Annotated in this window: 825 protein-coding genes, 19 tRNA genes, 9 rRNA genes, 1 other RNA gene, 4 pseudogenes, 2 riboswitches and 1 other annotated feature (2 of these 861 running past the window's edge); of the genes and pseudogenes, 485 read left to right on the forward strand and 373 right to left on the reverse strand. The window is 55.2% G+C overall.

All coding sequences use genetic code 11. The annotated features are described in order from the left end of the window. A protein-coding gene (locus ABFI50_RS09975; RefSeq protein ID WP_014882035.1) for a xylose ABC transporter ATP-binding protein crosses the window boundary here: on the reverse strand, positions 1-621 show its 5' portion. The gene continues 921 nt to the left of window position 1, outside the view; 621 of the gene's 1542 nt are visible here — the first part of the coding sequence; it begins with the start codon at positions 619-621; the stop codon falls past the left edge of the window. Between the two features lie 72 nt (positions 622-693). Beyond that, entirely contained in the window at positions 694-1686 is a 993-nt protein-coding gene (gene xylF / locus ABFI50_RS09980; RefSeq protein WP_014882036.1) for a D-xylose ABC transporter substrate-binding protein, read from the reverse strand. A gap of 370 nt (positions 1687-2056) precedes the next feature. Here xylF and xylA point away from each other — a divergent pair, with 370 nt between their 5' ends. From xylA to ABFI50_RS10000, 4 genes are all read left to right on the forward strand, one after another. Further along, positions 2057-3379 (forward strand): xylose isomerase, encoded by a 1323-nt coding sequence (xylA, locus tag ABFI50_RS09985; RefSeq protein WP_086527836.1) that lies wholly within the window; start codon positions 2057-2059, stop codon positions 3377-3379. 61 nt (positions 3380-3440) lie between these two features. Further along, positions 3441-4895, forward strand: a complete 1455-nt coding sequence (xylB, locus tag ABFI50_RS09990; protein WP_045134447.1) for a xylulokinase — start codon at positions 3441-3443, stop codon at positions 4893-4895. Between the two features lie 103 nt (positions 4896-4998). Continuing rightward, positions 4999-5538, forward strand: coding sequence for a cysteine hydrolase family protein (locus tag ABFI50_RS09995; protein WP_347485969.1), 540 nt, complete (start codon positions 4999-5001; stop codon positions 5536-5538). After that, the gene (locus ABFI50_RS10000) at positions 5538-6458 is read left to right on the forward strand and encodes a helix-turn-helix domain-containing protein (RefSeq protein WP_048996519.1); all 921 of its coding nucleotides are present in this window, start codon (positions 5538-5540) and stop codon (positions 6456-6458) included. The genes ABFI50_RS09995 and ABFI50_RS10000 overlap by 1 nt, the downstream gene beginning before the upstream one ends. Here ABFI50_RS10000 and ABFI50_RS10005 read toward each other — a convergent pair. Beyond that, positions 6451-7446, reverse strand: a complete 996-nt coding sequence (locus ABFI50_RS10005; RefSeq protein ID WP_048996522.1) for an acyltransferase — start codon at positions 7444-7446, stop codon at positions 6451-6453. The two genes, ABFI50_RS10000 and ABFI50_RS10005, sit on opposite strands and share 8 nt — an antisense overlap. A 182-nt stretch (positions 7447-7628) precedes the next feature. Here ABFI50_RS10005 and ABFI50_RS10010 point away from each other — a divergent pair, with 182 nt between their 5' ends. The 4 genes from ABFI50_RS10010 (at position 7629) to ABFI50_RS10025 (ending at position 13145) form a co-directional block, all read left to right on the forward strand. Then, positions 7629-7934 (forward strand): YsaB family lipoprotein, encoded by a 306-nt coding sequence (locus ABFI50_RS10010; RefSeq protein ID WP_032635354.1) that lies wholly within the window; start codon positions 7629-7631, stop codon positions 7932-7934. 160 nt (positions 7935-8094) lie between these two features. Beyond that, positions 8095-9006, forward strand: a complete 912-nt coding sequence (gene glyQ / locus ABFI50_RS10015) for a glycine--tRNA ligase subunit alpha (protein WP_003860141.1) — start codon at positions 8095-8097, stop codon at positions 9004-9006. A 9-nt stretch (positions 9007-9015) separates the two neighbouring features. Next, positions 9016-11085, forward strand: a complete 2070-nt coding sequence (glyS, locus tag ABFI50_RS10020) for a glycine--tRNA ligase subunit beta (RefSeq protein ID WP_014882041.1) — start codon at positions 9016-9018, stop codon at positions 11083-11085. Positions 11086-11525: 440 nt separating this feature from the next. Continuing rightward, positions 11526-13145: an ABC-F family ATP-binding cassette domain-containing protein gene (locus tag ABFI50_RS10025; protein ID WP_248197420.1), complete on the forward strand. Its 1620-nt coding sequence runs from the start codon at positions 11526-11528 to the stop codon at positions 13143-13145. Positions 13146-13183: 38 nt separating this feature from the next. Here ABFI50_RS10025 and ABFI50_RS10030 read toward each other — a convergent pair whose 3' ends face one another. Beyond that, positions 13184-13471, reverse strand: coding sequence for an HTH-type transcriptional regulator (locus ABFI50_RS10030; protein ID WP_014882043.1), 288 nt, complete (start codon positions 13469-13471; stop codon positions 13184-13186). 332 nt (positions 13472-13803) lie between these two features. Here ABFI50_RS10030 and ABFI50_RS10035 point away from each other — a divergent pair, with 332 nt between their 5' ends. Then, positions 13804-14514: a DUF3053 domain-containing protein gene (locus tag ABFI50_RS10035; RefSeq protein ID WP_014882044.1), complete on the forward strand. Its 711-nt coding sequence runs from the start codon at positions 13804-13806 to the stop codon at positions 14512-14514. A 247-nt stretch (positions 14515-14761) separates the two neighbouring features. Beyond that, entirely contained in the window at positions 14762-14974 is a 213-nt protein-coding gene (cspA, locus tag ABFI50_RS10040; protein ID WP_003860775.1) for an RNA chaperone/antiterminator CspA, read from the forward strand. A gap of 58 nt (positions 14975-15032) precedes the next feature. Here cspA and ghrB read toward each other — a convergent pair whose 3' ends face one another. The 6 genes from ghrB to ABFI50_RS10070 all read right to left on the reverse strand — a co-directional run bounded on the left by ghrB (position 15033) and on the right by ABFI50_RS10070 (position 21050). Then, positions 15033-16007: a glyoxylate/hydroxypyruvate reductase GhrB gene (gene ghrB, locus ABFI50_RS10045; protein ID WP_248197416.1), complete on the reverse strand. Its 975-nt coding sequence runs from the start codon at positions 16005-16007 to the stop codon at positions 15033-15035. Positions 16008-16033: 26 nt separating this feature from the next. Then, complete coding sequence (locus tag ABFI50_RS10050; protein ID WP_023331751.1) at positions 16034-17314, reverse strand: MFS transporter; 1281 nt, start codon at positions 17312-17314, stop codon at positions 16034-16036. A 117-nt stretch (positions 17315-17431) separates the two neighbouring features. Next, positions 17432-18370: a sugar kinase gene (locus tag ABFI50_RS10055; RefSeq protein ID WP_248217226.1), complete on the reverse strand. Its 939-nt coding sequence runs from the start codon at positions 18368-18370 to the stop codon at positions 17432-17434. A gap of 3 nt (positions 18371-18373) precedes the next feature. After that, on the reverse strand, positions 18374-19123 hold the full coding sequence (locus tag ABFI50_RS10060; protein WP_179120424.1) for a sugar phosphate isomerase/epimerase: 750 nt from the start codon (positions 19121-19123) through the stop codon (positions 18374-18376). Positions 19124-19226: 103 nt separating this feature from the next. Next, positions 19227-20243: a LacI family DNA-binding transcriptional regulator gene (locus ABFI50_RS10065; RefSeq protein ID WP_014882049.1), complete on the reverse strand. Its 1017-nt coding sequence runs from the start codon at positions 20241-20243 to the stop codon at positions 19227-19229. A 144-nt stretch (positions 20244-20387) separates the two neighbouring features. Further along, positions 20388-21050: an OmpA family lipoprotein gene (locus ABFI50_RS10070; RefSeq protein WP_010426241.1), complete on the reverse strand. Its 663-nt coding sequence runs from the start codon at positions 21048-21050 to the stop codon at positions 20388-20390. Positions 21051-21262: 212 nt separating this feature from the next. Here ABFI50_RS10070 and ABFI50_RS10075 point away from each other — a divergent pair, with 212 nt between their 5' ends. Then, a complete protein-coding gene (locus ABFI50_RS10075) occupies positions 21263-23542 on the forward strand; it encodes a molybdopterin guanine dinucleotide-containing S/N-oxide reductase (protein ID WP_347486106.1) in 2280 nt (759 codons plus the stop codon). Here the strand turns inward: ABFI50_RS10075 and ABFI50_RS10080 are convergent. Together ABFI50_RS10080 and tag are read right to left on the reverse strand one after the other, a co-directional pair. Beyond that, entirely contained in the window at positions 23505-23951 is a 447-nt protein-coding gene (locus ABFI50_RS10080; RefSeq protein ID WP_032635359.1) for an N-acetyltransferase, read from the reverse strand. The genes ABFI50_RS10075 and ABFI50_RS10080 overlap by 38 nt on opposite strands. After that, positions 23929-24510, reverse strand: a complete 582-nt coding sequence (gene tag, locus ABFI50_RS10085) for a DNA-3-methyladenine glycosylase I (protein WP_347485978.1) — start codon at positions 24508-24510, stop codon at positions 23929-23931. The genes ABFI50_RS10080 and tag overlap by 23 nt, the downstream gene beginning before the upstream one ends. Before the next feature lie 162 nt (positions 24511-24672). On the opposite strand from tag, the gene ABFI50_RS10090 reads away from it, so the two are divergent. The 9 genes from ABFI50_RS10090 to dppF all read left to right on the forward strand — a co-directional run bounded on the left by ABFI50_RS10090 (position 24673) and on the right by dppF (position 35252). Continuing rightward, positions 24673-25371: an autotransporter domain-containing protein gene (locus ABFI50_RS10090; RefSeq protein WP_014882053.1), complete on the forward strand. Its 699-nt coding sequence runs from the start codon at positions 24673-24675 to the stop codon at positions 25369-25371. A 238-nt stretch (positions 25372-25609) separates the two neighbouring features. Further along, positions 25610-26812 (forward strand): MFS transporter, encoded by a 1203-nt coding sequence (locus tag ABFI50_RS10095; protein ID WP_014882054.1) that lies wholly within the window; start codon positions 25610-25612, stop codon positions 26810-26812. 236 nt (positions 26813-27048) lie between these two features. Then, positions 27049-28743, forward strand: a complete 1695-nt coding sequence (eptB, locus tag ABFI50_RS10100; protein WP_014882055.1) for a kdo(2)-lipid A phosphoethanolamine 7''-transferase — start codon at positions 27049-27051, stop codon at positions 28741-28743. Positions 28744-28834: 91 nt separating this feature from the next. After that, a tRNA-Pro gene (locus tag ABFI50_RS10105) sits at positions 28835-28911 on the forward strand. A 620-nt stretch (positions 28912-29531) separates the two neighbouring features. After that, positions 29532-31139, forward strand: coding sequence for a dipeptide ABC transporter periplasmic-binding protein DppA (dppA, locus tag ABFI50_RS10110; protein WP_014882056.1), 1608 nt, complete (start codon positions 29532-29534; stop codon positions 31137-31139). Between the two features lie 177 nt (positions 31140-31316). After that, positions 31317-32336: a dipeptide ABC transporter permease DppB gene (gene dppB / locus ABFI50_RS10115; RefSeq protein WP_014882057.1), complete on the forward strand. Its 1020-nt coding sequence runs from the start codon at positions 31317-31319 to the stop codon at positions 32334-32336. A 9-nt stretch (positions 32337-32345) separates the two neighbouring features. Beyond that, positions 32346-33248 carry a dipeptide ABC transporter permease DppC gene (dppC, locus tag ABFI50_RS10120; RefSeq protein ID WP_014882058.1) on the forward strand — a complete coding sequence of 301 codons (903 nt, stop codon included), beginning with the start codon at positions 32346-32348 and terminating at the stop codon, positions 33246-33248. A gap of 10 nt (positions 33249-33258) precedes the next feature. Continuing rightward, entirely contained in the window at positions 33259-34242 is a 984-nt protein-coding gene (gene dppD / locus ABFI50_RS10125) for a dipeptide ABC transporter ATP-binding protein (RefSeq protein ID WP_047026817.1), read from the forward strand. Further along, positions 34239-35252, forward strand: coding sequence for a dipeptide ABC transporter ATP-binding subunit DppF (gene dppF / locus ABFI50_RS10130; RefSeq protein ID WP_023331759.1), 1014 nt, complete (start codon positions 34239-34241; stop codon positions 35250-35252). The genes dppD and dppF overlap by 4 nt, the downstream gene beginning before the upstream one ends. A gap of 42 nt (positions 35253-35294) precedes the next feature. On the opposite strand, the gene coaA is transcribed toward dppF, so the two are convergent. After that, positions 35295-36245 carry a type I pantothenate kinase gene (gene coaA / locus ABFI50_RS10135; protein WP_014882061.1) on the reverse strand — a complete coding sequence of 317 codons (951 nt, stop codon included), beginning with the start codon at positions 36243-36245 and terminating at the stop codon, positions 35295-35297. A gap of 317 nt (positions 36246-36562) precedes the next feature. On the opposite strand from coaA, the gene ABFI50_RS10140 reads away from it, so the two are divergent. The 13 genes from ABFI50_RS10140 (at position 36563) to rpoC (ending at position 50633) form a co-directional block, all read left to right on the forward strand. After that, positions 36563-36638 (forward strand) — tRNA-Thr (locus ABFI50_RS10140). Positions 36639-36646: 8 nt separating this feature from the next. Continuing rightward, a tRNA-Tyr gene (locus ABFI50_RS10145) sits at positions 36647-36731 on the forward strand. A 117-nt stretch (positions 36732-36848) separates the two neighbouring features. Next, positions 36849-36923, forward strand: a tRNA-Gly gene (locus ABFI50_RS10150). A 6-nt stretch (positions 36924-36929) separates the two neighbouring features. Then, positions 36930-37005 (forward strand) — tRNA-Thr (locus tag ABFI50_RS10155). A 118-nt stretch (positions 37006-37123) separates the two neighbouring features. Beyond that, a complete protein-coding gene (gene tuf / locus ABFI50_RS10160; RefSeq protein WP_013094997.1) occupies positions 37124-38308 on the forward strand; it encodes an elongation factor Tu in 1185 nt (394 codons plus the stop codon). 229 nt (positions 38309-38537) lie between these two features. Further along, entirely contained in the window at positions 38538-38921 is a 384-nt protein-coding gene (secE, locus tag ABFI50_RS10165) for a preprotein translocase subunit SecE (protein ID WP_013094999.1), read from the forward strand. A 1-nt stretch (position 38922) separates the two neighbouring features. Beyond that, on the forward strand, positions 38923-39468 hold the full coding sequence (gene nusG, locus ABFI50_RS10170; RefSeq protein ID WP_003862341.1) for a transcription termination/antitermination protein NusG: 546 nt from the start codon (positions 38923-38925) through the stop codon (positions 39466-39468). 156 nt (positions 39469-39624) lie between these two features. Further along, the gene (rplK, locus tag ABFI50_RS10175) at positions 39625-40053 is read left to right on the forward strand and encodes a 50S ribosomal protein L11 (protein ID WP_008503452.1); all 429 of its coding nucleotides are present in this window, start codon (positions 39625-39627) and stop codon (positions 40051-40053) included. 3 nt (positions 40054-40056) lie between these two features. Next, positions 40057-40761, forward strand: a complete 705-nt coding sequence (gene rplA, locus ABFI50_RS10180) for a 50S ribosomal protein L1 (protein ID WP_013095000.1) — start codon at positions 40057-40059, stop codon at positions 40759-40761. A 291-nt stretch (positions 40762-41052) separates the two neighbouring features. Further along, the gene (gene rplJ, locus ABFI50_RS10185) at positions 41053-41550 is read left to right on the forward strand and encodes a 50S ribosomal protein L10 (RefSeq protein ID WP_004097644.1); all 498 of its coding nucleotides are present in this window, start codon (positions 41053-41055) and stop codon (positions 41548-41550) included. Between the two features lie 66 nt (positions 41551-41616). Further along, complete coding sequence (rplL, locus tag ABFI50_RS10190) at positions 41617-41985, forward strand: 50S ribosomal protein L7/L12 (protein ID WP_014882064.1); 369 nt, start codon at positions 41617-41619, stop codon at positions 41983-41985. 319 nt (positions 41986-42304) lie between these two features. Beyond that, positions 42305-46333: a DNA-directed RNA polymerase subunit beta gene (rpoB, locus tag ABFI50_RS10195; protein WP_014882065.1), complete on the forward strand. Its 4029-nt coding sequence runs from the start codon at positions 42305-42307 to the stop codon at positions 46331-46333. 76 nt (positions 46334-46409) lie between these two features. Then, positions 46410-50633, forward strand: a complete 4224-nt coding sequence (gene rpoC, locus ABFI50_RS10200) for a DNA-directed RNA polymerase subunit beta' (protein ID WP_014882066.1) — start codon at positions 46410-46412, stop codon at positions 50631-50633. A gap of 58 nt (positions 50634-50691) precedes the next feature. On the opposite strand, the gene ABFI50_RS10205 is transcribed toward rpoC, so the two are convergent. The 10 genes from ABFI50_RS10205 to ABFI50_RS10250 all read right to left on the reverse strand — a co-directional run bounded on the left by ABFI50_RS10205 (position 50692) and on the right by ABFI50_RS10250 (position 59447). Beyond that, positions 50692-51009, reverse strand: coding sequence for a PTS lactose/cellobiose transporter subunit IIA (locus ABFI50_RS10205; protein WP_008503455.1), 318 nt, complete (start codon positions 51007-51009; stop codon positions 50692-50694). Positions 51010-51013: 4 nt separating this feature from the next. Next, positions 51014-51319 carry a PTS sugar transporter subunit IIB gene (locus tag ABFI50_RS10210; protein ID WP_014882067.1) on the reverse strand — a complete coding sequence of 102 codons (306 nt, stop codon included), beginning with the start codon at positions 51317-51319 and terminating at the stop codon, positions 51014-51016. A 146-nt stretch (positions 51320-51465) separates the two neighbouring features. Then, the gene (locus tag ABFI50_RS10215) at positions 51466-53007 is read right to left on the reverse strand and encodes a sensor domain-containing diguanylate cyclase (protein WP_014882068.1); all 1542 of its coding nucleotides are present in this window, start codon (positions 53005-53007) and stop codon (positions 51466-51468) included. A 338-nt stretch (positions 53008-53345) separates the two neighbouring features. After that, positions 53346-54473 carry a 2-iminoacetate synthase ThiH gene (thiH, locus tag ABFI50_RS10220; RefSeq protein WP_014882069.1) on the reverse strand — a complete coding sequence of 376 codons (1128 nt, stop codon included), beginning with the start codon at positions 54471-54473 and terminating at the stop codon, positions 53346-53348. Then, on the reverse strand, positions 54470-55240 hold the full coding sequence (gene thiG / locus ABFI50_RS10225; RefSeq protein ID WP_180262524.1) for a thiazole synthase: 771 nt from the start codon (positions 55238-55240) through the stop codon (positions 54470-54472). Before thiG ends, thiH begins: the two co-directional genes overlap by 4 nt. Position 55241: 1 nt before the next feature. After that, a complete protein-coding gene (gene thiS, locus ABFI50_RS10230; RefSeq protein WP_014882071.1) occupies positions 55242-55442 on the reverse strand; it encodes a sulfur carrier protein ThiS in 201 nt (66 codons plus the stop codon). Further along, positions 55426-56181: a HesA/MoeB/ThiF family protein gene (locus tag ABFI50_RS10235; protein ID WP_180262523.1), complete on the reverse strand. Its 756-nt coding sequence runs from the start codon at positions 56179-56181 to the stop codon at positions 55426-55428. The genes thiS and ABFI50_RS10235 overlap by 17 nt, the downstream gene beginning before the upstream one ends. Continuing rightward, positions 56174-56809, reverse strand: a complete 636-nt coding sequence (gene thiE / locus ABFI50_RS10240; protein WP_088126286.1) for a thiamine phosphate synthase — start codon at positions 56807-56809, stop codon at positions 56174-56176. The genes ABFI50_RS10235 and thiE overlap by 8 nt, the downstream gene beginning before the upstream one ends. After that, positions 56809-58704 (reverse strand): phosphomethylpyrimidine synthase ThiC, encoded by a 1896-nt coding sequence (gene thiC / locus ABFI50_RS10245; protein WP_347485987.1) that lies wholly within the window; start codon positions 58702-58704, stop codon positions 56809-56811. Before thiC ends, thiE begins: the two co-directional genes overlap by 1 nt. 79 nt (positions 58705-58783) lie before the next feature. After that, positions 58784-58895: riboswitch (TPP riboswitch) on the reverse strand. A 54-nt stretch (positions 58896-58949) separates the two neighbouring features. Then, positions 58950-59447: an Rsd/AlgQ family anti-sigma factor gene (locus ABFI50_RS10250; protein WP_014882075.1), complete on the reverse strand. Its 498-nt coding sequence runs from the start codon at positions 59445-59447 to the stop codon at positions 58950-58952. A gap of 95 nt (positions 59448-59542) precedes the next feature. On the opposite strand from ABFI50_RS10250, the gene nudC reads away from it, so the two are divergent. The 6 genes from nudC to ABFI50_RS10280 all read left to right on the forward strand — a co-directional run bounded on the left by nudC (position 59543) and on the right by ABFI50_RS10280 (position 63895). Beyond that, complete coding sequence (gene nudC / locus ABFI50_RS10255; protein ID WP_347485988.1) at positions 59543-60316, forward strand: NAD(+) diphosphatase; 774 nt, start codon at positions 59543-59545, stop codon at positions 60314-60316. Positions 60317-60354: 38 nt separating this feature from the next. Next, positions 60355-61419: a uroporphyrinogen decarboxylase gene (hemE, locus tag ABFI50_RS10260; protein WP_023336588.1), complete on the forward strand. Its 1065-nt coding sequence runs from the start codon at positions 60355-60357 to the stop codon at positions 61417-61419. Between the two features lie 9 nt (positions 61420-61428). Next, positions 61429-62100, forward strand: a complete 672-nt coding sequence (gene nfi, locus ABFI50_RS10265; RefSeq protein ID WP_347485989.1) for a deoxyribonuclease V — start codon at positions 61429-61431, stop codon at positions 62098-62100. Between the two features lie 41 nt (positions 62101-62141). Continuing rightward, on the forward strand, positions 62142-62732 hold the full coding sequence (locus ABFI50_RS10270; RefSeq protein ID WP_014882079.1) for a YjaG family protein: 591 nt from the start codon (positions 62142-62144) through the stop codon (positions 62730-62732). Between the two features lie 186 nt (positions 62733-62918). Beyond that, entirely contained in the window at positions 62919-63191 is a 273-nt protein-coding gene (hupA, locus tag ABFI50_RS10275) for a nucleoid-associated protein HU-alpha (protein ID WP_002445246.1), read from the forward strand. An 11-nt stretch (positions 63192-63202) separates the two neighbouring features. Further along, entirely contained in the window at positions 63203-63895 is a 693-nt protein-coding gene (locus tag ABFI50_RS10280) for a DUF1481 domain-containing protein (protein ID WP_045282296.1), read from the forward strand. 48 nt (positions 63896-63943) lie between these two features. Here ABFI50_RS10280 and purD read toward each other — a convergent pair whose 3' ends face one another. Next, positions 63944-65236 (reverse strand): phosphoribosylamine--glycine ligase, encoded by a 1293-nt coding sequence (gene purD, locus ABFI50_RS10285; RefSeq protein WP_023331769.1) that lies wholly within the window; start codon positions 65234-65236, stop codon positions 63944-63946. Positions 65237-65252: 16 nt separating this feature from the next. Continuing rightward, positions 65253-66842 (reverse strand): bifunctional phosphoribosylaminoimidazolecarboxamide formyltransferase/IMP cyclohydrolase, encoded by a 1590-nt coding sequence (gene purH, locus ABFI50_RS10290; protein WP_023331770.1) that lies wholly within the window; start codon positions 66840-66842, stop codon positions 65253-65255. 560 nt (positions 66843-67402) lie between these two features. Here purH and ABFI50_RS10295 point away from each other — a divergent pair. The 7 genes from ABFI50_RS10295 (at position 67403) to aceK (ending at position 78352) form a co-directional block, all read left to right on the forward strand. Then, a 16S ribosomal RNA gene (locus tag ABFI50_RS10295) occupies positions 67403-68942 on the forward strand. 208 nt (positions 68943-69150) lie between these two features. Continuing rightward, positions 69151-72055, forward strand: a 23S ribosomal RNA gene (locus ABFI50_RS10300). Between the two features lie 64 nt (positions 72056-72119). Further along, positions 72120-72235 (forward strand): 5S ribosomal RNA (gene rrf, locus ABFI50_RS10305). Together the 16S, 23S and 5S rRNA genes form the textbook arrangement of a ribosomal RNA operon. A gap of 176 nt (positions 72236-72411) precedes the next feature. After that, positions 72412-73341 carry a homoserine O-succinyltransferase gene (gene metA, locus ABFI50_RS10310; protein ID WP_121527151.1) on the forward strand — a complete coding sequence of 310 codons (930 nt, stop codon included), beginning with the start codon at positions 72412-72414 and terminating at the stop codon, positions 73339-73341. Positions 73342-73611: 270 nt separating this feature from the next. Then, positions 73612-75213 (forward strand): malate synthase A, encoded by a 1602-nt coding sequence (gene aceB / locus ABFI50_RS10315; RefSeq protein WP_014882084.1) that lies wholly within the window; start codon positions 73612-73614, stop codon positions 75211-75213. A 31-nt stretch (positions 75214-75244) separates the two neighbouring features. Continuing rightward, entirely contained in the window at positions 75245-76549 is a 1305-nt protein-coding gene (gene aceA / locus ABFI50_RS10320; RefSeq protein WP_014882085.1) for an isocitrate lyase, read from the forward strand. 51 nt (positions 76550-76600) lie between these two features. Next, positions 76601-78352, forward strand: a complete 1752-nt coding sequence (gene aceK / locus ABFI50_RS10325) for a bifunctional isocitrate dehydrogenase kinase/phosphatase (RefSeq protein WP_176261110.1) — start codon at positions 76601-76603, stop codon at positions 78350-78352. Positions 78353-78374: 22 nt separating this feature from the next. On the opposite strand, the gene iclR is transcribed toward aceK, so the two are convergent. Beyond that, complete coding sequence (gene iclR, locus ABFI50_RS10330; protein ID WP_074165096.1) at positions 78375-79202, reverse strand: glyoxylate bypass operon transcriptional repressor IclR; 828 nt, start codon at positions 79200-79202, stop codon at positions 78375-78377. 194 nt (positions 79203-79396) lie between these two features. Here iclR and metH point away from each other — a divergent pair, with 194 nt between their 5' ends. From metH to rluF, 5 genes are all read left to right on the forward strand, one after another. Continuing rightward, positions 79397-83080 carry a methionine synthase gene (gene metH, locus ABFI50_RS10335; RefSeq protein WP_347485994.1) on the forward strand — a complete coding sequence of 1228 codons (3684 nt, stop codon included), beginning with the start codon at positions 79397-79399 and terminating at the stop codon, positions 83078-83080. 116 nt (positions 83081-83196) lie between these two features. Next, entirely contained in the window at positions 83197-84828 is a 1632-nt protein-coding gene (locus tag ABFI50_RS10340) for a Na/Pi cotransporter family protein (RefSeq protein ID WP_347485996.1), read from the forward strand. Positions 84829-84923: 95 nt separating this feature from the next. After that, complete coding sequence (locus ABFI50_RS10345; RefSeq protein WP_014830260.1) at positions 84924-85217, forward strand: type II toxin-antitoxin system CcdA family antitoxin; 294 nt, start codon at positions 84924-84926, stop codon at positions 85215-85217. After that, complete coding sequence (locus tag ABFI50_RS10350; RefSeq protein WP_014882091.1) at positions 85217-85534, forward strand: CcdB family protein; 318 nt, start codon at positions 85217-85219, stop codon at positions 85532-85534. Before ABFI50_RS10345 ends, ABFI50_RS10350 begins: the two co-directional genes overlap by 1 nt. Before the next feature lie 54 nt (positions 85535-85588). Further along, entirely contained in the window at positions 85589-86461 is an 873-nt protein-coding gene (gene rluF / locus ABFI50_RS10355) for a 23S rRNA pseudouridine(2604) synthase RluF (protein WP_347485999.1), read from the forward strand. Here rluF and ABFI50_RS10360 read toward each other — a convergent pair whose 3' ends face one another. The 3 genes from ABFI50_RS10360 to lysC form a co-directional block, all read right to left on the reverse strand. Continuing rightward, positions 86462-86734 (reverse strand): DUF3811 domain-containing protein, encoded by a 273-nt coding sequence (locus ABFI50_RS10360; RefSeq protein ID WP_014882093.1) that lies wholly within the window; start codon positions 86732-86734, stop codon positions 86462-86464. Positions 86735-86775: 41 nt separating this feature from the next. Beyond that, on the reverse strand, positions 86776-87720 hold the full coding sequence (gene panS / locus ABFI50_RS10365) for a ketopantoate/pantoate/pantothenate transporter PanS (RefSeq protein WP_347486001.1): 945 nt from the start codon (positions 87718-87720) through the stop codon (positions 86776-86778). A gap of 93 nt (positions 87721-87813) precedes the next feature. Beyond that, positions 87814-89163 carry a lysine-sensitive aspartokinase 3 gene (lysC, locus tag ABFI50_RS10370; RefSeq protein WP_023331779.1) on the reverse strand — a complete coding sequence of 450 codons (1350 nt, stop codon included), beginning with the start codon at positions 89161-89163 and terminating at the stop codon, positions 87814-87816. A gap of 373 nt (positions 89164-89536) precedes the next feature. Between lysC and pgi the strand changes: the two genes are divergently transcribed. From pgi to psiE, 6 genes are all read left to right on the forward strand, one after another. Beyond that, positions 89537-91186, forward strand: coding sequence for a glucose-6-phosphate isomerase (gene pgi / locus ABFI50_RS10375; protein ID WP_014882096.1), 1650 nt, complete (start codon positions 89537-89539; stop codon positions 91184-91186). Positions 91187-91553: 367 nt separating this feature from the next. Next, the gene (gene yjbE, locus ABFI50_RS10380) at positions 91554-91796 is read left to right on the forward strand and encodes an exopolysaccharide production protein YjbE (RefSeq protein ID WP_003860341.1); all 243 of its coding nucleotides are present in this window, start codon (positions 91554-91556) and stop codon (positions 91794-91796) included. 63 nt (positions 91797-91859) lie between these two features. Beyond that, positions 91860-92498, forward strand: coding sequence for a YjbF family lipoprotein (locus ABFI50_RS10385; RefSeq protein ID WP_014882097.1), 639 nt, complete (start codon positions 91860-91862; stop codon positions 92496-92498). Beyond that, positions 92495-93235 (forward strand): capsule biosynthesis GfcC D2 domain-containing protein, encoded by a 741-nt coding sequence (locus ABFI50_RS10390; protein ID WP_347486005.1) that lies wholly within the window; start codon positions 92495-92497, stop codon positions 93233-93235. The genes ABFI50_RS10385 and ABFI50_RS10390 overlap by 4 nt, the downstream gene beginning before the upstream one ends. Further along, the gene (locus ABFI50_RS10395; protein WP_014882099.1) at positions 93232-95328 is read left to right on the forward strand and encodes a YjbH domain-containing protein; all 2097 of its coding nucleotides are present in this window, start codon (positions 93232-93234) and stop codon (positions 95326-95328) included. The genes ABFI50_RS10390 and ABFI50_RS10395 overlap by 4 nt, the downstream gene beginning before the upstream one ends. Before the next feature lie 178 nt (positions 95329-95506). Continuing rightward, positions 95507-95917: a phosphate-starvation-inducible protein PsiE gene (gene psiE, locus ABFI50_RS10400; RefSeq protein ID WP_000202963.1), complete on the forward strand. Its 411-nt coding sequence runs from the start codon at positions 95507-95509 to the stop codon at positions 95915-95917. A gap of 96 nt (positions 95918-96013) precedes the next feature. Here the strand turns inward: psiE and malG are convergent, their stop codons facing one another. The 3 genes from malG to malE form a co-directional block, all read right to left on the reverse strand. Continuing rightward, the gene (malG, locus tag ABFI50_RS10405) at positions 96014-96904 is read right to left on the reverse strand and encodes a maltose ABC transporter permease MalG (protein WP_003860332.1); all 891 of its coding nucleotides are present in this window, start codon (positions 96902-96904) and stop codon (positions 96014-96016) included. 14 nt (positions 96905-96918) lie between these two features. Beyond that, positions 96919-98463, reverse strand: a complete 1545-nt coding sequence (gene malF / locus ABFI50_RS10410; protein WP_047624999.1) for a maltose ABC transporter permease MalF — start codon at positions 98461-98463, stop codon at positions 96919-96921. Positions 98464-98583: 120 nt separating this feature from the next. Further along, positions 98584-99774 carry a maltose/maltodextrin ABC transporter substrate-binding protein MalE gene (gene malE, locus ABFI50_RS10415; protein ID WP_023331781.1) on the reverse strand — a complete coding sequence of 397 codons (1191 nt, stop codon included), beginning with the start codon at positions 99772-99774 and terminating at the stop codon, positions 98584-98586. A gap of 369 nt (positions 99775-100143) precedes the next feature. Here malE and malK point away from each other — a divergent pair, with 369 nt between their 5' ends. The 5 genes from malK (at position 100144) to ubiA (ending at position 105294) form a co-directional block, all read left to right on the forward strand. After that, positions 100144-101253 carry a maltose/maltodextrin ABC transporter ATP-binding protein MalK gene (gene malK, locus ABFI50_RS10420; RefSeq protein WP_023331782.1) on the forward strand — a complete coding sequence of 370 codons (1110 nt, stop codon included), beginning with the start codon at positions 100144-100146 and terminating at the stop codon, positions 101251-101253. A 71-nt stretch (positions 101254-101324) separates the two neighbouring features. Then, positions 101325-102668, forward strand: a complete 1344-nt coding sequence (locus ABFI50_RS10425) for a maltoporin (RefSeq protein ID WP_032637773.1) — start codon at positions 101325-101327, stop codon at positions 102666-102668. A gap of 112 nt (positions 102669-102780) precedes the next feature. Beyond that, positions 102781-103734 (forward strand): maltose operon protein MalM, encoded by a 954-nt coding sequence (gene malM, locus ABFI50_RS10430; protein ID WP_047624993.1) that lies wholly within the window; start codon positions 102781-102783, stop codon positions 103732-103734. Between the two features lie 180 nt (positions 103735-103914). Next, a complete protein-coding gene (gene ubiC, locus ABFI50_RS10435) occupies positions 103915-104412 on the forward strand; it encodes a chorismate lyase (protein WP_232931966.1) in 498 nt (165 codons plus the stop codon). A gap of 12 nt (positions 104413-104424) precedes the next feature. Next, positions 104425-105294: a 4-hydroxybenzoate octaprenyltransferase gene (gene ubiA, locus ABFI50_RS10440; RefSeq protein WP_014882106.1), complete on the forward strand. Its 870-nt coding sequence runs from the start codon at positions 104425-104427 to the stop codon at positions 105292-105294. Positions 105295-105382: 88 nt separating this feature from the next. On the opposite strand, the gene zntA is transcribed toward ubiA, so the two are convergent. Continuing rightward, entirely contained in the window at positions 105383-107554 is a 2172-nt protein-coding gene (gene zntA, locus ABFI50_RS10445) for a Zn(II)/Cd(II)/Pb(II) translocating P-type ATPase ZntA (RefSeq protein ID WP_347486010.1), read from the reverse strand. 76 nt (positions 107555-107630) lie between these two features. Next, the gene (locus tag ABFI50_RS10450; RefSeq protein ID WP_014882108.1) at positions 107631-108257 is read right to left on the reverse strand and encodes a lysoplasmalogenase; all 627 of its coding nucleotides are present in this window, start codon (positions 108255-108257) and stop codon (positions 107631-107633) included. 129 nt (positions 108258-108386) lie between these two features. Between ABFI50_RS10450 and ABFI50_RS10455 the strand changes: the two genes are divergently transcribed. Beyond that, positions 108387-108743, forward strand: a complete 357-nt coding sequence (locus tag ABFI50_RS10455; protein ID WP_047027903.1) for a DUF2500 domain-containing protein — start codon at positions 108387-108389, stop codon at positions 108741-108743. A 60-nt stretch (positions 108744-108803) separates the two neighbouring features. Here the strand turns inward: ABFI50_RS10455 and ABFI50_RS10460 are convergent, their stop codons facing one another. Both ABFI50_RS10460 and rsmD read right to left on the reverse strand, forming a co-directional pair. After that, positions 108804-109085, reverse strand: coding sequence for a DUF1145 family protein (locus tag ABFI50_RS10460; RefSeq protein ID WP_014882110.1), 282 nt, complete (start codon positions 109083-109085; stop codon positions 108804-108806). After that, on the reverse strand, positions 109069-109671 hold the full coding sequence (gene rsmD, locus ABFI50_RS10465) for a 16S rRNA (guanine(966)-N(2))-methyltransferase (protein ID WP_045135381.1): 603 nt from the start codon (positions 109669-109671) through the stop codon (positions 109069-109071). Before rsmD ends, ABFI50_RS10460 begins: the two co-directional genes overlap by 17 nt. A 127-nt stretch (positions 109672-109798) precedes the next feature. Between rsmD and ftsY the strand changes: the two genes are divergently transcribed. From ftsY to livJ, 6 genes are all read left to right on the forward strand, one after another. Further along, positions 109799-111265, forward strand: coding sequence for a signal recognition particle-docking protein FtsY (gene ftsY, locus ABFI50_RS10470; protein ID WP_023331785.1), 1467 nt, complete (start codon positions 109799-109801; stop codon positions 111263-111265). A gap of 2 nt (positions 111266-111267) precedes the next feature. Next, on the forward strand, positions 111268-111939 hold the full coding sequence (ftsE, locus tag ABFI50_RS10475; RefSeq protein ID WP_014882113.1) for a cell division ATP-binding protein FtsE: 672 nt from the start codon (positions 111268-111270) through the stop codon (positions 111937-111939). Further along, complete coding sequence (ftsX, locus tag ABFI50_RS10480) at positions 111926-112981, forward strand: permease-like cell division protein FtsX (RefSeq protein WP_014882114.1); 1056 nt, start codon at positions 111926-111928, stop codon at positions 112979-112981. Before ftsE ends, ftsX begins: the two co-directional genes overlap by 14 nt. Positions 112982-113232: 251 nt before the next feature. Further along, positions 113233-114090: an RNA polymerase sigma factor RpoH gene (rpoH, locus tag ABFI50_RS10485; RefSeq protein WP_014882115.1), complete on the forward strand. Its 858-nt coding sequence runs from the start codon at positions 113233-113235 to the stop codon at positions 114088-114090. 136 nt (positions 114091-114226) lie between these two features. Then, positions 114227-115492, forward strand: coding sequence for a 4-aminobutyrate--2-oxoglutarate transaminase (locus tag ABFI50_RS10490; protein ID WP_117581831.1), 1266 nt, complete (start codon positions 114227-114229; stop codon positions 115490-115492). Positions 115493-115688: 196 nt separating this feature from the next. Continuing rightward, positions 115689-116789 carry a branched chain amino acid ABC transporter substrate-binding protein LivJ gene (gene livJ, locus ABFI50_RS10495; protein WP_014882117.1) on the forward strand — a complete coding sequence of 367 codons (1101 nt, stop codon included), beginning with the start codon at positions 115689-115691 and terminating at the stop codon, positions 116787-116789. Between the two features lie 177 nt (positions 116790-116966). Here livJ and panM read toward each other — a convergent pair whose 3' ends face one another. Further along, entirely contained in the window at positions 116967-117350 is a 384-nt protein-coding gene (gene panM / locus ABFI50_RS10500; RefSeq protein ID WP_014882118.1) for an aspartate 1-decarboxylase autocleavage activator PanM, read from the reverse strand. Between the two features lie 424 nt (positions 117351-117774). On the opposite strand from panM, the gene livK reads away from it, so the two are divergent. The 10 genes from livK to ugpQ all read left to right on the forward strand — a co-directional run bounded on the left by livK (position 117775) and on the right by ugpQ (position 127853). After that, positions 117775-118884 (forward strand): high-affinity branched-chain amino acid ABC transporter substrate-binding protein LivK, encoded by a 1110-nt coding sequence (gene livK, locus ABFI50_RS10505; RefSeq protein WP_014882120.1) that lies wholly within the window; start codon positions 117775-117777, stop codon positions 118882-118884. Between the two features lie 46 nt (positions 118885-118930). Next, complete coding sequence (gene livH, locus ABFI50_RS10510) at positions 118931-119857, forward strand: high-affinity branched-chain amino acid ABC transporter permease LivH (protein WP_014882121.1); 927 nt, start codon at positions 118931-118933, stop codon at positions 119855-119857. Then, positions 119854-121131, forward strand: coding sequence for a branched chain amino acid ABC transporter permease LivM (gene livM, locus ABFI50_RS10515; RefSeq protein WP_347486017.1), 1278 nt, complete (start codon positions 119854-119856; stop codon positions 121129-121131). Before livH ends, livM begins: the two co-directional genes overlap by 4 nt. Next, on the forward strand, positions 121128-121895 hold the full coding sequence (gene livG / locus ABFI50_RS10520) for a high-affinity branched-chain amino acid ABC transporter ATP-binding protein LivG (RefSeq protein ID WP_347486020.1): 768 nt from the start codon (positions 121128-121130) through the stop codon (positions 121893-121895). The genes livM and livG overlap by 4 nt, the downstream gene beginning before the upstream one ends. Before the next feature lies 1 nt (position 121896). Further along, positions 121897-122610, forward strand: a complete 714-nt coding sequence (livF, locus tag ABFI50_RS10525) for a high-affinity branched-chain amino acid ABC transporter ATP-binding protein LivF (protein WP_006812273.1) — start codon at positions 121897-121899, stop codon at positions 122608-122610. Between the two features lie 260 nt (positions 122611-122870). Beyond that, complete coding sequence (gene ugpB, locus ABFI50_RS10530; protein WP_347486022.1) at positions 122871-124187, forward strand: sn-glycerol-3-phosphate ABC transporter substrate-binding protein UgpB; 1317 nt, start codon at positions 122871-122873, stop codon at positions 124185-124187. A 127-nt stretch (positions 124188-124314) separates the two neighbouring features. Further along, positions 124315-125202 (forward strand): sn-glycerol-3-phosphate ABC transporter permease UgpA, encoded by an 888-nt coding sequence (gene ugpA, locus ABFI50_RS10535; protein WP_014833586.1) that lies wholly within the window; start codon positions 124315-124317, stop codon positions 125200-125202. Next, positions 125199-126044, forward strand: a complete 846-nt coding sequence (ugpE, locus tag ABFI50_RS10540) for a sn-glycerol-3-phosphate ABC transporter permease UgpE (RefSeq protein WP_063434509.1) — start codon at positions 125199-125201, stop codon at positions 126042-126044. The genes ugpA and ugpE overlap by 4 nt, the downstream gene beginning before the upstream one ends. Position 126045: 1 nt before the next feature. Beyond that, complete coding sequence (locus tag ABFI50_RS10545; RefSeq protein WP_058690155.1) at positions 126046-127116, forward strand: sn-glycerol-3-phosphate import ATP-binding protein UgpC; 1071 nt, start codon at positions 126046-126048, stop codon at positions 127114-127116. Further along, positions 127113-127853 (forward strand): glycerophosphodiester phosphodiesterase, encoded by a 741-nt coding sequence (gene ugpQ, locus ABFI50_RS10550; protein WP_180253999.1) that lies wholly within the window; start codon positions 127113-127115, stop codon positions 127851-127853. The genes ABFI50_RS10545 and ugpQ overlap by 4 nt, the downstream gene beginning before the upstream one ends. Here ugpQ and ABFI50_RS10555 read toward each other — a convergent pair. Next, positions 127843-128214 (reverse strand): DUF2756 family protein, encoded by a 372-nt coding sequence (locus ABFI50_RS10555; protein WP_058690153.1) that lies wholly within the window; start codon positions 128212-128214, stop codon positions 127843-127845. The genes ugpQ and ABFI50_RS10555 overlap by 11 nt on opposite strands. A 123-nt stretch (positions 128215-128337) precedes the next feature. On the opposite strand from ABFI50_RS10555, the gene ggt reads away from it, so the two are divergent. After that, positions 128338-130083, forward strand: a complete 1746-nt coding sequence (gene ggt / locus ABFI50_RS10560) for a gamma-glutamyltransferase (RefSeq protein WP_014882130.1) — start codon at positions 128338-128340, stop codon at positions 130081-130083. A gap of 87 nt (positions 130084-130170) precedes the next feature. Here ggt and yhhY read toward each other — a convergent pair whose 3' ends face one another. Beyond that, positions 130171-130659 (reverse strand): N-acetyltransferase, encoded by a 489-nt coding sequence (gene yhhY, locus ABFI50_RS10565; RefSeq protein ID WP_014882131.1) that lies wholly within the window; start codon positions 130657-130659, stop codon positions 130171-130173. Between the two features lie 256 nt (positions 130660-130915). On the opposite strand from yhhY, the gene ABFI50_RS10570 reads away from it, so the two are divergent. The 5 genes from ABFI50_RS10570 (at position 130916) to gntU (ending at position 135857) form a co-directional block, all read left to right on the forward strand. Continuing rightward, positions 130916-131953, forward strand: a complete 1038-nt coding sequence (locus ABFI50_RS10570; RefSeq protein WP_014882132.1) for an oxidoreductase — start codon at positions 130916-130918, stop codon at positions 131951-131953. A gap of 123 nt (positions 131954-132076) precedes the next feature. Beyond that, entirely contained in the window at positions 132077-132772 is a 696-nt protein-coding gene (locus ABFI50_RS10575) for a pirin family protein (RefSeq protein WP_000639796.1), read from the forward strand. Between the two features lie 91 nt (positions 132773-132863). Continuing rightward, on the forward strand, positions 132864-133859 hold the full coding sequence (gntR, locus tag ABFI50_RS10580) for a gluconate operon transcriptional repressor GntR (RefSeq protein ID WP_014882133.1): 996 nt from the start codon (positions 132864-132866) through the stop codon (positions 133857-133859). Positions 133860-133985: 126 nt separating this feature from the next. After that, the gene (gene gntK, locus ABFI50_RS10585; protein ID WP_014882134.1) at positions 133986-134513 is read left to right on the forward strand and encodes a gluconokinase; all 528 of its coding nucleotides are present in this window, start codon (positions 133986-133988) and stop codon (positions 134511-134513) included. Between the two features lie 3 nt (positions 134514-134516). Then, positions 134517-135857 carry a gluconate transporter gene (gene gntU / locus ABFI50_RS10590; protein ID WP_014833577.1) on the forward strand — a complete coding sequence of 447 codons (1341 nt, stop codon included), beginning with the start codon at positions 134517-134519 and terminating at the stop codon, positions 135855-135857. Between the two features lie 126 nt (positions 135858-135983). On the opposite strand, the gene plsB is transcribed toward gntU, so the two are convergent. After that, positions 135984-138404, reverse strand: coding sequence for a glycerol-3-phosphate 1-O-acyltransferase PlsB (gene plsB, locus ABFI50_RS10595; protein ID WP_014882135.1), 2421 nt, complete (start codon positions 138402-138404; stop codon positions 135984-135986). A 154-nt stretch (positions 138405-138558) separates the two neighbouring features. Between plsB and ABFI50_RS10600 the strand changes: the two genes are divergently transcribed. The 4 genes from ABFI50_RS10600 to ABFI50_RS10615 all read left to right on the forward strand — a co-directional run bounded on the left by ABFI50_RS10600 (position 138559) and on the right by ABFI50_RS10615 (position 141375). Next, positions 138559-138927: a diacylglycerol kinase gene (locus ABFI50_RS10600; RefSeq protein ID WP_014882136.1), complete on the forward strand. Its 369-nt coding sequence runs from the start codon at positions 138559-138561 to the stop codon at positions 138925-138927. Between the two features lie 108 nt (positions 138928-139035). After that, positions 139036-139644 (forward strand): transcriptional repressor LexA, encoded by a 609-nt coding sequence (gene lexA / locus ABFI50_RS10605; RefSeq protein ID WP_014882137.1) that lies wholly within the window; start codon positions 139036-139038, stop codon positions 139642-139644. A gap of 63 nt (positions 139645-139707) precedes the next feature. Further along, positions 139708-141045 (forward strand): MATE family efflux transporter DinF, encoded by a 1338-nt coding sequence (gene dinF / locus ABFI50_RS10610; RefSeq protein ID WP_045268816.1) that lies wholly within the window; start codon positions 139708-139710, stop codon positions 141043-141045. 120 nt (positions 141046-141165) lie between these two features. Then, positions 141166-141375 carry a CsbD family protein gene (locus ABFI50_RS10615; RefSeq protein ID WP_014882139.1) on the forward strand — a complete coding sequence of 70 codons (210 nt, stop codon included), beginning with the start codon at positions 141166-141168 and terminating at the stop codon, positions 141373-141375. 49 nt (positions 141376-141424) lie between these two features. On the opposite strand, the gene zur is transcribed toward ABFI50_RS10615, so the two are convergent. Further along, positions 141425-141937: a zinc uptake transcriptional repressor Zur gene (gene zur / locus ABFI50_RS10620; RefSeq protein WP_014882140.1), complete on the reverse strand. Its 513-nt coding sequence runs from the start codon at positions 141935-141937 to the stop codon at positions 141425-141427. A gap of 115 nt (positions 141938-142052) precedes the next feature. Between zur and ABFI50_RS10625 the strand changes: the two genes are divergently transcribed. The 4 genes from ABFI50_RS10625 to pspG all read left to right on the forward strand — a co-directional run bounded on the left by ABFI50_RS10625 (position 142053) and on the right by pspG (position 145481). Beyond that, the gene (locus tag ABFI50_RS10625; protein WP_014882141.1) at positions 142053-142541 is read left to right on the forward strand and encodes a cupin domain-containing protein; all 489 of its coding nucleotides are present in this window, start codon (positions 142053-142055) and stop codon (positions 142539-142541) included. Positions 142542-142713: 172 nt separating this feature from the next. Beyond that, positions 142714-144024, forward strand: coding sequence for a conjugal transfer protein TraF (gene traF, locus ABFI50_RS10630; protein WP_023331799.1), 1311 nt, complete (start codon positions 142714-142716; stop codon positions 144022-144024). 82 nt (positions 144025-144106) lie between these two features. Beyond that, on the forward strand, positions 144107-145102 hold the full coding sequence (dusA, locus tag ABFI50_RS10635; protein ID WP_063944083.1) for a tRNA dihydrouridine(20/20a) synthase DusA: 996 nt from the start codon (positions 144107-144109) through the stop codon (positions 145100-145102). 136 nt (positions 145103-145238) lie between these two features. Further along, the gene (gene pspG, locus ABFI50_RS10640; RefSeq protein WP_014882144.1) at positions 145239-145481 is read left to right on the forward strand and encodes an envelope stress response protein PspG; all 243 of its coding nucleotides are present in this window, start codon (positions 145239-145241) and stop codon (positions 145479-145481) included. 184 nt (positions 145482-145665) lie between these two features. Here pspG and ABFI50_RS10645 read toward each other — a convergent pair whose 3' ends face one another. After that, complete coding sequence (locus ABFI50_RS10645; RefSeq protein ID WP_047027911.1) at positions 145666-146649, reverse strand: quinone oxidoreductase; 984 nt, start codon at positions 146647-146649, stop codon at positions 145666-145668. A gap of 66 nt (positions 146650-146715) precedes the next feature. Here ABFI50_RS10645 and dnaB point away from each other — a divergent pair, with 66 nt between their 5' ends. The 6 genes from dnaB (at position 146716) to ABFI50_RS10675 (ending at position 152354) form a co-directional block, all read left to right on the forward strand. Then, positions 146716-148128 carry a replicative DNA helicase gene (gene dnaB, locus ABFI50_RS10650; protein WP_008503375.1) on the forward strand — a complete coding sequence of 471 codons (1413 nt, stop codon included), beginning with the start codon at positions 146716-146718 and terminating at the stop codon, positions 148126-148128. A 16-nt stretch (positions 148129-148144) separates the two neighbouring features. Continuing rightward, the gene (gene alr / locus ABFI50_RS10655; protein WP_014882146.1) at positions 148145-149224 is read left to right on the forward strand and encodes an alanine racemase; all 1080 of its coding nucleotides are present in this window, start codon (positions 148145-148147) and stop codon (positions 149222-149224) included. Positions 149225-149343: 119 nt separating this feature from the next. After that, the gene (gene tyrB, locus ABFI50_RS10660) at positions 149344-150537 is read left to right on the forward strand and encodes an aromatic amino acid transaminase (protein WP_014882147.1); all 1194 of its coding nucleotides are present in this window, start codon (positions 149344-149346) and stop codon (positions 150535-150537) included. 217 nt (positions 150538-150754) lie between these two features. Further along, positions 150755-151468, forward strand: coding sequence for an acid phosphatase AphA (gene aphA, locus ABFI50_RS10665; RefSeq protein WP_014882148.1), 714 nt, complete (start codon positions 150755-150757; stop codon positions 151466-151468). A 113-nt stretch (positions 151469-151581) separates the two neighbouring features. Continuing rightward, positions 151582-151998 carry a secondary thiamine-phosphate synthase enzyme YjbQ gene (locus tag ABFI50_RS10670; RefSeq protein WP_347486032.1) on the forward strand — a complete coding sequence of 139 codons (417 nt, stop codon included), beginning with the start codon at positions 151582-151584 and terminating at the stop codon, positions 151996-151998. A 2-nt stretch (positions 151999-152000) separates the two neighbouring features. Further along, positions 152001-152354, forward strand: a complete 354-nt coding sequence (locus ABFI50_RS10675) for an MmcQ/YjbR family DNA-binding protein (protein ID WP_014882150.1) — start codon at positions 152001-152003, stop codon at positions 152352-152354. A gap of 2 nt (positions 152355-152356) precedes the next feature. On the opposite strand, the gene uvrA is transcribed toward ABFI50_RS10675, so the two are convergent. Further along, the gene (gene uvrA, locus ABFI50_RS10680; RefSeq protein ID WP_347486034.1) at positions 152357-155179 is read right to left on the reverse strand and encodes an excinuclease ABC subunit UvrA; all 2823 of its coding nucleotides are present in this window, start codon (positions 155177-155179) and stop codon (positions 152357-152359) included. A 251-nt stretch (positions 155180-155430) separates the two neighbouring features. Between uvrA and ssb1 the strand changes: the two genes are divergently transcribed. Then, positions 155431-155958 carry a single-stranded DNA-binding protein SSB1 gene (gene ssb1 / locus ABFI50_RS10685; protein WP_014882152.1) on the forward strand — a complete coding sequence of 176 codons (528 nt, stop codon included), beginning with the start codon at positions 155431-155433 and terminating at the stop codon, positions 155956-155958. A 59-nt stretch (positions 155959-156017) separates the two neighbouring features. Here ssb1 and ABFI50_RS10690 read toward each other — a convergent pair whose 3' ends face one another. Next, positions 156018-156299, reverse strand: a complete 282-nt coding sequence (locus ABFI50_RS10690) for a YjcB family protein (protein ID WP_014882153.1) — start codon at positions 156297-156299, stop codon at positions 156018-156020. Positions 156300-156827: 528 nt separating this feature from the next. Between ABFI50_RS10690 and ABFI50_RS10695 the strand changes: the two genes are divergently transcribed. Beyond that, entirely contained in the window at positions 156828-158393 is a 1566-nt protein-coding gene (locus ABFI50_RS10695) for an EAL domain-containing protein (protein ID WP_023336605.1), read from the forward strand. 6 nt (positions 158394-158399) lie between these two features. Here ABFI50_RS10695 and soxS read toward each other — a convergent pair whose 3' ends face one another. After that, complete coding sequence (gene soxS / locus ABFI50_RS10700) at positions 158400-158726, reverse strand: superoxide response transcriptional regulator SoxS (protein ID WP_008503387.1); 327 nt, start codon at positions 158724-158726, stop codon at positions 158400-158402. Between the two features lie 98 nt (positions 158727-158824). Between soxS and soxR the strand changes: the two genes are divergently transcribed. The 4 genes from soxR (at position 158825) to ABFI50_RS10720 (ending at position 163779) form a co-directional block, all read left to right on the forward strand. Further along, positions 158825-159283: a redox-sensitive transcriptional activator SoxR gene (gene soxR / locus ABFI50_RS10705; protein WP_014882155.1), complete on the forward strand. Its 459-nt coding sequence runs from the start codon at positions 158825-158827 to the stop codon at positions 159281-159283. A gap of 381 nt (positions 159284-159664) precedes the next feature. Then, a complete protein-coding gene (locus ABFI50_RS10710; RefSeq protein WP_063667367.1) occupies positions 159665-160336 on the forward strand; it encodes a glutathione S-transferase in 672 nt (223 codons plus the stop codon). Between the two features lie 296 nt (positions 160337-160632). Continuing rightward, positions 160633-161982, forward strand: a complete 1350-nt coding sequence (gene ghxP / locus ABFI50_RS10715) for a guanine/hypoxanthine transporter GhxP (RefSeq protein WP_063667364.1) — start codon at positions 160633-160635, stop codon at positions 161980-161982. 150 nt (positions 161983-162132) lie between these two features. Then, positions 162133-163779 (forward strand): Na+/H+ antiporter, encoded by a 1647-nt coding sequence (locus ABFI50_RS10720; RefSeq protein ID WP_014882158.1) that lies wholly within the window; start codon positions 162133-162135, stop codon positions 163777-163779. An 81-nt stretch (positions 163780-163860) separates the two neighbouring features. Here the strand turns inward: ABFI50_RS10720 and ABFI50_RS10725 are convergent, their stop codons facing one another. Continuing rightward, the gene (locus ABFI50_RS10725) at positions 163861-164748 is read right to left on the reverse strand and encodes a LysR family transcriptional regulator (RefSeq protein ID WP_014882159.1); all 888 of its coding nucleotides are present in this window, start codon (positions 164746-164748) and stop codon (positions 163861-163863) included. 102 nt (positions 164749-164850) lie between these two features. On the opposite strand from ABFI50_RS10725, the gene ABFI50_RS10730 reads away from it, so the two are divergent. Next, on the forward strand, positions 164851-165261 hold the full coding sequence (locus ABFI50_RS10730) for a CidA/LrgA family protein (RefSeq protein WP_014882160.1): 411 nt from the start codon (positions 164851-164853) through the stop codon (positions 165259-165261). After that, positions 165254-165943, forward strand: a complete 690-nt coding sequence (locus ABFI50_RS10735) for an LrgB family protein (protein ID WP_014882161.1) — start codon at positions 165254-165256, stop codon at positions 165941-165943. Before ABFI50_RS10730 ends, ABFI50_RS10735 begins: the two co-directional genes overlap by 8 nt. Before the next feature lie 32 nt (positions 165944-165975). Here the strand turns inward: ABFI50_RS10735 and actP are convergent, their stop codons facing one another. The 3 genes from actP to acs all read right to left on the reverse strand — a co-directional run bounded on the left by actP (position 165976) and on the right by acs (position 170032). Continuing rightward, positions 165976-167625, reverse strand: coding sequence for a cation/acetate symporter ActP (gene actP / locus ABFI50_RS10740; protein ID WP_014882162.1), 1650 nt, complete (start codon positions 167623-167625; stop codon positions 165976-165978). Next, positions 167622-167936 (reverse strand): DUF485 domain-containing protein, encoded by a 315-nt coding sequence (locus ABFI50_RS10745; protein ID WP_014882163.1) that lies wholly within the window; start codon positions 167934-167936, stop codon positions 167622-167624. Before ABFI50_RS10745 ends, actP begins: the two co-directional genes overlap by 4 nt. Positions 167937-168073: 137 nt before the next feature. After that, a complete protein-coding gene (acs, locus tag ABFI50_RS10750) occupies positions 168074-170032 on the reverse strand; it encodes an acetate--CoA ligase (protein ID WP_023331810.1) in 1959 nt (652 codons plus the stop codon). A gap of 423 nt (positions 170033-170455) precedes the next feature. Between acs and gltP the strand changes: the two genes are divergently transcribed. Then, positions 170456-171769, forward strand: a complete 1314-nt coding sequence (gene gltP, locus ABFI50_RS10755) for a glutamate/aspartate:proton symporter GltP (protein ID WP_014882165.1) — start codon at positions 170456-170458, stop codon at positions 171767-171769. A gap of 80 nt (positions 171770-171849) precedes the next feature. Here the strand turns inward: gltP and ABFI50_RS10760 are convergent, their stop codons facing one another. Together ABFI50_RS10760 and fdhF are read right to left on the reverse strand one after the other, a co-directional pair. Further along, entirely contained in the window at positions 171850-172524 is a 675-nt protein-coding gene (locus ABFI50_RS10760; protein ID WP_347486041.1) for a tetratricopeptide repeat protein, read from the reverse strand. Positions 172525-172630: 106 nt separating this feature from the next. Beyond that, positions 172631-174778, reverse strand: a complete 2148-nt coding sequence (gene fdhF, locus ABFI50_RS10765; RefSeq protein WP_347486043.1) for a formate dehydrogenase subunit alpha — start codon at positions 174776-174778, stop codon at positions 172631-172633. 257 nt (positions 174779-175035) lie between these two features. Between fdhF and ABFI50_RS10770 the strand changes: the two genes are divergently transcribed. Next, positions 175036-175767: a response regulator transcription factor gene (locus ABFI50_RS10770; RefSeq protein ID WP_014882168.1), complete on the forward strand. Its 732-nt coding sequence runs from the start codon at positions 175036-175038 to the stop codon at positions 175765-175767. A gap of 3 nt (positions 175768-175770) precedes the next feature. Here the strand turns inward: ABFI50_RS10770 and lpxO are convergent, their stop codons facing one another. The 4 genes from lpxO to ABFI50_RS10790 form a co-directional block, all read right to left on the reverse strand. Then, positions 175771-176679: a lipid A hydroxylase LpxO gene (gene lpxO, locus ABFI50_RS10775; RefSeq protein WP_347486045.1), complete on the reverse strand. Its 909-nt coding sequence runs from the start codon at positions 176677-176679 to the stop codon at positions 175771-175773. 234 nt (positions 176680-176913) lie between these two features. Beyond that, positions 176914-177855 (reverse strand): ABC transporter substrate-binding protein, encoded by a 942-nt coding sequence (locus tag ABFI50_RS10780; protein ID WP_014882170.1) that lies wholly within the window; start codon positions 177853-177855, stop codon positions 176914-176916. A gap of 32 nt (positions 177856-177887) precedes the next feature. After that, on the reverse strand, positions 177888-178883 hold the full coding sequence (locus tag ABFI50_RS10785; protein WP_014882171.1) for a COG4158 family protein: 996 nt from the start codon (positions 178881-178883) through the stop codon (positions 177888-177890). Between the two features lie 2 nt (positions 178884-178885). Then, entirely contained in the window at positions 178886-180400 is a 1515-nt protein-coding gene (locus tag ABFI50_RS10790) for a sugar ABC transporter ATP-binding protein (RefSeq protein WP_347486048.1), read from the reverse strand. Between the two features lie 169 nt (positions 180401-180569). Here ABFI50_RS10790 and ABFI50_RS10795 point away from each other — a divergent pair, with 169 nt between their 5' ends. Together ABFI50_RS10795 and yjdP are read left to right on the forward strand one after the other, a co-directional pair. Next, the gene (locus tag ABFI50_RS10795) at positions 180570-182849 is read left to right on the forward strand and encodes an ATP-binding protein (RefSeq protein WP_347486050.1); all 2280 of its coding nucleotides are present in this window, start codon (positions 180570-180572) and stop codon (positions 182847-182849) included. A gap of 69 nt (positions 182850-182918) precedes the next feature. Continuing rightward, positions 182919-183239 (forward strand): DDRRRQL repeat protein YjdP, encoded by a 321-nt coding sequence (gene yjdP / locus ABFI50_RS10800; RefSeq protein WP_014882174.1) that lies wholly within the window; start codon positions 182919-182921, stop codon positions 183237-183239. 47 nt (positions 183240-183286) lie between these two features. Here the strand turns inward: yjdP and phnP are convergent, their stop codons facing one another. The 16 genes from phnP to ABFI50_RS10880 all read right to left on the reverse strand — a co-directional run bounded on the left by phnP (position 183287) and on the right by ABFI50_RS10880 (position 195142). Then, positions 183287-184045 (reverse strand): phosphonate metabolism protein PhnP, encoded by a 759-nt coding sequence (phnP, locus tag ABFI50_RS10805; protein ID WP_023331816.1) that lies wholly within the window; start codon positions 184043-184045, stop codon positions 183287-183289. Between the two features lie 9 nt (positions 184046-184054). Beyond that, entirely contained in the window at positions 184055-184489 is a 435-nt protein-coding gene (phnO, locus tag ABFI50_RS10810; protein ID WP_045135402.1) for an aminoalkylphosphonate N-acetyltransferase, read from the reverse strand. Continuing rightward, positions 184482-185033, reverse strand: coding sequence for a ribose 1,5-bisphosphokinase (gene phnN / locus ABFI50_RS10815; protein ID WP_086527806.1), 552 nt, complete (start codon positions 185031-185033; stop codon positions 184482-184484). Before phnN ends, phnO begins: the two co-directional genes overlap by 8 nt. Beyond that, on the reverse strand, positions 185030-186166 hold the full coding sequence (gene phnM, locus ABFI50_RS10820) for an alpha-D-ribose 1-methylphosphonate 5-triphosphate diphosphatase (protein ID WP_014882178.1): 1137 nt from the start codon (positions 186164-186166) through the stop codon (positions 185030-185032). The genes phnN and phnM overlap by 4 nt, the downstream gene beginning before the upstream one ends. Continuing rightward, positions 186163-186843 (reverse strand): phosphonate C-P lyase system protein PhnL, encoded by a 681-nt coding sequence (gene phnL, locus ABFI50_RS10825; RefSeq protein WP_014882179.1) that lies wholly within the window; start codon positions 186841-186843, stop codon positions 186163-186165. The genes phnM and phnL overlap by 4 nt, the downstream gene beginning before the upstream one ends. Before the next feature lie 106 nt (positions 186844-186949). Beyond that, entirely contained in the window at positions 186950-187705 is a 756-nt protein-coding gene (phnK, locus tag ABFI50_RS10830) for a phosphonate C-P lyase system protein PhnK (RefSeq protein WP_014882180.1), read from the reverse strand. Next, positions 187702-188547: an alpha-D-ribose 1-methylphosphonate 5-phosphate C-P-lyase PhnJ gene (phnJ, locus tag ABFI50_RS10835; protein WP_058690658.1), complete on the reverse strand. Its 846-nt coding sequence runs from the start codon at positions 188545-188547 to the stop codon at positions 187702-187704. Before phnJ ends, phnK begins: the two co-directional genes overlap by 4 nt. Further along, positions 188540-189604 (reverse strand): carbon-phosphorus lyase complex subunit PhnI, encoded by a 1065-nt coding sequence (locus tag ABFI50_RS10840; protein ID WP_347486055.1) that lies wholly within the window; start codon positions 189602-189604, stop codon positions 188540-188542. The genes phnJ and ABFI50_RS10840 overlap by 8 nt, the downstream gene beginning before the upstream one ends. After that, positions 189604-190188 carry a phosphonate C-P lyase system protein PhnH gene (gene phnH, locus ABFI50_RS10845; RefSeq protein ID WP_347486057.1) on the reverse strand — a complete coding sequence of 195 codons (585 nt, stop codon included), beginning with the start codon at positions 190186-190188 and terminating at the stop codon, positions 189604-189606. Before phnH ends, ABFI50_RS10840 begins: the two co-directional genes overlap by 1 nt. Then, positions 190185-190637: a phosphonate C-P lyase system protein PhnG gene (gene phnG, locus ABFI50_RS10850; RefSeq protein WP_014882184.1), complete on the reverse strand. Its 453-nt coding sequence runs from the start codon at positions 190635-190637 to the stop codon at positions 190185-190187. Before phnG ends, phnH begins: the two co-directional genes overlap by 4 nt. Then, complete coding sequence (phnF, locus tag ABFI50_RS10855; RefSeq protein WP_045282275.1) at positions 190638-191363, reverse strand: phosphonate metabolism transcriptional regulator PhnF; 726 nt, start codon at positions 191361-191363, stop codon at positions 190638-190640. A gap of 20 nt (positions 191364-191383) precedes the next feature. Then, positions 191384-192163 (reverse strand): phosphonate ABC transporter, permease protein PhnE, encoded by a 780-nt coding sequence (gene phnE, locus ABFI50_RS10860; RefSeq protein WP_023331823.1) that lies wholly within the window; start codon positions 192161-192163, stop codon positions 191384-191386. A 118-nt stretch (positions 192164-192281) separates the two neighbouring features. Continuing rightward, positions 192282-193298, reverse strand: a complete 1017-nt coding sequence (gene phnD, locus ABFI50_RS10865) for a phosphonate ABC transporter substrate-binding protein (protein WP_047344939.1) — start codon at positions 193296-193298, stop codon at positions 192282-192284. A gap of 22 nt (positions 193299-193320) precedes the next feature. Continuing rightward, on the reverse strand, positions 193321-194109 hold the full coding sequence (phnC, locus tag ABFI50_RS10870) for a phosphonate ABC transporter ATP-binding protein (RefSeq protein WP_014882188.1): 789 nt from the start codon (positions 194107-194109) through the stop codon (positions 193321-193323). Positions 194110-194245: 136 nt separating this feature from the next. Then, on the reverse strand, positions 194246-194683 hold the full coding sequence (gene yjdN / locus ABFI50_RS10875; RefSeq protein ID WP_014882189.1) for a VOC family metalloprotein YjdN: 438 nt from the start codon (positions 194681-194683) through the stop codon (positions 194246-194248). Positions 194684-194806: 123 nt separating this feature from the next. Then, a complete protein-coding gene (locus ABFI50_RS10880; RefSeq protein WP_008500067.1) occupies positions 194807-195142 on the reverse strand; it encodes a zinc ribbon domain-containing protein YjdM in 336 nt (111 codons plus the stop codon). Between the two features lie 596 nt (positions 195143-195738). Here ABFI50_RS10880 and crfC point away from each other — a divergent pair. Beyond that, entirely contained in the window at positions 195739-198093 is a 2355-nt protein-coding gene (crfC, locus tag ABFI50_RS10885; RefSeq protein WP_014882190.1) for a clamp-binding protein CrfC, read from the forward strand. Continuing rightward, positions 198090-198965, forward strand: a complete 876-nt coding sequence (locus tag ABFI50_RS10890; RefSeq protein WP_032637716.1) for a diguanylate cyclase regulator RdcB family protein — start codon at positions 198090-198092, stop codon at positions 198963-198965. The genes crfC and ABFI50_RS10890 overlap by 4 nt, the downstream gene beginning before the upstream one ends. A gap of 63 nt (positions 198966-199028) precedes the next feature. Here ABFI50_RS10890 and kdgT read toward each other — a convergent pair whose 3' ends face one another. Continuing rightward, positions 199029-200021, reverse strand: coding sequence for a 2-keto-3-deoxygluconate transporter (gene kdgT / locus ABFI50_RS10895; RefSeq protein ID WP_014882192.1), 993 nt, complete (start codon positions 200019-200021; stop codon positions 199029-199031). 650 nt (positions 200022-200671) lie between these two features. Here kdgT and proP point away from each other — a divergent pair. Then, positions 200672-202174, forward strand: a complete 1503-nt coding sequence (gene proP / locus ABFI50_RS10900; protein ID WP_014882193.1) for a glycine betaine/L-proline transporter ProP — start codon at positions 200672-200674, stop codon at positions 202172-202174. 33 nt (positions 202175-202207) lie between these two features. Here proP and ABFI50_RS10905 read toward each other — a convergent pair whose 3' ends face one another. After that, entirely contained in the window at positions 202208-203161 is a 954-nt protein-coding gene (locus ABFI50_RS10905) for a nickel/cobalt transporter (RefSeq protein WP_071922683.1), read from the reverse strand. Positions 203162-203657: 496 nt separating this feature from the next. Here ABFI50_RS10905 and ABFI50_RS10910 point away from each other — a divergent pair. The 4 genes from ABFI50_RS10910 (at position 203658) to rrf (ABFI50_RS10925) (ending at position 208636) form a co-directional block, all read left to right on the forward strand. Beyond that, positions 203658-205197 (forward strand): 16S ribosomal RNA (locus tag ABFI50_RS10910). A gap of 85 nt (positions 205198-205282) precedes the next feature. Beyond that, positions 205283-205358, forward strand: a tRNA-Glu gene (locus tag ABFI50_RS10915). Between the two features lie 192 nt (positions 205359-205550). Next, a 23S ribosomal RNA gene (locus ABFI50_RS10920) occupies positions 205551-208455 on the forward strand. 65 nt (positions 208456-208520) lie between these two features. Beyond that, a 5S ribosomal RNA gene (gene rrf, locus ABFI50_RS10925) occupies positions 208521-208636 on the forward strand. Positions 208637-208852: 216 nt separating this feature from the next. Here rrf (ABFI50_RS10925) and ABFI50_RS10930 read toward each other — a convergent pair. From ABFI50_RS10930 to aspA, 6 genes are all read right to left on the reverse strand, one after another. Then, positions 208853-208928, reverse strand: a tRNA-Phe gene (locus ABFI50_RS10930). Between the two features lie 127 nt (positions 208929-209055). Then, complete coding sequence (locus tag ABFI50_RS10935; RefSeq protein WP_014882195.1) at positions 209056-209631, reverse strand: transcriptional regulator; 576 nt, start codon at positions 209629-209631, stop codon at positions 209056-209058. A gap of 49 nt (positions 209632-209680) precedes the next feature. Continuing rightward, entirely contained in the window at positions 209681-211384 is a 1704-nt protein-coding gene (locus ABFI50_RS10940; protein ID WP_347483960.1) for a protein-disulfide reductase DsbD, read from the reverse strand. After that, positions 211360-211683 (reverse strand): divalent cation tolerance protein CutA, encoded by a 324-nt coding sequence (cutA, locus tag ABFI50_RS10945; protein ID WP_014882197.1) that lies wholly within the window; start codon positions 211681-211683, stop codon positions 211360-211362. The genes ABFI50_RS10940 and cutA overlap by 25 nt, the downstream gene beginning before the upstream one ends. Before the next feature lie 113 nt (positions 211684-211796). Beyond that, on the reverse strand, positions 211797-213098 hold the full coding sequence (locus ABFI50_RS10950) for an anaerobic C4-dicarboxylate transporter (RefSeq protein WP_023331834.1): 1302 nt from the start codon (positions 213096-213098) through the stop codon (positions 211797-211799). 115 nt (positions 213099-213213) lie between these two features. Next, complete coding sequence (gene aspA, locus ABFI50_RS10955; RefSeq protein ID WP_003855923.1) at positions 213214-214650, reverse strand: aspartate ammonia-lyase; 1437 nt, start codon at positions 214648-214650, stop codon at positions 213214-213216. A gap of 335 nt (positions 214651-214985) precedes the next feature. Between aspA and ABFI50_RS10960 the strand changes: the two genes are divergently transcribed. Then, positions 214986-215450 carry an FxsA family protein gene (locus ABFI50_RS10960; protein ID WP_014882199.1) on the forward strand — a complete coding sequence of 155 codons (465 nt, stop codon included), beginning with the start codon at positions 214986-214988 and terminating at the stop codon, positions 215448-215450. Between the two features lie 24 nt (positions 215451-215474). On the opposite strand, the gene yjeH is transcribed toward ABFI50_RS10960, so the two are convergent. Next, positions 215475-216722 (reverse strand): L-methionine/branched-chain amino acid transporter, encoded by a 1248-nt coding sequence (gene yjeH / locus ABFI50_RS10965; protein WP_014882200.1) that lies wholly within the window; start codon positions 216720-216722, stop codon positions 215475-215477. Positions 216723-216901: 179 nt separating this feature from the next. Between yjeH and ABFI50_RS10970 the strand changes: the two genes are divergently transcribed. Together ABFI50_RS10970 and groL are read left to right on the forward strand one after the other, a co-directional pair. Then, a complete protein-coding gene (locus ABFI50_RS10970) occupies positions 216902-217195 on the forward strand; it encodes a co-chaperone GroES (protein WP_003855929.1) in 294 nt (97 codons plus the stop codon). 31 nt (positions 217196-217226) lie between these two features. Then, complete coding sequence (gene groL, locus ABFI50_RS10975) at positions 217227-218870, forward strand: chaperonin GroEL (RefSeq protein ID WP_014882201.1); 1644 nt, start codon at positions 217227-217229, stop codon at positions 218868-218870. A 73-nt stretch (positions 218871-218943) separates the two neighbouring features. Here groL and iadA read toward each other — a convergent pair whose 3' ends face one another. The 3 genes from iadA to ABFI50_RS10990 are packed head-to-tail and all read right to left on the reverse strand — an operon-like array spanning position 218944 to position 221225. Beyond that, entirely contained in the window at positions 218944-220107 is a 1164-nt protein-coding gene (iadA, locus tag ABFI50_RS10980; RefSeq protein WP_063943819.1) for a beta-aspartyl-peptidase, read from the reverse strand. Positions 220108-220117: 10 nt separating this feature from the next. Beyond that, the gene (locus ABFI50_RS10985) at positions 220118-220579 is read right to left on the reverse strand and encodes a YjiG family protein (RefSeq protein ID WP_347483969.1); all 462 of its coding nucleotides are present in this window, start codon (positions 220577-220579) and stop codon (positions 220118-220120) included. Continuing rightward, complete coding sequence (locus tag ABFI50_RS10990) at positions 220560-221225, reverse strand: nucleoside recognition domain-containing protein (protein WP_347483971.1); 666 nt, start codon at positions 221223-221225, stop codon at positions 220560-220562. The genes ABFI50_RS10985 and ABFI50_RS10990 overlap by 20 nt, the downstream gene beginning before the upstream one ends. 232 nt (positions 221226-221457) lie before the next feature. Here ABFI50_RS10990 and ABFI50_RS10995 point away from each other — a divergent pair, with 232 nt between their 5' ends. Then, a complete protein-coding gene (locus tag ABFI50_RS10995; RefSeq protein WP_014882205.1) occupies positions 221458-221811 on the forward strand; it encodes a DUF4156 domain-containing protein in 354 nt (117 codons plus the stop codon). Between the two features lie 65 nt (positions 221812-221876). Here the strand turns inward: ABFI50_RS10995 and epmB are convergent, their stop codons facing one another. Then, positions 221877-222905, reverse strand: coding sequence for an EF-P beta-lysylation protein EpmB (gene epmB, locus ABFI50_RS11000; RefSeq protein WP_347483973.1), 1029 nt, complete (start codon positions 222903-222905; stop codon positions 221877-221879). 40 nt (positions 222906-222945) lie between these two features. Between epmB and efp the strand changes: the two genes are divergently transcribed. From efp to ecnB, 3 genes are all read left to right on the forward strand, one after another. Continuing rightward, positions 222946-223512: an elongation factor P gene (gene efp / locus ABFI50_RS11005; RefSeq protein WP_014882207.1), complete on the forward strand. Its 567-nt coding sequence runs from the start codon at positions 222946-222948 to the stop codon at positions 223510-223512. Between the two features lie 48 nt (positions 223513-223560). Continuing rightward, entirely contained in the window at positions 223561-223692 is a 132-nt protein-coding gene (locus ABFI50_RS11010; protein WP_013095266.1) for an entericidin A/B family lipoprotein, read from the forward strand. Positions 223693-223800: 108 nt separating this feature from the next. Further along, on the forward strand, positions 223801-223947 hold the full coding sequence (ecnB, locus tag ABFI50_RS11015; protein ID WP_003025482.1) for a lipoprotein toxin entericidin B: 147 nt from the start codon (positions 223801-223803) through the stop codon (positions 223945-223947). A gap of 37 nt (positions 223948-223984) precedes the next feature. On the opposite strand, the gene ABFI50_RS11020 is transcribed toward ecnB, so the two are convergent. Continuing rightward, positions 223985-224584: a LuxR C-terminal-related transcriptional regulator gene (locus ABFI50_RS11020; RefSeq protein ID WP_250127579.1), complete on the reverse strand. Its 600-nt coding sequence runs from the start codon at positions 224582-224584 to the stop codon at positions 223985-223987. 257 nt (positions 224585-224841) lie between these two features. Between ABFI50_RS11020 and sugE the strand changes: the two genes are divergently transcribed. Beyond that, positions 224842-225159 carry a quaternary ammonium compound efflux SMR transporter SugE gene (sugE, locus tag ABFI50_RS11025; RefSeq protein WP_014882209.1) on the forward strand — a complete coding sequence of 106 codons (318 nt, stop codon included), beginning with the start codon at positions 224842-224844 and terminating at the stop codon, positions 225157-225159. Here sugE and ABFI50_RS11030 read toward each other — a convergent pair. Then, positions 225156-225686 (reverse strand): lipocalin family protein, encoded by a 531-nt coding sequence (locus tag ABFI50_RS11030; RefSeq protein WP_250127580.1) that lies wholly within the window; start codon positions 225684-225686, stop codon positions 225156-225158. The genes sugE and ABFI50_RS11030 overlap by 4 nt on opposite strands. Positions 225687-225784: 98 nt before the next feature. Further along, a complete protein-coding gene (gene blaACT / locus ABFI50_RS11035; protein ID WP_347483980.1) occupies positions 225785-226930 on the reverse strand; it encodes an ACT family cephalosporin-hydrolyzing class C beta-lactamase in 1146 nt (381 codons plus the stop codon). 132 nt (positions 226931-227062) lie between these two features. Here blaACT and ampR point away from each other — a divergent pair, with 132 nt between their 5' ends. Further along, the gene (ampR, locus tag ABFI50_RS11040; RefSeq protein WP_014882212.1) at positions 227063-227938 is read left to right on the forward strand and encodes a LysR family transcriptional regulator AmpR; all 876 of its coding nucleotides are present in this window, start codon (positions 227063-227065) and stop codon (positions 227936-227938) included. A 29-nt stretch (positions 227939-227967) separates the two neighbouring features. Here the strand turns inward: ampR and frdD are convergent, their stop codons facing one another. From frdD to frdA, 4 genes are read right to left on the reverse strand one after another with little or no spacing between them, the layout of a single operon-like run. Then, complete coding sequence (frdD, locus tag ABFI50_RS11045; RefSeq protein WP_045134431.1) at positions 227968-228327, reverse strand: fumarate reductase subunit FrdD; 360 nt, start codon at positions 228325-228327, stop codon at positions 227968-227970. Between the two features lie 10 nt (positions 228328-228337). Then, complete coding sequence (gene frdC, locus ABFI50_RS11050; protein WP_014882213.1) at positions 228338-228733, reverse strand: fumarate reductase subunit FrdC; 396 nt, start codon at positions 228731-228733, stop codon at positions 228338-228340. Between the two features lie 10 nt (positions 228734-228743). Continuing rightward, on the reverse strand, positions 228744-229478 hold the full coding sequence (gene frdB / locus ABFI50_RS11055) for a fumarate reductase iron-sulfur protein (protein WP_014882214.1): 735 nt from the start codon (positions 229476-229478) through the stop codon (positions 228744-228746). After that, positions 229471-231261 carry a fumarate reductase (quinol) flavoprotein subunit gene (gene frdA, locus ABFI50_RS11060; protein ID WP_045134430.1) on the reverse strand — a complete coding sequence of 597 codons (1791 nt, stop codon included), beginning with the start codon at positions 231259-231261 and terminating at the stop codon, positions 229471-229473. The genes frdB and frdA overlap by 8 nt, the downstream gene beginning before the upstream one ends. 310 nt (positions 231262-231571) lie before the next feature. Between frdA and epmA the strand changes: the two genes are divergently transcribed. After that, positions 231572-232549 (forward strand): elongation factor P--(R)-beta-lysine ligase, encoded by a 978-nt coding sequence (gene epmA / locus ABFI50_RS11065; RefSeq protein WP_014882216.1) that lies wholly within the window; start codon positions 231572-231574, stop codon positions 232547-232549. Positions 232550-232747: 198 nt separating this feature from the next. Then, positions 232748-234247, forward strand: coding sequence for a glutamate/gamma-aminobutyrate family transporter YjeM (gene yjeM / locus ABFI50_RS11070; protein ID WP_045134429.1), 1500 nt, complete (start codon positions 232748-232750; stop codon positions 234245-234247). Between the two features lie 36 nt (positions 234248-234283). Here yjeM and mscM read toward each other — a convergent pair whose 3' ends face one another. From mscM to rsgA, 3 genes are all read right to left on the reverse strand, one after another. Beyond that, positions 234284-237607 carry a miniconductance mechanosensitive channel MscM gene (mscM, locus tag ABFI50_RS11075; protein WP_045134428.1) on the reverse strand — a complete coding sequence of 1108 codons (3324 nt, stop codon included), beginning with the start codon at positions 237605-237607 and terminating at the stop codon, positions 234284-234286. A 19-nt stretch (positions 237608-237626) separates the two neighbouring features. Beyond that, positions 237627-238595 carry an archaetidylserine decarboxylase gene (gene asd, locus ABFI50_RS11080; RefSeq protein ID WP_023331845.1) on the reverse strand — a complete coding sequence of 323 codons (969 nt, stop codon included), beginning with the start codon at positions 238593-238595 and terminating at the stop codon, positions 237627-237629. A 97-nt stretch (positions 238596-238692) separates the two neighbouring features. Continuing rightward, entirely contained in the window at positions 238693-239745 is a 1053-nt protein-coding gene (rsgA, locus tag ABFI50_RS11085) for a small ribosomal subunit biogenesis GTPase RsgA (protein ID WP_014882220.1), read from the reverse strand. A gap of 107 nt (positions 239746-239852) precedes the next feature. On the opposite strand from rsgA, the gene orn reads away from it, so the two are divergent. The 4 genes from orn (at position 239853) to ABFI50_RS11105 (ending at position 240895) form a co-directional block, all read left to right on the forward strand. Further along, positions 239853-240398, forward strand: coding sequence for an oligoribonuclease (orn, locus tag ABFI50_RS11090; protein WP_014882221.1), 546 nt, complete (start codon positions 239853-239855; stop codon positions 240396-240398). Positions 240399-240594: 196 nt separating this feature from the next. Next, positions 240595-240670 (forward strand) — tRNA-Gly (locus ABFI50_RS11095). Between the two features lie 37 nt (positions 240671-240707). Next, positions 240708-240783 (forward strand) — tRNA-Gly (locus tag ABFI50_RS11100). A gap of 36 nt (positions 240784-240819) precedes the next feature. Beyond that, positions 240820-240895: transfer RNA gene (locus ABFI50_RS11105), tRNA-Gly, on the forward strand. Positions 240896-241165: 270 nt separating this feature from the next. Here the strand turns inward: ABFI50_RS11105 and queG are convergent. Continuing rightward, entirely contained in the window at positions 241166-242305 is a 1140-nt protein-coding gene (queG, locus tag ABFI50_RS11110) for a tRNA epoxyqueuosine(34) reductase QueG (RefSeq protein ID WP_045134427.1), read from the reverse strand. Here queG and nnr point away from each other — a divergent pair. The 14 genes from nnr to rlmB all read left to right on the forward strand — a co-directional run bounded on the left by nnr (position 242304) and on the right by rlmB (position 258084). Beyond that, the gene (gene nnr / locus ABFI50_RS11115; protein WP_045134426.1) at positions 242304-243827 is read left to right on the forward strand and encodes a bifunctional ADP-dependent NAD(P)H-hydrate dehydratase/NAD(P)H-hydrate epimerase; all 1524 of its coding nucleotides are present in this window, start codon (positions 242304-242306) and stop codon (positions 243825-243827) included. The two genes, queG and nnr, sit on opposite strands and share 2 nt — an antisense overlap. Continuing rightward, the gene (gene tsaE / locus ABFI50_RS11120) at positions 243820-244281 is read left to right on the forward strand and encodes a tRNA (adenosine(37)-N6)-threonylcarbamoyltransferase complex ATPase subunit type 1 TsaE (RefSeq protein ID WP_014882224.1); all 462 of its coding nucleotides are present in this window, start codon (positions 243820-243822) and stop codon (positions 244279-244281) included. Before nnr ends, tsaE begins: the two co-directional genes overlap by 8 nt. Before the next feature lie 16 nt (positions 244282-244297). Beyond that, the gene (gene amiB / locus ABFI50_RS11125; protein WP_045134425.1) at positions 244298-245635 is read left to right on the forward strand and encodes an N-acetylmuramoyl-L-alanine amidase AmiB; all 1338 of its coding nucleotides are present in this window, start codon (positions 244298-244300) and stop codon (positions 245633-245635) included. 9 nt (positions 245636-245644) lie between these two features. Then, positions 245645-247489 (forward strand): DNA mismatch repair endonuclease MutL, encoded by a 1845-nt coding sequence (gene mutL / locus ABFI50_RS11130; protein ID WP_045134424.1) that lies wholly within the window; start codon positions 245645-245647, stop codon positions 247487-247489. Continuing rightward, positions 247482-248432: a tRNA (adenosine(37)-N6)-dimethylallyltransferase MiaA gene (gene miaA / locus ABFI50_RS11135; protein ID WP_032629682.1), complete on the forward strand. Its 951-nt coding sequence runs from the start codon at positions 247482-247484 to the stop codon at positions 248430-248432. Before mutL ends, miaA begins: the two co-directional genes overlap by 8 nt. A gap of 85 nt (positions 248433-248517) precedes the next feature. After that, positions 248518-248829: an RNA chaperone Hfq gene (hfq, locus tag ABFI50_RS11140; RefSeq protein WP_008502919.1), complete on the forward strand. Its 312-nt coding sequence runs from the start codon at positions 248518-248520 to the stop codon at positions 248827-248829. A gap of 73 nt (positions 248830-248902) precedes the next feature. After that, positions 248903-250183: a ribosome rescue GTPase HflX gene (gene hflX, locus ABFI50_RS11145; RefSeq protein ID WP_023331851.1), complete on the forward strand. Its 1281-nt coding sequence runs from the start codon at positions 248903-248905 to the stop codon at positions 250181-250183. Positions 250184-250239: 56 nt separating this feature from the next. Continuing rightward, positions 250240-251499 carry an FtsH protease activity modulator HflK gene (gene hflK / locus ABFI50_RS11150; RefSeq protein ID WP_014882229.1) on the forward strand — a complete coding sequence of 420 codons (1260 nt, stop codon included), beginning with the start codon at positions 250240-250242 and terminating at the stop codon, positions 251497-251499. Between the two features lie 2 nt (positions 251500-251501). After that, complete coding sequence (gene hflC, locus ABFI50_RS11155) at positions 251502-252506, forward strand: protease modulator HflC (protein ID WP_013095290.1); 1005 nt, start codon at positions 251502-251504, stop codon at positions 252504-252506. 71 nt (positions 252507-252577) lie between these two features. Continuing rightward, positions 252578-252775, forward strand: a complete 198-nt coding sequence (locus ABFI50_RS11160) for a DUF2065 domain-containing protein (RefSeq protein WP_003855996.1) — start codon at positions 252578-252580, stop codon at positions 252773-252775. Between the two features lie 104 nt (positions 252776-252879). Continuing rightward, positions 252880-254178 carry an adenylosuccinate synthase gene (locus tag ABFI50_RS11165; protein WP_006178975.1) on the forward strand — a complete coding sequence of 433 codons (1299 nt, stop codon included), beginning with the start codon at positions 252880-252882 and terminating at the stop codon, positions 254176-254178. A 192-nt stretch (positions 254179-254370) separates the two neighbouring features. Then, a complete protein-coding gene (nsrR, locus tag ABFI50_RS11170) occupies positions 254371-254796 on the forward strand; it encodes a nitric oxide-sensing transcriptional repressor NsrR (RefSeq protein ID WP_014882230.1) in 426 nt (141 codons plus the stop codon). Positions 254797-254834: 38 nt separating this feature from the next. Beyond that, positions 254835-257279, forward strand: coding sequence for a ribonuclease R (rnr, locus tag ABFI50_RS11175; protein ID WP_014882231.1), 2445 nt, complete (start codon positions 254835-254837; stop codon positions 257277-257279). A gap of 70 nt (positions 257280-257349) precedes the next feature. Continuing rightward, positions 257350-258084 carry a 23S rRNA (guanosine(2251)-2'-O)-methyltransferase RlmB gene (rlmB, locus tag ABFI50_RS11180; RefSeq protein ID WP_014882232.1) on the forward strand — a complete coding sequence of 245 codons (735 nt, stop codon included), beginning with the start codon at positions 257350-257352 and terminating at the stop codon, positions 258082-258084. 89 nt (positions 258085-258173) lie between these two features. Here the strand turns inward: rlmB and ABFI50_RS11185 are convergent, their stop codons facing one another. Further along, entirely contained in the window at positions 258174-259448 is a 1275-nt protein-coding gene (locus ABFI50_RS11185) for an MFS transporter (protein ID WP_347483997.1), read from the reverse strand. Positions 259449-259640: 192 nt separating this feature from the next. Here ABFI50_RS11185 and ABFI50_RS11190 point away from each other — a divergent pair, with 192 nt between their 5' ends. Next, a complete protein-coding gene (locus tag ABFI50_RS11190; protein ID WP_045134422.1) occupies positions 259641-261263 on the forward strand; it encodes an isovaleryl-CoA dehydrogenase in 1623 nt (540 codons plus the stop codon). On the opposite strand, the gene ABFI50_RS11195 is transcribed toward ABFI50_RS11190, so the two are convergent. The 3 genes from ABFI50_RS11195 to bsmA form a co-directional block, all read right to left on the reverse strand. After that, positions 261260-263191, reverse strand: a complete 1932-nt coding sequence (locus ABFI50_RS11195) for a methyl-accepting chemotaxis protein (RefSeq protein ID WP_045134421.1) — start codon at positions 263189-263191, stop codon at positions 261260-261262. The genes ABFI50_RS11190 and ABFI50_RS11195 overlap by 4 nt on opposite strands. A 172-nt stretch (positions 263192-263363) precedes the next feature. Further along, the gene (gene yjfN, locus ABFI50_RS11200) at positions 263364-263639 is read right to left on the reverse strand and encodes a DUF1471 family protease activator YjfN (protein ID WP_014882236.1); all 276 of its coding nucleotides are present in this window, start codon (positions 263637-263639) and stop codon (positions 263364-263366) included. Between the two features lie 148 nt (positions 263640-263787). Continuing rightward, positions 263788-264117, reverse strand: a complete 330-nt coding sequence (gene bsmA, locus ABFI50_RS11205; protein ID WP_014882237.1) for a biofilm peroxide resistance protein BsmA — start codon at positions 264115-264117, stop codon at positions 263788-263790. Positions 264118-264254: 137 nt separating this feature from the next. On the opposite strand from bsmA, the gene yjfP reads away from it, so the two are divergent. Further along, the gene (yjfP, locus tag ABFI50_RS11210; RefSeq protein ID WP_014882238.1) at positions 264255-264977 is read left to right on the forward strand and encodes an esterase; all 723 of its coding nucleotides are present in this window, start codon (positions 264255-264257) and stop codon (positions 264975-264977) included. Here yjfP and ulaR read toward each other — a convergent pair. Together ulaR and ulaG are read right to left on the reverse strand one after the other, a co-directional pair. Then, a complete protein-coding gene (ulaR, locus tag ABFI50_RS11215; protein WP_014882239.1) occupies positions 264974-265729 on the reverse strand; it encodes an HTH-type transcriptional regulator UlaR in 756 nt (251 codons plus the stop codon). The two genes, yjfP and ulaR, sit on opposite strands and share 4 nt — an antisense overlap. Positions 265730-265839: 110 nt before the next feature. Continuing rightward, positions 265840-266904, reverse strand: a complete 1065-nt coding sequence (gene ulaG / locus ABFI50_RS11220) for an L-ascorbate 6-phosphate lactonase (protein WP_045134418.1) — start codon at positions 266902-266904, stop codon at positions 265840-265842. A 359-nt stretch (positions 266905-267263) separates the two neighbouring features. On the opposite strand from ulaG, the gene ulaA reads away from it, so the two are divergent. From ulaA to ABFI50_RS11250, 6 genes are read left to right on the forward strand one after another with little or no spacing between them, the layout of a single operon-like run. Further along, positions 267264-268664 (forward strand): PTS ascorbate transporter subunit IIC, encoded by a 1401-nt coding sequence (ulaA, locus tag ABFI50_RS11225; protein WP_045134417.1) that lies wholly within the window; start codon positions 267264-267266, stop codon positions 268662-268664. Positions 268665-268676: 12 nt separating this feature from the next. After that, positions 268677-268982, forward strand: coding sequence for a PTS ascorbate transporter subunit IIB (gene ulaB / locus ABFI50_RS11230; protein ID WP_003856022.1), 306 nt, complete (start codon positions 268677-268679; stop codon positions 268980-268982). A gap of 9 nt (positions 268983-268991) precedes the next feature. Next, a complete protein-coding gene (gene ulaC, locus ABFI50_RS11235) occupies positions 268992-269459 on the forward strand; it encodes a PTS ascorbate transporter subunit IIA (protein WP_014882241.1) in 468 nt (155 codons plus the stop codon). A gap of 12 nt (positions 269460-269471) precedes the next feature. After that, on the forward strand, positions 269472-270122 hold the full coding sequence (gene ulaD, locus ABFI50_RS11240) for a 3-keto-L-gulonate-6-phosphate decarboxylase UlaD (protein WP_032637676.1): 651 nt from the start codon (positions 269472-269474) through the stop codon (positions 270120-270122). A gap of 9 nt (positions 270123-270131) precedes the next feature. Further along, positions 270132-270992 (forward strand): L-ribulose-5-phosphate 3-epimerase, encoded by an 861-nt coding sequence (locus ABFI50_RS11245; protein WP_045134416.1) that lies wholly within the window; start codon positions 270132-270134, stop codon positions 270990-270992. After that, positions 270985-271671, forward strand: a complete 687-nt coding sequence (locus tag ABFI50_RS11250; RefSeq protein ID WP_045134415.1) for an L-ribulose-5-phosphate 4-epimerase — start codon at positions 270985-270987, stop codon at positions 271669-271671. Before ABFI50_RS11245 ends, ABFI50_RS11250 begins: the two co-directional genes overlap by 8 nt. 140 nt (positions 271672-271811) lie before the next feature. On the opposite strand, the gene yjfY is transcribed toward ABFI50_RS11250, so the two are convergent. Beyond that, on the reverse strand, positions 271812-272087 hold the full coding sequence (gene yjfY, locus ABFI50_RS11255) for a DUF1471 family protein YjfY (protein WP_014882245.1): 276 nt from the start codon (positions 272085-272087) through the stop codon (positions 271812-271814). 341 nt (positions 272088-272428) lie between these two features. Here yjfY and rpsF point away from each other — a divergent pair, with 341 nt between their 5' ends. The 4 genes from rpsF to rplI are packed head-to-tail and all read left to right on the forward strand — an operon-like array spanning position 272429 to position 273868. Next, positions 272429-272824 (forward strand): 30S ribosomal protein S6, encoded by a 396-nt coding sequence (gene rpsF, locus ABFI50_RS11260; RefSeq protein WP_014068637.1) that lies wholly within the window; start codon positions 272429-272431, stop codon positions 272822-272824. A gap of 6 nt (positions 272825-272830) precedes the next feature. Beyond that, positions 272831-273145 carry a primosomal replication protein N gene (gene priB / locus ABFI50_RS11265; protein ID WP_008502895.1) on the forward strand — a complete coding sequence of 105 codons (315 nt, stop codon included), beginning with the start codon at positions 272831-272833 and terminating at the stop codon, positions 273143-273145. Between the two features lie 4 nt (positions 273146-273149). Further along, positions 273150-273377: a 30S ribosomal protein S18 gene (gene rpsR / locus ABFI50_RS11270; protein ID WP_000135199.1), complete on the forward strand. Its 228-nt coding sequence runs from the start codon at positions 273150-273152 to the stop codon at positions 273375-273377. Positions 273378-273418: 41 nt separating this feature from the next. After that, the gene (rplI, locus tag ABFI50_RS11275; protein WP_006810372.1) at positions 273419-273868 is read left to right on the forward strand and encodes a 50S ribosomal protein L9; all 450 of its coding nucleotides are present in this window, start codon (positions 273419-273421) and stop codon (positions 273866-273868) included. 67 nt (positions 273869-273935) lie between these two features. Here rplI and ABFI50_RS11280 read toward each other — a convergent pair whose 3' ends face one another. After that, positions 273936-274574 (reverse strand): OapA family protein, encoded by a 639-nt coding sequence (locus ABFI50_RS11280; protein ID WP_045134414.1) that lies wholly within the window; start codon positions 274572-274574, stop codon positions 273936-273938. 233 nt (positions 274575-274807) lie between these two features. Here ABFI50_RS11280 and fklB point away from each other — a divergent pair, with 233 nt between their 5' ends. Together fklB and cycA are read left to right on the forward strand one after the other, a co-directional pair. After that, the gene (fklB, locus tag ABFI50_RS11285; RefSeq protein WP_008502892.1) at positions 274808-275428 is read left to right on the forward strand and encodes an FKBP-type peptidyl-prolyl cis-trans isomerase; all 621 of its coding nucleotides are present in this window, start codon (positions 274808-274810) and stop codon (positions 275426-275428) included. A 311-nt stretch (positions 275429-275739) separates the two neighbouring features. Further along, the gene (gene cycA, locus ABFI50_RS11290) at positions 275740-277149 is read left to right on the forward strand and encodes a D-serine/D-alanine/glycine transporter (RefSeq protein ID WP_014882247.1); all 1410 of its coding nucleotides are present in this window, start codon (positions 275740-275742) and stop codon (positions 277147-277149) included. Positions 277150-277233: 84 nt separating this feature from the next. On the opposite strand, the gene ytfE is transcribed toward cycA, so the two are convergent. Beyond that, positions 277234-277896: an iron-sulfur cluster repair protein YtfE gene (gene ytfE / locus ABFI50_RS11295; protein ID WP_045134413.1), complete on the reverse strand. Its 663-nt coding sequence runs from the start codon at positions 277894-277896 to the stop codon at positions 277234-277236. Between the two features lie 245 nt (positions 277897-278141). On the opposite strand from ytfE, the gene ABFI50_RS11300 reads away from it, so the two are divergent. Beyond that, positions 278142-279791: a methyl-accepting chemotaxis protein gene (locus tag ABFI50_RS11300; protein WP_023331866.1), complete on the forward strand. Its 1650-nt coding sequence runs from the start codon at positions 278142-278144 to the stop codon at positions 279789-279791. An 87-nt stretch (positions 279792-279878) separates the two neighbouring features. Here ABFI50_RS11300 and ABFI50_RS11305 read toward each other — a convergent pair whose 3' ends face one another. The 3 genes from ABFI50_RS11305 to ABFI50_RS11315 all read right to left on the reverse strand — a co-directional run bounded on the left by ABFI50_RS11305 (position 279879) and on the right by ABFI50_RS11315 (position 282673). After that, entirely contained in the window at positions 279879-280844 is a 966-nt protein-coding gene (locus ABFI50_RS11305; RefSeq protein WP_014882250.1) for a DMT family transporter, read from the reverse strand. Between the two features lie 75 nt (positions 280845-280919). Continuing rightward, positions 280920-281744: an AraC family transcriptional regulator gene (locus ABFI50_RS11310; protein WP_023331867.1), complete on the reverse strand. Its 825-nt coding sequence runs from the start codon at positions 281742-281744 to the stop codon at positions 280920-280922. An 80-nt stretch (positions 281745-281824) separates the two neighbouring features. After that, entirely contained in the window at positions 281825-282673 is an 849-nt protein-coding gene (locus ABFI50_RS11315; protein ID WP_058690312.1) for an SDR family oxidoreductase, read from the reverse strand. Positions 282674-282757: 84 nt separating this feature from the next. On the opposite strand from ABFI50_RS11315, the gene ABFI50_RS11320 reads away from it, so the two are divergent. Next, positions 282758-283144, forward strand: a complete 387-nt coding sequence (locus ABFI50_RS11320) for a helix-turn-helix domain-containing protein (RefSeq protein WP_023331869.1) — start codon at positions 282758-282760, stop codon at positions 283142-283144. 77 nt (positions 283145-283221) lie between these two features. Here the strand turns inward: ABFI50_RS11320 and ABFI50_RS11325 are convergent, their stop codons facing one another. Next, the gene (locus tag ABFI50_RS11325) at positions 283222-285171 is read right to left on the reverse strand and encodes a bifunctional 2',3'-cyclic-nucleotide 2'-phosphodiesterase/3'-nucleotidase (protein ID WP_023338943.1); all 1950 of its coding nucleotides are present in this window, start codon (positions 285169-285171) and stop codon (positions 283222-283224) included. 190 nt (positions 285172-285361) lie between these two features. Here ABFI50_RS11325 and cysQ point away from each other — a divergent pair, with 190 nt between their 5' ends. After that, positions 285362-286102, forward strand: coding sequence for a 3'(2'),5'-bisphosphate nucleotidase CysQ (cysQ, locus tag ABFI50_RS11330; protein WP_014882255.1), 741 nt, complete (start codon positions 285362-285364; stop codon positions 286100-286102). Here cysQ and ABFI50_RS11335 read toward each other — a convergent pair. Then, positions 286096-286653 carry a YtfJ family protein gene (locus ABFI50_RS11335; protein ID WP_014882256.1) on the reverse strand — a complete coding sequence of 186 codons (558 nt, stop codon included), beginning with the start codon at positions 286651-286653 and terminating at the stop codon, positions 286096-286098. The genes cysQ and ABFI50_RS11335 overlap by 7 nt on opposite strands. A gap of 324 nt (positions 286654-286977) precedes the next feature. On the opposite strand from ABFI50_RS11335, the gene ABFI50_RS11340 reads away from it, so the two are divergent. After that, on the forward strand, positions 286978-287184 hold the full coding sequence (locus ABFI50_RS11340; RefSeq protein ID WP_003856054.1) for a DUF1107 domain-containing protein: 207 nt from the start codon (positions 286978-286980) through the stop codon (positions 287182-287184). A 63-nt stretch (positions 287185-287247) separates the two neighbouring features. Here ABFI50_RS11340 and ABFI50_RS11345 read toward each other — a convergent pair whose 3' ends face one another. From ABFI50_RS11345 to ABFI50_RS11370, 6 genes are all read right to left on the reverse strand, one after another. Beyond that, positions 287248-288585 carry a hemolysin family protein gene (locus tag ABFI50_RS11345; RefSeq protein WP_023338945.1) on the reverse strand — a complete coding sequence of 446 codons (1338 nt, stop codon included), beginning with the start codon at positions 288583-288585 and terminating at the stop codon, positions 287248-287250. 195 nt (positions 288586-288780) lie between these two features. Then, positions 288781-290328: an MFS transporter gene (locus ABFI50_RS11350; protein WP_014882258.1), complete on the reverse strand. Its 1548-nt coding sequence runs from the start codon at positions 290326-290328 to the stop codon at positions 288781-288783. A gap of 79 nt (positions 290329-290407) precedes the next feature. After that, positions 290408-291427, reverse strand: coding sequence for a Gfo/Idh/MocA family oxidoreductase (locus ABFI50_RS11355; RefSeq protein ID WP_069601634.1), 1020 nt, complete (start codon positions 291425-291427; stop codon positions 290408-290410). 12 nt (positions 291428-291439) lie between these two features. Further along, a complete protein-coding gene (locus ABFI50_RS11360) occupies positions 291440-292507 on the reverse strand; it encodes a Gfo/Idh/MocA family oxidoreductase (protein WP_014882260.1) in 1068 nt (355 codons plus the stop codon). After that, complete coding sequence (locus ABFI50_RS11365) at positions 292504-293688, reverse strand: Gfo/Idh/MocA family oxidoreductase (protein WP_347484019.1); 1185 nt, start codon at positions 293686-293688, stop codon at positions 292504-292506. The genes ABFI50_RS11360 and ABFI50_RS11365 overlap by 4 nt, the downstream gene beginning before the upstream one ends. Before the next feature lie 15 nt (positions 293689-293703). Continuing rightward, positions 293704-294855: a Gfo/Idh/MocA family oxidoreductase gene (locus tag ABFI50_RS11370; protein ID WP_347484022.1), complete on the reverse strand. Its 1152-nt coding sequence runs from the start codon at positions 294853-294855 to the stop codon at positions 293704-293706. 193 nt (positions 294856-295048) lie between these two features. On the opposite strand from ABFI50_RS11370, the gene ABFI50_RS11375 reads away from it, so the two are divergent. Next, positions 295049-296107, forward strand: a complete 1059-nt coding sequence (locus ABFI50_RS11375; protein WP_045268859.1) for a LacI family DNA-binding transcriptional regulator — start codon at positions 295049-295051, stop codon at positions 296105-296107. On the opposite strand, the gene msrA is transcribed toward ABFI50_RS11375, so the two are convergent. Beyond that, the gene (gene msrA, locus ABFI50_RS11380) at positions 296108-296749 is read right to left on the reverse strand and encodes a peptide-methionine (S)-S-oxide reductase MsrA (protein ID WP_023336688.1); all 642 of its coding nucleotides are present in this window, start codon (positions 296747-296749) and stop codon (positions 296108-296110) included. A 224-nt stretch (positions 296750-296973) separates the two neighbouring features. Here msrA and tamA point away from each other — a divergent pair, with 224 nt between their 5' ends. The 3 genes from tamA to ABFI50_RS11395 are packed head-to-tail and all read left to right on the forward strand — an operon-like array spanning position 296974 to position 302827. Continuing rightward, the gene (gene tamA / locus ABFI50_RS11385; protein ID WP_014882265.1) at positions 296974-298707 is read left to right on the forward strand and encodes an autotransporter assembly complex protein TamA; all 1734 of its coding nucleotides are present in this window, start codon (positions 296974-296976) and stop codon (positions 298705-298707) included. After that, positions 298704-302480 (forward strand): autotransporter assembly complex protein TamB, encoded by a 3777-nt coding sequence (gene tamB, locus ABFI50_RS11390; protein WP_023331875.1) that lies wholly within the window; start codon positions 298704-298706, stop codon positions 302478-302480. The genes tamA and tamB overlap by 4 nt, the downstream gene beginning before the upstream one ends. 2 nt (positions 302481-302482) lie before the next feature. Further along, a complete protein-coding gene (locus ABFI50_RS11395) occupies positions 302483-302827 on the forward strand; it encodes a gamma-glutamylcyclotransferase (RefSeq protein ID WP_014882267.1) in 345 nt (114 codons plus the stop codon). Between the two features lie 315 nt (positions 302828-303142). Here the strand turns inward: ABFI50_RS11395 and ABFI50_RS11400 are convergent, their stop codons facing one another. The 3 genes from ABFI50_RS11400 to ppa all read right to left on the reverse strand — a co-directional run bounded on the left by ABFI50_RS11400 (position 303143) and on the right by ppa (position 304941). Further along, a complete protein-coding gene (locus ABFI50_RS11400; protein WP_023336692.1) occupies positions 303143-303613 on the reverse strand; it encodes a hypothetical protein in 471 nt (156 codons plus the stop codon). Beyond that, positions 303610-304194: a hypothetical protein gene (locus ABFI50_RS11405; RefSeq protein WP_014882270.1), complete on the reverse strand. Its 585-nt coding sequence runs from the start codon at positions 304192-304194 to the stop codon at positions 303610-303612. The genes ABFI50_RS11400 and ABFI50_RS11405 overlap by 4 nt, the downstream gene beginning before the upstream one ends. 216 nt (positions 304195-304410) lie before the next feature. Continuing rightward, positions 304411-304941 carry an inorganic diphosphatase gene (ppa, locus tag ABFI50_RS11410; protein WP_008501423.1) on the reverse strand — a complete coding sequence of 177 codons (531 nt, stop codon included), beginning with the start codon at positions 304939-304941 and terminating at the stop codon, positions 304411-304413. Positions 304942-305250: 309 nt separating this feature from the next. On the opposite strand from ppa, the gene ytfQ reads away from it, so the two are divergent. The 5 genes from ytfQ (at position 305251) to ABFI50_RS11435 (ending at position 311530) form a co-directional block, all read left to right on the forward strand. After that, a complete protein-coding gene (ytfQ, locus tag ABFI50_RS11415; RefSeq protein ID WP_014882271.1) occupies positions 305251-306207 on the forward strand; it encodes a galactofuranose ABC transporter substrate-binding protein YtfQ in 957 nt (318 codons plus the stop codon). A gap of 131 nt (positions 306208-306338) precedes the next feature. Beyond that, positions 306339-307841: a galactofuranose ABC transporter, ATP-binding protein YtfR gene (ytfR, locus tag ABFI50_RS11420; protein ID WP_045134407.1), complete on the forward strand. Its 1503-nt coding sequence runs from the start codon at positions 306339-306341 to the stop codon at positions 307839-307841. Between the two features lie 10 nt (positions 307842-307851). Further along, on the forward strand, positions 307852-308877 hold the full coding sequence (gene ytfT, locus ABFI50_RS11425) for a galactofuranose ABC transporter, ATP-binding protein YtfT (RefSeq protein ID WP_014882273.1): 1026 nt from the start codon (positions 307852-307854) through the stop codon (positions 308875-308877). Further along, complete coding sequence (gene yjfF, locus ABFI50_RS11430) at positions 308864-309865, forward strand: galactofuranose ABC transporter, permease protein YjfF (RefSeq protein ID WP_023331880.1); 1002 nt, start codon at positions 308864-308866, stop codon at positions 309863-309865. Before ytfT ends, yjfF begins: the two co-directional genes overlap by 14 nt. A 93-nt stretch (positions 309866-309958) precedes the next feature. Continuing rightward, positions 309959-311530 (forward strand): methyl-accepting chemotaxis protein, encoded by a 1572-nt coding sequence (locus ABFI50_RS11435; protein WP_014882275.1) that lies wholly within the window; start codon positions 309959-309961, stop codon positions 311528-311530. Here the strand turns inward: ABFI50_RS11435 and ABFI50_RS11440 are convergent. Together ABFI50_RS11440 and fbp are read right to left on the reverse strand one after the other, a co-directional pair. Next, a complete protein-coding gene (locus tag ABFI50_RS11440; RefSeq protein WP_023331881.1) occupies positions 311502-311858 on the reverse strand; it encodes a LysR family transcriptional regulator in 357 nt (118 codons plus the stop codon). The two genes, ABFI50_RS11435 and ABFI50_RS11440, sit on opposite strands and share 29 nt — an antisense overlap. A 150-nt stretch (positions 311859-312008) precedes the next feature. Continuing rightward, positions 312009-313007, reverse strand: a complete 999-nt coding sequence (gene fbp, locus ABFI50_RS11445; RefSeq protein WP_014882277.1) for a class 1 fructose-bisphosphatase — start codon at positions 313005-313007, stop codon at positions 312009-312011. A 197-nt stretch (positions 313008-313204) separates the two neighbouring features. On the opposite strand from fbp, the gene mpl reads away from it, so the two are divergent. Next, complete coding sequence (gene mpl / locus ABFI50_RS11450) at positions 313205-314578, forward strand: UDP-N-acetylmuramate:L-alanyl-gamma-D-glutamyl-meso-diaminopimelate ligase (protein WP_014882278.1); 1374 nt, start codon at positions 313205-313207, stop codon at positions 314576-314578. Between the two features lie 102 nt (positions 314579-314680). Here the strand turns inward: mpl and yjgA are convergent, their stop codons facing one another. Further along, positions 314681-315232: a ribosome biogenesis factor YjgA gene (gene yjgA, locus ABFI50_RS11455; RefSeq protein WP_014882279.1), complete on the reverse strand. Its 552-nt coding sequence runs from the start codon at positions 315230-315232 to the stop codon at positions 314681-314683. A gap of 95 nt (positions 315233-315327) precedes the next feature. Here yjgA and pmbA point away from each other — a divergent pair, with 95 nt between their 5' ends. The 12 genes from pmbA (at position 315328) to ABFI50_RS11515 (ending at position 325992) form a co-directional block, all read left to right on the forward strand. Beyond that, positions 315328-316680 carry a metalloprotease PmbA gene (gene pmbA / locus ABFI50_RS11460; protein ID WP_023336694.1) on the forward strand — a complete coding sequence of 451 codons (1353 nt, stop codon included), beginning with the start codon at positions 315328-315330 and terminating at the stop codon, positions 316678-316680. Positions 316681-316718: 38 nt separating this feature from the next. Continuing rightward, entirely contained in the window at positions 316719-317105 is a 387-nt protein-coding gene (cybC, locus tag ABFI50_RS11465) for a cytochrome b562 (RefSeq protein WP_014882281.1), read from the forward strand. 317 nt (positions 317106-317422) lie between these two features. Next, positions 317423-317761, forward strand: coding sequence for a glycine dehydrogenase (locus ABFI50_RS11470; RefSeq protein ID WP_086527803.1), 339 nt, complete (start codon positions 317423-317425; stop codon positions 317759-317761). Positions 317762-317771: 10 nt separating this feature from the next. After that, complete coding sequence (locus ABFI50_RS11475; protein WP_006179053.1) at positions 317772-318134, forward strand: SFCGS family glycine-rich protein; 363 nt, start codon at positions 317772-317774, stop codon at positions 318132-318134. A gap of 2 nt (positions 318135-318136) precedes the next feature. Then, the gene (locus tag ABFI50_RS11480) at positions 318137-318436 is read left to right on the forward strand and encodes a DUF4312 family protein (protein WP_008501409.1); all 300 of its coding nucleotides are present in this window, start codon (positions 318137-318139) and stop codon (positions 318434-318436) included. 22 nt (positions 318437-318458) lie between these two features. Continuing rightward, entirely contained in the window at positions 318459-319235 is a 777-nt protein-coding gene (locus ABFI50_RS11485) for a DUF4311 domain-containing protein (RefSeq protein ID WP_008501408.1), read from the forward strand. 13 nt (positions 319236-319248) lie between these two features. Then, positions 319249-319890 (forward strand): DUF4310 family protein, encoded by a 642-nt coding sequence (locus tag ABFI50_RS11490; RefSeq protein ID WP_003856081.1) that lies wholly within the window; start codon positions 319249-319251, stop codon positions 319888-319890. Positions 319891-319932: 42 nt separating this feature from the next. Further along, a complete protein-coding gene (locus tag ABFI50_RS11495; protein ID WP_063434359.1) occupies positions 319933-321066 on the forward strand; it encodes an amidohydrolase/deacetylase family metallohydrolase in 1134 nt (377 codons plus the stop codon). After that, a complete protein-coding gene (locus ABFI50_RS11500; RefSeq protein ID WP_347484040.1) occupies positions 321050-322168 on the forward strand; it encodes a DgaE family pyridoxal phosphate-dependent ammonia lyase in 1119 nt (372 codons plus the stop codon). The genes ABFI50_RS11495 and ABFI50_RS11500 overlap by 17 nt, the downstream gene beginning before the upstream one ends. Continuing rightward, the gene (locus ABFI50_RS11505; protein WP_023331886.1) at positions 322165-322908 is read left to right on the forward strand and encodes a KDGP aldolase family protein; all 744 of its coding nucleotides are present in this window, start codon (positions 322165-322167) and stop codon (positions 322906-322908) included. The genes ABFI50_RS11500 and ABFI50_RS11505 overlap by 4 nt, the downstream gene beginning before the upstream one ends. 17 nt (positions 322909-322925) lie before the next feature. Next, on the forward strand, positions 322926-324062 hold the full coding sequence (locus tag ABFI50_RS11510; protein WP_047625269.1) for a lactonase family protein: 1137 nt from the start codon (positions 322926-322928) through the stop codon (positions 324060-324062). A gap of 19 nt (positions 324063-324081) precedes the next feature. Next, complete coding sequence (locus ABFI50_RS11515; protein ID WP_023338955.1) at positions 324082-325992, forward strand: PRD domain-containing protein; 1911 nt, start codon at positions 324082-324084, stop codon at positions 325990-325992. Between the two features lie 32 nt (positions 325993-326024). Here ABFI50_RS11515 and nrdG read toward each other — a convergent pair whose 3' ends face one another. The 5 genes from nrdG to ABFI50_RS11540 all read right to left on the reverse strand — a co-directional run bounded on the left by nrdG (position 326025) and on the right by ABFI50_RS11540 (position 333724). Continuing rightward, positions 326025-326489 carry an anaerobic ribonucleoside-triphosphate reductase-activating protein gene (nrdG, locus tag ABFI50_RS11520; RefSeq protein ID WP_047027145.1) on the reverse strand — a complete coding sequence of 155 codons (465 nt, stop codon included), beginning with the start codon at positions 326487-326489 and terminating at the stop codon, positions 326025-326027. Positions 326490-326630: 141 nt separating this feature from the next. Further along, the gene (gene nrdD, locus ABFI50_RS11525; protein ID WP_014882293.1) at positions 326631-328769 is read right to left on the reverse strand and encodes an anaerobic ribonucleoside-triphosphate reductase; all 2139 of its coding nucleotides are present in this window, start codon (positions 328767-328769) and stop codon (positions 326631-326633) included. A gap of 369 nt (positions 328770-329138) precedes the next feature. Beyond that, positions 329139-329711: a PTS sugar transporter subunit IIA gene (locus ABFI50_RS11530; protein WP_014882294.1), complete on the reverse strand. Its 573-nt coding sequence runs from the start codon at positions 329709-329711 to the stop codon at positions 329139-329141. 1 nt (position 329712) lies between these two features. After that, positions 329713-332310 carry a glycoside hydrolase family 38 C-terminal domain-containing protein gene (locus tag ABFI50_RS11535; protein ID WP_347484046.1) on the reverse strand — a complete coding sequence of 866 codons (2598 nt, stop codon included), beginning with the start codon at positions 332308-332310 and terminating at the stop codon, positions 329713-329715. A gap of 10 nt (positions 332311-332320) precedes the next feature. Next, positions 332321-333724 carry a fructose-specific PTS transporter subunit EIIC gene (locus ABFI50_RS11540; protein WP_071847093.1) on the reverse strand — a complete coding sequence of 468 codons (1404 nt, stop codon included), beginning with the start codon at positions 333722-333724 and terminating at the stop codon, positions 332321-332323. 179 nt (positions 333725-333903) lie between these two features. Between ABFI50_RS11540 and ABFI50_RS11545 the strand changes: the two genes are divergently transcribed. Continuing rightward, positions 333904-334563: a MurR/RpiR family transcriptional regulator gene (locus ABFI50_RS11545; protein ID WP_014882297.1), complete on the forward strand. Its 660-nt coding sequence runs from the start codon at positions 333904-333906 to the stop codon at positions 334561-334563. Between the two features lie 8 nt (positions 334564-334571). On the opposite strand, the gene ABFI50_RS11550 is transcribed toward ABFI50_RS11545, so the two are convergent. The 4 genes from ABFI50_RS11550 to treR all read right to left on the reverse strand — a co-directional run bounded on the left by ABFI50_RS11550 (position 334572) and on the right by treR (position 339655). After that, positions 334572-335318, reverse strand: coding sequence for an oligogalacturonate-specific porin KdgM family protein (locus tag ABFI50_RS11550; protein ID WP_023331894.1), 747 nt, complete (start codon positions 335316-335318; stop codon positions 334572-334574). A gap of 136 nt (positions 335319-335454) precedes the next feature. Next, entirely contained in the window at positions 335455-337110 is a 1656-nt protein-coding gene (gene treC, locus ABFI50_RS11555) for an alpha,alpha-phosphotrehalase (RefSeq protein WP_045268869.1), read from the reverse strand. A gap of 51 nt (positions 337111-337161) precedes the next feature. Then, complete coding sequence (gene treB, locus ABFI50_RS11560; protein ID WP_014882300.1) at positions 337162-338580, reverse strand: PTS trehalose transporter subunit IIBC; 1419 nt, start codon at positions 338578-338580, stop codon at positions 337162-337164. A gap of 127 nt (positions 338581-338707) precedes the next feature. Then, positions 338708-339655, reverse strand: coding sequence for a trehalose operon repressor TreR (gene treR / locus ABFI50_RS11565; RefSeq protein WP_045268870.1), 948 nt, complete (start codon positions 339653-339655; stop codon positions 338708-338710). Between the two features lie 389 nt (positions 339656-340044). Between treR and mgtA the strand changes: the two genes are divergently transcribed. After that, positions 340045-342753 carry a magnesium-translocating P-type ATPase gene (gene mgtA / locus ABFI50_RS11570; protein ID WP_333109505.1) on the forward strand — a complete coding sequence of 903 codons (2709 nt, stop codon included), beginning with the start codon at positions 340045-340047 and terminating at the stop codon, positions 342751-342753. 199 nt (positions 342754-342952) lie between these two features. Beyond that, positions 342953-345337: a family 20 glycosylhydrolase gene (locus ABFI50_RS11575; RefSeq protein WP_347484052.1), complete on the forward strand. Its 2385-nt coding sequence runs from the start codon at positions 342953-342955 to the stop codon at positions 345335-345337. A gap of 85 nt (positions 345338-345422) precedes the next feature. Here ABFI50_RS11575 and gbpA read toward each other — a convergent pair whose 3' ends face one another. The 5 genes from gbpA to ABFI50_RS11600 form a co-directional block, all read right to left on the reverse strand. Continuing rightward, positions 345423-346874 carry an N-acetylglucosamine-binding protein GbpA gene (gbpA, locus tag ABFI50_RS11580; RefSeq protein ID WP_347484055.1) on the reverse strand — a complete coding sequence of 484 codons (1452 nt, stop codon included), beginning with the start codon at positions 346872-346874 and terminating at the stop codon, positions 345423-345425. Positions 346875-347007: 133 nt separating this feature from the next. Beyond that, positions 347008-347394 (reverse strand): 2-iminobutanoate/2-iminopropanoate deaminase, encoded by a 387-nt coding sequence (gene ridA / locus ABFI50_RS11585; protein ID WP_014882305.1) that lies wholly within the window; start codon positions 347392-347394, stop codon positions 347008-347010. Between the two features lie 74 nt (positions 347395-347468). Next, complete coding sequence (gene pyrI, locus ABFI50_RS11590; protein WP_014882306.1) at positions 347469-347930, reverse strand: aspartate carbamoyltransferase regulatory subunit; 462 nt, start codon at positions 347928-347930, stop codon at positions 347469-347471. A 12-nt stretch (positions 347931-347942) separates the two neighbouring features. Then, entirely contained in the window at positions 347943-348875 is a 933-nt protein-coding gene (gene pyrB / locus ABFI50_RS11595; RefSeq protein ID WP_014882307.1) for an aspartate carbamoyltransferase, read from the reverse strand. Between the two features lie 34 nt (positions 348876-348909). After that, positions 348910-349014, reverse strand: a complete 105-nt coding sequence (locus ABFI50_RS11600; protein ID WP_022646880.1) for a pyrBI operon leader peptide — start codon at positions 349012-349014, stop codon at positions 348910-348912. On the opposite strand from ABFI50_RS11600, the pseudogene ABFI50_RS11605 reads away from it, so the two are divergent. After that, positions 348994-349111: pseudogene (locus ABFI50_RS11605) on the forward strand (hypothetical protein). The gene ABFI50_RS11600 and the pseudogene ABFI50_RS11605 sit on opposite strands and share 21 nt — an antisense overlap. A gap of 3 nt (positions 349112-349114) precedes the next feature. Here the strand turns inward: ABFI50_RS11605 and ABFI50_RS11610 are convergent. The 5 genes from ABFI50_RS11610 to arcA (ABFI50_RS11630) form a co-directional block, all read right to left on the reverse strand. Beyond that, on the reverse strand, positions 349115-349594 hold the full coding sequence (locus ABFI50_RS11610) for an ArgR family transcriptional regulator (protein WP_014882308.1): 480 nt from the start codon (positions 349592-349594) through the stop codon (positions 349115-349117). Between the two features lie 80 nt (positions 349595-349674). Further along, positions 349675-351078 carry a YfcC family protein gene (locus ABFI50_RS11615; RefSeq protein WP_045134401.1) on the reverse strand — a complete coding sequence of 468 codons (1404 nt, stop codon included), beginning with the start codon at positions 351076-351078 and terminating at the stop codon, positions 349675-349677. A gap of 47 nt (positions 351079-351125) precedes the next feature. Continuing rightward, positions 351126-352130: an ornithine carbamoyltransferase gene (gene argF, locus ABFI50_RS11620; protein ID WP_023310201.1), complete on the reverse strand. Its 1005-nt coding sequence runs from the start codon at positions 352128-352130 to the stop codon at positions 351126-351128. Positions 352131-352156: 26 nt separating this feature from the next. Then, complete coding sequence (gene arcC, locus ABFI50_RS11625; protein ID WP_032637623.1) at positions 352157-353068, reverse strand: carbamate kinase; 912 nt, start codon at positions 353066-353068, stop codon at positions 352157-352159. A gap of 10 nt (positions 353069-353078) precedes the next feature. Continuing rightward, positions 353079-354299, reverse strand: a complete 1221-nt coding sequence (gene arcA, locus ABFI50_RS11630) for an arginine deiminase (protein WP_014882312.1) — start codon at positions 354297-354299, stop codon at positions 353079-353081. Between the two features lie 675 nt (positions 354300-354974). Here arcA (ABFI50_RS11630) and ABFI50_RS11635 point away from each other — a divergent pair. From ABFI50_RS11635 to ABFI50_RS11655, 5 genes are all read left to right on the forward strand, one after another. Continuing rightward, positions 354975-355427 carry a YhcH/YjgK/YiaL family protein gene (locus tag ABFI50_RS11635; RefSeq protein ID WP_196361700.1) on the forward strand — a complete coding sequence of 151 codons (453 nt, stop codon included), beginning with the start codon at positions 354975-354977 and terminating at the stop codon, positions 355425-355427. Between the two features lie 245 nt (positions 355428-355672). Beyond that, entirely contained in the window at positions 355673-356581 is a 909-nt protein-coding gene (gene yagE, locus ABFI50_RS11640) for a 2-keto-3-deoxygluconate aldolase (protein WP_347484062.1), read from the forward strand. Between the two features lie 14 nt (positions 356582-356595). After that, the gene (gene yagF, locus ABFI50_RS11645) at positions 356596-358563 is read left to right on the forward strand and encodes a xylonate dehydratase YagF (protein ID WP_014882315.1); all 1968 of its coding nucleotides are present in this window, start codon (positions 356596-356598) and stop codon (positions 358561-358563) included. Between the two features lie 224 nt (positions 358564-358787). Next, positions 358788-360170: an MFS transporter gene (locus tag ABFI50_RS11650; protein ID WP_014882316.1), complete on the forward strand. Its 1383-nt coding sequence runs from the start codon at positions 358788-358790 to the stop codon at positions 360168-360170. A gap of 11 nt (positions 360171-360181) precedes the next feature. Beyond that, positions 360182-361792 (forward strand): glycoside hydrolase family 43 protein, encoded by a 1611-nt coding sequence (locus ABFI50_RS11655; RefSeq protein WP_273960858.1) that lies wholly within the window; start codon positions 360182-360184, stop codon positions 361790-361792. Between the two features lie 4 nt (positions 361793-361796). On the opposite strand, the gene xynR is transcribed toward ABFI50_RS11655, so the two are convergent. The 3 genes from xynR to ABFI50_RS11670 all read right to left on the reverse strand — a co-directional run bounded on the left by xynR (position 361797) and on the right by ABFI50_RS11670 (position 363810). Next, positions 361797-362555, reverse strand: a complete 759-nt coding sequence (gene xynR, locus ABFI50_RS11660) for a DNA-binding transcriptional repressor XynR (RefSeq protein ID WP_014882318.1) — start codon at positions 362553-362555, stop codon at positions 361797-361799. 185 nt (positions 362556-362740) lie between these two features. Then, the gene (gene argF / locus ABFI50_RS11665; protein WP_063861789.1) at positions 362741-363745 is read right to left on the reverse strand and encodes an ornithine carbamoyltransferase; all 1005 of its coding nucleotides are present in this window, start codon (positions 363743-363745) and stop codon (positions 362741-362743) included. Continuing rightward, the gene (locus ABFI50_RS11670) at positions 363715-363810 is read right to left on the reverse strand and encodes a hypothetical protein (protein WP_213014371.1); all 96 of its coding nucleotides are present in this window, start codon (positions 363808-363810) and stop codon (positions 363715-363717) included. Before ABFI50_RS11670 ends, argF (ABFI50_RS11665) begins: the two co-directional genes overlap by 31 nt. Before the next feature lie 99 nt (positions 363811-363909). Here ABFI50_RS11670 and rraB point away from each other — a divergent pair, with 99 nt between their 5' ends. The 6 genes from rraB (at position 363910) to ABFI50_RS11700 (ending at position 368331) form a co-directional block, all read left to right on the forward strand. Beyond that, on the forward strand, positions 363910-364335 hold the full coding sequence (rraB, locus tag ABFI50_RS11675; RefSeq protein ID WP_347484067.1) for a ribonuclease E inhibitor RraB: 426 nt from the start codon (positions 363910-363912) through the stop codon (positions 364333-364335). Positions 364336-364381: 46 nt separating this feature from the next. Continuing rightward, on the forward strand, positions 364382-365140 hold the full coding sequence (gene miaE, locus ABFI50_RS11680; RefSeq protein WP_347484068.1) for a tRNA isopentenyl-2-thiomethyl-A-37 hydroxylase MiaE: 759 nt from the start codon (positions 364382-364384) through the stop codon (positions 365138-365140). Between the two features lie 30 nt (positions 365141-365170). Further along, positions 365171-365893 (forward strand): hypothetical protein, encoded by a 723-nt coding sequence (locus ABFI50_RS11685; RefSeq protein ID WP_063861795.1) that lies wholly within the window; start codon positions 365171-365173, stop codon positions 365891-365893. 106 nt (positions 365894-365999) lie between these two features. Continuing rightward, a tRNA-Leu gene (locus ABFI50_RS11690) sits at positions 366000-366084 on the forward strand. Between the two features lie 199 nt (positions 366085-366283). Next, positions 366284-367546, forward strand: a complete 1263-nt coding sequence (locus ABFI50_RS11695; protein ID WP_023301371.1) for an integrase arm-type DNA-binding domain-containing protein — start codon at positions 366284-366286, stop codon at positions 367544-367546. Between the two features lie 167 nt (positions 367547-367713). Beyond that, the gene (locus ABFI50_RS11700; protein ID WP_023301372.1) at positions 367714-368331 is read left to right on the forward strand and encodes an MmcB family DNA repair protein; all 618 of its coding nucleotides are present in this window, start codon (positions 367714-367716) and stop codon (positions 368329-368331) included. Here ABFI50_RS11700 and ABFI50_RS11705 read toward each other — a convergent pair. From ABFI50_RS11705 to ABFI50_RS11740, 8 genes are all read right to left on the reverse strand, one after another. Beyond that, on the reverse strand, positions 368314-369342 hold the full coding sequence (locus ABFI50_RS11705; RefSeq protein WP_347484072.1) for a beta family protein: 1029 nt from the start codon (positions 369340-369342) through the stop codon (positions 368314-368316). The genes ABFI50_RS11700 and ABFI50_RS11705 overlap by 18 nt on opposite strands. Next, complete coding sequence (locus ABFI50_RS11710) at positions 369339-369887, reverse strand: ImmA/IrrE family metallo-endopeptidase (protein ID WP_080470336.1); 549 nt, start codon at positions 369885-369887, stop codon at positions 369339-369341. Before ABFI50_RS11710 ends, ABFI50_RS11705 begins: the two co-directional genes overlap by 4 nt. Beyond that, positions 369887-370510 carry a hypothetical protein gene (locus tag ABFI50_RS11715; protein ID WP_347484075.1) on the reverse strand — a complete coding sequence of 208 codons (624 nt, stop codon included), beginning with the start codon at positions 370508-370510 and terminating at the stop codon, positions 369887-369889. Before ABFI50_RS11715 ends, ABFI50_RS11710 begins: the two co-directional genes overlap by 1 nt. Before the next feature lie 501 nt (positions 370511-371011). Further along, positions 371012-374029 carry a reverse transcriptase domain-containing protein gene (locus ABFI50_RS11720; protein ID WP_063861800.1) on the reverse strand — a complete coding sequence of 1006 codons (3018 nt, stop codon included), beginning with the start codon at positions 374027-374029 and terminating at the stop codon, positions 371012-371014. Positions 374030-374208: 179 nt separating this feature from the next. Then, complete coding sequence (locus ABFI50_RS11725; protein ID WP_063861802.1) at positions 374209-375312, reverse strand: hypothetical protein; 1104 nt, start codon at positions 375310-375312, stop codon at positions 374209-374211. Between the two features lie 10 nt (positions 375313-375322). Further along, entirely contained in the window at positions 375323-377092 is a 1770-nt protein-coding gene (locus ABFI50_RS11730) for a restriction endonuclease subunit S (RefSeq protein WP_063861805.1), read from the reverse strand. Further along, entirely contained in the window at positions 377092-378564 is a 1473-nt protein-coding gene (locus ABFI50_RS11735) for an N-6 DNA methylase (RefSeq protein WP_063861806.1), read from the reverse strand. Before ABFI50_RS11735 ends, ABFI50_RS11730 begins: the two co-directional genes overlap by 1 nt. 71 nt (positions 378565-378635) lie before the next feature. Then, positions 378636-381077, reverse strand: coding sequence for a DEAD/DEAH box helicase family protein (locus ABFI50_RS11740; protein WP_063861807.1), 2442 nt, complete (start codon positions 381075-381077; stop codon positions 378636-378638). Positions 381078-381342: 265 nt separating this feature from the next. Between ABFI50_RS11740 and ABFI50_RS11745 the strand changes: the two genes are divergently transcribed. Further along, positions 381343-384858 (forward strand): AAA domain-containing protein, encoded by a 3516-nt coding sequence (locus ABFI50_RS11745; RefSeq protein WP_347484081.1) that lies wholly within the window; start codon positions 381343-381345, stop codon positions 384856-384858. A gap of 70 nt (positions 384859-384928) precedes the next feature. On the opposite strand, the gene ABFI50_RS11750 is transcribed toward ABFI50_RS11745, so the two are convergent. Next, positions 384929-385879: an HNH endonuclease gene (locus tag ABFI50_RS11750; RefSeq protein WP_347484084.1), complete on the reverse strand. Its 951-nt coding sequence runs from the start codon at positions 385877-385879 to the stop codon at positions 384929-384931. A gap of 302 nt (positions 385880-386181) precedes the next feature. On the opposite strand from ABFI50_RS11750, the gene ABFI50_RS11755 reads away from it, so the two are divergent. Further along, entirely contained in the window at positions 386182-386655 is a 474-nt protein-coding gene (locus tag ABFI50_RS11755) for a SymE family type I addiction module toxin (protein WP_074172299.1), read from the forward strand. Positions 386656-386729: 74 nt separating this feature from the next. Here the strand turns inward: ABFI50_RS11755 and ABFI50_RS11760 are convergent, their stop codons facing one another. From ABFI50_RS11760 to trpS, 5 genes are all read right to left on the reverse strand, one after another. After that, on the reverse strand, positions 386730-387101 hold the full coding sequence (locus ABFI50_RS11760; protein WP_045348371.1) for a hypothetical protein: 372 nt from the start codon (positions 387099-387101) through the stop codon (positions 386730-386732). A 115-nt stretch (positions 387102-387216) separates the two neighbouring features. Further along, positions 387217-387696 (reverse strand): type VI secretion system tube protein Hcp, encoded by a 480-nt coding sequence (locus ABFI50_RS11765; RefSeq protein ID WP_039271858.1) that lies wholly within the window; start codon positions 387694-387696, stop codon positions 387217-387219. A 2-nt stretch (positions 387697-387698) separates the two neighbouring features. Continuing rightward, positions 387699-388046, reverse strand: a complete 348-nt coding sequence (locus ABFI50_RS11770) for a hypothetical protein (RefSeq protein WP_063861810.1) — start codon at positions 388044-388046, stop codon at positions 387699-387701. Continuing rightward, positions 388039-388722 carry a hypothetical protein gene (locus tag ABFI50_RS11775; RefSeq protein ID WP_050863177.1) on the reverse strand — a complete coding sequence of 228 codons (684 nt, stop codon included), beginning with the start codon at positions 388720-388722 and terminating at the stop codon, positions 388039-388041. The genes ABFI50_RS11770 and ABFI50_RS11775 overlap by 8 nt, the downstream gene beginning before the upstream one ends. Before the next feature lie 172 nt (positions 388723-388894). Continuing rightward, positions 388895-389899, reverse strand: coding sequence for a tryptophan--tRNA ligase (gene trpS, locus ABFI50_RS11780; protein WP_063861811.1), 1005 nt, complete (start codon positions 389897-389899; stop codon positions 388895-388897). Positions 389900-390098: 199 nt separating this feature from the next. Between trpS and fosA the strand changes: the two genes are divergently transcribed. After that, on the forward strand, positions 390099-390524 hold the full coding sequence (gene fosA / locus ABFI50_RS11785; RefSeq protein ID WP_023338973.1) for a FosA/FosA2 family fosfomycin resistance glutathione transferase: 426 nt from the start codon (positions 390099-390101) through the stop codon (positions 390522-390524). On the opposite strand, the gene ABFI50_RS11790 is transcribed toward fosA, so the two are convergent. After that, positions 390510-391517, reverse strand: a complete 1008-nt coding sequence (locus ABFI50_RS11790) for a LacI family DNA-binding transcriptional regulator (protein WP_047343941.1) — start codon at positions 391515-391517, stop codon at positions 390510-390512. The genes fosA and ABFI50_RS11790 overlap by 15 nt on opposite strands. Positions 391518-391702: 185 nt before the next feature. Between ABFI50_RS11790 and ABFI50_RS11795 the strand changes: the two genes are divergently transcribed. Continuing rightward, positions 391703-392791 (forward strand): cellulase family glycosylhydrolase, encoded by a 1089-nt coding sequence (locus tag ABFI50_RS11795; RefSeq protein ID WP_063861813.1) that lies wholly within the window; start codon positions 391703-391705, stop codon positions 392789-392791. Between the two features lie 50 nt (positions 392792-392841). Further along, on the forward strand, positions 392842-394263 hold the full coding sequence (locus ABFI50_RS11800) for an MFS transporter (RefSeq protein ID WP_347484091.1): 1422 nt from the start codon (positions 392842-392844) through the stop codon (positions 394261-394263). On the opposite strand, the gene ABFI50_RS11805 is transcribed toward ABFI50_RS11800, so the two are convergent. The 4 genes from ABFI50_RS11805 to ABFI50_RS11820 are packed head-to-tail and all read right to left on the reverse strand — an operon-like array spanning position 394226 to position 398972. Continuing rightward, on the reverse strand, positions 394226-395047 hold the full coding sequence (locus ABFI50_RS11805) for an alpha/beta hydrolase (protein ID WP_014882377.1): 822 nt from the start codon (positions 395045-395047) through the stop codon (positions 394226-394228). The two genes, ABFI50_RS11800 and ABFI50_RS11805, sit on opposite strands and share 38 nt — an antisense overlap. Positions 395048-395077: 30 nt before the next feature. After that, entirely contained in the window at positions 395078-396697 is a 1620-nt protein-coding gene (locus tag ABFI50_RS11810) for an MFS transporter (protein WP_347484094.1), read from the reverse strand. Further along, entirely contained in the window at positions 396694-397101 is a 408-nt protein-coding gene (locus ABFI50_RS11815; protein ID WP_014882379.1) for a DoxX family protein, read from the reverse strand. Before ABFI50_RS11815 ends, ABFI50_RS11810 begins: the two co-directional genes overlap by 4 nt. Continuing rightward, entirely contained in the window at positions 397101-398972 is a 1872-nt protein-coding gene (locus ABFI50_RS11820; RefSeq protein WP_023331927.1) for an amidohydrolase, read from the reverse strand. Before ABFI50_RS11820 ends, ABFI50_RS11815 begins: the two co-directional genes overlap by 1 nt. Before the next feature lie 216 nt (positions 398973-399188). Between ABFI50_RS11820 and ABFI50_RS11825 the strand changes: the two genes are divergently transcribed. The 5 genes from ABFI50_RS11825 to ABFI50_RS11845 all read left to right on the forward strand — a co-directional run bounded on the left by ABFI50_RS11825 (position 399189) and on the right by ABFI50_RS11845 (position 406408). After that, positions 399189-399875 carry a hydrolase gene (locus ABFI50_RS11825; protein ID WP_023331928.1) on the forward strand — a complete coding sequence of 229 codons (687 nt, stop codon included), beginning with the start codon at positions 399189-399191 and terminating at the stop codon, positions 399873-399875. A 61-nt stretch (positions 399876-399936) separates the two neighbouring features. After that, the gene (locus ABFI50_RS11830; protein WP_063614412.1) at positions 399937-400152 is read left to right on the forward strand and encodes a DUF1427 family protein; all 216 of its coding nucleotides are present in this window, start codon (positions 399937-399939) and stop codon (positions 400150-400152) included. Beyond that, the gene (locus ABFI50_RS11835) at positions 400149-400409 is read left to right on the forward strand and encodes a XapX domain-containing protein (RefSeq protein ID WP_014882383.1); all 261 of its coding nucleotides are present in this window, start codon (positions 400149-400151) and stop codon (positions 400407-400409) included. The genes ABFI50_RS11830 and ABFI50_RS11835 overlap by 4 nt, the downstream gene beginning before the upstream one ends. 23 nt (positions 400410-400432) lie before the next feature. Further along, positions 400433-400813 carry a response regulator gene (locus ABFI50_RS11840; protein WP_014882384.1) on the forward strand — a complete coding sequence of 127 codons (381 nt, stop codon included), beginning with the start codon at positions 400433-400435 and terminating at the stop codon, positions 400811-400813. A gap of 9 nt (positions 400814-400822) precedes the next feature. Next, on the forward strand, positions 400823-406408 hold the full coding sequence (locus tag ABFI50_RS11845) for an ATP-binding protein (protein WP_347484100.1): 5586 nt from the start codon (positions 400823-400825) through the stop codon (positions 406406-406408). Here ABFI50_RS11845 and ABFI50_RS11850 read toward each other — a convergent pair whose 3' ends face one another. Continuing rightward, positions 406409-407026 carry a response regulator gene (locus tag ABFI50_RS11850; RefSeq protein ID WP_023338979.1) on the reverse strand — a complete coding sequence of 206 codons (618 nt, stop codon included), beginning with the start codon at positions 407024-407026 and terminating at the stop codon, positions 406409-406411. It abuts the gene before it with no gap. A gap of 275 nt (positions 407027-407301) precedes the next feature. Here ABFI50_RS11850 and ABFI50_RS11855 point away from each other — a divergent pair, with 275 nt between their 5' ends. Both ABFI50_RS11855 and ABFI50_RS11860 read left to right on the forward strand, forming a co-directional pair. Next, positions 407302-407904: an ATP-dependent Clp protease proteolytic subunit gene (locus ABFI50_RS11855; RefSeq protein WP_014882387.1), complete on the forward strand. Its 603-nt coding sequence runs from the start codon at positions 407302-407304 to the stop codon at positions 407902-407904. Between the two features lie 134 nt (positions 407905-408038). Beyond that, the gene (locus ABFI50_RS11860) at positions 408039-409160 is read left to right on the forward strand and encodes a cupin domain-containing protein (protein WP_014882388.1); all 1122 of its coding nucleotides are present in this window, start codon (positions 408039-408041) and stop codon (positions 409158-409160) included. Between the two features lie 61 nt (positions 409161-409221). Here the strand turns inward: ABFI50_RS11860 and ABFI50_RS11865 are convergent, their stop codons facing one another. Then, positions 409222-410640 carry a PLP-dependent aminotransferase family protein gene (locus ABFI50_RS11865; protein ID WP_014882389.1) on the reverse strand — a complete coding sequence of 473 codons (1419 nt, stop codon included), beginning with the start codon at positions 410638-410640 and terminating at the stop codon, positions 409222-409224. A 176-nt stretch (positions 410641-410816) separates the two neighbouring features. On the opposite strand from ABFI50_RS11865, the gene ABFI50_RS11870 reads away from it, so the two are divergent. Then, positions 410817-410978, forward strand: coding sequence for a DUF1127 domain-containing protein (locus ABFI50_RS11870; RefSeq protein WP_049010213.1), 162 nt, complete (start codon positions 410817-410819; stop codon positions 410976-410978). Between the two features lie 40 nt (positions 410979-411018). On the opposite strand, the gene ABFI50_RS11875 is transcribed toward ABFI50_RS11870, so the two are convergent. After that, positions 411019-412407, reverse strand: coding sequence for a PLP-dependent aminotransferase family protein (locus tag ABFI50_RS11875; RefSeq protein WP_088126412.1), 1389 nt, complete (start codon positions 412405-412407; stop codon positions 411019-411021). A gap of 103 nt (positions 412408-412510) precedes the next feature. Here ABFI50_RS11875 and ABFI50_RS11880 point away from each other — a divergent pair, with 103 nt between their 5' ends. After that, entirely contained in the window at positions 412511-412990 is a 480-nt protein-coding gene (locus tag ABFI50_RS11880) for a carboxymuconolactone decarboxylase family protein (RefSeq protein WP_014882392.1), read from the forward strand. On the opposite strand, the gene ABFI50_RS11885 is transcribed toward ABFI50_RS11880, so the two are convergent. Continuing rightward, entirely contained in the window at positions 412977-413879 is a 903-nt protein-coding gene (locus tag ABFI50_RS11885) for a LysR family transcriptional regulator (protein WP_023338980.1), read from the reverse strand. The genes ABFI50_RS11880 and ABFI50_RS11885 overlap by 14 nt on opposite strands. 100 nt (positions 413880-413979) lie before the next feature. On the opposite strand from ABFI50_RS11885, the gene ABFI50_RS11890 reads away from it, so the two are divergent. The 7 genes from ABFI50_RS11890 to ABFI50_RS11920 all read left to right on the forward strand — a co-directional run bounded on the left by ABFI50_RS11890 (position 413980) and on the right by ABFI50_RS11920 (position 419676). After that, the gene (locus tag ABFI50_RS11890; RefSeq protein WP_050863191.1) at positions 413980-415395 is read left to right on the forward strand and encodes an aldehyde dehydrogenase family protein; all 1416 of its coding nucleotides are present in this window, start codon (positions 413980-413982) and stop codon (positions 415393-415395) included. Positions 415396-415548: 153 nt separating this feature from the next. Continuing rightward, positions 415549-415872, forward strand: a complete 324-nt coding sequence (locus ABFI50_RS11895) for an antibiotic biosynthesis monooxygenase (protein WP_047343947.1) — start codon at positions 415549-415551, stop codon at positions 415870-415872. Next, entirely contained in the window at positions 415865-416260 is a 396-nt protein-coding gene (locus ABFI50_RS11900; protein ID WP_045134364.1) for an amino acid-binding protein, read from the forward strand. The genes ABFI50_RS11895 and ABFI50_RS11900 overlap by 8 nt, the downstream gene beginning before the upstream one ends. After that, positions 416235-416936 carry a winged helix-turn-helix domain-containing protein gene (locus ABFI50_RS11905; RefSeq protein ID WP_047626632.1) on the forward strand — a complete coding sequence of 234 codons (702 nt, stop codon included), beginning with the start codon at positions 416235-416237 and terminating at the stop codon, positions 416934-416936. The genes ABFI50_RS11900 and ABFI50_RS11905 overlap by 26 nt, the downstream gene beginning before the upstream one ends. A 151-nt stretch (positions 416937-417087) precedes the next feature. Continuing rightward, positions 417088-417558 carry a MarR family transcriptional regulator gene (locus ABFI50_RS11910; protein WP_014882398.1) on the forward strand — a complete coding sequence of 157 codons (471 nt, stop codon included), beginning with the start codon at positions 417088-417090 and terminating at the stop codon, positions 417556-417558. After that, the gene (locus ABFI50_RS11915) at positions 417555-418622 is read left to right on the forward strand and encodes an HlyD family secretion protein (protein ID WP_100246798.1); all 1068 of its coding nucleotides are present in this window, start codon (positions 417555-417557) and stop codon (positions 418620-418622) included. Before ABFI50_RS11910 ends, ABFI50_RS11915 begins: the two co-directional genes overlap by 4 nt. Further along, entirely contained in the window at positions 418612-419676 is a 1065-nt protein-coding gene (locus ABFI50_RS11920) for a DUF2955 domain-containing protein (protein ID WP_045281864.1), read from the forward strand. Before ABFI50_RS11915 ends, ABFI50_RS11920 begins: the two co-directional genes overlap by 11 nt. Here the strand turns inward: ABFI50_RS11920 and ABFI50_RS11925 are convergent. Both ABFI50_RS11925 and ABFI50_RS11930 read right to left on the reverse strand, forming a co-directional pair. Continuing rightward, positions 419667-420047: a tautomerase family protein gene (locus tag ABFI50_RS11925; RefSeq protein WP_045281863.1), complete on the reverse strand. Its 381-nt coding sequence runs from the start codon at positions 420045-420047 to the stop codon at positions 419667-419669. The two genes, ABFI50_RS11920 and ABFI50_RS11925, sit on opposite strands and share 10 nt — an antisense overlap. Then, on the reverse strand, positions 420047-420355 hold the full coding sequence (locus tag ABFI50_RS11930; RefSeq protein ID WP_121527402.1) for a carboxymuconolactone decarboxylase family protein: 309 nt from the start codon (positions 420353-420355) through the stop codon (positions 420047-420049). The genes ABFI50_RS11925 and ABFI50_RS11930 overlap by 1 nt, the downstream gene beginning before the upstream one ends. A gap of 95 nt (positions 420356-420450) precedes the next feature. Between ABFI50_RS11930 and ABFI50_RS11935 the strand changes: the two genes are divergently transcribed. Further along, on the forward strand, positions 420451-421314 hold the full coding sequence (locus tag ABFI50_RS11935; protein ID WP_045281861.1) for a LysR substrate-binding domain-containing protein: 864 nt from the start codon (positions 420451-420453) through the stop codon (positions 421312-421314). On the opposite strand, the gene ABFI50_RS11940 is transcribed toward ABFI50_RS11935, so the two are convergent. After that, positions 421304-422572 (reverse strand): DUF445 domain-containing protein, encoded by a 1269-nt coding sequence (locus tag ABFI50_RS11940; protein ID WP_347484114.1) that lies wholly within the window; start codon positions 422570-422572, stop codon positions 421304-421306. The two genes, ABFI50_RS11935 and ABFI50_RS11940, sit on opposite strands and share 11 nt — an antisense overlap. Positions 422573-422815: 243 nt before the next feature. On the opposite strand from ABFI50_RS11940, the gene ABFI50_RS11945 reads away from it, so the two are divergent. Genes ABFI50_RS11945 through tssD form a run of 3 tightly spaced genes read left to right on the forward strand, consistent with a single transcriptional unit; the run spans position 422816 to position 424179 of the window. Next, positions 422816-423178 (forward strand): tlde1 domain-containing protein, encoded by a 363-nt coding sequence (locus ABFI50_RS11945; RefSeq protein WP_232952335.1) that lies wholly within the window; start codon positions 422816-422818, stop codon positions 423176-423178. Continuing rightward, positions 423175-423687 carry a hypothetical protein gene (locus tag ABFI50_RS11950; RefSeq protein WP_347484117.1) on the forward strand — a complete coding sequence of 171 codons (513 nt, stop codon included), beginning with the start codon at positions 423175-423177 and terminating at the stop codon, positions 423685-423687. Before ABFI50_RS11945 ends, ABFI50_RS11950 begins: the two co-directional genes overlap by 4 nt. Next, a complete protein-coding gene (gene tssD / locus ABFI50_RS11955; protein WP_196361386.1) occupies positions 423688-424179 on the forward strand; it encodes a type VI secretion system tube protein TssD in 492 nt (163 codons plus the stop codon). Positions 424180-424200: 21 nt separating this feature from the next. On the opposite strand, the gene ABFI50_RS11960 is transcribed toward tssD, so the two are convergent. Both ABFI50_RS11960 and ABFI50_RS11965 read right to left on the reverse strand, forming a co-directional pair. Further along, entirely contained in the window at positions 424201-424827 is a 627-nt protein-coding gene (locus tag ABFI50_RS11960; protein WP_196361387.1) for a LysE family translocator, read from the reverse strand. Positions 424828-424865: 38 nt separating this feature from the next. Beyond that, complete coding sequence (locus tag ABFI50_RS11965; protein ID WP_088126419.1) at positions 424866-425618, reverse strand: AraC family transcriptional regulator; 753 nt, start codon at positions 425616-425618, stop codon at positions 424866-424868. Positions 425619-425769: 151 nt separating this feature from the next. Between ABFI50_RS11965 and ABFI50_RS11970 the strand changes: the two genes are divergently transcribed. Continuing rightward, positions 425770-427140 carry an NAD-dependent succinate-semialdehyde dehydrogenase gene (locus ABFI50_RS11970; protein WP_023331941.1) on the forward strand — a complete coding sequence of 457 codons (1371 nt, stop codon included), beginning with the start codon at positions 425770-425772 and terminating at the stop codon, positions 427138-427140. A gap of 102 nt (positions 427141-427242) precedes the next feature. On the opposite strand, the gene ABFI50_RS11975 is transcribed toward ABFI50_RS11970, so the two are convergent. Then, positions 427243-427788: a YfaZ family outer membrane protein gene (locus ABFI50_RS11975; RefSeq protein WP_023331942.1), complete on the reverse strand. Its 546-nt coding sequence runs from the start codon at positions 427786-427788 to the stop codon at positions 427243-427245. Between the two features lie 410 nt (positions 427789-428198). Between ABFI50_RS11975 and ABFI50_RS11980 the strand changes: the two genes are divergently transcribed. Continuing rightward, positions 428199-429557: an esterase-like activity of phytase family protein gene (locus ABFI50_RS11980; protein ID WP_014882406.1), complete on the forward strand. Its 1359-nt coding sequence runs from the start codon at positions 428199-428201 to the stop codon at positions 429555-429557. Between the two features lie 57 nt (positions 429558-429614). Here ABFI50_RS11980 and yjiA read toward each other — a convergent pair whose 3' ends face one another. From yjiA to hpaG, 14 genes are all read right to left on the reverse strand, one after another. Beyond that, on the reverse strand, positions 429615-430568 hold the full coding sequence (yjiA, locus tag ABFI50_RS11985) for a GTPase (protein WP_347484124.1): 954 nt from the start codon (positions 430566-430568) through the stop codon (positions 429615-429617). A 10-nt stretch (positions 430569-430578) separates the two neighbouring features. Next, a complete protein-coding gene (locus ABFI50_RS11990) occupies positions 430579-430782 on the reverse strand; it encodes a YbdD/YjiX family protein (protein ID WP_003856610.1) in 204 nt (67 codons plus the stop codon). Between the two features lie 97 nt (positions 430783-430879). Continuing rightward, a complete protein-coding gene (locus ABFI50_RS11995) occupies positions 430880-433033 on the reverse strand; it encodes a carbon starvation CstA family protein (protein WP_014882408.1) in 2154 nt (717 codons plus the stop codon). A gap of 191 nt (positions 433034-433224) precedes the next feature. Next, the gene (locus ABFI50_RS12000) at positions 433225-434142 is read right to left on the reverse strand and encodes a WYL domain-containing protein (RefSeq protein WP_100124577.1); all 918 of its coding nucleotides are present in this window, start codon (positions 434140-434142) and stop codon (positions 433225-433227) included. Positions 434143-434320: 178 nt separating this feature from the next. Further along, positions 434321-434830 (reverse strand): 4-hydroxyphenylacetate 3-monooxygenase reductase subunit, encoded by a 510-nt coding sequence (locus ABFI50_RS12005; protein ID WP_014882409.1) that lies wholly within the window; start codon positions 434828-434830, stop codon positions 434321-434323. A 17-nt stretch (positions 434831-434847) separates the two neighbouring features. After that, entirely contained in the window at positions 434848-436410 is a 1563-nt protein-coding gene (gene hpaB / locus ABFI50_RS12010; protein ID WP_023338987.1) for a 4-hydroxyphenylacetate 3-monooxygenase, oxygenase component, read from the reverse strand. Positions 436411-436605: 195 nt separating this feature from the next. After that, entirely contained in the window at positions 436606-437496 is an 891-nt protein-coding gene (gene hpaA, locus ABFI50_RS12015; protein WP_014882411.1) for a 4-hydroxyphenylacetate catabolism regulatory protein HpaA, read from the reverse strand. Then, positions 437468-438820 (reverse strand): 4-hydroxyphenylacetate permease, encoded by a 1353-nt coding sequence (hpaX, locus tag ABFI50_RS12020; protein WP_347484129.1) that lies wholly within the window; start codon positions 438818-438820, stop codon positions 437468-437470. The genes hpaA and hpaX overlap by 29 nt, the downstream gene beginning before the upstream one ends. A gap of 21 nt (positions 438821-438841) precedes the next feature. Next, entirely contained in the window at positions 438842-439639 is a 798-nt protein-coding gene (gene hpaI, locus ABFI50_RS12025) for a 4-hydroxy-2-oxoheptanedioate aldolase (protein WP_014882413.1), read from the reverse strand. A gap of 10 nt (positions 439640-439649) precedes the next feature. Further along, positions 439650-440453, reverse strand: a complete 804-nt coding sequence (gene hpaH, locus ABFI50_RS12030; RefSeq protein ID WP_087529109.1) for a 2-oxo-hept-4-ene-1,7-dioate hydratase — start codon at positions 440451-440453, stop codon at positions 439650-439652. 127 nt (positions 440454-440580) lie between these two features. Further along, positions 440581-440961, reverse strand: a complete 381-nt coding sequence (locus ABFI50_RS12035) for a 5-carboxymethyl-2-hydroxymuconate Delta-isomerase (protein ID WP_014882415.1) — start codon at positions 440959-440961, stop codon at positions 440581-440583. A gap of 9 nt (positions 440962-440970) precedes the next feature. Further along, on the reverse strand, positions 440971-441822 hold the full coding sequence (hpaD, locus tag ABFI50_RS12040) for a 3,4-dihydroxyphenylacetate 2,3-dioxygenase (protein WP_014882416.1): 852 nt from the start codon (positions 441820-441822) through the stop codon (positions 440971-440973). A 2-nt stretch (positions 441823-441824) separates the two neighbouring features. Then, a complete protein-coding gene (hpaE, locus tag ABFI50_RS12045; RefSeq protein ID WP_014882417.1) occupies positions 441825-443291 on the reverse strand; it encodes a 5-carboxymethyl-2-hydroxymuconate semialdehyde dehydrogenase in 1467 nt (488 codons plus the stop codon). After that, on the reverse strand, positions 443288-444565 hold the full coding sequence (hpaG, locus tag ABFI50_RS12050; RefSeq protein ID WP_023331949.1) for a 4-hydroxyphenylacetate degradation bifunctional isomerase/decarboxylase: 1278 nt from the start codon (positions 444563-444565) through the stop codon (positions 443288-443290). Before hpaG ends, hpaE begins: the two co-directional genes overlap by 4 nt. A 270-nt stretch (positions 444566-444835) precedes the next feature. Here hpaG and hpaR point away from each other — a divergent pair, with 270 nt between their 5' ends. Continuing rightward, the gene (hpaR, locus tag ABFI50_RS12055; protein WP_014882419.1) at positions 444836-445276 is read left to right on the forward strand and encodes a homoprotocatechuate degradation operon regulator HpaR; all 441 of its coding nucleotides are present in this window, start codon (positions 444836-444838) and stop codon (positions 445274-445276) included. Positions 445277-445359: 83 nt separating this feature from the next. Next, complete coding sequence (tsr, locus tag ABFI50_RS12060; RefSeq protein ID WP_014882420.1) at positions 445360-447024, forward strand: methyl-accepting chemotaxis protein; 1665 nt, start codon at positions 445360-445362, stop codon at positions 447022-447024. A 92-nt stretch (positions 447025-447116) separates the two neighbouring features. Here tsr and ABFI50_RS12065 read toward each other — a convergent pair whose 3' ends face one another. The 18 genes from ABFI50_RS12065 to ABFI50_RS12150 form a co-directional block, all read right to left on the reverse strand. Beyond that, a complete protein-coding gene (locus ABFI50_RS12065) occupies positions 447117-447623 on the reverse strand; it encodes a GNAT family N-acetyltransferase (RefSeq protein ID WP_045134357.1) in 507 nt (168 codons plus the stop codon). A gap of 29 nt (positions 447624-447652) precedes the next feature. Continuing rightward, the gene (locus ABFI50_RS12070) at positions 447653-448126 is read right to left on the reverse strand and encodes a hypothetical protein (protein ID WP_347484134.1); all 474 of its coding nucleotides are present in this window, start codon (positions 448124-448126) and stop codon (positions 447653-447655) included. 1 nt (position 448127) lies between these two features. Further along, positions 448128-448868 carry a winged helix-turn-helix domain-containing protein gene (locus tag ABFI50_RS12075; RefSeq protein WP_032637566.1) on the reverse strand — a complete coding sequence of 247 codons (741 nt, stop codon included), beginning with the start codon at positions 448866-448868 and terminating at the stop codon, positions 448128-448130. A 127-nt stretch (positions 448869-448995) separates the two neighbouring features. Continuing rightward, positions 448996-449952: a spore coat protein U domain-containing protein gene (locus ABFI50_RS12080; RefSeq protein WP_347484137.1), complete on the reverse strand. Its 957-nt coding sequence runs from the start codon at positions 449950-449952 to the stop codon at positions 448996-448998. Next, complete coding sequence (locus ABFI50_RS12085; RefSeq protein ID WP_347484139.1) at positions 449943-452222, reverse strand: fimbria/pilus outer membrane usher protein; 2280 nt, start codon at positions 452220-452222, stop codon at positions 449943-449945. Before ABFI50_RS12085 ends, ABFI50_RS12080 begins: the two co-directional genes overlap by 10 nt. After that, entirely contained in the window at positions 452143-452919 is a 777-nt protein-coding gene (locus ABFI50_RS12090) for a fimbria/pilus periplasmic chaperone (protein ID WP_347484140.1), read from the reverse strand. The genes ABFI50_RS12085 and ABFI50_RS12090 overlap by 80 nt, the downstream gene beginning before the upstream one ends. A 2-nt stretch (positions 452920-452921) precedes the next feature. Then, positions 452922-453419, reverse strand: coding sequence for a spore coat protein U domain-containing protein (locus ABFI50_RS12095; RefSeq protein WP_014882427.1), 498 nt, complete (start codon positions 453417-453419; stop codon positions 452922-452924). Positions 453420-453451: 32 nt separating this feature from the next. Continuing rightward, positions 453452-453994: a LuxR C-terminal-related transcriptional regulator gene (locus ABFI50_RS12100; protein WP_023338995.1), complete on the reverse strand. Its 543-nt coding sequence runs from the start codon at positions 453992-453994 to the stop codon at positions 453452-453454. Further along, positions 453991-454629 (reverse strand): EAL domain-containing protein, encoded by a 639-nt coding sequence (locus tag ABFI50_RS12105; protein ID WP_023338996.1) that lies wholly within the window; start codon positions 454627-454629, stop codon positions 453991-453993. Before ABFI50_RS12105 ends, ABFI50_RS12100 begins: the two co-directional genes overlap by 4 nt. Before the next feature lie 180 nt (positions 454630-454809). After that, on the reverse strand, positions 454810-457101 hold the full coding sequence (gene opgB, locus ABFI50_RS12110) for a phosphatidylglycerol--membrane-oligosaccharide glycerophosphotransferase (RefSeq protein WP_014882430.1): 2292 nt from the start codon (positions 457099-457101) through the stop codon (positions 454810-454812). Positions 457102-457371: 270 nt separating this feature from the next. Then, positions 457372-457854, reverse strand: coding sequence for a DUF2501 domain-containing protein (locus tag ABFI50_RS12115; RefSeq protein WP_014882431.1), 483 nt, complete (start codon positions 457852-457854; stop codon positions 457372-457374). 84 nt (positions 457855-457938) lie between these two features. Next, the gene (gene dnaC / locus ABFI50_RS12120; RefSeq protein ID WP_014882432.1) at positions 457939-458676 is read right to left on the reverse strand and encodes a DNA replication protein DnaC; all 738 of its coding nucleotides are present in this window, start codon (positions 458674-458676) and stop codon (positions 457939-457941) included. Continuing rightward, positions 458673-459218, reverse strand: coding sequence for a primosomal protein DnaT (dnaT, locus tag ABFI50_RS12125; protein WP_023338998.1), 546 nt, complete (start codon positions 459216-459218; stop codon positions 458673-458675). The genes dnaC and dnaT overlap by 4 nt, the downstream gene beginning before the upstream one ends. Positions 459219-459366: 148 nt before the next feature. Beyond that, positions 459367-459795, reverse strand: a complete 429-nt coding sequence (locus ABFI50_RS12130; protein WP_023331961.1) for an organic hydroperoxide resistance protein — start codon at positions 459793-459795, stop codon at positions 459367-459369. Between the two features lie 84 nt (positions 459796-459879). Further along, positions 459880-460332, reverse strand: coding sequence for a MarR family transcriptional regulator (locus tag ABFI50_RS12135; protein ID WP_014882434.1), 453 nt, complete (start codon positions 460330-460332; stop codon positions 459880-459882). Positions 460333-460373: 41 nt separating this feature from the next. Further along, positions 460374-461015 (reverse strand): TetR family transcriptional regulator, encoded by a 642-nt coding sequence (locus ABFI50_RS12140; RefSeq protein ID WP_023331963.1) that lies wholly within the window; start codon positions 461013-461015, stop codon positions 460374-460376. A 67-nt stretch (positions 461016-461082) separates the two neighbouring features. Beyond that, a complete protein-coding gene (locus tag ABFI50_RS12145) occupies positions 461083-461556 on the reverse strand; it encodes a threonine/serine exporter (protein ID WP_014882436.1) in 474 nt (157 codons plus the stop codon). Continuing rightward, positions 461547-462323, reverse strand: coding sequence for a threonine/serine exporter ThrE family protein (locus ABFI50_RS12150; protein WP_014882437.1), 777 nt, complete (start codon positions 462321-462323; stop codon positions 461547-461549). Before ABFI50_RS12150 ends, ABFI50_RS12145 begins: the two co-directional genes overlap by 10 nt. Before the next feature lie 410 nt (positions 462324-462733). On the opposite strand from ABFI50_RS12150, the gene ABFI50_RS12155 reads away from it, so the two are divergent. Both ABFI50_RS12155 and bglJ read left to right on the forward strand, forming a co-directional pair. Continuing rightward, entirely contained in the window at positions 462734-463471 is a 738-nt protein-coding gene (locus tag ABFI50_RS12155; protein ID WP_023331965.1) for a LuxR C-terminal-related transcriptional regulator, read from the forward strand. Next, positions 463468-464103: a DNA-binding transcriptional activator BglJ gene (gene bglJ, locus ABFI50_RS12160; RefSeq protein ID WP_014882439.1), complete on the forward strand. Its 636-nt coding sequence runs from the start codon at positions 463468-463470 to the stop codon at positions 464101-464103. The genes ABFI50_RS12155 and bglJ overlap by 4 nt, the downstream gene beginning before the upstream one ends. A gap of 36 nt (positions 464104-464139) precedes the next feature. Here the strand turns inward: bglJ and ABFI50_RS12165 are convergent, their stop codons facing one another. Further along, the gene (locus tag ABFI50_RS12165; RefSeq protein WP_014882440.1) at positions 464140-464598 is read right to left on the reverse strand and encodes a YbaK/EbsC family protein; all 459 of its coding nucleotides are present in this window, start codon (positions 464596-464598) and stop codon (positions 464140-464142) included. A 328-nt stretch (positions 464599-464926) separates the two neighbouring features. Here ABFI50_RS12165 and ABFI50_RS12170 point away from each other — a divergent pair, with 328 nt between their 5' ends. Beyond that, positions 464927-466273 (forward strand): PTS sugar transporter subunit IIC, encoded by a 1347-nt coding sequence (locus ABFI50_RS12170; protein WP_014882441.1) that lies wholly within the window; start codon positions 464927-464929, stop codon positions 466271-466273. A 97-nt stretch (positions 466274-466370) separates the two neighbouring features. Here the strand turns inward: ABFI50_RS12170 and fhuF are convergent, their stop codons facing one another. Beyond that, on the reverse strand, positions 466371-467159 hold the full coding sequence (fhuF, locus tag ABFI50_RS12175) for a siderophore-iron reductase FhuF (RefSeq protein ID WP_248180669.1): 789 nt from the start codon (positions 467157-467159) through the stop codon (positions 466371-466373). 94 nt (positions 467160-467253) lie between these two features. Continuing rightward, positions 467254-468318, reverse strand: a complete 1065-nt coding sequence (locus ABFI50_RS12180) for a GGDEF domain-containing protein (RefSeq protein ID WP_347484144.1) — start codon at positions 468316-468318, stop codon at positions 467254-467256. A 216-nt stretch (positions 468319-468534) separates the two neighbouring features. Between ABFI50_RS12180 and ABFI50_RS12185 the strand changes: the two genes are divergently transcribed. Next, positions 468535-468804 (forward strand): DUF1435 domain-containing protein, encoded by a 270-nt coding sequence (locus ABFI50_RS12185; protein ID WP_032664925.1) that lies wholly within the window; start codon positions 468535-468537, stop codon positions 468802-468804. Between the two features lie 42 nt (positions 468805-468846). Here ABFI50_RS12185 and ABFI50_RS12190 read toward each other — a convergent pair. The 4 genes from ABFI50_RS12190 to rsmC all read right to left on the reverse strand — a co-directional run bounded on the left by ABFI50_RS12190 (position 468847) and on the right by rsmC (position 470367). Further along, positions 468847-468933: transfer RNA gene (locus ABFI50_RS12190), tRNA-Leu, on the reverse strand. A gap of 32 nt (positions 468934-468965) precedes the next feature. Continuing rightward, positions 468966-469051: transfer RNA gene (locus ABFI50_RS12195), tRNA-Leu, on the reverse strand. Positions 469052-469079: 28 nt separating this feature from the next. Continuing rightward, positions 469080-469166 (reverse strand) — tRNA-Leu (locus ABFI50_RS12200). 172 nt (positions 469167-469338) lie between these two features. Then, a complete protein-coding gene (gene rsmC / locus ABFI50_RS12205) occupies positions 469339-470367 on the reverse strand; it encodes a 16S rRNA (guanine(1207)-N(2))-methyltransferase RsmC (RefSeq protein ID WP_014882445.1) in 1029 nt (342 codons plus the stop codon). A gap of 102 nt (positions 470368-470469) precedes the next feature. Between rsmC and ABFI50_RS12210 the strand changes: the two genes are divergently transcribed. The 8 genes from ABFI50_RS12210 to ABFI50_RS12245 all read left to right on the forward strand — a co-directional run bounded on the left by ABFI50_RS12210 (position 470470) and on the right by ABFI50_RS12245 (position 476831). After that, positions 470470-470883, forward strand: a complete 414-nt coding sequence (locus ABFI50_RS12210) for a DNA polymerase III subunit psi (protein WP_014882446.1) — start codon at positions 470470-470472, stop codon at positions 470881-470883. Continuing rightward, a complete protein-coding gene (rimI, locus tag ABFI50_RS12215) occupies positions 470852-471295 on the forward strand; it encodes a ribosomal protein S18-alanine N-acetyltransferase (RefSeq protein WP_014882447.1) in 444 nt (147 codons plus the stop codon). The genes ABFI50_RS12210 and rimI overlap by 32 nt, the downstream gene beginning before the upstream one ends. A 19-nt stretch (positions 471296-471314) precedes the next feature. Then, positions 471315-471992: a pyrimidine 5'-nucleotidase gene (yjjG, locus tag ABFI50_RS12220; RefSeq protein ID WP_014882448.1), complete on the forward strand. Its 678-nt coding sequence runs from the start codon at positions 471315-471317 to the stop codon at positions 471990-471992. A 91-nt stretch (positions 471993-472083) separates the two neighbouring features. Then, positions 472084-473673, forward strand: a complete 1590-nt coding sequence (prfC, locus tag ABFI50_RS12225) for a peptide chain release factor 3 (RefSeq protein ID WP_050862270.1) — start codon at positions 472084-472086, stop codon at positions 473671-473673. A gap of 299 nt (positions 473674-473972) precedes the next feature. Further along, positions 473973-474590, forward strand: a complete 618-nt coding sequence (gene osmY / locus ABFI50_RS12230; protein WP_023332031.1) for a molecular chaperone OsmY — start codon at positions 473973-473975, stop codon at positions 474588-474590. Positions 474591-474717: 127 nt separating this feature from the next. Next, positions 474718-474879, forward strand: a complete 162-nt coding sequence (locus tag ABFI50_RS12235) for a DUF1328 domain-containing protein (RefSeq protein WP_003856556.1) — start codon at positions 474718-474720, stop codon at positions 474877-474879. 120 nt (positions 474880-474999) lie between these two features. Beyond that, on the forward strand, positions 475000-476052 hold the full coding sequence (locus ABFI50_RS12240) for a patatin family protein (protein ID WP_045134351.1): 1053 nt from the start codon (positions 475000-475002) through the stop codon (positions 476050-476052). After that, positions 476049-476831, forward strand: a complete 783-nt coding sequence (locus tag ABFI50_RS12245) for a TatD family hydrolase (RefSeq protein ID WP_045269577.1) — start codon at positions 476049-476051, stop codon at positions 476829-476831. Before ABFI50_RS12240 ends, ABFI50_RS12245 begins: the two co-directional genes overlap by 4 nt. On the opposite strand, the gene ABFI50_RS12250 is transcribed toward ABFI50_RS12245, so the two are convergent. Both ABFI50_RS12250 and ABFI50_RS12255 read right to left on the reverse strand, forming a co-directional pair. Then, entirely contained in the window at positions 476826-477686 is an 861-nt protein-coding gene (locus ABFI50_RS12250) for a YjjW family glycine radical enzyme activase (protein WP_014882453.1), read from the reverse strand. The genes ABFI50_RS12245 and ABFI50_RS12250 overlap by 6 nt on opposite strands. After that, positions 477661-479196: a YjjI family glycine radical enzyme gene (locus ABFI50_RS12255; RefSeq protein ID WP_318586605.1), complete on the reverse strand. Its 1536-nt coding sequence runs from the start codon at positions 479194-479196 to the stop codon at positions 477661-477663. Before ABFI50_RS12255 ends, ABFI50_RS12250 begins: the two co-directional genes overlap by 26 nt. A gap of 262 nt (positions 479197-479458) precedes the next feature. Here ABFI50_RS12255 and deoC point away from each other — a divergent pair, with 262 nt between their 5' ends. From deoC to deoD, 4 genes are all read left to right on the forward strand, one after another. Continuing rightward, on the forward strand, positions 479459-480238 hold the full coding sequence (gene deoC, locus ABFI50_RS12260) for a deoxyribose-phosphate aldolase (RefSeq protein ID WP_023310320.1): 780 nt from the start codon (positions 479459-479461) through the stop codon (positions 480236-480238). A 109-nt stretch (positions 480239-480347) separates the two neighbouring features. Beyond that, positions 480348-481670, forward strand: coding sequence for a thymidine phosphorylase (deoA, locus tag ABFI50_RS12265; RefSeq protein WP_023332036.1), 1323 nt, complete (start codon positions 480348-480350; stop codon positions 481668-481670). Positions 481671-481723: 53 nt separating this feature from the next. Continuing rightward, a complete protein-coding gene (gene deoB, locus ABFI50_RS12270) occupies positions 481724-482947 on the forward strand; it encodes a phosphopentomutase (protein ID WP_014882457.1) in 1224 nt (407 codons plus the stop codon). Between the two features lie 103 nt (positions 482948-483050). Further along, positions 483051-483770 carry a purine-nucleoside phosphorylase gene (gene deoD / locus ABFI50_RS12275; RefSeq protein WP_014882458.1) on the forward strand — a complete coding sequence of 240 codons (720 nt, stop codon included), beginning with the start codon at positions 483051-483053 and terminating at the stop codon, positions 483768-483770. A gap of 42 nt (positions 483771-483812) precedes the next feature. On the opposite strand, the gene ABFI50_RS12280 is transcribed toward deoD, so the two are convergent. The 8 genes from ABFI50_RS12280 to ABFI50_RS12315 form a co-directional block, all read right to left on the reverse strand. Beyond that, positions 483813-484517, reverse strand: a complete 705-nt coding sequence (locus ABFI50_RS12280) for a DUF1120 domain-containing protein (protein ID WP_023332037.1) — start codon at positions 484515-484517, stop codon at positions 483813-483815. Positions 484518-484629: 112 nt separating this feature from the next. Then, a complete protein-coding gene (locus tag ABFI50_RS12285; protein WP_248217471.1) occupies positions 484630-485169 on the reverse strand; it encodes a hypothetical protein in 540 nt (179 codons plus the stop codon). A gap of 14 nt (positions 485170-485183) precedes the next feature. Continuing rightward, positions 485184-487574, reverse strand: coding sequence for a fimbrial biogenesis usher protein (locus ABFI50_RS12290; protein WP_058690251.1), 2391 nt, complete (start codon positions 487572-487574; stop codon positions 485184-485186). Between the two features lie 45 nt (positions 487575-487619). Continuing rightward, positions 487620-488321: a fimbria/pilus chaperone family protein gene (locus ABFI50_RS12295; protein ID WP_023332040.1), complete on the reverse strand. Its 702-nt coding sequence runs from the start codon at positions 488319-488321 to the stop codon at positions 487620-487622. A 69-nt stretch (positions 488322-488390) separates the two neighbouring features. After that, positions 488391-489107: a DUF1120 domain-containing protein gene (locus ABFI50_RS12300; RefSeq protein ID WP_045269572.1), complete on the reverse strand. Its 717-nt coding sequence runs from the start codon at positions 489105-489107 to the stop codon at positions 488391-488393. A 239-nt stretch (positions 489108-489346) separates the two neighbouring features. Continuing rightward, positions 489347-490057, reverse strand: coding sequence for a DUF1120 domain-containing protein (locus ABFI50_RS12305; protein ID WP_014882464.1), 711 nt, complete (start codon positions 490055-490057; stop codon positions 489347-489349). Positions 490058-490291: 234 nt separating this feature from the next. Further along, positions 490292-491308 carry a lipoate--protein ligase LplA gene (gene lplA, locus ABFI50_RS12310; protein WP_032637539.1) on the reverse strand — a complete coding sequence of 339 codons (1017 nt, stop codon included), beginning with the start codon at positions 491306-491308 and terminating at the stop codon, positions 490292-490294. Positions 491309-491347: 39 nt separating this feature from the next. After that, positions 491348-491992 (reverse strand): YtjB family periplasmic protein, encoded by a 645-nt coding sequence (locus ABFI50_RS12315; RefSeq protein ID WP_014882466.1) that lies wholly within the window; start codon positions 491990-491992, stop codon positions 491348-491350. A 117-nt stretch (positions 491993-492109) separates the two neighbouring features. Between ABFI50_RS12315 and serB the strand changes: the two genes are divergently transcribed. From serB to nadR, 3 genes are all read left to right on the forward strand, one after another. After that, the gene (serB, locus tag ABFI50_RS12320; protein ID WP_008502066.1) at positions 492110-493078 is read left to right on the forward strand and encodes a phosphoserine phosphatase; all 969 of its coding nucleotides are present in this window, start codon (positions 492110-492112) and stop codon (positions 493076-493078) included. 74 nt (positions 493079-493152) lie between these two features. Further along, positions 493153-494538 (forward strand): DNA repair protein RadA, encoded by a 1386-nt coding sequence (radA, locus tag ABFI50_RS12325; protein WP_014882467.1) that lies wholly within the window; start codon positions 493153-493155, stop codon positions 494536-494538. Positions 494539-494573: 35 nt separating this feature from the next. Continuing rightward, positions 494574-495806 (forward strand): multifunctional transcriptional regulator/nicotinamide-nucleotide adenylyltransferase/ribosylnicotinamide kinase NadR, encoded by a 1233-nt coding sequence (gene nadR, locus ABFI50_RS12330; protein ID WP_006810194.1) that lies wholly within the window; start codon positions 494574-494576, stop codon positions 495804-495806. Between the two features lie 53 nt (positions 495807-495859). Here the strand turns inward: nadR and ABFI50_RS12335 are convergent, their stop codons facing one another. Continuing rightward, a complete protein-coding gene (locus ABFI50_RS12335) occupies positions 495860-496861 on the reverse strand; it encodes a zinc-binding alcohol dehydrogenase family protein (RefSeq protein WP_063943956.1) in 1002 nt (333 codons plus the stop codon). Positions 496862-496970: 109 nt separating this feature from the next. On the opposite strand from ABFI50_RS12335, the gene ABFI50_RS12340 reads away from it, so the two are divergent. After that, the gene (locus ABFI50_RS12340) at positions 496971-497870 is read left to right on the forward strand and encodes a LysR family transcriptional regulator (protein WP_048996021.1); all 900 of its coding nucleotides are present in this window, start codon (positions 496971-496973) and stop codon (positions 497868-497870) included. Between the two features lie 126 nt (positions 497871-497996). On the opposite strand, the gene ettA is transcribed toward ABFI50_RS12340, so the two are convergent. Continuing rightward, entirely contained in the window at positions 497997-499664 is a 1668-nt protein-coding gene (gene ettA / locus ABFI50_RS12345) for an energy-dependent translational throttle protein EttA (RefSeq protein WP_023336738.1), read from the reverse strand. A 227-nt stretch (positions 499665-499891) separates the two neighbouring features. Here ettA and sltY point away from each other — a divergent pair, with 227 nt between their 5' ends. Both sltY and trpR read left to right on the forward strand, forming a co-directional pair. Then, entirely contained in the window at positions 499892-501829 is a 1938-nt protein-coding gene (sltY, locus tag ABFI50_RS12350; RefSeq protein ID WP_023332044.1) for a murein transglycosylase, read from the forward strand. 55 nt (positions 501830-501884) lie between these two features. Continuing rightward, the gene (gene trpR / locus ABFI50_RS12355; RefSeq protein WP_014882472.1) at positions 501885-502211 is read left to right on the forward strand and encodes a trp operon repressor; all 327 of its coding nucleotides are present in this window, start codon (positions 501885-501887) and stop codon (positions 502209-502211) included. On the opposite strand, the gene yjjX is transcribed toward trpR, so the two are convergent. Further along, the gene (gene yjjX, locus ABFI50_RS12360) at positions 502208-502723 is read right to left on the reverse strand and encodes an inosine/xanthosine triphosphatase (RefSeq protein WP_014882473.1); all 516 of its coding nucleotides are present in this window, start codon (positions 502721-502723) and stop codon (positions 502208-502210) included. The genes trpR and yjjX overlap by 4 nt on opposite strands. 50 nt (positions 502724-502773) lie before the next feature. Between yjjX and gpmB the strand changes: the two genes are divergently transcribed. Beyond that, positions 502774-503421 carry a 2,3-diphosphoglycerate-dependent phosphoglycerate mutase GpmB gene (gpmB, locus tag ABFI50_RS12365; RefSeq protein WP_014882474.1) on the forward strand — a complete coding sequence of 216 codons (648 nt, stop codon included), beginning with the start codon at positions 502774-502776 and terminating at the stop codon, positions 503419-503421. Here gpmB and robA read toward each other — a convergent pair. Continuing rightward, positions 503418-504287, reverse strand: coding sequence for an MDR efflux pump AcrAB transcriptional activator RobA (gene robA / locus ABFI50_RS12370; protein ID WP_014882475.1), 870 nt, complete (start codon positions 504285-504287; stop codon positions 503418-503420). The two genes, gpmB and robA, sit on opposite strands and share 4 nt — an antisense overlap. 211 nt (positions 504288-504498) lie before the next feature. Between robA and creA the strand changes: the two genes are divergently transcribed. The 4 genes from creA to creD are packed head-to-tail and all read left to right on the forward strand — an operon-like array spanning position 504499 to position 508506. Next, positions 504499-504969, forward strand: a complete 471-nt coding sequence (gene creA, locus ABFI50_RS12375) for a protein CreA (RefSeq protein WP_014882476.1) — start codon at positions 504499-504501, stop codon at positions 504967-504969. Between the two features lie 14 nt (positions 504970-504983). Then, positions 504984-505673: a two-component system response regulator CreB gene (gene creB, locus ABFI50_RS12380; RefSeq protein WP_014882477.1), complete on the forward strand. Its 690-nt coding sequence runs from the start codon at positions 504984-504986 to the stop codon at positions 505671-505673. Beyond that, entirely contained in the window at positions 505673-507097 is a 1425-nt protein-coding gene (gene creC, locus ABFI50_RS12385; protein ID WP_045269567.1) for a two-component system sensor histidine kinase CreC, read from the forward strand. The genes creB and creC overlap by 1 nt, the downstream gene beginning before the upstream one ends. Before the next feature lie 56 nt (positions 507098-507153). Further along, the gene (gene creD / locus ABFI50_RS12390) at positions 507154-508506 is read left to right on the forward strand and encodes a cell envelope integrity protein CreD (RefSeq protein ID WP_045269566.1); all 1353 of its coding nucleotides are present in this window, start codon (positions 507154-507156) and stop codon (positions 508504-508506) included. Positions 508507-508555: 49 nt separating this feature from the next. Here the strand turns inward: creD and arcA (ABFI50_RS12395) are convergent, their stop codons facing one another. Beyond that, positions 508556-509272, reverse strand: a complete 717-nt coding sequence (gene arcA, locus ABFI50_RS12395; RefSeq protein ID WP_003856501.1) for a two-component system response regulator ArcA — start codon at positions 509270-509272, stop codon at positions 508556-508558. 95 nt (positions 509273-509367) lie between these two features. On the opposite strand from arcA (ABFI50_RS12395), the gene yjjY reads away from it, so the two are divergent. From yjjY to ABFI50_RS12430, 7 genes are all read left to right on the forward strand, one after another. Next, complete coding sequence (gene yjjY / locus ABFI50_RS12400) at positions 509368-509508, forward strand: protein YjjY (protein ID WP_085928893.1); 141 nt, start codon at positions 509368-509370, stop codon at positions 509506-509508. A 399-nt stretch (positions 509509-509907) separates the two neighbouring features. Next, on the forward strand, positions 509908-510594 hold the full coding sequence (locus ABFI50_RS12405; RefSeq protein ID WP_023336742.1) for a tRNA/rRNA methyltransferase: 687 nt from the start codon (positions 509908-509910) through the stop codon (positions 510592-510594). A 211-nt stretch (positions 510595-510805) separates the two neighbouring features. Next, positions 510806-510874, forward strand: a complete 69-nt coding sequence (thrL, locus tag ABFI50_RS12410) for a thr operon leader peptide (protein ID WP_015572623.1) — start codon at positions 510806-510808, stop codon at positions 510872-510874. Beyond that, positions 510813-510930 (forward strand) — a sequence feature (Thr leader region). It overlaps the preceding gene by 62 nt. A 24-nt stretch (positions 510931-510954) precedes the next feature. Next, on the forward strand, positions 510955-513417 hold the full coding sequence (gene thrA / locus ABFI50_RS12415; protein WP_014882481.1) for a bifunctional aspartate kinase/homoserine dehydrogenase I: 2463 nt from the start codon (positions 510955-510957) through the stop codon (positions 513415-513417). A 1-nt stretch (position 513418) separates the two neighbouring features. Beyond that, positions 513419-514348, forward strand: a complete 930-nt coding sequence (gene thrB, locus ABFI50_RS12420; protein WP_014882482.1) for a homoserine kinase — start codon at positions 513419-513421, stop codon at positions 514346-514348. Between the two features lie 3 nt (positions 514349-514351). Next, on the forward strand, positions 514352-515638 hold the full coding sequence (gene thrC / locus ABFI50_RS12425; RefSeq protein ID WP_023332051.1) for a threonine synthase: 1287 nt from the start codon (positions 514352-514354) through the stop codon (positions 515636-515638). A gap of 290 nt (positions 515639-515928) precedes the next feature. Beyond that, entirely contained in the window at positions 515929-516222 is a 294-nt protein-coding gene (locus ABFI50_RS12430) for a DUF2502 domain-containing protein (RefSeq protein ID WP_047026738.1), read from the forward strand. A gap of 32 nt (positions 516223-516254) precedes the next feature. On the opposite strand, the gene yaaA is transcribed toward ABFI50_RS12430, so the two are convergent. Next, positions 516255-517028 carry a peroxide stress protein YaaA gene (yaaA, locus tag ABFI50_RS12435; RefSeq protein WP_014882485.1) on the reverse strand — a complete coding sequence of 258 codons (774 nt, stop codon included), beginning with the start codon at positions 517026-517028 and terminating at the stop codon, positions 516255-516257. Between the two features lie 66 nt (positions 517029-517094). Continuing rightward, positions 517095-518525, reverse strand: coding sequence for a sodium:alanine symporter family protein (locus ABFI50_RS12440; protein ID WP_023336743.1), 1431 nt, complete (start codon positions 518523-518525; stop codon positions 517095-517097). Positions 518526-518787: 262 nt separating this feature from the next. Here ABFI50_RS12440 and tal point away from each other — a divergent pair, with 262 nt between their 5' ends. From tal to ABFI50_RS12455, 3 genes are all read left to right on the forward strand, one after another. Beyond that, positions 518788-519741, forward strand: coding sequence for a transaldolase (gene tal / locus ABFI50_RS12445; RefSeq protein ID WP_014882487.1), 954 nt, complete (start codon positions 518788-518790; stop codon positions 519739-519741). A 110-nt stretch (positions 519742-519851) separates the two neighbouring features. After that, positions 519852-520439 (forward strand): molybdopterin adenylyltransferase, encoded by a 588-nt coding sequence (mog, locus tag ABFI50_RS12450; protein WP_032637529.1) that lies wholly within the window; start codon positions 519852-519854, stop codon positions 520437-520439. A gap of 122 nt (positions 520440-520561) precedes the next feature. Then, complete coding sequence (locus tag ABFI50_RS12455) at positions 520562-521884, forward strand: MFS transporter (protein WP_213782961.1); 1323 nt, start codon at positions 520562-520564, stop codon at positions 521882-521884. On the opposite strand, the gene satP is transcribed toward ABFI50_RS12455, so the two are convergent. Continuing rightward, positions 521861-522427: an acetate uptake transporter gene (satP, locus tag ABFI50_RS12460; RefSeq protein ID WP_023332055.1), complete on the reverse strand. Its 567-nt coding sequence runs from the start codon at positions 522425-522427 to the stop codon at positions 521861-521863. The two genes, ABFI50_RS12455 and satP, sit on opposite strands and share 24 nt — an antisense overlap. Positions 522428-522722: 295 nt before the next feature. Between satP and dnaK the strand changes: the two genes are divergently transcribed. The 4 genes from dnaK to nhaR all read left to right on the forward strand — a co-directional run bounded on the left by dnaK (position 522723) and on the right by nhaR (position 528174). Next, entirely contained in the window at positions 522723-524636 is a 1914-nt protein-coding gene (gene dnaK / locus ABFI50_RS12465) for a molecular chaperone DnaK (RefSeq protein WP_023332056.1), read from the forward strand. Between the two features lie 87 nt (positions 524637-524723). Next, positions 524724-525869 (forward strand): molecular chaperone DnaJ, encoded by a 1146-nt coding sequence (gene dnaJ / locus ABFI50_RS12470; RefSeq protein ID WP_014830600.1) that lies wholly within the window; start codon positions 524724-524726, stop codon positions 525867-525869. A gap of 172 nt (positions 525870-526041) precedes the next feature. Continuing rightward, on the forward strand, positions 526042-527217 hold the full coding sequence (nhaA, locus tag ABFI50_RS12475; protein ID WP_023332057.1) for a Na+/H+ antiporter NhaA: 1176 nt from the start codon (positions 526042-526044) through the stop codon (positions 527215-527217). Positions 527218-527274: 57 nt separating this feature from the next. Next, positions 527275-528174: a transcriptional activator NhaR gene (gene nhaR, locus ABFI50_RS12480; protein ID WP_014882493.1), complete on the forward strand. Its 900-nt coding sequence runs from the start codon at positions 527275-527277 to the stop codon at positions 528172-528174. Between the two features lie 57 nt (positions 528175-528231). Here nhaR and rpsT read toward each other — a convergent pair whose 3' ends face one another. Then, positions 528232-528495 (reverse strand): 30S ribosomal protein S20, encoded by a 264-nt coding sequence (gene rpsT / locus ABFI50_RS12485; protein WP_003856458.1) that lies wholly within the window; start codon positions 528493-528495, stop codon positions 528232-528234. Positions 528496-528647: 152 nt separating this feature from the next. Between rpsT and ABFI50_RS12490 the strand changes: the two are divergent. The 10 genes and pseudogenes from ABFI50_RS12490 to ABFI50_RS12535 all read left to right on the forward strand — a co-directional run bounded on the left by ABFI50_RS12490 (position 528648) and on the right by ABFI50_RS12535 (position 540876). Next, positions 528648-528815, forward strand: a pseudogene (locus ABFI50_RS12490) (DUF2575 domain-containing protein). Between the two features lie 7 nt (positions 528816-528822). Next, positions 528823-529749 (forward strand): bifunctional riboflavin kinase/FAD synthetase, encoded by a 927-nt coding sequence (ribF, locus tag ABFI50_RS12495; protein WP_014882494.1) that lies wholly within the window; start codon positions 528823-528825, stop codon positions 529747-529749. A 45-nt stretch (positions 529750-529794) separates the two neighbouring features. Continuing rightward, positions 529795-532611, forward strand: coding sequence for an isoleucine--tRNA ligase (ileS, locus tag ABFI50_RS12500; RefSeq protein ID WP_347484162.1), 2817 nt, complete (start codon positions 529795-529797; stop codon positions 532609-532611). Beyond that, a complete protein-coding gene (gene lspA, locus ABFI50_RS12505; protein WP_008502034.1) occupies positions 532611-533111 on the forward strand; it encodes a signal peptidase II in 501 nt (166 codons plus the stop codon). Before ileS ends, lspA begins: the two co-directional genes overlap by 1 nt. A gap of 117 nt (positions 533112-533228) precedes the next feature. Beyond that, on the forward strand, positions 533229-533678 hold the full coding sequence (gene fkpB / locus ABFI50_RS12510) for an FKBP-type peptidyl-prolyl cis-trans isomerase (RefSeq protein ID WP_003856450.1): 450 nt from the start codon (positions 533229-533231) through the stop codon (positions 533676-533678). A gap of 1 nt (position 533679) precedes the next feature. Beyond that, positions 533680-534630: a 4-hydroxy-3-methylbut-2-enyl diphosphate reductase gene (gene ispH, locus ABFI50_RS12515; RefSeq protein ID WP_014882496.1), complete on the forward strand. Its 951-nt coding sequence runs from the start codon at positions 533680-533682 to the stop codon at positions 534628-534630. Positions 534631-534835: 205 nt separating this feature from the next. Further along, positions 534836-535657 (forward strand): 4-hydroxy-tetrahydrodipicolinate reductase, encoded by an 822-nt coding sequence (gene dapB, locus ABFI50_RS12520; protein WP_023332060.1) that lies wholly within the window; start codon positions 534836-534838, stop codon positions 535655-535657. A gap of 454 nt (positions 535658-536111) precedes the next feature. Beyond that, positions 536112-537260: a glutamine-hydrolyzing carbamoyl-phosphate synthase small subunit gene (carA, locus tag ABFI50_RS12525; RefSeq protein ID WP_347484165.1), complete on the forward strand. Its 1149-nt coding sequence runs from the start codon at positions 536112-536114 to the stop codon at positions 537258-537260. Between the two features lie 18 nt (positions 537261-537278). Beyond that, a complete protein-coding gene (gene carB / locus ABFI50_RS12530; RefSeq protein ID WP_014882499.1) occupies positions 537279-540503 on the forward strand; it encodes a carbamoyl-phosphate synthase large subunit in 3225 nt (1074 codons plus the stop codon). 139 nt (positions 540504-540642) lie between these two features. Beyond that, the gene (locus ABFI50_RS12535; RefSeq protein WP_014882500.1) at positions 540643-540876 is read left to right on the forward strand and encodes a YgdI/YgdR family lipoprotein; all 234 of its coding nucleotides are present in this window, start codon (positions 540643-540645) and stop codon (positions 540874-540876) included. Between the two features lie 46 nt (positions 540877-540922). Here ABFI50_RS12535 and ABFI50_RS12540 read toward each other — a convergent pair whose 3' ends face one another. Continuing rightward, on the reverse strand, positions 540923-543823 hold the full coding sequence (locus tag ABFI50_RS12540; RefSeq protein ID WP_347484168.1) for an autotransporter outer membrane beta-barrel domain-containing protein: 2901 nt from the start codon (positions 543821-543823) through the stop codon (positions 540923-540925). A 376-nt stretch (positions 543824-544199) separates the two neighbouring features. On the opposite strand from ABFI50_RS12540, the gene kefF reads away from it, so the two are divergent. The 3 genes from kefF (at position 544200) to folA (ending at position 547182) form a co-directional block, all read left to right on the forward strand. After that, positions 544200-544730, forward strand: a complete 531-nt coding sequence (kefF, locus tag ABFI50_RS12545; RefSeq protein ID WP_347484170.1) for a glutathione-regulated potassium-efflux system oxidoreductase KefF — start codon at positions 544200-544202, stop codon at positions 544728-544730. Beyond that, positions 544723-546588 carry a glutathione-regulated potassium-efflux system protein KefC gene (gene kefC / locus ABFI50_RS12550; RefSeq protein WP_032637522.1) on the forward strand — a complete coding sequence of 622 codons (1866 nt, stop codon included), beginning with the start codon at positions 544723-544725 and terminating at the stop codon, positions 546586-546588. Before kefF ends, kefC begins: the two co-directional genes overlap by 8 nt. 114 nt (positions 546589-546702) lie before the next feature. Further along, positions 546703-547182, forward strand: coding sequence for a type 3 dihydrofolate reductase (gene folA, locus ABFI50_RS12555; RefSeq protein ID WP_006173915.1), 480 nt, complete (start codon positions 546703-546705; stop codon positions 547180-547182). 34 nt (positions 547183-547216) lie between these two features. On the opposite strand, the gene apaH is transcribed toward folA, so the two are convergent. The 6 genes from apaH to lptD are packed head-to-tail and all read right to left on the reverse strand — an operon-like array spanning position 547217 to position 553946. Next, positions 547217-548065: a bis(5'-nucleosyl)-tetraphosphatase (symmetrical) ApaH gene (gene apaH, locus ABFI50_RS12560; RefSeq protein WP_014882504.1), complete on the reverse strand. Its 849-nt coding sequence runs from the start codon at positions 548063-548065 to the stop codon at positions 547217-547219. 4 nt (positions 548066-548069) lie between these two features. Next, a complete protein-coding gene (apaG, locus tag ABFI50_RS12565) occupies positions 548070-548447 on the reverse strand; it encodes a Co2+/Mg2+ efflux protein ApaG (RefSeq protein ID WP_014882505.1) in 378 nt (125 codons plus the stop codon). 3 nt (positions 548448-548450) lie between these two features. Continuing rightward, positions 548451-549272 (reverse strand): 16S rRNA (adenine(1518)-N(6)/adenine(1519)-N(6))-dimethyltransferase RsmA, encoded by an 822-nt coding sequence (gene rsmA, locus ABFI50_RS12570; RefSeq protein ID WP_008502020.1) that lies wholly within the window; start codon positions 549270-549272, stop codon positions 548451-548453. Further along, the gene (gene pdxA, locus ABFI50_RS12575) at positions 549269-550255 is read right to left on the reverse strand and encodes a 4-hydroxythreonine-4-phosphate dehydrogenase PdxA (RefSeq protein WP_088126447.1); all 987 of its coding nucleotides are present in this window, start codon (positions 550253-550255) and stop codon (positions 549269-549271) included. The genes rsmA and pdxA overlap by 4 nt, the downstream gene beginning before the upstream one ends. After that, positions 550255-551541, reverse strand: a complete 1287-nt coding sequence (gene surA / locus ABFI50_RS12580; RefSeq protein WP_014882507.1) for a peptidylprolyl isomerase SurA — start codon at positions 551539-551541, stop codon at positions 550255-550257. The genes pdxA and surA overlap by 1 nt, the downstream gene beginning before the upstream one ends. Positions 551542-551594: 53 nt before the next feature. Next, positions 551595-553946, reverse strand: a complete 2352-nt coding sequence (gene lptD / locus ABFI50_RS12585) for an LPS assembly protein LptD (RefSeq protein WP_014882508.1) — start codon at positions 553944-553946, stop codon at positions 551595-551597. A 239-nt stretch (positions 553947-554185) separates the two neighbouring features. On the opposite strand from lptD, the gene djlA reads away from it, so the two are divergent. Then, on the forward strand, positions 554186-555001 hold the full coding sequence (djlA, locus tag ABFI50_RS12590) for a co-chaperone DjlA (protein WP_014882509.1): 816 nt from the start codon (positions 554186-554188) through the stop codon (positions 554999-555001). A 30-nt stretch (positions 555002-555031) separates the two neighbouring features. On the opposite strand, the gene rluA is transcribed toward djlA, so the two are convergent. The 6 genes from rluA to araB all read right to left on the reverse strand — a co-directional run bounded on the left by rluA (position 555032) and on the right by araB (position 565178). Beyond that, positions 555032-555691, reverse strand: a complete 660-nt coding sequence (gene rluA, locus ABFI50_RS12595) for a bifunctional tRNA pseudouridine(32) synthase/23S rRNA pseudouridine(746) synthase RluA (protein WP_023332069.1) — start codon at positions 555689-555691, stop codon at positions 555032-555034. Positions 555692-555704: 13 nt separating this feature from the next. Beyond that, complete coding sequence (gene rapA, locus ABFI50_RS12600) at positions 555705-558611, reverse strand: RNA polymerase-associated protein RapA (protein WP_014882511.1); 2907 nt, start codon at positions 558609-558611, stop codon at positions 555705-555707. A 128-nt stretch (positions 558612-558739) separates the two neighbouring features. Next, positions 558740-561097: a DNA polymerase II gene (gene polB / locus ABFI50_RS12605; protein WP_347484176.1), complete on the reverse strand. Its 2358-nt coding sequence runs from the start codon at positions 561095-561097 to the stop codon at positions 558740-558742. A gap of 115 nt (positions 561098-561212) precedes the next feature. After that, entirely contained in the window at positions 561213-561908 is a 696-nt protein-coding gene (gene araD, locus ABFI50_RS12610; protein WP_014882513.1) for an L-ribulose-5-phosphate 4-epimerase, read from the reverse strand. A gap of 47 nt (positions 561909-561955) precedes the next feature. Continuing rightward, complete coding sequence (gene araA, locus ABFI50_RS12615; RefSeq protein ID WP_014882514.1) at positions 561956-563458, reverse strand: L-arabinose isomerase; 1503 nt, start codon at positions 563456-563458, stop codon at positions 561956-561958. Between the two features lie 10 nt (positions 563459-563468). After that, positions 563469-565178, reverse strand: coding sequence for a ribulokinase (gene araB / locus ABFI50_RS12620; RefSeq protein WP_087529139.1), 1710 nt, complete (start codon positions 565176-565178; stop codon positions 563469-563471). Between the two features lie 337 nt (positions 565179-565515). On the opposite strand from araB, the gene araC reads away from it, so the two are divergent. Next, positions 565516-566361 carry an arabinose operon transcriptional regulator AraC gene (araC, locus tag ABFI50_RS12625; protein ID WP_014882516.1) on the forward strand — a complete coding sequence of 282 codons (846 nt, stop codon included), beginning with the start codon at positions 565516-565518 and terminating at the stop codon, positions 566359-566361. A 128-nt stretch (positions 566362-566489) separates the two neighbouring features. Then, positions 566490-567257 (forward strand): DedA family protein, encoded by a 768-nt coding sequence (locus ABFI50_RS12630; protein ID WP_014882517.1) that lies wholly within the window; start codon positions 566490-566492, stop codon positions 567255-567257. 42 nt (positions 567258-567299) lie between these two features. Here ABFI50_RS12630 and thiQ read toward each other — a convergent pair whose 3' ends face one another. The 4 genes from thiQ to sgrR form a co-directional block, all read right to left on the reverse strand. After that, positions 567300-568001 (reverse strand): thiamine ABC transporter ATP-binding protein ThiQ, encoded by a 702-nt coding sequence (gene thiQ, locus ABFI50_RS12635; RefSeq protein ID WP_087529140.1) that lies wholly within the window; start codon positions 567999-568001, stop codon positions 567300-567302. After that, positions 567985-569595 carry a thiamine/thiamine pyrophosphate ABC transporter permease ThiP gene (gene thiP, locus ABFI50_RS12640; RefSeq protein ID WP_059373552.1) on the reverse strand — a complete coding sequence of 537 codons (1611 nt, stop codon included), beginning with the start codon at positions 569593-569595 and terminating at the stop codon, positions 567985-567987. Before thiP ends, thiQ begins: the two co-directional genes overlap by 17 nt. Continuing rightward, positions 569571-570554, reverse strand: coding sequence for a thiamine ABC transporter substrate binding subunit (gene thiB, locus ABFI50_RS12645; RefSeq protein WP_047344030.1), 984 nt, complete (start codon positions 570552-570554; stop codon positions 569571-569573). Before thiB ends, thiP begins: the two co-directional genes overlap by 25 nt. 31 nt (positions 570555-570585) lie before the next feature. Then, a riboswitch (TPP riboswitch) is annotated at positions 570586-570686 on the reverse strand. Positions 570687-570722: 36 nt separating this feature from the next. Further along, positions 570723-572378, reverse strand: coding sequence for an HTH-type transcriptional regulator SgrR (gene sgrR / locus ABFI50_RS12650; RefSeq protein WP_347484180.1), 1656 nt, complete (start codon positions 572376-572378; stop codon positions 570723-570725). Between the two features lie 88 nt (positions 572379-572466). On the opposite strand from sgrR, the gene sgrT reads away from it, so the two are divergent. The 3 genes from sgrT (at position 572467) to ABFI50_RS12665 (ending at position 574288) form a co-directional block, all read left to right on the forward strand. Further along, a complete protein-coding gene (gene sgrT / locus ABFI50_RS12655; RefSeq protein ID WP_014882529.1) occupies positions 572467-572619 on the forward strand; it encodes a glucose uptake inhibitor SgrT in 153 nt (50 codons plus the stop codon). A 120-nt stretch (positions 572620-572739) separates the two neighbouring features. Next, positions 572740-573918 (forward strand): sugar efflux transporter, encoded by a 1179-nt coding sequence (locus ABFI50_RS12660; RefSeq protein WP_045134566.1) that lies wholly within the window; start codon positions 572740-572742, stop codon positions 573916-573918. 217 nt (positions 573919-574135) lie between these two features. Next, on the forward strand, positions 574136-574288 hold the full coding sequence (locus tag ABFI50_RS12665; protein ID WP_010427008.1) for a Hok/Gef family protein: 153 nt from the start codon (positions 574136-574138) through the stop codon (positions 574286-574288). Between the two features lie 92 nt (positions 574289-574380). Here ABFI50_RS12665 and leuD read toward each other — a convergent pair whose 3' ends face one another. The 4 genes from leuD to leuA are packed head-to-tail and all read right to left on the reverse strand — an operon-like array spanning position 574381 to position 579062. Further along, the gene (gene leuD, locus ABFI50_RS12670) at positions 574381-574986 is read right to left on the reverse strand and encodes a 3-isopropylmalate dehydratase small subunit (RefSeq protein WP_014882531.1); all 606 of its coding nucleotides are present in this window, start codon (positions 574984-574986) and stop codon (positions 574381-574383) included. A gap of 10 nt (positions 574987-574996) precedes the next feature. Beyond that, positions 574997-576397, reverse strand: coding sequence for a 3-isopropylmalate dehydratase large subunit (leuC, locus tag ABFI50_RS12675; RefSeq protein WP_347484183.1), 1401 nt, complete (start codon positions 576395-576397; stop codon positions 574997-574999). A gap of 2 nt (positions 576398-576399) precedes the next feature. Further along, positions 576400-577491 carry a 3-isopropylmalate dehydrogenase gene (gene leuB, locus ABFI50_RS12680; RefSeq protein WP_014882533.1) on the reverse strand — a complete coding sequence of 364 codons (1092 nt, stop codon included), beginning with the start codon at positions 577489-577491 and terminating at the stop codon, positions 576400-576402. Beyond that, the gene (gene leuA, locus ABFI50_RS12685) at positions 577491-579062 is read right to left on the reverse strand and encodes a 2-isopropylmalate synthase (RefSeq protein WP_014882534.1); all 1572 of its coding nucleotides are present in this window, start codon (positions 579060-579062) and stop codon (positions 577491-577493) included. The genes leuB and leuA overlap by 1 nt, the downstream gene beginning before the upstream one ends. Before the next feature lie 793 nt (positions 579063-579855). Between leuA and leuO the strand changes: the two genes are divergently transcribed. The 23 genes from leuO to mutT all read left to right on the forward strand — a co-directional run bounded on the left by leuO (position 579856) and on the right by mutT (position 607030). Continuing rightward, complete coding sequence (gene leuO / locus ABFI50_RS12690) at positions 579856-580800, forward strand: transcriptional regulator LeuO (protein WP_193438545.1); 945 nt, start codon at positions 579856-579858, stop codon at positions 580798-580800. A gap of 379 nt (positions 580801-581179) precedes the next feature. Further along, entirely contained in the window at positions 581180-582904 is a 1725-nt protein-coding gene (gene ilvI / locus ABFI50_RS12695; protein WP_045281052.1) for an acetolactate synthase 3 large subunit, read from the forward strand. Position 582905: 1 nt separating this feature from the next. After that, a complete protein-coding gene (gene ilvN / locus ABFI50_RS12700; protein ID WP_014882536.1) occupies positions 582906-583397 on the forward strand; it encodes an acetolactate synthase small subunit in 492 nt (163 codons plus the stop codon). A 178-nt stretch (positions 583398-583575) separates the two neighbouring features. Continuing rightward, a complete protein-coding gene (cra, locus tag ABFI50_RS12705; RefSeq protein ID WP_014168621.1) occupies positions 583576-584583 on the forward strand; it encodes a catabolite repressor/activator in 1008 nt (335 codons plus the stop codon). A gap of 598 nt (positions 584584-585181) precedes the next feature. Beyond that, complete coding sequence (gene mraZ, locus ABFI50_RS12710; RefSeq protein WP_014882537.1) at positions 585182-585640, forward strand: division/cell wall cluster transcriptional repressor MraZ; 459 nt, start codon at positions 585182-585184, stop codon at positions 585638-585640. A 2-nt stretch (positions 585641-585642) separates the two neighbouring features. Continuing rightward, the gene (rsmH, locus tag ABFI50_RS12715; protein ID WP_014882538.1) at positions 585643-586584 is read left to right on the forward strand and encodes a 16S rRNA (cytosine(1402)-N(4))-methyltransferase RsmH; all 942 of its coding nucleotides are present in this window, start codon (positions 585643-585645) and stop codon (positions 586582-586584) included. Continuing rightward, entirely contained in the window at positions 586581-586946 is a 366-nt protein-coding gene (ftsL, locus tag ABFI50_RS12720; RefSeq protein ID WP_014068894.1) for a cell division protein FtsL, read from the forward strand. The genes rsmH and ftsL overlap by 4 nt, the downstream gene beginning before the upstream one ends. Before the next feature lie 15 nt (positions 586947-586961). After that, positions 586962-588728, forward strand: coding sequence for a peptidoglycan glycosyltransferase FtsI (locus tag ABFI50_RS12725; protein WP_014882539.1), 1767 nt, complete (start codon positions 586962-586964; stop codon positions 588726-588728). After that, entirely contained in the window at positions 588715-590202 is a 1488-nt protein-coding gene (murE, locus tag ABFI50_RS12730; protein WP_052192611.1) for a UDP-N-acetylmuramoyl-L-alanyl-D-glutamate--2,6-diaminopimelate ligase, read from the forward strand. Before ABFI50_RS12725 ends, murE begins: the two co-directional genes overlap by 14 nt. Beyond that, on the forward strand, positions 590199-591557 hold the full coding sequence (murF, locus tag ABFI50_RS12735; RefSeq protein WP_045134570.1) for a UDP-N-acetylmuramoyl-tripeptide--D-alanyl-D-alanine ligase: 1359 nt from the start codon (positions 590199-590201) through the stop codon (positions 591555-591557). The genes murE and murF overlap by 4 nt, the downstream gene beginning before the upstream one ends. Next, a complete protein-coding gene (gene mraY, locus ABFI50_RS12740; protein WP_008501985.1) occupies positions 591551-592633 on the forward strand; it encodes a phospho-N-acetylmuramoyl-pentapeptide-transferase in 1083 nt (360 codons plus the stop codon). The genes murF and mraY overlap by 7 nt, the downstream gene beginning before the upstream one ends. Before the next feature lie 2 nt (positions 592634-592635). Then, positions 592636-593952 (forward strand): UDP-N-acetylmuramoyl-L-alanine--D-glutamate ligase, encoded by a 1317-nt coding sequence (gene murD, locus ABFI50_RS12745; protein ID WP_347484190.1) that lies wholly within the window; start codon positions 592636-592638, stop codon positions 593950-593952. After that, entirely contained in the window at positions 593952-595196 is a 1245-nt protein-coding gene (gene ftsW, locus ABFI50_RS12750) for a cell division protein FtsW (protein WP_014882543.1), read from the forward strand. Before murD ends, ftsW begins: the two co-directional genes overlap by 1 nt. Beyond that, positions 595193-596257, forward strand: a complete 1065-nt coding sequence (gene murG / locus ABFI50_RS12755; RefSeq protein WP_014882544.1) for an undecaprenyldiphospho-muramoylpentapeptide beta-N-acetylglucosaminyltransferase — start codon at positions 595193-595195, stop codon at positions 596255-596257. Before ftsW ends, murG begins: the two co-directional genes overlap by 4 nt. 56 nt (positions 596258-596313) lie before the next feature. Further along, complete coding sequence (murC, locus tag ABFI50_RS12760; protein WP_014882545.1) at positions 596314-597789, forward strand: UDP-N-acetylmuramate--L-alanine ligase; 1476 nt, start codon at positions 596314-596316, stop codon at positions 597787-597789. Beyond that, positions 597782-598702, forward strand: a complete 921-nt coding sequence (locus ABFI50_RS12765) for a D-alanine--D-alanine ligase (protein ID WP_247170699.1) — start codon at positions 597782-597784, stop codon at positions 598700-598702. The genes murC and ABFI50_RS12765 overlap by 8 nt, the downstream gene beginning before the upstream one ends. Position 598703: 1 nt before the next feature. After that, on the forward strand, positions 598704-599546 hold the full coding sequence (gene ftsQ / locus ABFI50_RS12770) for a cell division protein FtsQ (protein ID WP_014882547.1): 843 nt from the start codon (positions 598704-598706) through the stop codon (positions 599544-599546). After that, positions 599543-600799, forward strand: a complete 1257-nt coding sequence (gene ftsA / locus ABFI50_RS12775) for a cell division protein FtsA (protein WP_006173845.1) — start codon at positions 599543-599545, stop codon at positions 600797-600799. The genes ftsQ and ftsA overlap by 4 nt, the downstream gene beginning before the upstream one ends. A 63-nt stretch (positions 600800-600862) precedes the next feature. Beyond that, positions 600863-602014 (forward strand): cell division protein FtsZ, encoded by a 1152-nt coding sequence (ftsZ, locus tag ABFI50_RS12780; protein ID WP_008501978.1) that lies wholly within the window; start codon positions 600863-600865, stop codon positions 602012-602014. Positions 602015-602115: 101 nt separating this feature from the next. Further along, on the forward strand, positions 602116-603033 hold the full coding sequence (gene lpxC / locus ABFI50_RS12785; protein ID WP_014882548.1) for a UDP-3-O-acyl-N-acetylglucosamine deacetylase: 918 nt from the start codon (positions 602116-602118) through the stop codon (positions 603031-603033). 279 nt (positions 603034-603312) lie between these two features. Further along, entirely contained in the window at positions 603313-603816 is a 504-nt protein-coding gene (gene secM, locus ABFI50_RS12790) for a secA translation cis-regulator SecM (RefSeq protein ID WP_072169721.1), read from the forward strand. Between the two features lie 58 nt (positions 603817-603874). Next, on the forward strand, positions 603875-606580 hold the full coding sequence (gene secA, locus ABFI50_RS12795; RefSeq protein ID WP_014882550.1) for a preprotein translocase subunit SecA: 2706 nt from the start codon (positions 603875-603877) through the stop codon (positions 606578-606580). Between the two features lie 57 nt (positions 606581-606637). Then, positions 606638-607030, forward strand: a complete 393-nt coding sequence (gene mutT / locus ABFI50_RS12800; protein ID WP_014882551.1) for an 8-oxo-dGTP diphosphatase MutT — start codon at positions 606638-606640, stop codon at positions 607028-607030. A 33-nt stretch (positions 607031-607063) separates the two neighbouring features. Here the strand turns inward: mutT and yacG are convergent, their stop codons facing one another. The 3 genes from yacG to coaE are packed head-to-tail and all read right to left on the reverse strand — an operon-like array spanning position 607064 to position 608631. Continuing rightward, the gene (gene yacG, locus ABFI50_RS12805) at positions 607064-607258 is read right to left on the reverse strand and encodes a DNA gyrase inhibitor YacG (protein WP_014882552.1); all 195 of its coding nucleotides are present in this window, start codon (positions 607256-607258) and stop codon (positions 607064-607066) included. A gap of 9 nt (positions 607259-607267) precedes the next feature. Next, the gene (zapD, locus tag ABFI50_RS12810) at positions 607268-608011 is read right to left on the reverse strand and encodes a cell division protein ZapD (RefSeq protein ID WP_014882553.1); all 744 of its coding nucleotides are present in this window, start codon (positions 608009-608011) and stop codon (positions 607268-607270) included. Continuing rightward, entirely contained in the window at positions 608011-608631 is a 621-nt protein-coding gene (gene coaE, locus ABFI50_RS12815) for a dephospho-CoA kinase (protein ID WP_023332085.1), read from the reverse strand. The genes zapD and coaE overlap by 1 nt, the downstream gene beginning before the upstream one ends. A gap of 228 nt (positions 608632-608859) precedes the next feature. On the opposite strand from coaE, the gene ABFI50_RS12820 reads away from it, so the two are divergent. Continuing rightward, positions 608860-609903: a GMP reductase gene (locus tag ABFI50_RS12820; protein ID WP_117580911.1), complete on the forward strand. Its 1044-nt coding sequence runs from the start codon at positions 608860-608862 to the stop codon at positions 609901-609903. A 38-nt stretch (positions 609904-609941) separates the two neighbouring features. On the opposite strand, the gene hofC is transcribed toward ABFI50_RS12820, so the two are convergent. From hofC to nadC, 4 genes are all read right to left on the reverse strand, one after another. Beyond that, a complete protein-coding gene (gene hofC, locus ABFI50_RS12825) occupies positions 609942-611126 on the reverse strand; it encodes a protein transport protein HofC (protein ID WP_063614430.1) in 1185 nt (394 codons plus the stop codon). Beyond that, positions 611116-612498: a type II secretion system protein GspE gene (gspE, locus tag ABFI50_RS12830; protein ID WP_045281047.1), complete on the reverse strand. Its 1383-nt coding sequence runs from the start codon at positions 612496-612498 to the stop codon at positions 611116-611118. The genes hofC and gspE overlap by 11 nt, the downstream gene beginning before the upstream one ends. Before the next feature lie 10 nt (positions 612499-612508). After that, the gene (gene ppdD / locus ABFI50_RS12835) at positions 612509-612946 is read right to left on the reverse strand and encodes a prepilin peptidase-dependent pilin (protein ID WP_014882558.1); all 438 of its coding nucleotides are present in this window, start codon (positions 612944-612946) and stop codon (positions 612509-612511) included. Positions 612947-613119: 173 nt separating this feature from the next. Continuing rightward, positions 613120-614013 (reverse strand): carboxylating nicotinate-nucleotide diphosphorylase, encoded by an 894-nt coding sequence (gene nadC / locus ABFI50_RS12840; protein WP_014882559.1) that lies wholly within the window; start codon positions 614011-614013, stop codon positions 613120-613122. 87 nt (positions 614014-614100) lie between these two features. Here nadC and ampD point away from each other — a divergent pair, with 87 nt between their 5' ends. Then, complete coding sequence (gene ampD / locus ABFI50_RS12845) at positions 614101-614652, forward strand: 1,6-anhydro-N-acetylmuramyl-L-alanine amidase AmpD (RefSeq protein ID WP_023332089.1); 552 nt, start codon at positions 614101-614103, stop codon at positions 614650-614652. 9 nt (positions 614653-614661) lie between these two features. Further along, positions 614662-615516: a beta-lactamase regulator AmpE gene (ampE, locus tag ABFI50_RS12850; RefSeq protein ID WP_023332090.1), complete on the forward strand. Its 855-nt coding sequence runs from the start codon at positions 614662-614664 to the stop codon at positions 615514-615516. Between the two features lie 18 nt (positions 615517-615534). Here ampE and ABFI50_RS12855 read toward each other — a convergent pair whose 3' ends face one another. From ABFI50_RS12855 to ABFI50_RS12870, 4 genes are all read right to left on the reverse strand, one after another. Further along, positions 615535-616485, reverse strand: a complete 951-nt coding sequence (locus ABFI50_RS12855) for a family 43 glycosylhydrolase (protein ID WP_063434189.1) — start codon at positions 616483-616485, stop codon at positions 615535-615537. Positions 616486-616495: 10 nt separating this feature from the next. Beyond that, positions 616496-617893 carry an MFS transporter gene (locus ABFI50_RS12860; RefSeq protein ID WP_014882563.1) on the reverse strand — a complete coding sequence of 466 codons (1398 nt, stop codon included), beginning with the start codon at positions 617891-617893 and terminating at the stop codon, positions 616496-616498. A 163-nt stretch (positions 617894-618056) separates the two neighbouring features. Further along, entirely contained in the window at positions 618057-619427 is a 1371-nt protein-coding gene (aroP, locus tag ABFI50_RS12865) for an aromatic amino acid transporter AroP (RefSeq protein ID WP_047625524.1), read from the reverse strand. 45 nt (positions 619428-619472) lie between these two features. After that, positions 619473-619700, reverse strand: coding sequence for a hypothetical protein (locus ABFI50_RS12870; protein ID WP_078309342.1), 228 nt, complete (start codon positions 619698-619700; stop codon positions 619473-619475). 263 nt (positions 619701-619963) lie between these two features. Between ABFI50_RS12870 and pdhR the strand changes: the two genes are divergently transcribed. From pdhR to traT, 5 genes are all read left to right on the forward strand, one after another. Beyond that, positions 619964-620728: a pyruvate dehydrogenase complex transcriptional repressor PdhR gene (gene pdhR / locus ABFI50_RS12875; protein ID WP_014882565.1), complete on the forward strand. Its 765-nt coding sequence runs from the start codon at positions 619964-619966 to the stop codon at positions 620726-620728. Between the two features lie 123 nt (positions 620729-620851). Beyond that, on the forward strand, positions 620852-623515 hold the full coding sequence (gene aceE / locus ABFI50_RS12880) for a pyruvate dehydrogenase (acetyl-transferring), homodimeric type (protein ID WP_014882566.1): 2664 nt from the start codon (positions 620852-620854) through the stop codon (positions 623513-623515). 14 nt (positions 623516-623529) lie between these two features. After that, a complete protein-coding gene (gene aceF, locus ABFI50_RS12885; RefSeq protein ID WP_014882567.1) occupies positions 623530-625425 on the forward strand; it encodes a pyruvate dehydrogenase complex dihydrolipoyllysine-residue acetyltransferase in 1896 nt (631 codons plus the stop codon). A 175-nt stretch (positions 625426-625600) separates the two neighbouring features. Further along, on the forward strand, positions 625601-627025 hold the full coding sequence (gene lpdA, locus ABFI50_RS12890) for a dihydrolipoyl dehydrogenase (RefSeq protein WP_014882568.1): 1425 nt from the start codon (positions 625601-625603) through the stop codon (positions 627023-627025). 194 nt (positions 627026-627219) lie between these two features. Continuing rightward, positions 627220-627951 carry a conjugal transfer complement resistance protein TraT gene (traT, locus tag ABFI50_RS12895; RefSeq protein WP_014882569.1) on the forward strand — a complete coding sequence of 244 codons (732 nt, stop codon included), beginning with the start codon at positions 627220-627222 and terminating at the stop codon, positions 627949-627951. A gap of 63 nt (positions 627952-628014) precedes the next feature. Here traT and ABFI50_RS12900 read toward each other — a convergent pair whose 3' ends face one another. Both ABFI50_RS12900 and ABFI50_RS12905 read right to left on the reverse strand, forming a co-directional pair. After that, complete coding sequence (locus ABFI50_RS12900; protein ID WP_063434188.1) at positions 628015-628806, reverse strand: DUF2950 family protein; 792 nt, start codon at positions 628804-628806, stop codon at positions 628015-628017. 10 nt (positions 628807-628816) lie between these two features. After that, positions 628817-630370, reverse strand: a complete 1554-nt coding sequence (locus ABFI50_RS12905) for a DUF3300 domain-containing protein (protein ID WP_063434187.1) — start codon at positions 630368-630370, stop codon at positions 628817-628819. 891 nt (positions 630371-631261) lie between these two features. Here ABFI50_RS12905 and acnB point away from each other — a divergent pair. Continuing rightward, positions 631262-633859, forward strand: a complete 2598-nt coding sequence (gene acnB, locus ABFI50_RS12910; protein ID WP_023332097.1) for a bifunctional aconitate hydratase 2/2-methylisocitrate dehydratase — start codon at positions 631262-631264, stop codon at positions 633857-633859. 190 nt (positions 633860-634049) lie between these two features. Next, entirely contained in the window at positions 634050-634412 is a 363-nt protein-coding gene (gene yacL / locus ABFI50_RS12915; protein WP_164955003.1) for a protein YacL, read from the forward strand. A gap of 47 nt (positions 634413-634459) precedes the next feature. On the opposite strand, the gene ABFI50_RS12920 is transcribed toward yacL, so the two are convergent. The 4 genes from ABFI50_RS12920 to ABFI50_RS12935 all read right to left on the reverse strand — a co-directional run bounded on the left by ABFI50_RS12920 (position 634460) and on the right by ABFI50_RS12935 (position 637359). Further along, positions 634460-635431 (reverse strand): hypothetical protein, encoded by a 972-nt coding sequence (locus ABFI50_RS12920; RefSeq protein WP_164955002.1) that lies wholly within the window; start codon positions 635429-635431, stop codon positions 634460-634462. 18 nt (positions 635432-635449) lie between these two features. After that, complete coding sequence (locus tag ABFI50_RS12925; protein ID WP_045134584.1) at positions 635450-635899, reverse strand: lysozyme; 450 nt, start codon at positions 635897-635899, stop codon at positions 635450-635452. Then, positions 635892-636608, reverse strand: a complete 717-nt coding sequence (locus ABFI50_RS12930) for a DUF2589 domain-containing protein (RefSeq protein WP_248217391.1) — start codon at positions 636606-636608, stop codon at positions 635892-635894. The genes ABFI50_RS12925 and ABFI50_RS12930 overlap by 8 nt, the downstream gene beginning before the upstream one ends. A gap of 79 nt (positions 636609-636687) precedes the next feature. Further along, positions 636688-637359, reverse strand: coding sequence for a DUF2589 domain-containing protein (locus ABFI50_RS12935; protein ID WP_023332101.1), 672 nt, complete (start codon positions 637357-637359; stop codon positions 636688-636690). Positions 637360-637671: 312 nt separating this feature from the next. Between ABFI50_RS12935 and ABFI50_RS12940 the strand changes: the two genes are divergently transcribed. Further along, on the forward strand, positions 637672-638292 hold the full coding sequence (locus tag ABFI50_RS12940; protein ID WP_014882579.1) for a response regulator transcription factor: 621 nt from the start codon (positions 637672-637674) through the stop codon (positions 638290-638292). 66 nt (positions 638293-638358) lie between these two features. On the opposite strand, the gene speD is transcribed toward ABFI50_RS12940, so the two are convergent. From speD to ABFI50_RS12955, 3 genes are all read right to left on the reverse strand, one after another. Next, positions 638359-639153 (reverse strand): adenosylmethionine decarboxylase, encoded by a 795-nt coding sequence (speD, locus tag ABFI50_RS12945; protein ID WP_014882580.1) that lies wholly within the window; start codon positions 639151-639153, stop codon positions 638359-638361. Then, positions 639154-640023, reverse strand: a complete 870-nt coding sequence (gene speE, locus ABFI50_RS12950; RefSeq protein WP_014882581.1) for a polyamine aminopropyltransferase — start codon at positions 640021-640023, stop codon at positions 639154-639156. 115 nt (positions 640024-640138) lie between these two features. After that, complete coding sequence (locus tag ABFI50_RS12955; RefSeq protein WP_014882582.1) at positions 640139-640486, reverse strand: YacC family pilotin-like protein; 348 nt, start codon at positions 640484-640486, stop codon at positions 640139-640141. Between the two features lie 145 nt (positions 640487-640631). Here ABFI50_RS12955 and cueO point away from each other — a divergent pair, with 145 nt between their 5' ends. Beyond that, on the forward strand, positions 640632-642191 hold the full coding sequence (gene cueO / locus ABFI50_RS12960) for a multicopper oxidase CueO (protein ID WP_045281039.1): 1560 nt from the start codon (positions 640632-640634) through the stop codon (positions 642189-642191). Between the two features lie 133 nt (positions 642192-642324). Here cueO and ABFI50_RS12965 read toward each other — a convergent pair whose 3' ends face one another. After that, on the reverse strand, positions 642325-644715 hold the full coding sequence (locus tag ABFI50_RS12965; RefSeq protein ID WP_014882584.1) for a glucose/quinate/shikimate family membrane-bound PQQ-dependent dehydrogenase: 2391 nt from the start codon (positions 644713-644715) through the stop codon (positions 642325-642327). 208 nt (positions 644716-644923) lie between these two features. On the opposite strand from ABFI50_RS12965, the gene hpt reads away from it, so the two are divergent. After that, complete coding sequence (hpt, locus tag ABFI50_RS12970; protein WP_014882585.1) at positions 644924-645460, forward strand: hypoxanthine phosphoribosyltransferase; 537 nt, start codon at positions 644924-644926, stop codon at positions 645458-645460. A 129-nt stretch (positions 645461-645589) separates the two neighbouring features. Here the strand turns inward: hpt and can are convergent, their stop codons facing one another. Then, a complete protein-coding gene (gene can, locus ABFI50_RS12975) occupies positions 645590-646252 on the reverse strand; it encodes a carbonate dehydratase (RefSeq protein ID WP_014882586.1) in 663 nt (220 codons plus the stop codon). A 107-nt stretch (positions 646253-646359) separates the two neighbouring features. On the opposite strand from can, the gene ABFI50_RS12980 reads away from it, so the two are divergent. From ABFI50_RS12980 to ABFI50_RS12995, 4 genes are all read left to right on the forward strand, one after another. Beyond that, the gene (locus ABFI50_RS12980; protein WP_023332105.1) at positions 646360-647286 is read left to right on the forward strand and encodes an ABC transporter ATP-binding protein; all 927 of its coding nucleotides are present in this window, start codon (positions 646360-646362) and stop codon (positions 647284-647286) included. Next, complete coding sequence (locus ABFI50_RS12985; RefSeq protein ID WP_023332106.1) at positions 647283-648053, forward strand: ABC transporter permease; 771 nt, start codon at positions 647283-647285, stop codon at positions 648051-648053. The genes ABFI50_RS12980 and ABFI50_RS12985 overlap by 4 nt, the downstream gene beginning before the upstream one ends. Before the next feature lie 104 nt (positions 648054-648157). Then, positions 648158-648598, forward strand: a complete 441-nt coding sequence (locus tag ABFI50_RS12990) for a PTS sugar transporter subunit IIA (protein WP_014882589.1) — start codon at positions 648158-648160, stop codon at positions 648596-648598. A gap of 63 nt (positions 648599-648661) precedes the next feature. After that, complete coding sequence (locus ABFI50_RS12995) at positions 648662-649909, forward strand: polysaccharide deacetylase family protein (RefSeq protein ID WP_047344016.1); 1248 nt, start codon at positions 648662-648664, stop codon at positions 649907-649909. 2 nt (positions 649910-649911) lie between these two features. Here ABFI50_RS12995 and ABFI50_RS13000 read toward each other — a convergent pair whose 3' ends face one another. The 16 genes from ABFI50_RS13000 to thpR all read right to left on the reverse strand — a co-directional run bounded on the left by ABFI50_RS13000 (position 649912) and on the right by thpR (position 664202). After that, entirely contained in the window at positions 649912-650994 is a 1083-nt protein-coding gene (locus ABFI50_RS13000) for a fimbrial protein (protein ID WP_347484204.1), read from the reverse strand. A 25-nt stretch (positions 650995-651019) separates the two neighbouring features. Then, positions 651020-651622, reverse strand: coding sequence for a fimbrial-like protein (locus ABFI50_RS13005; protein WP_047344015.1), 603 nt, complete (start codon positions 651620-651622; stop codon positions 651020-651022). Positions 651623-651635: 13 nt separating this feature from the next. Next, on the reverse strand, positions 651636-652199 hold the full coding sequence (locus tag ABFI50_RS13010) for a fimbrial protein (protein ID WP_032637488.1): 564 nt from the start codon (positions 652197-652199) through the stop codon (positions 651636-651638). 25 nt (positions 652200-652224) lie between these two features. After that, positions 652225-652797: a fimbrial protein gene (locus ABFI50_RS13015; protein WP_023332110.1), complete on the reverse strand. Its 573-nt coding sequence runs from the start codon at positions 652795-652797 to the stop codon at positions 652225-652227. 23 nt (positions 652798-652820) lie between these two features. Beyond that, entirely contained in the window at positions 652821-655418 is a 2598-nt protein-coding gene (locus ABFI50_RS13020) for an outer membrane usher protein (protein ID WP_347484206.1), read from the reverse strand. Positions 655419-655495: 77 nt separating this feature from the next. Further along, complete coding sequence (locus ABFI50_RS13025) at positions 655496-656239, reverse strand: fimbrial chaperone (protein WP_045269066.1); 744 nt, start codon at positions 656237-656239, stop codon at positions 655496-655498. Positions 656240-656320: 81 nt separating this feature from the next. Beyond that, positions 656321-656932, reverse strand: coding sequence for a fimbrial protein (locus ABFI50_RS13030; protein ID WP_023336764.1), 612 nt, complete (start codon positions 656930-656932; stop codon positions 656321-656323). Between the two features lie 333 nt (positions 656933-657265). Next, entirely contained in the window at positions 657266-657646 is a 381-nt protein-coding gene (panD, locus tag ABFI50_RS13035) for an aspartate 1-decarboxylase (protein ID WP_014882598.1), read from the reverse strand. 32 nt (positions 657647-657678) lie between these two features. Continuing rightward, on the reverse strand, positions 657679-658530 hold the full coding sequence (gene panC / locus ABFI50_RS13040; protein WP_014882599.1) for a pantoate--beta-alanine ligase: 852 nt from the start codon (positions 658528-658530) through the stop codon (positions 657679-657681). Positions 658531-658541: 11 nt separating this feature from the next. Next, a complete protein-coding gene (panB, locus tag ABFI50_RS13045; RefSeq protein ID WP_014882600.1) occupies positions 658542-659333 on the reverse strand; it encodes a 3-methyl-2-oxobutanoate hydroxymethyltransferase in 792 nt (263 codons plus the stop codon). A 121-nt stretch (positions 659334-659454) separates the two neighbouring features. Further along, positions 659455-659934: a 2-amino-4-hydroxy-6-hydroxymethyldihydropteridine diphosphokinase gene (gene folK / locus ABFI50_RS13050; protein WP_347484210.1), complete on the reverse strand. Its 480-nt coding sequence runs from the start codon at positions 659932-659934 to the stop codon at positions 659455-659457. Next, on the reverse strand, positions 659931-661328 hold the full coding sequence (gene pcnB, locus ABFI50_RS13055) for a polynucleotide adenylyltransferase PcnB (protein WP_072093610.1): 1398 nt from the start codon (positions 661326-661328) through the stop codon (positions 659931-659933). Before pcnB ends, folK begins: the two co-directional genes overlap by 4 nt. A 42-nt stretch (positions 661329-661370) precedes the next feature. Next, positions 661371-662261, reverse strand: a complete 891-nt coding sequence (gluQRS, locus tag ABFI50_RS13060) for a tRNA glutamyl-Q(34) synthetase GluQRS (protein ID WP_014882603.1) — start codon at positions 662259-662261, stop codon at positions 661371-661373. Positions 662262-662320: 59 nt separating this feature from the next. Continuing rightward, the gene (gene dksA / locus ABFI50_RS13065) at positions 662321-662776 is read right to left on the reverse strand and encodes an RNA polymerase-binding protein DksA (protein ID WP_001155232.1); all 456 of its coding nucleotides are present in this window, start codon (positions 662774-662776) and stop codon (positions 662321-662323) included. A 176-nt stretch (positions 662777-662952) separates the two neighbouring features. Further along, entirely contained in the window at positions 662953-663657 is a 705-nt protein-coding gene (gene sfsA, locus ABFI50_RS13070) for a DNA/RNA nuclease SfsA (protein WP_023332114.1), read from the reverse strand. Further along, positions 663657-664202 carry an RNA 2',3'-cyclic phosphodiesterase gene (thpR, locus tag ABFI50_RS13075; RefSeq protein ID WP_023332115.1) on the reverse strand — a complete coding sequence of 182 codons (546 nt, stop codon included), beginning with the start codon at positions 664200-664202 and terminating at the stop codon, positions 663657-663659. Before thpR ends, sfsA begins: the two co-directional genes overlap by 1 nt. A 73-nt stretch (positions 664203-664275) precedes the next feature. On the opposite strand from thpR, the gene hrpB reads away from it, so the two are divergent. From hrpB to fhuB, 10 genes are all read left to right on the forward strand, one after another. Then, positions 664276-666705 (forward strand): ATP-dependent helicase HrpB, encoded by a 2430-nt coding sequence (hrpB, locus tag ABFI50_RS13080; protein WP_347484215.1) that lies wholly within the window; start codon positions 664276-664278, stop codon positions 666703-666705. 182 nt (positions 666706-666887) lie between these two features. Beyond that, entirely contained in the window at positions 666888-669413 is a 2526-nt protein-coding gene (gene mrcB, locus ABFI50_RS13085; RefSeq protein WP_014882607.1) for a bifunctional glycosyl transferase/transpeptidase, read from the forward strand. 344 nt (positions 669414-669757) lie between these two features. Then, entirely contained in the window at positions 669758-670330 is a 573-nt protein-coding gene (locus tag ABFI50_RS13090) for a fimbrial protein (RefSeq protein WP_137984526.1), read from the forward strand. Between the two features lie 42 nt (positions 670331-670372). Next, complete coding sequence (locus tag ABFI50_RS13095) at positions 670373-671086, forward strand: molecular chaperone (RefSeq protein ID WP_047344006.1); 714 nt, start codon at positions 670373-670375, stop codon at positions 671084-671086. Between the two features lie 20 nt (positions 671087-671106). Further along, positions 671107-673584: a fimbria/pilus outer membrane usher protein gene (locus tag ABFI50_RS13100; protein ID WP_347484219.1), complete on the forward strand. Its 2478-nt coding sequence runs from the start codon at positions 671107-671109 to the stop codon at positions 673582-673584. Positions 673585-673597: 13 nt separating this feature from the next. Beyond that, a complete protein-coding gene (locus ABFI50_RS13105) occupies positions 673598-674602 on the forward strand; it encodes a fimbrial protein (protein WP_347484221.1) in 1005 nt (334 codons plus the stop codon). 205 nt (positions 674603-674807) lie between these two features. Further along, complete coding sequence (gene fhuA / locus ABFI50_RS13110; protein WP_347484223.1) at positions 674808-677057, forward strand: ferrichrome porin FhuA; 2250 nt, start codon at positions 674808-674810, stop codon at positions 677055-677057. 50 nt (positions 677058-677107) lie between these two features. Next, complete coding sequence (fhuC, locus tag ABFI50_RS13115) at positions 677108-677905, forward strand: Fe3+-hydroxamate ABC transporter ATP-binding protein FhuC (RefSeq protein WP_032637477.1); 798 nt, start codon at positions 677108-677110, stop codon at positions 677903-677905. Then, a complete protein-coding gene (fhuD, locus tag ABFI50_RS13120) occupies positions 677905-678795 on the forward strand; it encodes a Fe(3+)-hydroxamate ABC transporter substrate-binding protein FhuD (RefSeq protein ID WP_347484225.1) in 891 nt (296 codons plus the stop codon). The genes fhuC and fhuD overlap by 1 nt, the downstream gene beginning before the upstream one ends. Further along, positions 678792-680774, forward strand: a complete 1983-nt coding sequence (gene fhuB, locus ABFI50_RS13125; RefSeq protein ID WP_193970151.1) for a Fe(3+)-hydroxamate ABC transporter permease FhuB — start codon at positions 678792-678794, stop codon at positions 680772-680774. Before fhuD ends, fhuB begins: the two co-directional genes overlap by 4 nt. Positions 680775-680870: 96 nt before the next feature. On the opposite strand, the gene hemL is transcribed toward fhuB, so the two are convergent. Beyond that, complete coding sequence (gene hemL / locus ABFI50_RS13130; RefSeq protein WP_014882616.1) at positions 680871-682151, reverse strand: glutamate-1-semialdehyde 2,1-aminomutase; 1281 nt, start codon at positions 682149-682151, stop codon at positions 680871-680873. Positions 682152-682328: 177 nt separating this feature from the next. Here hemL and clcA point away from each other — a divergent pair, with 177 nt between their 5' ends. Then, complete coding sequence (gene clcA / locus ABFI50_RS13135) at positions 682329-683729, forward strand: H(+)/Cl(-) exchange transporter ClcA (RefSeq protein WP_180253632.1); 1401 nt, start codon at positions 682329-682331, stop codon at positions 683727-683729. Positions 683730-683808: 79 nt separating this feature from the next. After that, entirely contained in the window at positions 683809-684153 is a 345-nt protein-coding gene (erpA, locus tag ABFI50_RS13140; protein WP_008501923.1) for an iron-sulfur cluster insertion protein ErpA, read from the forward strand. 59 nt (positions 684154-684212) lie between these two features. On the opposite strand, the gene ABFI50_RS13145 is transcribed toward erpA, so the two are convergent. The 3 genes from ABFI50_RS13145 to mtnN are packed head-to-tail and all read right to left on the reverse strand — an operon-like array spanning position 684213 to position 686354. Continuing rightward, on the reverse strand, positions 684213-684836 hold the full coding sequence (locus ABFI50_RS13145; protein ID WP_014882618.1) for a TRIC cation channel family protein: 624 nt from the start codon (positions 684834-684836) through the stop codon (positions 684213-684215). A gap of 26 nt (positions 684837-684862) precedes the next feature. Next, positions 684863-685663: a vitamin B12 ABC transporter substrate-binding protein BtuF gene (gene btuF, locus ABFI50_RS13150; protein ID WP_032637474.1), complete on the reverse strand. Its 801-nt coding sequence runs from the start codon at positions 685661-685663 to the stop codon at positions 684863-684865. Further along, on the reverse strand, positions 685656-686354 hold the full coding sequence (mtnN, locus tag ABFI50_RS13155) for a 5'-methylthioadenosine/S-adenosylhomocysteine nucleosidase (RefSeq protein ID WP_014882620.1): 699 nt from the start codon (positions 686352-686354) through the stop codon (positions 685656-685658). Before mtnN ends, btuF begins: the two co-directional genes overlap by 8 nt. An 82-nt stretch (positions 686355-686436) precedes the next feature. On the opposite strand from mtnN, the gene dgt reads away from it, so the two are divergent. From dgt to cdaR, 3 genes are all read left to right on the forward strand, one after another. Continuing rightward, positions 686437-687951 carry a dGTPase gene (gene dgt / locus ABFI50_RS13160; protein WP_050861693.1) on the forward strand — a complete coding sequence of 505 codons (1515 nt, stop codon included), beginning with the start codon at positions 686437-686439 and terminating at the stop codon, positions 687949-687951. A gap of 131 nt (positions 687952-688082) precedes the next feature. Then, the gene (gene degP / locus ABFI50_RS13165) at positions 688083-689519 is read left to right on the forward strand and encodes a serine endoprotease DegP (RefSeq protein WP_116342607.1); all 1437 of its coding nucleotides are present in this window, start codon (positions 688083-688085) and stop codon (positions 689517-689519) included. A 146-nt stretch (positions 689520-689665) separates the two neighbouring features. After that, positions 689666-690823 (forward strand): DNA-binding transcriptional regulator CdaR, encoded by a 1158-nt coding sequence (gene cdaR, locus ABFI50_RS13170; RefSeq protein ID WP_014882623.1) that lies wholly within the window; start codon positions 689666-689668, stop codon positions 690821-690823. 92 nt (positions 690824-690915) lie between these two features. On the opposite strand, the gene ABFI50_RS13175 is transcribed toward cdaR, so the two are convergent. Beyond that, positions 690916-691302 carry a DUF3461 family protein gene (locus ABFI50_RS13175; protein ID WP_014168696.1) on the reverse strand — a complete coding sequence of 129 codons (387 nt, stop codon included), beginning with the start codon at positions 691300-691302 and terminating at the stop codon, positions 690916-690918. Positions 691303-691622: 320 nt separating this feature from the next. Between ABFI50_RS13175 and ABFI50_RS13180 the strand changes: the two genes are divergently transcribed. Next, entirely contained in the window at positions 691623-692255 is a 633-nt protein-coding gene (locus ABFI50_RS13180; RefSeq protein ID WP_088126465.1) for a DNA-binding protein, read from the forward strand. On the opposite strand, the gene dapD is transcribed toward ABFI50_RS13180, so the two are convergent. From dapD to map, 3 genes are all read right to left on the reverse strand, one after another. Further along, positions 692252-693076: a 2,3,4,5-tetrahydropyridine-2,6-dicarboxylate N-succinyltransferase gene (dapD, locus tag ABFI50_RS13185; RefSeq protein ID WP_347484231.1), complete on the reverse strand. Its 825-nt coding sequence runs from the start codon at positions 693074-693076 to the stop codon at positions 692252-692254. The genes ABFI50_RS13180 and dapD overlap by 4 nt on opposite strands. Before the next feature lie 32 nt (positions 693077-693108). Beyond that, positions 693109-695784 (reverse strand): bifunctional uridylyltransferase/uridylyl-removing protein GlnD, encoded by a 2676-nt coding sequence (gene glnD / locus ABFI50_RS13190; protein WP_014882625.1) that lies wholly within the window; start codon positions 695782-695784, stop codon positions 693109-693111. A gap of 62 nt (positions 695785-695846) precedes the next feature. Then, entirely contained in the window at positions 695847-696641 is a 795-nt protein-coding gene (gene map / locus ABFI50_RS13195; protein ID WP_014882626.1) for a type I methionyl aminopeptidase, read from the reverse strand. A 321-nt stretch (positions 696642-696962) separates the two neighbouring features. On the opposite strand from map, the gene rpsB reads away from it, so the two are divergent. The 20 genes from rpsB (at position 696963) to tilS (ending at position 720447) form a co-directional block, all read left to right on the forward strand. Beyond that, complete coding sequence (gene rpsB, locus ABFI50_RS13200) at positions 696963-697688, forward strand: 30S ribosomal protein S2 (protein WP_003856207.1); 726 nt, start codon at positions 696963-696965, stop codon at positions 697686-697688. Positions 697689-697805: 117 nt separating this feature from the next. Continuing rightward, positions 697806-698657 (forward strand): translation elongation factor Ts, encoded by an 852-nt coding sequence (gene tsf / locus ABFI50_RS13205; RefSeq protein ID WP_014882627.1) that lies wholly within the window; start codon positions 697806-697808, stop codon positions 698655-698657. A 150-nt stretch (positions 698658-698807) separates the two neighbouring features. Continuing rightward, a complete protein-coding gene (pyrH, locus tag ABFI50_RS13210; protein ID WP_023332129.1) occupies positions 698808-699533 on the forward strand; it encodes a UMP kinase in 726 nt (241 codons plus the stop codon). A gap of 167 nt (positions 699534-699700) precedes the next feature. Further along, the gene (gene frr, locus ABFI50_RS13215) at positions 699701-700258 is read left to right on the forward strand and encodes a ribosome recycling factor (RefSeq protein WP_014882629.1); all 558 of its coding nucleotides are present in this window, start codon (positions 699701-699703) and stop codon (positions 700256-700258) included. 95 nt (positions 700259-700353) lie between these two features. Continuing rightward, on the forward strand, positions 700354-701553 hold the full coding sequence (ispC, locus tag ABFI50_RS13220; RefSeq protein WP_023332130.1) for a 1-deoxy-D-xylulose-5-phosphate reductoisomerase: 1200 nt from the start codon (positions 700354-700356) through the stop codon (positions 701551-701553). A 186-nt stretch (positions 701554-701739) separates the two neighbouring features. Next, positions 701740-702498 (forward strand): (2E,6E)-farnesyl-diphosphate-specific ditrans,polycis-undecaprenyl-diphosphate synthase, encoded by a 759-nt coding sequence (ispU, locus tag ABFI50_RS13225; RefSeq protein ID WP_014882631.1) that lies wholly within the window; start codon positions 701740-701742, stop codon positions 702496-702498. A gap of 12 nt (positions 702499-702510) precedes the next feature. Continuing rightward, positions 702511-703368, forward strand: coding sequence for a phosphatidate cytidylyltransferase (gene cdsA / locus ABFI50_RS13230; protein WP_014882632.1), 858 nt, complete (start codon positions 702511-702513; stop codon positions 703366-703368). An 11-nt stretch (positions 703369-703379) separates the two neighbouring features. Then, the gene (rseP, locus tag ABFI50_RS13235) at positions 703380-704732 is read left to right on the forward strand and encodes a sigma E protease regulator RseP (RefSeq protein ID WP_014882633.1); all 1353 of its coding nucleotides are present in this window, start codon (positions 703380-703382) and stop codon (positions 704730-704732) included. 31 nt (positions 704733-704763) lie between these two features. Beyond that, complete coding sequence (gene bamA / locus ABFI50_RS13240) at positions 704764-707181, forward strand: outer membrane protein assembly factor BamA (protein WP_318586621.1); 2418 nt, start codon at positions 704764-704766, stop codon at positions 707179-707181. Positions 707182-707303: 122 nt separating this feature from the next. Next, positions 707304-707798, forward strand: coding sequence for a molecular chaperone Skp (gene skp / locus ABFI50_RS13245; RefSeq protein ID WP_014882635.1), 495 nt, complete (start codon positions 707304-707306; stop codon positions 707796-707798). A gap of 3 nt (positions 707799-707801) precedes the next feature. Continuing rightward, a complete protein-coding gene (lpxD, locus tag ABFI50_RS13250; protein ID WP_045134605.1) occupies positions 707802-708827 on the forward strand; it encodes a UDP-3-O-(3-hydroxymyristoyl)glucosamine N-acyltransferase in 1026 nt (341 codons plus the stop codon). 102 nt (positions 708828-708929) lie between these two features. Next, entirely contained in the window at positions 708930-709385 is a 456-nt protein-coding gene (fabZ, locus tag ABFI50_RS13255; protein WP_010426706.1) for a 3-hydroxyacyl-ACP dehydratase FabZ, read from the forward strand. Between the two features lie 3 nt (positions 709386-709388). Beyond that, on the forward strand, positions 709389-710177 hold the full coding sequence (gene lpxA, locus ABFI50_RS13260; RefSeq protein WP_014882637.1) for an acyl-ACP--UDP-N-acetylglucosamine O-acyltransferase: 789 nt from the start codon (positions 709389-709391) through the stop codon (positions 710175-710177). After that, the gene (gene lpxB, locus ABFI50_RS13265; protein WP_014882638.1) at positions 710177-711325 is read left to right on the forward strand and encodes a lipid-A-disaccharide synthase; all 1149 of its coding nucleotides are present in this window, start codon (positions 710177-710179) and stop codon (positions 711323-711325) included. Before lpxA ends, lpxB begins: the two co-directional genes overlap by 1 nt. Next, the gene (gene rnhB, locus ABFI50_RS13270) at positions 711322-711918 is read left to right on the forward strand and encodes a ribonuclease HII (RefSeq protein ID WP_014882639.1); all 597 of its coding nucleotides are present in this window, start codon (positions 711322-711324) and stop codon (positions 711916-711918) included. The genes lpxB and rnhB overlap by 4 nt, the downstream gene beginning before the upstream one ends. 38 nt (positions 711919-711956) lie before the next feature. After that, the gene (gene dnaE, locus ABFI50_RS13275; protein ID WP_232932094.1) at positions 711957-715439 is read left to right on the forward strand and encodes a DNA polymerase III subunit alpha; all 3483 of its coding nucleotides are present in this window, start codon (positions 711957-711959) and stop codon (positions 715437-715439) included. Between the two features lie 12 nt (positions 715440-715451). Further along, positions 715452-716411: an acetyl-CoA carboxylase carboxyl transferase subunit alpha gene (gene accA / locus ABFI50_RS13280; RefSeq protein ID WP_013095666.1), complete on the forward strand. Its 960-nt coding sequence runs from the start codon at positions 715452-715454 to the stop codon at positions 716409-716411. Positions 716412-716511: 100 nt separating this feature from the next. Then, positions 716512-718644 carry a lysine decarboxylase LdcC gene (locus ABFI50_RS13285; protein WP_023336776.1) on the forward strand — a complete coding sequence of 711 codons (2133 nt, stop codon included), beginning with the start codon at positions 716512-716514 and terminating at the stop codon, positions 718642-718644. Positions 718645-718709: 65 nt separating this feature from the next. After that, positions 718710-719099 (forward strand): VOC family protein, encoded by a 390-nt coding sequence (locus tag ABFI50_RS13290; protein ID WP_014882642.1) that lies wholly within the window; start codon positions 718710-718712, stop codon positions 719097-719099. 58 nt (positions 719100-719157) lie between these two features. Further along, positions 719158-720447: a tRNA lysidine(34) synthetase TilS gene (gene tilS, locus ABFI50_RS13295; RefSeq protein WP_347484239.1), complete on the forward strand. Its 1290-nt coding sequence runs from the start codon at positions 719158-719160 to the stop codon at positions 720445-720447. A gap of 28 nt (positions 720448-720475) precedes the next feature. Here the strand turns inward: tilS and rof are convergent, their stop codons facing one another. Continuing rightward, a complete protein-coding gene (rof, locus tag ABFI50_RS13300; protein WP_014882644.1) occupies positions 720476-720736 on the reverse strand; it encodes a Rho-binding antiterminator in 261 nt (86 codons plus the stop codon). Continuing rightward, a complete protein-coding gene (locus ABFI50_RS13305) occupies positions 720723-720923 on the reverse strand; it encodes a YaeP family protein (RefSeq protein WP_008501889.1) in 201 nt (66 codons plus the stop codon). Before ABFI50_RS13305 ends, rof begins: the two co-directional genes overlap by 14 nt. A gap of 195 nt (positions 720924-721118) precedes the next feature. On the opposite strand from ABFI50_RS13305, the gene ABFI50_RS13310 reads away from it, so the two are divergent. From ABFI50_RS13310 to nlpE, 3 genes are read left to right on the forward strand one after another with little or no spacing between them, the layout of a single operon-like run. Further along, positions 721119-721664, forward strand: a complete 546-nt coding sequence (locus tag ABFI50_RS13310) for a YaeQ family protein (RefSeq protein WP_032637468.1) — start codon at positions 721119-721121, stop codon at positions 721662-721664. Next, a complete protein-coding gene (arfB, locus tag ABFI50_RS13315) occupies positions 721661-722083 on the forward strand; it encodes an alternative ribosome rescue aminoacyl-tRNA hydrolase ArfB (protein ID WP_014882646.1) in 423 nt (140 codons plus the stop codon). Before ABFI50_RS13310 ends, arfB begins: the two co-directional genes overlap by 4 nt. A gap of 34 nt (positions 722084-722117) precedes the next feature. Then, positions 722118-722816: an envelope stress response activation lipoprotein NlpE gene (nlpE, locus tag ABFI50_RS13320; RefSeq protein WP_063614440.1), complete on the forward strand. Its 699-nt coding sequence runs from the start codon at positions 722118-722120 to the stop codon at positions 722814-722816. Positions 722817-722863: 47 nt separating this feature from the next. Here nlpE and proS read toward each other — a convergent pair whose 3' ends face one another. From proS to metN, 6 genes are all read right to left on the reverse strand, one after another. Continuing rightward, a complete protein-coding gene (gene proS / locus ABFI50_RS13325) occupies positions 722864-724582 on the reverse strand; it encodes a proline--tRNA ligase (protein ID WP_063614441.1) in 1719 nt (572 codons plus the stop codon). 112 nt (positions 724583-724694) lie between these two features. Then, positions 724695-725402, reverse strand: a complete 708-nt coding sequence (gene tsaA, locus ABFI50_RS13330) for a tRNA (N6-threonylcarbamoyladenosine(37)-N6)-methyltransferase TrmO (RefSeq protein WP_063614442.1) — start codon at positions 725400-725402, stop codon at positions 724695-724697. After that, positions 725399-725803 (reverse strand): Rcs stress response system protein RcsF, encoded by a 405-nt coding sequence (rcsF, locus tag ABFI50_RS13335; RefSeq protein WP_008501883.1) that lies wholly within the window; start codon positions 725801-725803, stop codon positions 725399-725401. Before rcsF ends, tsaA begins: the two co-directional genes overlap by 4 nt. Before the next feature lie 106 nt (positions 725804-725909). Next, positions 725910-726725 (reverse strand): methionine ABC transporter substrate-binding lipoprotein MetQ, encoded by an 816-nt coding sequence (gene metQ / locus ABFI50_RS13340; RefSeq protein ID WP_014168729.1) that lies wholly within the window; start codon positions 726723-726725, stop codon positions 725910-725912. Between the two features lie 40 nt (positions 726726-726765). Beyond that, a complete protein-coding gene (locus ABFI50_RS13345; protein ID WP_003856130.1) occupies positions 726766-727419 on the reverse strand; it encodes a methionine ABC transporter permease MetI in 654 nt (217 codons plus the stop codon). Beyond that, positions 727412-728443 (reverse strand): methionine ABC transporter ATP-binding protein MetN, encoded by a 1032-nt coding sequence (metN, locus tag ABFI50_RS13350; RefSeq protein WP_023332146.1) that lies wholly within the window; start codon positions 728441-728443, stop codon positions 727412-727414. Before metN ends, ABFI50_RS13345 begins: the two co-directional genes overlap by 8 nt. A 188-nt stretch (positions 728444-728631) precedes the next feature. Between metN and gmhB the strand changes: the two genes are divergently transcribed. The 8 genes from gmhB to dkgB all read left to right on the forward strand — a co-directional run bounded on the left by gmhB (position 728632) and on the right by dkgB (position 735801). Further along, the gene (gene gmhB, locus ABFI50_RS13355; RefSeq protein ID WP_014882651.1) at positions 728632-729198 is read left to right on the forward strand and encodes a D-glycero-beta-D-manno-heptose 1,7-bisphosphate 7-phosphatase; all 567 of its coding nucleotides are present in this window, start codon (positions 728632-728634) and stop codon (positions 729196-729198) included. A 369-nt stretch (positions 729199-729567) separates the two neighbouring features. Beyond that, a 16S ribosomal RNA gene (locus ABFI50_RS13360) occupies positions 729568-731107 on the forward strand. A gap of 70 nt (positions 731108-731177) precedes the next feature. Further along, a tRNA-Ile gene (locus tag ABFI50_RS13365) sits at positions 731178-731254 on the forward strand. A gap of 108 nt (positions 731255-731362) precedes the next feature. Further along, positions 731363-731438: transfer RNA gene (locus ABFI50_RS13370), tRNA-Ala, on the forward strand. A 180-nt stretch (positions 731439-731618) separates the two neighbouring features. Continuing rightward, positions 731619-734523 (forward strand): 23S ribosomal RNA (locus ABFI50_RS13375). Between the two features lie 65 nt (positions 734524-734588). Beyond that, positions 734589-734704 (forward strand): 5S ribosomal RNA (gene rrf, locus ABFI50_RS13380). 56 nt (positions 734705-734760) lie between these two features. Beyond that, positions 734761-734837: transfer RNA gene (locus tag ABFI50_RS13385), tRNA-Asp, on the forward strand. Between the two features lie 160 nt (positions 734838-734997). Beyond that, entirely contained in the window at positions 734998-735801 is an 804-nt protein-coding gene (gene dkgB / locus ABFI50_RS13390; protein ID WP_014882652.1) for a 2,5-didehydrogluconate reductase DkgB, read from the forward strand. Between the two features lie 29 nt (positions 735802-735830). Here dkgB and yafC read toward each other — a convergent pair whose 3' ends face one another. Beyond that, on the reverse strand, positions 735831-736736 hold the full coding sequence (yafC, locus tag ABFI50_RS13395; protein ID WP_050863206.1) for a DNA-binding transcriptional regulator YafC: 906 nt from the start codon (positions 736734-736736) through the stop codon (positions 735831-735833). Positions 736737-736840: 104 nt separating this feature from the next. On the opposite strand from yafC, the gene ABFI50_RS13400 reads away from it, so the two are divergent. The 3 genes from ABFI50_RS13400 (at position 736841) to ABFI50_RS13410 (ending at position 739802) form a co-directional block, all read left to right on the forward strand. After that, complete coding sequence (locus ABFI50_RS13400) at positions 736841-738016, forward strand: MFS transporter (protein WP_347484249.1); 1176 nt, start codon at positions 736841-736843, stop codon at positions 738014-738016. 135 nt (positions 738017-738151) lie between these two features. Further along, positions 738152-738952: an endonuclease/exonuclease/phosphatase family protein gene (locus tag ABFI50_RS13405; RefSeq protein WP_014882655.1), complete on the forward strand. Its 801-nt coding sequence runs from the start codon at positions 738152-738154 to the stop codon at positions 738950-738952. A gap of 76 nt (positions 738953-739028) precedes the next feature. After that, the gene (locus ABFI50_RS13410) at positions 739029-739802 is read left to right on the forward strand and encodes a class I SAM-dependent methyltransferase (protein ID WP_047027763.1); all 774 of its coding nucleotides are present in this window, start codon (positions 739029-739031) and stop codon (positions 739800-739802) included. Between the two features lie 52 nt (positions 739803-739854). Here ABFI50_RS13410 and mltD read toward each other — a convergent pair whose 3' ends face one another. Both mltD and gloB read right to left on the reverse strand, forming a co-directional pair. Beyond that, positions 739855-741219, reverse strand: coding sequence for a murein transglycosylase D (gene mltD, locus ABFI50_RS13415; protein ID WP_023336785.1), 1365 nt, complete (start codon positions 741217-741219; stop codon positions 739855-739857). A gap of 68 nt (positions 741220-741287) precedes the next feature. Then, positions 741288-742046, reverse strand: a complete 759-nt coding sequence (gene gloB, locus ABFI50_RS13420) for a hydroxyacylglutathione hydrolase (protein WP_087529046.1) — start codon at positions 742044-742046, stop codon at positions 741288-741290. 32 nt (positions 742047-742078) lie between these two features. On the opposite strand from gloB, the gene ABFI50_RS13425 reads away from it, so the two are divergent. Further along, positions 742079-742795 carry a class I SAM-dependent methyltransferase gene (locus ABFI50_RS13425; RefSeq protein ID WP_014882659.1) on the forward strand — a complete coding sequence of 239 codons (717 nt, stop codon included), beginning with the start codon at positions 742079-742081 and terminating at the stop codon, positions 742793-742795. Here ABFI50_RS13425 and rnhA read toward each other — a convergent pair. Next, a pseudogene (gene rnhA / locus ABFI50_RS13430) lies at positions 742796-743295 on the reverse strand (ribonuclease HI). A gap of 31 nt (positions 743296-743326) precedes the next feature. On the opposite strand from rnhA, the gene dnaQ reads away from it, so the two are divergent. The 9 genes from dnaQ (at position 743327) to ABFI50_RS13475 (ending at position 752421) form a co-directional block, all read left to right on the forward strand. Next, complete coding sequence (gene dnaQ, locus ABFI50_RS13435) at positions 743327-744058, forward strand: DNA polymerase III subunit epsilon (protein ID WP_032637426.1); 732 nt, start codon at positions 743327-743329, stop codon at positions 744056-744058. Positions 744059-744190: 132 nt separating this feature from the next. Continuing rightward, positions 744191-744267 (forward strand) — tRNA-Asp (locus ABFI50_RS13440). A 379-nt stretch (positions 744268-744646) separates the two neighbouring features. Next, positions 744647-745366, forward strand: coding sequence for a FadR/GntR family transcriptional regulator (locus ABFI50_RS13445; protein ID WP_014882662.1), 720 nt, complete (start codon positions 744647-744649; stop codon positions 745364-745366). Continuing rightward, positions 745363-746376, forward strand: a complete 1014-nt coding sequence (locus ABFI50_RS13450) for an ABC transporter ATP-binding protein (protein WP_014882663.1) — start codon at positions 745363-745365, stop codon at positions 746374-746376. The genes ABFI50_RS13445 and ABFI50_RS13450 overlap by 4 nt, the downstream gene beginning before the upstream one ends. Beyond that, a complete protein-coding gene (locus tag ABFI50_RS13455; protein WP_023332156.1) occupies positions 746373-747455 on the forward strand; it encodes an oligopeptide/dipeptide ABC transporter ATP-binding protein in 1083 nt (360 codons plus the stop codon). The genes ABFI50_RS13450 and ABFI50_RS13455 overlap by 4 nt, the downstream gene beginning before the upstream one ends. Positions 747456-747457: 2 nt before the next feature. Further along, positions 747458-748972 carry an ABC transporter substrate-binding protein gene (locus ABFI50_RS13460; RefSeq protein ID WP_014882665.1) on the forward strand — a complete coding sequence of 505 codons (1515 nt, stop codon included), beginning with the start codon at positions 747458-747460 and terminating at the stop codon, positions 748970-748972. An 18-nt stretch (positions 748973-748990) separates the two neighbouring features. Further along, on the forward strand, positions 748991-749932 hold the full coding sequence (locus tag ABFI50_RS13465; protein WP_032637423.1) for an ABC transporter permease: 942 nt from the start codon (positions 748991-748993) through the stop codon (positions 749930-749932). A 2-nt stretch (positions 749933-749934) separates the two neighbouring features. Then, complete coding sequence (locus tag ABFI50_RS13470; RefSeq protein ID WP_032637422.1) at positions 749935-750810, forward strand: ABC transporter permease; 876 nt, start codon at positions 749935-749937, stop codon at positions 750808-750810. Positions 750811-750819: 9 nt separating this feature from the next. Next, positions 750820-752421 (forward strand): gamma-glutamyltransferase family protein, encoded by a 1602-nt coding sequence (locus tag ABFI50_RS13475; protein WP_032637421.1) that lies wholly within the window; start codon positions 750820-750822, stop codon positions 752419-752421. A gap of 54 nt (positions 752422-752475) precedes the next feature. Here ABFI50_RS13475 and ABFI50_RS13480 read toward each other — a convergent pair whose 3' ends face one another. Together ABFI50_RS13480 and fadE are read right to left on the reverse strand one after the other, a co-directional pair. Beyond that, positions 752476-753246, reverse strand: a complete 771-nt coding sequence (locus tag ABFI50_RS13480) for an amidohydrolase (RefSeq protein ID WP_014882669.1) — start codon at positions 753244-753246, stop codon at positions 752476-752478. A gap of 108 nt (positions 753247-753354) precedes the next feature. After that, positions 753355-755799: an acyl-CoA dehydrogenase FadE gene (gene fadE / locus ABFI50_RS13485; protein ID WP_014882670.1), complete on the reverse strand. Its 2445-nt coding sequence runs from the start codon at positions 755797-755799 to the stop codon at positions 753355-753357. Positions 755800-756038: 239 nt separating this feature from the next. On the opposite strand from fadE, the gene lpcA reads away from it, so the two are divergent. Further along, on the forward strand, positions 756039-756617 hold the full coding sequence (gene lpcA / locus ABFI50_RS13490; protein ID WP_032637420.1) for a D-sedoheptulose 7-phosphate isomerase: 579 nt from the start codon (positions 756039-756041) through the stop codon (positions 756615-756617). Between the two features lie 46 nt (positions 756618-756663). Further along, the gene (locus ABFI50_RS13495; protein ID WP_014882671.1) at positions 756664-757431 is read left to right on the forward strand and encodes a class II glutamine amidotransferase; all 768 of its coding nucleotides are present in this window, start codon (positions 756664-756666) and stop codon (positions 757429-757431) included. On the opposite strand, the gene dpaA is transcribed toward ABFI50_RS13495, so the two are convergent. Continuing rightward, positions 757402-758142: a peptidoglycan meso-diaminopimelic acid protein amidase gene (gene dpaA, locus ABFI50_RS13500; protein WP_014882672.1), complete on the reverse strand. Its 741-nt coding sequence runs from the start codon at positions 758140-758142 to the stop codon at positions 757402-757404. The two genes, ABFI50_RS13495 and dpaA, sit on opposite strands and share 30 nt — an antisense overlap. Before the next feature lie 298 nt (positions 758143-758440). Between dpaA and ABFI50_RS13505 the strand changes: the two genes are divergently transcribed. The 8 genes from ABFI50_RS13505 to dinB all read left to right on the forward strand — a co-directional run bounded on the left by ABFI50_RS13505 (position 758441) and on the right by dinB (position 765646). After that, on the forward strand, positions 758441-759784 hold the full coding sequence (locus ABFI50_RS13505; RefSeq protein WP_023332159.1) for a Na(+)-translocating NADH-quinone reductase subunit A: 1344 nt from the start codon (positions 758441-758443) through the stop codon (positions 759782-759784). A gap of 2 nt (positions 759785-759786) precedes the next feature. Next, a complete protein-coding gene (locus tag ABFI50_RS13510) occupies positions 759787-761022 on the forward strand; it encodes an NADH:ubiquinone reductase (Na(+)-transporting) subunit B (protein ID WP_014882674.1) in 1236 nt (411 codons plus the stop codon). Continuing rightward, complete coding sequence (locus tag ABFI50_RS13515) at positions 761015-761809, forward strand: Na(+)-translocating NADH-quinone reductase subunit C (protein ID WP_014882675.1); 795 nt, start codon at positions 761015-761017, stop codon at positions 761807-761809. The genes ABFI50_RS13510 and ABFI50_RS13515 overlap by 8 nt, the downstream gene beginning before the upstream one ends. Next, on the forward strand, positions 761802-762440 hold the full coding sequence (locus ABFI50_RS13520) for an NADH:ubiquinone reductase (Na(+)-transporting) subunit D (RefSeq protein WP_014882676.1): 639 nt from the start codon (positions 761802-761804) through the stop codon (positions 762438-762440). The genes ABFI50_RS13515 and ABFI50_RS13520 overlap by 8 nt, the downstream gene beginning before the upstream one ends. A gap of 6 nt (positions 762441-762446) precedes the next feature. Then, positions 762447-763043 carry an NADH:ubiquinone reductase (Na(+)-transporting) subunit E gene (gene nqrE, locus ABFI50_RS13525; RefSeq protein ID WP_006810004.1) on the forward strand — a complete coding sequence of 199 codons (597 nt, stop codon included), beginning with the start codon at positions 762447-762449 and terminating at the stop codon, positions 763041-763043. Positions 763044-763053: 10 nt separating this feature from the next. Further along, positions 763054-764277 carry an NADH:ubiquinone reductase (Na(+)-transporting) subunit F gene (nqrF, locus tag ABFI50_RS13530; RefSeq protein WP_014882677.1) on the forward strand — a complete coding sequence of 408 codons (1224 nt, stop codon included), beginning with the start codon at positions 763054-763056 and terminating at the stop codon, positions 764275-764277. A gap of 2 nt (positions 764278-764279) precedes the next feature. Next, positions 764280-764480, forward strand: coding sequence for a (Na+)-NQR maturation NqrM (nqrM, locus tag ABFI50_RS13535; RefSeq protein WP_014882678.1), 201 nt, complete (start codon positions 764280-764282; stop codon positions 764478-764480). A gap of 107 nt (positions 764481-764587) precedes the next feature. Continuing rightward, a complete protein-coding gene (gene dinB, locus ABFI50_RS13540; RefSeq protein WP_014882679.1) occupies positions 764588-765646 on the forward strand; it encodes a DNA polymerase IV in 1059 nt (352 codons plus the stop codon). 55 nt (positions 765647-765701) lie between these two features. Here dinB and pepD read toward each other — a convergent pair whose 3' ends face one another. Then, positions 765702-767159: a cytosol nonspecific dipeptidase gene (gene pepD / locus ABFI50_RS13545; RefSeq protein ID WP_014882680.1), complete on the reverse strand. Its 1458-nt coding sequence runs from the start codon at positions 767157-767159 to the stop codon at positions 765702-765704. A gap of 260 nt (positions 767160-767419) precedes the next feature. Between pepD and gpt the strand changes: the two genes are divergently transcribed. The 3 genes from gpt (at position 767420) to crl (ending at position 769686) form a co-directional block, all read left to right on the forward strand. Beyond that, entirely contained in the window at positions 767420-767878 is a 459-nt protein-coding gene (gpt, locus tag ABFI50_RS13550; RefSeq protein WP_003863205.1) for a xanthine phosphoribosyltransferase, read from the forward strand. Positions 767879-767982: 104 nt separating this feature from the next. Beyond that, positions 767983-769227 carry an esterase FrsA gene (frsA, locus tag ABFI50_RS13555; protein WP_248216728.1) on the forward strand — a complete coding sequence of 415 codons (1245 nt, stop codon included), beginning with the start codon at positions 767983-767985 and terminating at the stop codon, positions 769225-769227. 57 nt (positions 769228-769284) lie between these two features. Further along, entirely contained in the window at positions 769285-769686 is a 402-nt protein-coding gene (gene crl / locus ABFI50_RS13560) for a sigma factor-binding protein Crl (RefSeq protein WP_014882682.1), read from the forward strand. Positions 769687-769799: 113 nt separating this feature from the next. Here crl and phoE read toward each other — a convergent pair whose 3' ends face one another. Next, complete coding sequence (phoE, locus tag ABFI50_RS13565) at positions 769800-770852, reverse strand: phosphoporin PhoE (RefSeq protein WP_014882683.1); 1053 nt, start codon at positions 770850-770852, stop codon at positions 769800-769802. A gap of 305 nt (positions 770853-771157) precedes the next feature. On the opposite strand from phoE, the gene proB reads away from it, so the two are divergent. The 3 genes from proB (at position 771158) to ABFI50_RS13580 (ending at position 773713) form a co-directional block, all read left to right on the forward strand. Beyond that, a complete protein-coding gene (gene proB, locus ABFI50_RS13570) occupies positions 771158-772261 on the forward strand; it encodes a glutamate 5-kinase (RefSeq protein ID WP_014882684.1) in 1104 nt (367 codons plus the stop codon). 11 nt (positions 772262-772272) lie between these two features. Beyond that, positions 772273-773526, forward strand: a complete 1254-nt coding sequence (gene proA, locus ABFI50_RS13575; RefSeq protein WP_047343780.1) for a glutamate-5-semialdehyde dehydrogenase — start codon at positions 772273-772275, stop codon at positions 773524-773526. Between the two features lie 111 nt (positions 773527-773637). Next, positions 773638-773713 (forward strand) — tRNA-Thr (locus ABFI50_RS13580). Between the two features lie 492 nt (positions 773714-774205). On the opposite strand, the gene ABFI50_RS13585 is transcribed toward ABFI50_RS13580, so the two are convergent. From ABFI50_RS13585 to ABFI50_RS13600, 4 genes are read right to left on the reverse strand one after another with little or no spacing between them, the layout of a single operon-like run. Continuing rightward, positions 774206-774898, reverse strand: coding sequence for a response regulator transcription factor (locus ABFI50_RS13585; RefSeq protein ID WP_052684084.1), 693 nt, complete (start codon positions 774896-774898; stop codon positions 774206-774208). 49 nt (positions 774899-774947) lie between these two features. Continuing rightward, positions 774948-777410 (reverse strand): CS1-pili formation C-terminal domain-containing protein, encoded by a 2463-nt coding sequence (locus tag ABFI50_RS13590; protein WP_347484260.1) that lies wholly within the window; start codon positions 777408-777410, stop codon positions 774948-774950. Between the two features lie 56 nt (positions 777411-777466). Then, complete coding sequence (locus ABFI50_RS13595) at positions 777467-777949, reverse strand: CS1 type fimbrial major subunit (protein ID WP_100124812.1); 483 nt, start codon at positions 777947-777949, stop codon at positions 777467-777469. A gap of 27 nt (positions 777950-777976) precedes the next feature. Then, a complete protein-coding gene (locus ABFI50_RS13600; protein ID WP_069601762.1) occupies positions 777977-778708 on the reverse strand; it encodes a hypothetical protein in 732 nt (243 codons plus the stop codon). 255 nt (positions 778709-778963) lie between these two features. Between ABFI50_RS13600 and ABFI50_RS13605 the strand changes: the two genes are divergently transcribed. The 3 genes from ABFI50_RS13605 to ABFI50_RS13615 all read left to right on the forward strand — a co-directional run bounded on the left by ABFI50_RS13605 (position 778964) and on the right by ABFI50_RS13615 (position 785095). Beyond that, positions 778964-780184, forward strand: a complete 1221-nt coding sequence (locus ABFI50_RS13605; RefSeq protein ID WP_100124814.1) for a hypothetical protein — start codon at positions 778964-778966, stop codon at positions 780182-780184. Positions 780185-780370: 186 nt separating this feature from the next. Beyond that, complete coding sequence (locus ABFI50_RS13610; protein ID WP_347484263.1) at positions 780371-782707, forward strand: ATP-binding protein; 2337 nt, start codon at positions 780371-780373, stop codon at positions 782705-782707. Between the two features lie 75 nt (positions 782708-782782). Then, positions 782783-785095 (forward strand): ATP-binding protein, encoded by a 2313-nt coding sequence (locus ABFI50_RS13615; RefSeq protein WP_347484265.1) that lies wholly within the window; start codon positions 782783-782785, stop codon positions 785093-785095. Here the strand turns inward: ABFI50_RS13615 and ABFI50_RS13620 are convergent. From ABFI50_RS13620 to ABFI50_RS13630, 3 genes and pseudogenes are all read right to left on the reverse strand, one after another. After that, positions 785061-785765: a response regulator transcription factor gene (locus tag ABFI50_RS13620; RefSeq protein ID WP_045269286.1), complete on the reverse strand. Its 705-nt coding sequence runs from the start codon at positions 785763-785765 to the stop codon at positions 785061-785063. The two genes, ABFI50_RS13615 and ABFI50_RS13620, sit on opposite strands and share 35 nt — an antisense overlap. 329 nt (positions 785766-786094) lie before the next feature. Next, positions 786095-786357 (reverse strand): annotated as a pseudogene (locus ABFI50_RS13625) (hypothetical protein); the annotation flags it as partial. Positions 786358-786594: 237 nt separating this feature from the next. After that, positions 786595-787038 carry a hypothetical protein gene (locus tag ABFI50_RS13630; protein WP_127314866.1) on the reverse strand — a complete coding sequence of 148 codons (444 nt, stop codon included), beginning with the start codon at positions 787036-787038 and terminating at the stop codon, positions 786595-786597. A gap of 452 nt (positions 787039-787490) precedes the next feature. Between ABFI50_RS13630 and ABFI50_RS13635 the strand changes: the two genes are divergently transcribed. Both ABFI50_RS13635 and ABFI50_RS13640 read left to right on the forward strand, forming a co-directional pair. Then, positions 787491-790763: a transporter substrate-binding domain-containing protein gene (locus ABFI50_RS13635; protein ID WP_347484267.1), complete on the forward strand. Its 3273-nt coding sequence runs from the start codon at positions 787491-787493 to the stop codon at positions 790761-790763. Between the two features lie 15 nt (positions 790764-790778). Next, the gene (locus tag ABFI50_RS13640; protein ID WP_158236410.1) at positions 790779-791402 is read left to right on the forward strand and encodes a response regulator transcription factor; all 624 of its coding nucleotides are present in this window, start codon (positions 790779-790781) and stop codon (positions 791400-791402) included. 44 nt (positions 791403-791446) lie between these two features. Here ABFI50_RS13640 and ABFI50_RS13645 read toward each other — a convergent pair whose 3' ends face one another. The 5 genes from ABFI50_RS13645 to ABFI50_RS13665 form a co-directional block, all read right to left on the reverse strand. Continuing rightward, complete coding sequence (locus ABFI50_RS13645) at positions 791447-792451, reverse strand: fimbrial protein (RefSeq protein ID WP_347484269.1); 1005 nt, start codon at positions 792449-792451, stop codon at positions 791447-791449. Between the two features lie 23 nt (positions 792452-792474). Beyond that, entirely contained in the window at positions 792475-793500 is a 1026-nt protein-coding gene (locus ABFI50_RS13650; protein WP_087529055.1) for a fimbrial protein, read from the reverse strand. 24 nt (positions 793501-793524) lie between these two features. Continuing rightward, on the reverse strand, positions 793525-796065 hold the full coding sequence (locus ABFI50_RS13655) for a fimbria/pilus outer membrane usher protein (protein WP_347484271.1): 2541 nt from the start codon (positions 796063-796065) through the stop codon (positions 793525-793527). A 30-nt stretch (positions 796066-796095) separates the two neighbouring features. Next, entirely contained in the window at positions 796096-796779 is a 684-nt protein-coding gene (locus ABFI50_RS13660; protein ID WP_087529057.1) for a fimbria/pilus periplasmic chaperone, read from the reverse strand. Positions 796780-796851: 72 nt separating this feature from the next. Beyond that, positions 796852-797379 carry a fimbrial protein gene (locus ABFI50_RS13665; protein ID WP_045134696.1) on the reverse strand — a complete coding sequence of 176 codons (528 nt, stop codon included), beginning with the start codon at positions 797377-797379 and terminating at the stop codon, positions 796852-796854. A 655-nt stretch (positions 797380-798034) separates the two neighbouring features. Between ABFI50_RS13665 and ABFI50_RS13670 the strand changes: the two genes are divergently transcribed. Next, a complete protein-coding gene (locus tag ABFI50_RS13670) occupies positions 798035-798658 on the forward strand; it encodes a response regulator (RefSeq protein ID WP_045134698.1) in 624 nt (207 codons plus the stop codon). Positions 798659-798662: 4 nt separating this feature from the next. Then, positions 798663-801947 carry a transporter substrate-binding domain-containing protein gene (locus ABFI50_RS13675; protein WP_052951911.1) on the forward strand — a complete coding sequence of 1095 codons (3285 nt, stop codon included), beginning with the start codon at positions 798663-798665 and terminating at the stop codon, positions 801945-801947. 120 nt (positions 801948-802067) lie between these two features. Here ABFI50_RS13675 and ABFI50_RS13680 read toward each other — a convergent pair whose 3' ends face one another. The 6 genes from ABFI50_RS13680 to ABFI50_RS13705 all read right to left on the reverse strand — a co-directional run bounded on the left by ABFI50_RS13680 (position 802068) and on the right by ABFI50_RS13705 (position 808172). Continuing rightward, positions 802068-802838, reverse strand: coding sequence for a class I SAM-dependent methyltransferase (locus tag ABFI50_RS13680; RefSeq protein WP_347484275.1), 771 nt, complete (start codon positions 802836-802838; stop codon positions 802068-802070). Between the two features lie 10 nt (positions 802839-802848). Beyond that, complete coding sequence (locus ABFI50_RS13685; protein WP_014882706.1) at positions 802849-803106, reverse strand: YjhX family toxin; 258 nt, start codon at positions 803104-803106, stop codon at positions 802849-802851. A gap of 238 nt (positions 803107-803344) precedes the next feature. Next, the gene (locus tag ABFI50_RS13690; RefSeq protein ID WP_049011039.1) at positions 803345-805282 is read right to left on the reverse strand and encodes a GGDEF domain-containing phosphodiesterase; all 1938 of its coding nucleotides are present in this window, start codon (positions 805280-805282) and stop codon (positions 803345-803347) included. 17 nt (positions 805283-805299) lie between these two features. After that, positions 805300-805794: a molybdopterin-dependent oxidoreductase gene (locus ABFI50_RS13695; protein WP_032628721.1), complete on the reverse strand. Its 495-nt coding sequence runs from the start codon at positions 805792-805794 to the stop codon at positions 805300-805302. A 320-nt stretch (positions 805795-806114) separates the two neighbouring features. Further along, on the reverse strand, positions 806115-807332 hold the full coding sequence (locus ABFI50_RS13700; RefSeq protein ID WP_014882709.1) for an L-dopachrome tautomerase-related protein: 1218 nt from the start codon (positions 807330-807332) through the stop codon (positions 806115-806117). Positions 807333-807377: 45 nt separating this feature from the next. After that, positions 807378-808172 carry an SDR family oxidoreductase gene (locus ABFI50_RS13705; RefSeq protein ID WP_347484278.1) on the reverse strand — a complete coding sequence of 265 codons (795 nt, stop codon included), beginning with the start codon at positions 808170-808172 and terminating at the stop codon, positions 807378-807380. Positions 808173-808271: 99 nt separating this feature from the next. Between ABFI50_RS13705 and ABFI50_RS13710 the strand changes: the two genes are divergently transcribed. Then, on the forward strand, positions 808272-809192 hold the full coding sequence (locus ABFI50_RS13710; protein ID WP_347484280.1) for a LysR family transcriptional regulator: 921 nt from the start codon (positions 808272-808274) through the stop codon (positions 809190-809192). 14 nt (positions 809193-809206) lie between these two features. Here the strand turns inward: ABFI50_RS13710 and ABFI50_RS13715 are convergent, their stop codons facing one another. Both ABFI50_RS13715 and ABFI50_RS13720 read right to left on the reverse strand, forming a co-directional pair. Further along, a complete protein-coding gene (locus tag ABFI50_RS13715) occupies positions 809207-810991 on the reverse strand; it encodes a diguanylate cyclase (RefSeq protein WP_347484282.1) in 1785 nt (594 codons plus the stop codon). 118 nt (positions 810992-811109) lie between these two features. Continuing rightward, a complete protein-coding gene (locus ABFI50_RS13720) occupies positions 811110-812219 on the reverse strand; it encodes an AI-2E family transporter (protein WP_014882713.1) in 1110 nt (369 codons plus the stop codon). Between the two features lie 345 nt (positions 812220-812564). Here ABFI50_RS13720 and mmuP point away from each other — a divergent pair, with 345 nt between their 5' ends. The 6 genes from mmuP (at position 812565) to tauD (ending at position 818920) form a co-directional block, all read left to right on the forward strand. Beyond that, positions 812565-813965 carry an S-methylmethionine permease gene (gene mmuP / locus ABFI50_RS13725; RefSeq protein ID WP_071922553.1) on the forward strand — a complete coding sequence of 467 codons (1401 nt, stop codon included), beginning with the start codon at positions 812565-812567 and terminating at the stop codon, positions 813963-813965. Beyond that, a complete protein-coding gene (gene mmuM, locus ABFI50_RS13730) occupies positions 813952-814884 on the forward strand; it encodes a homocysteine S-methyltransferase (protein WP_032637374.1) in 933 nt (310 codons plus the stop codon). The genes mmuP and mmuM overlap by 14 nt, the downstream gene beginning before the upstream one ends. A gap of 626 nt (positions 814885-815510) precedes the next feature. Further along, positions 815511-816473: a taurine ABC transporter substrate-binding protein gene (gene tauA / locus ABFI50_RS13735; RefSeq protein WP_032637373.1), complete on the forward strand. Its 963-nt coding sequence runs from the start codon at positions 815511-815513 to the stop codon at positions 816471-816473. A gap of 10 nt (positions 816474-816483) precedes the next feature. Continuing rightward, a complete protein-coding gene (gene tauB / locus ABFI50_RS13740; RefSeq protein ID WP_014882717.1) occupies positions 816484-817251 on the forward strand; it encodes a taurine ABC transporter ATP-binding subunit in 768 nt (255 codons plus the stop codon). Then, complete coding sequence (tauC, locus tag ABFI50_RS13745) at positions 817248-818075, forward strand: taurine ABC transporter permease TauC (RefSeq protein ID WP_014882718.1); 828 nt, start codon at positions 817248-817250, stop codon at positions 818073-818075. The genes tauB and tauC overlap by 4 nt, the downstream gene beginning before the upstream one ends. Beyond that, positions 818072-818920, forward strand: coding sequence for a taurine dioxygenase (tauD, locus tag ABFI50_RS13750; protein WP_063667293.1), 849 nt, complete (start codon positions 818072-818074; stop codon positions 818918-818920). The genes tauC and tauD overlap by 4 nt, the downstream gene beginning before the upstream one ends. An 88-nt stretch (positions 818921-819008) precedes the next feature. On the opposite strand, the gene ABFI50_RS13755 is transcribed toward tauD, so the two are convergent. The 3 genes from ABFI50_RS13755 to ampH form a co-directional block, all read right to left on the reverse strand. Beyond that, positions 819009-820712, reverse strand: coding sequence for a GNAT family N-acyltransferase (locus ABFI50_RS13755; RefSeq protein WP_180253844.1), 1704 nt, complete (start codon positions 820710-820712; stop codon positions 819009-819011). 72 nt (positions 820713-820784) lie between these two features. Beyond that, the gene (gene hemB / locus ABFI50_RS13760; protein ID WP_008503294.1) at positions 820785-821759 is read right to left on the reverse strand and encodes a porphobilinogen synthase; all 975 of its coding nucleotides are present in this window, start codon (positions 821757-821759) and stop codon (positions 820785-820787) included. A gap of 165 nt (positions 821760-821924) precedes the next feature. Beyond that, positions 821925-823085: a D-alanyl-D-alanine-carboxypeptidase/endopeptidase AmpH gene (gene ampH, locus ABFI50_RS13765; RefSeq protein ID WP_213784166.1), complete on the reverse strand. Its 1161-nt coding sequence runs from the start codon at positions 823083-823085 to the stop codon at positions 821925-821927. A 204-nt stretch (positions 823086-823289) separates the two neighbouring features. Between ampH and ABFI50_RS13770 the strand changes: the two genes are divergently transcribed. From ABFI50_RS13770 to ABFI50_RS13780, 3 genes are all read left to right on the forward strand, one after another. Continuing rightward, entirely contained in the window at positions 823290-823823 is a 534-nt protein-coding gene (locus tag ABFI50_RS13770) for an isochorismatase family protein (protein WP_014882722.1), read from the forward strand. Between the two features lie 115 nt (positions 823824-823938). After that, positions 823939-825159: a peptide antibiotic transporter SbmA gene (gene sbmA / locus ABFI50_RS13775; protein WP_248196152.1), complete on the forward strand. Its 1221-nt coding sequence runs from the start codon at positions 823939-823941 to the stop codon at positions 825157-825159. Between the two features lie 14 nt (positions 825160-825173). Next, complete coding sequence (locus tag ABFI50_RS13780) at positions 825174-826271, forward strand: DUF1615 domain-containing protein (protein WP_023332214.1); 1098 nt, start codon at positions 825174-825176, stop codon at positions 826269-826271. Here ABFI50_RS13780 and ABFI50_RS13785 read toward each other — a convergent pair. Continuing rightward, entirely contained in the window at positions 826268-826567 is a 300-nt protein-coding gene (locus ABFI50_RS13785; RefSeq protein ID WP_014882725.1) for a DUF2755 family protein, read from the reverse strand. The two genes, ABFI50_RS13780 and ABFI50_RS13785, sit on opposite strands and share 4 nt — an antisense overlap. Before the next feature lie 249 nt (positions 826568-826816). Between ABFI50_RS13785 and ABFI50_RS13790 the strand changes: the two genes are divergently transcribed. Beyond that, positions 826817-827047: a DUF2754 family protein gene (locus ABFI50_RS13790; protein ID WP_014882726.1), complete on the forward strand. Its 231-nt coding sequence runs from the start codon at positions 826817-826819 to the stop codon at positions 827045-827047. Here ABFI50_RS13790 and ddlA read toward each other — a convergent pair. Continuing rightward, entirely contained in the window at positions 827044-828144 is a 1101-nt protein-coding gene (ddlA, locus tag ABFI50_RS13795; RefSeq protein ID WP_014882727.1) for a D-alanine--D-alanine ligase, read from the reverse strand. The genes ABFI50_RS13790 and ddlA overlap by 4 nt on opposite strands. A gap of 103 nt (positions 828145-828247) precedes the next feature. On the opposite strand from ddlA, the gene ABFI50_RS13800 reads away from it, so the two are divergent. The 5 genes from ABFI50_RS13800 (at position 828248) to adrA (ending at position 832587) form a co-directional block, all read left to right on the forward strand. Beyond that, the gene (locus ABFI50_RS13800) at positions 828248-828931 is read left to right on the forward strand and encodes an extensin family protein (RefSeq protein WP_014882728.1); all 684 of its coding nucleotides are present in this window, start codon (positions 828248-828250) and stop codon (positions 828929-828931) included. 168 nt (positions 828932-829099) lie between these two features. Continuing rightward, positions 829100-830314, forward strand: a complete 1215-nt coding sequence (locus tag ABFI50_RS13805; RefSeq protein WP_023332216.1) for a multidrug efflux MFS transporter — start codon at positions 829100-829102, stop codon at positions 830312-830314. A 210-nt stretch (positions 830315-830524) separates the two neighbouring features. Then, on the forward strand, positions 830525-830785 hold the full coding sequence (iraP, locus tag ABFI50_RS13810; RefSeq protein ID WP_045281697.1) for an anti-adapter protein IraP: 261 nt from the start codon (positions 830525-830527) through the stop codon (positions 830783-830785). 275 nt (positions 830786-831060) lie between these two features. Next, positions 831061-831381, forward strand: a complete 321-nt coding sequence (gene psiF, locus ABFI50_RS13815) for a phosphate starvation-inducible protein PsiF (protein ID WP_014882731.1) — start codon at positions 831061-831063, stop codon at positions 831379-831381. 102 nt (positions 831382-831483) lie between these two features. Beyond that, entirely contained in the window at positions 831484-832587 is a 1104-nt protein-coding gene (gene adrA / locus ABFI50_RS13820; RefSeq protein ID WP_088126509.1) for a diguanylate cyclase AdrA, read from the forward strand. A gap of 14 nt (positions 832588-832601) precedes the next feature. Here adrA and proC read toward each other — a convergent pair whose 3' ends face one another. Then, on the reverse strand, positions 832602-833411 hold the full coding sequence (gene proC / locus ABFI50_RS13825) for a pyrroline-5-carboxylate reductase (protein WP_014882733.1): 810 nt from the start codon (positions 833409-833411) through the stop codon (positions 832602-832604). 97 nt (positions 833412-833508) lie between these two features. On the opposite strand from proC, the gene ABFI50_RS13830 reads away from it, so the two are divergent. The 5 genes from ABFI50_RS13830 (at position 833509) to ppnP (ending at position 836147) form a co-directional block, all read left to right on the forward strand. Beyond that, positions 833509-833967 carry a YaiI/YqxD family protein gene (locus ABFI50_RS13830; protein WP_014882734.1) on the forward strand — a complete coding sequence of 153 codons (459 nt, stop codon included), beginning with the start codon at positions 833509-833511 and terminating at the stop codon, positions 833965-833967. A 144-nt stretch (positions 833968-834111) separates the two neighbouring features. After that, entirely contained in the window at positions 834112-834636 is a 525-nt protein-coding gene (gene aroL / locus ABFI50_RS13835; RefSeq protein ID WP_014882735.1) for a shikimate kinase AroL, read from the forward strand. A 44-nt stretch (positions 834637-834680) separates the two neighbouring features. Next, positions 834681-834872 (forward strand): protein YaiA, encoded by a 192-nt coding sequence (gene yaiA / locus ABFI50_RS13840; RefSeq protein ID WP_014882736.1) that lies wholly within the window; start codon positions 834681-834683, stop codon positions 834870-834872. 238 nt (positions 834873-835110) lie between these two features. Continuing rightward, positions 835111-835788: an AroM family protein gene (locus ABFI50_RS13845; RefSeq protein ID WP_032637368.1), complete on the forward strand. Its 678-nt coding sequence runs from the start codon at positions 835111-835113 to the stop codon at positions 835786-835788. A 71-nt stretch (positions 835789-835859) separates the two neighbouring features. Beyond that, positions 835860-836147, forward strand: a complete 288-nt coding sequence (gene ppnP / locus ABFI50_RS13850; protein WP_014882738.1) for a pyrimidine/purine nucleoside phosphorylase — start codon at positions 835860-835862, stop codon at positions 836145-836147. Positions 836148-836194: 47 nt separating this feature from the next. Here the strand turns inward: ppnP and rdgC are convergent, their stop codons facing one another. Beyond that, positions 836195-837109, reverse strand: coding sequence for a recombination-associated protein RdgC (gene rdgC, locus ABFI50_RS13855; RefSeq protein WP_014882739.1), 915 nt, complete (start codon positions 837107-837109; stop codon positions 836195-836197). A 123-nt stretch (positions 837110-837232) separates the two neighbouring features. Between rdgC and mak the strand changes: the two genes are divergently transcribed. Then, on the forward strand, positions 837233-838138 hold the full coding sequence (gene mak / locus ABFI50_RS13860; protein ID WP_088126510.1) for a fructokinase: 906 nt from the start codon (positions 837233-837235) through the stop codon (positions 838136-838138). A 98-nt stretch (positions 838139-838236) separates the two neighbouring features. On the opposite strand, the gene sbcC is transcribed toward mak, so the two are convergent. Both sbcC and sbcD read right to left on the reverse strand, forming a co-directional pair. After that, positions 838237-841368, reverse strand: a complete 3132-nt coding sequence (sbcC, locus tag ABFI50_RS13865; protein ID WP_088126511.1) for an exonuclease subunit SbcC — start codon at positions 841366-841368, stop codon at positions 838237-838239. Next, the gene (sbcD, locus tag ABFI50_RS13870; RefSeq protein ID WP_088126512.1) at positions 841365-842570 is read right to left on the reverse strand and encodes an exonuclease subunit SbcD; all 1206 of its coding nucleotides are present in this window, start codon (positions 842568-842570) and stop codon (positions 841365-841367) included. The genes sbcC and sbcD overlap by 4 nt, the downstream gene beginning before the upstream one ends. Before the next feature lie 186 nt (positions 842571-842756). Here sbcD and phoB point away from each other — a divergent pair, with 186 nt between their 5' ends. The 7 genes from phoB to ABFI50_RS13905 all read left to right on the forward strand — a co-directional run bounded on the left by phoB (position 842757) and on the right by ABFI50_RS13905 (position 854019). Continuing rightward, the gene (phoB, locus tag ABFI50_RS13875; RefSeq protein WP_008503265.1) at positions 842757-843446 is read left to right on the forward strand and encodes a phosphate response regulator transcription factor PhoB; all 690 of its coding nucleotides are present in this window, start codon (positions 842757-842759) and stop codon (positions 843444-843446) included. Between the two features lie 21 nt (positions 843447-843467). After that, positions 843468-844763, forward strand: a complete 1296-nt coding sequence (gene phoR, locus ABFI50_RS13880; RefSeq protein ID WP_045134710.1) for a phosphate regulon sensor histidine kinase PhoR — start codon at positions 843468-843470, stop codon at positions 844761-844763. A 409-nt stretch (positions 844764-845172) separates the two neighbouring features. Next, a complete protein-coding gene (brnQ, locus tag ABFI50_RS13885; RefSeq protein WP_014882744.1) occupies positions 845173-846492 on the forward strand; it encodes a branched-chain amino acid transporter carrier protein BrnQ in 1320 nt (439 codons plus the stop codon). Positions 846493-846572: 80 nt separating this feature from the next. Then, positions 846573-847946 (forward strand): proline-specific permease ProY, encoded by a 1374-nt coding sequence (gene proY, locus ABFI50_RS13890; protein WP_014882745.1) that lies wholly within the window; start codon positions 846573-846575, stop codon positions 847944-847946. A gap of 162 nt (positions 847947-848108) precedes the next feature. Further along, positions 848109-849926 carry a maltodextrin glucosidase gene (gene malZ / locus ABFI50_RS13895; RefSeq protein ID WP_347484295.1) on the forward strand — a complete coding sequence of 606 codons (1818 nt, stop codon included), beginning with the start codon at positions 848109-848111 and terminating at the stop codon, positions 849924-849926. A gap of 89 nt (positions 849927-850015) precedes the next feature. Then, entirely contained in the window at positions 850016-852637 is a 2622-nt protein-coding gene (locus tag ABFI50_RS13900; protein ID WP_347484297.1) for a DUF2339 domain-containing protein, read from the forward strand. Further along, positions 852634-854019: a DUF3999 family protein gene (locus ABFI50_RS13905; RefSeq protein WP_047343976.1), complete on the forward strand. Its 1386-nt coding sequence runs from the start codon at positions 852634-852636 to the stop codon at positions 854017-854019. The genes ABFI50_RS13900 and ABFI50_RS13905 overlap by 4 nt, the downstream gene beginning before the upstream one ends. Before the next feature lie 43 nt (positions 854020-854062). On the opposite strand, the gene ABFI50_RS13910 is transcribed toward ABFI50_RS13905, so the two are convergent. Both ABFI50_RS13910 and acpH read right to left on the reverse strand, forming a co-directional pair. Beyond that, on the reverse strand, positions 854063-854665 hold the full coding sequence (locus ABFI50_RS13910) for a peroxiredoxin (protein WP_008503347.1): 603 nt from the start codon (positions 854663-854665) through the stop codon (positions 854063-854065). 126 nt (positions 854666-854791) lie between these two features. After that, the gene (acpH, locus tag ABFI50_RS13915) at positions 854792-855373 is read right to left on the reverse strand and encodes an ACP phosphodiesterase (RefSeq protein WP_014882749.1); all 582 of its coding nucleotides are present in this window, start codon (positions 855371-855373) and stop codon (positions 854792-854794) included. 92 nt (positions 855374-855465) lie between these two features. Here acpH and queA point away from each other — a divergent pair, with 92 nt between their 5' ends. The 7 genes from queA to ABFI50_RS13950 all read left to right on the forward strand — a co-directional run bounded on the left by queA (position 855466) and on the right by ABFI50_RS13950 (position 862132). Next, positions 855466-856536: a tRNA preQ1(34) S-adenosylmethionine ribosyltransferase-isomerase QueA gene (gene queA / locus ABFI50_RS13920; RefSeq protein WP_014882750.1), complete on the forward strand. Its 1071-nt coding sequence runs from the start codon at positions 855466-855468 to the stop codon at positions 856534-856536. 53 nt (positions 856537-856589) lie between these two features. Beyond that, entirely contained in the window at positions 856590-857717 is a 1128-nt protein-coding gene (gene tgt, locus ABFI50_RS13925; RefSeq protein WP_003859110.1) for a tRNA guanosine(34) transglycosylase Tgt, read from the forward strand. A 22-nt stretch (positions 857718-857739) separates the two neighbouring features. Beyond that, on the forward strand, positions 857740-858072 hold the full coding sequence (gene yajC, locus ABFI50_RS13930) for a preprotein translocase subunit YajC (protein WP_000007630.1): 333 nt from the start codon (positions 857740-857742) through the stop codon (positions 858070-858072). Positions 858073-858099: 27 nt separating this feature from the next. Beyond that, positions 858100-859947, forward strand: coding sequence for a protein translocase subunit SecD (secD, locus tag ABFI50_RS13935; protein WP_347484303.1), 1848 nt, complete (start codon positions 858100-858102; stop codon positions 859945-859947). Positions 859948-859957: 10 nt separating this feature from the next. Further along, the gene (gene secF / locus ABFI50_RS13940; protein ID WP_014882752.1) at positions 859958-860929 is read left to right on the forward strand and encodes a protein translocase subunit SecF; all 972 of its coding nucleotides are present in this window, start codon (positions 859958-859960) and stop codon (positions 860927-860929) included. Positions 860930-861071: 142 nt separating this feature from the next. Then, positions 861072-861437 (forward strand): VOC family protein, encoded by a 366-nt coding sequence (locus ABFI50_RS13945; protein WP_047027716.1) that lies wholly within the window; start codon positions 861072-861074, stop codon positions 861435-861437. Between the two features lie 14 nt (positions 861438-861451). Beyond that, complete coding sequence (locus ABFI50_RS13950) at positions 861452-862132, forward strand: YafY family protein (RefSeq protein ID WP_347484306.1); 681 nt, start codon at positions 861452-861454, stop codon at positions 862130-862132. A 144-nt stretch (positions 862133-862276) separates the two neighbouring features. Here the strand turns inward: ABFI50_RS13950 and ABFI50_RS13955 are convergent, their stop codons facing one another. Beyond that, entirely contained in the window at positions 862277-863161 is an 885-nt protein-coding gene (locus ABFI50_RS13955; RefSeq protein WP_014882755.1) for a nucleoside-specific channel-forming protein Tsx, read from the reverse strand. A gap of 270 nt (positions 863162-863431) precedes the next feature. Next, the gene (locus tag ABFI50_RS13960) at positions 863432-863971 is read right to left on the reverse strand and encodes a DUF3251 domain-containing protein (protein ID WP_045269310.1); all 540 of its coding nucleotides are present in this window, start codon (positions 863969-863971) and stop codon (positions 863432-863434) included. Between the two features lie 152 nt (positions 863972-864123). Here ABFI50_RS13960 and nrdR point away from each other — a divergent pair, with 152 nt between their 5' ends. The 5 genes from nrdR (at position 864124) to thiL (ending at position 867729) form a co-directional block, all read left to right on the forward strand. Continuing rightward, positions 864124-864573 carry a transcriptional regulator NrdR gene (gene nrdR, locus ABFI50_RS13965; protein ID WP_008503337.1) on the forward strand — a complete coding sequence of 150 codons (450 nt, stop codon included), beginning with the start codon at positions 864124-864126 and terminating at the stop codon, positions 864571-864573. Positions 864574-864577: 4 nt separating this feature from the next. After that, positions 864578-865681, forward strand: coding sequence for a bifunctional diaminohydroxyphosphoribosylaminopyrimidine deaminase/5-amino-6-(5-phosphoribosylamino)uracil reductase RibD (ribD, locus tag ABFI50_RS13970; protein WP_032637351.1), 1104 nt, complete (start codon positions 864578-864580; stop codon positions 865679-865681). Positions 865682-865768: 87 nt separating this feature from the next. Continuing rightward, positions 865769-866239, forward strand: a complete 471-nt coding sequence (gene ribE / locus ABFI50_RS13975; RefSeq protein ID WP_014882758.1) for a 6,7-dimethyl-8-ribityllumazine synthase — start codon at positions 865769-865771, stop codon at positions 866237-866239. A 21-nt stretch (positions 866240-866260) separates the two neighbouring features. Continuing rightward, positions 866261-866680 carry a transcription antitermination factor NusB gene (nusB, locus tag ABFI50_RS13980; protein WP_014882759.1) on the forward strand — a complete coding sequence of 140 codons (420 nt, stop codon included), beginning with the start codon at positions 866261-866263 and terminating at the stop codon, positions 866678-866680. A 77-nt stretch (positions 866681-866757) separates the two neighbouring features. After that, complete coding sequence (thiL, locus tag ABFI50_RS13985) at positions 866758-867729, forward strand: thiamine-phosphate kinase (RefSeq protein ID WP_347484310.1); 972 nt, start codon at positions 866758-866760, stop codon at positions 867727-867729. Positions 867730-868170: 441 nt separating this feature from the next. Here thiL and ABFI50_RS13990 read toward each other — a convergent pair whose 3' ends face one another. From ABFI50_RS13990 to xseB, 4 genes are all read right to left on the reverse strand, one after another. Continuing rightward, positions 868171-869145, reverse strand: a complete 975-nt coding sequence (locus tag ABFI50_RS13990) for an aldo/keto reductase (RefSeq protein WP_014882761.1) — start codon at positions 869143-869145, stop codon at positions 868171-868173. Between the two features lie 62 nt (positions 869146-869207). After that, on the reverse strand, positions 869208-871070 hold the full coding sequence (gene dxs / locus ABFI50_RS13995) for a 1-deoxy-D-xylulose-5-phosphate synthase (protein ID WP_023338120.1): 1863 nt from the start codon (positions 871068-871070) through the stop codon (positions 869208-869210). 24 nt (positions 871071-871094) lie between these two features. After that, positions 871095-871994, reverse strand: a complete 900-nt coding sequence (ispA, locus tag ABFI50_RS14000) for a (2E,6E)-farnesyl diphosphate synthase (protein WP_014882763.1) — start codon at positions 871992-871994, stop codon at positions 871095-871097. Further along, on the reverse strand, positions 871995-872237 hold the full coding sequence (gene xseB / locus ABFI50_RS14005; protein WP_008503331.1) for an exodeoxyribonuclease VII small subunit: 243 nt from the start codon (positions 872235-872237) through the stop codon (positions 871995-871997). Positions 872238-872428: 191 nt separating this feature from the next. Here xseB and thiI point away from each other — a divergent pair, with 191 nt between their 5' ends. After that, positions 872429-873877, forward strand: a complete 1449-nt coding sequence (gene thiI / locus ABFI50_RS14010) for a tRNA uracil 4-sulfurtransferase ThiI (RefSeq protein WP_014882764.1) — start codon at positions 872429-872431, stop codon at positions 873875-873877. A gap of 138 nt (positions 873878-874015) precedes the next feature. Here thiI and yajL read toward each other — a convergent pair whose 3' ends face one another. After that, complete coding sequence (gene yajL, locus ABFI50_RS14015; RefSeq protein WP_023338121.1) at positions 874016-874609, reverse strand: protein deglycase YajL; 594 nt, start codon at positions 874607-874609, stop codon at positions 874016-874018. Continuing rightward, entirely contained in the window at positions 874572-875483 is a 912-nt protein-coding gene (panE, locus tag ABFI50_RS14020; protein WP_014882766.1) for a 2-dehydropantoate 2-reductase, read from the reverse strand. The genes yajL and panE overlap by 38 nt, the downstream gene beginning before the upstream one ends. A gap of 121 nt (positions 875484-875604) precedes the next feature. On the opposite strand from panE, the gene ABFI50_RS14025 reads away from it, so the two are divergent. Beyond that, on the forward strand, positions 875605-876096 hold the full coding sequence (locus tag ABFI50_RS14025) for a YajQ family cyclic di-GMP-binding protein (RefSeq protein WP_071922539.1): 492 nt from the start codon (positions 875605-875607) through the stop codon (positions 876094-876096). A 31-nt stretch (positions 876097-876127) separates the two neighbouring features. Here ABFI50_RS14025 and ABFI50_RS14030 read toward each other — a convergent pair whose 3' ends face one another. From ABFI50_RS14030 to ABFI50_RS14065, 8 genes are all read right to left on the reverse strand, one after another. Continuing rightward, positions 876128-877489: an MFS transporter gene (locus tag ABFI50_RS14030; RefSeq protein WP_023332232.1), complete on the reverse strand. Its 1362-nt coding sequence runs from the start codon at positions 877487-877489 to the stop codon at positions 876128-876130. 149 nt (positions 877490-877638) lie between these two features. Further along, positions 877639-878526: a heme o synthase gene (gene cyoE / locus ABFI50_RS14035; protein WP_014882769.1), complete on the reverse strand. Its 888-nt coding sequence runs from the start codon at positions 878524-878526 to the stop codon at positions 877639-877641. Between the two features lie 11 nt (positions 878527-878537). Next, positions 878538-878864 (reverse strand): cytochrome o ubiquinol oxidase subunit IV, encoded by a 327-nt coding sequence (locus ABFI50_RS14040; protein ID WP_006176899.1) that lies wholly within the window; start codon positions 878862-878864, stop codon positions 878538-878540. Then, positions 878864-879478 carry a cytochrome o ubiquinol oxidase subunit III gene (locus tag ABFI50_RS14045; protein ID WP_008503324.1) on the reverse strand — a complete coding sequence of 205 codons (615 nt, stop codon included), beginning with the start codon at positions 879476-879478 and terminating at the stop codon, positions 878864-878866. The genes ABFI50_RS14040 and ABFI50_RS14045 overlap by 1 nt, the downstream gene beginning before the upstream one ends. Next, positions 879468-881459, reverse strand: a complete 1992-nt coding sequence (cyoB, locus tag ABFI50_RS14050; RefSeq protein ID WP_071922538.1) for a cytochrome o ubiquinol oxidase subunit I — start codon at positions 881457-881459, stop codon at positions 879468-879470. Before cyoB ends, ABFI50_RS14045 begins: the two co-directional genes overlap by 11 nt. Before the next feature lie 16 nt (positions 881460-881475). Next, on the reverse strand, positions 881476-882423 hold the full coding sequence (gene cyoA / locus ABFI50_RS14055; protein WP_014882770.1) for a cytochrome o ubiquinol oxidase subunit II: 948 nt from the start codon (positions 882421-882423) through the stop codon (positions 881476-881478). Positions 882424-882901: 478 nt separating this feature from the next. After that, positions 882902-884377, reverse strand: a complete 1476-nt coding sequence (gene ampG, locus ABFI50_RS14060; protein ID WP_023332233.1) for a muropeptide MFS transporter AmpG — start codon at positions 884375-884377, stop codon at positions 882902-882904. A 45-nt stretch (positions 884378-884422) separates the two neighbouring features. Beyond that, positions 884423-885001, reverse strand: a complete 579-nt coding sequence (locus ABFI50_RS14065; protein ID WP_014882772.1) for a lipoprotein — start codon at positions 884999-885001, stop codon at positions 884423-884425. A gap of 305 nt (positions 885002-885306) precedes the next feature. Here ABFI50_RS14065 and bolA point away from each other — a divergent pair, with 305 nt between their 5' ends. From bolA to ABFI50_RS14120, 11 genes are all read left to right on the forward strand, one after another. After that, entirely contained in the window at positions 885307-885624 is a 318-nt protein-coding gene (gene bolA, locus ABFI50_RS14070) for a transcriptional regulator BolA (protein WP_013095855.1), read from the forward strand. Between the two features lie 330 nt (positions 885625-885954). Continuing rightward, on the forward strand, positions 885955-887253 hold the full coding sequence (gene tig, locus ABFI50_RS14075) for a trigger factor (RefSeq protein ID WP_014882773.1): 1299 nt from the start codon (positions 885955-885957) through the stop codon (positions 887251-887253). A 260-nt stretch (positions 887254-887513) separates the two neighbouring features. After that, positions 887514-888137, forward strand: coding sequence for an ATP-dependent Clp endopeptidase proteolytic subunit ClpP (gene clpP / locus ABFI50_RS14080; protein ID WP_014069126.1), 624 nt, complete (start codon positions 887514-887516; stop codon positions 888135-888137). A 126-nt stretch (positions 888138-888263) separates the two neighbouring features. Continuing rightward, positions 888264-889538 carry an ATP-dependent protease ATP-binding subunit ClpX gene (gene clpX / locus ABFI50_RS14085; protein ID WP_014882774.1) on the forward strand — a complete coding sequence of 425 codons (1275 nt, stop codon included), beginning with the start codon at positions 888264-888266 and terminating at the stop codon, positions 889536-889538. A gap of 183 nt (positions 889539-889721) precedes the next feature. Then, complete coding sequence (gene lon / locus ABFI50_RS14090) at positions 889722-892076, forward strand: endopeptidase La (protein WP_347484318.1); 2355 nt, start codon at positions 889722-889724, stop codon at positions 892074-892076. A 210-nt stretch (positions 892077-892286) separates the two neighbouring features. Next, a complete protein-coding gene (gene hupB, locus ABFI50_RS14095) occupies positions 892287-892559 on the forward strand; it encodes a nucleoid-associated protein HU-beta (protein ID WP_002444653.1) in 273 nt (90 codons plus the stop codon). Between the two features lie 212 nt (positions 892560-892771). Next, positions 892772-894643, forward strand: a complete 1872-nt coding sequence (ppiD, locus tag ABFI50_RS14100; RefSeq protein ID WP_347484322.1) for a peptidylprolyl isomerase — start codon at positions 892772-892774, stop codon at positions 894641-894643. Between the two features lie 148 nt (positions 894644-894791). Beyond that, entirely contained in the window at positions 894792-895172 is a 381-nt protein-coding gene (locus ABFI50_RS14105; RefSeq protein WP_347484324.1) for a helix-hairpin-helix domain-containing protein, read from the forward strand. 100 nt (positions 895173-895272) lie between these two features. After that, a complete protein-coding gene (locus ABFI50_RS14110) occupies positions 895273-895671 on the forward strand; it encodes a YbgC/FadM family acyl-CoA thioesterase (RefSeq protein WP_014882778.1) in 399 nt (132 codons plus the stop codon). Between the two features lie 48 nt (positions 895672-895719). After that, positions 895720-896085 (forward strand): type II toxin-antitoxin system RelE/ParE family toxin, encoded by a 366-nt coding sequence (locus ABFI50_RS14115; RefSeq protein ID WP_347484327.1) that lies wholly within the window; start codon positions 895720-895722, stop codon positions 896083-896085. Next, a complete protein-coding gene (locus ABFI50_RS14120) occupies positions 896057-896386 on the forward strand; it encodes an addiction module antidote protein (RefSeq protein WP_014882780.1) in 330 nt (109 codons plus the stop codon). The genes ABFI50_RS14115 and ABFI50_RS14120 overlap by 29 nt, the downstream gene beginning before the upstream one ends. Positions 896387-896388: 2 nt before the next feature. Here ABFI50_RS14120 and queC read toward each other — a convergent pair whose 3' ends face one another. Further along, positions 896389-897084 (reverse strand): 7-cyano-7-deazaguanine synthase QueC, encoded by a 696-nt coding sequence (gene queC, locus ABFI50_RS14125; RefSeq protein WP_023332238.1) that lies wholly within the window; start codon positions 897082-897084, stop codon positions 896389-896391. A gap of 66 nt (positions 897085-897150) precedes the next feature. Continuing rightward, positions 897151-898851 (reverse strand): SgrR family transcriptional regulator, encoded by a 1701-nt coding sequence (locus ABFI50_RS14130; protein WP_045269158.1) that lies wholly within the window; start codon positions 898849-898851, stop codon positions 897151-897153. A 100-nt stretch (positions 898852-898951) separates the two neighbouring features. On the opposite strand from ABFI50_RS14130, the gene cof reads away from it, so the two are divergent. Continuing rightward, positions 898952-899770, forward strand: a complete 819-nt coding sequence (gene cof, locus ABFI50_RS14135; RefSeq protein WP_014882783.1) for an HMP-PP phosphatase — start codon at positions 898952-898954, stop codon at positions 899768-899770. A 41-nt stretch (positions 899771-899811) separates the two neighbouring features. Here cof and ABFI50_RS14140 read toward each other — a convergent pair whose 3' ends face one another. Continuing rightward, positions 899812-900858 (reverse strand): PLP-dependent cysteine synthase family protein, encoded by a 1047-nt coding sequence (locus ABFI50_RS14140; RefSeq protein ID WP_045134719.1) that lies wholly within the window; start codon positions 900856-900858, stop codon positions 899812-899814. Between the two features lie 115 nt (positions 900859-900973). Here ABFI50_RS14140 and ABFI50_RS14145 point away from each other — a divergent pair, with 115 nt between their 5' ends. From ABFI50_RS14145 to amtB, 5 genes are all read left to right on the forward strand, one after another. Further along, positions 900974-901432 (forward strand): Lrp/AsnC family transcriptional regulator, encoded by a 459-nt coding sequence (locus ABFI50_RS14145; RefSeq protein WP_008503307.1) that lies wholly within the window; start codon positions 900974-900976, stop codon positions 901430-901432. Between the two features lie 30 nt (positions 901433-901462). Then, positions 901463-903235: a SmdA family multidrug ABC transporter permease/ATP-binding protein gene (locus ABFI50_RS14150; protein WP_045134720.1), complete on the forward strand. Its 1773-nt coding sequence runs from the start codon at positions 901463-901465 to the stop codon at positions 903233-903235. Continuing rightward, the gene (locus ABFI50_RS14155; protein ID WP_014882786.1) at positions 903228-905009 is read left to right on the forward strand and encodes a SmdB family multidrug efflux ABC transporter permease/ATP-binding protein; all 1782 of its coding nucleotides are present in this window, start codon (positions 903228-903230) and stop codon (positions 905007-905009) included. Before ABFI50_RS14150 ends, ABFI50_RS14155 begins: the two co-directional genes overlap by 8 nt. Positions 905010-905229: 220 nt before the next feature. Then, positions 905230-905568 (forward strand): P-II family nitrogen regulator, encoded by a 339-nt coding sequence (glnK, locus tag ABFI50_RS14160; protein WP_008503304.1) that lies wholly within the window; start codon positions 905230-905232, stop codon positions 905566-905568. 35 nt (positions 905569-905603) lie between these two features. After that, positions 905604-906890, forward strand: coding sequence for an ammonium transporter AmtB (amtB, locus tag ABFI50_RS14165; RefSeq protein WP_014882787.1), 1287 nt, complete (start codon positions 905604-905606; stop codon positions 906888-906890). Between the two features lie 96 nt (positions 906891-906986). Here amtB and tesB read toward each other — a convergent pair whose 3' ends face one another. Beyond that, positions 906987-907847, reverse strand: coding sequence for an acyl-CoA thioesterase II (gene tesB / locus ABFI50_RS14170; protein WP_014882788.1), 861 nt, complete (start codon positions 907845-907847; stop codon positions 906987-906989). Positions 907848-908050: 203 nt separating this feature from the next. Here tesB and ABFI50_RS14175 point away from each other — a divergent pair, with 203 nt between their 5' ends. Next, positions 908051-908578: a YbaY family lipoprotein gene (locus ABFI50_RS14175; protein WP_014882789.1), complete on the forward strand. Its 528-nt coding sequence runs from the start codon at positions 908051-908053 to the stop codon at positions 908576-908578. A gap of 33 nt (positions 908579-908611) precedes the next feature. Here ABFI50_RS14175 and ABFI50_RS14180 read toward each other — a convergent pair whose 3' ends face one another. Next, positions 908612-908923: an MGMT family protein gene (locus ABFI50_RS14180; RefSeq protein ID WP_014882790.1), complete on the reverse strand. Its 312-nt coding sequence runs from the start codon at positions 908921-908923 to the stop codon at positions 908612-908614. Positions 908924-909093: 170 nt separating this feature from the next. Between ABFI50_RS14180 and ffs the strand changes: the two genes are divergently transcribed. The 3 genes from ffs (at position 909094) to ABFI50_RS14195 (ending at position 909915) form a co-directional block, all read left to right on the forward strand. Then, an RNA gene (gene ffs / locus ABFI50_RS14185) (signal recognition particle sRNA small type) lies at positions 909094-909190 on the forward strand. Between the two features lie 261 nt (positions 909191-909451). Then, entirely contained in the window at positions 909452-909703 is a 252-nt protein-coding gene (locus tag ABFI50_RS14190; protein WP_023310587.1) for a hypothetical protein, read from the forward strand. Further along, positions 909700-909915: a hypothetical protein gene (locus ABFI50_RS14195; protein ID WP_023310588.1), complete on the forward strand. Its 216-nt coding sequence runs from the start codon at positions 909700-909702 to the stop codon at positions 909913-909915. The genes ABFI50_RS14190 and ABFI50_RS14195 overlap by 4 nt, the downstream gene beginning before the upstream one ends. A gap of 81 nt (positions 909916-909996) precedes the next feature. Here ABFI50_RS14195 and ABFI50_RS14200 read toward each other — a convergent pair whose 3' ends face one another. Beyond that, positions 909997-911418 carry a PLP-dependent aminotransferase family protein gene (locus ABFI50_RS14200; RefSeq protein WP_014882792.1) on the reverse strand — a complete coding sequence of 474 codons (1422 nt, stop codon included), beginning with the start codon at positions 911416-911418 and terminating at the stop codon, positions 909997-909999. A gap of 87 nt (positions 911419-911505) precedes the next feature. Between ABFI50_RS14200 and ABFI50_RS14205 the strand changes: the two genes are divergently transcribed. The 3 genes from ABFI50_RS14205 to ABFI50_RS14215 all read left to right on the forward strand — a co-directional run bounded on the left by ABFI50_RS14205 (position 911506) and on the right by ABFI50_RS14215 (position 916459). Then, complete coding sequence (locus ABFI50_RS14205) at positions 911506-912117, forward strand: membrane protein (RefSeq protein WP_014882793.1); 612 nt, start codon at positions 911506-911508, stop codon at positions 912115-912117. A gap of 76 nt (positions 912118-912193) precedes the next feature. Beyond that, entirely contained in the window at positions 912194-913264 is a 1071-nt protein-coding gene (locus ABFI50_RS14210; RefSeq protein WP_014882794.1) for a LacI family DNA-binding transcriptional regulator, read from the forward strand. Between the two features lie 102 nt (positions 913265-913366). Next, positions 913367-916459 carry a beta-galactosidase gene (locus ABFI50_RS14215; RefSeq protein ID WP_347484335.1) on the forward strand — a complete coding sequence of 1031 codons (3093 nt, stop codon included), beginning with the start codon at positions 913367-913369 and terminating at the stop codon, positions 916457-916459. Between the two features lie 35 nt (positions 916460-916494). On the opposite strand, the gene ABFI50_RS14220 is transcribed toward ABFI50_RS14215, so the two are convergent. After that, positions 916495-917304: a nickel/cobalt efflux protein RcnA gene (locus tag ABFI50_RS14220; RefSeq protein WP_347484337.1), complete on the reverse strand. Its 810-nt coding sequence runs from the start codon at positions 917302-917304 to the stop codon at positions 916495-916497. Between the two features lie 134 nt (positions 917305-917438). On the opposite strand from ABFI50_RS14220, the gene ABFI50_RS14225 reads away from it, so the two are divergent. After that, positions 917439-917711 carry a metal-sensing transcriptional repressor gene (locus ABFI50_RS14225; RefSeq protein ID WP_032637313.1) on the forward strand — a complete coding sequence of 91 codons (273 nt, stop codon included), beginning with the start codon at positions 917439-917441 and terminating at the stop codon, positions 917709-917711. On the opposite strand, the gene ABFI50_RS14230 is transcribed toward ABFI50_RS14225, so the two are convergent. Continuing rightward, a complete protein-coding gene (locus tag ABFI50_RS14230; protein ID WP_176260377.1) occupies positions 917704-919269 on the reverse strand; it encodes an EAL domain-containing protein in 1566 nt (521 codons plus the stop codon). The genes ABFI50_RS14225 and ABFI50_RS14230 overlap by 8 nt on opposite strands. Positions 919270-919490: 221 nt before the next feature. Here ABFI50_RS14230 and ABFI50_RS14235 point away from each other — a divergent pair, with 221 nt between their 5' ends. Beyond that, positions 919491-919751 carry a type B 50S ribosomal protein L31 gene (locus ABFI50_RS14235; RefSeq protein WP_010428154.1) on the forward strand — a complete coding sequence of 87 codons (261 nt, stop codon included), beginning with the start codon at positions 919491-919493 and terminating at the stop codon, positions 919749-919751. Between the two features lie 2 nt (positions 919752-919753). After that, on the forward strand, positions 919754-919894 hold the full coding sequence (gene ykgO, locus ABFI50_RS14240; protein ID WP_003859006.1) for a type B 50S ribosomal protein L36: 141 nt from the start codon (positions 919754-919756) through the stop codon (positions 919892-919894). Here ykgO and ABFI50_RS14245 read toward each other — a convergent pair. After that, positions 919891-920601 (reverse strand): GNAT family protein, encoded by a 711-nt coding sequence (locus tag ABFI50_RS14245; RefSeq protein ID WP_014882798.1) that lies wholly within the window; start codon positions 920599-920601, stop codon positions 919891-919893. The two genes, ykgO and ABFI50_RS14245, sit on opposite strands and share 4 nt — an antisense overlap. A gap of 101 nt (positions 920602-920702) precedes the next feature. On the opposite strand from ABFI50_RS14245, the gene ABFI50_RS14250 reads away from it, so the two are divergent. Further along, on the forward strand, positions 920703-922163 hold the full coding sequence (locus ABFI50_RS14250; RefSeq protein ID WP_248216661.1) for a PLP-dependent aminotransferase family protein: 1461 nt from the start codon (positions 920703-920705) through the stop codon (positions 922161-922163). On the opposite strand, the gene ABFI50_RS14255 is transcribed toward ABFI50_RS14250, so the two are convergent. Further along, entirely contained in the window at positions 922135-922602 is a 468-nt protein-coding gene (locus ABFI50_RS14255) for a YlaC family protein (protein WP_014882800.1), read from the reverse strand. The genes ABFI50_RS14250 and ABFI50_RS14255 overlap by 29 nt on opposite strands. 118 nt (positions 922603-922720) lie before the next feature. Continuing rightward, a protein-coding gene (gene maa, locus ABFI50_RS14260) for a maltose O-acetyltransferase (protein ID WP_014882801.1) crosses the window boundary here: on the reverse strand, positions 922721-922746 show its end. It continues 526 nt past the right edge of the window; 26 of the gene's 552 nt are visible here — the last part of the coding sequence; the start codon falls outside the window, past its right edge; the stop codon is at positions 922721-922723.

Consider the following 922746-nt stretch of genomic DNA (forward strand, 5'->3'; position numbering starts at 1 on the left):
GGCTTTAACCTCGTTTAGCTTGTGCGAAATGTAGATACAGGCGATGCCGTGGTTTTGCAAATCGCGGATGATATTGAGCAGAACTGCGGTTTCCTGTTCGGTGAGCGAAGCCGTGGGCTCATCGAGGATCAGCAGCCGTACCTGTTTGTTCAGCGCCTTAGCAATTTCTACCAGCTGCTGTTGCCCCAGACCCAGATCGCCCACGCGGGTATCCGGTGAAATATTGAGGCTCACCTGCGCCAGCAGCTTTTCACAGCGGAGCGTCATGGTGTCGTAATCCAGTACGCCGTGGCGGGAAATCTCGGCTCCAAGGAAGATGTTTTCCAGCACGGTGAGATGCTTCACCAACGCCAGCTCCTGGTGGATAATGGCGATCCCTTTACGTTCGGTATCGCGAATGTGTGTCGCCTGGATCACTTCACCGGCAAAGACAATTTCGCCTTCGTAACTGCCGTGTGGGTAGATCCCACACAGAACTTTCATCAACGTTGATTTGCCCGAACCGTTCTCGCCGCACAGCGAAACCACTTCGCCGGGGTTCAACCGGAGGCTGACGTTGTCGACGGCCTTCACTGCGCCGAAGCGCTTGGTGATGCTTTTCATTTCAAGTAAATAAGGCATACCTGCTCCACATAACCCGAGGGAAGAACAGTACAACGTGATGCGCCCCCGCAGAGCGGGGGCCGCGCTGGATTACAGTTCGCTCTTCTTGTGGAAACCGTCTTTAATCACGGTGGCGTCAATGTTCTCTTTATTGACTTCAATTGGCGTGAGCAGGCGAGCCGGAACATCTTTCAGCCCGTTATTCAGCGTCGCGTCTGCTTTAGGCTGCTTGCCATTGCCCAGCTCCACGGCGATTTCAGCCGCGGTATTGGCAAGCTCGGTAATCGGTTTGTAGACCGTCATGGTTTGTGTGCCAGCGATAATGCGTTTTACCCCTGCCAGGTCGGCATCCTGCCCGGAGATCGCGACTTTCCCGGCCAGCCCCTGGGCGCTCAGCGCCTGGATAGCACCGCCTGCGGTGGCATCGTTGGAGGCCACGACCGCATCAATTTTGTTGTTGTTGGCCGTCAGCGCGTTTTCCATAATTTTCAGCGCGTTTTCTGGCAGCCATCCGTCGGCCCACTGATCGCCAACCACCTTAATTTTCCCATTGTCGATGTAGGGTTTAAGGACTTTCATTTGTCCTTCACGGAACAGTTTGGCGTTGTTATCTACCGGAGAGCCACCCATCAGGAAATAATTGCCCTGAGGCACTTTGTCGATCAGGCTTTGCGCCTGTAATTCACCCACTTTTTCATTGTCGAACGAAATATAATAATCAATATCCGCATTATTAATCATGCGGTCATAAGCGAGAACTTTTATGCCCTCTTGCTTCGCTTCTTTCACTACGTTACTTAATACCTGGCCGTTATAAGGGATAATGACCAGAACATCGACACCACGGTTAATCATATTCTCGATCTGTGACATTTGCGTTTCTTCATTGCCATTCGCTGACTGAACAAAGACATTCGCACCGAGTGATTCCGCTTTTTTCACAAAGATATCGCGATCTTTTTGCCAGCGCTCCAGGCGCAGGTCGTCAATCGCCATGCCAATTTTGACCTCTTTGGCATGTCCTGCAAAGCTTACAAGGAGGAGAGTAGTGCAGATCGTTAGGGTCAGGTTCTTTATCTTCATAATTATTAGGCCTTTTGTAGGGGTATGTGTTGCTGAGATAAAAGAAACATTCACTGCTGGGACGCAGCAAATTTTTAACGCGGAAAGGCGGGCTGGCAATTACAGATTTTTATCTTCTCATTACGATATTTGGTTTATTTCTGAATTTATGACCGCGATCGGATTTTAAAATGCGTAACGTCTTAATTACATTTGATTCTGGAATTTACGCCGAAAAATAGTTTGCCTGCGCATTATTTTGCGAGCCAGCGCACAGTTGTGCATTCTCTCAATAGCAGTGTGAAATAACGTAATTGAGCAACCCAAAATGTCTATTCACTATTACTCCTGTATCAACGACTCGCCGCATACCCTGATTATGGAGCTCAATATGCAAGCTTATTTCGACCAACTCGATCGTGTTCGTTACGAAGGCCCAAAAACGACCAATCCTTTAGCATTTCGTCACTACAACCCGGATGAGCTGGTTCTGGGTAAGCGCATGGAAGACCATCTGCGCTTTGCCGCCTGTTACTGGCATACCTTCTGCTGGAACGGCGCCGATATGTTCGGTGTGGGTTCCTTTGACCGCCCATGGCAGCAGCCGGGTGAAGCCATCGAGCTGGCGAAACGCAAAGCCGATGTGGCATTTGAGTTTTTCCACAAGCTGAACGTGCCGTACTACTGCTTCCACGATGTGGACGTCTCGCCGGAAGGTGCGTCTCTGAAAGAGTACCTGAACAATTTCGCGCAGATGGTGGATGTGCTGGCGGCAAAACAGCAGCAAAGCGGCGTGAAGCTGCTGTGGGGTACCGCAAACTGCTTCACTAACCCACGCTACGGCGCGGGCGCGGCAACCAATCCGGATCCGGAAGTGTTTAGCTGGGCGGCCACGCAGGTGGTGACGGCCATGAACGCCACGCATCAGTTGGGCGGCGAAAACTATGTCCTGTGGGGCGGCCGTGAAGGCTACGAAACCCTGCTCAACACCGATCTGCGCCAGGAGCGCGAGCAGATTGGCCGCTTTATGCAGATGGTTGTCGATCATAAGCACAAAATCGGCTTCCGTGGCACGCTGCTGATCGAGCCGAAACCGCAGGAACCGACCAAGCACCAGTATGACTACGACGTGGCGACGGTGTATGGCTTCCTGAAACAGTTCGGTCTGGAAAAAGAGATTAAAGTTAACATTGAAGCCAACCACGCCACGCTGGCGGGCCACTCTTTCCATCACGAGATTGCGTCTGCGATTGCACTGGGCATATTTGGCTCTGTCGATGCTAACCGCGGCGATGCACAGCTGGGCTGGGATACAGACCAGTTCCCGAACAGCGTGGAAGAGAATGCGCTGGTGATGTACGAAATCATTAAAGCGGGTGGTTTCACTACCGGCGGCCTGAACTTTGACGCTAAAGTACGTCGTCAGAGCACCGACAAATACGATCTGTTCTACGGCCACATTGGCGCGATGGACACCATGGCGCTGGCGCTGAAAGTCGCCGCTCGCATGATTGAAGACGGTGAGCTGGATAAGCGTGTTGCGAAGCGCTACAGCGGCTGGAACAGTGAGCTGGGTCAGCAAATTTTGAAAGGCCAGTTATCACTTGCGGAGATCGCGAAGTACGCTGAACAGCAGCAGCTGGCGCCGCAGCACCAGAGCGGGCACCAGGAACTGCTGGAAAACCTGGTCAACCACTACCTGTTCGATAAATAACAGCACGTAGGCCCGGTAAGCGTTAGCGCCACCGGGCATTTCTGTTAAAGGAGTCACCGTAATGTATATCGGGATCGATCTTGGCACGTCGGGTGTGAAAGCCATCCTGTTAAGCGAGCAGGGCGATGTGTTAGCCACGCAGACGGAAACGCTGCAGGTTTCACGTCCGCATCCGCTGTGGTCGGAACAGGACCCGGAGCAGTGGTGGCAGGCAACGGACCGTGCCATCAAGGCGCTAGGCGAGAAACACCCTCTGCGGGACGTCAAAGCGCTGGGGATTGCCGGGCAAATGCACGGCGCAACGCTGCTGGATAGCCAGCATCGCGTGTTGCGTCCTGCGATCCTCTGGAACGATGGCCGCTGTGCAGAAGAGTGTGCGCTTCTTGAGGAACGTGTACCCACCTCCCGCCAGATCACCGGCAACCTGATGATGCCCGGTTTTACCGCACCGAAACTTCTGTGGGTACAGCGTCATGAACCTGAGATTTTCCGGCAGGTGGCGAAAGTCCTGCTGCCGAAAGATTATCTGCGTTTTCGCATGACGGGTGATTTCGCCAGCGACATGTCTGACGCGGCGGGCACGATGTGGCTCGACGTGGCGAAACGTGACTGGAGCGAGGCGATGCTGGATGCCTGCCATCTGACCCGCGCCCATATGCCCGCGCTGTTCGAAGGTAGCGAGGTGACAGGCACGCTGCAGCCAGCCGTTGCTGAACGCTGGAATATGCCAGCCGTACCGGTGGTGGCCGGAGGCGGTGACAATTCGGCGGGGGCCGTGGGTGTCGGCATGGTGGAGGCAGGGCAGGCGATGCTGTCGCTGGGAACGTCCGGTGTCTATTTTGCCGTTAGCGACGGGTATCGCAGCAACCCTGAAAGCGCAGTGCACAGTTTCTGCCATGCCCTTCCGGGGAAATGGCATTTGATGTCAGTGATGCTCAGTGCCGCATCTTGCCTGGACTGGGCGGCAAGACTCACCGGCATGGCCGATGTTCCGGCGCTCATCTCCGCCGCGCAGCAGGCGGATGACACCGCGGGTACGATCTGGTTTTTACCGTATCTTTCCGGTGAGCGAACGCCGCACAACAACCCGGAAGCGAAAGGGGTGTTCTTTGGTTTAACTCATCAGCATGGCCCGGCTGAGCTGGCGCGTGCGGTTCTGGAGGGTGTGGGCTATGCGCTGGCCGACGGCATGGACGTGGTGCATGATTGCGGCCTGAAACCGTCGAGCGTCACCCTGATTGGCGGCGGCGCGCGGAGCCCTTACTGGCGACAGATGCTGGCTGACATCAGCGGATTGCAGCTGGATTTCCGCACTGGTGGCGATGTCGGGCCCGCGCTCGGCGCCGCACGGCTGGCACAGATAGCCATGAACCCCGAAAAACCGCTTTCACAATTGTTACCGCAGCTTCCGCTTGAACAGGCGCACTTGCCTGACGCAGCACGCCATGCCCGCTATGCGCAGAGGCGCGACGTGTTCCGCAAAATCTATCAGCAGCTGCTGCCGCTGATGTCGTAAACACGCTTGTCCGACAGAGGCTCGAGGATGTCCTTTTTTGGTCTGTGCGTGCCTTCCTTTCCTTGCCAGTATGGTGTTACACCCACTGGCGAGGAGATTTATCATGTCACGTACTGCATTAATCAACATTGATACTCAGCAGTCATTTCACCATCGCAATTACTGGCACGAAGGCGATATTCCTGCCTTTCAGCAGGCGATGCTGGGTCTGATTGAAGGCTGCCAGGCGCGCGGTATTCCGGTCGTTGATATTTTTCATGTAGATGAAGACGGCCCGTTCACACTGCAAAGCGGCTATGTCATACCGATGGCCTTTTTGCGTCATCAGCCGGATGTGGTTTTCCAGAAACATGTCTATAATGCCTTCACGGATACCGGGCTTGACCGCTGGCTGCGCGAGCGTGATATCAACAGACTGATTATCTGTGGCATACGCACGGAACAATGCTGTGAAACCACCGCGCGGGTGGCATCCGATCTGGGCTATGCTGTGACCTTTGTGAGTGAGGCAACGCTGACATTTCCTATGACCTACAAGGGCATTACCCTGAGTGCAGCGGAAATTCGCCATCGTACCGAGACTGTACTGTCCGGGCGCTTTGCCGAGATTAAAACGGTAGTGGAGACGCTGGAGTCACTGTAATGCGCATCGACGTCTGGTTCGTAATGTTGCCAGGGGTGTTGTCATTGGATATGACGGGCCCGGCAGAGACTTTTGTGCTGGCGGGCGACGCGTTTCGTCTGCGTTACATTGGTCCGCAACCCGAGGTGCCGACGTCGATTGGCCTGACGATGGGTGGCATCCAGCCGTTGCCGGAAAGCCTGCCTCGGGGCAGCTTACTGGTATTGCCGGGAGTGAGCGATTCCCGTGTTCAGTTCTCCACGCCACAGGCGCAGCAGATTCAGCACTGGCTGATGCGCCTGCAACCGCAGATCCAACGCCAGGAAATCACCGTTATGTGCGTCTGTTCAGGGGCGTTGCTGGCGGCGAAATCGGGCCTGCTGAATCAGCGGCAGTGTACTACCCATCATGACGTCATTAACCGTCTGCGCACCGCGGCGCCTGGGGCGACGATTAAAGAAAACCGGATATTTGTGCAGGATGAGAACATCTGGACCAGCGCAGGGATCACGTCGGGCATCGATCTGGCGCTGCATATGATTAATCGCCTGTGCGGCCCCGAAAAGGCGCTGGCTGTGGCGCGTGAGATGGTGGTGTGGTTTCGCCGTTCCGGTGACGATCCTCAGCTTTCGCCGTGGCTACGCTACCGAAATCATCTGCATCCGGCGATCCATCGGGCGCAGGATGCGCTCACCGCAGAGCCGCAAAAAACGTGGAGCCTGCCAGATATCGCCGCACTGGCGCACGTCAGCCCACGTCATCTCACTCGGCTTTTCCAGTCACATTTAGGGATTAGCGTTCGCGATTATCTGGAGCAGCTGCGTCTGGCGGTGGCGGAACAGTGGCTGATGCAGGGGCGCGGCGTGGAGCAGGCCTCACTGGCGGCAGGGTTTTCCTCCCCGCGCCAGTATCACCGCGCCCGGCAGCGAAGCGTTAACTGACGAAGCGGCGAGTGTCTATTTTTTGCAGCAGCATCGACAGCAGCAGGCTGATGACCAGCGTGGCGGCAAAAATCCAGATGATATCCAGCACCGGCCAGCTCTTTAGCTCCACACCTCTTGTTCGCAGGGCGTGGATCACCAGCGCGTGAAAACCATAAATTCCGAGCGAGTGCCGCGAAATCACGCTCAGGACCGGGAGTGGCCGCGCGTTGAGCGTGTTTTTAACGAGCGTAAGCAGCGAGACGGCACAGAGAAACACCATCGGTCCGCAATACAGGTACCAGGTATCGGCAAAATTACCGCGCCACTGCAATTCGTGCAGCGTCCCGCGCGATATCACCGCCACGCCTGCGATAAACAGCAACGCACAAAGCCAGTTCAGACTACGTTTTTGCGTCTCCATCATCCCGATGGCGCGCCCCAGCATGCCGTAAAGCACGTAATAGAAGGTATCGCCGTTGATATAGAGATTGACCGGCAACCATTCAAATCCGTCGATTTTCTGCGAGACCGTATTCGGGTTGGCGATAAGGCCAATCACCACCATCAGGGCCAGCAGCATTTTCCCGCTGACGTTTTTCACCTGAATAAGAGGAGAGACGAGATAGATAACGATAATGGCGAAGAAAAACCACAGGTGATAGAACACTGGTTTTTGCAGCAAATATTTGAGTGATACCCCGGCGTTAATTGAGGTGAACAAGGTGATATAGAGCAAGGCAACGACGCTGTAAAACCCCAGACAGGCCGCGATGCGGGTGAAGTGCCTCGGCTGCGCGCTACGTTCGCCAAAAAAGAGAAAGCCGGAAATCATAAAAAACAGCGGAACGCTGACGCGAGACGCAGAGTTGAGAATGTTGGCAATGTCCCAGTTAACAGAGCTGATGCTGTGCGCATTCGTGACATACCAGGTCGTCGTGTGGATCATGACCACCATCAGACACGCTATTCCTCGCAGGTTATCAATCCAGTTAATTTTTGACGCCATCAGTTCCTCGTGTTCCCTGTAAATGGAGTGTGACTGCCATTGTCCAAAAGTCTTCGTTTGGAAAATTCTGAGTTTTATCAGCAGGCTTGCCGGAAGACCGCGAGATTCGCAGAATGGCGGACCTTAATCTATAAAAGCTTTGATACTAAAAATAACAGCCACTGACCAGGACGGTAATAAAAATGATGATGAAGCGAGTGGCGTCACTCTTTCTGCTGCTTATGCTGGCAGGTTGCAGTACGCCACAAGAAGCATCTGTGCAAAAAGCACAGCAGGGCAAAATGAGCCCGGAACGTTCACTGAACATGGAGGCAATCTGTAAAGATCAGGCTGCACGCCGCTATAACTCGGCCGTTCAGAAGATTGATGTCACCGGATTTGAGCGCTTTCAGGGAAGCTATGAGCTGCGGGGCCATACGTCGCGTAAAGAGGGCTTTGTCTGCTCGTTTGATGCAGACGGCCAGTTTTTACACCTCTCCATGCGCTAGCCTGCTCGCATAATCAACAGCCAGACGCTGCCCGCGTTCTGGCCTGAAGGCTTATTTCCCAATTTTCCCTAAACAACCCCGTTTCGTACTGTATATCTTGCAGCCAGCGGGTATACTGGTCCCTTCCATTTAAAACCACACGTATCCAGCACGAAATACTATGCAAAAGTTTGATACCAAGACCTTCCAGGGCCTGATCCTGACCTTACAGGATTACTGGGCTCGTCAGGGCTGCACCATTGTTCAACCTTTGGACATGGAAGTCGGCGCCGGCACTTCACACCCGATGACCAGCCTGCGCGCGTTGGGACCAGAGCCAATGGCGACCGCGTATGTGCAGCCTTCCCGTCGTCCGACCGATGGTCGTTACGGTGAGAACCCGAACCGTCTGCAGCATTACTATCAGTTCCAGGTGGTGATTAAGCCATCGCCCGACAATATTCAGGAACTGTACCTCGGGTCGCTGAAAGAGCTGGGTATGGATCCAACCATTCACGATATCCGTTTCGTGGAAGATAACTGGGAAAACCCAACGCTGGGTGCCTGGGGTCTGGGTTGGGAAGTGTGGCTGAACGGCATGGAAGTGACCCAGTTCACTTACTTCCAGCAGGTTGGCGGTCTGGAATGTAAGCCGATCACGGGTGAAATCACCTACGGTCTGGAACGTCTGGCGATGTACATTCAGGGCGTAGACAGCGTTTACGACCTGGTCTGGAGCGACGGCCCGCTGGGTAAAACCACCTACGGCGACGTGTTCCATCAGAACGAAGTGGAGCAATCCACCTATAACTTCGAATACGCGGACGTGGACTTCCTGTTCACCTGCTTCGAGCAGTACGAGAAAGAAGCGCAGCAGCTGCTGGCGCTGGAGACTCCGCTGCCGCTGCCTGCTTACGAGCGTATTCTGAAGGCCGCCCACAGCTTCAACCTGCTGGACGCCCGCAAAGCCATCTCCGTGACTGAACGTCAGCGCTACATTCTGCGTATTCGTACCCTGACCAAAGCCGTTGCTGAAGCTTACTACGCGTCCCGTGAAGCCCTTGGCTTCCCGATGTGCAACCGAAACAAATAAGAGGCGGCCATGTCTGAGAAAACTTTCCTGGTGGAAATCGGCACCGAAGAGCTGCCACCAAAAGCCCTGCGCAGCCTGGCTGAATCTTTTGCTGCGAACGTGACTGCTGAGCTGGATAACGCTGGCCTGGCGCACGGTAAAATTGAGTGGTTTGCTGCGCCGCGTCGTCTGGCGCTGAAAGTGGCAAATCTGGCGGCGTCTCAGCCGGATCGTGAAGTCGAAAAACGTGGCCCGGCTATTGCCCAGGCGTTCGACGCGGAAGGCAAGCCGAGCAAAGCGGCTGAAGGCTGGGCGCGCGGTTGCGGCATCACCGTTGACCAGGCCGAGCGTCTGACCACCGACAAAGGCGAGTGGCTGCTGTATCGTGCGCATGTGAAAGGCGAGAGCGCAGAAGCGCTGCTGCCGGACATGATTGCCACGTCGCTGGCGAAATTGCCGATTCCTAAGCTGATGCGCTGGGGCGCGTCTGACGTCCACTTCGTGCGTCCGGTCCATACCGTGACCCTGCTGCTGGGCGACACCGTTATTCCTGCCACCATTCTGGGCGTGGCGTCCGATCGCGTGATCCGTGGCCACCGCTTTATGGGTGAGCCGGAGTTCACCATCGACAATGCCGACCAGTATCCGCAAATCCTGTTGGAGCGCGGCAAGGTCATTGCTGACTACGAACAGCGTAAAGCCAAAATCAAAGCGGACGCGGAAGAGGCGGCGCGCAAGATTGGCGGTAATGCCGATCTGAGCGACAGCCTGCTGGAAGAAGTGACCTCTCTGGTTGAATGGCCGGTGGTGCTGACCGCGAAGTTCGAAGAGAAATTCCTGGCCGTTCCGGCAGAAGCGCTGGTGTACACCATGAAGGGTGACCAGAAGTACTTCCCGGTCTATGCCAACGACGGCAAGCTGCTGCCAAACTTCATCTTTGTCGCCAACATCGAATCGAAAGATCCGATCCAGATTATCTCCGGTAACGAGAAGGTCGTTCGTCCGCGTCTGGCGGATGCCGAGTTCTTCTTCAATACCGACCGTAAAAAGCGTCTGGAAGATAACCTGCCGCGTCTGCAGACCGTGCTGTTCCAGCAGCAGCTGGGTACGCTGCGCGACAAGACCGACCGCATTGCGGAGCTGTCCGGCTGGATCGCCCGCGAAATTGGTGCCGACGTCAACCATGCGACCCGTGCGGGCCTGCTCTCCAAGTGCGACCTGATGACCAACATGGTGTTCGAATTTACCGACACCCAGGGCGTGATGGGCATGCACTACGCGCGTCACGATGGCGAAGCGGAAGACGTGGCTGTGGCACTGAACGAGCAGTATCAGCCGCGCTTTGCGGGTGACGAACTGCCGTCCAACCCGGTCGCCTGCGCCGTGGCGATTGCCGACAAGATGGACACCCTGGCGGGTATCTTCGGTATCGGCCAGCATCCAAAAGGGGACAAAGACCCGTTTGCGCTGCGTCGTGCTGCGCTGGGCGTGCTGCGCATCATCGTTGAGAAGAACCTGAACCTGGATCTGCAGACACTGACCGAAGAAGCGGTGCGTCTGTACGGCGACAAGCTGACCAACGCGAACGTGGTGGACGACGTTATCGACTTTATGCTCGGTCGTTTCCGCGCCTGGTATCAGGACGAAGGTTACACCGTTGACACCATTCAGGCGGTGCTGGCGCGTCGTCCGACCCGTCCGGCTGATTTCGATGCGCGTATGAAGGCGGTTTCCCACTTCCGTACGCTGGAAGCGTCATCTGCGCTGGCTGCGGCTAACAAGCGTGTCTCCAACATTCTGGCGAAATCCGACGAAACGCTGAACGAACGCGTGAACGCCGCAACCCTGAAAGAGCCGGAAGAGATTGCTCTGGCGATGCAGGTTGTGGTGCTGCGCGACAAGCTCGAACCGTACTTCGCGGAAGGCCGCTACCAGGAAGCGCTGGTGGAGCTGGCGGAACTGCGTGACGTGATCGACGCCTTCTTCGAGAAAGTGATGGTGAACGTAGAAGATAAAGACCTGCGTATCAACCGTCTCTCTATGCTCGAAAAACTGCGCGAGCTGTTCCTGCGCGTGGCGGATATTTCGCTGCTGCAGTAATGTGCACGCTGTCATAAACATGTGAGCCGTCTTTCTTGCCGGGTGGCGCTACGCTTACCCGGCCTACATTGTGTAACGGGTTGCACGTTTCATTGTAGGCCCGTGCAAGCGTAGCGCCGCCGGGCGAAACTGACAAAATGCACTTTGCCAGCAGTTTGATAACCCGCTTCGGCGGGTTTTTTTATGGGGCTTTTGTAGGCCGGATAAGCGCGGCGCCTTCAGGGTATCGGCAAAGTAGTCCTTCCCAAAGGGCTGAGGGAGTATAAGTCGCCCAAAATTTAACCTTGAAACCTTCAACACATTACCGTTATCCTTACCCTCGTTAAATTTCTCGCGCTGGAGTGCCCCCCAAAAATGAACAAACACGACTGATGAATTTCGATCCTTGCTAAACGCCACCGCGTCGGCAGGGGATGTTTTGATTTCATTCAGGAGTGCTTATGGCTCATTTTGCGCAGTCCCCTTCTTTTATTTTGCATCAGGTCACCTGTCAATTTGCGACGGGGGATACCCTTTTTGGTCCGCTGAATCTTTCTCTGGAACCGTCTCTGTGCGCGCTGGTGGGCCGCAACGGCAGCGGGAAAACACGTCTGCTGCGCCTGCTGGCGGGACTTGATGAACCCGCAAACGGGCATATCGAACGAACCGGAACAAAGGTTTATGTGGCGCAGCAGCAGGATATTTTGCCACACACGACGCTGGCTGAACTGCTCGGGTACGAGGCAATCTTCGCGGCGCGAGCGCGTGTCGACAGCGGAGAGTATCAGCCTGACGATCTGGAAACGCTTGATGGCTTCTGGGATTTAGCAGAACGCCTGAGCGAGGCGTTTGCCCGGGCGACACTGTCGCCGTTTGATCCGGATAAGCCAGCCGCTGAACTCAGCGGTGGCGAGCGTGTCCGCGCGTTGCTGTGCGGGGCGTTTACGGCGCAAGCGGATTATCTGCTGCTGGACGAACCCACTAACCACCTGGACCGGCAAGGCCGGACATGGTTCTACGACCAGCTTGCCCGTTATCAGGGCGGTGTACTGGTGGCCTCCCATGACCGTGAGCTGCTGGCGCAGGTGCCGCGCATTCTTGAACTGAGTGGCGCTGGTCTTCGCAGCTATGGCGGGAATTATGCGGATTATCAAACCCAGCGCGATGCTGAGCAACAGGCTGCCCGCGCGGCGCTGGAGCACGCGGCGACGGCGCGCAAACGTACCCGCGCGCGCATGCAGAAAGAGCATGACGACAGCCAGCGGCGGTCGGCAAAAACATTGCGCACCGTCGATACCCTCAATATCGCATCGTTCGAACGCGTCAAATATAAAGGCGCGGCAAAGGAACGTATTGGCAGCTGGAAAAAGCAGCATAACGAGCAAAATGATGCCCTGAACGCTGCCGTAAACAAGGCGCGTGAGCGGGTTGAAGACGATAACCCGGTGATGTTTACCCTGCCGGGGAGTCAGATCCCGGAAGGAAAACAGGTGCTGGTGATGGAAAATCTGGTGCTGCCGCATGTGCTAGTTCCCCCACTCAACTGGCGGATGGATGGTCCGATGCGCGTGGCGTTAAAAGGACCAAACGGCTGCGGGAAGTCGACGCTGTTAAAAGCGATTCTCGGTGAAATCAGCCCGCGTTCAGGGACCTGCAACGTTTCCGTCAGCTGCGCTTATCTCGATCAACATCTGTCCCGGCTCGATCTCTCGCAGTCGGTCATGACCCACCTCAACCTGGGCAATACGCCCCTTGAAGAGGGGGTATTACGAACCCGTTTAGCGCAGCTCCAGTTGGGGGCCGATAAAGTCGCGCTCCCGCTGGCGGAACTGAGCGGCGGTGAGCGTCTTAAGGCGGCACTGGCCTGCGTATTATGGCGTGCTGAGGCCACGCAGCTCCTGTTGCTGGATGAACCGACCAACCATCTGGATCTGGCCTCGGTTCAGGCCATTGAAGCGGCATTGGCCGGTTTTCCGGGAGCACTGCTGGTGGTGTCACACGATGACGCTTTTTTAAAAGGGTTAACGTTGTCGCACGAGATGATCTGGGAAGAGGAGGGCTGGCGTTGCGAAAGTCTTTAAACACAAGCCCCCGCGAAGGCGGGGGCGTTCAAACGTCACTACGCTATCTGTTTGCTGAGTGCAGGGTTGGCCTGAATCAGGCGCATCAGCTTTAACTCGGTTGGCGTGGGTCTCTCACGTTTTGACTCCCACTCCAGCACCATCGCTACGCTGACACCCATCGCTCTGGCGAATTCTTCTGTCTTCAGACCTGTCCCTTTGCGCAATTGCTCATATTCTGTAAAGGGATTGGCTTTTTGTTGCAGGGTAATCGTCTGCGGTACATCTTTAAAAATGATCTGTTCCAGACTGCTCAGCAGCTCAAACTCAGGATCTTTATATTCCATTGAGAACTCCTCTTAAATCTCACATCGTGATCAAGAACATCAGAGAGCCAATTAAGAATAGTCCCTAATACAAACCCAGGATCGTCACGGGTGTGATTAATCGTGCGGTAACGATCGCTTTATCCGATTCAGCTATATGGATAGTTATGCTAATTACCTGATTAACCATAAGGAGGGCCCGTCAGGTATTTTTTTGTAAATGATAAGAAATAAATCGGCAATAGGCGTTTTACATGAAAAGAGTATCTTGCAAGGCTGACCTGGACTATCCTTGTAAGCCGTCGGGCACGCGTGTGCCGGTGTGCGCTTTTTTGGGTGAAAGGAGTAATAAAATGGCGACAGGAAAGTCCTGCTCTCGCTGGTTTGCGCCTATTGCGGCGTTGTTGATGGTTGTTAGCCTGAGTGGGTGTTTTGATAAAGAAGGCGATCAGCGCAAAGCGTTTATCGATTTTCTGCAGAATACAGTGATGCGCAGCGGCGAGCGGTTACCGACGCTGACTGCGGATCAGAAAAAACAGTTTGGTCCCTTTGTGTCCGATTACGCCATTCTTTATGGGTATTCACAGCAGGTGAGCCAGGCGATGGATTCCGGTATCCGCCCGGTCGTGGATAGCGTAAACGCCATCCGCGTTCCACAGGATTATGTGACTCAGCGTGAACCGCTGCGCCAGTCCAACGGTGCGCTCGGCGTGCTGAGCCAGCAGCTACAGAATGCGAAAATGCAGGCTGATGCGTCACGTTCTGCGCTGAAGCAGGGTGACGATCTCAAACCGGTCTTTGACAAAGTGTATGAGAAAGTGGTGACCAAACCGTCTGAAGCACTGCAACCGCTGATTCCGGCCGCGCAAATTTTCACGCAGCAGCTGGTTCAGGTGGGTGACTTTATCGCCCAGCAGGACACTCAGGTGAGCTTTGTTGCCAACGGCATCCAGTTCCCGACTTCGCAGCAGGCAAGTCAGTACAATACGCTGATTGGGCCACTGGCCTCCCAGCATCAGGCCTTTAGCCAGGCCTGGAGTGCCGCCGTCACGGCCACAGAATAAACCGAAAAAACCCCGCGTCAGGCGGGGTTTTTTTATGCATTGCGAAAATAACGCTTGTCATTCCTCTACCACATCGGTATAACTATTCCCGTCGGTTTGTTACACAGACCTAAAGCAGTTTAGTAAAGCAGTCCAGATTGTTATCCATAGATACCCTTCGTTGTGACCCTTCCTTCATCGCTTAAAAATCTGTAACGCAATCCATCAAGCCGGAAGGCACAATATATTTGTTAATTAAGGTAATTCTATGTCTGCTAAAATGACTGGTCTGGTAAAATGGTTCAACGCTGATAAAGGTTTCGGCTTCATCACTCCTGACGATGGCTCAAAAGACGTGTTCGTACACTTCTCTGCTATCCAGAACGATGGCTACAAATCTCTTGACGAAGGTCAGAAAGTGTCCTTCACCATCGAAAGCGGCGCTAAAGGCCCAGCAGCTGGTAACGTTGTAAGCCTGTAAGCTTCCAACCCAGTAGCACAAAATTCAAAAACCCGCCTTCTGGCGGGTTTTTTCGTTTCTACTGTTGGATCTGCGGGTTAACGCAGTTTTTATCCACTTTTCCACTCAGCGCGGCAATCAGGTTGTCCACTGCGGTAGCCGCCATGTTGTAGCGTGTCTCGTGCGTGGCAGAGCCGATGTGGGGCAGGGCGACGACGTTTGGCATTTTCAGCAGTGGAGAATCCACCGGCAGTGGCTCCTGCTCAAACACGTCCAGACCGGCGGCGTGGATCTCGCCATTTTGCAGGGCTTCAATGAGCGCCTGCTCATCCACCACCGGGCCACGACCCGCGTTGATAAAAATGGCGGATTTTTTCATTTTTTCAAATGCGGATTTGCCAATCAGGTGACATGTTTCATCCGTCAACGGCAGGATCAGGCAGACAAAATCGGCTTCCTGCAACAGCGTATCCAGCTCACAGTAACGCGCGTTAAAACGTTCTTCCGCTTCATCGTGGTGACGGCGCGCGTTGTACAGTATCGGCATGTTGAAACCAAAATGCGCGCGCTGTGCCAGCGCCAGCCCGATACGCCCCATACCCACGATGCCCAGCGTTTTTCCGTGAACATCCACGCCGAACCAGTCCGGGCCAATGCTTTTTGTCCATTCGCCTGCTTTAACGCGCTCGGCCACTTCAACCACGCGACGGGCGGTGCTGAGCACCAGCGCCATCAGCGTGTCGGCCACGGTTTCCGTCAGGGCATGCGGCGTGTGCATCAGCAGGATTTTGCGGGCGCTCAGGGCATCCACGTCGAAGTTGTCATAACCTACTGAAACAGTTGAAGTAGCACGAAGCTTCGGCATTTTCTCCAGCAGGGCGATGTCCACTTTCTCGCTTGAACCCAGCAGGCCTTCGGCGCTGGCGAACGCATCGGCATGCTGTGCCACGGTCTCCGGACTCAGGTTTTTCACCTGCGTGACGGTGAAGTGCTCTTCCAGGCGTTTCTGCAGATCTTCCGGCAGTGCTTTATACAAAATGACGGACGGCTTCATGCTAATCTCCGTTGATTTTTAAGGATTCAGGCGTGGCGTGCGCCGACGGGGTGCTGTTGATTATTAGCAGGCTTAACAATCAGAGTAAGCCACACGGAGGCAAAAAGCGCCACCCCCATAAAGATGTACGATGCGGATGGGCTGCCGGTGGCTCCGTTCAGGTAACCAACAAACCAGGAGCCGCAGAACGAACCCAGCGCGCCCATGCTGTTAATTAATGCCATGGCACCGCCCGCCACGTTACGCGGCAGCATCTCCGGGATGATGGCAAAGAATGGACCGTACGGGGCGTACATGGCGGCACCGGCAATGACCAACAGGGTATAAGAGGCCCAGAAGTGATTCGCGCCCACGGCCCAGGAGCCGATGAAGGCAAAAGCAGCAATCAGCAGCAGCGGCCAGACGAACACCTTACGGTTTTGTAGCTTATCCGACGCCCAGGAGGCGACGATCATGGCGATGGTCGCAGCCAGATACGGTACGGACGAGAGCCAGCCCACTTCAACCATGCCGAGATTCTCACCGCCGCTGCGGATGATCGACGGCAGCCACAGCACAAAACCGTACACGCCGATACTCCAGGTAAAATACTGCGCGCAGAGCAGGATCACGTTACGGGAGCGGAAGGCTTCACCGTAGTTACGTACCGCCTTCAGACCCTGCTGCTCTTTATCCAGCTGCGCCTGGAGCGCCGCTTTTTCATCTTCGGAAAGCCATTTCGCCTGGGCAGGTTTATCTTTCACCAGCACCCACCAGCAGAAGGCCCAAATCACTGCCGGAACCCCTTCGATGATGAACATCTCGCGCCAGCCGAAGGACTGGATCAGGTAGCCGGAGACCACCGACATCCACAGTACGGTGACCGGGTTACCGAGGATCAGGAAAGTATTCGCGCGTGAGCGTTCAGATTTGGTAAACCAGTTGCTGATGTAAATCAGCATCGCGGGCATGACCGCCGCCTCAACGACGCCAAGGATAAAGCGAATGGCGGCCAGGGCAGGAATATTGTTCACCACGCCGGTAAGTGACGCACAGGCGCCCCACAGGATCAGACAGATGAAGATCAGCTTACGCACGCTGCGGCGTTCGGCGTAAATAGCACCGGGGATCTGGAAGAAGAAATACCCCAGGAAGAAGAGGGCGCCCAACAGGGATGAGACGCCCTTAGTGATCCCGAGGTCTTCGGTGATCCCAGCCGCGGATGCGAAACTGAAGTTGGCACGATCAAGGTACGCCAGGCTGTACGTGATAAACACGATTGGCATGATGTACCACCAGCGTTTTACTGCATTGGTCGAACTGTTCATAGGCTTGCCTCTGTTGTTGAGGTTGTTACCGCCGTTGTCTGTAGGGTACACGGTGGTTTAATTATTGGGTGCGGCCTGTGGCCCTGACCCTGGCCGTCTCCCACGGGGAGAGGGAATTTACATGCCGAGCTGTGCTCGTGTCGGTAATCCTTCGCTGTCGCCCTGCACCTGAATGGCCAGTGAGCCAATCTTGTTGCCTCGTGCAACCGCCTGCTGCAGCGGTTTGCCTTCCAGCAGCGCGCTAATGACGCCCACGGCAAAGCCATCGCCCGCGCCGACGGTGTCGACGACATTCTCGACCTTCACCGCCGCGACCGCGCCTTGCTCGCCTTCGGCTGTTTTAAACCATGCGCCATCGGCGCCGGTTTTCAGCACCACCGCTTTTACCCCTTTATTCAGGTAGAAGTCAGCAATGCCTTCCAGTGTATTTTTGCCGGTCAGGATCATCCCTTCTTTCAGGCCCGGCAGAACCCAGTCCGCCCTGAATGCCAGCCGGTTAAGCTTCTCGATCATTTCCGCTTCGCTTTTCCACAGCACCGGGCGCAAATTTGGATCGAAAGAGATCGTTTTGCCCAGCGACTTCATGGTCGTTGCCGCATGATCCAGCAGCGAATACGAGCTGGCAGAGAGTGCCGCCGCCACGCCGCTCAGGTGCAAATGGCGCGCGGAGGCAAAATAATCGGCGTGGTAATCTTCTACGGAGAGATGGCTGGCGGCCGACCCTTTACGGAAATACTCCACAATGGGATCGGTTCCATTTTCAACTTTAGACTTAAGCTGAAAGCCGGTGGGGAAGCGTCCGTCGAGCGTGACGCCTGCGGCATCAATCCCCTCTTTTTTCAGCGAATCGATAACGAAGTGGCCAAAGCTGTCATCGCCCACGCGGCTGACCCAGCCGACGTTCAGGCCCAGACGCGCCAGGCCGGTTGCGACGTTCAGCTCTGCGCCCGCCACGCGTTTGATAAAGTGCTCTACCGCGCTCAGCTCGCCCGTTTCGGTGGCGACAAACATTGCCATGGCTTCGCCAATCGTGATGACATCCAGCGTCTTGTGCATGATTTACTCCTCGCGCAGCAGGTTGACGTAATGGCGGGTAACGGCGGTTAAATCCGCCCCTTCCAGCGGGAACTCGATACCGCGCGGGGCATCGGCAGGCAGCTGGCCAAGCAGATCCAGCCAGCGGGAATCGGCACTATCCGGCGCGACGGCGCGGAAGTTATCTTTATGCGGAACGGCGGCTTTAACGTGGATATAGCTCACGGCAGGCGCCAGATGACGCGCGGCCTCTTCCGGGGAGTCACCGACCCACAGCCAGTTGCCCATGTCAAAAGTCAGCGTGACGGGAAGCGCCCTTTCGCGACAGGCGGCCTGAAAGCGTTGCATCGGTGCAAGCTGGCCGCAGTCGGTCTGATCGTTTTCCACAACCAGCGCGATACCGCTGGTATTGAGCAGAGTACGTAAGGCATCGAGAGGCTGCGTGTCGCTAAAATGGCCCAGGGAAACCTTCAGCCACAGCGCGTTCAGGGTGCTGGCTTCTGAGAGATACCGCGGCAGGTCCGGGTTGAGGGTGCCATCGGGCATAAACAGGGCGGCAGGTGCTGAGTAACACGCCAGCAGGCCCAGAAGCTCAATGGACTCACCGAGCGCAGGCAGCGCCAGTAACTCTTCGCTATTGAACAGCTCGCGGCGGATCTCCACGCCGTCGGCGCCTGCACCCGCAATAACGGGAAGCATCGCCCGCTGACCGCCCGCCTGTCGCACCTGCTCCGCGCCATACGCGGCGGTGACCACCATGATTTTCCTGCCCATCTTCGGACTCCATCGCAACATATCAGTACTATTACGCTAGATGGAACCGGTTCCAAAGAAAAGCTCAGGATGTCGAATTTATGATCGCTATCACAAGGGGAAATTAACGTGCGGTGGAGCCGCGGACGATCAGCTCGCCGGAGAAGACCTGCTCGCGTACGGCCTCACTGGTGCCTTCAATACGACGAACCACTTGTTCTACAGCAGCATAGCCAATCTGCCAGGTGGGCTGTTTGAGGGTGGTAATGCCGACGCCAGCCAGCTCCGCCCACTCCAGTTCATCAAACCCCAGCAGACCGATATCGCTGCCCCAGTGCAGGCCAATACGCTTGAGTGAGCGGGCAACCTGCAGGGTTAGTGCCCCGTTGGCGGAGATAACGGCTTTGCGCATCCCGCGATGGCGCGTGTGGAACTGGCGTAGGGTATTGTCGAGCTGATCGGCTTCGTGAAGCGGCGTTTCGGCATTTTCGGCGATCACGCCAGGATAACGCGCCAGCGTGGCACGAAATGCAGCCAGCCGATCGCGTCGGGTATTTACCATGCCCAGCGGTTCGCTCAGAAAGAGAATCGCCTCGAAACCTTGTTCAATCAGATGCTCGGTCGCGGTCGTGGCAGCCTGGGTGTTATCCAGCCCGACCACATCGCAGGCGAATTCCGGGATTTTACGGTCGATGAGGACCATGGGCAGGGAGGATTGCTGCAGACGGTTCAGCCCCTCTTCACGCATGCCCACCGCGTTGACCACAATCCCTTCCACCTGGTAGCTGCGCAGCAGATCGAGATAGTGCAACTCCTGGTCGACCTCGTTGTTGGTATTACAGACCAGAGGCGTAAAACCTTTTTCGCGGCAGGCGGCTTCGATACCGCTCAGCACGTTTACAGAGTAGGGGTTAGTGATATCCGCGATGATAAGTCCGATAAGGCGGGTGCGGCCACGTTTGAGCCCGCGGGCCATCAGGCTGGGGCGGTAGTCGAGATCGGCAATAGCCTGTTCAATACGCGCCAGCAATGCATCGGACAATAGATGTTTCTCGCCGTTAAGGTAGCGCGAAATGCTAGTTTTACCGGTTCTGGCGGCTTTCGCCACGTCGCTGATGGTGGCCCGGGCTGGTTTGCTCATCACTGATTTCCCTGAATTTAGTGAGAATACCTTAACGGGAAAATCGGACGAATCAAGTAATTTGCCCGGTGGCGCTGCGCTTACCTGGGGTGCGGGCTGGTGCCCTCACCCCAACCCTCTCCCACGGGAGAGGGAGAAATGCGATTACTGAATTGGACTCAACGTAATCTCTACGCGACGGTTCTGCGCTTTACCTTCCGCCGTGCTGTTGCTGGCGATAGGGTTGGCAGGGCCCATGCCGCTGGTGCGGATGCGGTTCGCTTCCACACCCTGGGCGATCAGCGAGCTGGCAACGGAATCCGCGCGCTGCTGTGACAGACGCATGTTCAGATCCTGGCTGCCGGTGCTGTCGGTGTAGCCAATCACGTTCACGGCGGTCTTGTTGTACTCTTTCAGCACCATCGCCACGCCGGTCAGCGTGTTCGCACCCGCTGGTTTCAGCGTTGCGCTGCTGCTATCAAAGGTCACGTTGTTCGGCATGTTCAGAATGATGTTATCGCCGCTGCGCGTCACGCTTACGCCGGTTCCCTTCATTTTGTCACGCAGTTTTGCTTCCTGCACATCCATGTAATAACCGACGCCGCCGCCCAGTGCTGCCCCCGCCGCTGCGCCAATCAGCGCGCCTTTACCGCGGTCTTTTTTGGAGGAGGAGAGTGCTCCAACGCCTGCGCCGACCAGCGAGCCGATACCTGCGCCGATGCCGGATTTACCCGCTTCGCGCTCACCGGTATAAGGGTTGGTTGTGCAGCCAGAAACAGCCAGTGCACCGCTCACCAGAGCGGCAATAACGAGTACGCGTTTTTTCATCTTCTTTCCTTAATCCTTTTTATTCTTTGCCACGGCGTGCGTGGCAGTTGATTATGACGTCCAGATACGGAGAAAATTCCGGGTATAACTCTGAAATTTGTGACAAACCATAAACGGCCTCAGCAAGAAGGCCGTAAAACCTGCACGCAACCAGGAGCGCACGCTTGAGCACCTCAACGAAAACCATTCTGACCGCCGCCCACTGGGGGCCGATGCTGGTCGAAACCGATGGCGAAAATGTTTTGTCGTCCCGCGGGGCACTGCCAACACAACATCCCAACTCTTTACAGACCGTCGTTCGCGATCAGGTGCATAGCAAAACGCGCGCGCGCTGGCCGATGGTGCGTAAAGGTTTTCTGGCTTCGCCGGACAAGCCGCAGGGTATTCGCGGCCAGGATGAGTTTGTTCGCGTGAGCTGGGATGACGCGCTGGCGTTGATCCACGCCCAGCATAAGCGCATCCGCGAACGTTACGGCCCATCGTCCATTTTTGCCGGATCTTACGGCTGGCGTTCGAACGGCGTGCTGCATAAGGCGTCGACGCTGCTGCAGCGTTACATGAGCCTGGCGGGCGGTTATACCGGACATCTGGGAGATTATTCCACTGGCGCTGCGCAGGCGATCATGCCGTACGTGGTCGGCGGCAACGAAGTTTACCAGCAGCAGACCAGTTGGCCGCTGGTGCTGGCGCATACCGATGTGGTGGTGCTCTGGAGTGCCAACCCGCTTAACACGTTGAAAATTGCCTGGAATGCCAGTGACGAGCAGGGCATTGGATATTTCGACGCGCTGCGCAAAAGCGGCAAGCGCATCATCTGCATTGACCCGATGCGCTCTGAAACCATGGATTTCTTCGGCGACAGCGCCGAGTGGATTGCGCCGCATATGGGCACCGACGTGGCAATGATGCTGGGTATCGCCCATACGCTGGTGGAGAACGACTGGCACGACAGTGACTTCCTCACCCGCTGCACCTCCGGCTTTGACCAATTTGCCGACTATCTCACGGGGCAATCCGACGGGGTGGCTAAAACCGCAGAATGGGCGGCAGGAATTTGTGGTGTTTCTGCTGACAAAATTCGCGAACTGGCCGCGTTATTCCATGACAACACCACGATGTTAATGTCCGGCTGGGGGATGCAGCGCCAGCAGTTTGGCGAGCAGAAGCACTGGATGCTGGTCACGCTTGCCGCCATGCTCGGGCAGATCGGTACGCCGGGCGGCGGTTTTGGTCTCTCCTATCATTTTGCCAACGGCGGAAACCCAACGCGCAAAGCGGCGGTGCTGGCTTCTCTGCAAGGTTCGGTGGCAGGCGGCGTGGATGCCGTGGATAAAATCCCGGTGGCGCGAATCATTGAAGCCCTGGAAAACCCGGGCGGTTTTTATCAGCACAACGGTCTGGACCGCCATTTCCCGGATATTAAATTTATCTGGTGGGCGGGCGGGGCGAACTTCACGCACCATCAGGATACCAATCGCCTGATCCGCGCCTGGCAAAAGCCGGAGTTGGTGGTGATTTCCGAGTGCTTCTGGACCGCTTCGGCCAAACATGCGGATATTGTGCTGCCGGCGACCACGTCGTTTGAGCGTAACGATCTCACCATGACCGGCGATTACAGCAACCAGCATATGGTACCGATGAAGCGCGTTGTGGCGCCGCGCGATGAAGCACGTGATGATTTTGACGTGTTTGCTGAACTGAGCGAGCGGTGGGAAGCGGGCGGTCGCGAACGTTTTACCGAAGGGAAAACGGATCTGCAATGGCTGGAGACGTTTTACCAGATCGCCGGGCAGCGCGGTGCGGCGCAGGGCGTAACGCTGCCGCCATTTTCTGCGTTCTGGGAAGCGAACCAGTTGATCGAAATGCCGGAAAGCGAACAGAACGCGCAGTTCGTCCGTTTCGCTGATTTCCGCCGCGACCCGGAGAACCATCCGCTGAAAACCGAGAGCGGCAAGATTGTGATCTACAGCGAGCGCATCGCCAGCTTTGGCTATACCGATTGCCCGCCACACCCTTCCTGGCTGGAGCCAGACGAGTGGCACGGCAACGCCCAGCCGGAGCAGCTGCAGGTGTTATCTGCTCATCCCGCACATCGTCTGCACAGCCAGCTTAACTACTCCTCACTGCGCGAGCAGTATGCGGTCGCCGGGCGAGAGCCGATCACGCTGAATACCCATGACGCTAAAGCCCGCGGGATTGCGGACGGCGATGTGGTGCGCGTCTGGAATCATCGTGGTCAGGTGCTGGCAGGGGCGGTGGTCAGCGACGGGATTAAACCGGGCGTGATCTGTATTCACCAGGGCGCATGGCCCGATCTTGAGCCTGCCGAGGGGGGGATCTGTAAAAACGGGGCGGTTAACGTGCTGACCAAAGATCTCCCCAGCTCGAAGCTGGGGAACGGTTGTGCAGGGAATACGGCGCTGGCCTGGGTCGAGAAATACCAGGGGCCTGAGCTTACCTTAACGGCGTTTGATCCGCCTGCCAGCTCATAATCCAGGTCGGGTGCTGGGTATCGTCCTGCCAGGCGCTGTCTTCGATGCGAAAGCCCTGTGCATGATAGAAATTCACCGCCCGGACGTTTTTCTGATAGACCTCCAGGCTTAAATGCGGGAAGCGCTGTTGAACATGGTTCAGCAGCGCGCCTCCAATACCTTGCCCGATATACGTTGGCCTGACGAACAGCGCCCCCACAAACTGCGACTTTATAATGCTAATAAAACCACGCAGCGTACCGTCCTCTTCCCACACCCAGGTTTCCGCTGCAGGGAGGTAGACCTCCCGCACCATGGCTTCGTTCTCCTTCCAGTAGCTTGCGCTGATGAACGGGTGCGCTTCGGTGGTGCTTTCAAGCCACAGGCTCAGGAGCGGATCGGCATTGTCACTTTGCCACTTGCGGATCATGTTGCCTCCCCGGATGACAGAAGCAGCCGGTAACATGGTCATTGACCAGGCCACAGGCCTGCATAAAGGCGTAGCAGATGGTGGAGCCGACAAACTTAAAGCCGCGCTTTTTGAGGGCCTTAGAGAGCGCGTCCGACTCCAGCGTGGAGGCCGGGATCTCCGCCAGCGAGGTGGCCTGAGTGAGCTGCGGCGTGTTATTCACAAACGACCAGACAAACGCAGAGAAGGGCTCGCCGTTTTGCTCCATCGCCAGGTAAGCGCGGGCATTGCCGATGATGGCCTGGATCTTACCGCGATGGCGGATGATGCCAGCATCCTGCACCAGGCGTTCTACGTCTTCATCGGTCATGGCGGCGACGGCGACGGGGTCGAACTGGTGAAAGGCTTTGCGGTAGTTTTCACGTTTCTTCAGTACCGTAATCCATGACAATCCCGCCTGCTGTCCCTCAAGGCAGATCATCTCAAAAAGTTTTCTGCCCCCCGTCTCCGGCACGCCCCATTCCCGATCGTGATAGTCGATATAAAGCTGATCCTGGCTTACCCAACCGCAACGTTCCATCCGTTATCTCCCTTACTGATGCTGATTTCGCAAAATTTTCATTCCGTCTGTCTTGACGTGCCTCGTATAAAGACAATAGTTAATACAGGGCCATATGCCCGAGAAATGCTTCCTGAATAACGACAAATATCGCCGAATTCGGCTCTCTCTGGGGTCGCGTTGATGATGATAAAAAAAATCAGTGGTCGCCATGCTGTTTCTGGCCTGGTGGGGATTTCAGCCTGCCTGTTGTTTTGTCATACAGCGTCTGCCTGGCAACAGGAATATATCGTTTCAGACGCCCAAAATAATACGGCGGAACGCTATACATGGGACGCGGATCACCAACCGCGTTATGAAGATATTCTTGCTGAGCGTATTCAGTCTTCGCAAAATTTGCCTGGGCTTGCCCTGGCTGTTCCCTCAGGTGCCACCACGGACGCGGCGATGAGCCTGGGATGGAATTTTCCGGTTTCAGCGCGGATCACCACCGGTCCGGTGATGTCCTGGCGGTATGACGGTTCGACGCCGATGATGATCAATGAGTTTGGCGATAGCGCGACGACGCAGACGCTCGCCGATCCGCTCTGGCATGCCAGCGTGAGCACGCTAGGCTGGCGCGTAAATACTCAGTACGGCGATCTTCGTCCCTGGGCGCAGGTGAGCTATAACCAGCAGTTTGGTGAAAACCAGTGGAAATCGCAGTTTGGCATGCCGCAAACGCCGGCCCCTGCTCAAAACGGTAACTGGATGGATGTCACTGTTGGAACGGATATGCCTTTTAATACGCACATGGCGGCGTATGCGTCGCTGGCTCAGGGGGAACGCACCACGACCGGTGAAGAGTTTCTCTATACCCTGGGGGTGAGCGCGAATTTTTAATGTTGTTACTTTTTTAAACGTAGCGATAACATCTCGAAAACAATAATCACAGGCTTTACAGCGATAGCAGGTACTAACCTGCTGTCGCTTTGTTCCCCGGCAAGGTCATTCATTCCCGATTCCAGGCATTTCATTCCGTTTCTCCTGCATTTCATGCCGTTTTACCCCATCACTGATAGGGTTTTGTTTATCGTTGCCCTCAGCGAATTCTTCTAATTTCTGTTGCAGGACAACGGCCATGAACACATCAACTTATAACCGTACGCGTTGGCTCACGCTCTTTGGCACCATCGTCACCCAGTTCGCGCTGGGATCGGTCTATACCTGGAGTCTGTTTAACAGTGCGCTTTCCGACAAACTTGGCGCACCGGTCAGCCAGGTGGCGTTTTCTTTTGGTCTGCTGAGCCTGGGACTGGCGATCTCGTCTTCCGTCGCGGGCAAGCTGCAGGAGCGTTTTGGCGTGAAGCGCGTGACCATGGCGTCCGGCATTTTGCTCGGTCTGGGCTTCTTCCTGACGGCGCATTCCAGCAACCTGATGATGCTGTGGCTGAGTGCTGGCGTCCTGGTGGGCCTGGCAGACGGTGCGGGCTATCTGCTGACGCTGTCGAACTGCGTGAAGTGGTTCCCGGAGCGTAAGGGGTTAATCTCCGCCTTTGCCATTGGTTCTTATGGCCTGGGCAGCCTCGGCTTTAAGTTTATTGATGCCCATCTGCTGGCGTCCGTTGGCCTCGAAAAGACCTTCATGATCTGGGGTGCCATCGTGCTGGTGATGATTCTGTTCGGTGCCACGCTGATGAAAGATGCCCCGCAGCAGGAAGTGAAATCCGTTAACGGCGTGGTGGAGAACGACTTTACGCTGGCGCAGTCCATGCGCAAACCGCAGTACTGGATGCTGGCGGTGATGTTCCTGACGGCCTGCATGAGCGGTCTGTACGTCATTGGCGTGGCGAAAGATATCGCCCAGGGAATGGTGAAACTGGATGCGGCAACCGCGGCGAATGCGGTGACGGTTATTTCCATCGCCAACCTGTCTGGTCGCCTGGTGCTGGGGATCTTGTCCGACAAGATTGCCCGTATCCGCGTCATTACGATAGGGCAGGTGGTCTCTCTGGTGGGGATGGCGGCGTTACTGTTCGCCCCGCTGAATGAAGCGACATTCTTTGCAGCAATTGCCTGCGTGGCCTTTAACTTTGGCGGCACCATTACCGTCTTCCCGTCGCTGGTAAGCGAGTTCTTTGGCCTGAATAACCTGGCGAAAAACTACGGGGTTATCTATCTCGGCTTTGGGATCGGCAGTATCTGCGGCTCGCTGATTGCCTCGCTGTTCGGCGGGTTCTACGTGACCTTCTGCGTGATATTTGCTTTGCTGATTATTTCGCTGGCACTGTCCACGACGATTCGTCAGCCGCAGCGTGAAGTCTATAAAGAAGCGCATGCCTGATTTAATGAAGAGAGGCCGCAGGGCCTCTTTTTTATCTCTGCATTGCTTTCGGACTTGTTATTTTGTAAAAATCTTCATCGATCACATTCTCTGCTGCCACTTTTCTTTCCCGCTGTGGTCTACTTATCGCGCTTGTGGACCTTTCTGATAACGGTTTCTCTCGCACCAACTTACTCTGTCTGCTTTCTCGATGAGATTCGGCGGGTCTTTATACCCCTTCCCCCAGGGTTGTTTGCATGAAATATATTAGGTCTCTTACCCAGCAACGATTGTGTCTGATGCTGGCTGTCTATATCGGTTTGTTTCTGAATGGCGCGGTGCTGTTCAGAAGAGTGGAAGGTTATTTTGAACACCTCACCGTAAGAAATGGAATTTTTGCCGCGATTGAAGTGTTTGGTTCCGTTCTGGCAACCTTCTTCCTGTTACGCCTGCTCTCACTTTTTGGCCGACGTACCTGGCAAATTCTGGCCTCGCTGGTGGTGATTATCTCTGCCGCCGCAAGCTATTACATGACGTTCATGAACGTCGTCATCGGGTACGGTATCGTGGCGTCGGTGATGACCACGGATATCGATCTTTCAAAAGAGGTGGTCGGTAAAGGCTTTATCGTCTGGACGGTGTTAACCTGCCTGATCCCGCTCTTCTTTATCTGGAGTAATACCTGCCGCTATACCTTATTACGCCAGTTGCGTACGCGCGGGCAGCGGGTACGCAATATCGTTGTCGTTTTGCTGGCCGGACTGCTGGTATGGGCGCCTATTCGCTTAATGGAAAAACAGCAAAAACGAATTGAAAAAGCGACGGGCGTTGATATGCCAAGTTATGGCGGTGTAGTGGCTAACTCGTATCTGCCGTCTAACTGGCTCTCGGCATTAGGTCTTTATGCCTGGGCACAGGCGGACGAATCGAGTGATGTGAAATCGCTGATTAACCCGACAAAAAAATTCACCTATCAGGCACCTGCTGACGGACTGGATGATACTTACGTCGTGTTTGTTATCGGTGAAACAACACGCTGGGATCATATGGGTATTCTCGGTTACGACCGTGATACCACACCAAAACTGGCTCAGGAAAAGAACCTGGTGGCCTATCGCGGCTACTCTTGCGATACCGCGACGAAGCTCTCATTGCGCTGTATGTTTGTGCGTGAAGGCGGTGCGAGTGATAACCCACAACGCACGCTGAAAGAGCAAAACGTGTTTGCCGTGCTGAAGCAGCTTGGATTTAGCTCTGACCTGTTCGCGATGCAAAGTGAGATGTGGTTCTACACCAATACGCTGGCGGATAACATCGCGTACCGTGAGCAGATTGGCGCCGAGCCCCGCAACCGCGGTAAAAACGTCGACGATATGCTGCTCCTTGAGGAGATGTCTGAGTCTCTGAAGAATCATCCGCAGGGCAAACATCTCGTCATTCTGCATACAAAAGGGTCACATTACAGCTATTACCAACGTTACACGCGCGACTTTGCAAAGTGGCAACCTGAGTGCGTCGGTATTAATAAAGACTGCAGCAAGCAGGAACTGATCAATGCCTACGATAACTCGGTACTGTATGTTGATACCTTCCTGAGCCGCGTGATTGACCAGCTGCGAGACAAGAAAGCGATTGTTATCTATGCGGCAGATCACGGTGAATCCATCAATGAGAAAGAGCATTTGCACGGTACACCGCGCAAGCTGGCACCGCCGGAGCAGTTCCGCGTGCCGATGATTATGTGGATGTCGGATAAGTATCTGGAAAACCCTGACAAAGCCGCAATGTTTGCTCATCTGAAAAAAGAGGCGGAGATGAAGGTGCCACGTCGCCACGTTGAACTGTACGACACCATTATGGGTTGTCTCGGCTATACCTCACCAAATGGTGGAATTAACGAAAACAACAACTGGTGTAAACTCCCTGATAGCACCGCAAAAGCCGCGCAGTAACTGCTCTGGCGAGAATATCGCCAGTTGAATGGCTTTTTGAAAATAAGGGATTGACGGGGGCGCACCTCAGCAGTAAGATGCGCTCCGCATTCGGCGAGTAGCGCAGCTTGGTAGCGCAACTGGTTTGGGACCAGTGGGTCGGAGGTTCGAATCCTCTCTCGCCGACCACATTCTGAAAAGGGCTAACCGCAAGGTTAGCCCTTTTTGCATTATGACCTTAGCCCGCCAGAGTCACCAAAACGCCCCTTATCCTGGCTTCTCCCTGCCTGTTAACGATTTTGTGACATAATCCATTGTATTTTTTTATATATAGATTGATCTTTTTTCGCGTTGCTTATGGATAACCTCAGCATTTTTCGCTGTGCGTTTTAACGTTCGCGGTATTTAGTGCTCAGATAATCACCATTCTGCAAGAAAATTTACCCATTCTGAATAAAAGTTAATCACTGATTGTTGCGAAATATGAAGATATTTGTGCTGCAAGATGGCGAGTAGCATAAATTTCCCTGCTGAAAACTGGCATACATAGTTTTTTTAATCTTTGTTTGCGGTTTCTCACACTCCACGTAAATCCCCGTCACCTGTATTGACGTTTTCACATTCTGTTGACAGATTGTAGGGCATGAGGGGCATTTCAGGGACGATCTGCGCTGCAACTCAAACGCTCTTCTGAAAGGATTCTCCATCCCTTTACTGCCTTCGGGCACCACCGACCGGACCGGGTAAAAAATAAATAAAGGTCTGGCGGCGTAACACAACAAAGCAAAACATCACATTGGAGCAGAATAATGAGTATTTCCTTGAAGAAGTCAGGGATGCTGAAGCTTGGTCTGAGCCTGGTGGCTATGACCGTGGCAGCAAGCGTACAGGCAAAAACCCTGGTTTACTGTTCTGAAGGCTCGCCGGAAGGCTTTAACCCACAGCTCTTTACCTCTGGCACGACGTACGACGCAAGCTCTGTACCGATCTATAACCGTCTGGTTGAATTCAAAACCGGCACCACCGAAGTGATTCCGGGTCTGGCTGAGAAGTGGGACGTCAGCGAAGACGGTAAGACCTATACCTTCCACCTGCGTCAGGGCGTGAAGTGGCAGGACAGCAAAGAATTTAAACCAACGCGTGACTTTAACGCCGACGACGTTGTGTTCTCCTTCGACCGTCAGAAAAATGCCCAGAACCCGTACCACAAAGTGTCGGGTGGCAGCTATGAGTACTTCGAAGGGATGGGTCTGCCTGACCTGATCTCAGAAGTGAAAAAAGTGGACGATAAAACCGTGCAGTTCGTGCTGACGCGTCCGGAAGCGCCATTCCTGGCTGACCTGGCCATGGACTTCGCCTCTATTCTCTCTAAAGAGTATGCGGACAACATGCTGAAAGCCGGCACGCCTGAGAAAGTGGACCTGAACCCAATCGGTACCGGCCCGTTCCAACTGCTGCAGTACCAGAAAGACTCCCGTATTCTGTATAAAGCCTTCCCGGGCTACTGGGGCACCAAGCCGCAGATCGACCGTCTGGTCTTCTCCATCACGCCTGATGCGTCCGTGCGTTATGCAAAACTGCAGAAAAACGAATGTCAGGTGATGCCATACCCGAACCCGGCTGACATCGCGCGCATGAAGCAGGATAAGAACATTAACCTGCTGGAACAGGCGGGCCTGAACGTGGGCTACCTCTCCTTCAACACCGAGAAGAAACCGTTTGATGACGTGAAGGTGCGTCAGGCGCTGACCTACGCGGTGAACAAAGAAGCGATCATCAAAGCCGTTTACCAGGGCGCAGGCGTTGCAGCCAAGAACCTGATCCCACCAACTATGTGGGGCTATAACGATGACGTTAAAGACTACAGCTACGATCCTGAGAAAGCGAAAGCGCTGCTGAAAGAAGCGGGCCAGGATAAAGGCTTCACCGTTGAGCTGTGGGCGATGCCGGTACAGCGTCCGTACAACCCGAACGCACGCCGTATGGCGGAAATGGTTCAGGCTGACTGGGCGAAAGTTGGTGTACAGGCCAAGATCGTGACCTACGAGTGGGGCGAGTACCTGAAGCGCGCCAAAGCGGGTGAGCACCAGGCGGTGATGATGGGCTGGACCGGTGACAACGGGGATCCGGACAACTTCTTCGCTACCCTGTTCAGCTGCGCGGCGGCGAAAGACGGTTCTAACTACTCTCGCTGGTGCTACAAGCCGTTTGAAGACCTGATCCAGCCGGCGCGTGCGACCGACGATCACAACAAACGTATTGAGCTGTACAAGCAAGCGCAGGTTGTTATGCACGATCAGGCTCCGGCGCTGATTGTTGCTCACTCCACCGTGTATGAGCCAGTGCGTAAAGAAGTGAAGGGCTATGTGGTTGATCCACTGGGCAAACACCACTTCGAAAACGTATCGGTTGAATAATTAAAAGCAACGCCAGGCGGCGTTGCGCTTGCACTGGCCTACGGTATGTAGGCCGGGTAAGCGTAGCGCCACCCGGCAGCAGTGCTTTATTTCCTCTCTGAAAGGAGAGGGGATAAGATTTGTGAGCAATACAGACGTCACGCCACTGGTCGTGCGTCATCAGAGAGAATCCGGGTTATGTTGCAGTTCATCCTCCGACGTCTGGGACTTGTTATCCCGACGTTTATCGGTATCACCCTTCTCACTTTTGCCTTCGTCCATATGATCCCCGGCGACCCGGTAATGATTATGGCGGGCGAGCGTGGTATCTCCCCTGAACGTCATGCGCAGCTTCTGGCTGAACTCGGCCTCGATAAGCCGATGTGGCAGCAGTACCTCCATTATATCTGGGGCGTGTTGCACGGTGACTTAGGGATTTCGCTGAAAAGCCGTCTTCCGGTGTGGGACGAGTTCGTGCCGCGTTTTAAAGCGACACTGGAGCTTGGCGTCTGCGCCATGATTTTCGCCACTGCGGTGGGTATTCCAGTTGGGGTACTGGCTGCCGTTAAACGTGGCTCAATTTTCGACCACACCGCTGTTGGCCTGGCGCTGACCGGCTACTCCATGCCTATCTTCTGGTGGGGCATGATGCTGATTATGCTGGTTTCGGTGCAGCTTAACCTGACGCCCGTTTCCGGGCGCGTCAGCGATATGGTTTTCCTCGACGACACCAATCCGTTGACCGGCTTTATGCTGATTGATACGGCTATCTGGGGTGAAGAGGGGAACTTCATCGATGCCGTCGCGCATATGATCCTGCCAGCCATGGTGCTGGGCACCATCCCTCTGGCGGTGATTGTGCGTATGACCCGTTCCTCCATGCTGGAAGTGCTGGGCGAAGATTACATCCGTACCGCACGCGCCAAAGGGTTAACCCGTATGCGCGTCATCATCGTACATGCGCTGCGTAACGCCATGCTGCCGGTGGTGACCGTTATTGGTCTTCAGGTGGGTACGTTGCTGGCAGGGGCTATCCTGACCGAAACCATCTTCTCCTGGCCCGGCCTTGGACGCTGGTTGATTGATGCGCTGCAACGCCGTGACTATCCGGTCGTGCAGGGCGGGGTGCTGCTGGTCGCGACGATGATTATCCTCGTCAACCTGCTGGTCGATTTGCTGTACGGCGTGGTGAACCCGCGTATTCGTCATAAGAAGTAAGGGGCCATCATGTCACACGTTTCAGAAAACAAAGTGGTTGCTGCACCGGTTCCGATGACACCGCTGCAGGAGTTCTGGCACTACTTCAAGCGCAATAAAGGTGCGGTAGTAGGGCTGGTGTATGTCGCAATCATGATCCTGATTGCGGTGTTTGCGAACTTCCTCGCACCTTATAACCCTGCGGATCAGTTCCGCGATGCGCTGCTTGCGCCTCCTGCGTGGCAGGATGGCGGTAGCCTGGCACACCTGCTGGGTACCGATGATGTAGGCCGCGATGTGCTGTCGCGTCTGATGTACGGTGCGCGTCTGTCGCTGCTGGTTGGCTGCCTGGTGGTGGTGCTGTCCCTGATTATGGGGATTGTGCTTGGTCTGGTGGCGGGTTACTTCGGCGGCATCGTCGATAACATCATTATGCGTGTTGTCGACATCATGCTGGCGCTGCCAAGCCTGCTGCTGGCGCTGGTGCTGGTGGCGATCTTCGGTCCGTCTATCGGTAACGCCGCGCTGGCGTTGACCTTCGTGGCGCTTCCTCACTACGTGCGTTTAACCCGTGCGGCGGTGCTGGTGGAAGTGAACCGCGACTACGTCACCGCGTCTCGCGTGGCGGGGGCGGGGGCGATGCGCCAGATGTTCGTCAATATCTTCCCGAACTGCCTTGCGCCGCTGATTGTTCAGGCGTCGCTCGGTTTCTCAAACGCCATTCTTGATATGGCCGCTCTTGGCTTCCTGGGCATGGGTGCGCAGCCACCAACACCGGAGTGGGGCACGATGCTCTCCGACGTGTTGCAGTTCGCACAAAGCGCCTGGTGGGTTGTCACCTTCCCGGGTCTGGCAATCCTGCTGACGGTGCTGGCATTTAACCTGATGGGTGATGGCCTGCGTGATGCGCTTGATCCCAAACTGAAGCAGTAAGAGGCACGAGATGGCGTTATTAAATGTAGATAAATTATCGGTGCACTTCGGAGACGAAGGCACCCCATTTCGCGCCGTGGACCGCATCAGCTACAGCGTAAATCAGGGCGAAGTGGTGGGTATTGTCGGGGAATCCGGTTCCGGTAAGTCGGTGAGCTCACTGGCGATTATGGGGCTTATCGATTATCCCGGCCGCGTGATGGCGGAAAACCTGCAGTTCAATGGTCAGGATCTGAAGCGCATTTCCGAAAAACAGCGCCGCCAGCTGGTGGGCGCGGAAGTGGCGATGATTTTCCAGGACCCGATGACCAGCCTTAACCCGTGTTACACCGTCGGCTTCCAGATTATGGAAGCGATAAAGGTGCATCAGGGCGGTAATAAGAAAACCCGTCGCCAGCGCGCGATCGATCTGCTGAATCAGGTGGGTATTCCTGACCCGGCATCGCGTCTGGACGTCTACCCGCACCAGCTCTCTGGCGGGATGAGCCAGCGCGTGATGATCGCGATGGCGATTGCCTGTCGGCCAAAACTGCTGATTGCGGATGAACCGACGACGGCGCTGGACGTGACCATTCAGGCGCAAATCATCGAACTGCTGCTGGAGTTGCAGCAGCAGGAAAATATGGCGCTGGTCCTGATTACGCATGACCTGGCGCTGGTGGCCGAAGCGGCGCACAAAATCATCGTGATGTATGCAGGCCAGGTCGTCGAGACCGGAAGTTCGCACGATATCTTCCGCGCACCGCGTCACCCTTATACGCAGGCTCTGCTGCGTGCGCTGCCGGAGTTTGCCCAGGATAAAGCGCGCCTGGCGTCACTGCCGGGTGTGGTGCCGGGTAAATATGACCGTCCGCAGGGCTGTCTGCTTAACCCGCGCTGTCCGTATGCGACGGACAAATGCCGGGCGGAGGAGCCAGAGCTGAACCAGCTTGCTGACGGCCGTCAGTCGAAATGCCACTACCCACTCGATGATGCCGGGAGGCCAACACTATGAGTACGCAACAGGCCACCACGCAACAACCGCTGTTGCAGGCCATCGACCTGAAAAAACACTACCCGGTGAAGAAGGGGATTTTTGCCCCTGAGCGCCTGGTGAAAGCGCTGGACGGCGTCTCCTTTACCCTCGAGCGCGGCAAAACGCTGGCGGTGGTTGGGGAGTCGGGCTGTGGTAAATCTACGCTGGGCCGTCTGTTGACGATGATTGAAGTCCCGACCGGCGGTGAACTTTATTATCAGGGGCAGGATCTGCTCAAACACGATCCTCAGGCGCAGAAGTTGCGTCGTCAGAAAATCCAGATTGTGTTCCAGAACCCGTACGGTTCTCTGAACCCGCGTAAAAAAGTGGGACAGATTCTGGAAGAGCCGCTGCTCATTAACAGTAATCTGAGCAAAGAGCAGCGCCGCGAAAAAGCGCTGGCGATGATGGCGAAGGTCGGCCTGAAAACCGAGCATTATGACCGCTACCCGCATATGTTCTCCGGCGGCCAGCGTCAGCGTATTGCCATCGCCCGCGGCCTGATGCTCGACCCGGACGTGGTGATTGCCGATGAGCCCGTCTCCGCGCTCGACGTTTCCGTGCGTGCGCAGGTGCTGAACCTGATGATGGATCTCCAGCAGGAACTGGGACTCTCTTACGTGTTCATCTCCCACGATCTGTCGGTTGTCGAACACATTGCGGATGAAGTGATGGTGATGTACCTGGGGCGCTGCGTGGAGAAGGGGAGCAAAGACCAGATCTTTACTAACCCGCGTCACCCGTATACCCAGGCCCTGCTGTCTGCGACGCCGCGTCTCAACCCGGACGATCGCCGTGAGCGTATTAAGCTGACGGGTGAGTTGCCAAGCCCGCTGAATCCGCCTCCTGGGTGTGCATTTAACGCCCGCTGCAGTCGCCGCTTTGGTCCCTGCACGCAGCTGCAGCCGCAGCTGAAGGATTATGGTGGTCAACTGGTCGCCTGTTTCGCGGTCGATCAGGATGAAAATGGCGAGAAGCCACATGCATAAAGAAAAAAACCGGCGTTAAGCCGGTTTTTTATGTCTGCGCAATTATTTCCGCAAGCGAATCTGGTCGACTGCGTGCTTCTCGCTCTTGGTGAGGATCAGACTTGCGCGTTCGCGCGTCGGCAGGATGTTCTCTTTCAGGTTCACGTAGTTGATCTCATTCCACAGCCCCGTCGCCACCTTAATGGCCTCTTCTTTTGACAGCTGCGCATAGTTATGGAAGTAAGAGTCAGGATCGGTGAACGCGCCTTCCCGGAACTTCAGGAAGCGGTTGATGTACCAGCTCTGGAGAAGATCTTCCGGCGCATCAACATATATAGAGAAATCGACGAAGTCTGAAACGAACACATGATGTGGGTCATGAGGATAATCCATCCCGCTCTGCAGGACGTTTAACCCTTCCAGGATCAGGATATCCGGCTGGACCACCGTTTTATCCCCATCCGGAATACGATCGTAGATCAGGTGTGAATAGACCGGTGCCGTGACGTGAGGCACCCCGGATTTCAGGTCAGAGACAAATTTCACCAGACGGTGCATATCATAAGAGAGCGGGAAGCCTTTCTTCTTCATTAGCCCGCGTTCTTTTAATACTTCGTTCGGGTGCAGGAAGCCGTCGGTGGTAATTAACTCAACGCTGCGGTGTTCAGGCCAGCGGCTCAACAGCGCCTGCAATACGCGCGCGGTGGTGCTTTTACCCACGGCCACGCTGCCCGCAATGCTGATGATATAAGGAATGCGCTGACCGTTCGTTCCGAGGAACTGCTCCAGTACCGCCTGACGGCGCAGGTTGGAGCTGATATAGAAGTTAAGCAAGCGAGAAAGGGGAAGATAAATTTCTGCCACCTCTTCCAGGGACAGATCTTCGTTTATCCCTTTTAACCGTGCGATTTCACCTTCCGTCAGCGTCATAGGGACGGAATCACGCAGGGCAGCCCACTGGCTGCGGTTAAAGTGAAGATAAGGCGTCATTAACGTTTGCTCTTTTTTGCTCATAAGCATGCTTCAGTGAGCCAGCTCAATACTGCCGGATCGTGGCTCATCACACAGTTAATTTTGGACAATGGGCAGGAGGTTAACACCAGATGGCAGGAATAATAAGAAAAAAGATGGAAAGCGCTACGTTACGCGGAAGCCGTCACGCTACGGTGTATCCCGTGCAAACGACCCTTGCATGTTGATTATTTGACCGCGAATGACTACTTTTACAGCGCTTAGTATGCTGTTCGCATAAAATGTGAGCGAAAGAACGTTTTATGCAAATTTTTAGTTGCATGACCGCGCAGGTATCCATAGAATGCGCGCTACTTGATGCCGACTTAGCTCAGTAGGTAGAGCAACTGACTTGTAATCAGTAGGTCACCAGTTCGATTCCGGTAGTCGGCACCATCAAGTCCGGTGGGGTTCCCGAGCGGCCAAAGGGAGCAGACTGTAAATCTGCCGTCACAGACTTCGAAGGTTCGAATCCTTCCCCCACCACCACTTTCTGGCAGCGTAAATGCCGCCGGAGCTGGTTGGAAAAATTAGCCAGCTCAAACTGAAAAAGAGAGAAATCTCTTTTTTTGTTACAGAAAGAACTGGGTAGCCGAGTTTCAGGATGCGGGCATCGTATAATGGCTATTACCTCAGCCTTCCAAGCTGATGATGCGGGTTCGATTCCCGCTGCCCGCTCCAATACGTGCTGATATGGCTCAGTTGGTAGAGCGCACCCTTGGTAAGGGTGAGGTCCCCAGTTCGACTCTGGGTATCAGCACCACTTCACTTCTCCTTCCCGTTTCTCTCTGTTTCAATTTTACTGTATTCAACAATTCAGGCATTTCGCCTGGTTGATGTGGTGATATCACCGATTTATCCGTGTCTTAGAGGGACAATCGATGTCTAAAGAAAAGTTTGAACGTACAAAACCGCACGTTAACGTCGGTACTATCGGCCACGTTGACCATGGTAAAACAACGCTGACCGCTGCAATCACTACCGTTCTGGCTAAAACCTACGGTGGTTCTGCTCGTGCATTCGACCAGATCGATAACGCACCAGAAGAAAAAGCTCGTGGTATCACCATCAACACTTCTCACGTTGAATACGACACCCCGACTCGCCACTACGCACACGTAGACTGCCCAGGCCACGCCGACTATGTTAAAAACATGATCACCGGTGCTGCGCAGATGGACGGCGCGATCCTGGTTGTTGCTGCGACTGACGGCCCAATGCCTCAGACTCGTGAGCACATCCTGCTGGGTCGTCAGGTAGGCGTTCCTTACATCATCGTGTTCCTGAACAAGTGTGACATGGTTGATGACGAAGAGCTGCTGGAACTGGTAGAGATGGAAGTTCGTGAACTGCTGTCTCAGTACGATTTCCCAGGCGACGACACCCCAATCGTTCGTGGTTCCGCGCTGAAAGCGCTGGAAGGCGACGCTGAGTGGGAAGCGAAAATCATCGAACTGGCTGGCTACCTGGATTCTTATATCCCAGAACCAGAGCGTGCGATTGACAAGCCATTCCTGCTGCCAATCGAAGACGTATTCTCCATCTCCGGTCGTGGTACCGTTGTTACCGGTCGTGTAGAGCGCGGTATCATCAAAGTTGGTGAAGAAGTTGAAATCGTTGGTATCAAAGAGACTGCGAAGTCTACCTGTACTGGCGTTGAAATGTTCCGCAAACTGCTGGACGAAGGCCGTGCTGGTGAGAACGTTGGTGTTCTGCTGCGTGGTATCAAACGTGAAGAAATCGAACGTGGTCAGGTTCTGGCGAAGCCAGGCTCAATCAAGCCACACACCAAGTTCGAATCTGAAGTGTACATCCTGTCCAAAGACGAAGGCGGCCGTCATACTCCGTTCTTCAAAGGCTACCGTCCACAGTTCTACTTCCGTACAACTGACGTGACCGGTACCATCGAACTGCCAGAAGGCGTTGAGATGGTAATGCCAGGCGACAACATCAAGATGGTTGTGACTCTGATCCACCCAATCGCGATGGATGACGGTCTGCGTTTCGCAATCCGTGAAGGTGGCCGTACCGTTGGCGCGGGCGTGGTTGCTAAAGTTCTCGGCTAATTGCTGATAACATTTGACGCAATGCGCAATAAAAGGGCATCATTTGATGCCCTTTTTGCACGCTTTCAGATCAGAACCTGGCTCATCAGTGATTATTTTTGTCATAATCATTGCTGAGACAGGCTCTGCAGAGAGCGTATAATCCGAAAAGCGAATGAGCATTTCGATTTGGTTTGCCTCGCAATCGCGGGGTGAAAATGTTTGTAGAATACTTCTGACAGGTTGGTTTATGAGTGCGAATACCGAAGCTCAAGGGAGCGGGCGCGGCCTGGAAGCGATGAAATGGGTAGTGGTAGCCGTTCTGCTGATCGTAGCGATTGTCGGCAACTACCTTTATCGTGACATTATGCTGCCGCTACGCGCGCTTGCAGTGGTAATTCTGATTGCTGCAGCGGGTGGTGTCGCGCTGTTGACGACGAAAGGCAAAGCGACTGTCGCTTTTGCACGCGAAGCGCGTACCGAAGTCCGCAAGGTGATTTGGCCGACTCGCCAGGAAACATTGCACACCACGCTGATTGTAGCGGCGGTTACCGCTGTAATGTCACTGATCCTGTGGGGACTGGATGGTATTCTGGTTCGCCTGGTATCCTTTATCACTGGCCTGAGGTTCTGAGATGTCTGAAGCCCCTAAAAAGCGCTGGTACGTCGTTCAGGCGTTTTCCGGTTTTGAAGGCCGCGTAGCAACGTCGCTGCGTGAGCATATCAAATTACACAACATGGAAGAGTTATTTGGCGAAGTTATGGTTCCGACCGAAGAAGTGGTTGAGATCCGTGGCGGCCAGCGTCGCAAAAGCGAGCGCAAATTCTTCCCGGGTTACGTGCTGGTTCAGATGGTTATGAACGACGCGAGCTGGCACCTGGTGCGCAGCGTACCGCGCGTGATGGGCTTTATCGGCGGCACGTCTGACCGTCCGGCGCCAATCAGCGACAAAGAAGTTGATGCGATTATGAACCGCCTGCAGCAGGTGGGTGATAAGCCGCGTCCGAAAACGCTGTTTGAGCCGGGTGAAATGGTTCGTGTTAATGACGGTCCGTTTGCTGACTTTAATGGTGTGGTTGAAGAAGTGGACTACGAGAAGTCCCGCCTGAAAGTCTCCGTCTCTATCTTCGGTCGTGCGACCCCGGTAGAACTGGACTTTGCTCAGGTAGAGAAAGCCTAAGCAGCGATCAAAAAAGCGACGATTTAATCGTTGCACAAGGCGCGAGATTGGAATACAATTTCGCGCCTTTTGTTTTTATGGGTCTCGGCCCGTAAAACGAATTTTATTCACGGGGAGCCTCCCTGAGGCGCTATTACCCAATCAGAGGATTTTAGAATGGCTAAGAAAGTACAAGCCTACGTCAAGCTGCAGGTTGCAGCTGGTATGGCGAACCCAAGTCCACCAGTTGGTCCAGCTCTGGGTCAGCAGGGTGTGAACATCATGGAATTCTGTAAAGCGTTCAACGCCAAAACCGAATCCCTGGAAAAAGGTCTGCCAATCCCAGTTGTAATCACTGTTTACGCTGACCGTTCTTTCACTTTCGTTACCAAAACCCCTCCAGCAGCAGTTCTGCTGAAGAAAGCGGCGGGTATCAAGTCTGGTTCCGGTAAACCGAACAAAGACAAAGTGGGTAAAATTTCCCGCGCTCAGCTGCAGGAAATCGCGCAGACCAAAGCTGCCGACATGACTGGTGCCGACATTGAAGCGATGACTCGCTCCATCGAAGGTACTGCACGTTCCATGGGCCTGGTAGTGGAGGACTAAGAAATGGCTAAACTGACCAAGCGCATGTCCGTGATCCGTGACAAAGTTGATGCGACCAAACAGTACGACATCAACGAAGCTATCGCTCTGCTGAAAGAACTGGCTACTGCTAAGTTCGTTGAAAGCGTTGACGTTGCTGTTAACCTGGGCATCGATGCTCGTAAATCTGATCAGAACGTTCGTGGTGCAACTGTACTGCCACACGGTACTGGCCGTTCCGTTCGCGTAGCTGTATTTACTCAGGGTGCTAACGCAGAAGCTGCTAAAGCTGCTGGCGCTGAACTGGTAGGTATGGAAGATCTGGCTGACCAGATCAAGAAAGGCGAAATGAACTTCGACGTTGTTATCGCATCTCCAGATGCAATGCGCGTTGTTGGCCAGCTGGGCCAGGTTCTGGGTCCACGTGGCCTGATGCCAAACCCGAAAGTGGGTACTGTAACGCCTAACGTTGCTGAAGCGGTTAAGAACGCTAAAGCAGGTCAGGTTCGTTATCGTAACGACAAAAACGGCATCATCCACACCACCATCGGTAAAGTGGACTTTGACGCTGACAAACTGAAAGAAAACCTGGAAGCTCTGCTGGTTGCGCTGAAAAAAGCAAAACCAACTCAGGCGAAAGGCGTGTACATCAAGAAAGTTAGCATCTCCACCACCATGGGTGCAGGTGTTGCAGTTGACCAGGCTGGCCTGAGCGCTGCTGCAAACTAATGCCTTTACGTGGGCGGTGATTTTGTCTACAATCTTACCCCCACGTTTGCTAACAAAAGTTAGCGGCTAAAAGAATTGTTCGTTGGAGCCTGGCCTAATCCAGGCCTCCGTCGAAGACCGCAGGTGTTTCGCAAGAGACTTAATCCCCTGCGTAGACGGTGACAGAACGCTAAGATTATTTTTGGATATTCTGGCTTGTTTCTGCTCACCGTATTAAGACGCTCTTTCCGTTTGGGAGAGTGAAGTGAGTTCCGGAACATGAGTTCCGGCAAACATCCAGGAGCAAAGCTAATGGCTTTAAATCTTCAAGACAAACAAGCGATTGTTGCTGAAGTCAGCGAAGTAGCCAAAGGCGCGCTGTCTGCAGTAGTTGCGGATTCCCGTGGCGTTACTGTAGACAAAATGACTGAACTGCGTAAAGCAGGTCGTGAAGCTGGCGTATACATGCGTGTTGTTCGTAACACCCTGCTGCGTCGCGTAGTTGAAGGTACTCCTTTCGAGTGCCTGAAAGACACGTTTGTTGGTCCGACCCTGATTGCATACTCTATGGAACACCCGGGCGCTGCTGCTCGTCTGTTCAAAGAGTTCGCGAAAGCGAATGCAAAATTTGAGGTCAAAGCTGCAGCCTTTGAAGGTGAGTTGATCCCGGCATCGCAAATAGATCGCCTGGCAACCCTGCCGACCTACGAAGAAGCAATTGCACGCCTGATGGCAACCATGAAAGAAGCTTCGGCTGGCAAACTGGTTCGCACTCTGGCTGCTGTTCGCGATGCAAAAGAAGCTGCTTAATCGCAGTTATCTTTATAAAGCATTTGCTTACGTATAAACTTATTCTGATTTTCAGGAACAATTTAAATGTCTATCACTAAAGATCAAATCATTGAAGCAGTTGCCGCTATGTCCGTAATGGACGTTGTAGAACTGATTTCTGCAATGGAAGAAAAATTCGGTGTTTCTGCTGCTGCCGCTGTAGCTGTTGCTGCTGGCCCAGCTGCTGACGCTGCTGAAGAAAAAACTGAATTCGACGTAATTCTGAAAGCTGCAGGCGCTAACAAAGTTGCTGTTATCAAAGCAGTACGTGGCGCAACTGGCCTGGGTCTGAAAGAAGCTAAAGACCTGGTAGAATCTGCTCCAGCTGCGCTGAAAGAAGGCGTGAGCAAAGACGACGCAGAAGCACTGAAAAAATCTCTGGAAGAAGCTGGCGCTGAAGTTGAAGTTAAATAAGCCAACCCTTCTGGTTGCAGCCTAAGCAATTAGGCTGATGGCTGGTGACTTTTTAGTCACCAGCCTTTTTGCGCTGTAAGGCATCAGTAGCATTTCACACTGTTTGACTGCTGATTGTCCTGACAATGCATGTTTCTATCGACGACTTAATATATTGCGACAGGGTGCTCGCTCTGTGTAAATCGCGACGAAATGATTTAAGCGTGATAGCAACAGGTATTGCGGAAAGTATTCAATTTTCCGGTCCACAAAATGGTGTTGCACAAACTGTCCCTTCGTCGGACAGATGGGTCGACTTGTCAGCGAGCTGAGGAACCCTATGGTTTACTCCTATACCGAGAAAAAACGTATTCGTAAGGATTTTGGTAAACGTCCACAAGTTCTGGACATTCCATATCTCCTTTCTATCCAGCTTGACTCGTTCCAGAAGTTTATCGAGCAAGATCCTGAAGGGCAGTACGGTCTGGAAGCCGCCTTCCGTTCCGTGTTCCCGATTCAGAGCTACAGCGGTAACTCCGAGCTGCAGTACGTCAGCTACCGCCTTGGCGAACCGGTGTTTGACGTTCAGGAATGTCAGATCCGTGGCGTGACCTATTCCGCACCGCTGCGCGTAAAACTGCGTCTGGTGATCTACGAGCGCGAAGCGCCGGAAGGCACCGTAAAAGACATTAAAGAACAAGAAGTCTACATGGGTGAAATTCCGCTCATGACAGACAACGGTACTTTCGTTATCAACGGTACTGAGCGTGTTATCGTTTCCCAGCTGCATCGTAGCCCGGGCGTCTTCTTCGACAGCGATAAAGGTAAAACACACTCTTCCGGTAAAGTACTGTATAACGCACGTATCATTCCTTACCGTGGTTCATGGCTGGACTTCGAGTTCGATCCAAAAGACAACCTGTTTGTCCGTATCGACCGTCGTCGTAAGCTGCCTGCAACCATCATTCTGCGTGCGCTGCAATATACCACTGAGCAGATCCTGGACCTGTTCTTTGAGAAAGTGATCTTTGAAATCCGCGACAACAAGCTGCAGATGGAGCTGGTGCCGGAACGTCTGCGTGGTGAGACCGCGTCGTTCGACATCGAAGCCGACGGCAAAGTGTATGTGGAAAAAGGTCGCCGTATCACCGCGCGCCACATCCGCCAGCTGGAAAAAGATGATATCAAACACATCGAAGTTCCGGTTGAGTACATTGCAGGAAAAGTAGCCGCGAAAGATTACGTTGATGAATCAACTGGCGAGCTGATCTGCCCGGCTAACATGGAGCTGAGCCTGGATCTGCTGGCTAAGCTGAGCCAGTCTGGCCACAAACGTATCGAAACGCTGTTCACCAACGATCTGGACCACGGTCCTTATATCTCTGAGACTATCCGCGTCGACCCAACGACCGATCGTCTGAGCGCGCTGGTTGAAATCTACCGCATGATGCGTCCTGGTGAGCCACCAACTCGCGAAGCGGCTGAAAGCCTGTTCGAGAACCTGTTCTTCTCCGAAGACCGCTACGATTTGTCCGCGGTAGGTCGTATGAAGTTCAACCGTTCTCTGCTGCGTGATGAGATCGAAGGTTCCGGTATCCTGAGCAAAGACGACATCATCGAAGTGATGAAGAAGCTCATCGATATCCGTAACGGTAAAGGCGAAGTGGACGATATCGACCACCTCGGCAACCGTCGTATCCGTTCCGTAGGCGAAATGGCGGAAAACCAGTTCCGCGTTGGCCTGGTACGTGTTGAGCGTGCGGTTAAAGAGCGTCTGTCTCTGGGCGATCTGGATACCCTGATGCCTCAGGATATGATCAACGCCAAGCCGATTTCTGCGGCAGTGAAAGAGTTCTTCGGTTCCAGCCAGCTGTCTCAGTTCATGGACCAGAACAACCCGCTGTCTGAGATTACGCACAAACGTCGTATCTCTGCACTCGGCCCAGGCGGTCTGACCCGTGAACGTGCAGGCTTCGAAGTTCGAGACGTACACCCGACGCACTATGGTCGCGTATGTCCAATCGAAACGCCTGAAGGTCCAAACATCGGTCTGATCAACTCCCTGTCCGTGTACGCACAGACAAACGAATACGGTTTCCTCGAAACCCCGTATCGTAAAGTGACCGACGGTGTTGTAACCGACGAAATTCATTACCTGTCTGCTATCGAAGAAGGCAACTACGTTATCGCTCAGGCGAACTCCAACCTGGATGACGAAGGCCACTTTGTAGAAGATCTGGTTACCTGCCGTAGCAAAGGCGAATCCAGCTTGTTCAGCCGCGACCAGGTTGACTACATGGACGTATCCACCCAGCAGGTGGTATCCGTCGGTGCGTCCCTGATCCCGTTCCTGGAACACGATGACGCCAACCGTGCATTGATGGGTGCGAACATGCAACGTCAGGCCGTTCCAACTCTGCGTGCTGATAAGCCGCTGGTTGGTACCGGTATGGAACGTGCTGTTGCCGTTGACTCCGGTGTTACTGCAGTTGCTAAGCGTGGCGGTACCGTTCAGTACGTTGACGCATCCCGTATCGTTATCAAAGTTAACGAAGACGAGATGTATCCGGGCGAAGCGGGTATCGACATCTACAACCTGACCAAATACACCCGTTCTAACCAGAACACCTGTATCAACCAGATGCCTTGTGTATCTCTGGGTGAGCCAGTTGAGCGCGGCGACGTGCTGGCAGACGGTCCGTCCACCGACCTCGGTGAACTGGCGCTCGGTCAGAACATGCGCGTAGCGTTCATGCCGTGGAACGGTTACAACTTCGAAGACTCCATCCTCGTCTCCGAGCGTGTGGTTCAGGAAGATCGTTTCACCACCATCCACATTCAGGAACTGGCATGTGTGTCCCGTGACACCAAGCTGGGGCCAGAAGAGATCACGGCCGATATCCCTAACGTGGGTGAAGCAGCGCTCTCCAAACTGGATGAATCCGGTATTGTTTACATCGGTGCGGAAGTGACCGGCGGTGACATTCTGGTTGGTAAGGTAACGCCGAAAGGTGAAACCCAGCTGACGCCAGAAGAGAAACTGCTGCGTGCCATCTTCGGTGAGAAAGCGTCTGACGTTAAAGACTCTTCTCTGCGCGTACCAAACGGTGTTTCCGGTACGGTTATCGACGTTCAGGTCTTCACCCGTGATGGCGTTGAGAAAGATAAACGTGCGCTGGAAATCGAAGAGATGCAGCTCAAGCAGGCCAAGAAAGACCTGTCTGAAGAACTGCAGATCCTCGAAGCAGGTCTGTTCAGCCGTATTTATGCGGTGCTGGTTGCCGGTGGCGTTGAAGCTGAGAAGCTCGACAAACTGCCACGCGATCGCTGGCTGGAACTGGGCCTGACCGACGAAGAGAAACAGAATCAGCTGGAACAGCTGGCTGAGCAGTATGACGAACTGAAACACGAGTTCGAGAAAAAACTCGAAGCGAAACGCCGCAAAATCACTCAGGGCGACGATCTGGCACCAGGCGTGCTGAAGATTGTTAAGGTGTATCTGGCCGTTAAACGTCAGATCCAGCCTGGTGATAAGATGGCAGGTCGTCACGGTAACAAGGGTGTTATCTCTAAGATCAACCCGATCGAAGATATGCCGCACGATGCTAACGGTACGCCGGTAGATATCGTACTGAACCCACTGGGCGTACCGTCTCGTATGAACATCGGTCAGATTCTGGAAACCCACCTGGGTATGGCTGCGAAAGGTATCGGCGACAAGATCAACGCCATGCTGAAACAGCAGCAGGAAGTCGCGAAACTGCGCGAATTCATCCAGCGTGCCTACGATCTGGGTACCGACGTTCGTCAGAAAGTCGACCTGAACACCTTCAGCGATGAAGAAGTGCTGCGTCTGGCAGAGAACCTGCGCAAAGGTATGCCAATTGCAACGCCGGTCTTCGACGGTGCAAAAGAAGCTGAAATTAAAGAGCTGCTGCAACTGGGTGGTCTGCCAACGTCTGGTCAGATTACGCTGTTTGACGGCCGTACCGGTGAACAGTTTGAGCGTCCGGTAACCGTAGGTTACATGTACATGCTGAAACTGAACCACCTGGTCGACGACAAAATGCACGCTCGTTCTACCGGTTCTTACAGCCTGGTTACTCAGCAGCCGCTGGGTGGTAAGGCACAGTTCGGTGGTCAGCGCTTCGGGGAGATGGAAGTGTGGGCGCTGGAAGCATACGGCGCGGCATACACCCTGCAGGAAATGCTCACCGTTAAGTCTGATGACGTGAACGGTCGTACCAAGATGTATAAAAACATCGTGGACGGCAACCATCAGATGGAACCGGGCATGCCAGAGTCCTTCAACGTACTGTTGAAAGAGATTCGTTCGCTGGGTATCAACATCGAACTGGAAGACGAGTAATTCTCGCTCAAACAGGTCACTGGTGCCGGGTTAACCCCCGGCACCGGATTGTGCTAACTCCGACGGGAGCAAATCCGTGAAAGATTTATTAAAGTTTCTGAAAGCGCAGACTAAAACCGAAGAGTTTGATGCGATCAAAATTGCTCTGGCTTCGCCAGACATGATCCGTTCATGGTCTTTCGGTGAAGTTAAAAAGCCGGAAACCATCAACTACCGTACGTTCAAGCCTGAGCGTGACGGCCTTTTCTGTGCGCGTATTTTCGGGCCAGTAAAAGACTACGAGTGCCTGTGCGGTAAGTACAAGCGCCTGAAACACCGTGGTGTGATCTGTGAGAAGTGTGGCGTTGAAGTGACCCAGACCAAAGTGCGTCGTGAGCGCATGGGCCACATCGAGCTGGCGTCTCCGACTGCGCACATCTGGTTCCTGAAATCTCTGCCGTCCCGTATCGGTCTGCTGCTGGATATGCCGCTGCGTGATATCGAACGCGTACTGTACTTCGAATCTTATGTGGTTATCGAAGGCGGTATGACGAACCTGGAACGTCACCAGATCCTGACTGAAGAGCAGTATCTGGACGCGCTGGAAGAGTTCGGTGACGAATTCGACGCGAAAATGGGTGCGGAAGCTATCCAGGCCCTGCTGAAGAGCATGGATCTGGAGCAAGAGTGCGAGCAGCTGCGTGAAGAGCTGAACGAAACCAACTCCGAAACCAAGCGTAAAAAGCTGACCAAGCGTATCAAACTGCTGGAAGCGTTCGTTCAGTCTGGTAACAAACCAGAGTGGATGATCCTGACCGTTCTGCCGGTTCTGCCGCCAGATCTGCGTCCGCTGGTTCCACTGGATGGTGGTCGTTTCGCGACGTCTGACCTGAACGATCTGTATCGTCGCGTCATTAACCGTAACAACCGTCTGAAACGTCTGCTGGATCTGGCTGCGCCGGACATCATCGTACGCAACGAAAAACGTATGCTGCAGGAAGCGGTAGATGCCCTGCTGGATAACGGTCGTCGCGGTCGTGCGATCACCGGTTCTAACAAGCGTCCTCTGAAATCTTTGGCCGATATGATCAAAGGTAAACAGGGTCGTTTCCGTCAGAACCTGCTCGGTAAGCGTGTTGACTACTCCGGTCGTTCTGTTATCACCGTAGGTCCATACCTGCGTCTGCATCAGTGCGGTCTGCCGAAGAAAATGGCACTGGAGCTGTTCAAACCATTCATCTACGGCAAACTGGAACTGCGTGGCCTGGCCACCACCATCAAAGCCGCGAAGAAAATGGTTGAGCGTGAAGAAGCTGTCGTTTGGGATATCCTGGACGAAGTGATCCGCGAACACCCGGTACTGCTGAACCGTGCACCAACCCTGCACCGTCTGGGTATCCAGGCATTTGAGCCAGTACTGATCGAAGGTAAAGCTATCCAGCTGCACCCGCTGGTTTGTGCGGCGTATAACGCCGACTTCGATGGTGACCAGATGGCTGTTCACGTACCGCTGACGCTGGAAGCCCAGCTGGAAGCGCGTGCGCTGATGATGTCTACCAACAACATCCTGTCCCCAGCGAACGGTGAGCCAATCATTGTTCCTTCTCAGGACGTTGTACTGGGTCTGTACTACATGACCCGTGACTGTGTTAACGCCAAAGGCGAAGGCATGGTGCTGACTGGCCCTAAAGAAGCTGAGCGTATTTATCGCGCTGGCCTGGCCTCTCTGCATGCGCGCGTTAAAGTGCGTATCACTGAATACGAAAAAGATGCAAACGGCGAATTCGTTGCGCACACCAGCCTGAAAGACACGACCGTTGGCCGTGCCATTCTGTGGATGATCGTACCGAAAGGTCTGCCTTTCTCCATCGTCAACCAGGCGCTGGGTAAGAAAGCGATCTCCAAAATGCTGAACACCTGTTACCGCATTCTGGGTCTGAAGCCGACCGTTATCTTCGCTGACCAGACAATGTACACCGGCTTTGCTTATGCAGCGCGTTCAGGTGCATCTGTTGGTATCGATGACATGGTCATCCCAGAGAAGAAACACGAGATCATCTCTGAAGCGGAAGCTGAAGTTGCTGAGATCCAGGAGCAGTTCCAGTCTGGTCTGGTAACCGCGGGCGAACGCTATAACAAAGTTATCGATATCTGGGCTGCGGCGAACGATCGTGTATCCAAGGCGATGATGGATAACCTGCAGACCGAAACCGTGATTAACCGTGACGGCGTAGAAGAGCAGCAGGTTTCCTTCAACAGCATCTACATGATGGCCGACTCCGGTGCGCGTGGTTCTGCAGCACAGATTCGTCAGCTGGCAGGTATGCGTGGTCTGATGGCGAAGCCAGATGGCTCCATCATCGAAACGCCAATCACCGCGAACTTCCGTGAAGGTCTGAACGTACTCCAGTACTTCATCTCCACGCACGGTGCGCGTAAAGGTCTGGCGGATACCGCACTGAAAACAGCGAACTCCGGTTATCTGACGCGTCGTCTGGTTGACGTTGCACAGGATCTGGTCGTAACTGAAGACGATTGTGGCACCCTCGAAGGTATCACCATGACCCCGGTTATCGAGGGTGGTGATGTTAAAGAGCCACTGCGCGATCGCGTACTGGGTCGTGTAACCGCGGAAGACATTCTGAAGCCGGGTACCGCAGACATTCTGGTTCCACGCAACACGCTGCTGCACGAACAGTGGTGTGACCTGCTGGAAGCGAACTCTGTTGACTCCGTGAAAGTGCGTTCCGTTGTATCCTGTGACACCGACTTTGGTGTTTGTGCGCACTGCTATGGTCGTGACCTGGCGCGTGGCCACATCATCAACAAAGGTGAAGCTATCGGCGTTATCGCGGCACAGTCCATCGGTGAGCCAGGTACACAGCTGACGATGCGTACGTTCCACATCGGTGGTGCGGCATCTCGTGCGGCTGCTGAATCCAGCATTCAGGTGAAAAACAAAGGTAGCATCAAGCTCAGCAATGCGAAGTCGGTTGTTAACTCCGCAGGCAAGCTGGTTGTGACCTCTCGTAACACCGAGCTGAAGCTGATCGACGAATTCGGTCGTACCAAAGAGAGCTATAAAGTACCTTACGGTGCGGTTATGGCGAAAGGTGATGGCGAGCAGGTTGCCGGCGGTGAAACCGTTGCAAACTGGGATCCACACACTATGCCGGTTATCACCGAAGTAAGTGGTTTCATCCGCTTTACTGACATGATCGACGGCCAGACCATTACTCGTCAGACCGACGAGCTGACCGGTCTGTCTTCTCTGGTGGTTCTGGATTCTGCTGAACGTACTACCGGTGGTAAAGATCTGCGTCCTGCACTGAAAATCGTTGATGCTCAGGGTAATGACGTTCTGATCCCGGGTACCGATATGCCTGCGCAGTACTTCCTGCCGGGTAAAGCGATTGTACAGCTGGAAGATGGCGTACAGATCAGCTCTGGTGACACCCTGGCGCGTATTCCTCAGGAATCCGGCGGTACCAAGGACATCACCGGTGGTCTGCCACGCGTTGCGGACCTGTTCGAAGCACGTCGTCCGAAAGAGCCGGCAATCCTGGCTGAGATCAGCGGTATCATTTCCTTCGGTAAAGAGACCAAAGGTAAGCGCCGTCTGGTTATCACTCCAGTAGATGGCAGCGAGCCGTACGAAGAGATGATTCCTAAGTGGCGTCAGCTCAACGTGTTCGAAGGTGAACGTGTAGAACGTGGTGACGTTGTTTCCGACGGTCCAGAAGCGCCGCACGACATCCTGCGTCTGCGTGGTGTACATGCTGTTACCCGTTACATTGTTAACGAAGTACAGGACGTATACCGCCTGCAGGGCGTTAAGATTAACGATAAACACATCGAAGTTATCGTTCGTCAGATGCTGCGTAAAGCAACCATCGAAAACGCAGGCAGCTCTGAGTTCCTCGAAGGCGAGCAGGTTGAATACTCACGCGTCAAGATCGCTAACCGCGACCTGGAAGCGAATGGCAAAATCGGTGCGACTTACGCGCGCGATCTGCTGGGTATCACCAAAGCGTCTCTGGCAACCGAGTCCTTCATCTCTGCAGCATCGTTCCAGGAAACGACTCGTGTCCTGACCGAAGCGGCTGTTGCAGGTAAACGTGATGAACTGCGCGGTCTGAAAGAGAACGTTATCGTGGGTCGTCTGATCCCAGCGGGTACCGGTTATGCATACCATCAGGATCGTATGCGTCGTCGTGCTGCGGGCGAACTGCCAGCTGCACCGCAGGTGACTGCTGAAGATGCATCCGCGAGCCTGGCAGAACTGCTGAACGCAGGTCTGGGCGGTTCCGACAACGAGTAATCGTTGATGCCGTAAATAAAAAACCCGCCTCGGCGGGTTTTTTTACATCTGCATTTTTTCAATTTACTAATGGGATCCGTCGATAAAGCTCAATCATGTCGCCTGCCAGATCCTGAATCACCATGGCGTTCATCAGGTGGTCCTGAGAGTGAACGGTTATCAGGTTGACCGGGAGCTTGCCGGTTCCTTCGTCAAGACCGATAAGCTGTGTCTGGATCGTATGCGCATGCTTCACATATTCGCGAGACTCTTCCATTGCTTTTTCGGCTTCGTCGAACTCACCTTTGCGGGCCATTTGTAATGCCGTAAGCGCGGCACTTCGCGCCGCCCCGGCGTTAACCAGCAGTTCCATGATCGTTGTCTCTAAATCTTCCATGAGGTCACTCCAGCAGTTTGAGGGCTTTTTCCAGTACGGCATCGCCTTTCATCATGCCGTAGTCCATCATGTCGATCACCGCGACTTTTTTGCCCAGTGGGTCAGCCTGTGCCTGCAGTTTTGCCTGCTCGTATTTAACCTGTGGCCCCAGCAATACGATGTCGGCCGTCGCGATGTTGTCTTTAAACTCCGCAACCGGAACGGCTTTAATGGTGACTTCAACCCCTTTTTTCTGCGCGGCGTCTTTCATACGTTGAACCAGCATGCTGGTTGACATTCCCGCTGCACAGCATAAAACGATGTTCTTCATAATCAGCCTCGATCTACATGTGTTTATTGATAATTATCCCGTGCAGACCGCTTCAACAACCGCTTTACCGCGATTGTGTGTCAGGCATCACAAAGAAAACGGCATTTTCCTGAAACCGGTTACAATTCTGACGGGAGGAGAGAAAATTAGGCGACGGTTGTTCGAACAATGCGGTTTTTTCCCTGCTGTTTAGCGCTATAAAGCGCGTTATCGACACTTCCCACCAGGTGTTCCAGCGGTTCGAAGTGCCATTCCCCCAGACCCGCACTGAACGTAACGTGCAGGTTTTCTTCCCGCCAGACGCGCCTTTCAACGGCGGTGCGCCAGGCGTCAAGCAATGAGAATGCGGCAGCGATCTGCTCGGCCTGGAAGATCACCGCGAACTCTTCTCCACCGTAGCGATAGACCGAGATGTTGTGTGGCTGCATTATCTGGATCCCTTCGCGCGCCACATTACGCAGGACAATGTCACCACTCAGATGTCCCCATGTGTCGTTAATCGATTTGAAGTTATCGATATCAATCAGCGCCAGTGCGAAAGGCTGGTGGGCGATCAGCAGTTCATCCACATCATTGTCAAACGCGCGGCGGTTTTTGCAGCCGGTCAACGCATCGTGAGTCGCCTGGCGAACATACGCCATCTCCCGCTCTTTATTGGACTGAATCGTGTGGCTCAGCATTGCTTCCAGACGCGGTGCCTGGCTGACATCGCCCGTTTTGATCGCATTGATAATGGTCATCAATACGGTACGCGAGGCATGACGCAGATAAAGACCAAAGAGAATGATGATGATGGCTGCCAGCGCGAAGCCCCAGCCAACGATAGTGGTTTCGTGGCGGGTGATATCGGTAAGCGTCGCGCCAGATACCCGATAGATAACAAACCAGTCCGGGTTCGTGAAAGAGTAGTAGTAATACCAGGCATTGGTTTTCCGGTCGTAAAGATGGCCTTCGCCGCTGGTCATTTTGTCCATCAGCGCTTCGCTCACGTACTTTTTGAACAGTGCGCCTGTATCTGGGTGCAGCACGACGGTCCCGTCGCGTTCGACGACGAAGAATTCCCCTTGTACGGGGGCCACCATTTGTCGAAGGGTATACCCCATCGACGTCAAATCAAGATGAAAAGCGAGGGTTCCCTTGAGTCTGCCTTCTGTTGAAATCAATGGCTTATAAAGCGTAACTGTCGGATGCCCGGTAAAGTAGTCCGTATAATGATGGGTATAATGGCTGAAAATACTGGCTTCTGCGTGCGCGACAAACCACGGGCGCGTCCGCGGATCGACGTTTTTACTCTTTTCCGTGGGAGGCGCTTCTGGTGCGTGTAAATAATGCCCCTCTGTGTCGGCCAGCGAGATGGATGACACGGTCGGCATCAGGTTTTGCAAATGCATCAACATCTGCAGCCCTTGCGTCGGGTTGACGTTGAGCGTCTCATTCAGTATCTCGCTGCGGGCAAAGTACATCGCAGAGCGACCAAGGATATAGTCGTTTTCACGCAGGATTGATTCGGTATAGTTAACCGCCAGGTTATGCGTGAAGTTACTGTTAATCTTGTGATAATCCTCAAGGAAATCCTTTCTTTGCGAAAGAGAGACCACGACCGCGATCAGCGCAAAACTGCACAGGATCCCCGCGAAGCTGAGCATGATTGGCCGGGTAAAAGAGAGCTTTTTGCTGTGAAGTGCCATGAGTTGTACATCGATCCTGATGGTGAATACTTTTTGTCTGCCGATATCCTCTCAGCATAGTCGCTGTCCTGCGGTTCGCGGTGAATTATACGGAACACGATTTTCGGCAAGATGATTTATCTTAAGAATCACTAAGAAATTCCTTATCCATGTTTTTGCCGCCCCATTTATGCAAGAAATCGGAGGCAGGGCGAAACGAGGAAGAAGCTTTTCGCCCTGGCCAGCATCCCTTGCTGACCGGATGACAATAAAAAACCGGACAATCGCTGACAATCGTCCGGTTTTAGCTTTCCGTAGCGTCTCGACACTTTTTTACCGTATTGCAGCGTGTTTCAACGTTATTGCGAGGCTCTTCCCAGCCAGCTGTCCCAGTCTTTCCAGACCGGCTGTAGGCCCTGTGCCGTCAGGGCGGCGGCGACTGCCTCCGGACGTCGCCCGTCATGCGGTGCAAACTGTTCCAGCTCCGGGTGATCGTCGGCGTAACCGCCCGGCTGTGTTTTGGAAAACGCGCTAACGTTGTTAATTGCCAGCGGGATCACGCGATCGCGAAACGCCGGGGACTCACGCGTTGAAAGCGATAATTCAACCTCCGGGGCGAGCAGGCGAAACGCGCAGATAGTCTGCACCAGCTGACGCTCATCCATCAGCGATGCCGGTTCTATTCCGCCTGCGCAGGGTCGCAGGCGGGGGAAAGAGATAGAATAGCGGCTCTGCCAGTAGTGCTGCTGGAGCCACAACAAATGCTCTGCCACCATGTAGCAATCGACCCGCCAGCTGTCGGAGAGCCCAATCAGCGCCCCGAGACCGATTTTATCGATCCCGGCGCGGCCCAGCCTGTCCGGTGTCTCCAGCCGGAAGAAGAAATCCTGTTTCTTCCCCTTCAGGTGGTGCCGGGCGTACGTTGCCTCGTGGTAGGTTTCCTGGTAAACCATGACCCCATCCAGCCCGAGCGATTTTAACTCCGCGTACTCATCCTGCGACAGGGGCTGTACCTCCATCTGCAACGACGCAAACTCGCGACGTATCGCCGGAAGGTGCTGACGGAAATAGTCCATTCCCACTTTTCCCTGATGCTCGCCCGTGACCAGCAGAAGATGTTCGAACCCCATTTCACGAATGGCGGCGCACTCACGTGCGATCTCATCTTCATCAAGGGTTTTCCGCTTGATGCGGTTGCTCATGGAGAAACCGCAATAGGTGCAGTCATTGGCGCACAGGTTCGAGAGATAAAGTGGAACGTAGAAGCTTACCGTGTTGCCAAAACGCTGGCGGGTAAGGCGCTGAGCGCGCTGCGCCATCGGTTCAAGGTACGCGCTGGCCGCCGGAGAGAGCAGGGCCATCAGGTCCTCACGGGTCAGATGACGGGCATTCAGGGCACGCTCCACGTCAGCCGCCGTTTTGCTGTTGATACGCAGGGCGATATCGTCCCAGTTGAGCTGACGCCAGCGTTCGGTAAACGTGCTCATGAGAGAGCCTCCAGAAAACCGGTCAGCGGGCTGGTGGCCTGCGCCTGAAAACTGCGCGAGCCAGGGCCGGATCCTCTTGCCAGCAAGCCGGCCTCTACGGCCATGCGGAACGCGCGTGCCATCATGACCGGATCGTCAGCCACCGCAATCGCCGTATTGACCAGTACCGCGTCGGCCCCCATCTCCAGCGCCTGCGCGGCATGGCTTGGTACGCCAATCCCCGCATCTACCACCACCGGCACGGTGGCTTGTTCAATGATGATCTCCAGCATCGCGCGAGTTTCGAGACCCTGATTAGAGCCAATTGGCGCACCCAGCGGCATCACGGCGGCACAGCCGACCTCTTCCAGACGCTTACACAGCACAGGGTCCGCCCCGCAGTAAGGCAGGACGGTAAACCCTTGCTGCACAAGCTTTTCTGCTGCTTTCAGCGTTTCAATCGGGTCCGGCAGCAGCCAGCGGGCATCCGGATGAATTTCCAGCTTCAGCCAGCGGGTACCGAGCGCTTCACGTGCCAGCTGTGCGGCGAAAATTGCTTCTTCCGCCGTTTTTGCACCGGAGGTGTTGGGCAAGAGCGTAACGCCTGCCTCCAGCAAAGGCGCAAGAATGGCATCGTTGTGCTGGCGCAGATCCACGCGTTTCATCGCCAGCGTCACCAGCTGGCTGCCACTTTCACGGATGGCCTCTATCATCAGCTGTGGAGAGGCGAACTTTCCGGTTCCGGTAAACAGATGTGAATCAAAGATTTTATCGGCAATATGTAGCATCTCAGCCCCCTGCGATAACCTGAAACAGCAGGATCTGGTCGCCGTCATTGACCTGCTGATGTTCCCACTGCTCGCGCGGCAGGATCTGTTGATTGAGTGCCAGCGCCGTTCCCGGCTTGAGCTGACGTAACTTATCGAGCAGGGCGGCAATGGTCAGCCCGTCGTCGCAGCTTATCGGCTCATCGTTAAACAGAATGCGCATCGCGGCCTCCGCATACCGGGCAGTGGCTGGCGCGGTTTAAGGCCAGATGGCGCCAGCCGCCTGAACGAGCGTCGAACAGCCGCAGCGTATTACGTTCCGTCTCCATGCCGCTGAGCAGCTTGATGGCCTCAAGCGCCTGAAGGGTGCCCATCACTCCGACTACCGGGCCAAGAATGCCTGCCGTGCGGCAGTTGCGTGCGGGCTCGGCATCGTCCGGCCACAGGCAGCGATAGCAGCCCTGCGCCCAGGGGGGCGTCAGGACCATCATCTGTCCGCCGAACCCCACCGCGCTGGCGGTGATCAGCGGCGTGTTATTGATCACGCAGGCGGCGTTGATCGCCTGACGCGTCGCCATATTGTCAGTGCAGTCCAGCACCACGTCGGACAGGGCGACCTCACGGTGCAGATTTTCATCGCTCAGCCGCGTCTGGAGTGCAATCAGTTCGATGTCCGGGTTGAGCTGATTCAGCCTCTGGCGGGTAATCTGCGCTTTGGGTTGATTAATGTCCTTTGTCGTGAAGAGGATTTGTCGCTGCAGGTTGCTGAGGTGCACCTCGTCGTCATCGGCCAGCACCAGCGTACCGATACCTGCGCCTGCCAGATAAAGCGCGGCGGGGGCGCCTAATCCGCCCAGACCAATAATCAACACCCGGCTGGCGAGCAGCTTTTGCTGCCCGTCGATGGCGATATCCTCCAGCAGAATTTGACGGCTGTAGCGCATAAAATCGCGGTCATTCATCGCCCGCTCCTGCCAGCTGTAAAAGCCGTGCCGTGGCCGCCTGCCAGTCCGCCGCCTGGGTAATCGCGCTGACGACGGCGATACTGCCGACGCCGGTTTCCAGTACCGCAGGGGCGCGTTCAAGGCTTATCCCGCCAATGGCAACGGTGGGATAATCGGCCAGGCGCTTAACGTGTAACGCCAGCTGCGTTAAACCCTGTGGTGCGGAGGGCATCTGCTTGGTTTGTGTCGGAAAAACGTGGCCGAGAGCGATATAGGAGGGGTGCGCTGCCAGTGCCACGTCAATTTCCATATCGTCGTGTGTCGACACCCCCAGCCGCAGCCCGGCTTTGCGAATAGCGTTAAGATCGGTAGTTTCCAGATCTTCCTGACCCAGATGGACGCCGTACGCCTGGTGCTTAATAGCCAGCCGCCAGTAGTCGTTGATAAACAGACGAGCGTGGTAGCGTCGTCCCAGCGCGATGGCGGCGATAACGTCGGCCTCAACTTCTTCATCGCGCTTATCCTTGATGCGCAGCTGGAGGGTGCGAACGCCTGCCTCCAGCAGGCGTTGGATCCACTCCACGCTGTCCACCACCGGATAGAGCCCTAAACGGAAGGGCACGGAGGGGAAATCAGGCTGGTACATTAGGCCTCCTCTTTTTTGAGGTAGATCTCGCCGCCTTTCGCGCGGAAGGTTTCTGACATGTCTGCCATACCCACTTCGATGGTCTGTGCGGCGGCGTAGTCGCGTACCTCCTGGCTGATTTTCATCGAGCAGAATTTTGGACCGCACATGGAGCAGAAGTGTGCCACCTTGCCCGATTCCTGTGGCAGGGTTTCGTCGTGGTAGGCGCGGGCGGTGAAGGGGTCCAGCGCCAGGTTGAACTGATCTTCCCAGCGGAATTCAAAGCGCGCCTTCGACATGGCGTTATCGCGGATTTGCGCCCCCGGGTGGCCTTTCGCCAGATCCGCCGCATGAGCGGCAATCTTGTAGGTAATCAGTCCTTGCTTCACGTCCTCTTTATTTGGCAGGCCCAGGTGCTCTTTCGGCGTGACGTAGCAGAGCATGGCGCAGCCGAACCAGCCGATCATCGCTGCGCCAATCCCGGAGGTGAAGTGGTCGTAGCCCGGTGCAATATCGGTGGTCAGGGGCCCCAGAGTATAGAACGGCGCTTCGTGGCAGTGCTCCAGCTCCTCGGTCATATTGCGGCGGATCATCTGCATCGGCACATGTCCAGGGCCTTCAATCATTACCTGTACGTCATACTCCCAGGCAATTTTTGTCAGTTCGCCCAGCGTGTGCAGCTCGGCAAACTGCGCTTCGTCGTTGGCATCGCGAATGGAGCCCGGACGCAGGCCGTCGCCCAGCGACAGGGATACGTCATAGGCAGCGCAGATTTCGCAGATCTCGCGGAAGTGTTCGTAGAGGAAGTTTTCCTGATGATGTGACAGACACCATTTTGCCATGATGGATCCGCCGCGGGAGACGATGCCGGTCAGACGTTTTGCGGTCATCGGCACGTAGCGCAGCAGCACGCCAGCGTGAATCGTGAAGTAGTCCACGCCCTGTTCCGCCTGCTCCAGCAGCGTGTCGCGGAAGGTTTCCCAGGTGAGGTTTTCGGCGATGCCGTTCACTTTCTCCAGCGCCTGATAAATCGGGACGGTACCAATCGGGACCGGGCTGTTACGCAGGATCCACTCGCGGGTTTCGTGAATATAACGGCCAGTTGAGAGGTCCATTACCGTGTCCGCGCCCCAGCGCGTTGACCAGACCAGCTTTTCTACTTCCTCTTCGATGGAGGAAGTGACGGCAGAGTTACCGATATTGGCATTGACCTTCACCAGGAAATTGCGGCCGATAATCATCGGTTCGGATTCCGGGTGGTTGATGTTGGCAGGGATAATCGCGCGGCCAGCGGCCACTTCGTCACGCACAAACTCCGGCGTGATGTTTTCCGGCAGGCGAGCGCCAAACCCTTCACCTGGATGCTGGTGGCGCAGCACTTCGCTACGGATACGCTCGCGGCCCATGTTTTCACGAATGGCGATGAACTCCATCTCCGGCGTGACGATCCCCTGGCGCGCATAGTGCAGCTGGGTCACGCGTTTGCCCGCTCTGGCGCGTTTTGGCGTCAGCAGACCGGTGAAACGCAATTCGTCCAGACCATCGTCGGCCAGGCGCGCTTTGGTGTACGACGAGCTTTGTTCGTTGAGTTCTTCACAGTCGTTACGTGCGTCAATCCACGGCTGGCGCAGCTTTGGCAGACCCCGCTGAACATTGATGGCAACAGAGGGATCGCCATACGGGCCGGAGGTGTCATACACCGGGACGGCTTCGTTATCTTCATATTGCGGGTTATCTTTGCTGCCGCCGATAAGCGTCGGGCTAAGCTGGATTTCGCGCATCGGCACGCGAATGTCGGGCTGTGAACCGGTGATGTATATGCGCTTCGAGTTCGGGAAAGCGGTACCTTCCAGGGTATCGATGAAGTGTTGGGCGTGTTCGCGCTGTTCGCGACGGGTCAGTTTAGTGGTAGACATAGCTCATTCCAGAAGTGAAGGACATGGCTTGTCAGACGACGGATGAAGCAAGAGAAGATCGCCTCAGGGGCGATACAACAGCAGTGTGACTCTTGTTCCCTTCGCAGGTATTAACCTGATCAGGTTCCGCGGATCCCGAATTAACGGTCTCAGCCCGCGCGTTTAAGCGCTGGGCACTCCGACAAGAAAAATCCCCCTCCGCAGAGGGGCGAATGGTTGTAAATTACTCGTTAACGATTAAGAACTCAAGCAGGGCGCGCGATGTTATCTTCGTTACTCACATCCAGGCCGTTATCCAGGACGAGGGCGATCAGCCTGTCTTCCAGCGTGAATCGCTCTTCCAGCGCTTCGCCAAGATCGGAAAGCGCCTGCTGGAACTCAAGATAATTGTCGTGATCGATGGCATTTTCGAGCGTGGAATCGTAGTAATCCATGATCTGCTGGGTGTTGGCTTCCAGCAACGGATAGAGTTTACTGGCCGCTAAATACGGCGTTGTCCCTTCCATTTCGCGGATAATACGTTCATAAATATTGAAATGTCCGTCGGACAGGTAGTCGACCAGGCTCTGACAAAAATCATCCAGCGCTTTTTCATTCAGCCGCATAAACGATTCTTTGCCAGGCTTAATACCGACCAGATTGTAATAAGCCACGAGTAGATGCTTGCGTACATGTAGCCAGCGATCCACCAGTTTGTTACTTCCTCTAACGCGCTCAGTCAGGCTTTCTAGCTGGTTTAACATGGTTGACTCCGCAAGGTTGAGAATTGAATCTGCTTATCCAAAATGTAACCACAATGCTAACAACATGTCAGTGAAGCGAAGGTAGTGCAATAGATATGGATCGTATTATTGAAAAATCAGATCTGGGTTGGTGGATCGTCAGTCACGAACAAAAACTATGGCTTCCTGCCGGGGAGATCCCTTATGGCGCAGCAGAGGCGTTCGATCTTGTTGGCCAGCCAGCACTGAAGATTGGTGAATGGCAGGGGGATGCAGTGTGGTTGATCCAACAGCCTCGCCGTCAGGAGATGGGATCGGTTCGTCAGGTGCTGGATCAGGATGTTGGCCTGTTCCAGCTGGCGGGGCGCGGCGTCCAGCTGGCGGAGTTTTACCGCTCGCATAAATACTGCGGCTACTGCGGCTATACCATGCACCCGAGCAAAACCGAGTGGGCAATGCTCTGCGGCCACTGCCGTGAACGTTACTATCCGCAGATTGCACCCTGCATTATCGTCGCCATTCGCCGTGAGGATACTATCCTGCTGGCGCAGCATACCCGCCATCGCAACGGCATTTATACCGTTCTTGCCGGTTTCGTCGAAGTGGGTGAAACGCTGGAGCAGGCGGTAGCGCGTGAAGTGATGGAAGAGAGCGGGATCAAGGTGAAAAACCTGCGCTACGTAACGTCTCAGCCGTGGCCATTCCCGATGTCCCTGATGACGGCGTTTATGGCGGAATACGACAGCGGTGAGATCGTTATCGATCAGAAAGAGCTGCTGGACGCGAACTGGTATCGTTATGACGATTTGCCTCTGTTACCGCCACCCGGCACCGTGGCGCGTCGGCTGATAGAAGATACCGTGGCGATGTGTCGGGCCGAGTATGAGTAGTGTTACACTGAGGCCATGACGCTTAAGGAACTGCAAAAATGACCGAACTGAAAAACGATCGTTATCTGCGTGCGCTGCTGCGCCAGCCCGTTGATGTCACCCCGGTGTGGATGATGCGCCAGGCAGGACGCTATCTGCCAGAGTACAAAGCCACGCGTGCGCAGGCAGGTGATTTTATGTCGCTGTGCAAAAACGCTGAGCTGGCCTGTGAAGTGACGCTCCAGCCGCTGCGCCGCTTCCCGCTGGATGCCGCCATTCTCTTTTCGGACATTCTGACCATTCCGGATGCAATGGGCCTTGGCCTGTACTTTGAAACCGGCGAAGGCCCGCGTTTTACCTCCCCGATCAAAAGCAAAGCCGACGTGGATAAGCTGCCGATCCCCGATCCGGAAGGCGAACTGGGCTATGTGATGAACGCCGTGCGCACCATTCGCCGTGAGCTGAAAGGCGAAGTGCCGCTGATTGGCTTCTCCGGTAGCCCGTGGACGCTGGCAACTTACATGGTTGAAGGTGGCAGCAGCAAAGCTTTTACCGTGATCAAAAAAATGATGTACGCCGAGCCGATGGCTCTGCATGCGCTGCTGGACAAGCTGGCGAAGAGCGTCACGCTCTATCTCAACGCGCAGATTAAAGCGGGCGCGCAGTCAGTGATGATTTTCGATACTTGGGGTGGCGTACTGACCGGGCGCGATTATCAGCAGTTCTCCCTGTATTACATGCACAAAATCGTTGATGGCCTGCTGCGTGAAAACGAAGGCCGCCGCGTGCCGGTGACGCTGTTCACCAAAGGTGGCGGTCAGTGGCTGGAAGCGATGGCGGCGACCGGCTGCGATGCATTGGGTCTCGACTGGACGACCGATATCGCTGATGCTCGCCGTCGCGTGGGCGACAAAGTGGCGCTGCAGGGCAATATGGACCCGTCCATGCTCTATGCACCGCCAGCCCGCATTGAAGAAGAAGTGTCGACTATACTCTCTGGTTTCGGCCAGGGGGAAGGCCACGTCTTTAACCTCGGCCACGGCATTCATCAGGATGTTCCGCCAGAGCATGCAGGCGTATTTGTGGAGGCGGTGCATCGGCTTTCTGCCCAGTATCACCAGTAAGGAGTGGTTATGGATCTCGCGTCGCTACGCGCTAAGCAAATTGAACTGGCTTCATCGGTGATCCGCGAGGATCGCCTGGATAAGGATCCCCCGCAGTACATTGGCGGAGCGGACGTCGGATTCGAGCAGGGTGGTGAAGTGACGCGAGCGGCGATGGTGGTTCTGAAATACCCTTCGCTGGAGCTGGTTGAGTACAAGGTGGCGCGTATCGCCACCACTATGCCGTACATTCCGGGTTTCCTCTCCTTTCGCGAGTATCCCGCGCTGCTGGCAGCATGGGAGCAGCTCTCGCAAAAACCTGACCTGCTGTTTGTGGATGGACACGGTATCTCACATCCGCGCCGTTTAGGCGTGGCCAGCCATTTTGGGCTGCTGGTGGATGTGCCGACCATTGGCGTTGCCAAAAAACGCCTGTGTGGCGCGTTTGAACCACTTTCCCCCGAGCCGGGTGCGCTGGCGCCGCTTATCCATAAAGGCGAGCAGCTGGCGTGGGTCTGGCGCAGCAAAGCGCGCTGTAATCCGCTGTTTATCGCGACCGGTCACCGGGTGAGCATGGACAGCGCACTGGCGTGGGTTCAGCGCTGCATGAAGGGCTACCGTTTACCGGAGCCAACCCGCTGGGCGGACGCCGTCGCTTCCTCGCGTCCGGCTTTTGTTCGTTGGCAGGAAATTCAGCCGTGATTCAGGTAAACTGCGGCTAATTTTCGATTCGAGACATCATCATGTTACAAAACCCGATCCATCTGCGCCTTGAGAAGCTGGAAAGCTGGCAGCACGTCACCTTTATGGCTTGCCTGTGCGAGCGCATGTATCCCAACTATGCCGCGTTCTGTAAGCAGACGGGCTTTGGTGATGGTCATATCTACCGCCGCATTCTGGATTTGATCTGGGAAACGCTGACGGTCAAAGACGCAAAGGTGAATTTCGACTCCCAACTGGAAAAGCTGGAAGAGGCGATCCCGGCCGCGGATGATTTTGATCTGTACGGTGTCTATCCGGCCATTGATGCCTGCGTGGCATTAAGTGAGCTGATCCACTCCCGTCTGAGTGGCGAAACCCTGGAGCATGCTATCGAAGTCAGTAAGGCATCCATTACGACCGTTGCGATGCTCGAAATGACCCAGGAAGGCCGTGAAATGACCGACGAAGAGCTGCGAGCTAACCCGGCGGTTGAGCAGGAATGGGATATCCAGTGGGAAATTTTCCGCCTGCTGGCAGAGTGTGAAGAACGTGACATTGAGCTGATCAAAGGGCTGCGTGCGGACTTACGTGAGTCGGGCGAGAGCAATATTGGTATAATTTTTAACCAATGAGACAACAAAACGTGATTTAACGCCTGTTTTGTCGCACCTCGACTCTTCCCTTCTGCCCCCCGTCTGGTCTACATTTGGGGGGCGAAAAAAAGTGGCTATCGGTGCGTGTATGCAGGAGAGTGCTTTTTTGGCATTTTCGTCGCACTCGATGCTTAGCAAGCGATAAACACATTGAAAGGATAACTTATGAACAAGACTCAACTGATTGATGTAATTGCGGACAAGGCTGATCTGTCTAAAGTGCAGGCTAAAGCTGCTCTGGAATCTACCCTGGCTGCTATTACTGAGTCTCTGAAAGAAGGCGATGCTGTACAACTGGTTGGTTTCGGTACCTTCAAAGTGAACCACCGCGCTGAGCGTACTGGCCGCAACCCGCAGACCGGTAAAGAAATCAAAATCGCCGCAGCTAACGTGCCGGCATTTGTTTCTGGTAAAGCACTGAAAGACGCTGTTAAGTAAGACGCGTGGCAGTGAACAGTTTTAGCGAAGGGGCGGCAACGCCCCTTTTGTCATTCCGGCGTGGAACGCTCGCGCTGGCAGGCGTGCTTCTGCTGTCTGCCTGCAGCCACGACACCTCTCTGCCACCGTTTACCGCCAGCGGCTACGCTGACAATCAGGGTGCGGTGAGGATATGGCGCAAAGATTCCGGCGGCGAAGTGCATCTGCTCTCCGCTTTCAGTCCGTGGCATAACGGCAATACGTCGACCGCGGAGTATCGCTGGCAGGGTGATTACCTGTCGCTGATTGAACTGAACGTCTACAGTAAAACCCCCGAACATGTGAAAGTGCGTTTTGACGACCATGGTGAGCTGAGCTTTATGCAGCGTGAAGTGAGTGGTCAAAAACAGCAGCTTTCCAGCGATCAGATTGCCCTCTACCGCTATCGTGCTGAACAAATCCGCCAGACCAGCGATGCGCTTCGTCTTGGACGTGTGGTGCTGCGTCAGGGGCGCTGGCATAACGATGGCACGGTAACCACCTGCGAAGGGCAGACGGTGAAGCCTGAGCTTGAATCCTGGGCGACCGAACATATTCAACGCCGTCAGCGTCATTCATCAATGGAAGTGAGTGTCGCGTGGCTTGAGGCGCCGGAAGGCTCTCAGCTGTTGCTGGTGGCGAACGAAGATTTCTGCACGTGGCAGCCGACAGAGAAGAGTTTTTGACGTAAATCCCCTCTCCCTTGAGGGAGAGGGTTAGGGTGAGGGGGAAAATTACTCGCCCTGCTCGCGCGCAATCGCACGATAACCAATATCCTGACGGCTAAAGCTACCGTTCCAGTGAATATCCGCCATCAGCGCATAGGCACGCTTCTGCGCTTCTGCAACGGTATGACCTAGTGCGGTAGCACACAGGACGCGGCCGCCGTTGGTCAGGACGCGCTCGTCGTCAGACAGTTTCGTACCCGCGTGGAATACCTTCGCACCATCAATCTCTTCCAGCGGCAGGCCGTGGATTTCATCACCGGTGTTGTAGTTACCCGGATAACCGCCCGCGGCAATCACCACGCCCAGAGACGCACGTTCGTCCCACTCTGAGGTTTTCTCGTCCAGCTTGCCTTCGCAAGCCGCCAGACACAGATCGACCAGGTCCGATTTCATGCGCAGCATTATCGGTTGAGTTTCCGGATCGCCAAAGCGGCAGTTGAACTCGATAACCTTAGGGTTGCCCTGCTTGTCGATCATCAGACCTGCATAGAGGAAACCGGTGTAGGTATTCCCTTCCGCCGCCATGCCTTTCACGGTAGGCCAGATAATGCGGTCCATGGTGCGCTGATGTACTTCATCCGTCACCACCGGGGCAGGGGAGTAGGCGCCCATCCCGCCGGTATTAGGACCGGTATCGCCATTACCCACGCGTTTATGATCCTGGCTGGTGGCCATCGGCAGAACGTGCTCGCCGTCGACCATGACAATGAAGCTCGCTTCTTCGCCGTCGAGGAACTCTTCAATCACGATACGGTGGCCTGCATCGCCAAAGGCATTGCCAGCCAGCATATCCTGAACCGCGGCTTCCGCTTCTTCGAGGGTCATCGCAACGATAACGCCTTTACCGGCGGCCAGACCGTCGGCTTTAATAACGATCGGCGCGCCTTTTTCACGCAGGTAAGCCAGAGCTGGCTCCACTTCGGTGAAGTTCTGATATTCCGCCGTCGGGATGTTGTGACGTGCCAGGAAATCTTTGGTGAAGGCCTTAGACCCTTCCAGTTGGGCAGCACCTTCCGTTGGTCCGAAGATTTTCAGGCCAGCAGCGCGGAACGCGTCAACTACGCCAATCACCAGGGGCGCTTCCGGGCCGACAATGGTCAGATCGATTTTCTCATTCTGGGCAAAGTTCAGCAGGGCCGGGATATCGGTCACACCGATGGCGACGTTCTGCAAAGCGGGTTCCAGGGCAGTACCGGCGTTACCCGGTGCCACGAAGACCGTTTTCACCCGCGGAGACTGCGCCGCTTTCCACGCCAGGGCGTGCTCGCGTCCGCCGTTACCAATCACTAATACTTTCATTTTTCTGCTCCGGGAATTAATGGCGGAAGTGGCGCATGTCGGTGAAGATCATCGCGATACCGTGTTCGTCGGCGGCGGCAATCACTTCGTCGTCGCGGATAGAACCACCTGGCTGGATCACGCAGGTAATGCCTACAGCGGCTGCCGCATCGATACCGTCACGGAACGGGAAGAAGGCATCAGAGGCCATGGCGGAACCTTTCACTTCCAGCCCTTCATCACCTGCTTTGATCCCGGCAATTTTCGCAGAGTAGACACGGCTCATCTGGCCTGCGCCTATTCCGATGGTCATGTTCTCTTTGGCGTAGACGATGGCGTTGGACTTGACGAACTTCGCCACTTTCCAGCAGAACAGCGCGTCACGCAGCTCCTGCTCGCTCGGCTGGCGTTTGGTCACTACGCGCAGGTCAGCTTCTGTCACCATACCCAGATCGCGATCCTGAACCAGAAGGCCGCCGTTCACGCGTTTGAAGTCCAGACCCGGCACGCGATTTGCCCACTGACCGCAAATCAGTACGCGCACATTCTGTTTTGCTGCGGTGATTTTGAGCGCTTCTTCGGATGCCGATGGTGCAATGATCACTTCAACAAACTGTCGGGAGATGATGGCCTGCGCGGTTTGGGCATCCAGCTCGCGGTTGAAGGCGATAATGCCGCCAAACGCGGAGGTCGGGTCGGTTTTGTAAGCACGGTCGTAAGCGTCCAGAATAGAGGTGCTCACCGCCACGCCGCATGGGTTAGCGTGCTTGACGATAACGCAGGCTGGCTCGCTGAACTCTTTCACGCATTCCAGCGCAGCGTCGGTGTCAGCAATATTGTTGTAGGAGAGCGCCTTGCCCTGAACCTGCTGAGCGGTGGCAACCGAGGCTTCTTTGATCTCTTCTTCTATATAGAAGGCAGCCTGCTGGTGGCTGTTCTCGCCGTAACGCATATCCTGCTTCTTGATGAAGTTCAGGTTCAGCGTGCGCGGGAAGCGGCCAGAAGGATCGTTGCTTTCACCGTGGTAAGCCGGCACCAGGCTACCGAAGTAGTTGGCGATCATGCTGTCGTATGCAGCGGTGTGTTCGAAGGCTTTGATAGCGAGGTCGAAACGCGTGTCGAGCGTCAGTGACCCTTCGTTGGCATCCATCTCGCTAATAATGGTGTTGTAATCGCTGCTCTTCACCACGATGGCCACATCTTTATGGTTCTTGGCTGCAGAGCGCACCATGGTCGGGCCGCCGATATCAATATTTTCTACCGCATCTTCCAGAGAGCAGCCTTCGCGGGCAACGGTCTGGGCAAACGGGTAGAGGTTAACGACAACCATGTCGATTGGCGCAATATCATGCTTTTCCATAATGGCATCGTCCTGGCCGCGACGGCCAAGAATACCGCCGTGCACTTTCGGATGCAGAGTTTTGACGCGTCCATCCATCATCTCCGGGAAACCGGTGTAATCGGACACTTCGGTTACCGGCAGACCTTTATCTGCTAACAGGCGTGCGGTGCCGCCTGTAGAAAGCAGCTCCACACCGCGTGCAGAAAGTGCCTGAGCGAATTCGACGATACCGGCTTTATCAGAAACACTGAGCAGAGCGCGGCGGACTGGACGACGTTGTTGCATGGTAAATCCCCTGGATTTCACGATTACAGAGAGCGTTAGATGAATTTTCCTGCGAAAAACTCATCTAACACACCTGACGAGGCATCCTTGTGAAGCGCGAGCATTTTAACGAAAACGTTTGCGCAACGCTCGCACATTTTTACTTTTTCGTATCATTGTGGATAAGTCTGTGTGTAAAAGGGTATAAGGCGGGGTTTTGCTGTGGAATGCAGCAGTCAGTCATTTTTCTGTCATTTAGCGGTTGCGGCCTGCGGAGAACTCCCTATAATGCGCCTCCATCGACACGGCAGATGTGAATCACTTCACAGACAACCCGGTCGGTTGAAGAGAAAAAATCCTGAAATAACGGGTTGACTCTGAAAGAGGAAAGCGTAATATACGCCACCTCGCAACGGTGAGCGAAAGCCGCGTTGCACTGCTCTTTAACAATTTATCAGACAATCTGTGTGGGCACTCAAAGTGACATGGATTCTTAATGTCTTCGGACAATAAATGAATACCAAGTCTCTGAGTGAACATACGTAATTCATTACGAAGTTTAATTCACGAGCATCAAACTTAAATTGAAGAGTTTGATCATGGCTCAGATTGAACGCTGGCGGCAGGCCTAACACATGCAAGTCGAACGGTAGCACAGAGAGCTTGCTCTCGGGTGACGAGTGGCGGACGGGTGAGTAATGTCTGGGAAACTGCCTGATGGAGGGGGATAACTACTGGAAACGGTAGCTAATACCGCATAACGTCGCAAGACCAAAGAGGGGGACCTTCGGGCCTCTTGCCATCAGATGTGCCCAGATGGGATTAGCTAGTAGGTGGGGTAACGGCTCACCTAGGCGACGATCCCTAGCTGGTCTGAGAGGATGACCAGCCACACTGGAACTGAGACACGGTCCAGACTCCTACGGGAGGCAGCAGTGGGGAATATTGCACAATGGGCGCAAGCCTGATGCAGCCATGCCGCGTGTATGAAGAAGGCCTTCGGGTTGTAAAGTACTTTCAGCGGGGAGGAAGGTGTTGTGGTTAATAACCGCAGCAATTGACGTTACCCGCAGAAGAAGCACCGGCTAACTCCGTGCCAGCAGCCGCGGTAATACGGAGGGTGCAAGCGTTAATCGGAATTACTGGGCGTAAAGCGCACGCAGGCGGTCTGTCAAGTCGGATGTGAAATCCCCGGGCTCAACCTGGGAACTGCATTCGAAACTGGCAGGCTAGAGTCTTGTAGAGGGGGGTAGAATTCCAGGTGTAGCGGTGAAATGCGTAGAGATCTGGAGGAATACCGGTGGCGAAGGCGGCCCCCTGGACAAAGACTGACGCTCAGGTGCGAAAGCGTGGGGAGCAAACAGGATTAGATACCCTGGTAGTCCACGCCGTAAACGATGTCGACTTGGAGGTTGTGCCCTTGAGGCGTGGCTTCCGGAGCTAACGCGTTAAGTCGACCGCCTGGGGAGTACGGCCGCAAGGTTAAAACTCAAATGAATTGACGGGGGCCCGCACAAGCGGTGGAGCATGTGGTTTAATTCGATGCAACGCGAAGAACCTTACCTACTCTTGACATCCAGAGAACTTAGCAGAGATGCTTTGGTGCCTTCGGGAACTCTGAGACAGGTGCTGCATGGCTGTCGTCAGCTCGTGTTGTGAAATGTTGGGTTAAGTCCCGCAACGAGCGCAACCCTTATCCTTTGTTGCCAGCGGTTAGGCCGGGAACTCAAAGGAGACTGCCAGTGATAAACTGGAGGAAGGTGGGGATGACGTCAAGTCATCATGGCCCTTACGAGTAGGGCTACACACGTGCTACAATGGCGCATACAAAGAGAAGCGACCTCGCGAGAGCAAGCGGACCTCATAAAGTGCGTCGTAGTCCGGATTGGAGTCTGCAACTCGACTCCATGAAGTCGGAATCGCTAGTAATCGTAGATCAGAATGCTACGGTGAATACGTTCCCGGGCCTTGTACACACCGCCCGTCACACCATGGGAGTGGGTTGCAAAAGAAGTAGGTAGCTTAACCTTCGGGAGGGCGCTTACCACTTTGTGATTCATGACTGGGGTGAAGTCGTAACAAGGTAACCGTAGGGGAACCTGCGGTTGGATCACCTCCTTACCTTAAAGAACCTGCCTTTGTAGTGCTCACACAGATTGTCTGATGAATGATGAACTTCTGAATGTACTTTTGAGTGCATTAAGAAGTTTTGCTCTTTAAAAATCTGGATCAAGCTGAAAATTGAAACGACACACATGTTATGTGTGTTCGAGTCTCTCAAATTTTCGCAAACCGATGATGAATCGAAAGAAACATCTTCGGGTTGTGAGGTTAAGCGACTAAGCGTACACGGTGGATGCCCTGGCAGTCAGAGGCGATGAAGGACGTGCTAATCTGCGAAAAGCGCCGGCGAGGTGATATGAACCTTTGACCCGGCGATGTCCGAATGGGGAAACCCAGTGTGTTCCGACACACTATCGTTAACTGAATACATAGGTTAACGAGGCGAACCGGGGGAACTGAAACATCTAAGTACCCCGAGGAAAAGAAATCAACCGAGATTCCCCCAGTAGCGGCGAGCGAACGGGGAGCAGCCCGGAGTCTGAATCAGCTTGTGTGTTAGTGGAACGGTCTGGAAAGTCCGACGGTACAGGGTGATAGTCCCGTACACGAAAATGCACAGGTTGTGAACTCGAAGAGTAGGGCGGGACACGTGGTATCCTGTCTGAATATGGGGGGACCATCCTCCAAGGCTAAATACTCCTGACTGACCGATAGTGAACCAGTACCGTGAGGGAAAGGCGAAAAGAACCCCGGCGAGGGGAGTGAAAAAGAACCTGAAACCGTGTACGTACAAGCAGTGGGAGCCTACTTGTTAGGTGACTGCGTACCTTTTGTATAATGGGTCAGCGACTTATATTCTGTAGCAAGGTTAACCGTATAGGGGAGCCGAAGGGAAACCGAGTCTTAACTGGGCGTTAAGTTGCAGGGTATAGACCCGAAACCCGGTGATCTAGCCATGGGCAGGTTGAAGGTTGGGTAACACTAACTGGAGGACCGAACCGACTAATGTTGAAAAATTAGCGGATGACCTGTGGCTGGGGGTGAAAGGCCAATCAAACCGGGAGATAGCTGGTTCTCCCCGAAAGCTATTTAGGTAGCGCCTCGTGAACTCATCTTCGGGGGTAGAGCACTGTTTCGGCTAGGGGGCCATCCCGGCTTACCAACCCGATGCAAACTACGAATACCGAAGAATGTTATCACGGGAGACACACGGCGGGTGCTAACGTCCGTCGTGAAGAGGGAAACAACCCAGACCGCCAGCTAAGGTCCCAAAGTCATGGTTAAGTGGGAAACGATGTGGGAAGGCACAGACAGCCAGGATGTTGGCTTAGAAGCAGCCATCATTTAAAGAAAGCGTAATAGCTCACTGGTCGAGTCGGCCTGCGCGGAAGATGTAACGGGGCTAAACCATGCACCGAAGCTGCGGCAGCGACACTATGTGTTGTTGGGTAGGGGAGCGTTCTGTAAGCCGTTGAAGGTGGCCTGTGAGGGTTGCTGGAGGTATCAGAAGTGCGAATGCTGACATAAGTAACGATAAAGCGGGTGAAAAGCCCGCTCGCCGGAAGACCAAGGGTTCCTGTCCAACGTTAATCGGGGCAGGGTGAGTCGACCCCTAAGGCGAGGCCGAAAGGCGTAGTCGATGGGAAACAGGTTAATATTCCTGTACTTGGTGTTACTGCGAAGGGGGGACGGAGAAGGCTATGTTAGCCGGGCGACGGTTGTCCCGGTTTAAGCATGTAGGCGGAGGTTCCAGGTAAATCCGGTACCTTATTAACGCTGAGGTGTGATGACGAGGCACTACGGTGCTGAAGTAACAAATGCCCTGCTTCCAGGAAAAGCCTCTAAGCATCAGGTAACACGAAATCGTACCCCAAACCGACACAGGTGGTCAGGTAGAGAATACCAAGGCGCTTGAGAGAACTCGGGTGAAGGAACTAGGCAAAATGGTGCCGTAACTTCGGGAGAAGGCACGCTGATATGTAGGTGAAGCCCCTGCGGGTGGAGCTGAAATCAGTCGAAGATACCAGCTGGCTGCAACTGTTTATTAAAAACACAGCACTGTGCAAACACGAAAGTGGACGTATACGGTGTGACGCCTGCCCGGTGCCGGAAGGTTAATTGATGGGGTTAGCGGCAACGCGAAGCTCTTGATCGAAGCCCCGGTAAACGGCGGCCGTAACTATAACGGTCCTAAGGTAGCGAAATTCCTTGTCGGGTAAGTTCCGACCTGCACGAATGGCGTAATGATGGCCAGGCTGTCTCCACCCGAGACTCAGTGAAATTGAACTCGCTGTGAAGATGCAGTGTACCCGCGGCAAGACGGAAAGACCCCGTGAACCTTTACTATAGCTTGACACTGAACACTGGTCCTTGATGTGTAGGATAGGTGGGAGGCTTTGAAGCGTGGACGCCAGTCTGCGTGGAGCCGCCCTTGAAATACCACCCTTTAATGGCTGGTGTTCTAACGTAGACCCGTAATCCGGGTTGCGGACAGTGTCTGGTGGGTAGTTTGACTGGGGCGGTCTCCTCCCAAAGAGTAACGGAGGAGCACGAAGGTTAGCTAATCCTGGTCGGACATCAGGAGGTTAGTGCAATGGCATAAGCTAGCTTGACTGCGAGAGTGACGGCTCGAGCAGGTGCGAAAGCAGGTCATAGTGATCCGGTGGTTCTGAATGGAAGGGCCATCGCTCAACGGATAAAAGGTACTCCGGGGATAACAGGCTGATACCGCCCAAGAGTTCATATCGACGGCGGTGTTTGGCACCTCGATGTCGGCTCATCACATCCTGGGGCTGAAGTAGGTCCCAAGGGTATGGCTGTTCGCCATTTAAAGTGGTACGCGAGCTGGGTTTAGAACGTCGTGAGACAGTTCGGTCCCTATCTGCCGTGGGCGCTGGAGAATTGAGGGGGGCTGCTCCTAGTACGAGAGGACCGGAGTGGACGCATCACTGGTGTTCGGGTTGTCATGCCAATGGCACTGCCCGGTAGCTAAATGCGGAAGAGATAAGTGCTGAAAGCATCTAAGCACGAAACTTGCCCCGAGATGAGTTCTCCCTGAGACTATAAGTCTCCTGAAGGAACGTTGAAGACGACGACGTTGATAGGTCGGGTGTGTAAGCGCAGCGATGCGTTGAGCTAACCGATACTAATGAACCGTGAGGCTTAACCTTACAACGCCGAAGCTGTTTTGGCGGTGAGAGACGATTTTCAGCCTGATACAGATAACAGAATTTGCCTGGCGGCTTTAGCGCGGTGGTCCCACCTGACCCCATGCCGAACTCAGAAGTGAAACGCCGTAGCGCCGATGGTAGTGTGGGGTCTCCCCATGTGAGAGTAGGGAACTGCCAGGCATCAATCAAGAAGAACCCCGTACCGTAAGGTGCGGGGTTTTTTGCTTTGGGCTTTATTCCTCTCCTTGAAACTTTCTCACCTTCCTCTTGCAGACTCGACATTCAGGCCGGATCTCGGTATTGTTAGCTGTCTGGATGTCTAAACGTTTATACGTATGCTTTGAGGATTCAACGATATGCCGATTCGGGTGCAGGACGAGCTACCAGCCGTCAATTTCTTACGTGAAGAGAACGTCTTTGTGATGACGGCTTCACGCGCAACAGTTCAGGAAATTCGCCCGCTGAAGGTTCTTATTCTCAACCTGATGCCGAAAAAGATTGAAACAGAGAATCAGTTCCTGCGTCTGCTTTCAAACTCTCCGCTGCAGGTCGATATTCAGCTGCTGCGGATCGATGCGCGCGAGTCACGCAACACGCCTTCTGAGCACCTGAACAACTTTTACTGTAACTTCGATGACATTCAGAGGGAAAACTTCGACGGCCTGATTGTGACCGGCGCACCGCTCGGTCTGGTTGAATTTAACGATGTCGCCTACTGGCCGCAGATCAAACAGGTCCTGGAGTGGGCAAAAGATCACGTCACGTCCACCTTGTTTGTTTGTTGGGCGGTACAGGCTGCACTGAATATTCTTTATGGTATCCCTAAACAAACCCGCACTGAAAAGCTCTCCGGCGTATACGAACACCACATTCTTCATCCACATGCTCTGCTGACGCGCGGGTTCGATGATTCGTTTCTGGCGCCGCATTCGCGCTATGCCGATTTCCCGGCGCAGCTGATCCGTGATTACACCGATCTGGAGATCCTGGCCGAAACGGAAGAGGGGGATGCATACCTGTTTGCCAGCAAAGATAAGCGCATTGCCTTTGTAACCGGGCATCCTGAATACGATCCGCATACCCTCGCGTCAGAGTATTTCCGTGATGTCGAAGCGGGTCTTAATCCGGATGTGCCGTACAACTATTTCCCGAAAAACGATCCACAAAACAAACCGAGAGCAACCTGGCGCAGCCACGGGAATTTGCTTTTTACAAACTGGCTCAACTATTACGTCTACCAGATCACACCATACGATCTGCGACACATGAATCCGACGCTAGAGTAATCTTCTGCATTAAACGATCCTAAAGCGTTTCAGCTGTTCGCATCAGGCACCTTCGGGTGCCTTTTTTATTTCCGAAATTCTACTCAACATTGAGAAAAACTTTAATTTCATACTGATCAATGAGTTAACGTTATAAATTAAATAAAATGGAAATTGTTTTTGATTTTGGAAAAAATAGAGATAGTCTTAATTCTGCTGAGCGAAAACTACACAACGATCTTTCGTTCGCATCGGGGGCGTGATTTTAGATCTTTGATGAGGAGCAGAGTAATGACTCAACAGGCAACGACGGTCGACGAACTGGCCTTTACCCAGCCGCATGGTGAGCAAGAACAGCAAATATTGACGGCAGAGGCGGTCGAATTTCTGACTGAACTGGTGACCCGCTTTACGCCGCAGCGCAATAAGCTGCTGGCAGCACGCATTCACCAGCAGCAGGAAATTGACGATGGCAAGTTGCCTGGGTTTATTTCGGAAACCGCTTCCATTCGCCGTGGTGAGTGGAAAATTCGTGGTATTCCTGAAGATTTACAGGATCGCCGCGTTGAGATCACCGGTCCGGTAGAACGCAAAATGGTGATCAACGCCATGAACGCGAACGTTAAAGTCTTTATGGCTGATTTTGAAGACTCGTTGGCACCGGACTGGCGTAAGGTTATCGAGGGGCAAATCAACCTGCGCGACGCCGTGAACGGCACCATCAGCTATACCAACGAAGCCGGGAAAATCTATCAACTTAAACCGAATCCGGCGGTGCTGATCTGTCGCGTACGCGGTCTCCATCTGCCTGAAAAACATGTCACCTGGCGTGGGGAAGCCATTCCCGGCAGCCTGTTTGATTTCGCGCTCTATTTCTTCCACAACCACAAAAACCTGCTGGCAAAAGGCAGCGGCCCCTATTTCTATCTGCCAAAAACGCAGGCCTGGCAGGAAGCGGCCTGGTGGAGTGACGTGTTCAGTTATGCAGAAGATCGTTTCAACCTGCCACGTGGCACCATCAAAGCCACCCTGTTGATTGAAACGCTGCCTGCGGTTTTCCAGATGAACGAAATTCTGCATGCCCTGCGTGACCACATCGTCGGCCTGAACTGTGGGCGTTGGGACTATATCTTCAGCTATATCAAAACCCTGAAAAATTATCCCGATCGTGTACTGCCCGATCGTCAGGTCGTCACTATGGATAAGCCGTTCCTGAGCGCCTACTCGCGCCTGCTGATCAAAACCTGCCACAAGCGCGGTGCCTTTGCGATGGGCGGCATGGCGGCATTTATTCCGAGCAAAGACGCGGAGCGTAACAATCAGGTGCTCAACAAAGTGAAGGCCGATAAAGAGCTTGAAGCGCGTAACGGTCATGACGGAACGTGGATCGCCCATCCGGGCCTCGCAGACACGGCAATGGAAGTCTTTAACCGCGTACTCGGTGACAATAAAAATCAGCTCTTTGTTACGCGCGAAGAGGATGCGCCAACGGCTGAAGAACAGCTGCTGGCACCGTGTGCAGGTGAACGTACGGAAGAGGGCATGCGCGCCAACATTCGCGTTGCGGTGCAGTACATCGAAGCGTGGATCTCCGGCAACGGCTGCGTGCCGATCTACGGCCTGATGGAAGATGCCGCCACCGCGGAAATCTCCCGCACCTCTATCTGGCAATGGATCCATCATCAAAAAACGCTCAGCAACGGCAAGCCGGTGACCAAAGCCCTGTTCCGCCAGATGCTGGCCGAAGAAATGCGGGTGATCCAGGACGAGTTGGGCGAACACCGCTTCAGCAGCGGACGTTTTGACGATGCTGCACGCCTGATGGAACAAATCACCACCTCAGATGACTTAATCGACTTCCTGACCCTGCCGGGCTACCGGTTCCTGGCGTAACTCACCACATAACAATATGGAGCATCTGCACATGAAAACCCGTACCCAACAAATCGAAGAACTGAAGAAAGAATGGACACAACCGCGCTGGGAAGGCATTCGTCGTCCGTACAGCGCGGAAGAAGTGGTGAAATTACGCGGCTCGGTCAATCCGGAATGCACGCTGGCGCAAAATGGCGCGGCGAAAATGTGGAAGCTGCTGCACGGTGGTTCCAAAAAGGGTTATATCAATAGCCTCGGGGCGTTGACCGGCGGTCAGGCACTGCAGCAGGCGAAGGCCGGTATTGAGGCTGTCTATCTTTCCGGCTGGCAGGTTGCGGCGGATGCCAACCTGGCATCCAGTATGTATCCGGATCAGTCCCTCTACCCGGCGAACTCCGTGCCGTCGGTGGTTGATCGAATCAACAACACCTTCCGCCGTGCGGATCAGATCCAGTGGGCGGCAGGCATCGAACCCAACGATCCGCGCTTTATTGACTACTTCCTGCCGATCGTCGCGGATGCGGAAGCGGGTTTCGGCGGCGTGCTGAACGCGTTCGAGCTGATGAAATCAATGATTGAGGCCGGTGCAGCGGCCGTTCACTTCGAAGATCAGCTGGCATCGGTGAAGAAGTGCGGACACATGGGCGGTAAGGTGCTGGTTCCGACCCAGGAAGCGATTCAGAAGCTGGTTGCCGCGCGTCTGGCGGCAGACGTACTCGGCGTGCCGACGCTGGTCATTGCCCGTACCGATGCGGATGCGGCTGACCTGATCACCTCTGACTGCGATCCGTACGACAGCGAGTTCATCACCGGTGAGCGCACCAGTGAAGGGTTCTATCGTACCCATGCAGGCATCGAACAGGCGATCAGCCGTGGCCTGGCGTATGCCCCTTACGCCGACCTGGTCTGGTGTGAAACCTCCACGCCGGATCTGGCGCTGGCAAAACGTTTTGCCGATGCCATTCATGCGAAATATCCGGGCAAACTGCTGGCCTATAACTGCTCGCCGTCCTTCAACTGGCAGAAGAATCTGGATGATAAAACCATCGCCAGCTTCCAGCAGCAGCTTTCTGACATGGGCTACAAGTACCAGTTCATTACCCTGGCGGGTATCCACAGCATGTGGTTCAACATGTTCGACCTTGCACATGCTTATGCGCAGGGTGAAGGCATGAAGCACTACGTCGAGAAGGTTCAGCAGCCAGAATTTGCCGCCGGAAAAGAGGGTTATACCTTCGTTTCTCACCAGCAGGAAGTGGGTACGGGCTACTTCGACAACGTGACCACCATCATTCAGGGCGGTGCCTCCTCCGTCACCGCCTTAACGGGATCAACCGAAGAAGCACAGTTCTAATCGTTTCCCCCTCTCCCCCCTCGGGGAGAGGGTTGGGGTGAGGGGGAATATATGTCGCGTGGCCTGGAATTACTGATTGCTCAAACTATTTTGCAGGGCTTCGATGCCCAGTATGGTCGTTTTCTTGAAGTGACATCCGGTGCGCAACAGCGCTTCGAACATGCAGACTGGCATGCGGTTCAGCAGGCCATGAAGCAGCGTATTCACCTTTATGACCACCACGTGGGTCTGGTGGTGGAGCAGTTGCGCTGTATTACCGATGGTAAAAGCCCGGATGCGGACTTTTTACTGCGCGTGAAAGAGCACTACACCCATTTATTACCTGACTACCCGCGCTTCGAGATTGCGGAGAGCTTTTTCAACTCCGTCTATTGCCGGTTATTTGACCACCGCTCATTATCTCCTGAGCGGTTATTTATCTTCAGCTCTCAGCCTGAACGACGATTTCGTGCTATCCCACGTCCGCTGGCGAAAGATTTCTTCCCGGAACGCGGGTGGGAGAAGCTTTTGCACCGTGTGCTAACCGATTTGCCGCTGCGTTTGCCCTGGGAGAATAAAACCCGGGATATAGGATATATCCACACCCACCTGCGCGAAACCTTCGGCGAGGCGTTGCTCGGCCGCAGCCACTTGCAGGTTGCCAACGAGCTTTTCTATCGCAATAAAGCCGCCTGGCTGGTAGGAAAACTGGTCACGCCATCGGCCATCGTACCGTTTCTGCTCCCCATCCATCGCACAGATGACGGGGAACTGTTTGTCGATACCTGCCTGACCACCAGCGCCGAGGCCAGCATTGTATTTGGCTTCGCCCGCTCCTATTTCATGGTGTACGCACCGTTGCCTGCCGCGCTGGTGGAATGGCTGCGGGAGATCCTGCCGGGCAAAACCACCGCCGAGCTGTATATGGCGATTGGCTGTCAGAAGCACGCTAAAACGGAAAGCTATCGGGAATACCTGCGTTATGTCACCACCGCAGATGAACAGTTTATCGAAGCGCCTGGCATTCGCGGCATGGTGATGCTGGTGTTTACGCTTCCGGGGTTCGACCGCGTATTTAAGGTCATTAAAGACCGGTTCGCGCCGCAGAAAGAGATGACCGCCGCGCACGTCCGCGCCTGCTATCAGCTGGTCAAAGAGCATGACCGTGTCGGACGTATGGCGGATACTCAGGAATTCGAAAACTTTGTGCTGGATAAGCAACAGATCGACCCGGCGCTGATGGCGCTTTTGCTCAAGGAAGCATCGGGGAAAATCACCGATCTTGGCGACAAAATCGTGATTAGCCATCTTTACATCGAGCGCCGCATGGTGCCGCTGAACATCTGGCTGGAGCAGTCCGAGGGTCAGGCGCTGCGCGATGCTATAGAAGAATACGGTAACGCGATTCGCCAGCTTGCCGCGGCCAATATTTTTCCGGGCGATATGCTGTTTAAAAACTTCGGCGTCACGCGCCACGGGCGAGTGGTGTTTTATGATTACGACGAGATTTGCTACATGACCGAAGTGAATTTCCGCGATATCCCGCCGCCCCGTTACCCGGAAGATGAACTGTCTGGTGAACCGTGGTACAGCGTTTCGCCGGGCGATGTCTTTCCCGAAGAGTTTCGCCACTGGCTGTGCGCCGACCCGCGCATCGGGCCGCTATTTGAAGAGATGCACGCCGACCTTTTTCGTGCCAGCTACTGGCGTGGGCTGCAAACGCGGATCAAAAACGGGCATGTGGAAGATATGTACGCTTACCGCCGCAAGCAGCGGTTTTGCATCCGCTTTTCTCCCTCTCCCTGTGGGAGAGGGCCGGGGTGAGGGCATCAGGCCGCACTCAATTTTAACGAATCCCACCATACGCCAGCGTCACCTCTTTCGCCGCCTTAATCACCAGCGCACCTAACTCGGTAACGCGGTCGTCGGTCATGCGCGAAATCGGCCCGGAGATAGAGATGGCGGCAAACGGCTCGCGGTGCTCGTCAAAGATACAGGCCGCGATACAGCGCAGACCCAAAGCATGTTCTTCATCATCAAATGAATAGCCACGCTTGCGGGTTAACGCCAGATCCTCTTTCAGATGCACCGGCGAAACCAGCGTGGCATGGGTATAGGCGTGCAGCCCTTTACGATGCAGCAGCCCTGTCACCTGCTCTTCGCTGAGCTGAGACAGAAACGCTTTTCCTGCCCCGGATGCATGCATCGGCAGTTTACCGCCAATCGGCGCGGACATACGCATCAGCTGCGTGCACTGCACCTGATCGATAATGATTGCCTGATGATCGCTCTGGTCAAGCACCGCCAGGTTTACCGTCTCGCCGGAATCTTCCATCAGCTTGCGCAGAATCGGATGCACAATCGCCAGCAGATTGCGGCTTTGCAGGAAGCTGCTGCCAACGATAAAGGCATGTGCGCCCACCGCCCAGTGTCCAAGCTCGCCTACCTGGCGGACAAAGCCCAACTGCTGCATAGTGGTCAGCAGGCGGTGCGTGGTGGAGTTCGGCAGGCCAGCCTGCTGGGCCAGCTCCGTCAGGGCCACGCTGCTGTGCGACTCGGCTATCCACTCCAGCAGCTTCAGACCGCGCGTGAGCGATTGAACCTGTCCGCTCGGTTGTGCTGCGGGGGTGGCAGCAGGTTTTCTGCCGCGTTTGGCGGGAACGGTCGCGACCATGACGATCTCCTTTTTCTGTATCGTGGAAATCATTTTCGTTTTATTTGGTGATTTTGCAACCGTTATCCTGACTGATCGGAGGAGTGATGGTGAACATGTCTCATGTTACCGCTGTGTGACTTTTCCACCCTGCGAGATTGTGCCAGTATGGAACGCAGCCTTTTTGGCCTTGTTGAGCGTTGTCGGGAGCAAGTGTGAGCAGCAAAGTAGAGCAACTGCGTGCGCAGTTAAATGAACGAATTCTGGTGCTGGACGGCGGCATGGGCACGATGATCCAGGGCTATCGTCTGAGTGAAGACGATTTCCGCGGCGAACGCTTCGCTGACTGGCCTTGCGATCTGAAAGGTAACAACGACCTGCTGGTGCTCAGCAAGCCGTCCGTCATTAAGGATATCCACAATGCCTACTTCGAGGCAGGGGCGGATATCGTTGAAACCAACACCTTTAACTCGACAACCATCGCCATGGCGGATTACCAGATGGAATCCCTGTCGGCGGAGATCAACTTTGAGGCGGCTAAACTGGCTCGTGCCTGCGCAGACGAATGGACGGCCCGCACGCCGGACAAACCGCGCTACGTTGCCGGGGTGCTAGGTCCGACGAACCGCACCGCGTCGATTTCACCGGACGTCAACGACCCGGCGTTTCGTAATATCACCTTCGATCAGCTGGTGGCGGCCTACCGTGAATCGACCAAAGCGCTGGTGGAAGGCGGTTCCGACCTGATCCTGATTGAAACGGTTTTCGACACCCTCAACGCCAAAGCCGCGATTTACGCGGTGAAAGAGGAGTTCGAGGCACTGGGCGTTGACCTGCCGATCATGATTTCCGGCACCATTACCGACGCCTCCGGCCGTACCCTGTCCGGCCAGACCACCGAAGCGTTTTATAACTCCCTGCGCCACGCGGAAGCGCTCTCCTTTGGCCTGAACTGTGCTCTGGGGCCAGATGAACTGCGCCAGTACGTGCAGGAGTTATCGCGCATCGCAGAATGCTATGTCACCGCGCACCCGAACGCCGGTCTGCCTAATGCCTTTGGTGAATACGATCTGGATGCCGACACCATGGCGGCGCAAATCCGCGAGTGGGCTGAATCTGGCTTCCTGAACATTGTTGGCGGCTGCTGCGGCACCACGCCGGAACACATTGCCGCCATGAGCAACGCCGTGGCCGGGCTGCCGCCGCGTAAACTGCCTGAGCTTCCCGTTGCCTGCCGCCTTTCCGGACTTGAGCCGTTGACCATTGGCGACGACAGCCTGTTTGTGAACGTGGGGGAGCGGACTAACGTTACCGGTTCTGCAAAGTTCAAACGTCTGATCAAAGAAGAGAAATACAGCGAAGCGCTGGACGTCGCCCGCCAGCAGGTGGAAAGCGGCGCGCAGATTATTGATATCAACATGGACGAGGGGATGCTCGACGCCGAAGCGGCGATGGTGCGTTTCCTCAACCTGATTGCCGGCGAGCCGGACATTGCCCGCGTGCCGATCATGATCGACTCTTCCAAATGGGAAGTTATCGAAAATGGGCTGAAGTGCATTCAGGGTAAAGGCATCGTCAACTCTATCTCGATGAAAGAGGGGGTCGATATCTTTATCCACCACGCGAAGATGGTCCGCCGCTACGGTGCCGCCGTGGTGGTCATGGCCTTCGACGAAGTGGGCCAGGCGGATACCCGCGAGCGTAAAATTGAGATATGCCGCCGCGCGTACAAAATTTTGACCGAAGAGGTGGGTTTCCCGCCGGAAGACATCATCTTCGACCCGAACATTTTCGCCGTCGCGACCGGGATTGAAGAGCATAACAACTATGCCCAGGACTTTATCGGCGCATGTGAAGACATTAAACGTGAATTGCCGCATGCGTTAATCTCCGGCGGCGTGTCGAACGTGTCGTTCTCGTTCCGCGGCAACGACCCGGTGCGTGAAGCGATCCACGCCGTGTTCCTCTACTACGCCATCCGCAACGGGATGGACATGGGGATCGTAAACGCCGGCCAGCTGGCGATTTACGATGACCTCCCTGCCGAGCTTCGCGACGCGGTAGAAGATGTCATCCTTAACCGTCGCGACGACGCCACCGAGCGCATGCTGGACCTCGCGGAGAAATACCGCGGCAGCAAAACGGATGAATCGGCCAACGTTCAGCAGGCCGAGTGGCGTTCCTGGGACGTGAAAAAGCGTCTGGAATATTCGCTGGTGAAAGGCATCACCGAGTTTATTGAGCAGGACACCGAAGAAGCGCGCCAGCATTCAGCTCGCCCGATTGAGGTTATCGAAGGCCCGCTGATGGACGGCATGAACGTGGTCGGCGATCTGTTCGGCGAGGGAAAAATGTTCCTGCCGCAGGTGGTGAAATCTGCCCGCGTGATGAAGCAGGCCGTGGCCTATCTGGAGCCGTTTATCGAGGCCAGCAAAGAGAAAGGCTCCAGCAACGGCAAGATGGTCATCGCCACCGTGAAGGGCGACGTGCACGACATCGGCAAGAATATCGTCGGCGTGGTGCTGCAGTGCAATAACTACGAAATTATCGACCTCGGGGTAATGGTCCCGGCGGATAAAATCCTCAAAACCGCGCGTGAGGTGAATGCCGACCTGATTGGCCTTTCCGGGCTGATCACGCCGTCGCTGGACGAGATGGTCAACGTGGCGAAAGAGATGGAGCGTCAGGGCTTCACTATTCCGTTATTGATTGGCGGGGCAACCACGTCGAAAGCGCATACGGCGGTAAAAATCGAACAGAACTACAGCGGCCCGACGGTCTATGTGCAGAACGCCTCGCGCACCGTAGGCGTGGTGTCCGCGCTGCTCTCCGACACTCAGCGCGATGACTTCGTGGCGCGCACCCGCAAAGAGTACGAAACCGTCCGCATCCAGCACGGTCGTAAGAAACCGCGCACGCCGCCGGTTTCACTTCAGGCGGCGCGCGATAACGATCTGGCGTTTGACTGGTCGAGCTATACCCCGCCGGTTGCGCACCGTCTGGGCGTGCAGGATGTCACCGCCAGCATCGAAACGCTGCGTAACTACATCGACTGGACACCGTTCTTCATGACCTGGTCGCTGGCGGGCAAATATCCGCGCATCCTCGAGGATGAGGTGGTAGGTGAAGAGGCGAAGCGGTTGTTTAAAGATGCCAATGACATGCTCGACAAGCTGAGTGCAGAGAAATCCCTCAATCCGCGCGGCGTGGTGGGGCTGTTCCCGGCGAACCGCGTGGGTGACGATGTGGAAATCTACCGCGATGAAACCCGCACGCATGTGCTGACCGTGAGCCATCACCTGCGTCAGCAAACGGAGAAAGTGGGCTTCGCCAACTACTGTCTGGCGGATTTCGTCGCACCGAAACTGAGTGGCAAAGCCGACTATATCGGCGCCTTTGCGGTAACCGGCGGACTTGAAGAGGATGTGCTGGCGGAAGCATACGAAGCGCAGCATGATGATTACAACAAAATCATGGTCAAAGCGATTGCCGACCGCCTGGCGGAAGCCTTCGCTGAGTATCTGCATGAGCGCGTACGTAAGGTGTACTGGGGCTACGCGGCCAATGAAAACCTCAGCAACGAGGAGCTGATCCGCGAAAACTACCAGGGCATTCGCCCGGCGCCGGGCTATCCGGCCTGCCCGGAGCACACCGAAAAAGGCACCATCTGGAAACTTCTCGATGTTGAGGCCCATACGGGGATGAAACTCACCGAGTCGTTTGCCATGTGGCCAGGTGCCTCTGTTTCCGGCTGGTATTTCAGCCACCCGGACAGCAAGTACTTTGCCGTGGCGCAGCTACAGCGCGATCAGATCGAAGATTACGCCCTGCGCAAAGGCATGAGCGTGTCAGAAGTCGAGCGCTGGCTGGCGCCTAATCTCGGCTACGACGCCGACTAAAATCACTTTTCCTTACAACAAACAGGGCGCTCATGGGGCGCCCTGTCTCTTTCTTACGTTTAAACCCTTATACTGAACCTAAGGAAAATGAATAACGATAAGGAGGAAAACCTTCCGTGCTGACCCTGTTACATCTGCTCTCCGCAGTCGCACTGCTCGTTTGGGGGACCCATATCGTCCGTACCGGCGTGATGCGCGTCTTTGGTGCTCGTTTACGCACCGTTCTCAGCAGCAGCGTTGAGAAGAAGCCGCTCGCCTTTTGTGCGGGGATAGGCGTCACGGCGCTGGTTCAGAGCAGTAATGCCACCACCCTTCTTGTCACCTCCTTTGTGGCACAGGATCTGGTGGCGCTCGCGCCGGCACTGGTGATCGTGCTGGGGGCCGACGTGGGTACCGCGCTGATGGCGCGTATTCTGACGTTCGATCTCTCCTGGCTGTCGCCGCTGCTGATTTTCATTGGCGTCATCTTCTTCCTCGGGCGCAAACAGACGCGTGCCGGGCAGCTTGGGCGCGTGGGGATTGGCCTGGGGCTGATCCTGCTGGCGCTGGAGCTGATTGTGCAGGCGGTCACCCCCATCACCGAAGCCAACGGCGTTCAGGTCATCTTCGCCTCTCTGACCGGTGACATCATGCTGGACGCGCTGATTGGCGCGGTGTTTGCCATCGTCAGCTATTCAAGCCTGGCAGCAGTATTGCTGACGGCCACGCTCACCGCTGCCGGGGCGATCTCCTTCCCGGTGGCGCTATGTCTGGTGATTGGTGCGAACCTGGGGTCTGGCCTGCTGGCAATGCTCAACAACAGTGCCGCCAACGCTGCGGCTCGCCGCGTGGCGCTCGGCAGCCTGCTGTTTAAGCTGGTGGGTAGCCTGATTATCCTGCCGTTTGTGCACCCGCTGGCGAACCTGATGGATAACCTCTCGCTGCCGAAAGCGGAGCTGGTGATCTATTTCCACGTTTTCTATAACCTGTTGCGCTGCCTGGCGATGGTGCCTTTTGCGGGGCCGATGGCACGCTTTTGCGAACGACTCATTCAGGATGAACCGGAGCTGGATGCGCGCCTGAAACCGAAGCATCTGGATACCTCCGCGCTGGATACCCCGGCGCTGGCGCTGGCGAATGCCGCCCGCGAGACGCTACGCATGGGTGATGCGATGGAAACCATGCTCGAAGGGCTGCAGAAGGTGATGCACGGCGAACCGCGCGAAGAGAAAGAGTTGCGCAGGCTGGCGGACGATATCAACGTGCTTTATACCGCCATTAAGCTCTATCTGGCGCGTATTCCGCAGGATGAACTGGCGGAAGAGGAGTCTCGCCGCTGGGCAGAAATCATCGAGATGTCGCTCAACCTGGAGCAAGCCTCCGATATCGTGGAGCGTATGGGGAGTGAGATTGCAGATAAGTCACTGGCAGCACGTCGGGCATTCTCCATTGAGGGCCTGAAGGAACTGGAGGCGCTCCACGAACAGCTGTTGAGCAACCTGAAGCTGGCGATGCTGGTCTTCTTCTCCAGCGACGTGCCGAGCGCGCGCCGCCTGCGTCGTAACAAGCATCGCTTCCGCATCCTCAACCGTCGCTACTCGCACGCCCACGTTGAGCGTCTTCACCAGCAAAACGTGCAGAGTATCGAGACCAGCTCCCTGCACCTGGGGCTGCTGGGGGACATGAAGCGTCTTAACTCGTTGTTCTGCGCGGTGGCCTATAGCGTGATGGAACAGCCGGATGAAGATGACGAGCGGGACGAGTATTAATCTCTGAAAGCGCCTCGCAAAACCGTTTTGCGAGGCGTGACACCTTATAAAGCGCCATTTACGCTGCAGACCTTACATTTTTAAGGGAATAGAAAATGCTCGTTTATTACGCTACACTTCGCCAATTCATGCGCATACCGATGGGGGTTCTCATGCGCACTACTCATGGCATCAAAAAATCAGTCAATGTGTCGTTAGCACCAGAAATCCTTGAAGAGGCGCGACGGCTTAAACTTAATCTCTCTGCTGTACTCACGGCTGCATTGCAGGAGCAGTTTCGTGCGCATCAGCGTGCAGAGTGGTTAGCAGAAAATAAAGCGTCTATCGAGGCTATTAACCAGTGGGTTGATGAAAACGGCTCCTTTAGTGACTTTCAGAGGTCGTTCTGATGGAGCAATATTTTGCTTATGAGAATGAAGGTAAGGGGAAAACTGCCTATCCCTGGCTAATCAATATGCAGCATCCCGTGGCCAATGTGATGAAGCATGTTCTGGTCGCCCCCACAGTTGAGCTTAGCCACCTGGGAGGCATTCAGCCGCCTGCGAAAGTGTGCCCTGTCGTTGAGATAGCGGGTAAGCCCTGCGTGGTTATGATGCACATGATGGCAGGCATATCGCCAAAAGAGTTAGGCGAGCGTGTCGCCGATCTTACTCAAAACCGGGCCTCATTGCGGGATGCACTCGATTTTTTGATCAACGGTTACTAACACTTTTTTGTCAGCCGCAAGGTAAGGTATATTTCGCCCTTCACAGGAGAAACTATGCTGCCAACTCAATCAACCCGATTAAACAAATACATTAGCGAGAGCGGGATCTGCTCACGTCGCGAGGCTGACCGTTACATTGAACAAGGTAACGTGTTTCTTAACGGCAAACGCGCCACCATCGGCGATCAGGTGATGCCTGGCGACGTGGTCAAAGTGAATGGTCAGGTCATCGAACCGCGTGATGCAGAAGACCTGGTGTTTATCGCGTTGAATAAACCGGTTGGGATTGTCAGCACCACGGAAGACGGTGAGCGAGACAACATCGTTGATTTCGTGAACCACAGCAGCCGCATTTTCCCGATTGGCCGTCTGGATAAAGATTCGCAGGGGCTGATTTTCCTCACCAACCATGGCGATCTGGTGAACAAAATCCTGCGAGCTGGTAACGACCATGAGAAAGAGTACATCGTTACGGTAAACAAACTGGTAACGGACGAGTTTATCCGCGGAATGAGCGCAGGCGTGCCGATCCTGGGTACGGTGACGAAGAAGTGTAAGGTCAAGAAAGAAGCGCCTTTCGCGTTCCGTATTACCCTGATACAGGGCTTAAACCGCCAGATCCGCCGCATGTGCGAGTACTTCGGTTATGAAGTGACGAAGCTTGAACGTACGCGCATCATGAACGTCAGCCTGTCCGGGATCCCGCTGGGCGAGTGGCGTGACTTAACGGATGACGAGCTGATTGAGCTGTTCAGGCTTATCGAAAACTCGTCGTCAGAAGCGAAGCCGAAGGCTAAGGCGAAGCCGAAAACCCAGGCGATTAAACGCCCGGTGGTGAAGGCGCCGCAGGCGGAAGAGAAAGGGCGAGGCAAGCCGGGTAACGGTAAGCGCTTTACCCAGCCGGGTCGTAAAAAGAAAGGGCGCTGATTAGCGCCTTCCACGGGTTGACGTGCTGGCGGACCAGGAGAAGGTCGCCTCTGCATCCGGTTTATAAGCCTGCTCTTTTTTCAGTTTGCGGGCTTTCTTCGCCGCGGCGTCACGTTCCGCCATCAGCTTGTCGATGTACTCTTTTTTCACCTGATTGGTTTCGGCGTTCGTCAGCGTGCGGCCATGTGCAATGCGGGCGCGGTCGAGAAGCGTTTTCAGTTCGCGCTGCTCGGCTTCCGTCATGTCTTTCTGGGTCAAACGTGGTGTAGCCATTGCTGAAGCCTCCTGAGGGGGAGGCTTCAGTGTAAAGCAATTTAACCTTGTTTTACCGCTTCTTTTTTCGTTTGTGCATTAATCGGTTTGCCGGACCAGTAGCCCGCCAGCAGCGAACCTGAAAGATTGTGCCACACCGAGAACAGGGCACCCGGCAGGGCCGCCAGCGGCGAGAAGTAAATTTTGCCAAGCGCCGCCGCCAGACCGGAGTTCTGCATCCCGACTTCAATCGCCAGCGTGCGGCAGGTGGATTCGTCGAAACCAAACAGCTTCCCGCCCCAGTATCCTCCCAGCAGGCCGATGGTGTTATGCAGCACGACTGCGACGATCACCACAAAACCGACGGAAGCAATGTGCGAGGCAGAACCCGCCACCACGGCGCTGATGATGGCCAGAATGCAGACCATCGAAAACGCAGGCAGGTAGGACTCAACGGCTTTCACCACGCGCGGGAACAGATGGTGAATGACCAGCCCCAGGGCAATCGGGATCACCACAATCTGCAGAATGCTGAGCAGCATCCCCATCACGTCCACCTGAATATGCGCGTCCACGTACAGGCGGGTTAACAGCGGCGTGGCAATCACGCCCACCAGCGTGGAAACGGATGAAATGGTAACGGAGAGGGCTACATCCCCTTTCGCCAGATAGATCATGACGTTAGACGCTGTGCCGCTGGCGACGCTGCCCACCAGCACCATTCCGGCAGAGAGATCCGGCGGCATCTTAAAGGCCATCGCCAGCAGCCACGCCGCGAGCGGCATCACCAGGTAATGCAGGAAGATACCCGCAGCAACCGGCGCCGGGCGCGACAGCACGCGTTTGAAATCGTCGATTTTTAAATGCACGCCCATGCCGAACATAATCAGCATCAGCAGCGTGGCGACCCACGGACCAATACCGGTGAACGTGGCGGGTGTGTAATACGCGAGTACAGAGAGCAGCAGCGCCCATAACGGGAACAGCCGCGTGATGGCGGATAACATAGTGGATTCCTTGCAGTATTGTCGTGTTGTTTAGTTATAAAAAAGCCGGGTCTGTGCCCGGCTTATCGATATTGTTTAACGTGCTAACGAATTTTATTCAAACAAATTCTGATGAAGTTTCTGCACGACCTGCTCAGCCTGATCGGCAGGGACCAGGAAACAAAGGTTGTAGCTGGAGGCACCGTAGCAAATCATGCGGATGTTGAACGGGTCGAGCACACCAAACACCTCTTTGCCCACGCCGCAGGCGCGCGACAGCTTGTTGCCAATGATGGCCACCAGCGCCAGGTTTTCTTCCACTTCCACGCGGCACAGCTCGGACAACTCAATCAGCAGCGACTGCGTCAGCAGGGTATCGCCGGTGGAGGTCGAGCCGGTGGTGTCCAGCGTCAGCGCAATACTCACTTCGGAGGTGGTGATGAGGTCTACGGAGATATTGTGACGCGCCAGAATGCCAAACACCTCTGCCAGGAAACCGCGGGAGTGGAGCATATTGTGGCTATGCAGCGTCACCAGCGTCTGGCGACGGCGCAGGGCCAGCGCACGGAACAGCGGTGGATTTTCCGTTTTCTTGCAAACCAGCGTGCCGCCCGCTTTAGGATCTTTACTGGAGCCCACGAAGACCGGAATATCGCTGCGCACGGCTGGCAGCAGCGTTGCCGGGTGTAGCACCTTCGCGCCGAAGGTGGCCATTTCCGCCGCTTCTTCAAACGCGATCACATCAATACGTTTCGCCGCGGAAACCACGCGCGGGTCGGTGGTGTAGATACCCGGCACGTCAGTCCAGATATCCACACGGGTGGCATGCAGAGCTTCACCCAGCAGAGCCGCGGTATAGTCGCTGCCGCCACGGCCCAGCGTCGTCGTGCGACCTTTGGCTTCGCTGCCGATAAAGCCCTGGGTGACCACCATGCCTTCAGCCAGGCGCGGGGCCAGTTGCTGGTTGGTGAGCTCAGCCAGCATCTCAACGTCCGGTTCAGCGCGGCCGAAACGGTCACTGGTGCGCATCACTTTACGCACGTCAAACCACTGCGCCTGAACGTTACGTTCGCGCATGATTTCAACGAACAGCAGGGTAGACATCAATTCACCGTGGCTGACCAGTTCATCGGTCAGGGCGGTGGAGGTGGCCAGAGACGCTGCTTCTGCCAGGGTAGTGATATTTTCCAGCAGGCGTTCCACTTCTTCGCGGATCACGTTTGGATTTTGCAGACGCTCAAGGATGTCGAACTGAATTTTGCGCAGTGCATCCAGCTTCACGAAACGTTCTGTCGCTTCCAGTCCTTCAGACAGAGAAACCAGCAGGTTCGTCACGCCAGCGGATGCGGAGAGCACCACCAGGCGGGTATTCGGATCGGCCAGCACCACATCGGCGCTGCGGTTCATGGCATCGTAGTCGGCCACACTGGTGCCGCCAAACTTGGCGACCACAAAACTCGTCATAACAACCTCGTGTCAGGGAATGAATAAGCGACCTTGGCACAAGAGTGAAACGAAAACAGGTGCAGGCGCAAAATACGGCCCTATAAATAAAATGCGGGGGAGGTCCTGTCAATGCTGGGATTATGCGGATTTTTTATGGGGGGGTACCCCTGAGAAACAGGACTTATAACAGGGCCATATTTTATGCTCCGTTCTACCCCCTTTTGACCGACAATTCGCCGCCCGGGAGGGCACTTCAGCAGCTATACTTTTCGGGTCTTTTCACCTGTGTTTGATGCAGGCCAGGGCAATGGCATAAAAACCATCACAATTTTTATTTGCAGGCGCTACAATCGACCGCAGTCACAATTCTCAAATCAGAAGAGTATTGCTAATGAAAAACATCAACCCAACGCAGACCGCTGCCTGGCAGGCCCTCCAGAAACATTTTGATGAAATGAAAGACGTCACCATCGCGGATCTGTTCGCGAAAGATGCCGATCGTTTCGCTAAGTTCTCCGCGACCTTCGACGACCTGATGCTGGTGGATTTTTCCAAAAACCGCATTACCGAAGAGACGCTGGCAAAGCTGCAGGACCTGGCAAAAGAGACTCAGCTTGCCGACGCTATCAAGTCCATGTTCTCCGGCGAGAAAATCAACCGCACCGAAGACCGTGCTGTGCTGCACGTGGCCCTGCGTAACCGTAGCAATACGCCAATCATCGTTGACGGCAAAGATGTGATGCCGGAAGTGAACGCGGTGCTGGAAAAGATGAAAGCTTTCTCCGAAGCGATCATCTCCGGTAGCTGGAAAGGCTATACCGGTAAAGCGATCACCGACGTGGTAAACATCGGCATCGGCGGTTCTGATCTGGGTCCGTTCATGGTGACCGAAGCGCTGCGTCCGTACAAAAACCACCTCAACATGCATTTCGTGTCTAACGTCGATGGTACTCACATCGCTGAAGTGCTGAAGAACGTGAACCCGGAAACCACCCTGTTCCTGGTGGCGTCTAAAACCTTCACCACCCAGGAAACCATGACCAACGCCCACAGCGCGCGTGACTGGTTCCTGAAAACCGCGGGCGACAACAAGCACGTGGCGAAACACTTTGCGGCGCTGTCCACCAATGGTAAAGCGGTTGGCGAGTTCGGTATCGACACCGCGAACATGTTCGAGTTCTGGGACTGGGTTGGCGGCCGTTACTCTCTGTGGTCTGCCATCGGTTTGTCCATCATTCTGTCCGTAGGCTTCGATAACTTCGTTGAACTGCTCTCCGGCGCGCACGCGATGGATAAACACTTCTCCACCACCGCACCTGAGAAAAACCTGCCGGTGCTGCTGGCGCTGATTGGTATCTGGTACAACAACTTCTTTGGTGCTGAAACCGAAGCGATCCTGCCGTACGACCAGTACATGCATCGTTTTGCGGCCTACTTCCAGCAGGGCAATATGGAATCCAACGGTAAGTACGTTGACCGTAACGGCAACGCGGTGGATTACCAGACGGGTCCAATCATCTGGGGTGAGCCGGGCACTAACGGCCAGCACGCGTTCTACCAGCTGATCCACCAGGGAACCAAAATGGTACCGTGCGATTTCATCGCCCCGGCTATTACCCATAACCCGCTGTCTGACCACCATCCAAAACTGCTGTCTAACTTCTTCGCCCAGACTGAAGCGCTGGCGTTCGGTAAATCCCGCGAGGTGGTTGAGCAGGAGTATCGCGATCAGGGTAAAGATCCGGCCACGCTGGACCACGTTGTGCCGTTCAAAGTGTTTGAAGGCAACCGCCCAACCAACTCCATCCTGCTGCGTGAAATCACCCCGTTCAGCCTGGGTGCGCTGATTGCCCTGTACGAGCATAAGATCTTTACTCAGGGTGCCATCCTGAACATCTTCACCTTTGACCAGTGGGGCGTTGAACTGGGCAAACAGCTGGCAAACCGCATTCTGCCAGAGCTGGGTGACGATAAAGCGATCACCAGCCACGACAGCTCGACCAATGGTTTGATTAACCGCTATAAAGCCTGGCGCGCGTAATTAAAACATCATGAAAATGTGCCGGCGAAATGCCGGCATTTTTTTATCGGATAATTCCTGATGTCTGTTAGTTAACTCAAATTCTGGATGTGAGTTTAATCCGAAAAAGACGGTTAACCCGTTAATTGCTGCGGTTTATTTTAAGAAAATACGTAGAAGTAAGATAATGTGTTTATATTATAAATTATTGATTTTTAATATTTATATATTTTGTTTATTTGCTTTTCATTTCGATTTTATCCATTAGTCCGAAAACCCATTCCCTATTTCCCCTCACGGTAATCCCGCTGCTTTAGTTGTGTATACTCGATTCCGCCTGAATTTCTTTTCGGGCAAATCTCCATTCATTCATTGAAGGGAAATTGTTATGAAGAAAGTACTGTATGGCATTTTTGCCATATCTGCACTTGCGGCGACATCTGTCTATGCAGCTCCGGTCCAGGTCGGGGAAGCAGCAGGGTCGGCAGCGACGTCTGCGTCTGCGGGAAGCTCTACCGCAGCCAGCACCAGCGCCGTAAGTTCAGCCGTGGGTGTCGCGCTGGCGGCAACCGGTGGCGGTGATGGCTCCAATACCGGAACCACGACCACTACGACAACCAGCACCCAGTAAGACCGGGTGTTTTAATCATAACCACACTTCGGTGTGGTTATTTCGCCCCTTCGGAGAAGAGTCGTGAAGCGACCTGCAATCATTCTGATTTGCCTGCTGTTGCAGGCGTGCTCAGCCACCACCAAAGGGCTGGGTCATTCACTGTGGGACAGCCTGTTCGGTACGCCGGGCGTGCAATTGACCGATGACGAACTTCAGAACATGCCCTACGCCAGCCAGTACATGCAGCTTAATGATGGACCGCAACTGTTTGTGGTGCTCGCTTTCGATGAAAACGGGCAGCAGAAATGGGTGACGCAGGATCAGGCCACCATCGTGACGCAGCATGGCCGTATCGTGAAAACCCTGCTCGGGGGCGACAACCTGCTTGAGGTGAACAATATCGCGGCCGATCCGCTGATCAAGCCGAACCAGATTACCGACGGCGCTGGCTGGACGCGCACGATGGGCTGGACTGAACACAAGCAGGTGCGTTACGCCACGGCGCATTCCACCTTCCGCTGGGATGGCACCGACAGTGTGAAAGTGGGGAGCGATGAAACCCAGGTACGCGTGCTGGATGAAGAGGTAACAACCGACCAGGCCACCTGGCATAACCGCTTCTGGATCGACGAGGAAGGGCAAATCCGTCAGTCCCTGCAGTATCTCGGTGCCGGTTTCTTCCCAGTGAAAACCACGCTGATCAAGGCCGCAAAATCATGAAAACAATTATCCGCGTTGCGCTAATTGCGAGCCTTGCAACCCCTGCGGCATGGTCTGCAGGAACGGTGAAGGTCTACACGGCGGACAACGAGAAACCCAAAACGTTAACCAACGCTGAACATCTGCTCGATCTCGTCGGGCAGCCGAGGCTTGCCAACAGCTGGTGGCCGGGGGCGGTGATCGGCGAGCGTCAGGCAACGATTAAGGCAGAGCAAGAACATCTTGCACTGCTTGCCCGTCTGACAGGTCTGGCGGCGCAGGAAGACGGTGACGATGCCGCAGCAATCAATAGCATTCGCCAGCAGCTTCAGGCGCTGAAGGTGACTGGCCGCCAGAAGGTGAATCTTGATCCCGATGAAGTACGCGTCACGGAAAAGGGCAACCCAACCCTTGAAGGGGAGTACACCCTCTGGCTGCCCGTAAAACCGACGACGGTGACCGTGATGGGGCTTGTCAGCAGCCCGGGTAAAAAGCCCTTTACGCCAGGTCGCGACGTGGTGAGCTATCTCGACGAGCAAAGCCTGCTGAGCGGTGCCGATAACAGCTACGCCTGGGTCGTTTACCCTGACGGGCACACGCATAAAGCGCCGGTAGCTTACTGGAATAAACGTCATATCGAGCCCATGCCTGGCAGCATCATTTTTGTCGGTTTTGCCGACCATTTCTGGACGAAGGCATATGACGGGCTTAACGCCGATATCCTTCACTCCCTGACACAGCGGATACCGGAAGAATGAAAAAAACCTATCTCTACAGCATGCTGGCGCTCTGTGTAAGCGCCGCCTGTCATGCAGAAACGTATCCGGCACCCATTGGCCCGTCTCAGTCAGACTTCGGCGGCGTCGGTTTACTGCAAACGCCCACCGCGCGCATGGCGCGTGAAGGGGAAATCAGTCTGAACTACCGCGATAACGACCAGTACCGCTACTATTCCGCCTCGGTACAGCTTTTCCCGTGGCTTGAAACCACGCTGCGCTACACCGATGTGCGAACGAAACAGTACAGCAGCGTCGAGGCGTTCTCTGGCGACCAGACTTACAAAGATAAAGCCTTCGACCTCAAGCTGCGCCTGTGGGAAGAGAGCTACTGGATGCCGCAGGTGTCCGTGGGGGCCAAAGATATCGGCGGGACCGGCCTGTTTGATGCGGAATACATTGTGGCCAGCAAGGCCTGGGGGCCGTTCGACTTCTCGCTTGGCCTGGGATGGGGCTATCTCGGTACCAGCGGTAACGTCAAAAACCCGTTCTGCACCTACAGCGATAAATATTGCTACCGCGATAACAGTTACCAGAAAGCGGGTTCCATCAACGGCGACCAGATGTTCCATGGCCCGGCCTCGCTGTTCGGTGGCGTGGAATACCAGACCCCCTGGCAGCCATTGCGCCTGAAGCTGGAGTACGAAGGAAACGACTACTCGCAGGATTTCGCCGGGAAGATTGAGCAGAAGAGCAAGTTTAACGTCGGCGCCATTTATCGCGTCACCGACTGGGCCGACGTTAACCTCAGCTACGAGCGCGGTAATACCGTGATGTTTGGTTTCACGCTGCGCACCAACTTTAACGACATGCGGCCACATTACAATGATAACGCGCGGCCAGCCTACCAGCCGGAGCCGCAGGATGCGATTCTGCAGCACTCCGTGGTGGCAAATCAGCTGACGCTGCTGAAATACAATGCCGGTCTGGCGGATCCGAAGATTCAGACCAAGGGCGACACGCTTTACGTCACCGGCGAGCAGGTGAAATACCGCGACTCGCGGGAAGGGATCGAGCGCGCCAACCGGATCGTCATGAACGATCTCCCGGACGGGATCCGCACGATCCGCGTGACCGAGAACCGCCTGAACCTGCCGCAGGTGACGACGGAAACGGACGTTGCCAGCCTCAAGCGCCATCTCGAAGGCGAGCCGCTCGGGCATGAAACCGAGCTGGTGCAAAAACGCGTTGAGCCGGTCGTGCCAGACACCACCGAGCAAGGCTGGTATATCGACAAGTCGCGCTTTGATTTCCATATCGATCCGGTGCTGAACCAGTCCGTTGGCGGACCGGAAAACTTCTACATGTATCAGCTGGGCGCAATGGCGACGGCAGATCTGTGGGTCACCGACCATCTGCTGACTACCGGTAGCCTGTTCGGCAATATCGCCAACAACTACGACAAATTTAACTACACCAACCCGCCGAACGATTCAAAACTGCCGCGTGTAAGAACTCGCGTTCGTGAATACGTGCAGAACGATGTCTACGTGAATAACCTGCAGGCCAACTACTTCCAGTACTTCGGCAACGGTTTCTACGGCCAGGTGTACGGCGGATATCTGGAAACCATGTTCGGTGGCGCAGGGGCAGAGGTGCTTTACCGTCCTGTCGACAGCAACTGGGCATTTGGGATTGATGCTAACTACGTGAAACAGCGTGACTGGCGCAGCGCGCAGGACATGATGAAGTTCACCGACTACAGCGTCAAAACGGGCCATCTGACCGCCTACTGGACACCGTCATTCGCGCAGGACGTACTGGTGAAAGCCAGCGTCGGCCAGTATCTGGCGGGCGACAAGGGTGGCACGCTGGATATCTCCAAACACTTCGACAGCGGCGTCGTGGTGGGCGGTTATGCCACCATCACCAACGTCTCGCCGGACGAGTACGGAGAAGGGGACTTTACTAAAGGGGTCTATGTGTCGATTCCGCTGGATCTCTTCTCGTCAGGCCCAACCCGCAGCCGTGCGGCAGTGGGCTGGACACCGCTGACGCGCGACGGGGGCCAGCAGCTTGGGCGTAAGTTCCAGCTGTATGACATGACCAGCGATAAGAACGTTAACTTCCGTTGATGCTTGTTTGCCCGGTGGCGCTGCGCTTACCGGGCCTACAAGAGTGTTTTTGTAGGCCGGGCAAACGCAGTGCCGACCGGCAAGAATGCTAATGCGGACAAAACATAAACAAAAAATATAGATCCCCGTCACATTTTTGCGTTATACAGGAACCTCGCCCTGGAGAATGAGGTGCTGTATGACATCCCTGACTCGCCCGCGCGTTGAGTTTATCTCAACGATCCTCCAGACCGTGCTAAATCTCGGTCTGCTAAGCCTTGGTCTGATTCTGGTCGTCTTCCTTGGCAAAGAGACGGTGCATCTGGCGGATGTGCTGTTCGCCCCTGAACAAACCAGCAAATATGCGCTGGTGGAAGGCCTGGTGGTCTACTTTCTCTACTTCGAGTTTATTGCCCTGATTGTGAAGTACTTTCAGTCGGGCTTTCACTTCCCGCTGCGCTATTTTGTCTACATTGGGATCACCGCGATTGTGCGGCTGATCATCGTCGATCATAAATCCCCCCTCGACGTGCTGATCTACTCGGCGGCGATCCTGCTGCTGGTGATCACCCTCTGGCTGTGTAACTCGAAGCGGCTGAAACGGGAATAAAAAAATGGCGCTCCGAAGAGCGCCTAACAACAGTCACAAGTTGGGTCAATACAATACGTCTAAAGTTGAGGGTTGCAGTGGCATAACAAATGAAACTTAACCTTTCACACCGCCCGCCGTCAGGCCGTTAACCAGCCAGCGCTGGGCCAGCAGGAACACCACGGTAATCGGGATGGCAGAGAGTACAGCCGCCGCAGCAAAGTCGCCCCACAGGTAGTTTTGCGGGTTGAGGTATTGCTGCATACCCACGGCCAGGGTGTAACTGTTCACGTCGCGCAGTAACAGGGAGGCGACCGGTACTTCGGTGATCGCAGCGATAAACGACAGGATAAACACCACCGCCAGGATAGGTACCGACAGCGGCAGCAGCACCAGACGGAAGGCCTGCCACGGAGTAGCGCCATCCAGCGCGGCCGCCTCTTCCAGCGAACCGTCGATGGTTTCGAAATACCCTTTGATGGTCCACACATGCAGGGCGATACCGCCAAGATAGGCGAAGATCACGCCGCCGTGGGTGTTCAGGCCGATAAACGGCACGTACTGACCCAGACGGTCAAACAGGGCATACAACGCGACCAGTGACAGCACGGCCGGGAACATCTGGAAAATGAGCATGCCTTTCAGCAGCGTCGCTTTGCCCGGGAAACGCATACGGGCGAAGGCGTAAGCACAGGTGGTGGAGAGCGTGACAATACCGATTGCGGTAATGGTCGCCACTTTCACCGAGTTCCACAGCCACAGCAGCACCGGGAACGGCGGGGGAGTCACGCGTCCATCCGCATGCTCCACGCTGAAGCCCAGCGCCAGCTTCCAGTGCTCCCAGGAGATTTCGTCCGGGATGAGACTCCCGGTCGCGAAGTTACCCGAACGCAGGGAGATAGCGATAACCATCAGCAGCGGGAACATGATTGCCGCGATGAAAATCAGCAGGCCTAAGTGTGTCGCCAGGAGGCGCAATTTCTGAGATTTGGGTTGTACCATAGCCATGATCGATGCCCTCCTTAGTCAAATTTCATACGTGTGGCTTTCAGGTTCACAATCGCCAGGGCACCAACCAGCAGGAAGATCAGGGTGGCAATGGCTGCTGCCAGACCGAAGTCCTGTCCGCCGCCGCCTTCGAAGGCGATACGGTAGGTGTAGCTCACAAGCAGGTCGGTATAGCCTGCCGGCGTGGTGGTGCCGAGACGGTCCGGGCCACCGTTGGTCAACAGCTGAATCAGCACGAAGTTGTTAAAGTTAAAGGCAAAGCTGGCAATCATCAGCGGGGTCAGCGGCTTAATGAGCAGCGGCAGCGTAATTTTAAAGAAGTTCTGGAACGGACCCGCGCCGTCCATCGCTGAAGCTTCGTACAGATCGTCCGGGATAGCCTTCAGCAGGCCCATGCACAGGATCATCATGTACGGGTAGCCCAGCCAGGTGTTCACGATAATAATCATCGAGCGGGCGGTGGTTGGGTCGCTGAACCAGGCCGGTTTGATACCGAACAGCGCGCTCAGCATCATGTTGATTTCACCGAAGCTCTGGTTAAACAGCCCTTTGAAAATCAGAATCGAGATAAACGACGGCACGGCATACGGCAGAATCAGCAGCACGCGGTAAATCGCTTTGCCTTTCAGGGATTCCCACTGCACGAGACAGGCCAGCACCATGCCCACGGCAACGGTCAGGATCACGGTGAGCACCGAGAAAATCACCGTCCAGACGAAGATGGCGAAGAACGGTTTCTGGATGCCTTCGTCGGTGAACACGCGGGTAAAGTTATCCCAGCCGATGGTAACGGTATAACCCGGGCTGAGTTTGTCATCACCCCATTTGCCGTCGGCAGTAATGGACTGATAGAAACCAATGTCGTTGTTCGGGCGATACTTCACGCCGCTCTGATTGTTAGTCAGCGTGCCGTCTTTTGCCAGGGTATAGAGCGGCTGAGTGCCGGAGAACTGGCGCAGCGAGCTCATGGTCACTTTGCTTTCATCTGGCAGCACGGCGGTGAGCTGGGTCAACGCCTGGCGGTTCTGGGTAATGATCCGCAGGTTAGCACGTTCACCTTCCGGCAGGGCCGCAGCCTCTTTTAAGGTCAGCTTCTGCTCGCCGCCAAATTTAAACGCGTCGGAAATATAGTTTTTGCCGCTCTCACCATCAGTGAGCGCTAACTTCCATTCGTCACCCGCAGGATACAGGCCGAAATTAAAGGTTTTTCCCGCCTGATAGGAACGGTCCAGAAGCACCTGTTGGGCGCGTTCCTGCGCAAGCTGGTTGGTGCTGCTGTAGTTGGTGAATGCAATGGCGATGGTACAGATCAGTGGGAACAGGACAAACAGCCCCATCCCGGCCACGCCAGGGTAAACATAGCGCCAGGCATAGGCTTTACGGTTGGCGAAAATATACAGGCCAGCAGAGCTTAAGATCAGCGTCATGATGGCAAAGAGATATTCCCCTTGTACGTACATTAAAACAACAAGGTAACCCACCAGCAGACACAGCAGACCTATCACTGACCATTTCAGCGCGTCGCTTTGCCACCAGTGCTTCTTTTTAATGACATCCATGGGGTTCTTCCTCTACAACGGTGGAAACTTTTCGTCAGGTGGCGCGGCGCTTACCTGACCTACGGATCGTGCCGTAGTCGTAGGGCGGGTAAGCGCACGCGCCACCCGCCGTTTTTCTGCTTACTTAGTAATACGACCCTGCGCATCCTTCAGCGCGGCATCAACAGTCTGACGACCGCTTGCTGCGTTGATGACTGCAGTACGGGTGGCGTACCAGAACGCTGCCATCTGTGGGATGTTCGGCATGATTTCGCCTTTCTGGGCGTTATCCATAGTGGCCGCGATGCGTGGATCTTTCGCCAGCTGATCCTGGAAGGATTTCAGCGCCACGGCGCCCAGCGGTTTATCCTTGTTCACTTCATCCAGACCCTGATCGGTCAGCAGGTAGTTTTCCAGGAACTCTTTCGCCAGCTCTTTGTTCGGGCTGGCGGCGTTGATACCCGCACTCAGCACGCCAACGAACGGTTTAGACGGCTTGCCGTTGAAGGTTGGCAGCAGCGTTACGCCGTAGTTGATTTTGCTCTTATCGATGTTGGTCCAGGCCCACGGACCGTTGATGGTCATCGCGGTTTCGCCTTTGTTGAACGCCGCTTCCGCGATGGAGTAATCGGTATCCGCGTTCATGTGTTTGTTCTTGATCAGGTCAACCAGGAAGGTCAGGCCTTTTTTCGCGCCTGCGTTATCCACGCCCACGTCTTTCACGTCATATTTGCCGTTTTCAAACTTGAACGCGTAACCGCCGTCGGCAGCAATCAGCGGCCAGGTGAAGTACGGCTCTTGCAGGTTGAACATCAGAGCGGATTTACCTTTCGCCTTCAGCTCTTTATCCAGTTTCGGGATCTCTTCCCAGGTTTTCGGTGGGTTTGGTACCAGGTCTTTGTTGTAAATCAGAGACAGGGCTTCAACTGCGATAGGGTAAGCGATCAGCTTGCCGTTGTAGCGAACGGCATCCCAGGTGAACGGGAAGAGTTTGTCCTGGAACGCTTTGTCCGGGGTGACTTCAGCCAGCAGGCCAGACTGCGCGTAGCCGCCGAAACGGTCATGCGCCCAGAAGATGATGTCCGGGCCGTCGCCGGTTGCTGCAACCTGCGGGAATTTCTCTTCCAGTTTGTCCGGATGTTCTACGGTAACTTTGATACCGGTGTCTTTCTCGAATTTTTTGCCCACTTCGGCCAGGCCGTTATAGCCTTTGTCGCCGTTAATCCAGATAACCAGCTTGCCTTCTTCAATTTTGGCGAGCGCCGGTGCGGAAACCATCATTGCTGCAAGGGCGGACAATGCGAAAACGCGTGCGCCAGTCTTGATATTCATATCTGCCATCCTTTTGGTGATGTCTCGTAGTATGACTTCAGTGGTTCAACGTGAATCAGTCTCCTTATTTGACATCCTCTTTCCATCCTCCCAACCCCTACGCCCCACCCCCTGTTTGTGTGATCTCCGTTGCATAAATTTAAGTTATGAGTGCTGGCGCACATAAAAACCCACCGAATTTTGCAGGCGGCTTCACGAATTTCGCCTCAGCCCCCCGGCTGCGGTCGCAGAGCCTGCTCTCTCATCCTCCCGCCTCCTCCCCCATAAAAAAGCCGGGGGGTGGAGGATTCGTGAAAGTTATAGATACCCCATAGTGAACTTATGTTGAATGTTTCTGTCGGTGACAGGTTGTAACGAAGGGAGAAGGGCATGGCGAGCGTACAGCTGCGTAATGTAACGAAAGCCTGGGGCGACGTAGTGGTGTCAAAAGACATCAATCTGGACATCACTGAAGGTGAGTTTGTGGTGTTTGTCGGCCCATCAGGCTGTGGTAAATCTACTCTGCTGCGTATGATTGCCGGTCTTGAAACCATCACCAGCGGCGACCTGCTGATCGGTGATACCCGAATGAACGACATCCCGCCTGCCGAACGTGGCGTCGGTATGGTGTTCCAGTCTTATGCACTTTATCCCCATCTTTCCGTTGCCGAGAACATGTCCTTTGGCCTGAAGCTGGCCGGCGCGAAGAAAGACGTGATTAACCAGCGCGTCACCCAGGTGGCGGAAGTATTACAGCTGGCGCACCTGCTGGAGCGTAAACCGAAAGCGCTTTCCGGCGGTCAGCGTCAGCGTGTGGCGATTGGCCGTACGCTGGTGGCCGAACCGCGCGTGTTCCTGCTCGACGAACCCCTTTCTAACCTGGATGCCGCCCTGCGCGTTCAGATGCGTATCGAAATCTCCCGTCTGCACAAACGTCTTGGCCGCACGATGATTTACGTCACCCACGATCAGGTCGAAGCGATGACGCTGGCCGACAAAATCGTGGTGCTGGATGCCGGTCGCGTGGCGCAGGTGGGCAAACCGCTGGAGCTCTATCACTACCCGGCAGACCGCTTTGTTGCAGGCTTTATTGGCTCGCCAAAGATGAACTTCCTGCCCGTTAAAGTGACTGCAACGGCCATTGAACAGGTACAGGTGGAGCTACCAAACCGCCAGCAAGTCTGGCTGCCGGTGGACAGCGCCAACGTACAGGTCGGGGCAAACATGTCCCTCGGTATCCGCCCTGAGCATCTCCTGCCGAGTCACATTGCCGATGTGACGCTGGAAGGTGAGGTTCAGGTCGTTGAACAGCTTGGTCACGAAACACAGATTCATATCCAGATCCCCGCCATTCGTCAGAACCTGGTTTACCGCCAGAATGACGTGGTGTTGGTAGAAGAGGGTGCCACATTCGCTATCGGCTTGCCGCCAGAGCGTTGCCATCTGTTCCGTGAGGATGGCACTGCATGTCGTCGGTTGCATAAAGAGCCAGGCGTTTAAGCAATCCCAAAAGAAGACACGAAACCGACAGGTGAAGTGTTCAAAGAAAAGCAATGATCTCAGGAGATAGAATGATGATTACTCTGCGCAAACTTCCTCTGGCAGTTGCCGTCGCAGCGGGCGTAATGTCTGCTCAGGCAATGGCCGTGGATTTCCATGGTTATGCTCGTTCCGGTATCGGCTGGACGGGGAGTGGCGGCGAACAACAGTGCTTCCAGGCAACCGGTGCTCAAAGTAAATACCGTCTTGGTAACGAATGTGAAACCTATGCGGAATTGAAGCTGGGCCAGGAAGTGTGGAAAGAAGGCGACAAGAGCTTCTACTTCGACACCAACGTAGCGTATTCCGTAGCACAACAGAACGACTGGGAAGCCACTGACCCGGCGTTCCGTGAAGCCAACGTGCAGGGTAAAAACCTGATCGAATGGCTGCCAGGTTCCACCATCTGGGCTGGTAAGCGCTTCTATCAGCGTCATGACGTTCACATGATCGACTTCTACTACTGGGATATCTCTGGTCCTGGTGCGGGTCTGGAAAATATCGACGTCGGTTTCGGTAAACTTTCTCTGGCAGCAACCCGCTCTTCTGAATCAGGTGGTTCTTCCTCCTTCGCCAGCAACAGTATTTATGATTACACCACCCGCACCGCGAACGACGTCTTTGACGTGCGTTTAGCGCAGATGGAAGTTAACCCAGGCGGCACCCTTGAGCTGGGCGTTGACTATGGCCGTGCTAACCCACGTGATGACTATCGTCTGGTTGACGGTGCGTCTAAAGACGGCTGGATGTTCACCGCTGAACACACCCAGAGCATGCTGAAAGGCTACAACAAGTTTGTGGTTCAGTACGCCACTGACTCAATGACCTCTCAGGGTAAAGGCCTGTCTCAAGGTTCTGGCGTAGGCATTGATGGCAATACCGGTTTTGCCTATGACATCAACAACAACGGCAGCCTGCTGCGTATCCTTGACCACGGTGCAATCTCTCTGGGCGATCGTTGGGACCTGATGTACGTCGGTATGTATCAGGATATCGACTGGGATAACAACAACGGCACCAAGTGGTGGACTGTAGGTGTTCGTCCAATGTTCAAATGGACACCAATCATGAGCACCTTGCTGGAAGTGGGCTACGACAACGTCAAATCCCAGGAAACTGGCGAAACCAACAACCAGTACAAAATCACCCTGGCGCAACAGTGGCAGGCTGGCGACAGCATCTGGTCTCGTCCTGCTATCCGCGTCTTCGCAACCTATGCGAAGTGGGATGAGAAGTGGGGCTATGACTACAACGGTAACCCAGCGAATAACCCTAACTTCGGTAAAGCGGTTAAAGATGGCTTCAACGGTGGTTCCTTCGGTCGTGGCGACAACGACGAGTGGTCCTTCGGCGCCCAGATGGAAATCTGGTGGTAATCCCGTCTTAATCTGACGTAATGACCAAACTGAGGGGCGCAAGCCCCTCAATCCTTGGGACGGCGCGCTATTGCCTGGCTACCGCTGACCTGTGCATTTTGAGGTGATAACAATGAAAATGAACAAAACTCTTCTTGCCCTTTGTTTATCCGCAGGGCTGCTGGCAAGCGCGCCTGCTGTCACGCTCGCTAACGTGAACTTCGTTCCGCAGAATACAACATCTGCACCAGCCATTCCGGCGGCGACACTGCAACAGCTGGTCTGGACGCCTGTCGATCAGTCTAAAACCCAGACCACCCAGCTCTCAACGGGCGGACAAACGATTAATGTTCCGGGTATTAGCGGCCCGGTCGCTGCGTATAGCGTACCCGCCAATATCGGTGAACTCGCTATTACCTTGACCAGTGAAGTCAACAAGCAAACAAGCGTATTTGCGCCAAACGTGCTGATTCTTGATCAGAACATGACGCCATCCGCCTTTTTCCCAAGCGAATACTTTACTTATCAGGAGCCTGGCGTGATGAGCGCCGATCGTCTGGAAGGTGTCATGCGTCTTACGCCTGCGCTGGGACAGCAAAAACTCTACGTGCTGGTCTTTACCACTGAGCAAGATCTGCAGAAAACCACCACGCTGCTTGACCCGGCCAAAGCCTATGCGAAGGGCACCGGCAACGCCGTACCTGATATTCCAGACCCGATTGCACGCCACGTCACCGACGGAACGCTAAAGCTGAAGGTGAAAACGAACAGCGGTTCCAGCGTGCTGGTCGGCCCGCTGTTTGGCTCCTCCGGTAACGGCCCGGTAACCGTGGGTAATACCGCCGCACCTGCCTATACCGCACCAGTTGCCACCGCAGCCGCACCGGTAGCAGCCGCTGCACCAGCACCGGCGAAGAAAGCTGAGCCGGTACTGAACGACACCGAAGAATACTTCAACAACGCTATTAAGCAGGCGGTGAAGCGCGGCGATGTCGATAAAGCGCTGAAACTGCTTGATGAAGCCGAACGTTTAGGTTCAACCACTGCCCGTTCCACCTTTATCAGCAGTGTAAAAGGCAAGGGGTAACCGTTTCCCCACAGTGCTGATTTGTCAGTAGTTTAGTGCGCCTGAGTGGGCGCACTTTTTTTCGTGTCCGCCAGGCTGTTGCATCCATGTTGCGATCGTGATCGTTAAATAACGTTTGGCCCCCCTCAATCCGTGTTTCTGCGATACAATGCCATTACGTTATGTATCGGAGAGTCTGGCATGTCACACCCCGCGCTAACGCAACTGCGTGCGCTGCGCTATTTCGACCAAATACCTGCGCTTGATCTGCAGCAACTGGACTGGTTGCTGCTGGAAGATTCCATGACGAAACGTTTTGAACAGCAAGGTAAAACGGTCACGGTGACCCTGATACAGGAAGGGTTTGTCTCCGGCGATGAGATCGCCAGCGAGCTGCCGCTGCTGCCGCAAGAGGAACGCTACTGGCTGCGCGAAATTTTGCTCTGTGCCGATGGTGAGCCTTGGCTTGCCGGACGGACGGTAGTGCCCGAGTCCACCCTTTCCGGGCCTGAGCTGGCGCTGCAGCGGCTGGGGAAAACCCCGCTGGGACGTTATCTTTTTACCTCATCTGAGCTGACCCGGGATTTTATTGAGATTGGGCGTGATGCCGAACTGTGGGGACGCCGTTCCCGCCTTCGCCTGAGCGGTAAGCCGTTAATCCTGACGGAACTTTTTTTACCGGCATCACCGTTGTACTAAGAGGAAGAAAAAATGGAGTGGAGCCTAACGCAGAATAAGCTGTTGGCGTATCACCGCTTAATGCGTACTGATAAACCTATTGGCGCGTTACTGCTGCTGTGGCCGACCTTATGGGCGCTGTGGGTTGCAACGCCGGGCGTACCGCCGCTATGGATCCTGGGCGTATTTGTCGCCGGTGTCTGGTTGATGCGCGCGGCGGGCTGCGTGGTGAATGACTATGCCGATCGTAAATTCGACGGCCATGTAAAACGGACAGCCAACCGTCCGTTACCCAGCGGCCAGGTGACCGGAAAAGAAGCCCGCGTGCTGTTCCTCGTACTGGTGCTGCTCTCATTCCTGCTGGTGTTAACGCTGAACACCATGACAATTCTGCTTTCCGTCGCTGCGCTTGCACTGGCCTGGGTTTATCCGTTCATGAAGCGCTATACCCATCTGCCTCAGGTTGTGTTGGGCGCGGCATTTGGCTGGTCAATTCCGATGGCGTTTGCGGCGGTGAGTGAATCCCTACCGCTCAGCTGCTGGCTGATGTTCCTGGCGAATATTCTCTGGGCCGTGGCGTATGACACGCAATATGCGATGGTAGACCGCGACGATGACCTGAAAATTGGTATTAAATCGACCGCCATTCTCTTTGGACGTCAGGACAAACTGATCATCGGCATTTTACAGGTCGCGGTACTGGCACTGATGGTCGCGATTGGCCGTCTGAACGGGCTGAACTGGGAGTTTTACTGGTCGGTGCTGGTGGCGGGATTGCTGTTTGCTTACCAGCAAAAGCTGATTGCCAAACGCGAACGTGAAGCCTGCTTTAAAGCGTTTTTGAATAATAACTATGTCGGGCTGGTGCTGTTTTTAGGCCTGGCGATGAGCTATTTCTTATAAAAAAGTCGGGTGGCGGCTTCGCCTTACCCGACCTACGATCTGGCAGAACATGTAGGCCCGGTAAGCGTTAGCGCCACCGGGCGTTTTTTTATCGACGACGCAACAGCCTGAGGGCGTTCGCCGTCACCAGCACCGTTGCCCCCGTATCCGCCAGCACTGCCAGCCACAGCCCGGTCATGCCGAGCAGCGTCGTCACCAGGAAAATCCCCTTCAGTCCGAGCGCAATCCCGATGTTCTGGCGGATATTGGCTCGCGTCGCCCGCGCCAGGCCGATCATCTCTGCCAGCCCGGTCAGACGGTTATGCGTCAGCGCCGCGTCTGCCGTCTCCAGCGCCACGTCGGTGCCGCTTCCCATCGCAATGCCTATGGTGGATGCTTTCATCGCGGGTGCATCGTTAATGCCGTCCCCGACCATCGCGAGCGGGGCGTGGCTGTTCAGTTCGGTTACCGCACTGACCTTATCGGCGGGCAGCAATCCAGCCTTAAATTCCAGTCCCAGTTCACCCGCAATGGCTGACGCCGCACGTGGGTTATCCCCGGTCAGGATCACGCCCTGCACGCCCAGCTGATGCAGCGCCGCTATGGCTTCCTTCGCGTCATCACGCAGGGTATCGCGCAGCGCCAGCATCCCTTTCGTCACGCCGTCCTGCATAACAACCACGACAGTTTGCCCGGCTTGCTCTAACGCCTGAACCTGTGCGGAAGGGGAGTGACCCGCCGCGACAATCAGGACCTTTTTACCGTCGACGTTGGCCTCAATCCCAGACCCGACCAGCGCCCGCTGGGCGGTGGCCGCCGGAATCGGTAATCCGCGAGCCTGCGCTTCCCGCACAATGGCCTGCGCCAGCGGGTGGGTGGAACCCTGTTCGACGGCGGCGGCTAAGGTAAGCAGTTCATCTTCAGCGATATCCTGCGGATAAATGCCGGTCACCTGGGGTTTGCCGACGGTTAACGTGCCGGTTTTGTCGAAGGCGATATGCTGAACCTGGCTCAGCTGCTCCAGCGCCGCGCCGCCTTTAATCAGCGCTCCGCGACGTGCCGCTGCCGCCAGACCGGAGGTGATCGCCGCTGGCGTGGAGATCACCAGCGCGCACGGGCAGCCAATCAGCAGCAGGGTCAGACCTTTATAAATCCAGCCCTCCCAGGGCGCGCCAAAGAACAGCGGTGGAACGAGCGTAACCAGCAGAGCAACCAGCATAATTGCGGGCGTGTAAATCCGGCTAAAGCGATCGATAAAACGCTCGACGGGGGCACGACGCTCTTCAGCTTCTTCAATCAGCTTCAGGATACGGTCGATGGCGCTGTCGCCGGGCCCGGAAAGCACCTCAAGCTGCACCAGGCGGTCAACGCTGGTGGCGCCTGCAGGCACTTTTTCTCCCGCGGCACGCTCAACCGGAATGGATTCCCCGGTCAGGGCGCTTTCATCAAAGCTTGCGGTGGTGCTAAGCAGTGCGCCATCGGCAGGCAAGCGCCCCCCTGCGGCGACTTCAATGACGTCGCCCGGGCGCAGCGTGCTGATGGCGACCGTTTCACGTTTGCCTTCGTTAACCCGCGTCGCGGTTTCCGGCTTCAGTGCCATCAACGCGCTCACCCCTTTACGCGCGCGGCTGGCGGCCCAGCCCTCAAGCCGTTCGCCGATCAGGAACAGCAGCAGAACCATCGCCGCTTCCGCCGTCGCGCCGATAAAAAGCGCGCCGATCGCCGCCACGCTCATCAGCGTTTCGATGGCGAACCAGCTGCCGCTTCTCATCAGACGTAATGCCTGGCGGGCAATAGGAAATAGTCCGACCAGCGTGGTGGCGATAAACGCCAGGTTGCCAAACGGATGGTTAATCTGTTCCAGACCCCAGCTCAGGGCCATCATGATGATGAGGGTAATGAGCGGCAGATTTTCCTTCAGGGAGGCGGTCTTTTCGACAGGGGCTGTTTCGCTGCGCAGGGTGTATCCCGCCTTGCTGACGGCGGCTTCAACCTGCTTACTGACATCCTTGTCGGCGCTGACTAACAGCTTTTCGGTCGCAAAAAGCACCTGAACGTGGCTGACGCCCGGCACCTGTTTGACCGCATTTTCCACTTTACGTGCGCAGGCTGCGCAGTCCATACCGTTGACGGCCCAGCTGTAGCGATTACCGCTTTCGGGCAGCGCGTCGGCTTGCGTTTCGCAGCTCCCCTCGCAGCAGCAGTCCTCTTTTGGCGGAACCGGGCTGAGCTTAAGTGCCGAAAATTGTGGGATTTTTTTAGGTGTTTCTGGAGTCGACATGGCAGTCTCCGGTAATGATAATTTTCTCATTAACCGCAGCATACACTCTGGAGTCGACTCCAGAGTCAAGCGTTATTTAGATATACAGCGAACGCACGATCAGGAAGTGCCCGGCAAAGTAGCAGGCGGAAGCAATCGCGTTGTCGGCGCGGAAGCGACGGCGATAGTGGCTGCCCAGCCAGACGATATTACCGAGTAAGAGCAGTGCTGCGCCGAAGAACGCAGACATCGCCTGAGACGTCGGGCGGAAGAACCAGAGCTCGCCAGCGAGCCACACCATCACCAGCGTCATGGCGATAAATGTACAGACCGGCAAACGCATCTCTTCCAGACGCGACCAGATCACCGCTATCAGCAGTGCGCCAATCACCAGCAGCACCAGCGGCAGCGGCCAGAAGAAGGAGAGCGTCATCTGGCTGGCGAAGTAGATGGTATACAGCAGATGCGACAGGAAAAACGCCCCAACAGCATACAGCAGACGCTGACGCGGGAGCAGGGTTAAGGCATCGCCAATCAGGGACGCGCACAGCCCGGCGAGAACCAGGTAGCTGATGGCGTTAAACATCGGCGCTTGCCAGGCAAGCAGCAGAAGGAGCAACAGCGTGACGGGTTTAAACAACCAGCGCTGCCAGGCTGGGCCACGGTAGGACGCATCAACGTAAAGCCATGCGGAAAAACAGACAGCGATAAATGACCAAAGCATATTAACTCCCTGTAACTGTTAAGGCTGAATAATCAGTTTCTGATCCAGTGTAGTGACGCGGGCGGGCGTTTGGCAATGCCGGGGCAGGCGAGGTATCCTGAATTCCGCATAATCTGATGGGATGTTCCAATGAGCAAGATGCCGCTGTTTTTCATTATCGTGGTAGCGATTATCGTCATTGCCGCCTCGTTTCGCTTCGTGCAGCAGCGCCGGGAAAAGGCGGATAACGATGCCGCACCGCTGATGCAAAAGCGGGTGGTGGTGAGCAATAAGCGCGAGAAAGCCCTCAACGATCGACGCTCTCGCCAACAGCAGGTTACGCCTGCGGGCGCGACGATGCGCTATGAAGCCAGCTTTAAGCCGGAAACCGGCGGGCTGGAGATGACTTTCCGCCTGGGGGCGCAGCAGTACCACGAGTTGACGGTGGGTGAGAAAGGAATGCTGAGCTACAAAGGGTCGCGGTTTGAAGGTTTTAGGGCGGAATAATGCGCGATCGGTCCCCTCTCCCGGTGGGAGAGGGTTAGGGTGAGGGCATCAGGCCGCACCCTACTTCTTCACCTGCGCCTTAAACTTCTTCATCCACACCAGCAACTCAAACACGCCGAAAATAAATACCCGCAGTTGCTGCCAGCCGGTCATCGGCGGGCCATCTTTTGGCAGGCCGTTTTTCAGCATTACCATCTGCAGGGCGTGCATGAACGAGGTGAAAATCAGCGCCACGTTAACGAAGATGTTCAACGGGCGCGGGAACGGGTGCACCAGATTCAAAATCAAAAATGCCCAGACGCCCAGCATCAGCAAACGTCCCAGGTTAATCAGTACCGGCATCAGAGCCTCCTTGTACCTGACGGTGATAAAGACGATAAGCGACCTGACCGGCAACCTTTTCGCGGTGCAGATCCCAGTGCGCGGGCACCGGCGGAAGACCGTTTTCCACTTCGCTTTCAACGTAAATTAATGCGTCATCCGCCAGCCAGCCGTTTTGTTCCAGCAGGGATAACGTCTCTTCCAGCAGCCCCTTGCGGAACGGCGGATCGACAAACACCACCTGATGCGGCGTGCCTTTCTGCGCGAGGAAGCTCAGGGTATTGGTGTTTACGACTTTGGCGTTACTCGCTTTGAGCGTCGCCAGATTTTGCTGCAGCGTCTGTGCCACGCCGCGCTCCATCTCCAGCAGCGTGGCGCTGGCGGCGTAGCGCGACAACGCTTCGAGCCCTAATGCACCGCTGCCGGCGAAGCAGTCCAGGCAGTGGGCATCTACCATTGACGGGGCGAGCCAGTTAAACAGCGTCTCGCGAACGCGGTCGGTTGTCGGGCGTAAACCGGGGCTGTCCGGCACCGGTAATTTCCGGCCTCGCCACTGACCGCCGATAATTCGAATTTGACCGGCCGGGGCGCGGGTGGGTTTCTTCATCTCTGGAAAGCTCTGTTAACCATTGCCCTGCGATTGCGGGCGGTGATGTCAATTAAGTAAAGTGTTAGACTATTTCATCATTTTTTTAGCTTCCCTGTATATAGCGCCGCGAGGAGTGTAGTCGCAGATGGCAAAACAAAAAAAACGTGGCTTCTTTTCCTGGTTGGGTTTCGGTGAAAAAGAGCAAGAAACAGAACAGAAAACCGAAGAACAACAGGTTGTAGAAGAGCAGTCACAGCCTGAAACGCCTGTAGAAACCGCTGCGGTTATCGAAGCGGAAGAACCTGTCCACAGCAAAGAAGAGATTGAATCGTTTGCTGAAGAGGTGGTTGAAGTCACTGAACAGGTTCAGGAGAGCGAGAAGCCAGAACCGGTTGTGCCCGAAGCCGTTACCGACGCACCGCAGGCCGTTATCGAACATGAAGAGCTGCCGCTGCCGGAAGAGGTTAAAGCCGAAGAGGTATCTGCAGAAGAGTGGCAGGCCGAAGCGGAAACCGTTGAAATTGTTGAGGCGGTGGAAGAAGAGGCGGCGCTTGAGCCAGAGCTGACCGACGACGAGCTGGAAGCCCAGGCGCTGGCGGCGGAAGCGGCTGAAGACGCGGTTATCGTCGTGCCGGTGGAAGAGCATGAGCAGGCTGAAGAAGAGATCGTTCAGGAGCAGGAAAAACCGACCAAAGAAGGTTTCTTTGCCCGTCTGAAGCGCAGCCTGTTAAAAACCAAAGAAAATCTGGGTTCCGGATTTATCAGTCTGTTCCGCGGCAAGAAGATCGACGACGATCTCTTCGAAGAGCTGGAAGAGCAACTGCTGATCGCTGACGTGGGGGTGGAAACCACCCGTAAGATCATCGCCAGCCTGACCGAAGGGGCAAGCCGCAAACAGCTGCGCGATGCCGAGGCACTGTACGGCCTGCTGAAAGACGAGATGGGTGAAATTCTCGCAAAAGTTGATGAACCGCTTAATATTGAAGGCAAAACGCCATTTGTTATTCTGATGGTGGGTGTTAACGGCGTGGGTAAAACCACGACTATCGGCAAGCTGGCGCGTCAGTTCGAGCAGCAGGGCAAATCGGTGATGCTGGCGGCGGGCGATACCTTCCGTGCGGCGGCGGTTGAGCAGCTGCAGGTGTGGGGCCAGCGGAACAACATTCCGGTGATTGCCCAGCATACCGGCGCGGATTCCGCGTCCGTGATTTTTGATGCCATTCAGGCGGCGAAGTCCCGTAACGTGGACGTGCTGATTGCTGACACCGCAGGGCGTTTGCAGAACAAATCGCACCTGATGGAAGAGTTGAAGAAAATCGTCCGCGTCATGAAGAAGCTGGACGAAGATGCACCGCATGAAATTATGCTGACTATCGACGCCAGCACCGGACAGAACGCCGTTAGCCAGGCGAAGCTGTTCAATGAAGCGGTAGGATTGACCGGGATCGCGCTGACCAAGCTGGACGGCACCGCGAAAGGCGGGGTGATCTTCTCCGTAGCCGACCAGTTCGGCATTCCTATCCGCTACATCGGTGTGGGCGAGCGTATTGAGGATTTGCGTCCGTTTAAAGCGGACGACTTTATTGAGGCACTATTTGCCCGAGAGGACTAACAATGATTCGCTTTGAACACGTCAGCAAGGCCTATCTCGGTGGGAGACAAGCGCTGCAGGGAGTCACATTCCACCTGCAGCCAGGCGAGATGGCATTCCTGACCGGCCATTCCGGCGCGGGGAAAAGTACTCTGCTCAAGCTTATCTGTGGGATCGAACGGCCAAGCGCCGGGAAAATCTGGTTCAGCGGCCATGATATTAGCCGTCTTAAGAACCGTGAAGTGCCGTTCCTGCGTCGTCAGATCGGCATGATTTTCCAGGATCACCATCTGCTGATGGATCGCACCGTTTTCGATAACGTCGCTATCCCGCTGATTATTGCCGGTGCCAGCTATGATGATATCCGTCGTCGCGTCTCTGCGGCGCTGGATAAGGTTGGGCTGCTGGACAAAGCGAAGAACTTCCCGATCCAGCTCTCCGGCGGTGAACAGCAGCGTGTGGGCATCGCCCGTGCGGTGGTGAACAAGCCGGCCGTACTGCTGGCGGATGAACCCACAGGTAACCTGGACGATGCGCTCTCCGAAGGGATTTTGCGTCTGTTTGAGGAATTCAACCGCGTTGGGGTCACAGTATTGATGGCGACGCACGATATCGGGCTGATTTCCCGTCGTTCGTACCGCATGCTGACTCTGAGCGATGGACATTTGCACGGAGGCCATGGTGAACAAGCGTGATGCAATGAACCAGATTCGGCAGTTCGGGAACCGGTTTGACCGTTTCCGTAAGCCGCAGGGTGGCGGTGATGGCAATCGTAACGCACCTAAGCGCCAGAAAGCGGCGCCAAAGCCGGCTTCGCGCAAAACCAACGTGTTTAACGAGCAGGTGCGCTACGCTTTCCACGGCGCGTTGCAGGATCTGAAAAGCAAACCGCTGGCAACGTTCCTGACGGTGATGGTCATCGCCATCTCCCTGACGCTGCCAAGCGTCTGCTACATGGTTTATAAGAACGTGAACCAGGCGGCGTCCCAGTATTATCCGTCGCCGCAGATCACCGTTTATCTGGATAAAGCGCTCGACGATAACGCGGCGGCGCAGGTGGTTGGGCAAATCCAGGCCGAGCAGGGCGTGGAGAAGGTCAACTATCTTTCCCGTGAAGAAGCGCTGGGCGAGTTTCGCAACTGGTCCGGTTTTGGCGGTGCGCTGGATATGCTCGAAGAGAACCCGTTACCTGCGGTAGCGGTGGTGATCCCGAAGCTCGATTTCCAGGGGACCGATTCGCTAAATACGTTACGCGATCGCATCACCCGGATTAACGGAATTGATGAAGTGCGCATGGACGACAGCTGGTTTGCCCGTCTTGCCGCGCTGACCGGGCTGGTGGGACGTGTGTCGGCGATGATCGGCGTACTGATGGTGGCCGCGGTGTTCCTCGTCATTGGTAACAGCGTGCGCCTGAGCATTTTTGCTCGCCGCGATACCATTAACGTGCAGAAACTGATTGGCGCGACGGATGGCTTCATCCTTCGTCCCTTCCTCTATGGCGGCGCATTGCTCGGTTTTTCTGGGGCATTTCTTTCACTGATTTTGTCAGAAATTTTGGTGATGCGTTTGTCATCGGCCGTGACGGAAGTGGCGCAGGTTTTCGGAACTAAGTTTGATATCAGTGGCTTAGGCTTTGACGAGTGCCTGTTATTACTGCTGGTTTGCTCGATGATTGGTTGGGTGGCAGCCTGGCTGGCGACCGTTCAACATTTACGCCACTTTACTCCCGACTAATAAAAGCGTGATATAATCTTTCCCTGCACCGAGATGTTCGCTCTGCAGGGAAAGCGTCCCTGTTGTCTCTTCCCCTGTTATCATCTCCATGTCACATTTTGTGCGTAATTTATTCACTGTTGCACCTGGAACTTGTGGATAAAATCACTGTCTGATAAAAGAGTGAATGCTAATCTCGTTGCTCAAACGCTTTGGCATGGTTGTTGCCTGACGGGGACAACCTGGACCAGAAGAAACATTGAGAGGAATGAATGACCAAAGAAATGCAAACTTTAGCTTTAGCCCCTGTTGGTAACCTGGAATCTTACATCCGGGCTGCGAACACCTGGCCGATGTTAACGGCCGAGGAAGAAAAGGAGCTTGCTGAAAAGCTGCATTACCAGGGCGATCTGGAAGCAGCGAAAAAGCTGATCCTGTCTCACCTGCGCTTTGTTGTTCACATTGCTCGTAATTACGCGGGCTATGGCCTGCCGCAGGCGGACTTGATTCAGGAAGGTAACATCGGTCTGATGAAGGCTGTACGTCGCTTTAACCCGGAAGTGGGTGTGCGACTGGTCTCCTTCGCCGTACACTGGATCAAAGCAGAAATTCATGAATACGTGCTGCGCAACTGGCGTATCGTGAAAGTCGCCACGACAAAAGCGCAACGTAAACTGTTCTTCAACCTGCGTAAAACCAAGCAGCGTCTGGGCTGGTTCAATCAGGATGAAGTGGAAATGGTGGCGCGCGAGCTGGGTGTATCCAGCAAAGATGTGCGTGAGATGGAATCCCGTATGGCCGCGCAGGACATGACGTTTGATATGTCCTCCGACGACGACGGCTCTGACAGCCAGCCAATGGCCCCGGTTCTGTATCTGCAGGATAAAACCTCCAACTTTGCTGACGGCATTGAAGAGGATAACTGGGAAGATCAGGCCGCGAATAAGCTCACCCATGCGATGGAAGGCCTCGACGAACGTAGTCAGGATATTATCCGTGCCCGCTGGCTGGACGAAGACAACAAGTCCACGCTGCAGGAACTGGCCGACCGCTACGGCGTCTCCGCTGAACGTGTGCGTCAGCTTGAAAAGAACGCCATGAAAAAACTTCGCGCCGCTATCGAAGCGTAATTTCTGCGAAGTACACTGAGAACCCCTGGATGAGAGTCCGGGGGTTTTGTTTTTTTAGCGCCCGCTCTGGCGAATTCCTCCCCCCTGGCAAACACTTACTGATGCGCTAAGCAGGCGATTTTCTCAGGGGGACAGGGTGAAAAATAACGAACTGAACGACCGGCGTTTGCAGGCGACGCCGCGCGGTATCGGCGTCATGTGTAATTTCTATGCCGATAAAGCCGAAAATGCCACGGTGTGGGACGTAGAAGGCAACGAGTATATCGACTTCGCCGCCGGCATTGCGGTGCTGAATACCGGCCATCGCCATCCCAAAGTCATTTCCGCTATTGAAAAACAACTCCACGCCTTTACCCATACGGCGTACCAGATTGTGCCGTATGAAGGCTATGTGGCGCTGGCCGAGCGTATCAACCAGCGCGTGCCCATTGATGGCCCGGCCAAAACGGCCTTTTTCTCGACGGGCGCAGAAGCGGTTGAAAACGCGGTTAAAATAGCCCGCGCCTATACCCGACGTCCTGGCCTCATCACTTTCGGCGGCGCGTTCCACGGCCGTACTTTTATGACCATGGCGCTGACTGGCAAAGTTGCGCCGTACAAACTGGGCTTTGGTCCGTTCCCTGGCTCGGTGTATCACGCGCAGTATCCGAACGATCTGCACGGCGTCAGCACGGCGGAGGCGTTAAAAAGCCTGGAACGCATCTTTAAAGCGGATATCGCACCGGATCAGGTCGCGGCCATTATTCTCGAACCGGTTCAGGGGGAAGGCGGTTTCAATATTGCACCTGCCGATTTTATGCAGGCGCTGCGTGCCCTCTGTGATACCCACGGTATTTTGCTGATTGCCGACGAGGTACAAAGTGGTTTCGCCCGTACCGGCAAACTGTTCTCGATGGAACACCACTGCGTGAAGCCCGATTTGATCACTATGGCGAAAAGCCTCGCGGGTGGGATGCCGCTCTCTGCGGTATCGGGCCGTGCCGACGTGATGGACGCACCTGCGCCGGGCGGGCTGGGCGGTACTTACGCGGGGAACCCGCTGGCGATTGCCGCTGCGCATGCGGTGCTGGACGTGATTGATGAAGAGGATCTCTGTACACGTTCTGCGCACCTTGGTCATCATCTGGTAGAGGTGCTGAACAAAGCGAAGGAACACTGTCCGTATATCGCCGACATTCGCGCGCAAGGATCGATGGTGGCGGTAGAGTTTAATGACCCGCAAACGGGCCAGCCTTCGCCGGAATTCACCCGCCAGGTACAGGAACGCGCGCTGCAGGACGGTCTGCTTCTGCTGAGCTGCGGCGTTTACGGCAACGTTATTCGTTTCCTTTATCCGCTGACAATCCCCGAAGTGCAGTTCCGTCAAGCGCTGGACATTATCTCCGCCTCGCTGACACGTTAAAGCCACGCGCCCGGTGAAATCTTTGCCGGGCTTATCATATATTCATTTCAAATTAGCTATTCCAAAATCATAAAAATGGGGTATGTTTTAGCAGAGTATGCTGAAAAAGCGCGAACAGCACACCAATAACTGAAATAAAGCGCTGCACAACAACATCACAACAATCGTAATAACCATAATAATGGGGAATCTCAGGATGAACATGAAGGGTAAAGCGTTACTGGCAGGATGTATTGCGTTGGCATTCAGCACCATGGCACAGGCAGACATTAAGGTGGCTGTGGTTGGCGCAATGTCCGGTCCGGTAGCACAGTACGGCGACCAGGAATTTACGGGCGCTGAACAGGCGGTTGCAGACATTAATGCTAAGGGCGGTATTAAAGGCGAAAAACTGCAGATCGTAAAATATGATGATGCCTGTGACCCGAAACAAGCGGTAGCGGTTGCGAACAAAGTGGTGAACGACGGGATCAAATACGTTATCGGTCACCTGTGCTCTTCCTCAACTCAGCCTGCGTCTGACATCTACGAAGACGAAGGGATTCTGATGATCACCCCGGCGGCGACCGCACCGGAGCTGACCGCGCGCGGCTACAAACTGACCCTGCGCACCACGGGCCTGGACTCTGACCAGGGTCCAACGGCGGCGAAATACATTCTGGATAAAGTGAAGCCGAAGCGTATCGCGATTGTTCATGACAAACAGCAGTACGGTGAAGGTCTGGCGCGTGCGGTGCAGGATGGTCTGAAGAAAGGCAACGCCAATGTGGTCTTCTTCGATGGGATCACTGCCGGTGAGAAAGACTTCTCCACGCTGGTGGCGCGCCTGAAAAAAGAGAATATCGATTTCGTTTACTACGGCGGTTACCACCCGGAGATGGGCCAGATCCTGCGCCAGGCGCGTGCAGCCGGTCTGAAAACCCAGTTTATGGGGCCTGAAGGCGTAGCGAACGTTTCCCTGTCTAACATCGCAGGTGAATCCGCTGAAGGCCTGCTGGTGACCAAGCCGAAGAACTACGACCAGGTCCCTGCGAACAAACCTATCGTAGATGCCATCAAGGCGAAGAAACAGGATCCAAGCGGCGCGTTCGTCTGGACCACCTACGCGGCGCTTCAGTCTCTGCAGGCGGGTCTGAACCAGTCAGCCGATCCGGCTGAGATTGCGACCTGGCTGAAAGCGAACACCGTCGAAACCGTGATGGGACCACTGTCCTGGGATGAGAAGGGTGACCTGAAAGGCTTTGAGTTCGGCGTGTTTGACTGGCATGCGAACGGCACGGCGACCGACGCCAAATAATTTTCCCGTCGCCTTTCGCGCCGCAGGTGCGTTGGCTGCGTTATTCAACCCCGGTCACTTACTTATGTAAGCTCCCGGGGATTTCATAACTTGCCGCCTTCCTGCAACACGAAATGCTTGGGAAAATACGGTGGAGAATGTAGGCCGGGTAAGGCGCAGCCGCCACCCGGCTTTCTTTTAGCGCTTCTCCCACCCGCTCTCCTGCGCCGTAAACCCTAGCGCCTGCATAAACGCCGCCATCACGCCGCGGTCTTCTACGCCTACGTCAGCCATCCACCACGAGGTCACGTTCGGGTTTTCGCGGATCACTTCTTCAATTAAATACTGCCCCACGCCGCGACGCCGGGTGACGTCACGTACACGCAGTGAGTCCAGCGCCCCTTCTGTACCGCTCAGGGTCACGCGAACCGCAGCCAGCAGGCGTTCGTTGAAACGCGCGGCATAAATGCGGTGAGTCTCGTCGACGCGTAGCGACGAAGGGGAATATTCCGGCCAGATCTTGCCCAGGTCGATATGATCCTGGTCGCTAAAGGTCACCAGACGCACGATAGTCAGTTTCATTAGCTACATGTCCAAATCAAATTGAGTAGGGGCAGTGTACTCAATTTATTCACTCAGCGGCTTCCTCTTTTTATTCTCATTAACCAGGTGATTAGTTTTTTGGTAATGCGCTGGGCAGTTTGAAAACACATGGATCGAAAAATAAGCAGAATTTTAACCTGAATGGTAGTGATTTATTCGGCGCTTTGTACCGTTATTTTATGCTGCAAACTGCACTTTTATTTGTTTATCTCTGCATGATTTCAGAATATTATCTTTGCTTAATCGCCTGAAAAATAGAGATTTTAGTCTGGTTTTTGGCAAAAAACTGCGCTAAACCATTAAAGGCACTGGTAAAAATAGCGTTGTGCATTAAAAGTACAGAATGCTTTTTAACCATAATAAAACAAAATATAAACACGACATCACGAATGGGGATTCTGAGATGAAAAGGAACGCGAAAACATTTATCGCGGGAATGGTTGCACTGGCGATCTCGCATGCAGCCATGGCGGAAGAGATCAAAGTTGCGGTCGTGGGCGCAATGTCCGGCCCTGTTGCCCAGTGGGGTGATATGGAGTTCAACGGCGCGCGCCAGGCCATCAAAGACATCAACGCCAAAGGCGGCATCAAAGGCGACAAGCTGGTGGGCGTGGAATATGACGACGCCTGCGATCCGAAACAGGCCGTCGCGGTCGCCAACAAAATCGTCAACGATGGCATCCAGTATGTGATTGGCCACCTGTGCTCATCGTCCACCCAGCCTGCGTCTGATATCTACGAAGACGAAGGTATTCTGATGATCACCCCCGGCGCCACTAACCCAGAACTGACCCAGCGCGGCTATCAGCACATTATGCGTACCGCCGGTCTCGATTCTTCCCAGGGACCCACCGCCGCCAAATTTATCCTCGAAACCGTAAAGCCAAAGCGCATTGCCATCATTCATGACAAGCAGCAGTACGGCGAAGGCCTGGCGCGTTCCGTTCAGGACGGCCTGAAAAAAGGTGGCGCGAACATCGTCTTCTTTGACGGCATCACTGCCGGTGAGAAAGACTTCTCCGCGCTGATTGCTCGTCTGCAAAAAGAGAACATCGACTTCGTTTACTACGGCGGCTACTACCCTGAAATGGGGCAGATGCTGCGTCAGGCACGCGCCACCGGTCTGAAAACCCAGTTTATGGGACCAGAGGGCGTGGGTAATGCCTCCCTGTCGAACATCGCGGGCGATTCTGCCGAAGGCATGCTGGTTACGATGCCAAAACGCTATGACCAGGATCCGGCGAACAAGGCTATCGTTGATGCGCTTAAGGCGCAGAAAAAGGACCCGAGTGGTCCGTATGTCTGGATCACCTACGCGGCCGTACAGTCTCTGGCGACGGCTCTGGAGCGTACCGGCAGCAAAGAGCCGTTGGATCTGGTGAAAGATTTAAAAGCACACGGGGCGAACACCGTGATTGGGCCGCTGAACTGGGATGAGAAAGGCGATCTGAAGGGATTTGAGTTTGGTGTCTTTAAGTGGCACGCCGACGGGTCTTCCTCGGCCGCCAAATAATTATCCCGCCGCCCGGACCGCCGGGCGGGAATAAAAAGGTTTGCATATGTCCGAGCAGTTTCTCTATTTCCTGCAGCAGATGTTTAACGGCGTCACGCTGGGAAGCACCTACGCGCTGATTGCCATCGGCTATACGATGGTTTACGGCATTATCGGCATGATCAACTTCGCCCACGGCGAGGTGTACATGATCGGTAGCTACATCTCCTTTATGATCATCGCCGCCCTGATGATGATGGGCATCGACAGCAGCTGGCTGCTGGTTGCCGCCGGGTTTGTCGGCGCCATTGTGATCGCCAGCGCCTATGGCTGGAGCATCGAGCGCGTGGCCTATCGGCCGGTGCGCAGCTCCAAGCGTCTGATTGCGCTCATCTCCGCCATCGGTATGTCGATCTTCCTGCAAAACTACGTCAGCCTGACCGAAGGGTCGCGCGACGTGGCGCTGCCAAGCCTGTTTAACGGCCAGTGGATCGTGGGGGCCAGCGAAAACTTCTCTGCCTCTATCACCACCATGCAACTCGTCATCTGGGTCGTGACCTTTATTGCGATGCTCGCCCTGACGCTGTTCATCCGTTATTCCCGCATGGGGCGCGCCTGCCGTGCCTGCGCGGAAGACCTGAAGATGGCGAGCCTGCTTGGCATCAATACTGACCGCGTGATTGCCCTGACCTTCGTGATCGGCGCCGCGATGGCGGCAGTGGCGGGCGTGCTGCTCGGCCAGTTCTACGGCGTGATCAACCCGTACATCGGCTTTATGGCCGGCATGAAAGCCTTCACCGCGGCAGTACTTGGCGGTATCGGCAGTATTCCTGGCGCGATGATCGGCGGCCTGATCCTGGGCGTGGCGGAAGCGCTCTCCTCGGCGTACCTGAGCACCGAATATAAAGACGTGGTGTCGTTTGCCCTGCTGATTCTGGTTCTGCTGGTCATGCCTACCGGTATTCTGGGCCGTCCGGAGGTAGAGAAAGTATGAAACCGATGCATTTTGCAATGGCGCTGCTCTCTGCCGCCATGTTCTTCGTGCTGGCGGGCGTCTTTATGGGCGTCCAGCTGGAGCTGAGCGGCACCAAACTGGTGGTGGATACCGCACCTGACATCCGCTGGCAGTGGGTGTTTATTGGCACGGCGGTGGTGTTCCTGTTCCAGCTGCTGCGTCCGCTGTTCCAGAATACGCTGAAAAACGTCTCTGGCCCGAAATTCGTCCTGCCGGCAATCGACGGTTCCAGCGTGAAGCAAAAGCTGTTCCTCGTGGCGCTGCTGGTGGCGGCCGTGGCGTGGCCATTCGTGGTCTCGCGCGGCACGGTGGATATCGCTACCCTGACCATGATTTACGTGATTTTGGGTCTCGGTCTGAACGTGGTGGTGGGGCTCTCTGGCCTGCTGGTGCTGGGCTACGGTGGTTTTTACGCCATCGGTGCCTACACCTTCGCGCTGCTGAACCATTATTACGGCCTCGGCTTCTGGACCTGTCTGCCGCTGGCGGGCCTGGTTTCTGCCGCTGCGGGCTTCCTGCTGGGCTTCCCGGTGCTGCGCCTGCGCGGTGACTACCTGGCGATTGTGACCTTAGGCTTTGGCGAAATCGTCCGTATCCTGCTGCTGAATAACACCGAAATCACCGGTGGTCCGAACGGCATCAGCCAGATCCCGAAACCGACCTTCTTCGGGCTGGAGTTCAGCCGTACCGCCCGCGAAGGCGGCTGGGATACCTTCAGCAACTTCTTTGGCGTGAAGTATGACCCGTCTGACCGCGTGATTTGGCTCTACCTGGTTGCGCTGCTGCTGGTGGTGGTGACCCTTTTCGTGATTAACCGTCTGCTGCGCATGCCGCTGGGCCGCGCGTGGGAAGCGCTGCGTGAAGATGAGATCGCCTGCCGCTCCCTGGGCCTGAACCCGACCCGCATCAAGCTGACCGCGTTTACCATCAGCGCCGCGTTTGCCGGTTTCGCCGGGACGCTGTTTGCCGCGCGTCAGGGCTTCGTCAGCCCGGAATCGTTCACGTTTGCCGAATCGGCCTTTGTGCTGGCGATTGTGGTGCTCGGCGGGATGGGCTCGCAGTTTGCCGTCATTCTCGCGGCCATCCTGCTGGTGGTCTCGCGCGAGCTGATGCGTGACTTTAACGAATACAGCATGCTGATGCTGGGTGGTTTGATGGTGCTGATGATGATCTGGCGTCCGCAGGGCCTGCTGCCGATGACCCGTCCACAGCTGAAGCTGAAGAACGGGAAAGCGAAAGGAGAGCAGGCATGAGTCAGCCATTATTATCCGTTAACGGTCTGATGATGCGTTTTGGCGGCCTGCTGGCGGTCAACAACGTGAATCTGGATCTGCATAAGAAAGAGATCGTCTCCCTGATTGGCCCCAACGGCGCGGGAAAAACCACGGTGTTTAACTGTCTGACCGGTTTCTACAAGCCGACGGGCGGCACCATCATGCTGCGCGATAAGCACCTGGAAGGGCTGCCGGGCCAGCAAATTGCCCGCATGGGCGTGGTGCGTACCTTCCAGCACGTGCGCCTGTTCCGCGAGATGACGGTGATTGAGAACCTGCTGGTGGCACAGCATCAGCAGCTCAAAACCGGGCTGTTCTCCGGTCTGCTGAAGACTCCGGCCTTCCGCCGCGCCCAGGAGGAGGCCCTCGACCGCGCCGCCACCTGGCTCGACCGCATCGGCTTGCTGCAGCACGCCAACCGTCAGGCGAGCAACCTGGCCTACGGCGATCAGCGTCGTCTGGAGATTGTGCGCTGCATGGTGACGCAGCCGGAAATTCTGATGCTCGACGAACCGGCGGCGGGCCTCAACCCGAAAGAGACCAAAGAGCTGGACGAGATGATTGCCGAGCTACGCGATCACCACGACACCACCATCCTGCTGATTGAGCACGACATGAAGCTGGTGATGGGTATTTCGGACCGTATTTACGTGGTCAACCAGGGCACGCCGCTGGCAAACGGCACGCCGGAAGAGATCCGCAACAATCCGGACGTGATCCGCGCGTACCTTGGTGAGGCATAAGATGGAAAAAGCGATGTTAACGTTCGACAAGGTCAATGCGCACTACGGCAAGATCCAGGCGCTGCACGACGTCAGCCTGCACATCAATCAGGGCGAAATCGTCACCCTGATTGGCGCCAACGGCGCGGGCAAAACCACGCTGCTCGGTACCCTGTGCGGCGACCCGCGGGCTACCAGCGGGCGGATTGTGTTTGATGGCAAAGACATTACCGACTGGCAGACTGCAAAAATCATGCGTGAAGCGGTGGCGATTGTTCCGGAAGGGCGTCGCGTCTTCTCGCGCATGACGGTGGAAGAGAACCTGGCGATGGGCGGCTTCTTCGCTCACCGCGATGAATACCAGACCCGCATCAAGTGGGTATACGAACTCTTCCCGCGCCTGTGGGAGCGCCGTATTCAGCGTGCGGGCACCATGTCCGGCGGTGAGCAGCAGATGCTGGCGATTGGCCGCGCGCTGATGAGCCAGCCACGCCTGCTGCTGCTGGACGAACCGTCGCTCGGTCTGGCGCCGATCATTATCCAGCAGATCTTCGACACCATCGAGCAGCTGCGTAAAGAGGGGATGACCATCTTCCTCGTCGAGCAGAACGCCAACCAGGCGCTGAAGCTCGCCGACCGTGGCTACGTGCTGGAAAACGGCCGCGTGGTGCTTGAAGATACCGGCGATGCGCTGCTGGCGAACGAAGCGGTGCGGAGCGCGTACCTCGGAGGCTAAGCCGTCTGTGTTGCCCGGTGGCGCTTACGCTTACCGGGCCTACATGCCTTTCTCCCTCTCCCTGTGGGAGAGGGCCGGGGTGAGGGCATCAGACCGCACTCAATCACCCAACCCCTTTCACACAACCATCATCCCCCTGACGCTTTGCTGTCACTTATCTGTAAACAAACAGTTATTTTTCTGTCATTCGAGCATGTCATGTTACCTCGCGAGCATAAAACGCGTGATATCGCGCATCCGGCACAATAAGAGAGATGACAATGACATCGTTACGACACACAGCTTTGGGTCTGGCACTGGGTCTGGCTTTTGCGACGAACGCAATGGCTGTCACCACCATTCCATTCTGGCATTCCATGGAAGGGGAGTTGGGTAAAGAAGTTGACTCCCTGGCGCAGCGTTTCAACGACACCCACCCGGATTACAAAATTGTGCCGGTGTACAAAGGCAACTACGAGCAGAGCCTGAGCGCGGGCATCGCCGCCTTCCGTACCGGTAACGCTCCTGCACTGTTACAGGTTTATGAAGTGGGTACCGCGACCATGATGGCCTCGAAAGCCATCAAGCCGGTCTATGAAGTCTTCAAAGAGGCGGGCATCAACTTCGACGAGTCGCAGTTCGTGCCAACCGTGGCGGGCTACTACACCGATTCCAAAACCGGTCACCTGCTGTCTCAGCCGTTTAACAGCTCCACGCCGGTCCTGTACTACAACAAAGATGCCTTCAGGAAAGCCGGTTTAGATCCGGAGCAGCCGCCAAAAACCTGGCAGGATCTGGCCGACTATACCGCGAAGCTGAAAGCTGCGGGGATGAAGTGCGGCTACGCCAGCGGCTGGCAGGGCTGGATCCAGATTGAAAACTTCAGCGCCTGGCACGGCCTGCCGGTTGCCACCAAAAACAACGGCTTCGATGGCACTGACGCGGTACTGGAGTTCAACAAGCTGGAGCAGGTGAAGCACATTGCGCTGCTGGAAGCGCTCAACAAAAAGGGCGATTTCAGCTACTTCGGCCGTAAAGACGAATCCACTGAAAAGTTCTACAACGGTGACTGCGCTATTACCACCGCGTCTTCCGGTTCGCTGGCAGATATCCGTCACTACGCCAAATTCAACTACGGCGTGGGCATGATGCCGTACGACGCTGACGTGAAGGGCGCGCCGCAGAACGCCATCATCGGCGGGGCCAGCCTGTGGGTGATGCAGGGCAAAGACAAGGGCACCTACAAAGGCGTGGCCGAGTTCCTCGACTTCCTGGCGAAGCCAGAGATTGCCGCTGAGTGGCACCAGAAAACCGGCTACCTGCCGATCACCAAAGCCGCCTATGACCTGACCCGCGAGCAGGGTTTCTACAGCAAAAACCCGGGCGCGGATATCGCGACGCGTCAGATGCTGAACAAGCCGCCGTTGCCGTTCACCAAAGGTCTGCGTCTGGGCAACATGCCGCAGATCCGCACCATCGTGGATGAAGAGCTGGAAAGCGTGTGGACCGGGAAGAAAACGCCACAGCAGGCGCTGGATTCAGCGGTAGAACGCGGGAATCAGCTGCTGCGCCGTTTTGAGCAGTCGACCAAATCGTAATTAAAACCTGCCCCTCACCCTAACCCTCTCCCCGTAGGGGAGAGGGGACTGCACGGAGCCGTCTTTTCTCCCTCGCCCCTTTGGGGAGAGGGTCGGGGTGAGGGGTGAATACCTACAGAGCTAACCTATGTCATCATCCCGTCCGGTGTTCCGTTCCCGCTGGCTGCCCTATCTTCTGGTCGCGCCGCAGCTGGTCATCACCGTTATCTTCTTTATCTGGCCTGCGGGCGAAGCGCTGTGGTACTCGGTACAAAGCGTCGACCCGTTCGGGCTGTCCAGCCAGTTTGTTGGCCTGGACAACTTCACCGCGCTGTTCCACGACAGCTACTATCTGGACTCCTTCTGGACGACGATGAAATTCAGCGCCCTGGTCACCGTCAGCGGTCTGGTCGCTTCGCTGTTCTTTGCCGCGCTGGTGGACTACGTGGTGCGCGGCAGCCGCCTGTATCAGACCCTGATGCTGCTGCCTTACGCCGTCGCGCCCGCCGTTGCGGCCGTGCTGTGGATCTTCCTGTTTAACCCGGGGCGCGGGCTGATTACCCATTTCCTGGCCGAATTGGGTTACGACTGGAACCACGCCCAGAACAGCGGTCAGGCGATGTTCCTGGTGGTGTTCGCCTCGGTGTGGAAGCAGATCAGCTATAACTTCCTGTTCTTCTTTGCCGCACTGCAGTCCATCCCGCGCTCGCTGGTGGAAGCCGCGGCAATTGACGGAGCAGGGCCGATTCGTCGCTTCTTCAGGCTGTCGCTGCCGCTGATCGCCCCGGTGAGTTTCTTCCTGCTGGTGGTTAACCTCGTGTACGCCTTCTTCGACACTTTCCCGGTGATCGACGCGGCGACCGCGGGCGGCCCGGTGCAGGCGACCACGACGCTTATCTATAAGATCTACCGCGAAGGCTTTGCGGGGCTTGATCTCTCGGCCTCCGCCGCGCAGTCGGTGGTGCTGATGTTCCTCGTCATCATCCTCACGGTGGTGCAGTTCCGCTATGTTGAAAGTAAGGTGCGCTACCAATGATTGAGAACCGTCGCGGGCTGACGATTTTCAGCCATACCATGCTGATTTTAGGGATCATCGTCATCCTGTTTCCGCTGTACGTGGCGTTTGTCGCCGCCACGCTGGACACCAAAGCGGTGTTCGACACGCCGATGACGCTGATCCCAGGTTCGCATTTGTTCGAGAATATGAAGACCATCTGGACCCAGGGCGTGGGCGCGAACAGCGCGCCGTTCTGGCTGATGATGCTCAACAGCTTCATCATGGCGTTCGGCATCACCGTCGGCAAAATCACGGTGTCGATGCTCTCCGCCTTCGCCATCGTCTGGTTCCGTTTTCCGCTGCGCAACCTCTTCTTCTGGATGATCTTTATCACCCTGATGCTGCCGGTGGAAGTGCGTATCTTCCCGACGGTGGAAGTGATCGCCAACCTGAAGATGCTCGACAGCTACGCGGGCTTAACCCTGCCGCTGATGGCCTCGGCGACCGCCACCTTCCTGTTCCGCCAGTTCTTTATGACCCTGCCGGACGAGCTGATTGAAGCCGCGCGTATCGACGGCGCGTCACCTATGCGCTTCTTCCGCGATATCGTGCTGCCGCTGTCGAAAACCAATCTTGCGGCGCTGTTTGTGATCACCTTTATCTACGGCTGGAACCAGTACCTGTGGCCGCTGCTGATTATTCAGGACGTCAACCTCGGCACCGCCGTCGCGGGCATCAAAGGCATGATTGCCACCGGCGAAGGCACCACCCTCTGGAACCAGGTGATGGCGGCGATGCTGCTCACCCTTATCCCACCCGTAGTCATTGTTTTAGCCATGCAGCGCGCGTTTGTCCGCGGCCTGGTCGATAGCGAGAAATAAGATGGCAGGTTTAAAACTTCAGGCAGTAACCAAAAGCTGGGACGGCAAAACCCAGGTCATTCAGCCGTTAACGCTCGACGTAGCGGACGGGGAATTTATCGTGATGGTTGGCCCGTCCGGCTGCGGCAAATCCACCCTGCTGCGCATGGTGGCGGGGCTGGAGCGCGTGACCTCGGGCGATATCTGGATTGACCGCCAGCGCGTCACCGAGATGGAACCGAAGGATCGCGGTATTGCGATGGTGTTCCAGAACTACGCCCTCTATCCGCACATGAGCGTGGAAGAGAACATGGCGTGGGGGCTGAAAATCCGCGGCATGGGCAAAGGCCATATCGACGAGCGCGTCAAAGAAGCGGCACGCATTCTGGAACTGGACGGCCTGCTCAAGCGCCGCCCGCGCGAGCTCTCCGGTGGTCAGCGCCAGCGCGTGGCGATGGGGCGCGCCATCGTGCGCGACCCGGCGGTATTCCTGTTCGATGAACCGCTCTCCAACCTGGATGCCAAGCTGCGCGTGCAGATGCGTCTTGAGCTGCAACAGCTGCACCGTCGTCTGAAAACCACCTCCCTGTACGTGACCCACGATCAGGTCGAAGCTATGACCCTTGCCCAGCGCGTGATGGTGATGAACAAAGGCATCGCCGAGCAGATTGGCACTCCGGTGGAGGTGTACGAGAAACCGGCCACCCGCTTTGTGGCGAGCTTTATCGGCAGCCCGGCAATGAATTTGCTGGAAGGGCGTATCAGCAATGCAGGCACGCACTTTGAGCTGGAAAGCGGGATGGCATTACCGATCAACTGGTACTATCGTGGCTACGCCGGGCGTAAGATGACGCTCGGGATCCGCCCCGAGCATATCGGTTTAACCTCTCAGGCGGACGGCGGCGTGCCGCTGGTGATGGACACGCTGGAGATGTTGGGGGCAGATAACCTGGCGCACGGGCGCTGGGGCGAGCAAAAAATGGTGGTGCGTCTGGCACATCAGGAGCGCCCGAAAGCAGGCAGCACGCTGTGGCTGCACCTGCCGGAAAATCATCTGCACCTCTTTGATGGTGAAACAGGACAACGAGTATGAGCAACTGGCCTTATCCCCACATCGTCGCCCACCGTGGCGGCGGTAAACTGGCGCCGGAAAATACCCTGGCGGCGATTGATGTTGGCGCGCGCTACGGTCACACGATGATCGAGTTTGACGCCAAGCTGTCGAAGGACGGCGAGATTTTCCTGCTGCATGACGATAACCTCGAACGCACCAGCAACGGCTGGGGCGTGGCGGGTGAACTGCCGTGGCGCGATCTGCTGAAAGTGGATGCCGGAAGCTGGTACAGCGGCGAATTCAAAGGCGAACCGCTTCCGCTGCTGGCGGAGGTGGCGGACCGCTGTCGTCAGCACGGCATGATGGCCAATATTGAAATCAAACCGACCACCGGCACCGGGCCGCTGACGGGCAAAGTCATTGCGCTGGCCGCGCGTGAGCTATGGGAAGGGATGACGGCGCCGCTGCTCTCCTCGTTTGAAATTGACGCCCTGGAAGCGGCCCAGGCTGCCGTGCCTGAACTCCCGCGTGGGCTGCTGCTGGACGAGTGGCGTGAGGACTGGCGCGAGCTGACAACCCGCTTAGGCTGTGTCTCTATCCATCTCAATCACAGGCTGCTGGACGAGGCGCGGGTGAAGATGCTCAAAGACGCGGGTCTGCATATTCTGGTTTATACCGTGAATAAACCCCAGCGTGCAGCCGAACTGCTGCGCTGGGGCGTGGACAGCATCTGTACCGATGCGATTGACCAGATCGGGCCGAAATTTATTTATTAAGCATGCTGCCATTCTGCTGGGTCGGCAGCATATGCTGCTGACCGCTGCTTTGCGACATCCCGCCGCCTAACATTCCGCCGTTTGCGTTTGGCAGCGGCTGCTCACGCACCTGTCCCTGCTGTACGCGCTGGGTGTTGGCGTTCATCTGATTTTGCAGGCTCTGCTGCTGCATCTGGGTCTGCGTTTTCAACTGCTGGTTCAGCATCCCTTTTTGCTGTTGCTGCTGGCTCATCATCTCCGTCTGCATACGCTGCTGGCTCGGGATGACATAACCCTGCTGGTTCGGGTTGTTCATAGTGTTAAGTGGCTGTGCGAGCGCGGCAAACGGGATCAGCGCCGCAAGAATCAGTAAGCGTTTCATTGTCATTTCCTCCTGTTGAGGTCTCTCTTAAGTTTACCCTGATTTCACCATGACGATGATTTTTTAGGAGTTGTGAACCAGGCTTAAGCGGGGAATATGGATCCCTTCACCTGGAGAACAATAATGATGAAACCAACGTTTTTGCGCTGGGTCGCCATCGCCGCGCTGATGGCAGGCGGGACATTTAGCGTGGCGGCCAACCCGCCAGCGGCTCCGCCAGTATCGTATGGCGTGGAGGAAGATGTTTTTCATCCCGTGCGGGCAACCCACGGCATGGTGGCGTCCGTGGATGCGCTGGCAACCCATGTGGGCGTCGACATTCTCAAACAGGGCGGTAACGCGGTAGATGCGGCGGTCGCGGTGGGATATGCACTGGCAGTAACGCACCCGCAGGCGGGGAATCTGGGCGGCGGCGGCTTTATGATGCTGCGCACCAAAGACGGCAAAACGACCGCCATCGACTTCCGCGAAATGGCGCCAGCTCAGGCGTCCCGCGATATGTTCCTCGACGACCAGGGGAACCCGGACAGTAAAAAATCCCTGACTTCCCATCTCGCAAGCGGCACGCCGGGCACCGTGGCGGGCTTCTCGCTGGCGCTGGAGAAATACGGCACCATGCCGCTGAACAAAGTGGTGCAGCCAGCCATCAAGCTGGCGCGCGACGGCTTTGTGGTAAACGATGCGCTGGCGGACGATCTCAAGACCTACGGCAGCGAGGTCATTCCGAATCACGAAAACAGCAAGGCCATCTTCTGGAAAGACGGTGAGCCGCTGAAGAAGGGCGATAGGCTGGTGCAGAAGAACCTCGCCAAAAGCCTGGAGCTGATTGCGGAGCACGGTCCGGACGCCTTCTACAAAGGGGCAATTGCCGACCAGATTGCCGAAGAGATGAAGAAGAACGGCGGGCTCATCACCAAAGCGGATCTGGCGGAATACAAGGCGGTGGAGCGCGAGCCGATTAGCGGCACCTATCGCGGATACGAGGTCTTCTCCATGCCGCCGCCGTCCTCCGGTGGGATCCACATCGTGCAGATCCTCAATATTCTTGAAAACTTCGACATGCACAAGTTCGGCTTCGGCAGCGCGGACGCCATGCAGGTGATGGCGGAAGCGGAAAAACGCGCCTACGCCGACCGGTCGGAATATCTCGGCGATCCGGACTTCGTGAAGGTGCCGTGGCAGGCGTTGACCAACAAGGCATATGCCAAATCCATTGCTGATGAGATCGACATCAACAAGGCTAAACCGTCCAGCGAGATCCGCCCCGGCAAGCTGGCACCGTATGAAAGCAACCAGACCACCCACTTCTCGGTGGTGGATAAAGACGGTAACGCGGTGGCGGTGACCTATACGCTCAATACCACCTTTGGTACCGGGATTGTGGCGGGCAACAGCGGCATTCTACTTAACAACGAGATGGATGATTTCTCTGCCAAGCCGGGCGTGCCGAACGTCTACGGTCTGGTCGGCGGCGATGCGAATGCGGTTGGGCCGAAGAAGCGACCGCTGTCATCCATGTCACCCACTATCGTGGTGAAAGACGGTAAAACCTGGCTGGTCACCGGCAGTCCTGGCGGAAGCCGGATTATCACTACGGTATTGCAGATGGTGGTCAACAGTATCGATTTTGGGATGAACGTCGCCGAAGCGACCAACGCGCCGCGTTTTCATCACCAGTGGCTGCCGGATGAACTGCGCGTTGAGAAGGGCTTTAGCCCGGACACCATCAAACTGCTGGAGCAACGTGGACAGAAGGTGGCGGTAAAAGAGGCGATGGGCAGTACTCAGAGCATTATGGTCGGGCCGGACGGCGCGCTGTTTGGGGCGTCGGACCCGCGCTCGGTGGATGATTTAACAGCGGGGTACTGATTTTGTTGCCCGGTGGCGCTGCGCTTACCGGGCCTACAACGGCACGAATGTAGGCCGGGTAAGGCGAAGCCGCCACCCGGCAACAAATTACTTCATTCTCGCCATATAATACGCATCCACATACTCACCGTTGCGCAGGGCGTAGCGCTTGCCAGTACCTTCAATCTCGAATCCGTGTTTTTTGTACACGGCTATTGCCGGCTCGTTATCCACAAACACCGTTAATTCGATGCGGTCGACGCGCAGCCAGTTGTCGCACATGTCGATCATGGTGCGGATCAGCGCGCTGGCGACGCCGCGGTTGTGCCACTGTGCGCCTACGCAGATACCAAAATCGGCCACGTGGCTGCGGCGCGGGCGCTGGGCAACATCAATGGTGAGGTGCCCAACCACGATATCGTCAATACAGGCAACCAGTTGCTTAATACCGGGCTGGTCGCCTAGCCGCATCTGCCACATTTCCAGCGAAGGGTGAGGAACCTGTAGCGTGTTGTGGTACACCTCCGGCTGGGCGTGGATCTGACGAATGGCGTCATAATCTTTCGGTTCCGCGTGGCGTATCACAATCTCACTCATCCCTTGTTCCTCAGTCAGTTAAATGTCCCTCTCAACATCAATGACTTTAAAATTTGAGTCAACCGCTATTTTTTGCAAAAAGTATTGGACAAGTGCGAATGAGAATGATTATTATTGCTCTGCATTCAGGAAGACCCCTACGGGAACCTGAAAGCACGACATTGCTCACATTGCTTCCAGTATTACTTTAGCCAGCTTTTAGCTGGCTTTTTTTTTGTTATGGTTAGACTCAGTAACCTTCCAAAAGGACTGAGCCATGACACTACATTGCGCATTTATTGGATTTGGTAAAAGTACGACCCGCTATCACCTGCCGTATGTTCTCAACCGTAAAGACAGTTGGCACGTCGCGCACATCTTCCGCCGCCGCGCGAAGCCGGAAGAGCAACTCCCGCAGTACTCCCATATTCATTTCACCAGCGATCTCGATGAGGTGCTTAACGACCCGCAGGTCAAGCTGGTGGTTGTCTGCACCCACGCCGACAGCCATTTTGACTATGCGAAACGCGCGCTGGAAGCGGGCAAAAACGTGCTGGTGGAAAAACCGTTCACCCCAACCCTTGCCGAAGCGAAAGCGCTGTTCGCGCTGGCAAAAAGCAAAGGGCTAACCGTGACGCCGTACCAGAATCGTCGCTTTGACAGCTGTTTCCTGACGGCGAAAAAAGCGATTGAAAGCGGTAAGCTCGGTGACATTGTGGAAATCGAAAGTCACTTTGATTACTACCGTCCGGTAGCGGAAACCCAACCCGGGCTGCCTCAGGATGGCTCTTTCTACGGACTTGGCGTGCACACCATGGACCAGGTCATCTCCCTGTTTGGCCGGCCGGACCACGCTGCGTATGACATTCGCAGTCTGCGCAATAAAGCCAACCCGGACGATACCTTTGAAGCGCAGCTGTTCTACGGTGACCTGAAAGCCATCGTCAAAACCAGCCATTTGGTGAAAATCGACTATCCGAAATTTATCGTTCACGGCACCCGTGGCTCGTTCATCAAGTACGGTATCGACCAGCAGGAGACGAGTCTGAAGGCCAACATTATGCCGGGTGAACCAGGCTTTGCGGCGGATGATTCCGTGGGCGTACTGGAATATGTCAACGACGAAGGCGTAACGGTCAAAGAAGCGCTGAAGCCGGAAACCGGCGACTATGGTCGCGTCTACGATGCGCTGTTTGAAACGCTGACCCGCGGGGCACCCAATTACGTCAAGGAATCTGACGTTCTTACCAACCTCGAACTGCTCGAACGGGCGTTCGAACAGGCTTCTCCTGCCACGATCACCCTCGCGAAATAAGCAAAAACGGCTCCTCTGCGCTTGTTCACAATTTTTGAACAGAGGAGTCAATTTTCACCCTCTATGATCCCAGGCCGTTTGCGTCCACACTTACTCCATCGAAACGAACTGAGGGTGAAAACAATGATCTATTTACGCAAAGCAAACGAACGTGGTCACGCGAATCATGGCTGGCTGGACTCATGGCATTCATTCTCGTTTGCCGACTACTACGACCCGAACTTCATGGGCTTCTCTGCACTGCGCGTCATTAACGACGACGTGATTGATGCAGGTCAGGGCTTCGGTACCCACCCGCACAAAGACATGGAAATCCTGACCTATGTGCTGGAAGGGGCGGTTGAGCACCAGGACAGCATGGGCAACAAAGAGCAGGTTCCGGCGGGCGAGTTCCAGATCATGAGCGCGGGTACCGGGGTGCGTCATTCCGAGTACAACCCGAGTAAAACGGAAAAACTGCACCTGTATCAAATCTGGATCATTCCAGAAGAGACCGGCATCACGCCGCGCTATGAGCAGCGCCGCTTCGACGCCAAACAGGGCAAACAGCTGGTGCTGTCCCCGGATGCGCGTGAAGGTTCCCTGAAAGTGCATCAGGACATGGAGCTGTACCGCTGGGCGCTGGCGAAAGATGAACAGTCTGTGCATCAGATTGCCGCTAACCGCCGCGTCTGGATCCAGGTAGTGAAAGGTGAGGTGTCCATCAACGGCACCAAAGCCACCACTGCCGATGGTCTGGCGATCTGGGATGAACAGGCACTCTCCGTGCACGCCGACAGCGAAAGTGAAATCCTGCTGTTTGACCTGCCGCCGGTCTAAATAATTTCTCAACCTTCCCTTTAAACGGGGAAGGTTGAGCTTTGTCCGTGATAAACTGAGCAAATCTCTCACTTCAAGATTTCTCAGGACGATGAAAAAGAAACGCCCCGTACTTCAGGATGTCGCCGATCGCGTCGGTGTGACCAAAATGACGGTCAGCCGCTTTTTACGTAACCCGGAACAGGTTTCCGTGGCGTTGCGTGGCAAGATTGCCGCAGCCCTTGATGAACTGGGTTATATCCCCAACCGCGCACCCGATATTCTCTCCAATGCGACCAGCCGTGCGGTGGGTGTCCTCCTGCCTTCCTTAACCAACCAGGTTTTCGCCGAGGTGCTTCGCGGCATTGAAAGCGTCACCGATGCGTTTGGTTACCAGACCATGCTCGCCCACTACGGGTACAAGCCGGAGCTGGAAGAAGAACGTCTTGAATCCATGCTTTCCTGGAACATCGACGGCCTGATTTTAACCGAACGTACGCACACCGCCCGCACGCTCAAAATGATTGAAGTGGCGGGTATTCCGGTGGTGGAGCTGATGGACAGCCAGTCGCCGTGCCTCGACATCGCCGTGGGTTTTGATAACTTCGAAGCGGCACGTCAGATGACGGCGGCCATCATCGCCCGGGGACATCGTCATATCGCCTATCTGGGCGCGCGTCTTGATGAACGTACTATCATCAAACAGAAGGGATACGAGCAGGCGATGCTCGACGCGAACTTAACCCCGTACAGCGTAATGGTTGAGCAGTCCTCTTCCTATACGTCGGGTATTGAGCTGATGCGTCAGGCGCGACGCGAGTATCCGCAACTGGACGGTATTTTCTGTACCAACGATGACCTTGCGGTCGGTGCAGCGTTCGAATGCCAGCGTCTGGGGCTGAAGATCCCGGAAGATATGGCGATTGCGGGTTTCCACGGCCATGACATCGGCCAGGTTATGGAGCCGCGTCTGGCGAGCGTGCTGACACCGCGTGAACGTATGGGCCGCATTGGCGCAGAACGCCTGCTGGCGCGCATTCGTGGCGAGACGGTTACGCCTAAGATGTTAGATTTAGGTTTCACCTTGTCACCGGGTGGATCTATTTGAGCTGACAAATTTGAACTAGCTCACACTTATTCACTTCGCGCACGTTTGGATATTGCTTCTCTTTTGCCCCGGCAGGACAATGTTACCGATAACTGTTACCCGTAACAATTGACTGAGGGACACCCTTTGAGCACGACTAATCATGATCACCACGTTTACGTCCTGATGGGCGTGTCCGGTAGCGGTAAATCTGCCGTGGCGAGCGAAGTGGCGCATCAACTCCAGGCTGCGTTTCTTGATGGTGACTTCCTCCATCCGCGCAGCAACATCATGAAAATGGCCTCCGGCGAGCCGCTGAACGACGACGATCGCAAACCGTGGCTGCAGGCGCTGAACGACGCTGCATTCGCCATGCAGCGTACCAACAAAGTTTCGCTGATCGTCTGCTCCGCGCTGAAAAAAACCTACCGCGATCTGCTGCGCGACGGCAACCCGAACCTCTCTTTCATCTACCTGAAAGGCGATTTCGAGGTGATTGAAAGCCGACTGAAGGCGCGTAAAGGTCACTTCTTCAAAACCCAGATGCTGGTGACGCAGTTCGACGCGCTCCAGGAGCCGGGTGAAGATGAGAAAGACGTCTTAGTGGTTGATATCGATCAGTCACTGGAGGGTGTTGTAGCCAGCACCATCGAGGTCATTAATAAAAGGCAGTAAGTTTTGAGTACATTAACGCTAGTTTTGACAGCAGTGGGTTCGGTATTGCTGCTGCTGTTTTTAGTGATGAAGGCGCGTATGCACGCCTTCGTTGCTTTGATGGTGGTTTCTATTGGTGCAGGTCTCTTTTCCGGTATGCCGCTCGACAAGATCGCTGCGACGATGGAAAAAGGGATGGGAGGCACGCTCGGCTTCCTGGCGATTGTGGTCGCGCTGGGCGCGATGTTTGGCAAGATTTTACATGAGACGGGCGCGGTCGATCAGATTGCCGTCAAGATGCTGAAATCCTTCGGCCACAGCCGCGCGCACTATGCGATTGGTCTGGCGGGTCTGATTTGCGCGCTGCCGCTGTTCTTCGAGGTGGCGGTTGTGCTGCTGATTAGCGTGGCATTCTCTATGGCGCGTCATACCGGTACCAACCTCGTGAAGCTGGTCATTCCGCTGTTTGCGGGCGTGGCGGCAGCGGCAGCGTTTCTGTTGCCTGGGCCCGCGCCGATGCTGCTGGCCTCCCAGATGCACGCTGACTTTGGCTGGATGATCCTGATTGGCCTGTGCGCCGCGATCCCGGGAATGATCATTGCCGGCCCGCTGTGGGGCAACTTCATTAGCCGTTACGTTGAGCTGCACATTCCGGATGACATCACCGAGCCGCATCTGGGCGAAGGCAAAATGCCGTCCTTTGGCTTCAGTCTGTCACTGATCCTGCTCCCGCTGGTCCTGGTGGGTCTGAAAACCATCGCAGCGCGTTTTGTGCCGGTGGGCTCTACCGCCTACGAATGGTTTGAGTTCATTGGTCACCCGTTTACGGCGATCCTGGTGGCGTGTCTGGTGGCTATTTACGGCCTGGCGATGCGTCAGGGAATGCCGAAAGACCGCGTGATGGAGATCTGCGGTGCCGCGCTGCAGCCTGCGGGTATTATCCTGCTGGTGATTGGTGCCGGTGGCGTGTTCAAGCAGGTGCTGGTGGATTCTGGCGTGGGCCCGGCTCTGGGTGAAGCGCTGACCGGAATGGGCCTGCCGATTGCGGTAACCTGCTTCGTGCTGGCGGCGGCCGTGCGTATTATCCAGGGTTCCGCCACCGTGGCGTGTTTAACCGCCGTGGGTCTGGTAATGCCGGTGATTGAACAGCTGAACTACTCCGGTGCGCAGATGGCAGCGCTGTCTATCTGTATCGCGGGCGGTTCAATTGTGGTCTCTCACGTTAACGACGCTGGCTTCTGGCTGTTCGGTAAATTTACCGGCGCCACCGAAGCGCAAACCCTGAAAACCTGGACGCTGATGGAAACCATCCTCGGTACGACGGGTGCGATTGTCGGGATGATTGCCTTTACGTTGCTGAGCTGAATGCGGTGATTTAACCCGGCTCAAAAATAAGGCCCGGTAGCGTTAACGCTGACCGGGCCTTAATCTTTTCATCTTATGCAGAACATCAGGCCGGGAAAGGTGAAACCACCACCCGGCTTTTTTACATCACTCGCCCTGCGTCGCGCTCTCAATCGTCAAGCGCACATCTGACGTAATCAGCTCTGCCAGCATCTGGTAAACCTTCAGCGTCTCTTCTGGCTCGGCATCGCCCGTATCACTGATGAAGCCTTCATCACGCAGCGTCAGCACGAGGGAACTGAAGACCGCTTTGTCGAAGAATTCTGGTGCGTTAATGCCGTGCAGCACAGACAGGCGCTGTGCCAGCGTCCGGCTCTCTTTCTCCAGCGTACCGCGGTTGATCGACGGGTTCGCACTCAGCAGCCAGAACGTAATGGCGTAGCGCTGCAGCGTTTCGCGCGCGCCGGCCGCCAGCAGCTGCAGGGTTCGGGAGCGTGACGGATTGATATGCAGCTCATCGTTGGCAACGGTGATCAGCCCCTGACGACGAAGTTCTTCCGTCAGTTTATCCAGCTCAACGGCCAGCTCATCTTTGCTCCAGCGCAGGAACAGCTCCGCTTTCAGCATCGGGTAGAGCGTATCAACGTGACGCAATAGCTCCTGACGTGAAATGTGGCGATGCTGGGTAATGATGGCCGCCATCAGCGACGGCAGCATCAGCATATGCGCGATGTTGTTGCGATAGTACGTCATCAACACGGCCTGTTCGCGCGGCAGAATGATGATGTCGCCGATCGTGTCCTTCTCGACTTCAAACTTGTTCATCTGCAACGCGTGATCGATGAGCTCGCTGGCGGTAGCCGCAGGAACCGTTGAATCAACCGAGTAAGGCACGTTGCGCATCATGTCCAGGTAGCAGTCCAGCTGCTCCGTGAGCTGTTCACGGGTCAGGGAGCGCTGACGAGAAGCCAGTAGCGCGGTACAGCACAGGTTCATGGCGTTAGCCGCCCCCGCGTTGTTAATACGCACCATCAGCTCGGATGCAATGCCGTTAACCGTTGGTGTCAGCCAGGCAGGACGAACCGCTTCGATAGGATCGATGGATTCGCGCCACTCCGGAACGTGATGGTTCAGGTACGTCATCAGCGGCATTGGCTCGCCAAAGTTCACGTAGCCCTGACCCAGGTTGCGTAACTTGCTCAGGCCGCGCAACATCTGCGGCAGGCTCTCTTTCTCTTTGGTTGCGCCACGCAGTTCTTTGGCATACGTACCCACTTCCATGACGTGCTCATAACCAATGTAGATAGGCACCAGCGTGATCGGACGGGTTCCGCCGCGCAGCATCGCCTGAATGGTCATCGACAGCGTGCCGGTCTTCGGATCAAGCAGACGTCCGGTACGGGAGCGACCACCCTCCACGAAGTACTCCACGGAATAGCCGCGGCTGAACAGTTCGCCCAGATACTCGCGGAACACGGTGGAGTAGAGCTTATTGCCCTTGAAGGTACGACGGATAAAGAAGGCGCCCAGGCGGCGGAAGATCGGGCCCGCTGGCCAGAAATTCAGGTTAATACCGGCCGCAATGTGCGGTGGTACCAGCCCCTGGTGATAGAGCACGTAGGAGAGAAGCAGGTAGTCCATGTGGCTGCGGTGGCAGGGGACATAGACAATTTCATGGCCATCATGCGCCAGCTGGCGTACACGCTCGGCGTTATGAACGTTGATGCCCTGATACAGGCGGTTCCAGGTAAAGCCGAGAATACGATCGGAAAGGCGAATCATCTCGTAAGAGAAGTTCGCGGCAATCTCTTCCATCAGCGCAATGGCGTTCTGCTGGGCTTTCTCATGCGAAATCTTCTTGCTACGCGCTTCGTCTTCAACGGCGCGGGCGATCGCTTTGGAGGCCAACAGTTTGTTGAACAGGTCCTGACGCGCCGGGAGTCGTGGCCCGACGGCCGCGAGGCGCTGACGGGCGAAGTGCATACGTGCTACGCGCGCCAGCTTCTGCGCGATGATCTTGTCGGTACCGTGCTCATCTGCCATTCGGCGCAGTGAAACGGAAGGGGAGAAGCGCACAAAGCTGTCGCGTCCCAGCCAGGAGACCGCGAAGAACTTCTGGATGCCGTTAAGCATACGCAGCGGCGGATTCTCTTCGCCTTTTTCACGGCCCGGACGGCGGCCAAACATCACCGATACCGGCACCATCTGCACATCCAAATCGGGATTGCTGCGGTGCAGGTCGAGATAGTCGTGGAACAGCTTAATGGACTCTTCTTTTGGCGTGTAATAGGTAAATACACGCGGCCCGCCATGAATGAACACGTAGCGCGGCAGCAACGTGCCGTCGACTTCCAGCGGTTCAAGCGGGTCAGGTAAGTCATGCGCCAGACATTGGGCGCGAAGGGTCAGTAAGTCTGCCTTCGAGTTATAAGGCAAAACGTACATAATAGGACGCGACGTATCGAGCCCCAATTCCAGCGCGGGTTCTGCTGGGATAGACTTGCTTTTTACCAGGATGCTTAATGGTAAATTAAGTAATTTGTAGTAAATTCGTGGCCAGCCGGACATAAACGATGTAAAGCCTCTGGTTAATAATGCAATTGCGGCGCAAGGATAACAGAAAGCGCGCAAAATTTCTGTTGTTACCCGTCATACTTCAGGCTGTAGCGAAACGCGCTACAGTTCCTGTTACTGACGCTTTTTTTCATAAAAGGTTCTTTTAATGGCCAATAATACCACTGGGTTAACGCGTATCATCAAAGCCGCCGGCTATTCATGGAAAGGTTTCCGTGCCGCGTGGATCAACGAAGCCGCCTTTCGTCAGGAAGGTGTCGCCGCTATCATCGCGGTCATCATCGCCTGTTTCCTTGATGTCGATGCTATTACCCGCGTACTTCTCATCGGTTCCGTGCTTCTGGTGATGATAGTGGAAATTCTCAATAGCGCTATTGAGGCCGTTGTTGACCGTATTGGCTCAGAGTTCCACGAGCTCTCCGGTCGCGCGAAAGACATGGGTTCTGCCGCTGTGCTGCTGGCGATTATCACTGCAGTCATTACCTGGGTCACGCTGCTTTGGTCACATTTCCGATGAGCCTCGAGGAATAATTAAGTCCCTGGTTTTTTGTGCAGTTTTTGGTTCCAAAATCACCTTTGACTGTATATACTCACAGCATAACTGTATATACACCCAGGGGGCGGAATGAAAGCATTAACGACCAGGCAGCAAGAGGTGTTTGATCTCATTCGGGATCATATCGGCCAGACGGGTATGCCACCCACGCGTGCGGAAATCGCTCAGCGTCTGGGCTTCCGTTCTCCGAATGCTGCCGAAGAACACCTGAAAGCGCTGGCACGTAAGGGCGTGATTGAAATTGTTTCAGGCGCGTCACGCGGTATCCGCCTGCTGGTGGAAGAAGAGACGGGCATTCCGCTGATAGGCCGTGTTGCTGCGGGTGAGCCGCTGCTGGCACAGCAGCATATCGAAGGCCACTACCAGGTTGATCCTGGTATGTTCAAGCCGAGCGCAGATTTTCTGCTGCGCGTAAGCGGCATGTCGATGAAAGATATCGGCATTCTCGACGGCGATCTGCTGGCGGTACACAAAACGCAGGATGTGCGGAACGGCCAGGTGGTGGTCGCGCGCATTGATGACGAAGTGACCGTTAAGCGTCTGAAAAAGCAGGGTAACACCGTTCAGTTGCTGCCCGAAAACAGCGAGTTCTCTCCCATTGTGGTCGATCTCCGCGAACAGAGCTTCTCTATCGAAGGTCTGGCGGTCGGTGTGATTCGCAACGGTGAATGGCTGTAATCTCTTCCTGACAGGCTACGGTTCCGCTGTAGCCTGCTTTATTGACCACTCCCGGTGTTTCTCATGTCACTGCTGACGGCATCCGATAAGGCATTGTGGCGTCTTGCACTGCCGATGATTTTCTCCAATATCACCGTGCCCTTGCTGGGTCTGGTCGACACGGCCGTTATTGGGCATCTCGATTCCCCTGTCTATCTTGGCGGCGTGGCGATTGGCGCGACGGCAACCAGCTTCCTCTTTATGCTGCTGCTCTTTTTGCGCATGAGCACCACCGGACTCACGGCACAGGCGTATGGTGCAAAAGATCCGTTACGTCTGGCGCGGGCGCTGGTGCAGCCGCTGATTCTTGCGTTAGGTGCGGGCGCGTTAATCGTTTTACTCCGCGATCCCCTGATTGACCTTGCGCTCCATATCGTTGGCGGCAGTGAGGCGGTACTGGAGCAGGCGCGACGTTTTCTCGAAATCCGCTGGCTCAGTGCGCCCGCTTCGCTGGCAAATCTGGTTCTGCTGGGTTGGTTACTGGGCGTTCAGTATGCTCGTGCGCCAGTGATTCTGCTGGTCGTGGGAAACCTGCTCAACATCGTGCTGGATCTCTGGCTCGTGATGGGCCTCCATATGAACGTGCGGGGCGCGGCACTGGCGACGGCGATTGCTGAATACGGGACCTTTGTGATGGGGCTGTGGATGGTCTGGCGCGTGCTGGCGATGCGCGGGATCTCCCTCGCGCTGCTGAAAACCGCATGGCGCGGCAATATCCGTAAGCTGCTGGCGCTTAACCGTGACATCATGCTGCGCTCGCTGCTTCTGCAACTCTGCTTCGGCGCGCTGACGGTCTTCGGTGCACGGCTGGGGCCTGAAATCGTCGCGGTCAACGCGGTATTGATGACGCTGCTGACGTTTACCGCCTATGCGCTGGACGGCTTTGCCTACGCGGTTGAAGCACATTCAGGGCAGGCGTATGGCGCACGTGAAAGCGGGCAGCTTCATGATGTCTGGCGGGCAGCCTGCCGTCAGTCAGGACTGGTATCGCTGGTGTTTGCCGTGGTCTATGCCTGCTTCGGCGAACAGATTGTTGCTTTACTGACCTCTCTCCCTGCGCTGCGCGAACTGGCGAGCCACTATCTCATCTGGCAAGTCATCTTACCGGTGGTGGGTGTCTGGTGTTATCTGCTGGACGGCATGTTTATTGGTGCGACGCGCGGGGCGGAAATGCGTAACAGTATGGCCGTTGCGGCGGCGGGATTTGGCCTGACGCTGCTGACGCTTCCCTGGCTGGGTAATCACGGTTTGTGGTTGGCGCTTGCGGTCTTTCTCTCTCTGCGTGGCCTGTCGCTGGCTTTTATATGGCGCCGCCACTGGCAAAACAATACCTGGTTTCCTTCGCGTCACGATATATCGTGATGGTTAAAGATTCCGAATATGAAATCAACTGCCGAATCCTTAACTACAATAATTATCACGTCCAGCAGAAAAGAACGTAACGGACGTTACGACCCGACGCTTAACTAAGAGGACACGATGATGAATAAAGACGAAATCGGCGGCAACTGGAAGCAGTTCAAAGGTAAAGCGAAAGAACAGTGGGGTAAGCTGACAGATGACGATATGACCGTCATTGAAGGTAAGCGCGATCAGCTTGTCGGTAAAATTCAGGAACGTTACGGCTACGCGAAAGATCAGGCGGAAAACGAAGTCAAAGACTGGGAAACCCGCAATGATTACCGCTGGTAACGCTGAATAACCTACTGGGGCGGCTTCAGGCCGCCTTTTCTTTTGGCTGCTAACGCGGCTTTTTTTTCACCAGAATAGAGTGGTCATGCTGACACTCATCCTGATGTCGACACGCTTCCACCTCGACACACGCTGAACACAGCCCGTGTGCTTCAATCACATTATGACGCAGGGCAAACCCCATTCTTGCCGCCAGCGTATGCATAATGTCTTCCACGCCTTCCGCAGCTTCTTCTTTCACTACGCCACAACGGTCGCAGATAAACATGGCCGACGTGTGGGTGGGCTGATCGAAAAGATGGCACAGTACATAGCTGTTTGTGGATTCCACTTTATGAACAAATCCTTGTTCCAGCAGGAAATCCAGCGCGCGATACACTGTTGGCGGTTTAGCCTGCGGCTCGCTTTCGCGGAGCAGGTCGAGCAGGTCATAGGCGCTGATGGCACCCTGTTGCAGGCTCATCAGACGTAAGACTTCAAGGCGCTGCGGAGTCAGGCGCACATTGCGTTGCGCGCACAGCTTTTCGGCCTGCGCTAACAGCTCTTTTGTGGACTTATCCATTGAGCACCTCGGATGTTCTGGGACGTAAAACCCTCACTTTATCATGTTCTGGTAAAAACACCGATATCCGTCAGGCTGTGCTATACCTGACGCATCGCAAATCGGGAATATCATCATGAAAAAACCAGACTGTATTAAGCACTGGCGCGACATAGAAGGGCCGGATGACGCCACCTACCCCGACAGTAATGAGCTCTTTTCTATCGGTGCACCGCTGGCCCGCAGCCTTGGCCTCCGACGTATCGGCATTCATCATGAGCGTTTATTGCCCGGGCGTCGGACATCCTATCCCCATGCAGAGAGTGACGAAGAAGAGTTTATCTACGTGCTTGAGGGCTATCCTGAAGCCTGGATTAATGGCTATTTGTGGAAACTTGAACCCGGCGACAGCGTGGGATTTCCTGCCGGAACTGGCGTCTGCCATACCTTTATCAACAACACGGATGAAGAGGTTCGATTACTGGTGGTGGGCGAGGCCAACAAGAAGCACAACCGCATCTACTATCCGCTCAATCCGGTCTATGCCGCCACGCGGGAGGATCGCTGGGTTGACCATCCTCCGCAGTTTTTTGGCCCGCATGATGGAAAACCTGTGAAAAAATAATTTCCTCTTCTATAAATATTGAAGGCCGTCACAAATTACAACAGGCCGTAAAGGAATTTCACTTAGGGAAAGAAATAGCGGGTCTTTTGCTTCTTATTCACAGCAATAGTTCGTTCCTGTTTGGGTGATAACAGACAGGGGCTATCTAATAACAAACTATTACGGGCATACTGTGAAAAAACATTTTAAATTTTCGGTGGTTAGCATTGCTGTTTCCCTGTTTATGGCAAATCAGGCGGGAGCAGCCAATACCTGGACAGAATCACGTAGCGACGCCATGGGCGGGACGGGCGTAGCCGCTGGCAGTTATGGCAGCGGAGCGTTAATCAACCCCGCGCTGCTGGCAAAGGCAAAACCGGACGATGATGTAACGGTCATTTTGCCGTCCGTTGGGGTGCAGGTGACGGATGAAGACAATCTTCAGGATGAGATTGATACCATCAACGACAAAATCAATCACTATAAGGATGTGGTTGATAACCTTACACCTATTGAAGTCATCACCAATCCGTTAGGTTCGATCAACCAGTTCCAGGGCGCGGCCAAAGATCTTGCCGATGAACTGGACTATCTCAAGGGTAAAACTGCACGTGCAACGGCAGGGGCAGGACTTGCCGTGAGTATCCCTAACGATGTGCTTTCCGTGGCCTTTATGGCCAAAGGTTATGCTCATGGTCGGGTTAGCTCATCTATCGACCAGCAAGATATTGATTATCTGCGCAGTATTCAACGAAGCGATGTGGTTGCTGCCGGTGTTGCCCTGGATGCAGCGCTGAATGGCACGGATCAGATTACCAAAAACCTCAACTCAACGGCGTCTGGCCGGGCGGCGATTGTGTCCGACTACGGTATTGCGGTTGCCCGTCAGTTCGATCTCGGGGGCATCCCGGTTTCCGTTGGCGTCACGCCAAAACTGCAAAAAACCTGGATCTATAACTACACCACTTCCATCTACGATTACGACAGTAATAAGTGGAACGATAGCCGCTACCGTACAGACGATACGGGCTTTAACGTTGATGCTGGTATTGCCGCTGATTTTGGCGAAAACTGGACGGTCGGCCTGAGCGGGCAAAACCTGATGTCACGCGATATCGACAGCAAGGATATCCGCATCCGCAATGGGCGTACGGGAGAAGTGGTGAGCTATAAAGACACCTACCAGATCCGTCCGCTGGTCACCGCGGGCGCCGCCTGGCACAACGATCTTGTTACGCTGACCGCTGATGGCGATCTGACCGAAACCAAAGGTTTCAAGAGCGAAGATACGTCGCAGTATGTTGGGGTAGGTGCTGAAGTAACCCCGCTGAGCTGGCTGGCGGTACGCGCAGGTTATCGCGCTGACGTGAAGGGTAACGACAGCAACGTCTTTACCGGTGGTGTCGGCTTCGCGCCGTTCAACACCGTGCATGTTGACCTGATGGGCCTCTACGGTGAAGACGAAACCTGGGGCGCAGGGGCACAGCTAAGCATGACGTTCTAAAGTGCACCGGAGGCGCTGCGCCTCCGGCTTTTCTTTGTGCTATAGTAGCGCCCCTTTTCCACCAGATGCTTAAAACTTCGCCATGTTGTCAGAATACCAGACCGCTTTCCCAGCACACCGTTTCTCCATTGCGCCAATGCTCGACTGGACGGACAGACACTGCCGCTTCTTCCTGCGTCAGCTCTCCCACCATACGCTGCTGTACACCGAAATGGTGACCACTGGTGCAATCATTCACGGCAAGGGCGACTATCTGGCATACAGTGAAGAAGAGCATCCGGTTGCCTTGCAGCTGGGTGGCAGCGATCCGGCCGCGCTGGCGCAGTGTGCGAAGCTGGCGGAAGCGCGCGGCTATGACGAGATTAACCTCAACGTTGGCTGTCCTTCAGACCGTGTGCAAAACGGTATGTTCGGTGCGTGTCTGATGGGGAACGCGCAGCTGGTTGCCGACTGTATCAAGGCGATGCGTGATGTGGTCTCCATTCCCGTGACGGTCAAAACCCGTATCGGCATTGACGACCAGGACAGCTACGAATTCCTGTGCGATTTCATCAACACGGTGTCCGGCAAAGGCGAATGCGAGATGTTTATCATCCACGCCCGTAAAGCCTGGCTCTCCGGCCTGAGCCCGAAAGAGAACCGTGAGATCCCACCGCTGGACTATCCGCGCGTATATCAGCTTAAACGTGATTTCCCGCATCTGACGATGTCGATCAACGGCGGTATTAAGTCGCTTGAAGAAGCCAAAGCGCACCTCGAACATATGGACGGCGTGATGGTCGGACGCGAGGCCTATCAGAACCCGGGCATTCTGGCGACGGTCGACCGTGAAATCTTTGGCGTTGACGGCGCCGATACCGATCCGGTTGCCGTCGTGCGCGCCATGTATCCTTACATTGAGCGCGAGCTGAGCAACGGCACGTATCTCGGCCACATTACCCGCCATATGTTGGGCCTGTTCCAGGGCATACCGGGGGCGCGGCAGTGGCGTCGTTACCTCAGTGAGAACGCACATAAAGCCGGTGCGGATATCGAGGTGCTGGAACATGCGCTGCGACTGGTCGCAGATAAGCGATAATTTTCGCTAAAAGATCGTCAAATTCACCACGCCCTGCATATCATTGTGGGGTGTTTTTCTTTAAGAACAATGGTTTAGTTTTGGCATGATTCTTGTAATACAGACTGTATTACTCGGGAATTCGTGGGAGAGCACCATGCTGGAACTACTTTTTGTCATTGGCTTTTTTGTCATGCTGTTAGCCACAGGCGTTTCGCTGCTCGGCATTCTCGCTGCGCTCGTCGTGGCGACGGTGGTGATGTTTATCGGCGGACTGTTTGCCCTGACCATCAAACTGCTGCCGTGGTTATTACTGGCCATTGCGGTGGTGTGGGCGATACGGGCGATTAAATCACCAAAACTGCCGACTTATCAGCGCAATAACCGCTTCCGTTACTAAGGTATTGAGGGGTTCGTCACATACTTGTAACTTTCCCGGCAGCATTACTTAGAACAGAATAGGATTTACTTATCGAATCTGTCACTATGGCTGCCGCTACAGAATTCATCGAGCTGTACCCTACATACAGCCGAACTAAAAAAAGAAAGGGCTTCCCACGGGAAGCCCAATTTCTTTTTGGGGCTCAGGGAATGAGTAAACTTGAACCCTGTGTCGCCCGGCTTTCCAGCACCTCATGCGCACGCTGCGCATCGGTCAGCGGATATTTCTGCGCATCCGCCACGTCCACCTTAATCACGCCGCTGGCGATCAGCGAGAACAGCTCGTTGCTGGCTTCCTCCAGTTCTTCCCGGTTGGTGATATAGCCCTGCAGGGAAGGGCGGGTCACGTAGAGCGAGCCTTTCTGATTCAGGATGCCAAGATTGACGCCAGTGACAGCGCCTGACGCATTCCCGAAGCTCACCATCAGCCCACGACGTTGCAGGCAGTCCAGCGACGCCTCCCAGGTGTCTTTGCCCACCGAGTCATACACCACGCGCACTTTTTTACCGCCAGTAATCTCTTTCAGGCGCTCGACGATGCTCTCTTCGCGATAGTTGATCACCTGCCACGCCCCCGCGTCCAGCGCACGCTGCGCTTTTTGGGCATTGCCCACGGTACCGATGAGTTTCGCGCCTAAGGCTTTCGCCCACTGGCAGGCAATCAGCCCCACGCCACCCGCTGCGGCATGAAAAAGAAATTGCTCGTCGGGTTTAATTTCATAGGTTTTGCGCAGCAGATAGTAAACCGTTAATCCCTTCAGGAACGAAGCGGCGGCCTGCTCGAAGGAGATAGCGCCAGGCAGCAGAGCGGCTTTATCCGCCGGAACGTTGTGGACGGAGCTGTAAGCGCCCAGCGCAGATTGCGCATACACCACGCGGTCGCCCTCTTTAATATGCTTAACCGCGCTGCCCACTTTAATGACGACACCGGCCGCCTCGGTGCCCAGACCACTCGGCATTGACGGAGGCGGGTAGAGACCGCCGCGAATATAGGTATCGATGTAGTTAATGCCGATAGCTTTGTTTTCAACCTGGATTTCGTTCTCGCCAGGCGCTGCGGGGGTAAACTCCACCGCTTTCAGTACTTCCGGACCGCCGTGTTTCTGGAACTCAATGCGCGTTGCCATGCTCCCTCCGTAAGAAAAATATGGTAATCTTTCGACCCACTCTTTATCTCGGTAACTCCATTCACTATGGCAGGAAACAAACCCTTCAACAAACAGACTGAACCCCGCGAGCGTGATTTCCAGGTCGCAGGGTTAAAAGTCCCGCCGCACTCGATTGAAGCGGAACAGTCGGTGTTGGGCGGTTTAATGCTGGATAACGAACGCTGGGACGACGTCGCTGAGCGCGTGGTGTCTGAGGATTTCTACACCCGTCCGCACCGTCATATCTTTACCGAAATGGCGCGCTTGCAGGAGTCGGGCAGCCCGATTGACCTGATTACGCTCGCGGAATCGCTTGAGCGTCAGGGTCAGCTGGACAGCGTCGGCGGGTTTGCCTACCTGGCAGAACTGTCAAAAAACACGCCAAGCGCGGCGAACATCAGCGCTTATGCCGATATCGTGCGGGAGCGTGCCGTCGTCCGTGAAATGATATCGGTGGCGAACGAGATCGCCGAAGCCGGTTTTGATCCGCAGGGGCGCACCAGCGAAGACCTGCTCGACCTGGCGGAGTCCCGCGTCTTTAAAATTGCCGAAAGCCGTGCGAACAAAGACGAAGGGCCTAAAAACATTGCCGATGTGCTCGACGCGACCGTGGCGCGTATCGAGCAGTTGTTCCAGCAACCGCACGATGGTGTCACCGGGGTCAACACCGGTTATGACGACCTCAACAAAAAGACCGCCGGCCTGCAGCCGTCGGATCTGATTATCGTTGCGGCGCGTCCGTCGATGGGTAAAACGACATTTGCGATGAACCTCGTCGAAAACGCCGCAATGTTGCAGGATAAACCTGTACTCATCTTCAGTCTTGAGATGCCCTCCGAGCAGATTATGATGCGTTCTCTGGCATCGCTGTCGCGCGTGGACCAGACCCGTATCCGTACCGGCCAGCTCGATGATGAAGACTGGGCGCGTATCTCCGGCACGATGGGCATTCTGCTGGAAAAACGTAACATCTATATTGATGACTCCTCCGGCCTGACGCCAACGGAAGTGCGCTCCCGCGCGCGCCGCATCGCCCGCGAACACGGCGGCATCGGCCTCATCATGATCGACTACCTCCAGCTGATGCGCGTGCCGTCGCTCTCCGACAACCGTACGCTGGAAATTGCAGAGATTTCCCGCTCGCTCAAGGCGTTAGCCAAAGAGCTGCACGTGCCGGTGGTGGCGCTGTCGCAGCTGAACCGCTCCCTGGAACAACGTGCCGATAAACGCCCGGTCAACTCCGACCTGCGTGAATCCGGCTCCATCGAGCAGGATGCCGACTTAATCATGTTCATCTACCGTGATGAGGTTTATCACGAGAACAGCGACCTGAAAGGGATCGCCGAAATTATTATTGGTAAACAACGTAACGGCCCGATCGGGACGGTGCGTCTGACCTTTAACGGACAGTGGTCGCGTTTCGACAACTACGCCGGTCCTCAATATGATGATGAGTAATTTCTAAGGAATTCAAATGCAAGCGGCAACTGTAGTCATTAACCGCCGCGCTCTGCGACACAACCTGCAACGTTTGCGTGAACTGGCGCCCGCCAGCAAGCTCGTTGCAGTCGTGAAAGCGAACGCTTACGGACACGGTCTTCTTGAGACCGCGCGAACGCTCCCCGATGCCGACGCCTTTGGCGTCGCCCGTCTTGAAGAAGCTCTCCGCCTGCGTGCGGGGGGGATCACGCAACCCATTTTGCTGCTGGAAGGCTTTTTCGAAGCCACAGACTTGCCTACGATTGCTGACCAGCATCTGCACACGGCGGTACATAACGAAGAACAGCTGTCCGCGCTGGAAAACGCCGAGCTGAGTGAACCCGTTACCGTCTGGATGAAGCTCGACACGGGCATGCACCGTCTGGGCGTTCGCCCGGAAAATGCGGAGGCGTTTTATCAGCGTTTGTGCCGGTGCAAAAACGTGCGCCAGCCCGTGAACATCGTCAGCCATTTTGCGCGTGCCGATGAGCCTGAATGTGGGGCAACCGAGCAGCAGCTCGATATCTTTAACACCTTCTGCGAAGGCAAGCCGGGAATGCGCTCGATTGCGGCTTCCGGCGGGATCCTGCTGTGGCCGCAGTCGCACTTTGACTGGGCGCGCCCGGGCATTATTCTTTATGGCGTGTCGCCTCTGGAGAGCAAACCCTGGGGGCCGGACTTTGGCTTTAAGCCAGTGATGTCGCTGGTCTCGAATCTTATTGCCGTGCGTGAGCACAAAGCGGGCGAGCCGGTGGGCTATGGCGGCACCTGGATTAGCGAGCGCGACACGCGCCTTGGCGTGGTGGCGATGGGCTACGGAGATGGCTATCCGCGTGCTGCACCGACAGGTACACCGGTGCTGGTCAACGGTCGCGAGGTCAACATTGTCGGTCGCGTCGCGATGGACATGATTTGCGTGGACCTTGGACCCGACGCCCAGGATAAAGCAGGTGATGATGTGGTGATGTGGGGTGAGGGCCTGCCCGTTGAGCGCATTGCTGAAATCACGAAAGTGAGTGCTTACGAACTTATCACGCGCCTGACCTCCCGGGTGGCGATGAAATACCTTGACTGAACCGTCTGTGAAGTGAGGTTATTAACCTCACTTCAACTTTATTAACATCCTCTCGACCTTCTCCCACTTCCGGTTTATTGTTGAAACTCCTGCCTCATCGAATTCCGGAGAACCATCGCGTGTTTCAGAACGTTGACGCCTATGCCGGCGACCCTATTCTCTCCTTAATGGAGCGTTTCAAAGAAGATCCTCGCAGCGATAAAGTGAACCTCAGCATCGGTTTGTATTACAACGAAGAGGGTATTATTCCTCAGTTACAAGCCGTTGCCGAAGCCGAAGCGCGTCTGAATGCGGTCCCGCATGGAGCGTCGCTCTATCTGCCGATGGAAGGGCTCAATGCGTACCGCAATACCATCGCACCGCTGCTGTTTGGGGCCGATCATCCGGTACTTGCGCAAAAACGTGTGGCGACCATCCAGACGCTGGGTGGATCGGGCGCGCTGAAAGTCGGTGCTGATTTCCTGAAAAAATACTTCCCGGATTCCGGCGTGTGGGTCAGTGACCCGACGTGGGAAAACCACGTCGCAATTTTTGAGGGCGCAGGCTTTAATGTCGAGACTTATCCGTGGTTTGACAGCGAAACCAACGGCGTGCGCGTTGAAGCCCTGCTGGAAAAACTGAAAACGTTGCCGGCGCGCAGCATTGTGCTGCTGCATCCGTGCTGCCACAACCCAACGGGTGCGGACCTCACCAATGACCAGTGGGATGCCGTCATTGAGGTGCTCAAGGCTCGCAACCTGATTCCATTCCTCGACATCGCCTATCAGGGCTTTGGCGCCGGGATGGAAGACGATGCCTATGCTATCCGCGCCGTTGCGAGTGCCGGCCTGCCTGTGCTGGTGAGCAACTCTTTCTCGAAAATCTTCTCCCTGTATGGCGAACGCGTCGGCGGGCTGTCCGTGGTCTGCGAAGATGCCGAAGCTGCCAGCCGCGTGCTGGGTCAACTTAAAGCTACGGTGCGCCGTATCTACTCCAGCCCCCCGAACTTTGGTGCGCAGGTAGTGGCGACGGTACTCGGCGACGAACAGCTGAAAGCTAGCTGGCTTGCCGAAGTGGAATCCATGCGTAAGCGCATTCTGTCGATGCGTCAGGAGCTGGTCAACGTGCTGAAAGAGGCGGTACCGGGGCATAACTTTGATTATCTGATCAGGCAGCGCGGGATGTTCAGCTACACCGGTTTGAGCGCCGCGCAGGTCGACCGTCTGCGCGACGAGTTCGGCGTCTACCTGATTGCCAGCGGCCGCATGTGCGTCGCGGGTCTCAATGCCAGCAACGTTCATCGCGTGGCACAGGCATTTGCTGCGGTAATGTAAGTACTCACTACGGTTTCTCCCTCTCCCTGTGGGAGAGGGCCGGGGTGATGGCATCAGGCTACTCAGGTCGATGTCTCGCTTTGTGATCGTCTTCTTTTTCTTCAGATTGATAATCAAAAACTCCTTTTCTTAACCTGCCGCTGGGGTTATGGTCGGATAGTTTTTTGACCATTCACTCAAAATAAAACGATAACGAACTGAATATTCAGGGGAAAATATGCGCAAGATCACACTGGCGCTCAGCGCCGCCTGCTTATTGTTCTCACTTAATAGTGCCGTCGTCGCGCGCGCTTCTGCGCCAACGCCGCTTTACACCGGCACTACCGCTGCCATTCTTGCCGAACAGGCTCCTATTCACTGGGTATCCGTGGCCCAAATCGAAAACAGTCTGATGGGCCGCCCGCCCATGGCCGTTGGCTTTGATATTGACGACACCGTTCTGTTCTCCAGCCCGGGATTCTGGCGCGGCAAAAAAATGTATTCGCCGGACAGCGAAGCGTATCTGAAGAACCCGGCGTTCTGGGAAAAGATGAATAACGGCTGGGACGATTACAGTATCCCGAAAGAGGTCGCCCGGGCGGTCATTGCCATGCATGTGAAGCGCGGCGACAGCATTTACTTCGTCACCGGTCGTAGTCAGACCAAAACAGAAACCGTCTCCAGAACCCTGCAGGATGATTTCCAGATCCCGGCTGCCAACATGAACCCGGTCATTTTTGCGGGTGACAAAGAAGGGCAAAACACCAAAACCCAGTGGCTGGAGAAGAAAAACATCAAAGTGTTCTATGGTGATTCGGATAACGACATTACCGCGGCGCAGGATACAGGAGCCAGAGCGATCAGGGTGTTACGCGCCTCTAACTCGACCTATCGACCGCTGCCGATGGCCGGAAAATTTGGCGAAGAGGTGATTGTTAACTCGGAGTATTAAGCGTCGGGCTGCGAGTTTGATTCTTTTTTAATCAAATCTCGCTGCGGCGGGTTTTACCTTTCGACTTCTTGCTGCACACTTAGAAAGATTCATCTCTCTAAACGGAGCAGCACATGTGGTATCAACAGACCCTGACCTTAAGCGCTAAACCCCGCGGATTTCACCTGGTGACGGAGGAAGTCATCGGGCAAATCCGCGATTTGTCGCGCGTCAGAACGGGTTTACTGCATCTGCTGCTTCAACACACGTCAGCCTCCCTCACGCTTAATGAAAATTGCGATCCCACTGTCCGGTCTGATATGGAAAACTATTTTCTGAAGAGTGTCCCGGACAACGCCCCCTATGAGCACGATTATGAGGGCGCAGATGACATGCCTTCGCATATCAAATCTTCTCTGCTCGGGGTATCGCTGATGCTGCCGGTACACAACGGGCGGCTACTGCTGGGAACGTGGCAAGGGATCTGGCTGGGAGAACATCGCATTCACGGTGGTTCGCGTAAAATTATCGCAACGCTACAAGGGGAATAATGATGACAATTTCGGAGCTACTTCAGTACTGCATGAGTAAACCTGGCGCGGAGCAGAGCGTGCATAGCGACTGGAAAGCCACGCAGATAAAAGTGGGAGATGTGCTGTTTGCGATGGTGAAAGAGGTCGAAGGCCGCCCGGCCGCGTCGCTGAAAACCAGCCCGGAGTTGGCGGATTTGCTACGTCAGCAGCATGATGATGTGAGGCCGAGCAAACACCTGAATAAGGCGCACTGGAGCACGGTTTATCTGGATGGATCCCTGCCCGGCTCGCAAATTTACTATCTGGTGGATGCGTCTTATAAACAGGCCGTAGAGCTGCTGCCGGAAGCGACCCGACAACAACTCTCCGTCTGACATTACAGCAACGGTTTAAGGAAGCGCGCGGTGTGCGAGGCTTCGCACTCTGCAACGGTCTCTGGCGTACCGGAGACGAGGATTTCACCGCCGCCGCTGCCGCCTTCCGGGCCGAGATCGACAATCCAGTCCGCCGTTTTAATCACGTCCAGATTATGTTCGATGACCACAATCGTGTTGCCCTGATCGCGCAGCTGATGCAGCACGTCGAGCAACTGCTGGATATCCGCAAAGTGCAGACCGGTAGTCGGCTCATCCAGAATATACAGCGTCTGACCGGTGCCGCGTTTGGAGAGCTCACGCGCCAGCTTCACGCGCTGGGCTTCACCGCCCGACAGCGTAGTGGCGGACTGCCCCAGACGAATGTAGGTCAGACCGACGTCCATCAGGGTCTGCAGCTTACGCGCCAGCGCAGGGACGGCGTCAAAGAACTCGCGCGCCTCTTCGATGGTCATGTCCAGCACTTCGTGGATGGTCTTGCCTTTGTACTTAATTTCCAGCGTTTCGCGGTTATAGCGTTTACCTTTGCACTGGTCGCACGGGACGTAGATGTCCGGCAGGAAGTGCATCTCAACTTTGATGACGCCATCGCCCTGGCACGCTTCACAGCGGCCGCCGCGCACGTTAAAGCTGAACCGTCCCGGCGTGTACCCGCGTGAACGCGCTTCCGGCACGCCGGCGAACAGTTCACGTACGGGCGTGAAGACGCCGGTATAGGTCGCCGGGTTCGAGCGAGGGGTTCGGCCAATCGGGCTCTGGTCAATGTCGATAACCTTATCGAAATGTTCCAGCCCCTGAATGTCTCGGTACGGCGCGGGCTCGGCCAGCGTCGCACCGTTCAGCGCCGTCTGCGCAATCGGGAACAGGGTATCGTTAATCAGCGTCGATTTACCGGAACCGGACACGCCAGTGATGCAGGTAAACAGGCCAACCGGTAGCGTCAGCGTCACATCTTTCAGGTTGTTGCCGCGCGCGCCGGTCAGCTTCAGCACTTTTTCCGGATCTGCCGCTACGCGCTGTTTTGGCACCTCAATCTTACGCTTGCCGCTCATGTACTGGCCGGTCAGCGACTCGGGTACCGCCATAATGTCTTTCAGCGTCCCTTCCGCGACCACCTGACCGCCGTGTACGCCCGCGCCAGGACCAATGTCGATCACGTGATCCGCAGCGCGAATCGCGTCTTCGTCGTGCTCCACCACAATCACCGTGTTACCGAGGTTGCGCAGGTGGACCAACGTGCCGAGCAGACGTTCGTTGTCGCGCTGGTGCAGGCCGATTGACGGCTCATCCAGCACGTACATCACGCCCACCAGGCCTGCGCCAATCTGGCTGGCCAGGCGGATACGCTGGGCCTCACCGCCGGACAGCGTTTCTGCCGAGCGGGAAAGCGTCAGGTAGTTCAGACCCACGTTCACCAGGAACTTGAGACGATCGCCAATCTCCTTCAGCACTTTTTCAGCGATTTTAGCGCGCTGACCGGAGAGCTTCAGGTCGTTGAAGAAGTCCATCGCGTGGCCGATGCTCATGTCTGAGATGGTCGGCAGCGCCGTGTTTTCGACAAAGACATGACGCGCTTCGCGACGCAGACGCGTGCCTTCACAGGTGGCACAGGAGCGGTTGCTGATGAACTTCGCCAGCTCCTCGCGTACCGCGCTGGATTCGGTCTCTTTGTAGCGGCGCTCCATATTGTGCAGCACCCCTTCGAACGGGTGGCGACGCACGGAGGTATCACCGCGATCGTTCATGTATTTGAACTCGATGTTCTCTTTACCGGAACCGAACAGGATCACTTTGTGCACGTTCGGGCTCAGGCTGGCCCACGGGGCTTCCACGTCGAACTTATAGTGCTCCGCCAGCGATTTCAGCATCTGGAAGTAGTAAAAGTTACGCTTATCCCAGCCGCGAATGGCGCCGCCTGCCAGCGACAGCTCAGGGTTCTGGATCACGCGGTCCGGGTCGAAATACTGCTGTACGCCCAGGCCGTCGCAGGTTGGGCATGCGCCTGCCGGGTTGTTGAACGAGAACAGACGCGGTTCCAGCTCGCGCATGCTGTAGCCGCAAATCGGGCAGGCAAAGTTGGCGGAGAAGAGCAGCTCTTCCGCTTTCGGGTCGTCCATATCGGAAACAACGGCGGTACCACCGGAGAGTTCCAGCGCCGTTTCGAACGATTCCGCAAGACGCGTCGCGAGGTCTTCACGCACCTTAAAGCGATCGATCACCACTTCAATGGTGTGCTTTTTCTGCAGCTCCAGTTTTGGCGGATCCGACAGGTCGCACACTTCGCCGTCAATACGGGCGCGGATATAGCCCTGGCTTGCCAGGTTCTCCAGCGTTTTGGCGTGTTCGCCTTTACGCTCTTTAATAATTGGCGCCAACAGCATCAGGCGTTTGCCTTCCGGCTGCGACAGCACGTTATCCACCATCTGGCTCACGGTCTGCGCCGCCAGCGGGACGTCGTGGTCCGGGCAGCGCGGCTCACCCACGCGCGCATACAGCAGACGCAGGTAGTCGTGAATTTCAGTAATGGTACCGACCGTTGAACGCGGGTTATGCGAAGTCGACTTCTGCTCGATGGAGATCGCAGGCGATAACCCTTCAATATGATCGACATCCGGTTTTTCCATCAGCGACAGGAACTGACGCGCGTACGCAGAGAGAGATTCAACGTAACGACGCTGTCCTTCGGCATACAAGGTGTCGAAAGCCAGTGAGGATTTGCCAGACCCCGAAAGCCCGGTCACGACGATGAGTTTGTCGCGAGGGATTATGAGGTTGATATTTTTGAGATTGTGGGTGCGGGCGCCCCGAACTTCGATCTTATCCATTCACCTTTCCCGGTTGAAACACGGATTGCCTGGTTTGTTTGAAGGACAAACGGCTGTCAGAAACGGCTAATTATGACACAATTTAACCTGTTTGAATATACAGTATTGGAATGCATTTTCTGATTCGCTGTGTAACAATGTCGAGTTCGCGTGAGATTTCGGAACCGACTACGCAACTATGCAAATTGCCGCGTGGAAATGGTACACTCGCGCGTTTACACTATTAAGAAACGTATTCAGGAGACACGAACATGGCCAGCAGAGGCGTAAACAAGGTGATTCTCGTCGGTAATCTGGGCCAGGACCCGGAAGTACGCTACATGCCGAGTGGTGGCGCAGTTGCCAACATTACGCTGGCTACTTCCGAATCCTGGCGTGATAAAGCGACCGGTGAGATGAAAGAGCAGACCGAATGGCACCGCGTGGTGCTGTTTGGCAAACTGGCAGAAGTTGCCGGTGAGTATCTGCGTAAAGGTTCTCAGGTCTATATCGAAGGCCAGCTGCGCACCCGTAAATGGACCGATCAGTCGGGCGCTGAGAAGTACACCACCGAAGTTGTGGTAAACGTTGGCGGTACCATGCAGATGCTGGGCGGCCGTCAGGGCGGTGGCGCACCAGCAGGTGGCGGTCAGCAGCAGCAGGGCGGTTGGGGACAGCCTCAGCAACCACAGGGCGGCAACCAGTTCAGCGGCGGCGCGCAGTCTCGTCCGCAGCAGCAGTCTGCTCCGGCACCGTCTAACGAGCCACCAATGGACTTCGACGACGACATCCCGTTCTGATCAACGGATGCTCAAATAAAAAACCCAGACATCGTCTGGGTTTTTTATTTATACAGGAATCAGGTAATCACCATTGGCCAGTCTGGTGGCTGGTGGCTCATTGCCTCTACCATCACAACTTTAATATTTTCCCAGACAGCGGCAATATCCAGCAGGGTGATGCCCAACAGGCCCGTTGCGAACCAGCAAGCCGCGCCAAGCCCCAGCAGAGTGCTGATGACCGCAAGACCCGCGTAGTCAGATTTACGAAACTGAATGTTCAGCGTGCTGGCTAAAAACATCAGTACCGCGCTCAACAAAGGCCAGCGTAGGAGAACCATGCTGGTAGTAATGGTTGCCATAGAACCCATCCTCTACAAAACAGACGAACTGAATGAAACGGTGTTTCTCGTTACAGAATATGTGTGAACTATATCACATTTGTTGATTTATTCGCCAGCGTCTGAGCGTTCAAAATGGGGATTTTATTACGCAAAAAAGGCGATGGTGCCGTGTACCTGGGTCCCGATACCTGGCTGAGCGGACACACGATGGGCCAGCCACGTTGTTTTTATAAGTGGCACGTTATTTTTTTGCTCATCCTGAAAATAATGTGGTAATAGCCGGGCATTTATAAAACATCGATTCTCTGTTGTGTTATCTTCAAACCCCACATGTTCGCTGGATAATTATTTCCCTTAATTGAAACGGAACGAATACTTACAGTTTAGCTTACGGGAAAATATTATCGTCATAACGAAATTTAAGATTTTTAATACTAAAAGTCAGTTGCTAACTTCGCATGATTCATGCAACGTAATCACCTGTTTAACAAAGCATCCGGCCTTCATTACTACAGGCGTACAACATGCAGGGATATAGGGCGGGAAATGAATCGTAGCGCGCGGCGCAAAATGCTCAGGGTAGTAGGGATCATCATGGTAGTTATGCTGCCGGTGATGCTTGCCCTATGGTTTGCCCAGCTAAGAGCCGTGTCGGAAACAAGCGCTCAGCTCCGTACATTTGCTGAACTGGCTTTAGACAAAACAGAACTGGTTATTCAACAAGTTGATCTGGCCCGGGACGAGGCCGAAAAATATCAGGGTAAACTTTGTACACCGGAACATCGCCAATATATGTTGAACGTTGTGCGTGGCCGCCTGTTTGTCGCTGATTTAATTTATGCAGAAGGCCAGAATTTTCTTTGTTCAACCGTTTTTACGCCGGACCAACCTTACGCGATCCCGATTGCCAATTACACCCGTAAACCTGACATCGCTATCTATTATTTTCGCGACACGCCATTTTATACTGGCTATAAAATGACATATATGCAGCGTGGAAATTATGTCGTGGTGGTCAATCCGCTTTCTTACAGCGAAGTGATGTCTACCGATCATTCTCTCTCCTGGGGAGTGTACGACACGGTAACCAATGCATTCTTTTCCGTTAGCCAGAAAGCTAATCCTTCTTTATTAAATTCGATGATTCAGGATAAGGAATCGGTATTTCAAAAAGATAACCGTTTCTATACCGTCGTGAAATCACCGAAACGGCCTATTGCCGCTATCGTGTCGACGTCAAATAAGCGTTTTTACGAAACGCTCTACCATCAGGCGACGTTGACGCTGCCGCTGGGGATGATCTGCAGCATTATTATTTTGCTGGTATGGTCGCGGACGCACCGCGAGCTTAATTCGCCAGGGCGGTTGCTGCATCGGGCGTTGCACAAACGACAGCTTTGCCTGCACTACCAGCCGATTATTGATATCAAGAACAACCAGTGCGTGGGGGCAGAGGCGTTGTTGCGCTGGCCGGGTTTCAACGGACAGGTGATGAGTCCGGCTGAGTTTATTCCGCTGGCTGAAAAAGAGGGAATGAGCGAGCGGATTACGGATTATGTCGTTGAGGAGGTATTCAGCGATCTGGGTCATTTCCTGGCTGAGCATCCGCATCTCTATATTTCAATTAACCTGTCGGCCACGGATTTCCACTCCTCACGGCTGATCGCCATGATTTCTGACAAGGCGCGCCACTATGCCGTCCGTGCTCAGCAAATCAAAATCGAAGTGACGGAACGTGGGTTCATTGATGTGCCAAAAACCACTCCGGTGATTCAGGCTTTCCGGCAGGCGGGTTATGAAGTGGCGATCGATGATTTCGGGACCGGTTACTCGAACCTGCACAACCTCTATTCGCTGAACGTCGACATTCTGAAAATCGATAAATCGTTTATCGATACGCTAACGACCAACAGCACCAGCCATCTGATCGCCGAGCATATTATCGAGATGGCGCAAAGCCTGCGGCTTAAAACCATTGCGGAAGGGGTCGAAACGGCAGAGCAGGTGAGTTGGTTGCTGAAGCGCGGCGTCCAGTTCTGTCAGGGATGGCACTTCGCAAAAGCGATGCCGCCCCAGGAATTTATGACCTGGCAGCAGCAACCTTTGCACTAAGGGTGATTAATTCAACTGGTGGCGATAGTCGCTCGGCGTACGGTCAAACTCGCGGCGAAACACGCGGGAAAAGGTTTGTTGCGACACATAGCCAAGATCCATCGCGATATCAAAAATCGGTCGCTGCGTTGAGCGTAACGCCTGCGCCGCCAGCAGCAATCTGCGCTGACGAATGTACTCACCCAGGGTTTGATGCATAACCGTGCGGAACATTCTCTGTAAATACCATTTCGAATAGCCCGACTTTTTAGCGACCACATCAATGTTCAACGGTTGATCGATATGATCATCAATCCATTCAATAAGTGTCTGAATAATCTGCTGATGCGACATAAGGTTGCCCCTCTGTAGATACAACTTTCTTGGTTGATTCGTCGTTTTCTCTGCGGGGGAGTATAATTCCTCAAGTTAACTTGAGGTAAAGAGGTTTTATGGAAAAGAGATTGCCGCGTATTAAAGCGCTTTTAACCCCCGGCGAAGTGGCAAAGCGAAGCGGTGTTGCGGTATCGGCGCTCCACTTCTATGAAAGCAAAGGGTTAATTAAAAGCATCCGTAACGGCGGAAACCAGCGCCGCTATACCCGTGACGTTCTCCGTTACGTGGCGATTATCAAAATTGCGCAACGAATCGGCATTCCCCTGGCGACGATAGGTGAGGCGTTTGGGGTGTTGCCGGAGGGCCACACGCTGAGCCCGAAAGAGTGGAAAGAGCTCTCCTCCCAGTGGCGTGAAGAGCTGGACAGACGTATCCATACGCTGGTTGCGCTGCGCGATGAACTGGACGGTTGTATCGGCTGCGGCTGTCTGTCCCGTAGCGACTGCCCGTTGCGGAACCCCGGTGACAGGCTGGGCGAGCAGGGGACAGGGGCGCGGCTGCTGGAGGAGGAGTAAGTCTCTGCGGCCTGCGCGTCGGGTGGCGGCTGCGCCTTACCCGACCTACAAAAAACACGTTCTCGAACGTAGGCCGGGTAAGGCGCAGCCGCCACCCGGCATACACACGCACCCTATAAAGAACTAAAGCGCCACTAAGGGCGCTTTAGTTTTTCCCGGTCTTTGTCTTTCTCTCTATCCCGCTGGTTCACGGGAGGGTTTCCCCCGACATCAGCACCCCTCGTGTCGAGCTGGTTGGTGAGGTTCCGGATTGTGCTGACACTTTAATTCTATGCAAGACCGGTTTTTTCGCCAGCGTCGCTGACCGGTTTTTAGCCGAATTTTTTTCGCGGTGTTGTTCAATTTTCTATAGTTAAAAAGTATGAATCACAGGAGAAGACCATGCTTACGGTACATCACCTTAACCAGTCGCGCTCACATCGTGTGATCTGGGCGCTGGAAGAACTCGCCCTGCCTTATGAGATCGTTCACTACCAGCGCGAAAAGAACATGCTGGCGCCGGAGGCTCTCAAAAAGGTACATCCGTTGGGCAAATCACCGGTCATCGAAGATAATGGGCTAATCCTCGCGGAATCGGGTGCCATTCTGGAGTACCTCCAGGAAACCTATGATGCCGAATCGCGCCTTAAGCCGTTAGATCCGGCGCATAAGGTGCAATACCGCTTCTGGCTGCATTACGCGGAAGGATCGCTGATGCCACTGCTGTTAATGAAGCTGGTTTTCAACAGCCTCGGCAAGCCGCCCGTGCCGCCAGGCATCCGACTCCTGGGCAAGGCGCTGGGTAAGGGGGTGCAGAAAGCGTATCTCAATCCCCAGCTGGAAACGCATGCGCGCTTTATTGACTCGCATCTCGCTCAAAACAGCTGGTTTGCCGGGGACGCGCTCAGCATGGCCGACATTCAGATGAGTTTCCCGATCTTTGCCCTGCTGGCGCGTGGGGGCATCGACAATCTGCCGCATATTGAGGCCTGGAAGCAAAAGGTCGATAACAGTCCCGGCTGGAAGCGAACCCTGGAACAGGGTGGGCCATTATCCATCCCGGGTGAGGATTGAAATGTAAACAAATTGCGCATAGACGATAACGTTTGCGCATCCTCTGTTTATTTCTTCAGCGTCATAAGCGAATTTTAGTGAAAAACGATAAAGTTCAGTTGAAAAGGGCGGTGTTTAGGCTGGATAATCGTTTGCCTTAATTTGACCACCCGTTTTTAAGCGCGGAGCTAAACGTTTGCTTTTTTTGTGACGCCCTTTCGTCGCAAACGCAAAACAAGGATTTGACGTATTAGCTGGCAGTGGCGTCTCCACCACGCTTATGAACGTTCTATAAAAACTCTCAGGGGATGTTTTCTATGTCTACGCCATCTGCGCGTACCGGCGGTTCACTTGACGCCATGTTTAAAATTTCGGCTCGCGGCAGCACCGTGCGTCAGGAAGTTGTTGCCGGTCTGACAACGTTTCTGGCGATGGTTTACTCCGTCATCGTTGTGCCGGGCATGCTGGGTAAAGCGGGCTTCCCGCCAGCAGCTGTTTTTGTCGCGACCTGCCTGGTAGCCGGTGTGGGCTCCATTGTGATGGGGCTGTGGGCGAACCTGCCGCTGGCGATTGGTTGCGCCATCTCTTTGACCGCGTTCACCGCGTTCAGCCTGGTGCTGGGTCAGCAGATCAGCGTACCGGTCGCACTCGGCGCCGTGTTCCTGATGGGTGTGCTGTTCACCGTTATCTCTGCTACCGGCATTCGTAGCTGGATTTTGCGCAACCTGCCGCAGGGCGTGGCGCACGGCACCGGTATCGGCATCGGTCTGTTCCTGCTGCTGATCGCCGCTAACGGCGTGGGCCTGGTGATCAAGAACCCGCTGGACGGCCTGCCGGTGGCGCTGGGGCATTTCGCGAGCTTCCCGGTGATCATGTCGCTGATCGGTCTGGCGGTGATTATCGGTCTGGAAAAACTGAAAGTGCCGGGCGGCATTCTGCTGACCATTATCGGTGTATCCATTGTCGGCCTGATTTTCGATCCGAACGTCCACTTCTCCGGTATTTTCGCCATGCCGTCGCTGAGCGATGACAAGGGCAATTCTCTGATTGGCAGCCTGGATATCGCTGGTGCGCTTAACCCGGTAATCCTGCCAAGCGTGCTGGCGCTGGTGATGACCGCCGTGTTTGACGCAACCGGTACGATTCGCGCGGTGGCCGGTCAGGCTAACCTGCTGGATAAAGACGGTCAGATTATTGATGGCGGCAAAGCCCTGACGACTGACTCCCTGAGCAGCGTCTTCTCAGGACTGGTGGGCGCAGCGCCTGCGGCAGTGTATATCGAGTCCGCAGCGGGCACGGCAGCAGGCGGTAAAACCGGCCTGACGGCCATCACCGTCGGCGTGCTGTTCCTGCTGATCCTGTTCCTCTCTCCGCTCTCTTATCTGGTACCGGCTTACGCGACCGCGCCAGCGCTGATGTATGTCGGCCTGCTGATGCTGAGCAACGTGGCGAAGATCGACTTTGCGGATTTCGTGGATGCCATGTCTGGCCTGATTACCGCCGTGTTTATCGTGCTGACCTGTAACATCGTGACCGGCATCATGATCGGTTTCGCGTCGCTGGTCATTGGTCGTCTGGTCTCTGGTGAATGGCGCAAGCTGAACATCGGCACCGTGGTGATCGCCGTTGCGCTGGTGGCATTCTACGCGGGCGGCTGGGCCATCTAAGTTGTCCATTGATGCGAAAACGGGTGGCTCAGGCCGCCCGTTTTTATTTTCAGAGCTCATCCCGTTGCCTTTTGCGTTACTCTGAAGAAGATAGAATAAAAGGCACGACGCCTTCCGTAGTACATAAGTAACACAGCAAACAGGGAACGCATGGAAATCTTCTTCACAATACTCATCATGACCCTTGTGGTCTCATTATCCGGGGTGGTCACACGCGTACTGCCCTTTCAGGTCCCCCTGCCATTAATGCAAATAGCCATCGGCGCGCTGCTGGCGTGGCCGACGTTTGGCCTGCACGTGGAATTTGACCCCGAACTGTTCCTCGTGCTGTTTATTCCGCCACTGCTGTTTGCTGATGGCTGGAAAACGCCCACGCGCGAATTCCTTGAGCACGGGCGAGAGATCTTCGGCCTGGCGCTGGCGCTGGTCGTCGTCACCGTCGTCGGGATTGGCTTCCTGATTTACTGGGCCGTACCGGGTATCCCGTTAATCCCCGCCTTTGCGCTGGCCGCCGTGCTCTCGCCAACCGATGCCGTGGCGCTTTCCGGCATTGTGGGTGAAGGTCGTATTCCGAAGAAAATCATGGGGATTTTGCAGGGCGAGGCGCTGATGAATGACGCCTCTGGTCTGGTCGCCCTGAAGTTTGCCGTGGCGGTTGCCATGGGGACGATGGTCTTTACCATTGGCGGCGCGACGCTGGAATTCTTCAAAGTGGCGATTGGCGGTATCCTCGCGGGCTTTGTGGTGAGCTGGCTGTATGGTCGCTCCCTGCGCTTCCTCAGCCGCTGGGGCGGTGATGAACCCGCCACGCAAATCGTACTGCTGTTCCTGCTGCCGTTTGCCTCCTACCTGATTGCCGAACATATTGGCGTGTCGGGCATTCTGGCGGCGGTAGCGGCAGGGATGACCATCACCCGCTCCGGCGTGATGCGTCGCGCGCCGCTGGCAATGCGTCTGCGTGCCAACAGCACATGGGCGATGCTGGAATTCGTGTTTAACGGCATGGTTTTCCTGCTGTTGGGCCTGCAACTGCCGGGCATTATGGAGTCCTCGCTGATTGCGGCAGAGGCCGATCCGAACGTTGAAGTCTGGATGCTGTTTACCGACATCGTGCTGATCTACATGGCACTGATGCTGGTGCGTTTTGGCTGGCTCTGGACGATGAAGAAATTCAGCGTGCGCTTCCTGACGAAAAAGCCGATGGAGTTTGGCTCCTGGACCACACGCGAGCTGCTGATTGCCTCTTTCGCTGGCGTGCGTGGGGCGATCACCCTTGCCGGTGTGCTCTCTATTCCGCTGCTGCTGCCGACGGGCGATGTCTTCCCGGCGCGCTACGAGCTGGTGTTCCTGGCGGCAGGCGTGATCCTCTTCTCGCTGTTCGTGGGCGTGGTGATGCTGCCGATTTTACTGCAGCACATTGACGCCGGGGATTCGACCCAACAGCATAAAGAGGAGCGTATTGCGCGTGCGGCTACCGCCGAAGTGGCGATAGTTGCTATTCAGAAAATGGAAGAGCGTCTGGCGGCCGATACAGACGAGAACATCGATAACCAGCTGCTGACGGAAGTGAGTTCCCGCGTGATTGGTAACCTGCGCCGTCGGGCTGACGGTCGTAATGACGTGGAAAGCTCGCTGCAGGAGGAAAACCTGGAACGCCGGTTCCGCCTGGCGGCGCTGCGTTCAGAGCGTGCCGAGCTGTACCATCTGCGTGCCACGCGGCAGATCAGCAACGAGACGCTGCAAAAGCTGCTGCACGATCTGGATTTGCTGGAAGCGTTGTTGATAGAGAATCAGTAGCGCGCTTTTGCCCGGTGGCGCTGCGCTTACCGGGCCTATATTCGAATCGTAGGCCGGGTAAGGCGAAGCCGCCACCCGGCACTATTCAGACTGCACCCAAAACCCCTTACAGCACTCCAGCCACGCCTGCGCGCTATGCGACAGATACACCCCTTCACGCCAGATCATCCCTAACTGCCAGTGCAGCTCGCTCTCCAGCGGGATCCAGCGCAGGGTGTTTTTATCCAGCCGCTCGCAAATTGGCTGCGGCAGAATGGCAATCCCCACTCCAGCCTGAACCATCGCGGCCAGAAAATCCCACTGACCGCTGCGCACCGCAATGCGTGGCTTCACATTATGTTGGTTAAACAGCGTCATCAGCTGGCGGCTTAAGGCGAAGTCTTCGTTGTAGATCAGCAACGGATGTTCGCCGAGCAGTTCGGGTTTCACCGAGTCAATTTTCAGCCAGTCACCGGAGCGCGGTACGAGCACGCACAGCGGATGGCTGAACAGCGGCAGTGTCGCCAGACCGCTCTCTTCCTCTACGGGGAGGGCCGTCATCGCCACATCCAGCTCGCCGTTCATCACGGCCTGCTGGACGGTCAGGCCGCCAAATTCAGAAATTTTTAGCTCAACGCCGGGGTAGCGCTGACGAAACAGGCTAATCGGCCCGGCCATCATCATGCCGACCATCGGCGGAATGCCAAGACGTAATAGCCCTTTGGTAAGGTGGTTGATATCCGCAAGCTCAGCCTCAAGCTGGCGGAACTCAGCCAGAATCGCCAGCCCACGCTCGAAGACCACGCGCCCGGTATCCGTCAGCAGCAGCTTGCGTCCGTCACGAAGCAGCAGGGTACAGTTCAGCTCGTCCTCAAGGTTTTTCAGCATCTTGCTGATGGTCGGCTGGGTAACGAACAACTTCTCCGCTGCGCGGGTAAAACTTTGCTGGCGAACCACCTCGACAAAATAGCGCAGCGTTCTTATGTCCATGATTATTCCTCGAAACTATACCTTCGATGATTTTAATTCATTTCTGTCCCTGACGTGCGCTCACTATACTGGCGCCTCGTCTCAATTTTGAGGAAAACCCCCATGGCCGTGGCGTTAAGTCGTGTTACGCCTGCCGTTGTGCAACGACTCCAGGTACCGGTTCAGGTACTGCTCTATGCCGGACTGTTTGTTTTCGCGGAATATCTTGTCGACTGGCTGCACCTGCCTTTACCCGCCAATCTGGTCGGGATGGTGCTAATGCTAACGCTGATCCTCTGTCGCGCGTTGCCCCTTAGCTGGGTGCGAGCCGGCGCGCGCTGGCTGCTGGCGGAGATGCTGCTGTTCTTCGTGCCTGCGGTGGTCGCGGTGGTGAACTATGCCCAGCTGCTGATGGTCGACGGCTGGCGCATCTTCGCGGTTATCGCCCTGAGTACGCTGATGGTATTGGGCGCCACTGCCTGGGTGGTGGATAAAGTCTATCGCTTTGAAATCAGCAGGCAGAAGCATGACTAACGTTCAGATAAGCGTGCTGTGTCTGATTGCGACCATCGTAATCTACTTTGCCAACAAGCGTTTGTACCGCCGCTTTCGCGCGCTGCCGCTCATGCCGCTGGTGTTCACCCCCATCCTGCTGGTGCTCATGCTGGTCTTCGGCCATATTTCCTGGCAGAACTACATTGGGGAATCCCACTGGCTGCTGTGGCTGCTCGGCCCGGCCACTATCGCCTTTGCCGTTCCCGTGTACGACAACCTGAATATTATTAAACGCCACTGGATGTCGCTTAGCGCAGGCGTTCTGACTGCCACGGTGGTGGCGGTGTGTAGCTCGGTCTGGCTGGCGCGGCTGTTTACGCTGCCCGATGAAATTCAGCGCAGCCTGGCCGTGCGTTCGGTGACGACGCCGTTTGCGCTGGCAGCGGCTAAACCGCTTGGCGGGCAGCCGGATCTGGTGGCGCTGTTTGTGGTCGTGACGGGCGTCTTTGGCATGGCGGTGGGCGATATGCTCTTTTTGCGGCTTTCTATTCGGGAGGGGATGGCGAAAGGGGCAGGGTTTGGCGCGGCGTCTCATGGCGCAGGTACGGCGCGTTCGTATGAGCTGGGTCAGCAGGAAGGCGTGGTGGCAAGTCTGGTGATGATGCTCTCTGGCGTGACGATGGTGCTTATCGCACCGCTGGTGGCATGGGTGATGTTTTAAACTCCCCGGCCTGAGAGACCGGGGAGAAAGGCTTAGTGTGCGCGGCCCTGTTCAACGCCAAGGCCGGTTTGTGAGCGAATAAACTGGGCGCGGAATTTCTCACGCTCCAGGTTACCTTCCGGCGAGTTGTCGGTGGCAGAGAAGACCCAGATACCAATAAACGCCACGGCAATCGAGAACAGCGCCGGATACTCATACGGGAAAATGGCGCTTTCGTGACCGAGGATCTGTACCCAGATGGTCGGGCCCAGAATCATCAGGATCACCGCCGTCAGCAGCCCCAGCCAGCCGCCAATCATCGCCCCACGGGTGGTCAGTTTTGACCAGTACATGGAGAGCAGGATGATCGGGAAGTTACAGCTCGCCGCAATCGAGAAGGCCAGCCCCACCATAAAGGCGATGTTCTGCTTCTCAAACAGAATACCGAGCAAAATGGCGACCACACCCAGCACCAGCACGGTGATCTTAGAGACTTTCAGCTCGTCACGTTCGCTTGCCCCTTTACGGAACACGTTGGCGTAGAGGTCGTGCGAGACCGCAGAGGCACCGGCCAGCGTCAGTCCCGCTACTACGGCAAGGATGGTGGCGAAGGCCACGGCAGAGATAAAGCCGAGGAACAGGTTACCGCCCACCGCGTCGGCCAGATGCACCGCCGCCATGTTGTTGCCGCCAATCAGCGCACCCGCCGCGTCTTTAAACGCCGGGTTTGCCCCTACCAGCATGATCGCGCCAAAGCCGATGATAAAGGTCAGGATGTAGAAATAACCCATAAAGCCGGTGGCGTAGAAGACGCTCTTACGCGCTTCACGCGCATCGCTCACGGTGAAGAAACGCATCAGAATGTGTGGCAGGCCCGCGGTACCGAACATCAGGCCGAGACCGAGGGAGAGAGCGGATATCGGATCTTTCACCAGCCCGCCCGGGCTCATGATTGCCTCTCCTTTTGGATGAACCGCCATCGCTTCGGTAAACAGGTTATTGAAGCTGAACCCGACGTGCTTCATCACCATAAAGGCCATAAAACTGGCGCCGAACAGCAGCAGGACCGCTTTGATAATCTGTACCCAGGTGGTCGCCAGCATGCCGCCAAACAGGACGTACATCACCATCAGGACGCCAACCAGTACCACGGCGATGTGGTAGTTCAGACCGAACAGCAGTTCGATCAATTTACCTGCCCCGACCATCTGCGCAATCAGGTATAGCGCGACCACCACCAGCGAACCGCAGGCGGAGAGGGTGCGAATAGGCCCCTGTTTCAGGCGATAGGAGGCCACGTCAGCGAAGGTATAGCGCCCGAGGTTGCGCAAGCGCTCGGCAATGAGGAACAGGATGATCGGCCAGCCGACGAGGAAGCCCAGGGAGTAGATCAGGCCGTCGTAGCCGGAGGTATAAACCAGCGCGGAGATCCCGAGGAACGAGGCGGCAGACATAAAGTCGCCCGCTATCGCCAGCCCGTTCTGGAAACCGGTAATGTTGCCGCCCGCGGTGTAATAATCATTACGAGAGCGCACGCGCTTCGACGCCCAGTAAGTGATGTACAGGGTCAGCAGGACGAAAATCAGGAACATCACAATCGCCTGCCAGTTAGTCGGCTGACGCTGAACGTCGCCGGTGATGGCATCCGCCGCGTGGGCGGCAAAAGGAAGTGTGGCGGCAAGCGCCGTCAGGATCCGCTTCATGATGCTTTTACCTCTTGCAGTACCGCTCTGTTGAGACGATCGAATTCACCGTTCGCGCGCCAGACGTACACGCCGGTCAGTAAGAAGGAGATCACAATCACGCCAATGCCAATAGGAATGCCGCGCGTGACGCTGGTGCCCGCGTGCAGCGGGGTGCCCAGCCAGTGCGGAGCAAAGGCGATCAGCATAATAAAGCCGACGTAGATAATCAGCATGATGATAGAAAGGATGAAGGCAAACCGTTGCCGTTTTTCGACGAGCTCCCTGTAGTGCGCACTATTCTCTATCTGCTGACAAATATGGTCATTCATCACAGAGTCTCCAAAGGTAAGGTTGGTTTGTTTTTAGTCCCCTCTCCCCTTTGGGGAGAGGGTTAGGGTGAGGGGAGAGGAAGGTGCGGTCTGATGCCCTCACCCCGGCCCTCTCCCACGGGGAGAGGGAGAAAAAACTAGGAAGGCATTGCGATGGACTGCTTCTCTTCGAGCAGTTTTTCCACCACGCCAGGATCCGCGAGCGTTGAGGTATCACCGAGGTTGCTGGTATCCCCCGCCGCGATTTTGCGCAGGATACGGCGCATAATCTTGCCGGAGCGGGTTTTCGGCAGCGAGTCGGTCCAATGCAGCACGTCCGGCGTAGCAAGCGGGCCGATCTCCTTACGTACCCAGTTGCGCACCTCGGCGTACAGCTCGGGTGATGGCTCCTCGCCGTGGTTCAGCGTGACGTAAGCGTAAATCGCCTGGCCTTTGATGTTGTGCGGGATCCCGACAACGGCGGCTTCAGCAATTTTCGGATGCGACACCAGCGCCGATTCAATTTCAGCCGTCCCCAGACGGTGGCCAGAAACGTTGAGCACGTCATCCACGCGACCGGTGATCCAGTAATAACCGTCTTCATCACGGCGCGCGCCGTCGCCGCTGAAGTACATGTTTTTAAAGGTCGAGAAATAGGTCTGCTCAAAGCGTTCGTGGTCGCCGAACAGGGTACGCGCCTGGCCTGGCCACGAGTCGACGATCACCAGGTTGCCTTCGGTGGCCCCGTCCAGCGGGTTGCCCTCGTTATCCACCAGCGCAGGCTGTACGCCGAAGAATGGGCGCGTGGCAGAACCGGCCTTCAGCTGTGTGGCGCCAGGCATAGGGGTGATCATGAAGCCGCCGGTTTCGGTCTGCCACCAGGTGTCCATCACCGGGCATTTTTCATTGCCGATTTTCTTCCAGTACCACTCCCAGGCTTCGGGGTTAATGGGTTCACCCACGGAACCGAGGATGCGCAACGAAGAGCGGTCAGTGCCTTCGATGGCCTTATCGCCTTCCGCCATTAACGCGCGGATCGCCGTTGGCGCGGTGTAGAGAATGTTGACCTGGTGCTTGTCGACTACCTGACACATACGCGCCGGGGTCGGCCAGTTTGGCACGCCCTCAAACATCAACGTGGTGGCACCGCAGGCCAGCGGGCCGTAGAGCAGGTAGCTATGCCCGGTCACCCAGCCCACGTCGGCGGTACACCAGTAGATGTCGCCCGGGTGGTAGTCGAAAACATATTTAAAGGTCGTGGCCGCATAAACCAGATAACCGCCGGTGGTGTGCAGCACGCCTTTCGGTTTACCGGTTGAACCGGAGGTGTAAAGAATGAACAGCGGATCTTCAGCATTCATCTCTTCCGGCTGATGCTGGTCACTCGCTTTCTCGATCAGGTCACTCCACCACAGGTCACGTCCCTCGTTCCAGTCGATCTTGCCGCCGGTACGCTTCAGCACGATAACGTTACTGACCGTTTTGACATTCGGGTTTTTCAGCGCTTCATCGACGTTTTTCTTCAGCGGGATACCGCGTCCGGCGCGCACGCCTTCATCGGCGGTGATCACCAGTTTTGAACTGGAATCGACAATACGGCCTGCAACGGCTTCCGGCGAGAACCCGCCGAAGATAACCGAGTGAATTGCGCCGATACGCGCGCAGGCCAGCATAGCAACCGCGGCTTCCGGCACCATTGGCATATAGATAGCCACCACATCGCCCTTTTTAATGCCTTTTTCCAGCAGGACGTTGGCGAAACGGCAGACGTCGCGATGCAGTTCTTTATAGGTAATGTGTTTGCTCTGTGAGGCATCGTCGCCTTCCCAGATGATGGCGGTTTCATTCCCGCGTTCGGCAAGATGGCGATCCAGGCAGTTCGCCGCCAGGTTCAGCGTGCCATCTTCATACCATTTAATGGAGACGTTGCCGGGCGCAAAGGAGGTGTTTTTCACCTTCTGATAAGGTTTGATCCAGTCAAGGATGTGTCCCTGCTCGCCCCAGAAGGCGTCAGGGTGGGAAACTGATTGCTGATATTTCTCGTGGTACTGCTCCGGGGTGATCAGGCAACGGTCCGCAATGTTTGCGGGAATGTCGTGTTTATGTATTTGGCTCATGGCTTTTTTTCTCCTTGTAAGATGTTAATAATATGTCGCAAAAACGTTAATAGTAGGGGCTTTACAAGCTTTGTTTATTATTTGGGCTACAGATCACGCATTGTTTGAAGAGGTTGAAAAACGAGCGAATGAAACTTTGAAGGGAAATAATTCAGCCTGACGATTATTCGCATTTAGATTTAAAAAAGCGTTTTTATAACAAATGGTTATTTATCAGGATAATGACAAACTCGCGTTATACCGTCATTTCCCAGTGAAATGCGTCGTTCTTTAAGGCTTGCGCAACAGGTCGCGCAAATGATACTCATACGCCGCGTTAAAAAATTCCATAAACCAACGCAACACAATTCATACCCTTTCAGTATGTCTCCATATTCATGCAGTTTTGCTGGTGCGGAGATTTCATTGAGGAAGTCAGTTTCTATGAAAAACGTTAAAGTCAGCCTGGCCTGGCAGATCTTGCTAGCCCTTGTGCTGGGCATCTTGCTGGGCAGTTATCTCCACTATCATAGCGACAGCCGCGAATGGCTGATTGCCAACCTGCTCTCCCCGGCGGGCGATATCTTTATTCATTTGATCAAGATGATCGTGGTGCCGATTGTGATCTCGACGCTGGTGGTCGGCATTGCCGGGGTCGGTGACGCGAAACAGTTAGGCCGTATCGGTGCGAAAACCATTCTCTATTTCGAAGTGATCACTACGGTTGCGATTATTCTGGGGATTACCCTGGCAAACGTGTTCCAGCCAGGTTCCGGGATCGATATGTCGCAGCTGGCCACGGTGGATATTTCGAAATACCAAAGCACAACGGCGGAAGTGCAGAGCCATGCGCACGGCCTGATGGGCACGATCCTTTCACTGGTGCCGACCAATATCGTGGCATCGATGGCGAAAGGCGAGATGTTGCCGATCATCTTCTTCTCGGTGCTGTTTGGCCTGGGGCTCTCCTCGCTGCCTGCCACGCACCGTGAACCGCTGGTCACCGTCTTCCGCTCTATCTCCGAAACCATGTTCAAAGTGACCCACATGGTGATGCGCTACGCGCCGGTTGGGGTGTTCGCATTGATTGCGGTGACCGTGGCAAACTTCGGCTTTGCCTCCCTGTGGCCGCTGGCGAAGCTGGTGATCCTGGTGCACTTCGCCATCCTGTTCTTTGCGCTGGTGGTGCTGGGCATAGTGGCGCGCCTGTGCGGGCTGAGCATCTGGATCCTGATCCGTATCCTGAAAGATGAGTTGATTCTGGCGTACTCCACGGCAAGCTCTGAGAGCGTGCTGCCGCGCATTATTGAGAAGATGGAGGCTTACGGTGCGCCTGCCTCTATCACCAGCTTCGTGGTGCCGACCGGCTACTCTTTCAACCTGGACGGTTCAACGCTGTACCAGAGTATCGCCGCTATCTTTATTGCGCAGCTGTATGGCATTGACCTGTCGCTGTGGCAGGAGATCGTGCTGGTGCTGACCCTGATGGTGACGTCTAAAGGTATTGCAGGCGTACCGGGCGTTTCGTTCGTGGTGCTGCTGGCGACGCTGGGCAGCGTGGGTATTCCGCTGGAAGGTCTGGCGTTTATCGCCGGTGTCGACCGTATCCTCGATATGGCGCGTACGGCGCTGAACGTGGTGGGGAATGCCCTGGCGGTGCTGGTTATCGCCAAGTGGGAACACAAATTCGACCGTAAAAAAGCGCTGGCGTATGAACGCGAGGTGCTGGGGCGTTTTGATAAGACGGCCGATCGGTAACATCTTATGCCCGGTGGCGCTGCGCTTACCGGGCCTACGGGTTTTGTAGGCCGGGTAAGGCGAAGCCGCCACCCGGCGCTTTACTCCCCGCTCAACGCATCAAACTCTTCACATCCCGTATCAAACCCTTCCGTACAGCTCAGGTTCAACCAGTAAAGCGCTTTCTGCTTATTCGGCGTGATAAACCCTTTCTCGCCCTGTCTGAACAGCATCCCCGCCCAGTACTCCGCATAGCCCGTTCGCGACAGGGTAGAACTTCGCTTGAACCACGACGCGGCCCGCACGTCATCCTGAGCCACCTCAACGCCGTTGGCATAGATCAGCCCCAGCAGCAGCTGCGCGTCTACCGCCGAATCGTTGTCGATATCTTCAGTCGCCGTTTGCAGGAGCTTAATGGCCTGGGGATAGTCGGTTTGACCGGCCTCAGTGTTGACCAGCACGCGCGCCAGCATGATCGCGCCGCGTTTGCTGCCTGCAATGTTTGCCTGCTGCGCCAGAGCCTTGGCCTGCGCGTAATCCCCCTGCGTAAAGTGAATTTGCGACAACAGCGCCATGGCATCGACATCGCCACCTTTTGCGGCTTTTTCGGCCCACCGCGCGGCCTGTGTGCGGTCCCCCGAGCTGAAGTAGGTATCAGCAAGATAATACTGGGCGCGGACATCGCCCGCTTCCGCCTGCTTCAGATACTGGCTGCCTATCTCATCCGCGCAGGCGAACGAGGTTATAAAGAATAACAACAGAAAAATGGCTTTCATGGATTCTTATCTTCTGGGTACACGCCGCGCAGTATAATCGCGGTGGCGGAAATAAAAAAAGGGAGTGAATATATCACTCCCTTTGTTCATTAATTAATTACCCGCTTCAACCCATTGCGCTTTCACGCAGTCGGGCTTTCAGCTTGTTATATTCGTCAATCACATACTGTTCGGCAGCGTGTTGATCCGCAATGGGCTCCACGTTGACGGCACAATATTTATACTCCGGCGTTTTGGTTATCGGGCTTAAGTTCTCCGTCACCAGTTCGTTACAGGCACCAATCCACCACTGGTAGGTCATATAGACCGCCCCTTTGTTGGGACGATCGCTCACCTGCGCACGGGTGATGATTCGCCCTTTGCGCGAGTTCACCCATACCAGCGCTTCATCCTCAATACCCAGGCGTTCCGCGTCGGCAGTGTTGATTTGCGCGTAGCCGGGTTCATCTGCCAGCGCGGCCAGCGCGGCGCAGTTCCCGGTCATTGAGCGACAGGAGTAGTGGCCCACTTCGCGCACGGTGGAGAGCACCATCGGATACTTGTCGGTGAGTTTATCGACAGGTGCGACCCAGTCACAGGTGAAGAACTGCGCCAGCCCGTCCGGGGTGTCGAACGTCTCTTTGAAGAGGTATGACGTCCCCTGGTCGGCTTCCGACTCATCGCGGCATGGCCACTGGATATACCCCAGCTCACCCATTTTTTCATAGGTGGCACCGTAGAAGTCCGGACACAGATGCCGCAACTCGTCCCAGATCTCCTGAGTGTTGTTGTAGTGCATCGGGTAGCCCATACGGGTGGCGATTTCGCTGATGATCTGCCAGTCGGTTTTCAGATCCCACTTCGGTTCGACCGCTTTGAAGAAGCGCTGGAAACCGCGGTCAGCCGCCGTGTAGACGCCTTCATGCTCGCCCCATGATGTCGACGGTAAAATCACATCCGCCGCCGCCGCGGTTTTGGTCATAAAGATATCCTGGACAATCACCAGCTCCAGATCCGCAAACCCTTTACGTACCGCAGAGAGTTCGGCATCGGTCTGGAGCGGATCTTCACCCATGATGTAGGCCGCACGCACTTCACCGTGCGCCGCACGGTGCGGCAGCTCGCTGATGCGATAGCCGGTGTGTTCCGGCAGGCTTTCGACCCCCCAGGCTTTCGCGAATTTCTCGCGGTTTTCCGGGAATTTGACGTACTGATATCCTGGATAGGTATCCGGCAGCGCGCCCATATCGCAGGCCCCCTGGACGTTATTCTGGCCACGTACCGGGTTGACGCCGACGTGGGCCTTGCCCAGGTTACCCGTCAGCATGGCGAGGCTGGTCAACGAACGCACGGTTTCCACGCCCTGGTAGAACTGGGTCACGCCCATGCCCCACAGAATGGCGGCGGTTTTCGCCCCGGCGTACATGCGTGCGGCCTGGCGGATCTCCTGTGCGCTGACGCCGGTTATCGCTTCAACGGACTCTGGCGTATAGCCTTCGACAATTTTACGATACTCTTCAAAGCCTTCCGTGCGGCTGGCCACAAACGCCTGGTCGTACAGATTCTCCTCAATAATGACGTGCCCCATCGCATTCAACAGCGCGATGTTCGAGCCGTTTTTCAATGCGATGTGCATATCTGCAATGCGCGCGGTTTCAATTTTGCGCGGATCGCAGACGATGATTTTCGCCCCGTTCTGTTTGGCGCGAATAACATGGTTCGCGACGATAGGGTGAGAATCCGCCGGGTTATAGCCGAAAATAAACACCAGATCGGTGTTGTCTATCTCGTTGATGGCATTACTCATTGCGCCGTTACCGACCGACTGGTGCAGACCTGCAACCGATGGGCCGTGTCAGACGCGAGCGCAGCAGTCGACGTTATTGGTTCCAATAACGGCGCGTGCGAATTTTTGCATCACATAGTTGGTTTCATTCCCTGTCCCGCGTGAGGAACCGGTCGTCTGAATCGCATCCGGGCCGTACTTGGCCTTGATGGCGTTGAGGCGCGTGGCGACGTAATCGAGCGCCTCGTTCCAGCTGACGGCTTCCAGCTTGCCACCGCGCTCGCGGCGGATCATAGGGGTTTTCAGGCGCGGGGTGAGGATTTGGGTATCATTGATAAAATCCCAGCCGTAATACCCTTTCAGACACAGCGTGCCCTGGTTGGTTTTCCCCTGTGCGGCCTCCGCCCGGACGATTTTGCCGTTATCGACCACCAGGTGGATCTTGCAACCTGAGGCACAATAAGGGCAAACCGTGACGACTTTTTTCATCAGTCTGCTCCAGTTAATCGAATCTTTCGCACCAAATAATGCAGCTTCTATGCCATGTTTTTAGTAGGGGTAATGGCGCGTTTTACGGCGTATTCCTGCCGACAACCCTGACGAAAAGCAGACCATCGTCAAAATTGACGTGTCGAATGGGCAGGGTATGTGACATGGGTTGAATTTCCGTCATGGAAAACACCCTTTCACTGGAGCCGACGGCAGAATGGTTCAGACTTAACATAATCCCCTGACGGAAGCATATGATGAAACCGGCGATTCTGGTGGTTGATGACGATTTGGCAGTGTGCGAACTGCTGCAGGATGTGCTGAGTGAACACGTCTTTGACGTGCTTGTCTGCCATAACGGTCAGGATGTGCCAGGCCGGGTACAACAGACGCCGGAGATCGCCCTTGTCCTGCTGGATATGATGCTGCCAGATATCAATGGGTTACAGGTTTTGCTGCAGTTGCAAAAGCAGCGTCCGGCGCTACCGGTGATCATGTTAACCGGGTTGGGCAGTGAATCCGACGTGGTAGTGGGGCTGGAGATGGGAGCCGACGACTATATTGGCAAACCGTTTAATCCGCGCGTGGTGGTTGCCCGGGTTAAAGCGGTCCTGCGTCGGACCGGCGTGCTGGCCGCAGAAACGCCGATGCCACGCGTAGCGGGGATAACCTTCGACAACTGGACGCTGGATACCTCCCGATGTGAACTGATTGATCCGCAGCGTAACGTCGTGCCGTTGACCCAGGGGGAATATGGCCTGCTGCTGGCGCTTACGCAAAATGCCCGCCGGGTACTCAGCCGCGATCAACTGCTGGAACTCACCCACAGCGAAAGCACGGAGGTGTTTGACCGGACTATCGACGTGCTGATCATGCGTCTGCGCCGGAAAATCGAGGTCAACCCGCATCAGCCTGCACTCATTAAAACCATTCGTGGACTGGGGTATGTATTTGCCACCGATGTTAGCCGCCCCGAACAGGCGGCATAAGGTCTATGTTATCGCCGGAATAAGAAGGGCGGCAAAAAAGGCGCTGATGCACAGGTACTTGAGGGCATAATAGGCTTTACGATTTCGTTTTTTAAGACGCTGTCCGCGTTCGCGCCCCGCATGAACATATTTAAAAATGCGATTAATGCCGCCAGTGCGGTCATTCTCATCATTGGGTGAGCTGGCTGCAGACATCAGCGTCGTCCCTACCCAATGGTTAACTGCCTGTGCCCAGCCCCACTTCATCGGACGCTCGATATCACAGAAAAGAATAATGCGCGTTTGATCGGTTTTATTTTCTGCCCAGTGAACGTAAGTCTCATCAAAAATGACGGCCTCGCCATCGCGCCAGCTATGGCGCTGCTGGTCCACTTCAATAAAGCAGCGATCGTCATTCGGGGTAGATAAGCCCAGATGATAGCGAACCGAGCCCGCGTAGGGATCGCGATGCTTGCCCAGCTTTGCCCCCGCAGGCAGTTCGGCAAACATCGCCGCCTTTACGCAAGGAATTTGACTCACCAGTTGCGTGGTCACCGGGCAAAGCGCTTGCGCAGAAGGGTGAGCGTCGGCGTACCATTTCAGATAAAAACGTTTCCAGCCGCGTTTAAAAAAGGTGTTAAAGCCAGCGTCGTTATTATTTTGCGCCGCCTTTATATGATCCTGTAAACGCACAGCCTCTTCACGAATAACCTGCCAGTTTTCCGTCAGCGTTTTTAATTCAGGGAAACGCTCTGTCTCAAAGAAAGCCTCCCTGGCGGGCAGGGAAGAGAACGCCGTCATAAACATATTGATGGGGGCCATGAACGTCGAATGGTCGAACAACTGACGAGACAGCGTCTGTTTTTCTTTCCCGCGTGAATGCGCGTAAATAACGCTAATAATGAAAATACCGATGATGATGGCTGCGAACATTTTTCCCTTGTCCTCTTTCTATCTCATTTCGGAAAAGCGTGCGGACAGAGTGTCTGCCCACGCCGAATATGCCAGATGGAGAGAGTGTAGTTCGGGAATGTAAAATTCATAGAACTGTAATGAAAAATCGCAATTATTGTTAAATTAATTGCCCTCGCGAATAAAAGCCTGCAGCCCGGCCAGCGTTTTTTGCCACCCACTCTCCCCAAAGGGGAGAGGGTTTAGGCTGAGGGGTTACTTAACCGTCCATCCTTTATAGGTACCGACGTTCTTTTTATCGATCATCGTCACCGGGATCAGCACCGGTTCTTTCGGTGCCGGTTTACCCTGGAGAATGTCGTAGCCGATCTCGACCGCTTTTGCCGCCATCACCTGCGGATCTTGTGCCGGGGTTGCCACAAACAGGGAGTTTTCCCGCTTCAGCGCTTCTTCACCATCCGGGCTGCCATCCACACCCACAATGAAGAATTCATTGCGCTGCGCCTGTTTTGCCGCCAGATCGGCGCCGATCGCGGTAGGATCGTTAATCGCGAATACGCCGTCGATCTTCGGATTGGCCGCCAGAAGAGAGGTCATGACTTCCAGACCGCCTTCACGGCTGCCTTTGGCGTTCTGGTTATCCGAGAGCACCTTGATATCCGGATGTTTTTTGAATTCCATCTGGCAACCTTCCACACGGTTTTGCACCGCTGAGACCGGTGGTCCGTTGATGATCACCACATTGCCTTTGCCTTTCAGGCGATCGGTAATGTACTTACAGGCCATTTCGCCCGCCTGGGTGTTATTGGAGGTGATGGTCGCATCGGCACCTTCCGCCGCCACGTCAACCGCCACGACCACGATCCCGGCATCCTTCGCGCGTTTCACCGCCGGGCCGATCCCTTTGGAATCCGCGGCGTTGAGGATGATCATGTCCACTTTCGCGGCGATAAAGTTATCGATCTGCGCCACCTGCTGACCGAGATCGTAACCGCTGGAGACAAGCGTCACTTTGACGTTATCGCCCGCCAGCTTGCGCGCTTCCAGCTCGGCACCTTTGGTGATCTGCACAAAGAACGGGTTGGCCAGGTCACCCACCGTCACGCCGATGGACTTCAGATCTTTCGCCTGCGCAAACGGCGTTGCGGCAAGCAGCGCGCCAGCACAGAGCGCGGTCACTAACGGTTTTAAACGCATATTCTATTCCTCGAAGCTGTAGGGTTTTGTTGTTATGCACTTTGATGGTGTCGGGTACGGTATTTGTCGATCAGCACCGCAATGATGATCACCGCCCCTTTGATCACCAGTTGCCAGAAGTAGGAGACGCCCATCAGCGTCATGCCGTTGTTGAGGGTGGCGATAATCAATGCCCCCACCAGCGTGCCGGTGATCGTGCCGATCCCGCCGACGAAGCTGGTACCGCCGAGGATCACCGCCGCAATCGCATCCAGCTCATAGCCGGTACCGAGGTTGCCGTTGGCGCTGTAAAGGCGTGAGGCGCTCATCACGCCACCGAGGCCGGAGAGCAGCCCGCTCATGCCGTAGACAAACAGCAGTACCATCCAGACCTTGATACCCGTCAGGCGCGCCGCCTGCATGTTGCCGCCCACGGCGTAGATGTGAACGCCCAGCGTAGTGCGGCGCAGGATAAACCAGCAGATAGCAATGACCGCCAAAGCAATGACCACCAGCCATGGCACGGGACCGAGGTAGTTATTGCCGATCCACTCGAAGTTGATGTTCGAGTTGATCACCGTGGTGCCGTCTGCCAGCAGGTAGGCCGCGCCGCGCAGCGCCGTATAGGTACCGAGCGTGACGATAAACGGCGGTAGCCCGGCAAAGGCCACCAGCGCGCCGTTGAACAGCCCCAGCACCATGCCGAGCATCAGCGCCGCCGGAATAGAAAGTCCGGCGAATTCCGGGATCAGCGACACCACCATTGCCGCAACGGCGGTAGTACCGAGAATCGACCCCACGGAGAGGTCAATCCCACCGGTTAAGATGATGAAGGTCATCCCCGCTGCCAGCACGATGTTGATTGACGCCTGACGGGTGATGTTGAGCAGGTTGCTCTCGGTGAAGAAGTTAGGGGCGATAAAGCCAAATACCGCCACGATCAGAATTAAAATAGGTAAAATGCCGATCGTTTGCATCAGATCGCTCATCAGCATTTTTTTGGCGGAGGCGGATTTCGCCACCTGCTGCGGATGGGTTGGAGTTGTCATAATTACACCGCCTGATGATGTGTGTCGTCCACGCCGGTTGCCAGCGTCATGATGTTTTCCTGAGAGATATCGCGCCCGTGGAGTTCACCCGCAATGCTGCCTTCGCGCATCACGTACACCCGGTCACTCATGCCCACCACTTCCGGCAGTTCGCTGGAGATCATCAAAATTGCTACGCCCTTACGCGCCATCTGGTTCATGATGCGGTAGATCTCGCTTTTCGCGCCAACGTCCACGCCGCGGGTGGGTTCGTCCAGAATCAGTATGCGCGGGCCTATCGCCACCCAGCGCGAGATCAGCAGTTTTTGCTGATTACCGCCGGACAGTCCGCCCGCGCGTACCTGTGAATGGGGCACACGAATGTTGAGCAGGGCGATAGCGTCATCGGAAATGGACTGGGCTTTTTTGCGGTTCAGCATGCCGAAGGTGGCATCGCGTTCCAGCGTCGCCATGGTGATGTTCTCCTGCGCCGCCAGCTCCAGAAACAGCCCCTGCTCCTTACGGTTCTCGGTGAGAAAACCGATCCCGTTTTCAATGGCCGCGCGCGGGGAGTGGATCACCACCGGCTCGCCGTCCACCTCAATCATGCCGCCCGTGGCTTTGCGCACGCCGAAAATCAGCTGCGCCAGCTCGGAGCGTCCGGCACCGACCAGCCCGGCCAGCCCGACGATTTCGCCGGAACGGACCTGTAAACTGCACGGCCGCACTTTTTTACCGTCGGTAAGGTGGTGGACGTTCAGGCGCGGGCTGCCGAGAGGGATATCGCGCTCTTTGTTGAACAGATCGCTTAAGGGGCGGCCCACCATCATTTTCACCAGCTCGGAGGCGTTGAGCTTGTCGCGCGTCAGGCTGCCGACGTACTGCCCGTCACGCAGAACGCTGACGCGGTCAGAGAGTTCATACACTTCCGCCATACGGTGGCTGATATAGATAATCGCCATGCCTTCATCGCGCAGGCGCAGAATCAGTTCAAACAGGCGGTGGGTTTCGCGTGAAGAGAGGGCGGCGGTGGGTTCGTCCATCACCAGAATGCGGCTGTTGCGGTGCAGCGCGCGGGCAATTTCCACCTGCTGCTGTTCGGCGATGGTCAGCTTCATCACCCGATCGGTGGCGCTGAACTGGGCGCCGAGGCGATCGATCACCGCCTGCGCCTGGGCGGCCATCTCTTTACGCTGAACCAGCCCGCCGCGCGACAGTTCGCTGCCGAGGAAAATGTTTTCCGCCACGGTCAGATTGGGGGCGAGCTGCATCTCCTGGTAAATCAAGGTAATGCCTGCGGCCAGGGCATCTTTCGGCCCTTTGATGTGAAACGGCTGTCCGTCGATCAGGATCTCACCGTGGGTGGCGGTGTAGGCACCTGCGAGGATTTTCATCAGCGTGCTTTTGCCCGCGCCATTTTCGCCCATCAGCGCGTGGATCTCACCGGGGAAAACCGTCAAATCCACGCCCTTGAGCGCGTGGAAATTGCCAAAGGTTTTGGCTATGCCGCGCATCTCTAAAACCGGGGTTCTGCTCATGGCGGATCTCCTGTGAATGTCGATATCTGCACTTCATCACAGGTGCGTAAATGCAAAATGTCAGAAGCTGTTCATATTTGTCATAGTTATGAATAGCTAACCGCCGTCACATTTCTCTTTTCCCTCTCCCCGTGGGTGAGGGCATCAGACCGCTAAGGAGCCTAAAGAGATGTCATCACGCCCCCCGTTTTTTACCAGTGCCCGTGGCCGCCTGCTGATGTTCAATCTGCTGGTTGTTGCGGTCACGCTGATGGTCAGCGGCGTGGCGGTGCTTGGCTTCCGTCATGCCAGCCAGATCCAGGAGCAGGTGCAGCAGCAAACGCTGGATGACATGACCGGCAGCATGAACCTCGCTCGCGATACGGCTAACGTGGCGACGGCGGCGGTGCGGCTGTCGCAGGTAGTCGGATCGCTGGAGTACAAAGGCGAGGCGGAGCGGTTAAAGCAGATGCAAACGGCATTGCGCCGCTCGCTGGAGCAGCTGGCCGATGCGCCGCTGGCGCAGTTGGAGCCGGCGCTGGTGGCGCGGATTATTCAGAGAAGCAATGAATTACAGCAAGGCGTGACGGGGATGCTGGAGCGCGGGCAGCGACGCCATCTGGAGCGTAACGCGCTGCTCAGTTCGCTCTACCAGAGCCAGAGTTACCTGCGTCATCTGCAGGACATCAACCGCCGTACTGGCAGCGATGTTCCGGATGCGCAGCTGCTGATGGAAATGGACAAGCTGATCGCCGCCGCCATCGAAACCCCTTCACCACGCGCCACGATACAGCAGCTGGATACGGTGACGGCGATGTTGCCCCAGCGCGCGACGCAGCCTGCGGTCAACGTTGTGCTGCCCGACTTTAACGCCGAGCTGCGTAAGCTTGCCCCGCTGTCGACGCAGCTGGCAGAGAGCGATCTGGCAATAAGCTGGTATATGTTCCACATCAAGGCGCTGGTGGCGATACTGAATAGCGATATCAATCAGTACGTTGAACAGGTCGCGCAAGCCTCCCGGCTTCGCACGGCCCAGAGCCATCACGAGCTGCAATCCATTAGCGTTTTTATCAGCATTTTCGCCGTGCTGGCGCTGATCATCACCGGGTGCGCCTGCTGGTATATTTACCGTAACCTGGCCTCCAACCTGACGGCTATCTCCCGGGCCATGTCGCGCCTTGCCCGTGGCGAACAGGATGTCTCGGTGCCCGCATTGCAGCGGCGGGACGAGCTGGGCGAGCTGGCGCGCGCGTTTAACGTTTTTGCCCGCAACACTGCTTCACTTGAGCACACGACGCGTCTGCTGAAAGAGAAAACGACGCAGATGGAGATTGACCGCATCGAGCGTCAGGGACTGGAAGAAGCGTTGCTCCACAGCCAGAAGATGAAGGCTGTCGGACAGCTGACCGGCGGGCTGGCGCATGATTTTAATAATCTTCTGGCGGTGATCATCGGCAGTCTTGAGCTGACCGACCCCGAATCAAAAGACGCGCCGCGTATTACCCGGGCGCTGAAGGCGGCCGAACGCGGCGCCATGCTGACCCAGCGCCTGCTGGCATTTTCCCGCAAGCAATCCCTGACGCCGCATACCGTTGAGATGAAACCGCTGCTGGAGAACCTGCGGGAACTGATGCGCCACTCCTTGCCTGTCACCCTGACTCTGGAGATTGAAGCGCAAACCCCGGCATGGCCCGCATGGATAGACGTCGGCCAGCTGGAAAACGCGATTATCAACCTGGTGATGAACGCCCGCGATGCGATGGAAGGGCAAAGCGGCGTCATTAAAATTCGTACATGGAACCAGCGCGTGACCCGCAGCGACGGCCGCAGGCAGGATATGGTGGCGCTGGAGGTCATTGACCATGGTAGCGGTATGGCGCAGGAGGTGAAATCCCGGGTCTTTGAACCGTTCTTTACCACCAAACAGACCGGAAGTGGCAGCGGATTAGGGTTGTCGATGGTGTACGGTTTTGTGCGTCAGTCCGGGGGACGCGTGGAGATTGAAAGCGCGCCGGGGCAGGGCACCACCGTTCGGCTCCATCTGCCGCGCTCGACGTTTTCCACCGTGTCTGAAAGTGAGGCGCTCCCGGCTACCACCTCCCCGGATAGCGAGCGGCTGGTGCTGGTACTGGAAGATGAGGCGGATGTCCGCCAGACCCTGTGTGAGCAGCTGCATCAGCTAGGCTACCTGACACTCGAAGCGGAGAATGGCGAGCAGGCCCTGAGCATGCTGGAGGCATCGCCGGATATTGGCATGTTTATCAGCGACCTGATGCTGCCCGGAAGCCTCAGTGGAGCGGAGGTCATTAACCATGTGCGCAGTCATTATCCGCAGCTTCCGGTGCTGCTGATCAGCGGCCAGGATTTGCGGCCTACGCATAACCCTCAGCTGCCGGACGTTCAGTTACTGCGTAAGCCGTTTACCCGCGTACAGCTGGCACAGGCGCTGCGTAAGGTGATGGTAATTTGAGATTCCTCCGCTACTCCGGCACAGTCCCGTTGATTACCTTAACGCCAGTCCACCTGTGAGTCTGGCCTTATGAAACGTTACTTTTCCGCTCTGATATTGGGTCTGCTGTCACTCACCAGCCAGCTGGCCCACGCCGACGTGATTGATGATGCCATTGGCAACATTCAGCAGGCGATCAACGATGCTTATAACCCCGACAGCAGCCGTAATGACGACGACGATCGCTACGATCGCAGCCGTCAAAGCGACAGCCGTCAGTACGACGATCGCCGTCGGCAGCTCGAAGACAGACGCCGCCGTTTAGACGAGCGTCAACGTCAGTTAGATGACGACAGGCGTCGACTGGAAGAGGATGAACGGCGGTTAGAAGACGATTACGATCGCGGCTAAAGCCTGGTCCGTAGGCCGGGTAAGGCGCAGCCGCCACCCGGCAAAACTCAGTCGAGTACCAGCACCATGCCGTCATAGCCCGCTTCGATACCGTTCGGCAGCGGGTTGTTCATCATCCACACGTCAAACTGATGGCTGATGTGCGTCAGGATCACCTGCGGACAGCCAATCACCTCGTTTAACGCAACCACGGTGTTCAAATCACAATGGTTACGCGGCGGCTCGTCACGCGGTTCATGACTGCAGTCGATGATTATCGCCTGCGGCTGATTGTTGAGCAGAAACTTCACCGTTTTTTCCGGTAATCCCGCCGTGTCTGAAAGCCACGCCACGCGGCTGTGGGCGGATTCCAGCAGATAGCCAAACGTCAGCTTCGAATGGTTGAGGGGCAGCGGCGTCACCCGCAGTCCCTGTAGCTCAAACACCACAAACGGTTCGACCGTATGACTGAAATCCAGGATCCCCGGATGTTTGAACAGGTCGTCACACCCCGCGTCGTCCGGTGGGCCGTAGACCGGAATCGTTGCACCCACGCCCCAGCGCAGGGGAAACAGCCCCTGAACGTGATCCATATGATAGTGAGTGAGTAAAAACTGCTGAAAACTGCCCGCGGGCCAGTCCTCCATCAGGTGTGGAATACCGGCGTCCAGCAACGTGACCGCATCGTTGTATTTGACCACCGCACTGCAGGGACGACGGCGATAATTTTCCTGCAAACGCGCGCGTCTACACGCCGCGCAGTCGCAGCCAAAGACGGGCACCAGCTGGGCACCGCCGGTGCCGGTTAACGTTATGGTCAGACTCATCACTCACCTCTACAGCGGTTTGGTGAAGCGGAAATGGCTCTGCGTATACCCTTCACGAAGGTAGAAACGGTGGGCGTCCACGCGCTTCACGCTGGTGGAAAGTTCTGTCAACTCCGCGCCAGCCTGTCGTGCAATGTCCTCTGCCCAGGCGAGCAACTGGCTACCCACCTTTAACCCGCGCGCTTGCGGCATTACCACCAGCTCCTGGATCTCGCCGATCCAGCGGGCGTGATGGAGGTGAAACTGCATGTGCAGACCGATCATGCCGATGACTTCCCCGTCCAGCTCGGCAAGCTGGTAGCGCATATTGTGATCCTGCAGATTAGCCAGATAGCCGGCATGAAACGCCTGGTGATCGAACTCTGCTTGCTTAAGTTCGCAGATGAGGGCGTACACGCTCTGCGCATCATCAGCAGTGGCGGGGCGAAGCTGGCAGTCAGGCATGCTGTTTCTCCTTCTGACGGATAAGGGATAAAAAGCTCTCGACTGACTGTAGCAAACTTCCGTCGTTATTGAGGACATGGCAGCCTGAAGGGGTGTAGCGCGCCGCGCGCTCCAGACGCTGGTCAATCTCCCGCGCGTTTTCGCGCCCCCGGTTTTGCAGCCTGCTGCGCAGAACGTCCGGGGAAACCTGCAGGCAGATCGGCAGCAGGGCCGTTTCATATCGGGCTTTTGCCTGCGGCAGATGGGCGCGTGAGCCGTTGACCAGCACATCAAAACCCGCGTGCAGCCAGAGGTCGATCTCAATGCCGACGCCATAGTAGAAACCGTTAGCGTGCCAGCTCAGTGCCAGCAGGTTTTGCCCGGCGCGGGTGAAAAACTCCTGCTCGCTCAGGGCGATATGGTTTTCACTTCCGGCGTTCGCCGCGCGGGTAATATAGCGGTGCGCCACCAGCAGCTGTGAATGTTCCCGCTGCCGCAGGGCAGACAGCAGGCTGTCCTTACCGGAGCCGGACGGCCCCATCAACCAGATAAGTCTTCCCATCAGAACACCCTTTTTCCCTGACGCCAGACGTGGTCGATATGAATATGCTCGCCTTTGCGGTGGGCAAGCACCAGATCTGCCCGTTTTCCTTCGGCAATCTCACCGCGATCCTGAAGATTGAGTGCGGCGGCCGGGTTTTTGGTCACCAGGCGAATGGCCTGCGGCAGCGTAAAACGGTTCTCCTCATCGTCCGCGACCCGGAATGCCGCATCCAGCAGGCTGGCGGGGTAGTAGTCAGACGAGAGGATATCCAGCAGGCCGAGCGAGGCGAGCTTGCTTGCCGCCACGTTGCCGGAGTGCGAGCCGCCGCGCACGATGTTCGGCGCGCCCATCAGCACGTTCATCCCGTGCTGACGTGACGCCTCTGCGGCTTCGAACGTAGTGGGAAATTCGGCGATCACGCTACCAAGCTGGTGGGATTCACGCACATGATCGTGCGTGGCATCGTCATGGCTTGCCAGCGCAATATTGCGGTCACGGCACATTGCGGCAATCCTGAGACGGTTCGGCTGCGACCACTGTGCCGCAAGCGCCAGCTGTTCTTCTTCGTAGCGCGCCATCTCGGCATCGTTGAGCGAGTATTTGCCCTGATAGTATTCACGATACTTCTCAATGTTGGCGAACTGACGCTGCCCCGGCGAGTGGTCCATCAGGGAGACCAGCGAGACAGGCTCGCGGCCCACCAGTTTTTCAAACAGCGGCAGGGTGGTGTGGTGCGGCAGTTCACAACGCAGATGCAGGCGGTGCTCGGCGCGGTTAAGGCCACGCTTTTGCGTCTCTTCCACGGCGTTAATCATCTTCTCCAGGTTTTCAAGCCTGTCGCCGCCGTCGCGCACGTCGCCAATCGCCACCGCGTCGAGCACGGTGGTAATACCGCTGGCGACCATCAGCGCGTCGTGGCTGCTCATCGCCGAATGGGCGGGCCAGTCCACCTTCGGGCGCGGGGTGAAAAATTTGTCGAGGTTGTCGGTATGCAGCTCAATGAGCCCCGGCAGCAGCCAGCCACCTTCGCCGTCCATCGCGTCAGGCGCGCGGCTCCGGGTTTCGGCAAACGCGCGGATGACGCCGTCCTGGATTTCAACCGAGCCATCCACGACCTCGTTTTCCAGCACCAGCCTGACGTTATTGATAATCATACGTTTGTCCCCATCGGGTGCAGTCTGTCCGCTACGCGCTCGCGCACGGCTTCATCGTGGAAGATCCCGACGATCGCTGCGCCGCGCGCTTTGGCCTGTTCGATCAGTTCCATCACCGCTGCGCTGTTTTTGCTGTCGAGCGAAGCGGTGGGTTCATCCAGGAGTAAAATCGGGTAGTCGACAATAAAGCCGCGTGCGATGTTGACCCGCTGCTGCTCGCCACCGGAAAAGGTCGATGGGGCAAGGTGCCACAGACGCTCCGGCACGTTGAGGCGCGTCAGCAGGCTGGCGGCTTTGGCGGCACAGGTGTCACGCGGGACGCCGAGATCCAGCAGTGGCTGCATCACCACGTCCAGAGCGGAGATCCGCGGGATCACCCGCAGAAACTGGCTGACCCAGCCGATCGTCGAACGGCGCACTTCAAGTACCTTACGCGCGGGGGCCTGCACCAGATCCACCCACTCGTTGTTGTGGCGAATATGAATGTGGCCTTCGTCTGGCTGATAGTTGGCGTACAGGGAGCGCAGCAGGGTGGATTTTCCACTGCCGGAGTGGCCGTGCAGCACGACGCATTCGCCGTTGCCGACCTCTAACGACGCGTTTTGCAGGACGGGCAGCCGCACGCCGTTTTGCTGGTGGAGCACAAAGGTTTTACTGACGTTTTGTACGTGGATCATGTTGGCCTCGTGATTCGTTTTGCCGGGTGGCGGCTTCGCCTTACCCGGCCTACAGGTGCGGTGTTCGTAGGCCGGGTAAGCGCAGCGCCACCCGGCAACAGCAGCCTCAATTCTGCAATACGGACGACACCAGCAGCTGGGTGTACGGATGATGGGGATCGTCGAGCACGCGGTCGGTCAGCCCACTTTCCACCACCTGACCCTGCTTCATCACCAGCAGACGGTCCGCCAGCAGGCGTGCGACGCCCAAATCGTGGGTGACAATCACCACCGCCAGGTTCAACTCCACCACCAGGCCGCGCAGCAGATCGAGCAGGCGCGCCTGAACCGAGACGTCTAGCCCGCCGGTGGGCTCATCCATAAACACCAGCTTCGGATGGGTGACCAGGTTGCGGGCGATCTGTAAACGCTGCTGCATGCCGCCGGAGAAAGTGGTGGGCAGGTCGTCGATACGCGAGGCGGGGATTTCAACCTCCTCCAGCCAGTGCTGCGCGGTGGCGCGGATGTGACCGTAGTGGCGCGCGCCGGTGGCCATCAGTCGTTCGCCGATGTTGCCTCCCGCTGAAACCTGGCGGCGCAGCCCGTCCATTGGGTGCTGATGCACTACGCCCCACTCGGTACGCAGCAGGCGACGGCGCTCGGCCTCGCTCATGCCATACAGCGACGTGCCCTCATATAAAATCTCACCGTTCTGCGGCGTCAGGCGCGCGGAGAGGGACTTGAGAAGCGTGGTTTTGCCGGAGCCGGACTCGCCGACAATCCCCAGCACTTCGCCCGGCCACAGCTCGAACGACACGTCGCTGAAGCCTTTGCCCGGCGCGTATAGGTGAGTCAGGTTATTAACCGAAAGCAGCGGTTTCATTGGCTGTTCGCCTCGCTCTGTTGGCGGCAGTAATCAGTGTCGGAGCAGACAAACATCCGTTTGCCCGAGTCGTCCAGCACCACTTCATCCAGATAGCTATGTTTCGAGCCGCAGATGGCGCATGGCTCGTCCCACTCCTGCACCGTAAAGGGGTGGTCATCAAAATCGAGACTCTCCACACGGGTGTAAGGCGGTACGGCATAGATGCGTTTTTCACGCCCGGCGCCAAAGAGCTGCAGGGCTGGCATCATGTCCATCTTCGGGTTATCGAATTTCGGGATTGGCGACGGGTCCATCACATAGCGCCCGTTGACCTTCACCGGGTAGGCGTAGGTGGTGGCGATATGGCCGAAGCGGGCGATGTCCTCGTAAAGCTTCACCTGCATCACGCCGTACTCTTCCAGCGCGTGCATGGTGCGGGTTTCGGTTTCCCGTGGCTCGATAAAGCGCAGCGGCTCCGGGATCGGCACCTGGAAAATCAGAATCTGATCTTCAGTCAGCGGGGTTTCCGGAATGCGGTGGCGGGTCTGGATCAGCGTTGCGTCTTCGGTTTTTTCAGTGGTCGCTACGCCGGTCACGCGCTTGAAGAAGTTGCGGATCGAAACGGCGTTGGTGGTGTCGTCTGCCCCCTGGTCGATGACCTTAAGCACGTCGGCTTCCCCGATCACGCTGGCGGTCAATTGAATACCGCCGGTGCCCCAGCCGTAGGGCATTGGCATCTCGCGGCCGCCGAACGGTACCTGGTAGCCCGGAATGGCAACCGCTTTGAGGATGGCGCGGCGGATCATGCGTTTGGTTTGCTCATCCAGATAGGCAAAGTTGTAGCCGCTTAAGTTAGCCATTGGCGCGCTCCCGTTGCAGACGTTTCAGCAGTTCCAGTTCGGCCTGGAAATCGACGTAGTGCGGCAGCTTGAGGTGCGAGACGAAACCGGCGGCCTCAACGTTGTCTGCATGGGCCAGCACGAACTCCTCATCCTGCGCCGGGCCGGCGATGTGCTCGCCGTAGTCCGGTGCCTGCAGGGCGCGGTCGACCAGCGCCATCGCCATGGCTTTGCGTTCGCTCAGGCCAAACACCAGCCCGTAGCCGCGGGTAAAGTGCGGGTCTTCATTCTCTGGCGTGACAAAGCCGTTAACCATTTCGCATTCGGTCATCAGCAGTTCGCCGACGTTCACCGCAAAACCCAGCTCTTCCGGCACAATTTCGACGTCGATATAGCCGCTGCGAATTTCGGCCGCAAACGGGTGGTTACGCCCATAGCCGCGCTGGGTGGAGTAGGCCAGCGCCAGCAGATAGCCTTCGTCGCCGCGCATCAGCTGCTGCAGACGCGAGGAGCGCGAGCACGGGAAAACTGGCGGCGTGCGGGTGATGTCATCTGGCGCGGTACCCGAATCTTCTTCCGCTTTCGCCAGCCCCTGGTTTGCCAGCAGGCTGAAGACGTGCGGAGACGGCTCCTGTTCGGCATCCGTGGTGCTGAGCCGTGGCGCTTCGCCGTTCGCCAGCAGGGTAAAATCCAGCAGGCGATGGGTGTAATCGTAGGTGGGGCCAAGCCGCTGGCCGCCGGGGATGTCTTTATAAACGGCAGAAATACGGCGCTCCAGGCGCATCTGCGCCGTATTCACCGGCTCGCTCGCCGTGAAGCGGGGAACCGTGGTGCGCCAGGCGCGCAGCAGAAAGATGGCTTCGACGTTATCGCCGCTGGCCTGCTTCAGCGCCAGCGCCGCCAGCTCGCGATCGGCGACGCCGCCTTCGGTCATCACCCGGTCAACGGCCAGGTTCAGCTGCTGCTCAATCTGGGCGACGCTCAGTTCGGGCAGTTTTTCATCGCCCCGTCGTCTGTGTTCCTGCAAGGCATGGGCGGCGGCGATCGCCTTTTCGCCCCCTTTAACGGCAACATACATCAGCACACCTCCACGTGGGTGGTCCGCGGGATGGCGAGCAGACGCTCGCCGCAGGTCAGGATCAGGTCTATGCCCAGCGGGAACGGGTGCGGGCGTTCGGTCAGCTCATGAATGATGCATTCCGGCAGCTGCGGCGCAACCATGCGTTCATCGGCGATACCTGCACCGGTCAGGCGGAGCATGCGGCCGCCGCTCAGGCTGGAGACCTGCAGAATCAGCGTGGCGCTGGTTTCCGGTGCAACGGCGCTCCCTTCGCTCAGGGCGTTGAGCTGCTCGTGGCTGATGTGTTCGTCGGCCACGGCAAAGACCGCCTGTCGCGGTTGCTCAACCAGCGGGGCACTGGTGTGAAAACGCAGGTTCTGGCTGGCGATGTCATTAGCTAAGGCGCCTGACAGCCACACCGGCGTGTCGTTGTCGGCAAGGGTCAGCAACACGCTGGTGGTCGCCAGATTCAGCGGCAGCCAGCCCTGTGAAAGCTGGTGCAGCGAGACAATCACCCCCGGCTCGCTCATGGCTTTCAGCAGGCGACGAAAACTTTGTTGGGCATCCTGGACGGCCAGGGTAAAAGCAGGTTGAAGCGTCATGCGTTGTCTCCGCGAACGAGCGTAAAGAAGTCGACCCGGCTGGTATTCACTTCGGCCTGACGTGCGGCAAGTCGTGCGGCGCGGTCAGCTTCCAGCGGGGCAATAAGGGTTTCCATTAACGTCTGAAAATGCGTTTGTTCCTGCAAAAGGGCGTCTATCACTGCGCAGCGCTCGGCGTGTGCTTTATCGCGTCCCAGCACGTAGCTGTAGCCCAGCGTGCCGCTGTTCAGGCGGATCGCGGCGCGGGTGAGGGGAGCGTCTCCCGCAAAAAAGCGCTGCCCGGTGCCGCCCATCCGGGCCTGGATCTGCACCAGGCCAATTTCCGGTGCGCGGATAGTGTCGTAGTCTGGCGTCAGGCTCAGGGCGTTCATGCGATCGCGCAGGGCAGCAGGCTGGCTGTGGGCCAGCACACGCATCCAGCGCTGTCGGGTGGCGGTATCGACGTGCATTCAGTGCTCCATAGTGAATTCGATCATGTCGGCACGGGTCAGGCTGACGGAATATTCCGTCGCATTGACCTCGCCGTCACGGTGGTTGAGGGTGCGCACGCAGAGCAGCGGCGCCATATTGGGGATTTCGAGCACTTTGCTCTCTTTAGCCTGCGCGCGGCGGGCGCTGATACGCGTCTGGGTGCGCTTGAGGGCGATGCCCGTGGCATCCTGCAGAAAGTCGTGCAGGGAACCGCTGGAAAAGTTTTGCAGCACTGGCCAGAGGGCGAGGTCCGCGAAGTAGTGGTCAATCTGGCATACCGCTACGCCGTTGACGCGGCGCAACGTGCGCAGGTGGATGACGTTATCGCCTTCCTGAATGCCCAGCGCGTCCGCCACATGGCTGGAGGCCGGGCGCAGGACCGAGAGCAGCTTTTCGCTGGTGGGATGGCTGCCCTGATCCAGCAGGTTCTGACTAAAGCGCGCCTGGGCATTGAGCGGATAGTCGAACGGGCGCATCAGCACCAGCACGCCCACGCCCTGACGGCGTTGCACCCAGCCGCGCTCGACCAGCTGGTCAATGGCGCGGCGCAGGGTGTGGCGATTCACTTCATAGCGATCCGCAAGCTGCTGCTCGGCGGGCAGGTAGTCTCCGCAGCGGTAGTGCGTGCGCAGTTCCACTTCGAGCTTTGCCGCAATTTCTTGCCAGCGGGTTGGGTAACTGGTCGGATGTCTGGATAAGTGCATAGAAAACAAAGCCTCGCTTCTCAGATGAAGTGCTTACGCAAACGTTGAGAGAGGAAATCCAGCAGGCTGACGGTGACGATGATGAGCACCATCAGGGCGCAGGTTTGCTGGAACTGGAAACCGCGAATCGCTTCCCACAGGGTGACGCCGATTCCGCCTGCACCGACCATGCCGACGACCGTGGCGGAGCGAACGTTGGACTCAAAGCGGTACAGCGAGTAGGAGATCAGCAGCGGCATCACCTGCGGCAGGACGCCGTAGAGGATCTCTTCGATTTTGTTGGCGCCGGTGGCGCGGATGCCTTCCACCGGGCCGGGCTCAATGGCTTCGACCGCTTCCGAGAGCAGCTTGGAGAGCACCCCGGTGGTGTGGATGAACAGCGCCATGACGCCCGCGAACGGACCCAGACCCACGGCTACCACGAACAGCATCGCAAAGACCATTTCGTTAATCGCGCGGCAGGCATCCATCAGGCGACGCATCGGCTGGTATACCCACCACGGCACGATGTTTTCCGCGCTCATCAGGCCAAACGGAATGGAGAGAATGACGGCAAGGGCGGTGCCCCAGACGGCAATTTGCAGGGTAATGGCCATTTCGCTGAGATAGTCCTGCCACTGGCTGAAGTCCGGCGGGAAGAAGTCGGCAGCAAAGGTTGCCATGTTGCCGGAATCTTTGAAGAGCAGCAGGGGATCCATTTCTGCGCCCTTCCAGGAGATAACCAGCACCGCCAGCAGGATGGCCCAGCTTATGAGCGAGAACCAGCTGCGCTTTGGCGGCGGGAGGGTGATGGTTTGCATGTTGGCTCCTTGGGTTTTAATTCCCTCTCCCTTGAGGGAGAGGGTTAGGGTGAGGGGGAAATATGCGCGCTGATGCCCTCACCCCGGCCCTCTCCCACGGGGAGAGGGGGAAAAGAAACTACTGCACCGCTTTATTTACGCTGGTCATGGCGCCGAGTGCCGCGGTCAGGCGGTCGAGGTCTTCAAGCTGAGCCTGAATTTCAGCGACTTTGCTGGTCTTCTCTTCTTCCTTGAGCCCTTTGTTGTCCTTGACGCCTTGCATCTGTTTAAACAGCGCGAGCTGACGAATCGGGACCAGCTGCAGGTCGCTTGACGGGCGGAACGGTGCCCAGCCCAGTTTCTCAAGAACCGCTTTCTCTTCCGGCGTTTTGCCGTAGTTCATAAAGAAGTCGTACACCTTGTCCTTGGTGCTTTCGGAGAGGTTTTTACGCCAGACGATCGGGTCGCCCGGGATCAGCGGCGATTTCCAGATCACCTTCAGTTCTTTCAGCTTGTCCGGCGCGGAGGTTTTCAGCTTGTCGAGGTTTTCGGTGTTGTTGGTGGCAACATCCACCTGCTTGTTCGCCACGGCCAGGGCGTTGGTTTCATGGCTGGCGTTGACGGTGCGTTTGAAGTCGCTGGCGGAGGCGTTGTTTTTCGCGAAGACGTAGTAGCCAGGGACGAGGAAGCCGGAGGTGGAGTTCGGGTCGCCGTTACCAAAGGTCAGCTCTTTGCGTTTAGCGAGCATGTCGTTGAGGTTGTTGATCGGGCTGTCTTTGTTCACGATCAGCACGCTCCAGTACCCCGGGGAGCCATCTGCCGCAACGGTCTGGGCAAAGACCTGGCCGTTGGCGCGGTCCACCGCTTCCATTGCGGAGAGGTTGCCGTACCAGGCGATGTCGACTTTATTAAAGCGCATTCCCTGGATAATCCCCGCGTAGTCCGGGGCGAAGAAGGCATTCACTTTGATCCCCAGTTTGGTTTCCATATCTTTCAGGAACGGTTCCCACTGAGGCTTCAGGTTCTGCTGTGATTCCGTCGAAATAATGCCGAAGTTCAGCGCTTTTTCCTGCTCTTCCGCATACGCCGGGCTTAACAGGGTGCTGATGCTGAACATGCTGGTAAAGGCCAGCGCGGCAACGGCTTTGTAGTTCATTTCCATTCCTCGTTATGGGGAGTTATGCAGCCTGCGCGCGCTCTTCGACGCGGTTTACGCTGCGGTAGAGATGATCAAAACGTTCGTTATCAAACTGGTGGCTTGCGCCGTCAAAGAACACATGGCCCTGACGCAGGGCGACAATGCGCTCGCAGTAGCGCAGGGCGTAATCCACCTGATGCAGCGTTACCACCACGGTAATGCCGTCGTTCTGGTTAATGTCGCGCAGGGTTTCCATCACGATGCGGGCGGATTCCGGGTCCAGCGAGGCGATAGGTTCATCGGCCAGAATGATTTTTGCTTTCTGCATCAGGGCGCGGGCGATGGCGACGCGCTGCTGTTGTCCACCGGACAGGGTGGAGACACGCTGGTGGGCCAGGTGTGCCATACCGACGCGAGTCAACGCCTGAAGAGCTTCCTGCTTCTGGGAAGGTGAGAACCAGCGCAGGCAGGTGCGCCAGAACGGTGTGCTGCCGAGTGCGCCAATCAGCACGTTCTCCAGTACCGTCAGGCGATTGACCAGGTTGAACTGCTGGAAGATGTAGCCCGTCTGGGCACGGCTCTTGCGGATATCACTTGCCAGACGCCCGGCGCGCTGCACCGTGTTGCCCAGCAATTCGACGTGACTTTCCGGGGTTTTATCGCAGGTGATAAGACCGCTTAAATGGCGCAGAAGGGTGGATTTACCGGAGCCAGAAGGGCCGAGAAGCGCCACCATGTCGCCCTGCTGGACGGTCAGATCAACGGCATGCAGCGCCTTGTTGTGATTGAAGGTCTTGCTCAGTTTCTCGACGCGGATGACAGTTTGCATGTGCGGGGCCTCACGATAAATGTGGCCTCATGCTGGCGCATCAATGTGACATTTGGGTTAAGTCTGGGTTGCGGGAATTTGAAGAGTTGAGGGGAGTTTGATGACAGGCGGAGGCGGACCGCCCACCGCCAGAAAATTAGTGCTGCTGCTTAACGACGTTAATCATCCACGGTACGCCGTATTTATCGGTGACTTTACCGAAACCGTGCGCCCAGAAGGTCTCCTGCCACGCCATGTCGATATTGCCGCCAGCGGCGAGGTTGTCGAACCAGCGCTTGCCTTCTGACACATCCTGCGTGTCGAGCACCAGCGTGAACCCGGCATACTGCGCGTTGCTGCCCGGCGGCTGCCCGTCGCTCATCATGATGTCGCTGCCCGCAATGCGGACGTTAGAGTGGGCGATAGCGGAATCAGGAAACTGCATGCCGGACGGACAGCCTTCTTCACTGCTGTCGCTTTTGGGCATTTCACCGAAAGTGATTTTATAGAGGAGTTCAGCGCCGACGGCCTGCTGATAAAAGGCGGTTGCCTCTGCACAGTTGCCGGCGAAGGAGATGTAGGGACTTAACGGCATATTCTTTACCTCACGTAAGAAAAGCCCATTAAGTGTAGTTCTTTTTTTGTAGGCCGGATAAGCGTAGCGCATCCGGAAAAAGCGCCCGGCGGCGCTTCGGTTATCGGGCCTACAGGAGAAAAATCAGTTCTTTTTCACGAACTCAGATTTCAGTTTCATCGGACCGAAGCCGTCAATTTTGCAGTCGATATTATGATCGCCTTCAACCAGACGGATGTTCTTCACTTTGGTACCGATCTTCAGCATGGAAGAGCTGCCTTTGACTTTAAGATCTTTAACCACGGTGACGCTGTCGCCATCCGCCAGCAGGTTACCGTTCGCATCTTTTACGATCAGGGCATCTGCATCCTGTGCCGGTTCGGCATCATTCCATTCATGCGCACATTCCGGGCAGATGAACATGCCATTATCTTCATAGGTGTATTCAGAATTGCATTTCGGGCAGTGTGGGAGAGACATATCGGTATCCTCAAAAAAGTGTTAACACGCTGGAAAATGCCAGCTAAATGACGGCAGTGTGCCGAAAAAGGCGGCAAGTATAGCGCAAATCCACACGTTTGTCGGTGATATTCTGAATTTAAAAAAAAGCAAAAAATGTGTCGGGAGTGACACTTCCTGTCAGTCAGTTAAGCGATGCTAACGTCATTAACACGGTGGAAAGAGAAGTCGCTAAATATATCGAATATTTTATTGCGGCAAATTGCTACGCACCTTCATTTCGGATAAGGTGAAGCAACACATTGTTATTTATCTTTGTTCTTTGCTGCCATGCATTTCGTATGGTTGTGGCATAACCCGTTCTTTTTAGGTGGGTAAATAATGATGATATATCCTGAAGTTTCTTAAAAAGGGCTACGCTTTTTATCTTTTGGCTGTCAGGCCTTGAGGAGAGCTTTACACGCCATGCAAGGATAGCCATTTATTTCTGATTATCTTCAATCAGTTATATTCCGGTGAACATGTTTTCCACACGTGATCATATAAGCCTGAACATCATAATTAATACCAGTGGCTTAATAAAAGTAATAAATTTGCGTTAAGGAAAGGCTTTTATCATGCACACACAGACCATTTTTGAATTAAGCCAGGAAGCTGAGCGTTTGTTACAGCTTGCCCTGCAAAATCTTGATACCTTGAAGTCAATGCCGACAGCGATGCTGGAGAACACGACGGCCGCTATTACGGGTGAAAAGAACAACGTTCTGCCTTTGCATTTTAGTGCGCGGGGTGTCGAAGCGCAGCAGGCAATGCTGAATAATGAATTACGCAAAATAACACGTCTGGAAATGGTTCTGGCTATCGTTGGTACCATGAAAGCGGGGAAATCGACCACCATTAATGCCATTGTGGGGACCGAAGTGTTGCCTAATCGCAACCGCCCAATGACGGCGCTTCCTACCCTGATTCGTCATACGCCAGGCCAGAAAGAGCCGGTACTCCATTTCTCACATGTCTCGCCTATTGATGATTTGATCCAACTGCTGCAGAAACAACTCTGCGATTACGATCGCGGGAAGCTGGCTCAGCATCTGGAAATTGATAAAGACATGAATACGCTGCTGGAACGCATTGAAAAAGGTGAAGCCTTTGAAAAGCATCATCTTGGAGCGCAGCCAATATTTCATTGCCTGAAAAGCCTCAATGACCTGGTCAGACTCTCTCAGGCGCTGGGCGTGGCGTTTCCGTTTTCAGAATACGCGGCCATTGAACACATTCCGGTCATTGAAGTGGAGTTCGTGCATCTTGCGGGTCTGGATGCCCACCTCGGGCAACTGACGCTGCTCGATACTCCTGGGCCTAATGAGGCCGGACAGCCGCATCTGCAAAAAATGCTGAGTGAGCAGTTAGCCCGCGCATCGGCGGTGCTGGCGGTAATGGATTATACCCAGCTTAAATCTATATCTGATGAAGAGGTCCGTCAGGCTATTTCGGTGGCGGGGAAATCCGTGCCTCTGTATGCCCTGGTGAATAAATTCGACCAGAAAGATCGCAATAGCGATGATGAAGAGCAGGTCCGGGCGATGATCTCCGGCACCTTAATGAAAGGCAATATTTCGCCTGGCCAGATCTACCCTGTCTCCTCCATGTGGGCGTATCTAGCGAACCGTGCTCGCTACGAGATGAATACCCACGGACAACTGCCGGATCATCAGGAGCAACCCTGGGTGCAGGATTTTGCCGAAGCCGCCCTCGGTCGCCGCTGGCGTACGGCGGACCTGGATGATATTGGCCATATCCGTCACGCCGCCGATTTGCTCTGGGAAGATTCGCTGTTTGAACAACCGATACGCAAACTGATTTACGCCGCCTATGCTAATGCCTCGTTATTTGCGTTGCGCTCGGCGTCCCATAAGCTGCTCAACTACGCACAAAATGCCCGGGAATATCTCGACTTCCGCTATCAGGGGCTGACGGTCGCCTTTGACGCGCTGGAACTGAATATTACGCGTCTTGAAGAGGACATGGCGATGATGCAGACGCGCCAGCGGGTGGTGAGCGATGAGGTGAAACATGAAGTTGAGCAGGCGCTGAATGCCACTGCGGACTTTATGGGGGCCCAAAAAACAGCGCTTCACCAGGCGATTGGTCACGTGTTCAGCGCTCGCAATATCCTTGATTTAGCCGGTAACGATCGGTTGAATCCTCGTGGTGACGAGCCGCAAGAACTACAGCAGCTGGTTCTGGATGACGAGGGGCAGGCACAGATTGCCCTGAGTAAAATCCGCTCCTCCTGCGAGCTTATCATGCTGGATGCGCAGACAAAGATCTGCCGGGAGCTGGCGTTACGCTTCGATCAGCTGGAGTCTACGCTGGCGCGTTCCCTGAATGACGCCATGCGTCCCATCGAAACGCGTATTAAAGAGCATCTGAGCCATGCCGGCTTTCGGGCGCGGATTAGCTTCCCGGCTTTTCAGGCTAACCAGCTTAACGTCAATACGCAGGCGCTGTTTAACGATGCCATCGCGCAGGACAACCGCCCTGCAGGACAGCCATCGGGCGCGGGCAGCATGCGTGAGACCGTCTCTCGCTGGCTGAATAATCCGGGCTGGGGCTGGGATGAATATGTGGCGACCCGCACGCGCTATGTTATCGACATTGCGCAGCTACATGACAAATTTAAGCAACATATTGATCAGTTTTGTGAACATATACGTAAAGCTTTGTCCGCCCAGGTCGATGTCTCTGTTACGGCAGGAATGGCGACGTTCTTTGCAGAATTTTCGTTATACCTGACCGGGTTACAGGAAAGCTTGCGTGATAGCCTCGCAGTGCGTCAACAAAATGAGCATTCGACCCGAGCGCTCAGCCAGCTGTTGAAGCAAAGTATCACTACTGCGACGTGGATACAGGAAGATACCCGACTGTTACGCGATGATATTCAAACTCTATTCGCGGCAGAGCAACCATGACAACACAGCTACTGGACGGTCCCGGGCGGACGCTGGAGTGTATTCATCCTAAATTTATGGTCGATCTTGTGCAGGGCGTGGACGTTGCACGTCATCCTCATCTGGGGCCGCAGCAGCTGCAGTTTCGTGAGCGCTTGACTCAGGAGATCATGACGCACACCCGGTTACGACCCTGGGCGATGGCCGGAATGCTGAATGAGAATGCTGCCCTGCGCCTCGGTCTGGCTGAAAAACTCGCCGGGATGCTTGACCCTGGCCATCTTGCGCTTACGCTGATGGCGGATAAATTGAATACACTTCGTCAGCAGGCTCACTTAAGGGCTCAGCCCTCTCCGGGCCTGCTTGAACAGTACGCTGAGCTCTCATCGCATTTTACCCAACGTGCCGTTTATAAAGAAAAGGCGCTAACTCAGCGTGGACTGACCGTCCAGGCGGGTGAGCACAGTGAGCAAATTTTCACTCGCTGGCGAGCCGGTCATTATGATGGCTGGTCGCTGGCCGGGCGTTGTTTCATTGTCCTGGAAGAGTTGCGCTGGGGGGCCTTCGGCGATGCTTGCCGTCTGGCGAAGGACGATGTATCGGCCATGCTCAAGGATAATTTACGCAGTATGGCTGCCAATTATCTTGCTCAGGGTATCAATGCGTCTCCTGCAACGCGCCATTTCTATCATCAGTGGCTGACCACACCCGCTTCGGCGGGTTTAATCGATCATAAAGACATGCTGGGCTGGCTGGGTGACTGGTGTCAGGCGGATAAACACCCGGTGAGCTGGTCAGTAACGCAAAACTGGCAGACCGTTGCGCTGGGGATGCCGAGGCTGTGTTCAGCAAAACGTCTGGTGGAGGCGATGGTGGAGGAGATTTTTGGTTGAACCCCTCACCCCTCACTCTGGCTCTCTCCCCAGAGGGGAGAGGGGATGGTTTGGTGCGGTTTGTTAATGTTGAAGCTCTGCTGCCTTCCTTTCTACATCTTTCTCTTGCACGTTTCCGTAGCGTTTCGCGTACAGTGCCGTGATGATCGGCACCAGAATCGCGGTCACAATCACGCTGGCAGCCACCAGTGCCGTTGCAGAAGCGGCTACCGGTTCGAAGGCCGGGTTAATCTGAGCAATAATCACCGGGTTTGCGACCGCAGCACCTGCGGCTGAAGAGGCGGCGACACCCGCCGTGCCGTTTCCGCCGCCAATCACGCGGTCGGCAATAATCAACGGAATACCGGTGATGATGATGACCGCAACCCCCAGCACAATACCCAGCAGGCCCGTATCAAGGATCACGTTCAGGTTGATGGTGTTGCCCAGCGCAAAACCAAAGAACGGGATGAGAACGGGTGTGGCTTTGCTGAAGAAATCGCGCAGATCGTGATCCAGATTCCCGAGGGCGAAACCGATCAGGAAGGGCAGGATCGCGCCAACAAAGTGGTGAGGCTCAAAAGAGGCCAAGCCAGCAGAACCCAGGATCAGCATCGTCATGAGCGGGCCGGACTCCAGAGACATCAGGACAAATGCCCCGGATTCTTCTTTCGTTCCGTACTGGTTCATCAGGCTGGCATACAACCCGCCGTTAGTCATATCCATCGCCGAGACAATTGCCAGGACCGATAAACCCGCGAAGAAACCGGTCTGAATTCCATTCTCCGGAATGAACATCGCGCATATCATGGCGACAACCCAGGCCACCGCTATTTTGGTTATGACCAGCGTACCGGATTTGCGTAATACGGTGCCTGTTGCCCGTAAATTAATGGATGCACCGATACAAAAGAACCAGACTGCCAGGATGGGGACGGTGCCTGTAATCATCCCTTTTGTGAAACCGCCAAAATAAGCCCCGGTTTCAGGCGCTAAGGTATTCAGAATAGCACCGAGTACCAGGGGGACCAGCATCATACCACCAGGAATACGTTCTATCGTGGCTTTAATCTTCATATACAACCCTCACAATGTTACCCCTCGTAGCGAGCGGCGGGCGCGAATAAAAAATCAATAAATTCAAAATGATGAAGGGTTTTCTTGATGACTTGTATTCGATAACCCCGCAACAAAATTCAGTAAGTACTCTGGTTTTCTCTTGTCAGAAAACACTCATCGCTATGTTTCGGGAATTATCATGCGATCACTGGAATAATGATTCAATGAAAATAAAACAGTGTTTTAGTTATCTGTGTCACATATTGATTGTAAACTTTACGCCGCGTTCTGGCTGGATGGGGTTTATGTAAATCTCTTGTAAAAAAGCGGCTTTTTACGTCGCGATAAAAAGAAAAGGGGACAACATGAAAATGTTTCCCTGGGATGGGTTGAGAAAGTGCTTATTTGCGGAAATTGACAAAGACTGTCTTCACTTTACGCAGCATAAATATATCTGTGAAGTTGATCACAAATATAAACGCTGGTAGGGTAAAAAGGTCATTAACTGCCCTGGCAGGCGTCAACAGGTTCGGTTGTATCGACGATAAACGTCAATGTAAGTAAACCTGCTACGCTTGAATAAGGCGATTCGCATGGAGCGGATCCCAAGGTTCACAGCACCCACACTGGATTGTGAAACAGACAGGGCCGAGTCAACGAGGATAGCTATGCTGAGAAGGAAAAAGATTAAACCCATCACGCTTCGCGACGTCACTATTATTGACGACGCAAAATTGCGTAAGGCCATCACCGCAGCCTCGCTCGGTAATGCGATGGAATGGTTCGATTTTGGTGTCTATGGCTTTGTGGCCTACGCGTTAGGTAAAGTGTTTTTCCCAGGGGCTGATCCCAGCCTGCAGATGATTGCCGCACTGGGGACGTTCTCCGTTCCTTTCCTTATTCGCCCGCTGGGTGGTCTGTTCTTCGGTATGCTCGGTGATAAATACGGTCGCCAGAAGATCCTTGCCATCACCATTGTCATCATGTCGATAAGTACCTTCTGTATCGGCCTGATTCCGTCCTATGCCACGATCGGCATCTGGGCACCGATTCTGCTGCTGCTCTGTAAGATGGCGCAGGGTTTCTCCGTCGGTGGGGAATATACCGGTGCCTCGATCTTCGTCGCGGAGTATTCCCCGGACCGTAAGCGCGGTTTTATGGGGAGCTGGCTGGACTTCGGCTCGATTGCCGGGTTCGTGATGGGTGCGGGTGTCGTGGTGTTGATTTCAACCGTCGTCGGTGAAGAGAACTTCCTCGACTGGGGCTGGCGTATCCCATTCTTCCTCGCGCTGCCGCTGGGGATCATCGGTCTGTATCTGCGTCATGCGCTTGAAGAGACACCGGCGTTCCAGCAGCACGTTGAGAAACTGGAGCAGGGTGACCGTGAAGGGCTGCAGGATGGTCCGAAGGTGTCGTTCAAAGAGATTGCCACTAAGCACTGGCGCAGCCTGCTGACCTGTATTGGTCTGGTGATTTCGACCAACGTGACCTACTACATGCTGCTGACCTACATGCCGAGTTATCTGTCGCATAACCTGCATTACTCGGAAGATCACGGTGTGCTGATTATTATCGCCATCATGGTGGGTATGCTGTTCGTGCAGCCGATTATGGGTCTGCTGAGTGACCGCTTTGGCCGTCGACCATTCATTATTCTGGGAAGCGTGGCGCTGTTTGCCCTGGCAATCCCGGCCTTTATTCTGATCAACAGTAACGTGCTGGGGTTGATTTTTGCGGGTCTGCTGATGCTGGCGGTGATCCTGAACTGCTTCATCGGGGTGATGGCCTCAACGTTGCCTGCGATGTTCCCGACGCATATTCGTTACAGTGCGCTGGCGGCAGCCTTTAACATCTCGGTACTGATTGCCGGTCTGACCCCGACGCTTGCCGCCTCGCTGGTGGAAAGCACGCAGAATCTGATGATGCCTGCTTATTACCTGATGGTGATCGCGGTGATTGGCTTGATTACCGGTATTACGATGAAGGAGACGGCGAACCGTCCACTGAAAGGGGCGACGCCTGCGGCATCGGATATTCAGGAAGCGAAAGAGATCCTGCGTGAGCACTACGATAATGTAGAGCAGAAGATTGAAGACATTGACGCAGAGATTGAAGAACTGCAGAAAAAACGCTCCCGACTGGTGGATCAGCATCCACGCATCAACGAGTAATAAAGAAACCCGCCAACGGCGGGTTTTCTTTTATTAGCATCCGGCAGCGATGTAGTCGCCATTGGCGCTGATGGGGATGACCGTCAGGAAGAGAACGGTCGCGAACAGGATCAGAACTATCCCGCCGGCTATTTTGACGGCTGGCACCAGCCATCTTAACGTGCTATTTCCCCCGAAGCAGGCCACCGTGCGTTCACGGGCATAACGTACCGCCAGCGAGAGCCCCATAATCGAGAGTGCCGTTCCCAGTGACATTGTCATGACGGCAGCCATCCCCCAGGTGACAATGCCCAGCGCATTTGAAAACATCAGAATCATGATTGCCCCACTGCACGGGCGTGCGCCAATCGCCAGAATCACCCCCAGGCGAGTTTTCCAGTCTCCCTGCGTCAGGTCGGCACCCACGCCGTGATGGCCGCAGCCACAGTGTTCATTGTGCTGATGGAGGGGACTGATGGCCGAGATCGTCATTCTGCGCGGACGCAGGCTCTTTAATGCCTGATAAATGACGAACGCGCCGAATACACCAATCAGCACTGCGCTTATCTTCTCTACATACCAGCGGCTGGTACTAATATCCCCTGAGGCGAGGTTAAACCCCACCGCCAGAATAAAGACAAACAGAATGGCGCTCACGCCCTGCATCAGGCTGCCAAGGAAAGGAACGACCCGGGCAGCCCGCTCGCTTTCCTTATTAGTGGTCAGATAGGTCGTCACAATGAATTTCCCGTGCCCCGGCCCGATGGCGTGCAGCACGCCATAAAGGAAGGCGCCTGTTAAGAGCCATAGTCCGCCGCTGTACTGGTGGTTATTCAGCTGCAGCAGATACATCACCAGATAACGGTGCAGGGTAATTTGAGTGGCAAGACACCACTGGATAAAGGCGCTCCAGTGTGTATGCAGGGTAAAACTGGCAAACAGAATAGCCAGCAGCATCGCCCCTGCGGTAGGGAGACGCCAGTCGCGGGCGAGGCGTTGTGTGTTCATGAGGGAGTGCTCTGCCAGGAAGAATATTTGCCGCTAGTATAGTTGATCTTCCTTTTCAGTTCGCAGGATCGCATCGGGATCCTGATGATGTTGTGGATAAGTCTGTGTGTAAAAGGGTATAAGGCGGGGTTTTGCTGTGGAATGCAGCAGTCAGTCATTTTTCTGTCATTTAGCGGTTGCGGCCTGCGGAGAACTCCCTATAATGCGCCTCCATCGACACGGCAGATGTGAATCACTTCACAGACAACCCGGTCGGTTGAAGAGAAAAAATCCTGAAATAACGGGTTGACTCTGAAAGAGGAAAGCGTAATATACGCCACCTCGCAACGGTGAGCGAAAGCCGCGTTGCAACTGCTCTTTAACAATTTATCAGACAATCTGTGTGGGCACTCAAAGTGACATGGATTCTTAACGTCCTCGGACGAAAAATGAATACCAAGTCTCTGAGTGAACATACGTAATTCATTACGAAGTTTAATTCACGAGCATCAAACTTAAATTGAAGAGTTTGATCATGGCTCAGATTGAACGCTGGCGGCAGGCCTAACACATGCAAGTCGAACGGTAGCACAGAGAGCTTGCTCTCGGGTGACGAGTGGCGGACGGGTGAGTAATGTCTGGGAAACTGCCTGATGGAGGGGGATAACTACTGGAAACGGTAGCTAATACCGCATAACGTCGCAAGACCAAAGAGGGGGACCTTCGGGCCTCTTGCCATCAGATGTGCCCAGATGGGATTAGCTAGTAGGTGGGGTAACGGCTCACCTAGGCGACGATCCCTAGCTGGTCTGAGAGGATGACCAGCCACACTGGAACTGAGACACGGTCCAGACTCCTACGGGAGGCAGCAGTGGGGAATATTGCACAATGGGCGCAAGCCTGATGCAGCCATGCCGCGTGTATGAAGAAGGCCTTCGGGTTGTAAAGTACTTTCAGCGGGGAGGAAGGTGTTGTGGTTAATAACCGCAGCAATTGACGTTACCCGCAGAAGAAGCACCGGCTAACTCCGTGCCAGCAGCCGCGGTAATACGGAGGGTGCAAGCGTTAATCGGAATTACTGGGCGTAAAGCGCACGCAGGCGGTCTGTCAAGTCGGATGTGAAATCCCCGGGCTCAACCTGGGAACTGCATTCGAAACTGGCAGGCTAGAGTCTTGTAGAGGGGGGTAGAATTCCAGGTGTAGCGGTGAAATGCGTAGAGATCTGGAGGAATACCGGTGGCGAAGGCGGCCCCCTGGACAAAGACTGACGCTCAGGTGCGAAAGCGTGGGGAGCAAACAGGATTAGATACCCTGGTAGTCCACGCCGTAAACGATGTCGACTTGGAGGTTGTGCCCTTGAGGCGTGGCTTCCGGAGCTAACGCGTTAAGTCGACCGCCTGGGGAGTACGGCCGCAAGGTTAAAACTCAAATGAATTGACGGGGGCCCGCACAAGCGGTGGAGCATGTGGTTTAATTCGATGCAACGCGAAGAACCTTACCTACTCTTGACATCCAGAGAACTTTCCAGAGATGGATTGGTGCCTTCGGGAACTCTGAGACAGGTGCTGCATGGCTGTCGTCAGCTCGTGTTGTGAAATGTTGGGTTAAGTCCCGCAACGAGCGCAACCCTTATCCTTTGTTGCCAGCGGTCCGGCCGGGAACTCAAAGGAGACTGCCAGTGATAAACTGGAGGAAGGTGGGGATGACGTCAAGTCATCATGGCCCTTACGAGTAGGGCTACACACGTGCTACAATGGCGCATACAAAGAGAAGCGACCTCGCGAGAGCAAGCGGACCTCATAAAGTGCGTCGTAGTCCGGATTGGAGTCTGCAACTCGACTCCATGAAGTCGGAATCGCTAGTAATCGTAGATCAGAATGCTACGGTGAATACGTTCCCGGGCCTTGTACACACCGCCCGTCACACCATGGGAGTGGGTTGCAAAAGAAGTAGGTAGCTTAACCTTCGGGAGGGCGCTTACCACTTTGTGATTCATGACTGGGGTGAAGTCGTAACAAGGTAACCGTAGGGGAACCTGCGGTTGGATCACCTCCTTACCTTAAAGAACCTGCCTTTGTAGTGCTCACACAGATTGTCTGATGAAAAGTAAATAGCAAGGCGTCTTGCGATTGAGACTTCAGTGTCCCCTTCGTCTAGAGGCCCAGGACACCGCCCTTTCACGGCGGTAACAGGGGTTCGAATCCCCTAGGGGACGCCACTTGCTGGTTCGTGAGTGAAAGTCACCTGCCGTCATATCTCAAAACTGACTTGCGAGTCATGTTTGAGATATTTGCTCTTTAAAAATCTGGATCAAGCTGAAAATTGAAACGACACACATGTTATGTGTGTTCGAGTCTCTCAAATTTTCGCAAACCGATGATGAATCGAAAGAAACATCTTCGGGTTGTGAGGTTAAGCGACTAAGCGTACACGGTGGATGCCCTGGCAGTCAGAGGCGATGAAGGACGTGCTAATCTGCGAAAAGCGCCGGCGAGGTGATATGAACCTTTGACCCGGCGATGTCCGAATGGGGAAACCCAGTGTGATTCGTCACACTATCGTTAACTGAATACATAGGTTAACGAGGCGAACCGGGGGAACTGAAACATCTAAGTACCCCGAGGAAAAGAAATCAACCGAGATTCCCCCAGTAGCGGCGAGCGAACGGGGAGCAGCCCGGAGTCTGAATCAGCTTGTGTGTTAGTGGAACGGTCTGGAAAGTCCGACGGTACAGGGTGATAGTCCCGTACACGAAAATGCACAGGTTGTGAACTCGAAGAGTAGGGCGGGACACGTGGTATCCTGTCTGAATATGGGGGGACCATCCTCCAAGGCTAAATACTCCTGACTGACCGATAGTGAACCAGTACCGTGAGGGAAAGGCGAAAAGAACCCCGGCGAGGGGAGTGAAAAAGAACCTGAAACCGTGTACGTACAAGCAGTGGGAGCCTACTTGTTAGGTGACTGCGTACCTTTTGTATAATGGGTCAGCGACTTATATTCTGTAGCAAGGTTAACCGTATAGGGGAGCCGAAGGGAAACCGAGTCTTAACTGGGCGTTAAGTTGCAGGGTATAGACCCGAAACCCGGTGATCTAGCCATGGGCAGGTTGAAGGTTGGGTAACACTAACTGGAGGACCGAACCGACTAATGTTGAAAAATTAGCGGATGACCTGTGGCTGGGGGTGAAAGGCCAATCAAACCGGGAGATAGCTGGTTCTCCCCGAAAGCTATTTAGGTAGCGCCTCGTGAACTCATCTTCGGGGGTAGAGCACTGTTTCGGCTAGGGGGCCATCCCGGCTTACCAACCCGATGCAAACTACGAATACCGAAGAATGTTATCACGGGAGACACACGGCGGGTGCTAACGTCCGTCGTGAAGAGGGAAACAACCCAGACCGCCAGCTAAGGTCCCAAAGTCATGGTTAAGTGGGAAACGATGTGGGAAGGCACAGACAGCCAGGATGTTGGCTTAGAAGCAGCCATCATTTAAAGAAAGCGTAATAGCTCACTGGTCGAGTCGGCCTGCGCGGAAGATGTAACGGGGCTAAACCATGCACCGAAGCTGCGGCAGCGACACTATGTGTTGTTGGGTAGGGGAGCGTTCTGTAAGCCGTTGAAGGTGGCCTGTGAGGGTTGCTGGAGGTATCAGAAGTGCGAATGCTGACATAAGTAACGATAAAGCGGGTGAAAAGCCCGCTCGCCGGAAGACCAAGGGTTCCTGTCCAACGTTAATCGGGGCAGGGTGAGTCGACCCCTAAGGCGAGGCCGAAAGGCGTAGTCGATGGGAAACAGGTTAATATTCCTGTACTTGGTGTTACTGCGAAGGGGGGACGGAGAAGGCTATGTTAGCCGGGCGACGGTTGTCCCGGTTTAAGCATGTAGGCGGAGGTTCCAGGTAAATCCGGTACCTTATTAACGCTGAGGTGTGATGACGAGGCACTACGGTGCTGAAGTAACAAATGCCCTGCTTCCAGGAAAAGCCTCTAAGCATCAGGTAACACGAAATCGTACCCCAAACCGACACAGGTGGTCAGGTAGAGAATACCAAGGCGCTTGAGAGAACTCGGGTGAAGGAACTAGGCAAAATGGTGCCGTAACTTCGGGAGAAGGCACGCTGATATGTAGGTGAAGCCCCTGCGGGTGGAGCTGAAATCAGTCGAAGATACCAGCTGGCTGCAACTGTTTATTAAAAACACAGCACTGTGCAAACACGAAAGTGGACGTATACGGTGTGACGCCTGCCCGGTGCCGGAAGGTTAATTGATGGGGTTAGCGGCAACGCGAAGCTCTTGATCGAAGCCCCGGTAAACGGCGGCCGTAACTATAACGGTCCTAAGGTAGCGAAATTCCTTGTCGGGTAAGTTCCGACCTGCACGAATGGCGTAATGATGGCCAGGCTGTCTCCACCCGAGACTCAGTGAAATTGAACTCGCTGTGAAGATGCAGTGTACCCGCGGCAAGACGGAAAGACCCCGTGAACCTTTACTATAGCTTGACACTGAACACTGGTCCTTGATGTGTAGGATAGGTGGGAGGCTTTGAAGCGTGGACGCCAGTCTGCGTGGAGCCGACCTTGAAATACCACCCTTTAATGGCTGGTGTTCTAACGTAGACCCGTAATCCGGGTTGCGGACAGTGTCTGGTGGGTAGTTTGACTGGGGCGGTCTCCTCCCAAAGAGTAACGGAGGAGCACGAAGGTTAGCTAATCCTGGTCGGACATCAGGAGGTTAGTGCAATGGCATAAGCTAGCTTGACTGCGAGAGTGACGGCTCGAGCAGGTGCGAAAGCAGGTCATAGTGATCCGGTGGTTCTGAATGGAAGGGCCATCGCTCAACGGATAAAAGGTACTCCGGGGATAACAGGCTGATACCGCCCAAGAGTTCATATCGACGGCGGTGTTTGGCACCTCGATGTCGGCTCATCACATCCTGGGGCTGAAGTAGGTCCCAAGGGTATGGCTGTTCGCCATTTAAAGTGGTACGCGAGCTGGGTTTAGAACGTCGTGAGACAGTTCGGTCCCTATCTGCCGTGGGCGCTGGAGAATTGAGGGGGGCTGCTCCTAGTACGAGAGGACCGGAGTGGACGCATCACTGGTGTTCGGGTTGTCATGCCAATGGCACTGCCCGGTAGCTAAATGCGGAAGAGATAAGTGCTGAAAGCATCTAAGCACGAAACTTGCCCCGAGATGAGTTCTCCCTGAGACTATAAGTCTCCTGAAGGAACGTTGAAGACGACGACGTTGATAGGTCGGGTGTGTAAGCGCAGCGATGCGTTGAGCTAACCGATACTAATGAACCGTGAGGCTTAACCTTACAACGCCGAAGCTGTTTTGGCGTGAGAGAGACGATTTTCAGCCTGATACAGATAACAGAATTTGCCTGGCGGCTTTAGCGCGGTGGTCCCACCTGACCCCATGCCGAACTCAGAAGTGAAACGCCGTAGCGCCGATGGTAGTGTGGGGTCTCCCCATGTGAGAGTAGGGAACTGCCAGGCATCAAATAGAAGAACCCCGTACCGTAAGGTGCGGGGTTTTTTGCTTTGGGTTTTATTCCTCTCCTTGAAATTTTCCCGTAGGACGGATAAGGCAAAGCCGCCATCCGGCAAAGCAGATTGCACGATCTCACCGGAAAGAGAAGCAAGAATATAAAAGAAGGGATTTATAAACGCAGAAAAGCAAAAACCCAGCCATAGGCTGGGTTCTTTAAATAGTGGTGCCCGGACTCGGAATCGAACCAAGGACACGGGGATTTTCAATCCCCTGCTCTACCGACTGAGCTATCCGGGCAACGGAGCGCATTAAACCGCAATCGCGCCTTATCGTCAACATTATTTCGGGGAAAGCTGTTCAATTGCTTAACTTTACGGCAATCTGGCGGTTTACGCGCCGAAAAGACCAAATTTCGCTGATTCGCTTACGTCAACGCCCCGCCCATACGACACTGAGCAAAGCGAAGAATATCTTCCGCCAGGCGGTGCGCCGTATCCACATCGGCCTGGCTACGATTCACCAGCATGCGGCTCAGACAACCCTCCAGTACCAGCTCCATTTGCTTAGCGACCATTGCCGGGTCATCCACTTCAAGCGTTGTCAGTAGCTCGTGAGTGAAGTCATGCGCCGCACGCTTTTGCTGATCCGCCAGCTGATGTATTGGATGCCCGGGATCGGGATAAAATGTACAGGCGGCAATAAACAGGCAGCCCGGATAACGATTGTTACTGACACATTCAGTCAGGGCGGTGTAGCGAGCCAACAGCTTTTGCTCAGCCGTCAGTTCTTCATTAAGCATCAGCTGTCTGCGCCAGATATCCACCTGCTGGCTAAGGTAGCGCAGCGCATCATAAAGCAGGGCCTCTTTATCCGGCCAGAAGCGCGTTAACTCATCCAGAGGGTAATCGATACGGTCGGCTACCATCTCAAGCGTGGTGCTGGCGATCCCTTGAATCTCAAGTAATTGCAGGGCTTGTCCCAGTACGTCTTCACGTTGCACGGTTATCTCCTCCGCTATTCCCAACGGTATGTCCCGTCTAAAGTGTTGTTTACGGTTGGCGATTGCGCAAATGCGCGCTGAATGCCGTTGAATCCATAAACCCGGTTACACGCTGTTCTGGCTGCTCTTCCCCTTGTTCATTGAAGAATAAAATGGTTGGCAGCCCGAGTACGTTAAGGTGCTTAAGCAGAGTCTTATCCTGCTCATTGTTGGCCGTGACGTTTGCCTGAAGCAACACCGTCTCTTTCAGGGCGCTTTGTACCTGAGGATCGCTAAAGGTGTATTTTTCAAACTCTTTGCAGGCAACACACCAGTCAGCATAGAGATCGAGCATCACCGGTTTACCTTTTGCCTGAGCCAGGGCGCTATTGAGCTCATCGACATTGTTAATGCGGGTGAAGTCCAGATGCGCCTGCGTCTGACCCACCGGCGTGCCAAATGCCCAGTCCTGCAGCGGACGCACGCTGACCAGTGCAGCCGCCAGCAGCAGGATTTGCACAAGGCGCATCCATGGCTTTTTCGCCCCCAGGCTGACGATAAATGCCCAGGAGAAGAATGCGACGCCAAGCATCGCCCACAGACGCCTTCCCCACTCGTCTCCGATGATGCGCTCCAGCAGGAACACCGGTAGCGCCAGAATGACAAAACCAAACGCGGTTTTCACCGTCTCCATCCACGGTCCGCTTTTCGGCAGCAGACGATTACCAAAGACCGTCACAAGAATGAGCGGCAGACCCATCCCCAGCGCATAAAGATACAGCGTTCCGCCACCGAGCCACATATTGCCGCTCTGGGCGATGTACAGCAGGATGGCGCTGAGCGGCGCAGTGGTGCAGGGTGAACAGATTAGCCCGGCAATTGCACCCATTGCGAACACGCCGCCTGCAGATCCTCCCTGCTGACGATTACTCATCAGCGTTAAGCGGGTTTGCAGCGAAGAGGGCAGTTGCAGAGTGAACAGGCCAAACATCGACAGCGCCAAAAGAATAAAGACAACTGACAGACCAATAAGCACGTAAGGATGCTGAAGCGCTGCCTGGAATTGCAATCCAGCGGCGGCGACCACGAGGCCGAGCGCCGTGTAGGTTAATGCCATGCCCTGGACATAAATAAAAGCCAGCAGCAGCGCCCGGGCGGTGGAAAGCCGTTGCTTACCGCCTAGCACAATCCCGGAGATCAGCGGGTACATGGGCAGTACACACGGCGTAAAGGCAATGCCAATACCAATCAGTAGCGCCCAAAACGCTGAGAAGGGAAGATCTGAAGTGGCTTCGCCTTCTCCCTTCACCCTGGCCCTCTCCCACGAGGGGAGAGGGGAGGCAGCCGCTTTAACTTCAGTAAGCGGAACGACCTTCGTTTCAGGAGGATAGCAGAAGCCCGCGTCGGCACAGCCCTGATACGTCACCGTCAGCGTGGCGCCTTTATCCGCCTGATTCACCGTGACGGGTACGTTTAAGCGCTGACGATAGATTTCACTCTTACCGTAGAACTCGTCCTCGTGCCACTCGCCCGCGGGCATCTGCAATGCGCCGACGTTAGCCTTTGCGGACGTGATGCTGACCTGTTTGCGGTAAAGGTAGTAACCCTCTTTCACCTGCCAGGTCAGATTGAGATCGTGCTGGTTCTGCTGAAAATCGAAAACAAACGCCTGGTCGGCAGGAATAAAGTTTGAACGGCCGGGTGCGTCAAACAACCCGGCAAATACTGATGTGCTGCACAGCAGCAGGATCAGCGTAAGGAAGCGTTGAGCCATGTGAGATAGTCGTTATCGCCATGGAGCACTGGCAGCACCAGCAGCTCTGGAGTTTGGTAAGGATGATGAGACTTGAGGCAGTCGAGGAGCGCCTGCTGGTTCGCCCGGTTGGTTTTAAGCAACATCTGGACTTCGTACTCCTGCTCCAGCTTGCCTTCCCAGTAATAAAGGGAGGTTGCGCCGGGGAGAAGCGTTACGCAGGCTGCCCATTTTTCGGCCAGCACTTTGGCGGCGAGATCCTGGGCAGAGGCTTCATCAGGGGCGGTACACAGTACGACAACGGCATCAGGCGTGTTCACAAGTCGACCTCCTCATCACGAAAGTCTTCACTATATCACGCAAGACGATTGGTCATTAATGAATCGGGCCGCAGTGCGGCCCGATTTTAACTATTTTTACAACGGCTGAAGGTTTACAGCACAATGCCACCGATGATAAAGCCGAGGATGACGCAAAGCGTAATTGCTACCACGCCCGGGATCAGAAACGCGTGGTTAAACACGTATTTACCGATACGGGTAGAGCCAGTGTCATCCATTTCAACCGCTGCCAGCAGGGTTGGGTAGGTTGGCAGAACGAACAGTGCGGAAACGGCTGCGAAAGAGGCAATCGCCGTCAGCGGCGTTACGCCTAACATGAGTGCCGCAGGCATCAGCGCTTTGGTGGTTGCTGCCTGGGAGTAAAGCAGGGTCGCAGCAAAGAACAGCACGACCGCCAGCAGCCACGGGTAGTTGTGCAGCAGGTCGCCGGCTACGGTCTGGATATCGCTGATATGCGCCTTCACGAAAGTATCGCCGAGCCATGCCACACCCAGTACACACACGCAGGCACTCATACCGGATTTAAAGGTACTGGCGTTCAGCACTTCGCTGGTGTCGATTTTACAGGTGATGCTAATCAGCGTCGCGATAGTCAGCATGAACACCACAATCGCTTCGTTACGCGGCAGAACCGGGTTCTGAATCAGCCCCACGGTGTCACTGATGGCGGTTGCGTAGAACATCACTGCGACGATACCAATCAGGAACAGCAGTACGGAGCGCTTTGCGTGCGGCTTCAGTTCGAAGACCTGGCTACCGCGCAGTCTCACTTCACCTTTTGCCAGACGCTCCTGGTAAACCGGATCGTCTTTCAGTTCGGCACCGAGGAAGTTACACAGCACGGCAGTAATCATGACCGCAATCAGCGTCACCGGAATACAGATCGCCAGCAGCGTCAGGTAGCTCACGCCCATCGGCTCAAGGATACCGGCGAAGAAGACCACGGCGGCAGAGATCGGCGACGCGGTGATGGCAATCTGAGACGCAACGACGGCAATAGAGAGGGGACGAGACGGGCGAATCCCCTGTTCTTTTGCCACTTCGGTAATCACCGGCAGCGTGGAGAACGCCGTGTGGCCAGTTCCCGCGAGAATGGTCATAAACCAGGTGACCAGCGGGGCAAGGAAGGTAATGTATTTAGGATGGCGGCGCAGCATACGCTCCGCCAGACTCACCAGGTAGTCCATACCGCCTGCCACCTGCATAGCGGCGATAGCGGCAATAACTGCCATGATGATTTCGATAACGTCAAAGGGGATTGCGCCGGGTTTAATCTGAAAGATAAGGGTAAGAACGAGCACCCCGAGACCGCCGGCAAAACCGATGCCGATACCCCCGAGTCTTGCTCCCAAATAAATCGCCAACAAGACGATGACGAGTTCTGCTCCAAACATAAGGACCTGCCTTGCTTATTAACAAGTTGATATTGAATTGTTGTATTTTGGTAACGCCTAAAAAGAAAAAAGGCACGTCACAAGTGACGTGCCTTTAAAAGCCTAGCCTGAACGGTTACTGTTCGCTTTCATCGGTATATCGTTTCGCTTTATATGCCGGGTGCATCAGGTTCTGGGCGGAGAAGATATCGTCCAGCTCAGCCTCGGTCAACAGTCCGCGCTCCAGCACCACTTCACGCACGCTCTTACCGGTTTCGGCACAAATCTTACCGACGATGTCACCGTTATGGTGACCGATGAACGGGTTGAGGTAGGTGACGATCCCGATAGAGTTGTAAACGTAGCCTTCACACACTTCTTTATTTGCGGTAATGCCGTTAATGCATTTTTCCAGCAGGTTGTAGCAGGCGTTAGTCAGGATGTGGATAGATTCGAACATCGCCTGGCCAATCACGGGCTCCATTACGTTCAGCTGCAGCTGACCGGCCTCGGAGGCCATCGTCACGGTAGTGTCGTTACCGATGACTTTGAAGCAAACCTGGTTCACCACTTCTGGCACGACCGGGTTCACCTTAGCTGGCATGATGGACGAACCCGCCTGCAGCTCTGGCAGGTTGATTTCGTTCAGGCCAGCGCGCGGGCCGGAAGAGAGCAGGCGCAGGTCATTACAGATTTTGGACAGTTTCACCGCCAGACGTTTCAGTGCGCTGTGTACCATCACGTACGCGCCGCAGTCGGAGGTGGCTTCAATCAGGTCTTCCGCAGGCACGACCGGCAGGTTGGACACTTCAGCCAGCTTCTGAACCGCCAGCTGCTGATAGCCATCCGGGGTGTTCAGACGCGTACCGATGGCGGTTGCGCCCAGGTTCACTTCCAGCAGCAGCTCAGAGGTGCGCAGCAGGTTTTTGGTCTCTTCATTCAGCAGCACGTTAAATGCGTGGAATTCCTGGCCCAGCGTCATTGGCACTGCGTCCTGTAACTGGGTACGACCCATTTTCAGGATATCCTGGAACTCAACCGCTTTACGCTGGAAGCCATCGCCCAGTTGGTTGATGGCGTCCACCAGTTTCACCACGGAGGCATACACCGCGATACGGAAGCCGGTTGGGTAGGCGTCGTTGGTGGACTGGCATTTGTTAACGTGGTCGTTCGGGTTCAGGTACTGGTATTCACCTTTCTGATGACCCATCAGCTCCAGGCCGATGTTTGCCAGTACTTCGTTGGTATTCATGTTGACGGAGGTACCCGCGCCGCCCTGATAGACGTCAACCGGGAACTGGTCCATGCATTTGCCGTTGTTCAGCACTTCATCGCAGGCAGCGATAATCGCATTTGCCGCGCTTTTAGGAATGGTTTGCAGCTCTTTGTTAGCCAGCGCTGCGGCTTTCTTCACCATCACCATGCCACGGACAAACTCAGGGATGTCGCTGATTTTGCTGTTGCTGATGTAGAAGTTTTCAATCGCTCTCAGAGTGTGAACACCATAGTAGGCATCCGCTGGAACTTCCCTGGTACCCAACAAGTCTTCTTCGATACGAATGTTGTTTAACATGTGAACCTTCTTTTCAAGCTGCCGATGGATTGTACTAAACACACAGTATATATGTGGTTTTGAATATTTTCTGACCGACGATTATTCCCTCAATCAGCCAGATGCTCGAGATCATATGCTGATGATAGCGAATTGCCGTAAGCTGGATCACTTATTATCGAGCCGATTCCATGATAATTATTAATCTGTGAAATGTGTCACCGCTTTAATATTTCCAGAAAAAATATCCGTGCAAACCGATTGAATTTTCGCTAACTGCCACCATTTCATACAAACGCGCGTCGCGAACACATTCAGACAGGGGCCTGACGGCACCTGCCCTACAGGAGATGCCAGTGCGCTGGATACCATTTATTGCTTTCTTTCTCTATGTTTACATTGAGATTTCCATTTTTATCCAGGTTGCCCATGTACTGGGCGTCCTGCTGACGCTGGTTCTGGTGATTTTCACCTCCGTCATCGGCATGTCGCTGGTGCGTAACCAGGGTTTCAAAAATTTCCTGATAATGCAGCAGAAGATGGCTGCAGGCGAAAGCCCGGCAGAAGAGATGATCAAAAGCGTGTCGCTGATTATCGCGGGTCTGCTGCTTATTCTGCCTGGCTTCTTTACCGACTTCCTCGGCCTTTTGCTGCTTCTGCCGCCAGTGCAAAAACACCTGACCATGAAGCTGCTGCCGCATCTGCGTTTTAGCCGTATGCCGGGTGGTGGCTTCAGTACGGGCCCGGGCGATACGTTTGAAGGGGAGTATCAGCGTAAGGATGAACAGCACGACCGTTTAGACCACAAAGACGATCGGTGATTTTTATGCCCGGTGGCGCATCGCTCACCGGGCCTGCGGATTTTGCCGCTTCGGTAAAAACAGCCACAGCCCTGCCAGCATGACGATGGCATACACACTCTTCCATCCCACCATTGCCAGCAACAGCAGGCAAAGCACACCCCCGACGACCGCCAGTGCTTTATAACGGCCTTCCAGCAGACGACAGCCCGCCAGCATGCACAGCAGATAGATCATAATGAAAATGCCGTTGGCGTAGACGATCAGGGCATCCAGATTGATTTTCAGTACGTAAATACCCAGCGTACTCAACACGCAGCAGCCCAGCACGGTATTCAGTGCATTCACCGGAAGTTGACGTTTGGACAACTGCGCAAGACGGCTTTCAGGATTATAAAGCGCCTGCGACCACACCAGACGGGCAAAGCTCTGGATATAAATATTCAGGCTGGCAAAACAGGCGAGATAGCCAATCATACATGCGACCCACAGCGCTTTTACGCCAAACAGGTGTACCACTATGCCCGGCAGTGACGCGGCAGCCGCTTTATCCGCACCGAATGCGTTGAAGTGCAATACCAGCACGGTGCAGGCCCAGTAAACTGTTCCTGCCAGCAGCAGGCCAATCATCAGCGCGCGCGGAAAATCGCGCTCAGGCTGCTTAAATTCAGAGGCCAGATGGGCGAACGCTTCGAGACCCACAAAACACCAGAACATAACGGCAAGGGCGGCGAAAAGCTGTGAATGGTCAATGTTTGTCGCTGCCGGGAAGGGAATGTCCTTAATTGTGATATCGCCCGCCCACCAGACAGCCGCAACGAGCGCAACAATCAGTACCGCAACCAGCGTCTGCAGGTTTGCACTTGAGCTGGCGCCGCGTGAGCCCACCCACCAGACAATGGCCAGCGTACCCAGTTCAGCCAGCAGGAGCTGCTCGTTATGCCAGCCAAACAGCGCCTGTCCAAAGCCGGTTGCAATATGCAATGCCGCAGGAAGACCCACCGGGATCACCGAGAGAAACAGCCAGCCGGTAACACGCTTCAGTCGCGGGCCAAACGCCAGCCCGACAAAGTGCGCCACACCGCCTGCGTCAGGGAAGTGCCGCCCGAGGATGGCAAACACAATGGCTATCGGAAACACCAGCACAATCAGCACCGGCCACGCCCACAGGCTGTTATTGCCTGCTACCAGCGCCGCCAGTGCGGGTACGGCAAATACGCCCGTACCTAACAAGGAGGTTGAGAGCAGGCCAACGCCCTGCGCCAGCCCCAACTCCTGTTTAAGTCCACTCATTGACATCGTCCTGCCAATACCAAAAGAGAGGGGATGGTAACACTTTCGCAAAATTTTTTTTCAACTCCCCCTTGAAGGGGGAAAAAGCTATCCCCATCTCTCAGGGCACTAGTCGGAAAACCGCATGCGGGCCGGCGTCATCCATAACTGATAATGACTTTCTCAAAGGAGAGCTATCAATGAGTATTCGTCCGTTACATGATCGTGTGATCGTCAAACGTAAAGAAGTTGAAACCAAGTCTGCTGGCGGCATCGTTCTGACCGGTTCTGCTGCAGCCAAATCAACGCGTGGCGAAATCATCGCTGTCGGTAAGGGCCGCATCCTGGAAAACGGAACTGTGCAGCCGCTGGACGTTAAAGTTGGTGACATCGTAATTTTCAACGATGGCTACGGCGTGAAATCCGAGAAGATCGACAATGAAGAAGTGTTGATCATGTCCGAGAGCGACATTCTGGCAATTGTTGAAGCGTAATTTACGCACGAGAATTTGAGGAAATAAGAACATGGCAGCTAAAGACGTAAAATTCGGTAACGACGCTCGTGTAAAAATGCTCCGCGGCGTAAACGTACTGGCCGATGCAGTTAAAGTGACCCTGGGCCCGAAAGGCCGTAACGTAGTGCTGGATAAATCCTTCGGCGCGCCAACCATCACCAAAGATGGTGTTTCTGTAGCACGTGAAATCGAACTGGAAGACAAGTTCGAAAACATGGGTGCGCAGATGGTGAAAGAAGTTGCCTCTAAAGCGAACGATGCTGCAGGTGACGGTACCACCACCGCGACCGTACTGGCGCAGGCTATCATCACTGAAGGTCTGAAAGCCGTTGCTGCGGGCATGAACCCAATGGATCTGAAACGTGGTATCGACAAAGCTGTCGCTTCCGCTGTTGAAGAGCTGAAAGCGCTGTCCGTACCGTGCTCTGACTCCAAAGCCATTGCTCAGGTAGGTACCATCTCCGCTAACTCCGACGAAACCGTAGGTAAACTGATCGCTGAAGCGATGGACAAAGTCGGTAAAGAAGGCGTTATCACCGTTGAAGACGGTACCGGTCTGGAAGACGAACTGGACGTGGTTGAAGGTATGCAGTTCGACCGCGGCTACCTGTCCCCATACTTCATCAACAAGCCAGAGACTGGCGCTGTTGAGCTGGAAAGCCCGTTCATCCTGCTGGCTGACAAGAAAATCTCCAACATCCGCGAAATGCTGCCAGTGCTGGAAGCCGTTGCGAAAGCAGGCAAACCGCTGGTTATCATCGCTGAAGACGTTGAAGGCGAAGCGCTGGCGACCCTGGTGGTTAACACCATGCGTGGCATCGTGAAAGTGGCTGCGGTTAAAGCACCTGGCTTCGGCGATCGTCGTAAAGCGATGCTGCAGGATATCGCTACCCTGACTGGCGGTACCGTTATCTCTGAAGAGATCGGTATGGAGCTGGAAAAAGCGACCCTGGAAGACCTGGGCCAGGCAAAACGCGTTGTGATCAACAAAGACACCACCACCATCATCGACGGTGTGGGTGAAGAAGCCGCTATTCAGGGCCGTGTTGGTCAGATCCGTAAGCAGATCGAAGAAGCAACCTCTGATTACGACCGTGAAAAACTGCAGGAGCGCGTAGCGAAACTGGCAGGTGGTGTCGCTGTTATCAAAGTCGGTGCTGCGACCGAAGTTGAAATGAAAGAGAAAAAAGCGCGCGTTGACGATGCCCTGCACGCGACCCGTGCTGCGGTAGAAGAAGGCGTGGTTGCTGGTGGTGGCGTTGCGCTGGTGCGTGTTGCCGCTAAACTGGCTGGCCTGACTGCACAGAACGAAGACCAGAACGTGGGTATCAAAGTTGCGCTGCGCGCAATGGAAGCGCCTCTGCGTCAGATCGTTTCTAACGCCGGTGAAGAGCCATCTGTGGTTGCGAACAACGTGAAAGCGGGCGAAGGTAACTACGGTTACAACGCGGCAACTGAAGAATACGGCAACATGATCGACTTCGGTATTCTGGACCCAACTAAAGTTACCCGTTCTGCTCTGCAGTATGCGGCATCTGTAGCTGGCCTGATGATCACCACCGAGTGCATGGTTACTGATATGCCTAAAGGCGACGCGCCTGACTTAGGTGCTGCTGGTATGGGCGGCATGGGTGGTATGGGCGGCATGATGTAATCATGTTGTTCTGAACCTCTCAGAACGAACCCCGGGCAGCGATGCCCGGGGTTTTTTATTGCCTGTCCAGCTGCTACTCAAAGGTGCCTTTCACGCACACAACACCTTCGCGCACCATCTGGCGGCCTTTCGCCCAGACCTCGTGGATTTTTAGATCGTCCGTCAACACCAGGAAATCGGCATCGCATCCGGGCGCGATCCGTCCTTTATGCTCCAGCCCGAGAAACTCCGCCACATTACGCGTAAATGGCAGAAGCGCCTCCTCCAGCGGCAGGTGATAGCGGCTGACCAACTGCTGTAGGGTTTCCGGAAGGGATTCGAATCCTGCCACGCCAATACCTACCAGATTGCCATTTGCGTCAAAATTCGGTTGGCTACCGTTACCGTCCGAGCTGAGCGTGAGACGGTTAAACGGCACCTGCGCTTCGCGGGCTGTCGCAATGGCGGTGGCGGCATCAATGGGTTCGCTGATGCTGGTGGTGATATCGATATAACCCCCTTCGCGAGCATAGTTTAGCGCGGCGAGGAAGAGCGCCTCACCGCGGTTAACGTGGGTTGGCAGCAGCTTCGTGCGGGGAACGTCAGCGTTATTCAGAATGTTAAGGAGCGGCTCCAGCAGCTTCGGGCTGTTGCCGAGGTGAAAAACGGAGATACCCGCTTTGGCACCCAATAGCCCGCCGACGCGTGACTGGGCGGCCATACTGGCGAGCCGATCGTCCGCTGGCGCGGAAGAGCGATGATCGGAAATCGCGCATTTCACACCAATGATTTTGTCGATCAGCGCCACATCTTTTTCAATACTGCCGGTAATCGTCGGAGAAGGCAGTCCGTACGCGCCCGTCAGCATCCACGCGCTGATCCCTTCATGCTCAAGCGCTCGTGTTTTTGCCAGCAGTGATTCAGGGTGTCGGGTGACGCCGTCGGTGCCCAGCAGGCCAACCACGGAGGTGATACCTGCTGCTACCAGCGCAGACAGCCGCACCTCCGGCGTGCGGGTGTGGGGCCCCGCTTCACCGCCGCCACCGATGAGATGCACGTGCTGATCGATAAATCCCGGGCAAATCACCGCTCCGGCGAGATCGGTTTCAGGACACGCCATCCGCGTTGTTGCATGCCCCGCTTTTTCGATCGCAACAATTTTTCCCCCAGCGATCAGCAGATCGCAATGTCCCCGATCCTCCGGGGCGTAGAGATGTGCGTTGCGGAAAAGATGGGGTTCCAGCACTGAAAAATCCATTTTTATCTCCTCAGAAGAGTAGCTGCATCACCCACATTGAGAGCAGGGCGTTAATGACGCAAACCGTAATAATGTGCGAGTAATATTTCGGATTCACGCCTGCGGTACCCAGGCAGCGGCCGGTATTTTGCACCGGATTGCCCATCAAATAGATGGCGGGCAGCAGGATGGTGGCATCGTGACCGTTGAGTGAGCCGGCGGCGACCAGACTGGCGCAGACCCCCACGCCGCCGCCCATACTCATCACCGAGGCCAGAAGGACCGTTGCCGCCGCGCCCGGAAGCCCCCAGAGCGCCATGACGGGCTCGCAAACATTGCCCACGATATCCAGCAGGCCCGTCACCTTCAGCGCCTGAATAATGACAAATGCCATGACCACGTTTGGCAGCAGGCTGGTGGTCGCGATGGTAAAGCCGCGGCGGGCACCATCAATAAACATGTCCATGATATTTTTACGCGGCTGGGCGATCATTTTTTTCCTCCTGAATACGATGATCTTCCATACGGGCGATCCACAGTCGCAGGAAGTTAGCGCCAACAAATTTGAATACCAGAATGACGGCCAGCGGCGCGATCACCGGGACGGTAATAAACGTGAAAAGCGCGGCGCCGGAAGAAAAATAGTTGGTAATAATGGCGCTTCCGCTGGTCTGGAAGGTAGCGAAAATGGCGCGTTCATGGTCGGTAATTGCTCCGTCGTCGGTCAGCTCTTTGGTCATACCTGCCGCCGCATCGGTGTTTTGCAGGTTGGCGATAAGGGCCAGAGAGCAGATCCCCGGCACGCCAAGCAGCGGACGCAAAATAGGCGTCATCAGCTGTTGTGCGGCACGCAGTCCGCCCAGGCCTTCGGTGACGGCAATGATCCCGAGCGATAAAATGACCGAGGGCACCAGTTCAAGGGCAAATAAAAACCCGTCTTTCGCCCCCGTTCCGCCCGTGCCGCGAAACGTCAGGGCGCCGTTGACCGGTCCAAAGCTACCGTTTAAGACGGTAAAGTCCAGCACGCGCCACCATTCAGTACTTTTGGCGAAAAAACCGGAGAAAAATACGATGGTGAGTACAAACGCCAGATAGCCTACCCATGTCACTTTTTCCTCTCCTGAGGATGATGCACTCATGAAACCCCCTTTTTCATTGCGTACAAAAGTTGTACGTCGCACCACTACATACGATCGAGGGCTAAAACACGATATCCCAAAGGCTATTATCAGAATTCATTTAAGATGTCGGAGGAGTGCCTGGCGGAATCTGGCTCGCAGAAATGCTCGGCATTTTTCTTTTGGTCATCTTTTAGGTATAAGATTTAGACACGGACAACTACTGTCCAGCTTATTGAAAACGAGGAATAACATGCGCGTAAAAGTCTGTGCAGGGATTGTAGGGGCAGCATTGCTGCTGGCGGGTTGTAGCTCCAGCAATGAGCTGTCGGCGGCGGGCCAGGGTGTTCGCTTTGTGGAAGATAAGCCGGGTAGCGAATGCCAGCTGTTAGGCACGGCCACGGGCGAGCAAAGCAACTGGATGTCGGGACAGCATGGTGAAGAGGGCGGCTCTATGCGCGGTGCGGCGAATGCCCTGCGTAACCAGGCCGCGGCGATGGGCGGCAATGTGATTTACGGCGTGAGTAGCCCAACGCAGGGAATGCTCTCCAGCTTCGTGCCAACCGCCAGCCAGATGAGCGGCCAGGTCTACAAGTGCCCGAACTGAGTTAACGCGGTGATGGCGCTGCGCCCGGACCCTGTAGGGCAGGTAAGCGTAGCGCCACCTGCCTTTTAGTGCTGCCGCAGCTGCAAATCCAGCGGCGTCTTACTTGGCTCTCCGCCAATTTCGCGCGCCAGCTTGGGTACCATATAACCTGAAACCAGCGTTAACAGCTCGCGCATAATCTGTCGGGCTTCTTCATCGGTCACCATGAAGTGCGCCGCACCCTGCACGCGGTCCAGCACATGCAGGTAATAGGGCAAGACACCCGCATCAAACAGGGCGTTGCTGAGGTCGGCCAGCACGCGGGTGCTATCATTTACCCCACGCAGCAGCACGCTCTGGTTTAGTAGCGTGACCCCCACTTTACGCAGGCGCGCCATCGCCGCGCGAAATGCATCGTCAATTTCATTCGCGTGGTTAATATGGTTCACCAACAGCACCTGCAAGCGGGATTGCGCCAGGCGCGACACCAGTCCGTCAGTAATGCGTGCCGGAATGACAATCGGTAAACGGCTGTGAATACGCAGACGTTTGATGTGCGGGATGGCCTCAAGCTGGGTTAATAGCCAGTCCAGCTCATGATCTTTTGCCATCAGCGGGTCACCGCCGGAAAAAATAATCTCATCCAGCTCTGAATGGGCGGCGATATAGTCCAGCGCGACCTGCCAGTTGCGCTTATTTCCCTGGTTTTCGGAGTAAGGGAAGTGCCGACGGAAGCAATAACGGCAATTTACCGCGCAGCCGCCTTTGACCAGCAGCAGGGCGCGGTTGAGATACTTATGCAGTAAACCCGGTACCACACTGTTCTGCTCTTCCAGGGGATCGGTGCTGTACCCTGGTGCAGTAATAAACTCATCCTGCAAGGTAATGATTTGTTTTAAAAGCGGATCGTCAGGATTGCCTTTCTCCATGCGCGCAACAAACGCGCGTGGAACGCGCAGGGCGAAAAGGCGCTTTGCCTCGCGGCCCGCAAGCAACTCTGGGTGCTGATCGAGGTCTAAAAGACGCAGCAATTCATCAGGACTGGTGATTACATCGGCAAGTTGCGATAACCAATCTTCTCTGGACGGGGTGTTTAGGGTTACAATATGCGCCATTTTGTGGCTTAGCTACCAGTTAACAAATTTAGAGGGCCTTATGGCAACGTACTATAGCAACGATTTTCGTGCTGGTCTTAAAATCATGATGGACGGCGAACCGTACGCGGTTGAAGCCAGCGAATTCGTTAAACCAGGTAAAGGCCAGGCATTCGCACGCGTTAAGCTGCGCCGCCTGCTGACCGGTACCCGCGTTGAGAAAACTTTCAAGTCTACCGACTCCGCTGAAGGCGCAGATGTTGTGGATATGAACCTGACTTACCTGTACAACGACGGTGAGTTCTGGCACTTCATGAACAACGAAACCTTCGAGCAGCTGTCTGCTGACGCGAAAGCGATTGGCGATAGCGAAAAATGGCTGCTGGATCAGGCTGAGTGCATCGTGACCCTGTGGAACGGTCAGCCTATCGCTGTTACTCCACCAAACTTTGTTGAGCTGGAAATCGTTGAAACCGATCCAGGTCTGAAAGGTGACACTGCCGGTACTGGCGGTAAACCAGCGACGCTGTCTACCGGTGCTGTGGTTAAAGTGCCACTGTTCGTACAGACTGGCGAAGTGATCAAAGTGGATACCCGCTCCGGCGAATACGTATCACGCGTGAAGTAATAGTCAGGGCGCAGCGCCCGCTGCGCCTGATTTTTGCAGGCAGGGATGATGAAACGTACCGTTAAAATTCTGCTTCTGTTAGCGCTCTCCAGTGCATTGCTTTCTGGCTGTAACACCACGCGCGGCATGGGGGAAGATATCCAGGATCTTGGGCATATCATTTCTCACGCGGCCAGCTAAGCTCGTCTAATTTTCCGAAAAATGCTTCCTTGTCCGTCAATCGGCGGGATCTTGTCTATTCTTAAGTTGCAATACACAAAACAACTTTGGCTATAAAAGGAAGATATTATGGTTAAGAAGACAATTGCAGCGATCTTTTCAGTCCTGGTACTTTCTTCAGTATTAACTGCCTGTAATACCACGCGTGGCGTTGGTCAGGATATTTCTGAAGGTGGTAGTGCAATCTCGGGTGCGGCAACAAAAGCACAGCAGTAATTAATTAACGGTACGGAACCAGAAGGGTTTCGTACCGTCAGTTTTCTGTACCCTGCGGAGATAAAAACGGGGAAAAGCGCGTGTCCATATGCAGCTTCATGCGGATATTTCGCTTGTAGGTATATACCGTTTTCCCATTGATACTCAGGTGAGCGGCAATTTTTTGATTGCTTGCGCCGTCCATCCACATTGTCAGCACTTTCTCCTCCTGGCGGGTCAGCAACGGCGTGGCCACTGTTGGTCTGTGCGTGTCTGAGCCCGAAATTAACGCGTCATTAATAACCGTGGCGAGTTCCTCAAGACGGGCATTTTTCGTGAGTGAAGACCAGACCGGGAAGTTCTCCAGCCAGGCCGTCATGTCTCTGTCCTCTCCCGATTGCAACATAATAAAGGGGAGTTTTTCGCTGGCATTCAGTAAGGAAGAGAATTGCTGAAAATGGGGAGTATCCTGCCTGAAACCATGCAGGTCAGCGATAACCAGTGAGGGTTTCCATTGCAGAATATGCTCTCTGGCGAGGAAAAGATTGTTCAGCCCGGTCACAACGTAATGTCCCGGGAATAAACCGGAATGATTGAGCCATGCTTCAAACCCCGCGCGGGTAAAGTGACAACGGTCAATCAAAAGTATTTTGAACATATTTTATTCGCAGTCGGCTAGTGGTTTGGCTTCCTGCCATCAGAAAGCACATCATCATAGAGAAGTCCGATGAGTAATAAATGCCTGAACTGCGCGCCTTACTGCGGCTATTTCTGGCCTTAAGGGGGTCAGCAGAAAATGATTGAAAAAAATCGCACGTTAACCAAAATATGAGGCGTTATCTGCCTTGCGGGACGACCCGTAAGCGCTTTCTTCATCGGGGACGGCCCCAACTTATTTAAGTTAAGGAGCCTGAGATGTCCTGGATTATTCTTTTTATTGCCGGCCTGCTCGAAGTGGTATGGGCGATTGGTCTTAAGTACACCCACGGTTTTACCCGCCTGACGCCCAGCGTCATTACCGTTTCTGCGATGATTGTGAGTATTGTTCTGCTCTCATGGGCGATGCGTTCCCTGCCCGTGGGAACAGCCTATGCTGTCTGGACGGGGATTGGTGCCGTGGGGGCTGCAATTACCGGCATTCTGTTGCTGGGTGAGTCAGCGAGCCTGGCGCGTATCGCCAGCCTCGCCCTGATTGTGGCCGGTATCATTGGACTGAAGCTCAGCACCCATTAGTGGGGCTGTTTAACCCAGATGAGTTTCGACACATCAAACCCTTGCCGGGTCGCGACATCCAGCATCTGCTGTTTCATCTCCGACGAAATGGTTGGCGTGCGGGAAAGTATCCACAGATAGTTGCGATCCGGCCCGCAGACCAGTGCGTTACGGTACTCTCTGTCGAGCGCTATCACGTTATAGCCGCCATAGAAGGGGCCAATGAAAGAGACTTTGAGCGCGGCCCGTCGCGGGTCGCCGGTGAAGTATGCTTTCCCGACAGACTGCTGCCACATCTGCCGATCGGGGTTATAGCCCCGGTTGATAACCTGAATACCCCCATCCTCCATCGTGCTGTAATGTGCAGTCACCTTCTCTAAACCCTGTTCGAACCGATGGTCGAGGCGGGCGATTTCATACCATGTTCCGAGAAAGCGTTGTGCGTCAAAAGGCGTGACGACAGTGACACCAGGAGGTGGGGTAGGGGAACTGCAGGCAACCACTAAAAACGCGGCTGTCACCGCGGCGATAACAGGCAGAATGCGCATAGGAGTTTCCTTACTGTTTTTTGTTAAGTGTAGATGACAGCAAGGAAAAAGCGGGAATTTTGCAGGCCGGGTGGGCATCAGCACCACCCGGCAAGGTTTTACTGCAGAGCGCTCAGAATACGGAATGCCGCTTCCACGCGCGCCGGGTTCGGGTAGCTCTTGTTCGCCAGCATAACAATGCCGAGTTCCTTCTCAGGAATAAATGCGACATAGCTGCCAAATCCACCCGTCGAGCCTGTTTTATGTACCCATGATGCTTTTACTGGCGGAGCTGGAGGGTTCACTTCTGCCACCGGTAACGGTGCAAGAGCCACCTTGTTATCGCTGCCCTCCACGACGGTTTTGGCTTCTACCGGCCAGTTGAGCATCTCCCAGCCCAGACCCTGATACATGGCACCCACGCGCCAGTAGCGAGACTGTGCCAGGGCAATACCCTGTTTCAACGTTGAATCCGGAAGGGCGTCAGGGTTCATGTTGGCCTTCAGCCAGCTCGCCATATCCTGGATGTTGGTTTTGACACCATACGCTTCGGCATCCAGCATTCCCGGTGAAACGTGGGTTGCTTTACCGTCACGGTATCCCCAGGCGTAATGCGCCTCTTCTTCTTTCGGAACGTTAATCCATGTATGGTCCAGTTTGAGTGGCTTGAAGACCCGCTTCGTCATGGCCTGTTCAAAGCTCATACCGGAGGGTTTAACCGCGAGGGCGCCAAAAAGCCCGATGCTGGCGTTCGCATAAAGACGCGTTGTGCCTGGTTTCCACTGCGGTTGCCAGTGTTGATAGAAACGCAGCAGGGAGGCGTTATCCGTGACCTCATCCGGCACCTGTAGCGGCAGGCCACCCGCGGTGTAGGTCGCCAGATCCAACATGCGAATACCCTGCCACTGCTTGCCTGTTAGCTCGGGCCAGTACTTTGTCACGGGGTCGCCCAGCGATATTTCTCCGCGCGCAATCGCATCGCCACCTAATACGCCGGTGAAGGTTTTACTTATAGAGCCCAGCTCAAACAGGGTTTGCGGGGTGACAGGTTTGTTCGCAGCAACATCGGCCTTTCCGAAGGTAAAGTAGTGCGGCTGACCCTGATAAATCACCGCTACCGCCATGCCCGGAATGGCTTGCGCTTTCATCAGGGGGGTAACGGTACGTTCCACCACGTCAGACAGCTGTTTCTCTGACATCGGCGCGGCGAGAACAGAGCAGGAGGTGCTGAGCAGCAGGGCACAGCAAAGGGATTTTGTCTTCATCAGTTATCTTCCGTAATAGCGGTTCAAGGGAGTGTCCGGGCCCGTCAGACCTCAGTAGTCTGTTGGATTTGACTGTGGCTGACAAACGGTTAAATTTAGCATTAGCTGTTAATTTTTCTAACGGATGTAATGATGACCCGCAGCTATCTCCCGCTTAATTCGCTTCGCGCTTTCGAAGCTGCCGCCAGACACCTCAGTTTTACGCATGCCGCGATAGAGCTGAACGTGACCCACTCTGCTATCAGCCAGCACGTTAAAGCGCTTGAGCAGCATCTGAATTGTCAGCTGTTTGTCCGCGTTTCGCGCGGGCTGATGCTGACCACGGAAGGTGAAAACTTGCTGCCGGTGTTGAATGATTCATTCGATCGGATCGCCGGAATGCTGGATCGCTTTGCCAGTCATCGCGCCCAGGAGAAGCTAAAAGTGGGTGTGGTCGGCACCTTTGCTACCGGTGTTTTATTCTCGCAGCTCGCGGACTTTCGTCGCTGCTATCCGCATATCGATCTTCATCTTTCGACCCATAACAACCGCGTCGATCCCGCGGCGGAAGGGCTGGATTATACGATTCGCTACGGTGGCGGGGCGTGGCACGGCACTGAAGCGCAGTTCCTGTGTTCTGCACCGCTGTCCCCGCTTTGCTCACCCGATATTGCTCTCGGGCTCCAGTCTCCGGCCGACATTCTGAAGTTTACCCTGCTGCGCTCCTACCGACGCGACGAATGGTCGGCGTGGATGCAGGCGGCAGGTGAACATCCCCCGTCACCCACGCATCGGGTGATGGTCTTTGATTCGTCCGTGACCATGCTGGAAGCCGCGCAGGCAGGTGTGGGCATCGCCATAGCACCTGTGGATATGTTTACCCATCTGCTCAATAGCGAGCGTATCGTGCAGCCGTTTGCCACCCGGATTGACCTGGGGAGTTACTGGCTCACGCGATTACAGTCGAGGGCTGAAACCCCCGCAATGCATGAGTTTGCTCAATGGCTGGTGGGAAAAATGCAGAAATAAAAGGCCCGCCGGAGGGCGGGCCAGATGTATCAGATAGTGACCACGGCAATCAGCGTCACCACGGTCAGGATGGCCGCCAGACCGTAGAATACCCATTTACCGCTCGGTACATGGATTTTCAGGTCATGCATCGCATGGTGAATACGGTGCAGGCCACACCACAGCGGCAGGACGATCATCAGGAAGATGAATACCCGACCAATAAAGCTGCTCGCAAACGCCAGCACGCGTTCGTAGCTCAGCGCATCGCCCGGGAATAACCCCAGCGGCAGCATAATCCCGACCAGCAGAATGATCACCGGCGCGATGATGGCGCTCCACATGCCGCCTGCGCCAAACAGGCCCCAGAAGACCGGCTCGTCTGAACGTTTTGGATTTGGATTAATCACAGTCGTCTCCTTACCAGAACAGTGCGACAAACAGAATGACCACAGTGACCAGGATCGTCACTCCCCATAGCCCTTTAATCACCGGCTCTGGCCCCATTTTCTCGCCTTTTACGATGATGTTTGCCGCTTTTGGCGCCAGTTCAAACCAGGTTTTGGTATGAAGCAGCGCTGCCGCGAGCACGATCAGGTTCAGAATTACAATGATGGGGTTTTGCAGGAAACCGACAAAGTTCGCCCAGGTTTCCGGCCCGTGCTTGAGGGCAAAAACGCCATACATCAGCTCAAGGCTGAACCAGACCGCCGGTACCGCCGTGCCTTCACGCAGCATGTAGAAGCGATAAAACGGCAGGTTTTTCCACCAGGTGGACGGCACTGGCCGCACATAGGCTTTGCGTTTAGTCGTCATCATGCACTCCTTAGCGTGGTTTCAGGGTAGCGATAAGAAAGTCTTTCGAGCTTTCCACTTTACCCTGCTGAATTGCGGCGGCAGGGTCGACATGCTTCGGACAGACTTCGGAGCAATAACCCACAAAGGTACAGGTCCAGACGCCGTTCTGGCTGTTAAGCTGCGCCATGCGTTCTTTTTTACCGTGGTCGCGGCTGTCCTCGTTATAGCGGTGCGCCAGGGTAATGGCGGCCGGGCCGATGAACTCAGGGTTCAGGCCAAACTGGGGACAAGCGGCGTAGCACAGGCCGCAGTTGATGCAGCCGGAGAACTGATGGTATTTCGCCATCTGCGCTGGCGTCTGGGTATTGGGTCCCTGATCCGGGGTACGCGGGTTGCCAATGATGTACGGCTTAATCGCTTCCAGACTTTCGATAAAGTGCGTCATATCGACCACCAGATCGCGCTCGATTGGGAAATTACCCAATGCTTCAACCTTGATGCCTTTGGTGTAATCGCGCAGGAAGGTTTTGCATGCCAGCTTCGGCACTTTGTTGACCATCATGCCGCAGGAGCCGCAGATTGCCATGCGGCATGACCAGCGGTAGCTCAGGTCCGGTGCCAGGTTATCTTTGATATAGCCGAGCGCATCCAGCAGGGAGGTTTGCTCGTCATAAGGCACTTCATAGAAAGCGCTGTGGGGGGCGGTATCCACTTCCGGATTGTAGCGCACCACTTCAACTTTCAGTTTTTGCATCTCAGCCATTCGCCTTCTCCTTCTTCTCGGCGGCTTCTGCTTCTGCGCCGTACACGCGTTTAGCCGGCGGCAGCGTGGTGATTTTCACGTCGCTGTAGTCCAGGCGCGTTGTGCCATCCGCATCGCGCCAGGCGAGAGTGTGTTTCAGGAAATTGACGTCGTCACGTTCGGTGCAGCCTTCGTCCAGACGCTGGTGCGCCCCACGCGACTCTTTACGCGCCAGCGCAGAGTGCGCCATACATTCCGCGACGTTCAGGCCGTGGCCCAGCTCAATGGTATAGAGCAGGTCGGTATTGAAGACGCTGGAGGTGTCGGTGATGCGCACGCGCTTGAAGCGCTCCTGCAGCTCCGCCAGCTTGTCGACGGTTTTCTGCATCAGCTCAGGGGTACGGTAGATACCGCAGCCTTCTTCCATCGACAGACCCATTTCATCGCGGATCTTCGACCAGTTCTCGTTACCTTCCTGGTTCACCAGATCTTTCAGGCGTTTTTCAACGTCTGCGACCTGCGCATCCAGCGCGGCACCGTTAGCTTCGCCTGCGGTTGCAGCACGCTCCATTGCGCGTTCGCCCGCCATGCGGCCAAAGACCACCAGCTCTGCCAGCGAGTTAGATCCCAGACGGTTGGCGCCGTGCAGACCCACAGAGGAACATTCGCCCACCGCAAACAGACCCTGAATGCGGGTTTCACACTGCTGATCGGTTTCGATACCGCCCATGGTGTAGTGTGCAGTTGGGCGAACCGGAATCGGCTCTTTCACCGGGTCGACGCCCACATAGGCTTTCGCCAGCTCACAGATAAACGGCAGACGTTCCAGCAGTTTCTTCTCGCCCAGGTGACGCAGGTCAAGGTGAACCACGTCGCCGCGCGGCGTTGAGATGGTGTTGCCTTTGCGCCACTCGTGCCAGAAGGCCTGAGAAACTTTGTCGCGCGGGCCGAGTTCCATGTATTTGTTCTTCGGCTCACCAAGCGGCGTTTCCGGACCCATACCGTAATCCTGCAGATAGCGGTAGCCGTTTTTGTTGACCAGAATACCGCCTTCACCGCGGCAGCCTTCCGTCATCAAAATGCCGGACCCTGGCAGACCGGTTGGGTGATACTGCACAAACTCCATATCACGCAGCGGCACGCCGTGGCTGAGCGCCATGCCCATGCCGTCACCGGTAACGATGCCGCCGTTGGTGTTGTAGCGGTACACGCGTCCCGCGCCGCCCGTTGCCATCACCACCGCGTTAGCGCGGATCTGAACGAGCGTGCCTTCCATCATGTTCATTGCCACCAGGCCGCGCGCATGCCCGTCATCAACCAGGATATCGAGGACGAAATGTTCATCAAAGCGCTGAATTTGTGGGAACTGAAGGGAGGTCTGGAACAGGGTATGCAACATGTGGAAGCCGGTCTTATCGGCGGCGAACCAGGTGCGTTCAATCTTCATTCCGCCGAAGCGGCGGACGTTGACGCTGCCGTCCGGACGGCGGCTCCACGGACATCCCCACTGCTCAAGCTGGGTCATCTCCGTTGGACAATGGTGGACAAAGTAGTCAACGACATCCTGTTCGCAAAGCCAGTCGCCCCCTGCAACCGTGTCGTGGAAATGGTATTCAAAGCTGTCATGATCCTGCGCAACGGCGGCGGATCCTCCTTCTGCGGCAACCGTGTGGCTGCGCATCGGATAGACTTTTGAAATCAGTGCGATTTTAGCGTTTGGATTAGCCTGCGCTGCAGCAATCGCAGCACGTAATCCAGCCCCGCCAGCGCCAATTACGGCAAGATCGGCTTGAAAAGTTTGCACGACATTCCTCCAGATTTTTGTTATTTCGCAACGCGACAAACTAAAGGTAGTTCACCCGTCCAAAGGGACGATTGCGAAAGCGTTTCCACTGCTCCTTTATGGGTAAAAGAGTATAACCGTGTAGATGTCAGGGAAATTTGACGTGTTCGATTTTTTTGCTGTTCTGTGCGGTGATTTATCATGGTGATTGATGAATTACGTCACGAAATAATCAACCTAAATGAAATGCGCTTTTTTACTGCGCAAAATTTGTCTCTGTCCCTGCTAACGAGTAGACTTCGTGCCCTTGTCTGAAATCGGAGAAAAACTCATGAGCGAAACGGCCACCTGGCAGCCGAGCGCATCCATCCCAAATCTGTTAAAACGCGCTGCAATTATGACGGAGATCCGTCGTTTCTTTGCCGACCGCGGCGTCCTGGAGGTGGAAACCCCGTGCATGAGTCAGGCAACGGTGACGGATATTCATCTGGTCCCGTTTGAAACCCGTTTTGTTGGTCCTGGCCACTCTCAGGGCATGAATCTGTATCTGATGACCAGCCCGGAATACCACATGAAACGCCTGCTGGCGGCGGGGTGTGGTCCGGTGTATCAGCTGTGCCGCAGTTTCCGAAATGAAGAGATGGGTCGTCACCATAACCCGGAATTCACCATGCTGGAGTGGTACCGCCCGCATTATGATATGTACCGCCTGATGAATGAGGTGGACGATCTGCTGCAGCAGGTACTGGAGTGTTCAGAAGCAGAAACGCTCTCTTATCAGCAGGCTTTCCAGCGCCATCTGGAAATCGATCCGCTGTCGGCGGACAAGGCCCAGCTGCGCGAAGTGGCGGCAAAACTGGATCTGAGCAACGTGGCGGATACCGAAGAGGATCGCGACACGCTGCTGCAACTGCTGTTCACTTTTGGTGTTGAACCGCTGATTGGCAAAGATCGCCCGACCTTCGTTTACCATTTCCCGGCAAGCCAGGCGTCACTGGCGCAGATCAGCACCGAAGATCACCGCGTAGCGGAGCGTTTTGAGGTCTATTACAAAGGCATTGAGCTGGCGAACGGTTTCCACGAACTGACCGACGCGCGTGAACAGCAGCAGCGTTTTGAGCAGGATAACCGCAAGCGCGGCGCGCGTGGTCTGCCGCAGCAGCCAATTGATAACAACCTGCTGGAAGCGTTAAAAGCCGGTCTGCCGGACTGCTCAGGCGTAGCGCTGGGTGTTGACCGTCTGGTAATGCTGGCCCTTGGCGCAGAGCAACTGGGCGATGTGATTGCCTTTACGGTCGATCGCGCGTAAAGAATTGCCGGGTGGCGCTATCGCTTATCCGGCCTACGCTTCTGGTGGCAATTATCCTTTCCATTTCGTCATGGCAACATTAAAAACTGCCATATTCTGTGTACACGGGTCTTTTTCTTAAATTGACTCGTATAGCCACAATATTTGTCTGGTCATCTGCTACCATCCGCGCAGTTTAATTCCTCTTCGGATGGTTATATGTCCCACTCACTCAAAAAAATGACCCTTACCGGGCTCATACTGATGATTTTTACGTCAGTTTTTGGCTTTGCTAACAGCCCGTCGGCTTTCTATCTGATGGGCTATAGCGCGACGCCGTTTTATATCGTTTCTGCTCTGTTCTTCTTTATCCCGTTTGCGCTAATGATGGCGGAGATGGGCTCGGCTTACCGAAAAGAAGAGGGCGGTATCTATTCATGGATGAACAACAGTATCGGCCCGCGTTACGCGTTTATCGGGACGTTTATGTGGTTTTCATCCTACGTCGTGTGGATGGTCAGCACGGCGGCCAAAGTCTGGGTGCCGTTCTCCACGTTTCTTTTTGGTACGGATAAAACGCAGGTCTGGTCTCTGGCAGGGCTGAGCTCCACGCAGGTCGTCGGTATTCTGGCGGTCTTCTGGATGGTGATGGTCACGCTGGTGGCGTCGAAAGGTATCAACAAAATTGCCCGTATCACCGCGGTTGGTGGTATTTCAGTGATGTGTCTGAACCTGGTGCTGCTGCTGGTGAGTATCGCTATTCTGTGCCTGAACGGCGGGCATTTTGCGCAGGAGGTCAATTTTGTTTCATCCCCTAATCCGGGTTATCAGTCCGGGCTGGCTATGCTCTCCTTTGTGGTGTTTGCCATCTTCGCTTACGGTGGTATTGAAGCGGTAGGCGGGCTGGTCGACAAGACCGAGAACCCGGAAAAGAACTTCGCCAAAGGGATTATTTTTGCCGCTATCGTGATTTCCATCGGCTATTCACTAGCCATTTTCCTCTGGGGCGTCAGCACCAACTGGCAACAGGTGTTGAGCAATAACACCACTAACCTCGGCAACATTACCTATGTGCTAATGAAAAGCCTGGGGATGACCCTGGGGCAGGCCATGAATCTGAGCCCCGAGGCGGCATCGGTAATGGGAGTCTGGTTTGCGCGTATCACCGGCCTGTCGATGTTCCTCGCCTATACCGGCGCATTCTTCACGCTTATCTACTCGCCGCTGAAAGCGATCATTCAGGGTACGCCTAAAGCGCTGTGGCCAGCACGCATGACGCAGTTGAACACCGCAGGAATGCCGGCTAACGCTATGTGGATGCAGTGTCTGCTGGTCTGCATGTTCATCCTGCTGGTGTCTTTTGGTGGCGATACGGCGTCTGCGTTTTACAACAAGCTGACCCTGATGGCGAACGTGTCGATGACGCTGCCCTACCTGTTCCTGACCATGGCGTTCCCGTTCTTCAAAGCGAAGCAGGATCTTGAGCGTCCGTTTGTGATCTTCAAAACCCGCGCGGCAACGCTGCTGGCGACCACGGTGGTGGTGCTGGTCGTGGCGTTTGCCAACATCTTTACCGTTATACAGCCCGTGGTTGAGGCGAATGACTGGAACAGCGCGTTGTGGATGGTTGGTGGGCCGATCTTCTTCTCGCTGCTGGCGATGGGGATTTACGAGAATTACCGTCGACGCTCGCAGGCGTTCGTCACGGAAGTGGCATAGCGCTAAAATCCCCCTCCCGAAAGGGAGGGGAGACAGTTACAAACTTCCTGCCGGGCGGGTTCTTGCCGCCGAGGTTAGGGTTTTACCCATCTTTCGTCCGTCCATACTTTCCAGACGCATCTGGAACGGTGGGAACGGCATATCAATACCGTGCTCGCGGAAGCCCGCCAGAATCAGCTGGTGGATCTCGTGGCGAAGCGGCATTCGGTGCCCCATTTCGGCGGCGTAGATACGCAGCTCGAAAATCTGGATCCCCTGTTGTAAATCGACCAGGAACACTTCCGGTGCAGGGTTATCGAGCACCAGCGTGCAGCGTTCGGCAGCGGTATAGAGGATCTGCGTGACTTCTTCACTGTTAGCATCCGACGGTGCCGGCACTGTCAGCACCACACGCGTGACGGAGTCTGACAACGACCAGTTGATAAACTGCTCGGTGATAAACGCCTTGTTAGGCACGATGATCTCTTTACGGTCCCAGTCACTGATTGTGGTGGCGCGAGTGTTGATCTTCGTTACGCTACCGGTCAGATCGCGAATCGTCACCGTATCGCCTATACGAATCGGTTTTTCAAACAGGATGATCAGGCCGGACACAAAGTTGGCGAAAATCTCCTGCATGCCAAAACCCAGGCCAAACGTCAGCGCGGCGACCAGCCACTGCAGTTTAGACCACTCGATACCAATCATTGAGAAACCGACCATCCCACCAAAAAGCAATATCAGGTATTTGGTGATGGTGGTAATCGCATATCCCGTGCCGGGGGTTAAATCCAGATGCTGCAATAGCGCCAGCTCGAGCAGTGCCGGGAAGTTACGCACCAGTTGGGTGGTGATGATCAGCACCAGAATGGCAATCAGCACCGCGCCCAGGGTAATTGGCTCCAGGCTTTCCACGCCCTGCACCGTGGACGTCACATCCCACAGAGAGATGTTCTCCAGGAAGCCAAACGCGGAATGAATTTCCGACCACAGGAAGATTACCGACAGGAGGGCTACCAGCATCAGGATGGAACGCACCAGCCGCAGGGACTGGGTACTGATGGCATCCAGATCCAGTTCGACCTCGTCCGCGTCTATCGTGCCTTCCGTGCTATTAACATGGTTTGACTCTTCCTCACCTCGCGCACGTTGAGCGAGGATCTCCGCCCGGCGATGCTTGGCGCGGTCAAAGGCCAGACGACGGCGCTGGATCAGCATTCCGCGGCGGATAACGTGATACACCACCAGAAGCAGGAACCAGATCGCCACAGAGGTTTCCAGCCGCGCCAGTAGCGCCTTCGAGGTAGCCAGATATCCCACTGCTGCAGCCAGCATTGCAATCAGAGGGGCACTGAGCAGCAGGTTCCAGAGCAGTCGGTTAAACATGTTGTCGCCGCTACCGGATTTATCCAGATAGAGCGGTATCCCTGCACGTTTCAGGCTGAGCGTGACAATGGCCAGCGCACCGCATATCAGCATAAAGCAGAGGCGGCCCAGCGAGCCTGAGAACTCGCGGTCATCGAGATTATCAAACATGATCAGCGCCATAATCAGCGGCACAATCAGCCCGATGCTCATCAGGTAGTAGCGCATGGCGCGCGCAACGCGGTTACGTGGCCAGCCAAAGTGGGCAATGAAAAGGCCATTTGGCCGCGCGAGGGTGGCGCAGATCATCACGACCCACAGCAGCGGTACCGTGGCTGTCACGCCATCGCCAATGGCAACAGCGAGTGGATAGGGCCAGGCTTCCCGTAGCCCGTACCCGAGCGTCATCCACAGCACCGGCAGCGGAGAGGCGACAAGTATCGACCAAAACACGGTGCGCAGCGTCAGCCAGAAATGGTCCTGAGTGACTTTCCCCACCCGTGCGCTGGAACGCTCCAGGAAACGGGTGAAATGCCTGCGTGAGTAAATGCTGAATCCCACCAGAATCAACGCGCCCAGCAGCGGGAAGATGGTCTCTTTGCTGGTCAGCATCATCACGCTGGCCTGTCCCAGTTGGCTGACGGTGTCCAGCGAAATCAGACGGCGCAAATCCTGCACGATCTCGATCGGCCACGAGAAGGTCATTGGACGCACGTCGGATGTCCAGAAAAGATAACGGTGCGTTGCCTCGTTGACCTCTTTCAGCGCATCTTCCAGCTGGCTGTTGGAAACCTTGAGCTTAGTCAGCTCCAGAATCAGCGTATCGCCGCCCTGCAGCAGGGAGTTCAGCAGTTCACGCTGGGTACGCAGCTGAGCTTCCAGAATCCGGTTTTGCTCGCTGGTCAGGGGCTGGCCATCCGCCTGACGGATTTGGCGAATTTGCGGCTGCTTATTGAGGAGATCCTCAAAATGCAGTCGCTGAACGCGTAGCTGGGCCATCTCGGTATCCAGCTGCTGCGGCTTCGGCATTTCCGGCAGACGCGCAACCTGGGCACGCAGCGCCTCGCCCAGCAGGTTTGATGACCCAAGCCACTGGGACTGTTCGCGCAGGGTGTTGAGCGCCTGACGCACCTGCAGGGTTTGATTGGTCGCCTGACGTTGCTGTGAGGCAACCAGATCCATACGCTGCGCCTGCTGATTCAGTGCGGCAGAAAGCTCACGGTTGACCTTAAACTGATCGACGATGTCCGCTGGCAGGTTGGCACTGTTTTCCGCCAGCAGTTCGGTGCTTTCGAGAGCACGTTCGGCCTCGCGCTGGCGCTGGCTATTAAGCTGATTACGCAGGGCCTGAAGATACGCATCCAGCTGCTCGCTCTGCTTTTGTGCGAGTTCCGAGCGCATCCGCGACAGCTCCTGGCGGTTATTGGCGGACAGCTGCGCCAGTTCCAGTTCATCTACCAGGGCTTTCAGACGCGCCGATTCCGCCTGCAGACCAAGATTTTGTGCCTGCGCCTGCGGCGTGTTGCCAGTTTGCGTACCCACGCGGCGCTCAACTTCATTAAGCTGGCGACGGGCGTCGGTTTGCTGCTGCGGGAGCTGGCTGAGGGAGTCGGCAATTTCACGTGCACGCTCTTGCTCCTGCTGAGCCAGACGGCTCTTCTCCAGAAGCTGGCTGCTGACCTGCAGGATTTCCTGATTCAGGGCGTCCGTGGTCATGTTGGCTGGCACATCGCGCGGCTCATCACGCAGATTCGCCAGCTGCGCGCGCAATGTTTGCGATAGTTTGGGGAAGTTGTCGATAACTTGCTGATATTGCTGAGCGCGTTCAAGAGAGCCTTTCCGCTCTTCAAGCGCGTTCAGTGCGGACTGAAGCGACTCGACGGTCTCTGGCTGAGCGGGTTTGGCCGCTTTTGCCTGCTCCAGTTCCTGACTTATCTGTTTGGCGTCGGGGGCTGTCGCTGCGTACGCCCCCATGCTGAGGCACCAGGCCATCAGTAGAACGATAATCGGGCGCACGTCAGCGATCCTTCTGTTGTTAGCCTTCGTCTTTTTTGTCGTCAACCAGCGGGCTGGCGTCATGCTCGGCGTTGATCTCTTCTTGTGACAGCGGAGCAGGTTCTGCATCGGGTGTCACAAAAGTTTCGGTGGAGACTGCCAGCGGCTGGCCAAGTTTGGTCACCGACAGACTTTCAAGCTGTTCAGCCAGCTTCACTTTGCCCGGCGCAAACAGGTTGATAACGGTAGAGCCCAGCTTGAAGCGCCCCATCTCCTGACCTTTCAGCAGGGCGACAGAGCCTTCCGCTTCACCGGCAGGCCACGTCCAGCGTTTGATGATACCTTCACGCGGAGGCGTGATGGTGCCAGCCCAGACGGTTTCAATACTGCCGACAATGGTCGCGCCCACCAGAATTTGCGCCATCGGGCCAAATTCAGTATCGAACAGGCAGATGACGCGTTCGTTACGGGCAAACAGGTTCGGTACGTTCTGCGCGGTCAGGTGGTTCACGGAGAAGAGATCGCCCGGAACGTAGATCATCTCACGCAGGATACCGTTACACGGCATGTGTACGCGGTGATAGTCGCGCGGCGACAGGTAGGTGGTCGCAAACGTACCGTTACGGAACAGGTCCGCCATCAGGTAGTTACCCGCCAGCAGCGCTTCCAGGCTGTAGTTATGGCCTTTCGCCTGCAGGATTTTGTCGTCTTCGATATTACCCAGCTGGCTGATCACGCCGTCAGCGGGCATCACCAGTACGTTAGGGTCGGTGTTCAGCGGACGCACTTCATCGCGCAGCGGGCGTACAAAAAACTCGTTGAAGGTACGGTAGCTGGCGGTGTCTGGCTTCTGTGCCTCTTTCATGTCGACCTTGTAATACTTCACAAAAAGGTCGATGACCAGTTTGGTCAGCCAGCCCGCGCGTTTGCTTGCGCCCCAGCCCGCCAGGCGAGTGAGCCACAGTTTTGGCAGAATGTATTGAAGCGAAAGTTTAAATGCGTTTAACAAGGTAGCCTCCAGGCCATTGTTTTGTCGTTCCTGATCCGGCGGTAAGCCGCCGGAACCTGAAAAAAGGGGACGATTTTAGCGATGCTTAGCTTAGTTGTCAGTTGTCAGAATCAGAAAAGTTTTTACGCGTTTTTACCTGATCCATGCTCTCAAGAATGCGGTGGTAATTCTCGAAGCGGGTCTCCGCAATCTCACCTTTTTCGACCGCTTCACGGATAGCGCAACCTGGGTCGTTATCGTGTTTACAGTCGCGGTACTTGCAAGCGCCTAAATAATCATGGAATTCGACAAATCCGTTGAAGATTTGTTCCGGTTCAAGATGCCACAAACCGAACTCGCGCACGCCCGGGGAGTCGATGACATCGCCCCCGTGCGGGAAGTGATACAGGCGTGATGCGGTGGTGGTGTGCTGGCCAAGACCCGAGACATCAGACACATCATTGGTAAGGATCGCCTGCTGGAGGCCAAGCAAATTGTTCAGCAGACTCGATTTGCCCACGCCGGACTGGCCCGCAAAGATGCTGATGCGATCGGTGAGCGCCTCTTCCAGCGGTTTCAGACCATCTTTGGTATGGCTGGAGACCATCAGGACGCGATAGCCAATATTGCGATAGATATCCATCTGCTCATTGACGAAGGCCATCCCGTCGTCGTCCAGCAGATCGATTTTGTTTAATACAATGATCGGCTCAACCTGCAGCGTTTCGCAGGCGACAAGGTAACGGTCGATAATATTGAGCGAAAGCTCAGGTAAAATCGCCGAAACAATAACGATCTGGTTAATGTTGGCGGCAATCGGCTTCACGCCATCGTAGAAATCCGGGCGGGTGAGCACCGACGTGCGTTCATGCACAGCTTCAACGATACCTTTAACCGTGACCCCTTCAGCCGCCTCTTTACCCGGACGCCAGACCACGCGATCGCCGGTAACCAGTGAACGGATGGTGCGACGGATATTGCATCGGTGAATATCCCCGTCGGCGGATTCCACATCGGCATGCATACCGAAACGGCTGATGACGACGCCTTCTGTCGCTTCACCAAACAGGTTATCGTCATAATCCGGCTTCTCCGAAGTGGTTTTAAGACGGCGCTGGTGGTTGGCGTTTACGCGGCGCTGCTGCCCTTTGGAGAGTTTATTTTTACTCAATCGCGCTGGCTCCTGGTCGCCCGTAAGGGGCAAAACCTCTATGATACACTCTAATTAATACTAGTTAACCTGCTACTGCCGGTTATGCGAGAAGGGTGGAAAATAACATGAGCGCGGATGAAAACAACCTGATTTGGATCGATCTCGAAATGACCGGGCTGGATCCCGAGCGCGATCGCATTATTGAGATTGCAACTCTGGTGACGGACGCCAACCTGAATATTCTGGCCGAAGGGCCGACAATTGCCGTGCATCAGTCCGACGATCAGCTGGCTTTGATGGATGAATGGAACGTGCGCACCCACACCGGTAGCGGCCTGGTGGATCGCGTGAAGGCCAGCACGTTGGGCGATCGCGAGGCAGAACTGGCGACGCTTGAGTTCCTGAAACAATGGGTTCCGGCAGGTAAATCGCCTATCTGTGGGAATAGCATTGGCCAGGATCGCCGTTTCCTGTTTAAGTACATGCCGGAGCTGGAGTCTTACTTCCACTACCGCTATCTGGATGTCAGTACCCTGAAAGAGCTGGCGCGCCGCTGGAAACCTGAAATCCTTGATGGCTTTAAAAAGCAGGGGACGCACCAGGCGATGGACGATATTCGTGAGTCCGTGGCAGAGCTTGCGTACTACCGCGAAAACTTTATTAAGCTGTGATTTTGAGATCCGGCGCCTTGCGTGGCCGGGTTTTTGTCGTTAAATTGTTCAGCTTGCCGATTTAATAAGCATTTGAACTGAATTTCGAAAAAATCGCTTTAAGGGGGGTTGCAGCTAAAAGGATTTCTCGTATAATGCGCCTCCCGTAACGACAGAGAATTACACGTTACGACAGCAACAAAAGCAGTACAGATTTGCGGGAATAGCTCAGTTGGTAGAGCACGACCTTGCCAAGGTCGGGGTCGCGAGTTCGAGTCTCGTTTCCCGCTCCAAAATTTGAAAAGTGCTTTCACAGCACAGACTGCCCAAGCGGGAATAGCTCAGTTGGTAGAGCACGACCTTGCCAAGGTCGGGGTCGCGAGTTCGAGTCTCGTTTCCCGCTCCAAAATTTGAAAGTGCTTTCAGAGCACGGACCACCCAAGCGGGAATAGCTCAGTTGGTAGAGCACGACCTTGCCAAGGTCGGGGTCGCGAGTTCGAGTCTCGTTTCCCGCTCCAAATTCTTCTTCATATCTAAATTATCCACAGCGAAAAGAGTCGTTGGGGACGTTTTCTATTATTCCTGAAATACTCTTGTGAACAGAGTTATCCACAGATTTCGTCTTCAATCCTGACTGTGCAAAAAGTTAGCAGGGTGAATAATATCCTTGCAAGTAATTGTATAAATTAAAGAAAATTTGATTTCAAAATGTTATTGAGATCACTTGACCTCTTCTCAAGCCCAGATGGCGCTTGAGTTTTTATTTTTATACACAGGCTGTGAATAGTTCACGCATCCCGCGTAAGTCCTTTTTCGATGACCCTGACCAGCCGCTTTTTTTTCGGAAGCTGCACCTCAACCACACAGGCATTACGCTTCTCAATCTGCTGCGCAATCGCCCATTCTATGTGTTCATCAAGAAGTGGGTGCTCACCTCTACGGCTTTCAAGAGCCTGAATGTTCGCTTCATCCCACGGGGCATTACCCAGCGCGACGGCGACATTACGCAGCCAGCGCAGATGACCTATACGACGAATGGCCGAGCCTTCCGTCACTTTCAGGAACCAGGCTTCGCTCCAGGCGAACAGTTCGATGAGTTGTGGCGCATGCAGCGCCTTACGCGGGCTGAAATCCTCTTCATCCGTAAGCTGCGAATAACGGTTCCACGGGCAGATCAGCTGGCAGTCATCGCAGCCGTAGATGCGGTTGCCGATAAGCGGTCGAAACTCCTCCGGAATGGCCCCTTCCAGTTCGATAGTGAGATAGGAGATGCAGCGACGGGCATCAACGGTATAAGGCTCAACGATAGCCCCCGTCGGGCAGATGGTCATGCAGGCCACGCAGCGGCCACAGCCTTCCTCCACCGGGCCGTCTATCGGTAACGGTAAATCAATCAGCAATTCGCCAAGGAAGAAGAACGATCCGGCGTCACGGCTAAGGATAAGTGAGTGCTTACCTGTCCAGCCAAGCCCGGCTTTTTCAGCGATCGGGCGCTCAAGAATAGGCGCGGAATCAACAAAGGGTCTAAAATTCAGCGAAACACAGTGCTGCTGAATAGTTTCCCCGAGTTTTTTTAAACGGTTACGCAGAAGCTTATGGTAATCACGCCCCAGGGCGTACCGGCTAACGTAACCCAGAGAGGGATTTTTTAGCGTGCGCGCAAAAGCCGCGTTGGCAGGCAGATAGTTCATGCGCACGCTGATGACGCGCAAGGTACCCGGTAAAAGCTCGTGTGGGCGGGCACGCATCATGCCGTGACGCGCCATCCACTCCATTTCGCCGTGGTATTGTTTGTCCAGCCAGGCCTGCAGTTTTGGCTCGCTGGCGGAGAGGTCGGTGTCGGTAATACCCACCTTCTGGAAGCCAAGCTCAGCACCCCACTGTTTTATTTTTTGCGCTAACTCATTGAGATCGAGGGGCTGTGACATGACGGACCATACAGTGAAGAAAAACCCCGCAAGTATACCACATTCCATCTGGCATGCGGATGACCTCCGGCGCGCCGAAAAAGAGGCTGCAGACAGCCTCGGGATCACCCTTTATGAACTGATGCAGCGTGCGGGAGAGGCAGCATTTACCGTTGCCCGCAGCGCCTGGCCGCAATCCACCCACTGGCTGATTTTGTGCGGACACGGCAATAACGGCGGGGACGGCTACGTCGTTGCCCGTCTTGCGGTAGCTGCCGGTATTCGCGTTACGCTGCTGGCGCTGGAAAGTGATAAGCCCCTGCCGGAAGAGGCCAGCGCAGCGCGGGAGGCTTGGCTGAATGCCGGCGGTGTGATTCATGCGCCTGATATCGCCTGGCCGGAGGATGTCGATCTGATTATTGATGGTCTGCTGGGTACCGGGCTGCGCAGTGCTCCCCGCGAGAATATTGCCGCGCTGATTGAACACGCCAACAGACATTGCGCCCCGGTAGTGGCGCTGGATATCCCTTCAGGCCTGAACGCGCAAACCGGCGTGACGCCTGGCGCCGTCATCCAGGCTGCGCACACCGTGACCTTCATTGCTTTGAAGCCGGGTCTGTTAACCGGTAAAGCACGGGATGTGGTCGGCGTATTACACCATAACGCGCTCGGGCTGGAGGGCTGGCTGGCCGGGCAGGACATGCGCATCGCCCGTTTTGATGCATCGCTGCTGACTGAGTGGTTTCCGCCGCGCCGTCCGACATCCCATAAGGGCGACCACGGCAGGTTGGTGATTATTGGTGGCGATCGCGGTACGGCAGGGGCGATTCGCATGACCGGCGAGGCAGCATTACGCAGCGGTGCTGGTTTAGTGCGAATTCTCACTCGTATTGAGAACATTGCACCGATAATCACAGCCCGACCGGAGCTGATGGTGCATGAGCTTACGCCCCAGACGCTTGAGGAAAGCCTCGAATGGGCGGATGTCGTGGTCATTGGCCCAGGGCTTGGGCAACAGGGATGGGGTAAACAGGCCCTGCAAAAAGTCGAGAATTTTCGTAAACCGATGCTGTGGGATGCCGACGCGCTTAACCTTCTGGCAATAAACCCGGATAAGCGTCACAATCGCATCCTGACGCCACACCCCGGCGAAGCCGCGCGCCTGCTTAACTGCAGCGTCGCAGAAATTGAAAGCGATCGCTTACTTTCTGCTCAGCGTCTGGTAAAACGTTACGGAGGTGTTGCCGTTTTGAAAGGGGCAGGAACCGTCGTTGCCAGTGACGAGGCGCTGGGCATTATTGATGCCGGAAATGCGGGCATGGCGAGCGGCGGTATGGGCGACGTGCTTTCCGGTATCATCGGCGCATTGCTTGGACAGAAACTTCCCCTTTATGATGCAGCCTGTGCGGGCTGCGTGGCCCACGGTGTCGCGGCAGATAAACTGGCGGCGCGATATGGAACACGCGGTATGCTGGCCACCGATCTTTTTTGCACGCTACGGCGTGTTGTTAACCCGGATGTGATTGACGTAGAAAATGACTAATCGAGCGATTCCTTTACCTGATGAACAAGCCACTTTAGATCTCGGCAAGCGCGTGGCGCAGGCCTGTCAGGGGGCAACCGTCATTTATCTGTATGGTGATTTGGGGGCGGGTAAAACCACTTTCAGCCGGGGTTTTTTGCAGGCGTTAGGGCATAACGGGAATGTGAAAAGCCCAACCTACACGCTCGTCGAGCCGTACACCCTCGACAATCTCATGGTGTACCACTTTGATTTATATCGCCTTGCGGATCCTGAGGAGCTGGAATTTATGGGGATCCGTGATTATTTTGCCAATGATGCCATCTGCCTGGTGGAGTGGCCGCAACAAGGTGCGGGTGTGTTACCTGACCCGGATGTCGAAATTCACATAGATTACCAGGCACAAGGGCGTGAGGCTCGCATCAGTGCGGTTTCCTCATCAGGGTGTTCCTTACTGGCGCGTCTCGCCGGTTAAGCGTAGGGATGACGGGATGAAAAATCGCGTTAAAGGTTGGCTGTTAGCTGCTTCGGTGCTGCTGTGCGCGCAGGCCGGGGCGGCAAGCCTTTCGGATATTCAGGTGTCGAACGGCGAAAGCCAGGCCCGGATCACGTTTAGCTTTATGGGTGACCCTGAATACGCTTTTTCACAGCCAGACAGCCACAGCGTGGCGCTGGATATCAAACAGACCGGGGTGATTCAGGGGCTCCCGCTTCGGTTCAGCGGTAACAACCTGGTGAAAAGTATCCGCTCGGGTAACCCGCAGGACAGCCAGTCATTGCGCCTGGTGGTGGATCTCACCGAAAAGGGCAAAACGAAAGCGGTTAAGCAGCAAAACGGCGCGAACTATACGGTAGTTTTTACCATCAATGCCGACGTTCCGCCGCCGCCTCCGCCGCCACCGGTTGTCGCGAAACGCGTGGAGGAGCCTGTGTATACTCCGCGTCCATCGGAACCCGCGCGTAATCCGTTTAAATCGCAGAACGATCGCATTACCGCAGCAACCAGCAGCAATACGGTAACGCGTCCGGCGGCCAGTGCGCGCCGCGCGGTCAGCGGTGATAAAGTGATTATCGCCATTGATGCCGGACACGGTGGTCAGGATCCTGGTGCGATTGGCCCAGGCGGCACGCGGGAGAAAAACGTCACAATTGCCATTGCCCGCAAGCTGCGCGCGCTGCTGAATGACGATCCTATGTTTAAAGGCGTGTTGACCCGCGACGGCGACTATTTTATTTCCGTTATGGGCCGCTCAGACGTGGCGCGTAAGCAAAATGCCAATTTCCTGGTCTCTATTCATGCGGATGCTGCGCCAAACCGCAGTGCCACGGGCGCGTCTGTGTGGGTGCTGTCAAACCGCCGGGCAAACAGCGAGATGGCAAACTGGCTGGAAGAGCATGAGAAACAGTCAGAACTGCTGGGCGGTGCGGGTGATGTGCTGGCAAACAGTCAGTCAGACCCGTACCTCAGCCAGGCGGTACTGGATTTACAGTTCGGTCATTCCCAGCGCGTCGGGTATGATGTCGCCACTAACGTGTTGAATCAGCTGCAGGGCATCGGGGCATTGCACAAGCGTCGCCCGGAACATGCGAGCCTGGGCGTGCTGCGTTCGCCGGATATTCCGTCAATTCTGGTGGAGACCGGCTTTATCAGCAACAACGCCGAAGAGCGCCTGCTGGGAAGCGACAGCTATCAGCAGCAAATTGCCGAAGCGATTTATAACGGTCTGCGTAAATACTTTGACGCGCACCCGCTGCAGTCCGCGCCGTCGGGCGGAGCAGGCCAGGTGGCCAACGCTTCACTGCCGGGTGGGATGACCGCGACCAACTAAGGAGACATCATGCCGATTCAGGTTCTACCGCCGCAGCTTGCGAACCAAATCGCCGCCGGTGAGGTGGTGGAACGTCCTGCATCGGTGGTGAAGGAACTGGTGGAAAACAGCCTCGATGCGGGAGCTACCCGTATTGATATTGATATCGAACGCGGCGGGGCGAAACTTATCCGCATTCGCGATAACGGCTGTGGGATAAAAAAAGACGAGCTGGCGCTGGCGCTGGCGCGTCATGCCACCAGTAAAATTGCCTCTCTGGACGATCTTGAAGCGATAATCAGCCTCGGCTTTCGCGGCGAGGCGCTCGCCAGTATTAGCTCGGTTTCCCGCCTGACGTTGACCTCTCGTACCGCTGAACAGCAGGAAGCCTGGCAGGCATACGCCGAAGGACGCGACATGGATGTGACGGTTAAACCCGCGGCGCATCCTGTCGGTACCACGCTGGAAGTGCTGGATCTGTTCTACAACACCCCCGCCCGACGCAAGTTTATGCGTACCGAAAAAACCGAATTCGGCCATATCGACGAGATCATTCGTCGTATCGCGCTGGCGCGTTTTGACGTCACCATTAATCTCAGCCATAACGGCAAGGTGATGCGCCAGTATCGCGCGGTGGCGGAAGGCGGGCAGAAAGAGCGCCGTTTAGGGGCTATCTGCGGAACGCCATTTCTGGAACAGGCGCTGGCGATAGAGTGGCAGCATGGCGATCTCGCTTTACGTGGCTGGGTGGCCGACCCGAACGCCAGCAGTGCGGCTTTCTCTGAAATTCAGTATTGCTACGTGAATGGCCGCATGATGCGCGACCGCCTCATTAACCACGCCATTCGTCAGGCCTGTGAAGACAAGCTTGGGGCCGATCAGCAACCGGCTTTTGTGCTTTATCTGGAGATCGACCCGCATCAGGTCGATGTTAACGTTCACCCCGCCAAGCATGAGGTGCGCTTCCATCAGTCGCGTCTGGTGCATGATTTTATCTATCAGGGCGTGCTGAGCGTATTGCAACAGCAGGTTGAGCCTGCATTGCCGCTGGAAAAAGACGATTCCTCACCGCGTCCCATCCCGGAAAACCGTGTCGCTGCGGGCCGCAACCATTTTGCGCAGCCTGCTGTCGCGCGAGAGCCGGAAACGCCTCGATTCTCAACCGGTGCAAGCACGACGCGTCCGACGGGAGCAAACTATCCGAACGCTCAACCCGGCTATCAAAAGCAGCAGGGGGCGTTGTACCGTAAGTTGCTGGAAACGCCTGCTGTTGAGCGCAAAGATCACGTTGCAGTGGCGACACCGTCCCTTGAAGGGCACAGCCAGAGTTTCGGGCGAGTGCTGACGATTATCGCACCGGATATGGCATTGCTAGAACGCGACGGTAAATTGCAGCTTCTGGCGTTACCGGTTGCCGAACGCTGGCTCAAACAGGCGCAACTGACGCCAGGGGAAAATGCGGCCTGTGCGCAGCCGTTATTGATCCCGGTTCGTCTGAAAATATCCACTGAAGAAACGCGGGTATTGCAGCGTACAGAGGCCCTACTGGCGCAAATGGGCATTGAAATGGTGCTCGAACCACAACATGTGACAATTCGCGCAGTGCCTTTACCCTTACGCCAACAAAATTTACAAAACTTGATTCCTGAACTGATAGGCTACCTGGCGCAGCAAACATCGTTTGAGGCCGCCAACACCGCGCAGTGGATCGCTCGCCATCTGGCCAGTGAACATACACCGTGGAGTATGGCGCAGGCGATTACCGTGCTGGCGGAGGTCGAACGCCTCTGCCCACAGCTGGTGAAAGCGCCACCGGGTGGGTTATTACAACCTGTTGATTTGAAAACGGCGATGACCGCCCTGAAACATGACTGACGTAAGTAAGGCGAGCCTGCCAAAGGCAATTTTTTTAATGGGCCCAACGGCCTCCGGCAAAACGGCGTTAGCCATTGAGTTACGCAAAGTTTTGCCTGTAGAGTTGATTAGCGTTGATTCCGCCCTCATCTATCGGGGGATGGACATTGGTACGGCGAAGCCTGGCGCAGAAGAACTGCGTGCGGCACCGCACCGTTTGCTGGATATTCTCGACCCGGCAGAGGCTTACTCCGCAGCGGATTTCCGCCGGGATGCCTTAGCCGAGATGGCCGAGATTACGGCGGCGGGACGTATACCGCTGTTGGTTGGCGGCACCATGCTCTACTTTAAGGCGCTGCTGGAAGGATTATCACCTTTACCTTCCGCAGATCCTGACGTGAGAGCAAAGATTGAGCAACAGGCGGCAGAGCAGGGATGGGACGTGTTGCATAAGCAACTGGCAGAGATTGACCCGGTTGCGGCAGCGCGAATCCATCCAAATGATCCGCAAAGGCTTTCCCGGGCACTGGAAGTTTTTTTCATTTCGGGTAAAACTTTAACGGAACTGACGCAAACGTCAGGAGACGCTCTGCCGTATCAGGTGCATCAGTTCGCCATCGCCCCGGCGAGCCGTGAACTGCTCCATCAACGAATTGAGCAGCGTTTTCATCAGATGTTAGCTTCAGATTTTGAAGCAGAAGTGCGGGCGCTATTTGCCCGTGGAGATTTGCATACGGATATGCCTTCCGTTCGTTGTGTGGGATACCGCCAGATGTGGTCGTATCTTGAAGGTGAGATTTCATACGATGAAATGGTTTATCGAGGTGTTTGCGCCACGAGACAGTTAGCGAAGCGCCAGATCACCTGGTTGCGCGGTTGGGAGGGAGTTCACTGGTTAGACAGTGAAAAACCGCAACAGGCGTTAAACGAGGTGATTGAGGTTGTTGGTGATATCGCCCACTGAATGTGTACAATTGAGACGTATCGTGCGCAATTTTTCAGAATCGCAAGGTTCTAAGTACAAAACAAGCATATAAGGAAAAGATAGAATGGCTAAGGGGCAATCTTTACAAGATCCGTTCCTGAACGCATTGCGTCGGGAACGTGTTCCAGTTTCTATTTATTTGGTGAATGGTATTAAGCTGCAAGGTCAGATTGAGTCTTTCGATCAGTTTGTGATCCTGTTGAAAAACACGGTCAGTCAGATGGTCTACAAGCACGCTATCTCTACTGTTGTTCCGTCCCGTCCAGTCTCTCATCACAGCAATAACGCTGGCGGCGGCACTGGCAGTAACTACCATCATGGCAGCAACGCGCAGGGTTCTTCAACGCCAGCGCAGGACAGCGACGAAACCGAATAAGGTTTCAGCTGTTATCCACACGGGGAGCCAGGGATCCTGCGTTCCCCGCTGATCTTTTTAGAGAGGTTTACGCTTGTTTGACCGTTATGATGCCGGTGAGCAGGCGGTGCTGGTACACATCTATTTTTCGCAAGACAAAGATATGGAAGATCTCCAGGAGTTTGAATCTCTGGTCTCTTCCGCCGGTGTCGAAGCAATGCAGGTGATTACCGGTAGCCGTAAAGCGCCGCACCCAAAGTATTTTGTTGGTGAAGGTAAAGCAGTAGAAATTGCGGATGCCGTAAAAGCAACCGGCGCGTCAGTCGTGTTGTTTGATCATGCGCTGTCTCCAGCCCAGGAGCGCAACCTGGAAGCTCTCTGCGAATGCCGTGTGATCGACCGCACGGGATTGATTTTAGACATTTTTGCTCAGCGTGCACGTACCCATGAAGGGAAATTGCAGGTTGAGCTTGCACAGCTGCGCCATCTGGCGACGCGTCTGGTGCGTGGCTGGACCCACCTTGAAAGACAAAAAGGCGGGATCGGTTTGCGCGGTCCGGGTGAAACCCAGCTCGAAACCGACCGTCGTTTACTGCGTGGCCGTATTACCCAGATCCTCTCGCGTCTGGAACGTGTAGAGAAACAGCGTGAACAGGGGCGTCGGGCGCGAACCAAAGCTGACATCCCGACCGTGTCGCTGGTGGGTTATACCAACGCCGGTAAATCCACCCTGTTTAACCAGATAACCGAGGCCCAGGTTTATGCCGCAGACCAGCTGTTTGCGACCCTGGACCCTACGCTGCGTCGTATTGACGTAGCAGACGTGGGTGAAACGGTGCTGGCGGATACCGTAGGGTTTATCCGCCATTTGCCACACGATCTGGTGGCGGCGTTTAAAGCGACGTTGCAGGAGACGCGACAGGCGACCCTGCTGCTGCACGTGATTGATGCGGCTGACGTACGCGTGCAGGAGAACATCGACGCGGTGAACGTGGTGCTGGAAGAGATTGATGCCCACGAAATTCCCACGCTGTTGGTGATGAACAAGATCGATATGCTGGAGGATTTCGAACCGCGTATCGACCGAGATGAAGAGAACAAACCGATTCGGGTCTGGCTTTCTGCTCAGGCCGGTATTGGTGTGCCACTGCTTTTCCAGGCTTTGACAGAACGTCTTTCCGGTGAGGTAGCGCAGCACACGCTGCGCCTGCCGCCACAGGAAGGCAGGCTGCGCAGCCGGTTTTATCAGCTTCAGGCGATAGAAAAAGAGTGGATGGAGGATGACGGCAGCGTGGGGATGCAGGTGCGTATGCCGATCGTTGACTGGCGTCGCCTCTGTAAACAAGAACCTGCGCTGGCGGACTATATCGTCTGATCAGAAAGGGGAAGCCTGAAAAATTCGCCCTTGCATAACAAATATGGAGCATATACATGGCGTGGAATCAGCCCGGTAATAACGGACAAGACCGCGACCCGTGGGGAAGCAGCAATAATCAAGGCGGCAACTCTGGGGGAAATGGCAATAAAGGTGGTCGCGAGCAGGGGCCGCCGGATCTGGATGATATCTTCCGCAAGCTGAGCAAAAAGCTTGGTGGCCTGGGCGGAGGAAAAGGTTCTGGCTCAGGGGGTAATTCCACTCAGAGTCCGCGCCCGCCAATGGGTGGCCGCGTAGTGGGCATTGTGGCCGCTGCGGTGGTAATCATCTGGGCAGCCAGCGGGTTCTACACCATTAAAGAAGCAGAACGCGGCGTGGTCACCCGTTTCGGTAAGTTCAGCCATCTGGTTGAGCCGGGCCTGAACTGGAAGCCGACCTTCATTGACGACGTGACAGCGGTAAACGTGGAGTCCGTCCGTGAACTGGCCGCCTCTGGCGTGATGCTGACGTCTGATGAGAACGTGGTGCGCGTTGAGATGAACGTCCAGTACCGCGTGACCGATCCTGAACGTTATCTGTTTAGCGTAACCAGCGCCGATGACAGCCTGCGTCAGGCGACTGATAGCGCCCTGCGTGGTGTGATTGGTAAATACACCATGGACCGCATTCTCACCGAAGGTCGTACCGTTATTCGTAGCGATACCCAGCGCGAGCTGGAGGAGACCATTCGTCCGTACAACATGGGTATCACCCTGCTGGACGTTAACTTCCAGGCTGCTCGTCCGCCGGAAGAGGTGAAGGCCGCATTTGATGATGCAATTGCTGCCCGTGAAAACGAACAGCAGTACATCCGTGAAGCGGAAGCGTACACCAACGAAGTTCAGCCACGTGCTAACGGTCAGGCGCAGCGTATTCTGGAAGAAGCACGCGCGTATAAGACGCAGACCATCCTGGAAGCACAGGGTGAAGTGGCTCGCTTCGCGAAGATTCTGCCGGAATATAAAGCAGCGCCAGAAATTACCCGTGAGCGTCTCTATATCGAGACCATGGAAAAAGTGCTGAGCCATACCCGCAAAGTGTTGGTTAACGACAGCAAAGGTGGAAACCTGATGGTGCTGCCGCTGGATCAGATGCTGAAAGGCGGTTCTGCGCCGGCCGCGAAAGACACCAGCGGAGCAAACAACCTGCTGCGTCTGCCGCCAGCGTCATCGGGCAGCGCCAGCGCGAACACAACGCCTTCTTCGAACGATGGTGACATTATGGACCAACGCCGTGCTAACGCGCAGCGTAACGACTACCAGCGTCAGGGGGAATAAGGATGCGTAAGTCAGTTATTGCGATCATCGTCATCGTACTGGTCGTGCTGTATACCTCGATCTTTGTGGTGAAAGAGGGCGAGCGTGGGATCAAGTTCCAGTTCAGCAGCGTCGTGCGTGACAGTGACAAACGTCCGGTGATTTACGAACCGGGTCTGCACTTCAAGGTGCCGTTCATTCAGTCAGTGAAAACGCTGGATGCGCGTATCCAGACTATGGATAACCAGGCTGACCGTTTCGTGACCAAAGAGAAGAAAGACCTGATCGTTGATTCCTACATCAAATGGCGCATCAGCGATTTCAGCCGTTACTTCCTGGCAACCGGCGGTGGCGACGTTTCTCAGGCGGAAGTGCTGCTGAAACGTAAGTTCTCTGACCGTCTGCGTTCTGAAATTGGTCGTCTGGATGTGAAAGACATCGTGACCGACTCCCGCGGTCGTCTGACCCTGGAAGTGCGCGATGCGCTGAATTCCGGTACAGCGGGCACGGAAGACGAAGTGGAAACGCCAGCAGCGGATGACGCGATTGCGAAAGCAGCTGAACGCGTTCAGGCTGAAACCAACGGTAAAGTGCCGGTGATCAACCCGAACAGTATGGCTGCGCTGGGTATCGAAGTGGTTGACGTGCGTATCAAGCAGATCAACCTGCCAGCTGAAGTGTCCGAAGCGATCTACAACCGTATGCGCGCCGAGCGTGAAGCGGTAGCCCGTCGCCACCGTTCACAAGGCCAGGAAGAGGCTGAGAAGCTGCGTGCGGCAGCGGACTACGAAGTTACCAAGACGCTGGCGGAATCTGAGCGTCAGGGCCGTATTCTGCGCGGTGAAGGTGATGCGGAAGCGGCGAAGCTGTTCGCTGATGCCTTCAGCCAGGATCCCGACTTCTACGCCTTTATCCGTAGCCTGCGTGCTTACGAGAATAGCTTCCAGAGCAACCAGGATGTGATGGTGCTCAGCCCGGACAGCGATTTCTTCCGTTATATGAAGACGCCGACTAACGCAACACGATAAACTCTGGCACGTTTGAGTATTCAAACCACCGCTCCCTCCGGAGCGGTGGTTTTCTTTTATAAGGAATAAAAATGAATTCAACCATTTGGCTGGCGCTGGCCCTGGTGTTAGTGCTGGAAGGCCTGGGACCGATGCTTTATCCGCGTGCCTGGCGCCGCATGATCGCGACCATGAGCCAACTTCCGGATAATATTTTGCGCCGTTTCGGCGGTGGACTTGTGGTTGCTGGCATCGTTATCTACTACATGTTGAGGAAAACGATTGGCTGATCAAAAAGTGGTCGGATTTGGCGTATTTTGAGGTCAAAAAGTGCTGTATATCTGAAAAAGCGATGGTAGAATCCATTTTTAAGCAAACGGTGATTTTGAAAAAAATGGGTAACAACGTCGTCGTACTGGGCACCCAATGGGGTGACGAAGGTAAAGGGAAGATTGTTGATCTTCTGACTGAACGGGCTAAATATGTTGTACGCTACCAGGGCGGTCACAACGCAGGCCATACTCTCGTAATCAACGGTGAAAAAACCGTCCTCCATCTTATTCCATCAGGCATTCTTCGCGAAAACGTCACCAGCATCATCGGTAACGGCGTTGTGCTGTCTCCCGCTGCGCTGATGAAAGAGATGAAAGGTCTGGAAGACCGTGGTATCCCTGTTCGTGAGCGTCTGCTGCTCTCCGAAGCCTGCCCGCTGATCCTGGATTATCATGTGGCACTGGACGTCGCGCGTGAGAAAGCACGTGGTGCGAAAGCGATCGGTACGACCGGTCGTGGTATCGGCCCGGCTTATGAAGATAAAGTGGCACGTCGCGGTCTGCGCGTGGGCGATCTCTTCGACAAAGCCACCTTCGCTGAAAAACTGAAAGAAGTGATGGAATATCACAACTTCCAGCTGGTGAACTTCTACAAAGCTGACGCTGTTGACTACCAGAAAGTGCTGGATGACGTCATGGCGATTGCAGACATTCTGACCGGTATGGTTGTTGATGTGTCCGATCTGCTGGACCAGGCGCGCAAGCGTGGCGATTTCGTCATGTTCGAAGGTGCGCAGGGTACGCTGCTGGACATCGACCACGGTACCTATCCGTACGTAACCTCTTCTAACACCACCGCAGGTGGCGTGGCGACCGGCTCTGGCCTGGGTCCACGTTATGTCGATTACGTTCTGGGCATCATCAAAGCTTACTCCACGCGTGTGGGGGCAGGTCCATTCCCGACCGAGCTGTTCGATGAAACCGGCGAGTTCCTCTGCAAGCAGGGTAACGAGTTTGGCGCGACCACCGGTCGTCGTCGTCGTACCGGCTGGCTGGACGCGGTTGCTGTGCGTCGTGCCGTGCAGATCAACTCCCTGTCTGGCTTCTGCCTGACCAAGCTGGACGTGCTGGACGGCCTGAAAGAAGTGAAAATCTGCGTCGGCTACCGTATGCCTGACGGTCGTGAAGTGACCACGACTCCGCTGGCCGCTGATGACTGGGAAGGCATTGAGCCAATTTACGAAACCATGCCGGGCTGGTCTGAGACCACTTTCGGTGTGAAAGAGCGTAGTGGCCTGCCACAGGCGGCGCTGGATTACATCAAGCGTATTGAAGAACTGACCGAAGTGCCGATCGATATTATTTCTACCGGCCCGGATCGTACTGAAACGATGATCCTGCGCGACCCGTTCGACGCATAATCTTCGTGAATGCTGGCCTGCGGGGAAACTCGTAGGCCGGATAAGCGTAGCGCCATCCGGCGACCGCTCCTGGATCTCCGCTTTTTCGCCCCGTCTGTCAAATAAATTAGCCGCTATCTATCTGGCTGGTTTATCATCATTAATGAATATCTCTGCGGTTTGACCGCGTTTTCCCTTTTTCCTGAGGTTGATGTGCAGTTAACAAGTTTCACCGATTACGGCTTACGTGCGCTGATTTACATGGCGTCGTTACCCGATGGGAAGATGACCAGTATCTCTGAAGTGACGGAGGTATACGGCGTATCTCGTAATCATATGGTCAAAATAATCAATCAACTTAGTCGTGCCGGATACGTTGCTGCCGTCCGCGGGAAGAATGGAGGGATCCGTCTCGGTAAACCGGCGCAGAGTATTCGCATCGGGGATGTGGTACGCGAACTGGAGCCCTTGTCTCTGGTGAACTGCAGCAGTGAGTTTTGCCACATTACACCCGCTTGCCGCCTGAAACAGGCGCTTTCTAAGGCTGTGCAAAGTTTTCTCAAGGAACTGGATAACTACACGCTGGCCGATTTGGTTGAAGAGAATCAACCGCTTTATAAATTATTGCTGGTGGAATGAAGAAAATTTCCACCGGAGCTGACAACGGAGGAACCGACATGTCACAAGATCCTTTCCAGGAACGCGAAGCCGAAAAATACGCGAATCCTATCCCCAGCCGCGAGTTCATCATTGAACACTTAACAAAACGCGAAAAACCCGCCAATCGTGAAGAACTTGCCGTTGAATTAAATATTGAAGGTGAAGAGCAAATTGAAGCCCTTCGCCGTCGCCTGCGTGCCATGGAGCGCGACGGGCAACTGGTCTTTACCCGCCGCCAGTGCTACGCGCTGCCTGAACGCCTCGACTTGCTGAAAGGCACCGTGATTGGGCACCGTGATGGCTTTGGCTTCCTGCGCGTGGAAGGCCGCAAAGATGACCTGTATCTGTCATCTGAACAGATGAAAATGTGTATCCACGGCGACCAGATCCTGGCGCAGCCGCTGGGTGCTGACCGTAAAGGTCGCCGGGAAGCGCGCGTGGTGCGCGTACTGGTGCCAAAAACCAGCCAGATTGTTGGCCGTTACTTCACTGATGCGGGTGTGGGCTTTGTGGTGCCGGACGACAGCCGTCTGAGCTTTGACATCCTGATCCCGCCTGAAGAGGTGATGGGCGCACGCATGGGCTTTGTGGTTGTGGTAGAACTCACTCAGCGCCCAACGCGTCGCACCAAAGCGGTTGGTAAAATCGTGGAAGTCCTGGGCGATAACATGGGCACTGGCATGGCCGTTGATATGGCATTGCGCACCCATGAGATCCCCTACATTTGGCCGAAAGCGGTTGAAGATCAGATCGAAAGTCTGCGTGAAGAAGTGCCGGAAGAGTCCAAAGTGGGCCGCGTGGATCTGCGCTCCCTGCCGCTGGTCACCATTGATGGCGAAGATGCCCGCGACTTCGATGATGCCGTTTACTGTGAGAAAAAACGCGGTGGCGGATGGCGTCTGTGGGTGGCGATTGCGGACGTGAGCTACTATGTTCGCCCGCACACCCCGCTGGATAACGAAGCGCGCAGCCGTGGTACCTCGGTGTATTTCCCCTCTCAGGTAATACCAATGCTGCCGGAAGTGCTCTCTAACGGCCTGTGCTCCCTGAACCCGCAGGTTGATCGCCTCTGTATGGTGTGTGAGATGACCATCTCCACCAAAGGGCGCTTAACCGGCTACAAGTTCTATGAAGCGGTCATGAGTTCCCATGCGCGTCTGACCTATACCAAGGTCTGGCATATGCTGCAGGGCGACCAGGATCTGCGCGAACAATACGCGCCGCTGGTCAAGCATATTGAAGAACTGCATAACCTCTACAAAACGCTGGATCAGGCACGCGAAGAGCGCGGCGGGATCTCGTTCGAGAGCGAAGAAGCGAAGTTTATCTTCAACGCAGAGCGTCGCATTGAGCGTATCGAGCAGACCCAGCGTAATGATGCGCACAAGCTGATCGAAGAGTGTATGATCCTGGCGAACATCTCGGCAGCGCGTTTCGTTGAGAAAGCCAAAGAGCCGGCGCTGTTCCGTATTCACGATAAGCCGTCAACGGAAGCCATCACCGCGTTCCGTTCAGTACTGGCGGAACTGGGTCTGGAGCTGCCTGGCGGCAACAAGCCTGAACCGCGCGATTACGCCGAGCTGCTGGAGTCCATTGGCGACCGTCCTGACGCAGAAATGCTGCAGACGATGCTGTTGCGTTCGATGAAGCAGGCGATTTACGATCCGGAAAACCGGGGACACTTCGGCCTGGCGCTGCAGTCTTACGCGCATTTCACCTCGCCGATCCGTCGCTATCCTGACCTCTCTCTGCACCGCGCGATCAAGTATCTGCTGGCGCAGGAGCAGGGCCATAAAGGGAACACTACCGAAACCGGCGGTTACCACTATTCGATGGAAGAGATGCTGCAGCTCGGTCAGCACTGTTCCATGACCGAGCGTCGTGCTGATGAAGCCACGCGCGACGTAGCGGACTGGCTGAAGTGTGACTTTATGCTGGACCAGGTGGGCAACGTCTTTAAAGGCGTGATTGCCAGCGTGACCGGCTTTGGTTTCTTCGTGCGTCTGGACGAGCTATTTATCGACGGTCTGGTGCACGTCTCCAGCCTGGATAACGACTACTACCGCTTCGACCAGGTTGGTCAACGCCTGATTGGCGAATCGGGCGGCCAGACCTACCGTCTGGGCGACCGTGTGGAAGTGAAAGTTGAAGCCGTGAATATGGACGACCGTAAAATCGACTTCAGCCTCATCTCCAGCGAGCGTGCGCCGCGTAACGTCGGTAAAACCGAGCGTGAACGGGCGAAAAAAGGCGGAAACGGTAAACCGGGCGGCGGTAAACGTCGTCAGGCGGGTAAGAAGGTAAACTTCGAGCCAGACAGCGCGTTCCGCGGCGAGAAGAAGCAAAAGCCGAAGGCGGCGAAGAAAGACGCTCGCTCAGCGAAAAAACCTTCTGCGAAGACGCAGAAAATCGCTGCTGCCACCAAAGCAAAACGTGCAGCGAAGAAAAAACAGGCGGAGTAAGTTCCGCCCCTCACCCTGACCCTCTCCCCAGGGGGGAGAGGGGAAAGAACAGTCATAATGAGAACCATCAATGAGTGAAATGATTTACGGCATCCACGCGGTGCAGGCCCTTCTCGAGCGCGCACCGGAGCGTTTTCAGGAAGTGTTTATTCTGAAAGGGCGTGAAGACAAACGTCTGATGCCGCTGATCCACGCGCTGGAAGCGCAGGGCGTGGTGATCCAGCTGGCGAACCGTCAGTACCTGGATGAGAAAAGTGAAGGCGCGGTTCACCAGGGCATTATTGCCCGCGTGAAGCCGGGCCGTCAGTATCAGGAAAACGATCTGCCGGATCTTATTGCCGCACTGGATAACCCGTTCTTCCTGATCCTTGATGGCGTAACCGATCCGCACAATCTCGGCGCATGCCTGCGTAGCGCGGATGCGGCAGGTGTGCATGCTGTAATTGTACCGAAAGATCGCTCCGCGCAGCTGAACGCGACGGCGAAGAAAGTGGCCTGCGGCGCAGCGGAAAACGTTCCGCTGATCCGCGTAACCAACCTGGCGCGTACCATGCGTCTGCTGCAGGAAGAGAATATCTGGATCGTCGGTACCGCGGGTGAGGCAGATCATACCCTGTACCAGAGTAAAATGACCGGACGTCTGGCGCTGGTGATGGGGGCGGAAGGTGAAGGTATGCGCCGTCTGACGCGCGAGCACTGCGACGAGCTGATCAGCATCCCGATGGCGGGCAGCGTGTCATCCCTGAACGTATCTGTGGCGACGGGCATCTGCCTGTTTGAAGCGGTGCGTCAGCGCGGAGAATAAACAGCAAGGCCGTCCAAGGACGGCCTTTAGTGTTTTCTCCCTCTCCCCGTGGGAGAGGGCCGGGGTGAGGGCACCAGACGGTGACAAACTCACACCTCTAACGACCGCAAATGGTCATCCTTTCGCAGCGTCATCAGCGCGAAAATACTCACCACCGCCGTTGCCATCACGTAATATGCCGGAATATCCAGGTTGCCCGTCTCTTTAATTAATCCGGTAATAATCAGTCCCGCACAGCCCGAGAAGATCGCGTTTGACAGGGAATACGCCAGCCCCAGACCGGTATAACGCACGCGCGTCGGGAACATTTCAGACAGCATCGCCGGCCCCGGTCCTGCCAGCATCCCCACCAGTCCGCCCGCAATTAGCACCACCATCGCTTTAACGGCCAGCGTGGCGGACTCAGCCTGCAACATTTTCAGCAGCGGCAGGGCGAGGATCAGCAGCAGGGCGGTGGCAATCATCATCACCGTGCGGCGGCCAATCTTGTCGCTCAGGATACCCGAGGGAATGATGGTCAGCGCAAAGCCGATATTCGAAATCACCGCTATCAGCAGTGCCTGATTAAACCCGGTGTGTAGCGCCGACTGGAGATAGGTTGGCATAATCACCAGGTAGGTATACCCTGCCGCCGACCAGACCATGACCCGGCAAATGCCCATCAGAATCGTTTTGAGCGTGGCGGAGGTGCTGGCCTGAGCCACAACCGGTTTTTCCTTCTGCTGCACAAAGCTCGGCGTCTCTTCCATACTCACACGCAGCCATAGCGCGACAGCCCCCATCGGCAGCGCAAGGAAGAATGGAATACGCCAGCCCCAGTCATGTAATGCCTCAGGCGTGAGAAGGGCGGAGAGCAGTGCCACAATCCCCGCGCCCGCTAGCAGCCCGAGCGCCACGGTAAAGGACTGCCACGCGCCATACAGACCGCGCTTGCCGCGTGGAGCGAACTCTGTCATCAACGAAACTGCACCACCGTACTCTCCGCCTGCGAACAATCCCTGCAAAATGCGCAGCAGCGTAACGATCAGCGGTGCGGCAATGCCTATGCTGGCGTAGACGGGCACAAGACCAATGGCTGTGGTGGCGAGCGTCATCAGTACCAGCACAATGATCAGCGTCGGTTTCCGGCCAATCCTGTCGCCGATGCGGCCAAATACCACCGCACCCAGGGGACGGAAGAAGAACGCGATAGCAAACGAGGCCCAGGTGAGGATCAGGCTGGTCAGTCCCGCTTCTCCCTCGAGCTGGAAGAAGTTTCTGGCAATCACGGTCGCCATAAAACCGTAGACCGCAAACTCATACCACTCGATGAAGTTACCAATGGAGCCTGCAATTAATGCTCGCTTGTGCGCATCCGGTTGCATAACGATCCTCACTGAAAGGGGTAAGAATAAATTATTCAACAAAAGCGGAGTGATGAAATAGTTTATTCTTATGTTCTGTGAGCTATTTCACGAATGATATCAGCGGGATCGCCAGCTTGTGACCCCCTCCCATGCAGCGTGCACGCGGCCTGTCCATACTTATCCTCATTGCCACTGAAGGAGGGAGACAGCATGCACTGGCAGACCCATACCGTTTTCAATCAACCGGCACCGCTTTCAAACAGCAACCTTTTCCTCTCCGACTGCGCCCTGCGTGACGCGGTTTCCCGCGAGGGGGCCGAGTGGGATAGCGAGCTGCTCGCCAGTATCGGGCAGCAGTTAGGGACCGCAGAGTCGCTGGAGCTGGGCAGGCTGGCCAACGTCAACCCACCGGAGCTGTTACGCTACGACGCCACCGGAGAGCGGCTGGACGATATTCGCTTTCACCCCGCCTGGCACCTCCTGATGCAGGGGCTCTGTGCCAACCGGGTACATAACCTGGCGTGGGAAGAGGAGGCGCGAAGAGGTTCCTTTGTGGCCAGAGCGGCCCGGTTTGTTTTGCATGCGCAGGTTGAAGCCGGCACGCTTTGCCCCGTCACCATGACCTTCGCCGCCACGCCGCTGTTGCAACAGTCGCTACCTAAACCGTTTCATGCATGGTTAACGCCGCTGATGAGCGATCGCTACGATCCCCATCTCGTGCCGGGTGGGCAAAAACGCGGGCTGCTGATCGGCATGGGGATGACGGAAAAGCAGGGGGGATCCGATGTCCTGAGCAACACCACCAAAGCGGAAAAATGCAGCGACGGTAGCTACCGTCTGGTAGGCCATAAATGGTTTTTCTCCGTCCCGCAGAGTGATGCGCATCTGGTGCTGGCTCAGGCAAAAGGTGGCTTATCCTGCTTTTTTGTCCCGCGCTTTTTACCTGACGGACAACGTAACGCCGTACGGCTGGAGCGCCTGAAGGACAAGCTCGGGAACCGCTCCAACGCGAGCAGCGAGGCGGAGTTTCTTGATGCCTCCGGCTGGCTGCTGGGGGAAGAAGGGGAAGGGGTACGGCAGATCCTCAAAATGGGCGGTCTGACGCGCTTCGACTGCGCGCTGGGCAGCCATGGTTTAATGCGCCGGGCGCTGTCTGTGGCGTTGTACCACGCTCATCAGCGGCAAACCTTCGGTAAAAATCTCATCGATCAGCCGTTAATGCGTGAGGTCTTAAGCCGCATGGCGCTGATGCTGGAGGGGCAAACGGCACTGCTGTTCCGTCTCGCCCGCGCGTGGGATAAACGCGTGGATCCGCAAGAGGCGGCCTGGGCACGGCTGTTTACGCCGGCCGCGAAATTTAGCGTCTGCAAAGCGGGTATCCCGTTTGTGGCAGAGGCGATGGAGGTGCTGGGCGGCGTAGGGTACTGCGAGGAGAGTGAGCTTCCCCGCCTGTATCGCGAAATGCCGGTGAACAGTATCTGGGAAGGCTCAGGCAATATCATGTGCCTGGACGTGCTGCGCGTGCTGACGAAGCAGCCCGGGATCCACGACCTGCTGGCCGATGAGTTTGCGCAGGTCAAAGGGCAGGACAGACACTTTGACCGTAGCTGGCGCCAGCTTCAGCAAAAGCTGCGTAAACCACAGGAGGCGCAGGGGCGGGAGATCGCGCAGCAGCTTTTCTTGCTGGGAGCCGGGAGCCAGATGCTGCGGCACGCATCGCCGCCCGTGGCGCAGGCGTGGTGCCGCATGATGCTGGATACCCGTGGCGGTACGCTGATGAGCGAGCAGGTGCAAAGCGATTTGCTGCTGCGCGCCACGGGCAGGGTTGGCTAGCGTTTAAGCTGGAACAGACTGACCAGTTGGGTAAGGTGTAAACCTTTCTCGCGCAGCGTGTGTGCGGTTTGTTCGCTGCGCGAGACGCGATCGGCGTTGATGTGTGACGCTTCACCAATGTGGGTCATGGCGAGATTCACCTGGCCAATCCCCGCGGATTGCTCGCGCGATGCATGGTTAATTTCGGTGACCAGCTGGCTGATGTTATCGATATGAACGATGATGGAATCCATAGCCAGACGCGTCTGTTCAGACAGCGCGTGACCTTCGCTCACTTTTCTCAGCGTATCGCCAATCAGCTGTTCTATCTCTTTCACCGCGTTGGCGCTCCGGCCCGCCAGCGCGCGAACTTCCTGGGCAACCACCGCAAAACCTTTTCCGTGCTCGCCTGCACGTGCCGCTTCTACCGCCGCATTCAGCGCCAGAATATTGGTCTGAAACGCGATGGACTCAATCACGCGGGTAATATCTTCGATACGTTTTGACGCTTCGCGAATGTCATCCATCGTGGCAACCGCATGGGTTACCGTTTCACCCCCCTCGTGAACCGCGCGTGAGGTTTCTCCCACCAGTTGCTGCGTTTGCTCCATGTTGGCGGCATTTTGCTGTACGGTCGCGGCCAGTTGCTCCATGCTGGCTGAGGTCTCCTCCACGCTGCTGGCCTGCTTGTTGATCTGCTCTGAGATCTCGCCGGTATCGGAGGCCAGCGCGTTAGTCCCCGTCTGGATCTCACCTGCAGCCTCGCGAACCTGCAGAACAATTTTTTGCAGCCCGCCGCCAATGCCGTTAATGGCGTCAATCAGCTGTCCGACCTCGTCCCGGCGCGTCACGGGCAGGCTGGAGCGAAGATCGCCGTCGGCATACTGCCGTGCAAGCTGGATCACGTTGCGCAGCGGTTGCGTCAGCATACGGCGAATAAGGACCACGAACAGGCCTGCAAAGAGGACCGACAAGACCACACCGGCCAGCAGGAAGCGATCGCGCATGGCGGTGACGCTTGAAAGCAGCACTGACTTATCCACTTCGCCCACGATAGTCCAGTTCCAGCCGGGTAGCGGGGTATAGGCCATTTTCAGCGTCCGTCCGTCGTCACTTACGCGCTCCAGGGTGCCGGGTTTATCATCCAGAAGCTGCTGTTGTGTCGCGCTGTCCCACTTCGGCAGTTGTCCCTCTTCCGTGGTGTGGAACAGGTATTGCCCGCGTGTTTTGCCGTTGCTGCGATCCAGCACGAAGAAGTGACCGCTCTCGCCCAGGCGGCGGTTGAGGATTTTCTCGCGCATGACGTTCCAGGAGTGGCTAATGTCCACCCCGACAAAGACGATCGCAATGACATGACCTTCGGCGTTTTTCACCGGCTGGTACTGGGTGATATAGCGTTTGCCAAACAGCAGCGCCAGGCCACGGTAGACATCACCTTTATTGGCGGCGGCAAAGGCCGGGCTGGAGGTATCCAGAACGGTCCCCATTGCCCGCTCGCCATTCTCTTTACGCAGGGAGGTGGCGACGCGAATAAAGTCGTTACCGCTGCGAACAAATAGCGTGGAGATGGCCCCCGTTCGGTTCAGGAAGTCGTCAGAAAAAGTGGTATTTTCATGGAGTTCCGTGTCCCCGCCTTTCAGCAGAGGAACATTGAGCCCGTTAATTGTCCGGGTCTGAAGCGTATCGACGCTAAATGGCTGGGGCAAAAAAGTCGTAAACAGTCTGGTATAGCTTTCGACTTCTTCACTCAGGCTGGTGTTGAACATTTGCACCATATCGACCATACCGGTGGACTGGTTATGCAGGTCTTCTACCGCGAGGGCTTCAAGCTGCTGGCTGGCTTTTTGGCTGAGCAGGAAAGTGAAAAGCAGAAACAGCACGGCAACACTGACGCCCGTCAGCAGCGATAGCTTTGTCCCGAGGCCCGCACGGCGGAAAAAATTGATCATAAATTGCTCATCATTGAAAAGGTATGGTTCTTCAACGGCAGAGCGGGGATTACGTTTACTGAATTAGTGTAACAAAATGTTATTGAATTGTTTTTATATGGTTTTGTAAAAGATAAAAAATTTGCAAAGACGAAAAGCCACTAAAAATAAGTGGCTTTTATCAGGAAGGTGCTTAGACGTAGAGAATGGCCTGTACCCGCCAGTGGTCGACATGGTTATCTTCCTGCATCTGGATGATGCGATACCATGACGCACCCTGTTCATCGGCTTTTAATGCCACGATACGTTCAACATCTTGCGGGCTCCCCGAAATGTTATTGACGGAGATGTGGCCTATTTCATTCAGACCTGTTACGCAATCCGCGCTGGCAAATTCTGCTGACTGCGCGGTGGTGCTCACCAGGCCTGCTGAGAGCAACAGAGAGGTCAAAGCAAGAGTTCGTTTCATCGTCAGCTCCATTTCACATATCTCCGGTATCCGCCGGGCAATCCTTCGCGAATAAACTCCTTTCCATTGACGCGGGCATGGAGTTTATTGTGGACAGGAAAATGTCTATGGACGCAAAGCAGTGTAAATGTCGTTCAAAGGAAAACCATTACTGACGGTATAAAATGGCCTGTGAATACCACTGCCCCGTAATGATGGTTTCATCGACCATGATAATGACGTAATAATCTGCTTTGGCGGCGACGGCTTGTGCCTTTATTGCCTCTTCTGCGTCATCCGGAGAACCGCGAACCAGCGCGGAGACGGTGCCCATTCGTTGTAATCCTTCTGTCTGATTACGACGAATCTCCTGCGGGTGATCGGCAACCGGGGGAGCGGGTTGCGGCGTTCCCTGCAGTGCGCTACAGCCACTGAGAAGAAGCACCAGCAATAAAGCTGCAAACCTGTGCATAACCATATCTCTTTTCCTGATAGCCATAGTGTAGTTGTCTGCGAATTTCGTTTTGGGGGAATGTTCCCGAAGTGTTATCTGGGGCGTAATTTTCGAATGAAAATAGCCTGAAACCGTAACCCAGTTCTCAACATTATGAATCATTCATTCGTACAGGGTCGACAATGATTGAAATTGAAATACGCCGTCTCGGCGACCATGAAATTTTACACGCCATGCCGACGGGGAAACGTGATAAACCGCTGCCAGTTGTGGTTTTTTATCATGGATTTACCTCGTCAAAGCTGGTTTACAGTTATTTTGCGGTGGCGCTGGCGCAGGCCGGTTTTCGTGTCGTCATGCCGGATGCCCCCGATCACGGTGCGCGCTTTACGGGGGATGAACAGGCGCGGCTTGGTCAGTTCTGGCCCATTCTGCACGGCAGTCTGACCGAGTTTTCCGGGATGCGCGATGCGCTTTATGACGCAGGGCTGGTGGCCGATAACCGGCTGGCGGTTGCCGGGGCCTCGATGGGCGGCATGACGGCGCTGGGGATTATGACGCATCATCCTGAAGTGAGATCCGTCGCCTGTCTGATGGGCTCCGGCTACTTTACGTCACTGGCGAAGACGCTTTTTCCCCCGCAAGATTTGACGGAAATGACGGCGAGGCTGGCTGACTGGGAAGTGACTCGCGCACTGCCGCGCGTGGCCGATCGTCCGCTTCTGCTGTGGCACGGTGACGCAGATGACGTGGTACCGCCTGACGGCACCTTTCGCCTGCAGCAGGCGCTAAAGCGTGAAGGACTGGACGGCAATCTGACCTGTTTGTGGGAATCGGGCGTCCGCCACCGCATTACGCCAGCGGCGCTGGAGGCCACGGTGGCGTTTTTCCGCCAGCACCTTTAAACCCGCAGGATTTTAACGCCCTGATCTTCCAGTTTCTGGAGGATCTCGGGGTTAGCCCCTTTGCCGGTGATCACCATGTCGATCTGCTCTGCGCGGCTAAATAGCATGCCTGCGCGTTCACCGACTTTACTGCTGTCGACCAGCACGACGAGTTTGCCCACAACGTTCAGCATGTTTTGTTCGGCCATCGCAGTCAGCATATCGGTTTTATATAAACCGTCTGCAGTCAGGCCTTTGCCGCTGGTAAACATCCAGTGCCCGGCGTAAAGACTGTTTTCACTGTCCTGGGGGCTAAGGGTGATGGACTGGCTCTTATTGTACTGGCCGCCCATGATCACCACGCTGTCATGCTCCTGGTCGATAAGATAGTTGGCGAGCGGTAGGTAGTTGGTGATGATCTGCACCGGCTTGCCGCACATCTCGCGGCCCAGCAAAAATGCCGTAGACCCGCAGTTGATGACGACGCTCTCACCCGGGTTCACCAGCTGTGAGGCGGCTCTGGCGATCCGCACCTTTTCATCGTGATTCTGCGCCTGATGGATATTCATCGGCGACCAGCGTGGACGCTGCTGGCTGATGGCTTCTGCGCCGTTGCGGACTTTTTTCAGTTTGCCGCTCTCATCCAGCTTGTTAATGTCCCGCCGCGCGGTGGCGGGGGAGATGCCTAAACGTTCGATCACTTTCTCGACGGTGATAAACCCTGTTTGCGCCAGGAGTTCCAGTAAAATTTGATGCCGTTGCGCTTCCGTCATGAGCTATTCCGATAAGAATTGATTTGAAAAGATGATATTTGAAATAGCGTGAAATTACTAAAATAAATATGAAATCGCCAGACTCAGGGTCTGGCGATGTGGCCGGATAATCAGAGGAAGGACTTAAACGGCAGGTCTGGCTCAATAGTAAAGCAATCATCGAAACCGCGTGGGTAGTGGTACTCAAGATTGTCTTTATCCAGCGGCCAGGTGAACTTGCCGCCTACCTGCCAGATAAATGGCTTGAAGCCGTACTTCAGGCGGTCTTTTTTCATCTCCCACAGCACGCGAATTTCCTGCGGATCGGCCTGGAAGTTTGACCAGATGTCGTGGTGGAACGGAATCACGACCTTGGTGTTCAGCGCCTCCGCCATACGCAGCATATCGGCGCTGGTCATCTTGTCGGTAATGCCACGTGGATTCTCGCCGTAGGAGCCCAGCGCCACGTCAATCTGATGGTCATTACCGTGCTTCGCGTAGTAGTTGGAGTAGTGTGAGTCGCCGCTGTGGTACAGGGAACCGCCAGGGGTTTTGAACAGGTAGTTGACGGCGCGCTCGTCCATGCCGTCCGGCAGAACGCCTGCGGCTTTCTGGTCAGCCGGCAGCGTAATCAGTGCGGTACGGTCAAAGGCATCCAGGGCGTGAATTTCAATGTCTTTGATTTTCACCACGTCGCCTGGCTTCATCACGATGCAGCGCTCTTTTGGCACGCCCCAGCCAATCCAGAGATCCACGCAGGTCTGCGGCCCGATAAACGGCACGTCGTCCGCGCAGTTTTGCATTACTGCCGCCGCCACGTTCACGTCAATATGATCGTTGTGATCGTGGGTGGAGAGCACGGCATCGATTTGGCGAATGGCAAAAGGGTCGAGCACAAACGGCGTGGTACGCAGGTTCGGTTGCAGTTTTTCCACGCCGGCCATGCGCTGCATCTGGTGGCCTTTTTTCATCAACGGATTGCCGTGGCTCTGTTTGCCTGTGCCGCACCAGAAATCGACGCAAATATTGGCGCCACCCTCGGATTTCAGCCAGATACCGGTGCAGCCCAGCCACCACATGGCAAAAGTACCAGGAGCAACCTGTTCCTGTTCGATCTCTTCGTTCAGCCAGCTACCCCACTCCGGGAAGGTGCTCAGAATCCATGATTCACGGGTGATGGTGTTCACTTTACTCATCGTTTTGACTCCTGGTTTTAATCAAAAGTAATCATATGGCGATTTGTTGTGATTAACTCTGGCACCATTTGACGTGCTTTGCAATGACAAAAGTGCGTAATTTTAACTGTGCGATATCACAGATACTTCGCTTTATCCTTGTTAGACTATCCGCTGTTAATGATTAATTACATGAATTATAAAGAATAATTCATTTTGTTTGTGCGGTAGTGAAAACCATTACTAACACCATGGAAATAATTTGCGTGATACGTCACAAATAATCAAATTCAATCTTGTGATGATTATTTGTGATTACTAGAGTGATGACACCAACCACACAGGGATTGCCCCTCGTGTTCTCATTTCTGGAGAGAGTTATGGAGATCCTCTACAACGTCTTTACCGTTTTCTTCAATCAGGTAATGACCAACGCCCCGCTGCTGCTGGGTATCGTGACGTGCCTGGGTTACATCCTGCTGCGTAAAAGCGTCAGCGTGATCATCAAAGGCACGATTAAGACCATTATCGGTTTTATGCTGTTGCAGGCGGGGTCAGGCATCCTGACCAGCACGTTTAAGCCAGTCGTCGCCAAAATGGCGGAGGTCTACGGTATAAACGGTGCAATTTCCGATACTTATGCCTCTATGATGGCCACGATTGACCGCATGGGTGACGCCTACAGCTGGGTGGGTTACGCGGTTCTGCTCGCGCTGGCGCTGAACATTATCTACGTGTTGCTGCGTCGCATTACCGGTATTCGCACCATCATGCTTACCGGTCACATCATGTTCCAGCAGGCGGGTCTGATCGCGGTTTCTCTCTATATCTTCGGTTACCCAATGTGGACCACGATTATCTGCACCGCGGTGCTGGTCTCGCTCTATTGGGGCATCACCTCCAACATGATGTACAAGCCGACCCAGGAAGTAACCGACGGCTGTGGCTTCTCCATCGGCCATCAGCAGCAGTTTGCGGCCTGGGTTGCTTATAAAGTTGCGCCGTGGCTAGGGAAAAAAGAGGAGAGCGTTGAAGACCTCAAGATGCCCGGTTGGCTGAATATCTTCCACGACAACATCGTCTCGACGGCGATTGTGATGACCCTGTTCTTCGGCGCCATTCTGCTCTCCTTTGGCATTGACGTTGTGCAGGCGATGGCGGGCAAAACGCACTGGACGATTTATATCCTGCAGACCGGTTTCTCCTTCGCGGTGGCCATTTTCATTATCACCCAGGGCGTGCGTATGTTCGTCGCCGAGCTCTCTGAAGCCTTCAACGGCATCTCTCAGCGCCTGATCCCGGGAGCCGTTCTGGCAATTGACTGTGCGGCCATCTATAGCTTCGCGCCAAACGCCGTCGTCTGGGGCTTTATGTGGGGCACCATCGGCCAGCTGATTGCGGTGGGTATCCTGGTGGCCTGCGGCTCCTCAATCCTGATTATTCCTGGCTTTATCCCGATGTTCTTCTCCAACGCCACCATCGGCGTCTTTGCTAACCACTTCGGCGGCTGGCGTGCAGCGCTCAAGATCTGCCTGGTGATGGGGATGGTGGAAATCTTCGGTTGCGTGTGGGCGGTCAAGCTCACCGGTATGAGCGCCTGGATGGGCATGGCGGACTGGTCAATCCTGGCGCCGCCGATGATGCAGGGCTTTGCGTCCGTCGGGCTGGTCTTTATGGCCGTCATCATCCTGATTGCACTGGCTTATATGTTCTTCGCTGGCCGTTCGCTGCGAGCAGAAGAAGATGCAGAAAAACAAACAGCAGAAGTTTCTGCTCACTAAGGAGTTTCGATTATGACCGTACGTATCCTGGCTGTGTGTGGCAATGGGCAAGGCAGCTCCATGATCATGAAGATGAAAGTGGACCAGTTTTTAACCCAGTCAAACATCGACCACACGGTAAACAGCTGCGCAGTGGGTGAATACAAAAGTGAGCTGAACGGCGCAGACATCATCATCGCGTCAACTCACATTGCCGGCGAGATTAGCGTGTCGGGCAACAAATATGTGGTGGGCGTGCGCAACATGCTGTCGCCTGCGGATTTCGGACCAAAACTGCTGGAAGTGATCAAAGAACACTTCCCACAAGACGTGAAGTAAGGACCCGACATGAAACTACGAGATTCGCTGGCAGAGAATGACTCCATCCTTTTGCAGGCTGACGCCAGCACCTGGCAGGAAGCGGTGAAGCTGAGCGTGGATCTGCTGGTTAAGGCGGATGTTGTCGAGCCGCGTTATTACCAGGCCATTCTGGATGGCGTGGCGCAGCACGGCCCCTATTTTGTGATTGCCCCGGGGCTGGCTATGCCGCACGGCCGCCCGGAAGAGGGCGTGAAGAAAACCGGCTTTGCGCTGGTCACGCTGAAAACGCCGCTGGTCTTCAACCATGAAGATAACGACCCGGTCGATATCCTGATCACCATGGCGGCTGTCGATGCCAATACCCACCAGGAGGTGGGCATCATGCAGATCGTCAATCTGTTTGATGATGAAGCCAATTTTGACCGTTTACGCGCCTGCCGTACCGCGCAGGAAGTGCTGGATTTAATTGATAACGCCACTGCGGCGGCCGTTTAAGAGGAATTGAACATGTCATTACCAATGTTGCAGGTTGCGCTGGATAACCAGACGCTGTCCGATGCTTATGAAACCACCCGCCTGATTGCCGAAGAGGTAGACATCATTGAAGTGGGTACCATTCTGTGCGTGGGCGAAGGCGTTCGCGCCGTTCGTGACCTGAAGGCGCTCTACCCGCACAAAATCGTACTGGCTGATGCCAAAATCGCTGACGCGGGCAAAATCCTCTCCCGCATGTGTTTTGAAGCCAACGCCGACTGGGTCACCGTGATCTGCTGCGCGGATATCAACACTGCCAAAGGCGCGCTGGATGTGGCAAAAGAGTTTAACGGCGACGTGCAGATTGAACTGACCGGTTTCTGGACCTGGGAGCAGGCACAGGCGTGGCGCGATGCGGGGATCCAGCAGGTGGTGTACCACCGCAGCCGTGATGCGCAGGCCGCTGGCGTGGCGTGGGGCGACGCGGACATCAGCGCGATTAAACGTCTGGCCGAAATGGGCTTCAAAGTGACCGTGACCGGTGGCCTGGCGCTGGAAGATCTGCCGCTGTTCAAGGGTATCCCGATTCACGTCTTTATCGCGGGTCGTAGCATCCGTGACGCGGCGTCTCCGGTGGAAGCAGCGCGTCAGTTCAAACGCTCAATCGCTCAGCTTTGGGGCTAAGGAGCGGGTATGTTGTCAAAACAGGTTCCGCTTGGCATCTATGAAAAGGCACTCCCTACGGGGGAGTGCTGGCTGGCGCGGTTACAGCTGGCGAAGCAGCTGGGTTTCGATTTTGTCGAAATGTCAGTGGATGAGACGGATGAACGCCTCTCTCGCCTCGACTGGAGCCGCGAGCAGCGTCTGGCGCTGGTGAGCGCCATTGCCGAAACGGGCGTGCGCGTGCCGTCCATGTGCCTGAGCGCTCACCGTCGTTTTCCCCTCGGCAGCGAAGATGATGCCGTGCGGGCGCAGGGGCTGGAGATCATGCGCAAAGCCATTCGCTTTGCTCAGGATGTCGGTATCCGTGTGATCCAGCTGGCGGGTTATGACGTTTACTATCAGGAAGCCAACGATGAAACGCGCCGTCGTTTCCGTGACGGTCTGAAAGAGAGCGTTGAAATGGCAAGCCGCGCGCAGGTGACGCTGGCGATGGAGATCATGGACTACCCGTTAATGAACTCCATCAGCAAGGCACTGGGCTACGCGCACTATCTGAATAACCCGTGGTTCCAGCTCTATCCGGATATCGGCAACCTGTCGGCATGGGATAACGACGTGCAGATGGAGCTGCAGGCGGGCATCGGGCATATCGTGGCGGTGCACGTCAAAGATACCCGTCCAGGCGTGTTTAAAAACGTACCGTTCGGCACCGGGGTGGTGGAGTTCGAACGATGCTTCGAGACGCTCAAGCAGACAGGGTATTGCGGGCCTTACCTGATTGAGATGTGGAGCGAGACGTCTGACGACCCGGCAGCGGAAGTGGCAAACGCGCGGGACTGGGTGCGCGAGCGTATGGCGCGAGCAGGTTTGCTGGAGGTGGAACATGCTTAAGCTTAAACAGCAGGTCTATGAAGCCAATATGGATTTGCCGCGCTATGGCCTGGTAACGTTCACCTGGGGTAACGTCAGCGCGATTGACCGAGAGCGCGGCCTCATCGTCATTAAACCCAGCGGAGTGGCGTATGAGACCATGAAGGTCGACGATATGGTTGTCGTGGACCTTGAAGGAAACGTCGTAGAGGGACAGTGGCGTCCTTCTTCGGATACCGCTACCCATCTGGCGCTTTATCGACGTTATCCCTCCCTCGGCGGGGTAGTGCATACCCACTCAACCCATGCCACCGCCTGGGCACAGGCTGGGCTTGCCATCCCGGCGCTGGGCACGACGCACGCGGATTACTTCTTCGGGGATATTCCCTGCACGCGCGCGTTAACGCAGGCCGAGGTGGAAGGCGAGTACGAGCTCAACACCGGCAAGGTGATTATCGAAACGCTGGGTGAGTCAGAACCGCTGCATACGCCGGGAATTGTGGTGTACCAACACGGTCCGTTCTCCTGGGGTAAAGATGCTCACGACGCTGTGCATAATGCTGTGGTGATGGAAGAGGTGGCCAAAATGGCGTGGATTGCCCGCGACATAAATCCACAGCTTCAGGGGATTGATGATTACCTGATGAACAAGCATTTCATGCGCAAGCACGGCCCGAATGCCTATTACGGGCAGAAGTAAATAAGTGCTCTGGAATACCGAAAAACAGTTGTAACCGGTGGTATTTCAGAGCCATTTAAAAAAAAAGCCCCCGGGCAGGGGGCAACGTAAACTATGGCTATGTTCTCGTTGTTGGCTTTCCTGGTGCTAGCGTTAAAGCGTTATCGGTAAATGTCTGCACTGGCGTGCATATTGCCGTTGCTGCCGGGCTCACGGATTAACATCACGTGGTAATAGGTTGCGCCTTGGGCATCGGTCTCTTCATTTAGTGCCTGATCTGCTTCGCTTTCAGTGGCGAAATTATGATTGATATAGATTACGCCTAAGCTTTGCACATCATCCATGTTCCTGGCCTGCCGGCCGTCTATTTTGATGGCTGCCATCGCGTTTGCACTGAGCAAAAGCGCAGCCATAATGGCTAATGCGATTTTTTTCATGATATGCGCTCCACGACTGCGTGCTGTGAGAGAGGGAATACTCCTTCTTTAATTCAGGTGTTCTCTGATTAAAGTGTAATCATTCATACGGCGGGGATGCGTGACCATTTCTGATGCAGTTGTTCAAAAAAACAACGCTTCCTGGTGTGTTCAATTTTAAATCACCCACTTAGACCCGCTTTACGCTTTGTGCGAATTATTTGTGCAATCAGCTTGAGTTTCCAGGGGCGCGCAAGTATTATGACGCGTCAATTTTTCAGCCGACCTTTAACACGTTCCTTGCCTCCCCGGGCCTCGGCTGACCCAGACAGGAGGCTGAATAATCCGTAAGGAGCAATTCGATGCGTCATTACGAAATCGTTTTTATGGTCCATCCTGACCAGAGCGAACAGGTTCCGGGTATGATCGAGCGTTACTCTGCTGCCATCACTGGTGCAGAAGGTACGATCCACCGTCTGGAAGACTGGGGCCGCCGTCAGCTGGCTTACCCGATCAACAAACTGCACAAAGCACACTACGTTCTGATGAACGTTGAAGCGCCGCAGGAAGTGATCGATGAGCTGGAAACTACCTTCCGCTTCAACGATGCCGTTATCCGCAGCATGGTTATGCGTACCAAAAACGCAGTTACCGAAGCATCTCCGATGGTTAAAGCGAAAGACGAGCGCCGTGAGCGTCGCGATGATTTCGCAAACGAAACCGCAGATGATTCTGATGCTGGGGATTCTGAAGAGTAATTTCTGATGACCAACCGTCTGGCGTTGTCCGGCATCGTATGCAGGGCTCCCCTTCGAAAGGTCAGTCCATCAGGAATTCCGCATTGCCAGTTCGTGCTTGAGCATCGTTCTGTGCAAGAGGAAGCCGGGTTTCACCGGCAGGCGTGGTGCCAAATGCCCGTTATTATTAGCGGACACGAAAACCAGGCCATTACTCACAGTTTAACGGTCGGTAGCGCAGTAATCGTTCAGGGGTTCATCTCTTGCCACAAGGCAAAGAACGGCCTGAGCAAAATGGTTCTGCATGCCGAGCAGATTGATTTGATAGATTCTGGAGACTAGCCATATGGCACGTTATTTCCGTCGTCGCAAGTTCTGCCGTTTCACCGCGGAAGGCGTTCAAGAGATCGACTATAAAGATATCGCAACGCTGAAAAACTACATCACCGAAAGCGGTAAGATTGTCCCAAGCCGTATCACCGGTACTCGTGCAAAATATCAGCGTCAGCTGGCTCGCGCTATCAAACGCGCTCGCTACCTGTCCCTGCTGCCGTACACTGATCGTCATCAGTAATCGGGCACGGTCCATTAATACGACTTTAAGAGGATAAGGTAATGCAAGTTATTCTGCTTGATAAAGTAGCAAACCTGGGCAGCCTGGGTGATCAGGTAAACGTTAAAGCGGGTTACGCTCGTAACTTCCTGGTTCCACAGGGTAAAGCTGTTCCAGCTACTAAGAAAAACGTAGAGTTTTTCGAAGCACGTCGTGCTGAACTGGAAGCCAAACTGGCTGACGTTCTGGCGGCTGCTAACGCTCGCGCTGAAGCAATCAACGCACTGGGCACCGTTACCATCGCGTCTAAAGCTGGCGACGAAGGTAAACTGTTCGGTTCCATCGGTACCCGCGATATCGCTGATGCAGTGACTGCAGCAGGCGTTAAAGTGGCTAAGAGCGAAGTTCGCATGCCGAACGGCGTTCTGCGTACCACTGGTGAGCACGAAGTTGACTTCCAGGTTCACAGCGAAGTGTTCGCTAAACTGGTTGTTAACGTTGTAGCTGAGTAATTTTTTACTCTGCTCACGTTGAAACGCCGGCCTTGTGCCGGCGTTTTGCTTTTTAAAGAACCAGGTTTTAACGCGCCCGGACAAAACTGCCGTCCGGCTGGCGGGTAAACAGCACCTGCTGACCATTTCCTGTATCAATCGTTAAGCCTGTCACCACACCGCTGGCATTCTGGCGAATCTGTACCATCTGACCATTCTGCAGGTTACTGAGCGGCTTACCCGCACCTTCCACTTTTGCCATGGCATACACGTCAGTCGGCGGCAGGTTGTGATCGCGGAAAAGCTGCGCCAGGGTTTTACCCGGCTCGACGCGATAGGAGCGCCACTGCTGCTCAATGCCCGTAGGCTGCTGAGCCTGCTGCTCTACCGGGGCGGAGGTTTGAGCCTGATCTTCCTGGACGGGCTCCGGTTCAACCGGCGCGACCTGACCCGGATCGTTCGAAGGGGTCACCAGTTGCGTTTGCATCGGCTGTGCATCAGGCTGCGGCCGCGTTTGCGACTGAATATCCAGTTGTGCATTGCGGGTGACAGGGGCGGTATCGGCATCATCACCGCCGGAAGGAAGCAGGAAGCCCACGATCACCATCAGCGCACCAATGATAATCCCTCTGCGATGCAGGGGAGGCAGCGGGTCCATAATGCGAAAATTGTCCGGCGCCTGCCAGATTTTCGCCAGGGTAGGTTTCAGTTCAAATCGCCCGGGCATGGCTCTCCTCCTGCTCCGCGTCTTTTTTATCCTGTGCATCGAAGTATAGTTTGCTAACTGCCTGAACGGCGTAGCAAACCCGACATCCGTGACATCAGTTCGGGATTAATCCTGGTTGTCTCTATTGTTTCTGTTTCGTCGCGGTTTGTCACCTTAACTTCAGACAAAGTTTTACCCATAAGGGCATGGCTGCTATGCTGCCCGCTACTTTAAATGTGATGGAAGGAAAACCCATGACCACCCCGACTTTTGACACTATCGAAGCGCAGGCAAGTTACGGTATCGGCTTGCAGGTAGGACAGCAGCTGAGCGAATCCGGCCTGGAAGGTCTGTTACCAGAAGCGCTGGTGGCGGGTATCGCTGACGCGCTGGAAGGTAAACAGCCTGCTGTTCCGGTTGACGTTGTTCACCGCGCACTGCGTGAAATTCATGAACGAGCTGACGCTGTGCGTCGCGCGCGTTTCGAAGAGATGGCGGCCGAAGGCGTGAAATATCTGGAAGAGAACCGTGAGCGTGAAGGCGTGAACAGCACCGAGTCTGGCCTGCAGTTCCGCGTGATCAACCAGGGCGACGGCGCAATCCCGGCACGTACCGACCACGTTCGCGTACATTATACCGGTAAACTGATCGACGGCACCGTGTTTGACAGCTCCGTGGCGCGTGGCGAACCGGCAGAATTCCCGGTCAACGGCGTGATCGCAGGCTGGATTGAAGCGCTGACCCTGATGCCAGTTGGCTCCAAATGGGAACTGACTATCCCGCACAACCTGGCTTACGGCGAGCGTGGTGCTGGCGCATCCATCCCGCCATTCAGCACCCTGGTATTTGAAGTCGAGCTGCTGGAAATCCTGTAATCGACTTTTCTTATTTCCTCTCTCCGTTCGGGGAGAGGAAAATAGTGATAAAACCTATAGTTACGACGTTATCAATATTTTATCTTGCAAACGAAACTTTTGCGTGTATTTTTGTGAGCTGTTTCGCGCTGTATGAGTGATATGACACTCACTTTCAACATATTATTAACATAATATCTAAATCATAGTATTCATCCCGCCGATTCTTACCTAATATCGATAAGCCCTTACAAGGGGAACGTCATCTTTTGACGTATTTAAAGGCCAGAAGAGCCTTAACAACACAGACAGGCATAAACAGGAAAAATTACATGGTAGATCAGGTCAAAGTCGCCGCTGCAGAAGAGGCGACGTCTGAACAGTCGCTACGGCGCAATCTCACAAACCGTCATATTCAGCTTATCGCCATAGGTGGGGCCATCGGGACCGGGCTGTTTATGGGGTCAGGCAAAACCATCAGTCTTGCCGGGCCGTCGATCATCTTCGTTTATATGATCATTGGTTTCATGCTGTTCTTCGTGATGCGGGCAATGGGTGAATTGCTGCTCTCGAACCTCGAATACAAATCCTTCAGCGACTTCGCGTCTGACCTGCTCGGTCCATGGGCAGGCTATTTCACCGGCTGGACCTACTGGTTCTGCTGGGTTGTTACCGGTATGGCGGACGTCGTGGCGATTACCGCCTACGCACAGTTCTGGTTCCCGGGACTGTCAGACTGGGTGGCCTCGCTGGCGGTTATCGCTTTGCTGCTGAGCCTCAACCTCGCCACCGTAAAAATGTTCGGTGAGATGGAGTTCTGGTTCGCGATGATCAAGATTGTCGCTATCGTGGGGCTGATTGTTGTGGGCCTGGTGATGGTACTGACGCACTTCCAGTCGCCAACCGGCGTACAGGCGTCATTTACCCATCTGTGGAATGACGGCGGCTGGTTCCCGAAAGGCATCAGCGGCTTCTTTGCCGGCTTCCAGATTGCGGTGTTCGCGTTTGTGGGCATTGAGCTGGTGGGAACCACGGCGGCCGAAACTAAAGATCCCGAGAAGTCTCTCCCGCGCGCCATTAACTCGATTCCGGTTCGTATCATCATGTTCTACGTCTTCGCGCTGATCATCATTATGTCCGTGACGCCGTGGAGCTCCGTGGTGCCGAGCAAGAGCCCGTTCGTTGAACTGTTTGTGCTGGTAGGGCTGCCCGCTGCGGCAAGCCTGATTAACTTCGTCGTGCTGACCTCTGCGGCGTCGTCCGCGAACAGCGGTGTATTCTCAACCAGCCGTATGCTGTTTGGTCTGGCGCAGGAGGGCGTGGCGCCGAGCGCCTTTGCGAAACTGTCTAAGCGTGCGGTACCGGCGAAAGGGCTGACTTTCTCCTGCATGTGCCTGCTGGGCGGCGTGGTCATGCTCTACGTGAACCCAAGCGTGATTGGCGCGTTCACCATGATCACCACGGTCTCTGCAATCCTGTTTATGTTCGTCTGGACCATTATCCTCTGCTCGTACCTGGTGTACCGCAAACAGCGTCCACACCTGCATGAGAAGTCGATCTACAAGATGCCGCTGGGCAAGCTGATGTGCTGGGTGTGCATGGCGTTCTTCGTGTTCGTGCTGGTGCTGCTGACGCTGGAAGATGATACCCGTCAGGCGCTGATTGTTACGCCGCTGTGGTTTATCGCGCTGGGGCTGGGCTGGGTGTTTATCGGTAAGAAACGTATGGCAGGCGTAAGATAAAAGCAAAACGGCAACTTCAGTTGCCGTTTTTAGTTTTTGCACCCTCTCCCTGTGGGAGAGGGCATCAGGCCGCAGCGGCTTTTTTTATTCCCCAGCTAATGCCCGCGGGAACAACACGTTGTTCTCAAGACTGATGTGTTCCATCAGGTCATCGATCATCTCGTTAATGCCGTTGTACATCGCTTTCCAGGTGGTGCACGCCTCTGGCGGCGGTGTGACGTTGTGGGTGGTGTGTTTGATCACTTCCAGCAGTTCGCCCGCATCATCATGCTCGCTTTCCATCACGCTAATCGGACCCATTGCCTGGCTGCCCATTCCCTGTTTAATCATCGGGAAGAGGATCTGTTCTTCTTTCATCATGTGGCTGGAAAGCTCTTCGTGCAGCATGGTCAGATATTTCGCCAGACCGCGGGGTACGGAAGGTTTGTCAGCATGTACGCGCTCGACTTTGGTCGCCTGCAGGATCAGCTCCGGCAGTTGCTCCCGGTGGCGATCGTGGTAACGCACAATGATGTGGTCGATGATTTCTGCGAGCGGGGCGGTACGCCAGTCTTTATCAACAGGCTGTTCGGCCAGTTGCGCCAGCTCTGCTTCAATCACCTCCACATCCAGCTCCTTACGTGAGGCCGCTCGCGCGAGGGTTTGCTTACCGCCGCAGCAGTAATCCATATCGTATTTACGGAACAGCGCAGAAGCGCGAGGGATGGAGAGCGCCAGCTCGCCGAGGGGTTGGTCGCGAAAGGCCATAGCAGTTACCTCGTCATCAAGAATATAAGATGCATATTAAATGCATCTTTAAGGCGACGCTATAACCCTTTAGAGGGAAGGGGAAAAGTGAGATGTAAGTCACAAAAAAATTATCCGGGTTAACGCCCTGAATGGACTCAGGAAAGTGGTTTAGAAAGTTTTTAAAGGTGGAGAAACAGTAAACAACCCGCCTTGCCTGCCGATATATCCACGTCAGACAAACCTGCATATAACAAAGGCAACGTATGTTTAAACGTATAAAAGTTATTACTCTTCTTATTTCGGTGCTGCTTGTACTCGGCATCATGCAAGTGATTTCCGCGGGGATCTTTATCAACGCGCTGAACAACGATAAAGACAATTTCACCGTGTCGCAGCTCTCCAGCAAGAATGTGGCGGAGTTTACCGATGCGTGGATCAGCCTGAACCAGGCGCGCGTGACGCTGAACCGTGGGATGCTGCGTCTGCAAAGCAGCATGGCCTCTCAGATTAACGGCGGACAGCTGAACGAGCTGGTTAACACGGCGAAAAACCTGCTCGCAGATGCCCAGGTTCATTACGATAAATACTACGCGCTGCCAGAAACGCCGGGCCTGGATGAAAAACTGGCCGATCGGCTGGAAGAGCAGTACCGCACATACTCCGCCACGTTGACGCAAATGAACGTGCTGCTGAGCCAGGGCAATCTGGAAGACATGTTCAAGCAGAACGCTGAGCAAAAACAGACTGCGATGCAGGCGGTTTATCGCGAGTGGCGCGAAGCACAGGCAACGCTTACCGATAAAGGCATCCAGGACAATGAAAGCGACTACAAACGCATTCTGTGGATCCTCTCTGCGGTAATGCTGCTGGTCATTGTGGTGATTATTTCCAGCTGGATCGCCATGCGACGCGTGCTGCTGCTGCCTCTGGAAGAGGTGATCAACCATATTCGCGCCATTGCGGCAGGGGATTTAACCCAGCCGATTCAGGCTGACGGTAAGAACGAAATGGCGATCCTGGCGCGCAACGTGCAGGAGATGCAGACCTCGCTGGCGAACACCGTTGGCGTGGTGCGTGAAGGTGCCGACACCATCTACACCGGAGCCGGTGAAATTTCTGCCGGGAGTAACGACCTTTCTTCCCGTACTGAGCAGCAGGCGGCTTCCCTGGAAGAAACGGCAGCCAGCATGGAACAGCTGACGGCCACCGTGAAGCAGAACGCCGATAACGCCCGTCAGGCTTCCCGTCTGGCACTGGATGCCTCCTCAACGGCGAAGAAGGGCGGGAACGTGGTGGAAGGTGTCGTGCGCACGATGGACGAAATCGCCACCAGTTCCAGTAAAATTGCGCAAATTACCAACGTAATCGACGGTATTGCTTTCCAGACCAACATTCTGGCGTTGAACGCGGCGGTAGAGGCTGCGCGTGCAGGTGAACAGGGCCGTGGCTTTGCGGTGGTCGCAGGGGAAGTACGTACCCTCGCCCAGCGCAGTGCTCAGGCGGCGAAAGAGATCAAAGCGCTGATCGACGATTCCGGCGAGCGCGTGAACGCCGGCTCGCAGCTGGTTAACGAAGCCGGGGCGACGATGGCGGAGATCGTCAATGCGGTCACCCGCGTGACGGACATTATGGGCGAGATCGCCTCAGCCTCTGACGAGCAGAGCCGCGGTATCGACCAGGTGGGCCAGGCGGTGGCTGAAATGGATCGCGTGACCCAGCAGAACGCCTCGCTGGTCGAGGAATCTGCGGCCGCGGCGGCCGCGCTGGAAGATCAGGCTGCACGCCTGAATGACGCGGTGGCGGTGTTTAAAATTACCCGTAATCAGGCGGTCAAAGCCGCGCCGGTGAAAACCTACGTGCCGAAAGCGCAGCCCGCAGCGAGCGTGCCTGAAGCGAACTGGGAAACGTTTTAACCTGGTGCCGGGTGGCGCTGACGCTTACCCGGCCTACAAAATCGCTCCGTGTAGGCCGGGTAAGGCGTAGCCGCCACCCGGCAAAAATCACACTTCTGATGCTGACACAACCCTCGGTTTTTCCGGCTTCGCTCTCACCGCCATCACCACCCCAACGACCAGCAACACAATCCCACAGGCCGTTAATACAGGCGGTACGCTCTGGCGCATCAGGAAGGTATAAAGCAGCCCGGCCAGGGTTTCGAAAACAATCAGCGGCCCCAGGATCACCGTTGGCAGTTTCTGGCTGGCAATGTTCCAGCACAGCGCGCCCACCCAGGAACACAGCACTGCAATCGCCACCATCAGGGCAACAAATACCCACGGTCTGGGTCCGAAGGGTTGGGCGAAATCGGGCTGTTGATGGCCTAACCAGAGGCACGCTCCAACATATCCCAGCAGTGAAACGGGCAACGTAACCAGGGCCTGAGCCGTCGCCCACATCATCGGATGCTTGTCCGGGTTCTCACGCAGCCAGCGTGCATTGCGCAGGGCATACCATGCCCAACACGCCACGGAAACGAACGCCAGCAGAATGCCGGAGCCGTAACGCCACAGATCAAAGTCCTCCAGCCCATGACGCAGCTCGGCAATATTGACGCATATTAGCCCTACGGCGGTACACAACAGCGCAGGCACCATTTTTGGCCACGCCAGTTTGCCATCGCGGTGGCTATAGAGCAGGTTAGCAAAGATGGGGATGACAACCGGCAGTGTGCCGATAATCATGGTCGAGACCGGGGCCCCGGTGCGTTGAATGGCACTCGCCAGGCAAACGTAATAGATGAGGTTGCCCATCATGGTCAGCGCCAGCGCGGTGCGCCAGTCCTGACGGCTAAGCTGACGCAGGCGCGCGCGTCCCAGCCATGCCAGAGGTAAGGCTATCAGCCCCAGCGCCAGATAACGTCCGGTCGACTGCAGTATTGCCGGGTATTCGGGCACGATCAGCGGGCCAACAAAAATCAGCCCCCACATCATCCCTGCCAGCAGGGCATACAACACGCCACTAATCATTTTTCCATCCCTATTGCTTCACGTTGCGCTCAGTGTAGGAGGGGCAAATGCGCGCGTATTGTATGAGATTGCGCATTAGCGCCGGGTGACCTGCTTCTGGTAGCGCACGGGCGTAATGCCGTAGCGGCGGGTAAATGCCCGGGTCAAATGTGACTGGTCGGTCAGCCCGGTCGCCGCAGCGACCTCAGCTGCGGGCATGCCATGGGTGAGGAACGCTTTGGCGCGCCACAGGCGGATAGCCATCAGCATCTGGTGCGGCGTAACGTGGAAATGGGCTTTGAACTGGCGCTGAAAATGATACGGACTGAGCGAAACGACGTTGGCCAGCTCATCCAGCGTCAGGGAGTGCATATAGTTGTCATGCAGATACTCACGCACACGTTCGAAGCGGTGCGCACCTTCCTGAACCACCGGCGCGTGATGGGCCAGGGGCTGAAAGGTCTCAATCAGATCCAGCAATAATCCTTTTTGCGCCAGCGGATCGTCCGTATGCCACAGGCCATAGATGAGCCTGCCGATTTGCTGCGAGCGCTGGGGGTCAAAACGGGTCACCTCGCTGAACCACCAGTGCCGGAGGCCGGTTACCTCTTCCAGCAGGTCAGGTTCGATGTAAACCATCCGGTAGCGCCAGCCGCCTTCGGTGGCGGATTCCCCGGTGTGGATCTCGTCCGGGTTCATGGTAACGACGGATTTCTCCGGCGCGAGGTGCTGGGTACCGCGATAGCGAAAACGTTCGGCACCGGTTTCAATCGTGCCGATCCCGAAGGCTTCATGGGTGTGAGGCTCAAAGGCGTAGCGGGATATATGCGCGTGATAGAGTTCGATGCCCGGCACCTGCGCCAGATGGCGAAAGCGCGCGCTGTCTCTCTCATCAATGAACTGTTCCGGTACGCCTTGCACGTTGAGCCTCCTCGTGGTCATCGCTTCATTATCAGAGATGACCCGAGGGGATGCCACAAAAAATAACCAATCTGTAACAATTACAGAATGGCTTTAATGCTCTCCGCCAGCGGTGTGGTCGGGCGGCCGAGCAGTGTGCTCAGGGTATGGCTGTCGTCAAACAGGCCGCCTTTGGATGCACCCACGTCGGAGTCCGCGAGCATATCCGCCAGCCCCGCAGGCAGACCCACCCCCTTCAGCGCGGCGGCAAAATCGGCTTCGCTGAGATTCTGATAGGTCACCGGCTTCCCGCTCTGTTTGCTGAGTTCAGCCGCCAGCTCGCTCAGCGTCCAGCCGTGGTCGCCAGCCAGTTCATATACCTTGCCAGCATGACCCTCTTCAGCGATCACTTTGGCTGCGGCGGCGGCGTAGTCTGCACGGGTTGCAGAGGCAATTTTGCCTTCGCCTGCCGCACCTATAAACACGCCATGCTCAATCGCCGGTGGCGCGCTTGCCAGATAGTTTTCGGTATACCAGCCATTGCGCAGCAGGGCATAAGGAATGCCGGACGCCGCCAGCGCTTTCTCCGTCTCGACGTGTTCAACGTGCAGGCCCAGCGGGGAGCGATCCGCATGCAGCAGGCTGGTGTAGGCGATGAATTTCACGCCAGCGGCTTTGGCGGCGTTAATGACGTTCTGATGTTGGGTTGCACGCTGGCCGACTTCGCTGGAGGAGATCAGCAGCAGCTTATCCACGCCGCTCAGCGCGGCGGTGAAGGCGGCTTCGTTCGTGTAATCCGCCTGACGAACTACAATTCCCTGCTGGCTTAAGGCGTCGGCTTTCGCCGGGTTACGGACAATGGCGACAATCTCGTTTGCCGGAACCGTTTTCAGCAGTTCTTCAATAACGTATTGGCCAAGCTGGCCGGTAGCGCCGGTAATCGCAATCATGATGAATCTCCTTCGTGTTTGTCTGGTGTTATGGCACACTAGCACCATAGCTAACTTTTAGTAAGTACGTACAAAAAGGTAAGTATGAAAACAACGATACCGACACTCAGCGAACAAATGCGCGATGGCAACCTCTTTGCGGAACAGTGTCCTTCCCGGGAGGTGCTCAAACACGTTACCAGCCGCTGGGGCGTGCTGATTCTGCTGGCCCTGCGTCAGGGAACGCATCGCTTCAGCGATCTGCGCCGCAAAATGGGCGGGGTAAGCGAAAAGATGCTGTCCCAGTCTCTTCAGGCGCTGGAGCAGGACGGGTTTGTCGATCGCGTGTCATATCCGGTTGTGCCGCCGCACGTAGAGTATAGCCTGACGCCGATGGGGATTGAGGTCAGTGAGAAAGTGGCTGCGCTGGCGGACTGGATTGAGGTGAATACGCCGAAGGTGATGGCGAATCGGGACGATCGGGCGGCGTGACATGCCGGGTGGCGGCTTCGCCTTACCCGGCCTACCCGATCTCGTAGGTCGGGTAAGCGAAGCGCCACCCGACACAATCACCGCGACTTGCTTAGGTCAACCTGATAAATCGCGAAGCCAATATCATCGGTCGCCACCTTCTTCATCGGATACTGAGCCTTATCCTTAATGAACGCGGCGGCCTTATCGGACGGTGACGTTTCAAAGCGGATATCCAGTTTCGTATCGCTGTGGATCGGTGCCAGGCGCCAGTTGTTATCCACGGCCGGGTGAATTTCGCCCGCCTTCTTCGACTCAGCACTGATCCACGCCGCCAGTACCGAGCGGTTTTCGTCCGGTGAAGCAAAGGCGATGTGGTTATCTCCCGTACCGGCAAACTTACCGCCATAGGCGCGGTAGTTATTGGTTACCACCAGGAAGGTGGCATTCGGATCGATCGCCTTACCGTTGAAGGTCAGGTTTTTGATGCGCTCGGCCTGCGGGTTAATGGCCTGGCACTCGCCGTCATATTTCGCGGGTTGGGTAACGTCAATCTGATAATTAACGCCATCGATCACGTCAAAGTTATAGGTTCGGAAGCCATCCCAGTTAATCAGCGACTGCGGTTTACTGCTCTTCGGATCGATCTGGTTAAACTGTCCGGCAGAGCACTCCAGCCATTCCTTCACTTCTTTACCCGTCGCTTTCACCACCACCAGCGTGTTCGGATAGAGATAGAGATCGGCGGCGTTACGGAACGTCAGCTGGCCTTTCTCAACTTCGACATAGCTTGCCGGGTCGTTCTTACGCCCGCCAACTTTGAATGGCGCAGCGGCAGACAGCACCGGCAGTTTTGCCAGATCCGGATCGCCCTGAACAAAGTGTTCGGCATAGGCCTTCTGCGCCATGTTGACGACCTGAACGGTTGGGTCATCCTGCACCAGCGCCAGGAAGCTATACATATTATCGGCGGATTGGCCGATCGGCTTGCTGACGAATTCGCGGGTGGCGTCGTGATCGTGCTTCAGCACGTCGACCAGTTTTTTATCTTCAGCGGCCAGTGATTTTTTAGCCGCAGCGTCGTAAATCGGACGCGCCTCTGCTTTTGACTGAGTGACCTTCCAGCTGCCGCCGTCGTTATTGAGTACCAGATCCACCACCCCAAGGTGGTCGCCCCACATGCCCGGCATCACCGATGGCACGCCATTGAGCGTCCCTTTCTCGATGTCTGCGCCCTTAATGCTGGCAAAGTCCTTACCCGGGAAGACCGCGTGGGCGTGGCCGAACAGGATCGCATCGACGCCCGGGACTTCACTCAGATAATAAACGGAGTTTTCCGCCATGGCCTGATACGGGTCGGCGGAGAGTCCCGAGTGCGCAACCACCACCACCAGATCGGCCCCTTTTTCGCGCATTTCCGGCACGTATTTGCGCGCAGTTTCGGTAATATCGTTAACGGTCACTTTACCGTCGAGGTTGGCTTTATCCCAGGTCATGATTTGCGGCGGCACGAAGCCGATATAGCCGATTTTAAGCGTCTGTTTTTTACCGTCCTGATCGACAACCTCGGTCTCTTTAATCAGATAGGGGGTAAAGAGCGGCTTCTGCGTCTTAACGTCGATGATGTTGGCGTTAACGTAGGGGAATTTTGCGCCAGCCAGCGCATCGTGCAGGTACTTCAGGCCGTAGTTAAATTCGTGGTTGCCCAGGTTGCCGACGGCATAATCCAGCGTATTCATCGCCTTATAAACGGGATGGATCTCGCCTTTCTTTAGCCCCTTCGCGGCCATGTAATCCCCGAGTGGACTACCCTGAATAAGATCGCCGTTGTCCACCAGCACGCTATTTTTCACTTCACCGCGCGCGGCATCGATCAAACTTGCCGTGCGGACCAGGCCGAATTTTTCGGTAGGGGTATCTTTGTAGTAATCGAAATCCATTATGTTGCTGTGCAGATCGGTCGTTTCCAGAATACGCAGATCTACCGTCGCCGCCTGCACGCTCGCAGCAATCAGCGTCGCCAGAAGCGTTGCACTAAACTTAATCATCAGAGGAGTCCTTTTTTCGATCCATGCCACAAAAGAGTATGTATCTATAGCGTGTTGCTTACAGAAATGTGAATCCTGACAGAAAAAAGCGTACTGAAACCGGAATTGCTTCACAGATAGCGGAATTGTTCACATTACGATATAACTAAAACAATGAGTTAACCTCACTGCGTTAACAAAGAGGTGGAGAATGCTAGATAAAATTTGTCAACTCGCACGGGATGCGGGGGATGCCATCATGCAAGTGTATGACGGTGCAAAACCGATGGAGGTCGTCAGTAAAGCGGACGACTCCCCGGTCACGGCGGCGGATATCGCTGCGCATAAGGTCATTATGAACGGTTTACAGGCGCTGACGCCGGACATCCCCGTTCTGTCTGAAGAAGCGCCGCAGAGCTGGGATGAACGCCAGCACTGGCAGCGCTACTGGCTGGTCGATCCGCTGGACGGTACCAAAGAGTTCATCAAGCGCAACGGGGAGTTCACCGTTAATATCGCCCTGATTGAAAAGGGAAAGGCGGTGCTCGGCGTGGTTTACGCCCCGGTGATGAAGGTGATGTACAGCGCGGCGGAAGGTAAAGCCTGGAAGGAGGAGTGCGGCGTTCGTAAGCAGATCCAGGTGCGCGATGCGCGCCCACCGCTGGTGGTGATTAGCCGCTCGCACAGCGACAGTGAACTGCAGGAGTACCTGCAGCAGCTGGGGGAACACCAGACGACGTCGATTGGTTCATCGCTGAAATTCTGCCTGGTGGCGGAAGGACAGGCGCAGCTTTATCCGCGCTTTGGGCCGACTAACGTCTGGGATACGGCGGCAGGGCACGCGGTTGCAGCGGCCGCCGGGGCGCATGTTCATGACTGGCAGGGCAAGCCGCTGGACTATACCCCGCGTGAATCCTTCCTCAACCCCGGCTTCCGCGTCTCGATTTATTGAGCCAACAGCTTGTGCAGCAGGGCGACGACCTGCTGCACCTCTTCCTGGGTCAACGCGCCGTCTTTCACCCACTGGACGCGACCTTCCTTATCCAGCACGATAATCGCGGAACTCTCTTCCTCCAGCTGCCAGGCCTTACGGGTGACTCCGTTGCTGTCGACGATAAACTGCGACCACGGATAGAGCTTCTTATTACTCTCAAGGCTTGAACGCACAAACATCCCGGAGCCGGGAATCGCGTCATCGGTGTTCACAATCGTGGTGGTCTGGTAGCGATCGTGCGGGAATTTTGCGGCCTTGATCGCTTCCACCAGGTTGGCATTTTTCTCTTTTGCAGATGTACGACCGGCAATATGTTGTACAACTCTCACTTTGCCTGCGAGCTGCGCGCTATTCCAGGCTTTATAGCTAAACTTATCATTGTCGAGAATCAATTCTCCCCGGTCAGCAATGCCGACTGGCGGGACACGTTGTCCTTTTTCAATGTTGTGAGCGCAAGCCCACAGGGGCAGCAGCAGACAAGCTGCTGCAAGGATGTTACGTAGGGTCATGGCGTTTCCTTATTGTTTGCAGGTGATCCGACCACTTGGTCTTACGCTTTTAATCATAAGTGCGATCAATGTGGTTTTCCCGCAATCCCAATGCCAGTTTGCGGGTGAACGCACATATCCATGAAAAAACGACGGCTTATACTGCTCTCAGTCACGCTTTGCAAAGATTATTCTGAATAATTGTAATCAAACGGTAAATAAACTTATGCACACTGGGTAACACCGTAGTTCTGGTCTATAGTCATTGGGCATCAAAATTTGCGCTCAGGACAGTCGGGCCGATTGTGGCACCGCAAGAGCGTATGATTCGCAGGAGATACAAGAATGAAAATTTTCCAACGCTACAACCCGCTTCAAGTGGCGAAGTACGTGAAGATCCTGTTCCGTGGACGGTTGTACATCAAGGATGTTGGCGCTTTTGAATTTGATAAGGGCAAGATCCTTATCCCAAAAGTGAAGGACAAACAGCACCTGTCTGTGATGTCCGAAGTCAACCGTCAGGTTATGCGTCTGCAAACTGAGATGGCTTAACCAACGTGCTATGCAGTAGTTAAAAAGACGGCTCCCAATGGGAGCCGTTGATGTATATGGGTCTTACGCCGACACCTTCTCTTCTGCGTCAGGCATCCGCGGCACCAGCACGGTCGGTTTGTTGTCGATGCGCGTCACCAGCAGCTGGTCGATGCGGTAGTTATCAATGTCCACCACCTCAAACTTGTAGCCGGAGAACTTCACCGAATCGGTACGTTTCGGAATTTTGCGCAGCATAAACATCATAAAGCCGCCGATGGTTTCGTAATTACCGGACTGCGGGAACTCGTCGATGTCCAGCACGCGCATGACGTCTTCAATCGGTGTACCGCCATCAATCAGCCACGAGTTATCGTCACGCTGAACAATCTGCTCCTCCAGCCCCTGGCCCACCAGGTCGCCCATCAGCGTGGTCATCACGTCGTTCAGCGTAATGATCCCCACCACCAGCGCGTATTCGTTCATGATGACGGCGAAGTCTTCCCCGGCGGTTTTGAAACTTTCCAGCGCTTCCGAGAGCGTCAGGGTGTCTGGCACGATCAGGGTGTTGCGGATCTGCACGCCGCTGTTGAGCGCCAGGCTCTGGTTTGCCAGCACGCGGTTGAGCAGGTCTTTGGAGTCGACGTAACCGATGATGTGGTCGATATCTTCATTACAGACCAGGAACTTAGAGTGCGGATGCTGTGCCACTTTGTTCTTCAGGCTCTGCTCATCCTCATGCAAATCGAACCAGATAATGCTTTCACGGCCCGTCATGGAAGAGGGCACGGTACGGGATTCCAGTTCGAATACGTTCTCAATGAGTTCGTGTTCCTGCTTACGCAGCACCCCGGCCAGCGCGCCAGCTTCCACCACCGCATAGATGTCGTCAGAGGTGATGTCGTCTTTACGCACCATGGGCAGCTTGAAGATGCGGAAAATCACGTTTGCCAGGCCGTTGAAGAACCATACCAGCGGACGGAACACGAACAGGCAGAAGCGCATCGGGTTGATGATACGCAAAGCCACAGCTTCTGGCGCAATCATACCGATGCGTTTCGGGGTCAGGTCAGCGAAGAGGATGAACATGCCGGTAACCAGCGTGAAGGAGAGAATAAAGCTCAACTGCTCGGCCAGTTCGGCGGACATGTACTGCACAAACAGGCTGTAAAACGCCGGCGAAAACGCTGCATCGCCCACGATACCGCCGAGAATGGCGACCGCGTTCAGGCCAATCTGCACCACGGTGAAGAAGGTGCCGGGGTTCTCCTGCATTTTGAGAATGCGGGAGGCGTTGATGTTGCCTTCATCAGCAAGCAGCTTCAGTTTGATTTTACGGGAGGCGGCCAGCGAAATCTCCGATATCGAGAAAAATGCACTGACGGCAATCAGACAAAGTATTACTAAAATACTGTTTAACATAGTTTATCCGGCTTCTCGCCAGATCCTCAGAAGGGGAATTGATACCATTTGTGTGAAAACACGTAGAACGTCAGCCCGTAGCGTTGAGCTGATTATTTCAGCGGGTAGTATAGCGTAAAGAGATGTAAATCTGCCAGAGGTCACATTTTGGCATAAAAACAGACCGGACAGTGGAGTGCTGACCGGTCTGTGCGGTTATTTCACGGGAGATAAATGGGCGCTTCCCACCGTCTGTCGTGTGGCGTCGCCTCCCCACACCTGGTCATACTCGTATCCGGTTAACTGCTTGATGATCACCCGAGTCCTGGCGTCGCAGTCGCGGTAATCTCCGCCCAGTTTCCGTCGGGCAATCTCCTTGAGGAGCAACTTATGCGTCTCGCGGGTGAGCTTAAACTTGTAGGTAGTGAAGAAACTCACCGCCAGAAGCGCCGCGGTGGCAAAAATCATCAGGCCGATAATGGCCCCCAGCGCGCTTTCCGGTTGTGCGCCACTGCCTTTCACGAAACCGGACTCCTGCAGCACCAGACCAATAATCATGATGGCAATAGCCACGGTACTTTTGCGGGTCAGGACCATCACACCGGCAAAAATCCCTTCGCGTCGCTGCTGCGTCACCATCTCGTCGATATCCGGAATGAAGCTGTAGATATTCCACGGAATGTAGTAAAGGCCGGAGCGGGCGGCACCCAGCAAGATAAAGACCGCCGAGAACAGCAGCGTCGGCACCTGCGTTTCGGTAAGGTAGACCGTAAACAGGAATACCAGCACGCAGAAAATACAGCCGTAGGAGAGGCGGAGCGCGGCGGAAGGAGTCACATTCAGCCGGTTCAGCAACAGCATAAACCCGTATGTGCCCGGCACCGAGGCGAAGGCCGCAATGCTCAGCCAGCCAGATACCGCTGCCGCATCCTGGCTCAGGCAATACACGACATAATAGGTAAAGACCGAACCGAATACGTCCATCGCCGTAAACGAAAAGATATAAATAATGATATGCAGCCGGAACGCGCGAATGCGGAATGAAGAAAAGAGATCCAGAACCAGATATTTCAGGTGATTGAGTATCCCGCTGCTGCGCTGGTTATCCACTTTAAAATCGGACTCTTGCTGCACATCTTTGGCTTCCCAGGTGGTGTACCAGGTAATAAATACCGCAATGCAAAATACGCAGGAAAATATCAGCCCGGTAAGGGTATAGGTAAACGGATTATCTTTACCCGTGAACTGCATAATGACGCCGGGGACGGAAACCGCAAGAAACCCCCCGAGCTGAGAGCAGATCATGCGCACGCCGGAAAGGCGGCTACGCTCTTCATAGCGGTTTGTCATTTCCGCTGCCAGCGTTTCCCACGGGACCAGCACCATCGCCGACAGCAGTTCAATCGAGAGATAGGTGCCCAGATAGTACCAGTAGCCCATGTCCGTCATCCACAGCAGGGCATACAAAAACATGAGCGGTGAGCTGAGTAATAAAAAGAAGCGGCGGCGGCCAAATTTACGTCCGAGCCAGGTATCACCGAAATTATCGGTGACGTATCCCATAATGGGGCTGAGGAGTGCGTCAATAACGCGGGCAATGGCGAATATTGAACCCGCTTCAATCACTGAGAGTCCGCAATAGGTGGTGTAAAAAAAGAGCAGCCAGGTGCCGATAATGGCAAAAGCGCCCCCGCCAAACAGATCGGTTACGCCGTAGCCAAGCGCTACGCCGTAACCAACTCTACGTTCAGTTGGTTTGACCATAATAATATCCAGTGTAGGGTAATGATTAACCTGTGTTTCAGGTCGTTTTTTTATTTACTGCTGGACGACACATTACGTTCTAATTATTGATATCTATCCATTTTCTTAATTGAGATGAGCGATAAAGGGCCTCCACAAGGGTGAGTGATTTCCCGGCAGCATGGATATCGGTGTAGTCCGTTTCCGGGTGATGAATGGCATGATAAAAACGGCGGATCGCCTGCTGGTGTCCCAGCCCCCAGTAGCTTTTGACCGAGCCGTCAGGAGAATCATCGGTTGCCAGCTTGCGACGTTCGCCCGGGGTAATGCGCCAGAGCACATTGTCATTGAGCAGCAGCGAACCCCGTTCGCAATGGATCTCAAGCCAGAGGGGGGAATCCGTGGTATTGCAGTTGCTGGCATAAAACAGGCCACGCGCGCCGTTAGCAAAGTGCAGCGTCGCCATTGCGCTGTCCTCCCCTTCGGTTACGTCCGCCAGCTCACCGCTCTCCACCACGCCTTTCAGGCGCGTGACCCCGCCAGCGAACCACTGCATCAGGTCGAGGGTATGGATCGCCTGGTTGATCAGCAGACTGCCGCCTTCCGTTGCCAGCCGTCCACGCCACGGACTTTCGGTGTAATAGGCGCCCGACCGCGACCACGTCAGCACCGCTTTCATGCCGAGCATCTTCCCCAGCCCGCCCTCGCTTAACTCCTGTCGGATGCGCAGGCTGGTGGGATTGAGCCGGTTCTGATAGCAAACGCCGAGCAGGCCCGGCGCCTGCTCGACTGCCTGGACGATATCGCCGAATTCACTGCTGTTCATCCCCACCGGTTTTTCGCAGAACACATGCTTCCCGGCGGCGAGCGCCGCCAGAATCATACGTTTATGCTCGAAATGCGGCGTACAGATATGGACCACGTCGATGGCATCATCCAGCAGCATTTCCCGGTAATCCTGATAAAAACGGCACTGATAGGCCATCGCCAGCGTCAGTCCTTTAACGCTGTCGATATCCACCAGCGCGCGCAGCGCGACGTTGGGGATCTGGCGTAATGCATTCACATGGCAGCGGTGAATCGCGCCGGCACCGATAACCGCTGTGTTCAGGATCGTCATCGTTGCCTCCCGTTATGCCGTCGCGTTGGCCAGCATCTGAGCCTTTACGCAAAGCTCCGCCGCCTTGAAGGCGTGCGCCTGCGTCATGGCGTTTTCGGTCCGGTGCAGGCAGTCGAGGATCAGTTCACCAAAGAACGGGAACCCGACCTGCCCGGCGACGGGATAACGGAATTCTCCCTCCTTGTTCACCAGGTAAACCACATCCTGCTCGCCGCGGGTTAAATCAACATATTTGCGGATTTCGATATAGCCTTCGGTGCCGAGCAGGGTCAGACGACCGTCGCCCCACGTTGAAAGCCCGTCCGGCGTAAACCAGTCGCAGCGGAAATAGCCGCTGGCACCGTTTTCCCCTTTCAGCATCGCGTCGCCGAAATCTTCGAAGGCGGGATACTGCGGGTGTTTAACGTTGCGAACCTGGCTTGCCACCACCGAGGCGTCGCTGTTGCCGGTATAAAAAAGGAACTGCTCAATCTGATGGCTCCCGATATCGCAGAGAATGCCGCCGAAGTCGCGACGATCGTAGAACCACTCCGGACGACCGGTCCCTTCCCGATGTGGACCGGTTCCCAGGGTTTGCACGACGCGGCCAATCGCGCCCTGCTGCACCAGTTGTCCGGCAAAGACCGCGCTCTCTACGTGCAGACGCTCGCTGTAATACACCGCGTATTTCTTCCCGGTTTGCGCCACCATTGCTTTGGCATCGGCCAGCTGTTCAAGGGTGGTGAGCGGCGCTTTATCCGTGAAATAGTCCTTACCTGCGGCCATCGCTTTCAGCCCCAGCGCACAGCGCCCGGACGGGATGGCCGCACCCGCCACCAGGCGCACCTCGTCGTCGTTGAGTATCACGTCCAGCGACGCCGCCACGTGGGCCTGCGGATATTGCTGGATGAATTTATCCACTTTCGCCGGGTCGGGGTCGTACACCCATTTCAGCGTGGCGCCGGCTTCAATCAGGCCGTTGCACATGCCGTAAATATGACCGTGGTCGAGTGCGGCAGCGGCAAAAACAAATTCACCTTCCCGGACAACCGGCTGCGGTTTACCTACCGGGGCGTAGTTCATTCCGTCTTTCTTGTTCATGATGACATTCCTCGATCCAGATCTTTTCCCAGGGGGATGGCACCGACTTCGCTGAAGTTGGCCACGCTTGCGGACTTCTCATAAAAACGGGGGGCGAGGGCGTTCGTCCCGCCGGTACGGTAAAACGGGTCATCGCGCTGAATCGGCAGCGGGACGACGGTGCGGGTAATGGCTGATTTATAAATTGCGGTAATCAGTTCGAGGGAACGCTTGCCCTGCAGGCCATCCACTAACGGTGCCGTGCCGTGCTCAATGGCATAAAGCAGGTCGTTAATCTGCCCGTTGTGTAGCGTCCATTCGAGTTTGCGGGTGTCGTGAAAAACCGCGTTGAGTTGCGCTTCTCTCGGCAGATCGTGGCTTTCCTGTGGGAAGCCGTTATCGGCGCTGACGCTGGCAAAGGCCTGCCACGGCGCGGAGATACGCGCTTTATCGCCCTGAATGATGATTTTCTGATCTTCCCCGTGGTGCACCACCGAGGAGGTAAGCTGCGTGAGCGCGCCGTTCGGGTATTTGAAGATCGCGGCACTGAGGTCTTCCACCTCGGCATTGTCGTGCGCCACGTTGGTCATCATTGCCACGACCTCCGACGGGAAGCCGAGCATCCACTGGATGGCGTCGATATGATGTACCGCGTGGTTAAGCGTGCAGCCACCTCCCTCTTTTTCCCAGGTGCCACGCCACCATAGGTCGTAATAGCAGTGTCCGCGCCACCAGAACGAATCCACCTGCGCATGGCAGATTTTTCCCGCGAGGCCGGAATCCAGTGCGGCTTTTAAGCGCCAGAAAGCATCGGTAAAGCGGTTCTGAGCGATGATGGAGAGCGTTTTACCGCTGGCCTGCTGTGCGGCGATCATCGCGTCGCACTCTTCCAGCGAGGCGGCCATCGGTTTTTCGCACAGCACATGGCACCCCGCGCGCAGGGCATCAATGCTGATCTCCGCGTGAACATAGGGCGGCGTACAGACATCGACGATGTCCACATCGGGCTCTGACGCCAGCATCTGCTGGTGGCTTGCGTACACGCGGGCATCCGTCAGGCCGTAGCGTGCTTTTTTCTCGTGGGCTTTTTCCGGGTAGATATCGACCAGCGCGACGATCCGGCAACGCTGACCAAACTGCAAATAGCCCTGAATATGGTTATGCGAGATATTCCCTGTTCCCACGATAGCGACATTTAACATCGTGTTTCTCCGCTGTTACCAGGTGCCAGAGGCGTCCAGCGTGATGCTGGCGGTCTCTTTAGCCACTGAGGTGCTAATACGCTGCTGAAGCAGGCGCAGATACTGTTTCTCATTGAGCGGCAGGTCGACCCAGTCGTCTGTCCAGGTGGAGAGGTGCATGGCGTTGGAAAGCGTAAGCCCGCGGATCCCTTCCAGACCCGGCGCAATCAGCGGCTCGCCGCGCAAAATGGCGGCAGAGAAATTGGCGGTAATAACGTGATGTTCGCTGCATTCCGGGGCGACGGGGATGGAGACCTCCCAGCATTCGGGTTCACCAAAACCGTTTTGCCAGCGGGCGTTGAAGGCGGTTTCGGATTCACGTAACCGCCAGTAGCGCAGTTTCCCCTCTTCGACGACCACCTTGCCGCGGTCGCCAACGATTTCCAGGCGGTTGGTCCCCGGTGTTTCCGCGACGGTAGTGATAAACACGCCCGTCGCGCCATTGGCGTACTCCGCATAGGCGGTGACCTCGTCTTCCACATCGATATCGCGATGTTTGCCGAACTGGCAAAACGCGCGCAGACGGACCGGCATTCCGACCAGCCACTGCCAGAGATCGAGCTGATGCGGATCCTGGTTGAGCAAGACGCCGCCACCTTCCCCTTTCCAGGTGGCGCGCCAGCCGCCGGAGTTGTAGTAGCTCTGCGAGCGATACCAGTTGGTGATGATCCAGTTGGAGCGGCGAATCTCGCCCAGCTCGCCGCTGTCGATAAGGTCTTTTACCTTCTGATAAAGCGGGTTCGGGCGTTGGTTGTACATGATGCCAAACACCACGTCGCAGTCCCGGGCGCAGGTGTTCATCTCCTGCACCTGAGCCGTGTATACCCCCGCCGGTTTTTCACACAGGGTGTGAATGCCGTTGCGCATCGCCAGCATCGACAGGCGCGGATGCTCGTAGTGCGGCGTCGCGACAATCACCGCGTCGATAAGCCCGCTCTGGATCATCTCCTGGGCGTCATTGAACACGGGGAGATTGCCGACCAGCTGGCGAATGGCCGGATGCTTTTCCGGTGCATTATCGCAAACCGCCGTCAGGCACGCGTCGCTGACCGTACCCGCCAGTAAATAGCGCGCGTGGACCGTGCCGATATTACCTATTCCAATAATGCCAAAACGTACCTTATCCATGTCACACCTTAATTTCTGTTGAAAAGAAGTGATGACCGGAAAATAGGAAAGGCGAGCCGCAGCGACAATGTGTTTTTGTGAGAATACTCGCAAGGTGATTAAGTAATCTCCAGGCTTTCTGAAATTTGGTTTTAAAATCAAAAGGCTGTTTCTGCAAATATTTGCAAAAACTGAATGAGAGCGAGGTCACACTATGCCGGGCAGGTTAAAAATGGAGGAGATTGCGGCCCTGACGGGCTATTCCGTCAGTACGGTATCTCGGGTATTAAGCGGCAAATCGTATACCAGCGATAAAGCCCGGGAGGCGATCGTTCGTACTGCCAGAGAATTAGGCGTACTGGAGTCCATGGCGAGCGGCAGACTGTTAATTAACGGTATCGCTGTTTTTGCGCCAGAAAGAACCTTTCAGGGACGCGGCGATATTTTTTATCTGGAAGTCACAAAAGGGATTACTGAAGCCTGCGCGCGGCACAATGTGTGGGTGAGCTGCTGTGGATTAGAAGAACAGCACGCCGACGTGAAATTATTTATGGAAAAGGCCAGCCAGAAGAATATTAACGCGATAATTATTATTGGGACTGATGATTCCACCATATTTAAACTGGCGAGCACGTTAAATAAGCCCTGCGTGTTAATTAATTCCGTTGATCGGGATCGGGAGCTGGATGCCGTGTCACCCGATCACCGGGCGATTGGGTTTACCGCCATGCAGTATCTTTTTGAGCAGGGACATCGGCGTGTGCTCACGCTCACCTGCCTGCGGCGAGAAACGCTTTACGCGCGTCTGGACGGCATTAAAGAGGCGTACCGCCATTTTCACGTGGGCTTCGATCCCCAGCGTGATTTGCTCGTGACGGAGTGGTTTACCGCTGAAGAGGCTGAGCGGGCTCTGGATGCGTGGCTGATGAGCCATGATAGATCGCAGTGGCCGGAGGTGATTTTCCCGAACAGCACCAGCATGGTGGAAGGGGTGATCAGGGCGTTAACCCGACACGGGCTGCGCGTTCCGGAAGATATTTCACTGATAACGACCGATTTTGCATGGAACCTGGCGCACCGTCTGGAAAAACCGGTCACGGGCGTGACGGTGCCCTGTCGGGAGCTGGGGATTGAAGCCGTTCACCTGCTGCAAACGCGGCTCAACCGACCGCAGGCGCCGGTCTTTAACCTGCTGTTGCAGGGAAAAGTGATGGATTACGGCTCGGTCTGTAATGCAACGCGCCACGCGGCTCGCGTGGCGCTGGAACGGTGATCAGGCCAGCTGAGGCGGCAGGCAGACGCCGATGCCTCCGATACCGCAGTAGCCGTACGGGTTTTTGTGCAGGTACTGCTGATGATCGTCCTCGGCATAGTAGAACGGTTTCGCGGTGGTGATTTCGGTTGTCACGTCACGCGTATCGCCCGCTTCCCGCATGGCCTGCTGGAAACGCTCAAGGCTGGCGCGGGCGGCAGCATCCTGCTCAGGCGTGAGCGGATAAATGGCCGAGCGGTACTGTGTGCCGTGGTCGTTGCCCTGACGCATACCCTGCGCCGGATCGTGGTTTTCCCAGAAAACCTGCAGAAGCTGCTCGTAGCGAATCACCGCAGGGTCGTACACCACGCGAACCGCTTCCGCATGGCCGGTCTCGCCGGAGCAGACTTCGCGGTAGGTTGGGTTAGGCGTGTAGCCGCCGGTGTAGCCAGCAGCGGTGCTGTATACGCCGGGCAGCTGCCAGAAGAGGCGCTCAACGCCCCAGAAGCAGCCCATGGCGAACAGGGCGATCTCCATTCCATCCGGCACGTTAGTCATCGAATGGCCATTCACGGCGTGTAAGGTCGCCACAGGCATAGGGGTATTGCGTCCCGGTAATGCATCAGCTTGTGAAACCAGATGCTTTTTGTCGAATAAACTCACGATGGGGCCTCCCGGGGTGCGATGTTTCGGTTAAGGTTGTCACGACGCGTTTAATTGAACACAATAAATGCGCTGAATGAGTCTAGATTTAATCATAAGAAATATTTGGGTGTTACACCCATTTTCAACCCGTGATGTGGGTTTTTGGCTAACAGGCCGTATTTTGCCGCGGAGCGGCACTGCATTTGCTTCCAGGGTGGAAACAGGGATATTCAGGAGAAAACGTGACAAAAATCCGCCAGTTATGTTTGGTCAGTGTGTTGCTGACAAGCGGGGTTGCCAGCGCGGCGAATGTCCGTTTGCAGGTTGAGGGGCTTTCCGGGGCGCTGGAAAAAAACGTGCGTGCGCAGCTGTCGACCATCGAGAGTGATGAGGTGACGCCGGACCGGCGTTTTCGCGCGCGCGTGGATGACGCGATCCGTGAAGGGCTGAAAGCGCTGGGTTATTACGAACCCACCATTGATTTCGATCTCCGTCCACCGCCAAAGAAGGGGCGTCAGGTGCTTATTGCCCGCGTCTCGGCGGGGGAGCCGGTACGGATTGGTGGCACGAACGTCGTCCTGCGCGGCGGGGCGCGTACCGACCGGGATTACCTGGATCTGCTCAGCACGCGGCCGAAGATCGGCACCGTGCTTAACCATGGCGATTACGACCATTTCAAAAAAGAGCTGACGAGCGTTTCCCTGCGTAAGGGCTACTTTGACAGCCAGTTCAACAAAAGCCAGCTGGGCATCGCGCTGGCGCGACGCCAGGCCTTCTGGGACATCGACTACGACAGCGGGGAGCGCTACCGCTTTGGCGACGTGACGTTTGAAGGTTCGCAAATTCGTGAAGAGTACCTGCAAAACCTCGTGCCGTTTAAAAAAGGCGATTACTACCAGTCGAGCGACCTGGCGGAGCTAAACCGTCGTCTCTCCGCCACCGGCTGGTTTAACTCGGTGGTTGTCGCGCCGGAATTTGATAAGTCTCGCAAAACCAAGGTATTGCCGCTGCATGGCGTTGTCTCGCCGCGCACCGAGAACACCATTGAGACCGGTGTTGGCTATTCGACCGACGTCGGCCCGCGCGTGAAGGCCACCTGGAAAAAGCCGTGGATGAACTCATACGGCCACAGCCTGACGACCAGCGCCAGTATCTCTGCACCGGAGCAGCAGCTAGATTTCAGCTATAAAATGCCGCTGCTGAAAAATCCGCTTGAGCAGTACTATCTGGTCCAGGGGGGCTTTAAGCGCACCGACCTGAACGATACAGAGTCCGATTCCACCACGCTTGCGGTATCCCGCTACTGGGATCTCTCCAGCGGCTGGCAGCGCGCCATTAACCTGCGCTGGAGCCTGGACCACTTTACCCAGGCCAACGTCACCAACACCACCATGCTGCTCTATCCTGGGGTGATGATCAGCCGCACCCGCTCGCGCGGCGGCCTGATGCCAACCTGGGGGGATTCCCAGCGTTACTCCATCGATTACTCCAACACGATGTGGGGTTCTGACGTGGATTTCTCGGTGATTCAGGCGCAAAACGTCTGGATCCGCACGCTGTATGACAAACACCGCTTTGTCATGCGCGGCAACCTCGGCTGGATTGAAACCGGCGATTTCGACAAAGTCCCGCCGGACCTGCGTTTCTTCGCCGGGGGCGACCGCAGCATCCGCGGCTACAAATACAAATCTATCGCGCCTAAAGACGATGACGGCAAGCTGATCGGGGCCTCCAAGCTGGCCACTGGCTCGCTGGAGTACCAGTACAACGTCAGCGGAAAATGGTGGGGTGCCATGTTCGTTGATGGTGGCGAGGCGGTGAGCGATATCCGCCGCAGCGACTTTAAAACTGGCGCAGGTGTAGGCGTGCGCTGGCAGTCACCGGTCGGGCCCATCAAGCTTGATTTCGCCGTTCCGGTCGGCGACAAAGAAGAACATGGATTACAGTTTTACATCGGTCTGGGGCCTGAATTATGAGTTTATGGAAGAAAATAAGCCTCGGGGTGCTGATTTTTATCGTGCTGCTGCTCGGTACGGTGGCGTTTCTGGTGGGGACGACGACCGGGCTGCATCTGCTGTTTAACGCGGCGAACCGCTGGGTGCCGGGGCTGGAGATAGGTCAGGTGACCGGCGGCTGGCGCGACCTGCGTCTGAAGAATATCCGCTATGAGCAGCCGGGCGTGGCGGTAAATGCCGGGGAATTTCACCTCGCGGTGAAGCTGGGCTGTCTGCGTGACAGCAAGCTGTGCGTTAACGATCTGTCGCTAAAAGACGTTAACGTGGCGATAGATTCGAAGAAAATGCCGCCGTCTGCGCCGGTGGAAGAAGAGGATAGCGGCCCGCTGAATCTCTCCACGCCGTACCCGATTGCGCTCTATCGGGTGGCGCTCGATAACGTCAATATTAAAATCGACGACACCACCGTTTCCGTCATGGATTTCACCTCCGGCCTGCGCTGGCAGGAGAAAAACCTGACCCTGACGCCAACCTCACTGCAGGGCTTGCTGATCGCGCTGCCGAAAGTGGCCGAGGTGGCGCAGGAAGAGATCGTCGAGCCGAAGATCCAGAATCCGCAGCCGGAAGAAAAGCCGCTGGGTGAAACGCTGAAGGATCTCTTCTCGAAGCCTGTTCTGCCGGAAATGACTGACGTTCATCTGCCGCTGAACCTCAATATTGAGGAGTTCAAAGGTGAGCAGCTACGCCTGACCGGCGATACCGACCTGACCGTCTACAACATGCTGCTGAAAGTCAGCAGCATTGACGGCAACATGAAGCTCGACGCGCTGGATATCGACACCAACCAGGGGTCGGTGAATGCGTCTGGTAACGCCCTGCTGCGCGACAACTGGCCGGTGGATATCACGCTGAACAGCGCGCTCAACATCGACCCGTTGAAGGGCGAAAAAGTGAAGGTCAAAGTGGGTGGGGCGCTGCGCGATAAGCTGGACGTTGGGGTCAATCTCTCCGGCCCGGTGGACATGGTTCTGCGCGCGCAGACTCAGCTGGCGGAAGCCGGGCTGCCGCTCAATCTTGAGGTCGTCAGCAAGCAGCTTTACTGGCCGTTTACCGGCGAAAAACAGTTCCAGGCCGATGACCTGAAGCTGAAGCTGAGCGGCAAGATGACTGACTACACGCTCTCGTTCCACACGGCGGTGAAGGGGCAGGGCGTACCGCCCGCGAATATCACGCTGGATGCGAAGGGCAACGAACAACAGGTCAACCTCGACAAGCTGACCGTCGCGGCGCTGGAAGGGAAAACGGAGCTGACCGCGCTGCTCGACTGGCAGCAGGCGATCAGCTGGCGGGGCGAACTGAAGCTGACGGGTATCAACACCGCCAAAGAGGTGCCGGACTGGCCGTCGAAGCTGGACGGGCTGATCAAAACGCGCGGTAGCCTGTACGGCGGTACGTGGCAGATGGACGTGCCGGAGATCAAGCTCACCGGTAACGTCAAGCAGAACAAGGTGAATGTTGAAGGCTCGGTGAAAGGCAACAGCTACCTGCAGTGGGTGATCCCGGGCCTGCACGTCGCGCTGGGGCGCAACACGGCGGATATCAAAGGCGAGCTGGGGGTAAAAGATCTCAATCTTGACGCCACCATCGACGCGCCGAACCTGGATAACGCCCTGCCGGGCCTGGGCGGAACGGCGAAAGGGTTAGTGAAAGTGCGCGGTACGGTCGACGCGCCACAGCTCCTTGCGGATATCACCGCCAATAATCTGCGCTGGCAGGAACTGAGCGTTGCTCGCGTCCGCGTGGAAGGAGATGTGAAATCCACCGATCAGATCGGCGGTAACCTGAACCTGCGCGTGGAGCGCATTTCTCAGCCGGACGTGAACATTAACCTGGTCACCCTGGACGCCAAAGGGAACGAAAAACAGCATGACCTCCAGCTACGCGTGCAGGGTGAGCCGGTTTCCGGGCAGCTTCACCTGACCGGCAGCTTCGACCGCAAAGCGGAGCGCTGGAAAGGGACGCTGGACAATACCCGTTTCAACACGCCGGTGGGGCCGCTGGCGTTGTCACGCTCTCTCTCGCTGGACTACCGTAATGCGGAACAAAAGATCGCTATTGGGCCGCACTGCTGGATCAACCCGAATGCAGAACTGTGCGTGCCGCAGACCATCGATGCGGGCGCGGCAGGGCACGCGCAGGTAAACCTCAACCGCTTTGATCTGGCGATGCTGAAACCGTTTATGCCGGACACCACGCAGGCCAGCGGCGTCTTCAGCGGGAAAGCCGATGTCGCCTGGGATACGACCAAAGAGGGGCTGCCGCAGGGTAGCGTCACGCTTTCGGGCCGTAACGTGAAGGTGACGCAGGAGGTGAATGATGCGTCGCTCCCGGTGGCATTCGATACCCTCAACCTGAGCGCAGACCTGCATAACAACCGTGCTGAGCTGGGGTGGCTGATCCGTCTTACTAACAACGGTCAGCTTGACGGACAGGTACAAATTACCGATCCGCAAGGACGGCGTAATCTGGGCGGCAACGTCAATATCCGTAACTTCAACCTGGCGATGGTGAACCCGATATTCGCCCGCGGGGAGAAAGCCGAGGGCATGCTGAACGCCAACCTGCGTCTGGGCGGCAACGCGCAAAGCCCGCAGCTATTCGGTCAGATGCGCCTCAGCGGCGTGGACATCGACGGCAACTTTATGCCGTTTGATATGCAGCCCAGCCAGATTGCGATGAACTTCAACGGCATGAGCTCGACCCTGAGCGGTTCGGTGTTAACGCAGCAGGGGCAAATCAACCTGAGCGGTGACGCGGACTGGAGCCAGCTCGATAACTGGCGTGCCCGCATCGCGGCCAAAGGCAGCAAGGTGCGCATTACCGTACCGCCAATGGTGCGCCTGGATGTCTCGCCGGATGTGGTCTTTGAGGCGACGCCAAGCCTCTTCACCCTGGACGGGCGCGTCGACGTGCCATGGGCGCGTATTGTGGTTCACGAGGTTCCGGAAAGCGCCGTCGGTGTCTCAAGTGATGAAGTTATGCTCAATGAAAATCTGAAACCTGTCGAACAGAAGAGCGCTGGCATACCGATTAATAGTAACCTTATCGTACACGTGGGGAATAACGTGCGGTTGGATGCGTTTGGGCTGAAGGCGAGGCTCACGGGCGATCTGAAAGTGGCCCAGGATAAACAAGGGCTTGGCCTGAACGGGCAGATCAATATTCCTGAAGGGCGTTTCCATGCCTATGGTCAGGATCTGATTGTGCGTAAGGGCGAGCTGCTGTTCTCCGGTCCACCGGATCAGCCTCTGTTGAACATCGAAGCGATTCGTAACCCTGAAGCGACGGAAAACGACGTCATTGCAGGCGTACGCGTCACCGGCTCTGCCGACGAACCGAAGGCGGAGATCTTCTCTGACCCGGCGATGTCGCAGCAGGAAGCTCTCTCTTACCTGCTGCGTGGACAGGGTCTGGACAGCGGTCAGAGCGACAGTGCGGCGATGACCTCAATGTTAGTCGGCCTGGGGGTTGCACAAAGTGGGCAGGTTGTGGGTAAAATCGGCGAGACGTTCGGCGTAAGCAATCTGGCGCTGGACACCCAGGGCGTGGGTGACTCCTCGCAGGTGGTGGTCAGTGGCTATGTACTGCCGGGTCTGCAGGTAAAATACGGTGTGGGGATCTTTGACTCACTGGCAACACTCACGCTACGCTATCGCCTGATGCCTAAGCTATATCTGGAAGCAGTGTCCGGCGTAGACCAGGCACTTGATCTGCTCTATCAGTTTGAGTTTTAGCAATGCGAATATTTGTCTACGGCAGTTTACGAACCAAGCAAGGCAACAGTCACTGGATGACCAATGCCCTGCTGCTGGGGAATTACAATATCGAAAATTACCAGTTGTACAGCCTGGGCCACTATCCAGGCGCGGTTCCCGGCGAAGGAACAGTACAGGGTGAAGTTTATCGTATTGATAATGCTACACTTGCCGAACTTGATGCCTTGCGCACCAGGGGCGGTGAATACGCTCGCCAGTTGATCCAGACGCCGTACGGAAGTGCGTGGATGTATGTCTACCAGCGTCCGGTCGATGGGTTAACGCGGATTGTAAGCGGTAACTGGTTAGACAGAGACCAGTACTGAAAAACGACAACGCCACCGGAAGGTGGCGTTGTTTTTTTACTCTTTCAATTATCTTCTGTATTACGGCGTCTGGTTAAGAACAGAGGAACGAACAGCATGACGTACGGGGCAATAATCCATAAAAAACACAAGGCGCGTGAACGGCCATAGTAGTTTATGCACCGCGTATTGCTTGAAATGACGGGCAGGAAAAACAGTAAAAACAGCAGAATCGCATAATCGCTTCGATAAGGGATCCATAAGTAAAACAAAAACCAGGCAAGCTGGAATGTTATGATGCAGAGATACTGCCATTTGCTGTCTTTGCCGTAACAGTCAAACGCCTTTATGTAACCCATCTTTATGCTTTGAAGAAAGAAACTTAGCATGTATAACGCTCACGATCGCGACGGTCAGGAGTGTGCTCGTCAGCAACGCCCCTAAAAAATAGCTGTGGGTGATATCAGTAGCACCCGAGCCTAAAGTATGCAATTTACTATATCCTCTCTCTACTGCAACAAAAAGTGTATATAGCCCGATGTTGATACAGAACTGAAGTAGACAAGAAGCGACGATATTTTTGGGAATTCTTTTTAATAACATAAGTGATGCGTAGATAATACTTGCTGAAAGAGCAAAATAGAGTCCGTTAAATAAACTTGATAGTAAGGCGATATTAACTTCATTGAAGACTAAATTATCGCTTCCATAGTACCATGCCAGGTATTCAACATACGTGCTTCTGCCAAAGATAAAGGCAGCAATAATAAGGATGAATAGACTCAAGATATGGCTTTTCTTACTCATAATTTTGCTCCCTTAGAAAGCAGTTCCTTCATTGTTTTACCAGCTTCCAGCTGATCTTTGATTATGGCAAGGTCACGAGTATTGTGGTTATACTTTGCAATAGCGGTTGGCGTACCTTTACCACCATTGTCCATAAAGAAGACAATATCCTTACGACCATAAAGAAGTACCTGTGGGATGGGATCACGCCCATAACTCACTGCTTGCGGAAGGGAGTGAATAGACTCTGTCGTGAGGAAGCGAGGAATGCTTTCATGCTCAATATTGCCTAAAGGTGTAGTGGCAACAAGGGAGCCGATAAAATCGGTCGTATACACTAACGCATCGGTATCTTTAGTCGTGACTTTTGAACCCGTAAGATATTTTATCTGTTGCCAAAGGGTAATATCTTTTGGGATTACTTTTATACCATCCATAAACATATCTTGCTTACGTTTTAGCTGAATGACTGTACGATGCACCTGTGTCAAAGAGGGGCTTATTTCCCCAATAGAAGGCATAAGTCCATCGCGGGAATACAGTCGTTCAATGATAAAATAAATTCCAGTTGGGCGGGCAACATCAATGTTAATGGATGACATATGAATCCTGTTATGAATGGGGATTAATGATCATCATTACAGTATGTTATTAATTTCCATGCTATTCAACCACTCCCACCATAAATGATAGGGTGTCCTTTTTTTAAGAATATACAAGATAAAAGAAATGGGATTTATCTTAAAAACTCATGTGGTGCTTTTAACTAATCCATAAAAAAGCCCCGACTCGCGGGGCCTTCATTATCAGCGTAAGAATTACTTCTTAGCCGCGCGCTCGAAAGAGGCGATGATTTCTGCTTTCGCCGCTTCTGCGTTGTCCCAGCCGTCAACTTTAACCCACTTGCCTTTTTCGAGGTCTTTGTAGTGCTCGAAGAAGTGAGTGATCTGCGCTTTCAGCAGTTCTGGCAGGTCGTTCACATCTTTAATGTGATCGTACTCTTTGCTCAGCTTGGTGTGCGGTACTGCAACCAGCTTCGCATCTTCACCGGATTCGTCGGTCATTTTCAGCACGCCAACTGGACGGCAGCGAATGACTGCGCCTGGCTGCAGCGGGTATGGCGTTGGGACCAGTACGTCAACCGGGTCACCGTCCAGAGACAGGGTGTGGTTGATGTAACCGTAGTTGCATGGATAGAACATCGCGGTAGACATGAAACGGTCTACGAACAGGGCGCCGCTCTCTTTGTCCACTTCGTATTTGATCGGATCTGCGTTTGCCGGGATTTCGATAACTACGTAGATGTCTTCTGGCAGTTCTTTACCCGCTGGGACGTTGAGTAAGCTCATGTCGGTGTCCTTTAAAATGGATGGTAAACAAGTGGCAGGTATTATAGCCAACTCACGCTGAATGTCTCCGCCTGTTTTCGCATTCTCTCCCCGCCAGCACCACTTTTCAGACCGATTCCATGACAGAAAAATCCATAAACTCAGCCGCATTTTTAATGGTGAAATGAAAGCGATTACAAACTTGTGATTAACGTTTTATTCACTTTTCCGAAGTGTGATGTAACGCAATTCGTTACATATTTCATTGGCTATAGTCATTTCGCAGAACATCTTTTAACCAACAATAAACACCCCTACGAGGACGCTCATATGTGGAAGCGCTTACTTCTTGTCACAGCAGTTTCGGCAGCCATGTCGTCTATGGCGATGGCCGCCCCTTTAACCGTAGGTTTTTCGCAAGTTGGCTCTGAATCCGGCTGGCGTGCGGCAGAAACCAACGTTGCGAAAAGCGAGGCTCAGAAACGCGGCATCACGCTGAAAATCGCCGATGGTCAGCAAAAGCAGGAAAACCAGATCAAAGCCGTGCGCTCATTTATTGCTCAGGGCGTGGATGCCATCTTTATCGCGCCAGTGGTGGCGACCGGTTGGGAACCGGTTCTGAAAGAAGCCAAAGATGCTGAGATTCCGGTCTTCCTGCTCGATCGTTCCATCGACGTTAAAGACAAATCTCTCTATATGACCACCGTGACGGCCAACAACGTGCTTGAAGGGCAATTAATTGGCGACTGGCTGGTAAAACAGGTCGACGGCAAGCCGTGTAACGTCGTTGAACTGCAGGGCACCGTGGGGGCGAGCGTGGCTATCGACCGTAAGAAGGGTTTTGCTGAGGCCATCGCGAAAGCGCCAAACATCAAGATTATCCGCTCTCAGTCCGGCGACTTTACCCGCAGTAAAGGTAAAGAGGTCATGGAGAGCTTCATTAAAGCGGAAAACAACGGCAAGAACATCTGCATGGTTTACGCCCATAACGATGACATGGTGATCGGTGCGATTCAGGCGATTAAAGAAGCGGGCCTGAAGCCGGGCAAAGATATCCTCACCGGCTCTATCGACGGTGTGCCGGATATCTACAAAGCGATGATCGACGGCGAAGCCAATGCCAGCGTAGAACTGACGCCAAATATGGCGGGTCCGGCATTTGATGCGCTGGAGAAATTCAAGAAAGACGGCACGATGCCTGAGAAGGTGACCGTCACCAAGTCCACGCTCTACCTGCCGGATACGGCGAAAGAAGAGTTAGAGAAGAAGAAAAACATGGGCTACTAAGACCCGTGCCCCTCACCCCAGCCCTCTCCCCTGAGGGGAGAGGGAGAAAGGCAGGGCGGAGCTGGATATTAACAATTGGCACGATCAATCCCCTCTCCCCTCCGGGGAGAGGGTCAGGGTGAGGGGGAACCATGACCACTGAACAGCACCAGGAAATCCTCCGCACAGAGGGCTTAAGCAAATTTTTCCCGGGTGTAAAAGCGCTGGATAACGTTGATTTCAGCCTGCGGCGCGGTGAAATTATGGCGCTGCTGGGCGAGAACGGCGCGGGAAAATCGACGCTGATTAAATCTCTGACCGGCGTTTATCACGCCGATCGCGGCACCATCTGGCTGGAAGGCAACGCCATTTCGCCAAAAAATACCGCCCATGCTCAACAGCTTGGGATTGGGACGGTCTACCAGGAAGTGAACCTGCTGCCAAATATGTCGGTGGCGGATAACCTGTTTATTGGTCGTGAACCAAGACGTTTTGGCCTGCTACGGCGCAAAGAGATGGAAGCGCGGGCGACGAAACTGATGGAATCCTACGGCTTCTCCCTCGACGTTCGCGAGCCGCTGAACCGGTTTTCCGTCGCGATGCAGCAGATCGTCGCCATTTGCCGCGCGATCGATCTCTCCGCGAAGGTGCTGATCCTCGACGAACCTACTGCCAGCCTCGATACCCAGGAAGTCGAGATGCTCTTTACCCTGATGCGCCAGCTGCGCGATCAGGGCGTCAGCCTGATCTTCGTCACACACTTCCTCGATCAGGTGTATGAAGTGAGCGATCGCATTACCGTACTGCGTAACGGCAGCTTTGTCGGCTGCCGTGAAACCCGCGAGCTGCCGCAGATTGAGCTGGTCAAAATGATGCTGGGCCGTGAGCTGGAGACCAATGCGCTCCAGCGCGCAGGGCGCACGCTGCTGAGCGAAAAACCGGTGGCCGCGTTCAGCGATTACGGCAAAAAAGGGATCATCTCACCGTTTAACCTCGAAGTGCGCCCCGGCGAAATTGTCGGGCTGGCGGGGCTGCTAGGGTCAGGCCGGACCGAAACCGCCGAGGTGATCTTCGGCATCAAGCCTGCGGACAGCGGTACCGCGTTGATCAAAGGTAAACCGCAAACCCTGCGATCGCCGCATCAGGCCTCCTGTCTGGGAGTGGGGTTCTGCCCGGAAGACAGGAAAACAGACGGCATTATTGCCGCCGCCTCGGTGCGGGAAAATATCATTCTGGCGCTACAGGCGCAGCGCGGATGGCTGCGTCCAATTCCGCGTAAAGAGCAAAACGCCATTGCCGAGCGCTTTATTCGCCAGCTGGGTATTCGTACGCCGAGCGCGGAACAGCCGATCGAATTTCTCTCCGGCGGTAACCAGCAGAAAGTGCTGCTGTCACGCTGGCTGCTGACCAAACCGCAGTTCCTGATCCTGGATGAACCCACGCGCGGCATTGACGTTGGCGCGCACGCCGAAATTATCCGGCTTATCGAAACGCTGTGTGCCGACGGGCTGGCGCTGCTGGTCATTTCGTCCGAGCTGGAAGAGCTGGTGGGGTATGCCGATCGCGTGATCATCATGCGCGATCGCAAACAGGTGGCTGAGATCCCGCTGGATAAGCTGTCCGTTCCGGCGATCATGAATGCCATCGCGGCATAAGGAGTGAATTGTGATGTCCCGTTCGCTTTCGCAAACCGGTGAGTCAAAGCGCCGCTTTAACTGGCCAACCGGCACGCCGCAAATCGCAGCGCTGCTGGTGGTGTTACTGGTGGATAGCCTTGTCGCACCGCATTTCTTCCAGATTATTGTTCAGGATGGTCGCCTGTTTGGCAGCCCGATCGATATTTTGAACCGTGCCGCGCCCGTCGCGCTGCTGGCGATTGGTATGACGCTGGTGATTGCCACCGGCGGGATTGACCTCTCCGTCGGCGCGGTGATGGCTATTGCCGGGGCCACCGCAGCCTCCATGACCGTAGCGGGCCATAGCCTGCCGGTGGTACTGCTGGCGGCATTGGGAACCGGCGTGCTGGCCGGACTGTGGAACGGCATTCTGGTGGCGGTACTAAAAATTCAGCCTTTCGTCGCCACCCTTATTTTGATGGTGGCCGGGCGCGGGGTGGCGCAGCTGATCACCTCCGGACAGATAGTCACCTTTAACTCCCCGAGTCTGGCGTGGATCGGCAGCGGCAATTTCCTGTTCTTTCCAACACCGGTGATCGTGGCTCTGGTTACATTAGTGGTGTTCTGGCTTTTCACCCGCAAAACAGCGCTCGGCATGTTTATTGAAGCGGTGGGGATCAACATTCGTGCGGCACGAAATGCCGGGGTCAATACGCGGCTGATGGTGATGCTGACCTACGTACTGAGCGGTGTTTGCGCCGCCATTGCCGGGGTGATTGTCGCGGCCGATATCCGCGGGGCCGATGCCAACAATGCCGGGCTCTGGCTGGAGCTGGATGCCATCCTCGCGGTGGTGATTGGCGGCGGATCGTTGATGGGCGGGCGCTTTAACCTGCTGCTCTCGGTCATTGGCGCGCTGATCATTCAGGGCATGAACACCGGGATCCTGCTCTCCGGTTTTCAGCCGGAACTCAACCAGGTGGTAAAAGCGGTGGTCGTACTCTGCGTGCTGATCGTCCAGTCACCGCGCTTTGTCAGCATCATTAAGGGGATCCGTGGCCATGATAAAACGTAATTTACCGTTAATGATCACGCTGGGCGTGTTTGTGCTGGGGTATCTCTACTGTCTGACCCAGTTCCCCGGTTTTGCCTCAACGCGCGTGATTTGCAACATCCTGACCGATAACGCCTTTTTAGGCATCATCGCCGTCGGGATGACCTTTGTGATCCTCTCCGGTGGGATCGATCTCTCCGTTGGCTCGGTGATCGCGTTTACCGGCGTGTTCCTCGCCAAGGCGATCGGTTTCTGGGGGATCTCCCCTCTGGTGGCGTTTCCGCTGGTGCTGGCGATGGGCTGTGCGTTTGGCGCCTTTATGGGGCTACTGATCGACGCGCTAAAAATTCCCGCTTTTATTATTACCCTCGCCGGGATGTTCTTCCTGCGCGGCGTGAGTTACCTGGTATCGGAAGAGTCCATCCCGATTAACCACCCGGTGTACGACACGCTCTCCAGCCTGGCGTGGAAAATCCCCGGCGGTGGCCGTCTGAGCGCGATGGGGTTATTGATGCTGGGCGTGGTAGTGGTAGGTATCTTCCTTGCCCACCGTACCCGGTTCGGTAATCAGGTTTACGCCATTGGCGGGAACGCCACGTCGGCAAACCTGATGGGGATCTCGACCCGCAGCACGACCATCCGCATCTATATGCTCTCAACCGGCCTGGCAACGCTGGCGGGTATTGTCTTCTCGGTGTATACCCAGGCGGGCTATGCCCTTGCAGGCGTAGGCGTGGAGCTGGACGCGATTGCCTCTGTGGTCATTGGCGGCACGCTGCTCAGCGGCGGAGTGGGGACGGTGCTGGGAACGCTGTTCGGCGTAGCGATCCAGGGGCTGATCCAGACCTATATCAACTTTGACGGCACGCTCAGTTCCTGGTGGACCAAGATCGCCATCGGCATTCTGCTGTTTATATTTATTGCCCTGCAGCGCGGTCTGACGGTGCTCTGGGAGAACCGTCAAAGCTCGCCTGTTACTCGCGTAAACACCTCGGTAACAGAGCGATAACACGCTGAATTTGCTTAAAGTCTAAACATTTTCCGGTAGCGGCCGATAACCTTTTTTTCTGTCCAGAAATATCTCGCTACCGGAAATAATATCATGCTTAAAACGCTATCGATTCGTACCGGCTTGCTCTCTTTACTGGCCGTTATGACCCTTCTGCTGCTGATTGTCAGCGGCATTGGCATTTATGCCCTCACACAGAGTTCTTCTTCACTGCAGCGCATTAATCACCTTCAGGGTGAGCAGATGGTGCAGCTAAATACCGGCTATACGCTGATTCTGCGCGCGCGCAATGAGGCGGGCCAGGCCGTCCGGATGATGGAAATCGGCATGCTCGATGATGCGGCCAAATCGGTCAAAAACATCAATCAGGAAATCGCCGTGGCTCAGAAAACGCTGAAAGGCGTGATCGACGGCGGCGTGGCTGACGAGCAGGGGCAAAAGTTGCTGGATAACGTGGCAACCAGTCTGGCGACGTATAACCAGCAGGGCATCAATCCGATGCTAAAAACCCTGAATGACCAGAGCGCGGACAGTTATTACGACCTGCTGGAGAATACGCTGATCCCCGTGGCGAAGCAGTTTGATAACGATATGCAGGCGTTTCAGACATGGAGCGAAGCGCGAGGGAAGGCGGAAGTCACTGCCGTGCAGGCGAGTAAAACCCGCGTGCTGATCCTGATTATTGTCGCCGCGCTGCTGACGGCTGGCATCATCGTGCTTGCCTGGCTGGTGCTGCGCCATATGCTGCTTAAGCCGCTCTCTGCTTCCATTGCTCAGCTGGAGAATGTGGCGGCGGGCGATTTAACCCACACGCTGAATGCCCCGGCGAGCCAGGAATTTAACCGCCTTAACGCGGCGATAGAGGTGATGCGTCAGTCGCTGATGCACTCGGTGATGCGGGTACGCGATGCCAGCTCGCAAATCGACACCGGCAGCCGTGAGCTGACGGCGGGCAACCGGGATCTTGCCGAGCGTACAGAATCCACCGCCACCTCGCTGGAGCAGACCGCTGCCAGTATGGAACAGATTACCGCCACGGTGAAACTCAACGCCGATAATGCCGAGCAGGCGCACCAGCTGGCGAAATCGGTTTCTGATACCGCCGATCACGGCAGCGAAATGGTCTGCTACGTGATTGAAAAAATGCGTGATATCTCCGGCAGTTCAGCGCGTATTGCTGACATCCTGAGCGTGATCGATGGCATTGCCTTCCAGACCAATATTCTGGCGCTTAACGCCTCCGTGGAAGCGGCGCGCGCCGGCGAGCAGGGGCGCGGGTTCGCCGTCGTGGCGGGTGAAGTGCGTAACCTTGCCAGCCGCAGCGCCGACGCGGCGAAAGAGATCCGATCCCTTATCAGCGATTCGCAGACCCACGTTAACGAGGGCAGCGAGCTGGCCCAGCAGGCGGGTGAAACGATGGATGAGATTGCCACCGAAGTGCTGCGCATGACCAAACTGATGCGCGAGATTGCGACCGCGTCTCAGGAGCAGAGCCGCGGCATTGAGCAGGTGAATATTGCGGTGAATCAGATGGACGAAACGGCGCAGCAGAATGCGGCGCTGGTGCAGCAATCCTCCGCCGCGACCCGCTCTCTGGAAGAGCAGTCGCGTCAGCTGATGGAGGCCATGTCATCATTTAAATTGACGGCTCAGACTGCGGCATAATATTTCCCAACCCCGGTACGTTCTGTGCCGGGGATTTATTTCGCCCTGAATTAATGGCCGCAATATTATCGTGAATATCGCCCATTAATATTTCCAGTGAGTGGGTTAACGCTAACGCTTTTTCAGTTGGCTCAAGGTATAAACCTTTGCGGAAAAATAATGGCTCATCAAACAGTTGATTAAAACGCTTCAGGGCCAGGCTCACCGCAGGACGTGACATCTCCAGGCGCACAGAGGCCTTTGCCATGCTGCCGCAGCGGACGACTTCAATAAATACAGGTATAAGGTTTAAATCAATGCCGGTATTCGCCCGGGAATAATTTTTCATTGCGATACTGCTCCAAGAAATATTTGTCAAACTGTTATGGAAATAATGCAGGAGCAATGGTGAATATTAAAGCGTGTTTTTTATAAACACTTATACGGTAAAAGATATAAATGTGTTGGGGAGCCAGACGGGCTCCCCGGGAGTGAGAGATTACGCGTCCGGATACTCGCGGATAAAGCGCTCAACGTCTTCAACCATGTGGTTGTTGCCGACGAAGAAGGAACGACGCTGGTGGAGGCTTTCCGGCACGATGTCCAGAATACGCTCTTTACCGTCGCTCGCCTTGCCGCCCGCCTGTTCGGCCAGGAACGCCATTGGGTTGCACTCGTACAGCAGGCGCAGCTTTCCGTCAGGGTGGCTGGCGGTACTTGGGTAGAGGTAGATACCGCCTTTCAGCAGGTTACGGTGGAAATCCGCGACCAGCGAGCCAATATAGCGGGAGGTGTACGGGCGCTGAGTCGCTTTATCTTCTTCCTGACAGAATTTGATGTACTTCTTCACGCCGTTCGGGAATCGGATGTAGTTGCCTTCGTTGATGGAGTAGGTGTTGCCCTTCTCCGGGAAGCGCATACGCTCCTGGCTCAGACAGAAGACGCCCAGCGATGGATCGTAGGTAAAGGCGTGAACGCCACACCCGGTGGTGTACACCAGCATGGTGGAGGAGCCATAGACGACGTAACCGGCAGCCACCTGATTACTGCCAGGCTGCAGGAAATCTTCCTCGGTCACCGGCGTGCCAACAGGCGTGACGCGGCGGTAGATGGAGAAAATGGTACCGACAGAAACGTTAACGTCGATGTTGGAGGAACCGTCGAGCGGATCCATCAGTACAACGTATTTCGCGTGTTCACAGCCTTCGAAAACAACAATTTCATCTTCTTCTTCGGAGGCGATACCCGCAACGATGTCGCGCGCGCGCAGTGCAGCTTTCAGTTTTTCATTTGCGAACAGATCGAGTTTCTGTTGAACCTCGCCCTGAACGTTCTCGGCACCGCTGGCACCCAGGATATCGACCAGACCGGCCTTGTTGATATCACGATGGATGATCTTAGCGCCCAGCTTTATTGCCGACAGCAAAGCAGTGAGTTCACCCGTAGCATGAGAGAACTCGTGCTGCTTTTCGACAATAAATTCACCTAACGTTTTCATAACACTTTCCCTGCATCTTTGTGAGTAGAGCGATTGTATGTTCACTAAAACGACTAAAGCCCAACAATCTTAACAAATATTCAAATAGTAGCGCAGAGGTGAATCGCGCCAGCAACATACGGATTTACCTGAAATGCGTTTCACAGCCGCTAACATGTGAGTAAAATGTGCGCCACATTGAAGAAGGATAGTGACGTATGCGCATTCATATATTGGGGATTTGTGGCACTTTCATGGGCGGGCTGGCAATGCTGGCGCGCTCGCTGGGCCATGAAGTGACAGGTTCGGACGCCAATGTGTATCCGCCGATGAGCACGCTTCTGGAGAAGCAGGGTATCTCTCTGATTCAGGGCTACGATGCCAGCCAGCTGGATCCCGAGCCGGATCTGGTCATTATTGGCAATGCCATGACCCGCGGCAATCCGTGCGTTGAAGCGGTGCTGGAGCGCAATATTCCATTCATGTCCGGCCCGCAATGGCTGCATGATTTCGTCCTGCGTGACCGCTGGGTGGTTGCCGTTGCGGGTACCCACGGCAAAACCACCACCGCCGGCATGGCGACCTGGATCCTCGAAGCCTGTGGCTACAAGCCGGGCTTTGTGATCGGCGGCGTGCCGGGTAACTTCGACGTTTCTGCGCGTCTGGGCGATAGCCCATTCTTTGTCATTGAAGCGGATGAATACGACTGCGCGTTCTTCGACAAACGCTCCAAGTTTGTCCATTACTGCCCGCGCACGCTGATCCTCAACAACCTTGAGTTCGATCACGCGGATATTTTTGACGACCTGAAAGCGATTCAGAAGCAGTTCCACCACCTGGTGCGCATCGTGCCGGGGCAGGGCCGTATCATCCTGCCGGAGAATGACATTAACCTGAAGCAGACTCTGGCGATGGGCTGCTGGAGCGAGCAGGAGCTGGTGGGCGAGCAGGGTCACTGGCAGGCGAAGAAACTCAACGCGGATGCCTCCGAGTGGGAAGTGTTGCTCGACGGCGAAAAAGTGGGTGAGGTGAAGTGGGGCCTGGTGGGCGAACACAACATGCACAACGGCCTGATGGCGATTGCAGCAGCGCGTCATGTCGGCGTTCTGCCTGCGGATGCCGCCAATGCGCTGGGCACGTTTATCAATGCCCGCCGCCGTCTGGAACTGCGCGGTGAAGCGAATGGCGTGACGGTGTATGACGATTTTGCACACCACCCAACGGCTATTCTGGCGACGCTTGCCGCGTTGCGTGGCAAGGTCGGCGGCACCGCGCGCATTCTGGCCGTGCTGGAACCGCGCTCGAACACCATGAAAATGGGCATCTGCAAAGACGATCTGGCCCCGTCGTTAGGCCGTGCCGATGAAGTCTTCCTGCTGCAGCCGCAGCATATTCCGTGGCAGGTGGCGGAAGTGGCCGATGCGTGCATTCAGCCTGCCCACTGGAGTGCGGATGTGGATGCGCTCGCGGATATGGTGGTCAAAGCCGCACAGCCTGGCGACCATATTCTGGTGATGAGCAACGGCGGGTTTGGTGGGATCCATCAGAAGCTGCTGGACGGTCTGGCGAAAAAGGCCGAGGCCGCAGAGTAAAAAAAAGCCCGGTGGCGCTAGCGCTTACCGGGCCTGGATTTTGCACGGCCTTGTAGGCCGGATAAGGCGTTTACGCCGCCATCCGGCGCAAAACCGCACAGATTACCCTTCGTTCTCAGACAGCTCGCGCAGATACTGGAAAATCAGACGCGCAGACTTCGGTGGTTTATTCCCTTCTTTCTCTTTCTTCGCGTTGCGGATCAAAGAGCGCAGCTGCTGACGGTCGGCATTCGGCCACAGGTTCAGCACTTCCGGTACCGCATCATCGCCCTGTTCAATCAGACGATCGCGGATCTGCTCCAGCTTATGGAACAGCGCAACCTGCTGGTTGTGGCGGTTTTTCAATTTATCCAGCGCCTGGCGGATCGGATCTACGTCGCGCTGACGCAGCATTTTCCCGATAAGCTGAAGCTGGCGACGACGGCCTTCTTTTTTGATTTTCTGTGCCAGTTCAATGGCATCTCGCAGATCCTGGTCGAGCGGGATTTTGTCCAGCGCGTTTTTACCCAGTTCTACCATTTCTGCGCCAAGCTGTTTTAACTCTTCGGCGTCGCGTTTAATTTCACTTTTACTGACCCAGATGATCTCATCATCTTCGTCTTCGATGTCATCACCGGGAACGTCGTCGAGCCAGTCTTCGGGCTGCTTAGTCATGTCAGGCTCCTTAAAAAAAGAGGCTAATGTTACCAGTTAAGACGCGCACTGAAAAACGGTTCTCTGTTAGACTTCATTTAACTCTCTCTTACAGTATGGCATTTGCGATGAAAGTAACCTCACAAGTTGAAGCGCAGCGTAAGATTCTGGAAGAAGCCGTCTCCACCGCGCTGATGCTTGCTTCAGAAAAATCAGATGGCGCCGAAGTGGCGGTCAGCAAAACCACCGGTATCAGCGTGAGCACCCGCTATGGCGAAGTGGAGAACGTAGAATTCAATAGCGATGGCGCGCTTGGGATCACGGTGTATCACCAGAATCGCAAAGGCAGCGCGTCGTCTACCGATCTCAGCCCGGATGCCATTGCCCGCACGGTGCAGGCGGCGCTGGATATCGCCCGATACACCTCGCCGGATCCTTACGCCGGCGTGGCCGATAAAGAGCTGCTGGCCTTTGACGCGCCGGATCTTGATCTCTTCCACCCGGCAGAAGTCACCCCGGATGAAGCCATCGAGCTGGCCGCGCGTGCCGAGCAGGCTTCCCTGCAGGCCGACAAGCGCATCACCAATACCGAAGGCGGCAGCTTCAACAGCCACTACGGCATCAAAGTTTTCGGCAACAGCCACGGCATGCTGCAGGGCTACTGCTCCACCCGTCACTCGCTCTCCAGCTGCGTCATCGCCGAAGAGAACGGTGACATGGAGCGTGACTACGCCTACACCATTGGCCGCGCGCTGGGGGATTTGCAGTCGCCGGAGTGGGTGGGCAAAGAGTGTGCCGAACGCACGCTGTCTCGCCTGTCGCCGCGTAAACTCTCTACCATGAAAGCCCCGGTGATTTTTGCCAATGAAGTGGCAACCGGTCTGTTTGGTCATCTGGTGGGCGCTATCGCCGGTGGCTCCGTTTACCGTAAATCCACCTTCCTGCTCGACTCGCTGGGCAAGCAGATCCTGCCGGAATGGCTGACCATTGAAGAACACCCGCATCTGCTGAAAGGGCTGGCCTCTACGCCGTTCGACAGCGAAGGGGTGCGCACGGAACGCCGCGATATCGTTAAGGATGGCATTCTGACCCAGTGGCTGCTGACCAACTACTCCGCGCGCAAGCTGGGGCTGAAAAGTACTGGTCACGCGGGCGGTATCCATAACTGGCGTATTGCCGGGCAGGGCCTGAACTTTGAGCAGATGCTGAAAGAGATGGGCACCGGTCTGGTGGTAACCGAACTGATGGGCCAGGGCGTCAGCGGCATCACCGGAGACTATTCTCGCGGGGCGGCGGGCTTCTGGGTCGAAAACGGTGAAATTCAGTATCCGGTGAGCGAAATCACCATCGCCGGCAACCTGAAGGACATGTGGCGCAACATCGTTACGGTCGGTAACGATATTGAAACACGTAGCAATATACAGTGTGGTTCTGTACTGCTGCCCGAGATGAAAATTGCGGGTCAATAAAGATAGCGTTTTGTTAATAATAAAAAAGGAAGTGAGCAATGCGTAAACATCTGTTAGCGATCGTCGCGGCTTCAACGCTGGTTCTTGGCTCTTCTGCGTTTGCTGCCGATCTTGAAGAAGACATGGGCATCCTCGGGCAAAACCTGAAGGTGGTGCAAAAGACGGACAATGCGGCGGAAATGAAAGACGCCCTGACCAAAATGCGTGAAGCGGCGCTGGACGCCCAAAAAGCGACACCGCCGAAGCTGGAAAGCAAAGCGGCTGACAGCGCAGAGATGAAAGACTATCGCCACGGCTTTGACGTGCTGGTCGGCCAGATTGACGGCGCGCTGAAGCTGGCCAACGAAGGCAAAGTCAAAGAAGCCCAGGCGGCGGCCGAGCAGTTCGTGACGACCCGCAACACGTATCACAAGAAATACCGTTAACCGATCGCGCATCGGACCAACACCCAACGGGAGCCAGTGGCTCCCGTTTTTTTTTGCGTGGTGATAAGTAAACCCTATCGCCATCACATTTTTGCATTACCACGCCTGAACGTTTTCGTTGCCTCTGTCCGCCTTTGACCGCTGGAATCAGTGATATTCATCACGTAAATGCATTGATTTGACCGCATTCACCGTATTTATGTGGCACAGATCACTGCCGCGGCTTGCCTTTCCACTTCGAAGTGGAAAACAACTCGCTACAAACCCTTCCTCCCCACCGTTAGTTTTATTCCAGAGCCATTAACGGGGTAAGACGAGTGATTAACGGAGCGGTAATGAACGACGTTGGGGAACAGGCGGTGCAAACAGAACAGCTCGCGAACACCATGCTACAGCAGGTCTATGCCCTGCTGGCCCGGCACAACATCATCCCCAACGCAGTACAGGAGCAAATGCTCACCTCCCACGTTCGCGCCATGGCGCACCGGTCCGTGACCGGCGAGCCGCTGCCGGAGGTTGAAGCAGAGCTGTTTGACGAAATTTCACCGGATTCAATGCGGCTTGCCCGTGAAGTGGTGGCGCAGTTTGGCAACCTTCCTGATGAAGAGGCCTGGCTGCTCTCCGTTCACTTTGAAGTCGCGAAAGACAACCTTTAAGGAGCAACACATGGAACAGATTACAGTCGTGATTGGCGATCGCCTGGGTAAAGGTCAGAAAGTGGCGGCCGGGGTGGAAAAAGCAGGTGGACGCGCGGTGGTTGTGCCGGGCATGGCAGCGGATATGAAGCTCGGCGACGTTATGAAAGCGGAAAACGCCACCTTCGGCATCTCCTTCTGCGGCAGCGGCGGCGCGGGCGCGATTACCGCGCAAACCAAGTATGGCTACAAAGCCAAATACGGCATGCGTTCGGTGGATGAAGGCGTCACCGCCATCAACGAAGGCTGCAACGTGCTGGGCTTTGGCTTTATGGACAAAGAAGAGCTGGGCGAGCGTCTGGTGCAGGCGTGGCAGAAGAAACACGGCGCATAAGCATGAAAGAACAGTTCACAACCACGGTGAGAGTGAAGGGGAAGGGCGACGCCAAAGCGCGCGCCTTTGCCGACGCGCTCAACCACGTTCAGGCCGCGGTGATGAAAGCCTCACCGCATATCTTACTGCGTATTGAGCCACAGGATGTGCAGGTCGTTCAGGCGCAAGAAGCGGTGCGTAAAGAAGCGTTTCTGTTCTTCTTTTTGCGCCGGGAAAGACGCACCTACAGCGTGGAGCTGGATGTGACCGTCAACGTGACCGCCATCAATCTCGATCGGGTGGACTTCGTCACGCAACGCTGATTATTCATAAAAGGGCAGACTGATGTTCTTAATTATATTAATAAAATCGCTCATTATCGGCGGCCTGGTAGGCGTCGGTGTTGGGGCCGGGGCTGCACGCATGTTTCATGCGCCTACCACTCAGGGTATGGGCGCGTTTCGTACGTTGGGGGAACTGAACTCCTGCGAAGGGGATCCCGCTTCTCACTTCTCCTTTGGGTTAGGTTTCTTCTTTAACGCCTGGGCCTCTTCCGTGGCTGCGGGTGCTTTCACACAGGACGTTGACCACCGCATCATCCCGAACTGGGGCGCGGCGGCGCTGATGATCAAAAACCGTAACGTCGGCGAAACGCTGCACGATCCGCGCAAAATGGCGATTGCCTGTGGCGTGATCGGCATGATCGTCGTGACTTTCCTTAACCTGACGGCCTCCTCCGTACCGGCTGCGCTTCAGGTCACCGCCGTGAAGGTGCTGGTGCCCGCTGCGAACCTGCTGGTCAACACCGTGATGCCGGTGATCTTCTGGCTGGCGGCCATCGACGCCGGTAAAAAATCGGGCTTCTGGGCCACCATCTTTGGCGGCGCGGCACAGCTGATCATGGGTAACGCCGTACCGGGCCTGGTGCTGGGGATCCTGATCGGTAAAGGCGTTGAAGAGAGCGGCTGGAACCACGTCACCAAAGTGATGATGGCGGCGATCGTTCTGCTCTTCGTGCTGAGCGGCTTCTTCCGCGGCTTCGACATGAAGATGATCGAATCCTTCCATCTGACAGTGCCGAACTGGCTCGACATGATCCACAACTCGCTCAGCGGTAAATAACAGGAGCCTCGACATGGAACAGAATAAAGGTTTTTGGTATGCCGACTGGTCGTTCCCGATCTTCGTTGGCCTGCTCTCCTCCGGCGTGTTCGCCGGGACGCACATGTACTACCTCTACGGCATCGGCGCGTTTAACGAAGTGGCCTTCGTGGCGATGCTGAAAGCGGGGATTGATACCGGGGTCTACGGTGCGGTGGCGGCATTCGGCGCAAGCTTCCTGTTCGCCCGCATCATTGAAGGCTCACTGGTGGGTATTCTCGACATCGGCGGTGCGATTCAGACCGGCGTCGGGCTCGGCGTGCCGGCGCTGCTGTTGGGGGCGGGGATCATGTTCCCGGTGACGAACTTTATTGCCTCGCTGATTACCGGCCTGGTGATTGGCTTGGCGATTGGCTACGTCATCATCCTGGCGCGTAAGTTCACCATCAACCAGAGCAACTCCACATACGGGGCTGACGTGATGATGGGCGCGGGTAACGCCTCAGGCCGCTTCCTCGGGCCGTTGATTATCCTCAGCGCCATGACCGCCTCTATTCCTATCGGCGTCGGTTCGCTGGTGGGCGCGCTGCTGTTCTACATCTGGCAGAAGCCGATCACCGGTGGCGCCATCCTCGGTGCAATGATTTTGGGCTGGCTGTTCCCGGTCGCCCTTTAATACCCGCGGGCGCTCAGGCGCCCGCCTTATCAGGAGAACCCCATGTTTGATTTACTCCTGCGCCGCGCGCGCCTCGCCGACGATACCCTGACCGATATCGCCATTCAGGATGGGAAAATCGCCGCGCTGGGCGACATTGACGCTCCCGCCCGTAAAACGGTTGAGCTGAACGGTGATGTGTTCGTCAGCGCAGGCTGGATTGACTCTCACGTCCACTGCTACCCGAACTCGCCGATTTATCACGACGAGCCGGACAGCGTAGGGATTGCCACGGGCGTCACCACCGTGGTGGATGCCGGCAGTACCGGGGCAAATGACGTGGATGATTTCTATGAAATTACCCGCAAGGCCGCCACCGAGGTGTTTGCCCTGCTGAACATCTCCCGCGTCGGGCTGATTGCCCAGAACGAACTGGCCAATATGGCGAATATTGATGCCGATGCCGTGAAGCAGGCAGTAAAACGCCACCCTGATTTTATCGTCGGCCTGAAAGCGCGCATGAGCAGCAGCGTGGTCGGTGAAAACGGCATTACGCCACTGGAGCGCGCGAAAGCCATCCAGAGCGAGAACGGCGATCTGCCGCTGATGGTGCACATCGGCAACAACCCGCCGAACCTCGACGAAATCGCCGAACTGCTCAGTTCCGGCGACATCATCACCCACTGCTACAACGGCAAACCCAACCGTATTTTGACGCCCTCCGGCGAGCTGCGCGCCTCCATCACCTCCGCCCTGAAGCGCGGCGTGCGTCTGGACGTGGGGCACGGTACGGCGAGCTTCAGCTTTGAGGTGGCGAAACGCGCCATCGCGATGGGCATTCTGCCGCACACCATCAGCTCGGATATCTACTGCCGTAACCGGATTAACGGCCCGGTCGGGTCGCTTGCAAGCGTGATGTCGAAGTTTCTCGCCATCGGCATGTCTTTGCCGCAGGTCATTGACTGCGTCACCGCCAACGCCGCGGACGGTCTGCGCCTGACGCGTAAAGGCCGCATCCAGCCCGGCCTCGACGCCGACCTGACGCTGTTCACGATTAAACGCCAGCCAACGGTGCTGACGGATGCCGAAAACGACAGCCTGCAGGCTGAACATATTCTGGTGCCGCTTGCCGCGATCCGCGCGGGCAAGGGCTACATGACCGAACAAGGGAGCACGGAACATGCCTTCGATTTATGAGAAGTACCACTTAAAGCAAGTTATCAACACCTCGGGCCGCATGACGGCGCTGGGCGTTTCCACGCCGCGCCCGGAAGTGGTGCAGGCGGCAATGGACGGCATGAATCACTATTTTGAGATGAAGGACCTGGTCAACAAAACCGGGGAATACATCGCGAAGCTTCTTGATGTGGAGGGCGCGACGGTGGTCTCCTGCGCGTCGGCAGGCATTGCCCAGTCCGTAGCGGCAGTGCTGGTCAAAGACAGCGACTGGCTGCTGGAAAACCTGCACGTGACTCCGATTGCGAACAACGAGATTGTCCTGCCGAAAGGCCACAACGTTAACTTTGGCGCGCCGGTGGGCACCATGGTCGCGCTGGGCGGCGGAAAACTGGTCGAAGCGGGCTATGCCAACGAATGTTCCGCCGATCAGCTGGCGGCGGCGATCACCCCGCGCACGGCGGCGATCCTCTATATCAAATCTCACCACTGCGTGCAGAAAAGCATGCTCAGCGTCGAGCAGGCGGCAGTAATCGCACGTAAACACGATCTGCCGCTGATCGTCGATGCCGCAGCGGAAGAAGATCTGCATGTTTACTACCGTTCCGGCGCGGATCTGGTGATCTACAGCGGTGCGAAGGCGATCGAAGGGCCAACCAGCGGGCTGGTGATCGGCAAAACCCAGTACATTGAGTGGGTGAAACGCCAGACGGCAGGTATTGGCCGCGCGATGAAGGTGGGTAAAGAGGGCATTCTCGGCCTGACCTGCGCCATCGAACACTACCTCACGGCAACCAAAGAGAGCGGTGCCGAGATGGTGGCGAAGATGACGCCGTTTATCGACGCGCTTAACACCCTGAACGGCGTCACCGCGCGCGTAGTCTGGGACAGCGCCGGGCGCGATATTGCCCGCACCGAGATTAAATTTGACGAAGCGACCACCGGCGTGGGCACCGGTGACCTGGTGAATAAGCTCAAGCAGGGTGAATACGCCATCTATTTCCGTGGCTACAAGGCCAACGAAGGGATTATCGAAGCGGACGTGCGCAGCGTAAATGCTGACCAGCTGAACATCGTGTACCGCCGCATTAGCGAAGTGTTAGGACAGGAGAAAAAGGCATGAAACTGACCCCCAATTTTTACCGTGACCGCGTCTGCCTGAACGTGCTGGCAGGTTCGAAGGCCAATGCCAGCGCCATTTACGAGGCGGCGGAAGGCCATGTGCTGGTGGGCGTGCTCTCCAAAAATTACCCGGACGTGGCAAGCGCGGTGGCGGATATGCGCGAGTACGCGGCGCTGATTGATAACGCGCTTTCCGTGGGACTGGGCGCGGGCGACCCGAACCAGTCGGCGATGGTCAGTGAAATCTCCCGTCAGGTACAGCCGCAGCACGTCAACCAGGTCTTTACCGGCGTGGCGACCAGCCGCGCGCTGCTGGGGCAGAACGACTCTGTGGTGAACGGTCTGGTCTCACCGACCGGCACCGTCGGTATGGTGAAAATTTCCACCGGTCCGCTGAGCAGCACGGCACCGGACGGTATCGTCCCGGTGGAAACCGCGATTGCCCTGCTGAAAGATTTTGGCGGCAGCTCGATCAAATATTTCCCGATGGGCGGCCTTAAGTGTCGTGACGAATACCAGGCGGTAGCGGAAGCCTGCGCCCGTCACGACTTCTGGCTGGAACCGACCGGTGGGATCGATCTGGAAAACTTTGAGGCGATCCTGCAGATCGCCCTCGACGCGGGCGTGAGCAAGATCATCCCGCATATCTATAGCTCGATTATCGACAAGGCCAGCGGTGATACGCGTCCGGAAGATGTGCGTACGCTGCTTGAGATGACGAAGAAACTGGTTAAGTCATAACACCCAAAGGAGCCACCATGCACACCCGTAACCTGCTTGTTGCTTCACTCTCTTTGCTTGCTACCGCCGCCGTCGCGCAAACCCAGTATGCCTGGGTCGGCACCTACAACCCCAACGGCGAAGGGCTGTACCGTTTTACCGTTGACGCGCAAACCGGCGCGCTAGGCAACAAAACGCTGGTGAGCAAACTGCCGAACGCCGCGCAGTTTGCCGTCTCACACGACGGCAAAACGCTCTATCTGGCAAGCGAAGTGGAGCAGGGAGTGGTGCAGGCGCTGCGGGTGGAAGATAACGGCGAGCTGAGCGAGTTGAATCAGGTGGCCTCCGGCGGCGCGGGGCCGGTTTATCTTTCGCTGACGCCGAATGGCCAGCATCTGTTGGTGGCCAACTACGTCAGCGGATCGATTGCCGTTTTGCCGGTCAAAGCAGACGGCAGCCTGGGAGATGCCACGGATAAACATCAGGATCAGGGCGAACCGGGTGCAGCAAAACCAGAAGCCGCTGTAGAGGGCAGTTTTGCTATCAGCGATCACAACGGCCCTCATGCGCACATGATCGCCGCCGATCCGAGCGGGAAGTATGTGTTTTCGACCGATCTGGGGTTAGATCGCATCTATCAGTACCGTTTTGACGATCGAAGCGGAAAGCTGACCCCCAACGATCCGCCGTTTATCAGCGCCTCCTCGAAAGGGGCCGGACCTCGCCATTTCGTCTTTACGCCGAAAGGGGATGCCCTGTGGCTGATTAACGAAGAGGCCTCAACGCTCACCCATTATACCGTGAATGCCAACGGCACCCTGAAAGCGGGTAAAACACTCTCTGCCCTGCCAAAAGGGTACAAAGGCACCAGTTTTGCTGCCGGGCTGGCGTTAAGCGCCGACGGTAAACAGCTGTATGTGGCTAACCGTTTGCATAACAGCATCGGGCACTTTACCGTAACAGCAGAAGGCACGCTGAGGCATCAGGATGACGTGTGGACGCGTGGCGACTACCCGCGCACCCTGACGCTCGATAAACAAGGACGCTGGCTGTACGTTATGAACCAGCGCAGCGATAACATTACCCGTTTTCGCGTGGCGCAGGATGGGAAGTTGAGCTTCGAGCCAGACTATACGCCGGTCGGCAGCCCATCCCAGATGGTCATTTCACCCTAAGCCGTAAGAGGACAACGACGTGCGATTTCCGAACCAACGTTTAGCGCAACTTTTCGATCTGTTGCAAAACGAGACGCTGCCGCAGGACGAGCTGGCGCAGCGGCTGTCGGTCTCCACGCGAACCGTCCGTGCTGACATCACCGCCCTGAACGCGCTGCTGGCGAGCCACGGGGCGCAGTTTATTCTGAGCCGTGGAAATGGCTATCAGCTTAAAATTGACGACGCCGCGCGTTATCAGCAGCTCCAGGCCTCCCATCCGCGCGCGCTGCGTATTCCCCGTACGGGCGCGGAGCGCGTGCATTATCTGGTGGTGCGTTTTCTGACGTCGGCGTTTTCGCTTAAGCTGGAGGACCTTGCGGACGAGTGGTTTGTCAGCCGCGCCACGCTGCAAAGCGACATGGCGGAAGTGCGCGAGTGTTTTCATCGCTATAACCTGACGCTGGAAACCCGTCCACGCCATGGGATGAAGCTGTTTGGCAGCGAAATGTCGGTTCGCGCCTGCCTGACCGATCTGCTCTGGGAGCTGGCGCAGCAGGACAGCCTGAACCCGCTGGTGACGGACGTCGCGCTCAATGCGGGCGTGGCGGAAAAGATGGTACCAGTGCTGCACGACGCGCTGACGCGTCACCACATTCGCCTGACGGACGAAGGGGAGTTGTTCCTGCGCCTGTACTGCGCGGTATCAGTGCGACGCATCAGCGAAGGCTATCCGCTGCCGGAATTCCATGCGGAGGATGTGGAGGAGAACGTGCGGGAAGCGGCGAAAGATATTGCTGTGGCCATTCAGGAACTGGCGGGCAAAGCGCTTGCACCCTCGGAGGAGAACTGGCTCTGCGTGCACATCGCTGCGCGGCAGATCCAGGAGATCGCCCCAAGCGCCATTAACGCCGATGACGAAGAGGCGCTGGTGAACTACATCCTGCGCTACATCAACACCCACTACAACTACAACCTGCTCAGCGACGCGCAGCTGCACGCGGATCTGCTCACGCACATCAAGACGATGATCACCCGCGTGCGGTATCAAATCATGATCCCCAATCCGCTGCTGGATAACATCAAGCAGCACTACCCGATGGCCTGGGACATGACCCTGGCGGCGGTATCGAACTGGGGCAAATACACGCCGTATGCGATCAGCGAAAACGAAATTGGTTTCCTGGTGCTGCACATTGGCGTCGGGCTGGAGCGTCACTACAACATTGGCTACCAGCGCCAGCCGCGCGTGCTGCTGGTCTGTGACGCCGGTAATGCGATGGTGCGTATGATTGAGGCGGTACTCCAGCGTAAATACCCGCAGATTGAGGTCACGCGCACGCTCACGCTGCGCGAGTACGAGCAGGTGGAATCGCTCAGCGAGGACTTTGTTATCGCTACCGCGCGCGTCAGTGAAAAAGCAAAACCGGTAGTGATGATCGCACCGTTTCCGACTGATTATCAGCTGGAGCAGATTGGCAAGCTGGTGCTGGTAGACCGCACCCGCCCGTGGATGCTGGATAAATACTTCGACGCCGCCCATTTCCGCATCATCGACGCGCCGATTGACCAGCAAACGCTGTTCCGCGAGCTGTGCGAACAGCTTGAAGGGGAGGGGTTTGTGGGGACGGCGTTTCTGGAGTCGGTGGTTGAACGTGAAGCCATCGTCAGCACCATGCTCGGTGACGGCATTGCGCTTCCGCACTCCCTCGGTCTGCTTGCCCAGAAAACCGTGGTCTACACCGTACTCGCCCCGCAGGGGATTGCGTGGGGTGACGAAACCGCGCACGTGATTTTCCTGCTCGCCATCAGCAAAAGCGAGTATGAAGAGGCGATGGCGATCTACGATATCTTCGTCACCTTCCTGCGCGAGCGCGCCATGGCGCGGCTCTGTAGCTGCGGCGATTTTGCCGAGTTTAAAACGGTGGCGATGGAGAGTTTGAGTCGGTTTTGAGAAAAAGGCGGATAAATAATATCCGCTTTTAATTAACGCAAATGATGCACAACCTGGTTACTGCTGCCGCGCCAGATCAGCGCGGGGTCTTTTAAATCCTGAACGAACTTGCCGTCGACCAGCACGTTAATCAACTCCACCACTTCCATCTGAGCAGCATTCAGTTCATCCAGCCTGTAACCCGTCCAGACCCAGATATCCTTTCCTGCGCACTCGCGGCGAATGCGTTTTATCAGATTAAGGATCTCCGGCACGTTTTGCGGGTGAAGAGGATCGCCGCCGGAGAGCGAAATTCCCTGTCGTTTGATGCGCGTATCGTTGAGATCGTTAATGATCCGGTCTGCCATTTCCGCGGTAAACGGCATACCGGAATTTAAGCGCCAGGTGCTTTTGTTATAGCAACCCGGGCACTCGTGGACGCAGCCTGACACGAAAAGGGTGCAGCGGGTGCCGGGTCCGTTGACGATATCAACGGGGTAGTATTGATGGTAATTCATAGCGTTAACCTGATGCCCTCACCCCGGCCCTCTCCCACAGGGAGAGGGAGAAAACCGGAGCCGGGCTCAACAATATGCTCGATCGGTTCCCTCTCCCTTGAGGGAGAGGGGTAGGGTGAGGGGGAGAACCCAGCGCAGAACTTACCCGATCTGCCCATTCCCCAGATGCTTCACGCGGCGTTTCACCTCTTCCTGCTTACCGGCGTTAAACGGACGCGCATCCGGGCTACCGAGATAGCCGCACACGCGGCGGGTTACCGACACGCGTGCCGCGTCGTGGTTACCGCATTTCGGGCAGGTAAAGCCTTTGCTGGTACACTCGAACTCGCCGGTAAAGCCGCACTCGTAGCATTCGTCGATGGGCGTGTTGGTGCCGTAATATGGCACATGCTGATAGCTGTAATCCCACACGTCTTCCAGCGCCTTCAGGTTGTGCTGAATGTTCGGGTACTCGCCGTAGCAGATGAAGCCGCCGTTGGCGATCGGCGGATACGCCGCTTCAAAGTCGATCTTGTCGTACGGGTTTACCTTCTTCTCCACGTCGAGGTGGAAGCTGTTGGTGTAGTAACCTTTATCGGTCACGCCTTCCACGATGCCGAACTCGGCGGTGTCCAGACGGCAGAAGCGGTCGCACAGGTTCTCGCTTGGGGTACTGTACAGGCTGAAACCGTAGCCGGTTTCCTCTTTCCACTGGTCCACGGCATCGCGCAGGCGCTGAACAATCGCCACGCCTTTTTCACGCAGCGCGTCGCTGTCATACATATGCGTGCCGCCAGACAGGGCATTAATGGTTTCATGGATGCCGATATAGCCCAGCGAAATCGACGCGCGGCCGTTTTTGAAGATCTCAGAGACGTCATCGTCCGCTTTCAGGCGCACGCCGCAGGCCCCTTCCATATAGAGGATAGGCGCCACGCGGGCTTTTACCCCTTCAAGGCGGGCGATACGGGTCATCAGCGCCTTGCGCGCCAGCTGCAGGCGTTCATCCAGCAGCGTCCAGAATTCAGCTTCATTGCCTTTGGCCTCCAGCGCGATGCGCGGCAGGTTCAGGCTGATGACGCCGAGGTTGTTACGCCCGTCGTGGATCTGCTCGCCGTTTTCATCTTCGTATACGCCGAGGAAGCTGCGGCAACCCATTGGCGTTTTAAATGAACCGGTTACTTTTACGACCTGGTCATAGTTCAGAATATCCGGGTACATGCGCTTGCTCGCGCACTCCAGCGCCAGCTGTTTGATGTCGTAATTCGGATCGCCAACTTTGTGGTTCAGCCCGTCGCGGATGGCGAATACCAGTTTCGGGAACACCGCCGTTTTGCGGTTCTTACCGAGGCCGGAGATACGGTTGCGCAGGATGGACTGCTGGATCAAACGCGATTCCCAGCTGGTGCCCAGGCCAAAACCGAAGGTCACAAACGGCGTCTGGCCGTTGGCGGTATGCAGGGTATTCACCTCATACTCCAGCGACTGGAACGCGTCATAGCACTCTTTCTCAGTGCGCGAGTGCGCATAGCCGTCGGCGTCCGGGATCTGCCACTCTTCGGCCGTTTTGCGGTGCTTGTTGAAGCTTGCGGTCACAAACGGGGCCAGCACTTCGTCAATGCGGTTAATGGTGGTGCCGCCGTAAATGTGGCTGGCGACCTGGGCGATAATCTGTGCCGTGACCGCAGTGGCGGTGGAGATGGATTTTGGCGGTTCAATCTCGGCGTTACCCATTTTAAACCCGTGGGTCAGCATGCCTTTCAGGTCGATCAGCATACAGTTGAACATCGGGAAGAACGGTGAATAGTCGAGATCGTGATAGTGGATCTCACCGCGCTCGTGCGCTGAGACCACATCGCGCGGCAGCAGGTGCTGACGGGCATAGTGTTTGGCGACGATACCGGCCAGCAGATCGCGCTGGGTGGGGATCACTTTACTGTCTTTGTTGGCGTTTTCATTGAGCAGGGCAGAGTTGGTCTGCTCTACCAGGCCACGGATCTCCTGGTTCAGGCGACCGCGCTTTTCACGCTGCACGTCACGATCGTGGCGGTACTCAATGTAGGCACGGGCCAGCTGCTTGTAGGGGCCCGCCATCAGCTGATTTTCAACCGCGGTCTGGATCTCGTTGATATCCACCTGGCTGCGTTCATTCATCTGGCTGCTAACGACTTCTGCGACGGTGGCGCAGTAATCTGCGTCATCGACTCCCGCTGCTTTAGCTGCACGCAGAATGGCTTCCTGGATGCGCTCTGATTTAAACGGCACTTTACAGCCATCACGTTTCATCACATGCGGTGTCATGATCACTCCATTTTTAAAAACAGTTTATCCACAGAGGTGGAGAAGTATTCACCGGGCGCATTCCCCGCCAGGCCAAAGACTTCCCGCGTTCCCGGCTCGTGTTATCCACAATTCCGGCCAGCGTAAGCGCCGTCTTGTTGTTGGAATAGTAGACGATTAATACAACATGTTGGGTCTGCGTGCATTTTAAGTGCTACATATAGTGATTTGCATCAAACTTGTTTGCGATTTATTTGATGCAGAACAAAGTAAAAAGACGAGAGTACAAACGGCGGGCGCTTCAGCGATTGTAAAGACCAGAAGGAAAAATCTGATTAATTATTCAACAAAAACAAGCGCTCAGCACGGTCTGTACTGAGCGCTACGTGATTAATGGATGCCGCGCACCCAGCTTAAACCTGCCTGTAAAAAGGCGGCGATAGCGACAGTGCCCAGCACCAGTGGGATGAGAAGGGAACGCGCGGGCACCGCATCCTCAATGTGCGGTTCTTCCGTACTAAGGGCAGACAGCGCCTCTTCCCGGGTGCGTGCCGCCAGAAGCTGCTCACGCACACGGTCTTCCGTCAACAGGCTGGTTAGCGTCGTGAGCAGCTGCATATGCGTGCTGCCTGCTTCAGCAGGGGGAATGGCGAGCAGGAAGACCATTCTGACCTCTTCATCCCCCTCCAGCCCCGGCCAGCGTATCGGGTCGTCAAAGAGCGCCAGACAAAACGCCGCCTGATGCACCGTCTCGGTTTTACCGTGTGGAACGGCAAGTGCTTCGCCCAGAGCCGTGGGACCTTCACTTTCACGCTGTAAAACGCTCTGGATAAATGTCTCTTGATCGCCGATGACGTTTCGCCTGACGAGCGGTTCGGCGAGCCAGCGGATCAGCGCTTCAGGGGTACGGTGCGGCGGGTTGATAAAAACCAAATCGGGGTGCGTCAATGCAAGCAAGTTCATATTAAGCCTCTAACAAAAAATCGCAGGTCGCGGAAGGGGGGATCGCCGTGACCGGCTGCACGGGCTCTTCCAGATAGTTGATCTGAGGAAGCCCCACGAAATCTGCCGGAACGGGAACCGGCTGCATGCCAGCGTTAAACACGCGGATGACCGTGCCATGCGACTGTTGGGCATGGGGCAGGGCAGACAGAATAAGCGGCTCCGGTAGGGTCAACAGCGAGAAGTGTGCCGGAAGCTGGCGTTCGGGCAGGCGCAACGAAAAGCGCTCAAGGCGATGATCGAGCGTGTGCAGCGTTTGCCGTTGATAGGTAAACGGCTGCCCGGTCGCGAGATTTTCCAGCTGGCGTAGCGTCAGATGATCGGCACTGTCGGCCAGCGCGACGCTGAATGAAAAGTGCAACGGCTTCAGCAACTGGGCATCGGGGGTCTCAACCACCGTATTATTAATCCCGGATGCCCGACCCGGACGCCAGTCAAGGTCGTTTCGTCCGAGCACACCCGTTGACTTAAACAGCGTCAGGGCAATCACTGCCGGTTCGTCCCCGAGGATCTGAAACTCCTTCATGCCGCGGCTGTTCACCACCAGCGCTTTGCCTTCTTCTGCGACAGCGATAATGCCCTCGCTGGTTTCGATATCCACGGGCAGCTCGCGATAGCGTTCCTGCCAGTTTTCATCGTCATACCCCGTTTCGCGTTGGATGATCGCAAAGGGCTGTGAGGCGATAGCGTGATGCGTGTGAATATCGCTGTTGATCAGCAAGCGCAGCCGGTGATCGCAGTGGCTGTTTTCCAGCGCACCGTCGACATACAGGTTCGGATCGTCATGGCGCAATTCACACGCCAGACGCAGGCATAACGGTTTTCTGACTGCATCCTGATGTCCGGCGAGATCCGGCGGCAGAAGCAGCGTCGCCTCAATAACCAGCTTTTCGACAAGCGGCGTTTTCAGGCAATCAATGAGTGTGAAATGGGAACAGCGCGTTGGCGTATCGCCTGCAAGCGGGGAGAAATCGTAGCTGTCGCCCGCATCCGCGCAGTCTTCGAGGGTAAATAACGCGGGGATGCATCTGCCCGTGTGTTTGTCCTCAAGGGTAAGCGTTCCGGCGTCCAGCATCAGCCGATAATGCGCATTTTCTATTTCGCGGCCCTTTTCCTGTTCAGGTTGCCGTAACGGCGCAGGGTTATTCTCAACGTTCACGGTGAGATAGCCAACCGACGGCAGAACCGGCGTCTGCACAGCAATGTGCCAGCGGAAATAGGGAGGAAGGGGCGTTTCACACTCGCCTTCGGCAGTGAGGGAGATCGCCGTTCCGCCGGGTAAAATGTCTCTTTTCAGGACGTCGAAGCGCACGGGCTGCCCCTGATACGTCAGCGCGATATGTTCAGCCCTGCTATACAGCGTGGTTTTAACCACGCGCCGCATTGGGGTGGTCAGCGGATTGAAGATCAGCAGGTCCCCTTCCTGAGCACAGGCGGCGGCCAGCGTTTTTACCACCAGATTCCACAGGCTGTGACACAGCTGCTCGGTTTGTTCCAGCCGATGCAGAATGTCGCGATTGGTCGCATCGCTATTACAGCCGCCGATAGAGTCGTGGGCGTGGGTTCGCAAAAGCGTCTTCCAGAGGGTATCGACCACAGAGAGATTGACCGGTAGCCCCTGATGCCGCGCCATGGCAATCGTCGGCTCCAGCTGTCGCAGGATAAACTGCTCAATCTCATCATTTTTCTTTTTAATGTCGTAGCGTACGGAGCCGATCGTTTTATGGATGCGGGTGTAGCGTGGCGATTTCAGCTCGCCTTCCCAGCATTCAAACTGCTCACGCTGCGCGCGCAGGATGTCCACGTAACGCTCCAGCGAACTGATGGTGTACCAATCCTGGTTGGGAGAGTGTTTGCTGGCGACCTGCAGGATAGTCGGCAGCGCCGGGTCGATGCTGACCTGATCGCCGCCGCAGGGCAGGAGCAGGTCATCGATACCGGCCCGTGAACGCAGCAAATCGACCATCGGGTAGATTTTCCCCTGCAGATGGCAGGCTTGCGAAGCGATATTTTTAGCCGCGCCATACCCGAGCGCCATCGCGCAGGCGATGACGCTCGCCCCTGACGGCGCGCGCCAGATAAACTGGCTGCGTTTGGCCTGCCGGTCGTGATCGATACCGCGCCAGAAGACGATGTTATCGATATTGCAGCCCTGCAAAATCGTCGGCATCTGCGCATTGTGGCCGAAGGTATCCGGCAGATAACCGACCTGCATCGCATGTCCCAGCGTTCGTGCGGCGAAGATGCCGTACTTCAGGTTGCGGATAATGGATTCGCCATGCACGTTGTAGGTGTCCGTCTGGGTATACCACGGCCCGACGAAAATCCTTTTTTCTCTGACCAGCTTTTCCAGCCTGGCGCGATAATCGGGATTGATCGCAAGAAAGTCCTCCACGACCGCCATCTGCCCGTCAAGGTGATAGCAGGCATAAGCCGGGTCCTGCTCCAGCGTGTTGATAACATCCGCAAAGTTATATGACGCCAGCACCATGCTGTCCTGACGGGTGAAATACCACTCCTGATCCCAGTGCGTGTGGGCAATAACGTGGATCTGACTCATGATGTTTCCCTCACCTGACGTTCTTTGGGCTGACATAAAGCACGCCCAGGGCGCAAATCAGTGCGCCAATAAAGACGCTCGCCAGATAGCCCGCCACATTGGTCGCCAGCGGCCAGCCCCAGATGGCGGGCAGAGGCAGCGTCTGCTTCACGCCGAGTGCAATCGCCACCAGCGCACCGGCGACGGCACCGGTCATGAACACCGGGATCAGGCGTGGGTTTTTCAGGATGAACGGGATAGCGCCTTCTGAGATCCCGATTACGCCCAGCAATAACGAGGTGCTGCCAACGGTTTTCTCCTCCCGGCTGAAGACATCCGGCAGACCAAAGCGGCCGTTGAGGAATGCGGCAAAACCGACGCCAATGGAGGGGATCACGATAGAGAGTTCGCGGGCGGTTAAATCAAACGTCTCGCTCATGCCATTCAGGCCGAGCGCGACCGAGCCTGCCGCCTTATTGACCGGACCACCAAGGTCGAAAGCGGTGCCCGCGGCGATCATTGCGGAATAGAACCCGCGACCGGTGTCGCCTGCCGAGGTAAAAAAGACCACCATCAGCTGATTAAGCGAGCCAAAAATCGGGTTAATCAGATATTCCATGACCATCACCAGCGTAATGCCGGTGATCAGCGGGACGATTAGCATGGTTTTAATGGTGGTGAGCTGCTGGCGGACATGAATCGAATCGTTGAGCCAGCGCACCAGATAGCCCACAAAGAAGCCAATCCCAATCGCGCCAAAAAAGCCGGAGGGCATAAAGCCCTCGATATCAAAGAAGCGCTTGTAGACTTCGTCTGACATGATGCCGCCGATAAGCCCGGGGATCAGCGCCGGTTTTCCGGCAATGGCAAACGCCAGATACATGGCGAAGACCGGATACATGAACTTGATGGTCATAAAGCCCACTTTATCCAGCACGCTGAACGGCGAATGTTCAATGTTAATAAACTGGCCGGTAATTTTGGCCGTCGCCATCATCAGCCCACCCATGACCACGACCGGTAACATATAGCTGATGGCCGCCATGATATGGCCAATAAATATCTGGTAAGCCGAACGCCGGAGATCGTCTTCGTCTTCATCTGCCACCGCGGTCGCATTTTTTTCCATTGCCAGCGCCTGACGCAGATAGCGATCGGTGTGCTTGATCAGCTCTTGTGTTCGTGTCTGAAGGTGAGGAATGTCATCAAAACGTTCGGCATCCTGAATGGGGACATCGGTTGCCAGAATAATGGCGGTGGCAGAAGCAATATCCTGTTTTGTTAAGCGATTTTTAACACCGTCGCTACCCTGCGTTTCGACCTTTACCTCAATGTTATGCGCTTTAGCCCATGCGATAATTTTATTCGCGGCCATAAACGTGTGTGCAATGCCTGTCGGGCAGGCCGTTACCGCGACAACTTTTTGTTTCGTCATTGTCATAATTCCCTGGATGTGAAAACAGGGAAAGTATAAAGAGAAGCCAAAACAGTTTTTAATGTTTGCTAATACTTATTACGTATCGTCATACGCGGGCTTGCAATATGTGAAGCGCCTTCCAGAGGATATTTTTCGGCTGTGGTAAAATCATGCCAGGATTAAACAGGGTGTAATATATGAATTCATTTCAGGGAAGTGAGCGTTTGATATTTGAATACATTCAGCATCACGCTACTCATATTTCTACTATATCGGCAAAAGAGATTGCCCGTGATACTTTTACCACGACAACCTCCGTTAATCGCGTGTGTAAGAAAATGGGCTATAAGAGCTATACAGAGCTTCGGTATCGTTTTTTACGCGATCATTTTACCCCTGCGCCTGTAAACCCTGACGTGGGGCCGCAGGCGGAGGAGATTGTGGTGGAGATGTCCAGGTTGCTGACCCATTCCAGCCATATTTTTCTCTATGCACGGGGCGCATCACTCACCAGCCTCAACTACCTGTCGCGTTTTTTATCTCTGGCGAGCCTGCCGCACCTTATTCTCAACGATATGCACCAGCTGACGCGGGTATCGAAGGGAACGCTGGTGTTGATCAGTAAATCCGGAGAGACGCAGTCGTTAATTGAAATGGCGCGTAACGCGCTGCGCAAAGGATTAAAGATTATTGCGATCACGCGCGAGGGGTCTACGCTGGCCGCGCTCTCTTCTCTATGCTGGCCGTTGTTGATTGATATCAACGCGGTATCGTTATATCAGCGGGAAGGGCAGCTGGAACTGTTAAGTGCGGTAGACCGTATCGGCTGCAGGTTGCTGCAGCACGATACGGTGTAGTCTGGTCGTCAGAGCTGCTTCACTATCCCCAGACGGACGGCATAATCATTTTCATGGTTGCCGTCATCGTTGATATAGGTTTTATCCAGTGAAACCAGTTCGACGTAAGGCGTCCAGCCATCGTCGAGCTTGTAGTTGAAGGCGACGGTATGTTCCCAGTAGGTATCATCCCCGGTTCCCTGATCGACACCATCCTGCCAGCGGAAGCGCGGGTTGTAGGACATCCCGAATTTGCCAATGTTATACGCGAACCAGATGTCGAACTGGTGTGACTGGCGGCGGGTATACCCGCTGCCGTCGAGTTCTTTGTCGCTGTGCGCGTCATTGACGGTGTTATAGCGATAACGGGCGGCGAGATTCAGACCGTTATCGAACGCTTTCCAGCCCTGAATGAAGGGGCGGTAATGGGTATTGCTGGCGGTGAAAACCGTCACCATGCCCGGCGCTACGGCAAAGCCGTTTCCAAGATCGAAGCGCCAGCGCGTTTCAATCTCTTGTGCCGCCTCCGTTAAGCCTTTTTCGTCTGGGTTATATCGGTCGGTATCGCCAAAAAAGGTATCATTGTGGTTTTGTGCGGCTTCAACGGAGAAGTAAAAACCATTCTCCGCCTGATGCATGACCTTAATACGGGAATCATTGACGTCTGAGTTTGTGTTGTGACCAAAACGAAGGTCGACGGATGTATTTCCGCACCATCCCTGTGTGCTTAATAATAGTGCGCTAATACACGTTGCTTTAATAATTCTCTTTTTCATAATGTCCTGCCGAGGTTATTTGATTGGCAGGGCTATTTTTATTTTCGGCACGCCACGATGTAAAAGTTATCGTCGTACATTTAGCGTATCGCTAAACATAAAAAAAAGAGATACAGCATGCTGTATCTCCTGATAGTTATTCCTGCACCCACCAGATAGCTTCAAACGGGCGCAAGAGCAGCGTGTCGGGACGGGTCGGGACATCATCATAGTTGCTGAGTGCGACCCGCCATGCGCCCTGTACCGGCTCCGGTTGCCACTGCTGACGCTCGCGGCTCAGGTTCGCCACCACCCTCAGCGTCTGCCCCTGCCACTGACGGCGATAACACCACAGGGAAGGATGGTCCGGGAGCAGATCCTCGTAGTCGCCCCACGTGAGCAGCGGCAGCGTTTTGCGCAGGCGAATCAGCGACTGGTAGGTGTAAAACACCGAGTCCTGGTCGTCCAGCGCCGCGCGGGCGTTCACGGTTTCGTAGTTATCGCAGACGCCAATCCACGGCTCGCCCTCGCTAAAGCCCGCATTGTGCGAGGCGTCCCACTGCATTGGCGTGCGGCCGTTATCGCGAGATTTGCTTGCCAGAATCGCCAGCAGTTCGTCAGGATCGCGACCGTTTGCCCGCATTTCGGCGAACATATTCAGGCTTTCCACGTCGCGATAATCGGTGATGCGGCTGAAGTGCGGGTTGGTCATACCCAGCTCCTCGCCCTGATAAATGTACGGCGTGCCCTGCATACCGTGCAGCACCATGCCCAGCATTTTCGCTGCGGCCACGCGATGTTCCCCTTCGTCGCCAAAGCGTGAAACGATGCGCGGCTGATCGTGGTTACACCAGAACAGCGCGTTCCAGGCTTTGTTGTGCATCCCCTGCTGCCAGTGGCGGAAGAGGGTTTTCAGCGCGACAAAGTCCGGTTTCGCCTTCGTCCATTTTTCACCGCCCGGGTAATCCACCTTCAGGTGATGGAAGTTAAAGGTCATCGACAGCTCGCGCCCGTCGAGCGAGGCATACTGCTGGCAATTCTCCAGCGAGGTCGAGGACATTTCGCCCACCGTCATCAGGTTGCGCGGGGTAAAGACGTCGCGGCTCATCTCCTGAAGATATTCGTGGATGCGCGGCCCGTCCGTGTAGAAGCGGCGACCGTCGCCCGTTTCGTCATTCGGGAAATCCTGATCTTTTGAAATCAGGTTAATGACGTCCAGACGTAAGCCGTCCACGCCGCGATCGGCCCAGAACTCGCATACCTTTTTCAGCTCGGCGCGCACCGCCGGGTTTTCCCAGTTGAGATCCGCCTGCTCCGGCGCGAAGAGGTGCAGGTAATACTGTTCGCTCTCGGCGTGCCAGCGCCAGGCGTTGCCGCCAAACTTGGAGCGCCAGTTGTTAGGCAGTTGCTCCGGCGTACCGTCGCGCCAGATGTAGAACTGGCGGTACGGGCTTTCCTTATTCAGTGATTCCCGGAACCAGGCGTGCTGGGTTGACGTGTGGTTGAACACCATATCCAGCACGATGCGAATACCGCGTTGATGCGCCCCGGCGACCAGTTCGTCAAAATCATCCAGCGTACCGTACGCCGGGTCGATGGCGATGTAATTCGCCACGTCATAGCCGTTATCCACCTGCGGCGAGATATAAAACGGCGTCAGCCAGATGGCGTCAATGCCGAGGGTTTTCAGGTAGTCCAGCCGCGCGGTCACGCCGCGTAAATCGCCGGTGCCACTGCCGGTCGTGTCCTGAAAACTCTTTGGATAGATCTGATAGATGACGCCGTTCTGCCACCAGTGAGGAAGGGTATTCATAATGCGTTCCTGCAAATGCGAAGGGGCGCAACTGCGCCCCGAAAGATGAAGTTAAACAATCTGCAGCGCGCCCTGACGGAACTTACGCTGATAAACCACGGTGGTGAGCGCCATTGGGACGATAATCGCAATCGCCATTGCCAGGGCAAACACCTGCCAGTAAGCGGGCTGGATGGAGAGAATGCCCGGCAGACCGCCTACGCCAATCCCGTTCGCCATCACGCCGTTCAGACCGCACACCAGGCCTGCCAGACCGGAACCGATCATCGCGCAGAGCATCGGGAAGCGGTATTTCAGGTTGATACCGTACATCGCCGGTTCGGTGACGCCGAGGTAGGCGGAGATGGCGGCCGGAACGGAGATCTCGCGCTCGTTGTGCTTACGGCTGACGATGATGATGCCGGTCACCGCAGACGCCTGCGCAATGTTAGACAGGGCGATAATCGGCCAGACCGGCGTGCCGCCGAGGCTCTGGATCATCTGCATATCAATGGCCAGCGTGGTCTGGTGTACACCGGTAATCACCAGCGGGGCGTACAGGAAGCCAAACAGCGCGGCGCCAATCGGTGCGAAGCTGCCGGTCATCAGGTGGCGCACCGCGAAGGCCACGCCGTCGCCGATCATGCGGCCAAACGGACCGATAAACGCATGTGCCAGGAAGACGGCCAGAATCAGCGAGCAGACCGGAACGACCACCAGATAGAGATAATCCGGCACGATGCGCTTCAGGCGTGTCTCAATAAAGCCCAGCATCAGCCCCGCCAGCAGGGCCGGGATAACCTGCGCCTGATAGCCCACTTTGGCGATGGTGAACAGACCGAAGTTCCACACTTCAGGCACCTGCTGACCAAGTAAGTAAGCGTTCATTAACTGCGGAGAGACCAGCGTGACGCCCAGCACGATACCGAGAATCGGCGTACCGCCCATTTTGCGCACTGCGGACCAGCAAATCCCGACCGGCAGGTAGAAGAAGATCGCTTCACCAATCAGCCACAGGAAGTCGTAAACGGTTTTCAGCGCCGGATACATCTGCGCCAGCGTTTTGCCGTCGCTCATCGGCACATCACCGATGACGTTACGGAAACCAAGAATTAAGCCGCCGCTAATCAGCGCCGGCAGCAGCGGGAAGAAGATCTCCGCGAAGTGGGAAATCAGCTGCTCGTGCCACTTCATATTCTGGCGTGCAGCCTTCTTGGCCTGCTCTTTATCCGCCGAGCTGTGCCCGGTGGTTGCCAGCAGAGCCTGATAGTAATCGCCCACTTCGGTACCAATGACCACCTGGAACTGCCCGGCGTTGGTGAAGCAGCCTTTAACCATTTTGAGTTCTTCAATGGCCTTCGGGTTCGCTTTTGCCGGATCGTTCAGCACGAAGCGCAGGCGGGTAATGCAATGGCTAACGGTTGCGATGTTTTCGCGGCCGCCGACCAGGACGATCAGCTGATCAATATCTGCTTGTTTGACTTTACTCATCATGAAACCTCATGACAGATGGTGAGGGGTGTAATGACCTGAGCGCAAGCCTACTCTTTCAGCGTGACGGCGAAAATGGGAACGTTCCCGAAATCGGGCGAAGATCACAATAAACGCTTCAGAGGGGCTATGAAAGATGAGCGGGAATCACGATCTGCCGCGGCTCGCTCCGCCCGTTGATCTGCTCGATCAGCTGCGCGGCGGCCTGTCTGCCGGACTCGGCATAACCTGGATCGACGGTGATGATCTCCGGGTGCAGAAACTTCATCAGCGGCGTGCTGCCGACGCTCGCCACCTGCAGGCTGTCGATGCGCTGCTCCTGGAGGTATTTGCTGGCTCCCAGCGCCAGCGTATCCGTGGCGCACACCAGCGCGGTTGTCTGCGGGGTCAGGACACTGGCAACCTGCTCATAGCCTTGCTTCATGCCCAGACCCGGCAGGGAGGCGACGGCCGGGAGGTTGTGCTTTTTGCAAAACGCCAGATAGGCCTCATGGCGACGCTTGCCGGTGGTGACGTCGATGTGGGGTACGCCGAGGAAGCTGATATGGCGATGGCCTTTATCGTACAGACGCTGCATCAGGGTGATAATCGCCCCCTCGTCGTCATAACAGACAGAGGCAAAACCGTGGGCGTCGCGCGCCATCATGACCAGTGAGGGCTGCCAGGGTTTTAGCATCTCGTCTTTAATGCCGGTAAAGCCGAACAGCACCACGCCGTCAATGTTGCGTCGCTGGAGCATGCCCAGATGCTCTTCAACCAGCTGCGGCGAGAACTGGCTCTCCATCATGATGGGGTCATATCCCTGCTCGTAAAAGGCGGGCAGCATGGTCTGCACGGCAAGGTTCTCCGAGAGCGAATCCAGACGAGAGACAATAATCGCGACCACTTTGTCACTCTGCCCGCGCATAGCGCGCGCGGAGCGGGAAGGGGAAAAGCCGTGCTGATTCATCACCGCCTCGACGCGCTCGCGTGTGCGTTCGCTGACACCGCTTTCGTTATTCAGCACCCGTGAGACTGTCGATTTCCCCACGCCGCTTAAACGCGCGATGTCTTTAATGGTAAGGCGGTTCTGCATGCTGTTTTCCCTGTAACAACGACAAAATGATCAATTGAGCCTAATGCTATAGCGCGATTTCGCTATGGGCAAAGTCTGGTTTACGTTCGGTTTATTTGCAGGGGGGTATAATACCGCCCGAATCGTCACAAAGGGTACGCTTAAATCCTTATACTGCGCGGCGACACCCTGTTTTTACTTACCGGAGGCTCCATGGATCCCGATCCCACACCTCTCCTGAACGGGAGAACACGTTCTTTCCGGTAAGCCAGCTTTTGCTGTCTCACCGGTGATGTGAGGCAGCAACGTCCCAAACGTTCCTGCTTGAAAAATTGAGTGCCTGACAGGTACGGCTTTGCCACGCCTGAAGGGAATGCTGCGTCCGCCGTTGCGGATGCGGAGGAATGACTATGTTTAAAAATATCACCCGGCAGCTGCAGGCCCTGCTGAGCCGCCACCTGCCACATCGTCTTATTCAGCGCGACCCGCTGCCCAATGCTAAAAACATCGCGGGTGCAGCGATTCCCGCTTCCCTGACCGAACGCTGCCTGAACGTGGCGGCAATGGATGAGAACGAAGTCTGGCGCGCCTTTGGCGGCCACCCGGAAGGGCTGAACGCGACGGAAGTGGACAAAATCCGCGCCGTGCACGGCGATAACCACATTCCGGCGCAAAAACCGTCTCCGTGGTGGGTGCACCTGTGGCTCTGCTACCGCAACCCCTTCAACCTGCTGCTGACCGTGCTCGGCATCATCTCCTACGCGACGGAAGATCTCTTTGCCGCTGGGGTGATTGCTCTGATGGTGGGGATTTCCACGCTGCTGAACTTTATTCAGGAAGCCCGGTCCACCAAAGCGGCGGACGCCCTGAAAGCGATGGTCAGCAACACCGCGACCGTCTCGCGCGTGATTAACGACCTCGGCGAAAACGCCTGGGTGGAGCTGCCCATTGACCAGCTGGTGCCGGGTGACCTGGTGAAGCTGGCCGCGGGGGACATGATCCCGGCGGATTTACGCATCATTCAGGCGCGGGATCTGTTTGTCGCCCAGGCCTCCCTGACCGGGGAATCCCTGCCCGTTGAAAAGGTGGCGCGCAGCCGTGATCCGCAGCAGATGAACCCGCTTGAGTGCGACACCCTGTGCTTTATGGGAACCACGGTCGTCAGCGGTACGGCGCAGGCGATTGTCACCGCGACCGGGGGCAACACCTGGTTTGGTCAGCTTGCCGGACGCGTCAGCGAGCAGGAGAGCGAGCCGAATGCCTTCCAGAAAGGGATTGGCCGCGTCAGCATGCTGCTGATCCGCTTTATGATGGTGATGACGCCGATTGTGCTGTTGATCAACGGCTACACCAAGGGCGACTGGTGGGAGGCGGCGCTGTTTGCCCTCTCCGTGGCCGTTGGCTTAACGCCGGAAATGCTGCCGATGATTGTCACCTCCACGCTGGCGCGTGGGGCGGTGAAGCTCTCGAAACAGAAAGTGATCGTCAAGCACCTCGACGCTATCCAGAACTTTGGCGCGATGGACATTCTCTGCACCGACAAAACCGGCACCCTGACGCAGGATAAAATCGTGCTGGAGAACCACACCGATATCGCCGGTAAAACCAGCGAACGCGTGCTGCACAGCGCGTGGCTGAACAGCCATTACCAGACCGGGCTGAAGAACCTGCTCGACGTGGCGGTGCTGGAAGGGGTCGATGAGGAAGCCGCCCGCACGCTCTCCGGTCGCTGGCAGAAGGTGGATGAGATCCCGTTTGATTTCGAGCGCCGCCGCATGTCGGTGGTGGTGAGCGAGCAGCCGGACGTGCACCAGCTGATCTGCAAAGGCGCGCTGCAGGAGATCCTGAATGTGTCGACGCAGGTGCGCCATAACGGTGAGATCGTGCCGCTGGACGACACCATGCTGCGCCGCATCAAGCGCGTTACCGACAACCTGAACCGTCAGGGGCTGCGCGTGGTGGCGGTGGCGAGCAAGTTTCTGCCCGCGCGCGAGGGGGACTATCAGCGTATCGACGAATCCGATTTGATCCTCGAGGGTTACATCGCATTCCTCGATCCGCCGAAAGAGACCACCGCGCCTGCGCTGAAGGCGCTGAAGGCGAGCGGTATCACCGTTAAAATCCTCACCGGCGACAGCGAGCTGGTGGCCGCGAAAGTGTGTCACGAAGTCGGGCTGGATGCGGGCGAGGTGGTCGTGGGCAGCGACATTGAGCCCCTGTCCGACGACGAGCTGGCGAAACTGGCGCAGCACACCACGCTGTTTGCCCGCCTGACACCGATGCATAAAGAGCGCATTGTTACCCTGCTGCGTCGTGAAGGGCACGTTGTGGGCTTTATGGGCGACGGCATCAACGATGCGCCCGCCCTGCGTGCCGCGGATATTGGCATCTCCGTGGACGGCGCGGTGGATATCGCCCGCGAAGCGGCGGATATTATCCTGCTGGAAAAAAGCCTGATGGTGCTGGAGGAGGGCGTTATCGAAGGGCGTCGCACCTTCGCCAACATGCTCAAGTACATCAAAATGACCGCCAGCTCCAACTTCGGTAACGTGTTCAGCGTCCTGGTGGCCAGCGCGTTTCTGCCGTTCCTGCCGATGCTGCCGTTGCACCTGCTGATCCAGAACCTGATGTACGACGTGTCCCAGGTGGCGATCCCGTTTGATAACGTCGACGACGAGCAGATCCAGAAGCCGCAGCGCTGGAACCCGTCCGATCTGGGGCGCTTTATGCTGTTCTTTGGGCCGATCAGCTCCATCTTCGACATCCTGACCTTCTGCCTGATGTGGTTTGTGTTCCATGCCAACACGCCGGAACATCAGACCTTGTTCCAGTCCGGCTGGTTCGTGGTGGGTCTGCTGTCGCAAACGCTGATTGTGCATATGATCCGCACGCGCCGCATTCCGTTCATCCAGAGCCGTGCCGCATGGCCGCTGATTGTGATGACGGGCATTGTGATGGCGCTCGGCATCGCGCTGCCGTTCTCGCCGCTGGCAAGTTACCTGCAGCTTCAGGCGCTGCCGCTGAGCTACTTCCCTTGGCTGGTGGCGATCCTCGCGGGCTACATGGTGCTGACGCAGATGGTGAAAGGGTTTTATGCGCGTCGGTATGGATGGCAGTGATTTTTTGCCGGGTGGCGGCTTCGCCTTACCCGGCCTACTCCCGTCACGTAGGCCTGGTAAGCGCAGCGCCACCGGGCAATAGCTTTCTTCCCAAATTTAACAACCTGTGATCGCCGTCGGCGCATTCGCTTGACGACAATTTATACGCATGTTAACAGAATGTTTTGCCTTTATTTGGCCCGTCAGATAAGGAACATTCATGTTACGGTACAGTCTCTTAACCGCCGGGCTGCTGCTCGGCGCCTCTGCCTTTGCCGCCCCGGCAGGGGATCTCCCGTTAATGCCCTGGCCTGCGAAGGTGGAACGCCCGACCACGCAGGGCGCACTGATGCTCACCAGCCAACTTTCCGTGACCGTCAGCGGCGACGATCTTGGCGACGCGGTCAACCGCCTGCGTCAGCGTATCGCCCTGCAAACCGGCTGGACGCTACAGCCGCAGGCTGAGCAACCGGACAAACCGACCATTCGCATCGCCATCGCCAAAAAGGTGAAGCCACAGCCGCTGCCGGACAGCGATGAAAGCTATAAGCTCACGGTGGATGCCAACGGTGTGAACATCTCCGCCAACACCCGCTTCGGCGCGCTGCGGGCGATGGAAACGCTGCTTCAGCTGGTGCAAAACGGCGCGGAAAACACGTCGCTGCCGTGGGTGACCATTGAAGACGCGCCGCGCTTCCCGTGGCGAGGGCTGCTGCTCGACTCGGCGCGCCATTTCATTCCCATCGTGGATATCAAACGCCAGATTGACGGCATGGCGGCCGCAAAGCTTAACGTCCTGCACTGGCACTTAACCGACGATCAGGGCTGGCGCTTCAGCTCGAAGCGTTACCCGAAGCTGACGCAGCTTGCCAGCGACGGGCTGTTCTATACCCCTGAGCAGATGCGCGAGATTGTTCGCTATGCCACCGAGCGCGGCATCCGCGTGGTGCCGGAGATTGACATGCCGGGCCACGCCTCGGCGATTGCTGTGGCCTACCCGGAGCTGATGAGCGCGCCGGGGCCCTACAAAATGGAGCGCAACTGGGGCGTGCTGAAGCCGGTGCTTGATCCGACCAAAGAGGCCACATACGCCTTTGCTGACGCGATGGTCAGCGAACTGGCGGCGATCTTCCCGGATCCGTATCTGCACATCGGCGGGGATGAGGTGGACGACAGCCAGTGGAAAGCGAACGCCGCGATCCAGACGTTCATGCGCGACAACAGACTGGCGGACAGCCACGCGCTGCAGGCCTATTTCAACCGCAAGCTGGAGACGATCCTCGAGAAACATCATCGGCAGATGGTCGGCTGGGATGAGATCTATCATCCTGACTTACCGAAAAGCATTCTGATCCAGTCCTGGCAGGGGCAGGACGCGCTGGGTAAGGTGGCGCAAACCGGCTACAAGGGAATTCTTTCGACCGGTTTCTACCTCGATCAACCCCAGTCCACCGCCTATCACTACCGCAATGAAATCGTTCCCCAGGGGCTGAATGGCGTGGACGTGATAGCAGACACCGACAGCGCCCAGAGCTGGGCCTTCTCCATGCCGCGTCTGAAAGGCAAGCCGGTCGAGGGGAGTTTTACCCTGGTGAAAGGGGACGCCGGCTGGCGCGGTTTTATTGATTTTGCCGGGAAATCCCGCCGTGCGGTGCAGGATATTGCGTGGCGCGACGACAATCAGGTGACGTTTACCGTTGATACCTGGATGGGCGAAACGCGCCCGGTCGTCTGGGTCGATAACGACAAGCTCACCGGTTACTTCCTGGTGGGCAATACCCGCTATCCGATTAGCGGTACCCGTCTGGACGAGGTGCCGAAAGGGATCCCACCGGTAGTGCCGGACGTGGCGAATCAGGCTAATTTGCTCGGCGGAGAAGCCGCGCTGTGGGCGGAAAACGTGGTCGCACCGGTGCTGGATATCCGCCTGTGGCCGCGGACGTTTGCGGTGGCGGAGCGGTTATGGTCCGCGCAGGACGTCAATGATGTCGACAACATGTATACCCGCCTGCAGGCGATGGACAGCTGGACGACGGTGTCGGTTGGCCTGCAGCAGCATACCCAGCAGCAGGTGCAATTCACGCGGCTCGCGAATAATGCCGACACGTTGCCGCTGCAAATCCTCGCGCAGGCGCTTGAACCGGCCCAGTATTACACCCGTCAGCACCTCAAGTTCCAGGCGGGAAACTATCACCAGTTTGAGCCGCTTAACCGCCTCGCGGATGCGCTGAATGCGGAAAGCATCACCGTGCGTCAGATGAACAAATGGGCGGACCGTCTGGTCAGCGATGCGGAAGACACGGAAAGCGCCGACGCGCTGCGCCACGTCTTTAATCGCTGGCAGAGCAACACCAGCGACGCGCTGGCGCTGAGCGAAAACAGCTATCAGCTGAAGGCGATTAAACCGGTGATCCTGGAGGTGGATAAGCTTGCCGCAATTGGCCTGAGGCTGACGGATCTGGTGGCGCGACAGGGCACGCTGGATGACAAAGAAATCGCCTCGATTCAACGCGAGCTGGATAACGCGGCGAAGGTGCAGGACGAAGTGGTGATTGCTGCGGTGTATCCGCTGGAGACGCTGCTCAGGGCGACGCGAAACCAGTAACATAAGCGCCCGGTGGCGCTACGCTTACCGGGCCTACGTGACATGTAGGCCCGGCAAACGAAGTGCCGCCGGGCGTAAAGGCAACTCAGTTCTTCAACACCCACGCCTCTTTCCAGTCTGAACCCACGCCGGGCTCGAACTGGGTAGAGGTCGAACTGTACTGCTTGCAGTACCCACTGTACGGGAATGGCTTGCACTCGTAGGTCTTACCGTCTTTGGGCTGCAACACCACGGTGCCCGCCTTATAAGAGGCAAGGTTATCCGGGAAGATAAAATCAGATTTACCGGTATCGCCGGAGGTTGCTTCACCTTCGAGCATCATATCCAGCACGTCCTGCGCGAACAGGGTGCCGGCTTTATTGGTGGCGTAGTATTTCAGCATGTGGTGCCCTGGCGTGACGTTTGTCAGGTTCATGGTCACATCCTGGTTGCTGTTATTCATATCCTGCTTCAGATAGCCTTTTTCCGCTCCGGGATGGTTCAATACGTGTGCTTCAAGGTTCACGTCACCCTGCGTATTGACGTGGAATGTCACCGTCGCGGCACCGTGAGTCACTTTGCTGTAATGCAGGTCAGTCACGGCAATGGATTCATTAACCACCGCTTTTTGCTCTTCATAAGAGATAGCCACTGACTTTAGCGTACTGTCTTCTTTTACGAAGACGCTGTTTGCGCCGTGAACCGGGCTAACGTCTCCGCTTTCATCCTTCACGCCGACGCGCACGTCGTGATGAGCGCTGTTAATTTTTTGCGCCAGATCGTAGGCCCACTGGTTGGCATCTCCCTGTTGAGCCGAGGCGATAGTCAGCTCGGTCGCCATGGAGGCGATTTCGCCGTTGGCATCGAAGAAGCGAGCAATTACTTTATCGCCCACGTTGAGGTTGTTACCCGCAACCTGGCCGCTCAGCGTTTTGCTCCAGACGGAGGCGGCGACCGGGGTTTCATCCGGCGTGACGTTGCCGCCGTTACCGAAGTCCACGTCGATGGCCTGATAGAAACTGTTGGGCGTATCGGCAATTTCCCACACGCCGTAAATCACCTGATAACCGGTACGTTCCGGCACGTTACAGTTCATCGACTGGGTCATTGCGGGCGCCTGGCCGTTGCCGTTTACCGTACAAAACGGCGTTAAGTCGAACTGGTCGCGGGTCAGCGGCTTATTCGGGTTCCAGTTTTGTTTGGTGATGTAATAGCGCCAGTTGGTGGTTTTGTGCGGCGCGGTGTGATGCCAGACAAACTGATGTACCCCGGCGGTCATCGGCGTTTTGGTCCAGGCATTCTGGCTTTGCTTATCAAGCTGCGAGTAGTTGGCAATCCCGGCGCTGGCGAGTTCGCCATCCGGCGGCAGGCTCCCTGACGGGAAACCGGAGGCACGCTCTACGCTCTGGGGTTCATATTCCACCAGACCGCAGTCAATGTTTTGTCCCTGTTTACACATATAAGCGCGGCTGGCAGGGGATTCGATATAGCCGTGTGCCAGCGCAGAAGAGGCTACCGTAAGAGTGGCCATAGCCAACGCAATTCTGGAGATTTTCATTTTTGTCCGAAACGGGAATTTATAAAGGTGTGCGAGTGTATTTATTCCCGGACCGCGTCGTCATCGTATTACGAAGGTAAAAATAGCCAAATAAAAAAGGCAGCCGAAGCTGCCCTGGTTTGCCTGAAATTGATTAGCGGCGCACGGCGATCGCTTCGATTTCAATTTTCACGTCTTTTGGCAGACGCGCCACTTCAACGCAGGAGCGCGCCGGGAAGGTCGCGTTGTGTTCGGTAAAGAATGCTTCGTAAGTGGCGTTAACGGTCGCGAAATCGTTCAGATCTTTCACGAACACGGTCGTTTTCACGATGTCGCCCACTTTCAGACCGGCAGATTCAACGATAGCCTGCACGTTTTCCAGCGACTGACGCGCCTGTGCCGCTACGTCGGCTGGCACTTCACCGGTTTTTGGGTTCACCGGGATCTGGCCCGAGGTGATGATCATGCTGCCCAGATCAACGCCCTGAACGTACGGGCCGATAGCCGCGGGTGCATTTTCCGTCGCGAGTACTTTGGTCATGATTTCTCCAGAATAACAGCTGATTAAATGTTCCCGGCCATTATAGGGAGGCCGGGATCCTTTACCAACCTCAATTAGTTGGCCAGCACCACATAATGAGAAAACTCTTTTTCGCAGTATTTGCATTTGAGTGCGATGTCATCAGCGCGTTTTTTCACTGCAAAACTGGATGAAACCGGCTCAGCATGACTGATGCAGTTGCTGTTCGGACAGACCAGCACGCTCTCGATGCGATCCGGCAGGCCAGGATGGGATTTGCCGACCACTTCATACTCGTCGATGCGGTTGACGGTGGCATCCGGTGCGTACAGCGACAGCTGGTTGACCTGCTCGTCGGTCAGGAAGGTATTCTCGATTTTGATCAAGTCCTTGCGGCCCATCTCGCCCGACGGCAGGTTCAGGCCAATGGTGATGCGCTGATCGGTCTCGGTCAGTTTGAACAGCGTCAGCAGCTTAAAGCCCACCTGCGCAGGGATGTGGTCAATCACGGTGCCACGTTTGATGGCTTCAACCTGGAGTTTGTTATCGTGTGTCATGGTCGTCTCCCCTTACAGAGCTAAATCGCGATTCAGAACCAGTGCCAGTAACGCCTGGCGGGCGAAGATACCGTTCCCGGCCTGCTGGAAGTACCAGGCGTGCGGCGTTTTATCCACGTCTGTGGTGATCTCATCGATGCGCGGCAGCGGGTGCAGCACCTTCATGTTGTCGCGCGCGCCGTCGAGGTCGCTGGCGCGCAGGACAAACTGCGCCTTCACGTTGGCGTACTCGGAAGGATCCAGACGCTCTTTCTGCACGCGGGTCATGTAGAGAATATCCACGTGGCTCATCACCTCTTCGATGCTGGCGTGCAGGCTCCACGCAATGCCTTTTTCGTCCAGCATATCGAGAATGTACTGCGGCATCGCCAGCGCGTCTGGGGCGATGAAGAAGAAGCGGTTGCCGTTAAATTTCGCCAGCGCCTGGGTCAGGGAGTGGACGGTGCGGCCATATTTCAGGTCGCCGACCATGGCGATGTTCAGGTTCTCCAGCGTGCCCTGCGTCTCCTGAATGGTGAACAGATCCAGCAGGGTCTGCGTCGGATGCTGGTTAGCACCGTCCCCGGCGTTCAGTACCGGGATGCCACCGGAAAACTCGGTCGCCAGGCGCGCCGCGCCCTCCTGCGGGTGGCGCATCACAATCGCGTCTACGTAGGTGCTGATCACTGAAATGGTATCCGCCAGGGTCTCGCCTTTTTTACCCAGCGACGTGTTGCTGCTGTCTGAGAAACCCACCACGCTCGCGCCAAGGCGATGCATGGAGGTTTCAAAGGAGAGGCGGGTGCGGGTTGAGGCTTCAAAGAAGCAGCTCGCAATCACCTTGTGCTTCAGCAGCTCCGGTTGCGGATTGGCCTTCAGTTTTGCCGCGGTTTCCAGAACCAGTTCCAGCTCTTCGCGGCTGAGGTCGTTTATGGAAATGATGTGTTTTTGATAAAGCGGATTCATGTTTATCTCCTGACGCCGGGCAAAAAAAAGCCCCTCAAATGAGGGGCTCTGGGAATAGATTAAGCAACGGGAAGAAAAACGGCAGGCCAGCGTCTGATTTCAGACGCGGTAAGACGTTATGTCGTACACGCTTGACCATGCTTCCTCCCGGCAAATTGTCGGGCATTATACGCAGCTCGCTTTGCGGATCAAGCGATTTAATGCACGCTTTACTCAATGCAAACGGTTCTTTGTGAATATTAATGCGTTCTGAGTAAATAATTAATTTGCTTATGCACCAGCGCGGTGCGCTTCACCACCCGAGGGGCGACCCAGACGATACTGCTTCCGGCCACCACGCCTAAAATTTCCGGTAACTGGTGATAATCCAGGATACGCGCCACCGCGCGGCCATATCCGGCAACGGTATGGATAAGGATAAATTCGCTATTGTGCTCAACGCTCACCACCATTTCGGACACGGTGCGCGCGGCATCAGGAGCCGGGCGCAGCTGGGGATTCAGCGAATAAATCTTTAGCCCTTTGGCATTTCGAATTTTTATGACACCGAGCAACTTGAGCAGACGTGAAACGGTGGACTGGCTGATGGTCTCAAAACCCCGCTCCTGTAAGTCGCGGCGGATCTCCTCCTGAGAGAGATAGCCCTTTTCCGCGATCAGACGCTGGCAGACCGTTAGCTGTAGTTGCTCTTTGGGAGAGTACTCTTCGTAATCCATCATAGTTCCCATATCAGTTCCCGAAATAACCGGTGACACCGCACCGATCCACAGGCCGGATAAGCGCAGCGCCATCCGGCAAATTACAACAACGCCCCCAGACTTAACGCCACCATAATCACCACCGTTAAAATCCCCAGCAGCGGCGCGACCCATTTCAGATAGCGCACGTAAGGCACTCGGGCGATAGCCAGCCCGCCCATTACGACGGCAGAGGTGGGAGTGATCAGGTTAACGATACCGGACGCCGACTGGTAAGCCGTAACCACCAGGTCGCGGTTGACGTTAGCGAAATCGGCAAGAGGCGCCATGATCGGCATCGTCAGAACGGCCAGGCCGGACGAAGAAGGCACAAGAAACGACAGCACCACCTCCAGCCAGTACATCACGTTGATGAACGCCACCGTCGATAAGCCGGTAACCATTCCCTCGGCGCTGTGCAAAATGGTGTGGGTAATCATGCCCTTATCCATGATCACTACGATACCGCGCGCGATACCGATAATCAGCGCGACGCCCAGCAAATCTCGCGCGCCGTTGATAAAGGTTGAGGTCAGTTCCTCTTCGCTCATGCGGGCGATCAGGCCGACGATTATTGCACTGGCGAGAAACACCGCTGAGATCTCCGCCATCCACCAGCCGAGCACCGCCACGCCGTAGATCATGACCGCGAAGGCAAGGGCGAAAATCACCAGGATGATTTTGCGCACCGGTGTGAATTCCAGCGACTGTTCGCCCTTGTTGCCGAGGAAGTGGGCGAGGTTCTCCTCCTGTTTGTCCGCAACGATGGAGAGAGACGGATCCTTGCGCACTTTGCGGGCATAGCGCATCACCCACGCCACACAGATGATCCACCCGATGACCAGCAGCGCCACGCGCAGGGCGATACCGTTGGTGAAGGGGATCCCGGCGGCGTTGGCGGCGATCACCGTCGCGAACGGGTTAATGGTGGAGCCAAGCGTGCCGATCCCGGCGCCGAGCAGCACGGTGGAGGCGGCTACCACCGGGTCGAAACGGGCGGCCAGCATCACCGGTACCAGCAGGGTATAGAACGGCAGGGACTCTTCGGCCATGCCGTAAATGGTGCCGCCTGCGGCAAACAGCGCCATCAGGATCGGGATCATCCACTCTTCGCGACCGCGCAACCGGGTGGTGACGCGTTCGATCCCGGCGTCAATGGCCCCGGTTTTGGTGACGATCCCAAGGAATCCCCCGATGATCAGTATAAACAGCGCAACGTCGATCGCCCCGGCCTGGCCGGACTCGGGATCGTACAACCCGGCAATCGGGGCCATCAGCACGGAAACCAGTCCCTGCGGATGGGCCGCTACGTGCGCATAGGTTCCGGCAACCGGCACGTCCTTGCCGAGCGCCTCGTTCATGGCCATGTGATACTGCCCGGCCGGAACAATCCACGTCAGGACGGCAACGACGGCAATCAGAAAAAAGAGAATGGTGTATGCGGAGGGAAATTTGAACTTGCCCATGATGTTCTCCTGAAACCCGGCGCACCCCGCGGCGCGCCGGGCGGTGATTAGTCGCCGAGTGTCGCCACCATGACCGCTTTAATGGTATGCATGCGGTTTTCTGCTTCATCAAAGACGATAGAGTTCGGGGATTCGAAGACCTCTTCCGTCACCTCCAGCCCTTTCAGGCCATAGGCCATTTCGATTTCGCGGCCCACTTTGGTGTGCTCGTTGTGGAACGCCGGCAGGCAGTGCATGAACTTGACGTTCGGGTTGCCGGTGGCTTTCATGACGTCCGCGTTGATTTGATACGGCTTCATCAGGCTGACGCGTTCGGCCCACGCCTCTTTCGGCTCGCCCATGGAGACCCACACGTCGGTGTAGAGGAAATCCGTCCCGCGCACGCCTTCTTCCACGTCGTCGGTCAGGGTGATGCGCGCCCCCGTTTCTTTCGCGATGGCACGGCACTGCTCAACCAGACCCGCTTCCGGCCAGAAGGATTTCGGTGCCACCAGGCGGATGTCCATCCCCATTTTGGCCGCGCCGACCATCAGGGAGTTGCCCATGTTGTTGCGTGCGTCGCCGAGATAAGCAAAGCTTAGCTCCGGCAGGGTTTTGCCCGGCGCGTGCTCCAGCATGGTCATCAGATCGGCGAGGATCTGCGTCGGATGGAATTCGTCGGTCAGGCCGTTCCACACCGGTACGCCCGCGTATTCACCCAGCTCTTCAACAATCGCCTGGCCGTAGCCGCGGTATTCGATACCGTCATACATACGCCCCAACACGCGGGCGGTGTCTTTCATCGACTCTTTATGGCCGATCTGCGATCCGCTTGGGCCGAGGTAGGTCACCTGCGCACCCTGGTCAAACGCGCCCACTTCGAAGGCGCAGCGGGTGCGGGTGGAGGTTTTTTCAAAGATCAGGGCGATGTTTTTGCCGACCAGGGTTTGCTTTTCGCGTCCGGCTTTTTTGGCCGCTTTCAGCTCGATGGCGAGGTCGATCAGGTACTGGATCTCCGCCGGGGTGTAGTCCAGCAGTTTCAGGAAGTTGCGGTTTTTCAGGTTGATGGTCATATGGGAAATCCTTTTTAAATGTATGTTCAGTTACGAATCAACGTGCCTTTCTCGCCCGCCAGAATCTCTGCCCCATCGGCCAGCGCGCCGATTCCGGCAATGCCGTTGCAGGCTTCAACAAACTCGCGGCAGGCGGCCACTTTCGGCCCCATCGATCCGGCGTCAAACTGCATGCCTCTGAGCAGTTCTGGCGTCACCTGCGCCAGCGGGCGCTGGGTCGGTTTTCCCCAGTCGAGGTACACCGCGTCGGCATCGGTGAGGATCAGCAGGGCGTCGGCCTCAATCTGGCGCGCCAGCAGGGCGGCGGAGAGGTCTTTGTCGATCACCGCCTCAATGCCGTGATAGCCGTTGGCGTTTTCCACCACCGGCACGCCGCCGCCGCCGTTGCAGATCACCAGGTGGTCGCGCTGGATCAGCGCCGTGATGGCGTCGCTCTCGACGATGCGTTTCGGCTGCGGTGACGGCACCACGCGACGGAAGTAGCTGCCGTCGGCCTTAAACACCCAGCCTTTTTCCGCAGCCAGCGTTTTTGCCTGGGCTTCGCTGTACACCGGGCCGATGTATTTGGTCGGGTTGCTGAACGCCGGGTCGGCGGCGTCCACTTCCACTTGCGTAAGCAGGACGCTCACCTCACGCTGCGGCAGGCTGTTTTTCAGCGCCTGCTGGAGCATGTAGCCGATCATCCCCTGGCTTTCGGCACCAAGAACGTCCAGTGGGTAAGGGGTCACTTTGTCGTAGGCGCTGTTCTGCAGCGCCAGCAGCCCGACCTGTGGACCGTTGCCGTGAACCAGCACCACGCGCCACTGCGCCGTGAGCCCGGCGATGGTGCGGGCGGCCTGCTCAATGTTCTGGCGCTGGATCTCTGCTTCCAGCGGCTCGCCGCGCTTCAGCAGTGCGTTGCCGCCAAGGGCCACAACCAGAGTGGGTTTTCGTTCCATGATGGCTCCTTTAAATTCCGTCGCGTTCCAGTGGGCAGCTCATGCAGCGTGCGCCGCCGCGGCCGCGTCCCAGCTCATCGCCCGGGATAGGCAGCACGGTGATGCCGGCTTTGTCGTACTTCTCGTTAGTCCAGACGTTGCGCTCGTAGCCAATCACCACGCCGGGACGGATGGTCAGAACGTTGTTGGCGTCGTTCCACTGTTCGCGTTCGGCTTCAAAGGCGTCGCCGCCGGTGGTGATCAGGCGCACCTGGTTAATGCCGAGCGCTTTCTCGATGGCGTGCAGCAGGTCGGTTTCCTGGGTACGTTGCAGGCCGCCGCGCCCGTCCGGGGTGAGCGTCCAGCACTGGGCGTCTTTGCGCACCACTTCCGGGTAGACGGAGAAAGTGTCCACGTCGATGTGGGTCATCACGGTGTCGAGGTGCATGCAGGAGCGATGTTTTGGCAGCTCAACGGCGATCACGCGCTCGGCCTGGCGGTGTTTGAACAGGCTGTTGGCGAGGAACTCCACGCCCTGCGGCGTCGTGCGTTCGGACATGCCGATCAATACCGCCCCGCGACCAATCACTAATACGTCGCCACCTTCCAGGGTAGCGTGGTCGTAATTAATATTTTCGTCGCCGAAATACTTAATAAAATCGCCGTCGGCAAATGCCGGATGCCAGCGATATATTGCCCGAAGGTTATTGGTTTCACGCTGACGGGCGGGTTTAGCCATCGGGTTAATGGACACGCCGTTATAAATCCAGCAGGAAGTGTCGCGGGTAAATAAATGGTTCGGCAGCGGCTTCATAATAAAGTCATTGGCCGTGTGGGTATCTACCACCATATTTTTGATGGCCGCCGGAATTTCGCCGTAGGTTAATCCGCCGCTTAATCTGCGCGCCAGTTCACGGTGCGGCATGTCCGCCAGCCAGCCGCGCACGTCGCCCGCAAAGGTAGGTCCGAGGCGATAGTCCGAGATTTGCGTCTCCAGCAGCCAGGCTTTCGCTTCAGTAATATCAAGCGTTTGTGTCAGGAGGTCGGTTAACAGCAGGACTTCCACACCCTGCTCGCGCAGCGTGTTTGCGAAGATATCATGCTCTTCGCCCGCCCGTTCAACCGAGAGCACATCATCGAAAAGCAGTTCCTGACAATTCGATGGCGTTAAACGTTTCAGACTTAAATTTGGGCGGTGCAGCATAACGCTACGCAATTGACCAATTTCAGAACCGACGTAATGCTTTTCCATAATTATTCCTTTAACTGTTTTTCAGAATAAAAAGGGCATGCGCCATGTGATGTGTTTAATTTCATGGCGGCTAAGCTCAATTGATTTCGTGGTTCATACTAGGCGGTTAAATAATCATTATTGTGATGCAGTTCACGCGAAAATGGATATTAAGGTGTTTGTTTTCATTTGCATGATTCGCATCAGATAATGATTAATTTCATATTATTGGCACGTGAATAGCTAAGCAGCATTCGGTGGCAATATTTGTATTTGTTATTATTTTGTAGAATTTAATGTTTCGAAATAATTAGTTATATCATTGATTTTAAAAGTTAAAATTTGGTGGAGGGAATAGCTATGCAATAATGTCAGTTAACTATTTTTGACTTAAGGAAAATCCATAAATAATTATGGGTTTATAAAGGAAATTATTAAAGTGATAAAATGTGATACGGCAGCAGGTTTTGTGATTTACGCTTTCGATTCAGGAAGTTATGTTGGCGCTATCACGCGCGCGAAATGAGGTTATGCATAACCGCTGCATAATTGCCTGTGTGTGATTAACAGTGAATTAACACCTTTCCCGATAAACATGCGCTCGCGCAAAGGTCACAGAAAAAGGGCTGGTATGGCAGCGCGAACTCTCGTATAAAAGACGAAAATGAAACGTTGTTTTACATTGAGAGGTTTTTCATGATCATCGGCAACATCCACTATCTGCAGCCCTGGCTGCCTGACGCGCTGCGCCAGGCCATTGACTATATAAAGCGCCACGTCACCGACGCCACGCCGCCCGGCAAGCATGATATCGATGGCAACACTCTGTTTTATCTGGTCTCGGAAGACATGACTCAGCCGTTTGCTGAACGCCGCGCCGAGTTTCATGCGCGCTATCTGGACATCCAGATCGTGATGAAGGGTCAGGAAGGGATGACCTTCAGCACCCTGCCGCACGGTACGCCGGATACCGACTGGCTGGCGGACAAAGACATCGCGTTCCTGCCGGAAGGCGAGCAGGAGAAAACCGTGGTGCTAAGCGAAGGGGATTTTGTGGTGTTCTGGCCTGGCGAAGTCCATAAGCCGCTGTGCGCGGTGGGGGCGCCTGCTAAGGTGCGAAAAGTCGTGGTGAAAATGCTGATTGAATAACCCTTTACCCCTCACCCTAACCCTCTCCCCACAGGGGAGAGGGGACTGCACCGAGCCGTCTTTTCTCCCTCGCCCCTTTGGGGAGAGGGCCGGGGTGAGGGGGACAATCTGTGATCCAGCTTAAATTTCCCGCACTCCCTCCTCATCTCCCATTTACCTGCGCTTTTTCTGCGTCATAGTATGATCGTTAAATTAATGAACGCTGTTCTATAATGTAGAACAAAATGATTCAGCAAGGAGATCTCATGCCGCAGCCAGTGTTGTTTACGGGAATCATTCCCCCTGTCTCCACCATTTTTACCGCCGATGGCCAGCTCGATAAGCAGGGCACCGCCGCGCTGATCGACGATCTGATCGCCGCAGGCGTTGATGGCCTGTTCTTCCTCGGCAGCGGCGGCGAATTCTCCCAGCTCAACGCCGAAGAGCGTAAAACCATTGCCCGCTTTGCTATCGATCATGTCGATCGTCGCGTGCCGGTTCTGATCGGCACCGGCGGCACCAACGCCCGGGAAACCATTGAACTGAGCCAGCACGCGCAGCAGGCGGGCGCGGACGGCATCGTGGTCATCAACCCCTACTACTGGAAAGTGTCGGAAGCGAACCTGATTCGCTATTTCGAACAGGTGGCCGACAGCGTCACGCTGCCGGTGATGCTCTATAACTTCCCGGCGCTGACCGGGCAGGATCTCACGCCAGCGCTGGTGAAAAACCTCGCCGACTCGCGCAGCAACATCGTAGGCATTAAAGACACCATCGACTCCGTCGCCCATCTGCGCAGCATGATCCACACCGTCAAAGCGGCCCACCCACACTTCACCGTGCTGTGTGGCTACGACGATCATCTGTTCAATACCCTGCTGCTCGGCGGCGACGGGGCGATCTCGGCGAGCGGCAACTTTGCGCCGCAGGTGTCGGTAAATCTTCTGAAAGCCTGGCGCGATAAGGACGTGGCGAAAGCGGCTGAGTATCATCAGACCTTGCTGCAAATCCCGCAGCTGTATCAGCTGGATACGCCGTTCGTGAACGTCATTAAAGAGGCGATTGTACTTTGCGGTCGCCCGATCTCCACGCACGTGCTACCGCCCGCTTCACCGCTGGACGAGCCGCGCAAGGCGCAGCTGAAATCCCTGCTGCAACAGCTCAAGCTCTGCTGAGCCGGAAGATAACCATGACCATCGAGAAAATTTTCACTCCACAGGACGATGCGTTTTACGCGGTGATCACCCACGCGGCGGGGCCGCAGGGCGCGCTGCCGCTGACCCCGCAAATGCTGATGGAATCCCCCAGCGGCAACCTGTTCGGCATGACGCAAAACGCCGGGATGGGCTGGGACGCCAACAGGCTGACCGGCAAAGAGGTGCTGATCATCGGTACCCAGGGCGGCATCCGCGCCGGGGACGGACGCCCGGTTGCGCTGGGCTACCACACCGGGCACTGGGAAATTGGCATGCAGATGCAGGCGGCAGCGAAGGAGATCACCCGCAACGGTGGGATCCCGTTCGCGGCCTTCGTCAGCGACCCGTGCGACGGGCGCTCTCAGGGCACGCACGGCATGTTCGACTCCCTGCCGTACCGCAACGACGCGGCGATCGTGTTTCGTCGTCTGATCCGCTCTCTGCCGACGCGCCGGGCGGTGATCGGCGTGGCAACCTGCGATAAAGGGCTGCCTGCGACCATGATCGCGCTGGCCGCCATGCACGATCTGCCGACCATTCTGGTGCCGGGCGGCGCGACGCTGCCGCCGACCGTGGGTGAAGATGCGGGCAAGGTGCAGACCATCGGCGCGCGCTTTGCCAACCACGAGCTGTCGTTGCAGGAGGCCGCCGAGCTGGGCTGTCGCGCCTGCGCGTCGCCGGGCGGCGGGTGTCAGTTTCTCGGCACGGCGGGCACTTCTCAGGTGGTTGCGGAAGCGCTGGGACTGGCACTGCCGCACTCCGCGCTAGCACCGTCCGGGCAGGCGGTGTGGCTGGAGATCGCCCGCCAGTCGGCGCGGGCGGTGAGCGAGCTGGATAACCGCGGCATCACCACGCGCGATATCCTCACCGATAAGGCCATCGAAAACGCCATGGTGCTCCATGCGGCGTTCGGCGGTTCCACCAATTTACTGCTGCACATACCGGCCATCGCCCACGCGGCGGGCTGCACCCTTCCTGACGTCGCGCACTGGACGCGCATCAACCGTAAAGTTCCGCGCCTGGTGAGCGTGCTGCCCAACGGCCCGGACTACCATCCGACCGTGCGCGCGTTCCTGGCTGGCGGCGTGCCGGAAGTGATGCTTCACCTGCGCGATCTCGGCCTGCTGCATCTGGATGCCATGACCGTGACCGGCCAGACGGTGGGCGAGAACCTCGACTGGTGGCAGGCCTCGGAACGTCGGGCGCGCTTCCGTCAGTGCCTGCGCGAGCAGGACGGCGTCGATCCGGATGACGTGATCCTGCCGCCCGAGAAGGCCAAAGCGAAAGGGCTGACCTCAACGGTCTGCTTCCCGACGGGCAACATCGCGCCGGAAGGATCGGTGATCAAGGCCACGGCGATCGACCCGTCGGTGGTCGGTGACGATGGCGTTTACCGCCACACCGGTCGGGCGCGGGTGTTTGTCTCAGAAGCGCAGGCGATTAAGGCCATCAAGCGGGAAGAGATTCAGCAGGGCGATATCATGGTGGTGATCGGCGGCGGACCGTCCGGCACCGGCATGGAAGAGACCTACCAGCTCACCTCCGCGCTGAAGCATATCTCGTGGGGCAAAACGGTGTCGCTGATTACCGATGCGCGCTTCTCGGGCGTGTCGACGGGCGCCTGCTTCGGGCACGTGTCGCCGGAGGCGCTGGCGGGCGGGCCGATCGGCAAATTGCGCGATAACGACATCATTGAGATTGCCGTGGATCGTATGACCCTGACGGGCAGCGTGAACTTTATCGGCACGGCGGACACCCCGCTGACGCCGGAAGAGGGCGCGCGCGAGCTGGCACGGCGGCAGACGCATCCGGACCTGCACGCCCACGACTTTTTGCCGGACGATACCCGGCTATGGGCAGCATTGCAGTCGGTGAGCGGCGGCACCTGGAAAGGCTGTATTTATGACACCGATAAAATTATTGAGGTAATTAACGCCGGTAAAAAAGCGCTCGGCATTTAATTATTTCCAGGAAAAAACGTCTGCGGAAAATATTCCGCGGACGGCTTTCCCGTTTCTGTAATTTATTAATTTAAACAATCAGTTGCGATATATCGTTGGCGTCACAAAAGCAAAATAACATAATTCAGAAATAAGATATGACCATTGATGGTTAATTGAACAGCTCATTACACTCCATTAACACGATGTTGTTATTCAGCACACGACATAAGGGTGTAAATCTGATGACGCAATTAACCATGAAAGACAAAATTGGCTACGGGCTGGGTGACACCGCCTGCGGCTTCGTCTGGCAGGCCACGATGTTTCTGCTGGCCTATTTCTATACCGACGTCTTCGGCCTGTCGGCGGGCATTATGGGCACGCTTTTTTTGGTCTCCCGCGTGCTCGACGCCGTCACCGACCCGCTGATGGGGCTGCTGGTTGACCGCACCCGCACGCGGCACGGCCAGTTCCGCCCGTTCCTGCTGTGGGGCGCGATTCCGTTTGGCATCGTCTGCGTACTGACCTTCTACACGCCGGACTTCTCGGCGCAGGGCAAAATCATCTACGCCTGCGTGACCTACATTCTCCTGACCCTGGTCTACACCTTCGTTAACGTGCCGTACTGCGCCATGCCGGGCGTCATCACCGCTGACCCGAAAGAGCGTCACGCCCTGCAATCCTGGCGTTTCTTCCTGGCGGCGGCGGGGTCGCTCGCCATCAGCGGCATTGCCCTGCCGCTGGTGAGCATCATCGGCAAAGGGGACGAGCAGGTGGGCTATTTCGGCGCCATGTGCGTGCTGGGGCTGAGCGGCGTGGTGCTGCTCTACGTCTGCTTCTTTACCACCAAAGAGCGTTACACCTTTGAGGTGCAGCCGGGCTCGTCGGTGGCAAAAGATCTCAGGCTGCTGTTCGGCAACGGCCAGTGGCGCATTATGTGTGCCTTTAAGATGATGGCGACCTGTTCCAACGTGGTGCGCGGCGGGGCGACCCTCTACTTCGTCAAATACGTGATGGATCACCCGGAGCTGGCGACCCAGTTTTTACTCTATGGCAGCCTCGCCACCATGTTCGGCTCGCTCTGCTCCTCCCGCCTGCTGGGCCGCTTTGACCGCGTCACCGCCTTCAAGTGGATCATCGTTGCCTACTCGCTGATCAGCCTGCTGATTTTCGTCACCCCGGCGGAGCATATCGCCCTGATTTTCGCCCTCAACATTCTGTTCCTGTTCGTCTTTAACACCACCACGCCGCTCCAGTGGCTCATGGCCTCTGACGTGGTGGATTACGAGGAGAGCCGCAGCGGGCGCCGCCTCGACGGGCTGGTGTTCTCCACCTACCTGTTCAGCCTGAAGATTGGCCTGGCGATTGGCGGGGCGGTGGTGGGCTGGATCCTGGCGTACGTGAACTACTCCGCCAGCAGCAGCGTGCAGCCGGTTGAGGTGCTGACCACCATCAAAATTCTGTTCTGCGTGGTGCCGGTAGTGCTCTACGCGGGCATGTTCATCATGCTGTCGTTCTACAAACTCACCGACGCCCGCGTGGAGGCCATCAGCCAGCAGCTGATCAAGCACCGCGCGGCCCAGGGTGAAGCCGTTCCCGACGCCGCGACAGCCGCATCCCATTAACCGGAGGCACTATGGAAATCACTAACCCGATACTCACCGGCTTCAACCCGGACCCGTCCCTCTGCCGCCAGGGCGAGGACTACTACATCGCCACCTCGACCTTCGAGTGGTTCCCGGGCGTGCGCATCTACCACTCCCGCGACCTGAAAAACTGGTCGCTGGTCAGCACCCCGCTGGACCGCGTGTCGATGCTGGACATGAAGGGCAACCCGGACTCCGGCGGCATCTGGGCGCCGTGCCTGAGCTACGCCGACGGCAAATTCTGGCTGCTCTATACCGACGTGAAAATTGTCGACTCGCCGTGGAAAAACGGCCGCAATTTCCTCGTCACCGCGCCGTCCATTGAGGGACCGTGGAGCGAGCCGATCCCGATGGGCAACGGTGGGTTCGACCCGTCCCTGTTCCACGACGACGATGGCCGCAAATATTACCTTTACCGCCCGTGGGGGCCGCGCCACCACAGCAACCCGCACAACACCATCGTGATGCAGGCGTTCGATCCGCAGACCGGCACCCTCTCGCCGGAGCGTAAGACGCTGTTTACCGGCACGCCGCTCTGCTACACCGAAGGTGCGCACCTGTATCGCCACGCAGGATGGTACTACCTGATGGTTGCCGAAGGCGGCACCAGCTACGAACACGCCGTCGTGGTGCTGCGTTCAAAAACGATCGACGGGCCGTACGAGCTGCACCCGGACGTGACGATGATGACCAGCTGGCACCTGCCGGAGAACCCGCTGCAGAAGAGCGGCCACGGTTCGCTGCTGCAGACCCACACGGGGGAATGGTATATGGCCTACCTCACCAGCCGCCCGCTGCGCCTGCCCGGCGTGCCGCTGCTGGCCTCCGGCGGGCGCGGCTACTGCCCGCTGGGGCGCGAGACCGGCATCGCCCGCATTGAGTGGCGCGACGGCTGGCCGTATGTCGAAGGTGGTAAGCACGCGCAGCTGACCGTGCCCGGCCCGCACATGGCGGAGCAACCTGCGGCCGCTCAGAACAGCTGGCGGGACGATTTCGACGCCAGTTCGCTTGACCCGGAGCTGCAGACCCTGCGCATTCCGTTCGACGACACCCTCGGCTCGCTCACCGCGCGCCCCGGCTATTTACGGCTCTACGGCAACGACTCGCTTAACTCGACCTTCACCCAGTCGACCGTGGCGCGCCGCTGGCAGCACTTCACCTTCCGGGCGGAGACGCGGATGCAGTTCTCGCCGGTCCACTTCCAGCAGAGCGCCGGGCTGACCTGCTACTACAACAGCAAAAACTGGAGCTACTGCTTCGTGGACTACGAGGAGGGGCAGGGGAGAACCATAAAGGTGCTCCAGCTCGACCACAATGTGCCGTCATGGCCGCTGCACGAGCAGCCGATTCCGGTACCGGAGAGTGCGCAGAGCGTCTGGCTGCGCGTCGATGTGGATACGCTGGTCTATCGCTACAGCTACTCGTTCGACGGCGAGACGTGGCACACCGTGCCGGTAACCTATGAGGCGTGGAAGCTATCGGACGACTACATCGGCGGGCGCGGCTTCTTCACCGGCGCATTTGTGGGGCTGCACTGCGAGGACATCAGCGGTGACGGCTGCCACGCGGACTTCGACTACTTTACCTACGAGCCGCTGTAGCGGCTCAGGCCGGGTAGCCCAGCGCGCGTGAGAGCTGGAGCCCGGCCTGCTGAAGCTGCTCGCGGAAATTAGCCAGCTCGGCGTCGTCCACGCGCGAGGTCAGCGTCGACAGGCTCAGGGCGGCAATCACGCGTGACTCGTGGTTCCACACCGGTACCGCCACGCAGCGCACGCCCTGCTCGTTCTCTTCGCTGTCCAGGGCGTAGCCTTGTTCGCGGGTTTTTTTCAGCGCATCCACCAACGCTTCGCGGGTGGCAAGAGTGGAAGGGGTAAAGGTAGTGTACTGATAGCCCTCCAGCAGGGCGTTCAGCTCGGCCTCGCCCAGCCAGGCAATCAACACCTTGCCGATGGCGGTGGCATGAACCGGCAGGCGACGGCCAATGCGCGAATAGGCGATTGCGGCCAGCTTGCCTTCAATCTTCTCGATATAGACCCCTTCACGCCCGTCCAGGATCCCCAGATGGGTGGTCTGCCCGGTCCGCCGGGAAAGATCCGTCAGCCAGCCTTTTGCCTTCTGACGAATATCCATTGAGCCCACGACGAAATGGCCGCGCTCGACCAGCTTCATGCCGAGGCGATATTTACCGTTCTCCGGGTTCTGATCGATATAGCCGTGAAGCTGCAGGGTTTTCAGCAGCGAATGGAGGGTACTTTTGCTCAGCCCCATCAGTTTGCTGATGTCGGTGATCTTAAGCTCGGTGGCCTGCTCGTTGAACAGGTCGAGGATCTGCAACGCACGTTCAACAGACTGAATAATCGGCATAATGCTGGCATGTCCACGCTGGAATTAAGGCGAAAACGTACCTTTTTTGGGGTGAAAAATCAATTGAGCAGGCCTGATTTGCCCGGCGGCGCTTCGCTTGCACGGGCCTACAGGTTTTGTAGGCCGGGTAAGCGCAGCGTCACCCGGCAAGAAGAGCGCACCGAATAAAAATGTGGGAGAGAGGATCACTCCCCAAGCGTCGCCACCATCACCGCCTTAATCGTATGCATCCGGTTTTCCGCCTGGTCGAACACGATGCTCGCCGCCGACTCAAACACCTCGTCCGTCACCTCCATCCCGCCGTGCAGATCGAACTCCTTCGCCATCTGCTTGCCGAGCGTGGTCTGGTCGTCATGGAACGCCGGCAGACAGTGCAGGAACTTGACGTTCGGGTTGCCGGTCAGCGCCATCATCTGCGCGTTCACCTGATACCCACGCAGCAGCGCAATCCGCTCCGCCCACTTCTCTTTGGCTTCGCCCATCGACACCCAGACGTCGGTATAGATAAAGTCCGCGCCCTTCACGCCGGCCGCCACGTCTTCCGTCAGGGTGATTTTGCCGCCGTGCTTCTCCGCCAGCGCGCTGCACTCCGCTACCAGGCTCTCTTCCGGCCAGCAGGCTTTCGGGGCCACCAGACGCAGATCCAGCCCGGTCAGCGCCGCCGCTTCCAGCATCGAGTTGCCCATGTTGTTGCGCGCGTCGCCCGCGTAGACCAGCGTCATCTCATTAAACGCTTTGCCCGGCAGGTGCTCCTGCATGGTCAGCAGGTCCGCCAGCAGCTGCGTCGGGTGGAACTCGTTGGTCAGGCCGTTCCACACCGGCACGCCCGCATATTGTGCCAGCGTTTCGACCACGTCCTGGCCGTGGCCGCGATACTGAATGCCGTCGTACATCCGCCCGAGCACCCGTGCGGTGTCCTTAATTGACTCTTTATGCCCAATCTGGCTGCCGCTCGGCCCTAAATAAGTGACGCGTGCGCCCTGGTCAAATGCGGCAACTTCGAAAGAGCATCGTGTACGGGTCGAGTCTTTTTCGAAGATGAGCGCGATGTTTTTACCGGTAAGCTTTTGTACTTCCTTGCCCTTTTTTTTATCGGTTTTGAGCTGTGCGGCAAGAGTCAGCAGAGAAGTGAACTGTGCAGGGGTAAAGTCGAGCAATTTCAGAAAGTGTTTCTTGTACAAATCGGACATTTTATCCTCGCCTGGCGAACGCCACTTATTGAATTAAAATTCACTTTATATGTGTAATTATTCATTTGCAACCCCGTTTCACAATTCTTTCTTACAAAGGTGGAGGCAAACCCGTCCGTGTGTGAAAATAGAAGTATCTGCCGCACTTTAAAGAGGATTGAGCCATGGCAAACCCGGAACACCTGGAAGAGCAACGCGAAGAGACGCGTCTGATTATTGAAGAGCTGCTGGAAGACGGTAGCGATCCGGACGCGCTGTACACCATCGAGCACCATTTCTCTGCGGATGATTTCGACGCGCTGGAAAAAATGGCGGTGGAAGCCTTCAAGCTGGGTTACGAAGTGACCGAGCCGGAAGAGCTGGAAGTGGAAGAGGGCGACACCGTCATCTGCTGCGACATCCTGAGCGAGGGCGCGCTGAAGGCGGAGCTGATTGACGCGCAGGTAGAACAGCTGATGAACCTGGCCGAGAAGTTTGAGGTGGAGTACGACGGCTGGGGAACCTACTTCGAAGATCCGAACAGTGAAGACGGCGAAGAAGGCGACGACGAAGATTACGTCGACGAAGACGACGACGGCGTGCGTCACTAAGCGTTTCAGGCGGTGGCGCGCGCCACCGCTTTTTCAAGGCTGAACCATGGATTACCCGCAGATACTCGCCCCCGTACTCAACTTCCTCCCGTGCCCGACCCCGCAAGCATGGATTGATAAAGCCCGCGACCCGGCGAACCTGCCGCTGCTGCTCACCGACCACATGGTGTGCGAGCTCAAGGCCGCTCAGACCGCGCTATTACTCGTGCGTAAATACGTCGCCGACGAAAGCGGTGCCGACGCGCTGCTCGACTGGCTCAAACCCTACGAACAGTTCACCTTCCGCGACGGCCCGGAGCCGGACTTCATCGCCCTGCACAAGCAGATTGGCAAAAGCGTGATGCCCAAAACCGACGACCCGTGGGGCCAGGCGCTCATCGACAGCATGGTGCTGCTGATTAAAGAGGAGCTGCACCACTTCTGGCAGGTGCGCGAGGCGATGCTAGTCCGCGACATTCCGTACGTCAAAATCACCGCCAGCCGCTACGCCAAAGGGATGCTGAAGGAAGTGCGCACCCACGAACCGCTGACGCTGATCGACAAACTCATCTGCGGCGCCTACATCGAAGCCCGCTCCTGCGAACGCTTCGCCGCGCTGGCCCCGTTCCTCGAGGACGACCTGCAAAAGTTTTATCTCTCGCTGCTGCGCTCGGAAGCGCGCCACTATCAGGACTACCTGACGCTGGCCCAACAGGTGAGCGACGACGATATCTCACCGCGCATACAGCATTTTGGCGAAATTGAAGCCACACTTATCTCGACACCGGACAACGAGTTTCGCTTCCACAGCGGCGTGCCGGTGTAAACCGGCATAACGCAAGGATAAGGATGCGAGATGAATAAAACGTGGACCCGTATTGTGATTGTCGTCGTCGCGGCCGCCGCCGTGGCGTTCTGGGTGTTCTTCGACAGGCAGCGCGCGCCGGAACAGCAGATGGATGCTGCCCTTAACGCGATGCCCGCCTGGCAGGTGATTAAGGAGCAGGAGCCTGCGCTGCATCAGCGCATTCTCGACCAGATGGCTGCCCTGCAAAAAGCGGGCGAGCCGGAGCAGCAGATTATCGACACCATCCAGCCGCAGATCCTGCATCTGCAGATGTCGCGCCTGCAAAACGCCCCGGACGCCAACGTGGTGAACTACATGACCATCAACATGGAGCAGACCGCCGCCATTCAAAAGGTGAGCGACGACGCCTGCTTCCGCTTCCTCTATCCGATGGTGAAGGGCGGCGTGAACCCAATGCGCATGCTGGATAAAGACCTGATGGCGCGGCGCATGCAGGCCGACGCCGACATGATGCGCGCGGCCTACGGCAAAAACCACCACAACGTGACACCGGCCGAGCGCGAGGCGGCCGTCGAGGATGTGCGGCCGATTATGAAGGCACTTGCCGATAAGTACGGCGAGGACATCCAGCTGCTGCAGATGCCGGAGAAGGCGGCGGGCAAAGAGAAGCTCTCCTGCGATATGGTGCAGGACATGTGGGCGAAGGTGCTGGCGCTGCCGGAGCAGAAGGCGGCAGGGGTGATTCGGCTGGCGGTATCTGAGCTGGAGTGACGAAGGGCGCTGGTTTTTTGGGCACTTAGCGCGGGTTTCGCGCGTCGCCGCTTGCATGGCGGCGCGCGACAGGTATAATCCACAACGTTTCCGCATCCCCTTCAGTGCCGAAGTGGCGAAATCGGTAGACGCAGTTGATTCAAAATCAACCGTAGAAATACGTGCCGGTTCGAGTCCGGCCTTCGGCACCATCGGAACATCAATAGACGTCAACGGACGTCTTTTTTTGTGCCTGAAATCCGCGCCATACAAGGCTTTCCGCGATTTTCCTTTCAACAGAAGTCAATCTGAGTCAACCCACATCAAGTTGCTTGTGAGTATAGAACCGAGTATATATGCTGGTTCGATAATGGTTATATACTCACTGCGGCACATGGAAGGAGAACTTTTATGGCTCTGACAGATATCAAAGTGCGTTCTGCGAAACCGCAGGAAAAGGAGTACACCCTTGTCGATGGGGATGGCATGTTTTTGCTGATTCACCCTAACGGCTCAAAATACTGGCGGTTCCGTTTTCGCTTTGGTGGTAAGCAGCACCTGATGGCGTTTGGTGTTTATCCTGAAACGTCATTAGCTGATGCTCGTCAAAAGAGGGAAGAGGCCAGAAAGCTTGTTGCTGCTGGAATCGATCCTCGCGAACACAAACGTGCTGTGAAAGAAGAACAGGCGAAAGAAAATATTACCTTTGAGTCAGTTGCCCGAGAGTGGCATGCCGCAAATAAAAAATGGTCAGAAGAACATAGCCGACGGGTGCTGAAGAGTCTGGAGGATAATTTGTTCCCAGCAATTGGGAAGCGGAGTATTGATAGTTTTAGCACGCGCGATCTCCTCGTTCCTATCAAGGTCGTTGAGGCTACAGGGCGTTTTGAAGTGGCTTCGCGTCTTCAGCAGCGTACCAATGCGATTATGCGTTATGCAGTGCAAAGCGGTTTGATCGATTACAATCCTGCTCAGGAGATGGCTGGGGCAGTTGCTTCAAGTAATCGTGTCCATCGACCAGCACTTGAACTGAAACGCTTACCTGAACTACTCCACCGAATTGATAGCTACACCGGGCGGCCTTTGACTCGTCTGGCTGTTGAGCTCACGTTATTAATCTTTATTCGTTCTAGTGAATTGCGCTTCGCCCGTTGGTCCGAGATCGATTTTGAAAGGGCAATGTGGACAATCCCGGCAGAACGAGAAGCTATCGATGGAGTGAAGCATTCTCAACGTGGTTCTAAAATGCGCACACCCCACTTAGTACCGCTGTCTCGTCAGGCATTGGCAATCCTTGAACAGGTTCACAAGCTTAGTGGTGAGCGCGATTTTGTTTTCATTGGCGATCATAACCCTCGTAAGCCTATGAGTGAAAATACGGTGAATAAGGCGCTGCGTGTTATGGGGTATGACACTAAGGTGGAGGTTTGTGGGCATGGCTTCAGGACTATGGCATGTAGCTCGCTGATTGAGTCAGGGCTATGGTCAAGGGATGCTGTAGAGCGGCAAATGAGCCATATGGAACGTAACTTAGTACGTGCGGCTTATATTCATAAAGCAGAGCATCTAGATGAACGCAAACTGATGCTGCAATGGTGGGCTGACTTTCTGGATGCTAATCGGGAGATGGGGGTTAGTCCGTTTGATTATGCCAGAATTGCGATAGAAAAATAACATCAATGCATCATTTTAATGATAGTTGCTTGGAAGAAAATAGACGCAACTATCATTAAGTTACCTAAGGTTAGTACAAAAATAGTACAGACTGGTGAATATAAAATGACAAAATGTGATTTTTACTGTATTTTTAACCAGTATTTTGTGGGGGAAGGAAAAAAAGAATGAAAGAGTATGAAGTCAAAATAAAGCTAACTGAGTATCTTTTGGCAAATATTAAAAAAAATATTATAGGCTCAGAGTTTAGATTTGATTTCGGAGCCAGAAGAGCTGACATAATAACAATATGTGATGGAATAGCAACAGCATTTGAAATAAAAACATCAGGTGATAATGTAACTCGGTTACCACAGCAAATTTATGGATATAAAAAATATTTTGATTTTTGCTTTATCGTTTGTGAGCCAGGCAATATTGATAATGTTAGAAAGGTTATTTCAAAAGAGATTGGTTTAATTATGGTAGATGATATGCAAGTGACTTTAATAAGAAAATCTAAACAATTTAAGGCTCATGATAAGCTAATATTAGCAAGCACTTTGAATATTAAAGAAATTAGAAGTCTTGTTAAGATTGGGAAGTTATCAAAAATGGAACTATGTCAGAAAATTTCTGAAACCTTTAATCTAAAGAAAATCAGATCCATTTCAAGATATTCTTTAGAGAAAAGAATGAAGGCTCCATTTGAAACCTTCATAAATGAAAAAGGCGATAGTATAACCCGAGATGATTTAATGACTTTAAATAGAATGCCATCACATAGATTAACCTTTACTTCTTAATTTTACTCTTGTGTTCATGAAATGATTCATTCGTACAGATATCCAAAAGGAAGGGCTAATGCCAGAAGGCTCGTTGCCTTTTGCTTTTGCTATTTCTTTATCAGGCCAAATGTCCATTGCCGCATATCTTTTATCTTTTAAAATATATTCCGCACATTTTTGATAACTGCCTGCATTTCTTCTGTATCGTTTATAAAAAATAATATTTTCCAACGATACATCTATTCTTGGAACAAATGTTCCACCTTTTATTTCGATTTGTTCAATATTAATAGAAGCGTAATCCCCATATAGAACATAAGGTTCTTGGAATTTTTCATATATATATTCCTCAAAAATAGGAATATCGCCTTCTTTGTCGCCATAGTCGGCTACCGTTTTAGGAAATGAAGTTCCTGCAATAATGGCATTGATGTTTTTATTCAACATTGGTTTTATCTTCGCCATATTTAACTGGAGGTTTGCTATAACTTCATCAATATTAGATTCAGTTATCTGCTCCGAATCCAATATGATGAAGAGCTTTTGGTTGACAGTCATGGTTGAAGTTATTATTTTTATGTATTCATCTATATTATTAATATTTATTGGAAATCTTGCTGCTATAGAACGACCCTTCTTACTTTGTGATAGGATGAAACTTTCCATATTGTGGAGAGAATCATTATCATCAATATGAACCATAGGTATTATATTGAGTTCGTTATAGGTATTGATAAAGTATTGCCATTCAAAATAGCCATTGTCCGGGGATAGGAGTTGCTCAAGTTGAGCATTCATATAATTTTCATTTATGCAAATGTCGAGTATGAAAGGTCTGCCTTTTTGAATTTCTTTTAACTCTTTCATACGTCTATGTATGTCTCCATCTGGAGTAGTTTTTGTTTTTCTTGATTTGGTTAGTTCATAAATAGGTAATATTTTATCAAAAACATCATCTTTTAGATGAGTCATTGCTTTGAGCTCGGCGTCACGGGTTTTCATTATCGGGAAATAAGTAAAATTACTCATAAATTATGTCCTTGATATCCTAGTTGCTGAGCTCTTATTCTTACAGCCATAGCTGAAACACCGAAGTAATTGGCAATATCTGCTACAAGTGTAGATTTTTGTTTAATAAATACACTAAATGCTTCGGATGGCATTAATAATTCGGCAGCGAAACGATTCGCTTCTATTTCAATTATATTAGACTCTCCGTTCCTAAAGAAAACTTCATCTTTAAAGAAATCTAGTTGCTTGCTATGCATCAAATAATGTGCGATCTCGTGAGCGATTGTAAATCTTTGTCGGTTTGGGTGATGTAAAGAATTTACAAGCATAATCCACTCTTGGCTTTTATTATCCTTGTATAAGCAGCCTGAGTCTTCACCTTTTAAAGGTTCCAACCGCATTTTTATTCCTAGCAGAATAGTTAGTCGGGAAACATCTAAGGGATATAAGTCAATATTGTTTTTTTGTGCGAATTGTAAAAGCTGCTCTGGTGTATTCATTGATGTATCAGTGGAAGAAGGTGCTTTCTTCTCTTGTGTTTTTTTTCTGATAAAAGCCATCATTATTTTCCTTCACTAATGATCAAATCATTACCAAGTTCATCATCACTTATAGTTTTATTTTCGGAGTTATTTGAAGGTGATTTTTTGTTAGATATATCGACTTGAGCTTGTAATAACTGATTTTGCTTCTGAAGATCTTCAATTGAGTTGCTCAAATATTCAATTGATTGCATTATATCTCCGATATCAAAATCGGCATCTTTTATTTTATCTTTAACTATTTTTTTTAATCTTTTGTTAAACTCGGCGCTACTAAGATGTATGGAAACTTCCGTAATTGTTTCTTTTCTGGCTTCTTCGCGGGCTACTGAATTAGTTGAGTTTCTGATGAGCACAAAAGATAATGCACAAAGAATGGCATTAATCGCTATCAAGACAGTGATTATAGTTTGGTAAAGCCCTGTTTGCATACTCCAAAGGTTATCTAAGCTAAGAATTGTTCCGTTAGAAATTAACTCTAATAAGTGTTCACTTTGAGCGGAGTCTGGGTTTTTTAATGGGTTAGTGAGAAAGTATTTTGGAGCAAATCCAAAAAATTTAAGGTAACTTGGTCTAAATATAAGGAAAAAAATAAATATCCATACTGCGACAGTGAATAACGACGCACCAATAACAGAGAGCACTATAGAGGTCCTGCTGTGGCCACATCTGATATCTATATTCCGTATCGACATTTTAATTCCTGATTGTTTTTCTATAACCATTACCATAAATGTCAAGGAAATGCAAGTCAAATATTAGGGGGTATGATGAATGTAAAATTCTGCTGCTATATTTATCAATTATCTGAAATGTTATATGTATATTTAAGTCATCTATGTTTATCAAGATGTAGCTATGAACAATGAGCGCCTGATTATCTTCATCAAAAAAATAACTACATCACAGTCAGATTGCTATTCCTACCTCATGTTTTAAAATTGTTTTTTTTCGTTATATGTTTTTTTTGGGGTATCAGTAGTGTGGAATATGAAAGCTACTTCATTTTTATGCGAGGGTTGAATACACAAATAAATCAGTAACTCTCAACTTGCAGTTTCAAATTACATCTGCAGGTTATGGATTGACTATGGCATGTTGCCTCATCTTTAATAACCTGCATCGATATTTTTTCCCAATTTTACTTATGCTTCTGGCAACATTTTTCGAGAGTGCTCTATCTCAAATCCATCCGGAACCGGCTTAAAGGGTTTACCAGGAGAACGATAGCTACTTTGAAATTGTCGTAAAGAATGTACGTCAATCTCGCCTATTACACAATAATCTGTAATACCACCTTTGACTCGTAATACATCACGCTTCCAGCTATCTTTGAAGGGGCCTCGGATGCGGCTATCGCCATACTGGCGGTCATTGCATTGGATGATGTAAGCATGGATATCTAGCGCAGCAGACTCGACCAAGGCATTGAAAGTTTCAGTATCCTGATTCCACTCTGGCACAAACAGCGCGTCAACGTTGCCACGAAGCGCTGCGCGATAACTAATATTGGTCAGCTCACTACAAATCAACAAGGAAAAACGAAAATCACCGTGTTGAATGATAGGAGGCGTTGTCCATTTCTTTTCTGGTTTCATTTCTAGCCCTGCTAGTCGCTGTAATTCCTGCTCTTCATGCAGTGCTGGGCGTTGTTTGTCCTGACGGTAAATCATTAGTGAAGGAAAACCCAATCCATCATGAGACAAGGAAGCCCATACCTGATTGCGTACTCTTGCTTTACTGGCATGTAAATATTCAATGCCGGTGACAAGTGAAATCCCGCGACCTTGTAACTTACGGGCAATTCTAATAAACCAGTGCGCAGGGAGTGAGAGCTCCGGCAGAATTAAGTAACGACTGTTATGTGGTTGGGCTATCACACCATCAAGCAAGCGACATAAGCGAGTGTAACGGTTTGCATCCGGATCGGCTGAACGCATGACCGCCGCAGTCCAGCTTGACATGGACGTTTTCCAGCTAGAGACGGCAACCCCATATTTTCCAGCAGATTGGCCGTCAGGAATTTGCAATATGCCTTGTTTATTGACACAAGGTGTTTTATTACCTAGTACAAAACCGCGAACAGCGAGAACAATAGCTCGCATTTCTTGCTGAGCTGAGGCTGTATAAGCCTCATTGTTTAGGATAAAGAGTTCCGGTAGGCTGAAAGGCCGGGTGGCAAATAGCAGTCCATGTGGAATGATTTTAAATTTGCACCATTTTGCTACAACCTGATTACCCAAAACGACAATATCAGGCAGTAATTCTGCTGCTTCCGCACAGTGGGCTACTGTTTTCGGAGCGGGTATGCCCCGTTGAGCAATCATCTCTTTTGGTAGACCAATAAAGCGGAATGGCATGTGTGCTAAGTCGAAAGAGAATAATCTCGCCTGCTGTTCTTGGTAGCCCTTTAATGAAAAATCACGACCCGAATATTCAATGTCTAGCCCACACCGGGCGTGCCAGTTTTTTAAATGGTCATTCCAGGCTTGCTTACCCACCTTGGAAATACGCGGAGGAAATGCTGCAACGATAGCTTCAAGCACACTGCTAAAAAGCTGAGCCCTCCATTTGCCAATAATCTCTTCTTCAAAAGGGAGGTTATCATCAGGACACGCCTTGATGGTAAGGAGGCAATTTTCTCGAACTTCATCGCAAATATTCTCGAGCGCTAAGATAAGTTTGCGCAGTTCGACAAAGTCCTCACAGGCCGTGGCCAGTCGGATCACTCGGGGTAGGTAGACTGATAAATCAAAGAATTGTGGCAGAACCACAACATGATCAATAAATGCCCGAAAAAATGCCTGGCGATGGCCTTTCCAGGTACCCGGTTGTAGGTCACGCTCATAGGCTTCAAAGTCGCGTAGTTTGATAGCAAAACCAGCCCTACGCATAGTCAGTGCATCTGCTTTACGCAAATTGTCAGCGACTTCGCCATTACTTTGAGTTGCAGCAAGCAAATCAGTTCCAACATTGTTCGAGGAATGCGGTAACCGAGGCATGGCTCGCCACTCGCTGGCTCGTTCATAAATCTGATGAGCAATAGCTTCCACTAATGTTTTTCCAGGGTCACCCGCTAGGATAAACACTTTATTCTTCGCATTTGCAAAACGAATCTGGCTGTCATGCAGATAGTTTGGTTGAAAACTGATCTGTTTGTTTTCCTCGCCCTTTACCCAGTCCAGTTTGCCGGAAGAACGGGCGAACAACCATTGCCATAGCTCTGCCATGGAACGGAAATTCGCACCATTTTCCATGACCAGAATGATGTCATCTACATACCGTCCGTAATAGATAGGTGCGACTTGCTGCTCAATAACGCGATCCAGCTCGATCAGGGCTACGTTGGCAACAACAGCTGAAGCAGGGAGACCTACTGGTAACCCTTTCTTCAACGGAGTCTCAATTGCCCATGCTTTTAACGCATTAATGAATAATCGATTAAGCTTGCTTTGTTCTGCAGTGAGTTCCAACTCCAAAATATCTTTGACGAAGGTTGGATCAAGCATAAACCCGGGATTCAGTTCGTGATAGAAAGAACTAACATCAGCAGTGAGTGCCACGATTTTTTTGCTTTCACTTAGTGCGCTCCGCATGGCGTTAATGCCATTGTCACGCCAATCACGAAAAGGTCTGAGATAAGGTTGAAAAGAGCCAATTGAAAGTGCATTGATGTCTTTTCCATCTAGAGTACGGCGCAGGCGGTTACCGTAAGCACAGGTAGATAATTTGGCATCAAAAAGATGCCCGACTTTTAACATCCAAAGAGTTGAGAGAACATGAAAATCTAGGCTGCATTGAGCCATTACTCGAAACTCAGCTTTGATTTTTTTTTGTTCGTTTTTATCAGCCATTGAGTTGCAAGCATATGCCCACTTTTCAGCAGGTGAGGAAAATATGAGACCGTTAGCTTGCGGTTCTCGCTGCTGTTCCCAGCAAGACATGTCTACAGATTTGGTGGCCAGAAACCAGTTGCCAGTGAACTCATTCTCTTCCACCCATGATTCGTCGTTACCTTGTATTTTTCCCTGCAGAACCGTCAGATTCGTATGTAGGGAGTCTTCGTAAGACGCAATTGCTTCCAGCGAAACATGGGATGAATAGTACAGATCGACTTTTGCTTTGCGGTAGGCAAGGCCAAGCTCTTCAAGGCTAATAATCATGCCAATTCCTCTTTAAAAAATAACTACATTCTCAGCTTTTGAATGACCATTCGCCGGTCGGAAGCAGCCGCTTTAATTAACGAGAATGCAACTGTTCCAATAAAACGAATCATCCACTTTTAGATGCCTTCAGAAATAATGATTTCTTGTATATTTGGAAAGCGACACTCCTTTGAAAATTACAATTCGGCGTTCCAGTTTCCGAAGTATCGCTTAAGTTTTTCAATAGTGTGTCGCCATTTTGGAGTTGTAGGTTTGCAGACCGTATTTTGATTACCGAAGAATCCGACCTCGTTCACCGCCTCTTGTTCACTGCGGGTCTCCAGCCATTTCACGGGGACAAAATACTCGGACTTGTCGGGGTCATCCGCATTCTGGTGGTAGAGATCTCTGTACTTAAGCACATCCATCGCCCGCTTTTCGCCATCGTCAGTGTTGATGGTGAAGCTACTGACAGGCTCAACGGCGCTCTGTACAATCCCTACGCCGACGTAACCTGTTGCCGGAATTTTTACCCAAACGCGGTCGCCCGGCTGAAGCTGTTTTAACGTCTGACTATACCAGCTCCCACCACCCGCACTGATAAACCCATATCGACGTGCCTCTTCCCAGACGCGACTTTGCGGATCGCCAAATGAGACATAAAACTCACCGTTCCATGGCTCTTTAGCGTTGGCGCTTGTTCCGGCAGTGGCTTGCGCGGCATTAGTTTGCGTTTCGCTCGGGTCGATAAGCCAGGCACGGCTTAAGAATTGTTCGTCACCATGCTGGAATACTTTAAAGAACAGAACGTTAATCGAGATGCCGTTCTTGCTCAGATAGTCGACGATACGCTCGGTGGAGGGATCCAGCTCCGCTGCGACAATAATGATTTGATGTGACTTGTTGATGGCATCATCTTCCAGCTCGGCATTGAAGCGTTGTCTGAATGCGTCACCTAAGTTTCCACCACCGGAAAATCTATCGTAAATCTGCGACAGACGTTCGGCACTTAAATCATCCACCCAGGAGGCGTAATCCAGCGCCTGGGCAACCACTTCACGCGGCGTGCGGTCGCGCTTGAGTTCAATCAGGATCAGCGAGGCATCCGGCGCGATAGCCAATAGATCGATACGCCCTTTATCGAGCGTATTTTCCTGATGGCCGATGATCATCCACTGATCGGAGAGGATGGTAGGGTCGTTTAAAATCATCTTCTCCAGCAGTTGCTCGCTGGCCAGTCGGCTGATGGTCAGCGGTTGAGGGTTCTCTCCCACCCGCCAGATAGCATGATGAATTGGCATCGACTGTTCCTTAGTTTAATGCTGCGTCAGTAAGGGCATCCGCCAGGTGGAGCTGGGTTTGTTGGGCAGATTGCAGGCGGGATTTAAGGCGATCGCAAATTGACGAAAGGTGTTCTATTTTTGAAACTATTCGCTTCTGTTCTTTCTCTGGAGGCATAGGGAAAAGAAAATTCGATATTTCAGAAAGATACAAACAAGGTTGTGCTCCTCCCCGTTTAGTTTCATTGATGATTTTCTGCAATAAAAATGAGTCCATTGAAAACTTAAGATAGTTAGAGTTAAACAACAATGGTTTTATAATTGCTACACTTCTAACTAATGCAAAGTTAGCACTATCTTTTATTAAAGAACTACGACCAATTGTTCCGCCAACAGATACAATTAAAAGATCACCGATCTCAGGAAGGCACCGCTCTCTTGATTTAAGATAATCCTCTTCAGAAATATAGTCGCAGTTATCATAATCAATATACCCATCTCGAACATTTTTAGCCGACAGTAATTTATAACCGTTAGTAATTCTCGGTGGGGTTTTATGATCACCATCAGTTATTTTTGACGTGATGTTTTGTAACTTACACCACTCCCATCCCTCCGGTAATTCAAATGGTTTTTCCTCATCATTCACAGGCGGCAACGGTTTTTGTTTTTTAATTTTACCTTCTTTCACCAGTTGCGCTTTTTCCTGCTCAATACGTTTTAACAGCTCAGAAGCAGGTTCGTCGTTGGGATCTTGCGGCACCAGTTTACCCATTACAGCCAGTTGCAGTATGGTTTGCTTGAGCGCATCGATACTCGCTTCGGTGGTAAAAAGCGTGTCGAAATGCAGGCTTATTCGTGCCCAGTTTTCAGCAAGAACTTCGGCATTCTGACTATCGGTCAGCGTTGCCAGCAGTGTTTCCACCAGTTGTTGATGTGCCTCCAGACTGGTTAGAGATTGCTGTTCCAGTTGGTCACAGAGGGACATGAGTTCTTCTACTTTAGAAGCAATTCGATTCTGTTCGCCAATAGGCGGAACTGAAATAACAAGCGGGTTTAACTTTTCGAGAGAAATATTAGCAATATTAGTTGTCTGACTTGAACTATCAATAAGAATAGATTTTATATTAGGAGAACGTAATACTGACATCAGAAAAGCAGCATTAAAGCCATATGGCCTAATGACGCTTAAGAAACCACCAAATGTTGCGGAGCCAGTAGGAATATTATAGATATATGCAACTTTCCCAACTAGCTCTCGACTATTTGCCATTGACATAACAATATCGCCTTTTTCAGCGAATTGCTCAGAACGCTTCACAAATGATTCACTGACATAAAGTAAATCATCCCATTCAATGCTATCTTGAACATTCGCTGTCCGCAGGCAAGCAACTTTTCCTTCTGACGGTTCTTTATGCTTTTCACTCGCAGGGAATGTAATCCCACGAATAATTGCAACAGTGCTACCTAAACGAGCCCACTCCCACCCCTCCGGCAATTCAAACGGCTTTTCATCTTCGCTAATTTCCGGCAGCGGCTTCTGTTTTTTAATCTTCCCCTGCTTCACCAGCTCCACTTTCTCAGCGGCAATACGCTTCAGTAACTCAGACGCCGGTTCATCATTCGGATCCTGCGGCACCAGTTTGCCACGCACCGCCAGTTCCAGAATCAGTTCGCGCAGTTTCTTGATGCCATACAGATCGATTTTGCCATTACTGCCGCGCCCGGTAGTGGAGCGGGTTTGCAGCGCAGAGGACCAGATATCGATATGGTCGGTGATCAGCTTCTCGACGGTCATCAGTGCGCCCCCTTGTTACCCGCCAGAGCCGCACCAAGGATATCGCGCAGCTGGTTACGCAGCTCGCTGATTTCCGCCTGCTGAGTCTGGTACTGCGCCAGCAGCTCATCCGGATCGTGGCTGATGGTTTCACCCTGATACGGGTTCTTGATATCAAGGTTGAAGTTACGGGCGATGATGTCGCCGATGCTGACTTTCCACGCCTGATTATTCTCTTCGCGGCTGGCAAAACCATCAGCTTCAAAGCCCCACCAGTCGATTTCCGCCTGGAACTCTTCAAACTTCATCGGCTTGGTTTTGCTGTAGTTCTTCACACCTTCCGGGTACGGGTGCTCGTAGAACCACACCTCTTTAGTCGGCTGGCCTTTGGTAAAGAACAGAATATTGGTTTTGATACCGGTATACGGGTTAAACACGCCGTTCGGCAAGCGCACGATGGTGTGCAGGTTGCACTCTTCGGTGAGCAGTTTTTTGATTTTGGTTTTTACGCCTTCGCCAAACAGCGTACCGTCCGGCAGGACCACCGCTGCGCGGCCTTTGTCGGCCAGCACTTCGATAATCAGTTGCAGGAACAGATCGGCGGTTTCACGGGTCTGCATCTCTGCCGGGAAGTTTTTCTCGATGCCGTCTTCTTCGGTGCCGCCAAACGGCGGGTTGGTGACAATCACGTCCAGCTGTTCATCCCACGAGGAAAGCGGTTTATTGAGCGTGTTGTCGTGGCGAATTTGCACCGGCACTTCAATACCGTGCAGCAACATGTTGGTGGTACACAGCAGGTGCGGAAGCTGCTTTTTCTCCACGCCGTGGATCTGCTGTTGCAGCGTTTTATGGTCTTCGGTCGTTTTAACGTAATGCTCTTTCACATGGTCGAAAGCGCAGGCAAGGAAGCCGCCGGTGCCACACGCCGGGTCCATAATGGATTCGCCCAGTTTTGGATCAATACGATTGACCATAAAGCGCGTCACGGCACGTGGGGTATAGAATTCGCCCGCATTTCCGGCGCCTTGCAGATCGCGCAGGATCTGCTCGTAGATATCGCCAAAAAGATGGCGCTCCTGGCTGCTGCTGAAGTCAATTTCATTGAGCTTGTTGATTACCTGACGCAGCAGCGTACCATTTTTCATGTAGTTGTAGGCATCGCTGAACGCCTGTTTAACCACAAAGCCACGCGGGTTCTTATCGATCGGCGCGGTGAGGTTTTTCAGCGTCGGGAACAGGTCGTCGTTCACAAATTCCAGCAACGCATCACCGGTGATGCCTTCGCTGTTTGCCGCCCAGCTACGCCATAAATAACGCTGCGGGATAGGGAACTGGTAGTCATCCTGCTCCAGTTCCAGCTCTTCTTCTTGGGTATCAAAAATCTTCAAAAACAGCAGCCATGAAAGCTGCCCCAGACGCTGGGCATCGCCGTCCACACCGGCGTCTTTACGCATAATGTCCTGAAGAGATTTAATGACTGAACTAATCGACATGTTTTCTTTCCATACTTAAAAAGGATGCTACCGGTCGCAGTTGCGGCTAGTGGCAATAAATTTACGTGTTATCAGGCTGAGCGCGGCGGTAGCTGGTAAATTTCGTTTTCCAGTTCGTTAACGGCTTGCTCATACGCCTTTTTGTCGCCAAAGCGGGTTTTGATGATCTCTATTGGTCGACCCAGTGCATCGAACGGCTTCAGTTTTAGCACTTGAACATCCTCGATTTCCTGCACGCCTTCATCGGCGTATTTGTCCAGCAGGGTGTAGAGAACTTGCTGAGCCGGTTCGGCGTATTTCGTAAAATAGTTACGCTTACGTACGTTGGCCGCGCGCTCCTGACGGGTTAACGGCGGCTGACCGTACACCACATGACAGAGCAAATCAAACGGGTCGAGATCTTTGCCCACCTCTTCGGCCAGCACATCCCACAGAATCCCCAGCTGTGCCAGTTCTTCAATAATCGCCTGCTTGCGAGGCGCCTCCTGCCATTTGCGCACGAAGCTATCCAGCGAGGCGTACTCGCTGTCTTTCAGCATCGTTTTGCGGGTGTAATCCTGGAAGGATTCAGTGACCAGCTTGCCGTCAGAATCGTAATACTGAACGCGCTTCGCCAGTACTTTCACCGCTACGCCATTCACATAGAACTTGCGGACTTTTTCTTTATCATCGCTATGAAATTCACCGTTTCCGGAATGGTTGTCGCGGTTAACATGATACTCAGCGGCGTCTTCTCGCATTTCATTGGGAGGATTATTCCCATCATCGTTCGTGGTTTCTTCATCCAGCCGCTCATTGAAGTCGGAGCTTTCATCGGAGATATCGTCGGGTTTTACCACCAGCACTTTTTCCGGCAAACCGTCAAAGCGTGGGTCGGCAAACAGCTCGGTCGCCTTTTTGAAATCGAGAATGGTGAACCACAGCTTGCCGTGTTTTTCGTTGATACGTGTGCCGCGCCCGATGATCTGTTTAAATTTAGTCATCGACTGGATGTTCTGATCCAGTACGACCAGCTTGCAAGTCTGCGCATCAACGCCGGTTGTCATCAGCTCTGATGTTGTCGCGATAACGGGGTAGGCTTTCTTAGGATTAATAAAGTTATCGAGTTGCGCCTTGCCGATGTCATCGTCGCCGGTGATTTTCATCACGTACTTTTCGTTCTTCAACACCTGCTCAGGGTTGAGCACCACCAGCGCGTGGCGCATACGGTCGGCGTGATCGATGTCGTTGCAGAAAACAATGGTTTTATCCATCGGATTGGTGCGTTTCAGGTAATCAGTGATGGTCTGCGCTACCAGCATGGTGCGTTCATCAATGACCAGTTTGCGGTCAAAATCTTTCAGATTATAGATTCGGTCTTCAATCACTTCGCCGTATTTGTCCAGCTGGCCTTTGACGGGACGCCATCCCTGAACATCAACATCGATGTCAACGCGCACGACTTTATAGGGGGCGAGAAAACCGTCTTCAATGCCCTCTTTGAGAGAATAGGTGTAAACCGGCTCACCGAAGTAATCGATATTGGAGACGTCTTCCGTTTCTTTTGGCGTCGCCGTCAGGCCAACCTGTGTGGCGCTGCCGAAATACTCCAGAATCTCTCGCCAGGCTGAATCTTCAGACGCGCTGCCACGGTGGCATTCGTCAATCACTATCAGGTCAAAGAAATCCGGCGCTACCTGTTTATAGGCTTTCTGATGCTCTTCCGGTCCGGTAATAGCCTGGTACAGCGCCAGATGCACCTCATAGGCGGGATCGATAGTGCGTCCGGTAACTTTGGTCATTGCTGTACCGAAAGGCTGGAAATCATTGTTCTTGGTTTGATCGACAAGGATATTGCGGTCAGCGAGGAAAAGGATGCGTTTTTTGTTTTTGGCCTTCCAGAGCCGCCAGATGATCTGGAATGCGGTATAGGTTTTACCCGTACCGGTTGCCATGACCAGCAGAATGCGATTCTTTCCTGCCGACACGGCATCTACCGTTCGGTTGATCGCCTGCATCTGATAGTAACGAGGAGATTTGCCGCTACCGTCATCGTAATAATCCTGACTAATAACGGGCAATTGCTCCTGAGTGAACCCTTTCCAGACACAGTATTTTTGCCAGAGCTGCTCAGGTGTTGGGAAGTCGCTGAGGGCAATTTCGGATTCGAGCTGCTGCGGGTTGGTTTTATCGTGGAAGATAAACCCATCACCATTGGAGGCAAACACAAAAGGCACATCAAGCAAGTTGGCGTAGTCCAGCCCCTGCTGCATTCCTTTGCTGATGGCGTGCTTATTGGCCTTGGCTTCGATCACTGCCAACGGCAAGTTTGGCTTGTGGTATAGCACGATATCGGCAGATTTGACTTTGATACGTGAGGCCAGTTTGCCACGGACTACAACTTTGCCATCGCGCAGTTTTACTTCCTGGCGGACTTGTGACATGACATCCCAGCCTGCGGTCTTGACGGCAGGCAGGATATATTTGGTAATAATGTCTGTTTCCGTCAGATGAGTTTTGTTTTCGCCAACCATAGCAGAGCTCTCAACGAAATAGGATTAGCTCTGATTTTACACAGATTAATGTATCAGGTAATGAGCTGATCAGGTGTTTTGGGGAACAACGGGCAAAATCAAGGTGGATAATTCGAGTTATTAGCATTCTTCACCTTCAAGAATTTACTACATGTTTGTTACTAACAATTTATTGCGATCGCGCTCGCAACGTGGACAATACTTAATCATATGAATAATTTATATCAGCGAAATCAATAATTTCATTTAAGTCACGGGATGGGGAATGGACAGTAATACTCAGGGATTCACTTCATACTGGCGTAATACCTTAGCTGATGCCGAGTCTGGAAAAGGGGCATTTGAGCGCAAAGAAGAAGATTCATTCATACAATGGATGAACGTCCAGCAGGGAAGGTTGGATGAAGAGATAGTGCAGTCGTTCTTCGAAGGCGAAGACGAGCAGGTTAAAACCGTCGAGGTGTTGTTACGGCCGCAGGTGTGGATCCGCCTGTTAAAGCATGGCAAAGAACGGACGGCAGGTGCTCCCGGTATCGTTACACCATTGGTGACTTCCGCACTGTTGAACCGTGAAGGCTTCTTGTTTCCCGCATCTCCTGCAACCATTCCCCGTGACCTGCTTGAACCACTCCCAAAAGGTACTTTTTCTATTGGTGAGATGGTGGAATATGACAGGTACAAAACCACGCATGATTCAATCACTTTTGGTCCCGGTGATGAGGATGAACAGCGCGAGGAAACAGATGAACAACGGGCGGAACGATATGCTCGCTATAAGCAGTTGTGGCGAACGTACCTTAAAGAGACATATGAACTTTTAAAAAGTGTGGCCGGGAAATGGCTCGATTCACCAGAGCAATATGAGCCGGCTGGATATGGCTATGTGATTAAAGCCAACCAGTCTGGCGGCGCCAGCATTCATATTCTGCCCATGTACGATCATTTACTGTCGTGCAAAAAAAAGGTGCCATTGCTGGCGCGTTTTGCTTCACAAAATAAATCTTCTGTTGAGCCGCTCCTGGCCAGTAATGCCATGTTCAGTGAGCGTCTGGGCCATTCTGGCGACAAATTCCCTCTGGCTGTCGCACAGCGCGATGCCTTGAGCCATTATCTCACTCAGCAGCCGGGCGATATTCTTGCTGTGAACGGTCCTCCGGGAACCGGAAAAACCACCCTGGTGCTCTCTATCATTGCCACAGAGTGGGCGAGGGCGGCGCTTAACAAAACTGAACCACCAGTGGTGATTGCGACTTCAACCAACAACCAGGCGGTTACCAACATTATTGAGGCGTTCGGAAAAGACTTTGCTACCGGCAGTGGGCCTATGGCCGGACGTTGGTTACCTGATGTAAAAAGCTTTGGCGCTTACTTCCCGTCTTCAAGCCGAAAAGCCGAGGCAGCAAAAAAATACCAGACAGAAGATTTTTTTAACCGTGTTGAATCCCTTGAATATGTAGAAGATGCGCTGTGCTTCTTCCTGGAAAAGGCAAGGGCAGCTTTTCCGAATGAGGAATGTTCTTCTCCTGAACAGGTTGTGGATCTCCTTCATCAGCATTTGGTTGAACTTTCTGCAGAGCTTGAGCAAATCGAGCCTGCGTGGGACGCCCTGAACGCCATACGCGAGGAGCGGAGCGCCGTCAGTGACGATCTAGAACAGTATATTGAGGATAAGAGAACGTCACTGCTTAATAGCACAAATGAAATCTCGCTATTAACGCAGGGCAAAAAACAATGGGAACAATATCGCGCCGGTGAGTCGATCATGTTTGCACTTTTCTCCTGGCTTCCCGCCGTGCGTACTAAGCGTCACTATCAAATAAAGCTGTTTTTGGAGGCTACGTTTGGCGAAAGAATGACTGCATTCCAGGGAACTCTGCCTGACGGAATTGATACCTTTATCAATGGATTGATTGAACAAGCGCGTAAAGAACTGGCCGGGTATCAGCAGCAGATTGATCTTGCTGAGGACATTTCCCGACGTGAAAGCGAAGCAGCTATACGCTGGCACGATATTACACACTCACTGGGAAATCCGGGCGAAACAGAGTTGAGTCTGCATGAAGCCGATGAGCTTGCAGATACACAGCTCCGTTTCCCGGCGTTTCTGCTGGCGACGCATTACTGGGAAGGCCGGTGGCTGATGGATATGGCTGCTATCGATAACCTTCAAAAAGAAAAAGGTCTCAAAGGGGCGAAGACCATCAAAGCCCGCTGGCTGCGAAGAATGAAGCTCACTCCTTGCGTCGTGATGACCTGCTTTATGCTCCCTCACCATATGCTCATCAGGGAACATGTTGGCGGCAAGAAGTTTGATGATGGTTATTTATATAACTTCGCCGATTTGCTGATTGTCGATGAAGCGGGGCAGGTTCTTCCTGAGGTTGCCGCCGCGTCCTTCGCACTGGCGAAGAAAGCGCTGGTGATTGGCGACACCGAACAGATTGCGCCTATCTGGAATAGCCTGCCTGTTATTGATATCGGCAACATGGTTGAGGAAAACATTCTTCCGGGAGGAACGCAGGAAGAACTGACTGATGCATATGCCCTGGTGTGTGAGTCAGGAAAGAGCGCTGCATCCGGCAGCGTTATGAAGGTTGCACAGTTTAACTCGCGCTACCAGTACGATCCGGATCTGGCGAGGGGGATGTACCTTTATGAACACCGCCGCTGCTTCGATAACATTATCGGCTACTGTAACGCCCTCTGCTATCACGGTAAGTTGCAGCCTAAACGAGGGGAGGAAAACGGAACAATCTTCCCTGCAATGGGCTATCTGCATATAGATGGTAAAGGTATGCAGGCCAGTGGTGGTAGTCGCTATAACGACTTTGAAGCGAAGACGATAGCGGCATGGCTTGCAGCGCATAAAGACGAGATTGAGCGGCACTACAATAAACCGTTACATGAATTAGTTGGCGTTGTGACCCCGTTTTCGGCGCAGGTCAGTGCGATTAAGTCGTCATTGCGTAAGCTGGATATCCATTGCAATGGTGATGAAAGCTCGCTGACCGTCGGGACGGTCCACTCCTTACAGGGAGCGGAGCGGGCAATTGTGCTGTTCTCTCCCGTGTATTCGAAACATGAAGATGGCGGATTTATCGACAGCGACAGCAGCATGCTAAACGTTGCCGTTTCGCGTGCGAAGGATAGCTTCCTGGTCTTTGGTGATATGGACCTTTTTGAGATCCAACCCGGATCGTCACCACGGGGGCTGCTGGCGAAATACCTGTTTGCTTCCACTGACAATGCGTTGCAGTTTGAGTTTCAGGAACGCCAGGATTTAACTAACTCACAGACGCAGATTTCCACCCTGCACGGTGTGGAGCAACATGATGCGTTTCTGAACCAGACTTTTGACTCCATTAATCAGAGTATTACTATCGTTTCCCCGTGGCTCACCTGGCAAAAGCTGGAACAGACAGGTTTTCTGGCGTCGATGTCTCAGGCGCGCACCCGCGGAATTGATATCACTGTAGTAACGGATAAAACGTTTAATACAGAGCATGCAGATTTTGAAAAGCGGAAAGAGAAACAACAGCGCCTGAATGAAGCCCTAGAAAGGTTGAATGAAATGGGCATTAGGACGAAACTGGTCAACCGTGTTCACAGTAAGATTGTGGTTGGTGATGAGGGGCTGCTCTGCGTAGGTTCCTTTAACTGGTTTAGCGCCGCGCGAGAGGAAAGATACCAGCGATACGATACGTCGATGGTCTATCGCGGTGATAGCTTAAAAGCTGAGATCAAAACGATTTATTCCAGCCTTGAGCAGCGGCAGTTATAAAACGGTATGAAGTGCCTGAGCACCCTTATAAATCACAGGGTGCTCAGAATGTTTAATACAATCATGTCTATTAACCCTTAAAAACATTTTGTCGGTGCCATTGCATGTAATTGTATGAGGGTTTCGGCAACGCAATGATCCTCTCTGGTAAATTCAGTTTGTCGCATGTACCAAAATCAAGATGATTGCTTATCAGAACGTCGCCTTCGTTAGCGAATGAAATCCAGCCAGAGTCAAATAAAGTATCAATATGAGCCGCAAGCATGAGACCGTTATACGGATCTAATCTTTCTTTCGCAGTTTGGCATGCGGACCAGGGCTTAATATGGCTCGCTCTCAGTAATGGCTGAAATGTAATACCTGTTACAGGACAGGCGGGATACAGTCTCAGGCATTCTGCCCGGAAATTACCCTGTCCGATTCTGGCCTGAATCAATGCTGTTCGGGTTGTTTCGTCTATCGCGAGATCCTGAGTGATAATATCAATGTCTGGTTGAACGAGAGCGATTCGGTCGTTCGGGTTTTCATTTACCTCAAATGGCTCAGGTGTTTCAAACCCCAGTTCCTTGAACAGCGCAGAGTGAAATTCTATAGGTAAATATTGTACAACTACCTGTTTTGCGAGCGAATCGATCAAGAGTTTCTGATTTTGTAATAGAAAAAAGGAGGTAACATCAAAGCCACCGCGCACGTTGTTATCTAAGACCGTCTGCAGCCTCGGTTCCTCAGGGCTTTTAAGTAGTGCAGAGTCTGTTCCTTCCAGTGCCCAGAAGCCATCATGCTTTAACCGCCAGAATGGCATTAGAACTTCATAGTTGCTGCGTTTTGGCCCGTAGCGTTTTAGCAAATCTCGTAGTTGATCTTTTATTTCATCCTGAAACTGGAAAAGCCGCTCATGGCCTTTCTTGTACTGGGAAAGGATGTACAGAACAAGTAAGGGTTTATTCAACGCTGGTGCTTTGTTGTACCAGGCAGTTTTCATCCCGGCAATTTTTTGACTAAGAGATTTTGCGATGGTCATAGTTCGGTTACAGGAGCTAGTAGTTTTGCGATGATGCTCGAAAAACCCAGACCAATCAACCCGCAATCAACAAAAACATGACCTTACTGCACAGAACTCTATTTCCTGAATCCCCCTCGCAAATTCCAAATTTACTCAACGCCAAACCGCTGTATTTATATTCAGCCCTGTATAATGGTCACCAGAAATTACGCCAACCGGCGAAAGGAAGTATCAAAGAAATCTAAACGAGGAATTCGCGATATGAAGGTGCTGCAACACCCCCATACCGCTAACCACAAACAACTTTGAAGGAGTTGAAAATGGCTGCGACGAATTTTAAGCCAGAGTTTACTGTTTGCAAAACAGAATCAGACGCTTTCACCGGCATGATTGAAAACCGCGAACTGGCACGCAAAAACAGCGCCCGCCGTCTGCACGGCAACCAGCCCAACGCGGCGCCCGTCCATCCACGCGTGGAGACGCTGCAGGACAGTGCCGCCTGCTGCGAACTCTATTCCCGAATAGATATGAAATATCTTCTTCTGGGCGGCGAGTGGTTAACCCGTGCGGGCTTTATCGACGGCATGCCCGTAAAAATCCGCGCCATGAAAGACTGCATTGTGATTACGCCTCAGCATACAAGAGAATTATGGGGATGCCTGGAAGGTATGAGTGTGGTGAATATAAATAAGCAGAAAGTCGCGCAGTGGTTGAAGACGTTTCCGGGAGCGCTGAATGAAACAGGCGATATACCGGCTGTTAAGCGTGAAACAGGGCAGGCGATGTCGGAGTAACTGTGCTTCCCATCTAATGTAACGCTTGAAGCAATAAAACGGGCATGTCATCTCATGCCCGTTTTAAGTAAAAATCAATCACGCTTAACCTGCTCTTTCACAGCCTTAACCAGCGCAGCGTGAAGTTTGCCGACGGTTAAATCACATATAACAGGTTCGGGTATGCCACGTATCCAGCGGATAAACCGACAGATGCCAAAAAAGTCTATGCCTTCACCCGTAAACAAATACTCATTCTCTGCGAGAGAGAACGTTTTCCTGTAGCCATCTTCTTCAGTGGCAAGCTGAACGCCAAACGCTTCTTCGCAGTCTTCCAGTAGGTCTTCGCCGTCGATACCGCAAATATGCAAATCGGCCTCAATCAACGTATTGCTATCGATAGGTTTACGATGCTCACCTGAGGAGTTTCGAACAACCTCAATGACTTGAGAGAGTGTGGGTTCCATAATGATGCTCTCCTTTAAGGCGGTAGAAATAATCGCCAGCGCTTCCCGGCGGCGCTCCGCTTGGTCGGACCGACAAGCACAACGTTACCTCGGCCCGAGAAATGTTAAAGTCGGTTCAGGCTATCGCCATATGATTCCAGGCATCTCTGTAAACTATATTCCCGTCACAGTGTTTCCAGGTGATTGCTTCATATCTTAGCTCGATCGTCTCTGTATGCGTTCCTGTTCCAGAACCCGGGAACAGATTTGGCGTGATACCCGTGATTTTTACATTCTCCAGGATAATGTTGAAATATTCTCTCTCGATTCCTGCATCATCAATTTGATACATTTTGATCGTAGCCGATTTTAGTGTTTGGTTTTCACACAGCGCCCTGAAGAGTACGGGTGTCGTTTTATCAAACTCTTTCTGAACGGCAATCGGTGTATGTACACGGGTACCTGTTAGTCGGCCTGTATTTCCACTCACAGGAATGGTGAGGTGATGAGCGACCGCCTTTAATTCAATAGCGCCTAACCTGCCGGACACCATAGAACCTCCTACGACGGGTGAGCCATTAGCATCGGTTAACCAAAGATATGCTGGATTTGACATGATTATTCCTCATCTATTTTTACAAAAGAAGGTAGGTGCAACATCGCCACGACCCATATGAACAAGCCAATAATTTTCAGCGGCCATGGTTCAAGGACAGCTATACAAGCAAATGCACCGATGATCAGTAAGGGGCCCGATAACACATCCAGGATCCCGCCAAAAATATGTATCTTGCCTGGTAGTAATTTATTCATTACTAATGAAATAATGTAGGCGCTTAGGGTAATGATGCAAAAGGCGATTGTTTTATCATGCCAGGTTTCGAATTCAACCCAGCAAACGATATAGGCTAAAAATAAATACGAGCAAAGGAGCAGGTTTATAACTGGGATAATCAACTTATTCATACGTTCCTGCCGGAGTGTGTGCAGTTAGTTTTTCATTAACTTTCTTCATGATCTGAATAAATACAGGCATACCTTCTGAATAACCTGCATGGAGAGCATCTACGAAAGGCTGAACGGCATCAGCGAAAAGAAAATAAAGTAGGTCGTAGTCTCTGGGTCTCAGAAGTTGATATACCTCTGGGGCTTCTGCTTTGAGTCTGTCAGATATTCTGATTGAGCGTTCAGCCATTCCCCCAAACAAAAGAAGTGTACTCAGCGCCGTGATTGGATTACCTTTCCCTTTAAAAACAACAAACGTGAATGACGTTCTTTCAATAACGTGCTTCGCGATAGTTGATGCAATAATATTTGTTGATATTCTACCTGCAATAGAAGTCATTACAGATCTGTATATTTTATCCTGTTCCGCTTCCGTTAAATATCTGTTGAACGCTTTGAATATGACTTTGACTGCATTGACAATGTTCTCGTAATTCAAAATGTCGTTTTTTATGGCAGTGACTATTCGTATGCGTTGAGTTTCATGCGCATACCTGGTATCTGTGTCAAAGATACCATAAGCCAGATATCCATAATCTAGCGGTACAGATAGTCCTCCATTTATAAGCCCAGTAACTGTATCAGGAGAAACTATTATGTTGCATAATCTCCGGGCTATATCTTCTACATCAGCCATAAGAATCCTTTAAATGCGCAATAAAGGATTTATCAATGTAATATTAATGTGATTGAAGCAATTTATATTATCTAAATAAGAAATTAAGAATTGTTAGAAGTGTCAATTTTATCTTTAATGAGATAATCAGCGGCTTCGTGCCTATACCACGCACTCCACCGCTATATCGACTTTAATTAAACACCGGCACCCCCAGCCCAACCTTCACCTCCCTCAACGTCGCCTGCGTCACCCCCTGCGCCCGTTCGGTCCCGCGCTTCAGCATCGCCATCAGTTCCCCCTTATCCTGCATATACCTCGCCCTCCGCTCCCGCATCGGCGCAATCAGCTCCTGCAAACACCCCTCCAGCTCGTTCTTGCACGCCCGGTCACCCAGCCCGCCCGCCTGATAGTGCGCCTTCATCGCCGCCACTTTCGCCTTGTCCGGATGAAACGCGTCGAGGTACGTAAACACCACGTTCCCCTCAATCTGCCCCGGGTCGCTCACCTTCAGGTGGTTCGGGTCGGTGTACATGGCGCTGACCGCACGATGAATGGTCTCTTCGCTGGCCGAAAGGTGCAGCGTGTTGCCCAGCGATTTCGACATCTTGGCGCTGCCGTCGATGCCGGGCAGGCGGCTGGTGTCGCTCAGCATCGCCTTACAGTGGCGCAGCACCGGGGTGGGCAGCAGGCTGTTCATCTTATGCACAATCTCGTTGGTCTGCTCAATCATCGGTAGCTGGTCGTCGCCGACGGGCACGCACTCGGCCTTAAACGCCGTGATGTCCGCCGCCTGGCTGATGGGGTAGGCCATAAACCCGACCGGCAGCGAGCGGGAAAACCCCTTCTGCACAATCTCGTTTTTCACCGTCGGATTACGCTCCACGCGGGCGACGGTGACGATGTTCATATACAGCATCGTCAGCTCGGCGAGGGCGGGCAGGGCGGACTGCAGGCAGATCGTGGTCAGGTTCGGGTCGATGCCCGCGGCGAGGTAGTCGGCCAGCACTTCGGGGATGTTGTCGCGGATTTTTTGCGGGTTGCTGCCGTTGTCGGTCAGCCCCTGCAGGTCGGCAATCAAGACATACTGGTTATGCGTCTGCTGTAGCGCCACGCGCAGGCGCAGCGAACCGACGAAATGGCCCAGGTGCAGCGGGCCGGTTGGGCGGTCGCCGGTGAGGATGGTTTGAACGTTCATAAAGACTCCTTAATGTGCAAGTGCCGAAAGGGGTCTTAGAAATGTGAAAGCCGCCTTTCGGCGGCTATCTGAAAATGGGGAAAACTACTCCGTGCCGCCTTTAAGAAGGCAGCCACCAGCGGTTTACGGTGAGCACGGCGTGGTTTATGTTCATCTCTTTACCGTATCACGTCCGGCGCGAAAAACAAAAGGGCTCATTATGCTGCAATCACTCAACCATCTGACCCTCGCGGTCAGCGACCTGCAAAAAAGCGTCACCTTCTGGCACGAGCTGCTGGGGCTGACGCTCCACGCCCGCTGGAATACCGGGGCCTATCTAACCTGCGGCGATCTGTGGGTCTGCCTGTCGTACGACGAGGCGCGCCAGTATGTGCCGCCGCAGGAGAGCGACTACACCCACTACGCGTTTACCGTGGCGGAGGCGGAATTTGAACCGTTCTCGAATAAGCTGGAGCAGGCGGGCGTCATCGTCTGGAAGCAGAATAAAAGCGAGGGGGCGTCGTTCTATTTTCTCGACCCGGACGGACACAAGCTGGAGCTGCACGTGGGCAGCCTCGCCGCGCGGCTGGCGGCGTGTCGCGAGAAGCCCTATGCGGGCATGGTGTTTACCTCAGACGAGGCTTGAGGCGCGCACCTTCAGCCTGCCCGCCAGCGTCACGTGCGTGGCGGCATCTTCCTGATTGCACAGGTACTCCACCGCCAGCCGTCCCAGCTCGCTGTAGGGCAGCTGGATACTGGTCAGCGGCGGGGTGAGCTGCTCGGAGATCTTCTGGTCGTCGTAGCCCGCCAGCAGCATGTCCTGCGGGATGCGCACGCCGTTCACCGCCAGCGCCTGATAGCAGCCAATCGCCAGCCAGTCGCTGGCGCAGAAGATGGCGTCCGGGCGCTCGGCCAGTTCCAGCAGGGACGTGGTGGCGGTAAAGGACTCGCTGAACTGCCAGTTGGTCTGGCGCACCAGGCCCTCGTCGCACGCGAGTCCGGCCTGCTGTAATGCCGCCTGGTAGCCCGCCAGACGCTGGCGGGAGGCCTCCATCCAGCTCTCCCCGGTAATGTGTGCGATGCGCGTCGCACCGCAAGCAATCAGGTGTTTAGTGACCTGAAAAGCATTGGCGTAGTCGTCCGGAATAAACGACGGCAGCAGCGGCGAGCCGGGGTCGCGCTGGTTGAGCAGCACCAGCGGGATGCGGGTGCAGTCCTGGAAAGCCGTCATGTCCACCAGCGTGGTGACCGGAGATGCGAGAATAATCCCGATGCAGTTGCGCTTCTCCAGCTGGCGGATGATGTTCAGCGCCAGCTCGATGTCGTCGCCGTAGTCGTAGACGGTGAGCAGGGTCTCGTTGCGCCACGCCGCTTCCCGCGCCTGGCTGATGGCGTCGATAAACGGGTCGAAGCTCTGAACGGAGCTGACCAGCAGGGCGATCTCTTCCTGGTTGCGCGGGGCGTGAACGGCGGGGAGGCGGTCGTAGCCGAGCTCGGTGGCAACGCCAATCACCCGCTGGCGGGTGTCGTCGCTGAGCTTGATGTTGCGGGACTGGTTAAGCACCAGCGATACCGTCGCCTGCGACACCCCTGCCGCCCGCGCAATATCGTTCATCGTCACTTTCGGTTTTCGCTTCATCCGTCCTCTCCCTTTCGCGAATTCGCATCATACCTTAACCGCGCGCTTACGCGCCGTCGATCACGTTTCTCATTCATCGAAGCGCGAACTTTGTGAAGGCCGTCGCTTTTCGGCGTGCCGTGATTTGCGCATTTATCCCGCAACTAATATTTATTAGCTAAATATTATCAGTAAGAGGACGCGTAATGAAAGAGCAGTGGAGCAGGGAGCAGGCACAGGCGTGGTATGAGCAAAAAGGCTGGCTGTGCGGGTTTAACTATTTGCCGTCGACGGCGGTGAACTGGACCGATATCTGGCAGGAAGAGACCTTCGATGCCGAGACCATCGACCGCGAACTGGGCTGGGCGGCGGAGGCGGGCTACAACACCCTTCGCATCAACCTGCCGTTTATCGTCTGGGAGCATGACCGCGACGGGCTGATGGCGCGCATCGACCGGTTTTTGACCATAGCCGACGGCCGCGGGTTCAGCACCATGCTGACCCTGATGGACGACTGCGGCTTCTCCGGCGACGAGCCGTACCTCGGCCCGCAAAAGCCGCCCGTACCGGGCAAGCACAACAGCCAGGCGGCGGCGAGCCCGGGGCGGGATAAGGTGTGCGATCCCGACTGCTGGCCGCAGGTTGAGCGCTATATCCGCGACGTTGTCCGCCAGTTCCGCGCGGACAAGCGCGTGCTGCTGTGGGATCTCTATAACGAGCCGGGTAACCGCGGCATTTTCGCGACGGGCACGCAGGAGGTGCAGTACGACGCGAAGCTGGAGACCTGCGCCCATGAACTGATGAAGCTGGCGTTCCGGTGGGTGCGTGAGGAGAACCCGACCCAGCCGCTCACCGTCTGCGCCTGGCGTCTGCCGCCGGAAGAGGAGGGCGAAACGTTCTTCCAGCATCCGCTGGACCAGACCGCGCTGGCGCTCTCGGACGTGGTGAGCTTCCACGCCTACACCCACACCGGGCGCATGACGGCGATAATCCAGCAACTGCAAACGCTTGGTCGTCCGCTGTTCTGCACCGAATGGCTGGCGCGCCACGTGGGCAGCACCATCGAAGAGCAGCTCCCGCTGATGTATGCGGCGAAGGTCGCGCCCTACCAGTGGGGGCTGGTGCGCGGCAAAACCCAGACGTGGCTGCCGTGGCCGGTGGTGATGAAGGAGTCCACGGACTACTGCCGTCTCTGGTTCCACGACGTGTTTGAGGAGAACGGCATTCCGTTCTCACGCCGTGAAATCACCCTGATGCAGCAGCTGCGTAAGATCGCCCCGAAGGCGCAGGACTAATAATATCGACCCGGCGGTCCACCGCCGGGCAACCAGGCAGGCATATAACAATGGCAATGACAATGAAAATACCGTCTCGCGAGTTGTGGTCTTATTTTGGTTATGGATTAGGTCAGTGTTTTAGCTTTGGTTTAGTGGGTTCGTTTATTAACTATTTTTACACCGACGTGCTGGGCATTTCGGCGCTGGCGGCGAGCACCATTTTCCTGATTGCCCGCGCGTGGGACGCGGTTCACGATCCGCTGTTTGCCAGCATTATGGACACCATTAACAGCCGGTTCGGCAAGTTTCGCCACTTTTTGCTAATCGCCCCTTTGTTGATCACCGGCGTCACGCTGCTGTCGTTCTATAAAATTGAAGCGGACATGACCACCAAAATCCTCTACGCCGGGGTGACCTACATCCTGTGGGGGACGCTGTATGCCATCTCCGATATTCCGTTCTGGTCGATGTCGTCGGTGATGACCAACGACTCCGCCCAGCGCACCCGCGCGGTGACGGCGGCGATGCTCGGGGTGAACGCCGGGATTGCCTGCGCTAATATCTTCTTCCCGAAGCTGGCGGCGTTTTTCGCCCAGTACAGTAACGACAAAGGTTACTTTATGGCGGCGCTGGTGATGATGCTGGTGGGGCTGCCGCTGATGCTTAACGGCTTTATGCAGATCAAAGAGCGCGTGCCGCCGAGCCCGGAAAAGGTGACCATCCGCGACACCTTCCACAACCTGCGTCAGAACAAGCCGCTGTTTATCGTCCTGCTGTCGTTCTTCTTCTGCGTGTTCCATAACGTGGCGGGCGGGCTGTATATCTACTTCTTTATCAACAACCTGGGCGACGGCAGCCTGCAGATGGCGATTGGCGTGATGGGGATTGTCGCGGCAGTGCTGTGCCTGGTCGCCCCGATGCTGACGCGCCGGATTCAGAAGCGGAAGTTATTTATGATCCTCTGCGGGCTGGACGTGGCGGTGCGCGTGGTGATGTGGTTTGTCGGGTATCAGCAGGTGACGATGCTGTTTATCCTGCTCGGCCTGAGCACCCTGTTTGTGATGATGACCAACATCCTCACCTCGTCGATGATTGCCGACACCATCGAGTACGCGGAGTACCACACCCACAAGCGCTGCGCGGCGATCACCTTCTCCGGGCAGACCTTTACCGGCAAGATGTCGGTGGCGGTGGGCGGCGGGTTGATCGGCGTGTTTCTGACGATGATAGGCTACGTGCCGCAGGCTCAAATTCAGAGCGAAGGCGTGCTGTCGGGGCTGTTCTTCGGGATTTGCCTGCTGCCGGCGATGGGGTCAGCGATCCGAATGGGCTTTATGTCGCGCTTTACCTTTACCGAGGAGAAGCATGCGGAGATTTGTCGGCTGCTGGCAGAGCGGAACGCGTCTGCGAAAGCGCCGGGTGGCGGCTGCACCTTACCCGGCCTACAGAAAATTACAGCGACTTCACAAACGCCAGCAGATCTTCGTTGAGCTGGTCCTGGTGGGTCAGCGCAAAGCCGTGCGGCGCGTTGTCGTACACCTTCAGCGTGGCGTTTTTGATCATCTCCGCCGCCAGCTTGCCGGTGCTTTCAAACGGCACGATCTGGTCGTTACTGCCGTGAATCACCAGCGTCGGCACGTCGATTTTCGCCATATCCGGGCGGAAGTCGGTTTCGCCGAACGCGGTCACGCAGTCGATGGTGCCTTTCAGCGATGCCAGCAGGGCAATGTTCAGCGTCTGGGTCAGGGCACCGGCAGAAACGGTTTGTCCGGCGTTGGTACCGTAGAACGGGGTGGCGAAGTCGCTGATGAACTGGGCGCGATCTTTACGCAGTCCGTCGCGAATGCCGTCGAATACGCTTTGATCCACACCCTGCGGGAAGGAGTCGGATTTACCGAAGATCGGCGTGACCGCGCCCAGCAGCGCCAGACCGGCGACGCGTGAGCTGCCGTAGTTATTGATGTAACGGGTCACGTCGCCGCCGCCCATGGAGAAGCCCACCAGCGTCACGTCGCGTAGATCCAGGGTGGTGATCAGGTCATTGATGTCGGACGCAAAGGTGTCGTAGTCGTAACCGTTCCACGGCTGATCCGAGCGGCCAAACCCGCGACGGTCAAAGGCGATGGCACGGAAGCCGCGCTCGGCCAGGTAGTTCAGCTGGCTGTCCCACATGTCGCCGTCCAGCGGCCAGCCGTGGCTGAAGAGAACCGGTTTACCCGCGCCACAGTCTTTGTAGTAAATCTGCGTGCCGTCTTTTGCCTTAAACGTTGCCATAGTGTGTTCCTGTACAGGTGATGGTTATGGTTATACCGGCGCGACCAGGTAGCGAATAGCCGGTGAGGTTGTGCCCTGATGAAAAGCCAGAACGCGGCTCTGCAGCAGGAGGTCATTCATGGTGTGGCGCTCCTGCTGGCGCAGATGCTCAATCCACGAGCCCATCAGGAAGGTCTCGATAAACAGACCGGGGCGCTCGATATCTTCATATACCGCCCAGCTCATCGCCCCGGCGCGGCGGCGCACCCGGCGCAGCTCGTGGACCGCCTCCAGGAAGGCTTTGGCGTGTTGCGGGTCGATGAGGTACTCGTGCGAGACCAGCACAGGGCCGCGTTCGTTTGGCAGGTCAATCTCCACGCCGTCCAGCGGCTGACCGCTCAGGTCGAGGTTCAGGTCCGGATCTTTCTCCAGCTTCCAGCGGAACACCGTCGCGCTCGCCAGCACCATCCCCAGCGTGGCGACAACCAGCGAGGTTGGGGTACCGAACCGGGAGGCGATCTGCCCCCAGAGTGTGCTGCCTGCGGTCATCGAGCCGAAGAACACCGTCAGATACACCGCCAGCGCGCGGGCCTTCACCCAGCGGGCGGCGCTGCGCTGCGCGCCGAGATTGAGAGTGGAGAGCACCGCAATCCACGCGAAGCCGGTGAAAAACTCAAACAGGTTAAGCAGCCAGACGTGGCGCACAAACGCCAGCGCCAGCATGGTGAGGGCAAAGGTCAGGCTGGCAGCCACCATCAGGCGGTCGGCATTCAGCCGCTGGCGCAGGCGCGGCAGCAGAATCGCACCGGCAATCGCCCCCAGGCCAATGCACGCCAGCATTATGCCGTAGCCCGCCGGGCCTAAGCCCAGTTCGCGGCGCGCCACCAGCGGCAGTAACGCCCAGCCCGCGCTGCCGAAAACGAAGAAGGCCACGGTGCGCACCAGCACGTTGCGCAGCACCGGCGCGGCGTGCACGTAGCGAATGCCGGATCGCACCGCCGAGAAGAAATGCTCCGGCGGCAGACGCTGCACGGTCGGGGCCTGACGCCAGCGCCACAGTACCCACGCCACGCCGACCACGGACAGCGCGTTCAGGGCAAACACCATCCACGGCCCGGCGAGCGACAGCAGAAAACCACCCAGCGCGGGACCAATCGCCCGGCTGATGTTTACCCCGAGCGAGTTCAGCGCCACGGCGGCGCCCAGCTCGGGCTTGCTCACCAGGTCCGGCACCACGGCCTGAAACGGCGGCGAGCTCATCGCCGCGCCGACGCTCAGCAGAAATGTCGCCACCAGCAGAACGGCGGGAGTGACGTGTCCGGTGAAGGAGAGCACCGTCAGCCCGGCGGCGGCGATAAACACCCACAGCTGGGAGAAGAGCAGGTATTTACGTCGGTCGACGATATCCGCCATCACCCCGGACGGCAGGGCGAAGAGGAACATCGGCAGGCTGCTGGCCGCCTGCACCAGCGCGATGTCCAGCGGATCGGCGCTCAGGGTCAGCATGCTCCAGTTGATGCCGACATCGCTCATCCATGAGCCGACGTTAGAGACCACCGTGGCGATCCACAGCATCCTGAACACCGGCTGGCTTAGCGGCTGCCAGGGCGAAACCGTTGATGTGTGCGTCGTCTCGACGTGTGCGTCGCGAACGTCGTTAACCTGGGTCATGCGAACCTCTCCGCTGCCTTACGCTGCAATCGCCACTGGCCCGGGCCGGTGAGGGCAAGGGTGGTAAAGATAATCAGCAACAGCCAGCCAAACTGCCCTTCGGCAATCGACCAGTTCGGGTGCACCGCCAGCATCGCCACCAGCAGCACGGCGATAATCGGCAGGCACGCCAGGCGGGTATACACGCCCGCAATGATAAACAGCGGGCAAATTACCTCGGCGACGATGGCCGGGATCAGGCTGGCATAGGGCCCGAAGCCGAACGGATCTTCAATGCGCGTCAGCTCTTCACTGAAGTGCAGCACCTTTGGCAGGCCGTGCACGTACAGCAGCAGCAGGCTGCCGGTCAGGCGCAGGAAGAACAGCCCCAGGTCAACCCGGGGCGGAGCAAGCGTGTTTTTCATCAGAATGCAAAGCAGCTGCAGCCCAGCGCCCCCCAGAAAGCGTTATCGTCGGACACCGGCATTTCTGACGTGCGGGCAAAATCATGCTGGTGGCTGTGAACCCCGCACGGGCCGCTGCAGTGGTGAACGGCGCTCATACCCACGCGTGCGGCCTGCGGCGGCGCGCTGCGGTAGTGGCCCGGTACTTTCACGACCGGGGACCAGTCGGGCAGAACCGGAATGGCGGGCGGCGCGAGCGGGCCAAAGGTGCCTGCCGCGTAGACGATATCGCCGTTGACCACCGTCAGGACGGACTCGATGCCCTTGATCTCCTCTTCCGGCACGCGGAAGTAGTCTTTGCTGAGTACGGCCAGGTCGGCGAGCTGGCCGACCTTGATCTGCCCCTTCTGATTCTGCTCGCTGGAGAACCACGCGCTGCCCTGGGTCCAGAGCATCAGGGCGGTATCGCGATCCAGACGGGCGCTGTGGTCGTACATCTGCATCCCGCCGACGGTACGGCCGGAGACCAGCCAGTAGAGCGCGGTCCACGGGTTGTAGCTCGCCACGCGGGTGGCGTCCGTACCTAAGCCCACCGGTACGCCGGTCTCCAGCATTTTCGCCACCGGCGGTGTATGGCGGGTGGCTTCGATGCCGTAACGTTCGGCAAAGTACTCGCCCTGGAAGGCCATACGGTGCTGGACGGCAATGCCGCCCCCGAGCGCTTTGATGCGGTCGATGTTGGCCTGGGTGACGGTTTCCGCGTGGTCAAAGAACCAGTGCAGGCCGTTGAACGGAATGTCGCGGTTCACCTTCTCGAAGACGTCCAGCATGCGGCTGATGGATTCGTTATAGGTGGCGTGCAGGCGGAACGGCCAGCGGTGCTCCACCAGATGGCGCACCACGCGCTCCAGCTCGTCCTCCATGCCCGGCGCGAGATCCGGGCGGGGTTCGAGGAAATCTTCAAAATCGGCGGCGGAGAAGACCAGCATCTCGCCCGCGCCGTTATGGCGGAAGAAGTCGCTGCCCTGGCCCGGCGTGAGCATGTCGGTCCATTTCTCAAAGTCCTCCAGCTCGTGGCCCGGACGCTGGGTAAACAGGTTGTAGGCGATGCGGATGGTCATCTGCTTTTTCTCGTGCAGCTCGGCAATCACCTCGTAATCTTCCGGGTAGTTCTGGAAGCCGCCGCCCGCGTCGATGGCGCTGGTCAGCCCCAGACGGTTCAGCTCGCGCATGAACTGACGGGTGGAGTTAACCTGCTGCTCCAGCGGCAGCTTCGGTCCTTTGGCCAGCGTGGCGTAGAGGATCATGGCGTTCGGGCGCGCAATCAGCATCCCGGTTGGGTTGCCGTTGGCGTCGCGCTGGATCTCGCCGCCCGGCGGGTTCGGCGTGTCTTTGGTGTAGCCGACCACCTTCAGCGCGGCGCGGTTGAGCAGGGCGCGGTCGTAGAGGTGCAGGATGAAAACCGGGGTGTCCGGCGCGGCGGCGTTGATCTCGTCCAGCGTCGGCATGCGGCGTTCGGCAAACTGGAACTCGGTCCAGCCGCCCACCACGCGTACCCACTGCGGCGACGGCGTGCGCAGAGCCTGCTCTTTCAGCATCCGCAGGGCATCGGCCAGCGACGGCACGCCTTCCCAGCGCAGCTCGAGGTTGTAGTTCAGCCCGCCGCGAATGAGGTGCAGGTGCGAATCGTTCAGCCCGGGGATGGCGGTGTGGCCTTTCAAATCGACCACTTTCGTACCGTCGCAGTGATGTTGCATCACCTCGGCGACGGTACCCACTTCCAGAAATTTTCCATCGCGCACGGCAACGGCTTCCGCGATGGGGTTCTCGCGATCGACGGTATGAAACTGGCCATTAACCAGAATGAGATCGGCTTTACCGAGGGTAACCATAACTGCTCCTGACTGAGAGGGGAATGGTCAGGATTATGAGAAGCGGTTTCGGCAAAGATCCAGTTATACAATAGGATAGGTATACCAAAGTATAACTATACCTAAGGTTAACTATACGAAGAGATAATTACGCCCAGGGGCGATAAACCGCAGGATGAGCGTGACTTTATCGCCGTGCGCTCACGGCGATTTCACCCTTAACCACTGGAAAATGCTATGACCTCTTCAAAGCTCGAAGTGTTAACCCCTGCGAACTGTCAGATAATCTTTATCGATCACCAGCCACAGATGGCGTTTGGCGTGCAGTCGATTGACCGCCAGGTGCTGAAAAATAACACCGTGGCGCTGGCGAAAGCGGCGAAAGTCTTCAATATCCCGACCATCATCACCACCGTAGAGACCGAAAGCTTCTCCGGTAACACTTATCCGGAACTGCTGGACGTGTTCCCGGGCCAGGACATTCTGGAGCGTACCTCCATGAACTCCTGGGACGACCAGAAAGTGCGTGACGCGCTGAAGGCCAACGGCAAGAAGAAAGTCGTGGTAGCAGGTCTGTGGACCGAAGTGTGCAACAACAGCTTTGCCCTGTGCGCGATGCTTGAAGGCGATTACGAAATTTACATGGTGGCGGATGCCTCCGGCGGCACGTCAAAAGAAGCCCATGACTTCGCGATGCAGCGCATGATCCAGGCGGGCGTGATCCCGGTGACCTGGCAGCAGGTCATGCTGGAGTGGCAGCGCGACTGGGCGCGTAAAGAGACCTACACCGCGGTAATGGATATCGTGCGCGAGCACTCCGGCGCGTACGGCATGGGCGTCGATTACGCCTACACCATGGTGCACAAAGCGCCGTCTCGCCAGAAGAGCGAGCACCGCACCTTAGCGCCGGTCCCGGCTCGCTAAGCCCTGTCGGCGGGCTGGTCCCTCATCCGGCTCGCCGCTGCTTTTTTCTCTGGAGTTCACAATGAGTACTGGGCTGATATCCCTTGCGGCAGGCGTGATGATTGGCCTGATGTATGCCGTGCTGAAGGTGCGCTCCCCCGCGCCGCCCGCGCTGGCGCTGATTGGCCTGCTGGGGATGCTGGCGGGTGAACAGGCGACGCGGCATCTGTTATCCCGCGACAGTGCGCCTGCTCAGGTCACCGTTCCGGCAGCACCGCAGACAGGAGCATCGTCATGAAAGCATGGATTATTTCGCTGGTGTGCGGCGTGGTAGCTGGGGTAATTTACGCTCTGCTCGACGTCCATTCGCCGGCACCGCCGGTTGTCGCCCTGCTTGGCCTGTTTGGCATGCTGGTGGGGGAACAGCTCATCCCGGTGGGACGGCGCTTAATGAGTCGCGAACCGCTGACCCTCGCCTGGTTTCGTCACGAATGCGTACCGAAAATCAGCGGCACGGCGCCCCCGGCGCCCGCGAAGGACACGCGCGACGTTTAATGATTTGTGAGAGGAAAGACCGCATGACGCTGCCGTGGCGCATTGCCATCATTGATGACGAACGTTCCGTCCGCAGCGGGTTGAGTAATCTCCTGGAGTCGGAAGGGTATTCGACCGATACGTTTGATTCGGCTGAGGGGTTCCTGAGCCATCCTCTCGCGCTGTCCGGCGCGGCGCTGGTGATCACCGATATCAAGCTGCGAGGCATGAGCGGCCTTGAGCTGTTCGACAAGCTGCGGCTGCTGGCCGTACCGCCTCCTCCTGTACTCTTTATCTCCGGTCATGCTGATGAAAATATGCAGCGGTACGCCCTCAGTCTGGGCGCCGCTGCATTTTTGCGTAAGCCGATTAACATCGATATTCTGCTGGATCATATTCAGCGGGAGCTGGCCCGCCGACAATAAGGATCGCGGATGAACGAAAACGAGCAGCCTGCATTCTGGCCCGCCCAGGGAAATCTTCATCAGGGGCGGGTTTTTGTCCTTAAAGAGGATGTGATTTTTACCGTGCTGGCGCAGGAGGGCGGCATCGCCTGGATGAACGCACGTCATCCCCATTCCGGCGGCTCCTTCATCATTGCCACCGCGGTGAGTGACGAAGAGGAAGAGCGGGCCACCCGGCTGCTGAAAAACGAGTTTGCGCTGCGCGACGTGCTCCAGGACAGCTGGGCCATTCGCGCCGTCGCCTCTACCCAGTATCGGGGGCGTTTCGCGCTGGTTTACGCCCCGTTTTCGTTTGAGCTGCTGGCGCGACGCGCGGGCAGGGCGATCTCCGGGATTGCGCGCTTTATCGAGCTGGCGATCCAGATCTGCGCCCCCCTGCGCCAGATGCATCTGCAAAACCTGATCCACGGCGATATCAAACCCGGCAGTATTTTTGTTTATCACGATGCCACCTGCCGTCTGGGCAGCTTTGGTCTCTCCTGCCGTTTTTCCGATGCCTTCTCGCAGACCCGTCTTACCGTTTCAGGCGGTACTCCCGCCTGGATGTCGCCGGAACATACCACCCGCACCCGGCGCCCCGTCGACAGCCGCAGCGATCTCTACAGCCTCGGCATGGTGCTGTATGAACTTCTGACCGGACGCCTGCCGTTTGAACTGGGCGCGGACGATCAGACCAACTGGGCGCACTACCATATTGCCTCGGAGCCGCTGGCCCCGGACGTGATACGCCCGGACGTGCCGGGAATGCTCTCAACCATCCTCCTCAAGCTGCTGGAAAAGCATCCTGATAACCGCTATCAGACGGTGGACGGGCTGATTGCCGACCTGCGACGCTGCCAGGCGACGTTGACCGGTGAGGGCGAGATCGCCCCCTTTACTCCCGGTCAGCAGGATCGCACCCCGGCGATCCATCTGGCGGATTCCCTGTTCGCGACGCATCCGCAGGCGAATGACGTCATTGCCGCGTTTGAGCGAGTCGGGCAGAGCCGGGTGCCAGAGCTGGTGACGATCGGCGGACCGTCAGGGATCGGGAAATCCTCGATCATCGCGACGGCGCTTAAAACGCTGCAGCAGCGTACGGTGCTGCTGGCGGTAGGCAAGGTGGACCAGTTTTCGCCGTCACTGCCTTACGGCGTGCTAAGTTCCGCGTTTCGCACCCTGACGTTGCACCTGCTGGGGCTGCCCGCAGACGACGTGGCGAAGTGGAAAATCCGTCTCTCGCGCGCCCTGGAGGGCCACGAGGCGCTCGCTGTCAGTCTTGTGCCTGAACTGGGGCTGCTGCTTGAGAGCAAACCGCGCTTCTCGCCGGATACGTTTTCCATTGATGCCCGGGCGCGCTTCAGCCATATGGTGCTGGCGCTGGTCAAAACCTTTGCCTCTCAGGGCTGCCCGCTGGTGCTGGTGCTTGACGATCTTCAGTGGAGCGACGCCGCCAGCCTGCATACGCTCAAATACCTGCTGGTGAACAGCGGGGCAATCCCGCTGCTGGTGGTTGTTGCTCACCGGGATATCTGTTCGTTATCCGATGCCACTTTACAAGCGCTGCTGACGAGTCTTCCGGAAGCGGCGCTAAACGCGAGCGAAATTGTCCCTCAGGCGCTGTCCGTGAAAGCGGTAGCGCGCTGGCTGGCGACGCTGTTTCGAACCCGCAGCACGGCGACGTCTGACCTCGCCACGCTGATCCATGAAAAAACCGGGGGCAACCCGCTCTTTGTGCATGAGTTTTTCCGCCGCATTGTCGATGACGGGCTGGTGGTGCATAACAAATATCAGGATAAGTGGCACTACGATCTGCAGGCGATCCGCGCCCGGCATTACACCGAAAACGTCGTCACCCTGGTGCTGGAGCAGCTCGAAGAGTTGCCCGACGAGACGCGTCGCCTGCTGGGGAGTTTTGCCTGCCTCGGCGGCAAGGGCGAGATGGAGATGATATGCCGCGTTGTCGGCATGTCGATAGCGGAAATGCGCTATGCGCTCCATCCGGCGGTCATGGCGCAGCTCATCGTGCTGACGGAAAAAGAGTACGCCTTCACCCACGACAGGGTGCAGGAAGCCGCCTTCGCGCTGCTGGATCCGCATGAGAAAAGCCACCTTCATCTGACCACCGCCAGCCTGCTAGCCGATGCCGCGCGGCAGGCTGCGGGAAACGAACTGCTTTTCCGCGCCGTTCACCATGTTACGGCCGCACTGGACAGCATTCAGCCCGCTCCGCAGCGGCAGATGTTCCGCGAGCTGAGCCTGCTGGCCGCGCGCCGGGCGAAACGCACGGGCGATTATCTTTCGGCACTGAGCTACATCCAGACGGCGAGAGCGCTGGGCAATGCCGGTGTGGTGTCAGACTTTGTGCTGGATATTGAAGAGGCGGGCTGCGAGTTTGCGCTCGGCCATCTGGAGCGGACCCGCGAGCTGTGCGATGCGATCCTGGGCTGCCCCGGCGGGCTGACCGAAAAAGCGCTGGCGGCCAACCTGCTGGTGGAAGTCTATATTCGCCAGTCGGATAGCCGTCTGGCGCTGGAGGCGGCGCTCTGCTGGCTGGGTATTTTTGGTATTCAGATCGGCCGCCATCCGGAAGATGCCGACTGCGATGCTGCCTGGAAAGACTTCTGTAACCGCACGGGCGACGCGCCGCAAAGCCGCTATGCCCAGCTCTCGCGGATGGAAAATCCGGAAACGGAAGCGGTAATGAACCTGCTCTACAGCGCCAGCATTTGCGCCAGCTTCATCTGTCCGCGTCTGCACTTTTTGCTGCTCTGCCGCATGATGCACCTGACCCTCGACCACGGCATCACCGGCGCCTCCACCACGGCGATGGCCTGGTTTGGCGTGTTGATCGGCCACCGCTATGCCGAGTATCGCCTTGGGTTCCAGTACGGCACGCTGGCCCGCGAGCTGGTCAATCGCCACGGCTACGATGCGTATGAAGCGAAAACCCTGCTGCCGCTCGATCAGCTCAGCGTCTGGACTCAGCCGCTGTCGTTCACCATTGAGTGCGCAAAAGCCTGCTTCACCGCGGCGGTAACCCACGGTGATATGACGATGGCCTGCTTCGCGGCCTGCCACCAGGCCATTAACTTCCTCTCTCGGGGCGATCATCTCGACGGGGTGCTGACCAGCATCGATCGCGGCCTGGCCTTTGTGCGGAAAACCCACTTCCAGGACGTCGAGACCATTTTGATGGTTCAGCGTGGCTACGTTGAGTTTTTACGCACGCCGGTGATCGGCACCTGGACCGCCTCGCAGGTGCTGCCGGAGGCGCTGCTGCCTGCTTCGCCAGAGCAGGCTCCGGAACAGACGTCGACCATGCTGTTCTGGTACTGGCTCTATCGCGGTATGGCGCACTTTACCTGCGGCGAATTTGCCGATGCGCAGGCGGATCTTGAGATGGCGGGCTGGTACGCGTGGTCTGCGCCTGGCCACATCCATCTGCTGGATTACCATCTCTACAGCGCCCTGGCGCTTTCCCGCCAGCTAACGCCGGAGACGTTCTCGGCGAATCATCGACGCAGTATTCACGCGCACTACGACAAAATTGCCCTCTGGGCGCGCATTAATCCGGGGACGTTTGCGGATAAAGAAGCGCTGATTTACGCCGAAATCGTGCGTCTGGACGGCATGAACAGCATTGCGCTTGAGCAGTATGAGAAAGCGGTCCGGCTGTCACGCGAGGGCGGCTTTAATCCGATTAACGCCCTGGCGCACGAGCTGGCGGGTCGCTTTGCGCTGTCCTGCGGTTACCCGACCGCGTCAGATGCGCATTTTCGCGGCGCCATTGCCGCCTGGGGCCGTGCCGGGGCACAGGCTAAGGTGCGCCAGCTGGAGCAGGATTTCCCGCATCTGCTGGCCTCCGGACAGGCCAGCGCCTATGACACGGTGGCGTTTGCCCAGAATGAAGTGATCCGCGATCTGCAGAGCGTGATCAAGGCCTCACGTGCCCTGTCGGAAGAGATCAACCTTGAGCGGCTTATCGAAAACCTGATGACGCTGCTGCTCGAACGTGCCGGGGCGCAGCGCGGCCTGCTGCTTCGCGTGAGCGATAACCTGATTCCGGAGATCGAAGCCAGCGCGTGGACCAGCACCGAGGGCGTGCGGGTGCGGATCCTGAAGGACGTACCGGTAGCGACCGACATGCCGCTGTCGGTGCTGGCGGCGGTGATCCGCACCGGACAGGAGATCCGTACCGGTAAACCGGAGGAGTTCCATCCCTTCAGCCAGGATCCCTACCTGGTGACCTCGGGGGCGGCCGTGATGTGCGTTCCGATGTTCAAACAGGCGCGGCTGGTGGGGGTGCTCTATCTGGAAAACCGCCTGATGCCGGAGGTCTTCACCGCCGAGCACTCTCGCGTGGTGAGCCTGCTGGGGGCGCAGGCTGCGGTCTCTCTGGAGACGGCGCGGCTGTACGCCGAACTGCTGGCGGAGAACATCCAGCGCCGACGCGTGGAAAAAGAGCTGCGCGCCAGCCAGAACTCGCTGATGCTGGGTGAGCAGATCAGCCACACCGGGAGCTGGCGCTGGGAGCTGGAGCAGGATCTGATGTTTATGTCCGAAGAGTACGCCCGTATTCTCGGCCTGCCCGAGCAGCAAAAGATGATCTCCATGGCGGAGTTTTTGACCTTCGTCCATGAGGATGATTACGCCCGCATCAGCGCCATCGTCACCCAGAGCGTGCGCGAGGGGCTCTCTATGCGCGCGGAATTTCGTATTAAGCGTACCGACGGTTCCACGCGCTATATCCTCGGGATTGGCGATCCGGTGGGCGTGGGTAGTGAGGTGAACGAGTATTACGGCATCATTACCGATATCACCAGTCAGCGCGCCGCGGAGGATGCCATGCGGGTGGCGCAGGCGGAACTGGCGCGGGTGTCGCGTGCCACCACGGTCGGTCAGTTAACCTCTTCCATCGCCCACGAGATCAACCAGCCTCTGATGTCGATCGTCTCTAACGCCGGGGCAAGCCTGCGCTGGCTTAACCGTGAACCCGCCCGGCTGGATAAAGTGCGGGAAGGGCTGGAGGAGATCGCCGCGGAAGGCGCCCGGGCGGGGGAGATCATCCGCAGCATTCAGTCCCTGACGCGCAAGCAGGATCCGACCTTCGCGCGTATCGATCTCCACTATCTGATCCACCACATTATTACCCTTTCCCGCAGCGAGCTGGAGCAGAGACACATCAGCGTGGATTATCTGTTAAACGCCGGTGACAGCTTTATCACCGGGGACAGCGTGCAGATCCAGCAGGTGCTGCTGAATCTGGTGATGAACGCCGTTGAGGCCATGGCGGAGGTTAACGATCGCCCCTGCATCATCACCCTCAGCACCGTCAACGCCGACGGGAACGTTATCGTCGAGATCGCCGATACCGGCAGCGGCATTCAGCCCGAGCGGCTGGAGAAGATTTTTGACTCGTTCTATTCCACCAAGGCGCAGGGAATGGGGATGGGGCTGACCATCAGCGCCAGCATCATTGAGCGACACAGAGGAAAACTGAGCGCGCGCCGCCGGGAGCCACACGGCACGGTGTTTGCGTTTGTGTTACCGCTTGCCGGACAGACAGGGGAGTAGTTAATCCGAAGGCTGGCTGTGGGTCAGGCGCTCAACGGCCCTGACCAGCTCCGCCACGGAGCGCACCTGCATTTTTTCCATTACGCGACGGCGATGCACTTTCACCGTGATCTCGCTGACGCCAAGCTCGGCGGCAATTTGCTTGTTCAGCATCCCGCTTATCGCCAGTGTTAACACCTCATGTTCCCGTGGCGTAAGGGACATGTGGCGCTGCTTCAGGGCGTAGTGCTCTTTGTTGCGCACGGCGTTGTTTTCCGCCAGCTGAAGCGCAGACTGAATGGCGTCGATCAGCGCGGTGGATTCAACGGGCTTGGTGAGAAATTCGTACGCGCCGCCTTTAATGGCGCGCACCGACATCGGGATAGTGCCGTGGCCGGTGAGAAAAATAATCGGGATGTCGCGCCCGCTGTCCTTGAGGGCGTCCGCTACGTCAAAACCTGAAATGGCGGGCATTTGCATATCGAGGATCACACACGAGGGCAGATCCTCAAAACGGTGCTGAAGAAACGCCTCTGCTGATGAAAACCCCATGGCGTCTAAATCCGCTGATTCCAGCAGGCCGAGAACGGACTGCCTGACCGCGTCATCGTCGTCAACCACATACACAATGTGTTCCATTCACTGCCCCGGTGCTGAGTTAACTGTCGAGAAAATATACACGTCCCGTCACGTAAGAGACTGTTTCTGCTGGCTTTCATCTTAACACATTAAATATCATTATCATTTAACAATATGATAACCGTATGAAGAGGAAGTATAGCGAACGGTTGTCGACTGGCGTGCCGTTTGCCTGCGCACGTTTCATCATCGTTCTCGCGATCTGTCTCTGAGGACTTTACCCCGTAAAACAGGCTACACTCTGGTTTTGAGCGCGACAAGCTGAGGAAACAACAATGCTCTACACACTGAAAGAAAGCGACAAGGATAAGGCGGAAGGGTCAAACGGCGCGGGCGCTCTGCAGCAAAAACTGCTGGAATCCCGTTCGATTGTGATCTCCGGGGAGATCAACCAGGAGCTGGCGCAGAAGGTGATCACCCAGATGATCCTGCTGCAAAGCGTCAGCAACGATCCGATCAAGCTGTATATCAACAGCCAGGGCGGCCACGTGGAAGCGGGTGACACCATCCACGACTTTATCAAATTCATCCGTCCGGAAGTGCACGTCATCGGTACCGGTTGGGTGGCGAGCGCGGGGATTACCATCTTCCTGGCGGCGAAAAAAGAGCACCGTTATTCCCTGCCTAATACCCGCTTTATGATCCACCAGCCGCTGGGCGGCGTGCGCGGTCAGGCAACGGATATTGAGATCGAAGCGCGCGAGATCATCCGCATGCTGGATCGCGTGAACAAGCTGATCGCTGACGCCACCGGCCAGCCGCTGGAGAAAGTGAAAAAAGACACCGACCGCAACTTCTGGATGTCGCCGGCAGAAGCGCTGGACTACGGCATCGTGGGCAAGCTGATTACCCACTATGACGAACTGAAGCTGGACTAAGTTTTAGCGCCGTATTGCGTCGGGTGACGGCTATGCCTTACCCGACCTACGCGAGCTGGTTTGACCCATGACAAGTTCCCCCTCCACCGTCTCCCCTATAATCGCGCCTGTTTCCCCTCTCACTGGTGCTACCCATGGCGTATCAACTGAACCTGAACTGGCCGGAATTTCTCGAAAAATACTGGCAAAAACAACCCGTAGTGCTGAAAAATGCCTTCCCGAATTTTGTCGATCCGATTACCCCGGACGAGCTGGCAGGTCTGGCGATGGAGCCGGAAGTTGACAGTCGTCTGGTGAGCCACGCTAACGGCAAATGGCAGGCCAGTAATGGTCCGTTTGAACACTTTGACGATCTGGGCGAAACGGGCTGGTCGCTGCTGGCGCAGGCGGTGAACCACTGGCATATGCCCGCGGCGGAACTGGTGCGTCCGTTCCGCGTTCTGCCGGACTGGCGACTGGACGATCTGATGATCTCCTTCTCCGTGCCGGGCGGCGGCGTGGGTCCGCATATCGATCAGTACGATGTGTTTATCATTCAGGGGATGGGCAGCCGCCGCTGGCGCGTGGGGGACAAGCTGCCGATGCGTCAGTTCTGCCCGCATCCGGCACTGCTGCATGTCGATCCGTTTGAGCCGATCATCGACGAAGATCTTGCGCCGGGCGATATCCTCTACATTCCACCAGGATTCCCGCACGACGGCTTTACCCACGAAACGGCGCTTAACTATTCCGTCGGTTTCCGCGGGCCGAACGGTCGCGATCTTATCAGCAGCTTCGCCGATTACGCGCTGGAAAACGATCTGGGCGGCGAGCACTATAGCGATCCGGATCTGACCTGTCGTGAACACCCGGGCCGCGTGGAGCAGTACGAGCTCGATCGCATTCGTCAGATGATGATCGAGATGATCAGCAAGCCGGATGATTTCACAAAATGGTTCGGCAGCTTTGTCTCGACGCCGCGCCACGAGCTGGATATTGCCGCCGCCGAGCCACCGTATGTGCCGGAAGAGGTGCTGGATGCGCTTCAGGGCGGCGAAACGCTGTCTCGCCTGAGCGGCCTGCGCGTGCTGAATATTAACGGCAGCTTCTTCGTTAACAGCGAACAGCTTGAGACGGTGGATGCGAAGGCCGCGGATGCGCTGTGCCGCTACACCGAACTCGGCCAGGCCGAGCTGGGCGATGCGCTGAAAAACCCGGCGTTTGTTGAAGAGCTCACCGGGCTGATTAACCAGGGGTACTGGTACTTCGACGAGTAGTGCGGCACGGTTTTCTCCCTCTCCCCGTGGGAGAGGGTCGGGGTGAGGGCATCAGGCCGCACTAGCCCTCCTCCATCGCAATCACAATCGCTTCACCCATCTTCTTCAATGCCTCGCGATTTTTGTCCGTCGGCGGCAGCGCCACGTTGATGCGCAGGCAGTTGCGGTACTTACCTGAAGCGGAAAACAGCGACCCGGCTGCGGCCTGGATCTTCAGCCGACACAGCTGCTTGCTGACGCACACCATATCCACCTTCTCCGGCAGCTCAACCCACAGCAGGAAGCTGCCCTGCGGGCGGGTCACGCAAATCCCTGCCGGAAAATACTGCCGTACCCAGCAGGTATAGGTTTCCATATTCTGCTGATAAATCTGGCGCATACGGCGGACGTGGCGATGGTAATGGCCGTCGCGAATAAACGCCGCCACCGCCATCTGCGTGCCCGGTACGTTAAACCCGCCCGCGGCGTATTTCATGTGCATCACCCGGTCGTAATAGCGTCCCGGCACAATCCAGCCCACGCGCAGACCCGGTGCCACGGTTTTGGTAAACGAGCTGCAGAGGATCACCCGGCCGTCGATATCCATCGAATGAATGGTTCGCGGACGCGGGTACTCCGCCGCCAGCTCGCCGTAGATATCATCTTCAACAATCACAATGTCGTGCCGCTGGGCGAGGGCTAAGACCTGCTTTTTCCGCGCTTCCGGCATGATAAACCCGAGCGGGTTATTGCAGTTGGGCACCAGGATCACCGCTTTGATCGGCCACTGCTCCAGCGCCAGCTCAAGCGCCTCAATGCTGATCCCGGTTTCCGGGTCGGTGGGAATTTCAATCGCCTTGATGTTAAACCCGCGCAACATCTGCATGGTGCCGTGAAACGACGGCGACTCCACCGCCACGATATCCCCCGGTTGACACACCGAGAGCAGGGCAATCGACAGCGCGCCGTGGCAGCCGTTGGTGATGACAATCTCGTTCGCTGCCACGGTGGAGCCGCCGTCCAGCATCAGGCGGGCGATCTGCTCGCGCAGCTCCAGGCGCCCGTCGAGCACGTCATAGCTCAGCATCTCACCCGGATTATGCTGCGCGATGCGGCTCATCTCGCGCCACAGGGGCTTCAGGCTCGGCTGGTTAATGTCCGGCGAACCGCCGCCAAACGAGATCATCTCTTTGTCAGCGCGGGCGTCCAGCAGCATCATCACCTCATCCCACTGGGTGACGTCCACGGGGCGCTGCACCGGGCGCGTCATCGCCGGGACGGGCGGCTGGGCTTTACGCTGCGAAACAAAATAGCCGGAGCGCGGCTGGGGCGTAATCAGCTGGAGGTTTTCAAGGATTTGATAAGCCTGCTGTATGGTGCTGATGCTCACGCCGTGCTCCTGGCTCAGCGTGCGCACCGACGGCAGACGTTCGCCGCTGCGATACAGCCCTTGTTCAATGCGTTCTGCCAAAAGATTGGCCAGATGTTGATAGCGCGTCATGCTGTATCCTTTGTTTTCACCATACAGATTGTAAAACCAGTACAGATTGCCGTAAAAAATGCCATGCAGATACCGTTTTAGCGGATCTGTATGGTAAACAAAAGGTGTTTTTGCATCTGTATTGCACAGGCGGATTTCCAGGATGATAACCCCACTGGCACAGTGAGGAGAGCATCATGGAATTTTTCGAGAACCGTTCTAAAAGACCGTTTATCGCGTTTGTCTGGATCGTGAAAACGCTGCGTAACTGGTATCGCATCAACCGTACCCGCCGCATCCTGAGCCAGATGAGCGATGAGCAGCTCAAAGATGTGGGTTTATCCCGCAATGACATTTAAACCGTAGGCCGGGTCGGGCGCAGCCGCCACCCGGCGATGTTCAACTCAACAGCGCAAGCGTCTGCCGTTTCGGCCTTTCCAGCAACGCCACCGCCTCCTGGTATGTCCGCACGTTGTTGTAGCCCATCACCAGCCCGTAGCGTTTTCCCGACCCGCGGTACCACTCGGAGAGCGCGTTAACCTGCAGCTGCTGTTCCTGCCAGCAGCGCGCCACTTCCCGGTCACAACTTCCTTTGGTCAGAAACGCCACGATATGCATCCCGCCGTCGTTCTGCTCGGTGAAAAACAGATCGCCATACACCTCGCGCAGGGCGGCAATCATCCAGTCGCGGCGGGTCTGATACAGCGCGCGCATCTTTTTCAGGTGACGGAAAAAATGGCCTTCGTTGAGAAATGCGGTGAGGATCTTTTGCGTCAGCACCGGCTGGCCGCTGGTGGTGATATCCGCGCAGTCGGTAAACGCCCCGACGGTGCTGGCGGGCATCACCACGTATCCCATGCGCAGCGACGGCATGATGGTTTTGCTGAAGGTGCCCATAAAAATTACCCGGTCGTGCTGGTCGAGGCTTTTCAGCGACGGCAACACCTTGCGGGTGTAATGAAACTCGCCATCGTAATCGTCTTCGATGATCCACGCCTCGTTCTGGCTGGCCCAGTCGAGCAGCTGCTGTTTACGCGGCAGGGAGAGCGTCACCGCCAGCGGGCTCTGGTGCGACGGGGTGACGAGGGCAAAACGGGCGTCGCGATGGTGGCGGAGGAGGTATTCCGTGTCCATGCCGCAGCGATCGACCGGCACCGTGTGCAGACGCGGCACGATCCGCTTCAGGAGCTGCTGGCCCATAAAATAACCCGGATCTTCGAACACCACCTTGTCGCTGCGGCTGGCGAGCGTGTCGAGGATCAGGCGCAGGCTGCCGCTGTAGCCGCTGGTGATGAGCACCTGCCCGGCGGTGCAGGACAAGCCACGCGAGATATTGAGATAGCTGGCGATGGCCTGGCGCAGCAGGTACCAGCCCAGAACGGGCGGGTTAAGCATCTCCTCCTGACGCATGGCGCGCGTCGCCTGGCCTGCCAGCAGCAGCCATTTTTTGTACGGAAAGCTGTCGAGGGATGGGATGCCAGGGCGCAGAAACCCTGCCTGCTCGCGCTGGCTGATAAGCGATGCCGGAAGCGTACCGGTAGGCTGTTCCGTCGGGGCAGGACGCTCCGGCAACAGTAAGTCCGGGTTGACCCGCGTGCCGCGCGAGCCCTGGCTGACCAGATACCCTTCGCCCGTCAGAATGGCATACGCCGTTTCGACCGTTTTACGCGCCACCTTCAGCTCTTCGGCCAGCACGCGGATGGCGGGCACTTTGTCGCCCGGCTTGAGCACGCCGCGCGTAATGTTGTCGCGATAGCGGGAGTAGATCTCGTGATAGCCCGGCTTCATGTCCTACCTCATTTCACGCTTTTTGTGTCTTTTTACTATGTCATGAACGGCGTAGATTTGCCTCATCGCATCACCGATGCCGCACAAAAAAAGAGGAAAGACCATGAGCACTCGCGTCAACCACCATAAAGTTACACCTGCCCTCGCTAACGCACTGTCTGCCCTGAGCATGGAGGTGGCGAAAACCTCCATCGACCCGGCGCTGAAGCACCTGATCGACATTCGAGTGTCGCAGCTGAACGGCTGTACCTTCTGTCTGGATATGCATTCGAAAGAGGCCAAAATTGCCGGCGAACGCGAGCTGCGCCTGTACCATCTGGCAGCCTGGCGTGAATCCCCGCTGTTCAGCGCCCGCGAAAAAGCCGCGCTGGCCTTTACCGAAGCGCTGACGCAGATTGGCGTGCATGGCGTGAGCGATGCCCTGTACCGCAGCGTGGCGGAGCACTTCTCGGACGTTGAGATTTCAGAGCTGAACTTCGCCATCGTGGCGATTAACGCCTGGAACCGTCTGGGAATTACCTCCCGCATGGCGCCAGGCTCGCTGGATGCGGCTTACGGGTTGAATAAAGCTAACCTGGAATAATGCCGCGCTCGCGGATCATCGCTACCAGCGCCCGTAACCCTGGCGGGACGTGGCGATGACCAGGATAGTAAAGGCGCAGCCCGGCAAACGGCTGCGTCCAGTCGTTTAGCACGCTCACCAGTTCCCCGCTCTCAAGCTCTTCCTGGATATAGAGTTCCGGCAAAAATCCCACGCCTAACCCCGCTTTTACGGCGCGGATCGAGGCGAAAAGATCGGACGTCGCAAAGCGCGGCGGCACGGCAAGCGCGTACGTTTCCCCCCGACGGGCCAGCTCCCAGCGGTAGATCCCGCCGTGAGCCATACGCATGCCGATCCCCTGATGTTGCAGCAGATCGTCCGGCGTTTGCGGAATGCCGTGACGTGCGAAGTAATCTGGCGTGGCGGTGACGAGCTGGCGGATCTCCCCTGTCAGCGGTACGGCGATCATGTCCTGCGGGATGGACTCTTCGAGGCGGATCCCCGCGTCGTAACCCTCGGCGACGATGTCGATCATGCGTGCTTCACTGACGATCTCCACGCGCATTTTCGGGTAGCGGATCATAAAGTCGATCAGCAGTTGGTCGAGAAAAAGCGAGCCGATATGGTTCGGCACGTTCAGACGCAGCGTTCCGGCAGGTTCCCCGGTGTCGCTGTGGATCTCCTCACCCGCGAGGCGGATTTCCTGCAAGGCCGGCCCCACGCGCGCCACGTAGCGCTGCCCGGCGTCCGTAAGCGCCACGCTGCGGGTGGTGCGGTTAAAGAGGCGAGTCTCAAGGCGGCTCTCCAGGCCGGCAATGGCATTGCTCACCGCCGTCGCGGACATTCCGAGCTCCTGCGCCGCGCCGCGAAAACTGCCGCGCCGCACCACGGCCATCACCACTTCCAGCTCTGTCAGACCTGAACGATGCATAGATTATCCTGAAAATCGAAACAACCCTTGCAGCATAGCGTGGATTATCGCAACGGAGAAGCCGTGCCAGACTGTGCTCACACAGCCTGAGGAGGTTTATATGCACCAGATCGAACAGATTTTTATTAACGGCGAGTTTGTTACCCCGCACGGCACCGAATGGTTTGATTTGTATAACCCGGCGACGGCGCAGGTTATTGGTCAGGTTCGTCTGGCGGATGAGGTTGACGCCGGGCGCGCCATCGCGGCGGCGAAGGCAGCGTTTCCTGCGTGGTCAAAGACCACAAAGCCGGAACGCATCGCGGCGCTAAAACGCATGCACGCCGCCGTGGTCGCTCGCCACGACGATCTGCTGGAAGCGATCGTTGAAGAGTATGGTGCGCCCGCCTCGCGTTCCGCCTGGATGGCCCGCTATCCGGCGGAGGTGATTGCCCAGGCCATTGAGGCGCTGGAGGCGTTTGAGTTCGAGACAACCGCGGGGGCCGCGACGGTACAGATGACGCCCCTTGGCGTGGCCGGGCTGATCACGCCGTGGAACAGCGACGCGGGTTTTATCTGCGGCAAGCTGGCGGTCGCGCTGGCGGCAGGCTGTACGGCAGTGATTAAGCCGAGCGAAATGAGCGCCCTGCAAACCCGGATTGTCACCGAAGCGTTGCGCGATGCTGCTTTGCCGCCGGGCGTGTTTAACATTGTCACCGGGCGCGGTGACATCGTCGGGGACACCATCAGCCGCCATCCGGACGTGGCGAAAATCTCGTTTACCGGCTCGACGAATACCGGCAAGGCCATTCTGCGTAACGCGGCGGAAAGCTTTAAGCGCGTGACGCTGGAGCTGGGCGGTAAATCGCCGACGATCCTGCTGGATGATGTGGACTTAGCGCAGGCGATCCCGCTGGTGATTCAGGCCGGGTTTATGAACAGCGGGCAGGCGTGCGTGGCGGGAACGCGCATTCTGGTGCCGCAGTCGCGTAAAACGGAAATCGAAACCGCGCTGGCGCAGGCCGTGGCGGCGGTGAAATCCGGTGACCCGCGCGACAGTGCCACGGACGTCGGCCCGATGGTCAGCGAGAAGCAGTGGCTGCGGGTGCAGGGGTATATTCGTCAGGGGCTCGACGGGGGCGCACGGCTGCTGGCAGGAGGCGAAGGGCGGCCAGCGGGGAAGCAGGACGGCTGGTTTGTACGCCCGACGCTGTTTGCTGACGTGAATAATGACATGGTGATTGCCCGCGACGAGATTTTTGGCCCGGTGCTGTGCATCATTCCCTATCAGGACGAAGCGGAGGCTATCGCGATTGCCAATGATACCGAGTACGGCCTGAGCGCGATGGTGCTGGGTGAGGATGTGGACCGCGCCCGCCGCGTGGCGCAGCAGATTGTCTCCGGGCGCGTGCTGGTGAATACGCTTGCCCATGAGCCGAAAGCGCCGTTTGGCGGGTTTAAGCACTCCGGCGTGGGGCGCGAGATGGGTGAGTGGGGGATTCGGGCGTTTATGGAGCCGAGGTCGATCCTGGGCTAAAACCTGCCCGGTGGCGCTGCGCTTACCGGGCCTACAGGTGCTCGTAGGCCGGATAAGCGCAGCGCCATCCGGCAAAAACACTTCGTCAGTCGCCGAAGTATGAAGTTAATTTTCTCTGCATTCTCTCCTCACTATCACAACGGAGAGACACTTATGATCGCAGTCCTTTTCGAAGCCAAAGCGGAGCCTCATCATCAGGCCCGCTACCTGCAACTCGCCGCCGAACTCAAACCTTTGCTGGCCGACATTGATGGTTTTATTGATATCGAGCGCTTTCAGAGTTTGACCACCGACGGCAAAATCCTGTCCCTTTCCTGGTGGCGGGATGAAGAGGCCATCCGCAGCTGGAAGCAAAACGTCTTTCACCAGGCGGCGCAGGCCGAAGGGCGGGGATCCATTTTTGCGTACTATCGCATTCGCGTGGCACAGGTCGTGCGGGAATACAGTTCCGAAAACGGAGGGCATGCGAATGTATGACGTTCACGTGATTTTCAGCGACAGGCCCGGCGAGCTGGCGCGCTTTGGGCAACTGTTAGGCCGTCACGGCGTGGGGCTGGAGGGGGGCGGCGTATTTGGTACCGATGCCCATTTCCTGGTGGAGGACGGAGAAAAAGCCTGCCGCGTGCTGATGGAGGCCGGATTTACCGTTCAGGCGGTGCGCAAGCCGGTTATCAGAAAACTCAGGCAGGAGCGGCCAGGCGAGTTAGGTGACATCGCGGCGGTGCTGGCGGCACGCGGTGTGTCTATTCTTACCCAGTACAGCGACCATGCGAATCACCTTATTCTGCTGACGGATGATGATAAGCTGGCCGCAGAGATCACCGAACCCTGGGCGCCCCATGTTAAAAACGAACCAGCCTCCTGAGAACAGCGCGGCACTGGAACAGGCCATTGCGGCGGTGGCGGCGGCAATGGCCGATCCCTCGCGCGTGAAGATGCTCTGCGCGCTGATGGACGGGCGGGCGTGGACCGCTACCGAACTCAGCACTGCGGCAGATGTTGCGCCGTCGACCGCCAGCGGGCATCTCGCCCGGCTGGTGGAGGGAAAGTTGATTACGTGTTTATCGCAAGGGCGGCACCGCTATTATCGCCTTGCCGGGCACGACGTCGCGGCGCTGGTCGAGCAGATGATGGGGCTCTCCTGGAGCCGCATTACGCCGCCGGAAACGTCTGCGCCAAAAGCCCTGCGTGAAGCCCGCACCTGCTATAACCACCTTGCCGGAACGGTGGCGGTTCAGATCTATGATTTTATGCAGGCGGAAGGCTGGCTGGAGGATGACGGTTCCGCGCTCACCCTGTATGGCCGTGAGCAGTTTCTGAAACTCGGCATTCCATTAAATGCTCATCCCCGTCGCAAGGCCTGCTGCGCCTGCCTCGACTGGAGCGAGCGACGGTTTCATCTGGGGGGAGAAGCGGGTACGGCGCTGCTCACTTATCTGGAGAGTAAAGGCTGGATCCAGCGGGTGATGGGGTACAGGGAGGTGGTGGTGACGGCGTCGGGGAAAAGTGCCATTACCCGACATTTTAGCTTTAGCCGTTAAATTCCGCTGCGGGCTGATGCCCTCACCGCGGCCCTCTCCCACAGGGAGAGGGAGAACGTCGTTTTCGCAATTCCTGCGCTTTCGTCCCTCGTTTCTTGATACTTACCCTGATAACTATTATCTTGACTGCGTGTGACGAGAGGGACTCCCTATGAGTGAAGAAGAACTGTTTAGCCGCAGGCCGATGGGTATGCGGATGGCGATGATCGTGCGTCAGTGGCGTGCGGTGATCGACGATGCCATTCTCGATACCGGGTTAACCCAGTCGAGCTGGACGGTGATGATGCAGCTTTTTCAACTTGGGGATAACGTCTCAATGAGTGAGCTGGCGGAGGTGCAGGGCATTGAACTGCCGCCGCTGATGCGCACGCTCACACAGCTGGAAAAACAGGGTTACCTGCTGCGCACCACATCGCCTTATGACAAGCGCATCCGGCTTCTGACGCTGACGCCTGAGGGAAAAGCCATCTTAAAAAGGCTTACTCAGGTGATTGAGACCTATCAGGCGCGGGTATCGCAAAATATCGCGCCGGAACATATCGAGATCTTCAGCGCCACCCTGAATCAAATCGCCTGTAATTTGCGGACAATCCGCGAAGAAGACAACAAGACCGAAAAATAATGACCCCTGAACAAAAGTTTGCCCGCTGGGTAAGGGTGAGTATTGCCTCTTTCCTGCTGATGTTTATCTATTTTGTCGTCGCGGATATCTGGATCCCGCTGACGCCGGACTCCACCGTGATGCGCGTGGTGACGCCGGTTTCTCCGCGTGTCTCCGGCTATGTGGCGGCCGTGCATGTGCACAACAACAGCCAGGTGAAGCGGGGCGATCTGCTGTTTGAACTCGACGACACGCCGTTTCGCAATAAAGTGGAAGCGGCGCAAATCGCGCTGGAGCAGGCTCGTCTTTCCAACCAGCAGCTGGACGCGCAGATCGCCGCCGCGCAGGCCAGCCTGAAAACCGCCGTGCTGACCGCGCGTAACGATAAAGTGACCTTCGAACGTTATCAGAAGCTGAGCACGTTACAGAACGTCTCGCAGGCGGATCTGGATAAAGTCCGGACCACCTGGCAGAGCAGCGAGCAGTCCGTCAGCACGATTCAGGCTAATATCCGGAACCTGCGTATTCAGCGCGGCGAGCGGGATGAACACCGCAACGTCACGCTGCAAAAATACCGCAACGCGCTGGATGAGGCGGAGCTGAATCTCGGCTGGACGAAGGTGTATGCTCAGGCAGACGGCACGGTCAGTAACCTGCAGTTAAGCCCCGGTTTTTATGCCTCCTCAGGCGCAGCGGCGCTGGCGCTGGTGAACAACCAGACCGACATCGTGGCCGATTTCCGCGAGAAAAGCCTGCGCCATACCCATCAGGGCACCGATGCCGCGGTGGTGTTTGACGCCTTTCCGGGACGCGTCTTCCGCGCCCACGTGACCAGCAGCGACGCGGGGATCCTCGCGGGTCAGGAGGCGGTGAACGGCCAGCTCTCCGAGCCGGAAACCTCGAACCGCTGGGTGCGTGACGCCCAGCGCATGCGCATTCACGTCATGCTGGACGAGGCGCTGCCGAAGCCACTGCCGACCGGCGCGCGGGCGACTGTCCAGCTCTATAACAGTGAAGGGCCGTTTGCGCGCTTCTTCTCCGGGATGCAGATCCATCTGGTGAGCCTGCTGCATTATGTCTATTAATACGCTGGCGCGGGTGTTTACCCCGCACGGTAACATCGTCTACACGGCAAACGACTTTCGCCAGACTTTGCGCATCGTCTTTGCAGGGATGATTGCGCTGAGCATTTCCAGTTTCTACAACACCAGCTACGGCGTGTTTTTTGTGGTCTACCCGATCATGCTGCTCTCGCTGGTGCCGGTCTTCAACCGCCATGTGGCGAAGCAGTTTATCTTCAGTGCATCGCTGAACTGCGTTGAAATGGTGATTATCATCGGCTATCTGTCGCAATGGCCGGTCATCATGACGCTGGTGGTGTTTGCCCTGTACGTCATGCGTTTTCGCTTTATGAGCAAAGGGCCGCTGTTCCTGTTCGGGTCGATGGGCGTGGTGTGCCAGAGCGTGATGCTCAATTTTATGAGCTACCCCACCACCAACTGGCACACGCTGCTGTTTTCCAACATCGAAGCGAGCGTGATGGCGGTGTGCCTGAGCGCGCTGATGAACTATCTCCTGCCGGACGTGGAACCCCGCAAGCCGCCGCCATTGATTGAGAAAGACGATGCCCGCGTGCGCCATGAGTCGCTGCTCTCCGGCACCGTCGCGACGCTGATTTTCGTCGTTTTTCAAATCAGTGACTTAAGCGATTCCCTCTCGGCGCTGATGGCCGGGATTTTGATCCTGTTCCCGATGCACTATCGTGGCGCGGTGATGAGCTCCATCTGGCGCGTGGTCGGCGTGGTATTGGGCTGTCTTTATATCCTGGTTGTCCAGCTCATCCTCTACGACCACAGTAGCCATATGCTGCTCATGATGCCGCTGATTGGCCTTGGGCTGGCGTTTGGCGCACGTCTGCATGTGATGGAGAAAGTGGGCGCAGGCGTAGGATTTTCAAGTATTACCACCATCGGCATTATGTTCGGGCAGAACATGCACCCTGACAGCGACCTGGTGTTCAGCGATCTTTATCGCATCACCTCCGTCACGTTTTCGCTGGTGGCGACGCTGACGATGGTCTTTCTGGTGCATTTAATCCTGAATCGTTTTGCCGCCACACGCTACGTCATTCAGCGTTGATAGCCTTTGCCGCCGCTGAAGCTCCAGTCTTCAGCGGCCGTAAACTGAATAACGACCATCACGTCCCCGCCGTCAATCGCCATCTTCTGTTGCAATTCCGCAGCCAGCTGGCGGTACAGCGCCGCTTTCTGTTCTTCACTCCTCGGCTTACCGGCAACAATATTAAATAAAATCGCCCCCTCCGTTCTGCCCGTGCTGAGATAGTGCTGGTCTATGTACCGATCCCCGGCCGCGAAACATTCAAAAAAATGAAACCTGTCCTGCTCGGGAACGGCGAAGGTCTCCGTCAGCGTCTGGTGCAAAATGTCCGAGATCTGTGTTTTCTGCATCTCGCTATAGCGGACACCCGTCATGATACGAACAAACGGCATTATTGTGGCTCCTCTGCCAGGCAGGTCAGGGCGCTGACCGCGGCTGGCCACCCTGCGTAAAACGCCAGATGGGTGAACGACTCGGCGATCTCTTCGTCAGTGACGCCATTTTGCCGGGCGAAGTCGATATGCCAGGGGATCTGCGCGGTGCGCCCAAGTGCCGCCAGCGCCGCAAGGGTGATCAAGCTCCGCTCCCGCGGGGCCAGCTGAGGGCGTCGCCAGATATCGTCAAAAAGCACCTGCTGGCTAAGTTCCGCCAGTTTAGGGGAGACCTGCGTAAGGGTGTCGCGATTCAGTGTTGTGCTCATTTTGTTCTCCTGTTGTCTGGAAATCACTCTCTCAGGATGCCAACATAAAGAAAATCGCAATTTTTTTGATTTAATGTCCCGAAAATGAGGATGATATGGATAGACAACCTTCGGCATTAGACCTGGACGCGCTGCGCAGCTTTGTGGAGGGCTTTCAGTCATCCAGTTTTGCCGAGGCGGCGAACCGGCTGTGCCGATCTACCTCTGCGGTTAGCGCCCAGCTAAAAAAGCTGGAACAGCAGTGCGGTGTCGCGCTTACCGTGAAGAAAGGGCGTACGCTGGCATTGACCCTGGAGGGTGAGATTTTGCTGAGCTATGCCAGACGCATGCTGGCGATAAATGATGAAGCGCTCCGGGCGATTAAAGGAGAGCAGTTGCGGGGCGAAGTGCGGCTGGGCATGCAGGAGGATTTTGGCGAGTCCGTGATGCCGCAGGTACTCGGCAATTTTAACAGACAGCACCCTGAGCTCCGGCTGACCGCACGCATCGAACGTAACCAGGCGTTGCTGCGCGGCGTGGCGGCAAACGAACTCGATCTTGCGCTGGTCTGGCAGGAAGGGCGAGAGGGCGACTATTTGCGCAGCGAAACGCTTAAATGGATTTGTCGGTCCCGTGACGATATTGAGGGGTATTTGCACCGGGGTGAGCCGCTGCCGCTGGTGATGTTTGATGCGCCCTGCCAGTTGAGGAGCCGGGCCATCGCGGCGCTGGATTCGGCAGGTATTCCCTGGCGTATTGCCTTTACCAGCCATAGCCTGAGCGGACTCTGGGCGGGAGTCAGTGCGGGGCTCGGGGTGACGCTTCGCACGCGTATTGGCCTGCCCGAGACGTTACATGTCGTCAGCCACTTGCTGCCAGACGCAGGAGAGCTGGGGATTGTGCTGCATCAGAGAACCATCCCGGCTGATGCAGTCGTAAGCAGGATGCGTGAACTGATTTTCAGGACGCTCAATGGATAATCATCGGGATTTGCGAGAGTAAAAACAGGATCAGGCCAATCGTCCCGCCCACCAGCGTACCGTTGACGCGGATAAACTGCAGATCTTTGCCGATATTCAGCTCGATCTGGCGGGACATGTCTTTAGCATCCCAGCTTTTCACCGTGTCGCTGATGTGACGGGTCAGGAACGCGGCGAAATCCGGCGCGACGCGATGCGCGGCCTGCTCCAGATGCTCGTTCAGCGACGCCCGCAGGCTGGCATCGTTTGTCAGCGTTTCGCCAAACCACAGCCCGGCGTTGGCGATGCGCTGCTTCACGCGCGAGTCTTCACTTTGCATATCCGCCTTAAGCCACTGGCGCAGATCGGCCCACATTTCCCCCAGATAGCGGTTAAACGCCTCGTCATTTTTCAGGTAATGCTTGATGTTGTCGGCTTTCGCCGCCATTTCCGGATCGTTTTTCAGGTTGTCGATAAGCTTCAGCGTGGCCCGGTCGAACGCCTGACGGATCTGGTGCGTGCGGTCGTGGCTGATATCGTCCAGCAACGTGTTCACCGCATTCGATACCATCTCTGCACTCTGATCGCCCAGCCACTCGGTGGGCAATACCATCGCTTTGCGGGGATGCTCGGTCTTCAGCCAGTGGACGATCTGGTCAGAGATAAATTCCCGCGTGCTGTCGCGCTGAATCAAGGTAATCAGGCGGTTGATGATGGCATCGAGCAGCACCTGGTGGCGGTTGTTTTTGGTCATGCTCTCCAGCATCACGGCGCTGGTTTCGGTGAAATCGACCTTATCGATGGCCTTATGCACCGCGCGTTTGAGCATCCGCTGAATGCGCCCGTCGTCGGTCAACTCAAGGAACCCGCTCATCACCTGCATCAGATGCAGGCCGACGCGCTGGGCGTTGTCGGGCTTGCTGAACCAGGCACCGATCATGTGCGCGGGTTCATAGCGGCGGATTAACGCGACCAGGGACTGGGTATCCAGAAACTTCTCCTGCACAAACTGGCCAAGATTGTCGCCGATACGGTCTTTATTGCGCGGGATAATCGCCGTATGGCGCGCGATAAACGGAATGGGGACCCGGCGAAACAGCGCAACGACGGCGAACCAGTCCGCCAGTGCGCCGACCATCGCCGCCTCGGCAATCGCCTTTACCCCGCGCACCCAGAAAGTCTGCGGCAGGAACAGGGTGATGATAAACGCCGCGGCGGCAATCAGCAGCAGCGACAGCGCGAGAAGCTTAGCGCGTTTGAGTTCAGCTATTTTTTCCATGGGTTAAGGATAGAGGTAAGTTCACGCAAAATGCAAAGGTGGTGTAAGAGCAGGGCAAAACAGACCTGCGCACCGCACTATTTATTATCGAAAAAATATATGGGATAAATTTATTCATTATTATCTTTTCTAAATTTTTCGTGCTTATTCAGTCTTAGCGTTCAGTTTTGTGATGGCGGTTGTGACTTTAACTTTATCGGTGCTCATAAAATAAGTGATTATTTAGATAAAGGAGCACGTTTAATGACATGGGAATATAAAGTTACGACGGGAGTACTGAGTCATAATGGCGAGTTCGTCGCCAGTTGCTATAACGGTGCTGGTGAGTCGAAAGATAAGCCTGAATGTGAACAGCAACGAAATAAAGGTCCCATTCCACGAGGTGTTTACTTTATTGCCGGGTGGAACAATCACAAAAGCGCAGAGGCAATTATTCTTGAACCTATAGCGGGGACCAATACTTTTGGTCGAGATCATTTCCAAATTCATGGGGATAAAAAAGGTCAACCACCAGGTTCAGCATCGGCAGGTTGCATCATTATGAACGGGCAGGACAAACGGCATATGATTTATGATTCAGGTGACACAATACTGGTGGTACGATGATGAAATATATTATTGCGTTATTATTGTGCTTCCCGGGGGCCTTATTTGCCAAAAGTCACACTCCTGAGCAACTGTTGCAGATGATAAACGAAAAAGGGGCCAGGCATGTTGTAGCAGAATTGTATGCTAATGATAGCGGAGAGTCGGAATGGTGGAATCATGTCATTCCTGGGATTCGTAAAGGAAACCAGGAATGGTTAGCTGTCGCGAGTGCTCTTGAACCGGGCGTGGACGCCAGTTCGGCTGAAGATTTAAAAGCAGCGCTTTCTGAAGCCATCACGCTTAATCCCGCTGGCGTTTTGGCAATCTTAAAAGACAATAAACCGTTACTCACTGTTGAACAGGTCTGTGCTTTTGCCCATTATCCAGAAACAGAAGCAGAGAGTAATAAGCTATTTGTCGATTCAATCAGGGCGATGTTTAAGATTAAAAGTCCGCAGGGTAAAAGATGCCTCGCTGTTATGATCGCGACCGTTGAACACTCTGTTCCATTCGATAAGGATATTTAAATGGCCATCCCGGGGTATATGTCATTAACTGACGATGCGGGTAATAGCATAAAAGGCAGCGTGATAGTCAAAGACCGTGAAAGCCAGATTGAGGTTTTAGGACTCTATCATAATGTGAGCTATAACTCTGACCTGCATAATGGCAGAGTGTTGAGCAAACGCCAGCATCGCCCCTTTCTCATTGAAAAGGAAATTGATGGCTCCAGTGTGTTTCTTTATAAAGCACTTAGCACTGGCGGTACGCTCAGGAAAGCGACTATCGACCTGTACAGAATCAATGATGCCGGACAGGAAGAAATCTATTTCACGATAACGCTGGAAGCGGTGAAGGTCGTCACGGTGTTTTCATTGATGCATGATGTGAAAGATAGTTATCATGAAAAACAGGGGCACCTTGAACTCGTTTTGCTTCGTTATGAAAAGATTACCTGGCATTACCGTGACGGTAATGTTATTCATTCGGATGACTGGGATTATCGGTTAGGGGCATAGAAAACGGCTGGTAAAATTCTTTCATAGCCCCCGCCACAGCACCCACCCACCAAACCCCATTAGCACCACGCCCGCCGTGCGTTCAATCCACCAGAGCGTACGGCTGAGCTTCTGTTGCACCGCTCGCAACCCTATAAGCGATACCAGCGCCAGATCCCACACCAGCACCACCATCACCATCCAGACGCCGCAGGTTGCCTGCTGAAGCAGCGTGACGTCTGGCCCCAGTAACGCCGTCATCAGCGCCAGATAGAACAGCGCGTTCTTCGGATTAAGCAGTGCCGAGCCGAGCCCCAGCAGGATTTGCTTACGCAATGCGGGAAGCCGCTGATGAGTTTCATTCAGCGCCAGCGTCTGCGGTCGGCTGCGCACCAGGTGCGAGCCAATCCACAGCAGGTACAGCGCCCCGGACAGTTCGATTAGCGTAAACAGCCACGTAAACTGGCGCAGGGCGCTCCAGCCGACAATCACCAGAACAATATAGAGCGCATTACCCGCGGCGATGCCGAGGCACAGCCCGGCGCTGCCGCGCAGTCGGTAGCGCGCCGCGTAGCCCACAAGCAAGAAGAAATCCGGACCCGGGCTTAACAGCGCAACAAAATGCGCCAGCGCCAGGGCGAGAAAAGCGGAAGGGAAGAACAGTTCCATAGTGACCTCATAGCCGTAACTGAGATCACCTTACGGTGTTACGTATCCTGATTATTGTCTGATATTGATCGTCCTGTGGCGTACTGGCGCGGCGTAGCGGCGCTATAGCGAACGAAGGTCTTATGGAAATGGCTCTGATCGGCAAACCCACTCTGGTAGCTTACGTCGGCAATATCATCCCCGGCGCGCAGCCGTGCTTTGGCGTATTCCACGCGGGAGATATTAAGGAAGCTGGCTGGCGTCAGCCCGGTGTCCTGCCGGAAGGTACGAATCAGCGTCTCCTTGCGTAGCGAGAAGCGTTGAGCAAGTTCATCAAGCGAAGGCGGTGCAGCCAGATCGGCAAGAAGTGCCTGCTGAATATGCTGGCTGGTTGAACGCAGCGCATCAGGGTTATCCGCACGGTGGGGAAGGGCAGAAAGCAGCCTGTCCACGGATGCAGGCGACATTGTCTCAACAATATCAAGGAAGTGCTTGAAGAACGTAGCGTTACGGATCACCTGGAGCGCCAGAAGACGATCGGTGTCGATATAGAGCATATGGTAGCTGCGCGCTTGCCCGGCGATGGGGTTGCAGCTGTGCGGCGCATAAGCCGGGATCACAATCAGATCCCCGGGATGAAGGATGTACTCCCTGTCATGGCACACGCAGCAGGTCTGGCCTTCCACAATCGCGCCAAGAGAGAGTTGAGGATGACAATGACGTTTGTAGGCTTGCGTGCTCTGCCATGTGCTGCGGAGCTCAAGGCCTGAGGCGCGGTGAAAAGTCTGGAGGATGTGTCGGGTATCGGTCATGGGAACTCCTTCTGGACGTTTTTTATACCACGTCAGGGAACCGTCTGGCAGCGCTTCATTAGGAACCGTCCGGATATACCCAACTTTACGTCCAGAGCCAGTCATGTTGACTACCCTTAATACCCTAAGCGGTAAAACATGGAGATTCGATATGGCTTATCAGACAGTAAATCCTGCCACTAACCAGCTCATCAAAGAATACCCCTCACATACCGACGCGGATATTGAAGCGGCCCTGAAGGCGGCTGATGCGCTTTACCATTCTGACTGGGCGAAAGGCGACATCAACCAGCGTCTCCCGGTGTTGCATAAGCTTGCCGACCTGATCGACGAGCGCGTGGACGATCTGGCGAAAATTGCCAGTCAGGAGATGGGTAAGCTCATTGAGCAGAGCCGCGGCGAGGTGAAGCTGTGTGCACAAATCGCCCGCTACTACGCCGACAACGCGAAGCAGTTCCTGGCGCCGGTGAAGTATCCCTCTGAACTTGGGGAAGCGTGGGTGGAGCATCACCCCATCGGCGTACTGATGGCCGTTGAGCCGTGGAACTTCCCGTACTACCAGCTGATGCGCGTTCTGGCGCCGAACCTGGCGGCGGGGAACCCGGTCATCGCCAAACACGCCAGCATTGTACCGCACTGCGCTGAGACCTTTGCCCATCTGGTACGCGAGGCGGGTGCGCCGGAAGGGGCGTGGACCAACCTGTTTATCTCGTCCGATCAGGTGGCGAACATCATCGCTGACGATCGCGTCCAGGGTGCCGCGCTGACCGGTTCCGAAAAAGCCGGTAGCGTCGTGGCCGCACAGGCGGCGAAGCACATCAAGAAATCCACGCTGGAATTGGGCGGTAACGACGTCTTCGTGGTACTGGATGACGCCGACCTCGAAAAAGCGGTGAAGACGGGGGTCAGTGCGCGCCTCAACAACGCCGGGCAGGTCTGTACCGCGGCGAAGCGCTTTATCCTGCATGAAAAGATTGCGGATGCCTTCCTGACTAAATTCACCGAGGCGTTTAAGCAGGTGAAAATCGGCGATCCGCTGGACGAAAGCACCACGCTGGGACCGCTGTCGTCTAAAGATGCGCTGGAAACGCTGACCAAACAGGTTAACGAGGCGGTGAAAAACGGTGCGACGCTGCACTATGGCGGTAAACCTGTTCAGCGTGACGGCAGCTTCTTCGAGCCGACGATTCTGACGAATATCTCTCGCGACAACCCGGCGTATTTCGAGGAGTTCTTCGGTCCGGTGGCCCAGATGTATGTGGTGAAAAACGACGACGAGGCCGTCGCCCTGGCGAACGATTCACACTATGGCCTGGGTGGGGCGGTATTCAGTCAGGATATCGAGCGCGCGAAGAAAATGGCGTCGCGGATTGAGACCGGGATGGTGTACATCAACTGGCTCACCGATACCGCGCCAGAGCTGCCGTTCGGCGGCGTGAAGCGCTCCGGTTATGGACGCGAGCTGTCGGATCTGGGGATCAAAGAGTTTGTGAACCAGAAGCTGGTGGTGGTGCGTAAGTAACGTCATCGCCTTTCTTGCCGGGTGGCGCTGCGCTTACCCGGCCTACAAAACCCGTAGGCCCGTGCAAGCGTAGCGCCGCCGGGCGAAACGCGCAATACAGCCTTAGAAGGACACACCACCGCCCACGTATGCGCCGTCAATCAGCGTGTGGCCAGGGCGACCGTCTTTGCCATCAACGCTCACGTGGCGGTAACCCACTTTCAGGGTCAGCGGCGTGACAGGCGTCCAGCTTACGCCCCCGTTGGCTTCCACATAGTTTTTCACGCTGTTGTTCAGGCCTTCAGGCGCAACGTAACCTTCGCCATAGACATGGATGCTGTCAGTCAGCGCAACGTTTACGCCGCCACCAATCGGGAACGCCACGCCGTTATCGCCTTTTTTCGGGCCGATGTAGATCGCCTTCGCGCCTGCGTTCAGCATGACCGGGCCCACTTCCAGGTTGTAGCCTGCGCCCACGCCACCGGTCTGGGTACCGTCATCGGTGTTTTTGAGCCAGTTGCTTTCGGCGTACAGGCCGGATGAGGATTTGCCCATTTCCAGATTGAGGTTAGTAAAGTTTTTACCCTGCTCAACGCTACCGCCCATGGCCAGTGCGGAACCAGAGAGGGCTGTCAGTGCAGAAAGAAGAAGGATATTCAGTTTTTTCATGTTTCATGCCTCATCATCAAATTAATCTGGAGGCACCATAACAAGCGATGTTTATGACTGCAAATGTGATGCAAGTCGCTGTTTTATGCTGGTTTTGTTAAATTTTATTTATTTAATGTTGCGTTTTTGTTTGATTGAACGGGAGTCAACGCGTGATTTTCAGGCGTTTAGAAACCGTTTAGTTTTTTGACTAAACATAAACTGAACGAGGGCGGGATAGTGACTGGAGGTGTAATAATGGAGGCTCCAGAAATTTCCAAAAATATTTCAAAAATCACATAAAACAACAAAGATTTACACTTATGGTGGTGAAAACACGTCCTCTCGCGCAGGCGCCTTTCCCTGCGATGTCATTTTTCTGACACGTTTGTTCATTACGTTGTTGGCTTCTCTTACTGGATGCTAACAATATGAAAAGAAAAATCATTCCTGTGCTGGTTGGTTGTGCGCTCTCTTTCTCTGGCCTGGCGGCACAGCCCACGGCTGAACGCTATGTCGTCAGCTTTCCTGAAGGCTCACACGTCAACTACAGCGGCGCGTTCGCCAGCGCATTTCCGAACGGACTCCCGGTGGGCATTGGCTCTGGCCTGCTGTTTACGGGTAAGCAGGGCGATGCTCTGACCTTTGCAACCGTGACCGATCGCGGTCCAAACGCCGATGCGCCAAAAATGGGTAAAAATGAAGCCAAAATTTTTGTCACGCCGGATTTCGCGCCGCTGCTGATGACCATCCGCGTGCAGAACGGTAAAGCAGAAGCGACGGATGCCCGCCCGCTGCATGACGATAAAGGCGAGATTAACGGTCTGCCGCTGCAAAGCGGCGTGATTGGATCCACCAATGAGGTGGCGTTTAGCGACACCCTCAAGACGCTGAAGGGTGACAACCGCGGGCTGGATACGGAAGGCATCACGCCGGACGGCAAAGGCGGCTACTGGCTGTGCGACGAGTATGGCCCGTTTCTGATTAACGTCGACAGTAAAGGGAAAATCCTGGCGATCCACGGCCCGCAGGCGGCGGAAGGGGAAAAGTCGATCGCGGGCGGTCTGCCAAACGTTATCAAATGGCGTCAACCGAACCGGGGCTTTGAAGGCCTGACCCGTATGCCGGACGGGCGCATTATCGCCGCGGTACAAAGTACGCTGGATATCGACGGTAAAAGCAAAAAGCAGGCGCTGTTTACGCGTCTCGTGAGCTTCGACCCGGCGACCGGCAAAACAGCGATGTACGGCTACCCTATCGACAGCGCGGCCTACAGCAAAAACAGTGATGCCAAAATCGGCGACATCGTGGCGCTTGATGACCAGCATATCCTGCTGATTGAGCAGGGAAGCGATAAAAATGACGGGATGCGTAACCTTATCTACAAGGTGGACCTCAGCAAAGCGAGCGACCTGAGCGCCTTTGACAAGCCGGGCGAGTACCCGGAGTTTGATGATGAGAAAACCCTGAAGCAGCGCGGCATTACCCTTGCGGCAAAAACGCAGGTCGTTGATTTGCGCGCGCTGGGCTGGCAGCAGGAGAAAGCTGAAGGGCTGGCGCTGATCGACAGCAAACGGCTTGCCGTGGCGAACGATAATGACTTTGGCGTGAAGGTGGCGATGCAAAATCCGGTCGAGGGCAAGAAGCTCAAGGATTATCGGGTGAACGCGGAAGGCAAGCTGACGCTGGATGATAAACCGGTTGAAACCACGCTTAGCGTGAAGCCGCTGAAGAAGCCTGAGTCGGATAGTGAGCTGTGGATTGTGACGCTGCCGGAGGCGTTGAAATAAGTTTAGGCACCCCTCAACCTTCCCCTCTCCCCACGGGGGAGAGGGGAAGCAGGGCGGTTATTTTTTCAGATCTGCAAACGCCGCGCGAATCTCTTCCTCCGGCAGCTGTATGCCAATAAATACCATTACGCTACGCGGCGCTTCATCGCCCCACGGGCGATCCCAGTCGGCGCTGTATAAGCGCTGCACGCCCTGGAACAGCAGGCGGTTCGGTTCGCCGTCGATCCACAGCATCCCTTTGTAGCGCAGCAGTTTGTCGGCAAATGACAGCAGGAGGTTCTCCATCACGCGGGAGACCTCGCTGATATCCACCGGGTAATCCAGCTCCACCACAATCGACGTCACGTCGTTTTGCTTGTCTCCCATAAAGTGGAAACGCGGTTTCGTGGTGACGTTCTCTTCCAGCATAAAGCCGTTGGTGTTGAACAGCTGTGAGAGGTCGATATCGCCGTGCGTCACGGTGTAAATCGGCGCGCGGGAGTTAATGCGGGTCAGACGTTCACGCAGTTTCTCGCTGTCACCCGCCACGTCGGTTTTGGTCAGCAGGATGCGGTCGGCGTAGCCCACCTGAGACTGGGCGATGGTGAACTGGTTCATCTGATCGTTGGCGTGAACCGCATCGACCAGGGCGATGACGCCGTCCAGCAGGTAGCGCTGGCAAAGAATGTCATGGGAGAAAAAGGTCTGAATAATCGGGCCGGGGTCGGCCATGCCGGTGCATTCAATCACCAGGCGGTCGAAGTCGATTTCACCGCGATCGCGGCTGTCGAGCAGATCCAGCAGGGCGTCTTCCAGCTCGTTTGAGCGGGTACAGCAGATGCAGCCGTTGGTCAGGGTTTTGATCTGCGTGGCGCGATCGCCAATCAATTGATCGTCCACGGAGACTTCGCCGAATTCGTTTTCGATGACGGCGATCCTGAAGCCGTGCTGCTCTTTCAGGATGTGGCGCAGCAGGGTGGTTTTACCGGCGCCGAGGAAACCGGTCAGCAGGGTGACGGCAATCGGGGTCATGTTCTCTCCTTTAGCAGCAGCGGACGCCGCCTTCTCCACTTCCACCGTAGCGTGCTTCCTGACGCTCGCGGAAGAATTCAGTGTAGGTCATGTACGGTTTATCCGGATGGTTGGTCTTCATATGCTCAACGTAGTTGTCATAGTCCGGAATACCAATCAGCATTTTTGCCGCCTGACCGAGGTATTTTTTCGCTTCGCCTAAGTTACCAAACATAATGCATCCTGATAAGACAAAGCCCGGTGGCGCTACGCTTACCGGGCCTACAGTACCGTTGTAGGGCGGGTCAGCGTAGCGCCACCCGCCATTTTTTTTAATGGTGTGAAGAGGTCTTCACGCCGCCTTCCGGCACCGGCACGTACGGCGTTTCTTTATCCGTACGGCCTTCGGCGTTACGCACTTTCAGCCAGGTTTTGATACCGTAGAAAATGATGCTGTACACCACCACCAGGAACAGAATGCTCAGACCTGCGTTGGTGTAGTTGTTCACCACGATATGGTTCATGTTGGCAATCTGCTGCGCGGTCAGATCTGCGCCGCCTGCGGCAATCTTCTCTTTGTACTGGTTCGCCATGAAGAAGAAGCCTTCCAGCTGCGGGTTGGTGCTGAACAGCTTCAGGCCCAGCGCCCAGGTAGTGCAGAGCAGCAGCCACAGTGCAGGAATGACGGTCACCCAGATGTATTTGGTGCGTTTCATTTTCACCAGTACGACGGTGCCAAGTACCAGGGCCACAGCGGCCAGCATCTGGTTAGAGATACCGAACAGCGGCCAGAGGCTCTTCACGCCGCCGAGTGGATCAACCACGCCCTGATACAGCAGGTAACCCCACAGGCCTACGCAACCCGCAGTGCCGAGCACACCCGCCACCAGAGAGTCGGTTTTCTTCAGGAACGGCACGAAGTTACCCAGCAGGTCCTGCAGCATGAAGCGGCCCGCACGGGTACCGGCATCCAGCGCGGTGAGGATAAACAGCGCTTCAAACAGAATACCGAAGTGGTACCAGAAGCCCATGTCTGCCCACGGCAGCACTTTATGGAACACATGTGCGATACCGACAGCCAGCGTCGGTGCGCCACCTGCGCGGTTCAGCACGGACGGTTCGCCGATGTCTTTCGCGGTCTGCATGATCTGCTCAGGGGAGATCACGAAGCCCCAGGAGCTGACGGTCGCTGCCGCGTGGGCGCTGGCATCCTTCAGCTGGGCCATGATCAGCGCGGTATTTTCGCCGCCCATCTCATGCAGGTTTGGCATGGTGATGCCCAGACCCGCAGGCGGGGTGTTCATTGCGAAGTACAGGCCCGGTTCGATGATAGACGCCGCAACCAGCGCCATGATCGCCACGAAGGATTCCATCAGCATCGCGCCGTAACCGATAAAGCGCGCGTCGGTTTCGTTGGCCATCAGCTTCGGCGTGGTGCCGGAGGAGATCAGCGCGTGGAAGCCAGACACGGCACCACAGGCGATGGTGATAAACAGGAACGGGAACAGCGCGCCTTTCCACAGTGGGCCGGTGCCGTCAATGTACTGAGTCACCGCCGGCATTTTCAGCTCAGGGTTGATGATCACAATCCCGATAGCCAGCCCGACGATAACCCCGATTTTCAGGAAGGTCGCGAGGTAATCACGTGGTGCCAGAATCAGCCATACCGGGAGCAGGGCGGATACAAACGCGTAACCAATCAGCGCGAAGGTGATGGTGGTGTCCTTAAAGGTCAGCGCCGGGCCCCAGTACGGGTCATGCGCAATGACGCCGCCAAAGTAGATAGAGGCAACCAGCAGCACGATACCAATCACGGAGACTTCGCCCACGCGTCCTGGGCGCAGGAAGCGCATGTAAATGCCCATGAACAGCGCGATCGGTACGGTAGAGCAGACGGTAAACACGCCCCACGGACTTTCGGCCAGCGCTTTCACGACGATCAGCGCCAGCACCGCGAGGATAATGATCATAATCAGGAAACAACCGAACAGGGCAATGGTGCCCGGCACGCGACCCATCTCTTCTTTGATCATCTCACCCAGCGACGAACCGTTACGGCGTGAGGAGATAAACAGCACCATAAAGTCCTGCACCGCGCCCGCCAACACCACGCCCGCCAGCAGCCAGAGCGTACCCGGCAGGTAGCCCATCTGCGCGGCCAGTACCGGGCCGACCAGCGGGCCAGCGCCTGCAATGGCGGCAAAGTGGTGACCAAACAGCACGTAGCGGTTGGTTGGCACGTAGTTTAGGCCGTCATTGTTAATGACCGCCGGCGTGGCGCGCGTTGGGTCGAGCTTCATGACCTTCTGCGCGATGTATAAGCTGTAGTAGCGATAAGCCACAAGATAGACGGAAACGGACGCGACGACGATCCACAGGGCGCTGACGTGTTCGCCCCGGCGTAATGCGACAACCGCCAGACAGAAAGCACCGAGGATCCCGAGTAAGGCCCAGGGCACGTGCTTAAGTAGTTTTTTAGTATCCATAGTAAGACCTGGTTTTTTATGTAAAGAAAAAAGGGTCAAGGTTCGTTGTGAGGAGGTATTGAGTAATGCTGGAGCGATCGTGCCAGATCCTCGCGCGTGTAAAGGTGGGTAAATGAATGAGTGGTTGAAAGTGACGGGTGAGCGGTCAAAGGAAGCGGCGAGTGGTTAAGGCTCGCCGCCGCTGGAGGAAATTATGTGATTGAGATCACGTGGTTATCCGGGCTGCGCGCCATCGCCAGATAGTTTTCCAGCGTTTTAACCAGTTTCTCCTTCAGCCAGTTCGGCTCCAGGATTTGAATGTTCGGCAGCCAGTAGAACAGCAGCGGCAGGATCTGGTTCTCGTGTGCCGCCCGGCAGCGCAGCGTGATACCGCCGCGTTGTTCTTCCAGCAGCTCTTGTTCCGGCAGAAGATCCCGGCGCAGGAAGTAATGTGAAATATTATCTTTAATGAATATTTTCACGGTGAAAGTATCTTCAGACACCCACGGATCGAGGCTTTTTTCCAGGAGCGCGCGGACATTCTCTTCAGGGGTAAAATGGGTTTTCTGAATATCAAACCAGCGAATCTGACTCAATGAAAAGGATTTAAGCCGACTATTTTCGGTAGCTTGTAAATACCATATATTTTTTTTGTTAATGAGTTTATAGGGATTAATCAGGCGGGTTTTACCCTTATAAACGATCTGGCAAACATTATGGTTATTAATAGATTTCTCAATTTTCGCTAAATGACGGCTGATATCACGTTGTACCGTGTGCTCTGCGTCGTTACCAAGGATAAGAATATGATTTTCGTCAACGCGTGTTTCCAGCTTTTGCCAGAATTCCGTATTTCTTTCAGGGAAAAAGTTATCTGCATTCAGGAAGTTAGCCAGTGTGTGATGTAACCCTTGTCCGCCGGGAGATTGTGCGGAATGGATCAGCCGATATAGCCCGTTACCGGTATGTTCAACGATAGGAGAGAGCGCATTTAAATCCCGGTAGACGGTACGCTCGGTAATTTTAAATTTGGTCATTAGCGCACTGCGGTTTACCACACCGTTTAAATGTAGCTCAACCAGAATATCGACCAGACGTTCAGCCGAGCGGCTCCGCGTCGTTTTAGCCATAAGGTCATCCTGTATATTAGGTATGCGCTGAATGAAGCGGGAAGCACTGACCAGAGATGTCAGTATTCAGGCACAGAAAATTTATCTTATGGTTGTATAACGGCGTGATTTAGCGGAAACCTTAGGAGTTTTTGCAGAAAGTGGCGCTGGCCGAAAAAAAGGCCAGCGCGCGGGAGAATTACGCGGTGGCTTCCACCTCCATCATGACCGGGTGGAAACGGCGTTTGAAGTAGATCAGGCCGTGTCCTGCATCACTCAAAATGATATTTTTAATTTCAACAAGATACACCAGATGCGTGCCGATGGTTTGCACCTGGCTTATCTCGCCTTCAAGGCTGGCCAGCGCACCTTTCAGCATCGGCTGCGCCAGCGGGCCTTTCTGCCAGCAGGAGAGGGCAAAGCGCTCCTCCATTGTCATACCGGTCATCCCGGCGAAGTGGCGAGCCATGATCTCCTGCTCGTGGTTCAGCACGTTTATGCACAGTCTGCCGTTGCCCTGGAATACCGGGTTCATGGCGCTGTTGGCGTTGATGCACACCATGACCGACGGCGGGGTGTCCGTAACCGAACAGACTGCGGTGGCGGTAATGCCGCAGCGGCCCGCTTCCCCCTCGGTAGTGACGACATTGACTGCGGCCGACAGGCTGGCCATCGCGTCGCGAAAACGCAGGCGTTCTTCTGATTGCATTGAAACCTCCCGCTGCGCTATTTCAGCAGCTTATCCAGCATGTTGATATCGCTGTTGTTGTGCAGGTGCGGCACCGTCCAGCCGTGTTGGTCGTATTCGGACATACAGCGGTCGACCATCGCCATCATTTTGTCCATGTTGCCGGAGCTCTGCGCCTGGCGCAGACACTGCAGGCGAATTTCATCCTGGCTACCGGAGTAGTTGATCTCATACAGCTCGTGACGGCCGCCAAACTCGCTGCCAATGGCATCCCACATCAGCTTCAAAATCTTGATGCGTTCGACGTGATCCATGCCGTTGGAGCCGCGCACGTATTTCGCCAGATACTGGTCAATCTGTGGGTTATTCAGGTCCCGCGCGCTGGACGGCAGATAGATCAGCCCGCTGGTGACGTTACGTTCGATAATATTCTTAATCTTCGCGTAGGCCATCGGAGCCATCACGCGGTAGGTCTGCAGCGCCGCGTGGTCCGGCAGATACGCGCCATTGACCCACGGCGTGGCTTCAGAGCACATGGAGTCGCTCAGCGCCCAGAACATATTGCGCCAGGCCACCACCTCGCCGAGATCCGCCTGTACGCCGCGGAATTCAAGAGTGCCGGTACACTCCAGCGATTTTTTCAACAGGGCGGTGATGAAGTCGAGCTTCACTGCCAGGCGCACGCATGCCTGTAGCGGATACATCCGCGCAAAGCCACCTTCCATCGTCCAGCGACGACAGCGGTCGAAATCGCGGTAGATCAGCACGTTTTCCCACGGGATCAGCACATGATCCATCACCAGGATCGCGTCGTTCTCATCAAAGCGGCTGGAGAGCGGGTAGTCATACGGGGAGCCGGTTGCGCCAGCCACCATCTCGTAAGAGGCACGGGAGATGAGCTTGACGCCTTCGGCATCCATCGGTGCGACGAACATCAGCGCAAAGTCCGGGTTTTCGCCCATCACCTGCGCGGAGCCGAAGCCGATCATGTTGTAGTGGGTCAGCGCCGAGTTGGTTGCCACCACTTTCGCCCCGCTGACAACGATCCCGGCGTCGGTCTCTTTCTCCAGTTTGATGTAGACGTCTTTCACCTCATCCGCCGGTTTGTGGCGGTCGATAGGCGGGTTAACGATGGCGTGGTTGAAATACAGGCCGGTTTCCTGAATGCGGGTGTACCAGTTGCGGGCGTTCTGCTCGAACTGACCGTAGAAGGCCGGGTTGGCACCGAGCGCGCAGCCGAACGCGGCCTTATAGTCCGGCGTGCGCCCCATCCAGCCGTAGCTGAGGCGTGACCATTCGGCGATAGCGTCGCGCTGCTGGCGCAGGTCGTCGGCGCTTTTCGCCACGCGGAAGAACTTGTGGGTGTAACCGCCGCTGCCGGTGTCGGTGCCCCAGCACAGCGTGTCCTGCATGTCCGGCTTGTGCAGGGCGTCGTACATCTGCGCGATGGAGGCTGCCGCATTGCGAAACGCCGGATGGGTGGTGACGTCTTTGACGCGCTCGCCGTAGATATAAATCTCACGCCCGTCCTGCAGGCTTTTTAAATACTCTTCACCGGTTAACGGACGTTTGGCATCGGCGCGGAAATCTTCAGGCTTCATAGGGACCTCGTATCGGAATGGTGATGTTAAATTTATGTTTTGTTTTTGTTGTTTAATTGAAGCCTGAGAGGGGCGGAACGTGAAGGGACGATTGGGACAACGGCGGGTACTTTTCGGGGGGGATGTGGATTTGTGATCTGTGCGGCTTTTCGGCGGGTGGCGCTGCGCTTACCCGCCCTACGAACCGTGATGCGTTCAGGAAACCGGTACTTTCTGCGCCCGATATGCGCTTGGCGAGCACCCCACTAAGCGGTTAAAAAAGCGGGCGAAATAGGCCGGATCTTTAAACCCCAACTGCCAGGCAATCTCGCTGACCGCGCTGTCGGAAAAGAGCAGCAGCCGTCTGGCTTCCCGCAGCTGTCGGTCGAAGATCAACCGCTTCGGCGGGCGATTGGCGAAGCGGCGACAGATATCGGTTAGTCGGGATTCGGTCAGGTGCAGTTCGCTGGCGTATTCCGGCACCGTCCAGTGCTGGTGGTAGTGCGTGTCGATCAGCTGGGTAAAGCGCTGGAACAGCTTCAGCTCGCCGCGCATACCGCCTGAAGCGTGATCGTCGAGCTTCGCGTTGCGCAGCAGCAGAGTGAATACGGCCTGCGCCAGCAGAACCAGCGTATGCTCGCGGCCCGGCAGCTGTTCCATGGACTCCCGGGCTATCAGCTGCCAGTAGTGTTTCAGCGCCGCCAGTTCATCAGGCTTGTCGGCCAGCGACAGGCAGATCCCCGGCAGACCAAACGCTTCCCGGGTGCCGGGGTAGAGCACCTCCAGCAGCGGCCAGATCAGATCCTCGCGCACCGTCAGCACGTGCCCGTCGCTGTCGGATTCGGTAATAAACGCGTGCGGCACCGACGGCGGCGTGAGAACGAAAAGCGGGGCCTGCACCGAGTAACGGTGATCGTCGAGCTGGAGTTCAATCTGCCCGGTATCCAGAAAGTGCATCTGAAAATACTGGTCGTGACGATGCGCCTGCATGTCGCGGCCAAAAAAGGCCGCCATGCGTGCGAACGACTGGTAGTGCACATCGTCGGTGCCCAGACTTTCGTCGTACTCCTTGCTGATATCAATGTTGGCGATAGGGCTCTGGCACATGATCGTTCCTCTGTTGATCCCGCTGCGTCATCGGAATGCGCGTCAGCACCAGCGCGCCGACCACCAGTAGCCCGGCCACGAACCACAGCCCGGAGCTGAAGCTGCCGGTCGCGTCGCGCAGAATGCCGATCAGCAGCGGGCTAACGGCAGAACCCACGTTGCCGATGGCGTTGATCACCGCCAGTGCCACCGCACGGGACTGCAGGCTAATCACCCGATCTGGCGTGGTCCAGAATATCGCCATGGCGGTAAATGATCCGGTTGAGGCCATGATGATGCCAAGCAGCTGGATCAGGCTGTGATCGGTGGCGGAGGCCAGCATCCATCCCGCCGCCGCGAACAGGTACGGCAGGATGGTGTGCTTTTTTCGCTCTTTCAGCCTGTCGGATCGGCGGCTCCACCAGATCATCCCGAGGATGGTGCAAAACTGCGGGATCGCCGCCAGCAGGCCAATGACGATATTGCTGCTGCCGGTGTTAAAGCTCTGCAGGATCTGCGGCGTCCAGATGTTGATCGCGCTCAGCGTGTTGGTCAGGCAGAAGTAGGCCAGCGTATAGAGCAGCACGGCGGGCGTCAGCACTTCTCGCAGCGTCGAGCGCGGCGTGACGGCGCGGGTAATGGCGACCTCCTGCTCGCGGGCGATCATGGTTTTCAGCGCCTGCTTTTCGTCCTCATCCAGCCAGGTGGCCTGATCCGGCGTGTCGTTAAGGTAGAACCAGGTTACTACCCCGAGCACTACTGACGGCAGCCCTTCCAGCAGGAACAGCCACTGCCAGCCCTTCAGGTTCCACAGCCCGTCCATCGCCAGAATGTACCCGGAGAGGATTGAACCGAGCATCATGGTGACCGGCATGGCGATCATAAACAGCGCGTTGGCGCGGGCGCGGTGATAGGCCGGGAACCACCATGTGAGATAGACCAGGATCCCCGGCAGGAAACCGGCTTCGGCAATGCCAACCAGCATGCGCAGGACGTAAAGGGTTTCAGGGCTGGTGGCGAACATGGTGCAGGTGGAGGCGATGCCCCACACCACCATGATCCCGGCGATCCAGCGCCGCGCGCCGATCTTCGCCAGCATGATGTTGCTTGGGATCCCGCACAGCACATAGGTGACGTAAAACAGGGTTGCGGCCAGGCCAAACATGGTGGAGGTGAGGCCGAGATCTTTACCCATCGTCAGTCCGGCAAAGCCGATGTTGATGCGGTCGAGAAACGAGAAAACAAACAGGATAAAGAGAAACACGATTAAACGTCGGAACAGCTTGTTAATGGCGCGTTGTTCAACAGCTTTATTATCATGGGTTTGCAGGGTAGAGGTCGTCATGGTGCGCTCCAGATCTTACGTTTAGTAGACGGATTTATTGTTATTAACTGACGTAACCGGTTGTTCGATAAAGCGTGCAGCCAGCGCTTCCGCACCGCGGGCGAGCAGGGTGGTGTCGACGCCGACGGCGACAAACAGCGCGCCGAGGTCGAGATAGCGTTTTGCCAGCGCCTCGTTTGCCATCAGGATGCCGGGGGCTTTGCCCGCGCTCAGGATCTGCGCGATCGCCTGCTCGATAGCGGCCTGGACCTCCGGGTGCTGCGGATTACCGGCAAAGCCCATGTCGGCGCTGAGATCGGCCGGGCCGATAAACACGCCGTCGACGCCTTCCACGTCGAGGATCTGCGGCAGGTTTTTCAGCGCCTCACGGGTTTCGATTTGCACCAGTACGCACATGGCGTCGTTAGCCTGCTGCAGATAGTCCGGAATGCGGTTCCAGCGCGACGCTCTTGCCAGCGCGCTGCCGACGCCGCGAATGCCCGCCGGTGGGTAGCGGGTGGCACGTACCGCCAGCCGCGCTTCCTCGGCGTTTTGCACCATCGGCACCAGCAGAGTTTGTGCGCCGACGTCCAGCAGCTGTTTGATCTGCACCGGATCGTTCCACGACGGGCGCACCACCGGCTGGCTCGGATAAGGGGCGATGGCCTGCAATTGGGTTAAGACGGTTTGCACGCTGTTCGGGGCGTGCTCGCCGTCGATCAGCAGCCAGTCGAAGCCTGCCCCGGCCAGCAGTTCGGCGCTGTAGCTGCTGGTGAGCCCCAGCCATAAGCCGATTTGTGGACGGCCCGCTTTCAGCGCCGCTTTGAATGCATTCTGCATGATTGTCTCCTTACACAAAGCGGCAGCTGATGGAGCCCATGTTGCCGTAGTCAACGTGGAAAGTGTCGCCTCTGCTGGCGGGCACCGGGCGGGTAAACGAGCCGCCGAGGATGATCTGCCCCGGCTCAAGCTGCACGTCGTACGGCGCCAGCTTGTTCGCCAGCCACGCCACGCCGTTCGCCGGGTGGTTAAGCACGCCAGCGGCCACGCCGGTCTCTTCGATCACGCCGTTGCGGTAGAGCAGGGCGGAGATCCAGCGCAGATCCAGCTCGTCGGGCTTAATCGGGCGACCGCCGAGGATCACCCCCGCGTTGGCAGCGTTATCGGAGATGGTGTCGAACACCTTGCGCGGGCGCTGGGTTTCCGGGTCAACGTTGTGGCAGCGGGCGTCGATCAGCTCCAGCGCGGGAATGACGTAATCCGTGGCGTTGTAGACGTCGAAGATCGTGCAGTTCGGGCCGCGCAGCGGTTTTGCCAGCACGAACGCCAGCTCTACTTCGATGCGCGGGACGATAAAGCGATCGACGGGGATGTCGCTGCCGTCGTGGAAAAACATGTCGTCCAGCAGCGCGCCGTAGTCCGGCTCGCTGATCTGTGAGCTGGCCTGCATCGCTTTGGAGGTGAGGCCGATCTTGTGACCCTTCAGCACGCGGCCTTCGGCGATTTTCAGGTTTACCCATTCGCGCTGAACGGCGTAGGCGTCGTCAATGGTGATCTCCGGGTAGTCCAGCGAGATCGCGCGGATCTGCTCCCGGGTTTGTTCCGCCTGATGCAGGCGGTGGGCGATCAGGGTATGGGTGTGTTTATCGAGCATGGCGATATCCTGTTGTATTGTTTTCTCCCTCTCCCCGTGGGAGAGGGCCGGGGTGAGGGCATCAGGCCGCTGAGATTTCCCTCACCCTAACCCTCTCCCAAAGGGAGAGGGGACAGATCGAGCGGTATTACTTAAACAACGCGTGCACGTTGTTTTGTTTGTAATTGAGCGTCGGGTGCAGTTCGTCCAGCTCGAACGACAGCGCCAGATAGCGGGCAGCCATCAACGCCGCAAAGTGCGCTTTGATAAGCCCAAACAGCATTTCCCCCACGGCTTCCCGACTTTCCAGGCTGCGCCCGGAACCGATCTTCAGCGTCATATGCACAAAGGCGTAATCTTGCTTACCGTCGGCCATCTGCCAGGTATCCAGCCAGTGGGCGCGGCTGCGGATACCACCGATCGGGAAGATGCCCGTGGCGGCCAGCGCCTCGTTCACTTTGGCGAACAACCCCGGCAGGTCTGCCTGCTCGCGGATGTTGTCGGTACATTCAGCAATAAAGTGCGGCATGGTGGCTCCTCACGCGGGCAGGGGGAAAACGGCGTTAACCTGGCCGGTGCCGGAGCTGGCGAACAACTCGGTGAGAAACTCCACCTTGCCGTCGTATTTGTCCCAGCCGAGCATGCCCAGCAGCATCACCGTGTCATGCATATTGCCCTCGCCGTAGCAGTAGTCGGCGTACTCCGGCAGCATGCTGCAGAATTCTTTGAACTGCCCCTCGCGCCACAGCTTCACCACGCGCTCGTCCATCTGGCGGTCAAACTCGCGGGTATAGCTGTTCATCCCTTCTTCCGCGCGCTGGTCGTCGATAAAGCGGTGCGACAGTGAGCCGCTGGCGAGCACCGCTACGGTGCCGTCGTATTTTTTGATGGCGCTGACGATGGCCTCACCGAGTTTGCGGCTGTCGGCGAAGTCGTGAACGGTGCAGAACGCCGAGATAGAGACCACTTTGAAGTGTTTATCCGGGTTCATGTAACGCATCGGCACCAGCGTGCCGTACTCCAGTTTCAGGCTTGGGATGTTGTGCGCCTTGGCGCGCACGCCGAGCTTCACCGCCTCGTCGGCAATCAGCTGGCCGAGCGCCGGGTTGCCGTCGTAGTCGTAAGTCATGTCGCGGATAAAGTGCGGCAGTTCGTTGCTGGTGTAGACGCCTGAAAAATGGTCCGCACAGTTGATGTGGTATGCGCTGTTCACCAGCCAGTGGGTATCGAAGACGATGATGGTGTCCACGCCCAGCTCGCGGCAGCGCTTGCCGATCTCTTTATGCCCGTCGATGGCGCCCTGACGGCAGCCGTGGTTTTTCCCCGGCAGCTCGGAGAGATACATTGACGGGACGTGGGTGATTTTTGCCGCTAACGCTAATGTACCCATGATCAGATCCCCCATTTTGGAATCGGATGGTCGCCCATGGAGATGCAGACGTTCTTCATCTCCGCAAACACCTCGAAGCTGTACTCGCCGCCTTCGCGCCCGGTGCCGGAGGCCTTCACGCCGCCAAACGGCTGGCGCAGGTCGCGCACGTTCTGGGTATTGACGAACACCATGCCCGCTTCGATATTGCGCGCCAGGCGCAGCACTTTGCTGACGTCCTGGGTCCAGATGTACGACGCCAGACCGTACTCCACGTCGTTCGCCAGGCGCAGACCTTCCGCTTCATCCTTAAACGGCAGCAGGCAGGCCACCGGCCCGAAGATCTCCTCCTGCGCCACGCGCATGCGGTTGTCGACGTCCGCCAGTACGGTCGGGCGCAGGAAGTTGCCGCCTTTCAGATGCGCAGGCAGGTCGGTCGGTTTGTCCGGGCCGCCCGCCAGCAGGGTCGCGCCCTCTTCAATGCCGAGGCGAATATAGCCAGAGACTTTCTCCCAGTGTGACTTGCTGATGAGTGCCCCAATCTGGGTGGTCGGATCGGTCGGGTCGCCCACGCGCAGACGGTTGGCACGCTCCGCAAAGCGTTTGACGAACTCCGGGTAGATGCTCTGCTGGATGAAGATGCGCGAGCCCGCGGTGCAGCGCTCGCCGTTGATGGAGAAGATGGTGAACAGGGCGGCATCCAGCGCGCGCTCGATGTCCGCGTCTTCAAAAATCAGCACCGGGGATTTGCCGCCCAGCTCCATGGAATACTTCTTCAGCCCGGCGTTTTTCATAATATTGCGCCCGGTGGCCGTGCCGCCGGTAAAGGAGACGGCTCGCACGTCGTGATGACGCACCAGCGCATCGCCTGCCGTCGCGCCGTAGCCCTGCACCACGTTGAGTACACCCGCCGGAATGCCCGCCTCCAGCGCCAGCTCGCCCAGACGGTCGGCGGTCAGCGGGGAGAGTTCAGACATTTTCAGTACCGCGGTATTACCCAGCGCCAGGCACGGGGCGACCTTCCAGGTGGCGGTCATGAACGGCACGTTCCACGGTGACACCAGCGCGCAGACGCCCACCGGCTGCACCAGGGTGTAGTTGAGCATTTTGTCGTCAACCGGGTAGGTTTTGCCGTTCATCTGCTGGCACACCTCGGCGAAAAACTCGAAGTTGTGCGAGGCGCGCGGGATCAGCACGTTTTTAGTCTGGTGGATCGGCAGGCCGGTGTCGGCGGTCTCCATAGCGGCGATCTCGGGCACGTTCTGATCGATCAGATCGCCCAGACGACGCATCAGCCGCGCGCGTTCCTTCATCGGCAGGTTGGCCCATTTTGGAAACGCCTCTTTCGCGGCGGCTACGGCCTGATGGATTTCGGCTTCACCGCCGGAAGCCACTTCGGCCAGCACCTCGCCGGAGGCCGGATTGGTGGTATGGAAATAGTCGCTTCCCGCCACGTTTTTGCCGTTGATCCAATGGTTAATTTTTTTCATTTTGCCGTCTCCTCACTCACAATTCGGTTTACCAGGCGTCCTACGCCTTCCACTTCCACCACCACTTCATCCCCCGGCACCACGTCGGACAGCCCCTTCGGCGTGCCGGTGGCAATCATGTCGCCCGGTTGCAGGGTCATAAAATCGCTCAGGTAGGCAATCAGGAACGGGATGCTGAAAATCAGATCCGCCGTCGTGCCAAGCTGTCGCAGTTCGCCGTTAACGAAGGTGCGCAGGGCGAGGTTGTGTGGGTCGGGGATGGCTTCTTTTGGCACGATGTTTGGGGAAATGGGGGTCAGCCCGTCGCGGCTTTTCACCCGCAGGTTTGGGCGGTAGTAGTTCTCGAGATAGTCGCGGATGGCGTAGTCGTTGCAGACCGTATAGCCCGCAACAACGTCCATCGCCTCGGCTTCACTCACCTTACGGGCGGTTTTGCCGATGACCACCACCAGCTCCGCTTCGTAGTGCATGTAGTCGATGTTGTTCGGGCGCACCGAGGTCTGGTCGTCACCGTTGAAAGTGTTCGGCGCTTTGATAAACACCAGCGGCTCGGTGGGGGGCTTGAAGTCCAGCTCGCTGGCGTGGTCGGCGTAGTTCAGGCCAAGGGCGAACAGCGTGGCGTGCGGGGGCGTGCGGTGAGCGATAGCGACGTCGCGTTCGTCCACCACCGGGTTTTCCAGCGGCGGAAACCCTTTTGCCAGAATGCGTACCCGGTCTCCAGGGCGGATCTCGACGCGGCTGTGCGGGGTGCCGAGCAATATCGCATCGCCGGGATTAAGGGTCGCGAACTCACTCAGGGCGCTCAGCAGCTGCGCGGCGTTGCGATGCAAATCGGCCGTATTCCAGTGGTCCGCCTCGCGGCCGTTAATCTCGGTGATGAGGGTCAGGTTATCTACGTTATCAACGTTGACCAGCTCGCCCAGCGGGCAGAATCCGTCCCGGCATTTCGCCTTGATCGCCGGGCGGTAGAAGCTCTCTTCCGGCAGACTCACCTCGTTGGCCAGCGCATATCCGGCAATGTACGCCGCCGCGTCTTCCTCGCGCACCTTGCTGGCCGTTTTGCCCACCACCAGCGCGACCGTTGCACCGCTTAGCACTGTTTCACCCTGCGGGAAGGGAATGGGATCGCCTGCGCGGATCACGGTGTTATGCGGTTTGATAAACCACACTGCCGTTTTCGGCGGCGTGTTGTAGGGGGCTTTTTCAAACGCCTCAGCCCAGGCATCGCGCTGGCTTTGATGATTCAACGCGACGGCAAAAACGGTACCTTTCATTCACCTGCTCCTCACCCCGGCAGTCCGGGTTATGATTTCATTAATATGTTAATGATCTGGTTTTATGCTTTTGCTGTTTATTTCGCAATCAGAAGTGAAAAATTTGTGATATGAATAACAATAAATTTACATATTGATTTTTATTTTGATTAAAATCAGTCTGTTAACAAAATTGGCGGGTTTCTGTTAGACTTTTTGGCAGAAAACGTATTGTTTATAAAAACATCTTTTATAAATTGTTTACTTGTTAATGAAGGGCGGGGAGAGGCTATGCATGATTCATTAACCATCGCGCTGCTGCAGGCGCGGGAAGCGGCGATGTCGTACTTCCGACCCATTGTGAAGCGACATAACCTGACCGAGCAGCAGTGGCGGATTGTGCGCGTGCTGGCGGAACATCCGTCGATGGATTTTCACGATCTGGCGTTTCGCACCTGTATTTTGCGTCCCAGCCTGACCGGCATTCTGACGCGCATGGAGCGCGACGGCCTGGTGCTGCGCTTAAAGCCAGTGAACGACCAGCGCAAGCTGTACGTGTCGCTGACCAAAGAGGGCAATGCGCTGTATGAGCACGCCCAGGCACAGGTGGAAGAGGCATACCAGCAGATTGAGGCGGAATACACGCCGGAGAAGATGAAACAGCTGACGACGCTGCTGGAAGAGTTTATTGAACTCGGAAACCGGCATAACGCAGCGCGGGAAGAAGAGTAAAAACCACAAATTCCAGGATGATTTTCGTAAAGTTTTCCCTTTCCAGGCCGAAAATTCTGTATCTGTCTGAGGAAAGAGAAAACATGTTAAACCGTATCAAGATTGTCACCAGTTTAATGCTGGTTTTAGCTATATTTGGCCTGTTACAACTCACATCCGGTGGTCTTTTCTTCAATGCCCTTAAGCATGACAAAGAGAATTTCACCGTCCTGCAAACCATTCGCCAGCAACAATCCACGCTGAATGCCAGCTGGGTGGCGTTGCTGCAAACCCGTAATACCCTGAACCGCGCGGGTATTCGCTACATGATGGATCAGAGCAATATCGGCAGCGGTGCGACCGTTAACGATCTGATGCAAATCGCGTCCACGTCGCTGAAGCAGGCGGAAAAAAACTGGGCCGCCTATGAGGCCCTGCCGCGCGATCCGCGTCAAAGCGACGCGGATGCCATGGAGATCAAGCGTAACTACGATATCTACCACGGTGCGCTGGCGGAGCTGATTCAGCTGCTGGGTGCGGGCAAAATCAACGCCTTCTTCGATCAGCCGACCCAGAGCTACCAGGATGGTTTTGAGAAGCAGTATGTCAGCTACCTGCAGCAGAACGACAAGCTGTATCAAATGGCGGTTGAAGACAGCAAGAGCTCCTTCAGCCAGGCCATCTGGGTGTTGATTAGCGTGCTGCTTGCCGTGCTGGTGGTGATCGTGGCCGTCTGGCTGGGTATCAAGCAGGCGCTGATTTCGCCGCTGACGCGCCTCATCGACAACATTCGCCATATCGCCAGCGGCGATCTGGTGAAGCGCATTGAAGTGGAGGGTTCCAACGAGATGGGCGAACTGGCCGATTCTCTGCGTCATATGCAGAGTGAGCTGGTACGGACCGTTGGCGACGTGCGTAATGGCGCGAATGCTATCTACAGCGGCGCGAGCGAAATCGCGATGGGCAATAACGACCTCTCTTCCCGTACAGAACAGCAGGCTGCGTCCCTGGAAGAGACTGCTGCCAGCATGGAGCAGCTGACGGCGACCGTGAAGCAGAACGCCGAAAACGCCCGTCAGGCGAGCCATCTGGCGCTGAGCGCGTCCGAGACCGCGCAGAAAGGCGGTAAAGTGGTGGACAACGTGGTGCAGACCATGCGCGATATCGCCGGTAGTTCGCAGAAGATCGCCGACATTATTAGCGTGATCGACGGGATTGCTTTCCAGACCAACATCCTGGCACTGAACGCGGCGGTAGAAGCGGCGCGCGCAGGCGAGCAGGGCCGTGGTTTTGCGGTGGTGGCAGGTGAGGTGCGTAACCTGGCCCAGCGTAGCGCCCAGGCAGCACGTGAAATCAAGAGCCTGATTGAAGACTCTGTGGGTCGCGTGGAAGTGGGTTCAACGCTGGTAGAAAGCGCCGGTGAAACCATGGGCGAGATCGTGAATGCGGTAACCCGCGTTACGGATATCATGGGCGAAATCGCCTCGGCTTCTGACGAGCAGAGCCGCGGTATCGACCAGGTGGGTCTGGCGGTCGCCGAGATGGATCGCGTGACCCAGCAGAACGCCTCGCTGGTGGAAGAGTCTGCCGCAGCGGCGGCGGCGCTGGAAGAGCAGGCGAGCCGCCTGACCCAGGCTGTCGCGGTGTTCCGCATTCAGCAGGAGCAGATGAAAGCGCGCGAGTTCGCTTCGGCGAAAAGCGTTGCTACCCCGGTGATGTCGCGTAAAGCGGCAACCGCTGATGCGGGGGATAACTGGGAAACGTTCTGATCGTGCGTGTTGTGCCGGGTGTCGGCTATGCCTTACCCGGCCTACGGTTCAGGGTTTTGTAGGCCCGGTCAGCGCAGCGCCACCGGGCGATATCAAAGCGGCAGACGCATGGCGCAGCGGGAGTCAAACGCTAAGCCGTGCGCTGTCTCATCTTCCCTTTTCTGACGCAGTTCAGGCGTGAGTTCAGTGACGTAGTCAAACCCCAGCCGCGCATAGAACGGCGCATTCCACGGTACGTCGCGGAATGTCGTCAACGTCAGCGACGACAGCCCCCCTTCACGGGCATGGTCAGCCACAGCGTTAATGAGCTGCCGACCAATCCCCTTTCCCTGCCAGTCCAGATGCACCGAAAGTTCGACAATAAACAGCGATGTCGCGTGCGCCTCTGCGAGGATAAACCCAACGGGATGGTCGTTCGCCAGCGCCAGCCAGCTTAGCCCCCGTTCGGCATAGTTGAGATGCTCTTCAGTTGAAATCACCTCACCCCCGGCAAGCCAGGCGAGAGGGGGGATTTCACGAAAACGCTCGCCCGCCGCGCGTTCAATGGCGGGCAGGGTGGCAGCATCGCTGAAGGTGGTAGGGCGAATGCGAATGTTCATGGCGGGAAGTATAGCCTGACCCGTCGGTATTATTCTGTGCAGACCAGCACCGGCGAGTAAAAATTGCTGATAACCAGTGCATCATGCGGCGTGCGCTCTATCGCCAGGAGCCTTTTTTTCCCCTGGGTCAGGCCCGCGACGTATTTCTCAAATACGCCCGGCGGCATGGCGTCATGGCCAAAACGCTCCACTTTTTGAATAACGATCTCATACAGTTCCCCTTCCACGTGGCGCCATTTAAACATCTCCTGACGGGATACTTCCCAGTGGTTTGGGGCATTCTCCACGTTACCGTTTAGCGTGATGTACCCGGTTTTGTTGGGGTGAAACTGCATGATGACCTCCCCGTCAAACGTGAAATCGTGGCTGTCACGTTTGTCGGAGAAGGTCAGATATCCATTGCAGGCCACCGACAGCGGTGGCGTGTAGAAATACCACGCCAGTGCAGCGCCGGTAATCATCAGGTTAAGGGCCAGAATGAGCCAGATTTTTGTGTGTTTCATATCACCACTCGTAATAGTAAAGCGTACGACAGGCGCTCGCTTGCCCCTGCGTGAGCGAGCATTGGGAGAGCACCAGTCGTCCCTCGTGGCCGTAGAAAAGCGTTCGCTGAATGTGCATATAGAAAATTGAATTTTCCAGGCACGGAAGGTGACCGTCCTGCTGAAGGCTTTGCGCCAGCGCAGCCGCCCGCTCGTGAAACACATCCGCCAGCGGCGTAAAGGTATAGACCGGACAGTTCCCGATATGGGTCAACAGATGAATGTCCTTCTGCCGGGTTTCGGGTTTGATAGCCGTTATCCAAAGGCACAGCGCAACGACCGCCAGCGTAAGCGCGCCCCAGAGCAGCCGCTCCGGTCGGGCGGGTACTGCAGTTTTCGCCGTTTCGGCGGCCGGTGTTTCTTCCTCCAGGGCTGTTACCGTGACGTCTGCGCTGAGCATAAAGCCCGTCCTGGGGACGGTGACGATAAACAGCACGTCGGGAAGCAGGCTGGCCAGCATTTTGCGCAAGATGCTGATGTACTGGTTTAACGAATTGTTAGACCCCTGGAGCCCACGCCGATCCCAGACGTCATGCAGGAAGGTCTCCCGCTCGACCACGTTCCCATGATGCTGCACCAGCAGCTTCATAATGCTATTGGCTGTGCAGGTGAGGATCTGCGCATCCTCAGGCGGCACATTGATAAGAGAAACAGAACCGTCCTCGTCGTTGTAGACGATGGCGTCAGCAAGCAGGTATTTCATAAGTTGTTGTAAAAGAGACAGAGATAACGAATAAAAAAGAGAAGGTTTACGCCTTGTATGCAGAGCTGGTGGCTATTTTAACGCCATTGTTACCGATAACATTGATCCAGACAGGATTTTGGTCTGTTTAATAAGTCAGCGTGATTATCACGTCATCAATAAATTCCCCTGTACCGCTCAGGGGCTGAGCGGGGACTTCCCCGTAAACGGTGAAGTTTTGGGTGCCGCCAGCGGGATGGGTGACATGCAGCGCATCGCCGCTGTGCAGATCGCCCCAGCTTTGCGTGGCACCCGCATCCTGCCAGAGCCCGTAGCGCAGGCACTGACCCTCATCGTTACACAGCTGCCGCTGATTCCCGATGGCATGGTTGCCGTTGCCCATGTCAAGCGTAAACGCTGTACCGGCCGGACAGCGCGTGGTAAGGGTTGCGGTGGAACGCGTCGGGCGCAGCGTGGCGGTACTGTTCAGGGTGCCGAAGTTAAGCGGGGTGACGCGTTCTATGTAGCAGCCCTGGCTGATTTCGGCCTGCGCATTGGTACCGCCCTGCACCTGCTCCCCCTCCGCAGAGCCATCCGAGCAGTTTTGCAGTGCATCCTGACGGCTAGCGCTGTGCCAGGCGATGCGCAGATTCATGTTGTAGTTGTAATAGTGGTACGCCGGAAGTTGGTTTTGCCCTGCCGGGACGGTGGCGATAAGCGGAAAGCTCCCGCTGATGTTGGCATTGCTGTCGGCGGTCAGAGTCTGCTGAATGAGCTCCCCGCTGCTGACGGGACCGAGTTCCTGAGCGCGTGCGTCGCCGTTAAGCAGGCGGAAAAGCAGGGTGTACTGTTTACCCTCCGAATCTCCCGGTGAGACCATCTGAAAGGGCGGTGCGTCGATACTGCTCAGACAGACGTTGATATATTCCGTCGTGCCGTTGTTGTCAGCCTGACAGCTAAATTTAACTTCGGTGTTGGTCGACGCGGCATTGCCCGCCACGACATTGCCAAAGTTGATGACGGCAGGTGATGTTATCCAGCATGCGGCGGCCATCGCCTTCACGGACATCGCAAGCAGCAACAAGAACGGTGCTCTTAATGACACAGTTGTTCTCCAATATTCTGTATGGGTGACGCAGTACGGGGGGCCGGAAGCCTGACCCGGCACTCTCCCTCACCGGTTTTTACCACCAGTTCACCCGGCAGAGGCGGGTCTTCAAGCCAGATAAAACCGTCACGCCCCACAATGGTGGCACCGCGTGGCGTTGAGACAATGCTGCCGAGCGGGAGCGGATTATGGTGGCTGTCCACCAGTCGGGCCTGAACTGTGACGGCGTGATGGACGTTAAAATCGACTTTTACCGCGCCGCCGTTGCCCGGTCTGGCCTGCATGTCGGTGACGGGGGCAATCACGTCGGCAGGCAGATCCAGCGGATTGATGCTGACTTTGCTGGCGTGGTAACGCGGCAGGTCGGTCAGCAGCAGATACCCTTTCTCGTCGGTTTCGCCTGCCGGGCGGTTTTCCAGCATCACCGGCACATGTCCGACACCGTGCGTGGAGACCAGCGCCAGGCTTTGTTGGCTGTAGCGCAGCGTGTGCAGGCTGCCATCCAGCAGCGTCAGGCTACCCTCGGCTGAGGCATAGTTAGCGCCCTGCGCCATCCCGACGTGCCACTCACCTGCGTGGCCCAGATAGCCCACGTCCGCATAGGTTTCCCGGTGCTCGCCAAAGCCTCGCCCCAGCTGCCATGACCAGCCGCCGACCTGATCGTCCGGCTGATGGCGATAATCCATGCGCGGCATATCGCGGCTGGCCTGAACGGAGAGGGTATCCTCACGCCCTAACGGGATCGAAAGCATCAGCTGAACGTGGCTCGACGCATCCGTAAACGAGCGGGTGTAGCTCAGCGTGGTGGAAATATGTGCCGGCAGCGAGGCGGACCAGGAGGCGTTGAGATAGCGTTGTTTGGTGCCCTGAATGTTTTGCTGTACCCAGCCCGCACCGAAGGTACCTGAATGGGGTATCGACTGGCTGACCCAAACGCTATCGCTGCGTCTGACGGGGAGGGTACCGCTCATGCGGGCGTTATCGGCAAATGTGGCATCGGTACGAACGGTACTGGCAGAGATCCCCGTCCCGCGACCGTTCCATTGCCAGCCAAGGCCCCACTGTTTTCCCTGACCGTAGGGGCTGTCGCTGATGGCGACATGCTGGCTGATAATCCCTGTCCCGGGCGAGATCAGCCAGTCGACCCCTGTCCCGACATTGCGCAGTTTACTCTGCTGCTCCGTGTGCAGCGCCAGCGTCAGCTGGTTATTCACCCCGTAGCGCCACCCTGCGTCGAGCATGGGCGAGGCGGCATAGTCATTGGATCGCAGGGCGTAGTTTTGTCGCATCCAGCCGATATCCAGCGAGCCGCTGCTGAGTCCTTCCGCCAGCATCCCCGGCGCACCGTAGAGATCGAGCTGTACGGTACGACGCTGACCGTTGATGTCGGTAATGACCACCTGCGCCTGCCCGCTTCCGGTAAATGAGGGCAGGGTATCCAGCAGAAAATCGCCCGGCGTGACGCGCTGGCTGCTCTGCTTAAGCCCGTCGATGTAGAGATCGACCGTAGAAGGCAGAACCGCCGTGTCGCTGTAACGGCTACGCGGTTCGGTGTTGAGCTGCGGATTGAGCTCAAAATTACGCGCCCAGTGCAGCCCGCCAAAGCGTACCTGTCGGCTCCAGCGGGAGCCCGTGGTGATGTTGTCGCCCAGCGCCAGGCTGGTGAGCGAGTCTGTGTTGTCCCACTGCCAGCGGGTTTCAAGGCGTGTGTGGCGGGGCCGACCTGCGCTGTTTTCCTCACCGGCATGGCTCGAAAAGCTGCTGCTGAACGTTCCGGGAAGCGCCCCGGATGCGGTGAGCGACGTTTGCGCGTTAAGCTGGCGTTTCCCCTCTGCGCCGCTGCCATAAAGCGCATACCCCAGCGTCAACACGCTGATGGGCTGCGCCTCAGGATAGCGATACTGCGGCGTCGGCCTCCCGACAGACAGATGCTGTTGGCCCTCAAGCGCCTTTGCGTCGGCGGTAATGGAGACCTGCTGACCATGCAAATCGAGACTGACTTTCAGACCCGGCAGGGACGTCAGCGCGACCCACTCGTTGGCGTTATCCGGGGCGCGAAGCCCCAGTTTTTTGAGGTCGCGGTGGTCCATCCACAGCGCATCTCCCACTACCCGGCAGGCCCACAGATCCCCGCGCGGGTCGTGGTTCACGGTGATTGCCAGCCATTGCAGGGTATCGGCGGCGGGTTCAGTCCGGGCTGACAGCATCAGCGGTAGCCAAAACAGGAGCGCGAGAAGCAAGCGGGCGCAGGGGTATCTGGCTGGCATTGTGGTCGTCATTGAGATAGGCGCGCAACGCGCTGAACGTGTAGCGCGAAGTGTGCTTAAGCGTTATAAGCGCGGTCTGTCCCGGCAGAACATAACCCGCCAGCCCTTTCAACGACCCGACGACCTGACCGGCGGCCGTCAGGGCCTGCAGGTGGCTCAGGCGGATATGGCTGTTTCCGGCGTTATAGCAGCGGATCGTTCCCGGGGTGTCCGCCTGTTCGCAGCTCAGGGCATCGCGGCTGACGGGCATATTCTGGTTTCCGGCAATGAAGACAGGAATAGAGTAGCGAAGCAGAAAGTGTATCGCGTTGGGATTGGCCGCACGGGACGTTGCATCCGGTAGCTCATCAATGACCAGCCGGTAACTTTGCTCCTGTTCACGGATCCCTGGCTGCATCACGATTATGCGCACCAGCTGCTGCTGGCCCGGCGCCAGTGAGGTCATCGCCGGGCTGCTGACCACCTCGTCGGTGGCCGTTAATACATCTTTACCGTTTTGCTGGGTCCATTCGTAAACCCGTATCTGCGCATGGATGGCCGATTTACCGCTGTTAGTGAGGTAGACCGCCGAGGCGCTTTGCCCGCTCTGGAGGTCGAGCGTCACTGGGGCCACCTGAAGCGTGGCGGCCATCGCGTAGCGTGACAGCAGCGCCAGCATCATGAACCACAGAATGAAGCAGGGGAGAAAACGACGCATGATCAATACACCAGATTCAACGTGACATCATCGCTATAGGCGCCAGCCTGCGCGGTCGTCAGGGCACCTGCGTCAATCACGCCATACAGCGTCTCTTGCTGTTCCATGCCGTTGCCGGTGTCGGTGAGTCCATCGGTGCTGGTAATTTGCGTCTGTTTGCCCTCATCGGCAAAAAGTTTCCAGGCAATCTTCTGTGCGCCCGTTTCACCGTTTTCTGGCTTCAGCCAGAAGGTGCCGTTGTCACTGCTATCGTTGCTGGTAGCAGAGAGCGTGAACGGCGTCCCGTTGGTACAGACGATATCGACCTGCGTTTTGGCTTGAATTTCGCTTGATTCGTCCGAGCCGTGGCGCGAGAAATTGAGGTCGTTGGCTTTGAGCGTGCAGGACTTCACCACCTCAAGTGAAACGTGCATCGTCGCGCTTGTGGTGCTGTCTGCGGCGATTGCAGCAGCAGGAAGCAGGAGAACGGAACAACATACAACAACAGGGATAATTCTCATGATCGTATTTCCTGACGTGAATAACAGTGCAATTACAAAGAAGAGGGGAGCGCGTCCAGCAGGCAGAGTTTTTGATGGAATTCCGCCAGGTTCTGGCAGCAAAATTTGTTCATCGCGTTACGTTTGTGGGTGTAGATCGTTTTAGGTGACTTATTAAGGATTTGCGCAATACGTATCGGGCTGAATCCTTTATGGAACAGCATGCAAACCCGCATCTCCTGACAGGTGAGCGTGGCGGTATTCTCGAAAGAGAAGCTTGTGTCGCTAAAACAGTGGCTTAGCTGCGCGAGAGACACATTGTCCGCAACCACTCTGACCCGCGCGTTGTGTAGCCAGGCGTTAATGTCGTTGACCCGGGCCGCGTCCGTCAATAACAGCCAGTTTCCCCCGACGTGCGTATTGAGCAGCAGTGTCTGCAGACGCATAAGCCCTTGTGGATTAACGTTGTTAATCCAGTACACCTCAGGACGGGGTGATACGGCTGTCGACAGGATCGAATTCAGGCCAAGCCATAAAAAAGCGTTGCTGCTCAGAACGATAACCTGATAGCCGGCATTTGCGATGAAAGGCGTCATTTTAGACCCCACAGATAACCCTGGCCGTAATCGGCCGCGCTCGCCCGGGCCAGTGCGAAATCGCCCGCCGTTTCGATGCCTTCAATAAGGACTTTACTGGCGACACGCTTACATTGACGGGTGAGATGCAGAAACTTCGCCTGCTCTGTGCGCCCGCTCCAGAAAGTATGTTTGTCAATTTTGACGCCACAGAAGCGGATCTGGCTGGCAAGCAGTTCGGGAAGAATGGCTTCACAGACATCATCAGCCCACACTTCAATTCCCCAAAGATGAAGTGTCGCAATGCAGTTCCGCAGGGCCCGGCTTTGCGTATCATCGAGTTGTACCATCGTATGGAGATCGGTCACTTCGATAGCAAGCCTCTCCGGACAGGGTGTTGCTTCTTTTAGCCTGTCGAGGAAGTCCGTTTCCAGCAGCAAATCCGATGTCGCGTTGAGATAATATTTGTCGCCCTCTTCGCAAAACATGGCATGGCGAAGCTGCGCAAAGAAAAGTTGTTTACGCTGCGTCGAAGGCATGGCGTCAAAATAGTCTTCGAGATTGACGTGGGGTTTTGCCGTGGACAATACCTCCCAGGCAATCACATGTTCACTGCGCAGTGCCCGGATGGATTCGAACTTATAGCCGGTTAACATGATAAAAGTGTGTCACTCTCCGTCGTTACTTTAGGAGTTACACATTTTATAGAATGGTGTTTTTGCGGGATATTTATAAATAAAAATGACTTATATATGGTGTTTTTATCTGATTTATAATCAATTTATAGGTTTATTTATTTTTATAAGCACCCGGCAGGGACGCCGGGTGCTCAGGCATTAACCTTGTCTGCTGACAATTTTGATTTCGACCATGCCAATCCCGAGCTCGCGCGGTGAGTGGCCAAGAATATTTCCTTCATTGGTGGACTGCGGGTCTGGCGGCACAATCACCAGGGTATTGCTGCGCGATGGGTTGGCAAAATGCAGAGTGTGCGTGCTGACATCATTCCCAAGCGTCAGCGTCTGCTCCTCATCGCCCACGCGCACCGGCACTGGCTTATTCGCGTTAGGTCCATACGCTCTGGCTGTGATCACCAGGTCAAATTGCTCCGGCAGGGGATGGGTGTACTCAATTTTCACTTCGTTACCCAACTGCGCGTTTGACCAGCGTCCCCACGACTCCGGACGAGAGATGCCGCTAAACTGCTTCACTTCTTCAGGCGCGCCGGCCACGTTGAAGATGAAGCTGTCTGCTTTATAGCGAATGTCGTTGTCGACGATTTTCAGCATGTCGATGTTGTGCTGATAGCGTGTGGTATCAATCACCGTATCTTTAAAGGCGGTTTTGCCTTTCCACTGGGCTTTGTCCACATGCTGCACGGTTTGCTCCCCGCCAAGCTGCCCCTGAGAGACGCACCAGTCGGTCGACAGCGCCAGCGGCTGTGACCAGAGCTGACCCATTTTGTAACACCTGTCGATCCAGACAAAGTTATCGCGTGGGGCGAAATCGGCCAGCTGGAAACGCAGCGGTGCGGAATATTCACTTTCCGGTAGCGGTTCAACGCGACTGTCCGACACCCGTACCAGCAGCGGCAGACGGAAGTTACTGCCAGAGAAGGCAATCGTGTTTTTCTCCCGATCGATGGTGAAGTCTTTCATCTCTTTCGGGAAGTTCCACAGCCGGATGATGTCGGGCTTCCAGGCGAGGATTTTCTCCTTCATGTTGAGGAACACTTCCGACAGGGATTGCCCGGACAGCGTGCTGCGACCCAGGCCAATAAAGTTGTCGCCGCCCAGAATGTCCAGCACGGTTGCGCCGTTATCCATGGAGTTGCGTTTGGTGGCGATCACCTCTTGTTGCGGCTGGTCGCCGCGCAGAACGAAGAACAGGTTGCTGCGATCCTGCTTGTTGAGCTGATCCCAGGCGCTGTTTTTCATCGCCAGATGGTCAGACGAGACGACGATGACGGTGTTTTTAAAATACGGCGAGGCTTTGATTTTCTCGACCAGCGCGGCGATATGCTCCTGGCTACAGGTCACGGCGCTGAAGGAGGCGTTGCTTTTGCCGTCCACGTCATAGCGTTTGCGTTTACAGGTGCGCGAGACGAAACCATCCGGATGGTGCGTATCTACCGTCAGCGCGAAGAGGGAAAAACGCTTCCCGGCGCGGGAAAGCGCCTCGAATTTCTTCCAGGTTTCGTCCAGTACCGTATCGTCATAGAAACCCCAGTCGTTGCGGTAGGTCGGGTCGGCAACCGTCGTCTTTAACTCTTCTGAGCCGTACAGGTGATCAAAACCGTGGGATTTCAGGAACACATCTTTTCCGGCAAAGCGCAGGTTTGCACCCTGCACGAAGTAGTTTTCGTAACCGGAATTTTTCAGTATATCGCCCAGGCAAATATTCTGCGGGAAGAACGTCGACATCGAGGCTGAAGCGTTACCTTCAAAAGGTGCGAACAGCGGGATACCGCACTGGGAAGCCACCATCCCGGCGATAGTGTAATCCGTGCCGGGCAACTGCATGGTGTGGCTGAAATCGAGACCTTCATCTTTCAGCGCCCCCAGGTCCGGGGTCAGGTTTGGGAACGCAGTGTTGTCGAAGTAGGTGCGCTCCAGGCTTTCACCGTAGATATAGACCAGGTTGAGTTTCGGGTTGGCGATCGTTTTCGATGGCTCTTTGTAGTACGCCACGAAGTCTGGATCGCCGTCACGCGACTGAGATTTCACCAGTTCGGTGATCTGATGAAACGCCGGGCTGGCATCGACGGAGGCTAACGCCAGGAAAAGCGCCAGCAGGCTGTAACCATGATGGTGAGGAAGATGACGACGGCGACGCAGCACCCAGGCGAGTGCGCCAAAAATGGTTACCAGCGCCACAACCAGGCCCAGCCCCGGAAGAATGTACTTGCCCACTCCCGCGCCCGTCAGGCTGTTCGTCAGGGTATAAAGTACCGCATCGTTGATCCCGTCACCGGTGAAGTAATCGCTGGCGTATAAGGTAATGTTTAAAATAATAAAAAAGCCGAGTACGACCAGTGTGGCGATAAACCACCAGGTGTTACGGCCGGCTTTCCAGGCATAAACGCCCACAGAAGCCAGAAAAAGGACAAGAGACATGAATTCTGACAACAGCATATCCTCATGACGCCAGGTGCTTCGCTGGCTAACTGTTTATTTTTTGGGTTATACAATGTAATGGCGATGTCGTTTAGCTGCAATTTTAGTGTCACGAAAGTGTGCTGTTGTTAGGATTTGGTTTAGAAAATCGTTTTTATGAAGAAGGTCGCATCCTGACAAACGGACGCTGAGACGGTGGCAGGTTGGAAAAACGCTCGTTTCACGCCGCGATGCAAGACTATCGCATTAAACGCGGCGTGTTGTGGCAGAAAATGGGGGAAATCAGGAGATGAAATTAACGCCTTGTTTCAACACCAGATCGCAGGCTTTGGTTTTCACCTGTTTCGCCAGAGAAGAGTTGCCGAGGGTGCTCAGGTTAAGTTGCTGACCGTTTTGTGCGTTAAGCAGACCCTGAATGCCATCCATATAGCTGGTATCCGCTTTTTGCTCCTGAGTATCGAGACCCAGTTTACCCAGCACCTGGTTTTTCACGTTTTGCGCGTCGGTCACCGAGGCCAGTTTTTGCTTCGCGCAATATTCCAGAATCCCCGCCGCGTTGTTCATCGTGCCCGCGCTCAGGCTTTGGGAGCTGTTGCTTAGCAGGCTGGTGAGGGAAGAGGCGGAGAGCCCACCCTGAGTGCTGCTGCTCTCTTTGGTCAGCTCGTTTGCTGCGCTTGAGAGGGACTCCTGCCAGGACGCCGCTTGCGCTGCGCCGGTAACCAGCAGCGCGCCTAAAAAGGTGCTGATAAGGATCTGTTTTTTCATAATGGCTTTCTCAAAAAGGTCCGTTTTGGGCCGGAAGGGGTTCCATTATATACCTGTGTCCCGCTGGCGATTCCTGGAACTGTCTTAATACTCTTTGCCGGTAACGCGGCTGCGGTAACTGTCCCAGTCGAAGATGACATACAGACTGTTACCCAGCTTCATACGGTCCATGACGCGTTCACCCAGTAAGCGGGTCATCTCGTCGATGTTGTGGTTTGTGAGCATGCCGGTGGGGCGTTTGGAGGAAGAACGGCGATCGACAATCTGATTGATGATGACCTTTTCATAACGGGATTCCGTCTGAACGCCAATCTCGTCGATGACCAGTAAATCGACATTACTCAGATCGTTAAGCAGCTGTTCTTCGCTGGTTTCGCGGTTGCTAAAGGTGTCTTTCATGGCGGACATGATATCGGCCACGGTGATAATGAGCACCGATTTACCGCGCAGAAGCAGTTCGTTACAGATGGCCGCGGCAAGATGGTTCTTCCCGGTGCCCGGTTTACCGCTAAAAATGAAGCTGGCGATATTACCGTCAAATTCATCCACGTACTGACGTGCGGCGGCGAGCGCGTTCATCTGCCCGCTGGTTTCAACTTTATAGTTATCAAACGAGCAGTTCTGATGCAGAGGGCGAATACCGGAGCGGTTAAACGTGCGCTGCATTTTCATCGCCCGGTTTTCGCGGGCGAGCGCGGCGGCACGGATTTTTCCTTGCTCTTTTTGCCACGCCAGCAGTTCTTCCCCCGTCGTGAAAGCGGGCTTCACGTTAGCTGGCATCATTTTTTGCAGACGTTTCATCAGGTCACCGACGTTCTTCATTTCGCACCTCGGAATCCACTGGGGATCTGTTTATCCGGTTCTGAAAACGCGTTGATATCGCGTTTTGGCTGGCCATTATTGCTGGCGCGGGTAATCTGCAGATGACGCGCGAGCTTTTGCTGCCACTGAATATGGGTGAAAACTTTACCCTCTGCCTGCCACCAGGCCGTAAAGGCGGCGAGCTCTTCCGCGGTGGCCGGTTGGGTTAACGCAATGCCCCACAGCGCGGCCTGCCGTTGAAAATCGGCGTCGGGCTGCCAGCCCGCATACAGGGCAAATTTGCCCATCGGAACGGTCACCGGGGCGTTAACCGGTTCATCAAACAACTGGTTATCCAGCGTGACATCGCTCACCGGGCGGGACAATTGCGCTTCAGTCTCCAGAAGCTGTGCCAGACGTTCCGGCGTGATTGCGTAAAACGCCGGCGCGTTGTCGGCAAAAACCGCAACCGTGCCGCCTTCGGCGTGAGTCAACACACCGCGTGGGTCGCGCATAAAGGCATCAATGCCAGCAATGCTGGTGGTCAGAATTCTGGAGGACATAACGCTTACTCTACTGATAACGACGGGCGTGATAAGGGCTTATGGTAGCACAGAGAGGGGGAAGGGAAGGAGGGGATTTCCCCGGTGGCGCTGCGCGTACCGGGGCTACAGTCATAGGCCTGATAAGCACAGCGCCATCAGGCATTTATCACGCGATGATATTCAGGGTCACATCGATGTTGCCGCGGGTCGCGTTAGAGTAAGGGCAAACAATGTGCGCCGCATCGACCAGTTTTTTGGCTTCCGCCTGATCCATCCCTTCAACGTGGATGTTCAGTTTTGCTTCGATACCAAAACCGGTTGGCAACGGACCAATACCCACTTCACCTTCAATAAAGGCTTCTTTAGGCAGGGCAAATTTGTCGCGAGCCGCGACAAACTTCATTGCGCCCAGGAAGCAGGCGGAGTAGCCAGCAGCAAACAGCTGCTCAGGGTTAGTCACTTCACCCCCCATGCCGCCCATCTCTTTTGGCACGCCCAGTTTGACATCCAGAACGCCATCGGAAGAGGTCGCGCGGCCGTCACGGCCCCCGGTGGCTTTTGCTTTGGCGGTATAAACAACTTTTTCTAAAGACATGGCAGGTTCCTCATCTTACTTTTATGTGTGCTATTAAATAGCGTGCGATATACATGGGTAAATAAATACGCGTAAAGTATAGCGTCACGCGCGTTGAATCTGTTGTCGCAAAACTTCCAGCTGCTGCTTGAGCGACAGCATGGTCTCGGTATCACACTGTGCCGCGCATCCCACCGCATGAGGGATCCCTGCGGCCTGCTGCTGTAGGTGACGTCCTGCATCAGTCAGGGTGACAGCGACCTGACGTTCGTCTTTACGCGAGCGGTGACGGTTGATGAGACCGGCGCTTTCCAGACGCTTCAGCAGCGGCGTCAGCGTTGCGGAATCAAGGAACAGCCGTTCACCGATGTCTGATACCGTCACGTCATCCTGCTCCCACAGCACCAGCATCACCAGATATTGCGGGTAAGTCAGGTTTAGCGGTGCCAGCAACTGCCGGTACAGCTTGTTAAGCGCCAGATTTGCCGAATAGAGGGCAAAGCAGAGCTGGTTATCCAGCAGGAGCGCAGCGGTCGTGTCGTTCGTTTTCGCGTTCATGAGATGAATATAGATAGTGTGCGATTTAATTGCAAGCAATTTTATGGGCAGGTATATCGCAGCGCCACCTGAACGGCCATTTTACGGTAGTGCTGGCGCTGAGCCCGCTCGTCGGCACCCTCTTCAAACAGCAGAGTGAAGGTGTAGCTGTTGGCGACGTAGTGAAAGCTGAAGCTGCTTATCAGGCGGTGGAGATCGCGGGCGTCAACCGTCTGGCTGAACAGCAGTTTCTCTTTGCCGCGACGCAGGATCTCTTCCAGCAGGTCGAGCGCGCTGCGGTTAACCTGGCGCAGATAATTCGACTGCTGCATAAAGCGGCCACGCTGCATGTTTTCCATGCAGATGATACGGATGTAATCCGGATGGTCAGCATGATAGTCAAAGGTGGTTTCAACCAGGTGGACCAGCGCTTCGACGGGGGGCATATCCGCCAGGCTAAGCGCTTTTTCGCTGGCGCGAATTTCGGTGTAAACGTGTTCCAGCACCAGCAGATAAAGATTTTCTTTATTCTTAAAATGGTAAACCACCATGCGTTTGGTGGTGCCCGCTTTCTCCGCGATCTGCTCCATGCGGGCGCCGTTCAGTCCGTATTCGGCAAACAGCGCAATAGCGCTCTGAAAAATTTTCTCTTTCAGGCTGGACTCTTCGTTGTGCTCGGGGTGTTCGCTGCCAGGGTTAGCCACATCCTTTCCTTATTTTCACCAAACGGACCAGAAAGATTATCTCCACGGCAGCGAAATAACACAAATATCAAACGCGCGGGCGTTTGCGGTACAGCCACAATCCGGGGATCGACAGCCCGATAGAGAGCGCACCGACAATGGACGACGCTTTAAGAAAGTTGCTCAGAAGAAGGATCATCTGCGGCTCGGTGTAGCCAAAATGGCTGATTTTCACCGCCGAAATCATTGCCGTATACGCCGATATGCCAGGAAACATTGGGATCACGGCGGCGACGGTGAAGACTTTAGGATGCGCCAGATACCAGCGCGACCATTGAATGCCGATGCTACCGACCAGCATAGAGGCCATAAATGTCGACCATTCGATATTAAAACCCGCCGCCATCATGGCCATTCGCGAGCCGTGACCAATCGCCCCCAACAGCGCACACCACGGCAGAGCACGTTGCGGAACGTTAAAGACCATCGCAAAGCCGACGGCAGGAATGGCGGCCAGGATCATATCCTGTGCCAGTGCCAGCAGAAAATCTATCACGCCCATCCGCGTAACCCCCAGAGAGTCATAGCCATGACCACGCCGATACAGGTTGCCAGCGTCAGCAGGCTGGCGATGGCCCAGCGTGCCAGACCGGTATTAATGTGCCCTTTAAACATATCGGCGACGGCGTTGATTAACGGAAAGCCCGGCACCAGCAAAAGCACGCTGGCCGCCATGGCAATCGTCGGAGTGTTGGCGAGCTGCGGCAGGCGCAGCAGCAGGCCTGAAACGGTAGTGGCGACAAACGCGGTAATGCAGAAGTTAATTTGCGGGTGCAACTGCCGATGGGTCAGCAACTGGCGTACATACATGGCGATACTGCTGGCGAAAAAGGTGACCAGTGCGCCATCCCAGCCGCCTTTATTGAGCTTACAAAAACAGGCGCATGAGAGCCCGACCATCAGCACGACAAGCCAGCGCGGATAACGTAACGGTTTGATTTGGTTGAACCGTTTTTCAATCTCTTTGAGATCGAGAAGCTTATGCTCCGCAAGGATGACGATATGCTGCACTTCGGTCACAACGTGCATGTTAATGCCACGGTCCTGGTTTTTACGGGTGGAGGTCAGGCACTGACCGTCCTTGATCGTGGTCAGCACAATGGCGTTGGAAGAGATGGCGCTTTCCACGCTGTCCATCCCCAGCGCCAGCCCCAGCCGGGTTGAAAGTTCCTCAACCAGCGCGCTTTCCGCGCCGTGCTGGAGCAGAAAAAGACCGCACTGAATACAGAGCCGCGTGATAGCACGCTGCGTTGACCGTTCTGCCTGCATGTCGTGTCCTGAAGAGAAGGTGAAGAGTAGCCGCGTGGCCCGTAGTGCCTACTTTTAGCACAAAATGCAGTGGCAGTTGCTGTGGGTCAGATCAAGGTTTATGCAAACAGTTGCAGCCTGGCTGACGAAAGACGTTTGGATCAATTTATCAATTCGGTGAATTATTGGTTTGGAAATATAGAATATTTGTATTTAGTTATTCTAATTTTATATTGTCGATATTTTAATGATTGTCGAATTAAATTTATTGTCGCTTTGTGAGATATTAGTGCAGTTTTAGGCATTTCTTAAACTTAAAACATTTCTCATCTTCTGCTTGTATTAATCAGTTTTACACTCAGGGACGAAAATACGTATAACTTGATGCGTTTTAACGTTACTTATCAAATGAAAATGGACACGGAGGGTCTATGTTGTCATTGCACGGTAAGCATGGCGTTGTCATTAGCCGGATACCCGTAATGCAAAATGGGTTAGGGGATGTGGTGACACGTCATTTTCCCGATTTTGAATTGACCTATTGCCGCTCACTGCAGGAGTTGACCCTGCTTCAGTTACGCCGCGCAGATGTGATTATTGCCGATGTTTCAGGCGAATACAGGAACCCGCGGGGTGCGCTCGAAGAGTATTACCGCTTATTGAATCAGTACAGGGATATCCACTGGATCTTTTTGGTTTCCCGGCCATTTTATCCTATTGCCGTTGAGCTGCTTATGCGCCCGGAAACCACGTTGCTTTCTGATATGGAACCTATCGAAGGTGTCGTGAACGCTATCCGGGCAGGAAGTGAACGCGCAGAGCGGATTAGCCAGACGTTATTAACTCCCGAATCTCAGGAAGGCGAAGAGGAAGACGAACACGTCATTGCGCTTACAAATTCTGAGCGCAAGGTACTTCGTCTGTTAGGTAAAGGGTGGGGGATTAACCAAATCGCTACGTTGCTTAAGAAGAGCAATAAAACGATCAGTGCGCAGAAAAACAGTGCGATGCGAAGGCTGTCATTACGGAGTAATGCCGATATGTACGCCTGGATCAACAGTACACAGGGAATGAGAGAGCTGAATCTCATGTCAGCCTATGGAGAGTTCGAGGAATGGAAAAAACCGATTCAACACGACATATCGCCATCATCGAAAATTGCACGATGAGTGCCATTGGGCTGCAGCATCTTTTTGCGCAGTCCGAACTCAGTCAATATCAGCTGCACCTGTTCAATGATTTCGATGGCTTTAAGAAGGCGCTTTATCACGTTAATTTTTTCTCGCTGATCTATTCCCTTTCCGATGCGCGAGAAGCACGTCGCAACTGCTTGGCACATCTGAGGGATCTCGCGTTTACGCATAGCCATATTCAGCGCATTATACTGGTATCTGATGAGATGGAGGCGCGGCTGATTAGCCATCTTTCCCCTTCTCGTCTTCATGGTGTGGTCAGTAAATCAGTGACGCTTGAACACCTGCGGAAAGAATTCATGGTGCTATTGAGCGAAACGCTGCGCATAAACGACAATATGCTTAATCACTGGTACTGCAGCCAGAACCGGATGTTAAGCCCGACGGAGAGGGCAATATTGCGTTATATGTCGTGCGGCTATTCCATCCCAGAAATCGCGGCGCAGCTTAAGCGCAATATCAAGACTATCCGCGCACATAAGTTTAATGCGATGGTGAAGCTGGGGGTGAATTCTGACGTTGGGTTGCTCGATGCCGCGGATATTCTTACGCATTTGCCGGTAAGAGAAACGCGTAGTGTGGGGTTAAACAAACCGACATTTTTGTAACCTGCCTTTTGCGCCAGAGATCTTCTGGCGCATCAATCAGATGCACACATCGACCCACTTTGCGGATGTCAGCTCTGCCATTCTGTCCGGAGAAATACGCACAGCACTATGGATTGCACCAGCGGCAGGAAGCACTTCCGCGTACTGTTTTAGAGAGATATCACAGTAAACCGCGAGCGGGTTTTCCAGCCCGAACGGGCAGACGCCGCCAACGGGATGGCCCGTCACGGTGACCACTTCATCACTGCTGAGCATGCGCGCTTTTGCGCCAAAGGTGTCTTTCAGTTTTTTGTTATCCAGACGCGCATCACCCTTCGCAACGACCAGTATCACCTCATTTTTAATCTTCAAAGATAAGGTTTTGGCGATTTGTCCCGGTTCCACACGATGGGCGGCAGCAGCCAGCGCAACGGTAGCCGTACTCTGGCTAAGTTCTATAACCTCTATCTCCGGCGCGTTGTCGGCAAAAAACTGCTGTACGGACTGCAAACTCATTATTTCCTCCTGACAAATAACCTGCGTAATCTGTCATAAGAATTTATGCTCTGTAAATATCTCTTAAGTAACAAATATCCCGGATGGCTGATTTCTGGATCCCCTTCACAATCACAGAAACCGGTTACAGTAACCGGTTGCAGAGCGTGATGCGTAGATTAATACTGAGTATGTAACGTCCCCTGTATCCAATAATAAGAGCCAATTATGAAACCATTTCGTCTGAGCAGTACCGCGGGTACACAAGCCAGCAAGGTTGTGAAGCTGAGTTATGGAACAACGTGCGGCGCGAGCGCGTCCGTTATAAACGTCTGACAGGAGAGCTGCCATGTCTGCCAACCATGCTGCGTTTAATCTGATATTCCGTTTCGTTGAAAATTACGTTAGCCCGATTGCCGGGCGCATCTCTTCTCAACGTCATGTGATGGCTATCCGTGATGGCTTCATCTCCGCGATGCCGTTTATGATTGTGGGTTCATTTTTATTAGTGTTCGCTTACCCGCCGTTTTCGCCTGATACCACCTGGGGTTTCGCACGCGCCTGGCTGGATATGGCGAAACAATTTGAAGGCCAGATCCTCACGCCGTTTGATATGACGATGGGGATTATGTCCATTTATATCTGTGCGGCCATTGCCTATAACCTGGGCAAACACTATGTCAAAACGCACCAGCTCGATCCGTTTATGTGTGCCATGCTCTCGCTCATGGCATTTTTGCTGGTCGCGGCACCGAAAACCAAAGGCACACTTCCTGTCGATAGCCTCGGTGGAACCGGTATTTTCACCGCCATTCTGGTCGCGATTTACTGCGTTGAGATGATGCGTTTCCTCAAGGCGCATAACATCGGTATTCGCCTGCCAGACCAGGTACCGCCGATGATCAAAAACTCCTTTGACCTGCTGATCCCGGTGCTGGTGGTGGTGTTAACGCTCTATCCGCTGAGCCTGGTGATTCAGTCTCAGTTTGACATGCTGATCCCGCAGGCGATTATGTCGATCTTTAAACCCCTGGTTTCCGCGGCAGACTCACTGCCTGCGATTCTGCTGGCGGTACTGATTGGGCATTTGCTGTGGTTCGCCGGGATCCACGGCGCGGCCATTGTCTCCGGGATGCTGCAGATGTTCTGGCTGACAAACCTTGGGGCCAACCAGACCGCACTGGCCGCCGGTCAGCCTTTGCCACATATTTTTATGGAAGCCTTCTGGACGTTCTTCATCGTGATCGGTGGGTCGGGCGCGACGATGGGGCTGGTGATTTGCTATCTGCGTAGCCGCTCGGCGCATTTACGTTCTATCGGGCGTTTGAGCGTGGTGCCCAGCTTCTTTAACATCAACGAACCCGTTATCTTCGGCACGCCGATTGTGATGAATCCGGTGTTCTTTATACCGTTCCTGCTGGCCCCCATGGTTAACGCCGTCCTGGCCTGGGCCGCGATGACCTTTGATTTGATTGGCCGCGTCATTTCCGTCGTACCCTGGACAGCACCGGCGCCGATAGGCGCAGCATGGGCCCTGGGCTGGGATTTCCGTGCAGCTATTCTGGTTGTCGTTCTGGCCTGCGTATCGGCCATCATCTACTACCCGTTCTTTAAAGTTTACGAGAAACAACTGCTGGAGCAGGAAGCTGAAGAAGCGCAGCGTAATGCGGAAGAGGATAATCAGCAGGTGGCCTAGGTAAAAGCAAAACGGCAACTTTCAGGTTGCCGTTTTTAGTGTTTGTTCCCTCTCCCCGTGGGAGAGGGGCAGGGTGAGGGCATCAGGCCGCACCCAATTACTTCAGCGTACAATCCCCGCACTGCTTAACGTCCGGCAGGCGATAGCGCTGGCAGCAGGTGCGGCGCACCAGGAGTCCGTCACGGAGTACAACGGTACGAAAGAGCGGGTTATCGCGGCCGTCTGAAAGCTGTTTTGCAAAGAAACAGGACTGACGCAGTGCATCAACGTTCTCATCACCAAGCAGCGGTTTCATTTCCGTTAAATACCAGTGGATTAAATATCCGGTATTACTCCAGATAAGCTTTCCGTTGATCTCCCCCGTCGCTTCAAGCGCATCCACCACCGGAATCAAGGCCTGAATGACAAGTTGCTCCAGTCGTTCCTGGGCAGAGAGTGGCGCCGCGTTCAGGTCTTCGTGCAGATCGATCCAGAAACAGGCCGCTCGACCGGTTTCGTGGAACTCGACATGGAAATGTTCCGGGGAGAGCGCCAGCATGCTTTTCTGGGTTAACACCGCCAGCATGAGCGGAGGCACCATCAGCCCGATATACCATTGTGCCCACAGGGAAAGCAAAGGCTTATTTTCTCGCGTCAGGGTCGGCTGATTGCGATAGATATGGTCGGAATAGGTGGCAAGCAGCGACTGCAGCGTAGAGGGTTGTCGCCACTCCGCGAGGGTCATGGCGTGGTGCGGGGGCGCTTCATCAAGCCGGATAAAGTCCAGCAGGTGAGCGCGTGTTTCCGCAATCTTATCCCGTATGGCATCCGCAAGCGACGCATTCCCGTTGGTGAGGGGCGCTCGCCAGAGAAGGGGTTCAACAATGTGTGCGGTATGCGTAGCCATAGTTGAGATAGGAATCTAAATGATAATGATTGCCAATCCTAACTATTGCTTATACCAATGGCAAGACTTTTGTCCTGATTCAACGCCGACCCGTCTACGCGGTTTGCAGCTCTTCGCTCAGAAGAATGTTGTTACGTCCAAGATGCTTTGCTTCATAGAGCGCTCTGTCTGCTCTCTCCAGCGCGCCTTCGACATCTTCATTTTCAAAAATGGCAATACCGATGCTGATGGTGACATTGGTGGCGACGCTTTCGTTGAAGAGATGCGGGATTTTCAAATCGTAGACTTTCTGCCGGATCCGTTCTGCCGTATGACGGGCGTGTTCAATTGAAATATTCGTCAGCAGCACCATAAACTCTTCCCCGCCGAAACGCGCCACAATGTCACGCGAACGCACGGCGTCGCGGATTGCTGCAGAAACACGTTTCAGGGCCTGGTCACCCATCATATGGCCGTAGTGGTCGTTATAGGCTTTGAAGTGGTCGATATCCATCAGCAGAACAAAGTGTTCACCGTTTTCCACCGCTGGCAGGTTCTCCAGGCGGCTCTGCAGGCCGCGCCGATTATAGAGGCCGGTAAGCGGATCCATCATGCTGAGATCGGTAAGGGTCTCCCGTTCTTCCAGCAGCCGGGAAAGCAATTCCTGCGCAAAGCGATCGTTACGTCTTTGCAAAATGTTATGAATAGCGATAGCTACCACAGGAAGTGCGAAAGAATAGGTCATTCTCAGCCACATCTCTGGATCGCTTAACCACAGACAGACAATAAACGCGGGGAGTGAATGCAGAGTAAATGCTTTGATATTACTGGCGAATGCCAGCGTTCCGATAAAAAGCACCGTTAATAGGGCGATTAACAAATACGTCGCCTGGTTATGGGTAATTAGCGAAAATTTCGAATCAATTTGCCATGCCCACAAAATACCGAAGATCCCTGAAACAACAGGAATATTTATCTTTCGCGCACACTTTTTCCAGTGCCAGACGAACAGGCCGGTGCTGATGGAAAAAATAGCAATCAGCGGGGCGGAAAACACGCGCACGGAATAGAGCGGATTTGTTACCGAGAACACCGCTGAGGTTGCATTCAGAAATAAAAATAAACGTAACGATAATTGATATTTTCGTTGAACCAAAGACCGCCAGGATTGTGATGTCATAGTCGTGCGTTTTTATTAAAATTTAATTAAAACAGATAAATAGGCGTTGTTTCGCAATAAAATATGCAAAAAACTCAAAGAGTAATTATAAGAAAAACTTTATGTGTAGTTAACAGGTGAGCAATTTATCACCTTAGGCTATTCCTGTCATTCTACATAGCGGTAAAGGTCGAACTTTTTTGATTGTCTGTGCTGACAAATGATAATCTTTATCATATGATATTGTTTATCATTATCGTTATGAAAGGGCGATGCATGTTGAACAGGGTGCTGGGAAGTGCATGGGGGGTACTGCTGCCGGGCGTCGTGCTTGGCGGTTTGATGTTCGCCGATCTCTCCATTGATGTCTGGAAGACCATTCTTGTGTCGGGATTGCTGGTGACTTCATGCATGATCTGGCATAAGCAACTACGTCACTTTGTTTTACTGCCATCCGGTATGGCACTGATCGGTGGAATTCTGGTAATACTGATGAGTTTCAAATAACAGGGAAAAATAAGAGGAACAACAGAAGGGATGCAAGATAATTGGTGCGAGGGGGGGGACTCGAACCCCCACATCCGTAAGGACACTAACACCTGAAGCTAGCGCGTCTACCAATTCCGCCACCTTCGCACAGTTATCTTACTGGTTTGATATCGCCTCGTTGGTGCGAGGGGGGGGACTCGAACCCCCACATCCTAAGGACACTAACACCTGAAGCTAGCGCGTCTACCAATTCCGCCACCTTCGCCCAGTGCGAGCAATATCAACGTGATTTATGGTGCGAGGGGGGGGACTCGAACCCCCACATCCGTAAGGACACTAACACCTGAAGCTAGCGCGTCTACCAATTCCGCCACCTTCGCATACCATCGATACTGTAAAAGTATCGTAACCACGGAGGCGCATTCTAGATGTTTTCAGCTTTACGTCAACAGAAAAGTGCGCACGATTTATTGATCGCTGCAAAAATGGTCGGGAGCGAGGTGCCTGTTTGCCGGATAGCGCATGCGCTTATCTGGCAAACAGAACGGGAGATTACTTTTTGGCCTGACGCGTCATCACGGTGCGATACACCTTAAAGCGGCCGGTCTGGGCGATCACTTCGTGGAAGCCAAAGGTTTCATCCAGCACTTTCGGATACGCCAGGAAGGCGTTCGCGACAATACGCAGTTCACCGCCACTGTTGAGGTGACGGGTCGCACCACGAATCAGCGCTTGCGCCGCTTCGAGGCTGGTCTCCATACCGTCGTGGAACGGCGGGTTAGAGATGATCATGTCAAAGCGGCCGGTCACGTCAGAGAAGACGTTGCTGGCAATAACATCGCCTTCAATGCCGTTTGCCGCAAGCGTTGCACGGCTGGCTTCTACCGCCGGGGCGCTCACATCACACAGGGTTAAACGGACTTTAGGCGAATGGCTGGCAAGCACCGTTGAAAGCACGCCCGCGCCGCAGCCCACGTCCAGCACTTTGCCTTTGGTGTGTGGTGTCAGGGTAGAAAGCAGCAGCTTACTGCCGGTATCCAGCGCATCACGGCTGAACACGCCCGGCAGGGTTTTGATGGTCAGGCCGTCAAGCTGATACTCGTCCCAGTAGGTGTTAGCATCGAATTCTGTCTGTTTTTCCAGACGACCATGGTACAGACCGCAGCGACGCGCGCTGTCGACTTTATTCAGTGGCGCATAGCCTTCCAGCATCTGTTCAGCACTGCGCACGCCGCTGCGGTTCTCACCGACAACGAAAATGTCGCAACCCACCGGCAGCAGGGAAAGCAGGTTCATCAGCTGGAACTGGGCTTCCGGCTTGTTCTTCGGCCAGTAGTAGATCAGCGTATCGCAGTCAGCAATATCGCGTTGTTCCGCCACCAGGCTAAAGCGCGCGCGCTCGCCCATCTGACGGCTCAGCACCTGCCAGTGGTGGTAGTATTGGGTATGGGCACGGCTTTCAGCACAGTCGAAACGCGCAGGCAGGTCATCCTGCATATCTCCGGCAAACAGAATACGGCTTTCTTCGAAATCATCACTGTGACGCAGCAAGACTTCACTTGCCGGGGTAAATGCAGACATGAATTGTTCCTCAATAAACTCAGGCGGGGATTATAGTAGGTAGATGGCGCACTTTCGACACATTTGCTATATTTGCGCGCCTGAGAGACAGGAGTTTTCGCTATGACATCCCGACGAGACTGGCAGTTGCAGCAGCTGGGCATCACCCAGTGGGCCTTGCGTCGCCCGACGGCGTTGCAGGGCGAAATCGCTATCTCCATCCCGGCGCACGTCAGGCTGGTGATGGTGGCGGAAGAACTGCCTGCCCTGAATGAACCCCTGATTGGTGATGTCCTTCGCAGCCTGAAGCTGACTTCCGACCAGGTTTTACAGCTGACGCCGGAACGGGTGGCAATGCTTCCTCCTGAGAGTCGGTGTAACAGCTGGCGCATCGGAGAGACGACCGACATCTCTCTTCAGGGGAGCCAGATCTGCTCGCCAGCGCTGGACGAACTGAAAGCCAACCCAAAAGCGCGCAGCGCGCTATGGCAACAAATCTGCGAATATGAACACGATTTCTTCCCTCACGACGCCTGACCTGACCACCGCGTTCGCGATTGAAACACGCGCCCACGCGTTTCCGTGGAGCGAAAAAACGTTCGCCAGCAACCAGGGCGATCGGTACCTCAACTACCGGCTGGACGTTGACGGCACTATGGCGGCGTTTGCCATAACGCAGGTCGTCCTTGATGAGGCGACGCTGTTTAACATCGCGGTTGACCCTGCGTTTCAGCGCCGGGGACTGGGAAGAGAACTGCTTGAGCATCTCATTCGTGAGCTCGAAACCCGTGACGTTTTTACCCTCTGGCTGGAGGTGCGCGCGTCGAATGTCGCCGCCATCGCGCTCTATGAAAGCTTAGGCTTTAACGAGGCGACAATCCGCCGTAACTACTACCCCACCGCAGAGGGACGTGAAGACGCCATTATTATGGCTCTGCCAATTGGATAACAAAGATAAGGTTGTAACGATGAAATGGGACTGGATTTTCTTTGATGCCGACGAAACGCTGTTTACCTTTGACGCGTTCGGCGGCCTACAGCGGATGTTTCTCGACTATAGCGTGACCTTCACCGCTGAAGATTTTCAGGACTATCAGGCGGTGAACAAGCCGCTGTGGGTGGATTATCAGAACGGCGCCATCACCGCGTTACAACTCCAGCACCAGCGTTTTGACGCGTGGGCGGAACGCTTAAACGTCAGTCCGGGCTCGCTGAACGAAGCTTTTCTCAATGCGATGGCAGAGATTTGCTCCCCACTGCCGGGCGCGGTTTCCCTGCTGGATTCTCTCAAAGGTAAAGCGAAGCTTGGGATCATCACCAACGGCTTTACCGCGCTGCAGCAGATCCGCCTTGAACGCACCGGCCTGCGCGATCATTTTGACGCGCTGGTGATCTCCGAAGAGGTGGGGGTGCCGAAGCCGGATCCGCGAATTTTTGATTATGCCCTGGCGCAAGCCGGAAATCCCGACCGCGACCGCGTGCTGATGGTAGGGGATACCGCAGAGTCTGATATTCTGGGGGGTATGAACTCCGGTCTGTCGACTGTCTGGCTGAATGCGCATGGCCGCGTGAAGCCTGAAGGCATTGAGCCGACCTGGACCGTCACGTCGTTGAACGAACTGGAGCAACTCCTGTGTAAACAATGATTGCCTGCCCCCCATTGATGGGTAAAATAGCCGCAATTTTGTATTCCATGACGCGTGGCGTGCTGCCGCGCTTATAAAAGAAGATTTAATTATGACGTTGTCTCCTTATCTGCAAGAGGTGGCCAAGCGCCGTACTTTTGCCATTATCTCGCACCCGGATGCCGGTAAAACGACCATCACCGAGAAGGTGTTGCTGTTCGGACAGGCGATCCAGACTGCGGGTACCGTTAAAGGCCGTGGCTCCAGCCAGCATGCGAAATCAGACTGGATGGAGATGGAAAAGCAGCGTGGTATTTCGATTACCACCTCCGTGATGCAGTTCCCGTATCACGACTGCCTGGTAAACCTGCTGGACACCCCGGGCCACGAAGACTTCTCCGAAGATACCTACCGTACACTGACGGCAGTGGACTGCTGCCTGATGGTGATCGACGCCGCGAAAGGGGTAGAAGATCGTACCCGTAAGCTGATGGAAGTTACCCGTCTGCGCGATACGCCGATCCTCACCTTTATGAACAAACTCGACCGTGACATCCGTGACCCGATGGAGTTAATGGATGAAGTGGAAAACGAGCTGAAGATCGCCTGTGCGCCAATCACCTGGCCTATTGGCTGCGGTAAGCTGTTTAAAGGGGTGTATCACCTCTATAAAGACGAAACTTACCTGTATCAAACCGGTAAAGGGCACACCATTCAGGAAGTGCGCATGGTGAAAGGTCTGGACAACCCGGATCTGGACGCTGCGGTCGGTGAAGAGCTTGCCGCGCAGCTGCGCGATGAGCTGGAGCTGGTGAAAGGTGCCTCGCATGAGTTCGACAAAGAACTGTTCCTGAGCGGTGAAATTACCCCGGTGTTCTTTGGTACCGCGCTCGGTAACTTTGGCGTAGACCATATGCTCGACGGTCTGGTGGAGTGGGCGCCACAGCCGATGCCACGCAAAACCGACACCCGTGAAGTGGAAGCGAAAGAAGAGAAATTCACCGGCTTCGTATTCAAGATTCAGGCTAACATGGACCCGAAACACCGTGACCGCGTCGCCTTTATGCGCGTAGTGTCCGGTAAGTATGAAAAGGGCATGAAGCTGCGCCAGGTGCGTATTGGTAAAGATGTGGTGATCTCCGACGCGCTGACCTTTATGGCGGGTGACCGCTCGCACGTTGAAGAAGCGTATCCGGGTGACATCATCGGTCTGCACAACCACGGTACGATCCAGATCGGCGATACGTTCACTCAGGGTGAAATGATGAAGTTCACGGGTATCCCGAACTTCGCCCCTGAGCTGTTCCGTCGTATTCGCCTGCGCGATCCACTGAAGCAGAAACAGCTGCTGAAAGGTCTGGTTCAGCTCTCTGAAGAGGGGGCGGTGCAGGTCTTCCGTCCTATCGCCAACAACGATCTGATCGTCGGTGCGGTCGGCGTACTGCAGTTCGACGTTGTCGTTGCGCGTCTGAAAAGCGAATACAACGTGGAAGCGATTTACGAATCGGTGAACGTGGCGACGGCGCGCTGGGTTGAGTGTTCTGACGTGAAGAAATTCGAAGAATTTAAGCGTAAGAACGAAGTACAACTGGCGCTGGATGGCGGCGATAACCTGACCTATATTGCCCCAACCATGGTGAACCTGAACCTGACGCAGGAGCGTTATCCTGACGTTCAGTTCCGCAAAACGCGCGAACACTAATTCCCTCTCAGGGCACGGCACTCGCCGTGCTCTTCTTTATTTCCTGTCTTATTAGTCCCTTGCGGAATGTTCTTAATTCACTGCGTTTTCACGCCTTTTGCCTATTTTTTGCCCAAATCTGAAAGCGGCATTGTGAGAGTGATCTATATTTAACTCAGTGTTTAGCACCGGGCGTGGATAAATTAACTGTTCAATGCATGGCTTTAGGTTATCCATTTCGCCCGTGTGTTTATTCGCAATATATAAAACTACTAAGGAAGTATGTAGCCCGAATAACGGGTCAACACAGGAATACATCGATGAATATGACAAGACTGAAGATTTCTAAAACTCTGCTGGCTGTAACACTGGGTAGCGTTCTGGTTAGCGGTTCCGCTCTGGCGGAAAGCAGCACCATGGATAAAGCACAGTCCACAGCCGATAGCGCAGGGCAAAAAATCGATAGCTCTATGAATAAAGTCGGTAATTTCATGGACGACAGCTCTATCACAGCAAAAGTGAAAGCCGCACTGGTGGATGACGAAGCGATCAAGAGCACCGATATTTCCGTTAAAACCGACAAGAAAGTCGTGACCCTGAGTGGCTTTGTGGAAAGCCAGGCCCAGGCCGAACAGGCTGTCAAAGTGGCGAAGGGTGTTGAGGGTGTCACCTCCGTGAGCGATAAACTGCACGTTCGCGACAGCAAAGACGCTTCAGTGAAAGGTTATGCCGGGGATGCGGCAACCACCAGCGAAATCAAAGCTAAACTGTTAGCAGATGACATCGTACCGTCCCGTAAGGTGAAAGTGGAAACCACCGATGGCGTGGTTCAGCTTTCCGGTACGGTTGATTCCCAGGCGCAAAGTGAACGCGCCGAGTCAATTGCGAAAGCGATTGATGGTGTGAAAAGCGTTAAAAACGATCTGAAAACGAAGTAAATCTGGACCAGTCGCCCGCCAGGCTCAACCCTGCGGGCGAAATAAGAACGACTCTGGAAAAACGCCGGTGAGTGACCTGAGCGCTCACGTTTAGCGGCCGACATTAACTATGGTAAAGGAGAAGCTTATGTTTCGTTGGGGCATTATATTTCTGGTTATCGCGTTAATTGCCGCCGCATTGGGCTTTGGTGGACTGGCAGGTACAGCGGCATGGGCAGCTAAAATTGTCTTTGTTGTGGGTATTATTCTGTTCCTGGTCAGCCTGTTTACAGGGCGTCGACGTCCATAGCAAACGCAATATTCCATCAACAAAATAAAGCCAGTCACTGCGACTGGCTTTTTCTTATTTGCGTTACAGGTCGGGTGCGTTACTGTGGTGTTATAAAATAATCAAAACAGGAAAGCAGAGGTGGGGCAACGAATTCCCGTTACGCTCGGCAATATTGCGCCGCTGACGTTAAAACCGTTTCGCGCGGGTCAACTCGCACTGGTCTGTGAGGGCGGTGGGCAGCGCGGCATTTTCACCGCTGGCGTGCTGGATGAGTTTATGCGCGCGCAGTTCAACCCGTTTGATCTCTACTTTGGCACGTCTGCCGGGGCGCAGAATCTCTCAGCCTATGTCTGCAACCAGCCTGGCTACGCGCGAAAAGTGATTATGCGCTACACCACGGCGAAAGAATTTTTTAACCCGGTGCGCTTTGTGCGCGGCGGCAACCTGATCGATCTCGACTGGCTGCTGGAGTCGACCTCCAGCCAGATGCCGCTGGCAATGGACACGGCGGCCCGTCTGTTTGATAGCGGAAAAGAGTTTTGGATGTGCGCCAGTCGGGGGGATGACTATTCCCCGGGCTATTTCTCTCCGCAGAAGGAGAACTGGCTGGACATCATCCGCGCCTCCAGCGCCATTCCCGGTTTTTATCGTACCGGCGCCCTGCTGGACGGCATCAGCTATCTGGACGGCGGGATCAGTGACGCGGTACCGGTGCAGGAAGCCGCCCGTCGCGGTGCGAAAACGATCGTGGTGATCCGTACCGTGCCGTCGCAAATGTACTATACACCGCAGTGGTTTAAGCGGATGGAGCGCTGGTTGGGTGACAGCAGCCTGCAACCGCTGGTGAACATCGCGAAGCAGCATGAAACCACCTACGGCGCGATGCAGCGTTTCATTGAAAAACCGCCGGGTAAGCTGCGAATTTTCGAAATCTATCCTCCTAAGCCATTGATCAGCATGGCGCTGGGCAGCCGCGTCCCTGCGCTGCGCATGGATTACAAAACGGGGCGGCTGTGCGGACGCTACTTCCTGGCGACGGTCGGTAAGATGCTGGCGGAGCAACCGCCTCTGCATCGGCATAAACCCATCATTACGCCCCCTGCAATTGTCGCCAACGACGCCCTGACGATGCCGCTGGTGGACATTCCACAGGCGAATGACGCTTTATTAGATAACGAGGATCTGGCGTGACGCACCGCTTTGTTGATACCCACTGCCACTTTGATTTTCCGCCGTTTACGGGAAATGAGGCGCAAAGTATTGCGAAAGCCGCTGAGGCAGGCGTTCAGGCGATCGTTGTACCGTCGGTAGAAGCGGCTGATTTTTCGCGTGTGCTGACGCTCTCCACGCGTTACCCCGCTCTCTATGCTGCGCTCGGCCTGCATCCGATAGTGATTGAGCGCCACCTTGATGAGCATATTGAGGCACTTGATGAAGCCCTGCAGACCGCAGGAGACAAACTTGTCGCTATCGGCGAGATCGGGCTCGATCTCTATCGTGAGGATCCTCAGTTTGAACGCCAGCAGACGATCCTCGACGCGCAGCTTCGGCTGGCTAAGCGTCACGACCTGCCGGTGATCCTCCATTCAAGACGCACGCACGATAAGCTGGCGATGCACCTGAAACGCATCGATCTACCGCGTAGCGGCGTGGTGCACGGTTTTTCCGGCAGCCTGCAGCAGGCGCAGCGTTTTATCGAGCTGGGCTATAAAATTGGCGTGGGGGGCACCATTACCTATCCGCGTGCCAGTAAAACCCGCGATGTGATGGCACAGTTGCCACTCTCTGCGCTGCTACTGGAAACGGATGCCCCGGATATGCCGCTGAGTGGTTTTCAGGGCCAGCCGAATCGTCCGGAGCAGGCGGCGCGCGTGTTTACCACCCTATGTGAGCTGCGAACGGAGCCTGAAGAGGTGATTGCCGATGCGTTACTGGAAAATACGCGTGCGGTATTTGGCATCACGCTATAGGTAAAGTGCCGGACGAATCACCGTTATCTTCTGTTTTTCCAGTGCCTGCGCCAGCGGTTCAATGTCCTCCGGCGTGGCGCTGCGCCATGACGCCGCCTCACCGTAAACCCCATGCGCATGAAACGCGTTAATACGCACCGGAACATTCCCAAGCCCGCGGATAAACGTGGTCAGCGGCTTAAGATGTTCCAGATAATCGCACTGCTCCGGGATAACCAGCAAGCGCAGTTCCGTCAAACGGTGGCGATCGGCAAGCCAGCGAATGCTCTGTTTAATCAGCGGGTTTTCGCGCCCGGTCAGGAAACGGTGATGCGCGTTTCCCCATGCCTTGAGATCCAGCATCGCCCCATCCAGTACCGGCAGCAGTTTCTCCCAGCCGGTTTCGCTTAGCAGCCCGTTGCTGTCCACCAGGCAGGTTAAATGCTGCAGTTCAGGATCGGTTTTGATTGCGCTAAAAAGGGCGATTAAAAACGGCAGCTGTGTTGTGGCCTCGCCGCCGCTGACGGTAACGCCCTCAATAAAGGGGGCAGCTTTTCGGATCTGCGTGAGGATCTCCTCCACGCTCAGGCGGTGCGCCATGGGCGTGGACTGCTGCGGGCAAAGATGAAGGCAGGTATCACACTGCTGGCAATGACTCTCCTGCCACCATACGCGTCCGGCCTGAATGTTGAGTGCATCATGAGGGCAGTGGGGCACGCAGTCGCCGCAGTCGTTGCAGCGCCCGATGGTCCATGGGTTGTGGCAGGTTTTACAGCGCAGGTTGCAGCCCTGCAGGAACAGGGCCAGGCGACTGCCCGGCCCGTCCACGCAGGAAAAAGGAATGACCTGACTAACTAAAGCGCATCTGTTGTTCATAGCTTATCACGCGCGGCTGACGTTCCAGGATGCGGGTATTGCGTGCGGCTTCTTCGCCAAGCCAGGTCGTATTGGTGCGCGAACCGGCTTCGCGGAATTTTTCCAGGTCCGACAGGCGCACCATGTAGCCCGTCACGCGGACCAGATCGTTACCCGCAACGTTGGCAGTGAACTCCCGCATACCGGCCCTGAACGCGCCCAGACAAAGCTGCACTATCGCCTGTGGGTTGCGTTTTACCGTCTCATCGAGCGTTAAAATATCGCTGATACCGGAGTGATAGTGTCTGTGGTGTGGCGCAACGGCCAGCAGATGGCTGATGGGATCCGGTTCGTCACCATAAGGCAGACGCGCGCCTGGCGTGGTGCCTGAATCAGAGCTGATGCCCGACTGCGCATGGAGCATGGCGCGCTGTTTCCAGCCGTGCTTCACAGGCGTGTTTTCTACAAACGCCGCAAGCTGTTCGCTGATGCGATAGCCCAGCGCGTTAGCCTGCCCGTCTTTGCCATAGCGACCGTTGATTCCGTCCTTCTCACAGAGCGTGTTTACCGCTTCCGCCAGGCCGTACATGCCAAACATCGGCACAAAACGCCCGGCATCAATCAGCCCCTCTTTTACCAGGAAGCTATTCTCAAAGAAGCCTGATTGTTGATAGAGAAAATCACAGCGGGCATCAATGATGGCGATTTGCTGCTGACAGTAGTGCGGAAGCGTACGGTTGAAGAAGTCGTCAACGGAGGTGCTGTGCTCCGCAATGGCTTTGAGGTTAAGGCGCACCAGGGTGCTGCCACCGCCAGCCAGCGGCAGGGAGTTGTAACAGCTCACCACGCCAAAACGGCCTTTTGTGAAAATTTTATCATTCACGGGGCCGTTTGAAATATGCGGTTTACTGCATTCGCAAATGTTTCTTGCCACCTCAAGCAGCAAATCGTCCGGGGTGATTTCAGGATCGTAAATAAAGGTCAGATTCGGCGCGACCTGCTTAAGCTCTGCATCTGCACGTAGAATGGCGCGGATGATGGGGCCGTCAGCGGGCCCGATGTTTGCGTGCATAAACGCATCAGGGAGCGTTCTGTCGAGATAGCGCCAGAAACGTTTTATTCGGCTATCGATTTCTTCTTGTGTTAGAATTCTAACATATGGATTCAGTATCGCATCAAGCTGCCCCAGATAGACCGGCATAGATGTCACTGAAGGAACATGATGGTAGAGAATGGTTAATAGCGAGAGGGCATCATCCAGATCCTTTGCCCCTTCCAGCTCCAGCCATTCAGAACCGTTAGCCAGGAATTTTTCATAATCCGGCAGGACGTAGCGCGGTTTGTAAGGCGCATGGCCTTCGAACATGTCGCAGATAAATCCCTCGTCCAGCGCGGCGCGGGCGGCTTCAGGAAGCGTCGGATAAGGCAGGTTGTTTTCCGCTTCCAGCGCCAGAAAATGACGTTTTTGTTCCGGGGTTAACACCGGACTTGTCACAATGTGCTGGCAACGTTGTTGCAGGGTATCTGGCATGTTCGCTTCCTTGAGTGTTCTGCTGATGATGAACAAATTGTAGAAAGCCAGCCTGTTGGGGCTTTTGATCCCACAGGGGGTATCGCGGCTTTAGTCAGCAATAAGTGCGCTAAAGTTTGAAGAAGATCTCATTACAGTAATGCAAATTTGTACGCAGTTTTCATTAACTGTGATGAATGTCGAAGTGTGGATGCGGGTGGATGTTAAAATACTCACAGACCCGCAAGGTAAAATTGATACGGCACTGCCGTTGGAGAATGTTATGACCGATTTAACTGCAAGCAGCCTGCGCGCGTTGAAACTGATGGACCTGACTACCCTGAACGATGACGACACCAATGAGAAAGTCATCGCCCTGTGCCATCAGGCGAAAACGCCAGTGGGTAACACCGCAGCCATCTGTATCTACCCGCGCTTTATTCCGATTGCCCGCAAAACGCTGAAAGAGCAGGGCACGCCGGATGTGCGCATTGCAACCGTAACTAACTTCCCGCACGGCAACGACGATATCGAGATTGCGCTGGCAGAAACCCGCGCGGCCATTGCTTACGGTGCAGACGAAGTTGACGTGGTATTCCCGTACCGCGCGCTGATCGCCGGTAACGAGCAGGTTGGCTTCGACCTGGTGAAAGCCTGTAAAGACGCGTGCGCGGCGGCAAACGTGCTGCTGAAAGTGATCATCGAAACCGGCGAGCTGAAAGAAGAAGCGCTTATTCGTAAAGCGTCTGAAATCTCCATCAAAGCCGGTGCGGATTTCATTAAAACCTCCACCGGTAAAGTACCGGTGAATGCGACCCCGGAAAGCGCGCGCATCATGATGGAAGTCATTCGCGATATGGGCGTGTCCAAAACCGTTGGTTTCAAACCTGCGGGCGGCGTGCGTACTGCCGAAGACGCGCAGCAGTTCCTGGCGATTGCCGACGAGCTGTTCGGCGCCGACTGGGCCGATTCCCGTCACTACCGCTTCGGTGCGTCCAGCCTGCTGGCAAGCCTGCTGAAAGCGCTGGGTCATGGCGACGGTAAGAGCGCAAGCAGCTACTGATTGCCAGACAATGCCGGATGACGCTTTGCTTATCCGGCCTACAGGGTCGTAGGGCGGGTAAGCGTAGCGCCACCCGCCACAATTCCCCCGATTCCGCATGGAGGTTACCGTGTTTCTCGCACAAGAAATTATTCGTAAAAAACGTGATGGTCATGCATTAAGCGACGAAGAGATCCGCTTCTTTATCAATGGCATTCGTGATAACACCGTCTCTGAAGGGCAGATTGCGGCTCTGGCGATGACCATTTTCTTCCACGATATGTCGATGCCCGAGCGCGTGTCGCTGACCATGGCGATGCGAGATTCAGGAACCGTTCTGGACTGGAAAAGCCTTAACCTTAACGGCCCGATTGTGGACAAACACTCCACCGGCGGTGTGGGTGACGTGACCTCCCTGATGCTGGGCCCTATGGTGGCCGCCTGTGGCGGTTACATCCCGATGATTTCCGGGCGCGGTCTGGGCCACACCGGCGGTACGCTCGACAAACTGGAAGCCATTCCGGGCTTCGATATCTTCCCGGATGACAACCGCTTCCGCGACATTATTAAAGACGTGGGTGTGGCAATTATCGGCCAGACCAGCTCTCTTGCCCCGGCAGACAAGCGTTTCTACGCGACCCGCGACATCACCGCCACCGTTGACTCCATTCCGTTGATCACCGCCTCTATTCTGGCGAAAAAGCTGGCAGAAGGGCTGGACGCGCTGGTGATGGACGTGAAGGTGGGCAGCGGTGCCTTTATGCCGACCTATGAACTTTCTGCCCAGCTCGCCGAAGCGATCGTTGGCGTCTCCAACGGCGCAGGCGTGCGCACCACCGCGCTGCTCACTGACATGAACCAGGTACTGGCCTCCAGCGCCGGTAACGCGGTCGAAGTGCGTGAAGCCGTCCAGTTCCTGACGGGGGAATACCGCAACCCGCGCCTGTTCGACGTGACCATGGCGCTGTGTGTAGAGATGCTGATCTCCGGCAAGCTGGCGAAAGACGAGGCGGAAGCCCGCGCGAAACTGCAGGCCGTGCTGGACAACGGCAAAGCGGCAGAGATCTTTGGCCGTATGGTCGCCGCACAAAAAGGCCCGACCGACTTCGTTGAGAATTACGCCAAATACCTGCCAACCGCGACGCTCAGCAAAGCCGTATATGCCGACAGCGAGGGCTTTGTCTCAGCAATGGACACCCGTGCGCTGGGTATGGCGGTGGTCTCGATGGGCGGCGGTCGTCGTCAGGCGTCAGACACCATTGATTACAGCGTCGGCTTTACCGATATGGCCCGTCTGGGCGACAGCGTTGATGGCCAACGTCCGCTGGCGGTGATCCACGCCAAAGACGAAGCCAGCTGGCAGGACGCGGCGAAGGCGGTGAAAGCGGCCATTACGCTTGCTGATAAAGCGCCAGAAAGCTCACCTTCGGTCTATCGCCGTATCACCGAATAGCGGTATACTGATCTGATCGAATTTTTATGAAGCACTACGTACGGAGAACAATTATGAAACGTGCATTTATTATGGTGCTGGACTCATTCGGCATCGGCGCAACCGAAGATGCAGAACGTTTTGGTGACGTGGGTTCCGATACCATGGGTCACATCGCGGAAGCCTGTGCGAAAGGCGAAGCGGACAACGGTCGTAAAGGCCCTCTGACCCTGCCAAACCTGACCCGCCTCGGTCTGGTGAAAGCGCATGAAGGTTCTACCGGTAAAATCGCAGCCGGTATGGACGGCAACGCGGAAGTGGTGGGCGCCTACGCCTGGGCTCACGAGCTCTCTTCCGGTAAAGATACCCCGTCTGGCCACTGGGAAATCGCCGGTGTGCCGGTCCTCTTCGACTGGGGTTATTTCTCCGATCACGAGAACAGCTTCCCGCAGGAGCTGCTCGATAAGCTGGTGAAGCGTGCCAACCTGCCGGGCTACCTCGGTAACTGCCACTCTTCCGGCACCGTGATTCTGGACCAGCTTGGCGAAGAGCACATGAAAACCGGCAAGCCGATTTTCTACACCTCCGCTGACTCCGTTTTCCAGATTGCCTGCCACGAAGAGACGTTTGGCCTGGATAAACTCTACGAGCTGTGTGAAATCGCCCGTGAAGAGCTGACCGAAGGCGGCTACAACATTGGTCGCGTTATCGCCCGTCCGTTTATCGGCGATAAAGCAGGTAACTTCCAGCGTACCGGTAACCGTCACGACCTGGCCGTTGAGCCACCGGCTCCTACCGTGCTGCAGAAACTGGTCGACGAGAAAGACGGTCACGTGGTGTCCGTGGGTAAAATCGCAGACATCTACGCTAACTGCGGCATCACCAAAAAAGTGAAAGCCACCGGTCTGGATGCGCTGTTCGATGCCACCATCAAAGAGATGAAAGAAGCGGGCGATAAGACCATTGTCTTCACCAACTTCGTGGACTTCGACTCTTCCTGGGGGCACCGTCGTGACGTCGCGGGCTATGCTGCCGGTCTGGAACTGTTCGACCGCCGTCTGCCAGAGCTGATGGAGCTGGTGGGTGAAGATGACATTCTGATCCTGACCGCCGACCACGGCTGTGACCCAACCTGGACCGGTACCGACCACACCCGTGAGCACATTCCGGTGCTGGTGTACGGACCGAAAGTCAAACCAGGTTCACTGGGACACCGTGAAACCTTCGCAGACATCGGCCAGACCCTCGCGAAGTACTTTGGTACGTCCGACATGGAATATGGCAAGGCTATGTTCTGAGGTCATTGCCCGGTGGCGCTTCGCTTACCGGGCCTACGGTTTTGTAGGCCGGGTAAGGCGTAGCCGCCACCCGGCAAAAACAACAATGTAAAAGGAACTGAAGATGGCAACTCCTCACATTAACGCAGAAATGGGTGATTTCGCTGACGTCGTATTGATGCCGGGCGACCCGCTGCGCGCGAAGCACATTGCAGAAACTTTCCTCGAAGACGTGCGTGAAGTGAACAACGTGCGCGGCATGCTGGGTTTCACCGGTACCTATAAAGGCCGCAAAATCTCCGTGATGGGCCACGGTATGGGTATCCCATCCTGCTCTATCTACACCAAAGAGCTGATCACTGATTTCGGCGTGAAGAAAATCATCCGCGTGGGATCCTGCGGCGCGGTGCGCATGGATGTTAAGCTGCGTGATGTGGTTATCGGCATGGGCGCATGCACAGATTCTAAAGTGAACCGTATTCGCTTTAAGGATCATGACTTCGCGGCGATTGCTGACTTCGACATGGTGCGTAACGCGGTGGACGCGGCCAAAGCGCTGGGCGTTGACGCGCGCGTAGGCAACCTCTTCTCTGCCGACCTGTTCTACTCCCCGGACGGTGAAATGTTCGACGTGATGGAGAAGTACGGCATCCTCGGCGTGGAGATGGAAGCGGCGGGTATCTACGGCGTAGCGGCAGAATTCGGTGCGAAAGCGCTGACCATCTGCACCGTCTCTGACCATATCCGTACCCACGAGCAGACGACCGCTGCTGAACGTCAGACCACCTTCAACGACATGATCAAAATCGCGCTGGAATCCGTTCTGCTGGGCGATAAAGAGTAATGTTGTGCTGCCGGGCGGCGAAAGCCGCCCGGTTTCTGTGACTTACAGGTACACCACGCTGATGGTGGCCTGACCATCAAACTCGGTATCTTCTGTCAGAGACAGTTTCTTCAGGTTTTCCACTGCCAGCGAGATGTTCAGCGGGAAAGAGACGCTGGTCACCGCCATCGGAGCCGTTTTGCCCGCAGAGGCGACGCTCATTAAGCCCAGATCCTTATTGGCGATAGTGCCACCATTGGCTTTTTGCCAGCGACTCATGCCCACACCAGCAGTGACTGCCGTACGAATCGGTTCAACCGTCGCCCCGTTTGCCGTCACTTCACCCGTGCTGGTATAGATGGAATAGGCACCGATATTCTTGCCATCGTGCGTTTTGCCAAGGCCAAAGGTCGTCATGCTGCCGCGCAGTTCGCCGCCGTTTGACGTGGCGTTCTGCACCTTCAGGTTTGAGTCGGTTCCGGTGCTGGCGTTCGAATCCGTACGGTTGTCGGCAATACTCCAGCCCACTTTGGTAGGGGTAGGGCAGGTGATAGTCAGCGTCAGACCCTTTTCACCTAACTGCGTGGTCTGGGTTTGCGAGAGATCGCCAACCTGAACGGTACCGAAGTCAATCACGCCATCGTTGCTGAGTTCCGGCGTACAGGAGTTGCTGGTCAGTGAGGCTTTCACTTTCAGCACTGCCGTATCTCCCGCATGAGCACAGGTCGCTGTCAGCGCCAGCGCAGCGGCAAGGAGACTCTTTTTCATGGTTATTCCTTAACATAGATATATCGTTAAAATAAATGGACGAATCCACGTGTTTTGCCTTTATTTTTCTTCTTTTCTCTTCACCCGAATAATCTATTCGGCGGTGAATGCGTTACTCTGTCGTTAATAGCTCCCAGGCGAGTGCGCTTTCCAGCTCGGTATTATCGGAAATGCCGCGCAGCTGAACGTCATTAATGACAGGTATAATTTTTATCGTCACACTCATTTGTTTGCCACGCACCGGCAGGCCATTTTGATATGCAAGGATGCCGTCATTATTCCTCAGAAAGACTTTTTCCTTGGGGGTTTCCGCAGAGGTGAACAATACCCGGTCAGAGGTCCTGACCAGATTATAGTGATGACCATCGACCAGAATATTGCTGGCAACCAGCGCCAGTCGGCTCTTCTGACCAAACAGAACGCCCCCGTTGCTGCCGGACGTGGATTGCAGAAAAAGCGCCATCACCCTTGGCTGCGGGCAAAAAACCGTGGCGGTGACCTCTTTGCCCGGCATGCGGTTCCAGTTTTTACGCGAGGCGATAATGTCATCCTGTTTGAATCTGCCAAAGGAGACGTTCGGTTGCGACAGCGTAATTTGACACGCTTCGGCCACGACATAAGACGAAAAAAGTGATGCTGCACCGATGAGCACTGCGTTAACTATTTTCACTGGCAAACTCCTTCTGCTTTTTCGTAATAGGCGTCTTTATCTTTTTCGTCTTTCAGGGTGTAAGCGATCTGGCAGAGTTTGGTTAAATCGTCGTCCACCACATAAAGCGCAGGCGTATCCGACGCATCGGGAATAAATACGCTGCCGTTATCCATTACGCTGACAATATAGTTACCGTCCTGATCCACCACGCTCAGCCCTTTTTCCAGCCATGACCCGTTGACTCGCTTGACGTCCAGCATGACGCGACGCGTATTCAGCACGTTGAAATCGATCAGCGCAAAAGAGCCATACGCGGCGGAGACGGTCTGAATACCGTTTGATAAATCCATTCCCTGTGGTAACGAGCTGGCATTAATCACTATTTGCGATTTTTGCCATTCCCGAAGTCCGGGAACCACGGCCTGTCCCCAGCGATCTGTCCAGACGGTTCCATCGGGGGTGGTGATTTCAATACCGCTTTCCGGTTCGCTTAACCGGGCGATGCCGAATGTCTCTTTTACCGGATAGGGCGAAAACGTCATGCCATGACCATGCAGCGCTACGCCACCGTTTAAGGATGCGCTGTAGTTATGCTGATTGCCGTCATTCAGGCCAGCGGATAAACCGAGCTGCGTATAGTGAAGATTGGTGGTGATATTGCCGTTAAAGGCGTTACTCTTATCCTGATTATCGCGGTCTGCAGAGACGTTGTAGTTAAGGTTTTGACCGATAGAGCCGCTTTCCTGAACGCCATAATTTTGTTTTTCCCCCTGAGCGCGCATGTAGGTACTGACGCGATCCTCGCCAAAAGGAACGATCAGGCTGACATAAAACAGATCGTCATCGCGGCTGGTGCTGCTCTGGTTCTGGGTATCACTATTGCTCATGGCATGCTGCCAGTTTACGGACAGCGAGGTACGCCCGAGACTTTTACTCCAGGAAGCCATCAGATAGCGTGAATCACCGCTGTTTTCATCACCGGAATTCACGCTGTATTGCATTGAGATCGCGCCAATGTACTCATTGTTCCAGGTGAGGCTGGCGTTCCAGTTATTTTCGTAGGTCTGCGCCTCTTCATCCATGGCTTCCGTGAGTTCGCGGAAGCCGCCGCTGAACTGGGACGCACTTACCCCCATCGTCAGCTGGGCGGGCAGTAAGATATTGCTGCTAAGTTCAGCCTTGCTGCCTTTCAGTCGATCGTAAAAGTGGGACTGGCTCAGTAAAAAGCTCGGTGAGATCGCCCAGTTTTCGTTGATAGAAACGTCGAGTTTGGCACCGGTAGCCTGATATTTTTCTGCCAGTACGCCGGCGGCTACGGCGGACATGCGCGTGTTCAGCATCGTTCCGTCAGAGAGCGTAAATACCCAGGGCGTACTTGACTCATCCCCGCTGTCGCGAACCCGTCCGAGAGAGAGGTTTAACCCTTCGGCACGATTACTTCCCTGTATATTGAGGGCGGAAGAGGGAACGGTAAATTGCGTTGTCGAACCGTCCGTTTCCACCACGCTGACGTCAAGATCGACATTTCCGCGCACCAGGGGCACGTCCGTCAGGGAGAAAGGGCCTGCGTTGACCAGGGAAGAGTAGATCAGCTGTCCCGACTGGCGAACTTCAACGCGGGCCTGATTCGTCCGGGCAATTCCCGACACCTCAGTGGCCTGGATATTAGGCTGAAGGCCGGTTTCAGGCATTAGCTGAACGCCGGTGATTTGCGCGCCGCTAAACAGGGCCGAATTGACGTTGATCTGCCCAACCTGCGCCCGCATTTTCCGCTCTTCAAAAACGTGTTCAGCGTAGGTGTACAGGTTCTCTGTGCTGCGAGTCCCGTTGTCATCCGTCAAAATGAAATTGCTGCGCAGCGTCCAGTTCGCAAGATTAATGCCTGCCCCCAAATTTCCCTGGGCATAACGGCTGCTCCCGCCCGAGCCGTACTCGTTAATGTTACTGAAGGCGCTATAGTTGATTAAGCCCGCAATACCGCCGTGCGAGTAATATTTCGCGGCATAAAATCCAGTGTCCATTGCCTCTGCGGGAACGAAAATCTCCAGTGATTCGGTATTCGGTAGAAGCGTTACCGTCGCGGAAGGGTAATCTTTCAGCAGGTTATGACATTTCTCTTTTTCGCTGATATTCAATGGCAGTAGGCCAGCTGCACGGGTGAAGTCATCATCAATGCAAAGCTGCCCCTCTTCTCCAACCCGAATGGCCAGGCTCCCCTTCTCAACGCCGTTAATTTTGACCTGCACGGCATGCTGGCCGGGCAGGTAGCGTTGTGCATCAGAGAAGTAATGGGCGAGATTAGTACTGATTCCCCGCGAGGCCAGTATATCGGTATTGAAATCCAGATCGGATGCATGCAGCGCCGACGACGGCAGAAAAGCGACCGCCACTGCTGTTCGACGCATCGTGTTTTGCAAAGCGCGCGGTATCACTAAAAATTCCCTGTGATATCAGCGTGTAAGCGCGGCAGTGTACTTGTCCACTTCAATCCCGTAGCGACTGGCAGGGTTGAACTCGACGGCATTATCGCCGCTACCGATCGGGGTATTTGTCTGCACCTTCATGGTCTCACCCGGCAGGATAAAGGTTTTATTAACCACTCCCTCGGTGTGGGAAGGCAGTAGCGTCACTGATGTGGAAAAACGTACAACGTACGGCGAGGTATTACGGACCTGAACCTCTTTCTCTTGTACGGACCAGGTCAGTAATTTCCATGCATCCGTGACAACAGGAAGATTTTTAGGATGGATCAACACCGGTAAATCCTGACGAAGATTGATACCGACTTTAACGTTTTTATCTTTGGTTTTAGGCGGAATGCCTTCAAAGATCACGCGTTTATAATGTTCAACGGTCAGCGGTTCTTTGGTTTCAAGAATAAAGCGCACCTGCTGTTCCTGGCCTGGCTCAAGGCGTACAACCGGCTGAGTGACGTTGAGCTTGACCCCATTCTCCCCCTCGATGTCGTTAATGGAGGTATAAAGCAGGGTGGGGATGGAGTCCGTGTTTTTCACACTCATGACACCGCCGTGGTTGGCTTCATCAATCATCAGCAGTGTGGTTTCTGGCACCATGCCTGCAGCATAGACTGTCGCTGGAAGGGTGAGAAAAAGAGCGCAGACCAAAGGAGAAATTTTCACAATTCTTTCCATGAATATTGATATTGAACAATGGGTTAAAACTCCCCGCCTGAGCAGGGAGTTTGGCGTCGTGAATGCGGGTTACAGATAAACCAGCGTGATTGTGGACTGACCGTCCAGGTCGGTCCTGTCAGTCAGGGTCAGATTTTTGCTTGGCGCAATCGCCAGCGCGATCTTCAGAGGGAAGGCCGCCGTCGTGAAGGCCAGCGGAGCGCGTTCGCCGGTTTTGGCAACGGTCATGACGTCGGTACCATCGTTAGTGAGGATGCCGGTGGCCCACAGGTTGATCCAGCTTCTGCTGCTGATGGTACCGCCGGTATACATCGCTGCGGCGATAGGCTGAACGGTTGCACCGTCAGCAGTGACCGCGTTCATATAAGTTGAAACTGAATAGGCACCGATACTTTCGCCAGCGCTGGTTTTTCCGACACCGTTGAGCTGGTAATCGCCGTATGCCTGCGCGCCGCTCGCGGTAGCGTTATCCACATGGAACTCGCTTGATGTTTTATGTGCGCCCGCGTTTGAGTCTTTGCGGTCATCTTTGATTGTCCAGCCGACGCGGGTCGCAGACTGACATGTGATGGTCAGAGTGACATCTTTATGCCCAGCCTGATAAGCCACACCGGAGGAGAGTGAGTCCAGACCCACTTCGCCAAAATCGGCCACGCCGCCGTTGCTAATTTCAGGAACGCAGCCTGCGCTGGTCAGCGTACCGTGAACTTTTAACATAGCAGTAGGTTCGGCATAAACTGCTGTCGCCGCCATCATGATAACGGTGGCGAGAAGGCACTTTTTCATTGTTATTCCTTAACCATAGAAAGAGATAATTCGGATATTTTTAATTTAAATGAATCTTGCCAAAAGATAATTTCTGGCATAAGAGTCGCGGCCGATTCTATTAACGAATCAACGCATTAAATAGTTAGATTTTCTTACGACAGTATTGAGATTTTATAATGTCGATTAAACATTTCTGAACGTATGTTTTATGCAGAAACGGCGGAAATATCCGCCGTTGAGTCACGCGTTTTTATCTGTTAGAGATAAACCAGAGTGATGGTGGTTTCGCCGCTCAGCTGCGCTTCGTCTGTGGTGGTCAGACGGTCAGTGTTAACAATCGCCAGAGAGACTTTGAACGGGTAGACAACGCTGGTGATGGCCAGCGGTGCGGTATAACCTGGTCTGGTAGCGGTCATGATCTCGGCGTTACCGTTGGCAATCACACCGGTGGCCAGGTTACGCCACATATATTCGCCTTTGCTGTTGAGGAAGTTTGGCGCAAAGATCGCCTGAGCAGGCACACCGTTAGCGGTGATCTCATTGATACGGGTACTGATTGCATAGGCGCCAATTTTATCGCCAGCAGCGGTGGTACCTACGCCGTAGGTGGTACCTGAACCGTAAACGTCCCCACCATTGTCTGTGGCGTCACGAATGTAAAACTCGCTGGAGTTCAGGTAGGTCGCCGCATTGGAATCTTCTTTGTTATCAGCAATACTCCATGCCACTTTAGTCGCTGACGGGCAATTGATCGTCAGAGACATATCTTTATGACCCATCTGGTTGGTCTGGGTTGGAGAAAGCTGGTCCAGCGCGATTGTGCCAAAATCAATCGATCCGCCGTTACTGAGTTCCGGCGTACAGGATGCATGGTTCATCTTGCCCTGAACCTTCATGACGATGCTGCCTTCGGCGAATGCAGCCGAAGAGGTCATCGCAATCAGCGTTGCGAGAAGAAGCTTTTTCATTGTTATTCCTTAACCATTAATAAAATAAATGTATAAATTTCCGTGAAGTCATTAACTTGCTGAAATGCAAGCGCAGGGATTCTATTAATGGTTATTGTTATTTCTGTAATGAGTATTTCTAATCTCTGAATTGAGTTTTATTAAAATGTGTAAATACATTCACGGTTGTATTTACACATTCCGGCAGGATAACAACGGAGGAAGCTGTTTTCTCTTCTTAACCGGGGGCGAGAATTATTTTATCGCCTGAGCAATCCACGCCGATAATTCTCGGAGTTCCCGCTCTTGTTCCGGGTAATGTTCAAGCAACCCGTCGCACACATGTTGCAGCATATCGGGACGGTATACACAGCCCTGCAGGCGTGACGCCAACGCTTCCAGCGGTGCCGGGTTAAGACTATCCGTAAAAATTTGTGTGCGGGTAATATGACCTTTCTCCACGTCAAAGTGCAGCTCCACGCCGCCCCAGGTAAAACGTTCATCCAGCAGATGTGAAAACGCCGGTGCCTGGCCGAAGTTCCACTCCCAGCTGCTCTGGCGGGCAAAGGTTTCAGCGAAGTTGGGCAGGTCAGGCGTTTTATCAGGGGAAATCACTTCCGCCTCCACACGCTCGCCGTAGTGCGCAAAGAAGGCCTCACGGATCGCGTCGCAAATCTGCTCGTGAGTAATACCCGGCAGAAGCTCCACCAGATTCGCCACGCGGCCGCGTACGGAGGTAATGCCCTTAGCCTGTAACTTTTTCTTGTCAGGATTGAGGTAGTTAGCCAGCCGGCTGAGATCGGCATTCAGCAGCAGAGTGCCGTGGTGGAACCCGCGATCCATTGTTTCGCGATAGGCTGAGCCGGAGACCTTCCGGTCGCCCTCGGGGGTCTTGACGACCAGATCGTTCCGGCCTGACGCCTCCGCGGTTACGCCGAGCGCATTCAGCGCGTTCAGCACAATCGACGTAGAGATGCTTTTGTCGTATTCCGGCTTGCCTGCCATAAAGGTAAAGCAAGTGTTGCCCAGATCGTGAAACACGGCTCCACCGCCGCTGCTGCGGCGCGCCAGGCGGACGTGGTCCTCTTCCATGCGGCGGGTGTTGCACTCTTTCCACGGGTTTTGCGCGCGGCCAATCACCACCGTGTCGGCATTGCGCCAGAGAAACAGTACGCGCTGGGTGGCGGGCATCTGGCGGAAGATGCACTCTTCCACCGCGAGATTAAACCAGGGATCGTAAGAGTCAGAGATAAGCAGGCGTAACGTCGTCATGGCAGAGTTCCTTTTCCATATCCTCCGCCTACTTTATCACTATTCTTTCTTCTCGCTCTCTTCGTCTTCCGGAACCGACTTGCTGGCGGTCAGCAGGAACGGCGACTGTTGCCATCGGGTGCGCTTACCCTGCAGCAGCGTGCGCGCCAGCACCACGCCAATCGCCAGTGAGAGTAATAACATCAGGCGCAGAATATTGGTGGTGTTATCCACCTGCTTGGCTTCGGTCGGCAGGGTGTGAGTGTCGAGCGTCAGGCGCAGATAGCCCAGCGGGCCATTTTTTCCCTGAACAGGTTCGACGAGCTGCTGGTTGAAATAGCCTCCGGCTTTTTTGCCGTCCAGCGCCAGCCTGTCGCGCACGTCGACGTGCTCACCGGCGCGGGCAATCAGGTCGCCTTTTTCATCGTACACGCCCGCATCGAGAATGCGGCTGTTTTCCGTAAGCTGACGCAGGATCTGGCCGATGCGCTTATCGTCCGGCGTCTCGGTGCGCATATAGGGGGCGACGTTAAGGGTCACCTGACGCGCCAGCGTGCGGGCCAGCTCTTCAAACTGCGGGTTACGCTGCCGTTGATGATTCTGGCTAAACCACGATGCCCCTTGCATCAATGCCACTAACAGTGCGAGACAGGAAAGGACAATCACGGCGCGATGAAGCCGGAATTTCAGTTTTGCGCGAGCCATATTCCACCTGCTGAAAATTTAGGGCTTAATGTTGCCAGAAGTGATGGTTACAGGGTAGCCTCATGCGTTATTTTCCCTCTGGAACCTTCCGGCGCGAACGAAATTACAGGAGCTTTGATGCCGAACATTACCTGGTGTGACCTGCCAACGGATGTCTCTTTATGGCCAGGATTGCCGCTCTCGTTAAGTGGCGATGAGGTGATGCCTCTGGATTACCACGCTGGCCGTAGCGGCTGGCTACTGTATGGACGCGGCCTGGATAAGCAACGCCTGACCCAGTATCAAACCAAACTGGGTGCGGCAATGGTCATCGTCGCCGCCTGGTGCGTAGAAGATTACCAGGTTATCCGCCTGGCGGGTTCTCTGACGCAGCGTGCCACGCGTCTGGCGCATGACGCAGGGCTGGACGTTGCCCCGCTCGGTAAAATTCCGCACCTGAAAACGCCGGGTCTGCTGGTCATGGACATGGACTCCACCGCTATTCAGATCGAGTGTATTGACGAGATTGCTAAACTGGCAGGCAGCGGTGAGCTGGTGGCGGAAGTCACTGAACGTGCGATGCGCGGCGAGCTGGATTTCACCGCCAGCCTGAGACAGCGCGTGGCGACCCTGAAAGGGGCCGATGCTAACATCCTGCGCCAGGTGCGTGATGTGCTGCCGCTGATGCCAGGACTGACGCAACTGGTGCTGAAGCTGCAGTCCCTTGGCTGGAAGGTGGCGATTGCCTCCGGTGGCTTCACCTTCTTCGCGGATTATCTGCGCGAGAAACTGCATTTGACCACCGTGGTGGCCAACGAACTGGAAATTATGGACGGCAAGCTGACCGGACAGGTGATTGGCGACATCGTGGATGCGCAGTACAAAGCTAACACCCTGACCCGTCTGGCCGAAAAATATGAAATCCCGGTGGTCCAGACCGTCGCCATCGGGGACGGCGCGAACGACCTGCCGATGATCAAAGCTGCTGGTCTTGGCATTGCCTACCATGCCAAGCCAAAAGTGAACGAAAAGACGGAAGTGACTATCCGTCATGCTGACCTGATGGGGGTGTTCTGCATCCTTTCTGGCAGCCTTAATCAGAAATAACGGTCTGCTTTGTAGGCCGGGTAAGCGTAAGCGCTACCCGGCACGCAGTCCGCACAGAAATAACGAGGTACACCGTGGCGAAAGCTCCAAAACGCGCATTTGTCTGTAATGAATGTGGTGCGGATTATCCGCGCTGGCAGGGGCAATGCAGCGCCTGTCATGCCTGGAACACCATCACCGAAGTGCGTGGTGTGGCGGCTTCGCCGAGTGTGGCCCGCAATGAACGCCTGAGCGGCTATGCGGGCAATGCAGGCGTGTCGAAGGTGCAAAAGCTTTCAGACATCAGCCTGGAAGCGTTACCGCGCTTCTCCACCGGGTTCAAAGAGTTTGACCGCGTGCTCGGCGGCGGCGTGGTGCCGGGCAGTGCGATTCTGATCGGCGGTAACCCCGGGGCGGGTAAATCGACCCTGCTGCTGCAAACGCTTTGCAAGCTCGCCGAGCAGATGAAAACCCTTTACGTCACGGGGGAAGAATCACTCCAGCAGGTGGCGATGCGTGCGCACCGCCTGGGCCTGCCAACCGGCAACCTGAATATGCTGTCGGAAACCAGCATTGAGCAGATCTGCATGATCGCCGAAGAAGAGCAGCCGAAGCTGATGGTGATCGACTCCATTCAGGTGATGCACATGGCGGACATTCAGTCCTCGCCGGGCAGCGTGGCGCAGGTGCGCGAAACCGCGGCCTACCTGACACGCTTCGCCAAAACGCGCGGCGTGGCGATTGTGATGGTCGGCCATGTGACGAAAGACGGTTCCCTGGCCGGGCCAAAAGTGCTTGAACACTGTATCGACTGCTCGGTGATGCTCGACGGCGACGCGGATTCCCGCTTCCGCACCCTGCGCAGCCATAAAAACCGTTTTGGCGCGGTGAATGAATTAGGTGTTTTTGCCATGACGGAGCAGGGGCTGCGTGAAGTCAGCAACCCGTCGGCCATCTTCCTGAGCCGTGGCGACGAAGTCACCTCCGGCAGTTCGGTCATGGTGCTATGGGAAGGAACGCGCCCGCTGCTGGTTGAAATCCAGGCGCTGGTGGATCACTCGATGATGGGCAACCCGCGTCGCGTGGCGGTGGGTCTGGAACAGAACCGTCTGGCGATCCTGCTGGCGGTGCTGCACCGTCACGGTGGTCTGCAGATGGCGGATCAGGACGTCTTCGTGAACGTGGTGGGCGGGGTGAAGGTCTCGGAAACCAGCGCGGACCTGGCGTTGCTGCTGGCGATGGTCTCCAGCCTGCGCGACAGGCCGCTGCCGCAGGATCTGGTGGTGTTTGGCGAGGTTGGCCTGGCAGGAGAGATCCGTCCGGTGCCGAGCGGCCAGGAGCGTATCTCCGAAGCGGCAAAACACGGCTTCCGCCGCGCGATTGTGCCCGCCGCTAACGTGCCGAAAAAAATCCCCGAAGGGATGCAGGTTTTTGGCGTTAAGAAACTCGCAGATGCGTTAAATGTCTTTGACGACTTATAATTACGTATTCGATTTTGCAGGAGGCACCGTAATTTATGTCATCATTTGACTACATCAAAACCGCAATCCGCCAGAAAGGCTGCACGTTGCAGCAGGTGGCGGACGCCAGCGGTATGACCAAAGGCTATTTAAGCCAGCTGCTGAACGCCAAAATCAAAAGCCCCAGCGCGCAGAAGCTCGAAGCGCTGCACCGTTTCCTGGGACTTGAATTTCCCCGTATGCAAAAGAACATCGGCGTGGTGTTTGGCAAGTTTTACCCGCTGCATACTGGTCACATCTACCTGATTCAGCGCGCCTGTAGCCAGGTGGACGAGCTGCACATCATTATGGGGTACGATGAAACCCGTGACCGCCAGTTGTTCGAGGACAGCGCCATGTCGCAGCAGCCGACGGTGCCTGACCGCCTGCGCTGGCTGCTCCAGACCTTTAAGTACCAGAAAAACATTCGCATTCATGCTTTTAACGAAGAGGGCATGGAGCCCTATCCGCACGGCTGGGACGTGTGGAGCAACGGCATCAAAGCGTTTATGGAAGAGAAGGGCATTGCGCCTAACTGGATCTACACCTCTGAAGAGTCCGACGCGCCGCAGTTCCGCGAGCATCTGGGCATCGAGACGGTGCTGATCGATCCGAAACGGACCTTCATGAACATCAGCGGGGCGCAGATCCGCGAAAACCCGTTCCGCTACTGGGATTATATCCCGACCGAGGTAAAGCCCTTCTTTGTACGTACCGTTGCGATCCTGGGCGGTGAGTCGAGCGGAAAATCCACTCTCGTTAATAAGCTGGCGAATATCTTCAACACGACCAGTGCGTGGGAATATGGCCGCGATTACGTTTTCTCGCACCTCGGCGGTGACGAGATGGCGCTGCAGTATTCCGACTACGATAAAATCGCACTAGGACACGCCCAGTACATTGATTTTGCGGTCAAATATGCCAACAAAGTGGCGTTTATTGATACCGATTTCGTCACCACGCAGGCGTTCTGTAAAAAGTACGAAGGGCGCGAGCACCCGTTCGTGCAGGCGCTGATTGACGAATACCGCTTTGACCTGGTGATCCTGCTGGAAAACAACACGCCATGGGTCGCTGATGGCATGCGCAGCCTCGGCAGCTCAGTAGACAGGCGCGAGTTCCAGTCCATGCTGGTGGAGATGCTCAACGAAAACAACGTTGAGTTTGTGCATGTTGAAGAGTCGGACTACGACTCCCGTTTCCTGCGCTGCGTCGAGCTGGTGAAGGAGATGATGGGGGAGCAGGGTTAATCTTACCCCTCACCCTAACCCTCTCCCCAAAGGGGAGAGGGAACGATTACCCCTCAGAACGCAACCACCACTTTCCCCCGCATATGTCCCTCCAGCACTTTGCGGTGCGCCTCGGTAATGCTTTCCACGCTCAGTCCGTGCAGCGTTTCGCTGAGCGAGCTTTCCACCACGCCGTTGTCCACCAGCTTTGCAACCTCGTTTAAGATCTCGCCCTGACGCGCCATATCAGCGGTCTGGTACATGCTGCGGGTGTACATAAACTCCCAGTGCAGGGCGGCGGATTTCGATTTCAGCTTATCCTGGTTCAGCGGATGCGCGTTCTCAACGATGGAGCAGATGTGCCCCTGCGGTGCGATCAGTTCGCTGACGGCATCCCAGTGGCCGTCGGTGTCATTGAGGATGAAAATGTAATCCACATAAGTGATACCCTGTTTTGCCAGCTCACCTTTCAGGTCGCGGTAGTTCACGACCCGATCCGCACCGCGCTCGCGGCACCACCGGGCGGAATCTTCTCTTGATGCTGTCGCGATGATGTTCACCTTGCTGTTGTGCTTTGCAAACGGGATCGCCAGCGAGCCCACGCCGCCCGCGCCGCCAATAATCAACAGCGTTTTATCCGCGTCCGCATCCTGAATGTTCAGCCGTTCGAACAACCCTTCCCAGGCGGTCAGCGCGGTCAACGGCAATGCGGCTGCTGCCGCCCAGCCAAGGCTGGCAGGTTTGTGCCCGACAATACGCGCATCGATCAGCTGATGGGTGGTATTGCTGCCCGGACGAGTGATATCCCCCGCGTACCACACTTCGTCACCGGGTTTAAATCCCGTAACGGCCGCGCCCACGGCTGTTACGATACCGCTGGCATCCCACCCGAGAATGCGCGGCTCGTTCAGCCCGTTTTTGACAATGCCTGCATGCACCTTGGTGTCGACCGGGTTAACAGACACGGCTTTCACTTCGACAAGCAGATCGTGCTCGCCGGGCTGCGGCATCGGCGGGGCGATTTCAATGAATGTGCCGGGATTCGCAGGATTAACGGCAATGGCTTTAACTGACATGGATGGACTCCTCAATGGCATGCGTTTTGTTGAGGCTAGTCTATTAAGTGGTCAGCTGCATGATAAGATGGACAATCAAGAACGAAGTGTTCTCACAGGATGAACAATCATGTTTAAACAGCTTCAGGATATGGCGCTGTTTGCGCTGGTGGCCGAGATGGGTAGCTTTACTGCTGCGGCACAGAAGGCTGAACTGCCAAAATCCAGCGTCAGCCAGCGAATAAGCCAGCTGGAGCAGCAGGTAGGAATACGCCTGCTCAACCGCACGACGCGCAGAATCAGCCTGACTTTTGCAGGCGAGCATTATCTGGTGCACTGTCGCGAAATGCTGGCGGCCAGCGAGCGGGCGGAGTATGCCATTCAGCGGCTACGCGAAAACCCGAGCGGGCGGCTGCGCATCACCTGCCCGGCGGGAATTGGTGCGACGCTGCTGGCGCATATGAATGCCGAATTCCAGCTTCGCTATCCTGACGTGTCGCTGGACGTGTCGATCTCTGATGATGTGGTGGATCTGGTCGAGTCCGGCTTTGACGTGGCGCTGCGTACCGGTAAGCCGCAGGACTCCTCCCTGATTGGCCGGATGATCGGACATTGTCCGCGCTATATGCTGGCTTCACCCGACTATCTGGCGCGTCGGGAGCCGTTAATCCATCCCCGCCAGCTGGTGGAGCACCGCTGCATTACCCACAAAGCCTGGTCTGAGTGGCTGCTGCGAAGCGAGAGTGATGATTACCGCTACCTGCCGGATAACGCCCACATGACGGATAACCTGGTGTACGCCCGTGAATGTGCGATTGCTGGCGCCGGGATCACGCTATTACCCGCCTTTCTTCTGGAAGATAAGATTGAGACAGGATCGCTGGTAAAGGTGCTGCCGGAGTGGAACGTCGAGGGGAATGATTTGTGGCTGGCTTATCCGAGCCGCAAGCTGAACTCGCCTGCGCTGATGAGCTATATCGACTTTGCGATACAGTTTGACGAGGTGAAGCGGTATTACGTGGACAAATAAAAAAGCCGGGTGGCGCTGACGCTTACCCGGCCTACGAACTGTGCGGCCTGATGCCCTCACCTGGCCCTCTCCCACGGGGATAGGGAACAAATACTAAAAACGGCAACCGAAGTTGCCGTTTTGCTTTTATTTCGCAATACGCTTGTACTTAATACGCTTCGGCTCCAGCGCGTCAGCGCCCAGCGTGCGTTTCTTGTACTCTTCGTATTCGGTGAAGTTACCTTCGAAGAACTCCACTTTACCTTCATCCTGGTAGTCCAGAATGTGGGTCGCGATACGGTCAAGGAACCAACGGTCGTGCGAGATAACCATCGCGCAGCCCGGGAACTCCAGCAGGGCGTTTTCCAGCGCGCGCAGGGTTTCGATGTCCAGGTCGTTGGTCGGTTCATCGAGCAGCAGTACGTTACCGCCAACCTGCAGCAGCTTCGCCAGGTGCAGACGACCGCGCTCACCGCCGGACAGCTCGCCCACGCGTTTGCCCTGGTCGGTGCCTTTGAAGTTGAAGCGGCCAACGTAAGCGCGGCTTGGCATCTCGGTGTTGCCGATACGCATAATATCCAGACCGCCGGACACTTCTTCCCACACGGTTTTGCTGTTATCCATCGCGTCACGGAACTGGTCAACGGACGCCAGCTTCACGGTTTCACCCAGGGTGATAGAGCCGCTGTCAGGCTGCTCCTGACCGGACATCATGCGGAACAGCGTCGATTTACCCGCGCCGTTCGGACCGATGATCCCGACGATAGCCCCTTTTGGTACGGAGAAGGTCAGATCGTCAATCAGCAGGCGATCGCCGTATGACTTACGCAGATTGGCGACTTCAACCACTTTATCCCCCAGACGTGCTCCAGGCGGAATAAACAGTTCGTTGGTCTCGTTACGTTTCTGGTATTCGGTGTTGTTCAGCTCTTCAAAGCGTGCCAGACGGGCTTTGCCCTTAGACTGACGGCCTTTAGCGCCCTGACGAACCCACTCCAGCTCTTTCTCGATAGACTTACGACGCGCGGCTTCCTGAGAAGCTTCCTGCGCCAGACGCTGATCTTTCTGCTCCAGCCAGGAGGAGTAGTTACCTTCCCATGGAATACCTTCACCACGGTCCAGCTCCAGGATCCAGCCTGCGACGTTGTCGAGGAAGTAACGGTCGTGGGTAATTGCCACCACGGTGCCTTCGAAGTCGTGCAGGAAGCGTTCCAGCCACGCCACGGATTCCGCATCCAGGTGGTTGGTGGGTTCGTCGAGCAGCAGCATGTCTGGTTTTTCCAGCAGCAGGCGGCACAGCGCTACGCGGCGGCGTTCACCCCCGGAAAGATTGGCGATTTTCGCATCCCAGTCCGGCAGGCGCAGGGCATCGGCCGCGCGCTCCAGCTGCACGTTCAGGTTATGACCGTCGTGCGCCTGGATAATCTCTTCAAACTTGCCCTGCTGAGCGGCCAGCTTGTCGAAGTCTGCATCCGGCTCGGCGTATTTGGCATACACTTCATCCAGACCTTTCAGGGCGTTAACCACTTCGGAAACCGCTTCTTCAACGGATTCACGAACGGTGTGTTCCGGGTTCAGCTGAGGTTCCTGCGGCAGGTAGCCGATCTTGATGCCAGGCTGCGGACGGGCTTCACCTTCGATGTCTGTATCGATGCCGGCCATGATGCGCAGCAGGGTGGACTTACCGGCACCGTTGAGACCCAGGACACCAATTTTTGCGCCCGGGAAGAAGCTCAGCGAGATATTTTTAAGAATATGACGTTTCGGCGGGACAACTTTGCCGACACGATGCATGGTATAAACGAATTGAGCCACGTTGGACTTCGCCTCTTTTATCGTAATGAGAAGGAATTTCAGCCTCGAAGTGTAGCCTTTTTCACGCCCTAATCCCAGCTAGGAACGTCGGGAGTGTTAAAACGCGCAAGAAAGGTAAAAAAGTGTCCATAACGTGGCGCGTTGCAGGATGCCTGGTTAGCATAAGTTGGTGTGACTTTGACGTGGCAAGACGCTGCAATTGACGAAAAAACAATGAGGAAGAGCTTGTGGAAAAAGCCAAACAGGTGGTCTGGCGTCTGCTGGCTGCCAGCGTATGCGTAATGGCGGTAAGCCAGGCGGTGCATGCCGATTCACTGGATGAACAACGTAATCGCTACGCCCAGATTAAACAGGCGTGGGACAATAAGCAGATGGATACCGTGCAGGCGCTGATGCCGACGCTGAAGGATTATCCGCTGTATCCGTATCTGGAGTATCGCCAGATCACTGACGATCTCATGAACCAGCCGACCGTCACTGTGAATAATTTCATTCAGGCGAACCCGACCCTGCCGCCTGCGCGAACCCTGCAATCTCGTTTTGTGAATGAACTGGCGCGTCGCGAAGACTGGCGCGGGCTGCTGGCGTTTAGCCCCGATAAGCCGAATACCACCGAAGCGCAGTGTAACTACTACTATGCGAAATGGGCGACCGGACAGCAGGAAGAGGCCTGGGCCGGGGCGAAGGATCTTTGGCTGACCGGCAAAAGCCAGCCGAATGCCTGTGATTCGCTGTTTGGCGCGTGGCGAGCCTCCGGCAAACAGGATCCGCTGGCCTATCTTGAGCGTATTCGCCTGGCGATGAAAGCCGGCAACACGCGCCTGGTGACCGCGCTGGCGGGGCAGATGCCTTCCGATTATCAGACGATCTCTACGGCCGTTATCGCGCTGGCAAACGATCCGAACAGCGTCCTGACCTTTGCCCGCAGCACGGGCGCGACCGACTTTACCCGTCAGATGGCGGCGGTGGCTTTTGCCAGCGTGGCGCGCGACGATGTGGAAAACGCCCGGCTGATGATCCCGCAGCTGGTGCAGGCGCAGCAGCTGAATGACGATCAAACCCAGGAGCTGCGTGACATCGTGGCGTGGCGACTGATGGGCACGGATGTGACCGACGAACAGGCACGCTGGCGAGATGATGCCATTATGCGTTCGAACTCCACGTCGCTGGTGGAGCGCCGCGTGCGCATGGCGCTGGGCACCGGCGATCGCCGGGGGCTGAATACCTGGCTCGCACGTTTGCCGATGGACGCCAAAGAGAAAGATGAATGGCGCTACTGGCAGGCCGATCTGCTGATGGAGCGCGGTCGTGATGATGAAGCCAAAGAGATCCTCCACGGCCTGATGCAGCAGCGCGGCTTCTACCCGATGGTGGCCGCGCAGCGCCTGGGCGAGGAGTATACCTTCCGCATTGATAAAGCACCCGCGAATGCGAACCCGGCGCTGACGCAGGGGCCAGAGATGGCGCGCGTGCGCGAGCTGATGTACTGGAATATGGACAATACCGCGCGCAGCGAGTGGGCGAATCTGGTAACCAGTCGCACCACCGACGAGAAAGCCCAGCTTGCCCGCTATGCGTTTGATAACCACTGGTGGGATCTGAGCGTGCAGGCGACGATCGCCGGTAAGCTTTGGGATCATCTTGAAGAGCGTTTCCCGCTGGCGTACAACGATCTTTTCGAACGCTACACCAGCGGCAAAGATATCCCGCAAAGTTACGCGATGGCGATTGCCCGTCAGGAGAGTGCCTGGAATCCGAAAGTCCGCTCCCCGGTGGGGGCCAGCGGTCTGATGCAAATTATGCCGGGAACGGCGACCCATACGGTGAAGATGTTTAACATTCCCGGGTACAGTAGCCCCTCACAGCTTCTCGATCCGGATACCAACATCAACATCGGTACCAGCTATCTGCAGTATGTTTATCAGCAGTTTGGCAATAACCGCATTTTCTCGTCGGCGGCGTATAACGCGGGGCCGGGGCGCGTGCGTACCTGGCTCGGCAACAGCGCCGGACGCATCGATGCCGTGGCGTTTGTGGAGAGCATTCCGTTCTCAGAAACGCGCGGTTATGTGAAGAACGTGCTGGCGTACGATGCTTACTATCGCTACTTCATGGGGCAGAAAGATACCCTGATGAGCGATGCCGAGTGGCAGAGACGTTACTGATCGGCGTGGGTTGTGTTATGCTGTACTCGCTAATGAGTACAAGAGGCAGCATAACATGACCCAGCATTCCCCGTATTCCTCGGCAATGGCCGAACAGCGTCACCAGGAGTGGCTTCGTTTTGTGGAGCTGCTTCGCCAGTCTTACGATCAGGATTTGCACTTACCTCTTATGCAGCTGATGCTGACCCCAGACGAGCGTGAAGCGCTGGGCACGCGCGTGCGGATCATTGAAGAGCTACTGCGCGGTGAGATGAGCCAGCGTGAGCTGAAAAATGAGCTGGGCGCGGGCATCGCGACGATCACCCGCGGCTCGAACAGCCTGAAGTCTGCGCCGGTCGAGCTGCGCCAGTGGCTGGAAGCGGTGTTGTTGAAAAATACCTAACGATAAATCGCGTTATGGAACGGGCTTAACGCTAAAATCACCGCCTGGTGGTAAACGCCTGAACGCGTGAGCGTGCCCGCAGTAAAGACGCCAATCGCCCCTTCTTTACGTCCAATCTCATCAATGCCGGTGTACTGTGACATCACCGGCCCGAGCGCTTCGCCTTCGCGCACTTTGTTCAGAATGATCTCTGGCAGCGGCAGGGTGGCAGAACGCGCTTCACCGCGCTGCTCTCGGCTTTCTATCACTACCCAGCTAAAGGTGGCACCTTCGTCGATCCCGGCTTCAATGGCGACCCAGAAGTCCGCCTTTGGGGCCGCGGCTTTAGCATTTGCCACGCGATTTCGTGCACCAGCGCGCGTTTCCTCGCTGCCAAACGGCTGTTCAGGTACGCCACTCTCGACGCCGATGGCTTCGATATGGCAGGATCCTTCGCCGAAAATCTCTTCAAAAGCCTTTAGAATTGCCTGAATTTTGGCAGGATTGGTGGTAGCAGAGACAACATGGTGCATAATTAAGCTCGATTCAAAAAAAACTCATCGCAGTATAACGGAAAAAAAGCATGTTACAGGTATACCTTGTTCGCCACGGTGAGACGCAGTGGAACGCCGAGCGACGTATTCAAGGCCAGTCAGACAGTCCTCTCACTGAGAAGGGGATCCAGCAAGCGTGGCAGGTGGCAGAGCGTGCCAGGACGCTGGGCATTACCCACGTGATCACCAGCGATTTAGGTCGCACGCAGCAGACAGCGCGCATCATCGCAGATGCCTGCGGCTGTGACGTGATGCTTGAGCCGCGTCTGCGCGAGCTGGATATGGGCGTGCTGGAAAAACGCCATATCGATACGCTGACCGAAACGGAAGAGGGCTGGCGTCGTACGCTGGTCAACGGTACCGAAGATGGCCGCATCCCTGAGGGGGAATCCATGCAGGAACTGAGCGTGCGTATGCATGCCGCACTGGCGGAATGTCTGAAGCTTCCGGCAGGTAGCCGTCCGCTGCTGGTGAGTCACGGTATTGCGCTGGGCTGCCTGGTGAGCACCATTCTGGGATTACCGGCTTATGCTGAACGTCGTCTGCGTCTGCGCAACTGCTCTATTTCCCGAATTGATTATCAGGAAAGTGCGTGGCTGGCGTCGGGTTGGGTCGTGGAGATGGCAGGGGACATTTCGCATCTCGATGCCCCTGCGCTTGATGAACTGCAGCGTTAACGACGTATCGGAATTAAGAATTCCATCCGCAGATTGATTGGGCCTTCTTCCGGTTTCGCATCCTGCGCCGGGTAGTAGCGCTCAATGTCCTGACCTTTACGGCGATTCAGATTCAGCATCGGCATGCAGGTTCCGTAAACGGTCAGGATGAACTCCTGAACGCCCGTTCCCAGTCCTTCATACGAGAACATCACGTATTCGCCGCCTTCCAGCACGACCGGTTTAGACCCCTGAATATAACCATTTGCCATCTCTGGCGTCAGCGCGGTGGTGTAGAACACCTCCTGCTCGTCGTCTTTTTCCTGGCTTGGGTGCGTTTCGTTGAGACCATAGAGGATCGGTGGGATCGCTGGCGCATGACTCAGGAAGTCGCGCCAGAACTGGACACGCATCTGATGACGGAACTCAGAAATCTGCTCCAGAGAACAGGAGTAACTCTGGGTCGTACCGATCAGATGGGTTTCCGGCAGCGCGACAATTTCGTATTTCGGCATGGCGAACTCGCCCAGACGCAGCGGCGGGCGCATACCAAACGAGCTCCAGTCTGGCGAGCGGCGATAGAGCGCTGGCGTCAACGAGAACTGTTTTTTAAACGCACGGGTGAAGGTCTGCTGCGAATCAAAACGATACTGCAAGGCAATATCCAGAATGGGCCGCGCGGTCAGGCGCAATGCCACCGCAGACTTGGACAAACGACGTGCGCGAATATAGGCCCCGATAGCATGACCGGTGACATCCTTGAACATCCTTTGCAGATGCCACTTGGAATAGCCTGCTTTAGCCGCCACATTATCCAGTGACAAAGGCTGGTCGAGATGACCTTCCAGCCAGGTGAGCAGGTCGCGAATAATTCCAGCCTGATCCATATACTATCCTCATCCTTAAAACAGCAGGTGCCTGATAACAGGTTAGCGGATAATAGCATTTTTTGATGTTTTAGCATTCAGTGTTTTTTTTGCGCATTAATGCCTTTTCTCCCCCGTTTTGGGCGAATATATTCTAATCCTGTGATCTTGCTACATTTTTGTCTAAAGTGTTGAATAATCGCTCAATGCAATTTTAAAGAATGGTAACAATATGAAATACAAGACTTTGCTTCTTACCGCTCTGTTGCTGGTTGCTGGCCGTGCGGCGCAGGCGGAACAGATTGGATCTGTAGATACCGTGTTCAAAATGTTTGGCCCGGACCACAAAATTGTGGTGGAGGCGTTTGACGATCCAGATGTGAAAAACGTCACCTGCTACGTCAGCCGTGCGAAGACGGGCGGTATTAAAGGCGGTCTGGGGCTGGCGGAAGATACCTCTGATGCGGCGATCTCCTGCCAGCAGGTGGGGCCGGTTGAGCTGAGCGATAAAATCAAAAACGGTAAAGCGCAGGGTGACGTGGTGTTCCAGAAACGGACGTCGCTGGTGTTCAAAAAGCTGCAGGTAGTGCGTTTCTATGATGCGAAGCGCAATACGCTGGCTTATCTTGCCTATTCCGACAAAGTGGTGGAAGGCTCGCCGAAAAACGCCATCAGCGCCGTGCCGATTATGCCATGGCATTAATTCAGGGATGAACCATGCAACAACCTGTGGTCTGGCTGGTTGAAGACGAAACCAGTATCGCCGATACGCTTATCTACATGCTTCAGCAGGAAGGCTTTGCGGTAAAGGCGTTTGAGCGCGGTTTACCGGTGCTGGAGGAGGCGCGGCGGCAGATCCCGGCGCTCGCCATTCTGGATGTTGGGCTGCCGGACATCAGCGGCTTTGAACTCTGCCGCCAGCTGCTGGCGCAGCATCCGTCACTTCCGGTGCTGTTTCTCACGGCACGCAGTGATGAAGTGGATAAACTCCTCGGGCTGGAAATGGGTGCCGACGACTACGTCGCCAAGCCTTTTTCTCCGCGAGAGGTTTGCGCCCGGGTAAGGACAATTTTACGGCGGATGCAAAAATCCGCCGCGCCAGCAGAAACGATGCGTATCGGGCAATTTGAGCTAAATGAACCTGCCGCCCGAATAAGCTGGTGCGGTGAAGTTTTACCCCTGACCCGCTACGAGTTCTTGCTGCTCAAAACCTTTTTACAGGCCCCCGGGCGGGTATTTTCGCGCCAGCAGCTGATGGACAAGGTATGGGGTGAAGACGGCGACAGCTTCGATCGTACCGTGGATACCCATATCAAAACCCTGCGCGCCAAGCTGCGGGCGGTGAACGATGAACAGTCTCCCATCAGTACCCATCGGGGTATGGGCTACAGTCTGGGCCTTTACTGATGCGCATTGGGATGCGGTTGTTGCTGGGATATTTCCTGATCGTGGGCATCGCCGCGTGGTTTGTGCTGTCGATTTTTGTTCAGGAAGTGAAGCCCGGCGTGCGCAGGGCCACCGAGGGGACGTTGATCGATACCGCGACCTTGCTTGCCGAAATCGGGCGCGACGATCTTCTTTCGGGGAATGCGCAGCAGGGCAAACTGGCGCAGGCCTTTTCACAGCTCCATCAGCGGCCTTTCCGCGCCAACCTCGGCGGCATCCATAAGGTGCGTAACGAGTATCACGTCTATATGACCGATGCGCAGGGCAGAGTGGTGTTTGATTCCGCCGGTCTGGCCGTGGGGCAAGATTACTCGCGCTGGAACGATGTCTGGCTGACGCTTCGCGGTAAATACGGCGCGCGCAGCACTCAGAGCAATCCAGACGATCCTGAGAGCACGGTGATGTATGTTGCCGCGCCGGTTGTGGAGCAGGGTAAGATTATCGGCGTGCTGTCGGTCGGGAAACCGAACAGCGCGATGGCACCGGTTATCCACCGCAGCGAGCGGCGGATCCTCTGGGCGGGTGGCGCGTTGCTCGGCATTGCCTTGCTGATCGGTCTTCTTGTCGCCTGGTGGATCAATCGTTCTATCAGTACGTTATCGCGCTATGCCGATTCGGTGACCACCGACACGCCTCTCCCGCTACCTAATCCGGGCAGCAGCGAACTGCACAAGCTGGCCCAGGCGCTGGAGAATATGCGCATTCGTCTCGAAGGGAAAAATTACATTGAACGCTATGTCCATGCGCTCACCCACGAGCTGAAAAGCCCGATGGCGGCCATACGCGGCGCGGCGGAAATCCTTGCCGAGCAGCCGCCGCCGCAGGTGGCAGCACGCTTTATTGATAACATTCTGGTACAAAACGCACGCATGCAGTCGCTGGTTGAAAAACTGCTCGCGCAGGCGCGGCTTGAAAATCGGGTCGAGATTACGCCGGAGGTCATTCGGGTCAATTCACTGTTTACGCGGCTTGCTGACGCGCGCTCGGCCCTGCTATCGGCAAAAGCGATTGTGCTGACTATCCAGCCTGTTCCGTTTAATGTTGAAGGCGATCCCGATCTCCTCGAACAGGCGCTCGGCAATTTGCTGGATAACGCCATCGATTTTACGCCTCAGGGCGGAACCATTGAACTGGCGGCCCGGGAAGAGCAGGGGCAGATACAGCTTGTCGTCATCGACAGCGGAAGCGGGATCCCGGATTACGCGCTGGATCGTATTTTTGAACGCTTCTATTCCCTTCCGCGCGAGAACGGGCTTAAGAGCAGTGGGCTCGGGCTGGCCTTTGTGCAGGAGGTGGCGCGTCTGCATCAGGGAGAGATTACATTGCGCAATCGTGATGAGGGCGGCGTGATGGCCACGCTGACACTTCACCGTCCCTTCACATAACTTCAAACTGCCCCCACACAGCCTGGTTACGCTCTCTTCATCACAAAGGAGACGTAATGATGAAATCCCCCCTGTTCTGGAAAATAAGCACCCTGCTGGGGTGCATTCTGCTGCTGTTAGTCCCGTTGTTTATGGTAAGTAACCTCATTGAAGAGCGTGAAAGCTACCGTAATGATGTCGAAAATACGCTTCGCCAGAGCACCAGCGGACCGCAAAAACTGGTCGGCCCGCTGATTGCGATTCCGGTGACAGAGATCTTTTACAAGCTAGAGGATGAGAAGAAGGTCGAGTACAAGAAAAGCTATCTGCATTTTATCCTGCCGGAGTCGCTGCTTGTTGAGGGTAACCAGCGCGTTGAGTCCCGAAATATCGGCATCTATGACGGACAGATCTGGAACACCGATCTCAAAATAAAAGCGCAGTTCAGCACCGAAAAAATGACGCAGCTAAAAGGGGAGACGATGACCCTGGGGCAGCCGTTTATCGTTGTTGGAGTGGGCGATGCACGCGGTATTGGCACGGTGAAAGTCTCCAGTATCAACGGCGAGACGCTGAGCGTAGAGCCGGGTTCGGGCGTATCTGGCGCGCTTTCCGGTCTTCATATCCCGCTGACGGATAAAGCGCTGGAGTCAAAAACGTTTGCCATGGAGATGTCGCTGAATCTGGCGGGGACGGGGAGTTTTGCCGTGGTGCCCGTGGGACGTAACAGCGAAATGGCGCTGAACAGCAACTGGCCGCATCCGGGCTTCATGGGCAACTATCTGCCGGTGAAACGCAAAATCGGTGATTCAGGTTTTCAGGCGAACTGGCAGAGCAGCTGGTTTGCGAACAACCTTGAGAGCTGGTTCAACGGGAGTGAATCTCCTGCGTGGGAGTCGATCCCGGCTTTTAGCGTCACGGTAGCCACACCTGCCGATCAGTATCAGCTGACTGACCGGGCAATCAAGTATGCTATTTTGCTGATTGCGCTGACGTTTATGGCCTTCTTTGTCTTCGAAACCTTAACCGGGCTGCGCCTGCACCCAATGCAGTATCTGCTGGTGGGGCTGTCGCTGGTGCTGTTCTATCTGGTGCTGCTGGCGCTGTCAGAACACGTCGGCTTTACGCCTGCCTGGGTTGTTGCAAGCCTGGTGGGTGCTGCGATGAACGGGATGTACCTGCAGGCGGTGCTAAAAAGCTGGAAGCGCAGCGGGTTGTTTGTGCTGGCCTTGCTGGGGCTGGACGTGGTGATGTGGTTCCTGCTGCGCTCGGAGGATAGTGCGCTGCTGTTGGGGTCAGCGGTGCTCGCACTGGCACTGTTCGCCGTGATGTACCTGACCCGGCATTTCGACTGGTATTCGCTTTCACAGCCGAAGCGCCCTGAGCCACCCGCAGAGCCCGATAACGACACGATGCGGATCTGGAAATAAAAAAAACGGCGCGAATGCGCCGTTTTTCTTTATTGCATTGACTGCGGGATTACTCCTGCAGGTCTCCGCAGAAACGGTACCCTTCGCCGTGGATTGTGGCGATGATTTCCGGCGTATCAGGCGTAGATTCGAAATGTTTACGAATACGACGGATGGTCACGTCTACGGTACGGTCGTGTGGCTTCAGCTCACGGCCGGTCATTTTCTTCAGCAGTTCTGCACGGGACTGAATTTTGCCCGGGTTTTCGCAGAAGTGCAGCATCGCGCGGAATTCGCTGCGCGGCAGTTTATACTGCTCACCGTTCGGGCTAATCAGCGAACGGCTATTGATATCAAGTTCCCAGCCGTTGAATTTGTAGCTATCGACGCTACGACGCTCTTCACTGACCGTGCCCAGGTTCATGGTGCGGGACAGCAGGTTGCGTGCACGAATGGTTAACTCGCGTGGGTTGAACGGCTTGGTGATGTAGTCATCCGCACCGATTTCCAGGCCAAGAATTTTATCAACTTCGTTGTCACGGCCTGTCAGGAACATTAACGCGACGTTCGCCTGCTCACGCAGTTCGCGCGCCAGAAGAAGCCCGTTTTTGCCCGGCAGGTTGATATCCATGATTACCAGGTTGATATCATTTTCAGAAAGGATCTGATGCATCTCTGCGCCATCGGTCGCTTCAAAGACATCGTAGCCTTCTGCTTCGAAAATGCTCTTTAACGTGTTGCGTGTTACCAACTCGTCTTCAACGATAAGAATGTGCGGGGTCTGCATGTTTGCTACCTAAATTGCCAACTAAATCGAAACAGGAAGTACAAAAGTCCCTGACCTGCCTGATGCATGTCGCAAATTAACATGATCGGCTTAACGTGACTAAAGTACGTAATTGCGTTCTTGATGCACTTTCCATCAACGTCAACAACATCATTAGCTTGGTCTTGGGTACTTTCCCTTTGGACCCGACAGTGTCAAAAACGGCTGTCATCCTAACCATTTTAACAGCAACATAACAGGCTAAGTGACACCAGACACCCAATAAAACTACGCTTCGTTGACATATATCAAGTTCAATTGTAGCACGTTAACAGTTTGATGAAATCATCGTAGCCGAATGCTAGCCTTTGTCACAATTTTTCAATAAACCAACTAGTTGCGGACATTGATATATAAACGAAGCGAATCCAATCAGAATAGGGTATTCATGATGCCATTATCATTATAAAACATAAGGATAATGGTCTTCTGTTAACATTCTAACTGATTGTTCAGACACAAAATAGTTTAGCGTCTTTAATTTGTTATGAAACGCTATTTCGGTGATTTGTGTTGCAAATTTGTAAATTTGCGCTGCGTAATATGTTGAAGTACATCACATTTTTACCCGCTAACTGATTAAAAAGAGAGCATAAATGCATCTGTCGATTGTACTGGTCGCCCCAGCCAGAGCAGAAAATATAGGCGCTGCGGCGCGTGCCATGAAGACCATGGGTTTTACCGATTTACGTATTGTGGACAGCACTGCGCACCTGGAGCCTGCTGCCCGCTGGGTGGCGCATGGTTCGGGAGATATTCTCGATAATATAACGACTTACGCTACGCTTGCCGACGCACTGCATGACATTTCGTTTACCGTTGCGACCACCGCCCGCAGCCGCGCGAAGTTCCATTACTACGCCACGCCTGCTGAGCTGGTGCCCATGCTGGAAGAGAAAAGCCAGTGGCTTGAGAAAGCGGCGCTGGTGTTTGGCCGCGAAGATTCCGGACTCACTAACGAAGAGCTGGCACTGGCGGACGTTCTGACTGGCGCGCCGATGGTCGCGGATTATCCGTCTCTGAATTTAGGCCAGGCGGTCATGGTCTATTGCTATCAATTAGCATCCTTAATACAAATCCCCCAGCCGCCCGATACAGGAACCGATGAAAACCAGCTGGCTGCACTTCGCGCTCGCGTGGAGAACTTGCTCTTGCGGCTGGATGTGGCGGACGATCAAAAAATGGCTGACTGGCTACACCAGCGTCTCGGACGACTTGAGCAGCGGGACACGGCAATGTTGCACCGTTTGCTGCACGATATTGAAAAAAAATTAGCCGAGTAAAATGCTGTCATAAGTTTTTACTATGGCGAAATTGTCTGTCATGGAGGGTTGCATTTGGGGGAATCGGATGAAAATAAATCGGCAAACAGCGGGGCGTGAGTCTCTGCGGAATTGTGATCAAATTAAAAATTCATTGACTTAAGGTGCCCGATCCTTTAACCCTAAAAGAATACAGCACAGACAGATAATAATGACAGAGTACACAACATCCATGAAACGCATCAGCATCACCACCATTACTACAACCATCATCATTACCACAGGTAACGATGCGGGCTGACGCGTACAGGAAAAACAAAAAAAAGCCCGCACCTGAACAGTGCGGGCTTTTTTTTCGGCTAAAGGAAACGAGGTAGAACCATGAGAGTGTTGAAGTTCGGCGGTACATCAGTGGCAAATGCAGAACGTTTTCTGCGTGTTGCCGATATCCTGGAGAGCAACGCCAGGCAGGGGCAGGTTGCGACCGTGCTCTCTGCCCCGGCAAAAATCACGAACCATCTGGTGGCGATGATTGAAAAAACCATCGGTGGTCAGGATGCACTTCCGAACATCAGCGACGCCGAGCGTATCTTCGCTGAGCTGCTGCAGGGGCTGGCGGAGGCACAACCCGGCTTCCCGCTCGCACAGCTGAAGTCTTTCGTTGAGCAGGAGTTTGCTCAGATCAAACATGTGCTGCACGGTATCAGCCTGCTGGGCCAGTGTCCGGACAGCATCAACGCGGCGCTGATCTGCCGCGGTGAGAAACTGTCAATCGCCATCATGGCTGGCCTGCTGGAAGCGCGTGGCCACGGCGTGACCGTCATCAATCCGGTTGAAAAACTGCTTGCGGTGGGCCACTACCTCGAATCTACCGTTGATATTGCCGAATCAACCCGCCGTATCGCCGCGAGCAAAATCCCGTCTGACCACATGATCCTGATGGCGGGCTTTACCGCCGGAAATGAGAAGGGCGAGCTGGTGGTGCTGGGCCGTAACGGCTCCGACTACTCTGCCGCCGTGCTGGCTGCCTGTTTACGCGCAGACTGTTGTGAGATCTGGACTGACGTCGACGGCGTGTATACCTGCGACCCGCGCCAGGTACCGGACGCCAGGTTGCTGAAGTCGATGTCTTACCAGGAAGCGATGGAGCTTTCCTACTTCGGCGCCAAAGTGCTTCACCCACGTACCATCTCCCCGATTGCCCAGTTCCAGATCCCTTGCCTGATTAAAAACACCGGTAACCCGCAAGCGCCAGGCACGCTGATTGGTGCCAGCTCCGATGAAGATGGCCTGCCGGTGAAAGGCATCTCCAACCTGAATAACATGGCGATGTTCAGCGTCTCCGGTCCGGGAATGAAGGGCATGGTCGGCATGGCGGCGCGCGTATTTGCCGCAATGTCACGCAACGGTATCTCGGTGGTGCTGATCACGCAGTCCTCTTCCGAGTACAGCATCAGCTTCTGCGTGCCGCAGGCCGACTGCCTGCGCGCACGCCGTGCGCTGGAAGAAGAGTTTTATCTGGAGCTGAAAGAGGAGTTGCTGGAGCCGCTCTCCATTCAGGAGCGTCTGGCCGTCATCTCCGTCGTGGGCGACGGGATGCGCACCCTGCGCGGTATCTCCGCGAAGTTCTTTGCCGCGCTGGCCCGCGCCAACATCAATATCGTGGCGATTGCCCAGGGCTCGTCTGAGCGTTCTATTTCCGTCGTGGTGGATAACGACGATGCCACCACCGGCGTGCGCGTGGTGCATCAGATGCTGTTCAATACCGATCAGGTCATAGAACTGTTCCTGATTGGCGTGGGCGGTGTCGGCGGCGCGCTGCTCGAGCAGGTGAAGCGTCAGCAGGCGTGGCTCAAGAAGAAGCATATCGATCTGCGCGTCTGCGGTATTGCCAATTCCAGAGCGCTACTGACCAATGTGCATGGTCTGAATCTTGAAAACTGGCAGGCCGGGCTGGAAGAGGCGAAAGAGCCGTTTAATCTGGGTCGCCTTATCCGTCTGGTAAAAGAGTACCATCTGCTTAACCCGGTGATTGTCGACTGTACGTCAAACCAGGCCGTTGCCGACCAGTATGCGGATTTCCTGCGCGAAGGCTTCCACGTGGTGACGCCGAACAAAAAGGCCAACACCTCGTCGATGGATTACTATCACCAGCTGCGTCTGGCGGCGAGCAAGTCGCGTCGTAAGTTCCTGTACGACACCAACGTGGGCGCAGGCCTGCCGGTTATCGAAAATCTGCAAAATCTGCTGAATGCGGGCGACGAACTGCAGCGCTTCTCCGGCATTCTCTCCGGCTCCCTGTCGTTTATCTTTGGCAAGCTGGACGAGGGCATGAGCCTCTCGGAAGCCACCCGCGCCGCGCGCGAGCTGGGCTATACCGAGCCGGATCCACGTGACGATCTCTCCGGCATGGACGTGGCGCGTAAGCTGCTGATCCTCGTGCGCGAAACCGGTCGCGAGCTGGAGCTTTCGGATATTGTGATTGAGCCCGTGTTGCCAGCCGAGTTTGACAGCAGCGGTGATGTCAGCACCTTTATGGCGAATTTACCCCAGCTTGACGATGCTTTTGCCGCGCGCGTGGCGAAAGCCCGTGATGAAGGTAAGGTATTGCGCTATGTTGGCAACATTGAAGAAGATGGCGTGTGCCGGGTGAAGATTGCCGAAGTGGATGGCAACGACCCGCTGTACAAAGTCAAAAACGGCGAAAACGCCCTCGCGTTTTACAGCCACTATTATCAGCCATTGCCGCTGGTGCTTCGCGGCTATGGCGCAGGGAACGATGTGACAGCGGCGGGTGTGTTTGCCGATCTGTTGCGTACCCTGTCATGGAAGTTAGGAGTTTAACATGGTCAAAGTTTATGCCCCGGCTTCCAGCGCCAATATGAGCGTCGGATTCGATGTGCTGGGTGCGGCGGTCACGCCGGTGGACGGTTCGCTGTTGGGCGATACGGTTACGGTTGAGGCGGCGGCGAGTTTCAGCCTCAATAACGTGGGCCGATTCGCCAGCAAACTGCCGTCCGACCCGCGCGAGAATATCGTCTATCAGTGCTGGGAACGCTTCTGTCAGGAGATCGGCAAAAACGTGCCGGTCGCCATGACGCTGGAAAAAAGTATGCCGATTGGTTCGGGGCTGGGCTCCAGCGCCTGTTCCGTGGTTGCCGCGCTGGTGGCGATGAACGAGCACTGCGGCAAGCCGTTGAATAACAGCCGCCTGCTGGGGTTAATGGGCGAGCTGGAAGGGCGTATCTCCGGCAGTATCCACTATGACAATGTGGCACCGTGCTTCCTTGGCGGTATGCAGCTGATGATCGAAGAAAATGGCATCATCAGCCAGCAGGTGCCAGGGTTTGATGAGTGGCTGTGGGTGCTGGCGTATCCGGGGATTAAGGTCTCTACCGCGGAAGCGCGTGCGATCCTGCCTGCGCAATATCGTCGTCAGGACTGTATTGCTCACGGACGTCATCTGGCGGGCTTTATCCACGCCTGCTATACCCGTCAGCCGCAGCTGGCGGCGAAGCTGATGAAAGATGTCATTGCCGAGCCGTACCGCACGAAGCTGCTGCCTGGCTTTAACGAGGCGCGACAGGCCGCCATGGATATCGGCGCGCAGGCGTGCGGCATCTCCGGCTCCGGCCCGACGCTGTTCGCCCTGTGCGATAAGCCAGACACCGCGCAGCGCGTGGCGGACTGGCTCTCTAAACACTACCTGCAAAATCAGGAAGGCTTTGTTCATATTTGCCGTCTGGACACGGCTGGCGCACGAGTACTGGGATAACGAATGAAACTCTATAACCTTAAAGATCATAACGAGCAGGTCAGCTTCGCGCAGGCAGTGACTCAGGGGCTGGGCAAAAATCAGGGGCTGTTCTTCCCGCATGACCTGCCGGAATTTCAGCTGACCGAGATTGATGAACTGCTGAAGCAGGACTTTGTCACCCGCAGCACCAAAATTCTGTCTGCGTTTATCGGCGACGAAATCCCTCAGGAGCTGCTGGAAGAGCGCGTGCGTGCGGCGTTTGCCTTCCCGGCTCCGGTGCAGCAGGTGGAGCCTGACGTCGGTTGTCTGGAGCTGTTCCACGGCCCGACCCTGGCGTTTAAAGACTTCGGCGGCCGCTTTATGGCGCAGATGCTGACCCACATCAGCGGCGACAAGCCGGTGACCATTCTGACAGCCACCTCCGGCGATACCGGTGCCGCGGTCGCGCATGCGTTCTACGGCCTGAAAAACGTCCGCGTGGTGATCCTCTATCCAAAAGGCAAAATCAGCCCGCTGCAGGAAAAACTGTTCTGTACGCTCGGCGGCAACATTGAGACCGTGGCGATCGACGGTGACTTTGATGCCTGTCAGGCGCTGGTCAAGCAGGCGTTCGATGATGAAGAGCTGAAGGCCGCGCTGGGGCTGAATTCCGCCAACTCCATCAACATCAGCCGTCTGCTGGCGCAGATTTGCTACTACTTCGAAGCGGTAGCGCAGCTGCCGCAGGAAGCGCGCAATCAGCTGGTGGTGTCCGTACCAAGCGGTAACTTCGGTGACCTGACGGCGGGATTACTGGCGAAATCGCTCGGTCTGCCGGTGAAGCGCTTTATCGCCGCTACCAACGCCAACGACACCGTGCCGCGCTTCCTGAAAGACGGGAAATGGGCACCGAACGCGACGCAGGCAACGCTCTCCAATGCCATGGATGTGTCACAGCCAAACAACTGGCCGCGCGTGGAAGAGCTGTTCCGCCGCAAGGTATGGCGTCTGGTGGACCTGGGCTACGCGGCGGTGACGGATGAGACCACTAAAGCGACCATGCGCGAGCTGAAGGCGGTGGGATATACCTCTGAGCCGCACGCGGCAATTGCGTATCGCGCACTGCGCGACCAGCTCAACCCGGGGGAATATGGTCTGTTCCTCGGTACCGCCCATCCCGCCAAGTTCAAAGAGAGCGTGGAAGCGATCCTGGGCGAAACGCTGCCGCTGCCAAAAGAGCTGGCCGAGCGTGCCGACCTGCCGCTGTTGTCACACGAGCTGCCTGCGGATTTTGCCGCGCTGCGTAAGTTGATGATGACTCGCGCGTGATTGTGTTGCCCGGTGGCGGCTACGCCTTACCGGACCTACGGGGTTTGTAGGCCAGGTAAGCGCAGCGCCACCCGGCAAAAGCAGCACCGATTTTTAGGCCGGGAAAGGCGAAGCCGCCACCCGGCTTTTTTTGTGAAGAAAATAAGGAGGAATAAAGCAGGAAAAAAGCAGAAATTCCCAATAAATGCGGTCACTTAGCGTTTAGGATTGCAGAGAATAACATCCCCCGTTCCCCTCGCGTACTCTCCTTACATCGGCCCACGTTGGGCAAGAAGAATAAGGAGTCACAGATGTCTACACTGAAACCTGCACTCATCGCGCTTTCACTGGTGCTGGTCGCTCCCATGGCGGCACAGGCATCCGAAATCACCCTCGTACCGGCGGTTAAACTGCAGATTGGCGACCGGGACAACAGCGGGCATTACTGGGACGGCGGCCGCTGGCGCGACCACGACTGGTGGAAGGCGCATTATGACTGGCGTGATAACCACTGGCGCCCGCATGTCGAACATCGCGATCGCGACGATCGACACGACCATCATCATGACGATCGCCATCCAGGGCCGGACTGGAAGCACCATTAATGCAACACCCCGCCAGCAGGCGGGATGTTGTTTTACTGTTCGTGGCGTTTAAAGACCAGTTCGCCTTTCCCCGACGCGTCTTCGTCAAAGAAATAGCCTTCGCTGTTAAAACCGGTCAGCTGCTCCGGCTTGGTCAGGCGGTTCTGAATGATATAGCGGCTCATGAGGCCCCGCGCCTTTTTGGCATAGAAGCTGATGACCTTGAACTTGCCGTTTTTCTCATCCAGGAAGACCGGCTTGATGATCTCCGCATCCAGCTTTTTCGGTTTCACCGACTTGTAGTATTCATCGGATGCCAGGTTAATCACCACGTTATCGCCCTGAGCGCGTAGCGCCGCGTTCAGCTTGTCGGTGATGATTTCGCCCCAGAAATGGTACAAGTCTTTGCCTTTGGCGTTTTCCAGACGAATGCCCATCTCCAGACGGTACGGCTGCATTAGATCCAGCGGACGCAGTACGCCATACAGACCCGACAGCATACGCAGATGCTGCTGGGCAAAATCGAAGTCGGCTTCACTGAAGTCTTCCGCCTGCAGACCGGTATAGACATCACCTTTAAACGCCAGAATCGCCTGACGCGCGTTAGCAGGGGTGAAATCCGGATGCCATTCATGGAATCGGGTCGCGTTAAGGTCTGCCAGCTTGTCGCTGATGCCCATCAGCGAGGCGATTTGCGGCGCAGAGAGCTTGCGCGCTTCACGGATCAGCTGCTGTGAATAATCCAGCAGTTCTGGCTGGGTATAGCGCTCGGTGGCGAGCGGGCTCTGGTAGTCGAGCGTTTTTGCAGGTGAAATCAGAATCAGCATATCCAGTCCTTGCAGGAAATTTAGAGCGACTTTAACAAAAAATCGCCCTGAATTGATCGATAGCTGTTATCGCCGGGGCAAATCATCCCAGGTGCCAGGGGCAAGTTGTGACGCAATTTCGGGGTAACGTGACGCATCAAATACCGGGGCAACCCCCAGCTTGCGCTGGCGAAGATAATCTTTGGCAATAAGCGTCACAACGGGGGAGAGCAGCAGGATCGCCGTCAGGTTAGTGATTGCCATTAGCGCCATAATGACATCCGCCAGCTGCCAGATCATAGGCATCGTCAGAAGGGCGCCCGCGAACACCATCAGTATCACCCCCAGGCGAAGCAGGAGGATAGCAGGGCGAGCGTTGAATCTCAGGAAAATGAGGTTGTTTTCAGCGTACAGATAGTTGACCACAATTGAGCTGAAGGAGAACAACATCAGTATGAGCGAGACAAAGCCAGCCCCCCAGCCGCCGGTCAGGTTCACCAGCGCCTGCTGAAGAAATTGTATTCCGACGGCATCCGAGGTATGGGGTACCGGGCCGGCCAGCAGGAGGATCATGGCACTGGCGGAACAGATGATCACCGTATCCATAAAGACGCCGATCATCTGCACAATACCCTGCGCAGCCGGGTGTGGCGGCCACGAAGAGGCGGCCGCTGCGACGTTGGGAGTGGAACCCATTCCGGCTTCATTGGAGAACATGCCCCGTTGAAAACCTGCCATCAATGCCTGGCTGAGGGTATAGCCCAACGCGCCTGATGCGACTTCTCGCCAGCCAAAGGCGCTTTTAAAGATGGACGCAATGACCCCCGGAACCTGTTCGAAATGCAGTGCTGCAACGACCAGACTCGCGGCAACCCAGAGCAGGGCCATAATGGGCACCAGCCACTGCATCAGGCGGGCGACGCCCCTAAGGCCGGCAGAAATGGCGAGCAAAACAAAGAGGGCTAACACGCTGCCCGTGAGCCACTCCGGACAGGAGAAGGTATAGCGCAGAGCATGGGCAACCGAGTTTGACTGGACGGTATTAAAAATGAGGCCGTATGCGAACAGTAAAAAAAGCGAGAACAGCACGCCCATCCAGCGCATCCCTAAGCCACGCGCCATATACCATGACGGGCCGCCACGAAACTGTCCGCTTTTATCCTTCTCTTTGTAGAGTTGCGCCAGCGAACTTTCGGCGAAAGAGGTGGCCATTCCCAGAAGTGCCGTGACCCACATCCAGAACACTGCGCCAGGCCCTCCTGCGCTGATGGCCAGCGCAACGCCTGCCAGATTGCCGCTGCCAAGGCGTGCCGCAAGGCTGGTACACAGCGCCTGAAACGAGGTGAGTCCGCCCGGATGGGGCGTGACGCTGTTTTTCAGACTTCTGCCAAACTTGCGAATATAGCGAAACTGGATAAACCCACTGCGTAGCGTAAACCAGATACCTGCTCCCAGGAGCAGGTAAATCATTATCGAACCCCAGAGGACTTCGTTAATAAAGAAAAAGAAATCAGGCATTAACGTCCCTCTTGTTGATGCCAATGTGAATATGTAAGCGCTACCACTGATTGGGCATGCTGTTGCTTAGCAGCCTGTTAATATTCTCAGTTTATCATACTCTGCCTAAGCGCACTGTCTGCGGTTGCGCTACCCCTCCGTCGTGTTATCATCAGGGCAGACCGGTTACATCCCCCTAACAAGTAAACCTGTCATTTTTCCGCTGCAGGCATGCTGTCGGTAGCGTGAATTATCCAGGGCACGTTAAAAGAGAAACACTATCATGACGGATAAATTGACCTCCCTTCGTCAGTTCACCACTGTCGTAGCTGACACCGGAGATATCGCGGCAATGAAGCTGTACCAGCCGCAGGATGCCACAACTAACCCTTCTCTGATCCTTAACGCCGCACAGATCCCTGAGTATCGCAAACTGATTGACGAGGCCGTGACCTGGGCGAAAGCACAGAGCAATGACCGCGCGCAGCAGGTTGTGGATGCCACTGATAAACTGGCCGTGAACATCGGTCTGGAAATTCTGAAACTGGTCCCGGGCCGTATCTCCACCGAAGTGGATGCACGTCTGTCCTACGACACCGAAGCGTCAATTGCTAAAGCAAAACGTCTGATCAAACTGTACAACGATGCGGGCATCAGCAACGACCGTATCCTGATCAAACTGGCGTCTACCTGGCAGGGCATCCGCGCGGCGGAGCAGCTGGAAAAAGAAGGCATCAACTGTAACCTGACCCTGCTGTTCTCCTTCGCGCAGGCGCGTGCTTGTGCTGAAGCTGGCGTATACCTGATTTCTCCGTTCGTAGGCCGTATTCTGGACTGGTACAAAGCCAACACCGACAAGAAAGAGTACGCGGCGTCTGAAGATCCAGGCGTGGTTTCTGTGACTGAAATCTACGAATACTACAAACAGCATGGTTATGAGACCGTGGTGATGGGCGCAAGCTTCCGTAACGTCGGTGAAATCATCGAACTGGCTGGCTGTGACCGTCTGACCATCGCACCTGCGCTGCTGAAAGAGCTGGCTGAAAGCGAAGGTACCATCGAGCGCAAACTGTCTTACACCGGTGAAGTGAAGGCGCGTCCAGAACGCATCACCGAATCCGAGTTCCTGTGGCAGCACAACCAGGATCCAATGGCGGTAGACAAACTGGCGGACGGTATCCGTAAGTTTGCTATTGACCAGGAAAAACTGGAAAAAATGATCGGCGACCTGCTGTAATCATTCTGCGTGACCGGGTCCCCGGTCACGCTACTTCTTTCGTACTCTGTCTGAATTTCCCCTCTGCGTGTATCATTCCCTTTAATCAGTACTTTTTGAATGGAATGGATATGAATACCTTACGCATCGGCTTAGTGTCGATTTCCGACCGCGCCTCCAGCGGCGTTTACCAGGATAAAGGCATCCCTGCTCTGGAAGAGTGGCTGGCAAGCGCGTTGACCACCCCGTTTGAGATCCAGACCCGCCTGATCCCGGACGAACAGCCAATCATCGAGCAGACCCTGTGTGAGCTGGTGGATGAAATGAGCTGTCACCTTGTGCTGACGACGGGCGGAACCGGCCCTGCGCGCCGCGATGTTACCCCGGACGCGACGCTGGCGATTGCCGATCGTGAAATGCCAGGCTTCGGTGAACAGATGCGTCAGATCAGTCTACACTTTGTCCCGACGGCCATTTTGTCTCGCCAGGTGGGGGTGATCCGCAAACAGGCGCTGATTCTGAACCTGCCGGGCCAGCCGAAGTCCATCAAAGAGACGCTGGAAGGACTGAAAGCGGAGGATGGCAGCGTCATCGTCCACGGCATCTTTGCAAGTGTACCGTATTGTATACAGCTGCTGGAGGGGCCGTACGTCGAGACGGACGACAAAGTGGTAGCAGCATTTCGTCCTAAAAGCGCCCGCCGCGAGACAATCTCCTGAAATTAATTAAAATGTGACATTAGCGTCAGCCGCAGTGGCGTGTAAATGGATTTACGATATAGTAATTTTTTCTTTACGATTGCTGTAAAAAATAATCCACAACACATGCACAATGGTTCGCTATGTCACATAACACCCGACCTCTGAATCGACAGGATTACAAAACCCTCTCGCTCGCCGCTCTGGGCGGCGCGCTAGAGTTTTACGACTTCATCATCTTTGTTTTCTTCGCCGCTGTGGTAGGGGAGTTGTTCTTCCCGGCGGATATCCCGGAATGGCTGCGACAGGTGCAAACCTTCGGCATTTTTGCTGCCGGATATCTGGCACGTCCGCTGGGCGGCATTGTGATGGCGCACTTTGGCGATCTGGTCGGGCGCAAGAAAATGTTTACCCTGAGTATCCTGCTGATGGCCGTGCCGACGCTGGCGATTGGCCTGCTGCCAACCTATGCCTCAATGGGTATTGTTGCCCCGTTATTGCTGCTACTGATGCGTATTCTTCAGGGGGCGGCGATCGGTGGTGAGGTACCGGGGGCGTGGGTGTTTGTTGCGGAACATGTTCCGGCGCGCCGCATTGGTATCGCCTGCGGCACCTTAACCGCGGGGTTAACGGTGGGGATTTTGCTTGGTTCCGTCGTTGCGACCATTGTAAACACCAGCATGACGCAGCAGGCTGTGCACGACTGGGGCTGGCGCTTACCGTTCCTGCTGGGCGGAGCGTTTGGCCTGGTGGCGATGTACCTGCGTCGCTGGTTGCAGGAGACGCCGATTTTCCTTGAGATGCAGCAGCGCAAAGCGCTGGCTCAGGAGTTGCCGGTCAAAGCCGTGGTGGTGCGCCATAAAAAAGCGGTCGTGGTGTCGATGCTGCTCACCTGGCTTCTCTCGGCGGGCATCGTAGTGGTGATTTTGATGTCGCCGGTCTGGCTGCAAAAACAGTACGGGTTCGCCCCGGCAGTGACGTTACAGGCGAACAGTATCGCGACCATTATGCTTTGCTTTGGCTGTCTTGCCGCCGGGCTGGCTGCCGATCGTTTCGGTGCCAGCGTGACCTTTATCGTCGGCAGCCTGTTACTGGCCGTATCAAGCTGGGCGTTTTACCATTTGGCAGGCAGCCACCCTGAACAGCTGTTCCTGCTGTACGGTGTAGTAGGCCTGTGCGTAGGCGTTGTCGGGGCGGTACCGTATGTGATGGTACGCGCGTTTCCGCCTGAGGTGCGCTTCACCGGCATCTCATTTTCTTACAACGTCTCGTATGCCATCTTTGGCGGACTGACGCCGATTGCGGTGACGGTATTGATGGGTGTGTCTCCCCTGGCGCCGGCCTGGTACGTGCTGGCGTTGTCGTTAATGGGGCTGGTATTGGGGATTTGGCTTCGGCAGTCAGGGGAAAATCGTGCCCGCGAGGCGGGCACGACAGACGAATCAGTGTTTTTCACCAATCGGTAGAATAGTGCGGCCGAACTGCTCGTTCAGCACTTCACCCATGGCCAGGTAGATAGCGCTTGCGCCGCATACCAGGCCAATCCAGCCTGCAACGTGTACGATGCCTTCGTTATCCACCAGGTGGCCGATGGCCAGCAGGGCGAACAGTACGGTCAGGCTCAGGAAGACGAACTGCAGCGCGCGGTTCCCCTTCAGCGTGCCGAAGAACATGAACAGGGTGAAGACGCCCCACAGACCCAGATACACGCCCAGGAAGTGGGCATTCGCTGCGTCTGCCAGACCCATTTTAGGCATCAGCAGGATAGCGACCAGCGTCAGCCAGAACGAGCCGTAAGAGGTGAAGGCGGTTAAGCCGAAGGTGTTGCCTTTCTTATATTCCAGCAGACCCGCGAAGATTTGTGCGATGCCGCCGTAAAAAATGCCCATCGCCAGGATAATGCCATCCATCGGGAACATCCCGATGTTGTGCAGGTTCAGCAGGATAGTGGTCATGCCAAAACCCATCAGGCCCAGCGGAGCCGGATTAGCCAACTTAGTGTTGCCCATAAGTCCTCAAAAAAATCATCATTAATATGGTGAAATGGTTAAACCCGCGTCATTACTCCCTGACGGGGCGCGGCATCATAATGGGCGCAATCGATGCCGTCTATGATCTCATCAGGGTGAAATTAAAAATTTTTTTACGCTTGCCCCTTGATGGATGCCGTAGCGACCCCATCTTGTAGTCAACCGCAGTGTGTGGACCTGAAAAAATCAAATCTGGGCAGTTGAAAAAGCACGTTCTGCCCTTATTACAGGTACACAACCACATGTTGACTGAATTTTTAGTGGAGACGTTTAGATGGGTAAAATTATTGGTATCGACCTGGGTACGACCAACTCTTGTGTAGCGATTATGGACGGCACTACTGCACGCGTGCTGGAGAACGCCGAGGGCGATCGCACCACGCCTTCTATCATTGCTTATACCCAGGATGGTGAAACTCTGGTTGGTCAGCCGGCTAAACGTCAGGCAGTGACAAACCCGCAAAATACCCTGTTTGCGATTAAACGCCTGATCGGCCGCCGCTTCCAGGACGAAGAAGTTCAGCGTGACGTTTCTATCATGCCTTATAAAATCATCGCAGCAGATAACGGCGATGCATGGCTTGATGTGAAAGGCACCAAAACTGCACCACCGCAGATCTCTGCTGAAGTGCTGAAAAAAATGAAGAAAACTGCTGAAGATTACCTGGGTGAGCCAGTAACTGAAGCCGTTATCACCGTACCTGCCTACTTTAACGATGCTCAGCGTCAGGCTACCAAAGATGCTGGCCGTATCGCAGGTCTGGAAGTAAAACGTATCATCAACGAACCTACCGCAGCGGCTCTGGCTTACGGTCTGGATAAAGAAGTGGGCAACCGCACTATCGCGGTTTACGACCTGGGTGGTGGTACCTTCGATATCTCTATTATCGAAATCGACGAAGTTGACGGCGAAAAAACCTTCGAAGTTCTGGCAACCAACGGTGATACCCACCTGGGTGGTGAAGACTTCGATACCCGTCTGATCAACTACCTCGTAGACGAGTTCAAGAAAGATCAGGGCATCGACCTGCGTAACGACCCGCTGGCCATGCAGCGCCTGAAAGAAGCCGCTGAGAAAGCGAAGATCGAACTGTCTTCCGCTCAGCAGACCGACGTTAACCTGCCGTACATTACTGCAGATGCGACCGGTCCTAAACACATGAACATCAAAGTGACCCGTGCAAAACTGGAAAGCCTGGTCGAAGACCTGGTGAACCGTTCTATCGAGCCACTGAAAGTTGCTCTGCAGGATGCTGGCCTGTCCGTGTCTGATATCAATGACGTTATCCTCGTTGGTGGTCAGACCCGTATGCCAATGGTCCAGAAGAAAGTGGCTGAGTTCTTCGGTAAAGAGCCACGTAAAGATGTTAACCCGGACGAAGCCGTTGCTATCGGTGCTGCCGTTCAGGGTGGTGTATTGACCGGTGAAGTGAAAGACGTTCTGCTGCTGGACGTTACCCCGCTGTCTCTGGGTATCGAAACCATGGGCGGCGTGATGACTGCGCTGATCACTAAAAACACCACTATCCCGACCAAGCACAGCCAGGTGTTCTCTACCGCTGAAGACAACCAGTCTGCGGTAACCATCCATGTGCTGCAGGGTGAGCGTAAACGTGCGTCTGATAACAAATCTCTGGGTCAGTTCAACCTGGATGGTATCAACCCGGCACCACGCGGCATGCCGCAGATCGAAGTGACCTTCGATATCGATGCTGACGGTATCCTGCACGTTTCCGCGAAAGACAAAAACAGCGGTAAAGAGCAGAAGATCACCATTAAGGCTTCTTCCGGTCTGAACGAAGAAGAGATCCAGAAAATGGTTCGTGAAGCAGAAGCGAACGCGGAATCTGACCGTAAGTTCGAAGAGCTGGTTCAGACCCGTAACCAGGGTGACCATCTGCTGCACAGCACCCGTAAGCAGGTTGAAGAAGCGGGCGACAAACTGCCAGCGGAAGACAAAACGTCTATCGAAGCTGCACTGACCGCGCTGGAAACGTCTCTGAAAGGCGAAGACAAAGCGGATATCGAAGCGAAGATGCAGGAGCTGGCACAGGCTTCCCAGAAGCTGATGGAAATTGCTCAGCAGCAGCACGCGCAGCAGCAAGCGGGCGCTGACGCTTCCGCGAACAACGCGAAAGACGACGACGTTGTCGACGCTGAGTTCGAAGAAGTTAAAGACAAAAAATAATCGCCCTGATGCAGGGTAATTAATCGGCACGGGCGTAGGAGAACTCTCCACGCCCGTGCTCGCATGTTAAGGGGCTTAAAAAAACCAATGGCAAAGCAAGACTATTACGAGATTTTAGGCGTTCCGAAAACTGCGGAAGAGCGTGAAATCAAAAAGGCGTATAAGCGCCTGGCCATGAAATTCCACCCGGACCGCAACCAGGGGGATAAAGAGGCTGAAGCAAAATTTAAAGAGATCAAAGAAGCCTACGAAGTCCTGACCGATGCACAAAAACGTGCGGCCTATGACCAGTACGGCCACGCAGCCTTTGAACAGGGCGGTATGGGCGGCGGCGGATTCGGTGGCGGCGGCTTTGGCGGCGGTGCTGATTTCAGCGACATCTTCGGCGACGTGTTCGGCGATATCTTTGGCGGCGGTCGTGGTCGTCAGCGCGCAGCGCGCGGCGCAGACCTGCGCTACAACATGGAGCTGACGCTGGAAGAGGCCGTTCGCGGTGTCACCAAAGAGATCCGTATCCCGACGCTGGAAGAGTGTGACGTGTGCCACGGCAGCGGCGCGAAAGCGGGTACCCAGCCGCAGACCTGTCCAACCTGTCACGGTTCCGGCCAGGTGCAGATGCGTCAGGGCTTCTTCGCAGTACAGCAGGCCTGTCCTCACTGTCATGGCCGCGGTACGCTGATTAAAGATCCGTGCACTAAATGCCACGGTCATGGTCGCGTTGAGAAAACCAAGACCCTGTCCGTCAAAATCCCGGCAGGCGTGGATACGGGCGACCGCATCCGTCTGGCAGGTGAAGGTGAAGCCGGTGAGCACGGCGCACCGGCAGGCGATCTGTACGTTCAGGTTCAGGTGAAGCAGCATGCCATCTTCGAGCGTGAAGGTAACAACCTGTACTGTGAAGTGCCGATCAACTTCGCCATGGCGGCGCTCGGTGGTGAAATTGAAGTGCCTACCCTGGATGGTCGCGTCAATCTGAAGATCCCGGGCGAAACCCAGACCGGTAAGCTGTTCCGCATGCGCGGTAAAGGCGTGAAGTCCGTTCGCGGCGGTGCTCAGGGCGACCTGCTGTGCCGTGTGGTTGTAGAAACCCCAGTGGGGCTGAACGACAAGCAGAAACAGCTACTGAAAGAGCTGCAGGAGAGCTTTGGCGGCCCAACGGGCGAGAAAAACAGTCCGCGCTCCAAAAGCTTCTTTGATGGCGTCAAAAAATTCTTCGACGACTTGACCCGCTAATCTGTTAGCCGGTTTTCAACGATATAAAGCCCGGAAGCGATTCCGGGCTTTTTTATTTTGGGGGATAGATCGGTAAAACTGAGTCTACACTCAATATTAATCTGTTTTTGCCGAGCTATTTGGCTTGGTATTATGGTTTTATCGAGGTATTGTTGTAAAAGAGAGAACTTAAATGAAATTACTACACCGTTTCTTTAGCAGTGAGGCGTCCGGTGGTGTGATCCTGATTATTGCCGCGGCAGCCGCAATGGTGCTGGCGAACCTGGGCATGACGCGCGATCTCTATCACGCATTTTTGGAAACACCCGTTGAGCTGAAGGTCGGGGCGCTGGAAATTAACAAGAACATGCTGCTGTGGATCAACGATGCGCTAATGGCGGTGTTCTTCCTGCTGGTGGGACTTGAGGTCAAACGGGAGCTGGTGTTGGGCTCCCTCGCCAGCCGTCAGCGCGCCGCCTTTCCGGTGATCGCCGCTATCGGCGGGATGGTCGTTCCCGCACTGCTGTTCCTTGCGTTTACCTGGCAGGATCCTGTTGCGCGTGACGGGTGGGCTATCCCGGCGGCAACGGATATCGCGTTTGCGCTCGGTGTCTTAGCCTTGCTCGGCAGCCGCGTGCCGATGGCGTTGAAAATCTTCCTGATGGCGCTGGCGATCATTGATGATCTGGGCGCGATCGTGATTATCGCGCTGTTTTATACCAGCGATCTGTCGATTCTGTCGCTGAGCGTGGCGGCAGGCGCAATTGCGGTCCTGGCGCTGCTGAACATTTTCAATGTCCGCCGCATCGGCATTTACATCCTCGTGGGGATGGTGCTCTGGACAGCGGTATTGAAATCCGGCGTGCATGCCACGCTGGCCGGGGTGATTGTTGGCTTCTTTGTGCCGCTAAAACCGCAGGAGGGTAAATCCCCTGCTAAACAGCTTGAGCACGTCCTGCACCCGTGGGTCGCCTTTATGATCCTGCCACTGTTTGCCTTTGCTAACGCTGGTGTTTCCCTGCAGGGCGTGACGCTGGATGGGCTGACGTCTGTCCTGCCGCTGGGCATTATTGCCGGGCTGTTTATTGGTAAACCGCTGGGGATCAGCCTGTTCTGCTGGCTGGCGCTGAAGATGAAGCTGGCATCGCTGCCGAACGGCACCACCTTTGGTCAGATTATGGCTGTCGGCGTGCTGTGTGGTATTGGATTTACCATGTCGATCTTTATCTCGACGCTGGCGTTTGGCGCAAATGCCCCTGAACTCATCGTCTGGGCGAAGCTCGGCATTCTTATCGGGTCATTACTGGCCGCGGTAATCGGTTATACCTTGTTGAAGGTGAAATTGCCCGGACAGGCTGTCCAGGCATAACGGAAACCGGGAGAAGATGAGCCTTCTCCCGTTACATACTCAGGGAGTGAAGACGCTATGTCTCATTTGAATTACAACCATCTTTACTACTTCTGGCACGTCTACAAGCAGGGCTCGGTGGTGGGGGCGGCAGAGGCGCTCTATCTCACGCCGCAGACCATTACCGGCCAAATCAAGGCGCTGGAAGAGCGCCTGCAGGGCAAGCTGTTCAAGCGTAAAGGCCGCGGGATTGAGCCAAGCGAACTTGGGGAACTGGTCTTTCGCTATGCGGACAAGATGTTCACCCTGAGCCAGGAGATGCTGGATATCGTCAACTATCGCAAAGAGTCTAACCTGCTCTTTGACGTCGGCGTGGCGGATGCGCTGTCCAAACGGCTGGTGAGCGGCGTGCTGGATGCCGCGGTGGTGGAAGATGAACAAATCCATCTGCGCTGCTTTGAATCCACCCACGAGATGCTGCTGGAACAGCTGAGCCAGCATAAGCTGGATATGATTATCTCGGACTGCCCCATCGACTCCACGCAGCAGGAAGGGCTGTTCTCAGTGAAGATTGGCGAATGCGGTGTCAGCTTCTGGTGCATTAATCCACCGCCGGAAAAACCCTTCCCGGCCTGTCTGGAAGAGCGTCGCTTATTAGTGCCGGGAAGGCGGTCAATGCTCGGGCGTAAGCTGTTGAACTGGTTTAACTCGCAAGGGCTGAAGGTGGAGATCCTCGGTGAATTCGACGATGCGGCACTGATGAAAGCCTTTGGCGAAGCGCACAATGCCATCTTCGTTGCGCCAACGCTGTACGTGCTCGATCTCTATTCAGACAACAAGATTACGGAGATTGGCAGAGTGGATAACGTGATGGAGGAGTATCACGCCATATTTGCCGAAAGAATGATTCAGCACCCGGCGGTGCAGCGAATCTGCAACCGTGACTACTCGGCGCTGTTTACGCCACCGGCAATCTGAAGACATAAAAAAACCCGCGTTAAGCGGGTTCTTTAAACAAGCAACAACAAGTAGCGATTAAGCCAGTTTGTTGATCTGCGCGGTCAGGTTTGCTTTATGACGCGCTGCTTTGTTTTTGTGGATCAGACCTTTAGCAGCCTGACGATCCACGATTGGTTGCATTTCGTTAAATGCGTTCTGCGCTGCAGCTTTGTCGCCAGCTTCGATTGCTGCGTATACTTTCTTGATGAAAGTACGCATCATAGAGCGACGGCTTGCGTTGTGCTTACGAGCCTTTTCAGACTGAACGGCACGTTTCTTAGCTGATTTGATATTAGCCAAGTCCAACTCCCAAATATGATCTATGTGGACAATTCAAAGGCCGAGGAATATGCCCTCTTTGCCTTCTTTTGTCAATGGATTTGTGCAAATAAGCGCCGTTAAAAAGCGACGCTACGTTACGTAGTGATGGCGCAGGATTCTACCAGCTTGTCTTGCGTGAATACAGCCTTTCGGCATAAAAATCGCAGTTCACGCGCAGATTTTTTCGCTGTGAAAGGTCAGCCTGATGAAATCATTACGGCTTTCTGTTTTGCGCGAACAATCGCCGGTTAACCTTAACCGCGGTACAAGGTATACTTTGGCGATTTTCACTGTTTTGAGCCAGACATGAAGCTGATACGCGGCATACATAATCTCAGCAGCGCACCACACGGGTGCGTGCTGACTATTGGTAATTTCGACGGCGTGCATCGTGGTCATCAGGCGCTGTTGCAGGGATTGCGTAAAGAGGGGGAGGCCCGTGGCCTGCCCGTGGTGGTGATGATTTTCGAACCGCAACCGCTGGAGCTGTTTGCGGGGGATAAATCGCCCGCCCGTCTCACTCGCCTGCGTGAGAAGCTGCGCTACCTGGCCGAGTCCGGCGTGGACTACGTGTTGTGCGTGCGTTTCGATCGTCGCTTTGCTGCACTGACAGCACAAAATTTCGTCAGCGACCTGCTGGTTAAGCGTCTTGGCGTACAGTTTCTCGCCGTGGGGGATGATTTCCGCTTTGGCGCTGGTCGGCAGGGCGATTTCTTGCTATTACAGAAGGCGGGCCTGGAGTACGGTTTTGACGTGACCAGCGCGATGACCTTCTGTGAAGGCGGCGTGCGCGTCAGCAGCACGGCGGTGCGTCAGGCGCTGGCGAATGATGAACTGGATACGGCAGAAACGCTGCTGGGGCATCCGTTTACCATCTCAGGCCGCGTCGTGCATGGCGACGCCCTGGGGCGCACGATAGGTTTCCCGACGGCGAATATCCCGCTGCGTCGTCAGGTTTCCCCGGTTAAAGGGGTCTATGCGGTGGAAGTGGCAGGACTGGGCGATAAGCCGTTTTACGGCGTTGCCAACATTGGCACGCGTCCCACTGTCGCCGGTGTACGTCAACAGTTAGAAGTGCACCTGCTGGACGTTGTAATGGACCTTTATGGTCGCCATATAGATGTAATACTGCGTAAAAAAATACGCAATGAGCAGCGATTTGCTTCACTGGATGAACTAAAAGCGCAGATTGCGCGTGATGAATTGACGGCCCGCGAGTTTTTTGGGCTATGAACCCGGCTTAAATGCCTACGTGATAAATACGGAACCGAGAATCTGATGAGTGACTATAAATCAACCCTGAATTTGCCGGAAACAGGGTTCCCGATGCGCGGCGATCTCGCCAAGCGCGAACCGGGAATGCTGGCGCGTTGGACCGATGATGACCTGTACGGCATCATTCGTGCAGCCAAAAAAGGCAAAAAAACCTTCATTCTGCATGATGGCCCTCCCTATGCGAATGGCAGCATTCATATTGGTCACTCTGTAAACAAGATTCTGAAAGACATTATCGTGAAGTCCAAAGGCCTCACAGGATATGACTCGCCTTACGTTCCGGGCTGGGACTGCCACGGTCTGCCAATCGAGCTGAAAGTGGAGCAAGAGTTTGGCAAGCCAGGTGAGAAGTTCACCGCCGCTGAGTTCCGCGCAAAATGCCGCGAATATGCTGCCACGCAGGTTGACGGCCAGCGTGCGGACTTTATCCGTCTGGGCGTATTGGGCGACTGGTCGCACCCGTACCTGACTATGGACTTCAAAACTGAAGCCAACATCATCCGTGCGCTGGGCAAAATCATCGGTAACGGCCACCTGCACAAAGGCGCGAAGCCGGTGCACTGGTGCGTGGACTGCCGTTCTGCGCTGGCAGAAGCCGAAGTAGAGTATTACGATAAAACCTCGCCTTCTATCGACGTGGCGTTCGACGCTGTCGATCAGGATGCGGTGAAAGCCAAATTTGGCGTCTCCTCCGTTAACGGCCCGGTCTCGCTGGTGATCTGGACCACCACGCCGTGGACGCTGCCAGCCAACCGTGCAATCTCCCTGTCCGGTGAGTTTGACTACGCGCTGGTGCAAATTGAGGGTCGCGCGGTTATCCTGGCGAAAGATCTGGTGGAGAGCGTGCTGAAACGCGCGAACATCACCGACTACACCGTGCTGGGTACCGTGAAAGGCGACGCGCTGGAACTGATGCGCTTCAAACACCCGCTCCTGGGCTTCGACGTTCCGGCCATCCTGGGCGACCACGTTACGCTGGAAGCCGGTACCGGTGCGGTACACACCGCCGGTGGTCACGGCCCTGACGACTACAACATCAGCCTGAAGTACGGTCTGGAAATCGCTAACCCGGTGGGGCCGGACGGCTCGTACCTGCCTGGTACTTATCCGGCTCTGGACGGTATCAACGTCTTTAAAGCCAACGACATCATCGTGGATATGCTGCGCACCAGCGGCGCGCTGCTGCACGTTGAGAAAATGCAGCACAGCTATCCATGCTGCTGGCGTCACAAGACGCCGATCATCTTCCGTGCAACCCCGCAGTGGTTCGTCAGCATGGATCAGAAAGGCCTGCGTGAGCAGTCTCTGAAAGAGATCAAAGGCGTGCAGTGGATCCCGGACTGGGGCCAGGCGCGTATCGAATCCATGGTCGCTAACCGTCCTGACTGGTGTATCTCTCGTCAGCGTACCTGGGGCGTGCCGATGTCTCTGTTCGTACATAAAGAGACGCAGGAACTGCACCCGAATACCCTCGAACTGATGGAAGAAGTGGCGAAGCGCGTCGAAGTTGACGGCATTCAGGCGTGGTGGGATCTCGATGCCCGCGACATCCTGGGCGCGGACGCGGACAACTACGAGAAAGTGCCAGATACCCTGGACGTGTGGTTCGACTCTGGTTCGACCCACGCCTCGGTGGTTGACGTGCGTCCAGAGTTTGCCGGTCACGCTGCCGACATGTATCTGGAAGGGTCTGACCAACACCGCGGCTGGTTCATGTCATCCCTGATGATCTCCACCGCCATGAAAGGTAAAGCACCTTATCGCCAGGTACTGACTCACGGCTTCACCGTGGATGGTCAGGGTCGTAAGATGTCTAAATCCATCGGTAACACCGTTTCTCCGCAGGATGTGATGAACAAGCTGGGCGCAGACATTCTGCGTCTCTGGGTGGCTTCTACCGACTACACCGGCGAAATGGCGGTGTCTGACGAGATCCTGAAGCGTGCTGCCGACAGCTATCGTCGTATCCGTAACACCGCGCGCTTCCTGCTGGCGAACCTGAACGGTTTTGATCCAGTGAAGGACATGGTGAAACCGGAAGAGATGGTCGTGCTGGACCGCTGGGCGGTAGGCTGTGCGAAAGCGGCGCAGGACGATATCCTGAAAGCCTATGAGTCTTATGATTTCCACGAAGTGGTGCAGCGCCTGATGCGCTTCTGCTCCATCGAAATGGGCTCGTTCTATCTCGACATCATCAAAGACCGCCAGTACACCGCGAAAGCGGACAGCGTGGCGCGTCGTAGCTGCCAGACCGCCCTGTTCCACATCGCTGAAGCGCTGGTTCGCTGGATGGCGCCGATCATGTCCTTCACCGCAGATGAAATCTGGGGCTACCTGCCAGGCGACCGTGAGAAATATGTCTTCACGGGCGAGTGGTACGAAGGTCTGTTCGATCTCTCCAGCACCGAAGCGATGAACGATGCCTTCTGGGACGAGCTGCTGAAAGTGCGTGGCGAAGTGAACAAGGTTATCGAACAGGCGCGTGCGGACAAGAAAGTCGGCGGCTCTCTGGAAGCGGCAGTCACCCTGTACGCCGAACCTGAGCTGGCGGCAAAACTGACCGCGCTGGGTGATGAATTACGATTTGTCCTGTTGACCTCCGGTGCGAAAGTTGCGGATTATGCCGAGGCCTCTGCTGATGCTCAGCAGAGCGAGCTGCTCAAAGGACTGAAAGTCGCGCTGAGCAAAGCCGACGGTGAGAAATGCCCGCGTTGCTGGCATTACACCACGGATGTCGGCCAGGTGGCGGAACACGCAGACATCTGCGGACGCTGTGTAAGCAACGTCGCCGGTGACGGCGAAAAACGTAAGTTTGCCTGATGAGTAAAACTCTCTGTTCAACAGGACTGCGCTGGCTGTGGCTGGTTGTGGTAGTGCTGATTATCGATCTGGGCAGCAAGTTCCTGATCCTCCAGAACTTTGCTCTGGGGGAGACGGTCCCGCTGTTCCCGTCGCTTAACCTGCACTACGCACGTAACTACGGTGCGGCGTTTAGCTTCCTTGCTGACAGCGGTGGCTGGCAGCGCTGGTTCTTCGCGGGTATCGCTTTAGGTATTTGCGTCATACTGGCAGTGCTGATGTACCGTTCGAAGGCAACGCAAAAGCTGAATAACATCGCCTACGCGCTGATCATTGGCGGCGCGCTGGGTAATCTGTTCGATCGCCTGTGGCACGGCTTTGTGGTCGATATGATCGACTTCTACGTCGGCGACTGGCACTTCGCAACCTTTAACCTCGCCGATAGCGCAATTTGCATCGGTGCGGCGTTAATCGTGCTGGAAGGTTTCTTGCCGAAACCGGCCGCGAAAGAGCAGGCGTAAGCATCAATGCCGGGTGGCGCTACGCTTACCCGGCCTACAGAATTTGTGGCCTCCCGTAGGCCCGGTAAGCGTAGCGCCACCGGGCAACAGGTGACCCAAAACAAGCGAGCAATTTGCATGTCTAAATCTGTACAGAGCAACAGCGCGGTTCTCGTCCACTTCACGCTGAAGCTGGATGATGGCTCCACGGCTGAATCCACCCGCAATAACGGCAAACCGGCCCTGTTCCGTCTTGGCGATACCTCCCTGTCTGAAGGTCTTGAGCAGCAGCTTCTTGGCCTGAAAGAGGGCGAGAAAAAAGCCTTTTCGCTGGAGCCAGATGCTGCGTTTGGTGTGCCAAGCCCGGATCTGATCCAGTACTTCTCGCGTCGCGAATTTATGGACGCGGGTGAGCCGGAAATTGGGGCGATTATGCTCTTTACCGCTATGGACGGCAGCGAAATGCCTGGCGTGATCCGCGAAATCAACGGTGACTCCATTACCGTTGATTTCAACCATCCGCTTGCCGGGCGTACCGTTCATTTTGATGTTGAAGTGCTGGAGATTGATCCAGCACTGGAGGCCTGAAATGCAGATCCTGTTGGCTAACCCGCGCGGCTTCTGCGCCGGTGTAGACCGCGCTATCAGCATTGTTGAAAACGCGCTGGAAATTTACGGCGCGCCGATTTATGTGCGTCACGAAGTGGTGCACAACCGCTACGTGGTCGACAGCCTGCGCGAGCGTGGTGCCATTTTCATCGAGCAGATTAGCGAAGTGCCGGACGGCGCGATCCTGATCTTCTCCGCGCACGGCGTCTCTCAGGCCGTCCGTAACGAAGCGAAAAGCCGCGATCTGACGGTCTTTGATGCCACCTGTCCGCTGGTGACGAAAGTGCATATGGAAGTGGCGCGCGCCAGCCGTCGTGGTGAAGAGTCGATTCTGATTGGCCACGCGGGTCATCCGGAAGTCGAAGGCACGATGGGCCAGTACAGTAACCCGGAAGGGGGCATGTATCTGGTGGAGTCGCCTGAAGATGTCCTGACGCTGAACGTCAAAAACGAAGCCCGTCTGTCGTTTATGACCCAGACGACGCTCTCCGTTGACGATACCTCTGATGTGATTGACGCACTGCGCCAGCGCTTCCCGAAGATCGTCGGGCCGCGTAAAGACGATATCTGCTACGCCACCACCAACCGTCAGGAAGCGGTGCGCGCGCTGGCTGAACAGGCGGATGTGGTGCTGGTGGTCGGCTCGAAAAACTCCTCTAACTCTAACCGTCTGGCCGAACTGGCACAGCGTATGGGTAAAGCGGCATTTCTGATCGACGACGCGACGGATATTCAGGAAGCGTGGGTGAAAAATGCGGCCTGCGTCGGCGTGACCGCAGGCGCTTCCGCGCCGGATATTCTGGTGCAGAACGTCATTGTCCGCCTGCAGGAACTCGGCGGCGGCGAAGCGGTTCCGCTCGAAGGACGCGAAGAGAACATTGTTTTCGAGGTCCCGAAAGAACTGCGTATCGATGCTCGCGAAGTGGAATAACCCCTTATCTGATGAAAGGCCAGCATCTCATGTGCTGGCCTTTTTTTTGCCCCGTACTTTATCGTGACGACAAAATCATGTCTTTTACTGATATTTAAGTCTGTTTCACGTTAAATTCTAATTATCGGTGTTTTCAGTTGGCAGCCTTTGCGAAGGCTGGTTAATCTGAAAACGATTTACATCATTTTAACGTAAGAGAATAACTATGCATGATGCACAGATCCGTGTCGCCATTGCGGGCGCGGGTGGACGTATGGGCCGTCAGCTGATTCAGGCGGCACTTCAGATGGATGGCGTGGCACTGGGCGCGGCGCTGGAGCGTGAAGGGTCATCACTGTTGGGAGCCGATGCAGGTGAACTGGCGGGCGCAGGAAAGACCGGCGTCACCGTACATAGCAGCCTGGAGGCGGTTAAGGATGACTTCGATGTATTTATCGATTTTACCCGCCCGGAAGGGACGCTGACGCATCTGGCGTTTTGCCGTCAGCACGGTAAGGGGATGGTGATCGGCACCACCGGTTTTGACGACGCAGGTAAGCAGGCCATCCAGGATGCATCGAAAGAAATTGCGATTGTCTTCGCGGCAAACTTTAGCGTGGGCGTTAACGTCATGCTGAAGCTACTGGAGAAGGCGGCGAAGGTGATGGGCAACTACACCGACATTGAGATTGTTGAAGCGCACCACCGCTACAAAGTTGATGCGCCGTCAGGCACGGCGCTGGCGATGGGCGAAGCGATTGCTCATGCACTCGATAAAGATTTAAAAGACTGCGCGGTCTATACCCGCGAAGGTCATACCGGCGAACGCGTACCGGGCACGATTGGTTTTGCTACCGTCCGTGCGGGTGACATCGTCGGCGAACATACGGCGATGTTCGCCGATATTGGCGAACGCGTCGAAATTACGCATAAAGCTTCCAGCCGAATGACGTTTGCCAATGGTGCAGTGCGTTCCGCTTTGTGGCTGAAAGGCAAGAAGAGCGGCCTTTTTGATATGCGAGATGTGCTTGATCTCAATAATCTGTAAGCATTATTACCCATCGTGATGTGGTTATTGCAGTCGTAATATATTGATTGCATAGGGCAATATTTTATTGCCCTTTTATTTTACCTAATTTGATGTGATTCTTGCTCTAAAGCTTAAAAATAAGCAGTTTTATCTCTTATTTTCGTTACTGGAATGTAAATTTTGACCATTTGGTCCACTTTTTGCTGCCTCGCCGAATAATTTTTCATTAAACCCTGCACGCAAGCGTTTTCTACAGTGATTTACCTGATCTTTTTGTCGCTTAAGTGGCTTTACTCTCGCCAGGCTTGCAAAAGGATAAACAAAATATCCGTTTTAAGTTGACTTTTAGCCTCCCAATCTCCAGAATGCCGCCGTTTGCCAAAAATCCGCTGGCAACACATTTGCATTGATTCATGACATGGTTATGCATTAATATGCAAATAAAGTGAGTGAATATTCTCTGGAGGGTGTTTTGATTAAGTCAGCGCTATTGGTTCTGGAAGACGGAACCCAGTTTATCGGTCGGGCCATAGGGGCAACGGGTTCGGCGGTTGGGGAAGTCGTTTTCAATACTTCAATGACCGGTTATCAAGAAATCCTCACTGATCCTTCCTATTCTCGCCAAATCGTTACTCTTACTTATCCTCATATCGGCAATGTCGGCACCAATGCGGCTGACGAAGAATCTTCTCAGGTACATGCGCAAGGCCTGGTCATTCGCGACCTGCCGCTGATTGCCAGCAACTTCCGCAGCACTGAAGATCTCTCGTCTTACCTGAAGCGCCATAACATCGTGGCGATTGCTGATATCGATACCCGTAAGTTAACGCGTCTGCTGCGCGAGAAGGGTGCACAGAACGGCTGCATCATCGCGGGTGATAACCTCGATGCCACGCTGGCGCTGGAAAAAGCGAAAGCCTTCCCGGGTCTGAACGGCATGGACCTGGCGAAAGAAGTGACTACCGCTGAAGACTATAGCTGGACGCAGGGTAGCTGGACGCTGGAAGGCGACCTGCCGGAAGCGAAAAAAGAGAGCGAGCTGCCGTTCCACGTGGTGGCCTATGATTTCGGCGCCAAGCGCAACATCCTTCGCATGCTGGTTGACCGCGGCTGCCGTCTGACGGTGGTTCCGGCGAAAACCTCTGCCGAAGACGTACTGAAGATGAACCCGGATGGCATCTTCCTTTCTAACGGTCCTGGCGATCCGGCACCGTGCGACTACGCTATCGACGCCATCAAATCCTTCCTGGAAACCGACATCCCGGTATTCGGCATCTGCCTCGGCCATCAGCTGCTGGCGCTGGCGAGCGGTGCGAACACCATCAAAATGAAGTTCGGCCACCACGGTGGTAACCACCCGGTGAAAGATATTGATAACAACACGGTGATGATCACCGCGCAGAACCACGGTTTTGCCGTCGATGAAACGTCAATGCCGGCTAACCTGCGCGTGACGCATAAATCACTGTTCGATGGCACCCTGCAAGGGATTCATCGTACCGATAAGCCAGCGTTCAGCTTCCAGGGCCACCCGGAAGCCAGCCCGGGCCCGCACGACGCCGCGCCGCTGTTCGATCACTTCATCGAACTTATCGAGCAATACCGTAAGACCGCTAAATAATCAGGAGCCGAGAAGACCATGCCAAAACGTACAGACATAAAAAGCATCCTGATCCTTGGCGCTGGCCCGATTGTTATCGGCCAGGCCTGTGAATTTGACTACTCCGGTGCGCAGGCATGTAAAGCCCTGCGTGAAGAGGGTTACCGCGTTATCCTGGTCAACTCCAACCCGGCGACCATCATGACCGACCCGGAAATGGCGGATGCAACCTACATCGAGCCGATTCACTGGGAAGTGGTACGCAAAATCATTGAGAAAGAGCGTCCGGATGCTGTGCTGCCAACCATGGGTGGCCAGACGGCGCTAAACTGTGCGCTCGAGCTGGAGCGTCAGGGCGTGCTGGCCGAGTTCGGCGTGACCATGATTGGCGCGACCGCCGATGCGATTGATAAAGCAGAAGACCGTCGTCGCTTCGACGTGGCGATGAAGAAAATCGGCCTCGACACCGCGCGTTCCGGTATTGCTCACAATATGGAAGAGGCGCTGGCCGTTGCGGCTGAAGTGGGATATCCGTGCATCATCCGTCCATCCTTCACCATGGGGGGGACCGGCGGCGGTATCGCCTACAACCGCGAAGAGTTCGAAGAGATTTGCGAACGCGGTCTGGATCTCTCGCCAACCAAAGAGCTGCTGATTGATGAATCGCTGATTGGCTGGAAAGAGTACGAGATGGAAGTGGTGCGTGATAAAAACGACAACTGCATCATCGTCTGCTCCATCGAAAACTTCGATGCGATGGGTATCCACACCGGCGACTCCATCACCGTTGCGCCAGCCCAGACGCTGACCGACAAAGAGTACCAAATCATGCGTAACGCCTCGATGGCGGTGCTGCGTGAAATCGGCGTGGAAACCGGCGGCTCAAACGTGCAGTTCTCGGTGAACCCGAAAACGGGGCGTCTGATTGTTATCGAAATGAACCCGCGCGTGTCCCGTTCCTCCGCGCTGGCCTCCAAAGCGACCGGCTTCCCGATTGCGAAAGTGGCGGCGAAACTGGCGGTGGGTTACACCCTCGATGAGCTGATGAACGATATCACCGGTGGCCGCACGCCAGCCTCCTTCGAACCGTCCATCGACTACGTTGTGACCAAAATTCCACGCTTCAACTTCGAGAAATTCGCCGGTGCGAACGACCGCCTGACCACCCAGATGAAATCTGTCGGTGAAGTGATGGCGATTGGCCGCACGCAGCAGGAATCCCTGCAGAAAGCGTTGCGCGGTCTGGAAGTGGGTGCAACCGGCTTTGACCCTAAAGTCAGCCTGGACGACCCGGAAGCACTGACCAAAATTCGCCGCGAACTGAAAGATGCGGGTGCAGAGCGTATCTGGTACATCGCCGATGCCTTCCGTGCTGGCCTGTCCGTCGACGGCGTATTCAACCTGACCAACATTGACCGCTGGTTCCTGGTGCAGATTGAAGAGCTGGTGCGTCTGGAAGAGAAAGTGGCAGAGCTGGGCATCAACGGCCTGGACGCAGACTTCCTGCGTATGCTGAAGCGTAAAGGCTTCGCCGATGCGCGTCTGGCCAAGCTGGCGGGCGTACGTGAAGCGGAAATCCGCAAGCTGCGTGACCAGTATGACCTGCACCCGGTTTACAAGCGCGTGGACACCTGTGCGGCGGAGTTCTCCACCGACACCGCGTACATGTACTCCACCTATGAAGACGAGTGTGAAGCGAACCCGTCCGTCGACCGCGACAAGATTATGGTGCTGGGCGGCGGTCCAAACCGTATCGGCCAGGGCATTGAGTTTGACTACTGCTGCGTACACGCCTCGCTGGCGCTGCGCGAAGACGGTTACGAGACCATCATGGTCAACTGTAACCCGGAAACGGTCTCAACCGACTACGACACCTCCGACCGCCTCTACTTCGAGCCGGTTACTCTGGAAGACGTGCTGGAAATCGTGCGCATTGAGAAGCCAAAAGGCGTTATCGTGCAGTACGGTGGCCAGACTCCGCTGAAGCTGGCACGTGCGCTGGAAGCCGCAGGCGTACCGGTTATCGGTACCAGCCCGGATGCCATTGACCGTGCGGAAGACCGCGAGCGTTTCCAGCAGGCGGTTGACCGTCTTAAGCTGAAACAGCCAGCCAACGCCACCGTCACCGCCATTGAGATGGCCGTTGAGAAGGCGAAAGAGATTGGCTATCCGCTGGTGGTGCGTCCTTCTTACGTCCTGGGCGGCCGCGCGATGGAAATCGTGTATGACGAAGCTGACCTGCGTCGCTACTTCCAGACGGCGGTGAGCGTTTCTAACGATGCGCCAGTGCTGCTCGACCGCTTCCTCGACGACGCGGTGGAAGTGGACGTTGACGCCATCTGCGACGGCGAAATGGTGCTGATTGGCGGCATCATGGAGCATATCGAGCAGGCGGGCGTGCACTCAGGTGACTCAGCCTGTTCTCTGCCAGCCTACACCCTGAGCCAGGAAATTCAGGATGTGATGCGTCAGCAGGTGCAGAAGCTGGCCTTCGAGCTGCAGGTTCGCGGCCTGATGAACGTCCAGTTCGCGGTGAAAGACAACGAAGTCTACCTGATTGAAGTGAACCCGCGTGCGGCACGTACCGTCCCGTTCGTCTCCAAAGCCACCGGTATTCCGCTGGCGAAAGTGGCGGCGCGCGTGATGGCAGGCCAGACGCTGGCGCAGCAGGGCGTGACCAAAGAGATCATTCCGCCGTACTACTCGGTGAAAGAAGTGGTGCTGCCGTTCAACAAATTCCCGGGCGTTGACCCGCTGTTAGGGCCAGAAATGCGCTCTACCGGGGAAGTGATGGGCGTGGGCCGCACCTTCGCTGAAGCGTTCGCGAAAGCGCAGCTCGGCAGTAGCTCCACCATGAGAAAATCAGGTCGTGCGCTGCTCTCCGTTCGCGAAGGCGATAAAGAGCGTGTGGTTGACCTGGCGGCCAAGCTGCTGAAACAGGGCTTCGAGCTGGATGCAACTCACGGTACGGCGATTGTGCTGGGTGAAGCCGGTATCAACCCGCGCCTGGTGAACAAGGTGCATGAAGGTCGTCCGCACATTCAGGACCGTATCAAGAATGGCGAATACACCTACATCATCAACACCACCGCAGGTCGTCAGGCGATTGAAGACTCCAAGCTGATTCGCCGCAGCGCGCTGCAGTACAAAGTGCACTATGACACTACCCTGAACGGCGGTTTCGCAACAGCTATGGCGCTGAATGCGGATGCCACCGAGAAGGTGATTTCAGTGCAGGAAATGCACGCGCAGATTAACAAGTAAGACAAAATGCCCGGTGCCATTCGGTTGCCGGGCATTCTTCCCCTCTTCAGAACCTTCTGGTTTTCCATCCGCTTTCAGTCAGTTAGCCTAAAATGGTTAGGTCGATAACGAAATTCATCTGAGAGCAGGGGAAAACACCATGCAAAATAAATTACTGATCGCTTCCGTTCTGGCTGCCACTGCACTGTTTACCGTAGCAGGCTGTTCGTCTAACCAGGCAGTCAAAACCACCGATGGCAAAACCATCGTGACTGACGGGAAACCGCAGGTAGATGATGACACCGGACTGGTGTCGTACAAAAACGCCGAAACCGGTCAAACGGAGCAGATTAACCGTGACCAGGTGAAATCCATGGGCGAGCTGGATAACTAAAAAAAAGCCGTGGCAAATGCCACGGCTTTTCGCTTTTGCTGGACGATTACCAGCGGTGGTTCAGCAGGATATGGCCGCCATAGGCAGCATAGCTGTTCTCACCCCATTCGCCGCTGGCGCGCAGCGAAAGCGTCGTGGTTTCGTTCAGGTTGCCGGTGACGCCCAGTTCTAACTGACCACGATCTTCCGGCGTATCGTTGCTCACGGTTTCATCATTAAACGCCAGATCGTTTTGGCCTGCCCCTTTCAGCCAGTTCACCGCAACGTACGGCTGCCAGGCTTTCACGTCCTTCTGCTCGAAGTAGCTGGACTTAACGCCCAGACGACCAAAGATGCCGTCGTTGTCCAGGGTCGTTACGCGTACGCCGTCGCGATCGGTATGATTTTCCTGATCGAGATAGCTGTAGATCACCTGCGCCTGCGGCTCGATCTTCCAGGTACGCGCGTTTTCTGACGGGATAACCCACGCGTGGCCAACTTCGACAGACGCAGCGAAGCCTTCGCTTTCGTAGTCTTCATCATTGCGGTTGCTGGTCACTTTATTGTTGTACCAGCTATAAGCGGCCCAGGTATCAATGTAGCTGCCCAGACGTAATTTCTGATCTTCCTGCCAGGTGGCATACACCCCAACATTGAAACCGTCCACCTTGCCTTGAGCATCACGCACGTTGTGCTTCGCATCCGAATGCGTCTTCGCCTGGCCAGCACCGAACATGCCACCGGCACGCAGGATCCCGTTGTCCATTGGCTTGCTCATGAAATCGCTGCCGACTTGCAGAACGGTCGTGGTGGTGTCGTAGCTGACTTTATCGCCGCCCGCGTCGTTCTCGTGATAACGCCCCTTAACGTACATCCAGGTGTTCAGATCGTCTTCATTGCGGAAGGTGATTTGATCGCGGTCGTCACGCTTGTGCAGGAACATACCCTGGGCAGCAAGGTAGTTGCCTAAGTAAGCGCCAACTTCAGGTGCCATAACTTCAGGGGCTGAGTTGCCACCGTTATCGCTATTACCGCCGTTATCCGTGTTGCCACCGTTATCGCTATTACCGCCGTTATCCGTGTTGCCATCGGTATCGGTATTGCCACCGTTGTCGGTATTGTCGCCGTTATCGGTATTGTCACCGTCGGTGTTTCCGCCGTCATCATTATCGTCTGCCGGCTCATCTGATGGCGTCGCCTTCGATTCCAGATACCAGTTGCCGTCGCCGTGCTGATACAGATTGTATTCATATGCCCCGGCAACAACCGGTGCAGCCAGCGTCAGTTGGGCTTCAGAACTGCCACCGACGCTCACAATTTCCATACCATTTACCGTTTGAGCGCCCAGACCGCCTATATTCTTAACGCTGACATCAGACTGACCGAAGCTGCTGCCCGTAATGGTGAGGTGGTCGGTTGGTGCGTTATCTTCGCCGAGGCTGCTGTTCATTACGATCTGGCTACCAGAAGAACCCGTGTAGTCGCCGTTTATTATGAAATTGTTGCCAACACTGTTATTGGCCGCGCCGAGTAGCAGCGTGCCACCGTTGGTAACGTTGCCGTTGACCGTATCGATACCTGAAACGCTCAGGGTCGTGTTACCCTGAATCGCATTCCATGCCGCCAGCGTACCGCCGGTCAGGATATCAATGTTGTTATTCACTTCACCTGCCGTGGCAAACGCTGCACCATTTTCAACGGTGACGGTGGCGTTACTGCCTTTCACGCCGAGCGTTGCACCACTGGCGATCAGCGTCGTACCGTTATGCAGAACGGTATTTCCCGTGTAGCTATTATTGCCGGAGAGCGTCAGGGTGTTTGAATCTGCTTTTTCGACATTACCGCTACCGGTAATGCCGGTGGCGAATGTGGAAGAACTGCCCTGATTAAAAATAACGGTGCCGTTGTTGGTCAGGCCACCGCTCAGCGTGGCGGTGTTCTTGCCATCACCAAGCTGGAGAGAGGCATCTTTTGCAACGAGGGTATTACCGGCATTCGCGACGGCACCTGACAGGACTAAATCACCGCTGTTGACCTGTAAAGAGTCATCTGCGCCGATAATGTCTATATTGCCTGACAGCGTCCACTTTTCACCATCCATTTTTACTGACGCAAAGCCATCCCCTTCCTTCAGTCCGATGAAATTGCTGTCTTCTGTGCCCGTACCAACCAGTGAAAGCGTGTTGCCTTTTGACGCGGTGGAGATGACATCTCCTTTGAGTGACGATCCTGTGTTCAGTACCAGCGTATTATTTTTCGTGCTGGCAAACATAATAGCTGTCGTATCGCCACTAATCGCGCCACTGTTTGTGATGTCCGCTTTCGACGTGTCCGTGACGTTGATACCGTACTGCGTTCCCTCTAAGGTGCCGGTATTAATAATTTTGGTATTACCATCGCTCAGGCTGATACCATCGCCGTTTGTACCCGTTATTTTTCCGCTATTATTTATTCCCACACCAATCTGAGAACTCAGGCCTGTGTTTCCTCTGATTATGCCTGTGTCAGTGTTAGCGATATTGACGGCTGAAGAGCTTTCACTGACGAACACGCCATTCTCTGTGCCTGTGATGTTTCCGTCATTGTTTAGATCGCCAAGCATTGACTGAACATTTACGGCATTGGCTGTTGTAGAGGAAATGGTTGCACCGCTTTCATTATGAATAATGACTCGCTGAGCCCCGGTATTAATATCTAATCCATTCCCTTTTCCGGAAATATTACCTTTGTTGGTCGTGGATGTGACATTGATGCCTGTGACCGATACGGCACTCTCGCTTCCTGCGGAGGAAATGGTGACATCTTTATTTATCACGTATTCTGCATCAGCGGAAAAATCCTGGGGTACTGAGGTTGACTGGCTAATAGTTCCAGCGAAGGCCACTACCGGTGTGAATATAAGTAAAGCAGGAAATATATTTCCCAGAGTTTTTGTGGTCTTGTTTAATTTGAATATTTTGTTGCGCATTTACACGTCCATTTGAAAAGAAGTGGCGCTAATTAATGACTTAAAATAGCGCTTCTGGGCTACTTAAAAGAATGATTCAACGATAAAAAGCGTAAAATTATTAATTTTTCAATGTGTTATGTATAGATCATTTTGCTAAAGAATAATTTTATATTTTCTTAATTGATCACTTGCCAATATGCTTTAGCGCTTAATTATTCATTTCAAATATCATCTGATAACAGTTATTTTTGTTGGTTTGAGGTCTGCTATACCCGCCAGGAAGTAGGGTTGCCAATAGTTGCGTTTTACCTTTGCGAGGTCTGTTGACCCTTTCACCGGGCGGGTTAACTGTCTACACTCACTGCTACAAGAAGAGAAGAAGACAGGTCATTTGATGATACTCATAATTTACGCGCACCCTTATCCGCAGCACTCGCATGCGAATAAGCGGATGCTTGAGCAGGTAAGGACGCTTGATAACGTAGAGATACGTTCCCTCTATCAACTTTATCCCGATTTTAATATCGATATCGCTGCTGAACAGGATGCGCTCTCCCGTGCCGATCTGATTATCTGGCAGCATCCAATGCAGTGGTACAGCACGCCTCCGCTCCTGAAACTGTGGATTGATAAAGTCTTCTCCCACGGTTGGGCGTATGGCCACAATGGCAATGCGCTAAAAGGGAAAAGCCTGATGTGGGCGGTGACCACTGGCGGAGGAGAAAGCCACTTTGATATTGGTTCTTTCCCGGGGTTTGACGTGCTGGCCCAGCCGCTACAGGCCACTGCACTCTATTGTGGTTTGAACTGGATCCCACCTTTTGCGATGCACTGCACGTTTGTCTGCGACGATGAAACGCTGCAGGTGCAGGCTCGCCATTACAAACAACGCTTACTTGAGTGGCAGGAGACGCACCATGGATAGCCATACGCTGATACAGGCGCTGATTTATCTCGGCGCGGCGGCGCTGATTGTGCCCGTGGCGGTACGCCTGGGGCTGGGCTCGGTTCTCGGCTACCTGATTGCGGGCTGCGTCATTGGGCCGTGGGGTTTTCGTCTGGTTACGGATGCAGAGGCGATTCTCCATTTCGCTGAAATCGGTGTTGTGCTGATGCTGTTTGTGATTGGTCTGGAGCTCGATCCGCAGCGCCTGTGGAAACTTCGCGCCTCGGTATTTGGCGGCGGGGCATTACAGATGGTGGCCTGCGGCTTGCTGCTGGGCGGGTTCTGCATCCTGCTGGGAATGGACTGGAAAGTGGCTGAGCTCATCGGCATGACGCTGGCGCTCTCCTCGACGGCCATTGCCATGCAGGCGATGAACGAGCGAAACCTGACGGTCTCCCAGATGGGGCGCAGTGCATTCTCGGTGCTGCTGTTCCAGGATATAGCGGCGATTCCGCTGGTGGCGATGATCCCGTTGCTGGCGGCAAGCGGCTCCTCCACGACGCTGGGCGCGTTCGCGCTGTCGGCACTGAAGGTTGTAGGGGCGCTGGCACTGGTGGTCCTGCTGGGCCGCTACGTGACCCGTCCGCTGCTGCGTTTCGTCGCCCGCTCGGGTCTGCGCGAAGTGTTCAGCGCCGTGGCACTGTTCCTGGTCTTTGGTTTTGGTTTGCTGCTGGAAGAAGCCGGGCTGTCGATGGCGATGGGGGCATTCCTTGCGGGCGTTCTGCTGGCAAGCTCTGAATACCGGCACGCGCTGGAAAGCGATATTGAGCCGTTCAAAGGGTTGCTGCTGGGACTGTTTTTCATCGGCGTGGGGATGTCCGTCGACTTTGGCACGCTGGTCACACACCCGCTGCGGATTATCATCCTGCTGGTCGGTTTCCTGGTCATTAAAATGGCAATGCTGTGGCTGATTGCGCGGCCATTAAATGTGCCGGGTAAACAGCGCAGCTGGTTTGCCGTACTGCTGGGGCAGGGGAGTGAATTTGCGTTCGTGGTCTTTGGCGCCGCGCAGATGGCAAACGTGCTGGATCCTGAGTGGGCAAAAGCGCTGACGCTGGCGGTCGCACTCTCGATGGCGGCAACGCCTGTTCTGCTGGTGGTGCTGACTCGCCTCGAAAAATCGGGTAGCGATCAGGAGCGCGAAGCCGATGAAATCGACGAGGAGCAGCCACGCGTGATCATCGCTGGTTTTGGTCGCTACGGACAGATCGTAGGGCGTTTGCTGCTGTCGAGTGGGGTGAAAATGGTCATCCTCGACCACGATCCCGACCATGTCGATACGCTGCGTAAATTTGATATGAAAGTGTTTTACGGTGATGCCACCCGTGTCGATCTGCTGGAATCCGCGGGGGCCGCAAAAGCGGAGGTGTTGATTAACGCCATTGACGATCCGGAGACCAGCATACAGATGGTGGAGCTGGTAAAAGAACATTTCCCGGCGCTGACGATCATTTCCCGCGCGCGCGATGTGGATCATTACATCCGACTACGTCAGGCAGGCGTTGAGGCACCCGAGCGTGAAACATTCGAAGGTGCGCTGAAATCCGGGCGTATGGCGCTCGAGAATCTGGGGCTCGGGGCGTATGAAGCGCGCGAACGTGCGGATCTGTTCCGCCGCTTTAACACCGGGATGGTGGAAGAGATGGCGGCTATGGCAGGCAGCACGGCCACGGAGCGGGCGGCGGTGTTTAAACGCACCAGTGCGATGCTGACGGAAATCATCAATGAGGACCGTAATCATCTGTCGCTGATCCAGCGTCATGGCTGGCAGGGCACGGAAGAGGGCAAGCATACCGGCGATCCGGCTGACGAGCCCGAGAGTAAACCTTCAGTGTGAAGTGGCGTTGCCAGCAATATTAAAAAATTTCTGTATCTTTACTCTGCCGCCAGTCGACGAAAGATTAAGCTTTCCGTATAGTGGCGGCAATTTTTTGCATCCGGGAAATTTTCAATGATCAGTCTGATTGCAGCGCTGGCGGTAGACCGCGTTATCGGTATGGAAAATGCCATGCCGTGGAACCTGCCTGCCGATCTCGCATGGTTTAAACGTACGACGTTAAACAAGCCGGTAGTGATGGGCCGCCTGACCTGGGAGTCGATTGGTCGTCCATTGCCGGGCCGTAAGAATATCGTTATCAGTAGCCAGCCGGGTACTGACGATCGCGTCGAATGGGTTAAGTCCGTAGATGAAGCGATTGCTGCCTGCGGTGATGCCGAAGAGATCATGGTGATCGGCGGTGGTCGTGTGTATGAGCAGTTCCTGCCTAAAGCGCAGAAGCTGTATCTGACCCACATTGATGCGGAAGTGGAAGGGGATACCCATTTCCCGGATTACGATCCGGACGAGTGGGAATCCGTATTCAGTGAATTCCACGACGCCGATGCGCAGAACTCCCACAGCTACTGCTTCGAGATTCTGGAACGTCGTTAAGTTTTTCCCCCTCACCCTGAGTGAGGGGGATTCATCAGGAGGCGACGGCCTCACTCTCCCCTGAGTCCTGCTGTCGGTTGGATGGCTGCACAAAGTAAGCTTTATCTTCCCAGCGTAAGCAGGTTAACTCGCCTCCCCAGCAGCAGCCGGTATCCAGACCGTAGATACCCTCTGGCATGCCTTTGCCCTCCAGTGCCGCCCAGTGACCAAACGCTATGCTATATTCGGTTGTTACCGGCCCCGGAATGGCAAACCACGGTTTGAGGGGGGCAGGTGCGCTTTCCGGCGTTTCCTTGGAATACATGTCCAGCTGCCCGTTCGGGAAGCAGAATCGCATGCGGGTGAACGCATTGGTGATAAAGCGCAGGCGGGCCAGACCGCTGAGCTCTTCGCTCCAGTGGTTCGGCATATCGCCGTACATGGCATCCAGGAAGAAGGGATACGAGTCGCTCGCCAGTACCGCTTCTACGTCACGCGCACAGGTTTTTGCCGTCTCAAGATCCCATTGCGGGGTGATCCCGGCATGGGCCATGACCAGTTTTTTATCCTCGTCGACCTGCAACAAGGGCTGACGGCGCAGCCAGTTAATCAGATCGTCCGCGTCTGGCGCTTCCAGCAGCGGAGTGAGGCGATCTTTAGGCTTGTTGCGGCTGATCCCGGCAAACACGGCCAGCAGATGGAGATCGTGATTGCCCAGCACCATGCGCACGCTATCGCCCAGCGATTTGACGAAACGTAAAACCTCAAGCGAGCCCGGGCCGCGCGCAACTAAATCGCCCGTCAGCCAGAGGGTGTCCTGTCCTGGCGTAAAGTCGACCTGTTTTAACAATGCGATCAGTTCATCGTAGCAACCGTGAACGTCGCCAATCAGATATGTAGACATTAGATTAATGAATGAGTGTGGTTACGGCGAGACGGAACACAGGAATAGCAACGCGGAACACATTGCCATCGACGTCGACCATTTCGTAATGGCCTTGCATGGTACCCAGCGGCGTTTCAATCACCGCACCGCTGGTGTACTGGTACTCTTCGCCAGGGGCGATGTGGGGCTGTTCGCCCACGACACCTTCACCCTGAACTTCAATTTCGCGGCCATTGCCGTTGGTGATAAGCCAGTAGCGCCCGCGCAGCTGCACGGGCATCCGCCCCAGATTGCGAATGGTCACGGTGTAAGCAAAGACAAAACGCTCTTCATCGGGTGAGGATTGCGATTCAACATAGACGCTTTGTACATGGACACATACGCGGGGCGAATCAATCATGGCTTAACTCTCCTTCGGCGGCGCATTTTCGCTGATGTAATTAGCCAGCTTGCAGTACTGCTCTACGGAAATGTTCTCCGCACGCATTGCCGGGTCGATCCCCAGCTCGGCTAACACCTCAACGGTAAATGAATTGCTCAGGCTGTTACGGATCGTTTTACGGCGCTGGTTAAAGGCTTCTGTGGTAATGCGGCTGAGGACACGCAGATCTTTAACCGGATAGGGTTTCGTTTTATGTGGCACAAGGCGCACAACCGCTGAATCCACTTTCGGTGGTGGTGTGAACGCTGACGGCGGCACTTCGAGTACCGGGATCACGTTACAGTAATATTGTGCCATCACGCTTAAACGACCATACGCTTTACTGTTCGGCCCTGCAACCAGACGGTTAACCACCTCTTTTTGCAACATGAAGTGCATATCGGCAATGGCATCAGTATAGCTAAACAGGTGGAACATGAGCGGCGTGGAGATGTTGTACGGCAGGTTGCCGAAGACGCGCAGCGGCTGACCCATTTTCTCCGACAGTTCGCCAAAGTTCATGGTCATGGCGTCCTGCTGATAAATGGTCAGCTTCGGTCCGAGGAACGGGTGCGTTTGCAGGCGTGCGGCAAGATCGCGGTCCAGTTCGATAACGGTCAGCTCGTCGAGGCGTTCGCCTACCGGCTCGGTCAGTGCAGCAAGGCCCGGACCGATTTCGACCATAGCCTGACCTTTTTGCGGATTAATAGCCGAAACAATGCTTTCGATCACGAACTGATCGTTGAGGAAGTTTTGCCCGAAGCGTTTTCGGGCTAAGTGGCCCTGATGGACTCGATTAGTCATTGAGTATTAACAATCATTTTGATGGCGAGATTAAGCGCCGTAATAAAACTGCCGACATCCGCTTTCCCCTGTCCTGCCAGATCCAGCGCAGTACCGTGGTCAACGGACGTTCGAATAAAGGGTAAACCGAGGGTGATATTCACCCCGCGGCCAAAGCCCTGGTATTTTAGCACGGGCAGGCCCTGATCGTGGTACATCGCGAGGACGGCGTCGGCATTATCCAGGTATTTCGGCTGAAAAAGCGTGTCCGCAGGGAGCGGCCCGCTAAGATTCATCCCTTTAGCGCGCATTTCTTCAAGCACCGGAATAATGGTGTCGATCTCTTCGGTGCCCATGTGTCCACCTTCTCCCGCATGCGGATTCAGGCCGCAAACCAGAACGTGTGGCTGTTTGATGCCAAATTTGGTTTGCAGGTCATGATGCAGGATCCCGATGATCTCCCGCAGCAGTGCCGGGGTGATGGCATCAGGAATGGCCTTAACGGGCAGATGGGTGGTCACGAGCGCAACGCGCATTGCCTCCGTCGCCAGCATCATCACTACTTTCGGGCTGTGCGAGCGCTCTTCAAAGAATTCCGTGTGCCCGGTAAAGGAGATACCCGCTTCGTTGATGACGCCCTTGTGCACGGGGCCGGTGATCAGGGCAGCAAATTCACCCTTCAGGCAACCGTCGCAGGCGCGCGCGAGGGTTTCCACGACGTAGTGGCCGTTTTCCGTGCTGAGCTGGCCTGGAATGACCGGTGTACGAAGAGGGACAGAAAGAACCGTGAGCGTACCGGCTTGCTGTGGTGCTGGCTGTTGACCTTCAACGTAAGGAATAAGCGTTAAAGGCAGACCGAGCAGCTTCGCCCGGTCTTGTAACAGTGTTGCATCTGCGCAGACAACCAGTTCCACCGGCCAGCTTCGCTGGGCGAGCTGGACAACGAGGTCTGGCCCAATCCCGGCGGGTTCGCCGGGGGTGATCACAACACGATGCGGTTTCATTAGTTACTCAGAACTTTCACGTAAGCACTGGCGCGTTGTTCCTGCATCCAGGTTGCCGCTTCTTCAGAGAACTTACGGTTAAACAGCATACGGTAAGCGCGGTCTTTCTGCGCCGCATCCGTTTTATCCACGTTACGGGTGTCCATCAGCTCGATCAGATGCCAGCCAAATGAAGAGTGTACCGGAGCACTGATCTGGCCTTTGTTCAGCTTCATCAGCGCATCGCGGAAGGCAGGATCGTAAATATCTGCTGCCGCCCAGCCCAGATCGCCGCCCTGATTAGCAGAGCCTGGATCCTGAGAGAACTCCTTCGCGGCATTGGCAAACGAGGTTTTACCGCTCTTAATGTCTGCCGCAATCTGCTCCAGCTTCGCACGTGCCTGATCGTCAGTCATGATCGGTGACGGTTTGAGCAGAATATGGCGAGCGTGAACTTCAGTCACGGAAATGTTCTGGCTCTGACCACGCAGATCGTTCACTTTCAGAATGTGGAAGCCCACACCGGAACGGATTGGACCCACGATATCGCCTTTCTTCGCCGTACTCAGCGCCTGGGCAAAGATGGATGGCAGCTCCTGAATACGTCCCCAGCCCATCTGGCCGCCTTTCAGCGCCTGTTGGTCAGCGGAGTAGGTGATAGCCAGCTTGCCAAAGTCGCCGCCGTTACGCGCCTGTTCGACAATAGAACGTGCCTGACTTTCTGCTTCCGCAGCCTGATCGGAGGTTGGGTTCTCTGGCAGTGGGATCAGAATGTGGCTCAGGTTCAGCTCTGTGCTCGCATCGTTCTGGTTACCCACCTGTTTTGCCAGCGCGTCCACTTCCTGCGGCAGGATCGTGACGCGACGACGGACTTCATTGTTACGCACTTCCGAAATCAGCATCTCTTTACGGATCTGGTTGCGGTAGGTGGCGTAGCTGATGCCGTCATAGGCCAGACGACTGCGCATCTGATCCAGAGACATGTTGTTTTGCTTTGCGATGTTAGCGATGGCCTGATCGAGTTGCTCGTCAGTCACCTTCACGCCCATTTTCTGACCCATCTGCAGTACGATCTGATCCATGATCAGTCGTTCCAGGATCTGATGGCGCAGCGTGGCGTCATCCGGAAGTTGCTGACCTGCTTCGCCCGAATTGAGCTTCACAGATTTCATCAGACCGTCAACGTCACTTTCGAGCACGACGCCGTTGTTAACAACAGCGGCGACCTTATCAACAACCTGGGGGGCCGCGAAGCTGGTATTCGCAACCATAGCGACACCGAGCAGCAGCGTTTTCCAGTTCTTCATACTTTTTCCATTTCAATTAACCGCAAAGCGGATTACGTTGTAAATCAAATACATTACAAGGAACTACGGTATGGCAGGATGTTCGAACGCAGCATCTGCTGGGTGCCCAGGCCGTAGTTGGAACTCAGGCCGCGCAGTTCGACATTAAAGCCAATCACGTTATCGTATTTGCTCTGATTGTTTTGAGTATCCCAGCCGTTAAGCTTACGTTCGTAGCCGACACGCAGCGCATAACAGCAGGAGTTATATTGCAGACCCACCATCTGGTCAGCAGGTTTATTGGCGTTAGTGTCAAAGTAGTAAGCGCCTACGATTGACCAGCGATCGGCGATAGGCCAGCTTGCTGCGCCACCCACCTGCGAAATCCCATCTTTGTATTGGTCAGCATTGGCGTAGTTCGGCAATGTCGCCTGAATATATTCCGGACTGGCATAACGGTACGTCAACTGCATCATACGGTCTTCATCACGACGGTATTCAATGGCTGCACTGCTCGTCGCGATATTGTCCAGTCGCGTATCGTACTGCAACCCACCGCGCAGACCCCAGCGATCGGTCATGCGCCAGTAGGTATCACCCGCCCACACCAGTGACCCCGTTTTGTTGTCTTTCTCCCAGTTAATGTCGTCATCACCCGTACGAGACTCGGTGAAATAGTAAATTTGACCAACAGAAACGTTAAAACGTTCAACGGCAGATTCATCATAAACGCGCGTTGTGACACCGGTCGTTAACTGGTTAGCGGAAGCAATTCGGTCGAGACCACCGTAGGTACGGTCGCGGAACAGGCCGCTATAGTCCGATTGCAGGAAAGAGGAGTCGTAGTTCTGAATCTTGCTCTGATCGCGATAAGGCACGTAAAGATACTGCATACGCGGTTCAAGCGTCTGAGTATAGCCATCCGCCAGGAGTGCCATATCACGTTCGAAAATCAGTTTACCGTCCATCTTAAACTGGGGGAGCGTACGGTTTACTGATTCTTCAAGATCGGTACCATAGCGATTGTTGTACCAGTCCAGATTTTTCTGCTGATAGTGCGTCGCCATGAGCTTGGCTTCGGTATTCAGACTTGCCCAGTCATTTGACCAGGGCAGGTTGACCGTCGGCTCAATATGAACGCGTGTGGATTCTGGCATATCCGAGTTGGTATTAACGAAATGCACCGCCTGAGCGTAGACGTGGGTGTCGAAAGGACCGACATCGTTTTGGTACCAGTTCACGTCCAGTTGCGGTTCAGCACCGTAGGTACTTGCTGTTTGGGTATTAAAGACCTGGAACTGCTTGGTTGACACCGTGGCGTTAAAGTTTTGAATGGCATAGCCAACGCTGAATTTCTGCGTGGCATAACCATCGGTACTTGAACCGTACTTGGAGTCAAAGTCATTAAAGTAGTAAGGATCGCTGACCTTGGTATAGTCGACGTTAAAACGCCAGACCTGATCCAGTACCCCGGCATGCTGCCAGAAATACATCCAGCGGTGCTTGTCGCCTTCGGTCGGGTGCTCATCCTGGAAGACTTTATCTGACGGCAGATAATCCAGCTCCATCAGACCCGCACCGGCCTGAGTCAGGTAGCGGAACTCGTTCTCCCACATGACGTTACCGCGCTTATGGATATAGTGCGGCGTGATCGTGGCGTCCATGTTGGGCGCGATGTTCCAGTAATACGGCAGGTAGAACTCAAAGTAGTTCGAGGTGCTGTATTTGGCATTGGGGATCAGGAAACCCGAGCGACGCTTGTCACCCACGGGAAGCTGAAGATAAGGGCTGTAGAATACCGGTACCGGACCCAGCTTAAAGCGGGCGTTCCAGATCTCCGCGACCTGCTCTTCACGGTCGTGGATCACTTCGCTCCCGACCACGCTCCAGGTGTTTGACCCTGGCAGACAGGAGGTAAAGGAGCCATTTTCCAGGATCGTATAGCGGTTTTCACCGCGCTGTTTCATCAGGTCCGCTTTACCGCGTCCCTGGCGACCCACCATCTGGTAATCACCTTCCCAGACGTTAGTATCTTTCGTATTCAGGTTTGACCAGGCTTTCGGACCTTTCAGGATGACCTGATTGTCGTCATAGTGCACATTACCCAGCGCATCCACCGTTCGTACCGGCTCGGCCGCGCCTTCCGGCTGCTTCTGGTGCAACTGCACTTCATCTGCCTGCAGGCGGCTATTGCCCTGGTTAATATCCACATTGCCCGTAAACGTGGCGTTGTCAGGATAAGTACCCTTAGAACTGTCTGCAGTAATGGTTACCGGCAAGCTATTTGTATCACCCTGCACCAGTGGGCGATTATAACTTGGAACGCCAAGCATACACTGCGAGGCGAGATCGGCCGCCAGCCCCTGTTGACTGTACAGGGCGGTGCCAATCATTGTGGCCAGAAGGGTGGGGATACGTTTTTTCATACGTTGTATTTTATTGTTCCGTCATCAGTGGCTACGGCTTACAAACGCTCAGAGACTATCTTACTCATCAGCGCAGTACCAGCGTTAATCCTGCCCGTTTGCGTGCCAGAGTGTTAGGCTCGCTATCGAATGACGAGTATGATAAAGCAAATTATAGGCGATGTCCTTCAATTGACCGTGGCTTGAACACTGTGATGATGACGTTGCGTCGGCCAGGAATATGACTATCCGGGGAGTATATGCAGTATTGGGGTAAAATAATCGGCGTTGCGTTCGCCATCATCATGGGTGCCGGGTTCTGGGGAATCGTGCTTGGGCTCATTATCGGTCATATGTTTGATAAGGCGCGCAGCCGCAAAATGGCCTGGTTTGCGAATCAGCGCGAGCGCCAGTCACTCTTTTTCTCCACCACCTTTGAAGTCATGGGGCATTTAACCAAATCCAAAGGCCGCGTGACCGAAGCCGATATTCAAATCGCCAGCATCTTTATGGACCGCATGAATTTGCATGGTGAATCCCGTGTGGCCGCGCAGAATGCGTTTCGCATTGGGAAATCAGATAACTATCCGCTGCGTGAAAAAATGCGTCAGTTCCGCAGCATCTGCTTCGGACGTTTTGATTTAATTAGGATGTTTCTGGAAATTCAAATCCAGGCGGCGTTTGCTGACGGTTCACTGCACCCTAATGAACGTGATGTTCTGTACGTCATTGCAGAAGAGTTGGGCATCTCCCGAATGCAGTTCGACCAGTTCTTACGCATGATGCAGGGCGGCGCGCAGTTTGGCGGGGGGTATCACCAGCAGTCGTCCGGCGGTGCATGGCAGCAGGCGCAGCGTGGACCGACGCTGGACGATGCCTGCAACGTACTTGGCGTGAAACCCACTGACGATCAGACCACCATCAAACGCGCCTATCGCAAGCTGATGAGTGAGCATCACCCGGACAAACTGGTCGCGAAAGGCTTACCGCCGGAAATGATGGAGATGGCGAAGCAGAAAGCGCAGGAAATTCAGAAGGCTTACGAGCTGATTAAAGAGAAGAAAGGTTTCAAATAAAAAAGGGCCCGACAGTGTCGGGCCCTTTTTTCAGAAGTCCACCGGGGCGTTAAACGTCATCGTGTTACCGAAGGCCGGATGGGTAATGGTCAGCGTCTGGGCGTGAAGCTGCAGACGCGGTGCTAACGCCAGCGCTTCCGGCGGCGCGTAAAACCGGTCGCCTAAAATCGGATGACCCAGCGCAAGCATATGCACGCGCAGCTGGTGTGAACGTCCGGTAATCGGCTTAAGGAGTACGCGCGCGGTGTTATCCGGTGCGTACTCCAGCACTTCATACTCGGTCTGCGCGGCCTTGCCGGTTTCATAGCAGACCTTCTGCTTAGGCCGGTTCGGCCAGTCGCAGATCAGCGGCAGATCGACCAACCCTTCTGCCTGTGCAGGATGTCCCCAGACGCGCGCCACGTACTGCTTTTTCGGCTCGCGCTCGCGGAACTGGCGCTTCAGCTCGCGCTCCGCCGCTTTATTGAGCGCCACCACAATCACGCCGCTGGTTGCCATATCCAGACGATGCACAGATTCCGCCTGTGGATGATCGCGCTGAATGCGCGTCATCACGCTGTCTTTGTGCTCATCCAGACGCCCCGGTACGGACAACAGGCCGCTCGGCTTGTTAACTACCATAATGTGTTCATCCTGATACAGGATGACCAGCCAGGGATCCATCGGCGGATTGTAGGGCTCCATTACCATTTTTTTGCTCCGCTTACTGATGCGTGACAACAATCAGACGCAATGCGTCCAGTCGCCAGCCCGCCTGATTCAGGCTTTCCATAATTTGCTGACGGTTGCTTTCAATGGCAGCCAGTTCATCGTCACGGATGTTCGGGTTCACCGCCTTCAGCGCTTCCAGACGGGACAGCTCCGCTGAGAGTTTCTCATCGGCCTCGGTGCGTGCAGCATCGATCAGCGCACGGGCGGCTTTCTCGATCTGGCTTTCGCCCAGCTGCAGAATGGCATGCACGTCCTGCTGTACCGCATTCACCAGCTTGCTGCCTGTATGGCGATTCACCGCGCTCAGCTGACGGTTGAAACTCTCGAATTCAACTTGCCCTGCCAGGTTGGTACCGTTTTTATCCAGCAGCAGACGCACAGGCGTTGGCGGCAGGAAGCGGGTCAGCTGGAGCTGTTTTGGTGCCTGGGCTTCCACAACGTAGATCAGTTCTACCAGCAGCGTACCCACCGGCAGTGCCTTGTTCTTGAGGAGTGAAATCGTGCTGCTACCGGTATCGCCGGAAAGGATCAGATCCAGTCCGTTACGGATCAGCGGGTGTTCCCAGGTGATGAACTGAGCATCTTCGCGGGACAGCGCCACATCACGCTCGAAGGTGATAGTACAACCATCTTCCGGCAGGCCCGGGAAATCCGGCACCAGCATGTGATCGGACGGGGTCAGGACAATCAGGTTCTCGCCGCGATCGTCCTGGTTAATTCCGACGATGTCGAACAGGTTCATGGAGAAGCTGATCAGACTGGTGTCATCATCTTGTTCTTCAATGCTTTCAGCCAGCGCCTGCGCTTTCTCACCGCCGTTGGAGTGAATTTCCAGCAGGCGGTCGCGACCCTGCTCAAGCTGCGCTTTCAGCGCTTCATGCTTCTCGCGGCAGGATTTGATCAGATCGTCAAATCCGTCACTGTTTTCCGGTGCGGCCAGGTAGCCGATCAGATCGCTATGCACCTGATCGTAAATGGTGCGGCCCGTCGGGCAGGTATGCTCAAACGCATCCAGACCTTCGTGGAACCAGCGCACCAGCACGGACTGGGCAGTTTTTTCCAGATACGGCACGTGGATCTGAATATCATGCGCCTGGCCGATACGATCCAGACGACCGATACGCTGTTCCAGCAGATCCGGGTTGAACGGCAGATCGAACATCACCAGATTACTGGCAAACTGGAAGTTACGGCCTTCAGAACCGATTTCCGAGCACAGCAGAACCTGTGCGCCACTGTCCTCTTCACCGAACCACGCCGCCGCGCGGTCACGTTCAACGATGGACATCCCTTCGTGGAACACGGCGGCGCGAATACCTTCACGCTCGCGCAGCACCTGCTCAAGCTGCAGCGCGGTAGCCGCTTTGGCGCAGATCACCAGCACCTTCTGGGAGCGGTGGGCGGTCAGGTAGCCCATCAGCCACTCCACGCGCGGGTCGAAGTTCCACCAGGTACCGGTATCGCCTTCAAATTCCTGGTAGATTTGTTCTGGGTAGAGCATGTCGCGGGCGCGCTCTTCCTGAGTTTTGCGCGCGCCCATAATGCCGGAGACTTTGATCGCCGTCTGATACTGCGTCGGCAGCGGCAGCTTGATAGTGTGCAGCTCGCGTTTCGGGAAGCCTTTGACGCCGTTACGGGTGTTTCGGAACAGCACGCGGCTGGTGCCGTGGCGGTCCATCAGCATGTCGATGAGCTCTTTACGCGCAGGCTCCGCGTTATCGCTATCGCTGTTCGCGGCCTGCAGCAGCGGTTCAATATCCTGCTCGCCAATCAGCTCGCTCAGGGTGTTGAGTTCCTCATTAGAAAGACGATTGCCTGCCAGCAGCATGGCCACGGCATCCGCGACCGGACGGTAGTTATTCTGTTCTTCCACGAACTGCCCGAAATCGTGGAAACGGTTTGGGTCGAGCAGGCGCAGACGGGCGAAGTGGCTTTCCAGACCCAGCTGTTCCGGCGTTGCGGTCAGCAGCAGGACGCCAGGGACGCGCTCCGCAAGCTGTTCGATAGCCATATACTCGCGGCTTGGCGCGTCTTCGCTCCAGACTAAATGGTGCGCTTCGTCAACGACCATAATGTCCCACTCGGCATCGCACAGGTGCTCAAGACGCTGCTTGCTGCGGCGCACGAAGTCCAGGGAGCAAATGACCAGCTGTTCGGTTTCAAACGGGTTGTCGGCGTCGTGCTGCGCTTCGGCATAGCGTTCGTCGTCAAACAGGGAGAAGCGCAGGTTAAAGCGGCGAAGCATCTCGACCAGCCACTGGTGCTGCAGGGTTTCAGGCACCACGATCAGCACGCGCTCGGCGGCACCGGAAAGCAGCTGTTGATGCAGGATCATACCCGCTTCAATGGTTTTACCCAGGCCCACTTCATCGGCCAGCAGTACGCGAGGTGCATGGCGACGGCCCACGTCATGGGCGATATTCAGCTGGTGGGGGATCAGGCTGGTGCGCTGACCGCGCAGGCCGCTCCACGGCATACGGTACTGTTCACTCTGGAACTTGCGCGCGCGATAGCGCAGCGAGAAGCGATCCATACGGTCAATTTGCCCGGCAAACAGGCGGTCCTGCGGCTTACTGAAAACCAGTTTGCTGTCGAGCAGCACTTCACGCAGGATGACATTGGCTTCGTCTGTATCAAGACGCGTACCAATGTAAGCGAGCAGTCCATTCTCTTCTTTTACGTCTTCAATCTTGAGCTGCCAGCCGTCATGGCTGGTCACGGTGTCACCCGGATTGAACATCACGCGGGTTACAGGGGAGTCATTGCGAGCGTACAGGCGGTTTTCACCGGTGGCAGGGAAGAGGAGGGTAACCATACGCGCATCGACGGCAACGACGGTTCCTAATCCAAGTTCGCTTTCTGTATCGCTGATCCAGCGTTGACCAAGTGTAAAAGGCATAGTTGTTCGGCTCTAATCTTTAATTGCAGGCAATAGTTCGACCCCCGTCAAAAAAGACGGTCATCGAAAAATGGGTCCGGGAATGGAAAGGGCGCTATGGTACTGGATGGCAGCCATTTCGTCACGTGTCAAAATAGGCCAAGTTGCCCTGTCACTAGTGTAGCAAAATTGTCGTCGATGAAGGGCAAAATTCCGTCGGCGACCGGCTGAAGCTGACGCGTCAGGTAGTGATCGTAATCGAGCGGTGAGTATTGATAATCCACCGGTTCCGGGCCGTTAATGGTCCAGACATATTTGATCGTTCCCCGGTTCTGATACTGCGGGGCGCGGCCGCGCTTCACGTTCTCTTCATCCGCCAGGCGCGCGGCGCGTACGTGGGGAGGCACATTACGTTGATATTCTGCCAGCGGGCGGCGCAGGCGTTTGCGGTAAACCAGTTGGTTATCCAGCTCACCCGTCATCAGGCTGGCGATGGTTTCGCGCACGTAATCCTGATAGGGCTCATTGCGGAATACCCGCAGGTAAAGCGTTTGCTGGAACTGCTGCGCCAGCGGGGTCCAGTCGGTGCGCACCGTCTCCAGCCCTTTGAATACCATCCGCTGCGTGTCACCTTCCTGAATCAGCCCGGCGTAGCGCTTCTTGCTGCCCTGGTCGGTACCGCGAATGGTGGGCATTAAAAAGCGGGCGAAATGGGTTTCAAATTCCAGTTCTAACGTGCTGGTTAACCGCTCTTTTTGCAAACTTTCGCGCCACCAGGCGTTCACGAAGGCGACCAGTTCTTTGCCGATTCGCGCGGCGTCCTCTTCAGAATGGGCGGCTTTCAGCCAGACAAAGGTGGAGTCGGTATCGCCATAAATGACGTCATAGCCCCGGGATTCAATCAGCGCTTTGGTTTGACGCATGATTTCATGCCCGCGCATGGTGATGGATGACGCCAGTCTGGGGTCGAAAAAGCGGCAGGCGCTGGTGCCCAGCACGCCGTAAAAGGCATTCATAATGATTTTCAGCGCCTGCGAGAGGGGCTTATTGCCGTGACGCTTCGCCTCGTCGCGCCCGTGCCAGATGTTTCCCACAATTTCAGGCAGGCAGTGTTTTTCACGCGAGAAACGGGCGCCGAGAAAGCCTTCAGTGCTGTGCGCGTCGTCCGGCTGCGCCATCCCTTCCACCAGCCCCACCGGGTCAATCAGGTACGTGCGGATAATCGACGGATACAGGCTTTTGTAATCCAGAACCAGCACCGAATCGTAAAGCCCTGGCCGGGAGTCCATCACATACCCGCCGGGGCTGGCCTGTGGCGGTACGTCCCCGAGGTTGGGGGCAACGTACCCTGCCCGGTGCATGCGGGGGAAATAGAGGTGGCTAAAGGCCGCTACCGAGCCGCCGTGCCTGTCGGCCGCGAGGCCGTTTACCGTCGCGCGCTCCAGCAGGAACGGCATGATCTCGGTTTTATGGAAAATCTGCGTAACCAGCTCGCAATCTTTCAGGTTATAGGTGGCGAGCGCCGGTTTATCTTCATTAAAGCGTCGGTCAATCTCATCCATTCTGTCCCAGGGGTTGTCAATGGATTTGCCCTCGCCAAGCAGCGCCTGCGCTACGGCTTCAAGAGAGAATGACGAGAAGTTCCAGAAGGCGGATTTCAGTGCCTCGATGCCGTCGATAATCAGGCGGCCATTGGCCTGGGCGAAGAAGACGCCATTCTTAAAGCCGTGCTCGCGCCACTCCAGCTCGCTGTTGCCGCGCCCGAGTATCAGCGGAATGCGATACCGCTCGGCATGTTTTTGCAGCACGCGCAGGTCGAACTGCACCACGTTCCAGCCGATCAGGACATCGGGATCGTAGTCGGCAAACCACTGGTTAAGCTTCTCCAGCAGCTGGGGTCGGCTATTGACATATTCAAGCCGGAAATCCAGCGCGGACGCATCGCCATTTGGCGGCCCAAGCATGTACACAACCCGATCGCCGCAGCCTTCCAGACCAATGCAGTACAGCTCGCCGTGGCGGGTGGTTTCAATGTCCAGGGAGACCCATTTTAGCGGCGGGCGATAGCCCGGGTTAGGCTTCAGACGAGCGTTAACGAGGCGACCGTTTTGCGCTGTGCCATCCACCCAGACGGGCGCGGTAATAAACCGTTCCATCAGGAAACGCTCGGGGGGGCGGATATCCGCTTCGTAGAGCGTTACGCCCGCCTCGCGCAGCAGCTTTTCATAGCGCATCAGTTGACGATGGGCGCGACAGTAAAGGCCGTATACCGGCTGACGGTGGAAATCTTTCAGCTCAAGAGGGGTGATGCGCCAGCCGTTTTCGCCGCGCAGCAGTTGTTTGACTTTTTCGACGTGCGATTCAGGAATAAACGCCACGGACTCCTGCGGCGGCAGCGTTACGTGCAACGGGCCGCTGTCCGTCGCCAGCCAGAATTCAACCTCAGTGCCCTGAGGCGTATCCCGCCAGTGCCGGGTCAGTAAAAAGCCTTCTTGCGCCTGCGTCACACCGTTATCCCATAAACAAAACCAGGCTTGATTATAGCCTGGTTAAGAGGTGATTGCTGGGGTTTTATACAGTGTCTGTTTTGCCGGATGGCGCTGCGCTTATCCGGCCTACAAGCTACTGCCCGTAATACGCTTTCGCGCCGTGCTTGCGCAGGTAATGCTTATCCAGCAGGGTTTGCTGCATATCCGGTAGCTGTGGTGCGAGCTGGCGACAGAAGATCCCCATATAGGCGACCTCTTCCAACACAATGGCGTTATGTACCGCGTCTTCCGCGTTTTTACCCCAGGCGAAGGGACCATGGGAGTGCACCAGCACGCCAGGCATCTGCGCCGCGTCGATACCCTGTTTTTCGAAGGTTTCGACAATCACGTTGCCGGTTTCCCACTCGTACTCACCGTTGATTTCCGCCTCGGTCATTAAGCGCGTGCAGGGAATGGTGCCGTAAAAGTAATCCGCGTGGGTGGTACCCGTGGCCGGAATGGACTGGCCCGCCTGCGCCCAGATGGTGGCGTGACGCGAATGGGTATGCACGATGCCGCCGATGGTCGGGAATGACTGATACAGCAGACGGTGGGTAGGCGTATCGGAGGAGGGTTTTTTGTTGCCTTCCACCACTTCACCCGTTTCGATGCTGACCACCACCATATCGTCTGCCGTCATCACCGTGTAATCCACGCCAGAGGGCTTGATCACGAACACACCTTTTTCGCGGTCAACGGCACTGACGTTGCCCCAGGTCAGGGTCACCAGGTTATGTTTCGGCAGCGCCAGGTTGGCTTCGAGCACCTGTCGTTTGAGATCGTCTAACATTGTTGTCTCCCTGCCCGGTGAACACGGTGCCACCGGGCATTTCGTACTTAGCGTTTCGAACCGTAATAGACTTCGTTCCAGCGCAGCGCATCTTTGAACGCAGGCAGGCGGGTGTCGTTATCAATCACGGTCAGTTCGATATCGTGCAGCTCGGCGAACTGACGCATGTCGTTCAGATCCAGCGCGTGGCTGAACACCGTGTGGTGCGCGCCACCGGCCAGGATCCAGGCTTCTGACGCGGTTGGCAGGTCTGGCTGTGCTTTCCACAGGGCGTTGGCGACCGGCAGTTTTGGCAGTGAATGCGGCGTTTCAACTGCATCGACGCAGTTCACCAGCAGGCGGAAACGATCGCCCAGGTCGATCAGACTGGCGTTGATGGCCGGGCCCGTGCGGGTGTTGAAGATCAGACGAGCCGGATCGGCTTTACCGCCAATGCCGAGGTACTGCACGTCAAGAATCGGTTTCTCTTCCACCGCAATAGACGGGCACACTTCCAGCATGTGCGAGCCGAGTACCAGGTCGTTGCCGTTTTCGAAGTGGTAGGTGTAGTCCTCCATAAAGGAGGTGCCGCCCTGCAGACCGGTTGACATCACCTTCATGATGCGAAGCAGAGCGGCAGTTTTCCAGTCGCCTTCGCCTGCAAAGCCGTAGCCCTGCTGCATCAGACGTTGTACTGCCAGACCCGGGAGCTGTTTCAGGCCGTGGAGGTCTTCAAACGTTGTCGTAAAGGCGTGGAAGCCGCCCTGTTCCAGGAAGCGCTTCATGCCAAGCTCAATGCGCGCGGCATCCAACACGTTCTGGCGCTTGTCGCCGTTGATTTGTGCCGCAGGCGTCAGGCGGTAACGGCTTTCGTACTCGTCTACCAGCGCGCTCACGTCGCCATCGCTGATTTCATTCACTACCTGCACCAGGTCGCCCACCGCCCAGGTATTGACGGAGAAACCGAACTTGATTTGTGCTGCGACTTTATCGCCATCGGTGACCGCCACTTCACGCATGTTGTCACCGAAACGCACCACTTTCAGATGGCGGGTATCTTGTTTCGATACCGCCTGACGCATCCACGAGCCGATACGGTTTTGCGCCTGGCTGTCCTGCCAGTGACCGGTCACGACGGCATGCTGCTGACGCATACGCGCGCCGATGAAGCCGAACTCGCGGCCGCCGTGCGCGGTCTGGTTCAGGTTCATGAAGTCCATATCGATGCTGTCCCACGGCAGGGAGGCGTTGAACTGGGTATGGAACTGCAGCAGCGGTTTGTTGAGGATAGACAGGCCGTTGATCCACATTTTGGCCGGTGAGAAGGTGTGCAGCCACACGACCAGACCGGCGCACTTGTCGTCGTAGTTCGCGTCGCGACAGATATGGGTGATCTCATCCGGCGTTGTACCCAGGGGTTTCAGCACCAGTTTGCATGGCAGTTTGGCTTCCGCGTTGAGGGCATTAACGACGTGCTCCGCATGTTTCGTCACCTGCTGCAGCGCTTCCGGCCCGTACAGGTGCTGGCTGCCAATCACAAACCACACTTCATAATTATTAAAAATGGTCATCATCGTGTCCTTAATGGGTCAGGGTTGCCGTCGTGTCCGCGGTGTGTTTTGACGGGGCGGCGACAGGGAGATAGTGAAGTTCGGCGCTTTTTGCCCATTGCTGGTAGCGCTGATAAAGCTGTTCAAAGCGTTGTGCCTGCTGGGCACGTGGCTGGAGTGTGTTTTCGACGGCGCTCGCCATATGCTGCTGCGCGGTGGGGATATCCGCGTGGACACCGGCTGCCACGGCGGCGAAAATCGCCGCGCCCAGCGCGCAGCATTGATCGGACGCGACAATCTGCAGCGGACGGTTCAGCACGTCGCAGCAGGCCTGCATAATGACCGGATTTTTACGGGCGATGCCGCCCAGTGCCATCACGTTATTCACGTCGATACCCTGTTCGGTGAAGCACTCCATAATGGCGCGCGCGCCGAAGGCAGTGGCGGCAATCAGGCCACCGAACAGCGCAGGGGCGTCGGTCGCCAGGTTGAGATCGGTAATCACCCCTTTCAGTCGCTGGTTGGCAAACGGCGTGCGGCGGCCGTTAAACCAGTCCAGCACCACCGGCAGGTGATCGAGAGACGGATTTTTCGCCCAGGCTTCCGTGAGCTGTGGCAGAAGCTGTTTTTTGCTGTCGGCGATCTGGCTTTTCAGTTCAGGATGCGCAGCCGCGAGCTGATCCAGCGGCCAGCCCAGCACGCGGCCAAACCAGGCGTAGATATCGCCGAACGCGGATTGACCCGCTTCGAGACCGATGAAGTCCGGCACCACGCTGCCGTCAACCTGGCCGCAAATGCCTTTTACCGCGCGATCGCCAACGGTGGCTTTATCCGCCGTCAGAATGTCGCAGGTGGAGGTGCCGATAACTTTCACCAGCGTGTTAGGTTGTGCGCCTGCCCCCACGGCACCCATATGGCAGTCAAACGCGCCCCCGGAAATCGCCACGTTCTGCGGCAGGCCGAGGCGTTTTGCCCACTCTTCGCAGAGCGTGCCCACCGGAATATCGGCGGTGAAGGTGTCGGTAAACAGCGGGTAGGTCAGGTTTTTATTGATAATTGGATCGAGTTCATCGAAGAAGGCTGCCGGAGGCAGACCGCCCCAGCTTTCATGCCACAGGGATTTATGCCCGGCGCTGCAGCGTCCGCGGCGAATATCCTGCGGACGGGTGGTGCCGGAGAGCAGGGCGGGAACCCAGTCACACAGCTCAATCCACGATGCCGCAGCCTGCGCAACGGTCGCATCGGCACGGGTGACATGCAGGATTTTGGCCCAGAACCATTCGCTGGAGTAAATTCCGCCGATATAGCGTGAGTAGTCTGTTTTGCCCGGCTGATGGCAAAGACGGGTGATGGCTTCGGCCTCTTCCACGGCGGTATGGTCTTTCCACAGCACGAACATGGCGTTCGGGTTGTCGGCGAATTCCGGGCGCAGCGCCAGTACGCGGCCTTCGGCATCCACCGGGGCAGGCGTTGAGCCGGTGCTGTCGACGCCAATCCCAACGACATCGGCCCGCTGGGCATCCGTTAGCTCCGCGAGAACGGTTTTGACGGCCGATTCCATCGACTCGATATAGTCACGCGGGTGGTGACGGAACTGGTTATTTGGCGCATCACAGTAGCGCCCCTCTTGCCAGCGCGGGTACCACTCAACGCTGGTTGCTATCTCCTGGCCAGTCGTACAGTCCACTGCCAGCGCGCGAACCGAGTCGCTGCCAAAATCGAGGCCAATTGCAATTGCCATGGTGTTGCTCCATCCGAAAAACAGGTATGGAAGAACATTAGAGACTGGGGACAAAAATCGTCAGGCAGGATCCGCTAATCTTATGGATTAAATTGCTGTTACAGCGGAAAGTGTGACGCCGTGCAAATATTCAATGTGGACATTTCTGCCGCACTTATAGACACTTTTGTTACTGCTTATCTGCCTCCTCTGGCGGAGAAATCAGGGGGAAAGGCTGAGACATGGCGGACGTAAAAGAGGCGTGATGCTTTCTGGATCTTTTCGCAGACCATTTTTGACCTGCTTTTAGTGATATGGACAATTGGTTTCCTTCAGGACCGTTGGGAGAACTGAATCTATGGCCGAAACGCAAAACGATCCCTTGTTGCCGGGATACTCGTTTAACGCGCACCTTGTGGCAGGGCTGACCCCTATCGAGGCTGAGGGATATCTCGATTTTTACGTCGACCGACCGCTCGGGATGAAAGGGTATATCCTCAATCTGACCGTACGCGGAGAGGGGATCATCAAGAATGGCGACCAGCAGTTCGTCTGCCGCCCCGGCGATATCCTGCTGTTCCCGCCGGGGGAGATCCACCACTACGGCCGTCATCCGGATGCCAAAGAGTGGTATCACCAGTGGGTCTATTTCCGTCCGCGCGCCTACTGGCAGGAGTGGCTTACCTGGCCTGCTATTTTTGCGCACACCGGTTTTTATCGCCCGGATGAAGTGCATCTGGCGCAGTTCCGTGAGCTGTTCGCGCAGATTATTGACGCGGGGCAGGCTGGTGGTCGCTACGCTGAACTGCTGGCGATAAACCTGCTTGAACAACTGCTGCTGCGACGGATGGAGGCCATTAACGAGTCGCTTAATCCTCCGCTGGATAACCGCGTGCGCGACGCCTGCCAGTACATCAGCGACCATCTCGCCGACAGCCAGTTCGATATTGCCAGCGTCGCCCAGCATGTGTGTCTGTCGCCGTCACGGCTGTCACATCTGTTTCGCCAGCAGCTTGGCGTCAGCGTCCTGAGCTGGCGTGAGGATCAGCGTATCAGCCAGGCGAAACTGTTGCTCAGCACCACCCGGATGCCGATTGCCACCGTGGGGCGTAACGTTGGCTTTGAAGATCAGCTCTATTTTTCTCGCGTCTTTAAAAAATGCACCGGTGCCAGCCCGAGTGAATTCCGCGCGGGATGTGAATAAACGGTAAAAAAAGATAAACAAACAGGTGAACGCAGAAAGCTACCTGTAAACTATTCAGACAATTGTTGCCTTGACGCAGTGCGGGGCGCTAAGCAGAATCGCTGATTCGTTTTCTGACCGGAATAGTTATGCAGGCATTGCTGGAACACTTTATTACCCAGTCCGTTATGTATTCGCTCATCGCCGTGGCGCTGGTGGCCTTTCTGGAGTCGCTGGCGCTCGTGGGGTTAATCCTGCCCGGCACCGTGATGATGGCGGGTCTTGGCGCGCTGATTGGCAGCGGTGAGGTCAATTTCTGGCAGGCGTGGCTGGCCGGGATAATCGGCTGCCTGCTGGGCGACTGGATATCCTTCTGGCTGGGCTGGCGCTTTAAGAAGCCGCTGCACCGCTGGTCGTTCATGAAAAAGAACAAAGCGCTGCTGGATAAAACCGAGCATGCGCTGCATCAGCACAGCATGTTTACTATTCTCGTCGGCCGCTTTGTTGGACCCACGCGTCCTCTGGTGCCGATGGTTGCCGGAATGCTGGATCTGCCCGTTGCAAAGTTTGTGGTGCCGAACATCATCGGCTGCGTCTTCTGGCCGCCGTTCTACTTCCTGCCGGGGATCCTGGCCGGTGCGGCCATCGATATTCCTGACGGCATGCAAAGCGGTGAGTTTAAGTGGCTGTTGCTGGCAACGGCGGTGCTGCTGTGGCTGGCTGCGTGGCTGTGCTGGCGGTTATGGCGCAGCGCGAAAGCCAGTGTCGATCGCCTGACACGCTATCTTCCGCGCACTCGTCTTTTGTGGCTGGCCCCCCTGATGCTGGGCGTTGCGGTGGTGGCGCTCGTCGCACTGATTCGCCATCCTCTGATGCCGGTGTACGGTGAAATCCTGTTGAAGGTGGTGAGCCGTTAATGTGTTTCCCTCTCCCTGTGGGGGAGGGCCAGAGTGAGGGCATCAGACTGCGCTGATGCCCAGCAGCGACGACGCGGTAGCGTTACCCTTCAGAAGTTCTTCTGTCATCCCATCCCACACAATTCGTCCTTCGGCAATGACCACCGATCTGGGGGCAATCCGTGCGGCATCTTCGATGCTGTGCGAAACCATCAGCATCGTCAGCTGCTGGCGCTGACAGACGTCCTGCACAAGCGTCAGCATCTCCTGGCGCAGCGCCGGGTCGAGCGCAGAGAACGGTTCGTCCAGCAGCAGTATCGGCTGTTCACGGACCAGACAACGGGCAAGCGCCACGCGCTGACGCTGGCCGCCGGAAAGCTCGCCGGGTAGCCTGTCGAGAAATTCCGCGATCCCCATCTGGGCGGCAATGACCTCTAGCTTCTGGCGCTGGGGGGCGTTCAGCTTGAGTCCCGGATGCATCCCCAGCGCGATGTTTTGCCGCACCGTCAGGTGGGTAAACAGGTTGTTTTCCTGAAACAGCATGGAGACAGGACGTTTTGCAGGCGGCGTATGGGTATGGTCCCGATTTTCAATGACTATCGATCCGCTTGCCGGCTGCAGAAACCCCGCAACCAAATTGAGCAGCGTGCTTTTTCCCGCACCGCTTGGGCCAAGCACCGCAATAATCTCTCCCTGACGCACGGAGAGCGTGAAGCGCATCGGCAGATGCTGGTAAAGCCAGGTTACATCAGTCAGTTTTAACATCACGCCCCGGAAGTTTTTCGATAACGGTGAAGAGTCCAAAGCACAGCAGAAGCAGCAGCAGCGCCGTGACGGCCCCGTCCTGGCTGCGGTAGGAGCCAATCTGCTGATAAAGCCAGAACGGCAGCGTGCGGAAATCGTCATTGCCGAAAAGGGCCACCACGCCAAAATCCCCGATGGAGAGTACGCAGGCGAAGGCCAGTGCCTGGGCGAGCGGTCGTTTCAGGGCGCGAAGTTCCACCACCTTTAACCGCCGCCAGCCGGTTATCCCAAGGGACTGACACAGGACGCTGTAGCGGCTGTTGACATCCCGCATAGGATTTTCCAGTACTTTCAGCGCGTAGGGGATGGCCATTAAGGCATTGGTAAAAATGACGATGCCGTCAGCACTTTCCGGCAGGCCGACGGTGGTGTTAAACAGCAGGAAGAAACCGGTCGCCAGCACAATGCCCGGCATCGCCAGGATCAGCATGCCCGTTAGCTCCAGCGCTTGTCCGGCTTTACGGGCATGACGCGCGTAGAGCTCGCGGCTGCTCCAGAGCAACATCATGGTCAGGATCACGCATAGCGCTCCGGCTGCCAGCGCAATGCGTACCGAGGTCCACGTCGCTTGCCACAGCACGGGCTGTTGCAGTACTGACACCACATTCCTGTTCAGGCCATCAACGATAACGGCCAGCAGCGGTGGCAACAGAAGCAGGAGTGCCAGCACGATCAGGATAAAATCGGAGACGCGGCTGTGCAGGCTATCCTGCGGATCGCGCCAGCCCGAGAGGCTATTGCTGCCCGGGGGAATCGCTTTGCTCAGGCGCTGGCTCAGCAGCACCAGCACCAGACAGCACGCCATCTGCACGATCGCCAGAAGCGCGGCGCGGCCCGGATCGTAGTCGTAACTTAAGGCCTGATAAATCGCCAGCTCAATGGTGGTCGCCTGTGGCCCGCCGCCGAGAGAAAGCACGGTGGCGAAGCTGGCGAAGCAGAGCATAAAGATCAGCGCGGCAACCGGGGCAATCTGACGTCTTAACCAAGGCCATTCGACAAAGCGGAAAAACGACCATCCACGCATGCCAAGCTGAGCGGCAATCTGGCGTTGTTCGCCGGGAATATTCTCCAGTGCCTGCAAAAAGAGGCGCGTTGCCATCGGCATATTGAAAAACACGTGCGCCAGCAGAATGCCCTGCAGGCCGTATGGCGAGAAGGTCCATTCCAGACCAAACCGGGCAAACAGCAACGCCAGCCAGCCCTGTCGACCGTAAACACTCAGGATACCAAATACCGCGACCAGCACGGGCAGGATCAGCGTCATTGCGCACAGGCGCAGCAGGACTACTCTTCCGGGGAAATGCCGACGATACAGAGCCCGCGCAAGAAAAATAGCCGGGAGCGCTGACAGCAGGGCAGAAAGAAACGCCTGCCAGAAGGAGAAACGAATGACGTGCCAGAGATAGCTATCGCGCCAGAGCGCGAGCAGATCGCTCTCCGGCGCGTTAAACCACAACGCAAGGAATGCTCCCAGACTGACTACCACCATCAGCATGGCGGCGAGCAGTCCGGGAAGTAACCAGCCAGGAATTAACGGCTGACGGCGCGTTGCCATTCACTTACCCATGCTGCTCGCTGCGCGGCCACCTGCTGCGGCGTAAACTCCAGCGACGTTTGTGGTTTGGTTAACTGGTCGAAACCGGCCGGCAGTGCAACGTGGGTGACGGGATACATCCAGTTGCCCGCAGGAATGGCATTCTGGAACGCCGGAGAAACCATAAATTTCAGGAACTTCTCGGCGAGTTCCGGCTGTTTGCTGGCAGCGGTACGCGCGGCAACCTCCACCTGCAGATAATGCCCTTCGGCAAAATTCGCGGCGGCGTAGTTGTCTTTCTTCTCGGCGATAATGTGGTAAGCCGGCGAGGTGGTGTAGCTGAGCACCAGATCGCTTTCGCCTTTCAGGAACAAACCATACGCTTCACTCCAGCCTTTGGTCACAGTGACGGTTTTGGCGGCCAGCTTCTGCCACGCTTGCGGCGCGTTCTCCCCGTAGACCTTCTGCATCCACAGCAGCAGTCCCAGGCCTGGCGTGCTGGTACGCGGATCTTCATAAATCACGCGCCATTTCTGGTCGCTCTCCACCAGCTCCTTCAGGCTCTTCGGCGGATTTTTCAGCTTGTTTTTGTCATAGACGAAAGCAAAGTAGCCGTAGTCGAACGGCACAAAGGTGTCGTTGTTCCAGCCGCCCGGCACGTTGACGGCCTCTGCCGCTACGCCGCTTTTGGCAAACAGTTTGGTTTGCGTGGCGGCTTCCAGCAGGTTGTTATCCAGCCCGAGCACCACGTCGGCTTTGCTGTTTTTCCCTTCCATACGCAGACGGTTAAGCAGCGACACGCCATCTTCCAGCGCCACGAATTTCAGCTCGCAATTACAGTCAGCTTCAAAGGCTTTTTTGACTACCGGGCCAGGGCCCCAGTCGGCAGAGAACGAGTCGTAGGTATAGACCGTCAGGACGGGCTTCGCGAACGCAGGCAGCGCAAACAGCGCCAGCAGAGGAAGAACTTTTTTTAACACTTTGCACCTCAGGGTTGAGTGGCAAAGGATTTTGAGAGACAGCCTCAAATCCCTTCGCCGGCGTTATCCGGATCAGGTTCGACGGGTATTATCTCAGCGCACATCTGTGATGCAGCACCCCGTTGAGAACGGCGCTATTGTAATGATTTGGTGAATATTACGAAAGCGTTATGGCTCCGGCGGCGCAAACCAGGCTGATTTGAAATCAAACCAGCCCAGGGTGTTCATCCGCAGACCGCGCATACTGCGTTGACCCTGGATCATCAGCCAGTGGTGTATCAGAGGTACAATCGCCTGTTCAGCCAGCAATTGCTGGCACCACACGGCAAGATTCATGTCGCCAGCGCGCCACTGGGCAGCGTCCTGCTGCCAGTCACGGTTGATACAGTGCTGGATCAGCGGGATCTCATACAGATGAGAAAAGAGCGAGAAATCGAGCGGCAGGGTGAAGTTGGCGCTGTTTAGCCAGATATCACTGACGATCTCCCCCCGGTGCCATTCGTCATAGTCCACTTCTCTGATCTCCAGCGTCACGCCTTCGGCTGCCAGCAGCCTGGCCATGATCCCGGCGATAAAACGATGCTCCACGTGCTCGCGGTAGTAGGTCAGGGTGATGGACTCCAGCCCGGCAGGTCTGTCGCAGTGCGCCGGGCGGGCGTGGTGCCAGCGCGGAAGCAGGCCGTACGCCGGGAACCAGTATGTCTGGTACTGCTCTTCCGCATGGTAGATCAGATTGGAGGGGGACAGCACGTGGCTGACCCACTGACGAACGGCTTGGTTTGCCCCGCGGTGGGTGCGGCTATCAAACAGCAGGTAGTAGCATCCCTCCTCCAGACGACTCTCCACCGCTTTTTCTCCCGTGGTGGGGCCTTCCAGCGTCAGCCCGCAGCTGAGATCTTCATTAAGATCCGGTAATACCCAGACGTTCACTTCGTCGATCAGTGCCCGATAGCCAAAGTAGTCATCAAACGCGCGAATTTTCAGCTGGTTGTTGTTATTGCGGGACACGGAGTAGGGGCCGGTGCCAATCGGCAGGCTGGCGAAATTGTTCAGCGACTCCCACTCGGCGGGCAAAATCATCGACGGCACATAGCCCAGCAGCCAGGGAAGCCATTTGTCCTGCTGCGACAGCTCAATATCCAGCGTCCATGCCGTCGGGGAATGAACGCGGGAAATGTGTGAATAAAGCGGTAGCTTGCGGGCACGTTCCAGAGAGGCGATGACGTCGCGCATGTCCAGTTCGCGACCGTGGTGAAAGTGGATGCCGGGGCGTAAGAAGAAGCGCCAGTGGCACGGGGAAAGTTGCTGCCAGTGATGCGCGATATCCGCTTCCAGTTCCCCATTTTCCTCATTTATCCGCGTCAGGCCGCTGAAAATCTGCCGGGCCATGTGGGTTTCAGAACGCCGTAACACCGTGCCGGGTAACAGATTTTTCATCGGACGGTAGTAGAGCACCCGCAGAATGTGGCGGCCCTGACGAAAGCTACGTCCAAGATGTGAGACCAGCATCTGGCGCACGGCGGCTTTGTCGCCCACCAGCTGCACCAGCTGGTCGATGCGATCCTGCTCCAGCAGATCCTCCGCGCGCTGCTGCTGCAACGCCAGACCGGTATAGAGAAAGGTCAAACGTGAGCGCTTCCCGCGTCCTGCCTCCGCTTCCCAGCTTAACCAGCCCTGCTGCTGCATGGTGTTAAGCAGCGTGCGCATATGACGGCGCGAACAATTGAGCAGGTCAGCCAGCTCGTTGAGAGTGGTCTCCTGCGATTGCCCCTCGCAGCACTGCCAGAGGCGGATAAATTGTTGTTGCAGACGACCAGAAGGCATAAAAGGGGAACTCCTGACAAAAAACCAGCAATTTATTTATCCCTATATTAGGCCAATAATTCTCCCCGATGAAGTGAGGAGGTAAATTATGAAGAGGTCTACCGCACGTCAGTTTTATCAGCAGTACTTTTCAGCGACAAAAGGAGCGTCCTGGCTGGCCCGCCGGTGTGCAGAGCAGCGGCTGAAAATGTTAGAAGAACTGATGCAGTGGGACGTTACGAAACCGACCTCTTCCCGCTAACTCGCCTCGATCATGTGTGACTGAGTATTGGTGTTTATCACCCGCCAGCAAAATGTTTTTGCTGGCTTTTTTCGTTTATTCTTTCACCCAATTTCGATTCGCTTTCACAAGGACTTGCGTATGCTGTGGTTGATGACGATGGGGCGCCGCCTGAATGGCGTATATGCCGCTTTTATGCTGGTAGCCTTTATGATGGGCGTGGCGGGGGCGTTGCAGGCGCCGACGTTGAGCCTGTTCCTCAGCCGCGAGGTGGGGGCGCAGCCGTTTTGGGTCGGCCTGTTTTACACCGTTAACGCCATTGCCGGGATCCTGGTCAGCCTCGCGCTGGCGAAACGATCGGACAGCCAGGGCGATCGCCGCAAGCTGATCCTCTTTTGCTGCGCCATGGCCGTGGGCAACGCGCTACTCTTTGCGTTCAATCGCCATTACCTGACGCTCATTACCTGCGGCGTCCTGCTGGCGTCGCTGGCGAATACCGCCATGCCGCAGCTTTTCGCCCTGGCCCGAGAATACGCGGATAACTCCGCGCGGGAAGTGGTGATGTTCAGCTCGGTGATGCGTGCTCAGCTTTCACTGGCATGGGTCATCGGCCCGCCGCTGGCCTTCATGCTGGCATTGAACTACGGTTTTACCGCCATGTTCTCTATCGCCGCGGCGATTTTTGCCATCAGCCTGGCGCTGATTGCCTTCGTATTACCGTCTGTGGCGCGCGTCGAACAGACGACGGATAAGCCGATTACGCAAGTGAGCGGCTGGCAGGACAAAAACGTCCGTATGTTGTTTATCGCCTCCACGCTGATGTGGACCTGCAATACCATGTACATCATTGATATGCCACTGTGGATCAGCAGCGATCTCGGTCTGCCGGACAAGCTCGCCGGGATCTTAATGGGAACGGCTGCCGGGCTGGAGATTCCGGCGATGATTCTTGCAGGATATTACGTAAAGCGCTTCGGTAAACGCAAAATGATGGTGGTTGCGGTTGCCGCCGGGGTGTTGTTCTATCTTGGGCTGATCTTCTTCCATTCGCGCGAAGCACTGCTGGCGCTGCAGCTGTTCAATGCCATATTCATCGGGATCGTGGCCGGGATCGGCATGCTCTGGTTCCAGGACTTAATGCCGGGACGCGCTGGCTCGGCGACCACGCTTTTCACCAACAGCATTTCGACAGGCGTCATTCTGGCGGGGGTGATTCAGGGAGCGCTGGCGCAGAGCTACGGACATGCCTCGGTTTACTGGATGATTGCCGCGATTTCGGTCATCACGCTTGGGCTGACATGCCGGGTTAAGGATGTTTGATTTTGGAAGGCGGCTTCACGAAATGAAACGACTTTCTGACAGATGAAGAGAAGGCGCATAGATTGCGTGGCGGGTGCTTGAGGCTGTTTGCCTCAGGCTTTCGCAAAAGGCAAACAGTGGAGAGTCCCACATCAATAAAACTGATGGGGAGACCAACTTCACAACACACATTGCGAGGTTAGTCTCTTCATTGCCGAAAAGCAATAAGGAGGCTGGAATGCCAAAACGTACTCTGCTGTTAGGTTTGTTTCTGATCTGTACGACGCTGTTGATCTTCACCTGGATGGTGCGTGATTCGCTATGTGAATTGCATTTCAGACAGGAGAAAACAGAGCTGGCAGCAGTGTTGGCTTACGAAGCAAAACGTTAGCGGTATTGGCGGGGAAGGTTTCCCCGCCTCTCCAGAGTGGTTGAGCCTCAACGCACCCTTATCAATGGCCCGCTTTTCGCGGGCCATTGCCTTTAGCCCATAAACGCAGGCTGTTTTTTCTCGTACGCTGAGATGGCGTCTTCATGCTGGAGCGTCAGACCAATGCTGTCCAGACCGTTCAGCATGCAGTGACGGCGGAATGCATCAATGCTGAAGCTGTAGGTCTTCTCACCCGCTTTAACCACTTCCGCTTCCAAATCCACTTCAAACGCCATGCCCGGATTCGCCTTAACCAGCGCAAACAGCTCATCAACCTGTTCGTCACTCAGCGTCACCGGCAGCAGCTGATTGTTGAAGCTGTTACCGTAGAAGATATCCGCGAAGCTCGGGGCGATAACCACCTTAAAGCCGTAATCGGTGAGCGCCCAGGGAGCATGTTCACGCGAAGAACCGCAGCCAAAGTTTTCCCGCGCCAGCAGAATGGACGCGCCAGTGTATTCCGGGAAGTTCAGAACGAATTCTGGATTAGGCACTTCGCCTTTGTCATCCAGGAAACGCCAGTCGTTGAACAGGTGTGCACCAAAACCGGTGCGGGTCACTTTCTGCAAAAACTGCTTAGGAATGATGGCGTCAGTATCGACGTTAGCGGCATCCAGGGGGACAACCCGGCCTGTGTGTTGGGTAAATTTCTCTGCCATGATTGTCTCCTTATTTCAGGCTGCGAATGTCGGCGAAATGGCCGGTAACGGCTGCAGCGGCGGCCATTGCCGGGCTGACCAGATGGGTACGCCCACCGCGGCCCTGACGGCCTTCAAAGTTACGGTTGCTGGTGGAAGCACAACGTTCGCCTGGATTCAGACGGTCGTTGTTCATAGCCAGACACATGGAGCATCCCGGCAAACGCCACTCAAAACCTGCTTCGATAAAGATCTTATCCAGCCCTTCCGCTTCTGCCTGAACCTTCACCGGACCGGAACCGGGAACCACCAGCGCCTGCACGCCCGGCGCAACTTTGCGGCCTTTAGCAATCTCTGCAGCAGCACGTAAATCTTCGATACGGGAGTTGGTACAGGATCCAATGAAGACTTTATCAATGGTCACGTCGGTCAACGGCACACCGGGCTTCAGTCCCATATAGGCCAGCGCTTTCTCCGCACTGGCACGCTCGACCGGATCGGCAAAGGAGGCCGGGTCAGGAATGCTGTCGTTAACGGAAATCACCTGACCCGGGTTGGTGCCCCAGGTCACCTGAGGCGCAATCTCTTCTGCCTGCAGCGTGACAACGGTGTCAAAGGTTGCCCCGTCGTCGGTTTTCAGGGTTTTCCAGTACGCGACCGCATCGTCAAAATCCTGGCCTTTTGGCGCGTGCAGACGACCTTTCACATAGTTGAAGGTCGTTTCGTCTGGTGCCACCAGGCCTGCTTTGGCGCCCATCTCAATGGCCATGTTGCACAGGGTCATACGACCTTCCATGCTCAGCGCCTGAATAGCGTCGCCGCAAAATTCCACTACGTGACCGGTACCGCCTGCGCTGCCGGTTTTGCCGATGATAGCCAGCACGATGTCTTTCGCCGTGATCCCCGGTGCGGCTTTACCTTTCACTTCAATCTTCATGGTTTTGGCGCGGCCCTGTTTCAGGGTCTGCGTCGCCAGAACGTGTTCCACTTCAGACGTACCGATACCAAACGCCAGCGCGCCAAACGCGCCGTGCGTTGCGGTATGAGAGTCACCGCAGACGATGGTCATGCCCGGCAGGGTAATCCCTTGCTCCGGCCCCATCACGTGGACGATGCCCTGATAAGGGTGGTTCAGATCGTACAACTCCACGCCAAATTCGTTGCAGTTCTTAATCAGTTCCTGCATCTGGATACGAGCCATCTCACCCGACGCATTGATGTCTTTGGTCTGAGTGGAAACGTTATGATCCATCGTCGCGAAGGTTTTTCCCGGCTGACGCACGGGACGCTTGTGCGCACGCAGGCCGTCAAATGCCTGCGGGGAGGTCACTTCGTGTACCAGATGACGGTCGATATACAGCAGTGGGGTTTCGTTTGGTGCTTCGTAGACAACGTGTGCATCAAACAACTTTTCATATAAGGTTTTGGCCATGATTACACCCCTTCAGCGACATAGCGGGCAATGATGTCGCCCATTTCATCAGTACTGACTGCTGCCGTGCCGCGTGCTAAATCACCGGTACGGACGCCTTCTTCTAACGCCCGGTTAATGGCGTTTTCAATTGCGGTTGCTGCATCACCTGCATCAAGGCTGTAGCGCAGCAGCAGAGCCAGGGAGAGGATCTGTGCAATCGGGTTGGCGATGTTTTTGCCTGCGATATCCGGTGCGGAGCCCCCGGCAGGTTCGTACAGCCCGAAGCCTTCTTCATTCAGGCTGGCGGATGGCAACATCCCCATGGAGCCGGTGATCATCGCGCACTCGTCAGACAGGATATCGCCGAACAGGTTAGAGCAGAGCAGCACGTCAAACTGGGAGGGATCCTTAATCAGCTGCATGGTCGCGTTATCAATGTACATATGCGACAGCTCAACGTCCGGATACTGCTTCGCGACTTCGCTGACGATCTCACGCCACAAAATGGACGACTGCAGCACGTTCGCTTTATCAATGGAGGTCACTTTATGACGGCGTTTACGCGCCGACTCAAAGGCGATATGGGCAATACGTTCAATTTCGAAACGGTGATATACCTCGGTATCGAATGCTTTTTCATGCTGGCCGCTGCCTTCGCGGCCCTTTGGCTGACCGAAGTAAATTCCGCCGGTCAGCTCGCGTACGCAGAGAATGTCGAAACCGTTGGCCGCGATATCCGCGCGCAGCGGGCAGAATTCTTCCAGCCCCTGGTAGAGCTTCGCCGGACGCAGATTGCTGAACAACTTAAAGTGTTTACGCAGCGGCAGCAGCGCGCCGCGCTCTGGCTGCTCAGCCGGCGGCAGGTGTTCCCATTTTGGGCCACCGACGGAGCCAAACAGCACGGCGTCGGCATTTTCGCAGCCTTCAACGGTGGCTTTTGGCAGCGGCGTACCGTGGTTATCAATGGCAATACCGCCCACGTCGTAATGGCTGGTGGTGATTTTCATCGCAAAACGCGAGCGAACGGCTTCCAGTACTTTCAGCGCCTGTGCCATCACTTCCGGGCCAATACCGTCACCCGGCAACACAGCAATATGGTAATTCTTCGACATTACACGGTTTCCTTGTTGTTCTCTTTATTCTGAGCTTTGCGTTGCAACTCTTTTTCGACTTCAGCGGCGCGCCAGATGTTGTTCAGGACATGCACCATTGCTTTCGCGGAGGATTCGACAATATCCGTCGCCAGACCCACTCCGTGGAAACGGCGACCGTTGTAATTGACGACGATATCCACCTGGCCTAAAGCGTCTTTACCATGCCCTTTCGCCGTCAGGTCATATTTCACCAGCTCAACGTCGTATTCGGTGACGCGGTTGATTGCCTGATAGATGGCGTCGACAGGGCCGTTACCGTTTGCCGCTTCGGCTTTAATCTCGTCACCACAGGCCAGTTTGACCGAGGCGGTGGCGATGTCGCTGGAGCCGGACTGCACGTTGAAGTAATCCAGACGGAAGTGCTCTGGCTCTTCCTGCTGTTTGTTAATAAAAGCCAGCGCTTCCAGGTCATAGTCGAACACCTGACCTTTTTTGTCGGCCAGCTTCAGGAATGCGTCGTACAGCTGATCCATGTTGTAATCGCTGTCCTGATAACCCATCTCTTCCATACGGTGTTTCACCGCAGCGCGGCCGGAACGGGAGGTCAGGTTCAACTGCACCTGGTTCAGACCGATAGATTCCGGGGTCATGATTTCGTAGTTTTCGCGGTTTTTCAGTACGCCGTCCTGGTGGATACCAGAGGAATGCGCGAACGCACCCGTGCCGACAATCGCTTTGTTGGCCGGAATCGGCATGTTGCAAATCTGGCTGACGGTCTGGCTGGTGCGCCAGATTTCGTTGTGATTGATGCGGGTGTGCACGTTCATGATGTCTTTGCGCACTTTGATCGCCATGATCACTTCTTCCAGCGAACAGTTGCCCGCGCGTTCACCGATACCGTTCATCGCGCCTTCTACCTGGCGCGCACCGGCGTGGACAGCGGCGATGGCATTGCCCACCGCCAGCCCTAAATCATCGTGGGTGTGGACGGAGATAATTGCTTTATCAATATTCGGTACGCGGTCATACAGGCCGGTGATGATGTTAGAGAACTCAAACGGCATGGTGTAGCCGACGGTGTCCGGGATGTTGATGGTTTTCGCGCCCGCGTTGATGGCGGCTTCCACAACGCGCGCCAGGTCTTCGATTGGCGTACGGCCCGCGTCTTCGCAAGAGAATTCAACGTCATCGGTATAGTTACGTGCGCGCTTAACCATATACACCGCGCGTTCAATCACCTCATCCAGCGTGCTGCGCAATTTGGTTGCGATATGCATTGGCGAGGTAGCAATGAAGGTGTGAATACGGAAGGCTTCGGCCACTTTCAGCGACTCGGCCGCAACGTCGATGTCTTTCTCTACACAGCGTGCCAGGCCACAGACGCGGCTATTTTTAATGGTGCGCGCAATGGTCTGTACAGATTCGAAATCACCCGGAGAAGAGACCGGGAACCCCACCTCCATGACGTCGACGCCCATTCGCTCGAGAGCCAGCGCAATCTGCAGCTTCTCTTTTACACTCAGGCTTGCCTGTAATGCCTGTTCACCGTCACGTAAAGTAGTATCGAAAATAATGACTTGCTGGCTCATGGGTTAGGTCCTTGTCAGTCTTAGGGCGCCTTGCTACGAGCATAAAAAAACCCGCGCAGTGGCGCGGGTTTTTAGTCTTACTGGTGACGATTCAACGCTGAATTTCGCCCGCCAGTCTACCGCGCACAGAAGATGCGTTTAGTAGTAGTAGACCGGTGAAACGATGGGTGCGTGTCATGAATCGTGCTCCGTTAAATTCAATATACTTTTAGTGGTACTGGATACGGCTGTTCATGTCAACCCCTGACGGTAAAAACGGTTCCGACAGGCTGAACAGACAGGTTATAGGCTTTAGCTTATTGTGCTGGATTTTGCTTTTCAGGCTATATGAATTGTCTAAAATTGGACTAAAAAAGCATTTGCAGAAATAAGTACATTTAGCAGGTGTTTTGAAATATGTATTTTCCGTCGTGGATGTTTTCTTTTTAAAGTATTTAATATCATTGATTTACCATTCACATAGGCATTCTTTCTCTCTGGTCGTGAATGAATGGGAATAACAGATTATTAACGTAAGTATACGCAAAGTCGATAACAGTTTAATTATACTTAAGTCATCCTTAACCAGATGACCATTGTGTATTGACTTGGTTTATGGTTTCATTCTAACTATAAAGTCAAATATATCTGTTATGCCGGTTTTTATTTGTGTGTTATCGCGTGATCTTTATATATTCCGATTTTTAAACAATTCTCTTTTGTTGGACGTATTGGCATGGTAAATCATATTTTTCGGGATTATTACAATGCGTCGGCGAAGGACGTGCTGTGTAGCGTGACAGTGGAGTCAGAAGTGTCAGAAAATAATATTAAACAACCTCAAGTTACAGATGGGATTAAACCCCAGCTACGCACGGTGGATCTTAATCTACTGACGGTGTTTGATGCTGTCATGCAGGAGCAGAATATCACCCGGGCGGCGCAAGCGTTGGGGATGTCACAACCTGCCGTGAGTAATGCCGTTGCCAGGCTTAAGGTGATGTTCAACGACGAATTATTCGTTCGCTACGGACGAGGGATTCAGCCTACTGCGCGGGCATTCCAGCTCTTCGGCTCTATTCGCCAGGCTCTGCAACTGGTGCAAAATGAGCTGCCGGGCTCGGGTTTTGAACCGCTAAGCAGTGAACGCGTATTCCATCTCTGCGTCTGCAGTCCGTTAGATAATTATCTGACATCTATTATTTATAATAAGGTTGAAGAGATTGCGCCAAATATTAATCTGGTGTTCAAATCATCCTTAAATCAAAACACAGAACACCAGTTACGTTACCAGGAAACCGAATTTGTTCTGGGATACGAAGAGTTCCGTCGCCCTGAATTTTCGTGCGTGCCGTTGTTTAAAGATGAAATGGTATTGGTTGCCAGTAAAAAACATCCACGATTGAATGCTCCGCTACGTGAAAGTGATGTTTATAGCGAACAACATGCCGTGGTTGCGCTCGACAGATATGCCTCATTTAGTCTGCCGTGGTACGACACAGCAGATAAACAGGCGAGCGTGGCATATCAAGGAATGGCTATGGTCAGCGTATTAAACGTCGTTTCCCAGACGCAGCTGGTGGCTATTGCCCCGCGCTGGCTGGCGGAAGAGTTCTCTGAGGCGTTAAATCTGCAAATTTTGCCTCTGCCGCTTAAGCTTAATAGCCGTACCTGTTATCTCTCCTGGCATGAAGCTGCAGGGCGGGACAAAGGGCATCAGTGGATGGAAGAATTACTTATCAGCATCTGCCGCCGTTAATCAGGTCAGGATAAATTGCATCTTTGCATGTGGTTTATCCTGGTTTTGTTTTGTTAACTACTATTTTATTCTGTTCTGGATCTTTTCTGACGGTTGCCAGACCTGTAAAAATAGATGATTTCCTGAATCATTGCGCTTTTCAGCGATGATTTATCATCTCCTCCTCTAATTACAGATGAATTAACCATATCCTCTGGCAATGTCTGTTTTTTCTGCTTTAACCGCCTCTTCGCTCTCCGGGTTTGCTAATTGCCTGCCTCATAACGAGCGGTTAAGGTAAGTATCACTCAGCTAATAGAAGACGGGTTCATCCCGATCGCAAGACGGTGCAGAAATGAATTCGGCGGTCCGTCTATAACAAAATGCCTGGAGGCAAAGCATGGAGATGTTGTCTGGCGCGGAAATGGTCGTCCGATCGCTTATCGATCAGGGCGTGAAACAAGTGTTCGGCTATCCTGGCGGCGCGGTCCTTGATATTTATGATGCACTGCATACGGTAGGCGGCATTGACCATATCCTTGTACGGCATGAACAGGCGGCGGTGCATATGGCTGATGGCCTGGCGCGTGCGACGGGGGAAGTGGGCGTGGTGTTAGTCACGTCGGGCCCCGGCGCGACAAACGCTATTACCGGCATTGCGACCGCGTACATGGACTCTATTCCGCTGGTGATCCTCTCCGGGCAGGTAGCAACCTCACTGATTGGCTACGACGCATTTCAGGAGTGCGACATGGTCGGGATATCGCGTCCCGTTGTGAAGCACAGCTTCCTGGTCAAGCAAACCGAAGACATTCCTGGCGTGCTGAAAAAAGCATTCTGGCTGGCGGCAAGCGGACGTCCAGGACCGGTGGTGGTCGATCTGCCTAAAGATATCCTGAATCCGGCAAACAAGCTGCCTTATGTCTGGCCGGAATCGGTAAGCATGCGTTCTTACAACCCCACCACGCAGGGCCACAAAGGCCAGATCAAACGTGCGCTGCAGACGCTACTGACCGCTAAAAAACCGGTGGTCTATGTCGGCGGTGGGGCAATCAATTCTGCGTGTGAGCCACAGCTTCGTGAACTGATCGAAAAGCTCAATCTTCCTGTTGCGTCGTCGCTGATGGGACTCGGGGCGTTTCCCGCCACCCACCGTCAGGCGCTGGGCATGCTGGGTATGCACGGTACCTATGAAGCCAACATGACGATGCATCATTCCGATGTGATCTTTGCCGTCGGCGTGCGCTTTGACGATCGTACGACCAACAATCTGGCGAAGTATTGCCCGAATGCCACGGTGCTGCACATTGATATCGACCCCACGTCGATTTCAAAAACGGTGTCGGCTGATGTGCCTATCGTCGGCGATGCCCGGCAGGTACTGGAGCAAATGCTGGATCTGCTGACCCAGGAGAGCACGACTCAACCGCTGGATGAGATCCGCGACTGGTGGCTGCAAATTGAGCAGTGGCGCGCGCGCCAGTGTCTGAAATATGACACTCAAAGTGAGCATATTAAGCCTCAGGCCGTGATTGAAGCGGTCTGGCGACTGACGAAAGGCGACGCCTATGTCACCTCAGACGTGGGTCAGCATCAAATGTTCGCCGCCCTCTATTATCCCTTTGATAAACCGCGTCACTGGATCAATTCGGGGGGGTTAGGAACGATGGGCTTTGGTTTGCCTGCCGCGCTGGGCGTGAAGCTGGCACTGCCAAATGAAACCGTCGTCTGCGTGACCGGGGACGGCAGTATCCAGATGAACATTCAGGAACTTTCCACCGCGCTGCAATATGAGTTGCCGGTACTGGTGCTTAACCTCAACAACGGCTATCTCGGTATGGTGAAGCAGTGGCAGGATATGATCTACTCTGGCCGTCACTCTCAGTCATACATGCAGTCGCTGCCGGATTTTGTTCGTCTTGCTGAAGCTTATGGCCACGTGGGGATGCGGGTGACCGATCCCGCTTTGCTGGAATCGTCGCTCGCACAAGCGCTTGAGCAGGTTAAAAACAACCGCCTCGTCTTTATGGATGTCATCGTTGATGGGACCGAGCACGTTTATCCGATGCATATTCGCGGCGGTGGTATGGATGAAATGTGGTTAAGCAAAACGGAGAGAACCTGATATGCGCCGGATATTATCTGTATTGCTGGAAAACGAGTCTGGCGCACTGTCGCGCGTCATTGGGCTTTTCGCGCAGCGCGGCTATAACATAGAAAGCCTGACCGTTGCCCCCACGGACGACCCGACGCTGTCGCGTATGACGATTCAGACCGTTGGTGATGCCAAAGTGCTTGAGCAGATTGAGAAACAGCTGCATAAACTGGTTGATGTCCTGCGCGTGAGCGAGCTGGGGCAGGGGGCTTACGTTGAGCGTGAGGTCATGCTGGTAAAAATTCAGGCCAGCGGCTACGGGCGTGAAGAGGTCAAACGCAATGCGGATATTTTCCGCGGGCAGATCATTGACGTCACGCCTTCTCTTTATACGGTTCAACTGGTCGGGACCAGTGACAAGCTGGACGCTTTTCTGGCGTCCGTGCGGGATGTAGCAAAAATTGTTGAAGTGGCCAGATCGGGCGTTGTGGGTCTGTCACGCGGCGAGAAAATCATGCGTTAGTTGTCAAAAAGGTTCGCCTCTTTCTGCCCGGTCACCAAAGCCGGGCTTTTTTTGCGTAATCAGCCAATAACGCAGATAAAAGCGGTTGCCGCGAAGGCTTTTCTGCGTTTAGATGTTAAAAGATTTAACCATAACCTTGACAGGGCCATGGACTCTTTTCTTTTTTTAAGGGGCAATTGTGAAACTGGATGAAATCGCCCGGCTAGCCGGCGTGTCACGAACAACGGCCAGCTATGTGATTAACGGTAAAGCAAAGCAGTACCGTGTCAGCGATAAAACCGTTGAAAAAGTTATGGCGGTGGTTCGTGAGCATAACTACCATCCGAATGCTGTCGCTGCCGGCCTGCGCGCCGGGCGCACCCGATCGATTGGTCTGGTGATCCCCGATCTGGAAAATACCAGCTATACCCGTATCGCCAACTATCTTGAGCGTCAGGCTCGCCAGCGCGGCTACCAGTTGCTGATTGCCTGTTCTGAAGATCAGCCGGACAACGAGATGCGCTGCATTGAACATCTGCTCCAGCGCCAGGTGGATGCCATCATTGTATCGACCTCCTTACCGCCAGAGCATCCATTCTACCAGCGCTGGGCGAACGATCCTTTCCCTATCGTTGCGCTGGATCGTGCGCTCGATCGCGAGCATTTCACCAGCGTAGTGGGTGCCGACCAGGATGATGCGGAAATGCTTGCCGCGGAGCTGAGAACCTTCCCTGCTGAAACGGTACTCTATCTTGGCGCATTGCCTGAACTTTCAGTGAGCTTCCTGCGTGAACAGGGGTTCCGAACCGCCTGGAAAGACGATCCGCGTGAAGTTCACTATCTCTACGCCAATAGCTATGAACGTGAAGCCGCTGCGCAGCTCTTTGAGAAATGGCTGGAAACGCACCCGATGCCCCAGGCGCTGTTCACGACATCCTTTGCACTCTTGCAGGGGGTGATGGATGTGACCCTGCGCCGTGAAGGTAAGCTTCCCTCCGACCTGGCTATTGCCACTTTCGGGGATAACGAGCTGCTCGACTTCCTGCAGTGTCCGGTGCTGGCCGTGGCACAGCGTCACCGTGATGTGGCTGAACGCGTACTGGAGATTGTTCTGGCGAGCCTGGATGAGCCGAGAAAACCGAAGCCGGGTCTGACACGTATCAAACGTAATCTCTATCATCGCGGAATTCTTAGCCGCCATAAATGAAATGACGGGGCGGTGAAAACGGCCCCTTATTGCGGGAATAATTCGCTGAGTTAATTCCCGCAATGAAATTAGGATAATTCCTGCAGGATCATAATCTCCTCATTTTCTTAATTCATTTTGGCTTTTAAACTGCCCTTTAAGGAGCTTGAAAGCGATTTTAAACCGCTATCTTTGTATTATTTTGTTACAAACCGGCTTCGGTCGATGAATATTCAGACGTTTTTCCTGGACCCTGACCAGCCAGCGTGGCAACGGCCGCCTTAACCACGCGTCTGAATGAATCTGGCGCTGTTATCCCCTGAGAATCTGTCATAAAATGCTGCCCGCGTCGCAAACTGACACTTTATATTTATCTGCGATGATATTGAGTGAGCTTTAACGCTAGTGTGCATATTCGGTTTTTTTCTTACAAATATTCATAACGTTAATTTTGCCTCGCCAGTTGTTCAGTTATTAGTCAGGTCTGTTTATCTCTGTAAATAGAGGGCTTTCGGGTCCTTATAGGGAGAGTCCTGGCTTGACAAGCTTTTCCCTCGCTCCGTAAACTCCTTTAGGTGGGAATTTGTGGGTTAAAGTGGTGAGGAGGGGTGAGACTGGCATGTTCCGTGGAGCTACGTTAGTCAATCTCGACAGCAAAGGGCGTTTATCGGTGCCAACCCGATACCGCGACCAGCTGATTGAGAACGCTTCGGGTCAAATGGTTTGCACCATTGACATCAACTCCCCCTGCCTGCTGCTTTACCCCTTACCCGAATGGGAAATTATTGAGCAAAAGCTGTCGCGACTGTCGAGCATGAACCCGCAAGAGCGCCGCGTACAGCGGCTGTTATTGGGACATGCCAGTGAGTGTCAGATGGATAGCGCCGGGCGATTACTGATTGCGCCTGTGCTGCGGCAACATGCCGGTCTGACTAAAGAAGTGATGCTGGTCGGGCAGTTCAACAAGTTTGAACTGTGGGATGAAACGACCTGGTATCAACAGGTCAAGGAAGATATCGACGCTGAGCAGTCCGATTCCGCAACTTTATCGGAACGGCTGCAGGACTTGTCTCTATAAATATGATGGAAAATTATAAACACAAAACGGTGTTACTGGATGAGGCCGTGAACGGCCTGAATATTCGTCCGGATGGCATCTACATTGATGGTACGTTTGGTCGCGGTGGTCACTCGCGTTTGATTCTCTCCCAGCTTGGAGAGGAAGGACGTCTGCTGGCAATTGATCGCGATCCGCAGGCGATTGCCGTTGCACAGACCATCAATGACCCTCGCTTTTCCATCGTGCATGGACCTTTCTCTGCGCTCGCCGATTACGTTGCCGAGCGCGGCCTGACGGGCAAGATCGACGGGATTCTTCTCGATCTTGGCGTCTCTTCACCACAGCTTGATGATGCTGAACGCGGTTTCTCCTTTATGCGTGATGGTCCGCTGGATATGCGTATGGACCCGACGCGCGGCCAGTCTGCTGCCGAATGGCTGCAGACCGCTGACGAAGCGGATATTGCATGGGTGATCAAAACCTTTGGCGAAGAACGTTTTGGCAAGCGCATTGCGCGCGCCATCGTTGAGCGCAACCGCGTTGAGCCCATGACCCGTACCAAAGAGCTGGCCGAAGTGATCGCGGCGGCGACGCCGGTGAAGGATAAGCACAAACATCCCGCGACCCGTACCTTCCAGGCGGTGCGCATCTGGGTAAACAGTGAACTGGAGGAAATAGAGCTGGCGCTAAAAAGCTCGCTCGACGTACTGGCCCCGGGTGGGCGGTTATCCATCATCAGCTTCCATTCGCTGGAAGACCGCATTGTGAAGCGCTTTATGCGTGAGCAAAGCCGCGGTCCTCAGGTTCCTGCGGGGTTGCCGATGACGGAAGAACAACTCAGGAAGCTGGGTGGTCGTCAGTTGCGAGCATTAGGCAAGTTGATGCCGGGCGAAGAAGAGGTGGCAGAGAATCCACGCGCCCGTAGTTCAGTGCTGCGAGTTGCAGAGAGGACGAACGCATGATCAGCAGAGTGACAGAAACCCTAAGCAAAGTTAAGGGATCGTTAGGAAGCAACGAGCGCCATGCCTTGCCTGGCGTGATCGGCGACGATCTTTTGCGGTTCGGGAAACTGCCACTCTGCCTGTTCATTTGCATCATTGTTACGGCAGTCACGGTGGTCACCACAGCCCACCATACACGTTTATTGACTGCGCAACGCGAGCAGATGGTACTGGAACGCGATGCGCTGGATATTGAATGGCGAAATCTGATCCTTGAAGAAAACGCGCTCGGCGATCACAGCCGGGTTGAACGGATCGCAACGGAAAAGCTGCAACTGCAGCATGTTGATCCTTCCCAGGAAAATATCGTAGTACAAAAATAAGGGAAAACGCGACGCATGAAAGCAGCGGCAAAAACGCTAAAACCAAAACGTCAGGAAGAACAGGCCAACTTTGTCAGTTGGCGTTTTGCGTTGCTTTGCGGCTGCATTTTACTGGCGCTGGGTTTCCTGCTGGGACGTGTGGCGTGGTTGCAAATCATTGCCCCTGACATGCTGGTACGTCAGGGGGATATGCGCTCTCTGCGTGTGCAGGAAGTGTCAACATCACGTGGGATGATCACTGACCGTTCTGGTCGCCCGCTGGCCGTGAGTGTGCCGGTAAAAGCGATTTGGGCCGACCCGAAAGAGCTGCACGACGCCGGTGGCATTACGCTGGACAACCGCTGGAAAGCGCTGTCAGATGCCCTGAAAATGCCGCTGGATCAGCTGGCTTCCCGCGTTAACGCCAACCCGAAAGGGCGTTTTATCTATCTGGCGCGTCAGGTTAACCCTGACATGGCGGACTACATTCGTAAACTGAAGCTGCCGGGCATTCATCTGCGTGAGGAATCCCGTCGTTATTATCCGTCCGGCGAAGTAACCGCTCACCTCATCGGCTTCACTAACGTCGATAGCCAGGGGATTGAGGGCGTTGAAAAAAGCTTCGATAAGTGGCTCACCGGCCAGCCGGGCGAGCGCATTGTGCGTAAAGACCGCTATGGGCGCGTCATCGAAGATATTTCCTCTACGGACAGCCAGGCGGCACACAACCTGGCACTGAGTATCGACGAGCGCTTGCAGGCGCTGGTTTATCGCGAGCTGAACAACGCCGTAGCGTTCAACAAAGCGGAGTCTGGCAGTGCCGTGCTGGTTGATGTCAGCACCGGCGAAGTGCTGGCGATGGCTAACAGTCCGTCCTACAACCCGAATAACTTTACCGGTACCGCAAAAGATGCGATGCGTAACCGGGCAATTACCGACGTGTTCGAACCTGGCTCCACGGTGAAACCGATGGTGGTGATGACGGCGCTTCAGCGCGGCATCGTCAATGAAAACACGGTTCTGAACACGATCCCTTACCGTATCAACGGCCACGAGATTAAAGACGTGGCGCGCTACAGCGAATTGACCCTGACCGGGGTGTTACAGAAGTCGAGTAACGTCGGTGTTTCAAAGCTGGCGTTAGCGATGCCGTCCTCAGCGTTAGTAGAGACTTACTCTCGTTTTGGACTGGGAAAGGCGACCAATTTGGGGTTGGTCGGAGAACGCAGTGGCTTATATCCTCAAAAACAACGGTGGTCTGACATAGAGAGGGCCACCTTCTCTTTCGGCTATGGGCTAATGGTAACGCCGTTACAGTTAGCGCGAGTCTACGCAACGATTGGCAGCTATGGCGTCTATCGCCCGCTGTCGATTACCAAAGTTGATCCACCGGTTCCGGGCGAGCGTATCTTCCCGGAATCCATCGTTCGTACCGTTGTGCACATGATGGAAAGCGTGGCGCTGCCCGGCGGCGGCGGCGTGAAGGCGGCGATTAAAGGCTATCGCATTGCCATTAAAACCGGTACAGCGAAAAAGGTGGGGCCAGACGGCCGCTACATCAACAAATACATTGCCTATACCGCAGGCGTAGCGCCTGCAAGCAATCCGCGTTTTGCGCTGGTGGTCGTCATAAACGATCCACAGGCGGGTAAATACTACGGCGGCGCCGTCTCCGCGCCTGTGTTCGGAGCTATCATGGGCGGCGTGTTACGTACCATGAACATTGAACCGGATGCGCTGGCGACGGGCGAAAAAAGTGAATTTGTAATTAATCAAGGCGAGGGTACAGGTGGCAGATCGTAATTTGCGCGACCTTCTCGCTCCGTGGGTGCCAAATGCACCGGAGCGAGCACTGCGAGAGATGGTACTGGACAGCCGCGTTGCGGCTTCTGGCGATCTTTTTGTGGCGGTGGTCGGTCATCAGGCGGACGGGCGTCGTTATATCCCGCAGGCGATTGCGCAAGGTGTTGCTGCCATTATTGCTGAGGCCAAAGATGAGGCAACCGACGGTGAGATCCGTGAAATGCACGGTGTGCCGGTTATCTATCTCAGCCAGTTGAATGAACGTCTTTCTGCTCTGGCAGGACGTTTTTATCACGAACCTTCCGACCAGCTGCGTCTGGTTGGCGTGACGGGCACGAACGGAAAAACCACCACCACGCAGCTGATGGCGCAATGGGCCCAGTTGCTGGGTGAAACCGGCGCGGTAATGGGCACCGTGGGTAACGGCCTGCTGGGCAAAGTCAGCCCAACGGAAAACACCACCGGCTCGGCAGTTGACGTACAGCATGTTCTTGCCGGTCTGGCAGGGCAGGGGGCAACCTTTGCTGCGATGGAAGTTTCTTCGCACGGTCTGGTACAGCATCGCGTTGCGGCGCTGAAGTTTGCCGCCTCTGTGTTTACCAACCTGAGTCGCGATCATCTTGATTATCATGGTGATATGGAGCATTACGAGGCCGCGAAATGGCTGCTGTTCTCTACTCACCATTACGGACAAGCCATCATCAACGCCGACGACGAAGTGGGCCGCCGCTGGCTGGCGAAGCTGCCGGATGCGGTTGCGGTGTCGATGGAAGACCATATCAATCCGAACTGCCACGGCCGCTGGCTGAAGGCGGTTGAGGTGAATTATCACGACAGCGGGGCGACAATCCGCTTTGCCTCTTCCTGGGGTGAAGGTGAAATTGAAAGCCGCCTGATGGGCGCCTTTAACGTCAGCAATCTGCTGCTGGCCCTGGCAACGCTGCTGGCGCTGGGTTATCCGATGGCTGAACTGCTGAAAACCTCAGCGCGTCTGCAGCCTGTATGCGGCCGTATGGAAGTGTTCAGCGCGCCGGGCAAGCCGACCGTGGTTGTCGATTATGCCCACACGCCGGATGCGCTGGAAAAAGCGCTGGAAGCGGCGCGCCTGCACTGCACAGGGAAGCTCTGGTGCGTGTTTGGCTGCGGCGGCGATCGCGATAAAGGCAAACGCCCGCTGATGGGCGCGATTGCGGAACAGTTCGCGGATATTCCGGTAGTAACCGATGACAACCCGCGCACGGAAGAGCCGCGCGCCATCATCAACGACATTCTGGCGGGCATGCTGGACGCCGGTCGCGCCCGCGTAGTGGAGGGCCGTGCGGAAGCCGTGACCAACACCATCATGCAGGCCAAAGAAAATGATGTGGTTCTGCTGGCAGGTAAAGGCCACGAAGATTATCAGATTGTTGGCAATCGTCGTCTGGACTACTCCGACCGCGTAACGGCAGCGCGTCTGCTGGGAGTCGTCGCATGATTAGCATCACCTTAAGCCGGGCGGCTGCGGTACTGCACGGCGAACTGTTGGGTCCAGATCTGACCATTGACGCGGTAACCACCGACACCCGCAAAGTGACCGCGGGTTGTCTGTTTGTGGCGCTGAAAGGCGAGCGTTTTGACGCGCATGATTTTGCCGGGCAGGCTAAAGAAAACGGCGCAGGCGCGCTGCTGGTCAGCCGTAAACTCGATATCGAACTGCCGCAAATTGTAGTGAAAGATACGCGTCTCGCCTTCGGTGAACTGGCCGCCTGGGTTCGTCAGCAGGTGCCAGCTCGCGTTGTCGCGCTAACCGGATCATCAGGCAAAACGTCAGTGAAAGAGATGACGGCGGCGATCCTCAGCCAGTGCGGCAATACACTTTATACCGCGGGCAACCTCAATAATGACATCGGCGTGCCGATGACATTACTTCGCCTGACCAACGAGCACGAATTTGCGGTGATCGAGTTAGGGGCAAACCACCAGGGGGAAATCGCCTGGACCGTGAGCCTGACGCGCCCGGAAGCGGCGCTGGTGAATAACCTGGCGGCGGCACATCTGGAAGGCTTTGGCTCGCTGGAAGGCGTGGCGAAAGCTAAAGGCGAGATCTACACCGGTCTGCCCGCTGACGGTATTGCCATTCTCAATGCCGACAACAACGACTGGCTGAACTGGCAGAACATCATCGGCTCGCGTAAAACCTGGCGCTTCTCGCCGAATGCGGCCAACAGTGATTTTACCGCGACTAATATTCATGTGACGTCGCACGGTACAGAGTTCACGCTCACGACCCCAACGGGTGACGTAGACGTGCTGTTACCGCTGCCGGGTCGCCATAACATCGCCAATGCGCTTGCGGCTGCGGCGTTGTCGACGGCCGTGGGCGCGTCGCATGAGGCGATTAAAACCGGGCTGGCAACGTTAAAAGCCGTGCCGGGACGCCTGTTCCCGATCCCGCTTGCGGAAAACAAGCTGCTGCTGGATGACTCTTATAACGCGAACGTTGGCTCAATGACGGCGGCGGTGCAGGTGTTATCTGAAATGCCGGGCTACCGCGTCATGGTGGTCGGCGATATGGCCGAGCTGGGCGACGAAAGCGAAGCCTGTCATATCCAGGTCGGGGAAGCGGCGAAAGCGTCAGGGCTGGACTGTGTGCTGAGCGCAGGAAAACTGAGCGAGGCGATTAGCCGTGCCAGCGGCGTTGGCGAACATTTTGCCGATAAAGCTGCGTTGATTGAGCGCCTGAAGGCGTTGATTACAGAAAAACAAATTGTGACTGTGTTAGTGAAAGGTTCACGTAGTGCCGCCATGGAAGAGGTTGTGCACGCATTACAGGAGAACGGGACATGTTAGTTTGGCTGGCCGAACACTTGGTCAAATATTATTCAGGCTTTAACGTCTTTTCCTATCTGACGTTTCGTGCCATCGTCAGCCTGCTGACTGCGCTGTTCATCTCATTGTGGATGGGCCCGCGCATGATTGCCCGTCTGCAAAAACTCTCTTTCGGCCAGGTGGTGCGTAACGACGGTCCTGAGTCGCACTTCAGTAAACGCGGTACGCCGACCATGGGCGGGATTATGATCCTGACTGCAATCGTTGTCTCCGTGCTGCTGTGGGCGTATCCGTCTAACCCATACGTCTGGTGCGTGCTTACCGTGCTGGTGGGCTATGGGATCATTGGTTTTGTGGATGATTACCGCAAAGTCGTTCGCAAAGATACTAAAGGCCTGATTGCCCGCTGGAAGTACTTCTGGATGTCGGTGATCGCGCTTGGTGTGGCCTTCGCGCTCTATCTGGCAGGAAAAGACACGCCCGCGACCGAGCTGGTGGTGCCGTTCTTTAAAGACGTCATGCCGCAGTTGGGGCTGTTCTATATCCTGCTGGCCTACTTTGTGATCGTCGGAACCGGCAACGCCGTCAACCTGACCGATGGCCTGGATGGTCTGGCCATTATGCCAACCGTCTTTGTGGCGGCCGGTTTTGCACTGGTGGCGTGGGCGACCGGTAACATGAACTTTGCTAACTACCTGCACATCCCTTATCTGCGACACGCGGGTGAGCTGGTGATCGTCTGTACGGCGATTGTCGGCGCGGGGCTGGGCTTCCTGTGGTTCAACACCTATCCGGCGCAGGTCTTTATGGGCGACGTCGGTTCTCTGGCGCTGGGCGGCGCACTGGGCATCATCGCCGTGCTGCTGCGTCAGGAGTTCCTGCTGGTGATCATGGGCGGTGTGTTTGTGGTCGAGACCCTGTCGGTGATTTTGCAGGTCGGCTCCTTCAAGCTGCGCGGTCAGCGCATCTTCCGTATGGCGCCGATTCACCACCACTATGAACTGAAAGGCTGGCCGGAGCCGCGCGTGATTGTGCGCTTCTGGATTATTTCGCTGATGCTGGTGCTGATTGGCCTGGCAACGCTGAAGGTACGTTAATCATGGCAGATTACCAGGGTAAAAAAGTCGTTATCATCGGGTTGGGCCTTACCGGCCTTTCCTGCGTGGACTTTTTCCTTGCGCGTGGCGTGACGCCGCGCGTGATGGATACGCGTGTCTCTCCGCCGGGTCTGGACAAGCTGCCGGAACAGGTTGAACGCCACCTTGGTGGTCTGAATGATGACTGGCTGCTGGCCGCCGATCTGATTGTCGCCAGCCCGGGGATGGCGCTGGCGCACCCTTCACTCAGCGCTGCGGCTGATGCGGGGGTGGAGATTGTCGGTGATATCGAGCTGTTCTGCCGTGAAGTGCAGGCGCCCGTTATTGCGATTACCGGTTCTAATGGTAAAAGCACCGTCACCACTCTGGTGGGCGAAATGGCGAAAGCCGCAGGCATGAACGTCGGCGTGGGCGGTAATATCGGTCTGCCCGCACTGATGCTGCTGGACAAAGGCTGCGAGCTGTATGTCCTTGAGCTTTCCAGCTTCCAGCTGGAAACCACCTCCAGCCTGCGCGCAGCTGCCGCGACGATCCTTAACGTGACCGAAGATCATATGGACAGGTATCCATTTGGTCTTCAGCAGTACCGCGCCGCCAAGCTGCGCGTGTATGAAAATGCCAAAGTCTGCGTGGTTAACGCCGATGATGCGCTGACCATGCCGGTGCGCGGCGCGGACGATCGCTGCATTAGCTTCGGTATCACCATGGGGGATTATCATCTGAACCGTCAGTTGGGTGAAACCTGGCTGCGCGTGAAAGGTGAGAAAGTGCTGAACGTGAAAGAGATGAAGCTCTCCGGCCAGCATAACTACACAAATGCTCTGGCAGCACTGGCGCTGGCGGATGCTGTTGGCCTGCCGCGCTCTTCCAGCCTGAAAGCGTTAACCACGTTTTCCGGTCTGGCGCACCGTTTCCAGCTGGCGCTGGAGCACAACGGCGTGCGCTGGATTAACGACTCCAAAGCCACCAACGTGGGAAGTACGGAGGCCGCGCTGAACGGTCTGCATGTTGCCGGTACCCTGCATCTGCTGTTGGGCGGTGACGGCAAATCCGCTGATTTCTCCTCCCTGAAGCCGTACCTTTCAGGCGATAACATCCGCCTGTACTGTTTCGGTCGTGACGGCAGCGAGCTGGCTGAATTACGCCCGGAGATTGCCGAGCAAACTGAAACGATGGAACAGGCGATGCGGCTGATCGCCCCGCGCGTGAAGCCGGGGGATATGGTGCTGCTCTCTCCAGCGTGCGCGAGTCTCGATCAGTTTAAGAATTTCGAACAGCGTGGCGATATCTTTACTCGCCTGGCGAAGGAGTTAGGCTGATGCGTTTATCTCTCCCTCGCCTGAAAATGCCGCGCCTGCCAGGATTTGGAATTCTGGTGTGGCTGTTTGCGGCACTGAAAGGCTGGGTGATGGCTTCGCGGGAAAAAGACTCCGATAGCCTGATTATGTACGACCGCACCCTGTTCTGGCTTACGCTGGGGCTGGCGGCGATCGGCTTTATCATGGTGACCTCGGCCTCGATGCCCGTCGGACAGCGTCTGGCTAACGATCCTTTCCTGTTCGCCAAGCGTGACGGGCTGTACATCATTCTGGCATTCTGCCTGGCGCTGGTGACGCTTCGTCTGCCGATGGCATTCTGGCAGCGGCACAGTACGGCGATGCTGATTGCGTCAATTATCATGCTGCTGATCGTACTGGTTGTCGGGAGCTCCGTTAACGGGGCATCGCGCTGGATTGCGTTTGGCCCGCTGCGTATTCAGCCGGCGGAATTCACCAAGCTTTCGCTGTTTTGCTACCTGGCGAACTACCTGGTGCGTAAGGTCGACGAAGTGCGTAATAACCTTCGCGGCTTCTTAAAACCGATGGGCGTGATTCTGGTGCTCGCGATCCTGCTGCTGGCGCAGCCTGACCTCGGTACCGTGGTGGTGCTGTTTGTCACGACGCTGGCGATGCTGTTCCTGGCAGGGGCCAAGCTGTGGCAGTTCATCGCCATCATCGGAATGGGGATTTCAGCGGTAGTGCTGCTGATCCTCGCCGAGCCTTACCGTATCCGCCGTGTGACCTCGTTCTGGAACCCATGGGAAGATCCGTTCGGCAGTGGTTATCAGCTGACGCAGTCGCTGATGGCGTTTGGTCGCGGTGAGGTTTGGGGGCAAGGGCTGGGTAACTCGGTACAGAAACTGGAGTATTTACCGGAAGCGCACACTGACTTCATCTTCTCCATTATTGGGGAAGAACTGGGTTATATCGGTGTGGTATTGGCGCTATTAATGGTATTCTTCGTCGCTTTCCGCGCCATGTCGATTGGCCGAAAAGCGCTGGAGATCGATCACCGCTTCTCAGGTTTCTTAGCCTGTTCAATTGGGATCTGGTTTAGCTTCCAGGCACTGGTTAACGTCGGCGCCGCAGCGGGTATGCTGCCGACCAAAGGTCTGACGTTGCCGTTGATCAGTTATGGTGGTTCGAGCCTGTTGATCATGTCGACGGCCATTATGTTTTTGTTACGCATAGATTATGAGACGCGTCTGGAGAAAGCCCAGGCGTTTACACGAGGTTCACGATGAATCAACCGAAGCGGTTAATGGTGATGGCAGGCGGTACCGGCGGACATGTGTTCCCGGGGCTGGCGGTTGCGCACCATTTAATGGAGCAGGGCTGGCAGGTACGCTGGCTGGGAACCGCAGACCGCATGGAAGCCGACCTGGTACCGAAGCACGGTATTGAGATCGACTTTATTCGTATTTCCGGCCTTCGTGGCAAAGGTCTTAAGGCGCTGCTGCTGTCTCCGGTGCGTATTTTTAACGCCTGGCGTCAGGCACGCACCATCATGAAGCGTTTTAAGCCTGATGTGGTACTGGGCATGGGTGGCTACGTCTCTGGCCCAGGCGGGTTGGCTGCGTGGTCACTAGGTATTCCCGTCGTACTGCATGAGCAGAACGGTATTGCCGGTCTGACCAACAAGTGGCTGGCGAAAATCGCCACCAAAGTTATGCAGGCGTTTCCCGGTGCGTTCCCGAAAGCGGACGTGGTGGGTAACCCGGTGCGTGTGGATGTGCTGGCGCTGCCGCTGCCGGACACCCGCCTGACGGGGCGTGAAGGACCGGTACGCGTTCTGGTTGTGGGCGGCTCTCAAGGGGCACGCATTTTAAACCAGACGATGCCGCAGGTGGCTGCAAAGCTGGGTGATGCCGTGACAATCTGGCACCAAAGCGGGAAAGGCGCGCAACAGACCGTTGAGCAGGCTTACGCCGCTGAAGGCCAGCCGCAGCACAAAGTGACCGAATTTATTGACGATATGGCTGCAGCCTATGCCTGGGCCGATGTCGTGGTTTGCCGCTCTGGCGCACTGACGGTAAGCGAAATTGCTGCCGCCGGTTTGCCCGCGGTGTTTGTCCCGTTCCAGCATAAAGACCGACAGCAGTACTGGAATGCGCTGCCGCTTGAGAAAGCCGGTGCGGCGAAGATATTTGAACAGCCACAATTTACCGCCGACGCGGTCGCCACTACCCTGGCGGGCTGGAACAGAGATGCATTGCTGGAGATGGCACAACGCGCGCGCGCGGTGGCAATCCCGGATGCGACTGAACGGGTGGCAAAAGAAGTGAGCCTGGCAGCCCAGGCTTAACCCTCGCAGCGCGTGTTGCGCTGCACGAATTTTAAGTAGTCGATGGCGTTTAGAGAATGAATACACAACAACTGGCAAAACTGCGTTCAATCGTGCCCGAGATGCGTCGCGTCCGGCACATTCACTTTGTTGGCATCGGTGGTGCTGGCATGGGCGGTATTGCCGAAGTGTTAGCTAACGAAGGTTATCAGATCAGCGGGTCTGACCTGGCGCCAAACCCTGTTACGCAGCAACTGGCGTCGCTTGGGGCGACTATCTATTTCAACCATCGCCCTGAAAACGTGCGCGATGCAAGCGTGGTGGTGGTATCGAGCGCTATCTCCTCTGACAACCCGGAAATCGTTGCCGCGCATGAAGCGCGCATTCCGGTGATCCGCCGTGCTGAAATGTTGGCGGAACTGATGCGTTTTCGTCACGGCATCGCGATTGCCGGGACCCACGGTAAAACCACGACGACTGCGATGGTTTCCAGTATTTATGCCGAAGCGGGTCTCGACCCGACGTTCGTCAATGGCGGTCTGGTCAAAGCCGCAGGCGTGCACGCGCGTCTGGGTCACAGCCGTTACCTGATTGCGGAAGCAGATGAGAGCGATGCGTCGTTCCTGCATCTGCAGCCGATGGTGGCGATTGTCACCAATATCGAAGCCGACCATATGGATACCTACCAGGGCGACTTTGAGAATTTAAAGCAGACCTTTATCAACTTCCTGCACAACCTGCCGTTTTATGGCCGCGCGGTGATGTGTGTGGATGACCCGGTCATCCGCGAACTGCTGCCGCGAGTGGGGCGTCAAATCACCACTTACGGCTTCAGTGAGGATGCTGACGTTCGCGTGGAAGAGTACAAACAGGTTGGTGCGCAGGGGCACTTCACGCTGGCGCGTCAGGACAAAGAGCTGCTGCACGTTACGCTGAATGCGCCAGGGCGTCATAACGCCCTCAACGCCGCAGCGGCGGTGGCGGTGGCGACAGAAGAAGGCATCGATGATGAAGCGATCCTGCGCGCGCTGGAAAGCTTCCAGGGCACTGGACGTCGTTTCGATTTCCTCGGTGAATTCCCGCTGGAGGCAGTAAACGGTAAAGCCGGCACCGCTATGCTGGTGGATGACTACGGCCACCATCCAACCGAAGTGGACGCGACCATCAAAGCTGCACGCGCTGGCTGGCCTGAAAAAAATCTGGTCATGATCTTCCAGCCGCACCGCTATACGCGCACCCGCGATCTGTATGACGATTTCGCCAGCGTACTGTCGCAGGTGGATACGCTGCTGATGCTGGATGTTTATGCAGCGGGCGAAACTCCGATTCCGGGGGCTGACAGTCGTTCTTTGTGTCGCACGATTCGCGGACGCGGTAAAGTTGACCCTATTTTGGTTTCTGACCCGGTACAGGTGGCGGAAATTCTGGCACCGGTGCTGACCGGTAACGATCTGATTCTGATCCAGGGTGCGGGAAATATCGGCAAAATCGCCCGTACCTTAGCTGAAATCAAACTGAAGCCGCAAACTCAGGAGGATGAGCATCATGGCTGATAAGATTGCTGTCCTGTCTGGCGGCACGTCCGCCGAGCGCGAGGTTTCTCTGAATTCCGGCGCTGCCGTACTGGCGGGTCTGCGTGAAGGGGGCGTCAATGCGCACCTGGTCGATCCAAAAGAGGTCGACGTGACGCAGTTAAAAGCAATGGGCTTCGATAAAGTCTTTATCGCATTACATGGCCGTGGCGGAGAAGACGGAACCCTGCAGGGGCTTCTGGAGTTGATCGGCATGCCGTACACCGGCAGCGGCGTGATGGCGTCTGCCATCTCTATGGATAAACTGCGCAGTAAGTTACTGTGGCAGGGCGCGGGGCTACCGGTTGCACCGTGGGTGGCGCTGACGCGTCGCGAATTTGAATTGGGCCTGTCTGACAGCGTTAATACACGCATTGCGGCACTGGGCTTACCGGTTATTGTAAAGCCGAGCCGGGAAGGGTCGAGCGTAGGAATGTCAAAAGTCGATAAAGCTGAAGATTTAGCGTCGGCTTTAGCATTGGCATTTCAACACGATGAAGAAGTTCTGATTGAAAAATGGCTCAGCGGGCCGGAATTTACCGTCGCGATGCTTGGCGAAGAAATTTTACCGTCAATTCGCATCCAACCCGCCGGAGTCTTCTATGATTATGAGGCGAAGTATCTCTCTGATGAGACGCAATATTTCTGCCCTTGTGGTCTGGAAGCTGAGCGTGAAGCGGATTTACAGTCCCTGGTGCTTAAAGCCTGGAATGTTCTCGGGTGTCGCGGCTGGGGACGCATTGATGTGATGCAGGACAGTGACGGGCAATTTTACCTGCTGGAAGCCAATACCTCTCCGGGAATGACCAGCCATAGCCTTGTGCCGATGGCTGCGCGTCAGGCAGGAATGAGCTTCTCTCAGTTAGTCGTACGTATTCTGGACCAGGCGGGCTGATATGTCTCAGGCTGCATTGAACACGCGCAACCGCGATGACGAAGAAGAATATGCTTCTTCACGCCGGAGTAATGGAACGCGTCTTGCAGGGATTATTTTCCTGCTCGGGGTGCTGTGCACCGTGTTTATCAGCGGCTGGATGGTGCTGGGCTGGATGGAAGATGCGCAGCGGTTGCCGCTGTCAAAGCTGGTGGTGACCGGCGAGCGTCACTACACGCGTAACGATGATATTCGCCAGTCAATTCTGGCGCTGGGATCGCCCGGCACCTTTATGACTCAGGACGTCAATATTATTCAGAGTCAGATTGAACGTCTGCCCTGGATAAAACAGGCGAGTGTCAGAAAGCAATGGCCTGATGAATTGAAGATTCATCTGGTTGAATATGTGCCCATTGCGCGTTGGAATGATCAGCACATGGTTGACGTAGACGGAAATTCCTTCAGCGTCCCATCCGATCGTGTCAACAAGCAAAATTTACCGATGTTGTATGGCCCTGAAGGTAGCGAAAACGAAGTCTTGCAGGGTTTTCGTGAAATGGGTCAGGTGCTGGCGAAGGACAGGTTTACGTTAAAAGATGCTGCAATGACGGCGCGCCGCTCCTGGCAGCTTACGTTGACGAACGGCATTAAGCTCAACCTGGGGCGCGGCGACACAATGAAACGTCTGGCGCGTTTTGTAGAACTTTACCCGGTTTTACAGCAGCAGGCGCAGACGGACGGCAAACGGATAAGCTACGTTGATTTGCGCTATGACTCAGGCGCAGCAGTCGGTTGGGAGCCGGCTCCGGTCGAGGAACCTAATCAGCAACAGAATCAGGCACAGGTACAGGCAGAACAACAATGATCAAGGCGACGGACAGAAAACTGGTAGTTGGACTGGAGATTGGCACCGCTAAGGTTGCCGCTTTAGTAGGGGAAGTTCTGCCCGACGGTATGGTCAATATCATTGGCGTGGGCAGTTGCCCGTCCCGTGGTATGGATAAAGGTGGGGTAAATGACCTTGAGTCGGTGGTGAAATGCGTGCAGCGCGCCATCGATCAGGCTGAATTAATGGCGGATTGCCAGATTTCTTCTGTCTATCTGGCCCTTTCTGGCAAGCACATCAGCTGCCAGAACGAAATCGGTATGGTGCCGATTTCCGAAGAAGAAGTGACGCAGGAAGACGTTGAAAACGTGGTGCATACGGCGAAGTCCGTGCGCGTGCGCGATGAACATCGTGTACTGCACGTGATCCCGCAGGAATATGCGATCGACTATCAGGAAGGGATCAAAAACCCGGTCGGTCTGTCTGGCGTGCGTATGCAGGCAAAAGTGCACCTGATCACATGTCACAACGATATGGCGAAGAACATTGTAAAAGCCGTTGAACGTTGTGGCCTGAAAGTTGACCAACTTATTTTCGCCGGTCTGGCGGCAAGTTATTCCGTGCTGACCGAAGACGAACGTGAACTCGGTGTCTGTGTGGTCGATATTGGTGGTGGTACAATGGACATGGCTGTCTATACAGGCGGTGCGCTGCGCCACACCAAAGTGATCCCTTATGCCGGGAACGTTGTGACCAGCGATATCGCATACGCTTTTGGTACGCCACCGAGCGATGCAGAAGCGATTAAAGTGCGCCACGGCTGTGCGCTGGGTTCAATTGTTGGCAAAGATGAGAGCGTTGAAGTGCCGAGCGTGGGCGGTCGTCCGCCGCGCAGCCTGCAACGTCAGACGCTGGCAGAGGTGATTGAGCCGCGTTATACCGAGCTGCTCAACCTGGTCAACGAAGAGATTTTACAGTTACAGGAACAGCTTCGTCAGCAAGGTGTGAAACATCATCTCGCGGCGGGGATTGTATTAACCGGCGGGGCAGCGCAAATTGAAGGTCTTGCGGCCTGCGCTCAGCGCGTGTTCCATACGCAGGTGCGTATTGGTGCGCCTCTGAATATTACCGGTTTAACGGATTATGCTCAGGAGCCGTACTATTCGACGGCTGTGGGCCTGCTCCACTACGGGAAGGAATCTCATCTCAGTGGTGAAGCAGAAGTGGAAAAACGCGTTTCAGTGGGGTCGTGGGTCAAACGACTGAACAACTGGCTGCGAAAAGAGTTTTAATTTTTTTAAGAGACCGGAGAGAATTAGCGGTCTCGGGCGACAGGCACAACGGAGAGAGAAATTATGTTTGAACCTATGGAACTGACCAACGACGCGGTGATTAAAGTCATCGGCGTCGGTGGCGGCGGCGGTAACGCCGTAGAGCATATGGTGCGTGAACGCATTGAAGGTGTTGAATTCTTTGCAGTTAACACCGATGCGCAGGCACTGCGTAAAACAGCAGTTGGCCAGACTATCCAGATCGGCGGTGGCATCACCAAAGGGCTGGGCGCTGGGGCAAACCCGGAAGTCGGTCGCAACGCGGCTGAAGAAGATCGTGAAGCCCTGCGTGCTGCACTGGAAGGTGCGGACATGGTCTTCATCGCAGCAGGTATGGGCGGCGGTACGGGTACCGGTGCAGCACCTGTTGTCGCAGAAGTCGCTAAAGATTTAGGTATCCTGACCGTTGCTGTCGTGACCAAGCCTTTCAACTTTGAAGGCAAGAAGCGTATGGCTTTCGCGGAGCAGGGTATTACCGAACTGTCCAAGCATGTGGACTCACTGATCACCATCCCGAACGACAAACTGTTGAAAGTTCTGGGTCGCGGTATCTCCCTGCTGGACGCCTTCGGCGCGGCAAACGACGTGCTGAAAGGCGCGGTTCAGGGTATCGCCGAACTGATTACCCGTCCTGGCCTGATGAACGTTGACTTTGCAGACGTTCGTACCGTGATGTCCGAAATGGGCTATGCGATGATGGGCTCTGGCGTGGCAAGCGGTGAAGACCGTGCAGAAGAAGCGGCTGAAATGGCTATCTCTTCTCCACTGCTGGAAGATATCGACCTGTCTGGTGCGCGCGGCGTGCTGGTCAACATTACCGCTGGCTTTGACCTGCGTCTGGATGAGTTCGAAACCGTGGGTAACACTATCCGTGCGTTCGCCTCTGACAATGCCACCGTGGTAATTGGTACGTCTCTCGACCCGGAAATGAACGACGAGCTGCGTGTAACTGTTGTTGCCACCGGTATCGGTATGGACAAGCGTCCTGAGATCACCCTGGTGACCAACAAACAGACTCAGCAACCGGTAATGGATCGTTACCAGCAGCACGGTATGTCTCCTCTGACTCAAGAGCAGAAACCGGCCGCGAAAGTGGTGAACGACCCTACGCCGCAAACGGCGAAAGAGCCAGATTATCTGGATATCCCGGCGTTCCTGCGTAAGCAAGCTGACTAAGAATTGGCTGGAATTTGGGGATTTGCGCTCTTTGTGCTAAACTGGCCCACCGTTAGTGATATACACTTTCGGTTGGATAGTTAATTTGGCGAGATTATACGATGATCAAACAAAGGACACTTAAACGTATCGTTCAGGCGACGGGTGTCGGTTTACATACCGGCAAGAAAGTCACACTGACGTTACGCCCTGCGCCGGCCAATACCGGGGTCATCTATCGTCGCACCGACTTGAATCCACCGGTAGATTTTCCGGCCGATGCCAAATCTGTGCGTGATACTATGCTCTGTACTTGTCTGGTGAACGAGCATGACGTGCGGATTTCTACCGTAGAGCACTTGAACGCCGCCCTGGCGGGTCTGGGTATCGACAACATTATGGTTGAAGTCGATGCGCCAGAAATCCCGATTATGGATGGCAGTGCTGCTCCGTTCGTTTATCTGTTGCTGGATGCCGGCATCGAAGAACTGAACTGCGCGAAGAAATTTGTTCGCATCAAAGAGACCGTTCGTGTCGAAGATGGCGACAAGTGGGCTGAATTCAAACCGTACAATGGTTTCTCGTTGGACTTTACCATCGACTTTAACCATCCGGCGATTGATGCCAGCACCCAACGCTATGCGATGAACTTCTCTGCTGATGCGTTTATGCGCCAGATTAGCCGCGCACGTACGTTTGGCTTCATGCGTGATATCGAATATCTGCAGTCCCGCGGCTTGTGCCTGGGCGGCAGCTTCGATTGTGCCATCGTTGTTGACGATTATCGCGTACTGAACGAAGACGGCCTGCGTTTTGAAGACGAATTCGTGCGTCACAAAATGCTGGATGCGATCGGCGACCTGTTTATGTGTGGTCATAACATCATTGGTGCATTCACCGCGTTTAAATCCGGTCATGCACTGAACAACAAACTGTTGCAGGCAGTCCTGGCAAAACAGGAAGCCTGGGAATATGTGACCTTTGAAGACGAAGCGGAACTGCCGCTGGCCTTCAAAGCACCAAGCACGGTTCTGGCTTAACGGTTCACACCGTTTCGTAAAAAATCGACTGGTTAACCTGGTACTCTCTCCGACCAGGAAGACCAGTCGTTTTTATTTTTACCCGTCTTCGTTTGCCTCAGCATTCTCTCTTGTTTGTCTTGCGCAGAAAATGTGTGCGTTAGCTGCATTCTTGACCGTTTTTCCCTGCAACGATGCCTCATTCCTGCTGTTGTGTAGCGGCATTAGTGGTAATATCTGGGCGCTTAAAAAAAATAACTGAATTTAGCCTGTAACTGGCGGGCTTATGTGGTGGAGCAAGTGAGCGGAATACTGACGCGCTGGCGACAATTTGGCAGACGATACTTCTGGCCGCATCTCTTATTGGGGATGGTCGCGGCGAGTCTCGGCTTGCCTGCGCTCAGCAACAGTGCCGAAGCGGCGACGCCAGCGAAAACCTCCACAACCAAACACGATCTCAACACGCGGGTTAACTTTACTAACCTCGCGTGGCTTGAAGCCAGTCGTCGCCCGAATTTCTCCGTTGATTACTGGCACCAGCACGCTATCCGCACGGTCATTCGTCATCTGTCATTTGCGATGGCGCCGCAGACAATGCCTGTTGCCGAAGAGACGTTGCCGGTACAGGCACAGCACCTTGCCCTGCTGGATACGCTCAACGCGTTGCTCACGCAGGACGGCCAGCCGCCGGTTATGGTTCGCCAGACGGCGCAAACTGTGCTCGCTCCGCCAGTCTCATTCTCTGTATCAACCTGGATTAGCCAGGCCCACGGCATCCGCGCCGGGCCGCAACGCCTCAGCTAAATTAACTTTTTCAATACCTTAATTTATCTGCCCACGATGGGGCGTTTGAGAATTTATTATGCTAATCAAATTATTAACTAAAGTTTTTGGTAGTCGTAACGATCGTACACTGCGCCGTATGCGCAAAGCTGTCGCTGTCATCAACGGTATGGAACCGGCGATGGAGAAGCTCTCCGATGACGAGCTGAAAGCAAAAACCGTGGAATTCCGCGCGCGTCTGGAAAAAGGGGAAACCTTAGAAAGCCTGATCCCGGAAGCCTTCGCCGTAGTGCGTGAAGCGAGTAAACGTGTGTTTGGCATGCGTCACTTCGACGTTCAGCTGCTGGGTGGTATGGTGCTTAACGAGCGCTGCATCGCGGAAATGCGTACTGGTGAAGGTAAAACCCTGACCGCAACGCTGCCGGCTTACCTGAACGCGCTGACCGGTAAAGGCGTTCACGTGGTTACCGTCAACGACTATCTGGCCCAGCGTGACGCCGAAAACAACCGTCCACTGTTCGAATTCCTCGGCATGACGGTCGGCATCAACATGTCCGGCCTGCCTGCGCCAGCCAAGCGTGAAGCGTATAACGCGGACATCACCTACGGCACCAACAACGAATACGGCTTCGACTACCTGCGTGACAACATGGCCTTCAGCCCTGAAGAGCGCGTCCAGCGTAAACTGCACTACGCGCTGGTGGATGAGGTGGACTCCATCCTGATCGATGAAGCGCGTACCCCGCTGATCATCTCCGGCCCTGCCGAAGACAGCTCTGAGATGTACCGCAAAGTCGACAAAATCATTCCGCACCTGCTGCGTCAGGAGAAAGAAGACTCCGACACCTTCCAGGGTGAAGGTCACTTCTCCGTTGATGAAAAAGCGCGCCAGGTGAACCTGACCGAGCGCGGTCTGGTGAAAATTGAAGAGCTGCTGGTCGCTGAAGGCATTATGGAAGAGGGGGAGTCCCTGTACTCTCCGAGCAACATCATGCTGATGCACCACGTAACGGCTGCACTGCGCGCCCACGCGCTGTTCACCCGTGACGTCGACTACATTGTGAAAGACGGCGAAGTCATCATCGTCGATGAACACACCGGCCGTACCATGCAGGGACGTCGCTGGTCTGACGGCCTGCACCAGGCTGTGGAAGCCAAAGAAGGTGTGGATATTCAGAATGAAAACCAGACCCTGGCGTCCATCACCTTCCAGAACTACTTCCGTCTGTACGAGAAGCTGGCGGGCATGACCGGTACTGCTGATACCGAAGCGTTTGAATTCAGCTCCATCTACAAGCTGGATACCGTTGTCGTTCCAACCAACCGTCCAATGATCCGTAAGGATATGCCGGACCTGGTGTACATGACCGAAGCGGAAAAAATTCAGGCAATCATCGAAGATATTCGCGACCGTACTGCCAATGGGCAGCCGGTTCTGGTGGGGACCATCTCCATCGAGAAATCTGAAGTGGTTTCCAATGAGCTGACGAAAGCAGGCATTAAACACAACGTTCTGAACGCCAAGTTCCATGCTAAAGAAGCGGATATCGTTGCTCAGGCGGGTTATCCGGCTGCCGTGACCATCGCTACCAACATGGCGGGTCGTGGTACCGATATTATGCTGGGCGGTAGCTGGCAGGCTGAGGTTGCTGAGCTGGAAAACCCAACGCCAGAACAGATTGCACAAATCAAAGCCGACTGGCAGGTACGTCACGACGCGGTTCTGGCTTCCGGTGGTTTGCACATTATTGGTACCGAGCGTCACGAATCTCGTCGTATCGACAACCAGCTGCGTGGCCGTGCGGGCCGTCAGGGGGATGCCGGTTCTTCTCGCTTCTACCTGTCTATGGAAGATGCGCTGATGCGTATTTTCGCCTCCGACCGCGTGTCCGGCATGATGCGTAAACTTGGCATGAAACCAGGCGAAGCCATCGAGCACCCGTGGGTCACCAAAGCGATTGCCAACGCGCAGCGTAAAGTGGAAAGCCGCAACTTTGATATTCGTAAGCAGCTGCTGGAGTATGATGACGTCGCGAACGATCAGCGTCGTGCGATCTACACCCAGCGTAACGAACTGCTGGACGTGTCCGACGTGAGCGAAACCATCAACAGCATTCGCGAAGATGTGTTCAAAGCGACCATTGACGGGCATATTCCACCGCAGTCTCTGGAAGAGATGTGGGATATCGAAGGCCTGCAGGAACGTCTAAAGAACGACTTTGACCTCGATCTGCCTATCAAAGAGTGGCTGGACAAAGAGCCTGAGCTGCACGAAGAGACGCTGCGCGAACGTATCTTTGAAACCGCGCTGGACGTTTATAAGCGTAAGGAAGAAGTGGTTGGCGCTGAGATGATGCGTCACTTCGAAAAAGGTGTGATGCTGCAGACGCTGGACTCCCTGTGGAAAGAGCACCTGGCGGCAATGGACTACCTGCGTCAGGGTATTCACCTGCGTGGCTATGCGCAGAAAGATCCGAAGCAGGAGTACAAGCGTGAATCCTTCTCCATGTTTGCGTCTATGCTGGAGTCGCTGAAGTATGAAGTGATCAGCACCCTGAGCAAAGTTCAGGTACGTATGCCGGAAGAAGTGGAAGCGATGGAACAACAGCGTCGTGAAGAAGCTGAGCGTCTGGCGCAGATGCAACAGCTGAGCCACCAGACTGACGAGAGCGAAGCTGCAGCGGCGATCGCCGCGCAGACTGGCGATCGTAAAGTGGGTCGTAACGATCCGTGCCCGTGTGGTTCCGGTAAAAAATATAAGGCCTGCCACGGCCGTCTGAGCTAAGTCCATAAGACAATGAAAAGGCGCAGATATCTGCGCCTTTTTTATGGAAGTGACAATATGAAAATACTGCAAATTGCCGTCGGGATTATTCGCAACCCGCAAAACCAGATCTTCATTACCCAGCGCGCTGCCGATGCCCATATGGCGAACAAATGGGAGTTTCCCGGTGGAAAAATTGAATCAGGGGAGACGCCGGAAGAGGCGCTGGTGCGTGAGCTTCAGGAAGAGGTAGGGATTACGCCAGTTGGCGCAACGCTGTTCGATAAGCTCGAATACCAGTTTCCGGACAGGCACATCACGCTTTGGTTCTGGCTGGTCGAAAACTGGGAAGGCGACCCCTGGGGAAAAGAGGGGCAACCCGGTAACTGGGTGGAGCTTCAGGCCAGTGATGCCGATAAATTCCCACCGGCAAATGCGCCCGTCATATCCCGACTGACGGACGACCTGTAGGCCTGCTAAGCGAAGCGCCAGCAGGCTTTAAAGCTATTGCTGCTCTTCACTCCAGTCATCGCTGTCCGAGAGATCGCCTTTGCTCGGAATGCGTTTCTCTTCCGCCGCCCATTCTCCAAGGTCAATTAACTGACAGCGCTTGCAGCAGAATGGACGGAACGGACTCATTTCGCCCCATACAACGGTTTTACCGCAGGTGGGGCAGTTTACGGTGGTCACTTCAGACATCGGCACTCCTTAACAACAGGCCAGTTCAAAATCGAGGCGTTCCGGCACGGTGCCATTCTCGCTGTCCAGAGGCATAAAGCGGATCGCAAAACGACTCTTATGCCCGGAAATCTGTGGGTAAAGCTGCTCGCCGAGCGATAAATTCAGACGCAGAAGATCGGCATCATCGCCGTTATCCTGATAGAAACCGTTCAGGCTGGTTTGCTTGCGGAACGGCGCCGAGTTACGGATGAGGTCGAGAATTAGCGACAGCGTCTGGTGCATGGGGGCGAGACTTTCCAGCCAGCTGTTCACCTGCGCATCACGCTGTGCTTGCGGCATATGCAGCCACATATGCAGCGTTGGCAGGTCGAAACTACAGCAGCCACCAGGAATACTCAGGCGCTGGCGCACCAGGCCGATCAGGCGATCTTCTCGCAAAAATTGCCCGACACGAGGTGCGGCCATCAGCGTACTGCTGCTGTTTTTAAGCTGCTGACGAAGTGAATCAATGCGGCTCTGATCCACGCCCGGCACTTCGGCCCAGGCCTGTAATTTACGCTGCTGGCGCTCCAGTTCTTTCAGAAGCTCTGTGCGGACGTCGCCCCGCTCAATGACATCCAGCAGATCCCCCACATTGCGGAAGAAGTGCAACGCAGTGGCATGATCGCTGACGGGCAAATGTTGTGAAAGTTGTTGAATCAGAAATTCGATACGCAGCCAGGTACGCATTTTTTCGTTGAGCGGATGCTCAAAAAGGATGTGGGTCGACATTATGGTTTTTCCTGTGCAACGGCCTGCGCGGCGAACGCCAAATACTGCGCATGCAGGCGGGCAACATCCGATGCAATGGCATCTGGTGCGCCGTTATTATCAATAACATCATCCGCAACGGCAAGGCGCTGAGCGCGCGTGGCCTGAGCGGCAAGAATTTGTTCAGCCTGTTCGCGCGAGACACGATCGCGCGTCACGGTGCGCTGGATTTGCGTTTCAGGCGAGACATCAATGACCAGCACCCGATCGGCTTTATTGTGCAGCTGATTCTCTACCAGCAGCGGAACCACCCACAGAACATACGGCGAGCGGGCTGCGGCAATTTGACGCTGAGTTTCCTGGTGGATAATGGGGTGGAGCAGGGCATTAAGCCAGAGTTTTTCCGCAGAATCGGAAAAAATGCATTCGCGTAGCTTGCGGCGATTTAGCGTGCCATCTGCACTGATAATTGCCGGACCAAAATGGTTTTCGATGGCTTTTAGCGCGGGTGTATTGGGCTCTACCACCTGACGGGCAATGATATCGGCATCAATAATCGTGATACCCAGACGAGAAAATGCGTCCGCAACGGTACTTTTGCCACTACCGATGCCGCCGGTTAATGCGACGATATACCCCATTAAATCAAATCCTGGGAATTATTCATTATTAAAATCAGTTGGTTAAATTTCAAACGTGCTTCAGCCACTGTTTAGCCCTGTTTACCGGCTTTTTACCAGGTAAATTTATAGGATTGTAGCGTAAAAAAAGAGAATTTCGCAGTCTTGCGGAGCAGGTATTAGTGCGTATGATAGCGTCACTGGAGTTGTGCTTTTAACATATTTGCCTCTAACCCCAGGAATCCGCACATGCGTATCGAAGAAGATCTGAAGTTAGGTTTCAAAGACGTTCTTATCCGCCCTAAACGCTCTACACTGAAAAGTCGCTCAGACGTTGAACTCGAACGTCACTTCACCTTTAAACATTCCGGTCAGACCTGGTCTGGCGTGCCGATTATTGCCGCCAATATGGATACGGTGGGCACCTTCGGGATGGCAACCGCCCTGGCGCAGTTCGATATTCTCACCGCAGTGCACAAACACTACAGCCTGGAAGAGTGGAATGCGTTTGTTGCATCCGCCTCTGCGGATGTGGTGAAGCATGTGATGGTCTCCACCGGCACCTCTGATGCCGATTTCGAGAAGACCAAACAGATCCTGAATGCGAACCCGGCGCTCAATTTTGTGTGTATTGATGTGGCGAACGGTTACTCCGAGCATTTCGTGCAGTTCGTCAGCAAGGCGCGTGAGGCCTGGCCAACGAAAACCATCATCGCGGGCAACGTGGTGACCGGTGAAATGTGTGAAGAGCTGATCCTCTCCGGTGCCGACATCGTGAAAGTGGGCATTGGCCCGGGCTCCGTATGCACCACGCGCGTCAAAACCGGCGTTGGGTATCCGCAGCTGTCCGCCGTTATCGAATGTGCCGATGCGGCGCATGGCCTAGGCGGCCAGATCATCAGTGACGGCGGTTGCACCATGCCGGGCGATGTGGCGAAGGCGTTTGGCGGCGGCGCAGACTTCGTGATGCTCGGCGGTATGCTGGCCGGTCATGAAGAGAGCGGCGGCACCGTGGTGGAAGAAAACGGTGAGAAATTCATGCTGTTCTACGGTATGAGCTCTGAGTCTGCAATGACCCGTCACGTTGGTGGTGTGGCAAAATACCGTGCGGCAGAAGGCAAAACCGTGAAGCTGCCTCTGCGTGGCCCGGTTGAAAACACCGCGCGCGACATCCTGGGCGGCCTGCGCTCAGCCTGTACCTACGTGGGTGCCTCCCGTCTGAAAGAGCTGACGAAACGTACGACGTTTATTCGCGTTCAGGAGCAGGAAAACCGCGTTTTCAATAGCCTGTAATGGCTTTCGCTGGCGCATGTCCGTGCGCCAGCTATTGGCTATCCCGCGCTCATCGCATCCCCCAAATGGAAAATGGGCAAATACATTGCCACCACTAGCGTGCCGATGATGACCCCCGTGACAACCAGTAGTAACGGCTCCAGGAGTGCTGCCAGATTGTCGGCCAACTGAAAAGTTTGCTCCGTATGATGACGAGCAAGGTTTGCCAGCATGATGTCCAGTGAACCTGACATTTCGCCCGTTCGTAAAAGCTGAATACAGAGCGGGGTAAACATTGCCGCTTTCTGAAAGGATGACCAGACGGGAAGCCCTTTTTCAATATCTTCGCGTATTCTGCGAAGGATCCCTTGCCAGTAGCGGCTTTCGACGGTCTCTTCTGCGCTCTCAAGCCCCTGTAAAAAGGCAATGCCTGCCTGCTGCGTGAGCGACAGTACGGTGAAGATCTGCCCCAGCTTTTGCCCTTTCGCCAGCGCCCCCATTACAGGTAGATGCAGAAGAAATCGCTGCCAGCGAGGCGTGTGACGCAGAGTCCAGGCTGCGGTTAACGGAACAAGCAGCACCGCGAACAGTGCGAGAGCGTAGGACTGCATAAACGCGGATATACCCATCACCATCCGCGTCAGCGCCGGAAGGGGAGTGTTAAACGTTTTGTAGATTGCGGCGAACTCGGGCAACACCAGGGTGACCATGGCGAGTACGACGAGTACCGCCAGCGTCAGGATGATCGCCGGGTAGCGCAGCGCTTTTTTCACTTTCTGACCGAGCTGCTGCTGCGCTTTTTGTTGCTGGGCGAGCTGGCGACAGCACTCTTCCAGCTTCCCTGTCAGCTCACCCGTTTTTACCATTGAGATATGCAATGGGGTAAAGACCGTGGGCCACCGCCTGAGCGCCTCAGAAAAAGGGCACCCTTCACTGAGTTCATCGGCAACGCTTTGCAGCAGTGCCCGCCACGGTTCTGATGGATGCTGGTCAGCCAGCATTTGCAGGCTATGCGCAAGCGTTAGTCCGGCCTGCAGCAGCGTGGCGAGCTGGCGAAACATCTCGTAGCAGTGATGAGGACGCCAGCGGTGTCTCTGAGGGCATCGGGAGAGGGCCAGAGGATGCAGGTCGTTCCGCATTAGTCTGGTGAAGGCCGCGTTGCGGTCTGTGGCCCAGAGTGTCCCGCTTCGGGGTTCTCCTTCTGTGGAGAGGGCTCGCCAGCGCCAGAGGTGATTAGTGGCCATCGGGCATACCCAAAACACGCAATAATTCTTCGAGCGTGGTTAGCCCTTGCTCAATGGCCATACAGCCGTGTTCAAACAGCGAGATTAACCCTGCCTGCCGGGCACTGGCTTCTATCACCTCGGTGCCTGCCCCGCTGGCAATTGCCTGACGCAGAGGGTTGTCGATTGCCAGTACTTCAAAAATCGCCACCCGGCCGTAAAAACCGTGATAGCAACGATCGCAGCCTGTGGGTTGCCAGCGGGGAAGTGGTCGCGGCCAAACCGGGCGGGGTAAGCCCGAATGCTCCCCGTTTTGCTGTCGGCAATGTGGACAAAGACGCCGAACCAGCCGTTGGGCGATCACCATAGAGAGTGCGGAAGAGATCATCCAGCGCGCGACGCCCATCTGCTCCAGGCGAATCAGGGTTTCCGTTGTCGAGTTGGTATGCAGCGTCGACAATACCAGGTGCCCGGTCTGCGCGGCATTAATAGCGATCTCTGCCGTTTCGCCATCACGAATTTCGCCAACCATAATGATATCCGGATCCTGACGCAGCAGCGCCCTTAGCACGCTCTGAAATGTCAGGCCCGCTCGCGGGTTAATCTGCGTCTGATTCAATCCCGCAAGCGGGATTTCAATGGGATCCTCTACGCTGCAGATGTTGACGTCAGGGGTGTTAAGCGCCTGTAACGCACTATAGAGGGTGACGGTTTTGCCGCTGCCTGTGGGGCCGGTAACCAGAATCAGCCCCTGAGGCTGGTGCAGTGAAGCAGTAAAACAGGCCAGCTGCTCAGCGCTCATGCCGAGTGCTTTCGGTTCAAGAGCCTGCTGAACCTGATGCAGCAGGCGCAGCACAATTTTCTCACCGCCGTTGCAGGGAAGCGTGGCGATACGAAACGAGACCGGCTCGTTTGTCAGCTCAATGGTAAACTGACCATCCTGCGGTAAGCGGCGTTCAGCAATATCCAGATTACCCAGCACTTTTAACCGGGCGCTGAGCATCGTTGCCAGCGCGGCGGAAAGCGGAGGTTGCGGGCAAAGTACGCCATCGATACGTAAGCGAATCTGGCACGCGTGCTCCATCGGTTCAATATGGATGTCGGAGGCGCGCTGGTTTATCGCCTGTTGCAGCGTGTGGTTGAGGATATCCACCGCGGAATGTGCCTGCGAAACGTTAGGCAGATGCGATTGCGCGCTTAACTGCCGATGCTTTTCCATGCGTTCAGCGCTCCAGCACTCGATATCAATCCGTTTCTGCGTTGCGAAGCGCAGGGCTTCCATCAGTTCAGGTGCGGGGCTTCCCACGACGGCAATGCTGACCATGTCACTGTCGCTGGTGAGCAGCAGAGCATGATGGCGAAGGCAAAGTGCCACGAGTTGATCGGTGTTCATTGTCCGCCCCTCAGTTATTGTCGAAGCGGAAGACGTCTTCACAGGCCTGCTTAAGCTCGCTGTCAGCACTGATGTTGCAGTCACGCGTCCAGCCTGTCATACCGTTGCCGTTATTCCACTGTGGCGTCATGGTCACCGTCAGTCCGTTGAGACTCTCCTGACCCGTCAAGGTCACGATCCCTTTTGCCACGTTCATTGCTGAGACGTAACGCGTCGTCGTCGGGGAAGGGATGCCGTTACTGCCTGCGTCACAGCTCTCCACGCCACCGTGATCGAGCGCGCAAAGCTCAATGGCAGTGCGATAGGGAATGAAGGTTTGCAGCATATCGGTGAGGGCGGCTTTACGCAGGTAGTTCTGATAGGCGGGAACCCCGATGGCGCTCAGAATCGCAATAATGCCAATGACCACCATCAGCTCAATGAGTGTGAATCCTTGTTGTCTGTCCATATCTGCTCCTTATGCAAAGTGGCGCTACTCTGGCAGCGCGAAAGGAGAGAAACGAGGGACAAAAAAGGGAACGGGAAAGGGGCTTCAGAGAATTCATGCAGTGTTGCAGGGAAGAACAACGGATTTGCGAGCAGGACTGAAATTCCCCTCTCCGGGCGGAGAGGGGAAGCCTGTTATTTGAAGCGCATGGAGAGGTCAAGGGCGCGAACGTGTTTGGTCAGCGCGCCGACGGAGATGTAGTCCACACCGGTTTCGGCGAATTCACGGATCGTGTCGAACGTGACGTTCCCGGAAACTTCAAGCTGGGCGCGGCCGTTAGTCAGTTTTACTGCCTCGCGCATCTGCTCAGTTTCGAAATTGTCGAGCATGATGATATCGGCTCCGGCCTTAACGGCCTGCTCCAGCTCTTCCAGGCTTTCGACTTCCACTTCAACAGGGACGTCCGGGTGCAGCCAGAAGGCTTTCTCAACGGCCTGGCGCACGGAACCCGACGCAATAATGTGGTTCTCTTTGATCAGGAAGGCATCGGATAAGCCCAGTCGATGGTTGGCGCCGCCGCCACAGAGCACCGCGTATTTCAGCGCAGTGCGCAGGCCTGGCAGCGTTTTGCGGGTATCCAGCAGCTGAGTGTGGGTGCCGGCCAGGAGGTCAACATAGCGACGCACTTCGCTGGCGACGCCAGAGAGCGTTTGTACAAAATTGAGCGCGGTGCGTTCGCCGGTCAGCAAGACGCGCGAGGGACCGTCCAGCTCGAACAGCGGCTGATTGGCTGTAATCGCATCACCATCTTCAACGTGCCAGGTCACCTGCACATCATCGCCCGCTAGTTGAGTAAATACCTCTTCAACCCAACGCTTGCCGCAAAAAACGCCCTCTTCACGGGTAATAATGACCGCGTGGGAACGTGTCTCTTTTGGCAATAATTGTGCGGTAATGTCTTTATCGGCATTCACGTCACCCCCAAGGTCTTCTTTTAACGCATGGGCAACGCTTGCCGGAATATCCATATTAATACGTTCCAGAAGTGCTTCACGTCGGTGGTCGGGGTTATAGCGGCGAGGCGGCATGATAAAACTCCAAATTGGTAACGAATCATAATATTGAAACATGCTACTCTGAACCGAGTCATTGCACCATACAGAAGGAGTTCCAGCATGTTGTTAGAAAACGGATGGCTGGTGGATGCGCGGCGTGTACCCTCGCCGCACCACGATTGCCGCCCGGAGGATGAAAAGCCCACACTGCTGGTGGTTCATAATATTAGTCTCCCGCCGGGTGAATTTGGCGGCCCGTGGATCGATGCGTTATTCACGGGAACGATAGATCCCAATGCCCATCCTTTCTTCGCTGAGATTGCGCATTTGCGCGTGTCGGCTCACTGTCTGATTCGTCGTGATGGTGAGGTGGTTCAGTATGTTCCTTTTGATAAGCGCGCCTGGCATGCCGGGGTGTCGATGTATCACGGGCGCGAACGGTGCAACGATTTCTCCATTGGGATCGAGCTGGAAGGCACGGATACTACGCCCTACACCGACTCACAGTATCAACAGTTAGCGGCTGTGACCCGTACGCTTATCGGACTCTATCCGGCAATCGCCGACAACATTACCGGACACAGTGATATCGCTCCGGCGAGAAAAACCGATCCTGGCCCGGCATTTGACTGGCCCCGCTTTCGCGCCATGCTCACCGCGTCGTCAGAATAAGGAGATACCATGACGTTGTTTACCATGCTGCTGGTTATCATCGCTGAACGTCTGTTCAAGCTCGGTGAGCACTGGCATCTGGATCACCGGCTGGAGGTGTTATTCCGCCGCATCAGGCACTTTTCCATGCTGCGCACGCTGCTGATGATGGCGGGTGTGATGGTGATTACCTTCCTGCTGCTGCGCGCGCTGTACGGACTCTTTTTCAATGTGCCGCTGCTGGTGGTGTGGATCCTGCTTGGCGTGCTGTGCATTGGTGCGGGCAAGGTGCGTTTGCACTACCACGCATATCTTAAAGCGGCCTCCCGCGATGATGCCCACGCGCGCGGTGCCATGGCGAGCGAACTGACGATGATCCACGGCGTGCCGCCGGATTGCGACGAGCGCGAGTTCCTGCGCGAGCTGCAAAATGCGCTGCTGTGGATTAACTTCCGTTACTACCTCGCGCCGCTGTTCTGGTTTGTGGTGGGCGGCCCGGTGGGACCCGTCTTGCTGATGGGGTACGCGTTCCTGCGTGCCTGGCAGACCTGGCTTGCCCGTTATCTGACACCGCATGAACGTTTGCTCTCCGGCATTGATGCCATCCTGCATGTGCTCGACTGGCTGCCGGTGCGTCTGGTGGGTGTGGTGTACGCGCTCATTGGCCACGGTGAAAAAGCATTGCCAGCGTGGTTTGCGTCTCTGGGCGACCGGCACACCTCGCAGTATCAGGTGTTAACCCGTCTGGCGCAGTTTTCCCTGGCGCGAGAGCCGCATACCGACAAGATTGAAACGCCAAAAGCGGCGGTTTCAATGGCAAAGAAAACGTCGTTTGTGGTGGTGGTGGTGGTGGCGCTGCTGACCATTTACGGCACGCTGGTGTAAGCCAGCGCGCCGCAAACCCTATAGCGTATCCGCAGGCGGGATGCCGAAATCAGGCATCCCGCTTTCGTCCCAACGAACACGCTTCAGTCGGGTATGGCGATTCGGATCGTACAGCGGGTCGCCCTCAATTTCGGTGTAATTCCGCGCGTGATACACCAGCACATCTTCCCCTTCCGGCGTTTGCGTAAAGCTGTTGTGGCCCGGGCCGTACTGACGATTTTCGTAGCTAGTAACGAACACCGGACGCGCAGATTTGTGCCAGTTCGCCGGCTGTTGCGGATCGGCATTCAGGTCTATCCACAATAACCCCATGCAGTAGTTCTCATCGGTGGCGCTAGCGGAGTAGCTGATAAACAGCTTGTCACCGTGAACCAGCACCGCCGGACCTTCGTTAACCAGAAATCCGCGGCATTCCCAGTCATATTCAGGTTTACTGAGCATCACCGGCTCGCCTTTCAGCGTCCACGGATTTTCCATTTCACACAGATAAAGGTTGGAGTTTCCGGCGATATCCGGCGCTTTTTGCGCCCACAGATACCAGCGTTTCCCCTGATGGACAAAGGTGGTGGCATCGAGGGCGAAAGTGTCGAATGGCGTTTTTATTTGCCCCTTCTCGACCCACGTACCGGCGAGCGGATCGCTGTCGGTACACTCCAGCGCAAACATTCGGTGCTGGAACATGCCGAGGCTATCAAGCGCCTGGGTGTGCGTCGCGGCAAAATAGATGTACCACTTCCCGTCGATGTGATGCAGTTCTGGGGCCCAAATCAACTGGCTCATTGGACCGGTGTCGGGTTTGCGCCAGACCACTATCTCTTCGGCGCTGCGCAAGCCCTCCAGCGAGTCAGCACGGCGGATAGCCAGCCTGTCGTACTCCGGCACGGAGGCAATAAAATAGTATTCCCCCTCATGATGTAAAATGTACGGGTCGGCGCGTTGTTCAATAAACGGGTTTGGCCAGGTTTGCATGCAACTTTCCTTATTTTGTCTCTGCGGCTTTGAGTTCCTGATAAGCGTTCAGCTCGCGGTAGTTGGCGCGGCGCTTTTCCAGATCGGACTGGATCATCTTCATGGTTTCGCGGTCCACTTTCAGCAGGCGTACAACGCCCGCGGTAATTAAGTATCCAACGCCAGGAATAACGGTAAACAGCAGTACGATACCGTTAATGGCCTCCGCGCTTTGCGCTTTTGCGCCTGCGTCGTAACCGTACCAGGAGAGCAGAAAACCGACCATTGCCCCGGCAATCGCCAGACCCAGTTTCAGGAAGAAAATGTTGCCGGAGAAGCTGATCCCGGTGATGCGTTTCCCGGTTTTCCACTCGCCGTAGTCGTCCACGTCAGCCATCAGCGACCAGTGCAGCGGAGACGGGATCTGGTGCAGGATGTTCAGCAGAACGTAGAGCACCACGATGGTGACGGTAGCTTTCGGGTCGAAGAAATAGAAGGCGCAGGAAAATATCGCCAGCACGATATTGGTCCAGAAGAAGACCTTCAGTTTACACCAGCGGTCGGTCAGCACTTTTGCCAGCACGCTGCCAAGCATCATGCCGATAACCCCCAGGCTGATAAACACGGTGGCGAAGTGGGTGCTCTGGCCCATCACCCAGGTGACGTAATACATGGTGGCCGCCATGCGGATAAAGCCCGGGCAGACGTTGCAGAGCGTCAGGAGCAGAATGCGCACCCACTGGTCGTTTTTCCACACGTCTTTCAGGTCGTTTTTCAGCTCGTCGTGGGTCTGCACCGCCGGGCGCACGCGCTCGCGCACGGTGGCGAAGCAGAACAGGAACATGCAGGTGCCAATCAGCGCCAGTACGGTCATTGCCATCTGGTAGCCTTTGGCTTTGTTATCCCCGCCAAACCAGTCGGCCATCGGCAGCAGCGTCAATGACAGCAGCAACGTGGCGATGCCGACCAGCACGAAGCGGTAGGACTGGCAGGCTACACGCTCTTTCGGATCGTTGGTGATCACCCCTCCTAACGAGCAGTAAGGGATGTTGATGGCCGTATAGGTTAATGAGAGCAGGAAGTAGGTGACAAACGCATAGATAACTTTGCTGTTATAGCTCCACTCCGGTGTGGTGAACATCAGAATACTGAACAGCGCGTAGGGGAAGGCAATCCACAGCAGCCATGGACGAAAACGGCCATATTTACTGCGGGTGCGGTCAGCAATTGCCCCCATGATAGGGTCGGTGACGGCGTCAATCACACGGACCGACAGCAGTAAGACCCCCACCAGCGCAGGCGCGAGGCCAAATATGTCGGTATAAAAATAGTTAACAAACAGCATGATGGCGCCAAAGATGATGTTGCAACCTGCATCGCCCATCCCATAGCCGATCTTTTCTTTTACTGACAGTTTAGCGTTATCCATAGACTGCTCTCCGGGTTTCGGTATGGAGAGAATTATTTGCTGGCAAACGAATATATGCGTTGCAGTATCAGGGCGGTGATATGGATAAAAACGCTGTAGGGATGAAAGTGTGAGGGAGGTAACAACGCGCGGTACCCGCAAAAGCAGGTACCGCGGAGGAGGCTTAGTGGGCCTTCATGGCCTTGCGGCTTTTCTGGCTGAAGAGATAGCCAACGCCCAGCACGGCAATCCAGACCGGGATCAGGTAGACGGAGATTGCCATACCCGGCGTGATCAGCATGATCACCAGCACGGCCGCCATAAACAGCAGGCAGATCCAGTTACCCAGCGGATAGAGCAGGGCAGGGAAGCGCGTCGTCACGCCCTGCTGCTGTTTCGCGCGGCGGAACTTGATGTGCGCCAGGCTGATCATCGCCCAGTTGATGACCAGTGCAGAGACCACCAGTGCCATTAGCAGGCCAAATGCGGATTCCGGCGCCATGTAGTTAATCAGCACGCACAGCGCCGTCACGATGGCTGAAACAATGATGGTGTTGACCGGCACGCCGCGTTTATCAACGTTGAGCAGCATCTTCGGCGCATTGCCCTGCTGGGCCAGACCGAACAGCATACGGCTGTTGCAGTATACGCAGCTGTTGTACACGGAAAGCGCCGCGGTCAGCACCACGACATTGAGCGCGTTCGCCACGACGGTATCACCCAGTTCGTGGAAAATCAGCACAAACGGACTGGTGTCGGCAGTGACGCGCGTCCACGGCAGCAGGGAGAGCAGGACCGCCAGCGAGCCCACATAGAAGATCAGAATTCGGTAGATAACCTGATTCGTCGCTTTCGGGATGCTCTGCTCAGGATTGTCGGCTTCTGCGGCGGTGATACCCACCAGTTCCAGACCGCCGAAAGAGAACATAATGATGGCCATCATCATCACCAGACCGGTCATGCCGTGAGGCAGGAAGCCGCCCTGTTCCCAGAGGTTACGCACGGTTGCCTGTGGGCCACCGTTGCCGCTGAACAGCAGCCAGCCGCCAAAGATAATCATCGCCACGACGGCGATCACTTTGATGATGGCAAACCAGAACTCCATCTCGCCGAACACTTTTACGTTGGTAAGGTTAATGGCGTTGATAATGACGAAGAAGGCTGCAGCGGAAGCCCAGGTTGGGATGTCAGGATACCAGAACTGAATATACTTCCCGACGGCAGTCAGCTCGGCCATGGCAACCAGAACGTACAGTACCCAGTAGTTCCAGCCGGAGGCGAAACCGGCAAAGCTGCCCCAGTACTTATAGGCAAAGTGGCTGAAGGAGCCAGCGACCGGCTCCTCGACAACCATTTCACCTAACTGGCGCATGATCAGAAAAGCAATGAAACCCGCAATCGCGTAACCCAAAATAATGCCCGGACCGGCAGACTGGATTACGGATGCGCTGCCCAGAAACAGGCCGGTACCAATAGCACCGCCCAGTGCGATGAGCTGAATATGGCGGTTTTTTAGCCCGCGCTTTAGCTGATCGCCGTGCTGTTGAGCTTCCATTTGAAACCTCGTGTGTGGTTGTTATGTCACGCTGTGCGTGTGTAATTATGAAAATCCATATTCTGTATTTATTTCTTTACGGTTAAACGAACCGAAAAAAGCGGAGATGACTTCCGTAAGCGCCAGAATAGTGGTAAGTGCCTGTGAATGCACCTGCTTTATGAAGGGCTGATGACGAGTTGAATAAAAAGAAAGCATTTGTAAATCACTCCGCTCTCGCTTCTTACCCCAACCTATAGAATAGAAATGCGCCTTAAGTGGGCGAATTTTCATAATTTGCCTTGTTGAATCGCTTCAGATTGCAAAAACCCTCGTTTCATTATGGTTAAAACTCCCACTTTGGGAGTAATCAACTCATTTGTGCAAAGTTACATTTCTGAAACGTTATTTCTGTAAGGTTGTTAAAATGTGCAGGGTTTACTGATTTCAATCAAAACCAATATGGACAGAAGGTGAATACTTTGTTACTTTAGCGATACGAAATATAAATTGGTAAGACCAATTGACTCCGGGCAAAAAGGCGTAAGACAGGGAATATGGCCTACAGCAAAATTCGCCAACCAAAACTATCTGATGTGATTGAGCAGCAGCTGGAGTTTTTAATCCTCGAAGGGACTCTGCGCCCGGGTGAGAAACTTCCGCCAGAACGCGAACTGGCAAAACAGTTCGACGTTTCACGTCCCTCTCTGCGTGAGGCGATTCAACGCCTCGAAGCAAAGGGCTTGCTGCTTCGTCGCCAGGGCGGCGGAACCTTTGTGCAAAACAGCCTGTGGCAGAGCTTCAGCGATCCGCTGGTAGAACTTCTCTCTGACCACCCAGAATCCCAGTTTGACCTGCTTGAGACCCGTCACGCGCTGGAAGGTATTGCGGCCTATTACGCCGCCCTTCGCAGCACTGATGAAGATCGCGTGCGTATCCGCGAGCTGCATCAGGCCATTGAACGGGCACAGCAGTCCGGCGATTTAGACGCCGAGTCCAGCGCCGTCGTCCAGTATCAAATCGCCGTCACCGAAGCGGCACACAATGTGGTGCTCCTCCATCTGCTACGCTGCATGGAGCCGATGCTGGCCCAGAACGTTCGTCAGAATTTTGAATTGTTGTATGCCCGTCGGGAGATGCTCCCACTGGTAAGCAACCATCGCACCCGAATATTCGAGGCGATAATGGCCGGGGAACCGGAGCAGGCGCGCGAAGCGTCGCACCGTCACCTGGCTTTCATTGAGGAAATCTTGCTGGACCGCAGCCGTGAACAATCGCGTCGCGAACGTTCATTACGCCGCATACAGCAACGAAAGGATTAAGCGCCAGGTACTTTTAGAGCGCGGCAACTAAACGCAGAACCTGTCTTATTGTGTTCTTGCTGAAGAGCACAATGGGACAGGTTCCAGACAAATCAACGTATTAGATAGATAAGGAATACCCCCATGTCAGAACGTCTCCAAAATGACGTGGATCCGATCGAAACTCGCGACTGGCTACAGGCGATCGAATCGGTCATCCGTGAAGAAGGTGTTGAGCGCGCTCAGTATCTGATTGATCAGTTGCTTTCTGAAGCCCGCAAAGGCGGCGTGAAGGTTGCTTCAGGTGCAGGGGCTAGCAACTACGTAAACACGATTGCCGTTGAAGACGAACCGGAATACCCGGGCAATCTGGATCTGGAACGTCGTATCCGTTCAGCTATCCGCTGGAACGCCATCATGACTGTTCTGCGCGCGTCCAAGAAAGATCTGGAGCTGGGTGGCCACATGGCGTCCTTCCAGTCTTCTGCGACCGTTTACGAAGTGTGCTTTAACCACTTCTTCCGTGCAGCGAACGAGAAAGACGGCGGCGATCTGGTGTACTTCCAGGGCCACATCTCTCCGGGCATCTATGCACGTGCATTCCTGGAAGGTCGTCTGACTGAAGAGCAGATGAACAACTTCCGTCAGGAAGTTCACGGTAAAGGCCTGTCTTCTTACCCGCACCCTAAACTGATGCCTGAATTCTGGCAGTTCCCGACCGTATCCATGGGTCTGGGTCCAATCGGTGCGATCTATCAGGCTAAATTCCTGAAATATCTGGAACACCGTGGTCTGAAAGACACCTCTGAGCAGACCGTTTACGCCTTCCTGGGCGACGGCGAAATGGATGAGCCAGAATCTAAAGGTGCGATCACCATCGCAACCCGTGAGAAGCTGGACAACCTGTGCTTTATCATCAACTGTAACCTGCAGCGTCTGGATGGTCCGGTAACCGGTAACGGCAAGATCATCAACGAACTGGAAGGCATCTTCGCGGGTGCTGGCTGGAACGTAATCAAAGTCATGTGGGGTTCCCGTTGGGACGAACTGCTGCGTAAAGACACCAGCGGTAAACTGATCCAGCTGATGAACGAAACCGTTGACGGTGACTACCAGACCTTCAAATCCAAAGACGGTGCCTACGTGCGTGAGCACTTCTTCGGTAAATATCCTGAAACCGCCGCACTGGTTGCAGACTGGACTGATGAGCAGATCTGGGCGCTGAACCGTGGTGGTCACGATCCGAAGAAAATCTACGCGGCACTGAAAAAAGCGCGTGAGACCAAAGGTAAAGCGACTGTTATCCTGGCCCATACCATCAAAGGTTACGGCATGGGTGATACCGCAGAAGGTAAAAACATCGCTCACCAGGTTAAGAAAATGAACATGGACGGCGTGCGTTATATCCGCGACCGTTTCAACGTTCCAGTGACCGATGAGCAGGTAGAAAACCTGTCTTACATCACCTTCCCGGAAGGTTCTGAAGAGCACAAGTACCTGCACGAACGTCGTCAGGCGCTGAAAGGCTACCTGCCAGCTCGTCAGCCTAACTTCACCGAGAAACTGGAACTGCCAGCGCTGGAAGACTTCTCTCAGTTGCTCGAAGAGCAGAACAAAGAGATCTCTACCACTATCGCTTTCGTTCGTGCCCTGAACGTGATGCTGAAGAACAAGTCGATCAAAGATCGTCTGGTGCCAATCATCGCCGACGAAGCGCGTACTTTCGGTATGGAAGGTCTGTTCCGTCAGATCGGTATCTATAGCCCGAACGGCCAGCAGTACACCCCGCAGGACCGTGAGCAGGTTGCTTACTATAAAGAAGACGAGAAAGGTCAGATCCTGCAGGAAGGTATCAACGAGCTGGGTGCAGGCGCATCCTGGCTGGCTGCTGCGACCTCTTACAGCACCAACAACCTGCCGATGATCCCGTTCTACATTTACTACTCCATGTTCGGGTTCCAGCGTATCGGTGACCTGTGCTGGCAGGCAGGCGACCAGCAGGCTCGCGGCTTCCTGATCGGTGGTACTTCTGGTCGTACGACCCTGAACGGTGAAGGTCTGCAGCACGAAGATGGTCACAGCCACATTCAGTCTCTGACTATCCCTAACTGTATCTCTTACGACCCGTCTTACGCGTACGAAGTGGCAGTCATCATGCATGACGGTCTGCAGCGCATGTACGGTGAAGCGCAAGAGAACATTTACTACTACATCACCACCCTGAACGAAAACTACCACATGCCGGCAATGCCAGCAGGTGCCGAGGAAGGTATCCGTAAAGGTATCTACAAACTCGAAACTGTTGAAGGTAGCAAAGGTAAAGTTCAGCTGCTGGGCTCCGGCTCTATCCTGCGTCACGTGCGTGAAGCCGCACAGATCCTGGCGAAGGACTACGGTGTCGGTTCCGACGTGTACAGCGTGACCTCCTTCACTGAACTGGCTCGTGATGGCCAGGATTGTGAGCGCTGGAACATGCTGCACCCAATGGAAACTCCACGCGTTCCGTACATCGCTCAGGTGATGAATGACGCGCCAGCGGTGGCGTCTACTGACTATATGAAACTGTTCGCTGAGCAGGTTCGTACTTACGTTCCAGCTGATGATTATCGCGTACTGGGTACTGACGGCTTCGGTCGTTCAGACAGCCGCGAAAACCTGCGTCACCACTTCGAAGTTGATGCTTCTTACGTGGTTGTAGCAGCACTGGGCGAACTGGCTAAACGTGGCGAAATCGATAAGAAAGTGGTTGCGGACGCAATTACCAAATTCAACATCGATGCAGATAAAGTTAACCCGCGTCTGGCGTAAGAGGTAAAAGAATAATGGCTATCGAAATCAATGTACCGGACATCGGGGCTGATGAAGTTGAAATCACCGAGATCCTGGTCAAAGTGGGCGACAAAGTTGAAGCTGAACAGTCGCTGATCACCGTAGAAGGCGACAAAGCCTCTATGGAAGTCCCGTCTCCTCAGGCTGGCATCGTTAAAGAGATTAAAGTCTCTGTTGGCGATAAAACCGAGACCGGCAAACTGATCATGATTTTCGATTCCGCCGACGGTGCAGCAGCAGCTGCACCTGCGCAGGAAGAGAAGAAAGAAGCCGCTCCGGCTGCTGCTCCAGCAGCTGCCGCCGCAGCAAAAGAAGTGAACGTGCCTGACATCGGCGGTGACGAAGTTGAAGTCACCGAAATCCTGGTGAAAGTGGGCGACACCGTTGCGGCTGAGCAATCACTGATCACCGTAGAAGGTGACAAAGCCTCTATGGAAGTCCCTGCGCCGTTCGCGGGTACCGTTAAAGAGATCAAGATCAACACCGGTGACAAAGTGTCTACTGGCTCCCTGATCATGGTCTTCGAAGTGGCGGGTGCTGCACCAGCTTCCGCGCCTGCTCAGGCTGCTGCACCGGCTCCGGCCGCTGCACCGGCTGCTGCTGGCGGCGCGAAAGACGTTAACGTACCGGACATCGGCGGTGACGAAGTTGAAGTGACGGAAGTGATGGTGAAAGTGGGCGACAAAGTTGCCGCTGAACAGTCACTGATCACCGTTGAAGGCGACAAAGCTTCCATGGAAGTTCCTGCGCCGTTCGCGGGTACCGTTAAAGAGATCAAAATCAGCACTGGCGACAAAGTGTCTACCGGCTCTCTGATCATGGTCTTCGAAGTGGAAGGCGCTGCGCCTGCCGCCGCTCCGGCAGCCGCTGCTGCTCCAGCACCGGCTGCTGCACCGGCTCAGGCTGCTAAACCTGCTGCTGCACCTGCTGCGAAAGCAGAAAAATCTGAGTTCGCTGAAAACGACGCGTATGTCCACGCCACCCCGCTCATTCGTCGCCTGGCGCGCGAGTTCGGTGTGAACCTGGCGAAAGTGAAAGGGACTGGCCGTAAGGGTCGTATCCTGCGCGAAGACGTTCAGACCTACGTGAAAGACGCGGTGAAACGTGCCGAAGCTGCACCTGCTGCAGCCGCTGGCGGCGGTATCCCGGGCATGCTGCCATGGCCGAAAGTGGACTTCAGCAAGTTCGGCGAAATCGAAGAAGTGGAACTGGGCCGTATCCAGAAAATCTCTGGTGCTAACCTGAGCCGTAACTGGGTGATGATCCCGCACGTTACGCACTTCGACAAAACCGATATCACCGATCTGGAAGCGTTCCGTAAACAGCAGAACGCCGAAGCTGAGAAGCGTAAACTGGACGTGAAATTCACCCCAGTGGTCTTCATCATGAAAGCCGTTGCCGCTGCACTTGAGCAGATGCCACGCTTCAACAGCTCCCTGTCTGAAGACGGCCAGAAGCTGACGCTGAAGAAATACATCAACATCGGTGTTGCGGTTGATACGCCAAATGGTCTGGTTGTTCCGGTCTTCAAGGACGTGAACAAGAAGAGCATCACTGAGCTGTCCCGTGAACTGACCACCATCTCCAAAAAAGCGCGTGATGGTAAGCTGACTGCCGGCGAAATGCAGGGCGGCTGCTTCACTATCTCCAGCATCGGCGGCCTGGGCACTACCCACTTCGCGCCGATTGTGAACGCGCCGGAAGTGGCTATCCTCGGTGTGTCCAAGTCCGCGATGGAGCCGGTGTGGAATGGTAAAGAGTTTGTGCCGCGTCTGATGATGCCAATCTCTCTGTCCTTCGACCACCGCGTGATCGACGGTGCTGATGGTGCGCGTTTCATCACCATCATCAACAACATGCTGAGCGACATTCGCCGCCTGGTGATGTAATCGAAAAGCCGGCCAGTCGGCCGGCTTTTTTCTGGTAATCTCATGCTGTTTTTGAGGTTACTGGCGTAAGCAAAAATTCATGAGCCGTTTGTTGTTTCAAAATTGTTAACAATTTTGTAAAATGCGGGCGGATAGAACGACCCGGTGGACGACGGGTATAAATTAAGAGGTCATGATGAGCACAGAAATCAAAACTCAGGTCGTAGTACTTGGGGCAGGCCCGGCAGGTTATTCCGCAGCATTCCGCGCCGCGGATTTAGGTCTGGAAACCGTCATCGTAGAACGTTACAACACCCTCGGTGGTGTTTGTCTGAACGTCGGCTGTATCCCTTCTAAAGCGCTGCTGCACGTCGCGAAAGTGATCGAAGAAGCCAAAGCGCTGGCTGAACACGGTATCGTCTTCGGCGAGCCGAAAACCGATATCGACAAAATTCGTACCTGGAAAGAGAAAGTTATCACTCAGCTGACCGGCGGTCTGGCGGGTATGGCCAAAGGCCGTAAAGTGAAAGTGGTAAACGGTCTGGGTAAATTCACCGGTGCGAACACCCTGGAAGTGGAAGGCGAAAACGGCAAAACCGTGATCAACTTCGACAACGCGATCATCGCGGCAGGTTCTCGCCCAATCGAACTGCCATTCATTCCACATGAAGATCCGCGCGTGTGGGATTCCACCGATGCACTGGAGCTGAAAACTGTTCCTAAGCGCCTTCTGGTTATGGGCGGCGGTATCATCGGTCTGGAAATGGGTACCGTGTACCATGCGCTGGGTTCAGACATTGACGTGGTTGAAATGTTCGACCAGGTTATCCCGGCTGCAGACAAAGACATCGTTAAAGTCTTCACCAAACGTATCAGCAAGAAATTCAACCTGATGCTGGAAACCAAAGTAACTGCCGTTGAAGCCAAAGAAGACGGTATTTACGTTTCCATGGAAGGCAAAAAAGCCCCATCCGAACCACAGCGTTACGACGCCGTGCTGGTGGCTATCGGCCGTGTGCCGAACGGTAAAAACCTCGACGCGGGCAAAGCTGGCGTGGAAGTGGACGACCGTGGCTTTATCCGCGTTGACAAACAGCTGCGCACTAACGTGCCGCACATCTTTGCTATCGGCGATATCGTCGGTCAGCCAATGCTGGCGCACAAAGGTGTTCACGAAGGTCACGTTGCCGCTGAAGTTATCGCCGGCATGAAACACTACTTCGATCCGAAAGTGATCCCATCTATCGCGTACACCGAGCCAGAAGTGGCATGGGTGGGTCTGACTGAGAAAGAAGCGAAAGAGAAAGGCATCAGCTACGAAACCGCCACCTTCCCGTGGGCTGCTTCTGGCCGTGCTATCGCTTCCGACTGCGCAGACGGTATGACCAAACTGATCTTCGACAAAGAGACTCACCGCGTGATCGGTGGTGCGATTGTCGGGACCAACGGCGGCGAGCTGCTGGGTGAAATCGGTCTGGCGATCGAAATGGGTTGCGACGCGGAAGACATCGCGCTGACCATCCACGCTCACCCGACTCTGCACGAGTCCGTGGGCCTGGCGGCAGAAGTGTTTGAAGGTAGCATCACCGACCTGCCAAACGCGAAAGCGAAGAAGAAATAAGTTTCTTTTGATTGCTAAACGCCTCTCCGGAGGCGTTTTTTTTGCCCTGAAACTACCCAAATTGGTAGTCATCTCGTTGATATTTCCGCTAAAAATTCCTCTTCATCTGCCGATACTTTTTTCACCGTTGTGTGGCTACTGGCTGCGCTGTTCAGGGGTTCTGGACTTTTAATTACACGAAAAAAGGAAAACGCATGTCTTTAAAGAAAGTTGTGGGAATTGGCTTACTGGCGTCAGTCATGACGCTGACCGGATGTGGCGCGATGACGACTGCCGTGAAAAAACGCAACCTGGAAGTGAAAACCCAGATGAGTGAGACCATCTGGCTTGAGCCTTCCAGTGAAAAAACGGTCTACATCCAGGTTAAAAACACCTCCGATAAAGACATGAGCAACCTCCAGACGCTGCTGGCAAACGATCTGAGCGCTAAAGGGTATAAGGTAACGTCCTCACCTGACAGCGCATACTACTGGGTGCAGGCTAACGTCCTTAAAGCAGACAAAATGGACCTGCGTGAGTCTCAGGGCTACCTGAAAACCGGCTATGAAGGCGCCGCCGTGGGGGCCGCTCTGGGTGCCGGTATTACCGCCTACAACAGCAACTCCTCTGGCGCCGCGCTGGGCGTGGGTCTGGCGGCTGGGCTAATTGGCATGGCGGCAGATGCGATGGTAGAAGATGTGAACTACACCATGGTTACCGACCTGCAGATCTCTGAGCGTAGCAAAGCGAAAGTCACCACCGATAACATTGCGGCGCTGCGTCAGGGTACGTCCGGCGTGAAGCTGCAAACCAGCAGCGAGCAGGGCGATCGCGCGAAGTATCAGACCCGCGTGGTATCGAATGCTAACAAGGTCAATTTGAAATTCGAAGAAGCGAAACCAGTTCTGGAAGCGCAGTTGGCGAAATCGGTGGCAAATATTCTATAAGTAAAACAGCCGGGTGGCGGCTTCGCCTTACCCGGCCTACAAAACGTGGTCCGTTGACGTTACTCAGGGTTCGACGGGCTGCCAGGTTTTATCCGGGCTATACGCGGTCATCGCCCGGACTTTCTGCTCAGAATCGCGGCCGAGATCGGACTGGTAAACCTTGTCGCTCTGGTTTATCACGAAGCTCATCACGCCGGTTTGACCATAGCTGACCGGCCAGGCCACCATCGCGAAACCGTTATTATCCGGCAGGATGCGGAAGCGATAGCCGTGGTATCCCGCCCCAGGCTCTTTCGGACTGAACGCCGGACCAAGCGGGCTTGGCGTTTCGCCTGGCGAGACGGGCCAGTACAAACCATCCTTTTTCCCGTCCGCGCTGACAATTTTCTGCGCGTATTTCTGGTTCAGCGCAAAATAGTTCTGCTGGGCATCCACATAGGCATGTAAGGCTTCAATGGCGGCAAGCTCGTTACGCCCAATCTCGCGGGTCAGGATCTCCTCGGCCCCTTCTTTCATGTCAAATTGCCAGCCGGAAGCGGTTTTAACCACCGGGATGGGAAGCTGCCAGCCGCTGTCTCCGACAGCAAGATGTGCCGTGTTACCCTCGACGACCGTGTTGTGCCGGACTTTCCAGTCGCGCAGGAAGCGGGCAACGGCATCAGGATCTACCCCTTCAGGCGGCAGAAAGTCGCGCCAGTTTTCACCGAGCAGATTGCTCATCGCACTTTCGTTTTGCTCGCTGATGGCGCTGGCCAGCGCATCTGTTGCCTGTTCTGGCGTGCTGAAAGATTGCTGCGCCATCGCGGACGCCGACATCATGAACACCACCATTCCACAGAGAAGTTTATTTTTCATGTTTGCTCCCTTAACGATGACGGAATTCACGGTGTTCAACACGTCCGGCGGATGCCTGACGCGGCGGCTGATGACGGGCAGCCAGTTGTCTGCTTTGCGAACCACGCTGCTGCTGGGCTTGCCAGTTGGCGGAGCGACTGTCGTTACCGCTCAGCGCATTCGCCCGGGGCTGACTGGTTCGCTGCTGTAGCGCGTGTTGCTGCGCAGGTTGTGAGATTCGTTTCTCCTGTCGCTGCGTTGCGGTCTGGCGGTTTTCGCGCTGCTGTGTGGTTGTCCGCTTCGCCGTCTGAGGTTTGGTGTCATAGCCACGGTAGTTACTGCGCTGAGAAATCTGCTTGAGCTGTTCGCTTGAGGCCTGCCGCTGTGCATCTTTAATCCCCGGGTGCGCTGTCTGTGGGAAGGTTTTGCCTGTCGATTTCTCCATCTGGCTGAGGGCGGCCTGACGCTGGCTATCGCGGCTAACCGGTTTTTGCTGTGTTGCGCTGAGCCCCGTAGCCGTGTTGGTGGAGTGGAAGCGCGTGTTGAGCTGGTTTGTCGGGTAGGGCACACCTTCCCGATAGGCCGGGTTGTGCTGCCAGGTGCGGCTGGCGTCCGTCAGACGCTGACCACTGATTTTATTAAAGTTCTGAACGTTAATATTGATGTTGTTATCACCGTTGCGATTATAGCCGCCGTGATCCCAGTCATCGTCATGATGGTGATGATCCCAGTCATCATCGTCATCCCAGTCGATATTGCTGAAGATGGCGTAGGTTGTCGCCACGCCCAGGCTAAAGCCTAAGCCTTTCACCAGGCTGTCGGTAAATTGCTCGCCAGGCGAGGGCGGGAGATAGGTTGGCGGATACGCGGTGTTTGGCCAGGTACCGTAAACCGTATTGGGGTTATAGGTAGGGACATAAACAACCTGCGGATCGGCAGATTCAATTTTGATTACCGTTGGGGCGGGCGCGGAAGTCGTGGCTGTCGTTGTTTCAGTGGTGCTGGTTTTCGCTGGCGCCGGTTTTGTCACGGTGGTGACCGTCTGCTGAGGCGTGGTTTGTAAAGCGCCGGTCTTCTGCGCCAGCGCGCGCAGGCGCTGAACGGAATCCATCACATCCTTCGGCTGCGCGAGAAACGCATCGCCGAGGTTTTGTACCCACGGCGGATTTCCGCCCATCAGCGACATTAACTGAGGAAACGCCACCAGCGATTTCACGCTGGGATCCCACGGCTGGCTCGCCACCGCCTGAATTGCGGCATCGCCCTGCATGTTGGGGTTATCTTTTGACCACTGCGCGGCCTGGATAACGTTGGCCGGATAGGTCGATGCCATTAAAATTTGAGACAGCAGCGCGTCCGGATAGAGCGCAATCGGGGCGACCCACTGATCGATTTGCGCGGCCGTGTAAGCTGGTGCGACAACGGGAGCGGGTTGGGCCGCAGGTGTTGCCACCTGTTGTTGGGTGACAGGCGCGGGAGCGACAGGCTCTGATGCACGGCTTTTGACAAACATCACGCCAGAGGCGGCAAACAGCCCGGTACTGCACAGAAGGACGAGCAGATGTGGCTTAAAGGGCAACTTCATATAGTGACTCCAACGAGACAAGCGCTGTGCCGTGAGGCGTTACGGTTGGCGTGAGTATTATTCACCCGTCTTTTACGGTTTTGACTTTTCTTGGGAAGCGTCGATTTTGTCCGGACAAAGAGTGTGAATATTTATTACACAATTATATCGGATGGTTGAAAAACCGCCGGGGTTTCAGAAGGCCGCTCTTGCGAGCGGCCAGCAGCTAGTTGCCGAGGTTGACGACGAACAGCACCGTGATGTCGGATATGTTCCAGCCACCGTGTAGTGCGGTAAGCAGTAAACCGATCGCAACGATCAGCGCAGTGATTCGCATCTCCATTGCATGCGTTCCTGTACAGGCTACGCGGGTTCATTCTTCACCGGGAAAGGCAGAACCAGGCAAGTTGATGTTGCCGCGTAGGTTACGGAACTGCTCCCGGGCCCGGTGACTGGTTGCTACACCAGCGGAGCAGGCCGCGGAGAAGAATAGTCAGTTCAAGGGATCTGAAGAAGGCAAAAAATGCAATTACATGGGCTTTCATACGAAATGGGAAGGCGCTACGCAAAATCGCGATAGCGGCTTGCAAGCCAACAGGCGGTGATGCACAATCTCTCACGTTGATGTTGCCGCAAATCTGCCAACCCGGTGTGCTACCACCGCAAGGCAACAAATTAACCGCTGTGAGGCGGTTTTTTTGTACCCCGAATTCGTCTCGTTTCCCCGCTACACCATGCTTAACGATTCAGCAAATATTTTAATGTTGCTTTTTTGTAAACAGATTAACACTGTGCAGAAATCCTGCTATGCTGCCCGACGCGGTATCGGGCATTTACCCTACAAACTGCTGTCTCACAGGAGCGTGAAGAGAACGCCCGCCGCATATGACAATGAGAGCGAGGAGAACCGTCGTGCTAGAAGAATACCGTAAGCACGTAGCAGAACGTGCCGCCGAGGGAATTGTACCCAAACCGTTAGATGCAACCCAAATGGCCGCGCTCGTCGAGCTGCTGAAGAACCCGCCTAAGGGCGAAGAAGAATTCCTGTTAGATCTGCTGATCAACCGCGTACCGCCTGGCGTAGATGAAGCTGCCTACGTAAAAGCCGGATTCCTTGCTGCTATCGCCAAAGGCGAAGCCACCTCCCCACTGGTTACTCCTGAAAAAGCCATTGAACTGCTCGGCACTATGCAGGGTGGTTACAACATTCATCCGCTGATTGACGCGCTGGATAACGACACGCTGGCACCGATTGCCGCGAAAGCGCTCTCTTCAACGCTGCTGATGTTCGATAACTTCTACGATGTCGAAGAAAAAGCCAAAGCGGGCAATGTCTATGCGAAGCAGGTGATGCAGTCCTGGGCGGACGCCGAATGGTTCCTCAACCGTCCGGCCCTGGCAGAAAAAATTACCGTGACCGTCTTCAAAGTGACCGGTGAAACCAACACCGATGACCTCTCTCCGGCGCCGGATGCGTGGTCTCGTCCTGATATCCCTCTTCACGCCCTGGCGATGCTGAAGAACGCCCGTGAAGGCATTGAGCCGGATCAGCCGGGTAGCGTCGGCCCGATCAAACAGATCGAAGCGCTTCAGGAGAAAGGTTTCCCGCTGGCCTATGTGGGTGATGTTGTGGGTACCGGTTCTTCCCGTAAGTCCGCAACCAACTCCGTACTGTGGTTCATGGGTGACGACATTCCGCACGTGCCTAACAAGCGCGGCGGCGGCCTGTGCCTCGGCGGCAAAATTGCCCCTATCTTCTTTAACACCATGGAAGATGCAGGTGCGCTGCCAATTGAAGTGGATGTCAGTAACCTGAACATGGGCGACGTGATTGACGTCTACCCGTATAAAGGCGAAGTGCGTAACCACGACACTAACGAACTGCTGGCAAGCTTCGAGCTGAAAACCGACGTGCTGATCGACGAAGTGCGTGCCGGTGGCCGTATCCCGCTGATCATCGGCCGTGGCCTGACCACCAAAGCGCGTGAAGCGCTGGGCCTGCCGCACTCAGACGTGTTCCGTCACGCGAAAGATGTTGCGGAAAGCAACCGTGGTTATTCGCTGGCGCAGAAAATGGTGGGTCGCGCGTGCGGCGTCGCGGGTATTCGCCCTGGCGCATACTGCGAGCCGAAAATGACTTCCGTGGGGTCTCAGGACACCACCGGCCCAATGACCCGTGACGAACTGAAAGACCTGGCGTGCCTGGGCTTCTCTTCTGATCTGGTGATGCAGTCCTTCTGTCACACAGCGGCGTATCCGAAGCCGGTTGACGTGACCACACACCACACGCTGCCAGACTTCATCATGAACCGTGGCGGTGTCTCCCTGCGTCCAGGTGACGGTGTTATCCACTCCTGGCTGAACCGCATGCTGCTGCCGGATACCGTGGGTACCGGTGGTGACTCCCACACCCGTTTCCCTATCGGTATCTCCTTCCCGGCGGGCTCCGGTCTGGTGGCATTTGCGGCTGCGACCGGTGTGATGCCGCTGGATATGCCGGAATCAGTGCTGGTGCGCTTCAAAGGTAAAATGCAGCCGGGTATCACCCTGCGCGACCTGGTTCACGCGATCCCGCTGTATGCGATTAAACAGGGCCTGCTGACCGTTGAGAAGAAAGGGAAGAAAAACATCTTCTCTGGCCGCATCCTGGAAATCGAAGGTCTGCCGGATCTGAAAGTGGAGCAGGCGTTCGAGCTGACCGATGCCTCCGCTGAGCGTTCTGCGGCGGGCTGTACCATCAAGCTGAACAAAGAGCCGATTATTGAGTATCTGACCTCCAACATCGTGCTGCTGAAGTGGATGATTGCAGAAGGCTACGGCGACCGTCGTACGCTGGAGCGTCGTATCCAGGGCATGGAGAAATGGCTGGCGGATCCGCAGCTGCTGGAAGCGGACGCTGACGCAGAGTATGCGGCAGTGATCGACATCGATCTGGCGGATATCAAAGAGCCAATCCTGTGTGCGCCGAACGATCCTGACGATGCGCGTCTGCTCTCTGATGTGCAGGGCGATAAGATCGACGAAGTGTTCATCGGCTCCTGCATGACCAACATCGGTCACTTCCGTGCTGCCGGTAAGCTGCTGGATACCCATAAAGGCCAGCTGCCGACCCGCCTGTGGGTGGCACCGCCAACCCGTATGGATGCGGCACAGCTGACGGAAGAAGGTTACTACAGCGTGTTTGGTAAGAGTGGTGCGCGTATCGAAATCCCAGGTTGTTCCCTGTGTATGGGTAACCAGGCGCGCGTGGCGGACGGTGCGACGGTGGTCTCCACCTCTACCCGTAACTTCCCGAACCGTTTAGGTACCGGTGCGAACGTTTACCTGGCTTCTGCGGAGCTGGCTGCGGTTGCGGCGCTGATTGGCAAGCTGCCAACGCCGGAAGAGTACCAGACCTTTGTGGCTCAGGTAGATAAGACGGCGGTGGACACCTATCGCTATCTGAACTTCGACCAGCTCTCTCAGTACACCGAGAAGGCTGACGGGGTTATCTTCCAGACCGCGGTATAAACGGCAAAACCGTCTCTGTTGAGACGGTTTTTAGTGTTTGCACCCTCTCCCGTGGGAGAGGGACGGGGTGAGGGCATCAGGCCGCTGGGTCTTGCTCTCACTTTTTATTTTCATTCCTCCCGCCTCTCCCGCTTTTTTTCTTCCTCTCTGCTGCGATAATTACCCTAATGGCTTTGCAGAGGAAAATACTATGGATTACGAATTTCTGCGCGACATCACCGGAGTGGTGAAAGTGCGTATGTCGATGGGGCACGAAGCCGTTGGCCACTGGTTTAACGAAGAGGTGAAAGAGGATCTCGCGCTGCTGGATGAAGTTGAACAGGCGGCGAAGACGGTAAAAGGCAGTGAACGCTCCTGGCAACGTGCCGGACATGAATACACGCTGTGGATGGATGGCGAAGAGGTGATGGTGCGCGCCAACCAGCTGGAGTTTTCGGGTGATGAAATGGAAGAGGGGATGAGCTACTACAATGAAGAGAGCCTGTCGCTGTGCGGCGTCGAGGACTTTTTGCAGGTGGTAGCTGCGTACCGGGCGTTTATGAAACAGAAGTAACGGAAATTCCCTCCGGAGAGTACCGGAGGGAATCTGCGGGTTTTACGCTACAGTAAAAATCTCACAAAATTAGCGGTAGGGTTGGTCGCTGCAACGGGCGTTGCCCTCCCGGCGCTGAACGACCACGCCTGGCATTGAGACGCGACTGGCATACCGTCGTTACGTACAAGGAATTTCACCCCACCCGGGTTTTGCGGCGGATCGCTGACCGGCATTCCGCAGGCGATCAGAAAATCAATGTCGCTGTTTTTGCTCTGCAGCTCCGCTATCCGTTGCTCCCAGCCCGCCGGGCGAACATTCCCCTGCGTGAAGTAATCCAGACAGATATCAATGCTGAACGGCTTATCGCCCGCATAAGTATTGGTGAAGTAATCGGTGACAACGATCCCATGCAATGATTCTGCCGACACTTCGCTGCTGTCGCCGATATGAATGATCTGACCATCCGGCAATTGGGCAGAAATATGCCCCGGGATCGCGTGGCCGTCCGTCTGAGGAAAGAAATCAATCGTGGAAACGTAGCGTTTCGGCCACATCGTCAGGGATTTATCGCTACGGGTATTTTGCCCGCACAGCAGCCAGTTCACGGCGTGAAAAACGGCGTCGTGGCAGGGCGTCTCCTCACTCTCGTCATCGTCTCGATACAGGATGGCACAGGTTCCCGCCAGAAAGGTGATGGCAGAGGAGGGATCCCCGGAACGGGCAGGGAAGGCATCAATCAGTCTGTTAACGTAGTCGCTGACATTGCTCATGTAGAAATCACCGAGCTTCATGATGTCATCTTCACTGTTCACATTACTCCAGCGGGTATTCCAGAAGAATTCTGGAAGCGTGACAAAGGTATGGTCCCAGCTGCCGGAGTCGGTTTCCAGTACCGTTTTGAGCTGAGCACTGACCTGACTCAGGCGGAATTCCATCCGCTCTTTGGCGTGTGCCAGCAGATCTTCATCCGCACCTCGCAGGTCGTCTGCCTCATGCGTAAAGGAGTCAGCACACCAGGAAAGAATTCGAATTGTCATGTTACACCTCGTGATTGATCAGGATAAAAACAGGTTTTTTTCAGCGTTCCGACGTGCAGTCAGGCCCGCCAGAACCTGGCCACCGGCATGGTTCCATTTCGGAAATTCTTCAGCTGCGCCGTTGAAGTCTCCGCTGTTCACTTTGCGTAACAGGGTTGAACTCTTCAGATTGGCTGGCCCCAGATTAAAGGCGAAGCTCACCAGGGCATCGAACTGGTTCTGGGTGACTTCCACCGTCAGCATGCTGTTGACGTCATGCTCAAAACGCTGCAAGTCCTCACGAAGGATCTGCTCCGCGGCTTCAGCGGTGATGGTTCGCGTGCCGCCTGGTGGGATCGGGTTTTCGACATGGCCATAACCGATGGTTGGAATGCCGACGGCATCTTTGTAGGTGGTTAAACGCAGGCCTTCATACTGTTTGATAAGGGCAATGCCGCCATTGCCCGTTGTTTTCAAAGCATCACTCATGGTTTTTCTCCTTTACTGGGACGGGAGTCATACGGTGGATGAATTCATCAAGCAGGCGCAGTACCGCTTCTGGCGGCTCCTGAGCGACAAAATCAATTTCAATATCAATGTTTTGGGTGTCCGTTTTACCTTCATGGGGCTGGGGCGCCATGGTGACGAGGAAGTGGCCACGCTCTCCCTGTCCCGTTAGCGTGCTTATGGATTCGGTTGCATCACCGCGAACGGTCAGGCGCATCTTCATTCTCTCCATCGAGAGATTGCGCGGTGGTGCAAGCGTTACCAGCGGCACGTTCAAACGATGCTCATCATCCAGCTGAAGCTCGGCGTAGTCGGGTTTGTAGCTACCGTCCGGAGCCTGCTCAAACAACTGGGAGAGCACGGCGATGTACTGATGGGTCATATACTGGTTGGCACTGAAAGCCGCGTGCTGGAGCCCTTGTACCAGGGTATCTAAGCCCATAGCGTGGTTGCCCTTGTTGCCGGCAGGAGGCGGCGTACCGTTATCGCCTCCACCGGCACCGCCGTTATTTCCCCCGTCATTGCCTCCGGTGTTGCCACTTTCCCCTGTGGGAGCATGGGACGGCGTTATGTCCGGTGGATCTTCTGATGACAGCGTTGTCGGTTTATCCGTCGGGGTTTCGGGACTGGTTTCAGGCGTTACAGCGTCGGGCGATTTACGGCTGAACCAGAATCGACGTGAATCAGGCATGCTTTTTCTCCTTCAGGCAGGTGTCCGTAAGCCGGGCACCTGCCAGGGGTATTAAATGCGTTTGAATGTGTGGTGTGGGTTAACCATTACCCCCTTGAGGCGGCGCGACCGGGGCAGGGGCCGGTGCTGGGGTAATCAGACCTGAACTGTTGGTGGCAGGCAGTGTGGCTGGCTGATCTTCTGCGCGTTGTGCCGGTTTGGTGGCAGCATTTGTCAGATAATCGACCACGCGGCTGAGCGCCTCCGGCATCGGCTGACGTTTTACAGAGGTGTGGATGGAGTATTTGGCTCGGGTATCGGTCGAGCGGGTCTGTTCTGACTTATGGCTAACACTCCCCTTCACGCTAACGGAGAATGGACCCCAGCCGATTTTGCCCTCCAGGGAGCCTTCCTGGCTGCTGCTTTCGTTGCTGGCTGCGCTCTGATGGATCTCAAGCTCGAAGTCGATAGTCCCTTCTTCGATACAGATGATGGGATGCACGACTGCCGCGAGCAGAGGAATACGCATGACTTTGGTCTGCGTACCGGTCGTCACGCCTTTCTCATCGACGAGCGTTTCCTCATAATCAAACTGTACCGAAACGGCCTTGCCGTCCTTAATACAGACACTTAATAAGAAATCGGTATAACTTTTTGCTGCCTGGGTTTGGGCTTTAATCATTGCCTGTAGTGGCGCAGAAATCATACTGTCTAGCGGCAATGAACTAATAACTGAACCTATAAATCCGGCATCAACATTTGCATCTGGCATAATTCATTCCTCGATATTTTGGTGGTTGCAGAATATGTCTGCCCCTTAATCATGGATATCGATGAATAAAGCATCTATGAGCGTAAAGTTATGTTTTCAGAAATCATTCCGTCTGTATGGAATGGCCTGTATCGAAAGTTACATGGCGAAATGTGACGGGCTGTGCTTAATAAATTAAACCGGCATTACTCCTGCAATTGAAAATTTCATCTGGTGTTATTGCTTTTCATCGCACAGCAGCTCTCGCGTTGAGGTCTGTATGAGGTTTTTAAGTGCCGCTAACAAGATAACGATTATTTAAGTGGGACGACAATGAATATACTTATTTATGATGAATTGCCGCTGTTCATTCATGGCATCCGATGCCGTTGGGCTGAACTTGCGCCCGCACTACATATCACAGCAGCACATAGCGAAGATGAGGTCTGGAAAGGTTTAATAAAAAACCGGGCTGATATTATTATTCTGGATGCTGATTACGAGATTGAGAAAAAAATAGCATTATTAACGCAGTTAACATCACAGGCGGATCATGTTTTCGTGTTGATGAACTTTTCACGGCTGGATAATGTAAACCCGATTTATTTTTTGGAGAATGGCGCTGCCGGGATTTTGACAAAGAAAATGGAGTCGGAAGAGTTATTGCAGGCGATCGAATGGGTGCGGCAAGGGAGAATATATTTACCGGATAGTTGCCTGCGTGAGCATAAATTAATACGAATGCATAATTCCCCGCCCCCTTTGCGCACACTCTCACCCCGGCAGCGCGAGATCCTGCATCTTGTTGTGCAGGGACACAGTAATAAACAAATTTGTCGTGTGCTGGGGATTGCGGAAGGAACGGTTAAGAATCATCTCCATGCCTTGTTTCGTCAACTGGGTGTCAGAAATCGTACGGAAGCGGCGATGATACTGGCACAAACGCCGGTTTAAGAAACAAACAAAATAATAAAGAAGGAAAAATCATCGCTTTTCCTTCTTTATCCGTTTGCATGCGTGTTACACGGCAGGAATATTGCGGCCGTAGTAGATTTCGCGCATCTCTTTCCAGAGCAGGTCGGTAATGGCCTTGCGCTCGTCTTCGCTCAAATCTTCTGGTCGGGTGTGGAACATGTAGTGCTTAAGGTCAAACTCCTTAAGTAACATCTTGGTATGGAAGATGTTTTCCTGATACACGTTCACATCCATCATGTCATACAGCGACTTCATGTCGTCAGACATAAAGTTCTGGATGGAGTTGATCTCATGGTCGATGAAGTGCTTCATCCCGTTGATATCGCGGGTAAAGCCGCGCACGCGATAATCAATGGTCACGATGTCCGATTCCAGCTGGTGGATTAAATAGTTCAGCGCGTTCAGCGGGGAAATCACGCCACAGGTCGACACTTCTATGTCAGCCCGGAAAGTACACAGCCCACCTTCCGGGTGGCTCTCCGGATAGGTGTGCACGCAGATATGGCTTTTATCGAGGTGCGCGACGACCACTTCCGGCAGCGGGCCCGGATGCTCCGTTTTGTCGATAAGCTTCGGGTCGACCGGCTCTTCGCTGACCAGAATGGTCACGCTGGCACCCTGGGGTTCGTAATCCTGACGCGCAATGTTCAGGATGTTGGCGCCAATGATTGAACAGGTTTCTGTCAGGATCTCGGTCAGACGGTTGGCGTTGTAGAGTTCGTCGATATAGGCGATGTAACCATCGCGTTCTTCCGCTGTTTTGGCATAGCAGATATCGTAAATACAAAAACTCAGGCTTTTGGTCAGGTTGTTAAAGCCATGCAGTTTAAGCTTTTTCAATTAGCTCACCCCCTTAGTGGATAATGCGTCTTGCAGGTACTGCGGCAGCGCAAACGCGGCGGTATGAATTGCCGGGTTGTAGTAGCGGCATGTGAGCCCAGCCTGATGGAAGCGGGCCTGAATAATTTCAGTCGAGAGGTGGCGCAGCACGTCGTTATCCGTCGCCCAGGCAAAGGTCATGATCCCGCCGTAATAGGTAGGAATGGCCGCCTGATAGAAGCTGACGTCAGAAAAATAGGTGCTGAGCTTGCGATGGCTGTCGAGCGCTTCATCCTGCTGCAGGAAGCAGACGCCGTTTTGTGCGACAAAGATCCCGCCAGGGTTCAGGCAGCGCTTACAGCCTTCGTAGAACGAGGAGGTAAACAGCGATGCACCCGGGCCGATAGGGTCGGTGCAGTCGGAGATAATGACGTCAAAGGTCTGCGAGGTCTGGTTAACGAAGTTAACGCCGTCGTCAATCACCAGGTTAAACCGCGGATCGTCATAGCTACCGGCATTGTGGTTGGGCAGGTACTGACGGCAGAAAGAGACCACACCCGCGTCGATCTCGACCATCGTAATGGTTTCAATCGATTGATGACGGGACACTTCACGCAGCATTGCGCCGTCGCCACCGCCGATAATCAGAACGTGTTTCGCGTGCCCGTGCGCCAGCAGCGGAACGTGGGTCATCATCTCGTGATAGATAAACTCGTCACGCTCGGTCGTTTGTACTACGCCATCCAGTGCCATGACGCGGCCAAAAGCGGCATTCTCAAAGATGATGAGATCCTGGTGATCGGTTTTCTCATGATAGAGCACGTTATCAACGGCAAAATACTGACCAAACTGGTCATGCAGTGTTTCATGCCACAACGTGTGGTCGGCCATACGCGGACTCCTCCTTTGTTAACATCCGTAACACTCATAAAAAATGAGCGAAACATGATAGCTAACTATAACCATGGTTGCACGGTTATAGGGTGAACAGGGGGCGTCGGGAAGATTATTTCACGTAGGCGAGCAGGCTGAGTGAATCGCGAGCCAGCGCTTTGCATTTTTTAGCCGTGGGAATGCCAATACCGCTCAAGTCACGGTAACTGTCTTCACCGAGCGCCTTCATGTCAAAGCTGTCGTAGTTGCTGAGATCCCATTGGTTCTGCTGGGCGAAAAAGACCAGCGCACGGCGAATTTGCCCGTTGGGTAAATTCTGGTAGCCACAATCATTTTTCAGGAATACAAAAACCGCCGTCAGGTCGGCCATATCTTCCGCTTCATTTTCACTGAGCGCATAGCTGTTCGCACACATTGCCATCAGGCTACCGAACAAAATTGTCCTGAAAAACGTCTTCATTGCTTCTACCACTTCTTCACGGAAAATTAACGTTAGCATACTTGATGCCAGTGCGACGATCTTTATTATTGCCGCCCGACTTGACCTTCCGGTAAGGGGAGGGTTTATGCTCAAAAGATCGCCTGCTGGAAATAAGGAAATGAACATGCAACGTCGTGATTTTTTAAAATATTCCGTTGCGCTGGGGGCTGCCAGCGCACTACCACTCTGGAGCCGCGCCGTTTTCGCGGCTGAAAGACCTGCCTTACCCATCCCTGATTTACTGACCGCTGACGCCCGTAGCCGTATCCAGCTCGTTGTTCAGTCCGGTCAAACATCCTTTGGCGGGCACAACGCCACGACGTGGGGCTATAACGGCAATTTGCTCGGTCCGGCGCTTCAGCTACGTAAAGGGAAAGCGGTGACGGTGGATATCCACAACACGCTCGCAGAAGAGACGACGCTCCACTGGCACGGGCTGGAAGTGCCGGGTGAAGTCGACGGTGGACCACAGGGCATTATCAAGGCCGGTGGTAAACGTCGCGTGACTTTTACGCCCGAGCAGCGTGCGGCGACCTGCTGGTTCCATCCGCATCAGCATGGCAAAACCGGCCATCAGGTGGCGATGGGGCTGGCCGGGCTGGTGCTGATTGAAGACGATGAAAGCCGCCTGCTGCGTCTGCCGAAACAGTGGGGCATCGATGATGTGCCGGTGATTGTGCAGGACAAAAAATTCACCGCAGACGGGCAGATTGACTACCAGCTGGACGTCATGAGCGCGGCGGTCGGCTGGTTCGGGGATACGCTGCTGACCAACGGTGCGATTTACCCTCAGCACGCCGCGCCAAAAGGCTGGCTGCGTTTACGTCTGCTTAACGGCTGTAATGCGCGTTCCCTTAATTTTGCGACCAGTGATAAACGCCCTTTGTACGTGGTCGCCAGCGACGGGGGGCTTCTGCCCGAGCCAGTTAAAGTGGATGCGCTGCCGATGCTCATGGGGGAGCGCTTTGAGGTGCTGGTGGATATCAGCGACGGCAAGGCGTTTGACCTGGTGACCCTCCCGGTCAGCCAGATGGGGATGGCGGTTGCGCCATTTGATAAGCCGCATCCAGTGTTACGCATTCAGCCGTTACTGGTTACCGCGTCGGGCACGCTGCCGGATACTTTAACCACGCTGCCTGCACTCCCGTCGCTTGACGGGCTCACGCAACGCAAGCTTCAGCTCTCCATGGACCCGATGCTCGACATGATGGGCATGCAGGCGCTGATGAAGAAGTATGGCAATCAGGCAATGGCGGGAATGCATCACGGTCAGATGATGGGCCATATGAATATGGACCACGGCAAAATGGGCGGCATGGATCATGGCGGCCATGGCTTTGATTTCCACAACGCCAATAAGATCAACGGTAAATCGTTTGATATGAACACGCCGATGTTTGCCGCTACAAAAGGGCAGTTTGAGCGCTGGGTGATTTCAGGCGAAGGCGACATGATGCTGCACCCGTTCCACATCCACGGCACGCAGTTCCGCATTCTTTCTGAGAACGGCAACGCGCCGGATGCGCATCGCGCAGGCTGGAAGGACACCGTGAGAGTGGAGGGCGGCGTGAGCGAGGTGCTGGTGAAGTTTGACCACGACGCGCCGAAGGAGTTTGCCTACATGGCGCATTGCCATCTGCTGGAGCATGAAGATACGGGGATGATGCTCGGTTTTACCGTATAAAAAAAGCCGGGTGGCGGCTTCGCCTTACCCGGCCTACTTTTCGCTGGTGCGGCCTGATGCCCTCACCCTGACCCTCTCCCACGGGGAGAGGGAACAGACACTAAAAACGGCAACTTTCGTTGCCGTTTTGCTTTTACCTTGCGTCGTCAGGCAGCGCATACGCGACGATATAGTCGCCCATCTTCGTGCCAAACGAACCGTGACCACCCGCAGAGATGACAACGTACTGCTTGCCATTCACTTCATAGGTCATCGGCGTTGCCTGTCCACCCGCAGGCAGACGGCCTTGCCACAGTTTCTCACCGTTGGTCATGTTGTACGCGCGCAGGTAGTTATCTGCGGTTGCCGCGATGAACAGCACGTTACCGGCGGTAGAGATTGGGCCACCCAGCATTGGCATACCCATATTGAACGGCACCGGAACCGGCATCGGGAACGGCATGCTGTCCTGTGGCGTACCAATACGTTTTTTCCACACAATCTGGTTGGTTTTCAGATCCAGACCGGAGATGTAACCCCAGGCAGGCTGTTTACACGGCAGACCAAACGGTGACAGGAACGGGTTCAGGGTCACGCCATACGGTACGCCGTACTGCGGCTGGATACCGGCTTCGGTACCGCTGCCTTTCGCATCTTTCGGCTGCTCCATTGGGTTGCCCGGACCGCGTGGGATCAGGCGGGAAACGAACGGCAGCGCCATTGGGTTGGCGATAGCAACCTGACGGTTCGGGTCGACGGAAATACCGCCCCATTCGAACATCCCCAGGTTACCCGGGAAGACCAGCGTGCCCTGCTCAGAAGGTGGTGTGAAGATGCCTTCATAGCGCAGCTGATGGAACATCACGCGGCATACCAGCTGGTCAAACATGGTGGCACCCCACATGTCTGCCCCGCTCAGGTCTTTCTTCGGACGGAAGCTCAGGTCAGAGAACGGCTGCGTTTTAGAGACGTAGTCGCCTTTCGCCGCGCCCTGCGGAACCGGTTTTTCCGGCGCAGGCACAACCAGCTTGCCGTTGCTGCGATCCAGCACGAAGATGTTGCCCGTCTTGGCCGGAGCGTAAATCACCGGAACGGTTTTGCCGTTAACGGTAATGTCGGCCAGCGTCGGCTGGGACGGCATATCCATATCCCACAGATCGTGGTGAACGGTCTGGTAGCTCCATGCCAGCTTACCGGTCGTCGCGTTCAGCGCCACGATGGCGCTCGCATAGCGCTCCTGCTCCGGCGTACGGTTACCGCCCCAGATATCTGGCGTGGTCACACCCATCGGCAGGTACACCAGGTCCAGCTTCGCGTCATACGCGGCAGGCGCCCAGGAGTTTGGCGAGTTGAAGGTAAACGTGTGTTCGTCTGACGGAATCGCGTTAGGATCTTTCGCGCCCGGGTCGAAGGCCCACAGCAGTTTACCGGTATTCACGTCGAAGCCGCGGATCACGCCCGAGGTTTCACGCGTGGAGAAGTTATCCGTCACCGAACCGGCAATCACGATGGTTTTATCGGTGATGATTGGCGGAGAAGTCGGTTCATACAGACCCGGCGTGGTGTCCGGCATGTTGGTCTGCAGATTCAGGATACCTTTGTTGGCGAAGGTTTCGCACAGCTTGCCGGTTTCTGCGTTGATAGCGAACAGACGACCATCGTTGACCGGCAGCATAATGCGGCGCGGACAGTCGGCAATGACTTCCGGGCTGGCATTATCGGCACGCGCTTCATGGTAAGAGACACCGCGGCAGGTAACGTGCTGGAACGACGGGTTGGAGTTCAGCTGTGGATCGAAGTGCCATTTCTCTTTACCGGTGGCCGCGTCGAGCGCGAACAGGCGCTGGTGCGCCGTACACAGGTAGAGCATGTTGCCCACTTTAATTGGCGTCACTTCGTTGGTCAGTTCGCCCGGATCGTTTGGCATCTTCAGGTCGCCGGTGCGGAATACCCAGGCTTCCTTCAGATTTTTAACGTTGTCGGCGTTGATCTGCTTGAGTGGAGAGTAGCGTTGGCCTTCCTGGTTACGCCCGTAGGCTGGCCAGTCGCCATCCGCAACCTGAGAAATGGCCGCAGCAGGGGTGGCTTCCGTGTTCAGCGTACCGTTGATCTCCTGCGGGTCGTTAAAGCCGGCCCAGGTCAGGATACCGCCGCTGATCAGCAGCGCCACGACCAGTGCCGCAACGGCTCCGCTGGATGGCACAATCAGGCGACGCCAGACGAACGGCAGGATCAGCCAGATACCGAAGAAGACCAGGATGTCGCTGCGCGGCGTCAGTGCCCAGAAGTCGAAGCCGACTTCCCAGACGCCCCAGATCATGGTTGCGAGGAGTAAAACTGCATACAGCCACAGTGCAGATTGTTTTCTACGCCAGAGCAGGACGGTTACGCCAAGCATAACCAGGCCCGCGATTGGGTAGTACCAGGAGCCGCCGATCGCGACCAGCCAGACGCCACCGATTAACAGGTACAGGCCGCAGAAGGCGGCGAATAACGCTGTTAGTGTCACCAGTAGACGCGGCTGTTTAGAGTGTGTTTCAGCCATAGAAAGTGTACTCGTCAGTTTTTGTTAATAATTTGCTAGCAACTAATTATAGGTATTAACAAGTGTGATCGGAATCACAATATTTGCTTTTTATAACTCATACGCCAGGCTTATCCATTTGCTGATATAATGGCTGGCTTGCGTATCAATGCCTGAAGTGAGTTCATCTGCATTGAGAGATTTTCATTAAAATCATATGGTTAGTAATATGAAACATACTGTTGAAGTGATGATCCCGGAAGCCGAGATCAAAGCGCGTATCGCCGAACTGGGTCGTCAAATCACCGAACATTACAAGGACAGCGGCAGCGAAATGGTGCTGGTTGGTCTGTTGCGTGGCTCTTTCATGTTCATGGCGGACCTGTGCCGTGAAGTGCAGGTGCCTCACGAGGTCGATTTTATGACCGCCTCCAGCTACGGCAGCGGCATGTCCACAACCCGTGATGTGAAAATCCTGAAAGATCTGGATGAAGATATTCGTGGCAAAGACGTGTTGATCGTGGAGGATATTATCGACTCCGGTAACACGCTCTCTAAAGTGCGCGAGATCCTGAGCCTGCGCGAGCCGAAATCACTGGCAATTTGTACGCTGCTGGATAAACCTGACCGTCGCGAAGTGCAGGTCCCGGTAGAGTTTGTCGGTTTCTCCATTCCGGACGAATTCGTGGTGGGTTACGGCATCGACTACGCACAGCGTTATCGTCATCTGCCGTATGTGGGAAAAGTGGTATTACTGGACGAGTAAACGAGTTGGGTGCGGCCTGATGCCCTCACCCCGGCCCTCTCCCACAGGGAGAGGGAGCAAACCCAAAAAACGGCAACCTGGTTGCCGTTTTGCTTTTACCTCGGCGCCACCCGGCTTTTTAACGTGCACTTATTTGTGGTTCACATGCTTAAGCTTGAGGTTGGCAATTCCTGAGCGGTAACGCTGTTCCAGCGTTTCGCGGTTGGTGGCGGTGACTTCCAGATTGCGCAGCAGACCATCGTGAATACCGTACGCCCAGCCGTGGATAGAGACCTTCTGCCCGCGTTTCCACGCTGACTGCATGATGGTCGAATGCCCAAGGTTATACACCTGCTCCATCACGTTGAGTTCGCACAGGGTGTCCATGCGACGCTCCTGCGGCATTTCGCCCAGCAGTGAGCTATGTTTGAACCAGATATCGCGGATGTGCAGCAGCCAGTTATCAATCAATCCCAGTTCCGGGTTTTCAACCGCCGCCTGCACGCCGCCGCAGCCGTAGTGGCCACAAATAATGATGTGCTCGACTTCCAGAACGTCAACGGCATACTGAACCACAGACAGGCAGTTGAGATCGGTGTGAATCACCAGGTTGGCGACATTACGGTGAACAAACAGTTCTCCTGGCTCAAGGCCAGTCAGACGTTCCGCCGGCACGCGGCTGTCGGAACAGCCAATCCAGAGAAAGCGCGGGTTCTGGGCTTGTGCGAGTTTTCCAAAAAATCCGGGGTCTTCCTCCACCAGCATTTTTGACCATAGTGCATTGTTGCTAATGAGTGTATCTATGTCGTTCATGGAGGTTAGCGACCTGTAACCAAGTAATTGCGTTGCGCTACTATAGGGTAACCCGACTTTTAATGAAACCACACAACGTGTGTAAGAACTGAAGGTAAGTTAAATTCATGGCAATTGCACTGGAGCTTGAGCAGCTTAAAAAAACCTATTCGGGTGGCGTTCAGGCGCTACGCGGGATAGATCTTAAAGTAGAGGCCGGGGATTTTTACGCGCTTCTGGGGCCGAATGGGGCAGGGAAATCTACCACCATCGGGATCATCAGCTCGCTGGTGAACAAAACCTCCGGCCGCGTTAGCGTGTTCGGATACGATCTGCAAAAAGATGTGGTTAACGCCAAACGCCAGCTGGGGCTGGTACCGCAGGAGTTCAACTTCAACCCGTTCGAGACGGTGCAGCAGATCGTCGTTAACCAGGCGGGTTATTACGGCGTTGAGCGCAAAGAGGCGCTGGAGCGCAGCGAAAAGTACCTGAAGCAGCTCGACCTGTGGGAAAAACGTAACGAACGTGCGCGGATGTTGTCCGGCGGGATGAAACGCCGCCTGATGATTGCCCGTGCGCTGATGCATGAGCCAAAACTGCTGATCCTCGATGAACCGACCGCGGGTGTGGATATCGAACTGCGCCGCTCGATGTGGGGCTTCCTGAAGGATCTGAACGATAAAGGCACCACCATTATTCTGACTACCCACTATCTGGAAGAGGCTGAAATGCTGTGCCGCAACATCGGCATCATTCAGCACGGCGAGCTGGTGGAAAACACCTCGATGAAAAACCTGCTTTCCAAGCTGAAATCAGAAACCTTTATCCTCGACCTGGCGGCAAAAAGCCCGCTGCCGAAGCTGGAAGGGTACCAGTATCGTCTGGTGGATACCTCGACGCTGGAAGTGGAAGTGCTGCGCGAGCAGGGGATCAACAGCGTGTTCTCTCAGCTGAGCGCGCAGGGGATTCAGGTTTTAAGTATGCGTAACAAAGCGAACCGACTGGAAGAGCTGTTTGTCTCTCTGGTGCAGGATAAACAAGGAGACAAGGCATGACGCATCTTTATTGGGTCGCGCTGAAAAGCATCTGGGCGAAAGAGATTAACCGCTTTATGCGTATCTGGGTGCAAACCCTGGTGCCACCGGTGATCACCATGACGCTCTATTTCATCATCTTCGGTAATCTGATTGGTTCCCGGATTGGTGAGATGCACGGTTTTACCTATATGCAATTTATCGTGCCGGGTCTGATCATGATGGCGGTGATCACCAACGCCTACGCGAATGTGGCGTCGTCGTTCTTTAGCGCCAAATTTCAGCGCAATATTGAAGAGCTGCTGGTGGCACCCGTGCCGACGCATGTGATTATCGCCGGGTACGTGGGCGGCGGCGTAGCGCGCGGTTTGTGCGTGGGGATCCTGGTGACGGCGATTTCGCTGTTCTTCGTCCCGTTCCAGGTCCACTCCTGGCTATTTGTCGCGCTGACGCTGCTTCTGACGGCAATCCTGTTCTCGCTGGCCGGTCTGCTGAACGCGGTATTCGCCAAAACGTTTGACGACATCAGCCTGATCCCGACCTTCGTGCTGACGCCGCTCACCTACCTCGGCGGGGTTTTCTACTCCCTGACGCTGCTGCCGCCCTTCTGGCAGGCGCTGTCGCACCTGAACCCGATCGTCTACATGATCAGCGGCTTCCGCTTTGGCTTCCTCGGTATTACCGATGTACCGCTGTTTACGACGGTGGCGGTGCTGGGGGTATTCATTGTCGCGTTCTACCTGCTGTGCTGGTATCTGATTCAGCGCGGTCGCGGTCTTCGCAGCTAACCTTTTGCCCGGCGACGCTCTGTTTGCCGGGCGCTTTCTTTGACAGTTATCACCGTAAGCTAACCTTCACTCCGCTAAACTACTTGCCTGCTAAGGAGAGAGTTATGCTGGGATGGGTTATCACCTGCCACGATGAACAGGCGCAGGAAATGCTGGACAAGCTTGAGGCCAGATTGGGTCCGCTGGTGCAATGCCGGGCGGTTAATTACTGGCGTGGGTTAAGCACCAACATGCTCAGCCGGATGATGTGCGATGCGCTGCATGAAACAGACACCGGCGACGGGGTAATTTTTCTGACGGATAAATCAGGCGCTGCACCTTATCGGGCCGCCGCGTTGCTGAGCCACAAGCACGATAATTGTGAAGTGATCTCCGGTATCAGTCTGCCTTTACTCGAAGCCATGTATCCCCTTCGCGCCTCATTAAGCAGCGCGGAGTTTCGTCACGCCATTGTGGGGGAGGGCATGCCTGGGGTGAGCAGCTTGTGGCACCAGCAGCAGAAGAACCCGCCTTTCGTTCTGCTTCACGATCTGTATAAACATTAAACATTGGTATTGATGTCGCTTTTGCTACAATGGCGACTGATTTTCCGTGTCGATTTATATCCTATGTTCATGCGCGTTATCTTTATCCTTTTGCTGCTGGTGTCCGGTGGGGCGTCTGCCAGCCTGGTGAGTCAGCAAGGTCTCCCTGCTCACTATATGCAAACCACTGAGGATGCAGCCATCTGGGCCCAGGTGGGTAACGACGTGGTTAACGTGGGCAATGTGCGCGCCGGGCAGATCCTCGCGGTCTTTCCCGCCGCGGCGGATTATTATGAATTTCGCTTCGGGTTCGGCACGGGGTTTATTGATAAAGCGCACCTTGAAAACGTGCAGGGAAAGCAGCGTGTAGAGGACAGTCTGGGGGATCTGAATAAGCCGCTCAGTAACCAAAACCTCATCACCTGGAAAGATACGCCCGTCTATAACGCGCCCAGTAGCGGAAGTGCGCCCTTTGGCACCCTTAGTGCCAACCTGCGTTACCCCATTCTGAATAAGCTCAAAGACCGTCTGAATCAGACGTGGTATCAAATCCGCATTGGCAATCGCCTGGCGTGGATCAGCAGCCTGGATGCGCAGGAAGATAACGGCATCCCGGTTCTCACCTACCACCATATTCTGCGCGACGAAGAAAACACCCGTTTTCGCCATACCTCCACGACCACCAGCGTACGTGCGTTCAGCAACCAGATGACCTGGCTTCGCGATCAGGGATACGCGACGCTGACGATGTACCAGCTGGAAGGCTACGTGCGTAACAAGATGAACCTGCCTGCGAAGGCGGTGGTGATTACGTTTGACGATGGGCTGAAGTCGGTGAGCCGTTACGCTTACCCGATTTTGAAAGAATATGGCTTCAACGCGACGGCGTTTATTATTTCGTCACGCATCAAAGGTCATCCGCAGAAGTGGGACCCAAAATCGCTGCAGTTTATGAGCGTTCAGGAAATTAAGGGCATACAGGACGTGTTCGACATTCAGTCTCACACTCACTTCCTGCATCGCGTGGATGGGTATAAACACCCGATTTTATTGAGCCGCAGCTATCACGTGATCCTGTTCGATTTTGAACGTTCCCGCCGTGCGCTGTCGCAGTTCAACCCGCGCGTGCTGTACCTTTCTTACCCGTTTGGCGGCTATGACAATAAAGCGATCAAGGCAGCGAACGACGCCGGTTTTCATCTGGCGGTAACGACGGTGAAAGGGAAGGTCAAGCCGGGGGATAATCCGTTCTTACTGAAACGCCTCTATATCTTAAGAACGGATTCGCTGGAGACGATGTCGCGGCTGATCAGCAATCAGCCGCAGGGGTAGGATTAATTGTAGGAGATGGTGAACACGCCGGAAGCGCTAAACGCGCCGGGGGTGATCATGCTGCCATCTGCGATCAGTTGGGCCACAAAGTTTATCTGCGTCGACGTGGGGACGCCTGTTTCCGTCATGTCATACGACGAGTTCGCATCATTGGGAATAAGCTGCGAGTTCCCGTTGTTATACAAGATCTTCACGCCCGCACCTTGTGCCCCTGTTGAAAGCGTATTGCCGAGAAGGTCATGGTCTATACCCGTCAGTTTGGTTGTCGTGAGCTTAGTGGTATATCGTGCCACGCTGGTGCAGTTGTTGAAATTTATGCTAAAAGGCACGTCTTTGACGCGCTTGTATCTGATGTCGGAAACAAAATAATCTCCCAGATCCACCGTGTGCGTGCCGTTACCCAGCATAACGATATCACAGGTAGGCAATACGACGGGGATCTGGAATGAGTTCTCATCTACTGTAAATGTCCAGGGCTGGTTATTGCTGTCCGCGGGATCGCCTATCGACATTTTCCCCAGGGTACCCGCTCTTGGTTTTATAACGGTTTCCCTGTTTGGGTTACCCTGGTAGTCATAACCGACGTAGAGAAATATGTACGTATTAAGCCACTTACCGTCCAGCGGTGTATTTGGCCCCCATGCTGCTGTCGTATACCAGCCGGTAGTATTCGTTCCAAAAAGGCCGCCGATTCCGGTGTCGGACGTTTTAACCTTCACGCTGTAATAGATGCCGGGGATATTGGTCGCAAACATGCCCTCATTGTACTTGCTGCCTGCCAGTAGTTCAGGGCTGGTTTGCGCCATCAGATTGTAGCCGTCATTCCCCTTAACCGGACTACAATTTATCTGGATGCCCGGCGTCAGGTTAACGGTAAAGATTTCATTGATATACGCCCCCTGATCGGGTAAGCGAATTGTTGCCCCCGAGTATTCAGAGTTGACCAGTTTTGTTGTACCGCCATAGCCATCACCCATTCGGCATTCTCCCGCCCAACCTGACTGGCAAAAAGAGAAAAGCAGGCCGGTTAAAGCAACCTTCGCAGCACCGTTAATAAGGGGGCTGTGTGTGAATTCTTTGAACATTCTCATCCATTTCCTGTTCTGGTTATTATTCATAAGTGACGTCAACGCGTATTTTGCTGGTCACCGTCCCGCCAGTAACAACGCCTGTGTTTTGATATCTGACGTAGAATTCATAATCCGTTATATATGCGGAACCCTCACCACTCACGTCGTAAACGACTTTTGACGTTCCGTCGTTATTTAATACGTTGGCTTTATTTTTTCCGGAAAAAATCACCACGCCGACGTTTCTCGCCGTTCCTGCAGCAGTATCATCGCTTTTAAATACCTGGTTTTGTCCCGGCCAGAACCCTGATTGAGGAGAGAAGCTGAAATTCAGCTTTGCAGGGTTGCCGCTTTCACCATAGCAGTCATCGACATGAATCTTAAAAGTTGTACCGCCTGCATCATCTCCAGGAACATAGCGATCGCTACCATCAGCGTTATAAAACCAACTACGTATAACCGTGGGGAGATAGATTTCTCCTCCATTATCAACGGTTACCTTACAACTGCTATTAACAATGTTGGCGGTAATGTTCGTATCCAGGCCTGAATTTGCCCGGCCTACGTCAGGTAAAAGCCCACCAGCCAGGCCGACAAGCAACACAAGACCGGGCTGGCGAAAGAGAATCGGTAATTGTTGCATGACAATTCCTGTATTACTGATAGGTTACGGTGAAGGTCACAGGCGCAGTTACCGAGCCTGTACCCACATCAGCGATGGTCTTATCCTTCGCGATCACGATACGGGAGTTCATCGGGAACTCACCCACGCCGCTGGTGATGGTAACCGCCTGCGCTGCGGGGGGCGTCTTACAGTTCAGTTGAAGGCCGGAATCCACCGCGCCAGACCAGAGCTCAAAGGCGGTGTTCTGGCCCGCGGCATAAGCGTCCCCGTCCAGGTTATTACCTGAGCATGAGCCGCCTGTACCGGACGCCGCAGACACCATGGCTTTTTTCACGCCTGCACAGCCAGTAAATGAGATTTTCAGCGGTTCTACGCGACTTTTGTTTTCCAGGTCAGCTTTATACACATCACCAAAGTTCACCTCAGTGGCATCCGCGCCCGCGCTATTGGTCACTTTCGCCGTACAGGTGCCAGCGGTGATGGTTGACTGGACGGTTAGTCTGGCGCTGGGGGTGCCTGTAATCGCTGCATTTGCCGTGCCGGTAGCGAAAAGGGCAGCAACGGACAGGGCGAGTAAAGTTGAGTTAAATTTCATTTGAGTGCTCCGTTATCTGCACAAATCATTCGTAGCTGAATTCAAACGTCACTATGGCTTCGAAATCGCCTGTGGTCATTTTGCCGGTTTGGGTTTCTTTCAGGGTCGCCACCAGGGGGATTTCCTTGCTGGTGATTTCCGCCGCGGACCAGACCAGACGCTGAGCATCGTTGGTTGAGTTAATGGTGAACGGTGCGTCCGGGGCGGATGCACGTGCAATGGTGACGGCTGCATAATCTGCACCGCCGCTGGCGGTCGTTTTCGAGTTACTTACGCCCGTTAACAGATCGGTGTTCTGCGTACCCTTCACCGTGGTTTTCAGGTCGCTCAGCGAGGACGGACATTCAACGATGGCCAGCTTGAATTCAGCTGTCGCTGTACCGGCCTGCACCTGGTCGAGACGGATTTTGCCCTGTGAGTCTCCGATTTTAAGCGTCTGCTCGGTATTGGAACCTGAGCCGCCAACCAGCTTCATATCACAGGTCGTTTCACGAAGGTTGGCGGTAAAGTTAACCGTAAGATCGGTACTGTGTGCCGTCCCTGAAAGCGTCAGCGCTGTCATGACAATGACAGACAGGCTGAGAAGCATCTTTTTCATATGATTTCTCTTAATTTCCCGGATTACATTTCACATGTTTGGTTATTGAGGAGGGTAATGAGCCCGGCTTTCTCTAAATCGGGTTTCAGCTGATAGCGCACGGTGCAGGAGCCGTCCTTGTCACCGCTCCAGACCACGCGGAGCACGCCGCTGTTCTCGATGCCGCGAACATAGGCCTGACCGGCCTGGCCCACGGAACCCACCGATTCATTTTTTTCATTCAGCACGTCAGCGCCCAGTGGAATAAAGCCGTTATCGTTACGCTTAAGCTCAAGAACGACCGAACGTCCTTCGTCGGTTTCAAAATTCACCAGCACGACAGAACCGCTGCGCGGTACGGTGGTGGTGGTGGTATTTTTCACTTCAACGTCGTTTTCGAGGGTCCTGATATCCAGCGAAACCCGGTTTTCCCGATACGCGGACATATACGGCAGAATGCCGTAGCCCGAGTCGTCAATTGTGCCTGCGCCGTAGCCCACACCCGCGCCCTTCGCACCGCTGGCCTTGACTACCGCGATGGCATCGTTATCGCCAATGCTGCCCGGTGCGAAGGCGATGCCGCCCGCGTGTGCGACCATCCCGCCGCTGTAAGAGGCGGAGAACTGCTTGCTATTGTCGTCACCAAACGAGGCGGAAACGCCGAGCGGACCATAGCTGCTATTTAGCGAGCTATAACCACTGATTTGGTTCAGGTTGCCGTAGTTACCGCTGCTGGACGACGTACTGACTGAGTAGCTGACCTTGTTATCCTGAGTGTTGCCACTCGCGGAGCTGTTGAAGTTAGTACCGCCTTTAAGATCGGAACGCAGGCCCATGTTGACGTTCGAGAACCCAGCTAAACGCGAGTTGTCCTGCGAGAAGACGCTCAGCGGCACGCTCAGGCTGAGGTAAACGCTGTCATCCTGTTGACCGCGCTGGTCGTAAGTCCGCTGTAACGACAGGCTATAGCTACCGTAGGCGAAGCTGTTGTTGTAGCCCACGTTGTAGTTAGAGTTAGAGCCTTCCCCGTTCCAGTAGTCTTGCCAGGTTCCGCTGACGTACAGCGAACCGTAATCCTTTTCAGCCGCCCTCAGAGGCTGGTTGAGGCTGATTTGGATCTGGTTTTTAGTACGCTGGTAGTCATCGTAAAGAGCCGTATTTGACTCATAGCTACGGTTGGCATAGTTCTGCTGTTTGATGCTGTTACGCAGTTGCGCGGCATCGTTCAGGCTCAGATAGTCTTCGGTAGAGAAGCGATAGGCCGCCACGTTGAACGAGGTGTTCGTGGCTTCAATGCGCTTACTGTATGTCAGACGATAACTCTGCCCACTGCGCGTGCCCAGGTCTTCGATATCCGCGTGCGACTGGGTGATGTCCAGCGCGAAAGCACCGATGGGGGTGTTCATTGCCAGGCCGAGGATGCCTGCATAGAAGTCCATGTCGGTGTACTGGGCGCCAGCATAGCCCGTGAAGGTATTGTTGAGGCCGTAGTAGAGCGTACCGTAGCCTACCTGGGGCTTGTCGATCAGCGAGTCGTCGTTCAGTTCACCCATGCCAACGTCCCAGCGTGAGGATCCAGGGCGTAGCATCTGGGTCACGGACGAGAACGGCACCGTGAACGTGCGCTTGCTGCCGTCCGCCTCTTCAATGGTGACCAGCAGATCGTTACCGTAGCCCGTGGTGCTCAAATCGATGATCTCAAACGCGCCCGGCGGCACTGAGGTCTCATAAATTTTATTGCCGCTCTGCGTGACGCTGACTTTGGCATTGCTGTTTGCCACGCCGCGAATCACCGGTGCATACCCCGTTGAACCGTTTGGCAGCATACGTTCGTCGCTATACAGACGTGTTCCGCGCAGGCTCAAGGAGTCGAAGGCTTCTCCGTTGGTAAAGGAGTCACCGAGTACCCATTGCGCGTCAAGAGAGGTGATGTCACGCTGAAGATAAATATCCTGGCTGCTGTAGTGCGTGCCGTTGTCTTTATCCCAGTTCAGACTGCCGCGCGATCGCAGGCGCCATGGTCCCATGTTGAGACCATAGCGCAGGCCCGCATAGGCGCTTTCAGAGGTTGAACCGCTGTTTTCGCTGTGCCAGCCGTTGAGATCGTAAGACAGAAGCGCCGCCGGAATGCCGTTATCCCAAAGGGACGGGTCGACATAGCCTAACGGGCGCTTAACCACGTAAATTTGCGGGAAGTTGAGGTTCAACACCTGCTTAGCACTGTCGTAGTTGACCGACGCTTCAGGATAGAATTTTTTTACATCGATGCAGGTCTCGTTGTCGTCGTCGTCCAGCTCGTCTCCGAGTGCGCGGGTATCCACACCGGACTGCGAGAGCAAAAGCCTCGTAATACAGGGTGTCGCGCGCGGCGTCCCGTTATCTTTAAAGATAATGTCAACCGTCGATTTTAACGTGCCGTTTAAATTGACCCTGGTACGGTACGTACCCGGCGCCACCGGGTTACCATGCGCAAAGCGGCTTACGTCAATATTTGTGCTTCTTGAGAGAAGAAACTGTTCGTTAAATTCGACCGCATCTTCGTTTTCCTGCGCGGTGTCATTAGCTGCGTGACTGTCTGCACAAACATGTAAGGGGAATGCCGTGCCGATCGCAAGGCATAAAAGAGAACGTCGGAACACCATGGCACATCCATTTATCAGTGCGGATAAACATATCCGCAGAGCTCATGCTATCTATTGTTATGTTGTCGGGTGGCAAATTACTTCAACGTGGTTTCGTGGTTGTCGACCCCACCGTTATCGTTAATTGTTTCGTATGCCACTTTGCCGGTTGTGGTGGTGGTTAATCCTTTGACCAGCATGGCTTTCTCGCTGAAAGGCAGAACAGACTGGTGGGCTACCTCATAGGTCTTTTGGCCCGACTTAAGTTTGACCATTGAAATCGCTACGTTGTACGGGGACTCGTTATGGGCGACGAGGCTGACGCCGTTGCCGTCTTTCTTCATGGTCCAGGTGACATGGTCGGCGGCTTCCAGCGCTGAGCCTTTCAGTCCGTCTGGACGGAAAAAGAATTTAATGCGGGTACGGAACGCCAGCTGAAGCTGGTTTGTATTTTCGGCGTTGGCATTTTTAGGTTTTGGCGGAATTTCTAATACGTTAAACCAGAACAACGATTCGCGGTCTTTTGGCAGCGAATGACCCATGTAGGTAATACGCAGAGACTGACCTTGCTTAGGGTCGATACGTGAAACTGGCGGGGTGATCACGAACGGGAGCTTAAGTTCTTCGGGGCTTTTTTCGTCGCGACCGTCGTCCAGCCAGGACTGAACCAGCAGAGGTTTTGCACCACGGTTATCCAGGTTAACGATGACGTCTTTTGATGACTCAGGGTAAACAATGCGGGTGCCGGAAATAACAATATCGGCACTGGCGTGTGATGCTGAAAATAAAACAGCAGTAAACAGCGCGGTCTTTAATCCTTTAATTACGGATGCGTTAAACATAATTTTTCCACTTCCTGTTGGAATGATAAGAATAATCCCCCAGAAGCGGGGGATTATTTAAAACCTGCAAAACAAAGAGGTTTATTCGTAGTTCATGGTGAAGGCAACTTGTGCCTGCACGGTACCGGCGGATACTGGGTTAGTGGTTTGATCCCAACCCTGGCCCTGGGTATAAGCTACTTTGTAGTACAGCTTAGCCGCGCCGCTTGTATCAACAGTGGCCTGCTGAGTGTTGTTAGTCTGGTCGATTTTCACCAGATCGGTTTTGGTGTTGCCATCGTTGCTCAGTACGAGGTTAACGTTCTTCGCAGAACCCTGAGCGTTTGCTGGTGGAACCAGCAGGCCGCCTTCGGTAGAAGTAGAACCCGCCCAGGAATTGAACTGTGCAGATGCTTTAGCCACGGTAGCAGTATCACAACCGGTCAGCGCCAGGTTGAATTTTTTCTGGCCCAGGGTGCTGGTAGTACCCAGTGCAGTGGTGCCAAAATCAGCAACAGATACGGTGTCCAGGGTGACATCGAAATCGTTACCACTCTGGTCAATTTTCTGATCCAGGGAAACTTTACAAGTGGTGTTAGACACCATGCCGTGGAAAGTAATCGTACCTGTGTCACCTGGAACAGCTGCAACTGCGGAACCTGCGCTCAGAGCCAGTGCAATTGCCATACCCATGCTAACTTTTTTAAAAGACATACCAATATCCATATTTTGAAGTTAAAACATTTAAATCAATAATTTTTTTTGGAGCTATTGATTTAAAATCTGAAATGTTATTTCGTGGCGGATTCTAGAGATTTATTTGGGATAAGACTAGTCAACGGGGGTGATTAAAACTGCAGGTTGGTTTAAGTTTTTCTTAATGGGTGGGAATTATGATTTGGGAATTATATAATATAATTCTCTGAGATTTCTTTGGTTATTTATTTAAATCCTATTAAATGCGCTATAATTGATCGTGGCTTGCACAAAAAAGACTGGACTCATTTTGATAGTGAATGGGATAAAAATGAGTCCAGGGAAAAGAAATCAGGCGACCTGAACAGGAATAGCTTTTGCCGTGCGCTTCATTTCGTTATCGCCTTCAAAATAGGCCACTTTGGGCTGCCAGCGACGCGCTTCTTCGTCAGACATCATCACGAAGCTGGCGATGATCACGATATCGCCCACCTCTGCGCAGTGTGCTGCCGCGCCGTTGACGGAGATGATTTTGGACCCGCGTTCGGCGGCAATTGCATAGGTAGAGAAGCGTTTGCCGTTATTGACGTTCCAGATATCGATCGCTTCGTTCTCAAGAATACCCGCCGCGTCGAGGAAATCCTGGTCAATGGCGCAGGAGCCTTCATAGTGCAGGTCTGCCTGAGTCACTTTCACACGGTGAAGCTTACCTTGCAGCATTTTGCGAATCATTACGTTTACCTTTCATCTTCCGGGTAGAAAAACTACGCCAGCTCAACCACTTTGTTGTCAATCAGGCGAGCCTGGCCAAGCCATGCCGCCACCAGAATTACCGCACGTTTGCTTGTCTCTGCAAGTTCGAGCAGCGTATCAGCATCGCGGATTTGTACATCGTCAGCCCGGAGACCTTTGTCGTTCAGCGCCTGTTCCGCAAGAGCAATAATCTCTTCTGCGGTTAATGCTTTCGCCAGAAGCTGTTCTGCCATGCTGTTCATGACCTTGCTTAACGCCGGGGCGATTTTACGCTGCTCGGCGGTCAAATAGCCATTGCGGGAGCTGAGCGCCAGCCCGTCTTTAGCGCGCACGATCGGCACGCCCACAATCTCAATATCATATCCCATGTCCGCCACCATTTTGCGGATCAGCGCCAGCTGCTGGAAATCTTTCTCGCCGAAGCAGGCGATATCCGGCTGTACCAGGTTAAACAATTTGCTGACAATGGTGGAGACGCCGCGGAAATGGCCCGGACGGCTGGCGCCTTCCAGCATGGTCGAAATTCCCGGAACGTCCACGTAGGTTGCTTCGCCAGTTCCCTGAGGATAAACGTCTGCAGGAGACGGCGCGAAAACAATGTCCGCCTGACGCTTTTTGAGCTTCTCGCAGTCTTCCTGCAGGGTACGCGGGTAGCGCGCCAGGTCGTCTGCGCGGTCAAACTGCATGGGATTTACGAAGATACTGACCACAACGATATCTGCACGGGCTCTTGCTTCGTCGACAAGCTTCATATGGCCGTCATGCAGGTTGCCCATGGTCGGGACCAGTGCGATACGTTTACCTTCCTGACGCGCGCGACGGATGTGCTGGCGAAGCAGCGGCAGGGTTTCAATGATTAGCACAACGAGACTCCTTAATGGAAACTGTGTTCTTCACCCGGGTAAACACCGGATTCAACGTCGGCAATATACTGCCTGACCGCGGCGCGCATGTCGCCCGCTTCGGTAAGGAAATTTTTCGCAAATTTCGGGATATGCCCACCGGTAATACCAAAGGCGTCGTGCATCACTAAAATTTGCCCGTCGGTCACGTTGCCAGCACCAATACCAATCACCGGAATCGACAGCGCTTCAGTGATACGTTTCGCCAGTTCAACAGGCACGCACTCCAGTACCAGCAATTGCGCGCCTGCAGCTTCCAGCGCCAGGGCATCATCAAACAGCGTCTGTGCCGCATCGCCACGGCCCTGCACCTTGTAGCCGCCAAAGATGTTGACGGACTGTGGCGTCAGGCCCAGATGGCCGCACACCGGCACGGCGCGTTCGGTGAGCATCTTCACCGTATCCACCAGCCAGGCTCCGCCTTCAATTTTGACCATATTGGCCCCGGCCCGCATGACCGCCGCCGCGTTTTCGAATGCCTGCTCCGGTGTGGCATAGGCCATAAACGGCAGATCGGAAAGCAGGAGGCAGGCTGGCGCACCGCGGCGCACGGCGCGGGTATGGTAAGCAATATCCTCAACCGTGACCGGCAGGGTGGAATCATGTCCTTGTACCGTCATCCCTAACGAATCTCCGACCAGCATGACGTTGATACCCTCTTCGGCAAACAGTTTGGCGAAGCTGTAGTCATACGCGGTGATGGTGGCGAAGCGTTTTTTTTCCTGTTTGCATTTCTGCAGTAAGGAGATGGTGGTTGGTTTCATACTGTTTCCTGATAGCCCAAAGCGAATCTTTGCGCATTCTAACAGTAACATTCCGGGGAACAATGATTTTAGGCAACCGATTAACCACAATTATTTAGCGGCCAACCGGTGGGGGAGAGGTTTACCAGCGAGCGGGTTTTTCCGCGTTCAGGTTGTCCAGAACGGTCTTTAACGAGGTACCGTCCGGGAAGGTGATATCGGGGGCGACTTCAAAGAGCGGCCAGAGCATAAATCCGCGATTTTTCATATCATAATGCGGTACGGTGAGGCGATCGGTATGAATCACCTCCTGGCCAAACAGCATGATGTCGAGATCGAGGGTGCGCGGTCCCCAGCGTTCGGCTTTGCGCACGCGGCCCTGCTGGAGCTCAATGCGCTGGGTATTATCCAGCAGCGCTCCTGCCTCAAGGGCTGTTTCCAGCAACACGGCAGCGTTCAGATAATCAGGCTGATCCTGTGGGCCGAGCGGCGGGGTACGATAAAACGACGAGACGGCGACGATCCGGCTTTGCGGAATCTCGCCCAGCGCCTTTACGGCAGCGTTAACCTGCTCCAGCGGAGAGGCTAAGTTACTGCCGATGGCGATACAGGCGAGTGTCATGCTGAACCTTCACGACGCGGCGCACGTTTGCGCGGACGACGATGACGGCGACGCGGTGCGGGCTCTTCATCCAGCCCGGTCAGCATATCCTTCTGTTCCGGCGGAGCGGAAACCTGGAATTCAGCCCACCACTGCGCCAGACGCTGCAGCTCCTGATTGCGTTCAATTTCCGCACGCAGGGACAGCAGATCGAACGCGGCGCGGAACTTTGGATGTTCCATCAGTTTCCAGGCGCGTTTGCCCTGGCGACGGGACATGCGCAGCTGAAGCTGCCAGATGTCGCGCACCAGCGTGGTAATACGTTTCGGGATCGCCAGCGTACGGCACCCTTCGTCCAGCACGTCGTTTGCGGCCAGCGCGAAGGCATCGTAATAGGCCAGGCCGCTCTCCTGAGTAATTCTTTGCGCGGTTTCCAGCAGGGGATACCAGAACATCGCCGCAAACAGGAATGCCGGGTTCACGCGCATGTCATTCTGGATGCGGGTGTCGGTATTTTTCAGCACCTGCGCAATCATGCGCTCCATCGGGCTGTCACCGTTTTCGGTGAAGTAGCGCGTAATGGTCGGGAACAGCGGCTGGAACAGGTTGTATTCGCGCAGCAGCTTGTAGGTTTCAAACCCGTAGCCAGCCTGCAATAGCTTCAGCGCTTCTTCAAACAGACGGGCAGGCGGCACGTCGTTGATCAGCGTCGCCAGACGCGGGATCGGCTCTGCCGTCTCCGGGCTGATGCGCATGTTGAGCTTGGCGGCGAAACGCACGGCACGCAGCATACGCACAGGATCTTCGCGATAACGCGTTTCTGGCGTGCCGATCAGGCGGATCAGGCCCTCTTTCAGGTCCTGCATACCGCCCACGTAATCACGCACGGTGAAATCCGCCACGCTGTAATAGAGACTGTTGATGGTGAAGTCGCGGCGCTGGGCATCTTCTTCGATAGAACCGAAAATATTGTCACGCAGCAACATACCGTTCTGGCCGCGCTGGGAGGTCGTGCGATCGGATGCGCCCGCTTCGTGGTGGCCGCGGAAGGTCGCCACTTCGATAATTTCTGGCCCAAACATGACGTGAGCAAGACGGAAACGGCGGCCAACAAGACGACAGTTACGGAATAACTTGCGCACCTGCTCAGGCGTGGCGCTGGTCGTCACGTCGAAATCTTTTGGTTTTTTGCCCAGCAGTAAATCACGCACCCCACCGCCAACGAGATAGGCCTCGTAGCCCGCTTTATTCAGACGATAGAGCACCTTGAGGGCATTTTCACTGATATCTTTGCGGGAAATAGTGTGCTGCTCACGCGGAATAACCGACATGTGTGGCTGTGCAATAGCATCGTTCGCCATGCTCTCTTCGCGGCTTAGCACTTTACGGCAAAAATTAGCGACTCGGGTAAAAATGGTACACCTCGTAGTGTGTTTTGTTATGAAAAAAGCGGCTAATCATAGCTCAGCGCAACGCATTTGAGAATGCTGGATTTTTGGCACCGCCGTGAGCGTCCATTGCGCGATGGCCATTTTCAGCAGTTCGTCAATACGCAGATCCTGCCATTCGTGGGTTACATTTTGGTTGAGAAATCGCAGCGCGTCGATCAAAACAGGACGCGGATCGCCGTCTGGCAGGGCTGGGGCGTGGTTTTGCTTGGACAGTTTAATGCCCTGCGCATTGACCGCCAGCGGCAGATGAAGATAACCCGGTACCGTCCAGCCAAACTGCTGATACAGCGATATTTGCCGCACGGTAGGTTCGACCAGGTCTGCCCCGCGCACAATTTCCGTGACGCCCTGGAAATGGTCGTCGACGACCACGGCCAGGTTATAAGCAAACAGACCATCACGACGGTGAATAATAAAATCTTCGCGCGCCAGACGTTCATCGGCACGGATCTCTCCGGAGAGCAGATCGTGGAAACGGGTGACGGGCGCACGTTGCAGCAGGCGCACGGCGGCGTTCTCCGGGGGATGATTGAGCGTACGGCAGTGCCCGTCATAGACGCCGCCAACGCTCTGGATACGCGCGCGGGTGCAGGTGCAGTTGTAGGAAAGCCCTTGCTCAGCGAGCCAGGCCAGACGCTCCCGATACGCCTCGTGGCGTTTTGATTGCCAGAGAACCTCGCCGTCCCAGTGCAGGCCGTAATGTTCCAGCTGACGCAGTATGGTCTCTGCAGCACCGGGAACTTCACGCGGCGGGTCAATATCTTCTATGCGGACGAGCCATTTGCCCTGGCTGGCGCGAGCCTGCAGGTAGCTGCCGAGCGCGGCAATTAATGAGCCGAAGTGTAATTCACCTGAGGGAGATGGCGCGAAGCGCCCGATATAGTGTGATTCAGACATATCAACGTTAACAAGGCGGGAGAGACTCCCGCCTTTGGAGTGGGTAAACAGCGCTGGTATTAACCGGCCATCTGTTTTTCGCGGATTTCGGCCAGCGTTTTACAGTCGATGCACAGATCGGCGGTTGGACGCGCTTCCAGGCGACGAATACCGATTTCAACACCGCACGATTCGCAGTAGCCAAAATCTTCGTCTTCGACTTTTTTCAGCGTTTTCTCGATCTTTTTGATCAGTTTGCGTTCGCGGTCACGGTTACGCAGTTCGAGGCTGAACTCTTCTTCCTGAGCGGCACGGTCTACCGGATCCGGGAAGTTTGCAGCTTCATCCTGCATATGCGTAACGGTGCGATCGACTTCATCCCTGAGTTGATTACGCCATGCTTCAAGAATACGCTTGAAGTGCGACAGCTGGGCTTCGTTCATATACTCTTCGCCCGGTTTCTCTTGATACGGCTCCACCCCAGCGATGGCGAGAATACTCAGGGACGATGTTTTACGGTTTTGCCCTTCTTGCATGTTGCTTCTCCTTAACACGCACTATCGATCCCCGTGTTGGGGGAAAAATCAGGTCGCTATAAATAGCAGATGCTTTTCCGTATGGCAATTATCTAAACGTAACACTTGACAAGCCTGTGAGGAAAAGCGTATTTGCGCACGCGGCCAGAACACATAATCATCAATCGTCTAATCCCTTATAAGACAATGGGAAGAGAGGATCTCAGAGTCATATTATCGGCAGAAAGTTCCGCCTTATAAGCGAAAACCTCTACCCCCTGCTTTTGTGCCTCATTCAACAATTGCGCGTATTTAGGGTCAATATGGCGGGCAGGTGAGAACCGTTCAATGGCTGAATGCAGTACCGCAAACAGCAGTACGGCGCGTTTGCCCGCCGCCGCAACACTCATTAGCTCCCGCAGGTGCTTCTGTCCACGTAGCGTAACCGCATCCGGGAAGTAGCCATTTTCCTGTTCCGCTAACGTCACTGATTTTACTTCAATATAGCACTCCGGCCTGTCTTCCGCCTGTAACATGAAGTCAATTCTGCTGCTTTCATCGCCATATTTCACTTCACTTTTATGCGTACCATAACCCACCAGTTCGGGAATAGTGCCATGGGTCAGCGCTTCCTTAACCAGCTGATTGGCGCGCAGGGTATTAACGCAAATAAATGCCCCACTTTGTGTCTCAGTTATTTCCCAGGTATGGGGATATTTGCGTTTAGTATTTTCTGAAGTGGAATACCAGACCGTGTCACCCGGCGTGGCGCAACCGGTCATGGCTCCGGTGTTGGGGCAGTGCAGAGTGAGCGTTTTCCCCTCAGGTGTCACCACGTCGGCGAGGAAGCGTTTGTAGCGTTGGATCAGCGTGGCGGGCTGGAGTGCAGGGCTAAACTTCATCAGGATTCCTTCATCGTGTCGCCCAGCGTCCAGCGCTGTAGCGGCGTATAGCGTGTGCGTCCTTGAGCAAAGACAGATTCATAAAGCGCGAATGCATTGACCGGGAAAGCCCAGTGAAAACCCGGGGCCGGGAGGGCAACGGCCTGACCGGCATCGCGCAGCAGCGTGATATGCGGATGAAATGGCTGCGGGCTCTGATAACAGCCGCTGCGCGCCGCCTGCGCGCGCAGCATATTCGCCAGCTGCAATAATCCGCGCGGTGGCTGGCGCGTGCCCAGCCAGACCACGCGCGAACGTAGCCATTGTCCTGCATCGTCGAGGTGCAGCGTAAACGGCGGCTGAGAAATCCGCCCGGCCATGGCGGCTAACGCCCGCTGTTTCCCGGCACTCACGTCGCCCAGGAATGCCAGCGTCAGATGCAGGTTCGCGGCCGCAACGGGCCGACCTGCTTCCGGTGGAAAATGTTCAGCGCGCCAGCGAACGATTTGCCGCTGAACAGGGGCGGGCAGCTCAATGGCAAAAAACAGTCGTTTTGACTCAGACATACGGGGGACTCGGTAATGATATGCGCCGATGCTACAATGTACGCCGACTAATGTTAACCCTCTGGAGCTGTTAGTGTCCTCATTGCCGGTCGCCGTCGTCCTTCCCGAGCTTCTTGCTGCCTTACACCACGCCCCGCAGGTTTTGCTTAACGCGCCTACGGGGGCGGGCAAATCCACCTGGCTGCCGCTACAGATCCTCAAAGAAGGGAAGATTGCCGGAAAAATCATCCTGCTGGAGCCGCGCAGGCTCGCCGCACGCAACGTGGCGCAGCGACTGGCGGAACTGCTGAACGAAAAACCGGGCGAAACGGTAGGTTATCGGATGCGTGCCGAAACCTGCGTTGGCCCGTCCACGCGCCTCGAAGTGGTTACCGAGGGCATTCTCACCCGCATGCTGCAAAACGATCCGGAACTGACCGGCGTGGGGTTGGTGATTCTGGATGAATTCCATGAACGCAGCCTGCAGGCGGATCTGGCCCTGGCGCTGTTGCTGGACGTCCAGCAGGGGCTGCGCGACGACCTACGGCTGCTCATTATGTCGGCGACGCTGGATAACGTGCGGCTGCAGCAGACGCTGCCTGATGCCCCAGTGATTGCCTCCGAAGGTCGTGCATTCCCGGTGGAGCGGCGCTATCAGCCGCTACCTGCCCATCAGCGTTTTGAGGAAGCGGTGGCTGTCGCCACGGCTGAACTGCTTCGTCAGGAGCCGGGGTCGCTGCTGCTATTTTTACCCGGTGTGGGAGAAATCCAGCGCGTACAGGAGCAACTGGCATCACGGGTGAGTAGCGACATTATTCTGTGTCCGCTCTATGGCGCGCTGTCGCTGGCCGATCAGCGTAAAGCGATCCTTCCCGCCCCGGCGGGGCAGCGCAAAGTGGTGCTGGCGACCAATATCGCGGAAACCAGTTTGACCATCGAAGGCATTCGCCTGGTGGTGGATAGCGCCCAGGAGAGGGTGGCCAGTTTTGACCCGCGCACCGGGCTGACTAAGCTGCTCACGCAGCGCATCAGCCAGTCGTCGATGATCCAGCGTGCGGGCCGTGCCGGGCGTCTTGCGCCGGGCATTTGTCTGCATTTGACCAGCGCGGAGCAAGCTGAGCGTGCCGCACAGCAAAGCACGCCAGAAATTTTACAAAGTGATTTGTCTGGCCTGGTGATGGATCTCCTGCAATGGGGCTGTCCTGACCCTGCCCAGCTCACATGGCTCAACCTTCCGCCAGCGGTTAACCTCACGGCGGCGCGCAGCCTGCTGACTCAGCTTGGCGCGCTGGAAGGCGAGCGTCTGACGGCGCGCGGGCAGAAAATGGCGGCGCTGGGTAACGATCCGCGTCTGGCTGCTATGCTGGTGGCCGCGCAGGGGAACGATGAAATTGCCACGGCGGCCAGGCTGGCGGCTATCCTTGAGGAGCCGCCGCGCGGTGGCAGTAGCGATCTGGGACAGGCATTTTCGCGTAATCAGGGGAACTGGCAGCAGCGGGCGCAGCAGCTGGCCAAACGCCTGAATAGCCGGGGCGGTTCACCTGACAGCGATAAAATTGCCTCCCTGCTGTCAGAGGCCTTCCCGGACAGAATTGCCCGCCGCCGCGGGCTGGACGGGCGCTATCAGCTGGCAAACGGCATGGGGGCGATGCTGGACAGCGATGATGCGTTAACGCGTCACGAATGGCTGATTGCCCCGCTTTTGCTTCAGGGGAGCCACTCTCCTGACGCACGTATTTTACAGGCGTTTGCCGTAGACATTGATGCGCTGACCCGCGCTTGTCCGCAGCTGCTGCAGCAGTCCGATATCGTGGAATGGGATGAGACTCAGGGCACGCTAAAGGCGTTTCGCCGCAGTCAGATTGGCAAACTGACGCTCGGGACGAAACCGCTGGCGAAGCCTTCAGAAGAAGAGTTACACCAGGCGATGCTGAACGGCATCCGGGAAAAAGGGCTGAGCGTACTGAACTGGGCGCCGGAAGCTGAACAGTATCGTATACGCCTGCACTGCGCCGCGAAGTGGCTTCCGGAACACGGCTGGCCATCGGTGGATGATGAGACGCTGCTGGCTACGCTTGAGCACTGGCTACTGCCGCAAATGAGCGGCGTACACTCCTTGCGTGCGCTCAAGGCGCTTGATGTTAAGACCGCGTTACAGAATTTACTGGACTGGTCATTACGTCAACGTCTGGATAGTGAGCTGCCTGGGCATTACACTGTGCCCACCGGGAGCCGGATTGCCATTCGTTATCATGAGGATAATCCTCCGGCGCTGGCGGTACGGATGCAGGAGATGTTTGGTGAAGCCACCACACCGTCTATCGCAGAAGGGCGTGTGCCGTTGGTGCTTGAGCTGCTGTCGCCTGCGCAGCGTCCGCTGCAGATCACCCGCGATCTGGGCGCGTTCTGGGCGGGAAGTTACCGGGACGTGCAGAAAGAGATGAAAGGGCGCTATCCCAAACACGTCTGGCCGGACGATCCGGCGAACACGGCACCGACACGGCGGACGAAGAAGTATTCGTGAATCAGGGGAAGAGGGGAGTGCGGCCTGGATTGTGCGGGCTGGATTGTGCGGCCTGATGCCCTCACCCCGGCCCTCTCCCATGGGGAGAGGGAGAAAACTAATTTTGAGAGATTTCTTCTTTCACAGGTCAGTGGAAGAAATGAGAATCGGGCCTTTGCGCCTGAACGTTGCGGAGAAAAAGCATGGCGGGGAATGACCGCGAGCCAATAGGACGTAAGGGAAAACCCACGCGTCCGGCGAAAGAAAAGGTAAGCCGTCGTCGCCTCAGAGATGAGGACTATGACGATGACTATGAAGACGATTATGAGGATGAAGAACCGATGCCGCGTAAAGGAAAAGGCAAAGGGCGCAAGCCTCGGGGCAAACGCGGCTGGTTCTGGCTGCTGCTGAAGCTGTTCATTGTTTTTGTTGTGCTGATGGCGATTTACGGCGTTTATCTGGATCAGAAGATCCGCAGCCGTATCGACGGTAAAGTCTGGCAGTTACCTGCGGCAGTGTATGGCCGTATGGTGAACCTTGAGCCAGATATGTCCATCAGTAAGAACGAGATGGTGAAACTGCTGGAAGCGACCCAGTATCGTCAGGTGTCGAAGATGACGCGCCCTGGCGAATTTACCGTTCAGGCGAAAAGCATTGAGATGATCCGCCGTCCGTTCGACTTCCCGGACAGCAAAGAGGGGCAGGTGCGCGCGCGTCTGACCTTTGACGGCGATCGTCTGGATACCATCGAGAACATGGATAACAACCGTCAGTTCGGTTTCTTCCGTCTCGATCCGCGTCTGATCACCATGCTCTCGTCGGCAAACGGCGAGCAGCGCCTGTTTGTGGCGCGTAACGGCTTCCCGGATCTGCTGGTGGATACGCTGCTGGCAACCGAGGACCGTCACTTCTACGAGCACGACGGCATCAGCCTTTATTCTATCGGCCGTGCGGTACTGGCGAACCTGACCGCAGGTCGTACCGTGCAGGGGGCGAGTACGCTGACTCAGCAGCTGGTGAAGAACCTGTTCCTCTCCAGCGAACGCTCTTACTGGCGTAAAGCCAACGAAGCGTACATGGCCGTGCTGATGGATGCGCGTTACAGCAAGGATCGTATTCTTGAACTGTACATGAACGAGGTTTACCTCGGTCAGAGCGGCGATAACGAAATCCGCGGCTTCCCGCTGGCAAGCCTGTACTACTTTGGCCGCCCGGTGGAAGAGCTGAGCCTGGACCAGCAGGCATTGCTGGTGGGCATGGTGAAAGGGGCGTCCATCTACAACCCGTGGCGTAACCCGAAACTGGCGCTGGAGCGTCGTAACCTGGTCCTGCGTCTGCTGCAACAACAGCAGGTGATCGATCAGGAACTGTACGACATGCTGAGCGCGCGTCCGCTTGGCGTGCAGCCGCGCGGTGGGGTGATCTCTCCTCAGCCTGCGTTTATGCAAATGGTGCGTCAGGAGCTGCAAAGCAAGCTCGGTGATAAGGTCAAAGATCTCTCCGGCGTGAAGATCTTCACCACCTTTGACTCCGTGGCCCAGGATGCAGCAGAAAAAGCCGCGGTGGAAGGTATTCCTGCACTGAAGAAACAGCGCAAGCTGAGCGATCTGGAAACCGCCATGGTGGTGGTTGACCGCAACACTGGCGAAGTACGCGCGATGGTGGGCGGTGCCGAGCCGCAGTATGCGGGCTATAACCGTGCCATGCAGGCGCGTCGTTCGATTGGTTCTCTGGCAAAACCGGCGACCTATCTCACCGCCCTGAGTCAGCCGAATCTGTATCGTTTGAACACCTGGATTGCCGATGCGCCAATCTCACTGCGTCAGCCTAACGGTCAGGTCTGGTCCCCGCAGAACGATGATAAACAGTTCAGCGGCCAGGTTATGCTGGTGGATGCGTTGACCCGTTCCATGAACGTCCCCACGGTTAACCTCGGTATGGCGCTGGGCCTGCCTGCGATTGTCGACACCTGGCAGAAACTGGGCGTGTCGAAAGATCAGCTGCATCCGGTTCCGGCGATGATTTTGGGGGCACTTAACCTGACGCCGATCGAAGTGGCACAGGCGTTCCAGACCATTGCCAGCGGCGGTAACCGTGCGCCGCTTTCGGCCCTGCGCTCGGTGATTGCCGAGGATGGATCCGTGCTGTATCAGAGCTTCCCACAGGCAGAACGTGCGGTGCCTGCGCAGGCGGCCTATATGACGCTGTGGACCATGCAGCAGGTTGTGCAGCGCGGTACTGGCCGTCAGCTGGGGGCGAAATATCCGGGTCTGCATCTGGCGGGTAAAACCGGGACCACCAACAACAACGTCGATACCTGGTTTGCCGGTATTGATGGCCGTGAAGTGGTGATCACCTGGGTAGGCCGTGATAACAACCAGCCAACCAAGCTGTACGGTGCAAGCGGGGCGATGTCGATTTACCAGCGCTATCTGGCGAATCAGTCTCCGGTGCCGCTGAACCTGGTTGCGCCGGAAGATATCGTCGATATGGGCGTGGACGGTTCCGGTAACTTTGTTTGCGGCGGTGGGATGCGTACCCTGCCGGTCTGGACCACCAACCCGGACTCCCTCTGCCAGCAGAGCCAGCCTGAACAGCCAACGGGCAACCCGTTCGATCAATCTTCTCAGCCTCAGCAGCCGCAGCAACAACAGCCGCAGCAGCAGAATGAGAAGAAAGACAGCGATGGCGTAGCCGGCTGGATTAAGGACATGTTTGGCGGGAATTAATTAATTCCCTGAATAAAAGGCCGCTTTATTTTAAAGCGGCCTTTTTTATTGTTTACAGTCCGCAATCCTTTAAAAAAAGTTAATTCAAAATTAAGAATTCCTAAGATTCATTATTTTTTATTTAAAACATAGTCTTGTGCGCCATTATGTGCAGGAGGTTTTTAGGCTATCTGGACACTGGTAAGAATGATCTGATTTAATCGCCTCAAGGAATCACAGGCTTTCCTGAAACATGGCTGGGTTAATTACCCCTGTATGAGTGATATGAGCGCTTAAATAACATTCTGACGCACAGTATTGGGGCGGGAATGGATGACTGCATCGATATATATAAGGATATGATTATGAGTAAGTATGTTCTTTCTTCATTTTTGGCTGCAAGCATAATGGCATCGCTGTCTCTGCCAGCATTTGCCGGAAACGATTCTGGCACGGTGAACTTTGCCGGGAAAGTGGTGGCCGACACCTGTGAAATTAATGTTGATGGCTCCGGTACGACCTCGTCAACCGTCACGTTCCCCGATACCTATGCGTCGGACTTTGGCACTGATGGCGCAGTGGGCACCAGCAAAACGTTTAATATTGAAGTGAAAAAATGTGACCCGCTGGTTGCCAAACTCAACCTCAAATTCAGCGGAACGACAACGGATGCCGCGCATAAACGTCTGAAGAACGACCTCAGCGGCGCCGGTAATGCCACCAACGTTGGCATCATCGTCAGCAATGAAAACGGCACGAAAGACGATGTGGTATTTGATGGCTCCCTGCCTTCGACGGGAACGGATGTGGCTAACGATGCGACGGGAACAAATGCCTCAGTCTTTAACTACATCGCGAAGGTGATTCAGATTGGTGATACTGCACCCACCGCAGGCCGCTATTCTTCTTCGGCAACTTTCGAGGTTGTCTATCGCTAAGTCATTACTGGCAGCCTTTATGGCTGCCTTTTGGAACGTTGTATGAAGACTTTATTTAAATTGTTATGTGGTTGTTTAATTATTTCTTGTCTGTCAGCGCAGGCCAGCGTGGTTTTGGGTGGTACTCGTATTATTTATCCATCAAATAAAGCTGAAGTACAAATAGCCCTTAAAAATAAAGATCCCCATACGCGTTATCTGGTACAAAGCTGGGTCAGCTATGTCAATAATGCAAAAGCGCCCTTCGTTATTACCCCTCCTGTTTATAAGCTGCAGGAAAATCGTCAAACCCTTTTACACGTTATTTTTACTGGCGATAAAAAAAGCCTGCCATCAGACCGTGAATCGCTGTTCCTGGCGAATGTGAAATCGGTCTCCGCGCTGTCGCCTGAGCTGAAAGAGAAAAATACCCTGCAGTTCGCGATGAAAACGCGGCTGAAGCTTTTCTGGCGCCCGTCTCAGTTAAAAGAGGCCGATGCGCTGGTGGCGGATGAAAAAATCACGTTCCGTCGTCAGGGCGACACGCTTATTGCTAAAAACCCCACGCCGTTTTACGTCTCCTTTGGCGAGCTGGCCGTGGGCGGGAAAAGCGTACCGGTGAAAGAGACCGAAACCACGCCGGGGGCTATTTCGATGATGGTTGCACCGTTTAGCGAGCAGCATTTTGCGTTGCCAAAAGGGGCGACGGGTGCGGTGACCTGGACGGCAATCAATGATTTTGGGGCGCAAACCCCTCAGCGCAAGCAGGCCCTTTAACGGGATCGTGTTGGAATGCTATGTCCTCTCCCTCTCGCCAAAAACAGGTATGGTCCGGGATCGTGCTCGCACTGTTCGTCGCGATCCCACCTGCGTGGGCTGATGACGAATTCAACCTGCGGATCCTTGAGCTGGATACGCCGCTGGAAAATACCGCTACGCTCAAAAACTTCATTAATGATAACGGCTTGCTGGCAGGGCGCTATCTGACCACCATCATGTGGGATCGGGACGTCGTGGATAAACGCGAGGTCACCTATGTGCTTTCTGACGATAAGCAGCAGCTTCTGCCGGAGCTGACCAAAGCGGATCTGCGTGAATTTGGCGTGAACGTCGACGCGGTGCCGGATCTCAAAGATATGGACGATGCGGCCTGCATTCGGGATATCTCCCATTTTATCGAACATGCTCGCTACGATTACAATCAGGATAACCAGACCCTGACGCTGGTCATTCCCCAGGCCTACCGCAACCGCGCGGCTGCGGGCGCCATTAACCCGAAATTCTGGGATGACGGTGCTCCGGCGGCCTGGACAAGCTATCAGCTCAGCGGTTCTCAGCAGCATTACAGCACGGGCCAAACCTCATCAACCTGGCTTGGCCTGACATCGGGTCTTAATCTGGGCGCGTGGCGGCTGCGCAACAACAGTACCTGGAGTGACTCTTCGGGCTGGGAAGCCATCGCCACCACCCTGCAGCGCGATATCAAAGCGCTGAAAAGCCAGCTTGAACTGGGCCAGACGTACACCAACAGCGAGCTGTTCGACAGCGTGCAGATGACCGGCCTGACGCTGGAAACGGATACGGCGATGCTACCGGTCAGCCAGCAGGGGTTTGCGCCAGTCGTGCGGGGGATTGCCAACAGCGATGCAAAAGTCACCATTAAGCAAAACGGCTACACCCTTTATCAAACCAACGTCTCGCCGGGGCCATTTGAGATCCGTGATTTAAGCCAGGTCGCCTCCGGCGCGGATCTGGAAGTCACCGTTGAAGAGGCGGATGGCTCGGAGCATAGCTTCATACAGGCCAGCGCGTCGGTGCCGGTCCTCCAGCGTGAGGGCGGGTTTAAGTATTCGCTGGCGGCCGGGCGTTATCGCGGCAATGAAGGGGAAGATGAGCCCACTTTTGTGCAAGGTACGGCTATTTATGGCCTGCCGTATGGCGTGACGGCCTACACCGGCGCTCAGGGTGCGTCGATGTATCATGCACTATTGCTGGGGGTTGGCGCGGATTTGGGTCATCTGGGCTCAGCCTCGGTGGATATCACCACCGCGAGAACCGCCTTTGATGACGGACGTGATGACGCAAATGGACTTTCATGGCGAGCGCAGTATTCAAAAGATATTCCCGACACAGATACCACCGTCACGCTTGCCAGCTACCGCTATTCCACCTCCGGGTTTTATACCTTTCAGGAGGCTATCGATCAGCGCGACAGCGAGATTGATGACGGCATTTATACCTATCGCAGAACCAACAACCGCCGAAGCCGCATGCAGGTAAACCTTTCCCAGCGGCTTTCTGACTGGGGCTCGGCGTATCTTAACGGCTATCAGCAGGATTACTGGGATATGGACGGCCACGAGCGCAGCGTCAGCGCCGGGCTGAGCTCCAGCTGGCGGGATATTACCTGGTCGATAAGCTACAACCTGACCCGCACGCCAGATGCCGATTCCGATCGGCAACTGGCGCTGAACGTCAATATCCCGTTATCGCACTGGCTCTCTAACGCGTGGGCAAACTACAGCGTAAATACCGCAAGCGGCGGGTATGTCTCGCACCAGGTGGGGATCGGGGGGACCGCGCTTGAGGATAACAAGCTGAGCTATAACCTCCAGCAGACCTACGCCAACAAAGATACGGGCTATGGCGGCAGCGTATCCGGGCGCTATCGCGGCTCGTCCGGCGAAGTTGGCATGGGGTACAGCTACGGCGGGGATAACCGCCAGTGGAACTATAACGCTCAGGGATCCATCGTGGCTCACGGTCAGGGCGTTACGCTGGGGCAGCCCGTGCGGGACGCTTTCGCGATTGTACACATCAACGACGGAGAGGATGTCAACGTTCAGAGCGGCCGCGGCATTTATACCGATGCGTTTGGTAATGCCATCGTGCCGTCGCTTACCGCTTACCGACACAACACCCTCACGGTAAACACGCAGGAACGCAGCGATATTGATATTGACGCGGCAACGTTAGATCTCGTGCCGACAAAAGGCGCGGTGATACTGGCGAACTTCGAGGCCCGCGTTGGGCGCCGCGCGCTGGTCACGCTGCGTCATCAGGGTAAACCAGTGCCGTTTGGTGCCATCGTGGCGCTTGATAACACCACCGCGATTGTCGGGGATGATGGCGAGGTCTACCTCTCAGGGCTTAATGGACGCACATCGTTCAGCGCGCAGTGGGGAGAGGCGGGCGACGAACAGTGTCATGGCGTCATCGATTTACCCGATGACAATGGCGAGGGAATCATTAATACCGCGGTTAATTGCCAATGAGGCTGGAGAGAAAATGCGCGTGACTATTCTGGTGAGAACCGTTATCTCTGCCGTACTGCTGGTCGCCGCCGCGCGGGTACATCCGGCATTTGCTCAATGTACTTTCAGCGGCGGGGATGGATCTGGCGGCATTGTTACCTTTCAGCTTCCAGCGGTCTTTATGCTCGATCCCGATACCCCTGTGGGGACCGTAATTTATGACAATGCCGTCGAATTCAATGAAATTACGGTGCACTGTGGCGGAGCTGACGCGCAAATCCGGCGCGGCTATTTGACCCTGACGGATGCCGACGCGCGTGAGGACGTTCTGCCGGGAGTCTATAAAACCAACGTGCCGGGGATTGGCATCCGTGCGGCGGCGTCAAGCGAACGGTTGCCCGACTATATAGAGGAGGACCTCATTCGTCCCTGGCAGTATTATGGCTACAAACATGGCGGGTCTGATGGCACCCACGTCTTTCGGGCCGCCGCTCAACTGGTGGTCATCGGCCAGGTCCAGGACGGGATGCTGGATACCTCGCGCCTGACCTCGCAGGATACGCTCGGCGGTGTCGTGGTCGGTGAAATGCGTTTTTCGCCCACCAGCGTCCATATTACGACCAATACCTGTAATCTGGTTGACCGTAACATTTTTGTTCCTCTCAAAACGGTCAATTCTCAGGATTTTGACGGGCAATACTCAGAGATACTGACTGACGGTGGTTTTAAGATTGCAATAAACGACTGCGCGACGGGAACAAAGATTGACTATCAGTTCACCCGCACGGGGTCGACGGGGGTGACCAACGGCTCGGTTTTGGGCATTGCATCCGGTGATGCTGCCGCACAAGGGTTGGGGATTCAAATTCTCGACAGCAACGATACCGTCCTTCAGTTTGACCAGACCTATACTGCGATATCCGCTACGCAGGACAAGGTGCCCGCAGAGATCCCCCTGAAGGCCCGCTACGTAAAAACGGGGGAGGTCAAACCCGGAAAAGTCGAGGCGGTCGCCACGTTCGAGCTGTTTTACCGCTAATGCTTCCCGCCCGCTCCGGCGGGTTTTGGCGATCCTTTCGCTAACATCATTAACCCCCTGTTTTCATCTGGTTAATTCTTAATCCCTCAATTCTCGTAGGGCCGCTTATTGCTTGCTATGCAACCGGCGTTTCGCCTATTATTCTTGCGCTCATAATAATAATTCTCGTTTACGTTATCATTAACCTTTCCATCAGAGATACAACATGGCGCTTTCCAATACTGCTCAGCCAATCAACACGTCGCTGCGAAAAGTCGCGGTCGTCGTAGCCACAGCGGTTGCCGGCATGTCGGCTTATGCACATGCTGCCGAAACCCCGAAAAAAGAAGAAACCATTACGGTAACCGCAGCGCCTGCGGCACAGGAAAGTGCCTGGGGACCGGCGGCAACTATCGCGGCAAGGCAATCCGCGACCGGCACGAAAACCGATACGCCAATTCAGAAGGTGCCGCAGTCTATTTCAGTCGTCACCGCCGAAGAGATGGCGCTGCACCAGCCGCGTTCGGTAAAAGAAGCCCTTAGCTATACGCCGGGCGTGGCGGTTGGCACCCGTGGTGCGTCGAATACCTATGACTATCTGGTGATTCGCGGCTTTGCGGCCGACGGCCAGAGCCAGAATAACTACCTCGACGGCATGAAGATGCAGGGCAACTTCTATAACGACGCGGTAATCGACCCTTACATGCTGGAACGCGCCGAGATCATGCGCGGTCCGGTTTCCGTTCTGTACGGCAAAAGCAGCCCTGGCGGTTTGCTGAACATGGTAAGCAAGCGCCCAACCACCGAGCCGCTGAAAGAAATCCAGTTCAAAGTCGGTACGGACAGCCTGTTCCAGACCGGGTTTGACTTCAGCGATGCCATCGACGACGACGGCGTATACTCTTACCGCTTAACGGGTGTTGCGCGTTCTAATAACGCTCAGCAGGAGCGTGCGGAAGAGCAGCGTTACGCCATCGCGCCATCGTTCTCCTGGCGTCCGGATGATAAGACTACCTTCACGTTCCTCTCTTACTTCCAGAACGAGCCTGAAACCGGCTACTACGGCTGGCTGCCAAAAGAGGGGACGGTTGATCCGCTGCCGAACGGCGATCGTCTGCCGACGAACTTCAATGAAGGCGCGAAGAACAATACCTATTCCCGCAACCAGAAAATGGTGGGATACAGCTTCGATCACGAATTCAACGATACCTTTACCGTACGCCAGAACCTGCGCTTTGCTGAGAATAAAACCTCACAAAACAGTGTTTACGGCTATGGCGTCTGTACCGACCCGGCGAATGCGGGCAACAAACAGTGCGCCGCGTTAGCCCCTGCTAACAAAGGCCATTATCTGGCGCGTAAATACGTTGTCGATAATGAAAAGCTGCAGAACTTCACCGTTGATACCCAGTTGCAAAGCAAATTCACTACCGGTGAGGTGGACCACATCCTGCTGACCGGCGTTGACTTTATGCGCATGCGTAACGACATCAACTCCTGGTTCGGCTATGACGACTCGGTGCCGCTGCTGGATCTCTACAACCCGGTGAACAGCGATTTTGATTTCGGTTCGAAAGATCCGGCTACCTCCGGCCCTTATCAGATCCTCAACCGCCAGAAACAGACGGGTCTGTACGTTCAGGATCAGGCGCAGTGGGATAAAGTGCTGGTTACGCTGGGCGGCCGTTATGACTGGGCGGATCAGGAATCGTATAACCGCGTGTTGAATACCACCTCCAAACGTGATGATACCCAGTTCACCTGGCGTGGTGGTGTTAACTACCTGTTTGATAATGGCGTAACCCCGTACTTCAGCTACAGCGAATCGTTTGAACCCGCTTCGCAGACCGATGCTCAGGGCAAACTGTTCTCCCCGTCTAAAGGTAAGCAGTACGAAGCGGGCGTGAAATACGTGCCGAATGACCGTCCGATCGTTGTTACCGGTGCGTTGTACCAACTGACCAAAACCAACAACCTGATGGCGGACCCGGCTGGCTCGTTCTTCTCGGTTGAAGGGGGAGAAATCCGCGCGCGTGGCGTAGAGCTGGAAGCGAAAGCTGCGCTGTCTGCGAGCGTGAACGTTGTCGGTTCCTACACCTATACCGATGCGGAATACACCACCGATACAAATTACAAAGGCAACACGCCTGCTCAGGTGCCTAAACACATGGCATCCGTATGGGGCGATTACACGCTGTTTGATGGCCCGCTGTCCGGCCTGACGCTGGGTACCGGCGTGCGTTACACTGGCTCCAGCAAAGGCGATCCGGCGAACACCTTCACGGTAGGGAGCTACACCGTTGTCGATGCGCTGGTCAGATACGACCTGGCGCGCGTGGGCATGGCAGGCTCGAACGTCGCACTTCACGTGAACAACCTGTTTGATCGCGAGTATGTTGCCAGCTGCTTTAACACCTACGGTTGCTTCTGGGGTGCTGAACGTCAGGTTGTCGCCACCGCGACCTTCCGCTTCTAATCTCTCTTTGGGCACGGTTCGCCGTGCCCTTTTTATTTAAGTTGGCTGATATGCAGGATAATCAAACGCAAACCGACACCACCTTCACGCTCAATCATCTCTCCTTTCGCGTACCCGGACGCACGTTGCTGCATCCGCTCTCTCTGACGTTCCCGGCCGGTAAAGTGACGGGCCTGATTGGTCACAACGGTTCCGGTAAATCCACGCTCCTTAAGATGCTGGGACGCCATCAGCCGCCGTCTGAAGGGGATATCCTGCTGGACGGACAGCAACTGGAGAGCTGGAGCAGCAAAGCCTTTGCGCGCAAAGTGGCCTATCTGCCGCAGCAGTTGCCGCAGGCGGAAGGGATGACGGTGCGTGAGCTGGTGGCGATTGGGCGTTATCCGTGGCACGGGGCGCTTGGGCGATTCGGCGTGGCTGACCGGGAGAAAGTGGAAGAGGCGATTGCGCTGGTTGGGCTAAAACCGCTGGCGCACCGTCTGGTGGATAGCCTGTCTGGCGGTGAGCGTCAGCGGGCGTGGATTGCAATGCTGGTGGCTCAGGACAGCCGTTGCCTGCTACTGGATGAGCCTACCTCTGCGCTGGATATTGCCCATCAGGTCGACGTGCTGGCGCTGGTACACCGGTTAAGCCAGCAGCGTGGCCTGACGGTGATTGCGGTCCTGCACGATATCAACATGGCGGCGCGCTACTGCGATTATCTTGTCGCGCTACGCGGCGGCGAAATGATTGCGCAGGGAACACCGTCAGAGTTGATGCGCAGCGAAACGCTGGAACACATTTACGGTATTCCAATGGGTATCTTGCCTCACCCCGCTGGGGCTGCACCGGTGAGCTTCGTGTACTGATGCTGGACAACACATTTATCAGCCGTCGTCGCCTGTTGACGGCAATGGCGCTCTCACCCCTGCTGTTTAACATGACGACGGCGCGTGCTGCCGCAGTCGATCCTCACCGCATTGTGGCGCTGGAGTGGCTGCCGGTAGAGCTGATGATGGCGCTGGGTGTCACGCCCTATGGCGTGGCGGACATCCCTAACTATAACCTCTGGGTGAACGAGCCGAAGCTGCCGGACTCGGTGATTGACATCGGCCTGCGTACGGAGCCAAACCTCGAACTGCTTACCCAAATGAAACCGTCATTCCTGTTCTGGTCTGCGGGCTATGGCCCGTCAGAAGAGACCATGGCACGTATTGCGCCAGGGCGCGGTTTTTCCTTTAGCGACGGTAAAAAACCGCTGACCGTGGCGAAAAACTCGATCAACGAGATGGCGCATTTCCTCAACCGTGAAACGGAAGCCAAAAAGCATCTCGATGAATTCGATGCCCTGATTGTCGCCCTGAAGCCGCGCTTTGCCGGGCGGGGCGATCGCCCGCTGCTGATGGTGACGCTGCTGGATGCCCGCCATATGCTGGTATTCGGTAAAAACTGTCTGTTCCAGGAGGTGCTGGACAGCTTTGGCATTCGCAATGCGTGGGAAGGGGAGATGACCTTCTGGGGCAGTACCGCCGTCGGTATCGATCGTCTGGCGGCGTTTCGTGATGTGGATGTGCTGTGTTTCGACCACGGCAACGAGCGCGAAATGCAAACGCTGATGGCGACGCCGCTCTGGCAGGCGATGCCGTTTGTGCGCGAGAAGCGCTTCCAGCGTGCGCCCGCTGTGTGGTTCTACGGCGCGACGCTATCGGCCATGCATTTTGCCCGCGTACTGGATAACGCGCTGGGAGGTAAAGCATGAGTACCCGTATCGCGCGTTTCCCGGTTCTACTGCTGTCCGTGCTTTTTCTGGCTGCACTGTCATTCACCGGGTTCAATCTCTCGACGGCGTTACCGCGTGCGCAGTGGGGAGCCGCGCTGGTCTCGCCGGATATCGACAATATTCAGCAGATGCTGTTCCACTACAGCCTGCTGCCGCGTCTGGCGATCTCCCTTTTGGTCGGGGCCGGTTTAGGCCTGGTAGGCGTCTTATTCCAGCAGATATTACGTAACCCGCTGGCGGAGCCAACCACGTTGGGCGTCGCTACCGGGGCGCAGCTTGGGATCACGATCACCACGCTGTGGGCATTGCCCGGCGCGTTAACCTCGCAGTCTGCGGCCCTCGCGGGGGCGTGTGTCGTAGGGGCGCTGGTCTTTGGTGTGGCCTGGGGAAAACGCCTTTCTCCGGTAACGCTGATTCTGGCCGGGCTAGTTGTCAGCCTCTATTGCGGTGCGATTAACCAGCTGCTGGTGCTGTTCCATCACGATCAGCTGCAAAGTATGTTCCTGTGGAGCACCGGCACGCTCACCCAGACCGACTGGAGCATTGTGCAGCGTCTGTGGCCGCAGCTGGCGGGCGGGGTCGTGCTGACGCTGCTGCTCCTGCGTCCGCTGACGCTCATGGGGCTGGATGATGGCGTGGCGCGCAACCTGGGGCTGGCACTGTCGCTGGCACGCCTGGCGGCGCTCACGCTGGCGATTGTGCTGAGCGCTCTGCTGGTTAACGCGGTGGGCATTATCGGCTTTATCGGTCTCTTTGCGCCGCTGCTGGCAAAAATGCTCGGGGCGCGTCGGCTGCTGGCGCGTCTGCTGCTCGCACCGTTGATCGGGGCGCTGATCCTCTGGCTTTCCGATCAGATCATTCTCTGGCTGGCCCGCGTCTGGATGGAAGTGTCTACCGGGTCAGCAACGGCGCTTATCGGTGCGCCGCTGCTGCTGTGGTTGCTCCCGCGTTTGCGCAGCATCAGCGCGCCTGCGATGGACGCGGGCGATAAGGTCTACGCGGAACGTCAGTCGGTACTGTGGTTTAGCCTTGCCGGTCTGGGAGTCTTGCTTCTCGCCTCGTTTGCCGCACTCGCGTTTGGGCGCGATGCCGCAGGCTGGCACTGGGCAACGGGTGATCTACTCAACGAATTACTGCAATGGCGCTGGCCGCGGATCCTCTCCGCGCTTATTGCCGGTGTGATGCTGGCGGTTGCGGGCTGTATTATTCAGCGTCTGACCGGTAACCCGATGGCGAGCCCGGAAGTGCTGGGGATCAGCTCCGGTGCCGCCTTTGGCGTGGTGCTGATGCTGTTCCTGGTGCCAGGGAACGCGTTTGGCTGGTTGATGCCTGCCGGGAGTATCGGTGCGGCGGTGACGCTGATGATTATTCTGATTGCCTCAGGTCGCGGCGGATTTTCCCCGCACCGGATGTTGCTGGCCGGGATGGCGCTCAGCACGGCCTTTACGATGCTGTTGATGATGCTGCAGGCGAGTGGCGATCCGCGAATGGCGAAGATCCTGACCTGGATTTCTGGCTCAACCTACAACGCGACCGCCAGCCAGGTTGTGCATTCCGGGATCGTAATGATTGTGCTGCTGGCGATTGTGCCGCTGTGTCGTCGCTGGATGACCATTCTGCCGCTCGGCGGCGAAACGGCGCGGGCTGTGGGCATGGCGCTGACGCCTACGCGTGTCGCACTTCTCCTGCTGGCAGCGTGCCTCACGGCAACGGCAACCATGACTATTGGCCCGCTGAGCTTCGTCGGGTTGATGGCACCGCATATCGCCAGAATGATGGGGTTCCGCCGGACAATGCCGCACATTGTGATGTCAGCCCTGACGGGCGGAGTCATTCTGTTATTTGCGGACTGGTGTGGAAGGATGGTGCTGTTCCCTTACCAGATCCCGGCGGGACTGCTGTCGACCTTTATAGGCGCGCCGTATTTTATTTATCTGTTGAGAAAGCAGAGTCGGTAGTCAGGTGCGGCCTGATGCCCTCACCCCGGCCCTCTCCCACGGGGAGAGGGAGAATATCGTAGGCCGGGTAAGCGTTAGCGCCACCCGGCAATTCCCTTAAAGCTTCGCAAACACCTTACGCGCCGCGTCGATGGTGTTATTGATATCTTCTTCGCTGTGCGCCACGGACATAAAGCCCGCTTCAAACGCCGACGGCGCCAGGTACACACCTTCTTCCAGCATCAGGTGGAAGAAGCGCTTGAAGCGTTCAACATCGCACTTCACGACGTCCTGATAGCAGGTCACGGTTGGCGCATCGGTGAAGAAAATCCCGAACATGCCGCCGACGTGATTGACCACCAGTGGGATACCCGCCTCTTCTGCGGCTTCCAGCAGACCGTTAGCCAGTTGAGTCGTCAGGTCGGTCAGGGTTTCGTGAATACCTGGTTGCGCCACTTCGGTCAGGCAGGCGAAGCCTGCTGCCATCGCAATCGGGTTGCCGGAAAGGGTACCAGCCTGGTAGACCGGGCCCGTTGGCGCCAGCGCTTCCATCACATCCTTACGGCCGCCGAATGCGCCAACAGGCATGCCGCCGCCGATGATTTTGCCGAGGCAGGTCAGGTCCGGCTCAACGCCATAATAAGACTGGGCACCCGCCAGCGCTACGCGGAAGCCGGTCATCACTTCGTCGATGATCAGCAGGGCACCAAACTCATCGCACAGGGCGCGCAGGCCCGGCAGGAAGTCCGGCTGCGGTGGAATGCAGTTCATGTTGCCCGCTACCGGTTCAACGATGATGCAGGCGATCTCCTGCGGATACTGCTCGAACGCCGCGCGAACGGTGTTCAGATCGTTATAGGTACAGGTCAGGGTATGCTTAGCGAAATCCGCCGGCACGCCAGGCGAGTTTGGCTGGCCGAGGGTCAGCGCGCCGGAGCCTGCTTTCACCAGCAAACAATCTGCGTGGCCGTGGTAGCAGCCTTCGAATTTAATGATTTTATCGCGACCGGTAAAACCGCGCGCCAGGCGGATCGCGCTCATGGTCGCTTCGGTACCGGAGTTCACCATACGTACCATGTCCATGGTCGGCACCAGTTCAGTCACCAGCTCCGCCATCTTCACTTCCATTTCGGTTGGCGCACCGAAGCTCAGGCCACGCTGAGCGGCTTCAATGACCGCGTTACGAATGGCTGGGTGGTTGTGCCCGAGCACCATCGGTCCCCAGGAACCGACATAATCGATATAGGCTTTGCCATCGACATCATACAGATACGCGCCGTCAGCACGTTCAATAAACAGCGGCGTACCACCCACGCCGGTAAAGGCGCGAACAGGCGAGTTCACACCACCTGGAATAAGCTCCCGGGCTGCACTGTAGAGGTTTTCAGACTTGCTCATGGCGTCGTTCCTGGTTCGTATAAAATGATTAAGCACACTATTCTAAGTGATTCGCAGTAGGTTATGAAATTTTTAGCCAGATAATGCTTTAAGATTTGTTAAGTATTTTTAAGGGGACGGAGGGAAGGTCTCTGGTAAAATCTCCTCGGCTTTTTGTATGACGAATAAGAACAGGACATGAAATCAGATTCTCCGTCTTTTGAAGAACAACAGTTTACGCGCGCTCAGCACCGGATCAGTATTCGGCGGCTGCTCAATCGCGATAAAACGCCGCTGGCGATCCTGCTGGCTGCAGCCGTGGTGGGGACTCTCGCCGGTCTGGTTGGCGTGGCGTTTGAAAAAGCGGTCAATGCCGTACTCAACTGGCGAGTGGGCACCGTCGCGGGTTTTGCCGATAGCCGGTGGCTGGTCTGGGTCGGGGCATTTGGACTGTCGGCGCTGTTTGCCATGGTGGGGTATTTTCTGGTGCGTAAATTCGCCCCGGAGGCCGGCGGGTCTGGCATCCCGGAAATTGAAGGTGCACTGGAAGAGTTGCGCCCGGTGCGCTGGTGGCGCGTGATCCCGGTTAAATTCATCGGCGGTATGGGGACGTTGGGCGCGGGGATGGTGCTGGGCCGGGAAGGGCCAACGGTACAACTGGGGGGCAACGTCGGACGCATGGTGGGCGATCTGTTCCGGATGCGAAGCGCCGAAGCGCGCCATACGCTGCTCGCCACCGGTGCGGCTGCGGGTCTTTCAGCGGCGTTTAACGCACCGCTGGCGGGCATATTGTTCATCATCGAAGAGATGCGCGCGCAGTTCCGCTACAACCTGATCTCCATTAAAGCCGTGTTTACCGGCGTTATTATGTCGAGCATTGTTTTCCGCCTCTTCAATGGCGAAGGGGCGGTAATTGAGGTGGGTAAACTGACCAACGCGCCGGTCAACACCCTGTGGCTTTACCTAATCCTCGGCATGATTTTTGGCGTGGTGGGGCCGCTGTTTAACACCTGCATCTTACGTGCTCAGGATATGTTCCAGCGTATTCATGGCGGCAATACGACGAAATGGGTGCTGATGGGCGGCCTGCTGGGCGGGATGTGCGGCGTGCTCGGCTTTATTGAGCCGAATGCCGCAGGCGGCGGCTTCGGGCTCATCCCCATCGCCGCAGCGGGAAATTTCAGCGTCGGTCTGCTGCTGTTTATGTTTATCTCCCGGGTTATCACAACGGTTCTGTGCTTCTCCTCCGGTGCACCCGGCGGGATTTTCGCCCCGATGCTGGCGCTTGGTACGCTGCTGGGCACCGCGTTTGGTATGGCAGCTAAAGTGGGCTTCCCGGCGTATCATCTTGATGCTGGCACCTTCGCGGTGGCCGGTATGGGGGCACTGCTGGCAGCGTCTCTGCGTGCACCGTTGACCGGTATCGTGCTGGTGCTGGAGATGACAGATAATTACCAGCTCATTTTGCCAATGATCATTACCTGTCTCGGGGCGACACTATTAGCCCAATTCCTGGGCGGGAAACCGCTATACTCCACCATCCTCGCGCGTACCCTGGCAAAGCAAGAGGCGGAGCGGGCCGCCGCGCAGAATACTTGAATGAATTACCAGGGTATTAGATAATGACGAAAAGAATTGGGTGAATTTTACCCAATAGCAGTATTCATGGGAGCATAAGATGAGTGATGACGTAGCTGTGCCGCTGGAATTTACCGAAGCAGCAGCCAACAAAGTGAAAACCCTGATTGCCGACGAAGACAATCCGGATCTGAAACTGCGTGTCTATATTACCGGTGGCGGCTGCAGCGGCTTCCAGTACGGTTTTACCTTTGACGATCAGGTGAACGATGGTGATATGACCATCGAGAAGCAGGGCGTTGCGCTGGTGGTTGACCCGATGAGCCTGCAGTATCTGGTCGGCGGTTCAGTGGATTACACCGAAGGTCTGGAAGGGTCACGCTTTGTGGTGACTAACCCGAACGCAACCAGCACCTGCGGGTGTGGTTCTTCGTTCAGTATTTAAGCCTGAATGCGGATTTGTAGGCCCGGTAAGCGAAGCGCCACCGGGCCTATAAACGACGCCTATCTTGAATTTTCATCCAGCGCAAACGTCGGCAGCTTCAGGTGCCAGCGTATTGCCGCCAGACGAATCACCAGCGTCACGACCATCCCCAGCATCGCAGCATTTTCCAGCGGCACCGCAAAGGTGTAATACGCCGTGGCGTGCACAATCCCGCCAATAATACAGGCAGTAGCATAGATCTCGGTACGCAGGATCATCGGTACTTCACGCGCCAGAATGTCGCGAATAATGCCGCCGCCCACGCCGGTTAATACGCCCATGCAGATCGCGACCATCGGGCCGGTTCCGGCATTGAAGGCTTTATTGACGCCAATACCGACAAACACGGCCAGACCCACGGCATCCAGCACCGGGAGTATCCATTTCGGTAATCTGCGGGGCTGGCGAACCAGCACAATGGTTAACAGACAGGTCACCATGGCTACCACCAGATCGGTCGGATCTTTCACCCAAAACACCGGGCCATTCGCCAGCGCCATATCACGGATAGTCCCGCCGCCAACGGCAGTGACTACGCCAAGCACCAGCACGCCAAACGGATCCATGCGTAGTTTTCCGGCGAGCAGAACGCCGGAGATAGCAAAAACGGCTGTGCCAAGAATATCCAGCCAATAAACGAGCATCGTTAAATCCTCGAAAAGGTCTTCTGTTAGTGACTCTCTGCCAGTGCGGCACAGAGCTGTTTTGCGGCGAGGATAATACGCGGGCTGGCGCGTTCAAACCAGTCACTGTTGAGTGGGATCACCGGAATTTTTAGCTGGCTTTGCCAGAATTGTTTAATTTTAGGAATCTCGCTCGCATTTCCGACCACGACGATGGCCTGCGGCTGGCGCGCCAGAACCTGCTCACGGCTAACCTGCGGCCACGGTACCCGGCTGGCAGCAAAAATATTTTCACCGCCACACACTTCCAGGACCTGGTTCTGAATTGACCCTTTACCTGTGGTAAACAGCGGCTGACTGCCAAACTGCAGGAAGATGCGCTTTTTAACGGACGTATCGTATTGAGCTTTCAGCGCAGCATAGTCATTGAGCATCTGGCTCGCCGCGTGCCTGGCTTTTTCAGGCGCAGGGCTATAAGGGGCAAGGGCGCGCAGTGCCTGAGCGACTTGCTCAATACTTACGGCGTCAACCCACATGACCTTGATGCCAAGCGAGGTAAGCTGATTGACCTGCCGTTCGGCGTTACCGCCACGCCAGGCCAGCACGAGATCGGGTTTCAGCGCCACGATGCGCTCAAGGTTCATCCCTTGCCAGGTCGCAACGTGTTCAATGTTGGCCGCCTGGGGGGGGTAATCCGAAAAGCTACTCACGCCAACGGGGGTGATGCCAGCGGCAAAGGCCAGCTCGGTGTTAGCGGGAGAGAGCGTAATTACGCGAGGCGCGGCACAGAGCCACGCTGAAGCAAGCAGAAGCAGGGCGGCGAGCGCCCTGAGGGATGGTTTAGCCACGTGCCAGGTTCTGCACCAGGCGTTCCACCATCACGGTGGACTGTTTTGCCGCAACGGTCAGGAACTCGTCGAAGCTGATGTGAGACTGCTGGTCTGCGACGTCAGAGATGGCGCGAACCACCACGAACGGTACGCTGAAGTTGTGGCAAACGTGCGCAATCGCGGTCGCTTCCATCTCAACGGCAACCGCCTGCGGGAAGTTATGACGTATTTTTGCCAGACCGACGGAGCCATTGATGAACGCATCACCGCTGACAATCAGGCCGCGTACCGCGTTAAGATTGAGCTCAGCAATGCAGGTTTCAGCCGCCGCAATCAGTTTGTCGTCAGCTTTAAACCCTGCCGGGCAGCCCGGGAGTTGACCGTATTCGTAGCCAAACGCGGTGACGTCGGCATCGTGATAACGCGCTTCGTCGGAGACAACGATATCGCCCACTTTCAGCGTCGGCGCCAGGCCGCCAGCCGAACCGGTGTTCACGATCACGTCCGGCTTGCAGCGCTCAAGCAGCAGGGTCGCACCCAGCGCAGCAGCCACTTTACCGATGCCTGATTTCAGCAGAGCCACGTCAACACCGTTAAGCTGACCGGTGTAGATCTCACACCCCCCCAGAGAGAGGGTCTGACGGTTCTCAATTTTGTCACGCAGGAGCGTAACTTCTTCTTCCATTGCACCAATAATGCCGATTTTCATAGATTTACTCGCGATGTGCCTTGTTAAGATGCATAGTCTATCATGCGGTTAAGGGGAAACGCATTCTCACGCGGGGGAGCACATGTCACCAATCGATTTTCGTACCAAAATTAACTGGCACCGACGTTTCCGCTCGCCACAGGGCGAGAAGAGCGAACATGAGATCCTGCGTATCTTCGAAAGTGATCGAGGAAGGATTATTAACTCGCCCGCCATCCGGCGTTTGCAGCAAAAAACGCAGGTGTTTCCGCTGGAGCGTAATGCCGCTGTACGCACGCGCTTAACCCACTCAATGGAAGTGCAGCAGGTCGGGCGGTATATTGCCAAAGAGATTTTAAGCCGTCTCAAAGAGCTACGTTTACTGGAAACCTATGGTCTGGACGAGCTGACGGGGCCCTTCGAGAGCATCGTTGAGATGGCCTGCCTGATGCATGACATCGGCAATCCGCCTTTTGGTCACTTTGGCGAGGCGGCAATTAATGACTGGTTTAAACAACGCCTTCATCCGTCGGATGCGGCAAGCCAGCCGCTCAGCGATGACCGCTGCATCGTGCGGGATTTACGTCTGCGTGAAGGTGAAGAAGGGCTTAACGATCTGCGTCGCAAAGTGCGTCAGGATCTCTGTCACTTCGAGGGCAATGCCCAGGGTATCCGACTGGTACATTCTCTGATGCGCATGAACCTGACCTGGGCGCAGGTCGGCTGTATCCTGAAATATACGCGTCCTGCGTGGTGGACGGGAGAGACGCCCGCATCCCATAGCTATTTAATGAAGAAACCGGGCTACTACCTTTCCGAAGAGGCCTATATTGAACGGCTGCGTAAAGAACTTTCATTGACGCCAAACGGTCGCTTTCCATTAACCTGGATTATGGAAGCCGCGGATGATATTTCCTATTGCGTCGCTGACCTGGAAGACGCCGTTGAGAAAAGAATATTCAGCGTCGAGGAGCTTTACCAGCACCTTTATGCCGCCTGGGGAACCCACGAAAAAGGTTCACTGTTTGCTCAGGTTGTCGAAAATGCCTGGGAAAAGTCGCGCTCAAATACATTAAGCCGCAGCACGGAAGACCAGTTCTTTATGTATTTGCGCGTCAATACATTAAATAAACTGGTGCCCTACGCGGCCTCGCGCTTTATCGATAATCTGCCGCAGATTTTCAGCGGGGAATTCAATCACGCGCTGCTGGAAGATGACAGCAGTTTTAGTCAACTGCTTGAGCTCTATAAACATGTGGCGATGCGGCATGTGTTCAGCCATCCGGATGTCGAGCAGCTCGAACTGCAGGGCTACCGGGTAATCAGTGGGTTACTGGAAATTTATTCTCCGTTGCTTCAGCTGTCGGTCGACGAATTCAGTGAGCTGGTGGAAAAAGAACGCGTGCGACGAATTCCTATCGAATCCCGGCTTTATCAAAAACTTTCAACCCGTCATCGGCTGGCCTATGTCGAAGCGATAAGTAAGCTGGATCGTCACGCTACGCAGTGGCCGGTAATGGAATATTATTATCGCTGCCGTCTTATTCAGGACTATATCAGCGGCATGACGGATTTGTATGCCTGGGATGAATACCGCAAGCTAATGGCCGTGGAATAAACGCTGAGTTTTGTAAAGACGGCCAATAAATTTTTACCTTTTCCATAAACTTATGGCCGGAACTAAGCGGTATAAAATGAATCTGAGTTACACAGCAATTTTGCGTTACCTGTAAATCGAGATTGAGAAACATGAAAAAAACCACATTAGCAATGAGTGCACTGGCTCTGAGTTTAGGTTTAGCGCTGTCTCCTCTGACTGCTACCGCAGCCGAGACCGCGTCATCGGCAGCAACCGCGCAGCAGATGCCAAGCCTGGCACCGATGCTCGAAAAAGTGATGCCATCGGTGGTGAGTATTAACGTTGAGGGGAGTACGACCGTCAATACGCCGCGTATGCCGCGTAACTTCCAGCAGTTCTTTGGTGACAACTCACCGTTCTGCCAGGACGGTTCGCCATTCCAGAGTTCCCCGTTCTGTCAGGGCGGTGGTGCAGGGGATGACAGCCAGGGCGGCGGCCAGCAACAGAAATTCATGGCGCTTGGCTCGGGGGTCATTATCGATGCAGCGAAAGGCTACGTCGTGACCAACAACCACGTGGTTGATAATGCGAACAGCATTAAGGTTCAGCTGAGCGATGGCCGTAAGTTCGACGCAAAAGTGGTCGGCAAAGACCCGCGTTCCGATATTGCGCTGATCCAGATTCAGGATCCGAAAAACCTGACGGCGATTAAAATTGCCGACTCTGATGCGCTGCGCGTGGGCGACTACACCGTGGCTATCGGTAACCCGTTCGGTCTGGGCGAAACCGTGACCTCAGGTATCGTCTCTGCGCTGGGCCGTAGCGGCCTGAACGCAGAGAACTATGAAAACTTTATTCAGACGGATGCGGCCATCAACCGCGGTAACTCCGGCGGTGCGCTGGTGAACCTGAACGGCGAGCTGATCGGTATTAACACCGCGATCCTGGCGCCGGACGGCGGCAACATCGGGATCGGTTTTGCTATCCCGAGCAACATGGTGAAAAACCTGACCGCGCAGATGGTGCAGTACGGCCAGGTGAAACGCGGCGAGCTGGGCATTATGGGCACCGAGCTGAACTCTGAGCTGGCGAAAGCGATGAAAGTGGATGCCCAGCGCGGCGCGTTCGTCAGCCAGGTGATGCCGAACTCCTCTGCGGCGAAAGCAGGGATTAAAGCGGGTGACGTGATCACCTCCCTGAACGGTAAGCCGATCAGCAGCTTTGCAGCCCTGCGTGCGGAAGTCGGCTCTATGCCGATTGGCAGCAAAGTGACCCTCGGTCTGCTGCGTGACGGTAAGCCGGTTAACGTGAGCCTGGAGCTGCAGCAGAGCAGCCAGAATCAGGTTGATTCCAGCACCATCTTCAGCGGTATTGAAGGCGCTGAGATGAGCAATAAGGGCGCAGACAAAGGTGTGGTAGTGAATAACGTGAAGGCGAATTCACCTGCTGCCCGTATCGGCCTGAAAAAAGGGGATGTGATCATGGGCGCTAACCAGCAGCCGGTGAAAAACATCGCTGAACTGCGCAAAATTCTCGACAGCAAACCGTCCGTGCTGGCGTTGAATATTCAGCGTGGTGATACCTCTATCTACCTGCTGATGCAGTAATCCTCTTAAGCCCCTGTACGCAGGGGCTTTCTTGTTTCTGTGACTTTTCCCACAACTCCATACTTCTTCCGCTCTCTTTGTGCATTCGCACAATGCAGCCGTCACTGAACTTCCCTATGCTTGAGCTCTGCTCAGAGGAGGGTGACATGGCTGGCTGGCATCTTGATACCAAAATGGCGCAGGATATTGTGGCGCGCACGATGCGCATCATTGATACCAACATCAATGTAATGGATGCACGTGGGCGCATTATTGGTAGTGGCGATCGTGAGCGTATTGGTGAATTGCACGAAGGCGCGCTTTTGGTGCTCTCTCAGGGGCGTGTGGTTGATATCGACGATGCGGTTGCGAAACACCTGCACGGCGTGCGTCAGGGCATCAATTTACCGCTGCGCCTTGAAGGCGAGATTGTGGGGGTTATCGGCCTGACCGGCGAGCCGGAGTCCCTGCGTAAATATGGCGAGCTGGTCTGTATGACGGCGGAAATGATGCTGGAGCAGTCGCGCCTGATGCATCTGCTCGCCCAGGACAGCCGCCTGCGCGAAGAGCTGGTGATGAACCTTATCCAGGCGGAAGAGCTTACGCCTGCACTCAGCGAATGGGCGCAGCGCCTGGGGATCGACCTCAATCAGCCGCGCGTGGTGGCGGTGATCGAGGTCGATAGCGGTCAGCTTGGCGTAGACAGCGCGATGGCCGAACTGCAGCAGCTGCAAAATGCGCTGACGACACCGGAACGCGATAACCTGGTGGCGATAGTCTCGCTGACGGAAATGGTGGTGCTCAAACCCGCGCTCAATCCGTTTGGCCGCTGGGATGCCGAAGATCATCGTCGTCGCGTGGAACTGCTGATTTCCCGGATGCAGGAGAACGGTCAACTGCGTTTTCGCGTTGCGCTCGGCAATTACTTTTCCGGGCCGGGCAGTATTGCCCGCTCCTGGCGCACCGCGCGCACCACCATGATGGTGGGTAAGCAGCGGATGCCGGAGAGCCGCAGTTATTTCTATCAGGACCTGATGCTGCCGGTGCTGCTCGACAGCCTGCGTGGCGGCTGGCAGGCCAACGAGCTGGCGCGGCCATTAGCGCGCCTGAAAGCGATGGACAACAACGGCCTGCTGCGCCGGACGCTGCAGGCGTGGTTCCGCCATAACGTGCAGCCGCTGGCGACGTCGAAGGCGTTGTTTATTCATCGCAATACGCTGGAGTACCGGCTTAACCGGATTTCGGAGCTAACGGGGCTGGATCTGGGGAATTTTGACGACAGGCTGCTGCTGTATGTGGCGTTGCAGCTGGATGAGCAGAGATGACTGAGTGCGGGCTGGTGCCCTCACCCCATCCCTCTCCCACGGGGAGAGGGCGCAAACATTAAAAACGGCAATCAGGGACTGCCGTTTTGCTTTTATTTCCGAGTTAACTTCTCAAGATCCGCTTCAATCTCGCTGATCTTATTGGTAACAACGCTTTCAAGGTGACGCAGATCGTCAAGGATCTTACGCTTGAGATCGACTTCAGTGCGGTCGCGCTGACAAATCTGATCGAGTTCATCGATCACATAGCGCAGGTTAGGGCTGATTTCCTGAACTTCTTTGTACCCCTGGCCTACGCCGTCCGCGACGACGGTCTTACGCTGGCGTGGATATTTAAACTTCACGCTTTTGGCGAAAAACTCGCCTTTATCCTTGTGAAAATAAATTTTTAAGATGTCGTTGTTGGCTTCCTGGCGGAGGCTGTAACGATCAATTTCATCAGGATTGGTAATGCCCAGACTTTTCAGATTATCGTACATAGCGGTACCCTTATCTCAACATAACCTTTGAATAATTAATGAAAAAATTCCTTTTTGCCACCCTCGGGTTCAAAAAAAGCGGGGTCGATCCTGATTACCTTTCACTGACATTACCGAGCAGGGAAAATAAATGCTCCCACTCGTTTATTGTTGTTTTTAACGACCACGTCAAGCGGAAATCAACGTAATAAGGTAATCATTTCTCTCAACGTTAATGCAGCATCGTGAGAGTCGTGAGAAAAGGCGAGCGAGACGGTATTCAAAGCCGGGGAATTCAGGCAAAGTTATCGCACGAAAGCGTAGGCTGCGGGGATAATGACATGTCAGGACGCATTGATTATCAAATTGAAAAATATAGCTTTGGTGCCGTAGAGGAGAACCAAAGACTCACGCATCAGTGGGCAGAAGTCGCCGCCGAATGCCGCCAGCTTCAGGCGGGGGCGGAGGAGCGTTTACGCATTGCCTTGCTCAACGTGGATTATGTCACCAGCTTCGAATTGCCATTTCGGCTGATACTGACCCGCGCCCCGCAGCTCATCGCCGTGCTGCGCGATGAGTTTCAGCTAAACCAGAAGAACGTCATCTTCAACGGCAAGCGCTTTGGCTGCGTTTACAGCCTGAAGGGCGATCTGGATGCGATCCCCGACGCTTTTCAATACCGCATGACCACCCGCATTCGACGGGTCGATCCCACCGGGCTTACGGCGGAGCCATTCCGGCAGATAGCCAGAGAGGTCAAAGCGCCGCGTGAGCGACTGAAGCTGGCGCTGGAATCGGGTCTGGCTGTGACTGCGCTTGACGGGCTTTTCTGGTTGGGGAGCCAGCGTATGGCGGCGGATATTGCAGGGTTGAGAAGAAAGGGAATGGCAATCGTGACTGCGGAAACGGACGTCTTTGATGATTACACCGGGACGCACAGGCGGGTCCCGGTGTATCAACGGGTCAGCGATTAGTCGATGGTGCGCAGCAGTTCGTTGATACCGACTTTACCGCGGGTTTTCGCATCCACTTTCTTCACGATAACGGCACAGTACAGGCTGTATTTGCCATCTTTCGACGGCAGGTTACCGGAAACGACCACTGAGCCCGCCGGAACGTGGCCGTAGTGAACTTCGCCGGTTTCGCGATCGTAAATACGGGTGCTCTGGCCGATGTAAACGCCCATGGAGATCACGGAACCCTCTTCCACGATCACACCTTCAACCACTTCTGAACGCGCGCCGATGAAGCAGTTGTCTTCGATGATGGTTGGGTTAGCCTGCAGTGGCTCCAGAACACCACCGATGCCCACGCCGCCGGACAGGTGAACGTTTTTACCGATTTGGGCACAGGAACCGACGGTAGCCCAGGTATCCACCATCGTACCTTCGTCAACGTAGGCACCGATGTTCACGTAGGATGGCATCAGCACGGTGTTGCGTGCGATGAACGCGCCCTGACGCACTGCCGCAGGCGGCACCACGCGGAAGCCTTCTTTCTGAAAACGCGCTTCGTCGTAATCCGCGAATTTCATTGGGACTTTATCGAAGTAGCGGCTTTCTGCTCCGTCGATAACCTGGTTATCGTTGATACGGAAAGAGAGCAGCACCGCTTTCTTCAGCCATTGATGAGTAACCCACTGACCGTCGATTTTTTCTGCCACGCGCAGCGCGCCGGAATCCAGCAGGGAAATCACCTGGTTTACCGCTTCACGGGTCACGGTATCCACATTTGCCGGGGTAATCTCGGCGCGACGCTCAAAAGCGGACTCAATAACGTTCTGTAACTGCTGCATTGTTTACTCTTTCCATTTCACTAAAAAACACGTCACCCTTTATCGTTTGGATTGAGGGCTGCTGTCAACCGTTGTTGCACTTCAAGTTGCAGGTCATTATTAAGGGCACGCCGGTCGGCGGTGGCGATTATAAATAAATCTTCTACTCGCTCGCCAATGGTTGTAATTCGGGCGCCATGAAGCGAAATTCCCAGATCGGCAAAAACCTGGCCGACGCGGGCGAGCAGCCCTGGCTGGTCGAGCGCGATCAGCTCCAGGAACGATTTACGGTCGGTGTGGGTCGGCAGGAAATTGACCTCGGTATCGACGGTAAAGTGGCGCAATTTCGCCGGCTGGCGACGCGGCTGCGGTGGCTGCCAGCTGCGCTGAGTGATCGCCTGTTCCAGACCGAAGCGTATCCCTTCATGTCTGTCCGACGAGAGCGGACTGCCGTCCGGCTCCAGCACGATAAAGGTATCCATCGCCATGCCGTCGCGGGTGGTAAAAATCTGCGCGTCGTGAACGCTCAGGTTACGCCTGTCCAGCTCGGCGCAGACCGCAGCAAACAGATAAGGCCGATCCGGGCTCCAGATGAAGATCTCCGTCCCGCCGCGCGTCGCCTGTGGGCTAAGCAGGATCATCGGCTGCGACAGATCGTGCTTCAGCAGATGTCGCGCGTGCCAGGCAAGCTGGTTTGGGCTGTGGCGGACAAAATAGTTGGCACGGCAGCGGGCCCAAATCTGATGCAGTGCTTCTTCATCAATGTTATCCATCCGCAGCAGCGCCAGGGCCTGCAGCTGATGATGTCGCACGCGCTCGCGCATGTCCGGGGTGTTTTGCATTCCGCGACGCAGCTGTTTTTCGGTGGCGAAATAGAGCTCGCGCAGCAGGCTTTGCTTCCAGCTGTTCCACAGGGTTTCATTGGTGGCACAAATATCCGCGACCGTCAGGCACACCAGATAGCGCAGACGGTTCTCCGTCTGGACCTCTTCGGCGAATTGCTTAATTACCTCTGGATCCTGAATATCACGACGCTGGGCAGTGACTGACATCAGCAGGTGATGGCGTACCAGCCAGGCGACCAGCTGCGTTTCGCGCGAGTTGAGCCCATGCAGCTCGGCAAATTTCAGCACGTCCTGCGCACCCAGCACCGAGTGGTCTCCACCGCGGCCTTTGGCGATGTCGTGGAACAGGGCGGCAATCAGGATCAGTTCCGGATGGGTGAGGCGCGGCCACAGCTCCACGCAAAGCGGGTGGCGGGATCGCGTCTCTTCTTTCGCAAAGCTTTCCAGCTTGAGCATGACGCGGATCGTGTGCTCATCCACCGTGTAGGCGTGGAAGAGATCGAACTGCATCTGTCCGACGATGTGCGACCACTGCGGCATATAGGCCCACAGCACGCTATGACGGTGCATTGGCAGCAGACCACGGCTGACGGCGCCAGGATGACGGAGCATACTCAAAAACAGCGAGCGCGCTTCCGGGATATAGCACAGCGGCTGCGTCAGATGACGGCGCGCATGGCGCAGATGGCGCAGGGTAGTGGAGTAGATCCCGGTAATCGTGCTGTTGCGCACCATGGTGTAGAACATTCGCAGGATCGCTTCCGGCTCGCGGATAAACAGCGTTTCGTCCCGCAGGTCGATAAGCGTGCCGCGCAGCTGGAATTCGTCATCAATTGGGCGCGGCTTTTCGTCCGCCGTCAGGGCCAGAATGGCCTCGTCGAACAACTGCAACAGCATCTGGTTCAGCTCGGTCACCCGGCGGGTGACGCGGAAGAAATCCTTCATCATCTGCTCAACCGGTTCGTTACCTTCGCCCTGATAATTCAATCGCTGCGCCACGCTGAGCTGGCGGTCAAACAGCAGGCGGTTATCGTAGCGGGTCACTTCCAGATGCAGGGCAAAACGGATGCGCCACAGCAGATGCAGGCACTCGTTCAGTTCGTTACGTTCGGCCTCGGTTAAAAAGCCAAAGCCGACCATCTCGTCCATTGAGGTGGCGCCAAAATGGCGGCGGGCCACCCACTGTAGCGTGTGGATGTCGCGCAGGCCGCCGGGGCTGCTTTTAATATCGGGTTCAAGATTGTAACTGGTGCCGTGGTAGCGCTGATGGCGCTGATTTTGCTCCTCGACCTTCGCGGCGAAGAATTTTTCTGACGGCCAAAAGCCGTCGCTGAAGATGTGCTTTTGCAGCTCCAGGAACAGCGCCACGTCACCGATCAGCAGACGGGTTTCAATCAGGTTGGTGGCGACGGTCAGGTCAGATAAGCCCTCCAGCAAGCACTCTTCCAGGGTTCTCACGCTGTGTCCCACTTCCAGCTTAACGTCCCAGAGTAGGGTCAGCAGCTCGCCAATCTTCTGCGCCTGTTCGTCCGGTAGCTTTTTACGGCTTAAGATCAGGAGATCGATATCGGAAAGTGGATGAAGTTCACCGCGGCCATAGCCCCCGACGGCAACCAGCGCGATGTCACTCACCTGCCCGAAACCGTAGTCGATCCACAGACGTTGCAGGAGCTGGTCGATAAATTCGGTGCGCGCTTCAATAAGTTGCTCGGCTGAGACCCCTGCGTCGAACGCGCTGCCCAGCCAGCGATGGAAAACATCCATATGGGCTTTGATATGCGCGCAGGTCAGCTCGTGCGACGGCCAGACGCCCGGGTTATCGGGCTGGTCGGGAAGGGTGGGAAGTGCTGTGTTAGCATACTGTTCGGGTAAGAGATTACTCATCGTGCGCCACCCATAAGAAAAAGCTATCGCCATTAAAAAAGCCGGCATTTGCCGGCTTCTTATCACTCAATGTTCGTCAGTATCGCCGGGATGGTGTCATCCTTGCGCAACGTCATAATTTCGCAGCCGTTGTCTGTTACCACAATAGTATGCTCGTACTGAGCAGACAAGCTTCTGTCTTTGGTTTTCACCGTCCAGCCATCTTTCATGGTGCGGATGCGGTAGTCACCGGCGTTGACCATCGGCTCGATGGTGAAGGTCATGCCCTTTTGCAGCACCACGCCGCCGTCATCGGCATCATAGTGCAGAACCTGGGGTTCTTCATGGAAAACGCGGCCAATACCGTGACCGCAGTATTCGCGCACGACGGAGAACCCTTCCGCTTCTACAAACTTCTGGATGGCAGCACCAATGGTACGCAGGCGAATACCCGGCTTAACCATTTTCAGCGCCAGGTACAGGCTCTCTTGTGTCACTTTGCACAGACGCTCGCCCAGAATCGTTGGCTTGCCGACAATGAACATCTTAGAGGTGTCACCGTGGTACTCGTCTTTAATGACGGTCACGTCGATGTTGACGATGTCGCCATCTTTCAGCAGTTTTTCGTCGTCCGGGATACCGTGACAAACCACTTCATTAATAGAAATGCAGACGGATTTCGGGAAACCGTGGTAGCCGAGGCAGGCGGAAACCGCGTGCTGTTCGTTCACGATATAGTCGTTACAGATGCGGTCCAGTTCACCGGTGCTGACGCCCGGCTTCACGAACGGTTCGATCATTTCCAGCACTTCCGCGGCCAGACGACCGGCGACGCGCATCTTTTCAATTTCTTCAGGTGTCTTAATAGAGATAGCCATGTAATCTGTCCATCGGTGTCGATTTTTTCGACAATACTAGTCTAAGTGTCGTCAATGGTATCAGTCAGGCACGCTCCGTGCCAAATTGAGAATCATTAACAGCACACTCCGCCAACAACTGTTGGTTTCTGGTCGTGTTTTGTGGTATAAAGCGCGCCGGACTTCCGATCCATCTCAGATACACAGGCTGGACGGGAGCGACAAATCTCACTTTGTGTAACAACACACACGTATCGGCACATATTCCGGGGTGCCCTTCGGGGTCGGTAATATGGGATACGTGGAGGCATAACCCCAACTTTCAATATAGAGGTTTTAAACATGGCAACTGTTTCCATGCGCGACATGCTCAAGGCTGGTGTTCACTTTGGTCACCAGACCCGTTACTGGAACCCGAAAATGAAGCCTTTCATCTTCGGCGCGCGTAACAAAGTTCACATCATCAACCTTGAGAAAACTGTACCAATGTTCAACGAAGCCCTGGCTGAGCTGAACAAGATCTCTTCCCGTAAAGGTAAGATTCTGTTCGTTGGTACTAAGCGCGCTGCAAGCGAAGCTGTGAAAGATGCTGCTAACAGCTGCGACCAGTTCTTCGTGAACCATCGCTGGTTGGGCGGCATGCTGACCAACTGGAAAACTGTTCGTCAGTCCATCAAGCGCCTGAAAGATCTGGAAACCCAGTCTCAGGACGGTACTTTCGACAAGCTGACTAAGAAAGAAGCGCTGATGCGCACTCGTGAACTGGACAAGCTGGAAAACAGCCTGGGCGGTATCAAAGATATGGGCGGCCTGCCAGACGCGCTGTTCGTAATCGATGCAGACCACGAGCACATCGCTATCAAAGAAGCTAACAACCTGGGTATCCCGGTATTCGCTATCGTTGATACCAACTCCGATCCGGACGGTGTTGACTTCGTTATCCCGGGTAACGACGACGCAATCCGTGCTGTTAGCCTGTACCTGAGCGCTGTAGCTGCTACCGTTCGTGAAGGCCGTTCCCAGGATTTGGCTTCTCAGGCGGAAGAAAGCTTCGTAGAAGCTGAATAATAAGGTTTTACCCCTTATTAGTACCGTGTATGAATAGGGGCCCATTACCGGCCCCTTTTTTCAATTTACACTGTTTGGCCCCCGGCCGGGCAGTTCACATCTCCCGAGGATTTAAGAATGGCTGAAATTACCGCATCCCTGGTAAAAGAGCTGCGCGAGCGTACTGGCGCAGGCATGATGGATTGCAAAAAAGCGCTGACTGAAGCGAACGGCGACATCGAGCTGGCAATCGAAAACATGCGTAAATCCGGTGCGATCAAAGCAGCTAAAAAAGCAGGCAACGTTGCTGCTGACGGCGTGATCATCACCAAAATCGACGGCAACTACGGCATCATTCTGGAAGTTAACTGCCAGACTGACTTCGTTGCTAAAGATGGCGGTTTCCAGGCATTTGCGAACAAAGTTCTGGACGCAGCGGTTGCTGGCAAAATCACTGACGTTGAAGTTCTGAAAGCACAGTTCGAAGAAGAACGTGTTGCGCTGGTTGCTAAAATCGGTGAGAACATCAACATCCGTCGCGTTTCTTCTCTGGAAGGCGACGTTCTGGGCTCTTACCAGCACGGTGCACGTATCGGTGTTCTGGTTGCGGCTAAAGGCGCTGACGAAGAGCTGGTTAAACAGCTGGCTATGCACATCGCTGCAAGCAAACCAGAATTCGTTAAGCCAGAAGACGTGTCTGCTGAAGTGGTAGAAAAAGAGTACCAGGTTCAGCTGGACATCGCGATGCAGTCTGGTAAGCCAAAAGAAATCGCAGAGAAAATGGTTGAAGGCCGTATGAAGAAATTCACCGGCGAAGTTTCTCTGACTGGCCAGCCTTTCGTTATGGATCCAAGCAAGTCTGTTGCTCAGCTGCTGAAAGAGCACAACGCTGACGTAACTGGCTTCATCCGCTTCGAAGTGGGCGAAGGCATCGAGAAAGTTGAGACTGACTTCGCAGCAGAAGTTGCTGCAATGTCCAAGCAGTCTTAATGATTGAAAAGGAGCCGCCTGAGGGCGGCTTCTTTTTGTCACCCGTCATATGAAATCAGACAGGCTCCAGTATCGCTGTGCTGATTTGCGGCATATCATGTCGCCAGAATTAACTCCCATCTTAATCGTTGACAGTCTCAGGAAAGAAACATGGCTACCAATGCAAAACCCGTGTACAAACGCATTCTGCTTAAGCTGAGTGGCGAAGCGCTGCAGGGATCGGAAGGCTTCGGTATTGACGCAAGCATCCTTGATCGCATGGCACAGGAAATCAAAGAACTGGTCGAACTGGGTATCCAGGTTGGCGTGGTCATTGGCGGTGGCAACCTTTTCCGTGGTGCTGGTCTGGCGAAAGCGGGGATGAACCGCGTTGTGGGCGACCACATGGGTATGCTGGCAACCGTCATGAATGGCCTGGCGATGCGTGATGCGCTCCACCGCGCCTATGTGAATGCCCGCCTGATGTCCGCGATTCCACTGAATGGCGTATGCGATAATTACAGCTGGGCAGAGGCGATCAGCCTGCTGCGCAACAACCGCGTGGTGATTCTCTCCGCCGGTACGGGTAACCCGTTCTTTACGACCGATTCCGCTGCCTGCCTGCGCGGTATTGAGATCGAAGCCGATGTGGTACTGAAAGCGACCAAAGTAGACGGCGTGTTTACTGCCGACCCGGCAAAAGATCCTTCCGCCACCATGTACGATCAGCTGAGCTACGGCGAAGTGCTGGAAAAAGAGCTGAAAGTGATGGATCTTGCCGCCTTCACGCTGGCTCGCGACCACAAACTGCCGATCCGTGTCTTCAACATGAATAAGCCTGGCGCACTGCGTCGCGTGGTCATGGGCGAAAAAGAAGGCACTTTGATCACGGAATAATTTCCGTCGGCGATAAATACAGGTAAGATTCCGCTTTATTTTGTAGTGGTATCTTACCCGGGCGCGCCATTGGCGTTGTCATGAATTAAACGCGACTATACTTAGCACACCTGTAGCGCTGTGCTGGCGGATAGTCTGCCTGAGACAAGTTTTCAAGGATTCGTAACGTGATTAACGACATCAGAAAAGATGCTGAAGTACGCATGGAAAAATGCGTAGAAGCGTTCAAAACCCAAATCAGCAAAATCCGTACTGGCCGTGCTTCCCCAAGCCTGCTGGATGGCATCATCGTAGAATACTACGGTACGCCAACCCCTCTGCGTCAGCTGGCGAGCGTGACGGTAGAAGATACCCGTACGCTGAAAATCAACGTGTTCGATCGCTCTATGAGCCCGGCGGTTGAGAAAGCGATCATGGCCTCTGACCTCGGTCTGAACCCAAGCTCTGCCGGTTCTGATATCCGCGTTCCACTGCCTCCACTGACGGAAGAGCGTCGTAAAGATCTGATCAAAGTGGTGCGTGGCGAAGCTGAGCAGGGTCGCGTATCCGTGCGTAACGTTCGCCGCGACGCGAACGATAAAGTGAAAGCGCTGCTGAAAGAAAAAGAGATCAGTGAAGATGACGATCGTCGTTCTCAGGACGACATTCAGAAAATGACCGACGCAGCGATCAAGAAAATTGATGCGGCGCTGGCAGATAAAGAAGCGGAACTGATGCAGTTCTGATTTCTGTCGTACACTGATAAACGCCGTTCAGAGGGACTTCGGGTCTTGCTGGCGGCGTTTTGCTTTTATCTGGTCTAACTTTTTTCGGGCATCCCATGAAGCATTTAACTCTCCTTGGCTCAACCGGCTCTATCGGTTGCAGTACTCTCGACGTCGTCCGCCACAATCCTGAACATTATACCGTGACCGCGCTGGTCGCCGGTAAGAACGTGCAGCGCATGGTCGAGCAGTGCCTGGAGTTTATGCCACGTTATGCGGTTATGGATGACGATGAGAGCGCGCGTCAGCTGAAAACTCTGCTGCTTGAGAAGGGCAGTCGAACCGAGGTGCTGAGTGGGTCTCAGGCGGCCTGCGACATGGCGGCGCTGGATGAGGTTGACCAGGTCATGGCGGCCATTGTCGGTGCGGCCGGGTTGCTGCCGACGCTTGCGGCAATAGATGCGGGTAAAGATGTTCTGCTGGCCAACAAAGAGTCGCTGGTGACCTGCGGACGCCTGTTTATGGACGCGGTGAAGCAGCGCGGGGCGCGTCTTTTGCCGGTCGACAGCGAGCACAACGCCATTTTTCAGAGTTTACCGCAACCTTTTCAACAGAACCTGGGGTACGCTGACCTGGAGCAGAATGGCGTCGTGTCGATTCTGCTTACCGGGTCTGGTGGCCCGTTCCGTGAAACGCCACTGTCTGAACTGAGCGCAATGACGCCGGATCAGGCGTGTCGTCATCCGAACTGGTCAATGGGACGTAAAATCTCCGTTGACTCCGCCACCATGATGAATAAAGGTCTGGAATACATTGAAGCTCGCTGGCTGTTTAATGCGTCAGCGAAACAGATGGAAGTTCTGATTCACCCGCAATCGGTCATTCACTCGATGGTGCGCTATCAGGATGGCAGCGTGCTGGCACAGCTGGGCGAGCCGGATATGCGTACGCCCATCGCCCATACAATGGCGTGGCCAAACCGGGTGAAATCGGGCGTGAAGCCGCTTGATTTTTGTAAGCTAAGTTCCCTGACGTTCAGTGAGCCCGATTACGATCGCTATCCTTGTCTGAAGCTTGCGATGAACGCCTTCGACCAGGGACAGGCGGCGACGACGGCACTGAATGCAGCCAACGAAATTACCGTTGACGCATTTCTGCATCAGCAAATCCGCTTTACCGATATCGCAACGTTGAATTTATCGGTACTGGAAATAATGGATTTGCGTGAGCCTCAAAGTGTGGAAGAGGTGCTGGCGGTCGATGCTGCTGCACGTGATATTGCGCGTAAACAGGTGAGCCGCCTCGCAAGCTGGTGATAAAGCAAGCACTAGTCGTCGTGCTATTTGTTAGCTTTGGGCTTCAGTGATATAGTCTGCGCCACCTGATCGCAGGAATTTGACTTTATGTGGTCAGGTAAGCCGTGGTTTGACACGGCTTTTTTATGTACAGGCTTAAGTATTCCTGAGTACCGTTAAATCCTTTTCAGGGACAAAAAACGCGTTATGTTGTCTGCGAATCAACCAATAAGCGAAAACTTGCCAGCTCATGGCTGCCGTCATGTAGCAATCATTATGGATGGCAATGGCCGCTGGGCGAAAAGACAAGGGAAGATACGAGCCTTTGGGCATAAAGCAGGGGCGAAATCCGTTCGCCGCGCCGTTTCTTTTGCCGCGAATAACGGCATTGATGCGTTAACGCTCTATGCTTTTAGCAGTGAAAACTGGAATCGACCGCCGCAGGAAGTGACTGCGTTGATGGAACTGTTTGTGTGGGCGCTCGACAGCGAAGTAAAAAGCCTGCACCGCCACAACGTCCGCCTGCGTATCATTGGCGATACCAGTCGTTTTAACTCACGTTTGCAGGAACGGATTCGTAAAGCAGAAGCGCTGACTGAAAATAATACCGGTCTGACGCTCAATATCGCGGCGAATTACGGCGGACGCTGGGATATTATCCAGGGCGTTCGGCATCTGGCCGAACAGGTTCAGGAAGGGCTGTTGAGACCCGACCAGATTGATGAAGAGGCGCTGAGCAAGCAAATCTGCATGAATGAGCTGGCACCTGTGGATTTGGTAATTAGGACAGGGGGGGAACATCGCATAAGTAACTTTTTGATATGGCAAATTGCCTATGCCGAACTTTACTTTACAGATGTTCTTTGGCCCGATTTTGATGAACAAGACTTTGAAGGTGCGCTGCATGCCTTTGCCAATCGAGAGCGTCGTTTCGGCGGCACCGAGCCAGGTGGCGACAACGCCTGATGGGGGTAGCTTTTGCTGAAGTATCGCCTGATTTCCGCTTTTGTATTAATACCCATTGTTATTGCGGCGCTGTTTTTACTGCCCCCGGTGGGATTCGCTATTGTCACGCTGGTGGTCTGCATGCTCGCGGCGTGGGAATGGGGACAGTTTAGCGGCTTTACCTCGCGCAATCAGCGAGTATGGCTTGCGGTACTCTGTGGCTTTATTCTGGCCATAATGCTGTTTACGTTGCCTGAATATCACCACGATATTCATCAGCCGCTGGTTGCCGGTTCCTTGTGGATATCGCTGGCCTGGTGGGTGGCTGCATTGCTGCTGGTTCTTTTTTATCCAGGCTCTGCGGCGTTATGGCGTAATTCAAAAGTGTTGCGACTCATTTTTGGTCTGCTCACCATTGTGCCTTTTTTCTGGGGGATGGTCGCGCTACGCGCCTGGCACTATGACGAAAACCACTACAGCGGTGCGATCTGGCTGCTTTATGTGATGATTCTCGTCTGGGGGGCTGACTCCGGGGCCTATATGTTTGGTAAACTGTTCGGCAAACATAAACTGGCGCCGAAGGTGTCTCCAGGGAAAACCTGGCAAGGATTCATCGGCGGCTTGTTTACGGCTGCAGTTATCTCCTGGGGCTATGGCGTCTGGGCGGATCTGGCAGTGGCTCCGTCAATACTGCTGGTATGCTCTATTTTTGCAGCGCTTGCCTCAGTGCTCGGTGATTTAACCGAAAGTATGTTTAAGCGTGAAGCAGGGATTAAGGACAGCGGACATCTGATTCCAGGGCATGGCGGTATACTGGATCGCATTGACAGCCTGACAGCGGCTGTTCCAGTGTTTGCTTGCCTGCTTTTACTGGTATTCGGGACGATTTAACGGAAGGTTTTATGCTGAGCATTCTCTGGAATCTGGCGGCGTTCATTGTTGCACTGGGTGTGCTGATTACCGTGCATGAATTTGGCCATTTCTGGGTTGCTCGCCGTTGTGGTGTGCGGGTAGAGCGATTCTCCATTGGTTTTGGCAAATCACTCTGGACGCGCACCGACCGTCACGGCACGGAATTTGTCATTGCACTTATCCCGCTTGGCGGCTACGTCAAAATGCTCGACGAACGCGTCGAGCCTGTCGCACCCGAGCTGCGACACAGTGCGTTTAACAACAAAACCGTTGGACAACGCGCTGCCATCATTGCTGCCGGACCGGTAGCCAACTTCATCTTTGCAATTTTCGCTTACTGGCTGGTGTTTATTATCGGCGTCCCTGGTGTGCGTCCGGTGGTGGGGGAAATTGCGCCCAACTCTATCGCGGCGAATGCGCAAATTACATCCGGGATGGAACTTAAAGCGATTGATGGCATCGAAACCCCTGATTGGGATGCCGTGCGACTGCAACTGGTAGCCAAAATTGGCGATGCGCAGACAACCCTCAGCGTATCGCCGTTTGGGTCAGACGCGCGTCAGGACAAAGTACTGGATTTACGCCACTGGCGTTTCGAGCCCGATAAAGAAGATCCCGTCGCAGCGCTGGGTATTCGTCCCCGCGGTGCGCAGATTGAGCCGGTATTAGCTGAAGTCCAGCCAAATTCGGCGGCGAGCAAAGCGGGTTTGCAAGCGGGCGACAGGATCGTTAAAGTCGATGGTCAACCATTAACAGAGTGGATGACCTTTGTTACTCTGGTGCGCGATAATCCGGGGACGTCCCTCGCGCTGGAAGTTGAAAGGCAAGGCAGTCCGCTCTCGCTGACGCTGATCCCGGATACGAAGTCGGTCGGCAAAAAGGCAGAAGGGTTCGCAGGCGTTGTGCCAAAAGTGATCCCGCTGCCAGATGAGTACAAGACAATACGCCAGTATGGGCCGTTCAGCGCCATCCTTGAAGCCACGGATAAAACATGGCAACTGATGAAGCTGACGGTCAACATGTTGGGGAAATTGATAACCGGTGATGTGAAACTGAACAACCTCAGTGGGCCAATCTCGATTGCTCAGGGGGCTGGGATGTCAGCGGAATTCGGGGTGATTTACTATCTCATGTTCCTCGCGCTCATTAGCGTGAACCTTGGGATAATCAACCTGTTCCCGCTTCCCGTGTTAGACGGGGGTCATCTGCTGTTTTTAGCGATTGAAAAGCTAAAAGGCGGACCGGTATCCGAGCGAGTTCAAGACTTTAGTTACCGCATCGGCTCGATTTTGCTGGTGCTGTTAATGGGGCTTGCACTTTTCAATGATTTCTCTCGGTTGTAAGAGAGTTAGTTAGGAAGAACGCATAATAACGATGGCGATGAAAAAGTTGCTCATAGCGTCGCTGCTGTTTAGCAGCGCCACCGTATACGGTGCTGACGGGTTCGTAGTGAAAGACATTCATTTCGAAGGCCTTCAGCGTGTCGCCGTTGGTGCGGCCCTCCTCAGTATGCCTGTGCGCCCCGGCGATACGGTTAATGATGATGATATCAGTAACACCATCCGTGCTCTGTTTGCCACCGGCAACTTCGAGGATGTCCGCGTCCTGCGCGATGGTGATACGCTGCTGGTACAGGTAAAAGAACGTCCAACGATCGCCAGTATCACTTTCTCCGGTAACAAGTCGGTGAAAGATGACATGCTCAAGCAAAACCTTGAAGCATCCGGTGTTCGTGTGGGGGAATCTCTGGACCGCACAACCCTTTCAGACATTGAAAAAGGTCTGGAAGACTTCTACTACAGCGTCGGTAAATACAGTGCCAGCGTGAAAGCGGTGGTTACGCCGCTCCCACGTAACCGTGTTGACCTGAAGCTGGTCTTCCAGGAAGGTGTTTCCGCGAAGATCCAGCAGATCAACATCGTGGGTAACCACGCGTTTAGCACCGACGAACTGATCTCCACTTTCCAGCTGCGCGATGAAGTGCCGTGGTGGAACGTGGTTGGCGATCGTAAATACCAGAAACAGAAACTGGCGGGGGATCTCGAAACCCTGCGCAGCTATTATCTGGATCGCGGTTACGCCCGTTTCAACATTGATTCGACTCAGGTCAGTCTGACGCCGGACAAGAAAGGTATCTACATCACGATTAACATCACTGAAGGCGATCAGTACAAGCTTTCCGGTGTTGAAGTCAGTGGTAACCTGGCCGGGCATTCAGCTGAAATTGAAGCGCTGACTAAAATTCAGCCGGGCGATCTGTACAGCGGTTCTAAAGTCACCAAAATGGAAGACGGCATTAAGAAGCTGCTCGGCCGCTATGGTTATGCTTACCCGCGTGTACAAACACAGCCGGAAATCAACGACGCGGATAAAACCGTTAAGCTGCATGTTAACGTTGATGCGGGTAACCGTTTCTACGTACGTAAGATCCGCTTCGTCGGTAACGATACCTCCAAAGACTCCGTTCTGCGTCGCGAAATGCGTCAGATGGAAGGGGCATGGTTGGGTAGCGACCTCGTTGACCAGGGTAAAGAGCGTCTGAACCGTCTGGGCTATTTCGAAACCGTGGACACGGAAACGCAGCGTATACCCGGCAGCCCGGATCAGGTTGATGTCGTGTATAAGGTGAAAGAGCGTAACACCGGTAGCTTCAACTTCGGTGTGGGCTACGGTACTGAAAGTGGCGTGAGCTTCCAGGTTGGCGTCCAGCAGGATAACTGGCTGGGTACAGGTTACTCTGTCGGTATTAACGGCACCAAAAACGACTACCAGACCTACTCTGAGTTCTCTGTTACCAACCCATACTTCACCGTTGACGGTGTAAGCCTGGGCGGTCGTATCTTCTATAACGACTTTAAAGCAGACGACGCGGATCTCTCCTCCTATACCAACAAGAGCTATGGTGTAGACGGAACGCTCGGCTTCCCGGTTAACGAATACAACACCCTGCGTGCGGGCTTAGGTTACGTGCATAACGACCTGTCCAACATGCAACCTCAGGTGGCGATGTGGCGTTATCTGGACTCTATTGGCCAGTCTGCGAGTAAAACCGGCGATAACAATGGCTTCGCCGCGGATGACTTCACCTTCAACTATGGCTGGACCTATAACCGCCTCGACCGTGGTTACTTCCCAACGGAAGGTTCTCGCGTCAACCTGAACGGTAAAGTGACCGTTCCGGGCTCTGACAATGAGTTCTACAAGGTAACCCTGGATACCGCGTCCTACTTCCCAATTGATGATGACCACAAGTGGGTCGTTCTGGGTCGTACCCGTTGGGGCTATGGTGATGGTATCGGCAGTAAAGAGTTGCCGTTCTACGAGAACTTCTACGCGGGTGGTTCCAGCACCGTGCGTGGCTTCCAGTCCAACAACATTGGTCCGAAAGCGGTTTACTACGGCGGTAACGATAAAGATAACTGCTATAAATCTTCATCTTCCGAAGTGTGTAGCTCTGATGATGCAGTGGGCGGTAACGCCATGGCCGTGGCGAGCCTCGAGTTCATCACACCAACGCCGTTTATCAGTGATAAATACGCGAACTCCGTCCGTACGTCCTTCTTCTGGGATGCCGGTACGGTGTGGGACACCAACTGGCAGAATACTGCACAGATGCGTGATGCTGGCGTTCCGGACTACAGCGATCCGAGCAATATTCGCATGTCTGCTGGTATCGCATTACAATGGATGTCACCGCTGGGACCGTTGGTCTTCTCTTACGCCCAGCCGTTTAAGAAATACGATGGAGACAAAGCGGAGCAATTCCAGTTTAACATTGGTAAAACCTGGTAATAATCCGCTGCAAAGGAATGCGTTGGCAGTGTAGCGCTGACAACCGGCGATCGGTAAAACGGTCGCCTTGCCACGCAAAGAACGGTACCTTCTGGTGCCAATGGGATGGTAAGGAGTTAATTGTGAAAAAGTGGTTATTAGCTGCAGGTCTCGGTTTAGCGATGGCAACTTCTGCTCAGGCAGCAGACAAAATCGCAATCGTCAACATGGGTAATTTGTTCCAGCAGGTTGCACAGAAAACGGGTGTTTCTGCAACACTGGAAAACGAATTCAAAGGCCGTGCGAGCGAACTGCAGCGTATGGAAGGCGATCTTCAGTCCAAAATGCAGCGTCTGCAGCGTGATGGTTCTACCATGAAAGCAAGCGATCGCAGCAAACTGGAAAAAGACGTTATGGCTCAGCGCCAGACCTTCTCTCAGAAAGCGCAGGCTTTCGAGCAGGATCGTCAGCGTCGTTCTAACGAAGAGCGTGGCAAGCTGGTCACTCGCATTCAGACTGCTGTTAAAGCAGTGGCTGCCGATCAGAGCATAGATCTGGTTGTTGATGCGAATGCCGTTGCTTTCAACAGCAGCGATGTTAAAGACATCACCGCTGATGTTCTGAAACAGGTTAAATAAGTAATGCCTTCAATTCGACTGGCTGATTTAGCTCAGCAGTTGGATGCAGAATTACACGGTGATGGCGATATCGTCATCACCGCTGTTGCGTCCATGCAATCTGCTAAAGCTGGCACGATTACCTTCATGGTAAGCCCTAAGTACCGTGAACAACTGGCTCAATGCCAGGCGTCAGCTGTTGTTCTGACGCAGGACGATCTTCCCTTTGCCACTGGAAGTGCACTGGTAGTGAAAAACCCCTACCTGACGTATGCACGTATGGCTCAAATTCTTGATACCACGCCGCAGCCGGCTCAGAACATTGCTGCCAGTGCAGCAATCGATCCGACGGCTAAGCTTGGTAACAACGTTGCCGTTGGTGCGAATGCGGTTATCGAGTCTGGCGTTGTGCTGGGTGATAACGTCGTGATTGGCCCGGGGTGCTTCGTTGGGAAAAATACGAAAATCGGCGCAGGAACCCGTTTATGGGCCAATGTGTCCATTTATCATGAAGTTGAAATCGGCGAAAATTGCCTCGTCCAGTCCAGCACCGTGATTGGTTCTGATGGCTTTGGTTACGCGAACGATCGCGGTAACTGGGTTAAGATCCCGCAGCTTGGTCGCGTTATTATTGGCGATCGCGTGGAGATTGGGGCCTGTACCACGATCGACCGTGGTGCACTCGACGACACGATCATTGGCAATGGTGTTATCATCGATAACCAGTGCCAGATTGCGCATAACGTTGTGATTGGCGACAATACCGCAGTTGCGGGGGGCGTCATCATGGCGGGCAGCCTGAAAATTGGTCGTTATTGCATGATTGGCGGTGCGAGCGTGATTAATGGCCACATGGAAATATGCGACAAGGTGACGGTGACGGGCATGGGCATGGTAATGCGTCCGATCACCGAACCTGGCGTCTATTCCTCGGGCATTCCGCTGCAACCCAACAAGGTATGGCGTAAAACAGCAGCACTGGTGATGAACATTGATGATATGAGCAAGCGACTCAAGTCTCTTGAGCGTAAGATCGATCAACAAGACTAAACGTCACCCGTTTAACGCTATCTTTCCCGGCCTGTCGGCTTTCTAATAAACCGGCAGGCCGTGTTATTATTGTTATCAGTACATTTTGACAGGAAGAGTATTTTGACTACTGACACTCATACTCTGCATATTGAAGAGATTTTAGAACTTCTGCCGCACCGCTACCCGTTTTTGCTGGTAGACCGTGTGCTGGATTTTGAAGAAGGTCGTTTTCTGCGCGCAGTGAAAAATGTTTCCGTGAACGAACCGTTCTTCCAGGGACACTTCCCGGGTAAGCCTATCTTCCCGGGTGTGTTGATTCTGGAAGCGATGGCTCAGGCTACCGGTATTCTGGCGTTTAAAAGCGTCGGTAAACTGGAGCCAGGTGAACTCTATTACTTCGCAGGTATTGATGAAGCGCGCTTTAAGCGTCCTGTCGTGCCTGGTGATCAGATGATCATGGAAGTCACTTTTGAAAAAACGCGTCGTGGCCTGACTCGCTTCAAAGGCGTAGCGCTGGTTGACGGCAAAGTTGTTTGCGAAGCGACGATGATGTGTGCTCGTAGCCGGGAGTCCTGATACGTGATTGATAAATCCGCCTTTATTCATCCTACTGCTATTGTGGAAACCGGCGCCATCATTGGTGCCAACGTTCACATTGGCCCGTTCTGTATTGTTGGACCCAATGTCGAAATTGGTGAGGGTACAGTACTGAAATCTCACGTTGTCGTGAATGGTCATACGACCATTGGCAGCAATAACGAGATCTATCAGTTCGCTTCCATCGGCGAAGTTAACCAGGATCTGAAATATGCTGGTGAGTCGACCCGTCTGGAAATTGGCGATCGTAACCGTATTCGCGAAAGCGTCACCATTCATCGTGGAACAGTACAGGGTGGTGGGTTGACGAAGGTGGGTAGCGATAACCTGTTTATGGTGAATGCGCATATTGCGCATGACTGTACCGTGGGCGATCGCTGTATTCTTGCCAACAACGCAACGCTGGCAGGACACGTATCTGTTGATGACTTCGCAATTATTGGCGGCATGACCGCAGTCCATCAGTTCTGCATCATTGGTGCACACGTGATGGTCGGTGGCTGCTCCGGTGTGGCGCAGGACGTCCCACCGTATGTGATTGCGCAGGGCAACCATGCCACGCCGTTTGGCGTGAACATCGAAGGCCTCAAGCGTCGTGGTTTTAGTCGCGAAGCGATTACGGCCATCCGTAACGCGTACAAACTGCTGTACCGTAGCGGTAAAACGCTGGAAGAGGCGAAGCCGGACATTGCCGAACTGGCGGATAAGTTCCCGGAAGTGAACGCGTTCATGGAGTTCTTTGACCGTTCAACAAGGGGTCTGATTCGTTAATGGTCGACAGTCGTCCGCTTACGATAGCCCTGGTCGCCGGAGAAACCTCCGGCGATATTCTTGGTGCCGGTCTCATCCGCGCGCTCAAAGCTCGCGTACCTAACGCCCGCTTTGTTGGCGTGGCTGGCCCGCTGATGCAGGCCGAAGGCTGTGAAGCCTGGTATGAAATGGAAGAGCTGGCCGTGATGGGCATTGTTGAGGTGCTGGGGCGTTTGCGACGCTTGCTGCATATTCGTGCCGATCTTACCCGCCGCTTTACCGAGCTCAAACCCGATGTGTTTGTCGGTATCGATGCACCCGACTTCAACATTACCCTCGAAGGTAATCTGAAAAAGCAGGGCATCAAAACCATTCATTACGTCAGTCCGTCCGTTTGGGCGTGGCGACAGAAACGCGTTTTCAAAATTGGACGGTCCACCAACCTGGTGCTGGCTTTTCTGCCTTTCGAAAAAGCGTTTTACGACAAATTTAATGTTCCGTGCCGTTTTATCGGTCATACCATGGCGGATGCGATGCCGCTGGATCCGGATAAAAACGCGGCGCGCGATGTGCTCGATATCCCTCATGATGTGCACTGTCTGGCATTGCTGCCAGGAAGCCGTGGCGCAGAAGTGGAGATGCTGAGCGCTGATTTCCTGAAAACCGCGCAGATTCTTCGCAAGACGTATCCCGATCTTGAAGTGGTCGTGCCGCTGGTGAATGCCAAACGCCGCGAGCAGTTCGAACGCATTAAAGCGGAAGTCGCCCCGGATCTTCACGTCCGCCTGCTGGACGGGAAAGGTCGGGAAGCGATGTTTGCGAGCGATGCCGCACTGCTGGCCTCTGGCACGGCTGCGCTGGAATGTATGCTGGCGAAATGCCCGATGGTGGTCGGTTATCGTATGAAGCCGTTTACCTTCTGGCTGGCAAAACGTCTGGTGAAAACGGATTATGTCTCCCTGCCAAACCTGCTTGCCGGGCGCGAGCTGGTAAAAGAGCTCTTACAGGATGAGTGCCAGCCTCAGGCGCTGGCGGAGGCTCTGCTGCCGCTGCTCGCCAACGGTAAGACCAGCCACCAGATGCATGATACCTTCCGTGAACTGCATCAACTGATCCGCTGCAATGCAGATGAGCAAGCGGCCGATGCAGTGCTGGAGTTAGCAAAATGATGGAATTTGTATACCCTCACACGCATCTTGTGGCAGGGGTGGACGAAGTCGGTCGTGGCCCGTTAGTGGGGGCTGTTGTGACCGCCGCGGTGATCCTCGATCCCGCCCGCCCGATCGTCGGGCTAAACGACTCAAAAAAATTATCCGAAAAACGTCGACTGGCCCTGTTCAGTGAGATTCAGGAGAAGGCTCTGGCCTGGAGCCTGGGGCGCGCTGAGCCGCATGAAATCGACGAGTTGAATATTTTGCATGCTACAATGCTGGCCATGCAGCGCGCGGTAGCGGGCCTGAAAATTGCTCCGGAATATGTCCTGATTGACGGCAACCGCTGTCCGGCACTGCCGATGCCTTCTATGGCGGTCGTCAAAGGCGATAGCCGTGTCGCCGAGATCAGCGCAGCATCTATTATTGCCAAGGTGACACGCGACGCTGAAATGGCCGCGCTGGATCTCACTTACCCTCAGTATGGCTTCGCCCAGCACAAGGGGTATCCTACGGCTTTCCATCTGGAAAAGCTGGCTGAACATGGCGCAACTGAACATCACCGGCGCAGCTTTGGCCCGGTGAAACGCGCGCTGGGACGGGTGTCCTGAATCAATACGCAAGCAATTAAGTAACGCGGAATCTGAAGATGGCTGAACCACGTTTCGTACACCTGCGGGTGCATAGCGACTACTCCATGATCGATGGGCTGGCGAAGACCGGGCCGCTTGTAAAAAAGGCGGCCGCGCTTGGCATGCCTGCGCTGGCGATCACCGATTTTACCAACCTGTGTGGCCTGGTGAAGTTCTACGGAACGGCACATGGCGCGGGGATGAAGCCTGTCGTCGGTGCGGATTTTCATGTTCAGAGCGATCTCATCGGCGATGAACTGACGCAAATTTCCGTGCTGGCTATGAACAACACGGGCTACCAGAACCTCACTCTGCTTATTTCGAAAGCCTATCAGCGCGGCTATGGCGCGCTGGGCCCGTGGATCGACCGGGACTGGCTGGCGGAACTGAACGAAGGGCTGCTGCTGATCTCCGGTGGCCGCATGGGCGACGTCGGCAAATGCCTGCTGCGTGGCAACAGCGCGCTGGTGGATCAGTGCGTCTCGTTTTATGAAGAATATTTCCCGGATCGTTACTATCTGGAATTGATCCGCACCGGCCGCCAGGACGAAGAGAGCTATCTGCACGCCGCTGTTGCGCTGGCTGAAGAGCGCGGTTTGCCCGTGGTGGCGACGAATGATGTGCGTTTCCTGGAATCCGGCGATTTTGACGCCCACGAAATTCGTGTGGCGATCCATGATGGCTTCACCCTTGACGATCCAAAGCGCCCGCGTAATTACTCATCGCAGCAGTATATGCGCAGCGAAGAGGAGATGTGCGAGCTCTTTTCCGATATCCCTGAAGCGCTGGAAAACAGCGTAGAGATTGCCAAGCGCTGTAACGTCACCGTGCGCCTCGGCGAATACTTCCTGCCGCAATTCCCGACGGGTAACATGACGACGGAAGATTTCCTGGTCATGAAATCGAAGGAGGGTCTGGAAGAGCGTCTCGAATTCCTCTTCCCGGATGAAGAAGAACGTAAAAAACGTCGTCCGGAGTATGACGAGCGTCTGGATATAGAGCTTCAGGTTATCAACCAGATGGGCTTCCCCGGCTACTTCCTGATCGTTATGGAGTTCATTCAGTGGTCGAAGGATAACGGCGTACCGGTAGGTCCGGGCCGTGGCTCCGGTGCGGGCTCGCTGGTGGCGTATGCATTAAAAATTACCGACCTCGATCCGCTGGAATTCGACCTGCTGTTCGAACGTTTCCTCAACCCGGAACGTGTTTCCATGCCCGACTTCGACGTCGACTTCTGCATGGAGAAACGCGATCAGGTGATCGAGCACGTAGCGGACATGTATGGCCGTGACGCGGTATCGCAGATTATTACCTTCGGTACCATGGCGGCGAAAGCGGTTATCCGCGACGTGGGGCGTGTACTCGGCCACCCGTACGGTTTCGTCGATCGTATTTCTAAGCTGGTGCCGCCCGATCCGGGCATGACGCTGGCAAAAGCGTTTGAAGCCGAACCTCAGCTGCCGGAAATCTACGAAGCTGACGAAGAAGTCAAAGCCCTGATCGACATGGCGCGCAAGCTGGAAGGCGTCACGCGTAACGCCGGTAAGCATGCGGGTGGCGTGGTTATTGCTCCGACCAAAATTACCGACTTCGCGCCGCTCTACTGCGATGAAGCGGGTGAGCATCCAGTCACTCAGTTTGATAAGAACGACGTGGAATACGCCGGGCTGGTGAAGTTTGACTTCCTCGGCCTGCGTACGCTGACGATCATCGACTGGGCACTGAAGATGATCAACCCGCGCCGGGAAAAGCAGGGCCTTGAACCGATAGACATTGCTGCCATCCCGCTGGATGACAAGAAAAGTTTCGACATGCTGCAGCGCTCGGAGACCACCGCGGTCTTCCAGCTTGAATCCCGCGGCATGAAAGACCTGATCAAGCGCCTGCAGCCTGACTGCTTCGAAGATATGATCGCACTGGTGGCGCTGTTCCGCCCGGGGCCGCTGCAGTCGGGGATGGTAGATAACTTTATCGACCGTAAGCACGGTCGCGAAGAGATTTCCTACCCGGACGTGCAGTGGCAGCATGAAAGCCTGAAACCGGTACTGGAGCCGACCTACGGCATCATCCTGTACCAGGAACAGGTCATGCAGATTGCTCAGGTGCTTTCTGGTTATACCCTCGGCGGCGCGGACATGCTGCGTCGTGCGATGGGGAAGAAAAAACCTGAAGAGATGGCCAAGCAGCGCTCCATCTTTGAAGACGGCGCGAAGAAAAACGGCGTTGACGGCGAGCTGGCGATGAAAATCTTCGACCTTGTGGAGAAATTCGCCGGGTACGGATTTAACAAATCCCACTCTGCCGCCTATGCCCTAGTCTCATACCAGACGCTGTGGCTGAAAGCGCACTATCCTGCTGAATTTATGGCGGCGGTAATGACTGCCGATATGGATAACACCGAGAAGGTCGTTGGCTTGGTGGATGAGTGCTGGCGCATGGGGCTCAAGATCCTGCCGCCGGATATTAACTCGGGGCTTTACCATTTCCACGTCAACGACGACGGGGAGATCGTTTACGGGATCGGTGCGATCAAGGGCGTGGGTGAAGGGCCGATCGAGGCGATCATCGAAGCGCGTAACAACGGCGGCTATTTCCGCGAGCTGTTCGATCTGTGCGCCCGTACCGATACCAAAAAACTGAACCGCCGCGTACTGGAAAAGCTGATCATGTCCGGCGCGTTCGACAGGCTGGGGCCGCACCGCGCTGCGTTGATGAACTCCCTCGGCGATGCCCTGAAAGCGGCGGACCAGCACGCGAAAGCGGAAGCCATTGGGCAGGCAGATATGTTCGGTGTGCTGGCGGAGGAGCCGGAGCAGATTGAGCAGTCGTATTCTAACTGCCAGCCATGGCCAGAACAGGTCGTGCTGGATGGCGAGCGTGAAACGTTAGGCTTGTACCTGACGGGTCACCCGATCAACCAGTACATCAAAGAAATTGAGCGCTATGTCGGCGGCCACAGGCTAAAAGACATGCATCCGACAGAACGTGGTAAAATTACCACGGCTGCGGGGCTCGTGATTGCTGCAAGGGTTATGGTCACCAAGCGCGGCAATCGTATCGGCATCTGTACGTTGGATGACCGTTCCGGGCGTCTGGAGGTGATGTTGTTCACCGACGCGCTGGATAAATACCAGCAATTGCTGGAAAAAGACCGCATACTTATCGTCAGCGGACAGGTCAGCTTTGATGACTTCAGTGGGGGGCTTAAAATGACCGCCCGCGAAGTGATGGACATTGACGAAGCCCGGGAAAAATATGCTCGCGGGCTTGCTATCTCGCTGACGGACAGGCAAATTGATGACCAGCTTTTAAACCGACTCCGTCAGTCTCTGGAACCCCACCGCTCGGGGACAATTCCAGTACATCTCTACTATCAGAGGGCGGATGCACGTGCGCGGTTGCGCTTTGGTGCAACGTGGCGTGTCTCTCCGAGCGATCGTTTACTGAACGATCTCCGTGGCCTCATTGGTTCGGAGCAGGTGGAACTGGAGTTTGACTAATACAGGAATACTATGAGTCTGAATTTCCTTGATTTCGAACAGCCGATTGCTGAGCTGGAAGCGAAAATCGATTCTCTGACAGCGGTAAGCCGTCAGGATGAAAAACTGGATATTAACATCGACGAAGAAGTGCATCGTCTGCGTGAAAAAAGCGTAGAGCTGACGCGCAAAATCTTTGCCGATCTCGGCGCATGGCAGATCGCCCAGCTGGCGCGTCATCCACAGCGTCCGTACACCCTGGATTATGTCCGCCTGGCGTTTGACGAATTTGACGAACTGGCAGGCGATCGCGCATACGCTGACGACAAAGCTATCGTCGGCGGTATCGCGCGTCTGGACGGACGCCCGGTGATGATCATTGGTCATCAGAAAGGGCGTGAAACCAAAGAGAAAATCCGTCGTAACTTCGGTATGCCTGCACCTGAAGGCTACCGCAAGGCCCTGCGTCTGATGGAGATGGCTGAGCGTTTCAACATGCCAATCATCACCTTCATCGACACCCCGGGTGCATACCCTGGCGTGGGCGCGGAAGAGCGCGGTCAGTCTGAAGCCATCGCCCGTAACCTGCGCGAGATGTCCCGCCTGAAGGTGCCGGTCATCTGTACCGTCATCGGTGAAGGTGGTTCAGGTGGTGCGCTGGCCATTGGCGTGGGCGATAAAGTGAATATGCTGCAGTACAGCACCTATTCCGTTATCTCTCCGGAAGGCTGTGCGTCCATTCTGTGGAAAAGCGCTGATAAAGCGCCGCTGGCCGCAGAAGCGATGGGCATCATTGCCCCACGTCTGAAAGAGCTGAAGCTGATCGATACCGTGATCCCTGAACCGCTGGGTGGCGCGCATCGTAAGCCGGAAGTGATGGCTGCTTCCCTGAAAGCCCAGCTGCTGGCTGACCTGGCCGATCTGGACGTCCTGAGCAAAGAAGACCTGCTCAACCGTCGTTATCAGCGTCTGATGACTTACGGCTACGCGTAAGCTTCACAATTATCTGAAAAGCCGCACAATGTTGCGGCTTTTTTTATACCCGCCATTTACCTTAACTATGCTTAGCTAATGTTTTTCAAGGAGGTAGACCGTGAACATCATTGCCATTATGGGGCCGCACGGCGTCTTTTATAAAGACGAGCCCATCAAGGAGCTGGAGCAAGCCCTTCAGTCGCGCGGGTATCAGCTCATCTGGCCGCACAACAGCGCCGACCTGCTGAAGTTTATTGAGCATAACCCGCGAATCTGTGGCGTGATCTTCGACTGGGACGAATACGATCTGGAGCTGTGCAGCGAGATCAACAAGCTGAACGAATATCTCCCGCTGTATGCCTTTATCAATACCCACTCGACCATGGACGTCAGCGCGCATGATATGCGGATGGCGCTGTGGTTCTTTGAATATTCTCTCGGCGTGGCGGAAGATATCGCGACCCGCATTCAGCAGTACACGGGTGAATACCTCGATAACATTACGCCGCCCTTTACCCGCGCGCTTTTTACCTATGTGAAAGAGGGGAAATACACCTTCTGCACGCCAGGGCATATGGCCGGAACAGCCTATCAAAAAAGCCCTGTAGGATGTCTGTTCTATGATTTTTTCGGGGGCAACACGCTGAAAGCGGACGTGTCAATTTCGGTCACGGAACTGGGCTCTCTACTGGATCATACCGGCCCGCATCTGGAGGCCGAGGAGTATATTGCCCGCACCTTTGGCGCTGAGCAGAGCTATATGGTTACCAACGGCACCTCGACCTCGAACAAAATCGTCGGGATGTACGCTGCGCCTGCGGGCAGCACGCTGCTGATTGACCGCAACTGCCATAAATCGCTGGCGCACCTGCTGATGATGAGCGACGTGGTGCCGCTCTGGTTATCGCCTACGCGTAACGCGCTGGGGATTCTCGGCGGCATCCCACGCCGGGAGTTCACGCATCAAACCATTGAAAAGAAAGTTGCGGCGATCCCTGGCGCAAGCTGGCCTGTTCATGCGGTGATCACCAATTCCACCTATGACGGCCTGTTATACAACACCAACTGGATCAAGCAGACGCTGGACGTGCCGTCGATCCACTTCGATTCTGCGTGGGTGCCTTATACCAATTTTCACCCGATTTATTCGGGTAAGAGCGGGATGAGCGGCGAGCGCGTGCCGGGCAAAGTGTTCTTCGAAACGCAGTCGACCCACAAAATGCTGGCCGCCTTTTCCCAGGCGTCTCTTATTCACATCAAAGGCGAGTACGACGAGGAGACCTTCAACGAAGCCTTTATGATGCATACCACCACTTCACCGAGCTATCCGCTGGTGGCATCTATCGAAACCGCGGCGGCGATGCTGCGCGGCAACCCGGGTAAACGCCTGATAAACCGCTCGGTGGAGCGGGCGCTGCATTTCCGTAAAGAGGTCCAGCGGTTGAAAGATGAGGCAGACGGCTGGTTCTTTGATATCTGGCAGCCGGAAGAGATCGACGAGGCCGAGTGCTGGCCCGTTGCGCCTGGGGAGAGCTGGCACGGCTTCCGCGATGCCGATGCGGACCACATGTTCCTCGATCCGGTTAAGGTGACGATCCTGACGCCTGGCATGGACGAGCAGGGGGTAATGGGTGATGAAGGTATTCCCGCCGCGCTGGTGGCGAAGTTCCTTGATGAGCGCGGCGTGGTAGTGGAGAAGACCGGCCCCTATAATTTGTTGTTCCTGTTCAGTATCGGGATCGATAAAACCCGGGCAATGGGTCTGCTGCGCGGGCTGATGGAGTTTAAGCGTGCCTACGATCTCAACCTGCGGGTGAAGAACATGCTGCCGGATCTCTACGCGGAAGATCCTGACTTCTACCGCAATATGCGCATTCAGGATCTGGCCCTGGGGATCCACAGATTGATCCGCCAGCACGATCTGCCGCGCCTCATGCTTCAGGCGTTTGACGTCCTGCCTGACATGAAGCTGACGCCTCACAAGGCCTGGCAGCGGCAGGTAAAAGGTGAGGTAGAAACCGTTGAGCTGGAAAATCTGGTCGGGCGCGTGTCGGCCAATATGATCCTGCCTTACCCACCGGGTGTACCGCTGCTGATGCCGGGGGAAATGATCACCGAGGAGAGCCGGGCAGTGCTCGATTTTCTGCTGATGCTCTGTTCGGTGGGGCGTCACTATCCGGGTTTCGAGACGGATATTCACGGTGCGAAGCGCGATGAGCACGGCGTTTACTGGGTGCGAGTCCTAAAATAAGGGTGACCGCTTGCCAGGTGCGGGTTCTCGGTTGTAACGTTCAGACATCATAAAAAGGAGAAGCTATGCTGGGTTTAAAAGCGGTTCACCATATTGCGATCATTGCTACCGATTACGCGAAAAGTAAGGCCTTCTATTGTGACATTCTTGGCTTTACGCTGTTGAGCGAGGCCTACCGCGAGGAGCGTGACTCCTGGAAGGGGGATCTCGCTTTAAACGGGCAATATGTGATTGAGCTGTTCTCTTTTCCCTTCCCGCCTGCGCGCCCGTCGCGCCCGGAAGCCTGTGGACTGCGCCATCTTGCCTTCAGCGTTGATGACCTGGATAACGCAGTAAAACATCTGGAAGCGCACGGCGTGACGTGTGAACCGATCCGTGTCGATCCCTTCACCGACAAGCGTTTTACCTTTTTTAACGACCCGGACGGTTTGCCGCTGGAGCTTTACCAGCAGTAATGTTTGTCCTGTGTGATAATGCCCGCTCAGTTCGGGCATTTTTTATGTGTAATTTCCTATGACCTTACCCGCTATCGCACAAGCTGTTTCACCGTACCGCCAGCTGCTGGTGGGGTTTAGCGGTGGCCTGGATTCCACCGTTCTGCTCCATCGCCTGAAACGCTGGCGCGACCGGGAGCCTGACGTCCAGCTTCGGGCTATGCACATCCATCATGGATTAAGTCCTCACGCTGAGGAGTGGGTGGCGCACTGTGAAGCCTTGTGTGCGGCCTGGGCGATCCCGTTCATCGTTGAGCGCGTCACGCTCATTGATGAGGGGAAGGGCATCGAGGCACAGGCGCGGAAAGCCCGCTATGCCGCTTTTTCCGCGGCATTACTTCCTGGTGAAGCGCTGGTCACGGCTCAGCATCTGGACGATCAGTGCGAAACTTTTTTGCTGGCGCTTAAGCGGGGAAGCGGACCGGCGGGGCTGTCCGCCATGCCTGCACGATCTGAGTTTGCCGGGACGCAATTGCTGCGCCCGCTGCTGGGCGAGACGCGGGCGTCGCTGGAAGCCTGGGCGCGGGAATATCAGCTGAACTGGATAGAAGACGAGAGTAATCAGGACGACAGTTACGATCGTAATTTCCTGCGTCTGCGCATCCTGCCGCTGTTGAGCGAGCGCTGGCCGCATTTCGCCGACGCGACAGCGAGAAGCGCCATGCTTTGTGCTGAACAGGAATTGTTGCTGGATGAACTGTTGAGTGCGGATCTGGCTGACCTGATTTCTGAAGACGGAGCACTGGCGATAGCGCCCCTGGAGGCGATGAGCCCGGTGCGCCGCGCCGCACTGTTACGCCGCTGGCTGGCTACTCATCATGCAGCGATGCCGTCGCGGGCGATGCTGAGCCGGATCTGGGACGAAGTCGCGCAGGCGCGGGAAGATGCTTCCCCCTGCGTGTTTCTGAATGGTTTTGAGGTCAGGCGCTATAAAGGCAAACTCTGGTGGGTCAAATCCACGCCTTCTCTGACCGAGGTGGTACTCGACTGGGCGTCGCCAGAGGTACCGCTGATATTGCCCTGTGGTGCAGGGAGCGTCTCTTTGAGCCCGTCCGGTCATGTGCGTCTGCCGAAGCCTGGTGAGCCGGTAACCGTACGCTTCAAGGCTGGTGGTTTGCTGCATATTGTCGGGCGCAACGGGGGACGGAAGCTTAAGAAGATATGGCAGGAGTGCAGCGTGCCGCCGTGGCGACGTGATACCACGCCACTGCTGTTTTACGGTGAAACGTTGATGGCTGCTACCGGGGTTTTCATCACGGAAGAGGGATGGTCAGAAGAAGGGGTCAGTTTTGATTGGCAGAAAATGTAACGGGCAGCCAGGCTGCCCGTAAGTGTCATCAGGATTCGCTCACCACGACTGTGCCGATTTGCGGGTGGCTGAAGCTGGCTATTTTATCCAGACGTAGCTCACGCGTTGCACTGCCGTCTTCAACAACCAGATATTCCACGTTTTTACGTGAAACCAGATCGCTGGCTTTTGCCTTCAATACTTCGCCATCTTTTAGCTCCAGCGTCAGTATTAAATGATGCTGGCAGGCGAGTTCGAGGTTGTCATAGTCATCACAATTGATGGGTTGATAAGTATCATTCATCGACATAATCGCTCACCAGTAAATTCGCCGCAGCGTACGCTGCTTTTTCCCTGACCGACTCTGAAAGGCTCTCATCAGAGGCCACTTCATTAAGCACTTTCAATACACAGCCCAACGCGTCCGGAACATACCCCAGATCTCCGCTGGCGATTTCCGCATACCGTTTGCGAATTAACTCACAATAATTATTCACATCCCCTCCCGCCAGCGCACTGACTTACTGTGAGATATCATTAAGCCTACGAAGATAAACTCGGTTTAGCAAGGTGACTATACCATACTCATTTAAGCAATATCAGCGCCTTGACAGGTGTGATTTATCACCGCGTGACAGCCTTTTGCCTCTGTTTTCGCTACAATGTGCCCCTGATTCGAATGGAGTTCTCTCATGGCGCTTAAAGCGACAATTTATAAAGCAGTGGTCAATGTGGCCGATCTTGATCGCAACCAGTTTCTGGATGCGTCGCTGACGCTGGCGCGCCACCCCTCCGAAACCCAGGAGCGTATGATGCTGCGCCTGCTGGCGTGGATTAAATACGCCAACGAGCGGCTGCAGTTTACCCGCGGCTTAAGCGCAGAGGACGAGCCAGAAGCCTGGCTGCGAAACGATCATCTGGGCATCGACCTGTGGATCGAGCTCGGTCTGCCGGACGAGCGTCGGATTAAAAAGGCCTGTACCCAGTCCGCTGAAGTGGCATTATTCGCCTATAACCAGCGCGCGGCGGAGATCTGGTGGCAACAAAACAAGAATAAATGTGCGCAGTATAAAAATCTCACCGTCTGGTATCTGAATGATGAACAGCTGGCGCAGCTCAGTGAGTTTGCCGGCCGGACGATGGCGCTGCAGGCAACCATTCAAGACGGCGCCATCTGGCTCTCTGATTCTCAGAATAATCTGGAAATTCATCTGACGGCCTGGCAGCCTGCGTCATGATTGTTTTGTCCCGAAACGTCAGCATCCCTGATAATGAGCTGGAGATCACCGCCATCCGTGCTCAGGGGGCGGGTGGACAGCACGTCAATAAGGCGTCAACGGCGATCCATTTGCGTTTTGACATTCGGGCATCAAGCCTGCCAGAGTATTATAAAGAGAGTCTGCTTGCTGCCAGCCATCATCTGATCACCAGCGAAGGTGTGATTGTGATTAAAGCCCAGGAGTACCGCAGCCAGGAGTTAAACCGGGAAGCGGCGATAGCCAGGCTGGTGGCCGTTATTAAAGAATTAACAGCAGTACAAAAAAGCCGCCGGGCAACGCGGCCAACCCGCGCATCGAAAGAGCGTCGGTTGTCCTCGAAAGCCCAAAAATCCACAGTGAAAGCACTACGCGGTAAAGTTCGTCGCCCGATGGAGTGACGAAAGGGAACACACTTTTCATAAGGAATTCATTGTGAAAAAAGCATTATTTTCAGCGCTGGCAGTGAGTACGCTGTTTGCGCTTTTCGGGTGTAACAACCGTTCTGAAACGCAGGTTTTGCAGCCCTCGCAGAATGAAGCGTTAAAGCCTATGCAGCAGAGCTGGCGCGGCGTATTGCCTTGTGCAGACTGTGAAGGCATCGAAACGTCCCTGTTCCTGCAAAAAGACGGCACCTGGGTTATGAACCAGCGTTATCAGGGCGCTAAAGAACCCTCTTCGTTTGCGACCTACGGAACCTGGGCGCGTACGGCGGAAAAGCTGATTCTGACGGATACCACGGGTGAGAAAACGTATTTCCGCGCCAAAGGTGAGGGGATGGAGATGCTCGACCGCGAGGGCAACCCGATTGAATCCCAGTTCAACTATACGCTTGCGCCGGTGAAAGCGGCCCTGCCTGCTACGCCGATGCCAATGCGGGGTATGTATTTCTATATGGCGGATGCGGCGATCTTTACCGACTGTGCAACGGGTAAGAAAGTCAGCGTGGCGAACAACGCGCAGCTTGAACGTGATTACGCCGTGGCGCGTGGCAATGACAGCAAGCCGGTATTGCTGACCGTAGATGGTCACTTTACGCTGGAGCCAAACCCGGATAGCGGGGAGAGCGTGAAAACGCTGGTGGTGGATAAAGAGGCGAAATTTATCGCAGGCAAAGACTGTAACAGTCAATAAGCTGACGATTATCCATTAAAAAACCCCGCCTGAGCGGGGTTTTTTGTTTAGGCTTTGATGGCTTTCACCAGGTAATCAAGAATATCGCCTGTCTTGATCATCTGTTTCTCGCCGCTACGACGGTATTTGTATTCGATCTCATCGCTGTCGAGGTTACGGTCACCGATGACCACCGTGTGTGGAATACCAATCAGTTCCATATCGGCGAACATCACGCCCGGACGCTCTTTACGGTCATCCATCAGCACTTCGATACCCTGAGCACGCAGCTCGGCGTACAGCTTCTCAGCCAGCTCCTGCACACGGTAGGATTTGTGCATGTTCATTGGCAGAATCGCAACCTGGAACGGAGCGATATTGTCCGGCCAGACGATGCCACGCTCGTCGTAGTTCTGTTCAATGGCCGCCGCGACCACACGAGTGACCCCGATACCGTAGCAGCCCATGGTCAGGATCTGGTTACGGCCATCTTCACCCTGAACGGCGGCGTTCAATGCGCGAGAGTATTTGTCACCCAGCTGGAAGATGTGACCGACTTCGATACCGCGCTTAATCATCAGGGTGCCCTGACCGTCCGGACTTGGATCGCCTGCGACCACGTTACGGATGTCTGCCACTTCAGGCGTCGCCACGTCGCGATCCCAGTTAATACCGAAGTAGTGTTTACCGTCGATGTTAGCGCCGGCGGAGAAGTCGCTCATCGCAGCAACAGTGCGGTCAATAACAACCGGAACCGGCATATTAACCGGGCCGAGAGAGCCAGGACCTGCATTGACCACGGCACGGATTTCCGCTTCTGTTGCAAACGTCAGCGGGCTCGCGACCTGCGGCAGCTTCTCTGCTTTCACTTCGTTCAGCTCGTGATCGCCACGCACCAGCAGGGCAACCAGCGGGTAAGCGCTGCCTTCGGTAGATTTCACCAGCAGCGTTTTGACGGTTTTTTCAATCGGCAGACCGAACTGCTCAACCAGCTCAGCAATGGTTTTCGCGTTTGGCGTATCAACCAGCGTCATCTCCTGCGTTGCAGCGCCGCGTGGTTCTTTTGGTGCCAGCGCTTCTGCAAATTCGATGTTCGCGGCGTAATCTGAAGAGTCCGAGAAGATCACATCGTCTTCACCGCTCTGCGCCAGTACCTGGAATTCATGGGATGCGCTACCACCGATGGAGCCGGTATCAGCCTGCACAGCGCGGAAATCCAGACCCATGCGGGAGAAGATTTTGCTGTATGCCTCGTACATTTTGTCGTAGGTCTCTTGCAGCGATTCCTGAGAGGTATGGAAAGAGTAAGCATCTTTCATCAGGAATTCGCGGGAGCGCATCACCCCGAAACGAGGACGAACTTCATCACGGAACTTGGTCTGAATCTGGAAGAAGTTCAGCGGCAGCTGTTTGTAAGAGCTCAGCTCGTTACGGATCAGGTCGGTAATGACCTCTTCATGCGTTGGGCCGAGAACGAATGGACGCTCGCCGCGATCGACGAAACGCAGCAGCTCTGGGCCATATTGTTCCCAACGGCCGCTCTCCTGCCACAGGTCAGCGGGCTGAACCACAGGCATGGACACCTCGATAGCACCGGCGTTGTTCATCTCTTCACGCACGATGTTTTCGACTTTTTTCAGGACGCGCACGCCGGTCGGCAGCCAGGTATATAACCCGGAGGCCAGCTTGCGGATCATCCCGGCGCGCAGCATCAGCTGATGGCTGATCACTTCGGCGTCGGCAGGCGTCTCCTTCAGAGTGGAGAGCAGATATTGGCTAGTACGCATGTTGTTACGGTTCCATTTCGACGATTGGAACAGGCTGAAACACCAGCCTGACACAAAAAAAGTGGTTTAGTTTACCAGTGTGGCAAAGATGCCAAAAGAGAGGAGAACAAAATTACCTGGGTTCAAGGGCAAACACTTCAAAACCTGCCCCGGTGACGCGCCAGCGCACGTTAAAATCCAGCAGCCAGACGGCGTATGTTTTTCCTGCTTCCTCTTCTTTACGGTAGGCTGGACGGGGGTCCTGTGCCAGCACTTCGGTGATGAAATTCCGCAAACGAGGATAGCGCTTCTCCATCTGGCTAAGCTGCGAGGCGATCTCAGGGGTAAAAGAGACAGGCATATCCGCCTGCGGTGCATCCTGAGCATAACTTGCGCGCGCGTCCGGGAGTGCTTCCGCGAAGGGCAAATAGGGTTTGATGTCGATAACCGGCGTGCCGTCCACCAGGTCCAGACTGCCTAATTTCAGTATCACCCGATCTTTCTGACAACGTATGCCTTTCAGTTCAACCAACGACATCCCGATCGGGTTTGGACGGAAGGTCGAGCGAGTCGCAAATACGCCCATTCGCGCATTTCCACCCAGACGAGGAGGGCGCACGGTTGGTCGCCAGCCGCCTTCCATCGTCTGATGAAAGACAAATACCACCCATAAATGGCTAAATGCCTCAAGCCCGCGTACCGCATCGACCTGGTTGTAAGGCGCCAGAAGATGAAGCTCGCCCCCGCCGCTGGTCACCAGACCCGGCTGGCGAGGCACGGCGAACTTCTCTTTATAGGGAGAGTGGATAACGCCTATCTGCTCAAACTGAAATGCACTCATTTCGCCGTAATGTTCAGCGCAGAACCGATGCAAACTGCCTGACGATAGCAGCCCGGCGTGCCGCTGGTGACTTCACAGCTGTGCAGCAGAACCGCGTTGGCTTTCATTTTGGCAGCGTTAATCTGCATGCGTTTACGCGCTGTCGGGATATTCGGCGGAGAGTCCTGATTGGTTGCCTGACAGGATTCACCGCTTACTTCACCCAGTTCACGGAACGGTTTACCGACGAGTTCGTCAGCTTTCGTGATAATGCGAACCGGCGCAGGGCGAACCACTTTCGGTTTCGCAGGCTCTGTTTTTGGCGGGGTTGCCGTGCTTTGAACAGGTTCAACAGGAGATCTGCTTAGCATAGAACAGCCGCTCAGCATGAGTGCTAAAAGACAGATCGGTAAAGCACGCATAATAATTCCTCAATGGATAATCAAAACGTCAGATATTGAATCAGTTGACTGCACAAATGACAAGACGGGCATAAGCCCGTCCTGATGATATTACACTGAGGTGAGATTACCAGCCTTTAACCGCGCCGCCGTTAAACACTTTGTTGGCTTCCTGGTAAACTTCGTCAGACTGATAAGCCTGTACGAACTTCTTCACGTTTTCCGCGTCTTTGTTGTCTTCGCGAGTCACGATCAGGTTAACGTACGGGGAGTCTTTATCTTCAACGAAGATACCGTCTTTCGCTGGCGTCAGGCCAATCTGGCTGGCGTAAGTGGTGTTGATAACGGCCAGAGCAATCTGCGCATCGTCCAGAGAACGTGGCAGCTGTGGGGCTTCCAGTTCAACAATTTTCAGATTTTTCGGGTTCTCGGTGACATCCAGAACGGTTGGCAGCAGGCCAACACCATCTTTCAGTTTGATCAGGCCCACTTTCTGCAGCAGCAGCAGGGAACGACCAAGGTTGGTTGGGTCGTTAGGCACCGCAACCTGAGAGCCCGGCTGCAGTTCATCCAGTGATTTAATCTTCTTGGAGTAACCGGCAATCGGATAAACGAAGGTGTTACCGACACCCACCAGTTTATAGCCACGATCTTTGATCTGCTGATCCAGGTAAGGCTTATGCTGGAAGGCGTTAGCGTCGATATCGCCTTTGCTCAGCGCTTCGTTTGGCAGAACGTAATCGTTGAAGGTCACCAGCTCAACGTCCAGGCCGTATTTCTCTTTCGCCACTTTCTGGGCAACTTCAGCAACCTGCTGTTCTGCACCTACGATAACGCCCACTTTGATGTGGTTTGGATCTTTTTCGTCCTGACCGCAACCCACCAGTGCCAGAGAGCCAATAAGCGCGCCTACTGCTGCAAAGGTCTTTAATTTAAACGCCATGTTTTATCCTTAACTCGTCGAGTTTGTGTTGTGTGTAACGTTATTTGTGAGTAACAGCCCGGACGATGCGATCGCCAGAGAACTGGATTAAGTAAACCAGCACAACCAGCAATACCAGAACGGTATTCATTACGGTAGCGTTATAACCAATATAGCCGTACTGGTAGCCAATCTGGCCTAAACCGCCGGCACCTACGGCACCGCCCATAGCGGAATACCCCACCAGAGTAATAAGCGTAATCGTCGCCGCGTTCACCAGGCCTGGCAGTGCTTCAGGCAGTAGTACCTTGCGGACGATCTGCATAGGTGTTGCGCCCATCGCACGAGAGGCCTCGATCAATCCCGTTGGGATCTCCAGCAGGGCGTTTTCCACCATACGGGCGATAAACGGCGCAGCGCCTACCGTCAACGGAACAATGGCCGCCTGCAGACCGATTGACGTACCAACGATCACGCGGGTAAATGGAATCATCCACACCAGCAGAATAATGAACGGGATGGAACGGAAGATGTTAACCAGTGCAGAGAGCGTACGGTAGAGCTTCGCGTTCTCAATGATTTGACCCGGACGCGTGACATACAGCAGTACGCCGACCGGCAGGCCAATCACAAAACCAAAGAAACCCGATACGAAGGTCATTGCCAGCGTTTCCCAAACGCCGCGAACCAGCAGCCACATCATCGGCTCAGACATAACCCAGTACCTCTACTTTTACGTGGTGTTCTTGCAGCCAGGCGATTGCCGCCTGGGTTTCTTCTTGTGTGCCGTGCATTTCCGTCAGCATGATGCCGAACTTCACGCCACCGGCGTAATCCATCTGGGCGCTGATAATGTTGTTGTTCACGTTAAAGCGACGCGCGGTTTCGGAAAGCAGAGGGGCATCAACGGACTGACCGGTGAACTCCATGCGCAGCATTGGGACACTGTCTGCCGCGGGTTCAGTTTTCAAACGCTCCAGATAATCTTCCGGAATATCCAGGTGCAGCGTCGACTGAATGAACTGCTGCGCCAGCGGGGTCTTCGGATGGGAGAACACTTCGCTGACGGTATCCTGCTCAATCAGTTCACCGTTGCTGATGACCGCCACGCAGTCGCAGATGCGTTTCACCACATCCATCTCGTGCGTAATAAGGAGGATCGTCAGGCCGAGGCGACGGTTAATGTCTTTCAGCAGTTCCAGAATAGAACGCGTGGTAGCCGGATCCAGTGCGCTGGTCGCTTCATCACACAGCAATACCTTAGGATTGCTAGCCAGTGCGCGGGCAATCGCCACACGCTGCTTTTGACCACCAGACAGATTTGCCGGGTAGCTGTCATGTTTGTCACCCAGACCCACGAGGTCGAGCAGTTCGGTAACGCGACGCTTCACTTCTTCTTTCGGTGTGTTGTCCAGCTCCAGCGGCAAGGCGACGTTGCCGAAAACGGTGCGGGAAGCCAGCAGGTTGAAGTGCTGGAAGATCATGCCAATCTGACGACGCGCTTTGGTGAGTTCTTTCTCTGAAAGAGCGGTAAGTTCCTGGCCGCCAACTTCTACGTTACCCTGGGTTGGACGCTCAAGCAGGTTAACACAACGGATCAGCGTGCTTTTACCTGCACCCGATGCGCCAATGACGCCATAAATTTGACCAGCAGGAACATGCAGGCTGACATTGTTCAGCGCCTGAATGGTTCGGTTCCCCTGCTGGAACACTTTGGTGATATTGGAAAGTTTAATCATTAGATTATTTTTATCGTATGTAAGTTAGCCGTGGCATTTTGTTCTGCCAGATACGGGTGATGACCGTAAACAAAACGGATGTTAAGGCATCCAGACGTCTAAATCAATCCAACTCTGTACGATGAGCACTTTATTGCGCTGCGTTTCATGAGATACTAGCTCAACAGGCCTTTTTCAGGAGCAAACCGGTGGCAAAATCAGTACCCGCAATTTTTCTCGATCGTGATGGCACTATTAATGTGGATCACGGTTATGTCCATGAGATTGATGAGTTCGAATTTATCGAAGGCGTTATAGAGGCAATGCGCCAGCTGAAAGAGATGGGCTACGCGCTGGTGGTCGTAACGAACCAGTCTGGTATTGCGCGCGGTAAATTCACCGAAGCGCAATTCGAGACGCTGACAGAATGGATGGACTGGTCGCTGGCGGATCGCGGGGTCGATCTTGATGGCATTTATTATTGCCCACACCACCCTCAGGGAACCGTAGAAGCGTATCGCCAGACCTGTGATTGCCGTAAACCGCATCCGGGAATGTTTATCTCCGCGCAAGAGTTTCTGCACATCGATATGGCCGCTTCTTATATGGTGGGCGATAAACTGGAAGATATGCAGGCAGCAGCAGCTGCAGGTGTGGGGACCAAAATATTAGTGCGCACGGGTAAGCCTGTTACGCCAGAAGCTGAAAATGCCGCGGATTGGGTGATTAATAGCCTGGCCGATCTGCCAAAAGAGATTAAAAAGCACCAAAAATAGCCGTTCTGGTGAAAAGGTGAGCGGTCGAAATAAAAATGCATATTTCCACTTGTCATTCCTCGGCAGCTCCCTATAATGCGCCTCCATCGACACGGCAGATGTGAATCACTTCACAGACAACCCGGTCGGTTGAAGAGAAAAAATCCTGAAATAACGGGTTGACTCTGAAAGAGGAAAGCGTAATATACGCCACCTCGCAACGGTGAGCGAAAGCCGCGTTGCAACTGCTCTTTAACAATTTATCAGACAATCTGTGTGGGCACTCAAAGTGACATGGATTCTTAATGTCTTCGGACAATAAATGAATACCAAGTCTCTGAGTGAACATACGTAATTCATTACGAAGTTTAATTCACGAGCATCAAACTTAAATTGAAGAGTTTGATCATGGCTCAGATTGAACGCTGGCGGCAGGCCTAACACATGCAAGTCGAACGGTAGCACAGAGAGCTTGCTCTCGGGTGACGAGTGGCGGACGGGTGAGTAATGTCTGGGAAACTGCCTGATGGAGGGGGATAACTACTGGAAACGGTAGCTAATACCGCATAACGTCGCAAGACCAAAGAGGGGGACCTTCGGGCCTCTTGCCATCAGATGTGCCCAGATGGGATTAGCTAGTAGGTGGGGTAACGGCTCACCTAGGCGACGATCCCTAGCTGGTCTGAGAGGATGACCAGCCACACTGGAACTGAGACACGGTCCAGACTCCTACGGGAGGCAGCAGTGGGGAATATTGCACAATGGGCGCAAGCCTGATGCAGCCATGCCGCGTGTATGAAGAAGGCCTTCGGGTTGTAAAGTACTTTCAGCGGGGAGGAAGGTGTTGTGGTTAATAACCGCAGCAATTGACGTTACCCGCAGAAGAAGCACCGGCTAACTCCGTGCCAGCAGCCGCGGTAATACGGAGGGTGCAAGCGTTAATCGGAATTACTGGGCGTAAAGCGCACGCAGGCGGTCTGTCAAGTCGGATGTGAAATCCCCGGGCTCAACCTGGGAACTGCATTCGAAACTGGCAGGCTAGAGTCTTGTAGAGGGGGGTAGAATTCCAGGTGTAGCGGTGAAATGCGTAGAGATCTGGAGGAATACCGGTGGCGAAGGCGGCCCCCTGGACAAAGACTGACGCTCAGGTGCGAAAGCGTGGGGAGCAAACAGGATTAGATACCCTGGTAGTCCACGCCGTAAACGATGTCGACTTGGAGGTTGTGCCCTTGAGGCGTGGCTTCCGGAGCTAACGCGTTAAGTCGACCGCCTGGGGAGTACGGCCGCAAGGTTAAAACTCAAATGAATTGACGGGGGCCCGCACAAGCGGTGGAGCATGTGGTTTAATTCGATGCAACGCGAAGAACCTTACCTACTCTTGACATCCAGAGAACTTTCCAGAGATGGATTGGTGCCTTCGGGAACTCTGAGACAGGTGCTGCATGGCTGTCGTCAGCTCGTGTTGTGAAATGTTGGGTTAAGTCCCGCAACGAGCGCAACCCTTATCCTTTGTTGCCAGCGGTTAGGCCGGGAACTCAAAGGAGACTGCCAGTGATAAACTGGAGGAAGGTGGGGATGACGTCAAGTCATCATGGCCCTTACGAGTAGGGCTACACACGTGCTACAATGGCGCATACAAAGAGAAGCGACCTCGCGAGAGCAAGCGGACCTCATAAAGTGCGTCGTAGTCCGGATTGGAGTCTGCAACTCGACTCCATGAAGTCGGAATCGCTAGTAATCGTAGATCAGAATGCTACGGTGAATACGTTCCCGGGCCTTGTACACACCGCCCGTCACACCATGGGAGTGGGTTGCAAAAGAAGTAGGTAGCTTAACCTTCGGGAGGGCGCTTACCACTTTGTGATTCATGACTGGGGTGAAGTCGTAACAAGGTAACCGTAGGGGAACCTGCGGTTGGATCACCTCCTTACCTTAAAGAACCTGCCTTTGTAGTGCTCACACAGATTGTCTGATGAAAAAACAGCAGTAAAAATCTCTGCAGGCTTGTAGCTCAGGTGGTTAGAGCGCACCCCTGATAAGGGTGAGGTCGGTGGTTCAAGTCCACTCAGGCCTACCAAATTTTTGCTGATGCTGCGTTGCGGCGACACTCACATACTTAAGTATGCTTCGTGTCACCACGCCTTGCCTCAACAAAAATTACCGGTACAGAGGTTGGCAAAACGATGGGGCTATAGCTCAGCTGGGAGAGCGCCTGCTTTGCACGCAGGAGGTCTGCGGTTCGATCCCGCATAGCTCCACCATCTTTTACTGCGAACACAAGAAAACTTCAGAGTGAACCTGAAAAGGTGCACTGCGAAGTTTTGCTCTTTAAAAATCTGGATCAAGCTGAAAATTGAAACGACACACATGTTATGTGTGTTCGAGTCTCTCAAATTTTCGCAAACCGATGATGAATCGAAAGAAACATCTTCGGGTTGTGAGGTTAAGCGACTAAGCGTACACGGTGGATGCCCTGGCAGTCAGAGGCGATGAAGGACGTGCTAATCTGCGAAAAGCGCCGGCGAGGTGATATGAACCTTTGACCCGGCGATGTCCGAATGGGGAAACCCAGTGCAATTCGTTGCACTATCGTTAACTGAATACATAGGTTAACGAGGCGAACCGGGGGAACTGAAACATCTAAGTACCCCGAGGAAAAGAAATCAACCGAGATTCCCCCAGTAGCGGCGAGCGAACGGGGAGCAGCCCGGAGTCTGAATCAGCTTGTGTGTTAGTGGAACGGTCTGGAAAGTCCGACGGTACAGGGTGATAGTCCCGTACACGAAAATGCACAGGTTGTGAACTCGAAGAGTAGGGCGGGACACGTGGTATCCTGTCTGAATATGGGGGGACCATCCTCCAAGGCTAAATACTCCTGACTGACCGATAGTGAACCAGTACCGTGAGGGAAAGGCGAAAAGAACCCCGGCGAGGGGAGTGAAAAAGAACCTGAAACCGTGTACGTACAAGCAGTGGGAGCCTACTTGTTAGGTGACTGCGTACCTTTTGTATAATGGGTCAGCGACTTATATTCTGTAGCAAGGTTAACCGTATAGGGGAGCCGAAGGGAAACCGAGTCTTAACTGGGCGTTAAGTTGCAGGGTATAGACCCGAAACCCGGTGATCTAGCCATGGGCAGGTTGAAGGTTGGGTAACACTAACTGGAGGACCGAACCGACTAATGTTGAAAAATTAGCGGATGACCTGTGGCTGGGGGTGAAAGGCCAATCAAACCGGGAGATAGCTGGTTCTCCCCGAAAGCTATTTAGGTAGCGCCTCGTGAACTCATCTTCGGGGGTAGAGCACTGTTTCGGCTAGGGGGCCATCCCGGCTTACCAACCCGATGCAAACTACGAATACCGAAGAATGTTATCACGGGAGACACACGGCGGGTGCTAACGTCCGTCGTGAAGAGGGAAACAACCCAGACCGCCAGCTAAGGTCCCAAAGTCATGGTTAAGTGGGAAACGATGTGGGAAGGCACAGACAGCCAGGATGTTGGCTTAGAAGCAGCCATCATTTAAAGAAAGCGTAATAGCTCACTGGTCGAGTCGGCCTGCGCGGAAGATGTAACGGGGCTAAACCATGCACCGAAGCTGCGGCAGCGACACTATGTGTTGTTGGGTAGGGGAGCGTTCTGTAAGCCGTTGAAGGTGGCCTGTGAGGGTTGCTGGAGGTATCAGAAGTGCGAATGCTGACATAAGTAACGATAAAGCGGGTGAAAAGCCCGCTCGCCGGAAGACCAAGGGTTCCTGTCCAACGTTAATCGGGGCAGGGTGAGTCGACCCCTAAGGCGAGGCCGAAAGGCGTAGTCGATGGGAAACAGGTTAATATTCCTGTACTTGGTGTTACTGCGAAGGGGGGACGGAGAAGGCTATGTTAGCCGGGCGACGGTTGTCCCGGTTTAAGCATGTAGGCGGAGGTTCCAGGTAAATCCGGTACCTTATTAACGCTGAGGTGTGATGACGAGGCACTACGGTGCTGAAGTAACAAATGCCCTGCTTCCAGGAAAAGCCTCTAAGCATCAGGTAACACGAAATCGTACCCCAAACCGACACAGGTGGTCAGGTAGAGAATACCAAGGCGCTTGAGAGAACTCGGGTGAAGGAACTAGGCAAAATGGTGCCGTAACTTCGGGAGAAGGCACGCTGATATGTAGGTGAAGCCCCTGCGGGTGGAGCTGAAATCAGTCGAAGATACCAGCTGGCTGCAACTGTTTATTAAAAACACAGCACTGTGCAAACACGAAAGTGGACGTATACGGTGTGACGCCTGCCCGGTGCCGGAAGGTTAATTGATGGGGTCAGCGGCAACGCGAAGCTCTTGATCGAAGCCCCGGTAAACGGCGGCCGTAACTATAACGGTCCTAAGGTAGCGAAATTCCTTGTCGGGTAAGTTCCGACCTGCACGAATGGCGTAATGATGGCCAGGCTGTCTCCACCCGAGACTCAGTGAAATTGAACTCGCTGTGAAGATGCAGTGTACCCGCGGCAAGACGGAAAGACCCCGTGAACCTTTACTATAGCTTGACACTGAACACTGGTCCTTGATGTGTAGGATAGGTGGGAGGCTTTGAAGCGTGGACGCCAGTCTGCGTGGAGCCGCCCTTGAAATACCACCCTTTAATGGCTGGTGTTCTAACGTAGACCCGTGATCCGGGTTGCGGACAGTGTCTGGTGGGTAGTTTGACTGGGGCGGTCTCCTCCCAAAGAGTAACGGAGGAGCACGAAGGTTAGCTAATCCTGGTCGGACATCAGGAGGTTAGTGCAATGGCATAAGCTAGCTTGACTGCGAGAGTGACGGCTCGAGCAGGTGCGAAAGCAGGTCATAGTGATCCGGTGGTTCTGAATGGAAGGGCCATCGCTCAACGGATAAAAGGTACTCCGGGGATAACAGGCTGATACCGCCCAAGAGTTCATATCGACGGCGGTGTTTGGCACCTCGATGTCGGCTCATCACATCCTGGGGCTGAAGTAGGTCCCAAGGGTATGGCTGTTCGCCATTTAAAGTGGTACGCGAGCTGGGTTTAGAACGTCGTGAGACAGTTCGGTCCCTATCTGCCGTGGGCGCTGGAGAATTGAGGGGGGCTGCTCCTAGTACGAGAGGACCGGAGTGGACGCATCACTGGTGTTCGGGTTGTCATGCCAATGGCACTGCCCGGTAGCTAAATGCGGAAGAGATAAGTGCTGAAAGCATCTAAGCACGAAACTTGCCCCGAGATGAGTTCTCCCTGAGACTATAAGTCTCCTGAAGGAACGTTGAAGACGACGACGTTGATAGGTCGGGTGTGTAAGCGCAGCGATGCGTTGAGCTAACCGATACTAATGAACCGTGAGGCTTAACCTTACAACGCCGAAGCTGTTTTGGCGTGAGAGAGACGATTTTCAGCCTGATACAGATAACAGAATTTGCCTGGCGGCTTTAGCGCGGTGGTCCCACCTGACCCCATGCCGAACTCAGAAGTGAAACGCCGTAGCGCCGATGGTAGTGTGGGGTCTCCCCATGTGAGAGTAGGGAACTGCCAGGCATCAAATTAAGTAGTAAGCCGGTGCATAAATCCGGTGGTTACAAGCAGTCTTCGGTGGAGCGGTAGTTCAGTCGGTTAGAATACCTGCCTGTCACGCAGGGGGTCGCGGGTTCGAGTCCCGTCCGTTCCGCCACTTATTGAAAGCCCTGAGTTATCGCTCAGGGCTTTTTTCTTATCTGCTGTTTAATTATTGCGAAATGAGCAAAAATCCTCTGCGTTTTACGATCTTTTTCAATATAACGACGCCAGCGATAATCCTCCTCAGTTTACGAACATAATGATTGAGGAATACTATGACTCTCCCTGCATTTGGTCTGGGCACTTTCCGCCTGAAAGACGACGTTGTTATCGCATCTGTTAAAACGGCACTCGAGTTAGGCTATCGCGCAATTGATACGGCACAGATCTATGAAAATGAAGCTGCCGTTGGACAGGCCATTGAAGAGAGTGGCGTACCGCGTAACGAGATATTTATCACCACCAAAATCTGGATTGAAAACCTCAGCAAAGACAAACTGCTCCCGAGCCTGAAAGAGAGTCTGAAAAAGCTGCGTACTGACTACGTGGATCTGACGCTGATCCACTGGCCATCACCAAACGATGCCGTTTCTGTAGAAGAGTTCATGCAGGCGCTGATGGAAGCGAAAAAGCAGGGATTAACGCGTGAAATCGGTATTTCAAACTTCACCATTCCGCTGATGGAAAAAGCCATTGCCGCAGTAGGTGCAGAAAATATCGCGACCAACCAGATTGAACTTTCACCTTACCTGCAAAACCATAAAGTCGTGGACTGGGCAAAGCAGCACGGTATCCACATCACGTCATACATGACGCTGGCTTATGGTAAGGCACTGAAAGATGAGGCGATTATACGTATTGCTGAAAAACATAACGCGACCCCGGCACAGGTCATTCTGGCATGGGCAATGGGCGAAGGTTATGCCGTGATCCCATCGTCAACCAAACGTGTAAACCTGGCCAGCAACCTGTCAGCGGTCGACCTTCATCTGGATGATGACGATAAAAAAGCGATCGCAGCACTGGAGTGCAACGATCGCCTGGTCAGCCCGGAAGGTTTAGCGCCTGACTGGGATTAAGTTTCACTAACCCTCTGTCGCCTTAACCCTCATACAGCTCCTCTGGGAGCTGTCTTTATATGTTCACTCAGGAAGTCAATAAAAGCACGAATCCGCGTACTCACCGCTCTGTCACTGTAATACACTGCGCTAAAAGGCATCTCGACCGGCAAACGTTTATCCGCCATCAGTTCCACCAGTTCACCTCGTGCAATCTCCTTATCTATCATATAGTCAGACAGGCACGCGATGCCGTTCCCTTCAAGACACAGTTGCTTTAGCGTTTCTCCACTGTTTGACGATAACCCACTGGTAATTTCATGAAGCTGACCATCACGACAGGCGACAGGCCAGGTGTTCAGTGATACCGGTTCCGTAAAGCCCAGACAAAGGTGCTGCTTCAACTCTTCAACGGTCTCCGGTTTACCGTGCTCAGCAATGTACTGCGGCGACGCGATAATTTTTCGGTAGCTGGCAAAAAGCGGGCGGGCGCGCAAGCTTGAATCGGTCAGTGTACCGGCCCGGATAGCCACATCCACTTTACGCTCGATGAGGTTGATAAACGTCTCTGATGAGACCAAAGAAAGCGTCATCTCCGGATAGCGTTCACGAAAAGGTTTGATCAGCGGCATCAGAAAGTGCAGTACTACCGGCGTGGCCGCATCAATGCGCAGCAATCCCCGCGGCGTGCTGCGGCTTTCCATAATTTCTGTCTCTGCTGCAGCCATCTCCTGCAGCACCGACTGCACGCGGCGGAAATAACGCTCTCCTTCTTCCGTCAGGCTCAGTTGCCGCGTCGTCCGGTTGAGCAGGCTCACCCCAAGCTTCATCTCCAGCTTTTTCACTGAGCGGCTGATGGCCGAGTTAGCCTGTCCCAGCTGTTCGGCTGCACGGCTAAAGCTACCGCTTTCAACAACGGCGACAAAGATTGTCAGCTCTTCTGACGTTGCTTTCATTGTTGCACCACCTGCAAAATTCTATTGATATTTTGACCATTTTTGTTATTTAAGCACTGGCGCATACTGCCTGTCATCTTAATCCTGATGATACGGAGTATTTTATGCCACTGGCGCTACTTGCCCTGACGATCAGTGCCTTTGCAATTGGCACGACCGAATTTGTTATCGTGGGACTGGTTCCCACCATTGCTAACCAGCTTGCGATCTCGCTGTCTTCCGCCGGATTGCTGGTGTCAATCTACGCCCTGGGCGTCGCTGTCGGTGCGCCTGTGCTGACGGCTCTGACCGGACGTTTTCCGCGTAAGCAGCTGTTAGTTGCGTTGATGGTGTTGTTCACCGCCGGTAACATTCTGGCCTGGCAGGCACCGGACTACACCACCCTGGTAATTGCCCGTCTGTTGACCGGCCTTGCACACGGCGTGTTCTTCTCAATTGGTTCCACCATTGCAACCAGCCTGGTCCCCAAAGAGAAAGCAGCCTCAGCTATTGCGATCATGTTTGGTGGACTGACCGTCGCACTCGTTACGGGTGTGCCGCTAGGCACGTTTATCGGACAGCACTTCGGCTGGCGTGAGACGTTTCTGGCCGTCTCCTTATTGGGGGTTATTGCCCTTGTTGCTAGCCTGCTGCTGGTACCGTCGACTATTCCAGGCCGGGCCAGCGCCAGCCTGAGCGATCAGCTAAAGGTGCTTACCCATCCGCGTTTGCTAATCATCTACGCGGTCACGGCTCTGGGCTATGGAGGCGTATTTACCGCCTTCACCTTCCTGGCACCGATGATGCAGGACCTGGCAGGCTTCTCCCCGAGTGCCGTGAGCTGGATTTTGCTGGGATACGGTATTTCCGTGGCGATTGGCAATATCTGGGGCGGCAAGCTTGCAGATAAACATGGTGCGGTTCCGGCGCTGAAATTTATCTTCGCCGCCCTGGTGGTTCTGCTGTTGATATTCCAGTTCACGGCGTCCATGCAATACGCCGCACTGATCACGGTACTGGTAATGGGTGTCTTCGCTTTTGGCAACGTGCCCGGGCTTCAGGTTTATGTTGTTCAGAAAGCGGAGCTCTATACGCCAAACGCCGTGGATGTGGCATCCGGACTGAACATTGCCGCGTTCAATATTGGGATCGCGCTGGGCTCCATTATTGGCGGACAAACCGTCGAACACTTTGGATTAACCCAGACTCCCTGGATTGGTGCGGTGATCGTCCTTGTCGCTTTCCTGCTGATAGGGCTGAGTGGCCGCCTCGATAAACCTACTCGCGTAGCACTGGGATAACATCAGTAAGTGCTTGCTTACAAAACTGGAAAGCGGTTTCTCAGAAATTGCGTTGAAAGTGTGACCTAAAGTCCCTATAACATTAGAACCAGTCCGTTTTCGGGCTGGTTCATGTTACAGAGGCCGTTTCCAAAAGTGCGAAAAAATACCTATGCCATGCGTTATGTTGCCGGAATGCCCGCGGAGAGGATCTTGCCTCCGGGGTCGTTTGCGAGCATAAGCCAGGCATTACCCGCAGGGACACCGTTAAGCAGCGATGACAAAATTCGGGTACTGGTCTGGAATATCTTTAAGCAGCAGCGTGCGGAGTGGTTATCGGTACTCAAGAATTTTGGTAAAGATGCTCATCTGGTTCTGCTTCAGGAGGCGCAAACCACACCTGAACTGGTTCGGTTTGCCACAACGAACTATCTTGCTGCCGACCAGGTGCCGGCGTTTGTCCTGCCGCAACATCCTTCAGGCGTGATGACCCTCTCTTCAGCACACCCGGTTTACTGCTGCCCGCTGCGTGAGCGCGAGCCTATACTGCGTCTGGCGAAATCGGCGCTGGTGACCGTCTATCCGCTGCCGGATACCCGGATGCTGATGGTGGTGAACATCCACGCGGTAAATTTCAGCCTGGGCGTGGATGTGTACAGTAAGCAGTTACTTCCCATTGGCGATCAAATTGCCCACCACAGCGGGCCTATCATTATGGCCGGTGATTTCAATGCCTGGAGTCGTCCGCGCATGAATGCGCTGTATCGCTTTGCGCGTGAAATGTCTCTGCGTGAAGTCCGTTTTAGTGACGATCAGCGTAAAAAAGCCTTTGGTCGACCTCTCGATTTTGTCTTCTATCGTGGTCTGAGCGTGCATGATGCCTCTGTTCTGGTCACGCGCGCCTCCGATCACAACCCTCTACTAGTCGAATTCAGTCCCGGCAAACCTGATAAATAATGGTGTGTCAGGTCTGCCGTGGGGCAGGCCTGCGCGGGTGCTGCCCTTTTATTTTTAACCAACAAAGGACAGTACGATGACAACAACACACTCCCATCATGACAACGTAGAAAAACAGTTTGGCTCCCAGGCAAATGCCTATCTGACCAGCGCCGTGCATGCTTCAGGCCGTGACCTGCTGCGTCTCGGCGAACGTCTGGCAGCATTCCCGCAGGCGCACGTGCTGGATTTAGGCTGTGGGGCAGGGCATGCCAGCTTTACGGCTGCGCAGCAGGTGGCGAAGGTCACCGCGTATGACTTATCCAGTCAGATGCTGGATGTTGTTGCTGAGGCGGCGAGAGAGAAAGGGCTGAGCAACGTGGATACGCGCCAGGGGTACGCCGAGTCCTTACCGTTTGATGATGCCTCGTTTGAGGTGGTGATTAGCCGTTATTCCGCGCACCACTGGCATGATGTCGGCCAGGCATTACGTGAAGTCAAACGAGTCCTGAAGCCGGGCGGGATCTTCATTATTATGGATGTGATGTCTCCCGGGCATCCGGTGCGCGATATCTGGCTGCAGACAGTAGAAGCGCTGCGTGATACTTCCCACGTACAAAACTACTCCAGCGGAGAGTGGTTATCGCTTATCACTGAAGCGGGGTTGATTACCCGAACGTTAACAACAGACCGTTTGCCGCTGGAATACCCTTCGTGGATTGCCCGTATGCGTACCCCGGAAGCATTAAGTCAGGCGATTCGCCTCTATCAGGAGAGTGCCTCTGCTGAGGTAAAAGCGTACTTTGAATTGCAGGAGGATGGATCGTTTACCAGCGATACCATCATGGCTGAAGCGCAAAAAGCGGGATAAACAAAAAAGGCACCGAGGGGAATCGGTGCCTTTTTATCTTTCGATCGTGTAATCAGGAGTCTGGCGTAGCGCTGTTCTTCACAAACAACGTCAACTGGTCGCCTGGTTTCAGATTGTCAGTATCATTGTTCCAACGCATTACATCTTTGATGTTCACGCCATGTCGTTTTGCGATACTGGACAGTGAATCGCCTTTACGTACGCGATAAGTGATGCTATCGCTGTTGCTGGCGAGACGCTGTGCGCTGCTACCTGCGCCTACCGTCAGAGTTTGACCCACTTTCAGACCTGAGCTGCGCAGATTATTCCACTGCTGCAGATCTTTCGCCGTCACGCCAAGACGTGATGCAATGCCAGAAAGCGTATCACCTGAACGCACCTTATAGCTGCGGCTGTTAACGGATGAAGCATCGGCGATCAGCGTTGACTGAACGGCGGCAATCTCACCCGATGCTAAAGACTCACGCAATTGCTCAGCATGTTTCTGCGGAACCATCACATACTGCGGGCCGCTAGCCCCCAGCGTTGAGCCTTTAACGCCTGCATTAAAGGTTTTAAGTTTACTTACCGACATACCCGTCATATCAGCAACCTGTTGAATATCCACAGGGTTACTGAGGCGAACGCGCGCCAGTGCACGACTTTCGTCTGGTGTTGGCAGTTGTACACCGTAACGCTTGCTGTTCTTGAGAATATCGCTCAAGGCCAGCATCTTCGGTACGTAAATCTTCGTTTCCTGTGGCAGTGAGAGCGACCAAAAATCGGTGGATTTACCCCGTGCTTTATTCGCTTTCATTGCCTTCAGTACACGACCCTCGCCACTATTATACGCTGCGACCGTTAACAGCCAGTCGCCGTCAAACATCTTATTCAGACGTTGCATCATGTCGAGAGCGGCTGTCGTTGAAGCGACAACATCCCGACGCGCATCATAGTTGCGGGTCTGTTTCAGACCATAGTTTCGCCCGGTGCTCGGAATGATCTGCCAAATGCCTGCGGCATTGGCGCCAGACGTCGCGTGTGGGTCAAAAGCGCTCTCCACTATGGGTAGGAGTACCAGCTCCATAGGCATGTTACGTTTCTTAACTTGCCCGGCTATCCAGTACATATACGGCTCTGCCCGTAACGTTACATCGTGGAGATAGCTCTTATTTCTTAAATACTTCTGCTTCTGTTCGCGAATCCGGCTGTTTTCCGGAATTCCCATCTTTAGCTCGTCGCCAATAGAGGTCCACAAGTCTTGCTCCTGCGCGAAAGATGTCCCATCGTCCATCCAGCGCGCCGAACTTGTAAACTTCCCTGCTTCCCCTTGACCAGCTGCAGAAAGGCTCTGTGCATGCTGTTGTACGTTGCTGCCGTTCTGCGACTGGCAACCTACAAGCAGGACAGAGGCGAGTAATATCGCTTTTGCCTTCATGTGTGTGTCAATAGTTGCTTAAAAGACGAGCGATGATAACGGCGAAATTTTGAAAAGGCAACCCGCATTTATCTGAAGTTATCTTTCTTTGACCTTAACCATGCAAATCGCTGTTCTGGTTGTTGCAAATTTGTTTCTTGGTTAATTTTATTAATTAAATCAATATCATCTGTTCGCAGAAATAAATTAATTCGGCGCTCATTTTTCAGAATTGCGGGTAGTGTATTTTGGTTTTTTGCACGTAACTCCTTCACTTTGTGATAATAATCCTGAATCGCCCGATCCTCGGGTAAGAGGCTCACCGCAAACTTCATATTCCCTAATGTATACTCATGGGCACAACAAATAAGTGTGTCATCGGGTAAAGCACTAATCTTTTGTAAAGACTGATACATCTGTTCTGGTGTGCCTTCAAAAAGTCTTCCGCAACCGCCTGAGAAGAGGGTGTCGCCACAAAAAAGATAAGGTTTACTGTAGAAACACAGATGTCCCAAAGTGTGACCTGGCGTAGCAAATACGGAAAACTCCCACTCACGGATGTGGATATTTTCGCCCTCCTGGACTACTTGCGTCGTTCCCTTATCTTGTGTCTCAGCCGGTCCGTAAACCACAAGATGCGGAAAATGAGCGCGCAGTTCCGGCACGCCGCCAGTGTGATCGTTATGATGGTGCGTCAACAGAATGGCTTCTGGCTGCCAGGCGTTCTCCTTTATTGCATCAAGCACAGGGGCGGATTCGCCGGGATCGACAATGACGCATCGACGATCGTTATCGACCAAAACCCAGATGTAATTGTCCTGAAAAGCAGGAATACTGATAAGATTCATACATTACCTCTTATAGCGTGGCGGGTGTTTTGATGAAACCGGCAAGGATACCTCAGACTGTCGCAGCACCGGAACGTTGGGCGGAATTGCCCTGGGGTGAATACTATCGCGAGGCGCTTGAGCAACAGCTGAAGCCCTGGCTCGCGAAAATGTATGGCTTTCACCTGCTTAAGATTGGCAATCTCAGCGCAGAAATCAATACCGAAAGCTGCGCCATCTCACATCAGGTCAATGTCTCTCTCGGCGGATCGCCGGTTCAGGTGAAGGCTGACCCATTGCATCTGCCGTTTGCGGAAAAATCCGTAGATGCGTGTCTTCTTGCCCACGCGCTGCCCTGGTGCAGCGATCCTCATCGTATGCTGCGTGAAGCCGATCGCGTGCTGATTGATGACGGCTGGCTGATACTCAGCGGTTTTAATCCGCTGAGTCTGATGGGGTTACGTAAGCTGGTGCCTGTATTGCGCCGAACGCCACCCTATAACAGCCGGATGTTCACCATGATGCGCCAGCTCGACTGGCTGTCACTGCTCAACTTTGAAGTGCTCAACTATGGCGGTTTTCAGGTACTGCCGTGGGCACGTCAGGGGGGAGTTTTATTGAGTACGCATTTGCCCGCATTAGGCTGCATGCAGTTTATCGTCGCGCGTAAGCGAACCATCCCTCTGACGCTTAACCCCATGAAGCAGAGCAAATCGAAAACGCCCATCCGCCAGACCGTTGGCGCAACGCGGCAGTACAGAAAACCCTGATCAGGATTCAGGCTGGTAGCCAGTATCCTCATGGGCCGGATTTGAGGCCGCCGCGCGCGCCAGTTCATCGCAGCGCTCGTTTTCCGGGTGGCCGGCGTGGCCTTTAACCCACTCCCACTTAATCTCGTGCTGGCCCAGTGCCGCATCAAGGCGCTTCCAGAGATCGACGTTCTTCACGGGCTTCTTATCTGCAGTTTTCCAGCCGCGTTTTTTCCAGTTGTGGATCCACTGGGTGATACCCTGTCGCACGTACTGGCTATCCGTACTCAACACCACGTCGCAGTGTTCTTTTAAGGCTTCCAGCGCCACAATGGCCGCCATCAACTCCATACGGTTGTTGGTGGTCAGGAAATACCCTTCGCTAAAAGTTTTCTCATGCTGACGATAGCGCATAATCGCGCCGTAGCCGCCGGGGCCTGGGTTCCCGAGACAAGATCCATCGGTGAAAATTTCTACCTGTTTACGCATCTCTGGTAGACTTCCTGTATTGAAACGTTCAGTTAAACGATAAGTCTGACATAAATGACCGCTATGAGCACTGCAATTACTCGCCAGATTGTCCTCGATACCGAAACCACCGGTATGAACCAGATCGGCGCGCACTACGAAGGGCACAAGATCATTGAGATCGGTGCCGTTGAAGTGGTGAACCGTCGTCTTACGGGGAACAACTTCCACGTCTACCTCAAACCCGATCGGCTGGTGGATCCAGAAGCGTTTGGCGTTCACGGTATTGCCGATGAGTTCTTGCTGGATAAACCGACCTTCGCTGAGGTGGCAGACGAGTTTCTCGACTACATCAAAGGCGCTGAGTTAATCATCCATAACGCGTCGTTCGATATCGGCTTTATGGACTATGAGTTTAGTAAGCTCCATCGCGATATTCCGAAAACCAATACCTTCTGCAAAGTGACCGATAGCCTGGCGCTGGCGAGGAAGATGTTTCCCGGCAAGCGTAACAGCCTCGATGCACTCTGTTCACGTTATGAAATAGACAACACCAAGCGAACGCTGCACGGGGCACTTCTCGATGCCCAGATTCTGGCTGATGTCTATCTGGCGATGACCGGCGGTCAGACGTCGATGAAATTCAGCATGGAAAATGAGTCGCAGCAGACGCAGGGCGAAGCGGGCATCCAGCGCGTGGTCCGTCAGGCAAGTCGTTTACGGGTTGTTTTAGCCAGTGATGAAGAGTTACTTAACCATGAATCCCGTCTCGATCTGGTACAGAAGAAGGGCGGCAGCTGTATGTGGCGCGCCTGAAAAAACGCCATAATGTCTGTAAAATCATCGGTTGGGCGATTTTTGCAGCAAACGATTCAAAACGTGAGAAAAAGCGTTGACGAGATCGGAGGCACACCGTAATATGCGCCTCGTTCCCCAAACGGGAACAGTGGAGCGGTAGTTCAGTCGGTTAGAATACCTGCCTGTCACGCAGGGGGTCGCGGGTTCGAGTCCCGTCCGTTCCGCCACTATTCAGAAGGCCTGAATCAGAAATGATTCAGGCCTTCGTCGTTTCAACAGCCTGTGTCTTTTATCCGCCTTTCTTTTCATTAACAAAATGTTAATTTATGTGGTGCAATTAATTAACATTTGCACAGCATTAGTGCGTTATTTGCACTGTGTTTGTGCATTCTTTCGCCCAGACACTTTTTGGCCTTCATCAGACTGTGTCGCTTTGTAAAAATAATTTTCATGAAATCATTCGCTTACAGTGGATATCGTGAAAGTTTTTGAACCAATAAATAATTGGTTCGGTTATTGCTTAATCATTAGCACGATAAGGTTCATTCCATATCAATAACTTATCGTTAATAAAAAGAAAATAATGATGATAGCGAGCGAACCAATATGGAAAAACCGTCACGGTTTCTGGCCAATTCCAGTACCGCGCTTGAGCAATTGCGCGGGCTTATCAACCAGCATGAGTCAACACCAGGCACTCCGCTGCCCACGGAACGTGAGCTGTCGGAAACTCTCGGCGTAGGACGACGCGAAGTGCGTCGCGCGCTGGATGTGCTGGAAGAGGAAGGACGGATCTGGCGTAAACAGGGTAAAGGCACCTTTATTGGTCCCGCAGCCCCTGTTGAACCGCTGGCGCTTCAGGGATTGGTTCAGCAAACCAACCTGCTGGAAGTCATGGAAGCTCGTCTACAGCTCGAACCCGGCTTAGCCCGGCTTGCGGCACTGCGTGCCACCAGGGAAAACCTCGCGCTCATGCAGCGCATGCTGGAACGCATCGACAAGGTCAGCCCGGATGACCGCGATCTCAACGAACTGTGGGATAGCGCCTTTCACCGCGCTATTGCCGAGGCTGCGGGCAACCGCCTGATGCTCGGCCTGTTTGACGCGATTGATGCCGTGCGGCGCGAACCGGGCTGGCAGCATCTGCGTGAATTAGCCCGCACGCCCGAACGTGTCGACAGCTATAACGACCACCATCACAAGATCATGTCTGCGATTATCCATCGCCAGCCTAATGAAGCAGCTGCCGCCATGCGCGAACACCTGCTTAGCCTGCAAACCGCCCTGATTCAGGCGATCCACCTTGAGGACGACTTCACGCTATGACGACGATCCCGTTTAAGGACACCACGCCTGTACTTCGGCTGAATAATCTCAACGTTAAATTTTCCGGCTCGCCGGTTAGCGTACTGGACGGCATTTCCCTGACGGTCAAAGCAGGCGAGACGCTGGCGCTGGTGGGAGAGTCCGGCTGCGGGAAAAGTATCACCTCACTGGCGCTGATGGGATTACTGCCCGCCAGCGCGCAGATTGTCAGCGGAGAAATGCAGTTTCGCCGTCACGATCTGCGAAAGCTCTCGCCGCGGGACTATGCCGATTTGCGCGGCAGCGAGCTGGCGATGATTTTCCAGGAGCCAATGACCTCGCTCAATCCCGCTTTCACATTAGGCGATCAGCTCAGTGAAGCGGTCATGCGTCACCAGAGCGTTTCCCGCACAGAGGCGATGAAGGTCGCGCTGCAGATCCTGGAGAAGGTGCAGATCCCCGCGGCGGAGATGCGCCTCAAGGCTTACCCGCATCAGCTTTCCGGCGGTATGCGCCAGCGTGTGATGATTGCCATGGCGCTGATCAACCATCCTAAATTACTGATTGCCGATGAACCGACTACCGCGCTCGACGTCACCATCCAGGCGCAAATCCTCACCTTGCTCAACACCCTCAAAGAAGAAACCGGCACGGCGGTCCTGATGATCACCCACGATTTAGGCGTGGTGGCCGAAGTCGCCCAGCAGGTGGCGGTAATGTATGCCGGGCAGGTGGTGGAGCAGGGGAGCGTCGAGGCCATCTTTGCCGACCCGCAGCACCCGTACACCATCGGCCTGATGGGCTCAATCCCTTCGCTGGGCGCACGTAAAGGCCAGCTCTCCACCATTCCCGGGTCGGTCCCGCTCCCGGAATCCATGCCGAAAGGCTGTCGTTTTGCGACGCGCTGCCCGTTTGCGCAGTCTCGCTGCCATGATGAAAAACCGCCGCTCAACACGCTCGGCGCGGGTCATCAGGTCGCCTGCTTCCGCGTGCCGCTCGAACACCACATTGCCCTGGGAGAGACCGCATGACTACGCCAATTCTTGAAGCCCGCGACCTCAGCAAGCGCTTCCCTGGTCCGAAAAAACTCTTTTCACCGGCCCGGTTTGTTACGGCGGTTGATCGCGTTTCGCTTGCCGTGATGCCGGGTGAAACGCTGGCAATTGTCGGCGAGTCTGGCTCCGGCAAATCTACCCTTGGGCGTCTGCTGCTGCGCCTGCTCGCCGCCAGTGAAGGGCGAGTGTTTTACCAGGGGGAGGAGATTACCGACGCCTCGGGCGCCCGTCTGAACCAGCTCCGGCGTGAGCTGCAAATTATTTTCCAGGATCCGTTTGCCTCGCTGAACCCGCGCATGACGGTGGAGCAGATCGTCGGTGAGCCGCTGTGGCTGCACCAGAATATGAAGAAAGCCGACCGACAGTATCGCGTCGCCGAACTCCTCAAAACCGTTGGCCTGCCTGCCGCCTGGTCCGGGCGCTATCCGCACGAGTTTTCCGGCGGCCAGCGCCAGCGTATCGGCATTGCGCGCGCGCTGGCCTCGGGACCAAAACTGTTGCTTGGCGATGAACCCGTCTCTGCGCTGGATGTTTCCGTCCAGGCGCAGGTCGTCAATTTGCTGGAAAGCCTGAAGCACCAGCTGGGGCTGACGATGGTGATCGTCGCCCACGGCCTGGCGGTGATTCGCCATATGAGCGACCGCGTGGCGGTCATGTATCTCGGGCAAATCGTTGAACTTGCGACCGTCGACGAGATCTTTGACGCCCCGCTGCACCCTTATACCCAGGCACTGATCGCCTCGGCACCACAGATGCAGCCGGGCATTGAACGCGACGCACCGCTGCTGCAGGGGGATCTGCCGAACCCGGCGAGCCCTCCATCCGGCTGCCGTTTCCATACCCGCTGCCCGTATGTTACCGATGAATGCCGTCAGGTTGAGCCGATTAATCAGGTGCTGGACGGTGGACGTCAGGTTGCCTGTCACCGCTGGCAGGACATCAATCGCGATCGCAGTGTTATTCAGATAGCACCGCCATCCGCAGCTTTTCTGCGCCGCCGCGCGCTGTTTGAACACGCGGCCACTCACTCCTCCCTTCCTTCAAGGAACTCATGATAATGACAATGCGTAATTCTCTTTTGACCGTACTGGGAAGTGTTATGTTGCTTGGCGCGGCGCTGCCCGCCCATTCTGAAAGCGTGCTGCGAATTGGTCTGGGAGCTGACCCGGACATGCTCGACCCGCATCTGGCGCGCACCTACTATGGCCGCTTTGTCTTTGCTTCCCTGTGCGACAGGCTGGTGGATGTCGACGAGCATCTGAAAGTGGTGCCAGGTCTGGCGAAGTCGTGGGCCTGGAGCGATGACGGCAAAACGCTGACCATGGATCTCCGTGAGGGGGTGACCTTCCATGACGGCGAGAAATTCGACGCCGCTGCTGCGAAATACAACCTCGACCGTGCGTTGACCCTAAAAGGTTCCCTGCGCAAAAGCGAGATCTCCTCGGTGGAATCGGTAGAGGTCACCGGTCCGATGCAGATTGCGCTGCACCTGAAAACCCCTGACGCCGCGCTGCTGATGCAGCTGACTGACCGCGCGGGCGCGATGATGGCACCCGATGCGGCGAAAAAGCCTGACTTTGCCGCCCATCCGGTCTGTTCCGGTCCTTATAAGTTTGACAGCCGCGTGTCCCAGGACCGCATTGTTCTGACTCGCTTCGACAATTACTGGAATAAAGACGCCTACCACTTCGACAAAATTATTTATCTGCCGATCCCGGACGCCTCCGTGCGCCTCGCGAACCTGCGGGCAGGCGATCTCGACCTGACCGAAGGCATTGCGGCCAGCGACGTTAAAACCGTTGAAGCTGACAGCAAGCTGGCGCTGGCGAAGGTAACGGGTCTGGGTTACCAGGGCATTACCTTCAACATCAATAACGGCAAGGTCCCGGCGAACGATCCGTTCAGAGATGCCCGCGTACGCGAGGCATTTTCGCAGGCCATCGACCGTGATGCGCTAAATCAGGTGGTCTTTGAAGGGCTATACACGCCGGCAAACCAGGCGTTTTCCACGGTGAGCCCGTATCACGTCAATCTGCCGGTTCCGCCCCGTGACGTCGATAAAGCCAAAGCGCTGCTCAAAGCGGCAGGCGTCACCACGCCGCTGACCGTCAACCTGCTGGTGCCGAACAACCCGACCTCGCAGCAGGTGGGTCAGGTTCTGCAGGCAATGGTTGCCGAGGCCGGCTTCACGCTCAACCTGCAGATGACCGAATTCGCGACGCTGCTGGATCGTCAGCAGAGTGGTGATTATCAGCTCAGTTTCTCCGGCTGGTCGGGCCGCCCGGACCCGGACGGCAGCATCTACGGCTTTGTCCATAGCAAAGGCACTCTGAATGACGGACGCTACAGCAACGCGCAGGTCGACGAATGGCTGACTCAGGCGCGCCAGAGCACCGATCAGGCCGCACGCCAGCCGCTGTATGACAAGGTGGTGAAACAGCTGCAAACCGACATGCCGATTGCCTACCTCTACTTCGAGCCGCGCATTTTTGGTCTGAACAAGCGCGTGCAGGGCTTTAAGCCTTACCCGGACGGCATCGTGCGTCTGGCGGGTTTGACGCTGGCGAAATAAACGTCCTGAGGAGAACCCATGCTGGAACTGATTTGCAAACGTCTGCTGCTGGCCATCCCGACCTTGCTGCTGGTGAGCATGATGGTGTTTGGCCTGCAAAAACTGCTGCCCGGCGACCCGCTGATCGCCATGGCCGGGGAGGAGCGCGATCCGGCGGTTATCGCCCAGCTGCGTGCTGAGCTCAATCTGGATGCGCCCATTCCTGTGCAGTATTTCAACTGGTTAACGCGCGCATTGCAGGGCGACCTGGGGATCTCCTTACGCACGCACGAACCGGTGACGCAGCTGATTGCCAGTAAGCTGCCTGTGACGCTGGAGCTGTCGCTGCTGGCGATGATTATCGCGCTGGTATTTGGCATTAGCATGGGGATCCTCGCGGCAGTGAACAAAAACAGCTGGGTCGATCACGGGGCGAACTTCGTGGCGATCTCGGGGATCTCGATCCCCCATTTCTGGCTGGGGATCCTGCTGATTCTGGTCTTCTCGGTGAACCTGCAGTGGCTTCCCGCGTCCGGCTATGTACCGTTCAGTGAGGATCCGGTGCAAAACCTGCGCACGCTGCTGCTGCCCGCAGCCGTTCTCGGAACAGGGCTGGCGGCGACGCTGATGCGCCATACCCGAGCATCGATGATTGCGGTCCTGAAAGCGGATTACATCCGCACCGCGCGCGCGAAAGGATTACTGCCGAAAGCGGTGATCTTAAAGCACGCGTTTCGCAATGCGCTGGTGCCGGTGATCACCCTTACGACGCTGCTGTTTGGTGAGCTGCTGGGCGGTGCGGTGCTGACCGAGCAGGTCTTCACCATTCCCGGCTTCGGCAAGATGATCGTCGATTCGGTATTTAACCGAGACTACGCGGTGGTGCAGGGCGTGGTGCTGATCGTGGCGATCGGCTTCCTGCTGCTCAACCTGCTGGCTGACGTGCTCTACGTTCTTATCAACCCGAAAATGCGAGGTTAACCATGGCGGAACTGACGACGCAAACCGCTGTGCCCGCGCTGCCGCGCGCGCAAAACCGGGTGCTAAAGAAATTCCTCGCCAATAAAAGCGCGGTGATTGGCGCGGTGGTGGTGGGCTTCTTTGTGCTGGTGGCGCTGCTGGCGCCGTGGATTGCCCCGTTCGACCCGGTCAAAGCCAACTTCCTGGCGGTGCGTAAAGCGCCGTCGGCAATGTACTGGTTCGGAACCGACGAGCTGGGGCGCGACATTTTATCCCGCATTATCTGGGGGGCGCGAACCTCGCTGATGGCGGGCTGTATGTCGGTCGTTATCGCGGTAGCGATCGGCGTGCCGCTGGGGCTGGTAGCGGGGTATTTCCAGAAGATGTGGGATGGGGTGATCTCGCGCTTCATTGAAGCGCTGCTGGCCTGCCCGTTTCTGATCATGGCGATCGCGCTGGGGGCATTTTTAGGCCCAAGCCTGACCAACGCGATGATCGCCATTGGCCTTTCCGCGATGCCGATATTCGCCCGTCTGACGCGTGGGCAGGTGATCGCCATCCGCAACGAAGAGTACATCGACGGCGCGCGGGCGATTGGCCTGCCGGATCGCTGGATCATCATCAAATACGTGCTGCCCAACGTGATGTCACCGATCCTGGTACAGGCCACGCTGGCGATTGCCTCGGCGATTATCGCCGAAGCCAGCCTGTCGTTTTTAGGGTTGGGGCAGCAGCCGCCCAATCCGTCCTGGGGGTCAATGCTCAACACCGCGAAAGGTTTTCTTGAGCAGGCGCCGTGGATGTCCGTTTTCCCCGGCGTGGCAATTTTCCTTGCCGTGCAGGGCTTCAATTTACTTGGCGACGGGCTGCGCGATGCGCTCGATCCGCGCCACGACTAAGGAGTCATGATGACTAAAGCGCTTGATTTTACGTCCGGTTACGAATCACGACGCCCGCCGATGATGGGCCATAACGCCGTTGCCACTTCGCAACCGCTGGCGGCGCAGGCAGGAATGAAAATGCTGCAGCTGGGCGGTAATGCCGTTGATGCGGCGATCGCCACCGCGATGGCGCTGACAGTAGTCGAGCCGACCGGTAACGGGATCGGCAGTGATGCCTTTGCCATCGTCTGGGACGGTGAAAAACTTCACGGTCTGAACGCGTCGGGGCGCTCACCGGCCAGCTGGCATGCGGATCTCTTTGCCGGAAAAACGGCGGTACCCGAAATCGGCTGGGACGCCGTGACCGTGCCCGGTGCGGTATCCGGCTGGGTCGCACTGGCAGAGCGTTTCGGCACGCTGCCGCTGACCACGCTGGCGCAGCCAGCCATTGACTATGCGCGAAACGGTTTCCCGGTTTCGCCGCTGATTGGCCATCTCTGGCAGCGCGGCTACAACAAGCTGAAAGATCAGCCTGGCTTCAGCGCCTGCTTCGCGCCGGAAGGCCGCGCGCCGCGAGTGGGGGAGATCTTCCGTAATCCGGCGCAGGCGAATTCGCTGGAACTGATAGCGAAAACCAACGGCGACGCGTTTTACCGCGGCGAGCTGGCGCAGAAAATTGCCGCCTTCGCCAAAGAACACGGCGCGCATTTGACGGCTGAAGATCTCGCCAGCCACCGCGTGGACTGGGTAGACCTGCTGTCACGCGACTTCGCGGGTGGTTCGGTGCAGGAGCTGCCGCCAAACGGCCAGGGGATCGCCACGCTGATTGCGCTGGGTATTCTGGAGCAGTGCGGCATCGAGCAGCATCATCCGGACTCCGTGCAGTCTCTGCATTTGTCCATTGAAGCGATGAAGCTGGCGCTGGCGGATCTCGACCGCTACGTGGCGGATGAAGATCATATGGCGTTCGCGGCCAAAGAGCTGCTGAGCGATCATTACCTGAAATCGCGTGCGGCGCTGATCAACCACGAAAGCGCCTCTGATTTTGTCTACGGTTCACCCACCCAGAGCGGTACGGTCTACATCAGCACTGCGGATGCCAGCGGGATGATGGTCTCCTTTATTCAGTCCAACTATATGGGGTTTGGTTCAGGGATTGTGGTGCCAGACACCGGGATTAGCCTGCAAAACCGGGGCTGTGGTTTTTCGCTGGATCCTAATCATCCGAACGCGCTGGCGGGCAGCAAGCGTCCGTTCCACACCATCATTCCGGGCTTTGCGATGGACGGCAGCGGCAAGCCGTTGATGTCCTTCGGCGTGATGGGCGGCCCGATGCAGGCGCAAGGACACATGCAGATGGCGCTGCGCATTATGCTGCACGGGCAAAACCCGCAGGCGGCGATTGACGCTCCGCGCTGGCGCGTGGTGCAGGGCAGGGAAGTGATCGTCGAATCAACGTTCGATCGCAATACTATCGCCGCGCTGCGCGAACGCGGACACCAGATCGTGGTGGAAGATCCGCTGCAGGATTATAACTTCGGCGGTGCGCAGGTGATTTATCGCCTTCCGGAAGGGCATTACGTGGCGGCAACGGAGAGCCGTAAAGACGGACAGGCGTTGGTGAGTTAAACGCTCGAGCAACATTTGTAGGCCGGGTAAAGCGTAGCCGCCACCCGGCTTTTTTTACCCGATGCTAAACGGATCCGCATCCTGCCAGGCCGGAAACTTCTCCCGATACTCCTTCAGCGCGGTCAACGATAGCTCCGCATCAATTCGCGTTGCCTGATGCGGCTCGGCAGTCGCAATAATCTCGCCCTGCGGATTTACCACCCGGCTGTCGCCGCGGTAGTGATGCCCGTTGCCATCCGTCCCCACACGGTTACAGCCCACCACATACGCCTGGTTCTCAATGGCGCGCGCCACCAGCAGCGACTGCCAGTGCAGCGAGCGCGGTGCTGGCCAGTTGGCGACATACAGCGCCAGGTCATAATCGTTGCGGTTGCGCGACCACACCGGGAAGCGCAGGTCGTAGCAGACCAGCGGCAGAATGCGCCAGCCGCGCCACTCGAATACCACGCGCTCATTACCCGCTTCATAGTGATGATGCTCATCCGCCATGCGGAACAGGTGGCGTTTATCGTAAAAATGCACTTTCCCTTCCGGCTCAACCAGCAGAAAACGGTTCACTGGCCCGCGCTCGGTTTGCAGGGCGGCACTACCCGCGATCAGCGCATTTGTTTGCTGCGCTTTGGTATGCATCCAGGCGACCACGTCATCCTGAGGCATTGATTGCTTAGCTGCTTCCATGGCGAAGCCGGTGGTGAACATCTCCGGCAGGACAATCACATCTCGTCCGGTAATCTCTTCCAGTTGACGATCAAAGTGGCGCAGGTTGGCAGGGCCATCCATCCACACTAAAGGTTGCTGCAAAATCGAAATCTTCAAACCCGGCACGATACAGACTCCTCAAACGACCCCTTTTTGACACTGTAGCACGTCATTACGAGAAAATGTGGCAATAAAAAACCCCGCGCGCGGCGGGGTTTGTCAGAACGAAACGGGTTATGCCGCTTCAGGTTTACGGTGCTTCTCTGGCAGCTTTACCGGCTGTGTTGCCAGCTCGTCCGGTTCGAAATCATCGACGTTAATACTGCGCAGACGGCTCTCTTCGGCTTTTACCAGAATTGCTGCTTCAGCATTATCGATAATGCCACCTGACAGCGCCTGTTTCGCCAGTTCATCCAGACGGGTGAACGGCAGGTTTTTGCCCAGTTGTTTGCAGATCTTCTGATGAATTGGGTCGGCGGCCATTACATCAAGCAGCGCCTCTTCCAGCAGACCCACCGGGTTATGTGGCGTAGGGGCCAGGTACTGACCACGGCCGATACGGGAGCGTGTCGCGCTCGGTACCTGCAGGATTTTCGCCACTTTGTGGTCCAGCTTGTCGGACGGTGCCAGGTGGTGACGACCGGTCGGGAAGATCACCACGCGCAGGGCGCCCGCAACAAAGCGGTTCGGGAAGTTCGCCAGCAGATCGTCAATCGCCTGTTCTGCCTGATACATCGCATCCTGAACGCCCCAGTGTACCAGCGGCAGATCCGCTTCCTGACGCCCTTCGTCGTCGTAACGCTTCAGGACCGCAGACGCCAGGAAGATCTGGCTCAGCACATCCCCCAGACGGGCAGATATACGCTCGCGACGCTTCAGGCTACCGCCGAGAACGGCCATGGAAACATCCGACAGCAGAGCCAGGTTGGCGCTCAGACGGTTCAGATGCTGGTAATAGCGTTTGGTCGCATCACCGGTTGGCGTCGCGCTGGTAAGACCGCGCGTCAGGCCGAGCCAGAAACTACGCACCTTGTTGCTACCCACATGACCGATATGTTTGAACAGCAGCTTATCGAAGGCATCCACGTCATTATTCTGCGCAGCGGCCATCTCTTCCAGCACGTACGGATGGCAGCGAATCGCCCCCTGACCGAAGATCATCATGCTGCGGGTCAGGATGTTGGCACCTTCAACGGTGATGGCAATCGGTGCGCCCTGATAGCCGCGCGCCAGGAAGTTGCCTTCGCCGAGCATAATGCCTTTACCGCCTGCGATATCCATCGCGTCAATGATCGACTGCTGCGCGCGGTGGGTACAGTGGTATTTCACAATCGCGGACAGCACGGCCGGTTTTTCGCCCAGCATAATGCCGTAGGTAATCAAAGATGCGGCGGCATCCATCACGTAGGCATTACCTGCGATACGCGCCAGCGGCTCTTCGATACCTTCCATCTTGCCGATGGAGATTTTGAACTGACGGCGGATGTGGGCGTATGCACCAATCCCCATCGCCACAGATTTCAGGCCACCAGTAGAGTTCGACGGCAGGGTAATGCCGCGGCCAACCGACAGACATTCCACCAGCATACGCCAGCCCTGACCGGCCATTTTCGGACCACCGATAATGTAATCAATCGGCACAAAGATGTCCTGACCGCGGGTCGGACCGTTCTGGAACGGCACGTTCAGCGGGAAGTGACGGCGACCAATTTCAACGCCCGGGGTAGAGGTTGGGATCAGCGCACAGGTAATGCCCAGATCTTCTTCGCCGCCCAGCAGTTTTTCCGGGTCAGAGAGCTTAAAGGCCAGACCCAGCACGGTGGCGATTGGCGCCAGGGTGATATAACGCTTGTTCCAGGTCAGGCGCATGCCCAGCACCTGCTCGCCCTGCCACTCGCCCATGCAGACCACGCCGGTATCCGGGATCGCGCCTGCATCGGAACCCGCTTCCGGGCTGGTCAGCGCGAAGCAAGGGATTTCCTGACCACGCGCAAGACGCGGCAGGTAGTGATCTTTCTGCTCTTCCGTACCGTAATGCTGCAGCAGTTCACCCGGGCCTAAGGAGTTAGGCACGCCAACGGTAATCGCCAGGATCCCGGAGACGCCCGCCAGCTTTTGCAGGACGCGAGCCTGAGCGTAAGCGGAGAATTCCAGACCGCCATACTCTTTCTTGATGATCATCGCGAAGAAGCGATGTTCTTTCAGATACGCCCACAGCTCTGGCGGCAGATCGGCCATTTCATGGGTGATGGCAAAGTCGTTTGCCATGCGGCACGCTTCTTCCACCGGGCCGTCAATAAAAGCCTGTTCTTCAGCGGTCAGACGCGGCTGCGGATAGTTATGCAGCTTTTTCCAGTCCGGGTTGCCCTGGAACAGGTCGCCTTCCCACCAGGTGGTACCGGCATCAATCGCTTCTTTCTCAGTCCGCGACATTGGCGGCATCACTTTGCGGAAGCCTTTGAACACCGGCGCGGAGATCATCGACTTACGCATCGGGGTAAAGTTAAACGGCAGAAGAATGATGGCCAGCGGAACTAAAAGCCAGATATTCCACAGACCAGCGACGCCAAGTGCAGCCGTCCAGGCCAGCAGAATCACACTACTCAGGAATAAACTGACGCGGTGATAGAACAACACACCGAGCAGGACAACAGTTGCGAGAATGCTCAAAATCATCATAAAGAAAAGCTCCCTTGCTTGTAGGAGGTCTGACCACTTGTGATGATATGGTTGTAGTTGATGTTATTTCCTTTAGCAATGTGTTTACAAAATAATTACAACCGGGCTCACATTGTTCGTGTTTTCGCCGGCACGAAAAAGCAAAACGCCGGAGGATTCGCATGGCTTTAGCTTCTCGCTTTTCCCGCTATCCGGTACACTCCACTGTGTTATTTCATCAATACTGAAGGATTATCCTCATGTACCAGGATCTTATTCGTAACGAACTGAACGAAGCGGCGGAAACGCTGGCTAACTTTCTGAAAGATGATGCCAACATTCACGCTATTCAGCGCGCGGCGGTCCTGCTGGCCGACAGCTTTAAAGCGGGCGGCAAAGTGCTCTCCTGCGGTAACGGTGGTTCCCACTGTGATGCCATGCACTTTGCAGAAGAGCTGACCGGACGCTATCGCGAAAACCGTCCGGGCTACCCGGCGATTGCGATTTCCGACGTCAGCCACATCTCCTGCGTAGGCAATGACTTCGGTTACGACCACATCTTTTCCCGCTACGTTGAAGCGGTAGGTCGTGAAGGCGACGTGCTGCTGGGCATTTCGACCTCCGGTAACTCCGCTAACGTGATCAAAGCGATCGCTGCCGCGCGTGAAAAAGGGATGAAAGTCATCACCCTGACCGGTAAAGATGGCGGTAAGATGGACGGTACCGCGGATATCGAAATTCGCGTTCCGCACTTTGGTTATGCTGACCGCGTTCAGGAAATTCACATCAAAGTGATCCATATCCTGATCCAGCTGATCGAAAAAGAGATGGCTAAGTAAGACTTCGCTGGGGGCACTCTTGCCCCCGCTGTTGTGGAGGTGATGTATGTGCGAACTGCTCGGGATGAGCGCCAATGTGCCAACCGATATCTGCTTTAGTTTCACCGGGCTGGTGCAGCGCGGTGGAGGAACCGGGCCGCATAAAGACGGCTGGGGCATTACCTTCTACGAAGGCAAAGGGTGTCGCACGTTCAAAGATCCACAGCCCAGCTATAACTCACCGATTGCCAAACTGGTGCAGGACTATCCCATCAAGTCCCGCTCGGTGATTGCGCACATCCGTCAGGCTAACCGCGGCGAAGTGGCGCTGGAAAATACCCATCCGTTTACCCGTGAACTGTGGGGGCGAAACTGGACCTACGCGCACAACGGGCAACTGACGGGCTATAAGTCGCTGGAGACGGGGAATTTCCGCCCGGTCGGCGAAACGGATAGCGAAAAAGCCTTCTGCTGGCTACTGCACAAGCTGACGGAACGTTATCCTCGTACGCCCGGCAACATGACCGCCGTGTTTAAATACATCGCGACGCTGGCATCCGAGCTACGTGAAAAAGGCGTGTTTAACATGCTGCTGTCAGACGGACGCTATGTCATGGCGTTCTGTTCGACGAACCTGTTCTGGATCACGCGCCGTGCGCCGTTTGGCGTTGCAAAGCTGCTCGATCAGGATGTGGAGATAGACTTTCAGAAAGAGACCACACCGAACGATGTGGTCACAGTCATTGCGACGCAGCCGCTGACGGGCAACGAAGCCTGGCAAAAGATCATGCCAGGCGAGTGGGTGCTATTTTGTCTCGGGGACCGTGTAATTTGACGCCAGCTGTGGATGGACGACTTCGTGGCTCAGCGGTTTGCTGACCACGTAACGGCCATCTACGATAGAAACCACAGGCGGCTTGTGGGTCTGCTCAAAGTAGTCGTAACCCGGCTTCAGCTGTTTCCAGAAATCGGCGTAATAGGAGTACTTATGGCGGGCCATGTTGGCATCCGTCATACGGAACGGATAAATGCTGACCTGAACGTTAGGCTGCCCGAACACCAGCGCGCCTGTTACGAACTGGAAAATTTCATCAATGCCGGCATCGGTCATCGCATAACAGCCGATAGACACGCAGGCACCGTGGATCATCAGGTATTTCCCTTCATAACCGTGAGCACGGTCATAGGCATTGGGGAAACCGATGTTAATGGCTTTATAGAAGCGGCTGTCCGGTTTGAGCTGGCTACGCTGAACGTTATAAAACCCTTCCGGACTTTTAAAATCACCCTGGCGCTGTTTTGGCCCCAGCCCGCCGGAGTAATTACAAATTTTGTAGCTATCAAGCAGCTGATATGTCTCGCCCATTTTCACAAATAGATCGAGCGTGCGTTCTTCCTTGAAGATTTGAATATAAACCGGCGATCCCATTAACTGCTGTTTATATTCTTTGCTGATCGGCGTCGTGGAGCTGTTGCTGCTGAGCAGCCCGGCAAACGACATGCACGGAATCAGAAGCATCGCAATGAACAATGCGATTTTACGCATACTACAAGTTCCTTGATAAAACGTAGACCAACTTGCCAGGGCGGCAAAAGAGACCCGAAATCAGATTATTCTGTTAGGAGCGCTCACATTAGCACCGCTATAGATTTTCGCAAGAGTCGGGCGATGAGTTTACAAATTAGTTTTACTTTATAAACCATCAAAATCACGCTGGCTCCAGGAACTTTGCGTATTAGCTCGCAATTTGGCGCACCCGCAGGCGGATCCCCTGCCCGTGAGAAGGGGAAAATGGTACACTTCGCGCCCACTGGATTGTTGTTTATGGAAACCTGCTAACCACATGTTTAAAATAAAAAAAGGACTTAATCTGCCGATTGCAGGCGTGCCCGAGCAGCACGTTTCGCCCGGTGCAAGTGTCCGTCATGTCGCCATCGTAGGCGACGATTATCTGGGAATGCGTCCCTCGATGCTGGTTCAGGAAGGCGATCGCGTTATCAAAGGGCAGGCGCTCTTTGAGGATAAAAAAAATCCCGGCGTGCTGTTCACAGCTCCCGCCAGCGGCACCGTTGTGGCGATCAATCGTGGCGAGCGCCGTGTCCTTCAGTCGGTGGTGATCCGCATTGAAGGCGATGAACAGCGTGAGTTTGCCCATTACGACGCCGCAGAACTCGCGTCGCTTAGTCGGGAAACTGTGCAGGCTCAACTGCTGGCATCCGGTTTGTGGACGGCACTTCGCACGCGTCCTTTCAGCAAATCCCCCGCTCCTGATACGGCCCCGGCTGCCATATTCGTGACGGCCATCGACACCAACCCGCTCAGCGCAGACCCGCAGCCCGTTATTCTGGCGCAGCGTAAAGCCTTCGATGCCGGGCTGACGGTTTTAACGCGCCTGACGCCCGGAAAAGTTCACGTCTGCCAGGCCGGCGGTGGCAAGCTTGGCGGCCATCCGCAGGGGCAGGTCACGTTTAATGAATTTTCGGGTCCACATCCGGCTGGGCTGGTCGGCACCCATATTCACTTCCTTGAGCCGGTGAGTCTGAAAAAACAGGTCTGGCATCTTAATTATCAGGACGTCATTGCCATTGGTAAGCTCTTTACCACTGGCGTTCTCTGCGCTGAACGGGTCATCGCTATCGGCGGTCCGCAGGCTGCAAACCCGCGCCTGGTAAAAACGCTTCTGGGAGCCGATCTTAATGACCTGCTTTCCGGGGAAACGAAAGAGGGTGAAAACCGCCTGATTTCCGGTTCAGTACTCAGTGGGCGCCGTGCAGTTGATGCGCATGCGTATCTGGGCCGTTTCCATCTTCAGGTGAGCGTTGTGCAGGAAGGGCGTGAGAAAGAGCTGTTCGGCTGGGTGCTGCCGGGTGCAGAGAAATACTCCGTGACCCGCACTACGCTGGGTCACTTCCTGCGTCATAAGCTCTTTAATTTCTCCACCAGCACGAACGGCGGGGAGCGCGCAATGGTCCCGATTGGCAACTACGAACGCGTGATGCCGCTGGACATTCTGCCCACCGTGCTGCTGCGCGATCTCCTTGCCGGTGATACCGACGGCGCGCAGGCGCTGGGCTGTCTCGAGCTGGATGAAGAAGATTTGGCGCTGTGTACCTATGTGTGTCCAGGTAAATACGAATATGGACCCGTATTGCGCGAGGTGTTAACCCGCATTGAGCAGGAAGGATAACGATGGGCTTAAAACACCTCTTTGAAAAAATAGAGCCGCATTTTACCGAGGGTAAACTGAAGAAGTACTACCCGCTGTACGAAGCGACGACGACCATTTTCTACACGCCGGGTCTGGTGACGAAAGGGGCGGCGCACGTTCGCGATGCCATCGACCTGAAACGCATGATGATCCTGGTGTGGTTTGCGGTCTTCCCGGCTATGTTCTGGGGCATGTACAACGTGGGGCTGCAAACCATTCCGGCGCTGCATCATCTCTATGATGCGCAGCAGCTGGCGCAGGTCATTCAGTCTGACTGGCACTACCGCCTGGCACAGTCGTTAGGCGTGAGCTTCGCGGCGGACGCGGGCTGGCTCAGCATGATGACGCTGGGGGCGGTATTCTTCCTGCCGATTTATATGACTGTCTTTATCGTGGGCGGTTTCTGGGAAGTGCTGTTCGCCATCATCCGCAAACACGAGATTAACGAGGGCTTCTTTGTTACCTCTATCCTGTTTGCGCTGATTGTGCCACCTACGCTGCCACTCTGGCAGGCGGCGCTGGGGATAAGCTTTGGCGTCGTGATTGCCAAAGAGATCTTCGGCGGGACCGGGCGTAACTTCCTGAACCCGGCGCTGGCGGGGCGTGCGTTCCTGTTCTTTGCCTACCCGGCGCAGATCTCAGGTGACCTGGTGTGGACGGCTGCGGACGGTTTCTCCGGTGCGACACCCCTTTCCCAGTGGGCGGCAGGCGGCGGTGAAACGCTGGTCAATAATGCGACCGGCCAGCCGGTGACCTGGTTTGATGCGTTTATTGGCAACATCCCGGGCTCCATCGGGGAAGTGTCTACCCTGATGATTTTGCTCGGTGGGGCGATCATTCTCTTTGGTCGCGTGGCCTCCTGGCGCATCGTCGCAGGCGTGATGCTCGGGATGGTGCTTACTGCCACCCTGTTCAATCTCATTGGTTCAAACACGAACCCGATGTTTTCTATGCCGTGGTACTGGCACCTTGTGCTGGGCGGTTTTGCGTTTGGCATGATGTTCATGGCCACCGATCCCGTCTCGGCCTCGTTTACCGACAGAGGTAAATGGTGTTACGGCGCACTCATTGGGGTGATGTGTGTATTGATTCGCGTGGTCAACCCGGCCTATCCGGAAGGGATGATGTTGGCCATTCTGTTTGCCAATCTGTTTGCGCCGCTGTTCGACTATCTGGTCGTGCGCGCCAACATTAAGCGGAGGAAGGCGCGTGGCTGAAGTCAAAAATAACGACAGCATCAGCAAAACATTGCTGGTGGTTCTGGTGCTTTGCCTGGTCTGTTCCATTGTCGTCGCCGGTTCTGCCGTCGGGTTAAAACCGCTGCAGCAGGAGCAACGGGCGCTGGATAAACAGCGTAACATCCTGGCCGTGGCCGGGCTGATGCAGGAAGGCATGACGAAGGACGACGTCTCAGCCGTGTTTGCTGAACGCATTACCGCACGGCTGGTGAATTTAAAAACCGGTGAACTGATGGATAAAGACCCGGCGAAATATAACCAGGCGCTGGCGCTGAAAGATCCGCAGATGAGCACTTCGCTTGATGCCTCTCAGGATCCGGCAGGGATTAAGCGCCGCAGCAATATTGCGGAGATTTATCTCGTTCGTGACGAGCAAAAACGCGTGCAGGAAGTGGTTTTACCCATCTATGGTAACGGCTTGTGGTCAATGATGTACGCCTTTGTGGCGCTGGACACCGATGGCCGCACGGTCAAAGGCATTACTTATTATGATCAGGGCGAAACGCCGGGGCTGGGTGGCGAAGTTGAGAACCCTAACTGGCGTGCGCAGTTTGTCGGTAAAAAAGTACTCGACGATAACGGTCAGCCTGCGCTTAAGGTGGTGAAAGGGGGCGCGCGTCCCGGTGATGACTTCGCCGTTGACGGCCTTTCCGGGGCCACGCTCACCTCTAACGGGGTGCAGCACAGTTTTGATTTCTGGATGGGTGAACTGGGCTTTGGTCCCTTCCTGAAAAATGTACGTGAGGGAGCGCTAAACAATGGCTGATACGGGTGAACTGAAAGAAGTTAAAAAGGTGCTGATTGGCCCACTTTTAGCCAATAACCCGATAACGCTGCAGGTGCTGGGCGTCTGCTCTGCCCTGGCGGTAACGACCAAACTGGAAACGGCGGTAGTGATGACGCTGGCAGTTACGCTGGTGACAGCGTTCTCCAGCATGTTTATCTCAATGATCCGCCACCACATACCCAACAGCGTAAGGATCATCGTCCAGATGGCGATCATCGCTTCGCTGGTGATCGTCGTTGATCAGCTGCTGCGCGCGTTTGCTTATGAAACCTCGAAGCAGCTTTCGGTGTTTGTCGGCCTGATTATCACCAACTGTATCGTGATGGGGCGCGCTGAAGCCTACGCCATGAAAATGCCGCCGCTGGCGAGCTTTATGGATGGGATCGGCAACGGTCTGGGCTACGGCGTGATCCTGCTGACGGTCGGTTTCCTGCGCGAGCTTATTGGCAGCGGCAAGCTGTTTGGCATCACGGTGCTGGACACGGTACAGAACGGCGGCTGGTATCTGCCAAACGGACTGTTCCTGCTGGCCCCAAGCGCATTTTTCATTATCGGTTTGCTGATCTGGCTGATTCGTACGTTGAAGCCCGAACAGCAGGAAAAGGAGTAACCGACAATGGCTCATTACCTGAGTTTATTTGTGCGCGCGGTGTTTGTTGAAAACATGGCGCTCGCCTTCTTCCTGGGCATGTGTACGTTCCTTGCCGTTTCCAAAAAGGTCTCGACGGCATTTGGTCTGGGCGTGGCGGTCACCGTGGTGTTGGGGCTTTCCGTTCCGATTAACAACCTGGTGTTCAACTTTGTGCTGCGGGACAGTGCGCTGGTGGAGGGGATTGATCTCAGCTTCCTGAACTTCATCACCTTTATCGGGGTAATTGCGGCGCTGGTGCAAATCCTGGAGATGATCCTCGATAAGTATTTCCCGTCGCTGTACAACGCGCTGGGGATCTTCCTGCCGCTCATCGCCGTAAACTGTGCCATCTTTGGTGGCGTCTCATTCATGGTTCAGCGTGATTACAACTTCAGTGAATCCGTGGTGTATGGCTTTGGATCCGGTATCGGCTGGATGCTGGCGATTGTTACCATGGCGGGGATCCGCGAAAAAATGAAATATGCCAACGTCCCTGCCGGGCTGCGTGGCTTAGGGATCACCTTTATCACCACCGGCCTGATGGCGTTGGGCTTTATGTCCTTCTCCGGTGTGCAGCTATAAGGGCTAAAAGATGGAAATTATTCTTGGCGTGGTGATGTTCACGCTGATAGTACTGGTGCTCTCAGGGCTGATTCTGGCGGCGCGCGCGAAGCTGGTCAATTCCGGTGATGTGGTCATTGATATCAATGACGATCCCCAGAATCAGATCCGTACCCCGGCAGGGGATAAACTGCTTAATACGCTCTCCGGCAACGGGATCTTTGTCTCGTCAGCCTGCGGTGGCGGCGGCTCATGCGGGCAGTGCCGTGTGACGGTGAAAGAGGGGGGCGGTGATATTCTGCCCACAGAACTGTCGCATATTACGAAACGTGAAGCGAAAGAGGGTTGTCGTCTGGCATGCCAGGTCGCGGTGCGTCAGAACATGAAGATTGAGCTGCCGGAAGAGATCTTCGGCGTGAAAAAATGGGAGTGCGAGGTTATCTCTAACGATAACAAAGCCACCTTCATTAAAGAGCTTAAGCTGCGTGTGCCTGAAGGGGAGAGCGTCCCGTTCCGTGCGGGTGGCTATATCCAGATTGATTGTCCGGCACACACCGTGGCGTATGCCGACTTCGACGTGCCTGAAGAGTACCGTGCCGACTGGGATAAATTTAATCTCTTCCGCTTTGTTTCCGAGGTCAAAGAGCCCGCGCTTCGCGCCTATTCCATGGCTAACTACCCGGAAGAGAAGGGCATCATTATGCTCAACGTGCGTATCGCCACCCCGCCGCCAAACGTGCCACATGCCCCGCCGGGCGTGATGTCGTCGTACATCTGGTCCCTCAAGCCTGGCGACAAAGTCACCATCTCCGGTCCGTTCGGGGAGTTCTTTGCCAAAGATACCGACGCAGAAATGGTCTTTATCGGCGGGGGCGCGGGTATGGCGCCAATGCGCTCACACATCTTTGACCAGCTCAAGCGTCTTGGGAGCACGCGTAAGATCAGCTTCTGGTATGGGGCACGTTCCCTGCGCGAAATGTTCTATGACGATGAGTTCGAACAGCTGGCGCGTGAGAACCCTAACTTTACCTTCCACGTGGCGCTTTCCGACCCGCAGCCGGAAGATAACTGGACAGGCTATACGGGCTTCATCCACAACGTGCTCTATGAAAATTACCTCAAACAGCACCCGGCACCAGAAGACTGCGAGTTCTACATGTGTGGTCCGCCAATGATGAACGCCGCTGTGATCAAGATGCTGAAAGATCTCGGCGTGGAAGATGAGAACATCCTCCTTGATGATTTCGGAGGCTGATCATGTTGACCTTTCTGGCGACCTTTGCGGTGTTTGTGCTGGTGGTATTCGGCATGTCATTAGGCTGGATCATCAAGCGTAAAAGCATTCAGGGCAGCTGCGGCGGGATCTCTTCTCTCGGAATGGAAAAGGTCTGCGACTGCCCGGAACCGTGCGATGCGCGGAAAAAAAGAATGGCCCGCGAACAGCAGCGCATTATTTAGTCTTGTTAGTCGGGTAAGGCGAAGCTGCCACCCGACAATTCCCACGTACACTTCTCAACCCTCATTTGTTTACTGTATACTTATCCAGTGATGAGTGAGGGCTTACTATGCGCAAAATAATCCATGTCGATATGGACTGCTTTTTTGCCGCAGTGGAGATGCGTGACAACCCGGCGCTGCGGGATATCCCCATCGCCATTGGCGGCAGCCGCGTACAGCGTGGGGTGATCAGCACCGCCAACTACCCTGCGCGCAAATTTGGCGTGCGCAGCGCCATGCCGACGGCGATGGCGTTAAAACTCTGCCCGCACCTCACCCTTTTGCCTGGGCGATTTGAAGCCTATAAAGAAGCGTCGAACCATATACGGGAAATCTTCTCCCGCTATACCTCACTGATTGAGCCGCTATCCCTGGACGAAGCCTATCTTGACGTCACCGACAGCCTTCACTGTCACGGCTCCGCCACCCTGATGGCGCAGGAGATCCGCCAGACCATTTTCAACGAGCTGAATCTCACCGCATCGGCAGGCGTCGCGCCGGTAAAATTTCTCGCTAAAATCGCCTCCGATTTAAATAAACCCAACGGTCAGTACGTCATCACCCCCGAAGAGGTGCCTGCGTTTTTGAAAACGCTTCCGCTTGGCAAAATCCCCGGCGTAGGCAAAGTCTCCGCCGCGAAGCTGGAAAGTATGGGATTACGCACCTGCGAAGATGTGCAGCGAAGCGATCTGGCTATGCTACTCAAGCGTTTCGGAAAGTTTGGTCGCGTGCTGTGGGAACGCAGTCAGGGCATTGATGAACGCAGCGTAAGCAGCGAGCGGTTGCGTAAATCGGTTGGTGTTGAACGCACGCTGATGGAAGATATTCACGACTGGTCCGAATGTGAATTCATCATCACTGAACAGCTTTATCCTGAGCTGGAAAGGCGCTTAGCGAAGGTTAAGCCCGATCTGCTCATCGCCCGGCAGGGCGTGAAGCTCAAGTTTAACGACTTCCAGCAGACTACGCAGGAGCACGTCTGGCCGCGTCTGAACAGAGACGATCTTATCGCGACGGCAAAAAAAGCATGGGAAGAACGGCGGGCAGGGCGCGGAGTACGGCTGGTGGGGCTGCACGTCACACTGCTGGATCCGCAGTTAGAGCGTCAGTTGGTTTTGGGATTGTAGATTACGCCAATCGTCGGCCCGGTAAGCGTAGCGCCACCGGGCAACAGACGACGAATTACTTAGCAGGAATCGCCTTCAGCAACTCGGTCAGCAGGGTCCAGTAATGGCCCACGCTTTCGATATGAACTTGCTCATCCGGCGAGTGCGGCCCGGTAATGGTTGGCCCGATAGAGACCATGTCCATGTTCGGATACGGTTTCTTGAACAGACCACACTCCAGACCCGCGTGGATCACCTGAATGTTCGGCGTGCTGTTGAACAGACGCTGATAGGTTTCGCGCACCAGCGCCATCACCGGAGAACTGGCATCCGGCTGCCAGCCCGGGTAGCTGCCTTTAGCGGAGGTTTTGGCACCCGCCAGCGTCCCCAGAGATTCCAGCATGCTCACCACGTACTCTTTACCGCTGTCGATCAGGGAACGGATCAGGCAGATAATTTCTGCACTGTCGTCGCTCATGGTGACCACGCCCACGTTCAGTGAGGTTTCTACCACGCCTTTCGCCACGTCAGAGTTGCGGATCACGCCGTTTGGCGTCGCGTTCAGCAACTGAACAAAGGTGTCACGAGACTGCACGGTCAGCGCGGCTTTGTCGGTAGTAACAGACTCCAGCACCACGGTCAGGTTTTTCTCTTTCGCTGACAGTTCGTTTTTCAGGATATCCAGGTAGACACTGGAGAGTTTTTTCAGCTCGTCCGCTTTTGCTGCAGGTACTGCAACGGTGGCGAAGGCTTCGCGTGGGATCGCGTTGCGCAGGGTACCGCCGTTGAAGTCTACCAGGCGCAGATCCAGCTCAGCCGCGTGGCCCGCCAGGAAGCGTGCCAGCAGTTTGTTGGCGTTGCCCAGGCCCAGGTGAATATCGCCGCCGGAGTGGCCGCCTTTCAGCCCTTTCAGCGTCAGCTTGAAGGTTTGGTAACCTGCAGGCACCGCTTCGCGTGACAGTGGCAGGGTAGAGATGAAATCAATCCCGCCCGCGCAGCCCATGTAGATCTCACCTTCTTCTTCGGAGTCGGTGTTGATCAGGATATCAGCCTGCAGCCAGTTCGCCTGCAGACCGAATGCGCCGTCCATGCCCGCTTCTTCGGTCATGGTCAGCAGCACTTCCAGCGGACCGTGCTCAACGCTGTCATCCGCCAGCACGGCCAGCGCAGAGGCCATGCCGATGCCGTTATCTGCACCCAGGGTGGTGCCGCGCGCTTTCACCCAGTCGCCGTCGATGTAGGGCTGGATCGGGTCTTTAGTGAAATCGTGAACGGTGTCGTTGTTTTTCTGTGGCACCATGTCCAGGTGCGCCTGCAGGACAACCGGTTTGCGGTTTTCCATGCCTGCGGTGGCCGGTTTACGGATAAGAATGTTACCAACCTGGTCGCGCTCAGCGTGCAGACCTTTTTCCTTCGCCCAACCCATAATATGTTCGGCAAGCTGTTCTTCATGGTAGGAAGGGTGTGGAATGGAACAGATTTTGGCAAAAATATCCCACAGCGGCTGCGGAGATAATTGAGACAGTTCAGACACGATAAGTCTCCTTGTCGATGCTCTGCAAACAAGGTTGCAGGTCACAGGGTTAGCAGGTTAATAGTTACCACAAGACAGGCTTGCGAGATGCAACTGAGAATACCACTTTCTCTGCGGGCTGGTAGCATAAAGCATGTAAAAACTCAGGCAGAGGGCGCTAAACACTGGTTTTTAGTGCGTCAGATCTCTATAATCTCGCGCAACCTATTTCCCCCTCGAACACTTTTTAAGCCGTATAAAAACAGGCTGGGACACTTCACATGAGCGAAAAATACGTCGTCACCTGGGACATGTTGCAGATTCACGCCCGCAAACTGGCTGCGCGTCTGATGCCTTCCGAACAGTGGAAAGGCATTATTGCCGTTAGCCGTGGCGGTCTGGTACCGGGGGCGCTGCTGGCACGTGAGCTGGGTATTCGTCATGTCGATACCGTTTGCATCTCCAGCTATGACCACGACAACCAGCGTGAGCTGAAAGTGCTGAAACGCGCTGAAGGCGACGGTGAAGGCTTTATCGTCATCGACGATCTGGTGGACACCGGTGGTACCGCGGTGGCTATCCGCGAAATGTATCCAAAAGCGCATTTCGTCACTATCTTCGCGAAACCGGCGGGTCGCCCACTGGTTGACGATTACGTGATTGATATCCCTCAGGATACCTGGATTGAACAGCCATGGGATATGGGCGTGGTCTTTGTACCGCCTATTTCAGGCCGTTAATTTCCGCACGTAACTTTACACGCCTGGCTATGTCGGGCGTTGTTCTTTTTATCCTGCCACGCGTTACAATGGACGTTATATGACGTATCCATGGAGGCAACGCAATGACGCAGGCGAATCTCACCGAGACACTCTTCAAACCCCGTTTCAAACACCCTGAAACGTCGACGCTGGTCCGTCGGTTCAATCCGGGTATCCAGCCTGCCGTCCAGTCTGCCTTAGACGGCAAAAACGTCCCCCACTGGTATCGCATGATTAACCGCCTGATGTGGATCTGGCGCGGTATTGATCCGCGTGAAATCCTGGATGTGCAGGCGCGTATCGTCATGAGCGAGTCGGAGCGCACCGACAGCGAACTCTACGACACGGTGGTCGGCTATCGCGGCGGCAACTGGATCTATGAATGGTCTAAACAGGCGATGCTCTGGCAGCAAAAAGCCAGCCAGGAGGAAGATGCTACGCGGAGCGGCAAGCACTGGCTCCATGCAGCCAATCTCTACGCCATTGCCGCCTACCCGCATTTAAAAGGTGATGAGCTGGCTGAGCAGGCTCAGGCGCTGGCAAACCGAGCCTATGAAGAAGCGGCTCAGCGCCTTCCGGGCCAGATGCGCGAACTGGAGTTCACCATTCCCGGCGGTGCGCCCGTCACCGGCTTCCTTCATATGCCTGAAGGAGACGGCCCGTTCCCGACCGTCCTGATGTGCGGCGGGCTGGATTCGCTGCAAATCGACTATTACAGCCTGTATGAGCGTTACTTCGCACCAAAAGGGATCGCGATGTTGACGCTTGATATGCCTTCAATTGGTTTCTCATCCAAATGGAAGCTGACTCAGGATTCCAGTCTGCTGCACCAGCATGCGCTAAAAGCGCTGGAAAACATTCCTTGGGTTGACCACACCCGCGTGGCGGCATTCGGCTTCCGCTTTGGGGCGAACGTCGCAGTGCGTCTGGCTTACCTTGAATCATCGCGCCTGAAGGCCGTCGCGTGCCTGGGCCCGGTAGTCCACGCCCTGCTTAGCGATCCTGCCCGTCATGGCAGCGTGCCGGAAATGTACCTTGACGTGCTGGCCAGCCGCCTTGGCATGCATGATGCATCAGATGAAGCGCTGCGCGTTGAGCTCAATCGTTACTCGTTAAAAACGCAAGGTTTGCTGGGACGCCGTTGCCCGACGCCGATGTTGTCCGGTTTCTGGAAAAACGATCCGTTCAGCCCGGAGGAAGAGTCACGCTTAATCACTTCGTCATCTGCGGATGGCAAATTGCTTGAGGTGCCGTTCAGCCCGGTATATCAGAATTTCGACAAAGCACTGAAAGAGATTACGCGCTGGATCGCTCAGAGATTGTGTTAATAGATTGCTAAATTTTGCTGGTTTGGTAAAACAGTGGCTTCACAAAAGGAGATCGCAATGACGTTACCGAGTGGACACCCGAAAAGTAGGCTGATTAAGAAATTTATGGCTCTCGGCCCGTATATTCGAGAAGAGCAGTGTGAAGAGAATCGCTTTTTTTTCGACTGCCTGGCTGTTTGCGTCAACGTGAAGCCTGCACCCGAAAAACGTGAATTCTGGGGCTGGTGGATGGAAATGGAAGCTGAGGAGAAACGTTTTACCTATAGCTACCAGTTTGGCCTGTTTAATAAAGACGGCAACTGGCAGGCCACCACCATCAACGATCAGGAAGTGATTGATCGCCTGGAATATACCCTCAAAGAGTTCCATGACAAAGCGAGCGCACTGCTGGCCTCTCTGGAGCTGAAGTTCGAACCCGCGGATAACTTTTCCAGCGAAGCGGTGAAGCTGACCGCGTAATGCTTTTCTCCCTCTCCCTGTGGGAGAGGGCCGGGGTGAGGGCATCAGACCGCATTCATTTCGGGCAAAAAAAATCCCGGCACATCTGCCGGGATTTTCTTATTCGGATAATCTTAGAACTGGTACGTCATACCCAGCGCAACAATATCATCGCTGCTTACGCCCAGTTTATTATCGTCGTCAATCTGGTTGATTTTATAATCAACAAATGCGGACATATTTTTGTTGAAGTAATAGGTCGCGCCGACATCGATATATTTCACCAGGTCTTCGTCACCAATCCCTTCGATATCCTTGCCTTTAGACTGGACATAGCCCAGAGACGGGCGCAGGCCGAAATCGAACTGATATTGTGCAACAACTTCAAAGTTCTGCGCTTTATTAGCAAAGCCGCCGGAAATTGGCGTCATATTGCGGGTTTCGGAATACATGGCCGCCAGATAAATATCGTTCGCGTCGTATTTCAGACCGGTAGCCCAGGCTTCCGCTTTCTGGCCCTGACCACGCGCCAGCAGGTTCTGCGCGTTGGTGCGGTCAGAGTTGGTGTACGCGCCGCTGACGGCGAAATCGCTGCCGCCGAAGTCATAGGTCAGAGAGGTACCGAAACCGTCACCGTTCTGTTTTTTGGCGTCACGGTTTTCGTTTTTGCCCTGGTACTGCAGCGTCATGTCCAGGCCATCAATCGCACCGAAGAAATCGGTGTTACGGTAGGTTGCAAGACCGCTGGCACGCTTGGTCATAAAGTTGTCGGTCTGTGCGGAAGAGTCGCCGCCGAACTCAGGGAACATATCGGTCCACGCTTCGACGTCGTACAGGGCACCCAGGTTACGACCATAATCCAGGGAACCAAAGTCTTTCAGTTTCAGACCCGCAAACGCCAGGCGTGTTTTCTGGGAAGAGTCGCTTTCGGCTTTGTTACCGGCAAATTCAGCTTCCCAACGGCCATAGCCCGTCAGCTGATCGTTAATCTGGGTTTCACCTTTAAAACCGAAGCGAACGTACGTCTGGTCACCATCTTTGGTGTCATCATCGCTGATATAGTGCATCGCTTTAACTTTGCCGTACACGTCCAGTTTATTACCGTTTTTATTATAAACTTCAGCTGCGTGAACGGATGCAGAAGCCACCACGCCCATAACCACTAATGCCAGAGTGCTCTTTTTCATTTTCGATCCTGTCTTATAAACGCGCTAAAAAAATTCGCTGGACGATAAGCTCATGCTTAAGTCCCGTGAAAAAACAGGAAGGGTTTTATCGTTCTGGAATGAAACTTTTATGACAAACTAAGAATAATTTTAAAAAACTGTGATTTATTATTTCGGTAATAAATCCGTCAAATTTTGCCGCTACGCTTCCTGATCCCGCGCAACAAAGTGCTTTGTGATGTACTAAGGCAGTTGGCAACCGGGCTGACTCCTGTTAAAACGTTCGTTCGACATTACTTTCCCTTATCGTTGAACGGCAGAGAATCATGAGTGACAGCCAGACGCTGGTGGTAAAACTCGGTACCAGTGTGTTAACAGGCGGATCGCGCCGCCTAAATCGCGCCCACATTGTTGAGCTTGTACGTCAGTGCGCTCAACTGCATGCCGCAGGGCATCGTATTGTGATTGTGACTTCCGGGGCGATTGCCGCCGGGCGTGAACATCTGGGTTACCCCGAACTCCCCGCGACGATCGCCTCTAAACAGCTGCTGGCCGCCGTGGGACAAAGCCGACTCATTCAACTCTGGGAACAGCTGTTCTCCATCTATGGTATTCACGTCGGGCAGATGCTGCTGACGCGCGCGGATATGGAAGACAGAGAGCGCTTCCTGAACGCGCGCGACACCCTGCGCGCGCTGCTGGACAACAACATTGTTCCCGTCATCAACGAAAACGATGCCGTTGCCACCGCTGAAATCAAAGTGGGGGATAACGATAATCTCTCTGCGCTGGCCGCCATTCTGGCCGGAGCTGATAAACTCCTGCTTCTGACCGATCAGCAAGGGCTGTTTACCGCCGATCCGCGCTCCAACCCGGAAGCCGAACTGATCACCGACGTTCATGGCATCGACGATGCGCTGCGTGCCATCGCCGGTGACAGCGTTTCAGGGCTGGGAACCGGTGGCATGGGAACCAAGCTGCAGGCTGCTGACGTGGCGTGCCGTGCCGGTATCGACACCATTATTGCGGCGGGCAGCCGCCCGGGCGTGATTGGTGACGTGATGGAAGGCATCTCTGTCGGCACCCGCTTCCACGCGCAGGAATCCCCGCTGGAAAACCGCAAGCGCTGGATATTTGGCGCGCCTCCTGCTGGTGAGCTCACCGTTGATGAAGGCGCGACGGCGGCGATTCTGGAACGAGGGAGTTCATTGCTTCCTAAAGGAATTAAAAGCGTGACAGGCAACTTCTCCCGTGGTGAAGTGATCCGCATCCGTAACCTTGAAGGTCGCGATATCGCCCATGGCGTAAGCCGCTATAACAGCGACGCGCTGCGCCGCATTGCGGGCCACCATTCGCAGCAGATCGACGCCATTCTGGGCTATGAATATGGCCCGGTTGCCGTTCACCGCGATGACATGATTATTCGTTAAGGAGCCAGAACATGCTGGAACAAATGGGCGCAGCCGCGAAGGCCGCCTCTTATAAACTGGCGCTCCTTTCCAGCCGTGAGAAAAACCGCGTGCTGGAAAAAATCGCTGATTATCTGGAATCGCAATCCGCTGAGATCCTGCGAGCCAACGAACAAGATTTAGCTGAGGCGCGTGAAAACGGCCTGAGCGAAGCGATGCTCGACCGCCTGGCGCTGACGCCGGCGCGCCTGAAAGGTATCGCTGATGATGTCCGTCAGGTTTGTAATCTGGCTGACCCGGTAGGGCAGGTGATTGACGGTGGGCTGCTTGACAGCGGTTTGCGTCTGGAGCGTCGCCGCGTGCCGCTCGGCGTCATTGGTGTGATTTATGAAGCCCGTCCAAACGTGACGGTTGACGTCGCCTCTCTGTGCCTGAAAACCGGTAACGCTGCCATTCTGCGCGGCGGAAAAGAGACCTGGCGCACCAACGCCGCGACGGTAAACGTCATTCAGCAGGCGCTGGAAGAGTGTGGCTTACCGGCGGGAGCCGTGCAGGCGATCGAGAGCCCAGACCGTGCGCTGGTCAACGAAATGCTGCGCATGGATAAATACATCGACATGCTGATCCCACGCGGTGGCGCAGGTCTGCACAAGCTGTGCCGTGAACAGTCCACTATTCCGGTCATTACAGGCGGTATCGGCGTATGCCATATCGTTGTCGATGACAGCGCAGAGATTGCCCCGGCGCTGAAGATTATCGTTAACGCCAAAACTCAGCGTCCAAGTACCTGTAACACTGTGGAAACGCTGCTGGTGCATCAGGGTATTGCAAATACCTTCCTCCCGGCGCTGAGCAAACAGATGGCGGAGAGCGGCGTAACGCTGCACGCGGATGCCAATGCGCTCGCACTGCTCCAGGATGGCCCGGCTAAGGTAGTGCCAGTCAAAGCGGAGCAGTACGATGACGAGTTCCTGTCGCTGGATCTGAACGTGAAGATTGTTAGCGATCTCGATGACGCGATTGCCCACATCCGTGAGCATGGTACCCAGCATTCTGACGCGATCCTGACGCGTACGCTGCGCAATGCCGATCGCTTCGTGAACGAAGTGGACTCCTCTGCGGTGTATGTCAACGCCTCAACGCGCTTCACCGACGGTGGCCAGTTTGGACTTGGCGCAGAAGTGGCGGTCAGCACGCAGAAACTGCACGCGCGCGGTCCGATGGGCCTCGAAGCTCTGACCACGTACAAGTGGATCGGCTTCGGTGACGATACAATTCGTGCGTAAATAATCACGGGTGATGCAAAAATAGCCGTTTGATTCAAAAGGGCATTGACGCATCACCCGGTTAGATCTAACCTTTTGCCCCGTGGTTACACTCGTAACCGGCCTCTCAGGGCCGATATAGCTCAGTTGGTAGAGCAGCGCATTCGTAATGCGAAGGTCGTAGGTTCGACTCCTATTATCGGCACCACTCAAAACTCTTCTCATGTCTACCGAAAACAACTCAAAGCTGTTTCCGTCCTGTAATCTTATTTCCTGTTATCAACGGGTTTATATTCGTTCCAGGGTTATAGCTTCACTGAAACTTAATACGCGACAGGCTGGCGCTGCTAAACCCAGAGAGAAAGCCTATAAGCTGACAGATGGTATCGACCCATCCTTTACCAGGAAAGAAGAAAAGCAGATTCGGGATGTACCACTCAATAATATGTTTCATTCTGTGGCGCTTGAGTGGCATGGCTTTCGGGAATATATAAAGATGTAACTTGAAAACTAACTCATTTTCAATTTATTATATAGTTTACTCTAATTCCTTCTTCTGCTTTAACCTCCAATATTATGAAGTCTGTAAAATAAAAAAACTCGACAAATAAATAATGTTGATATCATTTCATTAGCCAATTCAACTCAATTGTTTTTGCTCGCAATATTGCTGAGTCCGCCGGTCAATGACTTGTGTTTGTTATGCGCTGTAGTCCAGATTATGGCGCAGTAAATAAAGTTCTCTATTCGATTTAAGCCCCAGTTTGCGCATACCGGTCTGTTTCTGTCCGCTGATAGTCTTAATACTGCGTCCATATTTTTGTGCAATCTCTTTCACAGTCATTCCCTCCAGCAAGCCGTGTATGACTTCCTGCACTTTGGGCGACAAACTGCTGAGCGAAACCCGCGAAGCTTCTTGCGTTGGCGGCGCATGTCTGGAAGAAGCCTGCATTTCAGCGTAATGTAATTGCGCCAGCAGTACCGCCATTTCCAGCTCCAGATACACATTGCCGCTACCGACCACCTTTACCGCATTAATCATTTCAGCTTCTGACGCCTGCTTGTGAATGAACCCTCGTGCGCCATTGCGCAATGCCATGGAGACGCTGCTGGCAGAATAAAACGAAGACATCACTAAAATATATAAATTTGGATGGTGCTTATGCAAATAATTAATTAAGTTGATTCCGTTTTTTTTCTGCGGCAAAAGCGCAAAATCCATAAGCAAAATATCAGCATCATTAATGAATATATCCAGATCTGTGCAATCACTTACACTACCCAACAATTTAATATCAAACTCATGCTGGAAGAGATTATGAACGCCCCGTAAAAAAATTGGTTGATCGTCAAGGATAATGATGCGCAACGGTTGAGAACGGCTGAAATTCATGGGATCCGCTTCCTGTATAAATATTTTTGAAAAGTCTCCACGTGCAGGCTTAACTCTTTTGCTTTTTACAACTCAGATCGCCGACCATCAGCGTATTATTTTCACGCTTGAATGCATTGACATCCAGATGTACTTTGCATTGCTGATCGTTACGTGAATGAATGATCAGTTCCGGCGTATGTTCATGCATATCAGTGACAAAAAAACCATCCCCTTCAGAGATACCATGTCCGGCATGATTCACTAATTTGGCACCGGACAAAGGATTTCCGTTAATATCTACCACGCGACCAATCACCGTGACGGTTTTCATTACGCGTACTTTAGCGGTTGCTACCCCCCCTTTATTCAAGTGATAAGGCAGTTCCGTTGGCCAGACTTTGAGTGCTGGCGCATCTTTACCAATGAAATCAATTTGCATCTGACCTGATTTCCACGCATTCACGGGAATGAAATTACGACCGGCACGTAAAGTGCTGGTGGTTCCCATGCTATCCCAGGCTTTGAGGATGACATCTGCATCGTCACTCTCAACATCAATGATCATGCCGGTGTGACTGGCCCATGATTCAGGGGTATGGCTGGCTGAGACCTTACCGCCACCAACGGCAAGCGTATTACTCATGTTGATACCGCCACTCAATTTGCTGTTATTGCTGGTACTTTGCGCATATATCGAACCGCTGGCGTAGCGATGCGCGAAGTCGCTATAAATATTGCCGCTCAGACCATATCGATCGCCGGTGACCCCAGCCGAAAAGCTTTTAATGCTCCCTTGTTCAAAGGACTGGCTTATACCCGCGGAAGCGAACATTTCTCGTTCACCCCGGTTATCATTACGACTGCCCAATGTCGCGTTTATGCTGCGTCCACTCCCGCCCAGGGCGAAGCTGAGATTAAGGTTCGCTCCACGATTTCTTGTGCTCCCACTTTGGCGATAAGGACGATCAAAGCCGTTTAGCGTTAATGAGATTGGCGTGTCTTTAACGGTGAAACGAGTACGCCAGTTAGCATCTATCCCAACGCTCTTTTCACGTTCGTAATGCGTGCCGCGTAGCGAAAGCGAGTCGCCATTATCGAGTCGATGGTTGAGTGTCGCCCCGCTGGATTGATGCTTAGTGGTTTGGCACTTTTTGTTACCGCAAAAGGAGTTTTCCTCGCCGTACCAGCTCTGGCTATGATTCAGCATTAAGCTGGTTTGTGGTCGCATTTGCCAGTTGAACTGCGTGTCGAATCGCGACCCCAGACTGTCGCTCACGCCGACGCTGCCATAAAGGCGGACATTCTGCCCAGCCTGAATATCGGTTGAAGCGCCCACCTGGTTCCCGTTGGCATTACGTTGTCCTGCAGCACCTACAATTACACGCGGATGCAACAAATAGTTAGCGCTAGCACCCAATGCCTCTTTGCCACTGTTATCGTTAAGACGATTGTTGCCCAGCTGTTGTTCGACACCTCCATATATATTGTATTGCCAGCGACTTTCGGGATTGCGCCAGCTATTGGGCTTGTAAATTGTTTCTTCGCTGCGGCTAATTTCTTTACCCAATTCAAGTATACGCACCTCAACACTGTAAATGCCGGAGGGCAATACCGTAGTATCGAGTTGTTGCATACCCGGTTTAACCGGCTGGCTATTGATCAACACACCATCGCGATAAATTTCAGCGATTGCGTCTCGATTGGCAGTGACGTAAAGCGGATAGACGCTGGCCTGCCCCGACGTTTCTAATAACGTGTCTGAACTTCCAACCATCACGCCAACCAATGTTTGGCTACTTTGGCTGCCGGGCATTTGCGGCTGGCGCAAAATTCCCTGGCTATCTGGCATAAAGAGACCTGCTCTAACTGATTTCCCCGGTAGTTCACGTTGTAAAAAAAGCGAACTTACACGTGCCTCAGTATGACTATTCTCAACATCACTACGGCTGAGCTGGCTACTGGCCTGTGCCGTCCAGTTCCCAATACTGCCTTGCGCCTGTAAGCTTTGATAACCAGACCAGGGCTGCATTTCACCCCCAACTAAATTCATCTGGTTACGCAGTATCAATCCACTACTGCCGGTTTCAGGCAGAGCAATGTGACGCACGCCGCCCCGGGCATTTTTATCTGCATCGGTGGTGATATATAGCGCCGCGTTGATCAAGCTGTAATCAAGGCTAATTAAGCCGTCTGCACAATTTTTATCGCATTTCCCTAGCTTGTTCGACTGTTTAAGTGTATTTGCCCAACGATTACGGACTTGTGATGATAATTTGCTTTCCGAGAATTGGGAGAAATTAATAAGTTGTACGGTGTTATCCCTTGATAATAAAACCATGGCGTCACCTAAATACTCTCCATCCAGCTCAACTTTGGTCAGCAATGGCGCATCGAAGAAATGACTACTAAAATCTGCAGGCAAATTTTCTGCCTGTGTGTTCAAATCTTCCATGGCGAATGCAGTGACCGGCAGCGACATCAACGACATCATTACCGCAATGGTCAGAGTTTTTTTTGAGAATAACGTCATGGTTTTATCCGTTAAAAAAAGGACGCTGACGCGCCCTTGTATTCAAACAGGCACAATTAAAAACTGTGATCAAAATTCATGGTGACGGTGCCGTTATATTTCCCATCATCATAGGTTGGTGCTCCTGTTGGGCTAACCACCAGCGGCAACGTCTGTACTGTGGTAGTCGCATCATCCACAATCTCAACGGCTGAAGCAGCCCCAACAGGTAACGTTTTTCCGTCAATGGTTACTGTCAGCGGGATCTTCTTACTGATATCAGTTTCGTGAACTAACTCTGCAGCGGAAGCAATATAAGCCTCAATTTTTCCACTATTATTTAGCGCTTTCAGTTGAGTAGAAACATTATCCAGTTTCTGAGCACTTTGGTTCCACACCATCTCCTGTGTATTCGTGGCAAAAGTAGGGTCGTTAAATTCAACGAAATAACGCGTTGTTGGAACCGTAGCTTCTAAATCAAACTGTAGTGTAGTGGTATCATCTGCAATTGCCGTAGCAGAGGTGCTAATCAGTGCGGTAAGGAGAATTTTCTTGAACATGGTAGACTCTCAATAAGGGATTAAACATTAACCGAATGATTTCGGTGTACTTTTACTTCCTTCCTGCAAAATAAATTGCAGAGAATGATTGGTTTTCTGGTGTATCTGGTGTGTTTTACCAGGTAACAAGAAAACCGAATTTTCTGGCGCGCACTTTTTATTTATGCATTCTTTAATTCCGTCAATTAAAACTGTGCTATTGCCATTGTTCTTAAATGAAATGATTTGTCCGACACGTTCGATTTGCGTGCTGTATCTGACATTTTCGGGGCGTACAATAATCATTGCGCCAAATCCTGTCAGGATATTAATACCTGCACTAAGTTTTTGGCGATAAGCCTCATACTCCTGCTTAGATTGATTAAATTCATACTGATCTTTAGGTAATACTGGTGAAAAGCGTACTCGGAAATAGCGCTCCTGTTCACGCTTACCAGAAAACACTAATCGTCCGGACTGCATAGCCTTAGCAGGAATAATCATGCGCAATGGGGTAAACACCAGGCCATTAATGTTTCCGCGTGCTACCTCGCTTGCATCCATTTTTCGTTCAATTTTTTTTCCATCGTGTTGATAAATTATCTCACTGACTTCCGTGCGGATATAAGCTGTTTGATCACCGTTGTTACGAATACGTTTCAATAAGGTGCTTTTATCCGCATCTATAAATTCATACATAGAGCCGATAGAGATTTGTGGCGTTGCGGCTGCAATACCTGAAGCGGTGAATAGTGCAATACCTAATAAAGTTTTTAACATTGTGACCTCTCAGTGATTAACACCACCTCGTGCCCATGCAATATGAGGTTGTGCGTATTCAATGAGCAAGACTATGCCTCAAACTAAGCTTACTCTTACACAAGACCACTCTCAAAACATGAATGTCGTCCTGCAAGGAAGAATCCTTTTTCTCGCAAAAGTTATCTTATAACTGCGCCCAGTTTGAGAGTACTCCTGTTGGAGCGACTGCAAAAATAAAACAAGCTTATATCAACATCGAACTAAGAGATTATTATGATGAACCCTGTTATAAAAATTTTTATCCTATTACTGCTTACGCTTGCCACTAATCGCTTTGTCTATGCAGACGAAGTTATTATTACTACAGAGTTTACTCCTTCAGCCGTAAATCCTGGTAATAATGAATTTGTGAACACTACGCCTATTTCAGGGTTTTGTCAGACCAATGCAAACACGGCATATTGCAGAGCGGGGAATGTCACGATTGCAACTAATTTGAGTGCAAGAAATCGCGTATTAAATTTCAATAGTACCAGTTTAAGAGACCAGCTTTATCAGCGCATCGACAACGGGTGGCGAATTGTGACGTTATATGATCGAGGCAGCCGCAAACAAATCACCGCAACATTTAGAATAACGGCTGTGTTCACCAGGTTTGTGACCCGAACAGGATGGGATAAGGACAAGTTTTCCGTGGGTGGGCTATCGCCTGTTGGCGGTTGTGAGCGGGCCACTTCTCTAAGCAGTTCAACAGTTTATGATTTTGGGTGGATACATCCTGGACCTGGTCTGGAATGCTATAAAAAAGTCCCGGATGTAAATGTAAATGATATTACCATAAGTCCGATTTCCATCGGTTATGAGTTGAGATCGTTAAGTCCCATGTCATTACCCAATGGTAATTATGAGGGTTCAATTAGCTATTTTGTAGGTAATAACAATGCGATAGATTTGGGTAACGCCACTTACAGTGATGATGAGTTAAAAATTACGATTCGGACCACAATCAAACATGATTTCAAGGTTGAACACACCAGCTCTCAAAAAGTGATGCTGGAACCTCAAGGGGGCTGGGACACCGTAATCGGTTCAGGTTCATATGAGGTTCCATTAAGAGCACAATCAACCTTCGCTTTAACCGCTTCGGCACCATTTAGCTTATATCTTGAATGCGAACATAACCAGCTTGGCAACTGTGCATTACAAAAGGAGGGGTCAGATGAAACGGTTCCCGTTATTATCTCCGTAACGATGCCCCAAATGCGAAATATAATAACGGGTGAATCCGTGACAGATATGGTGCTACCGATGCGACAAAATCATATGCCAAGCTTTAATCTTGAACCTACACAATTTAATAATGCCGCTTCATCAACAGTTCAGTTTAAGATTAATGGGCCTGATAGTCGTAAAATGATCACCCAACCCGGTACCACCTGGAAAGGGGCAGTAACGCTCGTATTTGATGCCGATTTGCCTTTCGCCAGCCAATAACCTGCCCCTTACTACCTCTTCGAATGGGGCGATCCATTCCGCCTGACGCCAGTGCATGCTGGCTCAGGCTAGATCCCCGCAACGCATCTCCACTGCTTACAGCCTCATTACAACATGATTAACTTGCAAAGTGCGCCATTATTCGCAATCAATATCTCTTATTGAGATTATATTGATGGTTAATTCATGAAAAAGTGGATAACACTTCTGCTCTGTCTTATCACTTTATCTGCCGCTCAGGCGAAGCCGACAGCGCTTAGCCCGGAACAACTGGAGTGGATTAAGCACCATCCGGACGTCACCTACACCGTCAGCGACCGCTGGCCGCAGGACTTTCGCGTCAACGGTCATCCGGTCGGGCTCAGTCAGAGTGTTCTGCAGGAAATCAGCGCACGGACGGGGCTGCATTTCAGGTATATCGCTCCTGAAGACGCAGTAGCATCACCGCCTATGCTTGTTGCGGCGCTCAGCGTGCAATTACTTAGCGATAACGATAAATCCCGCTGGCTGATGACTCATGCATGGGCTAACACCATGCCCATGCTGATCGGTAAAAATACCGCGACAGGCATCCGGACTCTGGGTCAAATGTCCGGTAAAACGCTGGCGATCGAGAAAAACAGTGAATATGCCAGTTGGATCCGCCAGCATAATCCTGCAATACGGTTGGTTGAAGTTAGCGATGTAAAGGCTGCACTGCAGAAGGTTGAAGACGGTGACAGCGATGCTGCTATTGGCTCAGGGCTGGTGATTCTACCGCTTCTCCAGCGTTATTATGCACGTGATATGGCCATATCCGGACAGGTCCCTGAAATGGCCAGCAGCATCAATATGGCCGTTGATCCTCACTATCCGATACTGCGCGATATTATCAACGTCACCCTTGAAAGCATCAGCGCCCTTGAGGCACAGCAGGTTTTTGAACACTGGGTAGGTATTGTAGATTTTGGTTCGCCCTCGATAAGCGTGGTTATATACCATTATCGCTATGAACTTTTTGTTTTTGGCATTCTGTTAATGCTCCTAATGCTGACTCTGTTTTACGCCCTTAAGGCTCGCCGACGGGCGCAGAGAAGCGAAAAACAAAAAGAAGAGTTTCTCGCCATCATGAGTCATGAAATTCGCACGCCGATGAACGCCATTGTTGCCGCTCTGGAGCTCCAACAGCAGCCAGCGGGCCAGCATAAATCGGAGGAATATCAGTCGCTCGCGCTCTCTGCAGCCAATGATTTACTGGAATTACTCAATAATGTGCTCGACCACAGCAAACTCACCCATCAGCCTGTGCCGCTTCAGATGGCTCCCTGCGATATTCGTCAGTTACTCATGGTGGTATGTGACAGCCAGCGGCCGTCAGCAGAACGCAAAGGATTAAAGCTATATTCTGCGCTGGACGCTTTACCCTCCGATTTATGGATTGACGCAGATGCACACCGTGTAAGGCAGATTGTTAATAATCTTCTTTCAAACGCGGTCAAATTCACTGACGTCGGTAGCATTGCATTAGAGTGCACCTGGACGTCAGAGGAAAGTGCATGCGGAGTACTCTCCATCAGGGTAACGGACAGTGGTATCGGTATCAGTGAAGTCGATCAGCAGCGCCTTTTTCAGGCGTGGCACCAGGCTGAAAGCAGTGGTACAGGCCTTCGCAGCGGCAGTGGTTTAGGGCTCTACCTGTCCCGCCAGCTTGCAAAACAAATGGGAGGTGATATTTCGCTTAAAAGTGAACAAGGTAAGGGCAGCATCTTTACCTGCACACTGTCGGCGCAACGCGTACATCCCCCCGAAACGGATACGCCCACCGCGGATAACCTGCCCGTGCTTTCTCTGGGCTTAAGTGTGCTGATTGTTGAGGATCATCCCGCTAATCAACGCGTGATATCTGCGCAGCTTGATCTGTTAGGTTGCGAATGGGAAGTCGCTCAAAGTGCGGAGGATGCGTTTCAGTTGCTTGAAGATGAAAATTATTACGACCTTATGCTGCTGGATTGTAATCTGCCGGGTAAAGATGGCTACTGGCTGGCCGGTGAAATCAGGCAATATGAACGCCTGCACCAACATGAACGCATGCCTATAATAGCTATTTCTGCTGTCAGTAGTCAGGAACACCATAAACGGTGCCAGCTAAGCGGTATGGACGATGTACTGGTCAAACCTATCCGTTTAAACCCACTCGCAGAAATGCTTAGGCGGTATTGTCTCCCCTCTCATCAGGGGCTTAATTTTGGACAGCTCAACGACGATACCTCATTCGCAGGCAGATCCTCGCCGGTGATTAATGACGAAGTGCAGCAGCTGCTCAGACAGGACATAAATCAATTTCACCAGGCATGCGAGAGCCGTGACAATATTCAGATGATTTATTACAGCCACCGGATACGCGGCGTGGCGCAGATGTATAATCTTTCCGAGCTCGCGTTACTTTCGGAAGAAATTGAACAATCCTTGCGACGGCAAGGAGTGCCCGATCTGCTCAGAATTGATGCGTGGAGAAATAGACTGGATCACATCAAAATCAAATGAGAGTGCTCTTGTAGAGCTTGTGGTGTTTTTTTCATCAAATACCTGAATTGATTTTAGGAATTCAGGTTATTCATTATGCATTTCATCATCAGCCTGTTGATGACACTCACAGGTCTGTTTTATCACCTGCCATCTGCGGCATCAGAGCCGCTTTTTTCCCCGGAAGAACGACGATGGATCGCAGAACATCGGCAGGTCATTTATAACGTCATCCCCAGCTGGCCTCTGGACTATGAAGAAAAAGGACAACATTTTGGTCTGAGTCGTGATTACCTCGACGTGATAAGCAAAATAAGCGGGCTGAATTTTATTCTGACTGACGGAGCCAAAGCCCCGCAGCTTATTTCCGCAATATCCCCTGAATTTTTACCCGAAAGCGAGCTTAAAGAATGGCGCTTCAGCCAGCGATGGATGACCACACACGCCCTGGTTATCAGTGATAATGACGCGGCCACAATACAGTCACTGCAACAACTCAGTGGGAAACGCGTTGCGGTTCGCCGTGGCACTTATTATGAAAGCTGGCTTCGCGAACACCACCCGGAGATTAGCCTAGTCCCCCAGGATCATACTCGTGGATTATTCGAAGCGATCTATAGTGGGGATGCGGATGTCGGACTTGGCGCTGATTTGGTCATCAGGCCTCTTTATTACAGGTATTACTCGCATAAGCTCGCCATTGCAGGGCAGATCCCTGAATTACGCGCGGGTATTAATATCGCTATTCGGCAGGATCAGCCTCTGCTATTGAGCATAATAAATAAGTCGCTAGGATCGATTCCAGCACAAATGAGTAATACTATTTTTAACCGCTGGGTGAGTGATATGAAACTCGGCTATCCCAGCACTGGGGTTATTTTTTCTTTGTACAGTCTGGAAATTTCGGCTTTTTTATTGCTGCTGATATTGCTGGGATGGATGCTGCAACGCACCGTAAAACTGTGGCGAAAAGCCATGGCCAGTGAAAAACATAAGACGCAGTTTTTGGCAATGATGAGCCATGAAATTCGCACGCCTATGAATGCGATGATTGCCTCCCTTGAACTGCTGAATCGCCCGGTGACGGATGAGCAACGGGAACAGTATCTCGCACTTGCCAGTTCTTCCGCCCGCAGTCTGCTGGACCTGCTAAACGATATACTTGATCACAGCAAAATAAGCCAGAAAGGTATCCGCCTTGAGTCGCGCCCGTTTGTACTTGCAGAGCTCATCCGTGCGGTATGTGACAGCTATCGTCCACTTGCCGCGCAAAAAGGACTGATGCTGTCCGTATGTATCAATCCCGACCTCGATAACCAGATGATGGAAGGTGATCCGCACCGGATCAGACAAGTCGTCAACAATCTGCTGTCCAATGCAATAAAGTTCACCGCGAGTGGTTCTGTTTCAGTAACGCTAAAGGGTGAGTTTTTGGCCAATAAAACGTGCATGATTTCGCTAGACGTCGCCGATACGGGTATAGGCATTTCACCTGAAATCCAACATAACCTGTTTAAAGCCTGGATGCAGGCGGACGACGCACCCGATCGCCATTATGGAGGTAGCGGGCTGGGTTTATGGATTTGCTGGCAGTTGATGCGTCTGATGAAGGGTGAGCTGATATGTCAGAGCGAACCGGACAAGGGAAGCCTATTTAGCATAAAGCTACCCCTTCGTTTAACTGAACCTGAGAGAATGCCTGCCGAGCCAGATCTTCCGCTTTTTAAGTCCGATACAATACTTCTTGTCGTGGAAGATCACCCTGCTGCACAACGAATATTGAAGGATCAGCTGGCGGTGCTGGGTTGCCAGGCCGACATAGTCGAGACTGGAGCACAAGCCTTAAGTAAAATCGCCGATGAAAACTATTATGACGTGATACTGCTTGACATTAATCTTCCCGACTTGAGCGGTTACGATGTTGCGCGTAGGCTTCGGGAAATTGAGCAGCAACGTGGCAGTGAAGCTATGCCCTTGATTGCAATTTCTGCTATGAGTGACGAAACGCATCTTTCAAGTTGCCAGCAAAGCGGAATTAACGTGGTGCTCAGCAAACCTATCGTACTGAGCTCGCTGGCGCATAATCTGCGTCGCTGGTGCCATCTTTCCCCATCAACAGCACGCTTAAAACGTCAGCAAAATCCCCAGCAGGAGGAGGAACTGGCGCGGTGGTTGCGGGAAGACCTGCAGGGATTTTCCGCTGCAAGCTCGGATGGCAATGTCAGGCTGATGCAGTATCACGTCCATCGTCTTCGCGGCGCGGCCCAGACGTATAACCTCAATAACCTGGCATACGTCGCCACCCGGATTGAAGCGGCACTGCGGGAAGGTGCTGAACTCAGCAGCAGCCAGAAGGAATACTGGCTGCAAACGCTTAAAAATGAAGTATCTTCATTAACTCATCTTTGATAATAAAAAGCTCGTGGTCAGCTTTCAAACCCAGCTTGCGCAAAGCACTCTGTTTCTGGCCGCTAACGGTCTTCAGGCTGCGGTTAAATTTCTCGGCAATCTCTGTGACTGTCATACCGGTAATAAAACATCGGATAACCTCCTGCTCTTTAGGTGAAAGAACCGCCAGACTTAATGCCCGTTCAACATTTACCTTGCTGAAGTTTCCTGTCAGCAGCACTTCCCCCTGCTGCTGATATTGGGCCAACTCCTGTGCCATTCGGCTTTCAATGAACGTTCTACCACGGCTGACCTCAAGTACTGCATTTTGAATTTCTTCAAAAGGTCGATTTTTACCAATAAATCCGTTGGCCCCACCGCGCAGTGCCTGCGCTACAGTGGCTGTGTTGTAATGCGCTGAAAGTACCAGAATGGCAACATCCTCATACTGCCGGCGAACCATCTGAATAAGGCTGAGGCCGTCGATATCAGACGGCGCAAGTTCATAATCCACAATTATCACATCAGCTTTAAATGCCTTCAGCGCTTTCAGTAATTCTTTGCTGTCAGTAAAAGTACCTGTGACATTAAAATCAGGGTTTTCGCGCAATACATCAGCAAGCCCTCGTAGCACCAGAAGATGATCGTCTAACAAGGCAATGGAAACCTGATTTCGCGCTGTACTTTTCATCACAATCACTCATAGCAATAGATTCGGTTAACTTTAGTGTGGAGCATTGTAAAAACTCCCGCTTTGTCGACTTTCCTGTCCGCAACCTTCCATAAATCTGACGATAATCACTTTATGATTCAAAACTCGCCAAATCAATCCTACAGGATCCACAACTTAAGGTTAGTTTAGCGGGGGTTAGCACTTATATATGAAATTAACGTTCGCACGCGCGAAGATTTGAAAGCGCCCATATAGAACACGCTTGCAGAATATATTCGTTATCACTGCACCATTTCCACCTCGTCTTAGCCAGTTTCACTGAGCATGGCTGACTAGCCACGGTAGCGTCAGGAAATCAGCCCGCGCGCCGTCTGGTCTGTTTGCTGAACAACTGACTCAAAGCGATACCGGTCATGGCGCGAGCCCGGATCTGAGCACACTGGATCTGGCTGAGTTGTGAATGATTGCACCATCCAGCAGGCTTTGTGTGCCTCTAAAAGGGGGGAAGGTGCAGGATGGTCCTGATCTGCGGCACAGGGTTCGAATCCATTTCTCTTTTGAAGGTTGCCCGGTTAAATACACTATGCCCGACGGCTTTGCCTTCATGACGGATCTGCAGAGGTAATGTGGTGGCCATTTTTTGGCCGCTACAAGAGTTTTAGAATTTAAATGGCTATGTAAATCAAATGATTATGTTTTATTGGTTTCTGTTAACGCATCATCTCAAACTCATTCCAGGCCAAGCGGAATCAACCCAAAGCCTGATAGTGCGGTTTCTGGCCCGGATTTTCTGGTATCAACGGGAATTTGTTCTGGCAAACTAAAATGCTCACGCTGCAATGGAGAACTACAGGTTTTGATAAAGATGTCTGTTTTTTCTTACTAACAGTGCATTCAGGCTTTTCAACCCGGCACGTTTTAGGGCCAGCATTTTGTATCGACTTACCGCGTTGTAGCTGATGCCCATCCTCCGGGCAACATCGCCGGGTTTTTCCCCCTTCATTAAGGCGTATAACACTTCGCGTTCAACCATTCTGGCGCGCTGATGCCCTTCCGGACGAGAAGATCTACGGACGGGGATAGCAGACAGCAGAAGATGAAACAGACTGCGCTTTAACCTGTTTACGGGAGCCGATTTCTCAATAAAAATGATTTTCTTATTGTGCTCAAGGCTGTAAGTATCGCGAAAAATACGGTCTGTCATGACCACTATCGTCGTGTCCGTCGTAATACATGCCGACAAAATATTCAGTTTGTCCTCCCTTAAGGCGACCTCGTCGAGAATCACCATATCTGCGTTGCAGTGGGTGTGCGGGAGCGTAGTTGACGAGATTTTTGTTACGAGCAACCTACCGCATGCCTGTGCGTCTGCCGATAAAACCGTATAAAGCCCCTGCGACGTAAAATGGCATGCCGTTCCGATAAGAACGCGCCGGAGAGGGGCTCTTTTTGTGTCAGGCATAAGGGGGTTATCGAAGATAGGGTTGTCATTCATCATGTTTTTTACACTGCGCCTGGGAAAGATTTCTGTCGTATATTTACGGTAACGGAAAAGAACAGGGAGAAATATGAGACCGCGCCACCTTATCCTGTAGGCAGGGGACTACAGGTTCAGCCGGTTCATCACGCCTGAGCGAGCAGTAAGGTTTTGAGACCTAATGACCATCACATTCAGGGTCAGACTTCCGGCGTGTTTCGACTGAATTCACGACTAAACTTCGACGCACACGCTAATGGAGGCGTATGTCAACGTTATGGAATAAGTCAGGTTGTCTTATTGCGTTGATTTGTCTGCTGGGACCTGCTTTTGCTATTTCGGCCAAACCCGTTTCGCTAAATCTTCTGGCCCATACGCATTTTTCTGAGCCCCTTCCCGAACTTAATCCTGACGATAAAGGCTGGCTTCAACAGCATCCAGCAATCCGCGTTGGGGTGAGCGCATCCGCACATCCACCCTATCAGGTGAGCATTGCCGATCGGGATTTTGAGGGGATTACGGCGGACTACCTCGAACGTTTGTCCCGCACGCTGGGAGTGGATTTCCAGGTATTACGTTACTCTGACAGTTCTGCAGCATTGGAAGCCTTAACCGCGTCACAGGTGGACATGATCGTCGACGATCGTTCCCTTACCGATACAGAACGTCATCCCGACCTGCTTCTGACCGACCGTTATCTGTCCGATCGTGCTGTTCTGGTGAGCCAAAAACCGGTTCGGGAAGCGGACGGATTACGTGGAAAAGTGCTGTTTTATATTGGTGGAGATGCGTTACGCGAACAGCTAAGAAACGCGTTTCCGAAGGCTTCATTGACTGCCGCTACAGATGATTACCGCGCAATGGCGTCTGTGGCCAATGATGACAATGCCGTATTCTGGACCAACTTTGTGACGGCTGCCGAGATTAATCGTCAGAATTTCAATAGCCAGTTAACGCTGTCCCCCAGTACGTTTTTGCCAGAACAGGGACCCAGATTTATCATCCGTCCGGACATGATGCCCCTTAAGGATGCCATCAACACGGCACTCAGAGATCGTCGCCGCCACATTTACAATGAAGTAGCCCAGACGTGGGGTTTGACGCGCCTGTCGGAAGAGGGAAAAAAGACCCTTAAAAACGCGCTTACTTCTGAGGAAAGAAACTGGATTGCGCATCATCCTAAGATTGCGGTGTATGTGGTAAACACGCATGTTCCGGTAACTTACATTAATGATGGCGGTCAGCAGAGTGGGTATGCCGTATCATTACTCCAGAACATCGCCAAAGAGACGGGATTAACGTTCAGTTGGGTTCCGTTTTCAAATGTGCCGGAGATGCGTGATGCGCTGAAACGCGCGCCTGACTCGTTAATAGCGGCTGCAGATGCATCGGCAACTCCCGAACCAGACATTATCTACTCCCGGCCCTATCAAATATCTAACTGGGTGCTGGTGACCCGTAGCGCATTCCCCGCCATTCGCTCTCTGTCTGATATGAAGGGAAAACGCGTGGCGGTATTTACCGGCATTTATTATTTACCTGAGCTGCGCGAACGCTTCCCTCAGGTGGAATTTGTTGAAGATGATTTTTCGCTGGAAACGGCGCTTTCACTTTTTACCCACCGACTCGATGGGGTCATTGTGCCGCAGACCGCGGCCAGTTTTGTACTGAAAAGCTATTTGAACGATCGTTTCCGGATCGCCTTAACCCTGCCAATCGCCCCCCTTCGGCTTGCCATGGCGACCAGCGCAGAAAATAAAGATCTGATTTCTATCATTAACAAAACGCTCAGTGAACAGACATCCAGTGAAATGGGCGCAGAACTCACGGGCTGGCAAATGCGCTATGCCCTTGAGCGCTTTGAAGTCTGGGGGCGCTACCGAACCGCTATATTAATTGCCAGCGCCGTGATGTTTGTCATCGCGGTGATGCTGGCTTTTTACTTCTGGCGCAACCGCTGGCTCAAAAAGAACCTTGCCATACAGCAAGCACTGCAAAATGAACTCACCTTGGCAAAGCAACAGGTTGAAAAGGCGAGTGAATCCAAGAGCGTGTTTCTGTCGCAAATGAGCCATGAAATACGCACGCCGCTAAATGCCATTATCGGCCTGCTTGAACTTGAGCATCTCGGCCACTCCTCCCCGGCGCAACGGCGTAATAATATTGCTGTTGCCTATGAATCATCGAAATTCCTGCTCATGCTCGTGGGCGATATTCTGGATATGGCGAAAATCGAGTCCGGTACCTATGCCGTACGCTCTGTACCGGTTTCTCTCAACGCTATTGTTAATCAGGTCAGTACGTTATTTCACCATACGGCAGAAAAAAAAGGTTTGACGCTGCTGACGCAGGTGGACGTCGAGGTTGATCGGGTCATGAGCGATCCCCTGATGCTGAGCCAGATCGCCTCCAATTTACTGAGTAACGCCATCAAATTTACCGCTCACGGTGAAGTGGAGATTGTAATCTATCAGACCCCTTCAACCCCTGAACGCGGTAATAGCTATGTGCTGGAAGTGAGTGATTCAGGCCCCGGATTAACGGAAGCCCAGCAAGCCGCTATTTTCGAACCTTTTGTGCAGGTTCACACTGCCCAGTCTGCGCGGCAGGGGACCGGGTTGGGATTGACGATTTGTCGGCAGCTCGCCGAATTACTGGACGGGCAGCTGGCGGTAGAGAGCGTACCGGGTGAAGGTACCACCTTTATTTTTCGTTTTTCTGCACCAGCGGTCATTGATGAAGCCGATATGCCACCGGCTACGAGCGTGGGGGCGGTTTCCTCGCCCTGCAAAATTCTGGTGGTGGACGATCATGCTCCCAGCAGAATGCTACTGTCGCAGCAGCTGACGGTCGCCGGGCATACGTGCGTTGTGGCAGAAGATGGCGTTCAGGCTCTGCAGTTATGGGGTGAGGAAACGCCGCCGTTTGATATGGTGATTACAGATTGCAATATGCCCGGTATGAGCGGCTTTGAACTCATCCGGCAACTACGTGAAAAGGAAAAACAGCTGAATCGGGCTCCCGGGCCGATGCTGGGATTGACTGCCATGGCCGAGCAGAAAGTCGTCGCGCTGGCTGAGGAGGCCGGGATGACGGCCTGCTTGTTTAAGCCCGTCGAACTTGCGCGGCTCCTTGAGCATATCCCCGAAACGACGCGACTGGCATCCCCCTCCGGGGAGCGTCATACTCGTCTCGGTTTGAGGGAGATGGCGCAATCGCAGCCCGAAATATTCGACAGGCTGATCGACGCGGCGATATCGCAAAATACGCAGGACTGGGCGGCATTTAAACGGGGGATTGCGGACGCTGATTTTACGGGCATTCGACGCGCGGCGCACAGCCTGACCGGAGGGGCGAGATTACTTGAAGCGCACGAACTTGCCGGAATATGCGAGAGGCTGGAAAACGCAGCGGAAGAAGAAGACTTGCCTCACATTCTGTCTCTGGTCACCGCACTGGAGGCCCATCTGCTGCAACTGAATAATCGCCTTAAAGACCAACAGTTTTCTCACCAGGGGAAGAAGGCGGATGACGAATAAACGCAGGGTATGCTTATGAGCACAATCTTTATTGTTGATGACCATCCTGTTTCTCAACTTGCCGTGCAGGTCGTGGCGAACGGGAAGGGATATGACGTTGTGGGCACCTGCGACAACGGGCACGATGCATTAGTCTATTTGCGTAACCATCGTCCCGATCTGGTGGTGATTGATATTGATATCCCTCCGCCTGACGGACTTGAGGTCATAAAACGGCTGCGCGAAGAGAATTATCCAGGCGGAATTATTGTTCTGACGACGCACAGCGATCAGCATTTTGTAGACAGGGTCAGGGCCGCAGGCGCCAATGGTTTTATCAGTAAGAACAACCAGCTTGACGCCCTGGCAGATGCGTTCAGGGCCGTGTTAAACGGATACGAGTTTTTTCCCCAGCGCCAGTCATCGTCAGGCCGACCGGATGGGATACAGCCGGAGAAGGACCTGCTGAGCCGCCTGTCTAATCGGGAGCTGCAGGTTCTTGGCTATATCGCGCGGGGCGAACTGCTGGTGGAGATTGCGGAGAAACTGCATGTTAGCAACAAATCCGTCAGTACCTATAAGCGACGTATTATGGAAAAGCTGGGCCTGAGTAAAACGCTGGAGCTGGTCGAATTCGCTAAACGTAATCATCTGGCGTGACGAAGGAAATTAGCGGTACCCGTTTCGGGGGACCGCTCAGCGATTTACTGGTACGTTGTCGTAAACGTTGCCGTGGCGTTAGCCGTACCCGGCGTCAGGATGGTGCCAGTCTGATAGTAGCGTGCCGCAAGCGGGAGGGCATACAGACCGCCTGACGCGGTGGTGGTAATTTTAAGCCGTTCTCCCGGTATAACTGGCGTGTGGTTAAACAGCACCTGTATCCCCACTCCGCTGGCTGTTTCACCCGAGCCTGTTGTGTCAATATTCAAAATACCCTTACTGGTATCCGCTACGCCCGCACGTCCCGCCTCCAGCGTCAGGTAAATATTGGCAGACGCGTCGCAGTTCAAATTGACGTTAAAGCTCACGTCGCGCGAGGTGCTTCCAGCCCCCGAAAACTCGGTATTTTTTATGCTTCCCATGTTCACAAAGATGTTTGGAGTGGTTACGGAACAAGCCACCGTATGTACTTCTCCACTCGCGATATTCACGTTCATGACATCCATTTCACCCACAACGCCTGCCCGCGTGATAGATCCGGTCTGCAGACGGCCTGACCCCGTTACGGGAGCAATTTTGATCAGCTGGAGCTGATAGTTCCCCCAGGAGCCGCCACAGAGCCTCCACCAGGTGGGGGAGAGGCGACACCAGATATTACTGACGCGTCTGGGCAGAGGCCCCGTTCCATAGCGCCCGGCCGTTGACCCTGCTCCCGGGGTCACAACCCTGAAGGCAAGACCCGCCACGCCTGACTGATAGAGAGTTTCAGCATTATGCTGTACTGGCTGAAAATTACCGCTTCCTGGCGCCCACTGGGTGACGAACCTGGAGGTGGTGCATTCGATAAAATCGTTCCGGTTAGCGAGTGTGGCAGAACTGGCGGTTGCAACCACGCTACCGATGGGGGTGTCGCGCTGAACGATTATCTGACCAAAATTGAGGTTAATATTGTCGCTGGCCGTAAACCGGTTATCCATAAAGCTGCAGGCACCCACCGCCATTTTAGAGGTCAGGAGCAGTACGCCGCAGAATAAAATTCGTATGTTCACTGGAGAGCGTTTTCCTAAAATAATCACTGATAAGTCATGGTAAACGTGGCATTAGCATCCGCTTTTCCCGGTGTTACCGTCGACTGTGTCTGGTAATAGCGCGCTTGCAACGGTATGGAATAGGTGCCATTCGCCGTGGTTCTGGCTACGTTTATGCGCGTGCCCAGTGAAACCGGTCTGCTGTTATAGAGCACCTGAACACCCACTCCGGTTGCGTTGTCTGCCGCCCCGGCATTGTCGAGGTTCAGCACGCCCTGTGTTGAGTCGGCCGCACCTGCACTTCCCGCTGTCAGCGTCATATTGATATTGGTGGAGGCATCGCAGTTAAGGGCGATCGCAAAATCGGTATTGCCGCTGGTGCTTCCCGTCCCCCGGAAATCGGTGTTTTTGGCCGTTCCCATGTTGACCGTAATATTAGGATTGGTTACCGAGCAGGCCACCGTCTGAACCGTGCCGCTGGCGATGGCATAGTCAAAAATAGTGGTCTCTCCGACGATTAGCGCCCGGGTAATCGTGCCGGTCGTGATGGGGCCCGATCCGGTAGTGGGGGCAATTTTGACGAGCTGAAGCTGGTAGCTTCCCCAGGTTCCCCCGCATAACCGCCACCAGGTCGACGAGCTGGTGCAGGGGACGTTGGAAATTTGACGGGGAAGAGGGCCGGTTCCATACCGGCCGCTGGTCGTTCCTGCCCCTGGAGTGACGATCCTGAAAGCCAGACCCGGGACACCGGACTGGTACAGCGTCTGGCCGCTATAGGCTACCGGCGCATACCCGGAACCTGCAGCCCACTGTGTACGGTATCCCGTGGCGTTGCATTCGATGAAATTATTTCGCCCGCCCAGAGTATTGTTTGTGGCGCTCCAGACGACGGTCCCGACAGGCGTGTCGCGTTGAACGATCACTGACCCCAGATTCAGCTGAACGGCATCATTCGGTGTAAAGCGACTGTCCATAAAGCTACAGGTGGCGAGTGCGCCGTTTGAAACCCCCATCAGCAAGATGGCCGAGAGCAGGCGGTTTCGGAATATGTGTTTGATTAACGTTTTCATTACTAACCTTCTATTGATGTTCGCTCAGCGACACTGTCCCTGGATGACCGGAATGCTTTCGCCCGTTTTCGGTTTACTCAGGCGATAGGTCACCCGACATTGACGCTGCGCGTCATTTCCCCACTGCACCTTCAGCGTGCCTTCAGAAGACAGGCCAGCGAGGTACACCTGTCCACCATCGCCGACAATACTGCTGCCGGCATCCGGGTCGGCGTCGTTCACAACGGTTGCGCCAAAGGGCACCGGTTTGCCGTCAGCGCGGATAAGCGTCATCATCACGCGCTGCCCTACCTGCGCGCGGTATTCTGCCCGCACCAGCGCTCCCCGGGTCGGAACGACGCTACGGCTGGTTTGTTTCAGATCGACATCCTCATCCAGCGTTGACGTGTTCAGCGTGACGTCATTGCGGCGGTACGGCATCAGGTTTGGTACGAGTGCATAACCGCGATAATCCGTTCTGATACCGGTTTGATTCTGGATAGCTACGTTCGATGCGCCCGGCACTTTGACCAGCCCAAACGTTTCGCCCATGGGTTGACCGGCGGTTATGCCCCCGGCGTGGGCGACAATACTGCCCTGGAGGCCGTAGCTGAGATTGCGCTGACCGGCGCTCTGGCTGTAGGCACCAGTCACCTCGCCATAAGTCCCCCGATAGTTAACGCTTCCGTAGCCGCTGTTAGACTGCTCCTGCGATGCATGGCTTTGCGTCAGGTTCCAGTTAAGGCTGTTATCCTCCAGTGCCGTACCGTTAAGGCCGACGGTATTGACGGTCCCTCGTGCGGGACTGCTGCTGACGTTGTAGCTGGCAAAGGATTTACCCAGCCACTTATCCAGAGGAATGCTCAGGTTGAGGGACAGGACATCATCGCGTTCGCTGTTTTTTCCGCCTGTGTATTGACCCCCGCCCGCAGTGTTACGATTCATGGCGTAGTTAAGGCTGTAGCTGATGCCGTTCCAGCTGTTGTTGTAACTCATATTCCACGAGGTCGTTTTACGACGGTTATCCCAGTAGTCTTCACTGATTGCCCCAACGGACAGATAACCGCGTTCGCCGCCTAAATCCTGGCTCAGGGTCAGTTCCGCGCGATTACGCTTGCGTTCGGTGCGCATGGAAGAGGGTTTATCGCGATAGCTTTCCAGGACATCAGCCAGATCGTAAAACCCCTCGGTGGAATAGCGATACCCTGCAACCGCAAGGTGGGTTCCCGTTTCCGCCAGACTTTTGCTGTAACGCAGACGCCAGGATTGTCCCTGTTGTTCTTTATCGTTTTGTGGCGTACTCCACGCCTGCGTAACGTCTACCGATAACGCCCCCAGCCCCCCCAGGTTCTGACCCACGCCCGCCGCGAAAGCGCGATAAGGTTGTGCCAGCTGTGCGCCGCCATATAACGTCATCCCTTTACCCACGCCGTACAGAAGGGTTCCCTGTGAAAAGGGCGTTTTTTCAATACTGCTGTCATAGGCACGATACTGACCGGCCGTCAGGCTGAACTGCAGTCTGCCCTCACGCTGGAGGACAGGAAGAGAGGCGTAAGGCACGACCATCGACTGCTCACTGCCGTCGGCCTCTTTAATGGTGACGTACAAATCGCCGCTGCCGCCGGTAGGGTACATATCCGTGATTTCGAATGCCCCGGCCGGTACGGTTGTCTGGTAAATGACGTAACCGTTCTGGCGAATGGTGACCTGCGCACTGTTACCGCGTGCGATGCCGCGCACGACCGGCGCGTAGCCGCGCTGACTGTCGGGGATCATTTCGTCATCGGATGCCAGCTGCGCACCTCTGAAAGGCACGCTGTCAAACACGTCAGACGGGGACAGGCTGTCCCCCAGCGTTAACTGGCTTTTCAGCGGAACGATGCTGCGCTGAGCATAGGTATAGACGGTGTTCCACTTGTCGCCGCCACTATCATTGCTGGCGGGGCGGTTCCAGGTGGTGTAGTTACGAAAACGCCAGGCACCCAGATTCAGACCCGGACGCAGATTGAGATACTGACTGCTGCCCTCGCCGGTCAGAGGGCTCACGCCGCTGAAGCTGTAATGCAGAAGTGCGGCGTTAATACCGTCATCCCACTGCGTGGGTGAAACATAGCCACGAATGCGCGGGTTAACCGCTGCCTGCGGGATCGAAATGTTCAGACGATGTGCGCCGAATACGAAGACAGCTGCGCTGTCCGGAATCGCTGAAAAATCCACGCACTGCTCGCCTTCAGGCTGTAATCCCGGAAATAACTCTGTACGAACGCCATATCCCGCCAGGGTTTCCGCATCCAGGCACGGCTGAAGGCCGTTCTCGGAGGTCTGGAAAAAGGTGACCTCTCTGCTGTCTACCTGTTCGTCATTAAGATAGATATCAACAGGGTAACGACCCGGTAACTGCCCGCCATTCTCAAAAGCCGACAGATCAGGTACGGTGCCGCCTGTACCTGTCTGCTGTAAAAGCGCAGGATTAAAGTAGTCCCTGGCTTCAGCGTGAACGGAAGGCAGAAGGAGGGCGACTAGCACGGCCATAAGGGATGGCCGAAACTCCGGACGTTTTTGTGCAGCGTGTGATAATGGGGACATGGTTCTTTCCAGCGGTTCGTTACAGGTGCGTTAAAGGGAGGCTTTGTGAGCAGCGCCAGTTGCGCCGTAATCACTGATCACCTTCCATTCGACCTGATTGCCCTGAGCACCAGACGGAAGGTCAAAGAAGGCCGTTGCGCGAGGGGCAACGTAGGTCACATTCTCAAGCTGACGTCCGTTCAGGCTGATTGACTGAAAGTTGATGTAGTAGGGGGTCGGGTTATTTACCGACAGGCGCTGTCCCTGACGCGTCCATTTCAGGCTGTTGCTGGCCTGATCCGGTGAGGAAGCCTTCAGGGCTGACGGGCGATAAATCAACTTCAGGCGCGTATTGACGGCCAGTTGAAGGGTATTGTCCGAACGGCTGGGATCGGCTGCGGGGATGGATTTAATATTCATCCAGAACATCGTCTCCCGATCTGCAGCGAAATTTGGGGCCATTTTCAGAATACGCAGGGTATTTTTCTGGCTTCCATCCAGGCGAAAAAGCGGAGGCGTCACGATAAAGCTCTGTTTATCGCTCTGACCGCGTTCATTTTCTATCCAGGACTGAATGAGATAAGGGGTGGCGTCGGGATTGTCTACGCTGATTGACGCCTCTTTTTTGTCACCATCATAGATAATGCGCGTGCCGCCCACGACTACGCCGGCGTGAGCCATTTCGCACCCGATGAGCATGCCCGCAACCAGTAAGGATGAGAGTTTGAATGTCACTGTGGTTTCTCCTCTGGGAAAAGCCAGCCGGGGGCTGGCTTTCGGATAACGGCAGAAAGCGCTGCCGTTGGATCAGTTGTAAACAACGCTGAAGGTGGCGGTTGCGTTCGCTGGACCTGCGGTCACTGTGGCGGCTTTTGCTACGTAAGCAGCGTTAAATTTCAGCGTATTGGTCCCCGCCTGGGAAAGCGTGACGCGCTGAGATTCGGTGAACAGAGGCAGCACGGTGTTGTCCGCATTACGGATCTGGATGCCGACACCGGTTGCGACGCCATTCACCGGCGTCAGTGCGAGCGCGCTGTTGTCTCCCTGATAAGGCGTTCCGTCGAATTTCACCGCTGCGGAGGTCACGCTTGCCGGGCAGCTCGTCAGATCAATCTGGAAAGCGGTCGCACCGGCGGTATCACCCGCGGCTGAGAAGGCGTTTTCGCTGATCTGGCCTAAGGTGACCGTCTGGTTGGCGCTGGATGCCGATACCGTACAGGCGGCATCGATGATTTCGCCGTTAAACTGAATGGTGCCGTCAGCAGCGTGGGCGGCAGTCAGTGATGCACCGCTGATGATTGACGCGATGGCGATAAAGTGAAGTTGCTTTTTCATCAGGTTTTATTCCTGTAAGTGAGTAACAATTAACACTGTGTTTACGTATTGCGCCTGGATGATGCTGATAAAACGGCAAGCAGCTTCCTGTTTGCAGGTGATAAAAACAGCGCATTTTTGGGTTTGCGAATAAAAGTATTTTCAAAGCGATGTATTTCACAATGACAATGAAATTTGATTTGCCCATTTTTATTAGGCTATAAATATCTATTGCGCATGAGGAATACTGTTTATGCGTGACAGTCGAGTTTTGAAACTTATTCCAAAAAGCATTTCTGTTTGGTCTCGCTTTGTGTAATCCACTATACCCTCGCAGTAAATTAAAACACTCAGACTGGGAGTTGATTTATGTCATCAAAGACGACATTACCTGTAGTCCTTTGCCTACAAGCGGTGAAAGCCTCCTGGTCGTGAAAATGTTCCTTTGATTTGTAAGTTAATTAAAATCAATTAGTTATATTTGTTTTCTCATGATAATTGAGTCGAGAATTTAAGCGGATCTGTCAGGAAAAAGATGTCATCCCCGTAGGGTAACCGGAAAAAAAGCAGTAAATAAAAACATATCCGCGACAATGAAATAAAAAATAGATTTTTGGATTGATTTTACCTGGGCTTTTATGACAGCCTTTAATAAAAGGAAATTAAAGAGGCTGATATGGCTAATATCCTCATTGTCGACGACCATCCTATGGTTCGTCTGGCTATACGTATGCTGCTCGAAAAAGATAACCATATCATCATTGCTGAAAGTGGTGATGGGACGGACGCATTTAAGGTGATACAGAAAATAAAGCCCGAAATCGTGGTGGTCGATCTTGATATTCCCGGTTTGAGCGGCGTGGAGTTAATAGAAAAACTGCGTAAAACAGAATTTCCTGGCAGGTTACTGGTACTGACGAGTCGGGATGATGAACATTACCTTAACCGATGTATTCAGTTTGGTGCGGATGGATTTGTCGGGAAAGGGAATAATCTGGATGAACTTCGAAATGCCGTCAACGCGGTAGAACGCGGCTACGCCTATTTTCCTCTGCGTCGTCAGGCCAACCGGTTACCCGCCAGCTTTGTCCGCGAGAGTGATGTGATCAAAACCCTGTCAAACCGCGAACTTCAGGTTCTGCGCTACGTCGCGCGCGGTATGAAAATCAATGATATCGCCAACAAAATGTTCATCAGCAACAAAACCGTCAGCACCTATAAAACCCGGTTGATGCACAAGCTTGAGATAACGCACACCATTGGATTGGTTGATTTTGCGCGTCGCCATCATCTGGACTAACGCATTGAAAAAATTTCTTTTTACCCTTGGCTTATTGTATCTGGTGCTTGCCCCTCTGCGCAGCCTTGCGCTGGAACCAGCGGATGTGCAGATTATTAGCCGGGAGAGCTACGCGCCAAAAGAATTTACGCTTACCAACGATGACTGGCGCTGGTTAGGGAAAAAACGAGTGCTGACGATGGCGGTCTGGCAGCCTGAGATCCCTCCGCTGTCACTGTTTCCGGAAGACGGTCGGCTGGAAGGCATGATTGCAGACTATATTGCGCTTCTTGGCGAGTATCTGGCCGTGCGGATCCACGTCGTTGCATTTGAGGATCGCGATTCGGCTTATGCTGCACTGGCCCAGAAAAAGGTGGATATCGTGGTGGATCCCTCGGCAAAGGTCCGTGGGGTTCATGCTGCACTGGTGGCGTCAGCGAATTTCATTCGGGATCATCCTGTCCTTGTCCACCGAAAACAATCCCCTGAAAAACCGTTTCACTATCAACCCGGGATGCGGTTGGCCATCGCGCGCTGGTATGTCGACGACAGCTGGATAGAGGCCCATTTCCCCGGCGCCAGGCTGATCCATTTTGACACCGACGATCGGGCCATGGCCTCCGTGGCGTTCGGTGAAAACGACTTTTATATTGGTAACCTGGTGACAGGATCATATTTACTTGAACGCCACTACCCGCATTTTCTGGTGCTTCAGCAGGTCTATCCGGAACGTGATACCGGAAGCCATTTCGTCATGCGCAAGGAAGACCATGCGTTGATACGGTCCGTGGGACGGGTGCTTGATTCGATACCCCGTACCCAGAAGGAGGTCATTCTGCAGCAGTGGAGTGAAGGCTCGTCACGCTGGCGCGTCAGGGAACAAGTGGCGTTTACCGCAGCAGAGAAAAAGTGGTTAGCAGACAATCCCACGGTGCCGGTTTCCGTTAATGCCCTCTATGCCCCCTTCACCATGATTGATGCAAAGGGGAATTTTTACGGGGTTACCGCCGATATTTTACGTCTGGTCCGGCTGCGTACCGGCCTGCATTTTGATCCGGTTCCGGCGGATTCAATCCGTCGGATGGAGGACCAGATCGCCGGTAAAAAGGCGCTCTTCATGGGCGCGGTCAGCCAGAGCGAGGAACGAACGAAGCAGCTGCGGTTTTCCCGACCCTATTTTACGTCGCCATTTGTGTGGGTAGAGGCCTCGGACAAACATTACACCGCAGCCCTGCCGCCGGGAACGCGCGTGGCAATCGTGACGAAAAATGCCCTCATCCCTGAACTCAGGCGCACCCGCCCGGGGATCGTGCTGATCGAAACCGAAAACGCCGCGATTGCGATGCAAAATGTCGCCGATGGTAAGGCAGACGTGGCGATACATACGCTGTTTGGGGCCAGCTATATGATCGATCGTTATTTTCGCGATCGGCTCAAAATTGGCGGTCATATAGGCGATCTGACAGCAAAAGTTGCGTTTGCAGTTTCGCGGGATCAGCCCGAACTTCTTAGCATCCTTAACAAGTCACTGGAGAATATCTCCCCGGCGGATATCACTCATGTGATCGATAAATGGCAGACGCGACCCGATGTCAGACTCAATACGTGGGAGCTATACAGAACCCGCTTCTGGCTGGTTTCCGGGGTGGCCGGGATTGTCATTCTGACCTCACTTATCTGGATCTATTACCTGCGGCGCGAAATTGGCGCCCGTCAGCTGGCTCAGCAGGATCTTCAGTCTCAGCTGGCCTATAACGAAACGCTGACCCGTGCGCTTTCAGAAGAAACGGAACGCGCCGAACAGGCTAACCGCGCAAAAAGTACGTTTCTGGCAACCATGAGTCATGAAATACGGACGCCAGTAAGCGCCATCATTGGGCTGCTTGAACTGACGGTCAACGCCGCAGATAAAACATGGGAAGATGACGATCCCGTCAGGGTTGCCTGTGAATCTGCCCGCTCCTTAATGGGGCTTATCGGGGATATTCTGGATATGGCCCGGATTGAATCAGGTCGACTTGAATTAACTCCGCAGTGGGTCCGAACGGCGGATCTTCTGCCGCCGGTGGTGCGGGTCTTCGAGGGCCTGGCGAGGCAGAAAGCGTTACGTCTGCAATATGTGGTGCCTCCAGAGTTGCCAGAGGAGATTTTTCTCGATCCGCTGCGGTTCAGACAGGTGCTCTCAAACCTGGTGAGTAACGCCATTAAATTCACCGAGAAAGGTTGCATCACCGTTGAAATGACCCTTTTTAACGGTGAAACGGCCCCGGCTAACTATCTTCTGCACATTAGCGTTTCGGATACGGGGCGAGGGATTTCCGCGGAAGAGCAAAAGAATATCTTCGATCCCTGGGTCCAGGCGAGGGATGGTGCCGTCCAGAGTGGTTCCGGGCTGGGACTGGCGATTTGCGCGCAGCTGGTCACGATGATGGGCGGCAGTATTACCATCGCGAGTGAGAAAGGTAAGGGAACGCAGGTCAGTTTTACGGTGTCAGTCCAGCAGCGGGACAACCCCGTCAGTCCAACGGAGGCAGATGTCGAACCAATAGCGGTTCCTCATCGTCCTCTGAGCATTCTGGCGGTGGACGATCATCCAGCGAACCGGATGCTGTTACGCCGTCAGCTCATGCATCTTGGTCACCATGTCAAGGAGGCGCAGAATGGCCTGGAGGCCTGGGAATTGTTTCAGGATACGCGATTTGATGTGGTTATTACCGACTGCAGTATGCCGGGGATGGATGGTCTGGCATTGACGCGTCTGCTGCGGGAACGTGCCGGTGACGCCTTGATCATCCTCGGTCTAACGGCCAATGCCTGGCCTGAAGAGCGGGCCAGATGCCTCGCAGCCGGAATGGACGACTGCCTGTTCAAACCTCTTCCGATGTCCCAGCTCAAAACGTTGTTGAATGACGTGATGAAAAACATTGCTGCGCCCAGGGGGGAGGCCGTTTCTCTCTCCCGAGTGGTGGATTACCCGAAGCTGGAGGCGCTCAGCAGCTTTGATGAGCAGATGCTGGGAGAGTTGCTGCGGGTAACCGTTCAAACGAATAATGACGATCTGCGCTATGCGGCAGACCTGGTTGAGCTGCAGGACTGGCCGGAGCTGGCCGCTTGCATGCATCGTCTGTCGGGAGCCGCGAAAATTTGTGGCGCGAGACGGATTGAACGGGCGAGTCGTGAACTTGAGATGGCCTGTCTTTGTCCGGAACAGGCTCTGGAACACCTGCATGCCCTGTGGTCAGCGCTTTGTGACGCGGTGGAGGAGTTTAACCTTGCTGTGGGAGGCTGGTTGGCTGAGGTGGAATCCTGAATATCTCCATCCTTTCCGCCCGGTAAGCGAAGCGCTACCGGGCGATCGTAGGGTAAATGCGCGGTTCGGGTCAATTTATCGCAGATACCGGGTAAGTTAATCAGATATCCGGTTTCCTCTTTAGGCGGTACCGCAAACGTCCTCCTGTCGTGCCATTAACGCAAACACGCCCCAGCCGAGGTATTCCCGCGTGTAGGTCACATGGCGTTCAGGCGCACTTTTCAGCTCCGCTCGCACCTCCTGCGCAAAGTCATCGTCAGGGTGTTGCTCCAGCCAGCGACGCAGCGTCATCCATTTCGCGGCTTCGTATCGGTCCCAGCCTTCCTGGTCGGCCAGCACCATTTCCACCAGGTCATAGCCTTGCTGATCGAAAGAGGCGACGAGGTCGGGCAGGGTGAGAAAGTCTGCGATGGACGAGGCGCCACAGGCCCGAGCCACCTCATCCGTTGCGGGAAGCCGCCGCCAGTAAGGTTCGCCGATGAGCATGATTCCCCCGCGCTTAAGGCTTTGTGCCAGCAGGCTCATCGTTCCGGCGACGCCACCTGCAATCCATGTGGCGCCAATACACGCCGCCACGTCACATTTTTCATCCGCAACGTAACCTGCCGCGTCGTTATGAAAAAATTGAACGTGTTCGGCAACGCCCAGTTCCTCTGCGCGCAGTTTGGCCTGCGTAGTAAAGAGCGGGCTCATGTCGATGCCGGTGCCGGTAATCCCGTGGTCACGTGCCCAGGTGCAAAGCATCTCTCCCGAGCCGCTGCCGAGATCGAGAATGCGCGTGTCTGGCTTCATGCGTAACACGCGGCCCAGCGTGGCGTACTTTTCTGGCGTAAAGGGGTTATGAATGCGGTGTTCGCTTTCGCTGACGGTAAAAATACGTGGGATATCCATATTCCTCTCCTTAACGATTGTCAGGCTGAGCACGAACGTTGTTCAGCCCGGTGGTATTGATGCGGTAGGGCTGACCCTTAACGGATTTGATCAGCTTTTTAGTTTTGAGTTTTTTAAAGACGGCGAGCGTGCAATCAGACAGCAGGAGCCCTTCGCGGCTGTAGCATTCCACGGCGGTGACGCGGCCGGACGTATCGCGGACGTGCACAATACGGCCACCTTTGGCGAGAACATGTAAGGTACGTTGTTCCTGACGGGATAAATTCATACTGGAAAACCTGTTTAATCATCATGTGCAAAACGTGCAAACACACAGCGGTGCCCGCATTCGATTTCGGCGCATTGATAATCAGTCCGGCCTGAAAGGTCGGGGAGCTGATTATCGGATGATGACATTCTCCAGCATCAAAGCCTCGGGTTGAGTTGAAAGGTATTTACGGGGTGAATGGTAACAGCTGGTGAGGGGATGTGAATACCCACGGCTGAAAAGTGTGATCCCGGTGGGATCACGCTGCACCGCTTTTTATTTTTTTGTCGACTTCAGCCTGCGGTTTTCCGAACAGATAGCCCTGCACGAGGTCGCAGCCAAGCGCCTGAAGACGTTCAAGCTGAGCTTCGGTTTCGACACCTTCTGCAATGACCCTCATATTAAGACTCTTCGCCATACCGGCGATCAGCTTAACGATATTCAGCGCATCATCTTGCGTGGAGATGGGATTCACAAAGGATTTATCTATTTTGATTTTATCAAAGTTGAGTTCACTGAGCCGTGAGAGCGATGAATACCCGGTACCGAAATCATCGATCGAAATTCTTACCCCCAGCGATCTGAGCTTTTTGAGAATAGTGACTGGCGTGTTGCTGTCACTGAAGAGTGAAGACTCGGTGACTTCTAACTCAAGGCGATTGGCCGGTAGCCCAGTCTCTTTCAGAATAGACTGCACCATCGCCGTAAAGGATTTTGTGCCTAACTGAACAGGCGAGACGTTCACCGAGATCCGTGCCGGAACCGCCCAGGAAACGGCCTCCCGGCAGGCAAGCTCAAGCACATTTTTACCGATCTCATTGATCATCCCTGTTTTTTCAGCGACAGAGATAAAGTAATCCGGCGACAGTATTCCCTTCTGCGGGTGTATCCAGCGAATAAGCGCTTCATAGCCGTAAATATCATTGCTGAATGCATCGACAATAGGCTGGTAATACACAACAAATTCATGGTGATCGAGCGCCAGCGCCATATCATGTTCAAGTGTTCTGCTTTCCTGCAGTTTTTGCAGCATCCACTGACGGAAGACTTTTATCTGCTGCGAGCCCTCTTTTTTGGCTTCGTAGAGGGCGAGATCGGCAAACTTGTAAAGATAATCAGAGCGTCGTTCGTTATCCGATAAAACAATACCCACGCAGGTGGCAATTTTTATCAGCTGGTTATTAATCGTATAGGGCTGGCTGATATGATCGCTGATCTCTTTGGCGCGTGAAACCGCAGCGCTTTCCGTCAGGCCGCTGGAGAGAAGGGCAAACTCGTCGCCACCCAAACGGTAAAACGTATCCGTCGCGCTGCTCATTGAGGTAAGGCGGCGGGAGACCTGGTTCAGCAGTAAATCTCCGGCATCATGACCATAGGTATCGTTGACCTCTTTAAACCTGTCTAAATCAAACAACATCACCGTGACGGGGATATGGTTTTTATCCGCCTGAAGATTAATTTTGTTGAGATCGTCCCAGAAGAAAAGGCGGTTTTTCATACCGGTCAGGGAATCATGATAAACATCATACTCCAGCTTCGCGTTCTGAATCTGCAGCGTTTCTTTTGATATCTGTAGTTCGTCAGCCAGGCTTTTAACCTGCATGTGGGCTTTGAGAATGTTTTTATTCTGGTAGATCATTAAAAAGCCCAGAATAAAGCTTAATATCACCAGAAGTAATGAAAGTGCGGAGTAGATATAATACAGGATTTGGATTTTTCTGTTTGATTCATTAACTGTATTAATATCTTTTGTTAATGCCGTGGCCGAAAGTTGGCTGAGCGGCGCATCAAGCATATGCATATTTTTCAGGTATGCCTGTAACTCCGGATGGCTCATTTTTTCGAGATTGCCATCCAGATACGCCAGTATTTTCTCTAAACGCGAAGCGAGTTCCTGGTGCATTTTATCGCTGTCAATATAGCGACCTAAATCCCCGCCGTTCATTAAATCGCTCTGGCTTAGCATAATTTCAAGACGCATGCGGACCTGGTCTATCGTAACGTCATCGGTATCGGTTGCGTATAGACCAAGCCATGATTCAAATCGGTAATACTCTGATACCAGTTGAGCCACGGACCAGGACTCGGTGTATTGAGTCAGTTTTTGCAACTCCTGCTGTCGATCGTAAACAAGGAATGCAATATATCCTGTCGTGATAAAAAGAGAAAAAATGATACCAACCAGTATCCTGTTCATTATGTTCTCCTGAACTGCTACTCAATCTTCATTTTGCTAACCTGCCATGCTGAACGCGAATAATAAATTTGATTATTCAACTCAGGAAGACTGTCATAAGGGTAAACAATGAACGACGGGCCTTTGTCGCGGATGCGCATATATTCGCCATTGACCTTTAAGGCAAGTATGGCGTTGTATTTTTTGAAGTCGCTAAGAGGGATGACGGTAGAGTAATCATTGAGCGCAATGACGTTAACGTTAGTACCCTTTGCCCCCACATAATCCATGAGTTTTCTCATAGGGACACCCTCAAACTTTGTACGTCCGTTATACCAGGGCGATGTCGTCTCGAAACTCACCATCCCTAGTTTTTCAAGGCTGGCGAGATCAAACACTGCTTTTCCCTCTTCGTTGGTATTTTCTATATTACCGTAAATCGTCAAAATAGGTTTTCCAACAGGTTTTGGCAGTTCACCTGCCCAGGCTAAAGTTGGCACCAGACAGCACAACAGCATTAAGGTTAATCTCATTTTGACCCCCACTTTTTTAACGAAGTATATGAATTATAATTTAGTTATCACAGTAGTTTACATATTTTGTTGAGTAGCGGTTGTTACTGCACGTTTAGTTTAGTAAAAACAATTAAAAACAATGGGTTGGGTGGTTTTGGGGTAGGGTGTTTGATTTGTGGATGGTGCTACTGAAATTTTGAGACAAACTAACGTTACTTGAATAAGCTCTTTTGCGTTTAAAAAATAATCGTTTTAAATAAGCGTTATTTTCTCACGACACAGATTTTACCTGCCCATCACAGCTAAAAAAGCGCCACCCATGGGGTGGCGCAGCCATATTAGCGAGTGTTCATCGGCGGGTTCGTGTCCTGTCGCAAGCGCCACAGATCGTACCGTTCATGGCCTGGTTTGACCATTCCAGCGAAGTGGTCATTAAGGCTACTTGATGTGAAGATCAGGTCACCGTCCGGGCGAATAGCCGGTGTGTCTGGCCACTTTATGGCTTCATTTGCAGCAATAAGTAACATTTTACGGGTCTTCGGATCATATCTGACAATGCCGTTATGGGTGACATCTGTAATATAGAGGTAGCCTTTTGCATCGGTCACCAAACCGTCAGTATTACCTCCCACCGTGCCCAGATTCTGAATTTGAGCGGCAATCTGCGCATCAGTTGAATCATGTTGCTTCAGCACGGCAGTGGGCACCGCGTATGCATGTGTTCCCGTCGTCACCGTCCAGTACAATGTTTCTGCATCGGGAGACAGCGCAATGCCGTTGATACCAATCAATAGCGGTTTACCTGGCCATACCTCCGCGCCATGGGAAATGACGTTTACCCCCGGTTCAATCTGCAGGGCAGGGTGACTATTCAGCACGCGTCGGGCTGTGCCGGTGGCGAAATCCACGACGATCAGGCCGACACGGTTTTCAGGCGCACTGCGCGACCCGCTGTCGGAAATGTATGCGATACGATGATTCTCATCGACAACGACATCATTAAGGAAACTTGCCTTACGGTCGGCCACGCCGTCCAGGGGGATACGTTTAACCGTTCGGCCCGAGTCGAGATCCAGTACGACCAATTTCTGCGAGCCTGAAGGGGATTCCGTTTCTCCCGCGATGAACCCCATATCCAGCGCCCATAACCAGCCGTTTTTACGATCAACATAAAAGCCGAGCACGTTGCGCAGGTTCTGATCGGGAGCGGAATCAACCGCATTACGCTCGCGGGACGGAAATGCTGTCAGGCGCGCGGGTCCGGACTGAGGATCGGTGTCGAGAATATTCAACGTGGCGGGGGCGCTGGCTGAAATCAGTCGGGGCGTACTGACAAAGGCCCGGCCCTTTGCATCAAAGTGAATGCCTGCTAAGGGGGCATTCACCGACCCGGAAAACACGGCTGGCATTTGCACGTTTTCAGGTTTATCCCAGCTTACGCCTGAGTAGCTGCGCCAGTGCTCAAGAGGCATCTGATCCGCCGCGCTGGCGCAGCTTGCGAAAGAGAACAATGCCGCCATTGCAATGGCGGGGAAAGTACCGATACGGTAGGACATACATGCTCCGGTGATGTGAGTAAGACGCGGTTTCTTAATGCGGTATCAAAGAATGGAGCGGAACGTTCCGCCTTCGACGCGTACCGCAGCCCCGTTTGATGCCGCGCCGAGTGGGCTTGCCAGTAGCGCGACCATAGCGGCTATCTCGTCAGCCTCGATCATTCGCGCGATCAGGGAACTGGGGCGGTAGGTCTGGAAGAAATGCGCTTCAATCTGCTGGTCTGTCATGCCAGGTTCAGGCGCTGTCTGGCGCAGGTAATCAATGATTCCGTCAGAGCGGGTTGCCGATGGCAGTACGCTGTTGACCGTTACGCCGGTACCCTTCGTCAGCTCTGCCATTCCTCGCGATACGGCGAGTTGAGCTGATTTACTGACGCCGTAATGCACCATGTCTGGCGGAGTGAAAGCGCCAACTTCGCTGGACATAAAAATCACCCGGCCCCAGTTGCGTGCTAGCATGCGTGGGAAGTAATGCCGTGAAAGACGAACGCCTGACATCACGTTAATGTTGAACATGCGTAGCCATTCCTCGTCGGTGATATCAGCGAAAGGGGTGGCTTCATAAAAACCCAGGTTATTGATAAGAATATCGGTATCCGTACAGGCCTTAATCAGCGCTTCTGCACCTTCAGCGTTAGCCAGATCGGCGACAATGGCTGATATCCGGGCCTGGGGAGCTGCCTGAGCAATTTTCGCTACCGCATTGTGCAGTTTTTCCCGATCGCGTCCGGTAATCGTGACGGCAACACCTTCGCGCGCAAGGGTACTGGCGATAGCCAGCCCAATGCCTGCGGTGGCCCCTGTAACAAGTGCTGTCTTACCGTTGAGTTGAAGATCCATCGTTTTTGCCTTTTTGGTAACAAGTGCGGCTACTTTACTCATCGCTCAAACGGAGATAAATTAGCGAAAATGAAAAACATTTGTTCCTGAAAGAGCAAGATGAGCAGAAAATTCGATTATCTCGGCGATGTTGAGGTCTTCATTACTGTTGTTGAACATGGCTCCTTTACCGCTGCAGCGGTCGCCCTTTCAACCACGCCCTCAGTGTTGAGTCGTGCGGTCTCCCGCCTTGAAGTGCGTCTTGGACGACAGCTATTGCAACGCACCACACGTCGTGTGGGGCTAACGGAAGCCGGACGGATTTATCTTGAGCAGGCGCGTTCTGCTTTTTCCCTGCTTGATGACGCCGAACGCGATGGCCGGGGGCAGGAGGGGGATCTGACTGGCCGGGTACGGATCAGCGTCCCGACCACCTATGGGCATTATTGTCTGCCGCCCTTGCTGGCCCGCTTTTCCCAACAGTTTCCGCGCGTTCAGGTGGAGCTGAACATTACCAATCGCAATGTCGACCTGATCGCTGAGGGATTCGACCTGGCTATTCGCCTGGGTCAAATGCCTGACAGTGGATTCGTCGCGCGTAAATTGCAGGATGCGGCACTGCTGTTGGTTGCTTCACCCGCTTACCTTCATCGCATGGGAATGCCGCAGACGCTCGATGAACTGCGGCAGCATATGTGCCTGCCTTTTATTATGCCGCGTACCGGCCGTATTGCGCCCTGGGTATTTCGCGTGGATGAGCGGGATGTTGACTGGCAGCCAGATTCAACCATCGAGATTTCAGATGATGTCCTTGGCGTGGTTTCGCTGGCTGAACATGGAATAGGGGTCTGTCAGAGCTACGAATTCATTGTCCGCGAGAAGATACAGCGCGGCCAGTTAGTTGAGATACTTCCGCAACTTCGTGGACGATCGCGACCTTTCTCGCTCATCTATGCGCCCCATCGACGCCAGTCAGCAGCCACACGGGCCATGATTGATCTTCTGGCGTCAGAACAATGTCATGAACATCATGAGTTATGAATAAGAGTCTATCCTTAACCCGCTTCCAGCATCCCAAAACTCACAATCCGCGCCCGGCCCAGCTCTTTCGCCCGGTATAAGGCGACATCCGCGGCGCGCAGCAGGTTGTCGCTCTGGGCATGCTCTGGATAGCTGGCAATACCAATCGAGACATCCACCGGCCCAATCTCTGAGAGGCCGTAACGCAGCGACAGCGCACGCACACCGTCATAAATCTTCTGCGCACAGGCATGCGCTTCTGCTTCTCCGGCGCCGGGAAGCAGTACCAGAAACTCCTCCCCCCCGAAGCGAAAGGCCAGCCCGCTGTCATGCCCGGCTCGCTGAACAATCAGCGCCACGCTTTTAATGACCAGGTCTCCGGCCTCATGGCCGAAACGGTCATTAATGCTCTTGAAGTGATCGATGTCGATCATCAGGCAGCTAACCGGTTCATCGTTACGCATGGCTTGTGCCATCTGGGTGTGCAGGGTGTCTTCCAGATGATGGCGATTACGCAGGCCGGTGAGCGGGTCAAACAGGGCTTTTTCCAGTAACGCGTCGCGCAGACGTTGGTTCGCCAGCGCCAGTCCGAGCGCCTCAGCCATCAGTTCAAGATACGGGCGGGAAGGGACATTGTCCGCGTTGATGTTCTGGAAAGAGAGCAAGCCAATGGCTTCCCCCTGGGCGATAAGCGGCACGCACAGCGCGCTGTTCGCCGTCTCTTCCTGCAGGTGATAGCAGGCGATATCCGGCTCACCGTTGACCGGCGGATGGCTCTGACCACGACGCACGGCCCAGCACTCGTCAGGGTGGAACGTTGTCTCGTCACCCACCGGCGCAAGCCATTGCGCGACGCAGCGCATCTGCCACGGATCCCGGTCGAGAACGTAGAGTCGGCCAGGGATCCCCGGTGCAATATTGGGCGCGAACAGCTCCGCCACGTTAATCACATCGTTTACGTTCTCACATCCCTGCAGCCTCTGGGTCATGCGCGCCAGCAGCTCGCGGATGGCCCAGTCGGCATCGCGCTCTTTTTCCAGACGCTGGCGCGCAAGGCCGTTTTCACGGAAGATGCGGATGGCCTGCGCCATATCGCCGATCTCATCAATCTGGTTGAAGTTGGGCGTTTCCACCGCGTAGTCCTGTGATGCCAGGCGGTGCACCACGTCGCTCAGGCGCACGACCGGACGCAGCACGCGGCGTTTTAATATAAAGCCAAGCACAAACAGGAACAGCAGGGCGGTGAGGCCAACCATCAACTCAGAGGTCGTTCGCAGCGCTTTCGATTTTTTTGTCGCCTCCCGTACGGACGTGATCACACGTTTGTCGAGTATCTGGCGAAAGTGATCGATCTGGTTCTGGGCGCGCTCAAGCTCTTGCTCATAAGAGGCACCATAGAGCAGGGCGATGGCCTGAGCGTCTTCACCCCGCGCCGTGTTCGCCAGGGCCATTTGCTGTTCGTCCTGCAGCTCATCAACAATCTTTAAGCCTTCATGCAGCAGGGCAAGCTCGTCATCCGATGCGCCAGCGTCCTGCAGTTTTTCCAGCTTCAGCTCGATGTGCTTCAGGCTATTCTCTGACTGGTTATACTCTTTGAGAATTTGAGGATCTTTTTTGACGACGTACAGGCGCGCTAAATCGGACTGTACCCAGGCATCAGTTTCAATATTTTCCGTCAGCTCATCAAAACGTTGACGCTGTTCAATGGCCTGACGTTCCGCGGTGTCGGCGCCGGAAGCCAGCAGCATGATAATGCCGGACGCAATGGTCAGGCAGACCGTGGCACCATAGGCCCAGTTAGTAATTGTCGCGATTCGCACCTGGTGATCCTTTTACAACATGAAGAGGATGGCGTTCTTCAGATTATAGAAAACGGCTGATTTATGGCGAAAAAAAGGCGGCACAGTGCCGCCTGGTGGGGTCTATATCGTCACATCCTTACAAATCTGGAGGGTTTTTTCCCTCTTCAATGAAATCGGCATCCAGCTCTTCAGCATTTCCTTCGTGGTCGCGGCCGGAGAAGAGGTTCCAGCAGGCGATAAACAGCGCGGCAATCAGCGGCCCAATGACAAAGCCATTAATGCCGTACAGCTCCATGCCGCCGAGGGTGGAGATCAGTATCAGATAGTCCGGCATTTTGGTGTCTTTACCCACCAGCAGCGGTCGCAGGATGTTGTCCACCAGTCCGACGACAATCACAAAGAAGCCGACAATGAACAGCCCCTGCCAGATCTGGTGCGTGGCGAACAGGAAGATGGCGGCAGGGACCCAGACAATCGCCGAACCGATGGCAGGTACCAGCGAGAGGAAAGCCATCAGCGCGCCCCAGAGGACGCTGCCGTCGAGGCCCACAATGGCAAACGCAATCCCGCCGAGTATGCCCTGGACCACCGCCACCGCCGCCGTGCCTTTTACCGTGGCACGCGATACGCCGACAAATTTGGCGAACAGGTGTTGTTTGGCGAAATCAGACAGGGGCAGGGAGTCGAGGATCTGGCGCACCAGATACGGTCCGTCTTTCAGCAGGAAGAACAGCAGATAAAGCATGATGCCGAAGCTAATCGCAAAGCCAAACGTACCTTTGCCGATCAGAAACGCGCTACCCGCAAGATACTGCCCGCCCTGCAGCGCAACATCAGAGAGTTTTTTCTGGATCTGCGCCGCGTTGTTCAGGTTGTGATCCGCGAGGAAGCCGCTGGCCCAGTCCGGCAGGTGGTTAAAGATGCTCGCCACCACTTCCGGGAACTGCGTGTTGTTCTCCTGAAGCTTCGTGTACACCACGTTCAGCTCAATGGCGAGTGAGGAGAGGATCACCATCAGCGGAATAAAGACGATCAGGCAGATAATGCCGATGGTCAGCAGCGAGGCCAGCCCGTTGCGATCCCCCAGCGCGGTGCGCAGCTTGTTTTTTACCGGGTTAAAAATCACGGTCAGAATAGCGGCCCACAGTATTGCGGAGAAGTAGGGCGACAGCACGTCGAAGAAGGCCCAGGTCACAAGGGCGAGGATGAAAATAAAGAAACCTTTGGTCAGTCCGTTAAAGCGCATCAGTCATTCCTGGTTACTAAGAAACTGTTCGACTATAGAACTGATTGTGAGAATTACCAACCTTTGCACCTTACCTGTTCTGTGGACAGTGTTGCGGTATGAATCCACTCTTCACGGATCCCACTTTCGACTGACCGAAGATAGTCTCTTCCCACGCCATGATGTACATATCAGCTTGCGGAGGTGCTTATGGCCTGGCGTCCTTTTCTCTATGTCATCCTGACATCCCACCCCAGACTCAGTGCGCGGCGCGCTCGTTTGCGTCTGGTCATCTAGCTTTTTATTAACAATCGCGGTATAACACCTTCTTTGGATGTTTAGATGTCCATACGTATAGAAGGTAATATGCAAACACAACAAGAAAATGGGCAGCTGAAGCGCACCATGAAAACACGCCACCTGATTATGCTCTCGCTGGGCGGCGTGATTGGGACTGGGTTATTTTTTAATACGGGCTATATCATTTCCACGACCGGGGCGGCGGGCACGCTGCTGGCATACCTGATTGGCGCGCTGGTGGTCTGGCTGGTGATGCAGTGTCTTGGTGAACTTTCCGTGGCGATGCCGGAAACCGGCGCGTTCCACGTTTATGCCGCCCGTTATCTTGGCCCGGCGACGGGCTACACCGTGGCGTGGCTCTACTGGCTCACCTGGACGGTGGCGCTCGGGTCGAGCTTTACCGCCGCCGGGTTCTGCATGCAGTACTGGTTCCCGCAGGTGCCCGTCTGGACGTGGTGCGTGGTCTTCTGCGTGGTGATTTTTGGCCTTAACGTCATCTCCACGCGCTTCTTTGCTGAAGGCGAATTCTGGTTCTCGCTGGTGAAGGTTATCACCATCATCGCCTTTATTATCCTCGGCGGGGCGGCGGTCTTTGGCTTTATCCCGATGCAGGACGGTTCACCTGCGCCGGGGTTAAGCAACATTACCGCTGAGGGCTGGTTCCCGCACGGCGGCCTGCCGATCCTGATGACCATGGTGGCGGTGAACTTTGCCTTCTCCGGCACTGAACTCATTGGTATCGCGGCGGGTGAAACCCAAAACCCGCACAAGGTCATTCCGGTCGCAATCCGCACCACCATCGCGCGGCTGATTATCTTCTTTATCGGCACCGTGTTTGTACTGGCGGCGCTGATCCCGATGCAGCAGGCGGGCGTGGAAAAGAGCCCGTTCGTGCTGGTGTTTGAGAAGGTCGGTATTCCTTACGCGGCAGATATCTTTAACTTCGTGATCCTGACGGCAATCCTCTCGGCGGCCAACTCCGGGTTGTATGCCTCCGGGCGCATGCTGTGGTCGCTCTCTAACGAAAAAACGTTGCCGCGCTGCTTTGCCCGGGTGAACAAAAATGGCGTGCCGTTGACGGCGCTTTCGGTTTCCATGCTCGGTGGCGTGCTGGCGCTGTTCTCAAGCGTTATCGCCCCGGACACGGTGTTTGTCGCGCTCTCGGCCATTTCCGGCTTTGCGGTGGTGGCGGTCTGGATCAGCATCTGCGCGTCGCACTTCGTTTTCCGTCGCCGACATCTGCAGTCCGGCCAGCCGCTCTCTGCGTTGCAGTATCGCGCGCCGTGGTATCCGCTGGTGCCGGCACTCGGTTTTATTCTCTGCGTGGTTGCCTGTGTCGGCCTGTGGTTTGACCCGAGCCAGCGTATTGCCCTTTATTGCGGGCTTCCGTTTGTCGCCCTGTGTTATGGTGCGTACTACCTGACCCGAAATATGACATCGCAGGAGCCTGAACATGTCGCAGAATAATCCGCTTACCGCCCTTCTCGAAAAACAGCCGTTTGTGGTGCTGGATGGGGCGATGGCAACGGAGCTGGAAGCGCGCGGGTGTAACCTTGCAGACAGCCTCTGGTCTGCCAAAGTGCTGGTAGAAAACCCGGAACTTATCCGCGAAGTGCATCTTGATTATTACCGAGCAGGGGCGCAGGTGGCGATCACTGCCAGCTACCAGGCCACGCCCGCGGGCTTCGCGGCACGCGGGCTGGACGAGGCACAGTCCCGGGCGTTGATTGGCAAAAGCGTAGAACTGGCGCGTAAGGCGCGCGAAGCGTATCTGGCTGAAAACCCGCACGCAGGTACGCTGCTGGTGGCAGGCTCCGTGGGCCCGTACGGCGCGTATCTGGCGGATGGTTCGGAATATCGCGGCGACTACGTGCGCAGCGCCGAGGCGTTTACCGCCTTCCACCGCCCGCGCGTGGAAGCGCTGCTGGATGCGGGGGCGGACCTGCTGGCCTGCGAAACGCTGCCTTCGTTTGGAGAAATTAAGGCGCTGGCGGCGCTTCTGGCGGAGTATCCTCGCGCCCGGGCGTGGTTCTCGTTTACCCTGCGTGATAGCGAGCACCTGAGCGACGGCACGCCGCTGCGTGAGGTGGTCGACGTGCTGGCAAACTCCCCGCACATTGTCGCGCTGGGCATCAACTGCATCGCCCTGGAAAACACTACCGCGGCGTTGAAACATCTGCAAAGCCTGACGGCGCTGCCGCTGGTGGTCTACCCGAACTCGGGCGAGCACTATGATGCGGTGACTAAAACCTGGCACCACCACGGCGAAGCGTGCGAGACGCTGGCGGGCTATTTGCCACAGTGGCTGGCGGCTGGAGCGAAATTAATCGGTGGATGCTGTCGCACCACACCGAAGGATATTGCTGAGCTAAACGCAAAGCGCTGACTTCTCTGCCGGGTGGCGGCTACGCCTTACCCGGCCTACATCTGAGGGTTTCCGTGTAAATTTTTAAACCAGAAGCCATTCAATTTTATAAAGTGAAATGACTAACTTACAGCGATGCAATGGTCCGGCTGTAAATCGCCGAAGCGTTTCCGTAAGGCCGGGGCGAGGCGCAGGGATGCGCCGAGAGGGCGTGGCCTGCAGGGATGCAGGCTCATGCCCGACCCGATAGCCTGAAGGAATAAGCTGAGGGCACCGCGAAGCGGCGATTTACCGCCGGGAGCCCGGGTCGCCAGGGTGGTGGCGATTGAGCCACCCTGGCACGTTCACCGGTCATGCCGTCACAGAGTGGCAAGGAACATAAAGTGAACGGAATGACCACTGCCGCCGTATGTTCCCCTCACCCTAACCCTCTCCCCGAAGGGGCGAGGGAATTGTTCACTGCTCGCATTTAGTTGCGCGGATACATCAGCCCACAGGGAGAGGGTAAAAACGAATCGCACAATACTGACTATCCTTTCCCACTTTTTATCTAAAAACGAATCGTTATGAGCGATGCGTTTTAATTCCTTTATCAAAATTCCCGCGCCGGAAATACTGCCCTCATAACAACAAGGGGAGCAGATACTATGGCAATTTCATCGCGAATCACACTTCTCGGCGCGCTGGCGCTGTGGGCCTTTCAGGCGCAGGCGGTAGACGTCACCGTCGCGTATCAAACCTCTGCGGAACCGGCGAAAGTTGCGCAGGCGGATAACACCTTTGCCAAAGCGAGCGGCGCGAACGTCGACTGGCGCAAGTTCGACAGCGGGGCGTCCGTCGTGCGTGCGTTAGCCTCCGGCGACGTGCAGATCGGCAATATCGGATCCAGCCCGCTGGCGGTCGCGGCCAGCCAGCAGGTGCCGATTGAGGTGTTCCTGCTCGCCTCGCAGCTCGGTAACTCTGAAGCGCTGGTGGTGAAGAAAAACATCACCAAACCGGAAGACCTGATCGGCAAGCGCATCGCCGTGCCGTTTATCTCTACCACCCACTACAGCCTGCTGGCGGCGCTCAAACACTGGGGCATCAAGCCGGGGCAGGTTCAGATTCTTAATCTCCAGCCACCCGCGATAATCGCGGCCTGGCAGCGTGGGGATATTGACGGAGCCTATGTCTGGGCCCCAGCCGTGAACGAACTGGAAAAAGACGGCACCGTGCTGACCGACTCCGAAAAGGTGGGCCAGTGGGGCGCGCCGACGCTCGACGTGTGGGTCGTGCGCAAAGACTTTGCTGAGAAACATCCCGAGGTGGTGAAAGCCTTTGCCAAAAGCGCCCTCGACGCCCAACAGCCCTATATCAGTAACCCCGATGAATGGCTGAAGCAGCCCGCCAATCTGGAAAAACTCGCCCGACTGAGCGGCGTGCCGGAAGCGGACGTGCCGGGGCTGGTGAAAGGCAATACCTACCTGACCCCTGCGCAGCAGGTGCAGCAGCTGACCGGGCCGGTGAACAAAGCGATTGTCGATACCGCCACCTTCCTGAAAGCGCAGGGCAAAGTGCCCGCGGTAGCGGCGGATTACAGCCAGTACGTCACCGACCGCTTTGTGAAATAAGGAGTCCGCCATGCTGAGCATAACGAACCTGTATGCCGATTACGGCGGCAAACCCGCGCTGGAGGAGATCAACCTGACGCTGGCCAGCGGTGAACTGCTGGTGGTGCTGGGCCCCTCCGGGTGTGGGAAAACCACGCTACTGAATCTGATTGCCGGTTTTGTCCCTTATCAGCGTGGCACCATCCAACTGGAAGGCAAAAAGGTGGAAGGCCCCGGCGCCGAGCGCGGCGTGGTTTTCCAGAATGAAGGTTTGCTCCCCTGGCGCAACGTGCAGGAAAACGTGGCGTTTGGGCTACAGCTTGCGGGGGTGAACCGCGAACAGCGGCTGGAAACGGCACGGCAGATGCTGAAAAAAGTGGGTCTCGAAGGGGCGGAAAAACGCTTTATCTGGCAGCTTTCCGGCGGTCAGCGCCAGCGTGTCGGCATTGCCCGTGCGCTGGCGGCAAACCCGCAGCTGTTGCTGCTGGACGAGCCGTTCGGCGCGCTGGACGCTTTTACCCGCGAGCAGATGCAAACCCTGCTGTTGCGTCTCTGGCATGAGACGGGCAAGCAGGTCCTGTTGATCACCCACGACATCGAAGAAGCGGTGTTTATGGCGACCGAGCTGGTGCTGTTATCGCCGGGGCCGGGGCGCGTGGTGGAACGCTTGCCGCTCGAGTTCGCGCGCCGTTATGTCGCCGGAGAACCCGTGCGCAGCATCAAATCCGATCCGCAGTTTATCGACCAGCGTGAGTACATCCTAAGCCGCGTGTTTGACCAACGGGAGGCTTTCTCATGAGCATCGTATTCAGTGAAAAAACGCGCCGCACGCGTCAGGCGCTGCGCTGGCCGTTCTCCCGCCAGCTCACGTTGAGCGTCGGGACGCTGCTGGTGTTACTGGCGGTGTGGTGGCTGGTGGCGGCACTGCAGTGGATCAGCCCGCTGTTTCTGCCGCCGCCGGGACAGGTGCTGGCCAAACTTATTGCCATCGCCGGGCCGCAGGGGTTTATGGATGCCACGCTCTGGCAGCATCTGGGCGCAAGCCTGACGCGCATTCTGGTGGCGCTGCTGGCGGCGGTGATGATCGGCATTCCGGTTGGCATCGCGATGGGCTTAAGCCCGACGGTGCGCGGCATCCTCGATCCGCTGATTGAGCTTTACCGCCCGGTGCCGCCGCTGGCCTATCTGCCGCTGATGGTAATTTGGTTTGGCATCGGTGAAACGTCAAAAATCCTGCTGATCTATCTGGCGATTTTCGCCCCGGTTGCGATGTCGGCGCTGGCGGGCGTCAAAAGTGCCCAGCAGGTGCGGATCCGCGCGGCGCAGTCGCTGGGCGCCAGCCGGACACAGGTGCTACTGTTCGTGATTTTACCGGGCGCGCTGCCGGAGATCTTAACCGGGCTGCGCATCGGCCTCGGCGTGGGGTGGTCCACGCTGGTGGCGGCAGAGCTGATCGCCGCCACGCGGGGATTAGGGTTTATGGTGCAGTCGGCGGGAGAGTTCCTGGCGACTGACGTGGTGCTGGCAGGGATCGCGGTCATTGCCGCGATCGCCTTCGGATTAGAGCTGGGGCTGCGCGCTCTACAGCGTCGTCTGACGCCCTGGCATGGAGAAATACAATGAGTGAACGTCTGACCATTACCCCGCTGGGGCCGTATATTGGCGCGCAGGTGTCGGGCCTGGATGTAACCCGTCCGCTGAGCGATAACCAGTTCGAGCAGCTGTATCACGCGGTGCTGCGCCATCAGGTGGTGTTCCTGCGCGAGCAGGCGATCACCCCGCAGCAGCAGCGCGCGCTGGCGCTACGCTTTGGCGATCTGCATATCCATCCGGTCTATCCGCATGCGGAAGGGGTGGAGGAGATTATCGTCCTGGATACCCATAACGATAATCCGCCGGATAATGACAACTGGCACACCGATGTGACCTTTATCGAGACGCCGCCCGCAGGGGCGATCCTCGCGGCAAAAATGCTGCCGGAGACCGGAGGCGATACGCTGTGGGCGAGCGGCATTGCGGCTTTCGAGGCGCTGTCCGCACCGTTCCGGACGCTGCTGAGTGGTCTGCGGGCGGAGCACGATTTCAAAAAATCGTTCCAGGAATACAAGTACCGTAAAAGCGAAGAGGAGCATCAGCGCTGGCTGGATGCGGTTGCAAAACATCCTCCGCTGCTGCACCCGGTGGTGCGTACCCATCCGGTCACGGGCAAGCAGGCGTTATTCGTGAACGAAGGGTTTACCACGCGCATTGTGGACGTGACGGAAAAAGAGAGCGAGGCGCTGCTACGCTTCCTGTTTGCGCATATCACCAAACCGGAGTTTCAGGTGCGCTGGCGCTGGCAGGAGAACGATCTCGCGATCTGGGATAACCGCGTGACGCAGCACTATGCCAATGCGGATTATCTGCCGCAGCGTCGGATTATGCAGCGGGCGACGATTTTGGGGGATAAGCCGTTTTATCGCCCTTGATCCTCTAGTACCTGTAGGTCGGGTAAGGCGTAGCCGCCACCCGGCAATTGTGCACCGTTTTTGCCGGGTGGCGCTGCGCTTACCCGGCCTACAAAGAGTGTACCCCTATATACCGCTGATAGCGGTTCGTCTTCAGGTAGCACAAATCCACCAGCACCAGCCCGTCTACGCAGTTGTTGAACGCCGGGTCGCTGCCAAAATCAATAAACTGCACGCCACCCGGTTCGCACAGCTCGGAATACTGCTTGTAGAGTGGCGGAATGCCGCAGCCCAGATTGCCGAGCAGGGATTTCAGCTTCGTCAGATCGTCCACGTAATCCACGCCGCCAAACTGTGCCAATACGTCCGGTAACGATGCAGGATAAGGCTGGCGCGACGCGGCCAGCGGATGGCTTGCCGGGAACCACAGACGGTAAAATGCCACCAGCAGATCCCGCGCCGCTGGCGGTAAGCCTCCGGAGATCGAGACCGGGCCAAACAGATAACGGTAGTGCGGATAACGTGCCAGATAAGCCCCAATCCCGGACCAGAGATAATCCAGGCCGCGGCGTCCCCAGTAGCGCGGCTGAATAAAGCTGCGACCCAGTTCAATGCCGTGCTCCAGCACGTCCTGCATTTTATCGTCGTAGTGGAACAGGCTGTAGCTGTACAACCCTTCCGGACCCCGATGCGCAATCTGCTTTGCGGTGGGCATAAAGCGATACGCCCCCACGATCTCCAGATCCTCATCATCCCACAGGATCAGGTGCAGATAATCGTCATCGTAACGGTCGGTGTCCCGGCGCTTGCCGCTCCCTTCCTCCACCGCACGAAACGCAATTTCGCGCAGGCGGCCCAGCTCGCGCAGCAGCGGAGCCTCTTCCTGGCCGTTGCGCTGCCACAGATAGATGAGCTTATCGTCGCCGGTTTTGCCCAGACACTCGGCCTGCGCCAGCGCGCGTTTCAGAGTCGCCCGGTCCTCCGGACGAGCAATGGCGCACTGGGTTTTAAAGACGCCAGGCATTCCCTTGCCAAGACGCATCACGTGCTGACGGCACTGCTCGGCCATCTCACGCGACGAAAGGGTGGCGCTGTGCCAGTGATGCCAGGCGATCTGCTGGCCGATTTTAATCGGCAGCTGGCTATGGCGGCGGCGGAACATCTGCTGCATTAACAGCAGCATCGACAATGTCGGCGACACCAGTGTGCTGGCATAAAAGAGGAGACTATTGTGCGCCTGAATATGCACCGGCAGCAGCGGCGCGCGCAGCTTGCTGGCGAGCTTGATAAAGCCCGGGTGCCATTTTTTATCGTGAATGCCTTTGCGCGTCGGACGTGAAACTTCTCCCGCCGGGAAGAAGATCAGTACGCCCGCATTTTGCAGATGTTGTTCCATCTGCACCAGGGAGGATTTCGCCGTCCTGCCCCCCATATTGTCCACCGGGATAAAGAGTGAACTGAGAGGCTCAAGGTGGGTCAGCATCCGGTTGGTCACGACTTTTACGTCACGGCGTACGCGGGAGACGGCGTACAACAGCGCCAGCCCGTCCAGTGTACCCGTCGGGTGGTTGGCAATAATGACCAGCGGGCCATGTTCGGGGATTTGTTCGAGATCGCGGGCGGAAACGGTGCAGAGAATATCAAGGTGCTCCAGAACTTGCTCCACCATGTCCAGTCCTTTGAGGTGGCGGTGCGCGGCGGCAAACTGCTGGAATTCATCTTCGTAAAACAGTCTTTTTAACAGACTTTTTTGCCAGGGTGCAGGCCTCGCCTGAGGCCAAAGATCGTCGAGAACGCTATCGAGGCTAAACATGGTTACTCCTCCTGCCGTCTTGCGAAGACAGTAGAAGGAGCAGATGTCGGTTGTATTGCAGTTTGGTGAAGATTAGCGGAGGATTTTTTTCTCAGCCAGATCCAGCGCGAAGTAGCTGAAGATCAGGTCCGCGCCCGCACGTTTGATCGCACCCAGGCTTTCGAGGATCACTTTCTCTTCGTCAATCGCTCCCGCCTGCGCGGCGAATTTGATCATCGCGTACTCGCCGCTCACCTGGTAAGCGCCCAGCGGCAGTTCAGTGCGTTCGCGGATGTCGCGCAGAATATCAAGATACGCGCCAGCCGGTTTGACCATCAGGCAGTCTGCGCCCTGAGCTTCATCCAGCAGGGATTCGCGAATCGCTTCCCGGCGGTTCAGCGGGTTCATCTGATAGGTTTTACGGTCGCCCTTCAGCGCCGTGCCAGCCGCTTCACGGAACGGGCCGTAGAAGGAGGAGGCAAATTTGGTGGAGTAGGACATGATGGCGGTGTCGGTGAAGCCTGCCGCATCCAGCGCCTGACGAATCGCCTGAACCTGTCCATCCATCGCGGCAGAGGGGGCGATGAAATCTGCACCCGCAGCGGCCGCGACCACGGCCTGCTTGCCGAGATTCAGCAGGGTGGCATCGTTATCCACGCCATGATCGCACAGCACGCCGCAGTGGCCGTGAGAGGTGTATTCGCAGAAGCAGGTGTCTGACATGACGACCATTTCCGGCACGGTCTCTTTGCAGATGCGGGACATACGGGCGACAAGACCATCTTCTTTCCACGCATCGCTGCCGGTGGCGTCGGTATGATGGGAGATGCCAAAGGTCATCACCGAGCGGATCCCCGCGTTGGCGATGCGCTCGATCTCGCGCGCCAGATATTTTTCCGGAATGCGCATTACGCCCGGCATGGCTTCGATGGCTTTGTAGTCATCGATCTCTTCTTCAACAAAAATCGGCAACACCAGATCGTTTAAGGTCAGGGTTGTCTCTTCAAACATAGCGCGCAGTGCAGGTGACTTGCGCAGACGGCGGGGACGTGCAATTAAATCGGTCATGGGATGCCTGATGTTTGTGGAACAAAGAAGGTTAGTGTAACCGAAAGCGACATGAGGTGTTTATTAAAGTGGGCGGTTTAGGGGAGATTGCTGCAGGGCAGCGACGATGCTCAGAACCGGGGGCAATCGGTTTAACATCAACCGCTTGCCCACGGAATATTAAGATCAGTTAGACGCGGTCAGCACCTGGGCTTTATTGGCGCTCAGTTCAGCCACCAGGTTATTAATGCCATCACTCATATTAACGAAGCGCGTATGCGGGGAGCGGGTGACCACCACAAATGCGCCCACGTTGGACTGCGGGATCATCGCCATATAGGTAATGAACCCGCCGCCGCCGCCGGTTTTCTGAATAATACCCGGACGGCCATTTTTTGGTGCCATATAGACCCAGCCCAGGCCGAGCGCATCGGCTTTACCCGGTACGTCCATTCCGACCACACGGTGCAGCTGAGTTCGCTGATAAATCAGGGTCTGCATACGGTCGGCCTGGCTGCTGCGCGAGTAGAAATCCGATGAGAGGAACTGCTGCATCCAGCGCATCATGTCGCCTGGGGTGGAATAGACCCCGCCGCTCCCCACTGCCGCCAGCGTGTTGTTACACGGGCTTACACCTTTCTCCGCCACCATCAGGCGACGGCACTGGTCCGGAGAAGGGGTAAAGGTGGTGTCTTTCATCCCCAGCGGACGGGTTATCTGCTCTTCAAACAGCTGCGTGTAGGGTTTGCCCGCAGCCGCTGAGAGGGCATCCGCCAGCAGGTCGAACGCCAGATTGGAGTAAGAGGCCTGCGAACCCGGGGCCGCCTTCAGCGTGGCGGTGCTCAGGTAGTTCCAGCGCTGCTCACGGGTGGGCCAGACAAACACGTCGCGGTGCGCCGCCCCGCCAGGCTGCTCACGCGGTAGCGCGCTGGTGTGCGTCGCGAGGTTCACAAGGCGAATGGGCGTTCCCTGATACGTCGGCACTCGTGCACCCGGTGGGGCGTATTTGCTGAGCGGATCGTCGAGCTTCACCACGCCCTGGTCGAGCAGTTTCACCAGCATTTCGCTGGTCATTAGCTTGGTTAAGGACGCGATGCGAACGACGGAATCCAGCTGCGGGTGAATGTTATTGCCTGGGCGCGTTTCACCGAAGCTGCGGAATACGCGCTGGTTGCCATCAATAACCACCATTGCCATCCCGGTTGCGCCGCTGCCGTAATAGATCAGGTTCGCGTAGCGATCGGCAATGTCTGAAGCCAAAACGGGCGCCGTCAGCGGTTGGGCCGCCTGGGCGGTGGAGAAGCTCACCGCACACAGCGCGGCAAAAGAGAGCAGACAACGTTTCAACGAAAAGCATCCATGAAGTGAATGAAGAAAGTAATGGGTATTTATACTACTAATCTCTACCGTGCAATGCCCGGAATAGCATAACGATAGCCAGAAAAACGTAACCATGGGTAAATATGAATAATTTACTTGCGAGCGCTCTCTCATTTTCTGGCATCGGGCTTATGATAGGCACCAGTATTACTCAATCTTACGGAGAACGGTATGTCTGAAAAGCGTGTGGTCATGGTGGTTGATATGCAAAACGGGGTATTTGAAACCCCTCGTCATCAGCGCGAAAAGTGTGTCTCTCTGATCAACCAGCTTACGCAGGCGGCCGACACCGTCATTTTTATTCAGCATACCGAGGCCGGGGGGCTGGAAGAAGGAAGTGAAGGGTTTGCGCTGCTGCCTGAACTCCATCAACCGGCTGATGCGCTTTACGTTACCAAGACCGCCTGTGATTCTTTTTACAACACATCGCTTGAAGCGCTGTTACGTGAACACGGAATTCGTGAGTTTGTCATCTGCGGCTGCGCCACCGATTACTGCGTGGACGCGACAATTAAAAACGGCGTCAGTCGGGGCTACCACATTACCGTGGCTGAGGATGCCCATACCACCGCGAATCGCCCGGCGGCTGAAGCACAGATTCTGATTAACCACCATAATGACGTCTGGCGTAACTTCATTGCACCGATGAACCCTCCCGCGGTGAAACGCACCGAAACAATTCTCGAAAACTGGAAAGCGAACTAATAATCAACCCTCGGGTCTGACCTTTTTGCCCGAGCCGGTCTTCCGGCCCGGGCAGGGTATTCGTTTGGTCATGTGTTGAGCACAGCAACAACCATAACAACAAGAAGGAAGCATCATGTTTAAGTCTTTTTTCCCAAAGCCGGGGCCATTTTTCCTGTCGGCATTTATTTGGGCTCTGATCTCGGTCGTTTTCTGGCAGGCGGGCGGCGGTGCATGGCTGGCACGCATAGTTGGGGCGACAGGCGACGTGCCGATTAGCGCAGCGCGCTTCTGGTCACTGAGCTATCTGCTGTTTTACGCCTACTACATGCTGTGCGTAGGGCTGTTTGCGCTGTTCTGGTTTGTCTATTCTCCGCACCGCTGGCAGTACTGGTCGATTCTCGGTACCTCGCTGATCATCTTTGTGACGTGGTTCCTGGTGGAAGTGGGGGTGGCGGTAAACGCCTGGTATGCACCGTTCTACGATCTGATTCAGACCGCGCTGAGTTCGCCGCACAAGGTCACTATTAACCAGTTCTACCATGAAGTCGGCGTCTTCCTCGGTATCGCGCTTATTGCGGTGATCATTGGTGTTATGAACAATTTCTTCGTCAGCCACTATGTTTTCCGCTGGCGTACCGCGATGAACGAACATTACATGGCGCACTGGCAGCATCTGCGTCATATCGAAGGTGCCGCGCAGCGTGTGCAGGAAGACACCATGCGTTTTGCCTCCACCCTTGAAGATATGGGCGTCAGTTTCATCAACGCCATCATGACGCTGATTGCTTTCCTGCCGGTACTGGTGACGCTCTCTGCGCATGTGCCGGATCTGCCGATTGTCGGCCATCTGCCGTATGGTCTGGTGATTGCCGCGATTGTCTGGTCGCTGATGGGCACGGGCCTGCTGGCGGTGGTGGGGATCAAGCTGCCGGGTCTGGAGTTTAAAAATCAGCGCGTCGAAGCGGCGTATCGTAAAGAGCTGGTTTACGGGGAAGATGACGCCAGCCGCGCGTCGCCGCCGACCGTCCGTGAGCTGTTTGGTGCCGTGCGTCGTAACTACTTCCGCCTTTACTTCCACTATATGTATTTCAACATTGCGCGCATTTTGTATCTGCAGGTGGATAACGTTTTCGGCTTGTTCCTGCTGTTTCCGTCGATCGTTGCGGGTACGATTACGCTCGGTCTGATGACGCAGATCACCAATGTTTTCGGTCAGGTGCGCGGGTCGTTCCAGTATCTGATCAGCTCCTGGACCACGCTGGTGGAGTTGATGTCCATCTACAAACGTCTGCGCAGCTTTGAGCGTGAGCTGGACGATCGTGACCTGCAGGAAGTGACCAATACCTTTAGCTAATACAGGGAGTTGCTATGTCTTTTGCCGTACCGCGCGCGTTATCGCTGTCCTTACTGGCCGCTCTGGTGCTGGCGGGCTGTGCCGAAAAAGGGGCAGCCCCGCTCAAAAAGGGTGAAAAGCCCGTGGATGTGGCAAGCGTTGTGCGGCAAAAAATGCCCGCCAGCGTGAAGGATCGCAATGCGTGGGCAGATGCGCTGGCTAAAACCTTTGAAAGCCAGAAGATTGCCCCGACCGAGGAAAATATCTGCTCGGTGCTGGCGGTGGCGCAGCAGGAGTCCATGTACCAGTCAGACCCGGTGGTGCCGGGTCTGAATAAAATTGCCTGGAAAGAGATCGACCGCCGCGCGGAATCGATGCATATCCCGGTGTTCCTCGTGCATACCGCACTGAAAATCACCTCGCCGAACGGTAAAAGCTACAGCGACCGGCTGGACACGGTGAAAACCGAAAAACAGCTCAGCGCCATTTTTGATGATTTCATCAACATGGTGCCAATGGGGCAGAAACTGTTTGGCTCGCTCAACCCGGTTCACACCGGCGGACCAATGCAGGTGAGCATCGCGTTTGCCGAGAAGCATACCGACGGCTATCCATGGAAAATTGACGGTACGGTGCGCCAGGAGGTCTTCTCACTGCGCGGCGGACTGTGGTTCGGCACGTATCATCTGCTGAACTATCCGGCGAATTACAACGCGCCGCTGTACCGCTTCGCAGACTTTAATGCGGGCTGGTATGCCAGCCGTAACGCGGCGTTTCAAAGTGCGCTTAGCCGCGCAAGCGGCGTCAAGCTGGCGCTGGACGGCGATCTCATCGCCTACGGCAGCAGCGAGGCGGGAGGCACCGAAAGCGCGGTACGGACATTATCGACAGCGCTTGATATGAGCAACAGCGATATCCGCCGTCAGCTTGAAAAAGGCGATAGCCTGGCATTCGAGAAAACGGATCTCTACAAGAAGGTGTTTGCCCTTGCGGAGCAGAAGAGTGGGAAAACGTTACCGAGGGCTATCCTGCCGGGTATTCAGCTGGAAAGCCCGAAGATCACACGTAACCTGACCACCGCCTGGTTTGCGAAGCGCGTGGACGATCGCCGGGCTCGCTGTATGGGGCTTTAATGGCGACGACGAAAGCGCAGGACTAACGCGACAACGCCTAAAATCATACACCCCGCGAGGAAAGGAACGAGACCGAACAGCGTGCTCACGCCAAAGCCAATCTCCACTCGCGGACGCCCGTTATCCTGCACCTGCATCAGGTGTTCATAAACACCTGGCGCATGGACCAGCATATTGAGTAGCTGGGAGCCAGCCCAGAAGCAGAAAAGGACAAACAAGGCATACGCGATATTACCCGCCGTAGAGGTTTTTGGTTTGCCGCCAAAAATCGGTTTCGACAATGTAAAGTCAGCCATGTTGACCTCCCGAGGTATAACTCTGTTTTAATTCGCGTCTTACGGGGTGAGTTTGACAGGTGATTGCATTTGTCAATATCAGAATCGTGGTAATTTACGCTCAGGATTTCTCCTGGATTATTGATTTCTGCAGCGCGTCACAATTTTTAAACTTAAGTGAAATTGCGTCGCGTTTCAGAATTTCCGCATCTGCCACAGACCTCGTGCTTAAACTGTGAGAGGATGTCTTTTTTTCCTGCCGGAGTTGTTATGAAGCTCACGTCCAAACTTCGCCGTGACTGGCACTACTATGCCTTTGCTATTGGGCTGATTTTTATTCTTAACGGCGTCGTGGGGCTGTTAGGATTTGAAGCAAAAGGGTGGCAAACCTATGCCGTCGGGCTGGTGACCTGGGTGATCAGTTTCTGGCTGGCGGGGTTGATTATCCGCCGTCGCCCGGAAGAGACGACGACGGAAGAGACGGCGAAGGGTGCCGATTAACCGTTAACGGAACTTTTCAGCGCGCTGTCGGCGGCGTGACGCTCCAGCGCCAGTTCGATCAGGCGGGTGATCAGCTCAGAGTAGCCAAGCCCGCTGGCCTGCCACAGTTTTGGATACATGCTGATGTTGGTGAAACCCGGCAGCGTGTTGATCTCATTGATTACCACGTCGTTCTCCGGCGTCAGGAAGACATCCACGCGCGCCATGCCGCTGCAGCCGAGAGTCTGGTAGGCGCTGATGGCGATCGCCCGGATCTTGTCGTTGATCGCCGGATCGATATCCGCAGGGACAACGACCTGTGCGCCTTTATCATCAATGTATTTGGTGTCGTAGGAGTAGAAGTCGCTGTTTAAGACCACTTCACCGCAGGTGCTCGCCTGTGGAAAATCATTGCCCAGCACGGCGCACTCAATTTCGCGACCTTTGATCCCTTGCTCAATAACCACTTTATGGTCAAATTCAAACGCCAGACGGACGGCTTGCGTGAACTCTGCTTCGCTGGCGACTTTGCTAACGCCCACGGATGACCCCTGGTTGGCAGGCTTCACAAACAGCGGCAGCCCCAGTTGACCGCTAACCTGCGCGAAGCTGTACTTGTCTCGGTTGGCGCGGGTGAGCGTGACGAATGGCGCGATATTCAGTCCGGCATCGCGCAGCAGGCGTTTGGTGACGTCTTTGTCCATGCACGCGGCGGATCCCAGTACGTCTGATCCGACGAACGGCAGGTTGGCCATGCGCAACATCCCCTGCAGGGAACCATCTTCCCCGAGCGTGCCGTGTACGATAGGGAAGACCACGTCGATCTGAGTGAGAGCCTGCGCATTGCCGGCGTCGATGAGCTGTCCCTTCATGACGCCAGGAACGGTCGCGACGCTGATGTCCGAAGGATTGAGGGCGATGTGCGCCGGATCGTGGGCATTCAGCAAATACTGGCTGGCGTCGTTAACATGCCACTGGCCCTGTTTATCAATGCCCAGCAGGACCACGTCAAACCGGCTTTTATCGATCGCATCAACGATATTTTTGGCCGATTGCAATGACACCTCGTGTTCCGCTGATTTTCCCCCAAAGACAATACCTACGCGCTGCTTTGCCATCTCACTCTCTTCCAGTCTGACGAAAAGCCAATAACATACCACGATGCCCTGCGGGTTTCGCGGCCTTCTGCCATAATGTTTTGGGGAAGAGTGAGGGGGGAACGTGAAAGGAAAAACTCTGCTGACCGTTTTCATCCTGGGGGCAGTTGCAACGGCGGGCTATCGCTGGTTGCCGTCTTACTACAATCCATTTAAACCGCTGGCCCTGGACGATCCCCCTGGCCGTATTACCCAGTATAAACTGCGACGTTTAACCCCCGAAGCCTGCGCGAGCCTGTTAACGCAGGCCAATCAACGAAACCTTATCCGCACCCAACCGGTCGCTGACGGCGGCGGGACATGTCCGCTGCGCAACGTCGTGCGCGTGCGTGACTTCGGCCCGGTGAGTCTGAACGGCAGTTTTCTTGCCAGCTGTCCGCTGGCGCTCAGCTCTGCACTGTTTGTCAGCCAGCAGGCCCGGCCATTGACGCAGCGCTTCACGGGACATGAGCTGACGCGCATTGAGCACCTTGGCAGCTTTGCCTGTCGCAATATCTACCACCGGCCCGATGCGCGGCGCAGTGAGCATGCCACCGCAGACGCGCTGGATATCGCCGCTTTTCGGCTGGCGAACGGGGAGCGCGTCACGGTGCTGAACGGCTGGAAATCGGCAAAAACGCAGCCATGGCTGAAAGCCCTGCTGGCGGCCAGCTGCGGCTACTACGGTAACGGTTTGGGGCCGGAGTATAACGCGGCGCATGCCAACCATTTTCATCTGGGGATGCGCGGTTTCGGACTCTGTCGCTGAAGCATAATCTTCCGCCAGAAAGTGGATGATTTGTGACTTATTTCACAAATATGATGACTGGGAAGATAAAACACCAAAGTCAGCAAGGCCGCATCTCTGGTGCGACGCCGGCGTGCGTAACTTGCTAATCTGACGGCGAATTCGCCTAAAAATGAAGACTATTTCTTTATGGAATCCTGGAAAGTTAATCTCATCTCGGTCTGGTTCGGCTGCTTTTTTACCGGGCTGGCCATTAGCCAGATCCTGCCGTTCCTGCCGCTGTACGTGTCGCAGTTGGGGGTTACCTCCCACGAAGCGCTCTCCATGTGGTCCGGTCTGACGTTCAGCGTCACGTTTCTGGTCTCCGCCATTGTGTCTCCGATGTGGGGCAGCCTGGCGGATCGGAAAGGCCGTAAGCTGATGCTGCTGCGCGCCTCGCTCGGGATGGCGATTGCGATTCTGCTCCAGGCCTTCGCCACGAACGTCTGGCAGCTGTTTTTCCTGCGGGCGGTGATGGGGCTGACGTCCGGGTACATTCCGAATGCCATGGCGCTGGTGGCCTCTCAGGTGCCGCGCGAACGAAGCGGCTGGGCGCTGAGCACCCTCTCAACGGCGCAGATAAGCGGCGTCATCGGTGGCCCGCTGCTGGGCGGCTTTCTGGCAGACCACGTTGGGCTGCGCGCGGTATTTATCATCACTGCGATCCTGCTGGTGGTTAGCTTTCTGGTCACGCTCTTTCTGATCAAAGAGGGAGGGCGCCCCGTTGTCAGCAAGTCTGAACGCCTGAGCGGTAAGGCCGTCTTCGCCTCGCTGCCTTACCCAGGGTTGATGATCAGCCTGTTTGTCACCACCATGGTGATCCAGCTCTGTAACGGCTCGGTGGGGCCCATTCTGGCGCTGTTTATTAAATCAATGGAGCCAGACAGCAATAATATTGCTTTTCTCAGCGGGATGATTGCCGCCGTGCCGGGCGTTTCCGCGCTGATCTCTGCGCCACGTCTGGGGAAGCTGGGGGACAGGATCGGCACGGCGCGTATCCTGATGGCGACGCTGATTTTTGCGGTGGTGCTCTTTTTCGCGATGTCGTTTGTTACCTCTCCGCTTCAGCTGGGCGTGCTGCGATTTTTACTCGGTTTCGCCGATGGGGCTATGTTGCCTGCCGTACAGACCTTGCTGGTCAAATATTCCAGCGACCAGGTCACCGGACGTATTTTTGGTTATAACCAGTCGTTTATGTATTTAGGCAACGTTGCCGGTCCGCTTATTGGCGCATCCGTTTCTGCGATGGCAGGTTTTCGTTGGGTATTTGCTGCTACGGCAATTGTCGTTTTAATCAATATTATCCAGCTGGCGATTGCCCTGCGCCGTCGAACACGAATGGCGGAAGCGAAATCAGCGAAATAGTCCTTTCGCGGGTGTATTATATATTCTTATGGTAGCCGTATTTTTATATAACTAAATGCGGCGTTTTTATATAGAAAAACGTTTCGCTCATAAGGGTGGCACCCTAATTTGGCGGTAATGTCACTTTTACATAAGATAATACTTTTCTCCGCTTTGCATATTTCATTCCTGGTGTTAATTTCAGAGGAAACCCCATAAGGAAATAGCACGATGAAGAATCTCATTGCTGAGTTGCTGGTTAAGCTTGCACAAAAGGAAGAAGAGTCTAAAGAACTGGTTGCCCAGGTCGAAGCGCTGGAAATTGTCGTCACCGCGCTATTGCGGCAGATGGATACATCCGATCAGCAGGCGTTAATCAATAGCATCGAAGGGGCGCTGGATAAGGCGCGACCCGACACTCAGGTTCCCCCAGAGGATGCCGAATTGCTGCAGCAATACGTAAAGAAGCTGTTGAGGCATCCGCGCAGTTAAGCCGTCACGAACGGTTCTGACGTTTCACAAAATTGTCATGCAGGATGCCTGGCGCTGCTCTGTATTTATTTTTTATCTGTTTGTACCGCGAGAAAATAAAAGTGAAACAGAGCACACGTGTTATCGCGTTACTTCCCCTATCCTTTATGTCGATACCGCCAATACCGGTACGTTGGGTCTGAAATGAGAAATTCCCGGCAAAATCACCGCTGCCGGGTGGTTTTTTTCCTGTTACGAACCAGACTTACAGGGAATATTCACAAAAGGATGGTGCAATGAAAACAACATTACTGGTTACTCTGCTCTCCGGCCTGTTCCTGATCTCCTCGGCGAATGCGGAAGAGAAAACGCTAACGCCTCAGCAGCAACGGATGACGACCTGTAATCAACAGGCGACGTCCCAGAGTCTGAAAGGCGATGCCCGTAAGACCTATATGAGCGACTGCCTTAAAAACGGTGCCGCGAAGCCTGGCGAAAAAAGTCTGACGCCGCAGCAGCAAAAAATGCGCGAGTGTAATGCGAAAGCGACCGAACAGTCCCTGAAGGGAGACGATCGCAGCAAGTTCATGAGTGCCTGTCTGAAGAAACAAGTGTAGTTCTAACGGGTGAGTGGCGTCGGCTGCTCACCCGAAATTTCATACTTTCCCCGCAGTCCCCCTCTCTATAATTTGGGAAAATGTTTCAGAATATTCCCAAAAATGATGAATGATGAAACGTATTACAACAAAAAGCGCATTCGGGAGGAGTGGAGTTTAACCCTTTCTCAGGATGACCCTTACCGCGCCGGCATCCAGTTTGCCCGGCGGGTTCGGCTGGCGCGCGCTGTTGGTCTGGCAGCCATGTTTTTCCCCGTGGCGGGAATGCTGGTCATCCATTTTTTACCCGGCGGCTGGTGGTTGATCCTGGTAGGGTGGGCGTTCGTCTGGCCCCATTTTGCCTGGCAGTTATCCTGCCGCGCCGCATCACCTCACCAGCAGGAGATTTTCAACCTTAAGATGGATGCCATTATCGCCGGGCTCTGGATTGGCGTGATGGGGCTGTATGCATTACCCACGGCAGCGCTGGTAATGATGGTGGGAATGAACATGATGGGATCCGGTGGCTGCCGCCTGTTTCTTGTGGGGATAACGTTAACCCTCCTGACCGCACTGGTGACGATGCCCCTCGTCGGGAAAGTAACTGTCTTCCACCCCGATCCCGTGGAGTGGGGCTTAACGCTTCCGGTGCTCATGCTTTATCCCATGCTGTTTGCCTGGCTCAGCCACCGGACGGCCATCAGGCTTGCGGAACATAAGCGGCGGCTGGAAATGATGAGTACCCGCGACGGCATGACCGGGGTCTTTAACCGACGACACTGGGAAATGCTGCTGCGTAATGAGTTTGAGCACTGCCGCCGGAGCCACTGCAACGCCACCATTTTGCTGATTGATATCGACCACTTTAAAAACATCAATGATACCTGGGGGCATGACGTGGGCGATAAGGCGATTGTTGCTCTTACCCGTCAGCTTCAGATGTCAGTCAGGTCAGGCGATGCGATAGGCCGTTTTGGCGGAGATGAGTTTGCCGTGATTATGTCGCAGACAGCGGCTGAAAGCGCCATCGCCGTCATGTCTCGGGTACACGAGCGTCTGGAAACGTTGTCCTTACCGTGCGCACCGAAAGAGCCTCTGCGCATCAGCGTAGGTGTTGCCCCCTGGGGGCCGCAGTTTCGACATTACCGGGAATGGCTGAAGGCGGCAGATGTGGCGCTGTATAAGGCGAAAAATGCCGGGCGCGGCCGCACCGAAGTGGCCGCCTGACGCCCGGTCAGAAATCAGGATTTACTCAGCTTCTCTGATTTTTCCATGCATTTTGCCATCGCCTCGATGACAGCAGAGCGGAATCCACGTTCTTCCAGCACCCGTACCGCTTCGATGGTCGTGCCGCCAGGCGAGCAGACCATGTCCTTCAGTTCGCCCGGATGTTTACCGGTCTCCAGCACCATTTTGGCGGAACCCATCACCGCCTGCGCGGCGAATTTATACGCCTGCGCACGTGGCATGCCGCCAAGCACTGCGGCGTCAGCCATGGCTTCTAAAAACATGAACACGTATGCAGGTGCAGAGCCGCTGACGCCGACAACAGGATGGATCATGGATTCCGCAATGACTTCCGCCTCACCGAAGCAGCGGAAAATGTTCAGCACATCAGCCACCTCTTCTGAGGTCACCAGCGCGTTAGGCGTGACGGAGGTCATACCTGCATTAACCAGTGAGGGAGTATTAGGCATCGCGCGGACTATTTTACGGTCATGACCGAGCGCGCGTGCCAGTTGATCGAGCGTCACGCCCGCGGCAATCGACACGACCAGCGTCTCTTTATTCAGACTGGAGGTGATGTCGCTTAACACTTTGATCATGATGTTCGGCTTAACGGCGCCAAAGACGATATCGGCGACCTGGGCGACTTCCTGCGCGCTTTCGGCGGCGTTGATCCCGTATTGATCGCGCAATGCGGCGACGTTGTCCGGTGACGGGGTATAGACCCAAATCTGACCGGGCAGAACCTGCCCGCTGGCGATCAGGCCGCCCAGGATGGCTTTGCCCATGTTACCGCAGCCGATAAACCCGATTTTCTTATCCATCACGATTCTCCGTCATTATGCGTTGTTTTCTCTGATTGATAGCTTAACAACGAAATGCAGGCGACAATAGTCGGCAGAGACATTATGGGGAGACAATATGGCGATTTGGGTTGATGCGGACGCGTGTCCGAATGTGATTAAAGAGATTTTATTCCGCGCCGCCGAGCGCGTTCAGATGCCACTGACGCTGGTGGCGAACCAGAATATCCGCGTTCCGCCTTCGCGCTTTATCCGTTCCTTGCGCGTCCCGGCCGGGTTCGACGTGGCGGATAATGAAATTGTTCGTCTGTGCAGCCCGGAGGATCTGGTCATTACCGCTGATATTCCACTGGCGGCGGAAGTGCTGGAGAAAGGCGCAGCGGCGCTCAACCCGCGCGGTGAACGTTATTCGCCTTCTACCATCCGGGAAAAACTCACTATGCGTGATTTTATGGATACCATGCGGGCCAGCGGCGTGCAGACCGGAGGGCCGGACAGCCTGTCCCAGCGCGATCGCCAGCAGTTTGCTGCCGAACTGGATAAATGGCTGCTAGAAGTGAAGCGTCGCACAGCGTAATGATAATTATTGTCACTTTGTGGTACAGTGTGGCTTCCGCAGGGTTGTCATCCCGTACCGCTTTGCAGTAAAGTATTCTACACATCTTCTGCAATGATTTCTTTACACTCTTCAGCCATCCGGCATCAAGGGGAACACCTGGCTATGACCCAACCCATCTTTTTAGTTGGCCCCCGCGGCTGTGGGAAAACCACCGTTGGCCTGGAACTGGCACGCGCATGTCATCGTCAGTTTGTTGATACCGACCACTGGCTGCAAACCGAGGCCGGCAGAACCATCGCGGACATTGTTGAGCAAGAGGGATGGGAGAGCTTTCGCGCACGCGAAACGGCCGCGCTGAAAGCGGTCACCACGCCGTCAGCCGTGATTGCGACAGGAGGGGGGATTGTTCTCGCCGAGTGTAACCGGCATTTTATGCGTGAAAAGGGCATTGTGATCTATCTCTGCGCGCCGGTTTCGGCTCTCGTGGGGCGCCTTGAGGCCTTTCCGGAGGAGGGACAACGTCCGGCGCTGACCTCCAGACCGCTCAGCGAAGAGGTGAGCGAAGTCCTGGCCGAGCGTGATGCCCTGTACCGTGAAGCGGCTCACCACGTTGTGGATGCTTCTGCGGCACCGGAAGAGGTGGTGATTCAGATTATTACCGCCCTGCGTTTGGCTTGTGCCAGCTAACCGCCGTCTATACTGATAGCTCAGACATAAAAAAAGGATGAGCTATGCCAACCAGACCTCCCTATCCGCGCGAAGCACGTATCGTTACCGTTGAAAAAGGCACAGGCGATCAAACCGTGACCTGGTATCAGCTGCGTGCCGATCACCCCAAACCGGACTCGCTGATCAGTGAACATGAGACTGAACAGGAAGCGCTGGACGCCAAACGGCGCTACGAAGATCCCGAAAAGTCATAGATGTTTTCCTAAACGCTCCAATACCGTGCCTGAATCACACTTTTTACTCATCGCCAATGTTAAGCAGGAGTTAATATTTAGTTATTACAGGTGACTCCGTTACCCGCAGGTGATCTTTACATTTCGCGATGCAGATCACCTGCTACGCTTGGTGCTGTTTTGTTGAAAAAACGAACTGTGCAGCGTAGTGAGCCTGTACCTGTGTAATAAGATTTTGTAGTAATGGAAGGCGAAAACGATGAAGGCAACGTTGGCGATCCTCACTATTGGTGTGGTCCCTGTAAGCGAAGTGTTACCGCTTTTAACTGAGCATGTCTCTGAACAGCAGATCACGCATCTCAGCCTGCTGGGTAAGATGAGCCGGGAAGAGGTCATGGAGGACTACGCTGTTGAGGCGGGGGAGGAGCCCCTGGCGACGTTATTAAGCGACGGTAAACTGGCGCATGTTTCACGACAGAAAATTGAGCGTTCGCTGCAGTCAGTGATAGAAGTGCTCGATAATCAAGATTATGACGTTATTTTGCTGATGAGTACCGCCCCCATTAAGGGACTGGTGGCGCGCAATGCGATTTTGCTTGAGCCAATGCGCATCATTCCGCCGCTGGTGGCCTCTATTGTTGACGGGCATCAGGTGGGGGTGATTGTGCCGATGGAAGAGCTCATGAACAACCAGGAAGCAAAATGGCACGTGCTTGAAAAAACGCCTCTGTATGCCCTGGCAAATCCCTTCTGGGACAGCGAGGCCAAACTGATCGCTGCCGGGAAGGCGCTACTGGAGAAAGGGGCGGATGTGTTGATACTGGACTGCCTCGGTTTCCATCAGCATCACCGTGATTTATTGCAAAAGGCGCTGGACGTGCCGGTGCTGTTATCAAATGTTCTGATGGCGCGCCTGGCTTCCGAACTCCTGATGTAATGATTTTGCGTGACAGGCAATGAGCATGGCCCCTATAGTGAATTTTTATCTCTGAATATAAGGGCCAGTTCATGCTTCAAAGTAACGAATACTTTTCCGGTAAAGTGAAATCCATTGGTTTTACCAGCAGCAGCACGGGCCGCGCCAGTGTGGGCGTCATGGCTGAAGGGGAATACACCTTTGGCACGGCCGAAGCGGAAGAGATGACGGTAGTCAGCGGCGCGCTGAACGTCTTACTGCCGGGTGAAACGGAATGGAAAGTTTACGCTGCCGGGGAAGCCTTCAACGTTCCTGGCCACAGCGAATTTCATTTGCAGGTTGCTGAACCGACCTCTTATCTGTGCCGCTATTTGAAATAAAAAAAAGCCGGGTGACGCTAACGCTTACCCGGCCTGTGTTTTGCCTGTTATCTCTGCGCTTCGCCGCCGAGACCTTCCACCAGATTCTGAATTAACGCCGCCAGCTCACCGGTCATCAGGATAAAGTCCGCATCAAAACGCTGGGCGTAATCTTCCCGGTCAATATCTTCATTTTGATCGCGCAGCTCATCGCAGAACTTCAGACGCTTCACGGAGCCGTCATCACACATCACGAACTGAATGCGCTGCTGCCAGTCGAGCGCCAGTTTGGTAACGACTTTCCCGGCTTCGATGTGTACCGCAATTTCGTCACTCACCAGATCCTGCTTTTTGGCGCGGATCACGCCGCCATCTTCCAGCAGGGCTTTCAGCTCGGCTTCATCCAGAATCTGGAAACCTTGCGCCGCAGTACCACTGCGAACCCATTCTGTCAGGGTCAGCTCAATCGGCGTTTCCAGTGCCAGCGGAACGACCGGTAAAGAACCGATACTTTTACGCAGCAGGGCCAGGGTATCTTCTGCTTTTTTGGCGCTGGCGCAGTCGACCATGATCAGCCCGTTAACGGTATCGATCCACATCATCGTCTGGCTAAAGCGGCTAAAAGCGCGCGGCAGCAGAGAGTGCAGGACTTCATCTTTCAGCGAATCTTTTTCGGTTTTTTTCAGCTTGCGGCCCTGCTCGGCTTCCAGCTTGAAGATTTTTGCTTCAAGCGCCTGCTTCACCACCGGCGTGGGCAGAATTTTCTCTTCTTTGCGAGCGCAAACGATGATTTGTCCCGTGCTGCTGGCGTGGGTCAGGGCATCGCTTTGTGAACCCATTGGCGGAACCCAACCGGTTTTTGCCATATCCTGGCTACCGCAAGGGGAAAAGCTATAAGCGGCTAACTGTTTTTCCATCTCTTCTGCACGCAGCGAAACGTCGCGGCTGAGACGGTAAACCATCAAATTTTTGAACCACAGCATGATAATTTCCACGGCCTTGTCGTTAAATCAGCGGGCATGATAACGAATTGTCGCATCGCTTGCATTGCTAATCGGGAAGCGTGCTTCTACTCTGTTGATAATCAAAAGAATGAGGAGAGTCTTGTGCGTATTGGGATTGATTTGGGCGGCACCAAAACAGAAGTCATTGCACTGAGCGAGCAGGGGGAACAGCTGTTCCGCCACCGTCTGCCTACGCCGCGCGATGATTACCACCAGACCATCGAGACGATTGCCCGGCTGGTCGATATGGCCGAGCAGGCGACAGGGCAAAGCGGTACCGTCGGGATGGGTATCCCAGGGTCAATCTCCCCTTATACCGGCGTGGTTAAAAATGCTAACTCCACCTGGCTAAACGGTCAGCCGTTTGATAAAGATTTAAGCGCGCGTCTGAACCGGGAAGTGCGTCTGGCCAATGACGCCAACTGCCTGGCGGTCTCCGAAGCCGTTGATGGCGCCGCCGCAGGGGCGCAGACCGTTTTTGCGGTGATTATCGGGACCGGCTGCGGTGCGGGCGTGGCGTTTGGGGGGCGTTCGCACATCGGTGGCAATGGCACGGCGGGCGAGTGGGGGCACAATCCGCTGCCGTGGATGGATGAAGATGAACTCAAATACCGCGCCGACGTGCCGTGTTACTGCGGCAAGCAGGGCTGTATTGAGACGTTTATCTCCGGCACCGGTTTTGCGACCGATTACCACCGCCTGAGCGGTCGACCGCTCAAGGGTAATGAAATCATGCTTCTGGTTGAAGAACAGGATCCGGTGGCTGAACTGGCCCTGAGCCGTTACGAAATGCGTCTGGCAAAATCGCTGGCGCACGTCGTGAATATTCTCGATCCGGACGTGATTGTGCTGGGGGGCGGGATGAGCAACGTTGACCGCTTGTACGCCACGGTGCCAAATCTTGTGAAGCAGTGGGTTTTCGGCGGCGAGTGTGAAACCCCGATCCGTAAAGCTGTCCACGGCGACTCCAGCGGCGTGCGCGGCGCGGCGTGGCTGTGGCCGGAATAAAAGCAAAACAGCAACGCAAGTTGCTGTTTTTGATGTTTGTACCCTCTCCCTGTGGGAGAGGGCCAGGGTGAGGGCACCAGACCGCAGCGACCCTTTATTCACCCCACCGCAAACTCCCTGTCCAGCCTGCTATACCCCAGCCCATTGATCTTCTTCACCTTAATCTGCACCGGTATGCGCTCTTTCATCGCCTCGACGTGGCTAATGACGCCGATGGTTTTCCCGGTAGCGTTCAGCGCGTCGAGCGCATCCAGTGCGGTATCCAGCGTTTCACTGTCGAGGGTGCCGAATCCTTCATCCAGGAACAGCGAATCGATTCGCGTTTTGTGGCTCACCAGATCGGAAAGCGCCAGCGCCAGCGCCAGGCTGACCAGGAAGCTCTCGCCGCCAGAGAGCGTGCGTGTATCGCGTACGGCATCCGCCTGCCAGGTGTCGACCACTTCCAGCTCCAGCGCATCGCTGGCTTTGCGCTGCAGCAGATAACGCCCGTGCAGGCGATTTAGCTGCTGGTTAGCAAGCCAGACGAGATTATCCAGCGTCAGCCCCTGAGCGAACTTACGGAACTTATCGCCGGTACTGGAGCCGATCAGCGCGTTCAGATAGCCCCAGTCGTCGGCCTGACGCGCGGCCTCTTCAATTTGTTGCATCAACGCCAGCTGATGCTGACGGTTGTCGCTGTCCTGCTTGAGCTGCTGGCGGATCTCGCCCTGATGCGTGGTGTTCTCGCGAAGCTGTTGCGCCAGCTGCTGCAGCTGGATTTGCAAAGTGGATGCATCGGCCTCGAGACCTTCCGGGCGCAGCGCAACATGCGCCTGCAGCTGCTGGTTCGCCTGGCCGGATAGCGCCGTGGCCTGCTGTATCTGGTTTTCCAGCGACTGCTTCAGCTGTTCGAGGCCACGGAGGGTGTCATCATCCAGCAGAGCGGCAATGAACGCCTCCCTGTCGGCAAAACAGCTGGCAGAGAGCGCCGCGGAGAATTGGGTCTGCGACTGTTGCAGGCGCTCTTGCTCCAGCGCCTCCTGTTGCTGCTGGGCGGTAAGCTGGCTTTGCAGCGATACGCATTCATCGTGAATGGCGCGCCAGCCATCAGGAATGGCCGATTCGGTCTCTTCGGTGTGGGTTGCCGGAAGTGTGTCGAGCAACGGCTTCAGAGCGTTGCTGCGTTCCACAAGCACGCCGTGCTGCGTTTGTTTTTCCTGCCACTGCGCGAATTCTCCTTCGCGGGCGTGCAGCCAGGCGGCTTCGTTCCCCTCTTCGGGAACGCTAAGCGACAGCGTGAGCAGGGTGTGTTCCAGCGTCTGGCGTGTCGCCGTCAGCTGCTGCTGATACTGGCGTGCCTGCGCTTCCTGTTCGTTCAGCTGGTTTTGCAGGGTAAGACGCTGGCTGAGCTGATAAAGCTGGCGCTCATAGTGTTCCTGCTCGTTTATCCATGGCGCGATATCTTCCTGAATATTCAATGTGATATTCAGGGACGCGCAGATCTCAAGCCACTCTTTAGTGAGTGCTTGCTCTTCCTCAGACAGGGTCTGCACGTCGCCCGTCTCGCGCTGAATCTGCTGAGCCAGGGCATTAACCTGCCCCAGCACCAGCAGGCCTTCTTCTTTTAGCGCGGCCACCTCTTTTTCCAGCGCATCACGGCGGCGCTGGTTATCCGTCAGCTCAAGCGATTGATATTGCTCAATGGCGGGATGCTCGCAGGAACCGCACAGGGGACAAGGTTTGCCTGCCTCAAGCTGTGAACGATAGCTTTCCAGATCTTTAATTGTCGCTTCACGCTCGCACAGGGCCTTCAGATCCAGATAGTGCTGGTGTTTCTCTTTGTACTGCTGGCGGCGCAGCGTCAACGTTTCATTAAGTTTGCTCTGCTCCGCCTGGGCTTTCTGTACGTTTTCATTGCTCTGGCGCAGGCGCTTTTGCAGCGGCTGATAGCGAGCGTGTAGCGACGTCAGCCGCTGGCGCTGCGTGCGTGACCGGGACTGCTGCTCCATTGCCACGTTGACCTCATCCGCCGTCAGCGTGAGCGTATTTTCCGGCATGTCAGTCAGCTTGTTACGTAACTCAGTCATCCGCGCAGCGTGCGTGGCCAACTGGTTTTTATCGCGGTTAAGCTGTGAGAAGAGCGCGCGCCATCCGGCAATCTCCTGACCCAGCAGGCGATAACGCTCGTGCTCCGCCAGCCACTGCGCCAGCGCCGTCAGTTCAGTATGAAGCTCGGCGTGGGTACGCAGGGCAGTATTACGGATCCGCGCGCGCAGCGCGGTTTTGGCTTGTAAGCGAGTATTTACTTCAATAATTCGCTGCTGGGTTTGCGTCAGACGCGCGGTTTGCTCCTGCTGGTGCGCCCAGAGCGGACGAAGCTGGGCGGCGGGCTGCGCAAGCTGGAGCTTTGCCAGCTCAGGCGCAGCGTCCGTCAGAGCCTGTTGTGCCTGCTGCTGCAATGCGGTGATGCGTTGTTGCTCGCGCACAAGCTCATCATGACGGGTAAGCCACTGAAAATGTTTCTGCTGGTTTTGCTGCTGTGCCAGCAACGTTTTCTCTTCGTCAGTAAGTGCCTGCAAACTTTGCTGTAATTGCTGCTGCTGTTCTTCACTCAGCAGCACGACGCCCGCTGCCTGCGCCTCGCACTTTTCCAGCAGGCTGCGGGCGGCTTTGTGTTTTTCAAACACCATGGCGGAAATCTGGCCGTAGATTTCGGTGCCGGTCAGCTCTTCCAGCAGCTCTGCGCGATCGCTCGGTTTGGCATTCAGGAAGGCGGCAAATTGCCCCTGTGAGAGCAACATTGAACGGGTAAAGCGGCCATAGTCCAGACCGGTGAGCGCGGCGGTTTGCTCCAGCTTGTCCGTGACTTTATCGGCGAGGATTTTGCCATCTTCGCAGCGGGCCAGCTCCACGCGCGGCGCCTGCAGGTTGCCGTCCGGCTGGTTGCGTGCCCGGTTCTGGCTCCAGAAGGCGCGGTAGGCGATGCCTTTTACCTCAAACTCCACTTCCGCCAGACACTCGGCGGTATCTCGCGTCATCAGGTCGTTTTGTGCCTGGGAAACCTTACTCAGGCGCGGCGTTTCGTGATAAAGCGCCAGACAGATGGCGTCGAGCAGGGTGGTTTTACCTGCGCCTGTGGCGCCGGTAATGGCAAACAGCCCGTTGCTGGCAAAGGGTTCAGCGGTAAAGTCAATTTTCCACTCGCCCTTGAGGGAGTTGAGATTTTTCAGACGCAGGCTCAAAATTTTCATGCGTTTTCTTCCTCGTCATTGAGGGCATGCAGGGTATGGGTGAACAGTTCGCTGAGTCTTTCGCGCTTCGCGTCGTCAATATCCTCCTGCAAGAGCCTGCGCTCAAACACCTCTTCTACCCGCAACTCGCTGAGCGTTTCCCGCTGGGCGCTTAACAGAATTTTCTCGCGCTGCTCGCGGCTGCGGCGCACCAGTAAGACCTCTACCGGCAAGTCTTCCGTCAGCGCCTGGATTTTTCGCTGCATATCATGCAGGTAGTCATCCGTAGTGATTTCGATATCCAGCCAGACGGGGGGATTAAGCGCGGTGCCGCGCCACTGTTCAAGCTGAGCGGTGATGGCCTCCAGATCGCCTTTCAGCACCGCCAGCGGCTGGGTGACCGGCACCTCCAGCGTCTCGACGGCACTGAGTTTGCCCTCGCTGAAGCTCACCAGATGCACGGATTTGGCTTTGCCGGTTTCATCGAAACTGAGCGAAATAGGGGATCCGCAGTAGCGAATATGCTCGCAGCCGCCGATAACCTGGGCGCGGTGAATATGCCCGAGCGCAATGTAGTCCGCAGGCGGGAAGTTCTGCGCCGGAAAGGCGTCCAGCGTGCCGATATAGATGTCACGCACGGCGTCACTTTTACTGGCCCCAACGGTGGTGAGATGCCCGGTCGCAATCACCGGTATCGGCTGTTCGCCACGCAGGTTGCAGGCATCCGCGTGCTGCTGGTGATAATAGTCGGTGATGGCCCGTAATAAATGTTGCTGCTTTTCCGTGCCCGACAGTCCCGCCTGACTTTGTACGATATCGCGCGGGCGTAAAAAGGGGATCGGGCACAGCACTGCCCCCGGCGTACCGTCGCGTTTTTTCAGGATCTGCGGGGCATGCCCGGCGCTGGCGACGACGGTAGTATTGAGAAACGCCAGAATGTCGCGGGATTCATTGAGCGTTGCCACGGAGTCATGGTTACCGGCGACTATCACCAGATGACAGCCGGTCTGCTGCAAGTTCACCACGAAGCGGTTATACAGCTCGCGCGCATAGCTGGGGGGCGACCCCGTATCAAAGATGTCACCCGCGACAATAATCGCATCGACCTCGAGGGCCTGCGCCGTCTCCAGCAGCCAGTTCAGGAACGCTTCATGTTCAGCCGCACGGCTTTTGCTGTAAAAATTTTGACCGAGATGCCAGTCCGAGGTGTGAAGTATGCGCATAGCGGTTCCGTGGCAAAAATGAGAAAGCAGGATTATAAACGTTCAGAGAAGGGAAAATAACCGCTGTAATAAAACAACGGTTTGCCCGCTACCGTGGTAATGTTTTTCATAAATCTGTCATAAATCTGACGCATAATGGCGCCGAATTACAAACGTGTAACTTAATAAGATAAGACAGGGCAAAGTATGGCGAGACGTATTCTGGTCGTAGAAGATGAAGCTCCAATTCGTGAAATGGTGTGCTTCGTGCTCGAGCAAAATGGCTTCCAGCCGGTTGAAGCGGAAGATTATGACAGCGCAGTGAACCAGCTGAATGAACCCTGGCCCGATCTGATTCTGCTGGACTGGATGTTGCCTGGCGGCTCCGGACTGCAGTTTATCAAACACCTGAAGCGTGAGGCATTGACCCGCGACATCCCGGTTGTCATGCTCACGGCGCGCGGAGAGGAAGAGGATCGCGTGCGCGGACTAGAAACCGGCGCGGACGATTACATCACTAAACCGTTCTCCCCAAAAGAGCTGGTCGCCCGCATTAAAGCCGTGATGCGCCGTATTTCACCGATGGCGGTGGAAGAGGTGATAGAGATGCAGGGACTCAGCCTTGACCCTACCTCGCACCGCGTGATGACCGGCGAAAACCCCCTCGATATGGGCCCTACCGAATTTAAACTCCTGCACTTCTTTATGACTCACCCGGAACGCGTATACAGCCGCGAGCAGTTGCTGAATAACGTCTGGGGAACTAACGTGTATGTCGAAGACCGGACGGTTGACGTACATATTCGCCGCCTGCGAAAAGCGCTGGAACTGAGCGGCCACGATCGCATGGTACAGACGGTCCGCGGCACGGGTTATCGTTTTTCGACCCGTTTCTGAACAATGACAGGAGTGTGACGCGTGCTGGAACGTCTGTCATGGAAAAGGCTCGTCTTTGAACTGATCTTATGCTGTATTCCTGCCTTCATTCTTGGGGCCTTTCTCGGACATCTGCCGTGGTTTCTGCTGGCGTCGGTCACCGGGCTGCTGATCTGGCATTTCTGGAACCTGCTGCGCCTCTCCTGGTGGCTGTGGGTTGACCGCAGTATGACCCCACCGCCGGGCAGCGGCAGCTGGGAGCCCCTGCTGTACGGCCTGCACCAGATGCAGATGCGTAATAAAAAGCGCCGTCGCGAGCTGGGAAGCCTGATTAAGCGTTTTCGCAGCGGGGCGGAGTCGTTGCCGGATGCGGTCATCCTGACCACTGAAGAAGGCACCATCTTCTGGTGTAACGGCCTGGCGCAACAGCTGCTGGGCCTTCGCTGGCCGGACGATAACGGTCAGAACATCCTTAACCTTTTACGCTATCCCGAATTCACGCTGTATCTGAAAAAGCGTGATTTTACCCGCCCGCACAATCTGAAGCTCAACAATGGTCGCCATCTGGAAATCCGCGTGATGCCTTACAGCGATAAGCAGTGGCTGATGGTGGCGCGCGATGTTACCCAAATGCACCAGCTTGAGGGCGCGCGCCGTAATTTCTTTGCGAACGTCAGCCACGAACTGCGTACTCCGTTGACCGTGCTTCAGGGCTATCTGGAGATGATGCAGGAGCAAACGCTGGAAGGTGCGCCGCGTGAAAAAGCGCTGCATACCATGCGCGAGCAAACGCATCGCATGGAAGGGCTGGTGAAGCAACTGCTGACGCTCTCGAAGATTGAGGCGGCGCCTACCCTTGCGCTGAATGACACGATAGATGTGCCGATGATGCTGCGGGTCGTGGAGCGTGAAGCGCAGACGTTAAGCCACAAAAAGCATCACCTGACCTTCGAGGTCGACAGCACGCTAAAGGTGCTGGGCAGTGAGGATGAGCTTCGTAGCGCCATATCTAACCTGGTGTACAACGCAGTGAACCATACGCCGGAAGGAACGGATATTATGGTGCGCTGGAACCGTACCCCTACGGGCGCCGAGTTTAGCGTGGAAGATAACGGGCCGGGGATCGCACCGGAGCATATCCCGCGTCTGACCGAACGCTTCTACCGCGTGGATAAAGCGCGGTCGCGGCAAACAGGGGGGAGCGGCCTGGGGCTGGCGATTGTGAAGCACGCGGTAAATCACCACGAAAGCCGACTTGATATTCAGAGTACGCTGGGGAAAGGAACCCGCTTCAGTTTCGTTATTCCGGAACGATTAATTGCCAAAAAGACCGCCTGAGGGCAGGTGTGTCATTTTCCCTTTCCACGGGTCAGCGTCTGCTGGCCCGTTTGCTTTGCAGTCAAGCGAAACGCGGATGAATAATATACGGCTGGGTGTTTTTTGTTCGCATGATTAGCCATGAGTTTTTCCTGTAAATAGCGTATTGTGCTGGCGTGTATTTTCATGCTGGCATATTGTTCTGGTTTTGAGATCCCACCTTGCCTTTAAACGTTATAAGCGTTTAAATTGCCCCCCAGATACTGTCAGACCGACTGTATTTGCGTGGTAAATCGAAAAACTATTCTTCTCCACGCCAGGACGGGAGCATTTCCCGCTGAAATTGAGCAATTTTTCGGCTGTATCGTCCCGTCAGGGAAAACGAAAATCTCAATATTTTCAACACCACATCCACAGGCAGTAAGGTTTTATGACCCATCACTTAAAATCGCGTGACATCATCGCGCTGGGCTTTATGACATTTGCGCTGTTCGTTGGCGCAGGCAACATTATTTTCCCTCCAATGGTTGGCTTACAGGCGGGTGAACACGTCTGGACCGCTGCGTTTGGTTTCCTGATTACTGCCGTGGGTCTACCGGTACTGACCGTCGTCGCGCTGGCGAAAGTCGGTGGCGGCGTGGACAGCCTCAGCACGCCGATTGGCAAAGTCGCAGGTGTTCTGCTGGCCACCGTCTGCTATCTGGCCGTGGGCCCGCTGTTTGCCACCCCGCGCACGGCGACCGTTTCCTTTGAAGTGGGGATTGCTCCGCTGACCGGCGACGGCCCGATGCCGCTGTTTATCTACAGCCTGGTCTACTTCGCGATTGTCATTCTGGTCTCCCTCTATCCGGGCAAACTGCTGGATACCGTGGGTAACTTCCTGGCGCCGCTGAAAATTATCGCCCTGATCGTTCTCGCCGTGGCCGCTATCATCTGGCCAGCAGGCCCGATCAGCGACGCAATGGACGCCTATAAAAACGCCGCGTTCTCTAACGGTTTTGTGAACGGCTACCTGACGATGGATACGCTGGGCGCAATGGTGTTTGGTATTGTTATCGTTAACGCCGCGCGTTCCCGCGGTGTGACCGAAGCGCGTCTGCTGACCCGCTATACCATCTGGGCTGGCCTGATGGCTGGTGTGGGTCTGACGCTGCTGTATCTGGCGCTGTTCCGCCTGGGCTCTGATAGCGCCATGCTGGTTGATCAGAACGCGAACGGTGCGGCTATTCTGCACGCTTACGTCCAGCACACCTTCGGTGGTGCGGGCAGTATGCTGCTGGCGGCGCTGATTTTCCTGGCGTGTCTGGTGACCGCTGTGGGCCTGACCTGCGCCTGTGCTGAGTTCTTTGCGCAGTATCTGCCGCTCTCTTACCGCACCCTGGTGTTTATCCTCGGTATCTTCTCCATGGCGGTGTCCAACCTCGGTCTGAGCCACCTGATTCAGGTCTCTATTCCGGTGCTGACGGCCATCTATCCGCCGTGCATCGTGCTGGTGGTGCTGAGCTTCACCCGTCCGTGGTGGAATAACTCCTCACGAATTATTGCGCCAGCCATGTTTATCAGCCTGATTTTTGGTATCCTTGACGGGATTAAAGCATCAGCGTTCGCCGCGATTCTGCCCGCCTGGACACAGCGTCTGCCGCTGTCCGAGCAGGGCCTGGCCTGGCTGATGCCTACCGTTGTTGCACTGGTTCTGGCGATTATCTGGGACCGTGCTGCAGGGCGCCAGGTTGCATCTAACGCCCATTAATCAACGGCAACAAACTGTTTAACCACGGGGCTTAAGGCCCCGTGGTTTTTTGTTTTTTCGTGTTGAATGGCAAGATTTTAATGGAAAGCACTAACAAACTTAAACGTGGTCTCAGCACACGCCACATCCGCTTTATGGCGCTGGGCTCTGCGATTGGTACCGGTCTTTTTTATGGCTCGGCAGATGCCATCAAAATGGCCGGTCCAAGCGTTCTGCTGGCCTACATCATCGGCGGCGTGGCGGCGTATATCATCATGCGCGCCCTCGGAGAGATGTCGGTTCACAATCCTTCTGCCAGTTCGTTTTCGCGCTATGCGCAGGAAAACCTCGGACCGCTGGCCGGGTTTATCACTGGCTGGACCTACTGCTTTGAAATTTTGATTGTGGCCATTGCCGATGTGACGGCGTTTGGTATCTATATGGGCGTCTGGTTCCCGACGGTGCCGCACTGGATCTGGGTGCTGAGCGTGGTGCTGCTCATCTGCGCCGTCAACCTGATGAGCGTGAAGGTGTTCGGCGAACTTGAGTTCTGGTTCTCCTTCTTCAAGGTCGCCACCATTATCATCATGATTGTGGCCGGTTTTGGCATCATCCTCTGGGGGATTGGCAACGGCGGTCAGCCGACCGGGATCCATAACCTCTGGAGCAACGGGGGCTTCTTCAGCAACGGCTGGCTCGGGATGGTGATGTCGCTGCAGATGGTGATGTTCGCCTACGGCGGTATTGAAATTATTGGTATCACCGCCGGGGAAGCGAAAGACCCTGAGAAATCCATTCCACGTGCCATCAACTCCGTGCCGATGCGTATTCTGGTGTTCTATGTGGGCACGCTGTTCGTGATTATGTCCATCTACCCGTGGAACCAGGTCGGTACCAACGGTAGCCCGTTTGTGCTGACCTTCCAGCATATGGGCATTGCGTTTGCTGCCAGCATTCTGAACTTCGTGGTGCTGACCGCGTCGCTTTCCGCGATCAACAGTGACGTCTTTGGCGTGGGCCGTATGCTACACGGCATGGCGGAGCAGGGCAGTGCGCCGAAGGTGTTCGCTAAAACCTCCCGCCGCGGCACGCCGTGGGTGACGGTGGTGGTCATGACCGTTGCGCTGCTGTTCTCGGTTTACCTGAACTACATCATGCCGGAGAACGTCTTCCTGGTGATTGCGTCGCTGGCGACCTTCGCGACCGTGTGGGTGTGGATCATGATCCTGCTGTCGCAGATTGCGTTCCGCCGTCGCCTGTCGCCGGAAGAGGCGAAAGCGCTGAAGTTTAAAGTCCCGGGTGGCGTTGCTACAACCGTCGTCGGGCTGATCTTCCTGGTGTTTATCATTGGCCTGATTGGCTACCATCCGGATACCCGAATTTCCCTCTACGTGGGCTGTGCGTGGATCGTCCTGCTGCTGGTTGGCTGGGTGTTTAAATGCCGCCGCGATCGCCAACTGGCAGAAGCGCAGTAATTTTTTTATTCCCTCTCCCTGTGGGAGAGGGTTAGGGTGAGGGCATCAGGCAGCACTGATCCCTCCTCCCCCGTCCTCCTCCCCCAATAAATCACGTCATGGTGAGCTATCCTTAACCACCCTGTGGCAAGGTGACGTCAATTTCATCAAAGGGGATTCGTGATGTTAAATGCCTGGCACCTTCCGGTTGCCCCATTTGTTAAGCAAAACAAAGACAACCTTGTGATTACGCTCTGGCTGGCGGGGGAAAATCAGCCTGAACGCGTGACGCTCCGCGCCGAAATTGATAATGAAGAGACCGGGCTGAAAATGCACAAGCTGCGCAGCCAGCCGCAGCCGGGGATCACCGCCTGGCGGGCGAATATCGATTTGCGTAGCGGGCAGCCGCGCCGCCGTTATAGCTTCAAGCTGCTGTGGAGCCATCGTCAGCTGTGGTTTACCCCGCAGGGGTTTAGCCGGTTCCCGCCCGCACGGCTGGAACAGTTTGCCGTTGATTATCCGGATAGTGGACCGCAGTGGGTAAACGATCAGGTCTTTTACCAGATTTTCCCGGACCGCTTTGCGCGTAGCGAAAAACGCACTGCCGACCAGGATAAGGTCTATCACCACCACGCGGCGGGCCACGACATTATCCTGAAAAAATGGGATGAGCCGGTGACGGCGCAGGCGGGCGGCTCGACGTTTTACGGCGGCGATCTCGACGGCATCAGCGAAAAGCTGCCGTACCTGAAAAAACTGGGCGTGACGGCGCTGTACCTCAACCCGGTGTTTAAAGCCCCGAGCGTACATAAATACGATACACAGGATTATCGCCACGTTGACGCGCAGTTTGGCGGGGACGAGGCACTGCTGCGCCTGCGAGAGAACACCCTTAAGGAAGGCATGCGCCTGATTCTGGACGGCGTGTTTAACCACAGCGGAGATTCGCACGCCTGGTTTGACCGTCATAACCAGTCGATGGGCGGAGCATGTCATAACCCGGACTCGCCGCAGCGTGACTGGTACAGCTTTAATGAGGAGGGGCGTGCCCTGGACTGGCTGGGCTACCCCAGTCTGCCGAAGCTGGATTTCCAGTCATCAACGCTGGTTAATGAGATTTACGGCGGCGAAGACAGCATCGTCCGCCACTGGCTGAACGCCCCGTGGAATATGGACGGCTGGCGTCTGGACGTCGTACATATGCTGGGTGAAGCGGGTGGGGCGCGAAATAACCTGCATCACGTCGGCGGGATCACGCGCTCGGCAAAAGCGGCCCGGCCTGAAGCGTTCGTGTTTGGCGAACACTTTGGCGACGCGCGCCAGTGGCTGCAAAACGATGCCGAAGATGCGGCGATGAACTATCGCGGTTTTACCTTCCCGCTATGGGGTTTCCTGGCGAATACCGATATCTCCTACGATCCGAACCACATTGACGCCGAAACCTGCACAGCGTGGATGGATAACTACCGCGCCGGGCTGTCTCATCAGCAGCAGCTGAGGATGTTTAACCAGCTTGATAGTCACGATACCGCACGCTTTAAATCCCTGCTCGGCAAGGATGTGGCGCGTCTGCCGCTGGCGGTCACCTGGCTTTTCACCTGGCCGGGCGTACCGTGTATCTACTACGGAGATGAAGTGGGACTGGACGGCAACAACGATCCGTTCTGTCGCAAAACCTTCCCATGGGCGCCAGAAAAACAGGACAAGGTACTGTTCAGCCTCTATCAGCGGCTGGCGAAGCTGCGTAAACAGAGTCTAGCCCTGCGCTACGGCGGCTGCCAGGTGGTGTACGCCCACGATAACGTGGTGGTCTTTGTCCGCGTCTATAACCAGCAGCGAGTGCTGGTGGCTATCAACCGGGGCGAGGCTTGTGAAGTGGTGCTGGATGATTCCCCGCTGTTGAAGGTGGCTACGTGGAAGAATAAAGAGGGCAAGGCGACGATTCAGGACGGCGTGCTGGCGCTGCCGGCGATATCCGCGACGATCTGGGTCGGTAGCTAACGCGACGGTAAATGTTTCCACCTTTAAGATGGCGCAAATGCAACGATTTGTGTCAATCTTAACGAATAGTTTACGGTGAAGGTGGAAACATGGACGAGCTCTACATCCTTGGCTGTTTGTTACTGGTTTTTGCGCTGGTGGTTGCGCCCGTGCTTGCCGTTATTGGCTTTAATCGGAGCACGGCGGCGCGGCAGGAGATCGCCAGGCTTCGCCAGCGCATTGAAGCGCTTGAGCAGCGTGGTGCCGCTGAGATAGCGCCGGAGACGGCGCAGACCGCCGCGCCGGTGGTTGTGACCGCGCCAGTGGTGGAGCACACTCCCGCACCTGTCGACCCCTGGCGTCCGGACGCCCGCGTGCCCAAGGCTGAACCCGCTCCCGTTTCCGCTCCTGCCCCTGCGGCAAAACAGCCATCCGCCTTTGGCGGCATACTGACGTCGCTGGTGCGCTGGTTTATGCAGGGAAATCCGCTGGCGAAGCTGGGGATCCTGCTGCTTTTCCTCGGTCTCTCTTTCCTGTTGCGCTACACCGTCGAACATTCCCTGTTCCCGCTTGAGCTGCGCCTGGTGGCGACGGCGCTGTTTGCCATCGTTCTGCTGGCGATTGGCTGGCGACTGCGGCATAAGCAGCCGGTTTATGCGCTTATCCTACAGGGTGGGGCGACGGGCATTCTTTACCTGACGGTCTTTGGTGCCTTCCGGCTCTGGCAAATGTTGCCGATGACGCTGGCTTTTGCGCTGCTGGTAGCGATTTGCGCCGCGAGCGTCGGGCTGGCCGTGCTGCAGAAGGCCTTGAGCCTGGCCATGCTGGCGAGCCTCGGCGGGTATCTGGCACCGCTGCTCCTGTCTACCGGAGGCGGCAACTTTGTGGCGCTGTTCTCTTTCTATCTCCTGCTTTCCATCGGTATTCTCGCCATCAGCATCTGGCAGCACTGGCGCGAGCTCAATCTGCTCGGTCTGCTTTTTACGTTTGGCGTGGGTGGCCTCTGGGGGCTGAGCGACTATCAGCCTGAACACTATTGGGTGTGCCAGCTGTTCCTGATTGCCAATACGCTGATATTCGGCGTGCTGTGCGTGGCGCTGTCGCTGCGGGCGCAGGAAAAAGGGAAACAGATTATTGACGGCGTACTGCTGTTTGCTCCGCCGCTGATTGGCTTCGGGATGCAGTACGGCATGACCCGGCACTGGGAATATGGCCCGGCGCTGAGCGCGCTCGGATATGGGGCATTTTATCTTTCCCTTGCGTTCCTCGCGCTGCGGCGCTATCCGTCCATCGGACGACCACTGGTCATGGCGGCGCTGGCCATCGGCGGCGGGTTCGCTACGCTCGCCATTCCGCTGGCACTCTCGGCGCGCTGGACGGCGATGGCCTGGGCGCTGGAGGGGCTGGGTATCCTCTGGCTGGGCATGCAGCAGAACCAGCGTCGTATGAGCTATAGCGGGACGGCGCTGCTGGTGCTGGCACTCGGCAGCGCGCTGTGGGCGCAAATGGACGGCGTGACGTCGCTGAGCCTTCTCCTTATCTTCGCCATCCTCAGCCTTTGCTGGCTGGCTGCGGCGTGGCTATGGCGCAAAAGTGTTCTGCCGGTCAGTTGGGCGTTGTTGGCAGGCGGCCTGTTGTTCTGGATCGTGGCGCTATTGGGTGCCTCGCAACGGGTGCTGAAACAAGAATTACCTGTTCTGGCAGGCGTGCTGGCGCTCTCGGCCGTCTCGGTCTGGGGCTGGCGCCAGGCTGCCGCTCGTCTGGCGTGGCGGGAGCTGGATGCCAGCAAATGGCTGCTGTGGCCACTGATGCTGGTGATGGTGGTTTACCAGCTTTTGCATCAGCAGATCGTTGCCGCTGGCTGGTCAAATCTGGCCTGGTGCATTGCACTTCCTGCCGCATTGATGCTGCTGCGACGTGACGGTGAAAGACTGCTGCCGCGCATCGCGATGGGGCTGCACCTGACGCTTTGCTGGATGATTTTACTGGCGCTGGCGGCTGAGCTTTACTGGTTTGCTCGCGCGCTACCGTGGGGCATGGCGGCGTGGGGCAGTGGACTGGCGATGGCGGCTGGGGGCGGCGTGATAATGGCGCTTTCCGCGGCGGTGCGTCGCCGCGCGTGGCCGTTCGGGGAGTGGCCTGCGCTCTATACCTGCCTGGCGCCGATCCCTGTCGTCGTGGCGCTGCTGGTGCTGCTGGTCGTGACCAATTTCCAGGACGGCGTCGTTTACCGGCAAATCTGGCTGCCGCTGGTGAACCCGCTTGAGGAAGGCGCGGCATTCGCGCTGCTGGGGCTGGTGGTCTTTTATCGGGCAGTGGATCGCTACTATCCCGCGTTGCTTGCTCAGGCTCGCCCGTGGCCTGCCGTTGCTATCATGGCGTTTGGCTTCTGGTGGCTTAACGGGGCGCTGATGCGCGCTCTGGCCTGGTATGGGGATGTGGCCTGGAATATGGCGTCGCTGTGGGATTCGCGGCTTATTCAGACCACGTTTGCCCTGTTCTGGATGCTGATCGCGCTGGTGGCCATGGTCCATGCTACCCGCCGGGCCTCCCGCCAGGAGTGGCTCTGCGGGGCCGCCTTGCTGGGGGTCGTGATGGTTAAACTGATGCTGGTGGACAGCGCAGGCGGAGGCGGCCTGTCCCGTGCCGTGGCGTTTATCGGCGTGGCGATACTGGTCCTGATCGTGGGGTATTTCTCGCCACTACCGCCTAAAACTGGAGATGAAAAATGAAATGGATGAAAGCGGTAGTCTGTACCACGCTGCTGGCGCTATCGGGCATGGCGTTCTGCGACGAGATACAAACGGAATCGCCGCGGGATTATGCCTTTGGTCGTTCACTGGAAACGTCGGTTCCTTCCCAGTGGTATCGGGTATTGCTGCCGCTCGCCGTCTATGAACAGAGCACCTCCCCGAATCTGGACGATGTCCGCGTCTTTAATCAGTCGGGTGAGCCGGTTCCCTTCAGCCTGGTCACCGCGACGCGCCCGCAGGTGGTGGCGCAATCCACGGTGCTGCGTCTTTTTCCTCTGGACGCCTCACCGCTTGCCGCGGCGCCAGATGCCGGTGATAGCAATAAGATCCTGCTCCGTTCCGGAAATGGCGTTGAGATTGTGCTCGAAGGGCAGAAAGCTGCCGTGGCCGGGCAACATTATCTGCTGACCTTGCCAGAGCAGGCGACGGGTGAGATGGCTATATCCCAGCTGCAGCTGCTCTGGAATCCCCCTCAGACGTCGTGGCAGGGAACGGCGTCGGTCTATTACAGCGAGGATTTGAAGCGCTGGTATACCCTACGCGAGGATATGCCCTTGCTGGACGTCGTCAGTGGCCAGGATCGCATTAAGCTCGATCGGATCGATACCGATACGGTTTTATCTCCTGATGCGAATCGCTATCTCATGGTGGTGCTGAATACGCAGAGCCAGGGCATGACCTTGACCGGCGTAAACGCGATTAGCGCCCCTGCGCAGATGGCTCCGGAAGCGATCGACCTGGAGGGGGAAGGGGAACAGCTATCGACAAGCGAAGCGCAGTGGCACTGGGCGCACCCGCAGCCATTGAGCGCGGTCAGCTTCTTGCTGAATGGCGACGGCGTTCTGCCCGTGGAGATCGCGTGGCGAAGTACGGAAAAAGACACATGGCACCCCCTGAAAAAAGAGGTTCTTTACCGCCTGGAGGGCAAAACGTCTGCGCCGGTTTCGCTTAACGGAGAGCGGGTCCAGGCGGTAAAAATCACGACGCTGAATGCGCGTCTGCCTGAATACCTTCCGAACGTCATAGGGCATCGCGACCGCGTTGATCTGGTGTTTAACGCGCAGGGGAAAGCACCGTACGTGCTCGCCTGGGGAAACGGGGCGGCAAAACCAGCAAACCTGGAGCCAGACATGCTGATCCCCGCCGACCTGCGCAAAACCTATGATATGGCGAATCTGCCGCAGGCCGATATTGTGGATGATGTCGCGTTGGGCGGTGAGGCGCGTTTAACCGCCACTTCTGCGGGCGAGCAGGAGAGCCGGATGAACGCGCTGCTGGTGTGGAGCGTGCTGATTGTGGGCGTGATCCTGCTGGCGCTCATGGCCTGGCGTATCTGGCGAGAGACGCAGCGTAAAGCATAAAAAAAGGCCCGCATGTGCGGGCCTTCTTCGTAAACCGTGCCGATTACAGGCTGGATACGTTCTCAGACAGGTATTTTGCTACGCCGTCTGGGGAAGCAGCCATACCTTCTTTACCTTTTTCCCACTGAGCCGGGCACACTTCGCCGTGCTCTTCGTGGAACTGCAGCGCGTCAACCATGCGCAGCATTTCGTCGATGTTACGACCCAGCGGCAGATCGTTAACAACCTGGTGACGAACGATGCCGTTTGCGTCGATCAGGAAAGAACCGCGCAGTGCAACGCCAGCGTCCGGATGTTCGATACCGTAAGCCTGCTGGATTTCGCGTTTGATGTCCGCAACCATTGCGTATTTCACCGCACCGATGCCGCCTTTGTCGACAGGGGTGTTACGCCATGCGTTGTGTACAAATTCAGAGTCGAAGGAGACGCCAACCACTTCCACGCCACGCTTCTGGAATTCTTCATAACGTTTGTCGAAGGCGATCAGCTCAGACGGGCAAACGAAGGTGAAGTCCATTGGCCAGAAGAACAGAACGGTCGCTTTACCGTTGGTGTGCTGTTTGAAGTTGAAGTTTTCAACGATTTCACCGTTGCCCAGAACTGCTGCAGCTGTAAAATCCGGAGCCGGACGAGTTACCAGAACCATATGATTCTCCTGTAGATACTAAGGTTATTTGGAACGCAACGCGAGCCAGTATAGAGAGTGTTCATGGATAAGACAAAGAGGTGGTGACAATCGTTCCGCCAGCTTTTACCTATCAATGTAAATCTGTCACAGCTGTTTGTTTTTCGCTTGCGCCATCATGCGCGGATAGAACTGCCAGAATTGCGTCTCCAGCGCGTCATAGTGTGCATCCAGGTCATACCAGGAGTCACGCAGCGCATCCAGACGCGGCCGGCGGCTGGCCATGCCATTCAGGACGTTCTGGATAAAAGCCATCTCACCATAGCGCTCCAGCCAGCGTTCTGACCACAAATAGTTGTTCAGATTGACAAAGCGCGGCGGTGAGTCGGGCAAAATGACCGACACCTGTGCATGGGCGTAGCGCACAAACTCTGGCAACGGTAGCGACGGGGAGAGCTGTTCCCAGTGGCGAGACAGGAAATGGTCCCACATCACATCCAGCGTGATCGGCGCAACGCGGCGAGTCTCAGGGCGGAACCACGCTTTGGCTTCCGTGACCTCGGGCAGGTTATCGGTGATGACATCAATGCGGCGGTGCATAAAGATGCCGTCGACAACCTCAGGGGAATAGTCTTCTGCAGGGTTGCCGCGCACGAAATCGGCCAGCAAATTGCCGGAAAGGGAGCTGTCAGCGAGGTGAGCGAGATGCAGGTGAGCGAGAAAATTCATGCGTTTTATTTGTCCGGGGGCGGCTAATTGTTGCAGCAAAAGGGTGTGAGCACTAGACTATGCCGCCTGTTTTTAAGTCACGAGTATACGTCATGCGCGTCGCCGATTTCTCCTTTGAACTACCTGAATCCCTGATTGCTCACTATCCCATGCCTGAGCGCAGCAGCTGTCGCTTACTGTCGCTGGATGGGCCAACGGGCGAGCTGACGCACGGTACTTTCACCGATTTGCTCGACAAGCTCAACCCTGGCGATCTGCTGGTCTTTAATAACACCCGCGTGATCCCGGCGCGTCTGTTTGGCCGTAAGGCCAGCGGCGGCAAGATTGAAGTGCTGGTCGAACGTATGCTCGATGATAAACGTATTCTGGCACATATTCGCGCCTCTAAAGCGCCGAAGCCGGGCGCAGAACTGCTGCTGGGCGATGACGAGAGCATTAAAGCGACCATGACTGCGCGTCACGACGCGCTGTTTGAGGTGGAATTCCAGGACGAGCGCACGGTCCTCGATATCCTTAACGCCATCGGCCATATGCCGCTGCCACCGTATATTGAACGCCCGGACGAAGAGGCCGATCGCGAGCTGTACCAGACCGTCTACAGCCAGAAACCTGGCGCGGTCGCGGCGCCGACGGCGGGCCTGCACTTTGATGAACCGCTGCTGGAAAAACTGCGCGCGAAGGGCGTTGAGATGGCGTTCGTGACGCTGCACGTCGGCGCGGGTACGTTCCAGCCGGTACGCGTAGACAGCATTGAAGACCACATCATGCACTCTGAGTATGCCGAAGTGCCTCAGGAGGTGGTGGACGCGGTGCTGGCGGCGAAAGCGCGCGGAAACCGCGTGGTTGCGGTAGGCACGACTTCAGTCCGTTCGCTGGAGAGCGCTGCACAGGCCGCGAAAACGGGTCTCATCGAGCCGTTCTTTGGCGATACGCAGATCTTTATCTACCCGGGCTACCAGTACAAAGTCATTGATGCGCTGGTGACCAACTTCCATCTGCCTGAATCGACGCTGATTATGCTGGTTTCCGCGTTTGCGGGTTATCAGCATACGATGAATGCTTACAAGTCTGCGGTAGAACAAAAATATCGCTTTTTTAGCTACGGGGACGCGATGTTTATCACGTACAATCCGCAGGCTTTGAATGAGCGTGTCGGGGAATAAGTCCGCGGCACCGTATGACAACGTTGGACTGTTTTTCTGACGTCGGAGAAAAAATGAAATTTGAACTCGATACCACCGATGGCCGCGCGCGTCGCGGTCGTCTGGTGTTTGATCGCGGCGTGGTGGAAACCCCCGCATTTATGCCTGTGGGTACGTACGGCACCGTAAAAGGGATGACGCCGGAAGAAGTTGAAGCCACTGGCGCACAGATTATCCTCGGTAACACCTTCCACCTGTGGCTGCGCCCGGGTCAGGAGATCATGAAGCTGCACGGTGACCTGCACGACTTCATGCAGTGGAAAGGCCCAATCCTGACCGATTCCGGCGGTTTCCAGGTCTTCAGCCTGGGGGATATCCGCAAGATCACCGAGCAGGGCGTTCACTTCCGTAACCCGATCAACGGCGATCCGATTTTCCTCGATCCAGAAAAGTCGATGGAGATTCAGTACGATCTCGGTTCTGACATCGTGATGATCTTCGACGAATGTACGCCATACCCGGCTGACTGGGACTACGCGAAACGCTCTATGGAGATGTCTCTGCGTTGGGCGAAGCGTAGCCGCGACCGTTTTGACTCCCTGCAGAACAAAAATGCGCTGTTCGGCATTATCCAGGGCAGCGTTTACGAAGATTTACGCGATATCTCCGTTAAAGGTCTGGTAGAGATAGGTTTTGATGGCTACGCTGTCGGCGGTTTGGCTGTGGGTGAGCCGAAGGAAGATATGCACCGCATTCTGGAGCATGTCTGCCCGCAAATCCCGGCGGATAAACCACGATACCTGATGGGTGTGGGTAAACCAGAAGATCTGGTGGAAGGCGTACGTCGCGGCATCGATATGTTCGACTGCGTCATGCCAACCCGTAACGCACGTAACGGTCATCTGTTCGTGACTGACGGCGTGGTGAAAATCCGTAACGCGAAGCATAAGAGTGACACCAGCCCGCTCGATTCCGAGTGCGATTGCTATACCTGTCGCAATTATTCCCGCGCGTATCTGCATCATCTCGATCGTTGCAACGAGATTTTGGGCGCGCGTCTCAATACCATTCATAATCTTCGTTATTATCAGCGCTTAATGGCTGGTTTACGTAAGGCTATCGAAGAGGGTAAATTAGAGAGCTTCGTGACCGATTTCTACCAACGTCAGGGGCGGGATGTTCCACCGTTGAACGTTGATTAATTTTAATAATGAGGGAATTTGAATGAGCTTTTTTATTTCTGATGCGGTAGCGGCAACAGGTGCTCCGGCGCAGGGCAGCCCGATGTCTCTGATCCTGATGCTGGTTGTGTTCGGTCTGATCTTCTACTTCATGATCCTCCGCCCACAGCAGAAGCGTACCAAAGAGCACAAAAAGCTGATGGACTCCATCGCGAAAGGCGATGAAGTGCTGACCAACGGTGGTCTGGTCGGTCGCGTAACCAAAGTGGCTGAAAGTGGCTACATTGCAATCGCCCTGAACGACACCACTGAAGTGGTTATCAAACGTGACTTCGTAGCTGCCGTTCTGCCGAAAGGCACCATGAAGGCGCTGTAATCCCAACTTTTCCCAAAGGGAACTGCCGTGTTAAACCGTTATCCTTTGTGGAAGTACATCATGCTGGTCGTCGTGATTCTCGTCGGCCTGCTGTACGCGCTTCCCAACCTGTATGGTGAGGATCCGGCCGTTCAAATCACTGGCGCGCGCGGTGTCGCCGCCAGTGAGCAAACGCTGATCCAGGTCCAGAAAACGTTACAAGAAGAAAAAATTACCGCTAAGTCTGTGGCTCTGGAAGAGGGTGCAATTCTTGCTCGCTTCGACACCACCGACACGCAGCTCCGCGCTCGCGAAGCGCTGATGGGCGTGCTGGGTGACAAATATGTCGTGGCGCTTAACCTTGCTCCTGCAACCCCGCGTTGGCTGGCTGCGCTGAACGCAGAGCCGATGAAACTGGGTCTTGACCTGCGTGGTGGTGTTCACTTCCTGATGGAAGTGGATATGGATACCGCGCTCGGCAAGCTGCAGGAACAGAATATCGACAGCCTGCGCAGCGATCTGCGCGACAAAGGCATCCCGTACACTACCGTGCGTAAAGAAGATAACTACGGCATGAGCATCACGTTCCGCGACAGTACGGCGCGCGATAAGGCTGTAGATTACCTGACCCAACGTCACCGTGACCTGGTGATCACCTCTCAGGGCAGCAACCAGCTGCGCGCGGTGATGACCGATGCGCGTCTGAAAGAAGCGCGTGAATATGCCGTTCAGCAGAACATCAACATTCTGCGTAACCGTGTAAACCAACTGGGCGTGGCTGAGCCGCTGGTACAGCGTCAGGGTGCTGACCGTATCGTGGTTGAACTGCCGGGTATTCAGGACACTGCGCGTGCGAAAGAGATTCTGGGTGCGACCGCAACGCTGGAATTCCGTCTGGTTAACGCTAACGTCGATCAGTCCGCTGCCGCAGCAGGCCGTATTCCGGGTGACTCCGAAGTGAAACAGACCCGCGAAGGTCAGCCCGTTGTGCTGTACAAACGCGTCATTCTGACCGGTGACCATATTACCGACTCCACTTCCAGCCAGGACGAATACAACCAGCCGCAGGTTAACATCTCGCTGGATAGCGCGGGTGGTAACATCATGTCTAACTTCACCAAGGACAACATCGGTAAACCGATGGCCACCCTGTTCGTGGAGTACAAAGACAGCGGTAAGAAAGATGCGAACGGTCGTGCAGTGCTGGTGAAAGAGGAAGAGGTGATTAACATCGCCAATATCCAGTCTCGTCTGGGTAACAGCTTCCGTATTACCGGTATTAGCAACCCGAACGAAGCGCGTCAGCTCTCTCTGCTGCTGCGTGCCGGTGCGCTGATTGCGCCAATTCAGATTGTTGAAGAACGTACCATTGGTCCAACGCTGGGCATGCAGAACATCCAACAGGGTCTGGAAGCGTGTCTGGCCGGTCTGGTGGTCTCTATCCTCTTCATGATCTTCTTCTATAAGAAGTTTGGTCTGATTGCGACCAGTGCGCTGGTCGCCAACCTGGTGCTGATCATCGGCATTATGTCCCTGCTGCCAGGGGCGACGCTGACCATGCCGGGGATTGCGGGTATCGTTCTGACCCTTGCGGTGGCGGTCGACGCCAACGTACTGATTAACGAACGTATCAAAGAAGAGTTGAGCAACGGTCGCTCTGTTCAGCAGGCGATTGACGAAGGTTATAAAGGCGCGTTCAGCTCTATTTTCGATGCGAACGTAACAACACTGATTAAGGTTCTTATCCTGTATGCAGTGGGTACTGGCGCGATCAAAGGCTTTGCGATTACTACCGGTATCGGTGTCGCAACGTCAATGTTTACCGCTATTGTCGGCACCCGTGCCATCGTGAACCTGCTGTACGGCGGCAAGCGCGTCAAAAAGCTGTCTATCTGAGGAGTGCGTTGTGGCACAGGAATATACTGTTGAACAATTGAACCATGGCCGTAAAGTCTGGGACTTTATGCGCTGGGACTACTGGGCCTTCGGCATTTCAGGTTTACTGCTGATTCTGTCCATCGTCGTTATGGGCGTGAAAGGCTTTAACTGGGGTCTGGATTTCACCGGTGGTACGGTTATCGAGATCTCCCTGGAAAAACCGGTCGATATGGACCAGATGCGTCTGTCTCTGCAGAAAGCGGGCTTTGAAGAGCCGCTGCTCCAGAACTTCGGCAGCAGCCGTGACATCATGGTGCGTATGCCGCCGGTACACGATGCTAACGGCAGCCAGGAGCTGGGCAGCAAGGTTGTTAACGTGATTAACGAAACAACCAGCCAGAACGCGGCGGTCAAGCGTATTGAGTTTGTCGGCCCGAGCGTGGGTGCGGACCTGGCGCAGACCGGTGCAATGGCGCTGCTGGTGGCGCTGATCTCCATCCTGGTGTACGTCGGTTTCCGCTTCGAGTGGCGACTGGCGGCCGGGGTGGTTATCGCCCTGGCGCACGACGTGGTGATCACCATGGGGGTTCTGTCGCTGTTCCACATTGAGGTTGACCTGACCATCGTGGCATCCCTGATGTCCGTTATCGGTTACTCACTGAACGACAGTATCGTGGTATCTGACCGTATCCGTGAAAACTTCCGTAAGATCCGTCGCGGTACGCCGTACGAAATCTTTAACGTGTCGTTGACCCAGACGCTGCACCGTACCCTGATCACCTCCGGTACCACTTTGATGGTGATCCTGATGCTGTTCCTGTTCGGTGGCCCGGTACTGGAAGGCTTCTCGCTGACCATGCTGATTGGTGTCTCCATTGGTACGGCGTCGTCTATCTACGTCGCATCCGCACTGGCACTGAAACTCGGCATGAAGCGCGAGCACCTGCTCCAGCAGAAGGTTGAGAAAGAAGGGGCGGATCAGCCGTCCATTCTGCCGTAAGGCGTCGAATAGCGTGTTATCGAAATCCCGGTCGGTTGACCGGGATTTTTTTTATCTGCTCCTGACAAACACTCCTGACAGTATGCTGTCAGGAGCCCTGTCGTAGACTCTTTTCGAACCCCAACAACAGTCAGGAGGATGTATGAAAAGTGTGATTAACTGGTTTGAAATTCCCGTGGTAGATATGGATCGCGCCATCAAATTTTATGAGCCAGTCATGCAGGTACAGCTGAGACGTGAGAAAATGGACATGGCAGAGCTCGCGGTATTCCCGCATGACGATCCGGCCACCGGCGGCGCGCTGGCAAAATTTGAGGGTGTTTCGCCGTCGCAGCAGGGCGCTATTATCTATCTGCATACGGATAACCTGGCAGCTACGCTCGATCGCATTGCCTCCGCGGGCGGCGAGTGCGTGTTTGGCCCGCTGGAACTGCCGGATGGGATTGGCACCATTGCTTTGTTTATCGACAGCGAAGGTAACCGCGTCGGCCTCCATCAACCTGCCTGAGAGCGTAATACGATATGACCCGACGCGCTGACCGTTTGTTTCAGATTGTGCAGATCCTGCGGGGCAGGCGTCTGACGACGGCAGCGCATCTGGCGGACAGGCTTGGCGTCTCCGAGCGCACGGTCTACCGCGATATCCGCGATCTGTCGCTCTCCGGCGTGCCGGTGGAAGGCGAAGCGGGAAGCGGATACCGGCTGATGTCGGGTTTTGATCTGCCGCCTCTGATGCTGACAAATAAGGAGTCTGAGGCGCTGATCGTCGCAATTCGCCTGCTCAAGACCTGGGGAAGAGAATCGCTGTCGCGCGAGCTGGAGTCGGCCCAGGAGAAAGTGCTGGCGATCCTGCCTGAGGAGAGTCGTCGAAAGGCGGAGCAGACGCGGATTTATGCCCCGGATTTCTGCATGCAAAGCCACTCCCGCAGCGATTTTGACATGATTCATCAGGCAATTTCCGCCCAGCACGTGCTGGCGTTGCATTACCGTGATGAAGCCGGGCAGCTTTCAAAGCGTGAGGTTCAGCCGCTGGGCTTGTTCTTCTGGGGAGAGCGTTGGCTGCTGGCGGCGTGGTGTGAACGGCGCGATGACTATCGCTGTTTCCGGCTCGACAGATGTCTCAATATCGTGCAGACGGAGAGACGGTTTAGCGAAAGTGCGGACAGGTCTCTGGCGGATTTTTTGCGCAAGGTTAAGCAATAAAAAGCCAGCTCTTGAGCTGGCTTTTTTGCCCGGCGGCGAGGTAAAAGCAAAACGGCAACGTATGTTGCCGTTTTTAGTATTTGTTCCCTCTCCCTGTGGGAGAGGGGCAGGGGGAGGGCATCAGCCCGCACAGTCCCGCACGGGTTAGAAGTTGTAACCCACGACCAGGTAACCACCCCAACCGGTAGAACGAACGCTGAAATCGCCGTTGCCGAAGTTCAGGCTGGCATCGTCGTTCCACTGACCACCGTTGTGCCAGTAACGCGCAACCACGGAATAGTGCCAGTGATCGTAGTTCAGCGCCAGGATGTGGCTGGACGCGATAGAATCATTGGTACGTGCTTTCTTACCGTTCAGATCGCGGAAGTCGTTATCGCCCAGGTCTGAGCCCCAGTCAAAGTTGGTGAAGCCGATATAGCTCAGGTTGCCGCCCCACAGCTGAGTGATTGGCACAAAGTATTTCACTTTGAAACGGTAGCCGTCCCACTCGTTTTCGTTTGCCGCACCGTAGTTCTGCCACTGGTACTTAGCATATACGTTCAGGGACAGGCTCATTGGCAGGCCAGTATCGATGTCCGTACCCAGACCCATGTACCAGGTGCTCTGACGACCGGACTTGTTGCGGCCCATATCGTAGATGTAGTTGTTTGCGAAGTACCACTCTTTGAACGGACCAAAGCTCAGATCGGTACCGGTCAGCTTGTCGATAGAGAAGCGTGGTTCGATTTCCATAAACAGCGGAGAACCGTGGTTCCAGATACCTTTTGCATCGGTGTTACCGCCGAAGAAGACCGGAGCATCCATGTAGCCGTAGAAATCAAACCAGTCTTTCTTGGCGAATGCTTCGTATTCCAGGTAGGTATCGTTGCGGATCTGTGGTCCGAAACGGGTGTGATAGCTACCAACCACGTTAACGCTCTGGTGCCACCAGTCGGAGAGATATTGTGGTTTGTCGTTTTCCGCTGCGTTAACAGTGAAAGAGGAGGACAGTGCCAGCACGGCGCCAGCTGCGAGTAATGTTTTTTTCATAATCATGCCACTGATTGAAATTCCCTTCCGGGAGTGAAAAATGCGCGAATTGCGTTTCTAAATATTTCGTGTTTCTGCGGAGCCTATTATAGGAATCCTTGCTCACAAAAATATGTGTTGTTTCACATATCTCTCACACGCGTAATCGATTGCGTTCACGTTTGCGTACTTTAAACGGCCGGGATTGTAGCGGCAATCATTTATGTTGCCAATCCATACGAAATGTAAATGTTAGCGGAGTGACATTTCACTCCGCTCAGAAGGAAGGGTTTACTGCGCGGCGGGTTGGATGTCGTGAATGCGGATAAAGCCTAACTGTTCTGGCGTAAGGCCGCTTAACTGCAGCGGAATATCCACATCACTGGGCGCTAAAACGCTGGCCGGGGCGGTGAAGAGCTGGTTCTTCACGTTCACTTCCTGGTAATTGTCCGTCGTGCCCTGGATCTGTCCCCACTCAACGGTGCCGCTAAAAGCGGGCAGCGGATCGTTGGATTCTCCCTGAATGCGCAATGTTGCGCGCGTACCATCTGCATTCGCTGCCACATTGACCAGCGACATTTTCAGCGTGCCAATCTGGCTATTCAGCCGCGCAGGTGTGTTCGCGCCAGGCAGCAGGTATACCCCGCTGCTGGATTTGGCGTTCAGCGCGTTTTGCTGGGTGATCTTCACCGTTTCTTTGTTCAGTTTGTCCATCGCCGTATTAAGTGTATTCACACTCTGTTTCATCTGACGGACTTCGGTTTGCTGTGCACAGGCACTGAGGGTGAAGAGGCTCCCCACCAGTAAAATTCTCAGGTAACGTCTTGTCATAGCGTTTATTTCCTTGAAATAACGGATCTCCCTAATGGTAGCCAGCAACGTGCCGTCAGACATAGATCCTTTGTCTCAAAAAGCTCTTCCTTTGTTGTCAGGCCAGATCAGGGTAAAATGAAACTCAGTTAACCGGATAACAGGGATACCGTATGCATTGCCCATTCTGCTCCGCTGTGGATACCAAAGTCATCGACTCGCGTCTTGTAGGCGAAGGGTCATCCGTACGCCGTCGTCGGCAGTGTCTGGTGTGCAACGAGCGTTTTACGACCTTTGAGGTTGCTGAGCTGGTAATGCCGCGCGTGGTAAAAAGTAACGATGTGCGCGAGCCGTTTAACGAAGAGAAGCTGCGTAGCGGGATGCTGAAGGCCCTGGAAAAACGTCCCGTCAGCGCGGATGACGTCGAAATGGCGTTAAACCACATAAAATCTTATCTTCGTGGTCTGGGCGAGCGCGAGGTGCCAAGCAAGATGATCGGCAACCTGGTGATGGAGCAGCTGAAAAAGCTCGATAAGGTCGCCTATATCCGCTTCGCCTCTGTCTACCGCAGTTTCGAAGATATCAAAGAGTTTGGCGAAGAGATCGCCCGCTTACAGGATTAAGCTCATGCAGGATGAGATTTACATGGCGCGAGCCATGAAGCTGGCGCAGCGCGGGCGTTTTACTACCCATCCCAATCCGAACGTCGGGTGCGTGATCGTTAAAGATGGCGAGATCGTGGGGGAGGGGTTCCACTATCGTGCCGGCGAGCCGCACGCCGAGGTCCATGCGTTGCGGATGGCAGGCGAGAAGGCACGCGGTGCCACCGCCTACGTGACGCTGGAGCCCTGCAGCCACCACGGGCGTACCCCACCGTGCTGCGACGCGCTGATTGCTGCGGGGGTTTCCCGCGTGGTGGCATCGATGCAGGATCCGAATCCGCAGGTTGCCGGACGCGGTCTGTATCGCCTGCAGCAGGAAGGCATTGACGTCAGTCATGGGCTGATGATGCAGGACGCCGAAGCGATCAACAAAGGCTTTCTGAAGCGCATGCGCACCGGGTTCCCGTATATCCAGCTTAAGCTGGGCGCTTCGCTGGACGGTCGTACGGCGATGGCAAACGGTGAAAGCCAGTGGATCACCTCGCCCCAGGCAAGGCGCGATGTGCAACGTCTTCGCGCGCAAAGCCATGCTATCCTCACCAGCAGTGAAACCGTTCTGGCTGACGATCCGGCTATGACCGTGCGCTGGGACGAACTGAATGCCGATACTCAGGCGCTTTACCCGCAGGAGAACCTGCGTCAGCCGCTGCGTATTGTCATTGATAGCCAGAACCGCATAACGCCGGAACATCGCATCGTGCAGCAGCCGGGTGAAACCTGGATTGCCCGTACCAAAGAAGATACGCGCGAATGGCCAGAGGGCGTGCGTAGCATTATGGTACCTGAGCACAACGGTCGCCTCGACTTAGTGGTGCTGATGATGCTGCTCGGCAAGCAGCAGGTGAACAGCATCTGGGTAGAAGCGGGACCCACGCTCGCGGGTGCGCTGTTGCAGGCCGGGCTGGTGGATGAACTGATTGTATACGTTGCGCCTAAACTGTTAGGCCACGACGCGCGCGGCCTGTTTGTGCTGCCTGGCCTTGAAAAACTGGCCGACGCACCGCAACTCACATTCAGCGAGATTCGTCCTGTAGGCCCGGATGTCTGCCTCCATTTAACGACAGCGTAATTGCTCCTGAAATAGGGAAGCAGTGCGCAAAGTATTATGATAAAATCCGCCCCCCTGCGGGGCCAAATGAACCCGTAAAGGAAGAGTATGAACATTATTGAAGCTGCTGTAGCTACCCCGGACGCTCGCGTCGCCATCACCATTGCGCGTTTCAACAACTTCATCAACGACAGCCTGCTGGAAGGTGCGATTGACGCCCTGAAACGTATCGGTCAGGTGAAAGATGAGAACATTACCGTTGTTTGGGTTCCAGGCGCTTACGAGCTGCCACTGGCAGCGGGCGCGCTGGCGAAAACCGGTAAATACGACGCGGTGATCGCGCTGGGTACTGTTATTCGTGGCGGCACTGCGCACTTCGAATACGTTGCGGGCGGTGCAAGCAATGGTCTGGCACACGTTGCGCAGGATGCTGAAATTCCTGTCGCGTTCGGCGTGCTGACCACCGAAAGTATTGAACAAGCCATCGAACGTGCTGGCACCAAAGCCGGTAACAAAGGTGCAGAAGCTGCACTGACCGCGCTTGAAATGATCAATGTATTGAAAGCCATCAAGGCCTGATTTTTTTGTAAGGGGAATTCCGTGAAACCTGCTGCTCGTCGCCGCGCCCGTGAATGTGCCGTTCAGGCACTTTACTCCTGGCAGTTGTCCCACAACGACATCGCCGATGTTGAGTACCAGTTCCTGTCAGAACAGGACGTGAAAGACGTCGATGTTCTGTACTTCCGTGAACTGCTGTCGGGAGTGGCGACTAATAGCGCGTATCTCGATGGTCTGATGAAGCCATACCTGTCCCGTCTGCTCGAAGAGCTGGGTCAGGTGGAAAAAGCAGTGTTGCGTATCGCGCTGTTTGAGCTGTCTAAACGTGATGATGTGCCGTACAAAGTGGCCATCAACGAAGCGATCGAACTGGCAAAAACCTTCGGCGCTGAAGACAGCCACAAATTTGTTAACGGCGTTCTTGATAAAGCTGCACCTGCGATCCGTCCCCACAAAAAGTGATCCGCAAACCGGAGTCCTGCATTGCCTGACGGGCAGTGCGGCTCCGGTTTTTTCTTTTATTTGCTGAGGCATAACGTATGGCATGCGGCGAATTCTCCCTGATTGCCCGTTATTTCGACCGTGTCAGAACCTCTCGTCTTGATGTTGAAACCGGCATTGGCGATGACTGTGCACTTCTCAATATTCCCGAAAAACAGACGCTGGCAATCAGCACCGACACCTTAGTGTGCGGACGTCATTTTTTACCCGATATCGATCCTGCCGATCTGGCGTATAAAGCGCTGGCGGTCAACGTCAGCGATCTGGCCGCGATGGGTGCCGATCCGGCATGGCTAACGCTGGCCCTGACGCTGCCCGAGGTCAATGAAACCTGGCTTGAAGCCTTTAGCGATGCGCTGTTTGAACAGCTGAACTACTACGATATGCAGCTGATTGGCGGTGACACTACTGCCGGGCCGCTGTCGATGACGCTGGCGATCCATGGCTATGTGCCCCTCGGTCGGGCGCTCAAACGCTCGGGCGCAAAACCAGGTGACTGGATCTACGTGACCGGTACACCGGGAGACAGCGCTGCGGGGCTTGCTATTCTTCAGGATCGCTTGACCGTGAAGGATGCTGACGACGCGGCGTATCTGGTGAAACGCCATCTGCGACCCACCCCGCGTATTCTGCATGGGCAGGCGCTACGGGAACGGGCAAGCTCGGCTATCGATCTCTCCGACGGGCTGATCTCCGATCTTGGCCATATTCTGAAGGCCAGCGGCGTGGGCGCGCGCATCGACCTGGATCTGTTCCCGCTATCAGAGCAACTGCTTCGCCACGTGAAGCCTGAGCAGGCCCTGCGTTGGGCGCTTTCCGGTGGTGAGGATTACGAACTGTGCTTCACGGTACCTGAGCTGAACCGTGGCACGCTGGACGTGGCGTTAGCGCATCTCGGCGCGAAATTTACCTGCATCGGGCAGATCATGCCGGAGAGCGAAGGGCTGAAGTTTGTGCAGGACGGTGCCCCGGTCACGCTCGACTGGAAAGGGTACGATCACTTCGGTTAATTTTGTGCGATCTGTATTGCCGGGTGGCGGCTCCGCCTTACCCGGCCTACGGATTTCGTTCCCTCTCCCATTTTTAAGCAGCAATAAGGTTATTTAAGAACGATGTAAGGCTTTCAGCGATGCTCTGGTCCGGCTGTAAATCGCTGAGGCGTTTCCGTAAGGCCGGGGCGAGGCGCATGGATGCGCCGAGAGGGCGGGCTTTACAGGGACGTTACCTCCGCCCGTACCCGATAAGCCGGAAGGAATAAGCCGAAGGCACCGCGAAGCGGCGATTTACCGCCGGGAGCCCGGGTTGCCAGGGTGGTGGCGATTGAGCCACCCTGGCACGTTCACTGGTCATGTCGTTACAGAGTAGCAAGGAACATAAAGTGAACGGAATGACCACCACAGCCGTATGTTCCCCCTCACCCCAGCCCTTTGGGACAGGGTTAGAATGAGGGCTTATTTAAACCCCACCACCGGATGCTGCTGATACGGCGTTTCGAGCTCGGCAATCTGCTCCGGCGTCAGGGATAAATCCACTGCACTCAGCAGTTCATCCAGCTGTTCTTCCCTGGACGTCCCGATAATCGGTGCCGCGACCCCGCGCTTACTCAGCAGCCACGCCAGCGCCACCTGTGCGCGGGTGGCACCCGTATCGTCGGCAATCCCGGCTAAGCGTTCGGCAATTAACGCATCGCTGGCTTCTGTACCGTCATAGAGATTTTTTCCGACTTCATCTGAGACCAGACGAGCCGTGGTTTCCCCCCATGGACGGGTTAAACGTCCGCGCGCCAGCGGGCTCCACGGGATCACCGCCACGCCCTCCTGATAGCACAGTGGCAGCATTTCGCGCTCTTCTTCACGGTAGATCAGGTTGTAGTGATCCTGCATGGTGACAAAACGCGCCCAGCCATGCTGTGCCTGGAGATCCAGCGCCTGTGCAAACTGCGACGCATGCATAGACGACGCGCCGATATAGCGCGCTTTACCGGCTTTCACCACCTCGTTGAGCGCTTCAAGCGTCTCCTCGATCGGCGTGTTGTAATCCCAGCGGTGAATTTGCAGCAGGTCGACGTAATCCATGTTCAGGCGTCTAAGGCTGTCATCAATAGAGCGCAGGATCTGCGCGCGAGAAAGGCCCTGAGTCAGGTCACCTGACGGGTAGTACACCTTGGTGGCGACCACAATGTCATCCCGACGCGCAAAGTCACGCAGGGCACGACCGACAATCTCCTCGCTGCTGCCGTCGGAGTAGCTGTTGGCGGTGTCGAAGAAATTAATGCCGCCCTCGATAGCGCGTTTAATAATCGGACGGCTACTCTCTTCCGGCAACGTCCAGGCGTGGTTCCCTCGTTCGGGCTCGCCAAAAGTCATACAGCCCAGGCAAAGCCGGGAAACCTTAAGGTCGGTTTTTCCTAATGTGGTGTATTGCATGGTTCCGCTCCTGCTGTTTAAACAATACGTTTAAGCATAGCAGGAGCGAAAAAGGGGAGGGATTAGTCCAGCCAGGCGCGGATTTTGGCTTCAATACCGGCGGCGTCCAGGCCAATAGCCGCACGGGCTTCATCCTGGGTACCCTGAGGAATGAAATGATCCGGTAGGCCGAGGTTCAATACCGGCACGACTTTGCGGTTTGCCATCAGCACCTCGTTCACGCCGCTTCCCGCACCGCCCATGATGGCGTTTTCTTCCAGGGTGACCAGCACGTCATGCGTCTCGGCCAAATTCAAAATCAGAGATTCGTCGAGCGGCTTCACGAAGCGCATATCCACCAGGGTAGCGTTCAGCGTTTCAGCGACCTTCGCAGCTTCTGGCATCAGCGTACCGAAGTTCAGGATCGCCACTTTCTCACCGCGACGTTTCACCAGACCTTTACCGATCGCCAGTTTTTCCAGGGGTTGCAGCTCAACGCCCACCGCATTGCCGCGTGGGTAGCGAACCGCACTAGGGCCATCCTGATAGTGATAGCCGGTAAACAGCATCTGACGACATTCGTTTTCGTCGCTTGGCGTCATGATGACCATATCCGGAATACAGCGCAGGAACGACAGATCGAATGCGCCCTGGTGCGTCTGACCGTCAGCGCCGACGATGCCCGCACGGTCTATCGCAAACAGTACCGGCAGCTTCTGGATGGCCACGTCATGGATCACCTGATCGTAGGCGCGCTGCAGGAAGGTAGAATAGATAGCGACCACCGGCTTGTAGCCGCCAATGGCCAGGCCCGCTGCGAACGTCACCGCATGCTGCTCGGCAATCGCCACGTCAAAATACTGGTCAGGGTATTTTCTGGAGAACTCCACCATGCCGGAGCCTTCACGCATGGCCGGGGTGATCGCCATCAGCTTGTTGTCTTTCGCGGCGGTTTCACACAGCCAGTCGCCGAAGATTTTGGAATAGCTCGGCATACCGCCGCTGCTTTTTGGCAGACAGCCGCTGGACGGGTCGAATTTTGGTACCGCGTGGAAGGTGATCGGATCTTTTTCCGCCGGTTCGTAGCCACGCCCTTTTTTGGTCATGATGTGCAGGAACTGCGGGCCTTTCAGGTCACGCATGTTCTTGAGGGTGGTGACCAGGCCCAGCACGTCATGGCCGTCAACCGGGCCAATATAGTTAAAGCCCAGCTCTTCAAACAGCGTACCCGGCACGACCATGCCTTTGATGTGTTCTTCGGTGCGCTTGAGCAGCTCTTTAATCGGCGGTACGCCGGAAAAGACTTTTTTACCGCCTTCACGCAGCGAGGAGTAAAGCTTGCCGGAAAGCAGCTGCGCCAGATGGTTGTTCAGCGCACCGACGTTCTCGGAAATCGACATTTCGTTATCGTTGAGGATAACCAGCATGTCCGGTTTGATATCACCCGCATGGTTCATGGCCTCAAAGGCCATCCCGGCGGTGATAGCACCGTCACCAATCACGCAGACGGTGCGGCGCTGTTTATTCTCTTTTTCGGCGGCAACGGCAATACCGATGCCCGCAGAAATGGAGGTGGAGGAGTGGCCGACGCTCAGCACGTCATACTCGCTCTCACCGCGCCACGGGAACGGATGCAGGCCACCTTTCTGACGAATGGTGCCAATTTTATCGCGACGTCCGGTCAGAATTTTGTGCGGATAGGCCTGGTGGCCCACGTCCCAGATAAGCTGATCGAACGGCGTGTTATAGACATAGTGCAGCGCCACGGTCAGTTCTACCGTGCCAAGCCCGGAGGCGAAATGGCCGCTTGAGCGGCTTACGCTGTCGAGCAGGTAGCGACGCAGCTCGTCGCACAGCTTCGGCAGGCTCTCTTTCGGCAACAGACGCAACTCCTGGGTGGAGTCAACTAACGCCAGTGTCGGGTATTTGGCAATATCAAAACTCATCAAAGGCTCATCGAGATATATAGTTTATTTATCACGCTGGATTATATAGTCCGCTAGCGCTTCCAGTGCCGAGGTATCCAGCGATTGTGCGGCCAGTACATTTAGCGACTGGCGGGCATCGTCAATCAGATCCCGGGCTTTACGTTGGGCTTGCTCAAGACCCAGCAGGGCGGGGTAGGTACTTTTGCCAAGCTGCTGGTCCGCACCCTGACGTTTACCCAATGTTGCAGTATCGCCCACCACATCCAGAATGTCATCCTGAACCTGGAATGCCAGACCGATACTTTCTGCGTATCTGTCCAGCGTCGGCAAGGCTTTGCGCCCTTGTTCACCCGCGCTCAGCGCGCCCAGGCGAACGGCAGAACGAATCAATGCCCCGGTTTTGTGGCGATGAATACGCTCCAGCTGTTCCAGATTAACCTGACGTCCTTCCGCTTCAAGATCCAGCGCTTGTCCGCCGCACATGCCGGCCACGCCGCTGGCCATCGCCAGTTCGGAAATCATTGCCAGGCGGTCACGGTCAGCCACTTCCGCCATCGGCGCATCGCTCAAAATAGAGAACGCCAGCGTTTGCAGGGCATCGCCCGCCAGAATGGCATTCGCTTCGCCAAACTTGATATGGCAGGTAGGTTGACCGCGACGCAGGTCGTCGTCGTCCATCGCCGGTAAATCATCGTGGATCAGCGAATAGGCATGGATGCACTCAACGGCGGCAGCCGGGGCGTCCAGCGTGTTATCGCTGATACCAAACATATTGCCTGTGGCGTACACCAGGAACGGGCGCAGGCGCTTTCCACCCAAGAGTGCGCCATAGTGCATAGCCTCAACCAGAGGAGTGTTCTGAAAAGGCTGTGGTGCAATAAAACGGCGCAGGGCGTCGTTGGCGCGAACTACACGCGCCTGAAGCTCGTTGGCAAAATCCATTTACTCGGCGTCCGGTGTGAAAGGCGTAGTTTTCGCGTCTTCGCTGTCGGAAAGCAGGATCTGCACGCGCTGCTCGGCCTGCTGCAGTTTGACCTGCCCCTGTCGCGCCAGCTGCACGCCACGTTCGAATTCGTTGAGCGCCTCTTCCAGCGGGAGATCGCCGCTCTCAAGACGGGTAACGATTTGCTCCAGTTCACTCAGCGCAGTTTCGAAACTGGCCGGTGCGTCGTTCTTCTTCGGCATAGTGAATTGACTCTTATATTCTTCGCCCCGACATGGTAACGGACTCGGGCGGATAAGCAAATAACGCGCAATGTGCACAGGAGCGGCGCGATGGTGGTATACTTGCGCGCCTGGATGCAGCCACGGGTGTGGGCTGCTGTACTCTTTTCCATTACAAGCCTTAATACGCTTGCCTAAGAAACATTGCCGCCATGAAGTTTATCATTAAATTGTTCCCTGAAATCACCATCAAAAGCCAATCTGTGCGTTTGCGCTTTATTAAAATTCTCACCGGGAACATTCGTAACGTATTAAAGCACTACGACGAAACGCTCGCCGTGGTGCGCCACTGGGACCACGTTGAAGTCCGTGCGAAAGACGAAAACAAACGTCAGGATATTCGCGACGCGCTGACCCGTATTCCGGGGATCCACCATATTCTGGAAGTGGAAGACGTCCCGTTCAGCGATATGCACGATATCTTCGAGAAAGCGCTGGTTCAGTACCGCGATCAGATCGAAGGCAAAACCTTCTGCGTACGCGTGAAACGTCGCGGCAAGCACGAATTCAGCTCCATTGAAGTGGAACGTTACGTTGGCGGCGGTTTGAACCAGCACGTCGAGTCTGCGCGCGTGCGTCTGACGCACCCGGACGTGACGGTTAACCTGGAGATCGAAAACGATCGCCTGCTGCTGGTGAAAGGGCGTTATGAAGGTATCGGCGGTTTCCCGATCGGCACCCAGGAAGATGTCTTGTCTCTGATCTCCGGCGGCTTCGACTCCGGCGTTTCCAGCTATATGCTGATGCGCCGCGGCTGTCGCGTCCATTACTGCTTCTTTAACCTGGGCGGTGCGGCGCATGAAATCGGCGTTCGCCAGGTCGCGCATTACCTGTGGAACCGCTTCGGCAGCTCCCACCGCGTGCGTTTTGTGGCGATCAACTTCGAGCCGGTAGTGGGCGAAATTCTTGAGAAAGTGGACGACGGCCAGATGGGCGTTATCCTGAAGCGCATGATGGTGCGTGCGGCATCCAAAGTGGCTGAGCGCTACGGCGTGCAGGCGCTGGTCACCGGCGAAGCGCTGGGGCAGGTCTCCAGCCAGACGCTGACCAACCTGCGTCTGATCGACAACGTCTCTGATACTCTGATCCTGCGTCCGCTGATCTCCCACGATAAAGAGCACATCATCGATCTGGCACGTGAAATCGGCACCGAAGATTTTGCCCGCACCATGCCGGAATACTGCGGTGTGATCTCAAAAAGCCCGACCGTCAAAGCGGTGAAGGCGAAGATTGAAGCCGAAGAAGAGCACTTCGATTTCAGCATCCTGGATAAAGTGGTGGCGGAAGCGTCCAATATTGATATCCGCGAAATCGCCCAGCAGACCGAGCAGGACGTCGTCGAAGTGGAAACCGTAAGCGGTTTCGGCGCTAACGATGCGATTCTGGATATCCGCTCTATTGATGAGCAGGACGACAAACCGCTGCAGGTGGAAGGCGTTGAAGTGGTGTCGCTGCCGTTCTACAAGCTGAGCACCAAATTTGGCGATCTCGACCAGAGCAAAACGTATCTGCTGTGGTGTGAGCGTGGGGTGATGAGCCGCCTGCAGGCACTGTATCTGCGCGAGCAGGGCTTTGCGAATGTGAAGGTGTATCGCCCGTAGTTTTTTGCCCGGGAATGCGGCCTGATGCCCTCACCCCGGCCCTCTCCCTCTCCCGCGGGGAGAGGGAGAAAACATAAAAAACGGCAACCTTTGGTTGCCGTTTTGCTTTAACCTGGCGCCACCCGGCTTTTTTACGCACTACTCTTCATAGTAGTTATAAATTCCCGCCGGCATCACCAGCGATGACGCCACCTCGTACGCTTTTTCGCGCCCGACCAGCAGGTCAATAATCTTCAAACCAAAATCAATCGCGGTGCCGGGGCCCTGGCTGGTCAGCAGGTTGACGCGTGGATCCCACACGACGCGTTTGTCCACCCACTGGTCTTCCGGGATGGTCTGCTTCAGACCGGGGTAGCCGGTCATATTGCCGATAGGGAAAATATCGTGCGGAACCAGCACTGTTCCGGCGGCGGCACAGATGGCGGCGACGATACGACCCGATAAGTGGAACTGACGCACGGTCTCGACCAGCAGCGGGCTGTCGCGAAAACATTCCGCACCCTTCAGGCCACCGGGCAGGACGATGATGTCGTAATCCCCGTCGGCCACCTGCACAAGCGGCGCATCCGCAAGCAGTTTCACGCCGCGCGAGCAGGTCACCGCCAGACTGCCATCGCTGGCAACGCTGGCGACCGTCACCTCAATACCGCCGCGCACCATCAAATCAATCGTGGTGACCGCTTCTGTCTCTTCGCTACCAGGGGCGAGGCAGATCAGTGCCGACGCGCTCATATTCACTCTCCTTACGTTTAACCAGGTCATACAAACGGGCGTTTTCCGGCACGGCGATGCCATGTGCTCGGGCACGTTTTAGCAGATAGCCGGTAATGTAGTCGATTTCTGTGTGGCGCAATGCCCGGACATCCTGCAACATTGAGGAGATATTTTCTGCCGTACTCTCAATAACCTGCTCGACATAACCGCGCAAATCCTCTGCCGAGGTATGCAGACCTTCCCGCTCAATGACCGACGCGACTTCAGCACACAGTGATGCAACCTCCTGCGGATGGTTTTTCAGCTCCCCATTCGGGCAGTTCCACAGTGCCGTCAGCGGATTGATCACGCAGTTCACGGCCAGCTTGCGCCAGAGTTGAGGGCGAATAGTGTTATGCCAGGCGACGTCCGGCAACACCTTCTGCAGCACATCGGCAAGATAACTGTAGTCGCCATCCTGTGTTCTGGCCGGTCCCATATGGGTCACGCCGCTGGCGACGTGCACGATGATGTTGCCGTCGCGACGGGCTGCGTGCGTGGTTGTCGCCATCAGCAGGGGCTGAGGGATGCCTTTCAGCTCATCAATGGTTCCCATGCCGTTATGCAGCAGCAGTATAGGGGAAGTGGAGGGGAGTTGCGCAGCCAGCGTCTTCACCGCGTCTGAGACCTGCCACGCTTTAAGCGTCACCAGTAACAGGTCACTTTGCGCCAGGAAATCGGGATCGTTCGCGGTGAGGGATTCGTTAAAGATGCTTCCGTCTTCACCAATCAGGTTTACACTGCAATAGGGCTGGGGCACGCGCAGCCAGCCCTGAACCTCATGTCCGTGCTTGCACAGCGCGGTCAGCCATAGCTGACCAAGCGCTCCGCATCCGAGCACTGTAATTTTCATTGTTCCTCCTCACCTGCAACTGCGCCAGGTGTTACAGCTTAATTATACAGCTAAGCTTCTGTTGAGTTATGCCTCGTAGCGGGTATTATGCAACGCAACAAAAGTGAAGGGAGAAGAAAAGATGCCATCTTTCGATATTGTTTCCGAAGTTGATATCCAGGAAGTTCGCAACGGCGTTGAGAACGCAACCCGCGAAGTTGAGTCACGTTTCGATTTTCGTAGCGTTGAGGCGTCGTTTGAGCTGAACGACGCAAATAAGACCATTAAGGTGCTGAGCGAGTCTGATTTCCAGGTGAATCAGCTGCTCGACATTTTGCGCGCCAAGCTGTTAAAACGCGGCATTGAAGGGACCTCTCTGGATGTGCCGGAAGAGTTTGTGCACAGCGGTAAAACCTGGTTCGTTGAAGCTAAACTGAAGCAGGGCATTGAGAGCGCGGTGCAGAAGAAGATCGTGAAGCTCATTAAAGACAGCAAGCTGAAGGTGCAGGCGCAGATCCAGGGTGAAGAGATTCGCGTCACCGGCAAGTCCCGCGATGACCTGCAGTCCGTGATGGCGCTGGTGCGTGGCGGCGATCTGGGACAACCGTTCCAGTTTAAAAACTTCCGCGATTAATACCCAAAAGCCCGGTTCAACCGGGCTTTTTTCATGCTTTCAGGGCCTGCTCCACTTCGAAGCGGTTGGTCATTTTGCTGTCTATCTTGACGTAAGCGCTGCGCTCTTCCGGGACAATCAGGACCTCCGTCACACCCTCTTTTGCTTCCAGACGCTGTTTCAGAGCGTCGCTAATCTGAACATCATCCGGGATTTCTACCCGCAGGCTGCTCACGTAGCGCGGCTCTTTCATGGTACTGGCGACCAGCAGCCAGACTGTCGCCAGCAGTGCGCCCGCGAGAAACACGGTTTGAGAGTCAAACAGACCGTCCACCCAGCCGCCAAGCGAGCCGCCAATGGCCACGCCGAGGAACTGGCTGGTGGAGTAGATGCCCATCGCCGTGCCTTTGTAACCGGCAGGGGACTCTTTGCTGATCAGCGACGGCAGCAGGGCTTCCATCAGGTTAAACGCCAGGAAGAACAGCTGCACGCCGGCAATCAGCTCCCAGAAGTGCGGGCCGGCACCCCAGAGCACAATCTCAGCTATCAGCAACAGTGCTACGCAGCCAATAAAGACGCGCTTCATCTTGCGCTTCACTTCAGCATAGATAATGAATGGCACGACGGAGACAAATGAAATCAGCATCGTGACCAGATAGATTTTCCAGTGCTCGGCTGCCGGGAAGCCCGCAGCGGCCAGCTGGCCGGGAAGGGCGACAAAGGTCGACATCAGCAGGATGTGCAGACACATAATGCCGAAGTTAAGCTTCAGCAGGCGTGGCTCAACCAGCACTTTGCTGAAGCAGCCCTTTACCATTCCCGATTCACGGTTGAGGACGTGGTTTTTGCTGTCCGGGACGACCCACAGGGTTAAGGCAATACCGAGGGTTGCCAGCACGGCAATCATCCAGAACAGCGCGTGCAGGCCAAGCGCATGGGTGATTATCGGGCCCAGTACCATCGCAATGGCGAAGGTGACGCCAAAGCTAACGCCGATGAACGCCATCGCTTTAGTCCGGTTCTGTTCGCGGGTGAGATCGGACAACAGCGCCATCACGGCGGCAGCAATCGCGCCGGAGCCCTGAAGGGCGCGGCCAAGAATAATTCCCCAGATGGAGTGGGAGAGGGCGGCAATCACACTGCCCAGAACAAAAATAAGCAGGCCACCGACAATCAGCGGCTTGCGGCCAACCCGGTCAGAGAGCAGGCCAAACGGGATCTGGAAGACCGCCTGGGCCAGACCGTAAATGCCAATGGCCAGACCAATCAATGCCTCGCTCGCCCCCTGCAGCGCCATGCCGTAGGTGGTCAGAACAGGCAGGACCATAAACATGCCGAGCATCCGTAGCGAGAAGACAGTCCCTAAGCCCCAGGTCGCGCGTAGCTCGCCTGGCGTCATTTTATAATCGTTCATTACCACCTCAGTTCAAAAGCAGGCCATAGTGTAGTGCGGGGAAGGGGCGGGGTAAATAAGGGCTTATTTAACAAATATTACATGCGTTATTAATTGATTTTGTGAATAAAAAAGGGTGCCGAAGCACCCTTTTATTAACCTGTTGTCGCTTACCAGACGTAAGTCAGCAGGTTGTGCGAATCTGGCACCATGAAATCCACGGACATCATCACGGACAGAGAAGTGATGGCGACAATGGAGAACACAAACAGCTTACGTGCCCAGACTTTGTCATCTTCCACTTTGTATCCGCGCAGCGCCATGCCAAGCCACCAGACGCTCACCGCAGCCGCTACCGCCAGATATTTATACCCGGCGTAACCACCCAGAGAGAGCATCAGCGTTGCCACGGCAAAGGCGATGATGTAAAGCGTGATGTGGTTCTTGGCAACAGAAATGCCCTTCACGACCGGCAGAACCGGGATGTTCGCTGCCTGATAATCCTTAAAGCGGAAAATCGCGATGGCATAGGAGTGCGGCATCTGCCACAGGCTAAAGATAGCTAGCAGGATCAGCGCACCGCTGTCGAACTCGTTCGTGACGGCGCAGTAGCCAATCACCGGCGGCGCAGCGCCGGAGAGAGAACCAATCAGCGTGCCGTAGACGGAGTGACGTTTCATATACAGGCTGTAGACGCCCACATAGACCACGAACCCCATCACCCCTAGCCAGCAGGCCAGTGGGTTAGCACCAAACCACAGCAGCATAAAGCCAGCAATACCCAGCAAGGTGGCGTACACCAGCGAGACGGAAGGGGCGATCAGGCCTTTCACCAGCACCCGATTTTTGGTCCTTTCCATCTTCTTGTCGATATCCATGTCGATGTAGTTGTTAAATACACAACCGGACGCAACAACCAGTGACACACCGACCAGCGTGTAAATAAAGAGGGCGTAATCAATGCTGCCTTTAGAGGCCAGCAGGAACCCTCCGATCACGGAGATCAGGTTGCCAAAGATGATGCCTGGTTTCGTTACTTGCAGGTATTGCTTAAACATACTCGCCGCTCTTAGTGAACCATCATGTTGTAGTTGAGGTTCCACATAATCCAGATGGAACCGACTACCAGGATAGCGATGATAATCACGGTAAAGATAAAGGCCGTCATGTTCCAGCCTTCATCGGACTTGGTGTTCATGTGCAGGAAGCAAACCAGATGCACCAGAATCTGAATCACCGCGGTCACCAGGATTGCTCCCAGGATAACCGGTTTAGACGCAGAACCGCTCATCACCATCCAGAACGGGATCACCGTCAGGATGATCGACAGGATGAAACCTGTCATGTAGGTTTTTACGCTGCCATGGGAAGCGCCATGATCGTTAGAATGACTCATTACATCGCCCCCATCAGATAGACAACAGAGAACACACAGATCCACACCACGTCCAGGAAGTGCCAGAACAGGCTCAGGCACAGGATACGGGTACGGTTAGTGCTGGTCAGGCCGCGACGGGAGATCTGGAACATCAGTACTGCCATCCAGATCAGACCCGAGGTCACGTGCAGACCGTGGGTACCGACCAGCGCGAAGAACGCGGACAGGAAGCCACTGCGATCCGGACCAAAGCCTTCCATAATCAGGTGATGGAATTCATAGATTTCCATCCCGATAAATCCAGCACCAAACAGCCAGGTCAACGCCAGCCAGGAGACAACCTGGCTCTTGTTGTTTTTGTACATGGCGATAGCCGCCATGCCGTAGGTGATAGAGCTGAATAACAGCAGTGCGGTTTCAACCAGAACGAACGGCAGTTCAAAGATGTCCTTGCCGGTCGGGCCGCCCGCTGTGCCGTTCACCAGAACGGCATAGGTCGCGAACAGACAGCAGAACAGAATGCAGTCGCTCATCAGGTAGATCCAGAAACCGAAGACTTTGGTCGGTCCTGTATCGTGGTGCGCATGTTCATGCGCGTGGGCAGTTGAGTGCGCCAGAGTATCAGTTGCCATTTTTCAGCCCCGCTTTAGAAATCTCGTCGAAATGCTGATTTTCCAGCTTTTCAACTTCACGGACTGGTACGTAGTAGTCCACGTCCTCGTCAAAGCTCTTCACAATCCAGCTGATTACGATGCCAGCGAAGCCAACAATCGCCATCCACCAGATGTGCCAGATCATTGCGAAACCAAATACCGTAGCGAAGGCGGCAATGACAATGCCCGCACCGCTGTTTTTCGGCATATGGATCTTTTCGTAATGAGCAGGTTGCTTGTACGCTTCACCTTTTTCTTTCATTTCCCAGAATGCGTCACGTTCATGAACCTGCGGCACGATGGCAAAGTTATAGAAAGGCGGTGGAGAAGAGGTCGCCCACTCCAGCGTACGGCCACCCCATGGGTCACCGGTCAGGTCACGGTTCTGATCGCGGTCGCGAATAGACACGTAGAACTGAATCAGCTGAGACGCGATACCGCAGGCAATCAGCACCGCACCGCCCGCTGCAACCATCAGCATTGGGTGGAACTGCGGATCGATCTGCTGGCTCAGACGACGGGTCATACCCATGAAGCCCAGCACGTACAGCGGCATAAATGCCACGAAGAAGCCGATGATCCAGAACCAGAACGCGCGTTTACCCCATTTCTCGTTCAGCGTGAAGCCGAACGCTTTTGGCCACCAGTAGGTTACGCCCGCGAAGCAGCCGAAGACCACGCCACCGATGATAACGTTATGGAAGTGCGCAATCAGGAACAGACTGTTGTGCAGAACGAAGTCAGCACCTGGTACCGCCAGCAGTACACCGGTCATCCCACCTACGGAGAAGGTCACGATGAAGCCGATGGTCCACAGCATCGCTGAGTGGAACACGATACGGCCCTGGTACATGGTGAACAGCCAGTTGAAGATCTTCACCCCGGTCGGGATGGCGATAATCATGGTGGTGATACCGAAGAAGGCGTTTACGTTCGCGCCCGCACCCATCGTGAAGAAGTGGTGCAGCCAAACGATGAACGACAGAACGGTAATACACACGGTTGCCCACACCAGAGAGGTGTAACCAAACAGACGTTTACGCGAGAAGGTTGCCGCGATTTCGGAGAACACACCGAAGACAGGCAGAACCAGGATGTACACTTCCGGGTGACCCCAGGCCCAAATCAGGTTGATGTACATCATCATGTTGCCACCCATATCATTCGTGAAGAAATGGGTGCCCAGGTAGCGGTCCAGGGTCAGCAGCGCGATGGTGACGGTCAGAATTGGGAAAGAGGCAATAATCAGGATGTTGGCGCACAGAGATGCCCAGGTAAATACCGGCATCTTGAACATGGTCATGCCAGGGGCACGCATCTTGATAATGGTCACGAAGAAGTTGATACCGGTCAGGGTGGTACCGACACCGGAGAGCTGAAGCGCCCAGATCCAGTAGTCAACGCCAACGCCCGGACTGTACTCAATTCCTGATAGCGGCGGGTATGCCAGCCAGCCGGTCTGCGCGAATTCGCCCACACCCAGTGACAGGTTAACCAGGATAACGCCGACAACCGTGAACCAGAAGCTCAGGTTGTTCAGGAACGGGAACGCCACGTCGCGCGCGCCGATTTGCAGCGGAACGACCACGTTCATCAGACCGATAACCAGCGGCATCGCTACGAAGAAGATCATGATAACGCCGTGGGCGGTAAAGATCTGATCGTAGTGGTGCGGCGGCAGGAAGCCGGCTTCACCCGCAGAAGCGAGTGCCTGCTGGCTACGCATCATGATCGCATCCGCAAAGCCACGAATTAACATGACGATACCGACGATGCAGTACATGATACCGAGTTTTTTGTGGTCAACCGAAGTCAGCCACTCGTTCCACAGGTAGCTCCACTTACCGAAGTAAGTGATCAGGGCCAGTAAGGCCGCGCCACCAATGATAATTGCAGCCACCGTAACCACGATAATCGGTTCATGGTAGGGCACTGCATCCAGTGTCAATTTTCCGAACATTTTCTTCCTCGGCCCCTTAGTGAGCGGTTTCCGCGTGGCTCATGTCCATGCCTTCCATACCTTCATGCGCGCTGTGCTCGCCTTCAGGCTGGGTCATGTCCATGCTCTTGCCGTGATCCATAAATTTGCCAATGACATCTTTGAACAAATCAGGTTTCACATTAGAGAAGTACTCCACCTTGTTGTATTCGCTAGGTGCAGCCACTTTTTCGAACGCCGCCATGTCAGACATGGTGTTTGGAGACTGCTTCGCTTTTTCAACCCACTGGTCGAAAGCGGCACGGTCTGGCGTTGCAATAGCTTTGAACTTCATACCTGAGAAGCCCGGGCCGCTATAGCTGGCGGAGATACCATCATAGGTGCCTGCTTCATTCGCGATCAGATGCAGGTTAGTCTGCATACCGGCCATCGCGTAGATCTGGCTACCCAGACGTGGGATGAAGAAGGAGTTCATTACGGAGTTGGAGGTCACTTTGAACTGAACCGGAGTGTTCGCCGGGAAGGCGATTTCATTCACGGTAGCAATACCCTGCTCTGGATAGATGAAGAACCATTTCCAGTCCATGGAGACCACTTCAATGGTAATAGGTTTCTCATCGTGAACCAGTGGTTTGCTTGGCTCAAGTGCGTGAGTGGTTTTCCAGGTCAGTACGGCAAGGAACAGGATGATCAGAATAGGTACCGTCCAGACCACAGCTTCCACTTTATTGGAGTGTGACCAGTTAGGGCTATACTTCGCATCTTTATTGCTCGCACGATACTTCCAGGCGAAACCAACAGCCATCAAAATGGCAGGAATAACCACAATCAACATCAGGCCAAAAGCCGTCAGTATCAGTGAACGTTGTTCCAGTCCAATCTGTCCTTTGGGGTCTAGTAGTGCAGAATCGCAGCCACTGAGTAATACAGTGCCCGCGAATAATGACAACCATCCCAAACTTTTATTGTATTTCCCGAGTCTCATTTAACGACCTCAATTCCACGGAGTCTGGTGGCGTTTAAAGTGTGGGGGCATTTTACGGGAAGGTTACATTACTGTAAACATCATTAGGCCTGTGTCAGGAAGGTGTTACCGGGTTCTGCCGCACGTGTCACAAGTGTTGCAAATTATGTCGGTTTTTATGACAGAAGCCGCATGGCGTGGGCTTTATAACGAAAGGACCCCCAAGCATACCCTAAAAGGGGCAATTGGTATAACCATTGTTAAAAATAAACAAAAAATTAACAATTAATTATCAATAAAAAGACATCTAAAAAACGAAAAATCAAACTATCGGATGCTGAATCGTTTAATGAAAAATAGCGTTTTGGAACTGGAGCCAATAATTTCCAAATCCTATCCCGCACAAAACAACAAATATTTTTTTGGGGGGGCGCTGGCTATTTCGCCGTTATAATTTCGGTTAGTGATTACAACGGGAAATAACCTTTCGCATTTTTCTTCAGGTCATCTGCGTTTTACGCAACGCCATGAAATCGAGCAGACCCCCGGTCAGGATCCCGGCAATAGCCAGCAGGGCGCCAGCGTCCAGCAGAAGCGCTTCGAACGGGAGTGCCAGTGACGTGCTGGCGTTAATAATCAACACCACAAGCCAGAGTGCCAGAGCAACGCAGCCCACCATTAACAGACGTAACGCAAAACGGTAGGCGGTATGATATTCGGTGCGCGGCATAAAGTGTTCGGTCCGCTGCGTATATTCCAGCGTCTGACGGCAGACCAGCAGCAATAAAATTCCCGGCACGGCAGCCACGACAGAGAAGAGATAAAACGTTGGCCAGCCGTGGGCTTCCACGAACCAGCCCGCAATCGGTCCAACGTACACGCGACCCACGGCAGAGAGCGCCGAGAGCAACGCAAACTGCGTAGCGGAAAATGATTTATTGCAAAGCGTCATCAACAGGGCAACAAATGCCGCGGTGCCCATGCCGCCGCAGAGGTTCTCGAAGAACACCGCCGCGGCCATGCTGATCATATGTTTATCGGTAATCGACAGCAGCCAGTAGCCCGCGTTAGAGGCTCCCTGAAGGATGCCGAAAATCAGCAGTGCGCGAAACAGGGTCAGGCGCTGCATCAGCACGCCGCCATACAGCGCGCCCACAATCGTCGCAAACAGTCCCAGCGTTTTGTTTACCACACCCACTTCACCGGCATCAAAACCGACACCGCGTATCAGGAAGGTGGTGGTCAGGCTCATGGCGAACGCATCCCCCAGCTTATAAAGGACGATGAGCAGCAGGATCAGCCAGGCATTGTTGCGACCAAAAAAGTCGCGCAGCGGTTCGGCCACGGCCTGCTCCAGCGAGCGGGGGACCGGAATGACATCGCTCGGTTCGGGAGCAAAGATCGTCGCGATAATGCACGGGATAAGCAGGGCGGCCATCAGCCAGTACATACCCTGCCAGCCGAGGTAACGGTCAGCCAGCCACAGTGCCAGTCCCCCGGAGACCAGCATCCCGAGGCGATAGCCCAGCACGCTGATCGCGGCACCGGCGCCGCGCTCTTCCGCAGGCAAAACGTCCGTCTTCCAGGCGTCAAAGACAATATCCTGGGAGGCGGAACAGAAGGCAATCACGACCGCAAGTGCGGCCATCCAGCGAAGCTGTGTGGTCGGCTCAAGAAAACCCATCGCCGCAATGGCCAGCAGCAGCAAGACTTGCGTCATCACTAACCAGCCGCGACGACGTCCCAGGAAAGGTGGCGTGTAGCGATCCATGACCGGAGACCACAGGAACTTAAAGACATAGGCCTGACCGACAAGCGAGAAGAAACCGATGGTTTTGAGATCGATATTTTCGACCGTCATCCACGCCTGAAGCGTGCCGGAGGTGAGCGCGAGAGGTAAACCCGAGGCAAAGCCGAGGATCAGCAGAATCGCTGATTTCGGTTGCTGGAAAATGCGTAAGTAATGGCTGGACATGTTCTTATGAACTGACCCGGTGAAGCACCGGGTCAGTCGGCAGGATTAACGTGCGTTCTGCTTGATGAAGTCGTGGATGCTGGTGTCCTGCGCCATGTCGGAAATGGTATCCGTCAGCACGCTGTTAACCGCATCAGCAATATTTTTATTCGATGCCTGGAACGCGCCTTCGACAGAGTAGCTCGCACGGTAGTTTTTGGTCATCTTATTACCGTTTTTCGCGGTAGCAATGATGGCGATATCCGCTTTGGTCGCGATGTTGTAACGCACGTTGCCCTGAGACACGTCTGCGTACAGGTTGTTAACGATGATCTGCAGATCAACCGCACCGCTTGGGCCAATCATATAGCCGCGAGCGGTCATTTGCTTCTCAAGCACTTCCTGCAGCAGGAAACGCAGGTCGCGGGACGCGGTCAGGGTTACCTGCTGGTTATCGCGGGTCACTTTTGCCAGAGCCTGGTCCTGACGCTGATCGGCACCGTTAATGCTCACGGTGACGCCCATCAGGCTTGGATCCTGCTGAGGCAGCGTAATTTTTGGTGAGACATCAATGGTGGTAGGCGGGGTTGCACAGCCTGCCAGCATAAAAAGGGCTACCAACGGAAAGAAGAGTTTTTTTAACATTTTCGGGTTCTCAACGAATCGTAAGCATATAAAGAGAAAAATTGCCGTCATCATAACATCGCCAACGGCGAGGGGAAGTGGTCAACGCATGTAAATTCATCGCCTTGTCCGAAAACTGACCAGCTTACCCAATTTCCCCTCTCGCGAATGATGAAAGGTATGAGTCTCGCAGTGAACTTCATTCGTTTGAATGAGAAAATCAGACGAAAGCTAAATATTTGTTGTCAAGGTGTAATGGAAACGGTAAAAGCGGCTAACATTTAAAGGGATGGGTGACATCCTGGCGTTGTCGGAGGAGTAATTTCATGATGATACGTGAGCAGATAGAAGATAAATTAAGGGCAGCGTTCAACCCTGTGTTCCTCGAAGTCGTCGACGAGAGCTATCGTCATAACGTGCCGGCAGGTTCTGAAAGCCACTTTAAAGTGGTTCTGGTTAGCGATCGCTTCACGGGAGAACGTTTCCTGAACCGACACCGCTTGATCTACAGCACCTTGACGGAAGAACTCTCCACCACCGTGCATGCGCTGGCACTGCATACCTATACCATTAAGGAATGGGAAGGCTTGCAGGATACGGTTTTCGCATCACCGCCGTGTCGCGGTGCAGGCACCATCGCCTGATAAATCGGATTTGCAACGGCTGGAGTTTTTCCAGTATGTTGCTTACAGATTTCCTCAAAACGGCCTCCGGGCCGTTTTGTTTTGTCTGAGTTTTGATCGGATGGAGCGATTTTAAGGCTAAAAATAGCCTTAAAGTGTGAAAAAAGCCGCAGCAACATGCCCCAACCGTTCTCGACTCACCTAAGTGATGCCGCTATAATGCCGCGTCTTATTGAATGTCTTCGGGATGATTCTGGCGACAGGGAATGTGAATCTGCACTAAGAGAGCATCCCGGTATAACAGACAGATTCAGAGTTGACCGAGCACTGTGATTTTTTTGAGGTAACAAGATGCAAGTTTCAGTTGAAACCACTCAAGGCCTTGGCCGCCGTGTAACGATTACTATCGCTGCTGACAGCATCGAAACTGCTGTGAAAAGCGAGCTGGTCAACGTAGCAAAAAAAGTACGTATTGACGGCTTCCGTAAGGGCAAAGTTCCAATGAATGTTGTTGCTCAGCGTTATGGCGCCTCTGTGCGTCAGGATGTGCTGGGTGAACTGATGAGCCGCAACTTTATTGATGCGATCATCAAAGAAAAAATCAATCCGGCCGGCGCGCCAAACTACGTTCCAGGCGAATACAAACTGGGCGAAGACTTCACTTACTCCGTCGAGTTCGAAGTGTACCCGGAAGTTGAGCTGAAAGGTCTGGAATCTATCGAAGTTGAAAAACCGATTGTCTCTGTGACTGACGAAGATGTTGACGGCATGCTGGACACCCTGCGCAAGCAGCAGGCGAACTGGAAAGAGAAAGAAGGCGCTGTTGACGCGGAAGACCGTGTGACCATCGACTTCACCGGTTCTGTAGACGGCGAAGAGTTCGAAGGCGGCAAAGCGTCTGACTTCGTACTGGCAATGGGCCAGGGTCGTATGATCCCAGGCTTCGAAGACGGTATCAAAGGCCACAAGGCTGGCGAAGAGTTCACTATCGACGTGACCTTCCCTGAAGAATACCACGCTGAAAACCTGAAAGGTAAAGCAGCGAAGTTCGTGATCAACCTGAAGAAAGTGGAAGAGCGCGAACTGCCAGAACTGACTGAAGAATTCATCAAGCGTTTCGGCGTGGAAGATGGTTCAGTTGCTGGCCTGCGTACCGAAGTGCGTAAAAACATGGAGCGCGAGCTGAACGGTGCTGTGCGTAACCGTGTGAAATCTCAGGCGATTGAAGGTCTGGTGAAAGCGAACGACATCGACGTTCCTGCAGCCCTGATCGACAGCGAAATCGACGTGCTGCGCCGTCAGGCTGCACAGCGTTTCGGTGGCAACCAGCAGCAAGCGATGGAACTGCCACGCGAGCTGTTTGAAGAGCAAGCGAAACGTCGCGTTGTTGTTGGCCTGCTGCTGGGCGAAGTGATTCGTACCCACGAGCTGAAAGCTGACGAAGAGCGCGTGAAAGGCCTGATCGAAGAGATGGCTTCCGCATACGAAGATCCATCAGAAGTGATCGAGTTCTACGGTAAGAACAAAGAGCTGATGGACAACATGCGCAACGTCGCACTGGAAGAGCAGGCTGTTGAAGCGGTTCTGGCGAAAGCGAAAGTGACCGAAAAAGCGACCTCTTTCAACGAACTGATGAACCAGCAGGCGTAATAACGCCCTAACGGTTTAAAGTTTGACCAAAAAACCCGTTGCCCTCCGGCGACGGGTTTTTTTTATCGCAGCTTTAGTCCTGGAAGGGTGCTAAAACGCCCTTTCAGTGTTAGCGTTACAACAAAAGGTTGTTATGCTTGAAATAGGGCGTGGCGAACCCCATAAGTATGTAATCACGATGATTGAGACTGGCTGATAATCCGTCCATAAGGTTACAATCAGTACAGCAGGTGTTTTCAATTTTGAACCAGGAGACGGAAATGTCATACAGTGGCGAACGAGATAACTTTGCACCCCATATGGCGCTGGTGCCAATGGTTATTGAACAGACCTCACGTGGTGAGCGTTCTTTCGATATCTATTCCCGTCTGCTCAAGGAACGCGTTATCTTTCTGACCGGCCAGGTAGAAGACCATATGGCTAACCTGATCGTAGCGCAGATGCTGTTCCTGGAAGCGGAAAACCCGGAAAAAGACATTTACCTGTACATCAACTCGCCAGGCGGTGTGATTACGGCGGGTATGTCCATTTATGACACCATGCAATTCATCAAGCCAGATGTCAGCACGATCTGTATGGGTCAGGCTGCATCCATGGGTGCCTTCCTGTTAACCGCAGGGGCGAAAGGTAAGCGTTTCTGCCTGCCTAACTCCCGTGTGATGATTCACCAGCCGCTGGGTGGTTACCAGGGGCAGGCGACGGATATCGAAATCCACGCCCGCGAAATTCTGAAAGTAAAAGCGCGCATGAATGAACTTATGGCGCAGCATACAGGTCAATCTCTCGAGCAGATCGAGCGCGATACCGAGCGCGATCGCTTCCTCTCTGCTCCAGAGGCAGTTGAGTACGGCTTAGTCGACTCCGTATTGACCCATCGTAATTGATGCCCGCGACGCGAGTGTGCCGCTATACTAAGGTAGGGCGGCACGCTGCTTTAAGCAGTACGCGTCTTAGAATGGCATTTGCGTCGTCATGTGCGGCACAAAGAACTTAAAAAGAGGTTTGGACTCATGACAGATAAACGCAAAGATGGTTCGGGCAAACTGCTGTACTGCTCTTTTTGCGGCAAAAGCCAGCATGAAGTGCGTAAACTGATTGCCGGGCCGTCCGTGTATATCTGCGACGAATGTGTTGATTTATGTAACGACATCATTCGCGAAGAGATTAAAGAAGTTGCGCCGCACCGTGAGCGTAGCGCATTGCCAACGCCGCATGAAATTCGTCATCACCTTGACGACTATGTCATCGGACAAGAGCAGGCGAAGAAAGTGCTGGCGGTAGCGGTATATAACCACTACAAACGTCTGCGTAACGGCGACACCAGTAATGGCGTAGAACTGGGTAAAAGTAACATCCTGCTGATCGGACCGACGGGTTCCGGAAAAACGTTGCTGGCGGAAACCCTGGCGCGCCTGCTGGATGTTCCGTTTACCATGGCCGATGCCACAACCCTGACCGAAGCCGGTTATGTGGGTGAAGACGTTGAGAACATCATTCAGAAACTGCTGCAGAAGTGCGATTACGACGTACAGAAAGCACAGCGCGGCATTGTTTATATTGATGAGATCGACAAGATCTCCCGTAAATCAGACAACCCGTCCATCACCCGCGACGTGTCGGGTGAAGGCGTGCAGCAGGCGCTGCTGAAGCTGATCGAAGGTACGGTTGCCGCCGTTCCACCGCAGGGGGGCCGTAAGCATCCTCAGCAGGAGTTCCTGCAGGTTGATACTTCCAAGATCCTGTTCATCTGTGGCGGTGCGTTTGCCGGTCTGGATAAAGTCATTTCCCACCGTGTTGAAACCGGCTCCGGCATTGGTTTCGGCGCGACGGTAAAAGCCTCGTCCGAAAAACCGAACGAAGGTGAACTGCTGTCGCAGGTTGAACCTGAAGATCTGATCAAATTCGGTCTGATTCCTGAGTTCATTGGCCGTCTGCCCGTTGTGGCAACGCTGAATGAGCTGAGTGAAGAGGCGCTGATTCAGATCCTGAAAGAGCCGAAAAATGCGCTGACCAAGCAGTACCAGGCGCTGTTCAATCTGGAAGGGGTTGACCTGGAATTCCGTGACGAAGCGCTTGATGCGATTGCTAAGAAAGCGATGATCCGTAAAACCGGTGCGCGTGGTCTGCGTTCAATCGTTGAAGCGGCGCTGCTCGACACCATGTACGATCTGCCGTCGATGGAAGATGTTGAGAAAGTGGTTATCGACGAGTCCGTAATCAGCGGCCAAACCAAGCCGCTGCTGATTTACGGTAAACCGGAAGCCCAGCAGGCATCTGGCGAATAATTCACCAAATCATACAAGCAGTTAATTAAAAAGGGGGGATTTTATCTCCCCTTTACTTTTTCCGTATTCATAGCGTTGAATGTGTGGGAAACATCCCCATATACTGGATACATGTTAATGGTTATGTGAAGTACAGTGACATGACCAGCTTACCTGGCGGACACTAAACTAAGAGAGAGCTCTATGAATCCTGAGCGTTCTGAACGCATTGAAATCCCCGTATTGCCGTTGCGCGATGTGGTGGTTTATCCGCACATGGTCATACCCTTGTTTGTAGGGCGGGAAAAATCTATCCGTTGCCTCGAAGCCGCCATGGATCATGATAAAAAAATCATGCTGGTGGCACAGAAAGAAGCATCGACGGATGAGCCGGGTGTAAACGATCTTTTCACCGTCGGGACCGTGGCCTCTATTTTGCAGATGCTGAAGCTGCCTGACGGCACCGTGAAGGTACTGGTCGAAGGGCTGCAGCGTGCGCGTATTACCACTCTGTCAGATGACGGCGAACACTTCTCTGCCAAGGCAGAGTACCTTGATTCGCCTGAGCTTGATGAGCGCGAGCAGGAAGTGCTGGTGCGCACCGCAATTAGCCAGTTTGAAGGCTATATCAAGCTGAATAAAAAAATTCCACCAGAAGTGCTGACGTCGCTCAACAGCATCGACGATCCTGCGCGTCTGGCGGACACCATCGCAGCACACATGCCGCTGAAGCTGGCTGACAAACAGTCCGTGCTGGAAATGTCCGACGTTAACGAACGTCTGGAATACCTGATGGCGATGATGGAGTCTGAAATCGATCTGCTGCAGGTTGAGAAACGTATTCGCAACCGCGTCAAAAAGCAGATGGAGAAATCTCAGCGTGAGTACTATCTGAATGAGCAAATGAAAGCGATTCAGAAAGAGCTCGGCGAGATGGACGACGCGCCGGATGAAAACGAAGCGCTGAAGCGCAAAATCGACGCGGCGAAGATGCCGAAAGAGGCGAAAGAGAAAGCCGAAGCAGAACTGCAGAAGCTGAAAATGATGTCTCCAATGTCGGCTGAAGCAACCGTCGTACGCGGCTACATTGAGTGGATGGTGCAGGTTCCGTGGAACGCCCGCAGCAAGGTCAAAAAAGACCTGCGTCAGGCGCAGGAGATCCTGGATACCGACCACTACGGCCTGGAACGCGTGAAAGACCGCATTCTTGAGTACCTCGCGGTACAAAGCCGTGTAAACAAAATCAAAGGCCCAATTCTGTGTCTGGTAGGACCGCCGGGGGTGGGTAAAACCTCTCTGGGACAGTCCATCGCCAAAGCGACCGGACGTAAGTATATCCGTATGGCGCTGGGTGGCGTACGCGATGAAGCGGAAATCCGCGGTCACCGTCGTACCTACATCGGTTCTATGCCGGGTAAACTGATCCAGAAGATGGCGAAAGTGGGCGTTAAAAACCCGCTGTTCCTGCTTGATGAGATCGACAAAATGTCTTCGGACATGCGTGGCGATCCGGCCTCTGCGCTGCTGGAAGTGCTTGATCCAGAACAGAACGTGGCGTTCAGCGATCACTACCTGGAAGTGGACTACGACCTGAGCGATGTGATGTTCGTGGCAACCTCCAACTCCATGAACATACCGGCCCCGCTGCTGGACCGTATGGAAGTGATCCGCCTCTCCGGTTACACCGAAGACGAGAAGCTGAATATCGCGAAACAGCACCTGCTGCCGAAACAGATTGAGCGTAACGCACTGAAAGCCAACGAACTGACCGTCGAGGACAGCGCGATTATCGGCATCATTCGCTATTACACCCGTGAAGCGGGCGTGCGTAGCCTTGAGCGTGAAATCTCTAAACTGTGCCGCAAGGCGGTGAAACAGCTGCTGCTGGATAAGAGTCTGAAACACATTGTGATCAACGGCGACAATCTGCATGCCTACCTGGGCGTTCAGCGCTTTGACTATGGTCGTGCGGATAACGAAAACCGCGTAGGCCAGGTGACCGGTCTGGCATGGACGGAAGTGGGCGGCGATCTGCTGACCATCGAAACCGCCTGTGTACCGGGTAAAGGCAAGCTGACCTACACCGGCTCGCTGGGTGAAGTGATGCAGGAGTCCATTCAGGCGGCGCTGACCGTGGTGCGTGCGCGTGCGGAAAAACTGGGTATTAACTCGGATTTCTACGAAAAACGCGACATCCACGTTCACGTCCCGGAAGGGGCGACGCCGAAAGATGGTCCAAGCGCGGGTATTGCCATGTGTACGGCGCTGGTCTCCTGTCTGACAGGCAACCCGGTACGCGCTGATGTGGCAATGACCGGTGAAATCACCCTGCGTGGTCAGGTTCTGCCTATCGGCGGGTTAAAAGAAAAACTGCTGGCGGCACACCGTGGTGGGATCAAAACCGTATTGATTCCTTACGAGAATAAACGCGATCTGGAAGAGATTCCGGACAACGTAATTGCCGATCTGCAGATTCATCCTGTTAAGCGAATTGAGGAAGTTCTTACTCTCGCATTGCAGAATGAGCCGTCCGGAATGCAGGTTGTAACCGCAAAATAGTGACCTCGCGCAAAGAGCGTCAATAAAAACAAGGCTGGTAAGGCATTTCGCACTTGCCAGCCTTTTTTTGTATAGCTAATTTAGATTGCTGATTAGGTCAGCCATCAACAACGGGTGTTGTAAGGTCATGGCAGGCCTGATATAACTGCTGCGCGGTCGCGTTGTGAAGGACTCAGGCGCGATATAAATTATAAAGAGAGGAAGAGAACAGTGAATAAATCTCAACTGATTGACAAAATTGCTGCTGGTGCTGATATTTCTAAAGCTGCAGCTGGACGTGCGTTAGATGCATTAATTGCTTCTGTTACTGAATCTCTGCAGGCTGGAGACGACGTTGCACTGGTAGGCTTCGGTACTTTTGCTGTTAAAGAGCGTGCTGCCCGTACTGGCCGCAACCCTCAGACCGGTAAAGAGATCACCATTGCTGCTGCTAAAGTGCCGGGTTTCCGTGCAGGTAAAGCGCTGAAAGACGCAGTAAATTGATTGCTTTCCCGTTTCAGGGAAGCCGGAAAGTACAAGGGCGCATCATTTGATGTGCCTTTTTTGTTTGTCCAGACCTGATTTGTGCGAGTTTATGCGAGTTGTGGGCTGACAATCGCCCCGTTTTCTTGTCACAATACGCCTTTACGCGCGACGGGCAGGATTTTCCGTCAGCGTCAGGTAACCAGTCACCTACAGCGGAGTGTTGTTACACCATGATGGACAGCTTACGCACGGCTGCTAACAGTCTCGTGCTCAAGATTATTTTCGGTATCATTATCGTGTCGTTCATATTGACCGGCGTGAGCAGTTACCTTATTGGCGGTGGCGCGAACTATGCCGCAAAAGTGAATGGCCAGGAGATCAGCCGTGGTCAGTTCGAGAATGCTTTTGCCGGTGAACGTAACCGTATGCAGCAACAGCTGGGCGACCAATTCTCTGAACTGGCGGCGAATGAAGGGTATATGAAGACCCTGCGCCAACAGACGCTGAACCGTCTTATCGACGAAGCGTTACTGGATCAGTATGCCAAAAAGCTGGGTCTTGGCATCAGCGATGAGCAGGTGAAAAAAGCGATCTTCGCCACTCAGGCCTTCCAGTCAAACGGTAAATTCGACAACGCACGTTACAATAGCATCGTCAACCAGATGGGTATGACGGCTGACCAATACGCTCAGGCGTTGCGTAACCAACTGACAACTCAGCAGCTTATCAATGCCGTTGTGGGCACCGATTTCATGCTCAAAGGTGAGACGGAAGAGCTGGCCGCGCTGGTGGCGCAGCAGCGCGTTGTCCGTGAAGCGACCATTGATGTTAACGCCCTGGCGGCCAAACAGCAGGTCAGCGACGCGGAACTGAACGCCTGGTACGAGCAGAACAAAAATACCTTCGTTTCTCCAGAGCAGTTCCGCGTGAGCTACATCAAGCTGGATGCTGCCGGGCTGCAGGAAACGGCGTCTGATACAGAAATTCAGTCTTACTACGATCAGCATCAGGATCAGTTCACTCAGCCGCAGCGTAAACGCTACAGCGTGATTCAGACTAAAACCGAGGCTGACGCCAAAGCGGTACTGGATGAGCTGAATAAAGGGGCTGATTTCGCCACCCTCGCGAAAGCAAAATCCACCGATATTATCTCTGCCAAAAACGGCGGTGATATGGGCTGGCTGGAAGACGCAACCACGCCGGACGAACTGAAAAATGCGGGTCTGAAAGAGAAAGGCCAGCTTTCTGGTGTCATTAAGTCTTCCGTTGGTTTCCTGGTCGCGCGTCTGGACGACATCACCGCGGCGAAAACCAAGCCGCTGGCTGACGTTCGTGATGATATCGCGGCGAAAGTGAAACAGGAAAAAGCGCTGGATGCCTACTACGCACTTCAACAGAAGGTGAGCGATGCCGCCAGCAACGACAACGAATCGCTGGCGGGTGCAGAGCAGGCTGCTGGGGTGAAAGCGGTTGAGACGGGCTGGTTTGGTCGTGATAACCTGCCGGAAGAGCTGAACTTTAAACCGGTTTCAGACGCCATCTTTAACGGTGGTCTGGTGGGCGAGAACGGCACGCCAGGCAGCAACTCTGACATCATTACCGTCGACGGTGACCGTGCGTTCGTGCTGCGCGTCAGCGAGCACAAGCCGGAAGCGGTCAAACCGCTGGCAGAAGTGAAGGATCAGGTTGCCGCTCAGGTTAAGCACAACAAAGCGGAACAGCAGGCGAAACTGGATGCTGAGAAGATTCTGGCTGATCTGAAAGCGGGCAAAGGCGATGCGCTGAAAGCAGCAGGCCTGAGCTTCGGTGAAGCGAAAACGCTGAGCCGTACCGGTCAGGACCCCATCAGCCAGGCTGCGTTTGGCCTGACTCTGCCTGCGAAGGACAAACCAAGCTTCGGCACCACCACCGATATGCAGGGTAACGTTGTTCTGCTGGCGCTGGACGAAGTAAAAGCCGGTACCCTGCCAGAAGCGCAGAAGAAGGCGATGGTTCAGGGCATTACCCAGAACAATGCTCAGATTGCTTTCGAAGCCATGATGAGCAACCTGCGTAAAGACGCCAAAATCAAGCTGGGCGATGTGATGACTCAGCAGCAATAATTACGTCTCTGCTCGCAGATTTTCGTAACGCTCTGCAAAAACTAAAGGCCGCTTTCGCGGCCTTTTCCATTTCTGCAATCTGCTGTTTGTAGCTGTTTTTCCGGGCGGCTATCGTGATGTGGCTGTCAACAAACAAGGAGAAAACAGCATGAAATGTGGAATCAAATCACTGTTAATTGCGCTGGCTATTGCCACCACCGGGATGACCACGAGTGCGCTGGCCGCGACGCCCGCAGCCAAAGCACAGACGGTACAGAGCAAGTCTGACGCCTCAGCGTCAGTGCAAGGGCAATCCAAAGCGGCTGATGTCGGTAAAACGGCTGATGATGACGGTACGCGGGTCAGTATCAATTCGGCCTCTGCGGAAGATCTCGCCCGCGCAATGAACGGTGTCGGCCTGAAAAAAGCCCAGGCCATCGTCAGCTACCGCGAAGAGTATGGTCCTTTCAAAACTGTTGACGACCTCAAACAGGTGCCGGGCATGGGCAGCGCGCTGGTGGAACGTAACCTCTCACACCTGACGTTGTAATCTCACAATTACTTGCACTGCGGCGATAATTTGCCAGGATAAAGAGGTCATACCAGTTATGACCTCTTTATCCTATAACAACAGTAAAGGCTATTGCGCTATGCAGACAAAAATCAAAGTACGCGGTTACCACCTTGATGTTTACCAGCACGTTAATAACGCCCGCTATCTTGAGTTCCTTGAGGAAGCGCGCTGGGACGGGCTGGAAAACAGCGAAAGCTTTCAATGGTTGACCGCGCATAACATCGCGTTCGTGGTCGTCAATATCAACATCAATTACCGCCGCCCGGCCGTGCTGGGCGATGTGCTCACGGTGACCAGCCAGGTGCAACAGCTCAATGGCAAGAGCGGTGTATTAAGCCAGGTGGTGACGCTCGATCCAGAAGGGCAGGTGGTGGCTGATGCACTGATTACCTTTGTCTGTATCGATCTGAAAACCCAGAAAGCGCTGCCGCTGGAAGGGGCGTTGCGGGAGAAGCTGGAGTTGATGATCGTTTAGAAATTTTGTCTTTTATAAAAGACAAAACGTTTTTCCAGGGATAGAATCATGGACAGGGACTACGTTGTTGAACGCTACCGTACCCGTGACGGAAAAGTGCCGTTTGAGGAGTGGGTAGCGAAGCTGAAGCGAAAGGATCCGGAATCAGTGTTTCGGATTCTTTTGCGAATTGACCGTGCAGAGAAAGGGAACTTCGGCGATTACCGGTATCTCAGAGAAGGTATCTGGGAATTGAAAATTGATTATGGTCCCGGATATCGAATCTATTTTGCTGTACAACATCGGGAGATTTTATTGTTGCTGATTGGGGGTGACAAAAAGAGTCAAAAGTCCGATGTGAAACTGGCAATAGATTACTGGAATGATCATCAAAAGGAGAAATCCGATGAGCAAAAGCGAACGAAAATTCTCTAGCTCCGTCAGTCACGATGAAGCCGTCGTAAAAATGCTTCGCGAAAACCCTTCCTACGCTCAGCTATATCTGCAGGTTGCGTTGGATGAGATTTATGAAGACCAGGGAATCCCTGCATACCTAATTGCGCTAAGACGTGTTATCGAATCCCGCGGTGGCATAGGTGAAATTGCTGCCAAATCCGGTCTGTCCCGCCAACAGTTATACCGAACCTTATCTGACAACGGTAACCCAACGCTGACGACGCTAATGAAAGTGACTCGTGCTGCCGGCGTAAAACTGTTCGACAGCACGGTTAAGTAGCGTTATTTAAGCCCGGTCTTTTGCTTCATTGCGGCCATCACGCCGACTTTATCGGCCAGATAGTGGTTCAGCCCGTTAGCGCGAAGATTACAGGCCGCGCACTGGCCGCAACCGTCGCCTTTGATGCCGTTATAGCAGGTGAGGGTTTCACTGCGAACCAGATCCAGCTTGCCCCAGTAGTCTGCCAGGGCCCAGGTTTCGGCTTTATCCAGCCACATCAACGGCGTCTCAAAGCGCGTCTCTTTCGCCATGCCCAGATTGACGGCGTGGTTTAATGCTTTCACGAATTCGTCACGGCAGTCAGGGTAGCCGGAGAAGTCTGTTTCGCATACGCCGGTGATTACCGCTTCGGCTTTCACCTGGTAGGCGTAGATCGCCGTCAGGGTCAGAAACAGAATATTGCGGCCCGGTACGAAGGTATTCGGAATGCCGCTGGCATCGGGTTCATAATCCGGTACAGGAATGCTGTCGCGGGTGAGGCTACTGACAGCCAGTTCATTTAACAGCGTAACGTCCAGCACCTTGTGCGCGCGTGCCCCCAGTTTGAGGGCCAGTTCACGGGCAACGTCGATTTCAGCGCGGTGGCGCTGACCATAATCGAAGGTCACACAGTGAACTTCATCATACTGATGAAGGGCCTGAACCAGGCAAGTAGTAGAGTCTTGTCCTCCGCTGAACACGACGACGGCACGTTTCATAAATCATCTCAACAGTTACGGTAAAAACGTTATGTTACCGCCTGGCTACGGCGGCGACCAGCTTCTTCACGATTTGGGGGCAGGCAGCCAGGCTTCGGTAAAATCAAACCAGCCGCGGGTGTTAAGGCGTATCCCGTTTACGCCTGGCGGCGCGCTGATTTGATACTGATAATTAAAGAGCGGCGTCAACACCGCATCCTCCATTAAGCGGCTGAAAATGGCTTGCAGCCCCGCGTGCCGGTCCCGGGACTCGGCTTGGGCCTGCACCGCATCCAGCGTGGCTTGCAAATGGGCGTAAGCCGGTGCGCTTAACACATGCGGCCAAAGCGCATCACAGCGGAGCCACTGCTCAAGCGTATACGCTGGCGCTTCGCCAATCAGCTTATCTCCCATCATGATGTCTGCATCGGCAAGCTGCTGGCATCCATCCCACGTCTTCGCGTCGTGAAAGATGACGGTCAATTCACAACCCTGCAGGGCGAGGTACTCCTTCAGCTGGCTGGCCATGGTGTGAAGCTCAACGGGCAGATGATAAACCAGCGTCAACGCCTCAGGGAGGGCAATGTCCGTCAAATCAGGCCATTCCGGGATTGTCCAGCCGGGAAGCAGTTCATGAGTTGGCGTGATGAGCCCTTCGTTGAGCGGAAGCGTGTGCAGAAGCCTGGAGAGATGAATGATATTAATCAGCCGCTTTGCCTGGATCTCACTCAGCCGCGCGCTCTGTTTCAGCGTGAGATAACAGAAGCCCAGGCTGGTGCTGCTGCTCACCAGCCGCAGGCTTTCGAGCTCATCGGCCTCGCCAATGGCGATTTGCACCGGGTGGCGACAGCTGGTACCCAGCCTGTAATCAAAAAGCTGGGGAGTGATCCAGTACTCGATGGCCTTAAGCAGCGGATGACTCAGGTGGTACTGCTCATGGCTTTCCAGGCGTACCAGGTCGGGCTCGAAGAGAGTCAGCCGGAAGGGACCACTGCCGACGACCGGGCGATCGGGATGCGCCAGACGGCTACAGTAGGTTGCCAGCCTGTGCGCCAGCCAGTAGTCCGGTTGATGTAAAACAAACGTCAGACATTGCGGATGTGTGGTTTCGACAGACAAGACGCTCTGAAAAAGCGTGCGCATGATGGGTTGTGCTAACAACGCCGTCAGGCTTCGCTGGAGTTGCGCCGTTTCTATTTTATCGCCGTCATGCCAGTGCAGCGTGGAGCGAATATAGAAATGCCAGCGCAGCCCGTCAGCAGAGACCTCCCAGTGATGCGCCAGATCGCCGGTGGGTTCACTGCTGTTACCGTTAAATCGCGTCAAGCCTGAGAACACCTGTCCTGCCAGATGTTGTTCGGCCCGGCCCGGTAAAAATCCCGGCTGAAGCGGCTCCAGCGAGCGATAGTAGGGGATGCGCAGCGTCGGCGTGTCGTTTTGCCATTGCCCACCCAAAAACGGATGCAGTAACGAACGCAGCTCGTCAGGCGCAAGCTGGGCCAGCTCAAGCGCGTTATGCTGCTGTCCGCTCTTCAGCGCTTCTTCCATCATCATATTGCGCAGCGACTCCGGGGTAGCATGGAACGTCAGTTCGCCGCGCTTGCCGCGACCAGACTGCGCGCGCCAGCTCAGCCAGCCCGCCTCCTGAGCCTGACGCAGCAGCGTTCGGACATGCCGCTCGCTACAAAAACAGCGGGCTGCCAGCTCGCTGATAGTGACCTGCTGCGTCGCACCTTCGGACGGCTGCCATAAACGGTGATACTGGTTAAGACGGTTAAGCTGACGCATAGAAACCCGGAACAATAATTATCATCTATTCACTATTACTTCCGTATATCTCACCTGATACTGATGCACAAGCTAATCGCATCACATTTCAGGAGTCATCATGGCCCGCCTCGCTGCATTTGATATGGACGGCACGCTGTTAATGCCGGATCACCGTCTGGGAGAGAAAACGCTGAGTGCCCTGAAGCGTCTGCGCGAGCGAGATGTCACTCTGACATTTGCCACCGGCCGCCATGTTCTGGAGATGCGCCATTTACTGGGCGCGTTTTCTCTTGATGCTTTTCTGATCACCGGAAACGGAACGCGCATTCACACCGTCGAAGGGGAGGTACTGCACCGTCAGGATCTTAACCCGGAAGTGGCGGATATCGTCCTGCACAGCACCTGGGACACACAGGCCAGTGTCCACGTTTTTAACGATCAAGGCTGGTTTACCGGAAGCGAAATCCCCGAGTTACTGCATGCGCATGTCTATAGCGGTTTTAAATATCAGCTTATCGATCTGCGCCGGATCCCCGCCCACGCGGTGACCAAGATCTGCTTCTGTGGCGATCACGACGATCTGCGACGCCTGCGCATCCAGTTAAATGAGGCGCTCGGCAACCGGGCGCATCTGACCTTCTCGGCGGTAGATTGTCTGGAAGTATTACCCGTGGGCTGTAACAAAGGTTCCGCCCTGGCGGTACTGAGCGACCATCTGGGCTTAACGCTGCAGGATTGTATGGCATTTGGCGACGCCATGAATGACCGAGAGATGCTGGGCAGCGTGGGGCGCGGTTTGATTATGGGGAATGCGATGCCGCAGTTGATTGCCGAGCTTCCTCATCTGCCCGTTATCGGACACTGCGGTAACGAAGCGGTGTCCCATTTTTTGACTCATTGGCTGGACAACAACAACCTCCCTTATTCCCCCGAATAGCGAGCGCCTTCCAGCAAGCCAGACGTCGGTCTGGCTTTTTTTTATTTCAGCAACTGCGCAATCTGCACTTTCCACGGCGTGATGTCGCCGATGTTAGCCTGTACCCATTCTGCATTGTAGTAGGTCTCAAGGTAGCGCTCGCCGCTGTCGCACAGCAGCGTGACGATGGAGCCGGTACGCCCTTCCTCACGCATGCGTGCCGCCAGCTGCAGTGCGCCCCACATATTGGTGCCTGTCGATGCCCCGACTTTGCGGCCAAGCTGGGTTTCCAGCCAGTGTGCGGTTGCCACGCTGGCGGCATCCGGCACGCGAAGCATTTCATCCACCACATCCGGGATGAATGACGGTTCTACGCGCGGGCGGCCAATTCCTTCAATTTTACTGCCTGACGGGCTGCGAAGATCGGCATCGCGGCTCTGCCAGTAGTCGAGGAACACCGAGTTTTGCGGGTCAACCACCATCAGTTGGGTATCGTAGCCCTGACAGCGAATGTAGCGTCCTATGGTGGCTGAGGTACCACCGGTACCGGCGCTCATCACAATGTACGACGGCACGGGGTGCGGCTCGTGGGTCATCTGGCGGAAAATACTGTCAGCGATGTTGTTATTGCCGCGCCAGTCCGTTGCGCGTTCGGCGAAGGTAAACTGGTCCATATAGTGGCCGTTGAGCTCACGGGCCAGCATTTCAGAGGCGGCGTAGATTTCGCAGGCACTCTCAACGAAGTGGCAGCGACCGCCGTAAAATTCGATCTGCTCGATTTTGCGTTTTGCAGTGCAGGAGGGCATCACCGCGATAAACGGCAGGCCCAGCAGGCGGGCAAAATAGGCTTCGGACACGGCGGTTGAACCGGACGAGGATTCAATAATGGGAGTGCCTTCTTTGATCCAGCCGTTACATAAACCGTATAAAAACAGTGAGCGCGCCAGGCGATGCTTCAGGCTGCCGGTCGGATGGGTGCTTTCATCCTTCAGATAGAGCTGAATACCGTCAAATCCCGGCAGGGAAAGGCGGATCAGGTGGGTATCCGCCGAACGCTGGTAGTCGGCATTGATTTCGCTGATGGCATGTTTAACCCAAGTGCTATTCATCGTAATTATCCGTTTGTCATTTTGTGCCCAGCATAGCGAAAAGCACAGAAAAAATTGTTGCTATCTGGCCTTTAAAATAGAATGAAGGGAGAAAAATTTTCTCTGTGAGGTGGGTATGCTAGATAAAATTGACCGTAAGCTCCTTTCCTTGCTGCAAAGTGACTGTACCCTCTCTTTGCAGGCGCTGGCAGATGCCGTTAATCTGACCACCACACCGTGCTGGAAGCGCCTTAAGAAGCTCGAAGATGATGGCATTTTGCTGGGGCGCGTCGCGCTGCTCGATCCCGAAAAACTGGGGCTTGGGTTGACGGCATTTGTGCTGATTAAAACCCAGCACCACAGCAGCGAGTGGTATTGCCGCTTTGTTACTCAGGTATCTGAGATGCCCGAGGTGCTCGGTTTCTGGCGAATGGCCGGCGAGTACGATTACCTGATGCGCGTCCAGGTGGCAGACATGAAGCGCTATGATGACTTCTACAAGCGGCTGGTGAACAGCGTCCCGGGCTTATCAGACGTTACCTCAAGCTTCGCCATGGAACAGATTAAGTACACCACAGCCTTACCCATTGAATAACTTCGTAAAAAACCTTCAGGAACAAACCGCGTGCGATTATTTGCCCAATTAAGCTGGTACTTTCGTCGGGAGTGGCAACGCTACCTCGGTGCAGTGGCCCTGCTTATTATCATTGCCATTCTGCAGCTGATCCCGCCGAAAGTGGTGGGGTACGTCGTGGATGGCGTCACCGAACAGCATTACACCACCGCACGGGTGTTGATGTGGGTCGGCACGCTGGTGCTGACGGCCGTCATTGTTTATCTCCTGCGCTACGTCTGGCGCGTGCTGCTGTTTGGTGCGTCCTATCAGTTGGCCGTTGAGCTGCGTGAAGATTTTTACCGCCAGCTGAGCCGACAGCATCCCGAATTTTATCTGCGCCATCGCACCGGGGACCTCATCGCCCGTGCCACGAACGATGTCGATCGCGTGGTCTTCGCCGCCGGAGAAGGGGTATTAACGCTGGTGGACTCGCTGGTGATGGGCTGTGCGGTATTGATTGTCATGTCCACGCAGATCAGCTGGCAGTTGACCCTTCTGGCGCTGCTGCCGATGCCGCTGATGGCATTGGCGATCAATCGCTACGGCGAACAGCTGCACGAGCGCTTCAAACTGGCGCAGGCGGCATTTTCGTCTCTGAACGATCGCACCCAGGAGAGCATGACCAGCATTCGCATGATCAAAGCCTTTGGTCTGGAGGACCGGCAGTCCGCGCTGTTTGCCGCCGATGCGGCAGACACGGGGGCGAAGAACATGCGCGTCGCGCGCATTGACGCCCGTTTTGACCCGACAATCTATGTTGCGATTGGCATGGCCAACCTGCTGGCTATCGGAGGCGGTAGCTGGATGGTGGTACAGGGGACGTTAACCCTGGGACAATTGACCAGTTTTGCGATGTATCTCGGGCTGATGATCTGGCCGATGCTGGCTTTAGCCTGGATGTTCAACATTGTGGAGCGGGGCAGCGCCGCCTACAGCCGCATTCGCGCCATGCTGGCCGAAGCGCCGGTGGTGACTGACGGCAGCGAAGCGGTCCCGGAAGGGCGTGGCGTAATGAAGGTCGACGTCCGTCAATTTGTCTATCCGCAGACGGCGCATCCGGTACTGGAGAACGTCAGCTTTACGCTTCAGCCCGGCCAGATGTTGGGTATTTGTGGTCCGACGGGGGCCGGAAAAAGTACCGTCCTCTCTCTGCTCCAGCGCCACTTTGACGTCACAGAAGGGGATATTCGTTTCCATGATATTCCCCTGAAGAACCTGCTGCTGGATGAGTGGCGTGGCCGCCTGGCGGTGGTCAGCCAGACGCCGTTTTTATTTTCGGACACCGTGGCGAATAACATCGCCCTCGGATGCCCTGCGGCGACGCAGGAGGAGATCGAGCATGTGGCGCGTTTAGCCAGCGTACATGATGATATTTTGCGTCTGCCGCAGGGGTACGAAACGGAAGTCGGGGAGCGTGGCGTCATGCTGTCCGGCGGGCAGAAACAGCGTATTTCGATTGCCCGTGCGCTGCTGCTGAATGCCGAAATCCTGATCCTGGATGATGCGCTCTCCGCTGTGGATGGCCGTACCGAGCACCAGATCCTGCATAACCTGCGTCAGTGGGGGGACGGTCGCACGGTGATTATCAGCGCTCACCGTTTGTCGGCGCTGACCGAAGCCAGCGAAATTCTGGTATTGCAGCACGGGCACATTGCCCAGCGCGGGCAGCATGAAAATCTTGTTGAGCAACCGGGCTGGTATCGCGATATGTATCGCTATCAACAGCTTGAAGCGGCGCTGGACGATGCCCCCGAACAGAATGAGGAGGCCGCTAATGCGTAAGCTCGGAACGATGTGGCCGACGCTCAAACGTCTGCTGGCCTACGGCTCGCCGTGGCGTAAACCGCTGTCCGTGGCCGTGCTTTTACTCTGGATAGCGGCGATTGCAGAAGTGAGCGGGCCGCTGCTCATCAGTTACTTTATCGACAATATGGTCGCCAAAAGCTACCTGCCCCTGGGGCTGGTGGCGGGTTTAGGCGTCGCTTACGTTGGGTTACAGCTGACGGCTGCAGGGCTGCACTATGCGCAGTCGCTGCTGTTTAACCGCGCAGCCGTTGGTGTCGTTCAGCAGCTGCGTACGGATGTAATGGACGCCGCGCTTCGCCAGCCGCTCAGCGAGTTTGATATTCAGCCGGTCGGGCAGGTTATCTCCCGGGTAACCAACGATACCGAGGTGATCCGCGATCTGTACGTCACCGTGGTGGCGACGGTGCTCCGCAGCGCGGCGCTGATTGGTGCGATGCTGGTGGCAATGTTCAGTCTCGACTGGCGCATGGCGCTGGTGGCGATCACGATCTTCCCGGCGGTGCTGATCGTCATGGTCATCTACCAGCGCTACAGCACGCCAATCGTGCGTCGTGTACGAGCCTATCTGGCCGACATCAACGATGGCTTCAACGAAGTTATCAACGGCATGAGCGTTATCCAGCAGTTCCGCCAGCAGGCGCGCTTTGGTGAACGGATGGGCGAAGCCAGCCGCTCGCACTATATGGCACGCATGCAGACGCTGCGGCTTGACGGTTTTCTGCTGCGTCCGCTGCTGAGCCTTTTCTCTGCGCTGGTGCTTTGCGGTCTCCTGATGCTGTTTGGGCTGAGCGCTAACGGTACGATTGAAGTGGGGGTGCTGTACGCCTTTATTAGCTATCTGGGGCGCCTTAACGAACCGCTGATCGAACTCACCACCCAGCAATCTATGCTGCAACAGGCGGTGGTCGCCGGTGAGCGTGTGTTCGAGCTGATGGACCGGCCGCGACAGGCCTACGGCAACGATGAACGGCCTTTGCAAAGCGGTGCCATTGATTTTGATAATGTCTCGTTTGCCTATCGCGAAGACCGGCTGGTGTTGCAGGATATCTCACTTGATGTTCCGTCGCGTGGTTTCGTGGCGCTGGTGGGCCATACGGGAAGCGGTAAGAGCACCCTCGCCAGCCTGTTAATGGGTTACTACCCGGTTACGCACGGTGAAATCCGGATCGACGGACGTCCGCTCGCGTCTCTTAGCCACAACGTGTTGCGTAAAGGCGTCGCGATGGTGCAGCAGGATCCGGTCGTCCTGGCCGATACCTTCTATGCGAACGTGACCCTGGGGCGGGACTACACGCAGGAGCAGGTCTGGGAGGTACTGGAAAAAGTGCAGCTGGCGGATCTGGCGCGCGGGTTTAGTGAGGGGATCAATACGAAGCTGGGCGAGCAGGGGAACAATCTCTCCGTCGGGCAAAAACAGCTCCTCGCCCTGGCGCGGGTGCTGATTGAAACGCCGCAGGTTCTGATTCTGGATGAAGCGACAGCCAGTATTGACTCCGGTACCGAGCAGGCCATCCAGCAGGCGTTGTCCGCCGTGCGTGACCATACGACGCTGGTGGTGATTGCCCACCGTCTTTCCACCATCGTTGATGCCGATACCATTCTGGTGCTACATCGCGGCCAGGCCGTTGAACGGGGTACGCACCGTGAACTGCTGGAAGCCAAGGGACGTTACTGGCAGATGTATCAGCTTCAGCTGGCAGGCGAAGAGCTGGCGGCCAGCGTGCGTGAGGAAGAATCGCTGAGCGCCTGATGCACCAAAATGAGGCGACGCGCTAACAGTCATTCCTGTTGGTGCAAAACGGAAACGCACCCTGCACCGGCATGGTGCGTTTTTTTTCACCGGTTCGTTTATCAAGGCCGTGTAGCGCTCTTTGCACCGCAGTTCCTTCTGGTTTTCATTTCTGGCACACCCCTTGCAATACCTTCTGCGTAAGCTGCGGCCATTACCGAATTCTGACTGGAGGGGATCTATGAAGCTGGTTACGGTTGTAATCAAACCATTCAAACTCGAAGACGTGCGTGAAGCGTTGTCTTCCATGGGTATTCAGGGACTGACTGTCACCGAAGTGAAAGGCTTTGGTCGTCAGAAGGGTCATGCCGAGCTTTACCGCGGGGCGGAATACAGCGTTAACTTTCTGCCAAAAGTAAAAATTGATGTCGCGATTGCTGACGATCAGCTTGATGAAGTCATTGATGTCATTAGCAAAGCGGCCTACACAGGCAAAATTGGCGACGGCAAAATTTTCGTTGCCGAACTGCAGCGCGTCATTCGCATTCGTACCGGCGAATCTGACGAAGCGGCACTGTAAGTAACTCCTGGCACACAGTGATAGGGATCGAGAAAATGAAGATAGCAACACTTAAAACGGGTCTGGGTTCGCTGGCACTGCTGCCGGGCCTCGCGCTGGCTGCCCCTGCGGTGGCAGATAAAGCCGATAACGCCTTTATGATGATCAGCACCGCGCTGGTGCTGTTCATGTCAATTCCGGGGATTGCCCTGTTCTACGGCGGTCTGATCCGTGGCAAAAACGTTCTCTCCATGCTGACCCAGGTAGCCGTGACCTTCGCACTGGTCTGCGTGCTGTGGGTGGTTTACGGTTACTCGCTGGCCTTTGGCACCGGCAACGCCTTCTTCGGTAACTTTGACTGGGTGATGCTGAAAAATATTGAGCTGACCGCGCTGATGGGCAGTTTCTACCAGTATATTCACGTTGCGTTCCAGGGCTCGTTCGCCTGCATCACCGTCGGGCTGATTGTAGGCGCGCTGGCCGAGCGTATTCGTTTCTCTGCCGTTCTGATCTTTGTGGTGGTCTGGCTGACGCTCTCCTATGTGCCGATTGCGCACATGGTCTGGGGCGGCGGTCTGCTGGCAACGCACGGCGCGCTGGACTTCGCGGGCGGTACCGTCGTACATATCAACGCCGCGGTAGCGGGTCTGGTTGGCGCATACCTGATTGGCAAACGCGTGGGCTTCGGTAAAGAAGCGTTCAAACCGCACAACCTGCCGATGGTCTTTACCGGTACCGCGATCCTCTACTTTGGCTGGTTTGGCTTCAACGCCGGGTCTGCAAGCGCAGCAAACGAAATCGCCGCGCTGGCCTTCGTGAACACCGTCGTGGCCACAGCCGGTGCGATCCTCTCCTGGGTCTTCGGTGAGTGGGCGGTGCGCGGTAAACCTTCCCTGCTGGGTGCCTGTTCTGGCGCAATCGCGGGCCTGGTCGGTATCACGCCTGCCTGTGGTTATGTGGGTGTCGGTGGTGCGCTGCTGGTAGGTTTGGTTGCAGGTCTTGCAGGTCTGTGGGGCGTTACGGCACTGAAACGCGTGCTGCGCGTTGATGACCCTTGCGATGTATTTGGTGTGCACGGTGTGTGCGGCATCGTCGGCTGTATCATGACCGGTATCTTCGCCGCGAAATCGCTGGGTGGCGTGGGCTATGCAGAAGGTGTCACTATGGTTCATCAAGTACTGGTGCAGCTGGAAAGTATTGCTATCACCGTGGTGTGGTCTGCCGTTGTCGCTTTTATTGGCTACAAGCTGGCGGACATGACTGTGGGTCTGCGCGTACCGGAAGAGCAGGAGCGCGAAGGTCTGGATGTGAACAGCCACGGTGAGAATGCGTATAATGCTTGAGTAGAGTCCATTGCCCGGTGGCGCTGCGCTTACCGGGCCTACGGATTGTGCTTTTGTAGGCCGGGTAAGGCGAAGCCGCCACCCGGCTTTTTTATGTCAACCGCGATTACGCATTACTCCTTCCTGCACCGTTGAAGCGACCAGCACGCCGTCCTGCGTATAAAACTCTCCACGCACAAACCCGCGAGCGCTCGATGCCGACGTACTCTCCACGCTGTAAAGCAGCCACTCATTCATGTTGAAGGGACGGTGGAACCACATGGAGTGGTCGATGGTCGCGACCTGCATCCCTTTTTCGAGGAACCCGACGCCGTGCGGCTGCAGCGCCACCGGCAGAAAGTTAAAATCTGACGCATACCCGAGCAGATACTGATGCACGCGGAAATCTTCCGGCACGGTACCGTTGGCGCGGATCCAGACCTGACGTTTCGGCTCGGCGGTGTGACCCTTCATCGGGTTATGGAACTCGACGGGGCGGATCTCCAGCGGTTTATCGCACAGAAATTTCTCTTTGACCTGTGGCGGAAGCAAATGCGCCAGCGCACGGGCGATATCGGTCTCTGATTTGAGCGTGTCTGGCGACGGTGCCGGCGGCATCGTTTTCTGATGCTCGTATCCCGGTTCCGGTGCCTGGAACGAGGCGGTCATATAGAAGATGGGCTTACCGTTCTGAATGGCCGCCACGCGGCGGGCACTGAAACTATTACCGTCACGCAGAACTTCAACATCATACACAATCGGTTTTGCGCTATCGCCAGGGCGTAAGAAATAGCTGTGGAACGAATGCACCAGACGGTCTGCCGGGACGGTCTCCTTTGCCGCGTACAGCGCTTGTCCAACGACTTGCCCACCGAAGACCTGGCGCAAGCCTAAATCTTCACTCTGTCCGCGAAAGAGTCCTTCCTCAATTTTTTCCAGATTCAGTAATGTCAGCAGATTGTTCAGTGCCTGACTCATAGTTGTCCTCAATAAACGCCGTAGCGAAAGATAGGCAGAGTATAACGCAGAAATGTAAGTGGTCCGATGGGTAGAATAATCTTAATATCGGCACGTTTTCAGGCATTAATCGGTGATCTGTGCCACACTTGAATACGTTATGTGATTGAAACGACATCGGATGGGATCGATCCCGCTGGTGCATTGATGATAAGGAGACTTCAATGAAACTCGTGCCTATGCTAAGTGGTGTAGCGATTGCGGTGGCGTTGTCCGCCTGTGCCGGTAAGAGCGCCCAGGTGCCGGTACCTGCAGCCGATCCGAACGGGATTAATACCCTTTCACAGCAATCCATTCAGCAGCCTAATGTTTCCGGTACCATCTGGATCAAACAGAGAGTCGCTTTGCCGCCGGATGCGGTATTAACGGTAACGCTGTCTGATGCTTCTCTGGCCGACGCGCCGTCGAAAGTCCTGGCTCAGCGTGCGGTTCGTACTGAAGGTAAGCAGGCGCCATTTAGCTTCGTGCTGCCATATAACCCGTCAGACGTACAGCCGAATGCCCGTATCCTGCTGAGTGCCGCGGTAACGATCAACGATAAGCTGGTCTTTATTACCGATACGGTTCAGGAAGCCATTAACCACGGTGGGACTAAAGTCGACCTGAATCTGGTTCCCGTACAGCAAACCGAAGTGCCGGTTGCTCCACAGACCAATCAGCCGTCCCTGCCAACCCCACCGACCCAGATGTAATTGTTACTATTACCCTCTCCTTCGGGGGAGGGGTTAGTACACCCACCGGTACTTTTGCAAATCAATCTGTCCCGATCCCGATACCTGCACACCCTCTGACAGTAATGCCTGGCGCTGGCGCTGGAGATCCGGTCCGGTCAGCGAGATGGCACCATGACGATTCACCACGCGATGCCAGGGCAGCGTGCTTCCTTCCGGCAGCCGTTTAAGAACGCCGCCTACCTGTCGCGCCGCGCGCGGTGAACCGGCCAGCTGTGCGACATCACCATAGGTTGTGACGTAGCCTTCCGGGATTGAGGCCACAATTTGCCATACGCGTTGGGGAAAGGAGTCGTGTTCGTCCATACCTGCACCTGTGGGGATCATCTGGACAGCCATGGTAAATGAAGATTGCCCTGATTGCTGCGCCTGTTTGCGCAATAAACCAGCATCCGGTTCCGGGTCGCTTGCAATTGGGTCTTCGCACAGGGATAATGCGCCAGCGCGTTGGTTATCAACGCTCTCAATGGGGGCTCTGTTGGTTCTCCCGCAACGCTACTCTGTTCACCAGGTCAGGTCCGGAAGGAAGCAGCCAGGGCAGACGACGTGGGTGCCGGGATGTAGCTGGCAGGGCCCCCACCCATTTACGGCCTCGTACAAACCTTCCTGCGTTACCTCTCTCGGTAGTCATTATTCCACAATACTTTAACGCCTAGACGCTGTAATATATATTTCATCGTGCTGAAATATTATTGTCATAAACCTGTAATAATAGACTGGCATTTTATAATTGGACGTCTATTTAACACCAAAATTCAAAAAAATATAAATCTGGATAACAGTGTTAACTTCGTGTATTACATAAAGTACTTATTCCGAAGGGAAGTGACAAACATGGCTACTGCGGTTTTAAATGTTAAAATTGACGACGCGCTAAAAGAAAGGCTTCGCCACTATGCGGAAGTGAATAACGAGAATTTAAGCGTGACCACAGAGAAACTGCTGCTGCTGGCGTTTGAAGCAGTAGAAGAGGCGGGAGTATCGGAAGAAGATATTGATAATCAGCATACGGAAGAAGAGAGTGTTTCTCCTTTTACTCCTAAAGAAATCAAAGCACTACGTAAACTTCTGAAGAAGAGAAAATGAAACAACAACTGTCAACTGCCAGTGACTACAACGAGGCCTGCGATCTCTTGCGCTCAGGCTATGTGAAGCATGTACGTCTTGGCTGGAATGTTGGAAGCGATGAGTTCTTTCGTATTGCGTCTGACTGGTGTGATACCGGTGCAAAAATAAAGAAAGACGGTGATAACTTCGTTATTTCGCTGAAAGGTTTCCCTATTCCTCCGCAACATTAATTGTTGTCCAGTGAAAACTGCTGACTGCATATATTACAGTCAGCAGTTTTTATTTTATGATCCCCTTCAAACTTTTTATTCTTAAACCAGACTGCGTTTGATGGCCGGCTCATTTGAATGTAATGCACGCCATAAGGGTTTAATCCGCAGTAACGCCGCTTCCATTTCCGCTGGCTCCAGCGAGAAGGGCATGCGCAAAAAGCGGTCAAACGCCCCCGATAAGCCAAACCGTGTGCCCGTTCCCAGGTTAATCCCGATGATTTCTGCCCGCGCGGCAAGCTGTGTCGCCAGCATGCCGGGAAGTTCGATCCAGTAAGACAGTCCGCCTTCCGCCTCATGGAATCGCCACTCGGGAAAATGTTCACGCAGCAGTTCACTGCATCGATCGCGCCGTTCCGCAAGCATCTTGCGGCGAGCGGGCAGAAAACGTTCGCTATTGTTGATAAGCCACAGCGTCGCCAGTTGCTCCAGCAGCGGCGAGCCCAGATCAAGCGTATCCCGCGTCTGGGCGAGGGTGGCGATGGTACGTGAAGAGGCGCGGATCCAGCCGAGACGCAGCCCGCCCCAGAAGCTTTTTCCGGCGGAGCCTAATGTCATGACGGTTGCCTCCCGGTTAAATGATGCCAGCGGTGGCGGTGGGGGCGAGTCAAACCAGAGATCGACCATCGTTTCATCTACAACCAGCGTCGTGCGGGTTTGTGCGGCAATATCGGCGATCGCCTGACGGGTTGCGATATCCATACAACGCCCGGTTGGGTTGTGAAAATCAGGCATCAGGTAAGCCAGGCGCGGTGCGGTCTGGGCAAGCGTGGCGGCAAAACCATCCGTGTCCCAGCCTGTATCCGGCAGCGACACCCCAACGGGCCGGCACTGTGCCCCCTGAATGGCGGCAATCGCCAGCGGATAGGTAGGGTGATCGACCACGACGCGATCTCCCGGCCCGGTTAACATCCGCAATATCAGCGCAAAACCGCTGACGGCACCGTTGACCACCATGACTTCGTCTGCGCGGGTGGGAAGACCCCGTTCGGTATAGCGTGCCGCTATAGCTTCCCGAAGCGCAGGCAGCCCAAGCTGGTCGTAGCCCGTCAGCGAGAGGTGCTGGGTAATAGCCGTCAGCGCGTGGGTATAAGCCTGGTGGATCTCTGGCCCGGCATTGAGGGCGGCAGTGGAGAGATCCAGTGCGGCACTCGCCGCTGAAAGGGTAGGAACGGCGCGCGTATCCGGGAGGATCACGCGCGACCCGCTGCCGTGGCGGCTTTCAAGATATCCCTCCTCGCGCAGATGGGCGAGGGCGCTGCTGACGGTGGTCCGGCTCACGTCCAGCGCCGTAGCCAGCTCACGCTCACCCGGCAGTCGCGTATTTAATGCCAGTCGGCCATCAAGGATTAACAGACGCAACGCGTCAGCCAGCTGGCGCCAGAGCGGGGTGCGGGATGAAGCTTGCTGCCAGTGGCCTAAAAGGCGTACCAGAGACTGACTTCCAAAGCGGCGTGATGACATATGCAGTCCACTATTTGAAAACTGGACATTAATCATAGTGCCATTTTAGGTCAGGATGAAAGCCTGGTTATCGGGAGAAGATAAAAAATGGTACGTCGTCTGCTACAACTTTATGTCGGTTTGGGTCTGTATGGCCTCTCTACCACGATGTTTATTCGCTCGGATCTGGGGGTTGATCCGTGGGATGTATTTCACCTCGGCGTCGGGCTACAGCTGGGGATGAGTATCGGGACGGTGATCATTTTGACCGGCGCTGCGGTGCTGCTGCTGTGGATCCCCCTGCGCCAGATGCCCGGACTCGGCACGATCAGTAACGTGATTTGTATCGGTCTGGCGGCAGACGCCAGCATGGCGCTCATCCCCGAGCTGAGTTCGTTACCTGTGCGAATCGCTTTCCTGGTATCGGGCATTGTGATGAACGCGATTGCCACCAGTATGTACATTGGTGCCGGTTTCGGGCCCGGCCCGCGCGATGGTCTGATGACAGGCATTCACGCCCGGCTGGGCTGGTCCATTCGCAGCGTGCGAACCACAATCGAAGTGTCCGTCCTGCTGATTGGGTGCGTGCTTGGCGGTACGTTTGGCGTAGGAACCGTACTGTATGCCCTGACCATTGGTCCGCTTATTCAGCTCTGTATGCCCTGGTTCCGCCAGAAGTCGCGCAATGAGAACGTTCCTCAGCCGGAACGGGTTGTTTAATTTGCGAAGCGCTCACATGTTTTAACGGCATCGCTGTGGCAGAATAGTCGCTTCGACTATCGCGATGCCAGAAAGCATGAAAGCAATCACTCTCTATGATGTCGCCTCCCTTGCGGGGGTTTCTTATCAGACCGTTTCCCGCGTGATTAACGACGCGGAGCATGTCTCTGCCCGCACGCGGGAAAAGGTGCAGCAGGCAATGGCGGAACTGCACTATGTGCCTAACCTGCGGGCACAACAGCTGGCGGGTAAACGCACCCGTACGCTGGGTCTTATTACGACCGATCTGGCGCTGCACGCGCCTTCACAAATCGTCTCGGCGGTAAAATCCCGGGCAGCGGAACAGGGGGCGAGTGTCCTCATTTCCATGGTAGAGCAACCGCACCAGTGTCAGGCCGCGCTTCAGGCGTTGCTGGCGCAGCGGGTGGAAGCACTGCTGGTCAATGTGCCGCTTGACGATCCTCACGCTGAACAGCTCAGGGCGCTGGCATCGCCCGTTCCGGTGCTGTTTCTGGATGTATCGCCCTCAGCGCAGGTAAACAGCCTCGTGTTTAACGCAGAGGAAGGGGCGCGTCTGGGCGTTGAGCATCTGCTTTCGCTGGGGCATCAGCATATTGCTTTGTTGAGCGGACCGGAAAGCTCGGTCTCTGCGCGTGCGCGTCTGGCCGGATGGCAAGCGACGCTGGCACAGGCCGGCCTTGACGCGGTTGCCGTGGAATACGGTGACTGGAGCGCGGCCAGCGGTTATGAGAAAGGGCATATGCTGCTGTCGGGTACGGTATTACCGGAGGCGATTCTGGTGGCGAACGATCAAATGGCGCTTGGGGTGATGCGCGCCTGCGCGGAAAAAGGGGTAGCGATCCCTGGCCAGCTATCGGTAGTCGGGTTTGACGATACGGCCGACAGTGCCTGGTTTTCGCCGCCGCTGACGACCGTTCGCCAGGCGTTTCGCCAGGCGGGCGAACGCAGCGTGACGTGGCTGCTGGACCCCCTCCAGGGCGATGCGTGCTGGCAGGTTCAGCTGCCGGTTACGCTGGTGATCCGTCACTCCACCGCGCGCCGCCATCCGCAGCAGGCCGAACAAGAGGATCTGGCGGAGCAGCTCAGACGCCTGGCTCTCCTGGCAGAGCAGCTTGCGCGTAAATAAAACTTTGTGATCTGACTCGCTGCTCCGCGATGGAATGCTTTACCCTCGCTCAGTGCCAGGGCATGTTAACCAAAATTGTGAGCGCTTCGCAAAGAGGTTAGTATGCCCAACACTTTATCACCGACGCTCGGTGCCATTCTGGCCCGACGGGACTGGGAAAACCACGGCGTTACCCAGTGGAACCGGCTGTCGGCTCATGCGCCGTTACACAGCTGGCGCCATGAATCCTCGGCCCTGAACGACGAGGAGTCAGTCAGCAGACGTTCTCTTAACGGGGCGTGGCGGTTTAATTATTTTCCTGCACCCGAGCAAGTCCCGGAGGCATGGGTAACGGAAGATTGCGCGGACGCCGTTGCGATGCCCGTGCCGTCTAACTGGCAGATGCAGGGATTTGACACGCCCATCTACACCAACGTCACCTATCCCATTCCCGTCACGCCGCCTTTTGTTCCACAAGAGAACCCAACCGGATGTTACTCGCTCACATTTGAGGTGGATGACGCCTGGCTCCACGGCGGGCAAACCCGCATTATCTTTGACGGCGTGAACTCGGCGTTTCATCTTTGGTGCAACGGACAGTGGATAGGCTATTCCCAGGACAGCCGCTTGCCCGCCGAATTCGATCTCTCGGCGGCGCTGCGCGCCGGGGAGAACCGCCTGGCGGTCATGGTACTGCGCTGGTGCGACGGCAGTTATCTTGAAGACCAGGACATGTGGCGGATGAGCGGCATTTTCCGCGACGTCACTTTGCTGCATAAACCCGAAACGCAGATCGCCGATTACCATGTGTTGACGGACCTGAACGCTGAGCTGGACCGCGCGGTGCTGAAAGTGGCGGTCGCGCTGACAGGCGCTCGCTACGCGGAGTGCGATGTCACGATAACGCTGTGGCGCAACGGTGAACGCTGTGCCAGCGCGACCCAGCGGCCAGGCTCTGCCATTGTGGACGAGCGTGGCGGCTGGGCTGAGCGGTTAACGGTGGCGATCCCCGTCGAGCACCCTGCGCTGTGGAGTGCTGAAACGCCGGAACTGTATCGCCTGACGATTGCGCTTCTCAACCCGCAGGGTGAGGTGGTCGAGGTCGAGGCATGCGACGTTGGCTTCCGCCGCGTTGACGTCAGCAATGGCCTGCTCAAGCTCAACGGTAAACCGCTGCTGATCCGCGGCGTTAACCGACATGAGCACCACCCTGAAAACGGCCAGGTGATGGATGAAGCAACTATGCGTCGCGATATCGAAATCATGAAGCAGCACAACTTCAACGCCGTGCGCTGCTCGCACTATCCTAATCATCCGCTGTGGTACCGGCTTTGCGATCGTTATGGGCTGTACGTCGTTGACGAAGCGAATATCGAAACGCACGGTATGGTGCCGATGAGCCGCCTCGCTGACGATCCGCGCTGGCTACCTGCCATGAGCGAGCGCGTGACCCGCATGGTGCAGCGCGACCGAAATCATCCTTCGATTATTATCTGGTCGCTGGGCAATGAATCCGGCCACGGTGCGAACCACGATGCGCTGTACCGCTGGCTGAAAACCACCGACCCGACTCGCCCGGTGCAGTATGAAGGCGGCGGGGCGAATACGGCAGCGACCGATATTGTCTGCCCGATGTACGCCCGGGTCGATCAGGATCAGCCTTTCCCGGCAGTCCCTAAATGGTCAATCAAGAAATGGATCGGCATGCCGGATGAAACGCGTCCGCTGATCCTCTGCGAATACGCCCACGCGATGGGCAACAGCTTTGGTGGGTTTGCGAAATACTGGCAGGCGTTTCGCAATCATCCTCGCCTGCAGGGCGGGTTTGTCTGGGACTGGGTCGATCAGGCCCTGACGAAGCAAGACGAAAAGGGTAACGCGTTCTGGGCGTATGGCGGAGACTTTGGCGATAAGCCGAACGATCGGCAGTTTTGCCTCAATGGTCTGGTATTCCCCGACCGAACCCCGCATCCGGCGCTGTACGAAGCGCAGCGCGCCCAGCAGTTTTTTACCTTTACGCTGGTGAGCACTGCTCCGCTGGTGATTGAGGTGCAAAGCGGCTACCTGTTCCGCCACACCGATAACGAGGTGCTGTGTTGGACGATTGCACGTGATGGAGAGGTGCTGGCCGCGGGCGAGGTCACGCTCGCGATGGCTCCCGAGGGCACCCAGCGTCTGGAGCTCGATCTGCCTGCGCTGAAGGCCGGGCCGGGAGAGATCTGGCTGAATGTTGAGGTTCGCCAGCCGCGGGCAACGCCGTGGTCACCGGCTGGCCATCGCTGCGCGTGGGAGCAGTGGCCGCTCCCGGTTCCTCTCTTTATTGTGCCGACAGTGTCTGCGGGCGAACCTCCCGTGTTGACGCAACATGACCTCATGCTGGAGATAACTCATCAGCAGCAGCGCTGGCAGTTCGATTGCACTTCCGGAAACCTGACCCAATGGTGGCGAGATGGCGTGGCACTGTTGATTTCACCCGTGACGGATAGCTTCAGCCGCGCGCCGTTGGATAATGACATTGGCGTGAGCGAAGCGACGAAAATCGATCCGAACGCGTGGGTTGAACGCTGGAAAGCAGCGGGTATGTACGATCTCACCTCCCGCGTACTGTCCTGTGATGCAGAGCAGCATGCTCGCGAGGTGGTGGTCAATACACTGCATGTCTGGAAGTACCACGGCAAAGCGCTGTTCCTGAGCCGTAAAACCTGGCGGGTGGACAAGCAGGGCGTTCTGCATGGTGATATTCAGGTCGATATGGCGTCTGATATCCCGGAACCCGCGCGGATTGGCCTGAGCGTTCATCTCGCCGAAGCGCCGGAAAACGTTCACTGGCTGGGGCTGGGGCCGCACGAAAATTACCCGGACAGAAAGCTGGCGGCACAGCAGGGGCGCTGGACATTGCCCCTGGAGGCGATGCACACGCCGTATATCTTCCCGACGGAAAATGGTTTGCGCTGCGATACCCGCGAACTTGTGGCAGGAACGCATCTGCTGAATGGTCAGTTCCACTTCTCAATAAGCCGCTACAGCCAGCAGCAGTTGCGCGAGACAACCCATCATCACCTGTTGCGCGAAGAGCCGGGGTGTTGGCTCAACCTCGACGCGTTTCACATGGGCGTGGGCGGCGATGACTCCTGGAGCCCCAGCGTCTCGCCGGAATTTCTCCTGCAGACGCGCCAGCTTCGTTATCGCTTCAGCTGGCAGCAGAACCTCAGTTGACCCTTGAGATGCGGCCACCTGACGTGGCCGCAGGCTTATCCCAGGATGCCGCTCAGGCCATGCAGGCTCATGTAAATCCCTACCACGGTAATCAGCGCAGCGGCTATCCACGGCGCTTTGCGGGACAGTTCGCTAAAGCCAGGCCAGCGTTTGGTCGCGTGTTTGAGGCTAAGGGCGGCAATCGCCCCGGACGCGACCAGCGTCAACGCCAGACCGATACTGAAGCTGAGTACCAGCGTCGCGCCGAGCGCAAAATGCTTTAACTGAAGGCAGATCAGCAGAACCGTGATGGAGGCCGGGCAGGGAATAAGCCCGCCCGTCAGGCCAAACATCACGATCTGTCCCGTGGTCACATGTTGTCCATTAAAACGCCGGTTAATATCCTGCGCATGGGCGCGCTGGTGGGCGTCTTGCCACTCCTCTTCAACAAGCGGGTGGTGGTGATCATGATGATGGTCATGGTCATGATGGTGGTGGTGATGATCGTGATGATGATCGTGCGGCTGGCTCTCTTTCCAGGTTCGCCATGCCATCCACAGGGCGATTAAAACGATCAACACCCCGGAGAACAGCTGGAACCAGGGTTCGGACGTATGAGTATCCCAGCCCCGACCAAACCATAACCCTGCCATGGCAATGATCCAGACCACCGCCGTATGGGATAGCGTTGCCGCCAGACCCAGCAGTACAGCCTGTTTCAGCGTGCCGCGGATGGCCACGATAAAGGCAGCCATCATGGTTTTGGAATGGCCCGGTTCCAGACCATGTAACGCGCCGAGCAGGATAGCGCTGGGAACAAACAGCCAGGCATTACCCTGCTGCAGAAGTGAAGCAAAATCGGTCATTGAATGTTCCAGGGTGGAAAGCGTGTGCAAATACTACTCCCCCCCAGTAGTAATATACTACCCCCCAGTAGAAAAATACTCAGGGGGAGTAGAGCGTGATATGCTTTAAACGCCATAAACTGAGGGAGACAGAGATGTCACATACCGTTCGCGACAAGAAGATGTTATTGACTCGCCTGAAGAAAATTCAGGGGCAGAGCACTGCCCTCGAAAAAATGCTTAACCGCGATCACGAATGCGCTGAGGTGCTACAGCAGCTGGCGGCGATCCGTGGGGCAGTCAATGGCATGATGATGCAGGTGATTGAAGGGCATCTCACCGATCATGTCGTGAAAGAGCCTGAAGAGGCGCAGCGTGAAGCCGATCTTGGCGTGGTGTTGCAGGTGATCAAATCCTACCTCAAGTAACGTGCCTGCCGAGGTTATTTTCAGCCCACAGAATAAATTCCGTCTTTGGCAGCGCCTTACTGTAGAACCACCCCTGCCCATACTGCACCCCATGACGGTGCAGCCACGCGAGCTGCCCTTCGGTCTCGACACCTTCAGCCACCATCGCCAGCTTCAGCGATTTCGCCATTTCAATAATGTGCGGCGTGACGTTTTTGTACTCCAGCGCATCCACGAACGATTTATCAATTTTGAGCGTATCCACGTCGAGATCCTGCAGATAGCTCAGGCTGGAGTAGCCCGTGCCAAAGTCATCAATATAGACAGGATGACCGGAATGACGTAGCGCGGCGATAGCCGGGATGCTGATTTTGGGATCGGCAAAACCGCGTTCGGTGAGCTCAAGGGCGATTTGTCGGGGGTGAATTTGCCATTTATTCATTAACTGACTCAGCAATGGCGGCAGTTTGCCGGAGGTCAAATCGGCGGGGGCGAGATTAATGGAGATATGCTGTTCGGGGTGGTGTTGCAACCAGTGGCCCATATCTTCAAACACTTTTTCAATGACTAACTGCGTGAGCTGCGAGATGAGCCCGGTTTGTTCAGCAAGGGGAACAAAAATATCCGGCGAGAGGCTGCTGCCATCTGGCTGAGGCCAGCGCGCCAGCGCCTCTGCCCCTACCACTTTCCCGCTACAGAGCGCCACGATGGGCTGATAGTGAACCACAAAATCCCGGCTGTTAATGGCGTCAAGCAGGCGATTGCGGGGCGACTGGATGCGACGCAGTATCCGCAAGACAAACAGTGCGGCGAGCAAGCTTATCAACATGCCAAACGGTAACCAGAAAAGGAGTTGCCTGTGCCAGGTATCAGCCAAAGGTTTGAGCGGAGCCCAGGTCACGACGGTAAAGCCCAACTCAGGGACAGGCTTCATCACGTACATTGAACCGTTGTACTGGACGCGGTCTCCCTCTCGTTCCTGAATCATCTCGCGGATATGCGGCGCGAGTGGATTAGTGCTGGCAAAAATGCGGTGTGTTGCGGTTCCGACCAGGGCTGCGTCGATGGCTATTTCCCCGAAGGGGATCACATCCACCAGCGAGTCAGGATCGATCATGACAAGGTAGCGGCCTTTGCCCAGCACAACCATGTAGCGGTGAAATCCCAGATCGTTTTGCGCCGTCAGCCATGCGCTGTAACCATCCCGGGTAATGCGCGTTGGTGGGGGGAAGGGGGAGGCATGGCTGGATTGCTCCAGCGAGGAGCAGCGTGGTTTCAGGTTGTCGGTATAGATCGCTTCCTGGACATATCGCCAGGAAAACGCGGCCCGGCGCATCTCTTTCAAATGCGAAGGGCTGCACGGCACGCCGTCATACGTTTGCAGATGATTAAGCGCATCTTTTGCCTGAGCCAGGACCCTGTCGGTTCGTATCAGCACACGAGAAGCATAGTTATCCAGCGCATCGACAAATTTCTCTTCCGCCTGGCGATGCGCCAGCCAGATGCTCAGGCAAATGGGAACCAGCACAGAAAAGATAAGTATGCCAGTCACCAGACTGACCAGATGTCGGGTGTTCATGCTGTCGTTTCCTTTCTCATATGTCGAAATCCGGACGCTGAGTTCCCTGCCTGAAGAGAAAGATTTTACCGCGAAATGATACAGTTATAGCACGTGGGCGGCCTGGTTTTTATTTTATCTCAGGTAAACCTGTAAAATATCAGTGGCAAAAGGGGGGTTGTTTTTTCAACAAGGGCTGGATATTATTTTGTTATGTTATAACAAAACATGAGAGATTGATGATGAAACCTGATATCCATCCAGCGTATCGCACTGTGGTATTCCACGACACCAGTGCCAATGAATATTTTAAAGTCGGCTCAACCATTAAAACTGACCGCGAAATTGAACTCGACGGTGAAACGTATCCATACATCACCATCGAGGTTTCTTCGAAATCGCACCCGTTTTATACCGGTAAGCAAAAAACGTTCTCCACGGATGGCAGCGCGGCGCGCTTCCGTAAGCGTTTTGGCGGTTTTCTTAATGCGAAGCGGGGGTAATGATGCAGGTGCTTAACTCATTGCGCAGTGCGAAACAGCGTCACCCGGATTGCCAGATAGTCAAACGCAAGGGACGCTTATACGTGATTTGCAAATCCAATCCGCGCTTTAAGGCGGTTCAGGGGCGTAAGAAAAGACGCTAGGCGCGTATTTCTCGCCAGCTTTCCAGGGATCTTTTCTGTTTGCCATCGGCGGTAAAATTGTCGGTGGCAAGCCAGCCTTCAAAGGCGCTCGCCAGCGCCGGCCACTCTTTGTCGAGAATCGAAAACCAGTCGGTATCCCGGTTACGGCCTTTTATGACAAGCGCCTGGCGAAACCGCCCTTCAAACTGAAAACCCAGGCGCAGTGCGGCTTTGCGTGAAGGTGCGTTCAGGCTGTTGCACTTCCATTCGTATCGCCGATAGCCCAGGGTATCAAACACGTACCGCATCAGCAGGTATTGCGCTTCTGTCGACATCGGCGTGCGGCTCAACAGGGGCGAGAAATGAACGTGCCCCACCTCCACGACGCCGTTTTTCGGATCGATCCGCATCAGGGCCAGCGTTCCCACCGGAGACTGGGTCTGATTATCAATGACGGCAAAGTGCATCGGGTCAGATAAGTCACTCACGCTCGCCACCCATTTGGCATATTCAGCGGCCGTGGCATCAGGTTCGCGCAGCAGCCACGTCCAGCTACGGGTGTCTTCGGCCAGGGAATAGGCGGAGAAGAGCGCCTCGGCATGCGCCACGCGCAGCGGTTCAAGCCGACAAAAACGCCCCTGCAGTACCACCCGGGACGGATGGGGTCGAGGCTGCCAGTCGATAAGGGCGTCGCCCACGGGTTGTCCAAACTCATTGAATGTCTTCATCTTCATTTCCGTGACGTTGAAAAGAGCTTCAGACTAGTGAATTGCTGGTTCCTTAAAAAGCACCACTCGGCTATGTTTTGTTGGTACCACAAGGAGATGAGATGAATATACCGGGTGATGAGTTTTATACTTTGCTCCATGCTGCACTGAAAAAGCGTGGGGACGAGACACTCCAGCGGGCGCTCTATCTGGCTTTGCGAGAGGCCATCCTCAGCGGGAAACTTCAGTCCGGTAGCCAGCTATCCGGCTCGCGAACGCTGGCGCAGCAGCTTGCGGTTTCCCGGAACACCGTTAACGCGGCGCTGGACCAGCTTACGCTTGAAGGCTATTTGCTGCGTAACCGGCAGGGGACAAAGGTTGCTCAATTTGCGCATCGCGCACGCGTCCGGGCATTGCCGGCGCCTGAGGTTGTGCTGGCAAAACGGGTCACTCATCTGCCTGCGCCGGTGCAGCGTGATACTCCGGTCATGGCATTTACGCCGGGAACGCCCGCCATCAACTATTTCCCGTTGCCGCTGTGGCGGCGATTGTACGATCGCGTCTTGCGCGAGGAGGGGAACGCTCTGCTTGGGTATGGCGATCCGGCCGGAGAGCCGTCGCTTCGTGCGGCGATTGCTCGCCACCTCGCGCTTTCCCGGGGCATTGACTGCGACGCCAGCCAGATAGTGATAACCGAAGGGGCGCTTGAAGGGGTTAATCTGTGCACGATACTGTTGAGCGAACCTGGCGATGTTGCCTGGGTGGAAAACCCCGGCTACGCCGGGGCCAAAAGTGCCTTTGTCAAAACCGGCCTGACAATGACGGGAATGCCGGTGGATGATGAGGGAATGTGCTGGGAAGGGCTAAATGCGCCTTCCCCCACGCTGATTTTCACTTCGCCCTCGCATCAGTTCCCTTACGGAAGCGTGCTCAGCGCTCGGCGGCGGCTGGCGTTGCTGGAGCTGGCCCGACAGCACAACGCATGGATCATTGAAGATGATTACGACAGCGAGTTCCGTTATGCCGGTGAGCCCGTACCGGCCATGCTGGGAATGGTGAATAACGCCCCTGTTGTGTATCTCGGAACCTTCAGCAAAACGTTGTTTCCGTCACTCAGAATGGGGTTTATGGTGTTGCCGCCCGCACTGGCGAAGGCGTCGCGCGCTGCCATTGGCTCGCTGCTGCGCGGCGGGCATCGTGCGGAGCAGCGCACCCTCGCGCTGTTCATTGAAGAAGGTCACTATGCCCGTCATCTTGCTGCCATGCGGCGGCTTTATCGTAAACGTTACCGCCAGCTGCGCGAGGCGCTGAGCACAGCGCTTCACACCCCTCACCGTATTCTTGCCGGAGAGGGCGGGATGCACCTGACGGTGACGATTAACGGTATTGATGACCAGAGGCTGGTGGAGAAGTCGAGGGCATTTCAGCTGGCACCCGCTGCGCTGAGCGGGTACTACCTGGAGGCGAAGCAAGGGCAAACCGGTCTGGTTTTAGGTTATGGCAATACCTCTGCTTCGCAGTTTGTGCCGGGTATCCGACGCCTGCAGGCGTTAATTACGCAGCAGCAGGGCGGGAAAGAGTAAAGACATCATAGAAAGAGAGCTGACCTTTGGTGGAAACCATTTTTTGCAGCTTCTCTTTTTGCACGGTTTCAACGGCCGGAGAGTGCATGATGCTCTCGATAAGCTCCGCAGGCACGAAACGCGTGTTGTACCATTCACCGTTGTAGCAGACCCGGAAATCGAGCACGTCGATATCTTCGTAACGGTAGCGGGGATTCACGTCGAAAAAGAAAAAAGCGTTAAAGACGACAAATAACACAACCAGTAGCCAGACGGAGTCCACCAGCGTCTCGGACTTCAGCATCACAATAAGCGTTGCCAGCCAGGCGGCATACATTGCGACAAACAGTCCGGGATGTTTGCGGATAAAGCTGATGCTAAAGCGCGGGCGATTATCGCGCTTTTCGCGGAGGTTAAGATCGTCGATGGTGGCGGTAAGCAGGCGCTGTATCTCGGTCATTTTTTGCCTTTATGCGTGTAGACAATACAGGGTGTCTGCCAATTTTAGGGGAGCCATCCCGCTGAAAAAAGTAACAGTCAGGCGCTAAAAGACCATAACAGTTGACTCCCCCGGGATCTTACAGCGTTTTGATGATCTTCGCCG

This window comes from Enterobacter sp. HNDS-6 (assembly GCF_039850505.1).
Lineage (GTDB): Bacteria > Pseudomonadota > Gammaproteobacteria > Enterobacterales > Enterobacteriaceae > Enterobacter > Enterobacter kobei.

Coding starts and splice junctions, on each gene's coding strand:
- xylF (WP_014882036.1), bottom strand. CDS start 1,686: ATGAAGATAAAGAACCTGACCCTAACGATCTGCACTACTCTCCTCCTT.
- xylA (WP_086527836.1), top strand. CDS start 2,057: ATGCAAGCTTATTTCGACCAACTCGATCGTGTTCGTTACGAAGGCCCA.
- xylB (WP_045134447.1), top strand. CDS start 3,441: ATGTATATCGGGATCGATCTTGGCACGTCGGGTGTGAAAGCCATCCTG.
- ABFI50_RS09995 (WP_347485969.1), top strand. CDS start 4,999: ATGTCACGTACTGCATTAATCAACATTGATACTCAGCAGTCATTTCAC.
- ABFI50_RS10000 (WP_048996519.1), top strand. CDS start 5,538: ATGCGCATCGACGTCTGGTTCGTAATGTTGCCAGGGGTGTTGTCATTG.
- ABFI50_RS10005 (WP_048996522.1), bottom strand. CDS start 7,446: ATGGCGTCAAAAATTAACTGGATTGATAACCTGCGAGGAATAGCGTGT.
- ABFI50_RS10010 (WP_032635354.1), top strand. CDS start 7,629: ATGATGATGAAGCGAGTGGCGTCACTCTTTCTGCTGCTTATGCTGGCA.
- glyQ (WP_003860141.1), top strand. CDS start 8,095: ATGCAAAAGTTTGATACCAAGACCTTCCAGGGCCTGATCCTGACCTTA.
- glyS (WP_014882041.1), top strand. CDS start 9,016: ATGTCTGAGAAAACTTTCCTGGTGGAAATCGGCACCGAAGAGCTGCCA.
- ABFI50_RS10025 (WP_248197420.1), top strand. CDS start 11,526: ATGGCTCATTTTGCGCAGTCCCCTTCTTTTATTTTGCATCAGGTCACC.
- ABFI50_RS10030 (WP_014882043.1), bottom strand. CDS start 13,471: ATGGAATATAAAGATCCTGAGTTTGAGCTGCTGAGCAGTCTGGAACAG.
- ABFI50_RS10035 (WP_014882044.1), top strand. CDS start 13,804: ATGGCGACAGGAAAGTCCTGCTCTCGCTGGTTTGCGCCTATTGCGGCG.
- cspA (WP_003860775.1), top strand. CDS start 14,762: ATGTCTGCTAAAATGACTGGTCTGGTAAAATGGTTCAACGCTGATAAA.
- ghrB (WP_248197416.1), bottom strand. CDS start 16,007: ATGAAGCCGTCCGTCATTTTGTATAAAGCACTGCCGGAAGATCTGCAG.
- ABFI50_RS10050 (WP_023331751.1), bottom strand. CDS start 17,314: ATGAACAGTTCGACCAATGCAGTAAAACGCTGGTGGTACATCATGCCA.
- ABFI50_RS10055 (WP_248217226.1), bottom strand. CDS start 18,370: ATGCACAAGACGCTGGATGTCATCACGATTGGCGAAGCCATGGCAATG.
- ABFI50_RS10060 (WP_179120424.1), bottom strand. CDS start 19,123: ATGGGCAGGAAAATCATGGTGGTCACCGCCGCGTATGGCGCGGAGCAG.
- ABFI50_RS10065 (WP_014882049.1), bottom strand. CDS start 20,243: ATGAGCAAACCAGCCCGGGCCACCATCAGCGACGTGGCGAAAGCCGCC.
- ABFI50_RS10070 (WP_010426241.1), bottom strand. CDS start 21,050: ATGAAAAAACGCGTACTCGTTATTGCCGCTCTGGTGAGCGGTGCACTG.
- ABFI50_RS10075 (WP_347486106.1), top strand. CDS start 21,263: ATGCTGGTCGAAACCGATGGCGAAAATGTTTTGTCGTCCCGCGGGGCA.
- ABFI50_RS10080 (WP_032635359.1), bottom strand. CDS start 23,951: ATGATCCGCAAGTGGCAAAGTGACAATGCCGATCCGCTCCTGAGCCTG.
- tag (WP_347485978.1), bottom strand. CDS start 24,510: ATGGAACGTTGCGGTTGGGTAAGCCAGGATCAGCTTTATATCGACTAT.
- ABFI50_RS10090 (WP_014882053.1), top strand. CDS start 24,673: ATGATGATAAAAAAAATCAGTGGTCGCCATGCTGTTTCTGGCCTGGTG.
- ABFI50_RS10095 (WP_014882054.1), top strand. CDS start 25,610: ATGAACACATCAACTTATAACCGTACGCGTTGGCTCACGCTCTTTGGC.
- eptB (WP_014882055.1), top strand. CDS start 27,049: ATGAAATATATTAGGTCTCTTACCCAGCAACGATTGTGTCTGATGCTG.
- dppA (WP_014882056.1), top strand. CDS start 29,532: ATGAGTATTTCCTTGAAGAAGTCAGGGATGCTGAAGCTTGGTCTGAGC.
- dppB (WP_014882057.1), top strand. CDS start 31,317: ATGTTGCAGTTCATCCTCCGACGTCTGGGACTTGTTATCCCGACGTTT.
- dppC (WP_014882058.1), top strand. CDS start 32,346: ATGTCACACGTTTCAGAAAACAAAGTGGTTGCTGCACCGGTTCCGATG.
- dppD (WP_047026817.1), top strand. CDS start 33,259: ATGGCGTTATTAAATGTAGATAAATTATCGGTGCACTTCGGAGACGAA.
- dppF (WP_023331759.1), top strand. CDS start 34,239: ATGAGTACGCAACAGGCCACCACGCAACAACCGCTGTTGCAGGCCATC.
- coaA (WP_014882061.1), bottom strand. CDS start 36,245: ATGAGCAAAAAAGAGCAAACGTTAATGACGCCTTATCTTCACTTTAAC.
- tuf (WP_013094997.1), top strand. CDS start 37,124: ATGTCTAAAGAAAAGTTTGAACGTACAAAACCGCACGTTAACGTCGGT.
- secE (WP_013094999.1), top strand. CDS start 38,538: ATGAGTGCGAATACCGAAGCTCAAGGGAGCGGGCGCGGCCTGGAAGCG.
- nusG (WP_003862341.1), top strand. CDS start 38,923: ATGTCTGAAGCCCCTAAAAAGCGCTGGTACGTCGTTCAGGCGTTTTCC.
- rplK (WP_008503452.1), top strand. CDS start 39,625: ATGGCTAAGAAAGTACAAGCCTACGTCAAGCTGCAGGTTGCAGCTGGT.
- rplA (WP_013095000.1), top strand. CDS start 40,057: ATGGCTAAACTGACCAAGCGCATGTCCGTGATCCGTGACAAAGTTGAT.
- rplJ (WP_004097644.1), top strand. CDS start 41,053: ATGGCTTTAAATCTTCAAGACAAACAAGCGATTGTTGCTGAAGTCAGC.
- rplL (WP_014882064.1), top strand. CDS start 41,617: ATGTCTATCACTAAAGATCAAATCATTGAAGCAGTTGCCGCTATGTCC.
- rpoB (WP_014882065.1), top strand. CDS start 42,305: ATGGTTTACTCCTATACCGAGAAAAAACGTATTCGTAAGGATTTTGGT.
- ABFI50_RS10205 (WP_008503455.1), bottom strand. CDS start 51,009: ATGGAAGATTTAGAGACAACGATCATGGAACTGCTGGTTAACGCCGGG.
- ABFI50_RS10210 (WP_014882067.1), bottom strand. CDS start 51,319: ATGAAGAACATCGTTTTATGCTGTGCAGCGGGAATGTCAACCAGCATG.
- ABFI50_RS10215 (WP_014882068.1), bottom strand. CDS start 53,007: ATGGCACTTCACAGCAAAAAGCTCTCTTTTACCCGGCCAATCATGCTC.
- thiH (WP_014882069.1), bottom strand. CDS start 54,473: ATGAGCACGTTTACCGAACGCTGGCGTCAGCTCAACTGGGACGATATC.
- thiG (WP_180262524.1), bottom strand. CDS start 55,240: ATGCTACATATTGCCGATAAAATCTTTGATTCACATCTGTTTACCGGA.
- thiS (WP_014882071.1), bottom strand. CDS start 55,442: ATGCGCATTCTGTTTAACGATGAGCCGATAAGCTGCGACGACGGGCTG.
- ABFI50_RS10235 (WP_180262523.1), bottom strand. CDS start 56,181: ATGAATGACCGCGATTTTATGCGCTACAGCCGTCAAATTCTGCTGGAG.
- thiE (WP_088126286.1), bottom strand. CDS start 56,809: ATGTACCAGCCTGATTTCCCCTCCGTGCCCTTCCGTTTAGGGCTCTAT.
- thiC (WP_347485987.1), bottom strand. CDS start 58,704: ATGTCTACCACTAAACTGACCCGTCGCGAACAGCGCGAACACGCCCAA.
- ABFI50_RS10250 (WP_014882075.1), bottom strand. CDS start 59,447: ATGTTAAACCAGCTAGAAAGCCTGACTGAGCGCGTTAGAGGAAGTAAC.
- nudC (WP_347485988.1), top strand. CDS start 59,543: ATGGATCGTATTATTGAAAAATCAGATCTGGGTTGGTGGATCGTCAGT.
- hemE (WP_023336588.1), top strand. CDS start 60,355: ATGACCGAACTGAAAAACGATCGTTATCTGCGTGCGCTGCTGCGCCAG.
- nfi (WP_347485989.1), top strand. CDS start 61,429: ATGGATCTCGCGTCGCTACGCGCTAAGCAAATTGAACTGGCTTCATCG.
- ABFI50_RS10270 (WP_014882079.1), top strand. CDS start 62,142: ATGTTACAAAACCCGATCCATCTGCGCCTTGAGAAGCTGGAAAGCTGG.
- hupA (WP_002445246.1), top strand. CDS start 62,919: ATGAACAAGACTCAACTGATTGATGTAATTGCGGACAAGGCTGATCTG.
- purD (WP_023331769.1), bottom strand. CDS start 65,236: ATGAAAGTATTAGTGATTGGTAACGGCGGACGCGAGCACGCCCTGGCG.
- purH (WP_023331770.1), bottom strand. CDS start 66,842: ATGCAACAACGTCGTCCAGTCCGCCGCGCTCTGCTCAGTGTTTCTGAT.
- metA (WP_121527151.1), top strand. CDS start 72,412: ATGCCGATTCGGGTGCAGGACGAGCTACCAGCCGTCAATTTCTTACGT.
- aceB (WP_014882084.1), top strand. CDS start 73,612: ATGACTCAACAGGCAACGACGGTCGACGAACTGGCCTTTACCCAGCCG.
- aceA (WP_014882085.1), top strand. CDS start 75,245: ATGAAAACCCGTACCCAACAAATCGAAGAACTGAAGAAAGAATGGACA.
- aceK (WP_176261110.1), top strand. CDS start 76,601: ATGTCGCGTGGCCTGGAATTACTGATTGCTCAAACTATTTTGCAGGGC.
- iclR (WP_074165096.1), bottom strand. CDS start 79,202: ATGGTCGCGACCGTTCCCGCCAAACGCGGCAGAAAACCTGCTGCCACC.
- ABFI50_RS10345 (WP_014830260.1), top strand. CDS start 84,924: ATGCTCGTTTATTACGCTACACTTCGCCAATTCATGCGCATACCGATG.
- ABFI50_RS10350 (WP_014882091.1), top strand. CDS start 85,217: ATGGAGCAATATTTTGCTTATGAGAATGAAGGTAAGGGGAAAACTGCC.
- rluF (WP_347485999.1), top strand. CDS start 85,589: ATGCTGCCAACTCAATCAACCCGATTAAACAAATACATTAGCGAGAGC.
- ABFI50_RS10360 (WP_014882093.1), bottom strand. CDS start 86,734: ATGGCTACACCACGTTTGACCCAGAAAGACATGACGGAAGCCGAGCAG.
- panS (WP_347486001.1), bottom strand. CDS start 87,720: ATGTTATCCGCCATCACGCGGCTGTTCCCGTTATGGGCGCTGCTGCTC.
- lysC (WP_023331779.1), bottom strand. CDS start 89,163: ATGACGAGTTTTGTGGTCGCCAAGTTTGGCGGCACCAGTGTGGCCGAC.
- pgi (WP_014882096.1), top strand. CDS start 89,537: ATGAAAAACATCAACCCAACGCAGACCGCTGCCTGGCAGGCCCTCCAG.
- yjbE (WP_003860341.1), top strand. CDS start 91,554: ATGAAGAAAGTACTGTATGGCATTTTTGCCATATCTGCACTTGCGGCG.
- ABFI50_RS10390 (WP_347486005.1), top strand. CDS start 92,495: ATGAAAACAATTATCCGCGTTGCGCTAATTGCGAGCCTTGCAACCCCT.
- ABFI50_RS10395 (WP_014882099.1), top strand. CDS start 93,232: ATGAAAAAAACCTATCTCTACAGCATGCTGGCGCTCTGTGTAAGCGCC.
- psiE (WP_000202963.1), top strand. CDS start 95,507: ATGACATCCCTGACTCGCCCGCGCGTTGAGTTTATCTCAACGATCCTC.
- malG (WP_003860332.1), bottom strand. CDS start 96,904: ATGGCTATGGTACAACCCAAATCTCAGAAATTGCGCCTCCTGGCGACA.
- malF (WP_047624999.1), bottom strand. CDS start 98,463: ATGGATGTCATTAAAAAGAAGCACTGGTGGCAAAGCGACGCGCTGAAA.
- malE (WP_023331781.1), bottom strand. CDS start 99,774: ATGAATATCAAGACTGGCGCACGCGTTTTCGCATTGTCCGCCCTTGCA.
- malK (WP_023331782.1), top strand. CDS start 100,144: ATGGCGAGCGTACAGCTGCGTAATGTAACGAAAGCCTGGGGCGACGTA.
- ABFI50_RS10425 (WP_032637773.1), top strand. CDS start 101,325: ATGATGATTACTCTGCGCAAACTTCCTCTGGCAGTTGCCGTCGCAGCG.
- malM (WP_047624993.1), top strand. CDS start 102,781: ATGAAAATGAACAAAACTCTTCTTGCCCTTTGTTTATCCGCAGGGCTG.
- ubiC (WP_232931966.1), top strand. CDS start 103,915: ATGTCACACCCCGCGCTAACGCAACTGCGTGCGCTGCGCTATTTCGAC.
- ubiA (WP_014882106.1), top strand. CDS start 104,425: ATGGAGTGGAGCCTAACGCAGAATAAGCTGTTGGCGTATCACCGCTTA.
- zntA (WP_347486010.1), bottom strand. CDS start 107,554: ATGTCGACTCCAGAAACACCTAAAAAAATCCCACAATTTTCGGCACTT.
- ABFI50_RS10450 (WP_014882108.1), bottom strand. CDS start 108,257: ATGCTTTGGTCATTTATCGCTGTCTGTTTTTCCGCATGGCTTTACGTT.
- ABFI50_RS10455 (WP_047027903.1), top strand. CDS start 108,387: ATGAGCAAGATGCCGCTGTTTTTCATTATCGTGGTAGCGATTATCGTC.
- ABFI50_RS10460 (WP_014882110.1), bottom strand. CDS start 109,085: ATGCCGGTACTGATTAACCTGGGACGTTTGCTGATGCTGGGCGTCTGG.
- rsmD (WP_045135381.1), bottom strand. CDS start 109,671: ATGAAGAAACCCACCCGCGCCCCGGCCGGTCAAATTCGAATTATCGGC.
- ftsY (WP_023331785.1), top strand. CDS start 109,799: ATGGCAAAACAAAAAAAACGTGGCTTCTTTTCCTGGTTGGGTTTCGGT.
- ftsE (WP_014882113.1), top strand. CDS start 111,268: ATGATTCGCTTTGAACACGTCAGCAAGGCCTATCTCGGTGGGAGACAA.
- rpoH (WP_014882115.1), top strand. CDS start 113,233: ATGACCAAAGAAATGCAAACTTTAGCTTTAGCCCCTGTTGGTAACCTG.
- livJ (WP_014882117.1), top strand. CDS start 115,689: ATGAACATGAAGGGTAAAGCGTTACTGGCAGGATGTATTGCGTTGGCA.
- panM (WP_014882118.1), bottom strand. CDS start 117,350: ATGAAACTGACTATCGTGCGTCTGGTGACCTTTAGCGACCAGGATCAT.
- livK (WP_014882120.1), top strand. CDS start 117,775: ATGAAAAGGAACGCGAAAACATTTATCGCGGGAATGGTTGCACTGGCG.
- livH (WP_014882121.1), top strand. CDS start 118,931: ATGTCCGAGCAGTTTCTCTATTTCCTGCAGCAGATGTTTAACGGCGTC.
- livM (WP_347486017.1), top strand. CDS start 119,854: ATGAAACCGATGCATTTTGCAATGGCGCTGCTCTCTGCCGCCATGTTC.
- livG (WP_347486020.1), top strand. CDS start 121,128: ATGAGTCAGCCATTATTATCCGTTAACGGTCTGATGATGCGTTTTGGC.
- livF (WP_006812273.1), top strand. CDS start 121,897: ATGGAAAAAGCGATGTTAACGTTCGACAAGGTCAATGCGCACTACGGC.
- ugpB (WP_347486022.1), top strand. CDS start 122,871: ATGACATCGTTACGACACACAGCTTTGGGTCTGGCACTGGGTCTGGCT.
- ugpA (WP_014833586.1), top strand. CDS start 124,315: ATGTCATCATCCCGTCCGGTGTTCCGTTCCCGCTGGCTGCCCTATCTT.
- ugpE (WP_063434509.1), top strand. CDS start 125,199: ATGATTGAGAACCGTCGCGGGCTGACGATTTTCAGCCATACCATGCTG.
- ABFI50_RS10545 (WP_058690155.1), top strand. CDS start 126,046: ATGGCAGGTTTAAAACTTCAGGCAGTAACCAAAAGCTGGGACGGCAAA.
- ugpQ (WP_180253999.1), top strand. CDS start 127,113: ATGAGCAACTGGCCTTATCCCCACATCGTCGCCCACCGTGGCGGCGGT.
- ABFI50_RS10555 (WP_058690153.1), bottom strand. CDS start 128,214: ATGAAACGCTTACTGATTCTTGCGGCGCTGATCCCGTTTGCCGCGCTC.
- ggt (WP_014882130.1), top strand. CDS start 128,338: ATGATGAAACCAACGTTTTTGCGCTGGGTCGCCATCGCCGCGCTGATG.
- yhhY (WP_014882131.1), bottom strand. CDS start 130,659: ATGAGTGAGATTGTGATACGCCACGCGGAACCGAAAGATTATGACGCC.
- ABFI50_RS10570 (WP_014882132.1), top strand. CDS start 130,916: ATGACACTACATTGCGCATTTATTGGATTTGGTAAAAGTACGACCCGC.
- ABFI50_RS10575 (WP_000639796.1), top strand. CDS start 132,077: ATGATCTATTTACGCAAAGCAAACGAACGTGGTCACGCGAATCATGGC.
- gntR (WP_014882133.1), top strand. CDS start 132,864: ATGAAAAAGAAACGCCCCGTACTTCAGGATGTCGCCGATCGCGTCGGT.
- plsB (WP_014882135.1), bottom strand. CDS start 138,404: ATGTCCGGCTGGCCACGAATTTACTACAAATTACTTAATTTACCATTA.
- ABFI50_RS10600 (WP_014882136.1), top strand. CDS start 138,559: ATGGCCAATAATACCACTGGGTTAACGCGTATCATCAAAGCCGCCGGC.
- lexA (WP_014882137.1), top strand. CDS start 139,036: ATGAAAGCATTAACGACCAGGCAGCAAGAGGTGTTTGATCTCATTCGG.
- dinF (WP_045268816.1), top strand. CDS start 139,708: ATGTCACTGCTGACGGCATCCGATAAGGCATTGTGGCGTCTTGCACTG.
- ABFI50_RS10615 (WP_014882139.1), top strand. CDS start 141,166: ATGAATAAAGACGAAATCGGCGGCAACTGGAAGCAGTTCAAAGGTAAA.
- zur (WP_014882140.1), bottom strand. CDS start 141,937: ATGGATAAGTCCACAAAAGAGCTGTTAGCGCAGGCCGAAAAGCTGTGC.
- ABFI50_RS10625 (WP_014882141.1), top strand. CDS start 142,053: ATGAAAAAACCAGACTGTATTAAGCACTGGCGCGACATAGAAGGGCCG.
- dusA (WP_063944083.1), top strand. CDS start 144,107: ATGTTGTCAGAATACCAGACCGCTTTCCCAGCACACCGTTTCTCCATT.
- pspG (WP_014882144.1), top strand. CDS start 145,239: ATGCTGGAACTACTTTTTGTCATTGGCTTTTTTGTCATGCTGTTAGCC.
- ABFI50_RS10645 (WP_047027911.1), bottom strand. CDS start 146,649: ATGGCAACGCGCATTGAGTTCCAGAAACACGGCGGTCCGGAAGTACTG.
- dnaB (WP_008503375.1), top strand. CDS start 146,716: ATGGCAGGAAACAAACCCTTCAACAAACAGACTGAACCCCGCGAGCGT.
- alr (WP_014882146.1), top strand. CDS start 148,145: ATGCAAGCGGCAACTGTAGTCATTAACCGCCGCGCTCTGCGACACAAC.
- aphA (WP_014882148.1), top strand. CDS start 150,755: ATGCGCAAGATCACACTGGCGCTCAGCGCCGCCTGCTTATTGTTCTCA.
- ABFI50_RS10670 (WP_347486032.1), top strand. CDS start 151,582: ATGTGGTATCAACAGACCCTGACCTTAAGCGCTAAACCCCGCGGATTT.
- ABFI50_RS10675 (WP_014882150.1), top strand. CDS start 152,001: ATGACAATTTCGGAGCTACTTCAGTACTGCATGAGTAAACCTGGCGCG.
- uvrA (WP_347486034.1), bottom strand. CDS start 155,179: ATGGATAAGATCGAAGTTCGGGGCGCCCGCACCCACAATCTCAAAAAT.
- ssb1 (WP_014882152.1), top strand. CDS start 155,431: ATGGCCAGCAGAGGCGTAAACAAGGTGATTCTCGTCGGTAATCTGGGC.
- ABFI50_RS10690 (WP_014882153.1), bottom strand. CDS start 156,299: ATGGCAACCATTACTACCAGCATGGTTCTCCTACGCTGGCCTTTGTTG.
- ABFI50_RS10695 (WP_023336605.1), top strand. CDS start 156,828: ATGAATCGTAGCGCGCGGCGCAAAATGCTCAGGGTAGTAGGGATCATC.
- soxS (WP_008503387.1), bottom strand. CDS start 158,726: ATGTCGCATCAGCAGATTATTCAGACACTTATTGAATGGATTGATGAT.
- soxR (WP_014882155.1), top strand. CDS start 158,825: ATGGAAAAGAGATTGCCGCGTATTAAAGCGCTTTTAACCCCCGGCGAA.
- ABFI50_RS10710 (WP_063667367.1), top strand. CDS start 159,665: ATGCTTACGGTACATCACCTTAACCAGTCGCGCTCACATCGTGTGATC.
- ghxP (WP_063667364.1), top strand. CDS start 160,633: ATGTCTACGCCATCTGCGCGTACCGGCGGTTCACTTGACGCCATGTTT.
- ABFI50_RS10720 (WP_014882158.1), top strand. CDS start 162,133: ATGGAAATCTTCTTCACAATACTCATCATGACCCTTGTGGTCTCATTA.
- ABFI50_RS10725 (WP_014882159.1), bottom strand. CDS start 164,748: ATGGACATAAGAACGCTGCGCTATTTTGTCGAGGTGGTTCGCCAGCAA.
- ABFI50_RS10730 (WP_014882160.1), top strand. CDS start 164,851: ATGGCCGTGGCGTTAAGTCGTGTTACGCCTGCCGTTGTGCAACGACTC.
- ABFI50_RS10735 (WP_014882161.1), top strand. CDS start 165,254: ATGACTAACGTTCAGATAAGCGTGCTGTGTCTGATTGCGACCATCGTA.
- actP (WP_014882162.1), bottom strand. CDS start 167,625: ATGAAGCGGATCCTGACGGCGCTTGCCGCCACACTTCCTTTTGCCGCC.
- ABFI50_RS10745 (WP_014882163.1), bottom strand. CDS start 167,936: ATGAATGACCATATTTGTCAGCAGATAGAGAATAGTGCGCACTACAGG.
- acs (WP_023331810.1), bottom strand. CDS start 170,032: ATGAGCCAAATACATAAACACGACATTCCCGCAAACATTGCGGACCGT.
- gltP (WP_014882165.1), top strand. CDS start 170,456: ATGAAAAACGTTAAAGTCAGCCTGGCCTGGCAGATCTTGCTAGCCCTT.
- ABFI50_RS10760 (WP_347486041.1), bottom strand. CDS start 172,524: ATGAAAGCCATTTTTCTGTTGTTATTCTTTATAACCTCGTTCGCCTGC.
- ABFI50_RS10770 (WP_014882168.1), top strand. CDS start 175,036: ATGAAACCGGCGATTCTGGTGGTTGATGACGATTTGGCAGTGTGCGAA.
- lpxO (WP_347486045.1), bottom strand. CDS start 176,679: ATGTTCGCAGCCATCATCATCGGTATTTTCATTATTAGCGTTATTTAC.
- ABFI50_RS10780 (WP_014882170.1), bottom strand. CDS start 177,855: ATGCGTTTAAAACCGTTAGTGACCGCGCTCTGTGCTGGCGCGCTGCTT.
- ABFI50_RS10785 (WP_014882171.1), bottom strand. CDS start 178,883: ATGACAACTCCAACCCATCCGCAGCAGGTGGCGAAATCCGCCTCCGCC.
- ABFI50_RS10790 (WP_347486048.1), bottom strand. CDS start 180,400: ATGAGCAGAACCCCGGTTTTAGAGATGCGCGGCATAGCCAAAACCTTT.
- ABFI50_RS10795 (WP_347486050.1), top strand. CDS start 180,570: ATGTCATCACGCCCCCCGTTTTTTACCAGTGCCCGTGGCCGCCTGCTG.
- yjdP (WP_014882174.1), top strand. CDS start 182,919: ATGAAACGTTACTTTTCCGCTCTGATATTGGGTCTGCTGTCACTCACC.
- phnP (WP_023331816.1), bottom strand. CDS start 184,045: ATGAGTCTGACCATAACGTTAACCGGCACCGGCGGTGCCCAGCTGGTG.
- phnO (WP_045135402.1), bottom strand. CDS start 184,489: ATGCCTGACTGCCAGCTTCGCCCCGCCACTGCTGATGATGCGCAGAGC.
- phnM (WP_014882178.1), bottom strand. CDS start 186,166: ATGATTATCAATAACGTCAGGCTGGTGCTGGAAAACGAGGTCGTGGAT.
- phnL (WP_014882179.1), bottom strand. CDS start 186,843: ATGATCCACGTACAAAACGTCAGTAAAACCTTTGTGCTCCACCAGCAA.
- phnK (WP_014882180.1), bottom strand. CDS start 187,705: ATGAAACCGCTGCTTTCGGTTAATAACCTGACTCACCTATACGCGCCG.
- phnJ (WP_058690658.1), bottom strand. CDS start 188,547: ATGGCTAACTTAAGCGGCTACAACTTTGCCTATCTGGATGAGCAAACC.
- ABFI50_RS10840 (WP_347486055.1), bottom strand. CDS start 189,604: ATGTATGTTGCCGTTAAAGGGGGCGAAAAGGCGATCGCCGCCGCCCAT.
- phnH (WP_347486057.1), bottom strand. CDS start 190,188: ATGACGCTTCAACCTGCTTTTACCCTGGCCGTCCAGGATGCCCAACAA.
- phnG (WP_014882184.1), bottom strand. CDS start 190,637: ATGCACGTCGATACCGCCACCCGACAGCGCTGGATGCGTGTGCTGGCC.
- phnF (WP_045282275.1), bottom strand. CDS start 191,363: ATGCACTTATCCAGACATCCGACCAGTTACCCAACCCGCTGGCAAGAA.
- phnE (WP_023331823.1), bottom strand. CDS start 192,163: ATGCAAACCATCACCCTCCCGCCGCCAAAGCGCAGCTGGTTCTCGCTC.
- phnD (WP_047344939.1), bottom strand. CDS start 193,298: ATGAACTACAAAGCCGTTGCCGCGCTGGCCTTTACCAGCATGTTCAGC.
- phnC (WP_014882188.1), bottom strand. CDS start 194,109: ATGCAAACTGTCATCCGCGTCGAGAAACTGAGCAAGACCTTCAATCAC.
- yjdN (WP_014882189.1), bottom strand. CDS start 194,683: ATGCCGTTAAGTCCCTACATCTCCTTCGCCGGCAACTGTGCAGAGGCA.
- ABFI50_RS10880 (WP_008500067.1), bottom strand. CDS start 195,142: ATGTCTCTCCCACACTGCCCGAAATGCAATTCTGAATACACCTATGAA.
- crfC (WP_014882190.1), top strand. CDS start 195,739: ATGCACACACAGACCATTTTTGAATTAAGCCAGGAAGCTGAGCGTTTG.
- ABFI50_RS10890 (WP_032637716.1), top strand. CDS start 198,090: ATGACAACACAGCTACTGGACGGTCCCGGGCGGACGCTGGAGTGTATT.
- kdgT (WP_014882192.1), bottom strand. CDS start 200,021: ATGAAGATTAAAGCCACGATAGAACGTATTCCTGGTGGTATGATGCTG.
- proP (WP_014882193.1), top strand. CDS start 200,672: ATGCTGAGAAGGAAAAAGATTAAACCCATCACGCTTCGCGACGTCACT.
- ABFI50_RS10905 (WP_071922683.1), bottom strand. CDS start 203,161: ATGAACACACAACGCCTCGCCCGCGACTGGCGTCTCCCTACCGCAGGG.
- ABFI50_RS10940 (WP_347483960.1), bottom strand. CDS start 211,384: ATGGCTCAACGCTTCCTTACGCTGATCCTGCTGCTGTGCAGCACATCA.
- ABFI50_RS10950 (WP_023331834.1), bottom strand. CDS start 213,098: ATGTTTGGAGCAGAACTCGTCATCGTCTTGTTGGCGATTTATTTGGGA.
- aspA (WP_003855923.1), bottom strand. CDS start 214,650: ATGTTAAACAACATTCGTATCGAAGAAGACTTGTTGGGTACCAGGGAA.
- yjeH (WP_014882200.1), bottom strand. CDS start 216,722: ATGAGTGGACTTAAACAGGAGTTGGGGCTGGCGCAGGGCGTTGGCCTG.
- ABFI50_RS10970 (WP_003855929.1), top strand. CDS start 216,902: ATGAGTATTCGTCCGTTACATGATCGTGTGATCGTCAAACGTAAAGAA.
- groL (WP_014882201.1), top strand. CDS start 217,227: ATGGCAGCTAAAGACGTAAAATTCGGTAACGACGCTCGTGTAAAAATG.
- iadA (WP_063943819.1), bottom strand. CDS start 220,107: ATGGATTTTTCAGTGCTGGAACCCCATCTTTTCCGCAACGCACATCTC.
- ABFI50_RS10985 (WP_347483969.1), bottom strand. CDS start 220,579: ATGATCGCCCAGCCGCGTAAAAATATCATGGACATGTTTATTGATGGT.
- ABFI50_RS10990 (WP_347483971.1), bottom strand. CDS start 221,225: ATGAGTGCATCATCCTCAGGAGAGGAAAAAGTGACATGGGTAGGCTAT.
- ABFI50_RS10995 (WP_014882205.1), top strand. CDS start 221,458: ATGCGCGTAAAAGTCTGTGCAGGGATTGTAGGGGCAGCATTGCTGCTG.
- epmB (WP_347483973.1), bottom strand. CDS start 222,905: ATGGCGCATATTGTAACCCTAAACACCCCGTCCAGAGAAGATTGGTTA.
- efp (WP_014882207.1), top strand. CDS start 222,946: ATGGCAACGTACTATAGCAACGATTTTCGTGCTGGTCTTAAAATCATG.
- ABFI50_RS11010 (WP_013095266.1), top strand. CDS start 223,561: ATGAAACGTACCGTTAAAATTCTGCTTCTGTTAGCGCTCTCCAGTGCA.
- ecnB (WP_003025482.1), top strand. CDS start 223,801: ATGGTTAAGAAGACAATTGCAGCGATCTTTTCAGTCCTGGTACTTTCT.
- ABFI50_RS11020 (WP_250127579.1), bottom strand. CDS start 224,584: ATGTTCAAAATACTTTTGATTGACCGTTGTCACTTTACCCGCGCGGGG.
- sugE (WP_014882209.1), top strand. CDS start 224,842: ATGTCCTGGATTATTCTTTTTATTGCCGGCCTGCTCGAAGTGGTATGG.
- ABFI50_RS11030 (WP_250127580.1), bottom strand. CDS start 225,686: ATGCGCATTCTGCCTGTTATCGCCGCGGTGACAGCCGCGTTTTTAGTG.
- blaACT (WP_347483980.1), bottom strand. CDS start 226,930: ATGAAGACAAAATCCCTTTGCTGTGCCCTGCTGCTCAGCACCTCCTGC.
- ampR (WP_014882212.1), top strand. CDS start 227,063: ATGACCCGCAGCTATCTCCCGCTTAATTCGCTTCGCGCTTTCGAAGCT.
- frdC (WP_014882213.1), bottom strand. CDS start 228,733: ATGACGACTAAACGCAAAGCCTATGTGCGGCCAGTGCCGTCCACCTGG.
- frdB (WP_014882214.1), bottom strand. CDS start 229,478: ATGGCTGAGATGCAAAAACTGAAAGTTGAAGTGGTGCGCTACAATCCG.
- epmA (WP_014882216.1), top strand. CDS start 231,572: ATGAGCGAAACGGCCACCTGGCAGCCGAGCGCATCCATCCCAAATCTG.
- yjeM (WP_045134429.1), top strand. CDS start 232,748: ATGTCCCACTCACTCAAAAAAATGACCCTTACCGGGCTCATACTGATG.
- orn (WP_014882221.1), top strand. CDS start 239,853: ATGAGCGCGGATGAAAACAACCTGATTTGGATCGATCTCGAAATGACC.
- nnr (WP_045134426.1), top strand. CDS start 242,304: ATGACGGACCATACAGTGAAGAAAAACCCCGCAAGTATACCACATTCC.
- queG (WP_045134427.1), bottom strand. CDS start 242,305: ATGTCACAGCCCCTCGATCTCAATGAGTTAGCGCAAAAAATAAAACAG.
- tsaE (WP_014882224.1), top strand. CDS start 243,820: ATGACTAATCGAGCGATTCCTTTACCTGATGAACAAGCCACTTTAGAT.
- amiB (WP_045134425.1), top strand. CDS start 244,298: ATGAAAAATCGCGTTAAAGGTTGGCTGTTAGCTGCTTCGGTGCTGCTG.
- mutL (WP_045134424.1), top strand. CDS start 245,645: ATGCCGATTCAGGTTCTACCGCCGCAGCTTGCGAACCAAATCGCCGCC.
- miaA (WP_032629682.1), top strand. CDS start 247,482: ATGACTGACGTAAGTAAGGCGAGCCTGCCAAAGGCAATTTTTTTAATG.
- hfq (WP_008502919.1), top strand. CDS start 248,518: ATGGCTAAGGGGCAATCTTTACAAGATCCGTTCCTGAACGCATTGCGT.
- hflK (WP_014882229.1), top strand. CDS start 250,240: ATGGCGTGGAATCAGCCCGGTAATAACGGACAAGACCGCGACCCGTGG.
- hflC (WP_013095290.1), top strand. CDS start 251,502: ATGCGTAAGTCAGTTATTGCGATCATCGTCATCGTACTGGTCGTGCTG.
- ABFI50_RS11160 (WP_003855996.1), top strand. CDS start 252,578: ATGAATTCAACCATTTGGCTGGCGCTGGCCCTGGTGTTAGTGCTGGAA.
- ABFI50_RS11165 (WP_006178975.1), top strand. CDS start 252,880: ATGGGTAACAACGTCGTCGTACTGGGCACCCAATGGGGTGACGAAGGT.
- rnr (WP_014882231.1), top strand. CDS start 254,835: ATGTCACAAGATCCTTTCCAGGAACGCGAAGCCGAAAAATACGCGAAT.
- rlmB (WP_014882232.1), top strand. CDS start 257,350: ATGAGTGAAATGATTTACGGCATCCACGCGGTGCAGGCCCTTCTCGAG.
- ABFI50_RS11185 (WP_347483997.1), bottom strand. CDS start 259,448: ATGCAACCGGATGCGCACAAGCGAGCATTAATTGCAGGCTCCATTGGT.
- ABFI50_RS11190 (WP_045134422.1), top strand. CDS start 259,641: ATGCACTGGCAGACCCATACCGTTTTCAATCAACCGGCACCGCTTTCA.
- ABFI50_RS11195 (WP_045134421.1), bottom strand. CDS start 263,191: ATGATCAATTTTTTCCGCCGTGCGGGCCTCGGGACAAAGCTATCGCTG.
- yjfN (WP_014882236.1), bottom strand. CDS start 263,639: ATGAAACGAACTCTTGCTTTGACCTCTCTGTTGCTCTCAGCAGGCCTG.
- bsmA (WP_014882237.1), bottom strand. CDS start 264,117: ATGGCTATCAGGAAAAGAGATATGGTTATGCACAGGTTTGCAGCTTTA.
- yjfP (WP_014882238.1), top strand. CDS start 264,255: ATGATTGAAATTGAAATACGCCGTCTCGGCGACCATGAAATTTTACAC.
- ulaR (WP_014882239.1), bottom strand. CDS start 265,729: ATGACGGAAGCGCAACGGCATCAAATTTTACTGGAACTCCTGGCGCAA.
- ulaG (WP_045134418.1), bottom strand. CDS start 266,904: ATGAGTAAAGTGAACACCATCACCCGTGAATCATGGATTCTGAGCACC.
- ulaA (WP_045134417.1), top strand. CDS start 267,264: ATGGAGATCCTCTACAACGTCTTTACCGTTTTCTTCAATCAGGTAATG.
- ulaB (WP_003856022.1), top strand. CDS start 268,677: ATGACCGTACGTATCCTGGCTGTGTGTGGCAATGGGCAAGGCAGCTCC.
- ulaC (WP_014882241.1), top strand. CDS start 268,992: ATGAAACTACGAGATTCGCTGGCAGAGAATGACTCCATCCTTTTGCAG.
- ulaD (WP_032637676.1), top strand. CDS start 269,472: ATGTCATTACCAATGTTGCAGGTTGCGCTGGATAACCAGACGCTGTCC.
- ABFI50_RS11245 (WP_045134416.1), top strand. CDS start 270,132: ATGTTGTCAAAACAGGTTCCGCTTGGCATCTATGAAAAGGCACTCCCT.
- ABFI50_RS11250 (WP_045134415.1), top strand. CDS start 270,985: ATGCTTAAGCTTAAACAGCAGGTCTATGAAGCCAATATGGATTTGCCG.
- yjfY (WP_014882245.1), bottom strand. CDS start 272,087: ATGAAAAAAATCGCATTAGCCATTATGGCTGCGCTTTTGCTCAGTGCA.
- rpsF (WP_014068637.1), top strand. CDS start 272,429: ATGCGTCATTACGAAATCGTTTTTATGGTCCATCCTGACCAGAGCGAA.
- priB (WP_008502895.1), top strand. CDS start 272,831: ATGACCAACCGTCTGGCGTTGTCCGGCATCGTATGCAGGGCTCCCCTT.
- rpsR (WP_000135199.1), top strand. CDS start 273,150: ATGGCACGTTATTTCCGTCGTCGCAAGTTCTGCCGTTTCACCGCGGAA.
- rplI (WP_006810372.1), top strand. CDS start 273,419: ATGCAAGTTATTCTGCTTGATAAAGTAGCAAACCTGGGCAGCCTGGGT.
- ABFI50_RS11280 (WP_045134414.1), bottom strand. CDS start 274,574: ATGCCCGGGCGATTTGAACTGAAACCTACCCTGGCGAAAATCTGGCAG.
- fklB (WP_008502892.1), top strand. CDS start 274,808: ATGACCACCCCGACTTTTGACACTATCGAAGCGCAGGCAAGTTACGGT.
- cycA (WP_014882247.1), top strand. CDS start 275,740: ATGGTAGATCAGGTCAAAGTCGCCGCTGCAGAAGAGGCGACGTCTGAA.
- ytfE (WP_045134413.1), bottom strand. CDS start 277,896: ATGGCCTTTCGCGACCAACCCCTCGGCGAGCTGGCGCTCTCCATCCCT.
- ABFI50_RS11300 (WP_023331866.1), top strand. CDS start 278,142: ATGTTTAAACGTATAAAAGTTATTACTCTTCTTATTTCGGTGCTGCTT.
- ABFI50_RS11305 (WP_014882250.1), bottom strand. CDS start 280,844: ATGATTAGTGGCGTGTTGTATGCCCTGCTGGCAGGGATGATGTGGGGG.
- ABFI50_RS11315 (WP_058690312.1), bottom strand. CDS start 282,673: ATGATTGCGATTACCGGCGCTACCGGCCAGCTTGGCCAATACGTTATT.
- ABFI50_RS11320 (WP_023331869.1), top strand. CDS start 282,758: ATGAAAACAACGATACCGACACTCAGCGAACAAATGCGCGATGGCAAC.
- ABFI50_RS11325 (WP_023338943.1), bottom strand. CDS start 285,171: ATGATTAAGTTTAGTGCAACGCTTCTGGCGACGCTGATTGCTGCGAGC.
- cysQ (WP_014882255.1), top strand. CDS start 285,362: ATGCTAGATAAAATTTGTCAACTCGCACGGGATGCGGGGGATGCCATC.
- ABFI50_RS11335 (WP_014882256.1), bottom strand. CDS start 286,653: ATGACCCTACGTAACATCCTTGCAGCAGCTTGTCTGCTGCTGCCCCTG.
- ABFI50_RS11340 (WP_003856054.1), top strand. CDS start 286,978: ATGAAAATTTTCCAACGCTACAACCCGCTTCAAGTGGCGAAGTACGTG.
- ABFI50_RS11345 (WP_023338945.1), bottom strand. CDS start 288,585: ATGTTAAACAGTATTTTAGTAATACTTTGTCTGATTGCCGTCAGTGCA.
- ABFI50_RS11350 (WP_014882258.1), bottom strand. CDS start 290,328: ATGGTCAAACCAACTGAACGTAGAGTTGGTTACGGCGTAGCGCTTGGC.
- ABFI50_RS11355 (WP_069601634.1), bottom strand. CDS start 291,427: ATGACGATCCTGAACACAGCGGTTATCGGTGCCGGCGCGATTCACCGC.
- ABFI50_RS11360 (WP_014882260.1), bottom strand. CDS start 292,507: ATGAACAAGAAAGACGGAATGAACTACGCCCCGGTAGGTAAACCGCAG.
- ABFI50_RS11365 (WP_347484019.1), bottom strand. CDS start 293,688: ATGTTAAATGTCGCTATCGTGGGAACAGGGAATATCTCGCATAACCAT.
- ABFI50_RS11370 (WP_347484022.1), bottom strand. CDS start 294,855: ATGGATAAGGTACGTTTTGGCATTATTGGAATAGGTAATATCGGCACG.
- ABFI50_RS11375 (WP_045268859.1), top strand. CDS start 295,049: ATGCCGGGCAGGTTAAAAATGGAGGAGATTGCGGCCCTGACGGGCTAT.
- tamB (WP_023331875.1), top strand. CDS start 298,704: ATGAGTTTATGGAAGAAAATAAGCCTCGGGGTGCTGATTTTTATCGTG.
- ABFI50_RS11395 (WP_014882267.1), top strand. CDS start 302,483: ATGCGAATATTTGTCTACGGCAGTTTACGAACCAAGCAAGGCAACAGT.
- ABFI50_RS11400 (WP_023336692.1), bottom strand. CDS start 303,613: ATGAGTAAGAAAAGCCATATCTTGAGTCTATTCATCCTTATTATTGCT.
- ABFI50_RS11405 (WP_014882270.1), bottom strand. CDS start 304,194: ATGTCATCCATTAACATTGATGTTGCCCGCCCAACTGGAATTTATTTT.
- ppa (WP_008501423.1), bottom strand. CDS start 304,941: ATGAGCTTACTCAACGTCCCAGCGGGTAAAGAACTGCCAGAAGACATC.
- ytfQ (WP_014882271.1), top strand. CDS start 305,251: ATGTGGAAGCGCTTACTTCTTGTCACAGCAGTTTCGGCAGCCATGTCG.
- ytfR (WP_045134407.1), top strand. CDS start 306,339: ATGACCACTGAACAGCACCAGGAAATCCTCCGCACAGAGGGCTTAAGC.
- yjfF (WP_023331880.1), top strand. CDS start 308,864: ATGATAAAACGTAATTTACCGTTAATGATCACGCTGGGCGTGTTTGTG.
- ABFI50_RS11435 (WP_014882275.1), top strand. CDS start 309,959: ATGCTTAAAACGCTATCGATTCGTACCGGCTTGCTCTCTTTACTGGCC.
- ABFI50_RS11440 (WP_023331881.1), bottom strand. CDS start 311,858: ATGAAAAATTATTCCCGGGCGAATACCGGCATTGATTTAAACCTTATA.
- fbp (WP_014882277.1), bottom strand. CDS start 313,007: ATGAAAACGTTAGGTGAATTTATTGTCGAAAAGCAGCACGAGTTCTCT.
- mpl (WP_014882278.1), top strand. CDS start 313,205: ATGCGCATTCATATATTGGGGATTTGTGGCACTTTCATGGGCGGGCTG.
- yjgA (WP_014882279.1), bottom strand. CDS start 315,232: ATGACTAAGCAGCCCGAAGACTGGCTCGACGACGTTCCCGGTGATGAC.
- pmbA (WP_023336694.1), top strand. CDS start 315,328: ATGGCATTTGCGATGAAAGTAACCTCACAAGTTGAAGCGCAGCGTAAG.
- cybC (WP_014882281.1), top strand. CDS start 316,719: ATGCGTAAACATCTGTTAGCGATCGTCGCGGCTTCAACGCTGGTTCTT.
- ABFI50_RS11475 (WP_006179053.1), top strand. CDS start 317,772: ATGGAACAGATTACAGTCGTGATTGGCGATCGCCTGGGTAAAGGTCAG.
- ABFI50_RS11480 (WP_008501409.1), top strand. CDS start 318,137: ATGAAAGAACAGTTCACAACCACGGTGAGAGTGAAGGGGAAGGGCGAC.
- ABFI50_RS11485 (WP_008501408.1), top strand. CDS start 318,459: ATGTTCTTAATTATATTAATAAAATCGCTCATTATCGGCGGCCTGGTA.
- ABFI50_RS11490 (WP_003856081.1), top strand. CDS start 319,249: ATGGAACAGAATAAAGGTTTTTGGTATGCCGACTGGTCGTTCCCGATC.
- ABFI50_RS11495 (WP_063434359.1), top strand. CDS start 319,933: ATGTTTGATTTACTCCTGCGCCGCGCGCGCCTCGCCGACGATACCCTG.
- ABFI50_RS11500 (WP_347484040.1), top strand. CDS start 321,050: ATGCCTTCGATTTATGAGAAGTACCACTTAAAGCAAGTTATCAACACC.
- ABFI50_RS11505 (WP_023331886.1), top strand. CDS start 322,165: ATGAAACTGACCCCCAATTTTTACCGTGACCGCGTCTGCCTGAACGTG.
- ABFI50_RS11510 (WP_047625269.1), top strand. CDS start 322,926: ATGCACACCCGTAACCTGCTTGTTGCTTCACTCTCTTTGCTTGCTACC.
- nrdG (WP_047027145.1), bottom strand. CDS start 326,489: ATGAATTACCATCAATACTACCCCGTTGATATCGTCAACGGACCCGGC.
- nrdD (WP_014882293.1), bottom strand. CDS start 328,769: ATGACACCGCATGTGATGAAACGTGATGGCTGTAAAGTGCCGTTTAAA.
- ABFI50_RS11530 (WP_014882294.1), bottom strand. CDS start 329,711: ATGAACTTGCTTGCATTGACGCACCCCGATTTGGTTTTTATCAACCCG.
- ABFI50_RS11535 (WP_347484046.1), bottom strand. CDS start 332,310: ATGAGTCAGATCCACGTTATTGCCCACACGCACTGGGATCAGGAGTGG.
- ABFI50_RS11540 (WP_071847093.1), bottom strand. CDS start 333,724: ATGACGAAACAAAAAGTTGTCGCGGTAACGGCCTGCCCGACAGGCATT.
- ABFI50_RS11545 (WP_014882297.1), top strand. CDS start 333,904: ATGAATTCATTTCAGGGAAGTGAGCGTTTGATATTTGAATACATTCAG.
- ABFI50_RS11550 (WP_023331894.1), bottom strand. CDS start 335,318: ATGAAAAAGAGAATTATTAAAGCAACGTGTATTAGCGCACTATTATTA.
- treC (WP_045268869.1), bottom strand. CDS start 337,110: ATGAATACCCTTCCTCACTGGTGGCAGAACGGCGTCATCTATCAGATC.
- treB (WP_014882300.1), bottom strand. CDS start 338,580: ATGAGTAAAGTCAAACAAGCAGATATTGATCAGCTGATCGTCCTGGTC.
- treR (WP_045268870.1), bottom strand. CDS start 339,655: ATGCAGAACCGCCTTACCATTAAAGACATCGCGCGTTTAAGCGGCGTG.
- mgtA (WP_333109505.1), top strand. CDS start 340,045: ATGTTTAAAAATATCACCCGGCAGCTGCAGGCCCTGCTGAGCCGCCAC.
- ABFI50_RS11575 (WP_347484052.1), top strand. CDS start 342,953: ATGTTACGGTACAGTCTCTTAACCGCCGGGCTGCTGCTCGGCGCCTCT.
- gbpA (WP_347484055.1), bottom strand. CDS start 346,874: ATGAAAATCTCCAGAATTGCGTTGGCTATGGCCACTCTTACGGTAGCC.
- ridA (WP_014882305.1), bottom strand. CDS start 347,394: ATGACCAAAGTACTCGCGACGGAAAATGCACCCGCGGCTATCGGCCCG.
- pyrI (WP_014882306.1), bottom strand. CDS start 347,930: ATGACACACGATAACAAACTCCAGGTTGAAGCCATCAAACGTGGCACC.
- pyrB (WP_014882307.1), bottom strand. CDS start 348,875: ATGAATCCGCTTTATCAAAAACACATCATTTCCATAAACGACCTCAGC.
- ABFI50_RS11600 (WP_022646880.1), bottom strand. CDS start 349,014: ATGGTCAAGCGTGTACGACATAACGTCTTACCGCGTCTGAAATCAGAC.
- ABFI50_RS11610 (WP_014882308.1), bottom strand. CDS start 349,594: ATGATGGATTACGAAGAGTACTCTCCCAAAGAGCAACTACAGCTAACG.
- ABFI50_RS11615 (WP_045134401.1), bottom strand. CDS start 351,078: ATGGGCAAGTTCAAATTTCCCTCCGCATACACCATTCTCTTTTTTCTG.
- argF (WP_023310201.1), bottom strand. CDS start 352,130: ATGACCATCAACCTGAAAAACCGCAACTTCCTGAAACTGCTGGACTAC.
- arcC (WP_032637623.1), bottom strand. CDS start 353,068: ATGGAACGAAAACCCACTCTGGTTGTGGCCCTTGGCGGCAACGCACTG.
- arcA (WP_014882312.1), bottom strand. CDS start 354,299: ATGGAAAAGCATTACGTCGGTTCTGAAATTGGTCAATTGCGTAGCGTT.
- ABFI50_RS11635 (WP_196361700.1), top strand. CDS start 354,975: ATGATCATCGGCAACATCCACTATCTGCAGCCCTGGCTGCCTGACGCG.
- yagE (WP_347484062.1), top strand. CDS start 355,673: ATGCCGCAGCCAGTGTTGTTTACGGGAATCATTCCCCCTGTCTCCACC.
- yagF (WP_014882315.1), top strand. CDS start 356,596: ATGACCATCGAGAAAATTTTCACTCCACAGGACGATGCGTTTTACGCG.
- ABFI50_RS11650 (WP_014882316.1), top strand. CDS start 358,788: ATGACGCAATTAACCATGAAAGACAAAATTGGCTACGGGCTGGGTGAC.
- ABFI50_RS11655 (WP_273960858.1), top strand. CDS start 360,182: ATGGAAATCACTAACCCGATACTCACCGGCTTCAACCCGGACCCGTCC.
- xynR (WP_014882318.1), bottom strand. CDS start 362,555: ATGCCGATTATTCAGTCTGTTGAACGTGCGTTGCAGATCCTCGACCTG.
- argF (WP_063861789.1), bottom strand. CDS start 363,745: ATGTCCGATTTGTACAAGAAACACTTTCTGAAATTGCTCGACTTTACC.
- ABFI50_RS11670 (WP_213014371.1), bottom strand. CDS start 363,810: ATGAATAATTACACATATAAAGTGAATTTTAATTCAATAAGTGGCGTT.
- rraB (WP_347484067.1), top strand. CDS start 363,910: ATGGCAAACCCGGAACACCTGGAAGAGCAACGCGAAGAGACGCGTCTG.
- miaE (WP_347484068.1), top strand. CDS start 364,382: ATGGATTACCCGCAGATACTCGCCCCCGTACTCAACTTCCTCCCGTGC.
- ABFI50_RS11685 (WP_063861795.1), top strand. CDS start 365,171: ATGAATAAAACGTGGACCCGTATTGTGATTGTCGTCGTCGCGGCCGCC.
- ABFI50_RS11695 (WP_023301371.1), top strand. CDS start 366,284: ATGGCTCTGACAGATATCAAAGTGCGTTCTGCGAAACCGCAGGAAAAG.
- ABFI50_RS11700 (WP_023301372.1), top strand. CDS start 367,714: ATGAAAGAGTATGAAGTCAAAATAAAGCTAACTGAGTATCTTTTGGCA.
- ABFI50_RS11705 (WP_347484072.1), bottom strand. CDS start 369,342: ATGAGTAATTTTACTTATTTCCCGATAATGAAAACCCGTGACGCCGAG.
- ABFI50_RS11710 (WP_080470336.1), bottom strand. CDS start 369,887: ATGATGGCTTTTATCAGAAAAAAAACACAAGAGAAGAAAGCACCTTCT.
- ABFI50_RS11720 (WP_063861800.1), bottom strand. CDS start 374,029: ATGATTATTAGCCTTGAAGAGCTTGGCCTTGCCTACCGCAAAGCAAAA.
- ABFI50_RS11725 (WP_063861802.1), bottom strand. CDS start 375,312: ATGCCAATTCATCATGCTATCTGGCGGGTGGGAGAGAACCCTCAACCG.
- ABFI50_RS11730 (WP_063861805.1), bottom strand. CDS start 377,092: ATGACCGTCGAGAAGCTGATCACCGACCATATCGATATCTGGTCCTCT.
- ABFI50_RS11735 (WP_063861806.1), bottom strand. CDS start 378,564: ATGTCGATTAGTTCAGTCATTAAATCTCTTCAGGACATTATGCGTAAA.
- ABFI50_RS11740 (WP_063861807.1), bottom strand. CDS start 381,077: ATGGTTGGCGAAAACAAAACTCATCTGACGGAAACAGACATTATTACC.
- ABFI50_RS11745 (WP_347484081.1), top strand. CDS start 381,343: ATGGACAGTAATACTCAGGGATTCACTTCATACTGGCGTAATACCTTA.
- ABFI50_RS11750 (WP_347484084.1), bottom strand. CDS start 385,879: ATGACCATCGCAAAATCTCTTAGTCAAAAAATTGCCGGGATGAAAACT.
- ABFI50_RS11755 (WP_074172299.1), top strand. CDS start 386,182: ATGGCTGCGACGAATTTTAAGCCAGAGTTTACTGTTTGCAAAACAGAA.
- ABFI50_RS11760 (WP_045348371.1), bottom strand. CDS start 387,101: ATGGAACCCACACTCTCTCAAGTCATTGAGGTTGTTCGAAACTCCTCA.
- ABFI50_RS11765 (WP_039271858.1), bottom strand. CDS start 387,696: ATGTCAAATCCAGCATATCTTTGGTTAACCGATGCTAATGGCTCACCC.
- ABFI50_RS11770 (WP_063861810.1), bottom strand. CDS start 388,046: ATGAATAAGTTGATTATCCCAGTTATAAACCTGCTCCTTTGCTCGTAT.
- ABFI50_RS11775 (WP_050863177.1), bottom strand. CDS start 388,722: ATGGCTGATGTAGAAGATATAGCCCGGAGATTATGCAACATAATAGTT.
- trpS (WP_063861811.1), bottom strand. CDS start 389,899: ATGAACGTTCAAACCATCCTCACCGGCGACCGCCCAACCGGCCCGCTG.
- fosA (WP_023338973.1), top strand. CDS start 390,099: ATGCTGCAATCACTCAACCATCTGACCCTCGCGGTCAGCGACCTGCAA.
- ABFI50_RS11790 (WP_047343941.1), bottom strand. CDS start 391,517: ATGAAGCGAAAACCGAAAGTGACGATGAACGATATTGCGCGGGCGGCA.
- ABFI50_RS11795 (WP_063861813.1), top strand. CDS start 391,703: ATGAAAGAGCAGTGGAGCAGGGAGCAGGCACAGGCGTGGTATGAGCAA.
- ABFI50_RS11800 (WP_347484091.1), top strand. CDS start 392,842: ATGGCAATGACAATGAAAATACCGTCTCGCGAGTTGTGGTCTTATTTT.
- ABFI50_RS11805 (WP_014882377.1), bottom strand. CDS start 395,047: ATGGCAACGTTTAAGGCAAAAGACGGCACGCAGATTTACTACAAAGAC.
- ABFI50_RS11810 (WP_347484094.1), bottom strand. CDS start 396,697: ATGACCCAGGTTAACGACGTTCGCGACGCACACGTCGAGACGACGCAC.
- ABFI50_RS11815 (WP_014882379.1), bottom strand. CDS start 397,101: ATGAAAAACACGCTTGCTCCGCCCCGGGTTGACCTGGGGCTGTTCTTC.
- ABFI50_RS11820 (WP_023331927.1), bottom strand. CDS start 398,972: ATGGTTACCCTCGGTAAAGCCGATCTCATTCTGGTTAATGGCCAGTTT.
- ABFI50_RS11825 (WP_023331928.1), top strand. CDS start 399,189: ATGACCTCTTCAAAGCTCGAAGTGTTAACCCCTGCGAACTGTCAGATA.
- ABFI50_RS11830 (WP_063614412.1), top strand. CDS start 399,937: ATGAGTACTGGGCTGATATCCCTTGCGGCAGGCGTGATGATTGGCCTG.
- ABFI50_RS11835 (WP_014882383.1), top strand. CDS start 400,149: ATGAAAGCATGGATTATTTCGCTGGTGTGCGGCGTGGTAGCTGGGGTA.
- ABFI50_RS11840 (WP_014882384.1), top strand. CDS start 400,433: ATGACGCTGCCGTGGCGCATTGCCATCATTGATGACGAACGTTCCGTC.
- ABFI50_RS11845 (WP_347484100.1), top strand. CDS start 400,823: ATGAACGAAAACGAGCAGCCTGCATTCTGGCCCGCCCAGGGAAATCTT.
- ABFI50_RS11850 (WP_023338979.1), bottom strand. CDS start 407,026: ATGGAACACATTGTGTATGTGGTTGACGACGATGACGCGGTCAGGCAG.
- ABFI50_RS11855 (WP_014882387.1), top strand. CDS start 407,302: ATGCTCTACACACTGAAAGAAAGCGACAAGGATAAGGCGGAAGGGTCA.
- ABFI50_RS11860 (WP_014882388.1), top strand. CDS start 408,039: ATGGCGTATCAACTGAACCTGAACTGGCCGGAATTTCTCGAAAAATAC.
- ABFI50_RS11865 (WP_014882389.1), bottom strand. CDS start 410,640: ATGACGCGCTATCAACATCTGGCCAATCTTTTGGCAGAACGCATTGAA.
- ABFI50_RS11870 (WP_049010213.1), top strand. CDS start 410,817: ATGGAATTTTTCGAGAACCGTTCTAAAAGACCGTTTATCGCGTTTGTC.
- ABFI50_RS11875 (WP_088126412.1), bottom strand. CDS start 412,407: ATGAAGCCGGGCTATCACGAGATCTACTCCCGCTATCGCGACAACATT.
- ABFI50_RS11880 (WP_014882392.1), top strand. CDS start 412,511: ATGAGCACTCGCGTCAACCACCATAAAGTTACACCTGCCCTCGCTAAC.
- ABFI50_RS11885 (WP_023338980.1), bottom strand. CDS start 413,879: ATGCATCGTTCAGGTCTGACAGAGCTGGAAGTGGTGATGGCCGTGGTG.
- ABFI50_RS11890 (WP_050863191.1), top strand. CDS start 413,980: ATGCACCAGATCGAACAGATTTTTATTAACGGCGAGTTTGTTACCCCG.
- ABFI50_RS11895 (WP_047343947.1), top strand. CDS start 415,549: ATGATCGCAGTCCTTTTCGAAGCCAAAGCGGAGCCTCATCATCAGGCC.
- ABFI50_RS11900 (WP_045134364.1), top strand. CDS start 415,865: ATGTATGACGTTCACGTGATTTTCAGCGACAGGCCCGGCGAGCTGGCG.
- ABFI50_RS11905 (WP_047626632.1), top strand. CDS start 416,235: ATGTTAAAAACGAACCAGCCTCCTGAGAACAGCGCGGCACTGGAACAG.
- ABFI50_RS11910 (WP_014882398.1), top strand. CDS start 417,088: ATGAGTGAAGAAGAACTGTTTAGCCGCAGGCCGATGGGTATGCGGATG.
- ABFI50_RS11920 (WP_045281864.1), top strand. CDS start 418,612: ATGTCTATTAATACGCTGGCGCGGGTGTTTACCCCGCACGGTAACATC.
- ABFI50_RS11925 (WP_045281863.1), bottom strand. CDS start 420,047: ATGCCGTTTGTTCGTATCATGACGGGTGTCCGCTATAGCGAGATGCAG.
- ABFI50_RS11930 (WP_121527402.1), bottom strand. CDS start 420,355: ATGAGCACAACACTGAATCGCGACACCCTTACGCAGGTCTCCCCTAAA.
- ABFI50_RS11935 (WP_045281861.1), top strand. CDS start 420,451: ATGGATAGACAACCTTCGGCATTAGACCTGGACGCGCTGCGCAGCTTT.
- ABFI50_RS11940 (WP_347484114.1), bottom strand. CDS start 422,572: ATGGAAAAAATAGCTGAACTCAAACGCGCTAAGCTTCTCGCGCTGTCG.
- ABFI50_RS11945 (WP_232952335.1), top strand. CDS start 422,816: ATGACATGGGAATATAAAGTTACGACGGGAGTACTGAGTCATAATGGC.
- ABFI50_RS11950 (WP_347484117.1), top strand. CDS start 423,175: ATGATGAAATATATTATTGCGTTATTATTGTGCTTCCCGGGGGCCTTA.
- tssD (WP_196361386.1), top strand. CDS start 423,688: ATGGCCATCCCGGGGTATATGTCATTAACTGACGATGCGGGTAATAGC.
- ABFI50_RS11960 (WP_196361387.1), bottom strand. CDS start 424,827: ATGGAACTGTTCTTCCCTTCCGCTTTTCTCGCCCTGGCGCTGGCGCAT.
- ABFI50_RS11965 (WP_088126419.1), bottom strand. CDS start 425,618: ATGACCGATACCCGACACATCCTCCAGACTTTTCACCGCGCCTCAGGC.
- ABFI50_RS11970 (WP_023331941.1), top strand. CDS start 425,770: ATGGCTTATCAGACAGTAAATCCTGCCACTAACCAGCTCATCAAAGAA.
- ABFI50_RS11975 (WP_023331942.1), bottom strand. CDS start 427,788: ATGAAAAAACTGAATATCCTTCTTCTTTCTGCACTGACAGCCCTCTCT.
- ABFI50_RS11980 (WP_014882406.1), top strand. CDS start 428,199: ATGAAAAGAAAAATCATTCCTGTGCTGGTTGGTTGTGCGCTCTCTTTC.
- yjiA (WP_347484124.1), bottom strand. CDS start 430,568: ATGACCCCGATTGCCGTCACCCTGCTGACCGGTTTCCTCGGCGCCGGT.
- ABFI50_RS11990 (WP_003856610.1), bottom strand. CDS start 430,782: ATGTTTGGTAACTTAGGCGAAGCGAAAAAATACCTCGGTCAGGCGGCA.
- ABFI50_RS11995 (WP_014882408.1), bottom strand. CDS start 433,033: ATGGATACTAAAAAACTACTTAAGCACGTGCCCTGGGCCTTACTCGGG.
- ABFI50_RS12000 (WP_100124577.1), bottom strand. CDS start 434,142: ATGGCTAAAACGACGCGGAGCCGCTCGGCTGAACGTCTGGTCGATATT.
- ABFI50_RS12005 (WP_014882409.1), bottom strand. CDS start 434,830: ATGCAATCAGAAGAACGCCTGCGTTTTCGCGACGCGATGGCCAGCCTG.
- hpaB (WP_023338987.1), bottom strand. CDS start 436,410: ATGAAGCCTGAAGATTTCCGCGCCGATGCCAAACGTCCGTTAACCGGT.
- hpaA (WP_014882411.1), bottom strand. CDS start 437,496: ATGTGCCAGAGCCCTATCGCCAACATTGATATCAGCAAGGAGTACGAC.
- hpaX (WP_347484129.1), bottom strand. CDS start 438,820: ATGACGACCTCTACCCTGCAAACCCATGATAATAAAGCTGTTGAACAA.
- hpaI (WP_014882413.1), bottom strand. CDS start 439,639: ATGCAGAATGCATTCAAAGCGGCGCTGAAAGCGGGCCGTCCACAAATC.
- hpaH (WP_087529109.1), bottom strand. CDS start 440,453: ATGCTCGATAAACACACCCATACCCTGATCGCCCACCGCCTGCATCAG.
- ABFI50_RS12035 (WP_014882415.1), bottom strand. CDS start 440,961: ATGCCGCACTTTATTGCTGAATGTACCGACAACATCCGCGAGCAGGCA.
- hpaD (WP_014882416.1), bottom strand. CDS start 441,822: ATGGGTACATTAGCGTTAGCGGCAAAAATCACCCACGTCCCGTCAATG.
- hpaE (WP_014882417.1), bottom strand. CDS start 443,291: ATGAAAAAAATTAACCATTGGATCAACGGCAAAAACGTGGCGGGAAGC.
- hpaG (WP_023331949.1), bottom strand. CDS start 444,565: ATGAAAGGTACCGTTTTTGCCGTCGCGTTGAATCATCAAAGCCAGCGC.
- hpaR (WP_014882419.1), top strand. CDS start 444,836: ATGCATGATTCATTAACCATCGCGCTGCTGCAGGCGCGGGAAGCGGCG.
- tsr (WP_014882420.1), top strand. CDS start 445,360: ATGTTAAACCGTATCAAGATTGTCACCAGTTTAATGCTGGTTTTAGCT.
- ABFI50_RS12065 (WP_045134357.1), bottom strand. CDS start 447,623: ATGAACATTCGCATTCGCCCTACCACCTTCAGCGATGCTGCCACCCTG.
- ABFI50_RS12070 (WP_347484134.1), bottom strand. CDS start 448,126: ATGAAACACACAAAAATCTGGCTCATTCTGGCCCTTAACCTGATGATT.
- ABFI50_RS12075 (WP_032637566.1), bottom strand. CDS start 448,868: ATGAAATACCTGCTTGCTGACGCCATCGTCTACAACGACGAGGACGGT.
- ABFI50_RS12085 (WP_347484139.1), bottom strand. CDS start 452,222: ATGCCAGCCAGATACCCCTGCGCCCGCTTGCTTCTCGCGCTCCTGTTT.
- ABFI50_RS12090 (WP_347484140.1), bottom strand. CDS start 452,919: ATGCGTCGTTTTCTCCCCTGCTTCATTCTGTGGTTCATGATGCTGGCG.
- ABFI50_RS12095 (WP_014882427.1), bottom strand. CDS start 453,419: ATGAGAATTATCCCTGTTGTTGTATGTTGTTCCGTTCTCCTGCTTCCT.
- ABFI50_RS12100 (WP_023338995.1), bottom strand. CDS start 453,994: ATGACGCCTTTCATCGCAAATGCCGGCTATCAGGTTATCGTTCTGAGC.
- ABFI50_RS12105 (WP_023338996.1), bottom strand. CDS start 454,629: ATGTTAACCGGCTATAAGTTCGAATCCATCCGGGCACTGCGCAGTGAA.
- ABFI50_RS12115 (WP_014882431.1), bottom strand. CDS start 457,854: ATGAAAAAACAGATCCTTATCAGCACCTTTTTAGGCGCGCTGCTGGTT.
- dnaC (WP_014882432.1), bottom strand. CDS start 458,676: ATGAAGAACGTCGGTGACCTGATGAAACGTCTGCAAAAAATGATGCCA.
- dnaT (WP_023338998.1), bottom strand. CDS start 459,218: ATGTCCTCCAGAATTCTGACCACCAGCATTGCTGGCATTGATGCCTTT.
- ABFI50_RS12130 (WP_023331961.1), bottom strand. CDS start 459,795: ATGTCTTTAGAAAAAGTTGTTTATACCGCCAAAGCAAAAGCCACCGGG.
- ABFI50_RS12135 (WP_014882434.1), bottom strand. CDS start 460,332: ATGAACGCGAAAACGAACGACACGACCGCTGCGCTCCTGCTGGATAAC.
- ABFI50_RS12145 (WP_014882436.1), bottom strand. CDS start 461,556: ATGGGCGTGATAGATTTTCTGCTGGCACTGGCACAGGATATGATCCTG.
- ABFI50_RS12150 (WP_014882437.1), bottom strand. CDS start 462,323: ATGCAGGCAGAACGGTCAACGCAGCGTGCTATCACGCGGCTCTGTATT.
- ABFI50_RS12155 (WP_023331965.1), top strand. CDS start 462,734: ATGTTGTCATTGCACGGTAAGCATGGCGTTGTCATTAGCCGGATACCC.
- bglJ (WP_014882439.1), top strand. CDS start 463,468: ATGAGTGCCATTGGGCTGCAGCATCTTTTTGCGCAGTCCGAACTCAGT.
- ABFI50_RS12165 (WP_014882440.1), bottom strand. CDS start 464,598: ATGAGTTTGCAGTCCGTACAGCAGTTTTTTGCCGACAACGCGCCGGAG.
- ABFI50_RS12170 (WP_014882441.1), top strand. CDS start 464,927: ATGTCTGCCAACCATGCTGCGTTTAATCTGATATTCCGTTTCGTTGAA.
- fhuF (WP_248180669.1), bottom strand. CDS start 467,159: ATGGCTACGCATACCGCACACATTGTTGAACCCCTTCTCTGGCGAGCG.
- ABFI50_RS12180 (WP_347484144.1), bottom strand. CDS start 468,318: ATGACATCACAATCCTGGCGGTCTTTGGTTCAACGAAAATATCAATTA.
- ABFI50_RS12185 (WP_032664925.1), top strand. CDS start 468,535: ATGATATTGTTTATCATTATCGTTATGAAAGGGCGATGCATGTTGAAC.
- rsmC (WP_014882445.1), bottom strand. CDS start 470,367: ATGTCTGCATTTACCCCGGCAAGTGAAGTCTTGCTGCGTCACAGTGAT.
- ABFI50_RS12210 (WP_014882446.1), top strand. CDS start 470,470: ATGACATCCCGACGAGACTGGCAGTTGCAGCAGCTGGGCATCACCCAG.
- rimI (WP_014882447.1), top strand. CDS start 470,852: ATGAACACGATTTCTTCCCTCACGACGCCTGACCTGACCACCGCGTTC.
- yjjG (WP_014882448.1), top strand. CDS start 471,315: ATGAAATGGGACTGGATTTTCTTTGATGCCGACGAAACGCTGTTTACC.
- prfC (WP_050862270.1), top strand. CDS start 472,084: ATGACGTTGTCTCCTTATCTGCAAGAGGTGGCCAAGCGCCGTACTTTT.
- osmY (WP_023332031.1), top strand. CDS start 473,973: ATGAATATGACAAGACTGAAGATTTCTAAAACTCTGCTGGCTGTAACA.
- ABFI50_RS12235 (WP_003856556.1), top strand. CDS start 474,718: ATGTTTCGTTGGGGCATTATATTTCTGGTTATCGCGTTAATTGCCGCC.
- ABFI50_RS12250 (WP_014882453.1), bottom strand. CDS start 477,686: ATGAACAACAGATGCGCTTTAGTTAGTCAGGTCATTCCTTTTTCCTGC.
- ABFI50_RS12255 (WP_318586605.1), bottom strand. CDS start 479,196: ATGCCAGATACCCTGCAACAACGTTGCCAGCACATTGTGACAAGTCCG.
- deoC (WP_023310320.1), top strand. CDS start 479,459: ATGACCGATTTAACTGCAAGCAGCCTGCGCGCGTTGAAACTGATGGAC.
- deoB (WP_014882457.1), top strand. CDS start 481,724: ATGAAACGTGCATTTATTATGGTGCTGGACTCATTCGGCATCGGCGCA.
- deoD (WP_014882458.1), top strand. CDS start 483,051: ATGGCAACTCCTCACATTAACGCAGAAATGGGTGATTTCGCTGACGTC.
- ABFI50_RS12280 (WP_023332037.1), bottom strand. CDS start 484,517: ATGAAAAAGAGTCTCCTTGCCGCTGCGCTGGCGCTGACAGCGACCTGT.
- ABFI50_RS12290 (WP_058690251.1), bottom strand. CDS start 487,574: ATGCGTCGAACAGCAGTGGCGGTCGCTTTTCTGCCGTCGTCGGCGCTG.
- ABFI50_RS12295 (WP_023332040.1), bottom strand. CDS start 488,321: ATGGAAAGAATTGTGAAAATTTCTCCTTTGGTCTGCGCTCTTTTTCTC.
- ABFI50_RS12300 (WP_045269572.1), bottom strand. CDS start 489,107: ATGAAAAAGTGCCTTCTCGCCACCGTTATCATGATGGCGGCGACAGCA.
- ABFI50_RS12305 (WP_014882464.1), bottom strand. CDS start 490,057: ATGAAAAAGCTTCTTCTCGCAACGCTGATTGCGATGACCTCTTCGGCT.
- lplA (WP_032637539.1), bottom strand. CDS start 491,308: ATGACGACGTTACGCCTGCTTATCTCTGACTCTTACGATCCCTGGTTT.
- ABFI50_RS12315 (WP_014882466.1), bottom strand. CDS start 491,992: ATGGCTCGCGCAAAACTGAAATTCCGGCTTCATCGCGCCGTGATTGTC.
- serB (WP_008502066.1), top strand. CDS start 492,110: ATGCCGAACATTACCTGGTGTGACCTGCCAACGGATGTCTCTTTATGG.
- nadR (WP_006810194.1), top strand. CDS start 494,574: ATGTCATCATTTGACTACATCAAAACCGCAATCCGCCAGAAAGGCTGC.
- ABFI50_RS12335 (WP_063943956.1), bottom strand. CDS start 496,861: ATGTCAGTTAAAGCCATTGCCGTTAATCCTGCGAATCCCGGCACATTC.
- ABFI50_RS12340 (WP_048996021.1), top strand. CDS start 496,971: ATGTTTAAACAGCTTCAGGATATGGCGCTGTTTGCGCTGGTGGCCGAG.
- trpR (WP_014882472.1), top strand. CDS start 501,885: ATGACCCAGCATTCCCCGTATTCCTCGGCAATGGCCGAACAGCGTCAC.
- yjjX (WP_014882473.1), bottom strand. CDS start 502,723: ATGCACCATGTTGTCTCTGCTACCACCAATCCTGCCAAAATTCAGGCA.
- gpmB (WP_014882474.1), top strand. CDS start 502,774: ATGTTACAGGTATACCTTGTTCGCCACGGTGAGACGCAGTGGAACGCC.
- robA (WP_014882475.1), bottom strand. CDS start 504,287: ATGGATCAGGCTGGAATTATTCGCGACCTGCTCACCTGGCTGGAAGGT.
- creA (WP_014882476.1), top strand. CDS start 504,499: ATGAAATACAAGACTTTGCTTCTTACCGCTCTGTTGCTGGTTGCTGGC.
- creB (WP_014882477.1), top strand. CDS start 504,984: ATGCAACAACCTGTGGTCTGGCTGGTTGAAGACGAAACCAGTATCGCC.
- creC (WP_045269567.1), top strand. CDS start 505,673: ATGCGCATTGGGATGCGGTTGTTGCTGGGATATTTCCTGATCGTGGGC.
- creD (WP_045269566.1), top strand. CDS start 507,154: ATGATGAAATCCCCCCTGTTCTGGAAAATAAGCACCCTGCTGGGGTGC.
- arcA (WP_003856501.1), bottom strand. CDS start 509,272: ATGCAGACCCCGCACATTCTTATCGTTGAAGACGAGTTGGTAACACGC.
- ABFI50_RS12405 (WP_023336742.1), top strand. CDS start 509,908: ATGCATCTGTCGATTGTACTGGTCGCCCCAGCCAGAGCAGAAAATATA.
- thrA (WP_014882481.1), top strand. CDS start 510,955: ATGAGAGTGTTGAAGTTCGGCGGTACATCAGTGGCAAATGCAGAACGT.
- thrB (WP_014882482.1), top strand. CDS start 513,419: ATGGTCAAAGTTTATGCCCCGGCTTCCAGCGCCAATATGAGCGTCGGA.
- thrC (WP_023332051.1), top strand. CDS start 514,352: ATGAAACTCTATAACCTTAAAGATCATAACGAGCAGGTCAGCTTCGCG.
- ABFI50_RS12430 (WP_047026738.1), top strand. CDS start 515,929: ATGTCTACACTGAAACCTGCACTCATCGCGCTTTCACTGGTGCTGGTC.
- yaaA (WP_014882485.1), bottom strand. CDS start 517,028: ATGCTGATTCTGATTTCACCTGCAAAAACGCTCGACTACCAGAGCCCG.
- ABFI50_RS12440 (WP_023336743.1), bottom strand. CDS start 518,525: ATGCCTGATTTCTTTTTCTTTATTAACGAAGTCCTCTGGGGTTCGATA.
- tal (WP_014882487.1), top strand. CDS start 518,788: ATGACGGATAAATTGACCTCCCTTCGTCAGTTCACCACTGTCGTAGCT.
- mog (WP_032637529.1), top strand. CDS start 519,852: ATGAATACCTTACGCATCGGCTTAGTGTCGATTTCCGACCGCGCCTCC.
- ABFI50_RS12455 (WP_213782961.1), top strand. CDS start 520,562: ATGTCACATAACACCCGACCTCTGAATCGACAGGATTACAAAACCCTC.
- satP (WP_023332055.1), bottom strand. CDS start 522,427: ATGGGCAACACTAAGTTGGCTAATCCGGCTCCGCTGGGCCTGATGGGT.
- dnaK (WP_023332056.1), top strand. CDS start 522,723: ATGGGTAAAATTATTGGTATCGACCTGGGTACGACCAACTCTTGTGTA.
- dnaJ (WP_014830600.1), top strand. CDS start 524,724: ATGGCAAAGCAAGACTATTACGAGATTTTAGGCGTTCCGAAAACTGCG.
- nhaA (WP_023332057.1), top strand. CDS start 526,042: ATGAAATTACTACACCGTTTCTTTAGCAGTGAGGCGTCCGGTGGTGTG.
- nhaR (WP_014882493.1), top strand. CDS start 527,275: ATGTCTCATTTGAATTACAACCATCTTTACTACTTCTGGCACGTCTAC.
- ribF (WP_014882494.1), top strand. CDS start 528,823: ATGAAGCTGATACGCGGCATACATAATCTCAGCAGCGCACCACACGGG.
- ileS (WP_347484162.1), top strand. CDS start 529,795: ATGAGTGACTATAAATCAACCCTGAATTTGCCGGAAACAGGGTTCCCG.
- lspA (WP_008502034.1), top strand. CDS start 532,611: ATGAGTAAAACTCTCTGTTCAACAGGACTGCGCTGGCTGTGGCTGGTT.
- fkpB (WP_003856450.1), top strand. CDS start 533,229: ATGTCTAAATCTGTACAGAGCAACAGCGCGGTTCTCGTCCACTTCACG.
- ispH (WP_014882496.1), top strand. CDS start 533,680: ATGCAGATCCTGTTGGCTAACCCGCGCGGCTTCTGCGCCGGTGTAGAC.
- dapB (WP_023332060.1), top strand. CDS start 534,836: ATGCATGATGCACAGATCCGTGTCGCCATTGCGGGCGCGGGTGGACGT.
- carB (WP_014882499.1), top strand. CDS start 537,279: ATGCCAAAACGTACAGACATAAAAAGCATCCTGATCCTTGGCGCTGGC.
- ABFI50_RS12535 (WP_014882500.1), top strand. CDS start 540,643: ATGCAAAATAAATTACTGATCGCTTCCGTTCTGGCTGCCACTGCACTG.
- ABFI50_RS12540 (WP_347484168.1), bottom strand. CDS start 543,823: ATGCGCAACAAAATATTCAAATTAAACAAGACCACAAAAACTCTGGGA.
- kefF (WP_347484170.1), top strand. CDS start 544,200: ATGATACTCATAATTTACGCGCACCCTTATCCGCAGCACTCGCATGCG.
- kefC (WP_032637522.1), top strand. CDS start 544,723: ATGGATAGCCATACGCTGATACAGGCGCTGATTTATCTCGGCGCGGCG.
- folA (WP_006173915.1), top strand. CDS start 546,703: ATGATCAGTCTGATTGCAGCGCTGGCGGTAGACCGCGTTATCGGTATG.
- apaH (WP_014882504.1), bottom strand. CDS start 548,065: ATGTCTACATATCTGATTGGCGACGTTCACGGTTGCTACGATGAACTG.
- apaG (WP_014882505.1), bottom strand. CDS start 548,447: ATGATTGATTCGCCCCGCGTATGTGTCCATGTACAAAGCGTCTATGTT.
- rsmA (WP_008502020.1), bottom strand. CDS start 549,272: ATGACTAATCGAGTCCATCAGGGCCACTTAGCCCGAAAACGCTTCGGG.
- pdxA (WP_088126447.1), bottom strand. CDS start 550,255: ATGAAACCGCATCGTGTTGTGATCACCCCCGGCGAACCCGCCGGGATT.
- surA (WP_014882507.1), bottom strand. CDS start 551,541: ATGAAGAACTGGAAAACGCTGCTGCTCGGTGTCGCTATGGTTGCGAAT.
- lptD (WP_014882508.1), bottom strand. CDS start 553,946: ATGAAAAAACGTATCCCCACCCTTCTGGCCACAATGATTGGCACCGCC.
- djlA (WP_014882509.1), top strand. CDS start 554,186: ATGCAGTATTGGGGTAAAATAATCGGCGTTGCGTTCGCCATCATCATG.
- rluA (WP_023332069.1), bottom strand. CDS start 555,691: ATGGTAATGGAGCCCTACAATCCGCCGATGGATCCCTGGCTGGTCATC.
- rapA (WP_014882511.1), bottom strand. CDS start 558,611: ATGCCTTTTACACTTGGTCAACGCTGGATCAGCGATACAGAAAGCGAA.
- araD (WP_014882513.1), bottom strand. CDS start 561,908: ATGTTAGACGATCTCAAACGACAGGTGCTCGAAGCCAACCTGGCGCTG.
- araA (WP_014882514.1), bottom strand. CDS start 563,458: ATGACCATTTTTAATAATTATGAAGTGTGGTTTGTGATTGGCAGCCAG.
- araB (WP_087529139.1), bottom strand. CDS start 565,178: ATGGCAATTGCAATTGGCCTCGATTTTGGCAGCGACTCGGTTCGCGCG.
- araC (WP_014882516.1), top strand. CDS start 565,516: ATGGCCGAAACGCAAAACGATCCCTTGTTGCCGGGATACTCGTTTAAC.
- ABFI50_RS12630 (WP_014882517.1), top strand. CDS start 566,490: ATGCAGGCATTGCTGGAACACTTTATTACCCAGTCCGTTATGTATTCG.
- thiQ (WP_087529140.1), bottom strand. CDS start 568,001: ATGTTAAAACTGACTGATGTAACCTGGCTTTACCAGCATCTGCCGATG.
- thiP (WP_059373552.1), bottom strand. CDS start 569,595: ATGGCAACGCGCCGTCAGCCGTTAATTCCTGGCTGGTTACTTCCCGGA.
- sgrR (WP_347484180.1), bottom strand. CDS start 572,378: ATGCCTTCTGGTCGTCTGCAACAACAATTTATCCGCCTCTGGCAGTGC.
- sgrT (WP_014882529.1), top strand. CDS start 572,467: ATGAAGAGGTCTACCGCACGTCAGTTTTATCAGCAGTACTTTTCAGCG.
- ABFI50_RS12660 (WP_045134566.1), top strand. CDS start 572,740: ATGCTGTGGTTGATGACGATGGGGCGCCGCCTGAATGGCGTATATGCC.
- ABFI50_RS12665 (WP_010427008.1), top strand. CDS start 574,136: ATGCCAAAACGTACTCTGCTGTTAGGTTTGTTTCTGATCTGTACGACG.
- leuD (WP_014882531.1), bottom strand. CDS start 574,986: ATGGCAGAGAAATTTACCCAACACACAGGCCGGGTTGTCCCCCTGGAT.
- leuC (WP_347484183.1), bottom strand. CDS start 576,397: ATGGCCAAAACCTTATATGAAAAGTTGTTTGATGCACACGTTGTCTAC.
- leuB (WP_014882533.1), bottom strand. CDS start 577,491: ATGTCGAAGAATTACCATATTGCTGTGTTGCCGGGTGACGGTATTGGC.
- leuA (WP_014882534.1), bottom strand. CDS start 579,062: ATGAGCCAGCAAGTCATTATTTTCGATACTACTTTACGTGACGGTGAA.
- ilvI (WP_045281052.1), top strand. CDS start 581,180: ATGGAGATGTTGTCTGGCGCGGAAATGGTCGTCCGATCGCTTATCGAT.
- ilvN (WP_014882536.1), top strand. CDS start 582,906: ATGCGCCGGATATTATCTGTATTGCTGGAAAACGAGTCTGGCGCACTG.
- mraZ (WP_014882537.1), top strand. CDS start 585,182: ATGTTCCGTGGAGCTACGTTAGTCAATCTCGACAGCAAAGGGCGTTTA.
- rsmH (WP_014882538.1), top strand. CDS start 585,643: ATGATGGAAAATTATAAACACAAAACGGTGTTACTGGATGAGGCCGTG.
- ftsL (WP_014068894.1), top strand. CDS start 586,581: ATGATCAGCAGAGTGACAGAAACCCTAAGCAAAGTTAAGGGATCGTTA.
- ABFI50_RS12725 (WP_014882539.1), top strand. CDS start 586,962: ATGAAAGCAGCGGCAAAAACGCTAAAACCAAAACGTCAGGAAGAACAG.
- murF (WP_045134570.1), top strand. CDS start 590,199: ATGATTAGCATCACCTTAAGCCGGGCGGCTGCGGTACTGCACGGCGAA.
- mraY (WP_008501985.1), top strand. CDS start 591,551: ATGTTAGTTTGGCTGGCCGAACACTTGGTCAAATATTATTCAGGCTTT.
- murD (WP_347484190.1), top strand. CDS start 592,636: ATGGCAGATTACCAGGGTAAAAAAGTCGTTATCATCGGGTTGGGCCTT.
- ftsW (WP_014882543.1), top strand. CDS start 593,952: ATGCGTTTATCTCTCCCTCGCCTGAAAATGCCGCGCCTGCCAGGATTT.
- murG (WP_014882544.1), top strand. CDS start 595,193: ATGAATCAACCGAAGCGGTTAATGGTGATGGCAGGCGGTACCGGCGGA.
- murC (WP_014882545.1), top strand. CDS start 596,314: ATGAATACACAACAACTGGCAAAACTGCGTTCAATCGTGCCCGAGATG.
- ABFI50_RS12765 (WP_247170699.1), top strand. CDS start 597,782: ATGGCTGATAAGATTGCTGTCCTGTCTGGCGGCACGTCCGCCGAGCGC.
- ftsQ (WP_014882547.1), top strand. CDS start 598,704: ATGTCTCAGGCTGCATTGAACACGCGCAACCGCGATGACGAAGAAGAA.
- ftsA (WP_006173845.1), top strand. CDS start 599,543: ATGATCAAGGCGACGGACAGAAAACTGGTAGTTGGACTGGAGATTGGC.
- ftsZ (WP_008501978.1), top strand. CDS start 600,863: ATGTTTGAACCTATGGAACTGACCAACGACGCGGTGATTAAAGTCATC.
- lpxC (WP_014882548.1), top strand. CDS start 602,116: ATGATCAAACAAAGGACACTTAAACGTATCGTTCAGGCGACGGGTGTC.
- secA (WP_014882550.1), top strand. CDS start 603,875: ATGCTAATCAAATTATTAACTAAAGTTTTTGGTAGTCGTAACGATCGT.
- mutT (WP_014882551.1), top strand. CDS start 606,638: ATGAAAATACTGCAAATTGCCGTCGGGATTATTCGCAACCCGCAAAAC.
- yacG (WP_014882552.1), bottom strand. CDS start 607,258: ATGTCTGAAGTGACCACCGTAAACTGCCCCACCTGCGGTAAAACCGTT.
- zapD (WP_014882553.1), bottom strand. CDS start 608,011: ATGTCGACCCACATCCTTTTTGAGCATCCGCTCAACGAAAAAATGCGT.
- coaE (WP_023332085.1), bottom strand. CDS start 608,631: ATGGGGTATATCGTCGCATTAACCGGCGGCATCGGTAGTGGCAAAAGT.
- ABFI50_RS12820 (WP_117580911.1), top strand. CDS start 608,860: ATGCGTATCGAAGAAGATCTGAAGTTAGGTTTCAAAGACGTTCTTATC.
- hofC (WP_063614430.1), bottom strand. CDS start 611,126: ATGGCCACTAATCACCTCTGGCGCTGGCGAGCCCTCTCCACAGAAGGA.
- gspE (WP_045281047.1), bottom strand. CDS start 612,498: ATGAACACCGATCAACTCGTGGCACTTTGCCTTCGCCATCATGCTCTG.
- ppdD (WP_014882558.1), bottom strand. CDS start 612,946: ATGGACAGACAACAAGGATTCACACTCATTGAGCTGATGGTGGTCATT.
- nadC (WP_014882559.1), bottom strand. CDS start 614,013: ATGCCGCCTCGCCGCTATAACCCCGACCACCGACGTGAAGCACTTCTG.
- ampD (WP_023332089.1), top strand. CDS start 614,101: ATGTTGTTAGAAAACGGATGGCTGGTGGATGCGCGGCGTGTACCCTCG.
- ampE (WP_023332090.1), top strand. CDS start 614,662: ATGACGTTGTTTACCATGCTGCTGGTTATCATCGCTGAACGTCTGTTC.
- ABFI50_RS12855 (WP_063434189.1), bottom strand. CDS start 616,485: ATGCAAACCTGGCCAAACCCGTTTATTGAACAACGCGCCGACCCGTAC.
- ABFI50_RS12860 (WP_014882563.1), bottom strand. CDS start 617,893: ATGGATAACGCTAAACTGTCAGTAAAAGAAAAGATCGGCTATGGGATG.
- aroP (WP_047625524.1), bottom strand. CDS start 619,427: ATGGAAGCTCAACAGCACGGCGATCAGCTAAAGCGCGGGCTAAAAAAC.
- ABFI50_RS12870 (WP_078309342.1), bottom strand. CDS start 619,700: ATGAAAATTCGCCCACTTAAGGCGCATTTCTATTCTATAGGTTGGGGT.
- pdhR (WP_014882565.1), top strand. CDS start 619,964: ATGGCCTACAGCAAAATTCGCCAACCAAAACTATCTGATGTGATTGAG.
- aceE (WP_014882566.1), top strand. CDS start 620,852: ATGTCAGAACGTCTCCAAAATGACGTGGATCCGATCGAAACTCGCGAC.
- aceF (WP_014882567.1), top strand. CDS start 623,530: ATGGCTATCGAAATCAATGTACCGGACATCGGGGCTGATGAAGTTGAA.
- lpdA (WP_014882568.1), top strand. CDS start 625,601: ATGAGCACAGAAATCAAAACTCAGGTCGTAGTACTTGGGGCAGGCCCG.
- traT (WP_014882569.1), top strand. CDS start 627,220: ATGTCTTTAAAGAAAGTTGTGGGAATTGGCTTACTGGCGTCAGTCATG.
- ABFI50_RS12900 (WP_063434188.1), bottom strand. CDS start 628,806: ATGAAAAATAAACTTCTCTGTGGAATGGTGGTGTTCATGATGTCGGCG.
- ABFI50_RS12905 (WP_063434187.1), bottom strand. CDS start 630,370: ATGAAGTTGCCCTTTAAGCCACATCTGCTCGTCCTTCTGTGCAGTACC.
- yacL (WP_164955003.1), top strand. CDS start 634,050: ATGGATTACGAATTTCTGCGCGACATCACCGGAGTGGTGAAAGTGCGT.
- ABFI50_RS12920 (WP_164955002.1), bottom strand. CDS start 635,431: ATGACAATTCGAATTCTTTCCTGGTGTGCTGACTCCTTTACGCATGAG.
- ABFI50_RS12925 (WP_045134584.1), bottom strand. CDS start 635,899: ATGAGTGATGCTTTGAAAACAACGGGCAATGGCGGCATTGCCCTTATC.
- ABFI50_RS12930 (WP_248217391.1), bottom strand. CDS start 636,608: ATGCCTGATTCACGTCGATTCTGGTTCAGCCGTAAATCGCCCGACGCT.
- ABFI50_RS12935 (WP_023332101.1), bottom strand. CDS start 637,359: ATGCCAGATGCAAATGTTGATGCCGGATTTATAGGTTCAGTTATTAGT.
- ABFI50_RS12940 (WP_014882579.1), top strand. CDS start 637,672: ATGAATATACTTATTTATGATGAATTGCCGCTGTTCATTCATGGCATC.
- speE (WP_014882581.1), bottom strand. CDS start 640,023: ATGGCCGACCACACGTTGTGGCATGAAACACTGCATGACCAGTTTGGT.
- ABFI50_RS12955 (WP_014882582.1), bottom strand. CDS start 640,486: ATGAAGACGTTTTTCAGGACAATTTTGTTCGGTAGCCTGATGGCAATG.
- cueO (WP_045281039.1), top strand. CDS start 640,632: ATGCAACGTCGTGATTTTTTAAAATATTCCGTTGCGCTGGGGGCTGCC.
- ABFI50_RS12965 (WP_014882584.1), bottom strand. CDS start 644,715: ATGGCTGAAACACACTCTAAACAGCCGCGTCTACTGGTGACACTAACA.
- hpt (WP_014882585.1), top strand. CDS start 644,924: ATGAAACATACTGTTGAAGTGATGATCCCGGAAGCCGAGATCAAAGCG.
- can (WP_014882586.1), bottom strand. CDS start 646,252: ATGAACGACATAGATACACTCATTAGCAACAATGCACTATGGTCAAAA.
- ABFI50_RS12980 (WP_023332105.1), top strand. CDS start 646,360: ATGGCAATTGCACTGGAGCTTGAGCAGCTTAAAAAAACCTATTCGGGT.
- ABFI50_RS12985 (WP_023332106.1), top strand. CDS start 647,283: ATGACGCATCTTTATTGGGTCGCGCTGAAAAGCATCTGGGCGAAAGAG.
- ABFI50_RS12990 (WP_014882589.1), top strand. CDS start 648,158: ATGCTGGGATGGGTTATCACCTGCCACGATGAACAGGCGCAGGAAATG.
- ABFI50_RS12995 (WP_047344016.1), top strand. CDS start 648,662: ATGTTCATGCGCGTTATCTTTATCCTTTTGCTGCTGGTGTCCGGTGGG.
- ABFI50_RS13000 (WP_347484204.1), bottom strand. CDS start 650,994: ATGTTCAAAGAATTCACACACAGCCCCCTTATTAACGGTGCTGCGAAG.
- ABFI50_RS13005 (WP_047344015.1), bottom strand. CDS start 651,622: ATGCAACAATTACCGATTCTCTTTCGCCAGCCCGGTCTTGTGTTGCTT.
- ABFI50_RS13010 (WP_032637488.1), bottom strand. CDS start 652,199: ATGAAATTTAACTCAACTTTACTCGCCCTGTCCGTTGCTGCCCTTTTC.
- ABFI50_RS13015 (WP_023332110.1), bottom strand. CDS start 652,797: ATGAAAAAGATGCTTCTCAGCCTGTCTGTCATTGTCATGACAGCGCTG.
- ABFI50_RS13020 (WP_347484206.1), bottom strand. CDS start 655,418: ATGGTGTTCCGACGTTCTCTTTTATGCCTTGCGATCGGCACGGCATTC.
- ABFI50_RS13025 (WP_045269066.1), bottom strand. CDS start 656,239: ATGTTTAACGCATCCGTAATTAAAGGATTAAAGACCGCGCTGTTTACT.
- ABFI50_RS13030 (WP_023336764.1), bottom strand. CDS start 656,932: ATGTCTTTTAAAAAAGTTAGCATGGGTATGGCAATTGCACTGGCTCTG.
- panD (WP_014882598.1), bottom strand. CDS start 657,646: ATGATTCGCAAAATGCTGCAAGGTAAGCTTCACCGTGTGAAAGTGACT.
- panB (WP_014882600.1), bottom strand. CDS start 659,333: ATGAAACCAACCACCATCTCCTTACTGCAGAAATGCAAACAGGAAAAA.
- folK (WP_347484210.1), bottom strand. CDS start 659,934: ATGACACTCGCCTGTATCGCCATCGGCAGTAACTTAGCCTCTCCGCTG.
- gluQRS (WP_014882603.1), bottom strand. CDS start 662,261: ATGTCTGAATCACACTATATCGGGCGCTTCGCGCCATCTCCCTCAGGT.
- dksA (WP_001155232.1), bottom strand. CDS start 662,776: ATGCAAGAAGGGCAAAACCGTAAAACATCGTCCCTGAGTATTCTCGCC.
- sfsA (WP_023332114.1), bottom strand. CDS start 663,657: ATGAAGTTTAGCCCTGCACTCCAGCCCGCCACGCTGATCCAACGCTAC.
- thpR (WP_023332115.1), bottom strand. CDS start 664,202: ATGTCTGAGTCAAAACGACTGTTTTTTGCCATTGAGCTGCCCGCCCCT.
- mrcB (WP_014882607.1), top strand. CDS start 666,888: ATGGCGGGGAATGACCGCGAGCCAATAGGACGTAAGGGAAAACCCACG.
- ABFI50_RS13090 (WP_137984526.1), top strand. CDS start 669,758: ATGAGTAAGTATGTTCTTTCTTCATTTTTGGCTGCAAGCATAATGGCA.
- ABFI50_RS13095 (WP_047344006.1), top strand. CDS start 670,373: ATGAAGACTTTATTTAAATTGTTATGTGGTTGTTTAATTATTTCTTGT.
- ABFI50_RS13100 (WP_347484219.1), top strand. CDS start 671,107: ATGTCCTCTCCCTCTCGCCAAAAACAGGTATGGTCCGGGATCGTGCTC.
- ABFI50_RS13105 (WP_347484221.1), top strand. CDS start 673,598: ATGCGCGTGACTATTCTGGTGAGAACCGTTATCTCTGCCGTACTGCTG.
- fhuA (WP_347484223.1), top strand. CDS start 674,808: ATGGCGCTTTCCAATACTGCTCAGCCAATCAACACGTCGCTGCGAAAA.
- fhuC (WP_032637477.1), top strand. CDS start 677,108: ATGCAGGATAATCAAACGCAAACCGACACCACCTTCACGCTCAATCAT.
- fhuD (WP_347484225.1), top strand. CDS start 677,905: ATGCTGGACAACACATTTATCAGCCGTCGTCGCCTGTTGACGGCAATG.
- fhuB (WP_193970151.1), top strand. CDS start 678,792: ATGAGTACCCGTATCGCGCGTTTCCCGGTTCTACTGCTGTCCGTGCTT.
- hemL (WP_014882616.1), bottom strand. CDS start 682,151: ATGAGCAAGTCTGAAAACCTCTACAGTGCAGCCCGGGAGCTTATTCCA.
- clcA (WP_180253632.1), top strand. CDS start 682,329: ATGAAATCAGATTCTCCGTCTTTTGAAGAACAACAGTTTACGCGCGCT.
- erpA (WP_008501923.1), top strand. CDS start 683,809: ATGAGTGATGACGTAGCTGTGCCGCTGGAATTTACCGAAGCAGCAGCC.
- ABFI50_RS13145 (WP_014882618.1), bottom strand. CDS start 684,836: ATGCTCGTTTATTGGCTGGATATTCTTGGCACAGCCGTTTTTGCTATC.
- mtnN (WP_014882620.1), bottom strand. CDS start 686,354: ATGAAAATCGGCATTATTGGTGCAATGGAAGAAGAAGTTACGCTCCTG.
- dgt (WP_050861693.1), top strand. CDS start 686,437: ATGTCACCAATCGATTTTCGTACCAAAATTAACTGGCACCGACGTTTC.
- degP (WP_116342607.1), top strand. CDS start 688,083: ATGAAAAAAACCACATTAGCAATGAGTGCACTGGCTCTGAGTTTAGGT.
- cdaR (WP_014882623.1), top strand. CDS start 689,666: ATGGCTGGCTGGCATCTTGATACCAAAATGGCGCAGGATATTGTGGCG.
- ABFI50_RS13175 (WP_014168696.1), bottom strand. CDS start 691,302: ATGTACGATAATCTGAAAAGTCTGGGCATTACCAATCCTGATGAAATT.
- ABFI50_RS13180 (WP_088126465.1), top strand. CDS start 691,623: ATGTCAGGACGCATTGATTATCAAATTGAAAAATATAGCTTTGGTGCC.
- dapD (WP_347484231.1), bottom strand. CDS start 693,076: ATGCAGCAGTTACAGAACGTTATTGAGTCCGCTTTTGAGCGTCGCGCC.
- glnD (WP_014882625.1), bottom strand. CDS start 695,784: ATGAGTAATCTCTTACCCGAACAGTATGCTAACACAGCACTTCCCACC.
- map (WP_014882626.1), bottom strand. CDS start 696,641: ATGGCTATCTCTATTAAGACACCTGAAGAAATTGAAAAGATGCGCGTC.
- rpsB (WP_003856207.1), top strand. CDS start 696,963: ATGGCAACTGTTTCCATGCGCGACATGCTCAAGGCTGGTGTTCACTTT.
- tsf (WP_014882627.1), top strand. CDS start 697,806: ATGGCTGAAATTACCGCATCCCTGGTAAAAGAGCTGCGCGAGCGTACT.
- pyrH (WP_023332129.1), top strand. CDS start 698,808: ATGGCTACCAATGCAAAACCCGTGTACAAACGCATTCTGCTTAAGCTG.
- ispC (WP_023332130.1), top strand. CDS start 700,354: ATGAAGCATTTAACTCTCCTTGGCTCAACCGGCTCTATCGGTTGCAGT.
- ispU (WP_014882631.1), top strand. CDS start 701,740: ATGTTGTCTGCGAATCAACCAATAAGCGAAAACTTGCCAGCTCATGGC.
- rseP (WP_014882633.1), top strand. CDS start 703,380: ATGCTGAGCATTCTCTGGAATCTGGCGGCGTTCATTGTTGCACTGGGT.
- bamA (WP_318586621.1), top strand. CDS start 704,764: ATGGCGATGAAAAAGTTGCTCATAGCGTCGCTGCTGTTTAGCAGCGCC.
- lpxD (WP_045134605.1), top strand. CDS start 707,802: ATGCCTTCAATTCGACTGGCTGATTTAGCTCAGCAGTTGGATGCAGAA.
- lpxB (WP_014882638.1), top strand. CDS start 710,177: ATGGTCGACAGTCGTCCGCTTACGATAGCCCTGGTCGCCGGAGAAACC.
- rnhB (WP_014882639.1), top strand. CDS start 711,322: ATGATGGAATTTGTATACCCTCACACGCATCTTGTGGCAGGGGTGGAC.
- dnaE (WP_232932094.1), top strand. CDS start 711,957: ATGGCTGAACCACGTTTCGTACACCTGCGGGTGCATAGCGACTACTCC.
- accA (WP_013095666.1), top strand. CDS start 715,452: ATGAGTCTGAATTTCCTTGATTTCGAACAGCCGATTGCTGAGCTGGAA.
- ABFI50_RS13290 (WP_014882642.1), top strand. CDS start 718,710: ATGCTGGGTTTAAAAGCGGTTCACCATATTGCGATCATTGCTACCGAT.
- tilS (WP_347484239.1), top strand. CDS start 719,158: ATGACCTTACCCGCTATCGCACAAGCTGTTTCACCGTACCGCCAGCTG.
- rof (WP_014882644.1), bottom strand. CDS start 720,736: ATGTCGATGAATGATACTTATCAACCCATCAATTGTGATGACTATGAC.
- ABFI50_RS13310 (WP_032637468.1), top strand. CDS start 721,119: ATGGCGCTTAAAGCGACAATTTATAAAGCAGTGGTCAATGTGGCCGAT.
- arfB (WP_014882646.1), top strand. CDS start 721,661: ATGATTGTTTTGTCCCGAAACGTCAGCATCCCTGATAATGAGCTGGAG.
- proS (WP_063614441.1), bottom strand. CDS start 724,582: ATGCGTACTAGCCAATATCTGCTCTCCACTCTGAAGGAGACGCCTGCC.
- tsaA (WP_063614442.1), bottom strand. CDS start 725,402: ATGAGTGCATTTCAGTTTGAGCAGATAGGCGTTATCCACTCTCCCTAT.
- rcsF (WP_008501883.1), bottom strand. CDS start 725,803: ATGCGTGCTTTACCGATCTGTCTTTTAGCACTCATGCTGAGCGGCTGT.
- metQ (WP_014168729.1), bottom strand. CDS start 726,725: ATGGCGTTTAAATTAAAGACCTTTGCAGCAGTAGGCGCGCTTATTGGC.
- ABFI50_RS13345 (WP_003856130.1), bottom strand. CDS start 727,419: ATGTCTGAGCCGATGATGTGGCTGCTGGTTCGCGGCGTTTGGGAAACG.
- metN (WP_023332146.1), bottom strand. CDS start 728,443: ATGATTAAACTTTCCAATATCACCAAAGTGTTCCAGCAGGGGAACCGA.
- dkgB (WP_014882652.1), top strand. CDS start 734,998: ATGACTCTCCCTGCATTTGGTCTGGGCACTTTCCGCCTGAAAGACGAC.
- yafC (WP_050863206.1), bottom strand. CDS start 736,736: ATGAAAGCAACGTCAGAAGAGCTGACAATCTTTGTCGCCGTTGTTGAA.
- ABFI50_RS13400 (WP_347484249.1), top strand. CDS start 736,841: ATGCCACTGGCGCTACTTGCCCTGACGATCAGTGCCTTTGCAATTGGC.
- ABFI50_RS13410 (WP_047027763.1), top strand. CDS start 739,029: ATGACAACAACACACTCCCATCATGACAACGTAGAAAAACAGTTTGGC.
- mltD (WP_023336785.1), bottom strand. CDS start 741,219: ATGAAGGCAAAAGCGATATTACTCGCCTCTGTCCTGCTTGTAGGTTGC.
- gloB (WP_087529046.1), bottom strand. CDS start 742,046: ATGAATCTTATCAGTATTCCTGCTTTTCAGGACAATTACATCTGGGTT.
- ABFI50_RS13425 (WP_014882659.1), top strand. CDS start 742,079: ATGAAACCGGCAAGGATACCTCAGACTGTCGCAGCACCGGAACGTTGG.
- dnaQ (WP_032637426.1), top strand. CDS start 743,327: ATGAGCACTGCAATTACTCGCCAGATTGTCCTCGATACCGAAACCACC.
- ABFI50_RS13445 (WP_014882662.1), top strand. CDS start 744,647: ATGGAAAAACCGTCACGGTTTCTGGCCAATTCCAGTACCGCGCTTGAG.
- ABFI50_RS13450 (WP_014882663.1), top strand. CDS start 745,363: ATGACGACGATCCCGTTTAAGGACACCACGCCTGTACTTCGGCTGAAT.
- ABFI50_RS13455 (WP_023332156.1), top strand. CDS start 746,373: ATGACTACGCCAATTCTTGAAGCCCGCGACCTCAGCAAGCGCTTCCCT.
- ABFI50_RS13460 (WP_014882665.1), top strand. CDS start 747,458: ATGACAATGCGTAATTCTCTTTTGACCGTACTGGGAAGTGTTATGTTG.
- ABFI50_RS13465 (WP_032637423.1), top strand. CDS start 748,991: ATGCTGGAACTGATTTGCAAACGTCTGCTGCTGGCCATCCCGACCTTG.
- ABFI50_RS13470 (WP_032637422.1), top strand. CDS start 749,935: ATGGCGGAACTGACGACGCAAACCGCTGTGCCCGCGCTGCCGCGCGCG.
- ABFI50_RS13475 (WP_032637421.1), top strand. CDS start 750,820: ATGACTAAAGCGCTTGATTTTACGTCCGGTTACGAATCACGACGCCCG.
- fadE (WP_014882670.1), bottom strand. CDS start 755,799: ATGATGATTTTGAGCATTCTCGCAACTGTTGTCCTGCTCGGTGTGTTG.
- lpcA (WP_032637420.1), top strand. CDS start 756,039: ATGTACCAGGATCTTATTCGTAACGAACTGAACGAAGCGGCGGAAACG.
- ABFI50_RS13495 (WP_014882671.1), top strand. CDS start 756,664: ATGTGCGAACTGCTCGGGATGAGCGCCAATGTGCCAACCGATATCTGC.
- dpaA (WP_014882672.1), bottom strand. CDS start 758,142: ATGCGTAAAATCGCATTGTTCATTGCGATGCTTCTGATTCCGTGCATG.
- ABFI50_RS13505 (WP_023332159.1), top strand. CDS start 758,441: ATGTTTAAAATAAAAAAAGGACTTAATCTGCCGATTGCAGGCGTGCCC.
- ABFI50_RS13510 (WP_014882674.1), top strand. CDS start 759,787: ATGGGCTTAAAACACCTCTTTGAAAAAATAGAGCCGCATTTTACCGAG.
- ABFI50_RS13520 (WP_014882676.1), top strand. CDS start 761,802: ATGGCTGATACGGGTGAACTGAAAGAAGTTAAAAAGGTGCTGATTGGC.
- nqrE (WP_006810004.1), top strand. CDS start 762,447: ATGGCTCATTACCTGAGTTTATTTGTGCGCGCGGTGTTTGTTGAAAAC.
- nqrF (WP_014882677.1), top strand. CDS start 763,054: ATGGAAATTATTCTTGGCGTGGTGATGTTCACGCTGATAGTACTGGTG.
- nqrM (WP_014882678.1), top strand. CDS start 764,280: ATGTTGACCTTTCTGGCGACCTTTGCGGTGTTTGTGCTGGTGGTATTC.
- dinB (WP_014882679.1), top strand. CDS start 764,588: ATGCGCAAAATAATCCATGTCGATATGGACTGCTTTTTTGCCGCAGTG.
- gpt (WP_003863205.1), top strand. CDS start 767,420: ATGAGCGAAAAATACGTCGTCACCTGGGACATGTTGCAGATTCACGCC.
- frsA (WP_248216728.1), top strand. CDS start 767,983: ATGACGCAGGCGAATCTCACCGAGACACTCTTCAAACCCCGTTTCAAA.
- crl (WP_014882682.1), top strand. CDS start 769,285: ATGACGTTACCGAGTGGACACCCGAAAAGTAGGCTGATTAAGAAATTT.
- phoE (WP_014882683.1), bottom strand. CDS start 770,852: ATGAAAAAGAGCACTCTGGCATTAGTGGTTATGGGCGTGGTGGCTTCT.
- proB (WP_014882684.1), top strand. CDS start 771,158: ATGAGTGACAGCCAGACGCTGGTGGTAAAACTCGGTACCAGTGTGTTA.
- proA (WP_047343780.1), top strand. CDS start 772,273: ATGCTGGAACAAATGGGCGCAGCCGCGAAGGCCGCCTCTTATAAACTG.
- ABFI50_RS13585 (WP_052684084.1), bottom strand. CDS start 774,898: ATGAATTTCAGCCGTTCTCAACCGTTGCGCATCATTATCCTTGACGAT.
- ABFI50_RS13590 (WP_347484260.1), bottom strand. CDS start 777,410: ATGACGTTATTCTCAAAAAAAACTCTGACCATTGCGGTAATGATGTCG.
- ABFI50_RS13595 (WP_100124812.1), bottom strand. CDS start 777,949: ATGTTCAAGAAAATTCTCCTTACCGCACTGATTAGCACCTCTGCTACG.
- ABFI50_RS13600 (WP_069601762.1), bottom strand. CDS start 778,708: ATGTTAAAAACTTTATTAGGTATTGCACTATTCACCGCTTCAGGTATT.
- ABFI50_RS13605 (WP_100124814.1), top strand. CDS start 778,964: ATGATGAACCCTGTTATAAAAATTTTTATCCTATTACTGCTTACGCTT.
- ABFI50_RS13610 (WP_347484263.1), top strand. CDS start 780,371: ATGAAAAAGTGGATAACACTTCTGCTCTGTCTTATCACTTTATCTGCC.
- ABFI50_RS13615 (WP_347484265.1), top strand. CDS start 782,783: ATGCATTTCATCATCAGCCTGTTGATGACACTCACAGGTCTGTTTTAT.
- ABFI50_RS13620 (WP_045269286.1), bottom strand. CDS start 785,765: ATGAAAAGTACAGCGCGAAATCAGGTTTCCATTGCCTTGTTAGACGAT.
- ABFI50_RS13630 (WP_127314866.1), bottom strand. CDS start 787,038: ATGGTGATTCTCGACGAGGTCGCCTTAAGGGAGGACAAACTGAATATT.
- ABFI50_RS13635 (WP_347484267.1), top strand. CDS start 787,491: ATGTCAACGTTATGGAATAAGTCAGGTTGTCTTATTGCGTTGATTTGT.
- ABFI50_RS13640 (WP_158236410.1), top strand. CDS start 790,779: ATGAGCACAATCTTTATTGTTGATGACCATCCTGTTTCTCAACTTGCC.
- ABFI50_RS13650 (WP_087529055.1), bottom strand. CDS start 793,500: ATGAAAACGTTAATCAAACACATATTCCGAAACCGCCTGCTCTCGGCC.
- ABFI50_RS13655 (WP_347484271.1), bottom strand. CDS start 796,065: ATGTCCCCATTATCACACGCTGCACAAAAACGTCCGGAGTTTCGGCCA.
- ABFI50_RS13665 (WP_045134696.1), bottom strand. CDS start 797,379: ATGAAAAAGCAACTTCACTTTATCGCCATCGCGTCAATCATCAGCGGT.
- ABFI50_RS13670 (WP_045134698.1), top strand. CDS start 798,035: ATGGCTAATATCCTCATTGTCGACGACCATCCTATGGTTCGTCTGGCT.
- ABFI50_RS13680 (WP_347484275.1), bottom strand. CDS start 802,838: ATGGATATCCCACGTATTTTTACCGTCAGCGAAAGCGAACACCGCATT.
- ABFI50_RS13685 (WP_014882706.1), bottom strand. CDS start 803,106: ATGAATTTATCCCGTCAGGAACAACGTACCTTACATGTTCTCGCCAAA.
- ABFI50_RS13690 (WP_049011039.1), bottom strand. CDS start 805,282: ATGAACAGGATACTGGTTGGTATCATTTTTTCTCTTTTTATCACGACA.
- ABFI50_RS13695 (WP_032628721.1), bottom strand. CDS start 805,794: ATGAGATTAACCTTAATGCTGTTGTGCTGTCTGGTGCCAACTTTAGCC.
- ABFI50_RS13700 (WP_014882709.1), bottom strand. CDS start 807,332: ATGTCCTACCGTATCGGTACTTTCCCCGCCATTGCAATGGCGGCATTG.
- ABFI50_RS13705 (WP_347484278.1), bottom strand. CDS start 808,172: ATGGATCTTCAACTCAACGGTAAGACAGCACTTGTTACAGGGGCCACC.
- ABFI50_RS13710 (WP_347484280.1), top strand. CDS start 808,272: ATGAGCAGAAAATTCGATTATCTCGGCGATGTTGAGGTCTTCATTACT.
- ABFI50_RS13720 (WP_014882713.1), bottom strand. CDS start 812,219: ATGCGCTTTAACGGACTGACCAAAGGTTTCTTTATTTTCATCCTCGCC.
- mmuP (WP_071922553.1), top strand. CDS start 812,565: ATGCAAACACAACAAGAAAATGGGCAGCTGAAGCGCACCATGAAAACA.
- mmuM (WP_032637374.1), top strand. CDS start 813,952: ATGTCGCAGAATAATCCGCTTACCGCCCTTCTCGAAAAACAGCCGTTT.
- tauA (WP_032637373.1), top strand. CDS start 815,511: ATGGCAATTTCATCGCGAATCACACTTCTCGGCGCGCTGGCGCTGTGG.
- tauB (WP_014882717.1), top strand. CDS start 816,484: ATGCTGAGCATAACGAACCTGTATGCCGATTACGGCGGCAAACCCGCG.
- tauC (WP_014882718.1), top strand. CDS start 817,248: ATGAGCATCGTATTCAGTGAAAAAACGCGCCGCACGCGTCAGGCGCTG.
- tauD (WP_063667293.1), top strand. CDS start 818,072: ATGAGTGAACGTCTGACCATTACCCCGCTGGGGCCGTATATTGGCGCG.
- ABFI50_RS13755 (WP_180253844.1), bottom strand. CDS start 820,712: ATGTTTAGCCTCGATAGCGTTCTCGACGATCTTTGGCCTCAGGCGAGG.
- hemB (WP_008503294.1), bottom strand. CDS start 821,759: ATGACCGATTTAATTGCACGTCCCCGCCGTCTGCGCAAGTCACCTGCA.
- ABFI50_RS13770 (WP_014882722.1), top strand. CDS start 823,290: ATGTCTGAAAAGCGTGTGGTCATGGTGGTTGATATGCAAAACGGGGTA.
- sbmA (WP_248196152.1), top strand. CDS start 823,939: ATGTTTAAGTCTTTTTTCCCAAAGCCGGGGCCATTTTTCCTGTCGGCA.
- ABFI50_RS13780 (WP_023332214.1), top strand. CDS start 825,174: ATGTCTTTTGCCGTACCGCGCGCGTTATCGCTGTCCTTACTGGCCGCT.
- ABFI50_RS13785 (WP_014882725.1), bottom strand. CDS start 826,567: ATGGCTGACTTTACATTGTCGAAACCGATTTTTGGCGGCAAACCAAAA.
- ABFI50_RS13790 (WP_014882726.1), top strand. CDS start 826,817: ATGAAGCTCACGTCCAAACTTCGCCGTGACTGGCACTACTATGCCTTT.
- ddlA (WP_014882727.1), bottom strand. CDS start 828,144: ATGGCAAAGCAGCGCGTAGGTATTGTCTTTGGGGGAAAATCAGCGGAA.
- ABFI50_RS13805 (WP_023332216.1), top strand. CDS start 829,100: ATGGAATCCTGGAAAGTTAATCTCATCTCGGTCTGGTTCGGCTGCTTT.
- iraP (WP_045281697.1), top strand. CDS start 830,525: ATGAAGAATCTCATTGCTGAGTTGCTGGTTAAGCTTGCACAAAAGGAA.
- psiF (WP_014882731.1), top strand. CDS start 831,061: ATGAAAACAACATTACTGGTTACTCTGCTCTCCGGCCTGTTCCTGATC.
- adrA (WP_088126509.1), top strand. CDS start 831,484: ATGATGAATGATGAAACGTATTACAACAAAAAGCGCATTCGGGAGGAG.
- proC (WP_014882733.1), bottom strand. CDS start 833,411: ATGGATAAGAAAATCGGGTTTATCGGCTGCGGTAACATGGGCAAAGCC.
- ABFI50_RS13830 (WP_014882734.1), top strand. CDS start 833,509: ATGGCGATTTGGGTTGATGCGGACGCGTGTCCGAATGTGATTAAAGAG.
- aroL (WP_014882735.1), top strand. CDS start 834,112: ATGACCCAACCCATCTTTTTAGTTGGCCCCCGCGGCTGTGGGAAAACC.
- yaiA (WP_014882736.1), top strand. CDS start 834,681: ATGCCAACCAGACCTCCCTATCCGCGCGAAGCACGTATCGTTACCGTT.
- ABFI50_RS13845 (WP_032637368.1), top strand. CDS start 835,111: ATGAAGGCAACGTTGGCGATCCTCACTATTGGTGTGGTCCCTGTAAGC.
- ppnP (WP_014882738.1), top strand. CDS start 835,860: ATGCTTCAAAGTAACGAATACTTTTCCGGTAAAGTGAAATCCATTGGT.
- rdgC (WP_014882739.1), bottom strand. CDS start 837,109: ATGCTGTGGTTCAAAAATTTGATGGTTTACCGTCTCAGCCGCGACGTT.
- sbcC (WP_088126511.1), bottom strand. CDS start 841,368: ATGAAAATTTTGAGCCTGCGTCTGAAAAATCTCAACTCCCTCAAGGGC.
- sbcD (WP_088126512.1), bottom strand. CDS start 842,570: ATGCGCATACTTCACACCTCGGACTGGCATCTCGGTCAAAATTTTTAC.
- phoB (WP_008503265.1), top strand. CDS start 842,757: ATGGCGAGACGTATTCTGGTCGTAGAAGATGAAGCTCCAATTCGTGAA.
- brnQ (WP_014882744.1), top strand. CDS start 845,173: ATGACCCATCACTTAAAATCGCGTGACATCATCGCGCTGGGCTTTATG.
- proY (WP_014882745.1), top strand. CDS start 846,573: ATGGAAAGCACTAACAAACTTAAACGTGGTCTCAGCACACGCCACATC.
- malZ (WP_347484295.1), top strand. CDS start 848,109: ATGTTAAATGCCTGGCACCTTCCGGTTGCCCCATTTGTTAAGCAAAAC.
- ABFI50_RS13900 (WP_347484297.1), top strand. CDS start 850,016: ATGGACGAGCTCTACATCCTTGGCTGTTTGTTACTGGTTTTTGCGCTG.
- ABFI50_RS13905 (WP_047343976.1), top strand. CDS start 852,634: ATGAAATGGATGAAAGCGGTAGTCTGTACCACGCTGCTGGCGCTATCG.
- ABFI50_RS13910 (WP_008503347.1), bottom strand. CDS start 854,665: ATGGTTCTGGTAACTCGTCCGGCTCCGGATTTTACAGCTGCAGCAGTT.
- acpH (WP_014882749.1), bottom strand. CDS start 855,373: ATGAATTTTCTCGCTCACCTGCATCTCGCTCACCTCGCTGACAGCTCC.
- queA (WP_014882750.1), top strand. CDS start 855,466: ATGCGCGTCGCCGATTTCTCCTTTGAACTACCTGAATCCCTGATTGCT.
- tgt (WP_003859110.1), top strand. CDS start 856,590: ATGAAATTTGAACTCGATACCACCGATGGCCGCGCGCGTCGCGGTCGT.
- yajC (WP_000007630.1), top strand. CDS start 857,740: ATGAGCTTTTTTATTTCTGATGCGGTAGCGGCAACAGGTGCTCCGGCG.
- ABFI50_RS13945 (WP_047027716.1), top strand. CDS start 861,072: ATGAAAAGTGTGATTAACTGGTTTGAAATTCCCGTGGTAGATATGGAT.
- ABFI50_RS13950 (WP_347484306.1), top strand. CDS start 861,452: ATGACCCGACGCGCTGACCGTTTGTTTCAGATTGTGCAGATCCTGCGG.
- ABFI50_RS13955 (WP_014882755.1), bottom strand. CDS start 863,161: ATGAAAAAAACATTACTCGCAGCTGGCGCCGTGCTGGCACTGTCCTCC.
- ABFI50_RS13960 (WP_045269310.1), bottom strand. CDS start 863,971: ATGACAAGACGTTACCTGAGAATTTTACTGGTGGGGAGCCTCTTCACC.
- nrdR (WP_008503337.1), top strand. CDS start 864,124: ATGCATTGCCCATTCTGCTCCGCTGTGGATACCAAAGTCATCGACTCG.
- ribD (WP_032637351.1), top strand. CDS start 864,578: ATGCAGGATGAGATTTACATGGCGCGAGCCATGAAGCTGGCGCAGCGC.
- ribE (WP_014882758.1), top strand. CDS start 865,769: ATGAACATTATTGAAGCTGCTGTAGCTACCCCGGACGCTCGCGTCGCC.
- thiL (WP_347484310.1), top strand. CDS start 866,758: ATGGCATGCGGCGAATTCTCCCTGATTGCCCGTTATTTCGACCGTGTC.
- ABFI50_RS13990 (WP_014882761.1), bottom strand. CDS start 869,145: ATGCAATACACCACATTAGGAAAAACCGACCTTAAGGTTTCCCGGCTT.
- dxs (WP_023338120.1), bottom strand. CDS start 871,070: ATGAGTTTTGATATTGCCAAATACCCGACACTGGCGTTAGTTGACTCC.
- ispA (WP_014882763.1), bottom strand. CDS start 871,994: ATGGATTTTGCCAACGAGCTTCAGGCGCGTGTAGTTCGCGCCAACGAC.
- xseB (WP_008503331.1), bottom strand. CDS start 872,237: ATGCCGAAGAAGAACGACGCACCGGCCAGTTTCGAAACTGCGCTGAGT.
- thiI (WP_014882764.1), top strand. CDS start 872,429: ATGAAGTTTATCATTAAATTGTTCCCTGAAATCACCATCAAAAGCCAA.
- yajL (WP_023338121.1), bottom strand. CDS start 874,609: ATGAGCGCGTCGGCACTGATCTGCCTCGCCCCTGGTAGCGAAGAGACA.
- panE (WP_014882766.1), bottom strand. CDS start 875,483: ATGAAAATTACAGTGCTCGGATGCGGAGCGCTTGGTCAGCTATGGCTG.
- ABFI50_RS14025 (WP_071922539.1), top strand. CDS start 875,605: ATGCCATCTTTCGATATTGTTTCCGAAGTTGATATCCAGGAAGTTCGC.
- ABFI50_RS14030 (WP_023332232.1), bottom strand. CDS start 877,489: ATGAACGATTATAAAATGACGCCAGGCGAGCTACGCGCGACCTGGGGC.
- cyoE (WP_014882769.1), bottom strand. CDS start 878,526: ATGTTTAAGCAATACCTGCAAGTAACGAAACCAGGCATCATCTTTGGC.
- ABFI50_RS14040 (WP_006176899.1), bottom strand. CDS start 878,864: ATGAGTCATTCTAACGATCATGGCGCTTCCCATGGCAGCGTAAAAACC.
- ABFI50_RS14045 (WP_008503324.1), bottom strand. CDS start 879,478: ATGGCAACTGATACTCTGGCGCACTCAACTGCCCACGCGCATGAACAT.
- cyoB (WP_071922538.1), bottom strand. CDS start 881,459: ATGTTCGGAAAATTGACACTGGATGCAGTGCCCTACCATGAACCGATT.
- cyoA (WP_014882770.1), bottom strand. CDS start 882,423: ATGAGACTCGGGAAATACAATAAAAGTTTGGGATGGTTGTCATTATTC.
- ampG (WP_023332233.1), bottom strand. CDS start 884,377: ATGTCCAGCCATTACTTACGCATTTTCCAGCAACCGAAATCAGCGATT.
- ABFI50_RS14065 (WP_014882772.1), bottom strand. CDS start 885,001: ATGTTAAAAAAACTCTTCTTTCCGTTGGTAGCCCTTTTTATGCTGGCA.
- bolA (WP_013095855.1), top strand. CDS start 885,307: ATGATGATACGTGAGCAGATAGAAGATAAATTAAGGGCAGCGTTCAAC.
- tig (WP_014882773.1), top strand. CDS start 885,955: ATGCAAGTTTCAGTTGAAACCACTCAAGGCCTTGGCCGCCGTGTAACG.
- clpP (WP_014069126.1), top strand. CDS start 887,514: ATGTCATACAGTGGCGAACGAGATAACTTTGCACCCCATATGGCGCTG.
- clpX (WP_014882774.1), top strand. CDS start 888,264: ATGACAGATAAACGCAAAGATGGTTCGGGCAAACTGCTGTACTGCTCT.
- lon (WP_347484318.1), top strand. CDS start 889,722: ATGAATCCTGAGCGTTCTGAACGCATTGAAATCCCCGTATTGCCGTTG.
- ppiD (WP_347484322.1), top strand. CDS start 892,772: ATGATGGACAGCTTACGCACGGCTGCTAACAGTCTCGTGCTCAAGATT.
- ABFI50_RS14105 (WP_347484324.1), top strand. CDS start 894,792: ATGAAATGTGGAATCAAATCACTGTTAATTGCGCTGGCTATTGCCACC.
- ABFI50_RS14110 (WP_014882778.1), top strand. CDS start 895,273: ATGCAGACAAAAATCAAAGTACGCGGTTACCACCTTGATGTTTACCAG.
- ABFI50_RS14115 (WP_347484327.1), top strand. CDS start 895,720: ATGGACAGGGACTACGTTGTTGAACGCTACCGTACCCGTGACGGAAAA.
- ABFI50_RS14120 (WP_014882780.1), top strand. CDS start 896,057: ATGAGCAAAAGCGAACGAAAATTCTCTAGCTCCGTCAGTCACGATGAA.
- queC (WP_023332238.1), bottom strand. CDS start 897,084: ATGAAACGTGCCGTCGTCGTGTTCAGCGGAGGACAAGACTCTACTACT.
- ABFI50_RS14130 (WP_045269158.1), bottom strand. CDS start 898,851: ATGCGTCAGCTTAACCGTCTTAACCAGTATCACCGTTTATGGCAGCCG.
- cof (WP_014882783.1), top strand. CDS start 898,952: ATGGCCCGCCTCGCTGCATTTGATATGGACGGCACGCTGTTAATGCCG.
- ABFI50_RS14140 (WP_045134719.1), bottom strand. CDS start 900,858: ATGAATAGCACTTGGGTTAAACATGCCATCAGCGAAATCAATGCCGAC.
- ABFI50_RS14145 (WP_008503307.1), top strand. CDS start 900,974: ATGCTAGATAAAATTGACCGTAAGCTCCTTTCCTTGCTGCAAAGTGAC.
- ABFI50_RS14155 (WP_014882786.1), top strand. CDS start 903,228: ATGCGTAAGCTCGGAACGATGTGGCCGACGCTCAAACGTCTGCTGGCC.
- glnK (WP_008503304.1), top strand. CDS start 905,230: ATGAAGCTGGTTACGGTTGTAATCAAACCATTCAAACTCGAAGACGTG.
- amtB (WP_014882787.1), top strand. CDS start 905,604: ATGAAGATAGCAACACTTAAAACGGGTCTGGGTTCGCTGGCACTGCTG.
- tesB (WP_014882788.1), bottom strand. CDS start 907,847: ATGAGTCAGGCACTGAACAATCTGCTGACATTACTGAATCTGGAAAAA.
- ABFI50_RS14175 (WP_014882789.1), top strand. CDS start 908,051: ATGAAACTCGTGCCTATGCTAAGTGGTGTAGCGATTGCGGTGGCGTTG.
- ABFI50_RS14180 (WP_014882790.1), bottom strand. CDS start 908,923: ATGGACGAACACGACTCCTTTCCCCAACGCGTATGGCAAATTGTGGCC.
- ABFI50_RS14190 (WP_023310587.1), top strand. CDS start 909,452: ATGGCTACTGCGGTTTTAAATGTTAAAATTGACGACGCGCTAAAAGAA.
- ABFI50_RS14195 (WP_023310588.1), top strand. CDS start 909,700: ATGAAACAACAACTGTCAACTGCCAGTGACTACAACGAGGCCTGCGAT.
- ABFI50_RS14200 (WP_014882792.1), bottom strand. CDS start 911,418: ATGTCATCACGCCGCTTTGGAAGTCAGTCTCTGGTACGCCTTTTAGGC.
- ABFI50_RS14205 (WP_014882793.1), top strand. CDS start 911,506: ATGGTACGTCGTCTGCTACAACTTTATGTCGGTTTGGGTCTGTATGGC.
- ABFI50_RS14210 (WP_014882794.1), top strand. CDS start 912,194: ATGAAAGCAATCACTCTCTATGATGTCGCCTCCCTTGCGGGGGTTTCT.
- ABFI50_RS14215 (WP_347484335.1), top strand. CDS start 913,367: ATGCCCAACACTTTATCACCGACGCTCGGTGCCATTCTGGCCCGACGG.
- ABFI50_RS14220 (WP_347484337.1), bottom strand. CDS start 917,304: ATGACCGATTTTGCTTCACTTCTGCAGCAGGGTAATGCCTGGCTGTTT.
- ABFI50_RS14225 (WP_032637313.1), top strand. CDS start 917,439: ATGTCACATACCGTTCGCGACAAGAAGATGTTATTGACTCGCCTGAAG.
- ABFI50_RS14230 (WP_176260377.1), bottom strand. CDS start 919,269: ATGAACACCCGACATCTGGTCAGTCTGGTGACTGGCATACTTATCTTT.
- ABFI50_RS14235 (WP_010428154.1), top strand. CDS start 919,491: ATGAAACCTGATATCCATCCAGCGTATCGCACTGTGGTATTCCACGAC.
- ykgO (WP_003859006.1), top strand. CDS start 919,754: ATGCAGGTGCTTAACTCATTGCGCAGTGCGAAACAGCGTCACCCGGAT.
- ABFI50_RS14245 (WP_014882798.1), bottom strand. CDS start 920,601: ATGAAGACATTCAATGAGTTTGGACAACCCGTGGGCGACGCCCTTATC.
- ABFI50_RS14250 (WP_248216661.1), top strand. CDS start 920,703: ATGAATATACCGGGTGATGAGTTTTATACTTTGCTCCATGCTGCACTG.
- ABFI50_RS14255 (WP_014882800.1), bottom strand. CDS start 922,602: ATGACCGAGATACAGCGCCTGCTTACCGCCACCATCGACGATCTTAAC.